The 922,746-nt window shown below is 59.7% G+C and carries 753 protein-coding genes, 12 tRNA genes, 1 other RNA gene and 4 pseudogenes (1 of these 770 only partly in view); 393 read left to right on the top strand and 377 right to left on the bottom strand.

The genetic code is table 11. The annotated features are described in order from the left end of the window. Positions 1–1,100 carry the 5' portion of an ABC transporter permease gene (locus tag AC5S27_RS24370; RefSeq protein WP_493937160.1) on the bottom strand. It extends 154 nt beyond the left edge of the window, so 1,100 of the gene's 1,254 nt are visible here — the first part of the coding sequence; it begins with the start codon at positions 1,098–1,100; its stop codon lies beyond the left edge, outside the window. A gap of 135 nt (positions 1,101–1,235) precedes the next feature. Next, positions 1,236–2,459, bottom strand: a complete 1,224-nt coding sequence (locus AC5S27_RS24365) for an ABC transporter permease (protein WP_493937159.1) — start codon at positions 2,457–2,459, stop codon at positions 1,236–1,238. A 297-nt stretch (positions 2,460–2,756) separates the two neighbouring features. On the opposite strand from AC5S27_RS24365, the gene AC5S27_RS24360 reads away from it, so the two are divergent. From AC5S27_RS24360 to AC5S27_RS24350, 3 genes are all read left to right on the top strand, one after another. Next, entirely contained in the window at positions 2,757–6,260 is a 3,504-nt protein-coding gene (locus tag AC5S27_RS24360) for a S41 family peptidase (RefSeq protein ID WP_493937158.1), read from the top strand. Positions 6,261–6,361: 101 nt separating this feature from the next. Continuing rightward, entirely contained in the window at positions 6,362–6,673 is a 312-nt protein-coding gene (locus tag AC5S27_RS24355) for an AbrB/MazE/SpoVT family DNA-binding domain-containing protein (protein ID WP_493937157.1), read from the top strand. After that, a complete protein-coding gene (locus tag AC5S27_RS24350) occupies positions 6,670–7,065 on the top strand; it encodes a type II toxin-antitoxin system VapC family toxin (RefSeq protein WP_493937156.1) in 396 nt (131 codons plus the stop codon). The genes AC5S27_RS24355 and AC5S27_RS24350 overlap by 4 nt, the downstream gene beginning before the upstream one ends. Before the next feature lie 8 nt (positions 7,066–7,073). Here the strand turns inward: AC5S27_RS24350 and AC5S27_RS24345 are convergent, their stop codons facing one another. Then, positions 7,074–7,508 (bottom strand): dUTP diphosphatase, encoded by a 435-nt coding sequence (locus AC5S27_RS24345; protein WP_493937155.1) that lies wholly within the window; start codon positions 7,506–7,508, stop codon positions 7,074–7,076. A gap of 26 nt (positions 7,509–7,534) precedes the next feature. Continuing rightward, complete coding sequence (locus tag AC5S27_RS24340) at positions 7,535–8,332, bottom strand: glutaminyl-peptide cyclotransferase (RefSeq protein ID WP_493937154.1); 798 nt, start codon at positions 8,330–8,332, stop codon at positions 7,535–7,537. A 91-nt stretch (positions 8,333–8,423) separates the two neighbouring features. On the opposite strand from AC5S27_RS24340, the gene AC5S27_RS24335 reads away from it, so the two are divergent. Further along, positions 8,424–8,939, top strand: a complete 516-nt coding sequence (locus AC5S27_RS24335; RefSeq protein WP_493937354.1) for a GNAT family N-acetyltransferase — start codon at positions 8,424–8,426, stop codon at positions 8,937–8,939. A 48-nt stretch (positions 8,940–8,987) separates the two neighbouring features. Here AC5S27_RS24335 and rnpB read toward each other — a convergent pair. The 7 genes from rnpB to glyA form a co-directional block, all read right to left on the bottom strand. Continuing rightward, an RNA gene (gene rnpB / locus AC5S27_RS24330) (RNase P RNA component class A) lies at positions 8,988–9,469 on the bottom strand. Between the two features lie 311 nt (positions 9,470–9,780). Further along, a complete protein-coding gene (locus AC5S27_RS24325) occupies positions 9,781–10,161 on the bottom strand; it encodes a HepT-like ribonuclease domain-containing protein (protein ID WP_493937153.1) in 381 nt (126 codons plus the stop codon). Next, the gene (locus AC5S27_RS24320) at positions 10,158–10,382 is read right to left on the bottom strand and encodes a nucleotidyltransferase family protein (protein WP_493937152.1); all 225 of its coding nucleotides are present in this window, start codon (positions 10,380–10,382) and stop codon (positions 10,158–10,160) included. The genes AC5S27_RS24325 and AC5S27_RS24320 overlap by 4 nt, the downstream gene beginning before the upstream one ends. Positions 10,383–10,510: 128 nt before the next feature. Then, positions 10,511–11,278: a DUF2059 domain-containing protein gene (locus AC5S27_RS24315; protein WP_493937151.1), complete on the bottom strand. Its 768-nt coding sequence runs from the start codon at positions 11,276–11,278 to the stop codon at positions 10,511–10,513. Between the two features lie 95 nt (positions 11,279–11,373). Further along, positions 11,374–13,260 carry a glycoside hydrolase family 2 protein gene (locus AC5S27_RS24310; protein WP_493937150.1) on the bottom strand — a complete coding sequence of 629 codons (1,887 nt, stop codon included), beginning with the start codon at positions 13,258–13,260 and terminating at the stop codon, positions 11,374–11,376. Positions 13,261–13,457: 197 nt separating this feature from the next. Continuing rightward, a complete protein-coding gene (locus AC5S27_RS24305; protein ID WP_493937149.1) occupies positions 13,458–14,009 on the bottom strand; it encodes a hypothetical protein in 552 nt (183 codons plus the stop codon). A 110-nt stretch (positions 14,010–14,119) separates the two neighbouring features. After that, complete coding sequence (glyA, locus tag AC5S27_RS24300) at positions 14,120–15,418, bottom strand: serine hydroxymethyltransferase (RefSeq protein ID WP_493937148.1); 1,299 nt, start codon at positions 15,416–15,418, stop codon at positions 14,120–14,122. Positions 15,419–15,569: 151 nt separating this feature from the next. On the opposite strand from glyA, the gene AC5S27_RS24295 reads away from it, so the two are divergent. The 5 genes from AC5S27_RS24295 to AC5S27_RS24275 all read left to right on the top strand — a co-directional run bounded on the left by AC5S27_RS24295 (position 15,570) and on the right by AC5S27_RS24275 (position 23,174). Beyond that, the gene (locus AC5S27_RS24295; RefSeq protein WP_493937147.1) at positions 15,570–15,908 is read left to right on the top strand and encodes a PadR family transcriptional regulator; all 339 of its coding nucleotides are present in this window, start codon (positions 15,570–15,572) and stop codon (positions 15,906–15,908) included. Positions 15,909–15,941: 33 nt separating this feature from the next. Beyond that, complete coding sequence (locus AC5S27_RS24290; RefSeq protein WP_493937146.1) at positions 15,942–18,608, top strand: ABC transporter permease; 2,667 nt, start codon at positions 15,942–15,944, stop codon at positions 18,606–18,608. Positions 18,609–18,622: 14 nt separating this feature from the next. Then, positions 18,623–21,319 (top strand): ABC transporter permease, encoded by a 2,697-nt coding sequence (locus AC5S27_RS24285; protein WP_493937145.1) that lies wholly within the window; start codon positions 18,623–18,625, stop codon positions 21,317–21,319. 61 nt (positions 21,320–21,380) lie between these two features. Beyond that, positions 21,381–22,217, top strand: a complete 837-nt coding sequence (locus AC5S27_RS24280; protein ID WP_493937144.1) for a DUF1223 domain-containing protein — start codon at positions 21,381–21,383, stop codon at positions 22,215–22,217. 42 nt (positions 22,218–22,259) lie between these two features. Continuing rightward, the gene (locus tag AC5S27_RS24275; RefSeq protein ID WP_493937143.1) at positions 22,260–23,174 is read left to right on the top strand and encodes a M23 family metallopeptidase; all 915 of its coding nucleotides are present in this window, start codon (positions 22,260–22,262) and stop codon (positions 23,172–23,174) included. A gap of 43 nt (positions 23,175–23,217) precedes the next feature. Here the strand turns inward: AC5S27_RS24275 and AC5S27_RS24270 are convergent, their stop codons facing one another. From AC5S27_RS24270 to AC5S27_RS24260, 3 genes are read right to left on the bottom strand one after another with little or no spacing between them, the layout of a single operon-like run. Next, on the bottom strand, positions 23,218–24,519 hold the full coding sequence (locus tag AC5S27_RS24270) for an alpha/beta hydrolase family protein (RefSeq protein WP_493937142.1): 1,302 nt from the start codon (positions 24,517–24,519) through the stop codon (positions 23,218–23,220). Positions 24,520–24,561: 42 nt separating this feature from the next. Continuing rightward, a complete protein-coding gene (gene alr, locus AC5S27_RS24265; RefSeq protein ID WP_493937141.1) occupies positions 24,562–25,749 on the bottom strand; it encodes an alanine racemase in 1,188 nt (395 codons plus the stop codon). A 57-nt stretch (positions 25,750–25,806) separates the two neighbouring features. Beyond that, positions 25,807–27,207, bottom strand: coding sequence for an FAD-binding oxidoreductase (locus AC5S27_RS24260; RefSeq protein WP_493937140.1), 1,401 nt, complete (start codon positions 27,205–27,207; stop codon positions 25,807–25,809). A gap of 166 nt (positions 27,208–27,373) precedes the next feature. Here AC5S27_RS24260 and AC5S27_RS24255 point away from each other — a divergent pair, with 166 nt between their 5' ends. The 4 genes from AC5S27_RS24255 (at position 27,374) to AC5S27_RS24240 (ending at position 30,771) form a co-directional block, all read left to right on the top strand. After that, complete coding sequence (locus tag AC5S27_RS24255) at positions 27,374–27,796, top strand: GntR family transcriptional regulator (protein ID WP_493937139.1); 423 nt, start codon at positions 27,374–27,376, stop codon at positions 27,794–27,796. Between the two features lie 9 nt (positions 27,797–27,805). Beyond that, the gene (locus AC5S27_RS24250; protein ID WP_493937138.1) at positions 27,806–28,666 is read left to right on the top strand and encodes a slipin family protein; all 861 of its coding nucleotides are present in this window, start codon (positions 27,806–27,808) and stop codon (positions 28,664–28,666) included. 176 nt (positions 28,667–28,842) lie between these two features. Beyond that, a complete protein-coding gene (locus AC5S27_RS24245; RefSeq protein WP_493937137.1) occupies positions 28,843–29,256 on the top strand; it encodes a hypothetical protein in 414 nt (137 codons plus the stop codon). 30 nt (positions 29,257–29,286) lie between these two features. Beyond that, positions 29,287–30,771 carry an amidohydrolase family protein gene (locus AC5S27_RS24240; RefSeq protein WP_493937136.1) on the top strand — a complete coding sequence of 495 codons (1,485 nt, stop codon included), beginning with the start codon at positions 29,287–29,289 and terminating at the stop codon, positions 30,769–30,771. Between the two features lie 329 nt (positions 30,772–31,100). Here AC5S27_RS24240 and sucB read toward each other — a convergent pair whose 3' ends face one another. The 3 genes from sucB to AC5S27_RS24225 all read right to left on the bottom strand — a co-directional run bounded on the left by sucB (position 31,101) and on the right by AC5S27_RS24225 (position 34,427). Beyond that, positions 31,101–32,834: a 2-oxoglutarate dehydrogenase, E2 component, dihydrolipoamide succinyltransferase gene (gene sucB, locus AC5S27_RS24235; RefSeq protein WP_493937135.1), complete on the bottom strand. Its 1,734-nt coding sequence runs from the start codon at positions 32,832–32,834 to the stop codon at positions 31,101–31,103. A 149-nt stretch (positions 32,835–32,983) separates the two neighbouring features. Then, entirely contained in the window at positions 32,984–33,838 is an 855-nt protein-coding gene (gene lipB, locus AC5S27_RS24230; protein ID WP_493937134.1) for a lipoyl(octanoyl) transferase LipB, read from the bottom strand. A gap of 46 nt (positions 33,839–33,884) precedes the next feature. Next, complete coding sequence (locus AC5S27_RS24225) at positions 33,885–34,427, bottom strand: acyl-CoA thioesterase (RefSeq protein ID WP_493937133.1); 543 nt, start codon at positions 34,425–34,427, stop codon at positions 33,885–33,887. A 172-nt stretch (positions 34,428–34,599) separates the two neighbouring features. Between AC5S27_RS24225 and AC5S27_RS24220 the strand changes: the two genes are divergently transcribed. Next, positions 34,600–36,663: a serine hydrolase domain-containing protein gene (locus tag AC5S27_RS24220; RefSeq protein ID WP_493937132.1), complete on the top strand. Its 2,064-nt coding sequence runs from the start codon at positions 34,600–34,602 to the stop codon at positions 36,661–36,663. Positions 36,664–36,753: 90 nt separating this feature from the next. Here AC5S27_RS24220 and AC5S27_RS24215 read toward each other — a convergent pair whose 3' ends face one another. From AC5S27_RS24215 to AC5S27_RS24185, 7 genes are all read right to left on the bottom strand, one after another. Then, positions 36,754–37,470, bottom strand: coding sequence for a DNA alkylation repair protein (locus AC5S27_RS24215; protein WP_493937131.1), 717 nt, complete (start codon positions 37,468–37,470; stop codon positions 36,754–36,756). A gap of 46 nt (positions 37,471–37,516) precedes the next feature. Continuing rightward, positions 37,517–38,032 (bottom strand): hypothetical protein, encoded by a 516-nt coding sequence (locus AC5S27_RS24210; protein WP_493937130.1) that lies wholly within the window; start codon positions 38,030–38,032, stop codon positions 37,517–37,519. After that, positions 38,029–38,628, bottom strand: a complete 600-nt coding sequence (locus AC5S27_RS24205; protein WP_493937129.1) for an RNA polymerase sigma factor — start codon at positions 38,626–38,628, stop codon at positions 38,029–38,031. The genes AC5S27_RS24210 and AC5S27_RS24205 overlap by 4 nt, the downstream gene beginning before the upstream one ends. Before the next feature lie 82 nt (positions 38,629–38,710). Further along, on the bottom strand, positions 38,711–39,643 hold the full coding sequence (locus tag AC5S27_RS24200; protein WP_493937128.1) for a hypothetical protein: 933 nt from the start codon (positions 39,641–39,643) through the stop codon (positions 38,711–38,713). 88 nt (positions 39,644–39,731) lie between these two features. Further along, on the bottom strand, positions 39,732–42,227 hold the full coding sequence (locus AC5S27_RS24195; protein ID WP_493937127.1) for an ABC transporter permease: 2,496 nt from the start codon (positions 42,225–42,227) through the stop codon (positions 39,732–39,734). Between the two features lie 140 nt (positions 42,228–42,367). Further along, positions 42,368–45,784 (bottom strand): DUF3857 domain-containing protein, encoded by a 3,417-nt coding sequence (locus AC5S27_RS24190; RefSeq protein WP_493937126.1) that lies wholly within the window; start codon positions 45,782–45,784, stop codon positions 42,368–42,370. A gap of 82 nt (positions 45,785–45,866) precedes the next feature. Further along, positions 45,867–48,815: a M48 family metalloprotease gene (locus tag AC5S27_RS24185; RefSeq protein ID WP_493937125.1), complete on the bottom strand. Its 2,949-nt coding sequence runs from the start codon at positions 48,813–48,815 to the stop codon at positions 45,867–45,869. A 148-nt stretch (positions 48,816–48,963) separates the two neighbouring features. On the opposite strand from AC5S27_RS24185, the gene AC5S27_RS24180 reads away from it, so the two are divergent. The 3 genes from AC5S27_RS24180 to AC5S27_RS24170 all read left to right on the top strand — a co-directional run bounded on the left by AC5S27_RS24180 (position 48,964) and on the right by AC5S27_RS24170 (position 51,605). Continuing rightward, positions 48,964–50,148 (top strand): lactonase family protein, encoded by a 1,185-nt coding sequence (locus AC5S27_RS24180; protein ID WP_493937124.1) that lies wholly within the window; start codon positions 48,964–48,966, stop codon positions 50,146–50,148. Positions 50,149–50,333: 185 nt separating this feature from the next. Further along, entirely contained in the window at positions 50,334–50,567 is a 234-nt protein-coding gene (locus tag AC5S27_RS24175; RefSeq protein WP_493937123.1) for a hypothetical protein, read from the top strand. Positions 50,568–50,585: 18 nt separating this feature from the next. Further along, entirely contained in the window at positions 50,586–51,605 is a 1,020-nt protein-coding gene (locus AC5S27_RS24170; protein WP_493937122.1) for a hypothetical protein, read from the top strand. Between the two features lie 12 nt (positions 51,606–51,617). Here AC5S27_RS24170 and lpxC read toward each other — a convergent pair whose 3' ends face one another. After that, positions 51,618–52,553 (bottom strand): UDP-3-O-acyl-N-acetylglucosamine deacetylase, encoded by a 936-nt coding sequence (gene lpxC, locus AC5S27_RS24165; protein ID WP_493937121.1) that lies wholly within the window; start codon positions 52,551–52,553, stop codon positions 51,618–51,620. Positions 52,554–52,720: 167 nt separating this feature from the next. On the opposite strand from lpxC, the gene AC5S27_RS24160 reads away from it, so the two are divergent. The 3 genes from AC5S27_RS24160 (at position 52,721) to AC5S27_RS24150 (ending at position 56,855) form a co-directional block, all read left to right on the top strand. After that, positions 52,721–53,920: a M20 family metallopeptidase gene (locus AC5S27_RS24160; RefSeq protein WP_493937120.1), complete on the top strand. Its 1,200-nt coding sequence runs from the start codon at positions 52,721–52,723 to the stop codon at positions 53,918–53,920. A 147-nt stretch (positions 53,921–54,067) separates the two neighbouring features. After that, entirely contained in the window at positions 54,068–55,708 is a 1,641-nt protein-coding gene (locus AC5S27_RS24155) for a glycoside hydrolase family 32 protein (RefSeq protein ID WP_493937119.1), read from the top strand. 235 nt (positions 55,709–55,943) lie between these two features. Then, on the top strand, positions 55,944–56,855 hold the full coding sequence (locus tag AC5S27_RS24150) for a hypothetical protein (RefSeq protein WP_493937118.1): 912 nt from the start codon (positions 55,944–55,946) through the stop codon (positions 56,853–56,855). Positions 56,856–57,032: 177 nt separating this feature from the next. Here the strand turns inward: AC5S27_RS24150 and purK are convergent, their stop codons facing one another. The 5 genes from purK to AC5S27_RS24125 all read right to left on the bottom strand — a co-directional run bounded on the left by purK (position 57,033) and on the right by AC5S27_RS24125 (position 61,019). Further along, positions 57,033–58,202 carry a 5-(carboxyamino)imidazole ribonucleotide synthase gene (gene purK, locus AC5S27_RS24145; protein ID WP_493937117.1) on the bottom strand — a complete coding sequence of 390 codons (1,170 nt, stop codon included), beginning with the start codon at positions 58,200–58,202 and terminating at the stop codon, positions 57,033–57,035. Further along, on the bottom strand, positions 58,199–58,660 hold the full coding sequence (gene purE, locus AC5S27_RS24140) for a 5-(carboxyamino)imidazole ribonucleotide mutase (RefSeq protein ID WP_493937353.1): 462 nt from the start codon (positions 58,658–58,660) through the stop codon (positions 58,199–58,201). Before purE ends, purK begins: the two co-directional genes overlap by 4 nt. A 108-nt stretch (positions 58,661–58,768) precedes the next feature. Beyond that, entirely contained in the window at positions 58,769–58,987 is a 219-nt protein-coding gene (locus AC5S27_RS24135; protein WP_493937116.1) for a hypothetical protein, read from the bottom strand. A 76-nt stretch (positions 58,988–59,063) separates the two neighbouring features. Next, on the bottom strand, positions 59,064–60,458 hold the full coding sequence (locus AC5S27_RS24130; RefSeq protein ID WP_493937115.1) for a hypothetical protein: 1,395 nt from the start codon (positions 60,456–60,458) through the stop codon (positions 59,064–59,066). Between the two features lie 168 nt (positions 60,459–60,626). Beyond that, entirely contained in the window at positions 60,627–61,019 is a 393-nt protein-coding gene (locus tag AC5S27_RS24125) for a hypothetical protein (protein ID WP_493937114.1), read from the bottom strand. Positions 61,020–62,086: 1,067 nt separating this feature from the next. On the opposite strand from AC5S27_RS24125, the gene dnaN reads away from it, so the two are divergent. Further along, positions 62,087–63,280 (top strand): DNA polymerase III subunit beta, encoded by a 1,194-nt coding sequence (gene dnaN, locus AC5S27_RS24120; RefSeq protein ID WP_493937113.1) that lies wholly within the window; start codon positions 62,087–62,089, stop codon positions 63,278–63,280. 90 nt (positions 63,281–63,370) lie between these two features. Here the strand turns inward: dnaN and AC5S27_RS24115 are convergent, their stop codons facing one another. Continuing rightward, the gene (locus AC5S27_RS24115) at positions 63,371–64,792 is read right to left on the bottom strand and encodes an APC family permease (protein WP_493937112.1); all 1,422 of its coding nucleotides are present in this window, start codon (positions 64,790–64,792) and stop codon (positions 63,371–63,373) included. A 266-nt stretch (positions 64,793–65,058) separates the two neighbouring features. Here AC5S27_RS24115 and AC5S27_RS24110 point away from each other — a divergent pair, with 266 nt between their 5' ends. Continuing rightward, on the top strand, positions 65,059–65,658 hold the full coding sequence (locus AC5S27_RS24110) for a protoglobin domain-containing protein (protein ID WP_493937111.1): 600 nt from the start codon (positions 65,059–65,061) through the stop codon (positions 65,656–65,658). A 497-nt stretch (positions 65,659–66,155) separates the two neighbouring features. Beyond that, on the top strand, positions 66,156–68,582 hold the full coding sequence (locus AC5S27_RS24105) for a GH92 family glycosyl hydrolase (protein WP_493937110.1): 2,427 nt from the start codon (positions 66,156–66,158) through the stop codon (positions 68,580–68,582). 177 nt (positions 68,583–68,759) lie between these two features. On the opposite strand, the gene AC5S27_RS24100 is transcribed toward AC5S27_RS24105, so the two are convergent. Continuing rightward, entirely contained in the window at positions 68,760–70,616 is a 1,857-nt protein-coding gene (locus tag AC5S27_RS24100) for a protein kinase domain-containing protein (RefSeq protein WP_493937109.1), read from the bottom strand. Between the two features lie 596 nt (positions 70,617–71,212). Between AC5S27_RS24100 and AC5S27_RS24095 the strand changes: the two genes are divergently transcribed. Next, positions 71,213–73,690, top strand: coding sequence for an Ig-like domain repeat protein (locus tag AC5S27_RS24095; RefSeq protein ID WP_493937108.1), 2,478 nt, complete (start codon positions 71,213–71,215; stop codon positions 73,688–73,690). 142 nt (positions 73,691–73,832) lie between these two features. Next, on the top strand, positions 73,833–76,301 hold the full coding sequence (locus AC5S27_RS24090) for an ADOP family duplicated permease (RefSeq protein WP_493937107.1): 2,469 nt from the start codon (positions 73,833–73,835) through the stop codon (positions 76,299–76,301). A gap of 88 nt (positions 76,302–76,389) precedes the next feature. On the opposite strand, the pseudogene AC5S27_RS24085 reads toward AC5S27_RS24090, so the two are convergent. The 5 genes and pseudogenes from AC5S27_RS24085 to AC5S27_RS24065 form a co-directional block, all read right to left on the bottom strand. After that, positions 76,390–77,121, bottom strand: a pseudogene (locus AC5S27_RS24085) (YoaK family protein); the annotation flags it as partial. 229 nt (positions 77,122–77,350) lie between these two features. Continuing rightward, the gene (locus tag AC5S27_RS24080) at positions 77,351–78,745 is read right to left on the bottom strand and encodes a deoxyribodipyrimidine photo-lyase (RefSeq protein WP_493937106.1); all 1,395 of its coding nucleotides are present in this window, start codon (positions 78,743–78,745) and stop codon (positions 77,351–77,353) included. Between the two features lie 344 nt (positions 78,746–79,089). Next, complete coding sequence (locus AC5S27_RS24075) at positions 79,090–80,124, bottom strand: Gfo/Idh/MocA family oxidoreductase (protein ID WP_493937105.1); 1,035 nt, start codon at positions 80,122–80,124, stop codon at positions 79,090–79,092. Positions 80,125–80,343: 219 nt separating this feature from the next. After that, complete coding sequence (locus AC5S27_RS24070; protein ID WP_493937104.1) at positions 80,344–80,571, bottom strand: hypothetical protein; 228 nt, start codon at positions 80,569–80,571, stop codon at positions 80,344–80,346. A gap of 93 nt (positions 80,572–80,664) precedes the next feature. Beyond that, complete coding sequence (locus tag AC5S27_RS24065; RefSeq protein ID WP_493937103.1) at positions 80,665–81,363, bottom strand: helix-turn-helix domain-containing protein; 699 nt, start codon at positions 81,361–81,363, stop codon at positions 80,665–80,667. Between the two features lie 532 nt (positions 81,364–81,895). On the opposite strand from AC5S27_RS24065, the gene AC5S27_RS24060 reads away from it, so the two are divergent. The 6 genes from AC5S27_RS24060 to AC5S27_RS24035 all read left to right on the top strand — a co-directional run bounded on the left by AC5S27_RS24060 (position 81,896) and on the right by AC5S27_RS24035 (position 85,718). Then, positions 81,896–82,174: a hypothetical protein gene (locus AC5S27_RS24060; protein ID WP_493937102.1), complete on the top strand. Its 279-nt coding sequence runs from the start codon at positions 81,896–81,898 to the stop codon at positions 82,172–82,174. Next, positions 82,171–82,689 (top strand): hypothetical protein, encoded by a 519-nt coding sequence (locus tag AC5S27_RS24055; RefSeq protein WP_493937101.1) that lies wholly within the window; start codon positions 82,171–82,173, stop codon positions 82,687–82,689. Before AC5S27_RS24060 ends, AC5S27_RS24055 begins: the two co-directional genes overlap by 4 nt. A gap of 299 nt (positions 82,690–82,988) precedes the next feature. Beyond that, positions 82,989–84,026, top strand: a complete 1,038-nt coding sequence (locus AC5S27_RS24050; RefSeq protein WP_493937100.1) for an isoaspartyl peptidase/L-asparaginase family protein — start codon at positions 82,989–82,991, stop codon at positions 84,024–84,026. A gap of 101 nt (positions 84,027–84,127) precedes the next feature. Then, a complete protein-coding gene (locus AC5S27_RS24045) occupies positions 84,128–84,694 on the top strand; it encodes a Maf family protein (protein WP_493937099.1) in 567 nt (188 codons plus the stop codon). 167 nt (positions 84,695–84,861) lie between these two features. After that, positions 84,862–85,275 carry a Synuclein family protein gene (locus tag AC5S27_RS24040; RefSeq protein WP_493937098.1) on the top strand — a complete coding sequence of 138 codons (414 nt, stop codon included), beginning with the start codon at positions 84,862–84,864 and terminating at the stop codon, positions 85,273–85,275. 266 nt (positions 85,276–85,541) lie between these two features. Then, a complete protein-coding gene (locus tag AC5S27_RS24035; RefSeq protein WP_493937097.1) occupies positions 85,542–85,718 on the top strand; it encodes a hypothetical protein in 177 nt (58 codons plus the stop codon). A gap of 1 nt (position 85,719) precedes the next feature. On the opposite strand, the gene AC5S27_RS24030 is transcribed toward AC5S27_RS24035, so the two are convergent. After that, on the bottom strand, positions 85,720–85,959 hold the full coding sequence (locus AC5S27_RS24030) for a hypothetical protein (RefSeq protein WP_493937096.1): 240 nt from the start codon (positions 85,957–85,959) through the stop codon (positions 85,720–85,722). A 32-nt stretch (positions 85,960–85,991) separates the two neighbouring features. Beyond that, a complete protein-coding gene (locus AC5S27_RS24025) occupies positions 85,992–86,504 on the bottom strand; it encodes a cupin domain-containing protein (RefSeq protein WP_493937095.1) in 513 nt (170 codons plus the stop codon). A gap of 1,254 nt (positions 86,505–87,758) precedes the next feature. Here AC5S27_RS24025 and AC5S27_RS24020 point away from each other — a divergent pair. Together AC5S27_RS24020 and AC5S27_RS24015 are read left to right on the top strand one after the other, a co-directional pair. Then, a complete protein-coding gene (locus AC5S27_RS24020; RefSeq protein ID WP_493937094.1) occupies positions 87,759–88,772 on the top strand; it encodes an FRG domain-containing protein in 1,014 nt (337 codons plus the stop codon). Continuing rightward, positions 88,769–88,954 carry an SET domain-containing protein gene (locus AC5S27_RS24015; RefSeq protein ID WP_493937093.1) on the top strand — a complete coding sequence of 62 codons (186 nt, stop codon included), beginning with the start codon at positions 88,769–88,771 and terminating at the stop codon, positions 88,952–88,954. Before AC5S27_RS24020 ends, AC5S27_RS24015 begins: the two co-directional genes overlap by 4 nt. Positions 88,955–89,515: 561 nt before the next feature. Here the strand turns inward: AC5S27_RS24015 and AC5S27_RS24010 are convergent. The 5 genes from AC5S27_RS24010 to AC5S27_RS23990 form a co-directional block, all read right to left on the bottom strand. Continuing rightward, complete coding sequence (locus AC5S27_RS24010) at positions 89,516–89,890, bottom strand: response regulator (RefSeq protein ID WP_493937092.1); 375 nt, start codon at positions 89,888–89,890, stop codon at positions 89,516–89,518. 40 nt (positions 89,891–89,930) lie between these two features. Then, positions 89,931–90,860 carry a ParB/RepB/Spo0J family partition protein gene (locus AC5S27_RS24005; protein ID WP_493937091.1) on the bottom strand — a complete coding sequence of 310 codons (930 nt, stop codon included), beginning with the start codon at positions 90,858–90,860 and terminating at the stop codon, positions 89,931–89,933. Positions 90,861–90,989: 129 nt separating this feature from the next. Beyond that, positions 90,990–91,844, bottom strand: a complete 855-nt coding sequence (locus AC5S27_RS24000) for a ParA family protein (protein ID WP_493937090.1) — start codon at positions 91,842–91,844, stop codon at positions 90,990–90,992. Between the two features lie 564 nt (positions 91,845–92,408). Continuing rightward, the gene (rsmG, locus tag AC5S27_RS23995; RefSeq protein ID WP_493937089.1) at positions 92,409–93,032 is read right to left on the bottom strand and encodes a 16S rRNA (guanine(527)-N(7))-methyltransferase RsmG; all 624 of its coding nucleotides are present in this window, start codon (positions 93,030–93,032) and stop codon (positions 92,409–92,411) included. Between the two features lie 34 nt (positions 93,033–93,066). Next, positions 93,067–95,616, bottom strand: coding sequence for a KAP family P-loop NTPase fold protein (locus AC5S27_RS23990; RefSeq protein WP_493937088.1), 2,550 nt, complete (start codon positions 95,614–95,616; stop codon positions 93,067–93,069). A gap of 741 nt (positions 95,617–96,357) precedes the next feature. Here AC5S27_RS23990 and AC5S27_RS23985 point away from each other — a divergent pair. The 3 genes from AC5S27_RS23985 (at position 96,358) to AC5S27_RS23975 (ending at position 103,239) form a co-directional block, all read left to right on the top strand. Next, positions 96,358–99,750 (top strand): outer membrane beta-barrel protein, encoded by a 3,393-nt coding sequence (locus AC5S27_RS23985; protein ID WP_493937087.1) that lies wholly within the window; start codon positions 96,358–96,360, stop codon positions 99,748–99,750. A gap of 121 nt (positions 99,751–99,871) precedes the next feature. Further along, positions 99,872–101,713: a VWA domain-containing protein gene (locus AC5S27_RS23980; RefSeq protein WP_493937086.1), complete on the top strand. Its 1,842-nt coding sequence runs from the start codon at positions 99,872–99,874 to the stop codon at positions 101,711–101,713. Between the two features lie 320 nt (positions 101,714–102,033). Further along, positions 102,034–103,239: a metallophosphoesterase family protein gene (locus tag AC5S27_RS23975; protein ID WP_493937085.1), complete on the top strand. Its 1,206-nt coding sequence runs from the start codon at positions 102,034–102,036 to the stop codon at positions 103,237–103,239. Between the two features lie 300 nt (positions 103,240–103,539). Here the strand turns inward: AC5S27_RS23975 and AC5S27_RS23970 are convergent, their stop codons facing one another. Then, positions 103,540–104,727 (bottom strand): RtcB family protein, encoded by a 1,188-nt coding sequence (locus tag AC5S27_RS23970; protein WP_493937084.1) that lies wholly within the window; start codon positions 104,725–104,727, stop codon positions 103,540–103,542. Positions 104,728–105,075: 348 nt separating this feature from the next. Between AC5S27_RS23970 and AC5S27_RS23965 the strand changes: the two genes are divergently transcribed. Further along, on the top strand, positions 105,076–105,312 hold the full coding sequence (locus tag AC5S27_RS23965) for a hypothetical protein (protein ID WP_493937083.1): 237 nt from the start codon (positions 105,076–105,078) through the stop codon (positions 105,310–105,312). Here the strand turns inward: AC5S27_RS23965 and AC5S27_RS23960 are convergent. The 4 genes from AC5S27_RS23960 to AC5S27_RS23945 form a co-directional block, all read right to left on the bottom strand. Further along, the gene (locus AC5S27_RS23960) at positions 105,271–107,331 is read right to left on the bottom strand and encodes a beta-N-acetylhexosaminidase (protein WP_493937082.1); all 2,061 of its coding nucleotides are present in this window, start codon (positions 107,329–107,331) and stop codon (positions 105,271–105,273) included. The genes AC5S27_RS23965 and AC5S27_RS23960 overlap by 42 nt on opposite strands. A gap of 227 nt (positions 107,332–107,558) precedes the next feature. Continuing rightward, on the bottom strand, positions 107,559–109,139 hold the full coding sequence (locus AC5S27_RS23955) for a hypothetical protein (protein ID WP_493937081.1): 1,581 nt from the start codon (positions 109,137–109,139) through the stop codon (positions 107,559–107,561). Positions 109,140–109,450: 311 nt separating this feature from the next. Next, on the bottom strand, positions 109,451–110,503 hold the full coding sequence (locus tag AC5S27_RS23950) for a hypothetical protein (protein ID WP_493937080.1): 1,053 nt from the start codon (positions 110,501–110,503) through the stop codon (positions 109,451–109,453). 175 nt (positions 110,504–110,678) lie between these two features. Beyond that, positions 110,679–111,326: a YdeI/OmpD-associated family protein gene (locus AC5S27_RS23945; RefSeq protein WP_493937079.1), complete on the bottom strand. Its 648-nt coding sequence runs from the start codon at positions 111,324–111,326 to the stop codon at positions 110,679–110,681. A gap of 139 nt (positions 111,327–111,465) precedes the next feature. Between AC5S27_RS23945 and AC5S27_RS23940 the strand changes: the two genes are divergently transcribed. Next, positions 111,466–112,566, top strand: a complete 1,101-nt coding sequence (locus AC5S27_RS23940; protein ID WP_493937078.1) for a glycoside hydrolase family 76 protein — start codon at positions 111,466–111,468, stop codon at positions 112,564–112,566. A 287-nt stretch (positions 112,567–112,853) separates the two neighbouring features. Here the strand turns inward: AC5S27_RS23940 and AC5S27_RS23935 are convergent, their stop codons facing one another. Beyond that, positions 112,854–113,579 (bottom strand): DUF2306 domain-containing protein, encoded by a 726-nt coding sequence (locus AC5S27_RS23935; protein WP_493937077.1) that lies wholly within the window; start codon positions 113,577–113,579, stop codon positions 112,854–112,856. Between the two features lie 167 nt (positions 113,580–113,746). Further along, on the bottom strand, positions 113,747–114,202 hold the full coding sequence (locus tag AC5S27_RS23930; protein ID WP_493937076.1) for a hypothetical protein: 456 nt from the start codon (positions 114,200–114,202) through the stop codon (positions 113,747–113,749). A 46-nt stretch (positions 114,203–114,248) separates the two neighbouring features. Here AC5S27_RS23930 and AC5S27_RS23925 point away from each other — a divergent pair, with 46 nt between their 5' ends. Beyond that, entirely contained in the window at positions 114,249–114,983 is a 735-nt protein-coding gene (locus AC5S27_RS23925) for a DUF72 domain-containing protein (protein WP_493937075.1), read from the top strand. Between the two features lie 190 nt (positions 114,984–115,173). On the opposite strand, the gene AC5S27_RS23920 is transcribed toward AC5S27_RS23925, so the two are convergent. The 5 genes from AC5S27_RS23920 to AC5S27_RS23900 form a co-directional block, all read right to left on the bottom strand. Further along, entirely contained in the window at positions 115,174–116,487 is a 1,314-nt protein-coding gene (locus tag AC5S27_RS23920) for a right-handed parallel beta-helix repeat-containing protein (RefSeq protein WP_493937074.1), read from the bottom strand. Between the two features lie 399 nt (positions 116,488–116,886). After that, positions 116,887–119,685 carry an ABC transporter permease gene (locus AC5S27_RS23915; protein WP_493937073.1) on the bottom strand — a complete coding sequence of 933 codons (2,799 nt, stop codon included), beginning with the start codon at positions 119,683–119,685 and terminating at the stop codon, positions 116,887–116,889. Between the two features lie 310 nt (positions 119,686–119,995). Next, positions 119,996–120,364 (bottom strand): PadR family transcriptional regulator, encoded by a 369-nt coding sequence (locus tag AC5S27_RS23910; RefSeq protein ID WP_493937072.1) that lies wholly within the window; start codon positions 120,362–120,364, stop codon positions 119,996–119,998. A 145-nt stretch (positions 120,365–120,509) separates the two neighbouring features. Then, a complete protein-coding gene (locus tag AC5S27_RS23905; RefSeq protein ID WP_493937071.1) occupies positions 120,510–121,298 on the bottom strand; it encodes a hypothetical protein in 789 nt (262 codons plus the stop codon). Positions 121,299–121,532: 234 nt separating this feature from the next. Continuing rightward, positions 121,533–124,478, bottom strand: a complete 2,946-nt coding sequence (locus AC5S27_RS23900; protein ID WP_493937070.1) for an amylo-alpha-1,6-glucosidase — start codon at positions 124,476–124,478, stop codon at positions 121,533–121,535. A gap of 292 nt (positions 124,479–124,770) precedes the next feature. Between AC5S27_RS23900 and AC5S27_RS23895 the strand changes: the two genes are divergently transcribed. The 5 genes from AC5S27_RS23895 (at position 124,771) to AC5S27_RS23875 (ending at position 131,154) form a co-directional block, all read left to right on the top strand. Next, positions 124,771–126,201: a reverse transcriptase family protein gene (locus tag AC5S27_RS23895; RefSeq protein ID WP_493937069.1), complete on the top strand. Its 1,431-nt coding sequence runs from the start codon at positions 124,771–124,773 to the stop codon at positions 126,199–126,201. A gap of 178 nt (positions 126,202–126,379) precedes the next feature. Continuing rightward, on the top strand, positions 126,380–126,769 hold the full coding sequence (locus tag AC5S27_RS23890) for a GntR family transcriptional regulator (RefSeq protein WP_493937068.1): 390 nt from the start codon (positions 126,380–126,382) through the stop codon (positions 126,767–126,769). Continuing rightward, positions 126,766–127,692, top strand: coding sequence for an ABC transporter ATP-binding protein (locus AC5S27_RS23885; protein WP_493937067.1), 927 nt, complete (start codon positions 126,766–126,768; stop codon positions 127,690–127,692). The genes AC5S27_RS23890 and AC5S27_RS23885 overlap by 4 nt, the downstream gene beginning before the upstream one ends. Beyond that, a complete protein-coding gene (locus AC5S27_RS23880) occupies positions 127,689–129,290 on the top strand; it encodes a hypothetical protein (RefSeq protein WP_493937066.1) in 1,602 nt (533 codons plus the stop codon). The genes AC5S27_RS23885 and AC5S27_RS23880 overlap by 4 nt, the downstream gene beginning before the upstream one ends. A 61-nt stretch (positions 129,291–129,351) precedes the next feature. Then, positions 129,352–131,154, top strand: a complete 1,803-nt coding sequence (locus tag AC5S27_RS23875; RefSeq protein WP_493937065.1) for an alpha-glucosidase — start codon at positions 129,352–129,354, stop codon at positions 131,152–131,154. Positions 131,155–131,156: 2 nt separating this feature from the next. On the opposite strand, the gene AC5S27_RS23870 is transcribed toward AC5S27_RS23875, so the two are convergent. After that, positions 131,157–134,423: an NACHT domain-containing protein gene (locus AC5S27_RS23870; protein ID WP_493937064.1), complete on the bottom strand. Its 3,267-nt coding sequence runs from the start codon at positions 134,421–134,423 to the stop codon at positions 131,157–131,159. Between the two features lie 71 nt (positions 134,424–134,494). Beyond that, positions 134,495–135,964 (bottom strand): zinc dependent phospholipase C family protein, encoded by a 1,470-nt coding sequence (locus tag AC5S27_RS23865; protein ID WP_493937063.1) that lies wholly within the window; start codon positions 135,962–135,964, stop codon positions 134,495–134,497. 78 nt (positions 135,965–136,042) lie between these two features. Between AC5S27_RS23865 and AC5S27_RS23860 the strand changes: the two genes are divergently transcribed. Together AC5S27_RS23860 and AC5S27_RS23855 are read left to right on the top strand one after the other, a co-directional pair. Continuing rightward, positions 136,043–137,095, top strand: coding sequence for a YncE family protein (locus tag AC5S27_RS23860; protein WP_493937062.1), 1,053 nt, complete (start codon positions 136,043–136,045; stop codon positions 137,093–137,095). A gap of 115 nt (positions 137,096–137,210) precedes the next feature. Next, positions 137,211–139,670: an ABC transporter permease gene (locus AC5S27_RS23855; RefSeq protein WP_493937061.1), complete on the top strand. Its 2,460-nt coding sequence runs from the start codon at positions 137,211–137,213 to the stop codon at positions 139,668–139,670. Between the two features lie 42 nt (positions 139,671–139,712). Here AC5S27_RS23855 and AC5S27_RS23850 read toward each other — a convergent pair whose 3' ends face one another. Next, positions 139,713–140,279 carry a GNAT family N-acetyltransferase gene (locus tag AC5S27_RS23850; protein ID WP_493937060.1) on the bottom strand — a complete coding sequence of 189 codons (567 nt, stop codon included), beginning with the start codon at positions 140,277–140,279 and terminating at the stop codon, positions 139,713–139,715. A 95-nt stretch (positions 140,280–140,374) separates the two neighbouring features. Between AC5S27_RS23850 and AC5S27_RS23845 the strand changes: the two genes are divergently transcribed. Then, positions 140,375–140,848 carry a low affinity iron permease family protein gene (locus tag AC5S27_RS23845; RefSeq protein ID WP_493937059.1) on the top strand — a complete coding sequence of 158 codons (474 nt, stop codon included), beginning with the start codon at positions 140,375–140,377 and terminating at the stop codon, positions 140,846–140,848. A 9-nt stretch (positions 140,849–140,857) separates the two neighbouring features. On the opposite strand, the gene AC5S27_RS23840 is transcribed toward AC5S27_RS23845, so the two are convergent. The 5 genes from AC5S27_RS23840 to AC5S27_RS23820 all read right to left on the bottom strand — a co-directional run bounded on the left by AC5S27_RS23840 (position 140,858) and on the right by AC5S27_RS23820 (position 145,621). Continuing rightward, complete coding sequence (locus tag AC5S27_RS23840; protein ID WP_493937058.1) at positions 140,858–141,352, bottom strand: hypothetical protein; 495 nt, start codon at positions 141,350–141,352, stop codon at positions 140,858–140,860. A gap of 622 nt (positions 141,353–141,974) precedes the next feature. Further along, positions 141,975–142,799 (bottom strand): gamma-glutamyl-gamma-aminobutyrate hydrolase family protein, encoded by an 825-nt coding sequence (locus tag AC5S27_RS23835; protein WP_493937057.1) that lies wholly within the window; start codon positions 142,797–142,799, stop codon positions 141,975–141,977. Between the two features lie 218 nt (positions 142,800–143,017). Continuing rightward, positions 143,018–144,046 carry a tetratricopeptide repeat protein gene (locus tag AC5S27_RS23830; RefSeq protein ID WP_493937056.1) on the bottom strand — a complete coding sequence of 343 codons (1,029 nt, stop codon included), beginning with the start codon at positions 144,044–144,046 and terminating at the stop codon, positions 143,018–143,020. Between the two features lie 45 nt (positions 144,047–144,091). Continuing rightward, a complete protein-coding gene (locus tag AC5S27_RS23825; RefSeq protein ID WP_493937055.1) occupies positions 144,092–144,379 on the bottom strand; it encodes a PQ-loop domain-containing transporter in 288 nt (95 codons plus the stop codon). 210 nt (positions 144,380–144,589) lie between these two features. Further along, on the bottom strand, positions 144,590–145,621 hold the full coding sequence (locus AC5S27_RS23820; RefSeq protein WP_493937054.1) for a T6SS phospholipase effector Tle1-like catalytic domain-containing protein: 1,032 nt from the start codon (positions 145,619–145,621) through the stop codon (positions 144,590–144,592). A gap of 452 nt (positions 145,622–146,073) precedes the next feature. Between AC5S27_RS23820 and AC5S27_RS23815 the strand changes: the two genes are divergently transcribed. Both AC5S27_RS23815 and AC5S27_RS23810 read left to right on the top strand, forming a co-directional pair. Next, entirely contained in the window at positions 146,074–147,132 is a 1,059-nt protein-coding gene (locus tag AC5S27_RS23815) for a hypothetical protein (RefSeq protein ID WP_493937053.1), read from the top strand. Between the two features lie 15 nt (positions 147,133–147,147). Next, on the top strand, positions 147,148–147,516 hold the full coding sequence (locus tag AC5S27_RS23810; protein WP_493937052.1) for a hypothetical protein: 369 nt from the start codon (positions 147,148–147,150) through the stop codon (positions 147,514–147,516). Positions 147,517–147,640: 124 nt separating this feature from the next. On the opposite strand, the gene AC5S27_RS23805 is transcribed toward AC5S27_RS23810, so the two are convergent. Both AC5S27_RS23805 and AC5S27_RS23800 read right to left on the bottom strand, forming a co-directional pair. Then, on the bottom strand, positions 147,641–148,129 hold the full coding sequence (locus AC5S27_RS23805) for a ferritin-like domain-containing protein (protein WP_493937051.1): 489 nt from the start codon (positions 148,127–148,129) through the stop codon (positions 147,641–147,643). Between the two features lie 115 nt (positions 148,130–148,244). After that, positions 148,245–148,832 (bottom strand): TetR/AcrR family transcriptional regulator, encoded by a 588-nt coding sequence (locus AC5S27_RS23800; RefSeq protein WP_493937050.1) that lies wholly within the window; start codon positions 148,830–148,832, stop codon positions 148,245–148,247. Positions 148,833–148,941: 109 nt separating this feature from the next. Between AC5S27_RS23800 and accD the strand changes: the two genes are divergently transcribed. Further along, entirely contained in the window at positions 148,942–149,841 is a 900-nt protein-coding gene (gene accD / locus AC5S27_RS23795) for an acetyl-CoA carboxylase, carboxyltransferase subunit beta (protein ID WP_493937049.1), read from the top strand. 111 nt (positions 149,842–149,952) lie between these two features. Here accD and AC5S27_RS23790 read toward each other — a convergent pair whose 3' ends face one another. Further along, the gene (locus AC5S27_RS23790) at positions 149,953–150,696 is read right to left on the bottom strand and encodes a hypothetical protein (RefSeq protein ID WP_493937048.1); all 744 of its coding nucleotides are present in this window, start codon (positions 150,694–150,696) and stop codon (positions 149,953–149,955) included. A 156-nt stretch (positions 150,697–150,852) separates the two neighbouring features. On the opposite strand from AC5S27_RS23790, the gene AC5S27_RS23785 reads away from it, so the two are divergent. Then, positions 150,853–151,374: a hypothetical protein gene (locus tag AC5S27_RS23785; protein WP_493937047.1), complete on the top strand. Its 522-nt coding sequence runs from the start codon at positions 150,853–150,855 to the stop codon at positions 151,372–151,374. 237 nt (positions 151,375–151,611) lie between these two features. On the opposite strand, the gene AC5S27_RS23780 is transcribed toward AC5S27_RS23785, so the two are convergent. Both AC5S27_RS23780 and AC5S27_RS23775 read right to left on the bottom strand, forming a co-directional pair. Next, positions 151,612–152,673, bottom strand: a complete 1,062-nt coding sequence (locus AC5S27_RS23780) for an ROK family protein (protein ID WP_493937046.1) — start codon at positions 152,671–152,673, stop codon at positions 151,612–151,614. 144 nt (positions 152,674–152,817) lie between these two features. Then, entirely contained in the window at positions 152,818–154,881 is a 2,064-nt protein-coding gene (locus AC5S27_RS23775) for a tetratricopeptide repeat protein (protein ID WP_493937045.1), read from the bottom strand. A 340-nt stretch (positions 154,882–155,221) separates the two neighbouring features. On the opposite strand from AC5S27_RS23775, the gene AC5S27_RS23770 reads away from it, so the two are divergent. The 13 genes from AC5S27_RS23770 to AC5S27_RS23710 all read left to right on the top strand — a co-directional run bounded on the left by AC5S27_RS23770 (position 155,222) and on the right by AC5S27_RS23710 (position 171,017). Continuing rightward, the gene (locus AC5S27_RS23770; RefSeq protein WP_493937044.1) at positions 155,222–156,664 is read left to right on the top strand and encodes an aldehyde dehydrogenase family protein; all 1,443 of its coding nucleotides are present in this window, start codon (positions 155,222–155,224) and stop codon (positions 156,662–156,664) included. A gap of 500 nt (positions 156,665–157,164) precedes the next feature. Beyond that, positions 157,165–158,028, top strand: coding sequence for a cytochrome c3 family protein (locus tag AC5S27_RS23765; protein ID WP_493937043.1), 864 nt, complete (start codon positions 157,165–157,167; stop codon positions 158,026–158,028). Then, positions 158,025–161,156, top strand: a complete 3,132-nt coding sequence (locus AC5S27_RS23760) for a TAT-variant-translocated molybdopterin oxidoreductase (protein WP_493937042.1) — start codon at positions 158,025–158,027, stop codon at positions 161,154–161,156. The genes AC5S27_RS23765 and AC5S27_RS23760 overlap by 4 nt, the downstream gene beginning before the upstream one ends. A gap of 15 nt (positions 161,157–161,171) precedes the next feature. Continuing rightward, positions 161,172–162,596, top strand: a complete 1,425-nt coding sequence (gene nrfD / locus AC5S27_RS23755; RefSeq protein WP_493937041.1) for an NrfD/PsrC family molybdoenzyme membrane anchor subunit — start codon at positions 161,172–161,174, stop codon at positions 162,594–162,596. Continuing rightward, entirely contained in the window at positions 162,596–163,141 is a 546-nt protein-coding gene (locus AC5S27_RS23750) for a DUF3341 domain-containing protein (protein ID WP_493937040.1), read from the top strand. The genes nrfD and AC5S27_RS23750 overlap by 1 nt, the downstream gene beginning before the upstream one ends. After that, positions 163,141–163,965 carry a c-type cytochrome gene (locus tag AC5S27_RS23745; RefSeq protein ID WP_493937039.1) on the top strand — a complete coding sequence of 275 codons (825 nt, stop codon included), beginning with the start codon at positions 163,141–163,143 and terminating at the stop codon, positions 163,963–163,965. The genes AC5S27_RS23750 and AC5S27_RS23745 overlap by 1 nt, the downstream gene beginning before the upstream one ends. 17 nt (positions 163,966–163,982) lie before the next feature. After that, positions 163,983–165,263 carry a hypothetical protein gene (locus AC5S27_RS23740; RefSeq protein WP_493937038.1) on the top strand — a complete coding sequence of 427 codons (1,281 nt, stop codon included), beginning with the start codon at positions 163,983–163,985 and terminating at the stop codon, positions 165,261–165,263. Further along, on the top strand, positions 165,250–165,849 hold the full coding sequence (locus tag AC5S27_RS23735) for a hypothetical protein (protein ID WP_493937037.1): 600 nt from the start codon (positions 165,250–165,252) through the stop codon (positions 165,847–165,849). Before AC5S27_RS23740 ends, AC5S27_RS23735 begins: the two co-directional genes overlap by 14 nt. A gap of 419 nt (positions 165,850–166,268) precedes the next feature. Beyond that, positions 166,269–167,156 (top strand): SCO family protein, encoded by an 888-nt coding sequence (locus AC5S27_RS23730; RefSeq protein ID WP_493937036.1) that lies wholly within the window; start codon positions 166,269–166,271, stop codon positions 167,154–167,156. 6 nt (positions 167,157–167,162) lie between these two features. Continuing rightward, entirely contained in the window at positions 167,163–168,218 is a 1,056-nt protein-coding gene (gene coxB / locus AC5S27_RS23725; protein WP_493937035.1) for a cytochrome c oxidase subunit II, read from the top strand. Further along, positions 168,215–169,876: a cytochrome c oxidase subunit I gene (ctaD, locus tag AC5S27_RS23720; RefSeq protein ID WP_493937034.1), complete on the top strand. Its 1,662-nt coding sequence runs from the start codon at positions 168,215–168,217 to the stop codon at positions 169,874–169,876. Before coxB ends, ctaD begins: the two co-directional genes overlap by 4 nt. Further along, on the top strand, positions 169,866–170,612 hold the full coding sequence (locus AC5S27_RS23715) for a cytochrome c oxidase subunit 3 (RefSeq protein ID WP_493937033.1): 747 nt from the start codon (positions 169,866–169,868) through the stop codon (positions 170,610–170,612). The genes ctaD and AC5S27_RS23715 overlap by 11 nt, the downstream gene beginning before the upstream one ends. A 66-nt stretch (positions 170,613–170,678) precedes the next feature. Further along, positions 170,679–171,017 (top strand): cytochrome C oxidase subunit IV family protein, encoded by a 339-nt coding sequence (locus AC5S27_RS23710; RefSeq protein ID WP_493937032.1) that lies wholly within the window; start codon positions 170,679–170,681, stop codon positions 171,015–171,017. A gap of 89 nt (positions 171,018–171,106) precedes the next feature. On the opposite strand, the gene AC5S27_RS23705 is transcribed toward AC5S27_RS23710, so the two are convergent. From AC5S27_RS23705 to AC5S27_RS23695, 3 genes are all read right to left on the bottom strand, one after another. Then, entirely contained in the window at positions 171,107–172,936 is a 1,830-nt protein-coding gene (locus tag AC5S27_RS23705) for a CHASE3 domain-containing protein (RefSeq protein WP_493937031.1), read from the bottom strand. Positions 172,937–173,121: 185 nt separating this feature from the next. Further along, positions 173,122–174,768 (bottom strand): EAL domain-containing protein, encoded by a 1,647-nt coding sequence (locus AC5S27_RS23700; RefSeq protein ID WP_493937030.1) that lies wholly within the window; start codon positions 174,766–174,768, stop codon positions 173,122–173,124. Positions 174,769–174,974: 206 nt separating this feature from the next. Continuing rightward, positions 174,975–176,198 carry a lactonase family protein gene (locus AC5S27_RS23695; RefSeq protein WP_493937029.1) on the bottom strand — a complete coding sequence of 408 codons (1,224 nt, stop codon included), beginning with the start codon at positions 176,196–176,198 and terminating at the stop codon, positions 174,975–174,977. A 296-nt stretch (positions 176,199–176,494) separates the two neighbouring features. Here AC5S27_RS23695 and AC5S27_RS23690 point away from each other — a divergent pair, with 296 nt between their 5' ends. Beyond that, complete coding sequence (locus tag AC5S27_RS23690; RefSeq protein WP_493937028.1) at positions 176,495–178,633, top strand: NAD(P)-binding protein; 2,139 nt, start codon at positions 176,495–176,497, stop codon at positions 178,631–178,633. A 6-nt stretch (positions 178,634–178,639) separates the two neighbouring features. Further along, positions 178,640–179,167: a hypothetical protein gene (locus AC5S27_RS23685; RefSeq protein WP_493937027.1), complete on the top strand. Its 528-nt coding sequence runs from the start codon at positions 178,640–178,642 to the stop codon at positions 179,165–179,167. A gap of 29 nt (positions 179,168–179,196) precedes the next feature. Here AC5S27_RS23685 and AC5S27_RS23680 read toward each other — a convergent pair whose 3' ends face one another. Together AC5S27_RS23680 and AC5S27_RS23675 are read right to left on the bottom strand one after the other, a co-directional pair. Next, positions 179,197–180,456: a DUF3471 domain-containing protein gene (locus tag AC5S27_RS23680; protein ID WP_493937026.1), complete on the bottom strand. Its 1,260-nt coding sequence runs from the start codon at positions 180,454–180,456 to the stop codon at positions 179,197–179,199. Positions 180,457–180,659: 203 nt separating this feature from the next. Beyond that, positions 180,660–181,430, bottom strand: a complete 771-nt coding sequence (locus tag AC5S27_RS23675) for a VOC family protein (protein ID WP_493937025.1) — start codon at positions 181,428–181,430, stop codon at positions 180,660–180,662. An 86-nt stretch (positions 181,431–181,516) separates the two neighbouring features. On the opposite strand from AC5S27_RS23675, the gene AC5S27_RS23670 reads away from it, so the two are divergent. After that, the gene (locus AC5S27_RS23670; RefSeq protein WP_493937024.1) at positions 181,517–182,014 is read left to right on the top strand and encodes a MarR family winged helix-turn-helix transcriptional regulator; all 498 of its coding nucleotides are present in this window, start codon (positions 181,517–181,519) and stop codon (positions 182,012–182,014) included. A gap of 24 nt (positions 182,015–182,038) precedes the next feature. On the opposite strand, the gene AC5S27_RS23665 is transcribed toward AC5S27_RS23670, so the two are convergent. The 3 genes from AC5S27_RS23665 to AC5S27_RS23655 all read right to left on the bottom strand — a co-directional run bounded on the left by AC5S27_RS23665 (position 182,039) and on the right by AC5S27_RS23655 (position 184,614). Then, the gene (locus tag AC5S27_RS23665; RefSeq protein WP_493937023.1) at positions 182,039–182,731 is read right to left on the bottom strand and encodes an exonuclease/endonuclease/phosphatase family protein; all 693 of its coding nucleotides are present in this window, start codon (positions 182,729–182,731) and stop codon (positions 182,039–182,041) included. A gap of 70 nt (positions 182,732–182,801) precedes the next feature. Next, the gene (locus tag AC5S27_RS23660) at positions 182,802–183,878 is read right to left on the bottom strand and encodes an AI-2E family transporter (RefSeq protein ID WP_493937022.1); all 1,077 of its coding nucleotides are present in this window, start codon (positions 183,876–183,878) and stop codon (positions 182,802–182,804) included. 64 nt (positions 183,879–183,942) lie between these two features. Further along, complete coding sequence (locus AC5S27_RS23655; protein ID WP_493937021.1) at positions 183,943–184,614, bottom strand: O-methyltransferase; 672 nt, start codon at positions 184,612–184,614, stop codon at positions 183,943–183,945. A gap of 120 nt (positions 184,615–184,734) precedes the next feature. Here AC5S27_RS23655 and AC5S27_RS23650 point away from each other — a divergent pair, with 120 nt between their 5' ends. The 3 genes from AC5S27_RS23650 to AC5S27_RS23640 all read left to right on the top strand — a co-directional run bounded on the left by AC5S27_RS23650 (position 184,735) and on the right by AC5S27_RS23640 (position 186,554). Further along, a complete protein-coding gene (locus AC5S27_RS23650) occupies positions 184,735–186,129 on the top strand; it encodes a DUF4139 domain-containing protein (protein WP_493937020.1) in 1,395 nt (464 codons plus the stop codon). A 236-nt stretch (positions 186,130–186,365) separates the two neighbouring features. Further along, positions 186,366–186,462, top strand: a tRNA-Ser gene (locus AC5S27_RS23645). 6 nt (positions 186,463–186,468) lie between these two features. Next, positions 186,469–186,554, top strand: a tRNA-Tyr gene (locus tag AC5S27_RS23640). A gap of 132 nt (positions 186,555–186,686) precedes the next feature. Here the strand turns inward: AC5S27_RS23640 and AC5S27_RS23635 are convergent. From AC5S27_RS23635 to AC5S27_RS23615, 5 genes are all read right to left on the bottom strand, one after another. After that, entirely contained in the window at positions 186,687–187,019 is a 333-nt protein-coding gene (locus tag AC5S27_RS23635; protein ID WP_493937019.1) for an acyl carrier protein, read from the bottom strand. 134 nt (positions 187,020–187,153) lie between these two features. Then, on the bottom strand, positions 187,154–188,305 hold the full coding sequence (tgt, locus tag AC5S27_RS23630; RefSeq protein ID WP_493937018.1) for a tRNA guanosine(34) transglycosylase Tgt: 1,152 nt from the start codon (positions 188,303–188,305) through the stop codon (positions 187,154–187,156). Between the two features lie 172 nt (positions 188,306–188,477). Next, positions 188,478–188,723, bottom strand: coding sequence for a hypothetical protein (locus tag AC5S27_RS23625; protein ID WP_493937017.1), 246 nt, complete (start codon positions 188,721–188,723; stop codon positions 188,478–188,480). A gap of 82 nt (positions 188,724–188,805) precedes the next feature. Then, positions 188,806–190,545: a hypothetical protein gene (locus tag AC5S27_RS23620; RefSeq protein WP_493937016.1), complete on the bottom strand. Its 1,740-nt coding sequence runs from the start codon at positions 190,543–190,545 to the stop codon at positions 188,806–188,808. Positions 190,546–190,635: 90 nt separating this feature from the next. Continuing rightward, entirely contained in the window at positions 190,636–191,415 is a 780-nt protein-coding gene (locus AC5S27_RS23615; RefSeq protein WP_493937015.1) for an ABC transporter ATP-binding protein, read from the bottom strand. Positions 191,416–191,677: 262 nt separating this feature from the next. On the opposite strand from AC5S27_RS23615, the gene AC5S27_RS23610 reads away from it, so the two are divergent. The 3 genes from AC5S27_RS23610 to AC5S27_RS23600 are packed head-to-tail and all read left to right on the top strand — an operon-like array spanning position 191,678 to position 193,353. Then, positions 191,678–191,962, top strand: coding sequence for a PadR family transcriptional regulator (locus AC5S27_RS23610; RefSeq protein WP_493937014.1), 285 nt, complete (start codon positions 191,678–191,680; stop codon positions 191,960–191,962). Continuing rightward, the gene (locus AC5S27_RS23605; RefSeq protein WP_493937013.1) at positions 191,959–192,846 is read left to right on the top strand and encodes a hypothetical protein; all 888 of its coding nucleotides are present in this window, start codon (positions 191,959–191,961) and stop codon (positions 192,844–192,846) included. The genes AC5S27_RS23610 and AC5S27_RS23605 overlap by 4 nt, the downstream gene beginning before the upstream one ends. A 51-nt stretch (positions 192,847–192,897) precedes the next feature. Beyond that, entirely contained in the window at positions 192,898–193,353 is a 456-nt protein-coding gene (locus AC5S27_RS23600; protein ID WP_493937012.1) for a GNAT family N-acetyltransferase, read from the top strand. Positions 193,354–193,365: 12 nt separating this feature from the next. On the opposite strand, the gene AC5S27_RS23595 is transcribed toward AC5S27_RS23600, so the two are convergent. Next, positions 193,366–196,089 (bottom strand): ABC transporter permease, encoded by a 2,724-nt coding sequence (locus tag AC5S27_RS23595; RefSeq protein WP_493937011.1) that lies wholly within the window; start codon positions 196,087–196,089, stop codon positions 193,366–193,368. A 22-nt stretch (positions 196,090–196,111) separates the two neighbouring features. Beyond that, on the bottom strand, positions 196,112–196,486 hold the full coding sequence (locus tag AC5S27_RS23590; RefSeq protein WP_493937010.1) for a PadR family transcriptional regulator: 375 nt from the start codon (positions 196,484–196,486) through the stop codon (positions 196,112–196,114). A gap of 106 nt (positions 196,487–196,592) precedes the next feature. Between AC5S27_RS23590 and AC5S27_RS23585 the strand changes: the two genes are divergently transcribed. The 3 genes from AC5S27_RS23585 (at position 196,593) to AC5S27_RS23575 (ending at position 198,109) form a co-directional block, all read left to right on the top strand. Beyond that, on the top strand, positions 196,593–197,105 hold the full coding sequence (locus AC5S27_RS23585) for a GNAT family N-acetyltransferase (protein ID WP_493937009.1): 513 nt from the start codon (positions 196,593–196,595) through the stop codon (positions 197,103–197,105). Between the two features lie 58 nt (positions 197,106–197,163). Continuing rightward, on the top strand, positions 197,164–197,742 hold the full coding sequence (locus AC5S27_RS23580) for a hypothetical protein (RefSeq protein WP_493937008.1): 579 nt from the start codon (positions 197,164–197,166) through the stop codon (positions 197,740–197,742). Positions 197,743–197,908: 166 nt separating this feature from the next. After that, complete coding sequence (locus tag AC5S27_RS23575) at positions 197,909–198,109, top strand: hypothetical protein (protein WP_493937007.1); 201 nt, start codon at positions 197,909–197,911, stop codon at positions 198,107–198,109. Positions 198,110–198,830: 721 nt separating this feature from the next. Here AC5S27_RS23575 and AC5S27_RS23570 read toward each other — a convergent pair. The 3 genes from AC5S27_RS23570 to AC5S27_RS23560 form a co-directional block, all read right to left on the bottom strand. Beyond that, positions 198,831–201,203 carry a TonB-dependent receptor gene (locus AC5S27_RS23570; RefSeq protein WP_493937006.1) on the bottom strand — a complete coding sequence of 791 codons (2,373 nt, stop codon included), beginning with the start codon at positions 201,201–201,203 and terminating at the stop codon, positions 198,831–198,833. Next, positions 201,190–201,693, bottom strand: coding sequence for a 2-amino-4-hydroxy-6-hydroxymethyldihydropteridine diphosphokinase (folK, locus tag AC5S27_RS23565; RefSeq protein WP_493937005.1), 504 nt, complete (start codon positions 201,691–201,693; stop codon positions 201,190–201,192). Before folK ends, AC5S27_RS23570 begins: the two co-directional genes overlap by 14 nt. Before the next feature lie 112 nt (positions 201,694–201,805). Continuing rightward, a complete protein-coding gene (locus AC5S27_RS23560) occupies positions 201,806–202,885 on the bottom strand; it encodes an acyltransferase family protein (protein WP_493937004.1) in 1,080 nt (359 codons plus the stop codon). A gap of 279 nt (positions 202,886–203,164) precedes the next feature. Between AC5S27_RS23560 and AC5S27_RS23555 the strand changes: the two genes are divergently transcribed. Next, positions 203,165–206,752, top strand: a complete 3,588-nt coding sequence (locus AC5S27_RS23555) for a hypothetical protein (protein WP_493937003.1) — start codon at positions 203,165–203,167, stop codon at positions 206,750–206,752. Between the two features lie 16 nt (positions 206,753–206,768). Here AC5S27_RS23555 and AC5S27_RS23550 read toward each other — a convergent pair whose 3' ends face one another. From AC5S27_RS23550 to AC5S27_RS23535, 4 genes are all read right to left on the bottom strand, one after another. Next, entirely contained in the window at positions 206,769–207,098 is a 330-nt protein-coding gene (locus AC5S27_RS23550) for a hypothetical protein (protein ID WP_493937002.1), read from the bottom strand. Beyond that, complete coding sequence (locus tag AC5S27_RS23545; RefSeq protein ID WP_493937001.1) at positions 207,076–207,414, bottom strand: BrnT family toxin; 339 nt, start codon at positions 207,412–207,414, stop codon at positions 207,076–207,078. Before AC5S27_RS23545 ends, AC5S27_RS23550 begins: the two co-directional genes overlap by 23 nt. A 209-nt stretch (positions 207,415–207,623) precedes the next feature. Next, positions 207,624–210,134, bottom strand: a complete 2,511-nt coding sequence (locus AC5S27_RS23540; RefSeq protein ID WP_493937000.1) for an endonuclease MutS2 — start codon at positions 210,132–210,134, stop codon at positions 207,624–207,626. Between the two features lie 156 nt (positions 210,135–210,290). Then, entirely contained in the window at positions 210,291–211,397 is a 1,107-nt protein-coding gene (locus AC5S27_RS23535) for a hypothetical protein (RefSeq protein ID WP_493936999.1), read from the bottom strand. Positions 211,398–211,694: 297 nt separating this feature from the next. On the opposite strand from AC5S27_RS23535, the gene AC5S27_RS23530 reads away from it, so the two are divergent. The 7 genes from AC5S27_RS23530 to AC5S27_RS23500 all read left to right on the top strand — a co-directional run bounded on the left by AC5S27_RS23530 (position 211,695) and on the right by AC5S27_RS23500 (position 224,642). Next, positions 211,695–212,177 carry a hypothetical protein gene (locus AC5S27_RS23530; RefSeq protein ID WP_493936998.1) on the top strand — a complete coding sequence of 161 codons (483 nt, stop codon included), beginning with the start codon at positions 211,695–211,697 and terminating at the stop codon, positions 212,175–212,177. A 69-nt stretch (positions 212,178–212,246) separates the two neighbouring features. Further along, entirely contained in the window at positions 212,247–213,233 is a 987-nt protein-coding gene (gene hemB / locus AC5S27_RS23525; protein WP_493936997.1) for a porphobilinogen synthase, read from the top strand. Positions 213,234–213,277: 44 nt separating this feature from the next. Beyond that, positions 213,278–215,227, top strand: a complete 1,950-nt coding sequence (locus tag AC5S27_RS23520; RefSeq protein ID WP_493936996.1) for a CRTAC1 family protein — start codon at positions 213,278–213,280, stop codon at positions 215,225–215,227. Positions 215,228–215,407: 180 nt separating this feature from the next. Next, on the top strand, positions 215,408–217,135 hold the full coding sequence (locus AC5S27_RS23515; RefSeq protein WP_493936995.1) for a multiheme c-type cytochrome: 1,728 nt from the start codon (positions 215,408–215,410) through the stop codon (positions 217,133–217,135). A gap of 908 nt (positions 217,136–218,043) precedes the next feature. Next, entirely contained in the window at positions 218,044–221,715 is a 3,672-nt protein-coding gene (locus tag AC5S27_RS23510) for a TonB-dependent receptor domain-containing protein (protein WP_493936994.1), read from the top strand. A 110-nt stretch (positions 221,716–221,825) separates the two neighbouring features. After that, positions 221,826–222,908 (top strand): tetratricopeptide repeat protein, encoded by a 1,083-nt coding sequence (locus AC5S27_RS23505; RefSeq protein ID WP_493936993.1) that lies wholly within the window; start codon positions 221,826–221,828, stop codon positions 222,906–222,908. Beyond that, positions 222,909–224,642, top strand: a complete 1,734-nt coding sequence (locus AC5S27_RS23500; protein WP_493936992.1) for a tetratricopeptide repeat protein — start codon at positions 222,909–222,911, stop codon at positions 224,640–224,642. 1 nt (position 224,643) lies between these two features. Here the strand turns inward: AC5S27_RS23500 and AC5S27_RS23495 are convergent, their stop codons facing one another. After that, positions 224,644–225,081, bottom strand: coding sequence for a DUF1761 domain-containing protein (locus AC5S27_RS23495; RefSeq protein ID WP_493936991.1), 438 nt, complete (start codon positions 225,079–225,081; stop codon positions 224,644–224,646). Between the two features lie 213 nt (positions 225,082–225,294). Between AC5S27_RS23495 and AC5S27_RS23490 the strand changes: the two genes are divergently transcribed. Then, positions 225,295–226,539: an NAD(P)-binding domain-containing protein gene (locus AC5S27_RS23490; RefSeq protein ID WP_493936990.1), complete on the top strand. Its 1,245-nt coding sequence runs from the start codon at positions 225,295–225,297 to the stop codon at positions 226,537–226,539. Between the two features lie 73 nt (positions 226,540–226,612). On the opposite strand, the gene AC5S27_RS23485 is transcribed toward AC5S27_RS23490, so the two are convergent. The 5 genes from AC5S27_RS23485 to AC5S27_RS23465 all read right to left on the bottom strand — a co-directional run bounded on the left by AC5S27_RS23485 (position 226,613) and on the right by AC5S27_RS23465 (position 231,099). Next, entirely contained in the window at positions 226,613–228,877 is a 2,265-nt protein-coding gene (locus AC5S27_RS23485) for a xanthine dehydrogenase family protein molybdopterin-binding subunit (RefSeq protein WP_493936989.1), read from the bottom strand. A gap of 98 nt (positions 228,878–228,975) precedes the next feature. Then, positions 228,976–229,551, bottom strand: coding sequence for a KdsC family phosphatase (locus AC5S27_RS23480; RefSeq protein WP_493936988.1), 576 nt, complete (start codon positions 229,549–229,551; stop codon positions 228,976–228,978). A gap of 19 nt (positions 229,552–229,570) precedes the next feature. After that, entirely contained in the window at positions 229,571–230,161 is a 591-nt protein-coding gene (gene cobO / locus AC5S27_RS23475; RefSeq protein ID WP_493937352.1) for a cob(I)yrinic acid a,c-diamide adenosyltransferase, read from the bottom strand. A gap of 16 nt (positions 230,162–230,177) precedes the next feature. Continuing rightward, the gene (locus AC5S27_RS23470) at positions 230,178–230,579 is read right to left on the bottom strand and encodes a hypothetical protein (RefSeq protein ID WP_493936987.1); all 402 of its coding nucleotides are present in this window, start codon (positions 230,577–230,579) and stop codon (positions 230,178–230,180) included. Positions 230,580–230,628: 49 nt separating this feature from the next. Further along, positions 230,629–231,099 (bottom strand): 23S rRNA (pseudouridine(1915)-N(3))-methyltransferase RlmH, encoded by a 471-nt coding sequence (locus AC5S27_RS23465; protein WP_493936986.1) that lies wholly within the window; start codon positions 231,097–231,099, stop codon positions 230,629–230,631. Positions 231,100–231,500: 401 nt separating this feature from the next. Between AC5S27_RS23465 and AC5S27_RS23460 the strand changes: the two genes are divergently transcribed. Then, positions 231,501–235,055, top strand: a complete 3,555-nt coding sequence (locus AC5S27_RS23460) for a TonB-dependent receptor (RefSeq protein WP_493936985.1) — start codon at positions 231,501–231,503, stop codon at positions 235,053–235,055. Positions 235,056–235,149: 94 nt separating this feature from the next. On the opposite strand, the gene rsfS is transcribed toward AC5S27_RS23460, so the two are convergent. Both rsfS and nadD read right to left on the bottom strand, forming a co-directional pair. Further along, on the bottom strand, positions 235,150–235,839 hold the full coding sequence (gene rsfS, locus AC5S27_RS23455) for a ribosome silencing factor (RefSeq protein WP_493936984.1): 690 nt from the start codon (positions 235,837–235,839) through the stop codon (positions 235,150–235,152). A gap of 134 nt (positions 235,840–235,973) precedes the next feature. After that, positions 235,974–236,555 (bottom strand): nicotinate (nicotinamide) nucleotide adenylyltransferase, encoded by a 582-nt coding sequence (gene nadD / locus AC5S27_RS23450; protein WP_493936983.1) that lies wholly within the window; start codon positions 236,553–236,555, stop codon positions 235,974–235,976. A 287-nt stretch (positions 236,556–236,842) separates the two neighbouring features. Between nadD and AC5S27_RS23445 the strand changes: the two genes are divergently transcribed. Next, entirely contained in the window at positions 236,843–238,051 is a 1,209-nt protein-coding gene (locus tag AC5S27_RS23445; protein ID WP_493936982.1) for a GGDEF domain-containing protein, read from the top strand. A 22-nt stretch (positions 238,052–238,073) separates the two neighbouring features. Continuing rightward, positions 238,074–238,493, top strand: a complete 420-nt coding sequence (locus AC5S27_RS23440; RefSeq protein ID WP_493936981.1) for a vitamin K epoxide reductase family protein — start codon at positions 238,074–238,076, stop codon at positions 238,491–238,493. Between the two features lie 64 nt (positions 238,494–238,557). On the opposite strand, the gene AC5S27_RS23435 is transcribed toward AC5S27_RS23440, so the two are convergent. Next, positions 238,558–239,472: an undecaprenyl-diphosphate phosphatase gene (locus AC5S27_RS23435; protein WP_493936980.1), complete on the bottom strand. Its 915-nt coding sequence runs from the start codon at positions 239,470–239,472 to the stop codon at positions 238,558–238,560. Between the two features lie 151 nt (positions 239,473–239,623). Here AC5S27_RS23435 and AC5S27_RS23430 point away from each other — a divergent pair, with 151 nt between their 5' ends. The 3 genes from AC5S27_RS23430 (at position 239,624) to AC5S27_RS23420 (ending at position 248,463) form a co-directional block, all read left to right on the top strand. Continuing rightward, the gene (locus AC5S27_RS23430; protein ID WP_493936979.1) at positions 239,624–240,637 is read left to right on the top strand and encodes a hypothetical protein; all 1,014 of its coding nucleotides are present in this window, start codon (positions 239,624–239,626) and stop codon (positions 240,635–240,637) included. A gap of 194 nt (positions 240,638–240,831) precedes the next feature. Further along, a complete protein-coding gene (locus AC5S27_RS23425; RefSeq protein WP_493936978.1) occupies positions 240,832–247,971 on the top strand; it encodes a choice-of-anchor D domain-containing protein in 7,140 nt (2,379 codons plus the stop codon). A 231-nt stretch (positions 247,972–248,202) separates the two neighbouring features. Continuing rightward, positions 248,203–248,463 (top strand): hypothetical protein, encoded by a 261-nt coding sequence (locus AC5S27_RS23420; protein WP_493936977.1) that lies wholly within the window; start codon positions 248,203–248,205, stop codon positions 248,461–248,463. A gap of 374 nt (positions 248,464–248,837) precedes the next feature. On the opposite strand, the gene AC5S27_RS23415 is transcribed toward AC5S27_RS23420, so the two are convergent. The 3 genes from AC5S27_RS23415 to AC5S27_RS23405 all read right to left on the bottom strand — a co-directional run bounded on the left by AC5S27_RS23415 (position 248,838) and on the right by AC5S27_RS23405 (position 251,523). After that, a complete protein-coding gene (locus tag AC5S27_RS23415; protein WP_493936976.1) occupies positions 248,838–250,148 on the bottom strand; it encodes a hypothetical protein in 1,311 nt (436 codons plus the stop codon). A 650-nt stretch (positions 250,149–250,798) separates the two neighbouring features. Then, positions 250,799–251,179 carry an energy transducer TonB gene (locus AC5S27_RS23410; protein ID WP_493936975.1) on the bottom strand — a complete coding sequence of 127 codons (381 nt, stop codon included), beginning with the start codon at positions 251,177–251,179 and terminating at the stop codon, positions 250,799–250,801. After that, positions 251,176–251,523, bottom strand: a complete 348-nt coding sequence (locus AC5S27_RS23405; RefSeq protein WP_493936974.1) for a hypothetical protein — start codon at positions 251,521–251,523, stop codon at positions 251,176–251,178. The genes AC5S27_RS23410 and AC5S27_RS23405 overlap by 4 nt, the downstream gene beginning before the upstream one ends. A gap of 107 nt (positions 251,524–251,630) precedes the next feature. Between AC5S27_RS23405 and AC5S27_RS23400 the strand changes: the two genes are divergently transcribed. After that, positions 251,631–253,394 (top strand): trehalase family glycosidase, encoded by a 1,764-nt coding sequence (locus AC5S27_RS23400; protein WP_493936973.1) that lies wholly within the window; start codon positions 251,631–251,633, stop codon positions 253,392–253,394. Here the strand turns inward: AC5S27_RS23400 and AC5S27_RS23395 are convergent. The 5 genes from AC5S27_RS23395 to AC5S27_RS23375 form a co-directional block, all read right to left on the bottom strand. After that, positions 253,369–254,472, bottom strand: coding sequence for a PepSY-associated TM helix domain-containing protein (locus AC5S27_RS23395; protein WP_493936972.1), 1,104 nt, complete (start codon positions 254,470–254,472; stop codon positions 253,369–253,371). The genes AC5S27_RS23400 and AC5S27_RS23395 overlap by 26 nt on opposite strands. A 65-nt stretch (positions 254,473–254,537) precedes the next feature. Beyond that, positions 254,538–256,115, bottom strand: a complete 1,578-nt coding sequence (locus AC5S27_RS23390; RefSeq protein ID WP_493936971.1) for a GH39 family glycosyl hydrolase — start codon at positions 256,113–256,115, stop codon at positions 254,538–254,540. Positions 256,116–256,191: 76 nt separating this feature from the next. After that, the gene (locus AC5S27_RS23385; RefSeq protein WP_493936970.1) at positions 256,192–256,854 is read right to left on the bottom strand and encodes a class I SAM-dependent methyltransferase; all 663 of its coding nucleotides are present in this window, start codon (positions 256,852–256,854) and stop codon (positions 256,192–256,194) included. Then, the gene (locus AC5S27_RS23380; protein ID WP_493936969.1) at positions 256,851–257,771 is read right to left on the bottom strand and encodes a hypothetical protein; all 921 of its coding nucleotides are present in this window, start codon (positions 257,769–257,771) and stop codon (positions 256,851–256,853) included. The genes AC5S27_RS23385 and AC5S27_RS23380 overlap by 4 nt, the downstream gene beginning before the upstream one ends. A 24-nt stretch (positions 257,772–257,795) precedes the next feature. Next, positions 257,796–260,348: an ADOP family duplicated permease gene (locus tag AC5S27_RS23375; protein ID WP_493936968.1), complete on the bottom strand. Its 2,553-nt coding sequence runs from the start codon at positions 260,346–260,348 to the stop codon at positions 257,796–257,798. Positions 260,349–260,591: 243 nt separating this feature from the next. Between AC5S27_RS23375 and AC5S27_RS23370 the strand changes: the two genes are divergently transcribed. The 5 genes from AC5S27_RS23370 to AC5S27_RS23350 all read left to right on the top strand — a co-directional run bounded on the left by AC5S27_RS23370 (position 260,592) and on the right by AC5S27_RS23350 (position 268,451). Beyond that, positions 260,592–263,450 (top strand): M16 family metallopeptidase, encoded by a 2,859-nt coding sequence (locus AC5S27_RS23370; protein ID WP_493936967.1) that lies wholly within the window; start codon positions 260,592–260,594, stop codon positions 263,448–263,450. Between the two features lie 219 nt (positions 263,451–263,669). After that, entirely contained in the window at positions 263,670–265,421 is a 1,752-nt protein-coding gene (locus tag AC5S27_RS23365; protein ID WP_493936966.1) for an aspartyl protease family protein, read from the top strand. Positions 265,422–265,469: 48 nt separating this feature from the next. Then, complete coding sequence (gene alaC / locus AC5S27_RS23360) at positions 265,470–266,648, top strand: alanine transaminase (protein WP_493936965.1); 1,179 nt, start codon at positions 265,470–265,472, stop codon at positions 266,646–266,648. A 15-nt stretch (positions 266,649–266,663) separates the two neighbouring features. After that, positions 266,664–267,389, top strand: coding sequence for a hypothetical protein (locus AC5S27_RS23355; RefSeq protein ID WP_493936964.1), 726 nt, complete (start codon positions 266,664–266,666; stop codon positions 267,387–267,389). Positions 267,390–267,563: 174 nt separating this feature from the next. Then, complete coding sequence (locus tag AC5S27_RS23350; protein ID WP_493936963.1) at positions 267,564–268,451, top strand: VOC family protein; 888 nt, start codon at positions 267,564–267,566, stop codon at positions 268,449–268,451. Positions 268,452–268,475: 24 nt separating this feature from the next. Here the strand turns inward: AC5S27_RS23350 and AC5S27_RS23345 are convergent, their stop codons facing one another. Then, a complete protein-coding gene (locus AC5S27_RS23345) occupies positions 268,476–269,195 on the bottom strand; it encodes a hypothetical protein (RefSeq protein WP_493936962.1) in 720 nt (239 codons plus the stop codon). Then, positions 269,192–271,258: an NAD-dependent DNA ligase LigA gene (ligA, locus tag AC5S27_RS23340; RefSeq protein WP_493936961.1), complete on the bottom strand. Its 2,067-nt coding sequence runs from the start codon at positions 271,256–271,258 to the stop codon at positions 269,192–269,194. The genes AC5S27_RS23345 and ligA overlap by 4 nt, the downstream gene beginning before the upstream one ends. A 261-nt stretch (positions 271,259–271,519) precedes the next feature. Between ligA and AC5S27_RS23335 the strand changes: the two genes are divergently transcribed. Next, positions 271,520–272,005: an NINE protein gene (locus AC5S27_RS23335; RefSeq protein ID WP_493936960.1), complete on the top strand. Its 486-nt coding sequence runs from the start codon at positions 271,520–271,522 to the stop codon at positions 272,003–272,005. A gap of 153 nt (positions 272,006–272,158) precedes the next feature. Next, entirely contained in the window at positions 272,159–273,445 is a 1,287-nt protein-coding gene (locus tag AC5S27_RS23330; RefSeq protein ID WP_493936959.1) for a glycosyltransferase family 87 protein, read from the top strand. 69 nt (positions 273,446–273,514) lie between these two features. Here the strand turns inward: AC5S27_RS23330 and AC5S27_RS23325 are convergent, their stop codons facing one another. The 3 genes from AC5S27_RS23325 to AC5S27_RS23315 all read right to left on the bottom strand — a co-directional run bounded on the left by AC5S27_RS23325 (position 273,515) and on the right by AC5S27_RS23315 (position 277,992). Then, positions 273,515–274,438, bottom strand: a complete 924-nt coding sequence (locus AC5S27_RS23325; protein ID WP_493936958.1) for a hypothetical protein — start codon at positions 274,436–274,438, stop codon at positions 273,515–273,517. An 83-nt stretch (positions 274,439–274,521) separates the two neighbouring features. After that, on the bottom strand, positions 274,522–276,876 hold the full coding sequence (locus tag AC5S27_RS23320; protein ID WP_493936957.1) for a S9 family peptidase: 2,355 nt from the start codon (positions 276,874–276,876) through the stop codon (positions 274,522–274,524). A gap of 63 nt (positions 276,877–276,939) precedes the next feature. Continuing rightward, positions 276,940–277,992, bottom strand: coding sequence for a PIN/TRAM domain-containing protein (locus AC5S27_RS23315; protein WP_493936956.1), 1,053 nt, complete (start codon positions 277,990–277,992; stop codon positions 276,940–276,942). 310 nt (positions 277,993–278,302) lie between these two features. On the opposite strand from AC5S27_RS23315, the gene AC5S27_RS23310 reads away from it, so the two are divergent. Together AC5S27_RS23310 and AC5S27_RS23305 are read left to right on the top strand one after the other, a co-directional pair. Next, entirely contained in the window at positions 278,303–278,764 is a 462-nt protein-coding gene (locus tag AC5S27_RS23310) for a GyrI-like domain-containing protein (protein ID WP_493936955.1), read from the top strand. 78 nt (positions 278,765–278,842) lie between these two features. Next, the gene (locus AC5S27_RS23305) at positions 278,843–281,092 is read left to right on the top strand and encodes a glycoside hydrolase family 3 C-terminal domain-containing protein (RefSeq protein WP_493936954.1); all 2,250 of its coding nucleotides are present in this window, start codon (positions 278,843–278,845) and stop codon (positions 281,090–281,092) included. Between the two features lie 9 nt (positions 281,093–281,101). On the opposite strand, the gene moeB is transcribed toward AC5S27_RS23305, so the two are convergent. Both moeB and AC5S27_RS23295 read right to left on the bottom strand, forming a co-directional pair. Next, the gene (moeB, locus tag AC5S27_RS23300; RefSeq protein WP_493936953.1) at positions 281,102–282,295 is read right to left on the bottom strand and encodes a molybdopterin-synthase adenylyltransferase MoeB; all 1,194 of its coding nucleotides are present in this window, start codon (positions 282,293–282,295) and stop codon (positions 281,102–281,104) included. A 53-nt stretch (positions 282,296–282,348) separates the two neighbouring features. Further along, positions 282,349–282,780: a M67 family metallopeptidase gene (locus AC5S27_RS23295; protein ID WP_493936952.1), complete on the bottom strand. Its 432-nt coding sequence runs from the start codon at positions 282,778–282,780 to the stop codon at positions 282,349–282,351. Between the two features lie 169 nt (positions 282,781–282,949). Between AC5S27_RS23295 and AC5S27_RS23290 the strand changes: the two genes are divergently transcribed. From AC5S27_RS23290 to AC5S27_RS23255, 8 genes are all read left to right on the top strand, one after another. After that, positions 282,950–283,435, top strand: coding sequence for a hypothetical protein (locus tag AC5S27_RS23290; protein ID WP_493936951.1), 486 nt, complete (start codon positions 282,950–282,952; stop codon positions 283,433–283,435). A gap of 65 nt (positions 283,436–283,500) precedes the next feature. Then, positions 283,501–284,064, top strand: a complete 564-nt coding sequence (locus AC5S27_RS23285) for a PPC domain-containing DNA-binding protein (protein ID WP_493936950.1) — start codon at positions 283,501–283,503, stop codon at positions 284,062–284,064. A gap of 386 nt (positions 284,065–284,450) precedes the next feature. Further along, positions 284,451–287,867, top strand: coding sequence for a TonB-dependent receptor domain-containing protein (locus AC5S27_RS23280; RefSeq protein WP_493936949.1), 3,417 nt, complete (start codon positions 284,451–284,453; stop codon positions 287,865–287,867). Between the two features lie 326 nt (positions 287,868–288,193). Further along, on the top strand, positions 288,194–291,556 hold the full coding sequence (locus AC5S27_RS23275; RefSeq protein ID WP_493936948.1) for a TonB-dependent receptor: 3,363 nt from the start codon (positions 288,194–288,196) through the stop codon (positions 291,554–291,556). A gap of 87 nt (positions 291,557–291,643) precedes the next feature. Continuing rightward, entirely contained in the window at positions 291,644–293,011 is a 1,368-nt protein-coding gene (locus AC5S27_RS23270) for a bifunctional folylpolyglutamate synthase/dihydrofolate synthase (protein WP_493936947.1), read from the top strand. Then, complete coding sequence (locus AC5S27_RS23265) at positions 293,008–293,751, top strand: lysophospholipid acyltransferase family protein (protein WP_493936946.1); 744 nt, start codon at positions 293,008–293,010, stop codon at positions 293,749–293,751. The genes AC5S27_RS23270 and AC5S27_RS23265 overlap by 4 nt, the downstream gene beginning before the upstream one ends. 138 nt (positions 293,752–293,889) lie before the next feature. After that, a complete protein-coding gene (locus tag AC5S27_RS23260) occupies positions 293,890–294,216 on the top strand; it encodes a PadR family transcriptional regulator (protein WP_493936945.1) in 327 nt (108 codons plus the stop codon). A gap of 40 nt (positions 294,217–294,256) precedes the next feature. Beyond that, positions 294,257–296,905, top strand: coding sequence for an ABC transporter permease (locus AC5S27_RS23255; RefSeq protein ID WP_493936944.1), 2,649 nt, complete (start codon positions 294,257–294,259; stop codon positions 296,903–296,905). Here the strand turns inward: AC5S27_RS23255 and rsmI are convergent. Continuing rightward, positions 296,902–297,840, bottom strand: a complete 939-nt coding sequence (gene rsmI / locus AC5S27_RS23250) for a 16S rRNA (cytidine(1402)-2'-O)-methyltransferase (RefSeq protein ID WP_493936943.1) — start codon at positions 297,838–297,840, stop codon at positions 296,902–296,904. The two genes, AC5S27_RS23255 and rsmI, sit on opposite strands and share 4 nt — an antisense overlap. 128 nt (positions 297,841–297,968) lie before the next feature. Between rsmI and AC5S27_RS23245 the strand changes: the two genes are divergently transcribed. Beyond that, complete coding sequence (locus AC5S27_RS23245) at positions 297,969–299,273, top strand: hypothetical protein (RefSeq protein WP_493936942.1); 1,305 nt, start codon at positions 297,969–297,971, stop codon at positions 299,271–299,273. 53 nt (positions 299,274–299,326) lie between these two features. Here AC5S27_RS23245 and AC5S27_RS23240 read toward each other — a convergent pair whose 3' ends face one another. After that, the gene (locus AC5S27_RS23240) at positions 299,327–300,442 is read right to left on the bottom strand and encodes a CBS domain-containing protein (RefSeq protein WP_493936941.1); all 1,116 of its coding nucleotides are present in this window, start codon (positions 300,440–300,442) and stop codon (positions 299,327–299,329) included. Between the two features lie 116 nt (positions 300,443–300,558). On the opposite strand from AC5S27_RS23240, the gene rsmD reads away from it, so the two are divergent. Beyond that, the gene (gene rsmD, locus AC5S27_RS23235) at positions 300,559–301,167 is read left to right on the top strand and encodes a 16S rRNA (guanine(966)-N(2))-methyltransferase RsmD (protein WP_493936940.1); all 609 of its coding nucleotides are present in this window, start codon (positions 300,559–300,561) and stop codon (positions 301,165–301,167) included. Here the strand turns inward: rsmD and AC5S27_RS23230 are convergent. After that, complete coding sequence (locus tag AC5S27_RS23230; protein WP_493936939.1) at positions 301,164–301,817, bottom strand: hypothetical protein; 654 nt, start codon at positions 301,815–301,817, stop codon at positions 301,164–301,166. The two genes, rsmD and AC5S27_RS23230, sit on opposite strands and share 4 nt — an antisense overlap. Before the next feature lie 97 nt (positions 301,818–301,914). On the opposite strand from AC5S27_RS23230, the gene AC5S27_RS23225 reads away from it, so the two are divergent. The 5 genes from AC5S27_RS23225 (at position 301,915) to AC5S27_RS23205 (ending at position 307,056) form a co-directional block, all read left to right on the top strand. Continuing rightward, positions 301,915–303,246: a 3-deoxy-D-manno-octulosonic acid transferase gene (locus tag AC5S27_RS23225; protein ID WP_493936938.1), complete on the top strand. Its 1,332-nt coding sequence runs from the start codon at positions 301,915–301,917 to the stop codon at positions 303,244–303,246. A gap of 47 nt (positions 303,247–303,293) precedes the next feature. Then, positions 303,294–304,235 (top strand): tetraacyldisaccharide 4'-kinase, encoded by a 942-nt coding sequence (gene lpxK / locus AC5S27_RS23220; RefSeq protein ID WP_493936937.1) that lies wholly within the window; start codon positions 303,294–303,296, stop codon positions 304,233–304,235. A gap of 33 nt (positions 304,236–304,268) precedes the next feature. Beyond that, positions 304,269–305,399 (top strand): glycosyltransferase family 9 protein, encoded by a 1,131-nt coding sequence (locus AC5S27_RS23215; protein ID WP_493936936.1) that lies wholly within the window; start codon positions 304,269–304,271, stop codon positions 305,397–305,399. Then, positions 305,396–306,010: a methyltransferase family protein gene (locus AC5S27_RS23210; protein ID WP_493936935.1), complete on the top strand. Its 615-nt coding sequence runs from the start codon at positions 305,396–305,398 to the stop codon at positions 306,008–306,010. Before AC5S27_RS23215 ends, AC5S27_RS23210 begins: the two co-directional genes overlap by 4 nt. A gap of 206 nt (positions 306,011–306,216) precedes the next feature. Continuing rightward, positions 306,217–307,056, top strand: a complete 840-nt coding sequence (locus AC5S27_RS23205; protein ID WP_493936934.1) for a DUF3108 domain-containing protein — start codon at positions 306,217–306,219, stop codon at positions 307,054–307,056. Positions 307,057–307,058: 2 nt separating this feature from the next. On the opposite strand, the gene AC5S27_RS23200 is transcribed toward AC5S27_RS23205, so the two are convergent. From AC5S27_RS23200 to AC5S27_RS23160, 9 genes are all read right to left on the bottom strand, one after another. After that, positions 307,059–307,394, bottom strand: a complete 336-nt coding sequence (locus AC5S27_RS23200; protein ID WP_493936933.1) for a hypothetical protein — start codon at positions 307,392–307,394, stop codon at positions 307,059–307,061. Between the two features lie 142 nt (positions 307,395–307,536). Beyond that, positions 307,537–310,392 carry a ComEC/Rec2 family competence protein gene (locus tag AC5S27_RS23195; RefSeq protein WP_493936932.1) on the bottom strand — a complete coding sequence of 952 codons (2,856 nt, stop codon included), beginning with the start codon at positions 310,390–310,392 and terminating at the stop codon, positions 307,537–307,539. A 175-nt stretch (positions 310,393–310,567) separates the two neighbouring features. Then, complete coding sequence (gene rlmD / locus AC5S27_RS23190; RefSeq protein ID WP_493936931.1) at positions 310,568–311,839, bottom strand: 23S rRNA (uracil(1939)-C(5))-methyltransferase RlmD; 1,272 nt, start codon at positions 311,837–311,839, stop codon at positions 310,568–310,570. Continuing rightward, positions 311,836–312,576 (bottom strand): hypothetical protein, encoded by a 741-nt coding sequence (locus AC5S27_RS23185; RefSeq protein WP_493936930.1) that lies wholly within the window; start codon positions 312,574–312,576, stop codon positions 311,836–311,838. Before AC5S27_RS23185 ends, rlmD begins: the two co-directional genes overlap by 4 nt. 6 nt (positions 312,577–312,582) lie before the next feature. Further along, entirely contained in the window at positions 312,583–313,407 is an 825-nt protein-coding gene (locus tag AC5S27_RS23180) for a type III pantothenate kinase (RefSeq protein ID WP_493936929.1), read from the bottom strand. Between the two features lie 24 nt (positions 313,408–313,431). Then, positions 313,432–314,235, bottom strand: a complete 804-nt coding sequence (locus tag AC5S27_RS23175) for a biotin--[acetyl-CoA-carboxylase] ligase (protein WP_493936928.1) — start codon at positions 314,233–314,235, stop codon at positions 313,432–313,434. A gap of 2 nt (positions 314,236–314,237) precedes the next feature. Beyond that, positions 314,238–315,185, bottom strand: coding sequence for a carboxylating nicotinate-nucleotide diphosphorylase (gene nadC, locus AC5S27_RS23170; protein ID WP_493936927.1), 948 nt, complete (start codon positions 315,183–315,185; stop codon positions 314,238–314,240). 177 nt (positions 315,186–315,362) lie between these two features. Further along, the gene (locus AC5S27_RS23165) at positions 315,363–318,233 is read right to left on the bottom strand and encodes a valine--tRNA ligase (RefSeq protein ID WP_493936926.1); all 2,871 of its coding nucleotides are present in this window, start codon (positions 318,231–318,233) and stop codon (positions 315,363–315,365) included. A 105-nt stretch (positions 318,234–318,338) separates the two neighbouring features. Continuing rightward, entirely contained in the window at positions 318,339–318,971 is a 633-nt protein-coding gene (locus AC5S27_RS23160) for a TetR/AcrR family transcriptional regulator (protein ID WP_493936925.1), read from the bottom strand. 121 nt (positions 318,972–319,092) lie between these two features. Here AC5S27_RS23160 and AC5S27_RS23155 point away from each other — a divergent pair, with 121 nt between their 5' ends. Further along, the gene (locus tag AC5S27_RS23155) at positions 319,093–320,724 is read left to right on the top strand and encodes a DHA2 family efflux MFS transporter permease subunit (protein WP_493936924.1); all 1,632 of its coding nucleotides are present in this window, start codon (positions 319,093–319,095) and stop codon (positions 320,722–320,724) included. 414 nt (positions 320,725–321,138) lie between these two features. Here the strand turns inward: AC5S27_RS23155 and AC5S27_RS23150 are convergent, their stop codons facing one another. The 5 genes from AC5S27_RS23150 to AC5S27_RS23130 form a co-directional block, all read right to left on the bottom strand. After that, positions 321,139–321,384, bottom strand: coding sequence for an AbrB/MazE/SpoVT family DNA-binding domain-containing protein (locus tag AC5S27_RS23150; protein WP_493936923.1), 246 nt, complete (start codon positions 321,382–321,384; stop codon positions 321,139–321,141). A gap of 59 nt (positions 321,385–321,443) precedes the next feature. After that, positions 321,444–321,863: a DUF4279 domain-containing protein gene (locus AC5S27_RS23145; RefSeq protein ID WP_493936922.1), complete on the bottom strand. Its 420-nt coding sequence runs from the start codon at positions 321,861–321,863 to the stop codon at positions 321,444–321,446. A 3-nt stretch (positions 321,864–321,866) separates the two neighbouring features. Then, positions 321,867–324,731 carry an aconitate hydratase gene (locus AC5S27_RS23140; protein ID WP_493936921.1) on the bottom strand — a complete coding sequence of 955 codons (2,865 nt, stop codon included), beginning with the start codon at positions 324,729–324,731 and terminating at the stop codon, positions 321,867–321,869. A gap of 167 nt (positions 324,732–324,898) precedes the next feature. Then, positions 324,899–325,570 (bottom strand): TonB family protein, encoded by a 672-nt coding sequence (locus tag AC5S27_RS23135; RefSeq protein WP_493936920.1) that lies wholly within the window; start codon positions 325,568–325,570, stop codon positions 324,899–324,901. Between the two features lie 29 nt (positions 325,571–325,599). Then, a complete protein-coding gene (locus tag AC5S27_RS23130; protein ID WP_493936919.1) occupies positions 325,600–326,766 on the bottom strand; it encodes an energy transducer TonB in 1,167 nt (388 codons plus the stop codon). A gap of 227 nt (positions 326,767–326,993) precedes the next feature. Between AC5S27_RS23130 and AC5S27_RS23125 the strand changes: the two genes are divergently transcribed. Beyond that, positions 326,994–327,623, top strand: coding sequence for a YqaA family protein (locus tag AC5S27_RS23125; RefSeq protein ID WP_493936918.1), 630 nt, complete (start codon positions 326,994–326,996; stop codon positions 327,621–327,623). Between the two features lie 5 nt (positions 327,624–327,628). Here AC5S27_RS23125 and AC5S27_RS23120 read toward each other — a convergent pair whose 3' ends face one another. The 4 genes from AC5S27_RS23120 to AC5S27_RS23105 form a co-directional block, all read right to left on the bottom strand. Continuing rightward, entirely contained in the window at positions 327,629–328,888 is a 1,260-nt protein-coding gene (locus AC5S27_RS23120; RefSeq protein ID WP_493936917.1) for a molybdopterin molybdotransferase MoeA, read from the bottom strand. Positions 328,889–329,011: 123 nt separating this feature from the next. Beyond that, entirely contained in the window at positions 329,012–330,256 is a 1,245-nt protein-coding gene (locus AC5S27_RS23115; RefSeq protein WP_493936916.1) for a hypothetical protein, read from the bottom strand. 171 nt (positions 330,257–330,427) lie between these two features. Then, positions 330,428–331,129: a 7-cyano-7-deazaguanine synthase QueC gene (gene queC / locus AC5S27_RS23110; protein WP_493936915.1), complete on the bottom strand. Its 702-nt coding sequence runs from the start codon at positions 331,127–331,129 to the stop codon at positions 330,428–330,430. 132 nt (positions 331,130–331,261) lie between these two features. After that, positions 331,262–332,443 (bottom strand): carboxypeptidase-like regulatory domain-containing protein, encoded by a 1,182-nt coding sequence (locus tag AC5S27_RS23105; RefSeq protein ID WP_493936914.1) that lies wholly within the window; start codon positions 332,441–332,443, stop codon positions 331,262–331,264. A 109-nt stretch (positions 332,444–332,552) separates the two neighbouring features. On the opposite strand from AC5S27_RS23105, the gene AC5S27_RS23100 reads away from it, so the two are divergent. The 3 genes from AC5S27_RS23100 to AC5S27_RS23090 are packed head-to-tail and all read left to right on the top strand — an operon-like array spanning position 332,553 to position 334,923. Beyond that, positions 332,553–333,125, top strand: coding sequence for a GNAT family N-acetyltransferase (locus tag AC5S27_RS23100; protein ID WP_493936913.1), 573 nt, complete (start codon positions 332,553–332,555; stop codon positions 333,123–333,125). Continuing rightward, on the top strand, positions 333,122–334,516 hold the full coding sequence (gene trmFO, locus AC5S27_RS23095) for a methylenetetrahydrofolate--tRNA-(uracil(54)-C(5))-methyltransferase (FADH(2)-oxidizing) TrmFO (protein WP_493936912.1): 1,395 nt from the start codon (positions 333,122–333,124) through the stop codon (positions 334,514–334,516). Before AC5S27_RS23100 ends, trmFO begins: the two co-directional genes overlap by 4 nt. Before the next feature lie 17 nt (positions 334,517–334,533). Then, entirely contained in the window at positions 334,534–334,923 is a 390-nt protein-coding gene (locus tag AC5S27_RS23090; RefSeq protein ID WP_493936911.1) for a hypothetical protein, read from the top strand. Between the two features lie 25 nt (positions 334,924–334,948). Here AC5S27_RS23090 and AC5S27_RS23085 read toward each other — a convergent pair. The 5 genes and pseudogenes from AC5S27_RS23085 to AC5S27_RS23065 all read right to left on the bottom strand — a co-directional run. After that, positions 334,949–335,404 (bottom strand): annotated as a pseudogene (locus tag AC5S27_RS23085) (PIN domain-containing protein); the annotation flags it as partial. 53 nt (positions 335,405–335,457) lie between these two features. Beyond that, positions 335,458–335,718, bottom strand: a complete 261-nt coding sequence (locus tag AC5S27_RS23080; protein ID WP_493936910.1) for a UPF0175 family protein — start codon at positions 335,716–335,718, stop codon at positions 335,458–335,460. A 46-nt stretch (positions 335,719–335,764) separates the two neighbouring features. Continuing rightward, complete coding sequence (der, locus tag AC5S27_RS23075) at positions 335,765–337,435, bottom strand: ribosome biogenesis GTPase Der (RefSeq protein ID WP_493936909.1); 1,671 nt, start codon at positions 337,433–337,435, stop codon at positions 335,765–335,767. A 114-nt stretch (positions 337,436–337,549) separates the two neighbouring features. Then, on the bottom strand, positions 337,550–337,936 hold the full coding sequence (locus tag AC5S27_RS23070; RefSeq protein WP_493936908.1) for a type II toxin-antitoxin system VapC family toxin: 387 nt from the start codon (positions 337,934–337,936) through the stop codon (positions 337,550–337,552). Then, positions 337,933–338,244 (bottom strand): type II toxin-antitoxin system Phd/YefM family antitoxin, encoded by a 312-nt coding sequence (locus AC5S27_RS23065; protein WP_493936907.1) that lies wholly within the window; start codon positions 338,242–338,244, stop codon positions 337,933–337,935. The genes AC5S27_RS23070 and AC5S27_RS23065 overlap by 4 nt, the downstream gene beginning before the upstream one ends. 90 nt (positions 338,245–338,334) lie before the next feature. On the opposite strand from AC5S27_RS23065, the gene AC5S27_RS23060 reads away from it, so the two are divergent. Both AC5S27_RS23060 and yoaA read left to right on the top strand, forming a co-directional pair. After that, positions 338,335–338,772 (top strand): DUF1810 domain-containing protein, encoded by a 438-nt coding sequence (locus tag AC5S27_RS23060; RefSeq protein ID WP_493936906.1) that lies wholly within the window; start codon positions 338,335–338,337, stop codon positions 338,770–338,772. An 83-nt stretch (positions 338,773–338,855) separates the two neighbouring features. Continuing rightward, a complete protein-coding gene (yoaA, locus tag AC5S27_RS23055) occupies positions 338,856–340,838 on the top strand; it encodes a DNA repair helicase YoaA (RefSeq protein WP_493936905.1) in 1,983 nt (660 codons plus the stop codon). On the opposite strand, the gene AC5S27_RS23050 is transcribed toward yoaA, so the two are convergent. Together AC5S27_RS23050 and AC5S27_RS23045 are read right to left on the bottom strand one after the other, a co-directional pair. Beyond that, entirely contained in the window at positions 340,722–341,180 is a 459-nt protein-coding gene (locus AC5S27_RS23050; protein ID WP_493936904.1) for a type II toxin-antitoxin system RelE/ParE family toxin, read from the bottom strand. The two genes, yoaA and AC5S27_RS23050, sit on opposite strands and share 117 nt — an antisense overlap. Beyond that, positions 341,153–341,383: a hypothetical protein gene (locus AC5S27_RS23045; RefSeq protein WP_493936903.1), complete on the bottom strand. Its 231-nt coding sequence runs from the start codon at positions 341,381–341,383 to the stop codon at positions 341,153–341,155. The genes AC5S27_RS23050 and AC5S27_RS23045 overlap by 28 nt, the downstream gene beginning before the upstream one ends. Positions 341,384–341,523: 140 nt before the next feature. On the opposite strand from AC5S27_RS23045, the gene AC5S27_RS23040 reads away from it, so the two are divergent. After that, positions 341,524–341,784 carry a hypothetical protein gene (locus AC5S27_RS23040; RefSeq protein ID WP_493936902.1) on the top strand — a complete coding sequence of 87 codons (261 nt, stop codon included), beginning with the start codon at positions 341,524–341,526 and terminating at the stop codon, positions 341,782–341,784. 37 nt (positions 341,785–341,821) lie between these two features. Next, a complete protein-coding gene (queD, locus tag AC5S27_RS23035) occupies positions 341,822–342,199 on the top strand; it encodes a 6-carboxytetrahydropterin synthase QueD (protein WP_493936901.1) in 378 nt (125 codons plus the stop codon). Between the two features lie 13 nt (positions 342,200–342,212). Here queD and AC5S27_RS23030 read toward each other — a convergent pair whose 3' ends face one another. The 4 genes from AC5S27_RS23030 to AC5S27_RS23015 all read right to left on the bottom strand — a co-directional run bounded on the left by AC5S27_RS23030 (position 342,213) and on the right by AC5S27_RS23015 (position 348,037). After that, positions 342,213–343,403, bottom strand: coding sequence for an MFS transporter (locus tag AC5S27_RS23030; RefSeq protein ID WP_493936900.1), 1,191 nt, complete (start codon positions 343,401–343,403; stop codon positions 342,213–342,215). A gap of 76 nt (positions 343,404–343,479) precedes the next feature. Continuing rightward, the gene (locus tag AC5S27_RS23025) at positions 343,480–345,297 is read right to left on the bottom strand and encodes a tetratricopeptide repeat protein (RefSeq protein WP_493936899.1); all 1,818 of its coding nucleotides are present in this window, start codon (positions 345,295–345,297) and stop codon (positions 343,480–343,482) included. Positions 345,298–345,469: 172 nt separating this feature from the next. Further along, a complete protein-coding gene (locus AC5S27_RS23020; RefSeq protein ID WP_493936898.1) occupies positions 345,470–347,155 on the bottom strand; it encodes a tetratricopeptide repeat protein in 1,686 nt (561 codons plus the stop codon). Positions 347,156–347,281: 126 nt separating this feature from the next. Further along, complete coding sequence (locus AC5S27_RS23015; RefSeq protein WP_493936897.1) at positions 347,282–348,037, bottom strand: TIGR00266 family protein; 756 nt, start codon at positions 348,035–348,037, stop codon at positions 347,282–347,284. A gap of 197 nt (positions 348,038–348,234) precedes the next feature. Here AC5S27_RS23015 and AC5S27_RS23010 point away from each other — a divergent pair, with 197 nt between their 5' ends. Continuing rightward, on the top strand, positions 348,235–349,239 hold the full coding sequence (locus tag AC5S27_RS23010) for a carbohydrate kinase family protein (RefSeq protein WP_493936896.1): 1,005 nt from the start codon (positions 348,235–348,237) through the stop codon (positions 349,237–349,239). 17 nt (positions 349,240–349,256) lie between these two features. Beyond that, positions 349,257–349,733 (top strand): DinB family protein, encoded by a 477-nt coding sequence (locus AC5S27_RS23005; RefSeq protein ID WP_493936895.1) that lies wholly within the window; start codon positions 349,257–349,259, stop codon positions 349,731–349,733. A 120-nt stretch (positions 349,734–349,853) separates the two neighbouring features. Here the strand turns inward: AC5S27_RS23005 and AC5S27_RS23000 are convergent, their stop codons facing one another. Then, a complete protein-coding gene (locus tag AC5S27_RS23000) occupies positions 349,854–350,759 on the bottom strand; it encodes a Nif3-like dinuclear metal center hexameric protein (protein WP_493936894.1) in 906 nt (301 codons plus the stop codon). An 11-nt stretch (positions 350,760–350,770) separates the two neighbouring features. Further along, positions 350,771–351,676 (bottom strand): D-hexose-6-phosphate mutarotase, encoded by a 906-nt coding sequence (locus AC5S27_RS22995; RefSeq protein ID WP_493936893.1) that lies wholly within the window; start codon positions 351,674–351,676, stop codon positions 350,771–350,773. A gap of 89 nt (positions 351,677–351,765) precedes the next feature. Between AC5S27_RS22995 and mnmG the strand changes: the two genes are divergently transcribed. From mnmG to AC5S27_RS22980, 3 genes are all read left to right on the top strand, one after another. Continuing rightward, entirely contained in the window at positions 351,766–353,784 is a 2,019-nt protein-coding gene (gene mnmG, locus AC5S27_RS22990) for a tRNA uridine-5-carboxymethylaminomethyl(34) synthesis enzyme MnmG (protein WP_493936892.1), read from the top strand. Between the two features lie 68 nt (positions 353,785–353,852). After that, the gene (locus AC5S27_RS22985; RefSeq protein ID WP_493936891.1) at positions 353,853–356,390 is read left to right on the top strand and encodes a glycosyl hydrolase; all 2,538 of its coding nucleotides are present in this window, start codon (positions 353,853–353,855) and stop codon (positions 356,388–356,390) included. 97 nt (positions 356,391–356,487) lie between these two features. Beyond that, the gene (locus AC5S27_RS22980) at positions 356,488–357,669 is read left to right on the top strand and encodes a DmpA family aminopeptidase (RefSeq protein WP_493936890.1); all 1,182 of its coding nucleotides are present in this window, start codon (positions 356,488–356,490) and stop codon (positions 357,667–357,669) included. Between the two features lie 9 nt (positions 357,670–357,678). On the opposite strand, the gene AC5S27_RS22975 is transcribed toward AC5S27_RS22980, so the two are convergent. Together AC5S27_RS22975 and AC5S27_RS22970 are read right to left on the bottom strand one after the other, a co-directional pair. Then, positions 357,679–358,839, bottom strand: a complete 1,161-nt coding sequence (locus tag AC5S27_RS22975) for a Fic family protein (protein WP_493936889.1) — start codon at positions 358,837–358,839, stop codon at positions 357,679–357,681. Positions 358,840–359,055: 216 nt separating this feature from the next. Further along, positions 359,056–359,655: a nuclear transport factor 2 family protein gene (locus tag AC5S27_RS22970; protein WP_493936888.1), complete on the bottom strand. Its 600-nt coding sequence runs from the start codon at positions 359,653–359,655 to the stop codon at positions 359,056–359,058. A gap of 134 nt (positions 359,656–359,789) precedes the next feature. Between AC5S27_RS22970 and dnaB the strand changes: the two genes are divergently transcribed. The 3 genes from dnaB to AC5S27_RS22955 all read left to right on the top strand — a co-directional run bounded on the left by dnaB (position 359,790) and on the right by AC5S27_RS22955 (position 363,810). After that, a complete protein-coding gene (gene dnaB, locus AC5S27_RS22965; protein WP_493936887.1) occupies positions 359,790–361,175 on the top strand; it encodes a replicative DNA helicase in 1,386 nt (461 codons plus the stop codon). Positions 361,176–361,311: 136 nt separating this feature from the next. Continuing rightward, a complete protein-coding gene (locus AC5S27_RS22960) occupies positions 361,312–363,282 on the top strand; it encodes a DUF2075 domain-containing protein (RefSeq protein ID WP_493936886.1) in 1,971 nt (656 codons plus the stop codon). A 123-nt stretch (positions 363,283–363,405) separates the two neighbouring features. Next, positions 363,406–363,810, top strand: coding sequence for an OsmC family protein (locus AC5S27_RS22955; protein WP_493936885.1), 405 nt, complete (start codon positions 363,406–363,408; stop codon positions 363,808–363,810). 12 nt (positions 363,811–363,822) lie between these two features. On the opposite strand, the gene AC5S27_RS22950 is transcribed toward AC5S27_RS22955, so the two are convergent. After that, positions 363,823–364,233 (bottom strand): DUF1801 domain-containing protein, encoded by a 411-nt coding sequence (locus AC5S27_RS22950; RefSeq protein WP_493936884.1) that lies wholly within the window; start codon positions 364,231–364,233, stop codon positions 363,823–363,825. 337 nt (positions 364,234–364,570) lie between these two features. On the opposite strand from AC5S27_RS22950, the gene AC5S27_RS22945 reads away from it, so the two are divergent. After that, positions 364,571–365,146 (top strand): cupin, encoded by a 576-nt coding sequence (locus tag AC5S27_RS22945; RefSeq protein WP_493936883.1) that lies wholly within the window; start codon positions 364,571–364,573, stop codon positions 365,144–365,146. Positions 365,147–365,180: 34 nt separating this feature from the next. On the opposite strand, the gene AC5S27_RS22940 is transcribed toward AC5S27_RS22945, so the two are convergent. From AC5S27_RS22940 to AC5S27_RS22930, 3 genes are all read right to left on the bottom strand, one after another. Beyond that, entirely contained in the window at positions 365,181–365,990 is an 810-nt protein-coding gene (locus tag AC5S27_RS22940) for a hypothetical protein (protein ID WP_493936882.1), read from the bottom strand. A 237-nt stretch (positions 365,991–366,227) separates the two neighbouring features. Beyond that, positions 366,228–366,635 carry a RidA family protein gene (locus AC5S27_RS22935; protein ID WP_493936881.1) on the bottom strand — a complete coding sequence of 136 codons (408 nt, stop codon included), beginning with the start codon at positions 366,633–366,635 and terminating at the stop codon, positions 366,228–366,230. A gap of 96 nt (positions 366,636–366,731) precedes the next feature. Further along, positions 366,732–368,672 (bottom strand): DUF6600 domain-containing protein, encoded by a 1,941-nt coding sequence (locus AC5S27_RS22930; RefSeq protein ID WP_493936880.1) that lies wholly within the window; start codon positions 368,670–368,672, stop codon positions 366,732–366,734. On the opposite strand from AC5S27_RS22930, the gene AC5S27_RS22925 reads away from it, so the two are divergent. The 5 genes from AC5S27_RS22925 to AC5S27_RS22905 all read left to right on the top strand — a co-directional run bounded on the left by AC5S27_RS22925 (position 368,671) and on the right by AC5S27_RS22905 (position 373,433). After that, positions 368,671–369,474 carry a hypothetical protein gene (locus tag AC5S27_RS22925; RefSeq protein WP_493936879.1) on the top strand — a complete coding sequence of 268 codons (804 nt, stop codon included), beginning with the start codon at positions 368,671–368,673 and terminating at the stop codon, positions 369,472–369,474. The two genes, AC5S27_RS22930 and AC5S27_RS22925, sit on opposite strands and share 2 nt — an antisense overlap. 125 nt (positions 369,475–369,599) lie before the next feature. Further along, positions 369,600–370,340, top strand: a complete 741-nt coding sequence (locus tag AC5S27_RS22920; protein ID WP_493936878.1) for a zinc ribbon domain-containing protein — start codon at positions 369,600–369,602, stop codon at positions 370,338–370,340. Positions 370,341–370,430: 90 nt separating this feature from the next. Then, positions 370,431–371,000: a bifunctional pyr operon transcriptional regulator/uracil phosphoribosyltransferase PyrR gene (gene pyrR, locus AC5S27_RS22915; RefSeq protein WP_493936877.1), complete on the top strand. Its 570-nt coding sequence runs from the start codon at positions 370,431–370,433 to the stop codon at positions 370,998–371,000. A gap of 33 nt (positions 371,001–371,033) precedes the next feature. Then, entirely contained in the window at positions 371,034–372,089 is a 1,056-nt protein-coding gene (locus AC5S27_RS22910) for an aspartate carbamoyltransferase catalytic subunit (RefSeq protein ID WP_493936876.1), read from the top strand. Beyond that, complete coding sequence (locus AC5S27_RS22905; protein WP_493936875.1) at positions 372,090–373,433, top strand: dihydroorotase; 1,344 nt, start codon at positions 372,090–372,092, stop codon at positions 373,431–373,433. 6 nt (positions 373,434–373,439) lie between these two features. Here the strand turns inward: AC5S27_RS22905 and AC5S27_RS22900 are convergent, their stop codons facing one another. Both AC5S27_RS22900 and AC5S27_RS22895 read right to left on the bottom strand, forming a co-directional pair. Then, positions 373,440–374,507, bottom strand: a complete 1,068-nt coding sequence (locus tag AC5S27_RS22900) for an SDR family oxidoreductase (protein WP_493936874.1) — start codon at positions 374,505–374,507, stop codon at positions 373,440–373,442. 132 nt (positions 374,508–374,639) lie between these two features. After that, positions 374,640–375,464 (bottom strand): hypothetical protein, encoded by an 825-nt coding sequence (locus AC5S27_RS22895; RefSeq protein WP_493936873.1) that lies wholly within the window; start codon positions 375,462–375,464, stop codon positions 374,640–374,642. Between the two features lie 68 nt (positions 375,465–375,532). On the opposite strand from AC5S27_RS22895, the gene AC5S27_RS22890 reads away from it, so the two are divergent. The 4 genes from AC5S27_RS22890 (at position 375,533) to AC5S27_RS22875 (ending at position 378,526) form a co-directional block, all read left to right on the top strand. Beyond that, complete coding sequence (locus AC5S27_RS22890; protein WP_493936872.1) at positions 375,533–375,832, top strand: hypothetical protein; 300 nt, start codon at positions 375,533–375,535, stop codon at positions 375,830–375,832. 42 nt (positions 375,833–375,874) lie between these two features. Then, positions 375,875–377,590: a D-alanyl-D-alanine carboxypeptidase/D-alanyl-D-alanine endopeptidase gene (gene dacB / locus AC5S27_RS22885; RefSeq protein ID WP_493936871.1), complete on the top strand. Its 1,716-nt coding sequence runs from the start codon at positions 375,875–375,877 to the stop codon at positions 377,588–377,590. Positions 377,591–377,777: 187 nt separating this feature from the next. Further along, entirely contained in the window at positions 377,778–378,113 is a 336-nt protein-coding gene (locus AC5S27_RS22880) for a c-type cytochrome (protein WP_493936870.1), read from the top strand. Next, positions 378,110–378,526, top strand: coding sequence for a hypothetical protein (locus tag AC5S27_RS22875; protein ID WP_493936869.1), 417 nt, complete (start codon positions 378,110–378,112; stop codon positions 378,524–378,526). The genes AC5S27_RS22880 and AC5S27_RS22875 overlap by 4 nt, the downstream gene beginning before the upstream one ends. A 106-nt stretch (positions 378,527–378,632) precedes the next feature. On the opposite strand, the gene AC5S27_RS22870 is transcribed toward AC5S27_RS22875, so the two are convergent. After that, the gene (locus AC5S27_RS22870) at positions 378,633–381,272 is read right to left on the bottom strand and encodes an LPS-assembly protein LptD (RefSeq protein ID WP_493936868.1); all 2,640 of its coding nucleotides are present in this window, start codon (positions 381,270–381,272) and stop codon (positions 378,633–378,635) included. A 258-nt stretch (positions 381,273–381,530) separates the two neighbouring features. On the opposite strand from AC5S27_RS22870, the gene AC5S27_RS22865 reads away from it, so the two are divergent. Continuing rightward, on the top strand, positions 381,531–383,147 hold the full coding sequence (locus AC5S27_RS22865) for an RDD family protein (protein WP_493936867.1): 1,617 nt from the start codon (positions 381,531–381,533) through the stop codon (positions 383,145–383,147). A 73-nt stretch (positions 383,148–383,220) separates the two neighbouring features. Here AC5S27_RS22865 and AC5S27_RS22860 read toward each other — a convergent pair whose 3' ends face one another. The 3 genes from AC5S27_RS22860 to AC5S27_RS22850 form a co-directional block, all read right to left on the bottom strand. Further along, the gene (locus AC5S27_RS22860) at positions 383,221–384,132 is read right to left on the bottom strand and encodes an ROK family protein (protein WP_493936866.1); all 912 of its coding nucleotides are present in this window, start codon (positions 384,130–384,132) and stop codon (positions 383,221–383,223) included. 127 nt (positions 384,133–384,259) lie between these two features. Beyond that, complete coding sequence (sthA, locus tag AC5S27_RS22855; protein ID WP_493936865.1) at positions 384,260–385,660, bottom strand: Si-specific NAD(P)(+) transhydrogenase; 1,401 nt, start codon at positions 385,658–385,660, stop codon at positions 384,260–384,262. A 191-nt stretch (positions 385,661–385,851) separates the two neighbouring features. Beyond that, positions 385,852–387,558: a methyl-accepting chemotaxis protein gene (locus AC5S27_RS22850; RefSeq protein ID WP_493936864.1), complete on the bottom strand. Its 1,707-nt coding sequence runs from the start codon at positions 387,556–387,558 to the stop codon at positions 385,852–385,854. 158 nt (positions 387,559–387,716) lie between these two features. On the opposite strand from AC5S27_RS22850, the gene AC5S27_RS22845 reads away from it, so the two are divergent. From AC5S27_RS22845 to AC5S27_RS22830, 4 genes are all read left to right on the top strand, one after another. Next, the gene (locus AC5S27_RS22845; protein ID WP_493936863.1) at positions 387,717–388,256 is read left to right on the top strand and encodes a YceD family protein; all 540 of its coding nucleotides are present in this window, start codon (positions 387,717–387,719) and stop codon (positions 388,254–388,256) included. A 139-nt stretch (positions 388,257–388,395) separates the two neighbouring features. After that, positions 388,396–388,584, top strand: coding sequence for a 50S ribosomal protein L32 (gene rpmF, locus AC5S27_RS22840; protein WP_493936862.1), 189 nt, complete (start codon positions 388,396–388,398; stop codon positions 388,582–388,584). Positions 388,585–388,613: 29 nt separating this feature from the next. Beyond that, on the top strand, positions 388,614–389,693 hold the full coding sequence (gene plsX, locus AC5S27_RS22835; RefSeq protein WP_493936861.1) for a phosphate acyltransferase PlsX: 1,080 nt from the start codon (positions 388,614–388,616) through the stop codon (positions 389,691–389,693). A gap of 8 nt (positions 389,694–389,701) precedes the next feature. After that, positions 389,702–389,908, top strand: a complete 207-nt coding sequence (locus AC5S27_RS22830; RefSeq protein WP_493936860.1) for a Trm112 family protein — start codon at positions 389,702–389,704, stop codon at positions 389,906–389,908. Positions 389,909–389,916: 8 nt separating this feature from the next. On the opposite strand, the gene AC5S27_RS22825 is transcribed toward AC5S27_RS22830, so the two are convergent. The 10 genes from AC5S27_RS22825 to AC5S27_RS22780 form a co-directional block, all read right to left on the bottom strand. Beyond that, positions 389,917–390,066 (bottom strand): hypothetical protein, encoded by a 150-nt coding sequence (locus AC5S27_RS22825; RefSeq protein WP_493936859.1) that lies wholly within the window; start codon positions 390,064–390,066, stop codon positions 389,917–389,919. Next, positions 390,059–391,405: an ABC transporter permease gene (locus AC5S27_RS22820; RefSeq protein ID WP_493936858.1), complete on the bottom strand. Its 1,347-nt coding sequence runs from the start codon at positions 391,403–391,405 to the stop codon at positions 390,059–390,061. The genes AC5S27_RS22825 and AC5S27_RS22820 overlap by 8 nt, the downstream gene beginning before the upstream one ends. A 118-nt stretch (positions 391,406–391,523) precedes the next feature. Next, positions 391,524–393,701: a S9 family peptidase gene (locus AC5S27_RS22815; RefSeq protein ID WP_493936857.1), complete on the bottom strand. Its 2,178-nt coding sequence runs from the start codon at positions 393,699–393,701 to the stop codon at positions 391,524–391,526. 139 nt (positions 393,702–393,840) lie between these two features. Further along, a complete protein-coding gene (locus AC5S27_RS22810) occupies positions 393,841–397,671 on the bottom strand; it encodes a TonB-dependent receptor (RefSeq protein ID WP_493936856.1) in 3,831 nt (1,276 codons plus the stop codon). A gap of 250 nt (positions 397,672–397,921) precedes the next feature. Next, complete coding sequence (locus AC5S27_RS22805) at positions 397,922–398,908, bottom strand: transglutaminase family protein (RefSeq protein WP_493936855.1); 987 nt, start codon at positions 398,906–398,908, stop codon at positions 397,922–397,924. A 15-nt stretch (positions 398,909–398,923) separates the two neighbouring features. Then, a complete protein-coding gene (locus AC5S27_RS22800; protein ID WP_493936854.1) occupies positions 398,924–399,886 on the bottom strand; it encodes an alpha-E domain-containing protein in 963 nt (320 codons plus the stop codon). 97 nt (positions 399,887–399,983) lie between these two features. After that, positions 399,984–401,525, bottom strand: coding sequence for a circularly permuted type 2 ATP-grasp protein (locus AC5S27_RS22795; protein WP_493936853.1), 1,542 nt, complete (start codon positions 401,523–401,525; stop codon positions 399,984–399,986). Between the two features lie 153 nt (positions 401,526–401,678). After that, a complete protein-coding gene (locus AC5S27_RS22790) occupies positions 401,679–402,548 on the bottom strand; it encodes a tetratricopeptide repeat protein (protein ID WP_493936852.1) in 870 nt (289 codons plus the stop codon). A gap of 81 nt (positions 402,549–402,629) precedes the next feature. After that, on the bottom strand, positions 402,630–404,954 hold the full coding sequence (locus AC5S27_RS22785) for a glycoside hydrolase family 44 protein (RefSeq protein WP_493936851.1): 2,325 nt from the start codon (positions 404,952–404,954) through the stop codon (positions 402,630–402,632). A 142-nt stretch (positions 404,955–405,096) separates the two neighbouring features. Next, positions 405,097–406,527 (bottom strand): glutamine synthetase family protein, encoded by a 1,431-nt coding sequence (locus tag AC5S27_RS22780; RefSeq protein ID WP_493936850.1) that lies wholly within the window; start codon positions 406,525–406,527, stop codon positions 405,097–405,099. 205 nt (positions 406,528–406,732) lie between these two features. Here AC5S27_RS22780 and AC5S27_RS22775 point away from each other — a divergent pair, with 205 nt between their 5' ends. Then, positions 406,733–408,676: a M61 family metallopeptidase gene (locus AC5S27_RS22775; protein ID WP_493936849.1), complete on the top strand. Its 1,944-nt coding sequence runs from the start codon at positions 406,733–406,735 to the stop codon at positions 408,674–408,676. 59 nt (positions 408,677–408,735) lie between these two features. Here AC5S27_RS22775 and AC5S27_RS22770 read toward each other — a convergent pair whose 3' ends face one another. After that, entirely contained in the window at positions 408,736–409,023 is a 288-nt protein-coding gene (locus AC5S27_RS22770) for a helix-turn-helix domain-containing protein (protein WP_493936848.1), read from the bottom strand. 105 nt (positions 409,024–409,128) lie between these two features. On the opposite strand from AC5S27_RS22770, the gene AC5S27_RS22765 reads away from it, so the two are divergent. From AC5S27_RS22765 to AC5S27_RS22755, 3 genes are read left to right on the top strand one after another with little or no spacing between them, the layout of a single operon-like run. Continuing rightward, positions 409,129–409,494 (top strand): VOC family protein, encoded by a 366-nt coding sequence (locus AC5S27_RS22765; protein WP_493936847.1) that lies wholly within the window; start codon positions 409,129–409,131, stop codon positions 409,492–409,494. Positions 409,495–409,547: 53 nt separating this feature from the next. Continuing rightward, entirely contained in the window at positions 409,548–411,986 is a 2,439-nt protein-coding gene (locus AC5S27_RS22760) for a protein kinase domain-containing protein (protein WP_493936846.1), read from the top strand. A 54-nt stretch (positions 411,987–412,040) separates the two neighbouring features. After that, positions 412,041–413,972: a CocE/NonD family hydrolase gene (locus AC5S27_RS22755; protein WP_493936845.1), complete on the top strand. Its 1,932-nt coding sequence runs from the start codon at positions 412,041–412,043 to the stop codon at positions 413,970–413,972. 124 nt (positions 413,973–414,096) lie between these two features. On the opposite strand, the gene AC5S27_RS22750 is transcribed toward AC5S27_RS22755, so the two are convergent. After that, positions 414,097–415,101 carry an Ig-like domain-containing protein gene (locus AC5S27_RS22750; protein ID WP_493936844.1) on the bottom strand — a complete coding sequence of 335 codons (1,005 nt, stop codon included), beginning with the start codon at positions 415,099–415,101 and terminating at the stop codon, positions 414,097–414,099. A gap of 439 nt (positions 415,102–415,540) precedes the next feature. Here AC5S27_RS22750 and ruvA point away from each other — a divergent pair, with 439 nt between their 5' ends. After that, a complete protein-coding gene (gene ruvA / locus AC5S27_RS22745; RefSeq protein WP_493936843.1) occupies positions 415,541–416,143 on the top strand; it encodes a Holliday junction branch migration protein RuvA in 603 nt (200 codons plus the stop codon). Between the two features lie 509 nt (positions 416,144–416,652). Here the strand turns inward: ruvA and AC5S27_RS22740 are convergent. Together AC5S27_RS22740 and AC5S27_RS22735 are read right to left on the bottom strand one after the other, a co-directional pair. Then, a complete protein-coding gene (locus AC5S27_RS22740; protein WP_493936842.1) occupies positions 416,653–417,048 on the bottom strand; it encodes a type II toxin-antitoxin system VapC family toxin in 396 nt (131 codons plus the stop codon). Positions 417,049–417,073: 25 nt separating this feature from the next. Continuing rightward, a complete protein-coding gene (locus AC5S27_RS22735; RefSeq protein WP_493936841.1) occupies positions 417,074–417,316 on the bottom strand; it encodes a type II toxin-antitoxin system Phd/YefM family antitoxin in 243 nt (80 codons plus the stop codon). A 176-nt stretch (positions 417,317–417,492) separates the two neighbouring features. Here AC5S27_RS22735 and AC5S27_RS22730 point away from each other — a divergent pair, with 176 nt between their 5' ends. From AC5S27_RS22730 to AC5S27_RS22720, 3 genes are all read left to right on the top strand, one after another. Beyond that, on the top strand, positions 417,493–418,254 hold the full coding sequence (locus AC5S27_RS22730; RefSeq protein WP_493936840.1) for a DUF2461 domain-containing protein: 762 nt from the start codon (positions 417,493–417,495) through the stop codon (positions 418,252–418,254). Between the two features lie 269 nt (positions 418,255–418,523). After that, positions 418,524–418,820 (top strand): HU family DNA-binding protein, encoded by a 297-nt coding sequence (locus tag AC5S27_RS22725; RefSeq protein WP_493936839.1) that lies wholly within the window; start codon positions 418,524–418,526, stop codon positions 418,818–418,820. Positions 418,821–418,958: 138 nt separating this feature from the next. Next, on the top strand, positions 418,959–419,339 hold the full coding sequence (locus tag AC5S27_RS22720) for a DoxX family membrane protein (protein WP_493936838.1): 381 nt from the start codon (positions 418,959–418,961) through the stop codon (positions 419,337–419,339). 17 nt (positions 419,340–419,356) lie between these two features. Here the strand turns inward: AC5S27_RS22720 and AC5S27_RS22715 are convergent, their stop codons facing one another. Both AC5S27_RS22715 and AC5S27_RS22710 read right to left on the bottom strand, forming a co-directional pair. Beyond that, positions 419,357–421,132: a serine hydrolase gene (locus AC5S27_RS22715; RefSeq protein WP_493936837.1), complete on the bottom strand. Its 1,776-nt coding sequence runs from the start codon at positions 421,130–421,132 to the stop codon at positions 419,357–419,359. A 25-nt stretch (positions 421,133–421,157) separates the two neighbouring features. Beyond that, positions 421,158–421,895 carry a methyltransferase family protein gene (locus AC5S27_RS22710; RefSeq protein WP_493936836.1) on the bottom strand — a complete coding sequence of 246 codons (738 nt, stop codon included), beginning with the start codon at positions 421,893–421,895 and terminating at the stop codon, positions 421,158–421,160. A gap of 112 nt (positions 421,896–422,007) precedes the next feature. On the opposite strand from AC5S27_RS22710, the gene mnmE reads away from it, so the two are divergent. Further along, positions 422,008–423,435: a tRNA uridine-5-carboxymethylaminomethyl(34) synthesis GTPase MnmE gene (gene mnmE, locus AC5S27_RS22705; protein ID WP_493936835.1), complete on the top strand. Its 1,428-nt coding sequence runs from the start codon at positions 422,008–422,010 to the stop codon at positions 423,433–423,435. 65 nt (positions 423,436–423,500) lie between these two features. Here the strand turns inward: mnmE and AC5S27_RS22700 are convergent, their stop codons facing one another. Next, positions 423,501–426,473, bottom strand: coding sequence for a M14 family zinc carboxypeptidase (locus tag AC5S27_RS22700; RefSeq protein ID WP_493936834.1), 2,973 nt, complete (start codon positions 426,471–426,473; stop codon positions 423,501–423,503). Positions 426,474–426,680: 207 nt separating this feature from the next. Next, entirely contained in the window at positions 426,681–427,580 is a 900-nt protein-coding gene (locus tag AC5S27_RS22695; RefSeq protein WP_493936833.1) for a DNA-formamidopyrimidine glycosylase family protein, read from the bottom strand. Positions 427,581–427,717: 137 nt separating this feature from the next. On the opposite strand from AC5S27_RS22695, the gene AC5S27_RS22690 reads away from it, so the two are divergent. The 3 genes from AC5S27_RS22690 (at position 427,718) to AC5S27_RS22680 (ending at position 430,778) form a co-directional block, all read left to right on the top strand. Then, entirely contained in the window at positions 427,718–428,761 is a 1,044-nt protein-coding gene (locus tag AC5S27_RS22690; RefSeq protein ID WP_493936832.1) for a zinc-dependent alcohol dehydrogenase, read from the top strand. Between the two features lie 187 nt (positions 428,762–428,948). After that, on the top strand, positions 428,949–429,737 hold the full coding sequence (locus AC5S27_RS22685; RefSeq protein ID WP_493936831.1) for an SDR family NAD(P)-dependent oxidoreductase: 789 nt from the start codon (positions 428,949–428,951) through the stop codon (positions 429,735–429,737). A gap of 18 nt (positions 429,738–429,755) precedes the next feature. Further along, on the top strand, positions 429,756–430,778 hold the full coding sequence (locus AC5S27_RS22680; protein ID WP_493936830.1) for a ComEC/Rec2 family competence protein: 1,023 nt from the start codon (positions 429,756–429,758) through the stop codon (positions 430,776–430,778). Here the strand turns inward: AC5S27_RS22680 and AC5S27_RS22675 are convergent. Then, positions 430,753–432,057: an MFS transporter gene (locus AC5S27_RS22675; RefSeq protein WP_493936829.1), complete on the bottom strand. Its 1,305-nt coding sequence runs from the start codon at positions 432,055–432,057 to the stop codon at positions 430,753–430,755. The two genes, AC5S27_RS22680 and AC5S27_RS22675, sit on opposite strands and share 26 nt — an antisense overlap. Positions 432,058–432,124: 67 nt before the next feature. Then, positions 432,125–432,787 (bottom strand): RNA polymerase sigma factor, encoded by a 663-nt coding sequence (locus AC5S27_RS22670; protein ID WP_493936828.1) that lies wholly within the window; start codon positions 432,785–432,787, stop codon positions 432,125–432,127. A 337-nt stretch (positions 432,788–433,124) separates the two neighbouring features. Here AC5S27_RS22670 and AC5S27_RS22665 point away from each other — a divergent pair, with 337 nt between their 5' ends. Both AC5S27_RS22665 and AC5S27_RS22660 read left to right on the top strand, forming a co-directional pair. Further along, entirely contained in the window at positions 433,125–433,889 is a 765-nt protein-coding gene (locus AC5S27_RS22665; RefSeq protein ID WP_493936827.1) for a response regulator transcription factor, read from the top strand. Positions 433,890–433,895: 6 nt separating this feature from the next. Further along, complete coding sequence (locus tag AC5S27_RS22660; RefSeq protein ID WP_493936826.1) at positions 433,896–435,341, top strand: ATP-binding protein; 1,446 nt, start codon at positions 433,896–433,898, stop codon at positions 435,339–435,341. 27 nt (positions 435,342–435,368) lie between these two features. Here AC5S27_RS22660 and AC5S27_RS22655 read toward each other — a convergent pair whose 3' ends face one another. The 3 genes from AC5S27_RS22655 to AC5S27_RS22645 all read right to left on the bottom strand — a co-directional run bounded on the left by AC5S27_RS22655 (position 435,369) and on the right by AC5S27_RS22645 (position 441,142). Further along, the gene (locus AC5S27_RS22655; protein WP_493936825.1) at positions 435,369–437,435 is read right to left on the bottom strand and encodes an alpha-amylase family protein; all 2,067 of its coding nucleotides are present in this window, start codon (positions 437,433–437,435) and stop codon (positions 435,369–435,371) included. A gap of 42 nt (positions 437,436–437,477) precedes the next feature. Further along, a complete protein-coding gene (locus AC5S27_RS22650) occupies positions 437,478–438,638 on the bottom strand; it encodes a Gfo/Idh/MocA family protein (protein WP_493936824.1) in 1,161 nt (386 codons plus the stop codon). Between the two features lie 89 nt (positions 438,639–438,727). Continuing rightward, complete coding sequence (locus tag AC5S27_RS22645; RefSeq protein ID WP_493936823.1) at positions 438,728–441,142, bottom strand: glycoside hydrolase family 31 protein; 2,415 nt, start codon at positions 441,140–441,142, stop codon at positions 438,728–438,730. A gap of 199 nt (positions 441,143–441,341) precedes the next feature. Here AC5S27_RS22645 and AC5S27_RS22640 point away from each other — a divergent pair, with 199 nt between their 5' ends. Then, a complete protein-coding gene (locus AC5S27_RS22640) occupies positions 441,342–443,588 on the top strand; it encodes a GH92 family glycosyl hydrolase (RefSeq protein ID WP_493936822.1) in 2,247 nt (748 codons plus the stop codon). Positions 443,589–443,695: 107 nt separating this feature from the next. On the opposite strand, the gene AC5S27_RS22635 is transcribed toward AC5S27_RS22640, so the two are convergent. Then, positions 443,696–445,141, bottom strand: coding sequence for an alpha-L-fucosidase (locus AC5S27_RS22635; RefSeq protein ID WP_493936821.1), 1,446 nt, complete (start codon positions 445,139–445,141; stop codon positions 443,696–443,698). A gap of 170 nt (positions 445,142–445,311) precedes the next feature. Here AC5S27_RS22635 and AC5S27_RS22630 point away from each other — a divergent pair, with 170 nt between their 5' ends. After that, entirely contained in the window at positions 445,312–446,163 is an 852-nt protein-coding gene (locus AC5S27_RS22630; protein ID WP_493936820.1) for an IclR family transcriptional regulator, read from the top strand. Positions 446,164–446,165: 2 nt separating this feature from the next. Here AC5S27_RS22630 and AC5S27_RS22625 read toward each other — a convergent pair whose 3' ends face one another. Then, entirely contained in the window at positions 446,166–448,694 is a 2,529-nt protein-coding gene (locus AC5S27_RS22625) for a tetratricopeptide repeat protein (RefSeq protein ID WP_493936819.1), read from the bottom strand. A gap of 249 nt (positions 448,695–448,943) precedes the next feature. On the opposite strand from AC5S27_RS22625, the gene AC5S27_RS22620 reads away from it, so the two are divergent. After that, the gene (locus AC5S27_RS22620; RefSeq protein ID WP_493936818.1) at positions 448,944–450,746 is read left to right on the top strand and encodes a CRTAC1 family protein; all 1,803 of its coding nucleotides are present in this window, start codon (positions 448,944–448,946) and stop codon (positions 450,744–450,746) included. A gap of 5 nt (positions 450,747–450,751) precedes the next feature. Here AC5S27_RS22620 and AC5S27_RS22615 read toward each other — a convergent pair whose 3' ends face one another. Next, a complete protein-coding gene (locus tag AC5S27_RS22615) occupies positions 450,752–452,575 on the bottom strand; it encodes a hypothetical protein (protein ID WP_493936817.1) in 1,824 nt (607 codons plus the stop codon). A 32-nt stretch (positions 452,576–452,607) separates the two neighbouring features. Beyond that, positions 452,608–453,609 carry a LacI family DNA-binding transcriptional regulator gene (locus tag AC5S27_RS22610; protein WP_493936816.1) on the bottom strand — a complete coding sequence of 334 codons (1,002 nt, stop codon included), beginning with the start codon at positions 453,607–453,609 and terminating at the stop codon, positions 452,608–452,610. A 438-nt stretch (positions 453,610–454,047) separates the two neighbouring features. On the opposite strand from AC5S27_RS22610, the gene AC5S27_RS22605 reads away from it, so the two are divergent. Beyond that, on the top strand, positions 454,048–457,524 hold the full coding sequence (locus tag AC5S27_RS22605; protein WP_493936815.1) for a carboxypeptidase-like regulatory domain-containing protein: 3,477 nt from the start codon (positions 454,048–454,050) through the stop codon (positions 457,522–457,524). A 141-nt stretch (positions 457,525–457,665) separates the two neighbouring features. Next, positions 457,666–459,024 carry an alpha-L-fucosidase gene (locus AC5S27_RS22600; RefSeq protein WP_493936814.1) on the top strand — a complete coding sequence of 453 codons (1,359 nt, stop codon included), beginning with the start codon at positions 457,666–457,668 and terminating at the stop codon, positions 459,022–459,024. A gap of 90 nt (positions 459,025–459,114) precedes the next feature. Here AC5S27_RS22600 and AC5S27_RS22595 read toward each other — a convergent pair whose 3' ends face one another. Continuing rightward, a complete protein-coding gene (locus AC5S27_RS22595; protein WP_493936813.1) occupies positions 459,115–460,818 on the bottom strand; it encodes a DUF885 domain-containing protein in 1,704 nt (567 codons plus the stop codon). 314 nt (positions 460,819–461,132) lie between these two features. On the opposite strand from AC5S27_RS22595, the gene AC5S27_RS22590 reads away from it, so the two are divergent. Beyond that, on the top strand, positions 461,133–465,404 hold the full coding sequence (locus AC5S27_RS22590) for a HEAT repeat domain-containing protein (RefSeq protein WP_493936812.1): 4,272 nt from the start codon (positions 461,133–461,135) through the stop codon (positions 465,402–465,404). 115 nt (positions 465,405–465,519) lie between these two features. On the opposite strand, the gene AC5S27_RS22585 is transcribed toward AC5S27_RS22590, so the two are convergent. The 6 genes from AC5S27_RS22585 to fdhD form a co-directional block, all read right to left on the bottom strand. Then, positions 465,520–466,788 carry an MFS transporter gene (locus AC5S27_RS22585; RefSeq protein WP_493936811.1) on the bottom strand — a complete coding sequence of 423 codons (1,269 nt, stop codon included), beginning with the start codon at positions 466,786–466,788 and terminating at the stop codon, positions 465,520–465,522. A gap of 100 nt (positions 466,789–466,888) precedes the next feature. After that, on the bottom strand, positions 466,889–470,200 hold the full coding sequence (locus tag AC5S27_RS22580) for a TonB-dependent receptor (RefSeq protein WP_493936810.1): 3,312 nt from the start codon (positions 470,198–470,200) through the stop codon (positions 466,889–466,891). 431 nt (positions 470,201–470,631) lie between these two features. After that, positions 470,632–470,721: transfer RNA gene (locus AC5S27_RS22575), tRNA-Ser, on the bottom strand. A 53-nt stretch (positions 470,722–470,774) separates the two neighbouring features. Further along, positions 470,775–471,257 carry a helical membrane plugin domain-containing protein gene (locus AC5S27_RS22570; protein ID WP_493936809.1) on the bottom strand — a complete coding sequence of 161 codons (483 nt, stop codon included), beginning with the start codon at positions 471,255–471,257 and terminating at the stop codon, positions 470,775–470,777. A gap of 3 nt (positions 471,258–471,260) precedes the next feature. After that, positions 471,261–474,254, bottom strand: coding sequence for a formate dehydrogenase subunit alpha (gene fdhF, locus AC5S27_RS22565; protein ID WP_493936808.1), 2,994 nt, complete (start codon positions 474,252–474,254; stop codon positions 471,261–471,263). A gap of 135 nt (positions 474,255–474,389) precedes the next feature. Continuing rightward, entirely contained in the window at positions 474,390–475,262 is an 873-nt protein-coding gene (gene fdhD, locus AC5S27_RS22560) for a formate dehydrogenase accessory sulfurtransferase FdhD (RefSeq protein ID WP_493936807.1), read from the bottom strand. A 71-nt stretch (positions 475,263–475,333) separates the two neighbouring features. On the opposite strand from fdhD, the gene AC5S27_RS22555 reads away from it, so the two are divergent. Next, positions 475,334–476,419 (top strand): LacI family DNA-binding transcriptional regulator, encoded by a 1,086-nt coding sequence (locus AC5S27_RS22555; protein WP_493936806.1) that lies wholly within the window; start codon positions 475,334–475,336, stop codon positions 476,417–476,419. A gap of 141 nt (positions 476,420–476,560) precedes the next feature. Here the strand turns inward: AC5S27_RS22555 and yidC are convergent, their stop codons facing one another. The 4 genes from yidC to rpmH form a co-directional block, all read right to left on the bottom strand. Further along, on the bottom strand, positions 476,561–478,375 hold the full coding sequence (yidC, locus tag AC5S27_RS22550) for a membrane protein insertase YidC (protein ID WP_493936805.1): 1,815 nt from the start codon (positions 478,373–478,375) through the stop codon (positions 476,561–476,563). A gap of 78 nt (positions 478,376–478,453) precedes the next feature. Continuing rightward, positions 478,454–478,768, bottom strand: a complete 315-nt coding sequence (gene yidD / locus AC5S27_RS22545; RefSeq protein WP_493936804.1) for a membrane protein insertion efficiency factor YidD — start codon at positions 478,766–478,768, stop codon at positions 478,454–478,456. Then, positions 478,765–479,283, bottom strand: coding sequence for a ribonuclease P protein component (gene rnpA / locus AC5S27_RS22540; protein ID WP_493936803.1), 519 nt, complete (start codon positions 479,281–479,283; stop codon positions 478,765–478,767). The genes yidD and rnpA overlap by 4 nt, the downstream gene beginning before the upstream one ends. Positions 479,284–479,417: 134 nt before the next feature. Continuing rightward, entirely contained in the window at positions 479,418–479,573 is a 156-nt protein-coding gene (gene rpmH / locus AC5S27_RS22535; protein ID WP_263351005.1) for a 50S ribosomal protein L34, read from the bottom strand. 565 nt (positions 479,574–480,138) lie between these two features. Here rpmH and dnaA point away from each other — a divergent pair. Next, positions 480,139–481,590 (top strand): chromosomal replication initiator protein DnaA, encoded by a 1,452-nt coding sequence (dnaA, locus tag AC5S27_RS22530; RefSeq protein ID WP_493936802.1) that lies wholly within the window; start codon positions 480,139–480,141, stop codon positions 481,588–481,590. A gap of 217 nt (positions 481,591–481,807) precedes the next feature. Here the strand turns inward: dnaA and AC5S27_RS22525 are convergent, their stop codons facing one another. Further along, positions 481,808–483,739: an alpha-L-arabinofuranosidase family protein gene (locus tag AC5S27_RS22525; protein ID WP_493936801.1), complete on the bottom strand. Its 1,932-nt coding sequence runs from the start codon at positions 483,737–483,739 to the stop codon at positions 481,808–481,810. Positions 483,740–483,858: 119 nt separating this feature from the next. On the opposite strand from AC5S27_RS22525, the gene AC5S27_RS22520 reads away from it, so the two are divergent. After that, a complete protein-coding gene (locus AC5S27_RS22520) occupies positions 483,859–484,443 on the top strand; it encodes a Uma2 family endonuclease (RefSeq protein ID WP_493936800.1) in 585 nt (194 codons plus the stop codon). A gap of 70 nt (positions 484,444–484,513) precedes the next feature. Here AC5S27_RS22520 and AC5S27_RS22515 read toward each other — a convergent pair whose 3' ends face one another. Further along, the gene (locus AC5S27_RS22515; RefSeq protein WP_493936799.1) at positions 484,514–486,709 is read right to left on the bottom strand and encodes a molybdopterin-containing oxidoreductase family protein; all 2,196 of its coding nucleotides are present in this window, start codon (positions 486,707–486,709) and stop codon (positions 484,514–484,516) included. A gap of 13 nt (positions 486,710–486,722) precedes the next feature. On the opposite strand from AC5S27_RS22515, the gene AC5S27_RS22510 reads away from it, so the two are divergent. Continuing rightward, positions 486,723–487,202 (top strand): YybH family protein, encoded by a 480-nt coding sequence (locus AC5S27_RS22510; RefSeq protein WP_493936798.1) that lies wholly within the window; start codon positions 486,723–486,725, stop codon positions 487,200–487,202. 82 nt (positions 487,203–487,284) lie between these two features. Here the strand turns inward: AC5S27_RS22510 and AC5S27_RS22505 are convergent, their stop codons facing one another. Next, positions 487,285–490,431, bottom strand: a complete 3,147-nt coding sequence (locus AC5S27_RS22505; protein ID WP_493936797.1) for a carboxypeptidase-like regulatory domain-containing protein — start codon at positions 490,429–490,431, stop codon at positions 487,285–487,287. A 200-nt stretch (positions 490,432–490,631) separates the two neighbouring features. Next, positions 490,632–494,096 (bottom strand): TonB-dependent receptor, encoded by a 3,465-nt coding sequence (locus AC5S27_RS22500; RefSeq protein WP_493936796.1) that lies wholly within the window; start codon positions 494,094–494,096, stop codon positions 490,632–490,634. 232 nt (positions 494,097–494,328) lie between these two features. On the opposite strand from AC5S27_RS22500, the gene obgE reads away from it, so the two are divergent. After that, positions 494,329–495,366 (top strand): GTPase ObgE, encoded by a 1,038-nt coding sequence (gene obgE, locus AC5S27_RS22495; protein WP_493937351.1) that lies wholly within the window; start codon positions 494,329–494,331, stop codon positions 495,364–495,366. Between the two features lie 52 nt (positions 495,367–495,418). On the opposite strand, the gene AC5S27_RS22490 is transcribed toward obgE, so the two are convergent. The 3 genes from AC5S27_RS22490 to mltG form a co-directional block, all read right to left on the bottom strand. Further along, positions 495,419–496,240, bottom strand: a complete 822-nt coding sequence (locus AC5S27_RS22490) for a manganese catalase family protein (protein ID WP_493936795.1) — start codon at positions 496,238–496,240, stop codon at positions 495,419–495,421. Positions 496,241–496,389: 149 nt separating this feature from the next. Next, positions 496,390–497,304: a LolA-like protein gene (locus tag AC5S27_RS22485; RefSeq protein WP_493936794.1), complete on the bottom strand. Its 915-nt coding sequence runs from the start codon at positions 497,302–497,304 to the stop codon at positions 496,390–496,392. A gap of 2 nt (positions 497,305–497,306) precedes the next feature. Next, positions 497,307–498,389, bottom strand: a complete 1,083-nt coding sequence (gene mltG / locus AC5S27_RS22480) for an endolytic transglycosylase MltG (protein ID WP_493936793.1) — start codon at positions 498,387–498,389, stop codon at positions 497,307–497,309. A gap of 242 nt (positions 498,390–498,631) precedes the next feature. Between mltG and ruvX the strand changes: the two genes are divergently transcribed. Genes ruvX through AC5S27_RS22465 form a run of 3 tightly spaced genes read left to right on the top strand, consistent with a single transcriptional unit; the run spans position 498,632 to position 500,278 of the window. Then, a complete protein-coding gene (ruvX, locus tag AC5S27_RS22475; protein ID WP_493937350.1) occupies positions 498,632–499,090 on the top strand; it encodes a Holliday junction resolvase RuvX in 459 nt (152 codons plus the stop codon). Positions 499,091–499,141: 51 nt separating this feature from the next. After that, a complete protein-coding gene (locus tag AC5S27_RS22470; protein ID WP_493936792.1) occupies positions 499,142–499,618 on the top strand; it encodes a GreA/GreB family elongation factor in 477 nt (158 codons plus the stop codon). Positions 499,619–499,621: 3 nt separating this feature from the next. Continuing rightward, positions 499,622–500,278 carry a CDP-alcohol phosphatidyltransferase family protein gene (locus AC5S27_RS22465; RefSeq protein ID WP_493936791.1) on the top strand — a complete coding sequence of 219 codons (657 nt, stop codon included), beginning with the start codon at positions 499,622–499,624 and terminating at the stop codon, positions 500,276–500,278. 177 nt (positions 500,279–500,455) lie between these two features. Here the strand turns inward: AC5S27_RS22465 and AC5S27_RS22460 are convergent, their stop codons facing one another. Then, on the bottom strand, positions 500,456–502,165 hold the full coding sequence (locus tag AC5S27_RS22460; protein ID WP_493936790.1) for a cryptochrome/photolyase family protein: 1,710 nt from the start codon (positions 502,163–502,165) through the stop codon (positions 500,456–500,458). 197 nt (positions 502,166–502,362) lie between these two features. On the opposite strand from AC5S27_RS22460, the gene msrB reads away from it, so the two are divergent. The 3 genes from msrB to AC5S27_RS22445 all read left to right on the top strand — a co-directional run bounded on the left by msrB (position 502,363) and on the right by AC5S27_RS22445 (position 505,046). Further along, positions 502,363–502,764, top strand: coding sequence for a peptide-methionine (R)-S-oxide reductase MsrB (gene msrB / locus AC5S27_RS22455; RefSeq protein ID WP_493936789.1), 402 nt, complete (start codon positions 502,363–502,365; stop codon positions 502,762–502,764). Between the two features lie 337 nt (positions 502,765–503,101). Further along, positions 503,102–503,875 (top strand): hypothetical protein, encoded by a 774-nt coding sequence (locus tag AC5S27_RS22450; RefSeq protein WP_493936788.1) that lies wholly within the window; start codon positions 503,102–503,104, stop codon positions 503,873–503,875. Between the two features lie 184 nt (positions 503,876–504,059). Continuing rightward, positions 504,060–505,046 (top strand): serine hydrolase, encoded by a 987-nt coding sequence (locus AC5S27_RS22445; protein ID WP_493936787.1) that lies wholly within the window; start codon positions 504,060–504,062, stop codon positions 505,044–505,046. Between the two features lie 54 nt (positions 505,047–505,100). On the opposite strand, the gene rpmB is transcribed toward AC5S27_RS22445, so the two are convergent. Beyond that, entirely contained in the window at positions 505,101–505,289 is a 189-nt protein-coding gene (gene rpmB, locus AC5S27_RS22440) for a 50S ribosomal protein L28 (protein ID WP_493936786.1), read from the bottom strand. Between the two features lie 300 nt (positions 505,290–505,589). Between rpmB and AC5S27_RS22435 the strand changes: the two genes are divergently transcribed. Further along, entirely contained in the window at positions 505,590–506,306 is a 717-nt protein-coding gene (locus tag AC5S27_RS22435; protein WP_493936785.1) for a hypothetical protein, read from the top strand. 135 nt (positions 506,307–506,441) lie between these two features. Here the strand turns inward: AC5S27_RS22435 and AC5S27_RS22430 are convergent, their stop codons facing one another. Further along, positions 506,442–507,680, bottom strand: coding sequence for an MFS transporter (locus AC5S27_RS22430; protein ID WP_493936784.1), 1,239 nt, complete (start codon positions 507,678–507,680; stop codon positions 506,442–506,444). A gap of 132 nt (positions 507,681–507,812) precedes the next feature. Here AC5S27_RS22430 and AC5S27_RS22425 point away from each other — a divergent pair, with 132 nt between their 5' ends. The 3 genes from AC5S27_RS22425 to rpmA all read left to right on the top strand — a co-directional run bounded on the left by AC5S27_RS22425 (position 507,813) and on the right by rpmA (position 510,309). Next, positions 507,813–509,414: a serine hydrolase domain-containing protein gene (locus tag AC5S27_RS22425; protein ID WP_493936783.1), complete on the top strand. Its 1,602-nt coding sequence runs from the start codon at positions 507,813–507,815 to the stop codon at positions 509,412–509,414. Positions 509,415–509,651: 237 nt separating this feature from the next. After that, a complete protein-coding gene (gene rplU, locus AC5S27_RS22420; protein WP_493936782.1) occupies positions 509,652–509,993 on the top strand; it encodes a 50S ribosomal protein L21 in 342 nt (113 codons plus the stop codon). 52 nt (positions 509,994–510,045) lie between these two features. Next, a complete protein-coding gene (rpmA, locus tag AC5S27_RS22415; RefSeq protein WP_493936781.1) occupies positions 510,046–510,309 on the top strand; it encodes a 50S ribosomal protein L27 in 264 nt (87 codons plus the stop codon). A 108-nt stretch (positions 510,310–510,417) separates the two neighbouring features. Here the strand turns inward: rpmA and AC5S27_RS22410 are convergent, their stop codons facing one another. After that, complete coding sequence (locus AC5S27_RS22410) at positions 510,418–511,293, bottom strand: hypothetical protein (protein ID WP_493936780.1); 876 nt, start codon at positions 511,291–511,293, stop codon at positions 510,418–510,420. A 123-nt stretch (positions 511,294–511,416) separates the two neighbouring features. Then, the gene (locus AC5S27_RS22405) at positions 511,417–511,584 is read right to left on the bottom strand and encodes a hypothetical protein (protein WP_493936779.1); all 168 of its coding nucleotides are present in this window, start codon (positions 511,582–511,584) and stop codon (positions 511,417–511,419) included. A gap of 535 nt (positions 511,585–512,119) precedes the next feature. On the opposite strand from AC5S27_RS22405, the gene gyrB reads away from it, so the two are divergent. The 6 genes from gyrB to AC5S27_RS22375 all read left to right on the top strand — a co-directional run bounded on the left by gyrB (position 512,120) and on the right by AC5S27_RS22375 (position 522,735). Next, positions 512,120–514,705: a DNA topoisomerase (ATP-hydrolyzing) subunit B gene (gyrB, locus tag AC5S27_RS22400; RefSeq protein ID WP_493936778.1), complete on the top strand. Its 2,586-nt coding sequence runs from the start codon at positions 512,120–512,122 to the stop codon at positions 514,703–514,705. 264 nt (positions 514,706–514,969) lie between these two features. After that, a complete protein-coding gene (locus AC5S27_RS22395) occupies positions 514,970–517,405 on the top strand; it encodes an EAL domain-containing protein (protein WP_493936777.1) in 2,436 nt (811 codons plus the stop codon). A gap of 291 nt (positions 517,406–517,696) precedes the next feature. Then, on the top strand, positions 517,697–518,116 hold the full coding sequence (locus tag AC5S27_RS22390) for a hypothetical protein (RefSeq protein ID WP_493936776.1): 420 nt from the start codon (positions 517,697–517,699) through the stop codon (positions 518,114–518,116). 85 nt (positions 518,117–518,201) lie between these two features. Beyond that, positions 518,202–519,854, top strand: coding sequence for an alpha-L-fucosidase (locus AC5S27_RS22385; protein WP_493936775.1), 1,653 nt, complete (start codon positions 518,202–518,204; stop codon positions 519,852–519,854). Between the two features lie 190 nt (positions 519,855–520,044). Further along, positions 520,045–521,916 carry an amidase gene (locus AC5S27_RS22380; RefSeq protein WP_493936774.1) on the top strand — a complete coding sequence of 624 codons (1,872 nt, stop codon included), beginning with the start codon at positions 520,045–520,047 and terminating at the stop codon, positions 521,914–521,916. Positions 521,917–521,946: 30 nt separating this feature from the next. Continuing rightward, positions 521,947–522,735 (top strand): ATP-binding cassette domain-containing protein, encoded by a 789-nt coding sequence (locus tag AC5S27_RS22375; RefSeq protein ID WP_493936773.1) that lies wholly within the window; start codon positions 521,947–521,949, stop codon positions 522,733–522,735. 44 nt (positions 522,736–522,779) lie between these two features. Here AC5S27_RS22375 and AC5S27_RS22370 read toward each other — a convergent pair whose 3' ends face one another. After that, entirely contained in the window at positions 522,780–523,697 is a 918-nt protein-coding gene (locus tag AC5S27_RS22370; RefSeq protein WP_493936772.1) for an FKBP-type peptidyl-prolyl cis-trans isomerase, read from the bottom strand. A gap of 322 nt (positions 523,698–524,019) precedes the next feature. On the opposite strand from AC5S27_RS22370, the gene AC5S27_RS22365 reads away from it, so the two are divergent. Beyond that, the gene (locus AC5S27_RS22365) at positions 524,020–525,312 is read left to right on the top strand and encodes a hypothetical protein (RefSeq protein ID WP_493936771.1); all 1,293 of its coding nucleotides are present in this window, start codon (positions 524,020–524,022) and stop codon (positions 525,310–525,312) included. 92 nt (positions 525,313–525,404) lie between these two features. Here the strand turns inward: AC5S27_RS22365 and AC5S27_RS22360 are convergent, their stop codons facing one another. Next, the gene (locus AC5S27_RS22360) at positions 525,405–525,947 is read right to left on the bottom strand and encodes an AAA family ATPase (RefSeq protein WP_493936770.1); all 543 of its coding nucleotides are present in this window, start codon (positions 525,945–525,947) and stop codon (positions 525,405–525,407) included. Positions 525,948–526,045: 98 nt separating this feature from the next. On the opposite strand from AC5S27_RS22360, the gene AC5S27_RS22355 reads away from it, so the two are divergent. Genes AC5S27_RS22355 through AC5S27_RS22345 form a run of 3 tightly spaced genes read left to right on the top strand, consistent with a single transcriptional unit; the run spans position 526,046 to position 528,173 of the window. Beyond that, complete coding sequence (locus AC5S27_RS22355) at positions 526,046–526,846, top strand: sulfite exporter TauE/SafE family protein (RefSeq protein ID WP_493936769.1); 801 nt, start codon at positions 526,046–526,048, stop codon at positions 526,844–526,846. A gap of 35 nt (positions 526,847–526,881) precedes the next feature. Next, the gene (locus AC5S27_RS22350; RefSeq protein WP_493936768.1) at positions 526,882–527,697 is read left to right on the top strand and encodes a sulfite exporter TauE/SafE family protein; all 816 of its coding nucleotides are present in this window, start codon (positions 526,882–526,884) and stop codon (positions 527,695–527,697) included. 35 nt (positions 527,698–527,732) lie between these two features. Next, positions 527,733–528,173 (top strand): gamma-butyrobetaine hydroxylase-like domain-containing protein, encoded by a 441-nt coding sequence (locus AC5S27_RS22345; protein WP_493936767.1) that lies wholly within the window; start codon positions 527,733–527,735, stop codon positions 528,171–528,173. 307 nt (positions 528,174–528,480) lie between these two features. Here AC5S27_RS22345 and AC5S27_RS22340 read toward each other — a convergent pair whose 3' ends face one another. From AC5S27_RS22340 to AC5S27_RS22330, 3 genes are all read right to left on the bottom strand, one after another. Further along, positions 528,481–528,906 carry a putative toxin-antitoxin system toxin component, PIN family gene (locus tag AC5S27_RS22340; RefSeq protein ID WP_493936766.1) on the bottom strand — a complete coding sequence of 142 codons (426 nt, stop codon included), beginning with the start codon at positions 528,904–528,906 and terminating at the stop codon, positions 528,481–528,483. Positions 528,907–528,911: 5 nt separating this feature from the next. After that, entirely contained in the window at positions 528,912–529,139 is a 228-nt protein-coding gene (locus AC5S27_RS22335; RefSeq protein WP_493936765.1) for a hypothetical protein, read from the bottom strand. Between the two features lie 362 nt (positions 529,140–529,501). After that, positions 529,502–530,215 carry an Abi family protein gene (locus tag AC5S27_RS22330; RefSeq protein ID WP_493936764.1) on the bottom strand — a complete coding sequence of 238 codons (714 nt, stop codon included), beginning with the start codon at positions 530,213–530,215 and terminating at the stop codon, positions 529,502–529,504. 316 nt (positions 530,216–530,531) lie between these two features. Between AC5S27_RS22330 and AC5S27_RS22325 the strand changes: the two genes are divergently transcribed. The 7 genes from AC5S27_RS22325 to AC5S27_RS22295 all read left to right on the top strand — a co-directional run bounded on the left by AC5S27_RS22325 (position 530,532) and on the right by AC5S27_RS22295 (position 539,187). Further along, entirely contained in the window at positions 530,532–531,509 is a 978-nt protein-coding gene (locus AC5S27_RS22325; RefSeq protein WP_493936763.1) for a hypothetical protein, read from the top strand. Between the two features lie 180 nt (positions 531,510–531,689). After that, positions 531,690–534,620, top strand: a complete 2,931-nt coding sequence (locus AC5S27_RS22320) for an ATP-dependent helicase (RefSeq protein WP_493936762.1) — start codon at positions 531,690–531,692, stop codon at positions 534,618–534,620. Positions 534,621–534,712: 92 nt separating this feature from the next. Then, positions 534,713–534,871 (top strand): hypothetical protein, encoded by a 159-nt coding sequence (locus AC5S27_RS22315; protein ID WP_493936761.1) that lies wholly within the window; start codon positions 534,713–534,715, stop codon positions 534,869–534,871. A gap of 178 nt (positions 534,872–535,049) precedes the next feature. After that, positions 535,050–536,627 (top strand): amino acid permease, encoded by a 1,578-nt coding sequence (locus tag AC5S27_RS22310; RefSeq protein ID WP_493936760.1) that lies wholly within the window; start codon positions 535,050–535,052, stop codon positions 536,625–536,627. Positions 536,628–536,696: 69 nt separating this feature from the next. Next, positions 536,697–537,188, top strand: coding sequence for a nuclear transport factor 2 family protein (locus AC5S27_RS22305; protein ID WP_493936759.1), 492 nt, complete (start codon positions 536,697–536,699; stop codon positions 537,186–537,188). Positions 537,189–537,835: 647 nt separating this feature from the next. Continuing rightward, positions 537,836–538,876, top strand: a complete 1,041-nt coding sequence (gene add / locus AC5S27_RS22300; protein WP_493936758.1) for an adenosine deaminase — start codon at positions 537,836–537,838, stop codon at positions 538,874–538,876. Positions 538,877–538,968: 92 nt separating this feature from the next. Continuing rightward, positions 538,969–539,187: a hypothetical protein gene (locus AC5S27_RS22295; RefSeq protein ID WP_493936757.1), complete on the top strand. Its 219-nt coding sequence runs from the start codon at positions 538,969–538,971 to the stop codon at positions 539,185–539,187. A 26-nt stretch (positions 539,188–539,213) separates the two neighbouring features. Here AC5S27_RS22295 and AC5S27_RS22290 read toward each other — a convergent pair whose 3' ends face one another. From AC5S27_RS22290 to thrS, 3 genes are all read right to left on the bottom strand, one after another. Further along, the gene (locus tag AC5S27_RS22290) at positions 539,214–539,645 is read right to left on the bottom strand and encodes a TA system VapC family ribonuclease toxin (protein ID WP_493936756.1); all 432 of its coding nucleotides are present in this window, start codon (positions 539,643–539,645) and stop codon (positions 539,214–539,216) included. After that, on the bottom strand, positions 539,642–539,881 hold the full coding sequence (locus tag AC5S27_RS22285; RefSeq protein ID WP_493936755.1) for a hypothetical protein: 240 nt from the start codon (positions 539,879–539,881) through the stop codon (positions 539,642–539,644). Before AC5S27_RS22285 ends, AC5S27_RS22290 begins: the two co-directional genes overlap by 4 nt. An 83-nt stretch (positions 539,882–539,964) precedes the next feature. Further along, positions 539,965–542,001 (bottom strand): threonine--tRNA ligase, encoded by a 2,037-nt coding sequence (gene thrS / locus AC5S27_RS22280; protein WP_493936754.1) that lies wholly within the window; start codon positions 541,999–542,001, stop codon positions 539,965–539,967. Positions 542,002–542,097: 96 nt separating this feature from the next. Here thrS and AC5S27_RS22275 point away from each other — a divergent pair, with 96 nt between their 5' ends. The 3 genes from AC5S27_RS22275 (at position 542,098) to AC5S27_RS22265 (ending at position 544,404) form a co-directional block, all read left to right on the top strand. Next, positions 542,098–543,483 carry a M48 family metallopeptidase gene (locus tag AC5S27_RS22275; RefSeq protein ID WP_493936753.1) on the top strand — a complete coding sequence of 462 codons (1,386 nt, stop codon included), beginning with the start codon at positions 542,098–542,100 and terminating at the stop codon, positions 543,481–543,483. Between the two features lie 19 nt (positions 543,484–543,502). Then, positions 543,503–543,973 carry a TspO/MBR family protein gene (locus AC5S27_RS22270; protein WP_493936752.1) on the top strand — a complete coding sequence of 157 codons (471 nt, stop codon included), beginning with the start codon at positions 543,503–543,505 and terminating at the stop codon, positions 543,971–543,973. 161 nt (positions 543,974–544,134) lie between these two features. Further along, positions 544,135–544,404 carry a hypothetical protein gene (locus AC5S27_RS22265; protein WP_493936751.1) on the top strand — a complete coding sequence of 90 codons (270 nt, stop codon included), beginning with the start codon at positions 544,135–544,137 and terminating at the stop codon, positions 544,402–544,404. Between the two features lie 54 nt (positions 544,405–544,458). Here AC5S27_RS22265 and AC5S27_RS22260 read toward each other — a convergent pair whose 3' ends face one another. Continuing rightward, a complete protein-coding gene (locus AC5S27_RS22260) occupies positions 544,459–544,911 on the bottom strand; it encodes a cupin domain-containing protein (protein ID WP_493936750.1) in 453 nt (150 codons plus the stop codon). A 299-nt stretch (positions 544,912–545,210) separates the two neighbouring features. Then, positions 545,211–546,890, bottom strand: a complete 1,680-nt coding sequence (locus tag AC5S27_RS22255; protein WP_493936749.1) for an NAD(P)/FAD-dependent oxidoreductase — start codon at positions 546,888–546,890, stop codon at positions 545,211–545,213. Between the two features lie 194 nt (positions 546,891–547,084). On the opposite strand from AC5S27_RS22255, the gene AC5S27_RS22250 reads away from it, so the two are divergent. The 8 genes from AC5S27_RS22250 to AC5S27_RS22215 all read left to right on the top strand — a co-directional run bounded on the left by AC5S27_RS22250 (position 547,085) and on the right by AC5S27_RS22215 (position 558,145). Beyond that, positions 547,085–548,239, top strand: coding sequence for a glycosyltransferase (locus AC5S27_RS22250; protein WP_493936748.1), 1,155 nt, complete (start codon positions 547,085–547,087; stop codon positions 548,237–548,239). Positions 548,240–548,451: 212 nt separating this feature from the next. After that, positions 548,452–549,516 (top strand): polysaccharide biosynthesis/export family protein, encoded by a 1,065-nt coding sequence (locus tag AC5S27_RS22245; RefSeq protein WP_493936747.1) that lies wholly within the window; start codon positions 548,452–548,454, stop codon positions 549,514–549,516. A gap of 37 nt (positions 549,517–549,553) precedes the next feature. After that, on the top strand, positions 549,554–550,927 hold the full coding sequence (locus AC5S27_RS22240) for a hypothetical protein (RefSeq protein WP_493936746.1): 1,374 nt from the start codon (positions 549,554–549,556) through the stop codon (positions 550,925–550,927). Next, the gene (locus AC5S27_RS22235; RefSeq protein WP_493936745.1) at positions 550,924–553,116 is read left to right on the top strand and encodes a GumC family protein; all 2,193 of its coding nucleotides are present in this window, start codon (positions 550,924–550,926) and stop codon (positions 553,114–553,116) included. Before AC5S27_RS22240 ends, AC5S27_RS22235 begins: the two co-directional genes overlap by 4 nt. Positions 553,117–553,324: 208 nt before the next feature. Next, complete coding sequence (locus AC5S27_RS22230) at positions 553,325–554,431, top strand: acyltransferase family protein (RefSeq protein ID WP_493936744.1); 1,107 nt, start codon at positions 553,325–553,327, stop codon at positions 554,429–554,431. A gap of 3 nt (positions 554,432–554,434) precedes the next feature. Then, positions 554,435–555,739, top strand: coding sequence for a polysaccharide biosynthesis protein (locus tag AC5S27_RS22225; protein ID WP_493936743.1), 1,305 nt, complete (start codon positions 554,435–554,437; stop codon positions 555,737–555,739). Positions 555,740–555,775: 36 nt separating this feature from the next. Further along, complete coding sequence (locus AC5S27_RS22220; RefSeq protein ID WP_493936742.1) at positions 555,776–556,753, top strand: hypothetical protein; 978 nt, start codon at positions 555,776–555,778, stop codon at positions 556,751–556,753. Positions 556,754–557,212: 459 nt separating this feature from the next. Next, on the top strand, positions 557,213–558,145 hold the full coding sequence (locus tag AC5S27_RS22215; RefSeq protein ID WP_493936741.1) for a hypothetical protein: 933 nt from the start codon (positions 557,213–557,215) through the stop codon (positions 558,143–558,145). Between the two features lie 37 nt (positions 558,146–558,182). On the opposite strand, the gene AC5S27_RS22210 is transcribed toward AC5S27_RS22215, so the two are convergent. From AC5S27_RS22210 to AC5S27_RS22190, 5 genes are all read right to left on the bottom strand, one after another. Beyond that, positions 558,183–559,259 carry a plasmid mobilization protein gene (locus AC5S27_RS22210; protein WP_493936740.1) on the bottom strand — a complete coding sequence of 359 codons (1,077 nt, stop codon included), beginning with the start codon at positions 559,257–559,259 and terminating at the stop codon, positions 558,183–558,185. Between the two features lie 168 nt (positions 559,260–559,427). Next, positions 559,428–560,822 carry a sensor domain-containing phosphodiesterase gene (locus tag AC5S27_RS22205; protein ID WP_493936739.1) on the bottom strand — a complete coding sequence of 465 codons (1,395 nt, stop codon included), beginning with the start codon at positions 560,820–560,822 and terminating at the stop codon, positions 559,428–559,430. Next, entirely contained in the window at positions 560,788–563,085 is a 2,298-nt protein-coding gene (locus AC5S27_RS22200; protein WP_493936738.1) for a prolyl oligopeptidase family serine peptidase, read from the bottom strand. Before AC5S27_RS22200 ends, AC5S27_RS22205 begins: the two co-directional genes overlap by 35 nt. 45 nt (positions 563,086–563,130) lie before the next feature. Beyond that, on the bottom strand, positions 563,131–564,120 hold the full coding sequence (locus AC5S27_RS22195; RefSeq protein ID WP_493936737.1) for a YeiH family protein: 990 nt from the start codon (positions 564,118–564,120) through the stop codon (positions 563,131–563,133). Positions 564,121–564,187: 67 nt separating this feature from the next. Continuing rightward, positions 564,188–565,096: a LysR substrate-binding domain-containing protein gene (locus AC5S27_RS22190; protein WP_493936736.1), complete on the bottom strand. Its 909-nt coding sequence runs from the start codon at positions 565,094–565,096 to the stop codon at positions 564,188–564,190. A gap of 207 nt (positions 565,097–565,303) precedes the next feature. On the opposite strand from AC5S27_RS22190, the gene murJ reads away from it, so the two are divergent. Next, positions 565,304–566,869, top strand: coding sequence for a murein biosynthesis integral membrane protein MurJ (gene murJ / locus AC5S27_RS22185; RefSeq protein ID WP_493936735.1), 1,566 nt, complete (start codon positions 565,304–565,306; stop codon positions 566,867–566,869). Between the two features lie 75 nt (positions 566,870–566,944). On the opposite strand, the gene AC5S27_RS22180 is transcribed toward murJ, so the two are convergent. After that, positions 566,945–567,457: a bactofilin family protein gene (locus tag AC5S27_RS22180; protein WP_493936734.1), complete on the bottom strand. Its 513-nt coding sequence runs from the start codon at positions 567,455–567,457 to the stop codon at positions 566,945–566,947. Positions 567,458–567,831: 374 nt separating this feature from the next. Between AC5S27_RS22180 and AC5S27_RS22175 the strand changes: the two genes are divergently transcribed. Further along, positions 567,832–569,541: an N-acyl-D-amino-acid deacylase family protein gene (locus AC5S27_RS22175; RefSeq protein ID WP_493936733.1), complete on the top strand. Its 1,710-nt coding sequence runs from the start codon at positions 567,832–567,834 to the stop codon at positions 569,539–569,541. A gap of 40 nt (positions 569,542–569,581) precedes the next feature. On the opposite strand, the gene AC5S27_RS22170 is transcribed toward AC5S27_RS22175, so the two are convergent. Both AC5S27_RS22170 and AC5S27_RS22165 read right to left on the bottom strand, forming a co-directional pair. Continuing rightward, positions 569,582–569,836, bottom strand: coding sequence for a hypothetical protein (locus tag AC5S27_RS22170; protein ID WP_493936732.1), 255 nt, complete (start codon positions 569,834–569,836; stop codon positions 569,582–569,584). Between the two features lie 112 nt (positions 569,837–569,948). After that, positions 569,949–570,218 (bottom strand): hypothetical protein, encoded by a 270-nt coding sequence (locus AC5S27_RS22165; RefSeq protein WP_493936731.1) that lies wholly within the window; start codon positions 570,216–570,218, stop codon positions 569,949–569,951. A 162-nt stretch (positions 570,219–570,380) separates the two neighbouring features. Here AC5S27_RS22165 and AC5S27_RS22160 point away from each other — a divergent pair, with 162 nt between their 5' ends. The 5 genes from AC5S27_RS22160 to AC5S27_RS22140 all read left to right on the top strand — a co-directional run bounded on the left by AC5S27_RS22160 (position 570,381) and on the right by AC5S27_RS22140 (position 574,042). Beyond that, positions 570,381–573,074, top strand: coding sequence for a ribonuclease R family protein (locus tag AC5S27_RS22160; RefSeq protein ID WP_493936730.1), 2,694 nt, complete (start codon positions 570,381–570,383; stop codon positions 573,072–573,074). Between the two features lie 51 nt (positions 573,075–573,125). Continuing rightward, on the top strand, positions 573,126–573,326 hold the full coding sequence (locus tag AC5S27_RS22155) for a type II toxin-antitoxin system HicB family antitoxin (protein WP_493936729.1): 201 nt from the start codon (positions 573,126–573,128) through the stop codon (positions 573,324–573,326). A gap of 16 nt (positions 573,327–573,342) precedes the next feature. Beyond that, a complete protein-coding gene (locus AC5S27_RS22150; protein WP_493936728.1) occupies positions 573,343–573,555 on the top strand; it encodes a type II toxin-antitoxin system HicA family toxin in 213 nt (70 codons plus the stop codon). Between the two features lie 44 nt (positions 573,556–573,599). Then, positions 573,600–573,872 carry an oxidative damage protection protein gene (locus AC5S27_RS22145; protein WP_493936727.1) on the top strand — a complete coding sequence of 91 codons (273 nt, stop codon included), beginning with the start codon at positions 573,600–573,602 and terminating at the stop codon, positions 573,870–573,872. A 93-nt stretch (positions 573,873–573,965) separates the two neighbouring features. Continuing rightward, a tRNA-Pro gene (locus AC5S27_RS22140) sits at positions 573,966–574,042 on the top strand. Between the two features lie 602 nt (positions 574,043–574,644). Here the strand turns inward: AC5S27_RS22140 and AC5S27_RS22135 are convergent. Together AC5S27_RS22135 and AC5S27_RS22130 are read right to left on the bottom strand one after the other, a co-directional pair. Beyond that, entirely contained in the window at positions 574,645–575,157 is a 513-nt protein-coding gene (locus tag AC5S27_RS22135) for a MerR family transcriptional regulator (protein WP_493936726.1), read from the bottom strand. Between the two features lie 178 nt (positions 575,158–575,335). Continuing rightward, positions 575,336–575,839, bottom strand: a complete 504-nt coding sequence (locus AC5S27_RS22130; protein WP_493936725.1) for a glutathione peroxidase — start codon at positions 575,837–575,839, stop codon at positions 575,336–575,338. Positions 575,840–575,972: 133 nt separating this feature from the next. Between AC5S27_RS22130 and AC5S27_RS22125 the strand changes: the two genes are divergently transcribed. The 4 genes from AC5S27_RS22125 (at position 575,973) to AC5S27_RS22110 (ending at position 580,876) form a co-directional block, all read left to right on the top strand. Further along, entirely contained in the window at positions 575,973–576,197 is a 225-nt protein-coding gene (locus tag AC5S27_RS22125; protein ID WP_493936724.1) for a CPXCG motif-containing cysteine-rich protein, read from the top strand. Positions 576,198–576,325: 128 nt separating this feature from the next. Next, entirely contained in the window at positions 576,326–579,268 is a 2,943-nt protein-coding gene (gene bamA, locus AC5S27_RS22120; protein ID WP_493936723.1) for an outer membrane protein assembly factor BamA, read from the top strand. Between the two features lie 113 nt (positions 579,269–579,381). Next, the gene (locus tag AC5S27_RS22115) at positions 579,382–579,978 is read left to right on the top strand and encodes a hypothetical protein (protein WP_493936722.1); all 597 of its coding nucleotides are present in this window, start codon (positions 579,382–579,384) and stop codon (positions 579,976–579,978) included. A 268-nt stretch (positions 579,979–580,246) separates the two neighbouring features. Continuing rightward, positions 580,247–580,876 (top strand): OmpH/Skp family outer membrane protein, encoded by a 630-nt coding sequence (locus tag AC5S27_RS22110; RefSeq protein ID WP_493936721.1) that lies wholly within the window; start codon positions 580,247–580,249, stop codon positions 580,874–580,876. 467 nt (positions 580,877–581,343) lie between these two features. Here AC5S27_RS22110 and lepA read toward each other — a convergent pair whose 3' ends face one another. Beyond that, entirely contained in the window at positions 581,344–583,155 is a 1,812-nt protein-coding gene (lepA, locus tag AC5S27_RS22105) for a translation elongation factor 4 (RefSeq protein ID WP_493936720.1), read from the bottom strand. A gap of 117 nt (positions 583,156–583,272) precedes the next feature. On the opposite strand from lepA, the gene AC5S27_RS22100 reads away from it, so the two are divergent. Continuing rightward, positions 583,273–585,216: a lytic transglycosylase domain-containing protein gene (locus tag AC5S27_RS22100; protein WP_493936719.1), complete on the top strand. Its 1,944-nt coding sequence runs from the start codon at positions 583,273–583,275 to the stop codon at positions 585,214–585,216. A 138-nt stretch (positions 585,217–585,354) separates the two neighbouring features. Further along, positions 585,355–586,158, top strand: a complete 804-nt coding sequence (locus AC5S27_RS22095; protein WP_493936718.1) for a hypothetical protein — start codon at positions 585,355–585,357, stop codon at positions 586,156–586,158. Positions 586,159–586,255: 97 nt separating this feature from the next. Here the strand turns inward: AC5S27_RS22095 and AC5S27_RS22090 are convergent, their stop codons facing one another. From AC5S27_RS22090 to AC5S27_RS22030, 13 genes are all read right to left on the bottom strand, one after another. Continuing rightward, on the bottom strand, positions 586,256–586,714 hold the full coding sequence (locus tag AC5S27_RS22090) for a DinB family protein (protein WP_493936717.1): 459 nt from the start codon (positions 586,712–586,714) through the stop codon (positions 586,256–586,258). Positions 586,715–586,760: 46 nt separating this feature from the next. Next, positions 586,761–587,897 carry a mechanosensitive ion channel family protein gene (locus tag AC5S27_RS22085; RefSeq protein ID WP_493936716.1) on the bottom strand — a complete coding sequence of 379 codons (1,137 nt, stop codon included), beginning with the start codon at positions 587,895–587,897 and terminating at the stop codon, positions 586,761–586,763. Between the two features lie 173 nt (positions 587,898–588,070). Beyond that, entirely contained in the window at positions 588,071–588,613 is a 543-nt protein-coding gene (locus AC5S27_RS22080; protein WP_493936715.1) for a peroxiredoxin, read from the bottom strand. A gap of 83 nt (positions 588,614–588,696) precedes the next feature. After that, positions 588,697–589,572, bottom strand: a complete 876-nt coding sequence (locus tag AC5S27_RS22075; protein WP_493936714.1) for an LpxI family protein — start codon at positions 589,570–589,572, stop codon at positions 588,697–588,699. Continuing rightward, positions 589,573–590,358: an acyl-ACP--UDP-N-acetylglucosamine O-acyltransferase gene (lpxA, locus tag AC5S27_RS22070; RefSeq protein WP_493936713.1), complete on the bottom strand. Its 786-nt coding sequence runs from the start codon at positions 590,356–590,358 to the stop codon at positions 589,573–589,575. It abuts the gene before it with no gap. Further along, positions 590,355–590,909 (bottom strand): 3-hydroxyacyl-ACP dehydratase FabZ, encoded by a 555-nt coding sequence (gene fabZ / locus AC5S27_RS22065; RefSeq protein ID WP_493936712.1) that lies wholly within the window; start codon positions 590,907–590,909, stop codon positions 590,355–590,357. The genes lpxA and fabZ overlap by 4 nt, the downstream gene beginning before the upstream one ends. 122 nt (positions 590,910–591,031) lie before the next feature. Next, on the bottom strand, positions 591,032–592,186 hold the full coding sequence (locus AC5S27_RS22060; protein WP_493936711.1) for an acyltransferase family protein: 1,155 nt from the start codon (positions 592,184–592,186) through the stop codon (positions 591,032–591,034). Positions 592,187–592,319: 133 nt separating this feature from the next. Further along, positions 592,320–593,120, bottom strand: coding sequence for a hypothetical protein (locus AC5S27_RS22055; RefSeq protein WP_493936710.1), 801 nt, complete (start codon positions 593,118–593,120; stop codon positions 592,320–592,322). A gap of 23 nt (positions 593,121–593,143) precedes the next feature. Further along, positions 593,144–593,932: an SDR family NAD(P)-dependent oxidoreductase gene (locus AC5S27_RS22050; RefSeq protein ID WP_493936709.1), complete on the bottom strand. Its 789-nt coding sequence runs from the start codon at positions 593,930–593,932 to the stop codon at positions 593,144–593,146. 48 nt (positions 593,933–593,980) lie between these two features. Next, positions 593,981–594,172, bottom strand: a complete 192-nt coding sequence (locus AC5S27_RS22045) for a hypothetical protein (RefSeq protein WP_493936708.1) — start codon at positions 594,170–594,172, stop codon at positions 593,981–593,983. Between the two features lie 56 nt (positions 594,173–594,228). Beyond that, the gene (locus tag AC5S27_RS22040; protein WP_493936707.1) at positions 594,229–594,663 is read right to left on the bottom strand and encodes an MmcQ/YjbR family DNA-binding protein; all 435 of its coding nucleotides are present in this window, start codon (positions 594,661–594,663) and stop codon (positions 594,229–594,231) included. Positions 594,664–594,948: 285 nt separating this feature from the next. Continuing rightward, complete coding sequence (locus AC5S27_RS22035; protein WP_493936706.1) at positions 594,949–595,974, bottom strand: alcohol dehydrogenase; 1,026 nt, start codon at positions 595,972–595,974, stop codon at positions 594,949–594,951. A 70-nt stretch (positions 595,975–596,044) separates the two neighbouring features. Beyond that, complete coding sequence (locus AC5S27_RS22030) at positions 596,045–596,713, bottom strand: hypothetical protein (RefSeq protein ID WP_493936705.1); 669 nt, start codon at positions 596,711–596,713, stop codon at positions 596,045–596,047. Positions 596,714–597,050: 337 nt separating this feature from the next. On the opposite strand from AC5S27_RS22030, the gene AC5S27_RS22025 reads away from it, so the two are divergent. Next, complete coding sequence (locus AC5S27_RS22025) at positions 597,051–597,953, top strand: ferritin-like domain-containing protein (protein WP_493936704.1); 903 nt, start codon at positions 597,051–597,053, stop codon at positions 597,951–597,953. A 68-nt stretch (positions 597,954–598,021) separates the two neighbouring features. Here the strand turns inward: AC5S27_RS22025 and AC5S27_RS22020 are convergent, their stop codons facing one another. Then, on the bottom strand, positions 598,022–598,837 hold the full coding sequence (locus AC5S27_RS22020; RefSeq protein ID WP_493936703.1) for a HEAT repeat domain-containing protein: 816 nt from the start codon (positions 598,835–598,837) through the stop codon (positions 598,022–598,024). Between the two features lie 140 nt (positions 598,838–598,977). Between AC5S27_RS22020 and AC5S27_RS22015 the strand changes: the two genes are divergently transcribed. Further along, positions 598,978–601,539 (top strand): zinc-dependent metalloprotease, encoded by a 2,562-nt coding sequence (locus tag AC5S27_RS22015; RefSeq protein WP_493936702.1) that lies wholly within the window; start codon positions 598,978–598,980, stop codon positions 601,537–601,539. A 4-nt stretch (positions 601,540–601,543) separates the two neighbouring features. Here AC5S27_RS22015 and thiL read toward each other — a convergent pair whose 3' ends face one another. Further along, entirely contained in the window at positions 601,544–602,617 is a 1,074-nt protein-coding gene (gene thiL / locus AC5S27_RS22010; protein WP_493936701.1) for a thiamine-phosphate kinase, read from the bottom strand. A gap of 255 nt (positions 602,618–602,872) precedes the next feature. Between thiL and AC5S27_RS22005 the strand changes: the two genes are divergently transcribed. Beyond that, complete coding sequence (locus AC5S27_RS22005) at positions 602,873–603,874, top strand: M23 family metallopeptidase (RefSeq protein WP_493936700.1); 1,002 nt, start codon at positions 602,873–602,875, stop codon at positions 603,872–603,874. Positions 603,875–603,940: 66 nt separating this feature from the next. On the opposite strand, the gene AC5S27_RS22000 is transcribed toward AC5S27_RS22005, so the two are convergent. Together AC5S27_RS22000 and AC5S27_RS21995 are read right to left on the bottom strand one after the other, a co-directional pair. After that, positions 603,941–605,302, bottom strand: a complete 1,362-nt coding sequence (locus tag AC5S27_RS22000) for a PQQ-dependent sugar dehydrogenase (RefSeq protein ID WP_493936699.1) — start codon at positions 605,300–605,302, stop codon at positions 603,941–603,943. Positions 605,303–605,503: 201 nt separating this feature from the next. Continuing rightward, complete coding sequence (locus AC5S27_RS21995) at positions 605,504–606,478, bottom strand: hypothetical protein (protein WP_493936698.1); 975 nt, start codon at positions 606,476–606,478, stop codon at positions 605,504–605,506. A gap of 243 nt (positions 606,479–606,721) precedes the next feature. Between AC5S27_RS21995 and AC5S27_RS21990 the strand changes: the two genes are divergently transcribed. Next, positions 606,722–607,135 (top strand): hypothetical protein, encoded by a 414-nt coding sequence (locus tag AC5S27_RS21990; protein WP_493936697.1) that lies wholly within the window; start codon positions 606,722–606,724, stop codon positions 607,133–607,135. A 183-nt stretch (positions 607,136–607,318) separates the two neighbouring features. Here the strand turns inward: AC5S27_RS21990 and AC5S27_RS21985 are convergent, their stop codons facing one another. Together AC5S27_RS21985 and AC5S27_RS21980 are read right to left on the bottom strand one after the other, a co-directional pair. Continuing rightward, positions 607,319–608,149: a hypothetical protein gene (locus AC5S27_RS21985; protein ID WP_493936696.1), complete on the bottom strand. Its 831-nt coding sequence runs from the start codon at positions 608,147–608,149 to the stop codon at positions 607,319–607,321. Between the two features lie 182 nt (positions 608,150–608,331). Further along, on the bottom strand, positions 608,332–609,213 hold the full coding sequence (locus tag AC5S27_RS21980) for a hypothetical protein (protein WP_493936695.1): 882 nt from the start codon (positions 609,211–609,213) through the stop codon (positions 608,332–608,334). A gap of 373 nt (positions 609,214–609,586) precedes the next feature. Here AC5S27_RS21980 and AC5S27_RS21975 point away from each other — a divergent pair. The 15 genes from AC5S27_RS21975 (at position 609,587) to AC5S27_RS21905 (ending at position 616,568) form a co-directional block, all read left to right on the top strand. Further along, positions 609,587–609,662: transfer RNA gene (locus tag AC5S27_RS21975), tRNA-Thr, on the top strand. Between the two features lie 226 nt (positions 609,663–609,888). After that, positions 609,889–609,976: transfer RNA gene (locus tag AC5S27_RS21970), tRNA-Tyr, on the top strand. Positions 609,977–609,995: 19 nt separating this feature from the next. Beyond that, a complete protein-coding gene (locus AC5S27_RS21965) occupies positions 609,996–610,244 on the top strand; it encodes a hypothetical protein (RefSeq protein ID WP_493936694.1) in 249 nt (82 codons plus the stop codon). A 5-nt stretch (positions 610,245–610,249) separates the two neighbouring features. Continuing rightward, positions 610,250–610,325, top strand: a tRNA-Thr gene (locus AC5S27_RS21960). Between the two features lie 26 nt (positions 610,326–610,351). After that, positions 610,352–610,426 (top strand) — tRNA-Gly (locus tag AC5S27_RS21955). Positions 610,427–610,500: 74 nt separating this feature from the next. Then, entirely contained in the window at positions 610,501–610,809 is a 309-nt protein-coding gene (locus tag AC5S27_RS21950) for a hypothetical protein (RefSeq protein WP_493936693.1), read from the top strand. A 95-nt stretch (positions 610,810–610,904) separates the two neighbouring features. After that, positions 610,905–612,092 carry an elongation factor Tu gene (gene tuf, locus AC5S27_RS21945; RefSeq protein WP_493933613.1) on the top strand — a complete coding sequence of 396 codons (1,188 nt, stop codon included), beginning with the start codon at positions 610,905–610,907 and terminating at the stop codon, positions 612,090–612,092. A 127-nt stretch (positions 612,093–612,219) separates the two neighbouring features. Then, positions 612,220–612,369: a 50S ribosomal protein L33 gene (gene rpmG / locus AC5S27_RS21940; RefSeq protein ID WP_263358389.1), complete on the top strand. Its 150-nt coding sequence runs from the start codon at positions 612,220–612,222 to the stop codon at positions 612,367–612,369. A 112-nt stretch (positions 612,370–612,481) separates the two neighbouring features. Then, positions 612,482–612,557 (top strand) — tRNA-Trp (locus tag AC5S27_RS21935). Between the two features lie 57 nt (positions 612,558–612,614). Beyond that, positions 612,615–612,893: a preprotein translocase subunit SecE gene (gene secE, locus AC5S27_RS21930; protein WP_493936692.1), complete on the top strand. Its 279-nt coding sequence runs from the start codon at positions 612,615–612,617 to the stop codon at positions 612,891–612,893. Between the two features lie 28 nt (positions 612,894–612,921). Next, positions 612,922–613,524, top strand: a complete 603-nt coding sequence (nusG, locus tag AC5S27_RS21925) for a transcription termination/antitermination protein NusG (protein WP_493936691.1) — start codon at positions 612,922–612,924, stop codon at positions 613,522–613,524. A gap of 164 nt (positions 613,525–613,688) precedes the next feature. Further along, positions 613,689–614,126 (top strand): 50S ribosomal protein L11, encoded by a 438-nt coding sequence (gene rplK / locus AC5S27_RS21920; protein ID WP_493936690.1) that lies wholly within the window; start codon positions 613,689–613,691, stop codon positions 614,124–614,126. Between the two features lie 115 nt (positions 614,127–614,241). Further along, positions 614,242–614,430 (top strand): type II toxin-antitoxin system VapB family antitoxin, encoded by a 189-nt coding sequence (locus tag AC5S27_RS21915; protein ID WP_493936689.1) that lies wholly within the window; start codon positions 614,242–614,244, stop codon positions 614,428–614,430. Between the two features lie 7 nt (positions 614,431–614,437). After that, positions 614,438–614,830 (top strand): type II toxin-antitoxin system VapC family toxin, encoded by a 393-nt coding sequence (locus AC5S27_RS21910; RefSeq protein ID WP_493936688.1) that lies wholly within the window; start codon positions 614,438–614,440, stop codon positions 614,828–614,830. Between the two features lies 1 nt (position 614,831). Further along, positions 614,832–616,568, top strand: coding sequence for a glycosyltransferase family protein (locus AC5S27_RS21905; RefSeq protein ID WP_493936687.1), 1,737 nt, complete (start codon positions 614,832–614,834; stop codon positions 616,566–616,568). A 195-nt stretch (positions 616,569–616,763) separates the two neighbouring features. Here the strand turns inward: AC5S27_RS21905 and AC5S27_RS21900 are convergent, their stop codons facing one another. After that, on the bottom strand, positions 616,764–617,918 hold the full coding sequence (locus AC5S27_RS21900; RefSeq protein ID WP_493936686.1) for an isoaspartyl peptidase/L-asparaginase family protein: 1,155 nt from the start codon (positions 617,916–617,918) through the stop codon (positions 616,764–616,766). Between the two features lie 1,469 nt (positions 617,919–619,387). On the opposite strand from AC5S27_RS21900, the gene rplA reads away from it, so the two are divergent. From rplA to AC5S27_RS21865, 7 genes are all read left to right on the top strand, one after another. Next, a complete protein-coding gene (gene rplA, locus AC5S27_RS21895; protein WP_493936685.1) occupies positions 619,388–620,095 on the top strand; it encodes a 50S ribosomal protein L1 in 708 nt (235 codons plus the stop codon). Between the two features lie 140 nt (positions 620,096–620,235). Then, complete coding sequence (gene rplJ, locus AC5S27_RS21890; RefSeq protein WP_493936684.1) at positions 620,236–620,973, top strand: 50S ribosomal protein L10; 738 nt, start codon at positions 620,236–620,238, stop codon at positions 620,971–620,973. Positions 620,974–621,116: 143 nt separating this feature from the next. Then, positions 621,117–621,494: a 50S ribosomal protein L7/L12 gene (gene rplL / locus AC5S27_RS21885; protein ID WP_493936683.1), complete on the top strand. Its 378-nt coding sequence runs from the start codon at positions 621,117–621,119 to the stop codon at positions 621,492–621,494. Positions 621,495–622,391: 897 nt separating this feature from the next. Next, a complete protein-coding gene (gene rpoB, locus AC5S27_RS21880) occupies positions 622,392–626,873 on the top strand; it encodes a DNA-directed RNA polymerase subunit beta (RefSeq protein ID WP_493936682.1) in 4,482 nt (1,493 codons plus the stop codon). 184 nt (positions 626,874–627,057) lie between these two features. Continuing rightward, positions 627,058–631,251, top strand: coding sequence for a DNA-directed RNA polymerase subunit beta' (gene rpoC / locus AC5S27_RS21875; protein WP_493936681.1), 4,194 nt, complete (start codon positions 627,058–627,060; stop codon positions 631,249–631,251). A 329-nt stretch (positions 631,252–631,580) separates the two neighbouring features. Beyond that, positions 631,581–631,910, top strand: coding sequence for a type II toxin-antitoxin system RelE/ParE family toxin (locus tag AC5S27_RS21870; protein ID WP_493936680.1), 330 nt, complete (start codon positions 631,581–631,583; stop codon positions 631,908–631,910). After that, a complete protein-coding gene (locus tag AC5S27_RS21865) occupies positions 631,885–632,268 on the top strand; it encodes an addiction module antidote protein (RefSeq protein ID WP_493936679.1) in 384 nt (127 codons plus the stop codon). Before AC5S27_RS21870 ends, AC5S27_RS21865 begins: the two co-directional genes overlap by 26 nt. A 333-nt stretch (positions 632,269–632,601) precedes the next feature. Here AC5S27_RS21865 and AC5S27_RS21860 read toward each other — a convergent pair whose 3' ends face one another. Next, the gene (locus AC5S27_RS21860) at positions 632,602–633,636 is read right to left on the bottom strand and encodes a sialidase family protein (RefSeq protein ID WP_493936678.1); all 1,035 of its coding nucleotides are present in this window, start codon (positions 633,634–633,636) and stop codon (positions 632,602–632,604) included. A gap of 146 nt (positions 633,637–633,782) precedes the next feature. On the opposite strand from AC5S27_RS21860, the gene AC5S27_RS21855 reads away from it, so the two are divergent. The 4 genes from AC5S27_RS21855 to AC5S27_RS21840 all read left to right on the top strand — a co-directional run bounded on the left by AC5S27_RS21855 (position 633,783) and on the right by AC5S27_RS21840 (position 637,099). Then, the gene (locus tag AC5S27_RS21855) at positions 633,783–634,727 is read left to right on the top strand and encodes a P-loop NTPase family protein (protein WP_493936677.1); all 945 of its coding nucleotides are present in this window, start codon (positions 633,783–633,785) and stop codon (positions 634,725–634,727) included. Positions 634,728–634,809: 82 nt separating this feature from the next. Then, positions 634,810–635,424: a nitroreductase family protein gene (locus AC5S27_RS21850; protein ID WP_493936676.1), complete on the top strand. Its 615-nt coding sequence runs from the start codon at positions 634,810–634,812 to the stop codon at positions 635,422–635,424. A 63-nt stretch (positions 635,425–635,487) separates the two neighbouring features. After that, positions 635,488–636,213 (top strand): YdcF family protein, encoded by a 726-nt coding sequence (locus AC5S27_RS21845; RefSeq protein ID WP_493936675.1) that lies wholly within the window; start codon positions 635,488–635,490, stop codon positions 636,211–636,213. A gap of 133 nt (positions 636,214–636,346) precedes the next feature. Continuing rightward, a complete protein-coding gene (locus AC5S27_RS21840) occupies positions 636,347–637,099 on the top strand; it encodes a hypothetical protein (RefSeq protein ID WP_493936674.1) in 753 nt (250 codons plus the stop codon). Between the two features lie 52 nt (positions 637,100–637,151). On the opposite strand, the gene AC5S27_RS21835 is transcribed toward AC5S27_RS21840, so the two are convergent. Continuing rightward, entirely contained in the window at positions 637,152–638,168 is a 1,017-nt protein-coding gene (locus tag AC5S27_RS21835; protein ID WP_493936673.1) for an aldo/keto reductase, read from the bottom strand. A gap of 154 nt (positions 638,169–638,322) precedes the next feature. Next, complete coding sequence (gene ndk / locus AC5S27_RS21830) at positions 638,323–638,739, bottom strand: nucleoside-diphosphate kinase (RefSeq protein ID WP_493936672.1); 417 nt, start codon at positions 638,737–638,739, stop codon at positions 638,323–638,325. 191 nt (positions 638,740–638,930) lie between these two features. On the opposite strand from ndk, the gene AC5S27_RS21825 reads away from it, so the two are divergent. Together AC5S27_RS21825 and AC5S27_RS21820 are read left to right on the top strand one after the other, a co-directional pair. Next, the gene (locus AC5S27_RS21825) at positions 638,931–640,955 is read left to right on the top strand and encodes a M13 family metallopeptidase (protein WP_493936671.1); all 2,025 of its coding nucleotides are present in this window, start codon (positions 638,931–638,933) and stop codon (positions 640,953–640,955) included. A gap of 48 nt (positions 640,956–641,003) precedes the next feature. Further along, a complete protein-coding gene (locus AC5S27_RS21820) occupies positions 641,004–642,239 on the top strand; it encodes a glycosyltransferase WbsX family protein (protein ID WP_493936670.1) in 1,236 nt (411 codons plus the stop codon). 70 nt (positions 642,240–642,309) lie between these two features. Here the strand turns inward: AC5S27_RS21820 and sucD are convergent, their stop codons facing one another. Genes sucD through sucC form a run of 3 tightly spaced genes read right to left on the bottom strand, consistent with a single transcriptional unit; the run spans position 642,310 to position 644,799 of the window. After that, the gene (gene sucD, locus AC5S27_RS21815; protein WP_493936669.1) at positions 642,310–643,182 is read right to left on the bottom strand and encodes a succinate--CoA ligase subunit alpha; all 873 of its coding nucleotides are present in this window, start codon (positions 643,180–643,182) and stop codon (positions 642,310–642,312) included. A gap of 24 nt (positions 643,183–643,206) precedes the next feature. Beyond that, a complete protein-coding gene (locus AC5S27_RS21810; protein WP_493936668.1) occupies positions 643,207–643,569 on the bottom strand; it encodes a four helix bundle protein in 363 nt (120 codons plus the stop codon). A 57-nt stretch (positions 643,570–643,626) separates the two neighbouring features. Continuing rightward, positions 643,627–644,799: an ADP-forming succinate--CoA ligase subunit beta gene (sucC, locus tag AC5S27_RS21805; protein WP_493936667.1), complete on the bottom strand. Its 1,173-nt coding sequence runs from the start codon at positions 644,797–644,799 to the stop codon at positions 643,627–643,629. 179 nt (positions 644,800–644,978) lie between these two features. Between sucC and trpD the strand changes: the two genes are divergently transcribed. Both trpD and AC5S27_RS21795 read left to right on the top strand, forming a co-directional pair. Then, a complete protein-coding gene (trpD, locus tag AC5S27_RS21800) occupies positions 644,979–646,058 on the top strand; it encodes an anthranilate phosphoribosyltransferase (protein WP_493936666.1) in 1,080 nt (359 codons plus the stop codon). A gap of 91 nt (positions 646,059–646,149) precedes the next feature. After that, entirely contained in the window at positions 646,150–647,331 is a 1,182-nt protein-coding gene (locus tag AC5S27_RS21795) for a toll/interleukin-1 receptor domain-containing protein (RefSeq protein ID WP_493936665.1), read from the top strand. A 2-nt stretch (positions 647,332–647,333) separates the two neighbouring features. Here AC5S27_RS21795 and AC5S27_RS21790 read toward each other — a convergent pair whose 3' ends face one another. Further along, positions 647,334–647,825 (bottom strand): DUF4231 domain-containing protein, encoded by a 492-nt coding sequence (locus AC5S27_RS21790; RefSeq protein WP_493936664.1) that lies wholly within the window; start codon positions 647,823–647,825, stop codon positions 647,334–647,336. A 132-nt stretch (positions 647,826–647,957) separates the two neighbouring features. Between AC5S27_RS21790 and trpS the strand changes: the two genes are divergently transcribed. The 8 genes from trpS (at position 647,958) to msrA (ending at position 656,733) form a co-directional block, all read left to right on the top strand. Then, positions 647,958–648,974 carry a tryptophan--tRNA ligase gene (gene trpS, locus AC5S27_RS21785; RefSeq protein ID WP_493936663.1) on the top strand — a complete coding sequence of 339 codons (1,017 nt, stop codon included), beginning with the start codon at positions 647,958–647,960 and terminating at the stop codon, positions 648,972–648,974. Positions 648,975–649,004: 30 nt separating this feature from the next. Continuing rightward, complete coding sequence (locus AC5S27_RS21780; protein WP_493936662.1) at positions 649,005–649,958, top strand: segregation and condensation protein A; 954 nt, start codon at positions 649,005–649,007, stop codon at positions 649,956–649,958. A 46-nt stretch (positions 649,959–650,004) separates the two neighbouring features. Then, positions 650,005–650,232: an AbrB/MazE/SpoVT family DNA-binding domain-containing protein gene (locus AC5S27_RS21775; RefSeq protein ID WP_493936661.1), complete on the top strand. Its 228-nt coding sequence runs from the start codon at positions 650,005–650,007 to the stop codon at positions 650,230–650,232. Continuing rightward, a complete protein-coding gene (locus AC5S27_RS21770; RefSeq protein ID WP_493936660.1) occupies positions 650,232–650,630 on the top strand; it encodes a type II toxin-antitoxin system death-on-curing family toxin in 399 nt (132 codons plus the stop codon). The genes AC5S27_RS21775 and AC5S27_RS21770 overlap by 1 nt, the downstream gene beginning before the upstream one ends. A 130-nt stretch (positions 650,631–650,760) precedes the next feature. After that, on the top strand, positions 650,761–652,371 hold the full coding sequence (locus AC5S27_RS21765) for an inorganic phosphate transporter (protein ID WP_493936659.1): 1,611 nt from the start codon (positions 650,761–650,763) through the stop codon (positions 652,369–652,371). 142 nt (positions 652,372–652,513) lie between these two features. Next, complete coding sequence (gene scpB / locus AC5S27_RS21760; RefSeq protein ID WP_493936658.1) at positions 652,514–653,611, top strand: SMC-Scp complex subunit ScpB; 1,098 nt, start codon at positions 652,514–652,516, stop codon at positions 653,609–653,611. Between the two features lie 2 nt (positions 653,612–653,613). After that, a complete protein-coding gene (locus tag AC5S27_RS21755; protein WP_493936657.1) occupies positions 653,614–656,193 on the top strand; it encodes a pseudouridine synthase in 2,580 nt (859 codons plus the stop codon). Positions 656,194–656,262: 69 nt separating this feature from the next. Continuing rightward, positions 656,263–656,733 carry a peptide-methionine (S)-S-oxide reductase MsrA gene (msrA, locus tag AC5S27_RS21750; protein WP_493936656.1) on the top strand — a complete coding sequence of 157 codons (471 nt, stop codon included), beginning with the start codon at positions 656,263–656,265 and terminating at the stop codon, positions 656,731–656,733. Between the two features lie 63 nt (positions 656,734–656,796). Here the strand turns inward: msrA and AC5S27_RS21745 are convergent, their stop codons facing one another. From AC5S27_RS21745 to AC5S27_RS21725, 5 genes are all read right to left on the bottom strand, one after another. Next, a complete protein-coding gene (locus AC5S27_RS21745) occupies positions 656,797–657,390 on the bottom strand; it encodes a hypothetical protein (protein ID WP_493936655.1) in 594 nt (197 codons plus the stop codon). A 37-nt stretch (positions 657,391–657,427) separates the two neighbouring features. After that, entirely contained in the window at positions 657,428–657,763 is a 336-nt protein-coding gene (locus tag AC5S27_RS21740) for a winged helix-turn-helix domain-containing protein (RefSeq protein ID WP_493936654.1), read from the bottom strand. After that, a complete protein-coding gene (locus AC5S27_RS21735) occupies positions 657,756–658,400 on the bottom strand; it encodes a hypothetical protein (protein ID WP_493936653.1) in 645 nt (214 codons plus the stop codon). The genes AC5S27_RS21740 and AC5S27_RS21735 overlap by 8 nt, the downstream gene beginning before the upstream one ends. Positions 658,401–658,532: 132 nt before the next feature. Further along, positions 658,533–659,408: a hypothetical protein gene (locus tag AC5S27_RS21730; RefSeq protein ID WP_493936652.1), complete on the bottom strand. Its 876-nt coding sequence runs from the start codon at positions 659,406–659,408 to the stop codon at positions 658,533–658,535. Between the two features lie 101 nt (positions 659,409–659,509). Continuing rightward, positions 659,510–659,586 (bottom strand) — tRNA-Arg (locus tag AC5S27_RS21725). A 164-nt stretch (positions 659,587–659,750) separates the two neighbouring features. Here AC5S27_RS21725 and AC5S27_RS21720 point away from each other — a divergent pair. Then, positions 659,751–660,344 (top strand): DUF2911 domain-containing protein, encoded by a 594-nt coding sequence (locus AC5S27_RS21720; RefSeq protein ID WP_493936651.1) that lies wholly within the window; start codon positions 659,751–659,753, stop codon positions 660,342–660,344. 3 nt (positions 660,345–660,347) lie between these two features. On the opposite strand, the gene AC5S27_RS21715 is transcribed toward AC5S27_RS21720, so the two are convergent. From AC5S27_RS21715 to AC5S27_RS21685, 7 genes are all read right to left on the bottom strand, one after another. Further along, the gene (locus AC5S27_RS21715) at positions 660,348–660,614 is read right to left on the bottom strand and encodes a hypothetical protein (RefSeq protein ID WP_493936650.1); all 267 of its coding nucleotides are present in this window, start codon (positions 660,612–660,614) and stop codon (positions 660,348–660,350) included. Positions 660,615–660,876: 262 nt separating this feature from the next. After that, the gene (locus AC5S27_RS21710) at positions 660,877–661,215 is read right to left on the bottom strand and encodes a hypothetical protein (RefSeq protein ID WP_493936649.1); all 339 of its coding nucleotides are present in this window, start codon (positions 661,213–661,215) and stop codon (positions 660,877–660,879) included. Then, positions 661,212–661,457 carry a DUF433 domain-containing protein gene (locus AC5S27_RS21705; protein WP_493936648.1) on the bottom strand — a complete coding sequence of 82 codons (246 nt, stop codon included), beginning with the start codon at positions 661,455–661,457 and terminating at the stop codon, positions 661,212–661,214. Before AC5S27_RS21705 ends, AC5S27_RS21710 begins: the two co-directional genes overlap by 4 nt. A gap of 79 nt (positions 661,458–661,536) precedes the next feature. After that, positions 661,537–663,081, bottom strand: coding sequence for an aminomethyl-transferring glycine dehydrogenase subunit GcvPB (gene gcvPB / locus AC5S27_RS21700; RefSeq protein ID WP_493936647.1), 1,545 nt, complete (start codon positions 663,079–663,081; stop codon positions 661,537–661,539). An 8-nt stretch (positions 663,082–663,089) separates the two neighbouring features. Continuing rightward, a complete protein-coding gene (gene gcvPA / locus AC5S27_RS21695; RefSeq protein ID WP_493936646.1) occupies positions 663,090–664,439 on the bottom strand; it encodes an aminomethyl-transferring glycine dehydrogenase subunit GcvPA in 1,350 nt (449 codons plus the stop codon). A 132-nt stretch (positions 664,440–664,571) separates the two neighbouring features. Then, complete coding sequence (gene gcvH / locus AC5S27_RS21690) at positions 664,572–664,961, bottom strand: glycine cleavage system protein GcvH (protein ID WP_493936645.1); 390 nt, start codon at positions 664,959–664,961, stop codon at positions 664,572–664,574. Between the two features lie 126 nt (positions 664,962–665,087). Beyond that, positions 665,088–665,375, bottom strand: a complete 288-nt coding sequence (locus tag AC5S27_RS21685) for a muconolactone Delta-isomerase family protein (protein WP_493936644.1) — start codon at positions 665,373–665,375, stop codon at positions 665,088–665,090. Between the two features lie 139 nt (positions 665,376–665,514). Here AC5S27_RS21685 and AC5S27_RS21680 point away from each other — a divergent pair, with 139 nt between their 5' ends. Continuing rightward, entirely contained in the window at positions 665,515–666,465 is a 951-nt protein-coding gene (locus AC5S27_RS21680; protein ID WP_493936643.1) for a vWA domain-containing protein, read from the top strand. Positions 666,466–666,569: 104 nt separating this feature from the next. Here AC5S27_RS21680 and AC5S27_RS21675 read toward each other — a convergent pair whose 3' ends face one another. Further along, on the bottom strand, positions 666,570–667,478 hold the full coding sequence (locus AC5S27_RS21675) for an alpha/beta fold hydrolase (protein ID WP_493936642.1): 909 nt from the start codon (positions 667,476–667,478) through the stop codon (positions 666,570–666,572). Positions 667,479–667,667: 189 nt separating this feature from the next. Here AC5S27_RS21675 and AC5S27_RS21670 point away from each other — a divergent pair, with 189 nt between their 5' ends. Beyond that, on the top strand, positions 667,668–668,504 hold the full coding sequence (locus tag AC5S27_RS21670) for an N-acetylmuramidase family protein (protein WP_493936641.1): 837 nt from the start codon (positions 667,668–667,670) through the stop codon (positions 668,502–668,504). A 55-nt stretch (positions 668,505–668,559) separates the two neighbouring features. Here AC5S27_RS21670 and gcvT read toward each other — a convergent pair whose 3' ends face one another. Beyond that, positions 668,560–669,699: a glycine cleavage system aminomethyltransferase GcvT gene (gene gcvT, locus AC5S27_RS21665; RefSeq protein ID WP_493936640.1), complete on the bottom strand. Its 1,140-nt coding sequence runs from the start codon at positions 669,697–669,699 to the stop codon at positions 668,560–668,562. A gap of 189 nt (positions 669,700–669,888) precedes the next feature. Here gcvT and AC5S27_RS21660 point away from each other — a divergent pair, with 189 nt between their 5' ends. Genes AC5S27_RS21660 through AC5S27_RS21650 form a run of 3 tightly spaced genes read left to right on the top strand, consistent with a single transcriptional unit; the run spans position 669,889 to position 671,263 of the window. Continuing rightward, positions 669,889–670,086 (top strand): hypothetical protein, encoded by a 198-nt coding sequence (locus AC5S27_RS21660; RefSeq protein WP_493936639.1) that lies wholly within the window; start codon positions 669,889–669,891, stop codon positions 670,084–670,086. A 23-nt stretch (positions 670,087–670,109) separates the two neighbouring features. Beyond that, positions 670,110–670,736, top strand: a complete 627-nt coding sequence (locus AC5S27_RS21655) for a TMEM175 family protein (protein ID WP_493936638.1) — start codon at positions 670,110–670,112, stop codon at positions 670,734–670,736. 59 nt (positions 670,737–670,795) lie between these two features. After that, the gene (locus AC5S27_RS21650; RefSeq protein WP_493936637.1) at positions 670,796–671,263 is read left to right on the top strand and encodes a hypothetical protein; all 468 of its coding nucleotides are present in this window, start codon (positions 670,796–670,798) and stop codon (positions 671,261–671,263) included. Positions 671,264–671,685: 422 nt separating this feature from the next. Here the strand turns inward: AC5S27_RS21650 and AC5S27_RS21645 are convergent, their stop codons facing one another. Continuing rightward, positions 671,686–673,254 (bottom strand): acyl-CoA mutase large subunit family protein, encoded by a 1,569-nt coding sequence (locus AC5S27_RS21645; protein ID WP_493936636.1) that lies wholly within the window; start codon positions 673,252–673,254, stop codon positions 671,686–671,688. 111 nt (positions 673,255–673,365) lie between these two features. On the opposite strand from AC5S27_RS21645, the gene AC5S27_RS21640 reads away from it, so the two are divergent. Further along, positions 673,366–673,605 carry a hypothetical protein gene (locus AC5S27_RS21640; RefSeq protein ID WP_493936635.1) on the top strand — a complete coding sequence of 80 codons (240 nt, stop codon included), beginning with the start codon at positions 673,366–673,368 and terminating at the stop codon, positions 673,603–673,605. 90 nt (positions 673,606–673,695) lie between these two features. Here AC5S27_RS21640 and AC5S27_RS21635 read toward each other — a convergent pair whose 3' ends face one another. After that, positions 673,696–674,241: a hypothetical protein gene (locus AC5S27_RS21635; RefSeq protein ID WP_493936634.1), complete on the bottom strand. Its 546-nt coding sequence runs from the start codon at positions 674,239–674,241 to the stop codon at positions 673,696–673,698. A 119-nt stretch (positions 674,242–674,360) separates the two neighbouring features. Here AC5S27_RS21635 and AC5S27_RS21630 point away from each other — a divergent pair, with 119 nt between their 5' ends. The 10 genes and pseudogenes from AC5S27_RS21630 to AC5S27_RS21585 all read left to right on the top strand — a co-directional run bounded on the left by AC5S27_RS21630 (position 674,361) and on the right by AC5S27_RS21585 (position 681,906). Next, positions 674,361–674,654 (top strand): hypothetical protein, encoded by a 294-nt coding sequence (locus AC5S27_RS21630; RefSeq protein WP_493936633.1) that lies wholly within the window; start codon positions 674,361–674,363, stop codon positions 674,652–674,654. A gap of 312 nt (positions 674,655–674,966) precedes the next feature. Then, a complete protein-coding gene (gene glgC / locus AC5S27_RS21625; protein WP_493936632.1) occupies positions 674,967–676,220 on the top strand; it encodes a glucose-1-phosphate adenylyltransferase in 1,254 nt (417 codons plus the stop codon). A gap of 107 nt (positions 676,221–676,327) precedes the next feature. Then, the gene (locus AC5S27_RS21620) at positions 676,328–676,609 is read left to right on the top strand and encodes a ribbon-helix-helix domain-containing protein (RefSeq protein WP_493936631.1); all 282 of its coding nucleotides are present in this window, start codon (positions 676,328–676,330) and stop codon (positions 676,607–676,609) included. After that, a complete protein-coding gene (locus AC5S27_RS21615) occupies positions 676,609–676,908 on the top strand; it encodes a type II toxin-antitoxin system RelE/ParE family toxin (protein WP_493936630.1) in 300 nt (99 codons plus the stop codon). The genes AC5S27_RS21620 and AC5S27_RS21615 overlap by 1 nt, the downstream gene beginning before the upstream one ends. 103 nt (positions 676,909–677,011) lie before the next feature. Beyond that, a complete protein-coding gene (locus tag AC5S27_RS21610) occupies positions 677,012–677,845 on the top strand; it encodes an RNA polymerase sigma factor (RefSeq protein WP_493936629.1) in 834 nt (277 codons plus the stop codon). A 2-nt stretch (positions 677,846–677,847) separates the two neighbouring features. Further along, positions 677,848–678,846 carry a hypothetical protein gene (locus tag AC5S27_RS21605; protein ID WP_493936628.1) on the top strand — a complete coding sequence of 333 codons (999 nt, stop codon included), beginning with the start codon at positions 677,848–677,850 and terminating at the stop codon, positions 678,844–678,846. Then, positions 678,834–678,881: pseudogene (locus tag AC5S27_RS21600) on the top strand (hypothetical protein); the annotation flags it as partial. The gene AC5S27_RS21605 and the pseudogene AC5S27_RS21600, both read left to right, overlap by 13 nt. 174 nt (positions 678,882–679,055) lie before the next feature. Then, the gene (locus AC5S27_RS21595; RefSeq protein WP_493937349.1) at positions 679,056–679,790 is read left to right on the top strand and encodes a LiaF transmembrane domain-containing protein; all 735 of its coding nucleotides are present in this window, start codon (positions 679,056–679,058) and stop codon (positions 679,788–679,790) included. After that, positions 679,787–680,185: a hypothetical protein gene (locus tag AC5S27_RS21590; RefSeq protein ID WP_493936627.1), complete on the top strand. Its 399-nt coding sequence runs from the start codon at positions 679,787–679,789 to the stop codon at positions 680,183–680,185. Before AC5S27_RS21595 ends, AC5S27_RS21590 begins: the two co-directional genes overlap by 4 nt. After that, positions 680,185–681,906, top strand: a complete 1,722-nt coding sequence (locus AC5S27_RS21585; protein WP_493936626.1) for a DUF4097 family beta strand repeat-containing protein — start codon at positions 680,185–680,187, stop codon at positions 681,904–681,906. Before AC5S27_RS21590 ends, AC5S27_RS21585 begins: the two co-directional genes overlap by 1 nt. 78 nt (positions 681,907–681,984) lie before the next feature. Here the strand turns inward: AC5S27_RS21585 and cmk are convergent, their stop codons facing one another. From cmk to AC5S27_RS21520, 13 genes are all read right to left on the bottom strand, one after another. Then, positions 681,985–682,713, bottom strand: a complete 729-nt coding sequence (gene cmk, locus AC5S27_RS21580) for a (d)CMP kinase (RefSeq protein WP_493936625.1) — start codon at positions 682,711–682,713, stop codon at positions 681,985–681,987. Between the two features lie 11 nt (positions 682,714–682,724). Next, entirely contained in the window at positions 682,725–684,569 is a 1,845-nt protein-coding gene (locus AC5S27_RS21575) for a hypothetical protein (protein ID WP_493936624.1), read from the bottom strand. Positions 684,570–684,754: 185 nt separating this feature from the next. Beyond that, positions 684,755–686,827 carry a DNA mismatch repair endonuclease MutL gene (mutL, locus tag AC5S27_RS21570; RefSeq protein ID WP_493936623.1) on the bottom strand — a complete coding sequence of 691 codons (2,073 nt, stop codon included), beginning with the start codon at positions 686,825–686,827 and terminating at the stop codon, positions 684,755–684,757. 255 nt (positions 686,828–687,082) lie between these two features. Next, positions 687,083–687,316 carry a hypothetical protein gene (locus AC5S27_RS21565; protein ID WP_493936622.1) on the bottom strand — a complete coding sequence of 78 codons (234 nt, stop codon included), beginning with the start codon at positions 687,314–687,316 and terminating at the stop codon, positions 687,083–687,085. An 80-nt stretch (positions 687,317–687,396) separates the two neighbouring features. Then, positions 687,397–688,437: a hypothetical protein gene (locus AC5S27_RS21560; protein ID WP_493936621.1), complete on the bottom strand. Its 1,041-nt coding sequence runs from the start codon at positions 688,435–688,437 to the stop codon at positions 687,397–687,399. A 115-nt stretch (positions 688,438–688,552) separates the two neighbouring features. Continuing rightward, positions 688,553–690,067 (bottom strand): pyruvate kinase, encoded by a 1,515-nt coding sequence (gene pyk / locus AC5S27_RS21555; protein WP_493936620.1) that lies wholly within the window; start codon positions 690,065–690,067, stop codon positions 688,553–688,555. 292 nt (positions 690,068–690,359) lie between these two features. Further along, entirely contained in the window at positions 690,360–691,265 is a 906-nt protein-coding gene (locus tag AC5S27_RS21550) for a YihY/virulence factor BrkB family protein (RefSeq protein WP_493936619.1), read from the bottom strand. 97 nt (positions 691,266–691,362) lie between these two features. Next, entirely contained in the window at positions 691,363–692,106 is a 744-nt protein-coding gene (locus tag AC5S27_RS21545) for a site-2 protease family protein (protein WP_493936618.1), read from the bottom strand. Positions 692,107–692,315: 209 nt separating this feature from the next. Further along, positions 692,316–692,741: a hypothetical protein gene (locus AC5S27_RS21540; protein ID WP_493936617.1), complete on the bottom strand. Its 426-nt coding sequence runs from the start codon at positions 692,739–692,741 to the stop codon at positions 692,316–692,318. A gap of 173 nt (positions 692,742–692,914) precedes the next feature. Beyond that, positions 692,915–694,546 (bottom strand): alpha-L-fucosidase, encoded by a 1,632-nt coding sequence (locus AC5S27_RS21535; RefSeq protein ID WP_493936616.1) that lies wholly within the window; start codon positions 694,544–694,546, stop codon positions 692,915–692,917. Further along, positions 694,501–694,707: a hypothetical protein gene (locus AC5S27_RS21530; RefSeq protein WP_493936615.1), complete on the bottom strand. Its 207-nt coding sequence runs from the start codon at positions 694,705–694,707 to the stop codon at positions 694,501–694,503. The genes AC5S27_RS21535 and AC5S27_RS21530 overlap by 46 nt, the downstream gene beginning before the upstream one ends. Positions 694,708–694,859: 152 nt before the next feature. Next, positions 694,860–695,630, bottom strand: a complete 771-nt coding sequence (locus tag AC5S27_RS21525; protein WP_493936614.1) for an acyltransferase — start codon at positions 695,628–695,630, stop codon at positions 694,860–694,862. Positions 695,631–695,704: 74 nt separating this feature from the next. Further along, positions 695,705–696,295, bottom strand: coding sequence for a GNAT family N-acetyltransferase (locus AC5S27_RS21520; RefSeq protein ID WP_493936613.1), 591 nt, complete (start codon positions 696,293–696,295; stop codon positions 695,705–695,707). A gap of 118 nt (positions 696,296–696,413) precedes the next feature. Here AC5S27_RS21520 and AC5S27_RS21515 point away from each other — a divergent pair, with 118 nt between their 5' ends. The 3 genes from AC5S27_RS21515 to bglX all read left to right on the top strand — a co-directional run bounded on the left by AC5S27_RS21515 (position 696,414) and on the right by bglX (position 700,369). Further along, entirely contained in the window at positions 696,414–696,806 is a 393-nt protein-coding gene (locus tag AC5S27_RS21515; RefSeq protein WP_493936612.1) for a PadR family transcriptional regulator, read from the top strand. Next, the gene (locus tag AC5S27_RS21510; protein WP_493936611.1) at positions 696,781–697,791 is read left to right on the top strand and encodes a hypothetical protein; all 1,011 of its coding nucleotides are present in this window, start codon (positions 696,781–696,783) and stop codon (positions 697,789–697,791) included. The genes AC5S27_RS21515 and AC5S27_RS21510 overlap by 26 nt, the downstream gene beginning before the upstream one ends. Positions 697,792–697,969: 178 nt before the next feature. After that, positions 697,970–700,369 carry a beta-glucosidase BglX gene (gene bglX / locus AC5S27_RS21505; protein WP_493936610.1) on the top strand — a complete coding sequence of 800 codons (2,400 nt, stop codon included), beginning with the start codon at positions 697,970–697,972 and terminating at the stop codon, positions 700,367–700,369. A 133-nt stretch (positions 700,370–700,502) separates the two neighbouring features. On the opposite strand, the gene AC5S27_RS21500 is transcribed toward bglX, so the two are convergent. Next, positions 700,503–701,696: an acyltransferase family protein gene (locus AC5S27_RS21500; protein WP_493936609.1), complete on the bottom strand. Its 1,194-nt coding sequence runs from the start codon at positions 701,694–701,696 to the stop codon at positions 700,503–700,505. Positions 701,697–701,871: 175 nt separating this feature from the next. Between AC5S27_RS21500 and AC5S27_RS21495 the strand changes: the two genes are divergently transcribed. Genes AC5S27_RS21495 through hemG form a run of 3 tightly spaced genes read left to right on the top strand, consistent with a single transcriptional unit; the run spans position 701,872 to position 707,164 of the window. Next, positions 701,872–703,755 (top strand): CRTAC1 family protein, encoded by a 1,884-nt coding sequence (locus tag AC5S27_RS21495; RefSeq protein WP_493937348.1) that lies wholly within the window; start codon positions 701,872–701,874, stop codon positions 703,753–703,755. A gap of 56 nt (positions 703,756–703,811) precedes the next feature. After that, positions 703,812–705,626, top strand: coding sequence for a CRTAC1 family protein (locus tag AC5S27_RS21490; RefSeq protein ID WP_493936608.1), 1,815 nt, complete (start codon positions 703,812–703,814; stop codon positions 705,624–705,626). 53 nt (positions 705,627–705,679) lie between these two features. Further along, the gene (gene hemG / locus AC5S27_RS21485) at positions 705,680–707,164 is read left to right on the top strand and encodes a protoporphyrinogen oxidase (RefSeq protein ID WP_493936607.1); all 1,485 of its coding nucleotides are present in this window, start codon (positions 705,680–705,682) and stop codon (positions 707,162–707,164) included. A 112-nt stretch (positions 707,165–707,276) separates the two neighbouring features. Here the strand turns inward: hemG and AC5S27_RS21480 are convergent, their stop codons facing one another. Then, positions 707,277–708,491 (bottom strand): VIT1/CCC1 transporter family protein, encoded by a 1,215-nt coding sequence (locus AC5S27_RS21480; RefSeq protein ID WP_493936606.1) that lies wholly within the window; start codon positions 708,489–708,491, stop codon positions 707,277–707,279. Positions 708,492–708,659: 168 nt separating this feature from the next. On the opposite strand from AC5S27_RS21480, the gene AC5S27_RS21475 reads away from it, so the two are divergent. The 5 genes from AC5S27_RS21475 to AC5S27_RS21455 all read left to right on the top strand — a co-directional run bounded on the left by AC5S27_RS21475 (position 708,660) and on the right by AC5S27_RS21455 (position 714,506). Then, positions 708,660–710,714: a M13 family metallopeptidase gene (locus AC5S27_RS21475; RefSeq protein WP_493936605.1), complete on the top strand. Its 2,055-nt coding sequence runs from the start codon at positions 708,660–708,662 to the stop codon at positions 710,712–710,714. Between the two features lie 228 nt (positions 710,715–710,942). Continuing rightward, complete coding sequence (locus tag AC5S27_RS21470; RefSeq protein ID WP_493936604.1) at positions 710,943–712,199, top strand: sugar MFS transporter; 1,257 nt, start codon at positions 710,943–710,945, stop codon at positions 712,197–712,199. Positions 712,200–712,307: 108 nt separating this feature from the next. Beyond that, positions 712,308–713,600 (top strand): PP2C family protein-serine/threonine phosphatase, encoded by a 1,293-nt coding sequence (locus AC5S27_RS21465; RefSeq protein ID WP_493936603.1) that lies wholly within the window; start codon positions 712,308–712,310, stop codon positions 713,598–713,600. Further along, a complete protein-coding gene (locus AC5S27_RS21460) occupies positions 713,597–714,049 on the top strand; it encodes an ATP-binding protein (RefSeq protein ID WP_493936602.1) in 453 nt (150 codons plus the stop codon). Before AC5S27_RS21465 ends, AC5S27_RS21460 begins: the two co-directional genes overlap by 4 nt. A gap of 97 nt (positions 714,050–714,146) precedes the next feature. Continuing rightward, entirely contained in the window at positions 714,147–714,506 is a 360-nt protein-coding gene (locus AC5S27_RS21455; protein ID WP_493936601.1) for an STAS domain-containing protein, read from the top strand. Between the two features lie 6 nt (positions 714,507–714,512). Here AC5S27_RS21455 and AC5S27_RS21450 read toward each other — a convergent pair whose 3' ends face one another. Beyond that, a complete protein-coding gene (locus tag AC5S27_RS21450) occupies positions 714,513–714,896 on the bottom strand; it encodes a type II toxin-antitoxin system VapC family toxin (RefSeq protein ID WP_493936600.1) in 384 nt (127 codons plus the stop codon). Positions 714,897–714,899: 3 nt separating this feature from the next. After that, positions 714,900–715,124, bottom strand: coding sequence for a hypothetical protein (locus AC5S27_RS21445; RefSeq protein WP_493936599.1), 225 nt, complete (start codon positions 715,122–715,124; stop codon positions 714,900–714,902). Between the two features lie 255 nt (positions 715,125–715,379). Here AC5S27_RS21445 and AC5S27_RS21440 point away from each other — a divergent pair, with 255 nt between their 5' ends. The 3 genes from AC5S27_RS21440 to AC5S27_RS21430 all read left to right on the top strand — a co-directional run bounded on the left by AC5S27_RS21440 (position 715,380) and on the right by AC5S27_RS21430 (position 719,578). After that, complete coding sequence (locus AC5S27_RS21440; protein ID WP_493936598.1) at positions 715,380–715,820, top strand: Hsp20/alpha crystallin family protein; 441 nt, start codon at positions 715,380–715,382, stop codon at positions 715,818–715,820. A gap of 164 nt (positions 715,821–715,984) precedes the next feature. Continuing rightward, positions 715,985–718,609 carry an ATP-dependent chaperone ClpB gene (clpB, locus tag AC5S27_RS21435; protein ID WP_493936597.1) on the top strand — a complete coding sequence of 875 codons (2,625 nt, stop codon included), beginning with the start codon at positions 715,985–715,987 and terminating at the stop codon, positions 718,607–718,609. Between the two features lie 258 nt (positions 718,610–718,867). Next, on the top strand, positions 718,868–719,578 hold the full coding sequence (locus tag AC5S27_RS21430; RefSeq protein ID WP_493936596.1) for a hypothetical protein: 711 nt from the start codon (positions 718,868–718,870) through the stop codon (positions 719,576–719,578). 159 nt (positions 719,579–719,737) lie between these two features. On the opposite strand, the gene fdhA is transcribed toward AC5S27_RS21430, so the two are convergent. Further along, positions 719,738–720,925, bottom strand: a complete 1,188-nt coding sequence (gene fdhA / locus AC5S27_RS21425; RefSeq protein ID WP_493936595.1) for a formaldehyde dehydrogenase, glutathione-independent — start codon at positions 720,923–720,925, stop codon at positions 719,738–719,740. A gap of 282 nt (positions 720,926–721,207) precedes the next feature. Here fdhA and AC5S27_RS21420 point away from each other — a divergent pair, with 282 nt between their 5' ends. Continuing rightward, a complete protein-coding gene (locus AC5S27_RS21420) occupies positions 721,208–721,909 on the top strand; it encodes an alpha/beta fold hydrolase (protein ID WP_493936594.1) in 702 nt (233 codons plus the stop codon). Here the strand turns inward: AC5S27_RS21420 and AC5S27_RS21415 are convergent. From AC5S27_RS21415 to AC5S27_RS21370, 10 genes are all read right to left on the bottom strand, one after another. Then, a complete protein-coding gene (locus AC5S27_RS21415) occupies positions 721,906–722,340 on the bottom strand; it encodes a pyridoxamine 5'-phosphate oxidase family protein (RefSeq protein WP_493936593.1) in 435 nt (144 codons plus the stop codon). The two genes, AC5S27_RS21420 and AC5S27_RS21415, sit on opposite strands and share 4 nt — an antisense overlap. 120 nt (positions 722,341–722,460) lie before the next feature. Next, on the bottom strand, positions 722,461–723,504 hold the full coding sequence (locus tag AC5S27_RS21410) for an NAD(P)-dependent alcohol dehydrogenase (protein ID WP_493936592.1): 1,044 nt from the start codon (positions 723,502–723,504) through the stop codon (positions 722,461–722,463). A 43-nt stretch (positions 723,505–723,547) separates the two neighbouring features. Then, positions 723,548–724,396 carry a peptide chain release factor N(5)-glutamine methyltransferase gene (prmC, locus tag AC5S27_RS21405; RefSeq protein ID WP_493936591.1) on the bottom strand — a complete coding sequence of 283 codons (849 nt, stop codon included), beginning with the start codon at positions 724,394–724,396 and terminating at the stop codon, positions 723,548–723,550. Between the two features lie 13 nt (positions 724,397–724,409). Beyond that, positions 724,410–725,486: a peptide chain release factor 1 gene (gene prfA, locus AC5S27_RS21400; protein ID WP_493936590.1), complete on the bottom strand. Its 1,077-nt coding sequence runs from the start codon at positions 725,484–725,486 to the stop codon at positions 724,410–724,412. Positions 725,487–725,659: 173 nt separating this feature from the next. Further along, positions 725,660–726,079, bottom strand: coding sequence for a PIN domain-containing protein (locus AC5S27_RS21395; RefSeq protein ID WP_493936589.1), 420 nt, complete (start codon positions 726,077–726,079; stop codon positions 725,660–725,662). Further along, the gene (locus AC5S27_RS21390) at positions 726,066–726,314 is read right to left on the bottom strand and encodes a DUF6364 family protein (RefSeq protein ID WP_493936588.1); all 249 of its coding nucleotides are present in this window, start codon (positions 726,312–726,314) and stop codon (positions 726,066–726,068) included. The genes AC5S27_RS21395 and AC5S27_RS21390 overlap by 14 nt, the downstream gene beginning before the upstream one ends. Before the next feature lie 38 nt (positions 726,315–726,352). Further along, positions 726,353–726,838: a hypothetical protein gene (locus AC5S27_RS21385; protein ID WP_493936587.1), complete on the bottom strand. Its 486-nt coding sequence runs from the start codon at positions 726,836–726,838 to the stop codon at positions 726,353–726,355. After that, positions 726,835–728,937, bottom strand: a complete 2,103-nt coding sequence (locus AC5S27_RS21380) for a CocE/NonD family hydrolase (RefSeq protein ID WP_493936586.1) — start codon at positions 728,935–728,937, stop codon at positions 726,835–726,837. The genes AC5S27_RS21385 and AC5S27_RS21380 overlap by 4 nt, the downstream gene beginning before the upstream one ends. 219 nt (positions 728,938–729,156) lie before the next feature. Next, the gene (locus tag AC5S27_RS21375) at positions 729,157–730,140 is read right to left on the bottom strand and encodes a cation diffusion facilitator family transporter (protein WP_493936585.1); all 984 of its coding nucleotides are present in this window, start codon (positions 730,138–730,140) and stop codon (positions 729,157–729,159) included. Between the two features lie 74 nt (positions 730,141–730,214). Beyond that, positions 730,215–730,649: a hypothetical protein gene (locus tag AC5S27_RS21370; RefSeq protein ID WP_493936584.1), complete on the bottom strand. Its 435-nt coding sequence runs from the start codon at positions 730,647–730,649 to the stop codon at positions 730,215–730,217. A gap of 455 nt (positions 730,650–731,104) precedes the next feature. Between AC5S27_RS21370 and AC5S27_RS21365 the strand changes: the two genes are divergently transcribed. The 3 genes from AC5S27_RS21365 to hslU all read left to right on the top strand — a co-directional run bounded on the left by AC5S27_RS21365 (position 731,105) and on the right by hslU (position 736,243). Continuing rightward, the gene (locus tag AC5S27_RS21365; RefSeq protein ID WP_493936583.1) at positions 731,105–733,924 is read left to right on the top strand and encodes a putative bifunctional diguanylate cyclase/phosphodiesterase; all 2,820 of its coding nucleotides are present in this window, start codon (positions 731,105–731,107) and stop codon (positions 733,922–733,924) included. A gap of 110 nt (positions 733,925–734,034) precedes the next feature. Beyond that, positions 734,035–734,715 carry an ATP-dependent protease subunit HslV gene (gene hslV / locus AC5S27_RS21360; RefSeq protein ID WP_493936582.1) on the top strand — a complete coding sequence of 227 codons (681 nt, stop codon included), beginning with the start codon at positions 734,035–734,037 and terminating at the stop codon, positions 734,713–734,715. A gap of 22 nt (positions 734,716–734,737) precedes the next feature. Further along, on the top strand, positions 734,738–736,243 hold the full coding sequence (gene hslU, locus AC5S27_RS21355) for an ATP-dependent protease ATPase subunit HslU (RefSeq protein ID WP_493936581.1): 1,506 nt from the start codon (positions 734,738–734,740) through the stop codon (positions 736,241–736,243). 310 nt (positions 736,244–736,553) lie between these two features. Here hslU and AC5S27_RS21350 read toward each other — a convergent pair whose 3' ends face one another. Continuing rightward, entirely contained in the window at positions 736,554–736,955 is a 402-nt protein-coding gene (locus AC5S27_RS21350) for a MarR family winged helix-turn-helix transcriptional regulator (RefSeq protein ID WP_493936580.1), read from the bottom strand. A gap of 115 nt (positions 736,956–737,070) precedes the next feature. Here AC5S27_RS21350 and AC5S27_RS21345 point away from each other — a divergent pair, with 115 nt between their 5' ends. Together AC5S27_RS21345 and AC5S27_RS21340 are read left to right on the top strand one after the other, a co-directional pair. Then, positions 737,071–738,903, top strand: a complete 1,833-nt coding sequence (locus tag AC5S27_RS21345) for a TonB-dependent receptor plug domain-containing protein (protein WP_493936579.1) — start codon at positions 737,071–737,073, stop codon at positions 738,901–738,903. Positions 738,904–739,169: 266 nt separating this feature from the next. Further along, entirely contained in the window at positions 739,170–739,517 is a 348-nt protein-coding gene (locus AC5S27_RS21340) for a VOC family protein (RefSeq protein WP_493936578.1), read from the top strand. A 6-nt stretch (positions 739,518–739,523) separates the two neighbouring features. Here the strand turns inward: AC5S27_RS21340 and AC5S27_RS21335 are convergent, their stop codons facing one another. The 5 genes from AC5S27_RS21335 to AC5S27_RS21315 form a co-directional block, all read right to left on the bottom strand. After that, on the bottom strand, positions 739,524–740,072 hold the full coding sequence (locus tag AC5S27_RS21335) for a hypothetical protein (protein ID WP_493936577.1): 549 nt from the start codon (positions 740,070–740,072) through the stop codon (positions 739,524–739,526). A 275-nt stretch (positions 740,073–740,347) separates the two neighbouring features. After that, positions 740,348–741,340 (bottom strand): transaldolase, encoded by a 993-nt coding sequence (locus AC5S27_RS21330; protein WP_493936576.1) that lies wholly within the window; start codon positions 741,338–741,340, stop codon positions 740,348–740,350. Between the two features lie 160 nt (positions 741,341–741,500). Next, complete coding sequence (locus AC5S27_RS21325) at positions 741,501–742,301, bottom strand: fumarylacetoacetate hydrolase family protein (protein ID WP_493936575.1); 801 nt, start codon at positions 742,299–742,301, stop codon at positions 741,501–741,503. A gap of 12 nt (positions 742,302–742,313) precedes the next feature. Then, a complete protein-coding gene (locus AC5S27_RS21320; protein WP_493936574.1) occupies positions 742,314–743,456 on the bottom strand; it encodes a fibronectin type III domain-containing protein in 1,143 nt (380 codons plus the stop codon). A 61-nt stretch (positions 743,457–743,517) separates the two neighbouring features. Continuing rightward, a complete protein-coding gene (locus AC5S27_RS21315) occupies positions 743,518–744,459 on the bottom strand; it encodes a TIGR01777 family oxidoreductase (RefSeq protein WP_493936573.1) in 942 nt (313 codons plus the stop codon). A gap of 135 nt (positions 744,460–744,594) precedes the next feature. On the opposite strand from AC5S27_RS21315, the gene AC5S27_RS21310 reads away from it, so the two are divergent. Beyond that, positions 744,595–745,371, top strand: a complete 777-nt coding sequence (locus AC5S27_RS21310) for a helix-turn-helix domain-containing protein (RefSeq protein ID WP_493936572.1) — start codon at positions 744,595–744,597, stop codon at positions 745,369–745,371. Between the two features lie 112 nt (positions 745,372–745,483). Here the strand turns inward: AC5S27_RS21310 and AC5S27_RS21305 are convergent, their stop codons facing one another. Both AC5S27_RS21305 and AC5S27_RS21300 read right to left on the bottom strand, forming a co-directional pair. Further along, positions 745,484–746,041, bottom strand: a complete 558-nt coding sequence (locus AC5S27_RS21305; RefSeq protein ID WP_493936571.1) for a 5' nucleotidase, NT5C type — start codon at positions 746,039–746,041, stop codon at positions 745,484–745,486. 28 nt (positions 746,042–746,069) lie between these two features. Further along, a complete protein-coding gene (locus AC5S27_RS21300; RefSeq protein WP_493936570.1) occupies positions 746,070–746,879 on the bottom strand; it encodes a zinc ribbon domain-containing protein in 810 nt (269 codons plus the stop codon). Positions 746,880–747,185: 306 nt separating this feature from the next. On the opposite strand from AC5S27_RS21300, the gene AC5S27_RS21295 reads away from it, so the two are divergent. From AC5S27_RS21295 to AC5S27_RS21280, 4 genes are all read left to right on the top strand, one after another. Continuing rightward, a complete protein-coding gene (locus tag AC5S27_RS21295) occupies positions 747,186–749,669 on the top strand; it encodes an ABC transporter permease (protein WP_493936569.1) in 2,484 nt (827 codons plus the stop codon). Between the two features lie 152 nt (positions 749,670–749,821). Next, positions 749,822–751,462 carry a DHA2 family efflux MFS transporter permease subunit gene (locus tag AC5S27_RS21290; RefSeq protein ID WP_493936568.1) on the top strand — a complete coding sequence of 547 codons (1,641 nt, stop codon included), beginning with the start codon at positions 749,822–749,824 and terminating at the stop codon, positions 751,460–751,462. Between the two features lie 265 nt (positions 751,463–751,727). Further along, positions 751,728–753,914, top strand: a complete 2,187-nt coding sequence (locus AC5S27_RS21285) for a S9 family peptidase (protein ID WP_493936567.1) — start codon at positions 751,728–751,730, stop codon at positions 753,912–753,914. Further along, the gene (locus AC5S27_RS21280) at positions 753,911–754,273 is read left to right on the top strand and encodes a nuclear transport factor 2 family protein (RefSeq protein WP_493936566.1); all 363 of its coding nucleotides are present in this window, start codon (positions 753,911–753,913) and stop codon (positions 754,271–754,273) included. The genes AC5S27_RS21285 and AC5S27_RS21280 overlap by 4 nt, the downstream gene beginning before the upstream one ends. Here AC5S27_RS21280 and AC5S27_RS21275 read toward each other — a convergent pair. The 3 genes from AC5S27_RS21275 to AC5S27_RS21265 form a co-directional block, all read right to left on the bottom strand. After that, positions 754,270–754,950, bottom strand: coding sequence for a MarC family protein (locus tag AC5S27_RS21275; protein WP_493936565.1), 681 nt, complete (start codon positions 754,948–754,950; stop codon positions 754,270–754,272). The two genes, AC5S27_RS21280 and AC5S27_RS21275, sit on opposite strands and share 4 nt — an antisense overlap. A gap of 45 nt (positions 754,951–754,995) precedes the next feature. Further along, complete coding sequence (locus tag AC5S27_RS21270) at positions 754,996–755,445, bottom strand: response regulator (RefSeq protein ID WP_493936564.1); 450 nt, start codon at positions 755,443–755,445, stop codon at positions 754,996–754,998. Positions 755,446–756,077: 632 nt separating this feature from the next. Next, positions 756,078–757,028 (bottom strand): PhzF family phenazine biosynthesis protein, encoded by a 951-nt coding sequence (locus AC5S27_RS21265; protein WP_493936563.1) that lies wholly within the window; start codon positions 757,026–757,028, stop codon positions 756,078–756,080. A 300-nt stretch (positions 757,029–757,328) separates the two neighbouring features. Between AC5S27_RS21265 and AC5S27_RS21260 the strand changes: the two genes are divergently transcribed. The 7 genes from AC5S27_RS21260 (at position 757,329) to AC5S27_RS21230 (ending at position 760,368) form a co-directional block, all read left to right on the top strand. Beyond that, positions 757,329–757,404, top strand: a tRNA-Cys gene (locus AC5S27_RS21260). Positions 757,405–757,436: 32 nt separating this feature from the next. Continuing rightward, the gene (locus AC5S27_RS21255; RefSeq protein WP_493936562.1) at positions 757,437–757,667 is read left to right on the top strand and encodes a hypothetical protein; all 231 of its coding nucleotides are present in this window, start codon (positions 757,437–757,439) and stop codon (positions 757,665–757,667) included. A gap of 107 nt (positions 757,668–757,774) precedes the next feature. Further along, positions 757,775–758,128, top strand: coding sequence for an ArsR/SmtB family transcription factor (locus tag AC5S27_RS21250; RefSeq protein ID WP_493936561.1), 354 nt, complete (start codon positions 757,775–757,777; stop codon positions 758,126–758,128). Continuing rightward, on the top strand, positions 758,118–758,612 hold the full coding sequence (locus AC5S27_RS21245; RefSeq protein ID WP_493936560.1) for a VOC family protein: 495 nt from the start codon (positions 758,118–758,120) through the stop codon (positions 758,610–758,612). The genes AC5S27_RS21250 and AC5S27_RS21245 overlap by 11 nt, the downstream gene beginning before the upstream one ends. 25 nt (positions 758,613–758,637) lie before the next feature. Continuing rightward, a complete protein-coding gene (locus AC5S27_RS21240) occupies positions 758,638–759,165 on the top strand; it encodes a hypothetical protein (RefSeq protein ID WP_493936559.1) in 528 nt (175 codons plus the stop codon). Positions 759,166–759,224: 59 nt separating this feature from the next. Further along, positions 759,225–759,962: an SDR family oxidoreductase gene (locus tag AC5S27_RS21235; RefSeq protein WP_493936558.1), complete on the top strand. Its 738-nt coding sequence runs from the start codon at positions 759,225–759,227 to the stop codon at positions 759,960–759,962. A 205-nt stretch (positions 759,963–760,167) separates the two neighbouring features. After that, a complete protein-coding gene (locus AC5S27_RS21230; RefSeq protein WP_493936557.1) occupies positions 760,168–760,368 on the top strand; it encodes a hypothetical protein in 201 nt (66 codons plus the stop codon). Between the two features lie 25 nt (positions 760,369–760,393). On the opposite strand, the gene AC5S27_RS21225 is transcribed toward AC5S27_RS21230, so the two are convergent. Continuing rightward, complete coding sequence (locus AC5S27_RS21225) at positions 760,394–760,651, bottom strand: hypothetical protein (RefSeq protein ID WP_493936556.1); 258 nt, start codon at positions 760,649–760,651, stop codon at positions 760,394–760,396. 189 nt (positions 760,652–760,840) lie between these two features. Next, complete coding sequence (locus AC5S27_RS21220; protein ID WP_493936555.1) at positions 760,841–761,965, bottom strand: VWA domain-containing protein; 1,125 nt, start codon at positions 761,963–761,965, stop codon at positions 760,841–760,843. Between the two features lie 193 nt (positions 761,966–762,158). Here AC5S27_RS21220 and AC5S27_RS21215 point away from each other — a divergent pair, with 193 nt between their 5' ends. Both AC5S27_RS21215 and AC5S27_RS21210 read left to right on the top strand, forming a co-directional pair. Beyond that, positions 762,159–763,556: a VWA domain-containing protein gene (locus AC5S27_RS21215; protein ID WP_493936554.1), complete on the top strand. Its 1,398-nt coding sequence runs from the start codon at positions 762,159–762,161 to the stop codon at positions 763,554–763,556. Positions 763,557–763,558: 2 nt separating this feature from the next. Next, positions 763,559–764,419, top strand: a complete 861-nt coding sequence (locus tag AC5S27_RS21210) for an EamA family transporter (RefSeq protein WP_493936553.1) — start codon at positions 763,559–763,561, stop codon at positions 764,417–764,419. A 121-nt stretch (positions 764,420–764,540) separates the two neighbouring features. On the opposite strand, the gene tatA is transcribed toward AC5S27_RS21210, so the two are convergent. Next, entirely contained in the window at positions 764,541–764,774 is a 234-nt protein-coding gene (tatA, locus tag AC5S27_RS21205) for a twin-arginine translocase TatA/TatE family subunit (RefSeq protein WP_493936552.1), read from the bottom strand. Between the two features lie 166 nt (positions 764,775–764,940). Beyond that, the gene (locus AC5S27_RS21200) at positions 764,941–765,381 is read right to left on the bottom strand and encodes a hypothetical protein (RefSeq protein ID WP_493936551.1); all 441 of its coding nucleotides are present in this window, start codon (positions 765,379–765,381) and stop codon (positions 764,941–764,943) included. A gap of 123 nt (positions 765,382–765,504) precedes the next feature. On the opposite strand from AC5S27_RS21200, the gene AC5S27_RS21195 reads away from it, so the two are divergent. After that, the gene (locus tag AC5S27_RS21195) at positions 765,505–765,996 is read left to right on the top strand and encodes a thioredoxin family protein (RefSeq protein WP_493936550.1); all 492 of its coding nucleotides are present in this window, start codon (positions 765,505–765,507) and stop codon (positions 765,994–765,996) included. A 33-nt stretch (positions 765,997–766,029) separates the two neighbouring features. Here the strand turns inward: AC5S27_RS21195 and AC5S27_RS21190 are convergent, their stop codons facing one another. From AC5S27_RS21190 to AC5S27_RS21180, 3 genes are all read right to left on the bottom strand, one after another. Beyond that, a complete protein-coding gene (locus tag AC5S27_RS21190; RefSeq protein WP_493936549.1) occupies positions 766,030–766,683 on the bottom strand; it encodes a hypothetical protein in 654 nt (217 codons plus the stop codon). Positions 766,684–766,759: 76 nt separating this feature from the next. After that, positions 766,760–770,593, bottom strand: coding sequence for a CHAT domain-containing protein (locus AC5S27_RS21185; RefSeq protein ID WP_493936548.1), 3,834 nt, complete (start codon positions 770,591–770,593; stop codon positions 766,760–766,762). Next, entirely contained in the window at positions 770,590–771,381 is a 792-nt protein-coding gene (locus AC5S27_RS21180) for an RNA polymerase sigma factor (protein WP_493936547.1), read from the bottom strand. Before AC5S27_RS21180 ends, AC5S27_RS21185 begins: the two co-directional genes overlap by 4 nt. A gap of 320 nt (positions 771,382–771,701) precedes the next feature. Between AC5S27_RS21180 and AC5S27_RS21175 the strand changes: the two genes are divergently transcribed. The 5 genes from AC5S27_RS21175 to AC5S27_RS21155 are packed head-to-tail and all read left to right on the top strand — an operon-like array spanning position 771,702 to position 778,182. Continuing rightward, complete coding sequence (locus AC5S27_RS21175; RefSeq protein WP_493936546.1) at positions 771,702–772,988, top strand: hypothetical protein; 1,287 nt, start codon at positions 771,702–771,704, stop codon at positions 772,986–772,988. Next, entirely contained in the window at positions 772,985–774,274 is a 1,290-nt protein-coding gene (locus AC5S27_RS21170; RefSeq protein WP_493936545.1) for a DUF4129 domain-containing protein, read from the top strand. The genes AC5S27_RS21175 and AC5S27_RS21170 overlap by 4 nt, the downstream gene beginning before the upstream one ends. After that, a complete protein-coding gene (locus AC5S27_RS21165) occupies positions 774,271–775,491 on the top strand; it encodes a DUF4350 domain-containing protein (RefSeq protein WP_493936544.1) in 1,221 nt (406 codons plus the stop codon). Before AC5S27_RS21170 ends, AC5S27_RS21165 begins: the two co-directional genes overlap by 4 nt. A 48-nt stretch (positions 775,492–775,539) precedes the next feature. Then, on the top strand, positions 775,540–776,547 hold the full coding sequence (locus tag AC5S27_RS21160; protein ID WP_493936543.1) for an AAA family ATPase: 1,008 nt from the start codon (positions 775,540–775,542) through the stop codon (positions 776,545–776,547). Between the two features lie 12 nt (positions 776,548–776,559). After that, positions 776,560–778,182 (top strand): DUF58 domain-containing protein, encoded by a 1,623-nt coding sequence (locus AC5S27_RS21155; RefSeq protein WP_493936542.1) that lies wholly within the window; start codon positions 776,560–776,562, stop codon positions 778,180–778,182. A gap of 70 nt (positions 778,183–778,252) precedes the next feature. Here AC5S27_RS21155 and AC5S27_RS21150 read toward each other — a convergent pair whose 3' ends face one another. The 6 genes from AC5S27_RS21150 to AC5S27_RS21125 all read right to left on the bottom strand — a co-directional run bounded on the left by AC5S27_RS21150 (position 778,253) and on the right by AC5S27_RS21125 (position 783,537). After that, on the bottom strand, positions 778,253–778,546 hold the full coding sequence (locus tag AC5S27_RS21150; protein ID WP_493936541.1) for a putative quinol monooxygenase: 294 nt from the start codon (positions 778,544–778,546) through the stop codon (positions 778,253–778,255). A 156-nt stretch (positions 778,547–778,702) separates the two neighbouring features. Beyond that, positions 778,703–780,088 carry a Dyp-type peroxidase gene (locus AC5S27_RS21145; RefSeq protein WP_493936540.1) on the bottom strand — a complete coding sequence of 462 codons (1,386 nt, stop codon included), beginning with the start codon at positions 780,086–780,088 and terminating at the stop codon, positions 778,703–778,705. Continuing rightward, positions 780,081–780,734: a hypothetical protein gene (locus tag AC5S27_RS21140; protein WP_493936539.1), complete on the bottom strand. Its 654-nt coding sequence runs from the start codon at positions 780,732–780,734 to the stop codon at positions 780,081–780,083. The genes AC5S27_RS21145 and AC5S27_RS21140 overlap by 8 nt, the downstream gene beginning before the upstream one ends. Next, positions 780,734–781,330 (bottom strand): hypothetical protein, encoded by a 597-nt coding sequence (locus AC5S27_RS21135; RefSeq protein ID WP_493936538.1) that lies wholly within the window; start codon positions 781,328–781,330, stop codon positions 780,734–780,736. Before AC5S27_RS21135 ends, AC5S27_RS21140 begins: the two co-directional genes overlap by 1 nt. Positions 781,331–781,475: 145 nt before the next feature. After that, positions 781,476–782,462 (bottom strand): hypothetical protein, encoded by a 987-nt coding sequence (locus AC5S27_RS21130; RefSeq protein ID WP_493936537.1) that lies wholly within the window; start codon positions 782,460–782,462, stop codon positions 781,476–781,478. A gap of 106 nt (positions 782,463–782,568) precedes the next feature. After that, the gene (locus AC5S27_RS21125) at positions 782,569–783,537 is read right to left on the bottom strand and encodes a stage II sporulation protein M (protein WP_493936536.1); all 969 of its coding nucleotides are present in this window, start codon (positions 783,535–783,537) and stop codon (positions 782,569–782,571) included. Between AC5S27_RS21125 and AC5S27_RS21120 the strand changes: the two genes are divergently transcribed. From AC5S27_RS21120 to AC5S27_RS21110, 3 genes are all read left to right on the top strand, one after another. Beyond that, on the top strand, positions 783,537–784,364 hold the full coding sequence (locus AC5S27_RS21120) for an RDD family protein (RefSeq protein WP_493936535.1): 828 nt from the start codon (positions 783,537–783,539) through the stop codon (positions 784,362–784,364). The two genes, AC5S27_RS21125 and AC5S27_RS21120, sit on opposite strands and share 1 nt — an antisense overlap. A gap of 825 nt (positions 784,365–785,189) precedes the next feature. Further along, positions 785,190–788,744 carry a TonB-dependent receptor gene (locus tag AC5S27_RS21115; protein WP_493936534.1) on the top strand — a complete coding sequence of 1,185 codons (3,555 nt, stop codon included), beginning with the start codon at positions 785,190–785,192 and terminating at the stop codon, positions 788,742–788,744. A gap of 149 nt (positions 788,745–788,893) precedes the next feature. Then, positions 788,894–790,105 carry a tetratricopeptide repeat protein gene (locus AC5S27_RS21110; RefSeq protein ID WP_493936533.1) on the top strand — a complete coding sequence of 404 codons (1,212 nt, stop codon included), beginning with the start codon at positions 788,894–788,896 and terminating at the stop codon, positions 790,103–790,105. 2 nt (positions 790,106–790,107) lie between these two features. Here the strand turns inward: AC5S27_RS21110 and AC5S27_RS21105 are convergent, their stop codons facing one another. The 4 genes from AC5S27_RS21105 to AC5S27_RS21090 form a co-directional block, all read right to left on the bottom strand. Next, positions 790,108–790,419, bottom strand: coding sequence for a hypothetical protein (locus AC5S27_RS21105; protein WP_493936532.1), 312 nt, complete (start codon positions 790,417–790,419; stop codon positions 790,108–790,110). Then, a complete protein-coding gene (eutC, locus tag AC5S27_RS21100; RefSeq protein WP_493936531.1) occupies positions 790,416–791,240 on the bottom strand; it encodes an ethanolamine ammonia-lyase subunit EutC in 825 nt (274 codons plus the stop codon). Before eutC ends, AC5S27_RS21105 begins: the two co-directional genes overlap by 4 nt. After that, positions 791,237–792,652, bottom strand: a complete 1,416-nt coding sequence (locus AC5S27_RS21095; RefSeq protein ID WP_493936530.1) for an ethanolamine ammonia-lyase subunit EutB — start codon at positions 792,650–792,652, stop codon at positions 791,237–791,239. The genes eutC and AC5S27_RS21095 overlap by 4 nt, the downstream gene beginning before the upstream one ends. A 326-nt stretch (positions 792,653–792,978) precedes the next feature. After that, positions 792,979–795,360, bottom strand: coding sequence for a RelA/SpoT family protein (locus AC5S27_RS21090; protein ID WP_493936529.1), 2,382 nt, complete (start codon positions 795,358–795,360; stop codon positions 792,979–792,981). A 189-nt stretch (positions 795,361–795,549) separates the two neighbouring features. On the opposite strand from AC5S27_RS21090, the gene AC5S27_RS21085 reads away from it, so the two are divergent. From AC5S27_RS21085 to AC5S27_RS21070, 4 genes are all read left to right on the top strand, one after another. Next, positions 795,550–797,277, top strand: coding sequence for a class I SAM-dependent rRNA methyltransferase (locus AC5S27_RS21085; RefSeq protein WP_493936528.1), 1,728 nt, complete (start codon positions 795,550–795,552; stop codon positions 797,275–797,277). Positions 797,278–797,393: 116 nt separating this feature from the next. Then, entirely contained in the window at positions 797,394–798,518 is a 1,125-nt protein-coding gene (locus AC5S27_RS21080; protein WP_493936527.1) for a Fic family protein, read from the top strand. Positions 798,519–798,547: 29 nt separating this feature from the next. Further along, positions 798,548–799,228 carry a GNAT family N-acetyltransferase gene (locus tag AC5S27_RS21075; protein WP_493936526.1) on the top strand — a complete coding sequence of 227 codons (681 nt, stop codon included), beginning with the start codon at positions 798,548–798,550 and terminating at the stop codon, positions 799,226–799,228. An 86-nt stretch (positions 799,229–799,314) separates the two neighbouring features. Beyond that, positions 799,315–802,917, top strand: a complete 3,603-nt coding sequence (locus AC5S27_RS21070) for an Ig-like domain repeat protein (protein ID WP_493936525.1) — start codon at positions 799,315–799,317, stop codon at positions 802,915–802,917. Positions 802,918–802,927: 10 nt separating this feature from the next. On the opposite strand, the gene AC5S27_RS21065 is transcribed toward AC5S27_RS21070, so the two are convergent. Next, entirely contained in the window at positions 802,928–804,802 is a 1,875-nt protein-coding gene (locus AC5S27_RS21065; RefSeq protein ID WP_493936524.1) for a sensor domain-containing diguanylate cyclase, read from the bottom strand. Positions 804,803–805,356: 554 nt separating this feature from the next. Here AC5S27_RS21065 and AC5S27_RS21060 point away from each other — a divergent pair. The 6 genes from AC5S27_RS21060 (at position 805,357) to AC5S27_RS21035 (ending at position 810,515) form a co-directional block, all read left to right on the top strand. Next, on the top strand, positions 805,357–805,908 hold the full coding sequence (locus tag AC5S27_RS21060) for a helix-turn-helix domain-containing protein (RefSeq protein WP_493936523.1): 552 nt from the start codon (positions 805,357–805,359) through the stop codon (positions 805,906–805,908). Positions 805,909–805,912: 4 nt separating this feature from the next. Beyond that, on the top strand, positions 805,913–806,572 hold the full coding sequence (locus AC5S27_RS21055) for an NfeD family membrane protein (RefSeq protein ID WP_493936522.1): 660 nt from the start codon (positions 805,913–805,915) through the stop codon (positions 806,570–806,572). A gap of 96 nt (positions 806,573–806,668) precedes the next feature. Further along, complete coding sequence (locus AC5S27_RS21050) at positions 806,669–808,078, top strand: flotillin family protein (protein WP_493936521.1); 1,410 nt, start codon at positions 806,669–806,671, stop codon at positions 808,076–808,078. Positions 808,079–808,158: 80 nt separating this feature from the next. Beyond that, positions 808,159–808,590, top strand: a complete 432-nt coding sequence (locus AC5S27_RS21045) for a hypothetical protein (protein ID WP_493936520.1) — start codon at positions 808,159–808,161, stop codon at positions 808,588–808,590. Between the two features lie 35 nt (positions 808,591–808,625). Beyond that, on the top strand, positions 808,626–809,303 hold the full coding sequence (locus AC5S27_RS21040; RefSeq protein WP_493936519.1) for a PspA/IM30 family protein: 678 nt from the start codon (positions 808,626–808,628) through the stop codon (positions 809,301–809,303). Positions 809,304–809,525: 222 nt separating this feature from the next. Then, on the top strand, positions 809,526–810,515 hold the full coding sequence (locus tag AC5S27_RS21035) for a hypothetical protein (protein ID WP_493936518.1): 990 nt from the start codon (positions 809,526–809,528) through the stop codon (positions 810,513–810,515). Here the strand turns inward: AC5S27_RS21035 and AC5S27_RS21030 are convergent. The 6 genes from AC5S27_RS21030 to AC5S27_RS21005 form a co-directional block, all read right to left on the bottom strand. Next, entirely contained in the window at positions 810,512–811,483 is a 972-nt protein-coding gene (locus AC5S27_RS21030) for an electron transfer flavoprotein subunit alpha/FixB family protein (protein ID WP_493936517.1), read from the bottom strand. The genes AC5S27_RS21035 and AC5S27_RS21030 overlap by 4 nt on opposite strands. Then, positions 811,480–812,256: an electron transfer flavoprotein subunit beta/FixA family protein gene (locus AC5S27_RS21025; RefSeq protein WP_493936516.1), complete on the bottom strand. Its 777-nt coding sequence runs from the start codon at positions 812,254–812,256 to the stop codon at positions 811,480–811,482. Before AC5S27_RS21025 ends, AC5S27_RS21030 begins: the two co-directional genes overlap by 4 nt. A gap of 25 nt (positions 812,257–812,281) precedes the next feature. Then, the gene (locus AC5S27_RS21020; protein WP_493936515.1) at positions 812,282–812,875 is read right to left on the bottom strand and encodes a WG repeat-containing protein; all 594 of its coding nucleotides are present in this window, start codon (positions 812,873–812,875) and stop codon (positions 812,282–812,284) included. Positions 812,876–812,885: 10 nt separating this feature from the next. Then, positions 812,886–814,811, bottom strand: a complete 1,926-nt coding sequence (locus AC5S27_RS21015; protein WP_493936514.1) for a (Fe-S)-binding protein — start codon at positions 814,809–814,811, stop codon at positions 812,886–812,888. A 91-nt stretch (positions 814,812–814,902) separates the two neighbouring features. Then, positions 814,903–816,624 (bottom strand): hypothetical protein, encoded by a 1,722-nt coding sequence (locus AC5S27_RS21010; RefSeq protein WP_493936513.1) that lies wholly within the window; start codon positions 816,622–816,624, stop codon positions 814,903–814,905. Continuing rightward, a complete protein-coding gene (locus tag AC5S27_RS21005) occupies positions 816,612–817,418 on the bottom strand; it encodes an ABC transporter ATP-binding protein (protein ID WP_493936512.1) in 807 nt (268 codons plus the stop codon). The genes AC5S27_RS21010 and AC5S27_RS21005 overlap by 13 nt, the downstream gene beginning before the upstream one ends. A gap of 124 nt (positions 817,419–817,542) precedes the next feature. Here AC5S27_RS21005 and AC5S27_RS21000 point away from each other — a divergent pair, with 124 nt between their 5' ends. Together AC5S27_RS21000 and AC5S27_RS20995 are read left to right on the top strand one after the other, a co-directional pair. Continuing rightward, positions 817,543–818,760, top strand: a complete 1,218-nt coding sequence (locus tag AC5S27_RS21000; RefSeq protein WP_493936511.1) for a glycoside hydrolase family 5 protein — start codon at positions 817,543–817,545, stop codon at positions 818,758–818,760. 32 nt (positions 818,761–818,792) lie between these two features. Beyond that, entirely contained in the window at positions 818,793–820,178 is a 1,386-nt protein-coding gene (locus tag AC5S27_RS20995) for a nicotinate phosphoribosyltransferase (RefSeq protein ID WP_493936510.1), read from the top strand. Positions 820,179–820,227: 49 nt separating this feature from the next. Here AC5S27_RS20995 and AC5S27_RS20990 read toward each other — a convergent pair whose 3' ends face one another. Then, complete coding sequence (locus tag AC5S27_RS20990) at positions 820,228–821,010, bottom strand: DUF72 domain-containing protein (RefSeq protein ID WP_493936509.1); 783 nt, start codon at positions 821,008–821,010, stop codon at positions 820,228–820,230. Positions 821,011–821,033: 23 nt separating this feature from the next. Further along, positions 821,034–821,120: transfer RNA gene (locus AC5S27_RS20985), tRNA-Leu, on the bottom strand. A 138-nt stretch (positions 821,121–821,258) separates the two neighbouring features. Here AC5S27_RS20985 and purL point away from each other — a divergent pair. Continuing rightward, on the top strand, positions 821,259–823,661 hold the full coding sequence (purL, locus tag AC5S27_RS20980; RefSeq protein WP_493936508.1) for a phosphoribosylformylglycinamidine synthase subunit PurL: 2,403 nt from the start codon (positions 821,259–821,261) through the stop codon (positions 823,659–823,661). 134 nt (positions 823,662–823,795) lie between these two features. Continuing rightward, a complete protein-coding gene (gene purF, locus AC5S27_RS20975; RefSeq protein ID WP_493937347.1) occupies positions 823,796–825,244 on the top strand; it encodes an amidophosphoribosyltransferase in 1,449 nt (482 codons plus the stop codon). Positions 825,245–825,465: 221 nt separating this feature from the next. Here purF and AC5S27_RS20970 read toward each other — a convergent pair whose 3' ends face one another. Then, positions 825,466–825,828 (bottom strand): FmdB family zinc ribbon protein, encoded by a 363-nt coding sequence (locus tag AC5S27_RS20970; protein ID WP_493936507.1) that lies wholly within the window; start codon positions 825,826–825,828, stop codon positions 825,466–825,468. Positions 825,829–825,994: 166 nt separating this feature from the next. Here AC5S27_RS20970 and AC5S27_RS20965 point away from each other — a divergent pair, with 166 nt between their 5' ends. The 4 genes from AC5S27_RS20965 (at position 825,995) to AC5S27_RS20950 (ending at position 829,902) form a co-directional block, all read left to right on the top strand. After that, positions 825,995–826,489 (top strand): BlaI/MecI/CopY family transcriptional regulator, encoded by a 495-nt coding sequence (locus AC5S27_RS20965; RefSeq protein WP_493936506.1) that lies wholly within the window; start codon positions 825,995–825,997, stop codon positions 826,487–826,489. Continuing rightward, on the top strand, positions 826,489–828,627 hold the full coding sequence (locus tag AC5S27_RS20960) for a M56 family metallopeptidase (RefSeq protein WP_493936505.1): 2,139 nt from the start codon (positions 826,489–826,491) through the stop codon (positions 828,625–828,627). Before AC5S27_RS20965 ends, AC5S27_RS20960 begins: the two co-directional genes overlap by 1 nt. Before the next feature lie 74 nt (positions 828,628–828,701). Next, positions 828,702–829,280, top strand: a complete 579-nt coding sequence (locus AC5S27_RS20955; RefSeq protein WP_493936504.1) for a hypothetical protein — start codon at positions 828,702–828,704, stop codon at positions 829,278–829,280. A 64-nt stretch (positions 829,281–829,344) separates the two neighbouring features. Then, positions 829,345–829,902, top strand: coding sequence for a hypothetical protein (locus AC5S27_RS20950; RefSeq protein ID WP_493936503.1), 558 nt, complete (start codon positions 829,345–829,347; stop codon positions 829,900–829,902). Between the two features lie 97 nt (positions 829,903–829,999). On the opposite strand, the gene ahcY is transcribed toward AC5S27_RS20950, so the two are convergent. Continuing rightward, entirely contained in the window at positions 830,000–831,460 is a 1,461-nt protein-coding gene (gene ahcY, locus AC5S27_RS20945) for an adenosylhomocysteinase (RefSeq protein WP_493936502.1), read from the bottom strand. A gap of 57 nt (positions 831,461–831,517) precedes the next feature. Between ahcY and AC5S27_RS20940 the strand changes: the two genes are divergently transcribed. From AC5S27_RS20940 to AC5S27_RS20920, 5 genes are all read left to right on the top strand, one after another. Then, complete coding sequence (locus AC5S27_RS20940) at positions 831,518–832,441, top strand: ArsR/SmtB family transcription factor (RefSeq protein ID WP_493936501.1); 924 nt, start codon at positions 831,518–831,520, stop codon at positions 832,439–832,441. A 51-nt stretch (positions 832,442–832,492) separates the two neighbouring features. After that, a complete protein-coding gene (locus tag AC5S27_RS20935; RefSeq protein ID WP_493936500.1) occupies positions 832,493–832,687 on the top strand; it encodes a type II toxin-antitoxin system VapB family antitoxin in 195 nt (64 codons plus the stop codon). Between the two features lie 7 nt (positions 832,688–832,694). Next, a complete protein-coding gene (locus AC5S27_RS20930) occupies positions 832,695–833,063 on the top strand; it encodes a type II toxin-antitoxin system VapC family toxin (protein WP_493936499.1) in 369 nt (122 codons plus the stop codon). A gap of 191 nt (positions 833,064–833,254) precedes the next feature. Next, on the top strand, positions 833,255–833,578 hold the full coding sequence (locus tag AC5S27_RS20925; RefSeq protein WP_493936498.1) for an ArsR/SmtB family transcription factor: 324 nt from the start codon (positions 833,255–833,257) through the stop codon (positions 833,576–833,578). Positions 833,579–833,716: 138 nt separating this feature from the next. Next, entirely contained in the window at positions 833,717–834,466 is a 750-nt protein-coding gene (locus tag AC5S27_RS20920) for an SDR family NAD(P)-dependent oxidoreductase (RefSeq protein WP_493936497.1), read from the top strand. 72 nt (positions 834,467–834,538) lie between these two features. Here AC5S27_RS20920 and AC5S27_RS20915 read toward each other — a convergent pair whose 3' ends face one another. From AC5S27_RS20915 to AC5S27_RS20905, 3 genes are all read right to left on the bottom strand, one after another. Continuing rightward, complete coding sequence (locus tag AC5S27_RS20915) at positions 834,539–835,618, bottom strand: bifunctional transcriptional activator/DNA repair enzyme AdaA (RefSeq protein WP_493936496.1); 1,080 nt, start codon at positions 835,616–835,618, stop codon at positions 834,539–834,541. 321 nt (positions 835,619–835,939) lie between these two features. After that, complete coding sequence (gatB, locus tag AC5S27_RS20910) at positions 835,940–837,415, bottom strand: Asp-tRNA(Asn)/Glu-tRNA(Gln) amidotransferase subunit GatB (protein WP_493936495.1); 1,476 nt, start codon at positions 837,413–837,415, stop codon at positions 835,940–835,942. Between the two features lie 135 nt (positions 837,416–837,550). Then, positions 837,551–838,516 carry a VOC family protein gene (locus AC5S27_RS20905; RefSeq protein WP_493936494.1) on the bottom strand — a complete coding sequence of 322 codons (966 nt, stop codon included), beginning with the start codon at positions 838,514–838,516 and terminating at the stop codon, positions 837,551–837,553. 133 nt (positions 838,517–838,649) lie between these two features. On the opposite strand from AC5S27_RS20905, the gene AC5S27_RS20900 reads away from it, so the two are divergent. Next, complete coding sequence (locus AC5S27_RS20900) at positions 838,650–840,095, top strand: M20/M25/M40 family metallo-hydrolase (protein ID WP_493936493.1); 1,446 nt, start codon at positions 838,650–838,652, stop codon at positions 840,093–840,095. 38 nt (positions 840,096–840,133) lie between these two features. Here the strand turns inward: AC5S27_RS20900 and AC5S27_RS20895 are convergent, their stop codons facing one another. The 4 genes from AC5S27_RS20895 to tdh all read right to left on the bottom strand — a co-directional run bounded on the left by AC5S27_RS20895 (position 840,134) and on the right by tdh (position 843,799). Further along, positions 840,134–840,607: a DUF7684 family protein gene (locus AC5S27_RS20895; protein ID WP_493936492.1), complete on the bottom strand. Its 474-nt coding sequence runs from the start codon at positions 840,605–840,607 to the stop codon at positions 840,134–840,136. A 384-nt stretch (positions 840,608–840,991) separates the two neighbouring features. Then, the gene (locus AC5S27_RS20890) at positions 840,992–841,345 is read right to left on the bottom strand and encodes a hypothetical protein (RefSeq protein ID WP_493936491.1); all 354 of its coding nucleotides are present in this window, start codon (positions 841,343–841,345) and stop codon (positions 840,992–840,994) included. Positions 841,346–841,435: 90 nt separating this feature from the next. Continuing rightward, a complete protein-coding gene (locus AC5S27_RS20885) occupies positions 841,436–842,620 on the bottom strand; it encodes a glycine C-acetyltransferase (RefSeq protein ID WP_493936490.1) in 1,185 nt (394 codons plus the stop codon). Positions 842,621–842,767: 147 nt separating this feature from the next. Then, positions 842,768–843,799 carry an L-threonine 3-dehydrogenase gene (gene tdh, locus AC5S27_RS20880; protein ID WP_493936489.1) on the bottom strand — a complete coding sequence of 344 codons (1,032 nt, stop codon included), beginning with the start codon at positions 843,797–843,799 and terminating at the stop codon, positions 842,768–842,770. Between the two features lie 146 nt (positions 843,800–843,945). On the opposite strand from tdh, the gene mfd reads away from it, so the two are divergent. The 3 genes from mfd to galU all read left to right on the top strand — a co-directional run bounded on the left by mfd (position 843,946) and on the right by galU (position 850,302). Then, positions 843,946–847,518, top strand: a complete 3,573-nt coding sequence (mfd, locus tag AC5S27_RS20875; protein ID WP_493936488.1) for a transcription-repair coupling factor — start codon at positions 843,946–843,948, stop codon at positions 847,516–847,518. Positions 847,519–847,544: 26 nt separating this feature from the next. After that, positions 847,545–849,299, top strand: coding sequence for a DUF885 domain-containing protein (locus AC5S27_RS20870; protein WP_493936487.1), 1,755 nt, complete (start codon positions 847,545–847,547; stop codon positions 849,297–849,299). Positions 849,300–849,426: 127 nt separating this feature from the next. Then, entirely contained in the window at positions 849,427–850,302 is an 876-nt protein-coding gene (galU, locus tag AC5S27_RS20865; protein ID WP_493936486.1) for a UTP--glucose-1-phosphate uridylyltransferase GalU, read from the top strand. Positions 850,303–850,385: 83 nt separating this feature from the next. Here galU and AC5S27_RS20860 read toward each other — a convergent pair whose 3' ends face one another. From AC5S27_RS20860 to AC5S27_RS20840, 5 genes are all read right to left on the bottom strand, one after another. Then, the gene (locus tag AC5S27_RS20860; RefSeq protein WP_493936485.1) at positions 850,386–850,943 is read right to left on the bottom strand and encodes a thioredoxin family protein; all 558 of its coding nucleotides are present in this window, start codon (positions 850,941–850,943) and stop codon (positions 850,386–850,388) included. Positions 850,944–851,074: 131 nt separating this feature from the next. Further along, positions 851,075–852,112: a Holliday junction branch migration DNA helicase RuvB gene (gene ruvB / locus AC5S27_RS20855; RefSeq protein ID WP_493936484.1), complete on the bottom strand. Its 1,038-nt coding sequence runs from the start codon at positions 852,110–852,112 to the stop codon at positions 851,075–851,077. Between the two features lie 60 nt (positions 852,113–852,172). Further along, a complete protein-coding gene (locus AC5S27_RS20850; protein WP_493936483.1) occupies positions 852,173–852,850 on the bottom strand; it encodes a dual OB domain-containing protein in 678 nt (225 codons plus the stop codon). Between the two features lie 33 nt (positions 852,851–852,883). Further along, positions 852,884–853,321, bottom strand: coding sequence for a DUF488 domain-containing protein (locus AC5S27_RS20845; RefSeq protein WP_493936482.1), 438 nt, complete (start codon positions 853,319–853,321; stop codon positions 852,884–852,886). Beyond that, the gene (locus tag AC5S27_RS20840; RefSeq protein WP_493936481.1) at positions 853,261–853,851 is read right to left on the bottom strand and encodes a DUF488 domain-containing protein; all 591 of its coding nucleotides are present in this window, start codon (positions 853,849–853,851) and stop codon (positions 853,261–853,263) included. The genes AC5S27_RS20845 and AC5S27_RS20840 overlap by 61 nt, the downstream gene beginning before the upstream one ends. 107 nt (positions 853,852–853,958) lie before the next feature. On the opposite strand from AC5S27_RS20840, the gene AC5S27_RS20835 reads away from it, so the two are divergent. Then, positions 853,959–854,741, top strand: a complete 783-nt coding sequence (locus AC5S27_RS20835; RefSeq protein WP_493936480.1) for a dienelactone hydrolase family protein — start codon at positions 853,959–853,961, stop codon at positions 854,739–854,741. A gap of 124 nt (positions 854,742–854,865) precedes the next feature. Here the strand turns inward: AC5S27_RS20835 and AC5S27_RS20830 are convergent, their stop codons facing one another. Both AC5S27_RS20830 and AC5S27_RS20825 read right to left on the bottom strand, forming a co-directional pair. Beyond that, positions 854,866–855,810, bottom strand: a complete 945-nt coding sequence (locus AC5S27_RS20830; RefSeq protein WP_493936479.1) for a glycerophosphodiester phosphodiesterase family protein — start codon at positions 855,808–855,810, stop codon at positions 854,866–854,868. A 63-nt stretch (positions 855,811–855,873) separates the two neighbouring features. Beyond that, positions 855,874–856,368, bottom strand: coding sequence for a GNAT family N-acetyltransferase (locus AC5S27_RS20825; protein WP_493936478.1), 495 nt, complete (start codon positions 856,366–856,368; stop codon positions 855,874–855,876). Between the two features lie 108 nt (positions 856,369–856,476). Between AC5S27_RS20825 and AC5S27_RS20820 the strand changes: the two genes are divergently transcribed. Then, entirely contained in the window at positions 856,477–857,688 is a 1,212-nt protein-coding gene (locus tag AC5S27_RS20820) for a hypothetical protein (protein ID WP_493936477.1), read from the top strand. A gap of 4 nt (positions 857,689–857,692) precedes the next feature. On the opposite strand, the gene AC5S27_RS20815 is transcribed toward AC5S27_RS20820, so the two are convergent. Beyond that, complete coding sequence (locus AC5S27_RS20815; RefSeq protein ID WP_493936476.1) at positions 857,693–857,830, bottom strand: DUF6496 domain-containing protein; 138 nt, start codon at positions 857,828–857,830, stop codon at positions 857,693–857,695. On the opposite strand from AC5S27_RS20815, the gene AC5S27_RS20810 reads away from it, so the two are divergent. Together AC5S27_RS20810 and gyrA are read left to right on the top strand one after the other, a co-directional pair. Then, positions 857,820–858,011 carry a hypothetical protein gene (locus tag AC5S27_RS20810; RefSeq protein WP_493936475.1) on the top strand — a complete coding sequence of 64 codons (192 nt, stop codon included), beginning with the start codon at positions 857,820–857,822 and terminating at the stop codon, positions 858,009–858,011. The two genes, AC5S27_RS20815 and AC5S27_RS20810, sit on opposite strands and share 11 nt — an antisense overlap. Before the next feature lie 288 nt (positions 858,012–858,299). Beyond that, positions 858,300–861,137: a DNA gyrase subunit A gene (gyrA, locus tag AC5S27_RS20805; protein ID WP_493936474.1), complete on the top strand. Its 2,838-nt coding sequence runs from the start codon at positions 858,300–858,302 to the stop codon at positions 861,135–861,137. Positions 861,138–861,191: 54 nt separating this feature from the next. On the opposite strand, the gene AC5S27_RS20800 is transcribed toward gyrA, so the two are convergent. Further along, the gene (locus AC5S27_RS20800; protein WP_493936473.1) at positions 861,192–861,602 is read right to left on the bottom strand and encodes a type II toxin-antitoxin system VapC family toxin; all 411 of its coding nucleotides are present in this window, start codon (positions 861,600–861,602) and stop codon (positions 861,192–861,194) included. Continuing rightward, complete coding sequence (locus AC5S27_RS20795; RefSeq protein WP_493937346.1) at positions 861,599–861,880, bottom strand: antitoxin; 282 nt, start codon at positions 861,878–861,880, stop codon at positions 861,599–861,601. Before AC5S27_RS20795 ends, AC5S27_RS20800 begins: the two co-directional genes overlap by 4 nt. 176 nt (positions 861,881–862,056) lie before the next feature. On the opposite strand from AC5S27_RS20795, the gene AC5S27_RS20790 reads away from it, so the two are divergent. Further along, complete coding sequence (locus tag AC5S27_RS20790; protein WP_493936472.1) at positions 862,057–863,064, top strand: DUF5715 family protein; 1,008 nt, start codon at positions 862,057–862,059, stop codon at positions 863,062–863,064. Between the two features lie 188 nt (positions 863,065–863,252). Beyond that, positions 863,253–864,014 (top strand): YIP1 family protein, encoded by a 762-nt coding sequence (locus tag AC5S27_RS20785; RefSeq protein ID WP_493936471.1) that lies wholly within the window; start codon positions 863,253–863,255, stop codon positions 864,012–864,014. 68 nt (positions 864,015–864,082) lie between these two features. Here the strand turns inward: AC5S27_RS20785 and fabF are convergent, their stop codons facing one another. Beyond that, the gene (gene fabF, locus AC5S27_RS20780; RefSeq protein ID WP_493936470.1) at positions 864,083–865,330 is read right to left on the bottom strand and encodes a beta-ketoacyl-ACP synthase II; all 1,248 of its coding nucleotides are present in this window, start codon (positions 865,328–865,330) and stop codon (positions 864,083–864,085) included. 3 nt (positions 865,331–865,333) lie between these two features. Beyond that, on the bottom strand, positions 865,334–865,576 hold the full coding sequence (acpP, locus tag AC5S27_RS20775) for an acyl carrier protein (RefSeq protein ID WP_263336289.1): 243 nt from the start codon (positions 865,574–865,576) through the stop codon (positions 865,334–865,336). Positions 865,577–865,862: 286 nt separating this feature from the next. Here acpP and AC5S27_RS20770 point away from each other — a divergent pair, with 286 nt between their 5' ends. Next, entirely contained in the window at positions 865,863–867,353 is a 1,491-nt protein-coding gene (locus AC5S27_RS20770) for a DNA recombination protein RmuC (protein ID WP_493936469.1), read from the top strand. Here AC5S27_RS20770 and AC5S27_RS20765 read toward each other — a convergent pair. Then, complete coding sequence (locus AC5S27_RS20765; protein WP_493936468.1) at positions 867,350–867,916, bottom strand: HIT family protein; 567 nt, start codon at positions 867,914–867,916, stop codon at positions 867,350–867,352. The two genes, AC5S27_RS20770 and AC5S27_RS20765, sit on opposite strands and share 4 nt — an antisense overlap. Positions 867,917–868,427: 511 nt before the next feature. Here AC5S27_RS20765 and AC5S27_RS20760 point away from each other — a divergent pair. From AC5S27_RS20760 to AC5S27_RS20750, 3 genes are all read left to right on the top strand, one after another. Beyond that, positions 868,428–870,611, top strand: coding sequence for a 30S ribosomal protein S1 (locus AC5S27_RS20760; protein ID WP_493936467.1), 2,184 nt, complete (start codon positions 868,428–868,430; stop codon positions 870,609–870,611). A 162-nt stretch (positions 870,612–870,773) separates the two neighbouring features. After that, positions 870,774–871,739, top strand: a complete 966-nt coding sequence (locus AC5S27_RS20755; RefSeq protein ID WP_493936466.1) for a heme-binding domain-containing protein — start codon at positions 870,774–870,776, stop codon at positions 871,737–871,739. Continuing rightward, the gene (locus AC5S27_RS20750) at positions 871,736–872,257 is read left to right on the top strand and encodes a hypothetical protein (RefSeq protein ID WP_493936465.1); all 522 of its coding nucleotides are present in this window, start codon (positions 871,736–871,738) and stop codon (positions 872,255–872,257) included. The genes AC5S27_RS20755 and AC5S27_RS20750 overlap by 4 nt, the downstream gene beginning before the upstream one ends. 44 nt (positions 872,258–872,301) lie before the next feature. Here the strand turns inward: AC5S27_RS20750 and AC5S27_RS20745 are convergent, their stop codons facing one another. Further along, entirely contained in the window at positions 872,302–873,606 is a 1,305-nt protein-coding gene (locus AC5S27_RS20745) for a GGDEF domain-containing protein (RefSeq protein ID WP_493936464.1), read from the bottom strand. 445 nt (positions 873,607–874,051) lie between these two features. Here AC5S27_RS20745 and AC5S27_RS20740 point away from each other — a divergent pair, with 445 nt between their 5' ends. Beyond that, positions 874,052–874,402: a PadR family transcriptional regulator gene (locus tag AC5S27_RS20740; RefSeq protein ID WP_493937345.1), complete on the top strand. Its 351-nt coding sequence runs from the start codon at positions 874,052–874,054 to the stop codon at positions 874,400–874,402. Then, complete coding sequence (locus AC5S27_RS20735; protein WP_493936463.1) at positions 874,399–877,041, top strand: ABC transporter permease; 2,643 nt, start codon at positions 874,399–874,401, stop codon at positions 877,039–877,041. Before AC5S27_RS20740 ends, AC5S27_RS20735 begins: the two co-directional genes overlap by 4 nt. Before the next feature lie 2 nt (positions 877,042–877,043). Here the strand turns inward: AC5S27_RS20735 and AC5S27_RS20730 are convergent, their stop codons facing one another. Further along, positions 877,044–878,237 carry an MFS transporter gene (locus AC5S27_RS20730; RefSeq protein WP_493936462.1) on the bottom strand — a complete coding sequence of 398 codons (1,194 nt, stop codon included), beginning with the start codon at positions 878,235–878,237 and terminating at the stop codon, positions 877,044–877,046. Positions 878,238–878,406: 169 nt separating this feature from the next. Here AC5S27_RS20730 and AC5S27_RS20725 point away from each other — a divergent pair, with 169 nt between their 5' ends. The 3 genes from AC5S27_RS20725 to AC5S27_RS20715 all read left to right on the top strand — a co-directional run bounded on the left by AC5S27_RS20725 (position 878,407) and on the right by AC5S27_RS20715 (position 881,920). After that, on the top strand, positions 878,407–879,798 hold the full coding sequence (locus AC5S27_RS20725) for a MiaB/RimO family radical SAM methylthiotransferase (RefSeq protein ID WP_493936461.1): 1,392 nt from the start codon (positions 878,407–878,409) through the stop codon (positions 879,796–879,798). A gap of 4 nt (positions 879,799–879,802) precedes the next feature. Continuing rightward, on the top strand, positions 879,803–880,936 hold the full coding sequence (locus AC5S27_RS20720) for a hypothetical protein (RefSeq protein WP_493936460.1): 1,134 nt from the start codon (positions 879,803–879,805) through the stop codon (positions 880,934–880,936). Positions 880,937–881,149: 213 nt separating this feature from the next. Next, positions 881,150–881,920 carry a dienelactone hydrolase family protein gene (locus tag AC5S27_RS20715; RefSeq protein WP_493936459.1) on the top strand — a complete coding sequence of 257 codons (771 nt, stop codon included), beginning with the start codon at positions 881,150–881,152 and terminating at the stop codon, positions 881,918–881,920. A gap of 10 nt (positions 881,921–881,930) precedes the next feature. Here AC5S27_RS20715 and AC5S27_RS20710 read toward each other — a convergent pair whose 3' ends face one another. The 3 genes from AC5S27_RS20710 to AC5S27_RS20700 all read right to left on the bottom strand — a co-directional run bounded on the left by AC5S27_RS20710 (position 881,931) and on the right by AC5S27_RS20700 (position 883,376). Next, positions 881,931–882,371 (bottom strand): DUF2442 domain-containing protein, encoded by a 441-nt coding sequence (locus AC5S27_RS20710; RefSeq protein WP_493936458.1) that lies wholly within the window; start codon positions 882,369–882,371, stop codon positions 881,931–881,933. After that, entirely contained in the window at positions 882,358–882,618 is a 261-nt protein-coding gene (locus AC5S27_RS20705; RefSeq protein ID WP_493936457.1) for a DUF4160 domain-containing protein, read from the bottom strand. The genes AC5S27_RS20710 and AC5S27_RS20705 overlap by 14 nt, the downstream gene beginning before the upstream one ends. Positions 882,619–882,746: 128 nt before the next feature. Further along, complete coding sequence (locus AC5S27_RS20700; protein ID WP_493936456.1) at positions 882,747–883,376, bottom strand: NAD(P)-dependent oxidoreductase; 630 nt, start codon at positions 883,374–883,376, stop codon at positions 882,747–882,749. Positions 883,377–883,615: 239 nt separating this feature from the next. On the opposite strand from AC5S27_RS20700, the gene infC reads away from it, so the two are divergent. Both infC and AC5S27_RS20690 read left to right on the top strand, forming a co-directional pair. After that, the gene (infC, locus tag AC5S27_RS20695; RefSeq protein WP_493937344.1) at positions 883,616–884,227 is read left to right on the top strand and encodes a translation initiation factor IF-3; all 612 of its coding nucleotides are present in this window, start codon (positions 883,616–883,618) and stop codon (positions 884,225–884,227) included. Positions 884,228–884,319: 92 nt separating this feature from the next. Continuing rightward, positions 884,320–886,473 carry a S9 family peptidase gene (locus AC5S27_RS20690; RefSeq protein WP_493936455.1) on the top strand — a complete coding sequence of 718 codons (2,154 nt, stop codon included), beginning with the start codon at positions 884,320–884,322 and terminating at the stop codon, positions 886,471–886,473. Positions 886,474–886,538: 65 nt separating this feature from the next. Here the strand turns inward: AC5S27_RS20690 and AC5S27_RS20685 are convergent, their stop codons facing one another. Together AC5S27_RS20685 and AC5S27_RS20680 are read right to left on the bottom strand one after the other, a co-directional pair. Further along, entirely contained in the window at positions 886,539–888,824 is a 2,286-nt protein-coding gene (locus AC5S27_RS20685) for a carbohydrate binding family 9 domain-containing protein (protein ID WP_493936454.1), read from the bottom strand. A 390-nt stretch (positions 888,825–889,214) separates the two neighbouring features. Beyond that, positions 889,215–889,976, bottom strand: coding sequence for a hypothetical protein (locus AC5S27_RS20680; protein ID WP_493936453.1), 762 nt, complete (start codon positions 889,974–889,976; stop codon positions 889,215–889,217). A gap of 185 nt (positions 889,977–890,161) precedes the next feature. On the opposite strand from AC5S27_RS20680, the gene rpmI reads away from it, so the two are divergent. The 9 genes from rpmI (at position 890,162) to AC5S27_RS20635 (ending at position 896,491) form a co-directional block, all read left to right on the top strand. Then, a complete protein-coding gene (rpmI, locus tag AC5S27_RS20675; protein ID WP_493936452.1) occupies positions 890,162–890,359 on the top strand; it encodes a 50S ribosomal protein L35 in 198 nt (65 codons plus the stop codon). Positions 890,360–890,613: 254 nt separating this feature from the next. Continuing rightward, entirely contained in the window at positions 890,614–890,988 is a 375-nt protein-coding gene (gene rplT / locus AC5S27_RS20670; protein WP_493936451.1) for a 50S ribosomal protein L20, read from the top strand. Between the two features lie 114 nt (positions 890,989–891,102). Then, positions 891,103–891,288, top strand: coding sequence for a type II toxin-antitoxin system HicA family toxin (locus tag AC5S27_RS20665; protein ID WP_493936450.1), 186 nt, complete (start codon positions 891,103–891,105; stop codon positions 891,286–891,288). After that, positions 891,285–891,500: a type II toxin-antitoxin system HicB family antitoxin gene (locus AC5S27_RS20660; RefSeq protein WP_493936449.1), complete on the top strand. Its 216-nt coding sequence runs from the start codon at positions 891,285–891,287 to the stop codon at positions 891,498–891,500. The genes AC5S27_RS20665 and AC5S27_RS20660 overlap by 4 nt, the downstream gene beginning before the upstream one ends. A gap of 133 nt (positions 891,501–891,633) precedes the next feature. Further along, on the top strand, positions 891,634–892,713 hold the full coding sequence (gene pheS, locus AC5S27_RS20655; RefSeq protein ID WP_493937343.1) for a phenylalanine--tRNA ligase subunit alpha: 1,080 nt from the start codon (positions 891,634–891,636) through the stop codon (positions 892,711–892,713). Between the two features lie 72 nt (positions 892,714–892,785). Continuing rightward, a complete protein-coding gene (locus tag AC5S27_RS20650; RefSeq protein ID WP_493936448.1) occupies positions 892,786–893,130 on the top strand; it encodes a four helix bundle protein in 345 nt (114 codons plus the stop codon). Positions 893,131–893,189: 59 nt separating this feature from the next. Next, positions 893,190–895,307, top strand: coding sequence for a phenylalanine--tRNA ligase subunit beta (pheT, locus tag AC5S27_RS20645; protein ID WP_493936447.1), 2,118 nt, complete (start codon positions 893,190–893,192; stop codon positions 895,305–895,307). A gap of 56 nt (positions 895,308–895,363) precedes the next feature. Next, the gene (locus AC5S27_RS20640; protein ID WP_493936446.1) at positions 895,364–896,113 is read left to right on the top strand and encodes a hypothetical protein; all 750 of its coding nucleotides are present in this window, start codon (positions 895,364–895,366) and stop codon (positions 896,111–896,113) included. 3 nt (positions 896,114–896,116) lie between these two features. After that, on the top strand, positions 896,117–896,491 hold the full coding sequence (locus tag AC5S27_RS20635) for a cell division protein ZapA (RefSeq protein WP_493936445.1): 375 nt from the start codon (positions 896,117–896,119) through the stop codon (positions 896,489–896,491). 321 nt (positions 896,492–896,812) lie between these two features. On the opposite strand, the gene AC5S27_RS20630 is transcribed toward AC5S27_RS20635, so the two are convergent. Beyond that, positions 896,813–898,207 carry an amidohydrolase family protein gene (locus tag AC5S27_RS20630; RefSeq protein ID WP_493936444.1) on the bottom strand — a complete coding sequence of 465 codons (1,395 nt, stop codon included), beginning with the start codon at positions 898,205–898,207 and terminating at the stop codon, positions 896,813–896,815. Between the two features lie 149 nt (positions 898,208–898,356). Between AC5S27_RS20630 and AC5S27_RS20625 the strand changes: the two genes are divergently transcribed. Next, a complete protein-coding gene (locus AC5S27_RS20625) occupies positions 898,357–899,295 on the top strand; it encodes a catalase family peroxidase (protein WP_493936443.1) in 939 nt (312 codons plus the stop codon). A 197-nt stretch (positions 899,296–899,492) separates the two neighbouring features. Here the strand turns inward: AC5S27_RS20625 and AC5S27_RS20620 are convergent, their stop codons facing one another. Both AC5S27_RS20620 and AC5S27_RS20615 read right to left on the bottom strand, forming a co-directional pair. Continuing rightward, positions 899,493–900,536 carry an SBBP repeat-containing protein gene (locus AC5S27_RS20620; protein ID WP_493936442.1) on the bottom strand — a complete coding sequence of 348 codons (1,044 nt, stop codon included), beginning with the start codon at positions 900,534–900,536 and terminating at the stop codon, positions 899,493–899,495. Between the two features lie 76 nt (positions 900,537–900,612). After that, positions 900,613–901,167: a hypothetical protein gene (locus tag AC5S27_RS20615; protein ID WP_493936441.1), complete on the bottom strand. Its 555-nt coding sequence runs from the start codon at positions 901,165–901,167 to the stop codon at positions 900,613–900,615. Between the two features lie 391 nt (positions 901,168–901,558). Here AC5S27_RS20615 and AC5S27_RS20610 point away from each other — a divergent pair, with 391 nt between their 5' ends. The 6 genes and pseudogenes from AC5S27_RS20610 (at position 901,559) to AC5S27_RS20585 (ending at position 908,553) form a co-directional block, all read left to right on the top strand. After that, the gene (locus tag AC5S27_RS20610; RefSeq protein WP_493936440.1) at positions 901,559–903,922 is read left to right on the top strand and encodes a winged helix-turn-helix domain-containing protein; all 2,364 of its coding nucleotides are present in this window, start codon (positions 901,559–901,561) and stop codon (positions 903,920–903,922) included. 98 nt (positions 903,923–904,020) lie between these two features. Beyond that, positions 904,021–905,544 carry a S10 family peptidase gene (locus AC5S27_RS20605; protein ID WP_493936439.1) on the top strand — a complete coding sequence of 508 codons (1,524 nt, stop codon included), beginning with the start codon at positions 904,021–904,023 and terminating at the stop codon, positions 905,542–905,544. A 132-nt stretch (positions 905,545–905,676) separates the two neighbouring features. Next, positions 905,677–905,742 (top strand): annotated as a pseudogene (locus AC5S27_RS20600) (zinc-ribbon domain-containing protein); the annotation flags it as partial. Positions 905,743–905,904: 162 nt separating this feature from the next. Further along, positions 905,905–906,234: a DUF4870 domain-containing protein gene (locus AC5S27_RS20595; RefSeq protein WP_493937363.1), complete on the top strand. Its 330-nt coding sequence runs from the start codon at positions 905,905–905,907 to the stop codon at positions 906,232–906,234. A gap of 128 nt (positions 906,235–906,362) precedes the next feature. After that, complete coding sequence (locus AC5S27_RS20590) at positions 906,363–907,412, top strand: TlpA family protein disulfide reductase (RefSeq protein WP_493936438.1); 1,050 nt, start codon at positions 906,363–906,365, stop codon at positions 907,410–907,412. 61 nt (positions 907,413–907,473) lie between these two features. Continuing rightward, positions 907,474–908,553: a hypothetical protein gene (locus tag AC5S27_RS20585; protein WP_493936437.1), complete on the top strand. Its 1,080-nt coding sequence runs from the start codon at positions 907,474–907,476 to the stop codon at positions 908,551–908,553. 58 nt (positions 908,554–908,611) lie between these two features. Here AC5S27_RS20585 and AC5S27_RS20580 read toward each other — a convergent pair whose 3' ends face one another. Continuing rightward, positions 908,612–908,878, bottom strand: coding sequence for a hypothetical protein (locus AC5S27_RS20580; RefSeq protein ID WP_493936436.1), 267 nt, complete (start codon positions 908,876–908,878; stop codon positions 908,612–908,614). Positions 908,879–909,398: 520 nt separating this feature from the next. Between AC5S27_RS20580 and AC5S27_RS20575 the strand changes: the two genes are divergently transcribed. Genes AC5S27_RS20575 through AC5S27_RS20560 form a run of 4 tightly spaced genes read left to right on the top strand, consistent with a single transcriptional unit; the run spans position 909,399 to position 913,792 of the window. Continuing rightward, positions 909,399–910,196, top strand: coding sequence for a prolipoprotein diacylglyceryl transferase family protein (locus AC5S27_RS20575; protein ID WP_493936435.1), 798 nt, complete (start codon positions 909,399–909,401; stop codon positions 910,194–910,196). Between the two features lie 26 nt (positions 910,197–910,222). Continuing rightward, on the top strand, positions 910,223–911,326 hold the full coding sequence (locus AC5S27_RS20570) for an RluA family pseudouridine synthase (protein WP_493936434.1): 1,104 nt from the start codon (positions 910,223–910,225) through the stop codon (positions 911,324–911,326). A 19-nt stretch (positions 911,327–911,345) separates the two neighbouring features. Continuing rightward, positions 911,346–912,401 carry a VWA domain-containing protein gene (locus tag AC5S27_RS20565; protein WP_493936433.1) on the top strand — a complete coding sequence of 352 codons (1,056 nt, stop codon included), beginning with the start codon at positions 911,346–911,348 and terminating at the stop codon, positions 912,399–912,401. Positions 912,402–912,430: 29 nt separating this feature from the next. After that, a complete protein-coding gene (locus AC5S27_RS20560; RefSeq protein WP_493936432.1) occupies positions 912,431–913,792 on the top strand; it encodes an MFS transporter in 1,362 nt (453 codons plus the stop codon). On the opposite strand, the gene AC5S27_RS20555 is transcribed toward AC5S27_RS20560, so the two are convergent. Beyond that, a complete protein-coding gene (locus AC5S27_RS20555; protein ID WP_493936431.1) occupies positions 913,784–914,107 on the bottom strand; it encodes an STAS domain-containing protein in 324 nt (107 codons plus the stop codon). The two genes, AC5S27_RS20560 and AC5S27_RS20555, sit on opposite strands and share 9 nt — an antisense overlap. Before the next feature lie 182 nt (positions 914,108–914,289). Then, positions 914,290–915,981, bottom strand: a complete 1,692-nt coding sequence (locus AC5S27_RS20550; RefSeq protein WP_493936430.1) for a hypothetical protein — start codon at positions 915,979–915,981, stop codon at positions 914,290–914,292. A gap of 216 nt (positions 915,982–916,197) precedes the next feature. Between AC5S27_RS20550 and tyrS the strand changes: the two genes are divergently transcribed. From tyrS to AC5S27_RS20535, 3 genes are read left to right on the top strand one after another with little or no spacing between them, the layout of a single operon-like run. Next, positions 916,198–917,505, top strand: a complete 1,308-nt coding sequence (tyrS, locus tag AC5S27_RS20545) for a tyrosine--tRNA ligase (protein ID WP_493936429.1) — start codon at positions 916,198–916,200, stop codon at positions 917,503–917,505. Between the two features lie 52 nt (positions 917,506–917,557). After that, complete coding sequence (locus AC5S27_RS20540) at positions 917,558–917,992, top strand: Xre family toxin-antitoxin system antitoxin (RefSeq protein ID WP_493936428.1); 435 nt, start codon at positions 917,558–917,560, stop codon at positions 917,990–917,992. Next, on the top strand, positions 917,992–918,483 hold the full coding sequence (locus tag AC5S27_RS20535) for an RES family NAD+ phosphorylase (RefSeq protein ID WP_493936427.1): 492 nt from the start codon (positions 917,992–917,994) through the stop codon (positions 918,481–918,483). The genes AC5S27_RS20540 and AC5S27_RS20535 overlap by 1 nt, the downstream gene beginning before the upstream one ends. Before the next feature lie 4 nt (positions 918,484–918,487). On the opposite strand, the gene AC5S27_RS20530 is transcribed toward AC5S27_RS20535, so the two are convergent. Together AC5S27_RS20530 and AC5S27_RS20525 are read right to left on the bottom strand one after the other, a co-directional pair. Next, positions 918,488–920,554, bottom strand: a complete 2,067-nt coding sequence (locus AC5S27_RS20530) for a SpoIIE family protein phosphatase (protein WP_493936426.1) — start codon at positions 920,552–920,554, stop codon at positions 918,488–918,490. Positions 920,555–920,652: 98 nt separating this feature from the next. Beyond that, entirely contained in the window at positions 920,653–922,638 is a 1,986-nt protein-coding gene (locus AC5S27_RS20525; protein WP_493936425.1) for a PP2C family protein-serine/threonine phosphatase, read from the bottom strand. Positions 922,639–922,746 lie beyond the last annotated feature (108 nt).

Genomic DNA, 922,746 nt, shown 5'->3' with positions numbered 1-922,746 from the left:
ACGATCCACGTAATGATCGCGCCGACCAGCACACCAATAATTCCGCCGATGGCGCACAGCGTCACCGCTTCCGTGGTGAACTGCACCATGATGGTCCTCTTGGTAGCGCCCAGCGCCTTGCGAATACCGATCTCGCGTGTGCGCTCCGTAACGGAGACGAGCATGATGTTCATCACGCCTACACCGCCAACCATAAGGCCAACGCTCGAGACAGAGAGCATGAAAAGCCGCAAACCCCAGGTGACCTGATCCCACAGGCGCGAGAGAGAATCAGGCCCGAATATCTCGAAGTTATCGTCGGCCTCGACCTTAACGTGGCGACGCACGCGCAGCAGTTCTTCGATCTCGTTCTGCACCAGCGCCTTGTTCGAAGGATCGTCGTACTTGGCCGCGATGAACATATCCTTCACCTCTGGGTGCAGGTTCTGGAAGGTTCCATTGGGGAAGTAAGCAGCATTGTCCTGCGGATTTTTGCCGCTACCGAAGGGCTGTTTCCGCTTGGCCACGACGCCGATCACCGTGTACAGCCCGGTTTCGATATTGACATCCTTGCCCACCGCAGACTCTTCTCCGAACAGATCCTCCCAGGTGTCATGCCCCAGCACGACTACCTTGGCGTGGCGCTCGTCTTCTTCGTCCGTGAAGAAACGGCCTTCCTGCATGGTGAGATCGTTCACCAGGGTCAGTTGGGCGGTATGCGACTCCAGAAGCGTGTTGGCGACCTTCTTGCCCTGATACTTCACGCTCACGTTGCCCACGCCGAATGCGCGCGCATAACGATGCCCGCCGTCCGCTGCGACCACGTGGGGCAGAGAGCGGATGGCAATAGCATCTTCCACGGTCAGCTTCTTGCGCGTCAGTTGCTCCGTAGTTGGCTTGAAAACGCCGAAGGGAAGATGGAAGATCCAGAAGACGTTTGAGCCGAGCGAGCTGACGAAGTCATCGACGCGATTGTTCACGCCGTTGATCACCGAAGAGATGGCGATCACGGACGTCACTCCAATCACGATGCCCAGAATCGTCAAGCCCGAACGCAGCTTGTTCACGCGCAGCGTGTCGAGCGCCATCCGAACCGATTCTCGTGTCTGACCTCTTGCCATAACAGCTCCTAGCTACTAGCTTCTAGCCTCTAGCTAAAAGCCTGTGATACCGAGCGCTTTCCTTGTATCGACCCGCGCTCCAACCGATTCAGCTGACAAGCTATTAGCTAGAGGCTAAAAGCTGGCAGCTGCCTCTTACATTTCCGAACGGAGCGCCACAATCGGATCCAGCTTGGCCGCCTTGCTTGCCGGATAGACGCCGAAGAAGACTCCAGTTCCCGTAGCCATGAACATGCCCAGCAGTACTGAGCCAATCGACACGCTCACCGGAATATCGAAGATCATGGTGATCGCCTCGGCTACACCGACGCCGATGAGAATACCGATCACGCCGCCCAGCGTCGCCATCAAACCGGACTCGATCAGAAACTGCAGCAGCACATCCTTTTGCCGCGCTCCGAGCGCCTTGCGAATACCAATTTCCCGGGTACGTTCGGTGACCGAGACCAGCATGATGTTCATGATGACGATACCGCCAACGACGAGAGAGATCGATGCCAGACCGAAGACGATGATGATGAACAGCGAGCTGATCTGCTTCCAGATATCCAGGAACGTATCGTTCGTCTGCACCTCAAAGCTATCCGGCGAGCCTGGCGCGTCATGGCGGCGGGCTCGCATGATCACACGAACTTCATCCTCGGCGCGCTCCATCACCTTGGCGTCCCCATCGGCGCGCACATACACCGTGAGAGATTCGTTGCTGCCGTAGGTATGCTGGTACGCGGAGATCGGCAGCGCCACCCAGTTGTCCTGCGACTGGCCGAAGGTTTTGCCCTGCCGCTCGCCTACGCCGACGACGGTGTAGGGCACGCCGTCCACGCGGATTTCCTGCCCGAGCGGGTCGCCGTCGGGGATGACATCGTCGACCACGTCATAGCCGACCACGACGGTGTGCGTTGCATGCTCGATATCCGCTTCCGTCAGCGCGCGGCCCAGGGCGACGTTGGTATTGCTGAGCGAAAACATGGTGTCGGTGTAGCCGCGCAGTTCCGTGCCGGTGGTCGACTTACCATTGTGGGCAATCTTGGTGGTGCGAGAGATCGAGGTGCCGACCTCCTTGCAGTTCTTGCATTCCTGCCGGATCGCCTCGTAGTCCTCAAGCTTCACAAACTTGCGCTTTTGGAACTTGGCGTAATCGTCCGGGCCAAAGATCAAGCCTTCACGGGCAATGGTGAATACGTCCGCGCCATATCCTGACAGCTTCGTTCCCATGTAATGGTCGGCTGTATTGGTCAAGGTGATGACCATAATCACCGAAGCCACTCCCATGACCACGCCGATGAGCGTGAGAATGGACCGCAGCTTGTTGGACCACAACGACTGCAGGGCGAGTTTTACGGCTTCACTGAATTGCATGGTCTTCGTTCCTGTGCGCGCTTACCGGCGCAACTTCTGAAAGATCCGGCGCATTTGAGGCAAATGTCCGCGAATTTGCTCTGCTGGCAGGGTCAATTTCCGAGTCTAGCAGTGAATTGAACCTCTGGCACGTGGATCAGAGTACGCAATTTCGCATAATCCGGTTCCCGAAACCTGCTGCGTGCTGCGAAAACCACGGAACTGGATCGATTCCGGTTACGTACCGCCATTAGAAAAATTGGGTATGGCTTCTGAATCCAATTACACTGGCGCTTCAACCGATCCACTGGAGAACCGATGAACCTGACCCACCGCTCCCGACGCCTGGCGATTGCGCTCTTCGCCGCTGTACTTGCCCTGCCTTTGGCTGCCTCCGCAGCGCCGGCTGCCAACCCGCCGTTGCTGCTCCGCTTCCCCTCGCTCAGCCAGACGACGATCGCCTTCCGCTACTCGGACGATATCTGGACCGTCGCGCGCGCGGGCGGCGAGGCTCAGCGGCTCACCGCGACCGGCCACATCGCCGCCGGACCGTTTTTCTCGCCCGATGGGTCGCAGATTGCCTATTCGGCAGTCCTGCATGGCAATGAGGACATCTACATCATCCCGACTTCCGGAGGAATTCCCAAGCGCATCACCTGGCATCCGGCAGGGAGCGTCGCCATTGGCTGGACCCCGGACGGCAAGGAAATTCTCTTTGCCAGCGGCATGAGCAGCTACCGGCACTTCGACAAGCTGTTCAAGGTGAAGACGGACGGATCGGGAATTCCGGAGCAGCTGCCGCTGCCTGCCGGCAGCCAGGGTTCGCTCTCACCGGACGGCCAGTCGATCGCGTATGAATCGACGACCCGCTGGCAGCCAGCCTGGAAGCAATACCGCGGCGGCCAGAATGTGCCGATCTGGGTGGTCAATCTCAAGACGCTCGATCTCGAGAAGATTCCCAGCCACAACACGCACGATTCCAATCCGGTCTGGATCGGCGACCAGATTTACTTCCTCTCCGACCGCGCCAACGCCTCCAGCGCCGCAGACGCAAAGGAAGACGACAAGATCGGCCCGGTCACGCTCTACCGGTATGACACCAAGAGCAAAGCCGTCACCCAGGTCGTCGCCAATAAAGGACTCGACCTGAAGACCATCCAGGCCGGGCCCGGCGGGCTGATCTACGAGCAGTTCGGTTCGCTGCACCTGCTCGATCTTCCCTCCCCCGGCAAACCGGGCGAAGACCACACGCTGCAGATCACCATTCACGGTGACATGTCTGCGCTCGCTCCGCATATTGCCTCGATCGGTGTCCATGAGGTTCAGAACGTGGCTCTCTCGCCCACTGGCCAGCGCGTCGCCGTCGAGGCTCACGGCGATATCTTCACCTTGCCGGCCGAAAAGGGTGACACGCGCAACCTGACCAACACTTCCAGCTCGGCTGAACGCAGCCCGGCCTGGTCACCGGACGGCAAGACGATCGCTTACTTCTCGGATGCTTCGGGTGAATACCAGCTTTACCTGAAGGAGCAGACGGGTTTCAAAGCGCCGACGGTGATCGATCTCGGGCCGAATCCTTCCTACTTCTACGGGCTCACCTGGTCGCCGGACTCCAAGCACCTGCTCTATACCGACAAGCATCTGCACCTCTGGTACATCGATGCGCCCGGCAAGGACGATAAGGGCAAGGAACTTCCTGCGGGCAAGCCGGTGCTGGTGGATACCAGCCACGCAGGAGGCTTTGGTGGAGACGGCTTTGCCGCGACCTGGTCGCCGGACTCCAAGTGGATTACGTACACACGCGACCTGAAGAACACGCTGAAGGCGGTCTTCGTCTACTCGCTGGGAACGCACACCTTCACCCAGGTGACGGACGGCATGAGCGATGCTTCGAGCCCGGTCTTTGACGCCAACGGCAAGTATCTCTACTTCCTCGCCTCGACCGATGATGGCCCCTCGAACGCCGGCATCGATCTCTCCTCGCTCGACCGGGCTGAAACCAGTGCCGCTTATGTCGCCGTGCTCTCCAAGGACGAAGCCTCACCGCTCCCGCTTGAAAGCGACGACGAGAAGGTGAAAGACGAAGCCAAGAAGGACGACGACAAGAAAAAAGACGACCAGCCCGCTCCCAAGCCCGAGGACGACAAGAAGAAAGACACTCGCAAGCCCAACGCGACCGAAAAGGCCGACGCCGTAGCCAGTGGCAAGGAAGCCAAGCCGGATGCCAAGGACGACAAGAAGGTCGATGTGAAGATCGACCTTGAGGGCATCGGCAACCGCATCCTGTCGCTGCCTGTTCCCACGCGGAATTACGCGGGCGTGGTTGCGGGCAAAACTGGCGTGGTCTATTTGCTCGAAGGGCCGCCAGTTGGGCGTCCGTCCGATGGCGGAGGAATCCGCGCTGTCTGGCGCTTTACCCTCGAGAAGCGGAAGACTGAACAGGTACTCTCCGATGTCGATGGCATCGTCGTCTCGGCGGATGCCTCTAAGGTGCTGATCGCCGCGCATGGCAGCTTTTCCATTGCCGGCACAGACGACTTGAAGCCTGGCGGAGATGGAGCGGGCAAGCCGGTCAACACTGGCAACATGACCGCGACCATCGATCCCCGCGCCGAATGGAAGCAGATCTTCAATGAGACGTGGCGCATCGAGCGCGACTTCCTCTATGACCCCAACACGCACGGTCTCTCGATCCCCAAGATCGAGGCACGCTACCGGCCTTACCTTGACGGGCTTTCGAGCCGCAGCGAGTTCACCTATCTTTCGGTTGAGATGCTCGGCGAAATCACCATCGGGCACATGTTCATCAGCGGCCCGTATCATCCGGACAACTCGCCCAAGACTGGCCTGCTCGGCGCTGACTACACGGTCGAAAACAACCGCTACAAGTTCGCCAAGATTCTCGGCGGGCAGAACTGGACTCCCGGTCTTGCGTCGCCTCTGACATTGCCTGGTGTCTACGTCAAGGAAGGCGAGTACCTGCTTGCTGTCAACGGCCGCGAGCTCCACGCGACTGACAACCTGTACGAGTTCTTCGACGGAACGGCAGGCAAGCAGACCGTGCTGCACGTTGGTCCGAACGCCGATGGGAAGGATGGGCGCGACGTCACCGTTGTTCCCATCGACGATGAAGACGGACTGCGCAATCTGGACTGGATCGAAGCCAACCGCCGCAAGGTGGACAAGCTGTCGGACGGCAAGGTTGCTTATGTCTACATGCCCAACACCGGTGGCGGCGGCTACACCAACTTCAACCGCTACTTCTACGCGCAGCTGGACAAGCAGGCTCTGGTGCTCGATGAGCGCTGGAATGAAGGCGGCTTCATCGCCGACTACATCGTCGAAGTGCTGAAGCGTCAGCCGCTTTCCGCAGCGATCGAACGCGACGGCAACCCGCAGCATGACCCCATCGGCGCTATCTTCGGGCCGAAGGTGATGCTGGCCAACCAGAACTCCGGCTCAGGCGGCGACGCGATGCCCTGGTACTTCCGCAAGGCTGGTATCGGCAAGCTGATCGGCACCAAGACCTGGGGAGGCCTGGTCGGTATTGGCGGCTTCCCGACGCTGCTCGACGGTGGCCGCGTTACCGCTCCCCGCTATGCCATCTACGGACTCAGCGGCGACTGGGAAGTGGAGAACCACGGCATCGCCCCCGACATCCTCATCGAAGACACCCCGAAAGACTACGCAGCGGGCAAAGATGCGCAACTGGAAGCTGGCGTGAAGCTCGTCCTCGACGAACTCAAGGCCAACCCCATCCCGAATATCCCGATCCCTCCCTACCCGAACTACCACAAGCACGACGGGCTCGGTAAGAACTAACTCCCCTTTTACTTCCTACTCTGGCGGGAATTGGGTGCAGGTTTCCCACTTGCACTCACCTTTCCCACCAGAGTAGGATGGTGACACTCAAGGGGGAGCTTATGTCTCTTCAAACCGAAGTCGAACCGCTAGAACCACAGACCGCCGCATCCCCCGCAAAAGTAAAGATCGAAGGCCACGCCGTCATCGGCGAAAAGGGCCGCCTGGTCATTCCCGCCGCTATCCGCGAAGCCATGGGTTTCGAAGTCGGCGATCAGGTCGATATGTACATCGAAAATCATCAGCTTCACCTCTCCACACGCTGGAACCGCATAGCGCGCGCCCAGGAACGGGCGCAGGCGTTCTACGAACCCGATAGATCAATCGTCGATGAGTTTCTGGCAGAACGGCGCGCGGAAGCCCTTGCCGAATGACTCCCGCGCGAAAAGTTGTATTGGATGCATCCGCTGTGCTGGCTGTCATTCGCAGAGAGCGCGGCTCAAACTTTCTTACCAGACGAATCCTGACCAACGCTGTCATCAGCTCCGTAAATCTAGCGGAGGTTCAGAGCAAGCTCGTCAAAGACGGCAACGATCCTGAGTCTGCCTGGGAAGACGCTATTTCCGTAGTCCCCGTCGTAGAACCCTACACAAAAGAACAAGCGAAACTTGCAGGCACACTCGTGACGCAAACACAGAGTCAAGGGTTATCGCTCGGAGATCGATCCTGCCTGGCGCTGGCAATCATTCTCGACGCTCCGGTTTACACAGCAGATCAAATCTGGCAGAACGTGAAGGTCGGGGTAACGATCCACATCATCCGCTGATCCCGGCCTTATCGCCCCGAGCTGCCGAATCCTTTTTCAGCACGGTGCGAGTCGCCCAGCGACTCAACCACCGAAACCGGCCCGGTCAGCACCGGCACCGGGATCATCTGGGCGATCTTATCCCCGGCATTGAGGCGGATCGCCTCATCGGTCAGGTTGGTCAGCAGGATCTGAATCTCCCCGCGATACCCCGCGTCGATCACGCCGCCGGTCACCGCCACTCCACGCGATGCCATCGAGGACCGGTCGCGCACCAGCAGCCCCAGCCCAACGCCCGTCTCCGGATGCCGCGCTTCGACCGCGATGCCCGTCTTCACCCGCACCGCTGCCCGCGCCCAGAGCTCGACCGGCTCCAGCGCGAAAACATCGTACCCCAGATCCTCACCCGGATGCGCCACCTCCGGCGCACGGGCACCCTCTGCCAACAGCTTCACAAGCAACATACTTCCATCCTACGATGTTCGAACTGTTATTTCCCCTTGATCGGCGTCTTGGGAACGACCTTGATCTCGAAGATGAACGGCCACTGCTTGCCGGTTACGAAGAGCCGGTCGTGCTGAGCATCATAGGCGATGCCATTCAACACCGCCTCGGCGTTGATGCGCTGCTGGTCGGGCAGGATGCCGGTCAGGTCAATCCAGGCGATGACGTGGCCGTCCGCAGGCGAGATGCGCGCGATGCGGTCGGAATGCCAGACGTTGGCGTAGATTTCACCCTTGATGAACTCCAGTTCATTCAGCTGATCGATGGGCTTGCCGCCGTCCTTTACGAGGATGTGCCGCGTCTCTTTGAAGGTAGCCGGATCGCGAAAGCGCAGCGTAGCCGTGCCATCGCTGGTGATCAGCTGCTTCGCGGTTCGGGTCATGCCCCAGCCTTCGCCCTCGTATTCGAACTCGCGCAGCTTACGCAGGCTGAAGCGGTCATAAATGAAGCCGACATTCGACTGCCAGGTCCATTCATAGAGGTTAGGACCCCAGTCCACGATGCCTTCGCCAAAATACTGCGGCTCCAGATTAAGCCGCTGGACCACCTTGCCCGTCTCCGGCTGCGTCACCAAAATCGCCGACTGGCCGGTAAGCCCTGTTCCCTCGTAAAACAGCCCATCTTTGAAGAAGAACCCCTCGGTATAGCTCTCCGTCGAATGGATGTACCGGGTAACCACGCGGTAGCCGAGCACCGGCGCGGCGGCGCGGGCAAGAGGCGTTGCCAGCAAACACAGCAGAAGGACAAGAGCGGCAAAGGGGAGGCGTGAAGAACGGAGCATCATGGTCATTCCAGCTTAGAACGCGAGGCTTGCGTTTGGATGGCTTTGTAGAATGAAGCTGTCTTCATCCCTACTTCGGGAGTACTGCTTGCAAGTGCCTGTCCTCGAAACCGAACGGCTCACCCTGCGCGGCCATCGCGTTGAAGACTTTCCAGCGTGCGCAGCCATGTGGGCCGACCCCATCGTTACCCGCTTCATCAGCGGCAAGCCGCAGACGTCAGAAGATGCCTGGCACCGCATGCTGCGCTACGCCGGACACTGGTCGCTGATGGGTTTCGGCTACTGGGTCATCGAAGAGAAAGCTACGGGGGCTTTCCTCGGCGAGGCTGGGTTCGCGGACTTCAAGCGCAACATCGAGCCGCCGATTATCGACACGCCTGAAGCTGGCTGGATCTTCAGCCCGGCGGCGCATGGCAAAGGTTTTGCGACCGAAGCAGTTCAGGCGATCCATGAGTGGGGCCGGACGCACTTCGAGGCGCGGCGTTCCGCCTGCATCATTCATCCCGAAAACAACGCCTCCCTCAAACTGGCGGCGAAGATCGGCTACAGCGAAACGCTGCAGACGACTTATCGGAACTCACCGATGGTGCTGCTGCATCGCAGCTGGTGATCAAAAATAAGCCGGCCCCGTCAGGGTTTGCCTGAGCGGGGCCGTCAGTTCGCAAGAAAGCCTGTAAGCCGAATTCTGTCGTGTGCGGTCATTCCTCTAGACGCCGCGTCGCCGCGGACGTTCATCAGCAACCTACCCGGAGGTTTCGGTACGTGCTCGAACCACCTGTCGCGTATCGGGCCGATACGCCTCGCCGCCCGGTTCTTGAGGCATTGGCGAGTCCCTCCCTATTTGGTCTTGCTCCGTGTGGGGTTTACCCTGCCCGCTGTCTTACAACAGCAGCGGTGCGCTCTTACCGCACCTTTTCACCCTTACCTTGGCGCGCGGAGAGCAAGCTCCCTGCGGGATGCCGGACCTTCTTGCGAAAGCCCAGGTAGCCAAGGCGGTTTGTTTTCTGTGGCACTGGCCGTCTTTAGGTCTTGAAACCCAAATCCCGGACGTTATCCGGCACACTGCCCTGCGGAGTTCGGACTTTCCTCCCCCGGTTTACTCCTCACGGAGAAACCGGCAGCGACCGCCCAGCTCCCTTGCTGCCTCTATTCTAACGGAAGTAGAAGTTTTCAGCCCAAGCCCTCGGCGGATCAGGAGCGAGACTGGTGAACGTCCACGATCACATCGCTGCGCACAGACACTGCATAAAGCATCGCGTAGAAATCGAAGCGAGTGAAGTGTGCGGCTGTTTTTATTGCATGGCAACATTCGCCCCCAGCGAAATCGTCAAATGGACTGACGACAGCCAGACTGCGCTTTGCCCTCGTTGTCCGGTGGACTCCGTCATTGGCTCCGCGTCCGGCTATCCAATCACTTCCGCGTTTTTACAGCGGATGCACGACCACTGGTTCTAGTCCGAAGAATGGCCGTTCGCGTCCAGATCTTCAACCAAAGCGGCAATCTGATTCCGTAAGTCTGGCGCATCCAACTGCACCACGTCCCAAACAGTCGCAGGATCAACGCTGGAGTAGCCGTGAATAACACGGTTTCTCATCCCATATATCTGGGCAAACGGAATTTCTGGATGTTTGCTCGAAAACTCAGGTGCAATATCAAGAAGCTGCTTTGCCGCTTCGCCCGCAATTCCAATGTTGCGCACGACCGCATCCTGTATCAACTTGCTCGCAAGAAAATCCTTTTCATTGAGACCGAAAGTGTATTCGGCAATCCGGTCAAGCGACTCAAGAATATGAAGCAGGTAATCTCGCGCACGATCCTCGTGAGCATTCACAACTCCGCCGCCTCAGCCAATACTTTTTCCCGAAAGCGCGGATGGATGTCTCCCGGCGTTCTCAGATCCACCTTGACGCCCGTCGCCTTAGCCAGATCATCCTGAACGCGCACCATCGTCAAAAGGCTTGTCCCTCTACCCGCGTCCACCAGGATATCGAGATCGCTCTCCTCGTTATCTTCCCCGCGTACAACCGACCCAAACACACGCGGATTCGTCATTCCAGCCTCCATTACAAGCTGGCGAATCCTCTCTCGGTGCAGCGGCAATGCCTCAGACGGTCTCATAGCTCCTGGCTCCGTACCGCCTCCAGTCTAGCGTGAAAGCGATCTTCGACCAAACCCAGGCATCACTTCGCGGGCGAAGTAGCCGCCGGGTCATACCCAGGATGGGAAGCCCTGTAATCCCGAATCGCTTTGTTGACCTCATCCTGATGCCTCACAGCAACCGCGTGCGCCGCTTCCTTCTGCCTCGCTATATAGGCCACATTGAAGGCTTTGTAGACCTGATCCGCCAGGTCGTTCATGCGCTTCCATTCCGGCGAGCGCGAAAATTCAAGCACCTGCTGCTCGTCCTTCGGAGTCATGGACACCATCATCTGGCGGATTTCCGCATCTTCATGATCGCGGATCGCTGCCAGCGCCTTCTGGCGAGCCTCCGCGATCGGATCTCCCGCAGCCAAATCTTGCATCGTCTTTTCGTGGAACTTGCTGATCATCGCCTGCCCTTGCGGCGTTAGAAACAGCTTGATCGCATTCTGCGTACCCTCTTCCGAGTAATAGCGCTGGTAAACAGGGATCGCGACTTCGACGACGTCGATATCGAGCATAGCTGCCGATGTCTCAGTCCACAGATCCGGTGGAAACCATGGAGGCAGTGTCTTTTTCTGCTGCTCCAGTTGCTGGATCATGCCCTCGCGGTCACGCACCACAAAGTGAGTTACCTCAAAATAGCGCCGCAGCGATTCTTCCGTGGCAGGATGCAGGTTGGCCGGAATCATCGACGGCGGCGGTGGCGGCGGACCCGAACCTGCGCCGATCCCGACCTGCGCAGACAAGTCAATACAGAAAACCGCAATCACTGCGAGAAGCAAGATATGTCGATGTTTCAACTTCAAGCTGAGCTCCAATCCCATCGAACGCGGAAGACTCCATCGCACAAAAGTATTCTTGCACAGCCACCAAGCGATAACATTGCGAATGCTCGGATAACTCAGTCTGGCTTACCTACCGTCTTCTCTGTGTAAGCCTTTTGCAGGACGAAAAATGCCTTCTTCTTCTCGCCCTGATCGCTTACCAGCCCCTTACGATTGAAGCCATCCTGAATACCAGGCAGCATTCGGCGCGGGGAGCGGAAATCCATCAATACCCAGGGACTCATGCCGCGCAGTTGGGGAATGCGGTTGAGCATGCCAAGCTGGTGGTTGAAGACGTTGGCCTGGTACTCCTCGGTCCAGCGATCGTTAGGGCCACCGTGTAGTCCAGCCTTCGCATCCGCTCCAAACTCGCTCATGATCAGCGGCTTGTCGTAGGCGATCTTCCAGTCCGTTGTATCGGCGGTTTCGGGCTTCTGCTCATACCAGCCGATGTATTCATTTGTGCCGATGACGTCAAGATACTTGCCCAGCGGATCATCGACGATCTTGTTCGTCCCCTCGCCGCGCACCAGCAGCGCCGCAGTGATCAACCGTGTCGGATCGAGTTCACGCGCATGTGCCGCGAGGCCGCTGATGAACTTCGTCCGCGCATCGTTGATCGGCGTCTCATTGGCCATCGACCACAGCACGATCGACGCATGATTGCGCGAGGTCTCAATCTCTTCGGTAAGCTGCTGCGTAGCCTTCGCATAGACCTCAGGCTTGTCGAACTCGACCGCCCAATACACAGGATTCTCCGACCACACCATCAGTCCCATGCGGTCCGCGGCACGAAGCATCGTTTCATCATGCGGATAATGCGCGAGACGAACGAAGTTACAGCCCAGTTCCTTCGCCCATCCCAGCAAGGTCTCGGCATCTTTATCGGAATACGCACGCCCAGTTCGATAAGGGGCCTCCGCATGGATCGAAACTCCGCGCAGGAACACCGGCTTGCCATTCAGCAGAATTTCGTTCCCCTTCGTTTCAATCGTGCGAAAGCCAACGTTGTCGGTTGTATGATCCTCGCTATAAATTTCGGGCATTTCAGAAGTGCTGTAGAAGACGATGTCTACCTTGTAGAGCTTTGGTGATTGAGGCGACCAAAGCTCGAGCCCTTTCACTTGCAAGTGGATCTTGGCTACGCTGCCATCGCCTTCTACCGGTGCGCTGGCATTGACTCCCAAAGCGGGAATCTTTATGCCAATGCTGTCCTTTGCCCTCGAACCAACAATATGAACCCAACCCTCGATGGTTTGAGGCTCGGTCTTGCTAAGATGCAGATCGTATTGGTCGATAAATCTGAAGGGCACCTCAATCAGCTTCACCTCACGCGTAAGTCCGCCATAGTTCCACCAGTCCGTCTGCGTGGTCGGGACACCGTCTTCATGGCGCGTGTTATCCACCGCCGCAACGACAAAGTTACTTCCCTTTTCAAGCGCCGCCGTCACATCGCAGTTGAAGGCCGTAAACCCACCCTCATGCTCGCAAACCTTCTTACCATTCACCCAGAAAATCGACTTATAGTTCGCCGCGCCTACATGCAGAAACACTTTGTTATGCGGCTTAGCCTCATAAGTGAAATCCTTCTCGTACCACATCAATCCTTCGTAATAGAAGAACTCAGGCTTCTGCGTGTTCCAGTCACCCGGCACCTTGATCGTGGGCGACTTACTGAAGTCGTAATCAATCGGCCCCGTATCGCCCGGCTTCGCCTTCTCATTCATGAACCAGCCGCGCTTGATCTCATGCTTGTGAAAGTCGAAGAGCCCGGTCTGATAAGGGTCGGGGATGACATGCCAGTCGCCGTTGAGCGACATCCCTGGCCGCCTATCCGCGCCTGTAATCACAATCGGCGCTGGTGTCTCTGGTTGAGCGGAAACGTCCTGCACAGCTGCAAACGAAGCTATCGCAGCACCAACAAAAGACAGGTAGAGCGCACACATCTTCGACAGGGGCTTCATTCTCAACCTCATCCGCCAGATTTTTGTATGTGGAGCCGCCACGAGAATGCTCCAGCCGCCATTCAAACCAGCACGGTCATCCTACATTCCAGCGTCGAAGAGTGTACATCCCAACTGCGTTCCCCTATGAAAGCCAGAAACGACAATGCCCCTCACCGGAGTGAAGGGCATTATCGTCTTGAAGTTATCTAACTTGGTTACGCCCCAAGGTACTGAACATGAACATATGTTCCCAGCCGGACGTTATACGCGAGATACCAGCCAACATGATCCGGATCGTCATAGATGATCACGTCGTCCTGATCCCAAAGCCAGCCATCGCAGAAGCCCACGTCATACGGGGCTACGCTGAAGTAAAAGCCGCCGAACCAGAACCGTCCCGGTCCGCCACCGGCGAGGTGCCAGCGATGGCTTGGGCCAAAGCCGCCGTTAAAGCGACCATGCTCATAGGGATGATCGAGATGATAATGCGCATCGTCCCGGCCTGTGTCATGTCCTACCCAACGGTCGCCGCCCTTATCGTGGTCTACGTGGGGCGCGTCGGGATGATTCTTCTTATCCTGAAAATTGGGATGATCCTGCGGAGGCCGGGGTGTCCCGTGAAACGTAGAAGGACCCTGCATCGGCGGCCGCGGAGCTGGCGCAGGATGGCCGCCCGGGCGTTGGGCTTGAGCAAGGCTCGCAGGCAAACCGGCCACCAGGGCCAATGCCAAAATTCCCAAATAGATTTTCCCAAATTGCGCGTTCATCGTGTTCCTCCAGCGGGTCCGCTCAGCTTCACTTCTCTGCTGGCGAATCCCATTCGTTCCATTGGAACCCAACTCACGCACGCAAGTTGTCCAAAACAGCCTATTTTTCGCTAAACCGCAACGGCTTCGCGCCGCCAGGCATACAGCGGGAACTGGTTGGCCAGGTCAGCTACATCGTGGCGAATGCGATCCAGTACCGCATCATCGCTGTGATGCTCGAGGGCTTCGTTGATCCACTTGGCGATCTGCCGCATCTCGGGTTCCTTCATGCCGCGGGTAGTCAGCGCGGGCGTACCGATGCGAATGCCGGAGGGCTTGAGTGGAGGATTCGTATCGAAGGGAATGCCGTTTTTGTTGACCGTGATACCTGCTTTGCCCAATGCAAGTTCGGCCTCTGATCCAAACATGCCGTTGCCAGCGCCGGAGCGGAAGACGTCGACCAGCATGACGTGGTTATCCGTACCGCCAGAAACGATGCGCCAGCCCAGTTCAGCGAGCTCTGCAGCGAGCACCTTGGCGTTGGCGACAAGCTGCGCCGCATAGTCGCCGAAGCTAGGCTCGAGTGCTTCCCTGAAAGCCACTGCCTTGGCCGCGATGATGTGCACCAGCGGTCCGCCCTGCTGGCCGGGGAAGACAGCGCGGTCGATCGCGGTCGCCAGCGAAGCGTCCGAAAGGATCAGCCCGGAACGGGGTCCGCGCAGGGTCTTATGCGTCGTCGTGGTCACGATCTGTGCGTGCCCGACGGGGGTTGGATGCGCGCCGCCGGCAACCAGCCCGGCAATGTGCGCCATGTCGATCAGCAGCTTCGCGCCAACCTTGTCTGCGATCTGGCGCATCCGCGGGAAGTCCCAGATACGCGAATAGGCACTCGCTCCACCGATGATCAGCTTCGGCTTCTCACGCTCGGCAATGGTCTCGAGTTCGTCGTAGTCGATGGTCTCGGTATCCTTGCGCACGCCATAGAACGTAGGCCGGTAAAGTTTGCCGCTGAAGCTCAGCTTGAAGCCATGCGTGAGATGGCCGCCATGAGCCAGATCCAGCCCGAGGATCGTGTCGCCTGCCTCAATCACCGCCATGTACGCAGCGGCATTGGCCTGCGAGCCGGAGTGCGGCTGCACGTTGGCGTGCTCTGCTCCGAAGAGCTGCTTGGCCCGGTCCCGCGCCAGGTTCTCGACTACGTCCGTGTATTCGCAGCCGCCATAGTAGCGGCGTCCGGGGTAACCCTCGGCATATTTGTTGGTGAAGATCGAACCTGCCGCCTCCAGCACCGCTTCCGAGACGAAGTTTTCGCTGGCAATCATCTCCAGCCCTTCGTGCTGGCGAAGTGCTTCGTGATCAATCGCTGCGGCCACTTCAGGATCAACCTGGGCCAGGGAGCGGGAGAAAGAGGTAGAGGTGCGGTCAGTCATACAAGAATTCTAGCGCCAACTCTCGCCCGGGAGCGCGTCAAAGCGGGATCACTTCGCAATTGTCTGAAGTGAGAAAAAAATTTGAGTCTCCTGTTGACATTCTGACTATCCAGGCTCACCCTATAGTCAGAATGTCAACAGGAGCTCCGTCATGGGCGACAGTAAATCCGATGTACTGCAGGGAACGCTGGACCTGATGGTCCTCAAGACGCTGGAGTCGATGGGTCCGCTGCACGGCTACGGCATCGCCCGGCGCATCGAGCAGGTCAGTGGCAATTCCCTCACAGTGAACCAAGGCACCATCTACCCCGCCCTGCTGCGCCTTGAGCAGCGCGGCTGGATCACCGCCGAGTGGGGAATTTCGGAGAGTAACCGTCGCGCCCGCTTCTATTCCCTCAGCCGCACCGGCAAGAAGCAGATCGAAACCGAAATCGAGAACTGGGAACGCACCGCCGCCACCATGGCCCGCTTCCTGGCTCCATCCAACTAACACCCTCCAGATAGCGCGCCATCAGGAGTCTCCATGCCTCTGAGCAATATCGACACAATCCGCACCGTAGCCCGCCGCCTTGCCGCCATGTTCCGCGGAACGAAGCTGGACGCTCAACTCGAAGAAGAGCTCAAGGAACACATCGAGTTGTCCGTTGAGGCAAAGACCCGGGAAGGCATGTCTCCGCAGGCTGCGCGCACGGCCGCACTGCGCGAGTTCGGCGGCGTAACCCAGGCCCGCGAACGCTATCGCGAGCAGCGCGGCCTTCCCTTCACCGAAGTCCTGCTGCGCGACATCCGCTTCTCTCTGCGTCAGCTGCGCAAGTCCCCAGGCTTCACCATCACCATCGTGCTTTCCGTGGCCATCGGCATCGGCGCCAACACGGCCATCTTCAGCATGATGGATGCCGTGGTCTTCCGGCCGCTGGCTGTGCCCGATCTGGATCGCGTTGTCACCGTTGCTGAAGAACAAGGGCGCGGCGACTACCGTCAGGTCACTCTCGCGAACTACGAGAGCTGGAAGCAGCAGAACCAGTCCTTCGAAGATCTCGCCGTGCGCAGTGCGACTTCACTGAGCCTCACCGGCAGCGGAGATGCGATGCATGTTGAAGCGAGCCTCACGTCGCCTAATTTCTTTCACGTTCTGCGCACAGATCCTATGCTCGGCCGCGTCTTTCAGGAGAGTGAAGCTCAGCCTGGTCGCGATGGCGTAGTTCTGCTCTCCTACGGCTTCTGGAAGAAGCATTTCGGAGCCGACCCCGCTGTCCTGGGCCGCGTTCTCGATCTGAATGGCCGCGCCTATTCGGTCATCGGTGTGATGCCCCAGAACATGCGCTACCCTTCGCTCTCAGACGTCTTTGTACCTCTCGCGCCCACGCCGCAACAGCGCGAGAATCGCATCGCGCGCGACTATCAGGTGATTGGCCGCCTGCGGCCTGGGGTCACCGCAAACCAGGCGCAGGAGGAGATGCGGCTCATAGCCTCTCGGCTGGCGGCTATGTATCCGGGAACCAACCAAGGGTGGTCCGCGCGGGTCGAGCAGCTGCTCGATGTCGTCAACGGAGATACCACCCCGCTCTATTTCCGTATGATCCTCGCCGCCTCCGGCTTTGTGCTGCTGGTGGTCTGCGCCAACGTCGCCAATCTGCAGTTTGTGCGCGGCATAGCACGCCGGCCGGAGATCGCGGTACGCGTTGCGCTGGGATCAGGCCGCGGCCGCCTGCTGCGGCAGTTGCTGACCGAAAGCATCCTGCTTGGAATCATGGGAGCTGTTGGTGGACTTGGCGTAGCGTCGGTGTGGCTGCATCTTTGCATCATCGCCATGCCTGAGCGAGTTGCACGCTATGTTGCCGGCTGGTCGAACATCTCACTCAACGGCCGCGCACTCGTGTTCTCGCTTCTTCTCGCAGTTGCGACAGGATTGATCTCGGGCCTGCTCCCCGCACTGAAGTCTCTCGGCGTCAACCTCGTGGATCAGCTAAAGGCGAGTTCGCGCACCACCAGCGGCTCACGCAATACGCACCGCATGCGAGACTTCTTTGCCGTGGCCCAGATCTCGCTCTCGGTGCTGTTAGTGATTGGCGCAGCGCTCATGTGCAAGGGGATGTGGTCGCTCCTGCACGTGGCAGACGCGTACAAGCCGAAACAGATGCTCACCTTCAGCGTTGACTTGCCGCTGAGCCGCTATGGCACGGAAGAGAAGCAGGCTGCCTGGTTCAGTGCAAGTCTTGATAAGCTCCGCGCCTTGCCCGGTGTGACTCACGCGGAAATCACAACTTCCCTTCCCGACGGGCAGGATCAATGGACAGACGATTTCAGAATTGAGAACCGCCCTCTCATGCCCGGCAAATTTCAGAGTGCAAGCCGCCTCGCCATCAGCAGCGGATACTTCGCCACGCTTCACGTTCCTGTCTATGATGGGCGCACCTTCAACGATGCGGACACTCTCGAAGCCCAGCCCGTAGCCATGATCAGCAAGGGATTCGCCGAACGCTATTTTCCCGGCGAGAATGCCATTGGCAAACGCATCCAAATAGGCGCCGCAAATAGCCCCCAAAGTCGCTGGATGCGCATCGTGGGAGTGGTCGGCGATGTCAACTATCTCTGGGTTGATCGAACCATCGAGCCTGCCATCTATATCAACTCAGCACAGATGCCCCCCTCGGGCGCCACCTACATGGTGACGACCGAAGGCAACCCGCTGGCGTTGACCGGAAGCGTTCGCGCGGCTCTGGCATCGCTGGATGCAAGCGTACCGCTCGACAGCGTGCAGACATATGAGCAATATCTGACCGAGTCGCTCACCGGCCTCATCTACGTGGCCGCAACGCTCAGCGTGAATGCGTTCATCGGACTACTGCTTGCGGCGATGGGCATCTTCGGCGTGATGGCCAATCTGGTGGCTGAACGCACCCGTGAGATTGGCGTGCGCATTGCCATGGGCGCAAGTCCGCAGGACATGCTGCGGATGATTCTTCGCCGCGCCGCGCTGCTAAGCGGCGTCGGAGTGGCGGCCGGAATCGTTCTCGCCGCGGCACTCGCTCGCCTGAGCGCCAACCTGCTGTTTGGAGTGCGGCCAGACGATCCTCTTATCTTTGGATCGATCACCGCCGCTGTCGTTGCCATCACCTTGCTCGTCAGCTGGGGCCCTGCGCGCAAGGCGGCCTCCATCGATCCCATGCGCGCCCTGCGCGCTGAATAACAACGGAGTAAGCCATGCCTTTCGATTCACTGCGAACCGCCATCAGCCGCTGCTCCGCACTCTTCCGCCACAAGCAGCTCGACGCCAACCTCGACGAAGAACTGCGCAGCCACATTGAGCATGCCATCGAAGAACATCTTGCCAGTGGCATGAGCTATCCGCAGGCCCGCACAGCTGCTCTACGCAGCTTCGGCGGCATCACCCAGACCCGCGAAACGTACCGCCAGCGCCGCGGCCTCCCGCTACTGGAAGAGGTCCTCCGCGATACGCGCTTCGGCCTGCGCCAGCTCTACCGCTCTCCAGGCTTCGCCTTCACCGCGATCATCACACTGGCTCTCGGCCTCGGTGCTAACACTGCGATCTTCTCGCTCATCAACAGCCTCCTCCTGCGACCGCTGCCTGTGCCGCATGCGGAAGAGCTTTCGGTGCTCAACTACAGCCGCGCAGATTCACAGCAGCCTGGCTACTACTTCAATGCGCCATTGATGCGCTCGCTTGAAAAGCACCACGACGGATTTTCGAGCATTGCGGCCTTCAGCGGAACAACCATGCAGGTGCGCAGCGGTTCGGCCAATCAACAGGTTCCAGGCGCTTTGGTCAGCGGCCAATTCTTTGCAGTGCTCGAGACATCTCCGCTGCTGGGACGCTTCCTTACGCCACAGGATGACCAAGCGGGCAGCCCCAACGGATATGCCGTCGTGATCAGCGAACCCTTCTGGAAGTCCTGGTTCAACCGCGCTCCGGATGTCGTGGGACGTACGCTCACCATCGCCAATACTCCATTTACTGTCGTCGGCGTGATGCCCAGCCAGTTCATTGGTGCCAATCCAACTTCCAGGCCGTCGCTATACGTGCCGCTCGCACTTGAGCCGGTCATCGATGCCCCGTACAACAACATTGAGAGCGGATTCAACTCCTGGTGGCTGGAGATGATTGCGCGTCGCGCGCCAGGTGTCTCACAGCAGCAGGCGAGCGCCGCTGTGCGAGCCATGTCCAACACTATCCTGGCCGAAGCCGCGCCCAAGGGCGAAGCCCTGGACAATGAACGGAAGAACCATTTTCAACTGGATGCGCAAGAAGGCTCCCGCGGGTACAACTTCGTGGGGGACGGCTTTCGCAAGCCACTTACAGTTGTCTTCTCGCTTTGCGGCTGCGTCTTGCTCTTGGCCTGCTTGAACCTTGCCAGCCTGCTCACGGCGCGCGCCGCGGGCCGTGAGCGCGAGCTGGCTACGCGGCTCGCGATTGGAGCTTCCCGACGCAGGCTAATTCAGCAATTGCTTGTGGAGAGCCTGTTGATCGCGCTGCTCGGCACTGGCGCAGGCTTGGCCGTGTCTCCTGCAGTGAGCCGCTTTCTGGCGGGGCTATTGATCGGCACATCCGCCGATACAGTGCTCGACACATCCCTTGATCTCCGCGTCTTCGCCTTCACTGCCTTGATTGCTGTTGTAGCGGCCCTGCTCATCGGACTCCTGCCCGCGCTGCGCGCCACTTCCGGCGAGCTCAACAATCAGATGAAGAATGGTGGGCTCGCCCGCTCCTCGCGCGACGGACGCAGATGGCTTCCGCGTATCCTGATGGGCACGGAAGTAGCGCTGTCGCTGATCCTCGTTGTCGGCGCGGGCTTGCTGGCCTCAAGCCTGACGCGGCTCTATCGGACCGGCCTGGGCTTCGAGCCAAAGGGCCTCGTCAATTTTGACCTCGTCATGGACAAGCAGTCGCTCGAAGGCGATGCTTTGCTGCACTGGTACCAGAGTTACGCTGGTGCTCTCGCTCAACTGCCCGGAGTGAAATCCGTGAGCTATGACAGCATCACTCCGCTTTCAGGCAACATACAGAAAAACACCTATCGCAGCGGGCTGAATAAGTCGGAACACAGCCTGTATGGCAACACTGTCGGTCCTGAGTATTTCGCGACCATGCGCATCCCCATGGTCGCTGGTCGCGACTTCCAGTGGAATGATACGAAGACCAGTCCCGGCAAAATCATTCTGAACCAGTCTGCAGCGCGCGCAATGTTTCCCGGCGTCAATCCGATTGGACAGACGGTTCTTGGCTACAAGGATCACAATTTTGAGGTCATCGGCGTAGTGGCCGATGTTCACTACACCTCGGTGCGTGATGCAGCGCCACCAACAGCCTACCGGCCCATCACGCAGGATGGATTCACCAAAGGATCCTACACCGCAATTGCCCGTGTGGAAGGCCCTGTCGCGCCTTTCGCAGAAGCGATGCGTAGCCTCACCACGCGCATGGCTCCTGAGATTCCCACACCCAATCTCACCACCATGAGCAGCCAGCTCGATGACTCGATCGCAGCGGAACGTATGATGGCCATGCTGAGCGTCTTCTTCGCCGCATGCGCACTGTTCGTAACAGCCATCGGCCTGTATGGAACGCTCGCCTACGCCACCGCCCGCCGCACCAGCGAGATCGGCATCCGCATGGCCCTCGGCGCGCAACGCCTGCAGGTCGTCCTGCTCGTCTTCCGCGAGAACGCATGGGTCGCAGCAGGAGGCTCTATCGCCGGACTCATCGCCGCTCTGCTCGCTTCAAAAGCCCTCGCCAGCTTCCTCTACGGCACCTCAACGCGGGATCCATGGGTGTTAGTCGGCTCATGCGTTTCGCTCATTCTCATCGCCAGCGCGGCATCGCTGCTGCCCGCACTGCGAGCCGCGCGCATCGATCCCATGCAGGCTCTCAGGTCGGAATAAGAAAGTCCGTAACTTTTTCCCTGCGCTGAGGCTCTTATGACTACGCAGCGGGAGAAGCACAATGCCACATCGCCATCTCGATTTCCTCTTCAACCCCACCTCAATCGCACTGCGCGGCCTCGCTTCAATCACCGTGCTTGCCGCAGCATGCCTCCTGGGATCATGCACGCGCCGGGCTGTTCAGGCCGCTGCTGAAAATGAAACAGGAGACAAAGCTCAGCCAGTCCTCGTAGAGCTCTTTACCTCCGAAGGCTGCTCCAGCTGCCCGCCCGCTGACGCGCTCCTCGCCCAACTCGACGCAACGCAGGGCACCGGCGGAACTCCACCCGTCATCGTCCTCAGCGAGCATGTCACCTACTGGGACGACCTCGGCTGGCATGATCCTTACTCCGCGCAGGCGTTCACCGACCGCCAGAACCAGTACAGCTCTCGCTTCGGACTCTCCGGCGTATACACTCCCCAGGCTGTCGTCGATGGCAGCATTGAACTCGTCGGTAGCGACCGCGGCAAACTCGTAAAGGCCCTCCAGTCCCAGTCCGCAAAGCCAAAGATTCCGCTCACCCTTGCTAACGTCCAGTGGTCTGGCGGCGGCGTCACCGCGCAGGTCTCCGCGGTCGGCGACGTTCCTTCCGCAACGCTCGTCGCCGTTCTTGCCGACGACTCCGACCAATCCTCCGTCCGACGGGGCGAAAACCAGGGCCGCAGCCTGCGCCACGTAGCCGTCGTCCGCACGTTGACTGAAGTTCGCAAAGTCAAAGGCCCACTCATCCAGCAGCCCATCCAGATCAAGCTGCCGTCCGGGGTCACAACGCAGAGCAAGATGCGCCTCGTTGTTTTCCTTGCCGATAGCCGCAACGGTCACGTCCTGGGAGCCACAATGCAAACCCTCCAGCGCTAGCACCTGCACACGCGGCGCGGTCGCCTGCGTTAGGCTGGACCCATGGCATTTCGCTCCCCCGTCCTCATCGCCGCCGTCCTAGCTCTCGTCGCGGTAAACGCCCAAAGCCAGCATCGTAAGAAACCGGTAACCAAACCTGCGCCACCCTCCGGACCGGTCACACTCACGCCCGCGCTGGTAGAGGCAGGCTCGCCAGAGCTGATCCGCATCCAGGCCCCAGCCACGGCGCACCTCGAAGGGGAATGGCTCGGCCATAAGCTCGCCTTCTTCCGCAGGGGTACCGCGTGGTACTCGCTCGCCGGAGTCGATGTCGAAGCGCCAGTTGGCACATCGACTCTGAAGATCAGTTTTGGCCAAAGCGAGGACCACCACGACCTCAGCCAGACCATCCCCATCCGCGCCGCGCACTACACCACCGGCAGCCTCACCGTATCGCCAAAGTTTGTCGAGCCCAGCCCCGATGACAAAGCCCTCATCGAAGCCGCCTCCAAGGCCAAAGAGCAAGCCTTCGCCGCCAGCGACGCACGAACTCCCAACATCCCGCTCTGGACCGGCAGCTTTCTCGCACCCGTAAAAGCACAGGCCACCGCCAGCTTCGGTACGCGAAGAACGTTTAACGGCAAACTCGCCAGCATCCACAAAGGCACAGACTTCCGCGCCGCCACCGGCACTCCTGTCCTCGCTGGCAACTCGGGAGTGGTCCTGCTCGCCCAGCCGCTCTACTACGAAGGCAACTGCGTCATGATCGACCACGGCCAGGGCCTCATCAGCTACTCCATGCATCTGTCCAGAATCGACGTAAAGCCCGGCCAGCAGATCGCCAAAGGCCAACGGATCGGCCTTAGCGGTGCCACCGGCCGCGTCACCGGCCCACACCTGCACTGGGCCATCCGCTGGCAGGGTGCCATGCTCGACCCCGTAAAACTACTAAAGATGAATTTGAATGCTTTACGCTAACTTGCTGACTCGCTACTGGACGAAGTCCAGCTGACTAGCTGCCTTACTTGGCAACCAGCTCCCGCTCCAGCTCCGCAGCAGAATCAGGCCGGATACCCTCTTTCGCCAGATCGCGAAAAGCCCGGTAAACAAACGACCCCAGCCACCAACCATCGATATATTGAAACGGCGTCTCACCCGTAGTGTAGTGTCCGCAAGGCAGCAGCTTCGGCTCGAAAGCAATCCCATGCTCGCGGAACGATTTCAGCACCTTCAAAGAGTATTCATAAGGAAACGTAAGATCGTACCGCGCATAAATCAGCAGCACCTTCTTCGCAAACTCGCCAGCTGATCCCTGTTCCCTATTCCCTATTCCCTGTCCTTTAGTTCCCTGTATCTTGGCGAACTTTTCATAGTGGTGCATCGGACTAACCCCGGCCCAAAGCGCCTGCACCCGCTCCTGCGTCAGCCCGGCATCTTCGAGCGCCCGCCGGATATGCCGCGTGCTCTGCCCCGCCCAAACCACATCGCCCACCGCCGCCGAAGCGTGGTTGAAGGCATTCACCCGAAGCCGCTTATCGTGCGCGCTGGCCAGAAAGCCATAGCAACTTCCAAGGCTCGTCCCCAGCACGCCAAACTGCTCATAGCCCTGCGACTCCAGCCAGTCGAGACAGCAGCGAATATCGACCACCGCCTGCCGCGTCGCCGAAAGCGTCCGGCCAATGTTGGCGCTCACAGCATAGTCTGACCGCTCCAGCTCGGAAGGCCGCCGGATGTCGTGATACGGCTTAGAAAGCCGCAGCGCAGAGATCCCAAAACGGTTAAACAGCGAACACAGTGCGTTATGACTGAAGGCATCCGCGTTCCACTGCGGCATCACGACAATGGCCTGCTTGGGCTTGCCTGCCTGCTTCGCCGGATCAGCCGGATACCAGCGCGCATTCACAAGATCATTTTCCGGGTGCGGCGTCCTCTCCGGGGAAGTGAATCGCAGAAACTGCGCCTGCGGCATATTGCCTTCCGCAGCCTGCTCGCGCAGCCAGGCATCGCGCTTCAATGTCTCCGGACGGACATTCGTGGCGAAGAGCATTGGATGCCGCTCCTCCAGCCGGAAGTCAGTCGGTGTCTCGTAGGCAAAAAAACGGTCGCTGTCGGCAAGAATTGCCTCATTCACCTCGACCATGGCCGCTTCGCCCTGGCCGGCAGCCTCCAGCCGCGCAACCCGCTCCCGCAGGCCAACCTCGTCCAAAAAAGGCCCGAGCCAGTCAAAGCCCCATTCGAGCGGCCGGACGACGCGGTTCAGGTCGCGCGAAGTGAGCTTCGTCTCCCACGCGTACATCCACCGCCCATAAAGGTCTTTCAGCATAATCCTGTTCAAGTTTATCAGCGCCGGTCTCGCGACTCAGCTTCACACCTCGTAACGCTCCACTCTGCTGGTAATCGAAGTAAAAATCTCCCAGGGGATCGTCTCCGCCCACGCCGCATGGTCCTCAGCGGTGACCGTCCTGCGTCCCTGCCGCCCTATCAGCACCACCTCATCCCCGTGCATCACGCCGTCGATCCCGGTTACGTCCACCACCGTCTGGTCCATGGAGATGCGCCCGATGATCGGCGCCCGCTGCCCCCGCACCAGCACATGTCCCCGGTTCGACAATGCGCGCTTCAACCCGTCGGCATACCCAACTGCCAGCAGCGCGATCTGCATTGGCTCAGAAGCCACAAACGTCCCGTTATATCCGACCACGTCCCCAGCCGAAATCTCCCGCACACTCACCACGCGCGTCTTCCACTCCAGCACAGGCCGGAGCTTGCTCCGCCACGCGGTCACGGCTGCCGGCTCTACCGGTTCGAATTCCGGAGCCAGCCCATAGAGCGCCAGACCCGGCCGAGCCATCGCCCGCAATCCAGACTTCTCGCACAACCGCTGTAGTTCCGCAGGCACTTCGCCTTCAAGAACCGCCGCCGAGTTGCCGACATGCAGCCACGTCGGCTTGAGTCCAGCTTCAAGCACGCATGCAACCATCGGCGTAAGCGCGGCAAGCTGTGCATGCGTGGCCGCGCCATCGCTCTCGTCAGCCGCATACAGGTGCGTCATCAAACCGTCCAGCCGCAGCGGCGAATCTCCACCGAACCGCATCAGAATCCGATCCAGACCAGCCGCGCCCACACCCTGCCGGCTCATCCCGGTATCGAGCTCCAGATGCACCGCGACCGATCCCGCAGCATGTGCGGCCTCATGTGCCGCAGCTTCCAGCTCATCCAGTTGCCAGTGCTCCCAGACGACCACGGTCAGTCGCGACTCGATCACCGCCCTGCCCTGGCCCGGAAAGACCCCGGCAATTACAAGAATCTCTACCTCGGGAAACCCTGCAGCGTCGCACAGCGCCCGTGCCGCCACTCCCTCTTCCACGGAAGTGACGCCGAGCCAGCGCGCCCCCGCCCGCACCGCTGCCGGAGCGCAGATCTGCAACCCGTGCCCATAGGCGTCGGCCTTTATGATCGCCAGTAATTCCAATGCGGAAGCTGAGGCAAGGGCCTTGTAGTTTTCTTCAAAAGACCGGGCCGAAATTTCAACCCAGCAGGGACGTCGCGTCATAGGAGAATCCACTCTCCATGGTATCGTCCCGGGACGTCATCTCCGCTCGGTAGCACCTCAGTCGATATCCACAGCCTTGCCTGGATTCATCCGGTTCTCCGGATCGAGCGCGCACTTCAGCTCGCGCATCACCCCCAGCGCTTCCCCGTGCTCGGCCTTGAGATATTTCTTCTTCCCCAGCCCAATCCCATGCTCGCCCGAACACGTCCCGCCCATCGCCTGCGCCCGCTCCACCAGCCGCTCCGCAAAGGCGTCCGCCTCAGCCACCTGGTCCTCCCCCAGCAGGCATTGCACATGGAAATTCCCATCCCCCACATGCCCCACCATCACCGCCGGAAAACTCGCCGCATCAAGATCCGCCCGCGTCGCCACAATGCACTCGGCGAGTCTCGATATCGGCACGCAAACATCCGTCGTCAGCACCTGAGACCCTGGCCGCAGCGCCCGCGTCGCGTAATACACATCATGCCGCGCCTTCCAGAGAACCTCGCGCTCAGCAAGCGTCGCCTTCCACTCAAAGCCCAGCCCGCCATGCTCCCTCGCCAGCGACTCAGCCATCTTCGCCGCCTCCGCCACAGCCGCCTCGCTCACCCCGTGAAACTCAAACAGCAGCGTAGGCTTCAATGCCATCGTCAGGTGCGAATAGCGGTTCACCGCATCCACCTGGTGCTCGTCCATGAACTCGATCCGCGCCACACCCACGCCCAACTGGATCGCCTCAATCACCGTCTGCACCGCACCGGCAATCGTCTCAAAACAGCAGATCGCCGCCGTCACCGCCTCGGGCTGCGCATGCAACCGCAGGGTCACCTCGGTGATTACCCCCAGCGTCCCCTCCGACCCCACGAAGAGCCGCGTCAGGTCATACCCCGCGCTCGACTTCCGCGCCCGCGTCCCGGTGTGAATCACCCGCCCATCCGCCAGCACGACCGTCAGCCCCAGCACGTTTTCCCGCATCGTCCCGTAACGCACCGCCGTCGTCCCCGAAGCCCGCGTCGCCGTCATCCCGCCCAGCGTCGCATCCGCTCCCGGGTCGATAAAGAACGTCAGCCCCGTATTTTCGAGCGCCTTCTGCAACTGCTTCCGGCTCACCCCCGCCTCGACCGTCGCATCCATATCGTCCACGCTCACGCGCACAATCCGGTTCATCTGCCGCATATCGATCGAGATACCGCCGCGCACCGCATGCACATGCCCCTCCAACGAAGTCCCCGCCCCAAACGGGACCACAGGCAGCCCATACCGCGCACTCACCAAAACAATCCGCCGTACCTCTTCCGTACTCACAGGAAAGCAAACCAAATCCGGCATTCCCGGCACATGCGTACTCTCCCCATGCGAATGATGCTCCCGCACCACCTCCGCAGCAGAAACCCGCTCCCCCAGAAACTCCCGTAACTCCGCCAGCGCCTCGCCAACCCTCAATCCCAGACTCGATTCCACCGATACCGATGCCATAAAGCTTCTCCCACCCGAAGAGCAATCATACCGCTCAGTTCAAACCCTCGCTTTTGCCTCTTTCCCTTTGTTTGTCATTCCCAAAGGGAATCCGCTTTTACTCTCTCGCAAAATAAATCTCGAAAATCCCTTGCAATGTACTAGTCGATTAGTACATTATTCTTTCATGAAGCGAGTCGCCGAACCCGAAACCCAGCCATTCGCCTTTCGCCTGGATGCGCATAGCGGCGTCCCCGTCTACCGCCAGCTCATTGATCAGGTCCACGGAGCCATCGCCGCCGGCACCCTCACCACCGGCGACCAACTCCCCACCGTCCGCCAGGTAGCCGTCGATCTCGCCATCAACCCCAACACCGTCCTGCGCTCCTATCGCGAACTAGAAATCCGCGGGCTGCTTGATTCGCAACAGGGCACCGGCACCTTCATCGCCGACCACAAGATCGAGCACACTCGCGAAGACCGCGACCGCAAACTGAACCAGCTCGTCACCGAGTTCGTCTCCCGCGCCGGAGCCGCAGGACTCACCCTCAAGCAGCTCATCAAGGCCCTCAAAGACCTCCAGCCTGAAGACGAAGGCAAACGCAAATAGGAGAAATCCATGAACCTCCACAAAGAAATCTCGAGCGTCGGAATCACCGCGTTCGTCGTCTGTATCGCCCTCGGACTGGGCCTCATGGCGCTGACCCGCATACCGCTGCTCGCCGCGCCATTCGCGCTCATCGGCATCTATCTCCTCTTCGCCATCAAGGTCGTCGATCAGTGGGAGAAAGTAGCCGTCCTGCGCTTCGGCAAGTACCGCGGCCTGCGCGGCCCCGGCCTCTTCTTCATCCTTCCCATCGTCGAAACCCTCAGCCGCTACGTCGACCAGCGCGTCCGCGTCACTACCGTCAGCGCCGAATCCACGCTGACCCGCGACACCGTCCCGGTCAACGTAGACGCCATCATCTTCTGGCTCGTATGGAACGCCGAAAAATCCATCCTCGAAGTCGAAGACTTCACCCAGGCCATCACCCTCGGCTCGCAGACTGCCCTCCGCGAATCCATCGGCCGCCACCAGCTTGCGCAAATGATCACCGACCGCGAAGCCCTCGGCATCGAGCTGCAAAAGACCCTCGACGAGAAGACCAACCCCTGGGGCATCACCGTCCAGTCCGTCGAAATCCGCGACGTGCGCATCCCCCAAGCGCTCGAAAACGCCATGTCCCAGCAAGCCCAGGCCGAGCGCGAACGCCAGGCCCGCGTCATCCTCGGCGAAGCAGAGGTGCAGGTCTCAGAACAGTTCGCCGAAGCCAGCCGCGTCTACAACGACAACCCCGGCGCCCTCCACCTGCGCGGCATGAACATGCTCTACGAAGCCATCCGCGAAAAGGGCGCCATGGTGATCGTCCCTAGCAGCGCAATCGAGACCATGGGCCTGGGCGGCACCCTCGCCACCACCACTCTCGCGAAACAGCAATAAGCGCTTTGCCCTTGCTCTTTGTTTGTCATGCCCGAAGGGAATCTGCTGTTGTCTTTGCACTTGCCCTTGCCTTTGTCGTTGCGTTTCTTTCTGTCATTCCCGAAGGGAATCTGCTGTTCTCCCTTTTTCCGCAGCCTCTCAAGCCCTGTGCTCAACCAAATCGAAAGGAGAATCCAATGAAACTGAGAACTCTTGCCCTGGCCTGCGCAACCTTCGCGGTCCCCATCGCCAACCTGGCCAACCCAACCCCAACCTCTAAGTGGACGGGCGTCTGGGAATCCAAGCTCGACGGCATCACCGCCGTCACGCTCACCCTCGCCGACGACGCAGGCTCCCTTGACGGCACCATCGTCTTCCACCTCATCCTCAAAGAGAACGAGAGCACCCCGGCACACAGCGGCAGCACCGAACCGCACACGCTGATCCATCCCAAGCTGGAAGGTAACAAGCTCTCCTTTCAGGTGCGCCGAGGCAACGGCTCCAATGAAATCCTCAACATGGCCGTCGAACTCAGCCCCTCCGGCAAAGCCGATTTCCAATGCAGCAACTGCGGCAGCGGGCCCAAGGCAGAGCTGGAAAAGATGCACTGAGCATCCTTCCGGCAGCAATGTAGAATCGGCATGATTCAACCCCAGGGAGAGATCATGCCGATGATGCTGCTACCAAGCCGCCGTTCCCTTCTCAGCGCACTCACCTGCGCGCTCCTCGCCGCAACCCTCCCGCAAGCGAAGGCCCAGCAAACCTACGATGTAGTCATCCGCAACGGCCGCGTCATGGACCCTGAGACCAACCTCGACGCCATCCGCAACGTCGGCATCCGTGACCACACGATCGCCATCATCACCGCCGACGCCATCCAGGGCAAGCAGACCATCGATGCCACCGGCCTCGTCGTATCCCCCGGCTTCATCGACCTCCACTCCCACGGGCAGGACGCGGAAAACTACCGATACAAGGCCATGGACGGCGTCACCACCGCGCTCGAACTCGAAATCGGCGCATGGCCCATCCCGCAGTGGTATAGCGCCCGCGAAGGCAAAGCCCTCATCAACTACGGCGCCAGCAGCAGCCTCATCCGCGCCTGCATGTCCGTCATGCATGACACCGGCACCTGGCTCCCCCGCGACAAAGTCATCACCGACAAGCCCACCGCCGCGCAGCAGAAAGAGATCCTCGCCGACGTAGACGGCGGTCTGAAAGACGGCGGCATCGGCATCGGCATGGGCCTCGCCTACACCCCGCAGGAGTCACCCGCCGACATCCTCCAGGTCTTCGGCCTCGCCGCCCATTGGAAGCGCCCCATCTTCGTCCACATGCGCACCCCCGGCGGCCTCACCCCCGGTGTCGTTGACTCGCTGCAGGAGATGATCGCCGACGCCGCCATTACCGGGGCCTCCGTCCACATCGTCCACATCAACTCCATGGCCAACAAGCTCACACCCCTCGCGCTTGCGATGATCCACGGAGCGCAGGCCCGCCACCTCGACGTCTCCACCGAAGCCTACCCCTACATCGCCGGAGCCACCGGCATCGAGTCCGACGTCTTCCACCCCGGCTTCCAGCAGCAGCTCGGCATCACTTACCACGACCTCATGTGGGTCGAGACCGGCGAACGCCTGACCGAAGAGTCCTTCAACCGCTACCGCAAAACCGGCGGCAAAGTCATCCTCTTCACCAACACCGAAGAGATGGTCCGCATGGCCATGGCCGACCCCACCGTCATGATCGCCAGCGACGGCACCCTAACCAACGGCAAAGGCCACCCCCGCAGCGCCGGAACCTACGCCCGCGTCCTCGGCGTCTACGTCCGCGAACAGAAAGCACTCACCCTCATGGACGCCATCCGCCGCTCATCATTAATGCCCGCCCAGCGCCTCGAATCCTTCGTCCCCCAGATGAAACACAAAGGCAGAATCCAACCCGGCGCCGACGCCGACATAGACATCTTCGACCCCAACACAGTGATCGACAAAGCCACCTTCGAAAACCCAGCCCAATACTCCTACGGCTTCAAATACGTACTAGTAGGCGGCCAAGCAGTAGTCCACGATGGCAAACCAGACGAATCCACCCTCCCCGGCCAACCCATCCGCGCTGCGCAATGAGATCCACACTTTCGACTGTTCGGGTGTCCGCTCTGTATCGATCCCTGTTGGCATATGCCATGGCCTATGCCTGCTTTTCAGTGATGCACAAAAGGGCTTAATTCAACGCAAATGCAAAACTAGAGAAACAAACCACTTCCAACAAATTTGCTTGACACTGTCTGGCGGGCACTCGGCCTCGAAATTGTTCTACGTAGAACAATTTTGGGGGGAATGCGTGGAACAAACCGAAAAAGGCAATGTTCCACGCCCGCGACGCTACTCAAAACGCAAAAAGAGCCACCCCGGAGGATGGCTCTTTTGTGTCGTAATTCGGCGGGCCTAAGGGCCTAGCCGATATCGCCGGTCCAGTTTTCGAGCGTCTTCTTGAACTCAGCCATGAACTTGCCGGCATCCGCGCCATCGATGGTGCGATGGTCGAAGCCGAGGCAGAAATTCTGCGTCCAGCGAATGGCAATCGTGTCGTTGCCTTCGCTGTCGGTGATGACCAGCGGCTCTTTCTTCAGCCCGCCAATAGCCAGGATCGCCGAGTCCGGCTGGTTGATGATCGGGGTGCCAAACTCCTCGCCGAAGATGCCGGAGTTGGTCAGCGTAAAGGTCGAGCCGGAAACTTCATCCGGCTTCAGCTTCTTGCCACGAGCCCGCTCGGCCAGATCGGCCACAGCGCGAGCCAGCCCGAGGAAGCTGCGCTCCTCCGCCTGCTTGATCACCGGCACGATCAGGCCCCATTCGAGAGCCACGGCGATGCCGAGGTTGATGTTTTTGTGGTACCGAATCGCGTCGCCTTCCATGCTGGCGTTCACAATGGGGAACTTGCGCAGTGTCTGCACGGCGGCAGCGGCGATGAACGGCATGTAGGTCAACTTCACGCCATTGCGCTGCTCGTACTTGCCCTTTTCCTTCTCGCGCAGCTTGGCGATCCGCGTCATATCCACCTTGAAGACGGTGTGGACATGCGGGCTGGTATGCGCACTCTCCACCATGCGCTGCGCAATGATCGAACGCATCTTGGTCAGCGGCACCAGCTCCCCAGGCAGCGGCGCAGAAACCGGCGCGGCCAAAGGAGCGCTGGGAGTCGAAGCGGGAGCAGAAGCAACAGGCGCAGCCGCCGGAGTCGCCACTGGCGCGGGAGCAGAAGCAGCGACAGCGGGAGCAGCCGGAGTAGCAACAGGAGCAGCAGAACCAGCCCCGTTCGAGGCCAGGAACTTCAGCGTGTCGTCCTTGGTGATGCGCCCGCCAGCGCCGGTTCCAGCAATCTTCGTCAGGTCAAGATTGTTGTCTTTGGCGATGCGCCGTACCAGCGGCGAAGACCGCAATTTTTCGGTCGTGCCAGCAGAAGCAGCTACTGGCTCGGCAGCTGGCGCTGCAGCTGCGGGAGCCGCAGCACTCGCAGCGGGTGCGGCAACAGGAGAAGCCGAAACAGCACCAGCGGTCCCGCCAAGCACAGCCACGACGGTGTTGATTTGAACTGTCGTTCCCTCGGGAACCTTGATCTCGGTTAGTTTTCCAGCAATAGGCGCCGGAATCTCGGCATCCACCTTGTCCGTTGAAATTTCAAACAGGGGCTCATCCTTGGCAACATCGTCGCCCACCTTCTTGAGCCACTTGGTGATGGTGCCCTCAAAGATGGACTCACCCATCTGCGGCATCACCACTTCGGTTCCACCGGTCACGCCACCAGCAGTGGTCCCGCCAACCGAAGCATCGGTCTTGGCAGTCGATTTCGCAGCGTCCGTCGCAGCAGCAGTAGCGCCATCGCCAGCCGTGCCCTTGGCAGCAGGAGCAGTCGCAGGAGACTCGGCAGCAGGCGCAGCAGCAGCTTCGCCCGCAGCGCCAACCAGCGCAACCACAGTATTGATCTGGACCGTCGTGCCCTCGGTCACCTTGATCTCGGTCAGCGTGCCGGCCACCGGCGAAGGAATCTCGGCATCCACCTTGTCGGTTGAGATCTCGAACAGCGGCTCATCTTTCGCCACCGTCTCGCCAACCTTCTTCAACCACTTGGTGATGGTGCCTTCAAAGATCGACTCGCCCATCTGGGGCATGATTACTTCGGTTGCCATCGCATTCTTCCTCGTTTGGTGCCAGCCGCAATGTCAGTATTTGCCCAGTATTGCCGCTATGCGGGACGCCGTCTCGCGTCCGTCAGCCTGTTGGATTATATAGGCCCACGCGCACAACCCGCCGCCCGCAAACACGCGATGCGGGCCCATTACGCCCGAACCGGCTTCTCCAGCGCCCCGGCGTCCTTCAGGATGAGACGTTCCACCTCTTCGGGCACGGTTACCGGCACTCCAATCGTGTCTCCGACCGTGTTCTCAGCCCTCTCCCGGGCAATCTCCTGTCGTCGCGTCTCCGCACTCGCCCGCAGCGCTTCCAGACTTTCGACAGCCAGCACCGGCTCGCCAAAGACATGCCCGAACATCCGCGCCGCCACATCCGCCAGCTGCTCCAGAGTCGGCAACTGCTGGTTGGGAGAGATCTCCAGCTCCAGACTCGTCACCTCGCGGTCGGCAATGCCGCACGGCACGATCCACTGAAAATCCCGCAAGTCCGTCGTCAGGTTGTAGGCGAACCCATGCGAAGTGATCCCCCGGGAAACATGCACCCCAATCGCGCCAATCTTCTTTTCCCGGCCCTCAAGCATCGTCCAGACGCCGGTACGGCCTTGCACGCGTCCAGTATGAACCCCGTACCCGGCGCAGAGCCGGATCATCGCCTCTTCCACCCGCCGCACGTAATCGACAGGCCCCAGCCGTCCGCCGGTCGAGTTCTTCAAGCTGCGCAGGTCGAAGATTGGATACCCGACCAGTTGCCCAGGCCCGTGATACGTCACGTCTCCGCCGCGATTGATCTCATGAATCGAAACACCCTTCCGCGCGAGCATTTCGTCGGTTGCCAGGATATTCGAGCGATTCGAGTTCCGCCCCAGCGTCAGCACCGGCGGGTGCTCGAGCAGCAACAGCACATTTTCGACCAGCCCCTGGTGCCGCAGTTCCACCATCTCCTGCTGCACCGCTAGAGCCTCGTCGTACCCGATCCGTCCGAGATAGAGATACTGAATCATGCCATCGACCTGCCTGTATCCATTGTAGTGACAGAAGGGCGACCGGCTAAACCGCTCCGCGCAGCTTCTCCCGGGTCAGCCCATTCAGTGTCTGTAACTCTTCCGGCAACGGCGGGCTAACAATTCCCGGCTGCACCAACTCCATCACACTCTGGGGATCAACCGCGCCCGACTTGCCCCGCAGCGCGCCCTTGACCCAACCGACCGCCGCCAGACCGTCCTCCCCGGTAAACACCTGCTCCATGTAGAACCAGCGATTGTCCCACCCCACCATCCGCGTCGAAAGCGTAAACGGCGCCCATAGCGGCAGCGACCGCCGGTAGGTGATCCATACCGCTCCCACCACTGGCACCCAGCGCTCACGAAGGATGGTCTTCACCACCCCGCCCCGTGCCAGCAGGTGAACCCGCCCGTAGTCCATCACACTCAGAAACCGGGCATTGTTAAGATGAAAGTTGAAGTCCACGTCGTTGGGCCACACCCGCATCCGCAGCACATCCTCTTCAAACACACCAATCTGCGGCAGCGGCCAGATCGCCTGCCTCAGCACCAGAGCCGGTATTCGAACAAAGCTGTTCCAATGCGCCAACGCAGAATCTCCTGGACGGGGTGTGCGAGGCAAAGAACCGATACCGTCAGGCCCAGTGTACCCGGACGGGAGCGGCCGCGGTCAGATACATATTTCTTGTCAAACCCGCTCAATTGCTTGAGACTGAAGCACATTCACTGTGCCGACTTTGGCTTTATCCGGGAGAGATGCAATGCTGCAATTCCGCCACATGGCGCTTGGCTTCGCACTGTTGTCCACGAGTTTCGCAGGGATCGCGCAGGCACCTTCCACGCCGCAATCCGTACCTCCCACCGTTCCCACCACCCCGCCGATCACCAGGCCGGCGGCGGCGCCATCGCTCATCAAGCCGGCGCCCACCGCCCCGACAGCACCAACTGCCCCGGCCCCGTTAGCGGCTACCACTCACACTCTCGACTCCGCCGACCTGAACGCCTTCTTCGACGGCATCATCCCGCTGCAGCTCGAACGCAGCGACGTTGCAGGTGCCTCGGTGCTGGTGATGAAGGACGGGCAGGTGCTCCTGCAAAAGGGTTACGGCTACGCCGACATCAAGCAGAAGAAGTCCGTTGACCCCAACACGACCATCTTCCGCCTCGCGTCGATCTCGAAGCTCTTCACGTGGGTTTCCGTCATGCAACTCGTCGAGCAGGGCAAGCTCAACCTCGACACCGACGTAAACCAATACCTCGACTTCCAGATTCGTCCCGCGCCGCACTCGGTTTCCGACAAGCCGATCACGCTGCGTAACCTGATGACCCATACCGGCGGCTTCGAGGAGTCGATCCTCAACATTCTCCTCACCGACCCCAAGAAGGCCATCTCGCTCCGCGACAACCTCATCCAGAACCAGCCCAACCGCATCTATCCGCCCGGCGAAGTCCCGGCTTACTCGAACTACGGTGTCGGCCTCGCCAGCTACATCGTGCAGCGGGCGAGTGGAGAGCCGTTCGAGCAGTATGTTCAGGAGCACATCTTCAACCCGCTCGGCATGAACCACTCCAGCTTCTACCAGCCGCTGCCCAAGGCACTCGAAAAGCTGCCCAGCGAGGGCTACCACGGAGACACCACCAAGCCCGTCGTTGGATTCGAGATCTTCAATCCCGTCGGTGCCGGCGGCCTGTCTTCGACTGCGCCTGACATGGGACGCTTCGGCTCCATGCTGCTCAATGGCGGTTCGCTGGACGGCCACCAGATTCTCAAGGCAGACACCCTGGCGCAGATGTGGACCCCGCAATTTCAGTCCAACCTCCAGATGCCGCCCGCCTGCATGGGCTTCTACCAGGACTGGCGTAACAATCTCCACTGGATTGGCCACGAGGGCGACCTGATTGCCTTCCACAGCCTCTTCTTTGTCGAGCCGACGCAGAAGATCGTCCTCTTCATCAGCTACAACTCCGCGGGCGGCGGGGCCGAGCCGCGTCCGGAGCTGATCGACTTCTTCTCGGACCGATACTTCCCCGGCGCGCCAGCCTTCACGCCACTCAAAACCACGCCAGACGAGATGAAGCAGATTGCCGGCAGCTACCAGACCACCCGCCGCGCCGACAGCACCCGGCTTGCGGTCAGCAACCTCTTCGGCCAGCGTTCTCTCAGCTTCGACAAGGATGGCAACCTGGTCAGCCCAGCTCTCAAGGACCTTCGCGGCCACACCCTGAAGTGGAAACCGGTGGGAAAAGATCTGTGGCAGGCTGAAGGCGAGCAGTCCAAGATTTTCGCCATTCGCGACAGCAGCGGCCATATCGTGCGGCTCGCGGTGTCCTTCCCCGGCGTGCAGATCCAGCGCGTTCCCTGGTATGAAAACGGCAAATGGATGATCCCAGCCTTTTCGATCAGCCTGCTGATCCTCGCTACTGTGCTCTTCACTTCCATCCTGCGGACGGGCCGCCGCATCTTCCTGCGCAAGCGGGTCAAACTGGCACCGCAACCTGGCACAGTTTGGCTCGGCTGGGGACCGCGTCTTGCGGCCTTTTCGTGGATCCTGCTTCTCAGCGGCGTTGGCGGCTTCTTCATGAGCAAAGGGGACGAGTTCATGCCGCCCAACCCGGACTGGTTCCTCTGGCTCAACCTGCTGAACGGAGCCGTCGCACTGTGCCTGCTGCTCAGCCTTTTCGCTGTCATCTCCGGCGTCCGCGTCTGGACCCGCGATCTGCGCTGGATCACCAAGGTCAAATTCACCCTGGTCGCGCTGGCCTGCATCATCGTGAGCTACTGGGCTATCCACTGGAACCTGATCGGCCCCACTACTCGCATTTAACGCACACATCCAAAGGGGTCAGGCATCAACCTGACCCTCTTGATTTTGTTGTCATTCCCGCAGGGAATCTGCTGTTGTCATCGGGTTCCGTCAGCAGCGGATGGTTTTCTTCTTCTTCCCTATCTTTCCTGCCGCTTCAGCCTTCGCAATATATTCCAGCGCCGGAGGCACCTTGCAGCCCGTCTTCCCGAAATCCACCGTCACCACACCCATCGCACTCGCGGCGGTTTTGGCCTTTGTTGAGAGCGGAATCACATAACTCGCCACCGCAATCACAAAGCTGTTCATCCGCAGGCGAACACGGTCCGGCGCGGAATGAATCTCCTTCACAATCTTTTGCAGCAGATCTTCAATCTCCGCAAGATCCAGCTTCTCGTCTGGAGTGATCATCACCAGCCCCGAATAGGCCGCCCACCCTGCACTGGCGAGAGCTTCGTTCTCCGACCCGATCCACTCCATCGCCAGCCGGAAACGATCTGGATGCTCGACCGTAACCCACGGCACCGTGTACTCGGCAATCATCTGCAGGCCCGCGGACTGTTCCGCCCACTGCTGCAACAGGGAGGGCGTCATCTGCGCGCCATCGGCGACCATGCCCGCCAGGTACATGGTCTCCATCACACCGGTCGCGTACAGTTCATACGCCACCTGCTGCTGCTTCTTCAATGGCTTCGCGATCACTTTCAGGTCGGCCACACTGACGCCCAGCAGGCGCTCGGCATCCATCCCATGCCGCGCATAGATGGCACGCGTATTCTCGCGCCCCTTGCTCTTCAACTCCGCCATGATCGAGGCAACGTCCGGCATCGTCATCCCTCCGCGCACTCATGCTACGCGGGCGCCAGCCGGCGAGCTACTGCTTTTCTGAAGCCAGATACACCACGACGCCACCCAACAGCAGAATCATTCCCAGCCCGGGCAAGAGATACAGCAGACTTGGATTCATCTTTCCATCGGCAGCAACTGCGGGAATCAGCGTTTCCAGGTGAAATGCCCGTGCCTGCGGCAGTTCTGTAAGCCACTGCCAACCCGACCGCGCCTGGGAAACCGCGAATCCCACCACCATCAGCACGGTGATCGTCAGCGCAAAAATCTGTGCACCCAGGATCGGCTTTCCCATCTGCTCCACCGCAGCATTGCGCCGCCGCAGCTGCGCCCGCCACCACAGAGCCCCGGGCGCGATCCTCGGCGCAGCCAGCACAGAAACTGCCCGGGCAGCGCGGAATCTCCCGGTCAGCAGCACCCGTTCCGAGCACCTCCGGCACTCCGCCACATGCGCCCGCAACTCAGCAGAAGCCCCGTCCGGCCATGCGCCGCGCTCCAGCAGCACCTTGACTTCGCTTTCGCATCCGCAACTTCGCAGCGTCATGGCAGCCTCCGCACAGGCATCTCAGCCTCACGCAGCAGCCCGGCCATCTTGCGCCGCGCCCGGAACAGCAGCAGCCGCACACTCGCCGAAGCCAGCCCCGTCACCTCCGCGATCTCCTTATGCGAATATCCCTCCGCATACGCCAGCCAAAGGATCTGCCGGTCCCTCACCCGCATCTTCCCAAGCGCAGGCCCCAGCACCGCCGCCGAGTCGCTCTGCCCATCGGTTGAAGCGCACGCAAACAACTCTTCCGGCATCTCGTCGATCGACGATGACTTCGGCCTTCGCCAGTGATCGCGCATCAGGTTTGTGGCGATGCGGAATAGGTAGCGCCGCCCGGCGACCTCGCCATCAGCAGCAGAGGGCCGGCGATCCGCGCAGAGATAGCGAACATAGCTTTCCTGCATCAGGTCGTCGGCCAGCGCCGCGTCTCCCGAAACACGGACCAGATAAGCCCATAACGGCCGCGCTGACCGCTCATAGAACCCGGCAAACTGCTCGTTCTCCGAGGCGCTGTCGACCGGGATTGCGGCAGACATGCGCGCATCTCCGGCCAGGCCGGAGAATGCGTGCGAGATTGTTGTTTCCCAATGCATGCTGTGTGTCTCTTTCACCGTATCGCAGAACGGAAGTGTGGAACAGGTCGCCAGACAGTCAGAACGCCATCTTGCACTCGCGTTACTGGTCGTTCCGCCTCAACCCTACCTCCGGCGTAAGCCCCAGCCGCCGTGCCAGAAACCAGGAAGCAGCGGCGGAGAGAATGAACCCGATCCCCGGCATCAGCACCAGTGTTCCGATCACCCGCATCGGCTCATCCATATCCTGCCCGGCATTGCGCAGCGACAGAAACCCGATCCCGATCAACGACAGCACAATTCCGATCTGCAACGGCAGCAGCACGCGCGCCACCGCGTTCGGCATTCGTTGCGAGAACCCGTGGTCCGGTTCAGAGCTCAGCGGAATCGGCATCGCCTCCAGGAAGCGCTTGCCTGCGTCGGTCTGCATGTATTCCAGTAGCTCTTCGTTGGTGCTGAACTTGTCGATCAGCCTGCTGTGGACTTCCGATTGCTGCTTGAATGTCCGGCTCCATCTCCTGCTGCCTTCGAACAGCCGCACCATCCAAAGCAGTGCCCCGGCGATGCAAACGAACACCAGGAACGGCGTCACGTTTTCGATGGACCGATCCCAGGCAGAGTTCGCCCGTGGTACCGGAACCAGGTCAGGCCACACAGCCCGCTCCAGCGCCTGGTCCGGTGACCCGTCGTTCTCCTTCATCCTCGAAAACAGGTAGAAATCCGGGTTCTTCGCGATCTCAGGATGCTCCTGAAGAAACTGCCCCAGCTGCGGATTATTCCGCATCACGTATTCCTGATCCGACAGCAGCGACGGATCACGCGCGACCACCGTGGTGAGCTTCGGGCTGAGTTTCAGCAGCCGGATCAGGTCCTGTTGCGAAGAGGCGGCATCCTTCTCCGAAATCGGCGCGACAGGCCTCGCTCCCGCAGCCTGCGCCGCACCGGTAACAGGCACGGCCATGACTCCGGCAAGAAGGATGACTGGCAAAACAAGAGAACGAAGGCGCGGGCCATTGGAAAAGCGGGACAGTTGCATGGAAATTCCTCTCAGTGAATCAAAGCGTTGTAAGTCGTCTGCCCATACAACGATCCACCCGAGGATCGGTTAACAAGAAAATTCGTGCCTACATCTGCCGCAGTGTCTCGTTCGGATCCAGCCGCGAGGCCCGCCATGCAGGAATGAGGCTCGCCAGCGAAGACACCGCCAGCAGCACCAGCGTCATGGTCGCAAAGGTAGCCGCATCCAGCGCCTTCACCCCGAACAGCAGGCCCTCAACGAAGCGCGTGAGCACGACCGCCGCAACCAATCCGGCCGCAAGCCCATACAAAGCGAGACTCATTCCGCGGCTCAGCATCAGCCGCAGCACGTTGCCGCGCTGCGCACCGAGCGCAATCCGCAGGCCTAGCTCGGGAGTCCGCTGCGCCACCATATAGCTCAGCACCGCATACAGCCCCAGTCCCGCCAGCAGTAGCGCAATGACAGCAAAGCCCGTCAGCAGCATGGTCTGGAAGCGCTGCTGCGCCGTGGTCCGCGACAGCTCTTCGGTATAACTCTGGAAACGGTAGACCGGCACCGCACTATCCATCGTCGCCAATTCCGCGCTCACCCTCTTGGCAAAGCTGGCAGGGTCTCCAGCCACTCGCAGCGCCACCGCCGGGATCGCAATCGGTGCCTGCTCATAGGGGATGTAATACTCCGGCTTGTCGGCCTCGGTCAGGTTGCCGCGCTTCACATTGCCTACAACGCCCACAATCTCCCGCATTGGCGCTTTTCCATCGGGCCCATCCTTACCCAGCCCAGTGCGAATATGCTGTCCCACCGCGTTCTGCCCAGGGAAGAAGTTCTTAGCAAAAGCCTCGTTTACGATCACCACCGGACGCCCAGTCGCAGCCTGTTCCGTCGAGAGAAAGAACCGCCCCGCCTTCAATGGAATGCGCAGCGTCTCAAAGTAATTCGGCTCCGTCAGGCTCACCCGCGCACTTGGATCGTTCCCATGCGCATCTTCCTTGCCCTCAACCGCGAAGGTGATGCTGATATCCGCCTGCGTTAGCGGGAGAGGATAGGCAGCAGTCGCCATCTGCACGCCTTGCATCGCCTTCAACCGCGGCAGAAGCTGGCCCATGAATCGGGCCTGCGCCTCCTGCGAATACCGCTTGGCCGGCATCGAAATCCGGAACGACAGCAGCCCATCCGGCGTAAACCCCGGGTCAACCTTCATCAGCCTGTCGAAGCTATGGATCAGCAGCCCCGCGCCCACCAGGAGCACCAGCCCCATCGCCGTCTGCGCCACGACCAGCCCGCTCTGCAGCCGGTAGTGCTTGCGCGAAGCCATGCCGCTGCGTCCGCCTTCGCTCAGCGCCTTTGCCGGATCCTGCCGCGAAGCACGCCACGCCGGAAGCACGCCAAACAGCAGCCCGGTCAACATCGAAACGCCCACGGCAAACCCGAGTACCTCGCCGCTCATGGCGATCGAATGGACCCGAGGCAGGTTTGCCGGCAACATCGAAGGAATCACGCTCAACACCGCGCTGGTCCCCAGAATCCCCAGCACGCCGCCACCAACCGAAAGCAGCATCGCCTCCAGCAGCAGCTGCCGCAGCAACTGGCTCCGCGTCGCCCCCAAAGCCGAGCGCACCGCCAGCTCTGCCCGGCGCCGGCTCACCCGCGTCAGCATCAGACCGGCCACATTCGCGCACACGATCAGCAGGAGGCACCCCACCGCTCCGAACAAAATCCCCAGCGGCTTCCGCACATCCGAAACCAGATCGTCCAGCAGCGGAATCACACTCACCGCCGGCTCATTCGCATCCTCATCGGGATACTGCTTCATCAACCCGTACTGAATCGAATCCATCTCCGACTTGGCCTGCGCCAGCGTCACTCCCGGCTTCAATCTGCCCACCACCGAAAGCTGATTCCACCCGCGCTGTTGAACCGACGAATCCTTGCCCGCCGCCTCATCCGCAAACGTCGTCCAGAAGGCAAAGTCCACGTTGGACACAGGGAACATGAACCCCGCCGGCATCACTCCAATGACCGTGTACTCCTTGTCGCTGAAGACAACCGTCCGGCCCAGGATCTTCGGGTCGGATGCGAACTCCGTCGCCCAGGTCGAATGGCTCAACACCACCGGACGCGCTCCCGGCAGCTCCTCGCTGCGCAGGAAACCACGACCTATCTCCGGCTGTACACCCAGCGTCGCGAAGAAGTCCGAAGACACCTGCACCGCCGCGACATGCCGCGCCGGCCCATTGCTGCTGGCCCCGAGATTCGCTCCGGCCGTGGCATACGAAGCCATCGAACTGAAACTTTTGTTCCGCGCCCGCCAGTCAAAGAAATTCGGATACGAGACGTCGTTCCGCACCAGCCCCTTGCCGTGGCTGCTGTTGTCACGCTGAATGTTCTCCAAGGTGTCGAGCGAAACCAGCCGCTCCGGCTCCGGCAGCGCCAACGGCCGCAGCAGAACCGCGTTCACCACACTGAAGATCACCGTAGTCGCCAGGATCCCCAGCGCCAGGGTGAGGACGACAGTCAGCGCAAATCCGGGCGCCTTGCGAAGCTGCCGCACCGCAAAACGAATTTCAAGGATTAGGTTCGCAAAAGCATTCAGCACGTTCATAGGCTAAGAAGTAGCACTTGCATAGCCAAAGAAAACATCTCTGTTATCAACACCTTTGATCCGCTGAAAGCGAATCCGCGTCCATAAACGAACACCAGTGTCCATTCCAGAACGCGAACTTTGTGTCGGAAGAGGCGAAGTCAAGGCTCCAGAACCAGCTCGCACACCGCAGCATGGCAGTTCACTACGCCCCGCCGCGCCAACTGAACCTTTGAACCTGGCGGAAATAATTCCTCGAATTTGCCGGCCTTGATCCGCTCCGCTGCCCCCTCTAACTCTTTCTTTTCGGCAGGCACGGCCTTCACCACGCCATCGCGACCGATCAGCAGACGATACTCGGCCGCACCGCTCGTGCCGTTGGCAGGTCCCAGCGGGATTGTCCGCACTTGGATCAGACCCTCGTGAGAATCGGTCATGGATGATTTCGCGCCTCCCTTTTTCAGTGCGTTGACTCGCTCAGTCAGATCCTGCTGACGCTTACCCGGCGGTACGCGTACCCCCATCAAATCCGATATCGGGTAAGTAGCGAGCGCGAGTTCGTAGACGCGCAACGCCTCATCCTTGTGTCCAAGCGCAGCTTCAACCTCGCCGAAGTGTTCACCGATTTCACCAGACTGCCGGTTACGCCAAGCCGCGCGAAGGAAGCTCTCTGCCTCGGCCGTCTTGCCCTCTCGAAAGAGAGCCCAGCCCAGGGTGTCCCATGTCGCGGCGATCAGGTTGCTCTGCCCCTGCAGCAGGCCGGGATCCTCATCCAGCGTCCAGGCCGAGCTTTCCGTCTCCAGTTTTTCCAGCGCTTTCCGCGATGCAGCCTCGGCCTCGGGTAGATGCTGCCGGGCATCGGCGAGTTCGTAGGCCGCGTCATTCATGACTTCAGCGTTGGCCGTTGTCTGTAACAGCGCCAGCAGCACAGCTCCGCCCTCAGATTTTTTCCCTGCTTTTACTTCTGCTCTACCGACCAGCAGCTGGAGTGCCTCGCGTTTTCTCTGGTCCTCCGGCAAGCGGCTCAGTCCTGCATCCGCCGCAGCAACGGCACCGGAAAAGTCTTCCCGGTTGAGCAACATCGTGATCTGCATGATCAGCGGATCGGCGCTGTCCGGTTGCGCTGCCAGCCACTTCTCCACCGTTGCCCGGGCCTCGGAGTGCTGGTTCATCACTGTCTGGGCCTGGGCCAGCTGCGGATAGGCCGCATACGTCTCCGGATGCAGCCTCAACTCCGCCTGAAAGTCTTCAATCGCCGCAGGCAATTGAAATCGCTGCATCTCCATCATCCCGTAGGTCGCCCAAAGCCAAGCCTGCTCCTTGTTCAGTGCCTTGGCCTCGTCCAGCGTTGTGCGCGCCGAATCCATATTCCTTTGCTGCACCGCTTCGTACGCGGCAGCTATCTTCTTCTGTGCTTCAGCACTCGAAGCCACCGTACTCACGCCGCCTGGACCAGACCCACGTATTTCACTTGCCTCGGACTTTGCCGCGGGTTCTCCTCCAGGCTTGAACGCCACATGCGGCATCAACATGCCATCCTTCAGCTTTTCGATCCGTATATCCGGAGGAACCTGTGTTCTTGAACCGGACACTGTTCCCATTCCGGTCAGGGAGATGTACTTCTCGCTCCCCAGGTCCACCTCGTCGGCCCACTTTTTGTAGGCCTTCCACTCCGCCTGCGGCACCCACTCCTGCAGCACTTCAATGCGCCGCTCCGTGTACACAGTCCCCTTATCGAAACGGTACGTCTCGTCGTAGGTCACATACGGAGACTTGGCATGGACTGCTTCCGGCAGGATCGCGCTCCAGCCGTCCGGCAGTTTCATCTCCGCCTTGGACGTCTCCACTCGCGGCGTACCAAGCCGGATCGCCCGCACTGGAGGCTCTTTCTCATCGATCATTGGCAACCCTACCGGAGCCACCTGCGGGACGATGCGATGGTTCTCCCAATCGCCTGCCCTGTCCCGCTTGTAGTCATAGCTGACTGTCAACGGCTCATTCGTGTCTTCGAGATGACTTATCTCGACGTTGCTGGTTGTCCCGGCATATCCCATCCCATGCGCCAGCTGCTGCACCAGGTCTCCATGCTGCGCCGCAGATGTCTCATGAAATGCCGCGCGCATGAACAGCTCATCATCGCCGCGCATCGTTAACGACAACCGCGATAGCGAAACGCCTTCCTTGTCCAGCGTTCCTTTTGCATCCATGGCGGTAATTGCTGCATAAGGCAGCTTTTCCGGGGTTCGGTCCACATGCGCCGCGCCGCTCTCCGGGATCACCAGCCCCTGCTTGCCGCGGATCGGGTACATCAATGCCTGGTATGGCGCGACCTCGGCGGTAGCATCCAGCCACACCGGCTTCCCATCGATCTTCACTGTCGTAATCAGGTGATTGAACGAAGCGGGCGAAGGCACCGCCTCATTGAAGCGCACCCCAGCCCCGATCAGCACTGCATCCGGATGCAGCCCCACCGCCGTCAGCATCGCCGCGAGCAGCGTGTGCTTGTCCTTGCAATCACCGTACTGGTTCTGCAGCACTTCGGCCGCCGTATGCGGCTGGTATCGGCCAATCCCAAAGGCCACCCCGATATACCGCAGCTGCGACGACACATACGCGTAAACCGCCCGTGCCTTGGCCTCATCGGTCGTCTTGCCCGCCACCAGCTCCGCAACCTTGGCCTTCACTTCGGCATCGGGAAGCATCCGGTCGCCCTCCAGCCCGCGATACCAGGCACCCACCTGTTCCCAGCTTTTGAAGGTCGTCCAAGCTACATCCGGCAGCTTGCCTTCCTTCTCTTCCAGCTCCTGCTCCGGCATAAGGATCTCTTTCTTCTTCCGCTCCTTCTCCGCCTCCGCCTCCTTGCCCACCGTCGGCTTCAACTGCGAAGACTCCCAGCGGTACACCTTCTCGCTACCCGCCAGGCTCTCGATCGCCTTGTGCGCTGGACTCCACACCGTCACCGGCAAATCCTTCGGAACACTTAATTCCAGTACCTCGGACAGCGTCACCGAGTCATGCTGAAGATTCTCCTGTGCCCAGAACTGCCCCGGAGCCTCAGCCTTGGTCCGCACCAGCCTGGCCTGCCACTCCAGCCGGTCGCCCACCCGCAGATTCCGCACCGGAATCTGCATCTGCTTTAAATCGCTGTAGAAAGGAGCAGCCGTCGTGACTGGGTTCGGCATCTCGATGGCCTGGCTCGCGGGGGTCTCCGTCACAGAACCATCCGGCTTTCGCACCCGCACATACGCAATCTCCACCCGCTGCGAACTCCCCGCAAACGGCAGCGTCACCACGCCGAACTGCCGCACCAGCGCATCCGACTGCACCCGCGCCACCACCGTCGTCACCTCCGACCCGGTGCCGTCCGCAGCCATCGTGTACACGTGCTCCAGCTTCTCAATCACGATCGGCTCAGCGGAGTAATCCGCCGCCTTCATCGAAGGCGTCTCCAGCCGCACAGTCGTCACCGTGGTCGTCTTATCGGTCGTCTTGCCAGATGTCTTGTCAGTCGCGCTCTGCCCCCAGCCGCGAACACAAGTTACAAGAAGGAGAAGCTGCAGAAGAATAAGTTTTCGCATGAGTCTGTTAGCGGTATAACAGACATCGCAAACAACCCACAAAACAAATCAAGCCCATTGCCATGACTCGCAATCTCAGGTCTCATTCCGGGAGTGGCAGCCGATGCACCACCTGGTCGGCGGTTAACACCAATAGCGTCTTGTCTTTTCCGCCAGTAATGCGCACCACCCGTACCGGCGACCCCAGCGCAAACCGCTTCAACTCTTTTCCGCTCTTTTCCTCCAGCAGCGATAGCTCCGCCTCACGATTCACCGCCGCAATCAAGCCCAGCGAAGCATTCGTCGCCACCACGTCCCCGAAGAACTCCCCCACCTTCACGCCGGTATCAAGCTTGTAAATCACGGTGTTCTCATGCTCGCCACGCACCATCACAAACCCGCCCGAAACGATCGCCCGCCCCTCGTCCTCCCAGCCGCCTGAGAGATCCGCCTCCGGCACCACCACCTGCTCTCGCGGAACACCTGTCCCGGCCTCTACGGTCTCCAGCAGCAGCCCGCGCTTGCCCATCTTCAGTGCCGCTGCCTCCTGCTGGAGCGCCGGGTAACTCTTCATCTCCGCTTTCGCCGCATCGGAGGACAGGTCCCAACCCAGCACAAGCCGGTTATCCTCAGCTGGCCAGCATGCCGGCACCTCATGCGGATACTCACGCGTCCACGCCACCGCCTGCGTCTCCATCTTCTTCACCTCAAGCATCGCGTGCCGCGACGCATTCGGCACAGCATCCTCCTCGGAATCCTTGCCCGAATCTTTACCCGAATCCTTGCTCCCATCCTTTTTCTTCTTGTCCTTCTCTTCCTTCTTCTTGTCTTTGTCGGAGAGGATCGGCTTGAACCGGAACTGCAAGTCCCTGTACTGGAAGTCGGGCCCTTCAAACTTGCCCAGATCCTTCGAACCCATCGGCGTCGTTGCCACTGAGATCTCCAGCTCCGTCGGATCCTTGTCTACATACTTGGGAAACTGTGCCCAGAACCGGTCAGCATCATCCATCCACTCGCTGCGAAACGGCCGGATCAGCCTCACCTGCTTACCCATCTCCGTCCCCGCCGACAAATCCCAGATCTCCGCGCGGTTCCGCAGAGATATCACCAGATACCGTCCATCCGCGGAAAACTCCCCGGACCGCGGCCTCGGTAGCTCACCGAGCGGCAGCGCAATCTTCGTGGTCGTCGGATTGGCGGTTCCATCCGGATTCCGCTGACCGATGTACAGCCCTCCCGAAGCACCCTCCATGCCCACATACGACTCCCAGATATCCAGTGCGGGAAACTTCGATTCCGCAATAAACTTCCCAGCCTCCGGATCCAGGATCCCCACCGCATAGGACTTGAGCGGAGAAGCCAGCAGGAACCGGCCCTTGCTCACCGCATCCAGCGCCTGGTCCCCGACCTGCACGTCCTTCACCACACGCCCATCCGGAAAACTCAAGATCCGTGCTGGAGACAGCCCCATACCCTTGGACTCTCCCACCACCAACACCTCGTCCGGTCCCAGAAAGCCCATACGCTGCTGCCCCAGATCGTGCAGCTTCCCACTCAGCGCAATCTGCTGCCGCGTCCCCAGATCGAAGGCCACCGCCTTGTTCACCACCGCGACCACCAGGTAGCGGCCATCCGGCGACATCACGATATTCGAGACTCTCCCCTCAGCCCTCTCGGCAAGGGCAATCGCCAGCCACCAGTAACTGGAAGCCATCTGGGCCGTCTCATAGAAGTTCGGCTTGTCATACAGCACCTTGCCGCTCTCCACATCGATCAGCCGCACACCGATCTTTGGCAGAAACCCACCCCGCAGCGACATACTCGCGCATACCAGCGTCCTGCCATCCGAAGACAACGCCGTCTGCCCGCAGCCATCGAACACCACCATCTCCTTCACCCAGGCCCGCTTGCCCGTTGCGATCGTCCACTGCTCCACGCGCAACTTGGTATCGTGAAACACCACGCTCTGCGAGTCTGGAGTAAACTGCGCCGCCTCCACATCCGGCGCATCGATGCGGAACAGCATCTTTCCCGCTGCCCGGTCCGCAACCGAAATTCCTGCCTCATCCTGTCCCAGCACATACTTGCCATCGAGACTGAAGCGTATCCGCCACATGCTCGGCCGCAGCGGAGGATCCAGCTTCAAGGGCCGGTCGCCCTCAATCCCGTCCGACGCCAGCTTCGTCCGCTCCTCTACCGCGATCTTCTTCCAAGCAGTAAATTCCGCTGCGGAACCAGCCGGCTTGCCCTTGCACCCAGGCGGCAATGTCGCAATCAACTTGAGCGCCGTGCGATACCGCTGGCTCGCCTCATGCGTCAGCCCCACCAGGTCCGAGAGCCAATTGCCCGTCTTCCCCTTGTTCACCATGCTCTCGTCCAGAAACGAAGCGAAGCTTTCCGCCGAATAGCCCGCCCGCACGACTGCATATAGCCCCACGCGGTCGGCTACGAACTGGTCCTTCTTCTCTTCTTTATCCGGATCCTTGCTTTCCTCGGGCTTCGCCGGAGTCGTAAACATCTGGTGAACCTTGGCAAAGATATCCGCCCGGTCTCCCACCTGCGTTACACCCAGCCGTATGCGAAAGATCCGCGTAAACTCGATCGCTGTCTGATGCGTCGAGATATGCCCGATCTCGTGCGCCAGCACGCCCGCCAGCTCGTCTTCGTTCTTCACCGCCGCCACCAGCTTGCGGCTGATATAGACCCGCCCTCCAGCCAGCGAAAATCCATTCACCTCGCCCGAGTCATACAGGCGAAACCGGTAGTGAACGCCAGTCGGTGGCAACACAGCCAGCAACCGCTCGCCAATCTTCGTAAGTTGGTCATCCGGCGTCGGGGCCACCAGGCGCAGATGCGTCTCCTCATACTCAGCCAGCGCATCCCCAAGATCCTGCTCCTGCCGGTCGGTGAAGATGTTCGGCGCGCTCGAAACCAGCGATGGCGCATCCAGCGTGCATGGCCCGCTCGCAGCAGCCGTAGAAGTAGCCTGCGACCAGCCGCCATTCGAAACCGAAGCAAGAGCAAGACCAAAGGCCCACCAACGCGTTCGCATGCGAACTCCACAAATGTTGAGAATTGGCCACAAGCATAGCAGACTCACAAATCCACTTAACTTGCTAACTCGCTATGCGAGGAGTGCGCTAACTTGCCTCGTAGTTACTGGCGCGGACACCCCCCGATCAGCGACAATCCATAGCGACATGACAAAGCCGATCAGCCGCCGCACCGTTCTCAAGACCGTTCTCCAGACCACCGCCGCCGTCTCCGCCGCCGCCCTCGGCAGCGCCAGCAGTTTCGCCACCCCGGTCTCCGCCTCGAAGCGCTTTCCCACGCGCATCCTGGTGGGCAGCGATACGGAAGACGGCATCCTGTCTTTCAGCTGGGACGTGGCTACGGGCAATCTCAAGCCCGAAGGCATCGCCGCCAAGGTCTCGCAGTCCACCTGGATCGCCACCTCGCCAGACATGCGCTTTCTCTACGTCGCCTGCGAGCTCAACGAGTTTGAGGGTAAGCCGACCGGCGCCGTCGCCAGCTACCGGAACGACAACGGCAAGCTCACCGCCATCTCACAGGTGCCCTCGGCGGGCAAAGGCACCTGCCACCTGAATATCGACAAGACCGGTCACGCGGTCATCTGCGCCAACTACGCCGGTGGCACCGCTACCAGCTTCCTCTCCACAGACGGCGCACTGACGCAGGCATGGAATGAGGTCTACCAGGGCAGCGGCCCCGTCGCCGACCGCCAGGAACAGGCCCACGCCCACTTCATCTCCTTCTCGCCCGACAACAAATTCACTTACGTCAACGACCTCGGAAGCGACAAGATCCACATCTACAGGCTCGACTCCGCAACCGCCAAACTCACCCCAGCAGGCGCCTACACCGCCAAGCCCGGCGACGGCCCGCGCACCCTGCACTTCCACCCCACGCTCAAGATCGCCTATTGCGTCAACGAGCTCAACTCCAGCGTCACCGTACTGGAACACAACCCCGCAGATGGCACCCTGAGCCCCGTCCAGAACGTCTCGCTCTCCCCGCGCGCCAAGAGCGACGACGGCAAGCCCTTCTCGAACACCGCCTGCGACGCAGTCCTCACCCGCGACGGAAAGTTCGCCTACTTCGCCAACCGCGGCGACGACTTCATCGCCAGCTTCCACATTGACGCAGACGGCAAGCTCACCGAGTTCCCGGCAGAGTCCCGCATCTGGTCCGGGGGCACCACACCGCGCAACTTTGTCCTCGACCCCACGGAACGCTGGATGCTCGTCGCCAATCAGCGCTCCAGCAACATTTCCGTCTTCGCCCGCAACACCAAGACCGGCGTTCTCTCCAGCAAAGGAAAGGACTTCCCCGCAGCTACACCGATGTGCATCGTCTTCGTATAGGTTTTCGGGGAGCAGTTGCCTTCGCGAGAGGTTTCCGCTACTCTATCCGCAAGAGGCGAACAAGTGGCGAAGATGGTTCCTCCGCTCCACCTCCTGTGGATATTTCCCATGGACACGCGCATACTATCTACGGAACCGGTTCTCCCGGCAGCACTTGCGCCCCAGAACCGATCCGTGAGGCAAGCATGGTCGTCGATCTCAAAAAATTATCCGAGGCACTTCGGCAAAGTTCGCCAGAAGATGACATGCGCCAGGATCTCGAACGCATCATCCGCGCCGAAAAACCGCAAATCGATGCGGCGTTGGCCAACGGTAAAAGCTACTGGCTCCGCGTCCCCGATGGACGCCACCTGCGCATCTCACCGCGTCAACCCGCGCTCGTGTCCGCCCTCGAACCGGCTCTCCAATCCACCCGCTGACATCAGGGGTGATCGCCCATGATTGCCCTTCTGACCACCTACTTCCTCGTCTTCTACGTCCTTATCCCTGGCATCCTCTTCCGCTTCATCACGTCCCTGTTCGTTCCCCTCAAGCTCTTTGAGCGGACGCGCACGCAGGAAGCCACGTTCGCCGTTGCCGTCGCACTCATTCCCTTTTTTCTTGCGCTGTTCTGTGTTTGGTTCCTGCCCATCACCAGGCACTATCCGTTTCCCGTCCCGGAAGGAACCCTGGCCGAGCGCCAGCAGGATTATCGCCGCGTCACCATCATCCTCACCTCTGGCGACGTCTCCAAGTACCTCAGCCAACCCGGGCCTGGCGATACAAACACCCCTGCTCCGTCCCTGATCGACAGCAACTGGAATGCCCTGAGCCATGTTCTCCATCGCCAGGCCCGCTTCCTCACCTGGTACTTTGTCGCAGTGGCGCTGGAAGCATGGGCCTTCGGCTTTTTCGCCAGCCGCTACGGCAGCTGGCAGGACGAAAAAGCCAGAGGCTGGAGAAGGATTCGCAACGCGCTCTATAAGCCCCTGGCGCGCAAGATGATCCTTCCCAACATCTCAGAGTGGCACCTGCTCCTCACCGACTTCAACTGGCCGGCGCGTAGGGAAATTTTTGTCAGTGTGGATATCCTGCAGCCCGACGGGCGGCTCTATCAGGGCAACGTGGCCGACTACTTCATTGACTCTGCAGGCAAGCTGACCGGCATCCTGCTCAAGCACGTAAGCCGTTTCGACCGCGAAAGCTACGCGATCGCGAAGAGCGATCAGCAAACGGTTCAGCCAGTGCAACCAGTCTCAACCAGCCGCTTTTGGATCAACATTCCCAGCCGCCACTTCTACGTCAGCGAGCGTTCGATCTCAAACCTCAATGTCCGTTTCGTCCCTCAGGACGAAACCCTGATCAGCCTGGCAGAAACCATTCTCGATAAGCAGAACACGGCAAGCTACAACATCGAAGTAGCGTCCAAGGACGACCCAGGCTACCCCGTGTCGCACCAGCCTGACTTGTACTCATGAAGAAAGGGCTTCTCAGGCCCCGACCAGCGCCGGATTGCCAAGAACAGACTTCTCCGGCTTTGCCGCAGCAGGCTCAGCCGAAGCGCACACCAACTCCCACGCCGAGCGATCCTTCAGCAGCCGCGACACCAGCGCGGTATGCATCGCGTGGCCCGCGCGCATGGCAAATACCTTACCCTGAATCCGCTTCCCCGCCAGCGCCAGGTCCCCGATCAGGTCCAGCACCTTGTGCCGCACATACTCATCCGGGAACCGCAGCGGCCCATTCTCCGGCCCGTCAGGCGTAAGAATGATCGCGTTTTCCGGCCCCGCCCCGCGGATCAAGCCCATATTCCGCAGCTTCACCTCATCCGCCTTGTAGCCAAATGTCCGCGCCGCGGCAATCTCCGCCCCGTACGTCTCCGTCTCCAGATCGACCGAAAACCGGTCTGACCCGATCGGCTTGGGAAACTCAATCTCGTAGGTAATCGAATAGCCGTCACCGGGATAGACGCCAATAAACTTCTCGCCCTCGCGGACCTCGACCGGCTTCAGAATCCGGATATACTCCCGCCGCCGCCGCTGCCCCTTGATCCCCACCTGCAGAAACGCCTCAACATACGGCTTCGCGCTTCCATCCAGAATCGGCAGCTCCAGATTGTCCAGCTCGACGATCACGTTGTCCACGCCCATCCCAATCAGGGCCGACAGCAGATGTTCGGTCGTCGAAATCAGCACACCCTGCCGCATCAGGCTCGTCGCATAGCTCACCTTGGCCACATTGCGCCCGGTCGCCGGAATCTCGAAGTTGTCGAGATCGGTCCGGCGGAACACAATTCCCGACCCCGCCGGTGCCGGCAACAGCCGCATCGTCACCGGAGCCCCCGAGTGCAATCCCACGCCGGAAAACTCCAGCGGCGCGTGAATCGTCTGCTCCTGGTGCGTCGGATTGAGTGCAATATTCGCCAAATAATACCTATAAAGCCGCAGATATACGGCAATCAGTAGACTAGACGCAAAATCCGCAATTGTGTGTGTGGTAAATTGGCCACACTTTGCGACCAAATCTCCCTGATTCATCAACAAGTTATTGCATTTCGAGCCAATCGTAATCCCGATATGCGAAATTAAACAACATGGACCAGTCCCCCAGTCAGTCTTCACTGCCCCTGCGCGCCCTCCTCGCCGGAGCCCGCCGTAAGCAATCCCAGCTTCTCGACCTCACCGCGCGCCTCGTCCTCGCCGAATCCCCGACCGACGACAAGGACGCCGTGGACGCATGCCAGGATCTCGCCTTCGCCCACGCGCTGGGGCTCGCCGGGCCCACCGGAGTCCGCGTCAAACGCCACCGCCAGCGCCATCACGGAGACATCCTCGAACTCCGCTTCGGCCCAAAGAAAGCTGCAAAGAAGATCCTCCTCCTCGGCCACCTCGACACCGTCTGGCCCCTCGGCACCCTCAAGACCATGCCCTGCAAGCAGAAAGCGGACGCCGTCGGCAATCTCCGTCTTTACGGCCCCGGCTCCCTCGACATGAAAGCCGGCGTAGCCATGGCCTTCACCGCCATCGAACTCCTGCTGGAATCAAATACCCTCGGAACCAAAGTCGGCAACGAAATCATCCTCCTCCTCAACAGCGAAGAAGAAATCGGCAGCCCCATCTCCCGCCCAATCACCGAACGGCTCGCCGCCGAGTGCGACGCTGTCTACGTCCTCGAACCCGCCCAGGGCCTCGCCTACAAAACCGCCCGCAAAGGCACCGGCCACTGGCGCATCACCGCACACGGGATCGCCGCACACGCCGGCGTCGACTTCACCCGAGGCCGGTCGGCCATCCTCGAACTAGCCCGCCAGATCGAAAAGGTGAGCGCCTGGACGGATCTCGCCAAAGGCATCACTGTGAACGCCGGAGTTATCAGCGGCGGGACCAAGTCCAACGTAGTCCCCGCCGAAGCCTGGGCGGAAATCGACCTCCGCATCGCGAAACGCACTCAGGGCCCCAGCTTCGAAAAACGCTTTGCCGCCCTCAAGCCCACAGCGAAATCCGGCGTCACCCTCACCGTCGAAGGCCACATCAACCGCCCACCCATGGAGCGCACTCGTGGCACAGCAAAGCTCTTCCGCCAGGCCCAGACCTTAGCCGCTCAATTGGACTGGAATCTCGAAGAAGCCAGCACCGGCGGCGCCTCAGACGGCAACTTCACCTCTGCCATCGGCATCCCCACCCTCGACGGCATGGGGGCAGTCGGCGAAGGCGCCCACGCAACCCACGAGTCCGTCGTCATCGAACACCTCGCCCCCAGAACTGCATTACTCGCCGCGATGCTCTCAAATTGAAGATACTCTCGTCTCGCACCTCAAATCCAGCTAACTTGCTGGCTCGCTAACGTGCGGAACGCACGCTAACTCGCCAATTCAGACCACCCCGCCCCAAGCCCAAAAGCGTATCATTCCTCGAGATATGCATCACCAAGGAAAGCCGAAATGACGCCAAAGAAAACCAGCCGCCGCCGCTTCCTCGCAAACTCCGCCAAAGCCGCAGCCGCCATCGCCGCCATCCCCGCTTTCCTCCAACAAGCCCTCGCCGAAGTCTCCTCGTCCGATTTGGCGAAAGACCCCCGCCGCCCCCAGTTCCATCTTCTACCCGCGAAAAACTGGATGAACGACCCCAACGGCCCCATCTACTGGAAGGGCAAATACCACATGTTCTTCCAGTACAACCCCCACGCCGCCGTCTGGGGAGACATGCACTGGTACCACTCCGTCTCGCCCGACATGATCCACTGGCGCCACCTGCCCATCGCCCTAGCCCCAACTCCCGGCGGCCCCGATGCCGACGGCTGCTTCAGCGGCACGGCAGTGGTGAACAACGGTGTCCCCACCTTCATCTACACCGGCGTCCAGACAGTCACCGGGGACAAGGTCGAGACCGAAGCGACCATCCGCGACGGCCACAACAACTTCCGCGAGACCCAGCTCTACGCCACCAGCACCGACCCCGACCTCAAAACCTGGACCAAACGGGCAACACCCGTAATCCCAACCCCACCAGCGGGTATGAAGGTCACCGGCTTCCGCGACCCCGCCCCCTGGCGCGAACCCAGCCTGGCCAACGGAGCATGGCTGCTCGCCGTAGGCTCAGGCACCAAGGAACACGGCGGCTGCGTCCTGCTCTACAAGTCCAGCGACCTGCAAACCTGGGACTATCTCCACGTAGTAGCCGGCGGAGCGAACAAGCCAGCAGGCGACGCCGTCAATCCCGTCGATTCGGGCGACATGTGGGAGTGCCCCGATCTCTTCCCTCTCGGCGGCAAACACGTCCTCATCTACTCGACGCAAGGCAAAGTCTTCTGGAAAGTCGGCAAACTCGACGCCAGCGACCTCATCTTCCACGAAGAGCAGAGCGGCCTCCTTGACCACGGCAGCTTCTACGCCCCCAAGACCCAGCTCGACGCCAAAGGCAACCGCATCCTCTGGGGCTGGATTCAGGAAACCCGCCCTGAAGCCGAATTCAGCGCCTCCGGCTGGGCTGGCTTGATGTCCGTCCCGCGCGTCCTCACCATCGGCCCCGATGGCCGCCTCCAGATCGCCCCGCTGCCTGCCCTCGACAAGCTTCGGAAAAAAGAACAGAAGCTCACACTCACCGCCGCCAAATCCGGCGAACTCAACGCCACCCAGCACCTGCAGGGCGCCTGCTGCGAACTCCTCTGCACCGTCAATCGGACAAACGAGCCTTTTTCCATCGACCTGACCGACGCCAACCGCACCGCTGCCGTCCCTCAAACCGGCGACGCGCAATCGCCAGCCGATACGCAGGTTGTGAAAGCCCCGGTAAGCTACCTCTCCATCCGCTACAGCCACGCCAACCCCAAGGAATTAGTCGTCGATCAGCAAAGACTGCAGATCGGTCTGGCAGCAGACGCGCCGCTCGAATTGCGTTTCTACATCGACGGTTCCGTAATCGAATTATTCGTAAACAACCAGGCCACACTCACCAAACGCTTCTACTACCCCGGCCCCACCGCCCCGGAAATAGCAGTCACGCTCACCGGCAAACAATCCGACATCACCCACCTGAGCCAATGGCCCATCACCCCCATCAGCAAAGACCGCCTGACCTCGTAGGCGAATCATCAAGAGTAACGCTGCCAAAGCCCTGATGATGGCTTTGGCACTTGCTTCTCTTTCCTTCATTCCCCTTGGGAATCTGCTTCTTCATTGTTTTCTTGTTGTCATTCCCGAAGGGAATCTGCCGTTGTTCTCTTCAGCCACGTGAACGCATGTGGGATGCTTTGTATCTATAGTCATTTATCGAAACCAGCCATATCTTTCATAGATCTTCGCTACAATCAAGCAACCCATGCCATTGCGTACGCTAACCCTGCCATTCGCCGTGCTCTTGCTTTCAATGGCCATCCCGGCAGTCGCACAGTCTCCTGACGCCCAGGATGCAGAAGAAGCGTACCTTCGCCAAGCCTTCGAGCAAGCCAGGATTCCCATGCCGCAACTAGGCTGGATACTCCCCTCCGGCGAACTGGTTACCGAGCTTTCCGCACCAGCGCTCGTGATTTTCTCGACTCATCCCAGCCTTGTCATCGCGCACAATCCCGTCGCAATTCCGGCAGCCCAGATCAAGGACTTCGTCAAGAGCCAGCAAGTCGACTGCGATCAAACCACCGAGGACGCGGCCGTGCCGCTGTACCGATACCTGACCGGCCTGCCACCGCAAAAGTTCGCCACACAAGTCTTGGTGCTGGCGCAAGACAACGCCAAAGCAAAGATTGAGACCTACGGCCTGCCTGCCTACATTCCCTCAGCCGTCGAACAAGCCACCATCTGGAAAGCACTGCTCGCCGACCCAGCAGGCCGCCATCGTTCCCGCTCCATCGCCATACCTGGCAGCCCGCTCTTTTACACACTCGCCGCTACCTACAATCGCAAAGGCATCATTCTTCGAAGCGGCATTTTCCTCGAAGATCACAGCGGCCATATCCTCGCCCAAGAGATACAAAATATTCAAGGCGAAAATCAATGCGATGGCTGCGCCGTACCCTCGGAACACGACGGCATCAAGGCTGCCTACGACTTGGAGAACCTGCTTACTCTTCCCGGCCTCGCCTATCCCGCCCTGCTCATCAATTCCAGCACCGCAGAGGGCCGCGCCATCGAGCTGTTCACCTTCGCGCCAAAGGCCGAACCAAGCCGCTTCCGCCTCTATGAGTACATGGTGACCTGCATCCTGGGCTCAGCAGAGGAACAAACCAAACCCTAATAGCTTGCAGCCCTGTTCCAAGTCGAAACCAGATGATGTTCGAGGTAAGAGAGATGCGGGTGCCCCACCTTCAGCACAGTTCCATCGCGCTTAAGGTGGGATACTTTGTATCTATGGTCGTCTATGGTCTTGTATAGCTTTTCTGTTCCCTATTCCCTATTCCCTGTTCCCTATTCCCTATTCCATGTTCCCTAGCTTCTCCTTAGCCTCAAGCACCCGCTGGAGCGCCTCATCCGCCGTAGCCCCAGTCGCCGACAGATGCCCCATCTTCCGCCCCACGCGGGCCTCACGCTTCTCATACAAATGCACCCGAACCCCCGGCACACTCATCGCCGCAGCAAAGTCCGGCGCACCATCAGCATCAATCCAGACCTCACCCAGCAGATTCACAATCGCCGCAGGCACCAGCACATCTGTCTCGCCCAAAGGTAAGTTACAAGCCGTCCGCACCAGCTGCTCAAACTGGCTCGTAGCGCAAGCCCGCTCACTCTGGTGATAGCTATTATGCGGCCGAGGAGCAAGCTCATTCACCAACAGCTCACCCGACCTGGTAATAAACATCTCCACACATAACAAACCCTCAAGCTCTAACTTCGTAATAATCCCGCGAGCTATCTCCTGCGCCCGCTCCTCTAACTCATCACTTATTCCCGCCGGCAACACGCTCCACGCCAGTATCTGCCGCTCATGATGATTCCGCGCCGCCGGATAACTCCTTACCTCACCCGAAGGCGACCGCGCTGCCATCACGCTGATCTCGAAGTCCAGCTCCAGCGCCATCTCCGCCACAGCAGGCCGCTTGCCCAACCCGGCCCATGCTTCGGCAACATCCTCAGCCGTAGCCGCAGCCTCAAACCCTAGCCGCCACTGCCCGCGCCCGTCGTACCCGCCGCGAGCCGTCTTCAGAAACACCCGCCCGCCCAGCTCCGGCAAAGCCTCCGCCAGCCCAGCCTCGGTCGAAACTACCCGAAACGCGCCCACCGGAAATCCCTCATCCCGCAGCCAGGTCTTCTGCAGAATCTTGTCCTGAATAATCCGGATCGGCTCCACCCCAGGCCGCAGCGGAGCCAGCGCTGCCACCGCACTCAGCGCATCCACGCCAATCTGCTCAATCTCCAGCGTCACTGCATCCGCGCCAGTAGCCAGCCGCTCTGCAGCCGTCACGTCATCCCATTTGCCAACAACAACCTCGTCGACTACAAAGCTAGCCGGGCACCCCGCCTCGGGATCCATCACCCGCACCCGGTACCCCATCGAACGCGCCGCCATCGCCGTCATCCGGCCCAGTTGCCCACCGCCCAGAATCGCCAGCAACCCACCCGGCTGCACTAACTTCAAATCGCTCACGAAGAAATCTCCTGTGCCAGAACTTCCGCCGTCCGCTCCGCCCGCCAGGCCGCCAGCTTCTCCGCCAACGCAGCATCCGTCCCCGCCAGCATCTCAACCGCAAAAATCGCAGCATTCGCCGCCCCGGCCCGCCCAATCGCAAACGTAGCCACCGGAACCCCCTTCGGCATCTGCACAATCGAAAGCAGCGAATCCATCCCCTGCAGCGCCGTCGCCGGCACGGGAACACCCAGCACCGGCACAATCGTCTTCGCCGCCAGCATCCCCGGCAAGTGCGCAGCCCCGCCAGCCCCGGCAATAATCGCCCGCAGCCCGCGCTCCTGTGCCTCAGCCCCATACGAGAACAGCAGATCCGGCGTCCGGTGCGCGCTCACCACCCGCACCTCGTGCGCCACCCCAAACTCCCGCAGAATCTCCACCGCCGCATCCATCACGGAAAGGTCGCTCTTCGACCCCATCACCACCCCGATCAGGGGCGCATCCAAACCACTCTCACTCATCCCAAAATTATAAGTCGGCACGATTCCTCAAGTCGGCTATTCCCTATTCCCTATTCCCTCGGCGTCTCAGCGCCGCCACGCCTCCACCGCCACCTCAATCAGCGCCATCACCACGCTCATCGCCGCCATCACGCCCTTAGCCCGCTGCAAATTCAACTCATGCCGCTCCACCCGCCGCTCCAGCTCCCCCAACCGCCCACCATTCCCATCCCCCACCAGCCCCGTCATATGCGTCTTCAACACGCTCAGATCGCTCAACACCTGTGCCTCAAAATCATTCATCATCCGCATCGCCACCCCACCACAAACCGGACAAATCCCGCTGACTTGCTGACTTGCTAACTGCGAAGCAGCTAACCCGCTAAACAGACAACGGCAAATTCACGAAAATCGCCGCAGAAAACTCCGGATAATTCGGCGGTTCCGAAGCGTCATACATCCGCACATAAAACCGGTCCGCATTCGTAGCCCGCGGAATATCGAAGTTCGCCACAGCCGACCGCATCACAAGGTCCGTATCCGTCCCCGCCTGAAAAGAAAAGTCCCGCCGCCGCACCTCAAACCCACCTCCAAGCGGCGGCACAGCACCCGCCTGCACCGAAACCGCCGTAGGCGAAATCGCCGTCACCACCAGCCCATTCAAATTCGCCAGGTAAGCAGGAGAAACCGCCGCCGGCAGCCACGCATCCTCAGGCACCGTCCGCGAACTCCGGATCGCCAGATCGTTCGCCCAGTCATTCGAGAAAGCAATCGAATACTCCACCACATCCGGCACAGACGCCCCGTAGCGCAGAGTCACGGACCGCACCACGACCTGGACATCCAACCCCAGCGAAGGCGCCTCAATCTCCAAAGCATCCCCCGGCCAAACATCCTCGCCAGCCACTAACCCAAGCCCAAGATTCGTGCTCTGATACGTCCCGCTCCACGCCGCGCTCACACTCGAAGCAGCCGTCACCAGAGCCGCAGCCGCATTCCGGCAGTCATAACTCGACCTCGCCTGCGGCTCCGTCACCGAACCCGTCCACACCGCGACCGCCGGCGCACCCGCCGCCGCCAGCGCTGCCTGGCTAGCGACATTCACCGCCCGCCCCACAGCCCGCCCACGCGTCCGGTACTGCACAGCAACAATCTCCCCCAGAGCCGGCGTCAGCCCGGTATAAAACTCCAGCGAGCCAGTACGCGTCAGATGACACTCCGAACCATCCGCCAAAGCCCCAATCCGCCGCGAAGCCCCCGTGACAAAATCCGCACCCGGCGCCACCGTCGTCACCCAGCCCGTCCCCAGGCTGCTCATCAATACCCCGCGCATCGTGCCAATCAGGTTCACGGCCTGCACCGCCTGCGCCGCCGGCATCAGCTGCGCCCGCACCTGCGCCAAACTCGCCGTTGCCGCCGCAGGCACCACCCAGTACTCCGTATTCACCGTCCCGTCGGACAAATGAAACACCGCCGTGTAATACAGCCCCGCCGGGTTCGCCCCAGCATTCGGCGCCAGGTTCACACTCACAAACCCATCCGACCCGATCGTCACCGTCGTCCGCCCAGCAGCCACCGCCAGATTGCTCGCAGTCGTAAACGCCGGCCAGCTCACCAGCAGCGTCCCCGACCCCGGCGCACCATTCGCCAGGTACACCGTCCCCTGCACAGTAGTCGTGGTCACACCCTGAGCCAGCCCACTCTCGCCGCAGAGCAACACAGCCAGCAGCAGACCCACCAAGCCCCAAAATCCCCCAGCGCGCAACCCAATCCTCATAGCAGAACGTCCTTCCCAAAGAAATCCAAAATCTAGCGGCCTCAACAATCCCGCTAACTTGCTAACTCGCTACGCGCGGCACGCGCGCTAACTCGCTGCACTTGCCAAAACAAATCCGGGGTCCCATCCCTCCCGCGAACGGAAAGAACAGGACCCCAAACGCACCATCTACGCCACAACTCCAGAATCAGAGCCCTCAGCAATCACTGCCCGAGCAGGAGGCATCACCACACCCTCCAGCACCTCGCCCTGCATCTTCTCCAGCGTCATCTTTAACTGCACAGCGAAGCCCACATAATCCACCTGCCTCACGTCCTCAGCCTCAGTCACCAGCATCGCCAGATCGATCAGCAGCTTCAGACTCGGCAGGTGCTTCGCCGTCTTGACGTTCTCAAACAAGGCATCGATGATCTTCTCGAAACCCTTCAGCAACACATTCAACGCAATCTTGCCCACCGCAGCCCGCACCCCGGTCGGAACATTCTCCGGAACCAACCCGCCCGCTAAGCTGTCTGGACCTTCCTGCTCGCTACCGCCCTCTTCCACTTCCTCGTCGGCCATCGCACCGCCATTCCGCGCCGGCCACTCCCGCCAACCTGTGCCGGGAACAGACCGACACAAATTTCCCCGCAAAACAAAAAATGGGAAGCAGCACCCAAAGCGCCACTCCCCAACTCCCATTCCGCGATTGTCTTAACTCTACCCAAACCCCAATAAATTCAACGCAAATCCAACCCGCTAAATAAGTACATTCATTTCAATGACATACGGAAATCCCACGCAACCCGCCGCTTGACAAAAATCAGCCTGTCTCCAAAAGAGAAGAGAAACCGCGCCTTTGCCTTTGCCTTTCTTTCTGTCATTCCCGAAGCGAATCCGCCGTTGCCTTCTGTTCCCTACTCCCTATTCCCTGTTCCCTGCTCCCTGTTCCCTGCTCTATAAAACCCCACTTTCCCACGCCCCGCCCAACCCCTGTGCAAACCGTGGACAACCCCCCCCACCTGCAAAACCCCACCCCGCCAGCCCCGCATCAACACCACGCAAAACCCCACTATCCACGCCACCAACCCACAAATCCACAGCCCAAATCCGCGCCCTTGTGCAAACCGTGCAAACCCGGATACCCAACTCACCCCCGAAAATCCACCTTTCCACTTCCCCTCAATTCCACAGCCAAGTTTTCTAAAACTCACCCCCATCGCAACCCCAACATCCATGCGGTTTCCAGATACATTTCCACTTTTCCGCCAACAACGGGTACTACTGCGGGGCTAAAGAACTCTTTCTTCTTTCGAAATACACAGTACTCAGTACCCGACTTCTTCCACACCCCGACCGCGCACTTGCCTTCGCTTTTGCCGTTGTCTTTCTGGTTGTCATTCCCGAAGGGAATCTGCTTCCGTCTTCTATTCCCTGTTCCCTAACCCCTGTTCCCTGTTTTTCAACCATCCGCCCCGTTTTCCACCCTTTCCCAATCCGCCACTTCACTACAATCAAGACAGGCAGAAACCGCATATTCAGCCCCAACCCCATTGGTGTAAAGTGGCATCACGTCCGATAACTTAAGGCCCGCGCACCGGCCCAACCGGACAAGTCCACTTCGCACCAGCCGTTCGAAAGAGGACACCATGCCAGGACTGGAACTAGAACTCGAAAACTCAGCGCCCACCACTGCACAGGGGACAGCCATGGAAATCACCGTAACCCGCCAGGATCTGCTCAAAGAACTCACCGCCATCCAGTCCGTCGTCGAACGCAAAACCACCATCCCCATCCTGTCCAACTTCCTCGTAGAAGTGACCGAAGGACCGGAAGGCGGCCTCCTCAACATCACCGCCACCGACCTCGACCAGGCCATCCGCACCAGCGCCAAAGCCAAGGTCAAAAAAGCCGGTAGCTGCACCATCCCCGCCCGCAAGCTCTACGACTACGTTAAGCTCCTCCCCGATGGCGAAATCTCCATCAAGCTCCTCGACAACCACTGGGTCCAGATCCGCTCCGGCCGCAGCAACACCAAGATGGTCGGCCTCGGCCGCGCCAACTACCCGCAAGTCCCCGAGCTGCCCACCGTAGCCAGCGTCAAGATCCCCGTCCTCGTCTTGAAGACTTTGATCAGCCGGACCATCTTCAGCATCTCGAACGAAGAGTCCCGCTACACCCTCAACGGCGCCCTGCTCATCCTCAAGGCAGAATCGATCGCCATGGTAGCCACCGACGGCCACCGCCTCTCGTTTGTCGAGAAGCCAGAAGAGACCCTCGAAGGCATCAGCGGAGAAAAGCGCATCCTCATCCCGCGCAAAGCCCTCGCCGAGCTCCAGACCCTGCTCAACTCCACCGACGCCGAGCATATCGAGTTCGCAGACGACGACCTCTGGCTCTTCTTCCGCATCGGCCACCGCACCCTCTCCAGCCGCAAGCTCACCGGTCAGTTCCCCAACTACGAAGCCGTCATGCCCCGCGACAACAGCCGCTTCGTAGTAGTCCGCACATCGGAACTCTCTGCCGCCATCGGCCGCGTAGCCCAGTTCGCCGACGAGCGCAGCGGCGCAGTCCGCCTCAAGCTCGAACAGAACGAACTCAAGATCACCGCCCAGTCCAACGAATCCGGCGAATCCGAAGACTCCATCGAAACCCCCTACACCAACGACCCCATCGTCGTAGGCTTCAACAGCAGCTACATGCTCGACTTCCTGAAAGCCCTCGGCAACGAAGGCGAAGTCCGCCTGGAGTTCAAAGACAGCCAATCCGCCGGCCAGATGCGCCCCGAAGACCCCGAAGCAGAATACAAATACCGCTACGTCCTAATGCCAATGCGCATCTGAGGCGTTCCACGCCCATGATCGAGCGCTCCCGCGCGCAAAACCAAAATGCCCGAACAGCAATCACTGTTCGGGCATAGGTTTTTGCTAGCGTCATTGCCGCGTGGAATCTCCTGTCCGCTCAACCCGCCTCCTCCGCCAATAAACCCCGACAGCAACCAAATTGCTGACCACAACCGTCCCTAAAATCTTCGCCGCATACACCCCGGCATCCCGCACCGCCACAAACGGATACGCCGAAATCAGCAGGCTGAACAGCGTAGCGCAGAACCCAACCCCCGAAACCCATTTCAACCACCCCGGCAAACTCCGCCGCACCGCCAAAGCCCCCACCGCCGGGATCGCAAACATCGCCAGATACGTCAGTTCATAGTGCGTCAAACTCGCATTCGAAAGCACCTGAAATGCTTCCTGCGCATGTGCGCCCACATTCGCCATCCCCACCAGCACCATCACCAGCCCCGCAGCCAGCAAAATCGAATTCCGCGGCGTCCCATACTTCGGATGCAGCCGCGTGAACCACTCCGGCACCAGCGCATCCCAGCCCACCGCCATTGGCAGCCGCGTCGCCCCCGTAAACAGGAAACTCGATGCCCCCAGCAGCCGCATCTGCACCAGCAAGATCGCCGCCATCGCAAACAGATTCCCCAGCCCGGAATTCCCCAGAGCAAGCCGCAGCGTCTGTGGTATCGGGGCAATAAAGTCAATGTGCCCCGGCGTAGCGAAAGCAACAACAGAGCTAGTCCCCAGAATGAACATCGCGCAGATAATCGGCGAAGCAATCCAGACCGACCGAGCAATACTCTTCGCCGGCTGCTTGCTTTCTCCCGCGAAGATGGCAATATACTCAAGCCCGCACTGCGCCCCAAAAATCATCTGCCCAAACAGCGCCATCGTCCGCAGCGTCTTCGGCGGCATCACCGCCGCAAACTCCATCCCCGTATGAATCGTCCCCCGCCAAAGCCCATACAACGGCAGCAGGATCAAAGTGGCATACACTGCCAGGATCGCCACCCCGCCCACATTCTGGATCCACTTCCCCCACTCCAGCCCGCGAATGGCAGCAACAGTAATCAGCACCACCAGCACCAGCACGATCCCCACAGATGCCAGCGCATTCCCCGGCAGCCATGCCGCACGCGGCCCAATCAGGTAAGCCATCTCCGTAGGAATCGCATACAGAATCGTTGCCGTCACAGCAATCCCATACACCCACAGATTCCACGCCGTAAGAAACCCGCCCAGCGCCCCAAAAGCCCGGTGCGCCCACACATACAACCCGCCCTCCAGCGGCATCACGGTGTTCAGTCCAATCACCACCGCCGCCATCGGCAGGTAGAACACGCACATCGCCGCCACCCACACCAGCGTCTCCGCCCGCCCCAGCCCCGCAGCCACCCCCACCCAGCTCGAACCGACCACGCAAAGGATCTGCGCCAGCACCAGATCCCTCACCCCAAGCGACCGCGTAAGCCGGTGCTCCCCAACCTCACCATCCCCACCAATCAGGCTCATCGTGCGCCAAGAATCGCACACCCCCCCACGAATCCCCAGAAGAAAAAGCACCTCCGCACCTGCATCTGCCTCTGCTTTTCTTCCAGTCAATCCTGAAGGAATTCTGAATCCGGCAGGAATCATTCTCGAAACCCCGCCACTCTAAGAGACAGCCGATCGTAAAATCCCAGTCGAAGAAACATCGATGACCGCAACCGCCCGAAAAACCCATCGTCCCGTTCTCCCCCCCACCCACGGCGCATAAGCCGGCACCCGAAGAGCGACCCATGAACAACATCACCGATACCATCCCCGGCTACACCTACGGCGAAGTCCCCGCCTCCCCCCTCACCCTGGCCGAGCTCGAAGCCCTCAAAGTAACCACCGGCTTCACCGCCGAAGACGAGCGCTATCTCCAGCTCGCCGGCACAGTCCTCGCCGACCAGACCGAACAGATCGTAACCCAATGGCGCAGCGGCATCATCGCCGGCATTCCCAACCTCGCCCGCCACTCCCGCACCTCCGACGGCGAGCCCAACCCCGAATACCTCGCCAGGACCAACCTCCGCTTCCGCCAATGGATCCTCGACACCTGCCTCCGCCCCTACGACCAGGAATGGCTCAACTACCAGCAGGAAATCGCCCTCCGCCACACCAGCCTCAAAAAGAACCAGACCGACCACGCCGACTCCACCCCCTACGTCCCCCTCCGCGACATCGTAGCCTTCATCGCCGTGATGAACGAAACCATTCAGCCCTACCTGGCCGCCCACGGCCACTCACCAGAAGAAGTCCACCACATGCATCAGGCCTGGTGTAAATCCCTCCAGCTGCAAGCCGCCCTATGGTCCCACCCCTACACCCACCGATCCCCCAGCGAGTGGTGACCAGGTACCCATTCTCCTATCGAGGCTGCCGCTCTTGGATTGTCATTCCCGAAGGGGATCTGTTGTTATCTTTGCCCTTGCCTTTCTTTCCGTCATTCCCCTCAGGGAAATCTGCTGTTGCCCTCGCCGTTACCTTTCTTTCTGCAATTCCCAAAGGGAATCTGCTGTTCCATCTCGGATGAGTAGAAAGAGTCCGGGTGCCCCACCTTCACCGCGCACTTTGTGGCTCAGGTGCAACTCACAAAAGCACCCAAATTCATGCAAAGTAAGAACCGGAGGGAATCCGAGCGCCAACGGCGCGCACGATACCAGCCCAGGGCAACGCCCTGGGTCCCGTCCACCACAAGAACGAAAAGGGCTGAAAGCCCGCTCCGCGGCACGCCACCCACAGCCAACAAACGCGACACCCAGAAACCAGCCGCATGCATGCCCCCAACCCGCGCCCACAAATTCCAAAAGCAGACACCCCAACACCCGACACGGTACCCTGTCAGTCTATGAAGCGTATCGTTACCACAACCCTCCTGCTCGCCGCGACTGCACTGGCCCAGGCCCAGACACCAGACCCCGCTAGTCTCGTCAACCCCATCATCGGCACCACCAACGGCGGCAACGTCTTCCCCGGCGCCACCATGCCCTTCGGCATGATCCAGTTCACCCCCGAAGCTACCCCCGTCAACCCGCGCCGCCCCATCGCCGCGCCCGGTGGCTACGAATACCGCAGCAAAGGCATCCGTGGCTTCGCGCTCACCAACGTCGAAGGCTGGGGCTGCGCCGGCGGCTCAGGCGACATCCCCTTCATGCCGATTACGGAAGCAGTCGAAACCTCGCCCAGCAAGGACTTCCGCGCCCAATACACCGCCGCCTTCACCCATGACGAAGAACACGCCAGCCCCGGCTCCTACCAGGTCCACCTCGGCAACGGAGTAGACGTCTCCCTCGCCGCCGCCCTCCGCATGGGCGCCGCCACCTTCCACTTTCCCGCCGGCAAACCCGCCCGCATCCTCATCCGCACCTCGGACTCCGAAGTAGGCTCCACCGAAGCCCACACCACCATCGAAGGCCAGACCGGCCAAACCGTCTCAGGCTCCGTCACCAGCGGCAACTTCTGCGGCTACATCGGCACCGAAGACCGCCGCTCCTACTACACCCTCTACTTCACCGCGACCTTCGACCGCCCAGTCACCGAAACCGGCACGTGGCACGACGACACCCTTACCCCCGGCGGCAAAACCTCGGAAGGCGGCACCGGCTTCGGTCCCAAAGGCTTCCCGGAGGCAGGCCACGGCTCCGGCGCCTGGCTAGGCTTCGGCGAAGCCCCAGCCGGCGGTCTCGACATCCGCCTCCGCGTCTCCATCTCCTACGTCAGCGCAGCCAACGCCAAAGCCAACCTCGAAGCCGAATCCAAATCCGCCAAGACCTACGAAGAAGTCTCCACCGCCGCCCGCGCCGCTTGGAACAAGCGCCTCAGCCAGATCGCGATCGAAGGCGGCACACCCGAGCAGCGCACCGTCTTCACCACCGCCCTCTACCACGCCCTCCAGACCCCCACCACCTACAGCGACATCAACGGCGAATACACCGGCATGGACCTCAAACCGCATCACACCGTCCCCGGCCAGTCCACCCAGTACGCCAACTTCTCCGGCTGGGACGTCTACCGCTCCCAGTTCCAGCTCCTCACCTGGCTCGACCCGAAGCAGGGAAGTAACGTAGCCCAGTCTCTCCTCAACCAGTCCGAGCAGGACAACGGCCGCTGGGACCGCTGGACTCACCTCTCCGGCGCCACCCACGTCATGAACGGCGACCCCGCCGCCACCTCCATCGCCGACATCTACGCCTTCGGCGGCCGCAGCTTCAACGCCAAAGCAGCCCTCGCCTCGCTCGTAAAAGCCGCCACCATCCCAACCAAAGAAGACCTGAGCCACGACGGCTGCCCGGTAGAGTGCGTAGGCCAGCGCCCCGGCCTCGACCAGTGGCTCAAACTTCACTACATCCCCGTAGGCGCACCCGCCTGGGGCCCCGCCGCCGACACCCTAGAAGACGCCACCGCCGAGTTCGGCATCTCCGCCCTCGCCGGCCACCTCGGCGACAGGAAAACCGAAGAAGAATTCCTGACCCGAGCCCAGTACTGGCGCAACATCTGGAACCCCAACGCCGCCCCCGACGGCGGCTACTTCATGAACCGCAACGCCGACGGCACCTGGCCCAAGATCCAGAACGACGACGATGACGAAGACGGCAAAGTCCCGCCCAAGGAGTTCACCCCCGCCACCGGCGCAGGCTTCGTCGAAGGCAGCGCCGCCCAATACGTCTGGATGGTCCCCTTCAACGTCCACGGCCTCTTCGAGCAGATGGGCGGCCGCGACAAAGCCGTAGCCCGCCTGGACAAGTTCTTCTACGACGACAAAGGTGCCCCCGCCGTCACCAAATCCGGCGAGCTCCACGCCGAACTCGACAACGAGCCCTCCATCGAAACCCCCTGGCTCTACGACTTCGCCGCCCAGCCCTGGAAGACCCAGCAGCTCGTCCGCCAGGTCCTCAACACCATCTGGCCCAACACCCCAGCCGGCATCCCCGGCAACGACGACCTCGGCGAAATGTCCTCCTGGTACGTCTTCGCCGCCATGGGCCTCTACCCGGAAATCCCCGGCCGCGCCGAACTGGTCTTAGGCAGCCCCCTCTTCCCAAAAATCACAGTCAAGCGCCCAGCAGGCAATCTAACCATCACCGCCCCCAAAGCCAGCACCAACACCCCCTACATCCAGTCACTCAAAGTAAACGGCAAGCCCACCACAAAAACCTGGCTGCCAGAATTCTTCACCCTAAAAGGCGGCACCCTGGACTTCGACTTGAGCGACCAGCCCAACAAATCCTTCGGCACCAACCCAGGCGACGACCCCCCCTCCTTCAACCACCAATAACCCAATCCCAATCAAGACAAAGGCTCCGCATCGAGAGACGCGGAGCCTTTGTCCTTTTGGTTGTCTTTCTTTTGTTTGTCATTCCCAAAGGCAATCTACTGTTGCTTTTTTCGTTGCTGTTCCCCTTCGAATGAGGAGAGAGAACGGGGCGCGACGCCTCAGGGGCACCGCCGTAGTTCAACTACCTAAGTTAAGTGTGAACTTAACGGCGGCCGTTTTTCCCCAACCAACCTGCACATCCTTCGTACCTGTAGCAAATCCGGCTGCCGCGACGCTGACGGCGTATTTCCCACCAAGCAGCTTGCTAAACCTGCAACGTCCAGACGTATCGGTAAGACCCTCTTCTGTTAAAGGAGTAGGCCCGATGAAAGGCGTAGCGATAGTTACCTTACCCTGGGAAATTGGCGCACCTGTAGGATCAACGACTGTGACGACTATAGTGCTCTCCAACTTAGTGGTACTTGGCGGTGCAGGCGGAGGCTTTGGGGCAAAGGTGTCAAAAAGTCCTGCCTTAGTTCCAGGAATCCATAGATCAGCGATGCTCTTGGGATTGTCCCTGTCAATGAGCGAAGTAGCTACGCCTACAATTTCAGCTTCATGGCCTCCCACAAAGATTGATCGGCCTACAGGTGACTGTCCTGGGAAGATGCGATTTGCAAGTCCTTCCGCGATAAATGCTACGGCAGCAGAACCTTTTTCGTAGTCCGAGCTAATGAAACTGCGTCCGGCAAGAAGCTTAAGGTCTGGCCGTGTACCGTTGACGAGTGTTGCGAACTGAACGCAACCAGTCGTGCCATTGGAGCCGATAGTGGTCGGCGTAACGGTATAACGAAATGTAGGTTGCGTGCAGAACGGCTGCTCAGATTGTGCCGTGGTTTCCGCATGAGGGGTATCGTTCTGCGGATTATGACTCGGTGCAAACCAGATTGCGGCGCCGATGATAAGAACCAAAGCACACACTGCAAGCCAAATCCACCTGCGGGCAGCCTTCCTTGATTCTGGTTCATACAGCTTATCAAGCAGGAAGTTATCATCCAAACTTTCGACGTCTTCATCTGACTTAGCCGGCAGAGCAGCAGGTTTTTCAGTTGCAAGAGCAATCTTGTTCAACGCTTGAACCAAGCCCCGAACATCCGCAAACCGCTCCTCCCGCCCCTTAGCCATCATCCGCAGCACAACATCATCCAACCCCACCCACCGCGCCAGCTCCGCCCGCAGCAAGCTAGGCGCTGGCGCCGGCGTATGCACATGCTCCTCCCGCAAATCGTCCCCAACAAACGGCACCCGCCCCGTCAACATCTCGAAGAACACACACCCCAGCGCGTAAATATCGGTCCGCCCATCCAGCTGGTGCCCCGGAATCACACCCTTCCACTGCTCCGGTGAAGCATACTCAGGCGTCAGCGGATTTAGCCCCGTCCGCGTCAGTCTCCCCTCATCCTCCGCACCCGTAACAATCCCGAAATCCGCAATCTTCGCAATCTCCCCGCCATGATCGTCGGTGCCCAGCAGAATATTCCCCGGCTTGATATCCCGATGCACCATCCCCTTCGCATGCGCCGCCTCCAGCCCCTTCGCAATCCCCCGCACAATCTCCAGCGCCCGCTCCACCGGCAACCCATGCGGCGCGCCTCCAATCAGCGCCTCCAGGCTCGGCCCATCCACATACTCCATCTCGATATAGAACCCGCCATCGTCGTCCTGCCCCAGCGCCAGCGTCTTCACAATATGCGGCTGATGCAGCCCAAGCGCCGCTGCCTTCTTAGCCTCGCGCAAAAACCGCTGCACCGCCCCCGGATTCATCGCCAGCTCCGGCGCCAGAAACTTCAGCGCCCGCATCTCCCCGAGCAACAAAAGCTCGGCGAGATAAACCACTCCCATCCCGCCCCGCCCCAGCACACGGACAATCCGATAAGTCCCCCGAAAGATCGTCCCAGGCGCAAGCTCCCTCCGCCCGATCAGCAGGACTCCATGATGCGGGCAAGTCCGCACCTCATCGGCAAACTCAGCCGAACAAACAGGACAACTCTTCATAGCCATATTCCCTACAGCGCAAAATCAGGACGAATCCGTGGAATGACGCCATTCTCCCACGCCCCCACCTCGAATCGGCAGACAAAAGAACCGATTCCACGCACAGCCCTTAAATCGAACGCCCCATCACAGCAGGATGAGCAGAGAGATGCAGTAGCTCCATGGTTCTCGCTGCAACCCAGCGAAAGGCATGGGGCAAACAAGTCAGACATTTCATGCAATGTAAGACTCGGAAAGAAGGGCTGCCATCAGTCCATTGCACCAACCGTGCTTCTTCAACCCGCTTCCAAGATCCCATTTGCTCAAAAAAATTTCCCACGACAATTCCCGTTTTCCTCTGATACCCTTCACCCAATCCGGCAAACAGACCTCGCGCCTCCCCTGACGCAGCCAAGTCTAAGCCCCCACAACGACCGGACCTACGGGACCAATCCCGCTAACCAGGGCCCTCATCCATTTCACCAAGCGCGGAACCGCAACCAGTCGCCAGACGCATACCTGCATCCCAGCGATGCGCCGCCATGCGTCCGCCCCCATACCCCGGAAACTCCTCGCCCAGAGGACGCACCTGCAAACCAAACTGGAGAACCCGCACCATGACCGCTGAAAACTTTGCTCACGCTCTCTTCACCGGGCTGCGCCGCCATGCCGCCGCCTGCCTGCTCTCCCTCCTGAGCCTCTCCGCCATCCCCGCCTCGGCCCAGCCCGCCGGCTCCCACGCCGCCCCGTCACCCGTCACACCCGGCCAGGCGGCACCGCAAAGCTCACCGCTCTCCCTCCTGCCCGCCTCTGGCTCCAAGATCAACGCCGAACTCTCCCCCACCACCGGCAAGCCCCTCCCCGAGCCTCCCGCCAACTTCCGCCGCCTGACCGCCGCGGATCCCGGCGAACTCAGCCCGCTCGAAACCCTCACCATCCGCTTCGCCGCCACCGCCAAACTCGGCAAAATCACCTCCACCCCCGACTTCCCCATCGAACCGGGCAGCAGCTGCGTCGAAGGCAACACCTACGACTCCGGCCAGACCTGCACCCTGCTCGTCCGCTTCACCCCCAAAGGCGCCGGCAATCGTCTCGGTCGCATCACCATCGAGAACTCCGCCTCCATCAAGCCCTTCTACGTCGGCCTCGGCGGCAACGGATACGCCCCCGTCGTCAGCTTCACCCCGGCCGTTATCTCCACCCTCCCCGCCTCCTACCCGGCTGGTAAAGGCCTCCTGAGCAACGCCTCCAGCCTCTCCGTCGATGGCGGCGACACCCTTTACGTCGCCGACACCGGCAACAACGTGATTCGTTCGATGGATTCCTCAGGTGCCTTCATCACCGTCTCCACCGGCACCCTCAGCGCCCCCTACAGCGTAGTCGCCGACAGCTTCGGGGATATCTACTTCGACGAGCCTGCCGCCAACCTCATGTTCGAGATTTTCAACTACGGATCGCAGTTCCAGGTCAGCGGCACAGGCACGGACACCTGCACGGTCGCAGCGCCCTGCAGCCTGCCCAACGAGCAACTTTACAGCCCCGGCCAGATGTCGATTGACTCCAGCAATCAGGTCTTCTTTACCGAACGGTCCCTGGGCGCGGGGCAATTCATCTCCTTGCCCTACTCGCCGAAATTCGGCCGCCTGTACGACCCCTTCACCTTCCAGAGCGCCAACCAGGGCACCATGGCAGTCGACGTCTACGACAACATCTACTCCCTATGGCTAACCACCGGCGTCTGCCAGATCGCCTCTCAGTACTTCAGCGACGCAGTCAACTCCCGCGGTGTTTACAAGAAGGTAGCCGGCGGTAAAACCTGCGGCTTCTCCGGCGACGGCGGCCAGGCCCGCAACGCCGAAATCGGCACCAAGAGCCCCCAGTTCGCCTTCGACGTCGCCGGCAACTTCTACTTCGCTGATACCAACAACCAGCGCGTCCGCCGCATCGACGCCTCCACCGGCATCATCAACACCATCGCCGGCACAGGCGCAGCCGGCTACGGCGGAGACGGCGGCGCCGCTAACCTCGCCTTCCTCGCCAACCCCACCGGAGTCGCCGTCGATTCGCAGGGCCAGGTCTACATCATCAGCAGCACCACCGCCACCGGCACCGCCCAGGTCATTCGCAAACTCGGCCCCGACGGCGCCATCCCCTTCGGCAACGTCCTCCGCAACACCTCCAGCGTCGCCCGCACCATCACCCTCGCCAACACCGGCAATAGCGCGCTCACCTTCACCAGCTACCACTTCACCGGCCCCGCGGCAGCGGAATACACCGTCGATCCCAACACCACCACCTGCCTGCTCACCGCCGGATCCAGCCTCGCCAACGGACAAAGCTGCAAGGTCGGCGTCATCTTCCGGCCCACCTCCGCCAGCGTCCGCCAGGCTACCCTGCAGTTCCTCGACAACACCGTCACCAACGTCAACAACGTCCAGCTCTACGGTGTCGGCACGCTGCCCACTCCCACCTTCGCCTTCACCGCGCCCGCATCCGGAGCCAGCTTCACCTCCGGCACTGCCGTCACCGTGTCCGTCAGCCTCACCGCAACGCCCACGCCCACCGGCACGGTCAAGTTCACCGTCGATGGCGCCGCGTACGGCAGCGCTGTCACCGTCGCCGCCAACGGCACTGCCTCCATCAGCATGACCGGCCTCACCACCGCCAATCACACCATCGGCGCCATCTACAGCGGCGACGCCAACTACTCCACCGTCACCATCACCCGCCCCATCACCATCACCGCTGCCAAAGCCACCCCGTCCGTGGCACTGGCCTCGAAGACCGCCCCCGCCACCACCTGCAAGGCGCTCGTCTTCGGAGTCACCGTCAGCAGCACCCCACTCGCCACCGGCATCGTTCAACTGAAAGAGGGCTCCACCGTACTCGCCTCCGGCACCTTAGCCAGCGGCGCAGTCAGTATCTCCACCGCAGCGCTCTCCGCCGGCAACCACACCCTCACCGCCTACTACCCCGGCGACACCACCCACAACGCGGCCTCGACCAACCTCGTCCAGACCGTCACCGCCTCCACCACCCCCTGCACCAAGGCGGTAGCTGGCCCGGTCCGCATCACCCGCCGCCCCATCCCCTGAACCAACCAGGGCGGGAGAGTCAGACTCTCCCGCCCACCAGCAATCACCCACCCAATCCGATCTCTGCCCGGTATTGACCCCCGCCCAAAAGAATCCCAACTTTGAAACCCCAACCACCCCAAAACAGTCCTAAACTGCAACCATGACCGGCCCGACTCCAACTCGCCCCAACCCCTTGCAAGGCATCTCCGGCGACCTCCGCTACGCCATCCGCGGCATCAAAAACGCCCCCGGCTTCGCCATCACCATGATCCTCACCCTGGCCGTCGGTCTCGGTGCCGTCACCACCATGCTCGCCATCGTGGACTCGGTCCTCCTCACCCCCGTCGCCCTGCCCCACCCCGAAGAGCTCGTCTCTCTCACCGTCAGAAGCACCCAGCGCGACGACGCCAGCAACCTCAGCTACCAGCAGGTCGACACCCTCCGCCGCCACGCATCCTCGTTCTCCGCCGTAGGCTCCTACACCATGCTCCCCCGGCCCATCGTTACCGCCGACGGCAGCCGCACCGCCCTCCTCAGCGAAGTCAACGCCGGCTTCTTCACCATGCTCGGCGTCCACGCCCAGCAGGGCCGCCTCTTCACCGCAGCCGACGAAACCGCCCCCGTAGCCGTAGTCAACGCCAGCTTCTGGCGCGAACGCCTTCACGCCGACCCCAAAGCCATCGGTTCCACCATCCAGATCTCCGGCCAGCCCCGCACCGTCATCGGCGTCATGCCCGAAGGCATCCACTTCCCCGAAGGCGTCGATTCCTCCTTCGTCTTCCTCCCGCTCCACCTCGACAGCAGCAAGCAGGACGACCTCTTCAACGACACCGCCCGCGTCCTCGCCCGTCTGAAGCCCGGCATCACCCCAAGCCAGGCCAGGGAAGAAGCCCAAAGCGTCCTCGATCACAGCGGCGACAAATCAAACTCCAACTTCCAGCGAATCGTCCTCCAGTCCTACACCCAGGAGATGACCCAGGACCTCCGCGGCAGCCTCTTCGCCCTCCTCGGCGGCGTAGCCCTCCTTCTCCTCATCGCCTGCGCCAACGCCGCCAATCTCCAGATCGCCCGCGTCTCCGCCCGCATCTCCGAAATGAGCGTACGCTCCGCCCTCGGCGCCAGCTTCGCCCGCCTCCTCCGCCAGATCATCACCGAAAGCCTCGTCGTCTCTCTCGCTGGAGCAGCCCTCGGCGCCACCCTCGCATGGATCCTCGTTGCCCTTGTCCGTCACGCCTACGGCGGCCGCTACGCCCGCTTCGACGAGCTGAAAGTTCACATCGCCCCACTCGCCGCCTGCATCTTCCTCGCCGTCCTCGCCGCAGTACTAGCGTCGATCGCCCCCATGGGCAGGATCCGCCGTCAGGTTTCCATCACTGCCGCTACCCACCGCGCCACCCGCAGCTCCCGTCTTCCCGGCTTCCTCGTCGCCCTGCAGGTAGCGCTCACCTGCGTCCTGCTCGTCATCAGCGGCCTCTTCGTCCGTACCTTCAACGCCCTCCAGAACGTCCACCTCGGCTTCGACCCCGACCACATCACCTCCATGGTCCTCATCCCCAACGACCCCCACATTAACCCCGAAGTCTCCCGCCACACCCTCACCACCCTCCTCGAGCAGTTCAACGCCCTCCCCGGCGTCCAGTCCGCCACCATGCAGTCCTCCATCCCCTTCTCCAACTTCAACGTCACCCTCAACGGCACCACAGACATCCAGGGCCGCCCCTACCAGCCCACCGACTCCGCCTTCTACTCGCTCGTCAGCACCAACTTCGTCCAGGCCAGCGGCATGCACCTCCTGCGCGGCCGAACATTCACCCAGCAGGATGAATCCAGCGCCGCCATGACCGCCCTCGTCAACCAGGCCTTCGTCCAGCGCTACCTCTCCAACCGCAACCCCATCGGTGCCGTCATCGGCCTGCACAACGACCCCACCGACAAGCCCGAAGACATGCCCCTGAGGGGTTCCCTCACAGTGATCGGCGTAGTCGAAAACGAGCTCCAGGGCGGCGACCTGGGCGCACCCTTCCAGCCCCTGGTCTACGTCAACTACCGCCAGCTTCCCCCCGGCACGCCCTTCGTCCAGGTCTTCAACATGGCCCAGGAATTCGCCATCCGCTCCACCCTCGCCCAGTCCGCCCTCGACAGCGAACTCCGTCGCGTCATCCACCAGACCGCCCCGGGCATGTCCGAAATGCTTCTCCGCCCCATGGATAAAAGCATTGCCGACTCCCTCGACCAGCGCCGCCTCGCCCTGCAGCTCGTCACCGGCTTCGGAGCAGTAGCCCTGCTCCTGGCAGCCATCGGCATCTACGGCGTCCTAGCCTTCTCCGTCATCCAGCGCCGCAAAGAGATCGGCATCCGCATGGCCCTCGGCTCCTCCCGCACAGGCGCAGTCCACTTGATCGCCCGCCAGGCAGCCCAGATGATCCTCGCCGGTTTCCTCGTAGGAGCAGCAGCAGCCTGGCCCGCCGGCCGCGCCATCCAGTCCTTCCTCTTCGGCGTTCAACCCATCGACCCGGTAGCGCTCTCGATCTCAGCCGCCATCCTCGTCGTCGTCTGCGCCATAGCCGCCGCCGCCCCAGCCTGGCGAGCAGCACAGGTCAACCCAGTAGAAGCCCTCCGCGCCGAGTAACCCAACGCGGTTCCGGCCGTCGCTCCTGCAGTTGTATTTTTTGTTTGTCATTCCCGAAGCGAATCTGCTTCTGCATTCACAACCATCACCGGGCTCGAAGATCATCCCAAACCGGCACCACCGCCAACACCACCAGCACCACCGCCAGCGGCACCGTCGTGGCAAACCCCAGCCGCCGAAAACCCTCCGCCCCCAACAGCCCGCCCACAAAGAACGACCCCAGCAACGCCGACAGCAACCCCAGCCGGTCCCGGTTCGCCTTCACATCCGGCAACTCCCGCCGCCGGTTCCAATACAGCATCTTCCCCAGCTCAATCCCGATATCCGTCACCACGCCCGTCACATGCGTCGTCCGAATCTCCGCATTCGAAACCTTGGTGATAATCGCGTTCTGCAATCCCATCGTGAAGCACAGCAGCACCACTGTCGCCGGATCAAACAGCCAGTGATGCAACTCCAGATGCCCACCCAGCAACCCGAACACCAGCAGCAGCCCAGCCTCCACCATCAGCGGCATCGCAAACACCCCATGCCGTCCCCGTCGCCGCCCCCAGTTCACCATCAGAGCCGTAGTCGCCGCCCCCGCCACAAACGCCACCACCGACCCCAGAGCTGCTAACACCAGACCAAGCTCCCCCAGCGCCGAGTTATCCGCCAGCGAAGAAACAATCCCCGACATATGCGATGTATACTGCCCCACCGCCAGAAACCCGCCAGCATTGGTAGCCCCGGCAATCGCCGCCAGAAAATACGCTAGATGCCGGTTCGCCGTCTGACTCCGATCCTTACCCGTCAGCCTCCGCAAATACAAAACCGGCATACCCCTCCACCACCCAACCCATCAACCCTACTCCGCAACAGCCGCCCGTGCAGATGAAGTTGCGGTCGTAGCTGCCCCTGCCCCTGCAGTTGCCCCTGCCTTCGCAGTTGCCCTTGCTTTGGCAGTTGCCCTTTGGGTTTGTCATTCCCGAAGGGAATCCGCTGTTGCCGTCTATTCCCTATTCCCTATTCCCTATTCCCTGTCCCCGAGTCCCCTCCAGCCCGCCGCACTAAGCCGGATACATCCTCATATACCGCTTCGAATCAAACTTCTTCCCCGTCGACTCCCCCGACATATACCGGATCAGCCCAAACACCGGCCGGTCAAACCACGGCCTGTCATGCTTGCCCACCATCGCCCACGCAATCCCCGAATACCCATTCGGATCCCGCCCATCCAGCTCATACCGGTCATTCAACTCCACCGCCCATGCAAACGCCGTAGCCGGATCGGGCGACCACTCCAATATCTTCTTCGCCCAATACATCCGCATGTAGTTATGCATCCATCCCTCGCGCACCATCTGCCGCTGGCTCGCGTTCCATAACTCATCATGCGTCTCCGCCTTCTCCAGCTGCGCCAGCGTATAAGTCCACGGCCGCGCATCCCCGGCATGCGCCAGCAGCGTCTTGCGCGCCCACGGCTCAGCACACTCCCAATTGTCATAGTTAGGGTTGTACTTGCAGAACAGCACAGACAACTCCCGCCAGCCAATCAACTCATCCAGGTACTTATCGGCCATAGCCTGCGTAGCCTTCCCCCGCGCCACAGCATCCTTCACCGCCAGCGCAATCGTGATCGGCGAAAGATGCCCATAGTGCAGATAAGCCGACATCTGGCTGGTCCCGCGCGCTTCAGGATGATTCCTCCGCTCGTCATAGTCGGCCAGCTGCGTCTCCGTAAACTCCTTCAACCGCTTCAACCCAGCCTTGGTCCCGCCAACAAACGTATCCACCGGACCAACCGAACGGTCCAACGTATCGAAGCCCTCAGTGATGTCTAACTCCAACGAGTAACTCCGCACCCGGTGCTTCCATGCATGCTCAACCTTGACCTTCTTCACCGGCACCAGGAACTCCTCCAGCTGCGCATGCAACTTAGGCCGCAGATGATGCAGCAAAACAAACGCCTTCCCAAAGATTGCGCTCGGCACCACCACATCCGCGTCCACTGTAAAGAAAGGTATCTTCAGCTTCTTGGCCAGCGCAGCCCGCCACCGCTCCGGCTCGCGGCAGACATTCTCATCCCCCACCACCACAGCCGCATCCACTTCATCCAGAAACTTCTCCAGCGTGTCCCCATCGGTTGGTCTTCTGACAAGAAACCCAACCCCACGCTCCGCCATTCCCTCGGCGATGTCATGCAACCCCTGCTGCAAGAAGTGATAGTGCCGCAAGTTAGCATTCGGATAATTCGGAATCACGGAGAAGTAAGCCACCACCGGCAGCCCCAGCGCATTCCCGCAGGCGATCGCCACCTCCAGCGCCGGATTATCCAACGCCCGCTGCGCTTTCTGCAGCCAGTACACAACACACTTCCCGTCAGCCTTAGGCTCGCCGCCACGCCGCACAGTAACCCGCTTATCCCCAGCAATCTCCTTAAGAACCTCAGCCACTTCAGCCACGCATCACTCTCCAGAACCCCATCCTACCCGCCCCACAAACCCCAATCAGCCCCAAACCAATCACACTTCCACCCCACCAAATCCATCGCAGGCCAAATCCATCTCTGGTTTGTCATTCCCGCAGGGAATCTGCTGTTCGTCTTCTTCCAATCCAAGAAAATGCTGTCACCCTGAGCGCAGCCCAAAGGGCGAAACAGAACGACCAGCCGTTGCGTTTCTCATCGGACGCAGCAAACACGGGCATCATCTCGACCGCAGGAGCAACGCGCGTAAGGTGGCAGATCAAAAGTCTTCCGCTAACTCGCTAACCCGCTAACGTGCGAAGCACGCTAACTCGCGAAACCCTACCCCGCCGCGAAGAAGCTCCCCAACCCAGCCCGCCCCGCATGCTCCACCATCGCCCGCTGAATCTCCAGTGCCAGCCCCAGCGCCTCCCGCCCCTGCCGCGCCGTCACCCGAGGCTGCACCCGCCTCCGCACCGCATCCAGAAACGAAAGTATCTCCAGCCGCAACGGCTCCCCAGGCGTCACCACCGGCTTCTCAAAGGAAAGCCCCGGCAACCCGTCCGAAAACCCCGCAGCAGCCCCCGCAGCCATCGCCGCGTCCAGCGAAAACCCAGCATCCACCCCGATCACCAGCACATCCTTCCGCGCATAGTCGATCGAAACATACCGCCGCGGCTCAAAGAACCTGAGCTTCCTCACCCGCTCCGTAGACACCCGCGAAGCCGTAAAGTTCGCCACACACCCCGACTCAAACTCCACCCGCACATTGGCAATATCCACCTTCGCCGAAAGCACCGGCAAACCCACCGCCCGCACCTCCTTCACCGGAGACTTGGCAAACGTCAGCACAATGTCCAGGTCGTGGATCATCAGGTCCAGCACCACATCCACATCCAGCGACCGCGGCGTAAACACGCTCAACCGGTGCGCCTCAAAGAACATAGGCCGAGTAAGCCCGGCCTCCGCCGCAATCACCGCCGGATTGAATCGCTCCAGATGGCCCACCTGCAACACCCGGCCCTCGCCATCCGCCAGTTCCACCAGCGCATCCGCCTCAGCCAAAGTACCCGCAATCGGCTTCTCGACCAGGCAGTCCACCCCACCCGCCAGCAGCTCTGCAGCCACATCATGGTGAAAGATCGTAGGCACCGCCACCGAAGCCGCATCCAGCTTCAAGTCGGCCTCCAGCAGCGCCCCGACAGAGTCGAACACCGGCACAGAAAACTTCTCAGCCACCTCAGCAGCCCGCACGTCATCCGGCTCCACCGCCGCAACCAGCGCAACACCCTCAGCCGCCAGCTCCGAATACACCCGAAGATGGTTCCGCCCAAAAGCCCCGGTCCCCACCACCGCCACCCGCAAAGCATCAGACATAGCGGTATCTCCACCCCACCCGATCAAAGGCCAAGCAGCAAGGAGTGCAGCAGGCAGTTTGGTTTGTCATTCAAAGGCCACGCAGTACGTCATTTGGTTTGTCATTCCCGAAGGGAATCTGCTGTTGCTCTTGGAAGACGGAGAAATGCGTGCACCCCACCTTCAGCGCAGCATCATCGCGCTGAAGGTGGGATCCACGAATCTCATCCAACAAACCCACTAAGCCTTCCCCGCCTTGCCATCCACCACCGTCAAGCACCGGCTGTACAAGTCGAGCAACTGGCTGATCTGCTCCTCCACCTTCGGCGCAGCCGTTCCACTGAACCCCGTAGAAGGCACAGTCGCCCGCCCAAACCCCGTAGAACCAGCCACAAACTTCAGCAGATCCAGCGCAATATCCGCATTCGCGCGAACACCATTCCCAACCAAACCACCACCAGATTCCATACATCCCTCCACCCCGGATGCTACCAAATGTCGCGCATCCCTGCCGCCACCAGAACCCAGCCAGAACCCAGCCAGCACCCAACGCAACGCCAGCTAGAACCTCGCCAGCACCGCCACCACCCGCCCCACCAGCAGATCATTCACCGTCTGCCCACTCCCCGCCGACAGCACCTCGATCGCAAACTCCACGCGATACGGCCGCAGCACCACACGGCCTCCCTCGGCCATCGCATACCGGATCACCAGCCGCCCGGCATCACCCCGCCCCGCCTTCGCCCCATACAGATTCGGCGTCCCCTCCACATACGCGCGAAACGAAGTGTAGTGCCGGTCCAGCACCACCACCGCCTCCGCCTGCACCACCGGCTTCATCGGCTCCGCGTCCTCCGCATCCATCCGCACCGCCACAAACCGGTCCCACTTGTTCCTCGCCGGCGGGCAGCGCACCAGCAGCCCCGACAACGTCTCCACCGGAATCGGAATCGTCTTTTTCACCTTGCTTCCCACCACATACTGCTCATACATCGCCGTCTCATGCGAAACCAGCGGCACCCCCACCATCTCCCCCACCTGCCCGCTCAACAGCGTGCCCAGCGCCTCTCGCCGCGCCGGCAGCAGGTCGCTCACATCCAGTTGGATCGCCGCCAGTATCTTGTCCAGGGCAGCCAGCGTCATCCCGCGCCGGCCATGCAGAAAATTGGAAATATGAGACTGTCCTAATCCAGACTTCCGCGCCAGCAAGCTTGCACTCAGCGTCCCGCGCTCGATCCTGCGCAGCAGTTCGAGACGCACTCGCTCTTGCAATTGGCTAAAGTCCATCGAGAAGTTTCACACACAGCAATAGGCAAGAAACCGCGCCATTTCCTACAGAAATGCCAAATCGCACCATAGTCCCGTATGTAGAAAACAGGATTCAGCCCCGTCCAGCGTCCGCATACTAATTTGAAATTAGACGATAGACCGAATTCCGCCCCATCGATAGATTGATCACACTTTCTCAAACACCGGCAGTGGAAAAATTCGGACTGAAAATTGCGCGCGAACGACGACGCAATCGTCAGCCCGTTTCCCTCGCCATGGTCTCGGCATCCGCTTCCCTGGCTCAAGCCAGCAAGCCCGCCGCGCCCAAAGTGTTCGAGCTTCCAGGATCTGCGCGCCATGAGCATCACTCACTATCGACGGAAGCAAGCCGCCATCCCCCAGCAGGGCAAAAGAACCCTGCACGGCAGCCAACCTTCGTCATTGCCCTGCGGAATGCACATCTGCCGAATGCCGATCAGTGCTCCATCACCGCGGGCTCACAGATCCCTAGGGAGAGTCAGTCATGGAATTGCGCATTCAATTGAAAGTCTGCGAAGGTTGCGGTTGCCTCTGGTATCGTGCCCAGCTTGAAACCCGGGTCTACTGCGCACAATGCGTCGAGCGGTTCAAGGATTTCCCAGCAGCCAAAGCCAGCAGACGCAAGGGAAGACCAAGAAAAATCACCCTCCCCACCGTCTTCGCCGTGCACGATACGTCTTTCTACGCAGCCGCCCCAGGCATCAGCCCGGTGATCAGTCCGGTCAGCATCCCGGCCGGCACCCGCGAAGCAGGTGCCCGATGAGCGCCGCCCTCACCCTCCCCAACCTCTGGGCCCAGGCCACGCCAGCCCTGCAACCGCAACTGCTAGCCTCCGCGGTCCATCACATCCAGCGCCGCCAGATCCACGCAGCCGAAGCCCCACCACCCCAGCACGAAGAAGATCCCGGTCCAACCTGGGCCTTCTATCGCAAACACACCGAGAAGCTCCTCAAACGCTACCTCTACGCCTCCATGCAGGTAGGCCGCTCCCCCAACATCCTCGGAGAATCCGTCGACCGCGGCTGGGTCTCGAGCAGAAAAGTCCGCACCTTCGAAGACGCCCTCATCTTCGTCCTCGACGTCGAACGCTGCCTCAAGAAACTCACCCTCATCGACCGGCAGCTCATCACCCGCGTCCTCATCCAGGAGTACACCCACACCGAAACCGCACCCCTCCTCGGCCTGAGCGCACGCAGCGTCTGCTCCAGGCTCCCAGAAGCCACCGACCGCCTCACAGCGATCTTCGTAGAAAACGACCTCCTCGACCTCCCAAACTAAGCAAGCAGAAGCATCCATCAATCGAACGCTGTCTTGGCCGTTGCCGTTGCCGTTGTCCTTGCTCTTGCCTTTGTCGTTGTTCTTGCTGTTGCCCTTGCTTTGATTGTTTGTCATTCCCGAAGGGAATCTGCTGTTGTCCTTGCCCTTGTCGTTGTTGTTGCCCTTGTATTTCTTGTTTGTCTTTCCCCAGGGAATCTGCCGTTCCCCCCAGCCCCACCAAAAGAGCGAGCGCCCATCCCAGCCACAGCCCACCGTGGCAAGGATGGGCCCCGCTCACCCCCTGCCGTATCCTGTTATGCATGGCAATCCCCTCCCGAACTCCCGTCCTCATCGTCCACGGCGGCGCCTGGGCCATCCCGCCCGAAATGGCCGAGGACCACCAGCGCGGCGTCGCCCAAGCCCTCGCCACCGGCTACGCAATCCTCGAAAAAGGCGGCACCGCCACCGACGCCGTCGAAGCCGCCGTCACCGTCCTCGAAGACGACCCCACCTTCGACGCCGGCCGCGGCTCCTTCCTCACCTCCGAAGGCCGCGTTCAGCTCGACGCCCTCCTCATGGACGGCAACACCCTCCGCGCCGGCGGCGTAGCCTGCGTCGAGCACCTCCGCAACCCCATCCAGGCCGCCCGCCTCGTCCTCGACAAAAGCCCCCACGTCTACTTCGTCGGCTCCGGCGCAGAAGCCTTCGCAGCAAGCCACGGCATGCCCGTCATCGACAACAGCGAACTAGTCCTCGACCGCGAAAGAATCCGCCTCGCCGATGCCCAGTCCCGCCTGGCCCAGGGCCTCGAAGACATCACCTTCAGCGGCCCGGATTCTGGTCCCGGGGGCCCCGCGAACAGGTCTTCGTTCGCGGGGTGGCAAGACGACAAGAGCCCAGAAACAGCCCACCCAACTGTTCCCTGTTCCCTGATCCCTGATCCCTTGCTGTCCCACGACACCGTCGGCGCCGTAGCCCTCGACGCATACGGTAACCTGGCCGCCGGCACCAGCACCGGAGGCACCCTCAACAAAGCCCCCGGCCGCGTAGGCGACAGCTCCCTCATCGGTTGCGGCTGCTACGCCGACAACCACAGCGCCGCCGTCTCCCTCACCGGCTGGGGCGAACCGATCATGAAGTTAGTCCTGGGCAAATGGGCCACCGACCGCGTAGCCCAGGGAGTCACTCCAGAACAAGCCGCCCAGCAAGCCATCAGCTACCTGTTCACCAGACTAGGCGGCCACGGCGGCATCATCCTGCTAGGCCCAAACGGCAGCTACGGCCTCGCCCACAACACCCCCGGCATGGCCTGGGGCATAGCAGACAAACAAGGCCAACGCACCGGCCTCGTCATCTAAGCAAACAACACTATCCATCGAACCTGGCCGAACAGCAGCTCCGGCTAACTCACTAACCCGCGAAAGCGCCAAAGGCGCAGCCAACTCGCTATCATCAAACCATGCTAGTCCTCGCCTCAGCCTCTCCCCGCCGCAGCGAACTCCTCACCCAGGCCGGCTTCCACTTCGAGATCCACCCCGCCCACATCCCCGAAGACCCCCAACCCAACGAAGACCCCATCCACTACGTAACCCGCCTGGCAAGAGAAAAAGCAGAGGCCGTTTTTGCGAAGCTTTCCGAAGGGGCAGCCCCACCGCAGGTGGTCTTAGGCGCAGACACCACCGTCACCCTCGATAACCACATCCTCGGCAAACCCGAAAACCCAGCAGACGCCGCCAGAATGCTCCGCCTCCTCAGCGGCCGCACCCACCGCGTCATCACCGGCGTAAGCCTGGTCACCGCCCACCGCACTCAGACCGCCGCCGAAGTCACAGCAGTCCAGTTCCTCACCATCTCGGAAGCAGAAATTCAAGCCTACATCGCCACCGGCGAGCCCAACGACAAAGCCGGAGCCTACGCCATCCAGGGCCACGCCGCCCGCTGGATCCCCCGCATCGAAGGCTGCTACTACAACGTGGTAGGCTTGCCCATCTCCCTCGTTTCCACCCTGCTCACCACCGTGCTCTAGAGAAGCCGTCCGCCACTACCCAAATCCCACGCGTCACAGGTACGAAGCACCAGCCCCAAACCTGTTCCCGGAACAATCCGTAAATTCATCCGTCGACAAAGAAACAGCAGCCCCACGCAAACTCAAGTAAAATCACCCAGTCATCACCCGTACGCCCGGAGAACACCATGAACGCACGCACCATCGCAGGAATCCTCGCCACCCCCATCCTCGCCGCCACCCTACTCACCACCGGTGCCCTTGCACAGGAAACCGCCAAGCAGGACATCAAGCAGGCCGGCCACGACACCAAGGAAGCCACCAAGAAGACAGGCCACGCCATCGCCAAAGGCACCAAGACCGCCGCGGTCAAGACCAAGGAAGGCACCGAGAAAGGCGCCGAGAAGACCAAAGAAGGCACAGTCAAGGCCTACGACAAAACCAAGGAAGGCACCGAGAAGGGCGCTGAGAAGACCAAGGAAGGCACCGTCAAGGCCTACGACAAGACCAAGTCCGGCACCAAGAAAGTCGTCCACAAAACCGCCAAAGGCACAGAGAAAGCCGCCGACAAAGTAGAAGACAAATCCAAGCCCAACAACTAACGTCAGCGAAGTAGCATCAACCCAGCAATCAAAAAGCTAGAGCGGACTCCTCAATGAGCCCGCTCTAGCTTTTGTTCTTGCCCTTGCTTCCGTTCTCGCCCTTGCAGCTGCTTTTGTTCTTGCCCTTGCCTTTCTCGTTTGTCATTCCCGAAGGGAATCTGCTTCTGTCTTTGCCTTGCCCTTCCCTCCACCACCCCTCAACCCAGAAAACTCCATCCCATCAAAACCACCCTCAACCCAACCGCAAAAACCAGCATCCCACCCACATGACCGCAAAGAAGTCCACCACCCCCTGCTGGCCCGGCTACGAACCCGTCCCCGGCAAAGCCCGCAACGAAAAAGGCAGCTGCCAGCCCAAGCCCGGCAAGCAGACAAAGTCCGTCCGCAAAGCCGACCAGAAAGCCGCAGCCGCCAGCAAGCTCCAGAAAACAAAACCCCGCTAACTCACGAATTCACCACCGTAACCGCCCGCCCCACATCGGTCTCCACCTCCTCCACCAGAAACTCCGCCAGGTCCGCCCACGTAATCGCGTGCCCCGTTTCACCCGCGCCAGGCACCAGCCCCGGCTTCGTAAACCGCGCCGCATCCCGCACCAGCACCGTCACCGATTGTCCCCGTCGCAGCGCCCGCTCCGCCGCCTGCCCGCCCGTCTTGCCCGTAGCCCCCAGCACCAGAATCTTCATCGCGATCCCTCTCGCAGCCCATAACAAGCAACTCAAGCCCGCTGAAGAAACTCCGTCTTATACTTCTCCGCCAACCCCGCAGCCTTCGCGCGAAGCGCCTGCTGCTCGTCCTCGCTCAACGCCGGTGGTGCCTCCGTCCGCGACCCCACGCGAACGCCAACTTCCTCGAACAACTCCTCCTGCCCCGCCGGCGCACAAATGCAAAGCATCCGCACCGCCGCGTCACTGGAGTTATGAAACTGGTGCGGCGCATTCGCCGGAATATGCACCGTCTGCCCCGCCCTCACCACAGACTTCGCCCCGCGAAACGTAGCCTCCATCTCGCCCTCCAGCAAGATAAAAGTCTCCTCAAAATCATGCCGGTGCGGAGGCGGCCCACCCCCCGGCGGCACATGCATATCAATCAAACAAAACTGCCCCGCCGTCTGCTTCCCCGAAAGCAGAATCGTGTACGTATCCCCCACCAGCCCGATATGCGTGAACCCCGCATCCTCCGCATTCGCCACCACCAACCCACGCAACAGATCATCCACCCGCATGCTCATAGCAATCCCCTCTCACTCGCAAAAAGCATACAAGCACCCATGAGCCTTCACTGCCCAAACTCGCTCCGGTCCCTCAAATAAATAGAAATTCCCAGCCCACCAGGCACGCCTCAAGACTCACCCCTGCCATCGGACCGTGTGTCCACAAAGCCTCGTCCTACGCCCTCGCACTTGCAAATGCTGTTGCCCTCGCCGTTGTTCTTCCTTTTGTTCTTGCCTTTTGTTTGTCATTCCCGCAGGGAATCTGCTGTTGCTCTTGCCGTTGCCTTGGCTCTTGAGCGCCAACGGCGCGCAGCCATACCAGCCCAGCCCAACCAGGGTCCCGGCGACAGATCTTCGTTGCTGGGGCTGGAAGCCCGCTCCATCCAAGCGACCGAAACAGCCCAAACGCCCTCCCCACATCCTTCAATTCGAACCAGTAGCAGTCAGTCTGCCACTACGTTTCCGCAAAGACACCCCACCACCCACCAGGCCAACTAGATTCCCCGTATCCCATATCCAACCCATGAAGCGCTTAAACCGAAAGCCGAACCACACTCCAATCGAGACCTACTACGAAACCCACACCCGCTTCGACAACTTAGGCAACATCCCCAGCAATTGACAGCGCAAACCTACAAGGGGTTTCAACCCCTGAGATAGGCTGTCACCCACAATTCGGAACGGCCAGAATGAGGGAATCCAAGGCTTCATCCGGGGTAATCACCAGCCACACAAACACCGCATCAAGGACCCTCGATGATCCCGAGCGCCTTCCAATCGAAAGCCAAATTGTCGACCCAAGGAAACGTTGCCAACCTGCGAGTCAGAATTCCCCAGAACAGACTTTCGTTCGCGAACCTGTAACTCGAGGAGCGACGCGCTAACGCGCTGCGTTTCCGCAATCCAAACGCTTAAGCATCCAGTTTTCCCAAAGTCACATCACGAAATCTCCCTCAAGCATTTCCCCGCCCACACCCGTTTCCCATATCCAACCCATGAAGCACTTAGAACTAAAGCAGAATCCCCCCATTAAGGCCCATTAAGACCTCACCCGCTACTTTCCGTCAGTTGCTCTCAGAGGGTAGGCCGAGGACTTATCCCCGGCAATTTAAAGCACAAATCTAAGCGGGGTTTCAACCTCTGAGGTATGCTTCCGTCAAGCAGACGAGCATGTCTTTTCGGTTTAGCCCATTGGATTCGCAAGTATTGTAGATACCACTGTCAATTGGGGCGCTATCGAAATCTATATGGGCGAAAGGAGGCAAAAGCATAATGCCTAGGGCTATGGCGAAGAGCGGGCCACTCAAAGTGGAGAACTTTGAAGACTTCCTCAAGCTAACGAAGAATACTCGCAAGCAGTGGGAATTTGATTCTGACGATGTAGGCGGACCGTGGTTTCGCGGACAACAAAGAAAGCATTGGAAGCTTCTCCCGAATATCGCGCGGATAGGATGCTTCGATCGAGCGACAGAGGACGAGATACGCGAAGAATTTGTTGTCCGCGCACCAGCCTTGAGCCGGTTTGAGGCACTTCCAGTCAACGACTGGGACATGTATTTTCTTATGCAACACCACGGCGCACCGACGAGGCTCTTGGATTGGACAGAAAGTCCAGTAATCGCGTTGTATTTTGCGGTGCGCGATAACCCTGGATATTACGACTCCGCCGTTTGGATTCTTGATCCGTATGAGTTGAACTATAGAGTCATCCGCAAAAGGGAAATCGTTGCGCCGAGTGCTTCGGGAGTGAATCCGAGAGATGCTAGGCTAGTTTCGCCTTGGCTCCCAGAGAGATGGTCCAAGAGGGCTGTACCAGATCTTCCACTTGCCATATTTCCAACCCACATTGCACGCCGTATTAGCAGTCAACGATCATGCTTCACTATCCATGGTAGCGAAGAGAACGGATTCTCCCAATTTGTAGACGGTCCAAGAGCGTGCCTGAAGAAGGTCACCATTCCAGGCTACGCGGTACAGAGCATCAGGACAGACCTACAGCAGTTTGGGATAGACGATACAACCATTTTTCCCGACCTCGAAGGACTCGGGCGTGCCCTAGCCACGAGCTACAAGGCAACGAATTCCGATTCGCCGCACCGCGGCGTATACGTTCGTTTGAGGCCATCGAAGGTTCTCAAGGGATCCGTCGGTGTCTTCGCGATAAAGCGAATCCCTAAGGATACAAGGGTATTTGCTTACGAGAACGAAGAAATCTATGGACCCCAAGAGCATCGATTCCCAAGTCCCTGCCGCTCAGATCACTCTACAAAGACTTTGCGATTATGAATGATGGGCGCTACGGATGTCCCACTTCATTCAACAGGCTAACTCCGGCTTGGTTCATGAATGATTCAAAGTCACCCAACACGTTATGCGATGAGAATTATGACTTCTTCGCGCTGCGCGAGATTTCTGCAGGAGAAGAACTGACTGTCGACTTTGATACCTTCAACGATGTAGACGTTTGAAAGTCTCAAAACTCTCAACTAGGGGATATCAAGTTGCTTAAACGACTCGCCGCTGGCGTTAAGCAATCCATCTGCAAATGGGACATCTTCCCTATACCTACGCGCTGCCAAATCTTCCTGGCCACTGAACCGGCTACGCCGCCAACCTAAAGTGAGGACTAGTCTGCATCCCTTACGCCCCAAAGGTCCAGAAACACGTAGCGGCATAACCAACTACCCCCATCGTGAAGACGACCCGGAATACATCGTCCGCCTCATAGGCCAGGTAATAAGCGTCAGCTAAGAAACCGTCCGCCTCGTCAAAGAACTATCCACCTACCCATCCAATAAATCCGCAAATCACCACCGCTGCGGGTGCCCACCTTCATCGCGCATCCGGCTTCCCCAACGACAGGCCTTCGTCGTCGGGGTGGGCACGTGCGATTGAGGTGGGCCTATTTCGTGCAAAGCACGAACTTAAGGGAGGAGTAGCCTTCAGGCTACTCAATGCAGAGAGTAAAGAAATCCCTCTAGGGGTCTCGCAAGCCGAAATATGATGACCCCGACCGCCATTCACGTGACTCACGCACGATTCGTCCCACCGCCCAACAATACCCGCACTTCCTCTATCAGGACGGCCGGATGCACAGGCTTATCGTAAAAACCGAACCCAAGCAATCGAGCTTCAGTAACCAGTTCGGTGCCCACCTGCGCCGCAAGCAAAATTGCGCGGCATTGTCGATACCGGGCCACCACCCGCTTCGCCAGCTCAAGGCCATTGATCCCGCCTAAAATCATCTCTGCAATGAGAATGTCCGGCTGCCAGGTCTCTGCGATCTTCATCGCCTCATCGCCGGATCGGCAAGTCCTAACCTCGTAACCCTCCTGCTCAAAGATCAGTTTGAGCGTCAGGCCCGTCACCGCACTGCAATCGACGACCAATAGCCGGTAGCTCACTCTCGCCCTTGCCTTTCACACTCCACACTCACACTAGCCTTTAGCCCCTCGCCAGCAGATCCATCAGCACATCGAAATCCTCCAGCCGCCCGTACTCGATAATCACCCGCCCACGCCCGCGCGTATCCTCGATCTTCACCCGCAGACCCAGCGCCCGCTGCAGCCGCTCCTGCGCTTCCTTCACATTCGGGTCGATTGCAGGCTTCTTTTTCTCCTCTTTCGCCGGCTTGTCGGGAAAAAGGATGTTCTGTACCATCGTTTCCGACTGGCGAACAGAAAGCGAAAGTGCTAGGATGTTCTTGACCGCGCGCTCCACGTCCTCGCTATGTTCCAGGCCCAGCAAAACCTTGGCATGGCTATAACTCAAAACCCCGGAGGCCACCTTATCCTGCACACCCGTTGGTAATTTGAGAAGTCTCAGATAGTTCCCGATCGACGCCCGGTCCTTGCCCGTCCGGTGTGCCATCTGCTCCTGCGTCATCCCGAATTCGCGACCTAGCCGCTCGTAAGCCCGCGCCTGTTCGATCGGATTCAGGTCCGCCCGCTGCAGGTTTTCGACGATGGTGATCTCCATCGCCTGCTCGTCGGAAACATTGCGCAGCACCGCCGGAATCGTAGCCTTCCCGGCTTTTTGTGACGCCAGCCATCGACGCTCGCCCGCAATCAGCTGGAATCGCCCATTCGGCAGCGGCCGCACCAGGATCGGTTGGACAACGCCAGTCGCAGCAATAGACTCAGAGAGTTCCGTGAGCAGCTTCTCGTCAAAATGCGTTCGCGTCTGGTAAGGATTCCGGTCGATCTCGCCAACCGGAATTTCCATCGGCTTTCCCGCCTCACTGGCCTCTTTCGCCGGCTTTTCTTCCTGGACGCCCACAACAGCAGGCGGTGCCTCCGCCATGACCCGCGGCAGCAGTGAATCTAATCCTTTACCCAGTGCCCTGCGCTTTCCATCTCCAAGTCCCGTTGCCATATCCCAATCTCCTGTTTTCTAAATTGTTCCACGTGGAACAATTGGCTCTACAGCCGATCTATTCGCCCAGGTTTGCCGCCCGCGTCTCAAATCTCAAATTGTTCCACGTGGAACAATTTGGACCAGGACTCAGCCGTAGGGCCAGAATTTGACTGCTTTCGCCGGTCTGGACGCCGCTTCCGCTTCGGCCTTTTTCCGCTCTTCGGCTCGCGGGCTGACAATTTTGTTGCGCTCCATGTATTCGGCTGCTAGCTCGAAATAGGCCTCTGACCCGCGCGACCTGGCATCGTAGAGCGCCACCGGCTTACCGTGGCTGGGCGCCTCGGCGAGGCGGATGTTGCGCGGGATCACGGTCTTGAAGAGCCGGTCCTTGAAATACTCGCGCAGAGTCTCCGAAACCTGCTGCGCCAGGTTGGTCCTGTCGTCATACATCGTCAGCAGAACGCCCTCGATGGTCAGCCGCGGATTGAACGCGGCGCGAACGCGTTCGAGATTCGACACCAGCTCGGAAATTCCTTCCAGCGCAAAATACTCGGCCTGCATCGGTACGATCAGGCTGTCTGCAGCGGCGAGGGCATTCAGCGTGAGCAGGTCGAGCGCGGGCGGGCAGTCGAGGATCACCAGGTCGTAATTCTTCTGTACGTCGGCGAGAGCTTTCTGCAATCGCAGCGCCCGGTCGTCTTCGCCGGCCAGTTCGAGATTGGCGCCGGTGAGATTCTTGCTGCCGGGCAGAATGGTCAGTGTTTCGATCTCGGTTGGTAGCAGGACGCTGGCGGCTGTGGCGTCGCCCATCAGAACGTCATAGATGGACTGGCGCTGGTCGTCGCGTCCGAGGCCGAGGCCGGAGGTGGCGTTGGCCTGCGGGTCGCAGTCGACGAGCAGAATTTTCAGTCCGTCGAGGGCGAGGCAGGAGGCGAGGTTGATGGCGGTCGTGGTTTTGCCGACGCCACCCTTTTGATTGCCGATTGCGAGGATTTTTCCCATGGCCTATAAGACTATCGGCTGAGGCTTGGGAGGGGAAGGAGTTCGGCCTGTGCACAACTCTGGAAACTGTGGAGAACTCCAGAAAACTGCACAGCTTCGTCGGACGTGAGGCAATTGTTCCACGTGGAACAATTTTGAGGTCGGATGACTTTTGAGGCTAAAAGCAGATTCCCCTAGGGAATGACAGAAAGAAAAGCAAGAGCACAGACAACAGCTAACTGCTGACAGCTAACTGCAGAACTGAGTGCAGAACGAGAAGGAAAGCAGGCGCAATTGTGTGGTGAGTACGTTGCTACCGAAGCTGATTCGTTTCATGGGCGGGGCTGGATTTGGATTGTTCCACGTGGAACAATTGCGCACTGGGCTCGAAATTTGAAAAGGGAGAAGCAGATTCTCTTCAGGAATGACAGAAAGAAAAGCAAGTGCAAGAACGCCCGCAGGCCGTTTTCATGACTCAGATTACGCTCAAAGCGGAGATTCGTTTGAATTGTTCCACGCGGAACATTCTTGGGTGAATGGCGATATTTTGCATTGAATGGGGATATTTATGGGTTCAATGGCAATTTAGGCTTTTCGGGCGGTAAGCAGGATGCGATTTGTTCCACGCGGGAGGGGTTCCGAGTGGGTGGATTGCAAATTGCGATATTCGGGAGTGGATTCGATCTCGGGAAGGCTGGCGGTGGTGGTCAGGATGGCCAGGAGTCCGTTGGAGGCTAGGAGTCGGATGGCGGCTGGGAGGGCGGCGGCCATGTTGTCTACTGCGCGCATGGTGACGCAATCGAATTTGTCGGGGAGGGTTTCGGCGCGGGCGGAGTGGATTTTGGCCGGGAGCTCCAGGATCCGGACGGCTTCGCGGAGGAAGGCGGCTTTCTTGTTTTGGGATTCGGCCAGGGTGACTGTAATTTCGGGGCGGAGGAGGGCGATGGGGAGGCCGGGGAAGCCGGCGCCTGAGCCGAAGTCGAGGAGCGTCTGGATGCCTTGCGGTAGGGCTCGGGCGGCGAGGATGGATTCGAGGAAGTGACGGCTCAGGATGCCCTCTTCGTCGCGGATGGCGGTCAGGTTGGTTTTGGCGTTCCATTTCCGGAGGAGGGTGAGGTAGTTGGTGAATTTTTCTTCGAGCTCTGGGGCGAGCGGGGTGGAGCTGGATTCTATGAGGAGTTGATTGAGACGGGATTGTTGGGCCGACATGGAGTGATTGTAACGAGAGGAAAAAGGGCTGGTTTCAGGCGGCGGGGCTTATTTTCGCATGCGCCAGCCGGACTAGCTGATCTGCCTCATAACGGCGGCCGGGGTCCTTCTGGATGGCAGCCTCGTGCTGGTCATAGGACTGGACGATGAACGCAGCCTGCTCGATGGAGAGGAGGGGTGAATGGACAAGCAAAGCGCGAATGCACCAGTAGTGTTCGAACGGGCTGCGGAATTCGCTGAAACAGCTCAGGAGGAACGGAAGGAAATGTGAGGAAACGTGAGCGGCGGCGATAGCCAGGGCGACGATGCGGCTACCGTCTGAGTTGGTGGCCGCGTTGGAGTCGAACAAGGTCTGGAGCGTATCCGGGGAAAGGTCGGCAATCGTGAGCTGGACTGCCAGGACAGCATCGGTCATGGCTCGGGTCCGGGCGTCACCGGCGGGCTGGGTATGGCGGATGGTGGTGTACCTGGCTGCGTGGTTCGCGAGCGCTTCGGACACGGCCGGATCCGGCCCTGGAGCATAGGAGGCTTCAGGCAGATCCAATGCGGCACGCCTGCCGCCTGCGGGGGACGAGTTCTCCGAGGGTGAATCGTCGACGCCGGCAGGCTGATCGGATTGAGGAGCCGCCTGGGGGGACGAGTCGTTGTAGAAGCGGGGAGGAACGACGGAAAGGATGAAGGCGAAGTCGACGCCTTGCAGGGAAAAGGGATTATCGCTGAGAGAGTCGCCGGCTGCGTTTGCAGTGGTGGAAACGCCGTGCCGGAGCAGTTTACGCACACCGTGCTGCTGGAACAAGGGGTCGGCGGCAGCACCCAGAGCGTCTCTTTCGAGGCCGCCAAAGAGGTCAGCGATTTCCGAGAGCCGGGGGCGCAGGTCGGGGAAGCGCATCAGCAGGGCAACGACCTTGGCGATCTGCTGCGGAGTGGTGACGGCCTTCTGATCGGTTGAGCGGTCGAGGAGGCCGCGATTGCTGTGAATTGTGAGCGCGAGCCGAAAGGCGCTGATGAACTGCTTGAGGCGGCGAGGGTTATTGCCAAAGATGGGGGCGACCATCTCAACGACGACCCGGACGGTCGGATTATCGTCTTCGATGCGGATGCGAATCCGCCGCACGCGCTCCTCGCGAGAGGAGGCACCGCGACTGGATGTGACGGGCGGCGCGAACGGAGGCTCGTTTGGCGTTTGCGGGAGAGGGATTGAGTCTGCCTTGCCTGAGCGCTGCGCAAAACGAGTGAACAGGCGTAACCAGTAACGGAGGAAGATTGTTGTCCAGGGCGGTGGAGCGGGTTGGACAGCAAGGCTGGCGAGGAACAGGTCAAAGCTCTGGGGGCTGGAGATGTACGGGATGGTGAAGGTGAGCTGAATGAATTTTTCCAGATAGGAAGAGCCGAAACGGATGTAGCCCGTGGTGGCGGAGGGTGCGGAGAGCGGTGTTGGCTGAGGGAGGCGTGTGTCGGCAGTTTGATCTGAATCAAGCTGGGTGGCGGCGGGTGGCTGGATGGGAGGGATAGATGCGGCAAGGGCGGGTGTAGGAGGAGCGGGCGCGTATTCGGGCAGAAAGGTGATGAGGTCCTTATACTTTAAGGCGATGCCGGCGGCGACTTTCTCGCGATCCATGCCGAGGATGAAGACGAGGTTTCCGGTATCAGCAATCATCAGGTTGATGGCCTGCATGAGCTCGGCGGCTTTGGGGACGTCACATCGGTCGAGGTCGTCCACAAAGACGAAGACGCGTTCGCGACCTGCGTAGGCGCGGACAACGCGGGCGAAATCTTCGTGGAAGGTTTCAATGAATGCGGGGTGCTCGGAATAGCCAGGGTCTGACAGGTATTTCGTGAGCAGTTTCTCCATGGGGCTATGAATCTTGTGGAGGGCGGCAAGTACGCCGATGAGTGCGAGCGCGCAGGAACCCCAGAAGCCTTTGCTGCCCCAGAATGCGTTGAGTCCTTTGAAGTCCGAGGACAATGAGCCGAAGAAATTCAGGCCGTATTTGAGCCATGCGCTGTTCGGATCGACGCTGTGGGTTATGGCCAGGACGAGTGTCGTCAGCGCGAGGAGAAAGAAGAGCTTGAAGAGGAAGCTCGGGAGTGTGATGCGGGATGCGAAGAGTTGGAGGTCTCCGGACCATGCTCGCCGGAGCCCTACTCCTCGGCGGAGGCGGGCTGCGACGGCGAGAGCAAAGGTAGCCCAGAGCGCGTCCTGCTTATCGTGGCGCCATGCATTGAAGCGAATGGTGTGGCGCTGGCGGGTGGCGAACCATGCGCGGAGGGCAGGCCAGGGGTTGGGCGGTGCGTCTGAGGGCCCGCCCAGCCAGGGCGGGAGTCTGGCGAGAACGCTTTCGCGCCGGGTGGGGCCGGCGAGGGCTTCTTCGAGTTGAAGCATGAAGGAGGATTTACCGCTGCCCCATTCGCCTTCGATGGACAGTGTGAAGGGTGGGGTGGTTGCGTCGGAGAGCAGTAACGCGGCGAGGACCTCTACGTACGGACGAAAGCCGAGCGAGTCAACGCGGGTGGGGTGGTCGCCGACGGCGCTACCGGCTATCTCAGTGAAGTCAACCCGCGTGGTTGATGACGGTGTGTGCATTCGCTGCTTAATGTAGCACGAGAGCAATTTTGCGGCAGAGGATGATTTCGTCTACATACAGCTCAAGCAACTTTCCCATAGAAAAACAGAGCCGAACGACAACCGAGGGAAGCCGGGTGGTCCTCAGGTAGCAGTCGTAGACATGAGAAGAGCAAGGGCAAGGGCTAGGGCAAGAACAACGGCAACTGCAACAGCAAAAACAAAAGCAACAGCAAATGCAGGTCCTTCGACTACGTCCTTCGGGCTTCGCTCAGGATGACGGCATTTTTCATTTTTTGGGGAGGTGGAAGGGAAACAGCAGATTCCCTTGGGGAATGACAAACAAGAGGGGCAACAGCAAAGGCAACGGCAACGGCAACTGCAAGGGCAAAGGCAACGGCAAATGCGAGGGCAACGGCAAAGATAAGAGTAGAGGTAGATTCGCTTGTTTTTGGGATTGGTGTGTTGTGGTGAAGTTTTCGAGGGGTATTTGGCGATTGCGGTGAAGTTTATGGGTGCATCTGATCAATTTAGGTGTCAGTTTGCAAGGTTTATGAAATGATTACGATACGATGAATCGGCTTTCACGAGCCGCAGAGCTATGTCTGCCGGTCCAGCGTGACGTACATAAGCGTAATCCTGCACTCCTTTTGGCCTAAAGATTTTGCGATTGCGATGGAAGAGCGGAAGACCGCCCCGGAGACGATTGCGAAGACGACAACCTGCCACCTCAGGCACAACGTTTCAAGTGGAGACTCAACGATGAGAAACAGATTTTTTATCAAGGCGCTTGTCGTGGCCTTTGCGGTACTGCTGTGTTGTAGCTACGCACAGGCGCAGACCGTAACGGGCACGATCACGGGCACGGTTACCGATCCGAGCGGAGCAGTGGTTGCCGGTGCTCAGGTGACGGCCCACAACGTAGGAACCGGCGTGGACTCGCCAGCAACTACCAATGCAACAGGCTACTACCGTATTGAGTTCCTGCCGATTGGCCGCTACAGCGTGACGATTGCGGCGAACGGGTTCGGGACGAAGGCTTTGCCGGAGTTTCAGCTGGAAGTTCTGCAGACGGCGAACTTCAACGTGAAGCTGGAAGTGGGCGGCGGATCGACGACCGTGGATGTAACGACGGCGGCGCCGATTCTGAACACCAACGATGCTTCCCTCGGTGGCGTATTTACCGCCAACACGATTTCGAATTTTCCGCTAAACGGTTTGGACTTCTCGGCACTGACGTTGTACATTCCGGGTTCAGTGAGCACAGCGGGTACTTCCGGTACGACGGGTATCGAGCGCAGCCTGCAGTACACAGACACTGTCAACGTGAACGGCAATCGTGCCCAGGCGAACAACTTCACGCTTGAAGGCATCGACATGAACGAGACGTTCAATAACCTGATTGCTTACAGCCCTGCACCTGAGTCGCTGGAAGAAATCAAGGTACTGACTGCGAACTCGCCTGCAGACTACGGTAATGTGAATGGCGGCGGCGTGATCAGCGTGTTGAAGAGCGGCACGAACGCTTTTCATGGTTCGGCTTACGGCTACGTGCAGGACTACCGATTGAACGCGGATAGCTGGTATAACAATCACTCCCTCACGCCGACGGCTACCAATCCTTTTTCGCAAGCGCAGTTTGGCGGAACGTTCGGCGGGCCGATCAAGCGGGACAAGCTGTTCTTCTTTGTGGACTATCTTGGATCGCGGTATCACAATGGCGGATTGCAGAAGACGAGCGTCTTTACGCAGGCGATGCGGAACGGCGACTTCTCTGCACTCCTGACGGGATCAAATCCTATCCAACTGTATGACTCGGAGAAGGGATTTGCTCCGTATGTGGGGAACTTGAATGTGCCCATTGTGAATCCGGTGGCGAAGTTCCTGTTTGCGCATCCTGAGTTGTATCCGCTGCCGAACGCGACGCCAACCGATGGTATTGTTGCAAGCGATTACGTTGCACCGCAGCGTAACTACAAGGCGAACAATCAGGGCGACATCAAAATCGAATACGATCCGAAGGCTTCGGATAAGATTACTGGCTTTTATTCGATGTCGACTGCTTATGACGGACAGACGCCCCTTCTGTTGATCTCGTTTCCGGGTGTGAACCTTTATCCGACGAAGTTGTTCGGATCGAACTGGGTCCACATCTTCTCGCCGTCGCTGGTCAATTCAGCGCGTGTTGGATTTACACGAACTACGTGGAACACGGGACTGCCGCAGGATCCGAGCGGGCAGTTTGGAACTTCCGGCAACTCCAAAGTTGGTATCACATTCCCCAATCAGGCGTATGACGGGTTCTCGAATCAGGGAATCAATGGCGGTATTGCGAGCCTTGGAACTCCTGCGTTTGATGGCGGACTGATTGATAACACGTACAGCTACATCGACAATGTGACCTTGCAGCATGGCCGTCACTCGGTGAGCATGGGCGTGCAGGCGCTGCGGTATCAGAACAATTATCCGACGAGCAACAACAACGGATACCTGGGATCGTTGAGCTACAACGGCAACTTCACGAGCAATCCTTCCGTTGCCAACGCAGGCGGCTGGGGTGGCGCGGACTTTGTGCTGGACCGCGTGAGCAGCGCTGCGGTGACGCTGGCAAGTGTGAACGTAGGCCAGCGGCAGTGGCGTGTGGCTGGGTTTATCAACGACGACTACAAGGTGACTCCGCATCTCACGTTCAATATTGGTGTGCGGTATGAGGTGGATGAACCCTGGATTGAGTCGAACAACAAGACCGGCAACGTGGATGAAGTAACGGGACAGGTGCTGTATGCGCATGCGATACCGGCGGGCGCTCCCGCAGGATCGGGCCTGTGCAGCACGCGTGGCTGCTATGACACCAACTTCCGGCAGATCATGCCGCGGCTTGGGTTTGCTTACCAGGCTTCGGATCGTCTTGTGATTCGCGGTGGCTATGGCGCGACGAGCTTTTATGAGTCGAACTCGTCGAACCAGCGTCTGACTTCGATCACGCCATTTATCCAAGCGGTGAATGTGAAGACTGTTGCACCGACGCCAGGCAACGGGGGCACTCCGCGCACCGCGGAAGAAGGCTTTACCGATGGCGATTTGACCGCGACAGGAACCTACAACGTCTACCCAAAGAATATCCAGCCAGCATATGTGCAGGAGTGGAGTTTGACGGCGGAGTACGCGCTGACGCATACGCTTTCGCTGCAGGTTGGTTATGTGGGTGAGCAGGGTCAGCACATTGAAGACTATGGCAATCTGAACCAATGGAAGGTGAATGGCGATCCAACGTCTGCGCCTTTCTACAACAACCAGTACATCGGTGTGAACGCTCCGCAGGGTGTGGGGTCGGGCATACTGCTGGTAACTGAGTCACGTGCCATGATGAACTACAACGCGTTGCAGGCGGTGCTGCGGCAGCGTATCAGCAATGGGCTGGAGTTCACGCTGAATTATACGTATAGCAAGGCGTTGACGAACAGCCTGGGTAACTATGCGCTGAACGTGAATGGCTTCAGCGGCGCATTCCAGAACTACTATGACTCGGCGGCGGATTATGGTCCGGCGGGCTATGACGTGGCACACAATGTTTCGGGCACGCTGACCTATGCGCTGCCGGTGGGACATGGGAAGCGATACTTCTCGAGTGCGAACCGTTTTGTTGAGGAGGGCATTGGCGGTTGGAAGCTTTCACTGGCTGGTGTGGCTTATACGGGATTCCCGGAGACGATCACCGGACCGGGGAATAACTCAAACAGCTACGGCACTTCGCGGCCTAACCAATATCGCAAGCTGAAAATCGTTCACCGGACGATCGATAACTGGTTCGGCACGGATCCTTCGGCTACGCCTTGCACGGATCCAGGTGTGGACAACGGAGTTTGCGCGTTTGGAACTCCGGCGCCGAACACGTTTGGCACGGGACGGAACGGCAACGTTCGCGGACCTGGGTTCCGGAACATGGATGCTTCGGCTGCGAAGGATTTCCGGATCGTGGGCGAGCATGCGGTCGGGTTCCGGTTCGATGCGTTCAATGTGTTCAACATTGCGAGCTATGGCAATCCTGATACCGGGATAACGGATAGCAACTTTGGGAACATTTCGAATCAGGGGCCTGGGGCTACGCGATCGACGGAGCGGCATCTGCAGTTCTCGGCTCGGTATACGTTCTAAGCTGAGTTGGATTGATTCACCAAGGGGCTGCCTTTGCGGGCGGCCCCTTTTTGTTTGCGCGGAGCGAATCTGAGTTAGTCTAGTGGCAACTTCGTATCGGCTGGTTTGGCAGGGGGTAACTATGTCCCGGTGTGGCGCTCTTTTTTTCTCTGGGGTGATTGCTTGTGGCTTGCTTGTGTGCGGCTTGCTGGCTGGTGTGGATGCGGGTGCGCAGGCTTTGGCTGGGCAGGCGGATGCTGCTGTGCCGGTGATCCGGACTGAGACGAATCTGGTGCTGGTGGATGTGGTGGTGGATGCCAAGGGTGCTGCTGTGCATGGCATTGATATGAAGCGGTTTCATTTGCTGGAGGATGGCAAGGAGCGGCCTTTGCTTTCGGTGGATGAGCATCGGCCTGGGGATGCGTTGGGGGCGGGGAGTGCTGCGCAGAATTCGGGACCGAGTCCGGTGCTGGCGGAGCATGTGATTACGAACAAGCCGCAGTATCCTTCGACGGCGGCGGTGAATGTGTTGCTGCTGGATGGGTTGAACACGGCGGTGAAGGACCAGGCGCGGGCGCGGCAGCAGATGCTGGATTATCTGGGAACGATTGCTCCGGGAACGCCGCTGGCGATCTTTACGCTGACGTCGCGATTGCGGCTGGTGCAGGGATTTACGACGGATCCTGGGGCGCTGGCGGCGGCGATGAAGAGCGGGAAGGCGCTGCCGCAGCCATCGATATTTTCCAATGGTGATCTGGGGAGTACGCCGGAGTCGGCTTCACAGGGCGGATCGGTTGCGCAGCCCGGGTTGAATATTCCGGGGGCGGGGCAGTTGTTTACTTCGGATATGGCGGGGATGCAGACGGATATGCGGGTGCGGACGACGATGGATTCGCTGCGGTTGCTGGCGCGGTATCTGGATGGGATTCCGGGGCGGAAGAATCTGATCTGGTTTTCGGGGTCGTTTCCGGTTTCGATGGACCCGGAGAAGGTGTCTTCGGATTCGTTTCGCGGGGCGGCGGACTATCGTGACGAGTTACGCAAGACGAGCGTGGTGATGAATGCGGCGCGGGTGGCGGTATATCCGGTGGATGCGCGGGGATTGATGACGCTGCCGACTTCGGATATGGCTTACCGGCCTTCGTCTGGCGGGTCACAGGGCGGGCAGGCGATGGCGCTGGCGATGGCCCGGGACAATGCGGCGGCTACGAGTGGCTTAATTGCGGAGCATTTTGCGATGGAGCAACTGGCGGCGGATACGGGTGGGCGGGCGTTTGTGAATACGGGTGACTTCAAGGGCGCGGTGGCGGAGGCAGTCAGTCATGGGTCGAGTTACTACACGCTGGCGTTTGCTCCGGTGGCGAAGGGAGACGATGGGAAGTTTCACTCGTTGAAGGTGAAGGTGGATGGCGGGTCGTTCGACCTGGCTTACCGGCATGGGTATTTTACGGATGACCGGGATAAGGCGAACTCTCCGGTACAGAACGGGCTGATGGCGGAGGCGCTGCTGAGGGGTGCGCCGCCGGCTACGGAGATTGTGTTCGATGCGCGGGTGCTGGGGGTGGATGATCCGCTGCTGCGCGCGGATACGGGGGTGGGTGGTGGGCCCCAGGGGGAGTTGGCGCAGAAGATCACGGGGCCGACGAAGCGGTATGTGGTGGATCTGCGGCTGACGGAGGGGAGTTTGGCGTTTGCGGCGGATGCGCAGGGGGTGCGGCGGGCGCTGGTGGAGTTGGCGGTGGTGGCGTATGACGGCGATGGGGAGCGGGTGAACTATTTCGATAAGGGCATGACGCTGCGGCTCAAGCCGGAGCTGTATGCGGCGATGGGAAAGAGCGGGATTCCGCTGCGGGTGCTGCTGGATCTGCCGGCGGGGGATATGCATCTGCGGGTGGCGGTGCGGGATGTGTCGGCGGCGAAGGTAGGATCGCTGGAGCTGCCGCTGAGGGTGGTTACTGGGCGGTTGACGGCGGCTGCGCGATAGCTGGTTTCGCAGTGCGCGGGGATGAAGTTCTCTTCGCAGTGAAGCATTGATTCGGGGTTATGAGTTCCCTGCTCCCTCAGTTCGTGCTGCGACGCAGTTAGAAAAGTAACGAAATTTAGAAGAGTAATCCTTTTTATAAGAGCGGATTTTTTCTACAAGAGTTAGTGGTTTTCTTGTTATCCCGATAAGTTGATGTTACAGAAAATTATCTTGACTTGCCGGCAGTTTGGGACGAGAAAGGATGGGCCTCCGAACTGCGGCAAAGGGTAGGGATCAAGCCGGCTTCGGTGCGGAGCTCATTCCTAGATCGAGGTTTTCCCATGGCACTTCCGCATCCGCATGCTCGTCCTATAGCTGCACCGCTTCCTGCCGCTCGCCTGCAACAAGGCGCGGTCCGCACGCGTACTCCTAAAAAGAATGGTTCGCAGGCTCACCCGGGTGTCACTGCTCTGAACCCTGTATCGCATCGCAACGTGGGCTATCAGCCGCTGCCGCGTCCGATTGGACTGGCGCCTTATCACTATTCGCTGACGGATAACTTCGCGGAGATTGCGGCTAACTGCGCTACCGCGAACAAGATGGTCTTTCACGTGCTTGGTGATTCGGGCGGCGTGGTGGATGGAGAGTATCAGGGGCATGTCGCCGACAAGATGGTGCTGGATCTGAATGCGGATGATCCGGCGTCTCCGCAGTTCTGCTATCACGTTGGGGATGTGGTGTATTTCACGGGTATGCATGACGACTATTACCCGCAGTTCTATGAGCCGTATGCCGCGTATACCGCGCCTATCTTTGCGATTCCCGGCAATCATGATGGCGAGGTGGATGACCCGACTGTGCAGACTTCGCTGGATGGCTGGGCGGCTTACTTCATGCAGACGCATCCGGATGTGGATCCGATCTCGAAGGATGCGCCTCGCGTGGGGTTGTCGCTGCCGAATGTTTACTGGACGTTCGACACGCCGTATGCCACGTTCATCGGGATGTATACGAACGTGCCGGAGGGTGGATCGATCGATTCGGTGCAGCAGCAATGGGTGACGAGTGAGTTCGCCGCGGCGCCGATGGATAAGGCGCTGATCCTGTCCATGCATCATCCGATTTACTCGTTTGATGTGTTTCATTCGGGCAGCTCGAAGATGGCGGATGTACTGGAGAATGCGATTCGCGATACGGGGCGGGTGCCGAACCTGGTGATGTCGGGGCACGTGCATGATTATCAGCGGATCGAGATGGCGATCAGTCCGGATGGGCCGACGCCTTTCATCGTGAATGGCTTCGGCGGGTATCACAACCTGCATAAGCTGCATTCTGCGGTGGGAACGGCCGCGCCGGATACGGGTGCGGTACTGCAGTATGGGCAGGACAAGGCATGGGGCTATCTGACGCTGACGATTGATGCCGATACGATCTCCGGGGTGTCGACGGAGATTGACCGTGACGGCAACGTGCATCAGGGAGATACATTCTCGTATCGGACGGCGGCGGTGGTGCTGGCGGATCCGAAGTCGGTGCCTACGCTTTAGGTTGGGTGATTGAAGAGAGGGGCCCGGGGCTAAAGCCCCTCTCTTTGCTTTGGTTCAGGGGCATGCATGCCCCTGCTCCCTCCGGGTTCGTGCTTTGCACGGATTTGAAGGGAACGGCAGGTTCCCTGCGGGAATGACGACAAACAATTCAAAGACGGTTCGTGCTTTTGCACGAATGATTGAAGGGCAACAGCAGATTCCCTTCGGGAATGACAAACCAAAAAGCAAGGGCCCCACATCTTGAGGGCGAGATGTGGGCACCCGTATTGGTTTGATTGATGAGGAGCTGGCAATGAGTTGCTAGTCCTTGTAGGGGTCCCACTCGTTGGCGCCGGCCATGGCTACGCCTACTGGTGTCAACGTGTGGAGGATGCGCACGGTGTTGCTGTGGGCATCGAGGACCTGGTTGAGGCGCTTGTAGCAGTGAGGGGACTCGTCGACTCCTGCGCCGCGGAGTTCAACCTTTGCTGTGGTTACGGCTTCGCGCATCATGTCGCTCGTGACCCTGGCTGCGCGCTTGACTTCGCCGGTCTTGCGATCGGTGACGCCGGTGGCTTCGCGACGGCCCATGACGCGGCCTGCGCCGTGGACGGTGGAGTACATGGACTGCTTCGACTCCTCGCTGTCGATGCCTTCGAGAATGACGGCGGGCTCAGCCATGGTGCCGCCGACGAATCCTTTCTGCCCGGGGAAGGCGGGTGTTGCGCCTTTGCGGACGACCCAGTACTGTTCGCCACCGTGCTCTTCGCGCCAGGCGAAGTTGTGGTGGTTGTGGACGCTCTCCACGATGGGGGCGCCGAGGATTTTGGCGACGCGTTCGCAGACCCAGTCGCGGCCTGCGTAGGCGTATTCGCCGGCGAGCGTCATGCCGCGGATGTATTGTTCGCCCAGGTCGCTGTTGGCATCGAGGACGCAGGGTTCTACTTCCATGCCGTCTTTTGCTCCTGCGGCTTTGAGGAACCAGGTGGCGATGCCGTGGCCGAAGCCGCGAGAGCCGAAGTGGACACCGATCCAGACGCGGTCCTGCTCGTCGGTGAAGAGATCGACGTAGTGGTTGCCGGAGCCGATGGTGCCGAGCTGGTTCTGCGCTTTCTGCTTCTGCGCGCGGGCGGCGGGGACTTCCCAGCCGGGATGATTGGCCTCGAAGATGGCATGCTCGACGCGTTCGTTGTTCTTCTGGCCGACTCCGAAGCTGATGGTGGTCCAGATGTCGTCCATGATGCGGGCGATGTTCGAGCGCAGCTTGCTGCCCGGCATGGCAAACTCGTCCAGACGCACGGCTTTGTTGCCGCAGGCGATGTCGAAGCCTACGCCGGAGGGGCTGATGGCGTTCCTGTAGGCTACGACGCCGCCGATAGGAACGGCGTAGCCGAGGTGACCGTCTGCCATGAGCGCGGCGCGGTCCGCGGTGGCGGCACAGGTTTTTATCTGGGAGAGAGTCTTCTCTTCGTGCTCTCCCCATACGGGTATGTTGCCTATGAGTTTCATGTCATGCTGCTTTCTTTCTTTGGGGTTTGAGTGGAGGTTTGTGGCAAAGCAAAAGCCCCAGCTTGTGGGCTGGGGCTCTCGACGAAGAAGCTGCTGCAGATGCAGGGCTATGCCGTGGATGGACCCCAGTCCGGGCGATACGCGGGCGCGTCCAGCTTGGATTCGCTGAAGTGGCCGAGCATACGCGATGGATTGAGGTTCTGCATGGCTATTTTGCTCGTTTGAGCTTTCTTACTAAAGCATGATTGTGGGGTGAATTGCAAGGGATGCATTCACCTTTGTTAATCCATGCGTGGTGGGTGCGGGGCTAAAGTTCCTCCCTTTTCTTCGCTTTGGTTCAGGGTGTGCATGCCGCTGCTCCGTCCGGGTTTGTGCTTTGCACGCGTTCGGAGGGAGCAGCAGATTCCCTTCGGGAATGACAAACAAAAAAAGCAAAAGCAAGAACAAGAACAAAAGCAAAAGCAAGAGCAAGAGCAAGAGCAAAAGCAAGAGCAACAGCAAGAGCAAGAGCGAAAGCAACAGCAAGGGCAACGGCTGGGGGAGTTAGTTGGCGGCGGCTTCTATCAGCTTTTGGAGGCTGGGTAGGAAGACGAAGCGGATTAAGGCGCTGGGTTTTTCTGCTTCTGTGATCTGGGCTTGTTTGGTGGCTTTCCAATCGGCGCTGGGGTGGGCGCCGGCGGTCAGGAAGGTGAGGGCTTCGAGGCCGGTGTCGGCGAGGTCGCCTAGCTGGTGGGCGCGGGGGCCGATGTCGCTTAGGCGCGGGGATTCGAGGGCGAGGGTCTGGAGCTCGGGGGCGGCTTTCTGCCACTGCTCGAAGATTTCGCGGAGGTGGGCGGCGGCGAGGGCGCGGGCTTCGGTCGAGGAGCTGGGGTCGAGGAGGTCCTGGACCTGGTCGTTGAAGTCCTGGCGGAGAGGCGGGTCGGCTACTACGGCGTCGACCATGCGGTTGAGGGACTGGAGGGCATCGGTTTTCTGGGTGTCGCTGCGTTCGCCGAAGCTTACCGGCTCTAGGGCGGCGGCGAAGGTGTCGATGACCCAGGTATCGGTGTCGCCGGGGTGGGTGGAGGCGATGAGGTTGCGGCGGAGGGTTTCGGGGCCGCTGATGTGGGTGAGGCCGGTGTCTTCGAGCTGGAGGGAGGCGATGCGCAGCCGGCGGTACATGTCGGGGACGTCGCGGCGGGATTGCGGGGACCAGAAGCGTTCGGCGATGGCGAGGAGGCGGGGCCAGACGCGGGAGTCTACGGTTTCTTCATGGAGCTGCTCGGCCCACATGGTGGCTTCGCCGCCGAGGATGAGTTTCTGCTGGTCAGGGGTGAGCTTGGTGTCGGCGGGGATGGGGTCGGCGAGATACATCATGTCGCTGGGCTTTTCGGCGTCGAGGTAGTAGGGAGCGGAGAGGATGCCCTGGTAGCCCTGCTGCGCGCCGGTGGCGAGCGACTCTTCGCCGCGCCAGCTCTGGATCATGATGTCCTTGGGCAGGGCGGGGGCGAGGATTTCGTCCCAGCCGACCATCTTCTTGTGGTGTTTGGTGAGGATGGGCAGGAGGCGGGTGTTGAAGTAGGCCTGGAGGTCGGCAGGCTTGGCGAAGCCTTTCTGCTTCATGTAGGCGACGATGCGGGGATTGTCGAGCCAGTTGTGGTCTTCAACTTCGTCGCCGCCGATGTGGAAGTAGGCGTCGGGGAAGATGGCGGACATTTCGCCGACGAACTCATCGATGAATTTGTAGAGTTTTTCGTTCGAGGGGTCGAGGGCGGCGCGGGTGGCGTCGCGGACGTTGGGGACGAACTTGATGTCTTCGCCGGAGCCGTATTCGGGATAGGCGAAGACGGTCGAGGTGGAGTGGCCGGGCATGTCGAATTCAGGGATGACGCGAATGCCTCGGTCGCGGGCGTAGGCGACGATTTCGCGGAGCTGATCCTGGGTGTAGAACTCGCCGCGGGAGGCGTTGGCGGTGAGCCTGGGGTATTTCTTGCTCTCGGCACGGAAGCCTTCGTCGTCGGAGAGGTGCCAGTGGAAGACGTTGAGCTTGGCGTACTCCATGGCGTTGAGCTCGCGCTTGACTTCGCTGATGGGTTCGAAGTGGCGGACTACGTCGAGCATGAAGCCGCGCCAGGCGAAGCGCGGGGTGTCGGTGATGGTGACGTAGGGGAGGGCGCAGGCGCCTTCGTGCAGGGTGACGAGCTGGAGGAGGGTTTGGAGGGCGTGCATGGCGCCTACGTCGGTGGCGGCTTTGATCTGGGCGCCGGCGGCGGAGACGGTGAGGGAGTAGGTTTCGTCTTCGTTGATGGACTGGATGGGTTCGCCGGGGGCGGCGACGGTGAGGGTGAGGGTTTCGGCGCTGGTGGCGGGGTAGTTCTGGGGGCGGGCGATGTTGCCGCACTGGCGGTCCAGGCGCGTGAGTGCGCGGGTGAATGCGCCCTGGAGGCGGGGGTCTTCGGGGTGGTTGGTGGTGGCGTGGAAATTTTTGTCCAGCGGGAGGTAGCCGGGGGTTTGCTGGAGGGAGCTGGGGTAGGGGATGAGGTTCAGGGTCTGCTGGGCGGCTGCTGGGAGGGTTGCGAGGGCCAGGAATAGCGGTAGGAATTTGCGGGGCGTTTTGGGAATCAAGATTTGGCTCCTATGCGGTTGTGGACAGGATAACGCGTCGAGGCAGCAAGTCAGCGTGCCTTCGGCACGTTAGCGAGTCAGCAAGTCAGCGGCGGTTGTTTCGATCGATGCAGACAGAAAGGCAAGGCAACTGCACAGAGCAAAGCAAATGCAACAGCAGATTCCCTTCGGGAATGACAAACAAAAAAGGCAGCGGCAAAGGCAAAGACGAGCGCGGGACAACAGCGCTAGCGGTCGGATTTTGCTGTGATTTTTTCTAGTTGGGTTTGGTGGAGCTGAGCTGCTGCTTTGTTGCCGGCGGCCTCGGCTGCTTTTGTTGCGCCTGCTAATGAGCGGAGGCGGTTGGGTTCTTTGGCTAATGTGGCTTCGAATTCCTTCTGGGCTTCTGCTGGCTGGTTGTTGGCTAGCAGGAGTTCGGCTAGCAGTTCTCTGGCTGGGGCTAATGGGCCGGGGGTTACCGCGTTCTTTTCTGTCTTGTCCTCGTAGGTGGCGGCTTCGCGCATGGTGGCGATGGCCGTGGCTTTATCGCCTTGCGCGAAGGCTAGCTGGGCTACTACTTCCTGGTGCTGGATTTCTACCTGGATGGCCCAGTACATCTCTTTGGCGGCTGCGAGTTTGTCGTGGATATCTGCTAACGCGGCTATGGCTGATTTGGCGGCTTCTATGTCGTTGATGTGGGCAGCGCCGAGGCCGCGGGCGAACCAGGTGATGGCGTCGGTGTAGGCGAAGGCGGTGGGTAGGACTTCGAGCCTGGCGGCGGCGGGCCAGTCGCCACGTTCTAGGGCGTAGCGGGCGGGGATGGCGGCGTGGGCGAAGTAGGCTGCAGATGGGCCGGCGGCTCCGCCTACGGTCATCTTGGGGTCGAAGTGAGTGAATACTTCATTGGCGGACTGGACGGTGGCGAGGGCGGCTTTGTTCTGGCCGGTCTGGAGATAGGCGTAGACGAGGTAGTCATCGGCGTGGAGCTCGTCGGCGGGCTGATGGAAGCGGCGGGCGGATTGGGCGGAGAGGATGTTGGTGTCGATGGAGGCTTGCCAGTTGCCGACGCGGGTGAAGGTGTGGGAGGGCATGTGGAGGGCGTGGGCCGTGTCCGGAGCAATCGCTCCGTAGCGCTGGGCGGCGTTGACGGCGCGGCCGGCGAGGGCGGGGACGTCGTAGGTGTGGATGATGTAGTGGGCGAGGCCGGGGTGGTCGGGGTATTGGGCGAAGAGCTTGTCGAGGATGGCTCCGGCTTTGAGCTGGTCGGCGTAGGTCTTGTCGGCGGGGTCGGCGGCGGCGGCGAGTGAGAGGGCGTAGAAGATGGCGGCTTCGGTGTCTTCGGGATAGGTGGCGCTCAGGGTGGCCATGGCTTTTTCGTAGGCGACCATGCGGGCGTGCTGGGGGATGGTGGCTGTGCCGGTGTAGAGAATGGCTGCGGCTTCGATGTACGCGTTTTCGCGGGGAGATTTGGGGTGCTGGGCGCGGGCGGCTTCGATGGCTTTGAGGCCGAGGTCGAGCTGGGCCTGGGCTTTCTGGCCTGCGCCGAAGGGGTTGCCCCAGTTGCTGAGGGCGATGCCCCAGTTGGCCATGGAGCATGTCGGGTCCTGCGTGAGGATGGTGTTGAAGGACTGGATGGCGCGGGCGAACTGGAAGGAGTGCATTAAGGCTACGGCGCGGTCGAAGTCGGGCTGGACTGTGGGAGCGCAGGTGGTGGCGAAGTGGACTGTGCCGAGGTGGTTGCCGTGATCCATGTGCTCCATGGATTCCTGTGCATGGGTGGGGATGGCGAGGGCGAAGAGAAGCAGGGGGAGGAGATGAAGTTTTGGCATGGTTCTCCTGATGGGTTGGATGATAGCGGAAGAGCCCGGGGCTGAAGCCCTCTTTCTTCTGCGAGGCTATTCGGGGGAGAACAATGCCCTGCTCGTTTCGATATGTGCTTCCTACACGATTGGGGATGCTTGCTTAGTTCCCACCCTTTGCATAAGGCGCAAAGGATGGAGAGCCCGCATCTTCTCTGCTTAACCGCAAGACAACAGCAGAGTTCTCTTCGGGAATGACAACCACAAAGGCAACGGGAAGAACAACCGGGAAGAACAACCGGGAGAACAACCGCAGTCAAAAGAAGCGATAAAGGTCTTGTTTACTTCTTGAGACCAACATCGGAGAGCTTGATGCCCTGCGATGCCATGTATGCGTCCCGTGTCCTGGCGAGATTGGCAGCGGATGCGTTGAACTCGTTGCGCAGCTTGAGAGCCTGAGCATAGCGGCTATCGAATTGTTTTTTCGTATCGGCGGAGCTGATGACGATGGAGGTTTTGCCAACGGACATCTCGTTCAGGTGTTGCATGGAGAAATCATAGAGATCAAAACTCGCCATTGCCCATTTTCGTTCAGCAGTCAACATGTCGGCGCGAGCCTGCATGACAGAGGAGGTGCTGAAGGTGCTCTCAACACTGGCGATGAAGTCCTGCTGGTCTGCCTTGGAGAGCCCTGAGTTCTGAAGATGAGAGCGGAGCATGTCGGGGAAATGTTGAAACTTCTGTGAGGTGTCCTCGTCGAGGGTGAGTTTCTGTTGGACGACGCTACGAGCGTGCTCGAGAGCGGACCGGCTGGCGAAGGTTTGGAGAGCGTAGAGTTTGGGGAACTGTTGGTTGAGTTGGGATTGGCGGGCGTTGTAGTCGACGCTGATCTGCCGCATTTCGGCAAATAGCTGCGACGTTGTGGCCACGGTTTTCCTGTCGTAATCCGGGGCATTGACGGGGAGTGGGCGGATGCCGGCGAGGGTTTCGAGCATCTGGTCTTTGGGCAGGTCGGCGAGGCTTGCTTCACGGCCTACGAATGCCGAAAAGGAAGCAATGATGGCAAGTGCCAAGAAGGCGAGGGAGAACCAGAGACCGTTGCGGCGGCGTTTGGCGCCTGCTATGGCGTAGGCGATGAGGAACGGGAGAAGGAGGCTGCCGAGGAAGTAGCCCATGGCTTCGCCGGTCAGGTCGCGGTGATAGCGGAGGAAGGTGGACCAGGCGATGAGCACGATTCCGGCGAGCAGAGCGAGTACCGTGAAGGCGAAGCGAATGGGTCTGGGTTGGGCGGAGACCGGCGGGGGTGGTGGCGGCGGCGCGATAAGGTCGACGCTGCATTGGGGGCAGATGGATTGGCCTGAGGTTATCTGGGCTGCGCAGTTAGGGCATTGCATCAGAGCGGCTTTCATTGCTTGCGGTTGGTGTGGAACAGCTGATTCCCAGAGGGAATGACAGAAAGAAGAGCAAAGGCAAGAGCAAAAGCAAAGGCAACGGCAGAAGCAGGTTCCCTACGGGAATGACAACTAAAAGAAGCGATGACGGAGCGGCAGTTCCCGTTATCGGTTGCGGTTAGCTGTTCTGGTATTTCCAGTGGCGCTGCTTGCCTTCTGCGATCCATTCGATGGCTTGCTGGATGCGTTTTTGTTTGGTTTCCTCGCGCTTGGCGTCGGCGATCCATTCAGTGTATTCGCGTTTGCAGCTGGGGCTGAAGGCCGCGAAGACTTTGCCGGCGGCTTTGTTGGCTTTGAGGGCTTGCGTGAATTCGGTGGGAACTTCGGGGGCTGGCTTGGGGGCTTTGACTACCTTGTTCAGTTTGCTTCTTGCGGCGATGGGACTGGTGTAGGTGCCGTTGTCGATGAAGGCTGTGGCTTGTTTGAGGAGGGCCAGCATCTGCTTGTTGGGCGGGAGGTCGGCGATGTTGGTGATGCGGCCTAGGGAGCCCATGCCGCCGTCCTGGACGAGCTTGGCTTCGCGGAGGACGGCGCCGATTTCTTCGCCCCAGAAGCCGAAGCTGCAGTGCTCGTTGAAGGCGGAGATGTTAGCGAGGATGGCGCCTTTGTATTCGAAGAAGGGGCGGGACCATTTGATGGTTTCGACGACGCCTGGGCAGGCTTTGTGGACGAGTTCGCGGAGGTGGTGGAGGATGGGCTGGGCGAAGGGTTTGGCCTTGTTGATGTAGATGTCGATTCTTGGGTCGTAATTGGATTCTGGAGGCATAAGTGGCTCCTTGTGGTTTTAGGAGAACAGTGTACATAAAGGCAGCGAGTTAGCGTGCCTTCGGCACGTAGCGAGTCAGCAAGTTAGCGGTATTGTTCTGGTGCGTACTGGGTCTGTTTGGCGTGGTATTTTTGGCGTTATGAGGATTCGGACTTTTTTTGTGGTGGTGCTGGCTTTTGTGATGGCTGGTGTGGGTCGGGCGCAGGTATCGGGCGTGGATGTTGCGAAGGCTGTCGCGGTGCTGCAGAAGTGGTATGTGCCGGAGACGGGGATTTATAAGTCGACGGGGTGGTGGAACTCGGCGAATGCGATTACTACTCTGGCGAACTACAGTCGCGTGGCGGGGACGAAGGAGTTTGTGCCGGTGTTTGCGAACACGCTGGAGAAGGCGCAGACGGGGCCGGATGGGGCGGTGGGTTTTCTGAACAAATATTACGACGATGAGGGCTGGTGGGCGCTGGCGTGGGTGGATGTTTACGACCTTACCGGCGATCAGAAGTACCTGCGGCAGGCGTGGTCGATCTTCAAGGACATGCAGCTTGGCTGGGAGACGGAGAGCTGTGGCGGCGGGGTTTGGTGGAGCAAGGATAACAAGGACAAGAACGCGATTGAGAATGAGCTGTTTCTTTCGGTGGCGGCTTCGCTGGCCAATCGTGAGAAGGATGCTGCGCAGAGGGATGAGGCGCTCGAGTGGATGCGCAAGGAATGGGTGTGGTTTAAGGGGTCGGGGATGATCAATTCTTCGAGTCTCATTAACGATGGGTTGAAGATGAAGGACCCGGGTAAGTGCACGAACAATGGGCAGCGGACGTGGACGTATAACCAGGGTGTGATTCTGGGCGGGATTGTGGAGATGGTGGCGGCGGAGAAGAAGGCTGGGCATTCCGATGGCGGGGCGCTGAAGATCGCGAAGGCGATTGCTGAGGCTGCCATGGTTGCGCTGAAGGATCCGAATGGGGCGCTGGGGGAGCTGGAGAACGCGCATGATGGTGGGGATGTGCCGCAGTTCAAGGGGATACTGGCGCGGAATCTGATGATTTTGAATGGGCGTGTGAAGCTGCGTGGCTATCGGGAGTTTGTGCGGAAGAATGCGGAGTTGATCTGGACCAAGGATCGGAATGGTGAGGATCAGCTGGGGATTTTCTGGGGTGGGCCGTTTGATCTGGCGGATGCGGCGCGGCAGAGTTCTGCTTTGGACTTGCTGGTGGCTTATCGGCAGGGACTAGGGAATAGGGATTAGTGTGTGGTTCGTGCTTTACACGGAATCGAGCGGGCTTTCAGCCCTAGTGGTTCTTGTGCTTGTTTACCCAGCCCGTTGGGCTGGGCTGGTATGGCGACGCGCCTTTGGCGCTGCTTGCGACGGCAACGGTAGATTCAACTTCAGGGGTGACAGATAGAAACGCCAGGGCAAGGGCAAGGGCAGATTCCCCTGAAGGGAATAACAGATAGAAAAGCAAAAGCAAGTGCAAAGACAGAAGCAGATTCGCTTCGGGAATGACAACCAGAAGGGTAGGAGTGGTGGCGCGTTTATGCGCTGGCTGCTGTGGCCTTTTGTTTTGGGGTGAATTTCTTTTCGTAGTAGTTGGACCAGATGGCGATGGCTGGGACGCCGAGGATGGTGGGCCAGAGCCAGACCCACCAGGCTGCTCCGAACCAGTGGCCGAGGTTGACTGCTGAGAAGGCGGTCATGGCGGCGATGTAGCTGGCGATCATGCCTTGCATGTGGGAGAACCACCAGAACATGCGTTGCGTTGGCGGCTTGAGGAATTGGCGCAGAGATAGGCTGCCGAGACGCATGCCGAGGAATCCGAAGACAATGGAGACGATGCTGATCTTGTGGCCTGCTATCTGGATGATGCCTACGCCCATCTGGCGCGGGTAGAGGAATCCGCACAGGCACAGAAACGCGCTCGACGCGATGGTGATGATGGCTGCGAGCCAGTCGACGAGCTGCGGCTTCTGGCCTTTGTACATGTCTTTGAGATAGAGGACGCGGTAGGCTGCGAACGACGCGTAGAAGCTGAAGACGGCGACCATGGCGAGGAAGAAGATGGGCAGGGCGAAGGAGAGGGTGATGGCGGTCACGGCGACGGTGGCCATGCCCCAGAAGTAGACTTTGCCCCACTGGCGATGGTTCTGGCCGCCTTTCTTGGTGAGGAGGGCGACGGGCGCGCAGAGGAAGGCGATGCCTCCGGCGGTGATGTGGATGTAGAGGAGGACGCGAAGCCAGAGTGCCCAGTTGCCGTGGATCATGGGTTCCCTTCCCTTTGTGGGCTGGATTGGGATTCAGGGTAGCACGGTGGAGACAGGGAACAGGGATTAGGGAACAGGGATTAGGGATTAGGGATTAGGGATTAGCGGGCCTGGCATGTTCGTTGTTGATGGAAGCTGCGATGGGGCGCGGGGGATCTGGTTATGGGTTATCGGTTGCGGTTTGGAGGAGTGGTCTTTTTCTGTTTGGATTTGCGGGATTCGGGGATGCGGCCTATGCGGGGATCGTGGGCGAGGACCAGGTCTGCGGCGTGCATGGAGTCGGATTCGAAGTGGGGGCTGTCGGAGGGGATGAGCAGCCAGTGCTGGATGACTTCGCCGAGGAGCTTGATCTTGCGGATGGAGGGGAATTCTTTGCGGAGGGTCTTCAGGTTGGGGGTGTTTTCTGCGAAGGCTGTTTCGGAAAAGACGAGCCAGAAGCCGTTGTCTTCGGGGTGTTTGAGGCTGTCGCGGAGCATGAGGACGATCCTGTCGCCGATGTAGATGGCGTGGGCGCCGAACATGGGGCGGATTTCGGGTTCGAGCTCGGTCAGGGATTCCTGGATGAAGGGGTAAGGGATGGGTTTGCGCTTTGGTTTGGGTGCGGAGCTCGGAGGGCGCGGCATGGGGGAAGGATAACTCCGGCCTGGGGCTGGGTGCATCTCAGATTGCATGGGAATGGTGCGGATTGGGACGGCGGGATGGAATGTGCCTCGGGAGCATGCCGGGCTTTGCGGTGCGGTGGGTACGCGGCAGGGTACTCATCTGGAGCGGTACGCGGCGGCGATGCACTGCGTGGAGGTGAATTCTTCGTTTTACCGTCCGCACAAGTTTGCTACATGGGCGCGGTGGGCGGCTGCTGTGCCTGCGGACTTCCGGTTTGCGGTGAAAGCGCCGAAGGCAGTTACGCATGCGGCGAAGCTGGTGGATTGCGGCGGGTTGCTGGTGGAGTTCTTTGGGCAGGTGGCGGGGCTGGGGGAGAAGCTGGGGCCGGTGTTGTTTCAGCTGCCGCCGAAGGGCGGGTTTGAGGCAGGGGTGGCACGGGAGTTCTTTGCTACTGTGCGCGAGGTGTATGCGGGGGCGGTGGTGCTGGAGCCTCGTCATGCGGGTTGGTTTACGGGCGAGGCGGAGCGGTTGCTTCGGGAGTTTGGGGTGGGGCGGGTGGCGGCTGATCCGCCTGCTGGGTCTCCGCTGGCTGCGCGGCCGGGTGGGGATTTGGGGGTGCGGTATTACCGGTGGCATGGGTCGCCGCGGACTTACTGGTCGCCTTATGATTCGGAGCGGCTTCAGGGGCTGGTTGGGGAGTTGAGGAGTTATCCGGACGGGGAGAGTTGGGTGATTTTTGATAACACGGCTGCGGGGGCGGGGTTGGGGAATGCTGCGGAGTTGAAGGGGCTTGTCGAGTGAGCAACTCCCGGGACTTAAGCCCCTCCTTTCTTTGGATTCGGATTCTGTGTCCTGAAGGCTATTGCTCCCTCCGGAAAGGCAGAAGCAGATTCCCTTCGGGAATGACAACAAGAAAAGCAAGAGCAAGTGCAAGGACGAGAGCAACAACAACGGCAACTACGCCAGCAACGGCGTTCATTGAGTTGAGCAGTTAGTAGGAGTTATAGGCGTAAGGGAGCCAGGGGGTGGTGTTGATGCTGGGGCCTGAGGTGGTGGCGCCGGAGGGGGATGGGCCGGCTGCGCTGTTCCACCAGTTTTCTGTGGCGTCGACCCAGCCGGAGCCCTGGTTGAGGATGCCTATGCCTGCTGCGTCGAAGTCGTTGAAGTGGGCGGTGATGTAGCCGGCCGGGGCGCTGAAGGCGATGTCGATGGACTCGTCGCTGAAGTCGTTGTTGGCGATGACGATGCCGGTGATGGGGGCGGCGGAGTAGATGTTGATGCCGGTGCTGCCGGGGGTGTGGGCATCGGCTGTGTCGGCGGCGTTGCCGTGGATGTGGTTGCCGATGATGACGTTGTCGTTGAGGCTGACGGGTGGCGCCATGGGTGCGTAGCCGTGGATGTGCATGGTGACGCCGGGAAGGCCATTGCCCCAGAGGGTGTTGCCGGTGACGACGTTGGCGGTGTTGCTGTTGCCGGGGCCGGGGGCGAAGATGCCCACGCCTGCGCCTGCGCCGGGAAGCAGCAAGCCATTGTGGTAGGACTGGTTGTTCGCGATGGTGTTGTGGGTGATGCCGAAGGGCAGTCCGCCGATGGCGTTGGGATGGCTGGCGAGGGTGATGCCGCAGGCGTAGCCGTTGTCATGGACGACGTTGCCGTCGACGAGGTTGTCGGAGGTGGGTCCGGTTTCGTCGGTGATGAGGATGCCGCCGGAGTTGTCTTCGACGAGGTTGCGGACGAGCGAGGAGTGGTTGGAGGAGATGACGTGGATGCCTTCGCCGCAGTCCATCGCTTCGCTGGTTTCAAAGGAAGGAATGCCTGCGCACGCGGATTCTCCCGGCTTGAGCGCCTTGTTGTTGTTGAGGACGTGGTTGCCGGTGATGGTGATGTTGTTGCCGTTGGCGACGAGGATGCCCTCGTAGTTGGCATGCTCGACTTTGAAGCCGTAGACGGTGACGTTGGCGATGCCGGCGAGTGGCGCGGCGGCCATGCCGTCGACGAAGATGCCGTTGTTTTTGCCGGCTGCGTCGATGGTGGGCGGGTTGAAGGGGTCGCCTACGAGCGAGAGGGACTTGGTGATGTGGACGTCTTCGTTGTAGGTGCTGGCGGCGACGGTGATGGTGTCGCCGGGGGCGGCTGCGGCTACGGCAGCGCCGATGGTGGACCAACAGCCTGAAGTGCCGCCGTGATTAACGCAGAGGGTTGCGGCAGAGGCTGAGGCAGCGGATGCGCCGATTAGAACGAGAGCGAAGAATGCCTTGTGGAAATGGGCGCAGGAAAGCATGCGTGGAGTAAGACTCGACGTCACGGTGGTTCTCCCTTGGTGATGTGTGTGGGGGCCGGAGAGGCGGTGACGATTGCGGGGATGGTGGCCGGCTACTTTCTGACCGCGATGATTGTAGGAGTGATGCGAGGGATTGGCAATGAGAAAGAATGTCAATTTCTAGCTACGGCGCCGGCCGGCTGGGGATGGCAGCTGCCGGTGGTTCAGCGGGTATAAGAGAACGCACCGGCATTGGTGGCTTAGTTACGTTTAGCGGGTTAGCGCGCTTCGCGCGTTAGCGAGTTGGCAAGTTAGCTGGATTTGTGGTGGCGCTTGCTGGGCTGCGCTCTGGTGGTTTTGAGTCTGGAGTTGCAACAGCGGATTCCCTTCGGGAATGACAAACCAAGAAGCAACTACAACTGCAAGAGCAATAGCACCCACTGGTTAGTCGCAGCGGAGGGCTTGCATTGGGTCGACTCTGGCGGCGCGGCGGGCTGGGAGCCAGGCTGCTAACACGGTCATGGCTGCTACTACTGCTATGGCGGTGGCGAAGGTGGTGGGGTCGAGGACGGTTAGGCCGAAGAGTTGCTGGCGGATCAGGCGCGTTAACGCAATGGTGAGTGGCAGACCGAGGGTCAGGCCTACTGCCAGGAGGACGAGTGATTCGCGGAGGATCATCCAGAGGACGGCGGTGGTTTGGGAGCCGAGTGCGAGGCGGATGCCGATTTCATTGGTCCTGCGGACTACGGAGTAGCTGATGACGCCGTAGAGGCCGATGGCGGCCAGCAGCAGGGCGAGCGCGGAGAAGATGGTGGTGAGCGTGGAGAAGAGCTGTTCCTGGCTCATCATGCTACCGATCTGTTCGCGGATGGTGCGGATTTCGGCGACGGGGAGGTTGGGGTCGATCTGGGTGATGGTGCGGCGCAGGTCGGCGATGGATTTTTCGGGGTCGGCGGTGGTGCGGACTTCGATGGTGCTGGCGGCGGCGTTGGTGCCTTTCATCTGGGTGAGGGCGAGGTAGGTGGTGGGTCGGGGTGCGGGGTCGCGGGGGTTGCCGGAACGGCTGTCGCGGGCGATGCCGACGATCTGGTAGGGGCCGGGCATGTCGTCGAAGTCGATCTTGAGGGTGCGGCCTACGGCGTCGCCTTTGGGGAAGTAGCGTTGGGCGATGGATTCGCTGATGACGGCAACTTTTGGGCTGGTGGCGGAATCGCTGGGGTTGATGGGGCGGCCGGCGACGATCTGGATACCGGTGGTTTCGAAGAAGTGGCCGGAGACGCGGTTGAGCACGCTGGTCATGTCTTCCTTGGGAGCAGGGGTGTAACCGGGGATGACGATGCCGCCGCCCCAAGTGCCACCGCTGATGGGCGGGGTTTCGGAGAGCGAGGCGGAGCGGACGCCGGGCATGGCTTCGAGGCGTTCAAGGATGGTCTGGTTGAGGGCTGGGGTGCGTTCGGGGGTGTAGCCGCCTAGGGCGGGGTTGATCTGGGCGAGGAGCATGTGGGTGCGCTCGAAGCCGTAGTCCTGGGCCTGGAGGTTGTTGAGGGAGCGGAGGAAGAGGCCGGCGCCGATCAGCAGTAAGAGCGAGAGCATGATCTGGGCGGTGACCAGGATGCGCGGGAAGAGGCGTGCGGAGCGGCTGCCGGTGGTGGCGCGGGTGTTGGAGGAGAGCGACTGGGCTGCGCCGGCTTTCATGGAGCGGGCGGTGGCGATGGCGGGGCCGAGGCCGAAGAGGAGTCCGGTGACGAGGGAGACGCCCAGGGTGAAGAAGAGGACGGGGGCGTCGGGGATGGGACTGAGCGGGGTGAATTCAGCGCCCTCGGTGACGAAGGCGATGAGGGCGCGGGTGGCGGCGAAGGCGAGAGCGAGGCCGAGCAGGCCGCCAAAGAGGGAGAGCAGGAGGGTTTCGATGAGGCTCTGACGGATGATACGGGAGCGGCTGGAGCCGAGGGCCAGGCGGGTGGCGATTTCGCGCTGGCGGGTAGCGGCGCGGGCGAGGAGGAAGTTGGCGAGGTTTGCGCAGGCAATGAGGAGGACGAGCGCGGTGACGACCAGGAGGACGTTGAGGGCGTCGCCGTAGCGGGCACTGAGGTAGGAGACACCGTGGGCGCCGGGGAGGAGCTTCATGGTGGCGTGGTCGATCTCCTGCTGGCGGTCGGGGGAGATGGTGCCGCCCTCTCCGGCGCGGATGTAGGCGCGGAGTTGGTTGTCGAACCATAGTTGGGCATAGTTTGAAGTGCAAGGCGAGCCGCTGGGTTCGCGACAGGTCGCGGGATCGAGGCGGGCGAAGAGATGCAGGAAGAGGATGCCGCGGGGCTGGAGGAAGGGCGGCTGGAGGAGGATCTGCGACTCCATTGTGATGGGGACCCACATGTCGGGCGGGTGGATGTCGGGCTTGATGCCGAGGAAGTTGGGACCCATGACGCCGATGACCTGAAAGGGCGTGGCATTGATGAGGAGGGTTTTGCCGAGGATGGCGGGGTCGGAGGCGAGCTGCTGTTGCCAGTAGTGGTAGCCGAGGATGACGACGGCGGCGCTGCCGGGGGAGGAGACTTCGGAGGGGAGGAAGGTGCGGCCGAGGATGGGGGTGGCGCCGAGGACGGTGAAATAGTTGGCGGAAACCATGCTGGCGGCTAGCTGCTGGGCTGGGGTGTTGCTGGTGGCGCTGGAGCTCTGCAGGTCACGGACGCTCACTCCAGGGGCGAAGCTGGAGTAGGCGGCTACGCCCTGGAAGGGGCCGGGGTTGGCTTCGAGCTGGCGGGCGAAGTCCCAGGTGACGAGGTCGTTGAAGCCGATGTCCATGCCGCCGTTGATGCCGCCGCCGGTGGAGCGGCCCATGGTGACGAGCTGCTCGGGTTTCTGGACGGGGAGGTTGCGGAGCATGACCTGGTGGATCAGCGTGAAAATCGCCGTGTTAGCGCCGATGCCGAGGGCTAGCGAGAGCAGGGCGATGAGCGTGAAGCCGGGGGTTTTGATCATGCTGCGGAGGCTCAGGCGGATGTCCTGAAGGATGCTGTCGAGGGAGGATTCCCAGCGGGAGGACCAGACCTGATGTTTGACGGCGGTGCGGCTGCCCAGCTCGACCTTGGCGGCGCGGCGGGCTTCGGCGGCGCTCATGCCGTTCTGCTGCTTGTGGTGCGCGGAGGCTTCGAGGTAGGTGTCGAGTTCTTCTTCCAGTTCGCGGTCTACGCGGGGTTTCTGGAGGAGGGATTTGAGGCCGGTGGTCAGGTTCTTCAGGCTCATTTTGTGGTCTCCGGGGCTGGGCTCCTTGTTGCTGCTGCCGGTGGAACGAACTGCGGTGACAGCGGGTGATACGGCAAGAGCTAACAGCGAACAGCTAACAGCTAACAGCGAACAGCTAACAGCGGATTCCGCTGAGGGGGATGACAGGAGGAAAGGCAAGTGCAACGGCAGAAGCAGATTCCCTTCGGGAATGACAAACAAGAAAAGCAAAAGTAAAAGCAAGAGCAAGAGCAGGAGCAAGTGCAAGTGCAAGTGCAAGTGCAAGAGCAATTGCGAAGGCAAATGCAAGTGCAACGGCAACGGCGATTTCTCAGGATTCGAGGATTGCTGTGATGGCGGCTTGCTGGCGCGCCCATTGATTGGTTTCGGTTTTGAGGGCTTTGTGGCCTGTTGGGGTTAAGGAGTAGTACTTGGCGCGGCGATTGTTTTCTGTGGCGCGCCACTCGGAGTGGACGTGGCCGGCGCGCTCCATGCGGCTTAGGGCAGGCAGGAGGGAGCCGGGGTTGACTTTGAAGACGCCCTGGGAGATTTGCTCGATGCGCAGGGCTACGCCGTAGCCGTGGTTGGGCTCGAGCGCGAGGGTTTTGAGGATGAGCATTTCGAGGGTGCCCTGGACCATATCCAGTGATCGATCGGGTGACTGGTCGAGAGCCTGGCCGGGCGTGGGGGATTCGGGCATTGCTTTGGTCTCCTCTTGATTAGCTAGAGGAGACTACAGGTTCCTCTTGATTGTCAAGAGGAAGATTCTTCTTGACGGCAAAAAGCCCCAGGCTGACTGCGCCTGGGGCTTGAGTGAATGCCGAGCTGAGATTTCTATGCGCTGTCTAGCGGTGGATGTCGTCGGGGAGGACGGCGTCGGCGACGCGGTCGGGGAGGTGCAATTTGTGGAGGAGATGGGAGATTTCGGGGGCGAACTCGGCGGTGAGGTTGTGGCCGACGAAGGTGGTGAGTTCGATGCCTGCGCGCTGGTAGGCCTGGGTGGTGTCATTGAAGTGATCAGGGTAGATGGCCATGCCGATGAAGCCGCCGGCGGTGGCTCCGGCGAAGTTGCTGAGGGCGAAGGTGCGGCGGCCGGAGACGGAGCGGTTGACGACGGTGAAGGCGAGGGCGTGGAGGACGCGAGTGCCGTAATGGGTGCTGGTGCTGGCGTAGTAGCGGGGGTCTTCATGGTCGATGGCGGCTACGGAGAAGTGGGTGAGGCCGCTGGCGGTGTGGCGGACGAGTTCCGCGCCGTAGTTGCGGCCAAAGGCGCCGCCGCCGTCGGACCATTCGCGGGGGTAGTGGTCGGGCGGGTGGGCCATGATGAGGCCCGTGGAGGCGGCGGGAACGAGAAAGGCGGCGGGGCCGAAGGTGGTGTGGGCTTCGTAGCGGAATCGCATGCCGAGTGTGATGTCGATGGGAGGCGCGGAGGGCGCAGCGGGTGTGTCGAGTGGCCGGGCGACGATGGTCTGGCCTGGGGCGTCGGGGAGCGGTTCGGAGGGCTGGGTTGGCGTCTGGACTGGCGTCTGGACTGGCGTTGGGGTGGACTGCGCGGGATCGGGTTGCTGGGCGCGGGAGGGAATGGCGAGAGCGAGGAAGGCAAAGGCGGGCAGGGCTTTCAGAATTGCTCGCATGGAGGGGAACCCACTTTCTGGAATATGACAGCTATCTGTGACGTCGGATGCGGCGCCGCATATCTGTGATGCGTACGTGCAACAGCCGAGCCTATTTTGTTGATGGTAATGAGTTTTGGGGTTGGGGGCTGGTCTGAATGAGGCAGGGGCAGGTTGGTGCTGCGCACGCAATAGGCCCACCTTAGCCACAAAGACAAATGCGTGGCGAAGGTGGGGCTCCCGGAGTTGGGGTGGTTACCAGGTTAGGGTGAATTCGAGGGTTTGCCAGCCTTGGCCCTGAGGGAAGTGGAGAAACACGCTTATTGGCTCGTCGGCATGCGACAGTGCCCGGTCGTTAAACGATGTCAGTACTTTACCGTCAGGATGCTCCTGCTGATTGAGAACAGTGAATTTTGGATAGATGCCTGTAGCGTGGGTCAGAATCAACCGGACAGTACTGTTTGGTGGGCCTTGGGCCTTGAGCGTAAGGCTCCGTGTGCCGTATTGCGAAGAGACAATCTTAATTTGCTCTGGACGCGAACCCGGGGCGGGTAGTGCATGGGCGGGAAGCACTACCTCGACTGTAGGTTGAGGTATCACAATCTCTTCATCGCGAGCACTTGGCCTTCTTGGCGATCGAGATCCTGCTAGGTCGCTTCGAAGCCGAACTTGCGGATCGAAGGGCTGTCCGTTCGGCGACTGGGCAGTGACTCTTAAGAGGTCGCCTTCGCGTGAGAACTGGATATTAACCTCCTGCTTGCCCAAATGAAGGTTGCGAATCGTGGCGTGGTCCCAGTTAGCGGGGAGGTGGGGGTTGACTGTGATGGTGTTTGTGGCTGCGTCCAGGCTGATACCGAAGAGGCCGCGCAGGGTGGGGGTGATGACCATGGCGCTGGACCAGAGCTGGTGGCTGGTGCTGCGGCCGAAGGGGACGAAGTAGTCGCCGGAGAGGAGTTCGGTGACGGCGCCGGGGTCCTGGGCCCAGGTTAGGTCGGCGTTTTGCATGAGGAGCTGTTCGCCGGCGAGGGGCTGGTTGGCGCGATATTCGGCGAGGGCGGCCCAGCCGGTGAAGAGGGGCCAGACGGAGCCCTGGTGGTAGCTCATGCCGTCGTAGATGGGCTCGTTGGAGGCTACGTCGCGGGTGCCCCAGTCGGTGTCGAGTTGGGGGCTGGCGAAGTTGGCCAGGCAGGTTTCGGGGTGGGCTAGGGGGCTTATCGGTTGGGGAGAAAAGCTCACCTCAGGGGCTAAAGCCCCGGATATTCTTCCCGCCTTATTGCCGGGGATAAATCCCCGGCCTACCTTAGAAGCCGAATCGCCTAAAGCCGGGTCGCCTGGAGGGGCAGTCGCCGACGAGGATTGGTTGTAGTCCCACCAGGCTATTGCGGGGTAGATGGTGGTGGTGTGGTCGGTTTCGCCGCGGGGGTCTGTGGGCGGGTTGTGGCTGAAGGCGTAGCAGCCTTTTTCTTTGTCGTAGTACTCCTGCTCGATGGTGGCCTTAATGCCTGCTGCGCGCTCCTTGGCGCGAATGGCGGCGTATGAAGCGGTTAGCTCTGCCTTCATTTGCAGCTGGCTATTTGCGGACGGGGTCTTTGGCTGATTACTGAGAGCTTGCTCAATGTCGGCATAGGCCAAGCTGGCCTGTTCGTCCAGGGCGGCCATGTAGATTTCCTGGTGGGGCATGGCGCTTTGGCCTTCGTCAGAGGGCCAGGATTCTACCCAGCCTGTGCCCTGAGAGTTGTCGTAGATGCCGTCGTGGTCGGTGTCGTGGGCTGGGTCGGTTTCGAAGGCCCAGGCTTTCTCGATGGCTTCTTTGTGCTTTTGCAGGAAGGCTGTATCGCCGCTGCTGCGGTAGTAGTCGCGCATGGCCATGAGGAAGAGCGGGGTGGCATCGGCGGCGGCCCACATGTAGCCGAACTGTTTCCAGTTGACGGATTCATCGCCGGCGGTCTGGGAGTATTCGTGCATGATCTTACCGTCGGCGCGCTGGCGGTGGATGAGGAATTCGAGCTCGGCGCGGGTGAGGGCGAAGTCGCCGAAGGAGTTGACGGCATAGAGGGTGTAGAGGGCGTCGCGGCCGAAGAACCAGCCGAAGCCGGGGCGGGCGCTGTCGGCGCTGGCGTAGTAGCCGGCTACGAGGGCATCTTGATTGCTAGTGAACTCATGGGCTTTGAGTTGTTCGATGGAGGCTACGCCCCACTGGAAGGCTTCGTTGAGGGCCTTGTCGGGGGTTTCGATGCTGGTGCTTTCGGCAAAAAGCTTTTCATAGGCTGCGGCGTGGGCTTTCCAGGCCTCCGGGATGCTGGCGTTGAGGCTGCGGAGAGCTGCGCCGAGGGCGGCATCGGTGGAGGTTTCCCTGGTGGTGCCGACGGCCATCAGGAGTGGGAAATACCTGGCGGACTGGCCAGTCCCGTCGCGTTTGGGATCGTAGTGAAGGCGGAGCTCCAGGGGGTGGACCTGGGGACGCTCCTGGTAGGGGGCCATGATGCCGGGGGTGGCGGTGGGGATGGTGACGGCTCCGGCGAGGTCGGGGTAGTCCATGTGCAGGGTGTAGTAGCCCTGCGCGGGCGGCGGGACTTCGGAGGTCGTTGCTGAGGCTGGTGCGGAGGCCGGTGCAGAAGTGGGCGTCCACGGAAACTTGACCCAGTCGGGGCCGGGGATGCCGTCGTTGCGTTTGGGCCACATCCAGCGCATTTCGGGAGTGAAACGGAAGACGAAGTCTACCGGGTGGAGGGCGTCGATCTGGAAGAGGACGATTGGGCCGGTGCGTGGGGCAGCCGTTTCGCGTGACCCAGCCGGGAGCTCAGGAGCATCCGGCGAGAACATGATCTGGCGGAGGGTGAAGGCTGCATGGCTGTAGGTGATGGTGGTGTGGTCGGGGCGGACTTCGATATTGGCGGACTGGGGGTTGACGGGGATGGGAACGGCGTAGCCTTCGACGTTGGCTTCGATGGTGAGGTGGGAGAGGAGTTTTACGGGGAGGATCCAGGATTCGAACTGGCCGTCCTGGGTGCCGACGAGGATCCCACGGGGGCCGGCTACGGTGAAGGGTTGCTGCGATTGAGTGGGGCGGGAGATGACCAGACCTTTTTCCGTGAGCGGGAAGGGTGGGGGCGTGATTTGACTCTGGGCGTGGGCGATGGAGGACGCGGCGAGGAGTGCGGGGAGAGCGAGTTTGAGGGCGCGGATAAATTGGGTGTCCATGCCGGGTCAGTGTAAGACATTTCTGGCGGGAGAAGTATTCGGGATATGGATTCCGTGGATGGAACTGTGCTTATCGGCAGGCGTGTGGAGGTGAATGGGGTGGCGGAAGCGGATCTCTTTCGGTGGTATGCTGCTGGGGATGGTGGGTGCTCCAAGCCTGGTTGTGGTGGCGCTTTCGGGTGCTGTTGCTGCCTCTCCGGGGATACCCCGGGGGAACTTGTCGAGCTGGAATTTCGTCGCATGAGAGCGCAGTGCGCACGGGCGCACGTCTTCTCACGCAGGGAGAGCTTCGTTGGAGCGCCCACTGTCTTCTCAGAACAATTCGGAGTGGCGGGGAGGGGCTGCGGCTGAGCTGCGCGGGCTGGGACGAGCCTTGGGTGCGGGCGCGGCTGAGCGTGAGGCGATAGCTGCGCGCGTGGTGGCTGCACTTACGGAGAAGCAGGGGCTGGAAGGTTCTGGAGCGCTCACTGATTCGGCGAAGGTATTGCTGCGTGTGCGGCGCTTCGCGGATGAGTTAGCCGAGCGATATCTCGCCTGGCGCATGACGCGGAGTGCGCTAAGGCCCCGACTGGTAGAGGTTGAGGCGTTTCTGGCTGCGGACCGGTGGGCGCAGCGGTCGTGGAAGACGCTGCAGCGCAGCGGAGTGAGGCCTGCGTTGATGGTGGATGGCAACGCGATGCAGCCGGCGGCGGTGGCGGCGGGGTGGGGTGTTCCGGCGATCTGCACGGTGGGCGAGCTGGCGCGGTGGCTGCGGCTGGATGCCGGGGAGTTGGAGTGGTTTGCCGACTTGAAGGGACTCGCGTTGCGAAGAGGTGCCGCTGAAGCATTGGCGCACTATCACTACCGGTTCCACGCCAAGACTGCGGGCGGGGTGCGGCTGATTGAGGCGCCGAAAGACCGGTTGAAGCTGCTGCAGAGGCAGGTGTTGCGGGAGATTTTGGAGCGGGTGCCGGTGCATGGGGCGGCCCATGGGTTTGTGCGGGGGCGATCGATTCAGACGTTTGCTGCGCCGCATGTGGGGCGGCGGGTGGTGTTGCGCATGGATCTGGAGGACTTCTTTCCTTCCGTTGGGAGCACACGGGTGATGGCGCTGTTCCGGTTGCTGGGATATCCGGAGATGGTGGCGGACAGGCTGGGCGGAATTTGCACGACGGCTACGCCTGGCGCAGTGTGGGTGGGGAGCGGGCTGCGAGGGGATGCCCTGGGTGAGGCGCGCGCGCTGTATCGGCGGAGGCATCTGCCGCAGGGTGCACCGAGTTCGCCGGCGCTGGCGAATGTGTGTGCTTACCGGATGGACTGCCGGTTGAGTGGGCTTGCGCACGCGGCAGGGGCGGCTTATACGCGGTATGCGGATGATCTGGCGTTCTCTGGAGATGGCGATTTTGAGCGCGGGGTGGAGCGGTTTGCTCTGCGGGTGGCGGCGATTGTTGATGAAGAGGGGTTTCGGGTTGGGCACCGGAAGACGCGGGTGATGCGGCAGGGGGTGCGACAGCATCTCGCGGGGCTGGTGGTGAATGAGCGGATGAATGTGGGGCGGGCGGAGTATGACCGGTTGAAGGCTCTGCTCACCAACTGCGCGCGGCATGGGGCGGAGAGTCAGAACCGGGAGGGACTTCCCTGCTTCCGGTTGCATCTGGAGGGGCGGGTGGGGTTTGTGGAGTCTGTCCATGCTGCCCGGGGTGCCAAGCTGCGGGAGATTCTGGGGCGGGTGCGGTGGGATTAGCTATTAGCGGGTTAGCGTGCTTCGCACATTAGCGAGTCAGCAGGTTGGCGGGATTCGTGATTTCCTGTGCTTCGGCAGATAGACGAAGAGTAAGAGCCTGTTTTTCCCATTCAACGAGGAAATTTTGGTGCCTGCCGTGTGTACTATGCGTTATAGTACGCCTGTGATTCCTTTTCGAGTGACATACCGTGCTGGTCTTTCACTGTTTGAGCAGACGGTGTATGCGGCGACGAAAGCGATTGTCGCAGGGCAATTGAGACCTGGGGATGCGTTTCCTTCGGTGCGCGCGCTGAGCCGTGAGTTGAAGATCAATCCGAATACGGCGGCGAAGATCGTGGCGCATTTGTTAAGTGAAGGATTGCTGGAGAGCCTACCGGGGATTGGAACGGTGGTGGCGGAGTTGCCGGACTCGACGAAGAAAGAGCGGACACGGTTACTGGGGCGGGAGATCGAGGAGCTTGTGGTCGAGGCGAAGCGGCTTGGTATTGAGCGTGAACAGATGCTGGAGGCTTTCCAGGCGCACTGGCTGCGGCTAAGCAAAGATCAGGGCAGAGAGGGGCGGGGATGACAGAGGTTCTTTCTACGGAGCGGTTGACGAAGAGATATCGCAGGAACCGGGCGCTGGACGATGTGACGTTTTCCGTGCCGGAAGGGGCAATCTATGGGCTGGTGGGAGCGAATGGCGCAGGCAAGACAACGTTGCTCAAGACACTGATGAATGTGATCTCGCCGACGGCGGGAACGGCACAGGTGCTGGGCATGGATTCGCGGTCGATTGCGGGGAAGAGCTTTGAGCGGATCGGGTATGTGTCGGAAAACCAGGAGCTGCCTGAGGGGATGACGGTGGGCGCATTGCTCCGGTATCTGAGGGTGTTCTACCCGGAGTGGGACACTGAGCTGGAGGCGCGGCTGGTGCGGCAGTTCGATCTGCCGCTGGATCGCAAGCTGAAGCATCTTTCGCGGGGGATGCGGATGAAGGCGGCATTTGCGAGTTCGCTGGCGTACCGGCCAAAGGTGCTGGTGCTGGACGAGCCGTTCTCTGGACTTGATCCCTTGGTGCGGGATGAGCTGATCGCGGGGTTGCTGGATCAGGCTGGGGAGACGACGGTGCTGCTGTCTTCGCATGACCTGGCGGAGATTGAGAGCTTTGCGAGTCACATCGGATTTCTGGAGCAGGGGCGGATGCTGTTCAGCGATGAGATGGGGGTGCTGAAGGAGCGGTTTCGCGAGGTGACGGTGACGCTGGCAGCGCCGGGTGCTCTGCCGGTAAGTGTGCCGCGTGGATGGATGCAGATGGAGATGGTGAACTCGGTGGTGCGGTTTGTGCACAGCGAGTTTGAGGGGGACGCGAGCGTGGCCGAAATTGCTGCGGTGTATGGCGGAGCTAAGCAGATTGTGTGCGAGCCGATGGCGTTGCGGGATATCTTTCTGGCGATTGCACGGGCGGAGCGGGATGTCCGGCGCAGTAACAATGTGAGGGTGAGCGCTTGAGACACATCCTGCATATCTTTGCGAAAGATTCACGGCGGTTCTGGATTGAGATTCTTCTCTCGCTCACTGTCGTTGCTGCATTCGTGCTGGTGTATCCGGCGAGTTGGAACGGACACCGTACTATTTACGCGCTCGGACTGGGGGGATTCAGTTATGACCAGCAGCGCCGAATGGAAATCTTTGCCAATGTGCTGACGGGCCTGGTGCCGCTGAGCTGGTGGTTGCTGATTACGCGTGTGGTTCATGCGGAGAGTTTGGTGGGGGACCGGCAATTCTGGATTACGCGACCGATTGCATGGTGGAAGCTGCTGAGTGCGAAGCTACTGTTCTTGCTGGCGTATGTCTTAATACCTTTCTTCTTGTCGCAGTGGGTGCTGCTGATGCGGGCGGGATTTCAACTGCGTGATTATGTGCCTGGGGTGCTGTTCAATCTGCTGTCGAATGTAACGTTTATGATCTTGCCGCTCATGGCGCTGGCGGCAGTTACGAAGAACTTTGCACGCATGACGCTGACGTTGCTGGCGAGCCTGATTGGGATTCTTGGGATCTCTTATCTCTGCTACCGATACCTGGCGGAGAACCGCAATACACCGGGGGAGGATAACTATTCGTTGCTATTACCGTTGTTCGTGCTCTGCATTGCGATTGTGGTGCAATATGCGGTGCGCAGGGTCTGGCTGGCGAGGATGTTGCTGATTGCGCTTGTGCTGGGATTCGTGGGGTTTGGGATATTGCCGACATCTGGGATGGTGGAGGCGGCGTATCCAGCTTCGAGAAGCCGGCTTGAGGAGCCGGCGCAAATCACTCTGCGTCGGGACGTGCGGCAAACTTTTGGAGCCTCAAGCGACAGCCCGGGCGACGCAGTTAATGTCTCGTTTCCAATTCAGGTTGACGGCGTGGCGACGGGACACGCGGTGATGCTGGAGAATGCCAGGTTCTCGGTCGAGAGTAAGAATGGGGCGAAGTGGGATTCGACCTGGCAGGTGGCGTACAACCAGAACTTTCTGCCGGGACAATCGCAGGGGTCTGTGCAGGTGAAGATGAGCCGCGAGGCGTATGAGCGATTCAAGAACAATGAGGTGAGGTTGCGTTTGTTCTTTGCTGTGACCGAGGCACGCGATGTGGAAGAAACGCATGTGGAGTTATCGATGCGGGAAGTTTTCATTCCTCATTTAGGGATCTGTCCGGCAGGAGCTTTTTTCCTATCGCGATTGGACGGAGGGAGCGGGCTGGCGTGCCGTGCGGCGATGCATGGGCCAGACAAGATGTATGTATCTGCGCCATGGACAAGCGGCCCCTGTAAACGGGCGAATGCTGACCCTGAGAAGGAGTCCAAGGTAGCTGTCTCAGGAGAATGGATTGGGGCATTCAGCCACGAACCTGCGGAATTTGGAATGACGCCTGTGTGGGATGCATCTGTTTGGCTTTCGAAACCAGATAACAGAGATGAGTACCATTTGTGCCCTGGTGAGATCGTGACTGTTGCCCGGTATGAGGCTGTGCGGTCGGTGCAGGTAGGCCTGACAGCGGAAGGATACCGACTGCCGGAACTCGACAAGGGTTTGAGTATGGGGGACCTGATCCTGCAGTTGAAATGAGGCTTTGGCGCTGCTTGTTCCTGACTGCGCTGCGGGGGGTTGGTGGGGAGTTCTATACTGCTTGGCGACTGAGGTTAGGGGCATGGTTTGCTTTGAGCGGTGGCGAATACTTGTGGGGTTGGTGGGGATTGTTATGGGTGCTGCGGTGAATGGGAATGCTAAGGCGCCGGCGGAGACTGTGCCGAGCAGTGCGGCGATGGTGGTGCCGGCTTCAGGGGGCGCGGATAGTGCGTGGTGGCGTCATGCTGTGATCTATGAGATTTATCCGCGGAGTTTTCAGGATTCGAATGGGGATGGGATCGGGGATATCAATGGGATTACTTCGCGGCTGGATTATCTGAAGGATCTTGGTATCGATGCGATCTGGATTACTCCGATGTATCCTTCGCCGGGGGTGGATTACGGGTATGACATTTCTGACTACACGGCGATCGATCCTGAGTATGGGACGATGGCGGACTTTGACCGCATGGTGGCGGCGGCGAAGGAGCGTGGGATTCGGGTGCTGATGGACTACGTGATCAACCACACTTCGGATCAGCATGACTGGTTCAAGGAGTCGCGGTCGTCGAAGACGAATCCGAAGCGGGACTGGTATATCTGGCGCGATGGCAAGGTGGATGCCAATGGCAAGATGCAGCCTCCGAATAACTGGCAGTCGTGGTTTGGACATTCGGCGTGGACGTGGGATGAGACAACGAAGCAGTACTACTATCACTACTTTTACTCGCAGCAGCCGGACTTGAACTGGCGCAACCCTGAGGTGCGGAAGGCGATGTATGGGGTGCTTGAGTTCTGGATGAAGCATGGGGTGGCGGGTTTCCGGATCGATGCCGTTTCGCGGCTGTTTGAGGACCCGGAGATGCGGGATGACCCGTATCTGCCGGGGTATAACGCGTATGGCGACCGCAACATTCAGCATAAGTACACGGATGATTTGCCTGAGGTGCATGATGTGCTGCGCGAAGTGCGCGCTGTGGTGGATAAGTTCCCTGGCGACCCGGTTCTGGTGACGGAGGCGGATGAGCCGAACATTGCCGCGTTGACGCAGATGTATGGCAAGGACGGGAAGCTGGATGAAGTGCAGTTGCCGATGGACTTTCAGATTGCGGATGTGAATGTGCTGTCGGCGGCGAAGTTTCGCGAGCGGTTCAATGAAGTGGAGGCGAATGCGGCGAAGGGGCAGCCGGAGTATTTCTTCAGCAATCATGATCAGCCGCGGCAGTGGGATCGCTATGGCGATGGCGTGCACAACGATGCGATTGCGAAGCTGATGGCGGCGCTGTTGCTGACGACGCGCGGGACCCCGCAGATGTATTACGGGGAAGAGATTGGGATGCGGACGACGGACCCGGCGCGGATTGAGGATGTGCATGATCCGATCGGGAAACTGGGATGGCCGAAGGAGAAGGGCCGCGATGGAGAGCGGACTCCGATGCAGTGGGATGCTGGGGTTCATGCGGGATTTACGACGGGCAAGCCGTGGCTGCCGGTGCCGCCGAGTGCTGCGACTTATAACGTGGCGGTTGAGAGTAAGAATGAGGATTCGATCTTCAGCACTTACAAGCGGCTGCTGAAGTTACGCAGGGATGAGCCGGCACTGCGGGATGGGGATTACACGAGTTTGAATGCCGGGGATGCCGACGTGTTTGCATTCGTGCGCAAGGGTGGCGGGGAGACGGTGGCGGTGGCGCTGAATATGAGTGCGCAGGCGCGGTCGGTTTCTTTGAAAGAGGCTGGTATGAGTGGCGATGTTTTGTATCGGACCCCTTTGGGGAGGGCTGGCTTGGCTGCTGAGACCCTGCCGCTTGGGAGGGTGGAGCTGGCGCCTTTTGAGGTGCTGGTGCTGCGGGTGAAGGAATAGCGTTATTGGACGCGGAGACGTTCGGCGACTCGCTGTTCCAGGCGGGAGAGTTCGTCGAGGACGGAGTTGCCCCAAAGGCGGAGGCCCAGTTTCCGGGTGAGCTTGTTTTTGCTTTTGTAGCGTTCCCGCCAGGTGTCGACTTCCTGGTTGCCGGTGGGAACTGGATCTTCCGGGCCGCGGAGGAGGTCTCTTTCGAGGGCGAGGTTGAGGTTGCGAATGGTTTCGAAGGATCGTTCGCGATTGGGGAGCAGAAGACTGCCGGCGACGAGGCGGATGAAGCGGATTCGGAAGGCGTTGTTGCGGTAGGAGCCAAGGGCGGCGAGGAAGTCCGCAGGGGCGATTTCGGATGGGGTCCGCTGGAAGGAGCGGAAGCGGCGCCAGTCGAGATACCAGCTGACGGTGAACAATCCACACGCGCCGATGGTCAGGATGCTGCAAAGGACAGAGAACACGACGAGTGCGGGTCCCTGACCGCTGCTGATGAAGCTGAGGAATTCTATCTCTGCAAAGAGAAAAGCCGCGAAGGCTAGATAGCCGAGACCCCATTTCCTGAGGTGCTTTGTGATGGCGGAGATCCCCTGACGGGGAGCGCGCACGAAACAGAGGATCGGGTATGCCGATAGCAGGGGCCACCAGTGCCGTGAGGTGAAGAGGCCGCTTGCCACGGCCGCTGTGGCCATTGGAGCCCAGGCAACGGAGAAGGCAAACGCGATTCCGAGAAGGGATGGAACAGCATACGCCGCGGGACTATGCGGCCATTCCTGGAAGACGTTGGGAAAGGAGTGCTTGAATAACCAATCGGCAGATTTCTGATTCAGATCGATCATGTTGAAGAGGACGAGAGCGCCCATCAGGGGAATGCGGGCGATCAGGCAGACAATGACCGTGGCCAGAGTTCGGGCTTTGAGCGCGCCTTCCGGGGAGGGGGTGGATTTTGGAATCCACCTGAGCCATCGCGGAGGAGTGGCCAGCGGGGCACTGGTGTTGGGGTTCAGGGAGGGGTGGGAGCCAACTTTGCTTAGGAGCTGCCGCAAGACTGGCAGGATCATCCACGATATCGCGATCAGGTACGCGGAGAACCCGCGTGACTCGGTGCTGGCTCCAGGCAAGATAACGGCGAGGATGAGCAGGGCGAGGTGAATGAGCGTGTCGATGAGGCTGATGCGGGTCAAGAGGCGTGCGGCTGAGAGCAGGCGGCCATCGTCCCGGAAACGGCCGAGGAAGGCGAACAGGATGCGGCGGCTCTGCATCAGTTCGCGATCGGCGGAGCGGTTGAGGAGGGTAAGGCGGATCCAGGTGCTGACGTCTTCCGGGAGCGTGGGCAGGACTCGCAACTGGCGAAAGGCGATATCGTCGAGAACGCGGCTTTTGAAGGAGATGGCGAAGCGGAGCATGGGGATGAGGTCGGATTGGAGGAGGATACCGGAGACTTCGAGGGCGAGCCTGCGATCTTCGAGGCGTCCGCGATAGAGGGCGGAGCGGAGAATGCCGGCGGCGTACGTGCGGATCTCGGGCGTGAGGCGGGAGGGATCGTCGCTGCAGCCATCCTGAAGGATGGAGAGGACGTGCAGTGATTTGGGCGGCCAGAGGAAGAACTCAGGCGCGGAGAGAGCAGGCCTGGATGGGACCTGAGTGCCGTTCAGGTCGGAGGTGGGGGTATCGGGTGGCTGGTATTGGTTGTTCTGCTGAATGGCGAGGACGGAGCTTTCGAGGATGGCGGAGGAGAGCTCTAGGAGCTTGTCGAGACGCGGGCCTGCTTCTGAGCCGCAGAGGACGGCGGCAGTCTCGCGCCAGCGGGCCTCCTGTAGAAGATCTTCGTTGGAGACGCAGTTAGCGTCGAGGAGTACATGGCAGGTGGCGAAGTACTCCTGAAAGCGGCGGTGGGAGAAGGTGAAGCGATGCTTCAGACCTTCGATGTCTCCCCGTGCGAAACGCAGCTCTTCGAGCAGGTCGAGGAGGACGTTGCCTTGACGCCAGTCTTTGCTGCTGGGCCGGACCGCGCGGATGAGGGCGTCGCGGGTTGGGTTGAGGCCGAGACGAGTGTCGGAGACGATGCCGAAGGCGACCGCTTCGGCAAAGGAGCGGAGCCCGGCGGGGTCGGATTTGGCCTGGAGGAGGAGGTCTTCTTGGTCCTGGAGCCTTGCCTTGACGAAGTTCTCAAAGAGGGCATGAGCGTTGGAGGGAACGGCCTCTCCCTGGCGAACATACTCGATGAGCAGGCTGAGGTACATGGGGTTTTCGCAGATGTAGCGGACGGCGGTACTGGGGGCTGCGATGCCGCTGGTGATGCGGTCGGCGGCAGTTTCACTCAGGTTGGCTTTGCGCACGAGCTGGTCGCGGTGGGATTCCGTAAGGGGCAGGATACGAAACTTGGAGAGTGAGCTGTTGCGGGGACGGCGGAAAGAGCGGGTGGCGAGGCGGGTCTTGCAGCGATTGAACTCGGTTGCGAAGGCGAGGATGGCGGAGGAGTAGAGATCGACGGTATCGCTGAGGTCTTCTGAGTTGAGAACGTCAGGAATTTCATCGAAGGAGTCGAAGAGAAAGAACCACCATCCGTCTCGGACACCCTTATCGAAGTAACTATCGAGGAAGGTGTTGATCTCGGTGTTGTTGGAGCGGCGCAGCTGGCTGAGGACGAACTGGCGGATAAGACTGGCGTCGATTTGCTGGTCGTCGGTGCGTTCAAGGAGCTTGAGGTTGAGGTAGAGGGCGACTGGGGCGTTGGGCCTCCAGGTGCCGGTGGCAGATGCGCAGATGCGCAGGGCGGCTTCGCGGAGGAGAACGGTCTTGCCGGAGCCCGGGTCTCCTTCCACGAGGGTGAAGGAGTCAGAGGAAGCGACGAGTGCTTCAGCTATGGACCTGATACGGGTGGGTCCGAAAGCAAGCGGTGACATGAGCCGGCTGAGGAAGTTTTTGTCTTCACCGTTGCCGGGGTAATACTCGGCTTCGAGGTCCGTGAAGCGTGTGGACTGCCACGACTCCTGTTCGTTCTGGCGGCGGATCTGCTGAACCAGATAGTCGGTGAACAGGCTGCGCAGGCGAAGGCGCTCCCGCTCTTCGGGGGTGGCGCGTGCCCGGCGGAGGGATTCAAGGAGAGCTTTGACGGGATCGTGGAGATTCTTCCACAGAAAGCCGATCAGGGAGGCCAGAAGTACAAGGACGATCAAGGGTTGAGCGATGAAGCTGAACCATGGAGGAGGCGTGGCGTGGAACAACGACTGGTATAGCTTCGGATCGGTGAGAATCTGCCAGACGACCTTCGGCTCCATTCGTCGCTTCCTCTTTTTAGAGTGGAACCATTTATACCACCTTGCTTTGATAATTTACGGCGTTTTCATTGCTATTCGTAGTTGTCTGGCTGGTCGTTGTAGGTCTTGAAGGGATCTGGTTCGTTGCTGGTGGGCATGGTGGCGAGGGTGGCCAGGTCGGCTTGGAGCTGCTTCCAGGCTTGTGGGTTTTTCCTGGTGGAGAAGTTGACGTTCAGGTCGGCGTAGTAGGCGGCGATGTCTTCCTTAATGCCTGGGGGGATGGGCTGGAGCGGTGTCTGGGTGAGGCGGTGGAGGAGGCTGGCGTAAGTGTCGTCGGTGAGGGGGTAGCCGCCGGGTTTCACCACTTTGCCGGTGTCGAGGTCGCGGTTGGAGAGTGGATGGTGGGGGTCGCGGGACTGGCGGGGGACATCCTGTTTGGCTGCCGGGTTGGCTGGTGAGCTGTCGGCGTGGGGGTCGGCTGCTGCTGCCTGCTGTGCAGTGGAGCGCTGGGTGGGTGGCGGGGTGAATCTGGCTAAGAGCAGGCGCAGTGCGCCGGTGGTGACGGTGACGCTGTGGATGTATTCGGCTTCGGTGTCCGTGGTGGGGCCTTTGACGGCGGCCATCTTGAGGGGGCCGATTTTGGGCAGGATGAAGATCAGTCCGGCGAGGGTGTAGGTGACGATACCGGGCCGGTGGCGGTAGCGCTGCCAGTCGTTTTCGGCAGCGATGCGGGCGACTTCTTTGTCGAGGGCGGCGGCTTCGGCGGTTTCGGGTTCTACGAGATCTTTGTTGGAGTGGAGGAGGTTCACGGCGTAGGCGATGTTGGGGATGAAGTCGTGGACGGCGAAGCGATAGGCACCGACGTTGATGCGGCTGTGGCGGGTGCCGGAGAAGTCTTCGGTGAGGCCGTAGGTCTGGTAGAAAGCCAGTGCCAGCTGGCGGGTGGGAACTTCGAGGCCGACGTGGCGCAGGAAGCGGACGGGGGCGAGGCGGCCGTGGGAGATTTCGTGGATGTCGAAGGCGAACTCGACCTGGACGTGCTGATGCTTGCCTTCGGCGTAGTTGACAATTTTTCCGTACTTCACGGCGAGGTCATGGAATTCGACTGGAACGGCCAGGTTGGTGGCCTGGGAGTGGCCGACAGTATCGCCGATGTAGTGCGCCAATGCTCCGACGGCGAAGGCGAGGCCGTCGGCGTCACCGGCGTTGCGGAAGAGGTTGACGACGAAATCACCGGTGCGGACGTAGTGCGTGAGGTTGGAGAAGGAGGCGTCGCCGAGGGGGTAGTAGCCGATGTCCTGGATGACGCAGCCGCCGTAGGCATAGGCGCGGGCGTGTTCAAGCTGGGCTGGGGTGAGGTCGGGGTAGCGGCTGAGGAGCAGGGGAACGATGGAGTCTTTCCAGGTGAGGTCGATGAGCTGCTCGTGGGTGAGAAGGGAGTAGGCGTCGGCGGGGCGGGGCGCGAGGCAGGCGGCCGCGGCGAGGAGAAGGATGAGGCGGAGTTTGGAGCGGAATACCATCTTGGACATGGTAGTTGACGGCGCGGTGAAGCGGTGTCCCATATTCGACTCCTGCTGGCGGGGTGCTGAAGGATGCGTCGGTTTGGGTATAGTGGTTCGAAGTCATGGAGGGGTATTGGAATGCGAATGAGTTCGGTGGCGGTGGTGTGTGTGTTGGGGATGAGTGGTGCTTTTGCGGTGGCGCAGGCTGGTGGAAAGCTGCTGGTGGTGGAGAAGGGCGCGAAGGCGCTGGCGATTGTTGCGCCGGATTCCGGTCCGGGGGCCAATGCGGTGAAGGCCACGGTCGAAGAGGGTGGAGCGGATAAAGATACGGGGCATGAGGTGGCGGCTTCGCGCGATGGGAAGCTGGCGTATGTGCCGATCTACGGGAACTCTGGGGTGGGTAAGCCGGGGACGGATGGGTTTGAGATGGTGGTGATCGACATTGCTTCGGGGAAGGTGACCAAGCGGGTGGATTTCCGGCCTGCGTTTGCGGGGAAGGCGGTGCGGCCGCACTTGCCGGTGATGGGGCCTGCGGTGGCTGGGCATCCGGAGGGATTGCTGTATGTGACTTCGGAGCTGGCCGAGGCGGTGGCGGTGTTCGATCCGAAGACGATGGGGATTATCGGGTCGGTTTCGACGGGTGCGGAGCAGTCGCACATGCTGGCGGTTTCGCATGACGGGAAGCGCGGGTATACGGCGAATGTGGGGCCGGGGACGGTGTCTGTGCTGGACCTTACGCCGGGAGCAACCAAGAATCCTTTGGCGGTGATCCCGGTGTCGGGAACAGTGCAGAGGATTTCGATTTCGAAAGATGACAAGTGGGTGTTTACGAGTGACCAGACGAAGGCGGAGCTGGATGTAATCGATACGGCTACGAATACGGTGGCGAAGCGGGTGCCGATGGCGGGGCTGGGGTATGGGAGTGCTTCGACGCCGGATGGAAAGTGGCTGCTGGTGGCTTTGGACGAAGCGGACAAGGTGGCGGTGATCGATTTGAAGACGCTGACGGAGGTGAAGACGATCGACGTGCCGGCGGCTCCGCAGGCGGTGGTGGTGCGGCCGGATGGGTCGGAGGCGTATGTCTCGTGCGCTGCGACGGGGTCGGTGGCGGTGATCGATACGGGTAGCTGGACGGTGACGCGGGTGGTCAAGGTGGGGCCGGTGGCGGATGGGTTGGCGTGGGCGCGGTGAGGCAGGGATTAGGGAACAGGGATTATGGAATAGACGGCCTGGGCTCGATGGTGCAGCGAGTTAGCGGCTTCGCCGATAGCGAGTCAGCAAGTTAGCGGGATCTTTGGAGGTTGGGATGATTCCTGGCTTTGCCGGGCAGTTGCGGTATGCGGGGCGGCAGTTGCGGAAGTCTCCTGGGTTCACTTTGGCGGTGGTGCTTACTTTAGCGCTGGGGGTGGGGGCTACTACTGCGATTTTCAGTGCTGTGTATGGGCTGCTGTTGAAGTCGCTGCCGTTTGAGGATGCGGGGCGGCTGGTGGCTTTGGCTTCTACGCATCCGCGGGTGGCGGGGTCGCTGGAGGCGGCTTTTCCTGATTATGAGGACTGGAAGGCGCAGCAGCGCAGTTTTACGGAGCTGGCAGGGTTTGGGACGCGGAATCCGGAGACGGTTTCCATGCGGACTGACGGGCGGGCGGAGCAGGTGCATCGGGTGCTAGCTTCGGGGAATTTCTTCTCTGTCCTGGGGGTGAGGGCCCGGTTAGGGCGGACGCTTACGGAAGCGGATGACCGGGTTGGGCATGATGCGGTTGCAGTGCTGAGCGCGGCGGCGTGGCAGCGGTATTTTGGGGGCGATCCGGGGGTGGTGGGGCGCGCTGTGGATCTGAATGGCGCGAGCTTTACCGTGGTGGGCGTGTTGCCGGCGGGGGCGGCGTATCCTGCGGAGGGTGAGGTCTGGCTGCCGCTTTCGCGGATCGATCTGCCGACGCGGAATTCGCGGGTTTGGCATTCGGTGCATGTGGTGGGCAGGCTGCGGGCTGGAGTGACGATGGCTGAGGCGGCTGCCGATATGCAGACGATTGCCGCGCGGCTGCAGACGGCTTATCCGGCGACCAATCGCGGGGAGAATATCGAGCTGAAGCCGTTGCGGGATCAGCTGGTTGGAACGCTGCGACCGGCGATGCTGAGCCTGCTGGGAGCGGTGCTGCTGGTGCTGCTGATTGCCTGCGTCAATGTTGCAAATCTGCTGCTGGTGCGGGCGGCGGCGCAGCGGCGGGAGATTGCGGTGCGGCGGGCGCTGGGGGCTGACCGAGGTCGGATTTTTCAGCAGTTCCTGGCACAGACTTTGTTGCTTTGTTTTGCGGGCGGGGTGCTGGGAGTGGCGCTGGCTGCGGGTGCTTTGCCGCTGCTGCGGGTGGCGCTTTCGCATACGGCTGGGTTGGATGCTTCGCTGATTGGCTCCGTGGGGTTGAGCTGGCCGGTGCTGGGGTTTGCGCTGGCTGTTTGCCTGGTGACGGCGGTGGTGTTTGGGTTGTTACCGCTGGTGAGAGGTCTAGGTGGGGATGAGGGGATTCTGGATGCTTTGAAGCCGGGGGATCGCGGTAGTGCTGGCGGGCGCGGGCTGGGCAAAGGTGCGCTGATTGCCGGGGAGATTGCGATGGCTGTAGTGGTGGTGTTCCTGGGGGCGCTAGTGATCCAGAGCTATGCGCGGTTGGTGGGGGTGGATCCGGGGTTTCGGACCGACCATCTGCTGACGGCGGAGATTACGCTGCCGGAGCCTAGGTATTCGGATGATGGGCCGGCTACTGGGCGGTTTTATGAGGAGTTGTTGAGGCGGCTGCAGGCGGCTCCGGGGGTAACGAGGGCGGCGACCACGACGCAGACGCCGCTGATGCCTTCGCAGGTGATGACGCGGTTCCTGGTGCAGGGTGCGCCGGCGCTGGCTCCGGGGACGTACCCGGTGGCGCAGATGCGGTTTGTGAGCCCGGCGTTCTTTCAGACGCTGGGGCTGCGGGTGGTGGATGGGCGGGTGTTCACGGCGCAGGATGTGGATGGAACGAACTCAAGTCCGCAACCCGTGATGGTCGTCAATGAGGCGTTTGCTAAGCGGTATCTGGCTGGGCGCAGTGCTGTGGGGAGTACGGTGCTGATTGGGGTGATGACGCCGCAGCCGACGAAGTTTCCGGTGGTTGGGGTGGTTTCGGATGCGCACGATCTGGGGGTGGATGCGCAGGCGGAGCCGGAGCTTTACATGCCGGGGTATGGGCTGCATGCGGTGGTGCTGATGCGTTCGCGGGAGGATGCGGCGGGTATGGTGGCGACGCTGCGGGGTGCGGTGCATGCGATTGATCCGCAGCAGCCGGTGTATGACGTGCAGATGGTGGATGCTGTGCTCTCGGATTCCCTGGCGCGGCAGAGGATGACGGCGGTTTTGCTGGGGATCTTTGCGGCTGTGGCGCTGGCGCTGGCGGGGATTGGGATGTATGGTGTGCTTTCCTATTCCGTCGCGCAGCGGCGGCGGGAGATTGGTGTGCGGATGGCGGTGGGGGCGAACCGGGTCGACGTGCTGCGGCTGGTGTTGAGGCAGGCTGGGGTGTTTTCGCTCGCGGGGATCGCCATTGGGCTAGCGGTGGCTTTTGCGGTGGTGCGGCTGATGCGCGGGCTGCTTTCGAGTCTGCTGTTTGAGACGAGTACGCTGGATGGGGCTTCGGTCGCAGTGGCTGTGGGGGCGCTGGTGGTGATTGCTGCGATGGCGGTGAGTGTGCCGGCGTGGCGGGCGGCTTCGGTGCAGCCGGGTGAGGCTTTGCGGGCGGAATGATGCAGCGAGTTACCACGCTTCGCGTGTTAGCGAGTCAGCACGTTAGCGGGGTTTGTCGAGGCCGGAAGATTGTTTCCAGTTGCGCCATTCTTCTGCTGTGATTTCCCAGGTCTCTGAGGGGAGCTGGCCGCATACGAAGTTCCCCGTGCTCCTGGCTACGAGGCGCATGCCGGTTTTCTCGGAGATCCGGCTTGAGGTACGGTTGGCTACTGCTTTGGCTACGCGGAGGACGGGCTGGTCGAGAACGTCAAACCAGTAATCGTTCACGGCGAGGACGGCTTCGGTCATCAGGCCCTTGCCGTGATGTTGGGTGGCGAGCCAGAAGCCGCGGTGGTTGCCGCGGGCGAGGAAGAGACCGATGCTGCCGATGGGTTCGGTTGGGGCTGATTTGAGTCGGAGGGTCCAGTGCCATTCTTCGCCGCGGGCGATGGCGGGAAGGGCTGAATCGCGATAGTAGGTTTCTACACCGTCTTCGGGGAAAGGCCAGGGGACTTTGTTCTCGAGGTGCTGGACGACGTCCCATTGCGCGAAGAGGGGCTGGAGAGCTGGGGCGTCGGACAGGGTGAGTGGTTGGAGGGTGAGGCGCGGGGTTTCGAGTACGGGCGTCATCTGAGAGGGATTTTAAGTGTTTGGCGTGAGTTCCGCTTTGTGCATCCTAGAGTCGAGGGGGGCAGGTGATGGCGACCGTGCATGGGAGCAGGCGTGTGAAGCAGCCGACGGTGCTGGCGAAAGTGGATCTTCCGGAGACGCTGACCGAGGAAGCGGCGGTTGAGACGGCGAAAGCCGTGGTGCGAACGTCTGACTGGTTTGGCGTGTTTGCCGCGAAGACTTCGGCATGGATGGGGTCGAAGTGGGCGTTTGCTGTTGCGGGTTTCGTGATCCTGGTCTGGGGGCTGACGGGGCCGTTATTTCATTACTCAGACACGTGGCAGCTGGTGATTAACACGGGGACGACGATCATTACTTTTCTTATGGTGTTTCTAATTCAGAACACGCAGAACCGGGATGCGCGGGCGATCAATCTGAAACTGGACGAGCTGATCCGGTCGATCGATGCGGCTGGGGATCAGATGATTAATATCGAGAGCTTGAGCGATCTGGAGTTGCAGGAGATCCAGGCGCGGTACCAGAAGATCAAGGCGGAGTGCGAAGTGCCGGTGTCGATGGATCCCAGCTGAGTGTCTTTGTCAGTTGTTCATGTAAGGGATAAGTAAGCGATTGAAGTCGTCGATGGTCTTGCATTTTTCACCATAAACTTCGCACTTAGAGACGGAGGAGATCGGCTCCTTCAGGCCCGTCAGATAATGAGATTCGAGGTAGTTTCCATCTTGCGAGTTTTCATAGATGTTCCAAAGAGTTATATCGTTTATCCAGTAAAAAGCCTCTCCGCTTTTGAAATGGTACTCCACAAGCGCGAAACATTTGTTTGAAGATTTGTTGTAGTGATTGCTGAAATCGAGAAGCTGAGTGTCCTTGTCACGTGAGTAGCTACCAGTAGTGTTGAACCACGTTCTCGCATCCCTTGAGCATCTTGCCTGGAGATCATATTCCTGCGCCACACCGCCCTTATCGAGCCGTGCCCTCATCTCCTGGTTTTCTTTTTCGAGGCGGCTGATCCTATCGTTTTCGCAGCCGGTGGCAAAGAAAAAAAGTAAGCAGCATAAAATAGGCAAAGTCTTCATACAGCTATATTCTCAGATCGGCAGAGAAGCTCAATAAAGAGAATTTGTACCGCATTGTTCACGATTGTTCCCAGAAATAAACGATTTTTCCTTGACACATTGATACCCCTAGAGGACGATTTGAATAAGCCCGGCCCGCGGGGCCCTATCTGCGAACCGGGGTTGAGTGTTGCAAGGTCATGCGTGGAAGATGTGCCAGATGTCGGCACAGACTTTCACTACAACCCACAATGCCTTAGCCCAGGAGATGAACTGAGCGGGCAAACGGCTAGGCGACGATGATTGATCCATCGCTGTCCTCCAAGTTGAGCGAAACCTCAGTGTTGACGCACTGAGGTTTCGCCGCTTCAGCGGTAAACTTGCACCGCTGTATCTAGATACTTCTCCTGGGTTGAATTAAAGTCAATAGAATCTTAAGTTTATGCGATTTTCGCGGGGTATCATCACGTTTATCGCAGTTTCTATATCTCGACTTCGCCAAGAGATACGTGAACGCTGCTCTAGTTCGACGAACTTATTCCATCCTTTCCAGTTTCTCCACAACACTTGACGCAAAGAACGCGCTGCGGCCCATGGGAATGACAACAAAAAGAGACAGCCGCGATTCACAGTTCCCTGCTCTTCAGGCGTGGAGGACGGAGTCTTCTATCTTTCTGGGGGTCCATTGCTCGGCTGCTTCTACGAAGGCGTGGAAGATGGCGCGGGAGAAGGCGTTTTCGTTGTAGGTGCGTTCGGGGTGCCATTGGATGCCGACGACGAAGTGGGCGTCGGGACCGGTGGAGGCGAGCTCCACGGCTTCGATGACGCCGTCCTGGGGTGAGATGGCGGCGATGGTGAGGTTGTCGCCGGGGGTCTGGATGGCCTGGTGGTGGCTGGAGTTGACGAAGAGCTGGTGGGTGAGGAGGTTGCGGTCGTGTTCGATTTCGAGGGCTGGGGTGAGGGTGGCGAGGCGGGTGCCGGGGGTTACGGCGATGGGGTGGGCGTCGAGGACACTGCGATCGGGAGCGTGATTCACTGCGGCGTTCGGGTTCTCCGGGGTGATTTCGGTGGGGACGTCCTGGATCAGGGTGCCGCCGAGCCAGACGTTGAGGGCCTGGTGACCCTGGCAGATGGCGAGGATGGGTTTGTGGAGGTTGAAGGCGTCCTGGAGAAGGAGTTCATCGACGGCGGCGCGGGCGGGGTCGGGCGGGGCGGTGTGGGGATTGGGTTCGGCGCCGTATTTCTGCGGGTCGATGTCGGCCGGGCTACCGGGGAGGAGGACGCCATGGCAGGTGCTCAGGATTTTCGCGACGCGCTGCGGGGTTTCGTGGAGCGGGATAGGAATCGGGGTGGCTCCGGCGGAGATGAGCGCGTGCAGGTACTGGGGGAGTGAGCGGGCGTTGTAGTGGATGGAGTCTTCGACGTGCTCGGCGCTGGTGGGCTCGGGGATGGCGATGTGTACGGGCATGGGGTGTCCCTCTCTCTCCTCGGGATTATAGAGACAGGGGATGGGGAGTAGGGAACAGGGTTAGTGGTTAGTGGTTAGTGGTTAGTGGTCAGTGGTCAGAGAACAGTAGACAGGGGACAGCAGGCAGGGAACAGCAGACAGGGAACAGCAGACAGGGAACAGCAGGCAGAGAACAGTGCTAGTGACTTTAGCTTTTCGCTGAGGCTGGCCTGCAGTGCTTAGGTCTTGGGGAGGGAGAGGACGAATTGCCAGAATTCTTTGTTCGATTTGAGTTTGAGGATGGAGTCGTCTTTGGCGGGGTCGGGGAGGGATTCGCCTTTGAGGGTGTTGGCGCGGCGGTCGAAGGCTTGCTGGAGGTGAGTTTTCGCCGCTGCGGCGTTGCCCTGCTCGGCGTCGGCGCAGGCGAGGTTGTAGTAGTTGAGGGGATAGTCGGGGTCGAGGGTGGTGGCTTCTTCGGCGACGGTGCGGCTGCTTTTCAAGTCGCCGGACATGCCGAGAGCCATGATGAGCTGGTCGGTGACGACGCGGCGCGCCGGGCTGGTGGGCGGGGTGTCGGGCGGCATGGATTTGAGCGAGGCGGCGAAGTAGGGCACGGCTGATTCCGGGGTGCCTTTGAAGAAGAAGTTGCCCAGGACCAGGTAGTCGAGGGCGGTGGGCTGATAGCTGAGGTCGGGGTTGAAGCTGGCTACGAGTGCCGTCATGGCTGGGGTCATGGCCGAATTGTTGGCGGCGGTTTCGTGGACGCTTGAGATGTGAATTTCCGCGCAGGTTTTGGCGTTGGCAGCGAAGGCGAAGAGGTTGCGCTGTTTGGCGTGCATGGCGCTGGGGCCCAGGTCTAACAGGTAGGTGGTGGTGGCGAGGGGTGTTCCAGCGGTATTTTTCGCGTCGGCGTCTTTCCGCTCGCTGATTTGCTTTTCCATGCCCTTGGCGATGGGTCCGATGACGTCTTCGCGGCAGCCGGCGGGAGTGGGGTCGCCGCCGTCACGGGGAAAGAGGATGAAGGAGACGGTGAGTCCGGTGTTCTGCTGGCTGAGCTGGGCTACGGGCCGGGTGCCGTGGTCGTAGGCGGTGAGGGACTGAGGCTTCCAGTCGGTGCCGCTGGGCAGGAGGATGAGTCCGGGACCGCCCGGTGTGACTATCTTGATTTGCGAGGCCTGCGCAGTCTGCATTGCCATGGTCTGGGTGGAGTTACCCGTCAGAAGCAGAACAAGAGCTGCGATGGGGGCAATGTTGAGGGCTTTGAGCATGGGAATGATCTTACATGCGTGCCAGGTCTGCTCTTCGATCAGGAGTTATGCGGAGGGGGTGGAGGGTTTGTTTTTGGCGCGGTAGTAGAGGGTCAGGGTGGTGACGGAGCCACAGGTGATGAGGCTGGCGATCATGCCTAGGATCAGGGCGAGATCGTTGCGGTAGACGCCGTGGATGATGGCGATGATTTGCAGGATGTTGAAGCCGGCGAAGGTGATCAGAGAGCTGCCTTCGGCGGATTTTTTGCGATAGAGGGCGATGGCCTGCGGGACGAAGAGGGCTGCGTTGCCGAAGAGGCCGAAGCCGAAGAGGATGGCGATGAAATCTTTCATGTTTGCGGTATCCGGCCGGTGTGGCTTTTGGCAAGGATAGCGTGTTGGAGGGAATAGGGAATAGGGGACAGGGATTAGTGGTTAGTGGTTAGTGGTCAGAGAACAGTCTGCGCTGCTGGTGGCGGCGGAGATGGTGCGGCGTTCGCGCCGTAGGGAACAGGGGACAGGGATCGGGGATCAGGGAGTGGGGAGTAGTGGTTTGGCTCAGGTTTAGTCTTCGGTGACCAGGTCGAGCAGGGTGTAGCTGTCGTCGAGGGCGTTGTTGGCGATGGTGAGGTTGGTGGGGGTGTAGGTGAGGGCGTACTGGACGCGGAGGGCTACGCTGTTGGAGATCTTGGTGCCTGGGGGGACCTTGCGCCAGTTCTGGGGGCCGTCCTGGGGGGCCCAGGATTCGTGGATGGCGTCGAGGGCATATTTGGCGGGCAGGGCCGCGAATTGAGCGTAGGCTTCGGGGTCGAAGGTGAGGCCGTTGGCCTGGGCTTTCTGGGCCATGTAGGCGAGGCTGATGTCGCTGAGCTTGGTGGAGTCGTCGACGCCGCCTGCTGCTGCTGAGCCTCCGCCGATGTCGCAGTGGCAGCCGGAGAACCAGACCTGCTCGATGGTCTGGCCGGGAGCGGGATCGCCTTCCCAGAGCGTTGCGGGAAACTGGGGGCGGACTTCGTCGATGGCGAGGCACTGGTAGGCGTTTTTGACGTCTGGGTGGAGCCTGGTGTCGAGGAAGCCGAAGTTCTTTTGATCGACTGCGCCGAAGATGGCGGGGATGCCGAGGGAGCCAACGGTGTCCCAGACGCCGATCATGCGGATGACGGCGTCGGAGAGGCCGCAACTGGCGAGGTTGGCGAGGAGCGTGGCGCGGTTGATGGGATCGCGATAGGCCTGGAAGGTTTGGGTGACGCAGTCGTCGGTGAAGGTGCCGCTGGGCAGGCCGCAGTTGGCGATCATGCCGCCGAGGGAGCGGGCGGTGTAGGCTCCGCGGCTGAAGCCGAAGAGGTAGATTTCGTCGCCGGGGAGGTAGACGTGGGCGATCTTGGTGTAGGCGTCGAGGATCTTCTGGTTGATGCTCTGGCCGAAGGCGCCCTGCAGGATGCGCTGGATGCCGGTGGCTTCTGAGCCGATGCCGTCGTCGTAGAAAGTGACCTGGTCGCTGGAGACGGTGAGGGCTTTGTAGAGGCGGTAGACGTTGCTGTTGTTGCGGGGATCCTGCCACGTGCCGTCGGCACAGTAGACGATTCGCTTGGGCATGGTTCGCTCCTTCGGCGCGCGGGTCTGTTGTATCACAGTGGTTGGGGTGGGGGGAATGTTACGGCGTTTAGTGGTTAGTGGTTAGTGGTTAGTGGTTAGTGGTTAGTGAACAGTGAACAGTGAACAGAGAACAGAGAACAGGGAACAGGGAACAGGGAATAGGGGTCAGAGAACAGAGAACAGCGGACGGCTGGCTGGTGTTGGCGGGATGCTGTTGTATGGCTGGAGTTTCTCTTATGTGTGGGCTGGCTGGGGATGACGATTGTGGGATGGGTGTCACAAAAGGATGCTGGGGGCCACCCTGAGATGGCCCTCGTCATCGGGTTTTGCGATAACTTCAGCTGATTGCAAGGGTAGTTATCCGTTGGATTGCTATTGGTTTTTCGAAACGAGGCTTAGGCAGCTTGCAATTTTGCGTGTTGCGGCTTGGCGGAAAGGTACGAGTGAGGCTGATGAAGAAGTTTCTTGACAAGCAGGGCGGGGTGATTTCCTATGCCGCCATGCGAAGCACGATGACATATCGCACTGTGTGGGGCGGCGAGAGTTTGAGCGGCCGCCGTGGAATGCTTGTTTCGACGCTGGGTATGTGCCTGCTGATGAGCGGGTGCATGGGTGGGATGAAGCAGCATGGGGCTGCGCTCTCGGCGGCGACGGCGCCTGTGGTGGATGCGGCGGAGAAGGCTTACACGGATGCGAATGCGATCCACGATCTGCGGGTGAACTATGACGCGGCGGTGGAGTTCGACAAGACGGATAAGGTCTATAACCCGCGTAACATCAAGCCGCTGCTTTCGGAGAAGCAGATCGATGTGCGGCTGGCGATGTTGAAGTCGCTGCAGTTGTATGTGAAGAACGTGGCGGCGCTGACGAACGGGACGGAATCGAAGGAGCTGGATGAGGCTTCGAAGTCGCTGGGGGATGGGATTGCGGGGCTGGGGAATCTGTTTCTGCCGCCGGGGTCGGACTCTTCCACGATTGTGCAGACGGTCGATGGGCAGTCACAGACGATTACTACGACGACGCCGACGAATGCGATTTCTTCCGGTGAGCAGAACGGGATTGCCGCGGCGGTGAATGCGCTGGGGCAGTACCTGGGCGCGCGCAAGGTGAAGAAAGAGCTGCCGGGGATCGTTGTGAAGCTGGATCCGCAGATCGAGAAGATGTGCGACGCGATGTCGAAGGACGTGGATGCGCTGAAGAGCGAGGAGCTGATCGACTTCAACTTCATGATCAATCAGCAGACGCTGTTTCTGCGCGAGAATAAGTCGATGGATGCGGGCGAGCGGCGGGCGATGATCATGAAGCTGCCGGACGTTGTGCGCAGGCATCAGGCTTCCGATGAGCAGCTGGAGGATCTGAAGGCTGGATTGTTCAAGCTGAAGATGACGCATCATGCGCTGGCGGCGGATGCGCAGGGGAACAATCCTGAGGGGCTGAAGGCGAAGGTTGCGGATTTGTCTTCGGCGGGCGCGGTGCTGGGCAAGTTTTATTCTTCGCTGCCATCGAAGTAGCACGGGAGGAATGGAATGAGTACGACTACGTTTATTCAGGTGCCGGTGAATCCGGATATTCCGCTGAAGCCGGATGTGCTGGCGGCTTATAAAGAGCTGTATGACCAGTATGAGAGCGCTATTGAGGCGACTGCGGATACTGCTCTGCTGGAGAAGCTGAACACTTCGCAGCAGGCGGTGGCGGATGTGATCAATCTCAATGACAAGGCGATCCTCGATGCGGACACGGCGGTGTTTGCGGCGGTGTTGACGCAGATTGGGGTTGCGAATAAGGGGATCGATGCTCTGAAGGCGGAGATTGCCAAGGTGGCTTCGAATATCAGTGTCTATGCGGGGATTCTTAGCGGAATTGATAAGGTGCTTTCGATGGTGCCTGTGCTTTGAATTTGCTGTTGCGGTAAAGGCAACAGCAGATTCCCTTCGGGAATGACAACGAGAAAAGCAAATGAAAGAGGGCTGGAGCCTGATGGCTCCAGCCCTTGTTGTCTGCGATGCTGAACCTTGTTGGCTAGGCGCCTTGCTCCCAGACGTGGGGAACATCGATGCCGAGGGCTGTGGCGAGGTCGTGCTGGTGCTCCTGCTCCTGGGCGATGATTTTGCGGAGCTGGTCGGCGAGGGCATAGTGGCCGATGGCTTCAGCCTGCTTGACTCGCTGGCGGTAGTTGGCGATGGTTTCGGTCTCGTTGTCGAGGTCGAACTGGAGCATGTCTTCGGCCTTGTCGGAAAGCTTCACTTCCCTGGCCGTGGCGGTAGGCTGGCCGCCGAGGTAGTCGATCTGGTCGGCGATGATGAGGGCATGGGCGAGCTCTTCGTGGGCGTGCTTCTTCAGCTCTTCGGCGATGGCCATGTACTTGGCGCCGGTGATGACGGTGGAGTAGACGGTGTAGGCGATGATGGCCTGGTATTCGCGGGAGAGGTCGCCGTTGAGAGCGTCGATGAGTTCCTGAACTTTTGGCTGCGTGGAGTCGTTGGTGCTTTTATTTTGTTCCTGTGCCATGGATCGGTCCTGCTTTCTCTTGTTGTTCTAACGTTCAAAGGCTTGGATGCAGGGCGGCAGCGTTCTGGTGACGGAATGGATATTTTGGTAGGTCTATTTTGCTCAGGCGGAAGGTTTAGCCGGGGGTCTGAAGACCGATGAGGAGGCGCTGGACGGCGCGGCGGATGAGGGTGCGGAACTGCGGCTGGGTGAGGCTGAACCGGCCGGCGCGGAAGAGCGCCAGATATCCGTGGGTGAGCGCCCAGACCTCCAGGGCAACTTCTGCGGGGTCGTCCTGGTGGAGGCAGCCGGTGGCCATGCGGCTGGCGATGAGGTCTGTGAGGGGGTTGAAGTTGATGGAGGCGCGGGCTTTGAAGTCCTGGGGATAGCGGCGGGCTCCGGGGCGGGGTTCGATGAAGAGGTAGTCGAAGAGGCGTGGGTGGTCGAAGGCGTACTGGAGGTAGGCTTCGACGATGCCGGTGAGGCGGGCGCGGGGTGTGCCTCGGCTGGTGCGGCGGCTCATGTCGGCGTAGAGGACGGCGAATTGTTCGTTGACTACTGCTTCCAGGATGGCCTGGAGGTTGGGGAAATGCTCATGGATGGCGCGGGAGGTGAGGCCGGTGGCTTCGGTGACGCGGCGGAGGGTGACGGCCGGGGCTCCGTCGACTTCGAGAATGGCGAGAGCGGCCGCAAGGATGCGGGATTGGGCAGGGATTTCGCTCATGGCTCAGAAGTTTATACCCAAACTTGATTACCGAGGCATAAATCGCGGAGGTGGACGGGGATGATTGAGGTTTATGGGGATCGGTTACGGGGATTTACAATGAGGTGTTATGTCCTGGTTCAAGCGAACAGATACGAGTGTGAATGCCGAGGACTCTTCGGAGTTCGGTTCCGGATTTGAGTCCACCTATGCGCCGGTGACGGATGATGGCGAGGCGCCACGGGTTCGGACCGAGGGGCTTTGGATCAAGTGCGAGGGTTGCCGGCAGCCGCTGTTCAAGGCGGAGCTGGAGGCGAACCTGAACGTTTGCCCGAAGTGCGGGAAGCATTTCAAGATGGGCGCGCTGCGGCGGATTGAGCTGCTGCTGGAGCCCGGGTTCAAGCTGGTGGACGGGAATTTGCAGTCGACCGATCCGCTGAACTTCACCGACATCAAGAGCTACAAGTCGCGCCTGGCGGCGGCGCAGAAGAGTACCGGCCTGAACGACGCGATCATCACCGCGCTGGGCAAGCTGGGTCATCACGAAGTGGTGCTGAGCGCAATGGAATACACGTTCATTGGCGGCAGCATGGGCGCGGTGGTAGGCGAGACGATTGCGCGTGCAATTGATCGTTCGCTGAAGACGCGGCATCCGCTGATTATTATTTCTGCTTCGGGTGGCGCGCGCATGATGGAAGGCGTGGTGAGCCTGATGCAGCTGGCGAAGATTGCAACCGGGCTGGCGCAGCTGGATGAGGCGAAGATTCCCTACATTTGTGTACTGACGGATCCGACTACGGGTGGGATTACGGCGAGTTTCGCGATGCTGGGAGACTTGAACGTCGCTGAGCCGGGGGCGCTGATCGGGTTTGCCGGGCCGCGGGTGATTGAGCAGACGATTCGGCAGAAGCTGCCGGAGGGATTCCAGCGGTCGGAGTTTTTGCTGGAGCATGGATTTCTGGATGCTGTGGTGGCGCGGGCGGATTTGAAGGCGTATCTGGTCAGGGCGCTGGATTTTCTGGGGGCCTGATCCTAGCGAGTTAGCGCGCCTTCGGCGCATTCGCAAGTCAGCAAGTCAGCGGGATTTTGGCTGGGGCTCACATCTCTTTTGGGGATTTGAGCCCTTCCCTTTTCTGGCGAGTTACTTGAGGGGTTTGGCGAGGGCTTCGTTGAAAGTTAGAGCGGGCTTTTCTGCGAAGACTGCTGCGTTCATCTGGGACTGGTACCAGCGGTAGGCGGGGGTGGGGCCTAGTTCCTGGTAGTGGGTGTTGAAGTAGGGTTCGAGGGATTGGCCGGCTGGGACAGGGCTTGGGGAGTGCTCATAGATGCCGGTGAAGAGGTCGGCCATTTTCTGGGCGAGCGCGGGATCGGTTTCGCGCCAGTAGGCGGCGGCGATGCGGTTGGCTCCGTACTCGACGGAGTAGGGCGGCGGGCCGTCCATCTGCTTCTGGCAGTGCTGCCACCAGTGGCCCAGCTCATGAATGAAGATCCATTTGTGGGCGGCGACCTCAAAGAAGTCGCGGGCGGCTTTTTCGTCCGAGTTTGGGCCGGCGAGGCGGAAGAAGACTTCGCGCTCTTCGGGCTGGAGCGCGTACCAGTCGGCGGTGCGGAGGGTGTTGTCTTCGTTGTCGTAGCTGCCGAAGGAGGGTACGTCGTCCATGACGATCTTGGGCGGAGAATTGGGGCAGGTAAGGCCGGTGGAGTAGATGCGGGCGACGAAGGTGTCCCGGAGGGCGGTGACTTTGGCGCGGACGGCTGCTGAGTCGGCGGCCTGGGCTTCTGGGGAGATGGCGGGCGGGGGTGGGGGCTGGACCTTCGGAATTTGGGCGGGCGTCGCTTGCAGGACGGCTGCTGCGATGAGGGCTAAGAGGGGTCGGGTGAGCATGAGGGATCTCCGGCCGTGCTGGGTTGTTGACAGGGTAATGGGATTTAGCGAGTGAGGCGAGGGGAATTTGCGGTGAACTTCGGCACATCTTTGGCGGGGTGGCGGTGGGATATACTTCGGTGGCGATAGGTTTGTGATTTTTACCGGAGGACGTGGATGTTGAAGGGATTTGGAAAGATCGTGCTGGCGGTTTCGCTGGCGGCTGCTGGAGTGATGGGTTTGACGATGGGCGCGCAGGCGCAGACGGGCGATGGGACAGTGTTATCAGCGCCTGAGGCGACCAAACTGCTGCCGGCTTCGGTGTTTTTTCGCGGGCAGTCGGCGACGACGCAGCTGCGTAACTCGGGTGGGGTGAAGTTTAGCGACGGGATGTTTATCCTGGCCTGCCTGGTGGATACGAGCGGTTACTCGTCCGACGTACAGCAGAAGTACCAGGCTTACTTCATTACGGAGGTGGCGATCAAGATTGAGGGGCATGATTTGCCGGCGGGGATTTATGGAGTTGGGTTTATTGGCGGGGATAAGTTCAATGTGCTGGATGTGGGCGCGCATGAGCTGTTTACTGTCGATTCGCATACGGATGCTGAGCTGAAGCGGCCTATGCCGTTGAAGGTGACGGCGGCTGCTGGCGGGTTCCGGCTGTATGCCGGGCGGAAGTATGTTGCTTTTGGGAAGTAAGTTGGGTTGAGTTATGGGGCGGTCGGGCTTCGGTCCGGCCGCTTTTGTTTTGTGCGGAACGATCTATAAAAAGCCGAAACTATAAGGGGCGATAGATATGTTTATCCCACCTTGAACGCAAAAGCGAGTTGAAGGTGGTGTACCCGCATTGGTGCGTTGAATACAGAGGAACAGCAGATTCCCTTCGGGAATGACAACAAAAAACAAAAGCTGAGTGGGGATAGGGTTTCCGCTTTGTTAGTTGCTGAAGAAGTGGACGGCTGCGCCTGCCAGCGGGGCTTCGTCCATGAGGGTGGAGATGGCGATCCTGGTTTCGAAGGTGAGCGCCTTCTTTGTGGCGGAGAGAAAGAGGGCGTGGGCCCGGGCGATGCCTCCGCCGAGGACGATGATGTCGGGGCGGAAGGCTGCGGCGTGCTGGTTGAGGGCGAGGCCGAGGTGGTGGCCGAAGTCTTCGAATGCCTTGCGGGCTTTGGCGGGGGTAGCGTTGAGGCCGCGTGGGCGCTGGGTTGCGCCGCCTTCGGTGGATTCGAAGGAGTGGGGCTTGTTCTGGCTGGAGACCAGGGTTTCGAGCTCGGGGCAGGGCTTAGTGTCCTCGCACTGGGCGATGGCGGCTACCTGGGAGACTTCGGCTTCGAGGCCGGTGAGCTCCTGGTAGTGGTGGCGGAGATAGCGAGTGGAGACGAACTCTTCGACGGTGGAGCCGTTGTAAGGCTGGTTCCAGAGTTCGCCGCCTTCGGGGACGTGTTCGGGGTTGCCGGGGCCGCTGTCGGCGATTTTCTGGTCGACGGCGAAGGAGGCTCCTATGCCGGTGCCGAGAGTGATGCCGAGGGCGCGGGAGTAGCCTTTGGCTGCGCCTGCACCGGCTTCCCCGAGGGTGAAGGCTGCTGCGTCGTTGACGAACTTGAGCTGCTCGGGCTGCCAGTGGAAGCGCGCGGCGAGGGCGTGCTTCAGGTCGAATTTGTAGAGGGACTGCAGCTTGTGCTGGATGAGGCTGATGCCGTTGGCGTAGTCAAAGGGGCCGGGCATGGCGATGTCGGCGCCCGCTACCTGGGACATAGGGACGTTGGCGGCTTTGGCGGCGGCTTCACCGAGAGTGTGGATGAGGCGGCAGAAGCTGGCGGCGGAGAAATGGCCGGGATGGGCTTCTGGCTCGCCAGGGTCGTGCGAGGGCAGCGGGGCGCGGGTGATGCCGTGGAGCGCGTAGGTGTGCTGGGCGCAGAGGGCGGCGGAGATGTGGCTCCCGCCTACGTCATAGGTGAGGGCGTACAGCGTTTCTGGGTTACTGGCTGGGTTCGACACTTCGGGCTCCGTTGCGATTCCCGTTGTATCACATGGGGCGAGTGGTTAGTGGCTAGTGGCTAGTGGTCAGGGATTAGGGAATAGGGAACAGGGATCAGGGAACAGCCTACAGCTGACAGAGAACAGTTTAAAAAAGGACAGGGATCAGACTTGTGCGGGTGGAAGACGGTTTTCGAGCCAATGTTCGAGTTCTCTGGCTACGCGGTGGATGAGTTCTGGCCAGTCTTGGGCGCTGGATTGGCGGAAGAGGCGGGCCTGAGGGTACCAGGGGGTGGTGGGGATGTTCTGCATCCAGCGCCAGTCGGATTGCCAGGGCAGGAGGAGCCAGAGGGGTTTGTTCATGGCTCCGGCGAGGTGGGCGATGGCCGTGTCGGTGGTGATGACGAGGTCTAGGTTGGCGATGAGGGCGGCGGTGCCGGCGAGGTCGTGATCTTGTTCGCTCAGGTTGTCGAGGATGAGGTGGGGTGGAAGTTGCTGGATTTGCCGGGAGGCTGGGCCGTTCTGGAGGGAGATCCAGTGAAACTGCTGGAGTTCGAGGAGGGGGATGAGGGTCTGGAGAGTGGTGGAGCGTTCGTGGTCGGCGCGGTAGTTGGGGTTGCCGGCCCAGTTGATGCCGATTTTGGGTCCGGTCAGGTGGGCCAGTTCCTGGGTACGGAGCTGGGTCAAGGCCGGGTCGGGGTGGATGTAGGGGAGGTTGGTGGGGATGGTCTCCAGCGTGGTTTCAAAGAGGGCTGGGAGGCTCAGGAGAGGAATGTGGTGAGTGAATGAGGGCAGAGGCTGGCCGTGGGGATGGATATGGGCGGTGGTGTTTGGTGTGAGCAGGCGGACGAGTCTGGGTTGGACTTCGAGGAGGATTGGGGTGGTTGGAGTGCGATTTCGGACGAGGGGCAAGTAGCGGAGGAACTGGAGGGTGTCGCCGAGGCCTTGTTCACTGTAGATGAGGAGCGTGCTGCTGGTGGGGAGGGGTTGGCCTTGCCAGCGGGGTTGGAGGAAGCGGCGAGGTTGGGGGTGGACTTCGCGGAACTGCCACCGGATTTCGTAGTTGGGCCAGCCTTCGCGGAAGTTGCCGGCGCGGAGCTGGGTCAGGGCGAGGTTGTAGCGGGCGCCGGGGTGGTTCGGGTTGAGCCGCACCGCTGTTTCGTGGGCGGTTAGAGCTTCCTTGATGCGGCCCTGGCGGAGGAGGGCGTTGCCGCGGTTGCTGGGGGCGGTTTTGTGGCCTGCAGCTTCGGCTTCGGTGAAGGCTTCGATTGCTTCGTCGACGAGACCGGCCGTACCCACCCTTTCGGAGACTGCCCCGAAGGGTTGGGACTCCCGCGTTTGTGATTGTTCCGCTAGCAGGAGGATTCCCCTGGTGTTAAGGACTTCCGGGTCTTTGGGCTCGGAGCGCTCGGCCTGGCGGAGGGATTGCCAGGCTTGCGGGATCTGATTCTGGTCGAGGTGGAGGCTGGTGAAGGCGAGATGAATTTCTGCGTCGCGGTGGGTGGCATGGGCGGCGATGGATCCGGCGGTCTGGTAGTGGTCCTGCGCTTGCTGGAAGTGGCGGCGGGAGCGGGCGAGGTGGCCGAGGTTGAGGTGGGCTGAGATTCGCGTTTCTGGATTGTGTTGGCCAGTGAAGAGGGCTTGCAGGTAGGCGTGGCTGGCGAGCTGGGGTTGGCCGTCGGCGATGAGGGCTACGCCGAGGTTGAGCCAGGCTGAGGCCAGCTGCGGGTTGAGCCGGAGGGCGTGGCGGTAGCTTTGGATGGCTTCGCTGTGCTGGCCCAGTTTGGCGCGCACGAAGCCTAGGGCGAAGTGGGATTCGGAGGAGTTGGGGGCGTGGTGGATGGCTTGCTCAAAGTGGGATTGGGCGGATGCGAAATCTTCGCTGAGTGCGGCGAGGTGGCCGAGGCCGAAGTGTGCCGCCGGGATGGTTGAGTCGAGGGTTAGGGCTTGCTGGAAGGCGGATTTGGCGAGGGTCGGCTCGTTCAGCGCCAGCAGGGTGTCGCCGCAGTTGGCCCAGGCCAGGGCGGAATGCTGGTTGGCGGCCAGGGCGGCTTTGGCCATGGTGAGGGCGGGTTGGAGCTGGTTGGATTGGCGGGCGATGAGGCTCAGGCCCAGCAGGGCGTTCTGGTTCTGGGGGTCCTGCTGGATGACTCGGCGGTAGGATTCGGCGGCTTGGAGGAGGTGGCCCTGGGCGTGGTGGTGGCGGGCGGTTTCGAGGGGTTGCGGCATGGTTTGGGTTGAGGGTAGGTGGTTTTGGGCGGGAATTGGGCTGAGGGTAGGGATTTATTGTGTTGGGTTTCCGTGGGTGGGCTTGGGGGTTTAGCGGGTGCTGATTTGGGAGATTTGTCGTTCTGCTCCTTTCCACCGAAAGCGCGGAAAAGGACGGGTCGCCCGCTTGTGAAGGGGGATGGGTCGGGCTTTCAGCCCTCTGCATTCTCTTCTGCTCCTGACCCAGGGCGATGCCCTGGGCTGGTATAGAGCGCGCCTTTGGCGCTGGGTGGCCGTCGAGTTTGACAGGGTTCGGTAGGATGAAGCGATACCTGCTTTTCGATTCAAGGAGCTTGTTGCGATGAAGATGCGGCCTGGGACACAGACGGGATTTCTTTTGTGCGGTAAGGAATGGACGGATGGGGAGGCGATGGAGGTTCGGTCGCCCTGGGACCAGGGGCTGGTGGGGAAGGTCACCGTTGCGACGCGGAAGGATGCGCGGGAGGCGGTGACGCATGCTGTGGCTTCTCTGCGGCGGGCGCGAGCGCTGCCGCGGTGGAAGCGCAAGGAGATTCTGGAGGATATTGCTGCTGCGCTGATCGAGCAGAAGGAGCGGTTTGCGCAGCTCATTGTCGCGGAAGCCGGCAAGCCTGTCCGGCTGGCGCGGGTGGAGGTGGAGCGGGCGATTCTCACCTTCAAGACTGCGGCTGAGGAGGCTGTGCGGCTGGGTGGGGAATCGATTCCGCTGGATCTCACGGAGGGGAATGAGGGGCGCTGGGGTTTGGTGCAGCGCTTCCCTGTTGGACCGATTTTGGCGATTACGCCGTTTAATTTTCCGCTGATGCTGGTGGCGCATAAGCTGGCTCCGGCGATTGCTGCTGGATGCCCTCTTGTGCTGAAGCCTGCGCCGCAGACGCCTTTTACTGCGCTGGCGCTGGGTGAAGTGGTGCTGAAGGCCGGGTGGCCGGATGAGGCGCTGGCGGTGCTGCCGCTCTCGAATGAGGACACGGCGTGGCTGGCGGAGAAGGAAGACCGGCTGAAGATGGTGAGTTTTACCGGGTCGGCGGCAGTGGGTTGGCATTTGAAGACCAAGTCGGGCAAGAAGCGGGTGGCGCTGGAGCTGGGCGGGAATGCGGCAATGATTGTGCATTCGGATTGGAAGGATCTGGACACGGTGGCCGGGCGGTGCGCTGTGGGGGCGTTCGGGTATGCGGGGCAGAGCTGCATTTCTGTGCAGCGTGTCTACGTGGAGCGGTCGATATTTCAGACCTTCATCTGGAAGGTGGTGGACCGGGCGCAGAAGATGGGGCGCGGAAATCCGGTGGACGAGGCGGTGGAATGCGGGCCGGTGATTCGCCCGGCGGATGCGGAGCGGGTTTTCAATTGGGTGGCTGAGGCGCTGAAGGCCGGGGCGAAGCTGGTGGAGGGTGGGGGCCGGACCGGGTCGCTGGTGGAGCCGACGATTCTGACCGGGACCAAGCCGGGGATGAAGGTGCACGACGAGGAGATTTTTGGGCCGGTGGTGACGATTGAGCCCTATGACGACTTTGAGGATGCGCTGGCGATGGTGAATCATTCGCGGTATGGGCTGCAGACAGGGCTTTACACGCGGGACGCGGGGCGGATCATGACGGCTTACCGGGAGCTTGAGGTGGGCGCGGTGATTGTGGGGGATACTCCGACCTGGCGGATGGACACGATGCCGTATGGCGGGATCAAGGATTCGGGGCTGGGGCGCGAGGGGGTTCGCTGGGCGATCGAGGAGATGACGGAGCCGCGGATGCTGGTGATGACGGGGATGTGAAGCAGGGAACAGAGAACAGAGAACAGGGACCAGAGAACAGAGAACAGGGACCAGAGACCAGAGAACAGAGAACAGATAACAGCTTGCATGCTGCGCACGAAATGAGTCATGCCTGCGGGGAAGCTCTGGAATTGCGTTGCACCCAAATTTGCGCTGGCGGAATCGAACGTTGCGAGTGTGCTGGATTTGCGGGTTTTGCGACTGAATTGGTCGCATATCTCCCACCCTTTGGGATTGCGTTTGAGGGAGCGAAAATTGGGTTTGATGAAATTTCCCGAAATTGCAAGTTGATTTGTTTTCATGCGGTTATGGGACTTCAATTCTGCAAGATTTTTAGGGCAACGTCTCACGGTTTGGTGTGCTTCGCCGCGTTTCACTGCTATATTGATTTTTCGGGGTGTCCACATCAGGACATTTCTTGTCGCGAACCTGGGCTGCTCGGAATCTCCATAGAGACTTTGAGATGAGCAGCACTGATAACCGGAAGCAGGGAAGCATTCATGGCGCAGATTTTTGACCGCAGCTCGAACTCGCTGGCGAGAATGAGCCTGGTCCTGACGGGACTGATCGTGATCGCCCTGGGCGTAACGCTGGACCAGTTGCAGCGTTCCCCGTGGGTGACCCGGCAGGGTCAGCGGCCGGACCAGCCGGTACCGTTCAGTCATAAGCATCACGTGCAGGGCCTAGGCTTGCAATGCCAGTACTGTCACGTCTCCGTTGAGAAGTCGAGCTACGCGGGTATTCCGCCGACGAAGACTTGTATCAACTGTCACGCGCAGATCTGGACCAACGCAGCGCTGCTGGAGCCGGTCCGCAAGAGCTGGGCGACCAATGAGTCCATTGTCTGGACCAAAGTTCACGACCTTCCGGATTATGTCTATTTCAATCACTCCATCCATGTGAACAAGGGTCTGGGTTGCGCGAGCTGTCATGGCCGCGTGGACCAGATGCCGCTGATGTATCAGCAGAACACGCTGCAGATGGAGTGGTGTCTGAACTGCCATCGTGACCCGGCGAAGAATCTGCGGCCGGTAAGCCAGGCGTACAACATGGCATGGGAAGGCCCGACGCCGGAGAAGCCGGTGTGGTGCTCCGTGAACGACGAGAAGAGCGGCAAGCCTACGGCTCAGATTGTCGACTGCCAGACGAAGGAGCCGGGCAAGACAGAAGTGGCTTCGCTCGACCTGGGTAGTCTGAAGCTGCCGGGGATGCGCCCTCAAATGGAAGGGACTACCTCTTCAGTGCCTGTTCCGGCGAGCTATACGAAGTTCACGAGCCAGCGCGCGCTGGGCAACTATCTGATCGATCATTACAAGATTCGCAAGCCGAATGAGCTTTCCAGCTGCGAGGTGTGCCACCGATGAGCAGCGAATTTGGGAATGGAATGATGAAGCATACCTCAGGGGCTAAAGCCCCGGTTGAGTCCGGTGTCGTTGGTGCCGGGGTTGAAACCCCGGCCTACCCTAAGGCTCCGGAAATGACGTTGGCCGATGTTCGGAAGCAGCTTGAGGGTAAGAAGGGCAAGCGCTACTGGCGGTCGATTGATGAGCTGGCGGGGACGCCGGAGTTTGAGGCTGCGGTTGCCAAGGAATTTCCGGATGCTGCGGCGGAGTGGGTCGATCCTGTTTCAAGGCGCGGGTTCCTGAAGTTGATGTCGGCTTCGATGGCGCTGGCGGGTCTGGCGGGTTGTACGAAGCAGCCGGATGAGCCGATCTATCCTTACGTCAAGCAGCCGGAAGACCTGGTGCTCGGCAAGAGCAATTATTTCGCCACAGCGCATCCCTTCCCGACGGGCGGCGTGCCGCTGTTGGTAAAGTCCGACGCGTACCGGCCGATCAAGGTCGATGGCAATCCTGACCACGCTTACAATCTGGGCTCTTCGGATGTATTCACGCAGGCAACGCTGCTGGATCTGTATGATCCGGACCGTTCGCAGCATCCGACGAATCAGGGTGTGGCGACTGAGTATGTCGAGTTCCTTTCGGCGTATCGTGACCGGCTGAATGCGGGCAAGGCGAATGGTGGCGAGGGGATTTACTTCCTGAGCACCAGCTTCACTTCTCCGACGCTGCAGCGGCAGTGGGCTGAAGCGCAGAAGGCTTTCCCGAAGGCAAAGCTGGTGCAGTACGATCCGGCGCTGGCGGGAACGGCTTTCGCCAAGGGCTTCAATCCAAAATTTGATCTGGCTGAAGCCGATGTTGTGGTTTCGCTGGATGCTGATTTCCTCTCGGGTGCTTCCTATCCCGGGTTCCATAAGCTGACACGGGAGTTTACGGCGCGGCGCAAGGATCCGGCGAAGGGCATGAACCGGCTGTATGTGATCGAGAGCACGCCCAGCACGACTGGTTATAAGGCGGATCACCGGCTGGGCCTGCGGGCGAGCGAGATTCCTGCGTTTGCAGCGGCTTTGGCTGCTGCGGTGGGGGCGAGCGGCGTTTCGGCTCCTTCGTATAGCTGGACCGCTGAGCAGACAAAGTTCCTGCAGGCGCTGGCCAAGGACTTGAAGGCGAATGCGGGCAAGAGCGCGGTGCTGCCGGGTCTGTATCAGGATCCGACTGTGGCTGCGACTGCTATGGCGATCAACCAGGCGCTGGGCAATACAGGCAAGACAGTCACCGAGCGCGGCAAGGCTGGTTCAGACCAGATTGCCGATCTCAAGGGACTGGTTGCCGATCTGAATGCCGGCAAGGTTGACTGGCTGATCATGCTGAATTCGAACCCGGTGTATGACACGCCGGTCGATCTCGGATTCAAGGATGCGATCACCAAGGCCAAGGTTTCCGTTCACCTCGCGTCCCATGCGGATGAGACCGGCGCCATTACTACCTGGCATCTGCCGGCGGCGCATTATCTTGAATCATGGTCGGATGCACGGGCGTATGACGGGACTGTTTCGATCATTCAGCCGCTGATTGAGCCACTGTATGGCGGACACTCGGCACACGATTTGATTCAGGCGATGCTGGATGAGCCTACTCTGTCTGCCTACGAGGCTGTTCGGACCACCTGGAAGTCTGCCTTCAAGGGTGACTTCGAGCTGGGCTGGCGCAAGGCTTTGCACGCTGGCTGGATTGAGGGCACGCCGGAAGAAGCTGGCGACGGCAAGGTCACGAGCACTGCGGTTTCGGCTCCAGTCGATGGATTTGAAATCATCTTCCGTCCCGATCCGAATATCTATGACGGCCGGTACTCGAATGTGGGCTGGCTGCAGGAGTTGCCGAAGCCGGTAACGAATCTGGCGTGGGACAACGCGGCGATCGTTTCGGGTGCGACGCTGACCAAGCTGGGACTAGCTGAGCAGGACATTGTCGAGATCACGGTGGGTTCGTACAAGGTAAAGGCGCCGGTGATCGTGGCTCCGGGCCATCCGGATAATTCGGCTACGATTCACCTGGGTTATGGCCGTGAGTCTGCTGGGCGTGTGGGTTCGGGCGCGGGCTTCAATGCTTACGCGATCCGGACTTCCGATGCTCCGTTTGTTACGACGGGCGCGATCAAGAAGGTCGATGGCATCTGGGGACTGGCGATCACCAAGAGCCACTACCAGGACAAGCGCGGCGACTTCTTCGGCGGCAAGAACCACGGGAACGGCAACAACTCGCTCGAAGGCAACGAAGCTGAGACGCGCGGGATTATCCGCTCGGCGACGCTGGAAGAGTTCAAGGCGCATCCGGGCTTCGCGAACGAAGGCGAAGAGCATCCGAAGGATGAGTACGACACGACACTGTTCCCGAACTGGGATTACAGCCAGGGCAATGCCTGGGGTATGTCGATCGATCTGAATAGCTGCACGGGCTGCAATGCATGCATCGTGGGCTGCTATGCGGAGAACAACATTGCCGTAGTCGGCAAGCAGCAGGTTCGGATCGGCCGCAACATGCAGTGGCTGAGGATCGACACCTACTTTGAAGGCGACCTGGCTGCACCGCGGGCGCACTTCCAGCCGATGGCCTGCCAGCACTGCGAAAACGCTCCGTGCGAACAGGTTTGCCCGGTGGGCGCGACGGTACATACGCCGGAAGGCATCAATACGATGGTGTACAACCGCTGCGTTGGCACCCGTTACTGCTCGAACAACTGCCCATATAAAGTTCGCCGCTTCAACTTCCTGCTGTTCTCGGATTTTGAAACGGAGAGCCTGAAGCTGATGCGGAACCCGGATGTTTCGGTTCGTTCGCGCGGCGTGATGGAAAAGTGCAGCTACTGCGTGCAGCGCATTGCCGAAGCGAAGATCGATGCGGACAAGGAAAACCGCGGGATCCGCGACGGCGAAGTGGTCACGGCTTGCCAGCAGGCCTGCCCGGCGGGAGCAATCACGTTCGGCAACCTGAATGACAAGAACAGCAAGGTGGCGAAGCTGCATGCGAATGAGCGGACCTACTCAGTGCTGGCAGATTTGAATACACGTCCGCGGACACAGTATGTCGCCGCGGTTCTGAATCCCAACCCCGAACTGGCCGAAACTCCGCACGAGTTTGCGGCGAAGGGTTAAGAGGCTGAATTAGCGATGGCGACTAGGGATTACAAAATCGAGGATCCGAAGCTCGATCCGCTTACCGGAGAATACCGGGTAGTCGGAGTCGGGCAGACGTTCAAGTCGGTGACCGCGAAGATTGCGGACATCGTGCTGACCCCCAAGACTTCGCTGGGCTGGTTTGCCATCTTCAGCGTGGGCGGAGCAGTAGCGACACTGGTGCTGGTGGCGGTGACCTGGCTGTTCCTCAAAGGCACTGGTATCTGGGCTATTACGCAGCCGGTGGCATGGGGATTCGCCATCATCAACTTCGTCTGGTGGATCGGTATCGGCCATGCCGGCACGCTGATCTCGGCGATTCTGCTGCTGTTCAAGCAGACGTGGCGTAACTCAATCAACCGGTTCGCCGAGGCGATGACCATCTTCGCCGTGGTCTGCGCCGGGTTGTTCCCGCTGATCCACGTTGGCCGTCCGTGGCTGGCTTACTGGCTGTTCCCGCTGCCGAACACGATGAACGTCTGGCCGCAGTTCCGCTCGCCGCTGCTTTGGGACGTGTTCGCGGTGTCAACGTACGCGACCATTTCCATCGTCTTCTGGTACGTGGGTCTGATTCCTGACTTCGGCACGATGCGTGACCGGGCCAAGGGCAAGTTTGCCCAGTACATCTACGGCATGGTTTCGCTGGGATGGCGCGGTTCGGTGCGGCACTGGATGCGGTATGAGACTGCTTCCCTGCTGCTGGCCGGTCTGGCGACGCCGCTGGTGCTCTCGGTGCACACGGTCATCAGCTTCGACTTCGCGGTGGCGGTACTGCCGGGCTGGCATACGACGATCTTCCCGCCCTACTTCGTGGCAGGCGCCGTGTACTCAGGCTTTGCGATGGTGCTGACGCTGGCAATTCCGCTGCGGAAGTTCTACCACCTGGAGCACCTGGTCACTGACCGCCACATGGACAACATGGGCAAGGTCATGTTGACCACCGGTCTGATCGTGGCTTACGGGTACGGCATGGAAGTCTTCATGGCTTGGTACTCGGCCTCGCACTGGGAATTCTTCATGATGTGGAACCGCATGTTCGGGCCGATGGGCTGGTCGTACTGGATGCTGATCGCTTGCAACATCGCGATTCCGCTGACGACGCTGTGGGTTCGCAAGTGGCGTACGAATATGACCTTCATGTTCGTGATGAGCCTGATCGTCAACACAGGTATGTGGTTTGAGCGGTTCGTCATCGTTGTGACCAGCCTCTACCGCGACTTCCTTCCTTCTTCGTGGGGCACCTACCGTGCGACGAAGTGGGATTACGCAACCTACGTGGGAACTTTCGGATTGTTTACGGCGCTCTTCCTGCTCTTTGTGCGCTTCCTTCCGATGATTCCCATGAACGAAATCAAGATGATGCTGCCTTCGGCGAAGATTACTCCGAAGACCGAGACGGCAGCCGGGGCAGGTGACTGATGCCAGTAGCCGTTGAAGGAACTTACGGCATAATTGCCGAATTCGATACGCCCTCCGACCTGGTCCGGGCAGCGCAGGCTGCCTACGGCGACGGTTGGCGGCGCCTGGACTGCTACACACCCTATCCGGTGGAAGAGGCGGCGGAAGCGATTGGTTTTCACAAGAACAAGGTTCCGCTGGTGACGGTGATCGGCGGACTGATGGGATTGTGCGCAATGTTTTCGCTGGAAACGTGGATCTCAACGCTGGCCTATCCGCTGAACATTGGCGGCCGCCCGACGTATTCGTGGCCGGCGTTCATTATCCCGGCGTATGAATGGACGATTCTCTTCGCGGGTCTATCGGCGGCTTTTGGAATGATTGCGATGAATGGATTGCCGAGCATGTATCACCCGTTGTTTAACGCTCCGAATTTCCGCAACGGAGCTTCGGACGACAAGTTTTTCCTGTGCCTCGAGGCGCTGGATCCGAAGTTCGATGTGACGGAAACCCGGGCTTATCTTGAGAGCTTTTCCCCGGTTTCAGTGGTGGAGGTGGAGTACTAATGCGAAGCCTCTTCAATACCAACCGGGTGAAGACGACAGCTGCATTGCTGCTGTCTGCCGGCGCAATGTTTGTGGCGGGTTGCCGGCAGGATATGCATAACCAGCCGAAGTTTATTCCGCAGCGGGGTACGGAGTTCTTTGCCGACCATCGCTCCTCGCGGCCAGTGATCGAAAATACCGTAGCTCGCGGCAGTCTGAAGGAAGACAGCTATTTCTACACCGGCGTGGTGCAGGGCGCGAACGGTTATCGCGAAGAGAAGGACGAACTTCCCTTCCCAGCTACCATGACGGTCCTGCAGAAGGGCCAGGAGCGGTTCAATATCTATTGCACGCCCTGCCACTCGCGTGTGGGCAATGGATTGGGCGCGATTGTGCAGCGCGGCTACAAGCCGGCCGGAAACCTGAACGACCAGGTGCGCCGGGCACAGCCTCTGAGCCACTACTTCTACGTGATGACGCATGGCTACGGCGCGATGCCCGACTACTCGGCGCAGTTGACCCCCGAAGAGCGCTGGGCAGTGGCGGCTTATATCCGCGCACTTCAGTTGAGCCAGAACGCTACGGAGAAGGATGTTCCGTCAGGCACCAAGATCGGCTTGTTGAAGGACATCGCGGAGTCGAAGGGCTACGCTGCCGGCGCCGATCAACCGTGGGAGTTGCCGAGCACAGCGATCGAAGCGTATCCAGCCGACACGAAGCAGGGCACACCAGGCATGGCTCCAGCCTATCCGGCTGATCCGAAGGTTTTCATTCCGCATTCGGGAGCACCGACTTCCGCTAAACCGACTACCGCTGCGGCGCCTGCGCCGAAGGCGGGGAATTAAGGAGCCGAGAGATACCGATGGCACACGCTCCTCACGCTAAAGTTCTTCCCGCTGACCTGTCGGCCCCGGCATTTGTCGGCGCATGGCGAGCACGGGCTCTGATGGTCGCCGTTCTGTTCGCAGTGGTGGCGGTTGTCCTTGCGTTCCTTGACGGGCCGCTTGGCCTGGATCATGTTTACCGCGCCTGGGTTGTCGGATTGATGCTCACCTTCGGCTTCTGCTGCGGCGGCATGACGCTGCTGATGGTGCAGTACATTTCAGGCGGAAAGTGGGGCCTGCTGCTTCGCCGTCCTCTCGAGGCGATGAGCCGGACGATGCCGCTGGTGTTTGTCTACTGGGTGGTGTTCGCAGCCCTGATGCCGAAGAAGCTTTATCTTTGGGCTAAGTTCAGCGACAAGATTTCAGCACTCAAGGGCGGCCTGACTGAAGGACAGGCGAATGCAATCGAGTGGAAGCATGGCATGCTCAACGTCGGCGCGATGTGGGGCGTCGGCCTGGTCTGCTTTGCGATCTGGGGCTTCTATGCATGGCGGTTGAACACGCTGAGCCTGAAGCGTGAGCAGGATACGCTGGCGAACACACCTTACTGGATCAAGAAGTTCGAGAACCTTTCCGGTTTCGGAATCCTCGTCTACTCGCTCACCATGACTGCTGCTGTCATCTACTGGGTGATGAGCATGGACGTGACCTGGTACTCGTCGGTCTACGGTCTGTTGTTCCTGGTCGGTCAGGGATACTCGGTACTGGCTCTGGCCATTCTGACGACGCTGTCGCTGTCGAAGGCTGAGCCGATCAAGACGATTCTTCGAGTGACGGAACAGTACGATCTCGGTAAGTTTACTTTTGCTTTCGTCATGCTGAATATGTACCTCGCGTTCGCGCAGTTCCTGATCATCTGGTCGGGCAATCTGCCGGAAGAGATTCCGTGGTACATGAACCGCATCAACGGGCACTGGGGCATTATCTGCACACTGGACTTCATGTTCCACTGGCTGATTCCCTTCTCCCTGTTGCTGTCGAAGGACATCAAGCAGAACAAGAAGCGGCTGATGCGCATCTGCCAATGGATGATCTTCGCCAAGGCCTTCGATTTGTTCTGGCTGGTAGAGCCGAACTTCCCCGATGCGGCGCGCAACCTGCACTTCAGCTGGGGAATTCTTGAGTATGTTGCCGTGCCGGTGGCGATGACTGCGCTCTGGGTAGCGTTCTATGCCACGCAGTTGAAATCTCGTCCGCTGGTGCAGACCAACGACCCGCATCTGGCGGAGATTCTGGAGCCTGAACATGCACACGCATGAGCCTGACAAGAATGTGAAGGTCGATACCTCCCTTGGATACGAAGGGACTGACGTCAAGGTATCGGGGATTATCGTGTTTCTCACGGCGCTGGGTATCTTTGTCGTGGTGACGGCGGTGCTCTGCGTCGGCATCGGCAAGGTGATCAATACGCAGCTCGGGAAAGCCGATGGACCGGCGACGAAGTGGAATCATCCGGTGGACGTGAAGGGACTTGGGAACCTTGCGACCAGCCCGGATCTGCAGAAACAGTTTGGGCAGCTCACGCAGCGCTTCCCTACTCCGCGGCTGCAGACGGATGACGGGTACCAGGAAATCTCCGACATGCACGACAAGGAAGATTTGCTGCTTGAGAACTACAGCTACGTCGACAAGGGTGCGGGTTCGGTGCGCATTCCGATCGACAGGGCGATGGAACTGATCGCACAGCGTGGTTTGCCGGTTGCGCCCACTGGAACGGATGCAGCGGAGAAGCCGTTGGCTGAGGCTGAGTTGCCGGTGGTGAAGGCTCCGCTGACGGATGGATTTGCCCGGACCGGGTATGAGCAGGAGTTGAAGGCTAAGGCTGAGGTGGTAAAGCCTGAGTAGCTGATTGTCGTTCTGCACGGCGAGGAGTTGCCATGGTCGAGATGATCGCAGCTTTCTTTCAGATCATCGCCGAGTTGTTGGGCAGTCTGGTAGAAACCATGGCCGGGCAGCCATTGAGCAGGAAGCGGCTGAAAAAGAGGCCATCTGAGAATTGGGTATCGAGATAAACGGGCTCAGCGAGGGATGGTCATTTTCGCCGGATCAAGTAGAGCGAAGGACAAGGCTGCAGTTGTAGTCAAAACATCGGTAGGCTTGAGAAGTAGGGGCAAGGTCAGTTGAAGCTTTTGGAGATCATCCTCGGAATCGCCGGTTCCCTTGCGTGGACACTGATTCTGAAAAAGTTCTCCGACGAACAGGTGAAGCAGTTGGGAATGAGATAAGAAATGATGAACTTGTGCACAATTCGGGGAAGGAGCTGGATGGCAGGAGCGGCTGCGGCTGTCGCGCTATGTGTCTCCGCTGTCTCGGGAGTTGCGCAGGTTTCGGCGCCTGGGGATAAGCAGACTGGTCCGGCGAATGACCGTCCGCCTGCGATTCTCGACAAAGTGGGCATTGCGCAGCATCTGGACGCGCAGCTGCCCTTGAATCTCTCGTTTGTGGATGAAGCGGGTAAGACCGTCCAGTTGGGCAGCTACTTCGGAAAGCATCCGGCAATTCTGGCACTTGTGTACTACCAGTGCCCGATGCTTTGTTCTGAGGAACTGAACGGGCTGACTGCAGCGCTGCGGATGGTCAAGCTGACTCCCGGCAAGGATTTCGATGTCATTGTGGTCAGCATCGATCCGACGGAAGGGCCGGATCTGGCAGCGGCTAAGAAGCGAGGTTATCTGAAGCGCTACGGGCAGCCGGAAACCGAGGGCGGCTGGCACTTTCTTACAGGCAAGCAGCCGGAGATCGATGCGCTGACGAAGACCGTCGGGTTTGGGTACGTGAAGATTCCGGGACCGGACGGCAAGCTCAACCAGTTTGCGCACGCGAGTTCCATCCAGATTGTGACACCTCAGGGTAAGCTTGCGCAGTACTACATGGGCGTGGAGTATTCGCCCAAGGATTTGCGGCTGGGGCTGGTGGAGGCCTCGTCCAATAAGATCGGGTCGCCGGTCGACAACATTTTGACGTACTGCTATCACTATGACCCGCAGACGAATACGCACAGCTTGATCGTGGCGCGGGTGGTGCAACTGGGTGGCGGATTGATGGTCTTGGGCCTGGGCGGATTCATGCTTTTGATGTTTCGCCGGGACGCACGGCAAGCCAAGATTCCTGTGACCGGGCCGCATGCGGCCGGAGCAAAGGTGAACGGATAACGGATTATGGGATTGAGTCCAGTACTGTGGCAATTTTTAGTTAAGTGGATGGTCAACTTCGCGATCATCCCACCGGAGGCGTCGACGATGGCGCCGCAGGTGGATGCGTTGCTGGTGTTCATGACGCTGGTGAGCCTGGTCGGCCTGGTGCTGGTCGGTCTGCTGGTGACCGCCTTCTCGATCCTGTATCGCAAGGAGAAGAACCCTGTCGCGACGCAGATCGAGGGCTCGACGCTGCTCGAAGCGACGTGGACGATCATTCCGCTGGGCCTGTTCCTGGTGATGTTTGTTTGGGGCTCGGTGCTGTACTTCCGCATCTACACGCCTCCGCCAAATGCCATGAACATCTACGTGGTCGGCAAGCAGTGGATGTGGAAGGCGGAGCATCCGGGCGGACAGCATGAGATCAATTCTCTGCATGTGCCCATCAACCAGCCCATCCAGTTAACGCTGATCTCGCAGGATGTCTTTCACAGCTTCTCTATCCCGGCTTTCCGCGTGAAGCGCGAGGCCATTCCGGGACGCTATACAACGGTCTGGTTCAACGCGACAACGCCGGGAACATATCACCTCTTTTGCACGCAGTATTGCGGAACGCAGCACTCGGGGATGATTGGCGACATTGTCGTGCTGACCGCCGAGGATTACAAGAAGTGGCTGGCGCAGTCGACCAGCGGTGTTTCGCTGGCGCAGAATGGTGAGAGGCTGTTTGCCAGCCTGAGCTGCAATGCGTGCCACAATGGGCAGCCGGATTCACGCGGGCCGAGTCTTGCAAATGTGTACGGTTCGAAGCTGACCTTGACGACCGGACAGCCGGTACTGGTGGATGAGGCCTATCTGCGGCAGGCAATTCTCAATCCTTCGGCACACATCACCCAGGGCTATGCACCGATCATGCCGACGTATCAGGGCCAGGTAAGCGAAGAGGGACTGATTTCCCTCGTGGAATACATCAAAAACCTCAACTCGAATTACCGGGTGCAGCAGACGTTGAACACCAGTGAACTGCTGCCGGAACAACCCGACAAGACATCTGGTGCAAAGGGAGCGGCAAAGCCATGAGCACAATTTTGAGTCTTCCGGATCAGTCGACGGCGCGGGTACCGAAGCGCAATTATCTGACCAACGAAAACGGCATTTTAAGCTGGCTGCTGACGGGCGATCACAAGCGGATTGCGATCCTGTACCTGATCTCAATCACGTTTTTCTTCTTCATCGGTGGTGCTCTGGCTGGACTGATTCGGCTCGAACTGCTGACCCCGCAGTCGGACCTGATGGCGGCGGACACGTACAACAAGATTTTCACCATGCATGGTGTGGTGATGATCTTCCTGTTCCTCGTGCCTTCGGTGCCGGCAACGCTGGGAAACTTCCTGATGCCGATCATGATCGGTGCGAAGGATCTGGCGTTCCCGAAGATCAATCTGCTGAGCTGGTACCTGTACCTCGCTGGCGGAACGATGACGCTCGCGGCAATGATCACGGGTGGTGTGGACACGGGCTGGACCTTTACAACTCCGATGTCGACGCACTTCTCGAATACGAACGTGATCACGACTGGGCTGGCCATCTTTATTGCCGGATTCAGCTCGATCTTCACAGGGCTGAACTTCATCGTTACCGTGCATCGCATGCGCGCACCAGGCATGACGTGGTTTAAGCTGCCGCTGTTCGTCTGGGCCAACTATGCAGCTTCGGTGCTGATGGTCCTGGGTACGCCGGTGTTGGCGATCACTCTTGTCCTCGTCGTACTCGAGCGCACCATTGGGATCGGAGTATTTGACCCGACCAAGGGCGGCGATCCGATTCTCTTCCAGCACTTGTTCTGGTTCTACTCGCATCCAGCTGTGTACATCATGATTTTGCCGGGATTCGGTGTGATTTCCGAAGTGATCTCGACTTTCGCGCGCAAGCGGATTTTCGGGTACACGGCGGTCGCCTTCTCTTCGATGGCGATTGCGGTCTTCGGCTTCTTCGTGTGGGCACATCACATGTTCATCATGGGTGTGTCGAACTACGCGGTACTGGTGTTCTCGCTGCTGACGATGCTGGTTGCTGTACCTTCGGCAATTAAGATCTTCAACTGGGCCTTCACGCTGTACAAGGGCTCGATCACCTTTGAAACGCCGATGCTGTATGCGTTCGGTTTCATGGGCTTGTTCACGATCGGCGGACTGACGGGTGTGTTTCTGGGCTCGGCGGGTACCGATATTCACCTCACCGAAACCTACTTCATCGTGGCTCACTTCCACTTTGTGATGGTGGGCGGCATGCTGATGGCTTTCCTCTCGGGCATCCACTTCTGGTGGCCGAAGATGACGGGCCGGATGTACCCCGAAAAGATCTCTCAGCTCGCTGCGGTCGTAACCTTTATCGGCTTTAACCTGACTTTCTTCCCGCAGTTTTTGGTGGGAATGCTGGGCATGCCGCGCCGGTATGCGGCGTATCCGCAGGAGTTCCAGGTGCTGAATGTCTTCTCCACGGCGGGTGCAACGATTCTTGGCGTGGGTTACCTGCTGCCAATGATCTACCTGGTCTGGTCTCTCAAGTATGGCCAGATTGCGGGTAGCAATCCGTGGCAGGCTACGGGGCTTGAGTGGCAGATTCAATCACCACCTCTGACCGAAAACTTCACGACCATTCCGGTTGTGACGCAGGACGTGTATGACTACGAGTGGCTGGAGCGCCAGAAAGAACGTGAGGTAACGCATGTCGGATAGCCACACCGCGGTTCTAGAGCACGAGCATGAACATCCTCCGTATCAGCGGCACCATTTTGTCTCAATGGAGCAGCAAAACGAGACGACCAGCTTTGGCATGTGGTTGTTCCTGCTGACGGAAATCATGTTTTTCGGTGGGCTGTTTACTGCCTACCTGATCTACCGGAACTGGTACTACCCGGCGTTTGTGGCGGCTTCGCATACGCTGAACATCGTCGAAGGCAGCATCAATACCCTCGTCCTGATCAGCTCCAGCCTTACGATGGCAATGGGTGTGTGGTGCGCGGAGACCAAACGAAAGAATGGCTTGATCCTGTCGCTGGCACTCACGCTGGTTCTCGGGTTCGGATTCCTTGGCATCAAGGCGGACGAGTATCACGAAAAGTATGTGAAGGACCATATTCCTGGGCATGCTTTCGAGGGGCACAGCTTCAGCCCAGCTGGCTTTGTCCATCCCGATGCGGAAGCGCTCAAGGGTGGCGAAAAGCCGCTGGCTCCAGATATGGCAGCAAAGACGGAAGTCTACTTCTCGCTGTACTTTGCCATGACCGGAATGCACGCGGTGCATATGATCATTGGCATCGTGCTGCTGGCGGGCATGCTGGTGAAGGCGATCCGGGGCGGGTACATGGACGGCCATATTGCGTTCGTGGAGAATTTTGGCCTGTACTGGCACTTTGTCGATATTGTTTGGATCTTCCTGTTCCCGCTGCTGTATCTGATCAGCCGGCACTAAATGCAGGGAGCAGGGATTAGGGAACAGGGAACGGAAAGTCGATCTCGTGTTTGAGGGGATTTATCTATGTCGGAACATTTTGCGAATCACGATATCAACTCGGGCCATACCGAGGGCGAGCAGCACATTGTCGGGCCTAAGACGTATTTCCTGATCTTTTTCGCCTTGCTTATCGGCACGGCGTTGACGATTGGCGCGACCTACGTGGACATGGGGCCATGGAACCCGGTTGTCGCACTGGCGATTGCGTGCGCCAAAGCGACGCTGGTGGTCCTGTTCTTCATGCACATCAAGTACAGCTCGAAGCTGATGAAGCTGACGGTGGGCGCTGGCGTGTTCACGTTCCTGATCCTGGTGGGTATGTCGATGTCGGACTACATCAGCCGGGCGTGGGGTCAGTGGTAGATTGCAGATCGTTGGATCGTGAAAGGGCCGCCTCTCTCAGGCGGCCCTTTCTGTTTTCGGTAAGCTCAGCAAGGAAGCGTTCCAGCCCGTCAGAGCGCAACAGGGCGGATGCCCTCAAGCTGCGATGCGGTATGTTGCATTTGGCTTGTGGATAGGCCGGATGGAAGCTTAAAAGGAGCTGGCGTCACTTCACGGGACGGGTGTGCTGGAAGGGTAAAGTAGAAAATAGATCCGTTGCCCGGTGTGGATTCAACCCATATACGCCCGCCCATGCGTTCCAGGATTTTCTTGCAGATGGCGAGGCCTACGCCAGTGCCGGTGAACTCCTGGGAGCCGTGGAGCCGCTGGAAGAGATAGAAGATTTTCTCGAAGTATTGCGGGTCTATTCCAATTCCATTGTCCTGGACACTGAAGATCCACTCTTGGGCGGCTGAAGGCTGCATGGAGAGGTGGATCCGGGGTGGATCCGAGCCGCGGTACTTGATGGCGTTACCGATGAGGTTTTGAAAGACCTGGACAAGGCGGGAGTCGTAAATGCCCGCCGCGGCCAACGATTCATGAGTTACCGAGGCGGCACTTTCACTGATGGCAATGCGGAGGTTGGTGATGGCCTCCTGCAGGGCGTCTGCCGCAGAGATCTGGTGGACTTCCCTGCTGTTGCCGCCGGCGCGCGAATAGGAAAGCAGGTCCTGGATGAGGCTTTTCATGCGCAGGCAGCCGTCAACGGCGTAGGCGATGAATTCATCGGCCTCAGGATCGAGGCGTCCTTTATACCGGCGCGCGAGAAGCTGGGTGTAGCTGGCGACGGAGCGTAGCGGCTCCTGCAGATCGTGCGAGGCAAGGTATGCGAACTGTTGCAACTCGGCGTTGGAGCGGGCGAGTTCGCGGCTGGTGCTGGCAATCTGTTCTTCGGCTTTGCGGCGTTCGGTGATGTCACGAATGGCGGCGGTGACGAGGGAGCCATCGACGCTCTGGATGGGACTGAACATCACTTCCATGGGGAACTCGACACCGTCAAACCGGCGACCGGTTCTGGCGATCAGCGATGTTGGGGGTAAATCCTGCGCTGGATCGACCTCCCCTCCTTCTTCCCGAGGCGCAGGGAGGCCGTCGACGATGATGAAGTCGAGATTTCGCCCTATCAGTTCGTGGCGATGATAGTGGAAGAGGGTCTCGGTCTGGCGGTTGACGAGGACGATCTTTCCGGCTGTGGTGGCCACGATCATGGCGTCCGGGGCGGCCTCGAGGAGCTCGCGGAACTGGGATTCGCTGCGACGCAGGGCCTTTTCGGCCAGGGACCGGCGATCGCTTTCGATTTTGACGCTCCAGCCTGCGATGGAGGCGATGAGCAATCCCAGGAGAGAACCTGCGATCTGGATGAAGCGGGTCTGCCGTTGTTTGCGCAGCGCTTCCTGGGTGCGAGCTGCCAAGAGACCGCGTTCCACGCCCTCCATTTGATGAATGACGCGCCGGATCTCAGCCATGGTTGAAGGGCCCTGGCGCTGAGAGATGGAGTCGATTGCCGCATTCATGCCACGAGTGCGGCGAAGCACGATGATGTCCTGCATGTGCTTCAGTTTGCGAGCGATGATGGGGTCCAGGTAATTGAGAGTCTGTTGCTGGCCCGGATTATCGGTCGTGAGGGCGCGCACAGCAGCCTGGTGCTGTGTGGCCGTGTCGAGGGCTTCCTGGAATACCTGCAGAGGAGGCTCCTTCCCCAGAAGGACAAAGCCGCGGGCGGTGGACTCGACTGTCTGTACGTCGAGGAGGAGACTCTGCAGGTTTTCTAGGACTTCTTGCGTGTGCTGGACCCAGCGTTCACTCTCGATGGAGACCTGCAGGGCGCGATAGGAGGTCGCCCCGACAAAAAGCAGGGTGAGGATAGCCGATCCGAAGGCGAGCTGCGCCTTGCGGTCCATGGGAGATCTGCTTTTCAAGGCACCTGCCCCGGAGCAGACTGGAGGAAGCTACACTTGTTCCCAAGCCTGACCTGCTTCAGGCTACGACGGTTCTCGCAGCCGGCATCGCGGTGCTGCAGAGAATAGTTACGGCTCGACCCTTTTTGGGTCTACGGCGGGTCGCTGACCCAATTGGAAATCCAGCGTCAGGAGTTTTGCGGGAGGTTCCATGTTGTATTCCGGGCATCGCTCTGGCCCAGGGAGCGTTGGGCGAGGACCTGCTGGGTGAAGGCCTCGGGGGTGAGAGGGCGGCTGAAATACCATCCCTGTCCGAGCATGGGCTGACCAGGCGGCCCAACCGGATCGACGTGGCTGAAATACTCCACTTGCGCCTCGGTTTCGATGCCCTCGACGACCACCATGAGTTTGAGCGCCGACGCCATGGCGAGGATCTGCGGAACAATGGCGGCTGTGACGGCGCCGGTGCCGATGGTGGAGGTAAAGGAGCGGTCGAGCTTCATGCCGTTCACGTTGAGTTCGCTCAGATAGGCGAGGCTGGAGAAGCCAGTGCCGAAGTCGTCGATGAAGACGACGTGGCCGCGCTGACGGAGCTGAGTGATGGCTTTCTGGGCAACCTGACGGTCTCCGGTGATGCGCTCGGTAAGTTCGACGACCACGCAAGAGGCAGAAACGCCGGAGACTTCGAGGCTTCGGTCGAGAGCGTTCAGGACGGCAGGGTCAGAGAGGTCGGGTGCGGCGAAGTTGACGGCGACGTGCATGTCCGGGAATTCACGGAGCAGCGGGCCGAGTTCGGCAATGGCGCGCCTGATAACGAGGCGGGTAATTGAGCCAATGAAGCCACTGCGCTCCGCGATTGGGATAAAGACATCGGGGCTGATGTGCTCGCCGCTGGCACGGTCCCAGCGGACCAGAGCCTCGGCGCCGACGATGCGGCCGCTGGGGAGCTCGACCACAGGCTGATAGGCGAGGAAGAGCTCGCCACGGCGGACAGCCTTCTGGAGCTGATTGACGAGGGTGCTCTGGCTGCGAAAGAAGACGAGAGCGGTGAGGGCGATGAGGACGCCAAAGAGAGCTCCGAAGGCCGCTGAAGCCCAGAGGATATTGTGATGCTCTAGCATCAGGTCGTCACCGGCGATGTAGGCGACGGCACACATGGGATAGGAGGCGGAACATACGCTGGCGTAGGTTTGTCCCTGGAACTGTCCCTGGCTATGGGAGAGTATCTTGTCGACGGGGAGACCGATGGGCGTGCCGAAGATGGGGACGGCCAGCTTGCGTTCGAAATCGACGCTGAAGGTGGCATAGTGCATGGGGGACTGCGGGAAGTTGAAGAGGCTTACATCATCCATGAGGACGCCGGCGTTTTGGTAGACGACGGCGCTGACGCGGGCATTGCCGATCAGACCGGGGAGGTCTTTGTAAATGGCGTGTCCGTCGCGCTCCACGAAACTGGGACTGGCGGGAATAGGTTGTGGATTGGAAATCCGGTTGTGGAGTGAAGTGCACAGGAAGGCGTTGTTCTGCAGACGGCCAATGTCTTTGATGTAGTTGGTTCCCAGGAGGAGTCCGTCCATGAAAGCGAGGTCGGACTCGGAGCACGGCTCGAAGCGCGGGTGAGTACCAAGGCCGACGGCGGCGAGTACGGTGTTGGCCTCCTTGCCGAAGGCGTCGCCGCGTTCTACGAGCCGTAAGGCGAAGTCATGCGCTTCGGAACGGGCCTGCCGGATGAGGATGTCTTCCCCGAAGAGAGCACCGAGTGCTGCGCCCAGCAGGATTTCTATGAGCAGAAGAACGCCCAGTCTGATCCTTTGGGATTTGTGAGCAGTCTTCATTTAGCCAATAAATTATTGCCATTCTAGCCGCGCCATGGAAGATCAACAATGACCGATTACAGCTTATAGGATGCTGAGCGTCAAGGTTAACCTGCCCAAAGTAACTCTTTTTGCACTCTTTGGTCGAGCTTTCTCGGTCGAAGTGTGCAGGCCCGACTGTTTTGAGAAGTACGGGCCTGGTTGGTGCTGTGATTCTGCGAACGCGTTCAGCGCTGGGTAACGGTCAGGACTCCCTGGGGACGGGTGCCTGGAGGCAGGTTGAAGAGGATAGGCGAGCCGGCGGTTTCGGCGACGGTGCCGTCCGGGGCAGTCTTCAAGATGTGCAGGACGTTGCCTTCGCCGTCCGGGATGGAAGCGGACCCGCGCGAGGAGATGGCGTAGAGATACTGATTGTCCGCGGTGAGCTCGAACTGGAGTGCGTTGCCAAGCCCGGCAAGGATGAGGTTCTGGATTTCGACGGGGTAGGCGGCGTCGGAGATGTCGTAGACGCTAACGCTGTTGGAGATGGTGTCGGTGCTGTAAAGGCGGGTGCCTGCGGCATTGGTGCGTAGCCAGCAGATGGCTTTGCCGGAGTTGGGGACGGAGCGGACAAACCGGATGCGTCCGTTGCCGGTGAACTGGTAGACGCCCAGGCGGCTGTCGGTGACAAAGCCTGAGTAGAGGTAGGGTTGCCGGGGGTTCGCCCAGAGGCCGAGGGGCAGACGCGGGGTCGTTGTGTCTGGAAATTCCGAGGCGGGAAGAGCCTGCGGCGGGAATGCGGTGAGGCGTCCGGCGTCATCGAAGGCGATGGCCTGCAGCAGGCCGCCTAGAAAGTCCGCGCCGTAAATGACGTGGTTTTGGGAAGACAACAGGGCTTGCGTAGGGGAGCTGCCAAGGGCGACGGCATAGGTGGAGGCTGGGGTGTTGTTGGGCAGGAGCGAGCCGTCGTTCTGCACCTTGAGCGAGGTGTAGTTGGGAAGGACAGCGTTGGCGCGGGGAAAATCTCCGTTCTTGTTGACGACGAAGAGCAGGTTTCCGTACAGGGCAAGGCTGGCAGGATCGGTGCCACCGGAGGGGAAAGGGGAGCCTTCGACCGGGGTGAGTGCGCCGTTGGACTGGATGTGGAAGACGGCGATCGTGTCTGAGCCCGAGTTTACGGCGAAGAGAAGGTTGTGCTGGGGGTTGGTGACGATGTTCTGGTCGGAATCGTAGGGGCCGACCTTGAGGGAGGTGTCCTGGACGCCGGCGCCGCCGGTGAGGAAGGGCGATCCGGGAATCTGCTGGAGGCTGCCGTCGGCCTGGCGCTGGAAGGCATAGATGGAGTTGCCGTTGGGGGTCTTGATGTTGCTTTCGACGTAGACGAATTCGTTGCTGGCGTGGAGAGCGGGGGAGGCTGCGAGCAGGGCGAGGGTGCTCAAAGACGCGAGTGCGAACTGCTTGAACTCAAACATCGGGTACTACTCCGAATTGGATTTTGGTTCTGTTGGGCAGGGATTCCCTCGCGCGAGTTGGCTGCCTGAGCTATGAGAGGCGTATGCGGTGCGGAAGGTTACAGCGGAGCGTTCAGGTCGATAGTTACCGGTTGCAAGACGCGGGCGGACCCATCGATGGCGATGACTTCGCGGCATAAATTCTGTTGCGCGAGTTAGCCGCGGGGATAAGATTGGGGCGCGTCGGGACAGGAGAGTATTCCAGGGCTGAAAGGTTTTGTCAGGCTCCATGCGGGAGGCCGGAAAGGAGTTGCGCTATGCAGAAGATTGCGATTCTCGGAGGGGGGATTGGGGCGCTGGCTACGGCTGCCGAGTTGACCAACGATCCCGATTGGCAGACGAAGTATGAGATCACCCTCTACCAGATGGGCTGGCGGCTTGGCGGCAAGGGTGCGAGCGGACGGAATCGCGCGGTGCATGATCGCATCCAGGAGCATGGGATTCACCTGTGGATGGGGTTTTACGAGAATGCCTTTCAGATGATTCGGCAGGTGTATGACGAGGCACGGCAGAAGAAGCTGATGCCGACTTCGCCGTTTACGGATGCGCGCAAGGCTTTCTCGCCCATGAACTTCACGCCGATGATGGAGCGGGTGGGGGATGGGTGGAAGCAGTGGCCGCTGCACTGGATCGCAACGAATGAGTTTCCGGGTGAGGACAGCCGGTTCTCGCAGAAGGAGCAGCCGCCGACACCGCTTGGCTTCGTGAAGATGCTGCTGAATCGGCTGACTTATCTCCTGGATGAGAAGAAGGAGAAGTTTCCCGTGCTGGTGGAGCTTTACAAAGATGTCGCGAGTCATCTGGCGGACGCGGTGGGCGCGACTCCGGAGCTGCCGGCGGCGGTAGAGCCGCGCGGGGTGCACACGGTGTTGCATCGTGTCGGGGCCTGGGTGGAGGAACTGGGAGAGGATCTGACGCAGCCGGTGCGGGAGGTGCATCTGGCGATTGCCGCTTCGCTGAAGACGTTCAACGAGCGGGTATGGAAGCTGGTAGAGGGCCGGCTGGAGGAAAATGACGAGCTGCGGCGGTTCTTCATCCTGCTGGATACGGGGCTTGCAGTGGTGGCGGGAATGCTGGAGGACCATGTGCTGCGAGATGGGTTCATGGCCATTGAGCAGTACGACATGATGGAGTGGCTGGAGAAGCACGGGTGCCACAGCGCGAACTCACCGATCACATTGGGGATGTATGACGCCTGCTTTGGGTATGAAAATGGCGATCCGGCGCGGCCGAGGATGGGCGCGGGCAGTGTGCTGTATGGCGGGCTGCGGCTGATGTTCACCTATCGCGGAGCGCTGATGTGGTGGATGAATGCGGGGATGGGCGAGACGATCATGTCGCCGATCTACCTGGTGCTGAAGAGTCGTGGGGTGAAGTTCAGGTTCTTTCACAAGGTGGGAAATCTTGGGCTGGCGGAGGATGGAAAGACGATCGAGACGGTGGACCTGGAAGTGCAGGCTACGGTGAAGGAGGGTGAGTACGATCCGCTGTTTCTGGGGGTGGATGGCGTGCCATGCTGGCCTACGGAGCCGATGTGGGATCAGCTTGTTGAGGGCGATGCGATACGGGCTTGCCAGAACCCTGATCTTGAATCCTGGTGGACGGACTGGAAGGGTGCGCCGGCGACGTTGCGGCGCGGTGTGGATTTTGACACTATCGTGCTGGGGATTTCACTGGGAGCGCACAAGTACATCTGCAAAGAGCTGATCGCGGCTTCGCCGCGATGGGCGGAGATGGTGGCGAGTGTGGGTCTGGTGCGGACACAGGGGCTGCAGCTATGGATGAACCGTACGCTGGCCGAGGTCGGCTGGATGGATGCGCCGGGGATCCTGTCCGGGTATGTGGAACCGTTCGATACGTGGAGCGATATGTCGCACTTGATCGAGCGGGAGCGCTGGCCTGCGGAGGCTGGCGTGAAACAGGTGGCTTACTTCTGCAATGCGATTCCGGAGGATGCGCTGAAACCATTCGATGAGCCGGGGTATCCGGAGGAGCAGCGTCAGCGCGCGAAGGCGTATTCCCGCGCATTTCTGGATGGGCCGTTGTTGGGGATCTTTTCGTCGGCGGCGAAGGGTGGAGCATTTGATGATGGGGCCCTGGTGAAGTGCATGGACGATGCGGGGCAGACAGCGTTTGATACGCAGTTCTTCCGGTGTAATGTGGATCCTTCGGAGCTGTATGTGCTGAGCTTGCCGGGGTCGGCGGAGAAGCGGCTGAAGTCGCATGAGTCTGAGTTTGCGAATCTCTATCTTGCCGGGGACTGGACGCTGACGGACTTGAATATCGGATGCATCGAGGCCACGGTGATTTCGGCGCGAATGGCTTCGCGGGCGATTTGCGGGAAGCCGGATCATATTTATGGAGCTTTTGGAAGCGTTACGCCGATTGTGGGGTAGTTGGTCATGCGGAAGAAGCGGTTATGGATTGGGGCTGGACTTCTCTTGCTGGCGATGGCGGTTCCGAGGCGCGTCTATACAGCGGACGGATACGCGGTCACGGTGACGGATGATGCCGGGAAGCCGTTGCCGCAGATGAAGGTTCGCCAGCTCTTGCAGGACTATTCTTTTGGGGCTGACCGGGAAAGCACTTCCGAGATCCTCACGGATGGGCGGGGCGCGGTCACCTTCCCCACGCAGATTCGCTGGCTTAGCTTTGGCCAGGAGACGGTGGGATGTGCCGGCCAGATCTTGCGTCAGGGCGTACATTCCAGCTGCGGATCGTATGCGGATGTTTCCGTGGAGCCGGAGAAGTTTGTTGAGGCGGGGCGGAGCGAAGTGGCTGATCCGAAGCAGGGGCACCGGAGGTTGCTGACGATCCGGATGCGAAGCTGTCCCTCCGGGGATTGGATCACGTGTACTCAGGACAGGTCGACTCAGGATAGGTCGACTCAGGACAGATCGACTCAGGACAGGTCGACGCGGCCTAGGTGAGTGTCATGGGATCACGTTGACGGCGGGTCCTATTTTTTCTTTTCCCAAAGTTCTTCGTGGCGGTCGTCGCGGAACTGGATGCCAGAGACTTTGCCTTCGTGGTCGCGAACAAAGGTGAGGCGGGACTGGCTGCCGGTGAGGTAGAAGAACGTGGTCGTGTTTTCGGGCTGAATTTCGTAGATGTCGCCCTGCGCGTTTTTGAGGAAGACTTGCTCTCCCTGGCGCTGGATCGTGGCCACGGGGACGCCGTAGCTGTCACGGTATTCGCCTACGTAGCTGTCCAGGATGGCTGTTGGCAGCTTAATAGCGGGCGGGTGCAGCGGGACGATGACTCGCTCCGCGAAGGGGGGCAGTTGTGGTTCGGGGGTCTTGGGATTGTCGTGGATGGGAACGCCTTGGGCGTTGAGGCGGTGAGTGAGGAGCCAGCGCGGAAGCTCCGGTTCGTTGAAGGCGCGGGTCCAGCAATCGTGCTTCATGCCCTGGTATTCCCAGAGGCGGATGTGGCCGCCTTCGGCTTTGAAGGCTTCAAACATAAGGTCGGATTGGCGGGGGATGACGGTGGTGTCGTCGGTGCCGTGAAACATCCAGATGGGGACGCGGCCAATGCGGTGGGCGTATTCGGCGGGGAGGGTGGCGACTTCGCGCCAGCGTTCCGGCTCGTAGCTCCAGAAGATGCCGGTGGAGGCGAGGGCGATGCCGGCCCAGCGGTGGGGGTATTCCTTGGCCAGCTCCCACGCGCCGTAGCCGCCGAGCGACAGGCCGACGAGGTAGGTGCGGTCGGGGTCGGCGCGGAATTCGCGGGCTTCCTGGTCGAGCGTGCCCATGGCCATCTGGAGGATATCGGGGTCGGTCCAGAAGTGGCGGATGGGGCACTGGGGCATGACGACGATAAAGGGCCAGCGCTCGGGGTGGTCGCGGAGCTGCTGCGGGAGGCCGATCTGGGTCTGCCACATGCCTTCGCTGCCGCGTTCGCCGCGGCCGTGGAGGAAGAGGATGATGGGCCAGGTTTTCTGGGGGCGGTCGTCGGTCAGCTTTACCTTGTTCTTGCCGCTGGGGATGTCGGTGAGCTTATCGGCTTCGGGGCGGCCGTAGTCTTCGGGCAGGTAGACCTGGAACTTGTAGGTGATGCCTTTGAGCACGATGGTGCGGTTGAGGAAGCCGGTGTCCTGGGGCGGGAGCGGGGGTGCGGCCTTCTTCGAGGCGGCGCGGGCTCCGCGGGTGAAGGCGAAGGACAGGATGGCGGCGGTCAGAAGGGCCCCTGCTACACCGGTTCGACCGAAAGATGGCATGGATTCCATCCAAACACATGAGGCGGTTGGAGGGAAGAGCTAATGAAACAGGGAATAGGGTGTAGGGAATAGGGAATAGGTTGTAACAGGCTGTCGATATTGTAAAAAACAACGCATAAAAGGCTGTCGATATGGGTATCCCACCTTCACGGCGATTGGGCTGCCGTGAAGGTGGGGCACCCGGCTTTCTTGAGACCGCAATGCTATGGGGTGGGGCTTACCAGGTTGAAGTGGGCGCCGAAGGGGTCTTTGGCCATGACGATCCAGGCGTCGCCGGGGACCTGGTGGGGGCCCATGATCACTGTGCCGCCGGCGGCGGTGAGGCGTTCGATGGCGGCTTTGATGCTGTCCACGTGGAAGTAGAAGCCCCAGGCTGGAGTCGACATGTTGGGGTCCTTTTTCATCATGCCGCCAACGCCCATCGGGCTGTCGTTGCCGGCGTCGTTGAACATACGGTAGAGGCCCATAGGACCCATGTCCATGTCGCCGACCTTGGTGAAGCCGAAGAGTTTCTCGTAGAAATCCCAGGCGGGCTCGAGGTCGGCGGCGTAGAGCTCGTGCCAGCCGATGGTGCCGGTGGCGGGCGGCTTGGGAGCGTCGGCGGGTGACTGCATGCCGGGGTTCGACGTGAAGACGACGAAAGCTGCGCCCTGCGGGTCGGACATGACGGCGAAGCGGAGCATGCCCGGAACATCGGTGGCGGGGCGCCAGAGTTTGCCGCCGGCTTCGACGATCTTCTCGATGTGGGCGTCGACGTCATCGACGCTGATGTAGCCGATCCAGGCGGTGTGGCCGGGAATGTTGATGATGCCGGCGACGCCGTGAGTGCCGGCCTGGAAGATGGAGTAGGGCATCTCGGGGCTGCCGATGTTCTGAGTGTTCCAGCCGACGACGGTGGAGTAGAACTTGGCGGCGGCTTCGACGTCGGGGGTCACGAGTTCATACCAGCCGAATTTGCCTTTCGGGGTGTACATGATCGGGAATCTCCTTGTGGATGGGATGGAACGGGTTGGGAGGGGGTCCGTTGACTCGGTATGTTGATATCAACATAATGAGACCTATGTCAACAGCTTCCGATAAGCAGGGTATGAATTCTCTGTTGCAGGCAGGTGAGGTGCCGTTCCGCACGACGTTGCTGGTGCGGGATGCCTGTCTTTGCCTGCATGTGCAGAGGGCTGCGCGGCGGCTGGCGCGGCGGTTCGATGCGGCTTTCAAGCCCGTGGGGATTACGAGTGGGCAGTTTTCGCTGCTGATGAGCTTGAACCGGCCGGATATGCCGGGGGTTCGGAAGGCGACGATGGGGTCGGTGGCGGAGCTGCTGGGGATGGACCGGACGACGCTGACGGCGGCGGCGCGGGTGCTGTTCCGGCGGGATTTGCTGACCATGGTGACGGAGCAGGGCGACCGGCGGAACAAGGTGCTGAAGCTGACGCCGGAGGGGCGGCGGGTGCTGGCTGCCGCGGCGCCGATCTGGGAGCGGGAGCATGCGGCACTTGAAAAGCTGCTAGGTGAGGGAGGCGCGAAGGGGCTGCGTGAGGGGTTGCAGCGGCTGGGCTAGCCGCTGGTGCCGATTTCAAATCGCTCAGTGGACATCGCTCCCATGGCCATCCAAATCGACGATGACCGGGCTGTGGTCGCTGTGTTTTGACCAGACATCAAACTCGCCAATATGTACCGATTGAAGTTTGGAAATCCAGGCCTCCGGCACGAAAACATAGTCGATATGGTAAGGCTTGTTCTGGTGACGAAATAGGTAAAGAGTTGCGCGTTCTTCCTCGCCGTGAGCTTCGCCAAAATGCCTGTGATAACTGCTGACAATTCCCTTTTGTTCCAGCAGCCTGACCACATCGGAATGATTTCCGACGAGTCGCTCAGAGTCCCAGATCTGGTTGCTGTTCCAGTCACCGGCTATGACCACGGGACCCTGAGAAAACCATTCCGGATGTGTTGACAGGGCCTGGTATATGAGGCCGATATATTGAGCTGCCTTCGTATTTCCCTGTGTGCAAGCCCAGACGGCGATTAAGGTGAAGTCTATCGCGCCTGTTTTCACGCGAATCGGAACGATCCATGGTTGTTCTGGAGCCTGGATCGTTTCCATCGACCACGCGTCTTTGCAAAGCACAGCGATGCCTTTATGAGGGTTGGTGCCAAACCATAAGGCTTGATAGCCGTGTGATTGCAGTTCCAGGGTGGACTTTTTGGAACATTCGGAGATGACTGCCAAGTCAGCTTTGAGGGAATGAAAGGCCTCGAGTTTCTTGCTAAAGGCCATCTGACAATTCCACGCAACAATACGCATTCCGTTCACTTTCTAAAGTTTTACGTTTCGATAGGGTGTGGCTTTAAGCCTGGGGACTGCTAGTTGTGGAGTATTCAGGTGCGCTGCGTTTGCGCCAGATCTGGAGCAGAGTTTTGGCGATGGAGAGAAGCAGCGGGCCGAGGATGATGCCGGGAAGGCCGAAGAGCGCTACTCCGCCGAGGACGGAGAGCAGGATGGTGATGGTGTGCTGCTCGATGCGGCTGCCGACCAGGACCGGGTAGAGATAGTTGTCGATGGTGCTGACGACTAGGCCACCCCAGATAGCGAGTAAGAGGCCCTGGCCCCAGTGGCCGGTGATCGCCAGATAAAGGGCGATGGGGGCCCAGACGCAGAGTGCTCCGAAGACGGGGATCATGGCGGCGATGACGGTGGCGAGGCCAAGCCAGAGTGCTCCGGAGAAGCCGAGATACCAGTAGGCGAGGGTGGCGAGTGTTCCCTGCACCAGTGAGACGACGAGGCGGCCGGTGGCGGTGGCGTAGATAGTGTCACTGCAGGCCTTGAGGAGCTGGTCGGTCTCCTGCTCGTTGAGCGGCAGAAGCGCGCGCAGGGTGGTGACGGCCAAGACACGGTCGCGATAGAGGAAGAAGAGGATTACGACCATCAGGACCAGCTGCGTGATGGCTCCGAAGGAGTTGCTGAGGAGGCCGGAGAGCATCCCGGATGCGTAGCCGGCGGCCTTTTGCAGAACGTCGGAAAGGTCGATCTGGTTGATCGCGCCGCGAAATTGGGAGGCTATGGAGGGGTGGTTGTTGATGAAGCCCTGGACCGCCAGTTGCGGCACACCACTGCGGAGCAGTGTGACTGCGGCGAGTCCTTGAGAGACAAGCTTTTCAACGAGGAAGAAGACGGGGGTGATGAGGATGAGGGTGATGGTGATGACGGCGAGGGCTGCCGCAAGGCTGCGATAGCGGACCTTGGCCTCAAGCCAGCGATAGGGGCGGTCGGTGGCGACGGCCAGCGTGATGGCTCCGGCGATGGCGGAGAGGAACGGGTAGGCGATGAAGCCGCACAGGATGAGAATGGCGAAGGTAAGCAGGTACAGCGTGATGGATTTAGCCTGGGTGGCCGCGCTGGATTTGGCTGGTGTGATCTGGTTCATCAGGGGTTCGCTTACTCCCGGTTTCGCGTGATTTTGATTGGATGCGGGCTGACGGCGACGGGATCTAGAGGACGCGGACCAGCGAGAAGCCGTCGTAGCCTTTACTGCCTACGGTCTGGAGGGCGGTGGCTTCGAGAGCCGGGTTGGCGGCGATGTCTGCGAACATCTGGCGGGTTCCCTGCACTGCTGGGCTGTGGCTGTGAGCGCTGGCGATCTCGCCTTCGCGGATGACGTTATCGATGAGGATCACTGCCCCTTTGCGGGAAAGCTTCAAGGCCCAATCCAGGTAGAGGGGGTTGTTGGGCTTGTCGGCGTCTATGAAGATCATGTCGAAGGGTGGGAGGGATTCCGCGTGGAGCTGAGGGAGCGTTTCGGCGGCTGCACCTACCCGGATTTCTACGAAGTGGCTTAGGCCGGCGCGGTCGATGTTCTTCTGCGCGGTGGATGCATGGTGCGGGCTGAATTCGAGCGTGATGAGATGGCCGTCTGCTGGCAGCGCGCGGGCGAGGCAGATAGTGCTGTAGCCGCCGAGGGTGCCGATTTCGAGGATGCGTTTGGCGTTGTGGATCTTGACGAGCATGTGGAGAAACTGGCCCTGCGTGGGGCTGACGTCAATCGAGGGAAGGCCCTCGGCGGCGTTGGTGGCTAGCGCGGCTTCGAGGGCGGGGTCGGAGGGGATGAGGGTTTCGCTTAGGTAGTGGTCTACTTGGGTCCAGAGCTCTTCCTGTTTGGGCATGGTCACCTCTGCATCAGGATAGCTGCTGCGTGAATTCTGTGGAGTTCCGGGCGCGGTTCTTGCATGTCCGGTGTCTAACGGAGAGTGCTGCTGTAGAAATGATGGGGAAAGTGAGGGTGTATGCGACGGATGTTGTTTGGGTTTTTGGTGGTTGCGGGTGTGGCGGGGACGGGGTTGGCGCAGGAGCCATCTACGGCGACGAAGCTGACGATTTACAACCAGGACTTTGCTGTTGCCCGAACGACCGTGCCGCTGAAGTTGAAGGCTGGCGTGAATGAGGTGACGACGACCAGCGTTACCCGGCAGTTGGAGCCTGATTCTGTCGTGCTGCGCGATCCAGAGAGTCACAATCCGATTGAGGTGCTGGAGCAGAACTACGACGCTGCTGTGGTCTCGCAGGCGTGGCTGCTGGAGAAATATGAGGGGCAGACGATCGACTTTCAGCTGCCTGCTCCGGCGACGGGCGGGGTGGGAATCATCGTGCCGGGCAAGGTGATTCGCGCTGGTGGGGAGCCGCTGATTGAGGTGAACGGGAAGATGCAGTTTCAGTTGCCGGGGGTGCCGCTGTTTCCGGCTACTACGGATGGGCTGGTGCTGAAGCCTACGCTGCGGTGGCGGATCGATGCGCGTAAGGCGGAGAGCTTTGCGGCGGAGCTGGACTACATTACGCATGGAATGAAGTGGCAGGCGACGTACAACGTCCTTATCCCGGCGAGCGAGGATACGACCGGCCCGGAGAAGGCCGATGTGATGGGCTGGGTGACGATCGAGAACCATACCGGGACGGAGTTTCCGGAGGCGACGATTGAGCTGATGGCTGGGGATGTGGCGAAACTGCCGCAGCCACGGGCGTATGCGTACGATATGAATGCTCGAGCAACGGCTTCATTTATGGCAGCGCCTGCACCGCAGGTTACGCAGAAGGCTTTCGATGAGTTTCATCTCTATGATCTGCACCGCACGGTGGCGCTGAAGGATGGGGAGACGAAGCAGGTTAAGTTCCTTGAAGCCACGGGCGTGACGGTGCAGCGGCGGTATGAGCTGGATGGGGCGGACGAGAACAATCCGACCAAGGTTGCGGTGGTGGAGAAGATGAAGAATTCCGAGGCGAACCATCTGGGGATGCCGATTCCGGCGGGGCGGCTGCGGGTGTACCGGCGGGATACGGATGGGCAGGTGCAGTTTGTGGGCGAGAGCATGATCGAGCACACGCCGGCGGAGCAGGAGATTGGGATTGTGACGGGCAAGGCGTTTGATGTGACGGGGACGCGGCGGCAGACGGAGACGCATTCGGCTTCGAAGTCGAGCGATGCTTCGTATGAGGTGAAGCTGTCGAACCAGAAGGCGCAGGCGGTGACGGTGCATGTGATCGAGCACATGCCGGGTGGGAACTGGAAGATTACGGCTAAGTCAACCGACTATGTGAAGAAGGATTCGGAGACAGTGGATTTTGCGGTGACTGTGCCGGCCAAGGGTGAGGCTACGTTGACTTACTCGGTGCATGCCAGCTGGTAGCTTTTAGCGGGTTAGCGCGCTACGCGCATTAGCTAGTTAGCAAGTTAGCCCAAAGATTTATTTGTTGTGGCTTTGCTTCGACATCTGGTAGAGTTACTTCCATGAAGACGCTTCTCTATTCACGCTCCTACCGGTCGTCCAGCTATTCGCTGGATACGGGGTCGTGTGTCTGAGGATCGTCATGATCTTTGGTAAACGACCCCTCCGGCTGGAGGGGTTTTTTATTGCTTGAAATCGGAGATGTGGACGAGTTGGCGTAAAGTCACCGGTCCTGAAAACCGGCGTGTGCATTGAAAGATGCCACCGGGGGTTCAATTCCCTCCGTCTCCGCCAAGATGTGCAAGTGCCGCCGTGAAGGTATGGCAGCCGGCCGTAACCCGGACGCTCTGCGGAGCAAGCAGGTTCGATCCCTGTCACTTGCACCAAATTTAGAAAATAATATGCCAGGCGTTTGCGCGATTGGCCGTCTCTGGTAACTCGCTTCGAGTTTATAAGTAAGTCAAGTAAGTTATCGCTCTGTGTGCAATAGGAACATAGATCGGTTAGTGTTGGCTGGCTCAATCGCAGCGTAGGTCGTCCTGGAACGTGGCGGATTCTGTGATTTCTTCTCGATCGATCTGGAGCTGATTTTCGATGATGGCCTGTAGAGTTGGCCAGACATCGGGCGTGGTCCATGAGGTCAGCGACGGGTATGTGTCGCTGGCGCGGCTTCGACCTTGAGAGAAATCCAGGTGTACTGCGTCGATGGGAGTGTTGGGCAGCCCCAGTTTGCGCAGGACGAGCCGATAGAGGTCGCCTACGGTGACGACCTGGCCGCATTCTTCGTCGGGCAGGTCGATAGCGAAGACTTCTTCGGTTCTGAGGATAATTTCTACGGTGTCCAGGCCCATGTTGGTTGCTCAAAGCATACCGCAGGGGCTGAAGCCCCGGTCTAAAATAAGCCTTTTCGGCACGACTGAAGTCGTGCCCTTTCACAAAACTCCGTATCCTAAATTGCTTCTGTACAGCTGAGATTTGTTGCGGCTCAGAGTGCTGATTGGTCTAGTTCGGTGCGGAGATTTGCCATGGTGGTGAGGTAGAAGGCTAGGTTGTGGATGCTGTTTAAGGTGCCGCCCAGGGGTTCGCCGGTCTGCATTAAGTGGCGGAGGTAGGCTCGGCTGTAGCGGCTGCAGGTGGGGCAGTTGCAGTTGAGGTCGGGCGGGAGCTGGTCTTCGGCGAATTGCTTGTTCTTGATGTTCATCCGGCCCTGCGAGGTGAAGAGCAGGCCGTGGCGGGCGGCGCGGGTGGGGATGACGCAGTCCATCATGTCGACGCCCATGCGGGCGTACTGGACGATCTCGTCGGGGAAGCCTACGCCCATGACGTAGCGGGGCTTGTCCTTGGGGAGGTAGGGGAGGACTTCGTTGATCACGTCTACGGTGAGGTTGCGGGGTTCGCCTACGGACAGGCCGCCGATGGCGTAACCGTCAAAATCCATCTCGACTAAGCGCTCGGCGGACTCGCGGCGGAGGTGGGGGTACATCCCGCCCTGCACGATGCCGAAGAGGGATTGGCTGGCGGGGGTGCCGTCTGCGTTGGTTGGATTCGCTAAAGTTGAGTCGCCATGCCAGGGGACTTTGTGCTGGTTTTCGCGGAAGTGCTTGAGGCTGCGAGCGGCCCAGAGCATGGTGTACTTGAGGCTTTCGGCGGCCCGGGCTTCGTCGGCTGGGTACTCGGTGCACTCGTCGAAGGCCATGCAGATGTCGGCGCCGAGGGCGATCTGGACGTTCATGGAGTGTTCGGGCGAGAACATGTGGCTGCTGCCGTCCAGATGCGAGCGGAAGCGGACGCCTTCTTCGGTGAGTTTGCGCAGCTTTGAGAGGGAAAAGACCTGGAAGCCGCCCGAGTCGGTAAGCATGGCGCGGGGCCAGCTGATGAACTTGTGCAGGCCGCCGTGGCGGGCGATGAGTTCGTGGCCGGGGCGGAGATAGAGGTGGTAGGTGTTACCGAGGATGATCTGGGCGCCCTGATGCTCTGGGCCTAGTTCCTCCAGGATGTTTTGCGGGACGGCTTTTACTGTGCCTTGCGTGCCTACGGGCATGAAGACCGGGGTTTCTACGGTCTGGTGAGGCAGGTGGAGGCGGGCGCGGCGGGCGCCGGATGGATGAGTGCTTAGGAGTTCGAAACGGAGGGACACAGTTCTATTTTAGCGAGTTAGCACGCTTCGCGTTTTAGCAAGTCAGCAAGTTAGCGGGATTCATGGAGGTTGTGAGCTTTGCGCTTTTAGGTTAGTGCATTGCACGAATTTGGACCCACCTTAAACGCACACAACGCGTTGAAGGTGGGGCACCCGCTTTTGTGGTGATTGGCTAGGCGATGAGGGCGCGGATTCTGGATTCGATCATGCTGCAGGGGACGAAGATGGGTTTGGAGGTGCAGTGGATGGTGAGGGATTGAGCTTCGCTGTTGTAGTGCCAGGTGAAGTCGAGGCCCTGGTAGCTGGTGTCTCCGCGGACGCCTACGAGGGCGAGGCCCTGGGCCTGGGCGGTGGCTACGAGCGACTGGTATTTTTCTTCGGAGATGTCGTGGAAGGTGATCGGGGGACAGGCGGACATTTCTGCTCCTTTGCTTGCTGGCACTTATGACGGTAGCAAATTCGGGGCGAATTGTACGCATGTCCTGCAATGACGGTTTGGCCTAGCGGGTGAGGCCGAGGGTCTGGGGACCTTCTGGTTCTTCGTCTTCGGCGAGGTCAGCGATGATTCCTTTCTTGGCCAGGTGGTCGGCGAGTTTGAGGATGAGAAGGATTACGGCGGCTATGGGCAGGATGCGGTAGATGAGTTCGCCGTGGGTTTCTGTGTGGAGTTCGAGCTGGACTGTGCCTATGACAATGGCCGGGAAGACGGCGGCGTAGAGGACGAAGACGATGGGCAGGTTGGTGCGGCCGGGGAGGCGTGGGCGCGTAAACGGGATGCCGGTGCGGCCGACGAAGAAGAGGTCGGTGAGGAGCAGCGATAAGCAGATGCCGCTGATGGCCTGGATGGTGAGCGCCCAGTAGCTCCAGTGCTGCCCGAGCGTGAGGAGGAAGTTGAGCGCGGTGAGGAGGATGCAGGCCAGCAGGACAAAGGTTTTGCCGGCGTTGGCGGCGGGTGCGGCGGCGGGGCTGGTCTTGGGGAGGTTGATGGGGAAGACCCAGCGGGATTGCATGTCGGCGGGGAATGCGAAGGCGGCTTTGAGGCCGAGGACCATCCAGACGAGGAGCAGGGGGAGGACGGTGTGCATGCCGATAGTTGAGATCGCCACGGTGACGGTGTGATTTGCGGATTCTGTGAGTGTAAGGGTGGCGGCGATGGCGAGGGCCAGGCCGATGCCAGAGTAGAGGGCGAGGTAGACCTGGTAGCGCGGGTAGCGGGTGATGGTCTGGGTGAGGAAGTGGAAGGCGGCGCGCTGCTGGGGCATGCGGAGGAGGGTCTTCTCGAGGATGGCGGTGAGGGGGTTGCGGGCTGGAGCGTAGGAGTGGTGGCCGCCTTCGAGGGCGCGTTTCTTCTGGCGTTGCCAGGCGAGCGGGTAGGCGAGGATGGCGACTACGAGGGCGAGAGCTGTCGCGATGAGGGCGGTTTGAGAGAGTTGCGCGCAGGCGGCTGGGGCTGCTGGGCCGAGACTGACTTGTTCGTAGAGGCCGAGGAACCAGAGGGGCGGGATGTACTGGGCAAGACTCGAAGACACGGCGGTGCCGCTTGCGCTCAGGAGCGGTTTGAGATTGGTGCTGATGAGGGGGAAGGTCAGGAAGACGAGCAGGATTGCGGTGATGGAGAGCGCCTGGAGGACGGGTGAGATGCGGCGAAACCAGTTCATGGGCAGCAGGCAGATGGCGATTCCGGCAATGGCGAGCATGGTGGCGGAGGCGAAGAGTCCGGCGAGTGAGACGGCGGCGAAGTGGGCGTAGAAGGTGAGGAAATAGCTGTTTTCCTTCTTTGTGCTGATGGCGGGGAAGATGAAGAGTGCGAGGAGGTTTGCCGCCACCAGGAACATGCCGAGGAAGGTGAGCAGGGCTCGGGCTTTGGCTTGAAAGAGTTGGCGGGGCTTGAGAGGCAGCGGCAGGAGGATCAGAAAGTCGGAGCGGTCGGGGAAAAGCATCTCCCACTGGAAGGTAGCGACGGCGGCCATGGTGGCGAAGGAGTAGAGGACGAAGATGTAGCGGTCGGTGGCTACGTCCCAGAAGTCGCGGATGGGGTAGTGCGGGGCGAGCCAGAAGGCGACCATGACGCACGGAGTGGCGAAGGCGCAAAGGGCGCGGATGACGGTGGTTTCGGTTTCGCCTTCGGTGGTGAGTGTGTCGTTGTCGAAGAAGCGGCGGAAGAAGTGGTGGTGGAGGATCTGGGGTATCGTTTTTGGCTTCTTCGTTGGGTCGGATTTGGATTGCAGGAGGATTTGCATGGTGGTCCTCGGTGGTGGGTTATCGCAACAAACAACAGCGGATTCCCTTCAGGAATGACAAACAAAAAGTCTGGAGTGGTCTGAGTGCACTCAGGACTTCATGACTTCCACCAGGTCCTGGGCTAGCTGGACTGTGTCGGTTTGGCGGACTAGCTGGGCGAAGACGGATTCGAGGTTGGGGAGCTGCATCAGGGTGGTGAGTTCGCTGGGGGAGGCGTCGGCCACTACTTTGCCTTTGGCGAGGATGATGACGCGGTCGCAGACGCGCTCTACTACCTCCAGAACGTGAGAGATGTAGAGGATGGCTTTGCCTTCTTTTGCGAGCAGGATGAGCAGGTCTTTGAAGAGGCGAGCGGTGACCGCGTCGAGGCCGCTGAGGGGTTCGTCGAAGATGAGGAGCTGGGGATTGTGGATTAGGGCTGCCGAGAGCAGGACGCGCTGCTTCATGCCTTTGGAGTATTCGGAGATGGCGGAGTGCTGGCTGGCTTCGAGCGAGAAGAGCCGCAGCAGGGCGCGGGCTTTTGCGTCGATGAGCTTTTCGGGCATGCCGCGGAGGCGGCCTACGAGCTGGAGGTATTCGAGGCCGGAGAGGTGGGTGTAGACCTGGGCTTCTTCGGGGACGTAGCCGAGGTAGGAGCGGAAGTGGGTGAGGTCGTCGTGGATGTTCTGGCCGCGGAAGAAAATCTTGCCGTCGGAGGGCTCGATGAGGCCGGTGATCATCTTGACGGTGGTGGATTTGCCGGAGCCGTTGGGGCCGAGATAGCCGAGGACTTCGCCGGGGTGGATGGCGAAGCTGACATTCTGCACAGCGGGGATGGTGGAGTAGCGCTTGGTGGCGTTCTGGACTTCGAGGACGGGAGGTTCCGGCATGGTGGCTCTCCTTCGACGATTTGGAGTAGATGGGCCGGGCCTTCAGCCCTCATCGCTTCCTTTTCGGTTCGCCACCCAGGGCGTTGCCCTGGGCTGGTATGGCGTCGCGCCTTTGGCGCTGATAGCAATTGAGTCTTTGCATGCAAGACTTGCACACCCTATGTAGTACACTTTCTATGTAGTCGTCAAGTCTCATTTGGAGTATGGTGATGGTGCGTTCTTCGCGGGTCTGGTTATGAGTGTTGGAAAGATGTCGCATACGGTGGCTATTCTGCTTCGGGCGCTGAGCCTGGGGTACCAGTTTGGCTTTGAAATCATGGAGGTTACCGGGCTGCCGAGCGGTTCGGTGTACCCGGCGCTGCGGCGGCTGGAAAGGGACGCGCTGGTGGTTTCAAAGTGGGAGGCCGAGGGTGAGGCGCAAAAAGAGCAGCGTCCGGCGCGGCGCTACTATGAGCTGACGAAAGCGGGCGCAGAAGCAGAGCGGACGGCGACGAAGCGGTATCCGCTGCTGTCGGGAATTCCCCAGAAGGCGGTAACTACGGCATGAGCGCTGTCGCGGGGCAATCTTCCGAAGGATTTCGACTGGACCGCTGGCTGCGGCTCGCGTCCCGGCTTGTGCCTGTCCACCAACAGGGGGACTGGCTGCGAGAGTGGCAGGCGGAGCTTTGGCATCTGCGGCAGGCCTCGAATGGGCCACGACCGGTCAAGGAGAACCTGAGTCTGGCCTGGGGATTGCTGGCTGACGCCGGGTGGTTGCGAGTGGACTGGCTGCGATCGAGCATGCGTGGGTCGGCTGGACTTTGCCTGGCTGTGCTGGCATTTTGCTGTATCTTTTGCGCGGGCGCGGAGTGGATCGTTGCCGGGTCGTGGCGAGCGTTGGAGTCTGGATTAGTGACGCATTTCATGGGCGGATATGGATTTGTCGTCTTGCCTGCGATGCTGGCGGCGCTCGTCACGTATCCGCTGCGGCCCCTGAGGTGGGATTGCGGCGAGAGATGGGCCGGGCTTTCAGCGCGGGCGCGATGGAATCTCTTTCTGGTGGCCAAGGTGCTCTTGACGCTGGTGGTTTGTTTTCTGGGGACAATGCTGGTGATGGGCCCGGTGCGTGCCATGCTGGGGCCGATGGTGCTGGATCACATGATCTGGCTGCTGGATTGGGTGGAGCTGATCTTTTCGGCGGTGGTCGTGACGACGGCGTTGCGCTGGGCGCTGTTAAACCAGGAGCGGCGGTGCCAGCGGTGTTTGAAGCTGCTGAGCGAACCGACGCGGGTGGGGCCGGGATCGCGGAATTTCCTGGAGTGGAACGGGACCGAGCTGGTCTGCGCGGAGGGACATGGACGGTTGCATGTCGCGGAGATGCACGGGAGCTGGTGCTGGTATGACCTCTGGCTGGAAATCGATTCGGGCTGGCAGGGGATTTTTGGGGCCTGATGCACGCGACTGAGGCGCGGCTTTCCTGGGGTGCTCTCTTAGACTGTTGAGATGGTTGAATTCAGAGCAGTAGTTGCGAGCGATCATGCGATGATCTGCGATCATCGCCGGCGCATGTTTGCCGAGGATGGCTTGGATGCGGCGACGCTGGATGAGTTGGCTGAGCCTTTTGCAAGATGGCTTCAGGAGCGCTTAAACGATGGACGCTACTTTGGCTTTCTGGCGGTGGAAGATGACGCAGTCGTGGCGGGAATTGGGCTGTTTGTGCTGGACTGGCCACCGCATTTTCTGCATCCCAGCCATTCGGAACGGGGTTACATTCTCAATGTCTTTGTGGAGCCGGCGTATCGTGGGCGCGGGCTGGCTATGGAGCTCATGGGGCGCGCCGAGGAAGAGTTTCGCCGGCGCGGCATTGTCTTTGAAGTGCTGCATGCCTCGAAGCTGGGCAGGCCGGTTTACGAGAAGCTGGGTTGGCGCGTAATGCCCGAGATGGGCAAGGAGCTCTGACCGCGCAATTGGTTATTCGTAGCGTAGGGCTACCATCGGGTCGATTTTTGAAGCGCGGCGAGCTGGCAAGTAGGCGGCTATCGCGGCTACGAGGAGCAGCACTCCTACTGCAGCGGTGAGACTCGCCAGGTCTGTGCCCTGCAGCCCGTAGAGCATGGTGGCGACCAGTCGACTTCCTGCGAGGGTGACTGGTATGCCTACGGCGATGCCCATGGCAACAAGCAGAGCGATTTCGCGGAGAATGAGCCAGCTTACATTGCTGCGGGCTGCGCCAAGAGCCATGCGAATTCCGATTTCGTTCGTCCTTCGGCTGACAACATACGACATGAGGCCGTAAATGCCGATGGCCGAAAGAAACACGGCCAACAGTCCGAAGAAGGTGGAGAGCTGGGCCACTAAGCGTTGATTGGTGAAAGAGCGGGCGACCTGTTCACTAAGCGTGGTGACATTGGTGATTGGCAGAGTGCGATCCACGCTGTGGATGGCTTGCTGGACTGAGGTTGAGATGGTGTCGAAGTTGCCGGTATAGCGTACTTCAAAGTCTCCATAGCCTTGCGAGCGCTGAGTGTAGGGCAGGTAGTCGATGTCTTCTGGCCGTTCCTGGAGGTCGCCGAATTTCACGTCTTTAGCGATGCCGATTACCTGTTCTTCAAAGGGGCTGGCCGGGCCACCGATGTGATAGGAGTGGCCGATGGGACTGATGCCGGGAGGAAAGAGGGTTTTGGCCATGTGTTCGCTGATAATGGCGACACGTTGAGACGTGGATGTGTCTGTCGATGTAAATCCACGTCCGGCGACCAGCGGGATCTGCATGGTTTTGAAATAGTCTTTTCCGACGACGTTGTGCTTGACGTCGTGTTCGTGGTTGACGGGCACACCCGGAACTATTACGAAGCCGTTCCAACTGCCCTCATGGAAGGTGAAGGAGGAGAAGCTGGCGGCCTGCACGCCGGGCAGTGCGCTGACGCGATCCTCGATCTGCTGGTAGAGAGCGTTGAGGCGAGGGTCGTCTTCGTTGTAGCCGGTCGAGTCGCTGTCGATGTTGAGGCGGAGGACATTCTCTTTATTGAAGCCGGGGTCGACGTTGTTGAGATTAACGAGGCTGCGAAGGAAGAGGCTGGCACCGACCATGAGGACGAGAGAGAGCGCGACCTGCGAGACGACGAGGGCTTTGGCGAGTGGATTGCGCGCGCCTGCTCCCTGAGGGCCGCGGCCTTCCTTAAGCGCTTCGGTCAGGTCAAGACGGGTGGCGCGGAAGGCCGGGATGGTTCCGAAGAGGATGGCGGTGATGAGTGTGACTGCGAAGGTGAAGGTGAGCAGACGCAAGTCAAGCGCGATGTTGAGAGGAACGGTTTCTTCGCCGTCTGAAACCATGCGGAGCAGAACGCGACTGGCGATCGACGCGAAGCCGACGCCGAGCGCTCCGCCAACCAGCGCTAGTAGCAGGCTCTCGGTGAGCAGTTGGCGGATGATGCGAGCACGGCGCGCGCCGAGGGCCTGGCGAACCGCGAGTTCGCGTGCGCGGGCGGTGGAGCGGGCGAGCAGGAGGTTTGCAATGTTGGCGCAGGCGATCAGCAGGACGAGACCGACCACGGCCATGAGGATTTGCAGCGGCTGCGAGAATTCACGGCGCAGCGAGGTGAAGCCGGTGGCCATGGGGGTGAGCGGGACGTGAGCCTTGGCCAGCTTTTGCAGGTTTTCCTGGTTCAGCTTGGCGTCCGGAAAGCTGCGCAGAATCTGGTTGAAGAGCAGGTTGACGTTCGCGGTGGCTTGATCGAGGGAGACGCCGGGCTTGAGGCGGCCAATGATATAGCTGGCTTCAGCGAAATTGTCTTTGTAGGCGTCCCAGGTGGGTGGGACGAACTTCACCATGGACATCGGCACCCACACATCGGGAGCAGTTCCTACCCTGGTACCGAAGAACTCAGCTGGCGCTACTCCGACGATGGTGTAAAGCGTGGTGCCGAGTTTGAGTTTGTGGCCGACCGCACTGGGATCGCTGGCGAGAGATCGCTTCCAGAAAGCCTGGCTGACGACGGCTACTGGATGATCGCCTTCGGAGTTGTCGTCGGACTCGTTGAGCACGCGGCCTTGCTGGGCCTGGACGCCGAGCGTAGGGAAGTAGCTGCCGGAGACCAGCTCAACTTTCATCAGCTCCGAGTCGACGCGTTGATCGACGAAGCCGTGAACGTAGTGGAGCATGCTGAATATGGCGGCGGTCTGCGAGAAGACCTGATTCTTCAGCTGCAGTTGGCGGTAGAAAGGATAGGAGTAGAGCTCTGTGATGGCGAAACCGTCGCTGATGCCGTTCCATTCGCCGGTGCCGAGGAGTACCAGTTGCTGCGGGTCTTTGACCGGGAGCGAGCGCAGCATCACGGCGTCCAGCAGGCTGAAGATGGCGGTGTTGGCGCCGATTCCCAAGGCAAGTGACAGCAGCGCGACGGTAGTGAGGCCGGGGCTGCGCAGCAGTGCGCGGACGCCGTAGGTGATGTCGCGTAGCAGGCTTTGAAACCATTCAGATCCCCAGGTCATGAGACTTTTCTCCTTGATGCGTGTGGTGTTGCCGAAGCGCAGGTGGGCGGCGCGTGTCGCGGCTGACGGCGACAGGCCGGACTCGATGATGCGGGCGCGGCGGAGCTCGAGGTGGAGACGCATCTCTTCTTCAAGGTCAGCGCTGAGCTGGCGGCGATGAAGGAGTGTCTGGATGCGGCGAAACCATTCGGCGGCGATGCTCATGGTCGTACCTGCTGGAGCTGAGTTACGCGGTTTGAATCACGCGGCTGATAGCGCCCATCACCCGCTCGAACTGGGAGACTTCGATGCTGAGCTGCTTTTCCCCGTCGGGGGTCAGGGTGTAGTAACGGGCGCGGCGATTGCCCGCGGTCACTCCCCATTCGGCGGTGACCCAACCCTTGATGAGCATGCGCTGGAGTGCCGGATAGAGCGAGCCTTCTTCGACCTGGAGGACTTCACCGGAGCCGAGCTGGATGGCCTCTGCGATCTGGTAGCCGTGGAGCTTGCCACTGCGCGCGAGGGATTTCAGGATGAGAAGGTAGAGGGTGCCAGGGGGAATTTCGTCGCGGTCCAGTGCAGCAGATGCTGGATCGGCTTTGCGGTTGATGAGGGCGGCCATGTGTGGGCTCCGGTTTTGGCATAGTGAGACTATGCCAGTTTGCTCCCATAGTTAAACTATGTCAATCAGTTCCTGAGTTTTGAAAGTTTCTCTTAAACTAGGGAGCATGATTGAGATTCGTGCGGCGGAGGAGCAAGACCTGGACGCGATCTGGGAGATCCTGGAGCCGGTGATCCGGGCCGGAGACGCCTATGCGCTTCCAACTGCGATGAACCGCGAGGATGCGCTGGCTTACTGGTTTGCACCGGGAAAGACGGTCTTCGTAGCGGAGCAGGTATGGCCAGATGGGCCGCTGACTGGGACACGTTCCATCGTTGGCACGTACTTTATCTGCGCGAACCAGAAGGGTGGCGGTGCACATGTGGCCAATTGCGGCTATGCGACGGCTGCGTGGGCGCTCGGGCGCGGGATTGCCGGGGCGATGTGTGCGCACTCGCTGGACTGGGCGCGGGTGGCGGGTTTTCGGGCGATGCAATTCAATTTTGTTGTGAGCACCAATGAGGCTGCGGTGCACCTGTGGCGGAAATACGGCTTTGCCGAGGTAGGCCGGCTGCCGGGGGCGTTCCTGCATCTGGCGGCGGGTTATGTGGATGCGCTGGTGATGTGGCGGGAGCTCTAGAGGGCGGTGAGGCGGGCGATTTGGGTTTGGCTTTCGGGGGTGGTAGTCGGGAGATGTTATGAACAAGAGTAACCGGCCGGAGTTGAGCGATGGGTTGCCGGCGGAAGAGTTTGCGGCTTGGTACTGGCTGAAAGAAGAGCTAGTAGAGTTTTGCCGCGCCCATGGAGTTTCGCCGACAGGTGCGAAACGGGAGATTGAGGCGCGGATACTGGATTTTCTGGCCGGGCGGCGGGTCGGGCCAGGCAAGGCTGGTTCTGGTAAGGCTGGGACCGGTAAGGCTGGGCGAGTCACAGCGAAACGGTCTGGCGGGGTGATGCCAGCGGCGTTTCGGATGGATATGGTGATTGGGGAAGGTTGGCGGTGCGGCCCGGCGCTGGGGGCCTTTTTACGCGGAGAGTTGGGCGGTGGGTTTCGCTTCAATGCTGCGGTGCGGGAGTTTGTTCACACTGGGAAGGGCAAGCGGCTGGGAGATGTGGAGCGGTGCTGGCGGGAGAGCCTGAGGGAGACGCGAGCGATTCCTGAGCAGTTGGAGTACAACCGGCATTTTCGAAGATATTTTCGGGAGCATCCCGGGGCGAGGCGAGCGGAAGCTATCGCAGCCTGGTGGAAGTTGCGAGGGAAACGGAAAGAGAGCTAGTCCATTGCCAGTTTGGGCTGGCCGGGCTGGTCGGGATTGTCAGCTTCTGTAGACGGGTCAGCTTTTCTGACGTTGCAAGCCATGCAGTGCCCTTCCCGAGGCTGCTGATGAGATAGAGCTCAAGTCTGTAAGCGTCGTTACCTGCAGTGGCGGGGTTGGGGAACGATTGACGCTGGAATTCTTCGGTTCTTCCGCTCCACTCCTCGTGGAGTCGTTCGAGGCGAGCCCAGAGCGGAGCTTCCGCAGCGCTCGAGCCCCAACGGCCAAGCGCCTGAGCCGCATTTTTCGCAACGTCAGAATCGGTATCGTCCAGGGCTTCGATAGCGGTCTGCTCGGCGGGTTTGAACCGGTCGCCGATGTCAGTTAACACTGTGGAGTAGCAGGCTGTGTCTTTACGCGTTTTAAGAGATTCGGCTACCTGGGCTGCGCCGTAGTCGGGGGCGACGCGAAGGAAGTAGCGGAGGAGCGACGTCTGGGGTGCGCAGCTTTCCTTGCCGAGATTTTGTTCGAAGTAGGCCTGGAGGGGTCCGAGGACGCTGGTGTCGGCGTAGCGGTCTATGAGGGCGTAGTCAAAGCTGCGGGGCTGAACTCGTTAAGGTCAGCCAGGGCGAGGTTGGGTTTGGTGCTGAGCTCGTTTTCGCTGAAGAGCCCTCCGCCCATGAAGACGCCTACGCGGAAGTACGAGTCCAGCGGGTCCGAGGTATCCGGGTCGAGAGAGAAGTGGTCGATGCCGAGGCGGCCGCTGCGTTCGTAATTGGCATTGTTGATCTTGTAACGGTGCGGGGTGGTGCTCGTGAAGGAGAGAGTCAGCGGGATGATTTCGCCGGCGTGATACGTGATCTACGGGGGTGGATCGAGTGACCTGGATATCCGAGGGAGTGGTAGCTGCGGTGCAAGGGTCAGGCTGTTCGGCTTGGGAGATTTGGGTGCTTAAGAGGCACACAAGGGCCGCGACGAGGACAGCAGCCGGGATGGAGAGCTTGGCCATATTCGGGCGAACGTTTCGGGTGATTGTCGGTTGGACTGAGTATCGCGCGGAAGGTTGTTTCTGGTCGAGTGCGAATTCTATGGCGGGCAGAGGAAGGCCGTTAGTTGGCTACGGGACCCAGTTTCAGGCGAAAGCCGATGCGGCCTACGCGCGGCATGCCCTGGGTGAGCAGTGGGGTGCGGCCTACATCGATGGAGCGGTCGAAGAGGTTTTCCCCGGCGGCGAACAGTTCCAGGCGGTTGCCGAATTCGTGAGACGCGTAGGTGTCGAGTTTGAAGTAGCCGCGTAGCAGGTAGGTGTTGGCATCGTCGTCGTACTGACGGCCGGAGACCTTGCCTTGCAGGCTGAGGGTACCGATCTTACGGCGGTAGCCGCTCAGCTGGGCAGTGGCCGTGTTGTGGGCGACCTGGGGAATCCAGTTGCCGACGAGGTTGGGCTGCTGCTTGTACTGCGTCACCGTGGCGTTGGCGTGCTGGTAGCCGGTGGTGAGCGTGATCCAGTGCCAATTGGGGTTGGTTGGCTGGAGCTGAAGGTCGACAGAAACGCCTCGGCTTTCGATCTGGCCGAGGTTTTCGCGCATGAGCTTGATGGGCGATGAGGTTGGATTGATGGTGAGGGCGGTGATGGGGTGGTTGACCTGGGTCCAGAAATAGCTGGTGCGCACCGTCCCCCAGCGTTGCTCCATGGCGATGCCGGTCTCCCAGCCAGTGGCGCGCTCGCTGGACAGAGAGGGGTTCGGTAGTGTGAGCAGGCTGCCTACCTGAGTGGAGCGGTAGAGCTCATTGGGCGTGGGCGCGCGATAGGCGCGAAAGCCGGAGCCGGAGAGCGCGAAGTGTGAACCAAGCTTGCGGGAGATGCCGAGGCGTGGATCGAAGACGTGTTCGCTCAGATGGGGTAGAGGCGTGACGGTGGGTGCGTACTGGAAGCTGTCGAAATTGCTGAACCAGTCGAGGCGAGTTGACCCGCTCACCGTCCAGCCGCTGCCAGTGTAGAGAACTTCGGCATAGGCGCCGGTCTGGCGCTGGCGGTCGGTGATGTTCTGGTAGGAGATGGCGCCGGACTTTGCAATGACCACTTCATCGTCGTGTGCGCGGACGTCATGGGTGTCGGCGCCGAAGATGGCCAGGAAATGCGGCCCGAAGGGCTGGCTCCAGTGGAAGACCGCACCCATCTCGTCGTCGGGGGTCTTGGCAAAGCGGTTCAGCTTTTCGGAGTTGCGGTCGGCGGCGATGGTGGAGAAGGTCTGGCGGTAGTGCTCGGTGGAGCCGTAGGCGCGGAGAACGACAGTGCTGCTGTTTCGAAATACTGTCGGCCCGCTCCAGTCCGCTCCGGAGGCGAAGCGAAAGAGGCGGGTACCGTTCGTCGTGACGGGAGTGCCGTTGTTGCGTGCTTCGTTCATGCCGTTGCCGCGGAGGAAGAGGCGCAGGTTGCCCTGCTGGTGGTCGACGAGGACGAGGCCATTCTGGGCGTGGACGTTGGAGTTGATATCGACCAGGCCACGCGAGGCGGGGTTGAGCTGGATGAAACCGTCGGTGCCGAGGGCTCCGCCGGTGGCGAGAGCGCCCCAGTGGCCGCGTCGGCCTTCGAGCAGCAAGCTGTCCTCGTAGGTGCCCAGACCACCGTAGCTGGACTTGAGCACGATCTGGTTGTCTTCGGGACGGATGGGAATGACGTTGACCACGCCGCCGATGGCTGAAGAGCCGTAGAGGTCGCTGGCGCCTCCGCGGACGAGTTCAACGGAGCGGATGGCGAGCTCGGGCATCTCTTCCCAGTGGATCCAGCCGCCGAAGGCATCGTTGAGCGGGACGTCATCCTGTGTGACGAGGGTGCGGCTGGCGGAAGTTGACCCGAGGCCGCGCAGGCTGAGGCCCTGCGACGAGGGATTGGCGACCAGAGAACTCGACCGACGGAAGGTTTCCACGCCGGGGACGAGACGGAGCTGGCCGTCGAGGGTGATGGCTCCCGCGGAGCGGAGGTCTGTGGTGGTGAGGACGCGGGTGCTGACCGGGCTTTCGAGGTCGCCGAGCGGGGTGCGATAAGCGGTGATGCTGACCGACTGGCGGCTGCCGGCTACCTGCAGGACGATTGGTCCGGGGGAAGTCCAGTTGACGTCGCGGCTGGCGAATCCATTGGCTTCGACTAGAACGGGGCATGGTGCCGGGCAATTCAGGGTCAGGCGGCCGTCTGCGTCCGTGGTGCCTTGAAGGTCGCTGGTAGAGTGGCGGACGTGGGCTCCGGCGATCGGCTTGCCCTTGCTGTCCGTGACCTGATTGGAGACCGGGTTGGGTGCAGTATTGGCGTCCGGGGCCGACTGGTACGCGGCAGCTCGCGAAGCAAATGGGCAGGCCACAAGCGCAGAGGCTAGAAAAACGGCGGAGATTCGGGCAGCCGGGCCCATGAAGATGCTGCGCTTCCGGGCGCGGGGCGCGGAGAGCGACAGATCGACGCACGGGCTGGAGTTAGCGTCCGCCATTGATGGGTTCCTCTTTCAATTGTGTCAGGTCGTTCACTAATTGTGACACGGATCGACCTGTTTGGGGGTGGATAAGCCCGGGTGCGATGTCCTGAAGCGGGACTAGGACGAAGGCGCGCTCGGTCATGCGCGGGTGCGGCAACTGGAGATCTGGTGTGTTGAGAATGCGGTCGCCGTAGAGCAGCAGGTCGAGGTCGAGGGTGCGCGGGCCATTGAGGATGCCGTGGGTGCGGTCACGTCCAAAGTCGCGTTCGATGGCAAGCAGGCGGTCGAGCAGGGCTTCAGGTTCGAGGTGGGTTTCGAGGGCTGCGGCGGCATTGAGGAAGCTGGGCTGGTCGGCGTAACCTACCGGCGCGGTTTCGTAATACGGGGAACGCGCGAGTACGGTGCCCAGCTCGCCAAGGCGCACGAGAGCGGCATCCAGGGTTTGAGCGGGTGTGCCGGCAGGGCTGGAGAGGTTGCTGCCGAGGGCGATGTAGGCGGTCTGCATACACGTCTAGGATACGACCCGTATCGTACGCGGATGCGACGACTCAGCACCGGAAGCGATCCTGCGGCCGGGGATCGAGGCCGTGGGTGTCACGAAGTTGGCATTCCGGCCACTATTTGACGGCGGGTTCGGCGAACTCGACGGATTTTCTCCGGCCGCCAAAGTTGCGGTTGAGAAAACGGACGGTCGGGCGTTCTGCGTAGAGATGGATGAGAACGGCGACGGCTATGGAGAGGGAAACCCCGAGGAGCGCTCCCGTAGCAGTGTCGCGCTTCAGCCAGTGAATATGCGAACCAAAGAAACGGTCGATCGAATATTCGCAGTAGGGGTGGAGGAGATAGAGGATGTAGCTGGCGTCGCCAATGAGAACGAGCCATTTGGCTTTGGTGTCCCAGCCGCCCTGCGAGAGCAGGCTGCCGGAGGCGACGAGGAGGAAAGAGGGCACTCCCAACATCTGAACGCGATAAAAGTAACGGCCGGCCTCGGGAAACGTGTACCAGGCCTGTATCGCGATGAGAAAGAGGCCGCTGGCTATGCAGACCAAGAGCGCGGGTAAGCGCAGGCTGCGGGCACGCTGATCCTCGATCGCGCGGCAAAGGTAGTACGCAAGGATGCCGAGAAGGAATTCGAGAACGACGTCCCGGCTATAGAAACTGGCGAGGACACTCCGGCCAGCAAACGGGAGGCATGCAAGGACAGTGGCCAGCACCAGGCCTCCGCCGACCCAGACCGCGCGGCGTTTTGAGATGAGGAGCCCGATGGCGAGCGCGAGATAGAAGAACATCTCGTAGTTAAGGCTCCAGCCAATGAACAGCAGAGGTTGAACGATGCCGCTGCCCTTAGTGAAGGGGATGAAGAACAAGCTCTTCAAAAGGTCCAGGAGATTCGCGCGGGTTGAGCCCATCAGCTGGGGAATGCGAAGAGCGACCAGGAAGAGCAGGATTGTGAAAAACCAGTAAGGCGGAACAATGCGGATAACGCGACGCCGGAAGAAGAAGTCGCTCGAAGAATCACTCTCGGGGTCGAGAATGCGGGCCATGATGTAGCCGCTTATGACGAAGAAAACATCCACTCCGAAGGAACCGAAAGGGTGCATTGTCGGGAAGGCAAAGCCAGTGTGGAAGAGCACAACAATCACAGCGGCGAAAGCGCGAAGCACTTGGATGTTATTGAGCTTGGTCGTTGTCTTCATGGCAATGGGGAGCTGAGATGAGGAAATCGGAGAAACTCAAACGGGAGAGCTATTGCTGCACGCCTTCCGACTTAAACATAGCATCCGGCAGTGAAATGCTGTCCCGGATTCTTGTGTTGCAGTCTGGCGGAGACGTGGTTTAATCGTTGCGAGTTTTTCTTTCTTTTTCGGGGAACCCCAAGCGCGTCTGCGGGTTCGCTGCATTTTCCCCATGCAAATTGGCTGAAGTGATTCCGGAATGAAGTTGCGCCTTCAGGTGCGAGCTGGATTGGAGTAGCTATGAGCGTTGAAGTTCATCACGGGGCCCCGGAGCCGAATGCGATGTATTGCAAACGGCTGGCAGATATCGCGTTTCCGATCCTGCTTGCGGAGCGAGGTCTGCATGGCCACCATGCTCCGAAAGTGACCATCGGGGACAAGGAATTCGACGCGGAGGAGTTTCGTGCAGAACTGCAGTTGAATCCCAAACTGCAGCAGCGCCTCGCGGTGAAGACCAGCTATACGCCGAGCAAGTGGCTTCTGGAACAGGAGATGGAAGCACGCAACAGCTGGTCGGAAGAGAAAGGTGATGTCTACCGGGCGGTCGCCGAGCAGGAGAACCGTCTGGTGGGCGTGTGCCTGTCGGGCGGCGGTATTCGCAGCGCGACCTTCAATCTTGGAGTGCTGCAGGCGATTTCCCAACTGGGGCTGCTGCCGCATGTCGATTATCTGTCTTCCGTCTCCGGCGGCGGATACATTCACGAGTTTCTTGCCGGTTGGATCTTGCGCGATCCGGACGGGCGCGATGGTGTTATCCGTAAGATGATTCCGCAGGCCGAGCCGGATTGTCTGCCGGTGTCGCCTGAGCCTATCAAATGGCTGGTTCGGTATGCGAGTTACCTGACGCCGAAGAAGGGAATCTTCTCGGCTGATACCTGGACGATGATTGCGATCTGGTTGCGCAACACGATCCTGAATCAGATACCGATCCTTACTGCGTTTGCGTCGTTGTTCTTCCTGGTTCACTTGTTGACGCTGTCGCCGGTAAGAGGCACCAAGTGGGGAGAGTTCTCGCATTCCGGCAGGTTCTGGACCATGATGGGCTGGGCTGGAGTTGTGGTAGGGGTGTGGGCTTTCTGGTCTCTTTATCGACTTGGGAGAAATCTATATCTTCAGACCTATATCTCCGAAGATGAGGTTAAGCAGAAGAAGGAATACAAGCTTCGCGAGAAGATATTGGTGTCGCAATTGCTCACCAACCGTGGAGTTCAGCTGCACGTGATTCTTCCATGGCTTGCGACTTCTGTATGGCTCAGCTATTGGTCGCAGTTCCCTTTCGATCAGCGGGTGATGTTGAACCTCGCGCCGCCGGTACTGGCGTGTGTGATGGTGCTGATTGCAGTGCTGCTGGTGATCTATGCAGGCGACGCGTTTGGTGCATTTGTGGCGCTCGAGCCGGATGCGCGCGGCTTTAAGAGAACCTGGGCGCGGCTGCTGATTTGTCTCGCGGGTTTGAGCGCATCTACTGTGGCCTGTGCGATGGGGTTTGGCTATGTTTTCGGAAGCTGGTGGGTGGCAAAGTTTCTGAGCGGTCAGATCGGCACGCTAGGCCCGCTCCATCATGAATGCGTGATCGATCCCTGGCGCATTCAGCTTACATTCTTGCCGGGCATGCTGTTGAGCGTTCCTCACGTGGCCATTGAGCTGACCCTGGGCCTTCTGGGCCGGGATTATTCCGAGACGCGCAGAGAGTGGCTGGCGCGAATGCGGGCCTGGTCGCTGCTGTATGCGCTGCTGTGGACAAGCGGCGTTGGCGTGGTGCTGCTGGGGCCATACCTCGGCTATTGGCTTGCGGGCAAAGGGCCGGCATGGGTGTATTCGGCTGCGGTGACATTTTTCGCTGCGCATGGTACGACGGTGCTGGCAGGGTGGAGCGGCAAGGGGGATGGCAAACCAACCGACAAGGGCATCTTTGGAATCAAGCCGATGGACTTCCTGGCCCTGGTTGCCTCTCCGATCGCAATCGGGGGATTGCTGCTGGTGGTCTCCTACGGCGTGTCTGTAACCGTGGATGGGCTTGCCGACACGATCGCAAGACGGCACCTGCATTGGGAGCAGTTTGCGTTGGCGGATCTGATGCTGGCGGCCGGGACGATGGCCATCGCGGCGCTGTTTGGGTGGCGGGTGGACATTAATGAGTTCTCGATGCAATCGTTCTACCGCAACCGGCTCACGCGCTGCTATCTGGGGGCGACGCTTCGAGATCGCGAGCCTGATCCTTTCACCGGTTTCGATGACCGGACGAAGGTGACGCGAAAGAATATCCGCGAGCAGACGATTCCGCCGCGTGTAGCCGATCTGCTGCCGGATCGCTTTAATCGCCATGAGCATCGCGACGGCGAGTACCAGGGGCCGTTTCCGATCTTCTGCACCACGCTCAACCTGACCACGGGCGAAGACCTGGCAACGCAGGAGCGCAAGGGAACAAGCTTTGCGTTTACGCCACTCTACTCGGGCTATAGCGTGTCGTGGACCGAGGGCAAGAGTAGCGAAGTGAGCTTCAACGGCTTCGTCCCAACCAAGGACTTTGCCTATCGTCAGGGCGGCATTCACTTGGATACGGCAGTGGCGGTTTCGGGAGCGGCGCTGAATCCGAACATGGGCTACAACAGCAACCCCGCGCTGGCATTCCTGATGACGTTTTTCAACGTTCGCCTGGGATGGTGGATCACCAACCCGCGCATGAAGCACCGATGGCGCGCGAAGCGCAACCGGCCTACGCCAAAGTTTCCTGGATTGTGGTTGCTTCAGGAGCTGTTCGGCGCGGTCAATGATGCCTCGCAATACGTGAATTTGAGTGATGGCGGGCACTTTGAAAACATGGGCCTGTACGAGCTTGTCCGGCGCCGTTGCAGTTACATTATCGTGTGCGATGCCGAAGCCGATGCGGATATGAAATTCGAGGGGATGGGTACGGCGATTGCCAAGTGCCGCACCGACTTTGGCGCGGACATCGATCTTGATCTGCGACCACTGGAGCGGGATGAAAAGACAGGTTTCAGCAGCGTGCACTGCGTGGTGGGTACGATCCGGTATCCGCACCCGCCGGCGGATGGATTAGGCGAAGCCGGGAACGTCACGGCCCTGCGAGAATGTGGTTGCCTGGGCGCTTCCGGGGGCGACCCGTATACCGGAGTGATCGTCTACATGAAATCTTCGCTGGTGGGCGATGAGTCAGCGGATTTGCTGGCGTATAAGCTGCGGCATGACGTGTTTCCGCATGATATGACCGGCAACCAATGGTTCACTGAAACGCAGTTTGAGAGCTATCGCAGGCTTGGGCATCATATCGCCATGTCGACCATCCAGCCGGCGCTCTCGCCCGAGCGGGATAAGGTCACGCATCGCGATGAGGTCGATAAATTGTTTGGGCGGATGTATGCGATCTGGTACCCGCGCACTCCGGAGATGGAAGCACATCTTGCGGCCCACTTGAGCCGGTACGAGAGCATCTTGAGCGAATTGCGTTCACGGCCAGAACTGGTGGGCCTGGAGGCGCGGCTGAACGATGAGCGCGGTCTGGAGGAATGCGACCAGGTCGAGTGGAATGCTCCGCAGAACCCGGCCAACAGTCATGATTTCTCAATGCAGTTTGCCAATGCTGTGCTGGAGTTCATGTACACGGTGTATACGAATCTGCTGCTGGCGTTTCCGGATAACCAGACTTCACCGCATGCCGACTGGTGGATTTGCCTGTTCCGCCGCTGGTGCCGCGTGACACTGGTACAAAAGGCGTGGCTGCAGCATGTGCCGATGTTCCCCGCGGAGTTCCGGCTGTTCGCGCGGCGGGAGTTGAAACTGCCCGCGCGGATGCCGTATGTAGAGTAGTCGACGAGGCTGCTGGCTAAGTGCTGGAGGCCTCAGCTTTGAGCAGAGCCTCATGGATGATCATCTTTAGATAGGTCTGGTAGCGCAAACCGCGCTTGGCCGCCTGAACGCGTGCCTTGGCGATATCGTCGGGATCAAGGCGGATGGTGGTGCTTGGGATTGGCTGCGGCTGTTGAGGCGGAAGCGTGATACCCCGCTCTGCCAGCAGGCGTTGTACGCCTCCCCTACGCAGGCGGCCTTCTTTAGCAGCTTTCTGGAACTCGTCGGAGAGCATTTCCCGGTTGTCGTACCACCACTTGGCTTCTTCTGCCTCGGAGTCAAATTTAGGAACTACCGCCGTTGTCATTCCATCCTGCTTTCATTTTCAGATAGGTCAGCTTGTCGCGCTTCTCGGGCTCGAACGAAGTTACAACTCGGATTTTCTTGCCACGCATAGTAATGACGACAATCAAGACCCGCCCGCGATTGGTTTCTCCGAGGTAGGTCCATCGGTCTTCCCATTTTGAATCTGCGTCAAATCCGAATTCCAAAGGGTCATTGAGAATAACTTCCTCGGCTTCCTCAGGCGCTACGGAGTGTACGGCGATGTGACTGATGTTATGTCTGTCCCAATCAAAAGAAAGCATAGGAACAGGTTCGGAGTCCTCAGGTGGTGTGGGCATGGTCTCTCCAACCTATCAGCAAAAAGCTGAATTTTGGCTGTCGAGGCCGAGCGGAACTTCCCTTTCGGAAGCCACACGGAAGCTCTACTGGACGACATTTGCGGCTAGCTCCGATCCTCCGGATGGCACCGTTAGGAGTTCCGTCTTGGTGTTCGGATAGCCGATCTTCTAACTAAGATCATCGTAGCTACGTTGCAGCTATTTTGCAACTACTGCCTTAGGTCGGCGATAGTGGCGCCTGCTCCGCCTTCCTGATGCGTGGGCTCTTCGATTTTGGCGATGTGGGGGTGGGTGCGCAGATATTCGCGGAGGGCGCGGCGGAGTATGCCCATGCCGGTGCCGTGGATGACGCGGATTCTGGGCAGGCCGGCGAGGAAGGCCTGGTCGAGATACTTTTCTAACTCGCTGGTGGCTTCGTCTACCGTACGGCCGATCAGGTTGATCTCGCTGCGCATGTTTTCTGAGCCGCTGCTGGTGACGGTGACGCGAACGCCCTTCTGACGCGCAACGGCGTCCAACGGCTTTTCACTGATAAGCGGCTTACCTGCCGGGGCGACGACTTCGGCGATATCGTCGCGCTTGATGCGCATCTTGAGCGCGCCGAGGGCGACTTCGTAGAGGTCTTTTTCGACCTGGCGGGCGACGGTGCCGATCTTGTTCATGCTCTTGATGCGGACTTGGTCGCCGATGCCGATGTGCTTGACCAGGTGCGGCTGGGCGTTGGGGTCTCCCTGGTCGGCGCCGTGCCTGTGCGCGACTACTGTCGAGTTGAACTGCTGCTCGAAGTCGCGGCGTAGCTGCTGGATGCGGCGTTCGGACTCCTTCGACAGCTTGAGCTGTCCGGCGCGGTCTTCAATGGCCTGAACGGTCTGGCGCATCTGGTATTCGAAGTCTTTGAGGAGCGAGGCGAGCTTCTGCTCCAGCTCTTTGGTGCGGCGCTTGAGTTCTAGGTCGCCTTCACGGGCGAGCTTGGCGCGCTCCTGGTTGAGGGCGTACTTCTCTTCGCGGGCAGCTTTACGCTCGGCTTCGAGAGTCGTGAGCTGGGTTTGCAGGTTCTGGAGGAAACGGCCGATGTCGGCCTGCTGCGTGCCCATGCGGTCGCGAGCCGCGGTGACGATAGTGGGGTTGAGGCCGAGGCGCTCGGCAGTAGCGATGCCTGCGGAGGCTCCGGGGACGCCCAGGCGGAGCTGATAGTTGGGAACGAGAGTTGTTTCGTCTACGCCAGCGGCTGCGTTGATGACCCCGGGAGTGTTGACCGCGTAGATCTTCAAGCTGGTGTGATGCGTGCTGATGAGCGACCAGGCTTCGGTGTGGCGGAAGTACTCAGCGACCGCGACCGCGAGGGCCGAACCTTCGTCGGGGTCGGTGGCGGAGCCTAGTTCGTCGAGCAGAATGAGGCTGTTCGGTCCTGCGAGATGCGAGATACGGTCCAGATTGACGATGTGCGCGCTGAATGTCGAGAGCGCCTGCTCGATCGACTGCGCGTCGCCGATGTCGGCGAGAAACGCGTCGAAGATGGGCAGCGTCGCGTGGGCGGCGGGCACGGGAATGCCGGACTGGGCCATCAGTGTGCACAGGGCGGTGGTCTTGAGGGTGACGGTTTTGCCGCCGGTGTTGGGGCCGCTGATGATGAGCTGGCGGGCTTCGGACTTGAGTTCCAAAGTGAAGGGAATGATCTGGCCGCCGCTGGCTTTCAGGCGCTTTTCGAGGAGCGGGTGGCGGGCGGATTCGAGGCGGAACAGCTCCGTCGAGAAGATTGGGCGTGTGCAGTCATAGGCGATGCCGAAGCGGGCGCGGGCTTGCAGCGTGTCGACAACGGCGAGTACGCGGGCTCCGGCGACGAGCGCTTCGGAATGCGTGCCGACAAGGCGGGTGAGCGCGATGAAGATGTGGTGGATCTCGGCCTGCTCTTCTTCGAGGAGGCGGACGAGCTCGTTGTTCTGCTCGATGGTTTCGAGCGGCTCGACGTAAACCGTTTGCCCGGACGAACTGGCTCCGTGGACCACGCCTGAGACACGGCGCTTCTGCTCGGCTTTGACGGGGATGACGAAGCGGTCACCGCGGATAGTGATGAGGTCGTCCTGGGTCTGGCTTTCGGCGGAGAGGCGGCGCAGGGCGGAGCGCAGGGACTCCTCGATGACGCGCTGCTGGCGGATCTGTTCGCTGCGAATGCGTGAGAGCTCCGGGCTAGCGTCGTCGGCGAGCGAGCCGTCTGGGAGGAGCTTGCGCTGGATGGCTTCGGCGAGCGGTGCGAGAGACTGCGTCAGTTCCGCGCTCAAGTCGAGCAGGCCCTGGATCTGGATGTTGGCGGGTGGGTTCCTGAGCAGCGATTGCCAGGCGGCGATGTCGTTGGCGAGGTGGGCTACAGCCTGCAGTTCTCCTGGCTCGAGGGCGGCTTCCGGAATCCGGGATTTCGCGGCGAGCTGGGTCGGGTCGATGAGACCGCCAAGCGGGATCGAAGCGGACGAGTTGAGCAGCTGGCGGAGCTCGGCGGTGAGCTGGTGCTGCTGTTCGATCCATGGCTGATCGGCGGAAGGCCGCAGGGAAAGGATTGCCTCGCGGCCAACGCGGGAGGTGGCGTAGTAGCCGACCAGGGCCAGCAGAGGGTGCCACTCGAGTGCTGTGGCGTCGAGGTGGTGGGCGGGCGCGGGTACAGCGTCCAGTAAGCCTTCGGATTGTGGGTGAAGCTGCGAATCAAGGAGAGCGCTGGGCGTTGCCATGTTGATTTCCCTGTCTTGTTTCATGGTAGCTTGCATTGGGTAATCAGGGTTGACAGCGGCAGCAACGGGTCCGGGGCTGAGAGCTTTTGGCTCTACCCCTGTGCAGCTGCCTGGAGGCTATGCCCCGGCGGACTGCGGGTTCAGTTTTCGGAGGCTCTACGGGATGGCGATGGGGGCTTCCATCTGCTGAGGGACGCCGTCGATGAGCAGCGGCTTGAACTTCAGAGTCAGGGCGCGGGATACGGCTGCGTCCTGCAGGTTATAGTGGTCAGCGCTGTTACGGTACGCTTCCCGAACTTTGCCGGTGCGGTCGGTGCGGATGTAGATGGTTCTCGGCGCTGGATTTCGAGTGCTCGAGCTGGCCGGGAGAAGGGGGCTCGCCAGCAGTGATTCGGCGGCTTGCCGGGAGACGAGGGTGGTCCGAATCTGGTTAGCGGGAAGTGTGAACTCGTGCGCTTTGAGAAGCGGTTCATCGGCCGCGGGCAGCGGTTCGAGTACCGCGATGTGGCCACGCAACAGCAGGTTTACCGGCAGATCGTTGACCAGGGTGCGCGGTACGAGTTGGGTGCCGAATGGGGCGAAGTCGTCATAGGACACGTAGCGGCTGTAGGTGATGCCGCTGGAAAGGCGCGGCTCTGGCCCCTCGAAGCAGACCTGGGTCATAGCGGTTTCGTCCGCCGTGCTGTCCGGGCTGGCGGCTAGAACCGCGCCGGAACCATCACCATCGGTTGGTGCGGGATGTGTGATGCAGGCGCGGGAAGTGGGGCCGATGGGAATCGTTCCCGGCACGCTGGCCAACGTCGCTGCTTTTGGGGCAGGGTCGAATAAGCCGTCGACGAAGTTCTGTATCCAACGTGGATAGAAGTTGCCGGTGTTGTGTTCTTCGACAACTCTGCCGTTCACGATGCGGGTCTGGCTGAAGTTAGGGGAACGGATGACGGTACGGTAGGTGATCGGGTTCATCCAGAAGACTTCAACCTGGCCTTGCATCTCAGCCCGCATCTGGGTCTGCATCTGCGTTTCATGCGCGGCCGCAGGCGGTGGAGAGATCTTGAGAATCAGATGGAAAGGCCTGTCACTCTGCGTCAGCGCGCTCAGATGCAGCGCGCGATCAAGCGCGACGTCATTCGCCAAAGTCTTAGTGCCGGTGGAAAAGAACCGGTCGATAAGTTGACTATCTAAGTGAGCGTTGGAGCAGCCGCAGAGCGCGGTGAGCGCGAGAGTCGCGCTGCTCAGGCCAGTGATGAAGGCGGCGCGGCGCATGCCGGGATGCTAGCATCGCGAGTTATCGGCTGGATATGAGTTACTTCTAACTTAATAGTACCTATCTCTGTGTTACCCCCGGTTTCTGACCTTAGACTGCGAGGCTCAGTATTGGAAGCAGGGATTACAACCTGAAGCGTGCGAGTCGTGCGAACCGAACGGGAACAAGGCAACTGCTGGATACGTATAGATGAGGGAATACGTTGTCGATTGGAGGCGCGTATGTATTGCAATGGCTGTGGACAGGCATTGGTAGCAGGTCAGGGATTTTGTCCGCGATGCGGGCGGGCGGCAGGGATGGGTCGTCCACCGGTGGGTGGCCCTGGCCCAGGTAGCCAGTTTGCTCCGTACTTCGCGCCACCGATTGCCTTTATCGAACGGCGGATTAACGCGCTGGCTACGGGATGGACGGTCTATGCCGCGCTCGTCGCACTTTTCAGCTTGATGGGACTGGCCTTCGCACATGCCGTCCTCCATGGACACACGAGTTGGTTCGGCGACGGGTATGGACCGGGGTTCGGGCACCACTTCTGGCACGGGCCGGGTATGCCGATGTTCTGGTTTCGCTTTGCCTGGATGGCAGCCATGCTGAAGGCTGGCCTGGCGCTCGCTGCCGGGCTGGGGCTGAGGCGCAAGACGACCTGGGGCCGTCCGGTGGCGATTCTGGCAGGGTGCGTGGCGCTGTTCAGCTTTCCGTTTGGGACGGCGTTGGGGATCTGGACTCTGGTCGTGCTGGTGAGCGCGCAGAATGCGGCTGGGTACCAGGCGATGGCGCGGTAAAAACAGGGAACAGGGATCAGGGAACAGGGATTAGCCGAAGGCGCTTTCGTCCGGATTTAGAATCTAGGGATGGACTTTCCTTTGATTCGAATGCGGCGGATGCGGCGTACTGAGGCGCTCCGGTCGCTGGTGCGAGAGACCCGGCTGGAGCCGGGGCAGTTGATCTACCCTCTGTTTCTTTGCCCCGGTGAGGGTGTGCGGCGGGAGATCAGTTCGATGCCCGGAGTCTTCAACCTAAGCGTGGACGAGGCCGTGAAGGAAGCTGAAGAGGCTGCCGGGCTTGGGCTGGGCGGCCTCCTGTTGTTTGGCCTGCCGGCTACCAAGGACGCCGAGGCTTCGGGAGCGTGGGACGACGCAGGCATTGTCCAGACCGGGCTGCGCGCGCTGAAGGCGACTGCGGCGGCGAAGAAGCTGGTGATGATTGCCGACGTTTGCCTGTGCGAGTACACCGATCACGGCCATTGCGGGATTGTCGCCGAGACGGCGGCGGGTTTTGAGGTGGAGAACGACGCTTCGATCGACCTGCTGGGCCGAACGGCGGCAAGCCTGGCCAAGGCTGGCGCGGACATCGTCGCCCCCAGCGACATGATGGATGGCCGGGTGGCGGAGATTCGCCGGGCGCTGGATGAGGACGGGCTGGAGCAGACGCCGATTCTCAGCTACGCCTCGAAGTTTGCCTCGGCGTTTTACGGACCGTTTCGCGAAGCGGCGGATTCTGCGCCGCAGTTTGGCGACCGGCGCAGCTACCAGATGGATGGCGCGAATGTCCGCGAGGCGATGCGGGAGATTGAGCTGGATCTGGCTGAGGGCGCGGACATGATCCTGATGAAGCCGGCGATGCCGTATCTGGATGTGATCCGTGCGGCGCGGGACCGGTTCGATGTGCCGATGGGCGCGTACCAGGTTTCGGGTGAGTACTCAATGTTGCAAGCGGCGTTTGCCAAGGGCTGGCTGGAGCCGGAGCGAGCGATGCTGGAGTCGTTGGTAGGCATCCGGCGGGCGGGCGCGGATTTTATCGTGACTTATTTTGCCAAGGACGCTGCGCGGGTGCTGTAACTTCTCCGCGGCCGATATCTCCACCTTTGGTTGGAAACCAGTCCATGTGCCCGGAGTCTATACTTCGGGACGTGGGTTGGGAGTGGGATTTGGCCTGGTCAGTACCTGGATTTTCTCGTCGTGGATTCTTGAAGTCGCTATCGCGGACGGCACTCGTGCTGTCCCTGGAAGATGTATTGCAGTTGGCGCGGCCTGCGCTTGGCCAGTCTCCGGCACAGGCCTCTGCGCCGCAGCAAAGCAAGCCTGCTTCGGGGATGGACCGGCCTGCGTATGATGTGCAGCCGAAGGCGGTGGCGCTGAATTCTCCGATTGCCGGGACGCCGCTGGGACTGAGTTTTGTGGATGTAGCGAAAACCGCCGGGCTCACCTCCAAGACCATCTACGGCGGCGAGCACAAGAACAAATATCTGCTGGAAACGACCGGCTGCGGCGTAGCCTTCTTCGACTATGACCAGGACGACTGGCTGGATATCTTTCTGGTCAATGGCTGGCGCCTGGAGGGCTTTCCCAAGGGCCAGGAGCCTGTCTGCCATTTATTCAAGAACAATCGCGACGGTACATTTACCGATGTTACGGCCAAGTCGGGGCTGGGCCGTTCCGGGTGGGGGCAGGGTTGCTGCGTCGGCGACTATAACAACGATGGTTGGAATGACTTATTCGTCAGTTACTACGGGCAGAATTCGCTCTATCGCAACAACGGGGATGGGACGTTCAAAGATGTAACCAAGGAAGCCGGGCTGCTGCAGGATAAGTTGCGGTGGAACTCAGGCTGCGCCTTTCTTGATTATGACAAGGATGGGCATCTCGATCTCTTTGTCGGCAACTATATCGACTTCGACGTGAAGACGGCTCCGCTACCGGAGGATGCAGGCTGCGCGTACAAGGGTATTCAGGTGGCATGCGGACCGCCCGGGCTGCTGGGAGGAAAGAACATTCTCTATCGCAACAATGGCGATGGAACCTTCAAAGATGTAAGCCAGAAGGCCGGCATGTGGGACACGATCGGGACGTATGCCTTGTCGGTTGCGATCGGCGATATCGATAACGATGGCTGGCCGGATATCTATGTGGCCAACGATTCGACGGCGGCAACTTACTACCAGAATCAGAAGGACGGAACCTTTAAGGATGTAGCCATCGAGTCGGGCATTGCGTATTCTCCGGATGGTAAGCCGCAGGCGGGCATGGGCGTTTCCTTGGGGGATTTCAACCGCGATGGATTGGTGGATATCGTTAAGACGAACTTCGCCGGAGATACAGATTCTCTCTATCTCAACTTAGGCGACGGGACGTTCGAGGATCACACCTACTTATCTGGTCTCGGCATCAACACGCGCTATCTGGGCTGGGGCGTTGGGTTTCTGGATATGGACAACGATGGCTGGCTGGATATCCTGATCTCCAACGGCCATGTCTATCCCGAGGTGGACGGAACGCACATCGACGCTCCCTATGCGGAGCATAAGTATCTCTATCGCAATCTGCGCAATGGGCAATTTGAAGAAGTCACCAAGGTTGGTGGACCGGGCATTAACAACCCTGCAGCGGCGCGGGGTTGCGCATTCGGCGACTTCGACAACGATGGCGATGTGGATGTCGTTGTGAACTGCATGAACAGCGGGCCGCAGCTGTTGCGCTGCGATACGACAGGTTTAGTGAAGAGCCGCAACTGGATCAAGATTCGTACCGTGGGCACTAAGAGCAACCGGTCCGGTATTGGCGCACGGCTGACTCTTACCGCGCAGACCGATCCCAAGGCGGCCAAGCCGATGGTGCAGATCGAGGAAGTTCGCTCGGGAGGAAGTTACTATTCGCAGAACGATCTCCGCGTGCATTTCGGACTTGATCAAGCCAAGAAGGTCGACAGTCTGGAGATCAAATGGCCTTCTGGGGCGATCGACATCCTGAAGGACCTGGATGTAAATCAGCTCTACGTCATCCAGGAAGGCGGAAAGATCGTAAAGCGAGATAGCTTTGAAAAGAAGAAGGCATAGATAAGATTCTGGGTCGGCAATCGCTATTACGCAGTATTCTGCGTGATTTGACTTCGGTGAAATCAGAGGGCTTGTGCCTGGAACTTGTTCGCAGTCGGGCGCGTCTCAAAATCCAGCACGATAATGACGGCGGCGGCTGAGGGGGCGCAAGTTCTGGTTCGGTTAGGCAATTGGTTCGTGATGTGCGGGATTGCTTGCCTGCTGGGAATGGCGGGGCTGCTGATAGCTGATCGAAGGCTGCCTGCCGTTGCCGCGGGTGCTTCTGCGTCTCATGCGCAGGCTGGGGCCGCCACGGCCGATCCCAATGCTGCTTGCGCCGGTTGCCATCGCGCGATTTACGACCGCTACCGTTCAACGCCGATGGCCCACGCCAGCGGTGGGCCCGCAGACGGATTTCTGCCGGCTCGATTCACCCATGACGTTTCCGGCGTCTCGTACCGGATCGAGCAATTCGACGGGCGCGTCTGGCTGGACTTTGAGCGGGACGAGCCGGCTCGCGAGCTGAAGGGCCGCCGCGAGCTGAAGTACTTTCTCGGATCAGGCACACGTGGCAGGACGTATCTCTTCGAAGACCAGGGTTACTGGTTCGAAATCCCGATCAACTGGTACGCCAAAAAACAGATCTGGGATATGGCGCCCAACTACCAGCAGGCGCGGGAGATGCCGCTGGCGCTGCCCGTCGACCCGGGATGCCTGCGCTGCCATGCTTCCGGGGCACAGCCATCTCTGGCTGAAGCGCGCAACAAGTATGCGTCAGTGCCGTTCACGGAGGGCGGCATCACATGTACTGCCTGCCACGGCGATGCCTCAGCGCATGTGACTTCCGGCGGTCGCACCGCGATGCTGAAGCTCGCGCAGCTGGAGCCAGTACGTCGCGATTCGATATGCCTCAGTTGTCATCTGGAGGGACAGGAGGCTGTAGTTCATGCAGGCAAACGTCTGGTCGACTTCCGGCCGGGACAGAGCATCTTCGACTACGCCAGCTTTTTTGTGCGAGACGCGGGCCGGGCAGACCAGCGGGCGACGAGCCAGTGGGAGGCTTTGCTCCAGAGTGGCTGCAGGCGCGGAGCGGGTGACAAGCTAACCTGTACGAGTTGTCACGATCCACATCAATCAACGGCTGCGATGCGGGCGGAGGAGCGCATTTCCTACTACCGGGAGCGGTGTCTGTCGTGCCACGACCCGGGCGCGGCGAGCGAAAAGGCCGGCACTGGGTTCGCAGCGACCCACCATGTAGAGAATCCCGATTGCGCATCCTGCCACATGCCGCGCGCGACGGCCAATGATATCGCTCATGAGCAGGTGACCGATCACCGCATCCCCCGGCTTCCTGGTGGAAAGACGGATCGTGCGCGCGCCACGCCCGGAACCGGCGCGCTGGTTGCAGTCGGAGACGGAAGGGGGCAACTGGTTACCCCAAATCCGCGCAACCTCGGACTGGCCTATGCGCAGGCTGCGCTCAAGGGGGATGCGACGGCAGCGGCGCAAGCCCGATCCTTGCTGAACGGGGCGGAGGGGGCAGCAGGCGCGGATGGAGATTCTGAGCTCCACCGGCAGCTAGGGTTCCTGGACCAGGTCGCCGGCGACAGAGAAGGCGCGACGCGGGAATATGGGTTGGCGCTGGCAGCTAATCCGGACGACGCCCTCGCGGCTGGGAACCTGGCTTTGTTGAAGGCCGCAGACCGGCACTATGGTGCTGCTGCCGAGCTCTTGCAAAGAGCGTTTCAGGACGACCCGGTGCAGCTGCAGGCGGGGCGAAACCTTGCCCTGGTCCAGTGCGGGCTTGGCAGGAAAGAGGCCGCGCTGGGGACTCTCGAGCGTCTCCTCGAGTTTTCGCCCGACGACGGGCTGGCACGGGAATTGCAACGGGAGATCCGGTCCGGGCGGCATGGGTGCGGCGCCAAGTAGAAACTGTTGTCTCAAATGTCATACTACGTGAGCGCCGGAATTCCCCATTTGAAACAGTGCGGAGCGCAGAATTTCCATCACAAGCGCCGGCGGATAGAGCGGCGATACTACGATCCCGCGTTCCGCCAGAATCAAAAAGTGGGGGTAAGGGCGGCCGTTCAGCAGAAGTAAAGGCTTTTACTGACCCTGCAGGTAACCAACGCAGTGACCGACTGAACCATGGCGTGGGCGTAGTTTCACTCTAGACAAGGCCGGATCGCCTACGAGCAAACGTTATGACATATACAGGTCAATCAAGAATCAAATGTCTAACATAGAGGGGGCACACTGGGAGGCGCTTAAGGTGTATTGAAGGTGTTAAAGCGCTGCTGCGCAAGACCGGGTAAGCGCGGAAAGTTCACTAAACCGCTTACTATCTGTTGTTTTCCAGAAAACGTGTTCTCGGAATCGGACCGCGGACCCGCTTGAAAACGCTTTCAGCCTTTGACATTACGTATTTATGATCCGTTTCGAACCAGATACCAAATTTCCTCAACCAAAAGATTGACAGTTGTTGTTTGTTTCCACTATTGTTCGGCGGTGTTCTGAAGTGTCTTTTTTGTACGCCTCAGTGTGAACCCAACTGACGCGAGTACTTCGGGTAGTACGTCAAAGATCGATTCCGGGGCATGATAGCTCGACGGGAATGGATGTTTTTAAGAGCGGGCGTGGCCAACGGGGCCAGGACTCGCCGCAATTGTCCGCTGGCAGGAGAGGTTTCGAGAAGCTTCGGTAGCACGGCGCAGGAGTTCTGATTTCCAGTTGTAACGGAAGCAGGAACCGCGACCCGTTGACCGGGGATCATCAGGCCAAACAGGCCAAGGGCAAGGAATTCAATCCGCAGGGATTGCACAATTTTAGGAGACCGCATGACTAAGAACTTGCGGGCAGCGTACGCTCTGGCACTCCTCGCCATCGTATGCCTGCTCACTAACGCACCCGCGCACGCCCAAGCGGTTTACGGATCGATCTTTGGGACAGTGACGGATAATTCCGGGGCAGTCGTTCCAGGCGCCACGGTGACGGTGACCAGTGAAGGTAAGGGCACCTCAACTTCCGTAGTCTCCAATGGATCCGGCGACTATTCGGCAACCCACTTGATCCCGGATGTTTACGACGTCAAGATTGAGATCAAGGGCTTCAAGACCTCCGTAACCAAAGGTGTGCAGGTACAAGCGGACACTTCGCCGCGCATCGACGTGGCATTGGAAGTGGCCGGTACCGGTGCGCAGACGGTTGAAGTCAACGCGGACAGTGTTCCAGTCCTGAAGACCGACCGTGCCGATGTTTCGACGGTTTTCAACCAGCAGGAAGTCTCGGATCTACCAGTCGGCGATCAGAATTTCACCAATCTTCAGCTTCTCCTGCCTGGCGCACAGCTGCTGGGCTGGTCGCATGCCGCTGACGAAAATCCGCAGGCGTCGAAGCAGATTCAGATCGATGGTCAAGCCTTCGGTGGCGTCGCGTACGAACTCGACGGTACTGACAATCAGGATCCAATCCTAGGAATCGTCGTCGTGAATCCGTCGATGGACTCAATCACCGAAACCAAGATCACCACGCAGAATTTCGACGCGGAAATGGGCAAGGCAGTCTCGGCGGTCATGGCCGTGCAGACCAAGTCTGGATCCAACCGCTTTCATGGCAGCGCTTATGATTTCCGGACAACAAACGCATTCCTCGCGCGTGAGCCGTTCTCGCAGGGATCTCCCGGTGCAGTGCCTCCAGGTATCAAGAACAAGTTCGGCGGATCGGTGGGTGGCCCTATTATCCGGGATCGGCTCTTCTTCTTTGGCAGCTATGAAGGCCAGCGTCAGAAGGTCGGGACTTCCGAAGTTGATACCCTCCCATCGCCACTGCTCGCGAACACCTGCCTCGGCACCACCACGGGCCCTGGAGGAATCGCCGGTTGCGATTTCAGTGAATACCTCGCCAACCTGCCTGGTGGCCAAGGGCAGATCTACGACAATCGTTCCGGCACTTCGGTTCCGTTCGCCAAGAATGTCATCCCTGCGGATCTCGTTTCCACTCAGTGGAAAAATGTGCTGACCACACTGCTCCCATACATCAACGCGGAGTCGGGCGGTGGTCTCGGCGGCTTGGACTCGAACTACAAGGCCAGCGGCACTGGCGGCTTCAACAGCAATCTCTGGGCAGTTCGCGTCGACGACACGATCTCCCAGAAGGCGAACGCCTTTGTCCGCTTCTCTCGCTGGACCAACACCCTCAACGGCGGCCAGTTGTATAACGGTCTTGGCGGTCGCGGGTTCGGTATCGGTGGCTACGGTGGTAACTCGACCAGCGCAGACGACAGCGTGGCAGCGGGTACCGACTATGTATTCAGCCCGACTTTGATCGCAGATCTTCGTCTTGGCTACCTTCGCTACAACATCATCGATTCAAAGAACGATCAGACGACTGCCCCGGCATCAGGTCTTGGATTTTCCGGCCTGAATACCGGTAACACCACAACCGGCGGACTGCCGCAGTTTCAGCCCGATACTCTTGCTGGTGGCAACACCCAGCCGGAGTGGGGCGACGGTCTCAATGTGAGCCGTTGCAACTGCCCGCTGATTGAGCGAGAGGACCAGTTCCAGATCGTCAACAACTGGACCAAGACCATCGGGAACCACGCCATCAAAGTCGGCGGGGATCTTCGCTATGGCCGCAACCTGCGTGTGCCTTCTGATACCAACCGTACCGGTATCCTCAACTTCAGCAAGGGACCGACCTCTAACAATGGCTCCAACGGTCTTGGATTCGCAACCTTCGCCCTGGGCGATGTGGCAACGTTCCAGCGGTATGTTTCGACCTCCACGAACGCCAAGGAGTTCCAGAAGCGCACGTTCTTCTATGGGCAGGACACGTGGCGTGCCAGCAGCAAGTTGACCCTCAACCTGGGCGTTCGCTGGGAGTACTACTTCCCGGAAACCGTCAATGGCGCGGGTCAGGGCTCCCTCCTCAACCTGCACGATGGATACCTGCACATCGCCGGAGTCGGTGGGATCGGCACCAACATGGACTGGGCAGCGAAGAAGAGCCGGCAGTTCGAGCCGCGCATCGGCATCGCCTACCAGATCAATGAAAAGACCGTTATCCGCACGGGCTACGGACGCAGCTTTGATATCGGCGTCTTCGGCTCCATCTTCGGGCATACGGCTACCCAGAACCTTCCAGTCCTGGCAAACCAGAGCCTGTCGAACGCTGCAGACTCGACAACCGGTGTGGCCTTCTGCATCGGCGCGAACTCAGACAATCCGGGTTGCGCCGGCGGAGCAAACGTGTCCGGCAGCACTTGGGTCGCTGGCACCGGCGGTCCCGTTCCGTACGTGGCGCCCGCAGTTCCATCGAACGGACTTCTCCCGAACCCGGGATCGGACGTTAGCTCCAAGGCAAGGCAGAATCCGCTTCGCTTCCCCACGCTCGATGCATGGAACCTCAGCATGCAGCGCGCTCTAACTCCGACACTTGCTCTCACCATCGCCTACGTCGGTAACAAGGGTACGAACACTCTGAGCGACGGCGACGGCAACAGCACCAACCCCAACGAAGCGGCGATCAATCTGCCTGCCACCTACTCGGCGTACGGTCAGAACTTCACAATTCCACAGCCTCTTCATTGGGATCCGAGAAAGCCTGGATCTCCGGGGATGACTGCCGGGGCAACAGGCAACCAGAATGCACTGCAGCGGTACTACGGCGGAGCACTGCCGGCGTGCGGAGGTCCTTGCGGCTGGACGCAGGGTATTCAGCTCAACGGAGACGACCAAAACACGAATTTCAACGCATTGCAGGTAACACTGGCTCAGCAGCAGTGGAAGGGACTCGCCGCCACGGCTAACTATCAGTGGGCAAGTGCCTTTGATGAATCCAATGGTTACGCTACATGGAGCAAGCGTGTTGCGTACGGTCGGGATAGCAACGTTCGGCAAAACTCGTTCACTGCCTACGGCAGCTACCAGCTTCCCATCGGCAAGGGTAAGATGTTCCTGACCGGCGCCAATCGGGCTGAGGAGCTTTTGCTGGGCGGTTTCGAGATTTCGAGCACAATGAACATCTCGAGCGGGCTGCCTTTCACCCCAACCATCAACTGCACGTTCTCTTACATTGATGGAGATGGAAACCAGCAGACGGCGAGTGACTTGCCTGGATCGGCACCATGCTATCCAAACAAGTCTCCATCGGGTGCTCGCCTGAAGACTGGGCTGACTAACTTCGACGCGACGCATCAGAATCGGACCTTCTTCCAAGCACAAACCCTTGGTCCCATCTTCACGGATGCGGGTCTGGATAATATCGGCAACAATGGACGGAACACCTATTGGGGGCCTGGCTTCTACAACGTCGATCTATCGGTGCAGAAGACCTTTGCCGTCTGGGAAAAGGTAGGGGTCAAGGCGCGTGCGGATGCGTACAACGCCGTGAATCACATCAATCCCGGCAACCCGCAGTCGAACGTGTTGTCTGCCGGAACGATCACTGGCGAAGCGCCTGGGCCGGGACCACGGTACCTGGAGCTCTCGGTCAAGATCACCTTCTAACCTGTTCCAATGCAGTAACCACCGGTGGGGAGCTTCGGCTCCCCACTTGCTTTTGTTGGGCATAGACTGGGTTGGGTGACGGAATGCGGTCAATTGGAATTGCCTGTTTGATGATCGTGCTGGTTCCGGCTGGGTTGGCCCAGAGTGGAGCACCCGTTTCTGAGGCTGCTCCGGCGGTCTCGCTGTCGGCTGCGCAGGCGTTGGCAGCCAAGGGCCGCCTGGATCAGGCGATGGTCGAGCTGGATGCGTTGGCGAAGACCACTCCAGAGCAGGCGGGGGTGGAGCGGTTGCGCGGTGTCATTTTCTATCAGAAAGAGCAGTTACCGGAGGCTGAGGAAGCCTTCACGAAGGCTATGGCACAGGACGGTGCGGACCGGGAGTCGACGGCGATGCTGGGCATCACGCGATACCGGCTGGGACGGCCAGCGGAGGCGATCCCGCTACTCGAAAAGGCGCAGGCTATGAGTGTGCCGATGGGCACGTCGGTAGGCCCGTCTGCTTCGACGCAAGCTAAGGAAGGCGTCGTGGAGAACCCCGGGGATTCTGGACTGAATGTTGAGCCGAAGTACGTGCTGGGGCTTTGCTACACCGACGCCAAGCGCTATGACGATGCACGGCGGGCCTTCGCAGCGCAGTTCGGCTTCGCTGCCGATTCAGCGGAAGCGTATCTGGTAACCGCACGACTGTTTCTCCGGCGAGAGTTCGCCGACGAGGCGGCGCGGTTTGCGCGTAAGGCGGTCGAACTGAATCCATCCTTACCGCTGGCGCACCAGCTGCTTGGGGAGATTGCACTGGCCAAAGCGGACCTGCCAGAAGCGGTCGCCCAGCTTGAAGCGGAGCGGAAGCTCAATCCCCTGAACGGTGCGATGTATGACCGGCTCGGCGATGCGTACGTCCGTAACGGTCAGTTTTCCGAGGCCCGCGTGGCCCTCAACAAGGCCATTCTGCTGGAGCCAAACGCAACTGGGCCATACATCCTGCTCGGCGAGGCACTGATCAAACTGAATGAGCCGATCCAGGCGCTCCATTACCTCACCCGAGCGGCCACCATGGATCCCGGCAACTATGTCACCCACAACGTTCTCGGGCAGGCGTACCGCGCGCTGGGCCGCACGGCAGATGCCAATCGAGAATACAAGCTGGCGGTGGAGATCCAGCACAGGAATGATCCAAAGCCAACGGGGGCGCAATAGATGCTGGTTTTCCGAGTGGCTCTGGCGGTCGCGCTCGCTGGTGGAGGTCTCACCGCGACGGCGCAAGCGAATTCCCCTCAGCATGATACTTCCCAGACAGGCAGCTCTCAGGCGGGTACCTCCCACACCGGTACGGCGTTGCAACGTGCGGATACCGTTTTTCGTGCCGGGTACGCGGCCATGCAAGCCGGCCGGCAGGAAGAGGCGCGGCGGGATTTTGCCGAAGCGGTGCGACTCGCGCCAAAGCTACCCGAAGCACACATGGCGCTCGGTGTAGTGCTAACGCAAATGGGAAGGCAGGCGGATGCGATCCCTGAATTCGAAAAGGCGCTGCAGCTCAAGCCCGGCGATGCGGCAACGATCGGAAATCTCGCTACGGCGCACGAGGCGATGGGCCGTACATCAGCCGGGCAGGGAAAGCTGAATCAGGCTGAGTCGCAGATGCGTACAGCGATTGAACAGCTCGACGGCATGCCGAACTCCGCTGAAACCATGTCGCGCAGGGCAGAACTGATCGACGAACTGGGGTCGGTGCTGGCGCAGCAGAAACGCTGGCCAGAGGCGGAAGAGGCGTTCCGTGGTGCTCTGCAGCTCAATCCTGATCTCGCGGCTGGACATTTGCACCTGGGCGTGGTGTTGGTTGAGCAGAAGAACTTTCAGCCGGGATTGGCCGAGCTGGATAAAGCGGTGCAGATGCTGCCTGCCAGCGCCGTCGCGCAGTTCGAGTTGGGGCGAGCATTGGCCGCTACGGGCAATGATTCGGAGGCAATCTCGCATCTGGAAGAAGCGATCAAGCTGGCTCCGAAGCTGCCCGGAGTAGCACTGGAGCTGGCGATGGCCGTGCAGCGGCAGGGCGACCAGGAACGGTCGATCCCGCTTTTCCAACAGGCGGTTGAAGTTCAACCGAGGAACGTTACGGCGCTCACCAACCTCGGCCTGGCGCTGACGGAAACCGGAAAAGCCAAGGAAGCGGCTCCATTCCTGCAGCGAGCCCTGGCGATAGCTCCCAACGACGTGGTGGTGCACGAGGATATGGGCGTCGCAGAGCTTCAGCAGTCGCACTTTGACGAGGCGATTGCCGAGTTTGAGAAGGCACGGACGCTCGATGCGGACAATCCACAGCTGCATTACGATCTGGGACTCGCCTTCAAATTGAAAGATCGCGTTGACGATGCGGTACGCGAGCTGCAACTTGCAGCAAAGTTCGGTCCAACGCTGCCCGATCCGCCGTATACGCTCGGCATCCTGTATATGCAGACTGGCCGGCTGGCAGAGGCTGCAACGCAACTGCAGGCCGCGCTCGATCTGAAGCCCGGCAACGCAGACGGATGGGCGACGCTGGGCAGTGTCCTCAAGCAGCTGAACAGGCCCGCAGAGGCTGAGGTTGCGCTGCGCAAGGCGGTCGAGCTGCAGGCAGATCAGCCGGGAGCACACATTACCCTGGCGGGTGTTCTCGCGGAACAGGGCAAGACGCAGGAGGCTGCGGCAGAACGCAAGATCGCCGCCAACCTGAGCCGGACGGCGGTCAACCGTCAGCGGGCGATGCTGAGCACCAATGCCGGAAATCAGTCATTGTTGCGCGGCGAGATTGCCGAAGCTGTCGGGCGGTATCTCGAAGCGATTGCAGCCGACCCCGGCTATACCGAGGCGCACCGCCAGCTCGCCGTTGCCTATGAACGCCAAGGGCGGACGGCGGACGCAGCGGCAGAGCGGGCGAAGGCTGAGGCCAAATAGGCTATTGCCAGACGGCGAGCACACCACCGGCGATCAACAGTCCCACCAGCCAATAGCCGGTGTTGATGGCGAAGAGGCTGAAGGGACGGCGCTCGTAAATCCCCTGCGGGAAGTTGGGGGCGAGGAAGAAGCCGAGCCAGCAAAGAAAGCCGACGAAAGCACCGCCGCCGAAGCTGTCCACCCCGGCCCAGGCAACCATATGCCATAGGACGAAGGCCAGCAGAAGATCCCCGACAAGCGAGGAGATCATACCCAGTGCCAGGCCCTTCTTCTTGCCGTCGCGGGCAGCGGTGGGGTCGATGCCAAGCGCTTTCATCCAAGGCTTGACGAACAGCGCTGGCGAGTACCACGTGGCTCCGAGAAACCAGAGGATCAGCGCGGAAGCCCCGATGGCATAGAGATTGATGTGGCTGAGATGGACGATGTGTAACGAATGCATGGATTCCTCCACTTACGAGGTTGCCTGCGGATAACCGGGGAAGGGTGCGCGGTTGTCGAAGTGTGATGACTCTGCGCGAGGCAAAGGTCCGCTGTCAAGAGGATTGATTCTTGTCCGTGACACACACATACCTGCGTTTGGTCCCTCCATTGTGGGATTTTCTTCAGCCGCCGGAAATGTTTCATTGGATATAGTGAAGGGTAAGGTATTCACATGATTTCAGTCGCAATCGTAGGTTCGGGACCGTATGGGCTGTCACTCGCGGCTCACTTGAACCCGTTGGGCATCGACTACCGCATCTTTGGCCCTGTCATGGAGGCCTGGGATAAGCACATGCCTCCGGGCATGTTTCTGAAATCGGACGGCTTTGCGTCGGACCTCTTTGCGCCGGGCGACGGCTACACCCTCAAGCAGTATTGCAAAGAGAACAACATCGACTATGCGCCGGTGGGTCCTCCGGTGAAGCGCACGACCTTTGTGGACTACGGCAAGGAGTTTCAGCGGCGGCTGGTTCCCCGGCTGGAGCAGACGATGATTGTCCGGGTCAGCCAGATTCCCGGCGGCTTTGAGCTGGAGACTGCCGAAGGCGAGCTGGTCAAGGCGCGGCATGTTGCGCTGGCCGTGGGCATCAGCCATTTCCCCTATCTCCCGAAGGTGCTCCAGGGACTGCCGCCAGAGGCGGTAAGCCATAGCTTCCATCACGGTCCATTCGACCAGTTTTGTGGCAAAAAAGTGCTGGTCATTGGCGCCGGTGCCTCGGCGGTCAACGCTTCTGTGGCTCTCAATGAGGCCGGTGCCCAAACGGACCTGATGGCTCGCGCGAAAAAAATCAATTTCCACGACCGTTCTGCGGATTACCGGCCGCTGCTGGACCGGATCAAGAATCCGCGCTCGGTGATCGGTCTGGGCTGGCGCTCCAAGCTGGCTGTCGATCTGCCGCTGCTCTTTCATGCCATGCCGCAGAAGCTGCGTCATCGCGTCGTGCAACGACACCTTGGGCCGGCGCCGGGTTGGTTTTCGCGGCCTGGCTTTGAGGGCCATGTCACCCCTCATCTGGGCTGTCAGTTGGAACAAGTGACGCAAGTTGGCGACAAGGTGCAGGTTCGCTACAAGGATGCGAACGGCGAGGCGCGCGAGATGCTGGTGGATCACGTCGTGGCTGGCACGGGATTCAAGCCACTGCTGAGTTCGCTGAAATTTCTCGCCCCAGAGCTGGCAGCAAAGGTCCGTACAGCGGAGGAAGTGCCAGTGCTGGACTCGAACTTCCGCTCTTCGGTGCCGGGACTGTATATGACCGGGCTGGTGTCTGCGAACAACTTTGGGCCGATGTGCCGCTTCGCCTGCGGCGCCAGATTCACGGCGAAACGGCTGTCGCGGCACTTGGCCCGCACTGCGCCAAAGAAAGCGCAGCGTGAGGTTGAAGTGCAGGGTCCGAGCATGGTTTCCGGCCGAGTGTAGCTGTAACCACTGATCACAAAAGAATGCCCGCCAGAACTTCGTCTGGCGGGCATTGTTTTGCCTGGTCCTTTTCTCAGGCTGTAAGCAAGTCTTCAATCTGCACCGGCAGAGTTCGGATGCGGATGCCGGTGGCGTGATAAACAGCAGCGGTAATGGCGGGAGCCACGCCAGCCAGGCCGATTTCGCCAATGCCGCGTGCGCCATACTGGCCCATGACCGGGTCTGGATGGTCGAGGAAGGTCACGTCGATCTTCGGACTGTCGGCGTGCGTGGGAACAAGGTAATCCGCAAAGTTGCCATTGATGGGCTGGCCGGTCTTCGGGGAGTAGATGGTCTGCTCCAGCAGGCCCATGCCTACGCCCATGACCACCGCGCCGAGGATCTGATTTTCGGCAGTCTTTTTATTGATGATGCGCCCGCCGTCAATGACCGAAACCACCCGGCTGACGCGCAGGCGAGCGATGCCTGGGTCCCATTCGATCTCGACAAACTGGGCGCCGAAGGAGTGTGTGCTGAAGTTCTTCGCCTTGGGGTCGCTGCCCATCGGGCCGGAGTTCCCTTCACCGTTGGCAGCCTGAATTTTGGCGAGCTTGAGCAGTTTTTCGTAGGCAAGTCCAGACGAGGCAGGCTGCGTCTTGATATGGACCTTGCCTTCGCTGAAATCGAGCGAGTCAGCCGGCTTGCCGTGGAAGGGTGAGTCGGGTGCAGTGGTCGCGGTGGCGATGGCTGTCTTGATGGCAGCATCCGTCGCGTCGGCGATCGCCGGGAGCACGGTCGCAGTTGCCGTCGATCCGCCAGAAGTTGGCCCCGGAACAAGCGAGCTGTCGCCAAGAACGACACGGATGCGGTCGACTGGAATGCCGGTGCGGTCTGATACCACCTGCGCGAAGACGGTATAGGAGCCAGTACCGATATCCTGCGTGCCGCAGGAGACGCGCGCTGTACCGTCGTTCAGCAAAGAAACGCTGACCTGACACGCGCCGCGAAATGCTCCCCACGATGCGCCCGCCACTCCCCACCCAAGAATAACGTCCGGGTCGCCGGGCTTACGCATCGAGCCGATCTTCGGATTACGATTGGCCCAGCCAAATTTCTGCGCACCGGTCTCCAGGCACTCCTTGTAATGACGGCTGGAGAACGGCTTGCCGCTGCTCTCGTCGGTCAGAGTGTCGTTCTTGATGCGAAACTCGACCGGGTCCATCTTGAGCTTAAGGGCGAGCTCGTCCACGGCGGACTCAAGCGCGAAGAGGCCAGGCACAGCGCCGGGACCGCGCATGGGCGTCGGCGTTCCGATGGTGCGGCGGACCAGAGCTGAGGTCACCAGCAGGTTCGGTGTGGAGTAGAGAAAGGGGGTTGCCTCCCCGCAGTTTTCCTTGATGTCGTCGCCGAGCGAGGTGTGATTGCGGTAGTCATGGTGCAGGCTGACCAGTTTGCCGTCGGCCGTGGCAGCAAGCTTCATGCGCTGCTGGGTGCGCGGTCGGTGTCCGACGGCAGTAAACATCATGCCGCGATCGACGGAGAGCTTCACCGGACGGTCAAGTTCGCGCGCAGCCGCTGCGCACAGTGCCGAGTGCGGCCACGGGAAGAGCTTGCCGCCAAAGCCGGAGCCGAGGAAGCGGGTGATCACCTGCAGGTTCTCGCGCGGAACGCCGAGGGTTTCCGCCATCACATGCTGATGATTCACCACCCCCTGAGAGGTCTCGTACAGGGTGAACTTTCCATCCTCCCAGACCGCGACGGTGGCATGCATTTCCATGGGATTGTGGGTTTCGGACGGCGTAACGTAGGTTTCGTCAATCTGAATGGGCGCGGCCTTGAAGGCTGTTTCGACATCGCCGCGCTTCGATTCGGTATGGAGCGGCAGTGCGTCGGTTTGCGGGTCATCGAGCTTGGTGCTGACGTTAACGGCGTCGGCCGCGTAGGTCACTTTGACGGCATCGGCACCGGCGAGTGCCTGCTCGTAGGTCTCTGCTACCACCAGAGCGACGTATTGCCCCCAGTAGCTGACCTTGTCGTCGATGAGCGGTGGGCGAGCCTCGCTGGTGCGGCCACCGTGACCCCCGGGAGCCATGCGGAAGAGCGGCCCGGCTTTTCCGTCATTGATGTTGTTGTGGTGGAGCACCAGCACAACGCCGGGCATCTTTTCGGCTTTCGCCGTGTCAATCGACCGGATCGTGCCGCTCGCGATGGTGCTGGTCACCGGAACAGCATGCACCATGCGCGGAAAGTGATAATCGGCTGCGTACTGTGCGAAGCCGGTGGTCTTGAGGGGCCCATCGATGCGCGGTAGAGCCGCGCCGATCACAGCGGATGGAGTGAAGGCGGATGTATCGGGCATGGGCGGAGTACCTCGGAGCCTGACTGCTACTGCAACTACTGTAACTCCAGACAGGTCCTGGCCGGGTGCCACGAATTGACCAGCTCACAAAGGAAGGCTCAGGCCAGCGCCAGCGGAACGGCTTCGTCCCAGCGACCCTGCGCCTTCAGGATCAGCTCGACAACGTCGCGGGCTGAGCCGCGCCCGCCGCCACGCTCCGTGATGTAGTGGGAGATCGCCTTGAGCTCCGGCACGCCGTCAGCCACGCAGACCGCAAGGCCAGCGCGAGCGGCCAGCGGAATATCGGGCAGGTCATCGCCCATGTAGGCCACTTCCTCGTCGGTCACGCCGGCTTTTTCCAGGCATTCCTCGTAGGCCTTCATCTTCTTGGCCTGGCCAAGGTACACGAAGCTGACCTTCAGTTCCTTGGCACGCTGCGCGACAGCGGGCGACTTACGGCCAGTGATGAATCCGGTCTGAATGCCCATGGTGTGCGCCAGCGAGAGGCCCTGGCCATCCTGCGCATTAAAGACTTTCATCTCCGTAACCGTTGAGGGCTGTCCAAAAGCTTCTGCGGTCGGACCGATCAGGCAGATGCCGCCGTCGGTCAGCGTGCCATCCACATCCATGAGGAACAGCTTGATCTTGCGGGCGCGGGCGAGAACTTCAGGTGCGATGGAGACAATTTCAGACATGAGCCCATGATAAACGGCGTCAGAACTCGATCCCCCGCTGGGCCAGAATGCCTTTCTGGTAGGCATGCTTCACTTCGCGCATCTCGGTGACAGTGTCGGCGATTTCGACCAATTTCGCATGCGCATTCCGGCCGGTGAGGATCACGTGAACCATCTCCGGCCGTTCGAGCAGCGTCTTGGCAACCTCTTCCGGGTCCAGCATGCCATAGCCAATGGCGTAGTTGATCTCGTCCAGCACTACCAGATCCCAGTCGCCGGAGAGGATCGCAGCCTTCGACTCTTCCCACGCGTCGTGCACCATCTTCAGGTCTTCGGGATCAGTCTCCGCTCCGCCAACCTTCACAAAACCGCGTCCGAGCTGTTTGATCTGAAAGTTGTCCCCGTGTGGCAGGACAGCATCGAGCTCGCCGTAGTGCCACGAGCCTTTGAGGAACTGGAGGAACAGCACGCGCATGCCGCAGCCGACGGCGCGAAAGGCCGTCCCAAGTGCGGCGGTCGTCTTCCCCTTGCCGGGGCCGGTGTTGATCAGGATGAGACCCTTGCGGGATTGTGGCTGTGCATCTGTCATATCGGTTCCTGGGGTTCGATTCCTGGGCGATCGCGCCCAAATTTCTGAATGAAGCGACTTAAGTTGTTTGTCTCGCCTTCCCGACGGGATCGTGAAAGAACAGAAGCCACACGAAAGCTGCAGCAAAAACCGTAGCGACGCCCGCCGCAATTCGGATGGAGAGCGGCATGACGCTTCTCAAAGAAGCGCGGACAAGCGTGATGGCGCTCACCCCGAACAAAAGCATATTGGCCAATCCCAGCGGACGGCTGTAGATGCCACCCATGGGGTTGGTTTTGGAAAACCAGTTGAGCAATCCCATTCCGAGCAGCGCCGCGGCCAGCGATTGAATCAGCACCGTCAAGGTCGGAGAATCCTGAAGACCGAGTACAACCGCCGTCTCCTGGGGCATGAAGTCGAGCACCAGACCAAGCACGAAGAGGAGCAACGCAGCGAGGGTGAGAATGGGTCTAGAGATCATGCTTGCTTCTCCCATGTAGCCTCTTGTGATTCGGAGGCAATGGCTTGAGTTAGTGACCGGAGTGGTACGGGTGGCCTGCGAGGATTGTACAGGCGCGGTAGAGCTGTTCCGCCAACACCAACCGGGCCAGCTCATGGGCCATTGTGATGGGGCCAAAAGAAAGAAGCAGATGAGGCTGGGCGCGAACGGTCTCCATTGTCGAGGCAGCCCAGCCGTCCGCCGGCCCTATTGCGAAAACCAGGTGCTGCGTCCCCTGATCGCGCCGGGCACCGAGCCAGTTGGCCAGCTCCGTCGAAGCAAGCTGGCGCCCGCGGCTATCCAGCAGAACCGGCATCGCCGGCACCCGTCCGGGCTGCTTCGAGAGCCAAGCAAGGAACGCTGCCTCGCTCACGAAGGCTTCAGCATGGCACGAGTGATACGGAGTGATGCGGTCGAGATAGAAGCGCGTCAGCGAATCAAAGGCGGCCTTCGCCCCGGATTTGTTGGGCTTAGGACCGATATGGGCTACGGTGAGCAGCATTCGCCTAAGTGTACGGTGCCAGACCGCACCCGGTTCTCGCTGCGGCTTGAACCATCAGATTGAACGAGAAGGGAGGTCTCCTGCAATTCAAACTTATTATGAAAAACAGTATCGTCTCAAAATTTCAGAATACTCCGGCTCTATTTATACAAATTTTAATACTTTGCTTGTGGGAAGAATTCTAGGGGCATCTATATCTCGCTTCTAATGAGTCACTTGCGACTAGTAAGGCCATGCATTCGGATTGGCAATCCAATTGCAGCACTAGGAGTACCGGACCGTAAGCCCGCCGGAGCGCCTATTTTTGTATTTGCTAGCTCGCGGGAAGACTCTTAGATACGCAAGTTACGTCTGAACTTCCTTGCAGAATCCAAATTTGAATCATTTTCGGAGGAACAAGAATGGTCACGTCTCGTGGCATTGCATTGCTTTCGCCTCTCAGCGAAATTTTCAGTAGAAAATCCTTGCGGCTATCCGTCATGGCTGCCGCGCTGGCATTTGGCTTTGCCACAACCGCGGCAATACAGCCTGGATACACCCAGGAAACAACCGGCGGCTTGCAGGGCACGGTAAAAGATCCCAGTGGCGCAGTGGTAACGAACGCCAGCCTCGTATTGACTTCCCCGACGCTGGTTGGCACCAAGGAATCGACCAGCGATTCAAAGGGGTATTTCCGGTTCTCCAATCTTCCGCCAGGGACTTATTCGCTGAAAGTGACGGCCGTCGGCTTCGAAACACTGGTGCGTTCGAAGATGGAGATTGAAGTTGGCCACTTACCATCCATTGACTTGACCTTGACGGTAGGCGGCGCGACGTCCGTGGTTGAAGTTTCCGCGGAAGCCCCCCTGATCGACACAACGACCAACACCACATTGACCAATATTCCCGAAGACGTGATCGAGGATGTACCTCACGGACGCTCGTTCCAGTCGGTAATCCAGTTTGCACCTTCCGCGCGCAACGAGCCTCTGATGGGTAGCAACCGCGCCAGCAACGGCACGGGTGGCGTCTCCCCTGGCAACGGCAGCAACGGAAACGCTTATGGATTCTCGGTAGCGGGTGGTTCTGATTCGGAGAACTCCTACCTCGTCGAAGGCCAGGAGACTGCCAATCTGATCGGCGGTTACTCCCACACCAACGTTCCATTCGACTTCATCCAGGAAGTGCAGATCAAGAGCTCTGGCATTGAGGCGGAGCATGGCGGCTCCCTGGGCGGCGTCGTGAACGTCATCATGAAAAAGGGTTCTTCGAACTACCACGGCTCGATCTTCGGTCAATTTGAAAACCAGGAAATGGACGGACATCCCGGAGCTTTCTCCCGGTACGACCCGACTGACTCGGGGACAACAACTCCATGGGGATTTGTCGATCCGGCTTATCAGAACTATCAGCCGCGCCAGCCGAAGACCAGCGATGTATTTCCGGGCTTCACGATCGGTGGTCCGCTATTCCCGTCAATGCTGATGCACGACAAGTTCGGGTCTCTGCGTGACAAGCTCTTCGTTTTCGGTGCCTTCAATCCAGAATTCGCAGATGAGGAGCGGAAAATCGTAACTAGCAGCGGCCTCGTACCCTTCAGCCGCAATACGCAAACCTACTACACCACCGCCCGCGTCGATGCCAGCATCACCGATAGGATTCGCGTCTTCGGTTCCTGGCTCTATCAATACCAGCGTCAGAGTGGACAGGATTTGCCCACGTCCGATTCTATTCAGGGTTATGTCAACCCTACGGCATCGAATCCCGCGTTCGTTTACGGCCACAACCTCGGATATGCAGCACCTAACGTGACCATCAACACCGGCGCGGACATCACGATTACCCGCAGCCTGGTGTCGACAACACGCTTCGGCTACTACTTCGAGAACTACCATGACTTCGGCTTCCCGACCAATGCCCAGATCTACAACTGGCAAACCGACGGATTCGGAGCCACAGACACAAGCGGTAAGACTCTCGACCCCTCTCTGCAACAGCTGCCGGGCTACCTGAATGCGGCAACCAACCAGAACTTCACCTCGTTCAACGCCAGCAAGGGTATCCAGTTTGATCAGGATATTGCCTGGTACAAGAGCGGCTGGGCCGGCACGCACAACTTCAAATTCGGCTACCAGCTCAACCGGCTTTCCAACACTCTCAACCAGCATTACAACGAGCCTTACGTCCAGATGTTCGTCGGTTATAACTCTGCGACCAATTACAGCCCTCAGACCACCGAGGGTGCGACGACTTGCGCAGCCCTTGCAGAGACAAATGGAAACGGCTACTGCCAGGGAACTGATGGCTATGTGATCATCGAGGACTTCGGCACCAACGGCCACGCCACCAGCTTCAACCATGGCTTGTTTGCGCAGGACTCCTGGACGCTGGGCCGCGGTCTGACCATCAACGCCGGCATTCGCTTTGACAAGGAATACCTGCCGGGTGAGTCCGAAGCAGCTGGCGCACCGGCCAAGCCCATCAACTTCAACTGGACCGATAAGGTCGCACCGCGTATCGGTGCAGCCTGGGATGTCTTCGGCAAGGGCAAGATGAAGGTCTTCGGCAGCTACGGCGAGTTCTATGACGTGATGAAGCTCAACCTGGCCATCAGCTCCTTCGGCGGCCAATATTGGGACAATTGCGTATACGCACTCAACACCTCGAACTACACCACGATCAACCCGACCTTTGCCAGCAACGGGCGCTACTGCGGTAGCCAGGGCGATACGCAGGAAGCCAATTTCAGCGGCGCTACTCCGGCCGGAATCAGCTTCATTGAGAACGTCAACTTCCGCGCCTTCCCCACCACTTGCTCCACCTGCAGCGCATCGCAGGAAGGTGTTGCTCCCGGCCTCAAGCCGTACAAGCAGCACGAGGCAGTCTTCGGTGTGGATTACCAGATCAGCCCGCTGGTTGCCTTCGAGGCACGGTATGATCGCAGACGCCTGGATCACGTCATCGAAGACTCGGCGATTTACGGTATCGGCGAAGGGGAAACCTTCGTCGTGGTCAACCCTGGGCAGGGCGTCAATTCGACCTTCCTCGGCTTCTGCTCCTTCCTCTATGGCGCGGATCAGTTGAAGGCCGGTGGCGCTTGCAACTCGCCGACAGGCAACTATCCTCCTAATAACCTGATCCCTGCGGCCCGCAGCTATGACGGCCTGGAGCTGCGCTTGACCAAGGCAGTCAGCCATCACTGGTTCGGTACGGCGAGCTACACCTACAGCCACTTCCGCGGCAACTACACCGGTCTGACCAGCTCTGACATTTCAGACGGCGGTCTCGGGGGACGCAACTCTCCTAACAACAGCCGTGCCTTTGACGAGCCTTACTTCCAGTACAACTCGATGGGTGGGTCTTCGAGCGGTCCTCTGCCGACCGATCGTCCTAACGTCTTCAAGGCAGATGGATATTACCAACTCGCTTACCTGAAGAAGTTCACGACCAATCTGGGTATCTTCCAGACTATCTATCAGGGTTCGCCCAATACCAGCTACATGGATATTGGACTGGGCGGCGGTGCATGGCCGGTACAGGTGGTCAACCGTGGGAAGTGGGTCGATGTAGCACAGGACCCCATTTCGGGAGCCATCACTCTGGGCAATGCACGTACCTACCGGAACAAGAAGTTTATCCAGAGCGACTTCAATCTTGAGCAGGGCTACAAACTGTCCGAGGGTAAGGCGCTGAACTTCACGGCTACGTTCACCAACCTCCTGAACCAGCATGCAGTCACTGCAATCAACGAAGAGATCGACACAACCTATGCCTACCAGTTCGGCACTCCGGGCGGACAGGATGTATTGAACGGCGTGAACTTCTACGCTGCTGCCATGCATCCCTATTCCCTGAAGGATGTGTTGACCGGGAACAACAGCCAGGGCGGACCGATCACCATCAACAGCCAGTACGGTAAGCCTCTCTACTATCAACTTCCCCGTACCATTCGTATCGGGGCACGTTTCACCTTCTAAACTGTCCGCTAGTCGAACCAAAACATAAGGGGAACCCGAGCTTTCGGGTTCCCCTTATGCTTTGTGAAAGAACTCAACGAGAAAGGCTCTCGGGCTATTTCTTGGGTGATTTTTTCGTTACGGCTTTCTTTGCCGCTTTCTTGGGAGCTGGCTTGGACGTAGTCTTTTTCGAAGCTTTCTTGATGGGGGCCTTCGCCGGTGCAGGTCTGGCAGCCTTCTTGGCTGGCGATTTAGCGACTGCTTTCTTAGCAGCTTTCTTCGCTGCCGGGATCGCCTTTGCTGCCGCCTTCTTTGCCACTGCTTTGACCGGCGCGGCTTTCTTGGCGGCCTTCTTCACAGCGTTTTTTGGCGCAGGGGTGGACTTGCGCACAGCGCGGGTCTTTTCGGCCAGTGCCGTCTTTAGTTCGGCTTCGACCTGGGCTCCGGTCAAATTGCGGGCGGACTTGCGCAGGCGTTCGATATCGTAGAAGGCGCGCTTTTCCGCGAGGAAGACGTGGATAACAATGTCTGTGTAGTCGAGCAGGATCCACTCGCCTTGGCGACGGCCTTCGACCGAAACGGCGTAGAGCCCGAACTCCTTCTTCAGTCGGTATTCGATCTCATCGGCGATCGCGACCACCTGGCGGTCGTTCGAAGCGCTGGTGATCAGAAAGAAATCGGCCAGACCGGAGTCGGCGGGGTCCAATTCGAGAATGCGGGTATCTTCGCCTTTTTTGTCTTCGCAGGCGGCTACGGCTGCCAGCAACTGGAGACGGGTGGCAGCGTGGGGGGTCGGGCTAGGCATTGGTGAGGTGGTTCTCCTTGAGGCCCGTGGGCCACTCATTATGGTAGCAGGATGTGAGACACAGCAGGGAGTAGGGAACAGGGAATAGGGAATAGAGGAAATATTGCCAGGCGGCTTCAGCAAACGACTCGCGTTTAACGGTACAGACCGTGTTCGTGGATGTAGGCAAGCACTGCGGGCGGGAGCAGCGGCGGGAGATTGTCCGGGTTGCCGTGAATCTGCTTCCGGATCTCAGTCGCGCTGATCTCGTAATGAACATCGGGCAGGAGGTACAGGCCCCGCTGTTCGTCCTCCGGCAGCGATTCCCCCGGACGCGAGGCGACGATCAGCTTTGCGAGTTGGCGAATCTCCGCAACCCGGTGCCACTCCGGCAGGGAGCGGAAGGCGTCCGCGCCGAGCAGCAGGAAGAGCTCAGTGCTGGCAGGCATCGTAGCGCGCAGGCGGGTCAGCGTATCGACAGTGTAGTTGGGAACCTTGCTTCGAACCGGCGCGTCTTCCAGCGAAATCTCAAAGCCACTCTCGCCCGCAATCGCCAGGCGAGTCATCGCGACGCGGTCTTCAAAGCTGGCCGAGGATCCGTCTCGCTTGAGTGGCTGCAGTCCGACCGGTGCAAACAGCACACTGTCCAGATTCAGGGTTTCTCGCGCGGCGCGAGCCACCGCGACATGACCCCAGTGTGGAGGATCAAAACTGCCGCCGAAGAAGGCAATGCGCATGGAGCTATCCTAGCGGAGTGAAACGACGCGACCCGGACTCTATCGCGCCGTGTGAAGTAACCCTCTTGGTAACCAACATCTGACCCAGCTGTCGAAGGGTGGCTCACAGCTTTTTAAATCTGGAAGAAACCTTAGCCCAATAACGTTGATAAAACGATCAGCCTGCCCCTTTTCAGCAGGATTTTTCTTGCGAATTTCGTTGTGCTGGTTAAAATGGGTGCATTCACTGGTTACTTATGTCACTACTCTCCTGGTTCGACAATCGAACGCTGTTGGGATGCCAGTGCATGCTTGCAGCCATGTTCGCTGTCGTCTTTCTCTGGATGAGCCGGGCATACCCCAACGTGCGCGGACTTCGCTCCGTCGCGTACGGCTTTCTAGCTGGTATTCCATGCACACTGCTTCTGGTGGCGCGCGGACACGTCTCGGTATTTCTGTCCATAGTCGTGGCCAATGCGCTGGGTCTGCTCTCCTTCCTGCTCATGTATGACGGAGTCGTACGCTTTGTCGGCGGCCGGAGCAGGATGCGTGTCCTGGCCGTAATAACTGCGGCATGCGTTGGAGTCGTCTATTACTACAGCGAGATTGAATCCACCATCGTCCCGCGCATCATCGCCATGGGGCTGGGTTGCGCCTTCATACGGACAGCCATGGCCTGGCAGCTGATCCGCACCTCTGGCGGTCCGGGGCACGTCATGGTGAACCGAACCGGCATGCGCTTCCTGGGCGCCTTCATGGCAATCATGGCCATCTGGGGATTCGACCGGGTTCTTGAAACCGCTCTGCACGGAGCACCTGAAAATTTCATGGAGCGGGACACCGTTCAGACTGCCCAGATGGCGCTCAACGTGCTGTATATCGCGGTCTTTGGTCTATGTTTTATCGTCATGGCCAGTCACGAGTTGATCGCTCGCAGCCAGCAGGAGTCGGAGCTTGATTCGCTGTCAGGCGCACTCAATCGCCGCGGGATCGTGTCGAGACTGGCGTTGGAGCTGCGGCGTTCCAATCGCAGCCACAGCCGCCTTTGCGTGGCCCTTGTCGATATCGACTACTTCAAACGCATCAACGACAGCTATGGCCACGCTGCAGGAGATGTAGCGATTCGGAATGTGGCCGATATGATGACCCAGACGCTCCGCGATGTAGATTTTCTCGGCCGCTACGGGGGCGACGAATTCCTGGTAATTCTGCCAGAGACGGCTTCGCATAACGCGGTGATAGTGGCCGAGCGCCTCCGGCAGGCGGTGCAGGAGCGCACGTTGACCCGTCCAGTCGGCACTCTGTCTCTCAGCATCGGTATCACCGAGGCAAGTCCCGACGACGACGTGATTGCCCTGATCGCTCGAGCCGACGATGCCTTGTACCAGGCCAAGAGCGCCGGCAGGGACTGCTACCGTATGCTGCTGCCCCCGGCCACTTTTGCGGACGTCCCCCAGTCGAGCGGCAGGCAGCCCGTGGCGGAGTCGAGACCTTCGGCGGGCAGCCCGGTCGCGTAGCGGGGCTGCTAGGATTTCAGCTATGCGATATCTGATTGCGTTGCTTGCTGTGGCAGGAATGGTGGTTTCGGTCCTGGCGCTGCGCGTCCATAGCTCAAATGAAACAGAACCCTGCTCCATCAATGAAAAGTGGGATTGCGGCATTGTGAACCACTCCCCTTATGCCGAGATGAACCGTGTGCCCGTTGCCGCGATCGGTATGGTCGGTTACGAGGCAATCCTTGCGCTGGCACTCACCAGGCGCAAATGGCTGGTGCTCGCCGCGGCAGTGGGCGGCCTCGGCTTCTCCCTGTATCTCACCCACATCGAGAAAGACGTGCTGCGCGTCTGGTGCGTCTATTGCGTGACCTCGCTGGGCATCATTGCGCTGATTACGCTTCTGGGGGCGGGCTGGGTGTTCTTTGCCGGAAGAATAGGCCGCCGGAGTCTGGCCGGCGTCTGAACGAAATCACGCGGCAAGCGCCTCATTTTTGGGATTCCCTCAGCTTAGGAATGCTGACGGCAAGCTAGAAGCCGCGCGTATGCAGGTAGAAGACGACTGCAGACGCCAGCAGGCAGTAGATGCCGAAGAGATACCAGCGTCCGCTCTCCAGCCAGCTACTCAGCCACTTCAAAGCCACCAGTCCAGCGAGGAACGAGAAGACCATCCCCAGCAGGCTGGAGACAGCGGCGCCGTGCAGATCGATCGGGTGGCCCGCAAGCTTTGCTTCATGCGCGGCTTTTACCAGGCGCAGCGCTTCGAGGCCGACGACGGCCGGAGTCAGCACCACAGCCATGGCGAAGCTGAAGCGCTCGGCGCGCTCGCGTGGAGCCTCAGCCAGCATGCCGGCGGAGATTGTCGTACCCGAGCGCGAGAACCCACGGAAGGGCAGCGCCAGCCCCTGAACAAGGCCCATAATGGTCGACTGGCGGAAGGTAACCAGGCCCGAACCGAGCGAGTCGGCAAAGGCAGAGTTGGTGATGGTGTAGCCGATCTGCCGGCGGCGGCGAAGCTCGATGATGCCGGCGACAAGAATCAGCACTCCCGCAGCCGCGAGGGCTGGCGCGATCAGGTCGAGGCGGCCAAAAAGCGATTCGATCTCCGCCTTTTCCGCACCTTTGAACAGAGTCTTCTCGATAACCTTCTTGATTGCTTCGCCCAGCACTCCAGTCAGGATCGTTGCCCAGATCACCAGCCACGCAAAGCGTTTGAATGCCGCAACGGAGGAGAAGTAGGCATCCTTCCAGGTCTTCCAGAAATAGACGATCACGGCGAACATCGTGCCGGTGTGCAGCATGACCAGGAGCAGGGTCATCTCGGGCGAGGAGGGGTCGAGGCCAAGCAGTTTTTCAGCGACGACAACATGCGCGGAGCTTGAAACCGGGAGCAGTTCGGCAAGGCCCTGAACGATCGCCAGAAGGATGACATAAAGAATCGGCATGAAGACAGTTTAAGCGGTCCGGCCCGCAGGGCAAGCAAAGAGTTCATTAAGCCCGCAGCGGGCGGGAAGCCCAACAGCGGCGCTTCTTCTAAGATGAACGCAGGTCATGTACCACTTTTTGCTACTGCTGTTCCGGAAAAGTTACTGGCGAATGCTCCTGCGCAAAGCCACATGGGCGGAGGCGTGGCTTAGCCTGACGCGTGTCCATAAGGACCGCCGCGCTCGCCGTCATGTGCGCCAGATCTTCTTCCTGGCGCTGATCCCCGTGCTCGTCATCGCCTACGCCATGTGGCTCATCGGCAGCGGCGCCTGGATCATCGTTCCCTTTCTCATTCCGATCTTCTGGTGGCGCAGCCGCAGGGCAAAGCAGGACGCGGTGCCGCTGCACATTGCCCCGCAGCCGGAGCCGGTACATCGCGTTCTAACGGACACGGAAAAGCTGCATCTACGGCGGTACTTCGCCGAGCTGGCCGTGCTCTACGCAGGTATGGTCGCTCGTGCCGGCAGTGAGGGGTTCCTGAAAGAAAAGGTGCTGCCCGAGGGCGCGGAGGTGACCTCGCGCCGCAAGTACATGGAGCTGATGAAGTCGACCGGCATCTGGGACCGCATGGCCCGCGTGGATCGTGAAGCGATGATGATGCCCGACGGCCACTGGGACTGGGCGCGCATCAACCAGGTCGCCCTGGCGCTGGAACCGCTGCGTCTGCTGCGCTGGCTCCTTCAGATCGATTACTATCTGCCTCTTGTTGGACAGCAGTTGCGGGGCGACTACGCTATCGCCTACACGCTCTTGCCCGACGTCGATAAGCTGCTCGGTGGAACAGAGCTGGCTGATCTCGAATCGGTGCGCATGGGGCGTGAGGCGGCCGAGGTTTTCTTCCAGCGCTGCCTGGCCGAAGGCATCAGCCGCGGCTACTACGAGACCAGCGATGAAGAGGCAACCGCGTGGGCCGAGCGCGTCTCCGAATCGCTTGGCGGCCGCCAGCACGAGGATTTTGTCCTCGGCGGCAAGCTGGTTTCAGAGGCGAGCGAAGAGGAAGTGATGTGGGCCACATCGCTCTCGCGCCGAAGGACCGGATTCCTGGGTTGGGCCGCCGAGGTCATGGAATCAGGGAAGGTTCCGGACGGCGATTTCTTCGCCGTCTGCCTCGAAGAGGCAAGTTAGCCAGAGCTATGAGCTGCTACAACCGTGTTGCTTGATTTCTGGACGGACGAAACCGCTTCCAGCCTATAATGGGCGCACTTTTCAAAACAGGAATCGCCGACTCAATCTTGTTCCGCCTTGCAGGTTTCCTCGCGTCATCTCAGGTCTGCTTCGTTAAGCATGAGATGGGGTAACTCCCATCGACTGGGGGAAACGTGCGCGGAGCAGGATGGAGTGCTGCGATCTGGCTGGTTCTGTTTGTGATGCTGCAGGCTGGGGCAGCGGGCCAAGGTGCGGCTCCGGAACCATCGGAGCACGCTTCGGTAGTACCGCACCGGTCCCATGCCGAGCCTGCACGCGTTCGCGCGGCGCGACGCTTCCTGGCGCAGCGGCATGGATTCGCCCCCCGAAGACTCGCCGCGCTCCCGCAGGCCACCGGCTCGTCGACCTGGACCCCGGCCGGTCCCATAGCCGTCAATTCCCTTGCCTACGGTCTCGTCTCCGGTCGTGTCTCCGCGCTGGCCTTCGACCCCGCGGATGCGACTGGCAATCATCTCTATGTTGGCACCACCGGCGGCGGTCTCTGGGCCTCGCAGAATGCAGCGGCCAGCACCCCGGCCAGTGTCGTCTTCGCGCCCATCACAGATAACCTCACCGCCCTTGCGAACGCCCCCCAGACCGGTCTGAGCGTCGGCGCTGTATCGGTGCAGCCGGGCGGGACAGGCGTGATCCTTGCCGGTCTCGGCGACCCGAACGACGCGCTCGACTCCTACTACGGCGCAGGCCTGCTGCGCTCGACCGACGGTGGCAAAACCTGGTCGCTCATCGAGCAATCCGTCGACCTCGAAAGCGGCATCAGCAGGCGCGATTACTCGTTTGTCGGCGAGGGCTTCGCCGGCTTTGCGTGGAGCACCAGAAACACCCAGCTTGTCGTCGCTGCAGTCAGCCAGGCCTACGAAGGAACGCTAGTCAACGCCGGGCTGAGTGCGCTCAGCATGCAGGGCCTCTACTATTCGCAGGACGGCGGCGCCACTTGGCACCTGTCCCGCATCGCTGATCTCAATGGCCAGGACGTGCAGGGGCCGAACGACGCCTTCGCCCTGCCCGACGGCAACGCCGCCACCTCTGTCGTATGGAATCCGTTGCGCCAGGTCTTCGTCGCGGCTGTGCGCTTTCACGGCTACTACCAATCGATCGACGGCAGTACCTGGACGCGCATGGCCGACTATCCCAACGGCCAGCCCGGCACCGCTCTCACCGCCGCGAATTGCCCGACAGAATCCGGCTCGGTCGGCGTCGCTGGCTGCCCCATTTTTCGCGGTGCGCTCACCGTCAATCCGCAGACCGGAGACACCTTCGCCTGGACCATTGATGTCTTCAATCAGGACCAAGGCATCTGGCAGGACCAATGCGGATTAAGCGGAACTTCGTGTACCGACTCGACCTTGAACTTCGGCGTTCAGCTCAACACCGCTCCGCTTGAAGTAGCGGACAGCAACGGCGCTGCCACCATCGAGAACGGCGATTACAACCTGACCCTGGCCGCGGTCCCCGGTGGCCTCGGCACCGGGCAGGACACACTGCTCTTCGCCGGAGCCAACGACCTCTGGAAATGCAGCATCGCCAACAGCTGCGTGTGGCGTAATACCACCAACACCACCACCTGCCAGTCAGCACAGGTAGGCGAATACCAGCACGCCGTGGCTTGGGACACGGGCAATCCGCTTCTATTGATGGCAGGCAATGACAATGGCCTGTGGCGCTCGGCGGACCAGGTCGGCGAAACAGGCCCCGTCTGCTCCTCGACCGACGCTGCGCACTGGCAAAACCTGAACACCACGCTCGGATCCCTTGCTGAGGTGGTCAGCCTTGGCCAATCCCAAGCCACCGCGGCAACCATGCTCACCGGCCTCGGCGCCAACGGTTTTGCCGGTGTGGTCAACGCGCCTGCAACACCCGCCAACTGGAACGAAATCCTCGGCGGCGAAGGGGGCACAGTCGCCGTTGCCCAGGCCAGCAACCTCAACAGCTGGTACGCCAACAATGCGGCGGGCGTCGCCATCTTCCATTGCAACTCCGCGACGCTGTGTACCCCATCTGCCTTCGGTACCACGCCAGTGATTGGTGAAACTCAGGTAGCCAACGACGGTTACTCCATGCCTTACCCCGCAGAGTTCCGCCTTGACGCGCTCGATCCCACCCAGATGCTCATCGGCACCTGCCGGGTCTGGCGCGGACCGGCCACCGGCAGCGCGTGGTCGGCTTCCAACGCCCTATCGCCCATCCTCGACGGCACGGGAGGCACTGTCTGCAACGGCAACGGACTCATCCGCTCCATCGCGGCGCTGCAACTGTCCTCCGGCGGCGAGGCAATCTATGTCGGCATGGCCGGTGCCTACGACGGGGGCGGAGTCGTTGCCGGACACGTCTTCCTCGGCATCCTCTCCGCCAACGGCACCGTCGCGAACTGGAACGATCTCGCGTTTTCGCCCGTCACCAACAGCGGCCTGGCCTTCAACGCCTATGGCAACGATGTCAGCAGCATCTACATCGATCCCCACGACGCCACCGGAGCGACTGTCTACGTCACGGTCAGCACATTCGCCAACACCACGCAGCCCAGCCAGACGGTCTATCGCAGTACCGACAGCGGCGCGCACTGGACCGCGATCACCTCCAACCTGCCGAATGCTCCGGCCAACGCTGTTCTCGTCGATGCGCAGGATGCAAGTACGATTTACGTGGCTACGGATACCGGTGTCTATGTCACCAGGACGGTCGCCAGTTGCGCCACCGTAGTCTGCTGGACGGCCTATGGAACCGGGCTACCGCTGGCTCCGGTGACCCAGCTTGTTGAGACGCCCACCGGCGCGACCACGCAGACCCTGACCGCTGGAACCTACGGTCGCGGAGTCTGGCAGATTCCTCTCGCCACCGCCGGTACCACGCTCACCACCGTCTCCTACGCCCCGACGTCTCTCACGTTTTCCGGCCAGACCGTCGGCACAGCCTCAGTCGCGCAAACCGTCACGCTCAAGACCACAGGTGTCGCTTCCATGACCGTAAGCAGCATCGCATTCGGAGGGGCCGCTGCCGGCGATTTCTCTGAGACCGACACCTGCGTCGGCGCGTCGATCGCCAAAAATGCAACCTGCACAGTAAAGGTAGTTTTCACGCCCACGCAGTCCGGCAGCCGCAGCGGCCAATTGATCCTCAATGCCAATGTTGCCGGCGGGCAAATCCTCTTGCCGCTCTCAGGCACCGGCCTGGCCACCGCTACCGTCACGCTGCAGCCAGCCAGCCTGAGTTTTGGACCACAGCAGCTCGCCACCACATCAGCCGCGCAGACCATCAACGTTCAGAACACCGGCGGAGCGCTTCTCACCATCAGCTCCATCACGGTCGCCTCTCCATTCTCCAAAGTGACCAGCACCTGCGGCGGATCGCTGCCCGGCGGCTCAGCCTGCGCCTATACCATCGCCTTTACTCCCACTCAGGCAGGAGCCGCCACTGGCACCTTCACCATTGTGGACAGTGCCGGTACGCAGTCTGCCTCGCTCAGCGGCACAGGAGTAGCCGGGCCGACCGACACCCTCTCGACCACCAGCCTGACCTTTGCGCAAACAGTCGTAGGACAAGCCTCACCGCCGTTGACGGTCCAGTTGACTAACTCTGGCGGTCTGCCTCTCACCGGCATCGGCACCTCGATCTCCGGCACCAACGGAGCGGATTTTTCCGCCACCAGCACCTGCGGAGGCACGCTTCCGGCCAACTCCTCCTGTGGAGTCACAGTCACCTTTCGCCCTTCGGCGGTCAGGCTAGAAACTGCGACACTGACCATCTCCGATGCGCTCCGCGCACAGAACGTATCGCTCACCGGAGCCGGTCTGAAGCCACCGGCTCTGGGTGTCTCTCCGACCACGGCGAGCTTCGGGAGCCTGCAAATGGGCATCGTCAGCGCAGCCAAGACCTTCACGGTCACGAACACCGGCGGTTCGCCGCTGCTGCAGCCGACGTTCGCCCTTTCCGGCACCGGAGCGCCCAGCTTCGCCATCGGCGCAACCACCTGCGGAGCCACGGTCGCCGCCGCCGCCACCTGCACCATCGCGGTCACCTTCCAGCCGCTCGCCAGTGGCCCGTTATCCGCTACGCTAACCGTGTCGACTGCCAGCGCCGGCGTAGCCCCGGTCTCTGCGGCGCTCAGCGGCACAGGGCTGACACCGCCCTCAATCGGCGTCGCCCCGACATCGCTCAACCTGGGTCCGGTCGCAGTCGGCAACTCCAGCGCCGCCTTCACAGTACAGATCACCAACACCGGCCAGATCGCCATGACCGGACTCACCTTCGCTGTTGGCGGCGCCAGCGGAGCCCAGGCTGCGGACTTCGCCCTCAGCGCACCAACCGACATTCCTGCCTGCAGCCTCACTGGCGGAACGCTGACCCCTGCAGCAACCTGCAGCGTGCAGATCACATTCTCGCCATCCATTGTGGGCGCCGAAACAGCAACCCTCACCGCGTCCTCGACGAATGCAGTCCCAGCCATGGCGACCGTCAGCCTTTCCGGCACTGGAACAGCGACTCTGCTCCTCCAGGCCAGTCCGCTCAACTTGAGCTTTCCCGCCACTGCGGTCGGCACCACCAGCGCCTCGCAGACCCTGACCGTCAGCAACATTGGCCGCCAGTCAGCCAACAGCCTTGCCCTTGCAATCACCGGCCCATATGCTCTGGTGACTTCCACTTCGACCTGCAAGGCAGGCACCAAGCTTGCCGCCGGATCCTTCTGCACTATCGCTCTCAGCTTCACGCCCGCAGCCTCGGGCGACCAGCCCGGCGCGCTCGGCGTCTCTGTCACGAACCTCGGCGTCGCGCCGCTAACCATCCCCCTGGACGGAACAGGAGTCGCCGTCGGCGGCATCTTGCCAACCCCAACGGCGATCACCTTTGGCAGCGTCGTGCTGAATACGGCATCCGCGCCGCAGACGTTGACCGTGACCAACTCCGGTCAGGCAGCGCTGAGCGGTCTGAACCTCAAGGCCACAGGCGACTATGCGCTTACCGCCAACACCTGCCCCGGCACACTTGCCGCCTCCACGTCCTGCACATCCGGCGTTCTATTCGACCCCTCAACAACCGGTACGCGCACCGGCACGCTCACCGTCAGCACCACTTCTGCCGGAGTGGCGCCCGCCGTTGTCAGCCTTTCGGGGAGCGGCATCCCCGCAGGCTCTCTTATCGCCAGCCCGGCCGTGGTCAGCTTCGCATCGGTCACCGTCGGCCAGACCAGCCCACCGCAAACCGTCACCCTGAGCAATGCCGGCGCCACCGCACTCACCGGCCTTCAATTCCAGCTCGCCGGCGACTACAGCCTGCCCGCCAACTCATGCGGAAACCAGCTGGCCAGCGGCGCGAATTGCACCCTTACCATCTCTTTCTCCCCCAGCCAGCCCGGCACGCGCATCGGTTCAGTCACCGTCACTTCCACCAATGCTGGATTTGCCCCGTTCCTCGTAGGCCTGACCGGAACCGGCATCGCCGCGGCGCAACTGGTAGTCCAGCCGCTTCAGTTGTCCTTCGGATCGGTCGTCGTGGGCACCAATAGCAGCGCGTTGCAACTAGCCGTAAGCAATCCCGGAACCGGTACTCTCAATGGGCTGTCGTTCAGCTCGGCCACGCCGTTCAGCGTGGGCTCGGGCAGTTGCGGACCAGCGCTCTTGGCAGGCGGCACATGCAGCGTTCCAGTCACGTTCACCCCCGCCGCTGCCGGCGTCCAAACCGGGACGATTACCGTCGCCAGTACCAGCCTGGGCGTCGCTGCCGTTGCCGTGCCCATGACGGGAACGGGCATCGCCGGACCCTCGCTCCAGATCAGTCCCACCTCCATCAATTTCCCCGCAACAACGCTCGGGCAGAAGAGCAGCGGGCAGACGGTCACCATCACCAATCCCGGCGGAGTGACCCTGAGCGGCCTCGCGCTGCAACTTTCCGGCTCTGCATCGGGAGACTACGCGCTCTCCGCTTCCACCTGCGCCTCCACACTTGCCCCCGGAGCCAGCTGCACGGCCGTCATCACCTTTGCACCCATCGTCGCCGGAGGCCGCACTGCCTTTCTGACCGCAACCAGCAGCACCGCCGGCGTCGCCCCTGTCAGCACCACTCTGAGCGGCATCGGACTTACTCAAGCTTCCCTCAGCGTTGCGCCATCACAACTTGTTTTCGGCCTCACGCTGGCCAGCCGGGTCAGCACCACGCAGACCGTCATCGTCACCAATTCCGGCGGCACCGGCATCCTTGACCTGACTTTCGGCGTGACCACCGGCTTTGCCGTCGATGCCACCCAGACCACCTGCGGATCCACTTTAGCCGGTGGCGCAAGCTGCACGGTTGGCGTGAATTTCGACCCATCGTCGGCAGGCGTGTTGACTGGCACGCTCCGGATTTCTTCCGCGACAGGCGGCACCACCGCGACCGCAGCGTTAACCGGCACCGGCGCGCTGCCTCCCGGAGCGATTACTTCGCCGGCCGCGCTGGTCCAGTTTGGAACGACTGGATTGGGGCAGACAGCTGCTCCGGTGCAGGTAACAGTGACGAATCAAGGTACAGCGGCAGCACTGACCGGACTCTCCTTAGCCGTCGATGCCAATGGGACAATCGCCGGTTTCGGACTCAGTAATGACACCTGCACCGGAACATCCCTCACAGCTGGTGCAAGCTGCACGGTGAATGTAACCTTCAAACCCACCAACGCCGGCCGCCTATCTGGATCGCTGGTCATCACCAGCGCCGCATCGCCGGTAACTCTCGCCCTGGCCGGCATCGGCTTTAACTTTACCTTCAACGCCGTCGGCAACTCGTCCGTAACTGTCGTTGCGGGACAGACAGGTTATTTCACCTTCGCTGTAACCCCTGTCGGCCTTCCCGCGGGAACCGTTGTAGGACAGGTAAGTTTCGCCTGCGGCTCGCTGCCTGCAAACGCCCTTTGTCTCTTTAGTCCCCCACAAATCACCGGGCTTAAAGCGGTCGGTAACGTGGTTCTTGGTATCGGCACAGGTTCAGCGCGTGGAGCCAGTCGCGCCTCTCAGAATAAATGGCGAGATACCGTTGTACTCGGCTGCATGTTGATTGCAATGCCGATCCTATCCCGGCGCAGAGGCCGATGGCATAGAGCAGGAAAGGTACTCATGCTTGCCGCACTTATCGGCGGCATCACCAGCTGCGCGGGCTCTGGCGGCTCCACCAACTCCGGCGGCAACACCAATTCCGGCAGCGCTACTCCACGAGGCACTTATCCCATCATTGTCACAGCAACGTCTACCGGAGTCGTCGTTTCCACAAAGGTGACGCTGATCGTGAATTAGGGATAGGTCCAGGGCAGACGAGTGAAAGTAAGTTAAGTGCCCTTGATAGTCGTCTCAAATTCGAACGCGAGTACCTTAGTACTACTTGCAACGATGATCTCGGCAGCATTGATGGCATTGCGAGTCGTAGCCAACAAGAATACCGGCAGCCATTGTCGACGACGTGCAAAATAGGACGCAGTCGCATACCGCGCATCGACTTATCCACAGGAATGAGATATCCTTCTCCCTATGGCAATTGAAAGTATCATCGCACAATTGGATGCGGAGATTGCGCGCCTCAAGCAGGTCCGCACTCTTCTTTCGGCGACTGGCAAGGTAGAAGCCAAGATCACCGCTGTTAAAGGCAAGTCCACCAAGAAGCCCAAAGTTAAGGCCACGAAAGTAGCTACCAAGACTAAGGTCGTCAAGCGTGTACTTAGCCCTGAGGCCCGCAAGGCCATAGCCGATGCACAGCGCAAGCGCTGGGCCGCGCAGAAAGCAAAATCCTAACCCGATTCAGATGTCTGTAGATATTCTTCACTCTCGAGGGGGTATTTTCTTCGCACGAGATCGATAGGCATCACAGGCAGGGTATCGAATCGATTCTGTCAGTTCTTTTCAGTGTCGGCCGGATCATTGCAGGCTCCGTCCGCGAGTGAGAGTCCTGGAAAGAAAAGCCGCAGTCACGGACTGCGGCTTTTCCGTGCTGATAGGAACTTATCAACTTATACACATCAGTCGAATTTCTTCGATCCTGGCATGTCACGGTTCGGGATACAAACAATAACTCATAAGTGCAGACAGTAGTCCTTGCACATCCATGGTGAGAAGTCTTCCCTTGCGCATGGAGGCAATGCGTCACTACGGTCAGGTCCTGATCCTTTTTACCAGAAGGTAACTGCGCGTACTTGTGGCGGCCCGGCATGGCCATCGATGACTTGAGTTTCAATGACCGCTTCCATATTCATATTGCGCCAGTGAGCGGGAGCATCGTGCAGCAGGTTGCCCAGGTCGGTGGCGTTCGTGCTCAACTCTCCCGCAGCCTCGGTGCCTTCTTCTGAAATGCCGGCGGCAATGACCACCGGCTGCCCAGTCATAGGATCGCGATAACGGGCAAGAATGGCGAAGTCACGGGCCAGGTTCTGTGACGGAGTATCCCATGCCGTAGACCAGGTTGTCTTGTTCGAGCTCTTACGGTCGATGATCCGCGCATTGCCCTCAACCGAGTCAAAACCAAAGCGCAGATCGCGGGTCAATCGCATCGTCCACAGGTTGTCATACGCACCGATCAGCACCACCGGGCCTTCGCGCAGCTGCGCAAATCCCGCCTCCGATGCCGCCGAGACGCGAAATGCCTTGTGCTGCTTCTGCAGAGGAGCGGTCATGCGCGTCAGCGTGACTACATCCGCCAGGGCGAAAAGCCCCGACTGCCGAAGCTTGAAATAGAGTGGTTCGGTCGGCTTGGTGCGCTGGATCGGTTTCGAAGGATCATCGTCACCGCTGGAATCGCGTGCCGGTTCCCCCAGGCAAAACGTAACCGTCGCCGGCCCGGCAGACATCGGCTGCCAGAAATCGTCCACTTCCTGATCAGGAACTCCTACAGCTACAGGCTCGGCGTGCCGGTACCACCGGCCCATCCCAAGACCAAGCACCAGAGCCGTTGGCACCAACGCGAGCACAAAGTAGAGCGGCCAATTGTGCCGGGAGGACGATCTGATCGATTCGGATACCCGCTGTGAAGTGGCTTGTCCCGCCGCAAGCACCGCAGTAGCCGGGAGCGCGGGAGCTGCCTCCGGGCTCACTGCCACAGGCAGCTCCACCATGGGCGATGTCGATTCGCAATAGCGCTGGAACACCGGCACATAAGATCCGGTCGGCAGTTCGATGCGAAGTTCGTCTCCGTGGGCTGGATCGTAATAGTACTGGGCCAGCCGTTTGCGAATTTCCCCGGCCGTAACGCGCACCACTGGATCAGCATTCGCGTCATATCCCGGAGGCCTGCCGAAGACCTCCATCCCGATGGAGCGCTCCTTCACCTGGTCGGCATTGCCCTCAATGGTCTGCTCGACCACGAAACGAAGAAGCGCCGGATACCGCTTGCTCTGGAAAAACAACGGATGCGCCAGTAGCAGGTCCAACTGCACTTTGACGGCCGCTTTGTCCGACTCGGACTGTGGCGTCCATACCTCGAGCATGGCACGGGCGGTCCTGGAAGAGGCGTTGCCCTGGCTGGCAGCACTCTCCCCCGCACTCCCGGATAGAATCTGAGGCTCTTCCACGCTGTTAACTTGCTCCGAAACCGTATGATACGTAGCCTTTTCAAGCCCTGTCCACGGTTGTGCGGCCGGAAACGCATATTTCGGTCGATAATCTCGAAAATGTTCAAATTTGAGTGGAAATAGCCTTAATTTCAGGGAAGTGCTTACCCTCGATCGTTTGAAAAGGGGCACGCTTCAGCCGTTCCAACCAGGTATAGAACCTGCCGCGCTACCCGATGGAACTTGTACGACCGGTCAGGCTGACTAGGATCAGTGGTGTACTTCACTGAAACCTCCGTGGTGAAGGTTAGCTGCAAGATCGTATAGATTGGCTTACCGTACAAACCGGTCAATCAATTTGGACAGCTTCACCGAGCAGCGGTCTGCTCCACGTGAGGTATGTTCGCCGGGGTGGGAAGCCGGGTGTGGGGAAGAGGAGCCCCGCTCACGGTGTCGGAAAAGCGATTTGCGCGTCTTCATAGCTAAGCAACGCTGAGAGCCGCTTGTCTCAGGGAATCATTTCCCTTGATGGCAGGCGGCATTTTCTTTGCCGCCCACCTGGCTTCCGGCCTGACCCAACCTCGGCACTATCGGCCGCTGATTGAGAAAACCACATTAATCGTTGTCTCCACCTCGACCGGCTGCCTGTTCAGCAGGTACGGGCGGTACCGCCAGGTTTTCACCGCTTCGATTGCCGCCTCACGGAGCATCTGATTCCCGCTGACGACACGCAGATTTTCGATCGTCCCGCTGGTCGAAATGGTCGCCGCCAGCACCACCGTCCCGGTCGTCCCCGTGATCTTGGCGATCGGCGGGTAGACCGGAGTCGTCTTCCAGATCACCATGCCATCCGTCACACCACCCGACAGCGTCACCACCCGCGGAGGAGCCGGCTTCACCGTAACAGCAGGAGTGCTCTCCCGAAAGACGGAGGGCCCGCCTAGGACGCCCTCATCGCCAGCCATCATGGCATCGATAGACCCCTCAGGCCCTTTTCCTCCACACCTTCTTTCGCCCCGTGTCCCGCTGTCGTGATTCGAGAATTCAAATCAAGTTGGATCGGCACCGTCATGGGTGACCGCTGCCCAGTCGTTGCGGCAGTCTGCGTACGATGTTCCGCAGCGTGTCCCTGCGCCGCCGGAACGGCGAGCATCTGAGGCAGCAGCTGCGACTGGAGCACATCCGGGTAGATAAGCGGCACGGCGATCACCGCGGCGACCACGAGCAGGTTGACGGCGAGTCCGAACAGCAGCCACTTCGAAACCTGGCTGGGCAGAACATTGCTGGATTCAAACGTGGCACTTTCAAACATGGAAAACCTCCATAATGCGCGCAGATCGGCTGACGGCCAGTCTCGGGGAGCTGCCTCCGTTCCCACACCGGGAGTGAAGCTGGCTCACATGCCGGGATGAGCATGCCGTGATAGACACCGCCGCTGCACAGGATGTTCCTGAGGGTGCGGATTGCTGTAGACTCACGGGCATCATGCAAATGCTTTTTCGAACAGTGGTGCAACGGCTGGCGGCGGGTTTCATGGTTCAGGCTTTGGTCTTGCAAACGATTGCGATCGCACAGGCGCCCCAACCCACAGCAGTGCAACCCGATCCCGCAGCTACGCTGGCCTACATCCACAAGAGTTGGGACGAGCTTTCCCGATCGATGACCGATTGCCATTCCCTCGTGGATGTGAAGGTGACCAGCCACCCTGTGCTCTACGTCCCGGCAGAAACGGACCTTGCCGGTGCCGATCTTGCCCCACTGCGCGAACTCACCGCTAAGTGCGGCGTGCAGGTGACAAAGCTCCCGAAGCAGATTGCCAAGTTAGGCGATCTTATGCCCGAGGAGTTATCAGGCGATGGCCTCACACCCGGCCTGCTCTATCTTCCGAATAAGTACGTTGTGCCCGGCGGCCGCTTCAATGAAATGTACGGCTGGGACAGTTATTTCATCGTACTTGGTCTCGTCGCCGACAAGCGCGAAGAGATAGCCCGCGGCATGGTCGAAAACTTCTGGTATGAAATCGAGCATTACGGTGCCGTTCTCAACGCCAATCGCACCTATTTTCTTACCCGTTCACAGCCGCCATTTCTCACATCCATGATGCGGGCTGTCTATGAAGCTCCTGGAAGTTTCCGCGAGACGGCCGAGAAGCGGCAATGGCTGGAGAAGGGCTACGCTCTCGCGGAAAAGGACTACGACACCTGGCTTCGTCCGGAGCATCAAGCGGGCAAGACAGGCCTCGCGCGCTACTACGATTTCGGCGAAGGCCCGGTGCCGGAGATGGCCGACGACTCGACCTACTATCCAGATGTAATTCGCTGGCTGGTCGCGCATCCTACCAAAAATCCAGGATTTCTACTCAAGGCCCCCGCAAAGCCCGATGCCCACGAAACAGAGCTTTTAAAGCTGGCCAGCTGCGACATCACCAAGTCTCCCGTATGTGCGAAAGCAGAGGCGGATGGCTATCGGCTCACGCGCGACTTCTACCGCGGCGATCGCGCCATGCGCGAGTCCGGCTTCGACACCAGCTTTCGCTTCGAGTCATTCTCGGGCGCGACACATCACTACGCCCCGGTATGCCTCAACAGCCTGCTCTTTCGTTACGAACGCGACATGGCCCACTTCGCTCACTTACTCGGCAAGGCATCGGATGCACACATGTGGGAGGAGCGCGCAAAGAAACGGAATGCAGCCATTCAGCATTATCTCTGGCAACCGAAACAAGGCGTGTTCGCGGACTATGATTTCATTCAGCTAAGATCCTCCGACTACGCTTACGTAACCTCTCTCTATCCGCTCTGGGCAGGAGCGGCCACGCGAGAACAGGCCGCACAAGTGGAGAGTAAGTTGAAGTTATTTGAGCGGCCCGGTGGGCTGGCCATGAGTAATACAGCCAGCGGCATGCAGTGGGACGAACCGTATGGCTGGGCCCCCACCAACTGGCTCGCGGCTGCAGGTCTCGCAGCCTATCAATTCAAGGACGATGCCAGGCGAATCGCAACGGAGTTTACCGCCAGCGTTGACAAGGGATACGCCACCGACGGCACTATCCGCGAGAAGTACAACATGGAAGCCGGAAACGCAGACGTAAAGGTAATCGCAGGCTATAAAACCAACGTTATCGGCTTCGGCTGGACCAATGGAGTCTATCTGAAACTCAAGGAGTTAGAAGGACTGAAGTAGAGGAATTCGATTTCGTAGTCCGCCGGAATCTATGCCGAGTCATGACAAACCCCGTTACAAAGAGTAAACCGGGAACGAGCCCCGCCACAGCGTAAAGCGATCGAATGATCGGTAGACTCTCCCCAAGCGCGAAATCAGCACTATGCACCGGATACACAAGATTGATAATCCTGTCTCGCATCGATTGACTGTAGGGAGTAGAGATATCCAGCACTGTAGCCGTCCTGCCACCCAGCGTGACTTTTGAAGCGTAGAGGCCGTATATGAAGCTCAAAGGCCCACTTCCAAGGCTGCCATAAATTTCGATAACATCTGTGCCATCATCAGCAAAGACGAGCGAGACGGGATGAAAGCCGGGAAGCCTGGTGGTGGAGTCGCGAATCAACAGGCGCAGATCTTTAATCGATTGCATATCGAACTTGTGGATATTTGTCCCCTCCTCCGACGGCATCAAGGATTCGTGGTTGAGCCAGAAGCCAGTTGCACCCGTCATGAGGAGAAAGAGGAGCGCCCAGAGTCCCGTCAACCGATGAAAGCTCGCCAGGTTGAATCCGCGGCCATGGCGCTTGCCCCTCCGCATCCAAAACGGATTCCGCCACGCTGCGCGGTAGACATAGACTCCGGTGAAGGCAAGAAAGACAATTGCAAGTCCCAGCAGTGTGGTCACAATGCTACCAATGCGACCGAGAAAAAGACTGGTATGGAGTTGATATAGTGTGGCGCTGAGCGGAACTGCGGAGCGTGAGTCCGAGAGTATCTGGCCGCTATAGGGCTGGATGAAGACGGTAAATGAGCCACTTGCATCTCTCATCGCCAGTCGAATCGGTTCGTCCGCCGGTGTATTGAGTTCGAGGGCCACGAGACTGGCGGCAGGATACTCATGCTGCGCACGTGCCATAAAGCTATTGATTTCGACTTGCTGGCCGGCGGGGTGGATGTGAAATGCTGCCGGGCGAGACCAACGGTCCACCGAAGCACGAAAAAGAAGCGGAATGCCACTCAAGGTCACTGCCAGCATCAGCAGACCGGTTAGCAACCCAACCCACTTGTGGAGTTTGTAAAGGCGTCTTCGCAGCATCAGTGTCAGCCCACCACACCGTGATCTTAACAGCGGTTCGCCGACGTGGAGCCTGCATTACTTTCTTAGAGCTTCGCCAGGGTCACAAGCACAGTATCGTTCTGGTGCATTGCGAAACTCTGTTCGAACGTGTGATTTTTCACCTCGATGGTACGCCTTTCTGCGGGAGTCCCTGATGCTGCCTGCTGAAGCTTCGCTACCTGCTCACGGGTAAGTTGATCTGGGCTACCCATGTGAAGGTAAGCCGTATATGCATCATTCTGCCCGTAGCCGGTTCGATAAACGGCAAGCGTATACATGCCGTCAGGCAGGTTCGTTAGCTTGAGATGCGCGCCTGGTGCTGCTTTCGCAGGCTGTTCGCGCTTGTAAAAGATCTGGTCGGTTTCAGGTGCGGGCGGAGCAATCGCCGTGTAGTCCCAGAACAGAGCCGCTACGGAATGATCCGCAGCCTTCGTAATCCAGCTCTGCGTATCATCCGTTACTAAGTCCGTGTCACCAAGCTGGGCGAGGAACTTATAGGCAAAGTAAGATGGCTTGCGAATTCCCTGATAGTTCATCAGCCCAAATCCACCATGAAACGGCGTAAAGCGCGGCCCATTCTCTTCGAAGATATCCGTAAAAGTCCAGTACGACATCGACTGCGCCAGCGGAGAAGTCTCCCGCAGCTTCTGCAGAATGAAAGGCGCCGAGATGTATTGGTCATGAATCGGATCGGTCGGCGTGTATGCCGTGGACCACTCCGTGTAATGCAACTCCAGCTTCGGCGTAGTTGAGCTGTCGATCAGCTTGCGCGTGCCTTGCACACGTCCGGTGATCGCCGCCGTCGACGCGTCGAGAACGGTTCCAGCGTGGCCGTCTGCGTCGACCGCGCCGCTGACAACTCCATAGGTATGCGTCGAAAGAAAGTCTGCAGGCACATGCTCCTTCGCAACAAATGCCAGCCACTGCGCGTCGATCTTGCCCAGTGCGGAAGCCGGCCCGCCAACGCGGCAGTTCGCGCAGACAGCCTTGATCGAATGCGTCGTGTTGCGGTAGAGATCGAGGTACTGATCAAGAGTTCCGGACCAGAAAAAGTCGAGGTCAGGTTCGTTCCATACTTCGTAGTACCAAGTCGCAATCTCAGCATTCCCATAGCGCTCCTGCCAGTGCGCAATAAGAGCCTTAATCAGGCCGTTCCACTTACCCATATCTTTCGGTGGAGTACTGTTGCCCTTCCACCAGAAGACAGTCTTGGTTCCGCTGGCTAACTTCTCCGGCATAAAAGATAGTTCGACAAATGGCTTGATGTGAAGAACAAGCAATGCATCGTATAACTGGTCGATATACTGAAAGTTATAGCTTGGATTCCCCTTCGCGTCCTCCGTATAGACGCCCATGTCGTCGTGCAGCAACCCATGAAAGCGCAGATACCGGAAGCCGATCTCTTTCTGCACCGTTGCCAGCTGCTGCTGCCAATCCGCGCGCAGCCCCTCATTGGCGCGCCCGGCACCCACGGTCATCAGCGGCGTCTGGCTGTGCGGTCCAGCCACATGGTTGTAGTCGGCCTCGATGTTGCGTACTTCGCCTGCCCCGGCCTGCGCCGAGAGGTTGGCGCCAAACACAGCGAAAGTGACGGCAAGTGCGGCAACGCGGATGAAGCTCATGACTGCGCCTGGGAAAGCTCTGGGATAGCAGCAAAGCTGCGTGCGTAGCATAGCAGCACGACGGCAGGATCGTCCTTTAGAAAATCGCTTTTCCTCGCGAAGATTTCCAGAGCTCACAAACGAACAACCCGCCCGCCAACCTTTCGCTGTGGCACAGCGTCCATCCAGTTGCGGCAAGCGCCGATTGGTGATCCGGAAGCCGGTTTACTCCCAGGCCCGTAAGCCAGCGAAAGGCCAGGTAGAGCCCGGATACCAGAGGCCGGGCGCAGAGTCTACCCAGCCTGCCCTCAGGAATCGCAAAATCGGAGACAACCCAAAGCGCACCATCCGACAGCGCCGGCATGAGCGTGGAGGCGAGTTCCCGAATTTCGTCCGTCGTAAGGCAGTCAAGAAAGAAGTGTGTCGCAACCAGATCGTAGGCAGCTCCCGGCGCAGGCTGCCAATGCCGCAAGTCGGCCGCCTCCGTCGTCACCCGTCCGGCGTGCACTCCGGCGGAGCGAAGAAGAGCCTCCAGCATCCTGGGACTGCCATCAACAGCATGTACCTGAATCCCGGGGTTTCCGCGCAACAAGCGAGCGGTAAAGCGCCCATCTCCATCGCCAAGCACGAGGGCCCGTCGGCACGGAGTCAGTTCGCGCAGATAGCGCGTCCGTGCCCACTGCAGCAAGGGCCCAAAGCTGCCATATTCCAGCCAGCGATAGGCGCGCGCAAGCCGGTTGAAATTGGGGGCGCCGCTCATGCTCGCAGCAGGAACAGAACCGGCGTGAGCAGCACCAGATCGGCAGCGGCGCGAAGCGTCGTCGCCTGCATTCGATGCCGGAACCGATCCAGTCCGGCGGTCAACACCGCCGCCGCCGCCGCCGCAACCAGAAGCCCGATCGGCTGCGGTTCACCCAGGAATCCGAACGTCGTCGCTGCCATCGCCGCAGCTCCCGCCAGGCCGAAGGCCAGATGCCTCACATACGGATCGCGGCCGGAACCCAGTGATTCCCAGGCTTCGATCGCGTGGCAATTTAGCCATGCCAGCAGCATAAACACCAGCACCGCCGGCAGCAGCGTGAGACTTTCGACCGCTCCCTCGGGCATTCTCGCCCACGCCGGTACCACGCAGGCTAGCGTAAAGAGGATCCCGACTAAAAGTTCCTTTGGCAGCCGGATCGGCACCCGCACCTTCACCAGCGCGGGCCGCCAGGGACTGTGCACCCCACCAAAATAAGCCAGCGCCGCCGCCGCCAGAATCGAGTTCCGCTCCCGCGCAGCGACAGGCATCGAGTGCAGCACCAGCCCGGCTGCAGCCACCGCGGCGGCGATCGCAACCGGCAGCAGGAGCCGTCGATGACGCCAGTGAAAGTGGTGCCGCGGCCGCAAAGGGCTCGCGGCAGAGGCTAGGCCATTGCCACGCCGTTGGACCCCGTAAACATCCATCAAACGGTCGCCGATATAGACCGACCATCCCACCAGCGCCAGCACAACCGGCACCCACAGCGGCAGACGCACCCGGGCCGCCTGCGCAAAAGCCAGCGTCCACACCACGGCAACAGTCGGCGCATCCAGGCTCGTCAGATGCCACAGATGCAGCAACCGTGTACGCCGCAATGAGGTGGGCGCTTGCGGGATCGAAGACGCGGTTTCATGAGCCGGGGATGCGATGGCCACAGCTTAATTCTACTGTTTTGCCAATTATTCCGTGCGCAGCGCTTCCATTGGATCAACGCGGGCCGCTTGCCGCGCCGGCAGCCATGTGGCCAGCAGCCCGCACGCCGCCAGCACCCCAATCGCCAGCAGCAGCGCCGACGGATTGGTTTCGCTCACGCCGTAGAGCAGTGACCGCGCACTGCGTCCCAGGATCACCGTCAGCACGGTGCCCGGAATCAGCCCAGCTACAAGGATCCAAAGCGTCTGCCGCAGGAAGAGATTTTGCACCTGCAGCCGCGTCGATCCCAGCGCCATCCGAACGCCAATCTCTGAGGTCCGCCGCTGTACATGGAACGACAGCAGCCCATAAAATCCGATCGCCGCCAGCGCCAGCGTGAGCCCTGCAAAAATCGCCGTCAGCCGCGCTAAAAGATTCTCCGTGGCCAGCCCATCCGTAAAATCCGCATCCAGCGGCACAATTTCATCAATCGGCAAGCCCGGATCGACCGATTGCATCGCCCGTCGAATGTCCGCAGCTATATTCAGCGGAGGCCCCACAGCGCGAATCTCGTAATGCTCCGCGAGAGAAGTCTCCTGCTCGAGCGAAAGATAGGCAACCGCCGGAGCCGGCTGGCGCAACCCGTCGAGACGCGCATCCGCAACCTCACCCACAATGAGAAAATCATGATCCCCGGGCGCAGCCTTATAGCCGATAAAGTGGCCCACGGGACTCTCCGAACCAAAGAGCTTAGCTGCATACGCATGGTTCAGAATCGCCACTTTCTGCGTGTCCTTGCGGTCCCGGCTATCAAAGAACCGCCCCTGCAGCAGCGGAATCCCAAGCGTATGGAAATACGTCGCGCTGACGTGATTTTCCTCACCATGCAACTGCGCCTCGGGTAGTTCAGGATGCCCAAAGACGGAGAAAGCCGTGTGCCAGCCGCAGTTGGGAATGCTGCATCGCCCCACCGCCGCATCCCGCACGTACGGCAGCGCCTGCAGCTTCTCCAGAATGCGACGGTTCAAGCCAGTCGCATCTTCATTGTTGCCGAGACCGTCCACCAGCCCCAGGTGCACGGAGAGCAGATGCTCGCGATCCAGCCCGGCATCCAGATGGCTCAGGTTCAGCAGCGTCTGGGCAAAGAGGATCGCCATCGAAAGCAGCAGCAGCGACAGGGTCACCTGCCCGGAAAGCAGCGCCCCGGACCACCGTCGGCTGCTTCGCCCCGTCGTGCTCTTGTGTGTCAGGCTGGCAGCCCGATGCGCACCGCGCGTCATCCTCCACGCCGGCAACAGGCTGAAGGCCACCAGCGAAATCGCCAGCAGGGCAGCGCCAACCAGCAGCAACTCCGGCCCATACTGCAGGTTGATCGGAATCAGCCCACCCCGCCCGGAAGCCCAGCGCAACAGCAGCGCGCTTCCCGCCGAGCAGGTCCCCAGAGCAAGCAATCCGCCCAGCCCGATCAGCAACGCGTCCTCCACCAGCAGCTGCCGCAACACCCGCCATCGGCTTGCCCCCAGCGCCATGCGCAAGGCAAGTTCACGCTGCCGGCTGGCCAGCCGTGCCAGCTGAAGATTCGCCAGGTTCAGGCAGCCGACAAGGAAAACCATCGCAGCCATCGCCATCAGCACCGTCAACGGCCGCAGGTAAGCTTTGCTCAGCGAACCCTGACCGCCCGCCGCCGAGATCAACTCCACCCGCGCCTGCAGAATCTGATCCCGCTGCTCCTGCGTCTTGGTCGAGTTCACCGGAGCGGAAGCGATCTTGCGCAGATCCGGCTGCAGCGCCTGCGTCCACAGGTTCGCTGCAGCTGCTTGCTGCCCCGCCGGAACCCGCGCCATTACCCAAAGCCAGAAGATTCCCGGCTGGTCATGCCAGGGCCGCGCCAAATCATGGTCATCCCCCGGCCCGAGCGAGTCGAACCATGTGCCGAACTTATCCGTAGCCTGCGCCGAAAGCGGCATCCAGATATCCGGCGCATGTCCCTGCACCACGCCCGAAAACCCCTCCGGCGCGACCCCCACAATCACCACCGGCACGCGATTCAACGTTGCCTTCATACCCGTCAGCGGATGCTTCACCGGATCGAAGCCAAACTTCTCCTTGGCAAACTCCAGCCGCAGTACAACGGGGATCTCTGGCTGAGCCGGATCGTCATCCGAAGCAACAAAAAACCGCCCCTCCGCCGGCCGCAACCCCAGCACGGAGAAGAAATTGTCCGAAACCATCTGGAATCCAGCCTGCTCCGAAAACCCGCCCGAAGACTGCAGCACCCCGCCCCCAAATCCGCTGCGGGCAATCACGGGAGCTGTAGAAGCAGTGGCCTGCCGCATCCGCTTGTACGCCCCATACGAGTAGAACCATTGCTCATCGAAGGGCGACTTCACCGCCTGCACCGAATAGAGCTCCGAAGGCCGAGCCACCGGCAGTTCCGCAAACAAAATGGCGTGCAGGAGCTGAAAGACAGCCAGGTTCGCGCCGATACCGATCGCCAGCGTCAGAATCACAGTCACCGCAAAACCGGGCGACTTGCGCATCTGGCGCGCCGCATAACGGAAGTCCTGCAGCAGCCGGTCAAGAGAGGGAAGCTTCGTCATCCCTGAATTATCACGGAATGAAGGATCGATTTATAGGTATATTCCACCTACCGCGCCTTCGGTTATCATCGCTGCAACGCCTAAATGCGATTGCCCATGGCAGCGGCCATACGTGGCTCGACGTGGTCAGCGTGGTTCGACGTGTACGACCCCGAACCGCCACGGACGCTAACTCCGCACCAACTCAGCAAGTCAACAAGAACTTCCCGGGAAAACTCCCAACCTGATTCTTTCGGAGACCAAATGAAGATCCTGAACATCGCCGCGCGAACCGCAACTGGCGCTGCGCTCCTCTGCCTCGGACTTACCCCGTTTGTCGCGGCACCCGCAAAGGCTGCTAAAGCGCCAGCAAAGGCCGCCGCCCTCAAGCTCCCCGAGCTCAAGTACGAGAAGTACACCCTGCCCAACGGCCTCGTCGTGCTGACCCACGAAGATCACCGCCTCCCGCTCGTCGCCGTCGACCTCTGGTACCACGTTGGCCCGCTGAACGAAAAGGCAGGCCGCACCGGCTTCGCCCACTTGTTTGAACACATGATGTTCGAGGGCTCCGAGCACGTCGGTGAAAAGGCGCACATCAAGTACGTCCAGGGAGCGGGTGCAACGGACGTGAACGGCACCACCAACTTCGACCGCACCAACTACTTCGAAACCATGCCCAGCAACCGGCTGGAGACCGCTCTCTGGCTTGAGAGCGACCGCATGGGCTTCCTGCTCGAAGGTCTCGACCGCGTCAAGCTCACCAACCAGCGCGACGTTGTCCGTAACGAACGCCGCCAGGGTGAAGGACGTCCCTATTCGGGCGCGCAGGAGAAGGTCTACCAGCTTCTCTTCCCCAAGAACCATCCGTACTATGGCAACGTCATCGGCTCCCATGCCGACATTGAAGCCGCACGCATCAACGACGTCCGCGACTTCCACCAGCAGTTCTACACGCCTAACAACGCCAGCATCGCCATCGCCGGCGACTTCAATCCGGCGCAGTTGAAAGAGCTGCTGATCAAGTATTTCGGCCCCATCCCAGCCGGCCCCAAGGTCGAACCGGTCACCGCGGCCAACACCCCCACGCCGGCCATCACGGAACAACGGCGCGCCGAAGTCACTGACACCGTCAAGCTCGACCAGGTCAACATCGCCTTCTTCACGCCTCCCGCCTACACACCCGGCGATGCGTCCGCGCAGATTACCGGCTATATTCTCGGCCAGTCCTCCGCCAGCCGCCTTTACGAGTCCCTGGTCCACAAGCGCGAAATGGCTCAGTCCGCTTTCTGCTATGACCGCGCCCTCAAGCTCACCTCCATCATGTACTGCTCGCTCACCGCCAAGCCGGGCGTCAAGGTAGCCGACCTCGAAGCCGCGTTCTGGGAAGAAGTAGGCAAGCTGCAGAAAGACGGCCCAACGCAGCAGGAGCTCGACTCCGCCCGCACCGCCAACCTCACCGGCACCATCACCGGCCTGCAGCGTCTCGGCGGCTTCGGTGGCATTGCCGACGTCATGAACGAGTACAACCAGTACACCGGCGATCCCGGCTACCTGAAGAAGGACCTCGAACGCTACCAGGCACTCACCGTCGCCGACATCAAGGCAACAGCCACCAAGTTCATGAACAAGAACCAGTCCGTCGTCGTCACATGCGTTCCTGGCAAGAAGGTCGTCGATGACGTTCCGCGCAGCCCCGACGACACCGACAAGGACGCCAAGCTCACCGAGCCCTACACCCCCGAGTTTGAAGCCGCGCAGCAGTGGCGTAAGACTCCGCCGGCAGCAGGCCCAGCCTCGACCTTTCATCTCCCAGTGCCCGTCACCTTCTCCCTCAAGAATGGTCTGAAGGTCTACCTCATCCATGACGGCAACCTGCCCATCCTCACCGCCACCATGGTCACCCGCGCAGGTGGCGAAGCAAACCCTGTCGCCCAGCCTGGCCTCGCCGACTTCACGGCAGCCATGCTCTCCGAAGGCACCGCAACCCGCACGGCCACGCAGATCGCCGAGGACGCAGAAAAGCTCGGCACCAGCGTTGGCGTCTTCGCCAGCATGGATTCAACCAACGCCGGCGTCACCGTCCTCAACAGCAATGGCGACGCTGCGCTCGACCTGCTCTCCGACGTGCTGCTCCACCCGGCCTTCCATCCCGAAGACCTGGAGCGCATCCGCAAGCAGCGCATGGTTCGCATCCAGCAGGAGTCAGATTCGGTCTCATCGATTGCCCAGCGTGTCGGTCTCAAGTTGCTCTATGGTGACCAGCCTTACGGCTTCACCACCACCGGAACAGTAGACAGCGTTAAGGGCTTCACCCGCGACGATCTGCAGGCCTTCTGGTCCGGTCACTACGGCCCCGCTGACTCGGCTCTCATTATGGCCGGCGACATCACCGAAGCACAGGCCCGCGAACTCGCCGAGAAGCACTTCGGCGCATGGACCAGCAGCGTAAGCAGCGAGCTCAAGCTGCCCGCTCCGCCTGCACCGCCCACGCTCAAGATCGTCGTTGTCGACAAGCCAGGCTCACCGCAAACCGCGCTCACCGCCTACGGCATCGGCGTGCCGCGCTCCACCCCTGACCTGCTGCCGCTGCAGCTCATGAACTACACCCTTGGCGCCAGCTTCGGCAGCCGCATCAACATGAACCTCCGCGAAGTCCACGGCTACACCTACGGCGCCCGCTCCGGTTACTCGCTCTATCGCGAAGGCGGACCCTTCACTGCCAGCGCCCTCGTCAAGACAGACGTCACCGCCGCATCCACCAAGGAACTGATGCTCGAGCTGCGCCGCATCCAGACCGAACCACCCACTCCAGAAGAGTTGAAAGCAGCGCGCGACGCCAACATCAACTCCATCCCGGCGCAGTTTGAAACCACCAACGCCACAGCCTCCGCCATGGCCAACCTCTTCATCTACGACCGCCCGCTGGACTACTACGCCACTCTGCCCGAAGCCTACGCCAAGGTCACACCGGAAGAAGTAGAAAAGGCCGCCAAAGACGAAGTCCACCCCGAACAGCTGCTGATCATCGAAGTAGGCGACAAATCCAAAATTGACGCCAGCCTGCAAGACCTCAAGCTGGCCCCAGTAACCTACGCCGACACCTCCGGCAACCCCATCCAGTAAGTCACAACACGACCCGCTGCCGAGTTATGGCTCAGCAGCGGGCTTTTATGGAACAACCGGGATTCGTTGGGCACTGCCCGGGCTAGAGTTGAAGCAAATTTCAATATTGATACTTAAGATATCGCCGGCACACGTGCTAGTGTGTCTTCAGACTCCATAACTCTTTGCCGAACTGCGAGGATCGAATTGCATCCTGCCAAAGCTTCTGAGGACAGCCCGATGACACAGGTAAAGCTGCGTATTGGCAGAGCTATCCTTCTCGCACCCATGCTTCTATCTCTCGTACAGCTTGCGATGGCAGATAGCTGCACCATCGTCAAAGAGCACATAGCATCCGCGGCTGAACAGGCATTCCTCTCTTCGGATTATGCAAAGGCTGCGGCACTCTATCGGGCAGACCTCGCCGTGAAACCGAATGATCCCGCGTTGACAGCCGGATTGGTGCGCGTTCTGTTGCGTCAGCAAAACACCAAGGATGCGGTCGATGCGGTCGAGGCTGCACTCAAAGCCAACAGCTCTGACAAGAAAGCTACGGCAGTGCTACTGACGGCCAAGGCAGAAGTCCAGTTACGATCTGGACTTCCATGGGAAGTTGGCCCGACCTTGCAAGCGGCGCAGGATGCCGATATTTGCCTGCCGCGATTGCATATGGTCTTCGCACGATTCGCTGAAATGAATTCCCAATACGCAACAGCGCAGTCGCAACTCAAGTTCGCCCATCAGCTTGATGCCTACGATCCAGACATCCGCGCCGAATGGATCGGTACTCTGCCGCTACGCGACCGCATCGCAGAAATGGAAAAGTATTTAGCCTCAGCCACTGGCGACGATGAAGAAGAGCGGCGTAGCATGCGGCTCTACCTCGACCACATGAAGAAAAGCTCTGCGGAGTCACATAAGCCGTGCCGCCTGGCTTCGAACGAAGCTTCGACAGTGATTCCATTTGCCTTGCTCATGTATGACCCCACTCACATCCGTTCGTTCGGACTCGATGTCAAACTCAATCAACACAAGGCGCGGCTGGAGATCGATACCGGTGCCGGTGGATTGATCGTGAGCAAAAGCGTAGCCGATCATGCGGGACTCAAGCCCTTCTCGGAATCCGACATTGGCGGCATAGGTGATCAGGGTCGAAAGTCTGGATACACAGCCTTCGCCGAGTCCATCCAGATCGGCGGACTGGAGTTCCACGACTGTGCCGTTCGCGTCGTTGAAAACAGCCGCATGATGGACATTGACGGCCTCATTGGAATGGACGTTCTGGGGAAATTCCTAGTTACACTCGACTATCCCGGCAGAAAGCTCATGCTCGGCCCTCTGCCGCCGAGGCCCGGGGAAGCCGTCGTGGCTCCATCATTGGGTACCAGCTCCGCTGACGATCTGGATGCCGCCAAGAGCGGCTCCGGCCCTGCATCAGACGGAGGAACAAAGAACCCGGAGTCGGCTTCGGCTGCCGCGCCGGACTTCCGCCATCCATCTGAGCCCGCCAAGCCCAAACCCACAGCCCCCAAAGGCCCCTTCAACCGGTATATTGCGCCTGAAATGAAGGATTACACTCCGGTCTATCGCGTCGGCCATTCCCTGATGCTTCCCGTCGGTCTCAATGACTCCAAGGTCAAGCTATTCATCCTGGATACCGGGGCATGGGCAACTAGCATCTCTCCGGAAGCGGCGCGCGAGGTCACCAAGGTCCACTCCGACTACGACAGTCAGGTGCGTGGTCTAAGCGGCAAGGTCAACAAAGTTTACGAGGCTAATGAAATCACCTTCAAGTTCGAACACCTTGCGCAGACGATCCGCCAAGTACCCTCCTTCGACACCTCCCAGATCAGCAAGAACATTGGTTTGGAAGTTTCCGGCTTTTTAGGAGCTCGTACGCTTGAAATGACGACCATCCACATCGATTACCGCGACGGACTGGTGAAATTCGACTACGACGAAAAAAAGCTGCATTATGCAAGGGCTTTTTGAACCCTAAAGCAGGCATGAGTTCCAGCGCCGGCAATTTACGATAACCAGATGGAAGAATTCTCAAGAATCAAGCGGCTGCCCCCGTACGTCTTCAACATCACCGGGGAGATGAAAGTAGCCGCCCGCCGCCGCGGCGAAGATATCATCGACTTTGGCATGGGCAACCCCGACGGCGCCACTCCCAAGCACATCGTCGACAAGATGATCGAGGCGACCCTGAAGCCGGTCACCCACCGCTACTCGGTCTCGAAAGGCATCCCGCGCCTCCGCCGCGCCATCGCCAACTGGTACAAGACCCGCTACGACGTCGATCTCGACCCGGCCACCGAAACCATCGTCACCATCGGCTCGAAAGAGGGCATCGCCCACCTCTGCCTCGCGATTCTCGATTCCAACGACACAGTCGTTGTCCCCAATCCCAGCTACCCCATCCACATCTACGGCCCGGTCATCGCCGGCGCACACGTCGTCAGCGTGCCCATCCACAATCAGGCCCAGTTCCTCGCCGAACTCGAAAGCCTCATCCCCCGCATGACCCCGCGGCCCAAGGCGCTGATCGTCAATTTCCCGTCGAACCCGACGACAGAGTGCGTCGAGCTGCCCTTCCTCGCCCGCCTCGTTGAAATGGCCCGCGAATACGGCTTCTACCTCATCCACGACCTCGCCTACGCCGACATCGCCTTCGACGGCTACAAGCCGCCCAGCGTCCTCCAGGTCCCCGGCGCAAAAGACGTTGCGGTCGAGTTCTTCACCCTCTCCAAGAGCTACAACATGCCCGGCTGGCGCGTCGGCTTCATGGTCGGCAACCAGACCCTCGTCAACGCCCTCGGCCGCCTCAAAAGCTACTTCGACTACGGCACCTTCACCCCCATTCAGGTCGCATCCATCCTCGCCCTCGAAGGCCCCCAGGCCTGCGTCAGCGAAATCTGTGAAACCTACCGCAAGCGCCGCGACGTTTTAGTCGAAGGACTGAACAAAATTGGGTGGCACGTCCCGCTGCCAAAGGCGACCATGTTCCTGTGGGCCCAGATTCCGGAGAAGTTCCGTCACCTCGGTTCATTGGAATTTTCAAAACTCATGCTGACCGACGCCAAGGTCGCCGTAAGCCCCGGCATCGGCTTCGGCGAATACGGCGACGGCCACGTGCGCTTCTCGCTCATCGAAAACGAAGAACGAACCCGCCAGGCCCTGCGCGGCATCAAGGCCATGTTCGCGGCAAAGTCATAACTCAAGGGGATTGAGATGAAGAATTGGCAGAAAGCTATCCTTGCATTCCTGGTCGTCGTCCTCATCGGCGGCGTGTATCTCTTTTTCGTCTTCAAATCCCGCCAGGACCCCGGCGTCCTCGGCAAAAAGAACCAGGAACCGAAGATGACCCAGGACGAGCTCGCCGTCGTTCGCCTGCGCTACGCCACCAACTTCACCGATGCCAAGGACGCTCTCGAAGGCAAACCAGCCTGGATCAAAGCAGGCTACGTCCTGCCCTACTTTCCCTATAGCGGCAGCTCCGTCCAATGGGACAAGCGCGCCGGCGAACTCCCCCCGGCCGCGAAGATCAACATCACCAAGCTGATTAAGGCCAGCGTTCCCGCCAAGATCGACGACCGCGTCGCCCATGGCACAAAGCAGTACCTCGCCGTCTTCACCCTGGATGGCACCGACGGCACCTTCGCCGCTCCCGTAGGCGCCACCGACGGCCCCAACGAGACCATCCTCGCCGACGAGCTCTTCTACTACGACCCGCCGCAGAAGATCTACGACAACTGGCCGCAACCCACCTGGGACGCCATCAAAGCCCACACCCCCACCGTCGGCATGAACGAGCTCCAAACCAGAATGGCCGTAGGCGCCAAGATCGAGACCGACTCGCAGGACGCAGGCAACCGCACCATCACCTACCACGCCGGCCCCAAAACCTGGACCGTCAGCTTCTCCAACGACAAAGCCACCTCAGTCAAAGCCAGCTAGAAGCGTTCGTTGCGAAGCCAGGATATAGAGTTCCTCCGGAGGGAGCCGGGGGCTTCAGCCCCCGGAACTGCCGCCACTTAAGAGACGGCCTTTAGGCCCGGTCCGTCTCCGTGAATCTCTTTGCTATGCACTGAATCGAATACTTGTTCTCACAAGTATTGTTTCGAGGCGCCCATGAACCCCACCACCGATCAAGCCACTGAAAGCGTGCAAAACCGCCTCCCGGCCTCGACCCACATTGGCAAAGTCCGCCTCGCCGTCTCGAATCTGACCCGCTCCGTCGCCTTCTACCGCGACATCATCGGCCTAGCCGTCCTCAACCAGAGCGAAACCGTCGCCCAACTCGGCCCCCACGGCGATACCCGCATCCTTCTCGAACTCGAAGAACAGCCCGGCATCCTCCCCATCGCCGCAAGAAGCCGCCTCGGCCTCTACCATACAGCCTTTCTGCTCCCCACCCGAGCCGACCTCAGCCGCTTCGTCCAGCACCTCTGGAAGTACAGAGTCCCCTTCGCCGCCGGCGACCACGCAGTCAGCGAAGCACTCTATCTCGTCGACCCCGACGGCCTCGAAGTCGAAGTCTACGCCGACCGCCCGCGCAGCCAGTGGTCCTACGCCGGTACATCGCTGAGAATGGGCACCACCGCCGTCCGCTTTGACGAACTTGCAGCCGAATCCCCCAACCCAGCGATCCAATGGCAAGGCGCACCCGCGGGAACCACAGTAGGCCACGTTCACCACTACGTCGGCAACCTCGAAGAAGCCGAAAACTTCTACGTCAAAGGCCTCGGCCTGGAAATCACCGTGCAGATCCCCACGGCTCTCTTCACCTCCGCCGGAGGCTACCACCACCACGTAGGCCTCAACATCTGGGCAGCAGGCTCGCCGCCGGCCGGCGCCAAAGACGCTCGCCTGCTCTTCTGGGAACTGGTGCTGCCAAATTCAGAGGAAGTCGCCCGCGTCGCGGCAAGTCTGCGCAGCCAGGGCTTCAAGCCGTCGAGCGAAAACGAGACCACGTTCACCGACACCGCCGACATCACAGTAAGGCTCGTGGTAGCGTAACCCAAAAGCCTGATCGCGGACGAACTACTTCCCCGGTCCAATCAGCTCAATCTCCAGCAAATGCGCCGGCGCCGCCGAAGCTGCCGAAGCCGTCTCGATCGCCAGCGTCCCCGGCGCATCCACCCACTGCAGATCGCCGTTCTTCATCGAGTGCTGACCGCCCGCGAACGAAGCCTTCAGTGAAGAGATCGCCACCAGCAGCGTGGGTCCCTTTGTCGGCGGCTCACTGCACGGTTTCCCGGCAGCGCAAACCAGCCGACGGATCAGCAGCTCAGAGCTGGTGAACTCATCGGTACCGCCAGCCTTCAACGGCTCCGGCACCGGACCTCGCACCGGCTTCTGCACATCCTTCAGTGGAAGCCGTTTCAGCTCGACGCGCAGGAACTCAGAGCTCTGATCGCCAAGATTCTCCACCATATGCCGCTCCGGCCGCGCCGGAGCCACACGAAATGCGCCAGCCTTGGCCGGTGGCCGCACCATCACAAAGGCCGGAATCTCGTCGTGCGTAAACTTCACCTGGCCTGAGTCGGAGAGATAAAGATACACGGTCGGGTAGTTGGAGTGGTCATGCACCCCGATCTTTTCATGCGGTCCGTAATGCACGCGAAAGACGGCCACATCCGCATTCTCCAGCACCAGCTTGTAGTTATTCGGATACGCCTTCACCGGATCCTGCGCATGAACGCCGACCGTCGCAATCCCAAGTGCGACACCCGCCATGACTTTGCAGAAGATTCGCTTCAATTCCCGTCTCCTTCAGCAGCGCTCTGCACCGCCATCAACTCGAACAGCTTAGCCTCGTCGATCACCGGCACACCCAGTTCCTGCGCCTTCGTCAGCTTGCTCCCCGCTTCCTCGCCCGCAACAACGTAATTTGTCTTCTTACTGACCGACCCCGAAACCTTGCCGCCCGCCGCCTCGATCTTCTCCTTGGCTTCCTCGCGGCTCAGAGTCGGGAACGTCCCGGTCAGCACAAACGTCAGCCCCTCAAGTTGCGTAGATTTCACCTTCTTCTCGGCGGTCAGTTTGAGGCCCAGTTCCTTGAATCGGGCGACCAGAGCGCGGTTCTGCTCGTTCTGGAAGAAGTCAAAGACAGCCGTAGCCACCTTCGGGCCCACCTCCTGCACCCGCTGCAGGTCGTCCATTGAGGCGTTCGCCAGATCATCCATGTCCCCAAACGCCGAAGCCAGCAGCTCCGCTGTCCGCTCGCCCACAAACGAAATCCCCAGCCCCATCAGCACCCGTGCCAACCCCGCCTGCTTCGATCGCTCAATCTGCGCCAGCAGCGCCTGCGCCGACTTCTTTCCCACGCGCTCCAGCGAAAGCAGCTGTTCCTCGGTCAGCGTGTACACATCGGAGAGCGACTTCACCAGGCCGGAATCGAGCAGCTGGCTCGCCAGTACTTCGCCCATCCCCTCGATGTTCATGACCCCGCGCCCGGCGAAGTACACCAGCGATCCCCACAGCCGCGCCGGGCAGTCGATGTTGATGCAGTACGTGTCCACCTCGCCCTCGGTATGCTCCACCGGCGTATGGCACACCGGGCATTTGTCCGGCATCACAAAGACCTGATCGCTCTCCGGGTGCTCCGCATCGACCACTACGCTCTGGATATTCGGGATTACGTCCCCCGCCCGCTGCACCACAACCCAGCTCCCCGCCTTGATCCCCAGCCGGGCCACTTCGTCCTCGTTGAACAGGCCAACGTTGGTAATCGTCACCCCGCCCACGATCACCGGAACCAGTACCGCCAGCGGCGTCAGCTTGCCCGTCCGCCCCACCGTGATCTGGATCTCCCGCACCTGCGTAACCGCTGTCCGAGCCGTGAACTTGTACGCAATCGCCCAGCGCGGCGCCCGGCCCGTATACCCCAGCCGAAGCTGCGTATGCTGCGCATCCACCTTGATCACCACACCGTCAATCTCGTATCCCAGACCCTCGCGCGTCTCCTCCACTTTCGCCAGAAACGCGAGAATCTGATCGACCGTGGTAAACGTGTCGCGGTGCGGATTCACCCGGAACCCCAGCGCCGTCAGCGTTTCAAGCGTCGCATGCTGCCCCGCCGGGTTGTACTCGCCATTGACCACGAGAAAGTACCCGTAAAAATCCAGCCGCCGTCCCGCAACCACCTTCGTATCTAGCGTCCTTAGAGTTCCCGCTGCAAAGTTCCGGGGATTGGCAGCCGGAGCAAGCCCCGCCGCTACCCGCTCTTCATTCGCCTTCTTGAACGTAGCCAGCGGCATCACGATTTCGCCGCGAACCTCCCACGCCGCCTGCCCCGCAAGATCAGTCTTCGCCAGCGTCGCCCTCGGAATGCTCAGCGGCACGCTGCGAATCGTCCGAACGTTCGTCGTGACATCCTCACCAATCTGCCCATCGCCTCGCGTCAGTCCGCGCAGCAGATGCGCATCGCCCTTCGCATCCACCTCGTAGTGGAGCGCCAGCGAAAGCCCGTCCAGCTTGAGCTCGGCCACATACTTCACCGGCAATGACCCCGCCAGCTCATGCACCCGCCGGTCCCAGTCCCGCAACTCTTCCTCGTTGTAGGCGTTATCCAGCGAAAGCATCGGCCGCGAATGCGCCACCTTCTGAAAACCCTCCGCCGCGCGTCCCATCACTCGCTGCGTCGGTGAATCGGTCGTCAGCAGCTCAGGATTCTCCGCCTCCAGCGCCTTCAGCCGGTTCATCAGCGTGTCGTATTCCTGGTCGCTTACCTTGGGGTCATCGAGGACGTAATACTGGTACTCGTGATGGCGTAATTGCTCGCGCAGCGAGTTGATTTCATCGGCAGGGGAAGGCGTACTCATGGGCAGGATTATAGCTTTCGAGGGTGGTCGCAAGCGGACCGTAAAAAACCTCGATTTGCCTTGCACATAATTAAGATCAAAAGGCGCATAATAAGCGCGAGCAAGCCGTTACAAGGCGAAACGTGCCGGCGGAAAAATAAATACCCCTCCCCCCCTCATTCTCCATTTTTTCGCTATTCAAGCCATCTCAGAACCGGTAAATGAACCGCATTGCCTGCTGATCCGTATAGAAAAGAAGTAAGAAAGCAGGAGGGCAGTCCGATGAGCAGCTACACATATGACAATCCGCAGGCCATTTTCGAGGCCCAGTATCAGACCGTCCGCCGCGATGAAGTCGTCGGCGTCCTGCTCGCCATCTTCCTCGGCTGCTTCGGGATCCACCACTTCTACGTTGGCCGGAACGGCCTCGGCATCTTCTACATCTGCATCTGTTGGACCGGCATTCCCGCACTGCTGGGCCTGATCGAATGCTTCTTCATGCCTGGCCGCGTGCGCGAGTACAACGCCTTCCAGGCCGCCATGATCGCCGCCAACCTGGGCATTCCCGTCCCGGCCTCAGCCGCATATCCCGGCTGGCCCGCTGCCGGCTACGCACCGTACGCCTACGCCCAGCCAGGCTACGCAGCAGCATACCCGGGCCAGACAACCGCCGTCGTGGAAACAACCCACCAGGCCTGCAGCAACTGCAAGCAGACCAACCCGCCCGGAGCCCGCTTCTGCACCAGCTGCGGAACCCAGCTGGGCTAACCTACTCGCTCCGCCGAAACTTCTTTTCACGAACTTTCGGCGGCGGAGGCTTCCTTCCTGAAGAAAACTAATTTCTAGAAAATAATTAATTCATTGCCCCTGAATTTTCCTTCATGGATACTGGTAGGAGCCCTTCTTCCTCCCGGAGAACCCTTGCAAGATCGAACGACCCGCCGGGACTCGGCGCTTCCCTATCCCAAGCCGAATAACTGGACAATTGCAGCCTTCTTTGGCATCGCGGTTGTAGTGTTCTGGTTGCTGCATCGCAGCGACCTGGCGGATTGGTGGCTGGAAGATCTCCCCGTCTACGCCAATGCCGTGCGGACATGGCTCGCCGGACACAGCCCCTACGACGCCTCGATGGCGCCCCTGTATTTTCTCTACCCACCTTTTTTTCTCTATCTTGCCAGGCTGCTTTCCCTGCCGGTGCCTGCTGGTTGGGGAGAGACTTTGTATGTCGTCCTCGAGATCGTTGCCACCTGCGCTCTGCCGCTGGTGCTGGCCCGGTACTTCTTCCGCCAACGCTGGCTTAGCCCGCTCTTTGCATTGCTGCTGTTTTTCGCTTCGCCGCGATTCACCGGGGTGCTGGCACTCTGCAGCATGAATATCGCGTCGATTCTGTACTGTGGGGCATTCTTAGCCGCGGTTCCGGGCCTTCGCCGCAACCGCTGGGCATGGTTCTATTTCGCCGTTTTTCTTGCCGCCTGTATCAAAATCACGTTTCTCTCCCTGCTTCTTTTGCCGCTCCTGGCCGGTAAGCGGCAATGGCTGCGCAGCATCGGCTGCGGCGTTGCCGTGGTTGCCATGAATCTGGCCGAGAAGAGGATGTGGCCTGATCTTTATGCCGGCTACCAGTGGTCCCTGCAGCAGGGAATCCTGGTCCAGCAGCAGTACGGGTACGGAATTTTCGGAATTGTAGCAACCTACCACCACAACCGCCGCGTGGGCGCTGGCACGGCAGCCTACGTGGTTGCGGGCATATTCGCTCTTGCCGTGCTGGCAATGATGTTTCTCTTGCGCAGGCGGCTCGATCGTAATTGCTATCACGGCTTGAACGGATCGGAATCGAACGGACTGGCCTCGAACGGCGTATGGCTGGCGCTGGTGGTGCTGTCCATCGTCCTGGTTAACCCAAGGCAGATGCAGTATGACGTCGATATCGCATTGGCTGCTGGTTTTGTACTCTGGATCTACGGATTGAAGACTGACCGGGTGCTCGCGTTTATGGTGGTGAGATTCCTGCCGTCGCTGGTCGTTCCATTTGTCGTCCTCAATCCGCATTTGCATGGAATCTATGAGACGCTGCTGGGAATGGGAGCTTTCAGCATCGGAGCATGGAGACTATGGCAGTCAAGCGGAGTTCAACGACTCGAAGTCAGGCCGAGTGAAGAGCCTACTCTCAGCAATGCGGATCAGTTCTCAGGAGTTGCAGGGGACTGATACTGTAACCCGTTCCAACAAATAAGGGCTGTCCGCGAGGGCAGCCCTTATTTGTTTGCAACGCAAGAATCACATATTGGCGTGGCCGGCGCGCATCTCTTCATTGAATGTCGGCTTGGTCAGCGCCAGGGCCTTGTCCATGCGAGCGCGGAACTCGTCTGCGCGAGCCATCAGCAGCGGAGTCGCCGCGGCATATTCGCCGGTGAGCGTCAGCAGGCCCTGTCCGGCTTCGTCCGCTGCCATGCGCAACAGGTCGGCTTCGGTCGTGTTCAGGTATTGCGCGTCGCGCGGGTCGGCAATCCAGACCGGCTGGCCGCCACCGAGCACGCCGGAGAGCCAGTAGGTCTTCAGCAGCAGGTACTCGAGGCGCGCTGCGTCGTTGGTATCCGTAAAGATGAACTTCTTCTGCCAGCGGCTGTAGTAGCGCGTCGTCACCGGAACGGGCTGGCGATTGCCGCTTTTCACCAGTTCAAGCTGCCCCATGTCAATGGTCTTGCGCGCGGCGTTGTAGAGGAAGGTCTCCGCGTAGGGCTGCTCAGGAGCGGGCACGATCTCCGCAAAGGTCACGGTCATGGACATGGAAATCTTGGCATGCAGTGGTGAGTTCGTGCCGTCTTCCAGGTAGATCTCGCCGTGGACGATATACGTATCCGCGCCCGAAGTAGAGCGATGGAACGGCCAGCGGAAATTACGGAAGGAAAGCGGCAGGCCTTCGAGGGTCACGTATGCATCGGGGCGGGGATTCCGCAGACGCTTGGCTTCTTCCGCCAGATGCTGGGTGATTGCCGGAAGCAGGTCAGGCTTGTTGAAGTCGAACTCGTGGCTCAACTCCAGCTTCAGCGTGCGGCCGGGATTGGCGATCGGCGCCAACTCAAAAACAGCCGTAGGTTCGCCGTGGAAATCCTTGCCCTCGGTGGTCGAGATGAGCTGCAGGCCAGCCTTGGTGGCGGCAATCTGGATCGAATCAGTGAGGGCGGTCTTCAATGCGGTCATGTGGTTCCTGTCAGGAAAAGCAGAATGCTGAATCTACTCCTCCATTTTAGCGGTTTGCGGCAGATCGGTCGCAGAACGTCCCGTTATTTCGGTCCCGGCGGAACGTATTGCTCGAAGAAGCGCATCATCAGCGTGAAGCGGTGCTGCAATGTCCCTTCGCCTTCGCTGAGGTCGTGGGTGCGATTCGGGTAGTCCATAAAGTCGAAGGGCTTGCCCAGCGCTACCAGCTTGTCGACCAGCATCTCCGTCCCTTGGAAATGAACATTGTCGTCGCCCGAGCCGTGAATGATGAGCAGATGCCCGGTCAGCCCTTCGGCAAAGTTGACCGGCGAACCATCGTGATAGCCCTTGGCGTTAGTGGCGGGCAGGCCCATGTAGCGTTCCTGATAGATGGTGTCGTAGAGCGTCTGGTCCGGCATGGGTGCGATGGCTACTCCTGCTGCGACATGACCGGGATAGCGAAACATCTGGTTGAGCGTGGCGGAGCCGCCGCCGCTGTGGCCCCACATGCCGATGCGCGAGGTATCGACGTAGGGATGCTCTTTAGCGAATTCGGCGATGGCCTCGTCCTGCTGTTTTGACGAAAGTACGCCGATGTTGCCATAGATGGATTTGCGCCAGGCTCGCCCCTTCGGCGCGGGCGTGCCTTCGTTATCAAAGCCGACGACGATGTAGCCCTCCCGCGCGATGACTTTATGGAAGGTATAGCTCCAGTCGTCGAGCACGATGTCCATCGCTGGCTCTGAATAGACGTGGACGATCATGGGGTATTTCTTCGCGGGGTCGAAGTTGGGCGGCTTGATGAAAAAGGTACTGAGGTTCACCTTTTCGCCCGGCTCGCCTCCGGAAACAGGCGTGTCCAAAAACTCCACGGGATTGGGATCGATGCCGTTGTCCTTGGCAACCTGGTCCTGGTTTTCGATGGCGGTGCGGAGAACCTTGTGTGTCGCCAGTTCGACTACGTCAAATATCGGTGGATGGCTGGCGCTTGAGTAGCTATGCAGCGCATATTTTCCGCCGGGCGCGACGTAGTAACTGTGCGTTCCCGGCTCGTTTGCCGGAGTGATGCGCTCGGGCGCTCCAGTGCCGTTGAGGCGGGAGCGGTAAAGGTAGCGCTGCGTCGGATTTTCAGGAGACGCGATGAAGTAGAACCATCCGTTCTCCTCATCGACGGAGACTTCTTCGATGGCGTCTGCGGAGAAGTTGGTAATGAGCTTCGGTTGCCCGCCGGAAAGAGGTACACGATAAGCGTGACGCCAGCCATCGCGCTCGCTCAGCCATAGGAAATCGAGCTTCGGCTGCGGCAACTGGCAGGTGGTGCATTTGCCGGAGAGCCATTCAAAGGCATCGACAGTATCCACCCACGCTGGATCTTTGTCTTCAAAGACCTTCTGCGGAGTTCCGCTGCGGGTGTCTGCAACATAGACCTGATTGTCATTCTGGAGCCGATTCAGGTATTGCAGGATCAAGCCGCCCGAATCGGTTGAATCGGCGCGTTTGCCTGCAGAATCTGAGTCAGAAGACGGAATCCACTCCATACGAGGGATGTAGTTGTTGCGTGGGTCGCCGGGAAGCTTGATCCAGAGCGTGTCGCCTCCTGTTGCCGAGACAACGCCGACACGAACTGAAGCGTTGGTCCCGCCAGGCTGCGGATATTTGTAATGGAAGAGCTCTGGATACTTCGCCTTGGTGTCGTTGATCAGTGTGTACTCGCTCACGCCGCTCTGGTCGAACTGCCAGTAGGCGATCGACTTCGAATCAGGGCTCCAGTGGAAGGCGTCGCGGAGGCCGAATTCCTCTTCTGTAGCCCAGTCCGTCGTGCCATTGATGATCTCGTACGAGCCATCGTGGGTGAGTTGCGTAACGGCTCCGGTAGCGAGGCTCTCGACGAAGATATTGTTCTGGCTAACATAGGCCACGGACTGGCTATCCGGGGAGAACTTCGCGAACATGAGCGAAGTCGCCGGAGCAGCCGCGCCGATGTGGCTCAGCTTGCCGTCTGCCACGCGCAGAACCCAATAATCACCGCGCGTGCGAAGCCGCCAGACCTTCTGCGCATGGGTGAAGATGAGCAGCAGCTTGTTATCCGCCGACCAGGAGTAGTCATCGAGCGACAGCGGCTCCTTCGCTCCCGTCGGGATCAGTTGCTTTGCTGTGACCAGAACAGCGCGGGCGCCGGTCGCTGTGTCGTAGGCGGCGAGATCGGACGCGTCCTTGATTTCCGGGGACGGCTCCAGAACGGTATAGCGATTTCCGCCGTCCATCCAGTGACTTTCCGCAGGATATTTTGGGTTGTACTCGCCGCGGGTGAATTCTGCGTTCAAGGTTTCACTGAACGCTGCGGAGGGAATCGGGGCCTGTCCATGGAGGAATGCGGCACAGGACGATGTGAGCAGCAGGAGGGATACGACTTTTTGAGGAGAAAGGAATGGACGCATGAAAGGGAGTTATCCTCGGATGTTTCCCAAGAATAACTCCCCTTCGTGGAGATTCGATGGAGTTTAGTGTGTGAATTCAGCGACTGCTGCCGTGCGGGCTGTTTCCGTGCGCGAGCCATCGCCGCGAGGCGCGTTTTCGTCGATGCGGCCAAAGATCATCTTGCCGCTGGCCGTTTGCAGCACGCTGGTGACGGTGATCTCGACGTTGCGGCCGATGACGCGACGGGCGTGGTCCACGACAACCATCGTGCCGTCATCGAGATAGCCGACGCCCTGGTTGTACTCCTTACCCTCTTTCAGGATGAGGATGTTCATCTTCTCGCCGGGCAGTACAACGGGCTTGAGCGCGTTGGCCAGGTCGTTCACGTTGAGCACTTCCACGCGGTGGAGTTGCGCAACTTTGTTCAGGTTGAAGTCGTTGGTGACGACCTTGGCATCCCACTTTTTCGCCAATTCGAGCAGTTTGAGATCCACTTCCTTGATCGAAGGGAAGTCGTCGGGAACGATCTGGATCTGCAGGTTGGTGTTGGACTGCATGCGTTGCAGCATGTCCAGGCCGCGGCGGCCGCGCTGGCGCTTGGAGCTGTCAGTCGAGTCAGCGACAACTTGTAACTCGCGCAGGACGAATTCGGGGATCACGTAGATGCCGTCCATGAAGCCGGTGTCGGCCACGTCGGCAATGCGCCCGTCGATGATGACCGATGTGTCGAGGACCTTGAAGCTCTTCCTGGTCACTTTTTCACCGGAGAAGACGGTGCCCAGTGCGGCGGGATTGAGCATCTCGCCTTTGCTGGTTCCGACTAACAGGCCTACGTAGGTCATCAGCAGCAGGACAAAAACCTGGATAGCAGCGGAGGTGGGTCCGCCGGGGAGGGCTGATCGAAGTACTAGACAGAAGAGCGATGCGCCGAAAATGCCGAGCACGGAACCGGTAACTGCACCGATAAGGCGGCGCAGGTTGAGAGCGCGTACCCGCAGCTCAAAGACGATGACGGCAGCCGAAGCAGCGGCACCACACCCGGCCGCGATTGGGCCGGAGACTCCGAATGGCTTTAGGAAAAAACAGATAACAGTAACCAGGCCAACGAAGAGAACACGCAACAAAATGAGATCCATGGAATGCAGCTCCTGCCAGAAGAGGGGGGAAGATTCTCCCGGCAAATACAAAGTGGGAGTATGCCTATGGCAATACAGGGTCGTCAAGCACGGAAGTTGTAAATTCTGAAAATAAAGAGGCTTAGGAACCAAAGCAATCGAAAGTGTTCAAAATTGAGTCATCAGAAACAAGGTAATTTTCAAAAGCGAGTTACCTTTTTCATTTGAGGTACGACTCAGCTTTACGGCTCATGAGAAACCGGCGAGTTGGAATCACCTTTCCGGTGAATTCGGTTAGTATTCCGCGTGAGTCCGAAAGGAAACCTTTCCTATGATCGAGACCCCGCAGATCGTCCAGACGAGCCCACAGCCCTATGCATTTCTTCACCTGACCGTGCCGAGCTCGGAGGTGCGGAACGTCATGGGCTCCGGATTGATGGAGGTCAACGCAGCACTGGCGGCGCAGGGTGTGGAAGCCGCTGGACCGTGGTTCACCCATCATTTCCACGTGCCAGCCGTAACCTTCGATTTCGAGATCTGCGTTCCCGTCGCTACGCAGATCGAGCCGATGGGACGAGTGCAGGCGGGCATTTGGCCGGCGATGAAGGTGGCGCGGACGGTTTACAGCGGCGACTACGCCAGGCTGGGCGCGGGATGGGGCGAGTTCGAGCGGTGGATTGCCGGACAGGATCTGGCGGAAGCGCCGGATCTGTGGGAGCGGTATACGGTCGGGCCAGAATCCAGCCCGGACCCAACGGAATGGCGGACAGAGCTGAATCGGCCTTTGCTGTAAGGAGGCCCCGGGGCGAGCCTCGGCGCTTTCTGTTATAAGTTGGCAGTTCTGAAACTGCCGATATCCGGGGGCCGCGCTTTGAAACTCACTCCGATCTCAAGCTTGATCCTGCTTGCCTCGTCTGTTGCACTCACGGCACAGGCGCCGTCCACGTCCCACTATCCATTTCAGGACCCGTCGCTGCCACTGGAAAAGCGCATCGACAATGTGCTGTCGCTGATGACGGTTGAGGAGAAGATCAACAGCCTGGACACGAGTGGCGTGGTTTCTCCGCGGCTGGGTCTTCCCGGGACGCCGATCGGAGAGGCGCTGAGCGGTGTTGTGCTGGGCGGACCGATCTACAGTATGTTGTCGATCGTGCCCGGCCCGACGCAGGGCCAGGCCGCGCCGGTGACGCCGACGACACAGTTTCCGCAGGCGGTGGGGTTGGCGCGTACGTGGGATCGGGATCTGATGCACCAGGCGGGAGCGGTGATCGGCTCCGAGGCGCGGTACATCCACGAGAACAATATGAATGCGAAGTCGTTTTTGGTGGTGCTGACGCCGAATGCCGATCTGGCGCGCGATCCACGCTGGGGCCGCGACCAAGAGAGTTACGGCGAAGACGCCTACTTCAACGGCGCAATGGCTGTGCCGTTCATTCGCGGCATTCAGGGCGACGATCCCAAATACTGGCAGGCGGCATCGCTGGTGAAGCATTTTCTGGCCAACAGCAACGAGAACAATCGTTATGGCTCGTCCTCGGACTTCGATGCGCGACTGCTGCGTGAGTATTACTCGGTGCCGTTCCGCGAGGCATTTGAGAAAGGCGGTGCGCGGTCCTTCATGGCTTCGTACAACGCGTGGAACCATGTGCCGATGACGGTGAATCCGATCCTGGAAGATCTAGCGGTGAAGCAGTGGGGAGTTGACGGGATCATCTCGACCGACGCGGGTTCGTTGCAGAACATGGTGGCTGCGCACAAGGCGTATCCCGACCTCGAACATGCCACGGCGGCGGCGATGAAGGCGGGCATCGGGATGTTCCTGACCATTGGCGAGGACTGGAAGGCGGCGGTGAAATCAGCGCTTGCCGACAAGCTGATTACCGAACAGGATCTGGATAACTCCCTGCGCGGAAGCCTGCGGGTGGAGTTCCGTCTCGGCCTGCTGGACCCGCCGGATCAGGTGCCTTACTCGAAGGTGAAAGGGCAGCCGAACCCGGTCGATTCGGCGGAGCATCATGCCATTGCGCTCAAGGTTGCGCATGAGTCGATTGTGCTGCTGAAGAACGACAAGAATTTCCTGCCGCTGGACCGGAAGACGCTGAAGTCGATTGCCGTGGTGGGTCCGCTCGCCAAGGCAGTCCTGCCGGATTTCTATGGCGGCCAGCCGCCGTATACGGTCACGGTGCTGGATGCGATTCGCAAGACGGTTGCGCCTTCGACGGCTGTCATGACCGGGCTGGACGACACCGACGCGCAGACGCTGAAAGCGGCGAAGACAGCCGAGGTTGCCGTGGTGGTTGTTGGGAACAACCCGACCTGCGGACGGACGCCGCAACAGCTTTTGGGGAGCCTGATGAGCAGCATTGCCCCGGCGGCTGCATGTGCCGTGCCGGGTGAAGGCATGGAGAGCAGCGACCGCCAATCGCTGACGCTGGCGCAGGAGGAACTGATCAAGAAGGTCTATGCGGTGAATCCGAAGACGGTGGTGGTGCTGGTAGCGAGCGCGCCGTTTGCCATCGACTGGACGCAGGAGCACGTGCCTGCGATTCTGCACACGTCGCATAATGGGCAGGACGAGGGAACGTCGGTGGCCGATGTGCTCTTCGGCGATTACAACCCGGCGGGGCGGCTGGTCCAGACCTGGGTGAAGTCCGAAGAGCAACTGCCCCCGATGCTGGACTACAACCTGCGCCATGGCCGGACGTATATGTATCTCAAGAGTGCGCCGCTCTATCCCTTTGGCTACGGGCTGAGCTATACGAGCTTCAAATACGCCAACCTGAAGCTGAACTCCGATACGTTGAAGGCCGGCGGCGAAGTGACCTGCACCGTCGACGTGACCAACACCGGGTCGCGCGACGGCGACGAGGTGGTGCAGCTGTATGTGCGGCATCTCGGCTCAAAGGTCGAGCGGCCGATCAAGGAGTTGAAGGGCTTTGAACGCGTGGCCATAGCCCATGGGCAGACAAAGCAGGTGAGCTTCGCGGTGAAGGCGAGCGATCTGGCGTACTGGGATGAGGCCGGCAATCGCTGGGTGGTGGAAGCAGAGCCGGTCGAGATTCAGATCGGAAGGTCTTCGGCGGATATTGCCGTCACGAAGACCATTCCGGTCGTAAATTAGGCTCGCCGGTTAGTACTTCTGCACAGTAGGGTCGATCTCATCGGACCAGGCGAGGATGCCGCCGGCGACGTTTGAGACCTTCTGGAACCCGTTGGCCTTGAGCAGCTCAGCGATCTTCTGGCTGCGTGCGCCGCTGCGGCAGTGGACGAGGATTTCCTGCTCGGGGTTCAGTTCGCTCAGGCGGGATTCCACCTCGTTCTGCGGAATCAGCTTGCCGCCAATCTGGGCAATTTGGAATTCGTAGGGTTCGCGCACGTCGAGCAGGAGGAAGTTGTCGTTGTGGGCTTCCTTCTTGTCGAGGCGGTCCTTCAGCTCCTTCACCGAAATCTGCGGGACGCCGTTCTTGACCGGTGCGTCGGCTGCCGGCTCGGCAGAGATGCCGCAGAACTGGTTGTAGTCGATCAGCTCGGTCACGGTGGGATTGGTGCCGCAGACAGGGCAGTCGGGATTCTTGCGCAGCTTGAGCTCGCGGAAGCGCATGGTGAGCGCATCGACGAGAAGCAGACGGCCGACGAGCGGCTCGCCCTTGCCGAGGATCAGCTTGATGACTTCCGTCGCCTGAATGGTGCCGATCATGCCGGGGAGAATGCCCAGTACTCCACCCTCAGCGCAGCTCGGGACCAGGCCCGGCGGCGGCGGTTCGGGATAGAGGCAGCGGTAGCAGGGGCCTTCTTCGGTGGCGAAGACGCTGGCTTGGCCCTCGAAGCGGAAGATGCTGCCGTAGGCGTTCGGCTTGTTGAGCAGGACGCACGCATCATTGACCAGGTAGCGGGTCTGGAAGTTGTCCGTGCCGTCGGCGATGATGTCGTACGGGGCGAAGATTTCGAGCGCGTTGGCGCTGGTCAGCATGGTGTCATGCGTGACGACGTTGAGCGCCGGGTTGAGCGCGAGGAGCTTTTCCTTGGCCGAGTCCGTCTTCTTGCGGCCGATGTCCTTGGTCGAGTGGATGATCTGCCGCTGCAGGTTGCTCGCGTCCACCACGTCGAAATCGACCAGACCGAGCGTACCGATGCCGGCGGCGGCGAGATAGAGCGCAAGCGGCGAGCCGAGGCCTCCCGTGCCGACGCAAAGTACCTTCGCGGCCTTCAGGCGCTGCTGGCCTTCCATGCCCACCTCGGGCAGGATCAGGTGGCGGGAGTAGCGTCCCAGGTCGTCGTTGGTCAGTTCCGGCAGCGTTGCGGCGTCAGCGAATGCAGAGGTCATTGTAATGAGATTCCTTCGAGTGCTCTAAGAATCAGGATAACGCAGAGGCGTTGTCAGGAAATGATTTGGAGTTCTTCGGCTTCAAAACGCTTGTCGTCCTCGGTCGTTCCGCCGAGCAGGAAGGATCGGGTAGCGATCGCAGCGCCTTTCTCGACGGACGTAATCACATAAGAGCAGCCAATCCAGTGGGCCTCAACAAGGTCCGTCGTGGACCAGTGGGCTGGGTGATTGGGGTGCGAATGGTAAAAGCCGACGATCTGGAGCCCGGCTGCGCGCGCCTTCCGCTCGGCACGGATCAGGTCCAGCGGGGCGATGTCGTAGTGCTTCCAGGGATGATCGCTGGTATTTTGGGCTGGGATGGCTTCGGTGACGATTCTGTCCATTTTGTCTACGGTCCCCAGCAGAATCCCGCAGCACTCATGCGGATAAGCAATCTCTCCGTGCTGGCGGAGTTGGTCGTGGACGGCATTTGGCAGGATCAGCATCGGTTTTGCCTCTGGAAATTGCGATTGTCCGAGCGCATGTGCGAGAGTTGAAGTAATCGGCGAATCTGCCGATATCTATTTCAACACCTCGCAACGGACGGCGCCTTGGCTGGGAATTGTAACGCAGGCATTGCCACCGGGACTGAAGCGAGGGACTGGATCGTTCTCAATGGCACGGAAGACGAAAGCTCCTACCTTGGAGCAGATTCAGGATGCGCTGACTGCGCATGGTTTTGCGGTAACACCTGCTCCCGGAACCTCAGGCGGGCTTTGGGTGGCGAAGTATGGTTGTGCTGCAGTGCTGGTGCGCGGCACCGGCGCCACGGCGGCTCCGGGTCTTGATCCTGGATCGGACACGGTCGTAGCCTTCCAGGATCGGCCAGGTGCGGTAGTCAAGGGCGAGATTGCGCGCTTGCTGGACCGTGGCTACCAGAAATTTCTGAAGACCTCGAAGTACGAAATTCCCGCTACCGCCGCACAATTGCAGGCGATCCACCAGTTCACCGAAGAGCTGACGCAGGTCACGGGCGGCATCAGTCTGTATAACGAGGCTTTGGGCACCACCAGCGATCTGTATCAATATGACCGGGTGAAGGGCCGCGAAACGCATCAGAAGGCGCCGGTACGGCCCTGGGAGCTGGCTGGCGGACATTGATCCAGTTGATCCGGCCGTCGAGATGAGAACTGTTTGAGCTGGTATCGACACAATCGGAGGATGGCGTGAGACTCTTTCGGATAGTTTCAGGTTTGATTCTCGCGCTCGCTGTTCTAGCTCAGGCACAGGCGCCTCCATCCAGGGAAATTTCTCCGACGCGCCCCGTTCCATCCGGCCAGGCCCCGCACATGCAGGTCAAGGTGCTGAAAGACACGCCGGAGGAGAAGGTCTACGTCATCGTCTTCCTGAAAGGGGACGAAGTGCTGAGCGGCCTGACCGATTTTGCGACGCAATATAAGGTAGGCGACGCGCACTTTACCGGTATCGGCGCCATCAGTTCAGCAACGACTGCCTGGCTCGATCTGGAGCACAAGATGTACCATCCGACTGTGACCAAGGAGCAGGTCGAAGTCCTGTCCCTGATTGGCGATGTGGCCACGTTCAACGGCAAGCCGGTCGTGCACATGCACGCCGTGCTGGGCCGCCGGGACGGTAGCACCGTGGGCGGACACGTCTGGGAGCTGCATGTGAATCCGACCGTGGAAGTATTTCTCACCGCCAACTCCGCTCCGCTGAACAAGCGCGCCGATCCGGACAGTGGTATCAAGCTGATCGACCCTGCTCCTTGAACCTCGAATCCACGTTCAGAAGCTGCGGCAAACGACGAAGAAGGCAGTGGAGCTGCATAACTTCTGCGTGCTACACCTCCGCAGAGAGATAGAAGAAGTCACCTCTCCTTTGCAGCAGAGATTTAAACCCAATTTTCATAGAATTTGGGTTGATATACCGAAAAACGTAGAGACGATAAGTTTTCAATATCGTAAACAGCTCATACAAAGCCGTTTGCCTGTCTGGAGAGAATGGCCATCCACTTGCATTCATAGCAACAGAATCCGCGAAGGCCGATTTGTAGTACGCCTGTTCCGTATTACACGCTCAGCCCGATTTTGGCTGACAGGATTAGCGGGGTTGTTCCGCATCCCTTGACCATTCACAATTCTGGAAGGAAGACCGAATGTACGACTTTAGAAAGTCTTTTTGCTCAATTGCTCTCGGCGTGGCGCTAGCCGGCGGCACGTTTACCACATGCATTGCCCCGAAAGCGGCGTTTGCTCAGGCTACCAGTGGCAACATCTTCGGACTCGTGGTGGATAGCAGCGGCGCAGTTGTGATCAAAGCGAAGGTCCAGGTTGTCAACGTAGCTACGGGCGTCGAAGTGGATGCAACCACGAATGCAAACGGCGAGTTTACTCTACAAAATCTGTTGCCGGGTAAGTACAACATCACGGGAACTGCGAGCGGCTTCAATACTTACGTCCTCAAGGACTTTGAACTCAAGCTCAATGAGACGGCCACAGCCCGACTGGTATTGCCTGTTGCCTCCGCTTCCACTGTTGTTGAAGTTACTTCAGAGGCTTCCGTCGCTCTCGATACCACGACGACACAGCTGCTAACCACCTTTGAAACCAAGGAAATCAACGATCTTCCCGTTGCCTCCGTAGGTCTGGGTGTCCTCAACCTTTCACTTTTGTCTCCGGGCGTAGCTTCCAGCGGTGCCGTTGGTGCAGGCCAAGGCCCGTCGGTTGGAGGGCAGCGTCCTCGTGCGAATAACTACACAATTGAAGGTATTGATAACAACAACAAATCCGTGACCGGTCCTCTGGTGTATGTACCCAACGATGCGGTCGGCGATTTCACTCTGATCACGAATCAGTTTTCGCCAGAGTTTGGCCACTCGACGGGAGGCCAGTTCAATACCAACATCAAGAGCGGCACCAATAAGATCCATGGCACGGCGTACGAATACTTTCAAAATCGCAATCTGAATGCTGAAAACGCCATTCAGGGTGGCAAGATTGCCAATCCTCGGTACGACTTCAACCGCTATGGCGGCGAGGTTGGCGGACCCATCTGGCGCAATAAGCTGTTCTACTTTGGAGGCTACGAGCGTCAAACAACCGGGCAGTCGGGCCAGTACTACCTCTGCACGCCGACCGCGGACGGCATAGCTGCCCTCGGGACAGTTGCCAATCTCAGTGCAACAAATCTTGGTATCTACACGAAGTATGTCCCTGCTTCGCCCAGCCAGATTGACGCCACGAAGGACAATGCATGCTTCAATCAATCCTCGGGCGGTCAGTTCCTGACTGTGTATGATGGCACGGGCTTCAATTCCGATACAGGCGAATTTGCCAGTGGGAAAGCGACCCAGATTCCGCTGGGTAACCTTCTCGTGAGCGCACCGGTGTTCAGCAATTTCGATGTCCTGACAACGGGCTTCGATTACACGCTTTCGCCAAAAGACAGCCTGCGTGGTCGCTACATTTACAACACCCTTGGTTCTCTCGATACGGCTGCGGCACTTCCAGCTTTCTACCAGTCGGCTCCGAACAAGTTCCATTTGATCGCGATCAGTGAATACCACAACTTCACTCCTAATCTGATCAATGAAGCGCGCCTCGGATTTAACCGCTACGCCAACATCACCCCGTCTGGAAACTTTACTTTCCCCGGCTTGGACTCTTTCCCGAACCTCACCATCTTCGACCAGAATCAGCTGAATATCGGTCCGGACGGCAACGCACCGCAGTCCACCATCCAGAACATGTACCAGTTCACGGACAACGTTAGCTGGATCAAAGGTAAACACACGCTGAAGTTTGGTTTCGATGGGCGCAAGTTCATCTCCCCGCAGAGCTTCACCCAGCGTGTTCGCGGCGACTATCAGTGGGACAATCTGACAGAGTATCTGCATGACCTGGCGCCCACCGCATTCGGCGAGCGCTCGACCGGCAACTTCTTCTACTACGGCGATCAGACAGCGTTCTACGGCTATGTCAACGACACCTGGAAGGCGAGCGCTAAGCTCTCGATCAACGTGGGTCTCCGCTACGAATTTACATCTGTTCCGCAGGGTGAACGTGCGCAGGTCCTGAACATCTCCGCGAGCGTTCCTGGCCTGATTGTCTTCTCCACGCCTAAGCCTCAATACAACAACTACACTCCACGCTTCGGAATCGTGTACGCTCCGGACGAAAATACCTCAATCCGCGCAGGCTTCGGCATGGCCATCGATGTGCTCTACGACAACCTTGGCACCCTTTCCTTCCCGCCACAGTATTCTTCAACTCAGGACGTAGGCTCCGGAGCTCCAGGCGCGCCGAACCCGGGCGATCCTAACTTCCTGGCGAGCGGCGGCCTGCCTCCGGGCAAGGGAACTCTGCAGACCTTCGCGACGATCGCCGATCAACGCGCTGCTACCTCTGCTTACATTCCCAACCAGAAACTGCCGTACGCCGAGACCTGGTCTCTAGGAATCGAACGCGTCTTCCATAAGGACTACACTTTGGAAGTTCGCTACCTCGGTACCCGGGGCATCCACTTGCCTGCCCAGGTTCGCTTGAACAAGCAGCCAAAGGTTGATTCCGCCCACAGCCTGCCAACCTACTTCAGTGCGCCGGGCGATGCGGAAAAGGCAGCTTTGCCAAATACCCTCTCGTCGATTCTCTCCCGGTCCAATTACGTTTCGGACTACTTGAATGCTGGGTTCACCAACAATCTGACGTCCTTCCAGCCGGCTTCGGAGTCGAACTACAACGGCCTGGCCGCTAATCTTACCCGTCGCTTCCAGAAGGGACTCCAGGTAAATCTGGCCTATACCTGGAGCAAGACCATGGACGACGCCACGGCTGACGTATTCTCCACCGTGCTCACCCCGCGTCGTCCACAGGATTTCCAGAGCGTCAAGAGCGATTACAGCCGTTCTGCTCTGGATCGTACCCACCGGCTCACCTTCGAAGCGGTATATGACCTGCCTATCTTCAAGAATTCAAACTGGTTCCTGAAGAATCTGGCCGGTAACTGGGAAGTTGCTCCGATCTACACCTACGAGTCTCCGGAGTACGCCACCACCCTCTCAGGAGATGACGCCAACGGAAACGGCGATGGTACCTATACCGACCGTACGATCGTCAATCCGCACGGCAAAAAGGGCACCGGCACCGGCGCGACAGCGCTCTACGATCCAAGCCGCGCGGCTTCTGCCTGCGGTGAAGGCGTAGCAACGTGCAACGGAAACCTGGTTGCATATCTCGCAAATGATCCAAATGCTGAGTACGTTCAGGCAAAAGCAGGAACAATTGCGAACGCGTCGCGGAATACTCTGCCCATCAATCCGATCAACAACCTGGATGCCACCGCCGTTAAGCGGTTCAGCTTCTCGGAGCGCTACAAGCTTGAATTCCAAGCCCAGGCGTACAACGTCCTGAATCACGCGCAGTACATTCCGGGAACCATCGACAACATCAACTCGCCCGGTTATACGGCTAGCCTGTCCTTCCAGGAGCCCCAAAACCCGTCCTTCAACCAGCCAGGAAAGTTCTTCACCGCCAATGCCCGCACTATGCAACTGGCCCTGAAGTTCTCCTTCTAACCGATTTCTGAAAACTGCATGGAAGCAGAAGGCCGCAGCTCTCGAGCTGCGGCCTTCTGCTCAGTAAGACAACCGAACGGCTACAGTTATTCATAGAATCACTGGTAATATATGTAAAAGGGTATATAGTCCACTTTTGACCAGATTGCAAACTATTCACCTGTATGGTCTTTGCCGTGATCTTAGATTGGCCATTCACGTGCAATTCATACTTGCAAATGGCACCGCTCGATGTGTGCCAAGCCGGGCAGCACTAAATCATTGCTCGCCAGCCAGGTCCCACTCTCAAATCATTTTTCCGCAAATTACACTTCTGGAGGAATTACGTGACAGGAATCAGGCGAGTAGTATTTGCCCTGCTCATGCTCTTTGTTGGAATTGGCACCGCCCTTGGTCAAACTTCGAATGGTTCTATCGTGGGTGCCGTAACAGACGCGAGCGGCGCAGCGGTGGTCGGCGCAACTGTGACTGCAGTCTCCGCAGACACTGGCAGCGTAAGAACCGGGATTACCGGTGCCGATGGGCTCTATCGAATTGAGTCGGTCGTGCCTGGCGTCTACAACATCACAGCGTCAAGCACCGGGTTTTCAGATACCGTGCTGAGCGGCTTGGTTGTTCCGGCGACAAGCCCCACGTCTGCTTCGCTCGTTCTCAAGGTCGGGGGGGCAACTGACAAAGTTGAAGTTTCGGCGGACAACGCTCTCCTCAACACCGACAACGGTCAACTGAGCGGAACCATAGGCGCCCTCGAAATCAGCAACCTGCCCATCAACAGTCTCAATCCCTACGAACTGGCCCTTACACTTCCCGGCGTAACCTCTGTGACGCAGGGCGCATTCTCGAACGGTGTCACCTTCAACGTCGGCGGCGGTCGTCCCCGCGCCAACAACTTCCTTATCGAAGGTCAGGACAACAATGACGCAGGTATCGCAGGCCAGGGACTACAACCTGGTAACGACGAAGCCGTCAAAGAAGTTGTCATTATTGAGAATGCTTACACTGCAGAATACGGCCACGGTGCCGGCTCAGTCGCGAACTTGATCTATAAGAGCGGTACCAACAGCTTCCACGGTTCGGTATTTGAGCGCGCACAGAACTCTTCGCTTGACACCATCGACAAGTACGACCACTTCTATAACAACGGCGTCAGCAGCGCTGCAAAGTATCGTGAGAATCTGCCTGGCTTCACCATCGGCGGGCCTATCGTTAGGAACAAGGCCTTCTTCTTTGCGGCTTACCAGTGGGACTACTATCGATCCACTGCGGCTCTTTCACCTTTGGCTATTCCGACCGCTGCTGGCTTCGCCGTCCTCAAGGCTCTTCCAAGCAACACGCGTATCAACAATCTCATTCAAGCCTATGGCGGTCTCGTCGGTGTTGTGAACCCGAACGATCCTCAGCCCTCGCTCGACCTAGGTCCTGACCCGGCAACCGGAGCCGAACGCGGGGTCGTCCAAGTGGGTCTCATCCAGCGTAATCTCGGTGCGGACTATAACTCGCCGGAGCTTGACCTTAAGGGCGACTACATTTTCAGCGAGAAAGATACCATCAACCTTCGCTTCATTCGCACCCGTTTTGTCGCTCCATACGACGTGTTTAACTTCACAGGCCAGCTCCCTGGTTTTGACTCCGATCAGGATGGAACTTCCTACAACACTGGCATCGTCGAGACGCATGTCTTCTCTCCCAAGGTGGTCAACGAATTCCGTCTCTCCTATGGCCGCATTGGATTCTCCTTCGGACTGCCAGCAAGCACTTTGGCAAATCCCTTGTATGATCAGCCCGCTGTCAGTATCTCAGGGCTCACAGGCTACGGTATCCCGGGAAATATCCCGCAGGGACGCTTCCACAACACCTATCAGGTACAAGACTCCATTAGCTGGACCAAGGGGAAGCATTTCTTCAAGATCGGCACCGACATCGAAGATGTCCGTGTTCGAGATCAAATTCCTTTCAACTTCTACGGAAGTATTGGTTTCGCCAAATCCACCTTCGCGACCAACGTCCCTTCGACGGGGACTCAAAATTGCAACTCCAACCCGCCGCCCGACAGCGGCTGTGCAACCTACACCGCTCTAGCGAATTACGTGGATGACTTTGGCGGTGCCAACTCGACCGTAGCCCAAAACTTCGGTAGCCCCATCGCACGTCCGCAGCTTATCTCCCAGAACTACTTTGTTCAGGACACCTTCCGTCCTCTGCCGAACCTGACGCTGGACATGGGCTTCCGTTATGAATACAACGGCGCTCCTTTCAATGCACCGGGCACGCCGTATCCCGGAATTGACTTCAACGACATTAGTTGCTTCCCCTTGACCGAAGGTTCTAACTGCAACACCAAGCAGCAGGCAGATGGTTCACAGTGGGGCCCCCGAGCTGGCATCACCTACAGCCCTCAGTTTCTCGGCCAACATAAAACTGTGGTGCGCGCTGGCTTCGGCGTTTTCTATGATGTGGTCTACACCAACATTATCGACAACATTCAGGCCAGCGCACCGAATGCGGCATCACCAGTCATCACCAGCATCGCTTCGGCATCGCACTCGCGTGGCACAGGCGCTTGGGACTCACAATTTGCCAATCTCAATAAGTCTCCGCTTCCTGGCAACACAGCGGAACCGATCGTGGATCATCTGCTCTCGCCTCGCACCATTCACTACAACTTCGGCTTGGAACAAGAACTACCCTGGTCCACGACCCTACAGGTCAACTATGTCGGTGAGCGAGGGGAACATCTCTATGGCAACGAGAACCTGAATCCGTACGTTAACGACTACTTCTTTGGTTCTCGCGTCATTCCAACACGCGGAGCCATCATCGCTCGGGACAACTCAGTTGACTCTAACTACAACGGACTGTGGGCTGAGCTTGATCACCGCTTCAACCATGATTTCCTCTTCCGAGCTTCGTACACTCTGGGTAGGTCTTTCGACAACGGTTCAGAAATTTTCACTTTCAATAACCAATCCTCCTATCCTTTCAGCCGCTTCCCAACCAACCGTGGCACGAGTGATTACGGTCCGTCCGCTTACGATCACCGCCAGCGCCTTGTTTTGACTTATATCTGGCAGCCGCACGTCATTCATACCGAAGGATCGATGAAGATCATCGGTAACGTCATCAACCATTGGGCTCTTGCCGGAATTACTCAGTTCCAGACTGGCAGCCCGGAAAACGTCGAAGTTGGTACCGATGTTGATGGTGATGGCATCGGCAACGACCGCCCCGTTGTTTCCAATCCCAAGGCTTCCTTGAAGACGTACGCCTTCGACGATTCTTGGTATTACGGCGTGTCCGATGGTGGCCTCTGCTCAGGACCGTCTCTTTGGTACACAAACAATCCCTGCGAGCCAGTAAATGCTTCCGATGTTCACTGGATCGTTCCTGCGTATGGCACGCACCCGGTGAGCCCCGTATCCCGCAACAGCGTTTATAGCCAGGGATTCCAGCAGTGGGATGTCAACATCCAGCGCTCCTTCAAGCTGTATAAGGATGCGCTTCTCGACTTCCGTGGTGAACTCTTCAACGCATTCAACCACGGCGAAGCCGGGATCGAAAACACCACCCTGGTCAGCGGCATCCCGACCGATGCTTTCACCGGACCAAACGGGGCGAATACTTTCCACGACCCCACATACACTATCTCTGGACATCGCCACGCGCGTTTGTTCATCCGTATCCGCTTCTAGCTCCAGAAGCCCCAACCTGAAGGCCGCAAATCTCTTGATTTGCGGCCTTTTTCTCAGTTATCCCCGGTCCCTTACAATAGAAGTTCCATGTCTTACGAAGCTGCCATCGCCCATCTCAGTGCCTTGATCCCAGAGCTGTTTTCGACGCCGGGACAGCCGCGTCGGAAGTTTTCGCTGGCTGAGATCGGCGTTCTCGCCGAGGCTCTTGGCAACCCGCAGCGCAGTTTCCCTTCCGTTTTGATCGCCGGAACCAACGGAAAAGGTTCCACCGCCTCCACGCTGGCTTCCATAGTCCGCGAATCTGGCTTGCGCGTGGGGCTTTACACGTCACCCCATCTGGACCGGGTCAACGAGCGGATCCGGCTTGGAACTCCCGGGCTCGGCGATGTGGAGATCCCCGATGAGACATTTGCCCGGCTTTATTTTCGCGTCCATAACACTGCGCAGCAGCTTGTTCTTGACGGAGCCCTTCCCGCGTTCCCCAGTTACTTTGAACTGTTGACGGCGCTTGCATTTGCCTACTTCGCCGAGTCGAAAGTGGAACTGGCTGTGCTGGAAGTCGGCATGGGAGGGCGGCTGGATGCGACCAATCTTGTCGATCCCATCGTCTCCGTGATTACCGACATTTCTCTCGATCACCAGGAGTGGCTGGGAAACACGATCGACCTCATAGCGCGGGAAAAGGCCGGCATCCTGCGCCGCGACGGAACGCTGGTGACACTGCCGCAGCATCCGCTGGCTAACCAGGCTCTGGGCGAGGTCGCCGTGGAGTTGAATGTGCGCGGCGTAAGCGCCACCGACTACACGCCGACCATGGGTACGAGTCCGAGCGAGCCGTATGCCCTGGATGTGCTGGGCAGCAGCATCGTCGTCGATTCCCCGCTGAAAGGCGCGCACCAGCACCGCAATCTTGCGCTGGCCATCGCGACTGCCGTGGAACTTGCAACGCATCATGGCTTCCCGATCACGGCAGCATCGATCGAGCGGGGCATTCGCACTACGCGCTGGCCGGGCCGCTTGGAGCGCATCGCCTCCGGGGAGGGTCCTGAGTTCCTGATCGACGTGGCACACAATCCTGCCGGTGCCTGGGCACTCCGTGCCGCGCTCAGCGCCTCGCAACCGTCCCCCAACGCGCCGCAGGTCCTCATCTTCGCGTGTCTGCGTGATAAGCCTCTGCTCGAAATGACGCAGATCCTATTCCCGGTCTTCGACCATGTAGTGCTGGCTCCTATTCATTCTCCCCGCGCGACCGAGGTAGCTGATCTCACCGCCGCCGCTGAAGCTACAGGAGTTCCTTGTACTCCAGCTGCGACCGTGGCGGAAGCTATCGAGATAGCGCGCCAGCGCGCTACCCCGCAGGGCCGAGTTGTCATCAGCGGCAGCGTCTACCTGGTAGGTGAAGCAAGAACGCTGCTCATGGACCATTCAGCGGCATTGCAGGAAGCCAAGTCGTGAGACCGAAGCCGCTGCCTTTGTCGCATCGCATCAGTACGAACTTGGTCAAGGCGCCGCCCTTCCTGCTTGGAACAGCGTTCTTCGGCAGCCTCGCCTTGCTGGCGTCTCTGTTTGACCGCCATGGCCGCCTGCAGCATCGTATCGCCCGCCTCTGGGCGCGTGCCTCGGTCTGGTCTTCTGGCTCGCGGCTTGAGGTTAGCGGTCTCGAAAATATTCCTGATGAAACCGCCGTGTATGCGGCCAACCACACCTCATACATGGATACGCCGGTTGTCTTCGCCAGCCTGCCGTTTCAGTTCCGTATCCTGGCCAAGAAGGAACTCTGGAGCCTCCCGTTTATCGGCTGGTATCTCAATCGGTCCGGCCAGATTCCGATCGATACGGCCAATCCCCGCGCAACGCTTTCGAGCCTCGGCAATGGCATCCGCACACTGCGCGATGGACTGAATGTCTTTGTCTTTCCTGAGGGCGGCCGCACGCCCGATGGAGATTTGCAACCCTTTCTGAATGGTGCAGCATACCTGGCCATTCGCAGCCAGGTACCCTTGGTGCCCATTGCGTTAATTGGCGTTTATGATCTGCTTCCCATCCACACGCGCCACTTCTACAACGTGGGAATGCCGCTCAAGCTCATCATCGGGAAACCGATCCTCACCGCGGGCCGCACGCTGCGCGAATCAGAGGCGCTGACGGAAGAACTACGCGCAGCCATCGCTGAGCTTATCCAGATTCATTCCTGATTCCATCCCTCTGACAACAACAGTGCTCTTCGCGGCAGCAGCAGGCCCAACCATGCCCAAGGTTTGTAAAATTAGAAGTTGACACACCTATATGTCTAGGGGTAATGTCGTCCATACAGAGTTGCCTAGGGGTGTAGTTTGGCCAGAAGCGATTTGCAGGGTTCCCTGGATTTGCTGGTGTTGAAGACGCTGTCGCAGCTAGGCGAGCTGCATGGATATGGCATCGTGGTTCATATTCAGCGAGCTTCGGATGAGCTGTTATCTGTAGAGGAAGGATCACTCTATCCCGCACTCCACCGCATGGAGCAGAGTGGCTGGATCAGCAGTGAGTGGGCGCTCACAGAAACGAAGCGCCGCGCCAAGTACTACAAATTGACCGCGGCAGGGCGCAAGCAGCTGAAGCATGCCGAGGAGAGTTTCGAGCAGCTGGTTAAGGGAGTCAGAGCGATGCTTCGCTTCGCATAGTTTTTCGTCGTTACAAAACTTGCAGTGGTTGGAGGCCGCAATGTCGCTCATCAGGCGAATGGGGAATCTCTTGCGCAAAAATCGTGTCACTCGCGAGATCGACGAGGAACTCGCGGCACACCTGGCCATGCGTGCCGACGATAACTATGCCAGCGGCATGAGCAGAGCAGAGGCAGTGAGGGAGGCGCGAACCCGCTTCGGTAATCCACTTGCAATCCGCGAACGAACCACTGCGGTGGATGTTTCCCTGCTGCTGGAGAGCGCTGGCGCCGATCTCCGCTTCGCATGCAGGCAACTCATCCGAAATCCTGGGTTTGCCATTGTTGCGATTGTCGTCCTCAGCATCGCTATCTGCGCCAATATCGCCATTTTTGCGTTCGTGGATGCAACATTGCTTCAGCCATTGCCCTATCGGGACTCATCCCGATTAGTTGCTCTCTTTGAGAGCACGCCGATGGGTTCTCACTTCCATCTTTCCTATCTGGATTATCTTGACTGGAAGAAGCAGAACGAGGTCTTCACATCGCTCGAGGCCTACGACTCGATCACCGCTGTAATGGCAACACCGAACGGTGGTGTACCGACTGCCGGCGCCATCGTGAGCGATGGCTTCTTCCGCACTCTCGGAGTCAGCCCGATCCTGGGACGAGACTTCATTGTGGGAGAAGATGCTGCGAGTGCTCCGCGTACAGTCGTTCTCAGCTATGCGCAGTGGCAGAAAACATACGGTGGCAATTACGATTCCAGATCTCAAGATAAATTTCATGGTCTGGGACAGACGATCACGCTCGATCGCCTTAACTACACAATCATCGGCGTGTTGCCCCAGAACTTTCACTTTGCGCCGGTAGAAGACGCGGAATTCTGGACAACACTTCACATGTCGAGCGCAGAGGACCGCGGCTCGCATGGGCTCTCTGCAATTGCCCGCCTCAGAGATGGCATTCCTCTCGCTGCGGCGCAGGCAGAGATGACCGCAATCGCAGCCCACCTGGCGAAGCAATATCCAGATGCAGATGCTGGTCGCGGCGCAACGGTCTCCCCCTTGAGTGACATCATCGTTGGAAACGTACGCTCTATCCTGCTCTTGCTTCTCGCAGGCGCATCGCTATTGCTGGTCATCGCGGGCGGCAATGTGGCAGGCCTCCTGCTCGTACGCTCTGAGAGCCGTGCGCGCGAGGTGGCACTGCGCGGCGCACTTGGCGCCTCGCGTATGCGGCTCGTGCAGCAGTTCGCAACCGAATCACTCCTGCTTGTCGTCGTCAGTTCTGTACTTGGAGTCGTAGCCGCGACCTTTGTCATCCGTCTACTGCTCGCACTCATCCCGGTTGGGATGCTCGGTGCCATGCCCTACCTGCACGGACTGGGATTGAATGGTCACGTACTGCTCTTCGCAGCCGCCATATCGCTCGGTACTTCAGTGCTTCTCGCACTCGTTCCGCTTTTGCGATTGCGCATGAACAGTGTGCTCGCCAACCTGGCATCAAGCAGCAGGGGCTACGCAAATGTGCTCTGGCGGAAGACCGGCGCAAACCTGGTAGTGCTGGAACTTGTCGTAGCCATGGTCCTGTTGGTAAGTGCTGGCTTGCTGGGTAAAAGCCTCTACCGCCTGTTGCATACAGATACCGGCATTCGCACAGAACATCTGACGACTCTGCGCGTCGCCGCTTCCCACGAAGACTACGCGCGCGACGAAAAGCTCGTCGCTCTATCCCGTCAGATCGAGCAGCGTGTCGGTCAACTACCGGGTGTTGAGGCGGTCAGTATCTCGCATAGCCTGCCCATCGGAAATCGCGGCGGCAATACCACCTTCAAGATTGTTGGTCGTCCTGAGAGCGGCGAGCAGAATGAAGTCAATCAGCGGCAGGTAGGCGACAACTACTTCAGCACGCTGGGTGGTCGCCTCCTGCAGGGTCGCTATTTCCGTGCCAATGAAGATGCGACGAAGCCGCTCGTCGCTATCGTGAACGACAGCATGGCGCGGCGTTACTTCGCTGGTGAAGATCCACTCGGCAAGCTGATTCGCTACGATGTGTCGGAGCCAGCCATCGAGATTGTCGGCGTTGTTGCGGACATCAAGGAAGGGCCACTCGATGAGGCAACGCGCCCTGCACTCTACACTCCATTCGCGCAGGGACCGGAACACAATTTCGTAGTGATCGTAAGAACCATTGGAGAAGCCGCATCGTTGCCGATAGAACTGGACGCGGCAATTCACCAGATCGATCCCGGTCTGACGACCTACGCCGCAGAGACCATGGAGACACGTATCAACACATCGCAGGCAGCATACCTGCATCGCGCCTCGGCGTGGCTGGTAGGCGGTTTCGCTTTGCTGGCACTGGTACTGAGCGTGATTGGTTTATACGGAGTGATTGCCTACTCGGTGGCCCGTAGGACGAAGGAGATTGGCGTGCGCATGGCGCTTGGAGCACGCCGCGAGTCTGTCCTCCAGATGGTGCTGCGCGAAGCCGGTTGGCTGATCGCAGCAGGCATCGCGGGAGGAGTTGTATGTGCAGTTGCAGCCGCAACACTGATGCGAAATTTGCTCTTCGGAGTGAGCAGTTGGGATGTCCCGACACTGGTAACAGTCGCCGCCCTGCTGGCTCTGTCGGCCATGCTGGCCAGCTATATTCCGGCCCGTCGCGCAGCTTCAGTGAATCCAGTCGAGGCGCTACGCGCGGACTAGCTGCGCTTGCCGGACTTTTTCGCGCGCTCGCGCTGCAGTTCGCGGTAGAGGTCGCTCTTCGACTGGCCTGTTTCCCGTGCCAGCCGTTTCAGAGCATCCTTCTCCGCGAGCCCATCCTCAGCCTCAAGCTGCTGGATGCGGGCAAGTATGTTGAATGCGCCCGCTTCCTGGGCCTTTGAGAGCGCAACCGCTTCCACCAGCAGCGTGATCTCGCCGCGAACACGATCGCGCGCAGCCAGGTCAGCCTTCACCTCAGCCGCGGTGCCGCGCAGGAATTCTTCATGCAGCTTGGTCAATTCACGCGCAACGACGACCCGCAGCGCCGGTCCCCACACAGACTCAAGATCGGCCAGCGTTTCGAGAATGCGATGCGGAGCTTCATAGAAGATCAGCGTTCGCTGTGAGCCTTCGTCAATCGCCTTTGCCAGCGCTTCCAACTGCGTGCGGCGTGCTCCAGCCTTCTCCGGCAGAAAGCCGAGGAAATGAAACTCAGCCGTGGAAAGACCGCTCGCCACAAGCGCGCTCACCGCGGCGTTGGCCCCTGGGATGGGATACACGGCGACCCCTGCTTCGATAGCCGCCTGCGCCAGCCATCCGCCTGGATCGCTGATGCCCGGCATGCCCGCATCCGACACCACGGCAATGCGCCCGCCCGCTTGCAATGCGGCGATCAGCTCCACGGCCCGCTCGCGCTCATTGTGCAGATGCAGGCTCACGGTCGGCGTCGAAATCTGGAAATGATTCAGTAGCTTCTGCGTCTGCCGCGTGTCTTCACAGGCAATGCGGTCTGACTGCCGCAGTACGCGCAACGCCCGCAGCGAAATGTCTTCCAGATTGCCGATCGGCGTGCCCACAAGATAAAGCCCCGGCCCCAACGGCTTGTCCGCGGTTGCTATTTCGGCCTGCTCGTATCCGTCGTGTGCATCTTCCTGCATAGGGCTAAGGATAGCTCAGCAGCCTCCATTCGAAAGAGATGAGGGGATTTGCAGCCGCTCTGCGCAGTATCGATTGCGGGCCCAAGAGAAAAGCCTGTAAGGCAGCGCCAGCAGTCCAGGAGAATCCAATGCATTCCATCTTCAAACGTAGCATTGCCGCATGTGCCACGGTCATCGTGTTGACCGGTTGCAACAGCATTGAAAGCCAACAGCCCAAGAGCGGAGGCAGCGCCATGCACGGAGCATCCAAGCCGAATACTCAAACCACGGCGGCAGGCAATGGCCACGTCTGGCACATGAAAAAGGCCGAAGTCAAGACGACGATCGGATGGGACGCAATTCCGCAATGGAACATTCCAGCAAAGCAGCAGAAGCAGGTCGTAGCGCTCAGCATGCTGATTCCGAATGACTGGCAATTCAATGGTGGCCCGAAGATGGTGCAGCCCAACGACTGCAACTTCACCAGCGGTCGCCTGGGCTTTGTTGCCACCAGCCCGGACAAGAAGAGCGGTATCATTTCGATGCCCTCAACGGTCAGCATCTGGAGCACAGACCGCTCCATCCTGCAGTTCATCCAGCAGGACAATCAGCAGTACAGCCGCATGCAGGTCTGCAAGATTGAACAGCCGCAGCCCCTGGCGCAGAAGATCGGCCAGCTCGTCCGCGAATTCGGCAAGGGCGTTGAGCCAACTGGCCAGATGGAGCCAGTTCCCGGCGTTGCTGAAAAGATGAACACCTCCGTGCAGCAAGCCAATCAGCAGCTGGCCCAGCAGGGCTCGCATCTTACCGTCGAGGTTGGGCGCATCCGCGTCAAGTCGGGCGACCCAAGGGATGACTCCGATGGCTATCTGACTGTGATGCAGGTGGTGCGCACAGACCGTCTTCCCAACGGCGCAACGCTCTCAACCATCGACTATCCGATGCAGGTGGCTACCTTCACTCCCAAGGGCGAATACGCCTCCAAAGATGCCATGTTTGCAGCCATGCTGGACTCGGTCTGGGTGAATCCCGAGTATCAAACCGCATGCCTTCAGAGTTCGGCCAACATGCAGTCGATCAAGCAGCAGATGAAGTCTCGCATCAGTCAGATAGCAGCTCAGATGGCTGCCGATAATGCCAACGCAGCGCGTCAGCAGGCGGCCATTCGCCAGGGCGTTCAGGATTATTCAAACCAGGTCCATGCCAACGTGGCCGCGCATCGGTCAGCGGCGCTGGAACACAGCTCGCAGCAGTTCTCCATGTACATGGGCGATCAGGCGTTGTACCACGATCCTTCCACGGGGCAGAACGTGCAGCTGCCCAGCAGCTACAATCACGCCTGGGCCAGCACTACCGGCAATACGAATGAGTACATCCTCACCGACTCACCATCATTCAACCCCAATGGCCAGGTTGGCAGCGCGAGCTGGACCCCGATGCAGGAAGTCAGGTAAGAGCAGTTCTATTGCGAGTGGACAAGAACAGGCAGCTGATCTGCAAAGGCCGGTCAGTTGCCTGATTCACTGCGCTCCACCTTGCGCTGCTCCGCCAGCAGCGACATGGAAGTCATCAGGTTCTGCACGCTCACCATACCCACGATCTTCTCGCCCTCGGCCACGGGAATCAGCGTAAGCCCGCGCCCTGCAGTGATGCGGCGAATGATCGCGCCCAGCGTGTCTTCGGGCTTGGCGACCTGGAAGGTGCGCGACATTACGCCCTGAATGTAGCCATTGCCGTCCATGCGTAAGGCCTCAACGATGCGCTGGCGATTCACGATGCCAACCAGCTGTGCCCCGCGCACAACAGGGAAGTCCTCCTGCAACGAATGCACGCAGCGCCCAAGTGCATCGGCCAGCGTGTCTGAAGGCGAGAGGGTGGCAAAGTCTGTAAGCATGACCTCGCGCATCTGCACCGTATCCACGACGGACTGGAAGAAGACGCCCTGATCCTCAAGCTGCGCTCCAATGAAGATGAAGAAGCCCAGTGCAGGCAGGATCGGATCATGCATGAAAAATCCCACGAAGATCGCCGAAAGAGCCACCAGTTGTCCCAGCCCGGCAAGCGCGCGGCTGGCCGGCGCGTTGCTTTGCGCGCCAGCCATGCCGTTGCGCAGAAGCCGTCCCGCATCCAGAGGGTAGGCTGGCAGGAAGTGCAGCAGGCCCACAAATGCCTGCAACCATACGGCGGCTCGCAACAGCGCTGTGGGCGTCACGAATGGCATGGCGAAGAGAGCGAAACTGCCGCTCACCCCCGTCAATGTGGCCGCGAGCACGGCAGCAGTAGCCAGGTTGGCAACCGGCCCGGCGAGCGCAAGTGCAAACTGCGTACCACCGCTGTTGGCCTGTTCCTGGCTTTCCGGTGTGGCATAGGCAAAGAGTCCGCCAATCGGCAACAGCAGGATCGTTCGCAGCCGTAACCCAAGCCAGGCAGCTACCAACAGGCGCGCTATTTCCCGCACAGCTACCGCCGTGCCAATGAGAAACCAAAGGGCCAGTCCGGCCGCCGTGCCTGCGCCAACGGTGTTCGCATACAGAATGCAAACCACCGACAGCAGCACAAAAAAGGTGTGAATGCGTACTTCCACGCCCATCCACCGGCCTAACGGGATTGACCAGCCACGCATACCCATTCATTGTAGAGGTTGGGCCTTCGCCGGACGGATGAGATCTCGAGCACGAGGCGGATTCGTTTCGATATCGGAAGTCCAAGCCGTAAAGTGCGGGGTGGAAATATCGGGACATGCGAGTTATAGCCGGCAATTATCGATCGCGTCCGTTGCTGGCTCCAGCCGGTATGGACACCCGTCCGACCGCCGACCGCCTGCGCGAAACGCTCTTCAACGTCCTTACGAACGGCGCTGTCGACCGCGTCGCCGGAGGAGTATTTCTCGATCTCTATGCCGGCTCAGGCGCTGTCGGGATTGAAGCCGTAAGCCGTGGCGCTTCACGAACCATCTTCGTGGAGCAGGGCACTCCTGCGCTCGCCATCCTGCAGAAGAACCTGAGTCATCTCGGCATTCGCGGACCCGCTGTCCAAATTGAAAAGAAGTCAGTCGCCCGCTACCTGCGCGGAGCCTTGGCGAACGCCACTAAGGAAAAAATCGCAGTCGTCTTCCTTGACCCGCCCTACGAGGACGCGACTGAGTACGAACACACCCTCACCCTGCTCGGAGGCGAGTGCGCAGAACTACTCGCGCCAGATGCCATCGTGATCGCCGAGCACCGAAAGAAAAGCCCGCTCGCAGAAAACTACGGCAGGCTGGAGCAGACGCGTGTCTTGAAACAGGGCGATGCGGGGCTGAGCTTTTATCAGTTCCGAAAAGAACTTAAGCTGACCGAAGAAAGCTAGTTCATCTGGCTTGACTTCGTCTTCAGATACTTATCGAACGGGATCTCGAAATAGAAAAGCTCCCGGCCGTCCGCATCCTTGATGGTGTGCAGGTTGAGCAGTGCGCCTTTGAGCGGATGATTTAGCCCGCCAATGTCATAGAAGAGGAACCCTGCACGGGTCGTATGCGCCTCTACCACCAACGCCTGAAATTCGAACGTGTCGAAGTCCTGCTCGATCGCCTTGTCGCTGGCCTTGGGCTTCAGTTTGATCGAGGGCAGCGGCCCGGGCAGCGGAATCTTGCCGCCCTCCTTCTCCTTGCGCGTCATCAACCGCTCCACATCCTCCGGGTCAGCGGCCTGGATGCGGTCGCCCTGCGCCGTCACGTAGAGAATCCGCGCATCCCGCAGTGAAATGGGCCGGTCGCTGTTGTTGGTCACAATCAGACGGACCGGCAGTACGCCATGCGAAACGTAGTCCACCCGGAACAGCTCCATCTTTTCGTGGGTATCGTACGGCTCGGCGGCAATGGCCAGCCGCTCGTCAGCATGCACCTCAACCGCTGCAAAATCCGTCGCCGGCTGTACCGCCGGCGGAGTATGGTCGCTGGCCAGCACCGGCGGCAGCAGCCACATCGTCAGCCAAGCCGCTGACACTGTAATTCCAGTCACGAGGGGCGAGAATCTCATCGAGAGTGACTTTATCAGGATTGGCCGCGGTTTTGGCAGAGGGCTACTGCCCACTCGCCACCTCTGTATGATTTGAGGGTTGCCGGTCACTTCGCTGGTATCGCGGCGCATTGAATCCATGACTCTGTTCCTCTACAACGCAGGCCTGTTGCTGGCGCTCATCCTGGGTGCGCCGTGGTGGCTGTGGCGACTGGCGACGACCAGCAAGTATCGCGAAGGACTGGGCGAACGCCTGGGCCGGGTTCCGAAGCGGCTGGCGGAATGGCGTTTGGACGCAGGCAACCGGCACTCCGTTATCTGGCTGCACGCGGTTTCTGTCGGTGAAGTGCTGGCCGTAAGCCGCCTCGTCGCGGAACTCGATATCGCTTTGCCCGCCTACCGCGTCTTCGTCTCCACCACCACCCGCACCGGCCAGGCGCTGGCCCGGCAGCGCTTCGGAGCAGAGCGCGTCTTCTACTGCCCGCTGGACCTTCCCTGGGCTGTCGCCGCATATCTGAGCGCTCTCAGGCCCGCTTTGCTGGTCCTGGCAGAAACCGAGTTCTGGCCGAACCTGCTTACCAGCTGCCATCGTCGCAACATTCCGGTCGCCGTGGTGAATGCTCGCATCTCCGACAGATCATGGCCACGTTACCAGCGCCTGCGGGGCCTCTGGGAGCCATTCCTGCGACGCCTCGCACTGGTCCTCGCGCAGTCCGAAATTGACGCCGAGCGCCTGCGTTCGCTCGGTTGCGGCACAGTCAGCGTCGGCGGCAATTTGAAGTATGATGTCCGCGCCGCCGGTGACACGGAAGTGACCGCGCTTCTCAGCCAGCTTTCCAAGGGACTTCGACTGCTGGTGGCCGGCAGCACCCTGGAAGGCGAAGAAGCCGCCCTGCTCTCCGCCTGGCCTATGTTGCTAGCCGCCGATCCGGCTCTGGCCATGGTCCTGGCGCCCCGCCACCCGGAGCGCTTCCCCGCAATTGCCGAGCTGCTGACTGGTTCCGGCTTTCCGTGGCGCAGACGATCCGCCCTTGGGCATACCCCACTGGCCCACGGCGAAATCGTCCTGCTCGATACCATTGGCGAACTGGCATCGATCTACTCACTGGCCGTGGTTGCATTTGTCGGAGGAAGTCTCATTCCCGCAGGCGGGCACAACCCACTGGAACCCGCCCAGTTCGGCGTCCCCATCGTTATGGGCAGCCACTACCAGAATTTCCAGGCGATGATCGAGGACCTTATCCAGGAACAGGCCATCGTCATCACAACCCCAGCCGAACTGCAGCCAACACTGACCCGCTTATTGCTCAACCCCGCAGAAGCGAAAGAGCTGGGTGAGCGGGCAAGATCCGCCTTCACCAGGCAGGGCGGCGTCACCGCCCGCACCGTAAGCGCAATCGTCGCCTTACTGAAAGCCGGAGGACGCCCCTGATGCCGTCTCCGCGCAGACCGCCCCGCAGATCGCCCCGTAGACCATGGATGCTGCCCCTGGTCCCGCTCTACGCAGCGGGAGCCGCGCTGCGCTGGGCCGGAGTCCAGCCAAAGCGCCTGCAATGGCCAGTCATCAGCGTGGGCAATCTCTCGACAGGCGGCACAGGTAAAACGCCCTTCACCATAGCCATCGCCCGACTCCTGCAAGGGGATGGCCTCTGCGTCGATATCCTCTCCCGCGGCTACGGACGAACGACCACCTCCATCGAACAAGTGAACCCGGAAGGAGCAGCAGACCGCCTCGGGGACGAGCCATTGCTCATCGCCCGCGCCACCGGTCTCCCGGTCTTCGTCGGCGCAAGCCGCTTCGAGGCGGGCAGACTGGCCGAAACCGTCCTCGCAGAAACGCCCGGCATCCATCTACTCGACGACGGCTTCCAGCATCGCCAGCTAGCCCGTCAGATCGACATCGTCCTGATCAACTCCGAAGACCTCGCCGATCATCTGCTGCCGGCCGGTAACCTCCGCGAACCGTATTCCGCGTTGCGCCGTGCAACCGTCTTTGCGGTTCCCTTGGACGATGACGCGGCCGTGGAAAAGCTCCGCGCATCAGGCCATGCGCAGCCCATCTGGCGCTTTCAACGCCGCATGGAAATCCCTGCGATCAGTGGAAAAGTCGTCGCCTTCTGCGGTATCGCCCGCCCCGCACAGTTCTTCGCAGGACTGGAAGACTCTGGCCTCACCCTGGCCGCGCGCCACGCCTTCCGCGATCATCAGCAATTCGGAGCCGCCGAGCTTGCCGTGCTGGAGGGCCTCGCCGAGAAAACCGGCGCCAACGCGTTCGTTACCACTGCCAAGGATCACGTCCGTCTGGGAGCGATGAACGCTCAACTGGAGCAAATCGCGCCTCTGCACGTCGCAGATTTGCGCGTCGAGCTCGAAGACCCTGCGAGCGTCTCCGTTTGGCTGCGGGGTCATCTCGGAACTTAAATCCCCGGTTCCACCCTGTGAGAAAATTAGGGTTTGCGAAGCCAGGTTCAGTATCGGTTGCTGGTCGTACGCCTCGGGGCCATGGGAGACGTCCTCCATGCTCTCCCGGCGATTACCGCCCTGCGCCGTGCCCACCCCGGTTGGAAGATTGACTGGGCCATCGACCCGCGCTGGCTGCCGCTGCTCTCCGCTGAAGACGAAGACGCAGCCCCCGACGCCCCCCGCACCCCGGCCCGGCCCATCGTCGACCAGATTCACCTCGTCCCCGCCAAAGCCTGGGGCAAGAAGCCGCTGAGCAGCCAGACCTGGGCAGAAATTCGTGAGTTGCGGTCCGCCATGCATGCGGCAAAGTACGACGGAGTTCTCGACCTGCAAGGCTCCATCCGCTCCGCCGTTGTTTCCCGGTTGGCCGGTTCGCACCGCATCATCGGCGAGGCCGAGCCTCGCGAAGGCCCAGCTCGCTGGCTCTTCACCGAACACGTTGAGACCGCTGGCGCTCACGTCATTGAGCAGGATGCCGAGCTGGCAAGCGCTGTCTATGGCGATCTCATCACGCCCATCACGCCCGTCCTTCCCGTCAATCTGGAAGCCGAGGCCTGGTGCGACCGGCTTCCCGGCGTGCTCACCGCGAACATCTCGGGCAAGCCGGTCATCCTCATCCATCCTGGCGGCGGGTGGGGCGCAAAACGCTGGCCCGCCGCCCGCTTCGGCGCCGTCGCTGAGGAGTTTGCCAATCGCGGAGCGCTGGTCCTCATCAATGCCGGACCCGGCGAAGATGAACTCGCGGCACAGGTGCTGGGTGCGGCAGACGGTCCCTGCTCCGTTGTTCGCTGCGCCCTCGACCAACTCATCGCCCTCACCCGCCGCGCCACTCTCGTCATCGGCGGCGACACCGGACCACTGCATCTCGCGTGTGCGCTGGGCAAGCCGGTGGTCGGCATCTACGGCCCAACTGACCCCAAGCGTAACGGGCCCTTCGGCACGCGCTTTCGCGTCCTGCGCAATCCCGAGAGCCGCCAGGACCACACGCGCCGCGACGCTCCTGAGGCCGGACTGCTCACCATTTGGCCGGATGCTGTCATCGCCGCCGCCGCTGACCTCTTGCTCGAAGAACGCCACGCCCGCAAGCGGTCTGGCCCAACCTCGGAATGGGTGTCTGGATGAGCACTCCAAATCAGCCAGAACTGTCGTTCATGCAACGCTGGCAAAAGATTGCCAGGCGCATTCGCGTGCCTCTCGGGTTCGTTGCCGCCGGATTCTACCTCTGGCAGCTTTACACCCACCGTCCTCAGTTGTGGCCCATCCTCTGGAGCTTGGCGCTGGTTCTGCCCGGGCTATGGCTGCGCGGCTACGCCGCCGGCTACGTCAAGAAGAACCGGGAACTCACCCAGACCGGCCCTTACGCCCACACCCGCAACCCGCTTTATCTGGGTTCGATTCTCATCGCCGGCGGCTTTGCTTTAGCCCTCATGAGCTGGCCCTTCGCGCTGATCCTTGCCGTCGCCTTCAGCCTCATTTACATCCCGGTCATCGCCTCCGAAGAAGCGTTCCTGAGCCAGACATTTCCCGAGTTTTACGGCTACTGCAGACGCGTTCCCCGGCTGCTTCCGCGCATCACTCCAGGCCTGCCCGCCTACGCCAACAACTCCGAACCGGGCCGGTTTTCCTTCGATCTCTACCGCAAACACCGGGAGTACAATTCAGCTATAGGGGCCGTTCTACTGTATTTGAGCCTGTTTGCCGCCATGCTGCTGCACGCCTGGCTGGGGCGTTAGCTGGGTGCCAGTTTCACCATCCAGTTTCGCCGCATCGACGCCATACCGCGATTCGCAGCCGTGTCAGCGACAGGTTTTTGCACCACAAGCCGTCTAAGAAATGGACCGATGGGTTTTCCGCACAGCGCTGCGGCAGAGGCCACGAGTCTGAGAACGATATCGGTGTCAGCCGAAGCGAATGCACGAACGAGGAGCCGGCCCTGAAGGTGAAGCTGCGTAGCGCGTTGAAAACTTGTTTCGTTGGCGCAGTCTGCAGCCTGCCGCTCATTGCCATCGTTCCCGAAGCGTTCGCCCAGCAGCCCACACCCGTTCAGCCTGCACTTCCGCAGACCAGCGTTTCTTCCTCCATTCCGCCGCTTCCCGCTCCGCGCCCCGGCTACAGCTTTCCGACAAAGCAGACCCTGACCTACTCCGTGGACTGGCGTGTCTTCCCCGCCGCCACCGCAGTCGTGCATCTCGAAGCCAACGGTTCCAGCGAGCACATGTCCGTCAACGCCGACACCACCGGCGCCATCAACCTGCTCTTTCACATCAGCGACAAGTTCCAGTCCACCTTCGATCGCGAAAAAGGCTGCACCTCGGAGTTCGACAAGCAGACTGTCGAAGGCCGCCGTCAGATCAACTCCACCCTCAAGCTCGATTACGCCCGGGGCAAGTCAATTCTGGACGAAAAAAACCTCACCTCCGGCCAGTCCAAACACATCGAAGCCAACATCTCAGGGTGCCTCACCGATCTGCTCACCGGCGTCTTCTACTCTTCGTCCCAGCCACTGGAAGTTGGCAAGAGCTTCGATCTTCCCGTGGTGGATCCGCTCAAAACCGTCATCGTTACCATGAAAGTCGAGGGTCGCGAGGAGCTGAAAACTCCCGCCGGCACCTTCAAGACGGTTCGCGTCGAGCCTACGGCCGAGGCTGGCATCGTCAAAGGCCGCGGCCAGATCTGGATCTGGTACACCGACGACGACCGTCATATCCCCGTGCAGATGCGCGCCCGATCATTCTGGGGCACCATCACCATCCGCCTGGCGACAATCGAAGCGAAATAGCCTTACTGCATCCGGTAGCGCTCGCGCATCGTCCGCTGCAATCCCGGCCAGTACAGCATGTCAAAGGCCTGCGCCTTGTCCGGAAACATCGCCAGCGCCGCCCGCCGCGCATCGGCCACCAGCGCCGAAGCGCGCTCCACCGGCAGCGCCCGGTCCTGCTGAATCACGTGCATCACCATGGCGACCATCCGCTGCAGCCGGCGGATGCGTTGTGCTTCTTCCGCTTTTTCTTCCGGGCTTTGAGAGGCCTGGCCAGGCAACTGGCCGGGTCGGCGAGAAGCATCGATTTCGGGCGGATGGGCAGGTTGAACGGTGGTTTCAGCAGCGGGCTGGCTCATGCGCGATGGGGCCTCCGGAATGTGTGATCTGCGATTGTGAATTTCTGTCGCGAATTCGTACCTGCTGGCTGCATACTACACCGCATCGATTTTCAGGACCACCCTGAACCGCGCCGCGGCATTCCGCCGGTTTCCTGGTTCGTCAACGGTCTCGCTCGGGCGCGACACCGCACATCGCCTGAGCGGTAACCGTCTTCCCATCCAGCACAAAGCAGGTCGCGCCATCCCGATCCGTCCGGAAGGTACGCACATGCGCTGCCTCCAGCTCCGCCAGGATTTCCGCGCGGGGATGCCCAAACCGATTGCGCCGCCCGCACGAAATCACCGCAAACTCCGGCGCCACCCGCGCCAGAAACTCCGGACCGGTCGATGTCCGGCTACCATGATGACCGACCTTAAGCACCGTACTATGCAGATTACCGCTGGGCAGGTCGCCTGCAGCAAGCAGCCGGTGCTCCTCCGGCGACTCCGCATCCCCCTCCAGCAGCACCGAAGTCTTCCGAAACCGCGCCTGCAGCACCAGCGAATCGTTGTTCCCCGGCTCCCGCCCCGGCTTGTAGTCCGCAGTGGGAGCCAGCACCCGGATCTGCATCGCACCCAGTGCGACCGTATCGCCAGCTCGCAGGGAACGCACTGCAACCCCAGCATCCGCAGCCGTTTGCAGCAATTCAAGATAGGCCGCAGCTGGCGGGTTGTTGCCCACCCATAATTCCCGGGGATGAAAATTCCGCAGCACAGCAGCCAGTCCGCCCATATGGTCGTGATGCGCGTGGGTCAGCGCCACCGCATCCAGCCGCCGGATACCCCGCGACCAAAGCACCGCCGAAACCACCTCCTCCCCCACATCAAACTGCTCCGCGGCATGAACTTGCGTCCGCGCTACCTTCCGGTACGGCAGAAATCCCACGCCTCCGCCATCCACCAGCAGCGTCTTCCCATCCGGAGAGATCAGCAGCAGCGAGTCTCCCTGACCAACGTCGATTGCCTCAAACAGTAGTGCATTTACCGGGTGATCGACCGGCCTCGGCCAAAGCGCCGCCAACGCCATCATCGCGATCGCCGCCAGCGCCCACGGTCGGGTCCGCCGATGCAGCCGCGCCAGGGCTATCGCCAGCAGAAAGCAGATCAGCGCCGCCGTCATCTGCCAGACCGCCGGGTCAGGCACCCGCAGATCGCCCAGCCGCATCGCCCCCAGCGTCCGCACCAGCCAGACACTGCCGTGCAGCACTCCGAGACACACAGCCGCCGGAACAAACGCCGCCGCCGGCCACGCTGCCAGCACCACCAGGAGCAGCATCGTCGCCGGCACCAGCACCCCCAGCAGCGGCAGAATCACCAGATTCACCGGCATCGCGTACACCGTGATCCGATGGAAATACATCGCCATCGGCAGCGCCAGCACCAGCTCCACCACCGTCGTCACAAAAACCAGCTCAGCCAATCGCAACCCCAGCCGCACCAGGAACAGAAAGACCCGCCATGCAATGCGCGCGTTGGCCGCCATCTCCAGCTCTCGGGCAATCATCCGCAGAATTACGCGAAACTGAGCAATCCTCGGCGGCAGCTTCGGATCGATCCCCACCAGTCGCAAGTCCCGTGTCGCCTGGATGCGAGCACTGACCGTCGGCTCCATTAGCGGCACAGCCACCCCGGCGATCGCCGTCACCGCAAGCGCCGTCATCTGCAAGCTCGCCTCGAAGATGCTTCGCGGGCTCACCGCCGCCATGCACAGCACTGCAAACCCGATCACGTTCAGCGGACTGCGCTCGCGAAAAAGCAGCCGCCCGACGAGATACAGTGTGATCATCCAGAACGATCGCTGCGCCGGAATGGCAAACCCGGTAAACAGCGCATACCCAAGCGTCACCAGGATCGTCAGCGTCGTCGTTGCATAGCGCGGCAGTCGTGCCTTTCTCGCAAGCGCAAAGACGCACCCCGCCAGAATCGCCAGGTGAAGCCCCGAAACCACAATGAGATGAAACGACCCCGTCCGCTCAAACCCACCCCGAATCCTGCGCGTGAGATACGTCCTGTCTCCAGTCAGGAGAGCAGTCAGCATGGCCGCATCCTCTTGGCTCGCCCGCAGCGCCCCCGGCAGCGAACGAGTCAGCCTCGGCAGCAACTGCAGTCGCGCACTCGCGGCATTGCGCCAACCCTGGATCGCGCACGCGAACGACCATCCCGGAGCGCCGACCAGAGCCATCCGAGGCGCAGCTCCAAACCGCTCCCCGGCAACAACCGACGCAGTTGCCGATACCTCGTGCGCTTCGAGATATGCCGCACGGTCCCAGACACCCGGATCAAAATACACATCCGGCGGCCGCATCCGAACGATCGCCCGGACCCGCTGCCCACAGGGCAAAGGATCCGCCAGCCCGCCAGCCGGCCAGATCACGGTCAGCCGTAGTCGCGCAGCAGGCTCAGGCGAAATCGTCTGCATTCCGTCCGAAGTCTCCGACAAAACCTCCACTGCCGAGAGCTGTACGTCAATCCGCTGACTGCGCTCCGCCGTCGCCGGAGTATCGTCGGAATCCGTGGCCTCATCCGTATCGGCAGCATCCCCAGTGGCCTGCTCTCGAACCGGCCCAGCCTCAGCCACCGTACCGTCCACTGTTCGCAGCAAGCCGTCCGAGAGAGTCACCACCGCGACATTGGCTTCCAATCGAGGCTCGGTCGCTGCCGACCACATCCCCAGTACCAGCCAAACCGTCGCCACCGGAAGCCAGGCAATCCGCGGAGCCCTCGCAATCGCCAGCGCCGCAATCGCACCCAGCCCCAACACTCCAAGCAGGAACAGACCAACGGGAACAGCGGCGTACCGGGCAATCACGATTCCCGCGAGGTACAACACCGCAGCGCAGAAGAGAGGAATCAATGCCAACGGAGAGATGACTTGTCTGGCCGAACGCGTGCGCCGAACCGGCTTGAACAGCGGATTCGCAGCAGGCACAGGCAGTGCCGCTAGCTGAATCCGATTCGCAACCGTCGTCTCAGGCACACCGCCTCCTCAAGCCGAGGCTGGCGCCATCGGCGAAACGGCAAAGCTGAGGAAGAAGTGCGAAGCCAGAGACGCCTTCTCGTTGTAGTCCTGAGAGGCCTGTAAAGAATCAAGCGGAAATCTGCGGACCACTCTAACAGCAGCAGCGAACTCGGCCTAGAGGGAAAGTCGAGGCCTAGCCGCGAGTCAGGCGAACAACCGTCTCCAGATGAAAGGTCTGGGGAAACATGTCAACCAGGGTCACGCTCTCGATCCGGTAGCGCTCCAGCGTCAGCGCACGCAGATCGCGTGCCAGAGTCGCCGGGTCGCACGAGACATAGACCATCTTCGGCGCATAAATCGCATTCAGCAGCGTGGTTACGTCCTCGCCCAGCCCGGCCCGCGGCGGGTCCAGCACGATCAGGTCAGGCCGAGGCTCGCGTTCCTCGCGATTGCGGCGCAGAAAGTCCAGCGTTGTTGAGCCAATCGCGACAGAACTCGTCCCTTCAAGATTCCGCTTCAAACCTGGAAAGGAAGCCGGCGCCGACTCCACCGCCAGCACCCGGTCAAATGTCCCCGCAAGCCGTCGCGCGAACAGTCCAACCCCGGCGTACAGATCCCAGGCCAGCTTCCCCTGCTGTCCAGCCGTCACCAGCGCCACAAATTCGTCGATCAGCCCCCGATTCACTTGAAAGAAAGCACCATGATCCACCTGATATGCGAAGCCTGCGGCGAAATAGAAAAACGATTGCTTGCCCAGCTCACCCAGGATCGTTGGACTGAGCGCTCCATCGGCCAATTGAACGCGGATGCCGGTCGCCGGAACTGCGGCAGACAGCGCCTCCAGCCACTCGGGTAGATTCTCGGTCGGCCGTTCGAGGAAGACAGTCAACAGCAGCTCTCCCCGCGGCGCCACAAATAGCTCAAGCTCCGCTAGGGTCGCAGGATGCTCTACCAGGAAGCAGGCCAGCTTCTCGGCAGTTTCAAAAAGCAGCGGCGCAGCGATCGGGCATTCAGCAATCGGCACAATCTCATGCGAGCCGCGGCTGCGGTACCCAAAGCTGCCATCCCCGCGAAACGCCAGCCGGATGCGATTGCGATATCCCCACGGCTCACCCGCCAGCACTCCGATTTCCTCAGGCACAGTCACGCCAGCGCGGCTCAAAGTTTCCCGCAAAATCTGCGATTTCATTGCGAGCTGAGTCGAGTAGCCCGCATGCTGATACTGGCATCCGCCGCAAACGCCAAAGTGCCGGCACTGCGGCGCAACCCGCTCCGGCGACGGCTCCAGAATCTCGTCCACCTCTGCCTTGACGAAGTTGCGCTTGTCTTCTGTGACGTGTGCCTTGACCCTCTCGCCCGGCAACGTAAGCGGCACGAAGACGGCTTTCCCAGGCCTACCGCCATCTCCGGGCAGATGTGCTAAACAATCCCCGCCATACACCGGTTTTTCCAGCTTCAGCTTCATGCCTGTCTCATGTAGAAAAGGCTCAACCGCGGCAACTGGTAATGCTCCAGCATCCGCTTGTGCACAAACTGCTGTTCGATCTGCCGCAACTGCACCGCCGACATCCGGCTGCGATACGCCGCCAGATCCCGCGCCGCCTCGGTCTTGATCCGCAGCAGCAGCTCCTCGGGAACATGGCTCGTCAGCGTCGCGAAAAGCTTCTCTTCCAAGGTAGCCAGATTCCGCTCCAACTCCTCAATATTTCCGGTCGAATTTCCGCCTGCTCCGGACAGCGTCTCCTCGGCCAGATGCCGAAGCCGCAGAGCGATGGCCGCCAGCGCCGAAGCCCAGGCTTCATGCAGGCAGTCATGGGCGATCGCGGCAGCGTCCAGCGCCTGTGCCGCGGACTCGAGGTGCTCGGCAATGCGCTGCGCTTCAAACCCCGCGCTCGCTGTTTCCTTTGTTTCCGGAGCAATGCCAATAGCCGCTTCCGCCTGCTGCTCGGCAGCTTCCATTACCGCCTGCGCGCACCAGGCTAGTCCGTTCACCTGCCGTAGCTTCTTGGCGCTCGCGCGCTGCCGCGCATCGTACTTGTCGAACGCGTCATCAATGCCACGCAGCGCCACTTCCAGCGGAATTCCCGCCTCGCGCCACGTTTCAATCAACGCCCAGTCCAGCGTGGAAAGTAGCAGCAGCGACCCGCGCCGCCGCTGAAAATGCTCTTCGATCTCAGTGAAATAGTTGAAGTAATTCTGCACGGCCGCTTATGACTTCCCGCGTTTTGCCGGACGCACTGGCTTCGTCGGCTTAGCGCCTGCGGGACGGTTGCGCTCAAAAACAATCCGCAGCCCATCCAGCGTCAGCATGTCGTCCAGTACCTTGATGTACTTCGAATCTTCCGAGATCAGCCCTGCCAGTCCACCCGTCGCAATGACCTTCGGAGCGGTGCCGCCCATCTCTACAATCATCCGTTCCAGAATCCCGTCCACCAGCCCGATGTAGCCGTAGTACAGGCCGCTCTGGATATGCGCCACAGTGTTCGTCCCGATCACCTTCGCAGGCCGCTTGATGTCCACGCGCCCCAACCTTGCCGCGCGGCTGAAGAGTGCGTCCGCGCTGATGCCCAGGCCCGGAGTAATGATCCCGCCCAGATACTCGCCCTTGGCCGAGATCACGTCAAAGGTCGTCGCCGTGCCAAAGTCCACAACAATTGCAGGACCGCCGTACTTCTCATAGGCCGCGATCGCATTCACCAGCCGGTCCGCGCCCAGTTCGCTGGGATTGTCCACCAGCACCGGCATCCCCGTCTTGATGCCCGGCTCGACAAACAGCGGCTTGATCTTGAAGTAGTCTTCGCAGACCCGCAGCAGTGTGCTCTCGACCGGCGGCACGACCGACGAGATGATGATGTGCTTCACCTGCGTCGTCGACATCCCGTGCAGGTTGAAGAGGTTCACGAAGAACACGCCATACTCATCCGCCGTCTGCGTGCGATGCGTGGAAAGGCGCCAGTGCGCAACGAGCTTGTTGGCATCGTCGTAGAGCCCGAGAACTGTATTGGTGTTGCCGACATCCAGAGCCAGAAGCATGCGGTGTTTCCTCGATCAATAGCTCTAGTCTAACGCCGCGCGAATCCCGCCGGTTGTCACCGTGACCAGCCCGCTCGCAGTGCGCACGCGGAGAAAGCCGCGCTCGTCGAGCCCAGCCGTCACGCCAGTACACGGCTGCGGCCCATGCACCTCCACGCGCCGTCCTTCCACCCATGTCGAGATGGCTTCGAGGCGTGCCGGAATCGTCTGCCTGACTGCCTGAGCAGCCAGGGCCGAGACTTCATCATGCAGCGCCAGCAGCAGCGCAATCAGCAACTCCTGCCGGCTCGTGTAGCGTCCAGTCTCGAGGTCCAGCGAAGTTGGCTCCGTCGAGAGGCCCGTAGGAAAGCGCTGCTGGTGCAAATTGATCCCAATGCCGATCACCGCCGCCGTGGCCTGATCCGCTTCAGTCTGCGCCTCGACAAGAATTCCGCCAGTCTTGCGCTCGCCGATCAATAGATCGTTCGGCCAGCGCAGGTCCACATCCAGCGCAGTCACTTCGCGGATCGCCCGATGCGCCGCAAGACCCGTCGCCAGCGGTAGCCAGACCAGGTCCGCAACCGAGAGCGCAGGCCGCAATAGGACGCTCAGATACAGCCCCTGTCCAGCGTTCGAATGCCATTGATGATCGCTGCGGCCTCGTCCTGCCGTCTGCTCGTCGGCTACATAGAAGGTGCCGTGCGCCGCGCCCGCCCGCGCCTGCTCCAGCGCGTAGGTGTTGGTGCTGTCGATCGTAGGGAAATGATGCAGCTTTCCTGCGAAGGGCGTTCCGGCAAGAGCCGCTTCGATCTCGGCAAGGTTGAGATCAGCTGAATCCAGTTCCGCCACGCTCAGCGCTTCTCGCCGGGCTTTTCGGCTTTAATCCTCATGCTGATGTCAGCGGCTTTAGCCGAGTGGGTCAGCGCGCCGACCGAGATGAAATCGACACCAGCCAGCGCGTAGGAACGGATGTTTTCAAGCACAATCCCGCCGGAAGCTTCGGTCGGAATCCAGGCTTTCTTTTCGCCTTCCGGTGTCGGTGAAGCAGTTTCGCGGCGGGCTTCCTCGGCGCGCACCAGCTTGACGGCTGCCGCAACCTGCTCCGGCGTCATGTTGTCGAGCAGCAGAGCTTCCGCGCCATACTTCAGCGCGTCTTCCAGCTCCTGCGTGGTGCGCACTTCGATCTGTACCCGCTGTCCAGGCTTGCGTCCGGCCAGTGCCGAGCCGAGCGTCTGCTTCACGCCTCCGCCGAGCGATATGTGATTGTTTTTAATGAGGATACCGTCGGACAGATCCAGCCGGTGATTCGTTCCGCCGCCGCAGAGGACGGAGTATTTGTCCAGCGCGCGCAGGCCGGGGACGGTCTTGCGCGTGTCCAGCACATGGGCCTTGGTGCCTTTGAGCTCGTCGGCGTACCGGCGGGTCAGCGTGGCAATGCCGCTCATGTGCTGCATCAGGTTCAGGATGACGCGTTCGCAGCTCAGCAGCGCCCGGGCGTTGTGGCGGATGACCGCCAGCGACTGGCCGTCGTGGGCGCGGACACCGTCGAAGATTTCCGGGTGGCTGATGACTTCGTAACGGGTCTGCGCGGGCGAGCGCTGGTCGAGACGGGCGAAGATTTCGAAGACCCGCGGAATGCAGCCGAGGCCGGCAACGATCAGCTCCTGCCGCGCGAGCACGGTCGCAGTGGCGCGCAGGTCAGGGTCGATGGTGAGGTTGGTGGTGGCGTCGCTGGCCGCCTTGTCTTCGGTGAGCGCCTGCTCCAGCAGTGCGTCGATGCGGCGATTTTTCCAATCCATCCCGGTACTCCGCCTGTTTGGGGGCGAAGAGAAGACAAATACACCGGGGGGGGAGGGGTATTTATTTTTCTCGTTCGCCTGATTGTTATTGCTGCCGCGCCCTGACTTTCATTATGCACTTTTCAGGGGTTAATTTTCTGGTTAACAGCTCCGCCTTCGCGGGCAGAGCTGCACGGGTTATGCGGGTGGGAGCGACGCGAGGGCGGCACGGGCTTTGTCGAGGAGGAGGCGGTTTTCGGACTCCTGCTTTTTCAGGCCTTCGACGATGTTGGCCGGAGCTTTGGCCAGGAAGCTTTCGTTGCCCAGCTGCCGTTCCGCTGCGGCAAGGCCCTTTTCGAGTTTGGCGATGTCTTTGGTTAGGCGCTCGCGCTCGGCGGGGATGTCGATGGTGGGCACGTAGTCGACGGCGACGTCGAAGATCTGCGTAGATTGCGTAAATAGACCAGCTGTGATCTCTTTGACAAATTTGACTTCGCTAACCTTTGCTCTTCTCTCAATCAACACCTGGTGCTTTCTAACGATTCCAATAAGATTGTCGCTGATTCGCACTTCAATGGGTACGGATACATTTTCCTCAACGCCGATTTTCTTACGCGCTACCCGGATTTCATCAATGAGACCATATGCGAGGTCCATTCGGTTAACGGCCTGTTCGTTGATTGGCGACACTACCTCGTGTGGGTAGCGGGAAAGAGCGATGGATTTTTGGGGCGGATTACCGTTGTAGACGGCGTGCCACAGCTCCTCAGTGAGGAAGGGCATGAAGGGCGAGAGCAGACGCAGGGTTGCCTCAAATACCTGTACTAGAGTTGTCAAAGCTGCTTCGCTTTGTTTATGGTCGGCGGTTTCACTGAAGTCTAATCGCAGCTTCATACCTTCGAGGTAGACATCGCAGAAGCTGTACCAGAGATACCTGTAGATGTAGTTTGCAGCTTCGTCGAAACGATAGTTGGGAAGCGCCCCTTCCCTCTCGCTAGATACCCCATGAAGCTGCTCGTCGCGTCCATTGACCACTAGAACAGCGGTGTTGAGTTTGTCCACGATCCAGATGTCTTCATCATGAGCGTTGTAGGTTAAAGAAGGCATTCCGCCCAGCGCTGCCGGGTCTACAGCGATGCCAATTTCCGCAGCGCGATCCACGTTCATGAAGAGGAAGCGGGCGGCGTTCCAGATTTTGTTGGCGAAGGCGCGGTAGCCTTCCGTTCTCGCTTCGTTGAACGCGATATCCGTACCCGGCGAGGCCATCGAGGCCAGCGTGAAGCGCACTGCGTCCGTGCCATACTTCTGCACGATCCCGATGGGGTCGATGACGTTGCCCTTGGTCTTGGACATCTTTTCGCGATTGGCATCGCGCACCAACGCGTGAATGTACACATCGCGGAAGGGAACGGACTCGGCCAGCGGGCGCGGGCTACCGTCGGGCAGCGGCACGTCCCCGGCAAACCAGCAGCCCAGCATGATCATCCGCGCCACCCAGAAGAAGAGGATGTCGAAGCCGGTGACGAGCAGGCTGGTGGGGTAGAAGGTCTGGAAATCGACGCTTGCTCTGCCATCCATATCCGGTCCCAAAAAGGGCCAGCCGAAGACAGAAACCGGCAGCAGGCCGGACGAGAACCATGTATCGAGCACGTCGGTTTCCTGGGTGAGCGCGGTGCTCCCGCAGTGTTCGCAGGCTGTGGGATCTTCCGCCTGGCCCGGCTGAGGCACAGTGATCTTCTGGCACGTTCCGCAATGCCACGCAGGGATGCGATGGCCCCACCAGAGCTGCCGGCTGATGCACCAGTCGTAGATATTCTCCATCCAGTTGAGATAGGTCTTTTCGTACATCTGCGGCGTGAACTGGATGGGCTTTTTGCCGTCCGCGCCCGGCTTGACTGCGTCAATGGCCAGCTCGGCGAGCGTGGGGCGGCCATTCTTCGGCTGCTTCTTGACGGCGACAAACCACTGCGTGGAGAGGCGCGGCTCGATCACGTCCTTGCTGCGTTCGCAACGGCCAACGGAGAGCTTATGATCGTGAATCTTGCCGAGCAGGCCGAGCGCTTCCAAATCTTCCAAAACGCGTTCGCGAGCCTTGTAGCGATCGAGCCCATCGTACGGGCTGCCGGGCAGGGCGATGCGCGCCTGGTTGTCCATCACGTTGATGGAGGGCAGGTGATGGCGTTCGCCGAGGGCGTAGTCATTGGGATCGTGCGCCGGGGTGATCTTGACCGCGCCGGTGCCGAAGTCGCGGCTTACCCACGTGTCGAGCACGATGGGAATTTCACGGTTCACCAGAGGAAGCAGCAGCTTCTTGCCGTGCAGATGCAGGAAGCGCTCGTCTTCGGGGTGAACGGCCACGGCCACGTCGCCGAGCAGCGTTTCCGGGCGCGTCGTCGCGATGGTCAGATACTCGCCCGTGGGCTTGCCATCGCCGATGACTGGGTAGCGGATCTCCCACAGCTTGCCGAGGACTTCTTCGTGGACGACTTCAAGATCGCTGACGGCGGTCTGGCAGCCGGGGCACCAGTTGACGATGTACGCGCCGCGGTAGATCAGCCCCTGGTGATAGAGGCGGGCGAAAGCCTCACGCACAGCCACCGACAGGCCGGCGTCCATCGTGAAGTATTCGCGCTGCCAGTCAACCGACGCGCCGAGGCGCTTCATCTGGTCGAGGATGGCCTTGCCGTACTGGTCGCGCCACTGCCACACGCGCGCCTCAAAAGCTTCGCGGCCCAGCGCCTGGCGGCTGGAGCCTTCGGAGACGAGCTGCCGCTCCACCATCATCTGCGTGGCGATGCCGGCGTGGTCGGTTCCGGGGAGCCAGAGCGTGGTGTCGCCCAGCATGCGGTGCCAGCGGGTGAGGATGTCCATCTCCGTCTGGTTGAGCATGTGGCCCATGTGCAGACGGCCGGTCACGTTCGGCGGCGGGAGAAGAATAGTGAAGGGCTCTTTGACGGCAGCGCCGGGCTCCGGCGTCGGCTGGGCGAAGAGGTTTTCGCGGACCCAGTACTCCGCCCATTTGTCTTCAATGGCGGTGGGGTCGTAGGCTTTGGGCAGGTCGTGAGGCATAGTGAGTTTTTCTGGGCCTGATTTGCTCGCAGCGCCTGTTTACAAGGCTTTTCCGCAATGGGGCCAACCCCTCACGATAGCACAGTGCGGGCTCCTGGATGACGTTCAGCCATGCCGCATCGCCGGCGACACGGAGGCTGATTTGCACCCGATAGCGCGCAGCAGGAATGCGGTCAGGAAGTCGGTATCCTGCTCAGGCGAGGTGCCTTCGCCGAAGACGCGCCGCTCGTTGACGCCGCGGATGGCGTCCATTGCCGCCCATGCGGAGGCAAGGAAATCCTGCTGCGGAATCTGGCCTTCCGCGGCGGCTGCTTCGAACATCCGCGCCAGGTATTGCGCCACTTCGCGCTGCCAGGCGATGCTGCGCTTCTTGCTCTTGCCCTCGCGGCCCAGCGTGAGGATGACGCGGTAGAGCGCCTGTTTTTCCTGCCAGTAGGCGATGCGGACCCGGATGAACGCCTTCAGCTTGCCGCCAAACTCCGTCTCCCGCTGCATGTGTTCTTCGGTCAACTGCGCCAGCTCGGCGAGTGCCTGCTTGACCACGCCTTCATACAGCGCGTTTTTTGACGGGAAATAGATGTAGAGCGTGCCCTTGGCCAGGTCGGCGGCCTTGGCGATGTCCGCCATCAGGGTCGCGTCAAAGCCCTTCTGGCCGAAGACTTTCACGGCGGCGGTCAGGATCTCCTTGCGGCGGAAGTCCTGGATGACCTGCTTGCGGGTTGGGGTGGCTGTGGGCAATTTTCCGGGGTTCCTGCGGTCCTGACCAGCTTACAGCTTGCGTGCAGTTTGATGAAATGACCGATGGGTCATATACTATGACCAACGGGTCATTATGTCGAGTGCGGTCTTAGATGAGGAGTTGTTAGAAGCTGGACAGCCGTCCGCCGAACAGGCGCTGGCTGATTCGGTGCCTCAATTCGACAATGAGCGGACGCCGCGCCCGAAGCTCTTCAATCCCTGGATCGTCGCTATCGTCGTGACCCTGGGCACCTTCATGGAGGTGCTCGACAGCTCCATTGCTAACGTGGCGCTTCCGCATATTTCCGGCAGCCTTTCGGCTTCAAACGACGAAGGCGCGTGGGTTCTGACCAGCTATCTCGTTGCCAATGCGGTCATCCTGCCCATCAGCGCGTGGATCTCCTCGGTGATGGGCCGCAAGCGCTACTACCTCACCTCGGTGGCGCTGTTTACGATCTTTTCCGGCGCGTGCGGGTTGGCTCCGACGCTGGGGATACTGATTCTCTTCCGCGTGCTGCAGGGGCTGGCTGGCGGCGGATTGCAGCCCTCGGTGCAGGCCATTCTGGCGGACAGCTTTTCTCCGGCAAAGCGTGGCATGGCCATGGCGGTCTACACGGTTGCGATTCTCTGCGCGCCGGTGCTCGGCCCCACGCTCGGCGGGTGGATCACGGACAACTACTCCTGGCGATGGATCTTCTATATCAACATTCCGATTGGCCTGCTCTGTCTCTTTCTGACGCGTATTGTGCTGCAGGACCCCGAGCACATGGCGGCGACCAAGGCGAAGGCGCGCAGGCTGTCGGTCGACTGGGGCGGGCTGGGGCTGATCTCGCTTGGGCTGGCGACGCTTGAGATCGTGCTCGACAAGGGGCAGGAGCTGGACTGGCTGGGCTCGCCCTTCATCGTCTTCTTCGCCTCCGTTGCCGGCATTTCGCTCATCGCGGCGGTGATCTGGGAGCTGAAGCGCGATAACCCGATCGTGAATCTGCGCCTGCTGAAAGAACGAAATTTTCTCTGCTGCTGCATCATCGTGCTGGGTCTTTACTCGGCGCTCTATGCAACTACGTATCTGCTACCCAACTACATGCAGCAGATGATGGGCTATGACGCGACAACGGCAGGTTTCGCGATGTCTCCGGCGGGTATTTTCACAATTTTGGAAGTGCCGCTGGTCGGCTATGTGCTCACGAAAGGCTTCGACCCGCGCAGGCTGATCTTCCTTGGCCTGCTCACGATTGCAGGCGGCGTGCTGTGGATGTCCGCGCTGAACCTCGACATTGCTGAGCGCGATCTTGTCTTGCCGCGCATCGTCCAGGTGATGGGCGTGGGGCTGGTCACCGTTCCGCTGAGCACGATCATGTTCCGCTTCCTGCCTAAGACGGAGAGCTCGCAGGCCGCGGGGCTCTACGCGCTGATGCGCAACGAGGGCGGCAGCCTGGGCATCGCGCTGGTGAGCACCATGCTGCAGCGCAAGGCGCAGTTGCATCAGCAGATTCTGGGCGAGCATATGGTGGCTTCGAATGGCGCGCTGCAGCAGTTCGTAGCGCGGGCTGCGGCGGGCGCTGGCAATGCCTTCGACGGCACTTACTCGGCGATGGCGCAGGTCTACAACGCCATGGGGCGGCAGGCTACGCTGCTTGCTTACATGGATCAGTTCCGCATGTTGGGGGTGCTTCTTCTGCTGCTGGTGCCGCTGGTCTTCTTCCTCAAGCGGCCGCCGCATCAGGGCAAGATCGAGCTGGATGCGCACTAACATCGCCGCGCCTTGAGCTTTAAGGAGTAATCAGCCGGACAGTTGGGAAGTAGGTCGCGTACCGGCGCAAGTCCCGCGTTAGAAGTCCGCAACCCAGCACGGAAGCGTGGGCGCCGATGAAGAAGTCAGGCAGAACACCCGTTCTGGTGCCCCCTTGCTGCCGGTATTGTTGAAAGGCTTTGCCGGCTTGAAACGCGGCCTCATTTGGCGTGTTCAAAACGGCAATGCCTGCACTGGATAAGGCGCGATCTACGTCAGCTCTCAATGCAAAGCGCACTGACACTTCTGCAAAGATGATGGAATTGATTGCAAGCTATTCGGCAGAAGCTAATTGTTGAAGAGCAGCTGCAGATCTAGAAGCCCATATCGGGTCGTTTTGCCATATATCGAGCAGGATATTGCTATCGATGAGAATCATTCATCTTCGCCACGGATAAAGGCCATGTAGGCATCCGTTCCCCCTGGCCATGGCGGGAGAATCCCAACAGCTCTCTCAAAGCGAAGCGGATCAAAGTCAGAAGCAATGTGTTCCGGGCGAAGCACAAGTTCCCCTTTCTCATTTGCATCAAGGACCAGCTTATTGCCCGGCTCCCAGCCAAGAGTAGTTCGCAGTTCTTCAGGAATTGTGATCTGGCCTTGGTCGTTGAGTGTGGCAGTCATATGAACTCCATCGTTCCCGATGAACTGATTGTAATCCTCATCTGATTTTGGCGCTTTGTCTAAGAATCGTCGCGACGATCGGAATAGAGATAGTAGAAGTCGCAATCAAGTTCAAGGTTCATGTGAGCCATCGCCGTGATAGTTTCTCTGTCCAAATGAAAGCCGGGATAGTCTGAATGAAAATACCCAACGCACACCAATTCGCCCATACCTAGGTCAAAGACCAGTTGTTTTACCCGGTCAGCATGCGGAGCCAGTTGATTCAGAACGTCGCGAATATGATCTTCCAGCTTTTCGATGTCAAGGCGACGGGAGCGTAGCGACCACCTGCTGAACTTTCGTTCGTAGTGAGTCGTTTCGTTTCGGTCGCCCTTTTTCCATGCGTCGGTAGGCTGGAGCCCGAGAACCTCCGTAATGGCCTCGGGCTCGAAATCGCCAGTAACGGTGAAGTACGCGTACTGCTCGTTCGCTCGCGTCATCCCCTAGTTCACAGCCAGCGAGCGCAGGACGTACTGCAGGATGCCGCCGTGTTCGTAGTAGGCGATCTCCTGCGGGGTGTCGATGCGGACTTTGCAGGCGATCAGCTTGGTGGTGCCGTCCGGGGAGCTGACCTGTACGTTGAGTGTTTTGCCGCCGGCGAACTTGCTGTCGAGCATGGCTTTCAGGCCGGGGAAGCTGTAGAGCTCTTCGCCGGTCAGGCCGTGGGACTCGACGGTTTCGCCGTCCGAGAACTGCAGCGGCAGGATGCCCATTCCGACCAGATTGCTGCGGTGAATGCGCTCGAAGCTCTCGGCGATCACAGCGCGTACGCCCAGCAGCTTCGGACCCTTGGCGGCCCAGTCGCGGCTTGAGCCCGAGCCGTATTCCTTGCCGGCCAGGATGACCAGCGGAATACCGCGCTCGGCGTACGTCACGCTGGCGTCATAGATCGACATGCCGGTGCCTTCCGGCAGCAGCCGGGTCACGCCGCCCTCGGTCCCGGGGGCGAGCTTGTTCTTCAGCCGTACGTTCGCGAACGTCCCGCGGACCATGACTTCGTGGTTGCCGCGCCGCGAACCGTAGCTGTTGAAGTCGGCAGGACGCACGCCATGTTCGGCGAGATACTTGCCCGCCGGGCCGCTGGTCTTGATGCTTCCGGCAGGGGAAATGTGGTCCGTCGTGACCGAGTCGCCAAGAATGGCCAGCACACGGGCTCCGGCGATATCGGAGACAGGCGCGGGAGTCGGGGTGATGCCGTCAAAGTAAGGCGCCTTGCGGATGTAGGTCGAGTCCGGCTCCCACTCGTAGGTGTCGCCGAGCGGGAACTTGAGCCCCTGCCAGTTGTTGTCGCCAAGGGTAACGGTCGAGTACTCGCGGGTAAAGCTCTCGCTATTCACGCCGAGTGCAATGGCGTCGTTGACCTCGGCCTGGGTCGGCCAGATGTCCTTGAGAAAGACCGACTGCCCGGTCGCGGGGTCCAGGCCGAGCGAATCCTTGTCGAAATTGTGGTCGATGCGTCCAGCGATGGCGTAAGCAACGACCAGCGGCGGCGACATCAGGTAGTTGGCGCGCACATCCACATTCACGCGACCCTCGAAGTTGCGGTTGCCGCTCAGCACGGACACAGCGACGAGGCCATGCTCATTGATCGAGTCCGAAACATCCTGCGGCAGCGGGCCGGAGTTGCCGATGCAGGTCGTGCATCCGTAGCCGACCACGTTGAAGCGCAACTTTTCGAGATACGGCAAGAGGCCGGCCTTGGTGTAGTAGTCGGTCACGACGCGAGAGCCCGGAGCCAGCGAAGTTTTGACCCACGGCGGAACGGTCAGGCCCTTCTCGACAGCCTTCTTGGCGAGGAGGCCGGCGGCGATCATCACCGAGGGATTCGAAGTATTGGTGCAGCTGGTAATGGCTGCGATGACGACTGAGCCGTGATCAAGATAGGTGTCCGGATTGATGCCGAAGCGCGATTGGACGGTGTTGGCAGCGGGGCTGTGTCCGTTCTGGCTGGTCGCGACTTCGAGGCCGCGATCCAGACCCTCGTTTTCGCCGCGGGCTTTGTCGGCCTCAATCTGTGCGGCTGGCTCTTTGCCCAGCACACGGTCGAGGACGGCTGTAGCCGCGGACCAGAGCGATGCCGTGCGTTCCCCAGCCGGCTTGGCTGCGGGGCCGAGCAGGTTGGGCAACTGCTTGCGGAAGCTGGCTCCGGTCTCCGACAGCAGCACGCGATCCTGAGGACGCTTCGGTCCGGCCACGCTCGGCTCAACAGTAGCTAGATCGAGCGAGAGCGTCTGGGTGTACTCCGCTTCGGGAGAATCGGCGGTGTGGAAAAGTCCCTGCGCCTTGTAATAGGCCTCAACCAGCGCGATCTGCTCTTCGCTGCGGCCGGTCAGGCGCAGGTAGCGCAGCGTTTCCTCGTCAACGGGGAAGATGCCGCAGGTCGCGCCGTACTCAGGCGCCATGTTGCTGATGGTCGCGCGATCGGCCAACGGCAGCTCGGCAATCCCGGGCCCGTAGAACTCGACAAATTTGCCGACCACGCCCAGCTTGCGCAGGGCCTCGGTCACGGTCAGCACCAGATCGGTCGCGGTCGCGCCTTCCTTGAGCTTGCCGGTCAGTTTGTAGCCGACGACCTGCGGAATCAGCATGGAAACCGGCTGGCCCAGCATGGCCGCCTCGGCTTCAATGCCGCCGACGCCCCAGCCCAGCACGCCCAGGCCGTTGATCATCGTGGTGTGCGAGTCGGTGCCAACCAACGTGTCAGGATAGGCCACTTGTTCCCCAGCAACTTCGGCAGTGAAGACTACCCGCGCCAGGTATTCGAGATTCACCTGGTGGCAGATGCCCATCCCTGGCGGCACAGCCGAGAAGTTACGGAAGGCCGTCTGGCCCCACTTCAGAAAGGCGTAGCGCTCGCGGTTGCGCTGGAATTCGAGCAGCGAGTTGGCGTCATACGCGGATGGCGAACCGAACTCGTCCACCTGAACGGAGTGGTCGATGACCAGCTCGGCCGGCTGTAGCGGATTGATCTTTTCCGGGTCGCCGCCCAGAGTTTTCATCGCGTCCCGCATCGCGGCTAGATCGACAATCGCCGGAACGCCGGTAAAGTCCTGCATCAGTACCCGCGCCGGCATGTACGCGATCTCGCGGCTCGGCTCAGCGCCCGGCTCCCACTTGGCCAGGAACTCGATATCGGAAGCAGTCACATTCACGCCGTCTTCGCGGCGAAGCAGGTTCTCCAGCAGAATCTTGAGGCTGAACGGCAGGCGGGAAAGGTTGAAACCACGTTCCTGGAGCGCGGGGAGACGGTAGTAGGTGTAGCTCTTGGCGCCGGTTGTCAGCGTAGCCCGGCTGGCGAAGGTGTTCATTGAGGAGAGGCCTTTCTGGCGGTCAGCGAATAGAAGACAGTAGGAATTCGGGTACGAACGAACGCTACGATTCTAAGGCATACGAGGCACGTTTGTGCTTTGCATGAAAGGATTCGCACGCGGAGACGACACCACTCTCTCCTGCTCAGAACAGTCGCTAAGGCTCACTACAGTTTGCTGGTGTAGCCAACTGTGAAGGTTCCCGGGCCGGGCAGTTGAGGGGGTTTAGGCAGGTTGTGGAGCGGGTCTGGATGGTTCTCCGTGTTGTAGGCGAAGTGCAGGAGGATCACGGTGTCGGATCCTTTGAATTCCTTCGGCATGGGCGGATAGACCGAGTTTTGAATCGCTCCCCACGCGGCCCGATCCAGCGCATCATCGCCGGAGCGGCCTACCAGAATCATGCTTTTCGGTTCCACCTGACCGCTGGGCAGCAGGGTGAAGCAGACCTCAACCACGCCCTTCTTGCGCACGGGAGCGTCGGCTTCCTTCGGAATGAGAGGTTTCCAGCTGGCATTCGTGATGCGCTGCAGGCGGTCCACATAGGGCTGAAACTCCACTCCCAACCCTATTCGAATGCCGGCGTCCTCATCCTGCTTGCTGGCCTTGCAGCGCTCTTCCGGGGTTCGCATTTCCGGCTTGGGGAGTTCCTCGGTGGGATGGAAAGCCTTGTGGTCCGTGAGTTTTGCTTCCGCGCCAAACGGAATGGCGGGCGGTTTGGCGGCAGGGGCCGGATTCGCTGGAGCCTGGTCAGGCGCAGCCGGGACAGACTGGGCAACGGCCGACGAGACCTGTAACAACCCTGAGAGCGCCAGTAATCCTGCAGTCCAACGAAAACGCATCTGAAATCTCCGACAATCTGGTGAACGGGCTACTGGTTCACGTTGTAAAGGAACGTCGCGCGCATTTCAACATACGGCCCGTGAAATTCGCGGGGCATAGGCGGGTAGTTGGAACTGGTAATCGCGCCCCAGGCCGCCCGGTCGAGCGCCGTGTCGCCGGAGCGGCCGTCGAGGGTCATGCTGCCGGGCATTACGCGCCCGTTGGGCAGGATCTTGAAGCGGACGACAACGATGCCGCGCTTGCCGATCGGCGGCTTCACTTCCTCGGGGATAAGCGGATACCAGGAGCGGATCATCTCGTTGTCGAAACGGATCTTCCAGGCGCTGAAGTCCACTCCCTGCAAATCCGAGAGGAATTGCGACCCACCGACGGCGGCATTGCTGGGCGCTGCTGGAATGGGGATCGAGTGCATCGCGCCATCCTGACCCTGCTGCGGATGGGCCGAGTCGCGCATGGCCTGGCGAAGCTGGTCGTTGGGATTCTGCGGGCCCAGCGAAAAATTAGGTTTGGCCGGCACCGGAGCAGGACGAGGCGTATCCAGTGGAATTGCCGGGTTGGGCTGCGGCGGCGCTACAACGGCAGGCTGTTGCGGCTGCGGCTGAACGGGCTGGGCAGGCTGGACGACGGCCGGCGGCGGCGTGACCTCGGCCTTCTGCGGAACTGGCGGAGGCTTGGGCCGGGCGCGGTCCATCTCCTTCAGCTTCTCCATCGTCTGCTTGTCCACCTGGGTCTGGTTCGGCTTCAGGATGGGCTTGGGCACAGCCTTCATTTTCTGGACCTGCTTGATCGCGTCCGGAAGCTCGTCCAGATAGGTCAGATCCTTGCGTTCCTTGATTGCGTCAAACGGGTCAATCACCTGCGGCTGGTGGAATATGTAGCGGGGAATCCAGCTCAGCATGGAAAAGAAGAGAATGTGGGCCAGGATCGAGATCCAGATGCCCTCGCGAATCCGCTGCCAGCGCCGCTCGTCTTCATATTCCGAGATCTTCTCGAGCAGCTCGTGCGTGTCGTAATCGAGATAGCGCGACCCGGAACGGCCGTACGCCGGCACCGGACCAGACTCACTCGTACCTTCCGCACTTTCGCGACCAGACTCCTCCGGCCGCTCTTCGGAAAGGGCGACAGAACGCCTGGGAGGCGGAGGCGGCAGCGGCTCGGAAAGGTTCGGGTCGGTCGGCGTTTGGCTGGGTGGCATTAGGGGTTCAGGGCCGGCGGAACTTGCTGGTCCGGCGGAATTCGATTCGCAACTCTCTTAATTCTCTCATTCTCCGGGATGTTGGGCTATATGGCAGCCCAGTTGCGAACAGGAATCCACGTGGCGGGCAACATAGAATGGAAACGAAGCACTATTCCCCTCATACCCGATACTCCCTTAGACGAATAACTGACATCAAAGTTACCTGAGGGAAACAAAGGCCTGTCTTGAAAGCATTCTTCCTGCAATTGATGTCGAAGTGGAACTTCCTGGTGTTGCCGGCGCTGATGAAGCTCGGCTTCTGGGGTGTGGCGCTGATCTCCATTATCGACGCCTCCAGCCTCCCCGTGCCCATGGACGCCCTCATCGCTGTCTACGTCTGGAACAACAAGCCGCAATTCTGGATTTACGTCCTGGTGGCAGCCGCCGGCTCGGCCATCGGTGGTTTGGTTCCCTACGGCCTGGGCCGCGCCGGGGGCGAGGTGTTCCTGCTCAAGCGCGTCGATCGCAAGAAGTTCGAGGCAATGCGGCAGCGGTTCGAGAAGCAGGAATTTCTGGCGGTGCTCGTACCCAGCATGCTCCCTCCGCCCACGCCCTGGAAGGCATTCGTCTTTGCCGCCGGGGTCTTCGAGATGCGGGTGATGCCTTTCCTGCTCGCCGTCTTCGTCGGGCGCATTATCCGCTGGCTGGTGCTCTCGCTGCTGGTGCTTAAACTCGGCCCTGAGGCAGTCTCTCTCATCGGCAAGATGATCCATGAGCACCTGGCGCTCTTCCTGACAGGGTTGGTGCTGATCTTCGTGGCCATCGGCGTCTGGGCGGTCGTGCGACGCCGCAAAGCCGGAGAGCAAGCGCTGTAGCGCTCCTACGGCAGGAGAATCTGCACCAGGCTGCCTTCGATCAGCTGCGCGGCATCCGCGGGGATCATCAGGAAGCAGTTGCTGCGCGCGAAAGCAGCCAGATCGCCGCTGCCCTGCCAGGGAATAAGGCGCACCGTCGCCTCCGCCGCGAAGTCGCAGCTGGCGGGTAGGAAGCGCGTCAGCCCAGGCTTGCCGCGCCACTCGCCCGAAAGCTTTGCCAGAGCGAATCTGGGCTGCGGACCGGAGTCTTCGCCCAGAGCCGCAAGGACCGGAGCCGCAAAGAGCTGAAACGTGACGGCGCTCGAGATGGGATTGCCCGGCAACGCAAAGACAGGAAGGGACGCCCTGTCCGCTCGGGGAATCTCGCCGAAGGTCACCGGCTTGCCCGGCTGCATGGCGACTCCCCGGAAATGAAAGCGAGCCCCGGCCCGAGCCAGCGCATCTTCGACCAGATCGAACCGCCCGGCTGATATGCCTCCCGTAACCAACAGAAGATCAGCGTCCAGCGCGGTGCGAATCGCTTCATCGAGCACCCCTTCCTCGTCGGCAACCGACGGCGAAAGCAGTGCGATCCCACCGGCAGCTTCCACCAGCGCTGCCAGCATCGGAGCGTTGGAATTGCGAATCTGGCTCGGACCGGGCGTAGCTTCGACAGGCACCAGTTCATCGCCAGTCGAGAGGATCGCAACTCGAGGCTTCGCTGCAGCTTCGAGAGAGCTATACCCGCATTGCGCCGCTAGTGCGATCTGCGGAGCGCTCAGCCGGACTCCCGGGGGAATGAGCAGATCCCCAGCCAGCGCCTCAGCCCCTTGGGGAACGATATTTTCACCCGGCTGTAGGGTGCGCGGCTCCGCGAGCCGGACAAAGTCGGCTTCCGGGCCGATCTCCACATGCTCCACCATGAAGACAGCGTCCGCCCCGGCAGGGACGGCTGCGCCCGTCATAATCTCCCACGCCTCGCCGGTATTCAGCACTCCGCTGGAGGTTTCCCCGGCCTTTAGCCGCCCGGCGAGAAAGAGGAACTGGTGGGTACTCGCCTCGGCAGCGCGGCAGGCAAAACCGTCCCGCGTCGAGCGGGGAAAAGGCGGCTGATCCCGGTCAGCCCGAACCCCAGTTGCAAGCACTCGCCCCGCCGCCGTAGAAAGCGGCACCCATTCCGACGCTCGCTCGGCAGCGGCGGAAGAATCGGCGTATTCCGCCCGGGCGACGAGAAACCGCCGCACCTGCTCCGCGGCCTCGGCATAGCTGAGAAGAGTTCCCACCATCGATTCGATTGTAGTGGGCGGTTGCAGCCGCGAAATAGGAGGAAAAAAGAGCGCAGCAAAAGGAAATGGCGGCTTCCGGAGCCCTGTGAGGAGCCACGGAAGCCGCCACTTGATTGAGTAAGACTACTTCTTCGCCTTGAACTTGCTCTCGACCTTCTGTCCGGCCGCGGCGAGCACACCCTTGGAGTCCTCGGCAAAAGGCCCGGTCGGGTCCAATTCGAGATACTTCTGGTAAGCTTCCGTCGCTCCGGCAGGCAGCTGAATCTTCTGCGTCGCTGCATCGAAAGTGGCTTTCTGAGTGAGAGCCTGGGCCTTCAGGTAGAAGAGGATTCCGTAGGCCGGCGTGTTGCTCGCCGGAGTAGCGGCAATGGCCTTATCCGCCGCCGCAGCCTGCGCGTCAGGGTTGCTGAGCTGGCCAGAGCTGTTGGCCGAGTACAGCATCTTTGCAAAGTTTGAGTAGTAGAGCGAAGCCTGCGCGGGCAGCGCCTTGGCCGCCGCGTCAAAGGCGGTTGCCGCTTCGTCGATCTTCTTGGTGCGCGTGTAGACCGTACCTAAACCGCTGTACGAACCGCCATCGATCTCCGGCTTCGGAGGCTTCGCGGCAGCGTTCAGTTCGATGGCCTTCTTGAAGTCGGCCTCTGCGGGCTCGTACTTGCCCAGGCCGGATTGCGCATTGCCCAGCTCAACCCACAGGATCGCCGCGTCGGGCTTGGCTCCCGTGTCCTTGAGCATCAGCGTCTCCGCCTCACCGAACTTGGCGGTCTTGATCTCGGTTTCCTTGGCGGCAATGTCAGTCTTGCTGGCGCCGGCCCCAAGCGCGGTCACAGCCGCAGTGTGAGCCCCATCGCCCTCGCGAATCAGCGAGCGGGCCGAGAGAAGGTCTGCATTCAGGTTTTTGATGACCGCGTTGGCCTGTGTAACAGCAGCATTTTTCTTCTTGTATTCTTCGACTTCCTTACGCTGCTCCGGCGTCATCTTGTCCAGATATGCCTGGCGGGACATGTCGACATCCTGCTGAACATCGGATCCGGCCACAATCTTCACGTTGTCGATCTCGTCGACGAACTTGCCTTCCGGAGTTTCAGGCAGGCGCAGGATCACCGAGTAAGTGCCGGGTGCGATTCCGTCGCCGGTAAAGTCACCCTTGGCGTCCACCGGGAAGGTGTATTTGTACGTGTGGCCATTGTCGGTAGAGAGGCCAATGGTGCCGGCACCCTTGGGGACGCCCGTCGGGTCTGTCACATGGCCGTGAATCTTGCCCGCACCACCCGTTTGAGGCGTTGCAACTGTCGTATTCTGGGCCGCCACTGATAATGAGGCGGAAAGCAACACCGCTCCAGTGAGGGAAAGTAAGGATGTGCGTTTCATTGTTCTTCTCCTTGAATGTCTTGACACGAGCATCGAGCACTCCGCTCGATTGAATTCGGTTGGGCGGTACCGGCTGCGGCGTTCCGACGCCTTCACCCTTCGATCGTATTGGATGCAGGTGGCTGGCGATACGTGAGGTCAGCCTTCCACCCCGGCGGATTTTCGCTTCAATTACCGCTCCATCGGAGCATAACGGATTGGATCAGACGCTCCGGCTGCGGCAAATGCGCGCAGACGCAGGATGCAACTCTCGCAGGTACCGCACGCTTCCTGCTCTTCCCTGTAGCAGGACCACGTTAAATCCAAAGGTGCTTTGCGTTCAAGGCCAAGCGAGACAATCTCCGCTTTATTCATGGCGATGAGCGGTGTCCGCATCTCAATTTTGCCGTCTCGTGTACCGGTTCGTATCAGTTGTTGGAACGCCTCATAATACGCTGGCCGGCAATCCGGGTAGCCGGAGCTGTCCTGTTCCACCGCGCCAATGTAAATCCGCTCGGCGCCCAGCACCTCGGCCCAGCTCACCGCAGCCGAGAGAAAATGCGCGTTGCGGAAGGGCACATAGGTCACCGGCACCTGCTGGCCAATCTCCTCCGACGGCCCGGCATCGGGCACGGCGATCCTGGAGTCAGTCAGCGCAGAGCCGCCAATCGTGCGAAAGAGGTCGATGCGAAGATGCAGAAAATCGGTCATTTTCAGCTGCGTCGCCACTTCGCGGGCAGCGGTCAACTCGCGCGCTTCGGTACGCTGGCCGTAGCTGAAGTGCAGGGCATACGCGTCCGTCTCCTGCGCGGCCAGCGTGGCGGTTACACAACTATCCATGCCTCCCGAGAGGCAAACGACGGAACGTATACGGGATGAAGGCTCAGTACTCACTCGTTTATGGTACCGTCCGCGCCCAAACGCGGAGTGTTCTGGCGGAGAGGTTCCGGCAAAAACGCGGCTGCTTCAACATTGCCGCTCCCGTCGATGTATGCGGCGAATCTTCGGTCCGGGCCGGTTCCTTGACTATTCAGAATCGTCTTTCTTATCGCGCTTCTTCTTCAGCCAGCCGATCAGCAGGCCCAGCAGGATAAACCCGCCGCCTCCCGGCAATACATATTTCACCCAGTTCATCGGGTGCAGCCAGAAATTGTCCTTCGCATCATGCGCCAGGTCACCGATACTGCGCGTGCCAACGGTAACCGTCTTGTCTGTCGAATCCAACGGCTGCTGCACATTCTGCGCCGGGTCCTTGTAAATCACAAAGGCCTGAAACTTCAGCTTCTGGTTGTCGCCAGTATGGTTCGGCGTCACCGTCCATGTCCACGTCTGGCTGCCGTTCAGCGGCACAAACTGCTCGTCCGGGTTATCTCCGTGGACAATGGTGAACTCGTTCGGATTATCGGCCTGCGAGATTTCCACCCGCATGAACTCGGCCACCTTCAACTGCGCAGGCAGCGTCTGGTCTCCCTGGCTGGCAGGCACGGCCGCCTTGTATCCGTAGATTGTCACAGCAACCGTCTCCGGCTCGCCAAGGGTCATCTGCTGCGGCACATCGTAGACAATGGAGCCGTTCTTGAGCTGTTGAAACCACGCCGCCTCCTGCTCGGCCAGAGAGTAAGCCGGATCCGAGTGAACCGGTTGGGACACCGCCGGCAGCGGTGGCGGCGGGGCCAGCTGCACCGGAGGAGTGGGGGCAGCAGGTGGCGGAGGAGCAATCGGACCCGGGTGCGCAGACCCTGAGATGGTCGGTTCGGGAGCTGCAATCATCGCCACATCCGCCTGCGGTGCGTGGCCCGTTGCCACGGTCAGAGCATCCAGCCGCGTAGAACGAAAGCCAGCCCGGTCGATCAGCAGGGAATATTTGCCCGCAGGCAGTCCCACTCCACAATATCTGCCTGCAACATCGGTGGTCAGCGTATGAATCGCGCCGTTCGCCTCGACGATACGCACAGAAACTCCAGCCAGTGCCGCACCCTTCGCGTCGCGGACCGTACCCGACACCGAGCACTGCATCGCGGCCCCAGGCGCAAGCTCGCTCAGATGCACGGAGTGTGCAAAAATCTCTTTCGGCGTCGGCTCTTTCGCAGTCACTCCAGGGTGCGGAAGCGCCTTCGGCAGCGGCCCCTGTGCGTTTGAGACACAGGAGAGCAACGCTCCGGCAGGTATGAGAATCGCAGTTAAAATCGCAATCGTTGTCCGACGCACTTCACTCTCCAGCCGCTTGAATGCGGATTCAGGTAACGTTGTACTATGAGCCGGTCCTGAGGAACAGCCGTTTTCTTCCTCGCTCCTGCGCGCCAGGCGATTCTTGCACATGCAGAGCCTGCAAATCTTCGATTTCAGATTGGTCGATCCCCTTACGATGTCTTCAAACCTCAAAACAACGATTCGTCCTGCCGTCGCCGCTGACGTGCCGCTGATCCTCGCATTCATTCGCGGCCTCGCCATCTACGAGCGCGAGCCAGACGCAGTAACTGCGACAGAAGCCGACCTGCTCCGCGACGGCTTCGGCGAAAATCCCTACTTCCACTGCATCATCGCCGAGCACGATCTCGGACAGGGCCAGAAACCGGCGGGTTTCGCTTTTTACTTCTTCAATTACTCCACCTGGACCGGCCGCCCCGGTCTCTACCTCGAAGACCTCTTCGTCAATCCCGAGTTCCGCGGCCTGGGCATCGGCAAGGCGCTGTTGGCGCGGGTCGCGGCAATCGCCGTCGAAAAAGGCTGCCCGCGCCTGCAATGGGAAGTCCTAGACTGGAACACCCCGGCGGTCGATTTCTATGCTTCCCTGGGCGCAGACTTCCTCGACGAGTGGCGCAACGTCCGCATGACCACGGAAGCCATCGCCAAGCTGGCCGCGCACGATAAAGCAGAGGTGCAGGCATGAGCTCGACAGTAAAGAAAATCCGCGTCATCGGCGGCGGCCTCGCTGGTCCTGAAGCTGCGCTCACCGCAGCCAGCCTGGGGTGCGAAGTCGAGCTCCACGAGATGCGCCGTGAAGTCGATGGAAAGCCGCTGCTGACCCCCGCCCACCAGACCACTGAGTTCGGCGAACTGGTCTGCTCCAACTCCCTCAAGAGCGAGTCGCCCAATACCGCCCCATGGCTGCTCAAGCAGGAGATGCGCCGCGCTGGTTCGCGCCTCATCGCCCTCGCCGACGCAACAGCCGTCCCCGCTGGTCATGCGCTCGCCGTGGATCGTGTTGAGTTCTCGCGCCTCATCGCCGAAGCCATCGCCGCCGAGCCGCGCATCACCGTCATCCGCGACGAAGTGACGTCGCTTGATGCGGATGAGAACACGCTGACCATCGTGGCTTCAGGCCCGCTGACTTCAGATGCCCTCAGCACCGAGATCGCCAAGCTCACCGGCGCCGATCATCTCGCGTTCTACGACTCCATCTCGCCCATCGTCGACGCCGAAACCATCGACATGAATCGCGTCTACTTCGCCGCGCGCTGGGACAAGGGTACAGCCGATTACATCAACTGCCCGATGACCCGCGAAGAGTACGACATCTTCCTGAACGCCCTCACCACCGCCGAGGCCGCCGAAGCCAAGGAGTGGGAGAAGGCCGAGTACTTCGAAGGCTGCCTGCCCATCGAAATCCTCGCCCGTCGCGGCCCCGATACATTGCGCTTCGGCCCCATGAAGCCCGTAGGTCTGCGCGACCCGCGCACCGGCAAGACCCCGTGGGCCGTCGTGCAGCTGCGCAAGGAAAACCTGCGTGCCGACAGCTACAACCTCGTCGGCTTCCAGAATCACCTCAAGTACGGCGAGCAGGCAAAAGTTCTCCGCCTCATCCCCGGCCTCGAGAACGCAAAGTTCCTGCGCTACGGCCAGATCCATCGCAACACGTACATCAATTCGCCGACCGTGCTCGACGACCGCCTGCGCATGAAAGCTCACCCGCACATCTTCTTCGCCGGGCAGATCTCAGGCGTCGAAGGCTACACCGAATCGATCGCCTCTGGCCTGCTCGCCGGCATCTACGCCGCAGCTATCGCGCACGGGGAAGACCCCACGGCCGCGCCGCGTCAATCGGCCCTGGGCTCGCTGGTCAACTACATCACGCAAGCCGATCCGAAGCACTTCCAGCCAGCCAACATTACGTTCGATTTGCTCGTCCCACTCGAAGAAGAAATGCGCAAGAAAGTCCGCGACAAGAAAGAGCGCCATCGCATCGTCTGCGAGCGCGCCCTGGCAGCTTTCGACGACTGGTGGGCAAACAGTTTTGCAAATGAATCAGGCCGAAGAAACTTTTCGCCCGCCGGTGTCTAATGTCATGAGGGGGTAGCTTGCCGATGGCGATGCTGGGCGCTCAGGAAATCCTGTCCAATCCCATCGTTGAATTCGTGCTCCGCGCTGCCCTCGGCGCGTACATCATCTACGCCGCGCGCAGTTTCTATATCGACCCGCTAGGCTACTTCCGCCGCTGGATGCCGCAGATGCGGGAACTGCTCTGGATGAAGCTGCTGATCCGCTTCATCGCCGCCTTCTGCGTCTGGGGCGGATGTTTCATTCTCGCCACCGCTATCGCCACGCAGATCCTCGACCAGCACGGCCTGCTGTGGGCCATCGCGCTGGTGCTATTGGCCATTATCGCGACGTGGTTCCTGCTACCGAGTAACTCACCGATAACTCAGGACGGCGAATCCGGCCCCGGCAATCCATCAAGGTCAGAGTAAGTGGGATGTTTGCTTTGAATGTAGATCAGGACTTGTCCTCTGAGTCAATTGCCAGCATCGCTGCGAGTAGCTTGGGATGAACGCGAAAGTTTGTCCCTTGAAGCTCCCGTAAAGCTAGCTTCAGATCGACATAACCCAGCTCCGCACCTCTGGCCAGGACGCCCAGCGTGCCAGTCACAGTGAAACCCAATCGTTGCGCTTCAACTACGCCTGCCCGGTCATCCATCACAATCAGATCCGGTTTCCAAGTGAGCGCGCCAAGGAGCAACTGACGCTCCCCTGCATGGAGCGCGGTGGAAACATGTGCCGCCCCGGTTGTATCAGCAGGCTCACGTATCTCCAGCCAAAGCGGAGGCGTCTGCATCCATAAGCGAACAGCCTCTGGTGTGCGCTCGGCTTGTAATTCCTCTGCAACTTTTACAGGAATAATAATCCTGCCGTATAACTGGTCGAAGAGGCGGCTTTGCCCTATAAGAATGAGGTAGCGTAGCGGCTAGGTATCACAGAGTACGACCCGCATCTTTCGAGTCCTACCTACAAACCCAGCTGCTTATGCACTTCGATATCCTGCTGCAGATCCTTCAGCGAATATTCGAGCCACACCTCGCGCCGCTTCAGAAAGCCATCCAATTCGTAGCGATCCAGACCGAGCAGCATCGCCAGCTCGCTCTCTGTCAACCGATGCGCCCGGAAAGCTTCCACCGCCATATCTTCCAGCGCCGCCCGAGATGGATCCGCGCCCGCAGGGACAATCTGCTGGGCGAGAGAGTCCGGTAGTTCGACGGTAAATTGCATAGCGTGAGCATACCACCAGTCTTAGCGGGTTGCAGCCTGACTTCGGCTACTTCTTATCCGCGTTCCGGGCCCGAATCTTGAACCAGATCGGCGTTCCCTCAAACCCGAAATTCTGTCGAATCTGGTTCTCCAGGAAGCGCTGAAACGCAAAGTGGAGCTGAATCTTGCGGTCCGTGAACAGCACAAACGTCGGCGGAGCCACAGCTGCCTGCGTCATATAGAAGATGCGAATCCGCTTGGCCATCGGCACAGGAGCGCGCTGGAAGTCGATCTTGTCCAGGAAGCGATTCATCTGCCCGGTCGTGACGCGTTTGCGACGCTCCTTGGCAATGTGCTTGACCTCCTGCATCAGCTTCTTCAGGTTGCTTCCTTCCGCCGCTGAGATGAAGAGCACCGGAGCATAGTTCAAATACTTGAGCGCATGCCGCACCTGCTCCTCATAGATAGCCCGATCCGCAGGAGCCTTGCCATCGGTGCGCGCGGTAGTCAGCAGATCCCACTTGTTGACGACGACGATCACCGACCGCCCGCTCTCATGGGCATAGCCGCCAATGTGCGCATCGTTCGCGGTCACACCCTCGGTCGCGTCAATCATCAGAATCGCCACATCGCACGACTCAAGATGCCGCCGCGCCATGACGACCGATAGCTTCTCCGCCATCAAATGCGTCTTGCCCTTGCGCCGGATTCCCGCTGTATCGATCAATCGCAGCCGCTGCCCGTCGTATTCGACGACTTCATCGACAGCGTCACGCGTCGTCCCGGCAATGGGCGAAACGATCGCTCGCGAAGTCCCGGTCAGCGCATTCAGCAGCGTCGACTTGCCCACGTTGGGCCGCCCAATGATCGCAACGGAAGTTTCATGTTGCTCAAACTCACCATGCGTCCGGTGAATTGGCTGGTCGTCCCGCCCTGGCTTGAGTTCCGCCTCGGCATCGAGATCGTCCTCGGTCAGCAGATCCTCTTCAGGTCCGAACTCGCTTGGATCGATGGGCAGATCAAGCTCTCCGTCTTCATCATCCTCATCGTCTTCAATTTCCGGACCCATGTCCTCTTCGATCTCATCTTCCGCGTCCTCATCAAAGACAACCTCGTCTTCCAGATCAGGCTCGTTCGGATCCAGCGGCTCGCTGTACGGCCCGGCGATTTCTTCGGCGCTCGGCGAAAACGCGGGCGCGGGCAGGCGGTCAAACATCGCATCCAGCAGGTCGCCAATGCCCAGCCCGTGCTCCGAGCTGATCATGAAGACTTCCTTGATACCCAGCTGGCGGAAGTTCTCCGCACCCGCCTGCACCGTTGGGTTCTCGACCTTGTTGATGACCAGAAAAGTCGGCTTTCCACCGCGAATGAGCATCTTCGCCAAGGTGAAATCAGGCGAAGCCAGCTCCGTCCGGGCGTCCACCACCATCATCAGCAGGTCGGCTTCTTCAATGCCCACACGCGCCTGCGCATAGATCTCGCTCGGAATGTAGTCCTTGTCGTCGGTGACGATGCCGCCCGTATCCACCAGGCGAATGATGCGTCCATCCCACTCCACATCGCCATAGATGCGGTCGCGCGTGATGCCAGGCTCGTCGCCTACAATCGAGCGGCGCGAGTGCGTGAGACGGTTAAACAGGGTGGACTTGCCCACATTGGGGCGTCCAACAATCGCCACCAGCGGCAGACGCGAACTCGCCGGCGTGGAAGGCACTACGGATTTGTGGTACTTCGACACGGTATAGCTCCGATCACGAATCGTTTGAGCGCGGGCGGCTTTGCAATGCGCACTCGGGGGATTCGAATTACCCCATTTTTATGACCCTGTTTCTATTGTCGCTTAGTTTCTGGTTTAGTCCCAGATGCGGTGGACGCCGTATGCGTCGAAGGTGCTGTCGTTGCTGAGGATGGGAACGTTGAGGTCGAAGGCCTGGGCGATGAGGAGGCGGTCGAACGGGTCGCGGTGGTGGCGTGGCAGGAGACCGGAGGCGATTGCCTGGGTGACAGTAATCGCTGCGATCGAAAAACCGACAGCGGTTTCTCGTTTTTCAAAGTCGAGAAGTAATCGAGTTCCGTTGAGCTTGCCGGTACCGGTCTTGATGGCGATTTCGCACGGAGTAACCAGAGAAATTAAGCCTTGCTGAGTGGTGTCCGAAATCAGCTTCAGAACTGTCTGCGAAAGCTTTTGAGGGGAATCGCGAAGCCAAAGATAGGTGTGCGTATCGAGCAGATATCTCATCCGGCTTTCTTCGTTGGGACGGCATCAGGGCGCATTGCGGCCTGGAGTCGAGCATCTTTCTCCGGGTTGTCGAACCCGTATTCGATCATCTGCTCATCCGTGAGGGGGTCAAAGACACCATCGTCATACTGAATGAGGCCTTCAAATCCACCGATTCTAGAGAATTTGGGTTCGGCTGCGGATTCGGTGATGGGTATGAGTTTGGCTACTGGCTTTGAGCCGCGCATCACGATCACTTCCTTGCCGGCTTCTGCTTCTTTGAGCAGCCTGGAGAAGTGGGTTTTCGCTTGGTGTACGGTGTAGGCCATGGACTAAGTATGCTTAGTCCACCCTGCAAAGTCAACCGCACAGGTTGAGATTTAAGGGCCTTGGCGTACATTGGCGAAGGGGGTAACGTGATGAAGACAGACGATCAGCACGACCCATACGATCTGCAACGGTTCGTCGATGCCCAAAGCCGCGTCATCGAGCAGGTGCGCGCCGAACTCCGCAGCGGCCAGAAGCGTGGCCACTGGATGTGGTTCATCTTCCCGCAAATCCGCGGCCTCGGCTCCAGCCCGACTGCTGTTCACTACGCCATCGCCTCTCGCGAAGAAGCAGCCGCCTACCTCAAACACCCCATCCTCGGCCCTAGGCTGATCGAATGCACCCAGCTGATGCTCGCCGTCAAAGGCCGCACCAGCGAGCAAATCCTCGGCGAAATCGACAGCCTCAAATTCCGCTCCAGCATGACCCTCTTCGCCGAAGCCACGCTCAAGGAAACCGTCTTCCAGGAAGCCCTGCAGAAGTACTTCGATGGCGAGCCCGACCCGCTGACGCTCGAAATACTTGAGTAACGGCCTTTCCGGGCATCGGCGCAGGCTCTTTCGCAATTTCTTCTCTATGATGGAAGCAGGATCAATCCGCGCCCGCCTCTCGAATGCCCGCCACCGAAGACACAATCCGCGCCCTGCCCAGCCTGCATGCCTTCTTTGCGCCGGGCGGCATTTTAGCCAACTCGCCGCTGCCCTACGAGTACCGCCCCGGGCAGCTGGAGATGGCCAAGGCCGTCGAGCGCGCCCTCGAAGAGAAGCGGCATCTCATCGTCGAAGCAGGCACAGGCACCGGAAAAACCCTCGCCTACCTGCTCCCGGCGCTTAGGACCGGCCGTCGCGTCATCGTCTCCACCGGCACCAAGGCCCTGCAGGATCAGCTCTTTTTCCGCGACATCCCCTTCCTGGAATCGCTGCTCGGCGATCTGCGGGTTTGTTATATGAAGGGCCGCGCCAACTACCTCTGCCGCCACAAGCTGGTCACGCTCACGGCGCATCCGGTGCTCACGGGCCTTGAGGAGATCGACCAGTTCCACCAGATCGCTGAGTGGGAGAAAACCACTGAAACCGGCGACCGCGCCGAGCTCTCCGGCCTGCCCGAGATCAGCGCCCTCTGGCACCGGCTCGACGCACGGAGCGAAGCCTGCCTCGGGTCCACTTGTCCTGATTACCAGCGCTGCTTCGTCACCGAAATGCGTCGCAAAGCGCAGGAAGCCGACGTGGTCATCGTCAATCACCATCTCTTCTTCGCCGACCTAGCCGTCCGCCAGCAGGCCTCCGGCGCGCCCGACGCGGGAGTCCTCCCTGAAGCAGGCGCGGTGATCTTCGATGAAGCCCACGAGCTCGAAGACATCGCCAGCAGCTACTTCGGCATTTCCGTCAGCAACCAGCGCTTCGAAGACCTCGTCCGCGATACGGAAGCGATGCTGAAGAAGTCCGACGGCTACGCCAGTGGACCGAACACGGCAGTGCTCATCGCAGGGCAGCAGCTGCGCGACCGCGCGCGCCTCTTCTTCTCGCAACTGCCCATGGCCGGAGATGGCCGCCAGCCCTTCGACAACCGCGAAGAGTTCCTCGAAACCCGCGGCGACCTCTACCTCAGCGTCAAGAACACCCTAGTCCGGCTCGAAGCCGACCTCGACCAGCTCCGCGGAATCGACGAAGCCCCCGGCCTGCGCAAGCGCGTCACCAACCTGCGCACCGAGCTCGAATTCCTCCTCGAATCGAACTCCGGCAACATGGTTTACTGGCTCGAACGGCGCGTCTCCGCCACGCTGCAGAAGCAGTCGCGCACGACCTTCCTGCAGGCCACGCCCATCGACGTTTCCAGCCTGCTCGACGCCCAGCTCTTCCAGAACTTTCCCACCGTCGTCCTCACCTCGGCCACGCTGACCGTGCAGGGCGGCTTCGAACACATCCGCAAGCGCCTTGGCCTCGAAGACGCGAGAGAACTCATCGTCCCCAGCCACTTCAAATACGAGCGCCAGGCCCTGCTCTACCTGCCGCCGGAGATGCCCGACCCCCGTGCCCCGGAGTTCCAGTCCGTCGCCGCCGAGTGCATCCGCCGCATTCTCGGCATCACCAAGGGCCGCGCCTTCTGCCTCTTTACCAGCTACAGCCAGATGCGAGACCTCTACGAGCGCCTGCTTCCGGTGCTCGAATACCCCATCCTGCTGCACGGCTCCGCCCCGCGCAACGTGTTGCTGGAGCAGTTCCGCGACACGCCCAACGCCGTCCTCTTCGGCACGTCCAGCTTCTGGCAGGGCGTCGACGTGCAGGGCGAACAGCTCAGCTGCGTCATCATCGACAAGCTGCCCTTCTCCGTCCCCAACGATCCGGTCGTCGCGGCGCGAATGAAGTTCATTGAAGACTCCGGCGGCAAGCCCTTCTTTGAGTACCAGGTCCCGTCGGCGGTCATCGCCCTCAAACAGGGCTTTGGCCGTCTCATCCGCTCGCTCGAAGACCGCGGCGTCTTAGTCCTCCTCGACCCCCGCATCCGTCAGAAGCGTTACGGCCAGGCCTTCCTCGAAAGCCTGCCACCCTACAAAGTCACCACGTCGATCACCGATGTGGAGTTGTTCTTCGAGTAGCTCAGCGGAAGTGACACTGCTATTTGTCAGGGTCTTGGCTAGCCGCCATTCCTGCGACCCATGCAGAATTCGAATCAGATGTACGAAATTCTGATCGACGGAGTAGACGATCACATGCGGTAGCCGCGGCAGCACAAGCTCTCGGGTACCGCCCTTCCGTCCCGGCCTGCCTTTTTCTGGAAATTGCTTGAGAGACTTCGCCCCTGCGTAGATTCGTTCGAGGGTCGATTCAGCAAAGCTAGGCAGGTGGGAATGCAGATACTCAGCGATCAATTCAAGATCGCGCGCCGCAGCAGGCGACCAGCGCAGCCGCTTCAAGCCTTCAGCAGCCTCGCAAAACACTCATCCATCTGATCTTCCTCGATGAATTCGCCACTCGCAATCTGATCGAGCCCAACCTGGACCTGCGCATCAAACCATTCCCCATGAGCGATCATGCGGTCAATTGCTTCCACCACGAGCTCCTGGGTACTCAAACCGGTCTGAGTGGCCAGGGTGGCAAGCGGACCCTGCTGACGATCCAGGATTTCGACTTCCATACTCATAGTAGAAAACCTAGGAGCATCGGAACGCCCTGTCAAGTTGCGAGCCGCCGCAAAATCATCCGATCCTGGCAGCAGCGCCAAAGTGGGAATAGCCTCTGAGACTGTCCCGAGCTGTTCAAGCGTAAAATTGAAGAGTACCCATGTCCCGCAGCTTCTACTTCCTCGCCGCCACCTTCGCCATCCTCTCGCTGGTCTCCTGCGGGATGACGTTCGTGCCGTCGAGCTTCCAACCAGGCCTGCCCGCCAACGCATCCCTCTGGCGAACACTGGCCATCTTCCTCATGCTTCTCGGGCTGGTCTCCACGCTGATCGGGTCGATGTCGCATCTCTTTGAACAGGTAGACCGTCGCACCGACGAGCGCCGCCGCGCCGAACGCGAAAAGCGCCGGAAAAATCTGTAACTCCATTTGAATCTGAAAACGGAAAGAACTCAGACCCATGTATGAAGTAACCGTAGACGCCGGCTTCTCCTCAGGACACTACCTGCGCAATTACCAGGGCAAGTGCGAAAACCCCCACGGACACAACTACAAGGTGCGCGTCACCCTCGCCGGCCGCGAACTCGACGAGACCGGCCTCCTGCTCGACTTCAAGCTACTCAAGCACGTCCTGCGCCCGGTCATCGACCGCATCGACCACCAGATGCTCAACGACATCGAGCCCTTCATCGAGCTCAACCCGTCCGCAGAGAACATCGCCCGCTTCTTCTACGAGCAGACCAGCCAGCAGCTCAACGAAATGACCCAGGGCCGCGTCCGCGTAAAAGACTGCACCATATGGGAAACCGACACCACCACAGCCACTTACTACGAGTAGGCTTGCGCGGGACTCAGTGCACGGGGATGAAGTCACTTACAGGGCCTTCATCGGGATCGCTCATCTGGTTGCGGTCCAGCCGGATAGCCACTACGCACAGCACGATCACGACCGCCATCATCACCGCCCCCAGCAGCGGTAGAGAACGATAGCCATATCCCCACGACAGGGCCAGACCACCAAAGCTGGCCCCCAGCGCATTGCCCATATTGAATGCACCCTGATTCAGCGTGGAAGCCAGGTTAGGCGCCCGGCGCGCCTTGTCCACAATGCGCGATTGCAGCGGCGCGATCGCCATGAAGTGCAGCAGTCCCCAGATCAGCACCGTCACTGCCATCACAGTCGCGTGCGGCTCGGCCAGCGGCATCACCAGCAGGATCGCCAGCACCGCAACGCAGCCGTATATGGTCGTCGGCATCGGTCTCCAGTCGCCCAGCTTGCCGCCAAGGATGTTGCCAACCGTAATGCCCACCCCGAACAGCACCAGCACCCATGTAATCATGCTCTGCGAAACATGCGTCACCGCATCCAGCATCGGCGCAATGTAGGTGTACACCGTGAAGAGCGAGATAGAGCTGATCGTGCTCAGCGCCAGTACCAGCTGCACCTTCGGTTTCAGAACAGTCCTGAATTCATGCGCCAGCGCCACCGGCTGTGCCGCCATTTTGGGCACCAGCGCCAGAATGCCCGCCATCGCGATAAGGCCGATCGGCGCAATGCAGACAAAGGTCCAGCGCCATCCGATCGCATGGCCGATCGCAGTCCCTGCGGGCACACCCACCACGTTCGCCAGCGTTAGCCCACTGAACATCAGCGTGACTGCCTGCACGCGCTGATGCCTCGGCACAAGATTGGCCGCCACGATGCTGCCCGTCCCAAAAAATGCTCCGTGGGACAGTGCCGTCACAATGCGCGCCGCCAGCATCAGCCCAAAGGTCGGCGCAATCGCACAGGTCAGGTTGCCCAGCACAAAGATGCCCATCAGCAGCACCAGCGTCTTCTTGCGCTCCATCCGCGAGAGGGCAAGCGCCACCAGCGGCGAACCGATCGTCACGCTCAGCGCATAGCCGCTCACCAGCACACCCGCCTTGGGAATGCTCACATGGAAGTCGCGTGCCAGGTCCGGCAGCAAGCCCATGATGATGAACTCGGTCGTGCCGATACCGAAAGCCGCCGTCGTGAGGGCAAGAATGGATTTCTGCATAAGCTCAATAGGATGACAGCGCCGCGCAAAAGGGTTCCAATTCCCGGCAGCGCTACTCCATCTTAAGCAGTAAGCCTCACGGCTCTTTCGCAATCGCCAGCATCCGGCGCATGAAGTCGTCCTCAGGGAAGTTCTCCAGGTACTTCTCCATCGCAGCCTCGGCCTCCGTGTATTCCTTTGCCGAGATCAGGCTCATCACCAGCGTCTTCTGCAGCGGAGCATTGTACGGATCCAGCATCACCGCCTTCTGCGCCATTACCACGGCCTCGGCCGCCTGCCCGCGTTTGTCTGCAATCTGTGCCAGGTCCGCATACACAGCAGGTTGCGCCGGATCGAGCCGCAGCGAGTCCTGCAAATGGACCACAGCCTCATCCAGCCGGCCTTCCGCAAATGCGTTATGCCCCAAAGTAGCCTGCACCAGTGCATTCTCCGGCTCAGTCCGCTCCAGTTCCGCCAGCGTCTTCGCATACGCCGCCGCATACACCGGCGACTGGATCTTCAACTGCTCATAAGCCTGCAACAACGTAATTGCCGGCGGCGGAGCACTATCGCCCGGCGAGCGATTGAGATAGATCAGATCCGGCAACGCAGCGGTAGTTTGCTCAAACGCGGCATCCGGAAATGGCTCATCCGCACGCCGCACAATGCGATGATTCGTAACACTGGTATGCGCAATCGCAACGCCGTCACGCTTCTGCATGTGGCAGCCAATGCAGTTATCCTTCACCGGCACAGTCGCCGCCCGCGCAGCCATTGGCTCCTTGCAGCTCTGCGCCGTATGGCAGCTCATGCACTTTCCGTTGAAGTATGCAGGAGCCTCGGCAGCCGTCGGCTCCACATGGGGATCATGGCAGGTAATACAGCGCATCTGCTTGTTGTCGGCAAGCCCGGCACTCGCCCGGTAGCACTTGCTCATCGTCATCGAGTAGTAGTGCTCCACATGGTCCTCGCGTGGAGGATTTTCCCGTGTCGGCGGCACCATCAGGATGGCCATGATGCGGTTCAGCGGCATGCCCGGACGAAAGTCCTGATAACTCTTCCCCGGCTGAAAGACACGCGTGTCGCCAGTCTGATGGCAGGACATGCAGATATCATCCGCAAGATGCCCTGCCATGGATGCGGGGTTGGCAATCGTCGGGTCTTTGCCCTTCGCATACGACTCGCCCATGCCCATCGCGCGAACGTGTGCCGACCCCGGCCCATGGCAGTTCTCGCAGCCAATCGCAAGCTGGCTAAACGGCGGATTCTTGTACTCTCCCGGCCGGTCAGCAACAGGCTCAGGCCGCCCGCTATGGCAGTTAATGCATCCCGGCACCACCACGCGATTGAAGCCGTAATCGCCGCGCTGGTATCCAGGCGAGAGTTCCCATTTCCCTGTAAGCGGATAGTAGGAAAGCGGAGCTTCGAAAATATAGTCGCCACGAGGATTCACTCGTTTGATCAGCGCTCCAAGGCCATTCGCATTTGCACCGACAATCCATTCAATCTGGTGCGTATTACGGAAGACTTCTTTACCGGCAGCATCGATCTGAAACTCGCTCTGGTACAGCTTTCCGTCCACCACGCGAACTTCAAAATGCCGGTCCAGCTTATGGTCATACACATCCGCCGACAGCGGCACAGCGCGCAGAAACTCCGGAAGTGAAGAAGTCCCGCCAGCCACCTCCGATATCGATTGTCCCATGCTGGTATGGGTGAACTTCTGATAGATCGCAGCATGGCAACGCGAGCAGGCCGCAGACCCCACATAGTCCTCTGCATGCGCAGACGCCTCTGCGCGAGAAGCATGTCTCTCCTCGGCAAAGGCGCCTGCGGCATAGAGCAGTCCTGCAATCATTGCCAGGATGACTATGGTGGCTCCCAGCCCACAGCGGGCTACGGGTTCATTGGGCACGCGCCCAAGAAGCCATCGGTTTGTCATGCGGGGGAAGACGCACCGCCCGCCGCGGAAGTTTAACGATTTACTTCGAGAAAATGTAAAGATTTGTCACAACAAACATCCGTGACAAACTCTGTCGATATCGCCAATTATTTCTGATTGAGTTACCGGTCACTTACTCGCGAAGCTACTCCCTGGCCATAGCCAGCATCTTGCGCATGAAGTCATCTTCCGGAAACTTCTCCAGATACTTCACCATCGCCGCCTCAACTTCGTCATAGTGTTTTCCTGCAATCAGCCGTGAAATCAGCGTCTTCTGCAGCGGCGCTACAAATGGATCCAACTCCACCGCCTTCTTCGCATAGGCAATCGCCTGCTCCGCCTGCCCGCTCAAATCCGCAGCCTCGGAAAGATCCACATACACCGCCGGCTGCCGCGGCTCCAGCGCAAGCGAATGCTGCAAATGGGCAATCGCCTCAGGCAGCCGCCGATCCTCAAGATCGCGGTGCCCCAGCGCCGCCTGCACAATCGCATTCTCAGCACCTGTCGTTTCGAGCTCGGACAGCGTAGTCCGCCACGCCGCCAGATACTGCGGACGTCCCGGCTTCAGCAACTCGTAAGCCTGCAGCCGCGCTAGCGCCGGAACCGGACCAGCCTTCGCCCCGCGTGCGCCAACAGCATTCAGGTGAATCAGGTCCGGCATCGCCGTCGTCGTCTGCGTAAATGCCTCCTCGGGAAAAGCCTCATCCGGGCGTGCCAGTATCCGGTGATTCGTAATGCTCGAGTGCGAAATCACCACCACATCCCGCTTCGGCATATGGCACCCGATGCAGTTATCCGCGGGCGTCGTCGCCTGTCTTACGGCGGTCGAGGCCGTGCAGCTCGCCGTCGTATGGCAGCTCATACACTTGCCGTTGTAATACGCCGGAGCCTCAGCCGCCGCTGGCTCCACATGCGGATCATGGCACGTGATACACCGCATCTGCTTCGATGCCGGCAGGCTCGCCGAGGCCCGAAAGCACTTGCTCAAACTCATCGAGAAGTAGTGCTCTACGTGATCATCCTGCGGAGGATTCTCACGCGACGGCGGCACCTGGAAGATCGAGACCGTCTTATCCAGCGGCTCGCCCGGACGAAAGTCCTGGTATGTCTTACCCGGCTGCAGCACCCGCGCATCGCCCGTCTGGTGGCAGCCCATGCAGATGTCATCCGCCAGCTGCCCGGTCAGGTTCGCCGGATTCACGATTGTCTTGTCATGCCCCTTGGCATTTTCCTCGCCACGGCCCATCGCCGCCACATGCGCCGCACCTGGCCCGTGGCAGTTCTCGCAGCCGACGGCAGTCTGCGTAAACGCCGTCGGCGCATACTTCCCGGTAGCGCCCGCCACCGGCTGCGGCCGTCCGCTGTGGCAGTAGATGCACCCCGGCAGAATGATGCGGTTAAACCCGTAATCGCCGTTCTGATACCCCGGCGAAAGATCCCACTTCGCCGCCCGCGTGTAGTACGAGAGCGGCCCCTGGAAGAGATACTCGTCGCGCCGCAGCAGCCCGCCAAACCCGTTCTCGCCCGTCCCGATAATCCACTCGATCGGATGCGTATTCCGGAAGATCTCTTTCCCGTCCGCGCCAATCTGAAACTCGCTCTGGTAGAGCTTCCCGTCTTCGCCCCGTACTTCAAAGCTATGCCCGGACTTCGCGTCGTAATACGTAGCAGGCACCGGCAAAGTCTTCAGAAACTCCGGCGTGACGGGAGTTAAAGATCGCCCCATGCTCGTATGCCCAAACTGGTTGGCAATCGCAGCATGGCACCGCGAACAGGCCGCGCTCCCCACGTAGCCGCTCTTGTCCTGAGCCCTCGCCGGAACGCACGCCATCGCGCATGCGAACAGACACACAATCAGTTTCAGAACAGACTTAGGGGAGAAGCGCATCGCCAGAAAACAATCGCAGGTTTCCAGAAGTCCTGTCCAGATGAGAGACGGGATCTACTTCATCCCGTCCTACTTCATCCCATCCAGCAGCGACCCGATCACCCCGCCAACCACGCCACCCTCAACCCGCTCGCGCCCACCCGAGGGCAGATACTGCTGCAACTGGTGCGCCAGCCGCGAAAGCGGCAGTGTCTGCAGCCACACCCGTCCCGGCCCGGTCAGTTGCGCCAGAAAGATCCCGTCCCCGCCAAAGATCATGTTCTTGATCCCGCGTACCGTCGTGATCTGAAAATTGATGCTCGACTGGAACGCCCCCACATGCCCCGGATGCACGCGCAAAACTTCTCCCGGCTGCAAATCCTTCACCACTACTTCGCCAGAAAGCTCCAGCCACGCCGTCCCCACGCCGCTCACCCGTTGCAGCAGGAACCCATCGCCACCAAAGATGCCCGCCCCCAGCGACTGCTGAAAGCCAACCCCCAGCTGAATCTGCGAAGTAGCGCAAAGAAACCCATGCCGGTGAATCATGAAGTCATATCCCGGCTGCACCTCCACCGGCACAATATGCCCCGGCACCCGCGTCGCAAAGGCCACCTCGCCCGGCGCTCCCCACGCCCGGTACTCGGTCATGAACAGGCTTCCACCGCCGGCCACTCGCTTCAGCGCACCAAAGAATCCGCCACCGCCCATCATCTGCGTGTGTGTCGTCATCTGGATCGAGGCCGACATCCACGAAAGCTCGCCCGCCTCCGAAATCACGCAGTCATTCGGTTGCAGCAGAAATTCCAGCACCGGCATAGTCGTGCCAACAATGCGAGCTTGCATGAGCGATTCTCCAGGGGCAGCCAAGCCGCCCAACTTTCAGGGGAAGTATACATCCAGGCTCGGCGGATTTCGGCGGTGAGGGTAGGCCGGGGATTCATCCCCGGCACAAAAGCAGAAAAATCGGAATGGGGCTTTAGCCCATGAGGTATCACCGCCGCGGGCAACCTGCAAGACAACCCGGCATTTATATTGAAACAATGACGCCTTTGCCCCACGCCGACAGGATTGTCGACCTCGTCGGTGTTGGATTGAACGCCACCGACACCCTCATTCCCCTCCCGCACTATCCCGCCCGCGGCTCCAAGATGGAATACCGTTCCGAGTCCATCCTGCCCGGTGGCCAGGTCGCCAGCACCGTCGTCGCCTGCGCTCAGTGGGGCCTCAACACCCGCTACGTCGGCAAACTCGGCGAAGACTCCGCTGCCGCTCTGCACCGCCGCGCCTTTGACCAGGCAGGCGTCGAAACCCGCATCGTCAGCGTCCCCGGCGGCGTCAGCCCGCAGTCGCTCATCCTCGTCGACGGCTCCGGCGAACGCACCGTGCTCAACCGCCGCGACCACCGCCTCGTCCTCCAGCCCGAAGAAATCGACCGGTCCTGGATCGAAACAGCCCGCGCCCTGCACGTCGACGGCTGCGATACCGCCGCCGCCACGCTCGCCGCCCGCTGGGCCCGCGCCGCCGGAATTCCAGTCGTAGCCGATCTAGACGAAATTTACCCCGGCGTCGACGATCTGCTCGAAAACATCGACTACCTCGTCGTCAGCCGAAACTTCCCCTGCCAGCTCATGCAGGAGCCCGACTGCGACCAGGGCCTCGAACTCGCCCTCCGCCGCATGGAGGTCCGCTACGGCGCCAAACTCACCGCCGCCACCCTCGGTCCGGACGGCGTTCTCGCATGGGACGGCAGCCAGTTCCACTACGCCGCCGCCTTCCGCGTCCCGGTCGTAGACACTACCGGCGCCGGAGACATCTTCCACGCCGGCTTCATCTACGGCCTGCTGCAAGGTTGGCCGCTCCAGCGCCAGCTCGACTTCGCCTGCGCCGCGGCCGCATTGAATTGCACAGCCGCCGGAGCCAGAGGCGGCATCCAATCCGTGGAAGCGATCGAAGAACTCATGGCTACCGGCGAACGCTACGCATGCACGATCACGTTGCCTAAGCTGGGTCTCGCCGAGCAAGTTCTAGCAGATCGCTCCGTTTAAGAATCCACGGAGACCCAATGGAAAACGACGCAAGCCTGCGCCAGCACCTCGTCAACCTGCTCACCAAGGCCGAAGCCCACGCCGACTTCGAATCCGCCATCAAGGACTTCCCCGAACACCTGCGCGGCGTCACCCCGCAGGGCGGCGACCACTCCGCCTGGGAGTTCCTCGAGCACATCCGCTACACCCAGCACGACATCCTCGACTTCTCCACCAACCCCGACTACAAAGAAGCCAAGTGGCCTGACGACTACTGGCCCAAGCGTACGGCCCCGCTCAACGACGAAGCCTGGGAAGAAAGCATCGCCGCCTATCGCAAGGACCTGAAAGCCCTCTGCGCCCTGGTTAGCGACAAGGAAACCAACCTCTTCGCCAAAATCCCCCACGGCGACGGCCAGACCATCCTCCGCGAAGCCATGCTCACCGCCGACCACACCTCATATCACGTAGGCCAGATCGTCCTCGTCCGCAAACTCCTCGGCTGCTGGAAATAGGGTAGGCCGAGCGTTGTCGCCAATGGCAGTTTTAGGTTTGAGGTAGGCCGGGGATTCATCCCCGGCATTGGCGGGAGCAAAAGAGATGGGGCTTCAGCCCCTGCGGTATGCTTTCATGTCCTAGCCCGCGGCGGGGTGGTCCGGGCTCCAGAACGGCTCCCTCGCCGCCACAAACTCCACCGGCACCTCAGTCACGAATCCCCGCAGCCAATCCGCGCAAAGCATCATCCCACCCTGCTCCGACAGCACATGCCCCACCACAATCAGCGCCTTCTTCTGGCCCGACTGGATGCTGTCCTGGCAATACTCCACCAGCTCCCACTCGCGCGTCTCCCCGCAGATCAGCACATCCGTCCCTGGCTGCGAAAAGATCTTGATCCCGCCCTCGCGCCCGCAGAATCCCCAGCTCGTCTCCACATGCCGCACCGGCAACGCCGGATCGCCCAGCACCCGCATCGTCCGTGCCTTCAGCTTCGCCTGCATCTCCTGCGCAAACTTAGCCAGCGGCACGCCATCAAAGGTCAGCTTCTTCGGATCAGCCGGATCGTTGACATTCTTCTGCCAGCCCAGCTGATTCACCATTCCCTGCGCAATCCCATCCACCGGCTTGCGAAAGTGCCAGTGATCATGAAAGTGAAACAGCGTCACATCGTGCTTCCGGCAATAGTCCAGCTTGTAGAGCAGCGTAGCGTCGTCCTTGATATCGTCCGTCTGATCCTGGTGCAGGTAGAAGGGCGTCTCATGCGTCACGATCATATTGCGCCCCTGAGCAACGCAGCGCTCGATCACATCCAGCGTCGCCATCATCGTCACAGCAATACCCAGCACCGGCGTGTCGGGCGAACCAGTCAGCAGATTGTCCACCGTCTTCGGAAACCACGGCACACCAACATTCTTCTTGATCCGCTCGATGACCTCGCCGGCCGTCAGGCGAGTCGCACCCTGCCCAAAGGCCACGCCCGAAGCCAAAACCCCACCAGCAATCACAAACTCCCGCCGCGAAAACCCGCCCGCCAACCCGCCCATTCCGTCGCCTCCTAAGCGAGACGGATCGTAGCAGAAATCGCATGCTCCCCGCCCGGCGTCACCGTCACCGCGCCACCGAGAATGTTGCTAGCCTCGACGCAAATAAAATCCTTCCACTCGTCATCCCCGAGGTCAGCCATCCCCTTTGCCGCCTCGTCCCACGGATTCCACACCACAGTCGTCACCGACCCAGCCTTCTCGATCTCGACCCGCCGCCTCAGCACAGGATCATGAATCTCCAGCGCACTCTCGGTAGCCAGATAAGCATTGTCCACAGCACCAGTCAGCACCACATCGCCGCTCTGCACCTTCGCCTTGTTCCCATCGCGATTGTCGAGGTAGCTCACGCCGTCCAATCCCGAGACATGCACGCGCTCCACATCGCCCACGCGATGGTACGTATGCAGCGCCTCTTCAAACGAGAAGTTATTTTCGCCCGTATTGGTCACGGCCAACTCCAGCTTCAACTCCGCGCCCACTGTCACGCGATACACTGCGCGAAACGCGTGCGGCCAAAGCGCCAGCGTAGCCTCACTGCTCTCCAGCGAAAGCGAAACCACCACAGAGTCCTCAACGCGCTCCACACCCTCCAGCGACCACTCCGAAGTCCGCGCAAACCCATGCTGCGGAGCCTTGGCATCATCCGCCTTAGCCCGAAACCACGGAAAGCAAATCGGCACTCCACCACGAATCGCTTTTCCAGCTTCAAACTTCGACCGCGAGCTTAGAAAGATCACCTCATCAGCCCCAGCAGGTCGCCACGAAGTAACATGCGCCCCATGCAGATATATCTCCGCCGTTGCCGCAGGCAAAGTAACCCGCACCACCGTCAACCCACCGCCGCCAGCCACCACTTCTGCCATCCCAGCGATAGCGAACCGTTCATTCAATGCGTTGATTGAAGATTCAGTATTCATAACTGCATTCAAGATAAACCTCCGCCCTGCATCGGGAAAAAGATCCAAATCAAGCGCAAAAATCGAGATCTCCGTAGAATAGAAGAGCAATGTCCTTCACTGAACAATTCGATATCGCCGTAGTAGGCGCGGGCCACGCCGGGTGCGAAGCAGCCATGGCCGCCGCGCGCATGGGCCTCAAGACGGCGATCATCACCATGAACCTCGATCTGATCGCCCAGATGTCCTGCAACCCCGCCATCGGCGGCATCGCCAAGGGCCATCTCGTCCGCGAAGTCGACGCCCTCGGCGGCGTCATGGGCGAGGTAGCTGACGCCGTCGGCATCCAGTTCCGCCTGCTCAACACCTCCCGAGGCCCCGCCGTCTGGAGCCCCCGCGCCCAGTGCGACAAAGCCCTCTACCGCGTAAAAATGCGCGAAGTCCTGGAAAACCAGCCCAACCTGCACATCAAGCAGGCCGAAGCAGTGGATCTGGTGCTTGCGGAGCACGGCGACGACAGCGAACAGCGAACAGAGAACAGCGAACAGCCAAAGCTGCGTGTCCTCGGGCTGAAACTCCGCGACGGCCGCCAGCTCCTCGCCGGCGCGACAATCATCACCACCGGCACCTTCCTCAACGGCCTCATCCACTGTGGCGAAGAGCGTTACCCCGCCGGCCGCAGCGGCGAACCCGCCTCCGTCCTGCTCGGCGAAGCCCTGCGCCGCCTCGGCCTGCGTACGTCGCGCCTCAAGACCGGCACCCCACCCCGCCTCGACGGCCGCACCATCGATTGGAGCAAGTTCGAAGAGCAGCCCGGCGACGCCGAGCCCACGCCCTTCAGCTTCCGCACCACCAAGATCGTCCAGCGCCAGATCAGCTGCCACATCGCCTACACCACGCCGGAAACGCTGCAGATCATCCGCGACAACGTAGGCCGGTCAGCCATGTACTCCGGCGCCATCGAAGGCATCGGCCCGCGCTACTGCCCGTCGATCGAAGACAAGATCGTCAAGTTCCCCGAGAAGACCCAGCACCAGTTCTTTCTCGAACCCGAAGGCCTCAACACCCACGAAGTCTACGTCAACGGCATGTCCACCTCGCTGCCCATGGAAGTGCAGCAGCAGATCGTGCGCTCGATCCCCGGCCTCGAAAACGCCGAGATGCTCCGCCCCGGTTACGCCATCGAATACGACTCCGTAGACGCCACCGAACTCGACCGCAGCCTGAAGGTCAAGAGCTTCGACGGCCTCTACCTCGCTGGCCAGATCAACGGCACCAGCGGATACGAGGAGGCAGCCTGCCAGGGCATCATGGCCGGCATCAATGCAGCCCTGCGCGTCAAAGGCGAAGCGCCCTTCACCCTCGACCGCACCGAAGGCTACACCGGCATCCTCATCGACGACCTCATCTCCAAGGGCACCAACGAGCCCTACCGCATGTTCACCTCGCGCGCCGAGTTCCGCCTCCACCTGCGCATCGACAACGCCGACCGCCGCCTCACTCCGTACGGCCGCAAGCTCGGCCTCATCAACGATGAAGCCTGGGCCGCGTACGAGCAGAAGCAGCTCCGCATGGCCGCCCTCACTCACCTGCTTGAAACCAAGAAGGTAGACGCAGCAGGCCTCGCCAACCACTTTGACGGCATCGACTTCAGCGCCATCAGCGGCCAAACCTGGGCACAACTCCTCAAGCGCCCCGAAGTCCAGATAGAGCAGGTCCTCAAGGCTCTCACCCCGGAACTGACGAGCGACCCTCTGCTCGCCCAGCTCGTCAAAGTCGGCGCCGACCGCCTCTCCGCAGTCCCGCGCAACGAAGCCCGCGCCGTAGAAACCGAGATCAAGTTCGCCGGCTACCTCGAACAGCAGAAGCGCGCCATCCAGAAGCTCAAAGAGGCCGAAGGCGTCCGCATCCCCGACTGGCTCAACTACACCACCATCAGCGGCCTCTCCCGCGAAATGCAGGAGAAGCTGGGCCGCGTCCGCCCCCAAACCATCGGTCAGGCCAGCCGCATCCCCGGCGTCACCCCGGCAGCGCTGGGCCTCGTCCATGTCAGCATACGGATCCAGGGCAAGGTCATCGATAAAGTTCCCGTTACCGCTGCGAACGAGCCCTCACGCCTGAATCAATAGGGAAATAAATCCGCCACCTAAAATTTCGCTTGACCGTCTACTCCATCACACCGATAGTCTGATGGCCTATGAGCCGAACCTCTCTTCTCTCGCGGCGCACCTTCTGCGTTCTGCTCGGCGGCGCCACCGCCCACCTCACCGCGCGTGCTGCAACGTCCTCAACCGGCTTCTGGGATTCGGAAGAGTCTCGTAGCCCAAACGGAGCGTTTCCCAAGCCACCAGACTCCGCGCGTCCCTACGTCCTCTGGATGTGGATGGGCCACAATATCAGCGCCGCAGGCATCACCCGCGACCTCGAAGCCATGCAGGAAGCCGGCATCGGCGGCGCCACCATCTTCAGCCTCTCGGATACCGTCATCCCCTGGGCCGGAGCCATCCTCAAGAGCCCCACCCCGGAAGTCGTCAGCTTCACTGAACCCTGGTGGGCGCTCGTCAAACACGCCGCGCAGGAGTGCCATCGCCTCGGCCTCGAACTCATCCTCCACAACTGCGCCGGCTACGAAAGCAGCGGCGGCAAGTGGATCACCCCCGAGCTATCCATGCAGGAAGTCGTCTGGTCCCAGCAGACAGTGACCGGCAGCCACCGCCTGCAGCTCAAGCTTGAAAAGCCTGTCGTTGATCCCCATCCCCACGCCCTCTTTCCCGACTGCTACATTCCGTCGGAAGGCAAAGTCGGCGTCCCCATCGTCGAAGCCAGAAGAACCTACTTCCGCGACATCGCCGTCCTCGCCCTGCCCGCCGAAGGCATCGCCGCCAAAGACAAGATTCTCGACCTCTCCAGCCACATGCAGCCCGACGGCACTCTCGACTGGACCGTCCCGGACGGCAGTTGGATCATCTACCGCTTCGGCCACACCACCACCGGCGCCATGATCCAGCCCGCCCAGTGGGACGCCATGGGCCTCGAATGCGACAAGATGAGCCGCGAAGCCGTCACCTTCCACGTCCAGCACGTCCTCGGCGAGATGAAGAAGCACCTCGGCGAAGAAATGGGCCGTGGACTCACCACCCTCTACTTCGACAGCTACGAGGCCGGCGACCCCACCTGGACCCCGAAAATGCGCGAAGAGTTCCACACTCGCCGCGGCTACGACATCGTTCCCTGGCTGCCCGTGCTTGCCGAACGCGTCGTCGAAAGCCCCACAGCCACCGGGAAGTTTCGCCAGGACTTCAAGCGAACCGTAGAAGACCTCTACCGCGACAACTACTGGGCCACCCCCGGTCCGCTCGCCCATCAGGCCGGACTGAAATTCGTCGCCGAACCCTACGAAGGCCCCTGGGTTCCCGATGAAGTCGTCAAATTCCTTGACTTCCCCGCCGTCGAGTTCTGGACCACCGACAACCGTTTCTCCCCGTCAAGCCTGGACCAGACCATGCGGGCCGCTCACCGGCTCGGCGACCAGCTCATCGTCGCCGAAGCCTTCACCTCGCAGCCCCAGTTCGCCAGTTGGACCGAGCATCCCGCCTGGCTTAAACCCATCGGAGACGCCGCCTTCTGCGCCGGAGTCAACCGCGTCAACATCCACCACTTCGTCCAGCAACCGTGGGACGCCAAATACCAGCCCGGCAACGTCATGGGCCAGTGGGGCATCCATCTTGGCCGCTACCAGACCTGGTGGAAGCCCGGCAAAGCCTGGTTCGCCTATCTCTGGCGCTGCCAATCGCTGCTCCAGCGCGGCCAATATATCGCGCCCTCCGCTGAAACCAGCCTCCGCGTCGCCACGGACGATCCCACCATCCCCGGACCCGAGATCCACAGCATCCATCGCCGCGACGGCAACACCGAAATCTACTTCGTCGCCAACACCGCCTGGCAAGCCGGAAGCGTCGATTGCACCTTCCCTGTGCAAGGCCTGCAACCGGAGCTCTGGGACCCCGTCGCCGACACCGTCCGCGATCTGCGCCAGTTCCAGCAGACCGCCACCGGCATCAACCTCACTCTCTCCTTCGAAGAAACGCAAAGCTTCTTCATCATCTTCCGCAAGCCTGCCTCCTCCAAGGCCAACACTCCAGATTTCCCCGTCCTCCGCGAACTCTCCACGCTCGAAGGCCCCTGGCAGATTCACTTCGATCCCAAGTGGGGCGGCCCCGAAGCCATCCAATTCGACACCCTCACCGACTGGTCTACGCACACCGATCCCGGCATCCGCTACTACTCCGGAACCGCCACCTATACCCAGGAAATCGAGATCACGCCCAACACTGTACGCCAGCCGCTCTTTCTCGACCTCGGCGCGGTCAAACACATCGCCGAAGTCGCCCTCAACGGCAAACCCCTCGGCATCGTCTGGACAGCACCCTGGCGCGTGGAAATCACTGACGCCGTCAAGCCCGGCAAGAACCGCCTCGAAATCGCCGTCACCAATGTCTGGGCCAACCGCCTCATCGGCGACGAACAGCACGAGCCCGACTTCATCTGGCAGATCGGCGAACCAAAGTTCAAAGGCGGCTACTTCCTCAAAGAGTTCCCCGACTGGTTCCTCAAGAACGAACCCCGCCCCGTCAAGGAACGACTCACCTTCACCACTTGGAACTACTTCAAGAAAGACTCGCCCCTCCAACCCTCCGGCCTGCTCGGTCCAGTCCGAATCCTGCAGCAAACGTGATCAGAGAATCCTGAGGCTAAGCCACGAATCTGTCGCGGGCGTCAGCCTTTGCCAATTTTCGTGCGAACGAATCTGCGCAACGCGATACAGTGCGAACATGCCCAGCAAACGCCTGCTAGCCGCACTCGCCCTGTGCCTGTCCTTCACCGCCGTCTCGTCGCAAACTAAACCCAGAGCTCGCCAGCTGGGAGTCCCCTTCGACGGCACCCCCGGCCCGCTCGACGCCATCACCGACGTCGCCGGCGTAGAAGTCGGCACCACCACCCTCATCACCGGCAACGGCGCTCTGAAAACAGGCGAAGGCCCCGTCCGAACAGGCGTCACCGTTGTCCTACCGCGCGGCAAAGCAAGCACCGACCCCGTCTACGCCGGCTGGTTCAGCCAGAACGGCAACGGTGAAATGACCGGCACCACCTGGATCGAAGAAGGCGGTTTCCTCGCCGGCCCCGTAGGCATCACCAACACCCATAGCGTCGGCACGGTCCGCGACACGATGATCGCCTGGGGCCTCAAGCACGGCGTAGTCGGCGACGACTGGTCTTTACCTGTGGTTGCAGAAACCTTCGACGGCTTTCTCAACGACATCAACGGCTTCCACGTAAAGCCCGAGCACGTCATATCAGCCCTCGACAACGCCAGGCCCGGCCCAGTGCAGGAAGGCAACGTAGGCGGCGGCACCGGCATGGTCTGCTACGGATTCAAAGGCGGCAACGGCACAGCCTCGCGCGTCATTAGCAAAGAGTTCGGCGGCTATACGGTGGGCGTTTTAGTCCAGTGCAACTGCGGCCGCCGCCCGCAACTCACCATCGCCGGCGTCCCCGTAGGCAAAGAAATCACCGAAGGCATCCCCTACGCCAGCCTCAACGGAGCCAAACTCCCCGGCAGCGAAGCCGAAGGCGACGTAGGCTCCATCATCATCGTCATCGCCACGGACGCCCCGCTACTCCCGCATCAACTCAAGCGCCTGGCTCGCCGCGCCACCATGGGCCTTGCAAGAACAGGCTCCACCTCAGGCAACGGCTCAGGCGACATCTTCCTCGCCTTCTCCACAGCCAACCCCAACGCCGACAAGCCCAGCCCCAACGGCACCCCAAACACCGTCCAGACCATCTCCAACGAGCGCATCAGCCCACTCTTCAACGCCACAGTAGAAGCCACAGAAGAAGCCATCGTCAACGCAATGGTAGGCGCAGAAACCATGACCGGCCGCGACAACCACACAGTCATCGCCCTACCCCACGACAAACTCCAGCAAGCACTAAAAAAGTACAACCGCTAGTGAACAACATCAAGGCAGCGGCTCAGTCCCTGTCCCAATCAGGTCGAGGCATTTCTGGTAAAAATAAACCCGATTCCGCTTCCGTCCAGTACCCTCATGCACCACGCCTAGCCGTTGTAGATTGTCCAGCGCATCCATTACTGCTGGCACCGACTTCGAAATCGCTATGGCTATCGTCGAGATGGCGCTGATCGGATTAGCCTGTAAATATAGGTGAACCTGGGTGGCAGTTCCGGCAGCCTTACCAAGAGAATGAATTTTCTGGCCATCTTCCCGGAATAGCTTAAGTAAGCTGATTGCCGTTTCGCAGGCTTGGTTGGCGGTCTGAGTAATCCCTTGAATGAAGAATTCAAGCCACTCCTCCCAGACACCATCCACTCTGACCTTTTGCAGCAACTCGTAGTAGCGGTCACGATGGATTTTCAGATACAAGCTCAGATAAAGTATCGGTTCGCGCAAAACACCGCTCTCGCAAAGCAGCAGCGTCAGCAGCAGCCGCCCCAGACGCCCATTTCCATCAAGAAACGGATGAATTGTTTCAAACTGAACGTGCACAAGCCCTAGTTTGACCAAAAGCGGCAACCGCTCGTCATAGAGGTACTTCTCCAGTGGATCTAGGCACTCCATCAGAGCTTCCGGAGGAGGAGGAACAAAAATAGCGTTCCCTGGGCGTGTACCGCCGATCCAGTTCTGGCTACGGCGAAATTCCCCAGGCGTCTTCTCTGCTCCCCGGCCACCTCGCAACAGAACGCCGTGAATCTCGCGCAACAGTCGAAGAGAAACCGGAAACCCTTCCTTCAGGCGCTTCAGTCCGTATTCCATCGCTGCAACATAGTTGGAGGTTTCGGTCAGATCGTCGATGCTCACACTGTCTCCAAGGCCGCGCTCAAACAGCAGCAGCTGTGACAGTGTCGACTGTGTTCCTTCAATCTGCGAAGAAACGACCGCTTCTTTACGGACATAGAAATATAGAAACAAGCTCGCATCCGGCAGCACAGCAATCGACCCATCCAGTCGGCCCAGCGCCTGATTCGCCTTGTCCAGCAAAGGATACAGAGATGTGAGATCTACCGCCGGCTCCGGTGGAAGAGGCCACGGAATGTACGCTCGCACCTTTTCCCCAGCCGTCGCTGAGCTGCGATACTCTCCGGTCTGTCTCTTAAGCGGCATGCCTTATTCAGATTTAGATAATAAGCCCACTCGTTATTAAAAGATACTGGCACATTTCTTAATATAAAAAGTGCTATTCAGGAAATCTTCATAAGGGGATTCGCAGACCGAAAGCCCTTACTCCATTTTTCGCCCAAAAGTGGAATAGCAAAAAGCCTTACTCCAAAGGTTGGAATAAGGCTCTTTGTACTACAAATTCAGTCTTAAATACGAGTGCTACTGCGGCTTAGTCTGATCCGTCGGCCCAGTCTGGGTGCTCTTGTCGCCCTTCGAAAACAGCGGAATATGGAACGGCAGCTCCGACTTCGACTCACTCTTAGCCTTAGCTTTCGCAACTCCCGGAGCCGCAGCCCGCACCGGCGTCCGCTGCGCATTCAGGCAAACCCAGTTTCCATGCAGCTTCTGAAACACGTGCGTGAAGATCCCCTTCTCCTCCACCGGCCCGCCGCCAACCTTATGCGTGAACACGTACGTCCCGCTCGCCACCGCCACATCCCCTAGCATCCGCACCGTCACCACCCGCGTCTCGGTCGTCTCCGTCTTGTCCGCCTGGTTGATCAGCGCCACCACCGTCTGGTTCCGCGTCGAAACATCCCCGGTAGCCGAAACCCCCACATACAAAGGAGATAGCACCAGTTCCAGCCCATACTGGTCCCGCTGGTTCAGCGCATTCGTCCAGTTATTCTCCACCTTTTGGAACTCAGCAATCTCCGGCGACTCAGCCGAAGTCACAGCCGTCTTCGCAGCCGGGGCCGTCTGCCCATAAGCCGAAACAGAAATCAAAACAGCAGCAAACAAGGAAGCAAAACATTTCATCGACATAGGACTCCTATAGACATGATACCGCCGCAACCGTAAGCAATCAGTAAACAGGCAGTCCTTCCGCAGTAGCCAGCACTGCACACATCCATCCTCGTTTCGCACAGGCGAAATTTTCGTACACTTGATCCATGGCGACCCCCTCCTACGCGATCGACACGCTCCCCCACAACATCGACGCAGAACGCATGATCCTCGGCGCCATCCTGCTCGACAACCAGTCCCTGTCCGAAGCCGAAGAGCGCCTCACCCCCGAAGACTTCTCCCTCGACTCCCACCAGCGCATTTACCTGCGCATGACCGAACTCGGCGGCAACGGCAACTCCATCGACCTCGTCACCCTCGCCAATGAGCTGTCGCGCTACAAGGAAGTCGAGTCCGTAGGCGGCGTCGCCTACATCGCCTCCCTCACCGAAGGCCTCCCGCGCCGCCCGGTCATCGAGGAATACATCCGCATCGTCAAGGACAAGAGCCTGCTCCGCCAGCTCATGAACATCTGCGCCTCCGCCATCGCCCGCGCCGCAGACCAGTCCGAGACTGCCCTCGACGTCCTCAACGCCGCCGAATCCCAGCTCATGGTCGTCGGCGAAAAGAGCATCACCAAGGGCCTCGCCAGCCTCGAAGAAATCGTAGCCGGCTCCTTCGGCAGCATCGACAACCTCTACAGCCAGGCCCGCGAAGTCACCGGCCTCGCCACCTGGTTCACCGAGTTTGACAAGATGACCTCCGGCCTCCAGAAGGGCGAGCTGATCATCATCGCCGCCCGCCCGTCGATGGGCAAAACCGCCTGGGCCATCAACATCGCCCAGAACGCCGCCGTCCGCGGCCAGGCCGTAGTCGCCGTCTTCTCGCTCGAAATGTCCAAGGAAGCCCTGCTGCGCCGCATGCTCGCCTCCCAGGCCTGGGTCGACCAGCGCAAACTCCAGACCGGCTTCCTCGGCCGTGAAGACCAGGCCAAACTCCGCCAGGCCCTCGAAGAGTTAGTCGAGTCGAAAGTCTTCATCGACGACACCCCCGGCATCTCCCTCGCCGAAATGCGCGCCAAGACCCGCCGCCTCAAGCAGGCGCACGGCGGCCAGCTCGACCTCGTCGTCGTCGACTACCTCCAGCTCATGACCGCCAGCTCACCCGGCGGCAAGAAGCAGGAAAGCCGCACCCAGGAAGTAGCCGCCATCAGCCGCGGTCTCAAAGCCTTGGCCAAGGAAATGGATGTCCCAGTCATCGCCCTCAGCCAGCTCAGCCGTAACTCAGAGCGCCGCGGCGACGACAAAAAGCCCCTCCTCAGCGATCTCCGCGAATCAGGCTCCATCGAGCAGGACGCCGACGTAGTCACCTTCATCCACCGCGAGTCCTATTACAACCGCGACCAGGAAGAAAACCCCGAAGACAAAAACAAAGCAGAAATCATCATCGCCAAACAAAGAAACGGCCCCACCGGCACAGTAGAACTAGCCTTCCTAAGCAACTTCACAAGATTCGAAAACCTAGACACAGTCCACGGCGGCGAGGGAAGCTAGAAATGCACCATGCCTGAGCGACAACACTACTGATGCAATTCCAGGGCTAATCTGTAGTCAACCCACACCATTGTTATGTGGATAAGTTTGCGTAGGGTATTCAGTCTAAATTTGCGATAAAACCAATAAGGACCTCATGCCAATCAAGGCTTACTACAGTGAAGCGGTATCTACATTCCTAAACGATGACGACGAACGTATTCTCGGTGTTCTGACGAGGGAGCACCATCATTCCTTAGATGAACCACAGCGTTGGGCTTGGCTTCAACAGCTTTCTGTCCTAAAGATGGCCTTGGCTCAGCAGCAAAGAGGAAGAATATTCCTAGAGTTGTACATCCCGCGCATGGGTAAGCGAGCGGATGCCGTCCTGGTGTCGGAAAGCATCGTGTTCCTCCTCGAATTCAAGATTGGTGCTACCGAGCATTTAGCCAGTGCTGTTGACCAGGTCGAGGATTATGCCCTCGATCTAAAAAACTTCCACGAAGGTAGCCATTCCGTTGCGATTGTCCCGATCTTAATCTCGACTCAAGCTCAGCAAGGTCAGCTGTCTGAGGTCGTGTTTGCTGACGATTTGGTTGCTAAGCCAGTTGCAACAAATGCGGCTGGGCTTGCAAACGTGATCGAGAGAATCTGCGGCGAATGGAGCTTTGCGACCATTGACATTCAAAGCTGGATGGCCAAGGCATATAAGCCGACCCCGACTATCATCCAGGCGGCCGAGATTCTCTACCAGACACACAGCGTTGTCGATATCTCACGATCAGACGCTGACGCGGTGAACCTTCAAGAAACGAGTGCCAGCGTGAGCGCGGCGATCGATCAAGCTCGCGCAAATCACAGTAAGGCAATCTGCTTCGTGACGGGCGTACCGGGTTCAGGGAAGACTCTAGCTGGCCTAAATATTGCGACGCGACGCTCTGACGAACATGCTGACGAGCATGCCGTTTTCTTATCTGGCAACGGTCCGTTAGTTGATGTACTCCGTGAAGCACTCGCTCGCGACAAGGTTCGACGGGAGGGAGTCAGGAAGTCGATGGCTGAGCGTGAAGTGAAGAGCTTCATTCAGAATATCCATCACTTTCGCGATCAGTATGCAGGCAACAAAGATGTCCCAATCGAGAAGGTCGTAGTATTCGATGAGGCTCAGAGGGCATGGACCCGTGAGCAGGCTTCTGACTTTATGCAACGCAAACGAGGGCAACTTGACTTCGACATGTCAGAGCCGGAGTTTCTTATTGGCGTGATGGATAGACATCCGGATTGGTGCACGATTGTTTGCTTAGTTGGTGGAGGCCAAGAGATCAACACCGGGGAGGCTGGCATCTCCGAATGGATAAACGCTCTCAAATCCAAATTTCCCAATTGGGAAGTCTATGTGTCGCCACGGATCGCACTTCCTGAGTACGGTTTGCAAAGCGAAGTAGAGCAGTTCCTGGCGTCTCCGAGATCTCACTTAGATGAACACCTTCATCTTGCTGTTTCCATGCGCTCATATCGGGCCGAAGCCTTGTCGAGCTTTGTCGGCCATATTATCGATAATGAGCCAGAGGCCGCGAACACCGCCTACAAACGTATACAAGCCATGTACCCGATCTATTTGACTCGCAACCTTCACACAGCAAGAGCTTGGCTGCGTAGTCGAGCACGAGGAACAGAGCGCTTCGGTTTGGTCGCATCTTCGGGAGCTCAACGACTTCGTCCAGAAGGGATCCACATTAAGGCAGCGATGGAACCCGTGAACTGGTTCTTGAATGATAAGGCAGACGTCCGGTCTTCTTATTATCTTGAGGATGTTGCCAGTGAGTTCGCCATTCAAGGTCTAGAGCTGGACTGGGCCGGTGTATGTTGGGACGGAGACTTTCATCATTCGGGTGGGAATTGGATATCTCAAGCCTTTAAGGGAACGAAGTGGCAGTCCGTGAGGGATGTCGCCAGACGACTCTATCTCAAGAATGCATATCGCGTAATCCTGACGCGAGCTCGGCAGGGTATGATCCTGTTCATTCCCCGCGGAGACTCATCGGACCCCACTAGGCCTTTCTCTTTTTACGACGGCACGTTTGAATACCTGCGCTCATGCGGAATTCCATTGCTGGATGTGCAATAAGTTGCAGAAGTGAAGGCTTTTGTAATCCCTGAGCAGTCAATCGGTCTTCTACACCTATTTCCCAGACACCACTCGCCGCAATAATCAGTGGTGCAAACCTCATACTCGGAGAACAGCCGTCAAATGAGCGAAACCACAGTCCACTACGAAGGCTCCCTGCGATGCACCGCCGAACACGCGGACTCCGGCGTCGTTGTCGTCACCAACGCGCCCAAAGACAATCACGGTAGCGGCGCCAGCTTCTCGCCCAGCGAACTGCTCTCCGTATCCCTCGGCAGTTGCATCCTCAGCATCATGGGCATCGCAGCGCGTTCCATGGACATCAACATCACCGGCGCCGTCGCGAAGGTAGACAAGCAAATGGCCAACGCCCCGAGAAGGATCACCAGCATCTCGGTTCAAGTCCACGTTCCCGCCGAACTTACCGAAAGCCAGAAGCAGAAGCTCGAAGCCGCCGCCCACGCCTGCCCGGTCCACAACATCCTCAACGTAGAAGCCCCAATCACATTCTCCTGGGGCAAGGAATGAGGATTTTCAAATCTAGCCTTGCTCCACGCGTGCCTTGACATCCGCGTAAGCCGCCCGAATCAGCCCCTCCAGCGCAGCGGAGTCCACACCCGTTCCCGGCCGGAGCTTCACATGCCGCATAAACCTCCCACTCCCCTGCAACAACCCAGCCGGATCAGCCAGCCCCGCGCCCTGAAAGAACCCCACATTCAGATGCGCAGTGAAGACATGCACATACCCAAACGGCACATCCCCGAAACAAGCCACCGGGCAGCCATCATGCACCAGCTCCCGAACCTCGTCCCCGCACCCCCGCATTACCTCGAACCACCGCCGCGCCATCGCCACCAGCTCCGGCGACTTACCCTCCCGCTCGTCGAACCACAAATCGATAGCAGGATCGCGCTCCATCGCCCCATCAAACCGCAGTAACTCCACCTTCATCCTTAAATCTCCGTTTCGGAGCTATAGTAAGGCGGCCGCCTCCGCATTGCGTAAATTAACTCACATAGGCGTATACTGTTATCAATTCTCATTTGCAGAAACTGGGTAACACCACGGGCTCTCGTTACGTGCCGATAAGCGCACAAAAGCGCACTTAAGTGTCTCCAAAAACACCATTAACCCGAATCGATTCAGCAGCTTTCATCGAAAAGCACATACCCACCCCCCTCCTGCAGTATGAGACGCAAAAATTCAAGAGGAATCTCCGCCGCTGACGCCTGTTGCACATCACCTTCGCCACGAATCGCGCAACAATAGTGAAGCGGAGGCCAAGCCAATGGACAGGCGAAAGTTCAGCGCCATGCTCGCCGTAGCAGGAGCAGGCATCACAGCAGGCGCATTGCCCACAAGCGCCAACGTAGAGTTGCTCCAACTCAGGCGCAACGGCTGGATGCCCAACAACGAGCATCTGCCAGTTCTCCTCTACCGCAAAGCCTTCGAGATAACCGGCGACGTAGCCGCAGCCATGGAAGCCGCCTTCGAGCGCAACCAGTGGCCTCCGCAGTGGCGCAACGGCGTCTACGATTTCCACCACTACCACTCCACAGCCCACGAAGTCCTCGGATTCGCCGCCGGCTCAGCCCGGCTGGTCCTCGGAGGCGAAGGCGGCCACGAACTCACCGTCAACGCCGGCGATGTCGTCCTGCTCCCAACCGGTACCGGCCACTGCCGCCTGCAGGCCAGCCCGGACTTCCTCGTAGTAGGCGCCTACCCCGCCGGTGAACACTGGGACATCTGCCGCTCCGCCCCCGACCCGGCCACCATCGAGCGCATGAGCAAAGTCACCTTCCCGGCTTCGGATCCGGTCAGCGGCAAAGCCGGCCCGCTCCTCCAGCACTGGCGCCAGCCGTAATTGTAAAGCTATGCAGCTCGGAAGGAAGTTTTTGTCACGCCTGTAGCAGCATCTGCAAAGCTTCGCGAGCATTCTGCAGGCAGCTGCGTGCTTCGTCCTCCGACAGCAATCCCTGGTGCACTGCCTTCTTGCCAATGTCGTTGACCTGGTTTGCCAGACGTGGAAAATCCGGCGCGATGCCGGTCGACAGTAGGTTGTTGTTGATCTCATGCAGCAGGTTCCCCAGGGTTGCCGTGTTCCGATAGCGCGAACGGATGAGCTTTTTCAGCTGCTCGGGCAGCTTCTGTTTGATCGCCTCTTCAAGCACGCTGCGGCACATGACCGCGCAGGCGGTGAAGAGCGCAAAAAAGTAGCAGCGCGTGGCTTCGTCCAGGTAACGATCAGCCTCGTCCGAGGATGGTGCAGCCACCACGCATTCACGCAGATGCGTCGCTCGCGCGACCGCAGGCTCTACCAGATCCAGAAACTCCGCCGCCACCGCTGCTCGCAGCAGATCATTCTGCCGGCCGTCGAGCGCGCGCTGGATCGATTTCCACGCCGGGGTGTGCCCGTTCGAAGCCTGCTGCAGCCGGGTAAGCGAGGTCAGCCGCTGCCGGGCATGCTGGATGAAGCCCTGCTGCATCTCATGCGCCAGGTGCTCCCACTCCTCGACAAATGCCACAGGGCTGGACTGGTACCGCTCCCATAACTCGTTGTAAACGACTGCTGGCAACACATCCTTGAGCTGTGCAAAGCGCCCTGTCCGCGCCAGCTCAGCGATGGCCGCCGAAAACTCACGCCCCGGAGCACTGTCATCCGCCATCCGCAGCAGCAGTTCGCTGAGTCGATCGATCTCAATGGCCATAATCCAGCAGCTCGTACGAAGGGATACGGTCCGAGAGCCCCGCAAAGCAGCCTTGGACACTTTCCTCAGTCTAGGAGCGGATGAGAGGGTGCTGGGCGGTGAGAGCGATCAAAAATTATCCGGATTGCCACAGTGGGAACTAGATCACCAGGGAGCAAAAACAGAACAGGCCGCGAGGAAATCGCGACCCGAAAACTCAAGCTCTGCTGTCCATTCGGCGAACGGTCTCTTGAACGGTTATTCCACTGCAACCAGCGCGACCAACTCGACCTCGAGGAGCACGTCCTTTGGCAGCCGCGACACCTCAACCGTGGTCCGGGCCGGTGGCGGTACGCCCGGGATCGCCAGGTGCTCCGCATACACTGCATTCAAAGCGGCGAAATCGTTGAAATCCTTGAGAAATACGGTGGCCTTCACCACCTGGGCAAAGCTGCTGCCTCCGGCTTCGAGAATCGCCTTCAGGTTGGCGAAAACGCGGTGCGCCTGCTCCACAATGCCCCCCTCAACGACTGCCTGCGTCTCAGGATCAAGCGCGATTTGGCCGGAGGTGAACAGCAGGCCGCCAGCGCGAACCCCCTGCGAGTAGGGGCCGATGGCCAGAGGAGCTTCGTTCGTGGCGATGACGGTGCGGGCTTCGGTGCTCATGGAGTCATTGTAACGGGTCCGGAGAAAGAGAAAGACCCCAATCCGTTGCTGATTGCAGCAGGGATTGGGGTCCGCGATTGAGTGCGCTTTGAGGCTCTACTCCGGTTTCTTTTCTTCCTTCTTCTTATCCTCTTTCTTCTTGTCTTCCGGTTTAGGAGCGTTCTTCGCCGGCGGTACAGGACGCGCATCAGGCGGGAGTGGCCGTACGGCAGGCGGCACAGGCTTCTGTTCCGGTGGAATGGTGCGAGCCGGGGGAACTACCGGCTGCGGCCGGACAGCAGGCGGAACAGGTTTGGGTTCGATCGTCGTTGGCGTCACCGGCTTCTGTTGCGCCGGGGGCGGAGGAAGCTTGGCCGGCGGCTGTACCGGTGGCTGATTGGCAGGCGGCACAGGCCGGTTCGGCACCGGTGCTGTCGGCGCGGGCTTCGCCGGGGCCACCACTGGGGCTGGAGTGGTCGCGGGCTGCCCTGGCCGTGCCGGGGGAGCTACCGGTGCGACCGGCTTGCCCCCGACGGTCGGCGTGCCGATTGGCGCGCGGCCCGGAATGGGCCTCGGTGCGACCGGTGGGGTGGCCTTTACCGGCACCGGAGCCGGCTTAGCATTCGGCGCGGCAGGCGCAGCCAGACCCTGGTGGTTGATCAGGACCGGGCGCGTCTCCTTGACGGCCACCGGCTTTGCCACCGGGCGCAGGATGATCGGCTGCGCCGGAGCTTTCGCTTCGGGGCGAGCCGGCTGGATGTGCTCCACCTGGCGCGGATCGACTTTGACAGCAGCGGTCCTGGCGGAGTGGCCGGCGGCAAAATCCTCCTGCCGCATGGCGGTTACGCCGGTAGTCCGGTTGACATAGGTAATGTTGGTCACGTTGGTGACGTTGACGATATTCACGTAGGTCTTTTGCACGTGAATGATATTGGTTTCGCGGATATTGGAGATATTGACGCGGTCAATGTACTGCGGGCTGCAGGGATACCACGGGCGATACGGCTCCCCCGGTCCGAGCGGGAACCAGACAGAGACGCCGACGCCGCCAATCTGGATGCCGCCGGCAAAGACCACCTGCGCAGGCGACCACACCGGACGCCCTTCGCGCGGCCCGGGGATCCATCCCCAGCGCCCGTTGATCTGTACCCAACGCCCATAGTGGAAGGGAGCTGCACCCCAAGGCTCATCGGCCACCCAGACCCAGCCGTAGAAAGGCCGGTTGACCCAGTGACCGTTATGGTAGGGTGCCCAGCCGGCTTCGACGCGCGGGTACCAGACCGGGCCGTAATCGGATTGCGGCTGCCAGTCTCCGGCTGTGTCCAGTTCGTCGTAGCCCTGCATCTCGGGATTGACGTACCGGGCAGAGACGGAGTTGAAGCGATGCGATTCGATCGCGCCACTCCAGTGCTCGAAGCCGTCTGCTTGGGCAGGCTCGAGCGGCTGCGTGTAGACCGGGTTGGTTCCGCTGAGCTGGATTGACTGGCCGCGATAGAGGGTCAGGTTGAAGTTGCCTGCTCCGTTCAGCACCAGCGGCGCGTCGCTGTTTGGGGCCACGGTGATGATCGTCGATTGCTGGTCGGGGTAGACATCCACGCGAAAGTTACCGCGCCCGGAGAGGGTCATGCCGCCGTTGGGGGTACTGACAAAGAGGGATTGCCCGTCTGGAAATCCGTCGCTGAAGATATATGCCGAACCCGAGGCAAGGCCAAACTCGATGCCCTGATCGTTCAGGTTGGTCAGAGTAAGGTCAGTCCCGGCGCTGAAGTAGGTCCGGACGAGCGAAGTCTGGACCTCTCCCTCACCATCCTGGTCGGTGTACACACGGTCGCCAGGACCGAGCGGCTGGTTGATCGCAGCCGCGCCCCAGGAGTCGACTCCGTCGGGCTGAACGGAGACGCTGCCCTGCAGGTGCGCCAGCCGGGCAGTCGGCGGAGGTGAGTCCGGACCACCGGGCGGGGGATAATTCTGAGCGGAAAGTGTGGCGGCGAAGGTCAATCCTGTAACTGCGGCGGCCAGCAATAGAGAACGTGTTCGAGAGCGGAGAAGGTAGTACATGGGGTCTTTCCTCCAGCCAGGTTGTGGAAGTGCCTGGGTATTGGTTTTGGTTGATACTATCCGTCTCGAACACCGTTTCCTGCAAAAAGATGTTCAATCGGGGTACATTTGGTGGAACAGGCGCCAGGTTTGCGGCGTACTTGCTGATCAGAGGGTGGTTCTTATGAAGCTCACAAGTTCTCGATCGTCGATTCGGGTAGCATCTCTGGCAGCCGCTGTGGTTGCTGCTCTTGCGGTTTCGGGTTGCCGGGTTCATGTTGACAAAGATTCCAACGGCAAGGAAAAGACCGTCCAGGTCGACACACCCTTCGGCGGAATGCACGTCAATACCGATCAGACCACCGCCTCCGATCTTGGTTTGCCTGTGTATCCCGGCGCGCAGCTGGATAAAGATGACGAACATCACAAGTCCGCCGATGTCCACATGGGCTTCGGCCAATGGCAGCTTCGGGTCAAGGCAGTGACCTATAGTACCCCGGACAGCCGCGAAAAAGTATCAGGGTTTTATAAGAAAGCCTTGTCGCGCTTCGGGGATGTCATTACCTGCGATGGGCACAGCCCGGTCGGGACCCCCACCGCGACGCATGAGGGGCTGACCTGCTCCGATGACAATAAGAACGGCAAGGTCAAGGTCGACAACAGCGATTTTGGCAACCATCTGCAACTCAAGGCGGGATCGAAGCTTCACCAGCACATTGTGGGATTTGAGGATGAGAAGAACGGCAAAACCCGGTTCGCCCTGGTGGCGCTCGATCTTCCCGGCAATTTGGGCAACGACGACGATGACAGCAAGGAACAATAGTCTTCGGAGCCATCGTCTCGCTGTGCTGGTACCGCCACAGTAGCTATGCTTGCAGCGGGAGGTCGGCGTCTCCGCATTGCAGCGCTTCGGTGTGAAGGTATAGCTTCAGGGGAGAGGCAAACTCTTTGGAAGCTATCTGTCAGCGCTGTCACGAGTCCCTTCGCGAGTCGGACCGCTACTGCCCTGCGTGTGGACTTCCGCAGTTGATGTACATTGCGGCGGAGACGCCGTTGATCTCCCTTACGGTCGACTCCGACCAGGACGGTTTCGCCCGTTCCGGACCAGGTGCCATTCCATCGGCTGTCGCAGCGATGGGCGGCCTGCCCGGAGGTATCATCTGGCAGCCCGCCTTGAAGACGGCGCTGATCATGGCTATCCCGGCGGCAATCCTGTGCGAAGGCTTCACGCCCATCGCCTTTCTGTGGATGATCGCCGCGGCCGCATGGGCTGTCGCGCTTTACGCGCGCAGGTCGCGGTCGGGTAAATTGTCGGCTGGCGCAGGGGTGCGCATTGGCTTGGTCACGGGTCTAGTCACGAGCTGGCTGGCAATTGCCATCAACGGCGTGGGGCTTTGGATCTTTCGTTTTCCCATGGGCCAGGGCAAACAGATGGACTCGGCATTCGTTGCGGGAGTCGAATCTAGCCTGCAGTTAAACCAGAGGATGTATGCCTCCATGGGTATGGCAAATGCGCAAAGCGAGCAGGCCTTGCAGATGTACCGAAACTGGATCCTTTCTGTCGATGGCCGCGCCAGTTACTACCTGCTTCAGTTCCTGATAGGTGCCGTGATCCTGATTTTGTTTGCCATGCTGGGCGGCGCGGTTGGGGCGCGCATGTTTACGCCGCCGCGCCGGCCTGGTGTCTAACGGCTATCTTTCACTCTGCCATCCGGCGAAACCGCTGGGGCAGACAGGCAATACAATAGAGCGAAGTCAGTCAGCAAGAGTGAGAATTGAATGAGCGAAACAGCAAAGAAGCCAGCACTGCGTGAGAAGGGCCGCTTGATGTCGGCCTCGGAGATTGAACGGACCCTGGTCAGGCTCGCCCACCAGATCGTCGAAAAGACAGATGCCAGCGAAGGACTGGCATTGGTCGGCATCAAGCGCCGCGGCGTTCCGCTGGCCGACCGGCTGGCGGCGCTCATCAGCGGCATCGTCAAGCGCCCCATCCAGACCGGCGTTCTCGATATCCAGTTCTACCGCGATGACCTCTCGACCCACGGAGTTCGGCCACTGGTCAGCGAAGGCGAGCTCGGCTTCGATATCAACGACAAGCACGTCATTCTGTGCGACGACGTTCTCTACACTGGTCGAACGATTCGGGCCGCCCTCGACGCTCTCTTTGCCCACGGCCGCCCCAAGTGCGTGCAACTGGCCGTACTCATCGACCGTGGCCATCGCGAACTGCCGATCGAGGCCACCTACATCGGCAAGCATGTCCCCACCAGCGGCCGCGAGATCATTGAAGTGAAATTCCGCGAAGTGGACAATGACGAACAGGTCATCCTTGTAGAAAAGGTAGACTAACCAAGGCGTTTCGCTCCAGCAGCCCTCGAAATTATGTCTCCGAACACTTTGCCAGCCCGTCCTGCGCCTGCTACACCACCTGCCCGCCCGCCCATCACGCCGCCGGTGCTGCCGGAGCCTCTGTTTTCCATCTCCGAGCCCATTCGCGATGGCTCGCTGCTCTCGGTCACCTCGTTGTCGCTCGAAGCCATCAGCGAGATCCTTCGCCTGGCCACGATGCTCGAAAATGAAGACCCGCTGGAGCGTGCCCGCCGCCTGGCCAAGCGCCGCATCGCGCTGCTTTTCTACGAGTCCTCGACGCGCACCCGCACCAGCTTTGAATTGGCCGCCAAGGGCCTGGGAGCGGACACCACGCTGGTTTCGAGCCTGTCTTCGAGCATCGAAAAGGGCGAATCGCTCAAGGACACTGGCCTGACCCTGAAAGCACTCGGCGCGGAAGTCATCATCCTCCGTCACCCGAACTCCGGCGCAGCCTGGCTCCTCGAACGCGAAACCAAGCTTCCCGTTCTCAATGGCGGCGACGGCATGCATGAGCATCCTTCGCAGGCGCTGCTCGACCTGCGCACCATGCTGGCGCACCTTCGACCGGGCCTTGAGACCGTCACAGCCGACACGCTCGCCGGCGTTACCGTCGCTATCACGGGAGACATCCTGCATAGCCGCGTTGCCCGCAGCAACATGCTTTTGTTGCCCAAGCTCGGCGCGAAGGTGATCCTCTGTGGTCCGCCGCAACTACTGCCAGAAACCGCCGCAAAGGCTGGTCCCGGCATCACCATTGAGCGCAATTTCGAGAAAGCTCTCGCGCAGGCCCAGGTGGTCATGATGCTGCGCATCCAGGCCGAGCGCCTCGCCGGACTGCAGCTCGATCTTGAAGAATACAAGTCCGGCTACCAGCTCAACGAAGCGCGCCTCGCCGCCCACGCGCCCACCGCGCTGGTGCTGCACCCCGGCCCCATCGTGCGCGGTCTGGAGCTGACCGGCGAAGTCGCCGACGGTCCTCAGTCGCTCATTCTCGAACAGGTCCACCACGGTGTCGCCATCCGCATGGCGCTGGTGCTCAGGGCCTTCACCGCGGAGATCCTACCCTAAATGGCCATGACGCAGACCACTCCTATCCTCATCCGCGGCGGCCATCTCATCGATCCTCCGGCGCACATTGATGCGCTCAAGGACATCGTTCTGCGCGACGGCCGCGTGGCCGAAGTTGCTGATCCTGGAAAGACCAGCTTCGGCAAAGCCAAAGCGAGTCCTGACCTGCAGATCATTGAAGCCAAGGGCCTAACCGTCGCTCCTGGACTTATCGATATCCACGTCCACCTGCGCGAACCCGGCCAGGGCCACAAGGAAACCATCGCCACCGGTACCGCAGCTGCAGCCGCAGGCGGATTCACCGCCGTCGCTGCCATGCCCAACACCACGCCAACCAACGACACTCCGGAAATCACCCGCTGGATGCAGGCTCCCGAACGTGGCGCCTCCGTCCGCGTCTTCCCGATCGGCGCAGCCACCCGCGCCATCAAGGGCGAAGTGCTGAACGATTATGCCGCGCTCAAGGCTGCAGGCGTTGTCGCCGTTACCGACGACGGCCACCCCATCCTCCGCGACAGCATCATGCGCGAAGTGTTGGTGCAGGCCACGCGTCAGGGGCTCACCGTCATCCAGCACGCCGAAGACACGCGCCTCACCGGCGGCTGCAGCATGAATGCTGGCCCCCTGGCCTTCCGGTTGGGCCTGCGCGGCATGGCGCCCGAGGCCGAGTATGGTCTGGTCGAGCGCGATATCAAGCTGGTGGGCGAAATCTCCCGCGAAGTTTCCGGGCACAAGATCGCCCATCTGCACGTCGCCCATACCTCGACGGCGCAGGCCGTTGCTGCTGTCCGCCAGGCCCGCCGCAATGGCCTCCGCGTCACCTGCGAGGTCGCGCCGCACCACTTTCTGCTCACCGAAGACCACATCGGTGCCTACGACACCAACGCCAAAATGAACCCGCCGCTGCGTTCCGCTGCCGACCGCGATGCGATGATCCAGGGGATTCTCGACGGCGTGGTGGATGCTATCGCTACCGATCACGCCCCGCATGCTGCGCACGAGAAGCAGGTGGAGTTTGAGCGCGCCCCGAACGGCATTACCGGCCTCGAATCGGCTCTGGGTTTGTGTCTGCGCTGGCTCCACGGCGAATGGAAGATGCCGCTCGGCCGCGTCCTGAGCCTCCTAAGCGCCCAGCCGGCAGCCCTGCTCGGCCTGAAGGGCCGTGGGACACTCACCGTCGGCAGCCACGCCGACGTCGTCATCCTCGACCCCAAGAAGGAATGGACCTTTGCCGCCAAGGACAGCAAGTCCAAGTCGAAGAACACCCCCTTCGATGGATGGACCATGCAAGGCAAAGTCCACTACACCATCAGCGAAGGCCGCGTCGTTTTCACCGCGAAGTAAGGCTACTCACGGAATAAGTTTCTCGGCTCGCAGCTTCGCGAACAGGTCAAAGAAGCTGTCGTCGGTCGGCTGATAGTCCAGAAAACCCATCCGCCGGCTCTTGCTCATGTCCGTGACCACTTCGATCGGCCGGCCCAGATCGGCATCCGTGTGCCAGGGTGAAGCCAACCGGCTCAAATCCGGCTCAGCCAGCCCGTACTTCAGCGCAATCTTCCGCCAGACCGGCGCAGCATCCGCCAGCTGAGCTTCCAGCGGCGTAACCTGCTCCGGCATCGGCGCAGCCTCGATGCCAAACCAGTCCGCCAGCCGCCGCCACATCCATTTCCAGCGAAATACGTCACCGTTGACGATGTTGAACGCCTGATTCCAGGCGGCAGGAGTCGACGCGGCCCATTCCAGATGCCGTGCCAACTGCCGGGCGTCGGTCATGTCTGTGAGGCTGTCCCACTGCACCACCGAACCGGGGAAGGTGAATGGCCTGCCGGTTTCGCGGCAGATGGTGGCGTAAACGGCCAATGTCGTGCCCATGTTCATCGCGTTGCCGACGGCAAAGCCAATAATCGTGTGCGGCCGGTGGACGCTCCAGCCAAAGCCATCCCGCTCCGCAGCAGCAAAGACCTCGTCTTCCTGCGCGTAATAGAAATTCTCAACATCCAGCCGGCCCTGCTCTTCACGAAATGGCGTCTCCGGCAGTGATCCTTTGCCATAGGCCTCGAACGGCCCAAGATAGTGCTTCAGCCCGGTCACCAGCCCCACATGCTGCACGGAGCCGGCCGGGCGAAGCGCGTCGAGCAGGTTCCGCACCATGGCCGAGTTGACGCGGATATTCTCCTTCTCGTTCGCCTGCCGCAGCCATGTCGTGATGAACACATCGGTCGGCCGGATCTGAGCCAGCGCGGCTTTCAGCGTTTCCGGCGCCAGTAGATCGGCTGCCACCGGCACAACTCCAGCCAGCTCCACCGGCTTTCGCGCCAGTCCGAAAACTTCCCACTCCGGCTTCGCCGCCAGATGCAGCGCCAGCGCAGAACCGGCAATCCCGGATGCTCCGGCAATCAATGCAATGCGTTTGCTCATACCACTCCCTGAATTCAGTTCGTGCACGCAGCGAAGATTTCGCCCACAGTCCACCCTGTTGGGATGCGCCGCGCTTGCAGTGCGATTCAGGCTGGGTTCTTGAGAATGGGACGCCGGAGAGTGCGGCGTCAATCAGCCCTTGCGGCGATAGAGAATCTGGAACTCGTACCCATCGTTGGCGGGGAACAAGCTTGCTACGTGCCGCAGCCGCTCCGCCAGCGCTGGAGCTGCCAGCAGTGGATACTCGCGTTCGCGCAGATCGTGGTAATCGAAGTCCAGCGAGAGCGAGAGCATGTAAATCGCCAGCGCATCGGAGAATGCCGATTCCTCGTAATTCTTCCGCGCCCGCTCGTCGACTTCGCGAGGGATTTCCTTGCCCTCGTCATTGGTCACGGATGCGCCGGAGTCTATCGCCCTGCGGCGTGTCTCCCAGGCATCCTGGCTGGTCTCGCCGCGCACCGCAGCCTGCGCCTGCGACCAGGCCAAGGAAGCAAAGCTCTCCGGTACGCCCACGGCGTCCACGAAGTTGTGCGCCACATTGATGAAGAACTCAAAGGCCAGCCCGAAGCGGTCCTCGACCAGCCGCGTCGAGAGAAATACAGCCTCGATATCGCCCAGCGTCACGTTGCGATGGCAGATCGCCCGGTCGCCCAGATCAACGGTGTAGTTCGGGGAAGCAATCGCGCCCTCGCCCTCCACAATCACCAGCGGAACGAAGTAGTAATAGCGCTTCTCGATCGCCGGAGCCAGGGTCTTCGGCACCGCGCCCACCAGCTTCTCGAGCTCGGCGGCGGAGACGCGTGTTTCGCCCCAGCTTCCGTAGTGGACGCCGTTCGGCGCCTGGGCAACAATGGCGGTCGCAGCGACCTTGTCGGCCTGCCATGGACCCGTGGATGGGCTCGCTACAGCAGGACGGGGCTCGTTCGAAGGAGTTTCGGTTTGGACTGGAATAGACACGACTCCTTATACTAAATCCCAAGGGTAGTTCCTGCACGGCGGGGGACGACTCGCAGAGAGCAGGCAGCATGAGCAGAGATTCGGATTTCCAGAAGGCACAGTCAGGATCGTTTCTTGGTTTTCCGCTGGAGGGCTTCGGCCTCTTCACCAGCCTGCTGCTGACCGTGGCGTCGGGATTTCTCGCCTTCTTCCTGGTGACGGCGATCTCGATCTTTGCGCTGTTGGTCTGGAACCTGGCGCTCCACCACTCGGTCAACTATGCCAACAGCTACCTCTACGCCGGTTTCCCAACGGCGGTCGCGGTCTGGACTGTGGCGCTGATTGTTTTCGGCTCGCTGTGGATTCGCGCCAAGATCACCATGAAGTAGGTTTCGATTTCTCTCAGCGCACCCGGCTGGTAAAGTCAGGGCATGCAAATTGAGGGCCGCCGCCTTTTTCGTTCCTGTCGATGCAAGCCCCTCTTCACGATAGCCCTCGTCGTTACGGCTATGGGCGCGATTGCGCCAGCCAACGGAGCCGCCGCTACCCATCGTAAAGCCTCAGCTCCAGTAGCCACGCAGCCCGCCAAGGCAGCAGGCAGGCCGGATGCAAAGCTGGCCGCGCGATTGAATGCCATTCTCGCCGACCCTGCATTGAGTCATGCACACTTCGGCATCAGCGTGACTACGCTGGAGGGCAAGAGCCTCTACGCGCTCAACGATGGCCAGCTCTTCCTGCCCGCTTCAAACGCCAAGCTGCTGACGACGGCCGCGGCGTATGCGCTGCTGCCCGTCGACCGGCTCACCTGGACGACGAATCTCGTGACCAGCGGCAGCGTGGATGCGGCAGGGCAGCTTCACGGCGACCTGGTGCTGCTCGGTGCGGGCGATCCGACGATGAGCGGCCGCCCCTTTCCTTATCGCAGCAAAGCGGATTTAGCCGCGGCATGCAGCGCACCCACTCCGCCGCGCCCGCTTGCCGCGCTGGAAGCCATGGTCGATCAGCTGGCGGCTTCCGGCGTTCGCAGTGTTGCCGGCGATATTGTCGGCGACGATACATTTTTCCTCTCGGAGCGCTACGGCATCGGCTGGAGCTGGGATGACCTCCAGTGGACCTATGGCGCGCCCGCTTCCGCGCTGACCATCAACGACAACGTCGCAGTACTCCACATCGATCCGGCACCGACGAGGGGCGCTGAGCAGGTCGCGTCCTGGATTCCTGACACTCCCTACTACACGCTGGAAGGCGGGATGACCTTTGCGCCCAAGGGAGTGAAGGCCGAGCCGGGGCTGGATCGCGGTCTCGGATCGCGGGTGATTCGCGTCTGGGGAACGGCGCCCGCAGAGGGCTTCCGCGCGCCATTGGCCATCGACGATCCGGCCGAGTACGCGGCCCGCTCGCTGATGGCTCTGCTGACGGCGCGCGGCATCACCGTCTCCGGGACGGCGCGGGCCAGGCACCGCTCTTCCACCGAAACGCGGGACTACAGTGAAGTGCAGGCCGACAAGGCGGATTTGCCATTGCCGCCTGTTCCAGCCGGGCTCACGACGGTTGCCGCGCCTCTCGAAGGCCGCCGTGTGCTCGCTTCGCACGTCTCTGTTCCGATGAGCCTGGATCTCGGAATGATCAACAAGGTCAGCCAGAACCTGCATGCTGAGCTGATGCTGAGAACGCTGGGCCGGGTGCTGGCTGATCCCGCTGCACCTGCGAAGGGCAACGAAGGTAGCATCGCAGGGGGAGCGCGGGTGGTCCGGAGCTTCTTGCTGCATATCGGGGTCGCGCCGGAAGACTTTTTCTTTTACGACGGCTCGGGGATGAGCGCCAATGACCTGGTGGCTCCCAGGGTGTACACAACTCTGCTGTCTTACGCCGCTAGCCAGCCCTGGGGTGAGAGCTGGAAGGCGACCTTTCCTATTGCTGGGGTGGACGGTACTCTAGGCGGGCGGTTCAAGACTTCGCCGCTCAAGGGCAAGCTCTTTGCCAAGACCGGAACACTGAACGAGGTCGACGCGCTCTCCGGCTATCTGACAGCGGCCAGCGCACGAAGCATCGCTTTTTCGATCCTGGTGAATGGACATCTGCCGGGGAGCGAGGCGGAGTTGAAGGCGGTGGATCGAATCTGCGAAGCGATCGCGTCCCTGGAGTAATATTCGGGCGGGTAGCGGTCGCCGATTGCGCAACGTTGCACGCGGATTGCGCATTGCCGCACAAGGATTGCGCAATTGTGTCACGAGGATTGCGCGTCGCGGTACGTGCACTGCCATTTGCTTTGACTACCTCGCGCTAGAATCAAGACAGATGTTCTCTCGATTTCAAGCTTCTTTTTTCCGAGGAATGGCTTTCTCTGCGATCGTGCCGGCGATGATCTGGACTGCCGGATGCAAGTCGTTGCCACCTTCAAAGCCGGCGGCCCAGTTCACGGCGCAGGAAGCACGGGGTGCGCAGGTTTTCCAGGCCTATTGCGCGGAATGTCACTATCCCACGTCGACCAAGGGAAAGAAAGGGCCAGGGTTACAGGCGCTGACCAAGCTAAAATCCATGCCCTCCGGAGCGCCGCCAACCGACGAGCGAATGACCGCCGTCATCCGCTATGGGCATGGAATGATGCCCGCCCAGCCCGTCGGCGGAGCCGATCTTCAAACCCTGCTGGCCTACCTGCATACGCTATGACTGAAGAACACAATCCGAGCCAGATCAATGACTTGCCGGAGAACGAGCTGACGGCCAAGGTCGCGCTTGAGCCTCCTGCCGCAGGCAAGGGACCGACGCTGCTGCCCGCCTTGATTGCGATCGCGTTGTATATGCTTGTGCTGGCAGCGGTGGTAAGTTTTGGCGTCGTGGGCGGTCACTACTCGCGGATATTTCTGCTCCCCGCGGCGCTGTTTGTGGCAGCCAGTTTCGGACTGCTGAGGCTGTTTCGCTGGGCCTGGGCCCTTACGCTGTCGGCAGTGTTTCTGCTGATGAGCTATAACCTGTGGATTTTCGCCTTTCAGAAAGAAGCGGCGGGGGCTATCCAGGGGCTGCTGAATCTGGTGTTTTTCCTGTACCTGGTGCGCGTGGATGTTCGGAAGCGCCTGCGCTAGGGGTTCGCTCTAAGAGCTATAAAAAGCTATAAGAATTCTGTAGATACAAAGTACCTAACCAGTCGCAAGTGCGCGATGAAGGTGGACGCCCGTATTGTTCCCGTTCTTAGTAGAGGTGTTTTAAAGTTTCCGGGGTGGGGAATACGGAGGTGCTGTGGCGGATGTTGCCGGCGGTGCCGATGCCGCTCAGGGTGAAGCCCCAGAGCCACTCTGACTCGTCACGCAGGGAGCCGAGGGCGAAGCGCCGATAGCCAAGGTTGAGGCCGCAGCAATTCCAGTTATAGACAGTTTCCACGCCTCCGTACTGAAGCGCGTCATGCGTAAAGTCGTAGCTGGCGTTGAGCGCCACGCTGAGGCCTACATCGGACGGTTTGCCAAAGTAGAGAAAAGGCTGGATTTGCTGACTCTGGATCAGGGTCGCGGTGCTGCCGGACTCGTCGGCCGCGTTGAGAAGAGCATGTCTCAGGCCAACAGTGGTGCGGCCAAAACTGTAGCCGGCGATGACGTTGTCGGCGCCGACGCGGCCTGCCTTGGTGTCGTAATCAAGGTCCCATTCAATGCGCAGGTGGTCGATGGCCTCAAAGCGCAGGCGTGAGGTGATGGGAGCAATGTTACGCGGCGAGGTAAGGTACGCGACGCCGGTCTGGTCGAGGGTGGTGTCGAAGACGTTGCGGCGGTCGGAGATGAGCGCGCCGCCGAAGGTCGGGTCGACAAAGAACTTCTGCGCGATCTGCCAGCTTGCCCACTCGCGCGGCTGGGGCTTGCAGGCCTCGGTTGCTACGGTCGGCTCTGGTTCTACCGTCGCGTCCTCCTCTGGGGACTGCTCTCCGGCCAGCTGTGCCGGGCCTACGGGGTCAACATGACAAGGCTTGGTGTGGATCGGCTTCAGGTAGAGCCGCTGGGTGAGTGAGAAGCCCGCCTCGTTTGTGTTGGTCGCGATGTCGGTGGTGTCGAAGTGGAGCGTGGAGCGGGCATTGTTGATGCCGGTGACGTAGCGGTAGTAGAACTCCGGCTCGATGACGTGGCGCAGCGTCCGGTTCCAGCCGGCGACGGTGAAGTCGCGTTCGAGGGCGGGCGCACGGACGTCGATCGTGGCTTCAACATCGGCGCGGGTGAGCGGATCATGCTGCACCAAGGGAACGCCGCCGAAGTGGGTTCCGTCGAGGTCGGCGAGCTGGCTGCCGGAGTACTGCGTAGCGCGCAGGGCCAACTCGGGCCGGATATCCCACCCGCCGGCGTGCAGCGGCCACTCGAGGTGAGGGTAGATGTCCAGGCGGCCCACGTTGCGCGCGTGGAAGTGCGGCTCCGCACGGTCAAGGTCGGCGAGGGAGGAGCCGAGACCCCAGTAGAGCGGCGATTGGAACAGTGGCCGGTCTACAGCGTCAAAACGGACGCTGGGAAGATGAAGGACGCGGACTTCCGGGACGTTGACGACTGGCGCGCCATCTGCGGCGGAGGAGCCGGCGAAGCTCTGGAAGCGGTTGACGGAGAGCGAAGGGACGAAGCCATTGTGGGTGTGGGAGATGGCGAGGTCGCTCTGGACTTCGGAGCTGGTGGCCTGGGCGAGATTTTCGTCGAAGGCGAGGCGGTAGATGTAGCTCGACAGGTATTCGATGTTGCCGGCCAGGCGGGTGTGCTCGGTGAAGTCATGGCGGCCGTAAGCGAGGATATCGGCCCCGCCCTGGTCTTCGCGGGTGGGCGTGGTGGCTCCGGAAAGCGTTTCTTCCACGCCGCGGTCGAGCAGGGCGTTCCAGCGGACGGTGACGGAGTCGAGGCCGCGGCCCTTGTACCGGAAGTCGCCGTTGGGGGCGAAGCCGCGCTTGCTCCAGTACTCGGCGCCTAGCGTCATGTCCATACTGCGGTTGATGACCCAGTAGACCTGTTCGCCGAGCACTAGGCCCTTGACGCCGGAGTCAGCGAAGACGGGCAGCAGGAGGCCGGATTCGCGACCGGTCGTATCGAGTGAGTGCTGGAGGACCGGCAGGTAGAAGAGCGGGACGTGGAGGAACTGGAAGACGCTGTTGCGGGTGGTGGCCTTATCGTTGGCGATCTCGATGGAACGGGAGATCAGCTCCCAATCCGGCTTGGGCAGGCGGCAGGAGGTCATGGAGCCGTCAACGATGCGATAGGCCTTGTCGCCGGTCTGTAGCAGCATGCGGCCGCGGAAGAGAAACGGGTCAGCAGTCGTGTAGATCTGGGTCTTGCCGAGGCGGCGGACACCGAAGCTGCCGATCACGTCGTAGAAGCGCGCTGTGTGGTCGTCGAGCTGCATCTCGCCGTGGCTCGCGGTGATGTTGGCGTCGCTGGGGCCGCCTTCGAGCTGGAGGTGGCCTACGGCTTCGAGGCAGTCGGAGTCCTGGTGGTAGACGACTTTGTCAGCGCGGAGAACGTAGTCCTTGTACCAGAGGACAACCTGGCCATCCAGGTGCCAATCGTCGCCGACATGGGACTGGCTGAGCGCTTCCCAGCGGACAGGAACGCCGGTGGGCGGCGCGGGTTGCGGCTGGGCGATGGGGATCTGCGGTAGCAACTGCTGGCTGGGGTCGTCGGGGACTTCCAGAGCCGGCGCGGCGGAGGGTTGCTGAGCACTTTGCGACGCAGCCTGCGGATCAGGAGCGGGGATGACCGGCTGCGCCGTTCCGGAAGAAACTTGCCCAGGTAACGAATTCGTCAACAGCTGGGCGTGCATCTGCGGATGACATAGCAGTAGCAGCGTGATAGACCAAAGATAGCGGGAACGTAACACTCGAATCTGTGCCAAGCATAACAAAGCAGGGTGCAGTTGGTTGGACGCGATTCCCGATGCTCTGGCTGCAAAGAAATGCCGACTCCTCACACGACGCACGGACAACGATCCGGGCGACAGGTGTCCATTTGGCGCATTCTTCTTTCTCTGCGACTTTTTCTCTTCGGTGCCAGGGTTGTGCTGACGGTCAATTTTTGTGAATCGGCCGAAGGCCAGTAACCGTAGCGAAACAGCTGCGCGAAGAAGGGAAAATAAGTTTTGAGCAAATCGGCGAGTCTCCCCAAACAGCGATTTGATACGGAAGCGACGGAATCCTCGACTGCGGCATGGAAGCAGGAGGTGAACGAGCGTCTTGCGGCGCACCGGACCCGGCGCGGCGATGCGGCGAGTACGACGGATAACCGTGCGGCCGAGAGTCCGCGGACGGCTTCCTCGCGTGCCGCGGAGGCTGCAGCACGGGTGGCAGCGCGGTATGCGAAGGCTCCGAGCTATAGCCAATTGCTGGCAGGCGAGGCGCGTGCCGTGGTGCGCGCTGCGGGTGCTGCGGCTGAGGCTGCTCTTGCTGCGGAAGCAGCGGCGCAGGCAGTGCTGGCTGGGCTTGAGTCCGGCATGCAGGCTCAAAATCGGGATCGCCATTTGGATCGCCATCAGGATCGTGCCTTCTGGGAAACCGCTCCCGCAGCGCAGGTGAAGCCGGCTGAGCCGGTTGCTCCAGTTGTCTCGCGCTGGCAGGATGAGCCTCCTGTTGTTGCGGCAGAGCCTGTAGCGGCACCAGGAGTGGCTTCTTCGCAATGGGCAGGTGCGCAGGCTCGCTGGGAAGAGGCGCTGCCGGTGACGGCTGCTCCGCCGGCCGCCGGGCGCGATGTGTGGTCCGATATGCGGGTGTATCCTAGCCCCTCGCAGGAGCACGAGTACCGGAACGATTTCGATGAGGCTGAGTTGTTTTCGCACGATCCTGTGGGGCACGCGACGGTCGAGCCGGTGCAGCATCTGCCGGCGAACCTGATCGAGTTTCCACGCGAGCTGACGGCGACGCGCAAGGCGCGTCCACGGCTGGCCGAAGGGCCGCTGTATGACGCCGCGGCTGAGGATAGCGCGCAGTTGAGCATCTTCGAGGTTGATCCTGAGTTACTGACTCCGCCGATTGCTATGGTTGCCGCTGATGTCGCGCCGCCGGAGTGGGCTTCGATTGAGCTGGACCACGCTCCCTCATATGCGTATGCCGAGATCGAGGCTGTCGAGCACCATGCCTATGCGGATACGGGCCATCTTGAGTCGCAGTATGCCTACGCGCAGGAGGCTGCCGTTCAGGCCCAGCGGGCGATGGAAATGCCTGAGGTTGCGTTGCCTGCGTATGCCGCGCCTGTAGCCGAGGCCGCTCCGGTGGCCCAGCCAGCTGAGGACCACGTGGTACGCGAGTCGCGCAAGCCCCAGACGGCGGTTGTAAGTCCAGAGCCTGCCGAGTTGCTGGTGGCGCGGGTAAGCGACCGGATGCTGGCGGGGGTGGTTGATGGGGCGCTGGTGACGCTGGCGTTCCTGGCAGCTGCAGTGGTAGTGATTGCTTCGACAGAGCATCCGCCGACGGGGAAGATTGCGCTGATCGCTTCCGGGTTTGGACTGGTGCTGTTTTACCTGCTGTACCAGTACCTGTTCCTGAGCTATGCCGAGGAAGGCACGCCGGGAATGCGCTATGCGCGGATCGCGCTCTGCACCTTCTGCGACGAGAATCCAACGCGGCAGCAGATGCAGATGCGGATTCCGGCGATGGTGCTGGCGACGGTTCCGGCGGGGCTGGGGCTGGTTTGGGCGCTGTTCGATGGAGAAAAGCTGGGATGGCATGACCGGCTTACGAAGACCTATCAGCGGAAGTATTAGACTGCTGCTGAATCCGAGAAAAAGGGTGCAGAGAGATATCTCTGCACCCTTTCGTTTTTAGTTTCGTGGTGGACTACCAGCTTTGGGCGCGGAGGGCGGCTACGCCTGCGCCTAATACGCTGATGGCGTCGTCTTCGGGCAGGACTTCGAGCGAGTAGCTTTGCAAGGGGCCCATCTTGACCATGGTTTCGAGATGCGCCTTCAGCATGGAGAGTTCCAGGTAATCGACGTTGAGGCCGGTGTAGTAGAACTTGCCGGGGCCGCCCAGGTGGATCATGCTTGCGGTGCCTGCGGCGAGAGCGCGATGCCACAGATCGACAAATTCGCGGCAGCGCTGGTCGCCCTTTTTGGCGTTGGCAAAGACTTCGTCCGGCTCCAGGTCGAGGAAGCGCAGGCGCATGGCGCGGTTGCCCATGATGCCTTCAATGTGGCCTACGCCGCCGCATCCGCAGTAGCGCTCTTTGGGGTCGAGGCTTACGACTGTGTGACCGCCTTCCCATACGCCGTCTGACTGCGGCCAGCGGCCGTAGCCGATGCCGTTGCCGAGCGTCCAGACGCGCACCAGGCGGTCGAGATGGCCGCGGGTGGCCGCGAGTCCTGCCGCGACTGCGTCGGCGTCGTTGAGCACGTACACGGGCGCGTTGATGCCTCCGCGCTTCAGCACTTCGCCGAGCGCATCGGCGACGCGCGCGCCCTTGATTTGCTGAAGGTTGGGTGAGTCTTCCACGACGCCATTGCGAATGATGCCCGGCACGGCCACGCCTATGGCGCTTACCGGCTCGCTGCTGGTGGTGATGAGCTGTGAGATCAAGCCGGTCAGCAGGTCATAGAGTTCGCTGGCAGGCAATCCGATCAGGCTCTCCGATTCGGTCTGGTCATCGGGGTAGCGTAGGCGGTCGCCTTCGAGCTTTTGCTGGCCCAGGGTTCCGGTGAGGCGGCCTGCCACAATGTGTTCTGTCATCACTACGCCGATTGAGGTCGTCATCTCTATCTCCCGGAACGAGTCCAATGCAATGCAGACGATAGTACCGCGTTTCCTTGGAAGTCTGGCAAACCGCCTGAGCGAAAGTTGCCGGAAATGCCCATTTAGGGCGGATTCCGGCTACGGGTGGCTATTGATAGCGATGCAGGCGGCCGACGCCGTTGAAGGCTGCGATCTTGTAACACTCGGCGAGTGTGGGGTAATTGAATACGGTTTCGATAAAGTAGTCGACGCTGCCGCCGAGGGTCATGACGGCCTGGCCGATGTGTACGAGTTCGCTGGCGCTCTCGCCGATGATGTGGACGCCGAGAACCTTGCGGGTGTCGCGATGGAAGATGAGCTTGAGGCGGCCGGTGGTATCGCCGCGAATCTGGCCGCGGGCGACTTCACGGTAGTAGGCCATGCCGACTTCGTAGGGTACGTCTTCTTCGGTGAGCTGCTCCTCGGTCTTGCCGATGAAGCTGATCTCGGGGATGGTGTAGATACCGTAGGGGTAGAAGCTCGGGTTGGAGATGGTGTTCATGTCGTTGAAGGCGCGGGCTACGGCAATGCGGCCTTGTTCCATGGACACGGAGGCGAGCGAGGGGAATCCGATGACGTCGCCCACGGCAAAGATGGAGGGGACGGCAGTCTGGAAATTTTCATCGACCGGGATGCGGCCGCGGGAGTCGGCTTTGAGGCCGGCGTTTTCGAGCTTGAGGTCTTCGACCGAGCCCTGGCGGCCAACGGCGTAAAGGAGCGCATCGCCGGAAACCTTCTTGTTGCTCTGCATATTGGCAATGACGGTGCCGTCGGGGAGCTCTTCTACCGATTCCAGCTCTTCTCCGAGGCGCATCGTTACGCGACTGTCGCGGAGGTGGTAGCTGAGGGCTTCGATGATCTCCTGGTCGGCGAACTCGAGCAGGCGGGCGCGCTTTTCGATCAAGGTGACGCGGACGCCAAGGACCGCGAACATACAGGCGTATTCGACACCGATGACGCCGCCGCCGACCACGATGAGGGTGCGCGGCAATTTAGGCAGGTCCATGATCTGGTCGCTGTTGATGATGGTGCGGCCGTTGATGGGGACACGCTCAGAGGCTGCGGGCTTGGTGCCGACAGCGATGATGATGCGGTTGGCATCGAGGGTGGTGTCATTTTCCGGGCTCTCGATGCGAATGGTCTGAGCGTCGACGAAGTGGGCCAGGCCATGGATGACGTCGATGCCGTTTCGGGAAAGCTGGGCTTCGGTGACATCAATTTCGGTTTTGATGACGCCCTGCACGCGGAAGGCCAGGTCGGCCATGGTGATCTTGTCTTTGACGCGGTAGTTCATTCCATAGACGGTGCGGTAGTTGTAGCCGGAGAGATGGAGCACGGCTTCGCGCATAGTCTTGGAGGGGATGGTGCCGGTGTTGATGCAGACGCCCCCGACGACCGAGCGGGATTCGATAATGGCTACTTTTTTCTTTAATTTGGACGCGGCAACAGCAGCGCGCTGTCCGGAAGGCCCGGAGCCGATCACGATCAGATCATATTTACTGGAACTCATGCGTACATCCCCCGGGGATGGAAAAGGCTATAGCTCAAGGATACTCTCCACAAACGGAGGCTAACACAGCATGATGCCGGGGAAATTACATGGCGGGAGAGCATTTTCGCGGGATGCACGAATGGGACGTCCGGTGTTAGTACTTCCGGGGCTCTCATGGGACCAGCCCCGGCGGTATGAGATGACGGCGGTCAGGCGGCCCTGTAGGCGCGGGCGGTTACGCCGACTTTGGATCCGAGCAGTGTGCCTCCGTGCTGCGTTTCGCTGGAAAGCTTGAACTGGCGGATGACGCCGTCAAGGTCATTGGCGAGGACCGAGAGCTGGCGGCAGCCGTCGGCCGTTTCTTCGGCGGCGTGAGAGTTTTCTGTTGCGAGCTGAGAGATGTGGGTGGCGGATTCGGAGATTTCGCCAGCGGCTGAGGTCTGCTCGGTCGCTGCAGTGGCGATCATCTGGATCATGTGCTCGACTTCGCGAGAAGAATGGATGATAGCTGCGAGGCTTTGCTGGGCGCGGCTGGTTTCGCCAAGCCCGGTGTCGACCGCCTGATGGCTCTGGTCCATGAGCTGGATGGTCTGGCGGGTTTCGTCCTGGATACTGCGGATGGTGCCGGCGATCTCTTCGGTAGCGGTGCGGGTACGTTCGGCAAGACGGCGGACCTCTCCGGCGACGACAGCGAAGCCGCGGCCGTGCTCACCGGCGCGTGCGGCTTCGATGGCGGCGTTGAGGGCTAGGAGGTTGGTCTGTTCGCTGATCTCCTGGATGACGGTGACGACTTTCCCAATCTCCTCGGAGCTGCGGGAGAGCTCGGTCATCTTGCCGGCGACGGAGCCGGTGGCGCTTGAGATGCGTTCCATGGTGATAGCGGCGGCCTGCATGATGGAGCCGCCTTCGGTGGCGGTCTCTGCGGATCTGCGGCTGGCCCCCCCGGCATTTTCAGCGTTGTGGCTGATTTCGCCGATGGTGGCGGTCATTTCTTGAGCGGCGGCGGCGATCTGGTTGGTTTTGCCGGATTGAGACTGGGCGTTGCCCTGAGCTTCGGTCGAGCGCGCTGACATCTGGGCGGCGGCGGCGGAGAGGCTCTCCGCGCCTTGGGCGACGGTGCCGAGGACCGATCGCATAGACTCTACGCAGGTGTTGAGGGCAGAGGAAAGACGGCCTACTTCATCTGTGCCGCCGGCATCCACGCTGACGGTAAGGTCTTTGGCTGCAACACGTTCCAGCGCTTCCGTAGCTGCGCGCAGGGATGGGGCGATGAGACGGCTGAGGAGGGTGCCGATGATCACCGACAGCAGCACAATGAGGAAAGAGACAGCGCAATTGATCCAAGTGGCACGACGGCTCTCGGCCGCTATCTCGTTGGCTCCGTTCGTCGCGAAGCTGGCGTTGAGCTTGAGATTTGCAGTAATCGCGTCGTTGAGGGCGGCAAAGGTCGAAACAGCGTTTTCGGAGCCGAGCAGATCGAGAGCCTCACTCGCTTTTCCGGCAACGGCAAGCGTTGAACCGCGGTCACTCATCAGTTTGTAGGTGATGAAGCTTGCCTCCAGCTTGCTGTAGAGCTCGCGTTCGCCGGGGTAGCTGATCGCTGGTTCATAGGTTTTGGTCAACTGGTCATACTCGCCCATGAGCGTCAGGCGCTTGGTCGAGTGCTTCTCAAGGCACTCTTTGTTGAAGCAGATGAGCAGATCGAGGTCCTGGCGGCGAATCTCATTGGCTTTCCCGCGCATGGCAGTCAAAGTGAGCATCGAGGGAATGGCGTTTGCGGAAAAGTCAGCGCTCCTTGCCGCGAAGCTGCGGAAGGTCAGGAACGTATAGACGCCCCCGGCGAGACAGATGGCCGAAATCAGACCGAAGGCGATGGTGAACTTGCGGGCCACGGGGAGGTTGCGAAATGCGGACATGCGATCGGCTCCGATCCTGGATGGAGTGCTGGTATTCCGCTCATCGACAGGTTGAGCCAGGACTTGAAGGGACGAGCAAAATTTCTTCGGGCGCTGTTCCCGGTGTGGACATTGACTCCAGCCCCGGTGCGCCGTAGGCTCAAGAGATGCAAATCCTGGTGACTGATCTCGAACGTGAGCCTTTTAATTTCTCCGTAGCGCTGCCTCCGGAGGCGATCGGCTATGGGGATGAGGCGAATCAGATTGGCGATCTGGCGGCTGAAGGCCGGGCTGAGGTGCTGCATGAGCATCGCGGACCGAAGGAGATTGTCTCCGACATTCGGCTGAAGGGCAGCTTCAGCGGGCTCTTCGAGGTTCCTTGTGCGCGTTGCGTGGAACCGGTGGAGCAGCGGCTGGCGGGCGAGTTTGACCTGCTGTTTCGTCCCTCGGATGTGGATGCGACGGGCGCGGAGCACGCAATCTCCACACCGGAGACAGAAATCGGGTATTATGACAATGGTGGTCTTGCGCTTGAAGACGTGCTGAGAGAACAGGTTTTGTTATCTTTGCCGGCCCGAACGCTCTGCCAGTTAGATTGCAAAGGGCTTTGCCCGCGCTGCGGCGAAAATCGCAACCTGACAGCCTGCTCCTGTGAACAGGGTCCGAGTGACCCGCGATGGGAAGCGCTGGCGGGATTAAGTGGCCGGATCAAGAACTAGCAAGCCTAAACGTACTAGCAAAATTGAAGGAAAGCGCCTGTAGGCGTTTCCGCTCCAGTTGGGCTCTCAAGAAAACGCCCGCGTGAGTTTCGCGCGCGAAGAGAGGGCTTGCGGGAGCCAGAAAGAAAGGAACTGTACCATGCCTAATCCGAAACGGCGTCATTCCAAGCGCCGCACTGCACTTCGCCGGTCCCATGATTTTCTGACCGCTGGTTCGCTCTCGATCTGCCCTAACTGCCAGGAGAAGAAGCTCCCCCATCGCGCATGCCCCAAGTGCGGTGAGTACAAGGGCCGCGCAGTGCTTGAAACCAAAGAAGCTGTCAGCTAATCTTCAATTCCTCTAGACTCGGGTCATCGATGCTTCCTGCTCCCAGGTTTGCGGCTTCGCAGTTGACGGATATTGCGCTCGACGCTTTTGGCTCGGATAAAGCTCCGGAGCCGGAGATTCGCGGTGCTATCGAGGCCTGCCGGACGCTGCCGGTGCGGGTGCATCTGGTCGGTCCGGAGCGCGAGCTGCGCGACCTGCTGGACGAATACCTTGAAGACGAAGATCTGCCTATCGTGATCCACCATGCCTCCGAGAGGATCGGCATGGAGGAGAAGGCTGCGCACGCTGTCCGCACCAAAAAGGACAGCTCGATGCGTGTTGGGCTGAAGCTGGTCCGCGAGAAGAAAGTGGCGGGATTCGTGACCGCCGGCAATACGGGCGCCGCCATGGCTACGGCCAAGATGGTGCTGGGTGCTCTACCCGGAGTCGATCGACCGGCGCTGACGGCAAGAATGCCGACGGCGACCGGTTCGCCGTGCGTGCTGCTGGATGTGGGCGCGAACGTGGATTGCAAGGCCTACAACCTCGAACAATTTGCTGTGATGGGTGAGATGTTTGCCCGGTCGGTGCTGAAGGTGGCTCGGCCTCGCGTTGGTTTGCTGTCGATTGGCGAGGAAGAGTCCAAGGGCAATGATCTGACGCGTGAGGCGTTTCCGCTGCTGAAGGCGCTGCCAATCAACTTCATCGGCAATGTCGAAGGGCGGGATATCTTCAATGGCGCGGCGGACGTGATTGTCTGCGATGGTTTTGTGGGCAATGTGGCTTTGAAGACCGGCGAGGGGATCGGGCGGCTGTTCCGGGATCTGCTGCGCGAATCGTTGACACGCACAGTCACAGCACAGGTCGGCGCAATGCTTTCGCGGAAGGCATTCAACGACTTCCGGCGGCGGTTGGATTACAACGAGTATGGCGGGGCGCCGCTGCTGGGTGTGCGCGGAGTCTGCATTATCGGCCACGGCTCGTCGAATGAAGTGGCCATCTTGAATGGTATCCGTGTCGCGATGGAGTTTGCCAAAGCTGGGATCAATTCCCAGATTGAGCAGGAGTTGGCCAATCGGCCTGCCGCTCCGGCTACTGCCGCCAAGCTGCCTGACACGGCGATCCAGTAGGGTTGCCGATGCCTGTTCGGGATATTTCCAACGAATGTAGAAGTGGTCCGAACTCGGGATTTAACCCGAAGACCCTTGATTGCCTGGCTTGCCCTGTCTGTTATGGGAAGCTCGCCGTAATCGCTGGTGGTATCGGCTGTGCCGGGTGCGGACGGGTGTATCCGTTGGTGGATGGGATTCCCATCTTGATTGCAGAGCGGGCGATTCAGCCCTAAATTTTCAGCTAGATACGTTTGTAGAACGGGTAGACGATGGCGGCGGCGAAGGCCATGGCTGCCAGAATGCCCAGCGCCAGAAAGGCGTACAGCAGGATGATGTTTGGACCTTTTGTCGGAGTTTCATCATCCAACTCGTCCGGCGGAAGGTTACTCATATTTAAGGGACTCCACGGGGTCCATCTGGGCGGCGCGGGTGGCGGGAACGGTGCCGAAGATGACTCCCACAATCACTGAGATAGCGAGGGCGGCAACGATCGACCAGGGTGAGATGGGGATGGCGTAGTCGGTAAAGAGGCGCACAGATAAGGGCAGCATGAGGCCGACTATGGTGCCGCCGAGTCCTCCAGCGAGGGAGATCATGGCCGCCTCGGTGAGGAACTGCAGGCGGATTTCGCGGGAGGTAGCGCCTAGCGCCTTGCGGATGCCGATTTCGCGAATGCGGGCGCGGACATTGGCCAGCATGATGTTCATGATGCCCACGCCGCCGACGGCGAGCGTGACCATGGCGACAAGGATGAGCACTGCTGTGAGCCCGTTGGCGATGAGCGCGGCGGTGGTGAGCAACTCTTTGAGGTTGGTGGTGTGGTAGACGGAGTTGGGCTTGTGGCGGCTCTTGACGATGCGGACGATGGCGGCGGAAGCGTCTGGTACATCGTCCATGCTGCGCAGGGAAAAGTAGATCTGCTTCACGTTGTCCGTGCCGGTGAAGTAGCGGGCGACGGAATAGGGAACAAGGATGGTGTTGTCGGTGAGTTCGGACTGGCCGAAGTCGTCCACACTCTGGCGGAATGTGCCGACGATGGTGAAGGGGATGCCGCTGATCTGGAAGTTCTGCCCCACGGCGTTGTCCGCTGAACCAAACATCTGCTCGGCGAAGGGGATGGTGACGATCGCGCATTTGATGTGCGCGTTCTCATCCTCGTCGTCCATGAAACGGCCGTTGGTGACGATGAGGTTGCGGACCTGCTGGTACTGCGGAACAACGCCGAGTACGAGCGTATCTTTCACGACCCCGCCGCCGAAGCTGATGCGGTCATGCATTTCGAGCACAGGCGAGGAGTACTGGACGGAGGGCACCTGTGCGACTACAGCGCGTTCGTCGTCGCGCGTGAGGTAGTCGTTGTAGACGGTATTCTCTGAACCGGTGGCGCCGCCGCCGGAGTATTCCAGCTCGACCATGTTGGTGCCGATTTTCTCGATCAGGCCGAGAGCGTAATCGCGGCCGGTCAGGCCGATGGTGACTACCAGAATGACAGACGCCGAGCCGATGACCATGCCGAGAGCTGTGAGGGCGAAGCGGGTCTTGCTGGAGCGGAAGCTGTCGATGGCCAGCCGCATTGTTTCGCTGAAGGCGATGGTACGGTGGGCGCTCAGGAGGGTGCGGCGAAAGGACTCCTGCCGGGCCTGCTCGCGGGCAGACTCAGCCGCTTTGGCTGCGGCCTGTGTGGCTGCCTGCTCCTGAACTTCTTCTCGAGTTTGTTCGGCCTGGGGCATTTGGTTATCGAGGTCGGTGAAAGGGATTTGCTTCTGTAGCTTAGATGCGGCCCGCGGTCGGTAGCTTCCAAATCCTTTGCAAGCTACCGCATCAGCGGCTCCTACAAGATTACAGGGATTATTTCGCTACGTATTTGTCGAGCCACTTCAACTCTTCGCGGAGTTTGATGTAGCCGTGCCAGGGGTTGCGGGAAAGGCCGTGGCCTTCGCCGGGGAAAGCTAGGAAGCTGTGTTCGATGCCGAGCTGCTGCAGGGCACGTTCCAGGGTGACGCCCTCGAGGTAGCTGACGCGGATGTCACTCTGACCCTGGACGATGTGGGTTGGCGTTTTGACGCGGTTCATGCGGAAAAGTGCGGCCTCGCTCTGGTAGAGGGCTGGAGTTTCCCAGGGCTTTCCGTTGAGGTACCAGGCGTCGTCCCAGGTGACGTCATCGTTGCCCCAGTTGGCAGCGTGCTCAACGGCTCCGGCGCCGGTGACGGCTGCTTTGAAGCGGGTGGTTTCGGTGATGAGCCAGTTGGTCATGTAGCCGCCATAGCTGTATCCGCCAATGGCAAGCTTGTCGGGGTCGGCGTAGCCATCTTTGACCAGGGAATCGACGCCGGCGAGGATGTCTTCGCCTGGTTTCGAGACCAGGTGTGGTGCGATCTGGAGCATGAAATCGTCTCCATAGCCTGAGGAACCGCGGTAGTTGGGGCGGAAGACCAGCCAGCCTTCAGTGGCGGCGAGCGTCGCCCAGTCATACCAGTCGGCGCCGAACTTGTTGCCATCGGCGTCGGCTGGACCGCCGTGGATGAAGGTGAGCATGCGGAGATGGCGTGCATCCTTCTTACCCGGCGGGAAGATCAGCACACCTTCTACGGCGGCGCCGTCGGGGGATTTCCAGGAATAGGGTTGCCATTCAGGCTGGGCACGTTGGGCAAAGACGGGGTTGAACTGGGTGAGCGCGGTGAGCTGATCGGGGTGGTGTGCGTCGGCTGCGAGATAGATCTGGCCGGGGTGATTGATGGAAGACTGGCGGACGAGCAGGGCGTTTCCGGATTTGGGCACCGAAAAACCGGCATAAGTACCCGGGACGCCGGGCAGTTTAGTGGCCCTTACACCGCTGACGAGGTAGAGCTGCTGCTCTACCCCTTTCAGGCCGAGGGCGACAATCTCGCCGCTAGGGAGGAAGTCGTAGTCCTCGAGCGAACCGGTGAAGTCGGCGCCGAGGCGTTCGATTTTGCCGCTGGTCGGGTCGATGCGGTAGAGGCGTCCCTGCACGTCTCGGTACTTGCCTTCGAGAGAGCCCCCGGCGGCGTGGACGGCGCAATGCAGCCACTTCCCGTCGGGCGACCAGTGAACGCTGGATTCGAGGGCATCATTGTGGGTTAGCTGGCGAGCATCACCGCCTGCCGAGGGGACAAGAAATATCTCGGTGTCTGCGGGGTTTTCCATGCGGTGGCTGACGGAGGAGGTCAGGAAAGCGAGCGTCTGGCCGTCGGGCGAGGCCACTACCTCGGTAATCTCGATCTTGCTGGTGGCGACCGTCTTCGCGCCGGGGGGGAGCTGCGGCTTGGATTCGTCCGGCTTGGCGGGATGCTGGATGGATTGGGCTGAGGCGCTAGAGAGTGACGCGGCCACGGGCAGGGCGAGAACGATGTCACCGTGCTCCTGTTCGCGCCAGCGGACGACGTCTTTCCACTCTTCCTTGTTGGCATCCTCCTGCTCGTGGCTGAGGGGCTGGGTGGCGGAGAGGTAGATGGTCTTGCCGTCGGGAGACCAGGCGAACGCGTGCACGTCGAGCTTTTCGCGATAGAGGGGCTGGGCTTCGCCTCCAGAGACAGGGATGAGCCAGATGCGGGTGGTCTTGTCGTCATCGGGATCGCCTGCGCGGGACCTCTTGGAATCGCCGGAATCGCTGCCGGAGTCTTTGGCAGAGCTACTTTCTCCTCCGGTGATGGGGCGGTCTGACAGGAATGCGATCCACTTGCCGTCTGGGCTCCACTCGGCGCCTTCGTCGGAGCCGGACTGGGTGAGGGGACGCAAACCACCCTTGGAGGTCCAGAGCCAGAGGGTATGGCGGAAGGTGCTCGCTTTCCAGTCGGGGCTGTCGGTGCCGATGACGGCTGCGGTGCCGTCAGGAGAGAGGCGCGCTCCGGCGATCTCGGTGGTATTCAAAAACTCGTCGAGCGTGATCGGCGGCAGGGTGGCCGATTTGTCATTTTGCGCGGCGGCCAGGGCGGACGAGCTGAACATTGCCGCGAACAGAAAAGGGGAAAGGAGAGCGGAGGCTAGCTGGAATGCGAAAGGCTTCATGCGGGCAATTCATCCTGTTGAGGAGATTGGAGATGGTTCTGTAGACCGATGGCTCTCTCTTCACTTTACAGCGGCACAAAGGAAAACGCCGGAGGAGTTTGGCTCCCCCGGCGTTTGAGTTGATTCCACGGAGACCACGTTAGAAGTCAAAACGCAGCCCAAACTGCATGCGCCGGAAGTTGCTTTGCGCGGGAAGCGTTGAGCCGTACGCGCCGAGCGAACCGCCGGTGAGGCCCGAGCTGATGCTGACGGTATCGAAACGGTTTGTGTTGGTGACGTTGTAGACCTCGCCGTCGAACTTCAACTTGCCAAAGTCGCCAATCTGCCAAACCTTACTGAGAGTCGAGTCGATGTCGAAGTAGCCATCGCCACGGAAAGCATTACGCTGGCCAGCTTCACCGGGGTAAGGGAGTCGGACGGGCCCGTTGGCGGTTTCGACACCTGCGTTGATAGCACCGGGATCGTCGAATACCTGCATCTGCTTGTTGGCAAAGTCGTAATGCTTGCGCGTCTTAACGTAGCTCGTTTTGACGCCATAGCCTTCCAACTGCCAGTTGGTAGACCAGCCGGGTTCAAAGAGAGAGAACGGCAGGCCGCTGGTCCAGCGAGCCAGTCCGCCAAGCGTCCAGCCACCGATTACCGAATCGACAAGGCGATTGCCGTTGCCCAGGAACTTCTTTCCGCGGCCAACCGGGAGCACATAGACCACGTCTCCATTGACCAGATGCCGGGCATCAAAATCGGAAACCGCCTTATTGAGCTTCGGATTCCATGTATTTTGAATGGCCGAGCCTCCCAGGCTGTCGTTGGAGAATTCGTTGGCGCGTTCTGTACCCGAATTCATGTCGAGAGATTTTGACAGGGTATAACTGACGTCTACGGTCACACCGTGACTTGTAGGGTGGCGAAGTGTCATCTGCAGGGCATGATAGGAACTGTTGCCGATCGAGGACCATGCGTAAAGAGAGGCGAACTGGGGCTGCCAGAAACGAGATTGAGCCGGGCAGTTATACGAGACACCGTAGTTGCCGTTGTAACAGAAGAAGTCCAGATCAGCGATGGAAGTGGTTTCGCCTTCCCCATAGCGGTATGGGGCCCACTCGTAGGTGTAGACAGCCTGAGTAGCCGATGCATTGGGAGTTGGGCACGGATTGGCGTTGCCGTTTACATCAACTGCAGGATTGAATCCAGCCATGTAGCTGAAGACATCTTCGAAGTAGGGAATTTTGCCGACGGCAGCGCATGGATCGCCACCGTGCTGATCGACGAGTTTGGAGAGCTGCGTAGCCGCCGTGTAGTAATCTCCAGCCCCTTGGGGATCATTGAAGTTGGTCGGCTCGGCGATATCCAACTGCTGCAGCAAGTGACGGCCAAGGCGGCCAACGTAAGCTTCTTCAAAAAGGAATCCGCCGGGAAGTTCTCTCTGGAAAGAGAGATTAAATGCTTCCGAGTACGGGGTTTTCAGCTTGTTGTCAACGCCGAAGTTGATTCCGAAGAGAGCGGGCGGGGTGTAAGGAAAGCTGGCGGATTCGGGAGCGGCCGGCAGCGGGATGGCGGGAATGTTGCTCGGGCCCGTGAACCGAGGCGAGGTTTCAAAACCCTGAACACCGGCTGGATTGGTGTAGGTTGTGCTGAGTCCGAAGGATGCTTCCGAGCTGAGCGCGCTGGAGATAGCTTCGCCGTAGTGGTCGTAGTAAATGCCGCCGCCTGCGCGGATAGAAGTCTTCGAGTTGGGCGAATAAACCACCGCCACGCGAGGAGCAAAGTCGTACTTATTCTTGGGCCAGAAGCCAGGTTTTCCGTTGGCTTTACCGGAGGGAGCAAATTGCAAATTCGGTTCAAAAATCTGGCCCTTGGATGCTTGATAGCCACGCTCCTTGAACCAGTCGTGCGTATCGATAGTTGGCGCGATTTGCTGGCCGTTGGTTTCATACGGGGTCTGAAGGATCGTATGGCGAAGGCCTGCCGTAATTGTGATGTTAGGCTTGATGCGCCAACTGTCCTGGATGTAGTACTCGTACTCGTTTGATTTGAAGTCGCGAGCGATGGAGGTTCCTTCCTTGAGCAGCGTTGCCGCGGTAGGCGACGTGATTTTGTAGTTGAAGACATCGCTCACTGACGGTACCGTCCCCACGATGGTTGCGTATGCAATGGTGTAGGAGTTCCCAAAGCTGGAACCCACTTCAGGCTGACCATTGCCGAGCGAGGATGGGTCTGGCGGACTTCCACCGAGCCAGTACGGGTTAGTGCTTGCTCCGCTAAACGAGTTTGAGTCAGTGCTGCTGATGTTCTGAATCATGCGCCAGTTGCCGCCAACGGTGACCGTGTGGTTGCCCTTGGTCCAGGTGAGAGTGTCCACGACGTTGTGAACCGGGACAAAGTTGACAGTGCTGCGGGTTTGTGCAGTGGGCTGGGTGAGGAAACGGAAGTCCACGTACTCCCCTTGCCCGATACCCGATTGACCGTATCCCTGCCGGACATACCCGTAGCGGATGTCGTTGACGATACTGTTTGTAGGAGTCCATGTGTGCCCAAATGCCAGGCCCTTGGTGTTGTAAATAGTGACACTTGAGGGCGGTTGGCCTGGGAGATTTGCGTTGCCTGCATAAGTGTCTTTCTGTAAATTGCCGCGGGCAAAAATCTGCTGTTTGCCGCTTAGGTTGTAGTCGAGCTTGAAGATACTGGTGTTCTGCGTCGTGGGTACCTTCACTGGGAAGAAAATAGAACCCGAGTTGAGCCCATCGCCAGACGCAGTGCCAGTAGCGGTCGGCACGTTGGCGTAGTAAGAGAGAACGTTGGGGTTAACTCCGGGACCCCACGGACATACGGGTGCGCCGTTGAACGTATTGGCAGCGCACGGGGCGTCGAGCTTGGCGATCTGTGCGGAGTTGATACTCTGTACGTTGCCCTGATCATCGTAATACTCGAGATTGCCGGCCATGAAGCTTTTCGTGGGGACGGTGGCTGTATTGATGCTGTCAATGGCTTGACGCAGACCTTCGTAGTTACCAAAGAAGAAGAGCTTGTCTTTCCAGACAGGGCCGCCAAGACTGGCTCCAAAAACGTTGCGAAGATATTTGGCGGGGATATTGAGGAACTTGGCGTCGACGTCTCCGCCGTATGTAGACAGTTGCGAATTCTTCAGGAACCAATTGTTACTGACCGTGTTGGTTGGCCGGTAATACTCGTAGGCCGCGCCATGGAACTTGTTCGTGCCCTTCTTGGTGATCAGCGATACCTGAGCGCCTGAGGAGCGGCCGGCATCGGCTGTGCCGTTGGAAGTAGTGACGCGGAACTCTTCGGTCGAGTCCAGGGTGGAGCGCAAAACGCCGGTGAAGGCAAAACCGCTGACCTGGTCGTTATCGTCGAGACCGTCCAGCGTGATGTTGCCCTGATCGGAACGGCTGCCGGAGACCGCGCCCTGACGGCTGTCGCTGCTCTCCTGGTTATCGGTGGAACTGTTGCCGCCGCCCTCACCGAGGAAGAGCACACCCGGCTGTAGAGCGAGTAGCGAGATCGGATCGCGACCGTCCAACGGCAGCGACTGAATCATCTCGTTGCCCACGGAGTTACCCATCGAAGCGTCGGTCGTGTTCAGCGTCTGCGCGCTGGCCGTCACGTCCACCGTGACCTGATTCGTTTGCAACGACAGTGTGAAATCGATCGTAGCCGGCTGATTGACCAGCAACTCAGCGGTCTTGGACGACTCGCCGAAACCCTGCGCAGAGACCGTGATGAGGTATTTGGCCGGAGGGATCTGCGGAAACTGGTAGGTACCGGCTTGGTTGGTTGTGGCGGTGAGCGTCTTGTCGACGGATTTGTCCACGATTGTCACCTTGGCGCCCGGAACCAGGGCCCCGGACGGGTCTTTCACGATACCGCGCAGAGAGGTGTTGGCAGACTGGCCAAAAGCGAAGCTACAAGAGATGAGGATGCACAAGAGCATCGCTCCCAGATGGGATCGTTTCACGTCTGTTCCTCCAAATTATGAAGTGCTGAAAAGTCTTACAGGTTGTGTTATGGACCCGTTGAGACGACTCGAGTATTCGTACTGGCTGGCCCTGGGGATGGAACCGATATTGGGCCGCCCACTCGATGGGTAGCTGTATCTTGCCGGAAAATTTCCCGGAATTCAACAGATTTTCTTGAGCGAAACACGTTGCCTCTTGAAAAGGAGGCAAATTCCAGCTAAGACCCGGTAAAACCCGAAGTCGTTCTCATTATTGCTGTTGCTGCTGCATTTGCTGGGAATCGAGAATTGGCACGACGCGCTGGGGAGGTTCCTGAGCGCGCTCGACAAGCACGGACCAGTCTTCCGGGATGGGGAGTTTGCGGTCGAGTGGCGGGGGTTCCATGCTGCCTTCGACCTTGACAGCGACGAAGAGTTCGCTCTCAGTTTTGCCGCGGTAGACGCCGTGTGTCGGCGGTACGTCGGCGTAGTCGCGACCGCAGGCGGTGCGGATGTGGCGGTTGTATGCGATGAGGTCATTGGTGGGATCGAAGCCGACCCAGTTGAGCTGCGGCAGCAGAACTTCGACCCACGCGTGCGATGCGTCTGGGATGGAGCGATCGTGGTCTTCGCGGCCGCGGTAGAGATAGCCGCTGACGTAGCGGGCGGGAATGCCGATGTGGCGGAGCAGGGCGATCATGGTGTGCGCGAAGTCCTGGCAGACACCCTGGCGGCTCTCGATGGCTTCATCGATGGGTGAATCGACGCGGGTGGATTTCGGGACGTAATCGAAGTATTCGTAGATGCTCTTGTTCAGCTCATGGACGACCATCAGCGGGTCGTCGCGGCGGACTACATTGAGTTTTTTCGCCATCTCCAGCAGGGCCGGGGTGGGGGCGGCGAAGGTGCTCGGGAGAAGCATTTCTCCGTAATCGCCTTCGTGGACGAGGGCGTCGAGTTCGGACCAGGCGTCGGGCGCGAGAAAGGACGGTACGTCCATCTGCATCTGCTGCTCGACGAGGGACTCGGCGACGATGACGAGCTGGTCGTGTTCGCCGGGGATATCAAAGTGCTGGACATTGTTGCCGTAGTGGTCACGGTAGCTGAAGACTCGGCAGCGCGGGCTCACTGCGAGCGAGAAGGCGAGGCAGTGCTGGTTGGAGTCCGAGCGCGGGTGCATGCGGGTTTCCATGATGCTTTCGCTGACCGGCCGCTTGTAGCGGAAGCGGGTGAGGTGGCGGATGGAGTAGAAGTTCATGAGATCTCCGGGTTCTTAAACGGCCAGTGCTGACTGGATGGAGTACTGCACGTAGTAACGGTAGAGCAGTTCGTGGATCAGCTGGCACTGTTCGCGGATGGAGTGTAGGAACGCGCCGGGGTTGCCTTCGAGGATCTCCTCGATGGTCGTGTAGCGCAGCATGGCGTGGAGTTTGCCGGCGGTGGCCATGAGTTCGTCGGGCGGGCGGCGGCCTCCGTTCTGCTGGACGGCATCGATGGACTGGCGAATCGCGTCGATGGAGTAGCGGAGGGCGTGGGGGAAGTCGCGGTTGAGGAGCAGGAACTCCAGAATGCGGTCAGGCGAGAGGTCGGCCGTGTAGACCTGGCAATAGGCTTCGAACGATGTGCAGCAGCGGAGGAGTCCCACGAGTTCGAGGTACTGGTAGCCGGAGCTATCTTCTTCGGTGAGGTCGAGGAGGCTTTCCTGGTAGACCTCGAGCAGTGTGGCGGTGGCGTAGGCGCGTTCGAGGTAGCGGCCGAGCCGAATGAACTGCCAGCCCTCGCCGTGCAGCATGGTGGTGTCGCTGACGCCTTTGAAGAGGTGGATGCCATCGACGACGGAGGCGAGGAAATCGTTGAGGTTCGAGCCGAACTGGACCTGGGCGTGTGGCGAATGCATCTGGTGGTAGAGGCGGTTGAGGCGCTGCCACTGTTCGGTGGAGATTTCTTCGCGGACCTGACGGGCGTTTTCGCGGGCGGCGTTGATGCAGGTGGTGACAGAGGCCGGGTTGACGGTGCTGAAGATAAGCGTGCGCGCCATCAATTCCATGTCGCCATTCCACTCGGTGTCAGGCGGGTTGCCGAGGGCGGTGACGAGCCGCTGCCAACGGGTCTCGGCGGAGGTCTCGGAGGAGTCGAGGACGAGGCTCATGGTGACGTCGAGCTGGCGGATGGTGTTCTCAGCGCGCTCCAGATAGCGGCTCATCCAATAGAGGCTGTCGGCGACTCTCGATAACATGCTTCGGACTCCTGAAGATTTCGAGTGTGAGTGTGAAGTGTGAGTGTTGAGCAATCTGCTTTCCACACTCACACTCGCACTTCACACTGTGCTTACCCTATTCCAAGACCCAGGTATCCTTGCTGCCGCCGCCCTGGGAGGAGTTGACGACCAGCGAGCCTTTTTCGAGAGCTACACGGGTCAAACCGCCGGGGACGATATTGACCTTGTCGCCGAAGAGGATGTAAGGGCGCAGGTCTACGTGGCGTGGCTCCATCTGGCTGCCGAAGAGGCAGGGGGCGCGGGAGAAGTCGAGCGTAGGCTGGGCGATGTAATTGCGCGGGTTGGCTTCGATGGCGCGGGAAAACTCTTCGCGTTGCGCTGCGGTCGATTGCGGTCCGATGAGCATGCCGTAGCCGCCACTCTCGCCGACCGCCTTGACCACCAGCTTGTCGAGGTTGGCAAGGACGTGCTGGCGGGATTTCTCTTCCGTAAGCAGGTAAGTCTTGACGTTGTTGAGGATGGGGTCTTCATCGAGGTAGTACTTGATGATGTCGGGGACGTAGGCATACATGGCCTTGTCGTCAGCCAGGCCGGTGCCGAAGGCGTTGGTGACGGTGACATTGCCTGCGCGATAGGCGTTGAAGAGACCGGCGCAGCCCAGGCCTGAGTCCTTGCGGAAGATCAGCGGATCGCTGAAGTCATCGTCGACGCGGCGGTAGATGACGTCGACGCGCTTCAGGCCGTCGGTCGTCCGCATGTAGACGATGTTGTCGTGCGTAACGAGATCGCGGCCTTCGACGAGATCGATGCCCATCTGGCGGGCGAGGTAGGTGTGCTCGAAGTAGGCGGAGTTGTAGACGCCGGGGGTGAGCAGGACGATATTGGGTTCCGGGCGGCCCTCGGGAGCGAGCGAGCGCAGAGTGCTGAGCAGCAGTTGCGGGTAGTGCTCGATGGGCCGGACGCCGTAGCTGTGGAAGAGTTGCGGGAAGGTGCGCTTCATCACGCGGCGGTTGGTGAGCATGTAACTTACGCCGGAGGGAACGCGCAGATTATCTTCCAGGACGACAAATTCGCCGGTGCGCAGGCGGAGAAGATCCGAGCCGACCACGGCTATATATACGTTGCGAGGCACTTCCAGGCCGCACATCTGGCGGCGATAGTGCTTGCAGCTATAGACCATGTCCGCGGGCACGACCTTGTCGCGGAGAATCTTGGCGTCGCCGTAGACGTCGCGGAGGAAGTGGTTCAGGGCGAGGATGCGCTGGGTGAGGCCACGTTCGATGCGATCCCACTCGTCAGCAGCGATTACACGTGGCAGCAGATCGTAGGGGAAGATGCGTTCGGTGCCTTCGTCGCGGCCGTAGACGGTGAAGGTGATTCCCTGTGTCAGGAAGCTGAGGTCGGCGGATTGCTTGCGGCGGAGGAGTTCATCGTGCGGAAGGCTGGCGAGGGTTTCGACCAATTGCTTGTAGTGCGGGCGTATACCACCGTCAGGAGTGCGCATTTCATCGAAGGCGCCGTCGAGGAGGTAGTCGCGAAAAAGCCTTTCGAGCGGAATCGGCTGATCGCCGTTAGCCGCAGCGGCGTCGGAGGTATCGACTTCGCCCGGGTTGCCCAGCCCGGGAGTGTCTCGGTTGACAGGCTCTTTGGCACTCATCTCAGAAATGGCAGTTCCTTTGCTGGAAGGTCTGGGATTGCAAAATCTGTGAACGAGAAAATCCGGTGAATATCCGTTCGGGTTTCAATAGAGTACACCGTGGGAATGGAAACGGAAGTACGAGAAGGAGCGAATCAGACGGAGATTCGCAACTCAGGGTTTTCCGGAGTCGAAGCCATAGCGTTTATAGCGGGTGGCGACATTCGGATGGAGTTTGAGCGCGGCCGCTAAGTCAGTCTTGGCACCCGATGGGTCATTCAGGTGGCGTTTCACGATGCTGCGGCAATAGAGCCAACCGGCCACATTGGGGCTGAGCGTGAGGGCGCGATTGTAGTCAGGTAATGCATCGGAATACTTGCCCATGCGCAGATACGTGAAAGCCCGGCAATCGTAGGCGGTACTGTCGTTGAGACGAAGTTTTAGCCCCTGATTGCAGTCGCTTAGGGCCTGCGTCAATTGCCCGGTAGCACTCTCAGCAAACCCGCGATAGGTGTAGGCAAATCCGTCGTTTGGATTAAGTTTCAGAGCCTGGGAGTAGTCTGCGATGGCATGCGGATAGTCTTCGCGAGCGTTGTTGATCATACCCCTTCCAAACCATGCCTTGCTGTGCTTTGGGTCGAGCTGGATCGCATGGTCGAAATCCTCAAATGCCTGATCGAATTTGCGCTGATTTTCGTAGCCGTTGCCGCGATTGACCATCGCAGGTACGTTGCGTGAATCGAGGCGCAGACTCTCGTTGCTGTCGGCTATCGCCGCCTCGAATTGTCTGTGCCGATTCGACATGGCTGCACGCCGGTTATACGCATGGATGAGAGTCTTGGTGTTCGCCTTGCCATCCTTGATCACTGCCGAGCAGCCCTGCATGGCGACGTTGTCGTCCTTGAGGTTGTTGCAGGCGATTTCGTTGTGGCCTTCCGTGGACATGAAGTGGACGAACTTCACGGCGATAACGACTCCAACAGTCAAGCCGGTCAGGCACAGAATGGATACGGCGACGATGCCGACGACAAGACTGGGTCGCAACGCAGATGCCTCCTATGGCCAACAAGCGGGGTAGGTTGGCTACAGGATAGCATCGGCTTCCGGTTGGATTGTTCCCGGGAGTTACTGGGCTGTCTCGGTGAACGTGGCAATCTGGCCGCCCCAGGGAATGGGTGCTTTGGCGGTCACCGTGACCTTCCCCGGGGTAGACGGAAGTGTCAACGTGACGGTGGCCTGGCCGCTGGCATTGGTGCGGACCACGCGCGAGGAGAGCATGCCGGCGGAGGTGGTAAAGAGCAGGGTCACATTGCCCGCGCTGGCGCCCGAGGTTCCAGGGACGAATGTCGCGGTGAGCGTGATCTGCGAACCGTGCGTGGCGGACTGGTTGTCGCCGGTCTTCGTGAGGGTTGCAGCGGGATTGCCGACGAGCACCCTCCCCTGTTGCGTTTGGGCAGTGCCGGCGGAGTCTGTTCCGGTGACCGTGAAGGAGTAGAAACCGGGCGTGGATGGGGTGGTCAGCGTGATGAGGCCATTCGTGCCGCTCGCGAGGCTGGACTGCGTAAGGGCGATCCCGAGCCCGGCCGCGCCGCTGGCCGATGTGAGCTTGACTGTGCCGTTGCCGGAAGTGATGGCGGGAGCGATGGTGATGGTGCTGGAGGCTGAAGCGGCAATCGTGTCCGGGTTGAGATCCCACTCGACTGCGGGCTTCTGTGGGGTGGCGCCGGTGGCGACGATCAGAGTTGCGGAGTACGGGGCAAAAGTTTGCGTCGACTGCCAGCTACTCGTGGAGGAAGCGACAATGCGGTTCGGTGTGACGGAGGAAAGCGTGTAGGTCTTCATCTGGGAGGGCTGAAATCCGCTGACATCAAAGCTCACGGAATCGCTGTTCGCGGGATCTTTGTTCACGACGAGGATGGTCATGGTCTGGCCGGCTGTGTCAGTGGAGGCGAAGACGCTGAAGAGGTTGGGGCTGGTGGTGCTGGTAGCTTCGACCGAGAGCGGCTGGAAGCCTTGGTGCTGGCCATCGGGATTGCGGTAGAGAAGCAGTGCCTGGTAGGCAGGGGTTGACGCGTCTGCAGCGGTCCAGCGGGATGCGGCGTACATGCGTTCGCGACCGAGAATGCCGTAGGAATCAGCGTCAACAAGGGCAGTTGAAAAGTCGGCTTCGCCGGCCAAAGCGCCATTCCATTCCGTGAAGCTGACCGGGGTGCCTGGGTAGATGCTGTTGGCGAGGGCGCGCATGCGCGGGATGACGAAGGCAACGGTCTTGTCTGGCTGGAGGTAGGTGGCGTACTGCTGATTGACCGCGCCGGATTCGCTGACGTACGCAGGGTCCCACCAGTCGCGGGTCTGGCGCAGGGCTGCGGCCTGAATCTGGGCCGGGGAAAGGCCGGTGTTGGAAGGGCTGTTGAAGTAGGCGTGGACATCGAAGACATCCAGAGAGCGCGATCCCGAGACGGTGTCCTGGAACTTGATTTCGTTGAGCAGCCAGGGGAGGAAGTCCAGGCCGCCGTGCTGGCCTTTGTCGTTGTTGTCGACGCCGTTCCAGTAGAAGTACCAGCAGCAGAAGACGGGGGCGAAGCGCACGGCCAGCGGATCGTAGGACTTGACGGCGTGGCCTTCTTTGACGATGTCGGCGGCCAGTTCGTCGTAGCCGCTGGGAGCAGGGTGGACGTCGCGATGCGTGCCGGACCAGATGTCGGGCTCGTTGTCGAGGTCATAGAAATGGGGCTGGTTGCCGAATTTAGGCGCAATGGCTTTGATCCACTGGCTGCGATAGACGCTGCCGGCCGGGTCACTGGTTCCGGGGGCGTCGAGGAGTTCGACATCCGCATCGGTGGGGTCGTTGCCGGTGAGATTGGTGGAGCAGTCGGGAAGCTGACCATTGCCTGCGTCGGTGCGATAGGGGTCGAAGGAGCATTGCTTGCCGTACTTGGCGATCGAGAAGCTGACGCTGGTGGTGTCTTTGGCGACCCAGCCGAGCATTGGGATGGTCATTAGCGGGGATCCACCGGCGGCGGAGATGGTCGAGAGGAAGGTGGGCGAGTCAGGCGTGCCCCAGCTGTAGTTTTCGAAGTAGTAGTCGGCGTCCAGGTTCTTGGCGTTGATGGTCCAGTTGTAGCGGGAGCTGTTGTTGCCTCCCCAGCGGATCATGGTGGCGCCGGAGGCGGTGACGTAGGCAGCGTCGGGCGGGAAGTTCGCGCCGTAAATATAGGGGCTGATGAGATGGCGGTTGGTCAGAGTATTGATGGTTACGGAAACAGGGGTTGCCGGCGGCGGGTTCAGGAGGGCGACGCGTCCCGGAGGGCGTGGGGTGGGCTGGATGGGCCTGACTGGCGTGGGAACAGAGCCTGACTGTTGAGATTGTGCGCCGAGAGCCGCGAAGAAACACAGAACCAGCGAGAAGATAGGTCGAACAGTCCGGCGGGGGCGGAGAGGCGTGCGCATGGTGGATGAGTCCTCTTTCGCGACCGTCATCAAATTGTTGCAGTCACCCGAATCTTATACCTCGAACGATTCCTCTGCTCAAAAGAAAGCGGCGGCGCTTCCTGGTTGGAAATGCCGCCGCTGTCTTGGAGTTCCGTTCTTGCTAGAAGTCGTTCCAGAGAGCCTGGTTGTAGACCTCGTGGTGGTACTGGACTTCGGAGCCTTTGACGAAAGTGCCGAGCTGGCGCGGGGAGCGGTCAGCGGCGGCGCGCTTCAAGTCGGCGAAGCGGCTCTGCACGTCGGCGCCGAGGATTTCGGCGACCCATTCCGAGGAGCTGAAATCGTCGATGGCCGAATAGATGTTATCCGGCAGGTAACGGCTGGCCTGGCGGATGTTGTCGATCGAGGCAACCTGGCCGTCGATGCCGGTCTTGAACAGCGAGTAAAGGACCAGGTAGGGGTTCGCGTCCGGGCCTACGGAGCGGACTTCGACGCGCATGGACTTGGAGTTGCCGATGGGCACACGGACCATCGAACCGCGATCGGTGGCAGAGGCCTTGATCTGGTTGGGCGCTTCGAAGTGCGGATCGAGACGGCGATAGGCATTCACACTCGGGTTGAGGATCAAACAGATGTCGAGCGCGCGGGACAGGATGCGGTCGATGTAGTCCCAGCCGAAGGTGGAGAGCTTTTCGACGCCGTTCGCGTCCCACATCAGGTTGGTCTTGTCCTTGGTGATGGACATGTTGGTGTGCATGCCGCTGCCGTTGACGCCGACAACAGGCTTGGGCAGGAAGCTGGCCGTGTAGCCCATGTTGTTCGCGATCTGGCGGCTGAGCAGCTTGTAGAGCTGGATCTGGTCGGCTGCGGAGACGACTTCACCGTAGGTGTAGTTGATTTCGAACTGGCTCGGAGCGACTTCCGGGTGATCCTTTTCGTTCTGGAAGCCCATGGCGCGCTGCACTTCGGCGGCGGTATCAATGAACTTGCGGAGCGGATCGAGCGGCAGCGAGTGGTAGTAGCCGCCGGTGGAAACGTAGTCGAAGCGGCCCGTATCCTTGAACTTCTGCTCGGCGTCGATGCCGGCGAAAAGGAAGCCTTCGATTTCGTTAGCGGCGTTGAGGGTCAGGCCTTTTTCCGCGTACTGGGTGTCGGAGAACTTCTTCAGCACGCCGCGCAGGTCGCCGGAGTACGGTTCGCCGTTCTTGTCGATGACTGTGCCGAAGACGAGAACCTTGCCCGTGCCGAAAACGTCGGCGGGAACCCAGTAGAAGGCGCTCCAGTCGATGCCGAGGCGTAGATCGCTCTCCTTTTGCGCCGTAAAGCCGCGGATCGAGGAGCCGTCGAAGGTGAGGTTGTCGTAGCTGGAGAGAAGGAACTTCTTGTCGTAGTCGAGCAGGTGCAGACGGCCTTCGAGATCGCTGAAGAGAACGGTAACAGCCTTGATGCCCTTGGCATCGGTCAGCTCTTTGAGGCGCTTTTCGCGGGTCTCATCTGCGGAGACGCGGTTGAGCCGGTCGGCTTTGATGGCGAGGTTTTTCTCTTCAAGCTCCTCGTAGCTGAGGGCTAGAAAATTGCGGAAACTATCTGGCACGGAACTCTCCCTTCGGGTGTTTCTAGAATAGGCAGCGACGTAGCGATGGCCGCAGGCTGCAGATGATCGTGCAATCAGGGTAACGCGCGACACGCCGGAGCGCATAAGGAAAACGTAAGCCGGGGGACGTGCCGATCAGCGTGTCTACCGCGAGAGCGTGAAATCCGGGCTGGTAGCATCGAGTTTAAGGAGAATTTACCGAAAGATGCCTCTTTCACACCTTCGCGTTTCCAGCCTGGCGGCGGCTTCCGCTGCGGCTCTTGGTTTTCTTGTCGTGCCCTCAGTGGCTCTGAAGGCTCAGAAGGCTCCGATTCAGATTGTTGCTGACCTCACCGATGCTCCGCGCAAGCTGTATCACGCGGAGATCGACCTGCCCGTGACGGCTGGTCCGGTGACGCTGACCACCCCCAAGTGGATTCCGGGGAACCATCGCCCGACCGGCCCCGTCGATGACATTACGGGCGTCGTGTTTACTGCCAACGGCGAAAAGCTGCCCTGGCGGCGCGACGACGTAGACCTGTACGAGTTCCATGTGACTGTGCCGAAGGGCGTTACGACGCTGCATGCCCATCTGGACTGCATCGTGACCGAGCGAATTTCGCAGAAGATGGCCGTCCTCGAGTGGGAGAAGCTGCTGCTCTACCCCGCGAACGTCCCCGTGAAGGAGATCCCTGTTCAGCCTTCGCTGAAAGTCCCTGCCGGATGGGGTATCGGCACGGCTCTGACGCCTGAGGGCGCGGGCGCTTATCCGGTGCCGACAGCGGGTAGCGTGACCAAGTATGCGGTGACGAATGTTGAGCAGCTCGAGGATTCCCCGGTGATTACCGGCGAATACTTCCACGAGTTTGCGCTCGCTCCTGAAGTCACGCCGAAGCACTTCATCGACGTGGTGTCGGATTCGCCGGAAGACTCGAAGCTGCGGCCTTCGGTACTGGCGGAACTGAACAACCTCGTTCGCGAAGCGGGTACTGTTTACAACTCGCACCACTATCGCGTGTACCACTTCCTGCTGACGCTTTCCGATGTGGCAGGCGGCGAAGGGCTGGAGCACGGGCAGTCTTCGGACAACGGCGTGGGTGAGAAGGGGTTTGCCGACGATATGCACCAGCTGGCCGAGTCCGATCTGCTGGCGCATGAGTTCACCCATAGCTGGAACGGTAAGTACCGCCGGCCGTTTAACCTCTACCAGACAGACTTCGAAAAGATGCAGCAGGGTTCGCTGCTCTGGGTCTACGAAGGCATGACGCAGTACCTGGGCAATGTGCTGGCGGCGCGTTCGGGCCTGAAGTCGCAGGCGCAGTATCGCGACATGCTGGCCATGTCCGCGGCGCAGCTCGATTCGAAGCCGGGACGCGAGTGGCGTTCGACCGAAGACACTGCGATTGCAGCGAGCATCCTGCGCGGCGGCAACCCGGCGTGGTCCAACTGGAAGCGCGGGCAGGACTACTACCAGGAAGGCGAACTGCTCTGGCTCGACGCCGACACCCTGATCCGCAAGCTGACCAACAACAAGAAGTCGCTGGATGACTTCCAGAAGATCTTCCTGGGCAAGGGCGGAGATACCGGTCCTGAAATTGTGACCTACAACCGCGACGAGTTGATCAAGGACCTGAACGAAGTGGCCCCATACGACTGGGCGAAATTCCTGCACGACCGCGTAGACCAGCCGAATCCGCGGGCGGACGTCGCCGGGATTGAGCAGGGCGGCTACAAGCTCGTCTACCATGACAAGCCAACCAAGTCCGAGAAGACTCTCTACTCGGACGAGGGACGCCGGGCAGGCATCGACGTCTGGTATTCGATCGGACTGCGCATTTCCTCGGAGGGCGTGATCAGCGACGTGCGCTGGAATGGGCCCTCGGACAAGGCTCGGTTGGCCCCGGGATACAAGATCCTCGCGGTCAATGGGCATATCTACTCGGCCGATGCGCTGAAGGAAGCGATCAAGGCGGCGAAGGGCGCAACTGAGCCGATTCACCTGATCGTTCAGGCGGATACGTTCGTGAATCCGTACGAGATCGATTATCACGACGGCGAAAAATATCCGGCGCTGGAGCGGGTGGATGGAACGCCGGCTTATCTCGACGACATCACCACGGCGCGCACCAATACCGAAAAAGCTCCCGAAGAGAAGAAGGATAACGACTAACTGAGTCACAACCTATCCCGCGCGTTGGCCCGAATGAGTGTGGCTGGCGCGCGGGATTTCTATTTGCGCCACGTCCGCTGGACGCTGTAAGACGGCGTAGCAGTTACGGTAGCCTTCGTCGCAGTGAGGAGTTTTCGCTGGGTGAGCCACCCGACCGCAGCCTGAGCCGAACTCTTGGATACGCCAATCGATTCGGCGAGCTCCTGATAGCTGATCTGGACCGGGCCGCTGCGCCGTTGCTGCTCTGCGAAGAGCCAGAGATAGACGAGAAAGCTGACCGGACGTTTGTCGTGGCCAACAAGGTCGCGCATCAGAACGTCGGTGATGTAGCTATCGATCTCTGCCATGCCCACGCGCCGATCTATACCGATCATTACTATAGCAGCACTTACCAGATTGCAACCGTGGCCACGCGCGCTTATGGTGCGGAGAGATCGGCTTGGAGGTCGAAGATGATTCGTGGGATCAAGATTGTGAGCATTCCGGTAAGTGATCAGGATGTGGCGCTGAAGTTTTATACAGAGCAGGTTGGATTCAAGGTGTTGACGGACCGCCCGTTCATGGGTGGCCAGCGGTGGATCGAACTTCTCATACCGGGTTCGGATACAAATCTGGCACTGTTCACGCCGCCGGGGATGGAGGATCGCATTGGCGGATTTCAGCCGATGACCTTCTGGTGCGACGACGTATTCGCGACCGCCAAGGGCCTGAAGGAGCGTGGCGTGGAACTGGCGGAGGAACCGAGAAAAGAGGTATGGGGCACGATGGCCAAGTTCCGTGATCCGGACGGAAACGTGTTTGTATTTTCGAGCCGATGAACAGGTGTTGCCGGATCTGTGACCGTTCGCGCTAACATCGGATGCAACTTGTGATGACCGAATCTGAGCGCTGGGAACGATTGCAGGAGCTGTTTCATCTGGCTGCGGAGACGCCTGAGGCGGACCGGGAGCGGGTGCTGACCGCTGCCTGCGAAGATCCTGAGCTGCGAAGGCAAGCGCTGGAGATCTTTACCGCCGGAGATGCCGCGACCACGACTCTGGTGGGCGATGCGGATTCCGGCAATGGGGGAACTGCGAAGCCAGAGCCTGCTGTGCCGACGGGGAAGATTGGTCCGTACACCCTCGTTCGTCTACTGGGGTCAGGCGGGATCGGCTCGGTCTACCTGGTGGAGCGCACGGTGGGCGGCGCCATGTTGCGGTCGGCGCTCAAGGTGCTGGGGCCGCATGCCGCGGGGCCGGCGTTTGTTGAGCGGTTCCTGCGGGAGCAAAAGATCCTGGCTTCACTCGATCACCCGAATATCACACACATGACCGATGCCGGTTTGACCGAGAATGGTCAGCCTTACCTGGTGATGGAGTATGTCATTGGCGAGCATCTGGACGTGTATTGCGACGCGCGCAAGCTGCCCATCATGCAGCGGCTGTGGCTATTCCTGAAGGTGTGCGACGCGGTCGCCTACGCGCATCGTAACCTGGTTGTGCACCTCGATCTCAAGCCATCGAACATCCTGGTAACTGCGGACGGAACGGTAAAGCTTCTCGATTTTGGCACTTCAAAGCTCCTTCAACCAGACAGCCTGCTTACCAGCACCGTAATGGCAACGCCGGCATACGCCAGTCCCGAGCAATTACGGAACGATCCCGTAACGACGGCCAGCGATGTGTACGCGCTTGGGGTCATTTTGTTTGAACTACTGGCGGGACGGCGGCCTGGGGGCAAATCCTCCATGGCGGCGCGCATGGAGCAGGCGATTTCCGAGCGAGAGCCCGAGCGGCTGACGCACGCGATTTCTGCGGAGGCGGCCAAGAGTCGCGGACTCACGGAAGGCAAGCTGTTGCAAACCGTGCGCGGGGATCTGGCGACGATAACGGCGAAGTGCCTCAGCCCCCGGCCTAAAGATCGTTATCCGACCGTGGATGCTGTAGCGCAGGATTTGCGCCGGCATCTGGATGGTATGCCGGTGCTGGCCAGGCCGCAGACCACGTTTTATCTGGTGAGCAAGTTTCTGCGGCGCAGGCGGAGAACCGTGATTGCGGCGTCCGTCGTGTTGCTGCTACTCGTAGCCGCACTGGGATATGCGGAGTGGCGTCAGCGGCAGGCTGTGCTGGAAGGGCAGCGGGCGCTGCGGATGCAGACGTTTTTGTACCGGCTCCTCTATCTCGCGAATTCAAACTATACGGGCAAGCCTACGTTTTCCGTGCCGGATTTTCTGGAGCTAGGTGCCAAGCTGCTACCGGATTACATCCACAACCCGGCGGATCTGCGAAAGGCGCAGATGAGTCTCGCCGAGTCGATGTATGAGAACAACGATCTGGACGGCGCGGCGCGGGTGCTTGCCGAGGCGATTCCAAATGCTGCTGCGGCCAAGGATTATGACACTGAAGCGGAGTCCGAGGCCACGGCCGGTGAAGTCGCCTATCTGCAAGGCAAGCCGGAGGAAGGTCTGCGATTAACGACGCATGCTCTTGAGCTCTCGCGGAAAGCTGGCGTCGCTCCCGGAGTGCGGGTCTGGGCCAAGGTGTATTACGCGACCAACCGTGAGCGCCTGGGCTTTCGAACGGACGAAAATCTGGGCATGCTGCAGTCTGCTGCGAAGGAAGCGCAGTCTGACCGGACCATGCCTCCGCATGAGGTCGGCGATGTGCTCTATTCACTGGGCTGGGACTTGAAGCTGCGTGAGAAGTATGCGGAGGCGGAAGCCGCCTACACCCAGGCCTTGCAGATTTACAGGAAGGATGCGGCCGCAACGTGTGATCTCTCCGCTGTGTATGGAGAACTGGCTGCAGTGAAGGATCATAGCGGCGACCCTGAGGGGAGCCTGCAGCTGTATGGGCAGGCGTACGACGGGTTGAAGGGATGCGAAGGGCCGGATAGCCGGGGCGCGCTGGAGCAGCGGGATCGCATGGCAGGGGTCTTGATCAAGGTTGGACGAGGCAACGAAGCGCTGCCGATGATCGAGGGCGCGATGCCTGCCTGGCGGAAAGTGGCCGGAACCACCCCCGATCTTGCCGAGCCGCTTGAAGTGCTGGCGAAGGCGTACCTTGCGACCGGAAAGTTTGCTCAGGCAGAGACGACGGCAAAAGAGCTCTTTGGTGTTGAGGATGGAAAGGTTGCACCTACCGACCGGCGACTGGGAGAAGCGCAGCTGCTTTGGGCGCGGGCGTTGCTGGGTGAGAAGAACTATGCCGAGGCGTTACCGCATGCGGAGAAGGCGGCGAAGTTGCTCGTTGGCGGCACATCGCCGGATGCAGCGCAGGCAGATGCCAAGGCGCGGGAGATCCTGCTCGCTGTGCAGGGGAATCATCGCTAGCAGGGGGCTAGGCGGAATAGCGTAATCTGTTGGCTCAGGAGATACAGCTTGTCCATGCCGAATGCTACCCGGAAGCCTTTGCTTTTCTTGTTACTGACCCTTGCTTGTTCGCTGACTATGGCTGCCCAGCAGCCGGATGTGCCGCAGGAGAACTACGTCAAGTCGCATTACACCAAGTATGAGTACCGCATCCCCATGCGCGACGGGAAGAAGCTCTTCACCGCTGTCTACGTGCCCAAGGCGAGCGCCTTTGGTACGGAGACCGGTCCATACCCGTTCCTGATGGACCGGACGCCCTACTCGGTTGGGCCATATGGCGAGGATGAGTATCCGGCGCAGCTGGGACCTTCCCAGGAATTCGAAAAGGGCGGCTACATCTTCGTCTATCAGGACGTGCGCGGCCGCTGGATGAGCGAAGGCGAGTTCGTCGAGATGCGTCCGCATATCGACGACAAGAAGTCGCCGAACGATGTCGATGATGCATCGGACACGTATGACACGATTGAGTTCCTGCTGAAGCATGTTCCGAATAACAACGGCAAGGTCGGTATCTGGGGCATTTCGTATCCCGGTTTCTACACTTCAGCCAGCATGATCGATTCGCATCCTGCGCTGGTGGCTGCGAGTCCGCAGGCGCCGATGACGGATCTCTTCCAGGGAGATGATGCGTATCACGGCGGCGCGTTCATGCTGTCGGCCAACTTCGGCTTCTATGTCTTCTTCATGCCGCAGAAAGAGCCGCAGATGCCGCATCCGACGGTGCCGTTCGATTTCGGTACGCCGGACTCCTATCGCTTTTATCTCAACGGCGGCAGCCTCACCGAGATGGACAAGACCTATCTCAAAGGCAGCAACTGGCTATACACCGATCAGGCCAAGCACGATACGTACGATGAGTACTGGAAGGCGCGCAATCTCGCTCCGCACATGAAGAATGTGAAGTGCGCCGTGCTGGTGGTGGGCGGCTGGTATGACGCCGAGGATCTGTCCGGGCCGTACAAGACCTTCTACTCCACGTCGAAATTGAATCCGGAGACGCCTACGACGCTGGTCGAGGGGCCTTGGGTGCATGGCGGATGGGCGCGTGGTGATGGCAGCCATTTGGGCGATGTTCAGTTCAATGCGAAAACTGCAGAGTATTTTCGCGAGAACATTCAGTTCCCCTTCTTTGAGAAGTATCTAAAAGGCCGCGGCGAGGCTCAGCCTAAGGCTGTGGTCTTCGAGACGGGAACCAATGTATGGAGGACCTTCCCAAGCTGGCCTCCGCAGGCGGCTACGGCGAAGACACTCTATTTCCAATCTGGAGGCAAGTTGAGTTTCGATCCTCCGACCGAGACTGCGGGTTCGGATTCGTACGTCAGCGATCCGGCGCATCCTGTGTCGTTTGTCGGCTACACGACGGACACCGTGCCGCAGCGGTACATGGTGGACGATCAGCGCTTTGCGAGCTACCGGCCAGATGTCCTTGTTTACGAATCGGACATATTGACCGAGGATGTGACGATTGCCGGGCCGATTTCCCCCAGGCTGAAGATTGCGAGTACCGGCACGGATTCGGATTTCGATGTGAAGCTGATCGATGTCTATCCGGAGAACTATCCCGATCCCGACGAGGGTTCAGGCCGTCCGAATAAGCGGATTCTGGATGCTCCGCCTTTGCACATGGGCGGGTATCAGCAGTTGCTGCGCGGCGAGCCGATGCGGGCCAAGTTCCGTAACAGCATGGAGAAGCCTGAGGCTCTCACGCCAGGCAAGGTGACGGATGTGAATTTCACCATGCCGGACCTGTTTCATACCTTCCGCGCCGGGCACCGGATCATGGTGCAGGTGCAGTCCAGCTGGTTCCCGCTAACGGACCGGAATCCGCAGACGTTTACGGATATTCCCAATGCCAAGACGGAGCAGTTTGTGAAGGCGACCGAGCAGGTCTTTCACCAGAAGGATGCTGCTTCCGGGGTTGAAGTGCTGGTCATGCCGAAGCCGTAGTCGAAGCTCAACTCAAAGGAAATGGCGCGCTGGGATTGCTCCCAGCGCGCCATTTCCTTTGATCCGGTACTACTCAAGTAAAGACCTTGATGAAGTTCCGGTGACTGCCGGATTCGAGGTTTGCCTAGTCTACGGTGAGGGCCAATGGGGTGGAGTGCGTCGTTGCCGTTACTCCGTTGCTGGTCTGGGCTGTGATGGTGATGGTGTAGGAGCCGAGAGTGGTGCCGTAGGGAGGAGGACCATGGTTGAGGTAGCGATAGCGGGCCGCGCAGGCTGTGGTGCCGAGCAAGCTGACCGTTCCGATGATCGCGAGTAAGACCAGCCCATGGATGTGCTTGCGCTTGCGCGTGAGGAAGCTGAGGCCAAATGCGCCCGGCAGGAGGATCGCCAGCGCGAGAGGCGCTGCTGGAGAGTGACCAGCAGGGGCGTGATTTGCGGAGACCGGTCCGGTTGCAGCCGTTGTCTGGACGCTCAGGTTGGCGGTGACAGCGGAGGTCGAAGTGACCTGGAGATTCGCCGGGCTGAAGCTGCAGGTCACGCCTACGGGCAGTGTAGTCGTCTGGCCGGTGCCCGCGCAGGAGAGGCTGATGAAGCCCGTGAATCCGCTCCCGGTGACCGGTGCCACGGAAACAACCACGGCACCTGCGGCACCCTGTTTGACGGTGAGTGAGGCCGGGGCGATCGCGACGGAGAAGTCCGGGCTCACGCTGGCCTGCGGGTGCAGAACGACCGATTCTGAGGTGGATGCGGCGCTGGTGGCGTTGCCGCCGTAGACTGCGGTGAGGGAGTGGTCGCCGGGAGTGAGGCTGTCGAGAGTGATGGTGGCATTGCCAGTGCTGTCGATTGCGGCCCCGGCGATGGACTTGCCCTTTTCGACCAGGGTGACAACACCGATGGCTGGATTGCCTTCGGCGGTAAGGACCGTACTGGTGAAGGTGGCGACGGTGTGGTCGCCGACTTCACGGGTTTCCGCGGTCAGCGAGGTGTGGGAGGCTATCGGGGCCTGTGCCAGTGCTGCTGCGCTCAGGCCTGCTGCCAAGGCAACTGCCAAGCCCGTGTGGATCGCTTTGCGCTTGCCGTTCCCGGCCTTGGTTTGCGCCATGCGGCGCACTGTCGTTTCGTTGCTCACCCGCTACCAACCTCTACTCAATCTTGTTTTGCCGCGAACGATGCAGATTGTCACAGCTTGAATTCTTATTGTATCTGTCCGTTCTGAAGAGACGGATTCCGTCTGGCGTGGTGAGCAGGCCCGTCCAGTGAAGCGGAACAATTGCTCCAGCCCTGGATGCTATTCAAAGGCGCCAAAGCTGGCAAAAGCACGCACAGGGGGGAGGGGGTGCAGTTTGTGGCTTATCCCTCAAAGAATGAGAGAGTTAAAGCATCTTTACGGTGCACTTGGATGCGCTTTTGTGCACTTTTTGCGAACTGGATCCGCTCCGCATTGGATGCGGGAGTGGTCCGGGGTGCGTTGCAATTCTGATTTTCCTAAGTATACCAAAAACGGGGTTAATTCAACGCAAGCGAGTGGGCTAGCCGGGAAGCGGATGGGGCTCGCGTGTGGCGGCTGTATGCTGGTCAACATGATTGCTCATCTGCGTGGCAGGCTGATTCATAAACAACCGGGGCAGGCGATTGTGGAGGCTGCTGGCGTGGGGTACGACGTGACCATCTCCGTGCCTACGTTTACGGCGCTGCCTGTGGTGGGGGCTGAGGCTTCGCTGCATATCCATACCCAAGTGCGTGAGGACCAGATTGCGCTGTTTGGGTTTCTGGAGCGGGATGAGAAGCGGCTCTTTGAAAAGCTGATCACGGTGACCGGGGTGGGGCCGAAGCTGGCGATTACGCTGCTGAGCGGGCTTTCGGCGGACAGGGTGGTGACGGCGATCCGGGGGCAGGATCATGCTTCGCTGGTGCGGATTCCGGGCGTGGGGAAGAAGCTGGCGGAGCGGCTGGTGCTGGAGTTGAAGGACAAGCTGGATGACTTTGCTTCGGCTCCGGCGCCTGCTTCGGTGCATGGGGCGGCGGTTGAGGATGTGCTTTCGGCGCTGACGAATCTGGGCTACCAGCGGATGGCGGCGGAGAAAGCTGTGCAGCACTCGGTGGAGAAGGATGCCGGGCTGGCTGGAGATTTCGATGGGTTGTTCCGGGCGGCTTTGAAGGTGATTCGATAGGAGGTTGATGGGTTGGCAGGTGGCTTTGGTGCCGGATGCGAACGGTGAGGTTTCTTATCGGATCGTCTTGAGGAACGTAACTAGCGAAAACGAGGGGTTTACGTCAGTGCGGTGGTTGTTGCAGGTTGCGCAATCGGCGTCTGACACTGCGCAATGCTTACCGCACGATGCGCAATCGGCGCTGGCGCTTCTGCACTTATTTTGGTGCAGCCCTCTCGAAGAGATATGTTGGAGGCCGGGTGTGGTATTTCGCCGAGACTGGTTCGCTGGACTGGCTTGCAGGGTTGAATGTCTTGAGGTTCAATCTTGAGACAGCGGGTTAGCAGCTTCGCTGTTAGCGAGTCAGCAAGTCAGCGGATTTCTTGCGCGCCAGGGAGCGTCCGATTTACTCAGCCGCGCTTCCCTCAGGGGCGAAAGCCCCGTTGATACGGCTGCATTCATAGACGTGACTGAAGTCGTGTCCTGTTACAAAGCGGAATTAATCAGACGTTTCCTGATTGTGACGCGACTCACCAAATGCGCCGCACACCAAACCCATCGAGCTGAGTATCTGGTGTAATCACTGGAATATCCAGGCTCAACGCCTGCGCGGCGATGATGCGATCAAAGGGATTGAGCGGATCGCGATGGGCACCGGGCAGGCGGCCCGCTCGAAGAAATTGCCCTGCGTCGACCGGTAGCAATACGTAGCCAGCGACTTCCATCGTTTCCATGAAATTGCGCTCTAACAACTCGGCTTCGGGGAGTTTTCCGTTGCGGAACTTGGTCGCTATCTCCCACGCCGAAGCGGCAGAGACATAGATCTCGTTGGAGTCTGCAGCTATCAAGCGGCGGGCCTTGGGGCTTAGCGACTTGGTGGAAAGCGTTGCCCAGATGACAGTGCAGGTGTCGAGCATGAGTTTCATCGACCGGCGGCTCCTCGTCGGAAATCTACAGGCCTGCGCTGTCCCCGATTTCATCGTCGTTCAAGGGCTCAAAAAAGCCGGGACCAAGCACGAATCCGGGGGTTTCAAGAGCGCCCAGTCTTTTCTTTTTGACAGGCTCTACCGGACCGAGCTTCGCTACTGGAGTTTTATTCCTGCCGGAGGTGATGATGACGGTTTCCCCCTTCTGGGCCAGTTTGATCAGCTGGGAAAGGTTGGTCTTGGCTTCAAAAATTGTTGCTGTACTCATGCTTTCCTCCAAGACTGCTAAGGTGTCTTAACCAAGTTATGGTGGCTGTGCAATGCGTGGATTCAACCGGTCTGAAATATGGATAGGGGCGCGTTTTGTTAGGCTGGTAAGCTATGGCGCGTTCCTCAAAAACAACAAAAAGTAAGGTTGTTCCGGCTCATCTCACGAAGGATGGATTGGCATTTCTGCGGGCTCTGGTGCGGGCTAACCATAAGGACCCTGTGGAGGCACGGGAGTGGTTTACCGGGAATAAGGCCACATATGAGGCTGAGCTGAAGGGGCCGATGCTGGCGATGATTCGCAAGGTGACGGAGGCGATGCTGGATTTTGCTCCGGAGCATGTGCGGCCGGCGGAGAAGTCGTATTTCCGGATTTATCGCGATACGCGATTTTCGAATGACAAGCGGCCTTACAAGGATCACGTGGCGGCGTGGTGGTCGCGCAGCGGGCTGGAGAAGACTTCCGGGGCGGGGTTTTACTTTCACATTGCGCCGAAGGAAGTGATTGTCGCGGCTGGGTCGTATATGCCGGAGAAGGAACAGCTGGCGGCGATCCGGCATTGGCTGCTGGAGAATCACGCGGAGTTTCGCAAGCTGATTGAGAAGCCGGCGGTGCGGAAGGCGTTTCGGGAGTTTGAGGGGAATGCGCTGACGCGGCCTCCGAAGGGATTTCCTGCTGAGCACCCTGGCATGGATCTGATTCGCTGCCGGCAGTGGGGATTGGCGGCTACGCTACCGGTGGAGGCTGCGCTGGAGCCGGGTTTTGCCGGGGAATTGATCCGGCATTTCAAGCTGGCGGCGCCGGTGGTGGCAGCTCTCAATACGGCAATTGTGGCCGATCTGGAAGAGCGGGCGATGCAATCTGGGCCAAAACGGACGGTGTTGTTTGGGTTGCCGGACGGTGGGTTGCCGAGGGCGAAATCGGCCAAAACCCGTTAAAAACAGGGTATTTCTAGGTAAATATAGGAAAAACCCGCAATTTATTGTGGAAATGTGGGATTTCGAGTTGACTTTACTGCCCCAAAAGACGCAAGGTTTGTAACGGCAGGTTTCTCCGGACCCGCGTCATTACTGGAGATTTGCGCGCATGTTGTCGAGATTTGTCGATGCGCATTTTCTGAGCGGGCAGCCTACAGACCGGAGTTCCCTCGGCAACAGACGAGCTCTCAACAAAACGCGCTCAGCGCAATCATTGGAGGAAACACAGAATGGCAACAGGATTGACCAAGACAGCACTTATTCGTCTTCTGGCTGAAAAGCTGGAACTCACCAACAAGCAGGTTGCTGCGTTCCTTGAGACCCTGGCGGAGACCGCCGTGAAGGAGACCAAGAAGAACGGGGTGTTTATTATCCCGGGCATCGGCCGTCTCGTAAAGGCAGAGCGCAAGGCCCGCGTGGGCCGCAACCCGCAGACCGGCGCGGCCATCAAGATCAAGGCCAAGACCGTGGTCAAGTTCCGCGTGGCGAAGGCTGCTAAGGACGTGATCGCGCCGACCAAGAAGTAGTTTCGGCGTAGCAGGGTGAGAGGCGGGCCTTCGGGCTCGCCTTTTTGCTTTTGGTGGTGAAGATTGAATTTGATTACAAATGCAGGCCGGTCTGGTTTAATTAGGCGCAAATTGGATGAACGCAAGGAGATTGCCCGGATGAAGATTGTGGTTTTGATTGCTCGGATCCTGCTGGGGCTAATGTTCGTTGTGTTTGGCGCGATTGGGCTGTTTCACCTGGTGTCGCCGCCGCCGATGCCGGATGGGCTGATGAAGAGATTTTCCGATGTGCTGAACGAGTCGCACTACAGCCAGATTGTGAGCGCACTGCAACTGGTTTCCGGTTTGCTGCTGCTGGTGGGCCGGTTTGTGCCGCTGGCGCTGGTGCTGCTGGGACCGGTGCTGGTGAATATTCTGCTTGTTCACATACTGATGGCGCCTGCGAGCATTGGACCGGGTGTGGTGGCTACGCTGCTGTGGTTCATCGTGTTCTATGCGCACCGCGAGGCTTTTGCCGGGATCTTCAAGGCGAAGGCATAGGGGCTTACGAGACTGGACTACGGGACGCGCTTGGCTTCCTGGTCACGGCCGCCCTGGTGGAGGATGACGCTGGTGGCTTTGCCTTGGGCGTCCGTGACGAAGGTTAGCTGTGCGTCTACGACTTTCAGGAAAAACTCCGTTTCGGATTTTGGGTAGGCTTCGAACTTGGGCTGGTTGGTGGCCTGGGTCATGAGCTGATTGCCTTCGCGGGTGAAGGTGAGGACGAAGTCTGGAGCGAGGGCGTAGCTGCCGACGTAGTTGTCGAGGAGCTTGCTGAGTTTGGCGGGGTCGATGGCGGCGACTTTGGGCATTTCGCGGTAGATGGCTACGGCGGGCAGGCCGCTGAGTCTCTGGGCGATGTGCATGCCGAGCTTGTCGGTGAAGGAGTCGGCGTCGGGGCTGGTGGCGCTGAGGACGATGACGGCGAAGTCCTTTTCGGGGTTGAAGAGGGCGTAGGAGCTGAAGCCGCCGGTGCCGCCATTGTGCCAGTAGCTGCCTGTGGCGTCGATGCGGAACCAGTTGAGGGCGATGTGCATGCCGTTGCCTACGTCGGCGCGGACTTTATGCGCTTCTGCGATGGCTGCGGGGAGGGTTTTGGCTTCCGCGGAGGCGCCGGTGAGCCTTTCGGGGTGGAGCTGGGCTTCGAGGTAGGTGAGCATGTCGGAGGCGGTGGAGCGGATGCCGCCGGCTCCGGCGAGTGCGTCGAGATCCCAGGCGTGGGCTGGCTTGTGCTCGGCGTCGTGGCCTTGCACGAAGCGGGCTTTCAATTCGGGGGTGAGGGAGATGGCGGTTTCGTGCATGTTGAGCGGGCCGGTGACCTGGTCCTGCAGCAAGGTGGCGTAGGGAAGTTTGGCACGGTTCGCGAGTGCCTGACCTAAGAGGCCCACGCCGAGGTTGCTGTAGCCGAAGGGGGCGTTGGCGGGGAGCGCGAGGCCTTGTTTGGAAAGGAAGGCGTAGAGAAGTCTGGTGTCGTAGTCGGCGTAGGGGTTTTCGGGGTTGGCAGGGTGGAAGTTGTCGGGCATGCGGGGCAGGCCGCTGTGCTGGTCGCTCAGGTCGAGCAGGGTGATTTCGGCGCCGGCGGGTTTGGCGACAGTGTCGGGTGGGAGGAGTTCGCGGACGGGCTCGTCGAAGCGGACTTTGCCCTGCTGGACCATCTGGGCGAGGATGAGGCCGGTGAAGGTCTTGGAGATGGAGCCGATTTCGAAGACTGAGTCGGGCTTGGCGGTGCCGTAGCTGAAGATCTGGCGTTTGCCGTGCTGGAGGACGCCGATGGTGACGCCGCCGTGGGTGTCCGGGGCGAGGGCGCCGTCTTTGAGGACGGGCATGAGGTCTTCGTCTAGAACGGATTTCAGGTTTTCGAGCGGGACGGGCGGTTTGGCGGCTTCGGTTGCGGCGGGTTTGGGCTTTTCGAGCTCGATGGCGGTGGTTTTGCGTTCGAGAACGAGCGGGAGGGAGCCGCCGCCCTGGGACCAGGTGCCGGTGAGAAGCTGGCCGTTGGAGGATAGGTTGCCGGTCCACTTGCCGGAGACGGCGGGGACGTTAATGGCGATCGAAGCATGGTCGTTCGCCACGTTGCAGGGGATGTCGAAGGACTTCTGGTCGACGCTGTCGAAGGCGCAGGGCTGGCTGCCGTTGGCTCCGATACGGATCTGGATGCGGAGGGTTTGTCCGCCGGCGTTGAGGGAGCCTAGCCAGATGCCGTCGGAGGGTGGGGCTGGGGCAGGAGTTTGCGCGGCGGTGGGGAGAAGCGCGGCTGCGAGCAATAAGGAGATTGCTGGGAGTGGCGAGAGCATGGCTACGCTCCTGGGTGGGATGGGATTAGCTTGCCTGCTGTGGTGCCTCGGGTTTGGAGGGGATCAGGGCGCGGGCGACGAGCGAGACGCCGAAGCTGATCAGGACGGCCTGCGTGAGTATCTGCGAATTGTACTGCCAGCTGAAGATGGCGAAGCTGATGAAAGTGCCGATGGGGAAGATTTCGCCGAGGATCGCCTGGAGCCAGGCGGGTTTGCGACCGCTGGCACGGACTCGCGGCCAGGGGCTTGGAATGAGTCCTGGGACTGCTTTGCGGTAGGCGGCGTAGGGTTCGCCAAGGCGGGGGGTGAGGAATGCTTCTTCGCCGAGGATGAGGCGCAGGGTGAAGATGGCCAGCAAGACGAGGACGAAGGCTGCTCCGGAGGGAGGCATAAGGATGGAGATGGCGAGGATATCGAGATAGCTGCCGAGGTAGAGCGGGTTGCGCATGTAGCGATAGGGACCGTCGGCCAGGACCTGGGTGGCTTTCATTTCCGCATTGAAGACGGTGCCGGTGCCGAGGTAGGCGGCGCCCCAGGTTCGCAGGAGCGCGGCGACGAGTGCGGCGAGAATTGCTGCGACGGTAACGAGTTCAATGGCTACGCTGGAGGAGATGCCGATGCCTCCGAACTGGAAGCCGAGCCAGAGCCAGGTGTTGTGTCTTTGCCAGCCTAGAGGCTCAAGCCAAGGGGCCCAGAAGCCCAGGGCAACGATCGCGACGATGATCCAGAGGCGGAAGCGAAACTCGATGGTGCTGGCTTTCATTGTTTCTCCTCCTCCAGTGTCTCGTGTCCGGGTACGTTTCGGAAGTGTCTGAGGTTCCAAGCCGCGAGGTAGCCGGTCGATGCCGGGCGGTTTTGTTCCATAGAATGGTAAGGTGCCGACTGAAGAAACTATCGCTGCGATTTCTACGCCGCCGGGACGGGGCGGGATTGGTATTGTTCGGCTGAGCGGAGCTGAGGCTGTTGGCATTGCGGAGCTGCTGGTGCGGATGCGTGCGCCGATGGAGCATGGCCGGGCGCGGCTGGCTGACGTGCTGGATGCTGCCGTGCAGGATGCCGACACGAGTTCCGAGCGGGCCAATCGAATTGACGAGGCGGTGGTGACGCTGTTTGCTGCGCCGAATTCGTATACGGGCGAGGATGTGGTGGAGATTGCGGCGCATGGTTCGCCGGTGGTGCTGGATCTGCTGCTGCGGCGGGCGCTGGAGCTGGGGGCGCGGCTGGCGGAACCGGGGGAGTTTACGCAGCGCGCGTTTCTTTCGGGACGGCTGGATCTGACGCAGGCTGAGGCGGTGCGGGACCTGATCGAGGCGCAGACGCTGACCCAGGCACGGCTGGCGGCGAGCCAGATGGGCGGCGCGCTGAGTGCGCGGGTGATGCCGGCCAAGGATGCGTTGCTGGAGTTGATCTCGCTGCTGGAGGCTGGGATCGACTTTGCTGAGGATGATCTGGCGGTGGCTCCGGAATCGGAGATTACGCGGCGGATTGGCGAGGTTCGTCCGCCGCTGGTGGCGCTGGCGGCGACCTATGCGCATGGGCGCATGGTGCATGACGGGTTGACGCTGGCGATTGTGGGCCGGCCGAATGCTGGGAAAAGCTCGGTGTTCAATGCGCTGCTGGAGAAGGATCGCGCGATTGTCACGGCGGTTCCGGGGACGACGCGGGATACGGTTTCGGAGCGGATTGCGCTGGGCGGGGTTCCGCTGGAGCTGGTGGATACGGCCGGGTTGCGCGAGGCGGCGGATGAGGCGGAGCGGCTGGGGATTGTGCGCAGCCGTGAGGCGCTGGCGGATGCGGCGATTGTGCTGATTGTGATCGATGCTACGAGCACTGTTCCTCCGCGGGCTAAGGGCGCGGAGCGTCTGCAGGAAGAAGACCGGCGGCTGATCGAGCAGGTGCAAGGTCGGGCGGCGCTGATTGCGTTGAACAAGAGCGATCTTGTGACGGCGGACCGGGATTGCGTGGACGAAGAGGCGCTGGAGTGGGCTAAGCTGCCGGTGCTGCGGACTTCGGCGGCTACGGGCGCGGGGATCGCTGAGTTGCGGGCGGCGATTTTGCGGTTGGCTACCGGAGGTGCGGCGGCTGAGCCGGGGATGCTGACGAGTTTGCGGCATCATACTGCGATTGGGGCTGCGATTTCCGGGCTGGATGATGCGGCGCTGGCGGTGGGGAATGGGATTCCGCATGAGATGGTGCTGCTCGATCTTTATAGGACGCTTTGGGCGCTGGATTCGCTGACGGGGCAGACTACGCCGGATGATATTTTGAACCGGATATTTAGTTCGTTCTGCATTGGCAAATAGAAACTAACGGATCCTAGTCAAAACAACGCGCCACCACACTTCCGCATGGTGGTGCGTTTTCTCGTTCAATGTTTTTCGGTGGATGGCACTTCGTGAGATAGGTGCTGGTAGTTGAGGATTGCGTTGAAGACCAGGGCGTAGCTGCCGATGGTTTCGCCGCGATAGATGGGGTTGTTGCCGAAGAGCAGGACGTTGCCCTGGCCTAAGTGTGCGTCGACTACGATGGCGTGTTCGGCGATGGCGGAGCCTTTGTCGAGCAGGCCGGAGAGCAGTAACGATTTTGCGTCGGAGAAGCGCAGGATAACTTCGGGGCGCCACTGGGCTGGGAAGACTCTTGGGTTGTTGCGGGTCTGTTCTTCGTTGAGGGCTTTGGCTTCCCAGGGCTGCTGCTTCACCAGGGGTTCCGGCTCGACGCTTTTGCGGCCTTCTACTTCGTCGTTGTCTTCCACGGTGCCGCGGCCGGTGGGGCGTTGGGAGTAGGGATCCATGAGGACGCGGCCGCCGGCGCGGTTGGTGGTGTTGCTGATGTTGAAGGCTAGGCCGTTGGCGCTCATGACGGGCAGATTTGGCCCGTAGCCGTAGGCGATGGGGTTGTCGCGGGCTACGAAGGTTGAGTTGAGGACTGTGCCCGTGACTCTGACATCCGCTGACGGCGCGACGCTTACGCCGAGGGCCAGGCCGGTGTCGATGGCGAACTGCGCTGTGTCTTCGCAGGTGATGAGGAGGCCGCCCTTTTCGATGAAGGATTTGAGGTGCGCGAGGCCGTCATAGCCTAGGCCGGGACGGGTGTCTTCTGTGCTGTCGAGGAGGCCGAGGTTGGGGGTGATGTCGGACTTCTTCCACGGGGTGGCGTTGTTCCAGGTGGGGGTGCCGTTGAGGATATCGAGGGTGCTGGAGCGGCCTACGGGGGCGAAGACGATGACGTCGTATTTGGCGCGGAGGTCGGCCTCCTTGGCGGCGGTCTGGGTGCTGATGTAGTCGAACGGAATTCCTTCAGTATCGAAGGCGTAGCGCCACCAGCCTTCGGTCTGGGTTGAAAGCCAGGTGTGCATGATGGCTACGCGTGGTGGCGCTGCCGGGTGGGTTGAGACGGAGGGCGCGGAGGCTAGGCGGTTTGCATCCAGATTTAGTCCGTGTAGTGTATCCGTGACCTTGTCGTCTGCACCCGTGATGAGCAGGGAGCCTGCGGGGAAGGTCTTACCGTCGGAGTCGAAGGACTTCTCTGCGACCTGGATGGTTGCGCCTTTGAGCTTGTAGACGAGGCCGAGCAGTGATACCTGGCCGGTGTTGGCTACGGCCAATACCGAGCCGGTGCCGGCTAGTTTGCCGGTGAGTGTCGCTGGATCGTCGAGCGGGGTCATTTTCGATTTCAGGATTGCCGGGTCTACGATGCGGACTGCTTTCACGTTGAAGAGGAGCGGGAAGGACCAGCCGGTGTCGTCGTAGGGGTGCTTTTGCGGGTCGTCGGGGGCCCAGAACTGCTTGTCGAGCAGAGCGTCGGCTGCGCGGGCATACGGCTGATCCATGCGGACGACGATGCTGCCGGCGGGGAAGGTTTCCTGCTTTGGTTTGTCGGTGCGCTTTTCGGGTGGGACGTTACTTGTCGCGGGTTCTGAGAGGATTTGCAGTTCTACATGCTGGCGCTTGAGTACGTTGGCTAGCTCGACGGTGCGGTTGGCGTTGGCTGGATCGGCGGGGATGATGTAGGCTGCGGGGCCTTCGGTGTTGGGCTTTTCGATGGAGCGCTTGCTCTTGAGGTAGTAGTTTTCGAGGAAGTGGTGGGTGTTCCTGGAGAAGTAGGAGAGCGTGGTCAGCAGGGCGCTTTCCTCGTAGTTGTTGTTATCGCGCTGCGACCAGGTGACGACCGGGTAGGGCGGGTTCTGGCGGTACCAGGTGCGGCTGTATTCTTCGGGCGAGAGGATGCGCTTTTCGGTGTCCGCGCCGCCGTTGCCGAAGGTTTCATAGAGGCGGCTGATGCCGTTGTGCATGGCGGCGAGGAACATGAGGTAGCCGGGGCTCCAGGTGTCGAAGTCGCCGTGAGTGAAGACGCCGGGCATGTTGAGCGCTTGCATCTGGGCCATGTTGTTCCAGCCCATCTCGGCCCACTCCTGGGCGAGGATGGGGTCGACCCATGCGTTGTAGGGACCGTCGCCTACGGTGTTGTCGTAGAGGAATGGGACGGACTCGTGCAGGTCATGGAGGACCTGGGCGTGCCAGTCGATGTAGGTGTTGAGCACGTTGCGGGTGAGGTCGAGGGTCATGCCCATGGCGTCCCGGTTGTTGTCGTGGGCAACGTAGTGTCCCCAGTAGAGGAGGCGGGGCCAGTCCTGGCCGGGGTGCGCCTTGTGCCAGCGGTAGATGTCGACCATGCGGTCGCGGCCGTCGACTTCGACGACGGGGGTGATGAGGACGATCATGTGTTTGCGGATGTACTGGATGTAGGGGGAGTCATCGACGGCGAGGCGGTAGGCGAGTTCCATCAACGCGGTGGGTGCGCCGGTTTCGCTGGAGTGGATGGTGCCGGTGATGTAGTAAACGGGGTAGGACTGGTCTACGAGGGTTTTGGCCTTGGTGTCGTCAAGGTTGATGAGGCGCGGGTCGCCTAGTTTGGCGAGGCGGGCCTTGTTGTCCTGGTAGTGGGCGATCAGGTCGGCGTCGCCGATGGCTGCGGCGATCATTTCGCGGCCTTCTTCGCTGTGGCCGATGGTGAAGACCTTGACGCGCGGGCTGCTGGCTTCAAGCAGGCGGAAGTACTTGTAGACATCTTCGGCGTAGGGCAACATGTCGGGCGCGCCGGCTACGTCGCCTAACACTTTGGATGGCGTAGGGACGGTCTTTGAGGCTGGGAGGTAATCGACTAACGGCGAGGTGAAGGCCGGGTCGGTGGTGTACTTGTGGATCAGGTCGGTGTAGGGCTTGTCGATGGGCTGGGCGGGGTCGCGGGCGAAGTCGGTGTTCAACTGCTGGGCGGGGGCGGTGAGAACGCTACAGAACGACAGCGATGCTGCGAAGGTCAAGGCAAGCTTGGAGAAACGCATAGGTATTTTCCTGGTGGTCACCGAACAGCGCGCGTCGGGCCGAATGGGATGGATTGTAAGTACTAGGAGCGAGCGCACAGGCGTTCAAAGTTCGGGAATGCGGTGCGGAATCTTGATAGGGCGCTGCGTCGGGCTGGACAGCGTCTTACTCGCATAAACGTAGCTGAGTGCGGGTGGTTGGTTCAATGACAAAATCCGGATGGGAGCTCAGCGCTTTTTGAGGGCTTCGAGTTCGTCGAGGGTGCGGGGCCAGTCGGACTTCATGAGTTTGGAGAGGCTGCGGTCGGCGAGGACTTTGCCGTTGGTTTGGCAGCGGGCGCAGTAGTCGGTTTCGTTGTCGGCGTAGCGGATGCGCTGGATGGGGGCGCCGCAGCGGGGGCAGGGTTGGCCGAAGCGTCCGTGGACGGCCATGTCGGGGCGAAAGGCGGTGACTTTTTCGGGGAAGCTGGCGGCGGCTTCGGTGTTGAAGCGGTCGATCCAGAGCTGGAGCGTTTCTTTCGCGGTGGTGTAGAGGCGCTGCCATTCTTCTGGGGTGAGTTTTTGGGTGAGGGTGATGGGCGAGAGCTGGGCGGCGTGGAGGATTTCGTCGGAGTAGGCGTTGCCGATGCCGCTCATGATGCGGGGATCGGTTAGGGCGCGTTTCAGGGTGCGGTTTTCCTGGGTCAGGGCTTTGCGGAATTCTTCGACTGTGCTTGTGAAGAGCTCGATGCCGCCGGGGTTCATGGCTTCGAGGGCGGCTTCGCCCTGGACGATGTGGAGGGAGGCGCGGCGCTTGGAGCCGGCTTCTGTTAAAGTCAGCGACCCGTTGGGGAAGTCGAAGGCGGCCAGGTTGTTGCGGCCGCCTAGCTTTGCTCCCGTTGGCTTCCAATGCAGGCGGCCGGCGATCATCAGGTGCAGGACCAGCCAGAGATCATCATCTACTCCGATGGCGATGCGCTTGCCGATGCGGCGGAGTTCGCGGACGGTTTTGCCTTCGGTGGCGGAGACGGGTGGCACTGCGGTGCGAAGGAGGAAGGCTGAGTTGATGCGAACGTGCTCGAGCGGCTGGTTGAGGATGCGGGATTCGAGAGCGGTGATGTAGGCGGAGATGTCGGGCAGTTCCGGCATGGCTTCCATGCTGGCTTATCGGGTGGGCATTTGCAAGCTTTCACATGGCGAGAAGTGCGCAGCCAGGGTTTGCGGGTGAGTTGTACATTGGTAGGCGAGATTGGTAGGCGAGATTGGAAGGCTAGGACGGGCTGCTTATGAAGGCGTTGTTGTTGGCGGAGTACAGCCAGTTGGAAGTTGCGGAGCTGCCGCGGCCTGAGGTGGGGGCGGGGGAAGTGCTGGTTGAGGTGGCGGCCTGCGGAATTTGCGGGAGCGATGTGCATGGGTATGACGGATCTTCGGGACGGCGGATTCCGCCGCTGGTGATGGGGCATGAGGCGGCTGGGGTGGTGGCTGAGGTGGGCGATGGGGTGAGCGGATTTGCTGTTGGCGACCGGGTCACGTTTGACTCTACGGTGTATTGCGGGGAGTGCGAGTACTGCCTTGCGGGTCAGGTGAATCTTTGCGAGAGCCGGCAGGTGGTGGGGGTTTCTACGCTGGAGTTTCGGCGGGCCGGGGCGTTTGCTGAGTTTGTAACGGTGCCGGAGCGGATTCTCTACAAGCTGCCGGAGGCGATGCCTTTTGCCGAGGCGGCGATGCTGGAGGCGGTTTCGGTGGCGCTGCATGGGGTGGCTGTTTCTGATTTGAAGGGTGGCGAGACGGCGCTGGTGATTGGCGCGGGGATGATCGGGCTGCTGACGCTGCAGGCGGCGAAGGCTGCGGGATGTTCGCGGGTTGTGGTGGCGGATGTGGACCGGACTCGGCTGAAGCTGGCGACAGAGATGGGGGCGGATGAGATTCTGCTGGTCTCGGGCGCGGAGATGGTGGAAGAGGTGCTAAAGCTGACCGGTGGCCGCGGGGTGGATGTGGTGTTCGAGGCGGTCGGGCGGGAGGAGACGGTTTCGGCGGCGGTGGATGCGGTGCGCAAGGGCGGGACGGTGACGCTGATTGGGAACATTACGCCTACGGTGACGCTGCCGCTGCAGAAGGTGGTTTCGCGGCAGATACGGATGCAGGGGTCTTGTGCTTCGGCGGGGGAGTACCCGCAGGCGATTGAGTTGGTGGCGAATGGGACGATTCGGGTGAGTTCGCTGATTACTGCGGTGGCCCCGCTGAGCGATGGGGCGCAGTGGTTTGAGCGGCTGCATGCGCGGGAGCCTAACTTGATGAAGATTGTGATCGATCCGAGAATCGGCAATTAGCAGGGATGATTCTTTCGTTAGCTCCGGCGCTGGCCATTGGCCGGTTCTGGGTTGGATGGAGCGGGCCTTTGGCCCTTGATTCCGTATCGCTTTTGCTACCTGGGCCGTTGGCCCAGGCTGGTATGAAGTGGGCCTTTGGCCCTGAACTGCTCTTGCGAGCAAGCTCGATACTCATCTTAGGGGATTTATGAGCGACGGGTTGTTTGATCTCAGTGGACAGACGGCGGTGGTGACCGGGGCTAGCCGCGGGTTGGGGCAGTATTTTGGGCGGGCGCTGGCTGGGGCTGGGGCGGATTTGATCGTTACGAGCCGGCGGATGGATGACCTTGCGCCGTTTGTTGCGGAGATTGAGGCGATGGGGCGCAAGGCTACTCCGCTGGATCTGGATGTTCGCGACCGGGTGAGTATCCAGCGATTTGGGGAGGCGATCGAGGCTGCCGGGCAGGTGCATATTCTGGTCAACAATGCTGGCTGCAATGTGCGCAAGCCGGCGCTGGATGTGACGTGGGATGACTGGAACCTGGTGCTGGATACGAACCTGCGTGGGAGCTTCTTTGTGGCGCAGGCGGTGGCTCGCGGGATGGTCAAGCGTGGGTACGGGCGGATCATCAATATCGGGTCGGTGACCAGTGTTGCGGGGTATGCGGGGCTGGGGCCTTATTGCGCGAGCCGTGGCGGGATCAAGCAGTTGACGATGAGTCTGGCGGATGACTGGGGCAGGCATGGGGTTACGGTGAATTGCCTGGCGCCGGGGTGGTTCAAGACAGACCAGAACAAAGTCATGTATGAGGATCCGGAGTGGGTGGAGTATCTGTCGGATCGGATTCCGCTGAAGCGGCCGGGACAGCCGAATGATCTGGATGGGGCGGTGGTGTTTCTGGCTTCGGAGTCGAGCCGCTATGTTACGGGGCAGACGCTGCTGGTGGATGGTGGGATTTCGACGGGCGCTACGCGGGCTACTACGAAGCCGAAGTAAGTTTTTGGGAGGTTTGATTTGAAAGCCAGGTTGTTTGGAGCGTTTTTGATTGCTGCTTCGGTGGCTGTTGCCGGTGCGCAGGGTAAGCTGCGGGTCTTCTTCATCGATGTTGAGGGTGGGCAGGCTACTTTGTTTGTTACTCCTGAGGGCGAGTCGCTGCTGGTGGATACGGGTTGGCCGGGCAATGGCGGGCGGGATGCGGAGCGGATTGCTTCGACGGCGAAAGAGGCTGGGCTGAGCAAGATCGACTATGTGCTGATTACGCATTATCACGCGGATCATGCGGGTGGGATTCCGCAGCTGGTGGCCAAGATTCCGGTGGGGACGTTTCTGGATCATGGGCCGAATCGCGAGTTTGACAAGGACATTACGGAGAAGGACTACTCCGAGTATCAGAAGGAGTTAGCCAAGGGTAAGTCCAAAGTGATCCATGAAGTGCCGGGGAATGTGCTGCCGATCAAGGGATTCACGGCTACTGTCATTAGCGCCGACGGCAAGGTGATCGACAAGGCGCTGCCGGGTGGGGGCGCGGCGAATTCGTATTGCGAGGGTGCGCCTGTGCCGCAGGCGGATGCTACGGAGAATTCGCGGTCGCTGGGGATTGCGATTCAGTTTGGCAAGCTGAGGATTCTGGACCTTGGGGATCTGACGAAGGATAAAGAACGGCTGCTGGCCTGCCCGGTGAACAAGCTGGGCCATGTGGACATCTACGTGGTTTCGCATCATGGATGGGATCAGAGTTCAAGCAAGCCGTTTGTGGATGCGATCGGTGCTCGCGTGGCCATCATGGATAACGGGGAGATGAAGGGCGGGTCTACGCCGGTGCTGCAGACGATCAAGGCTGCTCCGGGGCTGGAGACGCTTTGGCAGGTGCATTATTCGAAAGAAGGCGGCGCGGCGAATAATACTGCTGCGGAATATATCGCCAATCCGCTGGGGACGGATGCTGGGTATGGTTTTGAGCTGGTGGCGAGCAAGGATGGCAGCTTTGCTGTGACGAACACGCGGACGAAGGTTACGAAGTCGTACCCTGCGAAGTAGTTGGCAGGGGCATTTGTTCTATCTTGCCGAGTAGTAGAACATAGGCGATGATGCCGACTATGAGGTAGAGGATGGCGACTCCGAAGGCCCAGGCGAAGGAGTGCAGGTTCTGCACGACGTAGCCGGTGACGATGGGTGCGGCGATGCCGGAGAGCTGGTTGGAGAAGTTGATGATGCCGCCTACGCTGCCTACGGAGTTGCGCGGCGTGATGAGCGATGGGATGGACCAGCCGATGGGTGCCGCGGCTGCGAGGCCGCCGATGGATACGCTGATCCAGACGAGCGCGGCGATGGGGCTGGTGGGATGCACTGCTCCCAGCAGGCCGAGGCCGCAGGCGGTGCCGCCGATGAGGATGGTCTTGCGGACGTGGCTTTGGTTCCAGCCTCGCTGGATGAGGCTGTCGGCGAGCAGGCCGCCGATGCAGAGGTCGGTGAAGGTTGCGACGAGCCAAGGTACGCCGGTGTAGAGGAATGAGTGCGTCAGATCGAGGTTGAGCGTGGTGGAGAGATAGCGCGGCAGCCAGGTGAGCAAGAGATAAAAGACATAGTTATAGGAGCCGAAGCCGACGATCATGGCGATGACTTTGCGCTGGCGCAGCAGGATGCCTAGCGGCGCTGGAGTTTCGGTTGTGTGCGCCGGAATAAGGGCAGACTGCCCGATGTAGGTCCGCTCGATTTCGGTGAGTTCTGGGTCGTCCTGGGGGTCGCGGTAGACGCGGCTGAAGAGCAAGAGATAGAGCAGGGTGATGACGCCGGTGGCGGCGAAGCTCCAGCGCCAGCCTACTTTGAGCAGGAGCACGCCGATGAGCGGGACGCCGACGGCGGGAGCGAACTTGGCGGCGGAGTCGAAGAGGGATGTGGCGAAGCTGCGCTCGCTCTGCGGGAACCAGCGGCCTACCGCTTTGGCGTTGGCGGGGAAGGTGGGTGCTTCGCCGATGCCGAGCAGGAGGCGGGCGGCGAAGAGGCCGCCGAGGGTCGGCGTGATGGCTGCTGCGAAGGAAGCGACGGCCCAGAGGAAGATGCTGATGCGGCCGACGCGGCGGATGCCGAACTTGTCGAGGATGACGCCGACGGGGAGCTGGCAGAGGGCGTAGGTCCAGTTGTAGGCGCCGGAGAGGTAGCCGAAGGTGATGGCGGAGATGCCGAAGGAGGTGTGGAGCGCGGCTTCGGAGACGGAGAGGTTGACGCGGTCGAAGTAGTTGACGAGCACGCCCACGCCGAGGAGGCAGGCGATGCGCCAGCGTCGGCGGGGGATGGATGTCAGGCTGGATGAAAGCATTGGATGAGGATGGCCGCGTCGTTCGCGGAACCATCCCATCCTACACAAAGCTTCGGAGTGCTTGTTCTCAGGCAGCGCCGAGGGCGTGGCGCATGGGGCGCAGCAGCGAGGCCAGCTGTGCACGGCCGCGGTTGGTGCGGGATTTCACGGTGCCTTCGGGGATGCGGAGGCGGTGGGCGATCTCCTGGTTGTCGAGCTCGTGGACGAAGCGCATGGTGACGACTTCGCGCATTTCCGGGGATATTTTGTTGACGGCTTTGGAGACGATGCCGGTGATTTCGCTGGTGACGGCTACGTCGTGCGGTGTGGGGCGCGGGTCGGGAATGCGCTGCGCCATGGTCATGGTGCCGGACTGGTCCCAGCTCTGCGCGACGGTGTCGATGGAGTCGGTGAGACGCTGCTGGCCGCTGCGGCGGTAGCGGTCGACGCGCTGGTTGCGGGTGACGGTGGCGATCCAGCCCTTGAGCTCGCCGCGCGAGGGGTCGTAGCTGGCGAGGTTCATCCAGATTTTCAGGAAGGTGTCCTGGACGAGGTCTTCGGCGTCCTGGGTGGAACCGCAGTAGAGATAGCAGATGCTGTAGACGAGGCCGCGGTACTCATCGACGAGGGTGGCCCAGGCGTTGTTGTCGCCGCTGAGGCAGAGCTGGACGAGATTGGCAGGTGCGTCTGAAACTGTATGCACGTCTAGTCTGACTGGTGTGTGTCCCGGTTCTGTGTGGCCTGTGTTCATGGGTACTTCTCCTTGCTGGCTCGTAACGGAACTTGGTAAATGGGAGCGATGCCGTAGGCATGAGACTCGCGATCTATGCTTTGGGACGATTCGGTTAGGAAGGTTCCGGCCGGCATAGCTCCCGGACGGCCCAGTGATGCGAAAACCGAGGGTCCGCCTGACCTATGACACCACCCTGTTCCCTTTTGTGCGGTCATGAAAGGTCACGAATCGTAACAAAGCGTCACTTTGCGGTGGAACGAGGGTTACAAATCGTTACCGCAGTGCGGTGTGAGTTGGAGTACAACGGATGTTGGGCATGTGATACGCGGGGCGTTACGGGGAGTAAAGGATTTCTTTGGAACCGATTCTGATCATCGACGACGATATCGAGCTGTGCTCCATGCTGGAGGACTATCTCGCGCGTCACGGTTTTGCCGTCACCAAGGAACATCACGGAGAGCTGGGGCTGAACAGGGCGCTGAGCGGCGAATTCGCGATTGTGCTGCTGGACGTGATGCTGCCGGGGATCGATGGATTTGAGGTGCTGCGGCGGCTGCGGACGAGTTCGCAGGTCAGTGTCCTGTTGCTGACCGCTCGCGGCGAGGATATCGACCGCATCGTGGGGCTGGAGATCGGCGCAGACGACTATCTGCCGAAGCCATTCAATCCGCGGGAGCTGCTGGCGCGTATCCGGGCGATTCTGCGCCGGGCTGCGAGCCGCCCTGCTGTGGGCGGGGCGAATGGTGGGGCGAGCGCCATCAAGCAAGCGATTAAGCATCTGTCCGTGGCGGGGATTGAGCTGGACAGCGGGGCGCGCACGGTGATCTGCAATGGCGCGGAGTTGGATTTGACCAATGTGGAGTTTGAGCTGCTGGGCGCGCTGATGGAGGCTCCGGGACAGATTTTGACGCGTGAGCATCTGACGGAGTGCGTGCTGGACCGGCGGTTTAATCCGTTTGATCGCAGCCTGGATATGCATGTGAGCCGGTTGCGGCGAAAGCTGGATGACGCGGCGATGCTGGGTGACCAGATCAAGACGATTCGCTCGGTGGGCTATCAGCTTGCGTTGCCGGTGGCTTCTGTGGCACCGAGACCCCATCTTGCCGGCCGGGAGAGCTGACCGGTCATGCGGAGTACATTTACCAAGATTTTCCTTTCATTCTGGCTCAGCGAATTTCTGATCGTGATCTGCACGATCTTCATTCTGGCGCGGCAATTTGAGGCCAATGAGGTTGTTTACACTTCGCTTTTCAAAATGATGGAGACCAATGCCCGGCTCTCGGTTGACGCCTATCAATCGGGTGGCTGCGAGGCACTGAACAAGATTCCCAGTATCTTCTATTTTGATAAGCCGGAGAAGGCGGATGAGCCGGCCATTCTGTTTGACCCCAGCGGCAAGGCTCTTTGTCAGCAGATTGATCCGAAGGTTTATGAGGAACAAGTCGCGAAGATCCGGCAGGAAGGCTACCTGCTCGGGGAGCGGCATGGCGAGGGATATTTAGAGGGCATTCGTGTCACGGACGCGAAGGGGCAGCGCTACTTTTATTTGGTTCGCGGGACGTATCCGACCGAGGTTTACATTCCGTATCGCGAAGTGTTGCCGCGGATACTGATCGGGCTGATTATTTCGGTGCTGGTGACGTTTGGGATCACGATGGTGATTACGCGACCGATCGGTTCGCTGCGGGAGGCGGCTCGGGAGCTTGCTTCCGGCAATCTGCGGGCGCGGGCGAAGTGGCCCAAGGGGCGGAAGAATCCGAAGAGCCGGGATGAGCTGTGGGGGCTGGTTTACGACTTTAATGAGATGGCCGACCGCATGGAGTCCCTGGTGGATGCGCAGATGCTGTTGCTGCGGGATGTTTCGCATGAGTTGCGCTCTCCGCTGGCGCGGCTGAGCGTGGCGCTGGAGCTGGCGCGTGAAGAGGCGCGGCCTGGCGATAGCGGAATGGACGAGCAGCTGGATCGCATTGAGCGGGAGACAGGGCGGTTGAATGCGCTGATTGGGCAGTTGCTGAGCCTTTCGCACCTGGAGTCTACGACGCGTTTGCCGGAGAAAGAGGCGATCTCTCTGCACTCTGTAGTTGCCGATCTACTGCCGGATATGGAGTACGAGGCGCAGCGGCGGAACTGCCATGTGCGGATGGTGCGCGCTGAGAAGCTTCCTGGGGATGAGGAGCTCGCAGGTGGAGCGCTGGGTACGGTGGTGGGAAGCCGGGAGCTACTTTGCCGCGCGGTCGAGAACGTGATTCGCAATGCGATTGCTTATACGACTGAGGGAACTTCGGTGGATTTGCAGCTGTTTGACGAGCTGCGGGCGGGGATAAAGTTTCGCGTGCTGCAGGTGAAGGATCATGGGCCGGGAGTGCCGGATTCTGCGCTGCAGTCGATCTTTCGGCCGTTTTACCGGCTGGATCTTTCGCGGCAGCGATCGACGGGTGGGTATGGAGTTGGGCTGGCGATTACTGAGCGCGCTGTGCGTCTGCATGGCGGCGCCGTGTCGGCACGCAATTCGCCGGAGGGCGGCTTGATTGTGGAAATTCGGCTGCCGATCAGCTATGAGGCTGCGGCGTAGCGCGTTCGACCTGTATCTGAAGTTAAATCATCGTGGGATTGCTTCGAGGGTTAGCACTTGAAATGGCGCGAGGTTGAAGGTGTGCGGCTGTCCTGCGGTTAGCTCTACGGCGGGCTGGGACGCATCCTCTGCCCATGGACTGTGCGCTGCGTAGCGGGTCGCTGCGCCTTTTGGGAGCTCGAAAGCTTCGGCAATGTCGATGGAGATGGTCTGGGTTTGAGCGCTCGGATTGCGCAGTGTGAGTATGCCTTTTGCGGTTGACCATGCGGCCCATCCGTATGCGTTGAGCCAGCGCGGGTCGCCGCCGATCCAATGCGTGTCGAGCAGGGTGGCTGCGTTGGCGCGGGACCACTTTGCGGCTTCGGCGAGCGTGTCCCAGTTTGCGGGTTTGAGCAGCGATGGGGTGATGTAGAGCTCCTGCAGTTGCGTGCCTGAGCCGAAGTACGAGCGCACTTCATTGCGGAAATCGTTGCCGGGATCGTCTGAGAGATGAGGGGCTTTCTGCGCGTAGACGATGCCGTGCAGCATGAGTGAGTTCAACGGGAAGAGCTTGCCTGCTTTGACGATTTCGTCATAGGTGTCGGCATCGCGGTAGGTGATCCAGCGCTCACGGCTGGTGCCTACGCCGGAGAATTCGGTGTCGTCTCCACCGCGCCAGATCGAGTCTGCGTAGAAGAGCCAGAAGGGCGAGGGATAGGTGCCCGTGGTGAGGTTGATGTAGAGGTCTGGCTTGAGCTGGCGCAGGTCGGCGATGAGATGGATGGCGGCATCGAAATCGCTGCTGAAGGCGCTGCCTTTGACGACCTGGTCGGCGTTGCCGGTGCCGTCGAATTTGAATTGATTGACGCCGTATTTTGTGACCATCTCGGTGACGGCGTCGTGAAAGCGGGCGTAGTATTTGGGGCCGGACAGGGCGAGGCCGCCGTCAACGATTTCGTAGCCTTCCTTCTTCGCGTTGTTGACGCGCTCCTGCTTGGGTGGGCCATAGCCTCCCCAGGGTGACAGCCAGACGCCGGGCGCTGTGCCGTATTTTGCGGCGGCCTGATGGAGCGGGGCGAAACCGTCTTTGAAGTCGCTGCGAATCTTCCAGAGATCGTTGTGATCGTCCCAGCCATCGTCGAAGAGGTAGGAATCGAGGACAACGCCGCGCTTCTCATGTAGCTCTTGTCCGAAGGCTTCGATACGGTCGAGCGCGTCCTGCTGGGAGTAGGGCGTGAAGAAGCCGATGTCAAACCAGCTGTTGTAGTGGAGGAAGGTTCGATAGGGATGGGCGCGCTCGCGCTCGATGTAATTGAGAAAGCTGCGGCGCATCTGCCCGCCTGGGGCGATGCCGATGACGGCTGAGTATTGGGCCGATTGACCGGCGGCGATGGGTACGCCGCTGTGGAGTTCGCTTACGCCACGATTGCCGACGACGCTGCTTTGCGAGAGCGGGGATTCGAAGCCGAGGAAGAGATCGCCGTCGGTGAGTGGCGAGCCTTTGACTGTCCCGCTGATCTCGATGCCGGGTGCTGTCGTGTCGATGAGTGTGATCCCGTCGAGAGGGAGTGGCTTGTCGATCGCGGTGACGGTGAGGATCTGGCGGATGTAGTGCGAGCCCTGGCGGAGGACTAGCGACCACTCAACCTTGAAACGGTCTGTGAAGGTGAAGTCGGTGTCGATGAGTTCGTAGTGGACTGCGATGCCAGGCAGTCTGTCGGAGTAGCGTGAGGCGCCTGGGTTCGGGACCAGATGCTCAATCTTGCCGGCACCCTGGATGGTCAATTGCAAGCTGCTCAGCACGCCGAGATTTCTCAGCTCAAGTGCGAATGGGCCATTCAAACTGACAGTCGCTGCCTTGGCGGAGGATTCGTTATGACCCGAGATATCGAGACCGGTCAGATGGTGATTGCTGATTCTCCAATGAGCTGCAATGTTGCTGTTGCTGAGGGCGCCTCCGGTCTCGTCGATCTTGATCACAGGCGTATCTTGCGTTGCCGAAGGATTTGCCGAAGCGTTCGCGGCGACGCAGCATAGCGCGGCGACGTACCCGAGTGCTATCGAGAGAGCGCGGAGGTGTGCGAATGCCCGTGAAGATTGGGTCAATGGAGTCAAGTGAGTCTCCGTGGTCTTGCAAGCAATCGACGTATCTGAAACTTATGCTACTTCTACCGCCCTCCAGACGCCGCCGGCGGCGTTGCTGCGCAGCATGGCGTCGATGATGCAGCAGACGCGGTGTGCCTGGGCGAAGTCGCAGACTGCGGTGGGCTTGGCTTCCGGCTTTCCGTCGTTGCGGATCCAGCCATAGATGTCGCGGATGACTGCGTAGAATGCGTCTGCCCAGCCTTCCTGGTGGCCTGCGGGCAGGATGGCATAGGGCGCTGCCTGCGACCCTAGCATGGATGCGTCCTTGGGCATGATCTGATTGGGCTGCGTGTGATGGCCGATCCAGAGATCGTTGGCTTCTTCCTGCCGCCAGCGGATGGAGCGCTCGATGCCGTTGACCTCGAGCTCCAAGTCGTTCTTGTGGCCGGGCAGTACCTGGCCTACACGGAGACAGCCGCGGGCGCCGTTGCTGAAGCGCAGCAGGATGGAGGCGATGTCTTCGCTCTGCATGGCTACGGGAACTTTGCCTGCTGTTCCTTCAGCGCGAGTGAAGGAGCCCATGGAATCGCTGGCTCCGGGGGCTGGTTTGTAGCGAACCGGAACGGCCGTGGCGAGGTCAGCGAGAACCTCGGTGATCTCCGAGCCGGAGATGTGCTGCGCGAGGTCGCACCAGTGGGAGCCGATGTCGGCGAGGGCGGAGCTGCTGCCACCTTTCTCGGGGTCCATGCGCCAGGAGTAGACGCCGGGGTCGGTCATCCAGTCCTGCAGGTATTGGCCATGGATGTAGGTGATGCGGCCGAGCTGATCTTCGGAGAGCATCTGGCGGGCCTGCTGGACCATGGAGTTGCCGCGATAGTTGAAAGTAACGGCGTTGGCGACCCCTGCGGCTCGAGCGGCGTCGCGCAGCTTTGCGCAGTCGGCGGGATCGAGAGCCAGAGGTTTATCGCTGACGACGTGTTTACCGGCTTCAATGGCGGCCATGCTCACGCGGAAGTGCAAGTGGCTGGGCGTGGTGTTATGAACTACGTCGATTTCGGAGTCTGCGAGCAGTTCCTGATGGCTGCCGTAGGCGCGCTCGATCTTGAGTTCCGTTGCCCGCTTCTGTGCTGATTCAAGACGTGATCCAGCAACTGCTACTACGTCCACGTCGCCCAGTCGCCGCACTGCGTCGACGTGGTGCGTTGCTACCCAGCCAGGGCCAATCAGACCCATTCTTAATCTACGTCCCGCGCTCATGTTGTCTCCAGCAGAAGTATATTGAGATGCTCTCGTGACGCAGGTTCCTGTCACGGGTTTCCATTCTACTTTGGCTTCACAATGTCGACCAACTGATCGACGGTACCGGTCCAGGCCGGCTGGCCTTGGTATGCCAATTTGCCGCTCTTGTCGTCCCAATGCAGGTTGGTGATTGTGTGCTCACCTTTCTCGTAAGCGTAGGTCTTGCCGTCGTCCTGGTAGAGGGCGAAGTCGGCATCTGCGCCAGGGTAGATGCGGACTTTCGCGAGAGCCTGGGGCTCGTTGGTGCTCAGTACGGGAACACCCGTGGGAACAATTGATCCGGCGCGGACGAAGACGGGCAGTTGATCGATAGGGGCTGATACTGTGACCGTCTGACCACCATGAACGCGTTCGTTGGTCCAGTAGTTGTACCAGTCTGCGCCTGCGGGGAGATAAACATCGCGCGTGGTCACTCCTTGATCGGTGACCGGGGCTACGAGGAATGCGGGGCCGAACATGTATTCGTCATTGCGCTCGGCGGCTTTGGCGTCGTTGGGGAAGTCCATGAAGAGCGCGCGCATGTACGGTGCGCCGGACTGGTAAGTGGAGTAGCCGAGCGAGTAGATATAGGGCATCAACTCGTAGCGGAGCTTGAGATATTTTTCCAGGACGGGCTCGGCCTGTTTGCCATAACTCCAGACTTCGTTGGCGTTGCGGCTGCCGTGAGTGCGGAAGATGGGAAGGAAGGTTGCGTACTCGAACCATCGCGTATAGAGCTCTGGGTAATCGTCGTATCCGCCTACGTTATCGCGGGCGTCCGATGGGTCGAGGAGTGGAGGATGTTCGGGCTTGTGGACTGCGGGTAGATACTGCCAGCCGCCGGTGTCGTTACTCCAGTAAGCCAGGCCGGATGCGGTTGCGCCAAGGCCTGTGGGCACCTGCCGCTTGAGTGTGTCCCAGGTGGGATGAATGTCGGAGGACCAGACGATGGTGCCTTTGCTTTGCACGCCGGTGTAAGCGTCACGCGAGAGAGTGAGCGCGCGCTTGCTGGTGTCTTTGCGGAAGCCGTCATACAGCGCGCCGGTGTGGAAGAGCGGATAAACGTTGTAATACTGCGTGCCCGGGCCTATGTGGTAATAGCTTCCGTTGGGAGGCAAGTCCGGTTCGGTCTCGTCGGCCCAGATGGAATCGAAGCCTTTGCTGAGAATGTTGTCGCGGATCGTGTCCCAGTACCAGTGCGCTGCTTCAGGATTGGTAGTGTCGATATCGGAGCCGGCTCGGTCGTAAGGCAGACCATTGGTTGGCGTGCCATCGGCTAGATGTTCGAACCAGCCCTTGCTCTTGATCATGTCGTAGTAGCGGCTCTCGGGGACGAAGCGCGGCCACACACTGATCATGGTTTGAAAGCCCATTGCGTGGAGCTGATCGTTCATTGCTTTGGGGTCTGGCCAGTTCTTCGGATCGAGGTCCATCTGGCCCATCTTCGTGTAGTAGAACCAGTCGACGATCAACATGTCCGCGGGCAGCTTGCGGTCGCGATAGCCTTTGGCGACGCCCATCACTTCGTCCTGAGTGATGTAGCGCTGCTTGCACTGGATGTAGCCGTAGGCCGCCTTGGGGAGCAGCGGAGTAGCGCCAGTCAGCAGGCGGTAGCCGGAGTAGATTTCGTCCGTGGTCTTACCGGCGATGACAAAGAAGGAGACCCGATTGCCGACCTGCGAAGTCCACTTGGTTTGTTCATTGAAGCCGGGCTCGATGGTGGTCTGCGAGGGATTGTCCCAGAGCAGGCCGTAGCCCTTGTTGGTGACGAGCAACGGGATGCACCAGGTTGGGCCGGCGGGAGCTGTGTAGTTGTTCCAGCAGGTGACTACGTGGCCGCGATGGTCGAGGTGGCCTTCGTGATTCTGCCCGAGGCCGTAGTAGTGTTCGTCGGCGGGTGAGGCAAAGCTCGCGCCGACCTGGTAGAAGGCGTCGTCAGTAGACCGGCGATCATTGAGGATGGCGGCGTTGCCGTCTTTGTAGTTCGGCACGGACATCTGCCACCCGTTCATTTCCAGCAGCAGCTTGCCGTCCGGAGTCGTGAATTTCAGGTCCGCCCACGGCGTGGAGCCGTTGAAGAACTTGCCGATCGAGGCCTGCGTCTGCTGCACATTGGTCGGCCTGGCTGGCTCGGCAGAAGGCTTGGGGTGTGGATGGCCGCCCATCAGGCTGACGATCATGCGTGAGGAGCGATAGGTCTCCGCACTGTCCGTCTCCGCATAGCTCCATCCATCTGGCGCGGGCTTCGCTGTAACGCCATAGCCGGGGCCAGCGAGTGCCTTGTCCTTGAGCAGGCTCAGTGTTACCCGCACGACATTGGGCGCGTAGGGCTCGAGGACGATGGTGCTCTCGCCGCGGGTGAGCACGACCTTCTCCTGTGGAGCCTGGGCATTGCCGGCGAGCGGCAGTGCCAACATGAGACTGGCGAGAGCAACAGAGACGGATCGGGTTTTCTGCATGGCTAGGGTCGTGGCTTCCTTTACAAAATCGATTCACTGGAAGTCTACTCCCTGAGCCGCCGACCTGTATTCGGGTGAATTGAAGTCTCTTGCCATAATCGCTATCGGCGCGGTTTAGATTAAGCTGATGGATGATCTGGACAGTTCGAGAAGAGCCGAAGGCTTTTTTCGTTTTTCAAGCGGGTCGCGCAGAGTGGAGATGAATTTGAACAGCGGAAGAAATCAAGCAGCACTCGCAACCGGGGTTGGCCGTCCATTCAGCTTTTGGCAAACAGCCTTGCTGATCGTTCTGAGCTTCGCGTCTGCAAAAGCCATGGCGCAGGTTGAGTACGTGGATCCGACGATCGGCAATGTCGGCATTCTCCTGGTTCCAACGCGCCCCGCGGTTTACTTGCCGAATAGCATGGTTCGCATGTATCCCATGCGTGCAGATGGGTACGATGACCGGATTGAGTCTTTTCCGCTCACCATCAACTCGCACCGCATTGACGAGCTCTTCAGCATTATGCCTGGCAAGGCTGGCGGGCCTGCTGCGTATGACCAGGAGCAGACCACTCCTTACTACTACTCCACGCGCTTTGATGAATCTCTGATTCGAACGGAGTTTTCTCCTACGGAGCGCTGCGGATACTTCCGCTTCACATTTCCTCACAACGATGGATTCATCACTCTGTCCAATCGTCTGTCCGGCGAGCTGCAGCCGCAGGGGAAGACTGCAATCAGCGGTGAAGAGCGATTCAATGGGATGAAGGCGTACGTCTATGGCGAGTTCAGCGAACCGGTCACGTTCAAGGTTGACCATGAGGGCGAACGGAGCCGCGTAAGCGTTTCAGGTGAAGGCGCTCGCCAGATTGATTTCCGCTACGGCATTTCCTTCATCAGCGTTGAGCAGGCTCACAAAAATCTCCAGCGCGAGATTCCGCGCTGGGGCATCGAGCCGGTGAAGGAGGCCGCGAAGGCTCAATGGAACAGAACACTTGGGCGCATTGCAGTGGAAGGAGGCACGGAAGCTCAACGCCGCGTCTTCTACACCGCGCTCTATCGGTCTTCTGAGCGCATGATCAATATCACAGAAGATGGCCAGTACTATAGCGGCTTCGATCACAAGGTGCATCAGGATACGCGTCCTTTCTATGTCGACAACTGGCTGTGGGACACCTACCGCGCCCTTGAGCCTCTGCAGACGCTGCTTCATCCCGATGTCGAGGCGGACAAGATTCAGTCCTACGTTCGCATGTATCAGCAATCCGGCATTATGCCTACCTTTGCACTTGTTTCTGGCCCCTATGCCTGCATGAACGGAAATCACTCTGCTCCGTGGATTGCAGATGCATGGTTCAAGGGAGTGCGTAACTTCGATCTTGCATCAGCATATGAAGGAGTGCGCAAGCGATCGCTTGAAGTGACGATGCTGCCCTGGAGCCTCAAGCCGAAGGGCGCGCTCGATGACTTCTATGCTGCTCATGGCTACATGCCAGCATTGCGTCCTGGAGAGAAGGAAACTGATCCGATCGTGACGCCTTTTGAAAAGCGTCAGCCTGTGCCAGTGACTCTTGAAAACAGTTTCGATGATTGGAATATTGCCCATCTGGCGGGCGTCCTGAAGAAGCCGCAGGATGAAAAATTCTTCCTGCAGCGCGCAGCAAACTACAAGAATCTCTTTCGCGCAGATAAGGGGCTCATGTGGCCCAAGGACTCAGCGGGGAAGTGGATCGAACCACTGGATCCGAAGTTCGATGGCGGCATGGGCGGCCGCGACTACTACGATGAGAACAATGGATACACCTATACGTGGGATGTTATGCACGACATCCATGGCCTTGCCGAGTTGATGGGTGGGACAGCCAAAGCGGAGGCGAATCTCGATCAACTTTTTCGTGAGCCACTTGGCCGTTCGAAGTACGAATTTCAGGCGAAGTTTCCAGATTCAACGTCGATGGTCGGGCAGTTCTCCATGGGCAATGAACCCAGCCTGGCCATTCCCTATATCTACAACAGGCTTGGTGCCCCGTGGAAGACTCAGAAGCGGATTCGTATGCTGCTTGAGTCTTACTTTACAGATACACTGCAGGGTATTCCTGGCGACGAAGACGGGGGCGGACTTAGCGCCTTTGTGGTCTTCTCCATGCTTGGCTTCTATCCATCTACCGCTGGTGTCCCCACGTACGATGTAGGCAGTCCGATTTTCAAGAAAGCTACGATTCATCTTGAGAACGGCAAGGATCTTGTTATCTTCGCTGAGCATACGTCGCATGAGAACAAGTATGTGCAAAGCATTCGTTTGAACGGGAAGCCGCTTAACCAGGTATGGTTTCGCCATGCAGAGATTGCTAATGGCGGGACGCTGGAACTGACGATGGGCGACACACCCAATACATCGCTGGGTTCACAGCCTTCCTCTTTTCCGCCAGACTCGCTTCAACTTCATCCGCAGGACTTTGAATAAGGTCAGCTGGATGCGGGCGCCAAGGTTCTATCGAACGCTCGAAGAAATGAGGGCTCGCTGCACTTCGCAGCGAGCCCTTTTGAGCGTTTAGCGGCCTGTGGTGAAGCTTATTTCGTATTCAGGACCACCACAGTTGCAATGGGATCAGGTGCGCTGGCCGGGAGCGCAATATCGAGACTGCCATTGGACTGAGTGATCTTAAGCGGCTTCTTTGATGTGTCGGCTAGTAGATAGGCGTTGGTCACTGTGCGCGGCAGTTTATCGAGATGGAAACTGCTACCGGGCCAGGTAAAGAGTTCGATGTAGATCTTGTGAGCAGACGTGGTTGAACGCCACTTCCATTCCGGTACGAACTTCGGCTTGCCTTCTTTATCCTTCTCTGTCTTGCTGAAGCTGCCTGCCTCAGCGCCGAAGAGTGTGGGATGCGTGCCATAGATGGCTTCGCCATTCACGGCCAGCCACTTGCCCACTGCATGCAAGCGTTCAATCTCGGGAGGAGGCACGTTGCCCTTCGAATCCGGACCGATGTTCAGAAGATAGTTGCCGCCCTTGCTGGTGATATCGATCAGGTTCCGCAGCAAGGTTTCGGTCGATTTGAAATTGGTGTCGAACGATTTGTAGCCCCATGTATCGTTCATGGTCATGCAGGCTTCCCAGTCCCGTCCCGGATAACCCTTCGCTGGAATGAACTGCTCCGGCGTTTCTGTGTCGCCGTTATAACCGCCGCCGAGGCGATTGTTCCAGATCAGGTTGGGATGCTGGTTGAGCAGCGTAACGATTTCTCCGGCGAGTGCAGGCGTCATGTCAACGGTGGGGGTGTCGAACCAGATGACGACAGGGAAATCTTTGTAGTTGGTAAGCAATTCCTTCATCTGCGGAATCGCCTTGGTGTGTAAATAGCTGGCGAAGTCGCCATCCTGCGCCTTATCCCAGTGATGGTTCGGGCGATCATGATTGCCCGTCTTGTAGGCTGCGCCACCGGGTGCTGTCCAGTCCTGATCCTGCGAATAGTAGAAGCCCAGCTTCAAGCCCTGCTTGCGGCATTCCTCAGCCAGTTCACGCAGCGGATCGCGATGGAAAGGGGTAGCGGCAACGATGTTGAATGGATCAGCTTTTGAATCGAACATGGCGAAGCCGTCATGATGCTTCGCGGTGATCACGACATACTTCATGCCTGCTGACTTGGCGAGGGCGACGATGTCATGGGCATTGAAGGCAGTCGGATTGAATTGCGACGCGAGTGCCTTGTAGTCGGCAACCGGAATCGATGCATTGTTCATGATCCACTCACCAATGCCGGGAATCTGCTTGCCATTCCACGTGCCGGCGGGTATGGAATACAAGCCCCAGTGAATGAACATGCCGAATCGTGCTTCGCGCCACCACGCCATGCGTGCATCGTGTTGTGCGGGCGTCTCTTTATCCTGGACTGCGGCTACGGGATGCTTCGCGCTGATTGAGATGTGCTCGCCCTCGATCTGGGCATGTAACGGAAGCGCGCACGAGGTGAGCATGAGCGCAGCTGCAGCGAACGTAAAACGGTGTATCTTCAAGAGCCCTCCAGGGACAAAACCAACAGCGGGAGAATTGTATATGAAACACCTTGTTCACTGGCGGAATATTCCAAAATCCCCAATTCTGAGAGAAATTGTGTTGAAATCATAGGCACCATCCCTGTGTGAACGGTCTAAACCGGGTTTGCAAGAAGAAGGAACTGAATACGATGGTTGTGAAACGAGCGGCAAAATCAGCGGGTAAAGCCAGCGAGTCCCTGAAGTACGCTACACCTGCTCTCGATAAGGGGCTGGACATCCTTGAGTTTCTGGCCCACGACCCTACCGGTGCCACGAAGAGCGAGTTGGCGCGAGAACTCAATCGGACGGTCTCTGAGATATTCAGGATGCTGCTGTGCCTTGAGCGACGCGGCTATATCGCACAGGTCGCGGAAGATCGGTACTCCCTGACGCTGAAGCTTTTCAAACTGGTCCAGGAGCACCCGCCCACCGAGCGTCTCGTCGCAGATGCATTGCCGATCATGCGCAGGCTTGCACATGAGACCTTCCAGTCATGCCACATGGGCGTGATTGAGAATGATCGTATTGTCATCCTGGCGCAGGTGAATGCTCCGACGAGTCAGGGCTTCTTTGTCAAACCGGGCTCAACGGTGGACCTTATGGATTCATCCACCGGGTACGTGATCCTGGCGCACCAGGACGTGGCGGAACGCAGCCGTTCGGTCAGTGATTGGAGCCGTGAGACCGGGAAGAAAGCTCCGCGTGACTTGACGCAGCATCTTGACCGCATCCGAAGAAGCGGACATGAGTGCCGGGCAAGCTATCTGGTCAAAGGAGTGACCAACATCAGCTTTCCCATCTTTGATGAGCGAGGGGCGCCGCTCGGCGCGCTGACTGTCCCCTACATTGAACATCACAAAGACACGCAGTCTGAGGCAGAAGTCATCGTTGCTTTGCGCAAGGCGGCGTCCGATATCACCGCGGCTATCGGCGGCAGGTATCCGCTGCGAGATACGAGTGCGCCTTCGAGTCGGGGAAGGAAGCGAGTCTCGCAGGCATAAAACTATCGGGATGCGGCAGGCGAGTCAATCAGGCTAAGCGCCTTCTTGATGTCGTCGTCCGCAGGCATCAGCTTTTGCGCCGCCAGCAATTCTGTGCGGCCGTTTGCATAGTCTCCGGAGTGGCAATAGATGAGTCCGAGGTCTTTATGCAGTTGGGGCAGAGCACTGCACTTGCCGCAGACTTCAATGCCTTCCTTGAGCTGCGAGATGGCCGCGGGCCAGTCATGCGCGTCCGCTGAAGCCAATGCGAAGTTTCCCAGAGTCTGTGCCCGGTCCATGATGTGTTGTTGCGACTGCAGCGCCTGAAAGCGATCCTGGAGCTGCTTTGCCTCTGTAGGGTCAGACTTCATCAGGAGACGAGAAAGGTTGTAGTACGCCTCATTGTATTGAGGCCGGATTGCAATCGCTTTGCGCCAATGCGCGATGGCTCCGGCGGTGTCGCCCTTGCGCTGCAGCTCCTGTCCGAGCATGAAGTTTGCCTCGGCATTTTCGGGCTGCGCCGCGAGCGATTTTGTGAAGTACTCGATCGCGGCGTCCTTGTTCGCGGCCTGTCGTGCGATCAGGCCTAGCAGGTACCAGGAATCTGCTGCGTTGGGGTCGATCTTTACGGCGGCCTCAAGCTCTGGTCTGGCCTTCTCATTCTGCTGCAAATCGAGTAGCACCCGGCCCTTGTTATAGTGGGCGATCGAGCTGTTAGGGTCGAGCCGTACTGCTTCCGAAAACTCGCTCAGTGCGCCGTTGAGATCGAATTGATCGGCGAGGGCAATGCCAAGATTCAGATGAGCGCCTGGGGAGTTGGGGTCCAGCTCAGCAACTTTGCGAAAGGATGGCATCGCTTCAGTGCCGCGATTCATGCGCACGAGTACCATGGCGTACGCGCTCAGTGCTCCGGTGTTTTTGGGATCAAGCTGCGTCGCGCTCTGGAGTGCCTGCAAGGCATCGGGATAGCGCGCTTCGCTCGCGAGAATCATGCCGAGATTGGCGAAAGCCTGGCCATACTGCGGGTTGTTCTCCGTGGCCTGCTTGAAGAGCTGCTCAGCCTCGGGAGTCTTCCCAACCTGCCCGTACAGGACTCCAAGATTGTTCTGCGCCTCGGCATATTGCGGGTCCAGTGAGATAGCGGTCTGGAACTCCTTCTCCGCATCTCGCGCTTTCCCTGCTCTTAATTCCAACAGTCCGAGTTGATTGTGAGCCGGCGCCAGCTGCGGATCTAATTCAAGAGCTCTTTGCAGTTCCCCTTGCTCGCCGGAGTAGTCAGCCGTTCGATCCAGGGCGAGGCCGAGATCATAGTGCATACGGGCATTCCCAGGATCGGCAGCGAGCGACTCACGGTAGAGTGCTGCGGCCTTTTCCGGTTCCCCTGACGTCATGAATGCGTTGGCCTGGTTGGCTTTCACGCCCGCCACGTCCTTCTTGACGCTATCTTCCTTCTCCTTCTGAAAGATCTTCAGCTCCTGGTTCGCTTCTTCTGTCTTTCCCAATGCTCGAAGGACCGACGCTAGCTGGAAGCGCACCTTGCCGGAGTCTGGAGTGATCTTCAGCGCAGCTTCCAGAGGCGGGCGGGCTTCTGCCGGTTTGCCAAGGTGTGCCAGCACAAAACCGTAGTTGTACAGTGCTTCGAAATGGTTTGGGTCCATGGCCACGGCTTCCCGCAACGGCTCTTCCGCAGCTGCGTTGTTGCCCAAACCTCTTTCCACAACACCGGTCAGATACAGCGCATCGAAGTCATTTGGCTTACGCTTCCGATACTCGCGAATGATGGGAGCAGCCGCATCGAACTGCGCCAGAATCACCAGCGTCTTTACATACGAAACGCGAGCCACATCATCCGATGGATCGAGCCGCAAAGCTTCGCCGAACTCCTTTGCTGCCTCGGCAAAGAAATTCTGCTGCGTGTAGACAATTCCGAGATTCAGATGGGCCTGTGCGTAGTTGGGATGCTCCTTGACAATCGCATTCATCACTTCGAGTGCTGCTGCGGTGTCTCCATTCTTTGAATACGCAATGGCGAGATTGAGCTGCAGCACCTCGTCGTTGGGCGCACTCTTCAACTCTGCGATGGCAGCGGTGTAGCGCTTCTGCGCGATCAGGGCTTTCGTAACTCCGTCAATCGCCGGCACCGAGGTAGGGTCTGCTTTCAGAATTGTTCGAAAGGCAACAATGGCCTCATCCTGACGGTCAAGATCGCTGAGAGCTGTGCCCAGTGGCAGAAGAATCTGCGCCGAGTTTGGCTTGAGCTGGGATGCTGCCTGCAATTCATGGACAGCCCGTTTCGCGTTGCCGCTGGTCAGCAATGCAATGCCCAGGTCGTAGTGGCTCTCCCAGGACTTGGGGTCGAGGCGTAGTGCAGACTCGAAAGACGAGATGGCACAGGAAAAGTGGTGCTGCGTCGCAAAGAAGGTGCCGAGAGCGTCATACGCGCCGGCTGACGGATGCGCTGCGATGGTCCGCTCCAACTCGGCAGGCCCCTTACATCCTGACGACTGCTGAGCCCATGCTGTCCACGGCAGAAGCGCGAAGCCTGCGAACACGACTACGCTCGCGAATCTGCCGGGACGAGAAAAGTGCATGGAGGAGCGCGCTTTAGCGAAAGATGAAACAGGCCGGCTCCACATCATGCATACTCCGTCACATTGGCTCTTGATTGCCGCTCTACACTGCACAGTTCTAACGAATCTCACTATACGTTTGCAACAGGACCGCTGTCGCGGCCAGTTCTTCCTTGAGCGTTCGCAACTGCGGGAAGCCGGAGCCGCCTGGATGCTACAATTCGCCAGAACATGGGGAATTACCGTCTCTTCGCTGCCAAAGTCCTGAATACTTCGTTTTTGCTGAGCCTGGCGCTCACTGCAACTCTTGCCATTGCAGTCCGTTGCGAGGCGCAGATGGGCGTGGCGACGGGTAACGGTGTTGCCGTCCCGGCCAAGCCTTTGCCTGCGGGCATGAAGGCTCCTGTCGTCAACTATGAGGACATTGCGGCGCAGGCTGGATTGACCAATGTCAACGTTTCCGGTGCGGTTGCCAAGAAGCAATATATCGTCGAAACCACGGGCACCGGAGTGGCGATCTTCGACTACGACAACGATGGATTGCCCGACATTCTGTTCGTGAATGGCGACCGCTTTCAGAAGAGCGACGTGCCGACGACCCCTATCCTGTATCGCAACCTGGGCGGTCTGAAATTTGAAGATGTGACGAGCAAGGCCGGGCTCGCACATACCGGGTGGGGGCAGGGAACCTGCGCCGGCGACGTGGACAACGATGGCAACGTGGACTTCATGATCACGCAGTGGGGGCAGAATGTCCTCTACCGCAACCAGGGCAACGGGACTTTTCACGATGAGACGCAGGCGCGTGGTCTGAGTTCTGCAAAAGACCGCTGGAGTACCGGTTGCTCGTTCGTGGATTTCAACCGTGATGGCGCGCTGGATCTGGTCGTCGTGCATTACATCGAGTTCGACCCTGCCAAGACGCCGCATCCGGGCGAGAAATCGCAGTGCGAGTGGAAAGGCCTGCCTGTCATTTGCGGACCGCGTGGTTTGCCCGGCGAAACAATTTCTCTCTATCAGAATGACGGTCACGGCCACTTTACCGATGTGTCGGACAAGATGCATATCACCATCCCCAAGGATTACTACTGCTTCACTCCGATCGTGGATGATTTCGACAATGATGGCTGGCCGGATATCTATATAGCCTGCGACTCAACGGCCAGTGTCTACTTTCATAACCTTAAGGGTGAGCGCTTTGAAGAGATCGGCGTGCAGGCTGGTGTTGCTTACAACGACGAGGGACGCGAACAGGCCGGGATGGGCATTGCTGCTGCCGACTTTGGGCATCATGGGCGGTTTGATCTTTTCAAGACAAACTTTGCGGACGATACGCCTACGTTCTACCGCAACCAGGGCGACAACAACTTTACGGATACCACCATCGATACCGGCTTTGCGGTGAATACGCGTTTTTTGGGCTGGGGAACAGCGGCGCTTGATATCGACAACGATGGCTGGAAGGACCTTATTCTCGCCAACGGCCACGTTTATCCCGAGGTCGATTCCGGGCGTACTGGCGAGAAGTTCAAGCAGCATCGCCTGCTCTACTGGAATCGCACGGATGGCCAGTTCTTCGATCTGTCGTCGCAGGCGGGAAGCGGCATTGCCGATCCCCATTCCTCGCGTGGTCTCGCTGTCGGTGATCTCGATAACGATGGCAGCGAAGAGATTGTGATCGTGAACATGGGCGAGGCTCCCTCTCTGTTGAAAAATACGGCCCCGCCGCTTGGTCGATCGATATTGATTCGAGCAATCACTACGACCAATCGCGATGCCATCGGCGCACGTATCACGGTCGTTGCCAATGGGCAGACGCAGATCGACGAGGTTCGCAGCGGTGGATCCTATATCTCGCACAACGATTTTCGCCTGCATTTTGGGCTTGGCAAATCGGCGACGGCGAACGTTACGGTACGTTGGCTCGATGGGAAAACGGAGAGCTTTCCAGCGTTAGCAGCCGATCAAGTCGTAACCATTCAGGAGGGTAAAGGCATCGTCAAGAAGCTGCCGTATGCCTCCCACAAGCCATAGCTGGATTACTGTGGCGTCACCGCTCCGCCGACACGGACCAGCATCTGCCGCATGAAATCATCCTGCGGGAAGACTTGTGTATAGCTCGTCAAAGCTTCCCGTGCCTTCGCATACTGCTTGCTCTGGATGAGCTGTACGATCAGCATCTTTCGCGTGACCGGGTTGAACGGATCGAGCGCAATTGCCTTGTCGATCAGGGGAAGCGCTTCTTCGCTTTGCCCAAGATGCGTAAGAGCCTCCGCCAGGCCGGAGTAGGTGGTTTCGACTGGTGGACCGAGTTCAAGCGAACGGCGGAAGTGATCTGCTGCTGCCTGGAAATCACCACTCTTCATCGAACGGCGCCCCAGCGCAGCCTGCACGAGAGGCTCATCTGGCTGGGTCTTTTCCAGTTGACTCAGCACTTTGAAATAGGCCTCCGCGTAGACTGGCTTCGTCTCAGAAAGCTCTCCATAGGCTTGCAGAAGCGTAAGCAGCGGTGGAGGGCTTTGCTGCTGTCCTGGCAGGGATTGCGCAGCGGGGTTGATGTGGATCAGATCCGGGAGCGCGGCTGTTGTCTGCTGGAACGTGACATCGGGAAATGGCTCACCCGGTTTGGCGATGATGCGATGATTCGTCGCGCTCGAGTGGGAGATGGTTTGAATATCGCGCTTCGGCATATGGCAGCCAATGCAGTTGTTGGCCGGCTTCTGCTGCATGCGCGTCTCGAGGCTCAGCTTGCAGCTTTGATTCGTATGGCAGGTCATGCACTTGGCTGCAAAGTAAGCAGGTGCCTCTTCTCGCGCAGGCTGCACGTGCGGATCATGGCATGTGATGCAGCTCATCTTGCCTTCGCTTGCCCGGTAGCACTTGCTCAGAGACATGGAATAGTAGTGCTCTACGTGATCTTCCGTGGGAGGCACCTCGCGCGTCGGGGGAACCATCAGAATGGTCAGCCATTCATCCAGCGGCTTACCGGGCCTTACGTCCTGATATGTCTTGCCAGGCTTGAGCACGCGCACGTCGCCTGTCTGGTGGCATGCCATGCAGATGTTGTCCGAGAGGTAAGGTGTGAGGCGCGCGGGGTTGACGATCCGGCTCTCAAGCTTCGTTGCTGCGCCCTTCTGTTTTGTAGCAGACGTACCCGCAGTCATGGATTGAATATGCGCCGCACCTGGGCCGTGACACTTTTCGCACCCAATAGCGAGCTCGGCGAACGGTACGCTCTCGAATTTTCCGCTGCTATCCGGCACCGCATTGGGGCGCCCGCTGTGACAGAAAATGCATCCCGGCAGAATGGGCCGGTTGAAGCCGAGATCGGTGTATTCGTATCCAGGCGAAGGCTCCCAGCTTCCCGACTTGGAATAGAACGAGAGTGGTGCCTGAAAGAGGTAGTCGTCCTTGCGCAGGATCGTTCCAAAGCCGTTGTCTCCGGCGCCGATGATCCACTCCACCGGGTGTTCTGTGCGGAAGGATTCCGTCCCATCGGCACTTACGCCAGCTTCGCTTTGATACAGGGCATCGTTCTTTGTGTACACCTCGAATTTACGATTCAGCCGCTCGTTGAGGTAGGAAGCGGAGCTGGGAGCATTTTTCAAGTTGGCCACGGACGCCGTCGCCATCGACCGCCCCATGCTGGTCTGCGTGAATTGCTTGTAGATTTCCAGATGACATTTCGAGCAGGCCTGTGAACCGACGTAGCCGTCCTTCTGCTGCGCGTCGTTCTTAGCCTGCCCGGACGCCGAGGGCGGGGTAGCTGCCCCAACCAGCAGCAACGTGGCAAACGACGCCGGAATTACCTTACCGATCGCCCAAGCCAGGCTACGTCGAGCAGACTGCAATTTCCAACGCATGACGTTCTCCCAGGCTCAACTCTCGTGAATATCTATTTCCGGCGTGTCGAAGCCCGGGGCATCAGTGTCGGTTCGAGGATGATCGTCTGCGCGCGCGGCGGCTGTTTCGCTTCAATCAGTTTCAGAACAAGGTCCGCGGCCCGTTGGCCAATCATCTCGCTGTGCTGATCGATGCTGGAGAGCGAAACACGCAGCCAGTCGTTGTTGGGCAGGTTTCCGCAGCCGATCAAAGCGATGTCCTCCGGGATCCGCAGCCCGGCTTCGAGGATCGTGGTCATCGCGCCGATTGCCAGCGGGTCGTTAAAGCAGAAGACCCCGTCGGGCCTCGGGTCGCGCTCCAGCAGCAACCGCATTGCCTCGGCTCCCTGGCGGGTCGTCTCGGTGTCCACGTAGCTTCGGCTGACGACATACTCGTCGACGTAGGGCAAGCCCCTGTGGTGGAGAGCCTGACGGTACCCCTCGAAGCGGCCGATGCCGGTGCTGTTGTCCTGCCCGCGAATGTGAGCGATCCGTGTGCACCCCATGTCGATCAGATGTTCGGTCGCGAGCTTGCCAGCCTTTTCATCGTTGATGCCAACAAAGTTGGCTGCCAGCCCTGCCAGATCACGGTCGACCAGCACGTATGGTTGCCCGTTAGTGTCCATGCGCCGCAACTGCTCCATATTGGACCCGGTCGAGGCGATAACCAGGGCATCGAGCCGCCGACCCAGCAGACGGGAGATTTCTTCCTTCTCAAGCTCAGGGTCTTCTTCGGAGGAGGACACGATCAGAGAATACCCTTTGTCCCGAATGGCTGCCGAAATGGCCAGTGCGATTTCCGCAAAGAATGGGTGGAGCAGGCTGGGCGCCACCAGGCCGATCAGGTAGCTCCTGCCTGTCACCAGGCTTCTTGCAAGCGAGTTCGGCTGGTAGTCGAGCTCCTTCACACGGTCCAGAACGCGTTTGCGAGTCTCTTCTCCAATGTCGGGGTGGTCTCTGAGGACCTTGGAAACGGTGGCCTGCGAGAGCCCCAGATCCTTCGCTATGTCTTTCATTCGAATGGTCATAGGAGAAAACTACGCTCTTTCAATGCGGGGCAAACCCCTGGGGTGGTGTGGAAGCAGAGCCTGAGCAGAAAACATTTCAAAATCGGTGATGGACCAGTGAGGACTCGGTGACAAGCCTACATGAATCTGTGACTCAACCGCATACTATAGCGAAAATTCCATCAACGCGCCAAACTCCGGCTTTCATTCCGCACGACTGGGCCACAGAGCCGCCTGTCCCGGGAACCTCCAACAGTTAGCGGAATCCCCCATCAATCGAAGGGTTGAGATTTCCACTTGACAACCGTTGCGGCATTTCACTACAACTTGCTCCGTTCGAAAAAGGTATGCGCAAAAGTTACCGTAGTCTGAACTGTCCGGATTCTGACCCGATGGCAGTCGGTATAAGGCCGTTTCACAAGATCGCCCCTGTAAGAGAGGTCAAACATGCAAGGTTTTGAATCAGCAACCTCCCGGCAAATCAAGAGCTTCGTCTCAGGAATGTATAAAGCCGGTCTTCTCATCCTTCTCGTGCTGCTAACGGCAGGCACGGTGCAAGCGCAGGTCTCCTCCGCTTCGGTCAACGGTGTGGTCAGAGACCCCAAGGGAGCAGTAGTTCCGGGCGCGACGGTCACTCTGACAAACGTCGACACCACTGTCGAGCATCCGACGCTCACGAACGGTTCGGGCGATTACGCGATTCCGAGCATCAATCCTGGCCGGTACGTTCTCAGTGCCACCGCGACTGGATTCACACCGCAAAAGACCGCGGAGTTCGTCCTGGCTGTCGGCCAAGTCGCAGCTTTCGACTTCACTCTTACGATTGGAACGGACACGCAGGTTGTCACGGTTGACTCAGCTGCAACCCAGCTGGATTCTTCCGGCGCCAGCCTGGGCACGGTCATCGAGACCAAACAGGTGAATGAGCTCCCGCTCGACGGCCGCAACTTCACCGCGCTTCTGGCTCTGACTCCCGGCGTCGTCCCCATCATGGTGGGCCAGAACGCAGGTATGTCGGGCGGCGGCGGTTTCGGTGCGGCGGTTGCCATCGGATCGGATTATTCCTTCCCTGCCATCAACGGGCAGACAAACCGCAGCAACTTCTTCCTGCTGGACGGTCTGTACAACTACAGCGCGATTGAGAGCACCTATGCGGTAGCGCCCATCATTGATGCGATCCAGGAATTCAAGATCGTTTCGCACACCGACAGCGCCGAATTTGGCGGTGTACTCGGCGGCGTGGTGAACACGGTTACAAAAACCGGCACCAATGACCTGCACGGATCAGCCTGGGAATATCTTCGCAACAAGGCATTCGACGCAGAACCCTACTTCTCGACAGAGCCTTCGTTCCACCAGAACCAGTTCGGCGCAGCGGCAGGCGGACCAGTATGGATCCCCAAGCTGTACAACGGACGGAATAAGAGCTTCTTCTTCGGCGCATACCAGGGGTATCGCTACTCGAGAATCAGCAACAACTTCCTATTCGTTCCGACAGATGCAGAACTGGCTGGAAACATCGCCGACAACGGCCAGCAGCAGATCTACAATCCGTATGCCACCACTTGCGTGGCAGTCGGCGATAATCCATGCGGCTCATACACCCGTCCTGCCTTCGAAGGAAATCAGATTCCTGCGAACCTGATCGATCAACGCATGGTCGCCTACGCCAAGTTTGTCTTTCCTGCAGCGGGTCCATGCTTGCAGAGCAGCAATGGTGTTTGCACGGCCAACGCTATCGACGCCACGCCCCTGACTCAGCAGCAGAACGAATTCAACGTCCGCGGTGACCAGAACTTCGGCAGCAAAGATTCGGGCTGGTTCCGCTACAGCTTCATCAACAGCACTGTCAATTCCTCTGGGGGATTGCCGGGGCTTCTGACCCACCATGAAATCGATGCCCGCAACTGGGGCGGCAGCTTTAGTCACATCTTTGGACCTACGCAGTTCCTGCAGGTGCAGTACGCACGTGTCACGGTCTCGGATAATGCAGAGACCCGGTTTACCAAGTCGGTCACGGACATCCTGACAACGGTCGGCTTCTCTGACACCTTTGTAGGCAATTTCACTGCACTCAAGGGCGGATCTCTCCTGCCAGGGCCCGGAATCAATGGCTACTCGAACGGCAGTGAGAGCGTCGATTTTACCCCGAAGGCGAACGACACCCATGAAGTACGCGGTACGTACACGCGCATCCTGGGAGGTCATGAACTGAAGTTCGGTGCGGGTTATGCCACTGCCAACTTCTCCAGCCCGCTGGCTCAGATTGGTCTTGGATTCGATAAACCGCAAACGGGCAATCCTCAGGCCAGCGGCTCGACTGGCGATGCACTGGCTTCCTTCCTTCTCAACGTTCCCAACAATGGCGCCAGCCGGCGTGATGTGAATGAACAGGAAACGCCGGGTGGCCTGTTGAGTACCTTTATTCAGGACTCCTGGAAGGCTACGCGCAGGCTCACCGTCAACATCGGATTGCGCTATGACTATGCCTTCAAGCCTGGTTATGGAACGAACGCAACTATCGGCGAGCATGGCGGGCCCGAAACCGGTGACATGGACTTTGGCAGCGGTAACTACATCGTGCAGAAGCTGCCGCCCACTTGCGCCGAGCGTGGCTTCGCGCCGTGTATCCCTGGCGACGGCACGCTGCCCGCTCATGTCATTGTGAGTCAGACTGGCCACATCAACCACAACGTCAATTCGAACTTTGGACCTCGCCTGGGCTTTGCCTACAAAGTCAACGAAAAGATGGTCGTGCATGGCGCCTTTGGTATCGTCTTCGATGAATGGGCCGCAGTCACCCAAACGGCTCAGAACTATGAAGGCTCATGGCCCGACGTGGGGCAGTTGATCGCCTCGACCCTCACCAACGTGCCCACGTCCACCCAGTTGACCCCCAACGTCAATGCGCAGAATCCGTTCGGCAACTCAGGCGCTGGAATCTTCCCGCCCGCAACGCCCTTCACCAGTAACCAGTGGTTTGCCGATCCGCACAACAAGAACCCGTATTCGGAGCAGTGGAACTTCGGTATCCAGCAGCAACTTGGAACTTCGCTTGCGCTCCGCATCGACTATGTAGGCTCCGGCTCACACCGGACCAACATTGGTGGTCTCTACAACACTGCGCTCACTCCCGGCCCTGGGGACATCCAGCCTAGAGCTCTCTATCCCTATAGCATTCCCACGTTCTACGACCGAAGCATTGGCACGTCAAGCTACCATGCCCTTCAGGTGCAGTTGGATAAGCGCTACACCAGTGGCTTCTCCTACCAGATTGCCTACACCTGGTCGAAGTCTCTGGCTGAGGACGACGGATGGTACGGAGTAGAAGGGCTGGTTGTGCAGAATCCCTACGATCCCAAGGCGTCGCGTGGTATCGCTGGGACGAACATCCCGCATGTCTTCTCGGCCAACTCCCTGTACCAGATTCCAGTGGGTAGGGGAAAGCGTTTCTCAACCAATAACCGGTTTGCAGACTACGTTCTCGGCAACTGGCAGATCAACAACATCTTCACCTGGCGCAATGGGCAAGCCTTCACTGCGCAGGATAGTCAGGACAGAGCCAACATCGGTGGTGGAGGACAGCGAGCGAATCAAATCGGGAATCCCAAACTCGGCAAGAGAACGCGCGGTGAGTGGTTTAACACGCAGGCCTTCGCCCTTCCTGAACTCTATACCTTTGGCAATGCAGGCAGAAATACGCTGCAGGCACAACGGTGGATCAATATCGATACATCGGTCATTCGATCCTTCCCCATCTGGCATGAAAAGAAATTTGAGTTCAGAGCTGAAGCATTTAATCTTGCCAACCATCCGATCTATGGCATCCCGAATAGTGACGTGAGTAGCAATAACTTCGGGGTGGTCACAAGTCAGGCCAACTCAAGCAGGCAATTGCAGGTGAGTGGCAAGATCGTATTCTAAACACTGGCCGGACTCACCCTCCGGCTTACTCTGGTCAAACGCGGTCGAGCCTGTATGGTCGGCCGCGTTCTTTCTTGCGCACGCAAAGCAACTGCGTGCCCCACCATGAGCACATCCACCAAACGACTGAGGAGATTATTGATGAAGGAACACACGTCACTGACTAGGCGCAATCTGCTCAAGGGTGCTGGCGCATCCGTGGTCGCTTTGACCGCCGCAACCGCTCCCGCGAAAGCCGTGGCTGCCGCCGCACAGGAGGCAACGAGCAATGCTCCGGAGCCGGGCGACAGCACGCGGGCGCAGCGGCTTATCTGGTGGCAGAAGGCTCGCTTCGGGATGTTCATTCACTTTGGCGTGTACAGCACGATTGGCCGCCATGAGTGGGAGATGGAAATGGAAGCTGTGCCCATCGGCGAGTACACCGCGCATGCGAAGACTTTTCATCCACGCGTTGGCGCCGCGAAAGCGTGGGCGAAGCTGGCCAAGCAGGCAGGCATGCGCTACATGGTGCTCACCACCAAGCATCATGAAGGCTTCTGTAACTTCGATACGAAGCTGACTGAGTACAACGCCGTCAAGCAGGGGCCTGGGCATGATGTCGTTCGTGAATACGTTGAGGCTGCGCGTGCTGAGGGCTTGCGCGTCGGGTTCTATTACTCGCTGATGGACTGGCATCATCCGGATGGCGCCAAGTGCGCTACCGACGAGGAAGCCCGCAAGCGGTTCATTGCTTATACGCACGGACTCATCCGCGAAATCCTGACTAACTACGGCAAGATCGATGTGCTCTGGTATGACGTTGACTGGCCACTCGACACCAAGGGCTGGGAATCGATTCGGATGAATGAGATGGTGTACAAGCTGCAGCCTGAGATCATCGTGAACAATCGCAATGGCCTCAAAGGCGACTTCTCGACGCCGGAGCAGGAGATCGTTGCTTCGAAGGATGGGCGGGCGTGGGAATCCTGCATGACCATGAACGACAGCTGGGGATACCAGGCCGCTGATGATGAGTGGAAGAGCTCGCGAACCATTTTGCGCAACCTCATCACCTGCGCACGCGACAATGGCAACTACCTGCTCAACATTGGCCCCAAGCCGGATGGTTCTATTCCTGAACCGAGTGTCAACGCGCTGCGTGAAGTGGGCGAGTGGCTTGCTGTGAATGGGCATACGATCTACGAGACCGATGTGTGCCAGGTGCGGAGCTCCATGTATGCGAGCTTTACTCGTAAGGGCAACACGCTCTTCATGCATGTGCACTACTGGCCGGGAGATTATGTGGCCATCTCCGGTCTGAAGTGCAAGGTGAAGTCGGCGAAGCTCGTGAAGACAGGGGAAACCGTGGCATTCACCCAGGATGATTACCGGGCTCGCTTCAACGGCTTGCCCATGGAAGCCCCGGACTGGCCGCTGACTACGATTGCGATTGAATGCGACTCTGAGCCGCATCAGGATACGGACTTTGTCCGCATCAATAAACCACGCATGGGTGTTTAACGGGACAGGCGCGAGGATGGTTCCCTCGCGCCTGTCCTTTCTACTTGCAATTAGACAAGGTGCCCTCGTTGATACTGCGCGCCCTCGATGTCAGTTGGCGGAAGTGCCCTGGGCCTTTATCCAGCGGTTGATGCGGGCGTCGAGCACATCAAGAGGCAGCGCGCCGCCCGACAGAATCTCGTCATGAAATGCCTTGAGATCGAACCTGGTGCCCAACTGTTGCTTGGCTCGGTCTCGGAGTTCGCGAATCTTCAGCTGGCCAAGCTTGTAACTGCAGGCCTGGCCTGGGCCGGAGATGTAGCGATCCGTTTCAGCCTGGATGGTGGGCTCGTCGATTGCGTGGGATTTGCGCATGTAATCCACTACTTGATCGCGGCTCCAATCCATGTCGTGAATGCCGGTATCGACAACGAGTCTCACAGCACGAAATAACTCCGAGCGAAGACGACCGTAATCGGAGCCGGGGTCCTGATAGAAGCCGATCTCCTTGCCAAGCTCTTCGGCGTAAAGTCCCCAGCCTTCGGTGTAGGCGGAGTTGCCACCGTGTTTACGGAACTCGGGCAGACCGGTGAGCGACTGTTGAATCGTGATCTGCAGATGGTGGCCGGGAACACCCTCATGATAGGCAACGGCTTCGTCATTGATGAAGCTACGATGCGTTGGGTCTGACACCGCAACCGAGACGCGGCCCGGGCGTTTCCCATCTGGAGTTCCACCCTGGTAGTGAGTTGCAGCTGCGGCCTGGAAGGGTGGTATCGGCTCGACCGTAACTGCGGTTTTCGGCAGAAGGTTGAAGAGCTCCGGCAGGCGAGGCTGCATCTGGGCAATGTACTTGCGGAAGTCTTCGACGATCGCGTCCGCAGAGGAAGGCTGATACTTGGGATCGTTTTCGATGTGGTCGCGGAAGCTGGCGAGATCCTTGTAGCCATTCGCTTTGGCGAGTGCTGCCATCTCACCGGTGATGCGATCGACTTCTTTCAAACCGATCTCGTGGATTTGAGCCGCGGTGAGATCCGTGGTCGTGAAGCGTCGCAGCGTGGCCTGATAGCGGCGTTTGCCGCCCCCAAGCGAGTTGATCGAGAGCGTGGTGCGCGTGTAGGGGATGTAGTCCCTGGTAACGAACGCGGCGAACTGCTTGTATGCAGGAAAGACCTCGTTGTTGACTGTGGATGTGATCTCGTCCGTCAGGCGCTTCTTATCCGCGTCTGAGAAGCTGGCCGGGAATTTCTTGAGGGGCAGAAGGAAAGGGTTGGCGGCGATCACGCCCTCGGCTTGCGCTGGAATTTTTTCGGCAATGAAGCGGACGGGGACGAGGTGATCCTTCACACCGGCGCGAAGCACATCTTCGGTTTGAAGAAAGGCCTTTGGGATCTGATGCAGGCGCGCGATGTAGTCCTCGTAATGCTTGACGGAGTCGAAGGGCATGGCAAGAGGGAGGTCCGCGAGATTCGCATGAATGCCTCCTCCTCCGCCCGATGCACTGAGCGGCATCTCAAACTCTTTGAGGTCGTAATCCTCGATGCGCTGCTGCAGTTGGCGGAGAAAGAGGTCGTGCGAGATCAGGTCTTGCTCAGGGAAGCCGGCAGGATCGATGGCCTTGATGCGTGTTAGATCCTCCAGCTCCCGCTGATGACGGGCAGCAGAGGCGGCCAGCGAGAAGTCGCCGAGTTGATCGTTGTAGCGGTAGTCGCCGACGGCAGTGGCCAGCGTGGGGCTCATCTTGAGCGTGGCCTGCCACGAATCGTCAAAGAGAGCGTTCTGAGCCGCGAGACGCGACGCGACAGAGGCAGACACCTGGGCAGACCCAAGTTGCGAGGAGACAGCCAACGATAGAACGTAGCAAACCAACACGTGAGGACGCATGCGTACAAGGCTAGCAGAACGGAAGGTTTTGCCTTCGTTCCCTTATGCTTCGTACTCGGTGGGCGTGCTCTCGGTAGCAGGAGTCTTTCGCATCGTTCATCGATTCACGGGCCATGAAGGGGAGATTTGCCGGCGCGCAAAATGGGTGTGTCCCGGCCTGCCCCAATGGATATATAGTTTCTGCTTTGATATCCGCGAGTGATTTCCCGCTCAGCTACAAACACAAGATGGGGGTCCGGGTGCCGATGATCACAGGTCGCCGCGTTGCTAGTTGGATGGTCGTTCCAGTGCCCTTTCTGGCATGGGCTCTCTATGGTGTTGTTTCGCACGGAAACGCTGTCCACGCCAACCCCGCGGCGCAGCCTGCACAGGTGACCTTAGGCACAGCACGTGCAGATGCGCTGTATGGAGTGACCCTTGCGGTGAAGGACCCTGCTCAACTGAAAGGGACGGACGCCGTGCGGGTCACGATCAAGGATGCGCAGGGTGAGATCGAGTCCAAGTGGTTGCACAGTGCGGACCTTGATCTTTACCTGACGATCCGTCCAAGAAAAGCTGGCCCGGTGACGGTGAGCTATTCTTCATCCACCTCTTCGCAGGTTCCCGAGATTGGCACGTCCCTCAGCAGGATTCTGCAGAGCTCGGCTTCCTTGCCAAAAGGCGCAATCGACCTGACGCGCGGCGTCATCGCAGCGTCGCCCAACGGCTCGTGGCAGCAGGCTCAGAGCTTTGAATTGGGTCAGACGATCTTTGGCAGCGACGATGAGCGGCCTTATGCTCCGTCGAAGAGCGAAGACGGTTATGCTGCGATGGTCAAAGGCTTCCAGTGGTTCCGCTTTACGTTCCGCGAGAAGCAGCCTCGGCTCGTTTATTTTGTATTGAATGTGACCGACCGCGATGTTCCGTTCGACGTCGATATCTTTCAGTTGGGCAAGGGATCGGGCGAACAACAGGACGTGGTGCCTTTTACCGATGGGCAATTTGTGTACCAGGTGGAGGCTACGCAGAATTACCCCGGCCTCTATAAGTTCCGTACCCGCATTTTGAAGCCGGGGCAGGAATACTACGTTCGCGTAGCCGCGAATCATCCCAGCTATCAACTCCACACATATCAGTATCCGGTTCCACCGAATAAAGATCCGCATGACGCGGTGCGGGCAGGAATGGACTTCCTGGTGAACATGGGCGACAGCTGGCTGTCGAACACGCCACGCCGGGGCGCAATCGCAATGCGCACGACGATGCAGCACTCGGAGACGCAGCTTTGCATTGCCTGCCATCCGGCGCAGTTCACCACACGCGGTTATTTGAAGGCGGTCGAAGAAGGTTATGCTCCAACGCAGCGTGCAGGGCTTGAGTTCCTGACGGACCGGATCTACAACAACACCCGGCCGCTTTATGGCGAGCCTGGCGTGAACTGGGTCCGCATCATCTACACCGCGCGCACCGAGGCAAGCCGTCTGCCACTGATTGCGCACTCCTTCGAGCAGAACGTCACGCACGATGCGCCGAGGAAGAAATTCGATCTGCCCTATGCGGAGTACCTGAAGATTCACTACAAGGGGTTGACTGTAATGCCGGGCGACGAGGCCGATGGCTGCGAGCCGGATGTGAGTCCGTTCGAAATTGCCTCGCAGAGCTGGCAGACATTCAACCTCGCTTACAACGAGACACACAAGCCGGAGTGGATCACGGAGCGAGATCACGTCGAGAAGCTGGCGCTGGCTTACGAGCCGAAGAACGTGATCGATTTGAATTGGCGCATCATGCTGCTTTCAGAGATCAACCGACAGAAGTATGCACCTGAAATCGACAAGCTCATCGCCAAGCTTTATGAATACGAAACGCCCGAAGGCGGCTGGCCTTATCCCTTTGACAAGAAGGCCAAGGCAGCCGACTTCGTCTCTTACAACGCCGTGCTTGCGCTGGCGGAAGCGGGACGTCGCCCGGAAAGTGACGAGCATCTCGATCGCGCAGTGAAAGCGATGCTGGCCGCGCAGAGGCCCGAAGGGAGCTGGGAGGGTGATCCGGTGTATCAGGGGTTCAATACGCCTTTCCGGGCCACGCAGTTTGCTGTGATGGCGCTTTCGACTTTGTATCCGGGGCCGACCAAAGCGAAGAATTGGGATGCTGCGTATCCAGCGCCGGCGAAGACTCTCGCGATGAACGATCTGCCGTTATTGCTGCAGCAGCTCGATCAGTTCTGGGATCTTGCTCCGGAAGCGCAACTGCGCCAGATTCGTGATGTTCTCGCCAATAGCGATCAGCCGCTGGCCCGCGAGGCCGCTGCTCGTGCGCTGGGCCACATGGCCGATGCGGGAGCAATGCCGGTCCTCATCAAGGCTCTTGGTGATCCAACCAAGATGGTGCAGACCACGTCTGCCTACGCGATACGCATGGTACTTTCCCGGCGCCAGGAGGCCGCTCCAGAGGGCCGCAAGCTGCTCGCTGCTGCGCTGGGCTCACCGGACGCGCGAACGCGCTGGGGCGCCGCACGCGTCTTTAATCAGCACTTCCGTGAACTGACCGACGATCCTCAATTGCTCGCCGCGTTGGAGCGCGATTTGAACGATCCTGTGCCTTACGTACGCTTCGAAGCCGCTGGTGGCGTTTGGCGCTGGTATTACTGGCAGGTCGATAAGCAGGAAGTTCGCCGCGGAACGCTGGAGGCGCTTGCAACCCGGCTGAACACGGAGACGGACGCGATGGTGCGCCGCGGTTTGCAGGAGAGCGTCTACAACCTGCTGGACGAGAATACGGGCTACCTGTCTGCATGGGTGCGTGCCAGTGCCAAGGATGAGGACAAGGAGCGCATCGGCACCGGTTACGAAGCCGTAGTCCGCGATCAGGCGCAGGTACTTGCAAAGGTCTTGCGCAATGGAACGCCGCTGGGCCGCGAAGGCATTCTCAACGCGCTGTGGGACTTTCATATCCGCCACTATGCTCTGCCTCAGCTCAAGGCTGACACCGTGTCCATCGGGTTGCCGGCGGTGCTGACCAAGTACATCACCGGAGTTCCCGACCTGCACCGGCCCGGCTATGAATACTCACCGTATCGGGAGGCTGTTGATTTCAAGTACGACGTGCACAATGGCTTCTTTCAGACGCGCATCGGCAACGACAGCGACCTGATTCATTTCTTCAAGAGCTCAGGGCCGGAGCTGGAAGAATCATTGCTTGAGTGCCTGAAGGGCGCAGATGATTCGATGAAGATCGAGGTGCTGAAGGCCGGCAGCACACTTAGCGAAGCTGGCGATGCGCGTTTCGCGCTGGCTGCGCTGGATCTCTCGGAAGACAAGAGTGCCGATGTGCGCGACACAGTTCGTTACGTCTACGAGGGCGGACAGCGAGGCGTGCTGAATCTTGACTCCCCCGCAGCTCCTGATCCGCGCCTGGTCCACAAGGTAGTAGAAATTCTCAAGCATGGAAATCCAGATAGCCGGGCCGTCGTGCTGCCGCTTCTGGCGTCGCTTTCCAAGAACTCGCCATGGCAGGAGCAGCCGGAGATTCTCAGTACGCTGCGCTCGCAGTTGGAGCAATCTCCGCAGCCGGAAAATTATGCGCAGATCCTGGATGCGGCGTCATCCTTCCCCGCGCTGATGCATGAACCGAAGCTACAGGTGCTGGTGCTTTCGAATCTCAATTCGTACGACAGCAGCGTTCAGCGTGCTGCGATGCGAGTCTCGCTCGAGCATTTTCTGGGTGATCCCCAGACGGCTCCGGCGGTGAACGCCGCATTCGCCGGCCTGAACCCTGCCGCGTTGAGAATTCTGATGGAGGAGGCGAGTAATCCGCAGTTCCTGAAGAAGCACATCGGTGTCTCAGGCGGCGCCGTCTCTCAGGATCAGGACTTTCTCAACGGTCATGCTCCTGCGGTCAGAATCAAAGAGCCGCTGGAATATCCGATCGTGGTGGATACGGTGCTGGCGGCCCTGTTGAATCCGGATGCGAACGTGAGCGCAGCGGCAATGGATACCCTGCGCAAGGTCAGGGGCGCCGAGCAGCGGCCGGACTTCAAGGCAGCCATGAACCAGTTGCAAAGCTCAACCAATCCGCGCCTCAAACTGATCTCTACGAGCATCCTGAAGGGTAAGAATCTGAACGACGCACTTCAGGATGTGCAGCCTGGCTCGGTGCTCGACTTCCGCTACTTTGTCACCAAGGTGGAACCCATTCTGGCCAAGCCCGGCAGCGACGGAAAAGCCTGCGTGTTCTGCCATGCGAGCCATGTGATCTTCAAGCTGGAGCCGCCTAATGCGGATGGAGTCTTCTCCGATCAGGACAGCAAAGAGAATTACAAGTACGCAATGCGCGTGGTGAACATCGCTGCTCCGGATAAGAGTCTTCTGCTGATCAAGCCGACACGGCAGACTGACAGCGCGGGGGATGTTGGGGATTACCTGGCCACGCACAACGGCGGCCAGCGATGGCACGGCAACGAATCCAGCGATCAGTACCGCACGATACTGGAGTGGATCCGCGGCGGTCGTCTGGAGACGACGAAAGCGTCGAGATAGAACCTCCAACGAATTTCAGAATGAGGCATGATTGAAGGAGTTGGCGGCTCAAGTCGAACGATCTATGCCGGTAGCGCAACCCAAGATCGTGGCGAGACGGCTCTGAGTGGCTGGCCTAAGGCAGGATGCCCGCGTCAGCAGCAACTTCCTGCCCAGACCGCATGCTCCCGGCAGATCGCAAGAAGAAGCTGAGAATCACCGCTCCAAATGCTACGGCCGCGAGATAGACGATGAAGCGCGGCAGGTACGCGCCGGCCTGGTCATACAGATGTCCAATCCAGAGCGGTCCGGTAGCGCCCCCAATGGCATAAGCCGTCCAGGTAAGACCGTACAACACGGAAAAATGTCTGCGTCCGAAGTAGCGGGCCAGCAGGTAGGGTCCTACATCGGCCTCGCTACCCAATCCCACGCCGAGGATCGCTGCACCCAACAGAGATGCCCACGCACTGGTTGAAAATGCAAGCATCAGCGTGCCCACAGCCGTCAATGCGAGAACAAGGGACTGAATGCGTTCCGGAGAGACGCGATCGATTGCGAAGCCGATGCCGAGCCGGCCAAGGATGCCTGCTCCTCCGCGGATCGACAGAGCAAGAGCTGCGGTGGAAGCAAGCACGCCGTGTTGCGTCAGGATCGAAGCAAGGTTGGTCACCAGGCCGTTTTCGCTGAATGCTGACAGGATGGTGATGCAGGCCAGTATCCAGAAGGCTGCGGTTCGCAGCGCGGCAGCAACTGTTACGCCTGTATCGACGCCCTGTTGGGAGCGAACGATTTCGGCCTCGGGGCGATTGCGTACCAGCATAGCGGTGAGTGGAAGACCGATCGTCGCAATCCCACCTAAGAGCAGATACGCGCTGCGCCATCCATGATGTTGAATCATCCACGAAGTGAGCGGCGGAATCAGGATGGAGCCAACGCCGCTTCCGGTGAGCAGTAATGCGAGTGCGATTCCTCTGTACGTCGTGAACCAGGTAAGAACCGTGCGTGTGTACGCGAATTGCGCGGTCATGTTGGCCACCAAACCGATGACAAAAAACGTGGCATAGAACTGAACAATATTCGGCGTCAACCTGCTGAGCATCGCGAGTCCAACGGCGAAAACCAGAATGCCGGGGAGGATGATCCGTCGCGGGGGAAAGCGATCGAGCAAGACGCCAATCAGGGGCGAGACAAGGGCGACTGTAATGGCGGCTAGCGCGAATGCGCCACCCATCGCTTCCCGCTTCCAGCCAAAGGCGGTATGTAATGGATCAAGGAACAGGCTGAACGTGTAGGGAACGATTGGAGAGAAGCTGACCATGACCCCTGTGAACGCTGCACCGAGTACACCCCAGCCGGGATATCGAATCGAAATTTCCTGGTCCGCAGAGCGGTAATTGGTTGTCATTCTTTACCGATTCTACGGACCATGGGTGAGGACCATCCTGGTGAATTGCGTTGTTTACAGCATTGGTGCGAGTTCGAAGAACTTTCGTTTCAGCTCGCGGCTAGAACATAAACTTCAACGCAAACTGCACCTGGCGCGGAGCCTCCGCTGCAAGGATGTGGTTGAAGGTTGGGGAGCTGATGTCGCTGTCGGGCAAGCGGAAGTTCGTGCGATTCAGGACGTCAAACAGTTCTGCGCGGAATTGGACACGAACTGATTCTGTCACCTTGAAGTTCTTCAGCGCAGCGAAGTCCCAGTCAGCATAAGCCGGCCCAGTGTTTACGTTGCGGCCTTCGCTGCCAAACTGCCCGGCATTGGTGGTGAGATCGAGCCGCTGATATGCGCCGACGTTCACCCACGCGCTCACCGTGCGAGGGCCATGATTGGGGTTGCCGATGAGATTGGGCCGCTGCGAGGAAAATCCAGTGATTTCCGGCGTGGAGCCTTCCGCTGCCACATCGTTTGAATCAAAGACGGTGAATGGAGTGCCGCTCATCAACGTGGCGATTCCATCCAACTGCCATCCGCCGAGGGCCTTTTGATACCAGTTCTGCCCGTGGATCCAGAAGGGCAGCGCCCAATCATAACTTGCGACAAATCGGTTGCGTGCGTCGAACAGTGACAGTCCACGCTCAGCTCCGATATTAAACGGATTCTGGGCGAGATCGTTTTCGCCTGCAACCGGCTTCGCCGCTGATCCGGTGATGTTGAAGGATGAGACATCGTCGATGGTCTTCGACCACGTATAGGACACGAGGAAGGACAGCCCGTGGTTGAAGCGCTTGCGCAGCGAGGCTTCCAGCGCGTTGTAGGAAGAGTTGGCTACGCTCGCGATCTCACCCGTCGATGAGAACTTGCAGGTGCTCGGCGAGTCAGCGAGAGTGCAGCCGGAATAGAGCCGCCGCTGATCAGCATTGCTGGAATTCGAAATCGGCTGGCCATCGACGTATCCAGGAACGAACACTGCCGGGTTCGCTTCGATGAAGCGCGGCAGATGCGTGCCCTTGGTGCCAACGTATCCTATCTCGAACAGCAGATCAGATCCGAAGGAGTGCTGGAAGTTCAAGTCCCAATCCTGCGTGTAAGGGAGCACCAGCGACGGAGCCAGAGTCAGATTCGTGAGAGGTGTGGAGAACGTTCCAGGCGCTGGAGGATTGCCGTTGAATGGATTCGCGAAGTCAGGCAAGCTGACCTGCGGCGTTCCCAGGTAAGGCGGCGCACTGATCGGCGACTGCAATGGTCCACCCTGGCCCGTGTAATAAGGCTCGTAAAAGATGCTGTACGACGCAGTGATCAGGGACTTGGCGTGACCATCCGGGTCCCATGCAAGGCCAAGGCGCGGCGCAAACGCCTTCTTCTCGGTCGGGATCAAGCCTCCGGGTACTCCTGCGTCGCCAGGATAGAGCAGTCCTACGGGCGCATTGGGAAGAACCGTGGACTTCTTTCCAGGCACAAACAGCGATTGACGATTATGAATTTCGGTGTACGGCTGAGGTAGTTCATAGCGAAGCCCTGCATTGATGGTGAATCGCGGGGAGACTTTGTACGTATCCTGCACGTACCAGTTCGCGTTGTTGCCGCGGATGCCGCGTGAGAAATCGCCGATACCCTGCAGGAAGACCACCGGCTGCCCCGTGAGGAAGCTGGCGAATGCATCGGTTACCGGGAAGGGCGCGAAGACAAAGAAGCCGTTGGTTGCGATCCCTTGCAGCACGTTGATGTTCTGATGCTGGTATCCGCCACCGAATTTGATCTCGTGCTTGCCGTGCACCCAGCTCAGCGATGCGGAGTAATCGAAGACGTTTTCGTAGGTGTTGCGCGGTCCCGTGATGGGATCACCCACCGTGGTATAGCCGTTCACCTGGATGAAGGGCGGTCCGGAGGCGATATCGAGACTCGGCTGGTATTGAAATCCGAGGCTCGAAGGCGACTGATGATTCTCATGCTCGCCGAAAAGGAACTTGTTGCGCAGAAACGAGATTCTCGCGACGCCGATGAGGTTGGGTGAGAAGGTGTGCGTCTCGTCCGCGACAAAATTCTGCGCGCGCTGGTCTTCGCCGACCGGGAAGCCCGGCACGCTGGCGCCGCCAGGCGATAGCGGATCGAACTGGGAGAGCTGGCTGAACATATAGCGAAAGCTCAGCGTGTCATGCGAACCGATGTATTGGTCAACCTTGATCCCGAACTCATCAGAATCATTCTTCAGCGTTTGCGTCGTGGCGAACAGATTTGTACCGGCATTCGGAAGCGGGAAGAAGCTCAGCAGGTTTTGAGAGATCGGGTTCAACTGACCCTGTGGTACCTGGTTGTTTGGATACGGAGCATTGGCGAAGACATTGAAGAGCTGATGCGACGGGTTATTGCAGAAGCCCTCGCTGAAGCCTTCCGGGCAGAGTTCGGAGAAGTCGCCGGTGCGCTGCTTCAGCGATGGCACTGTGGTGAGTGCTGATTCTCCCTGATGATTGCGGAACCCCTCATAAAATCCGAAGATGAAGGTCTTGTCTTTTCGGATTGGTCCACCAACCGCGGCGCCAAACTGGTTCTGCTTTAATGGCTCTTTCTCCTGCGCGAAATAATTATTGGCATCCAAAGCGTCGTTGCGCAGGAACTCCCATACCGTCCCATGGACGTGGTTCGTGCCGGAACGCGTGATGATGTTCGTGGTTGATCCCAGCGCGCCTCCGAACTCGGCATTTGCGCTATGGGTGATGATGCGGAACTCGCTGATAGCGTCCACCGGCGGCTTAAGAACAAATCCGCCGTCGATACCGTTGAAGTTGTTCGCGCCGTCGATCAGGAAGTTGTTCGATTCCGGCCGCTGGCCGTTCACCGCATACGCTTGTCCATTGCGTAGCGATCCGCCAGCTTCAGCGATCCCCGGCGTCAAGGGAACAACTCCAGGCTGCAAGAGCCCAAGCTGTGCGAAGTTGCGTCCGTTCAGCGGCAGATCTTCCAATTCACGCTGCTCCACCACCTTGCCCATGCTGGTGACGGTTGGCTCGATCATCTCGGCATCGGCACTCACCAGAACCTGCTGGCTTTCTGATCCCACTGCGAGATGGGGCGAGACGGAAGCGGTCTCGTTTACATCAAGGGTGATGCCATCCCGCACGTATTCCCCGAAACCCTTCGCCGCGATCTGGAGCCGGTAGTGTCCGACGGGGAGCTCCAGAAGAACGTAGCTTCCGTTCCGATCTGTCGTGACCGTGCGCGTTAGGCCAGTCTCCACTTGTTGTGCCGTAGCGGTGGCGCCTGAAATGACCGCCCCGGTTGGGTCTGTGACTGTACCGCGAATGTTTCCCGTGATCTGTTGAGCAGACAAGCTGGAGCAGGCAATAGCCAGCAAAGGCAGTACATAGCGAGCAACGTTCATTTGTTTCGAATCTCCCCGAAAGCTTGGCAATAAGAGTTGAGTGATACCTTTGGTTCGCGCGACGTAAATCGCATTGATCCTTCGACACAGATGGTGCCGTATCGTCGAAGACCCCGCGAAGAGTGAATTCTGACGGATCCCATGAGCGACATGGGTCTCCCCACATGAGGGGAAAAATCACAAACGGGTTGCACGCTGAAGGGTAGTAGGTGGGTCGATCCAGTGTCTTGCACTTGCCGATGGAGAGTTAACTCCAACCTTAGATGGAGGACTATCTCGTAGAGACTTATCCTCATGGCGAGCGCATTACGCTGTGGGGAAGGACCACCACAAGCTCACCGGAAAGTCTGGTGACACGGCTCGTGAGCTCGATCCGGATGGATGGGATGGAGTGTGCGAAGGGTTCTCAGGGCCGGGAGTTCGGCAAGGAATGGCGGAAGCGGAGGGATTCGAACCCCCGATACCCTTTCAGGTACGCCAGTTTTCAAGACTGGAGCCATCAACCACTCGGCCACGCTTCCGTACTTCGATGATATACCAGCCCTTGTTATTCGAGCATCTTGTCAGAGTGGAATCATCGGTCCGGAGCGCTGTTGCCTTGCCCCAATCCAGCTCCGAGCCTTCTCAACAAGGCGCTCACAAGTCCTAGCCCCCGCCGTTGATCGGCTCCGGTAAATCCGGTCAGCAGCGAAAGCGTTCCCGGTGGCTTCGCAGGCACATCCTTGGCATTGCCCAGCGTCTCTCCAACCGCCGTCGAAACTCCCTGCAGAATCTCTGGATCGATCGATCCCAGCATCTTTGCCAGAATGATTGCATTGCGTATCGCCCGGACAGACTCCTTCGTATTCGCGCCCGCTGTCGTTGCTTCCACAAGCTTGTCCGTAGCGCCCAGCACGCCGCGTATTAGGGTGAACACGCCATGCTCATGCAGCTCCTGCAGCAGCTCATAGCTATCCAGAATGGCAGCTGCGTGCTCCGCCGGAGCCTGCTCCAGCCGCTCCAGCAACTCCCGCTTCGGATCGCGGGGCGCAATCGTCAGTGATATCGGCTGTGCCATGGTCTATCCTTTCCGCTCTGTCTGAATCTGTACCAGCTCAGGCCCGCTTCCCGGCATCCGGTAATCCTTCCGAGCCCACTTCCGCTCCACCTCAACGCCTTTCTGCGGCGTGGGATGACCGAAACGGGGATTGTCTTTCGGAAGAGGACTTTGTCCGCCCGTCTCGAGGACCCTCATCTTGACCGAGGTTTCCTTATACGCCGGGGTATGAGTTTCTTTATCTGTATGCGTGCCGGTAAGCAGGTTGACGCGACTTTCAATCGAGTTGATCGGCATGTATAACTCGTTGCCGTGCACACGATCTGTGATCAAGGCCTGCACCGTCAGCTTCCCATAGCGGGACGTAAGTTCCACCACGTCGCCGGTCTCGATTCCCCGGGAACCCGCCAGCGCAGGAGACATCTCCAGAAAGGTGCAGGGAACCTTCTCGCGAATGCCCTCTGTGCGATACGTCATGTTGCCCTCGTGGAAGTGTTCCAGCACGCGGCCGTTATTCAGATGTAGGTCGAACTCATCGTCAACCTGGTCGCTGGGCTCGGTCCATTGCAGGGGAAACAGGTTGGCCTTACCATCCGGAAACTTGAACTGCTTCGTGTAGAGCAATGGCTGGTCGGTCCCGTCCTCAGCTACCGGCCAATGGAGAGACTTGTAACCCTCCAGCCGCTCGTAGGTTACCCCGGCCATAATTGGTGTCAGGCTTGCGACTTCCTCCATGATTTCGGACGGGTGCTGGTAATTCCACGCGGCTCCCAGACGAACAGCGATTTCCTGAATGATTCTCCAGTCCGGCCTGCTCTCTCCTAGAGGTTCGAATACCTGATAGAGCCGCTGAACCCGCCGCTCGGTATTGGTGAATGTTCCTTCCTTCTCAAGGCTGGGGCTTGCCGGCAACACAACGTCAGCGTGGCGGCACGTCTCCGAAAAGAAGATATCCTGTGCAACAAAGAAGTCCAGCTTGCCCAGAGCCTCGCTGACATAGTTTTCGTTCGAGTCCACCAGCACAAGCTCCTCCCCGAAGACATACATCGATTTCAGCTTTCCGTCGTGGATGGCATCGATCATCTGGTGGTTATCGAGGCCAGGCTTAGGTGGCAGTGTCACGCCCCACGCTTTTTCAAATTTCGCTCGAACCTCGGCATCCTCCACCTTCTGGTAGCCGGAGTAGTAGTTAGGCATAGCACCGTGATCACTCGCGCCCTGCACGTTGTTGTGTCCACGGAGCGGGTATGCGCCGGTGCCCGGTCTCATGTAGTTTCCCGTAACCAGCAGCAGGTTCGAGATCGCCGTAGAAGTGTCGGAGCCCATCGTATGCTGCGTGACGCCCATCGCCCAAAGTACGCAAACGCTTTCCTCTGCGGCGATCATTTCAGCCACTTGCTTTAATTGCTCGATCGATAATCCAGAGCGTTCACTCGCAAACTCCAGCGTGAAGGGTTCAAGACTCTTCCAATACTCATCGATCCCATTCACCCACTGTTTCAAGAACGCCTTCTTCGCCAGACCGTTGTCCAGGATGTAGCGGGTTATCGCGGAGAGCCAGATCAGATCCGTCCCAGGCTCAGGATGCAGGAATACATCCGCGCGCCGCGCCATCTCATGTTCGCGGAGATCAGCCACAATCAGCTTCTGCCCTCGCAGTTTGTGGGACTGCTTCACCCGCGTCGCCAGCACCGGATGGCTCTCCGCTGTATTGCTGCCAATGATCAGCACCAGTGACGCCTTTTCGATATCCTCGATCGATCCGGAATCGCCGCCATACCCAACCGTGCGCCAGAGCCCGGTTGTCGCCGGAGCCTGGCAATAGCGCGAGCAGTTGTCCATGTTGTTGGTGCCAATGACCGCCCGCGCCAGTTTCTGCATCAGGAAGCTCTCCTCGTTCGTGCATTTCGAAGAAGAGATAAACGCCAGCGCATCCGGCCCCGACTCCTGCTTGATCTCCGCAAACCGCCGCGCTACCAAGGAGAGCGCTTCCTCCCAGCTTGCTTCACGAAAAATATCGCCATCCGCTCTGCGCTCGCGAATCAAAGGTTTTGTGAGGCGCTCAGGGCTGTTCACGTATTCCCACCCGAATTTGCCTTTGATACAGGTCGAAATGCCATTCGCAGGCCCATGCGCCGGCTCCACTTTGAGAATGTGCCGCTCGGTTGCGGACTCCTGCGTCCATAGATCGAAGCTGCAGCCGACGCCGCAGTAGGTACACACTGTCTTGGTCTTCTTCGTGCGATCTTCGCGCATCGCAGCCTCAATCTCCGAGAGCTGTAAAATCGCGCCATATCCAACCTCAGGCTCAATCCCCTTGACCACATCGATCATGTTTTCGAGAGCCTTCGGCGGCAGGGCGGTGAAATATCCGGCATGCTCCAGCATGGGCTTTTCCATCAGCGCATTGCATGGGCACACCGTCACGCAATGCCCGCACGAAACACAACTCGACTCGCCAATTGGCGCGCCGCCATCCCACAGTACCCGCGGATGATCCAGCTCCCAGCCAATTGTGAGCGTCTCGTTTACCTGGAAGTTCTGGCAAGCCTCCACGCACCGCCCACAGAGAATGCACTGATCCGGATCGTAGCGGTAGAACGGGTTCGACATATCCACGTCATACGGTTTGTGCTGGTAGGGAATTGACTGATGCTCTACCTTCAGCATCGCCGTCGTGTTGTGCACCGTGCAGTTGCCGTTATTGTTGTCGCACACAGTGCAATACAGCAGGTGATTTCCCAGGATGCGGTCAAAAGCTTCGCGTTGCGCAGCATCCGCCCGGGCTGATTCGGTCACCACCGTCATCCCTGCAGCAGCTGTCGTCCCGCAGGCTCGGACCAGCTTCCCGTCTACTTCCACCATGCACGTATCGCACGTCTGGATCGGCCCAAGTTGGGGGTGATAGCAAACCTGCGGCAGCTTCACGCCTGCGCGGTTAATCGCCTGGACGAGCAGCTCGCCCGGAGTGATGCTCTGAGCCGTTCCATTGATCAGGATCGTAGAAGAGGTAGGCATAGGTGTAGGATCCTTCAAGGCGGAATATTGGGCGTACACGGGGCACGTGTCAAGTCTCGCCACAACTCAACCGGCCTGGTTCCTTGAGCCTAGTTCTTTGAGTAGGAAGATTGCAGTCCGGTTTCGAACAAAATTTCATCCTGTCGTTGTCGCGCCAGCAGCCAGGCACCGCCCCGCACCCGCATACATGACAAACCGCCGCCCCCGCAGGAACCCCACCAGCGTCATCCCCAACTCCCGCGCCAGCTGCACCGCCAGGCTCGACGGCGCAGACACCGATGCCACCAGCGGCAACCCCGCAGCCAGCGCCTTCTGCACAATCTCAAACCCGCCGCGCCCGCTTACCAGTAACCCGTACTCAGCCAGTGGCACAAGCCCCTGCAGCAGCGCCCAGCCAATCACCTTGTCGACGGCATTATGCCGACCAATGTCTTCGCGCAGCACCAGCAGGTTTCCCGCCGCATCAAAGAGCGCCGCCGCATGCAGCCCGCCTGTATGGCTGAACACGGTCTGCGCCTCGCGCAGCTTCTCCGGCAGCGAGCAGAGCATCTCTGGATCGAATCGAAATCCGCCGGCCGCCGCTCGCAATCCCCGCAGCCGCACAGCCTCAATCGAAGCCTTCCCGCAGATCCCGCAGCTCGACGCAGCAAAGAAGTTTCGCTGCATCTGCGTCGCATCAAACTCACAATCGTTCAGCTGCGCCTCGACCCCGTTCTCCTTGCCGCCCGCCGTTGTCACGTAGCTCCGCAGCTCCACAATCTGCGCCGCATCTTCGATCAGTCCCTCGGTCAATAGAAACCCAGCCGCCAGCTCCCGGTCATGCCCCGGAGTCCGCATCGTTACCGTTAGCGGCACATCGCCAATGCGAATCTCCAGTGGCTCTTCTGCCGCCAGCATGTCGTCATGCTGCAGCAACTGCCCCTCATTCCACTCCGTCACATCCGTCAGCTTCACCTGTACCGGCTGCATCTTTTCTACAGCAAAATCCATACCGCTCACCTGTCTCATCAGATGCTCAATCTAACGCTGAGCCTCATACAATCCAGCCGGAACCGCCCCGAAGATGCTACAAAGTGTGCATGGCAAAGCGCAAAAATTCGGGTGCGCAAACAACAGGCCCTGAACCCGGCCAGACCATCAGCCTGCGCACCCTCGGCGAATACCTCAACCTATCCCCGGCCACCATCTCGCTCGTCCTCAACAATGCCCCCGGCGTTCGCTCCATCCCGCAGGAAACCCGTGAGCGCGTTCGCGAGGCCGCCAAGAAGTTCGACTATCGCCCCAGCTTCTTCGCCCGCTCCCTGCGCAAAGGCCAGACCTTCTCCGTCGGCGTACTCGTGCCCGCCCTCAGTGACGGCTACGCCGCCCAGGTCCTCGAAGGCGTCGAAGACGTCCTCGTCGAAGAAGGCTACTTCTACTTCACCGCCAGCCACCGCCGCCAGCCCGACCTCCTCGAGGAATACCCACGCTTGCTCCTCGACCGCTCCGTCGAAGGCTTCATCGCCATCGACACCGTCTTCGAGCACGCGCTTCCCGTTCCCGTCGTCGCAGTAGCCGGCCATCGCAAGATTCCCGGTATTACGAACGTCGTCCTCGACCAGGCCCGCGCCGCCGAACTCATCCTCCGCCACCTGCACCAGCTCGGCCACCGCAACATAGCCTTCATGCGCGGCGGCAGCCACAGCTCAGACGCCGATGAGCGCTGGGAATGCCTCATGTCCGCCGCCCGCGAGCTGAACCTGACCGTCCGTCCGGAGTGGTTCACCCAGATCGAGCTCCGCGAATCCACCCCGGAGATCGGCTACCAGCCAACCGCCGAACTCCTGAGCCGCATCCAGTCGTCCGGCGACCGCTTCACCGCGCTTGTCTGCTACAACGACATCGGCGCCATCGGAGCCATCCGCGCCCTGCGCGAACGCCGCCTGCACGTGCCGGAAGATGTCTCCATCGTGGGCTTTGACGACATTCAGGCCGCGGCCTTCCAGAATCCCAGCCTCACCACTATCCGCCAGCCACTGCGTAGCATGGGAGCCACCGCCGCCAAAATTCTCCTGCGCCGCATTCGCGCACAGGGCGCCAATTCCGAGATCGCCCCCGAGACAGTCCCAGTCCTCCCCGAACTAGTAATCCGAGAGTCTACGCTGCCTCCAAGAGCGAACAGCTAACAGCCTACAGAGAGCAGCAAATCTGGTAGTCTTTGCTTCTTGGTTGTCATTCCCGAAGGGAATCTGCTTTTGCATTTCCGCCTCAGGCAACAAAAAAGGGCAGCCCGAAGGCCGCCCCCTGTTTGCGAAACAAAGCCAACGTCAGCGTCGTCCCTGAATCGTCTTATTCGCGTTCTTAGCCGCCCGCTTTGCAGCGAGCATCTTCAACTCACGGCCCATGCTCGACTGGTTGATCGTAAGCTGAATACCAAGGTTCAACAGATTACCCGTTGCCCAGTAAAGCGCAAGTCCCGAAGCAAAATTCCACATCGAGAATCCGAAGATCGCCGGCATCATGAACGCCATCATCCGACGCTGCGCCGGATCCATTCCAGGCGAGGGCGTCAGGAACTGCACCAGGAACATGCTGGCAATGATGATGATCGGCAGAATGTGCAGCGGATCGGCCACGCCGAGATTGTGCAGCCATCCCCACTGCGCCTGCCGCAGCTCGATCACGTTCGCAAGCACACGGTAGTAAGCGAAGAACAGCGGCATCTGCACCAGGATCGGCAGGCATCCGCCGTACATGTTGATGCCTTCCTCCTTGTAGATGCGCATCTGCTCCTGGCCCATCTCCGCGCGCTTCGGATCAGTAGCCTTCAGCCCTGCATACTTCTTCTTTAGCGCGTCCAACCGCGGCTGAATGCGCTGCATCTTCAGCGAAGACCGCATCATCATCAACCGCGTCGGCAGCATCAGCAGGTTGAAGAACAGCGTGACGAGCACAATCGCCCAGCCCCAATTGTGTACAAAGCCATACACAAAGCGCAGCAGCAGGAACAGAGGCTCGGCAATGACCTTCAGATACCCAAACTGGATCAGCGGCTTCAGATTCTCGCCATCCGTCTTGCCGCTTGGCCCGGTCGCATGCGTTGAAGCCAGCACATCAAACTGCAGCGGCCCGGCAAACACGCGCGTATTGGTCACGCCGCTCGTATCGCCCATCGCCAGTCCAAGCACCGAAGACTTGATCTTCTCCCCGGCCGGAGCCTGGATATCCTTCACCGCGTCGATCTGGTTATGCAGTGTCACTACGGTTGCGCGTGCAGGCACCGAAGGCAGAAATGCCGCGCCGAAGTAGAGATCGATTGCCGCAGCGTACTGGTAAGGCTGTTCCAGGGTCGCGCCGCCGCTCACCTTGCTCGCGGCATTCGAATCATGGCTGCCATCGATCGACCAGGCAAACTTGCTTTGTCCAAACTGCGCAACCTCTTCCTGATCCCCCAACCCGCTTGGCCACGCCACCAGCGAACGCACCGGCGAACCATTGCGCGTTACCGCCACCTGCGCATCGATCACGTAGCTCTCGTTAAAGAGGAACGTCTTCGTCACGTGCAGATCGCCCTTGCGATACTCGAACGAAATCCCCGCTGGAGCCGCAACCGGACCAGTCTGCGAAGGCCGGTACAGCACCGTGTTCAACTCCCCATTGAGCGCCGACTCATACTGCCCGTTCTGCGGATTCACCGTCAGCACCGACATCGGATACCCGAAGTCAGCCGCCGCCCGCTGGTTCACCAGATCGAGATTGCCGCCCTTGGAGTCCTTGTACTTTTTCAGCTCCCAATGCTTTACCAGCGCGCCGCGATTGGAGAACGTAATGCGGTACTGCTCGTTCTCGACAACTGTCGTCGTCTCGCTTGTCCCAACGATCGCCGTGGCATCCACGGGCGCGGCAGGAGCACCAGCGGCAGTTGGCCCTGCGGCCTTGGGAGCAGTGCCGCCCTGCGCCGTCTGCGGAGCAGCCGTCTGCGCCTGCTGCTGCGGCGCAGGAATCGGTGTGGGCGGTTTGAAGTACTGATACGCAAGCAGCGCGACCAGGGCGAGTACGGTAAATGCCAGCATGGTGCGCATATCGCCACCACCACCTGAGCCACCCTGCCCTGAAGAGTTCGGATTACGAAGTTCTGCCAATTGGGTCAATCCTGTCGTTGTTACGTTGAATGTGAAAGAGCTACAAAGAGGGCACGCAAAAAAAGATGCGCCGCCTATCTATGGTAACGGGTCACGCAGACGCGCAGAGTCATGCAGGTTGCCATGTGCGCTCGCTGCACTTATATCGGTGCATTGTGAGCACGCGCCCCGCAGCGGCACCGGATCAAACCCGCTCCCGCCAAAGGGATGGCAGCGCGCCAGCCGCCTGAGTGCCAGCCAGCTTCCGCGCCCAGCGCCATGCATAGCGATCGCCTCGCTCGCATACTGCGAACAAGTCGGTTGAAATCGGCAGCCAGATGGGAAAAGGGAATGGAGCGCCGGCGAAAGCCAGTACCGGTAGAACTCGAGAAACCTGAGCAGCAAGCGCTTCATGATGTTTTGTGCTGGGCGGCAAAATTGGTGCTTTTCGCCCCCGGCAGCTTCGCCTGCCGAACCTGCCCGGCAGCCTGACGAAAGATACGCAAAACCTCAGCATCCAGTTTCACAAAATCCATCGTCATCACCATCCGCTTCGGATGCAGGATCAGATCGACCCCATGCGGCAGCTCATGCAGATGGTGCCGAACCGCCTCGCGCATCCGCCGCTTGATGAGGTTGCGTTCATGCGCCTTGCCCAGCACCTTGCCCGCAGTCAGCCCCACCCGCGGCGCAGCAGGCTTTCCAGCGTTCTTGGCAGCCTCACCTGGCGCCACAGCCTGATCAGCCAGAAACCAGCTCATCGAAGCCGAGAACTGCTTCCGCGTTGCCTTGTACACCCGCTGATAATCGGCATGCTTGCGCAGCCGCGACTCCAGCCAGGTCGGCGGAACATCCGCAGACGCGCCAACGGGCGCAGCAGAATACGCCGCACCCAGTGGAGAAGGAGTAGATTGTGAGGTCGAGGTCATCTTGGCACCATTTGCCGACAGAAGCAATGTGGCGGGTGCCGCAAGTTGCTATACAACCGGACTGAATCTGCTATCCCTGCGTAATTCTATGCCGGAGAGCAAGGGCAGGCCGAAGCCTGCCGGTGACAAAGCAACTAGTCGCGGAAACCGGCGCTGACAGCAACGCGCTTGCGGCCCTGCGCACGACGGCGGCTCAGAACGGCAGCGCCGCTCTTGGTCTTCATGCGGGCGCGAAAGCCGTGGGTCTTGACGCGCTTGCGGCGGTTAGGTTGAAATGTGCGCTTGGGCATGGAAATGCTCCTGGTTCTATGTCTGAAAATGGATGCCTGACGGCAAGCCTTGAGTATACCCCAGATGCGCCTCAGAATCCAGCCCCTGCCCCGGAATCGCCAGCTTTCGCACCTCCCTCCTCATACCTCTCAGTCCGCCCCTTCTCCTGCCCGCCCCATCAGTGTAGAATCCGAATTCGGGTAGAAATTATGCCCGCGCAATCGTCAACGAACGGCCCTCGGAGTATCCCATTTTGGCTAAGTTGCATCGCGATTTTTATGCTTGTTGTTAGCGGTTTCACCATGGCTGGTGCAATTCAAAAAGCCATGTGAATACCGCGTTGCAAGATCGTCAATTTGTGCTAGTATCGGACCCGTTCATCAAAGATTTTAAGCACCCCGCTGTAACGGTTTTTCTCTACGAAGTCGATGCAATTTTCGGGCGACCCAGCCCGGCAGCCTCTCGGCAGTTATGCGATCCGACATGGCGCACAGTGACCCGCTGTGTGTCGAAGGCGAAGCATTGTTTTTTTCACTTCGTAGCAACCGGCAACAGCCTTCGCGAGTGCAGGTAAGGAACCTATCGATGTCATTTGCAACAACGCCAGCTACGGCTATCAACCCCTGGATGCAGATTCTGGCGGCTCTCGAAAAGAAGATCAACAGACAGTCTTTCGAGACCTGGCTCAAGCCCACACGATTCAGTCACATCGCTGGTCGCACGCTCTACGTGCGCATCCCCACGGAGCAGTTCCAGCACATCGGTGACAAGTACAGCGACCTGGTGCAGGAAGCCATTGACCTCCTCAAGCTCGACCTCGACGACGCCGTCTTCGTCACTGCCGAAGAAGACCCCTCACTGCCCCCAGTCCGCCCCGATGGCGGCTTTGGTCCCCTGCCCACGCACGCGCCCACCGCTCCGCCACAGGGCATGTCCCAGCAGCACAATAACTACAACCAGCCCAACCGCCGCGGCGCCTACCCGCAAGAGCAGCAGGCCCGCTTCGACTGGTCCTCGGCAGCGCAGCTCAACCAGCGCTATACGTTCGAAAATTTTGTCATCGGCAACGGCAATCAGTTCGCCCGCGCCGCCTCGCTAGCCGTCGCTGAGCGCCCGTCGAAGGCCTACAATCCGCTCTTCCTCTACGGCGGTGTCGGGATGGGCAAGACCCACCTCATGCACGCCATCGGCCATGAGGTGAAACGCCGCCAGCCCATTGCCAACATCTGCTACGTTTCCGCGGAAAAATTCACCAACGAGATGATCAACTCTCTGCGTAACGACCGCATGACCAGCTTCCGCGATCGCTTCCGCACTGTTGACGTTCTCCTCATCGACGACATTCAATTCATCGCGCAGAAAGAGCGCACCCAGGAAGAGTTCTTCCACACCTTCAACGCCCTCCACGAGAGCATGAAGCAGATCGTCATCGCCTCCGACCGGCCCCCTAAAGAGCTCGCCGAGATCGAAGACCGCCTGCGCTCGCGCTTCGAGTGGGGCCTGATCGCCGACATCCAGCCGCCGGACCTCGAAACCAAGGTCGCCATCCTGCAGAAGAAGGCAGAGAGCGAGCAGGCCAGTCTGCCCACCGACGTAGCGATGTTCATCGCCTCGAACGTGCGCACCAACGTCCGCGAGCTCGAAGGCGCGCTCGTTCGACTCATCGCCTGGTGCCAGATGAACAATATGGAGATCACACTGCAGTCCACGCAGCAGTGCCTCAAGCAGTTCATCGATACCCAGGTGCGCAAGATCACCATCGACGCCATCCAGAAGGCCGTCTCAGAAAACTTCGCCATGCGCGTCAGCGAGCTCAAGCAGAAGAACAACTCGCGTGCAGTCGTCGTTCCTCGCCAGATCGCCATGTATCTCGCCAAGAACCTCACGGAAGCCAGCCTGCCGGAAATCGGCCGTCAGTTCGGCGGTAAGCACCACACCACAGTGATGCACTCCATCTCCAAGATCGACGAACTCCGCCGCGCCGACAAAGACCTCAACCGCACCATCAACAAGCTGCAGGAAATCCTCAACGGCTAACTCCGCAGCAGTCCAAGTTATCTCAAGAAAATTCAATGGCCGCCTCCCAAGTTATCGGAAGCGGCCATTGACTTGAGCAAAGCTATCTGACCTGTATACGGTCTTTGCGGTTGTCGTTGTCCTTCTGGCTGTCATTCCCTTTGGGAATCTGCTGTTGCAATCAAACAAAAAAGCCGCACCCGGCGAAACCGGATGCGGCTTTGGACATGCAGAGAAACTACTTCTTAGTAGCCAACTCAAACACCTCAAACGAATACCCCGGCATGGTGTGTTTCAGCTTCGTCCCGGCCACAGGTACGGTGCTCGTCACCGGCACAATATGCTTCGGATCGGTGATCGTATTCGTATCGACCGGCGACAACGCATGCAACTGCGTCAACTTCGCCGGCCCGACAATGGAACCCACGCCACTCAACTCGATCTCAAGCGGCTGCGGCGTAGGCACCCCATTGACGATCTTGAGGTAGACCTTCCCAGTCTTGGCATCGGTCGTTACCGAGTAAGCCACCCGCGACCCAGCCCCGGTCATGGATGACGTAGGCACCGTATCCCCCAGCTTCTCTGCAAACAGCGAAAGCACATAGTAGCTCGGCGAACCATAGCTGGTGAGCCCATCGTACCCGATCAGATCCGGATGCCACTGCATCCCGCCGTTATGAACATTGACCAGCAACGGCGCATAGCTCGACATCACGACAATATCCGAATTCCGCTCCACACCCGTCAGCCATGCCGCATCGCCCAGCGCCGCGCCAAAGTCGGCCGTCGGCGAGCCCTCCATCGTCGCGTACTCGCCCATGAAGATCTTCGGCCCGTTGCGGTCGAAGCTGTCATAGTGCTTCACGTCGTCGAAGTACTTCTCCGCGCTCAGATAGAAGTGGTCGTCCAGCACATCCGGCTTTACGCTCTTCACCGGCGCAGTAGCAATCAGCCCCAGGTCCGGATACTTCGCCTTGATCGCATCGTGGAACTGCTTGAACCGCCCGTCATAGCTGTTCGACTTATCGAACCAGTCCTCGTTGCCCACCTCGACATACAGCAGCTTGAACGGCGCCGGATGCCCATCCTTGGCCCGCTGCGCGCCCCACTTCGTGCTCACATCGCCAGTGACGTATTCGATCTCATCCAGAGCATCCTGCACATAAGGTTCCAGGTCCTTGCCCGGCTCCACATGCTCCTGCTTCATCGAGTAGCCGGCATACACCGCCAGCACATTCTGCATATGCAGGTCCTCGCACCACTCAAAAAACTCAAGCAATCCAAGCCCATCCGAAGAGTGATAGTTCCAAGGGCTGGGATGCGTCGGCCGGTCCACCTGCTTGCCAATCGTCTTCTTCCACTCATAGCGCTCGCCGATATGGTCGCCCTCAAGATAGTTTCCGCCAGGGAAGCGCAGGAACGCCGGATGCAGCCCGCCAAGCTTCTCCATCAGATCAATGCGGTTCCCGTTTTCGCGATTTTTATAAGTCGGCGGAAACACCGAAACCAGATCCATCCAAACCGTCCCCGGCTTGGTCAGTGTCAGCTCCAGGTGGTACGCCTCGGAAGCCGCAATCGCGCCCGTCTTCAGCATCGTCTTGTACTGCTTCCAGTCAGAGCCAATCCCGGCAATCTCCGCATGCGCCACGCTCTTACCCGTCTTGTTGCTCACGAGGTCCACGTGCAACGGCCCGGACCCATCCGCTTTCGCATAAAGAGAAAACTTGTAGGTCATATCCGGCCGCAGCGGGTAGCCCCAGTAGCCTTGATTCCGTAATCCAGCAGGCTCAGCTGTCGAGGCCGAAGTCACGGTCAGCTTGATGCTGTCCGTCAGCGCCTCCGAAGGCCCGGTCGTCGTGTCCTTCTCCATCTTGGCGCCCGCTGCCGAGTTTTGTACCACCAGCCAGTCCTGCTGATTCCAGTCGCGGTCGCGCATCACCCGGTTCTTCACCATCTCCGGATAGAGGCCCCCGTCATAGGAGAAGTTGATCTCCTCGGTCATCAACCCATAGAGGGTCGGGCTCACCGAGTGCAGCGGCTTATCCACCTGCACGCTGATCACCGCAGGAGCCTTTGCAGCCCCCTGCGAAAACGCAGGAACCACTGCGGGAACAGCCAGCAACAGACCCAAAGCCGGGCTGAATCTTGTCACGAAACGGGTAGGATGCATTTCAAAAGCCTCGCTGAGTAAAGGTTTTCTCGAAACCCGAGTCTACCCCTCCAAACTCATCCTTGGCAAGACATTTGCCGCGAAAATCCATCGCCCCATCCGGGAAACACACAAGGAAAATGGCGCGAGCTTCCATTGCAACCGAGGCAGAATCGCAGGATAATCCCAGCATGGCCACCCAGCCCATCACCGAGCCTCTGGTCTCCGTCGAAGAGTACCTCTCGACGACCTATCACCCCGACTGCGAGTACAACGAGGGGATCATCGAGGAGCGCAACTTGGGCGAGTTCGACCACTCCTTCCTGCAAGCCATCATCGCTACGCTTTTTACAAACAAGATCGCAGAGTGGGGAGTCTTCGCTCTGACCGAGCAGCGCGTTCAACTCCGCCCCAGGCGCTTCCTCATCCCCGACGTAACCGTTCTGCGCATGGGCAGCAAGCGTGAACCCATCCTGACCCGCCCGCCGCTCATCGCCATCGAACTCATGTCCCCGAAAGACACCCTGCGGAATGCCGAGAAGAAGTCCTACGAATATCTAGCCTTTGGCATCGAGCACATCTGGATCATCGACCCCATCCGCCGCGTCGCCTACCGCGCCACTCGTACCGGCCTGGAGATCGTTCCCTCCGGCGAACTCACCATTCCGGAAACGCCGATCCTCGTCAACGTCCCGGAGCTATTCGAAAGGCTCGACCAGTTCTGAATGTCTCACTTTTGATTTCTTGTTGTCATTCCCGAAAGGAAGCTGCTTTTGCCTTGCGAACCACTAATCACTAATCACTAACCTTCGCCACTTCCACCAGCGTGGAATAAAACGTAGCCGCGCGCCCAACATCCGTAAGCCGCTCGCTGGTCAGCACATTGACATTCTGCCCATCCGCGCTCAACTTGTTCCAATCCAGCCGCCCCGCCACCACGCCCACCGGAATTCGGTCCGAAACCAGCGCTGTCAGCCGCAGACTCCCGCGATCGTTCCAAACCCGCACCGCGTCCCCATCCGCAATCTCCCGCGCTGCCGCATCCACCGCATGCATCTCCAACCGGTGATTCGTCTTCGCCTCCATGTTGCGATGCCCGTCTAGATTGGCAAACGTGGAGTTCATGTAGTTATCCGCCTTGCGCGGCAAGAACTCCAGCGGAAACCGCCCCGCATCCGGTCCCGTCCGCGACTCCACCGGCGCATGGTAGGCCGGCAGCGGATCAACACCCGCAGCCTTCAGCACCTCGGAATAAAACTCGATCCTCCCCGAAGGCGTAGGGACCTCTCCCTCGCTATACGGAAGGAACGTGTCCCGGGCGTCATCCCGATAGAACCCCAGCGCGACATGGCCGAGCTCCGCCAGCGACTCCGCTGAAACATGCTCCATCCCCGGATTCCGAGAATAACCATCCGCTCCCGGATCAAGCGCCTGCCGGATCATGTCCTCAGCCGTATCGTCGAAGCACTCCTCTGTAAATCCCATCCGCTTCGCCAACTGCGCAAACAACCAGACATTGGACCGCGCCTCCCCGAGCGGCTCAATCGCCTGCGTCGACTGCTGCAGATAGTAGTGCCCGTAAGCCCCCTGGATATCCGTATGCTCCAGGAACGTAGTCGCAGGCAACACAAAGTCCGCATAGTCCGTCGTGTCAGTTAGAAACTGCTCATGCACGACCGTAAAGAGATCCACCCGCTCCATCCCCCGCCGGACAGCGTTCTGGTTCGGCGCAATCGCCGCCGGATTCGAGTTGTAAACAAATAAGGCATGCACTCGAGGACCTTCACCCTCGGCATCGCCAAGCTCGGTCAAAGCATGCCCCAGCCGCGACATATTCACCACCCGCGCCGCCCGCCCCAGCGGTGAAGCCTTCATCAGATCGGGCCGCTCAATCGCCAGCGAGTTGAATTTAAACGCCCCCGAAGTCGACATCTGCGCCCCACCGCCCCGATGCCGCCACGATCCAATGAGCACCGGCAGCATCGCAATCGCCCGCACCGCAGTCCCGCCATTCTGCGACCGCTGCACACCATAATTCATGCGGATCACAGCAGGCTGCGCCGTGGCATACTCCCGCGCCAGAGACTCAACCTCCGCAGCAGTCAGCCCGGTCCACTCCGCCACCCGCTCCGGGGTATACTCGCGAACCCGCTCGGCCAGCTCACCAAACCCATGCGTCATCCGCTCGACATACTCGCGATCCTCAAGCCCATCGCGCAGGATCACATGCATCATCCCCAGCGCCAGCGCCACATCCGTCCCCGGCCGAATGGCAATATGCCAGTCTGCCAGCGCCGCCGTCCTCGTCCGGTACGGGTCAATCACGATCAGCCGCGCGCCGTTGCGCCGCGCCTGCTCCACAAACGGCCACAGATGCACGTTGTTGCCATGGATATTCGCGCCCCAGGCGATAATCACCTTCGCCTTGGGAAACTCCTCGTTCGGCGTTCCCAGCTTTTTCCCGTAGACCAGCTTCCAGGCCTCCCCGCCAGCCTCCGCGCAGATCGTCCGGTCGAGTCTCGAAGCGCCCAGCCGGTGAAAGAACCGCCGGTCCATCGACCCAAACCCCAGCAGCCCGATCGTCCCCGCATAGCTGTAAGGCAGCACCGACTCCGGCCCATACGTCTCCGCAGTCTCCTTCAGCTTTGCAGCGATCCCGTCGAGCGCCTCATCCCACGAAACCCGCTCAAAGGCCTCCATCTCCCGGCCCTTCTCCAGCGGTCCCTTCGCCACACCCGCCTTCCGGCGCAGCGGATAGAGCAGCCGCTGCGGCGAATAGACGCGGTCCAGGTACTTCGCCACCTTGCCGCACAGAAACCCCTGCGTCACCGGGTGCGAAGGATCGCCCTGCACCTTCACCGCCCGCCCCTCCGCATTCACCGTCACCAGAACGGCACACGAATCCGGGCAGTCATGTGAGCAAACCGCATGAACAATTTTGAACGGCCCATTTTCCGCAGTTGAAGGCATGCACTCATTGTAGGCTGGCATCGGAGGGATTTCCATGCGTGCTTACCCAACCAAACTTATCTTCAACCTTGCTGTGGCACTCGTGCTGATCCTCGCAACGAGTCATTCCCAGGCTCAGTCAGCTCACGCGGAAGAGGCCGCCATCCGCACCGTCCTCGAAGCGCAGGTCGCGGCCTGGAACCGCAGCGACATCCCCGCATTCATGGAATCCTACGAAAACTCACCCGAAACCACCTTCATCGGCAAGAACATCGCAAAGGGGTATGGCCCCATCCTCGAGCGCTACAAGAAGAGCTACTCCACCCACGAGCAGATGGGCACGCTAACCTTCCACGACCTCGACATCCGCCTGCTGCCCACCAGCACCGGCCCGACCGAATACGCCATCGTCACCGGCCACTTCCACCTCGACCGCACCACCCACGGCGAAGCCGCCAAAGACGACGGCATCTTCAGCCTCATCTGGCACAAAACGCCAACTGGCTGGAAAATCATCCTCGACCACACCAGCTGATTCCCGCACATAAAAAAGCCGGAGACCCCGTTCAGTAGGTCTCCGGCTTAGTGTTGTCTTACTCGTCCGAACCAGCCGCTGATTAGAACTTCAGCTTCGCCGAAAACTGAAACTGCCGCGCAGCGCCGGCAAACGTTGGCGTGCCAAACGTCGGATTCGCCGGGCTGGTCACCCCGTCGCCGAATGCCTTCGGCGTAGCCCCGGCAAACTCCGCCGCGCCATACACCTGGTCCACATCCTGCACGTTCACCCGGTTCAGCAGATTCAGCGCCTCGGCACTCACATTCACCTGTAGCCGCTCACCTACATGAAACAGCCTCTGCAGCCGCGCATCGGTGTCGTAGTACGAAGCCCCGCGATACGAGCTGCGCCCGACGCTACCGACGCGGTCATTGAACGGGAACCCATCCCCGTTCACGTCCGAGCCAGCCAGAATGCTGTAATACTGCGGGCTCTGCAGCGTGTTCAACATCGAGAATGACAGATTTCGCAGCGGCGCAACCCAGGTCTTTGGCGACTCTCCCATCAACGTCAGGATGAAGCGATGCCGCACATCGTTGTCGCTCACTGCCCGGTCATACTCCGGATGCAGATAGTTCTGCGGCTCGTCCTGCAACTGGTTCTCCGTCGCCACGTCGATGGACTTGCCATAGGTGTAGTTCGCCATCACGCTGTAGTGCTGGCCAAAGTTCTTGCGCAGGCTTACCGTCCCCGCGTTATACAGCGACCATCCCGAGGGTGTGGCAAACAGTACAAACCCAAACTTCGGATCAGCCGGCGCAAACTTCTGACGGCCATCACTCAGATTTCCATTGGGAAGCCCGTTGATGGTGTTCGAGCTTATCAGGTGCATGGCGTGGAGCCAGTGATACCCCGCCGTCAGATACCAGCCCCTGCCGAGCTCGTTTTCAATCTCGAAGTTGGCCGCTTCGGAATACGCGGAAGGGAACTTGCGCTTCGTGAACCCAAGTGGAAACTGCTTCAGAATCCCCGGCGCAGGGTAGATCCCGTTATGCGTGAAGTTCGAGAACGCCGCGCCCGCCAGCACCGGCCCAGCCGTTCCCACCATGCCCGCCGGACCAAACCCGACCAGGTCATCCGAGGGATTGGCAAAGTCCGACAAGAGCGGCTGGTTCATCGTCGTAAACGGAGCGGCGCCATGCCACCCGTTGACCAGGCTGCTGTACTCAAACGACCCGGTATACAGCCCGAAGGTCGACCGCACCACGCCCTTGCCGCCGCGGAACGCATAGGCAACGCCAACACGCGGCTGAATATTGCCAAAGTTCGTCGGATTCATCTTCCCCAGAATCTTCAGGTCAGATGCCGATGGCAGAAAGTCCAGGTCATACCGTGCGCCAAACGAAAGCGCCAGGTTCGGCCGCGCCCGCCACTGGTCCTGCACGTAGACCGCCCCCAGCTTGTGCCAGAAAGCCACGTGATCCGCAGCCTCTCGCGCCGGTCCATCCGGCCCGTCATAGAAACCGCCCTCAAACGGCACATTCCGCTGCGGCACCTGGTTCCCGAAGTCAGCTCTGGTCTGCTGGAACAGGAACTCCACCGCCGTCCCCGCTCCAAACGCCGCAAACGGCCCCGCGCCAAAGAAGCTCTGCGGACTGAAGATACCTACGCCCGGCGTAAAGTAAGGCGTCTGCGCCGAGAACCAGATCGGCTCAAACTCCACGCCAACCTGCAGCGAGTTCGTTCCATGCGTGTACGTTGCCGCTTCGCGCGCCTGGAAATGGTGCTCGCTGTAGTAGCTCACGCCACCTAGAAACCCGCCGCTATAGAGCGTATCCGCCACGTTCAGCGCCGGTTCAAACCCCGCCCCTACTGGGCTCATGTAAAAGATGCGCCGGCTGAAAGCCGCCGAGCTCTCCAGAGCCAGCTGGCTGTTCACAACATGGAAGAGGTTCGCGTACACCGTCTGATCGTGAACCAGATTGTTCCGATAGCTCGAAGGCAATCCCTGTCCCGGCGAAGCGGCTGGAGTATTTCCGTTATGCACATTGGTGTACTGATATCCGGCCGACAATGTGTTGCGGTTGCTCAGCACATCGTTGAACTTGCCAAAGGCGTTGTTGTAGTCGTTGATGATCAGGATTGATCCGAGATTTTCCGGCGACAGACCAAGCTTCGTCTTCACTTCGTTGATGCTGGGCGTGCCCGGTCCCAGGCATCCCTCCGTATCGATGCACTTCAACACAAAGCGAGAGTAAAGCGGCGACTGCGCCCTCCGTTGCCCTTCATACCCCGCAAAGTAAAAGGCCTTATCCCTCCGGATCGGCCCGCCCAGCGTAGCGCCAAACTGGTTAAAGCGCAGCGTGTCAAAGCCCGGCGCCGACAGCAGGTTATTCGCGTCGATCGCGTTGTTGCGAATGTAGTCATAAGCCGAGCCATGCAGATCGTTTGTGCCGGACTTGGTGATCGTGTTCACCGCGCCGCCCAGGTTCAAACCGCCGCCTGCGGCATCCGGCCCGTTCACCACGCGAAACTCCTGTACCCAATCCAGCGCCGGACTCACACGCTGCACGCCGGAAACCGTCGTCGTGTAGTCGATCCCGTCCAGCCCGTAGAAAACACTGTGCGTCTCGCGCAATCCGCCGAAGCTGATCATCAGCACCGTCTCCTGGAAGGCAGACTGCGCCGCGGTCGTCGTGCTGCGGCCAATCGCCGCCGTCGGCGTCAGGAGCGCAAAGCCGATGAAGTCCCGTTCCGCAATCGGCAGATCGGCAATCTGCTTCGGATCGATCACCTGGCTCCGCTCCGACCGTTCCTTATCGATCCCCGCGACCGTGTCGTGAACCTCCACCTGCGTCGTGGCCGCGGCAATCTGGAGCGCGATGTCCACCTCCGCCACCTGCCCCAGCGTCAATGTCAACGGAGCCTTGTACGTGCTGAACGCTCCGGCATCCACGGTCAACGTATACCGCCCCGCCGCCAGCCCCGGAATCACTGCGATCCCAGTCTTATCCGAAACATCTTCGCGCACCGCGCCCGTATCCACATTGCGCACCGTCACCTTCGCCTGCGGCACGTTACTTCCCGAGGGATCATGCACGGTAAGGTTCAGCGTCGCAAACTGCTGCGCCAGCGCAGGAAAAGCAATCCCGAGACTCATCATCAGGATCAGGACCAGACGTACACCCTGGCGCGGAAGGGAAAGTGGAGAAACACGCGAAGCGCCGCACTGGCGCCCGCAGAGAGAGTTGTCGTGCTGTACTGGCATGAAGTAATTCCTCAGATCAAAGTCGAGTCGGGATCGGATCGTGATTGGCTTAGGCCAATTCAAGTGCAAAATAGGGGAGTCTTTGGATCAGGCCGGATTATGCCGGACATAAGTAACCACGCACCACCGCCCATGGTTGGAATCAAATGTCCAACCAGCGATGGAGCGCTACACGGAACATCTAAGTTAGAGAATTGTTCTCAAAACCGCAGCCGCACCCCGAACTGAAACTCGCGCGGACGGTAAAAATTCGTAGCATTCACATCCAGCGCTTTCCCAAACTCCGGCACTTCGCTTGGCAAGCCAGCCTTCGTCAACCCGGTAAGAAAATTGAAAGTAGGCCGCCCACCCGACGTGCTCCCGCGATAGATCGTGTACCCGGTCGTCTCCAGCAAAGTAACATTCTGGTGATTCAGCAAGTTAAAGCTCTCCGCCAGAAACTCAAGCTGACGGTGCCGCGCTAAGTCGAACCGCTTCGCTACCCGCATATCCCCCGTGTAAGTCGAAGGATACCGGTAAGTATTCCGCCCGATGTTATAAGTCTTCCCATCCCCACCCAGCCCATATACCCGGTTATCCCCTGCGGAACCATTCATCCCCGTCCCCACACCTTCGATCAATTTCCCGCCCGGATCGAAGAACCCTGGAATATACCCGCCCGTCCGCATCGTGTACGGCAGCCCACTGCGAAACTGCCCCACCGCCGCCACGCTCCATCCATTGCCCGCCACGCCCTCCCATCCTGCAAGCTTCCAAGGAGCGGAGTACATCACCGTAGCCCCCGCCGAGTGCCGGATATCAAGATTCGACCGCCCGTACTCCAGCCGGAAATCCGCCGGGTCCAGCACATCATTCCCCGTCACCTGCCCCGACTCATTCGGATTCCAATCCGCCGCATGCGCAAACACATAGTGCGCATGTACATTCAGCCCCCGTCCGCCGTACCGCGTCAGCTTCAGCATCCCGGCTTCATAGGTAGAATTCGCCTTATCCTCCTTCGAAACAATCTGCTGGTAAGCCGAATTCCCACGCTCCGTATAGAGCGGGACTTCGATCGAAGAAGACTTGATTGGCCCTTTCCCCGTCCCATCCACCACGTCGTAAGTCACGGATCGAGGCACCCCAAACCCATCCACAGCCCGCACCAGATTCGTATCCACAGAAATCGGCAACCGCCGCCCCAGGCTCGCCATCCCGCTGGCCTCCAACACCCACCGTCCTGGTAACTCCTGCTCCACCGAGAACACCCCCTGCGCCACCTCCTGCGCCCGAAAGTTTTTCGCAAACGCCACCGCCCCCGGCGTCACCACCGTCTGCGGAGCCCCGCTAAAGACAAAGGGAAACGGCGGCGCACCCACATCCGTAGGCTTGAAAAAGAAGTCGAGATCCCCATTGAACGAACCCGTCTGCGTCAGCCCCGCAAAGATAGCCGCCTGTCCGATCCGCCCAAAGTAAAGCCCAGCCCCAGTCCGCACGACAGTTCGCTTCGCCGGCGACCACGCCGCCCCCACCCGTGGACCCCAGTTCATCACCGTCCCCGGCAGGCGCTCGGTCTGCGGCAGCGCAGGATTGTCCATAAACCCGATCCGCGGCGGCAACTGCTGCGCCTCCACCCGCACGCCCGTAGAAATTGTCAGGCCGCCGAAGGGCTGCCACTGCTCCGTAGCAAAACCCGCCAGATCGTTCGTACTCAAATGCCAGTTCGCCGGACCTGTCCGCTGCGAATACCACGCATAGCAGGGTAGGTACCCCAGTCCACCCAACTCGCTCCCAACCCCGCTGCCTTTCACATAGACCCGCCCGGTTTGATCGCAGTTATGCTGACCAGAGGATCCATCTCCCACGCCCCCCAACCCAAAGGCCTCAAAGCTCGCCACATCCGAAACAAAATTCAGCACATCCGCATAGGAGTAGGTCCCGGTCTGGTTCACCAGCGACCCCACCGTGTCCTGCAAATGGTCGAAGCTCCCGCCCGCCTTGATCATGTGTGCCCCATGCACCCAACTCACCGTATCCTGCCCCTGAAACACACGCTCCTCAGGAAAATTCCGCCCGCCCAGCGCAGCCGGCGTACCCAGCACAAACCCATACTTCGAGTCCGCAATCATCTCCGGCACCGCCCCAAACGAGTTCGCAATCAGCAGCTTCTCAAACTCCGAAGGCGCCTGCGCCGTCTCGCTCTGTACCCGCCCGCGAAACTGCACTCCAACTATGTTCAACAGGTCCGCAGTCAAAAAGCTCTCCAGCTTCGCCAACCCCCACGTTTCCTGCCCCTGCACGTTCCCGAAACTGTGGCTCCCATACGTCTCAGAACTCCGCGACCGCCCACCCCCCGGCGCATCGAGATTCGCAAAGCTTCCCTCGACGCTGAGGTGCTGCCGCTCCGTCACCTGCCAGTCCACTCGCTCAAACCCCTGCCACTGAGCCATCTGCCGCGGCACCGGCCCCAGCAACCCGGCCACCTTCTCCAACACCGCCGAATAATCCGCCACTGCCTGATCCAGCGCGTCGCCTGTCCTCCCCAGCCGTGTCGCCAGCACACGCAATTCGTTGTTGGAAGGCCGCGCAAAGAAGTTTCCGGCATGCCGCGTCATCGCCACTCCAGGGTCATTTCGCAACAGCCCATCCATCGCCGCAAACCAGTACAGCTTGTCCCGCTTGAGATGCCGCCCAACCCCGAACCCGAATGTCTGCCGCAAATCCTCCGGCGTATACGGCTCCTCCGCAAACTGCGCAATCTCGATCCCTGCAGCCGGAGCCGTCTCCTTCACCCACTGCGTAAACGGGTTTCGCGCGCCCCACCACCCCTGCCGGTCCAGATAGAACGCCTGTCCATGCAGCCCGTTCGTCCCTCGACCTGTAAACAATCGCAGCACCCCGCCGTTCGCCGATCCCACATCCGGATTTCCCGACCGAGCCTCCATCAACCCCACCGCAGATTCACCCAGCCCTTCATTTGCCCGATCCCGCCGCTCCCCTGTAGCCTGAAACTCCGGCAAACTCTCCATCCCGTCAATCCCCGCCGCCTCAGCCTCCTCATGCGCCATCGGAGCCGCAACGTCATCCCGACCTGAGACAGGATCCCCAATCTGCCCACCCCGCCCCGCACCCACGCCACCAGCCTCAGCGGGATTCGCGACTGGCGTAAGCGCCTCAAACTCCACCCAGTTCCGTGAACTCGCAGGCAACCCGCGTAGCTCCTCTCCACTCAGGACGGTCGTCACCGCCGGCGCAACGGGATCCAGTTCATGCGGCAGCTCCCGCGCGGTCAGCGGCTCCTCGACAGGCGTAGGCAACTCCATCACCAGCGCCGCCTGCACGCGAGTAGCGTGGCCCGCAGAAACCACAATTCCCTCAACAGCTCCTCTGCCCAATTTGGGAACATCCGCCTCCAGCCGGTATTCCCCCGGCCCCAGCCCTGCAAACCGGTAGCTCCCGTCTTTCCCGGTAACGCCGCGCGCCACCGCACCCGTCGCCAGATTCCGCACGACAACAGCAGCGTCCACCAGCGGCACACTATGCCAGTCCGTCAACCGTCCAGCCAGGGTTCCAGTCGCAGCACTGCCAGCCTCCGCCCGCGCCGACAGCGTCCAAAGCAGGGCGAAGCCCAGCAGGCAAGCCCACCGATACCGCCCTAAAGCCCGATTTATCCAAAGGAAGCCCATCGCCCAATCCCCGCAACCACTGCAGCCCAAATCTCAGGGGCAGCAGGGTCGGATCCAGAGCAAATCCGGGAAAAGGGAAACAGCAATCACTCCTCAGCCAGCAAAAAGGAAAGTCGCAGGCCAGCCCATCCTCATCCAATAACTGCTATCGCGGAACAGGTTCAGGGAGTTGCAGGCGAGTATATTCCGATTTCCGGTAGACTAGCTAGATAGGAAGTTGGTATTTCGCACGATGTTTATCGATGAAGCAAAAATTCTGGTCAAGGCCGGCGATGGCGGCAACGGGTGCGTTGCCTTCCGCCGCGAAAAGTTCGTTCCCCGCGGAGGCCCCTCCGGCGGCGATGGCGGTCGTGGCGGCGACGTCATCATGCAGTCCAGCCAGCAGCACAACACGCTGATCCATTTCCGCTACAACCCCGAGCACAAGGCCGAGCGCGGACGCCACGGCGAAGGCTCCAACTGCACCGGCAGCGACGGCGAATCCAAGATCATCAACGTCCCCGTCGGCACCTCCGTATACGACGCGGAAACCGGCGAGCTCATCCACGACTTCTCCCAGCCCAACGAGCGATTCGTCGTTGCCAAGGGCGGTCGCGGCGGCCGTGGCAACCAGCATTTCGCCACCCCCACCCACCAGGCCCCGCGAGAATCCGAGCCCGGCCGCCTCGGCGAAGAGCGAACCTACCGCCTCGAGCTCAAGCTTCTCGCGGACGTAGGCCTCGTCGGCTACCCCAACGCCGGCAAGTCGACGCTGATCTCGCGCATCTCCGCAGCCAAGCCCAAGATTGCCGACTATCCCTTCACCACGCTCGAACCGAACCTCGGCGTCGTCACCGTAGGCGAAGAGCCGCACAACGAGAGCTACGTCGTAGCCGACATGCCCGGTCTCATCGAAGGCGCTCACCTGGGCCATGGCCTCGGCGTTCAGTTCCTGCGCCACATCGAGCGCACCCGCGTTCTCGTCCACCTCGTCGACGTCTCCGACGGCTCCGGCCGGCCCGACCCCGTCGAGGACTTCAAGGTCATTAACCAGGAACTGGCCAACTTCGGCCACGGCCTCGACGAAAAGCCAATGATCGTAGTCGCCAGCAAAATCGACTCCGCCAACCCGGAAAAGCTGAAGAAGCTCACCGCCGCAATCAAGCGCCGCAAGCTCGAGTTCTACCCCATCTCAGCCGTGACTGGGCAGGGAATCGAAGACCTCAAGTGGGCGCTGGCCAAGCACGTTCGTGAAGCCCGCAACGTACAAATTCCCGAGCCTGTCTTTTAAAGACCCGGCCCGGGAATTTGCAATTCAGCAGTTTTTTTCCAGCTACAGGCGTTTAGGCGTTCTCGGCGCCAACCAGCTCTTCCTTCGCAGGAGCGCCGTTCAGAGGCCGTCCAGCATCCTGCTTCCCGCGGTCCTCTCCTGGAACCTTTCCATCGATCAAGTCGACAGAGAGCCCTGGACCGCCGTGCAACTCAGACTCAACAGGCTGCAGGCCAAAGCTGGTCTGCCAGGGGCCATGCATATCCTCATCGCCCTCGCTGCCAACACCAGTCGAAGCGTTGAAATATTCATCCACGATGCCCGGCGTAGGCTTCAGCCGGCCAATCGAAAACGGAGACTTTTCCAGGCTTTCGAGCGCCGCAGAGAACGCCTTCATGTGCGTAATTTCGCGCGTCATCAGGAACTGCAGCGTATCGATCGACCCCGGATCGTCGGTGTGATCCAGCAGCCGCTCGTAGACAATCTTTGCTCGCGCCTCGGCTGCAATGTTGCAGCGTAGATCCACATCCATCTCGCCCGTAACGTTGAGATAGTTGCCCGTCCACGCGTTGCCCATGGAGTCGAAGAGTCCCACGCCGCCGCCACCGGCAATCGTCACCAGCGGGTCAGCCTCGGCCGCCTCGCGGTTCGTCTTCAAGCCCTTGAGGTGCATCCGGATCAGGGCACCGACTACTTCCAGATGGCTCAGCTCTTCCGTACCGATATCGAGAAGCAGATCACGCCTCGCGATATCGTCCACGCAATTCCAGCCTTGAATCGTGTATTGCATTGCTGCCGCCAACTCGCCGTTCGCTCCGCCGAATTGTTCCAGCAGCATATTCCCGAACCGAATATTCGGGGTGTCCACGGTGACCGTGTACATGAGCTTTTTCACGTGATGATACATATTCCATCCCTCGGGAGACCTGCTCCAGAACGTTTCGATGCAGAGTCTCCCGAGGGGCGATGAATTTGTATTATTCCGATCAGGTCTGTGAAATGCGAAAGATCATTTACGGAGACGAGCAACCCACTAGCAGTGCGTTACTGCAGCACTTGGATCGTAGATCCATTGGGAATCTTCACCTGGAACTGGTCGTCCGTCAGCGGTGGATTTGCCGTCACCCGCTCCACAGTCATCACCAGTTGATATTCCTCTTCAGGCCGCTTCAACGTGATCGTCCCCGGATACTTCGTGCCCCCAAAGTCCTGGTAAGGCCCGTAGATCACCTGCGTCTCCAATTCACCCTTGTCGTCATAGAGATCCTGCTCATACGGCAGCAGATCCTCGCGATGGAAGCGAATCACGCGCACCGGGTAAAGAGCCTGGCTACCCGCCTTGCGCCGCACAATGTTCAGCACATAATCCGGCCGCATCAGCAGCTTTTTGTTCGCCGCATCCTCTTCGGTAATCGTCTCCGCCAGCACCGAATACAGCTCGTCCTGCGCCAATCCCCGCACCGTCATCGCGTCGAACAGGAACCCCGGCCGCAAGTTCTCATACCAGTTCGGCGAAGTCCCCTTGCTGGCATTCAGCCCTTGGTAGACCTTGCTCTTCGGCGGCACAATCAGCGTGAAGTGCACGCCGTCGCTGCCCAGGTCAAACATCGGCGTCTGCACCAGCGGAGCCTTGCCCAGCATCCGCAGCATCTCCGGCTTGCGGACCAGCAGGTTCGCGCGGAACGAAGGATAATCCGTAGCCGTGCCTTCCTTCGATTTCAACCGGCTTGCGACAATATCCACCGTCGCCGTCAGACTCTCGAACTTCGCCCAGTTCTCGTTCAGCTTCGCCACCAGCTCATCGGCGGACGCAGTCTGCACACTCGCCGGAGCCAGCGGAGCCGGCAGCCTCCGCTTCGACGTAAACAGGGCCACACACCCAGTCATCGCCGGCATCCCAGCCGTCAGCACCGCCAATGCAGCCCACCGCTTCCAATCTCCTGGCCTACAGCTCGCCATCGTCAACGTCCACCTGCTTGCTTAACGGCCTGCCTGTAGCTGGCAACGTTCTTGTTATGCTCTTCCAGCGTCGCCGCAAACCGCGACTTCCCCTGCGGATCGGCCCCAGCCGCCACAAAATAGAGATAATCCGTCGGCGCCGGACTCATAGCCGCCTTCAGCGAAGGCAACCCAGGATTGGCAATCGGTCCCGGCGGCAGCCCCGCATGCTTGTACGTGTTGTAAGGCGTATCCCGCGCCAGATCCGACTGGTAGATCGTCCCGCGCCACTTGCCCTCAAGCTGCAAGCCATAGATCACGGCAGGATCGGTCATCAGCGGCATCTGCTTCGCCAGCCGGTTCTTCAGCACACTTGCCACCAGAGGCCGTTCCGAGTTCACCGCCGTCTCGCGTTCCACCAAAGAAGCCAAAGTCACCACGTCATGTACGCTTCCAGCTGCCCTGCCGTTCCCGCCAGCCGCCCCGAACAGCCCAATCTGCGCCGCCTCCGTCCGGAACCGCTTCAGCATCGTCGCAATCACCTGCGCCGCACTCACCTTGCGCGGAAACCGGTACGTGTCCGGGAACAGATATCCCTCCAGGCTCTTCGCCTGCGGATCCAGGTCGGCAATCAGAGGAGTTTCTTTCGTCGTAGCAGTCAGAAAATCCTCCTTGTTCACGAGGTTCACAAACCCCGCCTGCGCCAGCCGTGCGGCAATATCAAACCGCGTCGAACCCTCGGGAAAGGTCACCGGAAGCGTAAATACGTCGCCGCGCGCAATCCGTGCATACACATCCGTGACCGGCAAAGCGCGATCAAACCGGTACTCGCCCGCCTTCAACCGGCCGCGCTTCCAGATCCGTACCAGGTCAAACGCATACCGGCTCCGAATTACCCCAGCCTGCTCTAACTGGATGCCAATCTGGCTGCTGGTGCTGCCTGAAGCAATCTCAACAAATGTCTCCGTTTGCGGCCCAACCGGCGTGAACACCAGCCAGCCCACCCCGCCAGCCGCAATCACGGCCAGCAGCAACAGCACTGCGAAGAACCCGCCACAACCCAGACCCTTCTTCTTCCTGACACTCGTCCGTCTGCGGCGCACCATTCTTCGGGGAAACCTTCCTTCAAAACTGAGGCTGAATTTTCGGGCAGAAAAGCCCTGTGAGATAAGACGCACCCAGCGCCTAAGTAGATTCTCTTCTTAAGATTCTATCGGCACTCCATCGCTGCTTCTCAGAATTGCGGTCTGCCCCCTGCCGCCGGCTTTGCTCTTGCCTTTGTCCTTCTTGTTGTCATTCCCGCAGGGAATCTGCTTTTGCCTCCGTCCCTCAAGCCGTAATCTAGAGTCTGCATTCGAGGGATACCATCGAAACCAACCCCATCCCGCGCTACCTCGGCCTCGATATCGGCTCCAAACGCATCGGCGTAGCCGTCTCCGACGAGCTCGGCCTCACCGCCCAGCCCGTCCTGACGCTCACCCGCAAGCGCAATCCCAAAGACGATCTCCGCTCCCTCGCCCGCCTCTGCCGCAGATATGGAGTGATCGCCATCGTCGCCGGCAACCCGCTCCACATGTCCGGCGAGCCCAGCGCTCAGGCCGCCAAGAACGAAGCTTTCGTCCAGCAACTCGCCACTCTCGCCAACCTCCCTGTCCACCTCTGGGATGAGCGCCTCACCTCCCGCGCAGCCCACGAAATCCTCTACGCCGCTGGCAAACCCCGCCAGGAACACCAGCCCCTCGTCGACCAGGTAGCCGCTACTCTCATCCTCCAATCCTTTTTGGATGAGCGCCGGAACGCCGTATAATCGAGGTTTCCAGTACTCTCACGTACTGACTCTCATCGCAGCGGGAAACGAATGACCGAGCACATCAAAAAGCAGCTCCAGGAACAGATCAACCAGATGGAGCACGAGCTGGCCCACGAACTACCGGCGGAAATCAAGAAGGCCGTCGCCCTCGGCGACCTCTCTGAAAACGCCGAATACCACATGGCCAAGCAGCGTCAGGACTTCGTTAACGCCCGCCTCGGCGCCCTCAAGAAGCGCATGGCTGAGCTCTCGCTCGTCAACCTCGCCAACATCCCGCGCGACAAGGCAGCCTTCGGAGCCACCGTCACCGTCTTCGACACCACCAAAGAAGAAGAAATCATCTACAAGCTCGTCACCAGCGAAGAGTCGGACGTTTCCAAGGGCCTCATCTCCACCACCTCGCCCATTGGCCGCTCCCTCATCGGCAAGCGCGTTGGAGACGTCGCCATCGTCGTCACTCCCAACGGCAAGCGCGAGCTCGAAGTCCTCAAACTGGTCACCATCCACGACGAAGCAGGAGCATAACCAGTGGAGATCACCCACGGCGAAACCCATCACCGGACTTGGACCAGCGCCTTTGGCCGCGCCTGCGGATGGCTCCTCAACAAGATCGTGCATGGCCTCGCGCTCACCAAGGTTTCGCCCAACTTCCTCACCTTCATCGGCCTGGTCATCAACATCGGCGCAGCCTTCCTTTTCGGCAACGCTAACGCCACCAACGCCGGTAAGATGTTCCTCTACGCCGGCCTGGTCATCATCGGCGCTGGTCTCTTCGACATGGTCGACGGCCGCGTAGCCCGCCGCAACAATCAGGTCACCGTATTCGGCGCCTTCTTCGATTCGGTAATCGACCGCTACTCCGACGTTGTCCTCTTCTTCGGCCTCATCGTCTACTACGCCCGCGTGAACCACTTCCGCTATGTCGTCCTGGTCGCCTTCGTCATGGTCACGTCGCTGATGGTCAGCTACACCCGCGCCCGCGCCGAAGCCCTCATCGGCTCCTGCAAAGTAGGCTTCATGGAGCGCCCCGAGCGCATCGTCCTCGTCATCCTCGGCGCCCTCTTCAACCACTGGGGAGTCATGGCCCCAGTCCTCTGGGTACTAGCCGTCCTATCGACGATCACCGTCATCAACCGCATCACCTACACCTACACCAACACAAAACACATGGCCCCGCTCGCCTAACTGGTGCGAAGCCGAATGACCTGTGGCTACTCTTGCTTTCTTGTTTGTCATTCCCGCAGGGAATCTGCTGTTCGTTCTTTCAGCGCCAAAGGCGCGTTCGATACCAGCCCAGGGCAACGCCCTGGGTAGAGTGCGACGAGACAGACCGAGGGCTGAAAGCCCGCCCTATCGTAAGCTCTAATACTCCGGCCGCCCGAAACCAGCCAGATGCTCCACCGCCTCATCCGCCCGCGCTCGCAATTGCACCAGTTCCTGCTCCGGCTTCTTGCGCAACGTCATATAAGGCATCGCCATGCGGATATTCCCTTGAAGGATGGCCCGGTTCCGCTCCAGAAACGTCCAGTAAAGCGCCGTAAACGGGCAGGACCCCGGCCCGACCGAAATCTTCGGGTTGTACGCGCAATGCCCGCAGAAGTTCGACATCCGGTTAATATAAGCCGCCCCCGAGACATACGGCTTGGTCGCCGTCATCCCGCCATCCGCATACGTCGCCATCCCAAGCACATTCGGCTCGACCACCCAGTCATACGCATCCACATACGCCATCCAGAACCAGTCCGTAAGCTCCCGCGGAGAAAACCCACAGAGCACCGCCAGATTCGACAGCACCATCAGCCGCGTAATGTGGTGCGACCAGCCCTCTTCCACCACCTGGGCGACTACAGTATCCACGCAATGCAAACCCGACTTCACACCCCAATACACAGCGGGCAAGGGAAGCGAAGCACCCAGAGCCGAAGGCCGCGCCCCGGCATAGGGATCGTGTTTTCCGGCCACCTCATAAGCCTTAGCCGCCTCCGCCGTCTGGTCGGGAGAAACCTCCTGCGGGCGTCTGCGCTTTTCCTGCAACACATGTCCCTCCAGCAGCCGAAACCCATCCGTCTGCTCATGCACATGCCGCATAAACTCCCGCCACCCCAGCACCTGCCGGATAAATCCCTCACACGAAGCCATCGGCGCCAGCCCCCTTTCAGCCCGCTCCTCCACGTCGCGAATCAGATCCATCGGCAGCAAGCGGCCAAGGTTCAGCAGCACTGAAGTCTTCGAGTGAAACAGGTGCAAATGATCATCCCGCATCGCATCTTCAAAATCTCCAAAGTGCGGCAGCAAATGCTCAAGAAAGAATCCCCAGAACCGGTCGCAATCCTCCCCCTTGCAGGGCAAATCGAAGCCACGCGTCGTTCCAAAGTGATGCCCGTAAGTCTCTTCCACATACGCGATCACTTCGTCTGTCATCGAATCCGGCGGGAAAGTCGGCGGCACAGGAACGGGCACCTCATCGCGAAAAGCCTTCCGGTTCTCGGCATCAAACGAGAACTTCCCACCAATGGGCTTGCCACTCTTCATCAGAACGCCCGTCTTCTCTCGCATCCGCCGGTAAAACCGGTCCATCACATAAGACTTCCCCGGCGCATAGCCTCCATAAATGCCAGTAAAGTCCTTCGTGGTAGAAGCCCACGTGGAATCCTCAACAAATTCAATGGCCAGCCCGCTCCGCTGCGCCGAGTCCAGATCAAGCCGCAGCTCGCGCTCAGCCGGAGTCATGCATGTAAGCGCAGGCAGACCGCGGCTCCGCTGCAGCTCCAGCAGCGCCTGCCCATGACTCAAAGGCGAAAAGTGATACAGCACGGCGACGCCTCGCGCCGCTTGCTCCAGCGCGAAATGCCGCATGTTCGAGATCAGCACCACCAGCTTCTTCTTGTGATAAGGCCGCCGAAGAGCCTTCGCCGTGGACTCAACCATCACGATCCCCGTGTCAGCGGCAGCCTGCTCGCTGATCGGCCCCACGCGGTCCGTGGAACGGTCGTAAGGCACATACATCCAGCGCCTGTGCGCAATGTCTTCAGCAGTCGGCTGCGCGGTTTCAATCTCACTCCGGAACGTCATGGCCCAACTATACGTTCGCCTGAGACCGGATAGGGATCATCCCAGAGCAGCCGCTTTCACCGCATCGACGCGACCATAGTCTCTTATCTACTCCCATTTCCCCAGGGAACCGTATGCTGTTCTCTGTCAGCTGTTCTCTGTCCGCTACCCTTGCAACCAACCACCACCCACGTGGATCAAATCTCTAGAGGCACCAAATGACTGAAAAAATAGAAAAATCCAACGCCGAATGGCGCGCCCAGCTCACCCCGGAGCAATATCACGTACTCCGCGAAAAAGGCACGGAACGCCCCTGGACCGGCGCCCTCACCCAGAACCACGAAACCGGGGAATACTCCTGCGCCGCCTGCGGAGCCAAGCTCTTCGAGAGCGGCGCCAAGTTCGACAGCGGCTGCGGCTGGCCCAGCTTTACGATTCCGGCAGATTCGAAGGCCATACACGAGCACGAAGACAATAGCTTTGGCATGCGGCGCGTAGAAGTCACCTGCGCCCGCTGCGGCGGGCACCTCGGCCACGTCTTCCCCGACGGCCCAAAGCCGACCGGTCTACGCTACTGCATCAACTCAGCCTCCCTGACCTTCGAACACGCGGAAAAGTAAGCGGCAAAGCTACCAACCGTTTCCTCCCCACCCACTGCAAAACCGGGTGCCCCACCCTCGCGACGCCGTTGTTCTTGTCGCTGGGGTGGGACAAACAAATCTACCGGTATCGTTGCCTTTCTTGGTTGTCATTCCCGCAGGGAATCAGCTGTTTCCTCCGCTCACTCCTATTCTGAATCCCATCCACTCTCACCCGGCCGCATAAATTTCTATCGCCATGCGGGACGCGCATGGTAACGTTCTCCCTGAAGATTCCACTCTGCAGTAGGCCAACCGGCTATCCGGAATCGCCCCTTACCAAATCTGGCCAAATCTGGAACAACTCTGGAGAACGACCATGGCAACCGATGCCCTCCGTACGCCCAAAGCCGTCACCCGCAAGCCCCTCTACCGCCCCGTCAACCGCACCGCCGAACGCGCCTTCTTCTCCTTCATGGCCGTCCTGCTCTGCGCGGTCGTGGTCTACGGCTTTTCGCGGACGTACTTCATGGCCGGCATGGTCACCGCCCCGCTGCCAGCGCCCATCCTGCACATCCACGGAGCCGTTTACACCCTCTGGATGCTCCTCTATGTCGTCCAGACTGCGCTCATCTCTGCTCGCCGCGTCGCCTGGCACCGCAGCTTGGGAATTATCGGTTTCTGCCTGCCGCCTATCATGATCATTCTCGGCATCGTCGCCGCCCTCAACGCGCTCAAGCGCGGCGTCAACATCGGGCCGCTCTCGCCGGAAACCTCGCTCGCCATCCCACTCATTGGCATGGCCGCCTTCATCCCCGTCATCTACTCCGCCTGGGCCACCCGCCGCAAGCCGGACACCCACAAGCGCCTGATCATCTTCGCCACCATCGGCCTCTGCGAAGCAGCGCTTGGCCGCTTCCCCTGGTTCAAGATCGGCCTCGCCCCCGGCGCTGGAGCCGTCATCGGCCTGGGTCTGCTGCTGCTCTTCCCCATCGCCTACGACCTCTTCTCGCTCCACCGCCTGCACCGCTCGACGATGTGGGCAGCCCCGCTCATGTTCATCACCGGAGCGGCAGCCGTCCCCATCGGCATGACTCCCGTCTGGCATTCCTTCGCCGACTTCCTGAACCGGAACGTCGCACACTATCTCTGAAGAGAAGCGCAATAACCCCATTGCGATTGCGCAGCTTCGCACACGGACTGCGCACCGCCGCCACGCCGATTGCGCAGTCCCCGACGCGGATTGCGCAACGTCGGACAAACATTGCGCATCGTCCTGCACAGCTCTCCGATTCAAATCGGCGATCGGCGCCTAGCGCAGGCATTATGCTGTCTCCATGCGCATCCGTGCCACCCTCCTCGCCGTGGCTCTCGCCACCCTCTCACCACTCCTTCACGCCCAGGAAGACCCAACCCTCGACGCCACTCTTCAGGCCATCGCGCGGGCCCATCAGGGGAAAGTCACTCTCTTCGCCCACAACCTGAAAACCGGCCAGACCGCCTCGCTGGTGCCTGATGAACTGGTCAAAACCGCCTCCGTCATCAAGCTCGCCGTCCTGCTCGACGCCGCCGAGCAGATCCGCTCGGGCCACGCCACGCTCAACGAAAAACTCACCTTAACCCAAGAGAATCAGGTAGATGGCTCCGGCGTCCTCGCCTTGCTGGACACGCCGTTGCCGCTGACCCTGCGCGACACGCTCATGCTGATGGTCGTCCTTAGCGACAACACAGCGACCAATCTCGCCATTGACCGCCTGGGCCTCGCGCACATCAACCAGACCATCCAGGCAGCCGGCCTGAAAGACACGTATCTCTATAAGAAAGTGTCACTTCCGCCCACAGGCCCCATGCCCGCGGATCAGCCAAGATTCGGCCTCGGCAAGACCACCGCCCGCGAAATGGCCGCGATCATGGAGCGCTTCGCCACCTGCAAACTGGCCCTCGACGGCACGCAGCCGCTGCCCGGCGACAGCAAACTCTGCGGCCAGCTTCTGCATATGCTGCGCAGCCAGCAGGACCGCAACAGCATTCCACGCTACCTTGAAACGCTGGACACCAGCGAGCACGGCTCCGCTATCGCCAACAAAACAGGCGCATTAAATCAGGTCAGAAATGATATTGCGTTGATTGCGACCAAGGCAGGACCGGTTGTGATCGCCGCCTTCACTCAGGACAATGAAGATCAGCGCTGGACCGGGGACAACGATGCCGAGAAGACCCTCGGCAAACTGGCGCACGCCATCGTAGACCGCTGGTCGCCAGCCGGTCTCGATGCCGATGGGTTGAACTGGGAAGAGCCTGGTACTCAGCCGGGAAAACACTAGAAAGGCCAGCCCGGAGGCCGGCCCTCATGCGAAATCTCTAAGAAACGAAAGCTCTTACGCCTTGGTAACCTTGCCGCTCTTGATGCAGTTGGTGCAAACGCGAATGCGCTTTCCGGCGCCCTTCACGATCGCGTGCACAGCCTGAAGATTCGGGCTCCAGCGACGACGGGTGACGTTGTGCGCGTGGGAGATGTTGTTACCAAACTGCGGGCCTTTGCCGCAAAGATCGCATACCTGTGCCATTGCTCTACTCCAAAAATCCTGATTTTCCCTGCCGGGTGCCGGGAGCGGTCGGAAGGGCGCGATTCGTGTGCGTCGGAGCGCTTGTGTCTCGAAGGACTGCGCTCTGGAAAACTCCACAACGCCGAAGTGCGCGGCTGGCTGACCTGCTGCCGAACCCTTAGTATATCCCGAAACCCGATTCCAGCCAAGCGCCACCGCTATCCAGCAGCAAGTACCCTTCCGCTATGCCGACTTATCGTTACCAACGTTGAGAACGACTGCCCGCGTAGCGAGCTCGGTGCGATGAGGTAGGATTCCGTCATGGCAGGATTCGCAGTTGTGATGGCATTCATAACGTGGGGATTCATTCTCACGATCGTTAGCATCGTTCTTTCGATCATTCTATTTAGGTTCGCAAAACGCTCCTTCCCTGATTCAACCTTTGCTGCCAAACGCTATCGAATATTCAATGCTATCGCGCCATTTTTGGCTCTAGGATGGCTGGCCGGGGCGCTGATCTTGCACTCGTTCATCTCGAATCACCTTGCTCATCAAAGCGTGGGCTACAGCCCTGACCCCTACGTCACTCTACCGAACGGCTATGTGGTAGGGAGTTTGAACACTTACTCTGGCTATGTTCATGCACCGGGAGTGACCACGGATATTCCATGGATCGGGCGTGGTTACGTACGTGGAATCATTGAACTGGAATTCCGCGATGGGCGATTCCTTGGAACTTATTTGGACAGCAAGTCGCAGTTCCAGCCGCAGGGCACTGATCACGTTAGAAATTTCGTATTTGATACACGGGATCAGTCCATCCAGACATCGGATACAAACACTGCGGGTGACTTCACGAGTCAGCAGAACAGCGTCCACCAAGATCAGAACTCTTACTGGAATCTGTACGCTCAAAATCGTCATGGCTGGCCTACGGTGCTCTTCTGGGTCATTTTGCTCGGAGGCTGGGGTGCTCTTGTCGCTGTTGTGCAGCAACTAAAGCCAGTGGGTTCATTCTCGGCTCAAGGCAGCAATTAGGCTAGCGCAGTTTCCCTGGTCGAGTGCATCGCCGATCTCGACTTTTGTACCGATAAACGCCCTTACCGTAACTCAATTTCATAGATGTTGCCCAACGTTCTGTCCAACGTGTTCAAATTCGCCTACCACCCGCCATCAATCTTTCTTGCGCACCGATTTAGGCTCGATATTCGGCAGGAAACCGGTCAGCAGCCCGATCGCCGGAAGGTAAGCGCAGACGTGATAGACGTAAATGATGCTGGTCGCGTCGGCCAGCTTGCCCAGCACCGCCGCGCCGATGCCGCCCATGCCGAAGGCAAATCCGAAGAACAGCCCGGAGATCATCCCTACCCGCCCCGGCACCAGCTCCTGCGCGTAGACCAGAATCGCCGAGAACGCCGAGGCGATAATCACGCCGATCACGACGCTGAGCACCGCCGTCCAGAAGAGATTTGCATAGGGCAAAATCAGCGTAAACGGCAGCACTCCCAGGATCGAAACCCAGATCACATACTTACGGCCAATCCTGTCGCCGACCGGCCCGCCAATCAGCGTGCCCGCTGCGATCGCTCCAAAGAGCAGAAACAAAAGCAGTTGCGAATTGCCGACGGAAACATGAAACCGGCTGATCAGGTAGAAGGTGTAGTAGCTGGTCAGGCTGGCGATGTAGAAGTACTTCGAAAACACCAGCAGCATCAGGATGGCCATCGCCCTGATCACCTGGCCGCGCGGCAGAGTCCGCCCCTGCTCGCGCAGCTTTGCTGGCAACGACCGCAGGTGCTCCAGCCGGTCCCGGTACCAGCGCCCGACCCAGCTCAAAACCAGAATCCCGAGCAGCGTAGCCAGCATGAACCACAGCACGCCCTTCTGCCCGATCGGCAGAATGATCAGCGCAGCCAGCAGAGGACCGATTGCCGAGCCGGTATTGCCGCCCACCTGGAAGAACGCCTGCGCAAATCCATGCCTGCCGCCCGAAGCCATCCGCGCCACCCGCGAAGACTCCGGATGGAAGATCGCCGAGCCCACACCGAACATCGACGCCGCAATCAGCAGCAGTCCAAAGGTCGGCGCATAGGCCAGCATCACCAGCCCCACCATGGTGCAGCCCATCCCGATCGGCAGCGAGAACGGCAGCGGCTTTTTGTCGGTAAACATGCCGATGAACGGCTGCAGCAGCGAAGCCGTGATCTGAAACGTCAGCGTAATCAGCCCGATCTGGCTGAAGTCGAGGTGGAAGGACGACTTCAGGATGGGGTAGATCGACGGCAGTAACGACTGCAGCATGTCGTTGATCAGGTGGCAGAAGCTCACCGCCGCCAGCACGCGCAGCATCGTTCCCTCGCGCAAGGGCTGAGGCGCGGCAATTTCGGTTGCAACTGCGGAAGAGGAAGACATTTGTTGGTCCCGGACGGCGTTCGGCTTTTATTCTAGCTTCCCGCAATTGTCGTTCTGCCCACATGGTTTCTGATGGTTTCTGCCCTGGAAAGATGCAGGAGAGAAAGCACCAAAATGTGCAAGGATACTTCCATGCCAAAGAGTGTTTCGGTACGTCGTTCTCGAGTGATGCCGCTGCTTGCCGTTGTGCTGGCATTTCCTGTTGTCTCTACCGCCCAGGCGCCATCGCCGGATAAGCTCGCGCAAGTCTTCCACGCGTATCAGCACCCCGATTCCCCCGGCTGCGCCGTGGCCGTGGACGCTCCGAAGCAAGCCGGCGAGACTTCCGGAAACGCGTGGACAGCCGCCTACGGCATGGCGGACCTGGAGCACGGCGCAGCCAACACGCCAGCCACGGTATTTGAAGCCGGCTCGGTCAGCAAGCAGTTCACCGCCGCGGCCGTTCTACTGCTCGTGGAGCGGAAGCAGGTCGGTCTGGACGACGACATCCGGAAGTACTTCCCCGAGCTTCCAGCGTACGAAAAGCCCATCACAGTTCGCGAACTCCTGAACCATACCAGCGGATTGCGCGACTGGGGCAGCGTGGAAGAAATCGCCGGTTGGCCCCGGACCACCCGCGAATACACCCACGCCAATGTTCTTGAAATCCTGAGTCGCCAGCATGCGCTTAACTACAAGCCCGGCGAAGCCTGGTCCTACACCAACAGCGGCTACAATCTCGCCGCCATGCTCGTCGAACGCGTGAGCGGCATGTCGCTGCAGGCCTTCTGCCACAAGGAGTTCTTTGAGCCGCTCGGAATGACGTCTACGCAATGGAGGGACGATTTCCGCCGCATCGTGCCCAATCGGGCGATTGCCTATGAGCAGCGCGGCAAGGAGTGGCGGCAGGATATGCCCTTCGAGGACATTTACGGCAACGGCGGCCTGCTGACCACTGTCGGAGATCTGCTCAAGTGGAACGCCAACATCACCAGCGGCAAGCTCCACCCGGCAATCTTCGCGCAAATGCAGAAGCCCAGCGCACTCAACGACGGCCAGCCGGTCGAGTACGGTTTCGGGCTTTTCCTTGAGCAATTCGAGGGAATGGCGCAGGTTGCGCACTCCGGCGCGACAGCCGGGTACCGGGCCTGGCTGGGGCGTATCCCGTCGAAGGGGCTGTCGATCGCGATCCTGTGCAATGCAACCTCGGCCAACACCACCGCGTTCGCCGGACAGATCACCCGGCTCTATCTCGGTCTCAGCGAGCCAAAACCGCCGGCCCAGCCCGAGCACGCGAAACCCGGCCTATACGTAAATCAGCGCGAGCATTCGGTAGTCAAAGTTGGAGAGAAAGATGGCACCCTCGAGTTTGACGGACATCCGGCAAGGATGAAGGTGCGATTTGACGGAGAGACGATGTTTACCGCCCAGCCAATCTACGGAGAGGACGCGTGGGATCGTGTTGAGCCCTGGACGCCGAAGGATTTGAGCGCATTTGCCGGCACGTACGCAAGCGATGAGGCTGAGACAGAACTTCGCGTTGCAGTGGAAAACGGGAAGCTAGTCGCTCATCGCAGGCCGGATGCTTCGTTCCCGCTGACGCCAACGTATAAGGACGCTTTCGATTGCGAACAGGGCACGGTGCGCTTTCTGCGCGACGGAGTGGGCAGGGTTGTGGCTCTGAGCGTGGGCGAATCGCGTATGTGGGATCTGCGCTTCAGCCGTCAGGCGGACACCAGGGCTTCGGGGCAGTAATGCAAGGCTCACCAAGAGTTGGGCAGGATTGACTTAGCGTCAACAAAGGCGATACACTACCTTAGTTTGGCGATTCTGCCTGTAGCCCTGTTGTCAGTACTCGTTTGCGAAGGTTTCGCGAGAGGTTTGCGCGAATAGCAAACTCGAGTTTTGCCAGGGTGAGCAAGTACTTCCCAATCAACGAGATTTGCACCAATGGAAGATGCGCGCCGGATAGGCATTGGCGCTGGAGGTTGTATGTACGCTGTGATTCGTACCGGTGGCAAGCAGTACCGGGTCGCCCCAGGCGACGTCGTCAAGATTGAGAAGATTGAAACCCCTGAGGGCGCGGCTGAAATCAAGACCATCGAGTTCACCGATGTTCTCGCCGTCTCCGGCGAGCCTGGCACCATCGCCAAGCCCGGCGCTGCCTCGGTAACCGCGGAAGTGGTCAGCGAAGGCCGTCACGCCAAGATCCTCGTCTTCCACCTCAAGCGGAAGAAGCAGTACAAGAAGCTGCAGGGACACCGTCAGGCATTCACCGAAGTTCGCATTAAGTCGATCCTGGTCGACGGTGTTGCGCTCGGCGCGGCTGTCTAGTTTTAGGCTGTTCCGTCGAAACCCAAGTTCTGGATTCTGAAAGGATTTTGCAATGGCACATAAAAAAGGTGGCGGTAGTTCAACAAACGGACGCGACTCTAACGCACAGCGGCTGGGCGTCAAGGCGTTCGGCGGGCAGGTCGTAACCGGTGGCACGATCATCGTCCGTCAGCGTGGGACACCAATCAAGCCCGGCCTGAATGTCGGCATCGGCAAGGACGACACCCTGTTCGCGAAGATCAGCGGCACGGTGCAGTTCCGCGATCGTGGCGGCAAGGGCCGTTTCGCATTCGTAGAGCCGCTCACGGCTGGGTAATTCCCGTCCGGCCCAGGTTTGACCTGGCCCGGGCCTGTGCTTCAAGAAGAAAGGCCAGAACCCGTCGGGTTCTGGCCTTTCTGTATTTCGGAATTGACGGGCGGCGCTTTAGGACTCAGATTCCTTGCTGTTCAAGGTGCGTGTAAAGGCGCGTTCGACAACCTTCTCCACATCCACCAGGAAGAAGCTCTGGGTCGGTTGCAAGGCCACCTGCGTCCCCTTGTGTCCGAGAGCCTGGGCAATCTGATCCCACTTGTAGATGGTGGAGTCTGCGCGAACCGTGACGGTCTTACGAGAAGTCGCTTCCGGTAGCGCAGCATACAAAGTCCAAACCGCAAGGGTAACTATGGCTCCCAATTCCAGGAGAATCTGCACTCTCGGATTCATGGCAATCTGTAGAGCCGCTACGCTCGACTCTGTGCAGTCAATGATGGCAAGCCAACCCAGTCCGATAGCCATCCCGAAAGGACGGCTACGCGGCGACAGGCTAATGGCTCTCATGCTGAGGGCAAGCAGTGTCAAGAGGCACAGCTCGGTGGTGCCGACGCACCGCATGAGAAGAATACCGATCTTGATTGTTAGGTCCGGTCCGGTGCTGAGGGACGACAAAGTTGTAGCCGTAACCAGAACCGATGCTACAGCTGCCCAGCGGAAGATCGTTGTCCCCACGCGTACCAGGCCCTGCAGCGGGGCCAGAGCCTGGCGGTACACATCCAGGCAGGCCAGAAAAAGCAGTACAGCGGAGATCATGTAGCTCGCCCAGTGGACGATGAAGAACACCTTTGTATACGTCATTGGGCTTGCCAGCAGCGGCCCATACAGAAGGAACCAGACTGCTACTCCAGTGACGGCTCGAAGACAAAGGTACGAGAACATCCACGGATAGTTTTTCCGCAGGCTCGACCGGAAAAACAACACGCAAACAGCGACCGACAGCAGTACATCCAGATCGACGGTGATCGTTTGTGCGAGAGACGAGTACATGCGGAGGCTCCAGCCATCCTGAGAATACATCCAGAATAGCGCGATTCTACGCAAGCACCCTATGAATTCAGTAACCGTTCCCTAGCACTTTCGTGCTACCTGTGGAGAACTTGTTCCCTATGCTTAGCGCATGGGCGGGCACTGCTGCGTGAAGGGGTTGCAATACGGGGTGGGTCCGGGCAGGTTGGAGTGCGGAGCTGTCGCAATGGTCGCGGGTTTGGCCATGGAGTTTCCAGCAACGGCTGCGGCGATCACGAGGGTGGCGGCGGAAAGGCGGATAGCAATCTTCATAGGTAAATTCCTCTCAGGGGCGAAATGGGTTTAGGTAACTCAGAGCTCGCACCTAAGAGATAGAACGGAAGGTAACTGTAAGTCCAGCGTTTTCAGTGTAATTAGTAAGTATGAAACAGTAGAATTACCGGAGGAACTATGTCTTTAGTACCCTTAAATGGATAACCTAAATCTAATTTTAGAGCTACAATGCGCCGCTTTTTAGAGTACCCTATCGCGCCTGAATAGAGTACTGAAATCGTCTCCTCGAACCCCTTGCCATGGTAAAATGATGAGTGTTCCCGGTGCGCCGATCCAGCCAGTTTCCATCCCGCGTAACGCCAGGCAAGCCATATTCCGGCGTGATCACTGAGTTGGAAGACGCCCCTGAATAAGCATTGCGGCAACTGCAAAACCGCACCTTTCTCGATAACGCTCGACGGCGTGAAAAAGATTGGTGGATTTCGTGGAAAATTCGGCCGGTGTCGGAAACAGCGCCCGGCAAACGCAACGCCAGTCAGCACAATGTCTGATAACGCGCAACCAAAGCGAGCCCATGTCAACGAAAAATCTCTTCGATGCCTCCTCTTCCGGTACGACTCCAGCCAACAGCGGCAGCTACACCGGCGAAAACATCAAAATCCTGGAAGGCCTGGAGGCAGTTCGGCTCCGTCCTGCCATGTACATTGGCTCGACTGGCGACCAGGGGCTGCATCATCTGGTGTACGAAGTCGTGGATAACTCCGTCGATGAAGCACTGGCCGGCTACGCCACCGGGATTGAAGTCACCATCCACTTCGACAACTCGATCACCGTCAGCGACGACGGCCGCGGCATTCCCGTCGACATGATGGACGCAGGCAACGGGCAGCGTATGCCGGCGGTGCAGGTGGTGCTCACCAAGCTCCATGCCGGCGGTAAGTTCGATGCATCGAACTACAAGGTTTCGGGCGGCCTGCACGGTGTCGGCGTGAGCTGCGTGAACGCGCTCAGCCAGGAATTCAATGTCGAAGTCTGGCGCGACGGGTTCACCTACGAGCAGGATTACTCCTGCGGCAACCCCATCTCGGACCTGCGCCAGACGGGCGTCAGCAAGCGCCGTGGGACCAAGATTCACTTCCTGCCGGACAAGACCATCTTCTCCGTCACCGAGTACAACCACGACACGCTCGCCCAACGCCTGCGCGAGCTCGCCTTCCTCAACAAGGGGCTGCAGATCACGCTCACCGACGAGCGCCAGGTGGACGCGAAGACTGGCGAACCGAAGCGGACCGAGTTCCGCTACGCTGGTGGGATCTCCGAGTTCATCAAGCATTTGAACAAGGGCAAAGTCGTTCTCCACGAGAAGCCGATCAGCATGGAGGCCAACCGCGACAACGTCGAAATCGACATCGCCCTCCAGTACAACGACAGCTACTCGGACACGATCTTCAGCTTCGCCAACAACATCAATACCGTAGACGGCGGCACGCATCTCTCCGGCTTCCGCAGTGCGCTCACCCGCACCATCAACGCCATTGGCCAGTCGATGGGTCTCTTCAAGGACGTGAAGGAGAACCTTTCCGGCGACGACGTGCGCGAAGGCCTGGTGGCCGTCGTCAGCGTCAAGCTGTCGCAGCCGCAGTTCGAAGGCCAGACCAAGGGTAAGCTCAACTCCGACATCGCCGGCACCGTGCAGGCTTTCGTCAACGAGCGTCTCGGTGCCTTCCTGGAGCAGAATCCTCCGGTAGCCAAGAAGATCATCGCCAAGGCGATCGACGCAGCTCGCGCCCGTGAGGCAGCCCGCAAGGCCCGCGACATCACCCGCAAGGGCGCACTTGGCGGCGGCGGCTTGCCCGGAAAACTCGCCGATTGCTCCGAACGCAATCCCGACCGTTGCGAACTTTACCTCGTCGAGGGTGAGTCGGCAGGCGGAACCGCCAAGCAGGGCCGCGATCGCCGCTTCCAGGCCATCCTGCCGCTCAAGGGTAAGATCCTCAACGTCGAAAAGGCCCGCTACGACAAGATGCTGGGCCACGAAGAAATCCGCGCCATGATCACAGCTCTCGGCTGCGGCATCGGCAAGGACGACTTCGACCCGACCAAGCTGCGCTACGGCAAGCTCATTCTGATGACCGATGCCGACGTGGACGGTTCGCATATCCGCACGCTGCTGCTCACCTTCTTCTTCCGTCACATGACGGAGCTGATCAAGCGCGGTCATGTCTACATCGCTCAGCCCCCGCTCTACAAGATCAAGAAGGGCCGCTACGAGCAATACATCAAGAACGACGCAGAGTTCCTCAAGGTCATGGTCAAGCGCGCCTCGGATGGCATCACTGTCCGTCATGGCGAGGGAGCCGAGATCATCGACGGCGCCAACCTCACCACCTTTATGACCCATCTCGACGAGTACCTGGGCTTCTTCGACAAGGTGAACAAGCGCATCCGCAACGAAAAGGTTACGGAACTGCTCGCCAAGGCCGAACTCACCAAGCGCGAAGACTTCAAGTCCGGCGAAGACGGCAGCGTTCCGCCAAAACTCGTCGCGCTCCGCGCAGCCCTCGAGCCGCTCGCAGAGCAGTTCGGCTTCCGCGCGCTCGGCGATCTCGCGGTCGACGAGGAGCACCAGACTTGGTCGTTCACCTTTACGGATGCGCAGGCGTCAGTCCGGCATATCGACTGGGCTCTTGCCGCCAGCGCCGAGTTCCGCCAGATGATGGTCAAGTACGCCTTGATCAAGGACCAGCTCGAACCGCCATACCTGATCGAATACATCGGCAAGACAGTCGCCGAGGTAGCCGAAGACGATGCTGACGAGGCAGTAGAAGCCGCGGAAGCGACAGTCGCCAAGCCGGTCAAGAAGGCTCGTGGCCAGCGCGAGCCGGTCGAAAAAGGCAGCGCTCGCGAGCTCTTCGAGTACGTTGTCGAGCAGGGCAAGCGCGAGTACCAGGTCCAACGCTACAAGGGACTAGGCGAAATGACAGCTCCGCAGCTCTGGGAGACCACAATGGACCCGGCGGCCCGAACGCTGCTCCAGGTCAAGCTCGAAGACATCGCCGAAACCGAGCACATCTTCACCACGCTAATGGGCGAAGATGTCGAGGCCCGGCGCAAGTTCATTGAAGACAACGCACTTGATGTAAAGAATCTCGACATATAAGACGAGTTAGACGAAGAGGCTCTCTGGCAGCGTATCTGCGGTCGCCAGAGAGCTTCTTTCTTGCCATTTATTTTCCAGTCTCGGTCTTCAGTCAGGGCATAAGAAATTCCTTTTGAGCCACCTGTAATGTGCTGATAACACAGGGAAACAAAACACTCACTACATCTATTTTGTTGTGCCATCTACCCCTTTTGGATTACTTTCGTGCGCGTGTTCTACGGAAATACGTAGTACCGTGGTAACGTACCCATAATGAATCAGACTTTGACTCAAGTCAGCATCGAAACATCTCGTTTTCGTTCGCTCCTCAAGACCCAGTCGCCGGTCTACGCCGGGGTGGGGGCGATCATCGTGCTGACCCTGACCTACGCCTTCCTTCATGTCATCCCGATGATTCAAAGTGACTTACGTCAGCTGGCCGAGCTCAAATCCATCGACATCCAAGCGATACGTCTTGAATCCAGTCTGCGCAGTCAGGTAAAGGAAGGCCGCCGCGACTTTCTTCGTGTGGTAACTACTTCTACAAAACTGCAGGTAAACGATCCGGAGATTCGAGAACTTCGCGAGAGTGATGCTGCCGTCGCCGTCACTCAGCAACAAATTTCCCAGCTTGGATTGGCATCTGTAGGCAATGTCACACGATTCGAGCAGGACTGGCAGAGCTATCGTACGCAGCGTGATCAGCTGCTCCTGGCCGCCGTGGCCGGCGGCGAGCAGCAGGCGCGCTCCGCTGATCCCACCCTGGGCAAGACAATGTATGAGGCGGCGAATCGTTCTGCGGAGGAGATGGGCGATGCCTTTCAGGCGGCGACCACCGAACGCATCAACACGGTTTCCACCACACTCCAGCGCGGAATTCGCGAGTTGGTCGCGCTGTGCATTTTCAAGGTACTGGCGCTGTCATCCGTCATTTGGATTGACTGGCGGCGCGTACGGGCCGAAGTTCAGCTTCAGCGTACGGCCAGAGATCTTCGCGCCAGCGAAGAACGTTTCCGCCAGGCATATGAATCGGCCTCGGTAGGCATGGGAATTTTTCGTCTGGACGGAACCGTGTTGTCGGCAAACCGGAAGGCTGAGCAAATCGTTGGAGTAGAACCGGGCGAGCTGGTCGGCAAGAAAGTCATCGACATCATGGCTCCGGAGTCGCGCGAGGACGTTGCGCAACGCTTTTCCAAGGATCCCACCGAGGCGGACGGCAACTACCAGGTGGAGCGAAAGATTATTCGCAAGGATGGTTCCGTCGCCTGGGTCAGCAACAGCGTAACCCTGCTCCATACCGAGGGCCAGGAGCCGCAGTATTTCTCCATCAGCCAGGAAATTACGCACCAGAAGGAAGCGAACGACCGCCTCGCTTTTCTCGCCAACTACGATCCGATTACCAATCTTCCCAACCGCCACTATTTCGAGCAGCAGCTGATTGCTTCGCTACAGCCGGTCATGGGCAACGATAGCTGCGTGGCCTTACTCTACGTCGAGATCGATAGCTTCGATTTCCTCAAAGGCACGTTTGGCCGCACCGTTGCCGATGAGGTACTCAGCGAGCTCGGCGGCAGCCTGACAGCATTCCGCCGCGAAGGAGAACTTGTCGCCCGGCTGGACGATCACGTTTTCGGTGTCCTCGTGAAAGCTGCTCCGTACGACGAAGCAACGCTTTCAAGAGCCGCGGAACTGAAAGACATCTTTCACCGTTCCAGCGGAGCGAGCAAGCACCGCATTCCACTCTCCGCCAGCATCGGCGTAGCGTTCTCCCACTCCGAATCCGGAGGCTCCGCCGGGGGCGCCAGAAAAAGCGCGAAGGCCGAAGCCGATATCCTGCTGAAGTACGCTCGGGCGGCGATGCTGGAAGCTCGCTCACGTGGTGGTGACTCCATCTATCTCGCCGACCCAGGTCTCCAGGAGCGCGCGGCTCAGCGCCATCAGATTGAGTCAGCTCTACTGCATGGCATCCGCGAAGATGAGTTCCGTGTCGTCTTTCAGCCGCAGTTTGAAGTCGCCTCCGGCAAGCTCGTTCGCTTTGAAGCCCTTTGTCGCTGGACCAGCAAAGAGCTAGGACCAATCCCGCCCGACCGCTTCATCCCCATTGCCGAGCAGACCGGGCTGATCACCGAGATCGGCCGCCGCATTCTCCACGACGCGCTCCGTCAGGCCAAGGTCTGGACCGACTCCGGCCGGCGCATCGGGGTGGCTGTCAACATTTCCCCCATGCAGTTCATGCGCCCCGACTTCACCCAGGCCGTAACCGAAGCTTTAGCCCTCACCAACTTCCCACCGGCCCTGCTGGAGCTGGAGATTACGGAAGGCATCTTCATCCGCGACCTCAACCTGGCCGTAGCGCGCATTCGCGAGTTGCAGCGCCTGGGCCTCAGCATCGCGCTGGACGATTTCGGCACCGGCTACTCCTCGCTCAGCTACCTGCAGCGCATGCCGATTGACGCAGTGAAGCTCGATCGCTCCTTTGTCAGTGAGCTGACCACCAATCCCGCCACGGTGAGCATGGTCCGTTCCGTACTCGCCATGGCCGACGCGCTCAACCTGCGCGTCGTCACCGAAGGCGTAGAAACCGAGCAGCAGATGGAAGTCCTGCGCACCCTGGGCTGCGACGAAGCGCAGGGCTACCTGCTCGGCCGGCCCGAGTCCTCCGAGATGGCTTTGCAGCGGGTGCTCGAAAGCCCGATGCGCCCAGTTGGCACGCTGGCCTAAGTAGCGGATCAACTTGCCACTTTACGCGACCGGGCTTCGAACGAACCCAGCCTGCGAATTATCTTGACTCCTAACTCATTCAACCGCATAGTTATCGCCAGTTTTCCAAACGGGCTGTTGCGTGTATGGATAGAAGTCTCCCTGCTCATTCTTCTTCCATGTGATGCATCGCAACAGCAGGAGCATCGTTCCCCTCCCAAATTCCCGGTGATTCGATACCGCTGAAAGTGGGCTGGAGGTTTTCTGAAAGCTTCACGTCGAGCGTCTTATTCCTTCAGAAATGAGCCTGATATGCGATTGAAAGTTATCGTCCGCGCCATTGCTCTGTTACTCTGTCTCGCGCTCGCCGCTCCGCCGAAACCGGCAAAGGCAGACAACCTCGATTTCACCAAAGACATTGTGCTTATCTCGATAGCCATCGCCGTCATCGGCGCGGGCATCGGGATCGGCATCTACTACTCCATCAAGCATTCGCATACGCTGCGTGGTTGCGCGGTTGCCGGTCCCGACGGGCTTGAGCTACAGAACGAAGGTGACAGGCAGACCTTCAAGTTGCTGGGCATCACCGCCGACGTTAAGGCCGGGGATCGCGTGAAGGTGGTAGGCAAGAAGAAGAAAAACGGCAAGAACGACACGAGCAACCGGACCTTCCTCGTGGAAAAGCTGGGCAAGGATTACGGTCCATGCAAAGTGATGCCGGCAACGCCGTAGGCGGCAGGCCCGCAAAACCGCGTAGTCATCAATTTGCTCAAAATCGATTGCGCCAGTTCTACTTTACCGTTTACTATGCGGGCTTATGACAATTTCGCTGTCCACTTCACTCCGCTCGCTCTCCGCTGTGCTGCTGCTTTCGGCTCCGTTGCTGATGGCCCAGGCGCCAGCCGATCCTCTAGCCCCTACGCACAACGTCAAGTCCGCAGCCGAGATCGACCAGGAATGGCAGAAGTCTGTCTCCAAGTACGACAAGCAGCGCGAAACTCTGCTCAAGGAAGCAGACCGTCAGGCGCATGACGGCCCCTATCGCCCTGAGTGGGAGAGCCTCCGCAAGTATCAGCAGCCGCAGTGGTACAAGGACGCCAAGTTTGGCATCTTCATCCACTGGGGCGTGTACTCTGTGCCCGGCTTCGGCAGCGAGTGGTATCCGCGCAACATGTACCAGGAGAAAGATCCTGTCTACGCCAACCACATCAAGACCTTCGGCACGCAGGACAAGTTTGGCTACAAGGACTTCATCCCCAAGTTCAAGGCAGAGAAGTGGGACCCGGCGGTTTGGGCGAAGCTATTCAAGGATTCAGGCGCACAGTATGTCGTTCCCGTCGCCGAGCACCACGACGGCTTCTCCATGTACGACTCCGGCCTGTCGGATTGGACCTCGGTGAAGATGGGTCCGCACCGCGATATCACCGGGGAACTGGCGAAAGCAGTTCGTGCCGAGGGCCTGCACTTCGGCCTGTCTTCCCACCGCGCCGAGCATGACTTCTTCTTCGGCGGCGGCCGCTTCTTCAAGTCCGACGTGAACGATCCGAAGTATGCCTCGCTCTACGGCCCCGCGCAGAACCAGATTGAAGGGGAACACCATCCCGACGGCGGCCTGAATGACGACTGGACCTACGTCAGTCCCGCATGGACCGCTGACTGGCTGGCCCGGATGACCGAGTTGGTCGAGAAGTACAAGCCCGAACTGGTCTACTACGACTGGTGGATCGGCCACCCCGCCTTCCGTGATCGCGTCACCGAATTCGACGCCTTCTACTACAACTACGCTGCTGCTCATGGTTACACCGGCGTTGTGAATTTCAAGTACTACGCGATGGACTGGACCTCCGCAGTCCGCGACTTCGAACGCGGCCAGCTCGATGCCATCGAACCGAACCACTGGCAAACCGATACTTCCATCAGCACCCTCTCCTGGGGATACATCGACAACGACCACTACCAGGGTCCGCAGTTCCTCATCAACCAGCTTGTCGACATCGTCAGCAAGAACGGCAACCTGCTGCTGAACATCGGTCCCAAACCGGACGGCACCATCCCTGACCAGATCCAGTCCACGCTCAAGGAAATGGGCGTCTGGCTCAAGGCCAACGGCGAAGCCGTCTATGCCACCACGCCATGGAAGGTCTACGGAGAAGGCCCCACCAAGGTCATCGCAGGCGCCTTCCACGATCAGGACACCAAGCCCTATACGCCGGAAGACTTCCGCTTCACCGCCAAGGGCAGCACCGTCTACGCCATCGAAATGGCCTGCCCTGCAGCCGGCTCCTCAAGTATCTCCATCCAGTCGCTGGGCACTGCAAAAGAAGGCAAGGGCCTAAGCATCGACTCGATCGAACTCATCGGCTCAACGGATAAGCCCACCTTCGAACAGACATCCGACGCACTCAACATCAAGATACCCTCATCAGCAACCTGCAAGTACGCCTATGCATTCAAGATCGCAACAAAGTAAAGAAATGTAATGGTCCCACCTTCGCCGGCGAAGTTTGCCGGTGAAGGTGGGACTGCATCGTATCGATAGCAATTTACTGCTTCATAGCCTTCTATCTGGCGTATCAAAGCCGCTCACGAATATAGCTTGCATCATCCCCGGCCAGCCTCGTAGCTTGCAGATAAGACCATTTCGCTTTGAGGCCTCCCACTTGCCAACCGATCAGCAGGACTCCCTGAACCGCCGCAGCTTCCTCTCCGCATGCACCAAGGCTGGTGTCGCCTCAGCACTTCTTCCCGGCGTTCTCTACACCCTCACCGCGCAAGCGCAGAAAGAGGGTAAGGAATTGCCAAAGATCACGCCGCAGCTCCTCGACGATGCAGCGGCTCTTGCTGGCGTGACGCTCACCGCCGAGCAGAAGACGATGATGCTGGATGGTCTCAATGACCAGCGCTCCTCCTACGAACCCATCCGCGCGCTCAAGATGCCCAACAGCATCGCCCCAGCCTTCGTCTTCGACCCACTTCCACCGGGCGCCAAGCTCGACACCGCAAAGGCGGAGCCGAAGTGGAGCAATGTCGCCGAAACTCCGGCACCCGCAAACCTCGAAGACCTGGCCTTCGCCTCTGTCCGCGAACTTGCAGGACTCATCCAAGCCCGCAAAGTCAGCTCGCTCGCCCTCACGCAGATGTATCTGGCTCGCCTCAAGCGCTACGACCCGAAGCTCCACTTCGTCATCTCGCTCACCGAAGAGCGCGCCATCGCCCAGGCCAAAGCCGCTGACGCCGAAATCGCAGCAGGCAAATATCGCGGCCCGCTGCACGGCATCCCCTGGGGAGCCAAAGACCTGCTCGCCGTCAAGGGCTACCCAACCACCTGGGGAGCAGGCGGTTTTGAGCAGCAGCACTTCGACGAAGACGCCGAAGTCGTCAAGCGCCTCGACGCAGCCGGAGCCGTGCTGGTGGCGAAGTTCACCCTCGGCGCGCTCGCCATGGGCGACAAGTGGTTCGGCGGCCGGACCCGCAACCCATGGAACACGAATCAAGGCTCCAGCGGCTCATCGGCAGGCTCGGCCAGCGCCGTCTCGGCAGGATGCGTCGCCTTCGCCATCGGCTCAGAAACGCTAGGCTCCATCTCCTCGCCCTCGACGCGCTGCGGAGACACCGGCCTGCGCCCCACCTTCGGCTTCGTCCCACGCACCGGAGCCATGGCCCTCAGCTGGACCATGGACAAGCTCGGCCCCATCTGCCGCGCCGTCGAAGACACCGCGATCGTCCTCTCCGCGATCTATGGCCCCGACGGCCAGGACCTGTCCGTCCGCGAAGCTGCCTTCAACTGGGACGCCTCGCTTGACTGGAAATCCCTGCGCATCGGCTATCTCAAGAGCGAGTTCGAGCCGGTCAAGCCCTTCAAGCCCCAGGAAGCCAAACCCAACGAAACCGCGGAAGAAAAGAAGCACCGCGAAGCCAGCAACGCCCAGCGCGCCGCCGGCCACGCCCGCCGTGTCTACGACCAGCGCTTCGACCTAGCCGCACTCGCCAAGCTCAAGCAGATGGGTGTGACGCTCATCCCCGTAGAGCTACCCAAGCTTCCCTACGGCGCCATGGTCCCGCTGCTGAGCGCGGAAGCCGCGGCCGCCTTCGACGACCTCACCATGACTGGCCGCGACAAGCTCCTCACCGAGCAAGGCCCCTACGACTGGCCTAACTCCTTCCGCGTCTCCCGCTTCTACCCGGCCGTCGAATACATCCAGGCCAACCGCGCCCGTACCATCGCCATCCGCGAACTCTCCAAGCTCTTCGAACAGGTGGACATCATCGTCGCCCCCACCAACGGCGACCAGCTCGTAGCCACCAACCTCACCGGCCACCCCGCGCTCATCCTGCCCAACGGCCTCCGCGGTGCTGATGCTCCCAAGCCCCCGAAGGTTGACGACGGCGACAACGACGATATCGGCGGTCCCAACACGCCGGTCAGTATCACCTTCCTAGCCGGACACTATCAGGATGCAAAGCTCTGCGCCTTCGCCCGCGCCTACCAGCAGGCCACCGACTTCCACACGTTGCATCCCAAACTCGACTAGACCAGTCGGCCATCCCGTTAAGATCGAGACATGCCGCTGGTCGAAGTCCAATCCGTCAGCAAGAATTACCCCCGTCGCGAAGGCCTTCGCCAGCAGGACCACTTCGCCGTCCGCGACGTAAGCCTGATCATCGAGCGCGGTGAGACCCTCGGCCTCGTTGGCGAATCCGGCTCCGGCAAGAGCACCGTCGCCCGCATGATCCTCGGCCTCGTCGAGCCGACCAGCGGAACGATCCGCGTGGCCGGAGTCGAGGTTGGTGGCAGCCGGACTCAAGCCCTCCGTCGCCAGATGCAGCCCGTCTTCCAGGACCCATCCGCAGCGCTCGATCCCCGTATGCGCGTCCTCGATATCGTCACCGAGCCGCTGGTGATCCACGGCAAAGCCGCAGGCCTTGACACTCGTAAAGCAGCCCTCAAGACCGCCGCCCGCGAGTTGCTCGTCTCCGTCGGCCTCGACGACTCCGCCCTCGCCCGCTACCCGCACGAGTTCAGCGGAGGCCAGCGCCAGCGCATCAACATCGCCCGAGCCCTCGCCCTCAAACCGCAATTCGTCGTCCTCGACGAGCCAGTCTCGGCGCTCGATGTCAGCGTAGGCGCGCAGATCATCAACCTGCTCCGCACCCTCCAGCGCGACCACGGCCTGACCTATCTCTTCATCAGCCACTCCATGCCGCTGGTGCGCTATCTCTCCACGCGCATCGCCGTCATGGAACGCGGCCGCCTCATCGAAACCGGCGAGGCGGAAGAACTCTGCGCCCATCCCCGCGAGGCCTATACGCAGCAATTGCTGGCCGCGACGCCAGAACTGCCGGAAAACTGATGTCACTCAGCCGCCCGGCAGTTCTCTTGCTTGATTGAGATGAATTACTTGTTCGGTTGCGCCGGATTCGCCGGTTTGTCCGGAGTTGTGCTCGTCGGCGGATTCGGCGTCGCATTCGGTGCCGGCGGAGGCGCAGGAGATGGAACCGTCGTCGGCGCAGGCGTACCCGGATTTGGCTGCGCGGGGTCAACCGGCTTCGGAGTCGTCGAGGGCGTAGGCGAAGGCGGAGGCGTTCCCGGAGCAGGCGCGCTTCCCGGGCTTGGCGGTGCACCGGGTGCTCCCGGCATCCCAGGTCGCGGCGGCATCGGACGCCCGTTCGGCATCCCGCCCGGCATCCCCGGGCCACCCGGACGCATCGGCAGATCCTTCACCGAGACAAGCTCCACGTCGAAGATCAGATCCGACTTAGCCGGAATCTTCGGCGGCCGTCCGTTTGCTCCATAAGCCAACTGGTAGGGGATGAAGAGGCGGCGCTTGCCGCCCACATGCATTCCCTCAAAACCCTGATCCCAGCCCGGAATCAGCTTGCCGAAACCCTGCGGAAAGGTCAGCGGCTGCGGCTCGCCCAGCTTAGGCTTCCCGTCGGCGTCGTTCTCCGGCTTGCCGTCCTTGTCGAGAACAGGACTGCGGTGGTCGTAAGAAGAATCAAACTTGGTGCCATCCGAAGCCAGCCAACCCGTGTAGTGCACCTCGTAGAGCTTATTCGGCTCGGCCAGCGGCCCGGTGCCGACCTTGATGTCCTGGTACTTCAGCGCAAAGGCGGTCTTGACCAGCCCGCGCGCAGGAGGCACACCTGGCGGCAGCTTCGGGCCGTAAGCCGAAGCCGTTCCGGTTCGCGCGCCCGTAGCCGGCTTCGTAGTCGTCGCCGTCTTTGGTGTAGCTGGTTTAGGGGCAGTGGCCGTCTGCGCAAACGCAACAGCGGCAGGCGCGGCCAACGCAAGAATCAGGGCAATTCGCTTCATAAGAATGAGGAAACTCCAGAGTTAGACTTCAACCGGAGTCTATCAGGTAAGTCCCAATTCTCTGCACAAGCCCCGCCGCAATCGCTGGATTCCAATGGGCAGCAACAGGAACCCAAGCCTGCCAAAAGATAGAAAGGAACACGACACCAAACGTCAAAATCGCAGGTTTTGATGGCCTTGATTCAGCCCATTCGCATCCTCGAACGCGAAGTTGCCGACAACCTGACTACGCATACCCTACGTAAATGTACTTCCGAATCATCGGTCGTTGCTACTAACTCCGCCGTTGTAGTATTTACCCATGTCCCCCGTCAGACTTTTTATGTCGCTGCTGCTTGTGATCTGTGTGCCTGAAATCCAAGGCCAGATTCCCAGTTTTCCGCAATTGCAAGGAGAACGGACCGATGCCGACACTGCCCTGGCCCGAGCGCTAAAGGTCTCCTCTCTTACAGATGAGGGGATGCCATTCCATGCCGTGCTAATGGTTGGAGATACCAAATCACCCTATTCTGCCCGGATAGAAGTATGGTGGGCGGCAAAACAGAGATATAAAACCGTCATCACCTCACCATCCTTCAGCCAGACACGCATAGTGAATGACGCAAACGTGCAAGAAACGAATTCCGGGGATTACTATCCTCGCTGGCTTGAGAGTTTCGTTGATGCCATCCTTGAGCCGATTCCAATGATCGAGAACTTCAAAGGACACGGCGGAGTTGTGATGCTTGGACAGCAGATTACGAATAGCTGCCTAGGACGCGATGACAGGCCAGGCGGGATCACCGACGTGATGACTTGGGGCGATGTTTGCTTCAGCGGAACAAAGCCTCACCTCAAGTCGGTGCTGACAATGAACTATGCGATGGAGTTCGAAGACTGGAAATCATTTGGCAAAAAGGAAGTAGCCCGTACGTACAAGACTGACGTGCTGGACTACAAACAGATCGTTGCTCATCTGACCGTACTCGAAGAACTGCGGGAAGTTCCAGAAGACCTCGTTACGGTTAACACGCCCACTCCTCCTGATCAACAGATCAAAACAACCTTCATATCAACTCGTAAGGAAGAGAGTTTGATAGAGTCAGCACCCGCAATCGATTGGCCAACAGTACGGGAAGGTAAGACTGAAGGCTACATGATCGTATACGCACGAACGGATCGAACAGGCCAGGTCCGGGAGACTGCAAAACACAATTCAGATCAACCTGGCTTGGAAGACTTTGGGATGAAGCAGGCGCTCCGATACAAGTTCAAGCCGCTCGTTGTGGACGGCGTTCCCGTCCAGATGGAAATGCCATTGGTACTGCACTTCACCTCGAAAGCTGCTGATCCACTTCCGACTCTCAAAGGTGCAGAGTTACTGAAGCAGATGAGCGGCTGCAACGCGAAGCTCGTCTCAAAGGCACCTAAGTCAGGACGAGTTACCCCGACGAGCATTTCGGTAAATGAGGCAGGCAAGCTGACGGGCGAGGGCTATGGGACTAATGTAGATGCGGGTTCCCCTGCTGTACTTGTGATTCCGGTCGTAGCAATGGGTTTGGACTGCCATTTCGCGCCGCTTGTACGAAATGGTACGGCAACCTACTATCACGGTGTTCTTCTGGTCGCACACTGAAGTTCAATCTGATCGGCCACCTGGTGGAGCAGACCCAAGAGAGCAAAAGCAGCAAGTCGTCACGAAATCTCCACTGTGCGCTCCTGCCTCAGCTACACCAATCCTAGCTCCGTCGCGATCCGCGTTGCTGCTTCGGCGGCCGGAAGCTGGCCCGTGTCGACAGTGACGCGAGCCTTAGGCATGTGCGACGTATCGAACTCGCCACGCACCTCCAACTCCTCAAAGAGCGCAAGCGAACTCAGCTTCCGGTACTCCAACCGCGAAGGGCTGTTGATACGCTGCTTCAGTTCCACGAGCGGACAGACCAACTCAACGAAGTCCACCGTGCCGCCGTTTGCTGTGATCGTAGCGACGGCCTGTGGAACAAATGTCGGGCGCACTGAAGTCTCAGGATTGAACGTGAAGATCAACCCCGGAGTCCAGTTAAGACTCGCCTGCTCGAAGAACGAAAGCCAGATCTGCTCGCGCAGTTCGACAAACGGCTTGCTGCCAAACTCAAAGGTAGAAAGCAGCAGGTCAACCACCAGGTGATTGTGAAACAGCTTGTAGCCAGCCAGCCCTGGCAACGCCACCAGCTCTTTCGCAACTGTCAGCTTGCCCGTGGCAGGCAAGCCGTAGATAAAGATCAGCCTCATGCGATCAGCCTCTTGAATGCTCCGTGGCACAGAATGCCTTCAGTATAGAGGCGTGAAATTTGCCTTCATGAAATCAAATCAAGCAATTAGAGTGAGGTATGGATTCCTCTCTAGGGCATATTTTGCAGCTCCTCTGGCTGCCTGTGGCATCGTTTCTGGCTGGCGCATTGAACACTGTCGCTGGCGGCGGCTCCTTCCTCTCCCTGCCTGCGCTGCTGAACGCAATGAAGGGCACCAACGTCGGCGCGGTCTCCGCCAACGCCACCAACACCGTCGCGCTCTGGCCCGGACAGGTCACCTCCGTCATCGCCTATCGCGACAAGCTCAGCGCGCACGCTAAACGCCTGCTGCCGCTCGGTATTGCGTCGCTCATCGGCGGCCTCGTCGGCGCATGGCTGCTGGTGATCACGCCCAGCAAGCGCTTCCTTTACCTGCTCCCGTGGCTGCTGCTCTTCGCTGCGGTCATGTTTGTGCTCAGCGAACCGCTCGGTAAGTGGCTGGCCACCCGCAAGGCTGCTGACGCGCCTCGATCCGACTTCTGGCTGATCGTCGGCATGGTTGTGGTCAGCGCCTACGTCGGTTACTTCGGCGCGGGCGGCGGATTCCTGGTCATGGCTCTCTTCGGCCTCTGCGGCGTCACCGACATCCACGAGATGAATGCGCTCAAAGTCGTAACGGCCGTTGTCTCCATCGGCATCGCTGTCGCCGTATTCATCTACAGCCATAACGTGGTCTGGGCCTACTGCTGGCAAATGGCAGTGCTCGCGGCCATCGGCGGCTACGTCGCAGCTATGTTCAGCAAACGCGTCAACCAGAAGGTGATGCGGCGGCTGGTCGCAAGCGTAGGATTTCTCACAGCGGCCTACTTCTTCTGGCACGCCTACGGTCCGAAGGGCTGAGCAAACCGGAACGGCGCTCGCTAGAATAGAGGCAGATGCACGCCTTTCTCATCTCCGCATGGATGCCCTTTCAATCAATCGACTGGCGCATTCCATGGCTCTTCATCGCGTCGTTTCTCGGCGGCGCTCTGAACGCTGTCGCCGGCGGCGGTTCCTTCCTCAGCTTCCCGGCCATGCTGGCCGTCGGCCTCGGGCCGATCCAGGCGAATGCCACCAACACAGTCGCGCTGTGGCCCGGGCAACTCACCTCCATCGCCGGCTACTTCAACGAAGTGAAGAAGCACAAGCGCCTGGCCTGGATGATGGCTGGCGCCGGCTTTGTCGGCGGCTCGGTTGGCGCGATCATCCTGCTCAACACCCCGGCGAAGACCTTCCTCAATCTCGTTCCGTGGCTGCTGCTCTTCGCCGCCGTCGTCTTTGCGGTCAGCGGGCCGGTGATGAAGCTGATCCAGCGCCGGACGCGCAGCAAGGCGACTACGGACGTTCCGCGTAACTACTGGCCGCTGGTAATCCTGACTGTGCTGGTCTGCTTTTACATCGGTTACTTCGGCGCAGGCGCGGGCTTTCTGATCATCTCGCTGCTCTCCGTCTTCGGCTTCCAGGACCTCAACGAGATGAACGCCATGAAGGTCGTTTCGACCACCATGGCCAACGGCATGGCCTGCGTCCTCTTCGCCTTCAGCGGCAAGGTGGAGTGGCGCTACTGCCTTGCGGCGATGGTCACTTGCGCCATCGGCGGCTATCTGTCAGCGCGTATCTCGCAGCGGCTCAATCCCACCTTTCTACGCGCCGTCGTCGTCACCGTCGGACTTGGCATGGCGGCTTACTTCTTCTGGCAAAATCACCACTAACGCGCCGTCCCGCCGATTTCAGGCAGAATAGAAGTATGAGTCACGAAGGAATTCGCTTCCTCAGCAAAGAGGAGCAGCAACAATTAGAGCGGGAAGAGCAGCGGGCCAGTCATCTTTCGAAGGCGGCGCTGACCCCGGCCAAGGTGCGCGTTCTCAAGACCGAAGGCACCGGCATGGAGATCGATTGGGAAGACGGGCATAAGAGCCAGTGGAACTTTGCCTGGCTGCGTGCCGCCTGCCCCTGCGCGACATGCGTGGAAGAGCGCAAGCTCGACGGCCGACAGCCCGGCGAACCAAAGTCTAAGGCGAAGAACCTATTGCAGATGTACGAAGCTCCGCCGCGTCCGGCGAGCGCGCAGGCTGTGGGGCGCTACGCGATCCAGTTCAACTGGCAGGACGGTCATTCCAGCGGCATCTACTCGTGGGACTTTCTGCGCCGGAACTGCCAGTGCACGCTTTGCCGATCGACCAGTTAATCTTGCCCCGTTAAGCTTGCTCCGCTCATCTGGACTCGCTTATCTCGCCATAATCGTTCCGCCTGGAACTTTAAGGCGACCAATTGTAGAGTGAAGGGGGGAGGGGGTCAGTTTAGCGAATATCCCTTTTAGAATCAAGGGGATGACGGTGTTTCTGGTGCGCATTTGCGCGCGTTTGTGCAGTCATTGGTGCGCTTTGCCCTTGGTCTTCAACCTGATAGATCGTTACGCACTTTTGATTATGCGCTTTTCGGAATTAATTGAACGCAATTCCACCGAGAGAGTTTTGGCGTTGATTCCAGGTCAGTTAGTCTTCGGCGAGATACTGCGTTGGGTTGACAATCGGGATGCCGCGGAACGGACTTAGGACTAGTAGGTCCTGATCGCCGGAGACGATCAAGTCGGCGTGGCCGTCTACGGCTAGTTCGAGGAATTTGTCGTCTTTGGGGTCGCGACAGGCGCGGATGGTAATGGAAGGTTCGAAATACGTCGCAGCGGCCAGCAGTCTGGAGAGCGCGGTCTCTCGATCCGCTGCGCTGATGTAACGTTCAAACTTTGGGCGGAGGATCACGTTCGCCAGTTCTTCTGCGATAGCTGGTGAGATGAGGATTTCCGCCACGCTTTGCGCCCTGAGGACTGCCGGGGACGGGATGGAGCGGATCCGGAGAATGTGGCTGATGAAGATGTTGGTATCGATGACGATCCGATCCCGCGAGGGGATGTGACTGGACATGCCGATTATTCTTCTGCGAGGATTTCGGCGAGAATCTCTTCGGTCAATCCATTGGCCTGTGCCTGCCGGCTCATTTCCTCGCAGAGGGCGTTGAATTGTGCCCACTTTTCGGCACGGTCTGCCGCGAATTCTTCCGGGGATAGGATTGCGCGCAGGCGATCCTGTTCCTCGCGAGCGGCATCGAGCCGGGCCTTGATGGATTGTGCTGGCGCGGATTGGGTCTCGGCTGGCATTGCAAGAGTTTACTCCAGTTCGAGAAAATCGGGGCGACGAAGACGGGGCGATGGAGCGGGCCTTCAGCCCTTGGGATTTCTTGGGTCGCGGCTACCTGGCCCTCTGGGCCAGGCTGGTATGGCGGCGCGCCTTTGGCGCTTAGGAGCAGATTCCCTGGCGCGAAGGACAGGCGGAAAGCAAAGGCGGGAACAGGGCTGGGTTTTGTGGTTGGGGCGGAATGTGATTTGGGTTGGTGGTGGACGCTTGGAGCTTTGCTTGCGACGGCTTGGTCACGCTTTGGGATACCTACATATTAGGAGCGAGGTGTGGGGCACCGCATTGGTTGTATTTCAGACTCGCGCCACCTGTCCAAGGCCGTGTCTTATGATGTCGACTCTCCCGATAGGTTTGGCTCAACTATTGTTCGTTTTGGTAGCTTTTTGGCGAAGCGGGTGGGGAAGCAGTTGGTTGATTCAACCCAACGGCGCATGGTGGGATTGATCCAGCTGATTGTCTGCAAGAGTTCTTCGTAGTCCTTCTGCACGTCACGTTTGCCGCAGGTGATGCGCTCGTGGTGAGCGATGCGATTTCGTAGGGTCTTGAGTTCGACCAACCTTCCGTGAACGAATGTGCGCTTTCCATCGAGGCGCATAGGGAAGATGGTTCGCAGGTGTGGAACCCAGAGAGTTTTGTCGTAGGCATGAGAGAAGAGTCGAACCCAAAAGCCGAATTTCAATTCAGCGATAACGCGTCCAGGCGTGAGGATTGCCGGACGTTCAATAATCTTAGCTTTGGCCTGAGAAATTTCATCTGATTCCGTGTCTTGAAAAGTGAATGATTCGTACCACTCCGCGGATCCAGTCTTTCTCGTCATCAAGTCATGGATCGCGTTCCGAAGCGCGACTTCCAAGCCCTGAAGAACTCCATATAGAGCCTCAGAAAGTTCTGTATTCCGCTCGTATAGCTTAATGGCAGTCCATTTGTCACCTCGCGCATACGCAATGTATGCAGCAAGCCGTTCAGAGGAGATGTACTTCTCGAACGTGACCAGATCGGTCTCCGTATATGCAAACGACTCTTGATCTTCAATCGTCACGTGGGTATACTCAGAAGGTAGGGTTTGGGCGGACCGCTGCTTGCATGTCTCCAGACCGACGGATGTATGAGAAAGCCGCCCTCTTGGGCGGCTTTCTCCATTTGTGCGGAAAGTCTTCTAACAAGTTCTTCAATACGAAGAGTACAAACTACGGGCCGACTAAGGCTCCAGCCTTCGCCTGCGTTTGGATAAGACTCTCTAATCATCTACGTCTTCATGTACTTTGTCAAATTTACCATGATAAAAATTATGTAGGACTATCGATGCGTGTCATCGTATAGCGTGGTAGCCTAGTCATAGCATGAGGGCGAATTGCATGACTGAATCGCGAGCACCAGCTAAAAAAGACCAAAAGCCGAGGCACCGCAGCCCAAACTATCCAGCGATTGGCTTGCGCGCAGCGATAGCAAAAATTGAAGCGCTTTATAAGGCTGACGGTTTAGCAGCGTCGCCCAAGCTAGCTGCGTTGAAGCACATGGGATACGACAAGCTACATAGCGAAGCAGCACGCACTCTATCTGCTCTAAAGAGCTTTGGTCTCGTGGACGAGACCACCGATCGGATTAAGCTGACGCAGCGTGGAATTGAGATTGTTGCGCGTCCTTCGGATGATCCACGCAGGCAGAAGGCAATTAGGGACTGTGCTGTTAGTCCGGAAATCTATCAGCAGGTGATGGAGGAATACCGTCACACGGGCCTGCCGTCAGACTCAAGCCTCAAATCAGACCTTATTACTGTTTGCAAATTCAATCCCTCTGCTGTAGACGGGTTTGTTCGTGACTTTAGGGATACGCTAGAAATCGCTGGTTTATCAGATCTGAAGATTTTGGAGTCGAAGCAGGAAAAAGATGAAGATAATGAGCAGCAACATTCGCCACAAATTGGGGACTTTATCCAGTGGGAATCAAACGGGCAGATACAGTTTTCAGAGCCGCGCCGAATTCGAGCCTTATCTCAAGATGGTCTTTGGGCATTTGTCGATGGAAGCGACACAGGCCTGCCAATCGGGGAAACGAGTGTCGTGACGGGCTGGGCAGTTGACAAGCCGGTTGGGCAGGTCTTAGCTACAGATGGACCACCTGTAGTCGTAACGAATTCACCTAAATACGAGGTAGTCCCTCCGAAGATGAGGTCCTATTCGTGGGCACTGTCTGGGGATTTTAGCGCAAAAATGGAACTCTTCGGAGACGCCCGCAGTGAAGAGGACATTGACGCACTCGCAGAATATGTCGAAATAACGATTAGAGCGTTGAAGCGTTCACTCAAGTTGCAGAACACGAGCGAAAGAAAATAATTTTCTCGATTTTTCACTGGCTGCTAGACACTCACGGGTAAGTTGCAACAAATCGCCACTGAACCTGAGATTTTCTTCGTTCCTGCCATCATTTACATTTCAGCTCCGCGAGGTCCTGCTTGGTCTCTTCACTCGACGGTACACTAGGGACAGGGCATTTCCCTTCTGGACTGACTCACTTTGCAGCTTCAAATAGACAAACTAAATCCTGAGCAGCGGGCTGCTGTTGAGACGGTCGATGGGCCGGTGTTGATCCTGGCTGGGGCTGGGTCGGGGAAGACGCGGGTGATTACGTACCGCATTGCTTACCTGATCCAGGAGAAGGGTGTGGCGCCGGATTCGATTCTGGCGGTTACGTTTACCAATAAAGCCTCGAAGGAAATGGGCGAGAGGATCGACAAGCTGCTGGAGCGGGGCTCGTTGACCAAGCCGCTGATTGCTACTTTTCACTCGCTGTGTGTGCGGATTCTGAGGCGCGATATTGAGGCGCTGCGGATTGGGACTGGTCCGAACGCAACGGGGCTGACGCGGGCGTTTGCCATCTATGACGAGAATGACCAGCAGTCCATTGTGAAGACGATCATGAAGCGGCTCGGGCTGGACACGAAGCAGTTGACGCCGCGGACGGTGCTGGGCAAGATTTCGTGGGCGAAGAGCCACATGATCGATCCGCAGGAGTATTACCTGGGGTCGTCGGACCCGGGGTCGGAGCGGATTGCGCATATTTATGAGCAGTATCGCAAGGAGATGGCGAAAAACAACGCTCTCGACTTTGACGATCTGCTGCTGGAGACGGTGCGGTTGCTGAAGTCTTCGAGCGAGGTGCGGGAGCGGTACCAGCGGCGGTACAAGTACCTGCTGGTGGATGAGTACCAGGACACGAACCGTCCGCAGTATGAGTTGATGAAGCTGCTGGCCGGGGAGCGGCGGAATGTTTGCGCCGTGGGTGATGAGGATCAGAGCATCTATTCGTGGCGCGGGGCGGATATTCGCAACATTCTGGAGTTTGAGCAGGATTTTCCGAACGCGAAGATTATCCGGCTGGAGCAGAATTACCGTTCGACCGAGGTGATTCTGGAGGCGGCCGGGACGGTGGTGGCCAACAACGCGCAGCGCAAGGGTAAAAATCTGTGGACGGAGCGCCAGGGCGGGTCGCTGGTGGGCTACTACGAGGCTCCGGATGGGGAGAACGAGGCGCTGTTTATCGCCGACAAGATCAATAAATTCCTGCGCGAGGCGACCTCGGAACATAGGGATGATGCGCGGACGGCGGTGCTGTACCGCACGAATTCGCAGTCGCGGCTGGTGGAAGAGGCGCTGCGGCGGTACGGCATCAAGTACACGATGGTGGGCGGGTTCAGCTTTTATGAGCGGGCTGAGATTCGCGACATGCTGAGCTATCTGAAGCTGGTGCTGAATCCGCATGATTCGGTGGCGCTGCAGCGGGCGATCAATACTCCGCCACGGGGGATTGGGAAGACTACGCTGGAGACCCTGGAGCGGATGGCGCTGGAGACGGGGACTTCGACGTGGGAGGCGATTGGGCAGTCGATTGCGAATAAGCTGATTCCGGCGCGGGCTGCGGCGGCGCTGGAGGGGTTTCAGCAGCTGATTCGAGACGCTCAGGCGGTGATGGATCCTGACTTTGCGGGGAAGCTGGCGGCGGATTTGGCTGCTGCCGGGGCTGCCGCTGGGTCTGTTGGCGATGCGGCTGAGCCGGAGTTGGTGGCGGATAGTGATTTTGGGTTTGGGGAGAATGCGAGCTTTGACTTTGGGGCCGCGGATGCTGACTCGGACGCTGGCGAGGGGACGGATTTTGATTTTGGCGGCGATTTAGAGGATTCGCCGGCTGCGGTGCCTGAGGTGGCTGCTTTGGATCTGGCTATGCTTTCACCGTTTGCCAAGAGCGCGGCGGTGACGAATACGCGGGTGGCGCGGCGGACTGTGGTTGCTTCGGGGCCAAATAAGGCTCAGGAGATTGCTGCGGCTTTCCGGACTCCTGGGGAGCGGGGGACGCTGCCGGAGCTGATCCGGTTCCTGATCGATCGCAGCGGGTATATCAAGGTGCTGGAGGCTGAAGGGTCGCCAGAGGCTATCAGCCGGATTGAGAATTTGAAGGAACTGGCGAATGCTGCGCAGGATGCTGAGGAGCGCGGGGAGACGCTGAGTGAATTTCTGGATCATGCGGCGCTGGTTTCGGATACAGACAAGTACAACGAGGACTCGCGGGTGACGCTGATGAGTCTGCATGCGGCGAAGGGGCTGGAGTTCCCGCTGGTGTTTTTGACCGGGCTGGAGGAGGGGCTGTTTCCGCATTCGCGGACGCTGAACGATCCGAATGGCCTGGAGGAGGAGCGGCGGCTCTGCTATGTGGGCATGACCCGGGCGATGGATACGCTGGTGATTACGCGGGCGCAGTACCGACGCCGGTATGGGAACGATGCTCCGGAGGCTAGTTTGCCTTCGCGGTTTTTGGAGGAGATTCCGGGGCGGCTGATTGAGAATCTTGGGTCGCCGGGGTTTGGTGGCGGTTCTGGATATGGCGGCGGGTACGGTGGTGGGCGGTATGGGCAGAGCCAATTTGGGGCGGGCCGGCGGACTGGTCTGGCGGCTGGGGCGGAGGATGACTTTAGCGGCGGGCATTATTCCTATGAGGACGAGGATCAGAGTGGTGGTCGCCCGGGGATGACGCCGGGGCGGGTGCCGGCAAAGGCTCCTTATGCGGGGGTGAAGGCTACGCCTTATCCGAAGGCGGTGGTCTGGCCGCCGCAGCAGAAGGCTGGTTCTGGCGCGGGTAAGCCTGCAGCGAACTCGGAGGGCAGGCAGCCGGATTCGCTGGATAATATTGCCCAGTTTTTTGGTGGGCGGGGTGGCGGTGCCGGGGCGGGGAAGCCGGGTGGGAGCGGTTTTGCGCGGCCGAAGATGGAGATTCCGGTGGTCGCGGCTCCGAAGGGGCTGACGAAGGGAAGCCGGGTTCGGCATGGAAAATATGGCGAAGGGACGATCCTGATCCGCGAAGGAGACGGGGAAGACGCCAAATTGACGGTTCATTTTGCGAAATTCGGCGTGAAGAAGCTGATTGAGAAGTTCGCGCAACTGGAAAAGCTCTAAGATAGAGGGAGCACCGCTGAGCGGCTTACCGGGACTTGCTTCCGGCCTTGATGCATCGCGGCAAATTTTTTGATTCAGGAAAAGAGAAAAAGATGGCAAACACCAAGGCAGTGGAAGACGTTCTGGAACGGAAGAAGATCAAGCGCGCGGCGCGCAAGAAGGCTGCTCCAAAGGGACCCCGTACGGGTGCCCGCGGCGAGAACAAGCAGAAGCTGAAGAAGGCTGCTCGCGGACAGAGCAAGCGCAAGTAGTTTTGGGCAAGTAGTACGGGCCGGCATCGCTCCCGCTTTAAACGCAAATGCGCGTTGAAGGTGGGGCACCCGGCAGCTGGGATCGGGGCTCCTGAGTTTTTTCACAGGAGCCCTTTTCAGTCTTGTATAGTTGGGCCATTCGGGTATGACAGATCCTCATTTTTGAGGGTTAATTTTTGTGCCGAGGAGCCGTCCACTGGCAAGTCAACTGCTGTCCCGCAAGTCCATCGACAAGCTGATTCGCGATTCTGAGAATCCGGAACATGCGCTCAAGAAGACCCTTGGCCCCTGGTCGCTGACGGCGCTGGGGATTGGCGCGGTGATCGGTTCCGGGATTTTTACCGTGGTTGGCACGGCGATTTCCGGCGAGAAGTTCGATACCACCAGCATCATGAATACGCCGCTGGCGGATTACCTGATTACGCATACGGCGTTGGCGGGGCGACCCGGCGCGGGTCCGGCGCTGGCGATTTCGCTGATCTTGGTGGCGATTGTTTGCGGGCTGACAGGGCTTTGTTATGCCGAGCTGGCTTCGATGATCCCGATTGCGGGATCGGCTTATACCTATACGTATGCGACGCTGGGCGAACTCATCGCCTGGATTATTGGCTGGGACCTGATCCTGGAATATGCCGGATCAAACATGACGGTGAGCGTGGGGTTTGCCGCGCACGTTGTGGATCTGCTGGATTGGTTTGGGCTGCATCCTTCGGCGAAGTGGATTTCGCCTGCGTATTTACCGGGCGGGCTTCAGGATCTGGCGGGGCATGACCTTTATGCGCCGGGGTGGCACTTCGGGTTCAATATTCCTGCGTTCCTGATTGTGCTGCTGCTGACGATGGTGCTGGTGCGGGGCATTACTGAGACTGCGAGCGCGAATAACATCATGGTGGGGCTGAAACTGACGGCCATTCTGATCTTCATTTTTGCGGCGCTTGAGTATGTGCATCCGACCAACTGGCATCCGTTTGCGCCGAATGGCTTTTCGGGGATCCTGGCTGGCGGGTCGATTATCTTCTTCACCTATATCGGGTTTGATTCGGTTTCGACGGCGGCGGAGGAGTGCAAGAATCCGCAGAAGGATCTGCCGATCGGCATTATCGCCACGCTGATTATTTGCACTGTGCTCTACGTTGCGGTGGCCGTTTGTCTTACCGGTCTGGTGCCGTGGCAGTCGATGGCGGGTGATGCTGCTCCGGTGGTCAATGCGCTCAAGAAGCTGTCGTTGGGCCCGGATGGGCATCCGCTGCACTGGGTGCGGCTGGCGGTGCTGTTCGGCGCACTGACGGGGATGCTTTCGTCGCTGCTGGTGTATCAGCTGGGGCAGTCGCGGGTGTGGTTCTCGATGTCGCGCGATGGGTTGCTGCCGAAGATTTTCAGCAAGGTGCACAAGCGGTTCCGGACGCCTGCGTTTTCGACGTGGGTGGCGGGGTTTGTGGTGGCGATTCCTTCGGGGTTATTCGATATCGGGACTCTGGCTGATCTTTCGAATATTGGAACGCTGTTTGCCTTTGTGCTGGTGTCGATAGGGGTGCTGGTGCTGCGGTATCGGGAGCCGGAGCGCAGGCGCGGATTCCGCGTGCCGTTTGGGCCTATCATTCCGGTGCTGAGCGTGGTTTTCTGCCTTACGCTGATGAGTGGGTTGCCGATCATTACGTGGGTGCGGTTCTTCGGGTGGCTGGCGATTGGGTTGGTGATTTACTTCTTCTACAGCCGGCATCGGTCAGAATTCTGCGCGGCCAACCGGGCGAAATAGCTGCTGACGGGCGATTCTGAGAGGATCGCTCATTGCAGCGAACCGCAAATTCGAGTAAGAGGAGCGCTGATGAAAGCTTGGAAGACAGGTCTCATTGCGGGACTTTCTGCCGTATTGCTCGGTGCGACAGTATCCGCGACAGCTGCACCGGCTTCGCAGGTTGGGCGATGGGCGGATGCGAACGATCCGGTGGCGAAGAAGATGATTGAGCAGGAGCGCCTCTGGGCCGAGGACGGCTGCAAGCCGAATGGCGTTGTGCAGGAGGCGCTGGCGGAGGACTTTGTTGGCACTTCGCCGCGCGGGCCTATCTATGACAAAAAAGAGGCGACCGAGAAGCCTGATCCGTCAAAGCCTCTGGAGCGCGCCTGCAAGCTGCTGAGTGCGCGGGTTCGTTTCTTTGGGGATAGTGTTGCGGTGATTTACGGCAAGGAGACGGCGACCCATAAGGACGCGCAAGGGAAAGATGCAGTGCGAGTCTTGATATGGACTGATACCTGGATGAAGCGCGATGGGAAGTGGCAGATCATTGCGGTGCAGGACATGGTGGAGCCGAAGCTGTGACATTGATCGCACACTGTTGCCCCGGGGAGGCGACGATGTAGTAGGCAGTCACTCGGGCCCTTCTCCTACTTGGGACGAAAAGACTGCCCCTTCAATTTCCTCTTCCAACATTTCCAGCTCGCGCTGTGTCTTCGGATCGTCTCGCCGTTCTGTGAGAACTGTGTACGAAAATGTGGCGATGCGAGCATGATCCGGCGGTAGCGGGTTACCGATAAACCAATAGAAGATCCTCAAGGACGTATCTAATTCTGACGTAGCTTCTTCATACCTAATAACTGCATTGCCATCCTTCCTAATTCTGGTCGGACTTTCGACGCCTGCGCTCTCTAGTTTGTTGACAATTACCTGGAGCACTTCCATGCCGGAGTCGGATCGCAGTTGTCTGGGAGAAGATACAGTGATAACTTTCAATCGCAGTGTACCTGCATCTGGGGCATCTTCGTAAAACGTCCCACCGTCATAGTCTGAGTACGCTTCGCACCAGTGGGACGGGATGCGGAAAGTTACCACTCCGCCTCGGTACACGATCGTCTTCATCTCATCGCTGGGCGGTGAAACCGATTTCTTCCAGAAAGCCATGTGTTGAGTTTAATCGGCTGGTAATCGTTGCTTCTTCCACGGTGCAACTGGGCGCAATAAAATAAGGCATGTCTGAAGAGATTTACGAGTTTATTCAGCGGCTGCCTAAGGCTGAGCTGCACCTGCACCTGGAAGGTACGATTGAGCCGGCGACGCTGGTGGAGTTGAGCGAGCGGGTGGATCCTGCTTCCGGTGAGGCTCCGCTTACGCTGGCTGAGGCTGAGGCGCTTTACCAATACACTGACTTTTCCGGTTTTCTGCTGGCATTCAAGGCGGTGACGCGGCGGCTGCGCGGGGCGGCGGAGTATGAGCTGGCTGCTTATCGCATGATCGAGCAGCTGGCGGCGCAGGGCGTGGTGCATGCCGAGGTCTATATCTCAGTCGGCGTGGTCTATTTCTGGCGCAAGGAAGAGGATGCTGCTGATCCGTTGCTCTTTCAGAAGATCTTTGCTGGCCTCGAGCGGGCGCGGGAACGTGGGCTGCGGGACTTTGGCGTTTCGCTGTACTGGATCTTCGACGCGGTGCGGCACTTCAGCGTGCCGGAGGCGGAACGGGTATTTCGGCTGGCTGCGGAGATGAAGAAGCAGTATCCGTCGATCATCGGGATTGGACTGGGCGGAGATGAGCGGGTGGCGGCTTCGGAGCCGTTCCGCGAGATGTACGCCGAGGCTGCTGCGGCGGGTTTGCGGCTGACCAATCATGCCGGGGAGACGACCGGGCCGGAGGCGATCTGGGAGGCGCTGGCGATTGGTTCGGAGCGGCTGGGGCATGCGCTTTCGGCTGTTCGCGACGCTGAACTCCTGGCTGAGTTGAAAGAGCGGCAAGTGCCGCTGGAGCTGAATCCTTCCTCGAATGTTCGGACTGGTGTTTGCGCTTCGTTGGCGGAGCATCCGATCCGGGAGTACTTCGATCAGGGGTTGATGGTGACGCTGAACTCGGATGATCCGGCTTTTTTTGGATCGACGGTGGAGAATGAGTACCGGCTGGCGCATGCGACGCACGGGTTCACGCGCGAGGAGCTGAAGGCGCTGGCGGCGAACAGCTTCCGCGCGAGCTTTTTGCCGGAGGCGGAGAAACAGCGTTGGCTGGCCCAAATTGAATCGCTTTGAAGTCGTGTTGTAAACCACGGGACGATGACCAATTGGTGGAGTGGACAGTCTTAACTGGAGGTGGGTTATGATTGGCTCAGGAGGAGTTCCCCATGTCAGACGTCTCGCAGATTGAAGAAAGCACACTAGAAAGCAACCACCCGGCTCTGCGAGCCATTGGATGGGTCTCCGTTGGATTGGGCATCGCCGCGATCGGAGTCTTTGTGGCTCGCGAACTGCGCACTCGCTACAAGTTCAACCACCGCACGCCGTATGACTTCTACTCGAATGCCGGGACACAGGCTGTTTCGGAGTTTGGGATGGGCGTTTAGTCCCCCAGCTTCTTAGATTTTTATTGTCAGGGAATCAGGTAGAGACTCTGATTCCCTTTTAGAACGGCACTAGTAAGCATCCGGCGATCGTATGTAGCCAGCTGTCCACCATGCGCAATCGCCAACGCCAATAGATATGTGTCTGTCACCTGATTGGGAGTCGTCAGGACCGTTAAATCAATTCTGGCCCTATCCATCAAGCTTATGTCGTCCGGCCAAAATTCGTGGCCAGGTAGGGCAAGCAGGCTTTCAAGAGACTTAGACGCCGAACTGAGACTGCCTGGATAGTTGGGATATCGCGGGTTCCCGACTATGCGGAGGACTGCGTTTTCTGTGATCGGGCAGGTAGCCCACGAAGAATTTGCGACCGTAGAGAACCAGTGATGTGCCGCTGAATGCTTGTTGTGGATCGGGTCGATCAGCGCAATCAAAACATTCGCATCGAGCAGGAACGTCACGGGTGTCGATCCATATCTTCCATCATTTCTCTTACAAATTCAGTAGTTACGGTTCTCGCTCCGGGCTGAACCGGCAGCAGTCGAATCCCATTCTTGAAGACAGGCACCGGGTCGACAAGATCAAGCGCCTTACGTACGAGCCCGGATACTACTTCATCGACGGTTTTATTTTCCTGGTAGGCGCGTTCCCGGGCTATGGCAAGGATGTCGTCGTCGATGGTGATGGTGTTGGGCATGGACGTCTCCTTGCGAGAAAGCTGCCTGCATCTTACATCAAATCATAATGCGAGATGCAGGCAGCTTCGGTTGCGGCTAGAGGCTAAAGGTCTGTGGACTGGGTTTTGACCAGTTCCTTTGAGCGGGCGATGAAGTCGGCCAGCGGGATGGAGCCCTGGTCGCCTTTGGCGCGGGTGCGGACGCTGACGGCGTGAGCTTCGGCTTCTTTGTCTCCCATGACAAGGATGTATGGGGTCTTCTGGTTGGCGAAGTCGCGAATCTTGGCGTTCATCTTTTCGTTGCGGCCGTCGATTTCGACGCGCATGCCGGCGGCTTCGAGTTCGGCTTTGACCTGCTGGGCGTAGTCGTGGTGGCGTTCGCTGATGGGGACGAGGCCGACCTGCACGGGCGCGAGCCAGAGCGGGAAGGCTCCGGCATAGTGCTCTATGAGGACGCCGAAGAAGCGTTCGACCGAACCGAAGAGGGCGCGGTGGACCATGACTGGCTGGTGGCGTTCGCCGTCTTCACCGACGTATTCCAGTTCAAAACGCGCGGGCAGGTTGAAGTCGAACTGGACGGTGGAGAGCTGCCAGAGGCGGCCGAGGACGTCGACCAGCTTGAAGTCGATCTTGGGGCCGTAGAAGGCGGCTTCGCCCTTGATGGTTTTGTATGGGATGCCTTTGCGGGTGAGGGCGCGCTCGAGCGAGCCGATGGCCACGAGCCAGTTTTCATCGCTGCCGGCGTAGGTTTTGCGGTCGGCTGGGTCCCAGGTGGAGAGCTCGACTTTGAACTCGGCGAAGCCGAAGGTCTTGAGCACGGCTTCGGCGAAGTCGATGCAGGCAATGACTTCGTCTTCGATCTGGCCGGGGGTGCAGAAGATGTGGGCGTCGTCCTGGGTAAAGCCGCGGACGCGGAGCAGGCCGTGCATGGTGCCGGAGCGCTCGTAGCGGTAGACGTTGCCAAGCTCGGCGTAGCGGACGGGCAGGTCGCGGTAGCTCTTGGGCGAATTTTTGTAGATGAGGATGTGGCCGGGGCAGTTCATCGGCTTGAGGCGATATTCTGCGTCGTCCAGCTCCATCGGCGTGTACATGTTGCCGTGGTAGAAGCCTTCATGGCCAGAGATTTTCCAAAGTTCGCGGCGCATGACGTGGGGGGTGTAGACGAGCGAGTAGCCGCGGGCAATGCACTCTTCGCGCATCCAGTCTTCCATGAGCTTGCGAATCATGGCTCCGCGAGGATGCCAGAAGATGAGGCCTGCGCCGGCTACTTCCTGGATGCTGAAGAGGTCGAGTTGCCGACCGAGGAGGCGGTGGTCGCGCTTGGCGATCTCTTCGAGGTGCTTGAAGTGGGCGTCGAGGTCCTTCTGCGAAAAGAAGGCGGTGCCGTAGACGCGCTGGAGCTGGGGGTTCTTTTCGTCGCCGAGCCAGTAGGCGCCGGCGAGGTTGGTGATCTTGATGGCCTTGACGCGGCCGGTGGAGGGGACATGCGGGCCGCGGCAGAAGTCGACGAAGCTGCCATTGCGATAAAAGCCTACCTGGTCGCCTTCGTGGGTGAACTTGCTCACGAAGTGGGTCTTCATGAATTCGCCTTCGCGCTCGAACTCGGCGAGGGCTTCGGCGCGCGGCTGAGTTTCGACGACGAACTTTTCGTCGCGGGCGATGACTTCGGCCATCTTCTTTTCGATGGCGGCGAGGTCGTCGGGGGTGAAGGGCTTTTCGCGGTAGAAGTCGTAGAAGAAGCCCTGGTCGGTGGCGGGGCCGTGGCCGAGCTTGGTTTCGGGGAAGAGCTCGAGGACCGCCGTCGCCATGACGTGGGCGGCGGAGTGGCGGACGACTTTGAGCGCTTCGGGGTCGCGCTCAGTGATGAGGGCGAGCTGGGTGTCTTCGGTGAGCGGGGTGGAGAGATCGACGAGGCGCGGTGCGGCGGCATCGCCGGCGCCATACATGGCGGCGTCGCTCGAGACTTCCTGGGTTTCGTCGGTCGCGGTCGTCGTGGCGTTTACCGGAGTCAGCCGGGCTACGACGGAAGCGGCGGCGAGGCGGGGCGAAATGGAATTCGCAATATCGAGCGGCGTTGTGCCCTGGGGCACTTCGCGAATGGACCCGTCGGGTAAATGGACGGCGATTGTCTGGTTATTCATGATAGAAAGGGCTGTCCTCAAAAAACTCTAGCCGCGGCGTGAATTGCTAGCGCAGCAACTTATCAGGATATACCGATCGACTTCGGAGGTTCTTCCGTGCATCTGTTCTTTGGCTCTCGCATTCGCACACTGGCTGTCATTGCGCTCCTTACTTTCCTCGTTTCTGTTCTGCCCTTGCACGCGCAGCCTGCGGTGCAGCCGACGGTGGACATCACCAAGGTACCGCCTGTCGCGCAGCCCTCGGCCAACTTCAATGCGGACGCAGCGACAGAAGCTTATATGGCGATGATTCCCGCGGCGGCAATGGCCCGATCCAACGCGTATTTCGAAGGCGGCTACTGGCTGATTTTGTGGGGCTTCCTCTATGCTTCGGTGGTCTCTCTCATCCTGCTGCAACTGCGCTGGTCTGCGCGGATGCGGGATGTGGCGGAGCGCATCACGCGTTTCCGATGGCTGCAAACCTTCCTGTATTGGGCTCAGTACACGGTGCTGACTGCGCTGCTGGGGTTTCCGCTGGAGGTGTACCAGAACTACATTCGCGAGCACCAGTACGGGCTGGCCACGCAGACCTTTGGTCCTTGGATGGGCGATGAATTCAAGAATCTGCTGATTGGACTCGTCTTTGGCGGCATCGTTGTCGCGACGCTGATGGCGATTGTGCGCAAGCTGCCTCGCACCTGGTGGATCTGGGGAGCATTCGTGGCCACGTTGATGGTCACAGTCGGGATTGCTCTCGGCCCGGTTTATATTCTGCCTCTCTTCAACAAGGTCACCGTCCTCAATGATCCCAAAGTCACGGGTCCGATTCTGCGGATGGCTCGTGCCAACGGCATCCCCACGGACAAAGTCTACGAGGTTGACGCCAGCCGGCAGAGCAACCGCATCAGCGCCAACGTGAGCGGGTTTGCCAACACCATGCGGATTACGCTCAATGACAACCTGCTGAAGCGCGGTTCGCCGGAGGAGATTCAGTCGGTGATGGGACATGAGATGGGGCACTACGTACTCAACCACATTTATAAGGACATCTTCTTCATGTTTGTGCTGATCACGGCCTCGTTTGCGTTCCTGCAATGGGGGCTGGCTTGGTCGTTGAAGCGCTGGGGTGTGCGCTGGCAGATTTCCGGAATTGGCGACCCTGCTGTCTTGCCGCTGGCTTTCCTGCTGATTGGGATTCTCTTTTTCGTGCTCACGCCGATCCTGAACACGCATACACGCACGGAAGAAAAAGAGGCGGATATGTTCGGGATCAATGCGTCGCGCCAGCCGGACGGGTTTGCGCAGGCAGCTATCCAGGCCAGTGAATACCGCAAGATGCGCCCGTCGCGGTGGGAAGAGTATGTGTTCTACGACCATCCGAGCGGCTATGACCGGATTCACTCTTCGATGGTGTGGAAGGGCGAGAATCTGGAGCTTTTCAGAAATCCTCCAGCCAAGCTGCGAAGCAGCCGTAAGGCTGACGCCTGTTGCAGCAACTCGTAGAATGAGGTGAGAGGACGCTATGCGCTGGGTTTCGCTCGTTTGCTGGATTGCGCTTTGCTTTGCCGTGGCGGGTGTGAGCGGGTCTTGGACGGCTACTGAGGTTGGCGGTTGGTACCGGACGCTGCAGCGGCCGGGATTTGCTCCGCCGGACTGGGTTTTTGGACCGGTGTGGACGCTGCTCTACGCGATGATGGCGGTGGCGGCGTGGCGGGTGTGGCTGACTCCGCCCTCAGGTGCGCGAACGGCTGGGATCACGCTCTTTCTGGTGCAGCTTGCGTTAAATTTCTGCTGGACGCTGATCTTCTTCCGGCTACACCTGATTGGCGCGGCGCTGGTGGAGATTGTTGCGCTCTGGATTGCGATTGTCGCAACAGCGCTTGTCTTCAACAGGGTTTCGCCAGTGGCGGCGTGGCTACTGGTGCCTTATCTGGCGTGGGTGAGCTTTGCTACGGCGCTGAACTGGGGCTTTTGGCGGGGCAATGCTGGTTAAATCCTGCATTGTGAATTTCCGGTAACACGGCCGGGTGATTCGCCCTGCCTCCGAAGAGCGGATCAAGCCCCTGCAGGAGGCATGTCACATATTTGTACATCGGGCTACCTTCAGTGTGTGGCTGGGAGACACCCGGCGATAGACCAAAGGAGCATCCCCCAATGCAAGTTCTTTTGAAGAGTGCCGAGACGGAAGTTGAAGTTCGCTGCAGTGTGTGTGGCCAGGGTTTTGTAACGTTCTGGGAGCGCCAGACGAAGGCCGAGCGGGCCGAAGCGCTGCGTGAGATCGAAACTACGCTGCGGCATCATCATCATGTTGGCGGTAACCAGCCTGCTCATCCGATCAAGGGTTTCCTGGTGCCTGCATGGGATGGTCCGATTGCGTTTTCCGGTGCGGCGATCCTGGGCAATGCGCCGGTTTGGGCGCTGTAGTCAGTCCACTCATCGCAATCCTCATTTGCGGAGCCTGCCGCAAGCTGCAGGCTCCTAAGGGTTCATCACGATCGACTCCGGCGTCCACGCGGGAGTGGAAGTCACGATCATTCGTACATCTGCTTTCGTGTTGTTCCGGAAGCTATGCACATCGCCTGGGCGAATCACGATAGCATCGCCTTTGCCCACGTGCCTCGATGCGCCATTCATCGACATGATGCCTTCTCCTGAGGTGATGTAGTAGATCTCCTCGGCGACCGGATGATGGTGGCGTTTTACCTCGATACCCGGCGGGATAATGATGTCCGCCATGCTGATCTTTTGCGCCCGTGAATTGGACGGGCTGACGATCTGCCGCGCGACAGCGTTGTCTGCCGCGGTGGACCATGGCTGTTTCTCGATATTCACGACTTCGATCGAGGTTTGCGCAGGTGGCTTCGGCGCCTGGGATAGGGCAGGCCAAAGGTAGAAGAGCACAGCAAGAGAAAAGGAGTAGGCAGGGATCATGCCACGAGTATAGGGGTATTTTGCGGATGGTTGCGCCTATCGATTTTGCGCGTCGCGATGATTTTAGCCGTGAGTCAGTCTCGATCCACTTGATGATTCCGTCGTCTCGCACGCCAAATCGTGAAATCCCGCTTCGCCATTCGCGCGAGTCCAACGCAACAGCCAATCAGGACAAGGACAATCGCGACTGGCCAGCTCCGTAATGAGTGATACACAATCAATTTAAGTTCACAGGGAACACGACTTCGCTCCATTCTATGGAGCTATGCTAACGAGGTTAGCAGGCTCTGGATTTGCTCTTATTTTTTCTCGTGGTACTCCATCTCGGTATTAATGGTCCAGAGCGAGGACTTATCGGTGATGCCCTGAGCGATATTATCGACGGCGGTCATAGCGGTCAGCATCGAGTGGTCCTGATTATTGTATTTATGCATGCCGTTACGCCCGACTAAGAAGAGATTATCGAAGCTGTCGGTGTATTCGCGGATCGTGTCGAAGCGGTCGTACGTGCCGAAGTATGCGGGATAGGTTTTGGGCACGCGTTCTACGTGCGCATCGAGAACGTCTTCCGCGCGGAGGATGCCGATGCGGGCGATTTCTTCGGTGGCGAGCGCGATCATCTCTTTGTCGCTGAGCTTCCAGATGGCATCGGTCTGATAGCAGAAGTACTCTAGGCCGATCCAGATGTTATCGGGGTCGGCGACCATGGCCGGGCTCCAGTTATTGAAGATCTGTAATCTGCCAACTAATACATCGGGCTCCTGGATATAGATCCAGTTATCCTTGAGCGGACTGCCGTCTTTCTCGTGAACGGCGAGCTTCGATGCGAGGATGCCGACGGTGATGAAGTCGCGGTAGACGAGGCCCTCGCTTACTTCGCGCACGTCTGGAGGAGCCGGTACGGAGAGAGAGCGGATCAACTCCTGGATCGGCATAGTGGAGAAGAAGTAATCGCCACTGAAGCCGAAACGTTCGCCGGCCGAAGAGTGAGCTTCGACGGCATTGACATGGTTGCCGGAGACCACGATACGGTCGACGGAGATGCCTTTGTGGATTTCGCCGCCGCGTTCCTCGATCATTTCGGCGACATGTTCCCACAGCTGGCCGGGGCCGAGTTTGGGATAGAGGAACTGCTCGATCAGCGAGGTCTCGGTTTCCTTCTGGGAGACGCCGTCATTCTTCGGTTTGCCACGGAATGCCTTCTTGAGAAAGTGCAGGACAACGCCGCGTAACGACAGGCCCTTGATGCGCTGCGCGCCCCACTCGGCGCTGATCTGACTGCACGGCACACCCCAGACCTTTTCCGTGTAGGACTCGAAGAAGAGGCTGTAGAGCTGGCGGCCGAAGCGGTTGACGAGGAAGTCTTCGAGGGTCTTTTCTTCGCGTTTGGGGAAAATGGCGGCGCGCATGTAGCTTAGGCCGGCGACGGTGGTACGGAGGAGGCCGAGGTTGAGCAGCGTGTCGGCGGTGAGGCGGATGGGGTAATCGAAGAAGCGGCGCAGGAAGTAGATGCGGCTCTTGCGCGGCCGGATGAGCATGACGAGGTCGGGATCAGGCTCGGGTGCGTGCTGTGCATCAGGCACATCTTCCAGCGCAAGAACTGCGGTTTGCACGGCTGCCTGGGTGGCGACTCCGCCGGAGGAATCCAGTTCGTTGTTCGCGTGGCGGGCAACAGGGAGTGCGCGTTGCTGGCCCTTATAGCGAAGTTCGCCGCTTGCGGCGGAGGTGTTTTCTCCGGTGGGCGCGACGGCTGGCATGATATCCAGCCACCAGTTCATCACGCGATCGGATTTTGAAAAGAAGCGGTGCCCGCCGATATCCATCCGGTTGCCCTTGTACTGGATGGTGCGGCTGATGCCGCCGATAGCCTGCGAGGCTTCCAGCACGATGGGCTGAATCCCGGTCCGGCGCAAAAGTTCCAGCGCTGCGGTAAGTCCGGCTGGCCCGGCGCCGATGATAATGGCACGCTGTCTTGTCATTCCCATTTCCTGAGGTGAAATCCTTGCGCGCAGCTTCGCGGACCGCTGTTCAGGGGAGGACAGTGAGCGTAGTATACGCAAGCTTCAATTTAGCAGAGTTATTTTTACTGAGACTCCGATAGCACTTTCGGGGCACGGTTTGCGCGCGTCTGCCGGGCAGGGTTGATTTGGAGGCGACGGTATACTGGACTCCTATGCGTCTTTTGCACGTGGTCCATACATTGAACCCCGAAGCCGGTGGCCCAAGCGAATCAGTGCGGATGTTTGTACGGGCCCATAAGCGTGCCGGGAACGAGGTGGAAGTGGCGACGCTGGACGGGCCGACGGATGGTCCCGACGGTGACGCCTTTCAGGGATTGATGACCTGCCCGGTGCACCCTTGCGGTCCGGGGAAGAGCAACTATGGTTTCTCGCCGAGGCTGGACCGGTGGCTGAAGGCCAATCGTGACCGATTCGATGGCGTGATCGTCAACGGCGTCTGGCAGTATCACGGGGTGGCTGTGCGCAAGGCGATGGCGGGGTACAAGCGATACGTGGTTTTTGCCCACGGCATGCTCGACCCGTACTTCAAGAACAGGTATCCACTCAAGCATTTGAAAAAACTCATTTACTGGATCATGCAGGAGCACCGCACGCTCAATGCTGCGCAGGCGGTCTGCTTTACCAGCGAAGAAGAGAAGCGCGTAGCGGCGGACGGATTTCCGTTCGCGCAATTCAAGCGCGTGGTGGTTCCGTACGGGACGATGGGGCCGAGCGGCGATCCTGCGGCGCAGAAAGCTGCTTTCTTCGAGGCCTGGCCGAAGCTGAAGGGGCAGAATTTCCTGTTGTTTCTGGGACGCATTCATCCGAAGAAGGGCTGCGATCTGCTAATCGAGGCATTCGCGAGGGTTGCCCGCCCGGGAATGCAGCTGGTGATGGCCGGTCCTGACGAAACTGGCTGGGGAGCGGAGCTGAGGGCGCAGGCGGCGAAGCTGGGCATCGCGGAGCGCATCACGTGGACCGGTATGTTGCGCGGGGATGCCAAGTGGGGCGCGCTCTACTCGGCGCAGGCATTTATCCTTCCGTCGCACCAGGAGAATTTTGGAATCGCCGTGGCAGACGCTCTTGCCTGCGGTACGGTGCCGATCATCTCCGACAAGGTGAACATCGCGCCGGATGTGGCATCGGATGGTGCGGGCCTGATGGAGACGGACACTCTGGAAGGGACATCCAGGCTGATCGAACGCTTTCAGGCGCTTTCCGCAGAGCAACTGGCCAAGATGCGAGCCGAGGCGCTGGCTTGTTACCAGCGCAGATACGCTCTCGGAAGCGCGGCGCAGGAAGTGTATAAGGCGCTTGGGATCGTTTGATACGCAGTGGCATGCGCGCGAATTAAGTCTGCGAGTGAGACTGAGATTGGTTCCATACAACTGGAGAAATGTCTGATGTGCAAGGGTACTTCGGTGACTTAAGGGGCCAGGCAGCCCTCCATACTGCGGAAGGAATCCGGGCGAGGAGACAGAGGTCGCATGATATCTTTAAGATAGGTGTTGGAGCGTAGGTACTGGACCTTTGGACCGGCGTGAACCTCTTCAAGCTTGAACCCTGCGTGAATACTCACGGCAGGCAAGTATCCCAAGACGAAACAGGTGACGAACCTACTGTGAACAGGAAAACGGTGTACCTCGCAATTCTTCTGATGCTGCCGGCCTGCATTTTGGCTCAGGAATCTGCTGCGGCCCAGGAAACATCAGCAGCGAGTGGCGCTCTCAGCGCCCCGGGGCTGGCGCCTGGTGATCAGATTCAGGTTCGGATGTACGATTTTCCGGATCTAGGGCAATCCCCTTTGCAGCTTCATGTCGGCGCTGACGGCACCGTGCATCTTCCTTACGCGGGTACGGTTCGTGCTTCCGGATACTCGCCGGAACGTTTCCAGCAGGCGGTCAGCGAGGCCCTTCGCACCAAGGGTATCGTGAAAGAGCCAAATGTCTCGGTGGAGATCATCTCTGCTGTGAATATGCTTGTGCAGGTCATTGGCGAGGTCCGTGCTCCGAAGGCGGTTCCGCTGTTTGCGCCGGCACCGATATCGTACGTTATCGGAGAGGCGGGCGGTCTTACCGGGCTTGCGTCGAAGCACCTGACGATTCTGCATCATAGCGACCAGCCGCCGACGTCTCTGGATTTCGACCCGGATTCATCGAATAGCACTCTGCTCAACACGCTGGTTCAGCCAGGCGACATTATCAATGTCTCCGCGACGGGCGTGTACTACATTGCCGGAGAGGTCACGAGGCCAGGTATTTATCCGATTTCCGGCGCGCTCAGCGTGGGACAGGTTACCAACATTACCGGCTTCGGTGTAGCGAAGCATCTCACCCTGCTGCAGGCATTGGCCCAGGCTGGTGGAATCACGCCGATTGCTGCCCGTTCCAAGATGCGTATTTTGCGCACCGTTGACGGCAAGCGGGAAGAGATCATGGTCGACGAGGTGAAGCTCTACAAGGGGCAGATAGCCGATCCGATTCTGCATGCGGATGACATCATCTATATCCCGTCCAGCTACATCCGACAGCAGACCAATAACCTGTTCTCAACCGCGATTTCTGCACTATACGCAGGCGTGTCCGTTGAGCAACTGCAGAAGTAAGCAGACATAGCCGAAAGTCGGAGGATACGGTCGACCATTGGCAGCTACGTTCCAACTGGCGGATGAAGTGACCTTGGAAAGTCCAGGGGAGAGCGCTGCTTCGCGTATGCAGGCCCGGCTTGTCATGGCCACGCTCCTCGCGTTGATTTTTACAGGCGCCATCCGGAAATGGGTGCTTCCCGGCATGTCTATCCTGTACCTGTTGCAGGACGTTCCGATCGGCTGCGCATATCTCTATGCGGCGTGGACAGGATTGTACACGCGCGGATACATGATGCTGGGAGTGCTGCTGATGAGCATCATCATCACGCTGCAGGCTCTGGCGCAGATCATTTTCAGCGGACTGGCGCCGTTTGTCGCTGTCGTGGGTCTGCACAATTACCTGTTTTACCTGCCTATGCTGGTGGCCTTCCCTCTCGCCTTCACCTTGAAGAACCGGAAGCGCTTCATCCGTTGGAACCTGGTGCTCAGCATCCCAATGTGCATGCTGGCGATTGCTCAGGCGCAGTCGCCGAAAACAGCGTGGGTGAATCACACTTCGGAAGGCGACGCCTTCGGCGTTCCTGGTGCGGAGATTGCCCGCGTCATGGGGACGTTCAACTTCACTGTGTTTTATGGCATATGGGTTGGGGGCACGGTCGCCCTTTGCATGGGCGAGTGGCTGCTCCCGGTTCATCGGCGCGCGATCAAGAGAAGTTGGCTGCTGATCCTCTGCACCTTTTCCATCAACCTCTGTCATCTGGTCAGCGGTTCCCGCAGTGCGATTTCGTTGGCCGGGGCCGCCATCGTCGGGGCAGCCATTGGTGCCGCTATTCTCGGTTCTGGACGCGCCCTGCTGGCGATAGGCGCGATTTGTTTCCTGCTTCCGGCCGCGGCCGCGGCAACGTATGCCATTTCGCCGGATGAGTTCAACATTGTTATCGAGCGGTTCACGGGCGAACATTATGTCTCGGATACCAAGTTGCGCCTTTCCGATGCTTTCATCGGTTTCGCCACAGTGCCGCAGTTCAGTCTTATCGGTGCCGGAGTAGGGATGGGCGTGGATGCGGCCCATGTGGGCAATGCTGATACCTATAACTTCACCTATCAGCTCTCCGAACAGGACATGATCCGCAATGTGATGGAACTTGGAACGCCGGTGGGACTGCTCTACGCGCTGGTGCGTCTCTCATTTGCAGGAGGCATGATCATTTTCGCCATCCGCCTGTTGAAGGATGGTTCCTCGCCGCATGTATTGCCGCTAGCTGTTTTCCTGTTAGCCCAGGTATATCCCAACGATCTGACGCGAGCTGCCACGATGACCGCCTCCCAGGTAATGCTGGGATATGCGTTCATCCTGGGCTCCTACTTCTACCCCGACAACGCCAGCGAGCAGGACTTCGCCGGTGATTCCCTGATGAGGTCCGCGTGACGACGAATCCGCCTACGACGGTAAGCAAGATTGCCGAAAATTCCATTCATATTTCCGATATCGTCCGAATCCTTCGGAAGTACGGGCTTTATCTGCTTGGCTTGATGATTCTGGGCGGAACCCTGGCGGCGATCTGGGCCAAATTTCAGGTCAGTCAGTATGACGCAGTGGCGATGGTCCATCTGGACCAGCACAATTCGATCAGCCTTGGCGCCGTGGCCGGGGCAAGCGACGAGTACGGTCTCAAGATGCAGACCCAGATCATGGGTTTCCAGAACGCGAACATCGCCGAGCTGACCATACGCAAGCTGAATCTGCAGAACAATCCGGCGTTCAACATGGGCTCGGCGCGCAACCTTGACAATCCGATCGAGCGGGATCAGCTGGTGAATCAGTTTCTCGGTTCCTTGAGCGTAACCCAGGTTCCCAAGACGGAACTGCTCTCGATCCGCTTTCGCAGCAAGAGTCCGGCGGTCGCAGCTCTCGTGGCCAACACGCTGATTGACGTTTATTTCGAGCAGAGCTTCCAACAGCGCTATCGCAGCACGAGGGATATTACCGGCTACCTCACCAGCCAGATGGAGACGCTCAAGACCAAGATCCAGACAGAGCAGAACGATCTGCTGAGTTCTGAAGCCAAGCTGGGGATTCTCTCTCAGGGCACGGCGGGCGACCAGAGCGTGCTGGTGAATGAGACGACCGCCCTGCTCTCGGCGCGGGTCAAGGTGCAGGGAGACCGCTACCTGGCCGAAGCTGAATACCAGAACATGTTGAATCATCCGGAGGCGACCGTCCCGCTGGACGTTCCCGGCGCCGCCAGTATTTCAGCGCTGCAAAACCAGTTGGCACAGGCCGAGTCGCAGACGGCATCGCTTGAAGACCGTTATGGACCCAACTATCCGCCCCTAGCGCAGGCGCGAGCCCAGGTAGCCAGCCTGAAGAAGAGCGCCGACGACTTACGCAGCCAGGTACTGAAAGCCGGCGCAGAAAATCTGGAGCGGGCTCAGAAGACCGAGCAGAGCATTAACGACCGCCTGCTCGAATTGCAGAAGCAGGCAGAAGGCCGTACCCCGGATACGGTTCGCTACGAAATCCTGAAGTCGCAATATGTGAGTGACCAAACCCTCTACAACGTCCTGCTTTCGGCCATGGGCACTGGCGCCATTCAGGCAGGCATGCAATCACAGGAGCTGAACCGCTTCACGGCTGCCGAGGTTCCAGGTATCAAGGCGTATCCCAATGTTCGCGCGGATACCTTGGCCGGCGCGGCTGCCGGACTGCTGATCGCGCTGGTCATTGTCGGCATCATCCTGCTGAACAGCGACACAGTCCAGACGGTGGAGCATGTCGAAGAGGCGCTGCCCATGCCCATCCTTGCCTCGGTACCCGAGTACAAGGAGGATATGGCGGCCATGCGCATCTCCGACGACGTGTTGCCGCTCGTGACCCTGCTCGCGCCACGCTCTGCCGGCACCGAAGCTTACCGCCTGCTGCGCACAGCGATCACCCTCATGCCGGTCGGCCAAAAGCATCGCGTGATATCGCTGACGAGTTGCGGACCGGGCGAGGGCAAATCAACGACCTCGCTCAACCTCGGAGTGGTACTGGCGACGCAGGGGAAACGGGTGCTGTTGATCGACGCCGATCTGCGCAAGCCGACCATTGCTCAACGCCTCAAGCTGCCGGCAACGGATCAGCCCGGGTTGAGCCGCTTTCTTAGCGACTCGACAGTAGAACCTGAAGATTGCATTCAGAAGGTGGCGGAGGTGGCTGGACTGGATGTGATGCCGGTGCAGGAAATTCCGCCTTTCCCCTCTGAACTGCTGGGCCAGGGACGTCTCGAGCAGCTGCTATCCTGGGCACGCGATCACTATGATTATGTGCTGATCGACACTCCGCCAGTGCTGCTGGTGACCGATGCGCTCATCATTGCCACGCACTGTGACACGCTGCTGGTGGTTGTGCGTATCGGTGTTGCGCAGAAGCGTGCGCTGCGCCGTATTCGCCAGGATCTGGCCAAGTACCCCGGCAAGCAGACCGGCATTGTCGTCAACGCTTTGCCGCATGCGGAAACCTACTACGGCGGCTATGGCAACTACCGCAAGTATTATGGCAGCAAAGGCTACGGCGGCAGCGGAGGCTACTACGGCTCCGGTTCGGGGTATCTGTCGTCCAGCAAGAAAAAGTAATCCAAAGCGTTTGATTCTTACGACCAGCCCCGCCGGCGAGGTCCGGCAGGGCTGGCGAGTTCCGAAAAGCCTCAAGCCCCTTGATCGGTAGTCATCCTTGTATTCCTCAAGTTGCGTTTCGGCGAGGTTCTCCCGACAGGCTCTTCATCCTGGCAAGAATTTGTACTACCAGTATCCGCACGACACGCGTCCTTAGGAGACCCGACGAATGAGAATCCTGGAACTGGATGGCTTGCGCGGGATTGCCGTGATGGCGGTCATCATGCGGCACTACCTGAGTTGGCTGCCGCAGACTGGTTCGGAAAATGGCTGGCTCGGCGTGGACTTGTTCTTTATCCTTTCTGGCTTTCTGATCACCAGGATCCTGCTCAATCTCCGTACCAGGGAACATTACTTCAAGGTCTTCTACGAGCGGCGTGCGCTGCGCATCTTTCCTCCGTATTACCTGGGCATCGTTGTCTACTTTGTTGCCTCGCTGATTGCGGGTAAGCCAGGGACGGTCAATCTCTGGATGCAGTACATCTTCTATTACACGAGCCTATATGTCGGGCAGCCGCATATCCTCACCACGAATGCGGATACGCACGCCATGCTGATTCCTGTTCAGCTTGGACTTGTGGTATTATGGTCGCTCTCTGTGGAGGAGCTTTACTACACGGTTTGGGCGCCCATCGTCCGCTATTTTTCGCACCGCTGGTTCACGGTGCTTCTTATCGGCATGATTGTCGCTGCGCCGCTGCTCCGCTGGTATCTTCACACGTCTGCCGCCCCCGAACTCTACACCTTCTACTGCCGCATGGACGGTCTTGGGTACGGTTCCGTGATTGCGCTGCTGATGCGCAGCCGCAGAGAGAAGCCTGCTCTCTGGCTTGGGCGCGAGCGCGCCTTCGATACGGCCGCAATCGTTGTGCCAATCTGTACGATTGGCCTGTGGACTTATCTGCACGGGGACCGCTCCCGCCTGATGCTTTCCACGGCGGCCCTGGTCATGGCGGACGCCAGTCTTGCGCTGATCGTATTCGCCATCCTGCGCAAATCTGGGGGGCGCGCATGGTGGCTGCGCGCGCTGAGGGCCAGGTGGCTGCGCTCTATCGGCATGGTCAGCTATAGCCTCTATCTCTTCCACTACCCGTTGAGCTCCCTGGTCCATACTTGGGTGCTTAGCTGGGATCTCTCGCGCCACGGCGCGGCGATTACGCAGACGCTGTTGTCCATCGTCGTCAGCCTTGCTGTCGCCTATGCCCTCTGGTACGGGATGGAATCCAAAATTCTCAACTGGAAGGATCGCTACGTACCCAGTCCGGCGCATCCCTAATTCATGAGCCAACTTCAGAAAGCCAAGGCGTTCTTTGTGCCCAAGCTTCGTCAGGTATTTCAGTTCCTGATGAAGCAGGGCCTCGCCATGTCCGGCAACCTGATTTATGGCCTGCTGTGCGTTCGCATGCTGCCGGTGCCGGACTATGCCAAGTTCGCCGTGCTCTTTGGCTATATGGGGTCTCTGACAGTTCTGTTGGACATCGGTATCTCAGGTACTCTCGCGCCGCTGGTGGGCGAGCAGATCGACAATCTGCAACTGATTGCTAACTACGTTGCCTCCATTCGCCGTATCGCTCTCAAGCTCTACCTCATCGTTGCGCCCATCGCGGTCATCGTCTTCGTACCACTGGTGCAGAAGCAGCACTGGGGCGCGCTCGTTGTAAGCCAGATGGCTGCGATTCTGCTGGTGACGGCGTGGTTCGCCCGGGTGAGTTCCTCCTATGGATCAGTACTGATCCTGCGCCGCGACCGGGCCCACTATTATCGTGTGCAAATTATTGGAAGTCTCGGATCGCTGACTTTGCTGGTCATCTTCTGGCTCTGCCACTCTGTCAATATCTACGTCGGTATCCTGCTCAACGTGGCGCAGATTATCTATATTGCCACTAGCTATTTCCGCCGCGCCAAACAGCTGCTCCAGACCGAGGGTGAGGCCTCAGCGCAACAGGAAAAGGCCATCGTCCGGCTGGCCATGCCGAACATGCCCAGCACTATCTTTTACGCGATTCAGGGTCAGGTTACTCTGATGTTGATCACAGTCTTTGGCCACAGCGCTTCGAGTGTGGCCGACGTTGGAGCGCTGAGCCGTCTGAGTCAGATCCTGGTGGTCTTCTCACAGATGAATCCGATCCTAGTGGAGCCTTTCTTCGCTCGGCTCCCGGCGGCTCGTCTGAAGAGGACTTACCTGCTCGCCGTCCTCATCGTTACGCTTTTCGCAATGGCGTTCTCCGCGCTCGCTTTTCTCTTTCCGGATGTGCTTCTGCTTATACTCGGCAGTAAGTACAGGAACTTGCGCATGGAGGTAGGACTTGTCATCCTGGGTTCGGCCATCCGCTATGTCACCGGGTTTCTGTGGGTCGTGCATTCCGCTCGACGGTTCGTCTACTGGTGGAATAATCTCTCCAACATCCTCTGCACCGTGCTGGTGCAGGCGGCGTTCTTGTGGAAGTTCGATCTGAGCACGGTGCGCAATGTGTTGATCTTCAATATTGCTTCGGCTGTAGTTTCGCTTGTGGTCGTGGCTGCCTGCGGTGTGTACGGATTCATCTATGGTCCACAGAAGATTGAGCAAGCTGCGGCGCAGTAGTTTTTTGTGGAAGCAAATTGTACTTGGGAGAAAAGCATGACGACCGGGGCGATCGAGCAGCTGCCGCACGACGCGGAACCATTGCCCTGTCATGAGCAGGTAATCTGCACGCTGTTTGAGGGGGATTTTCAAGCGGGCGTTGCCACGCTAATGAATTCTCTTGTGCACAGCGGATTCAAGGGCCTCTTCCGTGTGGGCCATCGCGGCAACCTGCCTTCGTGGGCAGCCAGACTGCCAGTGCGGGAAGACGGTCTTTTTCAGGTGGGCGAAGCTACGCTCAGCTTTGAAACCATCCAGAGCAACCGGCACTTTGGTCAGTACAAGCCGGAGTTCATGCGCTCGCTGATTGACCGCGGCATTGCGCGGCGGCACCTCTGGTACTTCGATCCCGATATCACCGTGCGTTGCGCGTGGAACTTCTATGAGCGGTGGGTCCGCCATGGCGTCTGTATTTGCCAGGACCTCAACGGAGGTACGATGGCCTCCAATCATCCGATTCGGGCCGAGTGGATCGCGCTGGCCGCTGATGGCGACTGGGGAGAACCGCTGCGGCGTCCCGAACGCTACTTCAATAGCGGATTTGTTGGAATGGCAATCGAGCAGAGGGCCTTTCTTGATAGCTGGACCCGGGCCATCCGGCTGGCGAATTCCGCCGGGGTTAAGCTTAACCAGTTCCAGAGGGGCAATCGCTCGCAGACCTTCTACACAGTGGATCAGGATGCGCTGAACATTGCTTCCATGTACGCGCCCGTCCCTTTCAGCATCATCGGTCCGGAGGGCATGGGTTGGGTGTCCGGTGGGTTCACGATGTATCACGCCGTCGGCATGCAAAAGCCGTGGCGCAAGTCTTTCCTGGGGGCTCTTGTGAAGGGCAATCCACCATCGAATGCTGACAAGCATTTTTTGCAATGCGCGGAAGGACCGCTTCGTCCTTACTCGGCGGGACGACTCGCCTGGCTCCGCTGGCAGGCTCAACTAGCCGCGATGATTGGTAGAATCTACCACCGATCTTAGAGGAACTTCTTCTGAAATGACGATCGAGAACGCAGCATCGACTCCGCCCTTTGCACCCTTGGCATCTGCACCCGCCAGAGCAAGCGACAAGATGCCGTGCGCAGGCATGAATCACTCCGCTGTCACCTTTCAAGACCGGTCCAGACTGTATAAAATGTCGATGGAACATAGGCCCTTTGCCATCCGAGCTGCCGATTACCAGAGAAATTGGGTGGTTGTTGGCTACGCTGAAGTTGAATATAACCGGCTTCGTTTGACACTGCCGAACGTGACGCGGCGGAGTACCCGGAACCTTCGCACACGGCATCGACGTGTGCATACTTCTTGTCCCATCCAAATCTCACGATTCCTCGTACTGAAGAGGTAGTATCTGATCTCCTCTCTCCGGCCATCTCAAGTGGCCCCAGTTCCAAGTAACTACAATTGGCGCCTTTCAAGGTGACCGCGGAGGTCCGCTCGATGGTCGGCAACAACGAAGTAATTTGCACGCTGTACGAGGGAAATTACCACGTCGGTGTCGCAGTTCTTATCAATTCCATTCTGCGTGGTGGTTTCCGTGGCCTGTTTTGGATCGGCTACAGGGGCCAATTACCGCCCTGGCTGGCAGGGTTACCCCGCAACGAGGATGGCCTCTACGTACTGGGCGATGCCTTGCTTGGATTTGAACTCCTCGACGCTGGAATCCACTTCACGCATTTCAAGCCGCTTTTCATGAAGAGCCTCTTCGATCACGGAATTGCGAAGAATCGCCTTTGGTATTTCGATCCCGATATCACGGTTCGTTGCGCATGGTCGTTTTATCAGCGTTGGATCAAGTTCGGCGCCAGTCTGTGCCAGGAATACACCATGGGAACGATGCCCTCAACGCATCCAATCCGCCTTGAATGGGAGGAACTCGCAGAACGCGCCGGCTGGGGCAAACCTTTGAACCAATTGGAAAGGTACTTTAATGCCGGATTTTTGGGAGTGGAAGCTCAGAATAGCGAGTTTCTGGACACGTGGGCGGCCGCGAACGATCTTGCTCGCGATTCAGGCGTGGATCAGAGTAAGTTTCAAACCGGCGGTCGATCAAACACGTTTCACTTCGCAGACCAGGATGCCTTGAACATCGCCGCTATGTACACCAAGGTGCCTCTCTCTCCGATCGGCCCCGAAGGCATGGGATGGCTCACAGGCGGTTTTACAATGTATCACTCGGTGGGCTCCCAAAAGCCGTGGCGCAAGAAATTTCTACGGTCCGCGCTCGGGGGTGTTCCTCCTTGGAATGGCGACAAACACTTCTTCCAGATGGCGGATGGGCCACTTCATCCATATACGCCGGGGGAATTGAGGAGGGTTCGTCTGATACTGAACATCTCCAGCCTGATCGGACGTTTCAATCGCCGCGGCTGATACGCGCAACCCCGAACAAGGGCTGTATCGGATCGTCTCAAACGCGGTGGCGCAACGAAAAAATAGGCGCAAGCATGAGAGCTGCGCTCCGGGAAAGAATTTGGAACCAACTGTGGTTGAGACTGGAAACGGGCGATGGAGCCAGGTGGACAACCTCCGGCTGGCTCAAGTTGGCGCGTAATTCGGTCAAGGCGCGCTTGACCTGCGTCCGCAGGTGTTCCGCTTCCAGCACGCAGGAGCGCATGTAGGCGGAGACGGAAATTCCTGACTCAGCAGCTCTCTGCCGCAAGCGGTCGGACTCATCTTCATTCAGCCTGACAGAGATGATCGCGCGCCGCTGCTCTCCGATCGGTTCCAGCCCAGTTCCAGAGGAATATTTCAAAGCCACCACGTCGTTTTCTAAAGGTCTCGCGACGCGTTGCCGTTTCGCAGTAGTGGCTGTTCTTGCAGGTTGCCGCGTGCGGGATGGTACGGCGCGGCCGGAGGGAGTTTGCGTCGTCTTTGCTGGCGTCGCGAGATGGCTTGCCGGGCGGCGTTTCCGAATTCCGGCCCTTGCTTCGGTGCTGTCTCCTGCCCTGGCCGCTGGTATCCTCGTCGCCTTCCCAGCATGAGGCCGCCGTGGTTGTGATCCCGGTATGGATGTTGCCTGCTCCACATCCTTCGGCGGCAGCTTCCCTGGTATCGGCTTCCCGGGTACTGCGGAAACAGGGGCGGGGGAACGCCCGGTATGCCGCACATTGCTTCGGGCGGAACGAGGAGCAGAGGCTGCCGGGGCCGGAGAGATCAGCCCGGCGGCCGGTGCGGTGGGCAGGGCGAGATCGATCTCTTCCACAGGTTGCCTGCGGCTATGCCGCTGTAGCGCCTTTTCGTAGCTCAACTCGACGGGCTCGCTGGCTTTGCGGACTGCCTTTGGTGCTGCTGCCGAAGCCTTCGCCAAGATCGTAGAAGCTCGCCGCCCCGGTGGACCGCTGTTTTCGCAGCTGAGTGTAACGCGGTCGCTTGCCAGACGATCGTGAGTCATGCGCTCGGTGGGCATTCCTTCGAGTGTCAGGCGGTCGAGCAGGCGCTCGAAGCTCTCCTCGGCAGCCCGGTTTTCAGCGGTGGTTCGGCTCATACGGGCAGCTTAGCCTGGAAAGCGACGCGCATGGATGACGAATTCTCCGAGAAACGAAGCGAATTCCCAGAAAGGGCTGGAACGGGCAGACAGGGAAAAAGTGGGAACGGCTCGCCAATGCACATGTCAGCGAACAGCAGTCAGCGCATGGCGATCAGCGCACGGCGATCAACTCGTGGCGATCAGCACCGGCATCGCCGAACTGCACTGCCCATTCCCGCACAGAATCTTTTCGATTTCAACGGCCGGCAGCGGTCGCGCAAACAGGAAACCCTGTCCGTAGCGGCAGCCCATAGTCCGCAGCATGGAGAGCTGTTCCTCGGTCTCAATGCCTTCCGCTACGACGTCCATGCCCAGCACCCGGGCCAGTTCAAGGATGGTCTGGATGATCTGCAGGGTCTGCTCGCCGCTGCCCATGCGATGGACAAAGGACCGGTCGATCTTCAGGACATCGAAGGGGAAGCGGTGCAGGTGGCTCAACGAGCTGTAGCCGGTCCCGAAATCGTCCATGTGCAGGGAAACGCCGAGACGGCGCAGGCTGGCCAAGACGCCCACGGTCGCAGCAGTATTCGCGATCAGGCTGGACTCGGTCATCTCCAGGCCGAGTTGATGCGCGGAGAGCCCGGTCTGCATCAGCAGGGATTCGACGTGGTCCGCCAGACCGACGCGGGAAAACTGCCGCGCGGAGAGATTGACACATACACGCAGGGAAGCCAGACCCGGATAGCGATCCTGCCATTGCTGCATCTGACGACAGGCCTCCCTCAGTCCCCAATCGCCTATCGGCAGGATTAGCCCGTTTTCCTCCGCCTGGGGAATGAAATCCATCGGCGGAATGAGCCCGCGTTCCGGGTGCTGCCAGCGAATCAGCGCCTCCAGTCCGACGATCTGGCGCGAGGCCAGCTCTACCTCCGGCTGGTAGTAGAGCACAAACTGGTTCTTCTTCAGAGCATCGCGAATATCCGACGGCTGAGGCCACCTACCGCTTCCCCAAGGCAGGGAATCCACCCCCAGGGCAGCGGTGTCCCCAACAACATGCTGCGTCTGCACCCGCATCTGGCGAAGCTCAAGCTGGTCGGTCACCAGATCGGCAATGCGCTCCAGCAGACTGATCTGCTCCGGCGTTACAAATGGTCGCGGCTGATACCCGCGCACGCAAAGCGCACCCACGGCGTGACCTCCCGCTGACCACACCGGTACCCCGGCAAAGAAGCGCAGCCCCAAAGCGCGATGCAATCCCGCGATCGATGGCCGATCAGAAGGCGCATCGAGATCCAGAACGACAACCACGCGGCCCTCGCTCACCACCTGTTCGGCGTAGGATTCATGACGTGGAAACTCGCGCAGCTTGCCGCCGCAGGTGGACTTGGCCCATATGCGTGTTTCATCAACAAAGGCGAGCGAAGCCGTTTCCGTATGCATGGCGGTCGCGGCCATGCGGGTGAGTGTGTCGAAGCAGGGCTCGGCGGGAGTGTCCAGAATTTCCAGCGACCGCAGCGCATCCAGGCGCAACCGTTCGGTAGCTTCGTCAACGATCTGCGGCCTGGTATGGACTCGCGACATCCGCGCTCCGGGCGAAAGTTCTCGCACTCTGTTCATCGGAGCTCCGGCTTTGGGCTTTACGGTACGGAAGGTGAGTACCCGCCGATGACTTTGGAGATGAGGCGGGAGCCGCGCCGGTTTCCGTCCACAGGAAGGCAAGCTGATCGGCGTAGTCGTCGATCAACTGGGCCGCTGCAACGCCGGCGCTGTGTCCGCCCTTGAGGCTGTAGTGCAGCAGGACCGGCCGGCCGCTTGTGCTTGCTGCCTGCATCAGGGGCGTCATCTTGCGCGCATGCAGCGGGTCCACCCGAGTATCACTGTCGCCGGTGAAGAACATGATGGCCGGATACTTCGTGCCTGCCTTCACGTTCTGGTAGGGGGAATACTTGCGCAGGTAGGCGAAGTCCTTTTCGTTCTCCGCGGAGCCGTATTCGGTCGTCCACAGGCGGCCGAAGAGGAATTTCTGATAGCGCAGCATATCGAGCAGGGGATAGCCGCACCAGAGGGCGCCGAAGAGCTCCGGCCGCTGGGTCATGGATGCGCCCATAAGCAGGCCGCCATTGGATCGTCCGCTGATGGCGAAGTGTTCCGGGGAGGTGTACTTGTTCGCAATCAGATATTCGGCGGCGGCATACCAGTCGTCGAAGACGTTCTGCTTCTTTTCGAACATGCCAGCCTGGTGCCATGCCTCGCCATATTCTCCCCCGGCGCGCAGGTTAGGCAGGGCGAACCATCCGCCCTGCTCCATCCAAGCGGCCCAGAGTGGATTCCAGTCTGGCGTCTCGCTCAGGTTGAAGCCGCCGTAGCCAGTCATCAGCAAGCGCTCGGTGCCGTCTGTCTTCAGGCCTTTTTTGCCGGCGATGAACATGGGAATCCGCGTGCCGTCTTTTGATTTGTAGAAGACCTGCTTCAGCTCATACTGGGTGGCATCGAAGGGCGTCTTCGGTTGCGCGAAGACCTCTTGTTTGCCGGTCGCGGTGTCATAGCGATAGATCGTTGGGGGCTGAATGAATGATTGAAACGTGTAGAAGCCGTAGCGGTCCTTGACCTCTCCGCTGAGGCCTGAGCCATCGCCGATACCCGCGTACGGCAGCGTGCCCTCGACCTTACCCGCGAGCGAGTAAATGGTCGTCTCTGACTTCACATCCTTGAGCCGGTGTACGAAGAGTTTTCCGCCTACGATGTTGGCTCCGTCGATCACGTCTTTGCCTTCGGGAACGATGGTCTGCCAAGCCTCCGGGGCAACGCCCGGAGAGGCTTTCAGGATGCGGCCGTTGGGTGCTTTGTAGTCGGTCTGTATGTACCAATCGCCGTTGGCATAGATGGTCGAAAAGCGTGAATCGAAGCCCCAGATCAGCACGTCAAAGGGCGCGCCGGGCTTCTTCAGGTCGCGAATGACCACATCGACACGCCTGGCCGGAACGCCGCGTGTGATGACCACTTCAAGATAGCGGCCATCGTCGGTGACATGGGCCCCGATCAGGTCCAATTCGCCCAGCGGCTCGCTGCGGAATTCCCGGCCGAAGAGCAGCACGTCGGCGCTCGGGCGCGTGCCGAACTTGTGCAGATAGACCAGCGATCCCTTGTGAGTGAAGACCGAGTAGTAGACGCCGGTCAAATCCGGCGTGAGGTCGACAGAGTTATAGCGCGCAGAGGGCAACATGTCGTCCATCGTCTTGCCCGTCTTTACGTTGAGGAAGTGAATCTCCACCTCGTCGGCGCCGCCCTGGCGTACGCCGTACGCCAACAGGCTGCCGTCGTGCGAGACAGTCGCGATGGACACGGAAAGGTTCGGGTCGCGGCTCAAAACGGCAGGGTCTACGAGGCGGATGTCCTTGCCGAGATCTGCGGTCTTCGGGGATGTCGTCTTAGGCGCAGCCCAGCCGTGGCGCACATAGATCGAGCTCTGCTCCTCGCTCGACAGACGTTTCGAAAAGAAGAAGCTGTCGCCGCGTTGGACGGGCGTTGACCAGCTTGTGACATGGATCAGACCATCGAGGGTTTCTGCGAGCTCTGGTCTGACTTTGGCCTGCTTCAGGTAGCGATCTGTGTAGGCGATCTGCGCATCGAGAAAGGCTCGTGTCTCGGGGCTCTTGGCATCTTCGAGCCAGCGGTAGTCATCGGTGATCTTCGTGCCGAAGTAGTTATCGACGACTGGAACTTTCTCCGTCTCCGGCGGCGGAGGCAGCGTAATGCGATCCTTGCCGTGAACCAAAGATGTGGATTGTGCAGACATGAAGACAGACCCCGACAACAGAAAGAAACCGGCAACGACAAGACGCATCGAAAGCTCCATCCCCAAACGATACACGCATAGGGAGTGAGATATTCAAGGGCGAATCCATCCGCGTTCAATCGCCCATAAGGAGGCCGATGCAGACACAATCCACAGCGCCACCGCCTGCACCAGCGGCCTTACTCCCACCCGCGCCAGCGCTCGGCGATTCAGCGTGGAGCCGATCAAGAACAGCGTCACCGCAAGGCCGGATTTGCCGAGCGTGGTCAGCGTCCTAAAGAGAGCATGCGCACTGTCATTCGCACTCGGCCACCACTGCGGCAGGAAGGTTGCGACGACGGCAGCGAGCAGGAAAAGCAGCAGGAACCAGGGCAGCGGAACCTTGGCCTTCGCGGCGACTCCGCCATTGCGCCGGGCCTTCGCTCCAAGCATGGCGGCAAAGCCCAGACAGACCGGGAGAATCCAAAGCGCACGCACCAGCTTTACCGGGACAGCAATCGCCAGCGCCTCGGGGCCGAACTTGGCTGCTGCGCCGACGACGGAACTTGTGTCGTGAATGGCCAGTGCGGCCCACACGCCGAATTGCCCTTGTGTGAGCCCGACCCAGTGACCGAGGGCGGGGAAGAGAAACAGCGCGATGGAGTTCAGCACGAAGACCGCGCCCAGCGAGACAGCCATGGCTTCTTCGCCTGCTTCGAGAACTGGTCCAAGCGCGGCGATCGCGCTGCCTCCGCAGATGGCAGTGCCGGCGGAGATGAGCGTGGAGCTGACGCGTTCGACGCGCAGCAGCCTGCCCAGCAGCAGGCCGAGCGTCAGCGTGCAGGAGATGCCAATCGCTGAATACACGAGGCCAGCGCGCCCAGCGGCGAGTACCGCGCCGAGATTCATGCTGAAGCCCAGCAGCACGACCGAAGCCTGCAGCAGCAGATGCGCCAGCGCGCGGGCCTCGGCCGCAAACGGGTGTTCCACAAGGAGGGCAAAGGCCAGTCCTGCAGCCAGGGCGACCGGCGGTGATACCAGCCCGGTGGCTCCCAGCAACAGGCAGAGAAAGAAGATGTTTTTCACGGAGAACGTGCGTTTCATGCTTCTGATGCTGCGCTTCAGCGATAGGGAAATCCAGAATCGAATTCTGATGTGTGATAGGTAAAACTTATGGCCTATTTTTCTGCTCTCCGTGGCTTAATGCGAAGCTGCGAAAGGCTGCCACTGGCCCCGCCGTAACGGGTCCGGCTGGCCGTATCAGCGAAAACGCACGGTGAATCTCGATTCCTTCAACGCTTGCAGTTGCTATCGTTCCCAGCCGAAGCTCTTTGCGCATGGCCCATTCGGAGACGAATCCGACGCCCAACCCGGCCTCGACGCCGGAGACGATGGCCTCGGTCGAGTCCAGCTCCATGGCTATCTGCAGGCTGCCAAGGCGCACGCCGGCTTTCTTCAGCGCCAGCTCGATGACGCGGCGGGTGCCGGAGCCACGCTCCCGCATCAGCAGCGCCGCCGACGGCAGGTCGGCAGGCGAGACGATCTTCCCAGCCCACGCATGTCCGCGCGGCACGATCAGCACCAGCCGGTCGTCGAGAAAGTGTTCGACCGCAACGTCCTTGCTCCCCGCCGGTCCCTCGATCAGCCCCAGGTCGGCCTCGGCGGCGAGTACCCAGCCGGTTACCTGCTCCGTATTGCCACTTTTTACCGTCAAGTGGATCCGCGGGTTTTCTTTCAGGAATGGCCCCAGAATGCGCGGCAGGACATATTGCGCCACCGTGGTCGATGCCGCCAGCCGTAGCTCGCCGCCGGGTTCGCCTTCGAGCTTCGCCAGCGCCGCTACCACCTGCTGGCCCAGTTTCGCAGAGCGCCGCGCAAAGCCCAGGACCACTTCGCCCGCAGCCGTCACGGTTACGCCGGAAGCGGCGCGGTCGAGCAGACGAACGCCCAGTTCTTCTTCTAACAACTGCACATGCTGGCTCACCGAGGGCTGGCTGATGTGCAGCCGGTCCGCTGCGCGGCGAAAGCTGCCCAGTTCCGCTACTGCTCGAAAGACCTGAACCCGGTAATTTTCCAGCATGCGCGCTCCCGTTCCGTTTCAGTCTTTCATTCTTGAGGGGAATCTCGCTTGCCACGCATTGCCTGAATTTGAAGTCGACGCCCCTGTAAAATCAACCCAGTGGCCAAGATACCTTCAGCACGTTTGCCCTTCGAGCCACCTGCAGCTCCCGCTCCCCCAGCGCCCAAGGCTGCTACTACTCCAATACTTCCATCTCGCTTTTCGCGATTGCTGAACGTTCTACGCCCGTCCCATAGTCACACCACCTACACGGCGACGGTGCTGCTGATGGTTTCGGCGGTGCTTTCCCGGGTGATGGGACTGGTCCGGGTGAAATATATCGCCGTGATGTTTGGCCGAGGTATGGAGGCCGACGCTCTCAACGCCGCCTTCGTCCTGCCCGATATGATCTCCTACTTCCTGGTCGGGGGCGCCGCTTCAATCACTTTTGTCACGATCCTTACCCGCTACAGGGATACTGGCCGTGAGGCGCAGGGCGAGCGCTCGCTGTCGGTGATCCTGACCACCATGGCGCTGGTCCTGGGCGGGGCCATTCTGCTGGCGGAGATTGCCGCGCCGTGGTTTGTCCACGCGATGTATTCAAGCTTTGACGCGGAGAAGGCCGCGCTCTGCATTCGCTTGACGCGTATTCTGCTGCCGGCGCAGCTCTGCTTCTTTGCCGGAGGCGTCTTTGGAGCCGTGCTGCTGGTGCGCAAGCAGTTCTACGCGCAGGCGGTCACGCCGCTGATCTACAACCTCGGTACGATCGTCGGGGGAGTCTTGCTGGCTCGCCACATCGGCGTCTCGTCGCTGGCGATCGGGACGGTTGCCGGAGCTTTTGTTGGACCCTTCCTCATCAATGCAGCGGGCGCTTATCGCGTCGGCACGCGCTACCGGCCCATCCTGGACTGGCAGGACGAGGGATTGCGCGAGTGGGTGCGGCTGTCGATACCGCTGATGGTCGGCGTTTCGCTGGTGACAGCGGATAACTGGATCATCTCGCGGTTCGCCTCGGCTACGGACGGCGGCGTCTCAGTGATGACCTACGCCAAGCAGCTCTTCACCGCGCCGATGGCGGTACTGGCCCAGGCCGCGGGAGCTGCTTCGATGCCGTTCTTTGCGCGGCTCTGGGCGCAGGAGAAGAAATACGATTTCGCGATCGAAGTGGCCAACTCGGTTTCCCGCGTGACCGCGCTCGGCCTGCTGGCGGCGAGCGGCATGATCGCGCTTGCTCCTGCGCTGGTCGATCTCGTCCTGCGCGGCGGCAAATACACCCAGGCGGACACGGCTCAGACGGCCGCCTACTTCGCGATCTTTTCCATTGCTCTATGTCTGTGGTCCGCGCAGGCCATCTACGCGCGCGCTTTTTATGCTGCCGGGAATACGATCGTCCCGATGATCGCCGGGACCGTGATCACCGTCGTCTCGCTGCCGATCTACGCTGGCTTCAACCACTGGCAGGGAACGGCAGGGCTGGCGATCGCCTCCGACATCGGCATCGCTCTCCAGACCTTAACGCTGGCCATTCTGCTGCATAAGCGCAGGATGGTTTCGCTGGCCAGCCTAGACTACGCCGAACTCGGACGCTGCCTCGTCGCCGGTGTCGCCGCAGGCGCGGTCGTCTGGGGAGCCGTCGCTGCCTCAGCACACTTGATCCATAGCCAGACTCGCTGGATTGATCTCGCTCAGCTCATGCTCGGGTCGGCGTTGTGGCTGCTCGTCGCAGGATGGCTTCTTGGAAAGCTGGGATCAGCCCTTCCCAAGGCCACGATGAAAAAGCTAGGCATTCGCTAACCCAAAATCCGGCCAAAAGCACAAAGCCCCCGATACCTCCGGGGGCTCTTGCGTATTTCTGGTCTAACCCGACGACTAGGCCTGGCCGACTTTGACTGGCTCGGTTGCAGGGGCTGCCGCGCCGGGGGTGCCGGGCTTGGCGTCGGGCTTGCGGATGTCGATGCCGCCCTTGAAGAAGGCGCCGTCTTCGATGCTGATGCGGGCTGCGGTTACGTCGCCGGTCAGGGCGCCTTCGCTGCGGATGTCCACGCGATCGGTAGCGATGACGTTGCCGCGCACCTTGCCGAGCACGATGATTTCGCGGGAAGTGATGTTCGCGGCCACCTGGCCGTTGCGGCCCACGGTGACGCGGTTGCCGGGCAGATTGATGGTGCCTTCTACCTTGCCGTCGATGAAGAGAGATTCGCTGCCGCTGATTTCACCCTTGATGACCAATCCCTTGCCGATCGTGGCCTGATCGCCTGTCGGGGCCGCTGACGATGTTGCGCGCGCGGGCGGTTCATAGGTGGGTGCCGGGGTTGCCGTCGGACGTACCGGCTCGGGTGTTGGGGTCACAGAGGACGCTCCTGATTGACTGGGTTTCCACATAAGATTTCGGACTTCCTTTCCTGCTTTTCGGAATGAGTGCAATGAACTCAGCAGCGCCGCCCGAGGGTGCCGCAACACCCCGATGTTCCGGCCCTCAAACGCCGCCGCTGCACCGCACAACGAACTTGGACTGATTGTAGCCGCTTCGGCACTGGCTCTGTTTTCAACGGCCTCTGCATAAACTCGCAGGCAGACTCAAGGCTGACAACGTTTCTTCACGGAAATCGCTGTTTTGCACCATGAACAGTGCCGATTTGAAAATCTTCGTTTCCGTCCCGATTTGAAAAGGACAATTTTCGGCTTGTTCCAAAGTGCACATCGAGTTTCGGCGGGTTACTCTGAATCCTCCATCGAAATCACTCCTGAGGAGAACCATGCGCCGTCTTGCTTGTGCTTTCTTGTTGCTGCTCTCCGTTCCTTTGAACTTCGCGCAGGCTGCGCCAAAGGCAGAGCCAGCGTTCGACGTGGTCATCGTCAACGGCCACATCATTGATGGCACTGGCTCGCCGTGGTACTCGGGCCAGATCGGGTTGCGCAAGGGCAGGATCGTCGCTATCGGCAATCTGGCAGCCGACCCGCGCAAACAGGCAAGCACGAAGATCATTGACGCCGCCGGAAAAGTCGTCGCGCCGGGCTTCATCGACATGCTGGGACAGTCGGAATTGACCATCCTCGTTGACCCGCGCCTGCCGTCGAAAATCTACCAGGGCATCACGACCGAGGTTACCGGAGAGGGTAACTGCGCAGGCCCGCAGAACGCAGCCATGATTGCCGCCGACCGTGCCGGCTATGACCACCTCAAGATCAACCCCGACTGGACCACGCTGGGCCAATACTTCGCCCGCATTGAGAAGCACGGCATGGGCATCAACCTGGCCAGCTATGTCGGCGCTACTACCGTCCGCCGCATGGTGCTGGGCGATGCTGACATCCAGCCAACGCCAGCGCAGCTTGCGCAGATGCAGGCGCTGGTCCGCGAAGCCATGCAGCAGGGCGCGGTGGGAGTTTCCACTTCGCTGCAATATGCGCCGGCACCGTACGCGAAGACGGATGAGTTAATCGCCCTCGCCAGCGAGGCAGGGAAGTACGGCGGAATTTATGCCACCCACATGCGCAGCGAAGGCGATGCGGTGCTCGAATCGATTGATGAGTCGGTGCGCGTCGGCAAGGAGGGCCATCTGCCCGTCGAGATTTGGCATTTGAAGGCGGCGGGCAAAGCCAACTGGGGACGCATGCCGCAGATCGTCGCCAAGATCCAGGCGGCGCGCGACGCGGGTGTCGACATCAGCGCCAATACCTATGCCTATCCGGCGTGGTTCAACACCTTCTCAGCCTTCGTTCCGCCATGGGCGCATGATGGCGGAGATGCCAAGCTGATCGAACGATTGAAAGACCCTGCTACGCGCGCCAAAATCCGTGTCGACATGCTCAGTAGCAAGTCTGACTGGGACAACGAATGGGCCGAGATTCCCGGGCCGGAGGCGATCCAGATTGCCGTGGTGCAGAACCCGGAGTTGGTTCCGCTGCAAGGCAAGCGCCTGTCAGAAGTAGCCGCGATGTGGAAGGAAGACCCCATTGACGCACTCTGCGACATCCTCATCAAAGACAAGGCCTTCACCGAAGTAGCCGTCTTTGGAATGGACGAGCCAGATGTGAAGCTGGCGCTCCAGCAGCCCTGGACGTCCGTCGATAACGACTCGCAGGGCACCGCTCCCGATGGACTGCTCGGCACTGAGCATCCGCATCCACGCGCCTACGGCACGTTTCCCCGCATCCTGCGCAAGTATGTTCGCGAAGAGCACGCGTTGACTCTCGAGGACGCCATTCGCAAATTCACGGCGCTACCGGCGCAGCGCATGCGCTTCACCGATCGCGGGGTGTTGAAAGCAGGAATGGCTGCGGATATTGTGATCTTCGATCCGGCGACGATCCACGACCTCGCTACGTTTGAGCAGCCGAATCAGCTGTCCGAGGGTATGGAATACGTACTGGTCAACGGGGTGCCAGTCATCGCGGAGGGAAAGATGACCGGAGCGCTTCCAGGCAGGGTTCTGCGCGGAGAGGGCTATCGGACCGCGCAATGATCTCGTGCCACCACGATGGGGTCCTTGCGCGGGCAAAGATCTAGTGCCGCTTGTACATCGCTATCACGGCAATTGCGCCCAGCAGAAACACGGCCACCAGGACCAGCAGGGTGATGAACAGTCCACTGAAATGCTTCTGTACAAGCACATCACTCTGCGACGAATCGACTGGCTCCTTTGAGTCTTCGATATGGGCAATTTCGTGCTGGACTTCGCTCTTGACCGCCGTATAGAGGCTGTCATCCACTTCATCGGCATTCTGCGGCGGGTGTGGGTCTTGCAGTTTCGTAGCCATGGCAGCTCCCTGCGGATCGGGTCCGTAGATCGTTCCGATCACTCCGCAACCCTACGCCCACCGTAGCCGCCTTACTGACCAATACGAATCAAGTAAAGGAACTTGATTGCGCCTAGTAAGCGATGAGATAGGCGAGGATCGGCAGAGAGGCCGCGATCAGAACAACGATAAAGCCGAAGTAAAGGATCGCCATGGCGTTGATGTGCTCACGAAACATATCGTGCTTGGCCAGGTCAGCCGGCTGCAGGGGTTTCTGGTTTACGTCCTCGATGAAGTCTCCAACGAAAGTAGCCAACGCGCCTTTTTCTTTCGTTTTCGTGCTGGTCTGTGTCATCCCGCCCATGGCGCCATGCGCATGGTGTGTCGTCATTGTTGTGGCCATCGTTCTCCTCCATGCGGGCAATTCGTGTGCGTGCCCGGTCAACGTATGGTCCTACGATAGGACGGCAACTCAGCCGCGTATGTGTCGGCTGTCACATAGGTTGCAGGGCGCGGATGGAGCGCGGAATTCGCGCCGTTGCGCCGAATGGCCTACTCTTGAGATATGACCGACCGCGAACTGCTTCGCCACATCACCCGCTCCGCCGGCCAGAAAGCCGGTTACAAGCAGCTCGTGCGCGAACTCGGCCTCGGCGGAGGCGCCCAGCGCCGCCAACTGCTTGCCCTGCTCGACCAGATGACCAGCGTGGGCCACCTTACCAAGGTCGATCGCGAACACTGGGCTATCCCCGCCAAGCCATCCGCTGAGCAGGATGGAAAGAGCCAGGACAAGTTCCGCGTCAACCAGACACGCGATAATCTCGCGGCGGGCAAGCTGGATCTGCACCGCGACGGCTTCGGTTTTGTCCGACTCAACCCAGGCCAGGCCATTCCTTCCGACGAAGACATCTTTATTCCGCCCAACGAAATCAACGGCGCCATGCAGGGCGACCAGGTGCTGGTCGAGGTTGGGCCGCCGAAACGCGACGGCCGCCGCATGGGCCGGATTGCGCGCGTTGTCGAGCGGCATAACCAAACTGTCGTGGGTGTCTTCCATTACGCACGCCATGGCCGCCGCGGCCAGTACATTCCAGGCGAATATCGCGGCAACATGGTCACGCCGTTCGATTCGCGCATGACGCAATCCATCCTCATTCCTGAGGGTGCGGAAGTGCCCGAGGTCACCGACACGACGACGAACCGAGTTCTGGGAAAAGAAGCGCAACACGCAGCCGAGTTGGCTACTGAAGCAGGCAACGCGTGGGATGATCTCGAAGGCATCGTGGTCGATGTCGAGATCACGAGCTGGCCCACGCCGACCAAGCCGCCCTTCGGCAAGGTGATCGAGATTCTCGGCGCGCCGGATGACTTCGGCGTCGATGTCGAGATGATCATTCGCAAGCATCAGCTGCCGCGTGTCTTCCCGGAGAATGTGTTGAAGGAAGCGCGCCAAGTCGCCCATCTCGATCACGACGAGATTGCGCGGCGGGCTGACCATGGCGGAGATTTCCGCAATCTTCCTATCGTTACGACTGACGGCGAGACTGCGAAGGACTTCGACGATGCGGTGCTTGTTACGCACAACGAAGATGGTTCATGGGATTTGCAGGTGCACATTGCTGACGTTGCAGAATATGTCCGCCCTGGCACCGATCTTGATCTCGAAGCGCGACTGCGCGGCACCAGCGTTTACTTCCCGGACCGCGCTATCCCCATGCTTCCGCATGAGCTGTCGACGGACATCTGCTCGCTGCGCCCGAAGGAAGACCGTCTCGTCCTGAGCTGCCTGATGCACCTCACCGAAGACGCTCGCGTCGAGAGTTACAAGATCGTCGAAGGCGTGATTCGATCAGCTGCGCGCATGACTTATACCGAGGTGCATAAGATCCTCGATGGCGATACGGAGACGCGCGAGAAGTACGCTGCGCTCGTGCCCAATTTCGAGAAGATGCGCGAGCTCGCCGGTCACCTGAACAAGCGCCGTAGCGCGCGCGGCAGCATTGATTTTGACCTGCCCGAGGCCGTCATCGAGTTTGACGCGGAAGGCCAGATGCAGGGCGTCAAGCAGTCGGAACGCACCTGGGCCAACCGCCTCATCGAAGAGTTCATGCTGGCGGCCAACGAGTGCGTGGCCACGTGGATTGAAGACCTGCATGTGCCGTCGATCTACCGCATCCACGAGAAGCCGGATCCGCGCCGCGTGGTGGACTTCGAAGATGCTGCCGCCGCCTTTGGATACTCGCTCGGTCTGGGCACGCTGCCGGTGAAGAAGATACAGTTCAAGGGCGATCGCCGCGAGCAGCAGCGTGGAGGGCATAACGCCCGCGATGCAAAATCGTATGAAGTGCCGGAAGAGATGCCGGTCACGCCGCGTATGTACCAGAAGCTCTCAGCCCGCATCGCAGGCAAGCCCGAAGAACGTATCCTCAGCTACCTCATGCTGCGTTCGCTCAAGCAGGCCAAGTATTCCGAGGTGAATGAAGGTCACTTCGCCCTCGCCGCACCCAGCTATTCGCACTTCACTTCGCCCATCCGCCGCTATCCGGATCTGATCGTGCATCGCATCACCAAGGCGCTGTTGCACGAAGGCATTTCTGGTGAAGGCCACATTGCCGAAGAGCGCCAGAGCTCGCCGTGGTCGCATACCAATGAAGGGCTAGGCAACAAGTTCGGCATCCGCGATTTAAGGCCAGTAACAGCCAAATCCAATGCCAAACAGATCGAGCCGCCGATCCCTGAAGCCGAACTCGCCGCCATCGCTGCGGAAACCAGCATTACCGAGCGCCGCGCCGCTGACGCTGAGCGTGAGCTGGTCGAGTGGAAGAAGGTCAAGTTCATGCAGGACCGCGTCGGCGAAGAGTTTGAGGCGATGGTGCTTAACCCCGCCAAATATGGCCTCTTCGTTGAGTTGAAGGATCTGTTTGTGGAAGGCCTGGTCCCCATTGAGACGCTGGTCTCGGACCGCTTTACGTATCGCGAAAACACCCGCGAGATCGTCGGTGTCAACAGCGGCAAGACGTATCGCGCCGGCGACCAGGTTCGCGTCATTCTCGACCGCGTGCTGGCGCTCGAGCGCAAGCTGCAATTCGCCATGGTCGAGCCTCCGCTGCTCAAGCTGACCAAGGGCGGCACCAAAGCCGGCAAGCCGCCCAAGAAGAAGGCCGTTGGCAAGACCGGCAAAGCCAAAGCCTCCAGAAGAGAAGCTACGCGCCCTGGTGGCAAGCGCAAGTTCTCGAAGAAGGGCCGACCCAGAAAGTAGTTCAAGTACGCTATCCTTCCACTTCGCGAGGAATGGGAGTACGCTCTTCTCATGACCTACCGAGTGGTTCTCCAACTTTCCGAAGAAGGCTATTCTGTCTTTTGCCCGGGACTACCGGGCTGCTGGTCGCAGGGCGAGACCGAAGCTGAGGCTCTTGAGAATATTCGCTCGGCTATTCAGGACTATCTAGCTGCAGTTGAAGATCTCACCCAAGGCTCCGAAACACGCCTTGTAGATGTAGCGATCGCATAAGTCTGGAAGATCCACGATGCCCAAACTCGCTGGGATTCAACATCTGCAAGCTGTTCGTGCTCTTGAAAAGGCCGGATTCCGCATCCTGCGGCAGAGTGGCCACATCGTAATGACCGATGGCATAAGGATTCTGACAATCCCCCGAAACAATCCAATTAACGCATTCACGATGGGCGGAATTGTTCGCGATGCTGGCTTGACGATCGATGAATTTCGTAAGCTGCTCTGAATTTCACCCACATCCCCTAAAATAGAATCAGGAGCCCGACAGCAATGGCACACATGGTTTTTTGCGTTCGTAACAAGAAGGAAATGGAAGGCCTCGACGAGGCGCCTTTCGACTCCGAGTTTGGCCAGAAGATTTACAAGAATGTCTCCAAGGCGGCCTGGGCCGAGTGGGCTGAGCGGCAGAAGATGCTGCTCAACGAATATCGCCTGCAGCCCTGGACACCGCAGGCGCAGAACTTCCTCGTTGAGCAGATGCAGGAGTTCTTCTTTGGCGATGGCGCAGCGCTGCCGGCTGAGTATGTTCCTCCGAAGAGCTAGCAGGCAAACCGCCCTTGGTACCCAACTCTGCGGACTCGTGTAAACTAAGGATGAAACCCCACGCCGACTCGAAATGAGTCGGCTGCATTATGTCGGGACGTGGCTCAGCCTGGTAGAGCACTCGCTTGGGGTGCGAGGGGTCGGCAGTTCAAATCTGCCCGTCCCGACCATTCATTTCAGGATTCTTCGAATCGAAAGTAAAACCCCCGTCTGAACGCTCAGGCGGGGGTCTGTTTGTTGTCTTTTGCTTTGTACTTTTCGCGCTTTAATTCTGCGTCCTCGCCCTCGCGGACCCGCTGTGATTGCAGGAGATGCAAGGCCAGCGACATGCCAACATGAAACCGCTCGCGGCACAGGCGGCAGCGAACTGGAAACTGGAGAAGCGCAAGCCTGGGAATATCTGCAAAACGCACCCGCGATGTCCGAAATTTGGGAGTACCGCAGTATGGGCAATTCATATGTGTAGGGTCCCCTAGCGAGCTTTAAGCTCAGAAATACTGTTTTGGATGTGCAATCTCGCACAAGCAGATCAAATATCCAGCCTTAACGTTAGCATGGAAGTGTTTCAAATATGAGTCATAAGGGCCCCAGTTTCCGCGTCTGCGCGCCAGTAGGCATTACTAAAGTTCGCACAATTGGGTGTCTCAGTAATCTATCGGAGGTTGCATCCAGGCAAAGGGCTTCTCGCCATCATTCCTGTCGCCATCCAAGATCTTTCTGCCGCCCGAATTCACAGGCGCCGACTCATAATCCCTGCCGGTCAGACTACACACTAGACAGGGAAGAGCGGATCCGTCGAGACTTTGAAGGTCGAGAGCCGCGGCTTCCGCCGGACCACGGTGGGTTGTTCCGCGGCAAGCTGGCGCGCCAGTTCTCGCAGCTCGGCACGCACCTGGCCAATGACTGCAGCGGCAGAGTCAAGCCGCTGCTGCGCTTGATCGGGTTGTACCTGATTCGGTTGGGCGCCGATCGGTGTGGAACTCTCTCTTTGCCTGCCACGCGGCTTAAGAGGCCCGTCAAGAGCCTGCTTGGCTCCGGCGAGCGTGTATCCCTCGCCGTGCACCAACTCCCGGATGCGCAGCGCAAGCTCCACCTCGCGGCGGCGATAGAGCCGCTGACCGGTTCCACCTTTATTGGGTTTCAAGCTGGGAAACTGCGTCTCCCAGAAGCGGAGAACGTAGGGTTCAACGCCGCAGATGCGGGCCACGTCCCCAATCCGGAAGTAGAGCTTATCCGGGATCTCAGGTGCGGGCGACAGACGCTTCTGGGCCGACTGTGCTGCCATCCTGTCCTCCAACTGCACATCTACCGGTGCAATTTTACCGGCTAGCAAAAGTATAGGCCGTCACAATCCGATGTGGCAGAGGAATTTGCGTAAAAAGCAACAGGCCTGCGAGTTGCAGGGCTCGTCTGGACTCGAGCCCTGACCCGTGCAAGTGTGTCCTTACCTGACATGCCGGACTTTAGAGGAGCTTGTCGATCGCCGGCTTGAGGTCGGCGGGCGTTGTCGTCGGCGCGTAACGGCCAACGACCTTCCCTTCGCGATCCACCAGGAATTTCGTGAAATTCCACTTGATTCCGTCCATGCCAAGCGCGCCAAGTACTCCGGATTTTTCGCTCTTGAGGAATTTGTAGAGCGGGTGCGCTTCAGGACCGTTGACCTCGATCTTGGCAAACATGGGGAAGCTGACTCCGTAGTTCAGTTCGCAGAACTGGGCGATTTCCGCCTCGGTCCCCGGCTCCTGGGCTCCAAACTGGTTGCAGGGAAAGCCGAGAATCGCCACGCCGCGATCCTTATATTCCTTATAGAGCTCTTCCAGACCCGCGTATTGCGGGGTAAATCCGCATTTGCTGGCCGTATTCACGATCACCAGCACCTTGCCCTTGAAGTCCTCAAGGGACACCTCGCGCCCGTCAACCGAAAGGGCGGAGAAACCGTAAACATTTGTTGGAATTGCATCACTCACGCAGCACACCTCACCTGTTTGATGATCATACGTCTAAGGGATGCAGATCACATTCCGTTTGACGCGGAGCTTTGCAAGCCGAATCTGGCTTGGTTCCGATAGACTGTTGACTGGGCTGGCAAGGGAAATTCACGTGGCAAACGAAGCAGACGAGCTGGATGACCTGGAAGAGCTGAGCGAATCTGGCTTCGCATGCGCAGGCTGCGGAGAATGGAATGAAACCAGCGTGGATCCGTCAGCAGGACGGCGGCAAAGCTACGTTGAAGATTGTCAGGTGTGTTGCAAGCCCAATGTCCTCCGCATCGCGTGGGATCAGGGTCACAGGCAGTACCGGGTTGACTCGGAGTTGGAGAGTTAACGCATGAGCTGAGCGGCTTGGCATGTCATGCCAGGACTGCAGGGTTGGGACTGCCGGGTGCGGTCCAATATAATCATGTTTTCCCCCGATCCGTCGTTGAGATCAGGAAGCAAGAGCAGGAACCGATTTTGTTGAGCAGTGAGGGTGTGCTTATCTTTCCCGTCAAGTCGAACCATGCACCATCTATGTCCGTCAGCTCGCCGCAGGGTATCGCCACGGTGAAGTCCGGGCACATCCGATTTCGCAGCCGGACTCGTTTCACATTTCGGTCGATGCGTTTGCTCGCACTGCTTTTCGTCGTTGCTGGCAGCGTAGCCGCTTTCGCCCAATCGCTCACCGTAGAGCAGATTCGCGTCATTGGCAACCGCCGCATTCCCAAGGAAACGGTGCTGGCCCGCCTCTTCACGCATCCCGGCGACACGTACGATCCGGTTTCCATCGAACGCGACTTCAACTCGCTCTGGAACACCGGCTACTTCGACGATCTCCGCATCGAGCGTGAAGACTCCGAAAAGGGCATCATCCTGAACATCTATCTCCGCGAAAAGCCGAATATTCGCGAGATCAACTACAAGGGACTGAACGCCGTCACCCAGTCCGACGTGCTCGACCGCTTCAAGAAGGAGAAGGTTCCTCTTTCGGTCGAGAGCCAGTACGATCCGACCAAGATCAAGCGCGCCGAAACCGTGCTGAAGGAACTGCTCGCCGAGCATGGTCACCAGTTCGCCACGATTAAGACCGAAGTGAAGACCATTCCTCCGGCCTCTGTTCAGGTCAACTTCAACATCAAGGAAGGCCCGACGGTTAAGGTTGGCGAAATCAAGTTCGTCGGCAATACCCACGAGAGCAGCCTGGTCCTGCGTCGCGCCATGCGTAACCTGCGCCCGGTCGGCATTCCGTATTCACTCGTGCTCGAAAATCTTTTCGCCAAGACCTTCGACAGCTCGAAGCTGGAAGAAGACGCCGAGCGCGTTCGCTTTGCCTATCGCGACAAAGGCTATTACAACGCCGCCGTCGAAGAGCCGCGCACCCAGATTCGTGATGAAGGCGGCCTGTCTCTCCTGACTTTCCGCCCCAAGAAGGGCAAGCGTATTGACATTCTGCTGCCCATCGAGGAAGGCGATCGCTACCGCCTCGGCACCATCACTTTCACCGGCAACAAGGCAGTACAGAACACTCGCGCACTGCGCGCCAGCTTCGCCCTGAAAGATGGAGAGTGGTTCAATTCCACGCTGATCGGTAAGGGAATGGAAAACCTGAAGAAGGCTTACGGCCAGCTTGGCTACATCAACTTTGGCGCCATCCCCAAGCCGAGCTTCAATGAGGCCAACAAGACTGTCTCGTTTGTGATCGATATTGATGAAGGCAAGCCCTTCTATGTGTCACGCATCGAGATCCAGGGCAATACGCTCACCCGCGACCGCGTCATCCGCCGCGAACTGCTGCTCGAAGAAGGCCAGGTTTACGACTCGCAGCGCTGGGAGTACAGCCTTCTGCGCCTGAACCAGCTCGACTACTTCGATCCGTTGAAGGTCGATCAGGATTCGGAAGCCCACCAGGACACGGAGAATGGTACCGTTGATCTCCTGTTGAAGGTCAAGGAAAAGGGCAAGAACTCGATCGGCCTGAACGGCGGCGTGTCGGGTCTCTCGGGCGCCTTCCTGGGCCTGAACTATCAGACCAACAACTTCCTCGGTTTGGGCGAGACGCTCAGCGTGCAGGCGAACCTCGGCAACGTGAACCGCCAGTTCCTCTTCGGCTTCACGCAGCCCTACTTCCGCAACCGTCCTCTAAACCTCGGCTTCCAGCTCTTCGACAATAAGTCGGACTACAACGCAGCCAAGAACTACCAGACCACCACCGGCGCCTCGGCCAACCTGAGCGCAGCGCAGCAGTCCCTGGTGCAGAACTACAACAATGCCACGATCGGCATGAACTTCTCCGCCAGCTACCCGCTGCCGCGGCGCAACTTCCAGCGCGTCGGCTTTACCTACTCGCTGACTCGTTCAACGATTTCGGCTTTCAGCACTGCGTCGCAGAATCTCTTCCAGACGATCAACTTCCGCTCCGGCATCCAGGGGCAGAACGCGCTCGATGGCATCGTGAACAGCTCCGCTTCGTTCACCTACAGCTACAACACGATCAACAACCCGCAGCGGCCACGCACCGGTAAGGAATTCTCAGCCGTTCTGCAGGTAGCGGGTATCGGCGGCAACGTTCGCTATATCTTCCCGGCATTGGCCTACAAGAAGTTCATGCCGATGAAGAACTTCTTCCCGTCGCCCGATGGCCGCAACGTCTTCGGTATTCGCTCCGAGCTCAAATACATTCGCGGCTTTGGCGGCGATGTGGCTCCGCCGAACAACCGCTTCTACGCCGGCGGCGAAGGCGATCTGCGCGGCTTCGATGTACGCAGCACCACGCCGTACGCGTACATCCCGAACAAGATCAACTTCAACCTGACCAACCCGGACGGCACTTGCGTTCCGCGCGACCCGAACAATCCACAGCTGAACCAGTGCATCATCGTTCCGCTGCCGGTCTACAGCGTGGTCTCCGTTGGCGGCGATCTCAACTTCACCAACAACATGGAGTACCGCATTCCCATCGCGGGGCCTGTCACTTTCGCGCTCTTCAACGACTTCGGCATCGACTCGGCAGTCGACAAGTCCCAGCTGAAGCAGAGCCCGGAAGGCGCAGCGAGCCTGAATGCTCCCCTCTATGGTTGCCCGGTCTATAACAACGGTACGTGCGAAGGCGGCGTGCAGATCAAGTTCAACAACCTGATCCGCCCGCTGGCGGGCACCAACTTCGTACCTCGCATGTCGACCGGCGCCGAGTTACAGGTGGTCATGCCGATCATCAATGCTCCGTTCCGCATCTACTACGCATTCAACCCGCTGCGCCTCGAGCGCCAGGATCAGGGCGAAAACCTCATCACCCGGGAGATGTTCCCGCCGGGCGGCGCAGGCGATTACTCCTATGCTGAAGCTCTGCAGGCGTATGGTTCGCGCTACCAGTTGCGCGAACCGCGTAAGACCTTCCGCCTGACGGTTTCGACCACGTTCTAACGTCAGAGTCAGCTCACAACCGCGAAGCGGACTGCCCTCGTGCAGTCCGCTTTTGTTTGCTCTGAAGACGTATTTCATTGACAGACGATGGGAATCGCTTCACGCTAGGTTCCATGCAGACATTAGGACTTTCCTCTGAGCCGAAGCGCTCGGACGGCCCTCTCAAGAGCCTGTTTTGGCCCACTGTCGAGAATGCCTGGGATGTGGATTATCTCGGCAGACAGGGCCTTTGGGTCTGCACCATCGTTGCCTTCTTTACGGCTGTTTTCTCGCTCTTTCAGCCGAATATCCTGTCAGTCGCCATTGCAATTCTCGCTGCGCTCACCTATCTGCTCGGCGGCATGGGAGTACGTCAAGCGAGCTGGTTCGCGGCTACTTTGGTACTAGCTGTATACCTTCTTGGATTTGCGTATGACGTGCTCATGCTCCAATTCCCGAATATCTTCCGCATCTGTTTCGCGCTCATTCTTGCATCCAATGCCCGCGCCGCTTTTCTTGCCTCAGAATGGAAACCGGCGGCTGAAGGTGAGGATCGGCCGATGCGATTCAACGAAACATTGACCGACAAATTTGTCGATCAGATGCCGCAGAAACTCTGGCCTTATCTGCAGATTCCGTTCCTCGTCCTGGCCATCGTGATGCTTCTGCTGGAGTTACTCGGCGTAGGAACGCTGGTCGTGCAGCGCCTTGGTCTGATGCCACACCGGTAGTCCTGCGTACACGCGTTACAACGACGCAAAATAGCCTGATTGAGTGCATGTTTCGTGCCCTGTGAAGTTGACCATCCCCACCCCGCCTCCTATAATCCAAGTAGTTCCTGCTGACGTCTCTGTCCGCGTCTTTGTGCATTTCCGCTTCTGTCGTTCCGGCCGAGCTGATTCCCCAAGAAGACTCCAGAGGTTTAACAGGAAGCAATGTCTTGCTTCCCCGAAGGAATGCGGGCACACATCAGGAATATTGAAGGAGTTTCCGATTCAGATGAAGCGTACTCTTGCCCTAGCAGCCCTGCTGGCCTCCGGCCTTGCCCTCAATGCCACCGCCCAAACCGCCGCACCTGCGGCAGCTCCGGCCACCAAAGTAGCCGTCATCGCCTTCCAGGCGACCGTAGCGCAAACCAACGAGGGACAGCGTACCCTCGGTGACCTGCAGCGCAAGTATGAGCCCAAGCAGGCTCAGCTGAAGGCTCTCAACGACGAGATCGAGACCCTGAAGAAGCAGCTCCAGGCGCAGGGCGACAAGCTCAGCCCCACCGAGACTGCGGCTCGCACCAAGACCATCGACGACAAGACCAAGCAGCTGCAGCGCGTTGCCGAAGATGCCCGCAACGACTATCAGACCGAAACTGGCGAAGTCTTCAACACTCTCGCCTCCAAGGTTTACGAAGTCGTTGAGGCTTATGCCAAGGAGCAGGGCTACACGCTCGTGATCGATGTGGGCCAGCAGCAGTCGCCTGTTCTCTGGGCCGCTGACGCAACCAACATCTCGCAGCCGGTCATCGCCGCCTACAACGCCAAGTCCGGTGTTCCCGCACCTCCGGCCTCAACCACCCCGGCCCCGGCCGCTCCCAAGCCGGCTGCCAAGCCAGCCCCAACGGCACCCAAGAAGTAAGCAGTTGACGGAATGCTGAACCGACGACAGCCCCGGTCTCCGGGGCTGTTGCTGTTTCAAGCCTCACGAGTCTGAAGTTCACCGTCCGAAGTAACCATGGGCAGTGGGAATTCTCATGACTCAGGCGATAATTTTCCTGCCAATTCCAGTTACGCCAGGCAAGTCCTGTCGATCAGGAAATCCCGATCGTCACCTTCCTCTCCTGTGGAAAAACCTGTGGATCATTTTTCTCTATTTTCCTACGAAAATCTGGAATTTCCACTTGCCAAACCGCTGAGGTTTTTGATTAAGGCTGTAAATCTTTCTATATCAATACATTTGCGGTTACTACACACCGCCCACCGCCCAGAGCCCACGTGACAAAGGGGATTCCCCCGCTTCTAAGGTTTCCACAGATTCATATGAATACACGATGAAAGCGCCCAATTCTGTACACGCCCGGAATCGTGAAAAAGCAGCGAAAAACGCTAGGATTGAGCGTCTTCGCCCACACGCAGCACAGCCAGAAAAGCTTCCTGCGGAATATCGACTTTGCCGATGCGTTTCATCCGCTTCTTGCCCTCTTTTTGTTTGTCCAGCAGCTTGCGCTTACGGCTGATGTCACCGCCGTAACACTTCGCAATGACGTTCTTGCGCAGCGCCGCGACGGTTTCCCGCGCGACGATCTTGGCTCCAATAGCTGCCTGGATCGCTACTTCGAACTGCTGCCGGGGAATCAGTTCACGCATCTTCGCGACAAGCGCTTTGCCGCGTTCGTAGGCAAAGTCGCGGTGCACGATGATCGAAAGCGCATCGACCGGCTCGCCGGAGACGAGAATATCCATCTTCACCATTGGCGAAGTCCACATGCCGGCAAGCTGGTAATCGAGTGAAGCATAGCCGCGTGATACGGACTTCAGGCGATCGTAGAAGTCGAGCACAATCTCGTTCAACGGCAGCTCGTAGGTCAACATCACACGCGTTGGCGTGACGTATTCGAAGTTCTTCTGCCGCCCGCGCTTTTCTTCGACCAGCTTGAGAATTCCGCCAACATACTCCTCGTTGGTGAGAATCATCGCATTGATGATCGGCTCTTCAATGCGCTCGATGTTGGTAGGCTCTGGCCACCGCGAAGGATTCTCGACCTCCAGCACCTCGCCTGAAGTCAGCGTGATCTTGTAGCGCACGCCGGGAGCAGTGGTGATCAGATCGAGGTTGTATTCGCGCTCAATCCGCTCCTGGATGATCTCCATGTGCAGCAGTCCGAGGAAGCCGCAGCGAAAACCAAAGCCCAGCGCAACCGAGCTTTCGGGCTCGAAGAAGAAGGAAGAATCATTGAGCCGCAGCTTTTCGAGCGCGTCGCGGAGCAGCGTGTGCTCATGCGAATCCACTGTATAGAGCCCCGCGAAGACCATCGGCATGATCTCCATGAAGCCCGGAAGCGCTTCAGGAGCAGGATGCTCATCGTCGGTGACAGTATCGCCAATCTTGGTGTCGGCGACATTCTTGATGGTCGCTGTAAAGAAGCCAACTTCGCCCGCCGTGAGCTCCTGGATCGGCACAGGCTTCGGCGTAAGCACGCCCAGCGTGTCGATGAGGAAGGTACGGCCATTGGAGAGGAAACGAATCTTCTGACCCTGCCGCATGCGTCCATGCACTACGCGCGCCAGAACCACTACGCCGCGGTATGGATCAAACCATGAATCGAAGATCAGCGCCTGCAGTGGCGCATCGATCTTGCCCTGGGGCGGCGGCAGGCGATGCACGATCGCCTCCAGCACTTCTTCCACGCCCAGGCCGGTCTTGGCGCTCACCGGGATCGCGTCCGTAGCGTCGAGTCCGACAGCCTGCTCAATCGCTTCCTGCGTCCGCGTAATGTCGGCGGAAGGCAGATCGATCTTGTTGATGACGGGAATCACTTCCAGGCCGCCTGTAATGGCCAGGAAGGCGTTCGCCAGCGTCTGCGCCTCAACACCCTGGCTCGCGTCCACCACGAGCAGCGCTCCCTCGCAGGAGGCCAGCGAACGAGATACTTCGTAGCTGAAGTCCACGTGACCCGGAGTATCGATCAGGTTGAGCTGGTAGGTGATCCCATTGCGCGCCTTGTACATCATGCGAACGGCGTGCGCTTTAATGGTGATGCCGCGCTCCCGTTCCAGATCCATTGCGTCCAATACCTGGGCCTGCATTTCGCGCGCGGTGAGTGAGCCGGTCAGCTCCAGAAGACGGTCTGACAGAGTCGACTTGCCGTGGTCGATATGGGCGATGATCGCGAAGTTACGTAGAAGGCTGGAATCCATGAATGGTAATCACACGAGAGGCCGAAAGTAAGTCCGGCGAAAGACTCTCAAGTTCATAGCTTATCATCGGGAGAGTATCTGAAGCCTTCGCGCCGCCTTGCTCCGCAATCCGCCTCCATGTCGAAACCGCCACGCCGCCATCCCGTCACCGATCGTGTCCTGAGACTGGGCAGCGCCGCATTCGCACTTTCGTTGACCCTCGGAATTGCCGGATGCCCCGCAGCGCAGCAGGCGGCCTCGACAGGCACCGCCTCTCCTAAGGCAACGGCTCCTGCTATCGCGCAGACGCAAAAGACTTCTACACCGCCTCCAGCGCAAACACAGACACCGGCACAACGCAAAGCGCAGCAACTCGCCCAGCAACTGATTGCGCAGGTCGAACGCACTTTCAAGAGCGGCGAGGCGCACTACCGCAAAGGCCAGCTCACCCAGGCCAAGACTGACTTCGACAGCGCTGTGGACATGATGCTGGCCAGCGGCCTCGATATCAAGGCAGACGATCAGTTGAACGATGAATTCAACCGCGTGCTCGACGCCGTCAACGCGCTCGAACTGGAAGCGCTCAAGCAGGGCAACGGTTTTGCGCCGGCCGTCGAGCCGACGCCCGCCGACGTGGCCAACGATGTAACCTTCCTCGTCGATCCAAACCTGGTAGCGAAGGCAACAGCCGAACTCAGCACAACCAAGTCCGACATTCCGCTGGTCATCAACGACTACGTCGCGACGTACATCAACTTCTTCGCCAACACCCGGAGCGGCCACAACACGCTGAAGCACGCGCTCGAACGCAGCGGACGATACAAGGCCATGATTCAGCACGTCATGGAAGAAGAAGGCGTGCCGCAGGATCTCATCTATCTCGCCGTCGCGGAGTCGGGCTTTCAGCCGCGCGTGGTGAATGCGGGTTCGGGCGCAGGCGGCATGTGGCAGTTCATGCCCAACGACAAGTACTACGGCCTCGCCCGCAACGGCTACGTCGACGAGCGCTTCGATCCGGAAAAATCCACGCGCGCCTCAGCCCGCTACATGAAGTTCATCTACAACCAGCTCGGCGACTGGTATCTCGCCATGGCCGGCTACAACTGGGGCACAGGCCGCGTGCAGCAGGCCGTGCAGAAGACTGGCTATGCAGACTTCTGGGAACTCTACAAGCGCAACAACCTTCCCGAACAGACCAAAAACTACGTTCCGGAAATCATCGCAGCAATCATCATCGCCAAGAACCCCAGCCAGTATGGCTTCGATGATCTGCAGTTCGACCCTCCCATTACCTACGACACGGTGCAGGTGAACTACGCCGTCGATCTGCGTCTCGTCGCGGACATCACCAACTCACAGCCGCAGGACATCGCCGCGCTGAACCCAAGTCTTATGCGTATGAGCACACCACCGGCGGCACTGCTCACCGAGCCCTTCAGCCTGCACGTGCCGCAAGGAACAGGCGAGCTCTTTGAGGAGCGCATCGCCGAGATTCCAGAAGACCGCCGCAACTCGTGGCGCTATCACCGCGTCGTTGCCGACGATTCGCTCGCCAGCGTAGCGCGCAGCTTTCACGTCACTGTCGATCAACTCGCGAGCGCGAATCAAATGAAGGCCGACGACGATCTCGACGGTGTAGAGGCGCTTGTGGTGCCGGTGCCGCTGCCTTCCGCGCCTGTTTCGCATACAGAAACCTACAAGGCTCGCCGCGGAGATACGCTCGTCACGATCGCCGATCGCTTCGGTGTTTCACTCGACGATCTTCGCAAATGGAATCACGTAAGCGGCAGTACTGTCGTTGCAGGCACACGCATTCGCGTTGCAGAGCCCGCGCGCGTAGCTGCGCGAAGCCGCGAGAGAGGCCATTCCAGCTCACATTCTTCCGCGCAAGGTGCAACGAGCCACGAGAAATCAAGGAAGAATAAAGCAGCAGAAAAAGGCTCATCGAAGACTGCATCAAAATCAACAAAAGCCGCGCCAGCAGAGAAGAAACGGAGCAGTGCATCCTCAGGCAAGGCAGGTAATTCCAAATCGGATGGAGCTCCACATAAGAATACAAAGAAGAAAAATATACAGAAGTAGCTAGTTACATACTTGTTATTGTTGGAAATTCCATGCAAGCTATTGCTACAATGTGCGCCGTAGGCGTACACGCGCAAACACAAGCGTATGGCACCGGCACAATCTCAAGCAGCGCAAAGATCGCTGGAGGCAAAGAGCATGGCAGAGGAAATAAAGATGTTCGCAAGCAGCGCCGATGAAGGCGAAAAGCCCGTCGAAGCAAACCTACCGCAGGAAGTTGAACTGGAAGACGAAGAAGAAGAAACGACTGTAACTGTGCCGCCAGCTGCCGAGCCGGTTGCTGCTGAACCGACGCCGGTTGCTGAACCTGTAGCGCCCGCAGCGCCCGCCAAGAAGGCAGCCGCAAAGAAGGCTCCAGCGAAGAAGGCTGTTCCCGCGAAGGCGCCAGTGGAGGCCGCTGTGAAGGCTCCCGCCAAGAAGGCCGTAGCGAAGAAAGCAGCTCCGGCGAAGAAGGCCTCGCCCGCAAAGAAGGCAGTTGCGAAGAAGGCTGCTGTGAAGAAAGCAGCGCCGGCGAAGAAGGCAGTCGCCAAGAAAGTAGCGGTTAAGAAGGCTGTAGCAAAGAAAGCCGTTCCCGCGAAGAAGTCGGCCAAGAAGGCCGTAAAAGTGTCGGCTGCAAAAAGCAGCGGCAAGGTCGCAGTGAAAAAAGCTGCGGCTGCGAAAAGCACCAGCAAACCAACGAAGAGAGGTACACCTTTGGCAATCAAGAAGGCAGTAAAGAAGGCGGCCACCAAGGCTCCGGCGAAGAAGGCCGTGGCTAAGAAGGTTGCAGTGAAGAAGGCAGCACCGGCCAAGAAGGCAGTTGCGAAGAAGGCACCTGCAAAGAAGGCTGTCGCGAAGAAGGCCGTAGCGAAGAAGGCTCCTGCAAAGAAAGCCGTCGCGAAGAAGGCCGTAGCCAAGAAGGCAGTTGCCAAGAAGGCTCCTGCAAAGAAAGCAACCACCTAACCCCGTACCACCCAGGCAAGCAAAAGAGCCCGGCCGGGAGCTATCCTGCTAGCCGGGCTTTTTTGCGTCTGTACTCTTTTTCGTGACGTTGGTGAAGCTAGGAAGCGGAAGCCGTCGCGGTGATTTGCTTGAGGTGATGCTGCAGGTGAGCGATGTAGTCTTCGATGCGGAAGCGAAGCGTGGTTGGCGGATCGCCTTCGATGAAGCACACGGTCTCCAGGCGGTCTTCTGGAATTCGCGCGACGACCCCATCGAGGATCTGGTGCAGCGCGCTCCACCACGCGAGCAATGTGCTCCAGTTCTGCTCGGAGTAGCCATGACCATCCACCCACGCCTGCTGATCGTAGGTAGGGCCGCTGTATGCGCCATCCAGAGAGGCGCGCACGAAGCGCTGATGATTGTTGGTGGCCGAGTCGAGCATGTGTCCGAGGATCTGTTTCCGTGTCCACCCGCCGAGACGCCAGGGCGTGTCCGCCAACTCTTCAGGAATGGTTAACAGCGCAGCACGGACCTGCTCCAGGCCGAGCGCGAAGGACTGATGAACTGTATTGGCCATGGTTTGGATTCTAATCGTAGCGAATTCCGAAGCCACGCGAGGAGGCTCAGCCAGAAACGCCGTCCGCTCGAGGCGGCAACTCACGCGGGCCTGTGTCTTTGGCATTCCTGTCATCAAAGAGAGAATTGCTGGAAATGCGGATGCGCGGCAGAGCTTCGGGATAGTTGTCGCGCAGGAAAGCAACCATCCGTTCGCGCACCAGGCAGCGCAGATCAAAGCTTTCGCTCGAGTTGCGCGAACTCACGAGGCAGCGAATCTCCATCGTGTGCTCGCGCAGGTCAGTCACCTGCAGCCCGCAGACGCGCTTGTCCCACAGCGGCGAACTCTCGGCCACCCTCTGCAGTTCCTCGCGGAGCGCCTCGACGGGCACGCTGTAGTCGACGTACAGAAACGCCGTGCCAAGAATCTCAGCAGACTGCCGCGTCCAGTTGGTGAACGAATTCTCAATGAAGAACGACAGCGGGACGATCAGCCGTCTTTGGTCCCAGATTTTCACCACCACGTACGCGGAAGTGATCTCTTCGATGCGTCCCCACTCGCCCTGCACGACGACCACGTCGTCGATGCGGATCGGCGCTGTCAGCGCAATCTGAATTCCGGCCAGGAAGTTCGAAGCAGTTGATTTTGCCGCCGTTGCCAGGATCAGCGAAGCGATACCAGCTGAAGCGATCAGCCCGGTCCCGGCTTTCCAGATGCGCTCATCGTGAAAGGTCCACAGCACGGCGCCTGCCGTGAGAATGAGGAGAAAGCCTATCGCCATGCGGCGGAAGATCACCATCTGCGTGTGCACCTGGCGCGCGCGCACGTTGTCTTCCATGGTGATGTCGTAGCGGCGCAGAAAGGCAGCCTCAACGACGTAGACGGTGCCGATCGCAAACCAGCCGATCGACAGAACCATGGCAATAGCCAACAACTGGTGCACTGCGTCGCCGATGTAAGGCTTCAGTTCCGCAGGTGCGAAAGGGAGGACGAGGAAAAGGCAGGTAAGGATGAAGATGACGCGGGCCGGCTTACCAAGATATCGCTGCAGACCCCAGCCCAGCGAATGCCTGACATGCATGTCATTCTTGCGGCGCAGCACGCGAAACAGAATCCAGTGCACGCTGTTCGAAAACACCAGCGCAGCGCAGAACAGAAATAGCGCAAAAAACCAGCCGTGCCATATGTGGAGGATCGCGTCCATCGACACCTCTCTCGAGAACTGCCGCGGAACAAATCAAGAGCTAAGGCTGGCATTCTCTCCTTACAGCATGGCAGGCTGGAGCCCGTGCCGCTGAACAGTTTTGGCCACGCGCTTCGCATCTCTCGCAACCGAGTGAGGCAAAGCACGTGGCCAAATCGGATTCGAGAGCAGTCTTACTTGCCGCCGTCGGCAATCGCGGCCAGGACATTGGCGCTATGATTCTTGAGGTCCTTGTCCACATCCGGCCACGTCTTTACGATCTTGCCCGACGGATCGATCAGGAACGTCTGCCGCGAAGCGAACTTGGTGATGCCAAAGTTCTTCACCGGTACACCGTACTCAGCTACGACCTTGCCTTGAGGATCGGCCAGCAGCTTGAAGGTGAGGCTTTCCTTGTCGCAGAAGCTCTTGTGGCTTCCCGCGGTGTCCAGGCTCACGCCCAGCACCACGGCATTGGCGGCCTTGAACTTCTCCAGGTCGCGCTGGAAGTTATGCGCCTCCACCGTGCAGCCCGGTGTCTGGTCCTTGGGATAGAAATAGAGAACAACCCACTTGCCCTTGTATTCGGAAAGGCTGATCGGCGTGTTGTCCTGCGAAGGCAGCGTGAACGTGGGGGCCGTTGTGCCCGGGGTCAGCGCGTCTGCGGCAACTGCGGGCAGGGCAGCAGCCGACACCAGCAGCGCGGTGGCAAGTGAAAGCAATGCGAGCTTCTTCATGGTGGATCTCCTTCAAGACAGGTGGGTCAATCGAGCGTTGAGACAAATCCAGCGATGCGGCGCAGCGCGGGCGGCAGACTCGTTTAGTATCGGCGCGGTACGGCCACAATAGCAATCCCAGCCTCATCGGCGCGACGAACCAGTGTGTCCCCGTCAAAAAGCAGCGTACGCTCGGCTTCGATGGCAAGACAGCTTGCCCCGGCGGCGATCATCGTCTCCAGCGTCCGCAGGCCGATTACCGGCACGTCGAAGCGCATGTCCTGCTTCGGCTTCGGCAGCTTGATCACGGTGAGCCGTCGCTGCAGGGTCGAAGCTTCTTCATCGAGCGTCCGCATCAGCGCCCCGGCACGCTCGACAGCAGCGTCCGTGCCCTCCATCGCCTCGACAGCTACGCAGGCCTGCGCTGCGATCACCACGGTCTGCCCGATGTCGAAGCTGGCCACGCCCGTCGCAACCGTGAGCCCGTACTCGATGTTCTTCTGCTCGTCCTCGTCGGGAGCGCGCGCTGTCAGCACGCCTGGCTTGGCCAGCAGCGGTTCGAGATAAGCGGTAGAAGAGATCAGTTCGATCCCCTCATCGCCCAGCACCTTGGCTACCGCGCCCAGTAGGACGTCGGTGTTGCGTGTCCGGAGGTTCAGCAGCAGCTTGGCCAGCCGCCAGTCCGGCCGGATGCTCGAGAAGATCTGCTTATGCTTCACCTGCCCGGCCATTACGGCTTTTGTCACACCAGCTTTTTGAAATGTATCGATGAGTTTGGAAAGCTCGCCCAGCGAGAGCCAGTGCACGGTAATGCCAGCGTCTGCCGCAGCACGGTCATTGATCTCAAGATCGGTCTCTTCCTTGATCGCCGCGACGACAACAGCGCAGCCCTCAGCCCGCGCCGCATCGAGCAGCAGAAAAGGGAACCGCCCATTGCCCGCGATCAGGCCTAACTTGGCTGGCTTAGCTGCAGAGGCCACCTACTTGATCACTCCGCGCTCACTGCGCTCAATGAACGCGACCAGATAGGAAATATCCTCCATCGCGTCCGCCGAGCCTTTCAGAGCCTTGATCTTCTCCAGCGCGCCCGAGGTGTTGAGCTTCGCTGCCAGCAGCAAACGGTATGCCTTCTGGAGCAACTGCAGCCGCTCCGGAGAGAACCCTCGCCGCGCCAGGCCCACCTTGTTAATGCCAAATGCCTTGTTCTCGCGCCGCGCGGAGGTCAGCGAATACGGCAGCACGTCCTGCGTCACGATCGTTCCGCCGCCGATGTAAGCATGCGCGCCCACCGTGCAGAACTGGTGCACCGGGCTGAATGCGCCCACCGTAGCATGGTCCTCGATAATCACGTGCCCCGCCAGCGTCGCAGCGTTGGCGAGAATGCAGTGATCGCCCACCTGGCTGTCGTGGCCAATGTGCGCATACGCCATGATCAGGCAGTTCGAACCAATGCGCGTAATGCCGCCGCCCTTGGTTGTTCCGCGCGAAACGGTCACGCACTCGCGAATCGTATTGTCGTCGCCAATGACGGTCTCCGTCGGCTCGCCGCGATACTTCAAATCCTGCGGAGAAATACCGATCGAAGTGAAGCCATAGATCGTATTCCGCGCACCGAGCCGCGTATGTCCATCCAGCACCACATGCGATACCAGATGGCAGTCCTCGCCCAGCATGACCTCGGGACCAATCGTGCAGAAGGGCCCGATCGTGCACGACTCCGGTACGATTGCGCCTTCAGAAATGACGGAACTGGGGTGAATGCTCACTCTGCCGCCACCGGCTCGGCAACAGGCTCAGCAACGGCTTCGGCAGCCTTGGCGTTCTCTGCTGCTTTGGCTCCCTGCCGCGGCACCACAGCGCAGGTCAGCGTAGCCTCGCAGGCCAGCTTGCCGTCCACGTACGCCTTGCCTTCCATGCGCCCGGCGCGCGGCCGGAAGGAGAGTACTTCGACTTCAATCCGTAGTTGATCTCCGGGCGTAATCGGCCGGCGAAACTTGGCCCGCTCAATGCCCGTAAAGACCACCAGCTTGCTCTCGCGATCGGCCACTTCCGATAGCAGCAGAATGCACCCCGCCTGCGCCATCGCCTCCACTACCAGCACTCCCGGCATGATCGGATATCCCGGAAAATGTCCGTTGAAGAACGGCTCGTTGATGGTGACATTCTTGATCGCCACAATGCTCTTGGCAGCCTGGAATTCCACCACGCGGTCAATCAGCAGGAAGGGATAACGATGCGGCAGAAAGTCCATGATCTGCCCGATGTTCATGGTCTGATGGACGGCTGGGATTGGCGAATTTTCGTTCTCTTGCGTCATCGACGGCTCCGGTCGCAAAAATGCTGCGCACTCCGGCGCAAGGGTGAATTATAAATCTTGCGCACCCGCAACACGCAGTTCAGCCAGTCATGCCGCCGTCACGACGCGTCCTACGGGGCGCGCTACTGGGCGTCCGACGCAGCCTCGAGCGTCTCTTTCACGTGCGTCGGCCGGCGCCTCAGAATCCACTTCCGCGCCGGCGTCTCGAACCAGTAGAAACTCGCCAGGCTGAGCCCGATCGCCGTGCCCAGGTAAACCGGAAAGAGCGCAGTGATGTGAATCCAACCCATCCACTCGAAGAAGTGATAGACGGGAATGTGAAACAGGTAAAGCCCAAAGCTCGCCTCGCCCAGCACCACCAGCCATTGCGGACTTAGCACCCGCGCCGGCCACCAGCCCGAATGCGAAAAGGCCCAGATTACAGCGGCAAAGATCGGTGCCAGCATGCCATCGTAAATGAATGGTGTCGTGCCATCCGGAGACCAGTACACCACCGCTGCAAAGCTCACGACGGCAAAGGCCAGAGCCAGCCACGGGCCAGCATAATGCGATGGGTGGCCTGCGGCCTGGTCTGCCCGCTTCTCCCGCGAAAGGAACTGCCATCGTGCCAGCAGGATTCCCAGCGCAAAGGTGCTCAGATGTAGTGCCGGCAGCAGCTCCCGCGTCTGGCTCGCCACAAAGTGCGCAAACACCGCGACCACCGCCTGGCCACCCACATATACCAGCACCGTCCAAAGCCATAGCCGCGAGCCACGCAGCTTCCAGAGCACGACGCCGATCAAGGGGAACGTCAGATAGAAAAGAGTCTCGACGGAGAGCGACCAGTTCGGATTATCGATGCCCCGCAACTGCGGAAACCACGCATGCAGCATCAGCAGGTTGGCCAGAAATGTCGCCGCGGTCTTGAGCACCGCGCTCTTCATCCCATAGGTGGCAATACGGCTCATCAACAGGTTCGGTGTATCCAGCACAAGCGTCAGCAGGAACAGCGGATACACGCGCGCGAACCGCGCCTTGTAGAAATCCTTCACCGCGACCGGGCCGCCACGCCGCAGGTACACCACGCCGAGAATGTAGCCTGAGAGCAGAAAGAAAAAGCTCACCGAGACATATCCCATCAGAATCGTGCGGCCCAGCGCGCTTTGTCGCGTGATCCACGGGAAATACGACCAAACCACGTGAAAGCAGACCACAAACAGCGCCGCAAAAAACCGCAGCGAAGTCAGCGCATGAATCTTCTCCGGCCGCTCGCTCTGTTTCGCAGTCGTATCAACCATTCCGTGTATCAACTCCCGTTCACGCGTCAGGATGGAGGCTCTTGCCGCAGCCTTCCTACCAATCTAGCAGGGAGTCAATCCGCAGCTACCTGAATGCGCAACAAAGGCCGGTACCTTAGTGCTGCGCCAGAATCTAGTGCTTCTTGATCTTTAGAGCGGTAGCATCCACGTCGAACTCATCCGCAGGCAGTGTGAGGTTGTAGGTCGCCTTGAAGAGAAAACGCTGGTTCACCATGTCGCCGTTCTTGAAGCGCGTGATGTTATACGGAGTCTGAAATCCGTCCGCCAGACGGTAGTTGTCGTACTCCTCGGCATCCTCGTTCTTATCTTTATATAGGGGGTCGCGCCACTGAAAACTGCGCCGCAGCGGCAGGTGCGTCTGCGAGTCCATTTGAATCGTCACCGCCTCGTTCTGCGGCGAAATCACCGTCACCTGGTCGGCGAGATGCCGCTCGGCCAACTGCTGCCCCTCGTAGATCAGGATCGAGTTCGGATCCTTCAGCCACACTTTTACGACCATCTCGATCGAGTGATCGCGCCGTCTCAGGTATTCGTCTACCTGGTCCTGCGGCAGCGGCTTCTTGCCGTTGTAGAGGATCTCCCAGCCCTCGCGCCCGTTGTAGATCTGCACCACATCGCGATGCTTGGTGAACTCAATCCGGTCCGTATTCGGCCAGGCGTGATACTCCCAATACTCGGCCGTGGCTCCCGAAGGCTTGCCGTGATAGAACGCCGCGGTGCGTCCCTCGTAGAGACGATTCTTCTGGTTCAACCACGCATCGCCGCCCAGCGCGGTCACCATCAGGTCCAGCGCCTCTCGCGCCTTCTTCGCATTCTTCGCGGAAGCATCATCCTGCGGCACGCTACTCTGGCTACCTGCGTGAAGGGTAAGCAACAGGGCTACGGACAATGCGATCATCCATTTCGTCTTCAATTCCGTCTCCATCGTGCCAGAATTCAACCCACCAGCACCGCGCCGCCATTCACATTCACGATCTCACCGCTGATAAAGCCCGCCAGCGGTGTACACAGGAAGAGCACAGGCCCGGCAATTTCGCGCGCATATCCGGCCCGGCCCACAGGGATGCTCGCGGCAATCTTCGCACCGACCTCAGGATGATTCAGCGTGCCAGCAGACATCTCCGTCGCTACCCATCCCGGAGCCACACAATTGACTAAGATGCCTTTGGCCGCCAACTCGCTCGACAGGCTTTTCGTAAGACTAATCAGCGCGCCTTTGGTCACGGCGTAGTCGGCATGGTTGGCTTCCCCACGCTGTCCGGCCGTCGAGCTGATCAGAACGATGTGTCCGGCTGCTGCCTCAGGAAGTCGCTCCTGCACAAGCATCTGCGCGACGGCCCCCTGCACCAGCCCAAAGACCGAGTCAAGATTTACGCCCATCGTCCGCCGCCACTGGCTTTCCGCCATCTCGGCAATGGGAGCGTCATCCGGCGGCCAGATGCCGTGATTGACCACCAGAATGTCCAGCCGGCCGAAGTGCGCCACCGCGGCATCCACCAGCGCCCGGCCATTCGCGGGAGTGCTCATTTCGCGTTGCAGCGGTATGCAGACATCATGCCCGCCGCACTCGGCCGCCAGGGCCTCAGCCCGGTCTCGCGCTTTTTCATAGCTGAAAGCGACCTTCGCGCCTGCCTGCGCAAACAGCCGCACCGTCTCCGCACCAATTCCCCGCGACCCGCCCGTGATCAGGGCCACCTTGCCATCCAACGCCAGCGCAACACTCATAGCCCCAACGCTACCGCAGCGGGAGAGCGCCGCGCAAACGTCGCCAGTCTAAATAGCCCGAAGCATCCGCCCCGGCAGCCGGAACAGGCCGCCGATCAGATCGAGGACTCCATCGACCGCAAAACCCAGTATCCGAAATGGAATCAGGAGTAGCCAGATAAACGGATACAGGATCAGCGCCACCAGAGCCAGCGGCCAGCAGAAGACAAGCAGAATGCACCACAGAAGGAATTTCACCATCACGTCACCTGCAATCTCTTACGAAGGATCGAAGGTTGCAGTTCCGTTTCCCGAAACTACTTCTTCGCCTCGCGCTCGGCCAACACTTTCTTCTTCTCGCGAATGATTTTCGTCCGCTCCTTCTCCGGCATGGCAAGAATGGTCTGCGTGCGCTTGGGCAGCTTGGCGTAGATCAACTCGTGGGCCATGCGGAGCTCATCCTGCAACTGGCGAAAGCGCAGCACATCCCAGCGCTCGACTGTCACCCAGAACGCCTTCGCCATGTACGGAGCGGGAATGATCCCCTCGATCTCCAGCAGCTCATGGAAGCGTTCCGCTCCGGCGTGAAACCAGACCACCCCCGTTCCTGCATCGTCCAGGTGAATCAGCGCAAACATCTTTCCGCCGATGGCCTTGTCGCCCACCCAGAAGACCAGATGATGCCCCCAGCTCACACTTTCTGCCACATGCGGCAGCGAAAGACAAAACGCACGTACCTGCTCGTTATCCATACATCAACGAGCCCGGCTTCGAGGACGAGCAGCAATCTTCCTCGCCACCCGGTTGGCCAGTGTGCTCATGAGGGCTCCGAGCGCAAATTGGCAAATTCCTAGCGCAGTGCCAACCTCGTCATGAACCTTCCAATAATAGAGGGAGAGGAAGAGGCCAATGCCGGCGACAAACGCCGAAACTCCCAGGAGTATCAGCACGCCGGGCATAGACCACCGCCGTGCCATACTCTCGACTAAGTTGCGGAACCAAGCCATGCTCGAAAGTATAGCTTGGTTCCGGCCATCTTAAGCCCCGGTCGTAATCACCACGCGGAAGCGAGCCTTGCCGCTCTCCATTCGCGCGAAGGCTTCGGGAGCCTTGTCCAGCGAGTACGTCTCGATCTTCGGCTTTACCCCGGTCAGCGCGCTGAAGTTCAGCGTGTCTTCCGAATCCATCCCGGTCCCCGACGCCCAGCCGCGCACCTCGCGATTGCCCATGATCAGCGGAATCACCGAAAGCTCGATCGGCTTATCCGGGACACCCACAATGATCAGCTTCCCGTTCGGTCCCAGCCCGCCAACTGCCTTGGCCAGCGTGTCCGCATCGGTCAGCGTCGACAAAATCACGCTCGCCCCGCCCAGCTTCTGTAACTCCGCCGCAAAATCCGAGACAGTGCTGTCGATATAAAGATGTGCACCGAGCTCCTTGGCCAGGGGGCCCTTGTCCGCGCCACGAGCCACAGCCACCGTGTGATAGCCGGCCTTGGCCGCGAATTGCACGCCAAGATGCCCCAGCCCGCCAATGCCCAGGATCGCCACCAGGTCGCCAGCCTTTGCACCACTGTGGCGAAGCGAGTTATAGGTTGTCACGCCGGCGCACATCAACGGCGCGGCATCCTCGTTCGAGAGATCGTCAGGAATCAGCGCCAGCGCATTTGCCGGGGCAATCACGTAGTCGGCATAACCGCCGTCATAGCTTATGCCCGAAATCTGCTGGTTCTCGCAAAGAATGAAGTCGCCGCGCCGGCAAGGGGTGCAGTAGTTGCAATGCCCGCCATGCCAGCCCAGGCCCACGCGCTGTCCAGCCTTGAATACCGGTACATCCGCGCCAACCGCATCGATGATTCCAGCCACTTCATGGCCCGGAACGCGGGGATACTGGATCCCCGGAAAGGCCCCGTACTTGGTAATGCTGTCGCTATGACATACGCCGCAGGCCTGCACGCGAATCCGCACATGCCCCGGACCGGGATCGGGAAACTCGCGTTGCACCAACTCGAAATCGCCGCCCGCAGCCGCTACCTGAAATGCTCGTCCAAATACGCTTGCCATGATCTTGGTTCTCCTATGCGTTGGATGTCACTTTACGCCTCTCGCCGCCCCAGGATCCCGTGAATTTGCGCTAAATTGTTTTGCCAGTCGCGAGGTCAAGCACAAAAGGCAGGTCCTTGTCGGTCATCAGGTCCCAGCCTTTGCCGTAGAGTTTGCCGTCTTCGATGCGATCGACGGTCACGCCTTCCCAGGAAAGCCGGTCCGACTCCCATGCCTCGCCATCCGCTCCCCAGGCCAGGATGGTGTGATGGCCAACAAAGAGCAGAAATCCTGCTGTCGATTGCGCTGCGTCGCTCTCGGATTGCACAACCTCCAACGCCGATTGCGCAATGTCCGACGTGGATTGCGCATTGCCTGACGAAGACTGCTCGGTCCTTACCCGGTACGAAACGATATTCAGCACCGGCCGGTAGCGCAGCATGGTGAACTGCTCCGGCTCACAGGCATTGATCAGATAGACATATCCGCCCGAAGCGGCACAAAGCCAGTCAGGATGGGGCATCGCCCAGATGCCAGTCGGCGTCGCGGGATCCCGAAATCCCAGCGCGCAGGTGGCCAGAAACGGCTCCGCGGTTGGATCGCAACCAGGCCGGATCAGCACTTCCATCGCCCCGCGCTCCACCTCTTCCGCTGCAGCCGGATAAATATAGTGGCGGCTGGGCAGAATCATCGGCCGGTTGGGCAGGATCTCCGCTGCCCAGTTGTGAGGAAAGCCGCCGTTAAATGTGGGTGCTGTCACTGGTTCCTCTCCGGCCGGCGTTACCGCGCGTCCCCTTGATGATACGGCGTTCTCCAAGGGAGAGTCCGGTTTCGCGAAGACTCTGGCCGAGCGGAACCGCCCGTGCTGCGCCGGAGCACATGTGGAAGAAATCTTTCTCCCACATGTGCACAATTGAACTGCTTCAAAATTCTTTGTTCTGCTCCAATCCAATCTTCCCGCTGTGGCGTACATGCAGCAGGAACTTTCCTCGGGCAACTATTTCCCCGAATTCCCTGGCTGACGCGCCGTCCTGCATTCCCCCGCTCGCGACGAGTCGATTCGACAACCTGACTTAACCGACTCCATGAGGATGAACATGAAGAACCTTGATCTTGAACTCCAGAATGACTCCCAGATTGAAAGCGCGGATCAGCCGCGCTTCGACCGTCGTAAGTTTTTCCGCCAGGCGAGCTATTTCGGACTTGGCGCAGCCGTCACCGGTCTCGCCCTCTCCGGCAAGACAGCTCACGCGCAGGCCAATCCATATCAGGCCCAGGACACAACAGCCGAAATCTTCACCGCTTTCCTCATCGCTGAGGATCTGGCCACGACCTTCTACTACAACGGCCTGATCGGTCCAGTTATCCAGGATCCCAACCTTGCGGGCCCCGGCGGCCACGCCACCAAGGTCAGCTCTTCCGGCAACGTGGGTAACGTCAATTACCTGCAGGCAGCTCTCGGACAGGAAATCTCCCACGCCAATCTGTTCCGCACGTACCTGACTGGCTCGCAGACCTTCAGCCAGTCCAGCGATCCGGTCCAGACGTTTTACTTCCCGGCCGGCACCTTCGACAACCTGACCAATTTCCTCGGAATTTTGAATGCCCTGGAGAATGCCTTTATCGGCGCATATCTATGCCTGGTGCAGGAGATGGCATACAAGGCAACGCTGGCCACCACCGGCAAGCTGCTGCCGGCTGACAAGCAGTACACTCCCCAGCACTATGAGCTCTACTCGAAGGTTGCTGCCTCGATCATGGGCATTGAGTGCGAACATCGTGTTCTGGGCCGCGTGATCGGCAACCAGAATCCGGCCAACAACCTGATCGCTGAGCAGACCGATGGTTTGACCTCGATCTACAACGGCCCGAACTCGGCCGTGGTCGCGCTCACGCCGTTCCTTACGCCCAGCACTGGCCCTGGCTACTCCCTGTACACAGCTCGCTACTATGGCGGTCCGCTGATCGTGCAGAGCACCGGCGGAACTCCGACCGCCTAAGCAACAGTTTCAACGCGAAGAGCCTGCGGGACCCATTCCGCAGGCTCTCTTTTTTGTTTGGGACCAGGCTAGTTGTACTGCTCAAGTTCGTCATGGTAGCGCTCAGTGAGCGCCTGGACATACTCGTCCGCGCTCCACTCCTCGTTGATCGCCGGCAGGTCGAGCAGGCTGCAGGCTGCCTCCACCACGCCGAAGGAAACCTCTTCCTGCTGTAGGAGGTCGATCAGGTCCGGCAGGACGCGCAGTTCCTTACGCTTGCCGAGGCCGGCGACAGCCTCCTCGCGCGTGTCGGGATTGCCGTCGTCGAGCCTTTCGAGCAGAGCTTCGCGAATCTCCGGCGAGTCCGCACTGCCCTGAACGCCGAGCGCAAACGTAGCCCAGTCGCGAATGTCCGCATCGTCGTCTTCCATCAGCACCAGAAGCGCAGTGACCGCGCGGGGATCATCGGCGAACGAACCCAGTGCGAAAGCCACGGCAAAGCGCACATCGGGGTCGGGATTCTTACGCTGATCCAAGATCAGCGGAATCGCCGCCGGGTTGGCCAGATGCCCCAGCGCAACCAGGCAGGAGTCGATTACCTGCAGGTCGAGCTCGTCTTCCAGTACGTCGGTGACGATCTTGTAGATCTCATCGGCGAAAACCACGTCGGGGTGGTCTTCCGTTTTTCCGAACTGTGCCAGAATGTCGATGCCGCGGCGGCGTTTCGCGGGCTGCTTATGCCGCGCCCATTGCACTGCCTTGTCAAAGACCGCGCGGCTGGCGATGGCCTGCAGCTTGCTCACTGCTTCCCAGGGGCCGCCTTCGTCTTCATCGTCGTCATAATCGCCAACGAGCGTCTGCTGAAAGAGCGCGTCGATTTCCGCTTGATTTTCTGCTTGAGTCATAAATACCTTCCTTCAAGAGCATAAGCGGTTTGGCCCTCGCCGCGCCTGCACGATTCTGTGAACAGTGGAGAAGAGTCGAACCCAGAAGGCTTTTTGCAGATGTAACAATAGCGGTACTGTCGCTTCCTGTGAGGTTCCTCGTGAAGATTCGCGCTGCGTGTTTCTCCGCCTTATTCCTGGCCTCGATTGCCTCTTGCGCCGGTATCACCGCTCATGCCGATGCGCCTCAGACACTTTCTCAGAAGATCGCCGGAATGGAGCGGAAGGATGGCCTCTTCCCGCTGGACTGGGATGCAAAGGCGGGCAAGCTATATCTCGAGATCCCGGCAGGCGAGAAGGATTTCCTGCTGCTTGACCATCTGCCTTATGGCCTTGGCTCAAACGACGTCGGCCTGGACCGCGGCCAGCTCGGTCAAGGCCGCTTGGTGCACTTTGAACGTGTAGGCGGAAAAGTGCTGCTGGTAGCGCCCAACCTGACCTATCGCTCTAGCTCTGCCGATGCTGCCGAGCGCATTGCGGTCACGCAGTCTTTTGCTGAGTCGGTTCTGTGGGGTTTCAAGATCGAAGCGGAAGACAAGGACCGCGTACTTATCGATGCAACCGAGTTCTTTCTGCGCGACGCTCATGGAGTCGCCGAGCGCCTGCAGGGCTCAGGGCAGGGTAGCTATCGCGTGGATGCGAGCCGCTCCGCAATCACGCTCGATAACACGAAGAATTTCCCCAAGAACACGGAAGTCGAAGCCATGCTGACCTTCGCGTCCGATGGAAGGCCGCGCGGCGGCTATGTCGCTTCGGTCACGCCGGATGCACACTCCGTCACGCTGCGCGAGCATACATCGTTCATCGAACTGCCGGAGCCGGGCTACAAGCCGCGCCGCTTCGATCCACGTTCGGGCTTCTTCCCCTTCGAGTATCGCGATTATTCCGTGCCGCTGAACGAGCGCATGGACCAGAAGTTCATCGTCCGCCACCGCCTCGAAAAAAAGGACCCGAATGCCGCGGTGAGCGACCCCATCAAGCCAATCGTGTACTACGTCGACCGGGGCGCGCCGGAGCCTATTCGCTCAGCGCTTGTGGAAGGAGCAAACTGGTGGGCGCAGGCCTTCGAAGCGGCCGGGTTCAAGAATGCCTTCCGTGTGGAAGTGCTGCCGGAAGGCGCCGACCCGATGGATATCCGCTACAACATGATCCAGTGGGTGCATCGCGCCACGCGTGGCTGGAGCTACGGCGAGGCCGTCACCGACCCTCGCACCGGGGAGATCATCAAGGGCCAGGTCACGCTGGGCAGCCTGCGTGCCCGCCAGGATTACAAGATTGCCGAGGCGCTGCTCGCTCCTTACATGGAAGGAAAGCCGATTCCGAAAGAGCTTGAAGCGATGGTGCTGGCGCGCACCCGCCAGCTTGCCGCGCATGAGGTGGGCCACACGCTCGGGCTGCAGCATAATTTCGCCGCATCGTCGCAAGGGCAGGGCACCTCAGTGATGGACTACCCGCATCCGTGGGTGACGCTCGACGCTGCCGGTATCCCGACTTTGGACAAGGCTTACGCAGTCGGCATCGGTGCTTGGGACAAGGCGGTGATCCGCTACGGCTATTCCGAATTTGCGCCGGGTGCGGATGAGGCAGCCTCGCTCGATGCCGTGCTGAAGGACAACGAGAAAGCTGGTCTCCGCTTTATCACCGACGAGGATTCACGGCCGCTGGGTAGCGCGAATCCGTACGGGCATCTGTGGGACAACGGTCCCGATGCGGCCGCCGAGCTGGAGCGCATTCTCGCGGTACGCAAGGCAGCCCTTGCGCGCTTCGGGCCGGATGCGATTCGTGTCGGTGAGCCGATGGTGCAGTTGGAAGAGACGCTAGTACCGCTCTACCTGCTGCATCGCTACCAGACGGAAGCGGCGGCCAAGCTGATCGGCGGGCTGGACTACCGCTACGCCGTTCGCGGCGACGGCGCGATGACAACAGAGATGCTCGCTCCCGAACGCCAGCGCAAGGCGCTCGCCGCCGTACTCACGACGCTGGACCCGCATACGCTCACGCTCTCGCCAGAACTGCTGAAGATTCTGCCGCCAAATCCTCCGGGGTATGAACGAACCCGCGAATCGTTCGAGGGCCACACCGGGCTCACCTTCGATCCCAACGGCGCCGTCGAAGCTTCAGCCAACCTGACTGCTTCCCTGTTGTTCGAACCCTCCCGCGCCAGCCGGCTGGTCGAGTACCACGCGCTCGATCCAAAGTCGCCCGGGCTGGGCGAGGTGATCGATCAGACGCTCAAAGCTACCTGGGAAGCTCCTCGTCTGCCTGGACTGGCTGGGCAGACGCAGTTCGCCGTCGAAAATGTGATCCTGACCCATTTGCTCAGCCTGGCCGCCGGCAACGGCGGGGCGGGCGCTTCGCCCGGCGCAGCGTTTCCGGCGGGAGTTTCGATGAGCGGTGGTGGCGGAGATGCCGCTTCTCCTCAGGCACAGGCGGAAGCCTTGGCCAAGGTTGGAGAGCTCGAAACCTGGCTGAAAGCTCAGCCGAAAGCCACTGCCGATAAGGAAAGTCAGGCACATTGGGCAGCAGCGTTGAACACGCTGGACCACTTCCGCAAGGAGCCAGCCGAATTCCGCGCCGCGCCGGTGCTGGCTACGCCGCCGGGCCAGCCGATCGGGACGATTGGGTTTGCCGACGACGATGCTCCAGACTTCGCTATTCGCTAGCGGGTCATTCCGGTGTCGAGAAATGCTCCCAGCCGCGCGGCTCCAATGCCTCGCGGCTTTTGCCCGAGACGAGGACGATGCGCGGCTGCCGCTTTTTAGGGGGCAGAACGACGCCGATGGCTGTCAGCGGCACTCCCGCAATGCTGCGCGGAATGCGAGCCTTGGCCGGCACGGTGAAGAGCAGTTCATAGTCTTCGCCGCCGTGCAGGGCCATCTCCAGGGTTGCGCCCGCGCCGAGCGGCAGGGCGTTTGCGTCGATCTCCGCAGCTACGCCGGAAGCTTCGCAGAGATGGCGCAGATCGGTCGAGAGGCCATCGCTGATGTCCATTGCCGCCGAAGCCAGCCCGCGTTTGCGTAACCAGAGTCCCTGCTCGATCCGGGGCTGAGGGTATAGGTGTGGAGCTGTCATCGTTGCGGCAGTCTGTCCTGCGAGGCGTTTCGGCTTCGCGCCTAATGCCGCCAGCTCAGCCGCCGATCCGCCGAGGCTGCCCGTGACGTAGATCCGGTCGCCCGGTTTCGCCCCGGAACGCCGCAGAGCCTTGCCGCTTGGTACCGCTCCAGTCAGCACGATATCGGCCAGGGCCACCGGCGACTCGGCCAGATCTCCACCAGCCAGCGGCACTCCGTGCGCGGCAGCCAGGGCTAGCAGACCGTCCAGAAACCGTTCAACCCACGCTTTGGATTTTGGGCCTGCCACAGTCAGCTCGCGCGGCAGCCCCAGCGAGAGGAATGCCGCGACCGGTCGGGCGCCCATCGCTGCCAGGTCGCTGAGTCCACGTGCCAATGTGCGGTGGCCGACTGCTTCAGGCGGGTGCCAGTCGAGGCGAAAATGGCGTCCGGCGATCGAGAGATCGGTCGTCACCGCCATCTCTTCGCCAGCCCGTAGCTTTAGCAGCGCGCAGTCGTCGCCGATGCCCAGCCGCACTCCGGAGTTGCGGATTCCCGCTGCCCGGCTGCGAATGGTCCGGAGCAGCGCCAGCTCGCCCTCGGAGGCTTCCTCAGCCGAGCGTCCGGCGGCTTTGGCGCGTCCTGACTGCGAGGGGAAGCCGCGGGGCGGGTTGGGTGGATGGGATTGCACTCTTCTTGCAGCATATCGCGCTGCCCAGCGGAAATGCCGTCTGTCATCCTGTCAAAGTTGGAAAGCTTTTGTAAGGGATTGCTCGCAAAAATGGTGGGCGGTGAGCCTCATTGCTCTACAATGAAGAGACCAAATCGAGTCATTGCTGTTCAGTACGGAAGATTTCTGAGCGCGGCTCGGTACTCTTCCCCATCGTTCCGGGAGTCCAACCCCGTAGAATTGTTTTCGCGTGAAGGGTGATTTTGAGGGAGGTTTATGCTTCGTAAGCGCTATTACATCTTGTTTGTTGCAAGGGATGAGGACGGGCGCGTCCGCAAGATTTCACTCCCGGTTCAATATGTCTATGGTTTTGTCGCAGCTGCCCTGGTGGGAACCTTCACGATCGTCGGCCTGGCTGGATCCTACACCCGCATGTTGCTGAAAACAGAGAGCTTCAATCAGGTTCGCCAAGAGCGTGAAACTCTCCGCCAAAACTACCAGCACATGGCCGCCGTTGCCCACGAGCGCGACATTCAGGTGGCCTCGCTCGGCGCCCTGGCCAGCGAAGTGACCGCCATTTACGGCCTTAAACAAACGAAATTCGGCTCGGGCAGCGGCAATAAGCAGTCAGCCGCAGCCGCGGCAGGTGCGCCGACCCCGACCAACCTGGCTCTGACCGATAATGTCAATCAGCAGCAGGTCAAGCTCTCGCTCGACCAGTTCTATGCTCTTCGCAGCCAGGCCCTTTCCGGCCGCGTCTCCCGCGCCCTCGAAGGCGGGATGACCCCGGGCTCCAGCATCGGACTCGGCGATTGGACACAGATTGCCGACGCTCCCTCGCTCTGGCCGGTCGAAGGCAAAGTGACCTCCAGCTTCGGCGAGCGTGAGGATCCGTTCAACGGCGAAGGCGCCTTCCATGCAGGTCTCGACATCTCTGCTCCGTCTGGCACGGTGATTCGCGCTACCGGGGACGGTCTCGTGACCTCGGCCCAGATGATGAACGGCTACGGGCGTGAGGTTGTTGTTGACCACGGCCACGGTGTAAACACCGTTTACGGGCACATGTCGGGCATGATCGTGCTTGCCGGGCAGCATGTGGTTCGCGGTCAGATTATCGGCTATGTGGGCCAGACCGGCCGCTCCACCGGGCCGCACCTTCACTACGAAGTCCGCATCAATAATGTCCCTGTCAATCCACACAAGTATCTGCGCACCACCTACTCAGAGGTTCTGGCGAACAATGTGCCAGTGCCGGCTCCGGTCGCAGGTACGAAGTAAGGGCCTTGAATGAGCAAGCAAAAGGGGAGAGGCCTGTGCCTCTCCCCTTTTTGCCTTCCTGTGCATCTATTTGCCGGTATAGGTCACGTGCCAGATTGACTTCGAACCATCGTCGGTGACGAAGAGCGACCCGTCGGAAGCGACCGCTACGCCCACCGGGCGGCCCCATACGTCGCCGTTCGGCAGCACGAAGCCAGTCAGGAAATCCTCGTACTCGCCAGTGGCGTGACCACCCTTCATGGGCAGGCGGATGACTTCATACCCGCTGCGGTTGGAGCGATTCCACGAGCCGTGCTCAGCTGCGAACCCGTCACCCTTGAACTCCGCAGGAAACTGGTTGCCCTCGTAGAAAAGCATTTCGAGTGAGGCAAAGTGCGGGTTGACCAGGATGTCCGGAGTGATGACCTTGTCCTTCAGCTCCGGATGTTCGCCCTCGTGGCGAGGGTCCTGGTGTCCGGTAGAAGGCTTTCCGGCAGGTCCGCCCATGTAGTACCAGGGCCAGCCGTAGAAGCCGTCTTCCTGCACGTGGGTGATGTAGTCGGGAACCAGGTTGTTGCCCAGCCCGTCGCGTTCGTTGGTCGAGCACCAAAGTTCGCCCGTCGTCGGATTGATGGTTTCGCCCACGCAGTTGCGGATGCCGGAGGCGTAAACCTTGATGAACTTGCCCTCGGGCGTGAATTCCAGCACGTCCGCGCGATCTTTCTCCAGCGGATTCTTGTCGATCCCATCCACATTGGTCAAAGAACCGACCGAGACGAACATCTTCGTCCCGTCCTTGGAGAAGGCGATATCGCGGGTCCAGTGGCCGCCTCCACGCAGGCGTCCGCCGCCGGGCACTTCAGCAATCTTCTCCGCCGGGCCAGTGGCTTTCAAATCGCCACTCTTATAGGGAAAGCGAACCACGCCATCGGTGTTGCCGACGTACACCCACTTCGGATTGGGTCCGGCAGGGTAGAAGTTGATGCCAAACGGAAGGTTCAGATCGGTCGCGAACTCGGACACTTCCTTCGGCTTGCCGTCCGCGCCCACGCCACGAAAGACCTTGATCTTGTTGGTCTGGCTTTCGGCCAGAAAGATGTCGCCGTTCGGAGCAGTGCGGATAAGCCGTGGATTTTCGAGGTTGGTTGTGTAGAGCTCGACCTTAAAGCCCTTGGGCGCGACCGGCCATACATTGTCCGGACGAGCAACAACATGCGCACCGTTGTCGACGGACTCGCTGGTAGCCGGCGCTGGCAGATCGGCAGCTGTCACCTTGCGGCGTATGCCAGGGGACTCGTGCATAGCGTCGGTAAAAGCCGCCTGCCCGGTCAGTGTGTGGCTCTTGGTTGCCGCATCGGGAGCCGAAGCAGGGCCCGACGCATAGGAAACCGAAGCGAGGCAGAGAAGTGACACAGAAAGCGAAGCAAATCGCATCGTCGAGGTGCTCATAAGTGCTCCTTGGGTTGAAAGGCTGATTGGGCGACCGTCCCGCGCGAGCGTATTTCTCGACGAGTGGAGACTCGTCAGTCACGAGACGCAATGATTGTAAGGAATCGCGAATGGGTTTGTCGCCCAATCCGGATCAGTACGAGTAAGCGGTTACGTTGAATTGCATCGAATTACTTTGATCCGGTCACCATGCCGGATCCTCTACTTGTCACTGCCGCTGCCATTGAAGAGGTCGACTGGCAGCGTCTTGGGCAGGGAAGCATTGGCGATCACCCGGTTCCGCTTCTGTGTAATCTCGGCAGTACGCAGAACTTCCTTGAACCCGCTGTTGACCGGGCTTGCGCCCAGGCCGATCGAAGCACCACGCGCCAGACTCAGCAGCACATTAAGACTGGATGCCTGGCTGGCCGCCGTCGCTTCCGAATCAGCGATCTCTACAACGCGTAGTTTCAGCCCGCCCGCCCAATGCACCGACGCCAGGAACGTAGTATCCGATGGGACCGGCAGCCCCATCCCGAGCACCTGAACCTGTCCGTTCTCGCTGAAGGGCAAGCCAATCTGGCCCATCCCCCAGGCCACCGAGAGCAGCGGCATCTCCGAGAAGTGCTCGGCCAGCAGCGATGAGCCGGAAAAGGGAAGAGCCGCGGTCCGGTGGCGATCCAGTATGGAGTGAATCTGCTCAGTGCTGGGCGTATTCGAGACAGCCACCGTATCGTAGCCGATCTGCGAGACCCGGACCGTCCGCCCCTCGCTGGGCAGACTGTAGATGGTCTTGCCGCCGTAGCTTTCCTGGCCCGTGGCGTGAGCCGCAAGGTAATGTGCCAGCGCCTTGCCATCCAGCTTGCCCACCAGCACCATCGAATAGGCCACCGGGCCGTTCGGGCCGCGCGGGTCAGGCATGCGATGGAGGGCGATGGCAACTTCGTTCAGGTCGCGCTCCCAGTCGATTCCAGTCGCATCAATGAAGCTCTGATACTCAGGCGCCCGCGTCACCGGCTTCATTCCGTTGTGCATCACGGCTCGTAAGGGCCGCAGATTGACATAGACGATGCCGTCCGACTCGGGAAGAAGCCGTGCAGCTTCGGGCGGCGCCTTAAAGCGAAGGTAGACAGCCGCCGCCAGAACCAGGACGACGGCAGCGACAATCCAGAGCGTTCTGCGGGTGCGCTTATGCATCGATCACCATCAAAAACTACCCTACCACTCCTGGCTCGGGCGAGATGGGGCCCGCGATAGCAGCGAAATTCATAGTCCGACTTGATCTGGAGAGGAGCGATGTTAAGAGCCGGAGCAAGGTTCTCATCGCGATCTATCTGGGCTAGAGTCTGTAGTCCTAACGTAACCTGACGCAAACTGCAAAAAATCGATACCGTGACATGAATTCCTGCAAGAAAAATTGACTGAAAGAAAAGGCCAAGAATGAAAGCTCTTGTTGCGCTGATGTTGTGTTTGCTTCTTCCTGCCTATGCTGTCGCCGGCGAGTCCGGTTACAAAGTGAGTTATGACGGGGGATCAATTCAAAATACAAAAACTGGCGCTGCCCTCAGACTCTTTATCGAGGGCGACCATATCCGTATCACCAAAGATGGCAAGGAGTTCCTCACACTACCCGCATCGGCCGTCACCGAAATCAGCTATGGACAAGACGTCCACCGCCGCGTCGGAGCGGCAATTGGAGTCGCCGTCTTCAGCCTCGGCCTGGGCGCTTTGCTGGCTCTTTCAAAATCGAAGAAGCACTTCGTCGGGCTCACCTGGGCGGATGGCGACAAGAAGGGCGGCCTGGTTGTACAGGCGGACAAGAGTGACTACCGTGGCCTGCTCATGGGCCTGTAAGGCATTACTGGGAAGAAAGCTGTGGATTCAGATGCGATGAATGTAAAGAACTAGTTTCTTCCTCTGCGCATCGAGATTATTTGACAGAAAATATCCCCGTAAGGATGGCCGCTCAGCATGTTTGTCTTCATGCTGGGCGGCGATCTTTTTTTTCGCGTTCCTGAAGGGATTCGGACGTAGCGTTTAATCTGCAAACGAAAAGGTGTATATCTTCCCCGAATTGGCGACATTCTTGCCGCCCGAAGCTTCCTGCGGCGGCAGAAAGCCATACTCGCCCTTGCCGATGTCGCCGGAGAGCGTAACAGCGTAGATATGAGGAGCCAGCTTTTTACTGGAGAAGTCAGCTACATCGCGCGCCGCGCCTCCGGAAGTATGCGCCACGCCGCCAGTCAGTGCGCGGAACTCGCGGCTGTCGCTGCTGACGCGGAAGCGGATCAGCTGGTATTCGCCCGGCGAAACGCCTTCGGGCAGGTAGAGGATGAAATCAGAAGGTCCTTTGAGTTCGAGCCGGCTGTGGTATCCGGCCACGTGGCCATTCAGGTCGCCCTTCACAATGCCGGCGCTGCCGATGTGCTTGAGCGCGCCACCTGTCTTGAAGTTGACTACCTCCGCGCCGACTTCGGTCCAGTTGCCGTCCTTGTCCTTGTAGTAAACGCCGAGGCTGTCGATCCCCGGAGGAAGGCCGCCCGCACCGGCGGGCACCAGCGAGCCTGTCCCAGTCGTGGTCGCGGTCGCGGCGCCTGGCGTCGAATTGTGCGCGATCATCGCGGTGACGATCTGGTCGCTCACACCGGCTTTCTTCAGCGCGATTAACGAATCGGCGGAGAGATCATAGTGTCCCGGCTGGGCGTTCACGGAGGCAGCAATGACTACGGGCGAGAGCCCAGCCTTGACCATCTTGATCACGGAGTCGTTGTTCATCTCCTGCTGCGCCGCAAGTTCAGGGCAGGCAACACCGCAGAAAAGGGTAAGAAGGGAGAGGCTGAGAATGGCGCTAAGAATTTGTTTTCGCATGAGTTGTCCCCTGGCCGCATGAGATGGCCGTTCACCTTAAACTGCGCAAAAGGGGCCCGAAACGCCTCACGGTCAAAACTCAAGCAAAACGGCCACAATCCGGAAGGACAGTGGCCGCATATCTAAATTGTGCTCTTGCCTCCTGGATCCAGTGCCCAGCAGAGCAGAGAACTCCTCGCAGCTTAATTCACGCCGAAGTCGAAAACTCGGCTGTTCGATACGGCGGCGCCAGCATACGGACTTACAGCTGCCGTACCGCTTCCCGAGATAAATCCATACTCGCCGGGTTTCAATGTGGCGCTCATGGTCACTTTGTAAACACCCGGTCGCAGTTTGACATAGGTAAAGGCCGTGACAGCTTTATCGTCTGTTCCACCTGAAGCGCCAAACGCGTTCATCTTGCCTACGACCGTCTCTCGTGTGTCGCCTTTTACATCGAATTTGAGTAGGGTGTACTCGTTTGGGGTGCTGGTTCCTCCGAAAATCGGCGAGCTGGCGTGGCTCAATCCGGCGCTCTGTTCTTCGAAGTAAAAGTAAAAGACCGACAGCGGATCAGAAACGCGAGCATTCGCATGAGCTCCGCGCAGAACAGCCTTCATCTTCACCTTTGCAATACCGTATGTAACCGCTGAGGTAAACACACCGCCTGTTTTTCCCTGTGTGTAAATGGATGGTTCGAGCATCGTCATTTTCGATCCGGCAGGAGCCTTGTCGCTCCAAACATAAATTCCCGCATCATGAGGGGCAGCAGGATCATCAGGATTGGTCGAACCGGGCCCTGTCGCAACACTGGTTGTTCCAGGGTTCGGTGCTCCGCCGCCTGATGCTTTTGTGACAATTGCAGTAACCACCCGATCGCTGGCCCCTCCGCTCTTCAGGGCGATGATGCCGTCCGCAGTGACGTTGTAGTTGCCCGCCGAAGACCCGATCGTGGAAATGATCAGATCGTCCGACAATCCAGCCTTCATCATCTTGATGATCGAGTCATTGTCGAGGGCAGTCTGAGCAAGGAGCATGAGAGGGCTGAGAGTGAGTAGCAGAGCAGCGAGGATAAGTTTACGCACCGAAGTTTCTCCTGAAGTTTTCGCAAGTTTTGCGAGCAATAGATGTCTCTGAACGAGTAAGCGTAATTCTGAGCGGAAAATGCGCGGGAAGCAAGAACATTCGTATTTTCCTCGGTCGGACGGGGATCTCCAGCGACAGGTTTGTAAGTTTTCCATGAATAACTTTCCCTGTCTCCGCTTTCCGGTCGGCTCTGGGTATCGAACCGGCGATTTTCCCCTGAAATGAGTGGCAGCACAGAGAAAATCGTGACACCGCCGCGTTTGCCCCGGAGGGCGCTCTGTGCTAATCTTGGATTCTGTGCCGGGGTTGTGGCGGGTGATCTTGTGCCCGTGCTGCAACGGCCTCAGGTAGCCGGTTTTCCGGTGAAATTGGGCTGGCGTAGCTCAGCTGGTAGAGCATCTGATTTGTAATCAGACGGTCGGGGGTTCAAATCCCTTCGCCAGCTCCACTCAATTGCGGCACGCAAAAGCCGCCTGAGAGAGCAGAAGATTGATTTTGGATTGGCCAGTTGGGCAGATGATTTGGACTGCAAAACGGGAACAATCCAGTCCTCCGCGGTAATTCCCCAGAGGCATCAGCTCCGATGAACCGGAGGTATCCGGTTCAGATTCGTGTGCGGAATCGCACGTACGGAGTGCCAAAACGGGACGAAGCGCGGCGGATCATGAAGATGGGCACAGGTGGCCGAGTGGTTAATGGCAGCAGACTGTAAATCTGCCGTTCTTAGGAGCTACGAAGGTTCGAATCCTTCCCTGTGCACCAGTATTTGAGGGTTTTCAGGATGTCGAGCGATTCCAGCGCGGAAAGCAAGACAGAGCGCAAGTTCTGGTCCGCCATGGGAATGTTCGCCGTACTGGCAGTGATAATCTGGTTTACCGTTGGCGCGGATAAAGTAGACGTCTTCGGCAGGCAGATTGAAATGCGGTGGATTCCGCTGTTCGTGATCGGAACGTTCGTCTTCCGGACCTATATGGCCCGCGAAGCAGACAAAATCCGGCGGCGCAGCCGGGAAGATGCCGGAAGGTTGTAAGTAGGGCTGATGTAGCTCAGATGGTAGAGCACTCCCTTGGTAAGGGAGAGGTCACCGGTTCAATCCCGGTCATCAGCTCCAGATTTTAGTCGTACAGGTTGCAACAGGCGGGAGTAACTCAGTGGTAGAGTCACAGCCTTCCAAGCTGTTGGTCGCGAGTTCGATCCTCGTCTCCCGCTCCAGTTTCTGAAGGTGCCACGGTTTTTACGTCGGGTAGTTGGGCTTGATTGCGGAAGGTTCGGGGTTAGAGAGCTGAATGTTTGAGCAGGCAGTGTACCCGGTTCAGAACGAGCAGGGATTTCAGCAGTTGTCCACGCGGATTGATGCGGCCTTTGCCGCCAACCGCGCTGATCTGTTTCTGGCCCAGGTAGCGAGAAAGAAGTACCGGGTCCGCCAGTTCGAGCAGATTCTGGCCGCTGGCCTCTTGGGCAAGGATTCGCCGGAGTTGTACTCGGCTCTGCCGACCAGCGACCAGGCCCTCATCCGCGAAAAGTACCTGGCGCGGATCGAGAAAGTTCCAGCCGAGTTACGGCAACGATTTTTGAAGATTTACGCGTACTACTGAGCCAGGCAGACTCGCTCGTAGCGCGTTAACAAGGTTTCAAGATTGCCCTCTGCTCTGCGGATTGGGCAGAAGCTAAAAAGAGGACTGAGGACGTTATGGCGAAGGAAAAATTTGATCGCAGCAAGCCGCACGTAAACGTAGGAACGATTGGTCACATCGATCATGGCAAGACCACGTTGACGGCGGCGATCACGAAGGTGTTGTCGAAGCACAACCCGAAGAACACCTTCCGTTCGTTCGACACGATTGACAACGCTCCGGAAGAGCGCGAGCGCGGCATCACGATCGCGACAGCCCACGTTGAGTATGAGACGGCGAACCGTCACTATGCTCACGTCGACTGCCCCGGTCACGCCGACTACATCAAGAACATGATCACCGGCGCGGCGCAGATGGACGGCGGCATCCTGGTGGTTGCGGCCACCGATGGCCCGATGCCCCAGACCAAGGAGCACGTGCTTCTGGCTCGCCAGGTCGGCGTCCCTTCGCTCGTTGTGTTCCTGAACAAGTGCGACGCTGTCGAAGACGAAGAGCTCATCGAACTCGTCGAAATGGAAGTTCGCGAACTGCTCGACAAGTACCAGTTCCCCGGCGACGACACACCGGTCATTCGTGGTTCGGCGCTTGGCGCTCTGAACGGCGAAGCCAAGTGGGAAGCCAGCGTGGATTTGTTGATGGCCGAAGTCGACCGTTATGTTCCGCAGCCTGACCGCATGGTCGACCTGCCGTTCCTGATGCCGATCGAAGACATCTTCTCGATCTCCGGCCGTGGCACGGTGGTTACGGGTCGTATCGAGCGCGGCAAGGTGAAGGTTGGCGAAGAAGTCGAGATCGTCGGCTTCCGCGAAACGCGCAAGACGGTTGTGACGGGCGTGGAAATGTTCAAGAAGCAGCTGGACGAGGGTCTGGCCGGCGACAACGCTGGTCTTCTTCTCCGCGGCGTGGCCAAGGAAGACGTGGAGCGCGGCATGGTTCTGGCCAAGACGGGCTCGATCAAGCCGCACACCAAGTTCAAGGGCGAAGTCTATGTCCTGAGCAAGGAAGAAGGCGGACGTCACACTCCGTTCTTCAACGGCTACCGGCCTCAGTTCTACTTCCGCACCACGGACGTGACTGGCACCGCGAAGCTGCCGGAAGGCACGGAGATGGTGATGCCGGGCGACAACATCCAGTTGGAGATCGAGCTTCACACTCCAGTCGCGATGGAAAAGGGTCTGCGTTTCGCGATCCGCGAAGGCGGCCGCACTGTGGGCGCCGGCGCGATCTCGGAAATCATCGCCTAAATACGAGTGGTTAGTGATGAGTGGTTAGTGTTTAACAGCACAAACCACTCATCATTAAAAACTAACCACTAGCAACTCAAAAGACCGGCGCGGAGCAGATCCGCCCCGAATCAGTTAGGATACTCAAATGCGGGAAATCGTGACATTGCAGTGCACCGAGTGCAAGGAGCGCAACTACACAACGACGAAGAACAAGAAGACGACCACTGGCCGTCTGGAGTTCGAGAAGTTCTGCAAGCGTTGCCGTTGCCACAAGAAGCACCGGGAAACGAAGTAAGGCAGCCTTTAGCTGCTAGCTATCAGCTTCTAGCCCATTTGCAGCCGCCTGAAAGATTAGGTCAACGCAATACGAGCTAGAAGCTAGCGGCTGGAAGCTAACAGCTGCATCTAGGGGCGTAAGCTCAACGGTTAAACTGTCGGTCTCCAAAACCGAACTTCTCGGTTCGAATCCGAGCGCCCCTGCCAGATTAAGTACCTGTCCGGTACGGAAATTTCCGGAGTATCCGGAAAGGAAGTAGCAACATGGCCAAGACAGCATTGGTGGGCACTGAGCCCAAAGAAGCCAAGTCGAATGCAGCGGTAGAGTGGACCACGGGTAGCTATGACCGGACCCGCACCTTCCTCGGCGACGTGCGCAACGAACTGCGCAAGGTGGTTACCCCCTCGCGCAAGGAAGTGCAGGCGACCACGACCGTAGTGCTGGTGACGGTTTTCGTCTTCGCCGCCTACTTCTTTGTTGTGGACTACATCTTCGCTCACGGACTGTCCTATGTAATGGGCAAGCTGACCGGCCCGCAGTAATCCTGCGCAGTTGAAAAGAGATACAGCAATGACAGAAGAACTGGAACAGGAACCCGGCCAAGCAGGAACGCCCGAGGCAGAAGCACCCGCCCCGAACGAGAACTTCAAGTGGTACATCCTGCACGCCTATTCGGGTTTTGAGCGCAAGGTTAAGGAATCCCTCGAGAGCCGTATCCAGGCGTTTGGCCTGGAGTCGAAGTTCGGTCGCATCATGATTCCCACCGAAGCTGTGACCGAGACGGTCAACGGCAAAAAGAAGACTGTGGACCGTGTCTTCCTGCCCGGCTACGTGCTTATCGAAATGGAGCTGGACAACCAGATCTGGCACATCATCAAGGAAACGCCGCGCGTTACCGGCTTCCTTGGCACCGGCGACAAGCCGGTCGCACTCAGCGAAGAAGAGATCAGTTCGCTTCTCAACCGCTCCGATGACGCGAAGGAAAAGCCTCGCCAGAAGATCCGGTTCGAGAAGAACGAGTCCGTCCGCATCACCGACGGCCCCTTTGCCAACTTCAACGGCGTCGTGGACGAAATCAACGAAGATCGCGAGACCCTCAAGGTCATGGTCACGATCTTCGGGCGCTCCACGCCGGTCGAGCTTGAGTTTGGCAAAGTCGAGAAGATTGAGTAAGGCAGCCGCTAGCTACTAGCTTTCAGCTTCTAGCTGAGTCAACTCCTGGCATGACTCGGTTGCAGGTGAACGCTGGCGCCGCTTTACCAAAATTGATTCAATGGAACCCACCAGCTAAGAGCTAGCGGCTAGGAGCTAGAAGCTGGTTTCCGAAGGAAACGAACATGGCACCTCCGAAGAAAATTACCGGCTATGTCAAGCTCCAGATCACCGCTGGCAAAGCCACCCCGGCACCTCCAGTAGGCCCCGCGCTCGGTCAGGCGCAGGTCAACATCATGGAGTTCTGCAAGCAGTTCAACGCGCGCACCTCGACCAAGGAAATGGAAGGCTTCACCATCCCGGTCGTCATCACCGTGTACGCCGACCGTACCTTTACCTTCGTCACCAAGACCCCGCCCGCCTCGAACCTGCTGCTCCGCGCCGCCGGTGTCGCCAAGGGTGCAGCCGCTCCCAACAAGGACAAGGTTGGCAAAGTGACCGAAAAGCAGGTTCGCGAGATCGCCGAAACCAAGCTCCCCGACCTGAACGCTGCCTCAATTGACGCAGCCATCAAGAGCATCAAGGGCACAGCGCGCTCCATGGGTATCGAAGTCGTCGCCTAAAGCTGTTCTCTGAAACACAAAAGCCCTCCCATTTTGGGAGGGCTTTTGTGTTGAACGAGCCGTAAGTCTTGCATCGATATATACGATGTCGTAAAAATATATATACAGGTGGCCTATGGCGTCTACCCTTACATCCATCCGGCTGGACAAGAAACTCGCTGATGAAGCTGCCAAAGCTTTCGGAGTGACTACTCGAACTGAAGCTGTTCAAAGAGCTCTCGAGGAAGCTGTCGCACTGAGACGATTCAAGAAACTCATGCTCGATAATGCCGGTAAGCTGAAGTTCGAAGGCTATGAGGACTGAGTTCGTTTTGTTCGATACATCGGTGATGATCGACCTATGGCGATCGGGAAAACACCGTGAAAGCGTTGAATCTTTGCGCGGTATCGTGTGTGTTTCAACAGTCGTGCTGGCTGAGCTATCGCGCGGCGTCACTGCGCCAGCAGAATCCAGGACGTTAGAGACTCTCCAGAAAAACCACCGCGTGCTCTCTCCGACGGAGAACAATTGGGTTGAATCTGGTCAGGTGCTCGCCAAGATTCGCGGACAGCACGGATTCAATGTCGCGAAACTCCGCGATCTCCATTTTGATGTGCTCATCGCACTCACGGCCCGATCCCATGGCGCGTGTCTGATCACATCGAACCGCACCGATTTCGAACTTATTCGCACCCATCGGGACTTCGAACTTGAGATCTGGTAGCTTGCCGGACTCGGTGAAAAGCCGGCGCGACGTCCTCTCTGCGGTCCTGCTATTCGCGGCGACGGCAGTATTCGCCTTCTGGCAGAACACGCACATCGCAGTCCTTTGGGATCTGAGCTACCTGCTCGACACCAGCTGGCGGATTGCTCTCGGGCAGGTGCCTTATCGCGATTTTCCACTCGTCCATCCCCCGCTGACCTTTGTGATCCAGGCGCTGATCATGCGTGTGCTGGGGCGCGTCTATCTCTGGCCGGTTCTCTATGCGGCTATCGTCGGTGGGCTTGGAACGGTTGTTGCTTGCCTTATCGCTCTGCGCGTGCTCTCCGACAAGGTCCGCTATTCGTGGCCGATCTCTCTCCTGCTGGCCGCACCGCTGGTCTTTCTCGGTATTTATGGTATTTATCCACACCCGATCTATGACTGCGACTGCGCTTTCGCTATCGTGGTCGCACTGTATGCGATACAGAGGCTGGATAAGGAAGACGCAGCGCATGGCTCGCGCACTTGGACTAGACCAGCTCTTGCTGGATTCGCTGTCGTTCTGCCGGTGTTCTTCAAGCAGAATATGGGCGGACCCTTCCTGCTCGTCGTCATTGCCGGCGTAATCCTGCTATTGGCGATCGGGCTGGCTCGGCGCACCCCGGAGGATATTGTTTCGCGACCAGTGCTGCTGCGCTTCCTGGCGATGGTTGCTTTCTGCTTTACCGCTGGATTGCTGATCCTGCAGTGGACCGTTGGCCTCGGCAATTATCTCCAATGGACAGTTCACTTTGCAGCGCAGCGGCGATTGCCGGGTTTCGCCGATATGCTCAGCGTCTACCGGCAGCCGTCCTTCTTCTGGACGATCCCGACACTCGGCACCGGCCTGCTCCTGCTCTATCTTCTCTGGGCGCAGCGTACCTGGGTGCGGCTTATCGCCCTCGGCTTGATGGCAACCCCGTTTGTCGCCAGCCTCGTCTTTCTCTTCTTGGATGACGATCTGGACGAGCGCGCTGACAATCTACTCTCGCTCTGGCCACTGCTGCTCGTAATAGCGGCAGTGTTCGCCCTGGCCGAACTGCGCAAGGGAATCACACTGAACCGCCTGCTTCCGTTCTTCGTCCTGGCGGCAATTCACGGAACGTTTCTCTCGCAGCAGCTCTGGGGATCGACTTACGCCATCTGGCCGCTGCTGGTCATCCTCATCGCGCAGATGGTCGCCGCGCTCCCTGCCGCATACCCAAAGATCACGCTCGCCTTCGCCGCCGTTGTCTCCGCAACTTTCCTCATCTGCGGAAGCCTCTACGCGATCGGCCACGACCGGCTGAACTATATTCAGGCCTCCGACACTCAGGTAGCCGACGAGCCGCTCTATCACTCAACTCTTCCGGCGCTGCGCGGGATGGCAGATCGAGGCCCCTATCTCGCCGACTTCGAAGAGCTGGTTCACTTCGCCGAGAGGGAAATTCCGCAGCGGGACGGCATTCTTCTGCTGCCCGGTGAAGAGCCATTCTTCTACGCCACTGGCCGCACGCCGCAGTTCCCAGTGCAAATCTTCGACAACACCACCGACCCCTACACGCCGGAGCAGCTGCTCGAAGAAGCCCGCAAGCGTAATATTCAATGGGTAATCGTGAAGACTCACCTGCAGTCAACCGAAGATCCGCTGCCCGCGCGAGATCAGACGATGAAGTTGGTCAGCGCGGAACTTTCGAAGTATGCGCGGCTCAATGGCTACGAGATATACAGGCGCAGGTGATTCTTATAAGTATGGTGGTGGGTGAGGGTGCTGCCCCCTCCCGGCACGCTAATCTGGCGTTTCCCAGGGTTTATAAGGCCCCGCTGCACGGCTGGTGCTACCCACCGGATTGTGCAGTCGTATTATGGGGTCGAATTTCATAGAGCCATACTAACCCAAACATCCATTCACCGGAAGCCGCAATCGGCTTAAGTGCTACTTCACGTGAACCTCAGGCTCGCTGCCTTCCACTTCCCGGGCGCGAAACATGCCCAGCGTGTTCGAACTCCAGATCGGCGCACCGATCGGGGCCATCACGATCACTCCGCCCTCGCCGCCTTTCAGCGCCGGCAGTTCCGTATGGATCATCTGGTCGGCAGCCTGCTGCGGAGACTTTCCCTCCTGCACCAGCGTGCAGATCTCTCGCGCCAGCGTGAGGCGAATGAAATATTCGCCAACACCAGTACCAGATACGGCGCAGGACTTATCGCTCGCATAGGTTCCGGCGCCGATCAGCGGAGAATCGCCAACGCGCCCAGGCAGCTTGCCCTGCATTCCTCCCGTCGATGTGGCCGCAGCCAGATGACCGTCGCTGTCCCGAGCCACCGCGCCAACCGTCCCAAAACGATGCGAAAAGAAGTGCTGCGGCAACGAAGCCGAACCGCTTCCAGCCCCGGTTCCAGACTCAGCAGCAGCCCCAACCCCGGCAGGCCGCGGAGGAACCGCTCGCCCGCTGGCTTTCATGATCGCCGCAAATTCCTGCCAGCGCATCTCCGTAAAGAAAAACGAAGGCGGCTGCTGCTCCAGCCCCTGAGCCTTCGAGAACGCATCCGCACCCGGGCCAACCATCATCACGTAAGGCGTGTGCTCCATCACCGCCCGCGCCAGATCAATCGGATGACGCGTGAACTGCACACTGGCCACCGAACCGGCCGAGAGCGTCGCTCCATCCATCAGCGCCGCATCCATTTCATTCATTCCATCCGCGGCAAAAGCAGAACCCCGGCCAGCATTGAACAGCGGATCGTCCTCCAGCACCTTCACCGCCGCCGTCACCGCATCCAGAGCCTTGCCATGCTTCTTGAGCACAGCCGACCCCGCCGCCAGCGCCTTCGCCAGAGAATCGTGATAGGCCGCCGCAGTCGCAGCATCCATGTGCTCCCACTCACTCTCACCCGCGCCCCCATGGATAGCGATCGCCCAATGCTGGCCGGGCTGGGCAGAATCCGGCTCAGATAGTTCGGGATTGGCAGGCTCAGGCTTGTTGTTTTCGAGAGCTGCCGGCGCAGCATAGCAAGTCAATCCAGAAAATGCGCAGAGCGCCACAAAGAGAAAAGCCGTGGAAAGACGTTTCCAGGAACAAGCTGTCATGCACGCAATCTTAAACGCCTGCCTCCCTGCCACGGCAATGCAGCTGCTCGAAGATTTATCTTCGAAGCTTGGGCTTAATCATTTTGAACGGAGATCGTAGATGATCGCAATTCGGCGCAGCTACGCGATCGTTTCTACGTTCTCAGTGTTGGTTGCATCACCCTGTTTAATTGCCCCTCTGGTGCCGATCGAGTGGGTAGCGAAATACTGGGCTTTACTGATTCCTCAATATCCTGGATTTCTCCTCGGAATCGCCTTAACGGGCGCCTTCCACGGAGGCTTGACGGTGGCTACATGGGTTTTGTCGTTTATTGGAAACGCTATCTTCTACTTTGGCCTACTACGTTTCCTCGTTTTGCGACGTTGGTTCCGGGAAAACTATAGACCCCGATAAAGGTAGTTTAAGCACCGCAAATAGAAAGCTAGAAGATGACGATTCCAAGGGCTAGCAGTCATGAACGCAATCTAAAGTGTCCGGGCTTGAATGAGTGTAGATCGGTAGTTGAGGAATAGGCCGCAGCGCCTTGCCAAAGGCGTCGAGATCCAGTAACGACCAGCAGTTAGGCCGACCGGTGCAGTAGGCAGCGCATACTTCGAGATGCTGGCCGGGACCCGGAACGCAGCCCACTGCCTGATGGTGCAGCGTCACAACCCAGCATTCGGGCCGCCAGTTCTTTCCTTCGATCCGGGCTTCGAGGCCGAACGGCTTGCCACAACAGCCAGCCAGAGAAAAAAACATCCCATTGCAGCCCCGGCAGTCGGAGCGACCCACGAATCCCTATGCCACGCCTCGCCTGCTATGTAGAGGATCGAAAGACCGACCCTCAGAAAGCTCATTAGTGCCAAAAAACCGAATAACCATGGGACCCATTGCTTCCCTGCTCCTCCAGGTTCTCTGTCCGCTCCCGCCGAGATGTTTCCCCGCCTGCTTGTCACGACGATGGCCGCGATAACAATGAATCCGAGAATCTGCACACCAACGAGTGCAGGGATAACCCTCGCGGTCGCATCGGGGTTCGCAACCATCGTAATGAACCCAGCTAAATCAAGGACGGCTAACGTTGCAATCCCAATAATCAAAGGCATGTGCTTGGACTTCACTTCTCCACCTTTCTGTCAATCATGCATTGGGCAGGCGACTCTCTACTTTTGAGGTCGACTACTCCGCCCAATGGAGTAATTTCAGGCACCCGCTCCAGGATGAATCGAAACTCCAGTCCGCCGTTTTCAGTCGTCGAACCCACATATTTCAGCATATCTGCGAACTCCAGTTTTTAATCTATCCACGCTTGGGTAGTGGTTGCATCAGCTCCATCTTTCTGTCATACTACATAAATGTGTCCACTCCCCAAGAGTGGCCATCATTAGCACCACGGCATTTGGGCTTCCGGGCAGAGCGGCGATTGAGCCGCGAACTGAGGAGCTTCCTGCAAAGCGGGACTGGCATTTGCGGTGGGAGATGAGGAAACATGGCCAAGAAAGCCAGCAAGAATATTACGAAGTCGCGCGCCGCTGTGGAAGCGCGTCCTTACCTGCTGCAAGAAGCAGTAGGTCTCCTGCAAAAGGTTAAGTTTGCCAAGTTCGACGAAACCGTCGATCTGACAATGCGTCTGGGCGTCGATACACGCCACGCCGATCAGATGGTGCGCGGAACCGTCGTTCTGCCGCACGGCCTGGGCAAGACCAAGACTGTTGCCGTCATCGCCTCGGGCGATCGCCTCAAGGAAGCGGAAGCTGCCGGAGCCGATTTCGTCGGTGGCGAAGACCTCGTCGAGCGCATCCAGAAGGAATCCTGGACCGGCTTTGACGCCCTGATCGCGACCCCCGACATGATGAAGTCAGTCGGCCGTCTCGGCAAGGTGCTCGGACCTCGCGGCCTGATGCCGAACCCCAAGACGGGCACCGTGACCCAGGATGTTGCCTCCGCGATCAAGGAAATCAAGGCCGGTAAGGTTGAGTTCCGCGCGGACAAGACTGCTCTCGTGCACGTGCCGGTAGGCAAGCTGAGCTTCCCGATTGAGAAGCTGGTCGAGAATGCGACCACGGTTCTGGCCAGCGTGATGCGCGCCAAGCCTTCGGCAGCCAAGGGCAAGTACGTCAAGGGAATTACGCTGAGCTCGACGATGGGCCCAGGGGTTCCGATTGACGGCGCCGTGGCGGACGCTGCCGGTAAGTAGTTCGGCACGCAGACTTACGATTCACCCGTTTCTCCTCTTCTGAACCTCTGGCGCACCGGCCTTCGGGCATGATTGCAAAAGGAAGAGATGAGATTTGCAGCCTCGGATGAGGCTGGCGGCCAGAGGCAGGAGCGATTGCAATGGCATTGACAAGGGCGACCAAGAAGAAAAAGGTTCAGGTTCTGGCCAAGGAGCTGGAAACCTCCACTACGGCGATCATCGGCACGTTTGCCAAGATGACCGTCTCGCAGGATTTCGAGCTGCGCAAGATCATTCGCGGCGCGGGTGGCAAGTTCCACGTGCTGAAGAACAAGCTGGCGGCTAAGGCCAGCGAAGGCACCAAGGTCGAGCAGGCGCTCAAGGGCTTGAAGGGCGTCAGCGCGGCAGCCTTCACCTCGGGCGACCCGGTCGAACTGGCCAAGGTTTTCTCGAAGTGGGTTAGCGAAAACGCCGAGTTCACCTTCAAGCTGGGTATTGTTGACGGCAAGCTGATCAACGTTGAGGAAGTCAAGGCTCTGGCCACCATGCCGGGCAAGGAAGAGCTCTTCGCGAAGCTGCTATTCCTCATCAACTCTCCGGCGCAGCGTCTCGTTACCGTGCTCAACGCCACCGGCCGCGATCTCGCGGTGGTGGTCAACGAAGCGGTCAAGGGCGAAAAGTTTACCGGCGCAGCAGCTCCGGCAGCCAAGGCGGAAGCGCCAGCGGCAGCAGTCGAAGAAGCTCCGAAGGCTGAAGCGGTTGCGGAAGTTGCAGTCGAGCCCGTCGCGGAAGCAGCGGCCGAGCCGGTCGCAGTAGCCGAGCCCGAGAAGCAGGCAGAAGCGGCAGCCACGGAAGAGCCGGTCGAAGGCGCAGTGGCTCCCGAAGAGCCGGCCTCGTAATCAAGTTTTCCCCGGTGAGTTTCCCGGGCAAGTTTCCCGCTGGGCGGTTGCAAGGGGTGCCAAGTCTGGGCACATCGGAACCCGGGCAACAGGCGACAGCGGTGCGGTAAGAACATTTCACAGAATTCTGATTGGAGAACATCATGGCGGATTTGAGCGCATTGGAAGAGCAGATTGTTAGCCTGAGCCTGCTGGAAGCAGCAGCCCTGGTTAAGGCATTGGAAACCCGTCTCGGCGTTTCGGCAGCAGCGGCAGCCCCGGTTGCAGTTGCTGGCGGCGGCGGAGCGGCAGCAGCGGTTGAAGTGGCAGAGCAGACCGAGTTCCAGGTCATCCTCAAGGATGCCGGCGCGAACAAGATCGCAACCATCAAGGCCGTTCGCGAAGTCACTTCGCTCGGTTTGAAGGAAGCCAAGGACTTGGTCGATGGCGCCCCCAAGCCGCTGAAGGAAAACGCGACGAAGGAAGAAGCCGAGACCATCAAGAAGAAGTTTGAAGGCATCGCCACCGTCGAAGTCAAGTAGTCTTCGGCCAGCCCGGCAGTTCGACCCGGTAGTTCGGGTCGGCCACGCCGGGCCGGCAGCATCGGTCAAGCAGGCAGTCAACTTTCCTCAGAGCCTTAGCATTTCGAGTACCACACATTTGCATTTGCGGAGAGAACGCGCTACATTAAAAGTTGCGCGTTTCTTCGTCCCTTTTTTGTGCGCCCTTAATTTATGGGAATGGGAGCAGGCGAATGCGTACTCGAAAACGAAAAGGATTGGCATGGCAGTGACTTAAACCGGGGTTGATTCAGCCTCGAGTCAAGTCGCTGTGCAGAAAACAAGTGCCTTACGGTCGTCCACCGCATGCGGAGCGGTCGCCGGCAAGTAGCTGGAACGAGCAGGTTGCAAACGAAACGAGCATTGGGATCGGCGAGCGTAGTGGGAAATCAATTCGAAAAAGGGCACTAGACGTTGGTCTGCGCTCGTGGGGTACTTTGTCCCTGCGGGCAATCTGTCATGTCTGATGCTTTCTTTCTCCCAACTGCTGCCTTTCTCTTTGGCTAAGTTGCAATTTACACCAGTTCCCGTTGCAGAAATCCTCAGGTTCGCCGGTTACAGCTCTCAATTACCGGGAGTGTAGCCGCTGAGCCGGGTTCGAGCAAGCAGATTTTGCGGTCCGCGAGCCGCCTGGTTGCTGTACCGGTACTGCTGAACTTGATTTATTTGGGGAACACGCGGCTCGCCAAGACTTCATAGCCGCTACAGGGAGTACGGGGTTTGACCTCGCGACAGCAGGTGCGAACTCCGATTTGCGGGACGCAAGTCCCCCACGAAACACCATTCCGATGTACGCCGAAAGCCATGAGACTCGGGCTATCGGTTCTCCGGTCCCTCACCAGGCCGGAAACTCGGAGATACGAGCCTCAGGAGTGACTCATGCCGAACGAGAATCGCGCCATTCGCAGCCGACTCGATTTTTCCAAGATTCCTACCGCTATCCAGATTCCTAACCTGATCGAAGTGCAGCGCCGTTCCTACGAGCGGTTCCTGCAGATGGACAAGCTTCCCAACGAACGCGACGACAATGGTCTGCAGTCAGTTTTCACTTCGGTTTTCCCGATCACTGATTTCCGCAACATCTCGCAGCTCGACTTTGTGGACTTCTCGATCGGTAACTGGGAGTGCAAGTGCGGTCACCTCAAGGGTCTGCACCACCTCCGTACTGCTTGTACGAACTGCGGATTCATGGTCATCACCGACCCGTTCCACCCCGGCGACGTACTCTGCCACCATTGCGGCACGTACAACAAGAACACGCCTGACTTCTGCAACAAGTGCGGCGATCCCGTCGGCCTGCAGTTGAAGTACGACCAGCAGGAGTGCGAAGAGCGCGGCATGACCTTCTCTGCCCCTCTTAAGGTCACCGTGCGCCTGACCATCTACGACAAGGACCCCGAGACTGGTTCGAAGACCATCCGCGACATCAAGGAGCAGGAAGTCTTCTTCGGCGACATTCCGCTGATGACCGCCAACGGCACCTTCATCGTCAACGGCACCGAGCGCGTTATCGTCTCGCAGCTGCACCGTTCGCCCGGCGTCTTCTTTGAGACGGCGAACAACCGCACCTACTTCCTTGGAAAGATCATCCCCTACCGCGGTTCGTGGGTGGAGTTCGAATACGACCAGAAGAACACGCTCTACGTGCGTATCGACCGTAAGCGCAAGTTCCTCGGCACCATCTTCCTTCGCGCGCTCGGTCTGCGTTCGGACGAAGAAATTCTGAAGACCTTCTACACCGTCGATCAGATTCACCTGACCGATGGCAAGCTGCAGTGGGCCATCAAGGAGCAGGGCCAGGCAACGCACCTCCAGGGCGCGAAGCCGGCGCATGCCGTGCTCGCCAACGGCGAAGAGATCGCTCACTCCGGCCGCAAGATCACCGCGTCCGTGCTCAAGGCTCTGCGCACCAACAACGTCTCGCACGTTGAGGTCGAAGCTGCGGAAATCGACGGCGCTCTGACCGCTTCCGACGTGATCGACCTGAACACTGGCGAAATCATTGTCGAAGCGAACACCGAGCTGACCGCCGACCGCCTGCACAAGATCGCAGCCAGCGGCGCCACGCAGATCGAGCTCTTCTTCCCCGAGCGCGACGACGTGGGCAACATCATCACCAACACCCTTCGCCGTGACTCCGTGCGCAAGCCGGAAGAAGCGCTGATCGAAATCTACCGCAAGCTGCGGCCAGGCGACCCGCCGACGCTCGACACCGCGACGGCTCTGTTCGAAGGCATGTTCTTCGATCAGCGCAAGTACGATTTCTCGCGCGTGGGCCGGTTGAAGTTCAACATCAAGCTCTACGAGAATCAGGATCCCAGCGGCCTCGACAAGCGCACCCTGACTCCCGAAGACTTCTACGCGACCATTCGCTACCTGCTCAAGCTGCGCAAGAACATCGGCAACGTGGATGATATCGATCATCTCGGCAACCGCCGTGTTCGCGCCGTCGGCGAGTTGATGGAGAACCAGTTCCGTATCGGCCTCGTCCGTATGGAGCGCGCCATCAAGGAAAAGATGAGCGTTTATCAGGAGCTGTCGACGGCGATGCCGCACGACCTGATCAACGCCAAGCCCGTCATGGCCGCCATCCGCGAGTTCTTCGGTTCTTCGCAGCTGTCGCAGTTCATGGATCAGACCAACCCGCTCTCGGAGATCACGCACAAGCGTCGTCTCTCCGCCCTTGGGCCCGGCGGTCTGTCGCGCGAACGTGCCGGCTTTGAAGTCCGCGACGTGCATCCGACCCACTACGGTCGTATCTGCCCGATCGAAACCCCGGAAGGTCCGAACATCGGCCTCATCTCGTCGCTGAGCTGCTTTGCGCGCATCAACGAGTACGGCTTCATCGAATCGCCTTACCGCAAGGTCCGTGACGGCCGCATTCTCGACTACGTTGAAGTCGTAAACGCGGGCGACAGCGGTCTGCGTGTTGGCGATCATCTCGAGAAGAACGAAGCCTTCCAGCTCATCGCCGATCTCGAAGCAGCCGGCAAGCGCAAGATCGATTGGATGCCGTTCAGCTTCTACCAGTCCGCCTGGGAAGAGGATCGTCACACCATCGCGCAGGCCAACATCAAGTTCAACGAAGAAGGCGTCATCACCGAAGAACTGGTGAATGCGCGTCGTCAGGGGAACTTTGTACTGGTCAACCGCTCGGAAGTTGACTTTATTGACGTCAGCCCCAAGCAGCTCGTCTCCGTCGCCGCATCGCTCGTGCCGTTCCTCGAGCATGATGACGCGAACCGCGCGCTGATGGGTGCGAACATGCAGCGCCAGTCCGTTCCCCTGCTCGTTGCCGAAGCACCACTCGTCGGCACCGGTATGGAAGGCGTGACTGCGCGTGACTCGGGCGCCGTCATCCTGGCCAAGCGTAACGGTATCGTGGACTCGGTCGACTCCGAGCGCATCATCATCCGCGTTGAGGGCGAACATCACCCCACGCAGTTGTCGCGCGAAGTCGGTTCGGACATCTACCAGCTCATCAAGTTCAAGCGCTCCAACCAGAACACCTGCATCAACCAGAAGCCGGTTGTTCGCGAAGGTGAGCGTGTCATCAAGGGCCAGGTCATCGCGGACGGTCCTTGCACTGAACAGGGTGAATTGGCGCTCGGCCGCAACGTCCTCGTAGCCTTCATGCCGTGGCGCGGTTACAACTTCGAAGACGCTATCCTCATCAGCGAAAAGCTGGTGCGCGAGGACTATTACACCTCCGTACACATTGAGGAATTCGAAATCGAAGCCCGCGACACCAAGCTGGGACCAGAAGAAATCACGCGGGATATCCCCAACGTGTCCGAGTCGGCGCTGCGCGATCTCGACGAGAGCGGCATCATCCGCATCGGCGCTCAGATCAAGCATGGCGACATCCTCGTCGGCAAGGTAACGCCCAAGGGCGAAACTCAGCTGACGCCGGAAGAGAAGCTGCTGCGCGCCATCTTCGGTGAAAAGGCCGGCGATGTTCGCGACGCTTCGCTCACGACGCCTCCGGGCATCGAAGGCACCGTTGTCGACGTCCGCATCTTCTCCCGCAAGGGCCAGGAAAAGGACGAGCGCGCCAAGCAGATCGAAGCGGAAAACACCGCCAAGCTCGAAAAGAACCTCGGCGACGAAATCCGCATTCTGACCGACGAGCGACTGAAGCGTCTCGACGCGATTTTGGGAAATAAAGAGGTGCTGGCTGACCTGCATGACGAGCGCACCAACAAGCGTCTCCTCACCAAGGGCAACATCCTCGATCGCGAAACCATCGAGCGTATCTCGACGAAGAACCTCAAGCGCATCCGCTTCGCTGACAAGGATCCCCGCGTCAACGAGCAGATCGATGAGATCGAAGAGATGACCTCGCGTCAGATCGAAGTGCTGCGCAAGATCACCAACGAGCGCGTTGCCAAGCTGCAGAAGGGCGATGAACTTTCGCCTGGCGTCATCAAGATGGTCAAGGTGTACATCGCGATGAAGCGCAAGCTGTCCGTCGGTGACAAGATGGCCGGCCGTCACGGGAACAAGGGCGTTATCGCACGTATCCTCCCTGAGGAAGACATGCCGTACCTGCCCGATGGAACCCCGGTCGAGATCGTTTTGAACCCGCTCGGTGTGCCTTCGCGTATGAACGTCGGACAGATTCTCGAGACCCATCTCGGATGGGCCGCGGCGGAGCTCGGCAAGAAGATTGCCGCCATCGTCGAAGAGAATCAGGAAGCCAACAACCTCCGCGAAGTGATCAAGGTCAGCTTCAAGGACACGGCAGCGCTGCAGTTGCTTCTCGACCTCGACGACACGATGTTGATTCGCGTCGCCAAGGGCATGAAGCGCGGCATCTGGTTCGGCACGGCAGTCTTCGACGGCGCGCAGGAGAGCGAAATCAAGGCTCTGCTTCACGCCGCTGGCCTGCCCAGCTCGGGCAAGACGGCGCTCTTTGACGGCATGACCGGCGAACAGTTCGAACAGCCTGTCACTGTTGGCTACATCTACATGCTCAAGCTCTCGCATCTGGTGGACGACAAGATTCATGCTCGCTCCATCGGACCGTACTCGCTCATCACCCAGCAGCCGCTCGGTGGTAAGGCGCAGTTCGGTGGCCAGCGCTTCGGCGAAATGGAAGTGTGGGCGCTCGAAGCCTATGGCGCGGCCTACATCCTCCAGGAACTGCTCACTGCCAAGTCCGATGACGTCTACGGCCGTACTCGTATCTACGAGGCCATCGTCAAGGGCGAAGCAGCGATCGAACCAGGCGTACCGGAGAGCTTCAACGTGTTGATCCGCGAACTTCAGGCACTCTGCCTCGACGTTGAGCTGATCAAGCGCGCTGACTTGAAGAAGCTGCCCGCGCCGGAGCTGATTGACGTAGCTGTAGCCGATTAATGGTGGGTGCCCCACCCTCGCCACGCACTTGTTCTTGTGGCTAGGGTGGGATTCACGATTCGAAATTTGAGGGATCTGCCCAGAGTGGTCGTATACACTCCCCAGGGTCGGACAGAAATCCCGTAGTAATCTCCCTGGGAAACAGCGACGGCAATGCTCAAAAGGCTTGCCAAGGAGGGTCGCCTTGTTCCGTTCCAATCCGTTCGAACTCACCACGCCTATCAAGGATTTCGACGCAATCCGCATCATGCTTGCCTCGCCGGAGAAGATCCGCAGCTGGTCGCATGGCGAAGTGACGAAGCCCGAGACCATCAACTACCGCACCTTCAAGCCGGAGCGTGACGGCCTCTTCTGCGCGCGCATCTTCGGACCCGTGACCGACTGGGAGTGCCTCTGCGGCAAGTACAAGCGCATGAAGCACCGCGGCGTCATCTGCGACAAGTGCGGCGTTGAAGTCACCGTATCCAAGGTCCGCCGCGAGCGCATGGGCCACATCGAGCTGGCATCGCCCTGCTCGCATGTCTGGTTCTTCAAGGGCCTGCCTTCCCGCATCGGCCACTTGCTCGACATCTCCCTGCGTGACCTCGAAAGCATCCTCTACTTCGAGTCCTACGTAGTCGTCGATCCAGGCGACGCGCCGGTCAAGGAGCGCGAGGTCATCAAAGACGAGAATCGCTTCCGCGAGCTCGACCAGCAGTATCGCCCCAGTGGCTTCAAGGCCATGATGGGCGCCGAGGCCATCAAGGAACTCCTCAAGCGCGTCAACTCGGAAGAACTCTCCGTCGAAATGCGCGAGAAGATGAAGACCGAAACCTCGGTCCAGAAGAAGATCAAGTACTCGAAGCGCCTCAAGGTCGTCGAAGCCTTCCGCAAGTCGGGCAACAAGCCCCAGTGGATGATCCTCGACGTTCTGCCGGTCATTCCTCCCGAGCTGCGCCCCCTGGTGCCACTCGACGGCGGCCGCTTCGCCACCTCCGACCTCAACGACCTCTATCGCCGCGTCATCAACCGCAACAACCGGTTGAAGAAGCTGATGGATCTGCACGCTCCTGAAGTCATCGTGCGCAACGAAAAGCGCATGCTGCAGGAAGCTGTCGATGCTCTGTTCGACAACGGCCGTCGCGGCCGCGTCCTGCGCGGTGCCAACAACCGTCCGCTGAAGTCGCTCTCGGACACCCTCAAGGGCAAGCAGGGCCGCTTCCGTCAGAACCTGCTCGGCAAGCGCGTCGACTACTCCGGCCGTTCGGTCATCGTCGTCGGCCCCGAGCTGAAGCTGCACCAGTGCGGTCTTCCCAAGAAGATGGCACTCGAGCTCTTCAAGCCCTTCATCTATCACCGCCTCGAGCAGACCGGTCACTGCACCACCATCAAGCAAGCCAAAGAGATGGTCGAAATGCAGGATCCAGTCGTGTGGGACATCCTCGAAGAAGTCATCAAGGATCACCCCATCCTGCTGAACCGCGCCCCTACGCTCCATCGTCTGGGCATCCAGGCCTTTGAGCCGGTGCTTGTCGAAGGCAAGGCCATCAAGATTCACCCGCTCGTCTGCACCGCCTTCAACGCGGACTTTGACGGCGATCAGATGGCTGTGCACATCCCGCTGTCGCCTGAAGCACAGATCGAAGCCTCGGTCCTCATGCTCGCGGCGCACAACATCCTGTCGCCTGCCTCCGGCCAGCCCATCACTGTGCCTACGCAGGATCTCGTCCTCGGCCTCTACTACCTCACGAAGTCCAAGGTAGCTGCCAAGGGTGAAGGCCGCACCTTCGCCAACGCCGAAGAGGTCCTCATGGCCCTCGAAGCCGGCGAAGTCGAGACCCTCTCGCCCATCCGTCTGCGCTACTCCGGCCCCGTGCTGGATATGACCACTGCTTATGATGATCAGGACCTGATGCACACCGATCCGGTCGAGTTCAACAAGCAGTTCATCTCCACCACCGTCGGCCGCACCATCCTGAACGACGCACTTCCCGAAGGCATGCCATTCATCAACGGCCTGCTCAAGAAGAAGGGTATCGGCCAGTTGGTCAGCTACTGCAACCAGAACCTCGGCCTCGAAATCACGGTCAAGATGCTGGATCGCATCAAGGAGCTCGGCTTCCAGTACGCCACCCGCAGCGGTCTCTCCGTCGGCCTCGATGACATGGTCATCCCCGCCTCGAAGTACACCACTGTATCGGACGCGGACAAGAAGGTCATCGAAGTTCAGCAGCAGTACCTCGACGGCGCCATCACCAACGGCGAGCGCTCAAACAAGGTCATCCAGATCTGGTCGGCAGTCACCGAGCAGGTCGCCGATGAGATGTTCGGCAACATGAAGACCGCAGACAAGGAAGGAGCCATGAACCCGATCTACATCATGGCCGACTCCGGCGCCCGTGGTTCCAAGCAGCAGATTCGTCAGCTCTCCGGCATGCGCGGACTGATGGCCAAGCCGTCAGGCGAAGTCATCGAGACCCCCATCACGGCAAACTTCCGTGAAGGCCTCACCGTGCTCGAGTACTTCATCTCGACCCACGGCGCACGTAAGGGTCTGGCCGATACCGCACTCAAGACCGCTGACTCTGGCTACCTGACCCGTCGTCTCGTCGACGTGGCCCAGGACGTCATCGTCACGGAAATGGATTGCGGCACTGTCGAAGGCATCTACGTCAGCCCCATCGTTGAGTCCGGCGAAATCATCGAGCCGTTGCGCGACCGTATCATTGGCCGCGTCTCCCTCGAACGCATCAAGGACATCGACGGCACGGTCGTCATCGACGTCAATCAGCAGATCACCGAAGAGATCGCCTCGTCGATTCAGGGTGCCGGTGTGGAGCGCGTCAAGATCCGCTCCGTGCTCACCTGCGAATCCCGCCGCGGTATCTGCGCACTCTGCTACGGACGCAACCTCGGCTCAGGCCGCATGGTTGAGATGGGCGAAACCTGCGGCGTCATCGCAGCGCAGTCCATCGGCGAACCCGGCACGCAGCTCACCATGCGTACCTTCCACGTTGGCGGTACAGCATCGCGCGTCTCGGATAAGAGCCGTCTCGATGCCAAGAACAACGGCACCGTCCACTTCATCAACCTGAACACCGTCAAGTCTGAGAAGGATGGCATGCTCGTCGCCATGAACCGCTCCGGCTCCATTGCGGTCGTTGATGATCGTGGCCGCGAAAAGGAACGCTATCAGGTTGTGTACGGCGCGCGTCTCCGCGTGGAAGACGGTCAGAAGGTCAACCTCGGCGATCAGCTGGCCGAATGGGATCCCTACACGTACGCAGTGCTCACCGAAATCGGCGGCACTGTCCAGTTCAAGGATCTCCAGGAAGGCATCACGCTCAACGAAGAAGTCGACGAAGTCACAGGCCTTTCCCGCCTGGTCGTCGCCGACGCTCCCGATGAGAAGCGTCAGCCTGCCATCTGGATCAATGGCGCCAAGGGCAAGAAGCGGTACCTCATGCCCAGCCGTGCTCACCTTATGGTTCTGGACGGAGATCAGGTCGGACCTGGCGACATTCTCGCCAAGATCCCGCGTGAATCCACCCGTACCAAGGACATCACCGGCGGTCTGCCGCGCGTCGTCGAGCTCTTTGAAGCCCGTAAGCCGCGCGAAACAGCCACCATCTCCGAGATCGACGGCGTCGTACGCTTCGGTGAAGTATCGAAGGGGCAGCGCAAGATCTACGTCACTGCCGACAACGGCGAGGAGAAGGAATACAGCGTTCCTCGCGGTACGCACGTCAACATCCAGGAAGGCGAGCGTCTCTCTGCTGGCGATCCGCTGATGGACGGACCCCTCAACCCGCACGACATTCTGAACGTACTCGGCGAGAAGCTCCTCCAGGCCTACCTCGTCAACGAAATTCAGGAAGTCTACCGGCTACAGGGCGTCACCATCTCGGACAAGCACATCGAAGTCATCGTTCGTCAGATGCTTCGCTGGGTTCGCATTGAAGACGTGGGCGACACCAACTTCCTGCTCGAGCAGCAGGTGGACCGCTTCCGCTTCAACGAAGAGAACGAGCGCGTCCTCGCCCAGGGTGGCCGTCCATGTATTGGTCGTCCTCTCCTGCTCGGCATCACCAAGGCGTCGCTCTCGACCGACAGCTTCATCTCGGCCGCCAGCTTCCAGGAGACCACCCGCGTCCTCACCGAAGCCTCCATCAACGGAGCCATCGATGGACTCAGGGGCCTCAAGGAAAACGTCATCGTCGGCCGCCTGATTCCTGCTGGAACCGGACTCGACTACTACCGCAGCGTCCAGCTCTCCCCAGAACTGGAAGAAGCGGCAGAGCGCGTCAAGCAGGAAGTCAACGCAGAATTCGAAGCCGCAGAACGCGAACTCGAAATGATGCGCCAGGAAGGCGAAGCAGAAGAAATGGCCGCCGAGTAGGCACCTGCCGTGCGGGCAACCGCTCGCTACCACTCGCAACAACCAGAAGCCCGGCCTCGCGCCGGGCTTCTGCCTTTGTAATCCACTCCTTTTGTCCGCGCACGTCAGTAGCCGAAGCATGGCGACACCGAGTACAAGTGCCATCCTGAACAGCGTTGTCATCCCGAGCCCAGCGAAGGATCTGCAGTTGCACTTATCATTGCCGTTGCCTTGTTCTTGCTTTTCTTGTTGTCATTCCCGAAGGGAATCTGCCGTTCGTCGCTTGCCACATTCCGTTGCGTGACCGTAATCTATGGGTTACACTTTAAGGGCTGGCGTAATCTAGCGGGATGCGACTCAAGGCGACGGAAGAATTCAAGAGTTGGCTGGCCTACCTTCGCGATCGCCAAGGGCGTCTCAGGATCATTTCCCGGCTGCTGCGGCTGCGTCTTGGCAATCCAGGACAAACGCGGGGCGTCGGGAACGGAATCGTTGAACTGAAGATTGATTTTGGCCCCGGCTACCGCGTGTACTACGTTCAACGCGGCGAAGTATTCATTCTCCTGTTATGCGGCGGCGACAAGAGTACGCAACCCAGGGATATCGAACGAGCGAAAGTGCTGGCCAGCCATCCGATGGTTATGGAGGAAAACGATGACTCTGAAGATTTCAAATTTTGACTTCGCCGACTACCTGACAGACGACGAAACCATCGCCGGATTCCTAACCGACGCTCTCGGAGAAGACGACCCGCGCTATCTCGCTACGGCTCTGGGCGCTATCGCCCGCGCCCGCGGCGGCATGACCGAACTATCCAAGAATACCGGCATTTCGCGCGAAGCCCTGTACCGTGCCCTCAGCGCCACCGGCAACCCGGAACTGGGTACGATTCTCAAAGTCATGCAAGCCCTCGGCATTCGGCTTACCGCCTCCATCGAAGCCAAGTCCAACGACAAACTAGACAAGTTGCTGGCTCAGGGCGATCCGAAGGCCGAGAAGACGCAAGACGATCGCGAGTGTCTCAGTCTGTTGCCCTAAACGGGACAGGGACGATGAGAGAGCGGATACGCAAGCCCTCGAAAGTGAACCTGCAACCCTAAAGTACTGAAGGCAAATCCGTTAGCGATCTAAAAAAAGAAAAAATCGCTTGCGTGTTATTTATCTCATTTGGCGCATAATCATTCTTGAGAAAAACCCCGACATTGAGGCTTACTCACCGCGACCCAAATCCAGCTGCAATAAGCGTACAAAAACCACGCTTAAGTGCGCAAAAACGTCGTATAGGTCCCTCAAAATAAAGGGCTTGAGAGGAAAGTACCCCCCTCCCCCCCTTGAGTTGATTTTGGGCAGACAATAACCGGCGAGCACTACTTACTTCGGCACATCACCCAACGGTACGTGCGCGTGACGGATCGATTTGCGATTCCAGGTGTAGGTAATTTCGAGACTGCCATCCGCGGTTTGAATGATCGCGGGATAAGAAAACTCGCCCGGTCCAGACTCAAGCACCGAGAACATCCGGAAGTGCTCGCCATCGTTGGAAACAGCCAGATTCAGCGGCGAACGACCATGCGGGGTGTCGTTGTAGATCAGCACAATACGCCCATCTTTGAGCGCAACTGCATCAATCCCGGAATTAGGATTTGGCACTTCGATCGGTCGAGGTTTCGTCCAGGTGCGGCCGTCATCCAGCGAGTCTGACACGCAAACGCGAGCGATCTGCTCCGTCGAACGCGCGTAGAACCGCAGACGATGTTTCCCCAGGGAAACAACCGAAGGCTGAATGATCCCGAAATGACCCCACAGATCCGATGCGGAAAGGTCCTTGTTCTCCGGCACCAGCGGCCCAATCTTCGCCCAGCTCTTGCCATCGTCCGTGCTGCGTTCGATCCAGGCAGCCCACGAGTGATACGACTCGACCGAGCTGCCACTGACGATCGTGCCATCGGCCAGCACCAGTGGCTTGGCGCGAATCGGCCCCAGCAGGCCCGCAGGCAGATGCTCAGCCTTCGACCATGTCATGCCTTCGTCGTCGCTGTACTTGCGGGCGCCAGTCCACTCGGATGGGCTAGGGCCGAACTTGTAGTAGAGCCACAGCCGCCCATCCTGTGTACGAAAGAGCACCGGATTCCAGCAGGCAATCTTCGGCTCACGCGCCAACTCGGATGGAGCAGACCAACCATGCGCGGTGTGCCGTGATGCCCAGATCGCCACGTCAGGCTTGCCCTCGCCGCTCCCGCCAAACCACGCGGCCATCAGATTGCCGCTCTTCAACTCGACAATGGTCGAGGCGTGGCTGGAAGCGAACGAAGTAGAACCGACCGGAAAGATCAGCTCGCTTTCGACTTTCGCAACAGCCAAAGGTGCGACAAGGCCTAGCATGAGTACGCAAGCGAATCGAAGCAAACCGGCAATCCTTTCCAATGAAGCCGAACTCGAATGATGCTGAACAGATTGTACGGTTCAGCCACTCGAAGTAACTTCCCTTTAGAAGACGTAAGTCTTCATGCACGCGCAGCAGACTAAAATCTGTCTCCTGCTATGCTCGAAGCATGTTCGACCCAGCCGCCGGAAGCGATACAGCACTTCTGTTCACAGAGCAGTTGCTGGTCTTTGCGACCGTGGTTGGATCGGTAGCGGCACTCCCTTCGTTTATTGAATTCATCTCCGGCGTGCGCAAACGCCGAGAGCGCATTGACCTTTCGCTCGAAGACGAAGCCGTCGACCAGCTTCATCCGCGCCTCGCCGGCATGGACAATCTGCTCGCCTCGATCGAAGACCTGGTGGATCGCGCGCGCTTCCCGCAGGCCTATCAGGAACTCAAGATCGGCAACGAAGTCCTGATTATCGGCCCCAGCCAAAGCGGCAAGAAGTCCCTTGCGCAAACCCTGGCGAAAGCAACAGGCATGGAGCGGCTGGTCACCGTCTACAACCCGCGCGACTCCGACGCGCTGGCCAAGGCGAAGAGTCTCGTCGGCGGCTACAAGCGCAAGAAGATCATGCTTCTACTGCCGCGCATCGATCTGGCCTACAAGTCCAGTGACCCGGAAGTGCTGACCGAGCTGGACGCTCTGATCGAAAGCACTTCCGAGCGCCAGAACGTATTAGTCGTCGCAACAGCAGTCAGCTTCGAACCGGACAGCGATCTCGACAATCTCTTCGGCATCAAGCTCGCTCTTCCAGGCGCAGAAGTCATCGGCGTCAACCGCCGCGCAGTCCCCGAAGAGACGCAGCCCGAAGTTCAGCAGATGATGGCCGAAGTCGCGCGCTTCTATCTCAAGGAAGCCGAACGGCGCGGCTTTCAGCTGGAAGGCATGACCGAGCAGGAGTTTTGTTCGCTGATCCTCGCGGAAGCGATGAATCCCGCGGAAATTGAAGACATCGTCGTCCTCTGCGAAACGTCGGCACTTTTCCGCCGCCGGACGAACAGGGCCAGCGAACTCATCTTCACCCGCGAGATTCTCGACACTTCGATTGCGCGCGTTGTCATCGGCTGAAGCGAAAATCGAAATCCGCGGAGTCTTATCCTGATTCCAGCATCTAATTAGGAGCAGATATCATTTCCCTGGAGTTGTCTCAATGTCGCTGTCTATCGAAGAAGTAAACAAGCTCAAGAAAGCCCCTGTAGAAGGCCTGGAACCGTTGCTCGCCGAGCGCTGGAGCCCGCGCGCTTTCAAGGAAACCCCAGTCAAGCCGGCCGACCTCAAGCTCATCCTCGAAGCAGCGCGCTGGACAGCATCTTCCAGCAACGTGCAGCCTTGGCGATTCATCGTCGGAGTCAAAGGCACTGAAGCCTACGACAAGATCTTCGCCACGCTCGTACCCTTCAATCAGAGCTGGGCCGGCAAGGCGGGAGTCCTCCTGCTCGGCTTCGCAGAGACGTCCAACAGCAAGGGCGAGCCGAATGCTTACGCGCTCTACGACCTGGGCCAAGCCGCTGCCACACTTGTCGCCCAGGCCTCCGCGCTTGGACTGCACTCGCATTCCATGGGCGGATTCGATCATGAGGCCGCTGCGAAGACGTTCGGCCTGACTCAGGGCTATGCTCTCGGAGCGGTCATTGCGATCGGATACCAGGACGCTCCGTCGGCAATCACCAACGAGCAGACACTCCAGCGCGAGATCGCTCCGCGCGAGCGCAAGCCGCTCAGCGAGATAGCTCTCACCGCTCTCGGCACTCCTTTCGAAGCTTAATCCGACTTGCAGCTTGAAACGATGCCTCCAGCGCTCACGTTAGAGTGAAAGCTGGAGGCATTCTTGGCTGGACGACAAAACATCGCCCCCGGACGATCTCGGCAGTCTGGACGGTCTGGGAGGCCACCGAGCCGCCTTCACAGGCCGCACTCACGACAACCGGCGCGTAGAAAACGCCTGCCTCTGCCTCTGCGCATCGTCCTTGCCTGCGTTGGGCTCGTCATCGCGGCAGTGACATGGGCGATCACCGCGCGAGCTTTCGCGCCAAGAGCCAATTCCATCCGCTCCACATTCGATGCAATCATCGTTCTCGGCACGCCAGCGGACACGGATGGCAATCCGACGCCGGAGTTGCAAGACCGAATCACCGAAGCAGTGCGCGAATACGAGCACGGAGTTGCGCCGCATCTCATTGTCAGCGGTGCGGCAGCGCACAACCGCTTCGTTGAAGCAGAGGTGATGGCGCGGGTGGCACAGGCACAGGGCGTTCCAGCATCCGTCATCTATCAGGACGCGCGGGCGATGGATACGATCCAGAATGCCTGCTACTCGTCAAAAATCATGCAGGAGCATCATTGGAGCTCGGCCGAAGTGATCAGCAGCGCTCCACATCTACCGCGAGCGGCGATGATTTTCGCAAATCTGCCAGGACGGAAACTGCAGTGGCGCATGCATGCCGCTCCGGACAATCTCACGCCGGGTTATTACAGCAACGGCGCCGAGCTGATGGAAATTCTCAAGACGACGCGTTACCTGTTCTGGTCGCGATGGGTCGAGCGCTGCTCATGAATTCAAGTAACGCGGAATTCGTAGGCTGATTGGACACCCAAACGCTATCCAGTGCGGTCTAATCAGCAATACTCGCCCGGCGCGTTTGTTCCATGCCAGCCCAGCCATTTACCATTCAGGAGTGATGCGTCTTTTGAACTCAGCAACTCGTACTCTGATCGTCGCCGCAACTGCAGTTGTCTTTGCCGGCTCTCTCTTCGCTCAAGCTCCCACGCCGGCTCCTGACCAGGCACAAACTCCCGCACAGCGTCCGCCCCAGTCGCAGCCGATCAACGGGTCTTATATCTCGTCCGATCCACTGGCAGGGGTCCGGTATGACAATCGCTGGGATCTGTCCGTGGGCGCGGCTTACGCCCACATCCATGCGGGCCCGAACATCCGCGAAGGCGCCAACCTCGGCGGTCTTGATGTTTCCGGCAGCTACTGGCTTCGGAAGCGCTGGGGCGTCGAAGGCAGCGGCCGCGCCTATTTGGGAACAAGTGGTACGACACCCTCGGCAGCAGGAGCTCCCTACAACGAGAGCGGCGTCTTTGTTTCGCAGTACCTGTTCCTCGCAGGACCCGAGTATCTCGGACCGCACAACAAGCATGGAGCGATTATCCTGCACGCGCTGGTCGGAGGCGCTTATGGCGACTTCAACAAGGAGCTTGGCCGCGGCGGCTCGACCACCGGCCCGACTGGCGTGGCCGGTTTTTACGACAACCAGGTCTCGCTCGGCGGAGCCTTTGGTGGCCACATCGACCTGAACCGCTCTCCGCGCTGGGTCTTCCGCATAACCCCGGATGCGCTGTTGACCGGCTATGACGGCACGAGCAAGTATTCTCACACGCAGTGGAACTTCGGCATTTCGGTCGGCGCCGAGTACAAGTTCAAGAAGAAGCGGTAGAAGAACAGGGATCAGGGAATAGGGATCAGGGAACAGTTTCCCTGGTCCCTTTCTATTTCTCCCGAACGTTGTGCTGGTGGCGGACGCTGGGTGCCAGATACTCCGGGCCGGCGGGATCGATGACGCATTCGGCGATGATTCTGTCGATTTCTGCCATTGCCGATGGGTCCAACTTCCAACCGAAAACTCCCGCTACAGGGTCCAGTTGCGCGGGACGCTTCGCGCCCCACAAGGCTACGCTCACTCCGGGCTGATCGAGCACCCAGCGCACAGCGAACTCAAGGATGCTTTTTCCGTAGTGCTGTTGTGCGAAGGCGGTAAGACGCTCGACGGCCTGCATGTATTGCGAAAATCGTGGTTGCTGGAACTTCGGGTCAACGCTGCGAATGTCGCTCGCCGGGAAGGTCGTATCGCGTGTGAGCCGCCCTCCGAGGAGGCTTCGGCAGAGCGAGCTATAGGTCAGGACGGAGACCTCATTCGTCGCACACCACGGCAGGATCTCGGCATCGATCTCGCGCTCGAAAAGGTTGTAGGGCGGCTGGTTGCTGGCCAGCGACGTGACGGATCGAAATTCTTCCATCTGCGCAACGCTGAAGTTGCTGCAGCCGAGTGCGCCGACCTTACCCTCGCGGACGAACTCGGCTAGTATGGAAGCGGTTTCAGCGACAGGCACCAGCGTATCGGGCCAATGGACCTGATAGAGGTCGATGAAGTCAGTGCCGAGACGCCGCAGGCTGTCTTCCAATTCACGCCGCAGCCGGGGCCCTGTGGAGTTGGCATAGACTCCGGGACGCTGTTGCCCGGCATCCCAGTCGAGACCTGCCTTGGTGGCGATATAGAAGGCATCGCGTTGCCCATGTTCGCGGATCGCCTTACCGATCTGCTCTTCGGCTCGGCCACGGCCGTAAATGGGCGCGGTGTCGATGAGGTTGATGCCGCGCTCGATGGCGTTTAGCAGCGTTGCAACTGCTTCCTCGTCCGAAATGGCGCCCCAGTCCAGCCCGCCAAGAGCCCAGGTCCCCAGGCCAATCCGGGAGACGGTCTTGCCGGCAATGCGAGTCAATTCCATTTCAGGCATCTCCCGCTTGTATCACCGTGATGCTGCTTGGGGCAGCTGCCATGCCACTACCGCCTCTTCTGCTTGTCAGGACAGGAAAGGCCACCTGTGGAGGTGGCCCTTGCTGAAGAGAGAACGATAGGAGGAATCAGCCGTGAGGACAAAACTAGACCAGTTCGTAACCGGCAAACCAGTAGCCGATTTCGAATGCCGCCGTCTCCGGAGCGTCCGAACCGTGGATCGCGTTCTCTTCGATCGAGCCAGCGAACTTCTTGCGGATGGTGCCTTCTTCGGCGTTGGCCGGGTTGGTGGCTCCCATCAGCTTGCGCAGATCGGCAATGGCGTTCTCTTTTTCCAGAACCAGCAGCACGATCGGTCCCGAGGACATGAAGGTGGTCAGCGAGTCAAAGAACGGGCGCGCGCTGTGGACGGCGTAAAAACCCTCGGCCTGGGGCTTGGAGATCGACTGCTTCTTGATGGAGACGATCTGGAATCCTGCTTTTTCGATTTCGGCCAGGATAGCTGCCGTGTAGCCCTTGCGAACTGCGTCCGGCTTGATGATGCTGAAAGTACGTTGCGACACTGGTAGTGCTCCTTGCGTCAAATTGCGTTTCCTCTCCATTGTAATTGGCGCGCAGGGCTTGTGTTAGGAGCATGCCCGTATCTGCTAGAGTCTTGAGCATGGTTCCCGCTTTTCCCGCGAATTCGTCCATTTCCAGCTACCGCCTTTCCCTCTGTTTACGATCCTTGTCGATGCTTCTTGCCGGAGCTTCGATGTCGGTGGCTTCCTATGGACAGGCTGCCCAGCCTCCCGTTACCGCAACTCCTCCTGTCGAGGAACTCCGCGTCTTTGACCCGTCGCTGATCGACACGACGGTGGACGCCTGCGAAAACTTCTACCGCTTCTCCTGCAATGGCTGGCTGAAGCGTAACCCGCTGCCGCCCGATCAGACTTCGTACGGGCGCTTCAGCGAGCTGTATGAGCTGAATCGCAAGCACTTGCGGGGCATTCTGGAAGCGGCAGAAAAGCCGTCTGAAACGCGTTCAGCCAACGAGCAGAAGATCGGTGACGAATACGCCAGCTGCATGGATGTCGCAACGATCAATGAGAAGGGAATCAAGCCCCTGCAGCCCGAGCTGGACCGAATCGCGGCACTAAAGAGCAAGTCTGAGTTGCCGGCGCTGCTGGCGCACCTGCACTCCATCGGTGTGAGCGCCTTTTTCGGCATGGGATCGAATTCGGATTTTGCGGATTCCACCGCAGTCATCCCCTTTTATTACGCGAGCGGCCTGGGCTTGCCGGAGCGCGACTACTACACCAGGACCGACGCGAAGTCCGTTGAGCAGCGGCAGCAGTATGTAGCCCACGTGCAGAAGATGTTCGAACTGGCAGGAGAGCCGACTTTACAGGCAAGTAAAGACGCGCAGACGGTGATGGAAATTGAAACTACGCTGGCCAAAGCTTCGCTTACCGTAACAGAGCAGCGCGACCCGCAGAACCTGAACCACCCCACAACTGTGGCGGCGTTGGATAAGGAACTGAGCCACTTTTCGCTGGCCGCCTACGTTGCGGCGGACCGCAGTCCGGCCTCGAGCAAGATCAATGACACTGAGCCGAAGTTCTTTGACGCTTTTAATAAAATGCTCGCCGATACGCCGCTTGACAAGATTCGCGCCTACCTGCGCTGGCACCTGATTACGGCCTTCTCGGGTACGAGCCTGCCAGAGAGCTTCGAACACGAAAGCTGGAACTTTTATGCCCACATTCTTGGCGGCGCGGATGAAGAACAGGCACGCTGGAAGCGCTGCACGAGCCGTGTGGACCGCGAGATCGGCGAGGCGCTTGGCGAGGTGTATGTCGCGCATTATTTCCCTCCGGCAGAGAAACAGCGCACGCTGGAGATGACTCTCGCGATCGAGCAGGCCATGGGAAAAGACATCGACAGCCTGGACTGGATGAGCCCCGCAACCAAGGTGCAGGCGAAGGAAAAGCTGCACGGCGTAATGAACAAGATTGGCTATCCGGACAAGTGGCGCGATTACACCTCGCTGGCGATTGTGCGCGGGGACGCGCTGGGGAACCAGATCCGGACCAGCGAGTTCGAGCATGCCCGTGACCTGGCCAAGATCGGCAAGCCCGTCGACAAAGGTGAGTGGGGCATGACCCCGCCCACCGTGAATGCCTATTACGACGGTCAGCAGAACAATGTGAACTTTCCCGCCGGGTATCTGCAACCGCCTTTCTTCAGCGGCAAGGAAGACGATGCGGCCAACTACGGTGACATGGGCTCGACCATCGGCCACGAGCTCACGCATGGCTTCGACGATGAAGGCCGCCAGTTCGACGCTACGGGCAATCTCAGGGATTGGTGGACCAAGGACGATGAGCTCAAGTTCACTGAGCGCGCTGACTGCATGGTGAAGCAGTATGACGCAATCGAGTCCGTTCCCGGAGTTCACCTCAATGGCAAGCTGACGCTCGGCGAGAACCTTGCCGATCTCGGCGGTCTCTGGCTGGCCTGGCTGGCATGGCTTGAAAAAGCTCACGAGGCACATCTCGACCTGGAGGCGAAGACGGAAGGGTATACGCCGGAGCAGCGGTTCTGGATTGCCTATGCGCAGCAATGGTGCACGCAGACGCGTCCCGAGTCTCTTCGCGCCGCTGCGCTGACCGACCCGCACGCTCCGGACGAGTACCGCGCCAACGCCATCTTGCAGGACCTACCGGAATTCGCGAAGAGCTTCTCCTGCAAAGCTCCGCAGAAGATGGTCAGCGCCAAGCCCTGTCGCGTCTGGTAGCTTCGCGAGTCAGGGTCGGCACATCCATTTCATGGTGCGAGGGGACGCATGGATCGACGATCATTCATCGGCGGTGTAGGAGCGGCTGGTCTTGCCAACTCGCTTGGAGTTACCGCATCCGCCAAGGCGCTTGCGCAGGCGGCAATGCCCGGGAAGTATGAGATAGCTGCGTACTACTTCGGCAACTACCACGTTGACCCGCGCAACGAGCGCGCCCATGGGCCAGGATGGACCGAGTGGAATCTGGTGAAGTCCGCGACGCCGCGTTTCCCCGGGCATCAGCAACCGAAGGTTCCTCTGTGGGGATATCGCGACGAGTCCGATCCGGCGGTTTTCGCGGAGAAGATCGATGCGGCTGCCGATCATGGCCTCGATGCTTTCATCTTCGACTGGTATTGGTACAACGATGGACCGTTTCTCGAACACGCACTGGAAAAAGGCTTTCTGCAGTCAGAGAACAGAAAGCGAATGAAGTTCGCTCTGATGTGGGCCAATCACAACTGGGTGGATATTCATCCAGCCAAGCTGACCGCCCCTCCGCCACTGCAATTTCCCGGCGCAGTAACCGCAGAAACATTCCGGCGCATCACCGACTACTGCATCGAGAAGTACTTCTCGCAGCCCAATTACTGGCTCGTCGATGGATGCCCATACTTCTCCATCTACGAGCTCATGCGCTTCGTCGAAGGCATGGGCGGACGCGCTGCTGCAGCGAAGGAGATTGCAGGCTTTCGCGAGCGGGTCAAGAGCGCCGGCTTTCCCGATCTGCATTTCAACGCCATCTTATGGGGCGAGCAGTTACTGCCCGAGCAGACGCAAATCACTGATCTCAAGCCGTTGCTGCAGGAGCTCGGCATCGACAGCATCGGCTCTTACGTTTGGATCCATCACACGCAGTTCCGCAGCTTCCCGACCGTCAGTTATGACGACATCGCCACGCAATATGAGCAATACCGCGCTAAAGCCGCTGCCAATGCAGGCAAGCCATACTTCCCCAATGTCACGGTAGGATGGGATTCGTCTCCGCGCGCTTGCCAGACAGACACCTTCATCCAGCATGGCTATCCGTTCACAGCAGTCATCGAAGGCAATACGCCAGAGAAGTTCGGCAAGTATCTCGAATCCGCGAAAGCTTTTATGGACGCGTCAGGAAATCGCAACAAGATACTCACGGTCAATTCATGGAACGAGTGGACAGAAGGCAGTTATCTAGAGCCGGATACAGAGCATCGGCTTGGCTATCTTGAGCAGATCGCCAGAGTGTTCGGGCGCAAGTCGGGATAATGGAATGACTGTTAAGCAGACAAAGAAGAAGCCCACCATAGCGGTGGACTTCTTCCTGGTTAAAGAATAACTATCTGCCGATAACCTCAGCCAGCTTAGCACCGATATCTGCAGGCGAAACGACAACATGAATGCCCGCGTCAGTCATTGCCTTCATCTTCTCGGCAGCAGTGCCTTGTCCGCCGGAGATGATCGCGCCGGCATGGCCCATACGGCGTCCCGGCGGTGCTGTCTGCCCGGCGATGAAACCGACGACTGGCTTCTTCACGTGCGCCTTGACGTAAGCGGCAGCAGCTTCTTCCGCCGCGCCGCCGATTTCGCCGATCATGATGATGGCCTCGGTGTCGGGATCTTCATTGAGCAGCTTCAACGCGTCGATGTGCGTGGTGCCGATGATCGGATCGCCACCAATACCGATAGCGGTCGATTGCCCAATGCCGCGCTGCGTGAGCTGATGCACAGCCTCATACGTCAGCGTGCCTGACTTCGAAACGATGCCAATCGATCCTTCAAGATGAATGCGTGCCGGCATGATGCCGATCTTCGCCTTGCCGGGCGAGATGACGCCGGGGCAGTTCGGCCCGATGAGCCGCGACTTCGATCCCTTGATCTTCGCCCAGACCTTCACCATGTCCAACGTAGGAATCCCTTCGGTGATAGCGACGATCAGCGGCAGACCCGCATCCTCAGCTTCGAGAATGGCGTCCGCAGCAAACGGCGGCGGCACAAAGATCACAGTCGCGTTCGCTCCTGTCTTTTCAACGGCCTCCGCGACGGTGTTAAAAACCGGCCAGCCCTCGTGCGTGGTTCCGCCCTTGCCGGGAGTGACGCCGCCGACCACGACTGTGCCATACTCAGCAGCGCCCTTGGCGTGAAAAGTACCTTCTTTACCGGTAATTCCCTGAACGATCAGGCGCGTATTCTTATCAACCAGAACAGCCATAAAACAGCTCCTAGCTTCTAGCTTCTAGCCTTTAGCTTTTAAAGATTGGAGGAGTGCGCCAAGCATCTTGGACGTCTCTATACATAAAGACTCCGCCTTGCCCAGCATCACTTCGTTTCCCATTCTTAATTGCTTTGCCACCAGAAGTTGGGTTTGTACTTCGTATGTTGAACCTTGTGCGATGCTCAGAAACTGCCTGAACTCGCCTTCAGTAACTCTTCCTCGGCCCTCTGCGATGTTGCTGGCTACGGAAACACTGGCGCGACGCAGTTGCGAGGTCAATCCGTACTGCTCTTCTTTCGGAAATCCCCTTGTTAGCTCGTAGACGCAAACCGTCATCTGCATTGAGCGCTGCCAAACGGTTAGATCTTGAAAAGACTGAGACATGCTGGTTCTCCGAGCACATGCCATCTTAGCTAGCAGCTAGAGGCTAGAAGCTGAAAGCTAGCCTTTCGCAGCGGCTACGACTAAGTCCGCAGCTTCCTTCATCGTTGCGCCCACCTGAAAATTCAAGCCGGAGTCCTTCAAAATCTGACGGCCTTCTTCAACGTTGGTGCCTTCGAGCCGCAGCACGATCGGCACAGTCACCTTGAGATTGCGCGCCGCAGCAACCACGCCCGTCGCCAAGCGATCCACGCGCAGAATGCCGCCAAAGATGTTGATGAAGATAGCCTTCACATTCTTGTCGGAAAGCAGAATCTCGAACGCATGTTCGATCTGCTCCTGCGTAGCGCCGCCGCCTACATCGAGGAAGTTCGCCGGGCTGCCGCCCGCGTACTGGATGATGTCCATTGTCGCCATTGCCAGACCCGCGCCGTTGACCATGCAGGCAATCGAGCCATCGAGCTTGATGTAGTTCAGCGCGTACTTGCTCGCTTCTACTTCGAGAGGATCTTCCTCAGCCACATCGCGCAGCGCCTTGATCTCCGGGTGGCGGAAGAGTGCGTTGTCATCGAAGGTCATCTTTGCGTCGAGGGCGAACAGCTTGTCATCCTTGGTCGTGATGAAGGGATTGATCTCGAGCAGCGAGGCATCGGTATCAACGAAAGCCTTGTACAGCGCCTGGAAGAAAGCCACAGCCTGGTTGACCATCGTCGGCTTGAGGTCGAGCGCGAAAGCGATCTTGCGGCCCTGATAAGCGGCGAGGCCAATGACCGGATCAATCTCTTCCTTATAGATCGCGTCCGGGTCCTTGGCGGCAACTTCTTCAATCTCCATGCCGCCAGCCTTCGACGCCATGAAGACCACCTTGCCCGAAGCGCGGTCAAGCACGAGACCAAGATAAAGTTCACGCTCGATGGCAGCCGTCTCTTCGATCAGCAGCCGCTGAACCTTTTGCCCGGCAGGACCAGTCTGGTGCGTCACAAGCTGCATGCCAAGAATCGCCTTGGCCGCCGCTTCAGCATCCACCAGCGTCTTCACCACCTTGACGCCGCCACCCTTGCCGCGGCCTCCGGCATGAATCTGCGCCTTCACCACCACACCTGAAGCACCGTTCGCCAGCAGGGTTCGCGCCGCTTCCGCGGCCTCCGGCAGCAGATTCGCCACCTCGCCCCTGGGCACGGGCACACCGTACTTCGCCAGGATCGTCTTTGCTTGGTACTCGTGAATTTTCAATTTGGGCTCTCTAATTCGAGGAGTGCTTTGGATTTCATGGCTGCCGTGCGAGAGATACTGCGGAACGCACGGGCCGCCGTCGTAGGACTCAAATAGTATCGGACGCGGCAAACAAGGGGCAAACCTGCAGAGCGCCCCCGCCCCGCCCAGTACCATATAGAAGGAAAAAGGAGTTTTCGTTGCCTAATACGGAGTTGTCCAATACGGATTCGATTGTGAAGCAACTGCTCAAGCCGGTCGCCGAAGACGGCGCCGCGCTCAGCCGTCCTGAGGCGCGCGCCGCGCTGGTGGCCATCCTCGACGGCTACGCCACCGAGATTGAGACCGGATCGCTGCTGACCGCCCTCGCTACCCGCGGTGAACTCGCCCCCGAACTGGCTGGCTTTGTCGAGGAAATGCGCGCCCGCGCTACGCCCATTCCGCTGTCCGAAGAAGAGCGCGATGAACTCGTGGACACCTGCGGCACCGGCGGCGGTGGACCTGCGACCTTCAATATCTCGACTGGCGCCGCCCTCGTTGCAGCAGCGGCGGGAGCCAAGGTGGCTAAGCACGGCAACCGCGCCGTCACTTCCCGCTGCGGTTCAGCTGATGTGCTCGAATCGCTCGGTGTGCCGATTACTCTGCAACCCGATCTTGCCGCCGAATGCCTGCGCGAGACCGGATTCGTCTTCCTGCTGGCTACCATGCTGCACCCGGCTATGAAAGCTGTCGCTCCGCTGCGCCGGGCGCTCGGCTTCCGGACGATCTTCAATCTCTGCGGCCCGCTGACCAACCCCGCAGGAGCGCGCGCGCAGGTGATCGGAGTGCTTGCGCCGAGCCGCGCTCTGCTCGTTGCCCGTACGCTGATCGAGTTGCAGACCACCCGCCGCGCCTTCGTCGTCCATGGTCTCGACGGGCTGGACGAGCTGACCCTCACCGGGGAATCGATCGTGGTTCGCGTGGAACCAGCAGCAGAACCGACGATCAAGGCTGCCCGCATCGTTCCGGAAATGGCCGGCGTCTCCCGCGCCACGCTCGAAGAACTGTCCGGAGGCGATGCGGACGAAAATGCCGCGATCCTCTACGACGTCATCACCGGAATCCCCGGCCCGCGCCGCGAGATCGTCCTGCTCAACGCCGCGGCGGCGCTGGTAGCCTGCGGCATTGCCGGCGATCTGAAGGAAGGCGTTGCTCGCGGAGCAGAAGCCATTGACTCCGGCGAGGCCGCCGTCACACTGCAGAAACTGCGCCTCTTCCAGCAGAAATGGGCCTCGGCATAGCGAGGATTTCCCACCACTCTTGCCGCTTGTCCTTTCGCGTTGAAGAATTGACCTACCGCAGCTATGCTGGCTGCGGGGGAAATCCAGTCGCATGGCCGCAGAACAGATTGCCCAGATCGCTCAAACAGGTCGCTCCATCTTCATCAGTTATCGCCGGGCCGACGCCGAGGGCGAGGCCGGCCGCCTGTTCGATGACCTGGTCCGCGCCTATGGCGACGAAAGCGTTTTTATGGATGTCGCGGGCATTCAGCCGGGCGTGGACTTTCGAACCGCGATCGACTCGAATGTCTCCGGCTGTGGCGTTCTGCTGGCGGTGATCGGCCCGCTCTGGGCAACGGCGACAGGGTCCGATGGTACACGACGGCTCGACAATCCAGATGACTTTGTCCGTCTCGAAATTGCAACTGCACTCAAGCGCGGCACGCCTGTCATTCCCGTCCTTGTGCATCAGGCGCACATGCCGGCGCTTGACCTGCTCCCGGAAGATTTGAAGGAACTGCGCTATCGCAACAGCGTGGAGCTGACCCACGCGCGGTGGAACTCGGATGTGGCGCTGCTGGTTGCTGCGCTGAAGAGTTATGTGGCCAGCGTCCAGCCCCACGCCAGCGAACCAGTTCACGCAACGGTATCGGTTCAACTGCCAGCGCCGCAGCCCGGGCCTGCCCCGGTCGCGCGAAAGTCGAAGCTTCCGCTTGCGGTGGGACTCGGTGTGGCGGCCATCCTCGTCATTGCGGCGGCCGTCTTCTTTTTCATGCGCAGCAATGCGCCCGCGCAGTCCGCAACTGTGAGTCCGGCACCCGTACTGACGCCTGCAGCAGCTTCTACTCCTGCTCCAGAGCCGGCTTCGCCTAAGCCGGTCCCGCCCCAAACGTTAGCACCTCAGCCCAGCCCAGCCACACAACTAGCGGGTTCGTCGCCACTGCTTGGCAAATGGCGAGCGCTCAAGAACAGTGGGCAGGACTATCCCGCGCAGCTGGAGATTTCCAGTATTGGGGGAGAGCTGGTCGTGCAGACGATGGGGAATTGCCCGGACAAACCCGACGGGCTTTGCCTGTGGGGAGATCGCAAGGCGACGGTGAGTGGCGGCTCCGCGACAGCCGCTAAGTGGTCGCCGCGCAACACGCAATGGGAAAAGGACCATGAGCGGCAGGTGTCGCTGGTCATTGAACCCACGGCGTCCGGCCTGCAGGTGACGGTCCATAATCAGTGGCGTGAACCGAACGGCTCAGCCCGGGAAAGCTTCGTCCCAGTGCAATTTACGAAGATTCCCTAAACTCAGGTGTGCGCCTGGCTGGAACCGGTACCTTGCGAAGACTTCTGCAGTGCGTTCACCCACTGTGAGTTTTCCTGTGAAATGATGGCTTCGATCCGTTCGGCGAGCGCGGCGCGAGGGTCGGCAACAGTGGAGTACGGTCCGGCTTTTGCCAGGTAGAGGTACTTCTCGTGCTTGAGCGCCTCTGCCGTGGCGCGGTATTGCGACCAGTTCTCCTGGTACTGGTTCAGGTGCAGGACACCCTCGAGAATGGTGATCAGCACCCCCAGCCCGCCGATCACGTACGTCACGCCGGGCCAGGTATGACCGGTCAGAAACGGGATCACCGCGGCGGCGATGATTTCCGTAACCTTGATGCGCTTGAAGGCACTCCGCGCGGCGCGACTCTTCTGGCTGTACCAGGTGAGCTGTTCCGTCAGGCGCTGGTAAATCGGGTCGCTTGCGCCATTCGCATCGGTCGGGTCGGGAGCTTGCAGTGCTGGGTTCGTAGCCATATCCGCTGGAAGCCATTGTAGCCCGAGGCTGCAAATTCAACCGGCCTGCTGGCATTCCAGGGCCAGTGCGGGCATCGTCCCGGTACAATGGGGAGCGAGACAAGTTCAGGAAATACGAGAAAACACTCAGGAATGACCTCCACATCGATCCAGTCCCGACCGCGCGTATTGAGCGGCATGCGGCCCACCGGCAAGCTCCACCTCGGCAACTACATGGGCGCGCTGGCCAACTGGGTCAACCTCCAGCAGGACTACGATTGCTATTTCTTCATCGCCGACTGGCACGCGCTTACCACCGATTACGCGGACACATCGAATGTGGTGGACAATATCCACGAAGTGGCGCTGGACTGGCTGGGCGCAGGGCTGGACCCTGAGCAATGCGTGCTATTCCTGCAGAGCAAGGTGCTGGACCATGCGAAACTGCACCTGCTCTTCAGCATGATCACGCCGATCAGCTGGCTTGAGCGCGTGCCGACTTATAAGGAGCAGCAGGAAAATCTCCTCGGCAAGGACCTCTCGACCTACGGCTTTCTCGGCTATCCGCTGCTACAGGCGGCAGATATCCTCCTTTACCAACCGCGGTTTGTCCCCGTCGGGCAGGACCAAGTCGTCCACGTCGAACTGACCCGCGAGATCGCCCGTCGCTTCAACCAGTTCTACAAGCTCAACGGCGAAGAAGTCCTGCCGGAGCCGAAGGTGCTGCTCACCCCATCACCGAAGCTGCCCGGCACCGACGGTCGCAAGATGTCCAAGAGCTACGGCAACACCATCCAGCTCACCGACACCGAAGCCGAAGTCCGCCAGAAACTGAAGACCATGGTCACCGACCCGGCCCGCGTTCGCCGCACCGACCCGGGCGACCCGGACAAGTGCCCCGTCGGCGATCTGCACAAGGTTTTTTCCACGCCGGAGAAACTGGCCGAGGTTTATTTGGGCTGCCGCACCGCTGGCATCGGCTGCATTCAATGCAAGGGCTGGGCTGCCGATTCGCTCGTCCAGATCCTCGCTCCCATCCAGGAGCGCCGTTCGCAATTCACCGCATCGCAGGCCATGGAAATCATCGACGCCGGATCCATTCGCGCCCAGCAACGCGCCGCCGAGACCATGCGTCAAGTAGACGAAGCCATGCACATGCCCGTTCGCTAAGAACCATTTTCCCAGGAAGACAAAGCTACTTTGACCGATCAACCAAACGATTCCACAACCCGTTCCGACGCTCAACCGGAAGCCATCGAGGGCAAAGGTGCGCCGGTGCTCGTGCTCACGCCGAAGCCAGTCGCCCCCGTTAAGTTCGACCCGATGCATCCGCCTGCGGAGAAGCACGCACCCAAAAAGAAACAGGAAGATGACGCCCAGGCCTTCCCCTTCTCCGTCACCGTTAGCGAAGTCTACGACGGCCCGATGGACCTCCTGCTCGATCTGATCCGCAAGCAGGACATTGACATCTACGACATCCCGATTGCGCGCATCACGGCGCAGTTCCTCGGCTACGTTGAAAAGCTCAAGTCGACCGACGTGGACGTGGCTGGCGAGTTCATCTACATGGCGTCGCTGCTTATCCACATCAAGAGCAAGATGCTGCTGCCGCGCATCCCCACGGGCCCCGAAGACGCCGTCGAAGATCCCCGCCGCGAGCTCGTCGAGCGCCTGCTCGAACACGAGCGTTTCAAGAACGCCGCGCAGATGCTCCAGCAGAAGCAGCTTCTCGAAGCCGCTTCCTGGACCAACCCCGGCATGAAGGAATTCAAGGATGACGCCGCCACCGAGCCTGAAATCGCCGCCGACACCGGCGACCTGGCCCGTGTCTTCGCCAGCATCCTCGAACGCCTGCGCACCCGTCCTGTTCTCAACGTAGAAGAAGATTCCGTCACTGTAGGCCAGATGATCCAGTTTCTCGGCCGCCGCCTGACCATGGAAGACCGCCCCGTCTCGCTGCACCGCCTGCTCGGCAATACCAAGTCCCAGCGCGCCCTCGTGGCTATGTTCCTCGCGCTACTGGAGTTGGTCCGCCTGCAGGCCATCCTGCTCAACCAGGACCGCAACTTCAGCGAGATCTTCATCAAGAAGCACACGGAGTTCGAGTCGGTGATCAACGAAATCTCTACCCGCGCGCAGGACGACTGGCGGTAGACTTAGGTTCTAATGAAAGTTATAATGAGGCTGCGAGGCAGTTCTCATGGCTACTACGCTCAAAATCACGACAGTCGGCAATTCCGCAGGCATTGTCCTTCCTAAGGAAGTTCTGAATCATCTGAACGTCGCTAAGGGAGACACAATCACATTGTCAGAAACTCCGTACGGCTTCAACATGACCGCCTACGACGAGACATTCATGCGCAAGATGGAAGCCGCTGAGCGAGTCATGCGCAAATATAAGGACGCCTTGCGCAAACTGGCAGAGTAATGGACGAGCCCATCTGGATGGACACGACCGATGCCCTGATCTTCCATGACATGGGGCTCTCGGCTCACGGCGGTAGCCCGGGTATCCGAGACACAGGGATGCTTGAGTCTGCGCTTGACCGTCCGCGTAATTTGTGGGTCTACGAAGAAGCGCCGCCGTCGCTCACAAGGCTCGCTGCAGCCTATGCGTTTGCCATCTCTTCGAATCATCCATTTGTCGACGGGAACAAACGAACAGCACTGGTTGTTTCATTCGCATTTCTCGAGACGAACGGAATTGAAGTAACCGCAAACCAAGAGGATGCTTACCTGACCATCCTCGGATTGGCTGCAGGTCAGATCAGCGAACAGCAACTGACAATCTGGTTCGACAGCAACACGGCTCCTCTGGTTCGATAGAGTCGTAGTCGCTCGCAAGCACCTTCTATCCTATTCATAAGAAATTCATAATCTAAAGTACCCCCAATTCACACTCCGTCAATCATCCCCCTGTTAGCTTGCGAGAGTTAGTCTCCTGGGGGATAAGTTCATGGCAACTCTGGCAACGCCGGCAGCAGGACAGTCTCTGCTTGATAAGAAAATGAAAAAGGGTCCGGGAGTCGTAGGCGGAATCATCTTCGCCGCGATCCTCCTTGGCGGCCTGGCCTATTGCGGCTTCAACATCATGCATGACATGGGCAACGTAAGGCTGGTCAGCATGTGGCCCTATGTGCTTCTGGCCACGGCTCTGCTGATCGCGCTCGGCTTCGAGTTCGTCAACGGCTTCCACGACACAGCCAACGCTGTCGCGACCGTCATTTACACGCACTCCCTCGAACCGCACGTAGCCGTAGTCTGGTCCGGCATGTGGAACCTGATCGGCGTGCTTACCTCGAGCGGCGCGGTCGCCTACTCGGTCATCACGCTCCTGCCGGTCGAACTCATCCTGCAGGTCAGCTCCGGCGCCGGATTCGCCATGGTTTTCGCGCTGCTGATTGCCGCCATTCTGTGGAATCTGGCCACCTGGGCACTCGGTCTGCCCGCCTCCAGCTCGCACACCATGGTCGGCTCGATCATCGGCGTCGGCATCGCCAACCAACTCATGAGCGGCCACAGCGGGACCGCCGGCGTTGACTGGGAACAGGTCACCAAGGTCTTCCGAGTCCTGCTCATCTCACCTCTCGTCGGCTTCGGCGTTGCCTTCCTGCTGATGCTGGTGACCAAGGCGCTCCTCAAGAAGAACTATCCGCCGCTCTTCCAGGCTCCCAAGGGCGACGAACCACCACCGTTCCTGATTCGCGCCCTATTGGTACTCACCTGCACCGGCGTCAGCTTCGGCCACGGCTCCAATGACGGACAGAAGGGCATGGGCCTGATCATGCTCATCCTCATCGGAACCGTCCCCACCGCCTACGCGCTCAACCATGCGGTCGGCACGCAGGACGTGATCGGCTTCGTCGCCGTCTCTGACCAGGTCGCCGGCATCCTCAGCAACCACGCCGATAAGAATGCGCTCATGGGCGATCCACGCGCCGACGTGACCGATTTTCTCAAGACCAAGCAGTTCACGCCCACCACCACCATCGCTCTGCGTGAGCTGGTTGAAGACCTGAGCCATGAAGTCGGCGCCTACAAGGAATTGAAGGCCGTTCCGCCCAAGGATCAGCAGAACGTCCGCAACGACATGTATGTCACCTCCGCCGCGCTCACCATCATGAACAAGAAGAAGGTGATCGCATTCAGCGACCAGGAAACCGCGATCCTGAAGGACTATCAGGTACGCCTCGACAAGTCGACTAAGTTCATCCCGCTCTGGGTCAAGATCGCCGTTGCCCTCGCGCTCGGCATGGGCACCATGGTCGGCTGGAAGCGCATCGTCGTCACCGTGGGCGAGAAGATCGGCAAGGACCACCTCACCTACGCGCAGGGTGCCTCGGCGGAACTGGTGGCTATGGGCACCATCATCGCCGCTGACCAGTTCGGTATGCCGGTCAGCACGACGCATGTGCTCAGCTCCGGCATCGCCGGAACCATGGTCGCGAACGGCAGCGGATTGCAGTGGTCCACGCTGCGCTCCATCGCCATGGCCTGGGTCTGCACCCTGCCCGCGGCGGCTCTGCTGTCGGCCGGTCTGTTCTGGGTCTTCCGCCAGTTCGCATAGACTCCAGCATCGGTAAACTCAGCGGGCGTCCGGATTTCCGGACGCCCGTACTGTTTTAGCCTGCATATTCAGGATTAAGCTGGGAGCAGACGGCAGGCGCACCCAGCTTCCGGTACCATACCTAAGGTGCGTATTTAACAAAATGAGTCTGAAAGCTAAGCTGGAAGCCGTAATTTATGCTGCCGAGGAGCCCGTAACCCTCGCGCAGTTCGTCGCGTTGTTTGCCGAAGAAGCCCTCGAACTCAAAGCCGAGCGCGAGGCTGAAGCCGCAGCGCTCGTCCCCGCTCCGCAGCCGACCCTCGAACTGGTGGACCTGCCTGAGTCAGCCGAGATCAGCGAAATTGTCGAGACTGAAGAGCCTGTGACGCCCGCAGACCTTATTCCCGGCGAGTTCGGCGAAGACTTAAACGTCGAAGCCTTGAATGCCGAGGTTCTGGATCCCGAATCGCAGGAATCTCACGAAGTCCAGCCAGAAGCAGCGCCGGAGGCCACCGCTGAGACGGCGAGCCCCGAGCCGGCAGAAGATATCGATCCCGAGCTCGAAGCCAAGCGCCAGCAGCGCGCCAAGGACCGCGAAGTCCGCGAGATCCTGCGCAGTGTACTCGATGAGCTGATCGCCGAGTACGCCGCTGACAGCCGCGGCATCGAGATTCGCGAGATCGCGGGCGGCTTCCGCATGGGCACCAAGCCGGAGATTCACGACGCTGTCCGGGCCTTCGTCAAGAGCCTGAAGCCGGCGCTGAAGCTCTCCCTGCCCGCGCTCGAAACATTGGCCGTCATCGCTTACAAGCAGCCAGTGACCGCCCCCGAAGTAGGGGAGATTCGCGGTGTGGACTCAGGCGGTGTACTCGGGTCGCTCATTAGCCGCAAGCTGATCGCGACAGCAGGGCGCAAGCAGGTCATTGGCCGTCCCATGCTGTACAAGACGACCAAGGAGTTTCTGCTCCGTTTTGGATTAAAGGATTTGAATGAGCTGCCGTCGATGGAAGAGTTCGAAAAGATGGCAGCGCTGGAGTTGAGCGAGGGCGAGGAATCGGAAGCCGAGAACCAGAGCGGCGATTTGTTTGCCGCCCCCGCCTCTGAGCCAGCATCAGAAGAAAAAGCACTGGAAGAAGAAGGGCCGGAAGAGCCGGCCGCGGAAGCACCAGAAGTATCCACACCTACCGCAGAGCCCTCGCAAGAGGCAGCGGAAGCACAAGCGCCCGTCGAGAGACAGGACGCAGAAGAGATTGAGGCATAACAATGGCTACCAAGAAAAAAAGCAGTAGTAAATCAGAGATAGAGAACCCGGCCGAGGCCGCAGAATCAACAGCAAAGCCCAAGGCCACCAAGAAGAAAGCTGCGGCAGCAGTAGAAGCCAGCGCACCCGAAGCGGCAGTAGAAGCAGCCGCACCAGCAATCGTGATCGAGCCAGTTGCCGCCGAGCCCGTCAAGGTAAAGCCCGCCAAAAAGGCAGCCGCGAAGAAAGCCGTAGCCATCGCCGACGTGCTTGAAGAAACTCCCAAGCCTAAGCGCGCCACCAAGCCTCGCAAAGAGAAAGGCCGCGACCTCGTCACCGACGAGCCTGGCGCAGCAGAAGTAGCCGACGTTCTAGGCGCGCACCACGAACAGACCGAGGACCCAGACGAGCCCAAGCCCGAGCCGCGCAAAGAAGCGCTCGCTCCCGTCGCTGCCGCCCCCGAGCCGAAGCTCGAGCGCCTGCAGAAGATCCTCGCCAAGGCCGGCATCTCCTCCCGCCGCAAGGCCGAAGAGCTGATCTCCGGCGGCCAGGTGCAGATCAACGGCAAAGTCATCACCGAACTCGGCACCAAGGCCGACCCCGAGCGTGACCACATCCGCGTCGACGGCAAGCTGCTCGAAGGCCCCGAGCGCATCCGTTACTTCGTCCTCAACAAGCCCAAGGGCTACGTCACTACGGTCAGCGACCCCGAAGGCCGCCCCACCGTCATGCAGTTCTTCGCGAACGAGCGCGAGCGCCTCTACCCCGTCGGCCGCCTCGACTACCTCAGCGAAGGCCTGCTACTCATCACCAACGACGGCGAGCTCGCCAACAAGCTGACCAAGGCGTCCTCCGGCGTTGAAAAGACCTATCTCGTCAAAGTCTCCGGCCAGCCCACCGAAGACATGCTCGACGCCCTGCGCGAAGGCGTAGTGATCGAGCGTGGTCGCCCCGGCACCAACTCCGGCCGCGTCCGCACTGCGCCAGCCAAGATCCGCCAGGTCCGCCAGGGCGACAACCCCTGGTACGAAGTCATCATCATCGAAGGCCGCAATCGCGAGCTGCGCAAGATGTTCGAGGAGATCGGCCACCACGTCGAAAAGATCCGCCGCGTCGGCTACGGCCCGCTGATCCTCGACCAGGAGCCTGGCAAGCTGCGCGAACTCGAGCCGGAAGAAGTGCAGGCTCTGCGCCTCGCCTCCGAAGGCAAGCTGAAGACTCGCCGCCGCCGTGGACCCAAGGAAGCCCAGCTTCCCACCGTGGCTGGCAAGACCGTGCGCTACAAGAAGACCGAAGGCCGTCCGGAGTACGAGCCGATCAGCCGCCCAACCCGGCCTTTCGTAAAACCGGCAGTTCGCCCAGAGTTCCAGACCGAGTCCCCGGCGGAGTTCAAGCCGGAGAAGTCCTTCAACAAGGCCATCAAGACCGGCTTCAAGCGCGAGCCCAAGCCCGAATTCGGCCAGACCTACAAGAAGGAATTCAACCCCGCCTACCGCGCAGAATCGAAGACGGGCGAACGGCCCGCGTTCAAGAAGGATTTTGGCGGCGCAGCGGGTTCGGACCGCAAGCCCTTCGCCAAGCCCGGCTTCAGCTCTGATCGCAAGCCAGCTTTCCGTTCCGGCCCCGGCGCCGGTCCCTCAGGTGGCCCCGGCGGAAGACCATCTTTCGGCGCAAAGCCCGGTTTCGCGGGCAAGCCGCGCAGCAGCCGTCCCGCTGAGCCGCCTGTAACCGAATACATCCTTCCGCCGCGCAAGAACCGTCCAGAAGACGACTTCGAGAGCGACACACCGCCGTCGAAGGGCGCGTTCAATCCTGATTACAAGCCCGGCTTCCGCGCTGGGGATGCACCCGGCGGTCGTACCGGCGCCAGACCTGGTGCAAGGCCAGCCTTCCGCAATGACGGCCCGCCGAAGCGTTTCAATGCCGACAAACCAGCGCGCAGCTTCCGCCCTGCCAACGATGACGATGACTTCGTTCCGGGGAACAAGACGCCCGGCTTCAAGATCGAGCCGGTCGAAAACGAGCCGCGCGTGCGGCAGGGCAACGCAGGCCGGCCTGCATCTGGACGATCAGCATCCGGTCGTCCCTTCCGTCCGCAGGCCGACGGCCCACGTAGCGGTGGATTCGGCGGCGGAGCCAAGACCTTCCGCCCAGCCGGAGCTCGTCCCACCGGAGGCCGCCCAGCAAGCGGAGATCGCCCATTCCGTCCCAGGACAGATGGTCCTCCGTCTGGCGGAGATCGTCCCTTCCGCCCGCGCACGGCGGGAACCGACGGCCCGCCAACCCGGCGCCCGAAGTCCTTCGACGGCGACGCTCCCCGCGAGTTCAAGCCCCGCGAAGGCAAGACATTCGGCGGCCCCAAGAAGTTCGGTGCGAAACCATTTGGAGCTAAGCCGTTCGGCAGCAAGCCATCCGGAGCACGCTCCGCAGGTTCGGCCGGTCCCCGCAAGTTTGACGCCCCCCGCCCGCAGCCCGGCGGCAGCAACAGCACCCCCGTGCCGCGCTTCGGCCCCGACGGCCAGCCGCGCATCAAGGAACGCGCCCGCAACTCTTTCGCCGGCAAGAACAAGGGCCGTCCCAAGCCTAAGGGCAAGGAAGAATAGAAACCAGTAGTCCGGCAGGCGGGTGCAACCAAAGGCCCGCCTCGCCATCCAATCGGAGAGAGGATTCACATGGAAAAAGCTACGTTTGGAGCAGGATGTTTCTGGGGTGTCGAGGTGGCGTTCGCCAACCTTCCCGGCGTGACGGCCACCGCCGTCGGCTATGAAGGCGGCAAGACCGAAGCCCCTACTTATCGCGATGTTTGCACCGATTCGACCGGCCACGCCGAAGTCGTCGAACTCGACTTCGACCCGGCCAAGATCACCTATAGTCAGGTGCTCGACGCTTTCTTCTCACTCCACGACCCGACCCAGCTTAACCGCCAGGGTCCGGACTGGGGCACGCAGTATCGCTCAGCAGTCTTCTATCACTCAGAAGAGCAGAAGGCCGCAGCAGAAGCGAAAATTGCCGAGCTGAACGCCAGCGGCAAGTTCTCGAAGAAGATCGCAACGAAGATCGAGCCCGCTCAAACCTTCTGGCGCGCCGAGGATTACCACCAGCGCTACCTCGAAAAGCGCGGGCTGGCCAGCTGCCACATCTAAAAACAACAATGCCCGGAGCATCGAAGCCCCGGGCATTTCTTTGCCTTCTAATGGACGCAACGGCTACAGAGCCATTGATGACTGCGCTCCGGGCAGCGTCTCCCTACCGCGCTTGGCCGTAGCCAGTCCGAGACCGAGCGTAATCAGGGCGCTAACCCACAAAATGCCTCCCGTTCCAAAGGCCGTAGTGCTTTGCAGGTGCTCCACCGGTACCAGCACGACCGTTACGATCCCCCACAGCGTCAACACGGCGCCGGTCACGTAGTGGACCGGGTAACGAAACAACCGCGCCAGCGGAAACATGTGCAGGCCGACAATTACAGTGATTGCCGATAGCACGTAGGCATCGATGTGGAGTCGGGCAAAGCTGAACGCGACGATCCCGATGGCGATCCATTGAACGATGTTGATGCGGTTGAAGGCTCGGCCTCTTGCCGGATCCTCTTCCACGCGCGGGAAGCGCCCAGCCTGCCGCATCAGCGCATAAATCATGCTCAGCAAAATGGATAGACCGAATGCTATCCCGGCGATGCTTGCGCCAGTGAGCGATTGGCGGATAAAGAGCGCCATGGCCAGCCAGAGCGCTCCAAAAGCGGTGAAGAAGATCGATCCGATCGCTCTGCCGGTCAACTGATTTGCTGTCACTTTCGTTTCCATCGCAATTCTCCTTTTCGTTCGTTTTGCCAACTTGGGTTCAGATCTGGATGGCTCCGCCCAGCAACTGCCTGAGCGCCTGGACATATTCGGTCAAAGCCGTGCGGCCCGCTTCGGTCATGCGGTAAAGGGTCTGCGGTTTACGCAGGACGAACTTCTTCTCGACGGCGACATACCCGGCCTCTTCGAGCTTCAGTAACTGCGCGCCGAGGTTGCCGTCTGTCGACCCTGTCTTCGCTCGCAGCCAGGTAAACTCGGCCTCCTCGACGGTGGAGAGCAGACTCAGCAGCGCCAGCCGCAGCTTGCCGTGGATCACCGGGTTCAGCTCCGGCAATCCGGCTTCCTGCTCACTCACGTCGGTCACGGGATCAGGCATGGGCCGCTCCCGATGCGCCGGCGCGTATCTGCCTGGCTTCGGAAATCATGCCGTAGATGCCAAAGACGATCTGGCAGAGAAAAATGGCAACCAGAAAAATGATCGTCGACTGGGCGACCGACACAAAGCATACCGATACCGCTGTGGCCCACCAGACGACGGCACAGGCAAACTGGAGCCGCCATTTGAGGATCAGGCTCGATGCCGCGTTCGTCATGCCCAGCAGTGAAGCGACGACAGCCACGAAGATATGCTGGTCCAGCTTCCCGCTTGATGCAAGGGCCTGCAGCAGCAGGAACAACGAGATCCCCATCGCAATCCAGAGGGAGAAGACAGCGCGTCCCATCGTCGTGTCCGGCTGCGAAGCGCTCTTCCGCCCCGCAAGCATGATGTAGACGAACATCACCACCAGCGCAGACGCTATACAAATCGGCCAGGCCAGAGTGCGGTGTCCCCAGGTGGTCCACTCAGTGACCGGCGTTCCCAGGTTGGCAAAGATGATCGCTCCTGCGTAGGCCGCGCCCCACAGGACGAAGGTCCATCCCCAGCTCTCGGTCTTCTGCCGTCCCTCGGCAATCATGGTTTCAATCAGGCTGAGCCGTGCGGCCAGCTCCTGTTGGGTGTCGTTGTTGCTCATTAGGAATCTCCTGGAGAGCCTCAGAAGCATCAGAGTTCTCTCGAATGAAGATTACTCTATAAAATAGAGTAACTGGTCGTCAAGGAGAATTTCAAAGATTCCTGAAATTACTCGGAAATCGAGATCGGCCGATTAGTCGCGGAAGCTCATCTCGTCGTCCTCAGGATCGACGGCAGCCTCACCTTCGAGCGTAGGTAGGCCCACAAGAGCAGGAACCGGCGCTCCAGCCAGATCGTCGGGCTGCACGTCCGGAAAATCACGCCACAGGCAAATAATCCACCAGACAAGCACAAGAACTCCGAGGGCGTGGCGGCCTTGCTCCGCATGCTCCACCAAAGCCTGAGACTGGCGGAGAACCTCCGGATTGCTCAGGTCGCGGTTATGCTTCAAGTATTCCGCGATTCCAGAGATGGACAGGATGCCCAGCGCGATGACCACAAGGCCCAGAGCAATCTGCCGCGGATGTGTACGCCAGTCGAAGCCGAACCGCTTCGCGAAGATCGCGAACAGCAGCACCACTTCTACGGTAAGAATGGCCAACACCATCTGCCCGCGCGTTGCGGTCAGCACCAGGATCATGACCTTGAACTGAACCGGCTCCGTCTTGTACTCCATTTGCAGAGCCTGCCAGGTAGGCCAGGGTCCCCAGAACCAGACGGCCAGCAGTGCGAGCACGACAGTGACCAGGCTCCAACCGCCCCAGCCGCGTGACTTCAGAATCAGGCCAGCTTTGCCGCTTGAAAAGATCCGGCGTGACAGCTCGACGAGCACGAGCACGCCGAGCACCCAGACGATGATCATCGCGGAGAAGTTCACCCAGTACGTCGCGAGGGTGGTCAGCTTGTTGTTGAGCAGATGTTCCGCGAGCAGTTCCAGAGTGGAGGCGACCGTGAGCGCCGTGAACCATGGAAACAGGCGAACGCGGTCGCGGCCCATTAGGACGACGAGCAGTATGAGGTGACCGGCGAGCATCAACGCCCACACAATCTGTTCCAGATTCCAGTGCATAGAGATCCTTGTGCAGACTCCGCAGACAGGGGATGTCGCGCGTTTCGAGTCCGGGTAACACACCCAGTGTAATAGAGGGGAATTGCAGCGAGAGGATAGTATGGTGCACCCGACAAGATTCGAACTTGTGACCTAACGCTTCGGAGGCGTTCGCTCTATCCAGCTGAGCTACGGGTGCCCAACTCAAGAATACTCCATTCCCGGATAATTGGGATACTACGCCCGCAAATTGAAACGGCATCCTCGACCCAGACACTGAACTTTGGGACAGCAAAAGAGGTTGTCTGCTTCCATACAACAGAGCAGGGTCCGGTTTGCTACACTCGCCGCTGAGAGGTCCTTATGCGTTCGCCAGTACTTGCCGCCTGTTGCCTTGCCCTCGTCTCCGTTGCCGCCACTCGTTTCGCCGGAGCACAAGCTGCTCCAGCTCCACCCTCGGTTCCCATGGCTCCCAAGACCGACGTGCCGGCAGATCCCAAGAAGCCGATCAGCCCGCCGATGAAGGCCGATGTCATCCTGCCTAACGCCACGATCACGATTGATTACAGCGCACCATCCATGCGTGGACGAACTATCTTCGGCGGCCTGGTTCCTTACGGTGAAGTCTGGCGCACGGGCGCGAATGCGGCGACCACGCTGCGTACATCAAGTGCACTCCAGATCGGCGACCTTAACGTTCCCGCCGGGACATACACGATTTACTCGCTCCCGACGGCTGACGGTTGGACACTCATTGTCAATAAGCAAACCGGCCAGTGGGGCACGGTCTATGACAAGGCTCAGGATCTCGGCCGCGTGACCATGTCCACAGGGAGCACCGCCGTGCCGGTAGAGACGTTTCTAATCGATTTCGAAAAGACCGTCGGCCAGAACACGGAACTTCATCTGAAGTGGGCCAACGTGGACGCTTCGGTGGTCGTTACTGCCGTCAAGTAAGAGCTATTCGGCGGCGGTTTTCTTCTTTTCGAGTTCCGCCATCACCGACTGGATGAGTTCTTTCGCGCCATTGATCCCAGCCAGAACTGCTTGCAGGTCGAGCCGGGGCTGGCTGGGATTTCGATTCGAGACGCAATAAACGCCGTGCTGGCCAGTCATTACCAGCGAGTCTGTCAGCAGATCGAGAGCGACAGCGAGCCGGCCACGCTCCACGCCCATCATGAATTCATACTTTTCGAGATCGGCGCGCCGCTCGTTATAAACCGTCATTTGTCGAAAATCCTCTTCTATCAGATTAGCTCTACTGGCGGAACGATGCTGATTCGGCGCGATCTGGATCACATGCCGCTGCAAAACAGAATTGTTCCACGCGGAGCATTTTGCGGTGAATGGAAGGGGCCATTTCTGGCTTTGTTGGAAGTCTATTGGAATCTGAAACTTACATTTGCGTTGAATTATGGCCTTTTGTGCTTCATTTCAGCGAACGGGGAATTGGTTCACTGAATGGGGTAATTGTTCTACAGCGAGAGGCTCACGGTTTGGAATGCGGTTGTCGTATTTCCAGAAATCGAAAGCTCCCCGGCTCAGCCGCATCGACCATTTCCGAGACCATTCCAATCTCTCGCTGGATCAACTTCCAATTGTTCGTATTGAAGACTAGAAGCGCTAGCCTCCTGTCGTTCAGATTTTGCTGATACGAGAGATTCTGATCGCAGGTGATCATCAGTTCGAAACGCTCTAACTCAGCAGCTTTAAGGAGATTGCCATTTTCCAACTCGGCCCAACCCATCTCTCTGGCAGTACTTACATTATGCCGAGGCAAAGCGTTGCGTAGTCTCTTGGGCACATTGTGATCGAGAATGATTTTCACTGCACGAGTGAATTTCGATGCTTTGCCGCGAAGGCAAGAAGCTCGCGAATGATTTCTTCGGAGATGGAAAAGTTGTCGGAGATTTCTTCGACTGGGGAACCGGACTCATAGTTTTCTACGATGGAGTCTGCCTGGACGCGGGTGTGTTTCACGATGGGAACGCCGCTTAGCTTGAGAGGGTTGCGCTCGACAAGTGGGCAGTCGGACCAGTCAACGAGTTTTGGATCGATGATCTCTCGCATAGGCAAAAGTATAGGCCGAAGTCTCGTTTCAGAGAACTCCGGCCTATGTTTATCTTCTTGCGCTGTCCCGAATCGATCCTCAGGCAGTCGTCGGCTTCCAACGAAGGATGGGTTTTCTGGCTGCTGTGGTTTCGTCGAGGCGTGAGACCCGGGTGCTGTGTGGTGCGTTCTTGATCAGCTCCGGGGAGTCTTCCACTTCCTGGGCGATGGCGCGCATGGCGGCGATGAACAGGTCAAGCTCTTCGCGCGATTCGCTCTCGGTGGGCTCGATCATCAGGGCGCCGGAGACGATCATGGGGAAGCTGACCGTGTAGGGGTGGAAGCCGTAGTCGATCAGGCGCTTGGCGATGTCGCCGGTCTTGATGCCTTTGGCGGCCTGGCGACGGTCACTGAAGACGACTTCGTGCATGGAGGCGGTTTTGTAAGGCAGGTCGAAGAGGTCCTGCAGGCCGCTGCGGATGTAGTTGGCGTTCAGTACGGCGTCTTCGGTGGTCTGGCGCAGACCGTCTGGGCCGTTGGCCAGGATGTAGGCCAGCGCGCGGATGAACATGCCGTAGTTGCCGTAGTTGGCCCGGACGCGGCCGACGGACTGCGGGCGGTTGAAATTCCAGCCGAGCTTTCCGTCATCGGACTTCTTGAGGACAGGGGTTGGCAGGAACGGTTCGAGGATGGCCTTGCACGCTACCGGGCCGGAGCCGGGGCCGCCGCCGCCGTGGGGCGTCGAGAAGGTCTTGTGCAGGTTGAGGTGCATGACGTCCACGCCGAAGTCGCCGGGACGGGCCTTGCCGACGAGGGCGTTCATGTTGGCGCCGTCCATGTAGAGCAGTGCGCCCTTGGCGTGGAGGATGTCGGCGATCTTGTGGATCTCGCTTTCAAAAACGCCGATCGTCGAGGGGTTGGTGAGCATCAGCGCGGCGGTATCTTCATCGACGGCTTTGGCCAGCTCTTCGAGATCGACCATGCCGAGTGCGTTCGACTTGAGGTTTTGCACCTGGTAGCCGCAGAGGGCGGCGGTGGCTGGGTTGGTGCCGTGCGCGGAGTCAGGGACGAGGACCTTCTTGCGGGCGTTGCCCTTCGATTCGTGATAGGCGCGGACGAGCAGGATGCCGGTGAACTCTCCGTGGGCACCGGCGGCGGGCTGGATGGTGATGGCGTCCATGCCGGTGATTTCGATGAGGCACTTTTCGAGCAGCTCGCAGATTTCGAGCGAGCCCTGGGAGAGCGATTCCGGCTGGTAGGGGTGCGCTTCGGCCAGACCCTCAATGCGGGCGACGAGCTCGTTGACGCGCGGGTTGTACTTCATGGTGCAGGAGCCGAGCGGGTACATGCCGAGGTCGATGGCGTAGTTCCAGGTGGAGAGCCGCGTGAAGTGGCGGATGATCTCGATCTCGCTCAACTCGGGCATCATGCCGGTGTTGTCGCGCACGAGGTCGCCGAGCAGGGCCTTGGGGTCGACTTCGGGCACGTCGAGCGGGGCCAGCTTGTAGGCGCGCTTGCCGGGCGAGGACTTCTCGAAGATCAGGCCTTCGTTCTGGACCTGGTGCGCGCGGACCTTGCCGGTGGTGATGCGGGGCGTGGGGCCGGTGGACTTCGTAATTGCGGGGATTGCTTCGATGGTTGCCATGATTTTCCTTAGGCCAAAACGGCGGCGCCAGCGAGCGTTTCGGCGGCGGATTCGATTTGAGAGCGCGTGTTCAGTTCGGTGGCGCACCAGAGGGTGGCGTTGCCGAGTTCGGGGTACCAGCGGGACAGGTCTACGCCGCCGATGATTTTTTGTTCGAGCAGGCGGGCGTTCAGCTCGGACGGCGCCTCGGTGGTCTGGAGGACGAATTCGTTGACGCGGGGGCTGTTTCCGAAAAGCAGCTTTGTTCCCGGTTGGGCACTGAGCAACTTTGCTGCGAAGTCGGCTTTGGCCAGGTTGTGGATGGCCAGGTCGCGGATGCCTTCCTTGCCGTAGACGGTGAGGAAGATGGTGGCCATGAGGGCTACGAGCGCCTGGTTGGTGCAGATGTTGCTGGTGGCCTTTTCGCGGCGGATATGCTGTTCGCGGGTCGAGAGTGTGAGAACGAAGCCGCGGTTGCCGTCGGCGTCGGTGGTCTGTCCGGCGAGGCGGCCGGGCATCTGGCGGAGGTACTTTTCCTTGGTGGCGATGACGCCGCAGAAGGGGCCGCCGTAGCTGATGGCGACGCCGAAGGACTGCGCTTCGAGGGAGACGATGTCGGCTTCGACGGGAGGCTTGACGATGCCGAGTGAGACGGCTTCTGCGATCGAAACGATCAGCAGGGCTCCCTTTGCGTGGGCGATGTCGGCGATGGCCGGAATGTCTTCAATGACGCCAAAGAAGTTCGGCGACTGGACGAGGACGCAGGCGGTTTCTTCAGTAATAGCGGCTTCGAGGGCTGCGAGGTCCACGCGGCCGGTTTCGGGGTCGTAGCCGACTGTGGTTGATGGCAGGCCCTGGTGCTGCGCGTAAGTGGTCATTACTTCGCGGTACTCGGGGTGAACGCTGGAGGCGACGACCGACTTGTGGCGGCCGGTGACGCGGGCGGCCATCATGACTGCTTCTGCGGCGCCGGTGGAGCCGTCGTACATGCTGGCGTTGGCGACGTCCATGCCGGTGAGTTCGCAGATCATGGTCTGGAACTCGAAGATGGCCTGGAGTGTGCCCTGGGTCATTTCGGCCTGGTACGGAGTGTAGCTGGTGAGGAATTCGCCGCGCTGGACGAGCGAGTCGATCACGACCGGCTTGTAGTGGCGGTAGCATCCGGCGCCGAGGAAGCTGGCGTAGCCGACGGCGTTTTTGGCCGCGGCGGCCTTGAAGTACTCGATGATCTCGCTCTCGCCGTACTGGCGGGGGATGTCGAGGTCGCGGGTGAGGCGGTATTCCTCAGGGATGACTTCGAAGAGCTTGTCGATCGACGGCGCACCGATGACGTCGAGCATATCGGCGCGTTCGGCGGGGGATTTGGGGAGATAGCGCATGTTAGCTTCTAGCCTCTAGCTTCTAGCTTTGGGCTAAAAGCGTGTTTTCGTAGTGCAATCGTGCGTGTTGGATGTTTTTCCGATGCCATTCGCTTCAGGCGCGACGGGCGAGCCTGAAGCGGGACTTGAATTCTAGTGGCCGGTTTCCTCTGCGATGAAAGCCTCGTAGGCGGCAGAGTCGAGCAGGGAATCGACTTCAGACGGATCGGAGAGCTCGACTTTGATGATCCAGGCGCTGTGCGCGTCTTCGTTGATAGCGTCGGGCGCGCTGTTCAGGGCTTCGTTGATCTCGGTGACCGTGCCGCTGATGGGCGAGTAGAGGTCGCTGACGGCCTTGACGCTCTCGACGGAGCCGAAGGTGGAGTGCGCCTTGACCGAATCGCCGACCTTGGGCAGTTCAACGAAAACGATGTCGCCGAGGGTGCCCTGGGCGTAGTCGGTGATGCCGATGGTGCCGACGGTGCCGCTGATGTCGAGCCACTCGTGTTCTTTGGTGTATTTCAGGTTTGCCGGGTAGGCCATGGCGGTTCCTTTCGGGGTTGGGTCGGGTTGGAGCAGGCTGACTTTCTAGTGTAAGGGTAGCGGAGGTGGCGGAGGAAATCCGGGCGAAATCGGGGTTGGCGCTGTGAAATCGGCGCTTCGCACGATCTAGGCGCTGAAGCCGGGATACGGTTCGAGCGGGATGAGGGCGACGACTTCGAGCATGCCGGCCTGGAAGATGGGCAAGCTGGCGATGGCGGCTTCGACGTCGGCCTTCGAGGCTGCTTCCCAGAGGATGCTGGCGCCGGGAACATCGCCACGCTTCCAGACCTGGCGGAGGATGCCGGCGGCGTAGAGTTCGCGGACGCGGGCGGTTTCCTTGGCTCCCAGCTCGGGGGTGAAGGCTTCGGGTGGGAATTTGTCGGTTAGGCGGCGGCTGATGGAGAGAAATTGCATAGGGATATTGTAGCGAGTCTCGGTGATGTGGCCGGTTTCGCTCTAATTGCGTAGGGCTTTCTTTCTCGATGGCGCGTCTAATCTGCAGTAGAGCGAATAGGATCGACAGACGGACTTAGCGGTGCGGTGAAAGGGAGTTATGCGGATTCGTGGGATTGCTGTTGCGGTTGGGTTGATTTCGGGTGCCTTGTTTTTGGGCGCTCAGGGGTTTGCGCAGGGCGAAAATGAGGGACAGGGAAAGGTAATCGTTACGGTTCTGCCGAAACACGATGGAGATGCCACGCCGAGCGTTGCTGCGGCCGGGGCGAAGTTGAAGGTGAATGGCAAGGACGCCACCATTGCCAAATTGGTGCCGCTTGGAGCGAATAGCCCGGTGGAACTGGTGGTGCTTATTGATAGTTCGGCGCGAAATTCGCTTGGGCGCCAGTTTGAAGACCTGGAAAAGTTCATCAAGACGCTGCCGCCGAACGTTTATGCCACCTTTGCTTACATGCAGAATGGGAATTCGCTAATTAGCGGACCTTTCAGTGGCGACCACGCCGTGGTGCTGAAGGGACTGCATCTGCCGGGTGGATCCGTTGGATCGAATGCCAGCCCTTATTTCTGCCTTTCGGACCTGGCCAAGCGGTGGCCTTCGCGCAATGCGGCGGCGCGGCGCGAGGTACTGATGATTACCGATGGCGTGGACCCTTACAATCTGCGCTTTGATCCGGACAATCCGTATTTGCAGACGGCGATCCGGGATTCGGCGAAGGCCGGGCTGGTGGTGTATTCGATCTACTGGCGTGGGCAGGGCGCGATAGCGAACACGCAATACGAAAACAATGCCGGTCAGAATCTGAGCCTGATTGTTACTGAGGCTACGGGTGGTAAGAGCTTCTGGCAGGGGAGCGGGAATCCGGTTTCCTTCGATCCGTATCTGGAGGAGCTGACGCGGCGGTTCCGGAACCAGTACGAGCTGAGTTTCGTTTCGACGCTGAAAGGCAAGTCCGAGGTGCAGCAGATGAAGCTGAAGCTGAGTGTGCCGGGCAGTTCGGTGGACGCGCCGCAGCAGGTGTTTGTGGTGCGGCCGGGGACGACGCAGGAGTAAGCAGAGTACAGCTAACAGCAAACAGAGAACAGCGGACAGTTAGAGCCAAACCATTCGCAAAAGGGTTTAGGTCCTTACTGTCCGCTGTTCTCTGTTAGCTGCTTTTAGTCGATTAAGGGTAGGACGGCGGCCAGGAACTCTTTTGGTTTCTCGATGGATGGGCCGTGGCCGCACTCGGGGATGATGGCTAGCTTGGCGCCGGGAATACCCGCTGCGTAGGCTCTGCCGGCTTCGAGTGGAACAACTTCGTCGCTGCCGCCCCAGACGACCAGCGTGGGGATAGTGATCTTGGCGAGGCGGTCTTTGACGACTTCGCTGGCTATCTTTGGATTGGCCCAGACAGAACGCTCGGTGAAGCCGTCGTTGGCGGCCAGTTTCATGGTGAAGTTTTCGCGGACGAACTCTTCGGTGACCCGGGACTTGTCATGGAAGACGATGGCTACGCTGTGTGCGTCGGCAAGGGTGCCGGTGACGGGGATGGGTGCGCCGGTTGCAGGCAGGGCGGCCATGCCCGCGGCGTCTTCGAGGATGAGGCGTTTGGGTGCGGGGATGGCGTAGGGGCCGGTGTTCTTCGGATCTAGGGATTCGATGGTGTAGAGCGCGCTGATCCAGCCGCCGAGGGATTCGCCTGCGAGGGTGAATTTCTTGACCTGCTTGACGCGGAGGAACTCGCCGAGGAAGTCGACGAAGGTCTGTATGGAGTAATCGAATTGCGGCTTGGCGGACTGGCCGAAGCCGATCTGGTCGAGGGCGATGACGTGGTGGTGCTCGGCGAGCGGGACGATGACCTGGCCCCAGTCAAAGCGGGCCTGGCTGGCGAAGCCGTGGACGAGGACGATGATTGGGCCGGTGCCGGCTTCGTAGTAGGCGATTTTCTGGCCGAAGACGAGCGCGGTTTTTTGCGGAGGCAGCTTGGATTCCGGCATGAGCAGGGATGGCTGTGTCTGGGCTGCTGCTGAAGAGAGAACTATGGCGGCAAGGCAGGATAGAAAGATGGCGCGGATACGCTGCATTGCTTGGGCCTCCGGTGAGGTGGAATGCCGCATCGTAGCATGGCGGCCGGCTGCTGAAATTTGCTTTGGATTGTCTGGTCTTGCGTGGGACAATATTTGCCGAGTTCCCGGACCAACTTATTTTGTTGCGAAATCGCAAGATGGTTTTGTAGATAGGCTTGGGAGCGACTTTTCCTGACGAGGGTTTCCATGCCTGAACTTCCGTTTGTCTGCAGTGCCACTCCTTTAAGCTCCACGGACTTCAACGGTGTTGTTGCAGCGCTGGGTGTGGATCCGGCTGCGGTCTGGGCGCTGCTTACGGTGGAGTCGGGCAAGGCTGGATTTCTACCCGATCGACGCCCGCCGATTCTGTTTGAGCGCGCGGTGTTTCGCAAGCGGACGAACGCGCAGTATGATGCGTCGAATCCCGGTATCAGTGCGCCTACGTGGGGTGGCTACTCGGGTGGGACGCTGGAGTATGGGCGGCTGGCTGAGGCGTATGCGCTGGATGCGGATGCGGCTTTGCAGAGCGCTTCGTGGGGGATTTCGCAGGTGATGGGCTTTAACTATTCAGCCGCCGGTTATGCGACGGTGAGCAGCTATGTGGCGGACTGCTGCGCTTCCGAAGCTGCGCAGTTGAAGGCTTTTGAAAGCTTTCTCGAACACCAGGGAATCGCTTCAGCGCTGCGTGCGCACGACTGGACCACAGTGGCCACGCGCTATAACGGAACCGGGCAGGTTGCAACGTATGCGGGTCTGCTGGAGAGCAACTACAACAAACTCAGCGATCCCACGGCGCAGCCGGATATCTCGGTGCGGGCGGCGCAGCTGTATCTGAGCTTCCTGGCGAACAGCTCGGGGAATGCTGCCTACAATCCGGGTGGGATCGATGGGCAGATTGGCACGCCGGGACACAGCAAGACGCTGGCGGCGCTGAACGCTTTCCAGACGGATCAGGGGATTGCTACGACGACGGCGGTGGATGATGGCGTGCTGGCTAGCCTGGCTGCGGCGCAGGCTGCGCCGGTGAATTTGCTGCTGGCTTAGTCGGTCGCTTGAGTGGCGGGTGATTGTGCCCGCCTGCTCGCGGTCTAATGTGTGCCTACTTCTTGGGGCGCTTGTACCAGGGGGTGGGGACTTGTTTGGCGCGGACTTTGTTGGTGCGGACCTGGACGAAGACGTCTTCTTTGCTTTCGGCTACTGCTGTGGGGACATAGGCGTAGGCGATGTTGGTCTTGAGGAATGGCGCAGGTGAGCCGCTGGTGACGATGCCGATGGTTTCGCCGGCTTCGTTCAGGACGCGGTAGTTATCGCGGGCGATGCCGCGGTCAATCATTTCTAAACCCACAAGCCTTTTTGATGGACCACCGCTCTCCTTGATCGCTAAGAGCGTGGAACGCCCGAGGAAGTCGCTGTCTTTTCCGAGCTTGAGCCAGCGGTCGAGGCCGGTTTCCCAGACGTTGGTTTCTTCGGTGATTTCGTGGCCGTAGAGGGGCATGCCCGCTTCGAGGCGCAGGGTGTTGCGGGCGCCGAGGCCGCAGGGCAGGATGCCGAATTCCGCACCGGCTTCGAGGATGGCGTTCCAGACGCTCTCGGTGGTGGCGATGTTGGAAGGGATGTAGATTTCAAAGCCGTCTTCGCCGCTGTAGCCGGTCCGGGCGATGAGGGTGTTGTGGACGCCGGCGACCTGACCCCAGGTGAACCAGTAGTTCTTGATGGCGGAGAGATCGACCTTGGTGAGTTTCTGCAGGGTTTCGACGGCGCGTGGGCCCTGGATGGCGAGCTGCGAGTAGTAGCTGCTGTAGTCGCTGATGTGGACGCCGGACATGCTGCCGACCTGCTTGCGAATCCAGGCGTAGTCCTTGTCCTTAGTGCCGGCGTTGACGACGAGCAGGTAGTCATTGTCACCGAGGCGGTGGACGAGGATGTCGTCGACGAAGGTGCCTTCGGGGGTGAGCAGGGCGGAGTACTGGGCCTGGCCGTCTTTGAGGCGCGAGGCGTCGTTCATGGTAATGCGCTGGACGGCGGCGAGGGAGTTCGGACCGCGGAACTGGATTTCGCCCATGTGGCTTACGTCGAAGAGGCCGACGGCGGTGCGGACGGCGATGTGCTCGGCCATCAGACCGCTGTACTCAACGGGCATATCCCAGCCGCCGAAGTCGACCATCTTGGCCTTGAGTGCGCGGTGGGTCGCGTTCAGTGCAGTCTGCTGCAATACGGGCGGGGTAGCGGGAGTTGCCATGGGTGAGACCTCTTCTCTTCTTGAAAGGCGGGCGGGATGGGGTGGTTACCGCGACCGGGTTGCTTCCAGGCGCGAATCCTGTACCTTAGTGAGGATAGGGATTCCCGGAGGGGCAGGTCAAACTTCGCCTTGTTCTACCTTTCATTCGATGCACTTCCGGGGAGACTCCATGTTGAGAGGATTGAGCCGATGACGGACAAGATTCGTGGTGTGATTGCTGTTCTGGTGGGTGTTTTCGCGCTGTATCAGGGATATAAAATCTATGCGTCGGGTCGCACGGACTGGCATGTCTGGCTGGAAGTGGCCGCCGGGGTGTTTCTGATTGTGATCGGCATCTGGCGTTTTCAGCGAAAGCCGGTGGATCCGACTGCTGAGTTGTTGAAGTAGAGATCATTCGGAACGGCCGGTAGATGGCTACACTGTACAACGCAATTCAAGGACGCAGCCTGGAGCGGCTGGCAGCGCTGAGTGACGGTATCTTTGCCGTGGCGATGACGCTGCTGGTGCTGGATATTCATATACCGCTGGCGGAGGGGATTCACTCGGAGGCGGCTCTGCTGCATGCGCTAGCCGGGCTCGCTCCGCAGTGGATTGCTTACCTGATGAGCTTTCTTACGCTTGGAATCTTCTGGGCTGGGCAGCAGACGCAGTTGAATCATATTCGCGAGGGCAGCCGGGATCTTACCTGGATTCACTTGGCGTTTCTCTTCACTATTACGCTGATGCCGCTGACGACGCGGCTGCTGGCGGAGTTTATCGAGTACCGGTCGGCGCTGGTGCTGTATTGGCTCAATATCCTGATGCCGGGCGTGATGCTGTACTGGAGCTGGTCGCATGCTGTGCGGCATGGCCTGGTGAAGGACGAAACTCCGGCTGAGGTTCGCGGGGCGATCTGCCGGCGGGTGCTGATTGCGCAGAGCCTGTATGCGGTGGGGGCGGCGCTTTGCGTGGTGAGTAACTATCTGAGCATTGGGTTTATCGTGCTGGTGCAGTTGAACTATGCGATTGCGCCGCGGTTTGGGAAGCGGCTGGGGTAGGCACATAGGATGTGAGCTTCGACATTTCCCGCGGGGCTGGACATAGACACGAGAGTACGATGAATCAAGCTACAGAGGAAAATATAATGAAGGCATTAACATACCTGCTCATGATCCTTGCTTTCGTGCTCGTCATACCGGCGCTTGCACAATCCACAGCCGTGAAAGAGTCTAAGCTGTCCACTGCCTTCGTTCACTCTGCGTTCATCGCATTGAAACGAGCGGAGAATTGTAGCGCCGACGCTGTCTATGATGAGAGCGGAACCAACTATGATCCGGTTTTCTCTTCTCAATGCCTTGCACCTATTGACAGTGCTGAAGCGGACGCAGTTACCGCAGATGATCGAGAGGTAATTGCGACGCTGGTAGCGTTCGCAAAGGCACACGTCTATAACAGGTTTGTCATATTGCACAAATTGCGAGACGTGGATGAAGTGATTGCGAAGGAAAAGGCTTGTTCGGATGGGATCGAGTCGGGGTTGCGCACTCGCACTTGGGCTCGCCCAGCGGCTTGCCCTGGTAAGTAGTACGCCAAACCTTGGATTAAGATGTGTGGTGAGGGCAAAGTCTAAGGACACCGCCCTCGCCAAATCCGTGAGAGGAGTAAAAATCATGGATATACGCTCGTACCTTTCCGCATCACAAATTGCGGAGCTTGAAGTAGTAACTAAGGCGCTGACGAGTTTCAAGGAAACAAAGTTACGAAGTAACTTTGGACCTGCCACACCGTCATTCGACATAGAAACTGCCATCCACTGTGTTTGGGGCGAACCTTGCAAAATAGCTCTTTTAAGCACATAACCAAACACGGCCTAACCTTCCGCCCTGTGTGGCCTTAACCACATAGGGCGGAACTCTATAACGGAATCAAGTCTATAAATCACTACAAAAGAGCACTGGATCAAGCTGAGCATAGATCTTCGCTTCTATTATTCAGATCGTTGAGTCTCTAGACCGTTACCGTTTCGCGGTATTCGCCGAAGACTGAGCGTAGGGTGTCGGCGATTTCGCCCACTGTGGCCAAGGCTTCTACTGCCTCTACGATGTGAGGCATGAGGTTGGATTCTGTGCGGGCTGCGTCGCTTAAGCGGACGAGCGATTGCTCCCATTTGGCCATGGGGCGGCGAAGGCGCAGGGCTTGCAGGCGCTCTACCTGGCGGCGTTCGAGATCGGGGTTGAGTTGCTGGAGAGGCATTTCGACTTCGCCTTCGAGCTCGAATTTGTTGACGCCTACGATGATGGTTTCGCCGGAGTCTACTTTGCGCTGGTGGGCGTAGGCCGCGGCCTGGATCTGCTGCTGTACCCAGCCGGACTCCACAGCGCGGAGAGTGCCGCCGAGATTGCCGATGCGGGCGAAGATGGCTTCGGCTTCTGCTTCGAGTTGATCGGTCAATGCTTCGATGTAATAGGAGCCACCTAAGGGGTCGGCTACCTGGGGGACGCCGCTTTCGTGGGCGATGATTTGTTGCGTTCGCAGGGCGATGCGGGCAGCTTTTTCCGTGGGCAGGGCGAGGGCTTCGTCGTAGCCGTTGGTGTGCAGGCTTTGGGTGCCGCCTAAGACCGCGCTCAGCGCTTCCAGAGTGGTCCGGACGATGTTGTTTTCGGGCTGCTGGGCGGTGAGCGTGGAGCCTGCGGTTTGGGTGTGGAAGCGCAGCATCCAGGAGCGCGGGTTGGTTGCGCCGAAGTCTTCGCGCATCCAGCGGGCCCAGAGGCGGCGTGCGGCGCGGAACTTGGCTACTTCTTCGAAGAGGTTGGAGTGCGCGTTGAAGAAGAAGCTGAGGCGTGGGGCGAAGCTGTCGATGCTTAGGCCTTTGGCGAGTGTGGCCTCGACGTAGGCGCGGCCGTTGGCCAGGGTGAAGGCCAGCTCCTGCGCGGCGGTGCAGCCGGCTTCGCGCATGTGGTAGCCGGAGATCGAAATCGTGTTCCATTCAGGATGATGTTCGCCGGCCCAGGCGATTAGGTCTGTGGTCAGGCGGATGGCGGGGATGACGGGATAGATGTAGGTGCCGCGGGCGATGTATTCCTTGAGGATGTCGTTCTGGACCGTGCCGGAGAGTTTGCGTGTGTCTGCTCCCGCGCGTCGGGCGGCGGCGACGTACATGGCGAGCAGAGTACTGGCTGTGGCGTTGATGGTCATCGACGTGGAGACTTGTTCGAGGGCGATCCCTTCGAAGAGCCGCTCCATGTCCTCGAGCGAGCTGATGGCGACGCCGGTACGGCCTACTTCGCCGAGTGCGAGCGGAGAGTCGGAGTCATAGCCGGTTTGCGTGGGCAGGTCGAAGGCTACGCTGAGGCCGCTGGTGCCGTTGGCGAGCAGGTAGTGGTAGCGGCGGTTGGACTCCTCGGCGTCGCCCATGCCGGCGTACTGGCGCATGGTCCAGAGGCGTCCGCGATACATAGTGGGCTGGATGCCGCGGGTGAACGGATACTGGCCGGGCAATTTGCCATTGAGGCTGTCTTGATCTGCGTCCTTGTTCAGATCGGCGGGGGTGTAGACGGGCTTGGGGGTGTCGCTCACGTGTGGGCTCTCCGGCGAATGCTGAGTTTAGCAGTTGGGAGATATGGAGCGCCGGGCCTGCCAGGATGTTTCGGGATATCATGAGCGCACACATCTCTTAATGAGGTATGAATGTTCGACTTCTCCCTACTTGGATTGTTATTTGCTGTCTGGTGGCTGTCGGCTTCCTTTGCGGTAGCCTGGGTTGCTGGCAAGAGGGGACTGAGCGGAGGGCAGTGGTTTGTCCTTAGTTTGTTGCTTGGACCGGCGTTTTCCGTCCTGCTCCTGATTGCTTATCCGAAAGAGCCGGTAGCCGCCGACGACGATTCCAGTGATGACTTGTCTGTTACCGGGGATCCTGCTCAGGAGTAGAACTCTAGCGTGGCGACTTGGACGAGATTTCAAATCGACGCCCTTATTCAAGCGTGAGTCGAGCTAGCGCTGCGAATTTGCACGAACGCTTTACTTGCGTTTGGCACGCCAGAAGGCGCTGATGCATAGATAGCCGAAGAGGGCTGTCATTGCGGCGGCTACCAGGAATCTCTGGTGTTGCGGCCCACTTAAGTAGCTGAGGCGGGTACGCCAGAGGTCCTGGGCGAAGAAGAGGGCGAAGAGGCCGAAGAAGAAGCCGGTCACTTCGAGCCAGAGAATCCCGCCGACGCGAGTGAAGGGACGCAGGAAGCCTCCCAGGCCCTTGCCTGCGGCGCGGCTCAGCTTCTGGGTGGTCTGCGCGGTTTGGCGGACCTGCTGGCGAGCCTGCTCGCGGTTTGAGGCCGTACGTCGCTCGGGCGGTTCGACGACTCCCACGGGCGCGGGGCGGGGGCCGTTTGGGGAAGCTTGGCTTTGGGCAGCGTTGCGGGCTTGATTCTGCGCCTCGGCGTGTGCTTTTTCAGCGGCGCGCTGTTGGGCGATACGTCCCGCGATGCGGACTCCGATGCCCAGTCTTCGGCCCAACTCATTCGCATTCATGCCGGTAATCAGTTTAACAGTGCTGAAAACGGGACTCATTTCCCACATATTTGCGGGGGTGCCAGTTGCCCTTGACGCGCGTCAGACGTAAGGTAGAAGAATCCTGGCCGAACCCGAGCCGGTGCATCGAGCATCGAATGCCTATGCCGGAGGGAAGTATGAACCCACGCTTGAAGGACCTGATCCAGCAGCTCGGAGAGGCCATCCACGAGTCCGTCGTCGAGTCGGAACAGATCGCCGGGGTCGTGCAGACGATCCGCAGCCACGGTTTTGACGTGATGCTGATGCTGGAGGCCACGATCGGCCTAAACGATGTGAACAGCGACAAAGTCATTGATCCGTCGGGCGCGACTCTGGACGAGGATGGCGAGGAGATCGAAGGTGGCCCGTTCACCTCGCACGACGTGAGCTTCCTCAAGTCTCTGCGCATTGCGATCGAGGGGGACGAGTAAAGTTCTTGCCGCAGCTCGCCGGCATTCTTCCGTATCGACCACGACCGCGCTGCCGTTGCAGCGCCTCGACAAGAGCTATCGCAATCGACAGGCGCCCCGTGTGGCGCCTGTTTTTATCTGCTCAACTCGCAACAAACTCACCGTGTAACTTTGCCGTCAACAGGTATGACGTAGCTGTGGTATTCTCGCCCGGCTGGAGAGTTGCCGGGAACTGCAGACTTCAGAAAAGCCGCTGTACCACAAGGCGGAATGAGAGTTTAACCAGCAAGACGCAATTGCTTGTGTTGTGGGAAATGGGAGATTGCAATGTCCATGAAAGATACACTTGGAGTCCTCTTAGCAGGCGGCGCCGGAGAACGACTTTTCCCCCTGACGCGCGACCGGGCGAAACCGGCAGTACCCTTTGGCGGGCATTACCGCATTATCGATATCACGCTCTCGAATTGCATCAACTCCGGGCTGCGCCGGGTGTACATCATGACGCAGTACAAGGCGTTGAGCCTCAACCGGCATATCCGTGAAGGCTGGACGGGCATTGTGGCGCAGGAACTGGGCGAGTTCTTTGAGATCATGCCGCCAATGCAGCGCACGGGTGCGAACTGGTATATGGGCACGGCCGACGCGGTGTATCAGAACATTTATTCGATCGGCTCCGAGCAGCCCAAGTACGTGATCATTCTCTCTGGTGACCATATCTACAAGATGGATTACAGCCGCATGCTGGAGCATCACAAGGATTCCGGTGCGGAAGTGACGTTGGCCACGCTGCCGATTGCGCCGGATGAGGTCTCGCGCTTTGGCGTCGTCGAGGTTGGCCAGAACGGGGAGATTCTTGGCTTTGAAGAAAAGCCGAAGTCGACCAACTTCCGTTCGCCGTTCAATCCGAACTCGGTGGATGCTTCGATGGGCATTTACATCTTCAACACCGAGACGTTGCTGAAGGAGTTGATTGCCGACGCGGAGGATCCGCATTCGAAGCACGATTTCGGCCACAACATTCTGCCCAATATTCTGGGTAAGAAGAAGATGGTGGCTTACAACTTCGTCGACGAGAACCGGCAGGAGGCTCTCTACTGGCGCGATGTGGGAACGCTCGATGCGTACTACGACGCGAATCTTGATCTCTGCGCGATTTCGCCGACATTCAATCTCTATGACAAGCATTGGCCGATGCGGACACGGGTGCGGCAGTATCCGCCGGCGAAGTTTGTATTCGCCGAGCCGGGACGTACCGGAAAAGCGGTGAATTCGGTGATCACCGCGGGCGTGATTATCTCGGGTGCGGAGGTAAACAACTCAGTGCTTTCCCAGGATGTGCGCGTCAATTCCTATTCCAGCGTTGAATCGAGCATCATCTTCTCGCATGTCAACATTGGGCGGCACTGCCGGATTCGCAGGGCGATTATCGATCGCGATGTGGAGATTCCCGAGGGCACGGTGATTGGCTACGATCCGGTGGAGGATAAGCGGCGATACTTCGTGACACCGTCGGGTCTGACGATTGTGACCCGCGACCGGTCGTTGTTTGAGAATCCTGTCGAGCCGGAGTTCCAGGAGCGGTATTAGTGTACAAACCGGGATGAGAATAGCGAGGGGAGCGATGGCTCTCCCTCGTTTTTGCAGCGGAAGTCTGGCGATCACGAGTAGTATTTATTCATACTGAGGTCGACCTAATGCCTACCATTGAAAAGCTTAGCATTGCTCTCCCCGCCGAGATGGCCGCGATCGTGCGCCAGGCGGTTGAGATTGGAGATTATTCGTCGAACAGCGAAGTTGTGCGAGATGCCCTGCGTGATTGGACGCACAAGCGGAAGCTGCGGGAGCAGAGCATGGGCGACCTGCGGCAGCGATGGCGGGAGGCTGTTTCCGATTCTTCTGATGGGCTTGACGCCGATGCGGTCTTCGATGAGTTGGAGCGCAAATATGACAAAGTGGCCGAGATAGCGGGTAAGTAATGCGCCTTCGTTTCTCTCCGCTCGTGCCGGGCGATCTTGAAGAAATTGCTGAGTACATTGCGCAGGACAGTCCGCGACATGCCGTGCGAACGCTGCGAATGTTGCGCGCGCGCATCAAGGAGATTGCCAAGCGGCCTGAGATTTATCGATTGCGGCCTGAACTTGGTGACGAAGCGCGAGTAGCGCCTGTGGGCAACTACCTAATCCTATTTCGCATTCGCCAGAATACGGTCAGGATTGAAAGAGTGCTACAGGGTAATCGCGACATCGCCGGCATGTTGGAAGACACGACAAGCTAAATGCCTTTCACTCTCTGAGATGAGCCCGTCGGCTTAATTATTGCGCAGCACTTCCTTTGCCGGGTTACGGAACCAAGTGCATACACCCTCCGTACAGAGATGTATGGGATGCGCCGTTACAATAAGCTGGTTCGATGCGGGGAAGATGGTTCCCGCGCCTGCGGATGCGAGGATAGGGAAACTCCCTGTTGCTTCCCGGGAACGGACGCTGGCGCTCCAGTCCGATGGCGGGCAACTGGGTGGCGCAAGGCCAATTGGGGCGCAGCACACCGGGCCAACCAACGTTACGGGACAAGCAGGGTTAGGGAGCACGGGTAATTTGGGAGCGGGAGCGCAGGCAGAACCGGATTGGTCGGACGTGGTTCGCCGGTGCTTGTCCGGTGAGTCGCCTGCGTGGACCGAACTTGTCCGTGCGCACCACCGCCGCGTTTATGCCCTCTGCTATCGCTTTACCGGCTCCGGCTCGGACGCTGAGGATTTGACCCAGGACGTCTTCCTCAAGATTTATGCCAACCTCAAGAGCTTCGATACCGAGCGCGGCTCGCTTCAGGTCTGGATCACGACGCTGACGCGGAATCTGCTGGTGGACCACTTCCGGCGTTCAAAGAATCTGCGCGCTACCGGTTCCCTTGATGAGGGCTGGGACCAAGCGGGTGAGCTTCGGCCGGGCATACCTCTTGACCGGCTGGAAGCTACCGGGCCGACGCAGCATGACCAGGCAACGCGCCGCGAACTAGAAAAGATGGTCCAAAATGCTCTTGCCCAGGTGTCGCCGGAACTGCGTGAGGCGGTTATCCTGCGCGACCTGCAAGATATGGATTACAAAGAGATTGCCCAGGTCCTGAACATTCCTGAGGGCACTGTGAAGTCGAGAATAAGCCGGGGCCGCGCGGAACTTGCGCGGTTGCTGGAACGTAACAAAAGGGAGGTGATGTAGTCATGGTGGAGCGTGATCCAATTCGAGCGAACTTTCCTAACTCGCCGGCGTGCGGGCAGTGGGAAACGTTGCTGGCGGATGCGCTGGATGGGCTGTTGCGGCCGGAGGATGAGGACACTTTCTCCAGCCACATGGCCACTTGTATTCCGTGCGCGGCGATGTTTGAGGAAGCGCGGAGGGGCCGGGAGTGGTTGGAATTCCTGGCTCCCGAGCCGGAAGTTCCGGCCTATCTGATGGACCGCATCCTGACCGAGACTGGCCACGGCAAGCTGGATCTGAGCAAGTTCGATCCGGCCAAGCTGGTGATTGCCGGCGGACCTGCTGTCGGCAACGTGATTCCGATGGCTCCGGTATGGCAGCGGCCAGGCTTTATGGGGCGGATGCGGCGGTTTGCTGAGCCGCGGTTGATGATGACGGCGGCGATGGCTTTCTTCTCGATCGCTCTTACACTGAGCCTGACCGGAGTCCGCTTCAGCCCGATCAAGCTATCCGATCTGCGGCCGGCAGCGGTGCGGTCGGTGGTCGAGCGGCGCATCATGACTGCTTCGACACCGATTATTCGCTACTACGACCACCTCCGGTTCGTGTATGAAGTTGAATCCCGGGTGAAGGAAATGCAGCGCTCCAGTGAGGAGGAAGCGCAGCCGAAGAGCAAGCCGACCACGAATAGCGGTAGTGGCGGCGAGGGAGAAACGCACAAGAAGGATGGCGGGTCAGAGTTGAATCCCCTGCTCAATCCGAACGAAGCTCCGATGCAGACGGTCAGTCCAGCGACATCTCTGTGGAGAGGCGACGCTCTGGAGGCGGATTCCCAGTTGACGGCCCGCCCAACCGCACCAAGCAAGGAAGAGCTCGGTGCACTTGAATCAGTCAACACGATTAAGGGGATACCTTCACTCAACGAGGCATCTGGTTTGGGTCAGGCTACATCTGACCGGGCGAACCAGCTGAAGTCGACCGTGATGGCAGTACCGGAACGGAGCTCACAATGCCTTGCGTAAATCATCCTGATGCGGTTGTTCAAGCGTATTGCCAGAACTGCGGCAAAGCCCTCTGCGCGAATTGCGTACGTAGTACTCCCAGCGGGCAGGTTTTCTGCGAACCGTGTTTTGCCACGGTTGCTGCGGGCCCGGGCCCCATTCCTGGCTCGATTCCAGGCCAGCCATATTGGCAGGCTCCTCCGCAGGGATTTACGATGCCGCCTCCGGGTATGCCGAACCCCAATGCTGCAGCCGTACTGGGGATCATCCCTGGCGTGGGCGCGATGTACAACGGGCAGCTGTTCAAGGGGCTGATCCATGTCGTGATCTTCGCGGTGCTGGTGTCGCTTACCGACTACTCCGGCATCTTCGGGCTCTTCATCGCTGGGTGGGTGTTCTACCAGTCTTTTGAGGCGTATCACACGGCCAAGGCACGGCGCGATGGTTTGCCGCTGCCCGATCCGTTCGGCCTGAATGAGTTGGGGAACTGGCTCAGCCACAGCTTCCGCGGCACCCCCCCTCTGCCGGCTGCTCCGGGCCAGCCGGTTGCCGGGGTCGATCCAGCTACCGGTCAGGTACCTCCTGCTCAGCCCGGTGCGGCGCAGGGTAACTGGGGCGTGCCTCCCGGCGGCTTCTCAGGCAGTTATCCGGGTTATGTACCGCCTCAGCCGTTTTACGCGGAGCCGTACACGGGAGAATATCCGAACCCGAATCCTGACCCGAATTATCCGGGTGCCTATCCGCCTGGTTACATTCCTCCTGTGCCGCCGGTGGCTCCGTTCGGGTGGCGTCGCAGGGAGCCGGTCTGGGCGATTGTGCTGATTGCACTGGGCGTGATTCTGCTGCTGAAGCGGGCGTCTTTCTTCGCTCCGTTCGTTCACTTCGCCTGGCCAATTGTGCTGATCGGGCTGGGAGTGTTCTTCATCATTCGTCGTATTGGTGACAACCAAGGAGGTTCCAAATGAACCGCTATCTGATGATCAGCCGCCTTCGCTGGCCGGCACTGCTGCTCCTTACCGGCGTGATTGCACTGCTGGTGAACTTCGACAAGCTGGAGTGGAGCCAGGCGTGGCCGCTCTATCTGATTCTTCTAGGCGTGCTTGCGCTGGCTGAGCGGGCATCACTGGCTTCGCAGCCGCCTCCGGAAAATCCGTATCCCGGCTACCCGGCTGGCTACCCGATTGGATATCAAGGCCAGCCGACAGGCGGTTATCCGCCACCGGCGGGAGGTTATGCAGGGTCCCCTGCAACATCCGCTGCTCCCTCGACCTCGATTGTTCCATCACACGATGAGGCCAATCTGCGCATTCGTCTGAACGTAGGCAAACCCAGCGGCGAAACGGAAGAGGAGGGACGCTAATGGCTACGACACCTCCACCTCCGGGCGGAATGCCTCCCGGCCGTCCACCTGGCTCGCCTCCTGGAGTACCGCCCGGAACGCCGCCTGGGGCACCACCCTATGGCGTTCCTTACGGGATGAACCCCAAGGACTACTGGCGCTACCAGAAAGACCAGAACCGCGCAGCCTGGCGGGCACAGCGGGACGCATGGCGTGCTCAGCGTGACGTACTTCGCGCGCAGGCCCGGGCGAACCGGACGCCTTCCATTGTGGGGCCGCTGATCCTGATCACCGTGGGCATCATGGCCCTGCTGCTGATCACCGGCAAGCTCAACTCGGATATCTTCTGGAACTTCATCGAGCACTGGTGGCCGCTGCTGCTGATCGGTCTTGGCGTCGTTGCACTGGGTGAGTGGCTGCTCGATCTGCGGCGAGAAAATCCGCCGGCGCGCCGTTACGGCGGCTATATCTGGCTGGTGATTTTGATTATCTTTATCGGCCTGAGCGCAGACGGATGGCATCACGGGGCGAGCTGGCTGCGTTCCCATGTCGATGACGACGATGACATGTCCAGCTTCCTTGGGGACAGGCATGAGATCGACCAGCCAACGCTGACCTCGGCGATTCCGGCCAATGCGGCGGTCGAAATCCAGAATCCCCGTGGGGATATCAACATCATCACGAGCGATTCGCCGGAGATCATGGTTCACGCTCAGCAGTTGGCGTATGTCAATTCGGATGCGGAGGCGAAGAAGGTGTTCGACGCCCGGCGGCCGCAGGTGACCGTCAGCGGGAACGCCGTGCTCGTCAAGGTGGACGGCAGTTCCAACGGACGCACCAACCTGAATATCACGGTGCCACGTACTGTCTCTTTGAACCTGAGGGCACAGAAGGGCGGCGTTACCGTCTCGGGGCTGAACGGCAACGTCGATGTGGATTCCAACCAGGGCGACCTGCAGACGACCGACATTCATGGCAACGTGCATGTGCGGTTGTCCGGACACAAGGACTTCGCCGCGCATGACATCACCGGCGATGTGACGATCGAAGGCAACGGCGGGAGCCTGACGCTTTCGGACATTCACGGCAAGGTCACGATGGAGGGCGACTACGTGGGCGACACGCATCTGGAGCGCGTTGACCAGGTGGTGCACTTCCACTCGTCGCGGACGGATCTGGAATTTGCGCGACTGCCCGGCAACATGACCCTGGATAGTGATTCGCTGCACGCCAGCCAGGTGGTTGGACCGGTACGGGTGATCTGCAGCCGCTCCAAGGATATCGAGATGACCGAGGTCTACGGCGACACGCGGATCCAGGACAAGGATGCGCTGGTCGAGTTGGGCATGGCTGGATCGTACGAGGTCGATGTCAAGAACCAGAAAGGCGATATCGAGATCTCGCTGCCGAAGAGTGCTGCAGCAACGATCGATGCCCGGACGCACAACGGCGATATCGACTCCGACTTCCCGCTATTGATCAGCGGTGAAGACAACAAGACCGCTACGGGCAACATTGGCAAGGGCGGTCCGCGGGTCACGCTGGTGACGGATCAGAAGGATATCCGCATTCGCAAGGGTGAGGATTTCGGTGCTGTACCTCCGGTGCCTGCTGTTCCCAAAGTACCGGTGTCGCCCAAGGTCGCCGGAAAGCTCCCTTCTGCGCCGAAAACCCCGAAACCTGGTACGGAGCCACATCTGACTCCTAAGTCAGGGGACGCGCCCAAGGTGGAGAATCAGTAAATCAACCTTAATCGCAACAGGAAACGCCACAGACTTGGAAAGAAGTCTGTGGCGTTTTTCTTGGATCATGGCAGAGGTTCAGGCTTTGGCGGCCAGTCTCGCTTCCACGATGGCTTCTGCCTTGGCAACGACTTCGTCGAGGGTCATGTGGGTCGAGTCGAGCAGGATCGCGTCGTCGGCGGCACGGAGCGGCGAGTCGGCCCGGTTGCGGTCGCGTTCGTCGCGCTGGCGCAGTTCGCGGACGACCTCCTCGGGTTGAGTTGATTCGGTGTCGCCCTTGGCGCCCATCTGGTCGTAGCGGCGCAGGCCGCGAACTTCCGGCGCGGCGTCGAGGAAGATCTTTACGTCGGCGTGGGGGAAGACAACGGTGCCGATGTCTCGGCCTTCCATGACCACACCGCCGTCAGCGCCAAGTTCCTGCTGCAGGCGTACCATCCAACTGCGAATTTCTGGATGCACGCTCACGCGGGAAGCTGCGTCTGTAACTGTCTGGTTGCGAAGCTGTCCGGTCACGTCGGCGCCGTCGAGGATGACGCGGTTCCCGGCCTCGGTCGGTTCCAGTTGAATGGTGGTTTCGTTTGAGAGCTTGATCAGCAAAGGGAGGTCATCGAGGCCGATTCCGGCATTTATCGCTTTGAAAGCGAAGGCGCGGTACATAGCTCCGGTTTCGAGATTGAGCAGGCCGAAGAAGCGGGCTAGATGGCGGGCGATGGTGCTTTTCCCCGCGCCTGCCGGGCCATCGATGGCGATGATGGCCCGGCGGACGTTGGGATTTTCGGAGGGATGATCGTGTGCAGCAGCTGTCATTGGTTCGGCGATCATCCGCGACGTTTGGCTTCCGTTGCGCGCGAAGACGAGGACGAAGGCCGGCTGGAGGCAGCAGCGGGACGGGCAGACGTGCGGCCTGCGGCAGCTGGCTTCGCCTTGCTGGTCTGCGCAGAACCAGTGCGAGCGGCAGCGGGCTTGGGAGCCTGCTTGGCCTGACCACTGAAGCTGTAACGCTTGGCGGCGCTCACCGTTGCCGGCTTGCGGCTGGAACCGTTACCGGTTCCGTTCGGACTCTTGGTGCTGTGCCCGTTGGTGCGAGTGCCGTTGGTGGTGGCTGGTCCGGATTTGAATCCGTTCGCAGGACGGGCAGAGCCGCCATTGGCTGGACGAGCGTCGGTGCGGCCAGTTGGCCTGGGACGTGCTGTCGAAGAGCTTCCATTCCGGCTTCCGCTGGTTGCTGGCTTGGCGTGGCCGTTGCCATTGCCGAAGCTGCCGTTGCGGCTGCCGGATGCTGAACTGCGCCGTGCCGAGCCGTTGCTGCTCGTTGCGCCATTCCCTGCGGCACTGCGTGAACCACTTCGGGATCCGGCTGGAGCATGGCTACGCTCGCGGGGATGGGCAGCGGCTGCCGTCCGGGGCCGGGGAGCGGCTGCTTTGGCTGCAGGCTGCGCCGTGATGCGGACCGCTGCTGGCCGGGTTGCGGCCGGTCGGGGCGTGCTTGGCCGGTCGGGCCGGGCAACCAGAGGCTGTTTGCGGCGAAGCGCTTTGGCTTCGTCTGCCGACAGCGCTGCGACTTCGGCTACAGGTTCAGCGATGGCATCGGAGGCAAAGACGGGCTCTGTAAACGAGTCAGCCGAAAGGGACACGGTAACCGGTTCGCTTTCAGTCTGCTTCGCGGACTGTTGTGCCGAGTAGCTCGATGAGTATCGGGCAGCGTAACCGGAAGGCTCGAAATCGTCGTCGTGCGACTGGTCCGGGTCGGTGCCGAGGTAGGAGGAGCCGCGGTACGGCGGGAAGCTGGTGCTGAGCTGGAAGCTGGGCACTGCCGGGAATTCGGGCAGTGTGCCGGCAACGTAGAACATCGGCGAGTGGCCCATCGTGGTGCTGTGGACCTGCCGAGTGGCAGCCAGGCCGCGGACGACTTCGCGAATCTTGCTGCGCGAGGTGAGCGGCGAGAGGAACATCTCAACGTCTTCCATGGAGGCGGCGATGACGGCCTGCAGGTAGATGGACGCGAGAACCGAGATGGCGGTGACCTGAGAGGTCGAGGCGCCTTCGGCGATTGCCTTCTGGAAGCGCTGACGCAGCGGCTGCCAGAGAGCGGGCACGCCCACTTCGGGAACGACGGGAATGATGCGGAGCTGTTTCCAGAGCTCGTGGAGAGCGCGAAGGACGGCGGTCTCGGTGACTTCGCGGCCGAGGAGGTCGCGAATCTGAGCGGCGTTCAAATTAGCCGTGTCGAGCTGCTTGGCGGTCTGAACGGCGAGCTGGGAAACCTGGCGGGAGCCGGTCAACTGGGGCGAACGGCGCCAGTCGCGGTCTCCGCGGAGAGCATAAATGTAGGGAAGCACCCATCCGGCCACGACGTAATCCGGCTGATCGCCCGGCTGTCCGGAAAGATTGAGGCGCACAGCTACGCCGTCGGCCTCAAGCCGTACCAGCAAAGATTCTGCGGTTGCAATCAATTCGAGCGTGGGTTCGGTGGTTCTCTGGCCAGCTACGGCCTCGACAAAGGTGGGAGCGGTGAATCCTGCTTGCGCGGAACGAGGCAGGAAGATACAAAGTCCCGTCTCCTCGATCCAGGTGCGGACATCCTCGATGGTTACTGCCCCGTGTCCGTTTTGGCGCATCCTTTCGGCGCGCGCTGCTTCCAACTGCTCTGCTGTCAAAGACATACCTCATTTCCAGGCTGAACCGCGCGCACTGTAAACCGCCCCGAACCAGCATCCGGTGAAATCAGTTCTCCGCAGGGGATTCGGAGAAAAGCCGGGCTTGGGTGAGGCAGACAGCGCGGACGGTCTGGCGTTCTTGCCGGGCTAATCCTCTCCCTTGGGAGTCGAATTGCCACCCTCCGGCGAATCTAGATTCGCTGAAAGGCCCGCTGGATCTCTTTCCAAGAATACCTCAAAGCGATTGGTCTGCCATGCGGACAACTGGTCGGATGTTCAGTTTTTGATAATTCTTTTAGTAACCAATCCATTTTTTGGGATTCCAGTGGTGTGTTTACCTTGATCGCGGAGTGGCAGGCGATGGATGCGGCGATCCTTCCGCGCAGGGTGGCAAGGTCCTGGCGGCGGGCGGTGGCGTCGGAATTTGCTCCCCCCGTTTGCTCAATTACTTCCGTGAGCATGCGTTCTAGCTCCTTGCCTTCGAGTCCGACCGGGGCGGCTTTGACGGCGAGGGTGCGTGGGCCGAAGGGCTCGGCTTCAAAGCCGTTGCGATCGAGCTCGTCGGCGATGTCGGCGAAGACGGCCATCTGCCAGGGCTGGAGCTCGACCAGCAAGGGCATCAGCAGCCGCTGGCGCTGGATGGCTTCCACGTCGCGGCTGGCGAGGATTTTTTCGAAGAGGACGCGCTCGTGGGCGACGTGCTGGTCGATGATCCAGAGGCCGTCGTCGTTGACGGCCAGGATGAAGGAGTCGCGGAGCTGGCCTAACGGGCGGAGAGTGGCGAGGCCGTTTAGGTTGGCTTGCTCGCGCTTCAGCTCAATGTTTGCTGTGATTTGCGCGGTCTGGGCTGGGTCTTCTGGTGCTGGACCAGTGGTGTCGTCGCAGGATGGAAGCTGCGTCCCATTCGCTGGGCCGAGCAAAGCGGCTGCTGCGGTCTGCCAGATCTGCTGTTGCGGGTCAAAGCGGTTGCCGCTCTCGTGCGGAAGGAACGGGAGATTGCCGGGCTCCGGCGTGGGAACGGGAGCCGTGAGCTGGAAGGATTCGGCGGCGGGATACATGCCTTCGGAGTCGGGCTCGGCGTTTACTGGCGTGCCCTCTTGCTGCTCCGGGAGGCGAGAGGACGGAGCGGGGATGAGCGACGGTGTGGCTACGGCGGCGTTGTCGAGGGCGGCGAGGAAGCCGGCGACGGGTCGCGAGGCTACCAGGGCGGCGCGGAGGCTGTCGCGGACGAAGTCGTGGATGAGGCTCTGCTGGCGGAAGCGGACTTCGGTCTTGGCGGGGTGGACGTTGACGTCTACTTCCTCCGGAGGCATTTCGAGAAAGAGCAGAACGACCGGGAAACTGGTGGGCGGAATGATATTGCGGTATGCCTCGCTGATGGCGTGCAGCAGTAGCCGGTCGCGGATAAGGCGCTTGTTGACAAAGATATAGATGGAGTTGCGATTGAGTTTTTGCAGCTCTGGCTTGGAATAGAAGCCGCTGATACGCAGATGGCCCGGGTCGCGCTTGGGCTCGTCGGGATCTTGTTTCCAGGGTGGCGGCTCGGGCAGACCGGCTCGGTCGATGGGGGCTTCCGCGGCTACAGGCAGCAGCTGGGCGAGGGTGTCCGCGCCAAAAATCTGGTAGATGCGCTCGGCTGGCCGCGCCACCGGCGGGGCTTGGAGCAGGGTGTGGGTGGCTGACAGCAGTTCGAAGTGCTTTTCGGGGTGGACAAGGGCGTAGTGAGTTACGAGGGCTACGACGTGGGAGAGTTCGGTGGACTCGGCGCGGAGGAATTTGCGGCGCGCGGGGGTGTTGAAGAAGAGGTCCTGGATGGCGATGGAGGTGCCGGCGGGGAGGGCGGCGTCTTCTACGCGGAGGATTTTGCCGCCTGCGATTTCGAGCCTCGTTCCAGGTTGCGCTCCTGCATCTCCTTCTTTTTCTGCGGTTTCTAGCAGGACGCGGGCTACGGAGGCGATCGACGGGAGGGCTTCGCCGCGGAAACCCAGGGTTGCGATCGAGAGCAGGTCGTCGGCGGAGCGCAACTTTGACGTCGCGTGGCGCTCGAAGGCGAGGAGGGCGTCGTCGCGGTTCATGCCGTGGCCGTTGTCTTTGATTCGAATGAGTTTACGGCCGCCGGCTTCGATTTCTACGCGGATGCGGGTGGCTCCGGCGTCGAGGGCGTTTTCTAGGAGTTCCTTGACCACGGAGGCAGGGCGGTCGACGACTTCGCCTGCGGCGATCTGGTTGGCGACCTGGTCAGAGAGGATGCGGATGCGGCCCATAAGCTGTCAGGATATCGCAGCTGCCGATGGAAAACAGGTTCCTGGCACGGGACGAGCGTGCGAGAGTGCGCAATGGTTCGCCGCCATTGCGCAGTCGGCGTCGCCCAATGCGCAATCCTTGTCGTCACGTTGCGCAATCCGCGTAAGACGATGCGCAATCGGCGAGCGGAAAAAGACGCTTCCGGAGCCCTTCGACGGTGCCCGACTCCGGTTGCATCTCTTCGTGACTGTTGGAACGAGCTATAAAACGATCGACTAGAAGTTGTAGAACTTTTCGCGGAGGCCGTCCTCGTAGGCGAGCTTAGCGTCCTTGGCTTTTTCGCGGGCTTCTTCTTCTGTGTTGTCGGCGTGCTCCCAAGAGTCGACGTCGGCGATGTCATGGTTGACGGAGGCGAGCGCTTCTTCGCTACGGATGGCGGCGATCCATTCTTCTACGGCTGCTTTGTAGTTGGCTTGTAGTTGATCCAGTTCTGCGATTTCGATGGCCATGGTCTGTCTCCCCTTAGGCGCCAAGTGTAGTGACCGATTGTGACGGGGTGATGTACGACGGAGGGAGAATTACCCGGTCTTCACAGCGGGTTGATGGCTGGCGATTCGTTTACCGGGCGGGTGCAATTTGGGCAGATGGTGGCCTGGCTGTTGATGGTGGATTTGCAGAGGGGGCAGGTCTGGGTGTTCCTGTCGGGAACGAGCCATTTGATGAGGACGATCAATGCTGCGGCTAGGTAGACGGCCAGGGCGCAGTAGTCGATGAAGCTTGGGAAAACGGGTGCTCCGGAGAGCAGGGAGCTGCGGATGGAGAAGACGCCGACGAAGAGGGTGACGATCTGGCCGGCGTTCTCGCCGGGCTTGGCGGCCCAGATGAGGTAGATGAGCCAGATGATGAGGAGGACGCCGACGACGATGGTGAGGACTCGGAGAAGGGCAGGGCGCTGGAGGGTGATTTCCCAGCGGTCGGCCTGATGGTCATTGGCGGGAACGTCGAGTGGACGGCGCTGGGGGACGAAGTTGGAGTTGGAGAAGTCGGTTTCAATGTGGTTGATGGGGTGGATGGGATAGATGCCGTCGTCCTGGGCTTTCATGCTGATAAGTTCGGGATTGACGCGGAGGACGTAGCGGTCAAAGGGGTAGTAGAAGGGGCCGGGCTGGGGAATGCCGTTCCACGAGAAGTTCCCTTTGCCTTGGAGAGCACCCCAGATCGGCGGGAAGGCGACGGGAAACTCGGCGTCAGCACCGCCTTGATAGTCCATTGTGTTTTTGTCGTTCTTGAAGTGGTTGAAGCGCAGGAAGCCGTTGGTGAACTGGCTGGCCCAGGCTTTTCTGTCTTCTGGCTTGATGTGATCCCAATTGGGATCGATTTCGATATCGAAGGAGCCTGCGAAACCATTGGTTGCTGGGCGAAACTCTTTGAAGGCCAGCTTAACGATGGTGTATGAATCGTAGCTCTGGTCTTCGTTGGCGATAGGGACGACGAGATGGGTATCCGGCTGGTGGCGGATGAAGTGCGTAGCTGTGGCGGAGGCGATGGCGAGCGCGGTCAGGATGAGGAGAGTGCGTGTGTGGGTGGGCTGCCAGCGCATGATGGCCGAGTATAGCTTGGTAATCCTCAATTGCGAAGGGCTGGGGAGAAACGGCAGATTCCCGTCGGGAATGACAACCAGAGTTGCAAAGGCAAAGGCGCGGGTTTTGGCCGCGCCTCTTCTTTGCTGCTTATTCTGATTTCGGTTAGACGCCTACGGTGGCTTGTTCGAGGACTGAGCTGGTGTGCTGGATTCTGTCGCCTAGTTTGTGGAGGCGGAGGAAGTTGGTGCTGCCAGATTTGGTGCCGGTGCCGGCGATGAGGGCGATTACGTCGCCGTTCTGGGCGTAGTGGTTTTGTTCGAGGAGAGTTTCGGCCAGCTCGACCATTGCTTCTGTGCTGTGGACCTTGGAGCAGCGGATGGGGGTGACTCCCCAGAGGAGGTTGAGGCGGTTGATGGTTACGTCTACCGAGCTGAAGGCGTAGATGGGGGCCGCTGGCTGGTACTTGGACAGCTTGATGGCGGTGGCTCCGGTTTCGGTGAAGATGGCGATGCCGCGCAGGTCGAGGTCTTCGGCGGCGTGGGCGGTGGCTTCACAGATGGTTTCGGCGACGGAGAGGGTCTTGTGGCGCAGGCGGGTGGCGTATGCGCCTTCGGCCTTGGCGAGGGCGATGTTGTCTTCGGCTTCGGCAACGATCTTGGCCATCATGCGGACGGCTTCGACGGGGTAGGCGCCCATGGCGGATTCGCCGGAGAGCATGACGGCGTCGCTGCCGTCGTAGATGGCGTTGGCTACGTCGGAGACTTCGGCGCGGGTGGGGCGAGGGTTTTCGATCATCGACTCGAGCATCTGCGTGGCGGTGATGACCGGCTTGCGGAGGTCGGCGGCGCGGCGGATGATGAGCTTCTGCAGGGCGGGAACTTTCTCGGGGGGAACTTCGACACCGAGGTCGCCGCGGGCAACCATGATGCCGTCGGTGACGGCGAGGATTTCTTCGAGATTGTCGATGGCCTGGGGCTTTTCAAGCTTGGCGATGATCCAGGTGGCTCCGCCGTAGTGGGCGACACGCTCGCGGACCTGGGTGATGTCTTCGGCGCTGCGGACGAAGGAGACGGCTACGGCGTCGGCACCGGCTCTGAGCGCGAATTCGAGATCTTCGTCATCTTTTTCGGAAAGCGCGGGGACTTTGACGGCTACTCCAGGGAGGTTGATGCCCTTGTTTTCGCCGAGTTTGCCGCCATTGACGATGACGCAGGTGACGTCGCCGCCGTTGACTTCTTCGACGCGGAGTTCGATGAGGCCGTCGGAGAGGAGGATGCGGGAGCCGGGCTCGACGTTTTCTGCGAGGGTTTTGAAGATGGTTCCGACTTCTTTGGCAGTGCCTTCCACTTCGCGTGGGGTGATGGTGATCTTTTCGCCGGCGACGAGCATGACGGCTTTGTGATCGACGAGCTTGGAGGTGCGGATCTTGGGGCCCTGGAGGTCGGCCAGGATACAGAGAGGCTTGTGCTCTTCGCGGGATACTTTGCGGATCATGTGGATGAGTGCGAGCTTGTCTTCGTGGGTGCCATGGGAGAAGTTGAGGCGGGCTACGTCGAGGCCGGCGCGGACGAGCTGGCGGAAGGTTTCTTCGGAGTTTGACGCGGGGCCCAGGGTGGCGACGATCTTGGCGCGTCGCATGAGGTGTGTGTCGTTAAAGCTAAGGTCGTTGGTGGACATCGGTGTGGCTCCAGCTAATCTTATGTTCCGTTCAGCGAGGAACGGGTTCGTTTCTCAGTGCCCTGCGAGCGGCGGCCTGGCCGCGGGGGAGCTGGCAGGAAGAAGGGTTGGCTGGGTATCAAACGTTGCACCGACGCATGAACGAGGGGCAAATACGTCCACCAGCCCGCCTAATTGTACAGGAATGGGGTTTACGGAAAGAGGCGCGCGGCGGGGAGTTAGCGGTTACGCAAGGCGAGAATTGAGGACATTTTTCTTGAGAATGCGACGGGTTCTTGTGCGCTGATTCTTTCTACATGGGTGGATCGGGGAGGGTGGTTTGGAGGGGCTCGGGGTGGTGTGTGGCCTTGTTGTGGATGGCGGCCTGACGGCGTTCGCGGTAGAGGACGCCGTTGAGCTGGGCGCCGAGCAGGACGCTGTAGGAGGTCAGGTAAAGCCAGACCAGGGTGGCGATGGCAGTGCCGAGGGAGCCGTAGATGACGGTGTAGTCGGCGACGCTGGTGACGTAGAGGCCGAAGGCGAGGGTGGTGGGGAACCAGAGCAGGGTCGCGGTGATGGCTCCGGGGGCTACGCGGGGCCAGCGTTCGTGGCTATTGGTGCCGAAGTGGTAGACGGCTCCGAGTACAGCCATGCTGGTGAGAACGGCGAGGGTCCAGCGGGCGAGCCGCCAGAGGATGAGGACGGCGGTGTGGAGTTCGTATTCGGAGTTGCGGACCATCCAGGTTTCGATGGGGTGGCCGAAGATGACGGCGAGGGTGGCGATGGAGAGCGGGACGAGGGCAATGGGGACCAGGAGGAAGGCGCGGAGACGCTGTTCCCATTTGCCCCAACTGTTGACGGGGAGGCGGTAGGCGCGGCGGAAGCCGTCCATGAGGGTGGACATGACGCCCCAGGCGGCGACGACGGACAGGGACGCGGCGGAGAGGAGGACTTGGAGGGAGAAGGTACGCTGGTTTTCGAAGTAGGAGAGCAGCAGTGACATGGTGTCGGCGGGGAGGAATTGTTCGGCGCCGCCGCGGAGCTCGTCAAGGAGGGGGTTGGTGGGACCATCACCGGTGGGAAGAAGCGCGAGGATGGTGGTGGCGACGAGGAATGCGGGAAAAAGCATCAGCATGCCGGAATAGGCAGTGGCTTTGGCGGTGTCGAGTACGTCGTTGGAGATGGATTGGACGATGGCTCGCAGGATGGCCTGCCGCATGGTGGCGAATCGAGTGTGCCTGAGCCTTGAAGTTGCCATCAGACTGAGAGTAATTGAAGGCGGGGAATAGGGAATAGGGAATAGGGATGCAGATTGGCTAGTGGCCGCGGATGATCAGGGCCAGGATGATGTTGACGATGGTAAGTGCCGGGGGAAGGAAAATCTGAACGAGGAAGCTGCCCAGGAAGAAGATCAGGATCGCGCCGTAGCGGGCGATGGAGTCGTAGGACTGGAGAGCGTTATACGGGAGCAGGTTGCGGAGGATGCGGCTCGCATCGAGGGGCGGAACAGGAAGCATGTTGAAGAAGATGAGGCCGAGGTTGACGCGGATGAGGAGCATGCCCAGGAGATAGAGAGCGCCGGGGACGGATTGCAGGAGAGAGAAGTTGTCTTCTGCGGAAGGCGTGGCACCGGGTGCGGTTGCGGGCAGGATGGCCGGCAAGGCGAGGGCGAGGACGACGATGAGGGCCATGCCGACGACGACGAGGATCAAGTTGCCGGTTGGCCCGGCCAGGGTGATGAGGTTGTCGTCCCGGGTAATCTTCCTGAGGTTGCGCGTGATGATGGGGGTAGGTTTGCCCCAGCCCATGATGACGCTGCCGTTGCCGAACCAGGTGAAGCCGATGAGCGGGCCGAAGATCATGAGTCCGGGGTAGAGCAGGGTGCCGAAGGGATCGATGTGCTGGGTGGGATTGAGGGAGATGCGGCCTTCGAGGCGGGCAGTGTGGTCGCCGAGGCGTGAGGACATCCAGGCTTGCGCGCACTGGTGGACGGAGATGGAAAAGAGGAGGATAGCGAACTGGTATAGGGCGACGACCAGTTCCATGCTGGGACCTTGCATGTATTTTTCCTGCCCTTTCTCCTGGTGCGAAAGGTCAGATTAGCATGCTGGGCGGGGGTGTTGACGGCAGAGACGAAGGTAAGCGTCCAGTGGAACGCCGCGAAATGCCATCGATTGTGGGCGGCTACGCGGGCTGGATGCGAAGCCACACAGGGACCCTAACTGATTCGTGCGAGCTGAAAAGTGGTGTGCTCTGCGGATCGAAACAGCTATTTCGGGCGCGTCGCTGTAAAGGAACCGTCGTAGGACGAGAATTGCCAATTTCCGCTGAGGGTTGCGGTGTCCAGTTTGCCGACAATTTGCATCTGATCCGTCGTCCCAGCTTCTTCTGATGTGAAGTTGAACGCGAGCTCCAATTTCCCATCCTTGAAAGTTCCTGCTACCGCAGCTTTGCCGAAGGTCCCGGTAACTTTGCCGGCGGAGTCGACGGTGAATTCGGCTTCTACTTCGCGGTCACCGCCTTGCGTATCGAGCACGAAATGCCACTTGCCGGCGATCCCGTCGGCTTTGGCGGGGGCATCCTGTGTGGGAGCCTGGGTTTGAGTTTGAGCGAGCGCCGGAGGCTGTGCCTTTGTCGTTGTGAGGCCTGTCAGCAAGCTCATTGTCATGATCGCTACCGGTAGAAATCTCTTCATCGTGCGGCTCCCTTTTGAGCGCTGTCGACCACGCAGGCTCGACATTCGACCTAACTATACCGGATGCTGCGGCTTTCCCTGGCTGAAGACGAAATTGATTTTTCGCAACCGAGCTAAACCGGGCGTTACGGCTCGTTCGCAGCAACGGGATGGCTGCAAGGATAGTGTAGCTATCATTTCAAGGGTTGTTCCTGGCCGTAGAGGTTGAGCAATGTGTGATGGATGACTGCTCGGAATTCGTAAGCTTCTTTGGGGTCAAGGCTTTCTACCTTGGCGGTGAAGGGGCCGGCTTGGGTGAGGGTTTGGGTTTTTGTGGCGGTCCAGGCTGAGCTGCGGGAGTTGACGTCTTCGCCCTGGATGGGGCGGTACTCGAAGGTGGCTTCGAGTGAGGTGCTGTCGCCCATGTCGTCAAGCTTGCCTTCGAGGGTGGCAGAGCTGCCGGTGCGGGTGGCTTTGAGGGTTTCTACCCGGGGTGGGGCGAGGGCTGGCTCTACGTTCGAGAGCTTGATGACGGTGGGGTTGGGCCAGCGGAAGTTATCCTGCAGGCGCTGGGCGGCGAGGACGTGGATGTGGAGGCCGTCTTTCTCCTGATGGAAGGTGGATTGGGGCGTGATCTCGGGGTGGTATTCGACGACTTTGTCGTTCTGGCCGAGGACGCTGATCTCTGTCTTTGGCGTGGCGCGGACGGAGTGGAGAACGAACTCTTTCCAGGTGGCGCGGGGCCAGGGTTTGTCTGACTCAGCGATGGCGTAGAGGGCGCTGGAGTCCTTCTTTTTGGTGAACCAGATGTCGCCTTCGTTGGTGATGACCCAGGGGCGGACGCCGTAGATGGATTCGCCGTTGACGAACATCCAGAGGGCGATTTCGCGGAGGCGTTCTTCTTCTTCGATGGGGAATTCGCCGTTGGGTTTGGGGCCTACGTTGAGGAGGAAGTTGCCGCCCTTGGCGCGGGTCTGGATGAGCATGCGGATGAGCTCGCCGCCGGAGCGGTAGTTTTCGTTCTGCGGCTGATACTGCCAGCCGATACCCATGGTCATGCAGGTTTCCCAGGCGCCGGGGATGGGCATGCCGGGGATGGTGAGTTCGGGGGTCTTGATGGCTCCGCGGGTGACGATGATTTTGGGGTCGATCTTCCAGGCGAGTTCGCGGAGGCCGTTGGGTTCGCCGTCGAGGAAGATAGCGTCGACTTTGCCGTAGTGGGTGAGTAGTTCCCGGATCTGGGCCTGGTCGTACTGCATGAGTGCGGGATTGTTGCGTGGCTCGACCTGCTCTGTATAGCGCTCGATGGGAATGTTGTGTTGGTTGAGCCACCAGAAGTCGTCGGGGGAGTAGTAGACACCGGTGGCGATGCCTTGCGCGCGGAAGGCTTCGAAGACTTCTTTTGTCACGTCGCGATGGAACGGGGTGTTCATGATGCCGAATGGGGTGGTCTTGGTATCCCACATGGCAAAGCCGGAGTGGTGCTTGGTGGTGAACATCACGTAGCGCACGCCGGCGAGTTTGGCCAGCGTGGCCCAGTCTTCGGGATGGAACTGGCGGGGGTTGAAGGTCTGCGGCAGTTCAGTGAAGAAGCGCTGTGTGTAATCCGGTGACGCGCCGACGAGGGAGTGGCTGATGACGACGCCGAGCTGGCTGTCGACGCTCCAGTGGATGAAGAGGCCGAAGCCCTGATCGCGAAACCATTCGAGGCGGTCTGGCTGGTTGAGGGAGCCGACTTCGGGATTGGCCGACTCCTGCGCGTGCAGCATCGGGGCTAAGACTACGGAGACACAAAGGGCGAAGGCGCGAAGCACTGGTAGGCGCATAGGTTTTTGGGGTTCTCCTGCGGGCGATGGCGGGCGTCGAAAACACGATACAGCAGCGAAGGCAGCATTGGCTTCTGTTCGTAAGCGCCGCTGGTGAGCAGGCCTTGTGCGCTTAAGTCTTTGTCAGCACCTGTAGCCGGGCCGGCATGCTCAGCGCTCAAGCAGGTCCGGAGTTTGCGGATAAGGACCTGGAGCACTTCGCTTTGTGCTTTGTAACGTCTGCATCAGACAAGGAATAACTCCTCGGAGACAAATACAGAGATAACCCACGTCATGCGCGACATAAGTTATCTCTGCACTTTTGAGAACTTCTCTATTTCTGCTGCTGGTCGGCGGTGCCTTGTGGGCCGAGGATCTGACCGTCGCCCAGGTTGGTGCCGGCGAGCACTACGGTGTGGGCGCCGACTCTGGCTTTGGCGCCGATCGTGGTGGGGGCGAAAACGAGCTTCTCGTAGTCATCCTGCTCGTGCGTGTGGGAGTAGATGCGGGCGTAGTTGCCGATCACGGCTCCGGGGCCGATGTGGATCTCCGAGCGGTCGTCGAGGAGGGCACGGTGGCGGATAATGGCGCCGTCTTCGATGGAGAGGTTGTAGCCGTAGGTGAGCTCGACGCCCTGGTCGATGCGGACTCCTTTGCCCATTTTGGCGAAGAGGTGCCGGCCAAGCATGCAGCGGAAACGGATGCCGAGCCAGTGATTCATGGCGATGGGGGAACGGTCGAACATAATCCAGAACCAGAGGAGCGGCTTGCTCTTGGCGAAGCGCTCGCGGTCGACGTCGGGGTAGTGCTCGGCTTCGAGGGTGATATTGATGGGGTCGATGGAGAGCTGGAGGACGTTGAGGGGGAGTTCGCTGGTGAGGGTGAAGTTGAGTTTGCCGCCGTGGGGACGACCGAGGTAGAGCTGGAAGAGCTGGTCGCGGACGATTTCCGAGCGGCGCTCGGCGGACTGGTGGCGGGTGAACTCGTCGTCGAGGAAGGCAATCCAGCGGCGGTAGACTTCTTCGGCCTCGGCCTGGGGGTGGGGTGGGCTGGGCTTGTCGGTATTCGCGGGCTGGGCGGTTTGAGTCTCGTTAGGCTGGGCCATATCTACTTAGGACGATACAACGGGGCAGAAGGATTCGGCACCTGCCGTGCGGTCGGACGGCTTCGGCCAGCTGATTACTTGAGAATCTTGGTCATTTTCAGAATGGGGAGAGTTTCGCCGTTTCTTAGAGGGACCTCGACGCGCTCAACCGGGACATAGCCTTTGAGGGTGTAGAGCGGGATGCCGGTGAGGGTGGAACCCATTTCGTAGCTGCAGAAACCGGCGGCGTGGGCGGTGGCTTCTACGTGGGCGAGGATGAGGCTGCCAAGGCCCTGACGGGCGAAGTCTGGATGGACGAAGATAGCGCGGATTTTTGCAGCATCAGTGGCGGGGTCAAGCTTTTCTGGTTCGCGCACGGTGGCGCCGTCGGAGCCGAAGAGGGTTTTGCGGTAGGACCAGCCGCCGCAGCCTGCTTTCACCGTTTTGCCGCTGGCGTCCCGGGTTTCTGCGATGAAGTAGGTCTGGTCACGGATGAGCTGAGTGTCGAGGCCGAGCACGGTGCCGATGGCGGCTTCCATCTGGGTGGGCGAGTAGTCGCTGGCCTGCAGACCGCGGATGGAGGCTTCGATCAGGGCGTGCAGGGCGGGAATGTCTTCCGGTTGGGCGGGGCGAATTTTCCAACGAGATCCAGGGTGAGTCGTCTCGGGCGGGTGATCGGTGGCCATTTCAGTTTCCATGTACCGACCGATTCTACTATCGGCTCGGACTGAGAATTATTTTCGAAATTCCTTGCATTCTCGGTACGTGTGGCACATACTGTGTGTAGCACGGTATGCGTGACACATGGTTCAGATAAACACAGCTTCCGATTTGTACGAGAATTTGCGGCTCGAACTCAGGCGGGGTTCGCTGGTGCTGGCGGTACTGGCGGCTTTGCGCACCGAGCGATATGGGTACACCTTGCGTAAGACGCTGAGTGATCGCGGGCTTGAGGTGGATGAGAACACTCTTTATCCACTGTTGCGCAGGTTGGAGAGCCAGGGATTGCTGGCGAGCGAGTGGCGCGAGGAGAAAAAGCGCAACAAGCGCTTTTACCGGCTTTCAGAGGCGGGCGGGCTGATGTTGACGCGGCTGCTGGAGGAGTGGGGAGCGATCCACGCGGCGGTGAACGAGATACTCGCGGGCGGCGAGATTGCAACGGAGGGCGATTATGTTGACGAACACACAACTGCTTGAGCGGTATCTGCATGCGATTGAGTTCTGGCTGCCGAAGGAGCAGCGGCGGGATATTCTTGCGGAAATCTCAGAGGATCTGAACTCGCAGATCGAGGAACAGGAAGAAGCGCTGGGTCGGCTGCTCACCGAGGCCGAGTTCGAGGCGCTCTTGAAGCAGCGCGGCCGGCCGATGCTGGTGGCGAACCGTTACCGGCCTCAGCAACAGTCGTTGATTGGGCCGACGTGGTTTCCGAGCTACGTTGCCGTGCTGAAGATGGCGGGAACCTGGTATGTCCCTGCCTGGATTGCGGTGTATGTCGTGGTGCAGCGGCTTCAGCATCCTGCGGATGGCTGGGCGACCACGGCGTTGGCGGCATGGTCGATTGGCTGGACGGTAGCTTTCTGGGCAGCGAGCGCGATCACTTTAACCTTTGCGCTGGTGCAATTCGCCGACTCGCGGACGCACTTCATGGAGAACTGGAATCCGCGCGAGTTGCCGGCGGTGAAGGACCTTTACAAGATTGCGCGGGCCAACTCGGTGGCCGAGGTACTGGTGGGGGTGGTGTTCATGTTGTGGTGGATCTCTGAAGCGTCCACGCCGGTCATCTTTCAGGGGCCTGCGTTCCGACTGGTTCTTACGCCGATGTGGCTGTATTTCTTCTGGGGATATCTCGCGATTGGCGTGTTCAATATCGGCGTATCCATTGCGAACTTCATGCGGCCTCACTGGACTGTCCTGAAGGCGGCGTTGCGGATGGTGAGTGATTTGGCGGCAGGGATACTTTTTTGCTGGCTGCTGAAGGCTCACGTCATTGCTGAAATGGCGATTGCAAATGCCAGCCCCGCGCGGACCGCGGACGTCCGGGGTGTGATCGAACTGTTGATGGAGAGATGTCTGCCATTTGCGGTGATTGTGGTGGCTGTCGTGGCCTCGGTTGACCTGTTTCGCGTCGTCCGGGTGAGCCGGGGTGAGCCAAAGCCGCTGAGCCGGAATGTGGTGGCGTGAGGGCGGGGTATTCGGAAAAGCGGCAGATTCTCTGCGGGAATGACAATCAAGAAACGAAGGAAATGTCATCCACGGAGGGCTATTCCGGGGTTGTTCACGGAAAATGCACAATCGGTTGCGCATTGGGGATTTGTTATCTGGCGGGGCGTGGGGGGGAGGGTATAGTATTGGCTTCGCCATGAAAAAAGCCTTTTATCTCCAATTGCTCTCCGTGTCGTTTGCGTGCCTTCCTCTGACTGCTACTCTGCCGGTTCTGGGGGAGAGTGCTGCTTCTGCTGCCCGGCCGATTCCCAATCCGCAGTTGAATAATCGGGAGCTGAATGCGCGGGTGGAGAAGCTGCTGAAGCAGATGACGCTGGAGGAAAAGATCGGACAGACGGTGCAGTATTCTGCCGGGTTTGCCACGGGGCCGGCGGGGGCTAAGGTCAGCTATGACGAGCTGACGGAGAAGGGCGCGATCGGTTCGATGCTCAATGTGTATGGAGCGGAGAAGACGAACCATTACCAGCATATTGCGATGGAGAAGTCGCGGTTGCATATCCCGATCCTGTTCGGTCTTGATGTGATTCACGGGTACAAGACCACGTTCCCGGTACCGCTCGGCCTCGCTTCCAGCTGGGATCCGAAACTGATCGAGGGGGTGGCGAGGACTTCGGGAGCTGAGGCGCGTCTGGATGGGGTGCAGTGGGCTTTTTCGCCCATGGTCGATATCGCCCGGGATGCACGTTGGGGCCGGATCGTCGAGTCAGCGGGCGAGGACCCTTATCTGGGCTCGGCGATTGCGCGCGGATGGGTGAAGGGGTATCAGCAGGGAGATTTGAGCAAGCCGGATTCAGTGGCAGTGAGTGTTAAGCATTTTGCTGCTTATGGTGCGGCAATTGCGGGGCGCGACTATAACGCTACCGACATGAGCGACATTACGTTGCGGCAGGTGTATCTGCCGCCGTATCACGCAGCGGTCGAGGAGGGTGCGGCGACGCTGATGTCGAGCTTCAACTCGATCAACGGCGTACCGGCGACGGCGAATCCTTATACGCTGACGCAGATTCTGCGCAAGGAGTGGGGGTTTGACGGGTTTGTGGTTTCGGACTGGGGCGCGGTGGCCGAGTTGCTGAACCACTCGATCGGTCCGGACGGAGCGACGGTGGCGCGCAAGGCACTTGAGGCCGGCGTGGACATGGACATGGAGGGCAACCTCTACGGGACGACGATCGCGGCGCAGGTGCGGTCGGGAGTAATTCCGGAATCGGTCGTAGACGAGGCCTGCCGGAGGATCCTGCGGGTGAAGTTTGCGATGGGGTTGTTTGAGCACCCGTATACGCAGGTGACTCCGCCGTATGAGCCGACGGCGGCGAAGCGGGAGCAGGCGCGGAAGGTGGCGGACGAGACGATTGTGCTGCTGAAGAACGATCCTGTCGAGGGCAGAGGTGTGCTGCTGCCGTTGAAGAAGGATGCGACGGTGGCGCTCATTGGGCCGCTGGCGGATTCGGCGAAGGACATGCTGGGCTCGTGGGGTGCGCTAGGCGAGGCCAAGTATGCGATCTCGCTGAAGCAGGCGTTGCAGGAGCGGCTGGGTGACAAGCTGCTTTACGCGAAGGGCACGGAGGTGCTGACCGGCGCGGATGCTGCGGTGATCCGGCATGTGAGCTTTGTCGACCAGGGCAACACGGCGGGAGCGAAGGAAGAGCCTGCGCCGGATGATGCGAAGACGATTGCCGAGGCTGTCGAGGTTGCGAAGAAGGCGGATGTGGCGATTCTGGCGCTTGGTGAGAGTGCAGACTGGATGACAGGCGAGGCTTCGAGCCGGGTGCATCTGACGCTGCCGGGCAAGCAGGAGGATTTGCTGGAGGCTGTCGCTGCGACAGGGAAGCCGGTGGTGCTGATTCTGTTTACGGGACGGCCGAGCGAGATCAAGTGGGCTGGTGAGCATGTCCCGGCGATTGTGGAGGCATGGTTTCCGGGGATGGAAGGCGGGCACGCGGTAGCGGATGTGCTGTTTGGGGATGTGAATCCTTCGGCGAAGCTGACGGTGAGCTTCCCGCGGGCTGTCGGGCAGGAGCCGCTTTACTATGCGCAGATGCCTACGGGGCGTCCGGCGGGACATACGGATCTGAGCCGGTTGCCGGCCAATGGGCTGGAAAAGTTCCTGTCGCGTTATATCGATGAAGACAATTCAGCGCTGTATCCGTTTGGATGGGGGCTTAGCTATACGAAGTTCAGCTACTCGCAGCCTACGGTGAACAAGGGGCAAATATCTGTCTCAGAAGCTGGGCACTCTGGAGCGCTGACCGCTGCGGTGGATGTTCGCAACACGGGGAGTGTGGCGGGGACTGAGGTGGTTCAGTTGTATCTGCGGAATACTTCGGCTTCTGTCGAGCAGCCGGTGCGGGAGTTGAAGGGGTTTGCGCGGGTTACGCTGGCGCCGGGGGAGTCGAAGCGTGTGGAGTTCCCGCTGGGATTCGATGAGCTGAGTTTCTATAACGTGGAGAGCAAGCGGGTGGTGGAGCCTACTACCTACAAGATTTGGGTGGGCGGGAGTTCGCTGGCTTCGGGAGAGACTTCTTTCGAGGTGAAGTGAGAAGGCAGGGAATAGGGAATAGGGAAAGTAACAGCAGATTCCCAAAGGGAATGACAGCAAGGAACGATTGGATGCAATGGAAAAGCCCCGCTGATGGCGGGGCTTTACTGTCGATGAGCTTGCTTGATGCCGCTTAGACCTTGAGGAAGATTTTGTTGCGGTACATGATCCAGACAGGCAGGAAGCAGATGGCCATGTAGGTGAAGGAGTAGCAGAAGGAGGCGAGGCCGGGGTTGGGGATGTGAGCGTAGGTATGGACGTAGAACCAGCCGAGAGGGCCGATGGCGCGACCGTTGTAGCTGAGCTGGAAGAGGTCGAGGAGGGTGCCGAGAAGCTCCGAGATCATGTAAGCGGCGATGGAGTTTGAGCCCAGGACGAGCAGTGGCCAGGTCCATTTGCCGCGCCATCCTTTCACTTCGATGGCCCAGAAGAAGAGGGCTAAGAGTGCCATCGAGATGCCGGCGGCGACGAGGGTATAAGAGCTGGTCCAGAGCTTCTTGTTGAGCGGGAACCAGTTGGCCCAGAGGCTGCCGAGGGCGATGAGGCCGGCTGCTCCTCCAGCCAGACCGGCGGCTTTGCCCTGGAGGGTGTGCTTGCTGCGCAGCCAGATGCCTGCCAGCAGGCCTAGCAGGGCAGTGCCAATGGCGGGAAGGGTGCTGAGCAGGCCTTCGGGATCGCGGGTCTTCTCGTAGAGGTGCGACGCGGCGAAGATCTGCCGATCGAGCCACGCTACCAGGTTGGCGTCGCGATCGAGGAACGGGATATCGGTGCCGGGCATACCGAGGCCGGGGACGGCGACGAAGCGCATGAGAATGTAGTAGGCGATGAGACAGAAGGCGATGACGGCGGCCTTGGTCTGCCAACGGCGGTCCCAGAGATAAAGCAGGCTGGCGATGAGATAGCAGATGCCGATGCGGGGGAGTACGCCGTAGTAGCGCCAGGTTTCCGGGGCGAAGTGCGGATGGTGTAAGAGAATCCCACCCGTATTGTTGACGATGAAGCCGAAGGCGATGAGGATGATGGCTCGGCGGACGGTTTGCACTGCGAGCTGAGCGCGGGTGGCGCCTTTGGCCAATCGGGCTTCAAAGGCGAAGACGATGGCGGCACCGACGAGGAAGAGGAATGTCGGGAAGACCAGGTCGGTTGGGGTCATGCCATTCCAGTCGGCGTGCTCCATGAATGGCCACGCTTTGTCGGACGCGTTGTTGTTGACCATGATCATGAAGGCAATGGTGAGGCCCCGGAGGGCGTCGAGGGAGATGAGGCGGCGCTGCAGGCCGGGGGCTGCTGGCTGGACGAGGACGGGATCGGATGTGGTTACAGGCATTGGGTCGGAGTCTCCGCTCTGCGAGGTGCTGGGTTGGGCCGGGATGTATCGCGCGGTGCCACCAAGCTATCGTTTCTGGCTCCTCTGCGCAAGCCAGTCCTGATGCGTGTACGGTACACTTTGGCTCGTGAGGGACGGGTTGGCGCAAAATTACTTTACTGTTGTTGGCGTTCTCATGCTGGGGATGGGCGCCTCTGGCTACGCGGGGCTTGCGCAAAATGCACCGCAGCCGGCGGCCCAGGTATCGGGCCAGAGTACGGGCCAGAGCACGGGAATGAGTTCCGGAAACTCGACAGGCGTTGTCGGTAAGGCTGTCTACGATGCGGAGCACCGGCCGATCACGGCAGGCGGCTTTGTTGCGACGGGGCCAACCATCTTCGCGGACATTTCGAAGCAGTCGGGCCTGGCGACGTGGTCGCATGTGATGGGAACTCCGGACAAGAAATACATTCTGGATGCCGACGGGTCGGGTGTGGCGCTGATCGACTATGACAACGATGGCTGGCTCGATATTTATCTCGTCAACGGCTCGACCTTCGATGCGCTGGATGGGAAGGTGGCGCCACCGCATGCTGCGCTGTTTCACAACAATCATGACGGGACGTTTACGGATGTGTCGGCGAAGGCGGGTGTGACCAACGACCGCTGGGGGTTTGGCGTGGCGGTCGGGGACTACGACAACGACGGCTGGCCAGATATGGTCGTGACCAATTACGGCAAGAACCGGCTCTACCACAACAACCATGACGGGACGTTTACCGATGTTGCGGAGAAGGCTGGCATTACGTTGGGTAACTGGTCGGCCGGAGCCAGCTGGGGAGATTACGACGGGGATGGTAAGTTGGACCTGTTTATCTCCGGCTACATTCACTTTGACCGGGATAAGTTGCCGGTAAGTGGGAATAAAGTGGTCGGGTATGCTGCCTGCAAGTTTCGTGGAGTGGTTGGAATGTGCGGGCCGCGCGGGCTTCAGGGTGAGCCAGACCATCTCTATCACAACAACGGCAACGGCACCTTCACGGATGTGAGTGTGAAAGCCGGCGTGGACGATGCGAACAAGTACTACGGTTTTACTTCGATCTTCGTCGACTTGAACGATGACGGCAAGCCAGACTTGCTGGTGGCGAATGATTCAGTGGCGAGTTATCTCTATATCAATAAAGGCAATGGGACATTTGAAGATGATAGCTACGTCTCCGGGTTTGCAGTGAACAAGGATGGGCGTGAAGTTGCTTCCATGGGCCTCGGCGTTGGCGACTACATGAACAATGGGCTGCTGGATATCATTGATACCGACTTCTCGGATGATTACAAGGTGCTATTTCATAACGATGGCGAGGCGAGCTTCACGGATGTAAGTTATCGGGCGGGGATTGCGCAGACGAGCATTCCATTCCTGGGATGGGGCACGGCCTTTATCGATTACGACAACGATAGCTGGCGGGATATTTTCATGGTGAATGGGCATGTGTATCCGGATGCCGGGGACCATGACTGGGGCACGAGTTATGCGCAGCGGCCGCTGCTGTTTCGGAATACGAAGGATGGGAAGTTCGAGTATATTCCGCCGGTGGCGGGAACGGGGCTGGCGGATGTGATTCCGGGGCGCGGTGCGGCGTTTGGGGATTTGTTCAATGACGGGAAGATCGATGTGGTGATCAACCCGATCGATGGGCCGGCGGTGCTGCTGAGGAATGTGAATCCGGACAAGCATCACTGGGTGGAGTTGAAGCTGGTCGGCGGCGGCAAGACTGCAACAAGCCCTGGAAGTCCTCGCGATGCGATGAACGCGACGGTGCGGCTGAAGGCTAATGGTGTGACGCAGCGGGATGATGTGATGTCGAGCGGGAGCTATATTTCCGCGAACGACCAGCGATTGCATTTTGGGCTGGGCGATGCAACCGACGCTGGGGCGGCGGAAATTCGCTGGCCATCCGGATTCAAGCAGACAGTGAAGCTGCCGGCGGTGGACCGAATTTACACCATCACGGAAGGTGTTGGAATCACTGACGCGTTGTGCAATGGCAAGCAGTGCGCTCCGGAGCCTGCTGCGAAATAGCGAAATAGCAAGGACAATCCATGGGTTGTTGCCGGTATCAGAAAGAGCGTGCGTGGATGCCGGGAATTGCTGTGGCGGCCTTGTTGTGCCTGCTGCCGGGAGCACCGGGGGGCGTGGCGCAACAGAAGCCAAAGCCTGCGGTACAGGAGGGTGGGCATATTACCGGTCCTCCTCATGCGCCGATGCTGGACGCGCAGAAGAGGCCAATCACCGCTGGTGGATTTGTGGATTCGGGGCCGGTGGTTTTTCAGGATGCGACGGTGGCTGCGGGGCTTGGGAAGTGGCGGCACGTAATGGGAACGCCGCAGAAGAAATATATCTTGGAGACCGATGGGTCGGGCGTCGGGCTGATCGACTATGACAACGATGGCTGGCTGGATATCTATCTCGTGAACGGCTCGACTTACAAGGCTCTGGAGGGAAAAGAGCCGGCACCGCATGCGGCGCTGTTTCATAACAATCATGATGGAACGTTTACCGATGTTGCGTTGAAGGCGGGCGTGGCGAACGACCGCTGGGGATTTGGTGTGGCGGTTGCGGACTATGACAACGATGGGTGGCCGGATATCTTTGTTGCGAATTTCGGCAAGAACCGGCTTTTTCACAACAATCATGATGGGACGTTCACGGACGTAGCCGAGAGGGCAGGAGTTACCCTGGGCAACTGGTCGGACGGGGCTACCTGGGGCGATTACGACGGGGATGGGCGCCTGGATCTGTTTGTCTCCGGGTATCTGCACTATGACGTGACGAAGCAGCCTTTGGCAGGGGATACGGATGTGCCCCGCGCCTTCTGCCAGTTGCGTGGGGCTCCGGTGATGTGCGGCCCGCGCGGGTTGAAGGGGGAGCCGGATCATCTGTTTCGTAACAATGGAGACGGGACATTTACGGATGTGAGCGTGAAAGCTGGCGTGGCTGATCCGCAGGGGTTTTATGGGTTCACGGCGATCTTTGCGGATGTGAATAACGATGGACGTATTGATCTGCTGGTGGCCAATGATTCGTCCCCGAATTTCCTGTACATCAATAAGGGGGATGGAACGTTTGAGGATGCGAGTTATGTCTCTGGATTTGCGCTGAACAAGGATGGGCGCGAGATCGCCTCGATGGGGCTGGCGGTCGGGGATACGCGCAACAATGGGTTGCTGGACCTGCTGGTGACAGATTTTTCAGATGACTATAAGGTGTTGTACCGGAACGACGGTGAGGGTGGTTTCTCGGATGTAAGCGACCAGGTAGGGATCGCGAAGATTCCGGTGCCGTTTCTGGGTTGGGGCGCGGGGCTGGTGGACTTTGACAACGATGGATGGAAGGACATCTTCATGGTCAACGGCCATGTCTATCCTGAGGTGGACCAGCATGATTGGGGTACAACGTATGCGCAGCGGCCGCTGCTGTTTCGGAGTGTGAAGGGGGAACACTTCGAGTATGTCCCGCCCGTAAAGGGGTCAGGGCTGGCTGTAGTGACGCCGGGGCGTGGGGCGGCCTTTGGAGATCTGTTCAATGATGGCAAGATCGATGTGGTGATCAGCCCGATCGATGGGCCGGCGGTGCTGTTGCGCAATGTTGATGCGGATACGCATCACTGGGTGGAGCTGAAGCTGGTTGGAGGCCCGAAAAGTCCGCGTGATGCCGTGGGGTCGACGGTGTATCTGAACGCGAATGGGATGCGGCAGCGCGGGGACGTTTTCAGCGGAGGGAGTTTTATCTCCTCGAATGACCCGCGGGTGCATTTCGGGCTTGGAGAAGCGACGGAGGCGGGGACGGCTGAGATTCATTGGCCATCTGGAGCGCATGAAAGGGTGAAGCTACCGGCGGTGGATCGCATCTATACGATAGTTGAGGGGCGTGGGATTCTTTCGAAGCCCTGAGGAATGACAGTCACAGAAGCTGGAACAAGTGCAACAGCAGATTCCCTGCGGGAATGACAAACAAGAAAAGCAAAGGCAATCTGATGCGTATAGGGATCGTCGGTGGCGGGATCGCGGGGCTGGCTGCGGCTTACGAGCTGGAGCTGGCGCGGCGCGCGGGTGCGGATGTTTCTTATGAATTGTTTGAGGCCGGGGCAAGGCTTGGTGGGGTGATTGCTTCGCAGGTTGTCGATGGAACGGTGATTGAACGCGGACCTGATTCGTTTTTGACAGAGAAGCCGGCGGCGCTGCAGCTTTGCCGCGAGCTGGGGCTTGACATAGATTTTGTCCCTTCCGATGACGCGCACCGGAAGACGTATATCGTGGTGCGGAACAGGCTGGTGGAGCTGCCGGATGGGCTGATGTTCCTGGTGCCAACGAAGATCTGGCCGATGGTGACGACGCGGCTTTTTGGGTGGTGGACGAAGGTTCGGATGGGGATTGAGCTGCTGCTTTCGCCGCGCAAGCGGGGCGGGGATGAGTCGGTGGCTTCTCTGGTGCGGCGGCATTATGGGCAGCAGGCGGTAGACCGGCTGGCTGATCCGCTGCTTTCGGGGATCTATGGCGGGGATGCTTCGGAGCTGAGTGCGCAGGCGGTGCTGCCACGGCTGGTGGATATGGAAGTGAGGTATGGTTCACTCACGAAGGGGATGCTGGCGGGTTTAGCGGCGCGGGCGGCTGAGGCGGAAGAAACCGATGCTCAGCCGGAGCAGAAGCCGATTTTTACGACGCTGCGGATGGGCCTGCAGGAGCTGGTGGATGCGCTGGTGGCCCAGCTCGATCCGGCCCGGCTGCATATAGGGGAAGCGGTTTTGCGAGTGGACCGGCTCAACGACGCTAATGGGGGATGGTCGGTGACGCAGGCAGGTTCAGAGATGGAGAATCTGGCGAATCCGCAGTGTTTCGATGCTTTGATTGTGGCGACTCCGGCGTGGTCTGCAGCCGAGATGCTGGGGGCCGTGGACCGGCAGTTATGCGATGAGCTGGGGCGGATTCCGTACAGCTCTTCGGTGACAGTGAACCTGGTGTATGACGGGGAAGAGTTGGACCCGTTGCCGCCGGGGTTTGGGTTCCTGGTGCCGGCGGTGGAAGGGCGAGCGATGCTGGCCTGCACGTTTATTCATCGCAAGTTTCCGGGGAGGACAGCGCCGGGGAAATCAGTCTTGCGGGTGTTTCTGGGCGGCGCGCGGCGGCCTGGGTTGCTGGATGACACGGATGAGGCGCTTTCGTCGCTGGTGCAGCGGGAGCTGTTTGAGGTGCTGGAGATCTCTGCTGTTCCTGAGCTTGTCGAGGTGCAGCGGTGGCCTCGAGCGATGGCGCAGTATGCGGTGGGACACACGGATCGGGTCGAACGGATTCGCGAACGGCTGGCGGGGTTACCGGGTTTGCAGCTGGTGGGAAATGCCTACGACGGGATTGGGATTTCAGACTGCATCCGGCTGGGGCGTAGGGCTGCGCGGGGTTTGGTGGACGCAGCCGTGAATGCACGCCTTTCGTAATCGAGATTGAAATAGATCGGGCCTTCAGCCCTAGATCTGGGGAGCCTGGCCAAACCCAGAGCGTTGCCCTGGGCTGGTATGGTGTCGCGCCTTTGGCGCTTGGTGCCTTCGTTTATGCGCCCAGGGTGCCTAGCCACAAGCCTATGGCGTAGGTGACTGCTCCTTCGACTGCGCCCACTGCAGTCATTTCAAAGCCGCTGGCCCACCAGCTTCTTACCGTGATCAAGGACTTGGCTGCGCCTACGGCGAAATGGGCTACGAGCGAGACGACGGCTGCAACGACGACCGCTGTTATGCCGCTGAGGAAAAAGAACGGGATAACGGGGATGATGGCTCCTATGGCTGTCGAGAGGGCGCCGGAGGTGGCTGATACCCACGGGACTTTCAGGCCGTCTTCGGAGGTGGAGAGCCGTTCTGCGGCCAGGGCGTTGAGCAGGGTTTCAGGATCGGCGGCGAGGTGTTCGGCTACGTTGTCGGAGTCTTCTTCGGGAAGGCCCTTGACCTGGTAATAGAGGCTGAGCAGTTCGCGGGCCTCGGAGGGATTCATGGAGATGGCTTCGCGTTCGCGGGCTAGCTCGGCTTCGTAGATCTCGCGTTCGCTCTTGGCGGCGAGGTAGGCACCTGATCCCATGGACAGGGCGCTGGCGATCATGCCTGCGAGTCCTGCGAGGAGCACATATTTGGCCTGGTGTTCGCTGGACTGGCCGGCGGTTGCTCCTGAAACGCCGGAGACGATGCCGAAGATGGCTCCGAGGCCGTCGTTGACGCCGTAGATGGCGTCGCCGATCCAGCTTCCGGCCTGTTTGCGGCCTTTGTTGCGCTTGGCGAGAAGTTCTTCGAGGAGGGTCTTGGCGTTGAGGAAGGGCTTGCCTTCGGCGGACTTGTGGGACCGGCCGCGGAGCAGGGAACCGAGTTCGCGATGGTGCTGTTTTTCGTCTTCGATGACGTGTTCGAGGATGGCGATGGAGGTTTCGTCGCCGAGGTTTTTCAGTTGAGTGCCATAGCTGGCAATGTGCCGGCTTTCGTCGATCTCGAGGCGGCGGAGGGCCATGAGCGGACCGCCGGCGCGGGTAGCGAGGGAGTCTGCGTCGCCGTGCGGGTTGCCGGTGTAGACGGGCTGCTGGCCGCCCAGCTCCAGGATGCGGTTGGCCCAGAGGGCCGCGTGTTCGAGCTCGGCTGCGGCGAGGTGGCGGAGGACGCTGGCACGCACGGCGTCATGTTCGCGGTCGGCGAGAGCGAGATAGGTGTGGTAACTTTCCATCTCGGCCTGCCAGTTGCCGGCGAGACTGTCGAGGATCTTCTTGGTGCGGTTGTTCGGGGTGGGCAAGCTGGCTCCTGGTTTGCAGTTTGGACGTGACGCGCGGCGTTACAGATTCATCTTGCTTCTGAGCATAGTGGAAAGACTGGCTTTTTGTATGGCGTGAGTTGCGGGGTAGTTTCGGGTAGACTCACAGGGATTGACGGTCGCTGCCGGACGGTTTGTTCAGGAGAGTTTATGGTTCGCAGATTTCTTTCGTTGCTCTTAGTTGCAGAGATTGTGGGCGGGGTTGGCTTGAGCTGTTGCGCCCAGGGTGGTGGTCAAAGTAGCGCGCTGAAAGGCATCGAGCCGGGCGACATGAACACGAGCGTGGCGCCATGCCACAACTTCTTTGACTACGCCAATGGGGCCTGGCGGAGCGAGCATCCAATTCCTGCTTCGATGGACCGATGGAGCCGGCGGTGGGAGGCGGGCGAGGTGAACAAGCAGCAGTTGCAGGTGATCCTGGAGGATGTTTCGTCGAAGGCGGGGCAGGCAACAGGCAGTCCGGCGCAGCAGACGGGCGACTTTTACGCGGCGTGCACGAATGTGAAGGCGATCAATGCGGCTGGGCTGACGCCATTGAAGCCGTACCTGGCCAAGATTGATGCCATAAGGAATGGTGGGGATCTGCAGGCGGAGATCCGGGAGCTACAAGCGATTGGCGTGGCGGTGCCGTTTTCTGTGAATGGAAATCAGAATCCTCATGATCCTGGGCAGGTGATGGCGGATGTGAGTCCGTCGGGGCTGGGATTGCCGGACCGGGACTATTACCTGAAGCCTGACAAGCGGTTTGAGGATGCGCGGGCTGGGTACCTCGTGTACGTCGCGAAGATGCTGCGTATGAGCGGGTATTCGGAGGCGCAAGCCAAGGCTGGTGCGGATACAGTGATGCGCGTCGAGAAGGGATTGGCGGCGGCTTCTTTGGACAATGTGGCGCTCCGCGATCCGCACGTGCATGATCATCCAACGAGCGTGGCCGGTTTGCAGAAGATGACGCCGCATTTCGATTGGACGGTGTATTTGCGCGGTGCGGGAATTCCGCTGGAAACGGTCAATGTGGACCAGCCGGCGTTCCTGGTGGAAGTGGAGAGGCAGCTTATTTCCACACCGATTGCGGATTGGAAGGTGTACCTGCGCTGGCAGCTGGTGAACTCCGAGGCGGGTGCGCTGCCGGAGGAGTTTGATTCGGCGCGGTTTGGTTTTTTCGCGAAGGAGCTTGGCGGTGTGGCGGAGCAGAAGCCGCGGGCGCTGCGTTGTGCGGAGCAGACGGACGCGATGCTGGGCGAGGCGCTTGGGCAGGAGTATGTGAAGCGGTATTTTCCGCCGGAGGCGAAAGCTCGGGCGACGGAGATGGTGACCAATATCCTGCTGGCGATGCATGACACGCTGGAAGGTCTGCAGTGGATGACTCCGGCGACCAAGACGAAGGCGCTCGAAAAGCTGGCTGCGGTGAAGGTGAAGGTTGGGTATCCGGATAAGTGGAAGGATTACTCTTCTGTGAAGATTACGCGCGGGAGCTATTTTGAGGATGTGATTGCAGCTTCGCGGTTTGCGGTGCAGGACGATCTGAAGACGATTGGTAAACCAGTGGACCGCTCTCGCTGGGGGATGACGCCACCGACCTCGAACGCCTATTACAACCCGCAGATGAACGAGATTGTGTTTCCGGCGGGGATTCTGCAGCCGCCGGCTTTCAGCATGCAGGTGACAGACGCGGTGAATTATGGGGCGATCGGGGTGGTGATCGGACATGAGATTTCGCACGGCTTCGATGACCAGGGAGCGCAGTTTGACGCGACGGGACGGCTGGAGAACTGGTGGACTCCTGAGGATTTGAGCAAGTTTCACGAGAAGACTTCGTGTGTGGTGAAGCAGTTTGACGGGTACACGATCGACGGAGCTCCGGATATTCATATCAACGGGAAGCTTGTGCTGGGGGAGTCGATCGGGGATCTGGCGGGATTGAAGATCGCTTATCTTGCCTTCAAGAAGACGGCGCAGGGGCAGTCGCAACAGAAGGTTGGCGGGTTTACGCCCGATGAGCAGTTCTTTATCGCGTGGGGGCAGTTCCGCGGCGATGCGACGCGACCGGAGACGCAGAAGCTGATGGTGCAGGGGGATCCACATCCGGTGGCGAAGTATCGCGTGCTGGGGCCGATGTCGAATTTTCCGCCGTTTGCTGAGGCGTTCGGATGCAAGGCTGGCTCGGCGATGGTGCGGAGTGAGGCGGAGCGGTGCGTGGTCTGGTAACTTCCGGGGCCGTGCGCATGTCTTATGGAGTTGGCGGCATTCGAGGGATTTCCCCATCTCGGGGCTTTCCGTATAGTGTTGTTTGCAGCCGGAAGGTTGGCGACGGTTGTGTGTTCTCTTCGGGGACACGACTGCAACATGTAGCACCATGTATCGGGCGGCCGGGCTGGCAGGTTTGAGCGCGGATAGACTCCGGGCATATTTTCGAGAAGTGGAGAACGACACACCATGGCATCACGATCCGTCCCTACTGGAGCACCCAGCACGCCGAGCTACACCGGGCCATTCATCACCGTTACGGCGCTGTTTTTCATTTTCGGGTTCATCACCAACCTGAATATGGCGCTGGTGCCGCATCTGCGCTCAGTCTTCGATCTGCCGTATGGGCTGGCGATGCTGGCGGAGTCGGCGTTCTTCCTGGCGTATTTTGTCTTCTCGGCGCCGACTTCGAAGCTGATCGAGTCGATTGGCTATAAGAAGACGATGGTGTTTTCGCTGTTCCTCCAGGTGGTAGGCGCGCTGATGTTTATTCCGGCGGCCAAGTACACCAACTTTCCGCTGTTCCTGACGGCTTCGTTTGTGATCGGCGCGGGTGTGACGGCGCTGCAGACTTCGGCGAATCCTTACGTGTCGATTCTGGGGCCGGAGAAGAGCGCGCCGGTGCGGTTGAACCTGGCGCAGGCGGCGAACTCGATTGGCGGGACGATCGCACCGCTGATTGCCGGTGCTTTCATTTTGACCGACCCGGCGAAGATGATTTCGAAGGCGGGAATCGCCGATACGGTGCGCATACCTTATTTGCTGATTGCCGGCGGATTGCTTGTATTGGGTCTTGCGGTGGCGTTTATGCGGCTGCCGCACATTACCGCAACGCAGACCTTTCGTCCGGGGAGTGAGAATGACCCGATTCTGAAGCGAAGCATTTGGAGCTACCGGCACACGGTGCTGGGCGCGCTGGGGATCTTCTTTTATGTCGGCGTTGAAGTTGGCCTCGCTTCGATCATGGTGAACTACTTCAAGACGCAGGGCGTTCCCAGTTCGAGCGAAGCTTCTAGCCTTATAGCCTTCTATTGGGGTGGCGCGCTGGTTGGCCGTTTGCTGGGGGCTTGGCTGGTGAGCAAGATTCCTTCGGGACGCCTGCTTGGTATCTTCGGTTTTGCGGCTACGGCGATGGTGCTGGTTTCAATGGTCACATCCGGCCACGTGGCGATCTGGGCGCTGATCCTCTGCGGCTTCTTCAACTCGATCATGTTCCCGAACATTTTTACGCTGGGCATTGTGGGACTTGGTCCAATGACGAGCAAGGGCTCGGGTCTGATTATGACCGCCGTCGTGGGTGGCGCTGTGGTGCCGTTCCTGTTTGGAGCGCTGGCGGATAAGGTTGGGATCCAGCATGCGTTTGTGATCCCGATCATCTGCTATCTCTACATTGCCTACTATGGGCTTGCCGGGTCGAAGCCAAACCGGACTATTACAGCGTCTTAATTAGATCAAGGTTGCATCAGTCGCCGGTGTTGCATTGCCGGCGACTTGTTGTCTGGTAGTCGTGCTACATTGGTTTTCCACGATTGGTTTTCAGGGAGGACGCGCTGCATGGCTACGGGTATGCACCCGGCGAGTGGTGAAATTTCGGAAAGCCCGGCTTCGTCTGGGGTAACTCAGGCGGTTTCGCAGACGATGGACCTGCAGCAGCAGGTGGCTCGTCTGCAGGCGCTGCTCGAGGTTTCGCGGCAGGTTCACTCGACGACGCGCGAGGACGAAGTGCTGGAGACGGTACTGCGGATTGTGGTTCGCGAGTTGGAGATGGCTGGGGCAGCGTTTTCGGGTACTGAGCTTTCCTACGGGGACGCGCCGCATCAAGGCGGCGACGGAAGCATGTACGGAGTGCATTCCTATCCGCTGGATGACCGCGAGGGTAAGCGGATGACGGAGCTGATTGTGGCTCCGCCCGAGGGTCGGCCGATCACGTTGTATGAGGCGGACTTTCTGGAGGGGCTGGCGCTTCAGGCGGCTGTGGCTCTGGAGAATGCCCGCAATCACGAGCGCAACCTGCAATGGGCGCGGGTTCAGCAGGATCTGGATGCTGCCCGGCAGATTCAACGGTCGCTATTGCCGCAGGAGATGCCGCATTTGCCTGGGTTTTCGATTGCGGTGCGTTCGCAGACCTGCTACGAGGTGGGCGGCGATTATGTCGACATTCTCGATCTGCCGGACGGCAGCATTTTGATGGCGGTGGCCGACGTGGCGGGCAAGGGGTTGGCCTCGGCGATTATGGCGACAAGCTTCCGGGCTGCTTTCCGGGCGATGGCGCTGACGGGGATTCCTCTGGCCGAGCTGGCAACACGGATGAACCAGCATCACTGGCAGGAGGGCGAAGAGGCACGGCGGCGGTATGTGACGGCCATCTTCCTCAAGCTGGATCGGGATCGCGGGAAGCTGGAGATTGTGAATGCCGGACATAATCCGGGGTTTGTCATTGATTCAAGCGGAGTACCGCGCCTGTTTGAGGCTGGCAGTACGCCGCTGGGGCTTCTGCCGGGGATGAGCTATACGAGCGAGTACCAGGAGTTTGGCCAGGGCAGCCGATTGTTGTTCTATACGGATGGTTTGACTGAAGTTTTTCTGGAGGATGAAGAATTCGGCCAGGATCGCTTGTTAAGTGAGTTTTCTCATACACCTACGGGGAAAGCCGATGGTATTCTCGAAGCATTGTGGGTGGCTATCCACGGCTTCTCAGGTGGCGGACCCCAGGGGGATGACATGACCGCATTGGTGTTGTGCCATCTTCCGGCTGTTGTGACTGAGGATGAATCTTCTGTCGAGCATACGATTGAAGTGCTTTCCGAGGCTGACTCCGATTGCCAGACTGTGCAGGTGACTGCATGACGACGACTGCGGCACGCACGACAACTGTGGAAGTCCGGCTCCCCTCGCGGCTTGGGTTTGAAAAGGTCGCGATGAGCACGGCTGCCTCGGTTGCCAAGCTGATGGGCTTTCGCGAAGAACGCATCGAAGACCTCAAAACCGCTATCGCCGAGGCCTGCATTAACGCGATCGAGCATGGCAACCGTCTGAATGAAAAGCTTTCGGTTGGCGTGGTTCTTTCGGCGGGCAGCGACCAGCTTGAGATCAAGGTGATGGACGATGGGAAGGGCATGAAGAATGCTCCGACGAAACCGGATATTGACCGCAAGATGCATGGTGAGGAAGATCCGCGCGGGATGGGCATGTTCCTGATCCAGGCGCTTGTAGACGAAGCCGAGTGGGTGGTTGGGACCAACGGCAAGGGAAGTTATGTCCGGCTGGTGATTCGCCTGGATAAAGAAGAAGTCTAGCCCCTGTCTGTTGTGAGCGCGAGTCGTCCGTCACAATCGCAGGTTCTGAAACACAATGCAGATGAACGGCAACTTGAAGTTTGGAGATTAGATCCCAGTGCAGACCGATACCAAGTCGAAGATTGACCAGCAGACCTCGCCCTCCGGGAAGCCAGTAAGCGTGATCCGTTTCGAGGGTGATATTTCCTCCGCGTCGAAGGATGCGGTCATTGGCTCCTATCACTCGCTATCGAAGGAGACAGCGAAGATTGTGGCGCTCGACTTCACCAAGGTGGAGTACATCAACTCGAGTGGCATCGCGCTGGTGATCCAGCTGCTGATGGAGGCTTCGAACGCCGGGCAGAAGGTGCTGGCGTTTGGGCTGTCGGCACACTTCAACAAGGTGTTCACGATGGTGGGGATTACGAAGTATGCAGGGCTGTTTCCGGATCAGGCGGCTGCGCTGGCTACTGTTTAAGTCGCTCTACCAGATGCACCTGGGGTAATTTTGCATGATGAGCCTGTCTGCCGAGATCAACGGCGACAGGCCATTTGCTTTTGCGTGAGCGACGATGATTCGGTCGAATGGATCGCGGGTCCACTTCTCTCCGGCTGCGATTGCCGTGATTTCTTGAAAGTTGAGGCGGCAGACTTTTACTCCGAGTTCGTATTCAAGCTTTCGCCGCAGGTCGTCGGCTGAGATTCTGGTTTCCTTCTTGAGTTCGAACAGATATTCGAGTTCAAGGAGAACCATGGGCGAGACAAGCAAGTCCGTCTTCGCGATTTCGTCGAGGGCGTTAGGGCTGATTGCGGCGAGGTCGGCGTTCGCGAGTCGCACGGCGACATGTGTATCCAGATAAGCGCTCACGGTTTAGACGAGCCCCTGCTCTTCCCAGTCCTTTTCCCATTCCTTTTGCATCTCCGGCAGCATGTCCACGTCTTCTAAATTCGGAAATTCGAGACTGGCGATGTTGAGAGGCGTGAGGCGGTCGAACCGTGTCGCGGGGTCGATCTCCGAACTCTCAGGAACGATGCGTAAGCGTTTGCCTTTGTAGGCGACCGTAATCGTCTCGCCTTCCAGGGCGCGGTTTGCCAAGTCGAAGATTTCGCGCCGAAATTGGGTGATTGGGACTTCCATAGATGGAGTATAACAGCGCGTACGCTCGAAGCGTACACGTCTTTCCGGGTGAGCTCATTAATTTTTGCGAAATATGAGTGACTACTGCGCATATTTTATGAATCAATCGTGCTATATTTTTATCAGATTAGTTGAGCGGCTTGGACTAAGGTCGAGCTTCCAGAAGCTGACAGCCGCAAATTTCAGACTTATGGATCAGGAGGAATTTGGATTATGGCAATCACTCGTTGGAGCCCGGTTCGGGAAATGGCTACGCTGCAGGATCGTGTGAACTCTCTGTTTCAGGACTTTGCCGGGGACGGCCAGGCGGTTACGGCTGCCAGCTTTGCCCCTGCGGTAGATGTGTACGAGAACGGTGAGAAGGTGGTGTTGAAGCTGGATCTTCCCGGGATCAAGGAGCAGGACCTGGATATCCGCGTGGAGAACCAGACGCTGAGCGTACGCGGTGAGCGCAAGTTCGAATCCGAGGAGAAGGAAGAGAATTTTCACCGGATTGAGCGCCGGTATGGCAGCTTCTACCGCTCATTCTCGCTGCCGACGACCGTGGACACGGATAATGTCGCGGCCAGCTACAAAGATGGTGTGCTAAAGCTGGAGTTGAAGAAGAAGGCTTCTGCGCAGCCGAGGCAGATCAAAATTGGTGCGGCGGCCTAATCGGACAGCGCATCAGAAAAGTTGTGAGACGGAACCTTGATTTGCTGACTGGGACCGGTCCGGGAACATCCGGCGGTCCCAGAGCTGTATGGCCCATCCGGCAGCGGGAGGGTGGGAGTATGATCCGGTTGCAAGTGGAAGTTTGTCGATAGAAGGGTTGTTTTATGGCGATTCGTTGGGACAAATTGACGGTGAAATCTTCTGAGGCGATGCAGCAGGCGTTGGGGCAGGCTTCGGCGTTGGGAAATCCGGAGCTGCAGCCGGTGCATCTGCTGCTCGCGCTGATTGCCGATCGCGAGGGCGTGATTTTGCCCGTGCTCGAGAAGATTGGCGTGGCGACGGAGCGGCTGGAGAGCGAACTGCATGCGATTGAGCAGAAGCTGCCACGAGTGAGCGGTGCGCAGGGCCAGCCCGGGCTCTCGAACCGGCTGAACAAGGCAGTGGAGCAAGCCTTTAAGGAAGCCGCGAATTTCAAGGATGAGTACGTTTCGACCGAGCATCTGCTGCTTGGGCTTTCGCGCGAAAAGGGCGATCCGGCGGTCGATGCACTGCTGGCGCAGGGCGGGACGCACGATGCGATTCTGAAGGCGCTGACGGTGGTGCGCGGGTCACAGCGGGTTACGGATCAAAATCCAGAGGGCAAATTCCAGGCCCTCGAAAAGTACGCCAAGGACCTGACGGAGCTGGCCAAGCGCGGCAAGCTGGACCCGGTGATTGGGCGCGACGAGGAGATTCGGCGCGTGATCCAGGTGCTGAGCCGGAGGACGAAGAACAATCCGGTGCTGATTGGCGAGCCGGGTGTGGGTAAGACGGCGATTGTGGAAGGCCTCGCGCGGCGGATTGTCTCCGGCGATGTGCCGGATTTGCTGCGCGATAAGCGCGTTGTTTCGCTGGACCTGGGTTCGATGCTGGCCGGAGCGAAGTATCGCGGCGAGTTTGAAGAGCGGCTGAAGGCGGTGTTGAAGGAAATCGACGAAGCGGATGGCAAGATCATCCTGTTCATCGACGAACTGCATACGCTGGTGGGCGCTGGCGCTTCCGAGGGCGCGATTGACGCGAGCAACATGCTGAAACCGGCGCTGGCTCGTGGCGAGCTGCGGGCGATTGGCGCGACGACGCTGAACGAGTATCGCAAGTACATCGAAAAGGATACGGCGCTGGAGCGGCGCTTCCAGATCGTGTATGTGGGCGAGCCGAATGTCGAGGACACGATTGCCATTTTGCGTGGACTGCGTGAGCGATATGAGGCGCACCACAATGTTCGGATCAAGGATTCGGCGATTGTGGCTGCGGCTACGCTGTCGCACCGGTATATTTCGGACCGCTTTCTGCCGGACAAGGCTATTGATCTGGTGGATGAGGCTGCGGCTTCTTTGGCGATTCAGATCGGCAGTGTCCCGACTGAGGTAGACCAACTGGAGCGTGAGGCTACTTCGCTTGAAATTGAGCGGGCGGCGCTGAAGCGTGAAACCGATGCGAACAGTGTGGCGCGGCTGCAGGTGATTGAGCGTGAGCTCTCGACCTTGAAGGAGAAGATCAACAGTCTGAGGGCGCGATGGCAACAGGAGCGCGGTGCGATTACGCGCATCAGCGAGTTGAAGAAGCAGATGGAAGCTCTGCGCTTTGAGGCTGAGGAGCAAACACGTAAGGGCGGGCTGGAGCGGGCGGCGCAAATTCAATATGGGGATCTGCCCAAGCTTGAAGCTGAACTCAAGAATCTGAGTGAGTTGCAGGACGGTGTGGCCGGACATACTCGTCTACTCAAAGAAGAAGTGGATGAGGAGGATATCGCCGGGATTGTCAGCAAGTGGACGGGGATTCCTGTTTCCAAGATGCTGGAGGGCGAGGTGAAGAAGCTGGTGCAGATGGAGGATCGTCTGCGTGAGCGCGTGGTCGGGCAGGATGCTGCACTGATCACGGTCGCCAATGCGATCCGGCGCTCGCGGGCTGGACTGGCTGATCCGAAGAAGCCGATTGGCAGCTTCATCTTCCTGGGTCCGACGGGTGTGGGTAAGACGGAGACAGCTCGGGCGCTGGCGGAATTCCTGTTCGATGATGAGGCTTCGATGGTGCGCATCGACATGTCGGAGTACATGGAGAAGCATGCTGTGGCGCGGCTGATTGGCGCGCCTCCGGGCTATGTGGGCTATGACGAAGGCGGGCAGTTGACCGAGGCTGTACGTCGGCGGCCTTACTCGGTGATCCTGTTTGATGAGATCGAGAAAGCGCATCCGGATGTGTTCAACGTGCTGCTGCAGGTGATGGATGACGGGCGGTTGACGGACTCCAAGGGCAGAACGGTGGACTTCAAGAACACGGTCTTGATCATGACTTCAAACCTGGGAGCGAACCTGCTGTTGGGAGATCTGCTGAAGACAGAGCATGACTACGAACGGGCGCAGGAGCAGGTGATGCGCGTGTTGCGCGAGCACTTCCGGCCGGAATTCCTGAACCGCGTGGATGACATCGTGATCTACAAGCCTCTGGGTTCGGCGCAGATGCATCACATTCTCGATCTGCGGTTGAACGAGGTGCGCAGGATGCTGGAGAGCAGGGCGATATCGCTGGAGCTTACAGAGCCGGCGAGTCAGCTTATCCTGGCGACGGGTTCGGATGCGGCTTATGGAGCGCGTCCGCTGAAGCGGGCTCTGCAGCGGATGGTGCAGGATCCGCTGGCGATCAAGATTCTCAATGGCGATATCGAACATGGCGCGCATGTGAGGATCGATGTGGATCGGACTTCGAACCAGCTCAGCTTTGAGACCATGGGCCGCGAGGCTATGGCTTAAACTCGTCTACACACTAGATAACAGCGGCGTATCCGAGTTCATGCGGATACGCCGTTGTTATTTCATCTGAGTTCATGAACTTTAGAGAAAAGATGTGTGCGCTGCCTGTTCGAGCGCTTTGCCATTCAATTGGTTCGATCGTTTGTTGGGTTTGTGGGCAAAATAAGTGGAATCGAAATGAAAGACGCCCGAGAGGATGGGAATCAGCTTCTGGTAGGCTGAGGGATGATAGCTCTAGCGCAGAGCAGAGGTGAGACTATGTACTTTAACTTAGTGTCTCGATGTTTGTTCTTGCTGTTAGAAGCGGGATTGGTCTTTTTGTTGGTTCATCGTCGAATCTGGCGGGCGTTTCCTATCTTCTCACTCTATATGCTATTTTTGTTGGTTAGCGACTTTGTGGTAGATTGCACCTTTTTGCAGATGAAGTTTAATTCTGTCTATTATGCAAAATTTTATCTTATCGATGCGGCAATGGATTGGATTGCGGTGTTCCTGGTGCTAATTGAGATAGGCGTATCGGCCCTGGGCAGGGTAGCATCGTTTCAGTTAGGGAAGACGAGTTGGATCGCAGCTGGGGGCTTAGGAGCGCTAGCTCTGTTGAGTTGGCCGATTGCCAGGTACAGCCTGCCGACTGGAGTTCCGTGGGAAGTAGGGCTTGTTTCTCAGATTCAGATGGTAATGGTCATTGCTTCGCTTGCATGCCTGCTAAGTTACGCAATCATCGCATATGCCCTTTCAGTTAGCTGGAGCGGCCTAGCATGGCAGATCGGAGCAGGGCTAGGAGCGTACGATGTCATTCACATCGCCGTTACGCCACTGCGATCGCGCGAGCAGTTGACGGGCATCTTTGAACCGCTGATCTATACGGTTGAGTCGGTCACTTATCTTGGCATTTTGGTTTATTGGACGAGTTGTATGGTGAGATATCGGCGCCCAGATATACAGAGAAGCAGAAGCTGTCGAGATTAATGTCCGGAAACCCTCTTAGTCGAAATCCATTTAGTGTTCCGATAATCATTGCGATTGATTAATTCCTCAATGGCTCATCGCCAGGGATGAGGATAGGTATTAGACAACTGGGCAGACCTGAGCAGACGGCTCAGGCCCACCTTTTGTTTTGGGTCCTGTCTAGTGGATTAGGCTGTGCGGGTCGAGTACGTACTTCTTGGCTGCGCCGGCGTCGAAATCTTTATAGCCTTGAGGTGCGTCGGCGAGGCTGATGACGGTTGCATTGACGATTTTGGCGATGGGCAGGCGGTCGTGCAGGATGGCCTGCATGAGTTTGCGGTTGTATTTGAGAACCGGGGTCTGGCCTGTGTAGAAGCGGTGTGATTTGGCCCAGCCCAGGCCGAAGCGCATGCTGAGGTTGCCGGTCTGGGCGGCCTTGTCTTTTGCGCCGGGGTCTTCGGTAACGTAAAGGCCGGGGATGCCGATGGAGCCCGCTGCGCGGACGATGGTCATGAGCGAGTTGAGGACGGTGGCCGGAGCTTCCTTGCCATCTTTGCCCTGGGCTCTGGCTTCGAAGCCGACGGCGTCAATGGCTGCGTCGACCTGTGGCTCGCCAACGATGGATGCGATGAGGTCGCCGAGGCTGTCGCTCTTGGTGAGATCGACCGGGACGAACCCAACGCTTTCGGCGTGCTTGAGGCGCACGGGGTTCATGTCGCCAATGAGGACGACGGCTGCGCCGAGGATTTGTGCGGAGGCTGCTGCTGCGAGGCCGACCGGGCCTGCTCCGGCGACGTACACAATCGAGCCGACGCCGACGCCTGCGTTCACTGCTCCGTGGAAGCCGGTGGGCAGGATGTCGGAGAGCATCGTGAGGTCTTTGATCTTGGACATGGCCTGGGCCTTATCCGGGAACTTGATGAGGTTGAAGTCGGCGTAGGGGACGAGGACGTACTCGGCCTGGCCGCCGACCCAGCCGCCCATATCGACATAGCCGTAGGCCCCGCCGGCGCGGCCGGGATTGACGTTGAGGCAGACACCGGTCTCCTGTTCGCGACAGGTGCGGCAGCGGCCGCAGGCCACGTTGAAGGGCACGGTGACGAGATCGCCCACCTTGAGGTATTCAACGTCCGATCCCGCTTCTATGATTTCGCCGGTGATTTCGTGGCCGAGGACAAGCCCAGTGGGGGCGGTGGTGCGGCCGCGCACCATGTGCTGATCCGAACCGCAGATGTTCGTGGAGACGACTTTCAGAATTACGCCGTGATTGATCTTCTTGCCGGCTGGATTCTGCATTTTGGGGAAGTCGATGGACTGTACTTCAACCTTGTTCTGTCCTAGATAAACGACGCCAGAGTTCTCTGCCATGATTTTGCCTTCCGCGGGCCTTGGCCCGGTTTGTCTTGCGTGACGTGTGGTTAACACCAGGCCGGTTTGAGTAGCCTTTCCGTTCGCGCTCGCCGTACTTCGCGGTCGTGCGATGCAACAGGCTATTCCACTCTTTGCGAGTGTGGACAGTCAAGGTGCGATGGATCACTTTTGCGCTCTTTCTATTGACAATGCTGCTTGTATCGTTGGTGAACCGCTGGTGGGCTTCAGTAGTCGGGAGTTAAGCTTGAACTCAGACTGCCCCCTCAGTGGTTAGGCGCAATGGATCTCTTGCTGTTGCCGGGTATGGATGGAACGGGAAGGCTCTACTCACGGCTGATTCGGGAACTCCCGGAGACGTGCCAGGCGACCGTTGCCGACTATCCGGTTGATGTTGTTACTGACTCTATTGAACTACTCGAGACCGTACGGTCGTGCGCTCCAGAGCGCCCGTTTGTGTTGGTGGCGGAGTCGTATTCGACACTGCTGGCGATTCGTTTTGCGGCGACTCGACCGAAGCATCTGGCTGCAGTTGTGTTGTGCGCGGGGTTTGCTTCCAGTCCGGTGCGGGGTTGGAAGAGGTTAGCTGCGCGGCTGCTCAGTCCTTTTTTGTTTCGCCTTCCCTTGAGTGATTGGGCTCTGCGGTGGTTTCTGGTCGGCGAGGGTAGTGGTGCGTCGTTGCTGGACGAGGTACGGGACGCACTTGCTTCGGTGCGGCCACTTGTTTTGGCGGCTCGACTTAGGGAGATCCTGGATTGCGATGTTCGCGACGACCTGGCCAAACTAGATGTCGCGATTCTATATCTTCAGGCTGAGGGAGACCGACTGGTTGGATCGGAGTGCCTGACGGAAATCCAGCTTGTCCGCAAGGACGTAGTGGTCGCGCGGGTCGCTGGCCCTCACTTGTTGTTTCAGCGAGAGCCAGCAATATCTGCTCAGTCAATTGAGAGGTTTGTCTTATCGCTGGCACTCGCGCCGGATTAGACTTTGACTTCGCCTTCGTCCTCACCGTCCCAGTAGTGGATGCGGTTTGCGTGTGCTTTGATGAGCACGACGCCGGGAGTATCAATGCCTTGCTTGAACCAGCGTTCCAAGTCGGGGTTCCAATGCTCTGCGAAGGTGGCCCTGTCGCGGATCAACTCGGCTTTCGCCTCAACCGAGATGAAGATGGGCGGCTTGCCGAGCAGGCCGCTTTTGCCTTGCAACGATAGTCCGACCTGGGGGTCGCGCTTGATGTCATTGACCATACGCGAGTCTTCCCATGTAAAGAACCAGGAATCGCCGTCGTATTCGACGTCACCATTGTTGCTCATGGGACGCGATGCGATTTCGCCTGTGCTGGCGCGGGTAGAGAGCATTGTGAAATCGATGTCTGCGATTTTCTTTGCCAGGTCTTGAAGCGTCAACTCACTCATGGTGCTTTCCCTCATGAGTAGGTGAGATGCGTGGTTTCTGCTACCAAGAAAAGGATCGCTTCGGTCTCATGAAAACATCATGTGACCGAAGCGATCTGGACGAACTGATCTACATGAAAGCTATAGAGTTTTGAGATCGATAACGAAGCGGTACTTTACGTCCTGCTTGAGCATGCGTTCGAAGGCTTCGTTGATCTGTGGCATGGCAATGATTTCGATATCTGAGGTGATGTTGTGTTCGCCGCAGTAGTTGAGCATTTCCTGCGTCTCCGGGATACCGCCGATGCAGGAGCCCGAAAGGGAGGCGCGGCGGAAGATGAAGTTGGTCACGTTGACGACGGGCGGGACTTCAGGGAGTCCGACGAGGGCCATGGCTGCGTCGTGCTTGAGGAGCGCGCTGTAGGGATCGAGGCTGTGGGGCGCGCTGGCGGTGTCGAGGATGAAGTCAAAGCTGTTGGCGTGGGCTTTCATCGCATCTTCGTCGGTGGAGAGGACGACTTCATCGGCGCCGAGGCGCAGCGCGTCTTCCTTCTTCTTGAGCGAAGTAGTGAATTGGACGACGTGCGCGCCAAAGCTGTGCGCGAACTTGAGGCCCATGTGACCAAGTCCGCCAAGCCCTACGATGCCGACCTTGCTGCCGGGGCCGACGCCCCAGTGCTTCAGCGGGGAGTAGGTGGTGATCCCGGCGCAGAGGAGTGGGGCGACTCCGGCGAGGTCAAGATTGGCAGGAACGGTGTGCGCATAGCGCTCGTCGACCACGTAGTTCGACGAGTAGCCGCCCATGGTGATCGAGCCGTCGACACGATCGGGGACGGCGTAGGTGAGGGTCATGCCGTTGAGACAGTATTGCTCTTCGCCGATGTTGCATTTGGCGCAGTTGCGGCAGGAGTCGACGAGGACGCCGATGGCTGCGGTGTCGCCTACTTTGAACTTGGTGACGGCTGAGCCGACGGCTGTGACTTTGCCGACGATTTCATGGCCGGGGACCATGGGATAGACAGCGTTGCCCCACTCGTTGCGGGCCATGTGCAGATCAGAGTGGCAGACGCCGCAATAGAGCAGGTCAACGACAATGTCGGACGGGAGCGGTTCGCGGCGGGTGAAGGTGTAGGGGGCGAGCGGCGTAGTGTTACTTTGGGCGGCGTAGCCTTTGGATGCTGGCATGGGTGGTGTTCTCCGAATCGTAGTTTAGCGGATGGTGGCCGGGTTAGCCGCGCTGGGCAACGGCAATGCGAGGAATGCTTTGATAATCCTCGATGAATCGAATGTTCTTGTAACCGCTAGCTTCCAGCAACTGCTGGACAGCGGGTTGCTGGTTGTAGCCGATTTCGACGACGAGCCAGCCGTTGGGCGCGAGGAATCGCACTGCCTCGGGGATGAGGCGCTGATAGATGGATAGGCCGTCTTCTCCTGCGAAGAGGGCGCTGTGCGGTTCGTGGTCGCGGACTTCTGTTGAGAGGCTATCTTGGTCGGTTTGCGGAATGTAGGGTGGGTTGCTGGCGATGATGTCGAAGTGCTGGCCCTCGAGTGGGCTTAGAAGGTCGCCTTCTAGAAAAGTGACGCGGTCTGCGACTCTGTGGCGTTCGGCGTTTTCGCGGGCGATGGTCAGGGCTTGCGGGGATAGGTCGATTGCTTTGATTTGGGCGGCGGGGAGTTCGTTGGCCAGAGCCACTGCGATAATGCCGGAGCCGGTGCCTATGTCGGCTATCTTTGGGGCTTGCAGGGACTTAGCTAGGCGGAGGACTTCTTCTACCAGGTGCTCGGTTTCAGGGCGGGGAATGAGGACGCCGGGACCTACGGAGTAGGGGAGGCCGAAGAACTCCGCTTCGCCGGTGATGTATTGCAATGGTTCGCCGGTGGCTCTGCGGGCGATCAAGGCTTCGTAGGTGCATTGATCCTCGGATGTCGCTTCTTCGGACCAGTTCGCTAAGAGCCAGGCGCGGCTTTTGCGGAGGGTGTGCAGGAGGAGAGATTCCGCATCCTGACGGGCTCGGTCAGGATGCGGGCTGTTTTGGAGCTGGGCAGTTGCGGTCGCGGCTAGTTCGCGGAGGGTCATGTTACGCGGCCACTTACGCGGCCTGCGCTGCGTCTGCTTTGAGCTTCTGGTCCTGGTCGTCGGCGATGAGGGCATCGACGATCGGTTGCAGGCGGCCCTGCATGATCAGGTCGAGCTGGTGCAGCGTGAGGCCTATGCGATGGTCGGTCAGGCGGTTTTGGGGGAAGTTGTAGGTGCGGATCTTTTCGGCGCGGTCGCCGCTGCCTACCTGTTGCTTGCGCTCTTTGGCGAGGGCGTCGTGCTGCTTCTGCATTTCGACTTCGTAGAGCCGCGAGCGGAGGACGCGCATGGCCTTTTCGCGGTTCTTGATCTGCGACTTTTCGTCCTGGCAGCTGACGACGGTGTTGGTCGGGATGTGCGTGATGCGGATGGCGGAGTAGGTGGTGTTGACCGACTGACCGCCGGGACCGCTGGAGCAGAAGGTGTCGATGCGGAGGTCTTTCTGCTCGACCTTGACTTCGACTTCTTCGGCTTCGGGCAGGACGGCGACGGTGATGGCGGACGTGTGGACGCGGCCCTGGGTCTCCGTGGCCGGAACGCGCTGTACGCGGTGGACGCCGGACTCGAACTTCATCTGCGAATAGACGCGGTCGCCTTCGATGAGGGCGATGACTTCCTTGAGGCCACCGACGGCGGACTCGGACTCAGACATGACTTCGATCTTCCAGCGGTGCTGCTCGGCGAAGCGCTGGTACATGCGGAAGACTTCTGCTACGAAGAGCGAGGCCTCGTCTCCGCCGGTGCCGGCGCGGATTTCGAGGACAACGTTTTTGTCGTCGTTGGGGTCCTTGGGCAGGAGAAGGATTTTGAGCTCGGCTTCGGCGGCTTCGCGACGTGGCTCGAGTTCGGCGAGTTCTTCGGCGGCCATGGCGGCGATTTCCGGGTCGGTTTCGGTTGCCATCAGGCGGGCGTCTTCTACGCCCTGGGCGAGCTGCTTGTACTGGCGGAACTTTTCGACGGGGGCTTCGAGGTCGCGGTGGGCCTTGGAGATTTTGTGCATGGCTTCGCGGTCGTTCTGGATCTCGGGCAGGGCCATCTGCTCGCCGAGTTCTACATAGCGGTCTTCCATCTGCTGGAGGCGGTCAAACATTGGGGTTCTCTCTTTGCTGCGGCCGGTCGCGGGGAATCGCAAATTCGCTCACGCGGGGGCGCTTTGTCTATTGGATGATTGGATTGGGAAATGGGCGCAGGTGCGGGATAGGCGGCGGGAGCCGCTAGAGAAGCGCCGGGATGGGCTGGTGAATGGCCATCGGTACCTTTAGTTTAGCGCAAAAATGGATTGATGATCTGGAGTGAATCGAAGCGGCGCTCGTGCTGGAAATCCTGAGTGTACAGAATGCGTGCTCCGGCTAGCTGGGCGGTACGAAGAATCATTGCATCCCAGAAGGGGATTTTATGAAGCCGATGAAGGTCAACCGCAGCAAAAATATCGCTCGTTACCGGCTGAATGACCTGGAAGCGCGAAAAGATTTCAGCCTTTTGTCGCGCTAGGGAGCTTTCGACGTTCAGCTTTTTTGTAGCGTTCGCAAAATACTCTTGTAGAACCTGAATCGAAACTGCGCCTGAGTTGTCGCTAAGATGTTGTGCGATCAGACTCAAAGATCGTTGCTGGAATTCGGGAGAGCGCGGATCGTCGGTATACAGAAGGATGTTCGCGTCGAAAAATACCTTAGGACTTGCCATAGTTCCTGAATCGCTCGTCGTACATCTCGTCGCGGTTAAATTTCCAGTCAGGATCTGGTGTGCCTTGCCCGGCAGTTTTTTTCAGGAACGCGATGGCAGATTCCAGGTCGTCTTCACCGACAACTGCTTGAAAATGGTCGCGCACCATCTGGTTGACGGATGTTCCCATTTCAGCGGCGCGCCGTCGTGTCTTTTCGAGTAGCTGATCATCGATTGAAAGAGTTAGGTTTGCCATGAACACAGCTTATGTGCGCACTGGTTATGTGTCAATCCTCAGCTTTGCAGCCTAGTTTCGTTGCATAACTCTAGACGACCTGCTGTTACACCTATTGAAATGGTCTGATCTTGATCGCGACGAATCAATCCCCACTCGGGGTCGCCTTCGGCGGTCATAAACGAGACAAGGTGTATGCCGTTGCTCATTTCGACATCGATTTCAGGCAATCTTCCTACGAGCGATATAAAAGAGACGCGAGTGTCATGCAGACGGGTAAATACTCGCGCCCATCTTTCCTGCTCACTCCAGCTTCCGCACCATATTCGTCGCTTTCCCTCGATGCGCCAGCTCCATTCAATCATCAGCGTCCATGTCCCACGAGGATTGCCATCGGAGCCGTCCCTTCTGCGCCTTGGCTGAAGCGCACCAAACTCGAAGAAGATCGCTGAGCCACATCCAATCCAAATATGGCTTAACGGTAAGCCGATCAGCGTACGAGTGAATTCCTCAAACTCCAATCGAGTGATAATTTTGCGGTTCAAGGCATCACCGGCAATGCGAGTTGCGACGGGTGTTGGCTGTCGGTGACGATGGTGATGGTGGCTGGTTTGTAGTCGCTGGGTTTGGCGGTCATGATGTTGGGGACGTAGGTCTGGGGGTTGCGGTCGTAGAGGGGGAACCAGGTGCTCTGGATTTCTACGATGAGCGTGTGGCCCTTCTTGAAGACGTGGTCTACGTCGTGCAGGCTCCAGTGGTACTCGGTGACTTCGCCCGGCTTGATGGCTTCTGGTTTGTCGAAGCCGTTGCGGTAGCGGCTGCGGAAGATTTCCATGTTGGTCATGAGCTGGTAGCCGCGCATGGTAGGGTCGGCTTCGTCGGCGGGGTATTGGTCGATGAGCTTGGCTACGAAGTCGCCATCCGAACCAGTTGTCGTGGCGAAGATGTCGGCCAGAACTTCGCCGGTGACGGTGAGGTCGTGGTCGAGGACGGGGAGCTTGTAGACGGCGAGGTCTTTGCGCGACGAGAGGAAGCGCTGGTCGGCGAGCATCCATGTGTACCACTGGGAGCCTTCGCCGTAGGTGGGTTGGATGGGCCGGGGCCGAAACGGGATCGGGTTGGCGGGGTCGGAGACGTAGCTGAGTTTGCCAGGCTTGCACTCTTTGGCTGGCGAAACGGTCCCATCGCCGCAGAGCAGGAATGCTGTGGCCTTGGCTTCGGCGGGCGGGAAGTGTGCGTAGCGGTGCCAGGTGTTTGAGCCAGTCTGGAAGCTGGCGGTGTCTTCGAGGTCGAAACCGGGCTGATCTTTCAGGTACTTGGCGAAGAACTTGGATTCGATCTGGCTGCGGTATTCCTTGCCGATGGATTCGCCGTACTTGAGCGCGCCGAGGTGACGTGAAGACGACGCCCATGATCCATGACGCCAGGGGCCGAGGACGAGGAAGTTCTCTTTCTTCGAATCGTGTGGTTCGAGGGTCGAATACTCCTCCTGCGGGCCGAACATATCTTCCTGGTCGTAGTAGCCGCCAACGGTGAGCGTGGGAACGGCGACGGTGGTCAGGTTGCGGGCAACGCCGCGGGAGCGCCAGTAGCTGTCGTAAGCCGGGTGGTCGATGAAGGCTTTCCAGGTGGGCAGCTCTTTACTGACGCCGGATTGTTTGACGTCTTCGGCGAAGGAGCCACGCTTGAGGAAGTAGTCGTAGCCGTCGACGTTCTTGCCTGCGGCGTCCTTGTAGAAGACCTCGGTCATTTCGTTGCTGGATTCGAGGCCCATGGCGTAGTCATAACCGTAGGTCTGGCGGAAGGCTCCGTTGTGGAAGAAGTCGTCGCCGCGCCAGACGTCGATCATGGGGGCCTGCGGGCTGACGGCTTTGACTGCCGGGTGAGGGTCGATGCCGACCATCATGGTGAGGAAGCCGGGGTAGCTGGTGCCGATGGCTCCGACGCGGCCGTTGTTGTTGGGCACGTTTTTGAGCAGCCAGACGATGGTGTCGTAGCTGTCGGTGGATTCGTCAATGGCCTTCGGGTCGCTGTGGTCGGCGAAAGGGCGCATCATGACGAAGGTGCCTTCGGATTTGAAGCGGCCGCGGATGTCAGCGCCGACGTATATGTAGCCGTCGCGCGCGAGCTCGGGGCGTCCGCCAAAGAAGCTGGCTTCGCTGGTGCCGTCGACGCCGTAAGGAGTGCGCTGGATAAGGAAGGGCAGCGGCTCCTTGATGTCCGTTGGCGTGAGGATGACGACGTGAAGCTTGACGCCGTCGCGCATGGGGATCATCTCTTCGCGGCGCTCGTAATGGTGGAAGACGTGGTGGACGGGATCGCCGTTGCGGGCAAGCTCGATGGTCGGGTCGCCGTCTTCTGTGATGGTCAGGCTCTTCCCGGGGGTGAACCTGAAATGCTGACCGCCGTGGGGTGCGGTGAACTCCGTCGAGGAGACGGCGGTGAGTTCGGTGGGCACCATGCGCTCGGATTCGACGAAGAGATGGCTGTCTTTGGCGTAGAAGCTGAGCGGGGTGTCGGGCTCGGCGGCTTCCGTGTATTCGCCGGAGATGGCGGAAAGCTGGTCCGGAGTTGGCGCTTGGGTGTGGGCGGTGACGGATGCTGCGGCGAGGAGCGCGAGGCAGAGTGCTAATTTGCGGGACAAGTATGACCTCCGGATAGGAGGTCAGATTAGCATGGCGCGGCGAATCGGCTGGGATGAAATGGTGCGGAATAGAGCGGGCTTTCCGCCCTTTAGGAGGGTCTTTGTACGCTTACCTGGGGCGTTGCCCAGGCTGGTATCGTTCGGGCCTTTGGCCCTTTTCATTCCGCTCAGATCGATAAGATTTGCCTGGTACAGATCTGAAACAGAGGTGATGCAGGGCTAGTGAGAGTGTCCGGCGTGGCTGTGGCCTGCGTGGCTATGACCGTGGTGGTCGTGTCCAGTGTCGGCGGCCATTTCGCTGATGGGAACCACGCAGCCTTCGAGGTCTTCGCAGCAGTTGGCGTGCTCGAACTGGATGGTGGTGTGGTGGATGTGGAAGTTGTGTCTGGCCAGCGAATTGATCTTAAGCAGAATGCAGTTGCTCTCGCTGGGCGGGATGTCGTCGATGGTGACATGGCAGGCCAAGGCGTGGGAGTTTGAACCGAGGCTCCAGACGTGGAGGTCGTGTACGTTGAGGACGCCCTCGACCTGCTCCATGCCAGTGCGGATGGTGTCGAGGGAGAGACTGCGCGGCGTGCCTTCGAGGAGGATGTTGAGGGTTTCGCGGACAATGTCGATCGAGCTCCAGAGGATGAGCGCGGCGATGATGAGGGATAGGACGGGGTCGATCCAGTTCTGGCCGGTGAAGAGGATGCCAGCGCCGCCGGCGATGACGGCAGCGGTCGAGAGCGTGTCTCCGGCCATATGGATGAAGGCCGAGCGCATGTTGACGTCGCGAGCGACGCTCCAGAGCAGGGCAGCGATGACGCCGTTCATGATCACGCCGGCAGCGGCAACCCACATCATCAGGCGGGGTTGGACAACGACCGGCGCGGTAAGGCGATGGATGGCTTCGACGCCGATCCAGAGGGCAATGACGATCAGGGTCGCGGCGTTGAGAAAAGCGGCCAGGACGCCGGCGCGCTGGTAGCCGAAGGTTTTCTTGTCTGTGGGCGGACGGGTCTGGAAATAGACAGCGACGAACGAGAGCGCCAAGGCGAGGAAATCCGAGGCGTTGTGGCCGGCTTCCGAGATCAGCGCCAGCGAGTGGGCGCGCAGGCCGGCGATCAGGGTGACGGCGACGTAGATGAGTGTGGCCAGCATGGACAGCCACAGAATGCGGCTGGTCTTCCCAGAGCCTGCGGGGGTGGCATGCATGTGCATAAGCCAAGTCTATTCCTGCGGCGGACAGAGGGCAAAGAGAATGCTGATGCGGTCAAATTCGTCGGGCTATGAACCTAGACGTGAGGTATTCGGGGCGAGGCGTAGACCTCGCGGATGCCGCTCCAGCGTTCGGCGATGACGATACTGTTTTCCGGGCTGCCGGGCTGGTAGCGGATGGAGCAGGGAAAGCCGAGTTTGACGGTGGCGGGGTCGAGAATGCTGGCGAGGGCGGTGACGTCCTGGGAGCACTCGTAGACGACGCCGGAGATTTCATATTGGTAGAGGAGCATATCGCGAGATGTACCGTCCTCTGCGGTGATCTGGAAGCCGTCAAGCAGGGTGCCGTCGACGATCCGCCCATAGCTGAAGAGGATCTGGCGGCGTTCCCGCTCGATCTCGTCCGGGGTGGGACGGTGGCTGCGGAATAGCCACCAGGCTGCTCCCGCGGCGAGAACTACGCCGACTGCCGCAGCGGCAATTTGACCTTCACGAGGGGTGATCTGAACCATAGGGCGATGCGGCGGTGGAACGGATGCGAGTTGATTCGCAATCAGTTCCCTCCCAGAGCATATCGCAGCCGGGCCAGAGTCGCGATCTTTGCGGACGCAGGATCCATCAGGGCGCGCGTTCGAGTTCGATCTCCGGCAGGCGGAGCGATGCGGTAGCAACCTTGTGTTGCCGTTGAGGGAACTTTCGTAACCAGAATTCTTCGTCCCGGTGCTCGATGCAGCTGGGGAATGCTCGCCCGCGGAGTAGACTCGTTGCAAGCCGCAACATGCCTTATCTTCTGCAAGGGCGACTTCGCGGCATACAAGCCTTGCTCTCTTGACTTGTGGGCCGATGACGGAGTCGTGCGTTTGCGCACTTCGGAGCCACTTTGACAAGCCACCGCGCGCCATCCAACTTTCGTCGTGCCAGCAATACCTTGCGGAAGCAAGGGGGCAGCCGATGTCTGTCATGGATCGTGCAAGCTGCACTGCTCGGCGTCCTTCAGATATCTCCCCCTATCTTGCTTTCCGCCCAGCAATCGACGACTACGTCGTCTGCACCGATGCTGCTGACAAAGGTCCGTCAGGTGAGAGCGTTGCCGGCCGATGAGGCGCAGCGGCTCATACCGGTGCGCCTCAGGGGAGTGGTGACGGCATTGTCGGGCTGGAAGAATTCCTTTTTCTTTCAGGATGTTACGGCTGGTATCTCGGTGGACCGGACGGATTCGGCGGATGTGCACGCGGGCGACCTGGTGGAGATGGAAGGGACGAGTAGCCCTGGGTTGTTTGCGCCGATCATCCTCGCTTCACGAGTAGTTGTGCTCGGACGTGGGAGTTATCCTCAACCCCATCGAGTGGTGTACAGCGAGTTATTTGGCGGCGTACAGGATAGTCAATTCATTGAAATGGACGGCGTGATTCATTCGCAACGGATCACTCAAATTGATGGGCATACGTTGCTGCTGCTGAATTTGCAGTCGGGTGGCGGTGTCGTGTCTGTGAAAATGCACAATTTTCAAGGCATCGACGCCGAACGCCTGATTGGCGCGAAGGTTCGTGTGCGCGGCGTTTGCGCAACGGACTTTAATCAGAAGCGGCAATTCGTGGGCTCGGAAATGTATGTTCCTATGCAAGGATTTCTTGAGGTCCTGGAAGGGGCCGGAGACGATCCATTTTCAGATCCTGTCACGCCGGTGCGAAATGCCTTGCAGTTTGGCCAGGAAGAGCGCCGGATCAAGGTTTCCGGTATCTCCACCTATCAAGTGCCGGGACATGCGCTTTACATCCAGGACGGAGAAGACGGGATTCGCATCCAGAGCCTGTCGACGCAGTTTGTGGGACCGGGCAGGCGGGTTGAGGCGGTGGGTTTCCCGGCGATGGGAGAATACGCGCCGATCCTGGAGGACGGGTTCTTTCGCGACCTGGGACCGGCTGCGGCGATCGTACCGCTGAGTATTCGCGCGCGGGATGTGGTGGCGCTACGGGAGGGATTTGACCATGTGCCGTACGACCAGGAGCTGGTTCAGTTGCAGGGCCGGGTTACGGAGACTCACATCCAGGGTGGAGAACTGGTCTGGATCTTGCAGGACGGGGATGAAACCTTCGAGGCAACTCTACCCTTGCCCGAGATGGCCAATGAATTGAAGTCGATCGGCATCGGCAGTGTTCTGAAGCTGGTGGGAATTTGCACTGTTCATGCCGATTCGGATCACGTTCCGATTTCGTTTGGAATCCTGTTGCGGTCTGCGAACGATGTGGAAGTGTTGAAGCGCGCCTCCTGGTGGACACCCAAGCATGCGCTGCTTGTGCTGGCCGGGCTGGCCGCTCTTATGAGCGCGGTGATCCTTTGGGTGGTTGTGCTGCGTAAACGGGTAGAGCAGCAGACGAGGATCATTCGCGCCAGTGAAGAACGTTTTCGCGATCTCGCGGAGCATGATGTGCTGACCGGCTTGCCCAACCGGTTGATGCTGGATGGGCGAATGTCGCACATGTTGGAACAATGCGCGGCAAAGCATCAAATGGCAGTGGTGCTGACGATCGACATCGATCGCTTCAAACATATCAATGACACGTTTGGGCATCCGGTGGGCGACGAGTGCCTCAAGGTTGTCGCCAAACGGCTGCAAAGTTTAGTGCGGCGGGAGGATACGATCGCGCGCACTGGGGGTGAGGAGTTCACGATCCTCGTCGGCGGTTTGAACCGCCGGGAGAGTGCGAGCCGCATCTCGAGCACGATTCTTGATCTGTTCAAAGAACCGATGATGCTGTCAGGGAATGAAATTAATATCTCGGTCAGCATTGGAGGCGCGCTGTATCCCGCGGATGGTGTCGACAGCGAAACGTTGCGAAGGCGATCGGATCAGGCGCTGTATGAGGCGAAGCGCGAGGGCCGGAATCGCGCTGTCTTTGCCAGTGACGAACTGATGGGGAGCGTCGCACAGGCAACGATGATTGAGATTGCGCTGCGGGAAGGTTTGGCAGCGAATCGGTTCCGGCTCTACTATCAGCCGATTTATGACTCGACTCGGACGATTCGGCGATTTGAAGCATTGTTGCGGACGACCGATCCTCGCCTGATGGAACTGGGGCCTGCCGTGTTTATTCCGGTTGCAGAAGCGACGGGGCTGATCGTTCCGCTGGGGCGATGGGTGTTGGAGGAAGCATGCCGCCAGATGGCTGCATGGCGATCCGAGGGGAAATTCAATTGTCCGGTGGCGGTGAATGTCTCCGCGCGCCAACTCTCCAATCAGGGGTTTGCCGGAGAGATTCTGGGTACACTACAGCGGCATTGTCTGCTGCCAGGAATGTTGGAACTTGAGTTGACGGAAACAACGGCGATGACTGAGCTAACTGCGATTGCGGAAACGGTGACGCATCTGGCGAGGGCTGGGATTGCAATCGCGATTGACGACTTTGGCACCGGATACTCTTCCTTGTCGCGCCTGAACGAACTGCCTCTCCGGACACTGAAGATTGACCGCTCGTTTGTGAAGGATCTGGAGAGGGACGGCAGCCATTACACGATCATTCTGGCGGTGATTCAAATGGCAAGCGGATTGAATCTTAGCGTGGTGGCTGAGGGTGTCGAGACCGAGCTCCAGTACAAGCTGTTGTGCGAATTGGGATGCGACTTCTTCCAAGGGTTCCTGTTTCATCGTCCAATGTCCGCCGAGCAGGTGCTCGCGGTGCTTGAGGCAAATGGGGCCGAAAAAGGACCAGAGAACGGACCGGGGAACGAGCCGGGGAACGAGCCGGGAAATGGCTCGGAATTAAGTGCCGAACCCTCGCTGTGCTGATCGGTGATCCCTGATCCGCCCTGCGCTATACTAAAGGTTGCGCGTCTTTTGCAGCGGCTTCTGCTGGGCAGTGGTCAGCAGGCGAAGACAGGCGCAAGAAGGATCGATTCTTGGCTGCAAACAACACACCCTCCGAGTTCTCTCCGGCTATAGAGCCGGTTTCCACTTCCCAAATACTGAGCGTGCAGGCTGAGGAAGCAACTGCCGAACCGCGTCGCGGGCGCATTCGCTCAACGACCGTCATCTGCGTGCGTCGCGAGGGTCATGTCGTGATGGCGGCCGACGGGCAGGTGACGCTGGGCGATCATGTTCTGAAGCATTCTGCGAAGAAGATCCGGCGCCTCTACCAGGACAAGATTCTGGCGGGCTTTGCCGGTTCAACGGCAGATGCGTTTTCGCTCTTCAAGCGGTTTGAGACCAAGCTGGAACAGTTCGGCGGTAACCTGCGCCGTGCTGCTGTGGAACTGGCCAGCGACTGGCGTACCGACAAGATGCTGCGCAATCTGGAAGCTCTGCTGATCGTAGCTGACGTGAACGAGACGTTCTTGATTTCAGGGTCGGGGGACGTCATCGATCCTGATGAGGCAATTGCGTCGATCGGGTCGGGCGGAAGCTATGCGACGGCAGCGGCGCGGGCTCTCCTTGAGAACACCACGCTGAGTGCGCGCGAGGTGGCCGTGAAATCGATGAAGATTGCCGGCGAAATCTGCATCTATACCAATGATCGCATCATGATTGAAGAGTTATATGCCGAGCCCAAGGGCGAGTTAGCGAAGGAGTTAGAGGCTTAGGCGTTTTGAGCTGAACTTTCTTATGGCCATTTATCTGCCAGGTACTGCCGAAGATCAGGATGTCTCTCTGGAGGAGTTGACTCCGCGAGAGATCGTTGCCGAGTTGGACAAGCATGTGGTCGGCCAGAAGGCCGCCAAGCGTGCCGTGGCCATTGCGCTGCGTAACCGCACACGCCGCCAGAAGTTGCCGCCTGACCTTGCCGACGACATCATGCCAAAGAACATCATCATGATTGGGCCAACGGGCGTGGGCAAGACCGAAATTGCGCGGCGGCTGGCCAAGCTGACCGATTCGCCGTTCCTGAAGGTGGAAGCTTCGAAGTTTACGGAGGTCGGCTATGTCGGGCGTGATGTGGAGTCGATGATTCGCGATCTGGTGGAGATTGCCATCGACATGATCCGCGAAGAGCGACTCGAAGAGGTCGAAGACAAGGCGGAGATGAATGCCGAAGAGCGCCTGCTTGACCTGCTGTTGCCTCCGCCGCCTGAGGTGAACCAACCTGCGGAAGAGGGGCAACTCACCTTGCCGGGTACGGACAGCTATCAGCGGTCGCGTGAGAAGCTGCGACAGCAGTTCCGCGAAGGCAAGCTGGACGACCGGACGGTTGAGATCGACACGCGCGAGCGCAACTCGCCGCAGTTGGGCATCATCTCCAGCCAGAACATTGAAGACATGGACATGAGCCTCAAGGACCTGTTGCCGAACATCTTCGGCGGCGCGAGCAAGAAGCGCAAGATGAAGGTGACTGAGGCTTTCGAGTACCTGGTGTCCGAAGAAGAAAGCCGCCTGATCGACATGGACCAGGTGACGAAGGCTGCGGTCGATCGCGTGGAGACCAGCGGCATTGTCTTCCTCGACGAGATCGACAAGATTGCCGGACGCGAGGGCGGGCATGGGCCGGACGTTTCGCGCGAAGGCGTCCAGCGCGACATACTGCCGATCGTTGAAGGCACCACGGTGAACACACGCTACGGCATGGTGCGGACGGACTTCATCCTGTTCATTGCTGCTGGCGCGTTCCATGTTTCGAAGCCGTCGGATCTGATTCCGGAGTTGCAGGGGCGCTTCCCGATTCGCGTGGAACTGCAGTCGCTTACGGTTGAGGATTTTCTGCGCATTCTCACCGAGCCCAAGGCTTCGCTGACCAAGCAGTGTATTGCTCTGCTTGAGACAGAAGGCGTGCGGCTCGAGTTTGCGCCGGAAGCCTTGCGCGAGATGGCTGCGTTTGCTTTCCGCGTGAATGAGACGACCGAGAATATCGGCGCTCGCCGGCTGCACACGATCATGGAGCGGGTGCTCGAAGAGATCAGCTTCCTGGCTCCCGACCTGGCGAAGGTGGCCAAGGACACCGAGCAGGCGGACGCGATTGCGAAGATGATCAAGGAAGAGTCCACTTCGCCGTTGCCGTATCTCGAACGCGAGACGCAGATTGGTACAGAGAAGGTCTTTCTGATCACTGCCGACTATGTGCGTCACATGGTAGCGAGCATCGTGAAAGATCAGGATCTGAGCCGGTACATCCTTTAGCTTTTTGTTGTTGCGAAGGTGAGCGCATGAAGACGCTTTGGTGTTGGCGTTGCCGGACGCAAATGCCAATGTTGGAAGAGGAAGAGTTCGCACAGGTGATGGCAACGCGAAAGTCCCTCTCAGAGGACTATCGCGATCAGTTCTCCGTGCCGCTGGCGGAGTATCGCCGCATCACTGGGTACGAGGAAACGAACTTCAACGCAGTCATGCATCATCGCCTGTCGATGTGCGGGCCTCCTTGCAAGAACTGCGGAAAGCCACTCCGCACCCCACAGGCGAAAATATGTGGAAGTTGTATGGCGACTGTGCGCTAATGGGCTGATTGCAATGCACGGAGGGTCGTCAACATGCGGTCGAGTGATGGCTTGCCGACGGCCTCCTCGAACTGCCTCTGCAACTTGTCAAACGCGGCAATGACGCGTATGGCGGTGCGCTTGCCCTGCGGCTTCAGACTTAGCAGATAGGCGCGAGCGTCCGCGGGGTCGATACGGCGCTGTACCAAGCCTTTTGCTTCCAGCGAAGACAGGCAGTGACTGATGTTGCCACGAGTGGTGCCAAAGGCTTCCGCAAGATGTGAGGGCTTGACGGCTTGCGGAGCTTCGAAGAAAAGTGCTGCGAGCAGTAGCCCTTCTAGAAAGCTGAGCTTGTCCGCTGCGAGAGCCTTGGCTGCAAGCGAGTCAAAGTGCCGGCTGGCAAGATGCACTGCGAACATGGGACTTTGTTCTAGAAAACCGTGGATGCGCATAGAAATAGTTTATCCATTCAACTATTCAAGATCGTGCTAAATCGTCGTTGCACGGATAAAAATATTCGTCGAGGATGATGAGGTGAATATCTACCGCTTTAATCTGGCTTTATTGTTTTTCATCGCGGTCCAGTCCGCCGTAGCACAAAATGCGCAAGACAAATCTCAGGCGATTCAGCATGCGGACGAAACGATGATAGTTCTTGGCTCTGCGGAGCCGGTGCCGCTGGCGGAGTCACCACGCTCGGTGCTGGTGCTTCCGTTCGTTGAGAACGGTCTCGCGCCCGCGACTCCGCTTGACCCGCTGCGAGACGACGCTTCGATCTTTCTCGAGCAGCGTGGCGCAGGTGGGGCACAGACGGATATTTCGCTACGCGGCGGAAGCTACACGCAGACGCTGGTGTTGCTGAACGGCTTCCGCATCAACGATGCTCAGGCGGCGCACCACAATCTCGATCTGCCGGTGCCACTGGAAGCGATGGATTCGATCCAGGTGCTGCACGGTGCGGGTTCGACGCTGCACGGGACAGACGCGTTGAGCGGCGTGGTGGACTTTCTCACCGTGGCACCTCGGCATGCGTTGCTGCAGGTGAATGCCGGCGCGGGGAGCTTTGGTGCGAACGAGCAATCGTTGCTGGGAGACTGGGTGCGTTCGCGATGGAGCGGGCGTGTGACGGGAAGCCATAATCTTTCGAATGGATTTGTTGCCGATCGCGATTATCGCAACCAGACCGCTTCGCAGGAGGATTGGGTGAGTTCGCGGCTGGGACTTACCGACCTGTTGTTTGCCGGAAGCGACCGGGCCTTTGGGGCAGATCAGTTCTACGGGCCTTACCCATCCTGGGAGCGGACCAAGGGGTGGTTTGCTGGAGCGAGGCAGGAGATTGGGAGGAGGACGCAGGCGGCTTTCGCCTATCGCCGGCACACGGATGAGTATGTGTTGATCCGGGATCATCCTTCGATTTATGAGAACAACCACATCGATACTTCGTGGCAGAGCACGCTGCGGCGGACGGTACCGATTGCTTCGTCCTCTGTGGTACTCGTCGGGGTCGAAGCAGATGGAGATGCGATCCATAGCAACAACCTTGGCGACCATGCGCGGAACCGGGCGGCCGGGTACGTGGACCTGGATCTCAGACCGAGCAAGAGCCGATGGGGCTTGTCGGCTGGCATGCGCGAAGAGGGGTTTTCGGGCGGGCGAATGGTGTTTGCGCCGCATCTTGCCGGGCTGCTTCGGCTGACCGACGGCTTGAAGTTGCGGGCCAGCGGTGGATACGGGTTTCGGATCCCTACCTTTACTGATCTCTACTACTCGGATCCGACGACTATCGGCAACGCGGCGCTGAAGCCTGAGTCAGCATGGAGCGGCGATCTCGGGGCGGACTGGGCTGTTTCAAAGAAGCTGGAAGTTTCCGCGACAGGCTTCTATACACGGCAGCATGACGCCATCGATTATGTTCGCGCCAATGCAGCCGACAAATGGCAGACGGTCAATCTCAGTGGGTTGCGTTTCGGCGGCATTGAGTCTGCTCTGACGTGGATCCCGGCGCGGTCACAGAAGGTTCGCGTGACGTGGACCGCGCTTTCGGGGGCTCAGTCTGCGCTGCATGGGCTGCAGTCGGAGTATGTCTTCAACTATCCCGTCGAGAACGTCCATGCCGAGTGGACTTCTGAGCTCGGACGGCATCTTGTCGTGCGCAACCAGGTCCAGATCGCGCAGAGATATCAGCAGACGGCATACCCGGTGTGGGATGCGGCGCTGACAGATCAGGCTGGGTGGGGCGGCCGGATTCGGGTACGGCCCTATCTGCGACTGGCGAATCTGGCAAACACCGGCTACCAGGAGATTCAGGGCGTGGCTATGCCGGGTCGATCGATCACTGGCGGAGTTTCGATCCGGATTGGCGAATAGAAAGCTTGTGGTCCAAGCATTCTTGTTCTAAGTTGAAAGAGTACCTCGCGAGCCTGCGCTCTGGATGGAATCAGCAGGCTATACCTGCACTCTCCCGCTCTTGAGAGGGTGTGGATGGAGGCGCTTCGAGAGCACACCGGGGAAGGTGTGTTTGCGGCGTCTCATATCGCAGGTCCGCCGCACACCCCTCCTTTGTCCTCAGCGCTGTTGACCAGACCTCGCGTTGGATCGAACGCATCCAACCTTTTGCGGGTCAAGGAGAGAGTATGAGCACCTCTGCCAATCATCACAAGATCAACTACATCGAGTTCACCGCTTCAGACATTCCGACGACGAAGGAGTTCTATTCAAAGGTCTTTGGATGGAGCTTCGAGGACTGGGGTCCGGAGTACATCAGCTTTACCGGGCTGGGCATTGACGGCGGCTTCGTGAAAGGCGAGCCCAAGACGGGCGGACCGCTTGTCGTGTTGTATTCGACCGATCTGGCGGCTACCGAAAGGGCTGTTACCGATGCTGGCGGGACGATTGTTGCCCCGATCTTTGAGTTTCCCGGCGGGCGGCGCTTTCACTTTGCCGACGGCACCGGGAATGTACTCGGAGTTTGGTCTCTCTGATCCGCTTCAGTTCACGCGAGCGGGCAGGAAACCTGGTTTGCCGTGGGTCAGCTCGTCGCGAACCAGACGCAGGCCATAGATGCACCGGTCGAACCAGCCGGAGAGGCGCCGGAACATCGGCGCTTCGTCGGCGTATTCCTCCACGTCGAACTGGCTGACGATGTAGTAGCTCTCTTTGCCGGCCGAAACGAGCTGATCGAAGCTCTGCTGGCCGTGTCGTCGCCGGAACGGCGCGGAGACTTCGAGCGACTCCGGGTACATTCCTGAGACGAAAAGAGCGTAGTCGCCGATGTGCTTACGGACGGCTCGCTCGGCGTCAAACGAGGTTGCGGTACCGTGGACGGGGTCGGCGGCGCGCACCATCTCTTCGAGGGTCAGTAGAGGCTTGCCATTCTCGTCGCGCACCTTGTAGAGCTTGTCGGATTCCGAGAATTCGCAGAGCAGCTTAGCAACGTAATTGGTGATAACCGAGTCGTTAATGCCGAGTTTCCCGGCATAGCTGTTGCGGACGACTTGCTGGAAGAAGGGTTCGAGTGGATGAGCTTCCGTTTGCATACACGCCTCCTGAAAATCGAGCAGAGTGGGGACCCTGTTGAACGTTCGGAACGGTATTACGGAGGATGTCGAATGCACATCTTCCGCCACATGTTTACATTCTGTTGACACAGAGATTATCGGAAAATCTCGCGAGCGCAATAGCACGGAGGGAATTTGTTAGCAGATGACAGGACGGAGTGCCATCAGAGTCAACTCGGATGGCCAGCAAAGAAAAGAGAGGTAGCCGCTGGTCCGGCCACCTCTCTTGTTCGTACTTGGACTAAAGAAAGCTCTTACGCGGTAACGGTCTGGATTTCGGTGAGGCGCTTGGCGAGCAGGTTTTCCAGCTTTTCCAACGCTTCGCTGAAGCCCTTGATGCCTTCGGCGAGCTTGTCGGTGGCCATGCGATCGGCTGCGTGCATCTTGACGAAAGTGTCGTGGTCGACTTCGATCTTCTGGATGTCGAGCTTCCTGGCAACTTCTGGATCGAGCTTGCGCGGCAGATCGGCTTCCGTGGAGTCCAGCTCTGCGAGCAGGTTCGGCGAAATGGTCAGCAGGTCAGAGCCAGCCAGTTCCTTGATTTCTCCGATGTTGCGGAAGCTGGCTCCCATCACGACCGTCTTGTATCCAAACTTCTTGTAGTAGTTGTAAACGGCGGTGACGGATTTGACGCCAGGATCATCCGCGCCCTGGTAGTCCTTGCCGGTGTCCTTCTTGTACCAGTCGAGAATGCGACCGACGAAGGGCGAGATCAGCGTGACGCCGGCTTCCGCGCAGGCGATGGCCTGGTGCAGACCGAAGAGCAGGGTCAGGTTGCAATGAATGCCTTCCTTCTCGAGAATCTCAGCAGCCTTGATGCCTTCCCATGTGGAAGCGATCTTGATCAGAACGCGATCGCGGCCAATACCCGCCTTGTCGTACTGGTCGATGATTTCGCGGGCCTGGTCAATGGTGGCCTGGGTGTCATAGCTCAGGCGGGCATCGACTTCGGTCGAGACGCGGCCTGGAACGATGGCCAGAATCTTCTTGCCGAAGGCCACAGCGAGCCGCTTGAAGGCGAGATTGGCGACGGCCTTCTCATCGGCGCTGTCGCCGAGTTCCTTGAGAGCTTCCTGCAACACGCCGTCCACGATGGGCTGGTATTGCGGCATCTGCGAAGCGGCGGTGATCAGCGAGGGGTTGGTGGTGGCATCCTGGGGGCGAAACTTCTCCATCGCCTCCATGTCGCCAGTGTCGGCTACGACGATCGTCATTTCGCGTAATTGTTCAAGTAAAGTCTTCGACATGTAATCCTCCAGGGGATGGGAATCGGTTGCGGCGGCAAAACTTTCGGGCAGAATGCCCCGGAAATCCTAGTCTACGCCTCAAAGTCTACCCCTGTTTCGATGCGTGGGAAGAGGTTTAGGGGGCGGTACTTTGCCTCGCAGCCCAAAATTTATCTGGAAATCACCCTTCTTCGGACAAAACGGAATTGCTGAGCCGTCCGAAGCTGGGGATGCTGACTTCAACCATGTCGCCCGATAGGAGCGGACCCACACCCGCAGGCGTGCCGGTGAGCAGCAGGTCGCCAGGTTCGAGGGTGATGGCGGCGGTGATGTATTCGAGCAGAACAGGCAGCGTGAAAATGAAGTCTGCGGTTGAGCCGTGCTGGCGGAGCTCGCCGTTCACGTGGGTTTCAAGTACGAGGCCCGCGCTCACATCCTCGAGGGTGATTGAGGTGTCCACGATGGGGCCAACGGGGCAGAACGTATCGAAGCCTTTGGCCCGCGTCCACTGGCCGTCTTTCTTCTGGAGGTCGCGGGCGGTGACGTCATTGGCGAGCGTGAAACCGTGGATATACGGAGCGAGATCATCGTCGCGGTGGAGCTTGCGGGCCTGACGGCCAATGATGACTGCGAGTTCCCCCTCAAAGTCGACGCGCTCCGAAACTTTGGGGGCACGAATGACTCCTCCCTGAGAAAGCATAGAGGACAGCGGCTTGAAAAAGAGCAGAGGTTCAGCGGGAACTTCGTTGCCGAGCTCTTTGGCATGATCGCGGTAGTTGCGGCCTACGCAGATGATTTTGGTTGGCTCGACGGGTACCAGTAATTCGCATTCGCTCAGCTTTCTTGGCTCAAATTGAGGGATGGATCCAGTCGCACTTTCAGCCTTCGGCGACAGCAGGCGGACGACCCACAGTTCGCCGTCGCGTTCCTGTACCTCACCGAATTGCGGGCCACTCTCAGTCTGGAGACGGCAATATTTCATGTTCTTGATCCTCTATTTGTTCGGAATGGATTCCTGCGCCTCGGCGGAACGCTTGCTCTCGTGGCCGGTCTGATCGATCGCGCTGACGGCATAGCGGTAAGACCGGCCGGGCTGCACAGAGGGGTCACGGTAGTCAGGGCTGGGGACGGGCTGTGCGCCGGAGATACGAATCCAGTCGGCTTGGCCGTTTCCATTTTCAGGTTCACCTACCTGGATGCGATAGACGACGTATCCGGCCAGGTCAGCCTCGGTGTCCGGCTGCCACGAAAGATCGATGCTTTTCTCGTCTGGAACGGCAACGGCGGCGAGTCCGCTGGGAACCGCCGGCGGGAAGGTGTCTTCCACGAAAATCTTTACCGGCAGCGAAGGTTCTCCTGCGAGTTCGAGGGACTGGCCGGATATGGTCAATGTCCGAACGCGCTGCGCGGTGTATTCGTAGGTCATGCCGAACTGGGCGCTGGCGTCGAGAGTCCGCAGAGGCTGGCCGGCCGGGATATCCACCAGCAGGTCCCGGACCGCTGGCTCTGTTGGCGTACTCATGAGGGCGTTTCCGGATTTCTCGGCTTTCGCCTGCGGGGTGAGCAGGCGCCGGTGCAGACGGATCGTGGTCGCTCCTTCTGCTGTTTCGCCGGTTCCGGAGAGGCTGATAACGACGCCGTCCGTCCGAGCTTGTGCGGCAAGCTTCACGATGGTTGCCGGGGCAGATCCTGCGGGGACAGTCGCCGGATTCGACAATCCTGCGGAGCGGCCTGTTGGACCCGACTTGTTGCGAAGTTCCACATAGTAAAGGAGCGGCCGAATCGCACCCGAGCCCAGCGGCGCCGGCAAAGTGTCCTGAAATTCGGCTTTCGCGCTGGGGTCAAAGGCTGTATCGCCAACCGGCTGGCAGGGGTCAGAGGCGGCTTCGCGGCGGCAGATGCGCGTGGGAATCTTGCCCTTGATGGCGGAGGTAAGCAGGAGGCGGTCGGTGGTCCGTTTGGGCATGGTCCAATGCAAAGTCACCGTGTTGCCTGTGCGAGTTGCAACGAGATCGGCTACTGGCTCGGGCAGGTGGAGCGAAGGCGGCTGCGGAGCGCCGGGAGTTCCGCAGCCGGTGATCGATACGATCGCAGCAAGGGCCAGGCCGGCTGCGCAGAGTTTGGGGGTGAAGCTCATTCGTCCCAGTCTACCGAATCCAAGCAGGTATGAGAGACAGGCATGAACACGACGATGCCGGTCAATTTCTCTTCGCGAGTGCCGCCGCAAGTGCGGAACGTAAGTCGGGATGACGGAAGCGGAATCCGGCGGCGGGGAGGCGTACAGGAATAGCGCGGGTACTGGAGAGCAGAGCTTCGTCCGCCATCTCGCCGAAGGCCAAACGCAATGCGAAGGCCGGAGCTGTCATGATCGTTGGCCGATGCAGAGCGTGACCGAGCTGGCGGGTGAATTCGGCATTGGTCACCGGTTCGGGAGCGACGGCGTTGAAGGCTCCAGTGATTGCCGAATTCTCGATGGCGAAGAGCACAGAAGCGACAGCGTCGGCTTCACTTATCCAACTCATCCATTGGCGTCCGTTGCCGAGCTTGCCGCCTGCACCCATCTTGAACATCGGCACCAGACGAGCGAGAGCGCCGCCATCCGGCCCCAGGACCACGCCGAAGCGCGCATGCACAACCCGGATTCCGGCATCCGCTGCGGGCTGCGCCGCAGCTTCCCATTCCTGGCAAAGGTGGGGAAAGTATCCGCTACCCGGGGCAGAGTCCTCGTCTAGGATTTCGTCGCCGCGATTCCCGTAGAAGCCGACAGCGGAGGCGCTTGCCAGTACTGAGGGTGGCGTTTTGAGTCGGGCGAGCGCCTCCGATAGGGTGCGTGTGGTCGTCACACGGCTTTCCTGCATCTCTTTCTTATAGCTGGCAGTCCAGCGCCGGGTGGAGACGTTGGCTCCAGAGAGATGAATGGCAGCGGAGAGGCCTTCGAGCTCTTTCAGGCGCACAGCGTCCAGGTCGCCACCCGGAGCAGCTGGGTTCCAGCGAAGTTCATTGGGAGCTTTGGGTTCACCACGCACCAGGCGAAGCGTTTCGAGTCCCTGCTCCCAGAGTGCTTTGTCGATTGCAGAGCCCAGCATCCCGGAGGCGCCGCTAAGAAGAATCCGCTTTGGAGCTGAAAATCGCAAATCCATATTGAAATTCCTCACGTTCCTCTTGTAGATGCAAAACAGGTGTAGGATGATTTTGGTGAGACAGGAAATACTTTTGATTTAAGCAACAAAACCGGGCCAGTCTGCATCTATGAATTGGAGACGAAGAGAAAACCCATGACCGAAGCCGCCACGATCCCGACCGACGCCTTAATGACCCCACAGATTGATTCTGAAACTGCTGAGCAGTTTATTGCCGAAAAGCATATTGGCGAACGCATCAAACGCTTGCGATTGAAAAAATCCATGGGATTGGTCGAGTTAGGCCGGCATACGGGCCTTTCCGCCAGCTTTCTCTCGCAACTGGAGACCGGACGTGTGGTGCCGACTCTGCGCAACCTTGCACGCATCGCCATGGTCTTCTCGAAGGATTTGACCTATTTCTTCGAAGCTGAACCACAGGCTCTATTCCGTGTGCATCGTCGCAAGGAACGTGTGCGCCTGCCCCAAACCGGTGTCGATGATCCGACGTATTTCTTCGAAAGTCTCGGATACCAAGTGCCGGATCGGCTGATGGACCCATATTTCGCCGAATTCGTGCCGCTCAAAAAGAGCCAGGATATTCGTCCGCATGTACACGCCGGTTACGAATTTTTGTATGTGCTTCAGGGTGAGCTCGAAATTCGTCATGGCGATCTGGTTTCGCAGATGGAGTGTGGCGACGCAGTCTACTTTGATGCCAGCACGCCGCATGCCTATCTTTGCGCTGGGAAGACTCCTGCGGTAGCGCTCATCGTGACGATGCATCAGGCGCCACCTGCGCAGCCGACGATGCAGTTGCGCCCGCTGGGCACGACGATGGCAAATCGCGGTATCCCGGGTGCGCCGGTGCGGCCTGGAATTCCTGCGGTTTCGACAAACGGAGCCGGTGCAGCGCGCGGCAGTTCCTACTAAACGATCTGCAGAGCAAATTTTTGCGAGCCGGACTCAATTCGCTCAACCCCACCAATTCCATTCTGGAGTTGGTGGGGTTGTTCTTTCTACAGCTGAGTGGTGGACCCGGCAGCTAGAGACGGATACCCTGCAGCGGCTTCTGATGGTCGGCGAAATAAGTGGCGATTTCCTCCCAATTGGCGACACGTATATAGCCCTCGGCAGCCAGATTGTGAGGCGCCGAATAGAGGATTCCGGTGCCGGTGAATCGATCGAGATTGCGCGGCATGTCGTCAATCAGGTAGTCAGCGCGCAGGATGCTCTTGTGGCCGCAGAAGACATAATGTGTCGGCGGCAGGAACGGGAAATGCCGCTGAAGCCAGCGGTACTTCGGGCCGAATGAGTTGGGCACCGTCATCGCTGCGGTAGCGATGAAGATTTCGTACCGCTCAGAGAGTTCGCGCAGAACCTGTTGAGAATCCGGCATCACCGGCAGGTCTTCGAAAAAGTCCTCGGCATCGAGCAGGGCGCGCAGGTCTGCCTGGCGGTCATGAGCGACTACGTCCCAGAGGCCTTTGCCCCATAGATCGTCGGTGATGATCTGTTCGTCAAATTTTTCGTTATAACGGCGGAGGTGTTCGGCCAGCGTGTCGGCCATCACCTCATCCATATCTACACAAATTCGCAGCAATTGATTTTGTCCTGTGGGTTGCGGGAATTCAGGTGCCTGACTGCTTGCGTTGAATGCTGACTCCGCTTACATCCGTAGCCGGTTGTGCGGATTTCGGCCGTGCTGGTTCCGGTTCCATCGCGGGGTCAAAGTAGAGAATGCGGCTGCAGGATTCGCAGGGGAGAACCAGGCCGTCGCGAAGCTGATTCCACACCTGCGGGCGAATCCCCATGCGGCATCCGGAGCACTGCTGCCCGACGGCGCGGGCAAGGCCGGTGCCTTTGGCCAGGGCGATTCGTTCGAAGTGGGCCAGGCGGGCGCCGTCTTCGAAGTTCATCAACTCCTTGCGCAGTGCTTCGCGCTCGGTCTTGAGAAAAGCCAGCTGCTCCCGGAATTCGAGATCCTGCTCACCGACGCGGGCACGGATCAGACCGACTGTCTCGGTCAGCTTCGCGGCTAGCTCAATGGCCTTGGAGCGTTCCGCTTCTAGATGTTCCGTGTGCTCCATGCTGGCGAGCTCGTTGTCTTCAAGGCGGCTGATTTCCGTCTCCGCGAAGGCGATCTGATGCTCGAAGGCCTGTGCCTGGGAGGCGTTTGCCGCGTCGTCGAGCTGCTTGCGGAAGCGGGCTGCCTTGGTGCGCAGGCTGGCGACTTCGAGTTCCAGGCTGGCGCGGGAGAGCTCTTCGCGCTTCAGCCCGGCTTCGGCGTCGCTGACGCGCTTTTGCGCGGCTTGCAGCTGCTTTTCAGCGACGGCTACCTCGCCGGGCAGGGCCTTGAGAGCACCGGTGAGGCGTGTGCGTTCCAGCTCCACTGCCTGCAACCGGACCAGCCGTTTTGTCTCGTCCGCTAATTGATTCATGCGTGAACCAAAGTGTAGCAAAGTCGCGGGACCAGGGTCGGGCGTACGGGTGGTCGTACATGGACGACGGCGGCTCCTTGGCAACATCGGTAGAAAAAATCGTGTCGCCTTGCATCCGGATTGAGGAATTTCTGCGGATCAAAGAGTAGAGGCGCGTGGGAGAGACGTCGACCCGGCATCCGGCACTTTCCGGCTGGACCTGGCCATAACGCGCTACAAGTTGCGGCAAGCATCGTCTCGCTTCCGAAGATTCTTGGGAACTTTTCCATTTTTGATTCCGTACCAGCGCGAGGGTGAGGTAGTGTCATGTCCATTTCTAACTCTGTCTTTCTAGACCGGCTGAAGCACACCGTGCGCAAGTTGGGACGCACGCCGATGTTCACTATCGTCACGCTGGTAACTCTCGCGGTTGGCGTGGGCGCGAACACGATCATCTTCAGCGTGCTCGAGGGCGTGCTGCTCAAGCCACTGGCCTATCCGCATCCGGAACAGCTGATCGCCGTGTGGCACACTGCGCCCGGGATCGGAATCAAAGATCTGAACATGGCGCCCTTTGTCTACTTCATTGATCGCGAGCAAAGCACAACGCTTGAGGATATCGGCGCTTACACGGGCGATTCCGTGACGATTACAGGTGCTGGAGAGCCAGAGCACGTGCAGGGCATGGATGTGACCAGCGGCACGCTACCGATTCTTGGCGCACAGCCGGTGCTGGGGAGACTCTTTACGCCAAGGGATGATTCTCCCGCTGGAGCCGCGACGGTGCTGATTTCGCACGCCTATTGGCAGAAAAAGTTTGGTGGCGACCGATCTGTAATCGGCCGCTCGATCACCGTGGACGGCACTCCGCGCGAGATCATCGGCGTTTTGCCCGAAAACTTTCAGTTTCTGGACGCCGAAGATCGCGCAATTTACATGCCCATGCAGTGGGATCGCAACAAGACCAAGCTGGGTAACTTCAGCTTCGAGGCACTGGCACGGATGAAGCCCGGTGTGACGATGGAGCAGGCAAGCGCTGATATGCGCCGGCTGCTGCCGATTGCGATTCGCAGCTTTCCCGCGCCGGATGGCTTCTCGGCCAAGATATTCGAGAGTGCAGGTATTGCACCCAGTCTGCGTCCTCTCAAGCAGCAGGTTGTCGGTGACGTGGGCAAGGTGCTGTGGGTGCTGATGGGCTCAATCGGTGCGGTGCTCCTGATTGCGTGCGCCAATGTGGCGAATCTTCTGCTGGTTCGCGTGGAAGGCCGACGGCAGGAGTTGGCGATCTGTTCAGCATTGGGCGCTGGCTGGAAGCGGATCGCAGGCGATCTGCTGATGGAGAGCGTAGTCCTAGGCTTGACCGGGAGTGCACTTGGACTCGCGATTGCCTTTGGCGCGCTGCGCGTTCTCGTAGCGGTGGCGCCGACCGGGTTGCCGCGCCTCCATGAGATTGGCATCGATCCTGCGGTTCTGTTGTTCACGCTGGCACTGGCGTTATTTACCAGCCTGCTGATCGGGTCGATCCCGGTACTGAAGTTCGCCGGGGCGCAACTGAATGCCAGCCTTCGTGAAGGCGGTCGCGGGCAGAGCCAGAGCCGCGAACAGCACCGCGCGCGGAGCGTGCTGGTCGTGCTGCAGGTCGCGCTGGCTCTGGTCCTGCTGATCTTCTCGGGACTGATGATTCGGACCTTCATCGCCCTTTCCCATGTCGATCCGGGCTTCGCGTCTCCGGATCAGCTGCAAAGTTTCCGGCTCTATATTCCAGACTCCGAGGTGAAGGACCCGGTGCAGGTTACCCGCCGAGAGCAGGAGATCCTCAATCGGCTCGCAGCGATTCCCGGCGTGACCTCGGTTGCGTTCAACACCGCGCTTCCCATGAGCGGCAGCAGTTCCAATGATCTCGTCTATGCCCAGGATCGCGCCTACGCCGACAATGAGGTGCCTCCGATTCGCCGCTTCAAATTCATCTCGCCGGGCTACTTCAAGACGGCTGGAACGGCGCTGGTTACCGGTCGTGACATCACCTGGGACGAGATATACAACAAAGTGCCGGTCGCCATCGTTTCAGAAAATCTGGCTCGGGAGTACTGGCACGATCCGAGGAACGCGATTGGTAAGCGAATTCGCGTGGCCGCCATGGACGATTGGCGCGAGGTGATCGGCGTAGCGCGCGATGTGTACGACGATGGCGTCGATAAGCCTGCTCCCTCGGCGGTGTACTGGCCTGTTTATACGGCACATTTTGAGGGCCAGCCAGAGCAGGAGCGGCGCGGCATTTCCTACATCCTGCGCACAGAGCGGGCTGGCTCGGAAAGCCTAGTGCAAGAGGTGCAGCGGACCGTCTGGTCGCTCAATAGCAACGTTCCGCTGTACGACATACACACGCTTGCCTACTACTACACGCGTTCGATGGCCCGCACTTCGTTCACCCTGGTGATGCTGTGCGTTGCGGCGGGGATGGCGTTATTGCTGGGCTTCATTGGCATCTACGGAGTGATTGCGTATTCTGTCTCGCAGCGGACGCGCGAGATTGGCATCCGGATGGCTCTCGGCGCCCAGCGCCAGTCGATCACAGCCATGTTTGTCCGTCATGGTCTGTTGCTGACCGGCATCGGAGTCGCGTTCGGATTGGGTACTTCTGCGGCTGTCATGCAGTTGATGTCATCGCTGCTGTTTCACGTCAATCCGATCGACCCGCTGACCTACGGCGCCATCACGGCCGCGATTGTCGGGATAGCCTGGGTAGCGTGCTACCTGCCATCGCGACGGGCGGCAACGGTTGAGCCAGTGAATGCCTTGCGCGGTGATTGATCTCCGTGATCGACCATGGTGATTGACCAGGCCGTTTCCTGAAGGACCGGATTGGGAAACGCGTGGTCGAGTTTGATCCGGTTTCATCCGGCGGAACCAGAATAAGATTCTGCATCCCTGGGCGATGTCGGAGTCTCTATACTGAGTCCCGCATGAGTGCTGCCACCCAGAGTTCGCCGATGCCGATGCAGGCTCCGGCCGTCACGGTATGGAAACCCCGAGCGAATCGCTGGGCGGTTGCCCTGACCGTCACGCTGGCCACGTTCATGGAGGTTCTCGATACCTCGATTGCCAACGTGGCACTGCCGCATATTGCCGGCGGACTCGGTGCTTCTTCAGACGAAGCGACCTGGGTGCTGACCAGCTATCTCGTGGCCAATGCCGTCATTCTGCCCATGTCGGCCTACCTGACGACGTTCATTGGGCGCAAACGCTTTTACATGATCTGCGTGTTGCTGTTCGGCATCAGCTCCGCTCTGTGCGGGCTCGCGCCGTCGCTGCCGCTGCTGATCTTCTTCCGCATCCTGCAGGGCGCGGGCGGTGGCGGACTGGCTCCCAGCGAGCAGGCGATCCTGGCCGATACCTTCGAGCCTAAAGATCGAGGCAAGGCTTTTGCAATCTATGGCATAGCCGTCGTCTGCGCGCCGGCAATTGGACCTACGCTGGGTGGCTACATCACGGACAACTTCGACTGGCGATGGATCTTCTTCATCAATGTGCCGGTAGCGATCATCTCGCTCTTCCTGACCAACCGCATTGTCGAAGACCCGCCGCACATTGTGAAAGAAGTGAAAGAGATGCAGAAGAAGGGTCTGAACCTGGACTTCTTCGGCTTTTCGCTGCTGGCTGTTGGCTTCGGATCACTTGAATTCGTGCTCGACAAAGGGCAGGAAGACGACTGGTTCGGCTCGCGGCTGATTACGACATTTATCGTGCTGTGCGCGACGTCGCTGGTGACGCTGATTCTCTGGGAGCTGCGGCAAATCCGAACAGGGCACAAGCCGATCCTTGATCTGACGCTCTTCAAGAATCGCAACTTCGCCATTTCGTTCATCCTGATGTTCGTGCTGGGCTTCTGCCTGTTTGGGTCGACCGTGCTGATCCCGCAGTTCGTTCAGTCCATGCTCGGCTATACGGCGGAGCAGGCAGGACTCGTCATTAGTCCCGGCGGTCTGGGAATCATTCTGTTGATGCCGTTAGTCGGGTTCCTTGTGGCCAAGGTTGATGCACGCTTCCTTGTGGCCTATGGATTTCTGTCGTGCTCTGTGGCCCTGTTCACGATGCTCACGCTCGACCTACAGGTGAGCTACAGCTACGTGGCTTGGCTGCGTGTCTTTCAGGCGTCGGGGCTGGCGTTTCTATTTGTGCCGATCAGTACCATTTCGTTCGCCGCCGTGCCGCCGGGCAAAAACAACGATGCCAGCGGTCTTACCAACCTGGCGCGCAACATCGGCGGCAGCGTAGGCACAGCCTTCCTGGTGACAGTGCTCGCGCGGCGCGCGCAGTATCATCAAACCCGGCTTGGAGATCACCTTACCGGCAGCTCCCTCTCCATCCAAAACGACGTGAATATGGTTGCTCGATACCTGCACGACAAGGTAGGCATGGCGTACTCCATGACGCAGGGACGCATGATGGGGCAGGGTAGCATCGCACAGCAACTCATCCAGCAGTCAACGATGCTGGCCTATCTCGACGTGATCAAGTGTTTCGCGCTCGCCATGCTTCTGATGGTGCCCATCGTCTTCCTGATGACCAAGGTGAAGGGCGGTCGCGGTGGCGGCGGGCATTGAGGCACGGCTGTCCCGGCTGCTCGTTCCGAAGCACACAATCTTTACCACCCCAATCTCAATCGAGATCCTCAGCGAGTAGTAGGCCAGAGAGTCGGTCCCGCTGCGATACACTGCCTTCGTAGGCGGAGCTCGGCTGGCGATTCTGCCGGAGGATTGCAGTCTGCGTGTTCGACTTTGACGAGGTTGTCCATTGATTCTGCGTCGCTCTCGAGTGGTTGTGTCTTTTGCGAGCTTGTTGTTTCTCTCAGCGGTTCAAGTGTCCTTCGTGCGCGCCCAGGTTCCACGGCTCGCCGCCTATACAAAGCTGACAGTGGACCAGATCTTCGGCCATGGGCCTCTGGCCGGACGTCCTCCGGAAGGCTTGACATGGTCTCCCGATGGCGTCCACCTTACCTATCTAGATGGTGGCGAACTGCTAGATCTTGACCCCACCACAGGCAAGGAGCACATCCTCGTCAGCCGCACCAAGCTGGCATCGCTCTCCAACGATTCGGTCAACGAGAAGGACCGCGATCATCGCGACCGCTACGGCATGGCGAGCTACCTCTGGGCACCGGACTCGGCGCATCTGCTCTTCGACAGCAACGGCCGTCTGTGGCTCTACGACTTGAAAACAGGCACCGGGCTCAATATTGGTCAAAGTGGTGCCGGCTCTGGGGATGACCCCAAGTTCTCCCCGGACGGCAGACTGCTTTCGTTTATCAAGAATCAGGGTCCTGTGCATGGTCTAGCGGTGATTCGCCTCCGGGACGTTGGCACACCCACCACGATTGTTGCCGGGGCAACCAACGAAGCGATTCTAAACGGGGCAGTGGATTGGGTTTACGAAGAAGAGCTCGATGTTCATAGCAACTACTTCTGGTCGCCCGATTCGAGCAAGTTGGCCTACCTGCAGATGGATGAGAGCCACGTGCCCGAGTATCCCATTACCGACTGGATTCCCGTACACCCGACGATCGACAAGCAACGGTACCCGCAGCCCGGCGATCCAAACCCCGATGTGCGCGTGGGTGTTGTGGGCGCGGGCGGCGGCAAGACGGTGTGGGTCAAGCTTCCCATCGCTGGAGGAGACGACTACATTCCGCGCTTCGGCTGGGTAGATCGCAAGACGGTATGGGTTCGTACGCTGTCACGCGATCACAAGCACTTGAATCTCTACTTCGCCGATGCCTCCACGGGTCAAGCAAAGCTGGTCCTGGAGCAGAAAGACGAGAAGTTCTTGGATGAGAAGTACGACGTCGAAGTCGGCGACCAGAGGATCATCCTCACCAGTTGGGAAGATGGCCATACGCATCTCTATCTCTACAGCTATGACCAGAACAATCCGCTTGGCGGCAGCGCGAAGCTGATGCGCCAGCTTACTCGCGGCGACTTTGACGTCGATGATGTGATGAGCGTGGATGCGGTTCGCAAGGTGGTGTATTACTCCTCCAATGAAGGAGACCCGCGCGCGAAGCAGCTTTGGCAGGTGAGCTTTGACGGTAAGAGCAAGGCTCTGACCTCTTCGCCGGGCACGCACTCCGGCAACTTTGCGCCGACCGGCGGGGCATACGTGGATACTGTATCGACCCTGACTACGCCGCCAACCGCCAGCCTTTGCCGGATAGGCGCAGGCTGCCATGTCTTCTACTCGACCAAGGCTCTCGACGGACTTCATCTGCGCGCGCCGGAACAGCTTGAGGTAAAAGCGCACGACGGGTCAACGCTCTACGCCACGCTACTGCTGCCGGAAGGAAAGAAAGATGCGGCCAGCGTGCCACTGATCCTGAACCCTTACGGTGGACCTGGCATCATGACCGTGACCGATCACTGGGGCGGCGACAGCTTTCTTTTTGACCAGCTGCTCGCCCAGCATGGTTTCGCCGTTTTGCACACCGATGGTCGAGGAACAGCACAGCGTGGGCGGGACTTTGCGCAGGCGGCGTATCACAACTTTGGAGCAGTGCAGTTCGAAGATCAACTGACCGTCGCTGACGCCGCGCTGGCCAAGTATCCGCAGCTGGACGCCAGGCGCCAGGGGTGGTGGGGATGGAGCTGGGGTGGCACATTTACGCTCTATGCCATGACTCACTCGGACCGCTTTCGCGCCGGCGTTGCCGTAGCGCCGGTGACGGACTGGCATAACTACGACTCGATCTACACCGAACGCTATATGAGCGAACCGGCCCAGTTTACTGGCGGTTACAAGGACTTCTCCGTAGTCAACTCGGCGGCGAATCTCAAGGGTCACTTGCTGCTGGTGCATGGCACCGGCGACGACAATGTGCACATCCAGAACACAGTGCAGTTTGTGCAGCAATTGACCGTGAACAACATTCCCTATGACCTGCAGATCTATCCGCGCAAGACGCACTCGATCGCCGGCAACGAGGTTCGTCCGCATCTCTTCGGGCGGATTTTCGCGCAGTTTGAAACTTACCTTAAGCCGGTTCCTGGAGACGCACCCAAATGACTCCGGAAGACGAAGTTGCGGCAGAGTTGCTGCGGCTTGAGCTGCAGTTGATGGACCCGGTCTTTCGTCACGACCGCTCGGCCGTGGCAGCGTTGCTGGCCGAAGACTTCCGCGAGTTTGGCGCCTCGGGGCGCGTATGGAGCCGCGAGACGATCCTTGAACTGATGGCAACGGAGCCAGAGTTCGAACCGCCAGTCGTCGAGAACTTCACAGTGCAGAGGATCGCGCCTCTTGTAGCTCTGGCCACATACCGTGCCATCAGGCCAGGTGGGTCAAACCTGCGAAGCTCACTCTGGATCCAGCAGCAGGGCGAGTGGAAGATAATCTTCCACCAGGGAACACGTGTCCCGCAACCCTAGTGAAGTGACTGGATGTAGCTGCGGATCCCGCTCGTCAGGATTTGAACACCGATGCAGAACGAGATGAACGACGACAGCCGCATCAGCACCGTCGTGCCGGATTTTCCAAGCATATTTGCCGCAGCCCGCGCCCAGCGATAGCAGACGTAAACCAGCAGCGAGATGATCACGCATCCGATAATCGAAGCCGCGAGGAGTGACGGCGATACAAACGACGCTACATGCAGCTCTGTAGGAAGATGCGCACCCAGCGCCACGGCCACAGAGATCGATCCCGGGCCGACCGTGATGGGTAGCGTGTACGGGTAGAAGGCCTGGTTCAGCACTTCCTCGGGATTCGGCGTAGCGGCGGAATCTTTCTGCGCGTCCTTGGTCAGCAGATTCCAGCCGTTGGCGGCAACAATCAATCCTCCGCCGATCTGCACCGAATACAGCGCGATGCCGAAGAACGAGAGAATTTTGCCGCCGCCCAGCATCGACAGAAAAAGCAGGAAGAAGCTGAAGATAGCGATGCGCTTGGACAACTGGCACTGCAACTCACGGCTGATGCCGTCCACCATGGTCAGAAAGACGGCCGCGCTGCCGATCGGATTGACGATCGGAAAGAGCGCCGCAATCACCAGGACCGAGGCTTCCAGTATCAGGGAAACGTGGTTGTAGATGGATTCAAACGGCATCCGTGCTCTCCGCGTACTCGAACAGTCTACCTGCCTCTGCTCCGTCTAGGAGGCCTGCGCAGTAAACGACAACTGAACCGGAACGGTGGCAGGGAGCGCCGCCGGGACTGACTGCACCGCCTTTCGCGGTCCCCGCTTGCGCGCGCTCATCACGCGAATGCGCTCGATCAGATCGGCGGGCGAGCAGCAGCCCTTGGCGAGGAAGGCGTCGGCGCGATGTGGCCGCTCCCCGGCGCGCACGGTGTCGCTGGTGAGGATCATGGGAATCTCGGGAGAGATCTCCTTCAGATGGCCGATGAGCTGGTTGCCATCCATCTGCGGCAGCCCCAGGTCCGTGAGTACGAGGTCGATCTGCGTTGACGAGAAGACCGTGATGGCTTCTTGGCCGTTGATCGCGGTGTGGACGCGATAGCCGCGTGTTTCCAGCAGAAACTTGCGTACAGAGAGTGTTTGTTCGTTGTCGTCTACGCAGAGGATAGTTTTCTTTGGCCGCATGAGTTGGGAGTTGCTCCTTAGGGGGAATTTGTGTTGCACCGTGTCTCCCGGACGATCGCTCGTCTCTCGGGGCACGTTTGGTTCCTTGCTGACCACAGACCTGCATCTGGGCAGCGCTTGGGCCCGATTTTTGGCGCAGGAACTCTCGCGACCCTTCTCCGCGTTTGCATCAGGCTCTGAAAAGACAGGGATTTCCTGTCCGTGCCAGAGCACAGATTGCCGCGGGTCCTGGGCTGGTTGGAGTCCGGTGCCTGCTGGGAATAGGAGATGAGCGCATCGCTTAGGTCATGTTGAGCGCCTGGGCGGAAGGGGGATTACCGCCTGACACTGACAACATCTTGTTTAGCAGGATGTTGTCCCATGCTCCGAATGGGCACGGAAAAATGACTGAGGAATGCTGGTGGTGGCTCCTGTTCGACTTTCGTTTGTGAGTGAATCCAAAGGCAGAATCAGCTCGCTTGCTCGCTCGACTTCTGCAACGCTTTCCGAGACTACGGGCGTAGACCCGGCAGTGCAACAGGGAACAACAGGCGAAACCGCAGTGTGGAATTCCCAGTGGATCTGCGGATTTCGCCTAAGCGCTCATGTTCGCAACACCTTGAGCCCTGTGGAGCCTGTTGAAAGCATGTGCATCACGGCAGGAAAAGCTGCCCTTTTGCAACGAGAATTGTGCTTCCACCTACGCGCACATTTGTAACCTCGCGTTCATGTGCCACTGAATTTCTGTCGCGTAAACCAGCGGAGAGGAAGAGATCGCTGGGCCGCAGCATCTCTACCCCCTGGCGTACATGGATGGTTTGATCGGGCGCAACGGCGCCGGAAAATACCAGGTAGCTGATCGCACAACCAGCCGCGGAACCGGTTGCCGGATCTTCGCCACCGTTGAACTGCATGCGAGCGCGCCACTGCGGAAATTCCCCCTCAGGGGAACTTGATTCCGGTCCCAGCACATAAAACCAGCGCGCTCCCTTGACCCGCAGATAGGCCGTAGCCTCGTCCTGACGTACGCGAAGCCTTGCGAGGGCCTCAGCTGACCGCAGCGGCACGATTGCGAAAGCAGTGCCTGTCGAGCTGACGCGGATGGGATGCGCAGGGTCGAAGTCTTCGACGGAAAGCCCGGTCAGCGCGGCTACCTCGACGGGGTCGAGAATCGCGCCGAACTCCGGATCCCGCTGCGTCATCTCGCCGCGAACAGGCCACTCCGGAGCACCCGCGACTTGCGGTTCAAAGCGTACCGGCACCGGGCCTACATTGAGCGCCAGTGTGACCGTGTTGTCGATCACGCACTCCGGCGCGATGGCCCGCAACAGGCTCGCGGTGCCAAGAGTCGGATGCCCAGCAAAGGGCAGCTCTTCGTCGGTTGTGAAAATACGTGCTCGCACTCCTTCCTGGCGCTCGATGTCAGCGGAGCGGCGCTCGACAAAGGTCGTCTCTGAAAGGTTTGTCTCACGGGCAATCGCCTGCATCATCTCCGTCGTCAGCGTGCCAGGATTGAGCACCACCGCGAGGGGGTTGCCAGCTAGCCGACGTTCGCTGAACACATCCAGAACAAAATAATCGAGAATCAAATCACTATTGCCCACTCTTGACACCTCCAGCCAATCTCTCTAGTCTACGGATATCGGTTGACGGAGAAGTTAGCGTCGCCGGTAAAGAAAGTGAAAGAATGAAGACTTCCGTATGCAACCCGTCCTGTCTGTGCTGCTGCTGTTGCGCACGGTACTGTGGCGTGGGCGAATACTGAGGTATTGATTCCAGATTTTCGAGTCAGACTCAGTCGCCCCACCCGCTACCAAGCGAGGTGGGTTTTTAGTTTATGGCGGGAGTTTTGATAGAGTTCTACCTTGCAAACGCTGGCAGCAATCAGGTCGGCAGCAGAATGAGCACCGGTGGCGAAGTGGCTAACGCGCTGGTCTGCAAAACCAGTATTCGCGGGTTCAATTCCCGCCCGGTGCTCCAAGACATTGCGGTTCCAATACAATAGAGCTGTTATGCCTTTCCCTATACGTACCTGTGTCGTCTGTTCTGAAGAGTTCGAATTAAAGCCCGACAAGCCCGGCTTTGCCAACCGCTGCCCGGAGTGCAGCGACCCCGAAAATTCCGAAGCACCCGATGCCGGCGGCAAGCAGCCGATGGATGCCATCGAGCGCAAAGCCCTCGCCGAAGCCAACGAAGAGCGCCGCAACGCCATGCGCAACCTGCTCTATCGCAAGGACAGCTAGCTGTTTATTTTGATCGTGTTCCAGAATCGCCAGATATTTCAACTCATTTCATAATTGCTCTTGTGTATAAGAGAATACTTATGTAGTCTGCCCACAAGGATTTTCTTATGCTGGCGACTGACGCTGTCTTCAAAGCAATCGCCCATCCCGCACGCCGCGAGATTTTGGCGCTGCTGTCTGTCTCCACGCGTTCCGTGAAGGAGCTGACCGCGGAGTTCGACATGTCGCAACCAGCCATCTCGCAGCACTTGAAGGAACTGCGCGAAGCACAGCTGGTCGTCGCTGAGCGGGCCGGGCTTGAGCAGCGCTACAGGCTCACTCCCGCGCCTTTGAAGGCAGTGCTCGACTGGTCTGCACCCTACCGCAGGCTGATCGATCCGGCTGGCCACGCCTGGTCCTTTACATCCACCGAGTCCTCCTCAAAAACCGGACAGAAGCAGGGAGGTTCCGATGGCCGTTGAAGGCTCGGTTCCTGCACCAGGAGTGATTGTTCCGCATCTGGTGGTGCGCGATGCTGCGGAGGCCGTAGGCTTTTATCAGAATGCCTTCGGGGCGACGATCTTGTATCGCTCTCCATCGCCATCGGGCGTCGGAGAACACATTCATCTACGCCTTTGGGACTCGCTGGTTCAGGTCTCCACTGAGGAGCCAGCCCAGCGTGGTGAACGCGTCGAAGGCGCGCTGCTGGCTTCGCCGGAGACACTTTCCGGCTCGACCTGCGTCTTCCAGATCGGTGTCCCTGACGTGGACGCCGCTTATAAACGTGCCATAGATCAGGGCGCCATTCCCGCACTGCCGCCGACCGACATGTTCTGGGGCGACCGCTATGGCTGGGTTCGCGACCCGTTTGGCCATGTATGGGCAATGACGCAGGTGAAGGAAGTCTTGACGCCGGCTGAGGTCGATAGCCGGATGCGTGCATTTACCGGTCAATCGAAAAGGTAGGAAACGAGGGAAAGGGATGAATCCGATGAAGAAGCTTGTGTTCTTTTTTCTGATGGTTGGCATGATAGCTTTGCCGCTCTACTCACAGGCTCCTGCCGCCGCTGCGCCCGATCCGTGGGCCAGCCTTGCATTTCTCCAGGGTATCTGGGAGGCGAAAGGTCTGGGGTCTACCGGGGCTGCGTCCTACGGCACCTACACATTTCGTAAGGAGCTTGGAGGCCACATTCTGGCCCGTCGCGGAGAGACTACGGAATGCAAAGGACCTGCAGACTTCGACTGCGGACACGGCGACATGCTCTATGTGTTTCGGGAGATCCCTGGCGGACCGCTCAAGGCAATCTACTTTGACAACGAAGGGCACGTGATTCACTACGACGTTACGACACCCACTTCAACTTCGGTCGAGTTTCTGTCCGAAGCATCGCGTCCAGGCCCCCAGTTCCGGCTTGTGTATGAGCTCAAAGGCGATGTCATGTTCGGCAAATTCCAGATGCACATGCCTGGTCAGACGGAGTGGAAATCATATCTGGAATGGAGCGGCGGGAAGAAGTAGCTTTCCATTGAATCGTTGCCTGACCCCCTGCGCATCTAAAGCAGCCAGGAGGCCAGCACATGGCACAGGATTCAAAAGTCGCCCTGATCACCGGGGCCAATCGTGGATTGGGTCTGGAGACCGCAAAGCAGTTGGGGCAGCAGGGCGTAACGGTTGTCGTGGGCGCGCGCAAGGTCAGCGTCGCAGAGGAGACTGCGGCACAGCTCCGCCAGTCGGGTATCGATGCCTACGGAGTGCAGTTGGAAGTGACCAACGCAGCCGATCGCACGGCAGTCGCCAGGTACATCGAGGAAAAGTTCGGCAAGCTCGACATCCTCATCAACAACGCCGGCCAGACCACCGGGGAAGGCCTTGCAAACATCACCAGCAAAGTCAATCAGGCTGGCCTTGTCGAAGTCTTCAATACGAATTTCTTCGCGGTCGTGGCGCTTACCAGCGAGTTGCTTCCCCTGATCCGCAAGAGCCCCGCTGGGCGCATCGTCAACCTCTCCAGCATCCTTGGCTCCCTCGCTCTGCACGCGGACCCTAAGAGCCCCATCTACAACTCGAAGCCTTTTGCCTACGACGCTTCGAAGTCGGCCCTCAATGCCTTCACCATCCACCTCGCGCATGAACTGAAGGGCACGCCCATCAAGGTCAACTCCGCGCATCCCGGCTGGGTCAAGACGGAGATGGGTACCAGCGCCGCTCCGATGGAGATTCCCGACGGCGCAAAGACCAGCGTTGCGCTCGCGCTGCTCGGACCAGAAGGCCCGACCGGCAAGTTCATCCACCTCGGAAGTGAGTTGCCCTGGTAACAGGGGATCCGGCGACAAGCCACAAATGCAGCTTAAAGTATCACGGAATCTTCTTTGAGATCCGTGTCAACTGACACAGACACCCTTCCTCCCATCCGCCAGAATCAGTGAGCGATTGCACGTTATCGCGAGATCATTCTGGCGGATTGCTATTGCTGCCAATGGTTGGCAGCTCAATTTCATGAAGTTATTGCAGGAGAAGATCATGTCTGAATTCAAGAATGAACGAGCAGCAGAACTCCACAACCTGGCTGCTCATGCCCACACCGTAGCCGCGAACGCGCATCTGAAAGGAGATCATCTGACCGCCCACGAACTGACCAAACGGGCCCATGAGAGGTCTCTCGACGCGCACAAGTACGCCGAGGAGCATTCTCAGGAGTCGTCTGAACTGGTTCGGAAATAAACGCAAGACAGGATCCAGCGAAAGCTCAGAGCGCAATCAGCGGTCGGGGCATGCGTGTGTTCGACCGGTCCAGGAACAGCCGCATGCGCAGGGCCTCCGCCCGTTGCACCGCCACCAGCCGCAGATGCCGCCGGATGTGGTCAGGATGGTCGAGCACGGCGATGATTTGCTCATCCTCCAGCGCGTCCCGCTCCAGACGCTCAATGCGGTCTTCCATGCTCCTGCGAAACCGGGGGCTGATTTCGTAGTTTTCGCGATCTGGGGAATTTAGATTTTCAACCATGGAGGACTCCTCTTTGCCCCTCGTGAGCCACTGCCGTCAGCAGTCTCCGAGAGATGCTTTCGATGAACCTATTTAAGATTTGAACGCTCAACCGCGCCAGATTACGCAAACCCTGCGCATCCGTTCGGCGGTCATATCCAGCTGTCTCAGAATGAAACGCTGCCTGTCCCGTGAGTCATTCAAGATCACTTATTCTTCAGGTGCCACCGCGTAGTAGCCCTTGCGCACTTGGACCTTGAGGTCCTCGCCTTTATCCGCCTTGCAGGCGACAGCAATCTTGCGATACGTGCCGTCTGCCTTGGGATTGGTTGGCGTATACGAAGCAACGTACTGCGTGCGCAGCTCGTCCTCGATCTGTTGGAAGGCGGCTTCAAGCTTCTTACCGTTGTTTCCAACGTTGATCAGCCGTCCACCCGTTTCGTCGGCCATCTTCTTCATGGCAAAGTCGCCGGAGTACCCGCCAAAGCTTCCGAAATATTGACTGCGATCCGCAATCAAAATGCCGTAGATAATCACGTTTGACTTCTGTGCAGCCTCGATGGCCCCCGCCAGCTTCTGGCGGCTACCCTGATCCTGCCCATCGGAGAGGATGATGATCGCCTTGCGCCCCGTTTCCTTGCTCAGCTTTTCATTCGAGGCCAGATATACCGCGTCATAGAGCAGAGTACCCTTGGGCGCTCCCTGCGTCGGCACAGGTCCCTGGCCGATGCCTGGAATCCCGGATGAGCCGTTACCGGCGGCAGTGTTAATCTCCGCCTTGTTCATCGCCTTTTCCAGCAGGCGTGCGCTGCTGGTGTAGTCCTGTAGCAGATCCACATCCACATCGAAGCTGATGAGAAAAGCCTCATCTTTAGACTTAAGAACCCGGGAGAGAAACTGGCTTCCAAATTGCTGCTCCAGCGGCAGCACGTACTGCTGGCTGCCGGAGGTGTCCAGCAGAATGCCCAGGGTAAGCGGCTGATTGGTCTCTGCCTGGAAGTTTTTGAGCTTCTGCGGAGTCTTGTCTTCCTCGACCGAGCACTCGTCCTTGCTCAGGTGCGGGATCAGCGCACCGCTCTTGTCCTTGACCGTAAAGAACAGGCTGACCAGGTTGACATCCACCTTGAGGGTACTGATCGGCTGATCGTCGTCGTTGTCTGGCTTGGGCGCCGGTGCGTGGCTCACCGGCGGAGCGTCGGGAGAAGGCGCCACCTGCGCTTGCAGCGTCATTGAGCAGCCAAAGGCGGCAAAAACGGACAGCGCGGAAAGGATCAGGGGGCGCAGCAGCGTTGTCGGCTTCGCACGCATCCAAATATGCATGACTGATAGACGCATGAAAGGGCCTCGAGGGAAGCATATCTCAAAGCTTAGCGACCAGCGGCGAGCTGGTGCGTCTGATAATCTGACCCATGCGACTGCGATTGTGAGCTTTTCACCAATCCTGCCGTGAGGTTTTGTCGAAATCGGGCAGAACCGGGAAATTTGTGAGCTGCGGCACAGCACTATAACCCGCGGCAAAGGAACTTTTGTGAATCGTCGCCCTACCCGTAATTTGACTTACTTTCGGACCGCTCTTTTGTTGACTCTGGTCACGTTGCCCGCCTCGGTGATGATCCTCGGCGGGTCTCACGGCGCTGGCGTCTGGGCCGCTCAGGCCACCCAGCAGCAGCCAAAACCAGATGTGCCCGATGCGCCGACGCCGCAGGCTCCCGCGCCTATGTCCGACGTCAAGGACCAGGTTACGCCGGGCAGTGGTGCTCCGCCAGCCCAGCCTCAGAAGACCCCAACTGTTCCGCCTGTTTCTTCTTCCGGCACGCAGCCGGATGAGCCGCAGGCTCCATCTTCTCGCCCTCCCGCAAACGACGGACCGGATGACGTGCAGAAAACCCCACCGGAAACTCCCGAAGCAGGTACGGGTGTCGCCGCGGTTACCAAGACTATCGTGACGTATACCAACTTCGTCGAAGTCCCCGTTACGGTGAAGGACAGCAAAGGCCAACCGGTTGCCGGACTCACCTTCCGCGATTTCCGCATCTACGAAAATAATCAGCGCCAGCAGCTTCGTCTCTTCACCGTCGACCCGTTTCCGCTTTCGATCGCCTACGTGATCGACCAGAGCTTGACCCGCGATGTCATGTCCAAGGTCAACGCTTCCATGGGCTCAATTCAGGGTTCGCTGACCCCGTACGACGATGTGGCCGTCTTCAGCTACAACAATGGCGCCAAGGAGCTCACGGGGTTCACCGGAGCACAAAGCAACCGTTTGACCGCCGTCCTGGAAGTGAATAAGACTGCGGGTCGGGATGAGCTTGTTCCCGTGACATCCGGCCCGCTTGCCGGCTGCAGCATCACCAGCAACGGCGATTGTGTTGACCCCAACCTGCAGACCGGCCGCAGTGCAGGTTCCGGCAGTTTCATCTCTCTACCGAAAGAGCCCCACACTCTCAACGACGCCATCCTGCGCGCCGCTATCGCCCTCTCCAGCCGCCCGCCAGGCCGCCGCCGCATCATTTACGTCATTTCCGATGGTAAAGAGCAGGGAAGTAAAGCGAAGACTCCAGAAGTCATTAAATACCTGCAAAGCCACAAGATCGCCGTTTACGCGACGCTGGTCGGCGATTCAGCACGCTGGGGTGAAGGCTACCTGAGCCGCTTCCATATTCCTTTCCAGATGAACGACAACGTGCTGCCCAAGTACACTCAGGCCACCGGCGGCAGCCTCGACGCCGAACGCGGGACCAACGGGATCGAAAAGAGCTACTTCAAGATCGCCGACGAAGCTCGTAATCAGTACACGCTGGGCTACATCAGCCACGAGTACGTGACCGACAGCCGCTTCCGCAAGATCGAAGTGCGCGTCGATCGCCCCAATGTCGAAGTCACCGCCAAGCCCGGCTACTACCCGACCGCGCAGGATTTGCGCTAGACGTGCCTGCATCCAGTTCGGCGGCGGCTCCCATTCTCTCAGTGGGTTTAGGAATGGTGGCTGCCACGACCTGGGGCGGATCGGATTTTGCTGGCGGAGTCGGAGCGCGCCGCTCGCCAGCGCTTCTGGTCGTCGCCTCCGGCCACATGGTCACTCTGCTGATTCTGCTCTTCTTCTGCTTCTACACCCACGCCCCGTTTCCGCATCGGACTGAATTCCTCGAAGGCGCCATCGGCGGACTCGAAGGCTCGCTTGCCCTGGCCGCGTTCTACCGGGCACTGGCCATGGGCGCTATGGGGCTCACGGCCGCACTGACAGGTTTGCTGACAGCTCTCGTGCCGGTCCTCTTTGGTCTGTGGAGCGAAGGCTTTCCTGCGCCCCTCGCGATTGCCGGCCTGCTGCTCGGCTGCCTGGCGATCTGGATGATCGCGCATTCACCGGGCCACGGCACACCACCAGCCGCATTGATCCTCGGCGCTGTTTCCGGCCTGGGCTTTGGTCTCCAGTTGATTCTGCTCAAACTAGCCTCGAACGATGGAGTCCTCTGGGCGCTGACCTCGGCTCGTATCGGAGGTGTTTTGGCTCTCATTGTCGTCCTGCTATTCGCCTGGCCGAAGGGCGTGGGGTTCCGATCTGGCTTCTGGTGGATCGGGATCGTCGCTGGCAGTCTCGATACGATCGGCAACTTCGGCTACACGCTTGCAGCTGACAGGGGCCGGCTCGATATTGCCGCCCTCGTCTCCTCGCTTTATCCCGGATTCACCATCCTGCTGGCCGCTATCCTGCTGCGGGAACGTCCGACCCGTAGGCAGACGCTGGGTATGGCGGTCGCGCTGGCCTCTGTCGTCCTACTCAGTCTGTAGCCGACGAGAGTGAAACGGATCAGCACGGAAAGACCTCAAGACAATCTGAGGACGCAAAAAAGCGCACGATCCGCGTAGGATCGTGCGCTTTCGTTGGGAAAGCTCTTTTCTTGGGTTGCGTCTAGACCTTGGTTTCGGCCGACTCGGCCTTGGGAGCTGCCGGAGGAGCAGTCTGCTGCGTGGTTGTCGGCGCGGAAGCATCGCTACTGACGTTCTTGATCCCGTCCTTGAAACCCTTGAGCCCTTCGCCCAGGCCTTTGCCGAGCTCAGGAAGGCGCTTGGCGCCGAAGATCAGGAAAACAATCAGTCCGATGATGAGAAGATGCGGTCCTTCGAAAAGTCCACCAAGATTCATTTGCCTATTCCTCCGCGGATCTCAATCCGCCCCTCGCCCGCCAAATCCACCGCGAGAGCCCTGCAAAAAGTATTGTCGCACAAACCCTTGATTGTCTGCCTCAAAGGTACGCCTCAAATGGCTTGACGGATTTCCACCGGCTGCAAAGAGATTCCTGCGAAACGACTTAGTTCACTTGTGCGGGTTTCCCCAGCCGCTCCGTCACCATGTTGAAAAAAGCCGCTATGCTCTCGGAGTCCCCCATGGTGATGCGCCGGTAGACCTTCATCAGAGGAAACAGCCGCGATCCGCGCACTTCCACCGCCGGTACTGCCGCTACCCCACCGGGATACTGCGTCATCTCCCACGTGCCTGTATAGCGCCGCCGAAGAACCTCGCCCAGATAGCTGCCCCACAACTTCACTTCGTAGTCGTAATCGAGTTCACGCTTTTCTGCTAACTCTGAGAGGACCGCTTCAAAGGCGACCATAGAATCCGAGTTGTAATCCAGTCGTTGCCGGAAGACTTCCCGAGCCACTACGACCGCAGCCGAGGAGTAGGCCTCCATCATTGCATCCAGGTCGGCGAAAGTCGCCTCTTCGAGTTGTTTCCGTTGCTTGTCTGCCACTCGATGAGTTTATTCCTTTGGGATGCAGAAACCCAAACCTGTAGTAATCTTTTGTGATCCTGTCGCATCTCATAAGCAGCCGGTTCACCATCCCCTGTCGTGTCAATGCATTGAGGTCTTCCCATGCCGCGTTTATTCAAATCTGTGTACAAGTCCGCGTTTCTGCCGATTCTGGCAATTGCTCTTGCCGTAGCCACGCTCACCGCGAGTGCAGCCGACAAAGCCATCTATCCCGGTCCCGAACAGGCCAAGGCTGATCTCACCGCCGGGCTCAAGGCCGCCGCCGCCAGTCATAAGCACGTCATCCTGGACTTTGGTGGCAACTGGTGCGGCGACTGCCAGGTGCTCGATATCTATTTCCACGATCCGGCCAACAAGCCTCTTCTCGATGCCAACTACGTCCTGGTTCATGTCAACATCGGCCACATGGACGAGAACGTGGATATCGCAGAGCGCTATCAGATTCCGCTCTCCAAGGGCGTGCCGGCGCTTGCCGTGTTGGATGACCACGGCAAGCTGCTCTACAGTCAGCGGACGGGTGAGTTCGAAGCCATGCGGCGCATGGATATCAGCTCCGTTACCAGCTTCCTGCTGCAATGGAAACCGGGCAAGTGAGGGAAAGACTCATCACTGCCCGACTTCTTTCGGTCAGACCATGACCACTGAAAACCCGCAGACGATCAGGTGACCTGTCACGCGAGCCCGACTCGCTGGAGGCGTCACTGCGGCAAGATGCAGGTCCAGCCCCGCGAGTTTCGCTAACGCAGAGACTGCTTCCCGTTCGTGAAGAAGCGACGATTGGTACGGAATCTCACCTACGACGATGAGCGTTCCACCTTTCGTGATGTTTGCTTTGAGGTACTCTTTCGCTTCCGTGGAAGCACCGCAAAACGCAGCTCCCGTGACCCCTTCATAGGTCAGGCGATGGGCGGTCGCAACAGTCGTGGACGGCGCGTCGGAACCGACGTAAACACCGTCGCGGTATTCGATCAGGCGATGAGAGCTCCAGCCCGATAGCTGTCCGCGAACCGCAATAGCGACATCCCATGCGTGCGTCATCTTGCGACCGCATTTCACCTTGTGATTGGTGGCGGGGATAGCGGATGCGGGAAAACTCGTCCCTGCATTCCTCTTGGGCGATGTCTGCGTTATATCGATCGAATAACCATGAGGGTCTAGAAGAGAGAAGCTCTCAACTGTGGGCCAGCGTTCCGAACCCGGGTCATCCAGCTCAGCGTCTGAATAAATCACTCCGGGCACAAAGGTTGCGCCGATAGGATGGCCATTCTGCGGAGAGTACACCTCGACACTTCCTACATTGCCCTGGCTAATCTCTGGAATAAATAACAAGGGTCCGACAAACATGATGTCCAAGCGGCTAGTGCCGGAGGGCTGCTTGGGCTGTTTCTTGCTTGATTTCGTTTTCTTTGTAGAAGCTGGCATGTAACTCTCCTTGATTTATGGTGTTCTCTCTACCAGAGAGGTAATACGCCCCCCAGTAATATGGATTCTTGTAAAGAGATTTTTCGGATTGTACTCTACGCGCTGAAGATAACGCCATGGCGACGGATTCTCCCTTCGCAAGATGTAGATATAAGTTATCCATGAATGGTACTGAGGCCTCCGAATCGATCTGCCATCGTGTGGCGACTACCTCAGGCACACCCAGAGACTCCAGGGTCGCGACGATGTCCTGAAGCGGGTGATTCCAGGCAGCTTCATGCCTGCCCGTGGCGCAGGCAGACAAAATCGCAAGCCGGCAGACGCGAGGAGGATGGCTGCGCAGGAATGCGCCATCGATCCAGGGTCGGTGCTCACCACCGGCCTCCGCCAGCAGCAACTCCGTCCCGTCGCCGCTTTGCCGTGCGTGGCCGGCAAAATGCCACACCGTCGCCGAAGCCAGCCCGGCTCCCACATCGGCTGTCGTGGCCTGTCTCCCGAGTAGCAATGTGGGCGCGCGAAGATAGCGCTTCACGTTGTCTGCTTCAACCAGCGTTTCCGGTAGTGGAGGTTCCCCTTCACCCACCATGGACGCTGCCACAACCAGGGGAGACCCTGGCTCACGAGTGCGGTTTTGTCCTCGCAGATATTGATTTTTCTGGCCATCGTCAGTGGCCAGGATCGAACGCACTTCCCCCAGGGGGTACGCCACTCCCACCGGCCCGTTGGGCGAAGGCAGTATCGGCCAGGAGAGATTTTCAACCAAGGGGTCGGGCTCAATCATCAGAGAAGCATCGGACGCCATGCTCTCGGGCAATGAGCTGAGCAGAACTTGCGCCAATGGCGCGCCAAGTTGGTTTGCGGTGGCCAGTGTGGTCACCGGAGAGCTCACCGCACGCTCCAGCTTCTGCACCGCATCAAGGACATCCTGCCGTCCCCGGAAGTTCTGCGTCCAGGACACGCCGTCCTGGTCCACGCGATAGACCAGTGTCCGGTCCAGGAGCAGAATCTGCCCGATCAGGACATTCCTCCCGAGTTGTTGCTGCGCAGTTTGCAACGCCGGCTGCCCGCAGTCCAGCGTCTGTCCGGCGCAGGAAGGAATCGGCAATCCCCGCGAACGCAGGCGGAATCGTTCCCAGAGGGCCAGCACCCGGTCGGGCGATCGCCCCTCGGCCAGCCAGGCCGCAGCCAGCTCTGCGTAGAGATCGTGATCCTCTGCTCCATACTCGGCAACAAATGCTCTATCGGATTTGCGAATATCTCTTCCTTCGCTCGAGCGAATCTCGGACTCAAGGAGGCTTGATGCCTCTGCGTAGTGCTGAAGAGACAGTTCAAGCTGACCCCGGTCCGCGGCATATTGTCGCTCTGCCCATGTGTCAGAATCGCGGCTCATGTGTGGGGCTGCGCGATCCAGAAAGCTTCGTGCTCCATCCAGGTCGCCGCGCTCCAGCATCGTCTGTGCGATCAGAAGCTCTGATTCGCTGAAGTCGGAACCGGAGCTTCCGGGCGAGCCCGAGCCAGTACCGTTCTCGTAGGCCAGCTTCAATTGGCGATTGAACTCCTGCATCGCACCAATCCGCAACTCATTCCTTGCCAGATACAAATGGCCCAGTGCGGCATTCTTGCGGTTGCCGGAAAGCTCTATCCACGCCACAGCTTCGCGCATGCACCTCTCGGTCATATGGGTGCGAGGAGACTCTTGTTCCACAAAGCAGACTTCGACGAGGGTGTTCGCCATCCGCCAGGCGGGCGCATCGAGTGCGGCAAGGTCGTGCTGCACCGCTAACGTCAATCTCTCCACCGTCTCCTCGTCTCCCGTCAATTCGGCATCCGAAGTCGCCCTCATGTCGATGCGGCTCTTCAAGAGAGGGTAGTGGCTGGCTTCGGCCAGTTGAAGCGACTGCTGTAGAAGGACTCGGCCTGCCTGGCGTGTTTCCGGCGTGTCATCGCAGTTCTTCTCGGTCACCATGCGCGCCGACTCGATCCATGGATAGCGCTTACGCTCCTCGGTTGAAACGGGCCGCTCGTTGATTCGCGCGGCAAGGATCCGGCACTGCTTGAAGTCCACCATGCGAGACAGGGCATTCAGATGTTCAACCGCAGCCCGTCTGCTGCCCACCTTAGCTGCGGTCGCCATCCCCGACGTGGAACGCGATGAGCTGCCGAGCTGTTCAAAGAGCGCCTGCGACAGAGCTGCCTCCTGAGCGCTGATCGCACCGCTCCCGGTGATGTCGTCGCGCATGGCGTTCCCCAGGTGACGCAGGGCCTTGGCGTAAAGGATGGCAATTGGTTCGGGAAGGGTGTCGATTTGAGGCGCGATCAGGTCGGAGAGCCAGAAATCCTGATGATGTACTTCTAAGGAAGTCGAAATAGTTTTAAGAAGTCTACGGGCAGCAGAGCAACCGTCGTCGCACGGAGAGCCTCGCGCCTGGTCTTTCCCGGAACGGTACCCCCCTCCCGGATCCGATCCCCCCAGATTCGATACAGGGTAGGCAACGTCGAGGATCGCATCCAACTTCATGGAAGAAAGCTCCTCGTCGAGAGCTGTGATGCGTGAGGCGTCATTCGCCAGCGCGGTCATTTCAGCAGGAGACGACAACATCTTCTGCACGCGGCTTTCATGGCTCTTCAGCCGGTTCAGAGTCTGCTCCAGAGCAGCCAGTTTCCGCTTGCCCTCTGCCGCCCATTGCGGGTCGCGCTCGACGGTCATGTAGCGGTTCCAGACTTCCACGGCATTCATCATCTGTCCGCGGTCTTCCATCACGACTGCTTCGTTGAAAAGCACGACCGGATCCGCGGGAGACAGTTCATCGGCCCGCCGCAGATAGTCGAGCGCAGTTGAGCGATCCAACTGATTTCCCGATACCAGACCGCGCTGGAAATACGCCGAAGCCGCATCGACCAGCAACTCGGCAGTTACGGGGCCCGTAGCCAGAAGCCGGTCAAGCACATCTGCAGCGGAATCGTATCGCTCTTCCAGCAGGTCAGCCCTTGCCTGCAACTGTAACCAGTGAGGATCCTGCGGCGAGCGCTCTAATTCGCGCGCCAGCCTCGCTCGGGCCTCAAGCAACGCAGGCGGTTCCCGGTCAACGGTTTCGCCGCGGGTATGGTTCCCACCCACACTGGCTGCATAAGCTGCCTCTGGGATTCGCAGCTCCAGCGTTCGGGCCTGGGTATAAGCCTGAGCGATTTCATGTTCAGGGCTCGACACGCCTCGTTGCCACAGGAACAACGCGACACCCGCTATCAGGACGGCAGCTGCGGACCCCACAGCTAGCCGCCACTTCGCACCGGGGCTCTCGAAAAACCGACGTGTCGTCCGTGCAAAACCCCCACCCCCGGGACGTTTCCGCGCCGGAGTAGCCGCCAGTTGCCGGGCAAGGCTTTGCTGCCAGTCGTGACCCTCCTTAACGAGAGCCGCAATCGCCTCTGCTTCCTCCTGGCTGGGATTGCCATCGAGCGCCTTCAGGCTGCCTGCAAGGCGTTCACCGCATCGAGTGCACGACGCCGCGTGATCAAGCAGTCGTTCCGCTTCGTCCATGCCCGCAGTTCCCAGCACCAGCGCCAGGTAGTCGCCTTCAGAGCTGCATTGGACTCCACTGACCGCCTGCGCGTCCTCGTGAGCAGATTCAGAATCGCCGTGCTTAGTCGAGCTGAAATCGCTTGAATCTTGAGACCCATTGTTATGCCCGGCACGACGCGGAGTCGTGTCTAAGAAGCGCAACAGGGCGTCATTCGAGACAGGCATCGAGTTAGCGTCGTTTTGATTCATGGTCTCTTCATACTGTTAATCGCAACAACTGAGGAAAACCCTTTTTCATTTGTCAAAAAGCCCCGCTTTGGTTCGACACTCTCTGGCTTTGACTTAGGCATAACATGTGGAAGCTTGTCAGACGCCGGTTTGGCAGGTGATGTTACCTCAGCTTTCGGTTTTCCCTCCTGGATGGTCTGGCGCAGCAGCCGGATCATCCTGCTCAACGCACTTTCCACTCCCTTTGCCGACAAGCCGATAGCCGGGATGCGGGAAATTGCTTCTGCCGTGAGTCCGTGCCGGTAGTAGAGCCAGAAAAGGTTACGATCCCGGGCATTGACCGACTCCGGATACAGCCTGAGCAGTCCGTCCAACTGCCCCATCAACGCCGGCCACTCGACCGCCCGGGTTGCTTTCTGGTCAGGTAACTCAACGGACGTCTGGTGCGTCTCAATCGCCGCCATCTGGACCGAGCCGCCACGCTTTTCCGCCCGCGTCCGGCGAAAATGGTCTGTCGCGACCGTCGCGGCGATCACGCGCAGGAGTTTCAGGAACGAGTCATCGCCGCGGTCTTCGAATGTTCGCAGAATCCGGCGGTCGTTCTCGCACAACTTCAGGAAGACTTCCTGGACAACTTCGTTCACCGTGGCTGTGGAAACGTCATTCCACTGCAAACAGACCCGCCGCACCGCGAGAGCCACCACCGGCATCACAGCGCCCACGAACTGCTCCCACTCCGGCGCCTGCGCCGAGTAAGCGCAAAGCCGGGCGAGCCGAATGAGTGCGAGGGGCGAGCTGACCGAAGACATGTCTAGTCCTTGAGGTAAAGCAAATAGGTATGCGTACGAGTCTATTCCAAAACAGTCTATTCCAAGAGACCGTCCCATGAGGAATTCCTATAGCCCCCTGGAACGTTCTCAGGAGCGCTCCTCCAGACTCGAGCCGTCCTGTGCTACCATCCGGCGTATCCGGCTCGATTCCAGGTTCAAGGTGCTTCCAAGAGTTGCATGACATCCGTGCCAGCGAAATGAGTGAAGCATGGTTACCGGGATAAACTCCGAAGTGAGTGACATGGCATACCGGGCTGGAATCTGGGGCAGCGCGAATTCGAGCGAATCGAGGAGTAATCATGGCCGCCAGCACGCGACCGCTGACGCTGGGTGAAATCCTGGATCGCACCGTCCAGCTCTACCGCCGCAATTTTCTCCTCTTCGCCGGCATCTCGGCTCTTCCGGCTGCGGTCATGGTGCTCGCCTTTGGCGGCGCCGGCATCCTGCTTTCGTCGCAGTTGCCTTCGCTCAAGACAGGCGGAGAACAAGGCGCAATCATTCTGGTCGTTGGCCTGATCCTGGGCTCTCTCATCGGATTCCCCATCCTGGTGGCTGCGTTTTCTTTGGCCCTCGGCGCGTCCAACTACGCCGTGCAGCATGCGCTACAGGAAGAGAAAGTTACCATCCGCGCCTCGTATGCCTTTGCCTTCCGGCACATATGGCGGCATCTCGGAATCCTCTTCCTTCAGACACTGCTGGCCTGGGTTGTACCATACCTCGTCTTTATCGCGATTGCATTCGTAGGCGGCATTGCCGCTGCTTTGCTGGCGAAGTCGGGGGACAGTTCTCTCCAGCCTCTGTTGATCTTTCTGTTTGTCGTGTTGGCCATCGCGATGGTCGTGGCCGCGATCGTCATCTGGCTGCGCTTCTCCCTGGCCTTTGCCGCTACCACGTCAGAAGACAAGACAGTATGGCCGTCCATGCAGCGCAGTGCCCAGCTCAGCAAAGGAACTCGTGGCCGCATCTTTGTGATGTTTCTGATGGTGGGCTTCCTCGGCTATGCGGTTACCATCGCACTGCTCATTCCCCTGGCCATCATCATCGCCCTGGCCATGCAGAAATCGCTCCAGGGGCCCACACCGCCAACCGCTTTCATTGTCCTGCTGGAAACGGCATACATGGGGATAGCCTTCCTGGTGCGAGCCTTCGTCATGCCCATCTACACTACCTCGCTGCAACTCTTCTATTACGATCAGCGAATCCGGCAGGAGGGCTACGATATTGAGATGCTGATGGCCCAGGCCGGCTGGTCCGGAATCGCCCTGCCTCCACCCCCGCCCGCCGTGCGCGTGCAGCCGCCCTTCCAGCCCATTCAACCACTACCATTCGCCCCTATTCCGCCCCCACCGACAACTGCAACTGTGTCCGAAGTCTTCATTGCCGAAGCCCAAACGCCGCCCCCTCCCAGCCTTGAACCCCATCTGGAACCCGGCCCTCATCCTGCTCTGGATCACACACCAGAACCCACGTCTGCACCAACACACCTAGAATCACTGCTGGCCGATCCCGTGGCGATAGATCCAACTCCCCACCATCCAGTCGAGTCTCATCCAGTAGAAGCCCTGCCCGAGGAGCCCGGCGCATGAACCGCTCAGCCGCCATTCCGGTAAATCATCGTACGATGCGGCTCTCTTTAGACCGTCTTTTGCCCATGGCTGCCCTTGTCTGCGGAATGCTGTCGTTGTTTCCCGCCCAGGCTCTTGCGGCAGACGCCGGAACCCAGCCTGCAACGGCAACCGCCATTCCTGTTTCAGTCGCGGAATACCGAAATCGCCTGCTCGTGCTGGACAAGATCGTCGCCGGCTGCCAGCATCAGATGATCCCGGCCAACTGTGACAGCGAAACCGTCGGTCCCGACCTCCAGCTCTCCCTGGCGGGCGGCCCACGCGTTGTCCGCTTGAAGTGGCTGCGCGACGTACTGATACAGGGCGCGAAATACGAAGAGAACAAAGCCAAGGCCGCCGCAGATGCCAAGAAGGCAGCCGACAACGCAAAATCCGCCAAATCTGCAGCGCAGCAGAATGCCAAGAGCAATTCAGAGAAGAACAATCCAGACGCGAGCGACGACGAAGACGACAGCGAGCAGTCCCCGCTCCCTATCGGTTTGCAATTGCAGACATCCGAATTCGTCCCCACTACCGTCGAGCAGCGCCTCACCTCAGCCCGTGAACGCCTCGCTCAGGATCTGCAGGCGGCGGAGGCGATGGTTGACGGCAAACCGGTCGCGCCTGGTTCAATCACTGACTCAGCCATGCCGCGCCAGAAGCTGGCCGGAATTCTCAGCGCTCGGGAATACAAGACCACCGTGACCGGCCCCACACTGAAGGACCGGCTCCTCGAAAAGGTCGCCCGCTGGATCAATCGCGTCATCAGCAAGCTGGCCGAGGCTGGCGGTAAGTCTAAGTGGATCGGTACCGCAGCGGAGATCGGCTTTGGTATCGTTCTCTCCGTCCTTCTCGTCTGGTTCCTCATCCGTCTCGAAAAGCAGGGCAGATTCGCCGCCGGGTTCCTCCGCCCCAGCCCCGGCTCTGGAGCCGCCTCCGCGCGCGACTGGCAGCTTTGGCTCCAGGACGCCCGCGATGCCGCCGGCCGCGGCGATTGGCGCGATGCCATCCATCTCATCTACTGGGCCAGTATTTCGCGCCTCGAAGGCACCGGCCTCTGGCCCGCCGACCGCGCCCGCACTCCTCGCGAATACCTCGCACTCCTCGCGCAGGAGAGCAAGCACCGGTCCGATCTGACCGCCCTCACGCGCAGCTTTGAGCGCACCTGGTACGCGGGCCGCACCGCCGCGGAATCTGACTTCCAGCAGGCCGAGCGCCTTGCCGCCAATCTCGGCGTAGGACCGGGCTTCAGCCAGGGGGCGCGATGAAACTCCTGTCCTCGCTCGACACTAAAGACCGCCGCATGCTGCTCATCGTCCTCGGCCTGGTCGCCACGCTGCTGGGTGTCATCGCATTCTTTACGCCTTCCCGGGACGCCAATGAGAATCCCGTTCCCGACAGCTACCTGAGCGGTCGCCACGGCGCCAAAGCCGCCTACACCGTGCTTGAGCAGAGCGGCTACACCATCGAGCGCTGGGAGCAGCCCCTCGTCCAGCTGGCCAACGACGCCGGTCCGCAAACCGTGCTCATCATCGCTGAACCCTATTCGTGGGACAGGCTCGACCGCCCGGCCATCGCCAAAATCCTCAGCAAAGGTGGCCGGGTTATAGCTACCGGCTTCGAAGGCGGCCTGCTGCTGCCCAGAAGCGGGGTCACCGTCTCCAAGCAAGCATCCTTCGCCGCCTGCGAAGCGCAACCCGACGGCCTTCAGCCTCTCGCCGGCCGTGGCAACATCTGGATCGTCCCCAGCGCCACCTGGAGCGAGGCAGACTCCGCCGTGCGCACCGCCTACACTTGCGCCGGTTCTCCCGTTGTCGTCGAGTACCCCGTGGGCAAAGGCACCGCGATTTGGTGGGCCAGTTCCACCCCGCTCGAAAACGCCTCGATCGAACGCGGCCAGAATCTCGAACTCCTTCTCAAATCCGTCGGACCCGCCGCCGGCCATCACATCTACTGGGACGAGTCCCTGCACGGCCAGCAGCATACCAGCTGGGAATTTGTAAGCGGTCCGGTCTGGCCGCTTCTCTGGCTCGGATCACTCGGGCTTGCGTTGCTCGCCATCTTCAGCTTCAGCCGGCGCAGTGGTCCCGTACGCGCGCTGCCCCAGGCTCCGCGAACTACCCCGATCGAATTTCTGGAAGCCTTGGGCTCGCTCTATCGCTCCACCGGAGCCACGGCCACAGCCATGCAGATTGCCTGGGACCGTTTCCGCGCCCAGGCCACTCTGCTCACCGGCCAGCGCACTCCGCAAATCGACGCCGCGCAGCTCGTTTCCGCCATTGAGCGCCGCTACGGCAGCATCGCCAAAACCATGGAACCAGACCTGCTCGCCGCCGAATCCGCCTGCTGGGATGAAAACCTGAAGCCCCGCCGCGCTCTCCACCTCATCCAAACCCTGCGCCGCCACGAGAAGGCATTGCAACACGCCAGCATTCGCCGCACCGAGTCCAACAAAGACATCCCACCAGTTACACTCGGAAGTTAAAGAACCACTGAGCAAAGCTCTGTAGTTATTCAACCGGAGAAGAGAAGCATGACCGAGGAAGCAATCCCGCAAGTTAATCCCGAACCGGCCCCTGCAGAAACGCAATTGCACGCCACCCGCCAGCTTCTCTCCCATGCCCGTGCCCAGTTGAGCCGCGTGATCTCTGGTCAAACCCCGGTCATCGACGAAGCCCTGATGGCCCTCCTCTGCCAGGGCCATGTTCTGCTCGAAGGCGTCCCCGGCATCGCCAAGACCCTCATCGTCAAAGCCCTCGGCCGTCTGCTCGGACTCGATTTCCATCGCGTCCAGGCCACTCCCGATCTGATGCCCGCCGACATCCTCGGCACTACCATCCTGCGCCAGGGTTCGGATACCTTCACCTTCCACCAGGGCGCCGTCTTCACCGACCTCCTGCTGGTCGACGAGATCAATCGCATGCCCCCGCGCACCCAGTCGGCACTGCTCGAATGCATGGAAGAGCGCCAGGTCACCACCGACGGCGTCGTCCGCCCCCTACCGCCCGACTTTACCGTCTTCGCCACGCAAAATCCGATCGATTTCGAAGGCACTTACCCGCTGCCCGAAGCCCAACTCGATCGCTTCCTGCTCAAGACCGTCGTTAAATATCCGAGCGAAACAGAAGAACGGCACATCCTCGAACTGCACCTCGCCGCCGCAGGAGGACTCATCCTCGACGCTGCCCACATCGAGGCCATCCCCGCCGGCCTGCTCGCCGCCGCACGCAATGAAGTTCAGGCCATCCGCATCGAGCCGGAACTGCTTACCTACATCCTCTCGCTCGTCCGCCGCACCCGCGAATGGCCCACGCTCACCCTCGGCGCCAGCCCCCGCGCCGCTCTCAGCCTCATGCGCGTAGCCCAGGCCGTAGCAGCTCTCGAAGACCGCAGCTACCTCGTCCCCGACGACGTGAAACGCGCCCTGCCTCCAGTCCTGCGCCACCGCGTCCGCCTGAAGCCTGAAGCAGAGCTCGAAGGCTTCGACGCCGACCGCATCCTCGCCGACGTTCTCGCAGCAGCCCCCGTCCCACGCGCCTAGAGATAGGTTCCGATGCTGCAGCCGTCCCTCCATCCCGCGCCTATCACCGCCACCTGCGAACCCCGCAGCCGCTTCTACGCGCCGCTCATCACGGTAGTGATCCTCACGCTGCTACTTCTCAGCGCGGTCCTCATCTGGTTCGTCCCCAAGCACACGCTCGCCATCCCCGGCTGGGTCAAAGTCCTCTGGACCATCTTCGATCCGCTGGGCGTCCTCATCTACTCACTCTCGAAATTCAGCGGAAGTGACGCAGCTAAGCCAGGCGATCAAGCCCTCAGCACAAAAGGCAAAGTCGAGCTCAACTTCGCCTTCGGCCTCACCCTCCGCGCACTCTTGCTACTCGCTGCCGGATTTCTCTGGCTCATCCCCGGCTACTACGTCCCACGTCTCGCCTGGGGCATGCTCATCTGGGACGGAGTCATTCTCTTCGTCGCCCTACTCGACGGCTTCCGCCTGCCCCGTCCCCGCACCTTGACCGCCGGCCGCGAATGGATCTCCGCTCCATCTCTCGGCACCTCCGTCGAAGTTGAACTCAGCATCACCCACCAGAACTCGATCCTGCTCGATTGCCGTCTCACCGACGACCTGCCCACGCAACTCGTCGAAACGCCCACGGCGCACAAGCTCCGCGCCTATCCGCAGGTCCCGGCCAAGTTGCGTTACACCATCCGCCCACGCGAACGCGGCGACGTCGAAGCCGGCGCCCTCTACATCCGCTATCGCAGCACCGTCGGCCTCGTCGCGCGCTGGGCGAAAGCCTCGCTCGAACAACCCGTCCGCATCTATCCCGAACTTCGCACCGCCGAAGAGCAGTCGCTCTTCCTCGCCAAGAGCCGCCGCATCGACCTGCAGCTCCGCCAGATGCGCCAGCGCGGCCTCGGTCGCGAGTTCGAGAGCCTCCGCGAATACCGCCCCGGCGATGATCTCCGCGACGTCTGCTGGACCGCCTCCGCCCGCCGCGGCGACCTCGTCACGCGACAGTTCCAGGCCGAGCGTTCGCAGTCCGTATGGATCGTTCTCGACACCGGCCGCCTCTTGCGAGCCCGCGTAACGGATCAGAAAGACAATCGCTACACCAAGCTCGACTACGCATGTTCGACAGCCGTAGCCCTCGCGCAACTGGCCCTCTTCTCCGGCGACCGCGTTGGCCTGCTCGGCTACGGACGCCGCATCCAGCAGCAGCTCCTACCGGGCCGCGGAGCAGGCCACATGCGCCAGTTCCTTGAGTCATTAGCTCAGTTGGAATCAGAGCAGAGCGAAGCAGACCACCTCCGCGCAACAGCCATCCTGGGCCGGCTGCAGCCGCGCCGGTCCCTCATTCTCTGGATCACAGACCTTGCCGAATCCGCCATGCGTCCCGAAGTCATCGACGGCGCAGCACAACTTCTCCACCGCCATGTAGTCCTCTTCGTCGCCATGGCCCAGCCGGAAGTAGCAGCTATCGCCAGCGCCATCCCCGGCAATGTAGAAGAGATGTTCCGCTCTGCCGCCGCGCAGGAAATGGCAGCCCGCCGCGACCTGCTGTTAGCGCGTCTCAGAGACCAGGGCGCCATCACCCTCGACACCCTGCCCAGCCAGATGACCGCCTCCGTCCTCAATCACTACCTAAGCATCAAAGAACGCGCCATTCTCTAGATCCGAATTAAGTGTCATCCGAAGCGAAGCGAAGGATTCGCCTTTGCCATTCCCTACACCCCATTCACTGTCACTTAACCGCCAGCAGCTCCAGCTTCTCAATCTTCGGCGGCGCCGCCAGCAGCCGGTCCGCATTGGCCATCAGCGCCTTGGCAATCTGTCCAGATAGATGAGCCTCGCGCGCCGCTTCATCCGCAAACGTATCGAAGATCCCGAACGTATCCGGCCCAATCTTGAACGCGTACCATCGAACCGTCCCCGGTTCATCTTCCGCCAGAGGAAGCGCCGATTTCAGAAACGTTTCAACTTCCGCCTCTTTGCCCGTCTTGGCCTGTACCGTCGCCAGCAATGCAAACTTTTCCATGATTCCTCCTCTACGTCTAACGCATAGGATGCACACTCGGACTTTCAACGAAGGGAGGAAACCAACAACGGATTGACGGGATGAAGACGATTTGCGCCAGTCCAAACACGGAAGATCAATTCGGCTCACAAGTTATGCCAAGGCTGGCGGTATGAGTTAGCGAGGATCAACCAGTCCCATAGCGATCATGCCCAGTGCGGTGATGCTCGGCAGAAAGAAATAATCCCCGCCGCGCAGCTCCACAAAGTTAGGAAGCTTCGCGCAGACAAACGGCGGATTGGCAGCAGTGCGATCCCCTTGAATGACAAACTTGCCGTGCCCGCCATGGTTGCCCATCAGCCCATCCTTGTCATTGCCCAGATGCGCATCGTTCCCGTACTCAATCCACTGCTGCTGCACAAACTCAAACTGCCGCGAGATGCTCGCATTCAGCGCCATAAAGATCACACCGCGATCATCGCTGTCGGAAACTGGCTCACCTTCCACAGCAACCGGTCCATAAGGCAACCCACGCCGCGTAATGCGCCGCCGGTTGATCAGCCGGCCTTCAAAGCCAAAAGCATCCCGCGGATGCACCCGCCGGATATGCGCCCCAACCGGGCAGCGCGTCCCAGCCACGTCAGCGCCATAGGTAAAGTTGGTGCTGCGATTCGGATCTTGCGTAAGCGCAAAATCAGGAGCATCCGGCGAAAGCTCCAGCGGCGTCCCATCGCGCCATCGCCCGATGAACTTCGCCGCCAGCTTCTCCCGTCCGCCCCCATACATCGGCGCATGCTCATCCAAGTAGGCGTCAAACGTAGCCACGTTCTGATGCAGCTTGCGATACACCATGAATGTCCCATTATTCGCCAGGATATGCGGCACCGGTGCCACCGGCAGTTCCCCAGCCTCATCCGCATAGCCCAGCAGCAGCTCGCCCGTCGCCAGCGGAGCCCAGCTCCCATCCGGCATCAGCTTGCCCTGGCCCGGCTGCGTCTTCCGCACAACGCCAAGATAATCCGGATTCCCGAATCCATCCGTAAATCCAAAGTGCTCGCGCGTCGTCGGCTTGCCATCGACCGTCACCGCGGCCGCATCCTGCGCAGCCAGCACCGTCGCCCCTTGCGTCTCTTCCATCAGCGCCAACAAAGCAGCGTAACAAGCATCCAGCGCCTCAACCGACTGCGCATTGATCCCCAGCCACGCATGCACGCGATCCTCATGCCACACCGCATCCCAGCGCTCCGGAGCGTTCAAACCCGTATCGCCCAGTATCTCCGCGCGCTTCTTCATCCCCTGCTGAAACTCCACCGGAAACGTAAGCAGCGTCGCATCCGGCAACTCCAGCGCCACCAGTCCACGATGCGTAAACGCAAGATTGACGGTACTCTGCGGCTTACCACCATCCCATCGCTGCCCGGTCGTAATCATCGGCAGCAGCTTGCCAATCAGCGCCACCGCCCGCTTCGCATCCGCGAAGTGCAAAAAGACATAGCGAGCCACCGGCAGGTTATATCCGCGCAGCACAAATCCCTGTATATCCGTCTCGTTCAACCTATTCATTGTGACCGCCCGTCTTGATCGCGCGCGCCGTCTCCGGATCGTTCCTGCGAGCCCCCGCAGGAGGCGTCGGCTTGGCCTTCAACTCCGCCGCAAAGCGCACAAACTCCGCCTGCAGCCGCGCCGGGTCCGTCTTCGCCAACCCCTGATGGTGAACAATGAAATCCGTCACCGCACGTTGCGTCAGCAACGCCCGCAGCGCCTCAGGAACCGTCTTGTCATTCACCGCAGCAAAGAAGAAAGTCGTATCGATCTGGCAGGCTAGCATGTAAGCAATCAAAGCTTTCTTATCAGCTGCGCCAGGATATCCAACACAGTGACTCCACACCGCGTCCAGATGCTCGGGCACGTGATCGGCAAGCCCTGAAATATACCCAGGCAGATCACTGTCGCAGTTGGTTTCGAACACCAGATACTTCGACTTCAAGTGCTCCTCGCAAGCCGGCGCGCCAACATAGATCACATCATCCATCACCACCAGCCGCGCCAGATGCGTCCCCGGCGCAATCGCAAAAGGGCTCTGCTCTCCAGTCGGCAACGTCGCCAGATAGCGGCGAATCTGCAGATCATGCGAAGGCGTCGCCCGCTCATCGTTGATGATCGGCGAAAGGATCGTAAGTCCGTATACACTGCCATTCTGGTTAGGCATCAAAAGACCACCGGAGCCTCGCCCGTCTCACCCAGATGAGCCTGCGAAGCAATCACAAAATCAAGATAAGCATCAGCAAACGCCTCAGGAGTGAGCCCGCTGGCCTTCGCACTGAGATCATCGAAGTTAGCCTGCACAATATGCGCCGCCTTAAGATCGTTCGCGGTCGCATACGGGTAAGCAGTGAAGTAGTAATCCGTATCGAACTGCACCCGCGCAATGTACTCCTTGAAGATCGTCACCGGCACGGATCCAGGAAACTTCTCACTCCAACGCCAGATCAGATCCAGCCCCTTCGCCAGCACTGCGGAGAAAGCATCGATGTACTGGTTCCACGTCCCATTGAAGTTACTGAAGAACAGCAGATAGTCATACTTCAACTCCTCCGCCTGCTGCCCGTGTCCCAACACAGGAAAGCTTCTTCGCGGAATAATCACCCAGCGCGCAAACTCAATGAAGGAAAGATTGATCAGGTCATTCTGCAGCGGCTTCACATGACCCAGCACAAAGAAGATCAGCCGCAGGATCCATGTCTTCCAGGGCTTCATTGGCGTGATCGCGTTCATCGCGTACACTTTGCCGTTGATATTGCTCATAAGCCTCCGTGCCAGCTCAAGAGAATGGGACCGAATCCGTGTAGCGCACAAGTCTACCGCACCATAGTCAGAGCGCAACACCGTTTAAATCAGGCACAGCGCAAATGTCTCAAGAGAGGGTGGCCGCCGCGAACGTATCGTGACACTATCGAGACACGCGCCCAGTGATCGCTTCGCGAATCTTCGCCTCCGGCGCACTCGCAGAAAACTCCGCGCCATCTGCACCCCGGCTGACACCCAGCTTCGCCCATAACTTCGGCAGGTTCACCGGCATCGGCGAATTACCCCACTGCGCATACATCCCGGTAAGCACTTGAGTTCCCGTAGCCCTGTCACCCACCTCGAACGCCCGCGTCAGCGTCCAATCCTGATCGATCGTGCCACCGGCCGCAACGATCGCCCGCAGCGCATCCTGCAAACCCATCTTGTTTGAAGTCCGCTCCCGAATGGCAACATCCGCTATCAGGCAGAACAGCGCCCCGCCCCAGTACGTCCGCCCCCAGGTATGCGTGCGATCCATTCCCTGATCGCCCTGCTTCGGCTCGCCCTTCGGCATGCCGTCCATCATGTCCGCCCAAACCTGCTTCGCCTGCAATTCCCCTGTCTGCACGCGCGCAATCGGCTCGACGTAGGTAGCCATGCCTTCCTCGATCCAGTGCTGCTCATCTGGCATCGAAGGGAATCCCATGTGCACCAGTTCGTGGGTCATCGTCCAGTCTTCAGCGAGATCTTTTTCCGTCGTATGCTGGCCCAATCGGATGCGCGTAAACCCGGGGTTCCCGCGCATATCTCCCCACGTCGTGCCCTGCATAATTCCGCGCTCATCCGCCGCGGGCACAATCAGGATGCGCGCACGCGCAACCGGGAACCGTCCAAAGTATGTGGTAACTGACTGTGCCGCTCGCTCAACCCACGGCATGATCTGCGCTGGCGGCAAGTCCAGCGCACCGGCAGCGAAATCGATCTGCAGCACGGCGCTACCTATTTTCAATTGCTGCGAAGATACGACCTTCTCTTCATGGTGCGGACCACGCTGAAAGGGATCGCCCTGCGAATCGGCGTCGATAGCCAGAAACAACATAACTGAAGCAACAAGGAAAGTAACAATCCTCCGTGGCAGCCACTTCGTCATTGCCCGGCCTTTCCGTCGCGTCGAAACGTGTCTACCTTCATCCAGAGCGGTGCAAACGCGTAGGTATCAAACCCGCAGGCATCGAACCCAAACGCATCAAGCGTGGCTAGACAGCGGCAGCCTTGCGCAGCGGCCGAAAGAGCCACGCATTCAGCAGCACAAACAGTACCCCACCCACCAGAAACTTCAGCGCCACCGGCGCCGCCGACGGCGAGAAGAATCCCTCCAGCGTGCCGGCAATAATCAGCATCGGAATCACACCAGAGACGATCTGCACCGCCTCCGCCCCGGCCTTGGCCACCGAATCCTTCCATCGATAAATCCCCGGAAAGAGCATCCCATACCCCAGCCTCAGTCCCGCTGCCCCGGCAATCACAATCGCCGGCAGCTCCAGCGACCCATGCGGCGCCACAAAGCTCCACAGCGGAATCGCCATCCCCGCCTTCTGGCAAGCCACACCCACAGCTCCCAGCATTAGCCCGTTGACGAAGAGCAGATAGACAGACCCCGTCCCGAACAGCAATCCACCGGCAAACGCCGTAAATGAAACCGAGAGATTGTTGGTCATGATGCCGCTCGCCGCCTGCGGCGCAACCGAAACCACCGAATGCGTCCACATCTCGTGCCGCTCAATGCTGTTGATGACCGTCGGCCCCAGAATCGGCTCAGCAAATCGCGGGTTGGCCAGCGTAAACCCCGCCGCCACCACCGCACCCACCAGCGTGATCACCAGGCTGGCAAACACAAACCCGATCTGCTCGCGAAAGACCCGCGGGTACCCCTCCCACAAATACAGAAAGAAGTTCCGCCACGTCGATTTCCGGCTCGAATAAATGATATGGTGAGCCCGAGCCAGCAGATGATTGATTTGCCCGGCCAGCGCCGCCGAAGTCCTGTCCTGCCGCAGCGTGGATAAGTCCGAAGCGACTTGGCGGTATAGTAGTGCCAGTTCCTGTAACTCGGCGCGCGAAAGACCGCGTAGCCGGGTCGTATCGGCCGCCGCGACCAGAGTCGTCAGCCGTTCCCAGTACGGAGTACGTTTTTGAATCCAGTGGTTCGAGAGGACGGTAGTCATTGAGCGGATACAGGGAGCCTGAATGGGACCAGCTTAGCATTGAAACCCCAGAGATGGTGGCAATCGACATGCCGCTCGCCGGCCTGGGCAGCCGTTTCGCAGCTCTCCTGGTCGATTACCTCATTTGGCTGGTCGTCATCATCGCCTTCGTCATCGTCATCGCCCTGGTCGACCCCAGCCTTTCTCACTTCAGCAAGATTGGCGAAAAGTGGGCCACCGCCATCTCCATCGCTGTCCCGTTCCTCATCTACTGGGGCTATTTCACCCTCTTCGAAGCCTTCTGGAATGGCCGCACTCCCGGCAAGCGTGTCGTCAAGATCCGCGTCATCCAGCGCACCGGCCGCGGCATCGGACTCTTCGAATCGATGACCCGCAACTTCCTGCGCATCGTCGATCAGTTCCCCGGCATCTACGCCGTCGGCATCGTCACCATGTTTCTTACAAAGCAGCACCAGCGCCTCGGAGATCTCGCTGCCGGCACCCTCGTCGTCCACGAGCGCGAACATCTCACCACCGCCAGCTCCGCAAGCACGCGCACCTTCACCGCCGGTATGTTCAACCCAGCCCCCGCACTTGCTACCCGAGCCCGAGCCTTCGACCTTCCCTCCAGCCAGGTGCACCGGCTCGGCGCCGCCGACCTCGAAGTGCTCGAAGGATTTTTTGCCCGCCGCCTCGATTTCAGCCTGCAGACTCGCGAAAAACTCGCCGACCGGATTGCCACCGTGGTGCGCGCCAAGACAGATCTTCAGGTACCGGCAGGCGTCAGCACCGAGACCTTCCTTGAAGAGATTGCCAGTCAGTTACGTGACCTGGCACGGATCGCCTGACCGCGCCCGCGGCCGGCGAGCCGACCTCAGAGTCTGGAAAAGTCCGCATCGACCCGAAAGTTGTATTCCGGCGAATGTAATGCTTTTCATTCCTTGTCAGGCGCTCCGTTGCAATCCGCCCAAGCGTTCAAACCGTCCAAAATTGAACAATCTGCAAGGATTACCTGCGGCCACCTAAATCTGGGGCGTCTTTGCTCCAATTGTTTGAAAACAGTTACATTTCACCTGACCTTGGACAGGTAACTCTTTCCCCTCCAATGTCTTGACAAACCGTCTTCTCTCCGCATTTAATGCGTAGCGGTACAAAACAGACAGCTTTCCCGTCGCGTTTCGCCCCGAGGTTTGGCCATTCCGCTAAAACGTTTGACTCGAAATCGACACAAACCCGCAGAGTCACTCGCGGAGCGGCGTGTGCTGCAGTCCAGTCCTCCGGACTGCCGTATAACCCGTTGGGAAAGTAGCGGATTTTTCCACTTGACAAGTGTCGTGCAAGACGAGCTAAATGCTTGCGCAAACCTTTGGTCACATCTTGCGGTATCGAAGTAAATCCATTTACCGGTGACTTGAATGCCGGAATTGCAGTAGAAGAACGAACAACATCGGAATTTTGACAGGGAATAAAACTCACCGGCGCCCAGATACGGACGGGATCTTCCGGGGGGACAAGTCCAAGGCTGTTCTTCTCAAAAAGCGCTTCCAAAAGGCTTCGCAAAACGACCGGATACGTACGCGTTCTTTCCTTTACGGCTTTATCCCAGATGTACGGTCGAAGCGAAAAGAAGAAGCACAGCAGGGAACTAGGAAGAACTTGAAAAGGAAGGTCACATGAGACTCGCGAGATTCAAATTTCTCATCGTGCCGCTGTTTTTAGTGTTTGTATGCGTCGCAGCCATGGCGCAGCAAAACTCTGAAATCGTCGGCACTGTCACGGACCAGACCGGAGCAGCAGTCCCAGGAGCAAAACTGGTACTGACGCAGCAGGACACTGGCTTCGTTTACAACAGCTTGAGCAATGCCACAGGCGGCTACGTATTCCCCGCGCTGAACATCGGAACCTACACACTGAAAGTCAGCGCAAAAGGCTTCCAGACATCGACCACCAATGGCCTGGTGCTGAACGTCTCCCAGACCCTGGGCGCGGACGTGAAACTGAGCGTCGGTGCCGAGTCGCAGGAAGTTACCGTTACCGCCGATGCTCTTCAGGTCCAGGCAGACTCAAACACCGTCAGCACCCTGATCAGCGGTGACCAGGTCACCGAACTCGCCACCGAGAATCGCAACTTCGCAGCCCTCGCGGCGCTGGGTCTCGGCGTCAGCTCCAACCTTCCCGACAGCAACACTCCGACCTCGGTCGCAGCCAGCTTCTCGATCAGCGTCAACGGCCTTCGCCAGAGCCACAACATCTGGCTCATCGATGGCGGTGAAGCCGACGACCGCGGCGGCGCCGGCGGCATGGACGTCATGCCTTCGCAGGACGCCATCGCGCAGTTTGAAGTGCTGGCCAGCAACTATCCGCCCGACTACGGTATCTCCTCCGGCGCGACCATGAGCCTTGCGCTCAAGAGCGGCGGCCAGAAGTACCACGGCGAATTGTTTGAGTTCTTCCGCAATGATGCTCTCGATGCCAATTACTACTTCAACAAGCACAACGGCCAGAATTCCCCGGTAGCCAAACTCCGTCAGAACATCTTCGGCGGCAACCTCGGCGGACCGCTCTTCATCCCTCACGTCTACCCTCGCGGTAAGACCTTCTTCTTCTACAACCAGGAGTTCCGCCGCATCATCCAGGGCAGCGCTCCCAACGTCCAAAACACCATTCCTGACGCGGATCGTCCAGTTGCGGGAACCGATTTGCTCTATCAGATCCCCAAGTGGGCACCCGGCCAGCAGATCGTGGTCCCGACGGTTACCCAAGTCCCGGATCCAGCTTTTGCCGCGAAACTCGCAGCGGCCGGGCTCAGCGGATACCGCGGAATGCCCTTCCCCACCGACGAAGGCAGCGGGCTGCAGAAGATCCCTCACTCCTTGTTCGACGGCAACGGCGTCGCCTACCTCGCGTCGCCTTTGATTCCAAAGGTCTCGCAGCAGTCATCCGACCAGAACGTCTCGTCGATCACCAACCCCATCACCGTCAGCGAAGAGATCGTCCGCATCGATCACCAGGTGAATAGCAAGTGGCAGATTCTCGGTCACTACATTCACGACAGCGTGACCCAGGGCTATCCCCTCGCCGACCTCGGCTGGAACTGGGAATCGTACAACACCATCGCCAGCACCCTGAGCAACCCGTCCAACAGCGCGGCAGTCAAGGCCACAGCGAATCTCTCGCCCAACATGCTGGTGGAAGCCTCGTTCAACTACGATGGCAACATCATCAACATCACCAACGCCAAGACTTCCCTTGCATCTCCTGCCTTCACCACGGCGAACTTCTTCACCAACTCCGGTTCTGCCCAGTATCCGGGCGTCTCCGTTTGCGGAACAGGTATCTGCATCGGGGAACAGACCGGCTACGGTGACTGGCACAATGCCGCCGAGGACTATTCACCGAAGGTGGATATCTCTTACACCAAGGGCAAGCACGCCATGAAGTTCGGCTTCAGCTTCAACCGCTACACCAAGAACCAGCAGTTGCAGGCGGATGCCGCGGGCGATTACAGCTTCGGCGCCAACCAGACGGGTAACGGCAACGGCGGAACCTCCGGCGATCCATGGATGAGCATGGTCATCGGTCTCTCCGGCGGCTACTCACAGCCCCAGTCAATGTCCATCCGCCACTACGTCAACAACACGACGTCGGCCTATGTGAACGACAACTGGAAAGTCACCCCGCAGTTGAATCTCCAACTCGGCCTTCGCTATGACGCCCTGCCGCACGCATGGGAGCGCAACAACGCCTTGGCGAACTTCGATCCGGCGCAGTACATTCCAACGGCGCCAATCTGGAACCCCGACAACTCCATCAACGCAAGCAGCGTGGGCGTCAGCACTCCGACAGGCTTCGTTGCTCCCTACTACCTCAACGGCATGGTCTTCCCCGGACAGCAGGGCATTCCGGTCGGCCTCGTTGTCAACGATTACGCCACTCTCCAGCCACGCGTAGGCTTCTCTTATGACCTCACAGGAGCCGGCAAGACCGTGCTTCGCGGTGGTCTCGGTACCTTCTACGAGCGGTTGCAGGGGAACGATATCTACGGCGTTGCCAACAGCAACTTGCCCTTTGAATACACGCCCAGCGTCAGCAACGTGTATTACAGCAACCCGCATTGCTCGTGGTCTTCGCAAGCCGACACCAGCAATCCGGATAACTGCCTCAGCGTTACCAACCTGCCCATCCTGCCTGCGAACTTGACCACTCTTGCCCGCACCTACAAGGCCCCTGCCGTCGCGCAGTTCAGCCTTGGAGTGCAGCACGAACTCAAGCCCTCGGTGATCTGGGTGGTTCAGTACGTGGGCAACCTCGCCTGGCACCAGAACATCGTTCGTCCGCTCAACAACTTCCCCATCACCACGCCCAATGTCATCCGCCAGCGTTCCGTCGGATACAACGGACAGAGCCTGAGCAACCCCGGTCTGGGCAATGCCTATCGCACCTACGCAGGATACGGATCGATCAGCCAGGAAGAGAACACGACCAACGGAAACTACAACGGCTTCCAGACCGGTCTTCGTGTTCAGAACAAGTGGGGCCTCAGTGGCGAGCTCGACTACACCTGGTCTCACGAGATCGACGTGTCTCCCAACAGCACCGATCTCCAAACCGTCAGCAATCCCTGGAACCTGAAGTACGACAAGGGCGGTGGCGCTTTCGATCGCCGTCACATCCTCCAGGGCAACTACATCTATAAGCTGCCTATCTTCAATCACTCAACCGGGCTCCTGCGCACCGTCGCCGGTGGCTGGACTCTTGCTGGAACGGTAATCTGGGAAACCGGTGTACCCTTCGGCGCATCCTTCGGCGGCGTACCTGATCCTATCGGCCTTGGCGGCAACTACACCAATCGCGCCAATGTTGTCGGCAAGATCAAGTACCACCACAAGGCGGATAACTGGTTCAGCACACCCGCCACCGATGGCACTAGCGATCCTCTGGCAGCTCCTACACCAGGCTGGCTCGGCGGTCCTAACCTCGGCTTCGGCAACGGCCGTCGCGATACCTTCGTCGGCCCCAACCGCACCAACTTCAACACCTCGCTCTACAAGTCGTTTGCTCTCGGCGAACGGGCTCACTTCGAGTTCCGCGCTGAGACCTTCAACACCTTCAACCACACGCAATTCAACAGCATCGACACCAACAACAACGATGGAGGCAAGTACGGTAAAGCAACCGCCACTTGGGATCCTCGTGTGATGGAGCTCGGCGCCAAGTTCGTGTTCTAACTCCAACGCAACTCCCGGGCGCTGCACGGATCACTCCGCGCAGCGCCCTTTTTTTATTTCCTCACGATCGCCAAGTGCGCACTTACCGGAGGTTTGTGGCTGGTTCCATGCGCCGAGTAAACTTGTTCCGGGACAAAAGGGAGTCAGCTGTGAAGGGTCTGTCGATTGCGTGTTTCACCGTGCTGCTCGCAGCCAGCCTCTGCCCGGCACAGCAAGGCACTCCTTCAAAAGGCGCAACCAATCCAGTACAGTCAGCGCTCGCCTACGAACAGCAAGGTAAGTTCGCGGAAGCCCAGTCAGCCTGGGAAGTCGTAGTCAAAGTCCAGCCGCGCAACGCCCAGGCATTCGCTCACCTCGGTCTTTTGGAAGCCCGTCAGGAGCAGTATCCTCAAGCCATCACGCACTACCGCAAAGCCCAATCCCTCGTCAGAGCCGAAGGCAAACCCATCCCGCAGCTCAACCTCAACCTCGGCCTCGCGCTCTTCAAATCGGGGCAATTCGCCGAAGCCGGCACCCTCTTCCAAACCGAGCTGAAATCCCACCCGAACGATCTCCGCCTCAAGACGCTCATCGCCATGTCCCACTACGGCACCCGCGATTACGCCGCCGCCATTCCCTACCTGAAAGAGGCCGCCGCCGCCGATCAGCGCAACTTGCCCCTGCGCCTGACCCTCGCCCACTGCTACCTCTGGACCAAGCAGCTGGACGCCACCCTCGCAGTCTACAAAGAGATCCTCCTCATTGACCCCGACTCCGCCGAAGCCGACATGATCGCCGGCGAAGCTCTCGACGAAAAAGGCGACAACGCCGGCGCTGTCGACCAGTTTCGCGCGGCAGCCAAGGCCAATCCTAAAGAGCCCAACGTTCACTTCGGCCTTGCCTACCTGCTCTGGGCCCAGAAGCGTTACGACGAAGCCATCCCCGAGTTCCAGGCCGAACTGGCCAATGATCCTCGCAATAGCCAGGCCCGCATCTATCTCGGCGACACCTACATGCAGCAGAACCAGTTCGATCTCGCGCGTCCGGCTCTTGAACAGGCTGTCAAAGAATTGCCGGCAGTCCCGCTCATCCACCTCGATCTCGGCATCGTTTACATGGAGACCGGCGACCGGGAATCTGCCGCGCGAGAGCTGACGAAGACCATCACCCTCGAACCCGACAACGTCACCGCTCACTTCCGCTTGGCCAAGCTCTATCAATCTCTCGGCAAACGCGACGAAGCCAAGGCGGAATTCGCCAAGGCCAGCACCCTCAACAAGAAAACGGACGAGGGCCTGCACAAGCGCATCGCCGACGCCAATGCCCGTCCCGAGCCGGCGTCAAGCCCTGACGCCAAACCACCGGCGCCTAATCAGCCCTGAAGTTACAACTGGTCCGTCTGCGTCTTGTGCCGGCGCAGATACCAGCAAGGCATCTCGCCGCCCTGCGGAAAAAGGGCCCGCGCACACGCCAGCGGTGCAGAACCCTGATAGTCGAATTCCGTCTTGTTCCCCTTCAGCGGCACCGCCAGCATCCGGTCGACCATCACAGCGTCCTGCGGCTTCCCGCGACCAACGTACACGCCGTAGTCCCCGCCATACGTAAGCGCAGCGGCGACAACCACCCCAATCATCAGCCGCTCCGCCCAGCGCCCGATCAGCCGCTTCAAATCTGAGCCTGTAGCTTGCCCGCTCATTGCGCTCCACCACCCAACTTCAGGGATACGGTATCCGGATCTTTCAGCGCCACCCCCGTCAGACCTTTACTTCGCGCCTCACGGATGTAGTGCAGCAACCGAACCGCAGCGTCGGCATAACTCAACCCCTCGGTTCGAATATTCGAAATGCAATTCCGTTCCGCATCGGTAGTCGTCCCTAGCTGCGGCTTCCAGGTAATGTAAGCCCCCAGCGAGTCCGGCGAACTCAGCCCCGGCCGCTCGCCAATCAGCACAATCACCATCTCAGCCCGCAGCGCCGCACCAATCTCGTCGCCAACCGCCACCCGACCCTGCTCCACAACCGAAACAGGCGCCAGCCGCAACCCGGGCGTTTCCCGCGAAAGCAACGGCAACAGCTCCGCCAGCAGCGCCTCGGCATGCCGCTCCACTGCCAGCGCGGAAAGCCCATCCGCAACCACCACCGCGAGGTCGTACGGCCCTGCATTCATCTCCGCCAGTCTCCCGGCACTCGTCTGCATAAGCCGTCGACCGAGATCAGGCCGCTGCAGATAGGTCGCTCGGTCGGTCGCCGCCGAATGCAACAGCAGAACCTCCCCGCCCGTCACCGCCTGCAAGCCCGGCAACAGTGCACTTGCCTGTAGCGGAGCATGCACAGCGTCGCGCGCTCGTCCATGCGCCAGCTGAAAATCCAGCACCTCCACCGTAGCCACGCTGCTGCCCGCCCGGCGCAACCCAACCCGCGCCGGAGTCAGCCCGCGAAGCTTAAGCCTCAACGGCGCAGATAACTCACCCAACGCTGGAGCATCATTTGTAGTCAGGGAATCCTCAGGAGCCGTCATACCGGCAGCAGCCTCTCCGGCACTGCCCCTACCATCTCCTCCAGCACCGAGCCAGATCCCAGTGCCTCCATCCGAAGCCGCTCAAACCCGGACCCTTGCAGCCATGCCTCAAACTCCGGCGCATGCCGCAGACCCAGCACCTTCCGCACGTAGAGCGCATCGTGGAAGCTCGTGCTCTGGTAATTCAGCATCACATCATCCGCCCCCGGCACACCCATAATGTAGTGGATCCCCGCCGCGCCCAGCAGTGTCAGCAGCGCATCCATATCGTCCTGGTCCGCCTCAGCGTGATTGGTGTAGCAGATATCACACCCCATCGGCAGCCCCAGAAGCTTCCCGCAGAAATGATCCTCAAGAGCAGCGCGAGTAATCTGCTTTCCGTCATACAGATACTCCGGCCCAATAAAGCCCACAACAGTATTCACCAGCATCGGGCTGAACTGCCGCGCCACAGCGTAAGCCCGCGCCTCCACCGTCTGCTGATCCACACCATGATGCGCATTCGCCGATAGAGCCGACCCCTGCCCCGTCTCGAAATACATCACGTTCCGCCCAACGCTTCCATCCGCGCAAACCCCACCGCGCCCCAGCGCCTGTGCCGTCTCATGCCCCTCCTGCAACAGCGCGAGGCTGATCCCAAAGCTGGCATTCGCGGCCTCAGTCCCGGCTATCGACTGGAAAAGCAGATCGAGCGGCGCGCCCTGCTCCATCGCCTTCATCTGCGTCGTAATGTGGGCCAGCACGCAGTTCTGCGTGGGAATCGAAAATCGCTCCCGCACCGCGTCAATCATGCGCAGCAGTCGCGTCACTGTCCCCGGACTGTCGCTCACCGGATTGATCCCGATCACCGCATCGCCCGACCCCAGCAGTAGCCCATCCAGCATCGACGCCGCAATTCCCGTCGCGTCGTCCGTCGGATGGTTCGGCTGCAACCGAGTCGACATCCGCCCCGGCAAACCCAGAGTCGTGCGAAACCGCGCAATCACCCGCACCTTGCGCGCCACCAGAATCAGATCCTGCACCCGCATCAGCTTGCTCACAGCGGCAACCATCTCCGGCGTCAGCCCTGGAGAAAGCGCCGTCAGCCGCTCACTCGTCGCGTCCTCTGACAAGAGCCAGTCGCGAAATTCGCCCACAGTCAAAGAAGCTACCGGCGCAAACGCCGCTGCGTCGTGCGAGTCCACAATCAGCCGCGTGACTTCATCGGTCTCGTAGGGAATCAAAAGTTCTTCAAGAAAATGCCTAAGCGGCAGATCGGCCAACGCATATTGCGCCGCCACCCGCTCCTCAGAAGAACCAGCAACCAGCCCTGCCAGCGCATCCCCGCTGCGAAACGGCGTAGCCTTGGCCATCAGCTCCGCCAGGCTGCCAAACCCATGCCGAACCCCACCCAATGTGTGCCCATAATCCATGAGTCCTAGCTTAGGACATTTTCCCCGCGTGAACTCAACAAACGCAGTTGCGTGTTCTTAAGTGCGAAAAGCGTACAAGAGAGAGAACGACAAATCTTCCCATTGCTCTTGCCTTTTGGTTTGTCATTCCTGAAGGGAATCTGCTGTTCGCCTTTGTTCTTATAGCCGCCGGCTCCGCTGTCCCGAAATGCAACTCAAGCAAGCAGAGAAAATAAATACCCCTCCCCCCCCATAATCCCATCCGCCATTTGTTCGCCTGGAATGCGAGCAGCATGAAGGATTTTGCATTGTCGTTACTTAGGGAAAGTAGTTCTTAAGACCGGCAGTTAAACCTTCTGCGACCGCTGCACATCGCGCACACCAGGCACGCGCCGCAACCCAAGCACCATACGATTTAGGTGCCGCAGATCCTCGGCGAAGACAACAAATTCGACGATAGCTTCGCCGTTCTCGCCGTCCCTTGTCTCGACGCCTTTGATATTCGTGTCGTCATTGGAGATCACCGCGGTAAGTTCCTTCAGCATTCCGGAGCGGTCATCGCAGAAGACAGTGATCTTCACCGGATACCGCTGCGCATGGCCGGAAAGTTCAGCCTCGGTCTTCGCCCAATCCACATCGATCCGGCGGTCAGTCTCGTATAGGAGGTTGGTAACGTTTGGACAGCTCTTGGCATGAACCGCAACGCCCTTGCCGCGCGTTACGTAGCCGATAATCTCTTCCCCGCGAATCGGGTTACAACAGCGCGCGCGATAGACCAGCAGATCGTTCTGCCCTTCAACCTGCAGCGAATCCGAGCCGGTCAGATGCAGCTTCTTCACAGCATCCGACATCGCAGATTCCGCTGTCTTCGGCTCAGCTCCCTCAGCCTCAGCAGCAGCGCCCGCGTTCGGCGAGGCAATCAACCCGGGAGCCAGCTTGTTCAGCACCTGCCGCGCCGAATGCTTGCCAAAGCCGATAGCGGCCATCAGGTCGGTCGCGGTAGCAAGTCCATAGTCGCCAGCCACGCGTGCCAGGTCGGCATCGTCCAGCCGCGCCATGGGTATCTTGAATTTGCGGGCATCGCGTTCCAGCAGCTTGCGGCCGACTTCAATCGCCCGCTGCCGCTGGTTCTCGTTGAGCCAGTGCTTGATCTTGTTGCGCGCTCTCGGGCTCTTGACGAAGGTGAGCCAGTCGCGGCTCGGCGTGTGCCCGTTTTGCGTCACGATCTCCACGATGTCGCCGTTGCGCAGCTTAGTCTTGAGCGGCACCATCCGCCCATTCACCTTAGCGCCAATGCAGGTATGGCCAACCTCGGTATGCACCGTGTAGGCGAAGTCCACCGGCGTACCTTCCGCCGGCACAACTACAACTTTGCCCTTGGGAGTGAAGGCGTAGACTTCGTCCGGGTAGAGGTCCATCTTCAGGCTGGAGAGGAACTCGTTCGGGTCGGTCATCTCCCGCTGCCAGTCGACCAGGCCGCGGACCCAGGCCAGCCGCTGCTCATCCTTGGCCGAGATCACTGATTCGCCAGCCTTGTACTTCCAGTGCGCCGCAATGCCTTCCTCGGCAACCTTATGCATCTCCTCGGTGCGGATCTGCACTTCAAACTGGTGTCCGCCATCACCCATCACGGTCGTGTGCAGCGACTGATAAAGATTGGCGCGGGGAATGGCGATGAAGTCCTTCACGCGCCCCGGAACAGGCCGCCAGAGGCTGTGGATCAAGCCCAGCACGCCGTAACAGTCTGCCTGACTCTGGGTGATGATGCGGATAGCCAGCAAATCAAAGACCTGGTCAACGGCTACCTGCGATTTGTGAAGCTTCTGGAAGATCGAGTAGAGGCGCTTGATGCGCCACTCGACGCGAGCCTGAATATTGTGTTCACGGAGTTGCTCGGTGATCGCGTCTTCGACCGTGGCGAGGAACTCTTCGCCCTCCAGACGGCGAGCTTCGACGGCATCGGCGACCTTCTTGTAGTTCACCGGGTCGGTGTAGCGGAAGGCCAGATCTTCAAGCTCACCGCGCACCTTGCCCATGCCGAGGCGGTGAGCGAGCGGAGCATAGATGTCCAGAGTTTCGCGGGCGATTGACTCCTGCCGGTCGGGCTTCAGGTGCTCCAGCGTGCGCATGTTGTGCAACCGGTCAGCCAGCTTGATCAGCACCACGCGCACGTCTGAAACCATCGCCAGCAGCATCTTGCGGACGTTCTCTGCCTGCCGCTCTTCACGATTGGCGAACTGGATCTTGTCGATCTTGGTGACGCCTTCGACGATGTGCGCCACCTGCTCGCCAAACGCCGTAGCAATCTCAGCGGTCGTCACCGGTGTGTCTTCGACTGCGTCATGCAACAGGCCGGCAGCGATGGCAGTGGAGTCCAGCTTCATCTCCGCCAGCACCTCCGCCACTTCCAGCGGATGGATGATGTAAGGCTCGCCCGAGGCACGCATCTGGCCGTCATGGTAGTGAACGCAGAATTCCCACGCCTTCTTGATGGGAGCAGTATCTTCGGTGGGGCGATGCATCTTGATCGTCTTCAGCAGGTGCTCGAAGCGTTTACCGATGGGACCGTCATTGACGCTGGATTTGACCGGCGCGGGAGCAGCTGCTGTATGGAGCGGAACTGGGAGAGTGGCAGGCGATTCCACCGCCGTTACCTGCTCAACGAAGCCTTCCTGCGGGAAGATTGGCTCGGAGCTGGCTGCCGAAGTACTGGTCGGATGGGTCGCCATGCTTCATTATAGGCTGGAAAAATTACATCGTCTCGCCAATTGACCGAGTGTTTGTCATTCGACAGAATGTGTCGCCGTCCGGCACACTGCGGAATCAAAGCCGAAAGCGCGTAATCTATAAGAAGAGAAAGTATAACGGTCGATTCGCTTTCGGGCTCTCCGAAGGTGCTCTCGCCGCAGGAGAGCACCATGCCAGGTCCCAAACGTCCCCAGAGTCCCTCGCCCAACAAGTACGCCCCGTCTAAGCCTTCGCAAAAGTCTGCATCCAAGCGATCTCCCTACGGTCCCAAGCCGGTCGAATCCCGGGCCACCGGATCGCGGGCGGCGGTCTCCAAGTCGGTGTCTCAGGCCATGCGTGACTCAGTACCACCTTCCCCGACCCCAGATTGGGAGCAGGCAAGACCACAGGCACGGTCGCAGAACAGATCGCAAGTCCGACCGCAAGCCAGGCCGGGCGCTGGCCAGGTTTCCGGTGTGAGGGCCGCTTCGAGCAGCGGGTCAAAAGCAGCGTCGAGTGCTTCAAAGCCCAGGCCGCAGAATGGTCCACAGGCTTTCGCTCGCTCCGATTCACGCCCCGCGGTTCCCTCGGGAACTCGCCCCTCCAGCCCCTTCCGCAAGCCCGCTACCGACGCTGTTGCGCCGCGTGGCAACTCCTTAGGCAATTTCCCGGCCAGCGCATCGGTGAAGCTTCCGGTTCCTTGTGCGATGGTGTCGCGTCGTGCCTCGGAGTCGCTGCGCAGCGGCCATCTCTGGGTCTATGCCACGGAGATCGAGCAGGTCGAGATTGGTAAAGGCGAAGCTCCCGGGCTGATTCCCGTGGTCGATAACCGCGGTATTCCGCTCGGCACCGCACTTTATAGTCCGGCGTCTCAGATCAGCCTGCGTCTTGTTTCCCGCGAGCTGATCGATGAGGAGAAATGGCTGGCATTGATGGCCACGCGCTTGCACACGGCCATTGCTCGCCGCAAAGGCCTGTTGGACGAGAACACGAGTGCCTGCCGCCTGGTCTTCTCAGAAGCCGACGATCTGCCCGGCATCATCATCGACAAATATGCCGGAGTGGTGATCGTGCAGCTTCTGGCCAAGGGCCTCGACAACGCCGAAACCCGCGCCTTCTGCGTTAGCGTTCTCCGCGATGAGTTCAAAGGAGAAGAGCTGACCATCTGGGAGCGCCCCGACCCACGCATCCGCGAGCTCGAAGGACTTTCCGCTCCCGTCACAACCCCGCTGTATGCCAGCGACCCTGCGGCTCCCGTAGCAAACACGCTCTTTCGCCTGAATGGCCTCAGCTTCCACTTCGACGCCAACTCCGGCCAGAAGACAGGAGCCTTCCTCGACCAGCGCCAGAACTACGCTGCCGCCGCCCGGTGGGCCAAATCGCGCGGCACGAAGAAGGCGCTCGATGTCTGCACCTATCAGGGCGGCTTCGCGCTGCATCTCGCTCAGGTCTGCGAAGAAGTAACCGGCATCGACGCTTCCCGCTCATCACTCGAAGTCGCCGAACGTAACCTTGAATTGAACCCCAGTGCGGCGGCGGTCGAATGGGTTGAGGCCGACGCGTTTGAGTTGCTGCGCGCCTGGTCAGACGAAGAAGAAGCGGCAGCCTGGGATCTGATCGTGCTCGATCCGCCAGCCTTTGCCAAGAGCAAACGCGCCGTCGAAGGCGCACTGCGCGGCTACAAGGAGCTGAACCTGCGCGCGTTGCGCATGCTCCGGCCGGGCGGTCTGCTGGTCACCTGCTCCTGCTCGCACCACGTCAGCTGGGCAGAGCTGGAAAGCGCTGTGGCTTCAGCGGCCGTTGATGCAAAGCGCCGCGTAACGCTGCTGGAACGCCGTGGAGCCGCGGAAGACCATCCGGTCCTGCTGAATCTGCCTGAAACCGAATACCTCAAATGCCTGATCTGCCAGGTGGACTGAGCCGGACAATCAGCTTTTGCGGTGAACAAATAGCCTATTCTCCGCAGAAATGCGTTATATAGGTTGTGCTTGCGGAGAATAAGGCGCATAATCGACGCATCCACGCGGAGATTGCGATGACCTACATCCACGAAAATCCGAAATGGCCCAGCTTTTCCTGGAATTACGACGCTTTCGCCGATCAGCTTGCTGCGGTCCGTCATCAGCAGGGGCGGCTGATGGGCAAGATGGAGGGTTTCGGCCTGCGGCACCGGCAGGAATCCTTGCTGAAGACGCTGACGCAGGACGTTGTTAAGACCAGTGAGATCGAGGGTGATCTGCTGGATGACGATCAGGTTCGCTCTTCGCTGGCGCAGCGGCTGGGCTTTGAGATTGCAGCCCTGAAGCCTGCGGACCGGCATGTCGATGGCGTCGTTGAGATGACGCTGGATGCCACGATGAACTATCAGGCTCCGCTTACGGCTGAGCGATTGTTTCTGTGGCATGGACTGCTGTTTCCCACGGGAGGGAGCGGGCTGCGCAGGATCAGAGTCGGCCAATGGCGCGATGACCGTTTGGGGCCAATGCAGGTTGTTTCCGGCGCATTGGGCAAGGAACGCGTTCACTACGAGGCTCCGGCGGCCGATCGGTTGGGTAGGGAAATCGCCAAGTTCCTAGACTGGTTTAATAGGCCGAACGATACAGACTGGGTCATGAAGGCGGCCATCGCTCATCTGTGGTTTGTCACAATCCACCCATTCGACGATGGCAACGGGCGCATTGCCCGGGCAATTGCTGATCTGGCGCTAGCTCGCTCGGAGCAGAGTTCGCAGCGCTTCTACAGCATGTCCGCGCAAATCCGTCTGGAACGGCGTGACTATTACAACATCCTTGAATTCACGCAGAAGGGATCGCTCGATATCACGGGCTGGCTGAGGTGGTTTCTTGGCTGCATGGGGAGGGCTATCGACGCTGCGCAGACAGCACTTGCCGGGGTGCTTAACCGGACTGCGTTCTGGGATTCGTTGCAGGAAATAGCCTTCAACGAACGACAGCGCAAGGTGCTTGGCCTGCTGCTGGACGACTTCAAAGGCAAGCTGACCACCTCAAAATGGGCTGCTTTGGCGAAGTGTTCGCAGGACACGGCGCTGCGCGACATTCTGGCTCTGGTCGAGCAGGGCATCCTGATCAAGCGCGCGGAGGGGGGCCGCAGCACCAGCTATGAACTGGCCACCGCATCTCAAGAGGCTCTGGTCAACTGATCGACTGACGGACTGGTAAGCTGGAGAACATGTCAGACTCTATCTCCAATGCCATGAACGATTGGCAGCCCGCACGTTTGCCCGGCCCGGTGACGCTCGAAGGCCGCTGGGTCACGCTTGAACCGCTCTCGGCCGAGCGGCATACACATGAGCTATGGGAAGCGGTACTCGGTCACGATGAAGTGTGGACTTGGCTGGGGGATGGACCGTATTCGCACGAGGAGGATCTCGCTACGGCTCTGGCGACCAAGGAAAAGGGAACTGCGGCGCTGTTCTTCGCAATTCGTCCGAAAGGCCTGGGCAAAGCCGTGGGCTACGCCAGCCTGATGCGAATCGATGCTCCAAATGGGGTGATCGAGGTAGGCAACGTGATGTTCTCGCCCAGCGTGCAGCGGACGCAGGCGGCGACCGAGACGATCTACCTGATGGCGCGGCACATCTTCGACGACCTGGGCTACCGGCGCTTCGAATGGAAGTGCAATGCTCTCAACCTGCCCTCAAAGCGCGCTGCCGAGCGGTTCGGATTCACCTACGAAGGCACCTTTCGCCAGCACATGATCGTCAAGGGGCAGAACCGCGACACGGCCTGGTACTCGATTCTCGATTCTGAGTGGCCGGCGAGAAGGAAAGTCTTCGAGGCGTGGCTTGCGGCGGAGAATTTTGATGAGGACGGCAAGCAGAAACGCACGTTTGGCAGCTTTGCTGAATGACGCGTCAGCGGACACAGTGAAGTTTCTCTACAGGACGCAGCAGGCGCGGCTATACAATCAGTCCGAACTACAACATTAAGGGAAAAATGCGACGTAGAATTCGCTTTGGCCGATGGTGCTTCCTCCTTCTGCTTGCCGGGCTGTTGACGGGAGGCCTGTACACGGCTGGCGCGCAAGAAATTGAAGGCGCTTCTTCAGGCATCCAACTCGAACGCATCCTGCTCCTCTTGCAGCCGAGTGCGCAGCAGCAGAGCGATTTGGATGCCCTGTTGAAAGCGCAGCAGACACCCGGCAATGCGCAGTATCACTCCTGGCTGACCGGAGCGGAGTATGCCAGGCGATTTGCTCTGAGCCAGGCAGACGTGGCGACGGTTGCGGCATGGCTCAAGGCACAGGGATTTACCGTTGCGGCCATTCCATCCGGGCGTGGCTGGATCGAGTTTTCAGGCACGGCAGCGCAGGTGCAGAAGGCATTTGGCGGGACGCTTGAGCGGGTGGTTTCGACGGAAGCTGGAGCATTGCCGCGCTACCGGTTTGCTACCGAAGTGAGCATGCCAGCGGCGATCGCGTCGAAGGTCCAGGGGCTGGTTTCGCTGGACGGCGCGTTGAGCGTTCCGGCGGTGACTACGATTACGGACATGACCTCGGGCGGAGCGGGGCTGAAGGCCGAGGCATTGGCGGCGGAGATTTCGCTAAGCAAAGCGCAGGCGCTCACGCCTTCGCTGGCCGGGGATTGGCTGCACTTGACGGCGCTTCATGCTGGTGGCGCAACCGGCACCGGCGAGGGCATCGCTATTCCTTCCCGCAGCAATGTTCGTGCGGAAGATTTCGCCGTGTTCCGCAAGAGCTTCGGCCTGCCGGACGCGGTATTGCTGGTTTCGCCAGCAGGCGCCGATCCAGGGCGCACGGCTGACGAGGCCGCGACGATGCAGGCGGTTTCCTGGGCGGGTGCCGCGGCTCCCGGAGCAAGAATCATCCTGGTTCCAGCCGACTCGACCAATGCGACGGACGGCCTCGACCTGGCGTTGGCGGCGATTGTCGATCAGGGATTGGCGCACACAGTCAGCGTTGGCTATTCGAATTGCGATAGCGGACTGAGCACGGTGCACCAGGCCTTTTATGCTGCCCTCTACCGGCAAGCGGCCGCAGAGGGAATTGCGATCGTCGCGGCGACCGGCGACAGCGGCGCCGCGGCCTGCCATCGGACGGATGACCAGCTTCCCGTATCAACCGGGTTGGCGGTAAACGCTCTGGCAGCTACTCCATGGAATACAGCCGTCGGCTCGGTGGCGTTTTCTTCCGATGCGGCCGGCCAGACCGGCTTGGCCGGGTGGCAGCCTGGCAGCGCGACGGCCTCGGCCTACGCGACCGGCGGGGGATTCAGCGCGGTCTACGCAACACCGGCCTGGCAGACGGCGCAGGGACTGCCTGCGGCCGATCCGGGAACCGCGGCCGGGCATCATCGTTATCTGCCGGATATCAGCCTGCCCACGATCCTTGCTGGTCCAGGCAGCCGGGGTATGGCGTTCTGCTTTTCTGGAGACTCGGCAGCGAGTGGCTGCCGTCTGGTGAGTGCAGGCGGAAGCGGGGCTTCCGCGGCGGTCCTTTCCGGGATTGGCGCTGTCCTCGCGCAGAAGTATGGCGCTCAGGGTAATCTTGCGCCCAATCTGTATGCACTGGGACTGGCTGAGCTAAACAAGACTGGGACAGCTTCTGCGCCTCTGGTGGACGTAGCGTCCGGTGGGGCGAAGCTGGCCTGCATCATGGGCACGCCAAATTGCGCAGCGACTGGAAGCGAAGCGGGGGAGATTGGGTTCAGCGCTGGAACGGGCTATGACCTCGCGTCCGGTCTCGGATCGATCAATGCGCAGACTCTGGTCGATCTCTGGGCCACACCGAATGCCACCGGCACCGCTCCTGCGACCGTCACGATGACCACCGCGACTGGAATTACGTATAACCCGTCAGCCGTGATCAAACTTGCCGCCAAGGTGATCTCAGGCTCGGGCAGCACGGTGCCGACAGGCACTGTCCAGTTTTACGACGAGACCACGAGCGCCAACGCAGGAACCGCCGTGACGCTTGCGGCAGACGGCACCGCTTCGTGGTCGGAACAAGGGCAGTTCACAGCAGGCGGCCATAATATTCAGGCGCAGTACAGCGGAGACTCAACCTACGCGGCTGCTGTGTCGCAGCCGGTGACCATCAATGTGCAACCCAGCCCGACTGTGCTGGTCATCACACCCTCCACGACGACGCCAACCGGAGGCAGCACCATTACTGTCACCGGGACTGTAACCGCCAGCAATGCCGGAGCTACGGCTCCGACGGGAACGCTGACAGTGAGTCTGGATGGAGTCACGGCGGGCAATGCATTGTTGTCCACCGCAGCTGCAACGACCTCCGGAAGCGTGAGCGTGACCGTTCCAACCGCAGGTTCGCATACGTTGCAAGGGGTCTACTCCGGCGACACGAACTACAACGCTGCAACCTCGCCTGCGATCACGATCGCCGTGGTCAAGAGCGCAACAGTGACCACAATTGCCGCTACTCCGAGCGTGTTGACGACCGGCGTACCCGAGACATTCACGGCCACGGTCGCGCCCTCGACGGCTACCACGACGGCGTACACCATTACGGGGACCATGTCGTTTTACGATCAAGGCACTACGCTGCTGGGGACAGTAGCGATCAGCAGCAACACGGCAATCCTGACCGGCGTGAGTCTATCGGGAACCGTTTCGCATACCGTAACGGCTGTCTATTCCGGGGATGCAAGCTACAGCGCCAGCACATCGAGTCCGCTGCTGCTGGCATCGAACCTGCTTCCCGTCACTGTGACGTTGACCGAGAGCAGTCCGATTCTGGCGCCGAACCAGCCGGTAGCGCTCTCTGCCACCATCACGCCGGTGAATACACCGCCGGCAACTGCGGAGCAGAATCCTTCGGGATACGTGCTGTTCTACGCCGGCACCACGCTGATCAGCGGCCAGATTCCAGTGCTGCAGGGGCTTGGAGATACCGGCATTGCTTCCACCACGGTGCCACATCTGCCAGCCGGCGCGTATTCGATCACCGCTCAGTACTCCGGCGATCCGACCTTCGGGCCGGCGGTTTCAAATTCATTAAGCCTGCAGGCTGAGGACTTCACCATCGCCTGCAATGCGACCAACGTCAGCTTGACCCAGGGCTCGACGCAGAGCGTGACCTGCAATGTCGCCTCGCTGGGCGGCCTGGCCGGACCGATCCAGGTGGTCTGCGCCGAACAGAATCCCCCGACGAATGGAGCGATCGCCTGCACCTTCAGTCCTAGCACCATCGCCAGTACCGGCGCTACGACGCTGACCATCGTCACGACGCGTGGCAATATCTCGCAGAATAACCAGCCTGGGCGCTCACCCTGGCCTGCCGCTGGCGGAGGCGTTGCGCTGGCCTTTGCCGGGTTGCTGCTTTCGCCGATTGGCCGACGGGCGCGCTGGCTGCGCATCTCGGGCGGCCGCCTGCTGGCGTTGGTGCTATTGATGGCCGGGCTCGCCGGTGCGGGACTCGGATGCACCAACTCAGTCACGCTGGCCACCAACGGTGGAACGCCGCTGGGCGTGCATACGCTGCAAATTACTGCGGGGGCCGAGGTAAACACCGTCACCGTCACCCACAACGCCTATCTGACGGTGAATGTCACGCCCTAGGAACCTCTGCCTATCGGACAGAGCTTTCGAGCGCAACTCCAGGTTCGGTGTGGATAGCGATGCGGTCTTTCCCGGCTCGTTTCGCCTCGTACATGGAGTTGTCTGCAAGCGATACCAGGTGTTCCCAGTCGCGCGTTTCGCCGTCGGCCGTGGCTATGCCGACGCTGACGGTCAATGGCATCGGGCCCAAGTAAGCGTCGCGCAGGTGTTGCTGAATCCTGCGTGCGAACTCGGAAGCGCCAGCAAGATCCGTGTCAGGGAGCAGCACAGCGAACTCTTCACCCCCGATGCGCGCCGCCATATCGTCCAGTCGTACGGTTTCGAGAAGAATCCTGCCGAGAATGCGCAGGGCCTCGTCGCCGGTAGCGTGGCCGTAGGTATCGTTGCGCTTCTTGAAGTTGTCGATATCCATCAGCAGCACAGTCATCAGGCGTCCGCTGCGGCCAACCGTCGTAAACTCCCGGGCAATTCTTTCTTCAAATACCCGACGGTTGTTCAGCCCGGTCAGCGCATCGGTAGTTGCGAGCCGTTCCAGCTGACGATTTGCCTCAGTGAGCGCCAGTCCCTTCTCAATCTCGCGGGTTACATCGATGGCGACACCGGCCAGGATGGAATGGCCGTCGCTCATACGGATTGGGAATTGGATGGATTTCAACCAGACCGTTTCGCCGGCAGCGTTTGTCAGGCGGCGCGAAATCTCAAAGACCTCGTCCTTCTGCAGGATGGCCTCATCGAATCCCATAAACTCGTCCGCGATTTCAGGTGGAAGCACCTCGCGATCCGTCTTGCCCAGCCACTCCTCGCCTGTGATACCGAAGAGTTCGGAGAACTTCCCGTTGTAGGCCAGGTAGCGACCCTGGTCCGACTTGAAGTAGCAGACATTGGGGTTGTTCTTGACGAAGGTCTGGAACAGGGTGGTGGTACTTTCCAGGCTTCTGGCCAGTTCCATCTTCTCCTCAGTTGTCCTTTCGAGTTCCTTCTGCCGGCGGAGTTCTTCCGTCACATCGAGCGACATACCCGCAAGCATCATTTGTCCATCTTCGAGCTGCAGAGGAAATTTGAAGGATTTCCAGTGGGTTACATCGCCGTCAGCGCCGGGGGAGACCTCGTTGATTTCCACCGGCCCGCCGTTGTTCAGAATCTCCAGATCGTTCTGGCGGAAGGCTTCTGCAACGGCTGCCGGCCATATCTCGACGTCTTTCAGGCCGGTCCACTCCTCGGGCGAGACGTCGTATCTCTTCGCCAGCTGTTGGTTGTAAAAAACCATGCGGCCCCCCGCGTCCTTGATGTAACTGACGAACGGGCCGTTGTTCATGAAGGCGAGAAAAAGGCTGTTGCGGTCACGCAGGGTTGCAGCGAGGCGCGCATTGTCTTCTGCCGCCCGTTCCAGAGCGTTCTGCTTGAAACGCAACTCCATGCGGGCCTTGACCTGGCGGCCGAGGATGATCAAAGCGTTTTTCTGGTTCTCGGTGAGCACGCGCGGAACGGTGTCGATGACGCAGAGCGTGCCGACAGCATAGCCATTGGGTGAGTGCAGTGGAATCCCGGCATAGAAACGAATGCCGAGCTCACCCGTAACCAGGGAGTTATTACGAAACCTGTCATCCTGCGTTGCATTTTCGATGACGAACAGGTCTGGACGCTGGATGGCGTGCGAGCAGAAGGACACACTGCGCGGGGTCTCTTTCGCCGCCAGGCCGACGCCAGCCTTGAACCATTGCCGTTCGCGGTCTACGAGCGATACAAGGCTGATTGGTGTATCGCAGATCTCCGAGGCCAGCTTCACCAACTCGTCGTATTCATGCTCTTCCGGAGTGTCCAGGATGTCGAGACTAAGCAGGGCTTCAATGCGTTCAATTTCGTGATTCGTTGTGGGAGTAGTCAAGAGTGGGCCTGAATTTTCATGATTATCACTTTGTATATACCCCATGCAGAGCTGCGATTCCACCCTTATTCGATTGGAGGATGTTCGTCTCTGGAGACTTTGACGATGCCAATAAAAGCCTCAGTATTCCGTAGAAGCACCAAAACTCCAGCTCCTGAACGTTGTGTGCCGTCGACTCCAATTGTCCGGCACAAGCAATGTTGCAGGGCAAGAAAGCGCGGAAATCCGAAAACCGGACTCCCGCGAGAAAGGAGGGACTACGTGCTCTTGTTTTATGGGTTGAAGCTTTGGATGAGGCTCACCAGCCTGAAGTGCGAGGCAAATGAGCTCCTCTAAAACCCTCCAGAGTATAAAGATCGGCAATGGACCGGGCATCGGCACCAGGTCGGATACCGGTCTCCATCTTTGGAATGATCCCTGTCCTAAATTGGTCCTGATGCGATATCCACAACAACGATTCCGATTTTTCTTGTTAATTATTGCAATCAGCGATATATTCAATTGCGGATTGCAATATGGCTTGTTTGCGGTCCGAAATCGGGAGTGGTTGAACGATGAAGCTGGGAGACAAAATTCGTTACCTGCGCGAGGTTGAGGGCAGTCTGCGCGGCCTGGGTAGGGCGCTGAACCAGCAGGAGCTGGTGCGGGCAATCGAGGCGGAGACGGGCGGAAAAATCAGCCAGAGCTATCTGTCGCAAATCGAGAGCGGAGCAAGGCCGCACCTGACCAACACCACCCGCCAGACGCTGGCCAGCTTCTTCAAGGTGCATCCGGGATATCTGGTCGATGACCCGGAAGGCTACCACCCGGAGTTGCAGAGCGAGGCGCTGGGGATGGCCACGATCGAAGACAAGCTCGATCTGTGGCTGGTGGATGGGGCGGAGAAGTTCCGCCGCGACGCCACCCTGAAGCATGCCTTGCTGACCCTGGCGCGGCATGACAAGTCGCGGGATTGCCTCCTCTTGCTGGAGGCAGTGATCGAAACGCCGGGGCTGATGCCCAGGCTGATGGAAGTGCTCAGGCCCGCCAAAACATCGGCTGGTGAAGAGCAGGAAGCGACCGGCGCTGAAGAAGCGAAGACGCCGGCGAGGAAAGGAAAGCGGTAGTGCGATGTTTGCAATTGTTCCGATGTCGGGTATGAGCGCAATGTCGATTGTGGAGGCAGGTATGGGGTTCTGGGAAGGTTTCTATTTCGCTTGTTTTATTGCCGGGTTGCTGCTCAGCATCATTTCGCTGCTCGGTGGCATGGGGCATATTAACTGGCATTTTCATGGGTTCCATGCGACGCATGTGCATGTTCCGCATGGCGGCTCTGGCGGAGGTGGATCGACTGGTGGGTCGGCTTCTGTTCCGTGGTGGAATGCGTTTTCGATCATGGCATTTCTCTGCTGGTTTGGCGCGGCGGGCTATCTGATGACGCGCTATGGAACGCTGGTGGCAAGTGCGGTTTTTGTGCTTGCGGCACTGTGCGGATTGCTCGGTGGTGCAGTGGTCTTCTGGTTTTTAGCGAAGGTACTGCTGCCGCATGAGAAAGAGCTGACAGCAGACGAAACTGCCGTAGCCGGAGCCGTTGGTCGGGTAAGCGCTCCGATTCGAGTCGGCGGCACCGGAGAGATTTTGTACGAGCAACTGGGAGCGCGGAAGTTTATCCCCGCACGCGCCGATCGCGAAATTGCTATCGATAAAGGGGAAGAGGTATTTGTCATGCGCTACGAGAAAGGCATTGCCTATGTACGTCGGTGGGAAGACCTGCCCGAAGCGCATTCGTAACTTTGCAGGAGTAAGTCCCTGGATATCTCAGGACTAAGTTGTGCACGCTGTAGAACCAACATCTGTAACCCTCCCGGTGAAAGGACCGGGAACCCGATGATGAACAACATTGTTTTGCTTTCTGGATTGGCCGTATTGGTAGTGGTGTTTTTGTTAGGGCTGCTGGCAAAGATGTTTCGCAAGGCCGGACCCAACGAGGCGCTGATTGTGTATGGATTTCGCGGGCCCCGTGTAATCACGGGCCATGGAACTGTAATTTTCCCGATGGTGGAAAGTTGCCGCGAGTTATCGCTCGAACTCATGAGCTTCGACGTAGCTCCGCAGCAGGATCTCTACACCAATCAAGGTGTGGCAGTGACTGTTGAGGCGGTTGCGCAGATCAAGGTTCGCAGCGATCAGCCTTCGATTCTTACCGCAGCTGAGCAGTTCCTCACCAAGACTCCGCCGCAACGAGAAGGCTTGATCCGACTGGTAATGGAAGGGCATCTGCGCGGCATCATCGGCCAGCTCACGGTGGAGCAGATTGTGAAAGAGCCGGAGATGGTAGGCGAGCGTATGCGCACCACTTGCGCCGGTGACATGAGCAAGATGGGCCTTGAAGTCGTGTCGTTCACCATCAAGGAGGTACGTGACAAGAATGAGTACATCTCGAACATGGGCCGCCCGGACATCGCGCGTATTAAGCGTGATGCAGACATGGCAACGGCCACCGCGGAGCGCGACACAGCGATTCAACGCGCAGTAGCTCTTCGTGAGTCGGCAGTAGCCAAGGCGCAGGCGGACCAGGAGCGTGTCATTGCAGAAGCGGCATCGCAGGCTCGTCAGGCAGAAGCGCAGCGCGACATGGACATCAAGAAGTCGCAGTACGCAGAGCAGAGCCGCAGGCAACAGGCTACGGCGGATAAGGCTTACGAGATCCAGACCAACATCATGCAGCAGCAGGTCATTGCTGAGCAGGTGAAGATCGAGCAGACGGAGAAAGAGGCCCAGGTCAAAGTGCAGGAAGCTGAAATTCTGCGCCGCGAAAAGGAATTGATCGCGACAGTGTTGAAGCCGGCGGAGATTGATCGGCAGCGTATTGAAACGCTGGCGTCAGCAGAGAAAGCCCGCTTGACGACAGAGGCTGAAGGCCGTGGTTCTTCAATTCGCGTGCAGGGTGAAGCGGAAGCTTCCATCATCTTCCAGAAGGGCGAAGCAGAAGCCAAGGCGATGAACCTCAAGGCCGAAGCGTACCAGGGCTGGAACCAGGCTGCGGTGGTCGATAAGCTCCTGACCAACATGGCCGATGTGGTTCGCGCGATGAGTGAGCCGCTGTCGAAGGTAGACAAGATCACAGTCATCTCAACCGGCAACGACGGTGCGGCAGGCGTGAACAAGATCACCGGCGACATGACGAAGATCGCCGCGCAGGTGCCGGCTATCTTCGAGGCGCTCAGCGGCATGGACATCAAGAGTCTGATGGCCAACGTGCAGCAGATGCGTCAGAAGCCGGAAGACGACAAATAACGTTTGGGATAACAAACGGGCCGGGACTGCAAAGTCCCGGCCGCTGACAACCGACATTCGATAGGAGAACAACAAATACTATGAACGACATTCGTACTGTCAATTCAGGCAGGGCAATGCGTGGTGTGGGAGTCTTGGGCGTGGTGGTCATCGTAGTGCTCGCACTGTTGCTCTGGGGCGTCCCGGAATACGGCCGCTATCAGGTGCGCGCAAACGCATCCAACGAGATCCAGGTGAACGAGCTGCGCATTCAGCAGACCGAGCAGCTGGTGCAGGTAGAGAAGCAGAAAGCGCAGATTCGCATCGTCGATGCCGAGGGCATCGCCAAGTCCCAGCAGATCATCAACGCGACGTTGACCGATCGCTACCTGCAGCATGAAGCGATTCAGTCGCAGATGACGATGGCCAACAGCCCGAACCACACCACGATTTATATTCCCAGCGGCAACAACGGCATTCCACTGGTGAAAACAGTCGACGAAGCACCAACAACCCCAAGCAAGGAAAAGTAAGTACGGCCCAAACACGCAACACGGAGGAGTAAACCATGGCACTGCTGGAGAGAGTAAGCACGCTGTTACGCGCCAACCTCAATGACCTGATCGAAAAGGCCGAAGACCCCGAACGCCTCTTGAAGCAGCTGGTTCTCGACATGGAGAACCAGTTGATGCAGGTGAAGACACAGGTGGCCATCGCAATCGCCGATCAGCATCTTCTGGAACGCAAGCGTAAGGAGCATGAGGAAGAGGCCGCCGAGTGGAAACGTAAGGCGGAACTGGCCGTCGCCAAGGGCAAGGACGACATGGCTCGTGGCGCGCTGGAACGGGCGCTGAGCTTCGACCGCCTGACCAGGGGCTTTGCCCAGCAGGCCGAAGACCAGAAGCTCGAAGCCGACACCCTGCGGCAGACGCTACGCAAGCTCGACCAGAAGTTGAGCGAAACGCGGGCGCAGTGCGAAATCCTGATGGCCGAGCATCGCCGCGCCAAGGTGGTTGGGCGAGCAACGCATGCCCGGCAGACGGTCGGCGTCAGTCAGGATCAGGCGCTGGGGCGGATGAAGAGTAAGGTGCGGCAGCATGCGGCAGAGAATGCTGCAGCCAGCGAAATCCTGGTGCCGGAGTCCCTCGAAGACCAATTCCAGAGCCTTGAGGAGCACGAGCAGGTGGAATTCCTGCTGGGGCAGATCAAGGAGCGAAACTCTTTACCAGCGCCGGTCCACGAATAACCGTCCTCCGACCGGAAATGGTCCTGGCCGCGCCTGTTTCCTGAACAGGCGCGGCTTTCTGCACAAGTTGTGCGATTTCGGCGACCTCAGGGCGACTTTCGTCGTCTAAAGATACATCGGTTACCCTGATAGGGGCTTCCTGCTCTCTCTTGAGCTCGTGAAGGCGACACGTCGCGGCTATGCCACCAATTCCCTGGAACACCCCGGAGACGGAAAACCTGCATGATTGCTCGCCTCACCCAGCTACACTCGTGTCTCACCCTAGGAATCATAACTCTTTGTTTTTCTGCGGTTTTGCCGGCACAGACGACTCCCCACGAAGGCGTAGCTCCGGCTCGCGCACTCACCGCTGCAGCGGAGTTGCCGGATGCGCCGTTGCCGCTGTTCTCAACCTCGGCCAGTTCTGATTTGCTCGTGACGCAAGAGCCTCCATCTGCGGCTCCTCCGCCACAGACTGCGGCAACCTCGTCCTCTACGGATCAATCTAAGCCGACGGCTCAGGCCGAAACCCCGCAGAAGACCAAGGAGCAGATCGCCGAGGAGCAGCTTGCGCAGGAGAAAAAGCAGCGTATCGGAATTCTGCCCAACTTCAATGCCAGCTATATCTCGGACGCTGTTCCGCTGACGCCAAAACAAAAATTCAAGCTCATGTTCTCAACGGAGAAAGATCCCGCAACGATCGGATTCTCGATGTTTGTGGCTCTGATCGGTCAGGCGGAAGGGACGCATCCCGGGTACGGTGGCGGCATTGGCGGCTACGGCAAGCGATTCGGCCAGAACTATGCCGACACATTCGACGGAGCTTTCTGGGGCAACGCGGTCCTCCCTTCGCTCTGGCACCAGGATCCGCGCTACTTCCGCCTAGGGAAAGGGCCTGTGAAGCATCGCATCGCGTATGCGCTTTTGACCAACATCCGGGCCAAGCATGATGGAACCGGAAAATGGGAGCCGAATTACTCGAATCTGGTCGGGAACGTAATCAGCGGAGGCATCTCCAACGTGTACTTACCGGCGGACGAGCGTGGCGTTGGCGCCACTTTCGAAGGCGCTGCAACGGTCACGGCCGAGGGCGGCATCGGCTCCATGCTGGAGGAGTTCTACCCCGATTTCACCCAGTACCTGCAACGCAGAAGGCAGCGCAAGCAGGCCGCTGCCCTTGATAAGGAAGCCAAAGACGCCCAGGAAGCCCAAACCCCCAAAGCCAAGCCCTAGCCTTTGGCTTTGCGGACGGCAGCCGTCAGCGCCGGGACCACTTCAAAGAGGTCCCCGACGATGCCATAGTCTGCAACCTCAAAAATAGGCGCGTTCTCGTCCTTGTTGATCGCCACGATGCACTGCGAGCCCTTCATGCCGACCAGGTGCTGGATAGCGCCGCTGATCCCAATGGCGAGATAGACCTTTGGGGCAACGGTCTGGCCGGAGCTGCCGACCTGCCGTTCCATCGGCAACCACCCCGCGTCGCAGATAGGCCTCGAAGCCGCGAGTTCCGCCCCAAGTGCCGTCGCGAGATCCTGCACGATAGACAGGTTCGATTCCTCCTTGATGCCGCGGCCAACGGAAACAAGAATCGGCGCTGAACTGAGATCGACGGTCTGCGCCGATTGGCGGAAGGGTTCGCCAGGTACGGTGTGAATCTGAGTAGCGTCCAGGCTCGGCAGAAATGGCTCTACCGTGGTTTCGCCGCCCGTGGGTTCATCGGCGCGAAAGGCTCCGGCCTGCACGGAAAGGAAGCAAGGTCCACTACCGGAGTGGCTGTAAGTGGCGTTGAGCTTGCCCTGCAGCAGTTGGCGCACAAAGACGGGACCTGATTCGAAGCCGGTCACATCGCTGATAAGGACTTCGTTGAATTTTGTGGACAGGCGCGGGGCAAAGTCGCGCACCTGGTAGGTGTGTGGCAGGATGACGTAGCTGGGTTTTGCGTGCTCGACGAGCTGCCGGTATGCCTCGCTGTAGCCCTCCTGCGTGTACGCGTGGAGCAGAGTATTGTCGATCGCGTATACCGTGCGAGGAGCCTTGCCGCTGATCGTGGAGAGGATAGGGTGCGATGCGCTCGCGACCACCGCAACATCCACAGGAAGGCTCAGGCTGGCTGCGAGTGTGTGGCCGGCGGCAAGGGCCTCCAGCGAGATGCGGCTGATTTCGAGATTCTTGATTTCAAGAAATACCAGGACGCTGCTCATATCGCTCGCACCTCGAATTGCAGCTTTTCTACCAGTTTGGCGGCTGCTTCCGCCGGGGTTCCGGTCAGGATCTGGGTGGTCCGCTGCTTGCTCGGCAGGGTCACTTTTTCGAGAGTGACGACGCGCCCGGCAGGCTGGTCAGAGCCCAATTCCGTCGGGCTGACAAGACGGATTTCCTTGGTCTTGGCCTTCTTGATGCCCATCAGAGTGGCGTAGCGCAGCTTGCTGTTGCCGGACTGAATCGTGAGGAGCGCGGGCGTCGGCAGTTCAAGATGCTGGAACCAGCCGTCTTCCAGCTCGCGGAGTACCTTAATCCCCTTGTCTGTCTTCTCAATCTTCAGAATCAAACTGGCGTGGGGCAGGCCGAGCAGTTCCGCCATGATCACGCCCGTCTGGCCAAGGCCGAGATCGTCGGACTGCAGACCAGTGAGGATCAGGTCAGCCTGTTCGTCCTTTATGGCCGCTGCCAGCAGTCGCGCTACGCCGAGCGCGTCGAAGTCGGCAAGGTTATCACTCTCGATATGGATGCCGCGGTCAGCGCCCTTGGCCAGCGCTTCGCGGATTGTCTTGCCGACTCGCTCTGGGCCTGCCGACAGGACGATCACTTCGCCGCCGTGGGTTTCCTTGAGCTGCAGCGCCTCTTCGAGCGCGTAGGCGTCAGACTCGTTCATCATGAACTCGACGTCGGTGAGGTCGATCCACTTGTCCGAAGCGTCGATGCGAATGCGCGCATCGCGTTCCGGCACTTGCTTGATAGCTACGATGATTTTCATATTTTCCTCAGCTAGAAGATTCTAGCTAATGGTTGAGGCCTTTGTGGTCTGCTGAATTGGAGCCGTGGGCTGGAAGGAGCACCTTGCCGTGCCGATCGAGCGATACCCATTGGCCGCTTTCAAAGGAGCCGTACTCGCCGTTGCGCACATACTTGCATTCTTTACATGCAGGCCAGCCCTTGCCCCTTTGATAGTCCAGCATGCCGTCATAGGTGAATGGCACAATCATCCGGCCGTCGATGTCCGCCAGACCCCACTTCTGGTTCTTGGTGACGCGCACAAGGCCACCGTGAAATGCATTTGGGCCGTTATCCATCGTGGCAACATTGCGAACGATCACAAGGCCGGAGCGATTGAAGTAAGCCCAACCGTCTTGAGGGAGGCGAGTCCATGCGAGGTTCTTAGACGTGCCAGATTGGAGAGCTTTGCCTGCAGGAGAGAAGAAAAGAGGCAGATAGAATCTCGAAACGTAAAGCTTGCCGGAACGAATTTCAAGTGCACACGCGGGCAATGACAACACTTCCGCATCGACGGTGCAGTCACCGTTACGGATAATTTGCGCGTGCGCAATTCCCACTGAGAAGAGGGCAGTGAGCGTCGCTGCGATAAAACGGTTCATGTAAATTGCTTCAGTTCGGTAGAGTCTTCGGCAGTTGTGCCGCCGCGATCTGTGCGATGTCTAAAAGCTGCGGGGAGTTTTCTCCGCCCGCCAGCGCATCCCGGAACATCGTATTGCAGAAGGGGCACGCAGCCCCAATTGTAGTGGCTCCGGTAGCCACCAGTTCCTGCGCCCTGACCGAGCTCACCCGCTGGCCGGTCTCTTCGCCAAGGAAGGCCAGCCCTCCGCCCGCTCCACAGCAGAAGCTGCGCTCGCGGTTGCGCTCCGCCTCAACCAGCGTTCCAGCGGAGGCAATCACAGCGCGCGGCTCGTCGTAGACATTGCGATAGCGGCCCAGATAGCACGGGTCGTGATAAACGATCTTTTCCCCTGTGTTGTTCTTCGGCAATTGCGCCTGATGGCGGGCGAGAAATTCGCTGTGATGCTCGATCTCCGGCGATACGCCGAACTCCTTCCAGTCTTCAGCAATGGTGCGCACGCAGTGCGGGCAGATGGAGATGATCTTCTTCACCTTCTGCTGCTGCATGGCTTCGAGATTGCTCTCGGCCAGCTGCTGAAAAACGAGATCGTTGCCAAGCCGTCGCGCTGGGTCACCGGTGCACTTCTCCTTGCGCATGACGCCGTAGCTGGTGCCAAGGTAACGCATCACCTCCACAAAGGAGCTGATAATCTCTCGTCCCTTGGGATCGTACCCGCCCATGCAGCCGAGCCAAAGGCAATATTCCTGTGTCCCGTCAAAGATGGGCAGCTCAGCCTTCTGCACGAACTTGTCGCGTTCCATCGCGCTCATGCCGAGAGCGTTTGAATTGCGCTCCATAGCCAGGAACAACTTCGTCCCGTGCGAGTCTTCCCACTCGCCAGTATTCACCGCTCCGCGACGCAGCCCAACGATGATGGGCAGGTGCTCAATCCCAACCGGGCACTGGAACTCACATGCGCCGCAGGTAGTGCATTGGAAGGCCGACTCCTGCGAGTTGTACTTGCCTAGGAGGAGTTCTTCAGCCGTAGGTCCGTATTCGTTCAAATAGCCGCGCACACCCAGGATGATTTCTTTCGGATTAAGGCTCTTTCCGGTATTGGCAGCAGGGCAGTGCTCGGTGCAGCGGCCGCACTCCACGCAGGAGTAAGCCTGCAGTGCGACCAGTTGGGTGATGTCCTTGCCTGTGACCAGGCCAAAGTCTTCATCTCCGGCAAGCGCGGGAATCTGGCTGAAGCCGCCGCGCGAAAGAAAGATGGTGAACGGGCTGAGGATCAGGTGCAAGTGCTTGGTGTGTGGAACGAGCGGCAGGAACACCAGCAGCGACAACGTATGCGTCCACCAGAGAACTTTCGCTGCGACACCACCATCGGCCACGTAGAACGAGGCGAGATAGGTCGCCATCAGCGCGAAGATGAGCCCGGCGATGATGCCGGATTCCCAGGAAATGGCGTGACCTTCGCGGGAAAGCCAGATAGGCCGTACGAAGAATCGCCGGATGAAGAGGCCGGCGATCGAGATGGCGCAGGCAACGGCGAAGGCTGCGGCGAACCAGAAGTAGAAGCGTCCGAATATGCCCGCAGGGTCCAGGAAACCGATACCCAGGCCCACCGCAAGATGGTTCAGCGTGACCAGGGCGAAGGCAAGAAAGCTCCAGAAGACGAAGGCGTGAGCAAGGCCGGGCAGTGGCCGTTCGCGAATGACCTTAGCCTGGCAGAGAACTTCCCAGAAAAAGTCCCACACGCGCTTGCCGAGAGGGAAGAGGCGGAAGCCCTCATCCTTGCGTGAGGCCAGAATCTTGTTCAGCACAACGCCGAAGCGCTTCCAGAAGAGCCACGCTGAAATAGCCACTAAAGCGACAAGCAACAGCTTTTCGGCCAGCAGAAACTGGCCAGGTCCTGCCAATATTCCCAGGCTGGTCGCGAGAGCGGACGCTGGCGGTTCGATGAGCAAAGGCATGGTTGGTCCGTTGAATCCTCTCGCCTACCTTTGTACCCGATTCGGTGCAGGTTTGGCACACCGGCCCCGGCCTGCCCCCGCGTGACTGTTGCTAGCCCACCTTGCTCAGGACGCGAGTCAGATTTTCGGCGTTCTTTTCGGCAATGCCATCCATATTGCGCATCACCAGCGCATACAGAACACCAGCCAGCCCTGCCAGCACTCCAAACGTCCCCGCAGCCAGCCAGTAGCTCGCACCGAGATAGTGGCATGCCATCACCATCAGCGATCCAAGCGAAGCGGTAACGATAACCACGACGATGCTGATCAGGCTGTTCAGGCCGGAGACATTTTGGCTGCGCACCTTCGCCGGGTCCATGGCCTTCGGTGAAACGATCGAGCGGATATTCCCGATACTCATATTCAGCAGCAGGGTAAAGGCGCACCAGGCCAGCGTCGCCACGGTCAGGTCTGGCGGACACGGTTTTCCCAGGAATGCGGAGGCTGCATAGATCAGCACTACCTCGATGACGAAGATGCCCGCGATGAGCAGATTCTTGGCCAGCACCACATCGCGAAACCGGACCGGCGCAAGGAAGTAGAACTGCACGCCGCTGCCGTCGCTGCCGAATGCGTTATAGAGTAAACCGACAAAAATCAACTGCATATAGGCGCATCCGTACGCGAAGAGAAACGTGGCGAAGGCGTTGCGGCGCATACCCACGGCCTCGAAGCCGGAGTTGCGCATGGAAAAGAGCACCACCACAAAGACCGGCATGATCAGCACGTAGAGCTTGGGTCCGCTGCGCAGCAGGTAGCGGATCTCGCGCACCAGGTTTGCTGCCACGGCCGGGGAGAGCAGGGAACCAGGCCCGGAGGCTGTCACCGTTGTGGCCCCCGAGCTGCGGCTCCTGCGCGTTCTTGCTTTTGCAGAAACGGCCGCCGGTGCCTCGCTGAGGCTCTCCCCCATATATTCCGCGTGCAGGCGCAGATGCAGGATTGCCAGAAACCCTGCGGCGTAAGCCAGCAGTGCGACCATGGCTGCGACCGCGATCAAGGCCCCTCCGTGGTGCATATGCTCAATGGAGCTGGCGGTCAGGCCCGGCGGCAGAAACCAGTTGATGGCCACCAGCGCTTTCCCTGTCTTGAGCAGGAGCGGGTTCATCGGGCCGCTGCTGACTCTACTGAGCTTTTGTACAAATTGCGCTGCGAATTGAAAGGCAAGTGAGCCGAGGAGAATGGCTCCGGTAAGCAACTCGCGCGTCTTACGCCGGGCCAGCCAGCGCTCCGTCCACGAGTAGACCATGCGCGAAAACAGGATCAGACAGAGCCCGTAGGCGAGGAAAGCAAATCCCGCCCACGGTAGCATGGCTTGAGCGGCCAGCGTGACTCCAAGAGTCATAGCGATGAGGCAGGTGATACCGGCAAGCGTCGGCGGGTCCATCAGTCCAAACGACAGCCGCATCAGCAGGTAGTCGCGGTAGCGCAGCGGAAAGCGCGTCAGCGTGGAGAGGTCAAACGATGGCCCGGTTGCCGAGGTGCTGGCGCCTACGAATTGCCAAAGGAAGAATAGGATCCACAGCGGAATCGCAAGATAAGCATCCATGCCTTTGTGGACCAGGTAATACGAAGCGAAGGCCGCCCCAACCGCCGGACCAAAGACGACCACGGCCAGGAACGGATACGAGATGATCTTGGCGACCAGTTCGCCCACGGCGCCCTTGAAGCGCATGGAGTTGACGAAGATGCGCCAGCGCAGCCACGCAATCGTGCGAAACTGCTGCGCAGAGAGGCCGGCTGAGGTCGCCACTGTTGCGGGAGTCATCCCAGCCATGACAGCTCCTGTTCCGAAGCCACTCCGTCCGCGCCGCCTTCCTTGCCGATGATGCGAATGAAGATTTCTTCGAGCGTCAGCTTCGCAGCAGCTCCGTCGGAGTCCGCTTGCGTGTGCACACCAGCCCGCAATTGTTCGAGCGAACCATTGGCAATCAGTTCGCCGTGGTTGATGATGGCGACGTGTGTGCACAGCCGCTCGACAATCTCAAGCACATGCGAAGTGAGAAAGATGGTCGCGCCACGGGCAATCATGCCCTGCAGCATCTGCTTGAGGGTGCCGGCGGCGATGGCGTCCACGCCTTCGAAGGGCTCGTCAAGGAAGAGAATCTTTGGTCCGTGAATGACGGCTGCGGCCAACGCCAGCTTCTTCTGCATACCGTGCGAGTAGTCGGTAATGAGCTTCTTCGTTTCCTGGGCCAGATTCATGAACTCGAGAAGCTCTTCGCTGCGTTCAAGCGTAGTGGCCTTGTCGAGGCCGTACATCTGCCCGACAAAGCGCAAATACTCCGAAGCAGTCAGCCGCCCAAACAGGGCAAGCCCTTCCGGCACAACGCCGATCTGGCGCTTGACCTCCAGCGCGTGTGTCGCAAAGTCGAGACCGAGCACCTGGATGCTGCCTGAAGTCGGGGCAAGCAGACCAGTCAGCATCTTGATCGTCGTCGATTTCCCCGCGCCGTTCGGCCCCAGGAAACCGTAGAACTGGCCCGGAGCAACGTTGAGGTTGACGTTCTGCACGGCGACAAAATCGCCAAAGCGTCGGGTGAGTCCGGTCGTGGAGATCGCAGCATTCATAGCTGTGATGAGGATACTGCAAAGTCGTCAAGCTTCCACCAGCTTCCTCGCCTTGCGGGTAGCAAGGTGGAGTCATGTAGAGTGGGCACGGCATCGTATGTGCCCAATGAAGGAGTCTGGAATTTTGCGCAAACTGGGACTGAGTTTCATTCTCGCAATCTCTACCTGCCTGCTCTCGATCGCATCGCACGCGAAGAGCGGCTTTGTGCATGCTGAGGGCAAGTTTCTCGTTGACGCAAATGGCCAGAAGGTGATGCTGCGCGGCACCAACCTGGGCAATTGGCTGGTGCAGGAAGGATACATGTTCCGCTTCGAGCATGGTCCGCAGTCACCGCGCGAGATCGAGGCGCTGGCCAATGAGCTCATCGGACCCACAGAGGCGGCAAAGTTCTGGCACGAATATCGCAGCGCCTACATCACGCACAAGGACATCGACTTCATTGCCAGGGCCGGATTCAACACCATCCGCATTCCCTTTCATTTCAAATTCTTTGCACCCGGCAACACGGAAGGTTTCGATCTGGTGGACCATGTGGTTCAGTGGGCGAAGGAAGATCATCTGTACGTCATTCTCGACATGCACTGCGCACCCGGCGGCCAGACCGGCGCGAACATTGATGATAGCTGGGGATATCCCTGGCTCTACGAAGACGAAGCCAGCCAGCAGCAGACAGCGGACATTTGGAAGCGCATTGCCGCGCACTATCACAACGACACTACGGTGATTGGCTACGACCTGCTCAACGAACCCATCCCGAATTATCCCAGGCTGCAAATGTATAACTCAAAGCTGGAACCGGTGTATCGCAAGCTGGTGGCAGCGGTGCGGTCTGTCGATACAAATCATGTTGTTATCCTCGGCGGCGCGCAGTGGGATACCAACTTCGGCGTCTTCAGCGCTCCCTTCGACAAGAACGTGATGTACACGTTTCACAAATACTGGATGCCGCCGGTCATCGATGAGATCAAGCCATACCTTGAGTTTCGCGACAAGTACAACGTGCCTATATGGATGAGTGAATCCGGCGAGAACGACGACGAGTGGATCACCAAGTTCCGCACGCTGCTCGATGAGAATCAGATCAGCTGGACCTTCTGGCCCTACAAGAAGATGGAAGCGAAATCAGCACCAGTGACCTTCGCCAGGCCAGAGCACTGGGACGAGATTGTTGCCTATGCCGCGAAACACTATGGCATGGGCGATACAGAAACATCCGTGGCAGGGCGGCCTTCACTTGAAGACTCGCACGCGGCCTTCCAGGATCTCTTGCGGAAGATCCGCGTTGAAAACGCCTCCCCCAACCCCGGCTACCTGAAAGCCCTGGGCGCCCAAGTAAACTAAGAGCGAATCGCGGACTCAGAGGATATCCAAGCATGATCGTGAACCTGGCGGAGCGGGCCCATAACCACAACTGGCAGCTCGACCCCATCACCCGCTCGCTGCTCGATACGGACTTCTACAAGCTGCTCATGCTGCAATTCATCTGGAAGCACTTTCCCGATGTGCGCGTTACGTTCACGCTGGTCAATCGCAGCACGTCGGTTCATTTGTCCGAGCGCATCAACGTCGATGAGCTGCGCATGCAGTTGGATAACGTGCGCACCCTGCGCTTTCATAAGTCGGAGCTGATCTGGCTTGCCGGCAATACCTTCTACGGTAAGCGGGGTATCTTCGAGCCTGATTTTATCGAGTGGCTTGCGCGTGACTTCGAGCTGCCTGACTATCAGCTGTCCATCCAGAACGGAGAATTCAGCCTGACCTTCAGCGGGCTCTGGACGCAGACAACGCTATGGGAGGTCTACGCGCTCTCCATCCTGAGCGAGATGAAAACCCGCGCCAGCCTGCGCGAGAAAAGCGAGTTCTCGCTCGATATTTTGTATGCACGCGCCAAGGCGCATCTATGGAGCAAGATCGAGCGACTGCGCGGAGTTCCCGGCCTGAGAGTAGCGGACTTTGGCACACGCCGCAGGCACAGCTTTCTATGGCAGGAGTATGTCGTGAAGGCAATGCGCGATTCGCTCGGCGCGACGTTTTCTGGTTCCTCAAATACGTATCTGGCGTACAAGCACGATCTCGAAGCGATTGGCACCAACGCGCATGAATTGCCCATGGCCATCGCTGCGATGGCCACCAATGATGAAGAGTTGAAGGCTGCGCAATACAGGATGCTCGATCTATGGCAGAGCACGTATCAGAAAGAGCTGTTGATCATGCTTCCGGACACATTCGGCACAACGCAATTCCTCGCGGACGCACCGGATTGGGTCGCCGACTGGACAGGGCAGCGCATCGATAGCAAGAACCCATACGTGGCAGGCGAAGAGTACATCCAGTGGCTCAACCAGCGCGGCCGCAACCCGGAAAAGAAGCTCATCATCGCATCCGACGGTCTGGATGTAGAGGACATCCTCGGGCTGCATGCGCACTTTTCAGGCGAGATCAGGAACGGCTTCACACCAAAGGATTTTCAGAGCGCCGCAGACTTCCTCGACCCGCACAAGTGGACACCCAGGCGAAAGATCCGCTTCAGCTCAGGCTGGGGAACGCTGCTGACCAACGACTTCCGCGGCTGCGACCCCGATGGCAAGATCGGCTTGGACCCGATCAGCCTGGTGTGCAAGCTGACCGACGCAAATGGACATCCCGCAGTGAAGCTCTCCGACAACTACGCGAAGGCGACGGGCCCGGAAGAAGAAGTGGCGCGGTACCGCCGCGTGTTCGGCACAGCCGGAGTCACAAACGTTCCTCCCACTGTATAAGCTGCTTGCAGATGGCTCTGATGCCGAAAGGCTCTTCACAATCTGGATATCAGTGCAGTTTCCTGAATATCTTTCGAGCGCTCAGTGCTCCGTCCGGCCGTTCCTCATGCTTGAAATACGCGAAGACATCGCCCTCAGCGGATCGTGTCCGCAGTTGTTTTTCAATCGCTACCAGCTTGGCGGCATCGTATTTACTTTTTCGGAATCGGTAGCAGGTGAACGGAGCCGTTACAATCTCCGGCGTCTCGAGATCGTCGCTCTCAGCAACGCACAGCGCAACGGAATGACTCCGCAGCACGGCATACACTTCATCACAAAACCAGGAATCGTGCCTGAACTCGAAGGCCATCCTCAGCCCGCCCGATTTCGCGTCCGTAAGAAACGAGTCAAGGCGTATCGCGTCGGCTTTGAAGTCGGGCGGGAACTGGAACAGCACCAAACCCATCCGCCTGGCCGCCACGACAGGAGTAAGCGCGCTCGAAAATTCCGCAACGGCATCGGAACAGTTCTTCAGCCGAAGCATGTGCGTGATCCGTTGCGGAGCCTTGAATGAGAAACGGAAGTCGGTGTCAGTCAAACCCAACCAGCCAGAGAGCATGCGCTCCGTCGGTAACTGGCGGAACGTGTAGTTCACTTCAACCGAGTTCAACTTACTTGCGTAGTATTCCAGAAACTTCTTTTGCGGGACCGATTGGGGATAAAAATCCGGCTTCCAACTCGAGTACGCCCAGCCAGACGTTCCAAGGAAAATCCGCCCAGGCGAACGAACCGCCTTTCCCGCCAGTTGCGGAGCCTCTGACCTGTCTGCACGCGGGCGCGCTTTTCGAGTCACCCTGCAATTTTAAGCGAATATCTTGGTGCCGGGAGGGGGGGTCGAACCCCCACGAGGTTGCCCTCGGCGGATTTTGAGTCCGCTGCGTCTGCCAGTTCCGCCATCCCGGCCTTGGGGTGGGCTGAGCTGACAGTATCGCATAAACCTATTTCCAGAGTCATCTCCAACTCCCACTGAGACTTCCGACGGATCGCCGTCAATCGCCTGGTTTCCATGTGAAAGCCATGCGACAATGGAATGTGACCGTGATGACAACCTCTCCTTTTTCTGGTCAGGATTCCAGTCTGCCTGTGGGTGCGAGTGCGGAGCAAACCGCCGTCCCGCAGCCGGCGAACGTTACCCCGGAACTCCTCGACCTCCACAGCATCACCCCAGACGAATATGAGCGCATCCTTTCCGCGCTCGGCCGCACTCCGTCGCTGACAGAGCTTGGTATTTATTCGGTGATGTGGAGTGAGCACTGCTCCTATAAGTCCTCCAAAGTCCACCTCAAGCGCCTGCCCACCAAGAGCGACCGCGTCGTTCAGGGCCCCGGTGAGAATGCCGGCATCATCGACGTTGGCGACGGTTGGGCCTGCGCTTTCAAGATTGAAAGCCACAACCACCCCAGCTACATCGAGCCGCATCAGGGCGCCGCAACCGGCGTAGGCGGCATCCTGCGCGACATCTTCACCATGGGCGCGCGCCCGCTGGCGGTCATGGATTCGCTGCGCTTCGGCCCCATTGAAGCCGGCGGCGACGCCCCCGAGCTCGTCCGCAAGAACCACTCCATCGTCGAAGGCGTCGTCAGCGGCGTAGCCAGCTACGGCAACTGCTTCGGTGTGCCCAATCTCGGCGGCGAAACCAAGTTCGAAGTCTGTTACAGCGGTAACCCGCTGGTCAACGCCTTCGCCCTCGGCATGGTCAAGATCGACGAAATCTTCTACGGCAAGGCCACCGGCGTCGGCAACCCCGTGATTTACGTCGGAGCCAAGACCGGCCGCGACGGCATCCACGGCGCGACGATGGCCTCCGAAGAGTTCCACGAAGGCACCGAAGCCAAGCGGCCCAACGTGCAGGTCGGGGATCCGTTCATGGAAAAGCTGCTGCTTGAGGCCTGCCTCGAAGCCATGCAGACCGGCGCCATCGTCGGCATTCAGGATATGGGAGCAGCAGGATTGACCTGCTCCACCTGCGAAATGGGCGCGCGCGGCGGCGTCGGTCTCGACGTCGAGCTCGACAATGTTCCCCAGCGCGAAACCGGCATGAACTCCTACGAAATCATGCTCTCCGAAAGCCAGGAGCGCATGCTGCTCGTCGCGGAAGCCGGCCGCGAACAGGAAGTCCTCGACGTCTTCGTCAAGTGGGGCCTCGACGGCGTCATCGTCGGCACCGTGAAGCCGGAACCGCGTCTGCGCATCCGCCACCACGGCGTGCTGGTCGCCGACATTCCCAACGAATCGCTGACCGACGACGCGCCGCTCTACCACCGCCCCGTTGGTACCTGGAAAGCTCCCGTCCCGGCCGAGCCGTCAGCAGAAATCCTCGCCGAACTGAACAAGCCCCGCGACTACACCGCCGATCTCAAGAAGCTCCTCGCCAGCTCCAATATCGCGTCCAAGCGCTGGGTGCACGAGCAGTACGACACCATGGTCCAGACCAACACGGTCCAGGGCCCCGGCGGCGAAGCCGGCGTGATGCGCATCAAGGGCACCGGCACCCCCGGCCACGAACGCGGCCTCGCCATGGCCCTCGACGGCAATGGCCGCTGGTGTTATCTCGACCCGAAGCTTGGCGCAATGCATGCCGTCGCCGAAGCCTGCCGCAAGGTCGCCTGTACCGGCGCGGTCCCGGTTGCAGCAACGAATTGCCTCAATTTCGGTAACCCGCAAAAGCCGGAGATTATGGCACAGCTTTCCACCGCCATCGACGGCATCGCGGAAGCGTGTATCGCACTCGGCACTCCCATCACCGGCGGCAATGTCTCCCTCTATAACGAAACCAAAGGCGTCGGCATCTATCCCACGCCAGTCATCGGTATCGTCGGCATCCTGGACGACGTTTCGAAGGCCGTCCCCGCTGATTTCCAGCGCGAAGGCGACCTCGTTCTCCTCATCGGCGAAGGCATGGGCGCCAGCGTCGCCTCCATCGCCATGACCGAGTTCGGTTCCACCGAGTACGCCCGCGTCATCACCGGCGGACTATGGGGCGAGCCGACTTACCTCGATCTTGAAACCGAGTGGCAGCTGCACAAATGCCTGGTCCAACTCGCGGACCAGCAGTTGATTTCGTCGGCCTGTGACATTGCCGACGGCGGCATCGCAACAGCAATGGCCCAGGCCTCCTTCCGTCACGGGATCGGCGCCACCGTCGGCGTCGTTCCCATCGCGGACGCTCCTGCATCCCTGGCCCTCTTTGGCGAAACAGCGACCCAGGTGATCCTAACCTGCTCGCCCGCGAACAAGGAAAAGATCGAAGAACTAGTCCTCGGCTACCCAGACCTCTCCTGTTGGCTAATCGGAGAAACCATAGCAGGCAGGCTACACATCACCGCATCGGACGAAACCGCTTCCGGCCCGGCGACGACATGGATCGATACGTCAATCGCCGACATCAGACAACCATGGGCCGCATCCCTCGAAGCTGCCCTTCACGATGAGGTGACAGCTTGAGCCGGTTGCTTTACCAGGGAGTCGACGGAATCGCCGACCTCTCCGAATCCATCAAAACAGAATCCCTGACCCCTGACCCCTATTCCCTGGTCCCTGCCGACGAAGACCCAAAACTCCGCGAAGAGTGCGGCGTCATGGCCGTTTATGGCCACCCTGACGCGGCCCGCCAGGTCTATCTCGGTCTCTATGCCCTGCAGCACCGCGGGCAGGAGTCAGCCGGCATCGCCACCGCCAACGGCCAGAACCTCAGCAACATCAAGGGCATGGGCCTGGTGTCGGAAATCTTCACCGAAGACGTTCTCGCCAAGCTGCCCGGCGAAATGTCCATCGGCCACACCCGCTACTCGACCACCGGCGATTCAGCGCTGCTCAACGCCCAGCCCATCCGCGTCGACTCGACCAAGGGCCTCATCGCCATCGCCCACAACGGCAACCTGGTCAACCTCGGCAACATCCGAGCCAAGCTCGAACGCGCCGGAGCCTATTTCCAGACCACGTCCGACTCCGAAATCATCGTCCAGCTCATCGCCCATTCGAAGGCCAACTCACTCGTCGACGCCATGGCCGACTCGCTCAGCCAGGTCGAAGGTGCGTTCTCCATCGTCATGATGACCCGCGATCGCATCTTCGCCGCCCGTGACCCGCGCGGCTTCCGCCCGCTTTCGATGGGCCGCATCAAGAATCCCGACGGGCCGGACACCATCGTTTTCGCCTCCGAAACCTGCGCCTTTGACCTGCTCCGCGCAGAGTACGAACGCGACGTGCAGCCCGGCGAACTCATCATGGTCTCCGCCGACGGCGTCACCTCGCGCCAGTTCGCCAGCGGAGTGCCGCAGTCCAGCTGCGTCTTCGAGCACGTCTACTTCGCCCGCCCCGACAGCCGCATCTACGGTCGCTGGGTGCAGGAGAGCCGGGACCAGATGGGCCGCCAGCTCGCCCGCGAATCGCACGTTCCCGCCGACATCATCGTCCCCGTGCCCGATTCCGGCGTCACCGCCGCGCTCGGTTATGCCGAAGAAGCGAAAGTGCCATTCCGTTTCGGCCTCATTCGCAACCACTACGTTGGCCGAACCTTCATCGAGCCGGAGCAGCGGGTGCGCGATTTCGGCGTCAAGCTCAAGCTCAACCCCGTCCGCAATCTCTTGGAAGGCAAACGAGTTATCCTCATCGATGACTCGATCATCCGTGGGACCACAAGCCGCAAAATCGTTCGCATGGTGCGCGGTGCCGGAGCCAAGGAAGTCCACCTCCGCATCAGCTGTCCGCCCACCATGTCGCCCTGCTTCTACGGAGTGGACACGCCTTCGAAACGCGACCTCATCGCCGCCAACAAGTCCATCGAAGAAATCCGCCAGTTCATCGAGGCCGATACGCTGGCTTACCTCTCTCTGGACGGCCTGCTCAAGTGCTGTGACGACGCGCAGAATCCCCAGCCCATCGGCCAGACCGGCATTCACGGCAACAATTACTGCACCGCCTGCTACACAGGAAACTACCCGACGCAGTGGGTCGATGTGGACGAGATTTTGCCAGCGCAATCGGACCGTTACGAGATCCAGCTCAAGCTCACGGAAGTGACCTAGCCAGATCACGAGCGCGTCTGCCTTTGCGCAATCTACCTGCAACGATGTGCAATCGGCGTCGCACGTTGCGCAATCCCCGTCAGAAGCCGTGCAATCCGCGTGGGAAGCTGCGCAATGCGGACACCGATTTCGAGGCGATCCGGTCAGGCTGTCGCTCTCACTTCCGCGAATTTTAATCCAAACAACAAAAACCCACGCCGGACTGCTGGGCGTTCCAGTCGCTAAGCTGAGGGCGTGCCGGAGCCAGTCGAAGGACTAGGGGCGCTGGCAGTTCCGGTGGCAGGTGCACTGGCCGCCGGAGCAGCGGCAGCAGGCTTGGCATCGCCAGATCCCGATGCGGCTCCTGAATCTGAGCCGGAATCCGACTTGGATTCGCCCGCGGCGGCGGGAGGCTTAGCTCCTCCTTTGCCGGCGTAGTCGTTCACGTACCAGCCCGCGCCTTCAAAGCGCAGCGCAGGCGCTGTGACCGGACGAATCAGGACTCCCTGGCATTTTGGGCAGACGGTTTCCGGCTCGGATTTGAAGCTCTGGATCTTTTCAAAACTGTAGCCGCACGACGTGCAGCGATATTCATAAAGTGGCAAGGCGTTCCTCCGGGAAGATTCTCCCTCTCTCGATTCTAGCGGTTTCCGCAATCCTCGGCCAAAGCGGGATTCACTGCTCCGTGCGCACTTCCAGCCCGGACGAAAAATCCGCAAAATAATGCTTGCGTGCTCACCCTATGCATGTGTTACCGTTTGTAGCATTATGATGAGTAACGTTACAGGTGGTCGCGATCATTCCGGGCAAGCAGACGAGGCAGCCGGGCAGGAGCTCATTGCTCCTGAAAACGGACTGGAGCTGTTGGAACACGATCCGTCCGAGCTGGGTGAACTGGAGCGTAGCATTCTCCAGCTCATGTGGCAGCACGGCAAGATGACGGCGGAGAGCGTGCGCGAGGTGCTGGACAAACAGGACCGTCCGCTCAAGGACTCAACCGTGCGCACCGTACTGCGGCGCCTTGAAGAGAAGGGTTACGTAACGCACACCACCGATAACCGGACCTTCATTTATTCGCCGGTCGAGGCCGCGCCGATGGTGGCAGGCCGCGCGGTGAAGCGGATTCTGCAATGGTTCTGCGACGGATCTGTCGAACAACTCTTGGTAGGCATGGTCGATTCGTCCGTGCTGGACAGCAAGGAGCTACAGCGGCTGGCGGAGCGCATCGCGAAGGCACAATCAGACAAGAAGGCAGGAGGCGAGTAATGCTTGCATTGGTTCTGGAGGCCGCGCTGCGGTCCATGCTGATGGCGGGAGTGGTCTGGGGCTGCATTCGCCTGCTGCGGATGCGCGCTCTGCCGGCGCAGAAAGTGGCCTGGGTGCTAGTCCTGCTGGCTGCCGCAACAATGCCGTTCGTCATGCGCGCACCCTTTGCGGCCTCGCTCCTCGCAAACCGCGGAGTACAGATTCCGCTGCACAATCTTCCGAAGTGGCTGGGCGGTGCCGCGGCTCCAGCAAAAGCGCCTGCGGTAGCTCCGGCAGCAAGAATACAGCTGACGAAGATCCCCAAGCCATCAGCCGCGCATGTGCAGCGGCAGGATGAAGATCAGTCGTTTCTCGAAGACGCCGACGCGCTGATCCTCACGAAGTCTGCCGGATCGACCGACTCGGACGGATCCCCAGCAGTGGCCGTCCAGCGGGAAGCGGTCGCGCAGATTTCGCAGCTCACTCAGCCGGCAACCACTCTCTCCGTGGCAGGCAGCTTTGTCGCGCACAAGGCTGAGCCCTTCTGGAGCTGGAAACGCGCGCGCCGCATTGCCTTCGCCGCCTACTTCACCGTGGTCGGCCTGCTGTTGCTCCGCATGGCCGCCGGACTGGGATTGGCTTACCGGCTATGGCGGCGGGCAATCCCGGTGGCAGAGTTGGGATCTCCCACGGGCTCGGCCAGGCGGGCGCTACGGGTTCGCGTAAGCCCCGACCTCTCGACGCCCGTCACGATCGCCTCGACCGTCCTCATTCCGGCCGACTACGCGGATTGGGACGAGGCCAAGCTGCGCGTAGTGCTCGCGCATGAACAGTCGCACGTGAAGCAGGGCGACTTTTACCTGCAACTGGTGGCGGCAGTCCACGCGGCCATCTTCTGGTTCAGCCCGCTCGGCTGGTGGCTGCAGCGCAAGCTCTCTGAACTCGGCGAGGCCCTGAGCGATCGCGCCGGCCTGGAGCAATCCGAAAGCCCAGCTTTTTACGCACAGATTCTTCTTGAATTCGCGGCCAAACCGCGAAAAACATCATTCTTCACCCCCGCAGCAGGAGTAGCGATGGCTCGTAATTCCAATCTTTCAGGTCGCATTGAGCGCATTCTCAATGCCCGTGGTTTCGGTATCTCTTCTCTCGGCGGACGTCGTCATGCAGTTCTCGCTGCGGCTGTGGTGCCGGTTGCCTTACTGGCAGCGATCGCACTGGTACGGGTCGCCCCGGCAGTCGAAGCGGCGCAGTCCGCGCGCGCAACGACTCAGGCGACCGGGAAGGGAAACAGCCCGACAACCGGCGTAGCAACCGGGGACCAGGTGCTTTCCGTAGACATCGCCCAGGCTGCGCCCCCACCGCCTCCACCCGTGCCCGATGTTGCACCACCGTCCCCGCCTGATGTAGAACCGCCAACAGTTGAGCCAGCTCCTGCCGTCGAAGCGCCCGAGGCGCCAGAACCGCCGCCTGCTCCAGGCCGCCAGCACAACTTCTCCTACTCCGACGACAACGACGATGACGCCATCGCCATCATCCAGGGCTCCGGCAACACCATCACCATGAACGGCCACGGCGGCATGGGCCTGAAGAAGGCCAAGGAGAAGTATCACGATCACTTCATCTGGTTCGAGCGCGATGGCAAAGCGTACGTGATCACCGATCCGCAGATCGTCGCCCAGGCCAAGGAGATGTTCAAGAGCGACCCGCGATTGGACGAGCGGCGGAAGGCGCTGGAGGCCAGGCAGCATGTGCTTGAGGCAGAGATGAGCAAAGTGGCCTCCGAGCACGCCACGGTGAAGCTCGATTCACCCGAGTTCAAAGCCCAGATGGATAAGCTGACTGCTGAGCTGGCGAAGCTGAATACCGTGAAGATCACGGAAGACCTGAAAGTGAATTTGACCCAGGAAAAGCTGCAGGCAATTCAGGAGCGGGTCGGTGAAATTCAGGAGCGCCTCGGCGAAATCCAGGGCCAGATCGGCGAGAAGCAGGGCGAAATCGGCGAACGTCAGGGCGAAATTGGTGAACGCATGGGCACGATCGGCGAGGAAATGGGCAAGATCGGCGAAGAGCAAGGCCGCAAGGCCGAGGAAGCCGCGAAGAAGCTGAAGTCGGTCATTGACCAGGCCGTAAAAGACGGCAGGGCCAAACCGGTCGAGTAATTCCGCCAGAAAAATCCAACAACAGCAAAACTCCTGCCTCAGGGTTGTGTCTAACCGGGCAGGAGTTCTTGCGTATGCGTGTCCGTGTGCCATCCATTCTGCTTACTGTTCTCGCATCTGCGGCGCTGATCTCGACTGCTTCCGCCCAGATTCCGCCGGGCGTCAATGAGACCTTTGCGACGCTCGCAGATCAGACCCCGACCCACTTCGGCCTCGTCTTCGACCGGTCCATGCTGCAAGGGGTGCGCGGCGTGCTGGAGTCGCAGGGCCTGTCGCCGGAGCGCGCTGCTGCCGCCATCACCAGCATCGGATACGACAACTATCGCTACAAATTTCCCGCAGTCTACGCGCCGGATGCGATGGCCCATCTGTCGGCAGCCTACCGCGCCGCCGGGTGGAAGCACCTGGTCGACGCGCACGGCAAGAAGCAGCAGTTCGCCGAGCAGGACGGCACCACCACCGACCTCTGGCTGCACATGAATGGCATGGACGTAGACGGCATCACAGTGATGACCCGCGGAGTAAAGAACCTGAACGTAATCCAGGTAGCCTGCGATCTAAAGCCAGTTGAGCTGCTGCATCTAAGCGGCCACTTCGGCATCCCCAAGGTCGATCCGCACGCAGTCATGGTCCCCGACCCGAACGATAAGTAATTGAATGTTCGCAAGAGAATTACGTTCAATTCGTTTTTGCAGTGAGTAGAAGTATGCTGGACAAATGATCTCTCTAGGGATAGCGAAGACGAATTTTGCCCAGAAGCTAGAACCTTCGCCCGCTATCTTGCAATTGCTTTCTGAAGCAGTAACCTGGTGCTCCCGCCGGTCATTGTCAGGCAACCAGCTTCGCAGCGTTGAACTCAATCCTTCGGCTATCCTTAGCGTTCCGTCATTCGATGAGATCGGCATAGAAGCTTGGGTTGAGGCCAAACGTGACAGCTACCGTCAGGCGGTCTCCACGATCAATCAAAGGCGTTCAGCTTTGCTTCGCGATGCAAACATATTGCTCATCGATCAAGCGCAAGTGCAGTTGAACGGCAAGCTTCTCATTTACGAGCCAATGGAAACTGTAGAGGACGGAGCTGCTGAAGTAGCTTCAGAGGGTTTCTTCGATATTAAGGATGCTCCACCGTGGGATACTTGGTTTTTGTATTCAAAAGATCGAATTTTCAGCTGGGTGCCTGAGTCGCTTGTCCAAGCCGTTCAGGATGGCATCAACGCAAATCCAGTCGATTGCATTCACTGGGCCGAATGGGCAGAGTTGTCCTACGAACTATGAAGCCATACCCTTGCAAAGAGCTATCATCGTCGTGATTTACAACAAAACAAAAAGCCCCGGATTGCTCCGGGGCTTTTTGCTGCGTTGATCTGCGGAGTTAGTAGCGATAGGTCTCGCCCTTGTAGGGGCCTTCCACCGGCACGCCGAGATAGTCAGCCTGCTTCTTGCTCAGCGTCGTGAGCTTGACGCCGATCTTCTCCAGATGCAGCCGCGCAACTTCCTCGTCCAGCTTCTTAGGCAGCACGTAGACGCCGATCTTATAGGTGTCCTTGTTCGCCCAGAGGTCAAGCTGTGCCAGCGTCTGGTTGGCAAAGCTGTTGCTCATCACGAAGCTAGGATGCCCAGTAGCGCAACCAAGGTTGACCAACCGGCCTTCCGCCAGCACGAAGATGCTGTGCGCCTTCTTGTCACCCTCAGCAGCAAAGTTGTAGCGGTCCACCTGCGGCTTGACGTTGATGCGCTCCACGCCGGAAGCCTGGTTCAGCCGGTCGATCTGGATCTCGTTGTCGAAGTGGCCAATGTTGCAGACAATCGCCTGGTCCTTCATCAACTGCATGTGCTCGAACGTGATGATGTCCAGATTGCCGGTGCAGGTCACGTAGATGTCGCCGCGGCCAAGCGTGTCTTCAAGCGTGGTGACTTCGTACCCTTCCATTGCAGCCTGCAGGGCGTTGATCGGATCCACTTCAGTCACGATCACGCGAGCGCCAAGACCGCGCAGTGAAGCCGCCGAACCCTTGCCCACATCGCCATAGCCGCACACGACCGCGACTTTGCCCGCAACCATCACATCGGTCGCGCGCTTGATGCCGTCCACCAGCGACTCGCGGCAGCCGTAAAGGTTGTCGAACTTCGACTTGGTCACCGAGTCGTTGACGTTGATCGCAGGCACCAGCAGCTTGCCCTGCTCCATCATCTTGTACAGGCGGTGAACGCCGGTCGTGGTCTCTTCCGATACGCCGCGCCATCCGGCCACAACATTGTGCCAGTGCTGCGGATCTTCCGCGTAAACCTTCTTGAGCAGATCCTTGATGACCGACTCTTCATGGCTCTCAGAGGGCGAGTTAACCCAATCATCGCCGTTCTCAAGCTCATATCCTTTGTGGATCAGCAGGGTCACGTCGCCGCCGTCATCGACGACAAGCTGGGGACCTTGACCGTCGCGGTGATTCAGCGCCTGGTACGTGCACCACCAGTACTCTTCAAGGCTCTCACCCTTCCATGCGAAGACCGGAACGCCGGCGGCAGCGATGGCCGCAGCGGCATGATCCTGCGTCGAGAAGATGTTGCAGCTCGCCCAGCGCACGTCGGCGCCGAGCGCAACCAGCGTCTCGATCAGCACAGCCGTCTGGATCGTCATGTGCAGCGAGCCGGTAATGCGAACGCCGGCCAGCGGCTTGCCCGCGGCGTATTTGTTGCGAATCGAAAGCAGTCCGGGCATCTCGTGCTCGGCAATGTCGAGTTCCTTGCGGCCCCACTCGGCGAGGGACAGATCGGCGACTTTGAAGTCGCCAGTTTTCGATTCGGGGGCAATGATGTCGAGCGTTGCGGTAGCCATGCGGAATTCTCCTTGTATCGTCACATCGTGATATCTTGATGTAAACAGATTTCCCCTATGCCGTCAATTGTCAAAATCCTTCGAGTTGTGTCCGACCCAAACCGGCTCCGCATCCTGCTGCTCTTGCAGGGTGAAGAGCTGTCAGTGGCCGAGCTGCAGGAGATCCTGGCCATGGGCCAGAGCACCATCTCCACGCACCTCTCGCAACTGAAGCAGGCCGGACTGGTCGAGGACAGGCGCGTCGGCAAAAACAGCCTCTACCGGCTGACGATAGAGGATGGCGAGGGAATCGTCGAGCGCCTGCTCGATCAGGCCAGGCCAGAAATTCCCGAAGCGGGAACCGACCAGGCCACCATGCGCCGCGTCGTCAAGAAGCGCCAGGACCGCATGCGCAGCTTCTTTGACAGCGTAGCCGGCCGCCTAGGCAAGGATTATGTCCCGGGCAAAAGCTGGAAAGGCATTGCCGAAGCGCTGCTCCGGCTCATGCCCCCCATGGTCATCGCCGATCTAGGCGCTGGCGAAGGAGCCTTCGCATTACTGCTCGCTCAGCGTGCAACCAAGGTCATCGCCGTCGATACGTCCGCGCGCATGATCGAGGTCGGCCGCGAACTCGTTCAGCGCCACGGCGTCACCAACGTTGAATACCGTCAGGGCGATATGGAAGAAGTGCCCATCGACGATGGTGTCGTCGATCTCGTCTTCTTCTCCCAGTCGCTGCACCATGCGCTGCACCCGGAGGGCGCATTGCGCGAAGCCTGCCGCATCCTCAAGCCCGGCGGCCGCGTCGTGATTCTAGACCTGCTGCAGCATCGCTACGAAGAAGCCCGCGAAGTCTACGCCGACGAGTGGCTCGGCTTTACCGAAACCGATATGGAGTCGATGCTGACCCGTGCCGGCTTCGCGCACGCCGAAACTTCCGTCGTCCATAAAGAACCAGAGATGCCGCAGTTCCAAACACTGCTCGCCGTCGCACAAAAATAATACGTCCTATGATTTTCACCATTTGGTGCTAAAGTTGGTGAAGGAGATTCTATGCGAGCGACAGTAGCGTTGGACGATGCACTCGTTGCGGAGGCCCAGGAATACAGCGGCGTTACCGAACGATCAGCCCTGCTGCGTGAGGCATTGAAGGCATTGATTCATCTCGAAGCCTCGCGACGTCTGGCTGCAGTCGGCGGAAGCGAACCGGATCTGGAAGATATCAAGCGGCTGCGAGTCTCTCTCTGATCCACATATGATCCTCGCTGACACTTCCGTCTGGGTGGACCATCTCCGTCAGGGAGATCCCCGGATGTCCGTCTTTCTCACCCAGGGCCAGATCGCAATGCATCCCTACATCGTTGCGGAGATCGCTTTGGGGTCACTCCGCAACCGGCATCAGCGGCTTGCGCAGTTGGATGCTTTACTTTCAGTTACAGTCGCGTCGGTCGCTGTCGTCCGTCATATGATCGAGGCGCACTCACTCTTTTCGAGAGGCATCGGCCTCACCGACGCACACCTGTTAGCATCATGCCTTCTCACCCCTGGAACGCTCTTGTGGACACGTGACAGCCGTCTCGAAAAAATTGCGGCTGACCTGGGCGTGAGTTCCAACTTACCGTGAGGCTAGCTTGAAGAGGCTGGTCAACCTCGCGCGTTCGCAACGACACCAGCGTCAACTGTTTCGACGCACCACGATAGGCCGCGGACAAATGCTGACCGCTGGGTCATTCCGGCTGCTGTAGCATCCAATCTAAGAGATGGTTATTGTTGTCCTCTTGCGCGCGACGGCAGGAAGGTGACGGGGTTGTTCCAATGAAATTGCAATCTCAGAACGAAACGGAAGCTGGGCGGAAGATCGAACTGACAGCTGCGCAGCGTCTCGCCATCTTCAAAGCGCTGGGAGATCCGCGGCGCATGGAGATCGTGGAGCGGCTGGGACAATGCGTCTGCGGGCAGCCTGCTGCGTGTTCCGATATGCGCGAATCTCTGCCCATCAGCGCAGCGACACTGTCGCATCACTTGAAGGAACTCGAAACTGCCGGGCTGATCCACATCGAACGCGAAGGCAAATATGCCAAGCTGAGCCTCCGCCGCGACGTGTGGAGCGCCTTCCTCGCAGACCTGAATAACCTCTAATCCAAAATCGCCAAGAATAATTCTTTGGCGCTGTTGAATCTTCTTCGACTCGCGCGACATCAATTAGACGGTTATCGAAATGTCGAACGGTTGAGCAAGTGATAAACCCCGGCGGATTTCGATACAAGGAGATGTGTGATGAGCAAACTGAATGGCAAAGTGGCGTTGGTAACGGGCGCTTCCAAGGGTATTGGCGCGTCGATCGCGAAGGAACTGGCCGCTAATGGCGCGTCGGTTGCGGTGAACTATTCGACCAGCGCCGAGGGCGCAAACAAGGTTGTCAATGAAATCACGGCGGCCGGCGGCAAGGCATTTGCGGTTCAGGCTAACGTGGGCGAACCGGAGAGTATTCCCGGCCTGATTGACGCAGTGGTGAAGAAGTACGGCCCCATCGACGTGCTGGTCAACAACGCCGGCATCTATGAGTTTGGGGCGATCGATAGCGTTACGCCGGAGCACTTTCACAAGCAGTTTAACGTCAACGTGCTGGGCCTGTTGCTGACCACCAAGGCAGCGATTGCGCAGTTTTCCCCCAAAGGCGGCAGCGTGATCAACATCGGTTCGGTGGCGGCTGGCGGCGTACCCTCTTTCTCGGTGTATAGCGCCACCAAGGGCGCCGTGGACACGATCACTAAATCGCTTGCGGCGGAACTCGGAGCCAAGGGAATTCGCGTCAACTCGCTGAATCCCGGATTGGTTGAGACCGAAGGCACACATACGGCTGGCGTTGTCGGCAGCGACTTCCACAAGGAACAGATCGTGCGTACACCGCTCGGCCGCATCGGGCAACCGAAGGACATCGCGGATATCGCAGTCTTTCTGGCTTCGGACGACTCCGGTTGGGTAACCGGGCAGACAATCCATGCATCCGGCGGTTCGCGACTGTAAGACCTGGCTGTGGATGAACAAAAACGCCCTGTATCGCCTGCATTGTCTTGAGCGGTACAGGGCGTTTCGCGTTCAGCTGCGCTTTTCCGATGCCAGCAGTTGGCGTTTGCGTTCAACCCCCCAACGGTACCCGGTGAGAGAGCCACTCGCGCCGACGACGCGGTGGCACGGGACGAGAACAGAAACGCGATTCAACGCGCAGGCGCGAGCCACGGCACGCGTAGAACGGGGAATGCCCATCTCCGCGGCGAGTTGGCTGTAGGTGCGGGTCTCGCCAGCGGGGATCTCTTGAAGCGCTTTCCATACGCGGAGCTGGAACGCAGTGCCGCGCAGATCGAGCGGCAGCGTCGTCTGCTTGCCGGAGTTGCCGTAGATGTTCTGCAGGATTCCATCGACCGACTTCTGCAGCGCAGGATCGGCATGAAGCTCGGCAGCGGGGAACTCCTCGCGCAGGCTGGCCTCGGCTGCTTCGGCGGACTCAGCAAGCGCCAGCCAGCAGATGCCGCGCTCCGTCCCGCCAACGATGATCCAGCCCAGTTCAGGCGAAACCGAACTCTCGGCAACAGCAAAGCCGATCTTCTCACCGCGTCCGCCAGCGAGAAACTTGCCGGGGGTCATGCCCAAAGGACTGCTTTCGTAAGCCCGGCTGCTGGAGCCGTACCCTGCTTCATAAATAGCAGTCGTCACCTTCGATTCTCCTTCGGGCTGGCTGCGCAACTGTCCGCGAAACCCGTTAGCGCGGATGGCGCGCTGATATGCGGCCGGGCTGACAGACATACCTTCCGTAAAGAGCCGCTGCGCAGTAAAAGGGCTCCTGCCGATCAGCTTACCCAGCTCGGCCAGCCGTACAGGCCGGTCGATGCGCGCCTCAAGATAAGCGCACATGCGAGCAACAGCGTCCTGCGGCTTCGGCTCGTCAGGGTGGCAGCGCTGGCAGGCGCGAAATCCTGCCGCTCGGGCCTCTGCGGGATTCGCGAAAAAGCGAGTGTTTTCGCGCAACGGGCGACGGCTCTTGCAATCCGGCCTGCAGTAGACGCCGGTGGTCGCGACTCCGTAGAAAAACGCAGCTTTCGGGTCGCGAGCGAGCAGCTGCTGCCAGGCTTGTTCTTCGGCGTTTTGTTGAGGCAGAGTGGCGAGTTCGGTGGTCATCATGGATACCATCCTGCGCCAATACCGCGCCCGTCAACTATCCGCATCTTGCCAGCAATTCGCTTTGTACGGATTTGTTCTACGAGAATTGTTCCACGCTTGTTCGACAGCCGTTCAGGAAGGGTAAATCCCCATTCGCTGTAATGAGGCACAAAACGCATAATTCCAACGCAACTGCAAGTGACACAAAAGAAATGACTTCCAACAAAGCCATTTCGGGCCTTTTCCGTTCGCCGAGAAATGCTCCGCGTGGAACAATTTTGGTTTTCCGGCTGCTTGAGCTGAGGGAGTGTTCCACGTGGAACCTTCCCTCAGCGACGTAAGCTAGGCGTCGAGCTTTTTTGCGACAAGCTCATTCAGTAGCGCCGGGTTGGCCTGGCCCTTGGAGGCGCGCATGACCTGCCCGACGAAGAATCCGGCGACGGTCTTTTTGCCGCCTTCGTACTGCGCGACCTGGGCCGGATTGGCGGCGATGACCTGATCGATCAGCGCTTCGATGGCGCTGACGTCGGTGATCTGCTGCGGCTTTTCGCGCTCGTAAACGGCTGGGAAGTCCTCGCCGTTTTCGAAGCAGACGTCGAAAAGCTGCTTGAGCTGCTTGGAGCTGATCTTGTTTTCTTCGAGTAGGTCGGCGGCCTGCACGATTCCGGGCAGACTGATGGGCGACTGTTCGAGCTCAAGACCGGCGGCTTTGAGGCGTCCACCGAGTTCGGAAAGCAGCAGATTCGCGACGCGGCGCGGGCTCTTTGCCGTGCGTGCGACGGCTTCAAAGCGGTCGGCGAACTCGCGCGTCGCGGTAAGCGTTTCGGCGTCCTGCTGGGTCAGGTCATATTCGCCAATCATTCGCCTGCGGCGTGCCTCCGGCAGCTCCGGCATGGTGGCGGAGATCTCGGCCAGCCACTCGGGCGAGACGATCAGCGGCGGCAGGTCAGGCTCAGGAAAGTATCGGTAATCGTGCGCCTGCTCTTTCGAGCGCATGGGGAAGGTGCGGCCTTCGGCCTGGTTCCAGAGGCGCGTTTCCTGCTTGATGATGCCGCCGGCTTCGACGACTTCGATCTGGCGCTCGATCTCATATTCCAGCGCCGACCGGATGTAGCGGAAGCTGTTGACGTTTTTGACTTCCACCTTGGTGCCGAACTTCTTGGCTCCGCGCGGCATGATGCTCACGTTGGCGTCGCAGCGCAGCGAGCCCTCTTCCATGTTCACGTCAGAGACCCCGGCGAAGAGCAGGATCTCTTTGAGCTTGGTGAGGTACTCGTAGGCTTCGTCCGGGGTGCGCATGTCGGGCTCGGAGACGATTTCGACCAGCGGGGTGCCGGCGCGATTCAGGTCGACGTAAGTGCGCGTCGCCGAATCAGCAAAGCCGTCATGAATGCTCTTGCCGGCGTCGTCTTCGAGATGCGCGCGGGTGACACCGATGCGCTTGGTTCCATCGGGTGTCGAGATGTCGATGTAGCCGTTTTCGCAGATCGGCTTGTCGAATTGCGAGATCTGGTAGCCCTTGGGTGAATCGGGGTAGAAGTAATTTTTGCGCGCGAAGATGCTGCGCTCGTTCACGGTGCAGTTCAGGGCCAGACCGGTCAACGCCGCCAGTTCCACGGCCTTCCGGTTCAGAACGGGCAGGGCGCCGGGCAGGGCTAGGCAGACCGGGCAGACGTTGGTGTTGGGGGCGGAGCCGTACTGGTTCGCGCAGCCGCAGAAGGCCTTGGTGGCGGTGAGGAGTTGCACGTGGACTTCGAGGCCGATGACGACTTCGTATTTGGCCAGAATTGCCGGGCTCAGGGCTGCGGTGGCGCTCATGATTGTTTCAGTTTATATCGTGGCGCGGTGGGCGGCGGTGGCTGGGGGAAAAGCAGATTCCCTTCGGGAATGACAACCAAAGGGGAATGACAACTAAGGGAATGACAAACAAAGGGAACGTTGAGGACGAAGCGTTTACGGCGTTGGGTCGTCGGCGGTGAAGGGGGAGCAGCAGGGCTTGTCGGTGGCGTGGAAGTTCATCAACTCCAGGCGGATGCCGTCGGGGTCGTAGAGGTTGAACTGGTATTTGCCGTCTTTGCCGATCTGGGTGTGCTGGTCGGTGTGGATTTTTTCGCCGGGGGCGGGGAGGCGGTTTTCGGCCTGGAGCTGCTTGTAGCTTTCGGGCACCGAGACGACGCCGATCGACAGGTGGTCGAGGACGCCCAGCGCCTGTTGGCTCATGCCTGCTGGAATTCCAGTGCCGGACATGTCGAGCTTGCCGCTGGCGAGCATGTATTCGAGCCAGTCGTGGCTTTCGGGGGCCTGCTGCGAGACCCAGTCGATTTTGCCTTCCTGCATGCCGCCGAACCAGTAGGGGCGGAAGCCGAGCAGGTCTCTGTAGAACTTGTCTTCGACCTCGCGTGAGTGGACGAGGAAGCCTACGTGGATGACATGCTTGCCGATGACGTGCGGGGCGTTGGGGGCCTTAGCGTTCGCCGACGGCTGTACAAATTCGACGATGTTGCCTTCGGGATCCGAGACGCGGAAGGACTGGCTGCCGTCGCTGTTGTGGGTGACTTTCGCCGGGGTCTTCCAGCCTTTGTCGGCGAGGTAGAGGCGCATGCCTTCTGCGCTTTCGGTGTTCCAGCCGGTGTGGTCCAGGCGGTTTACGCCTGCGTTGGCGGGCAGTGGGAGGACTTCAACGAATTGCGTTGCGTTAATGGCGTAGCGGACGCCGGCTTTGTTTTCAGGATCGGGCTGTTTGGCGGCGCCGATGATGTCGACGTAGTAGTGTTCGGTGGCTTTTGGATCGGTTGTGTACGAGGCGAGGTGCGAGATGCCCGTGATCTTTGGGCGCGGGTGAGAGGCGGCTTGCGCGACAACGTGGAAAGCCAACGTGGAACCAACGAGTATGAGTGACGCTGCGAACTTCAGATGCATGGAATTCCTCTCAGGCGATGCGACAACACGATAGGCCCTTGGGCGGGTTGCACGCAAACTGTTTCGCGTGAAGTAAAAGCCTTTAGCGGTGTTGTAGCGTTCGGGCTTACGGGTGATCTCGTACAATCGCGGAATGTTGATTTCTCTTTCCCGTTCCTTTGCCATGCTGGCGCTGGCTGGCATGGCCTTTGCTACCGCGCCGGCTCAGACAGTTACGCCTCTCTCGGATGCTGACCACAAAGAGGCTGTTGCGATCTTCAAGCAGTTGATTGAGATCAACACGACGGATACGCCGCTGGGCAACGTGACCAACGGGACTGCGGCGATGCAGAAGCGCTTTCTGGATGCGGGTTTTCCGGCTGCCGATGTGCAGTTGCTGGGGCCGGATGAGCGGAAGAAGAATCTTGTGGTGCGCATTCATGGGACGGGGAATGCTAAGCCTATTTTGTTCCTTTGCCACATGGATGTTGTCGAGGCGCTGCCTAAGGATTGGCATACCGATCCGTTCCAGTTTGTGGAGAAGGATGGGTATTACTACGGGCGCGGCACGCAGGATATGAAGGAGTCGGACGCTTCGCTGGTGGCGGCGTTTCTGCATCTGCATCGCGATGGGTACAAGCCTGCGCGGGACCTGATTCTGGCGCTGACGGCGGATGAGGAAAGCGGCGCGTTCAACGGTGCTTCATGGCTGGTGGAGAATCATCGCGAACTGGTGGATGCGGCGTATGTGATCAATCCTGATTCCGGTGGCGTGGAGCTTGAGAACGGCAAGCCTGTGGTGGCCGATGTGGAGGCTACGGAGAAGATCTATGCCGACTTCCAGGTGACGGCGCTGAACCCGGGCGGGCATAGCTCGCGGCCTCGCGCGGACAATGCGATCTATGAGTTGACGACGGCGTTGAACAAGCTGGCTGCTTACAGCTTTCCGTTTGAGTTGAACGGTGTGACGCGGGCTTACTTTGAGGCTTTCGCGAAGCAGAAGTCGGGGCAGACGGCGGCTGATCTTCGCGCGATATTGGCGACGCCGCCGGACACGGCTGCTGCGGCGCGGTTGTCGGCTGATCCGGACTTCAATTCGAGCTTCCGGACCACATGTGTAGCGACGCGGCTGGCTGCGGGACATGCTCCGAATGCGCTGGCGCAGACGGCGCAGGCGAATGTGAATTGCCGTATCTTTCCGGGGCATTCGCCGGAGCAGATTCGCAAGGAGCTGATGCAGGTGTTTGGCGATGCGAAGCTGGTGGTGAAGTATGTTTCGGATGCGGGAGTGGTGGCCGATGTGGCTCCGGAGAGGAAGGCGATTGTGCCGCCTCCGCCGCTGCCTGAGGTCTTCGATCCGCTCACAAAATTAGTGAACCAGATATGGCCGGGTACGCCTGTCACGCCGGTGATGGAGAATGGCGCTTCTGACTCGATCTACTTTGCGCAGGCGGGCATTCCTACGTATGGGTTTTCGGGGGTGGCGCTGGAGCGGGATGATGATCGCGCGCATGGGCAGGATGAGCGGCTGCCGGTGGATTCGTATACGAAGGCGGTTGAGTTTATGTATGCGTATGTTAGGGCGCTGGGTGGGAAGTGAGTTGGCCAGTAACAACGCCAGTCCCTTCTGAGCACTCTTCAATCACCGAAGCCCTTGATGAGAGCCGCGGTAATCTCGCTCTCCCAATTCTCATTGCCTACAGCAATGGCAATCCAATCCGAGCAATCCTGTTCAAAGTCGGATGAAGGGTAAGCGTTCAACTCGAAATAGCAAACAGCTTCGGAAATGGGTTCATCTGCGTGCCAGGTTGTGCATACTAAGTTCTCATCCGTCTCATCAGGATCTCGCTCCCAATCAAATAGGTCGTGAACTCTTGAGCAATCAGGTCCCCACACAGAAAATCCTGCCAGCCCTCGTGACATAAGAGCCTTGGCGCTCGCACTGATTCGTTCATCTTCGAGTAATGAAGCATCGACAGCTAGTAAGAGAATGAAATGAGCAGAGCATCTTTCCAGACTTGCAGGTACATCCTCCAGGGAAGGAACAGTACCTACTTTGTATCTGCGGTCTGGGCTTCGTTTGATTTCGAGAGTCTTAAGGCTTGTGCTCACGTTTTACCTGCATCGACGACTGCATTTATTAGTAGATGCAAGCCGCAAATTAGTAAATCTGATCTTCTGAACTCGCGTCTCCCTAGGCCCTTTCTTGCAGGAGCGAGGGCGCTTAGTGCGCCTCGAGCTCTTGCTTGGCTTCTGCGAAGCACTTGACTGCGAACTCTAGCTCATGGCGGGGGGCGCTGGAGCGAGATGCTTGCCGGGGGCATGGGCAGGATGAGCGGCTGCCGGTGGATTCTTATACGAAGGCGGTTGAGTTTATGTATGCGTATGTGAGGCGCCGGGTGGGAAGTGATTGGAAGGGACATAGTCTTGTTTTGAAGAGGACAAGTTTCGGGATGACATAGAGTTCCGAAAGCTTGGCTTTAGTTTAATAAAGCGTTACTCCAGAGTTGTCGGAGACTCTGGAGTAATACGGTAGCGACCGCTGTGGTGCATGTCTGGGACAATGTGCCGAAAAATATAGATTAACTTCATCCAGCCACTGGTCTCAACCAAGATCAGCACACCCCACAAATCGCTGTGTTCACCTCTGTAGCGGGCCTTCCAATGCAGAATGACAATCACATAGACGTAAATGAAGGCGGGAACAATCAACAACAGCGCCATGATGACAGCAAAGGTCTGAATGAAATCGGCCATAAACGTGGCTAAGGCAATGAAGGGTAGACCTGCGAGTGCAAGCCATCCAAAGAAGCGAATACGCTGAAATCTTCTTTCCCAAGGGTCGATCATGTTCAATGATGATCAACGATTTGCCCCTAAGTTGTCATATACCGCAATGGGTGTGTAGGTAGTGGGAACTCTGAGCACATCGTGAGGTGCTTAGTGCGCCTCTATCTCTTTCTTGGCTTCTGCGAAGCACTTGACTGCGAACTCCAGCTCGTGGCGGCTGTGGGCTGCGGAGATTTGCGTGCGGATGCGGGCTTTGCCCATGGGGACTACGGGGTACGAGAAGGCTACGACGTAGATGCCCTTGGTGAGCAGCAACTCTGCCATGCGGGCGGCTACGGCTGCGTCGCCGAACATGACGGGGACGATGGGGTGTTCGCCGGGCAGGATGGTGAAGCCGTTTTCGGTCATGGCTTGGCGGAAGTATTCGGTGTTGGCGCGGAGGTGTTCGCGCAGCTGGGTGGACTGGCTGACGAGTTCGAGGACTTTGAGCGACGCGGCTACGATGGGCGGCGCTACGGAGTTTGAGAAGAGGTAGGGGCGCGAGCGCTGGCGGAGCAGTTGGATGATCTCTTTGCGGCCGCTGGTGTAGCCGCCGCTGGCGCCGCCGAGGGCTTTGCCGAGGGTGCCGGTGAGGATGTCGATGCGGCCTTCGACGCCGCAGTATTCCGGTGTGCCGCGGCCGTTTTCGCCGACGAAGCCTACGGCGTGGGAGTCGTCGACCATGACGAGCGCGCCGTACTTGTCGGCGAGGTCGCAGATCTGCTGGAGTTTGGCGATGTAGCCGTCCATGGAGAAGACGCCGTCGGTGGCGATGAGGCGATGGCGCGCGCCGGCGGACTCTTTCAGCCTGGCTTCGAGGTCGTCCATGTCGCCGTTTTTGTAGCGGTACTTGGTGGCTTTGCAGAGGCGGATGCCGTCGATGATGCTGGCGTGGTTGAGCTCGTCGGAGATGATGGCGTCGCTGGCGTCGAGGAGGGTTTCGAAGAGGCCGCCGTTGGCGTCAAAGCAGGAGCCGTAGAGGATGGTGTCGTCGGTGCCGAGGAAGGTGCTGAGCTGGTCTTCGAGCTGCTTGTGGATGGACTGCGTGCCGCAGATGAAGCGCACGCTGGCGAGGCCGTAGCCCCAGTCATCGAGCGCGCTGTGTGCGGCGGCGACGATGTCGGGGTGGTTGGCTAGGCCGAGGTAGTTGTTGGCGCAGAGGTTGAGGACGGTGGTGTCGCCGACGGGGATTTCGGCCTGCTGCGGGCCTACGATGATGCGTTCGCGCTTGAAGAGGCCGGCGGTTTCGATCTCGGTGATTTTGGTTTGCAGATGCTCGCGGAAAGTGCCGTACATGATGGCTCCTGGGGAAGCGAGTGATTAGTGGTTAGTGGTTGAAAGGCAAAAGCAGATTCCCTGCGGGAATGACAACCAGAAAAGCAAGGACAAAGACAAAAGCAAAAGCAGATCCTTCACTGCGTTCAGGATGACAATGCAGTGTGGTTACAGCGTGGTGAGGTCGAGTACGACTTTGCCGGTCTGGCCGGAGATCATGGCGTCAAAGCCATGCTGGAAGTCGGCGAAGGCGTATCGGTGCGTAATGACTGGAGAAATGTCGAGTCCGCTTTCGATCATGACGGACATCTTGTACCAGGTGTCATACATCTCGCGGCCGTAGATGCCCTTGATGGTGATCATGTTGAAGATGACCTGGCGCCAGTCCATGGGCATCTCTTTGGCGGGGATGCCGAGGATGGCGATTTTGCCGCCGTGGCTCATGTTGGCGATCATGTCTTTGAGCGCGATGGGGTTGCCGGACATCTCGAGGCCGACGTCGAATCCCTCTGCCATGCCTAGCTGCTTCTGCACTTCGGGCAGCGTGGTTTCGGCGGGATCGATGGCGAGGGTTGCGCCCATCTTGCGGGCGAGGTCGAGGCGGTAGGGGTTCATGTCGGTGATGACGACGTGGCGCGCGCCTGCGTGCTTGACGACGGGGATGGCCATGATGCCGATGGGGCCTGCGCCGGTGATGAGCACGTCTTCGCCGAGGACGGGGAAGGAGAGGGCGGTGTGGACGGCGTTGCCGAAGGGATCGAAGATGGCTGCGACTTCCTGGTCGACGCCGGCGTGATGGCGCCAGATGTTGGTCATGGGCAGGGAGATGTATTCGGCGAAGGCCCCGGCGCGGTTGACGCCTACGCCCTGGGTGTTGGCGCAGAGGTGGCGGCGGCCTGCCATGCAGTTGCGACAGCGACCGCAGGTGACGTGGCCTTCGCCGCTGACGATGTCGCCGGGGAAGAAATCGTTGACGTTGGAGCCGACGGCGACGACTTCGCCAACGAACTCGTGGCCGATGGCCATGGGGACCTTGATGGTCTTCTGTGCCCAGTCGTCCCACTGGTAGATATGCACGTCGGTGCCGCAGATGCCGGCGTAGCGGACGCGGATGAGCACATCGTTGATGCCGATCGAGGGCTCCGGGATATCTTCGAGCCACAGGCCCTGGGTGGCCTGGCTCTTTACTAATGCTTTCATTGACTTCCTCCGCGAGCTAACTCGACGACCTACTCATATTGCATGACAACTCTTCACTTTAAGACATCCGGCTCACTGCGTCGAATTCGCCGGTTTCATTGGAGATTGATGGGTGAGATGGAGCGCGCTGGTAAACTAGGAAGAATATGATCCTGCCGTTTGTCCGCGAAATCTTTGCGGAGCTGGAGCAGTCCGTCGCTTTTGACCGCGTTCGCAGGCACCTTGGCCTTGCCAGGGGGCGCAGGCGTGTGTCTGGACTGACTTCGACGGCACGGGCCTTGTATATTCCGCTGTTTGCCAAGGCCGCGAAAGAGCCGGTCGTTGTGGTGGTGCCGGACAACAAGGCTGCGGAGGCGCTGGAGCTGGCGCTGAAGGCGGGCTGTGAGCTTACGGGGGCGATTGATCCCAAGCGGGTGCTTCGGCTGCCGGCGCATGATGTGCTGCCGTTTGAGAATCTTTCGCCGCATCCGGACATCCAGGAGCAGCGGGCTGCTGTGCTTTGGAAGTTCGTTACGGGCGCGGCTTCAATTGTGATTACGCCGGTGGAGTCGCTGGCGCTGCGGTTGTTTCAGCGGAGCTACTATACGGGGCTTGCGCTGAAGCTCGATCGCGGCGAAGAGGTCGATATTGGGATGTTGATCGATCATCTTTCGAGCGTTGGGTATGAGCAGGTGGATCTGGTGGAGATGCCGGGACAGTTTGCCCGGCGTGGCGGGATTCTGGATATCTATTCGCCGGAGGCTGACCGGCCGATCCGCGTGGATTTCTTTGGCGACGAGATTGAGTCGATTCGCAAGTTCGATCCGGAGACGCAGCGGTCTTCGACGGCGATTGATGAGGCCCTGCTGCTGCCGCTCGCTGAGATACCGGCGAACGAGAAGCTACTGGCTGCTGTGCATGCGAGGTTGAGCAAGCAGCGTATCGCTGGCGAAGATGAGGATGCAGAAGAAGACTCGTTTGCTGACCTTGCGACTTCGCAGGGCGTGACGATCTTTCCTGGGTGGGAGTTCTTTGCTGCGGTGGCTGGGGCGGACACGCATCTGTTGAAGTTGCTGCCGCGTTGTTCGCTGTTTGTGGAAGAGCCGGCGATGGTGCGCAACCAGATCGATCGCTGGTGGAACAAGGTGCAGCAGCGGCATGACCGATCGGGGATCGGGTCGCTGATCCTTCCGGAGGATGTGTATGTCCGGCCTGAGATTTTGCAGGCGATGCTGGGTACGCATCCGGGGCTTGATCTCGATCAGCTTGGTGCTGTTGATGTGCTGGAAGACGATACGACGCTGGGTGAGATTGAGTTTGCTACGCGTCCTACGCTGCGTTTTCATGGATCGATACCGGCGTTTATTGAGCAGGTGCGCAATCTTGTCGCGCAGGAGCAGCGCATTCTGCTGGCCGCGCCGAACCAGCCTGAGGTGGAGCGGCTGGCGACGGTGCTGCGTGAGTATCAGCTCTCGTATCGACTGGGCAGCCGCAATCCGCACGTGGGCAGTGAGAATCTCTATGACGAGACGAGCCACTTAGCTGGCGATATGCGCGTGCCGGTCATTGTGCGGGCGCAGATTGCTGCGGGTGTGAGTATCCCAGAGCAGAACTTCATGCTGTTTGGGGCGAACGATCTTTCCGACGAGGCGGATGTTGCTGCTCGTCTTGAGCCACGCAAGTCGAAGACGGCTGCGTTTGTTTCGGATTTTCGCGATCTTACGATTGGCGATTATGTCGTGCATGTGGAGCATGGCATTGGACGTTATGTTGGGCTGAAGGAGATTGAGCAGGACGGCATCAAGGTTGAGTTCATGGTGCTGGAGTTTGCGGACCAGGCGCGGCTGTACGTGCCCCTGACGCGGCTCGATCTGATTCAGAAATATCGCTCGACCGATGCCGGGCCGCAGCCGGTGTTGAACAAGCTCGGCTCGCAGCAGTGGACCAAGACGCGGGCTCGTGTGAAGAAGGCCATGGCGGACATGGCCGATGAGTTGCTGAAGTTGTATGCGGAGCGGCAGGCGGCAAAGGGGCACTCGTTCGGTGTGGATAACGAGTTTCAACTGGAGTTTGAAGAGGCTTTCGATTATACGGAGACCGATGACCAGTTGAATGCTGTTGCGGACATTAAGCGGGACATGGAATCCGAGCGTCCGATGGACCGGCTGCTGTGCGGCGATGTGGGCTACGGCAAGACGGAAGTGGCCATGCGCGCTGCGTTCAAGGCGGTGCAGGATGGCAAGCAGGTAGCGGTGCTTACGCCTACAACGATCCTCGCGTTTCAGCATTACGAGACGTTCAAGAAACGCTTTGCGCAGTTCCCGATCAATGTCGAAATGATCTCGCGTTTCCGCACTGCGAAAGAGCAGAAGGTTATTCTCGAACGCACGGAGAATGGCAAGGTTGACATTCTCATCGGCACGCACCGATTGCTCTCGCAGGACATCAAGTTTCAGGATCTTGGGCTGCTGATTGTGGATGAAGAGCAGCGCTTTGGCGTGAAGCACAAGGAGCGGCTGAAGCAGATGCGGCGCGCTATCGATGTGCTGGCGATGAGTGCTACGCCGATTCCGCGAACGCTGCATATGTCCCTTGTGGGCCTGCGCGATATGAGCGTGATCGAGACGCCGCCGAAGGATCGCATGGCGATTCAGACTGTGGTTGCGAAGTTCGATGAAAAGCTGGTGCGGTCAGCAATCGAGCTGGAGATGGAGCGCGGTGGACAGGTGTACTTTGTTCACAATCGCGTGGAGAGCATCTACGAGTTGGCTGCGAAGATTCATGAGCTGGTGCCTGCTGCGCGCGTGACGGTTGGCCATGGGCAGATGAGCGAAGGCGAGCTCGAGAAGGTGATGCTGGCCTTTGTGCATGGGGAGTATGACGTTCTTGTTGCGACTTCGATCATCGAGAATGGGCTGGATATTTCGCGGGCGAATACGATGATCATCAATCGCGCTGACCGGCATGGGTTGAGCGAGCTATACCAGTTGCGCGGGCGCGTGGGCCGGTCGAATCGACGGGCTTATGCGTATCTGCTGATTCCGCCGGAGCAGGAGTTGACCGACATTGCACGACGAAGGCTTGCGGCTCTGAAGGAGTTCAGCGACCTGGGTGCGGGCTTCAAGATAGCTGCCCTGGATCTTGAGTTGCGCGGGGCTGGCAACATGCTGGGTGGGCAGCAGAGCGGGCATATTGAGGCTGTGGGCTTTGAGATGTATACGTCGATGCTGGAGCAGGCGGTGAAGGAATTGAAGGGCGAGGGCGAGGATGAGCGCGCTGCCACGCAACTCAACCTTGGTATTGCGCTGCGCATTGAAGAGAACTATGTGCCGGAAGAGAATCAGCGTCTGCGGCTGTACAAGAAGATTGCAGGGGCGGCGACGGACGAGGCTCTTGCGGATGTTCGCGCGGAGCTGCAGGATCGCTATGGTGCGCTGCCGGATCACACGTTACACTTGCTGGCGGCGGCGAGTTTGCGCATTGCATGTGAGCGTGTTGGCGTGGCGCAGATGGATCGCAAGCGCGATCTGCTTCATTTGCGATTTACGGAGAAGGCTGCTGTTGATCCGGATAAGCTGATGCGGCTTGTTGCGCGCAATGCTCGCAAGGGCGCGCAGTTCACGCCGCAGGGGATTTTGAAATTCCCGCTGCAGGCGCTGAGCGCGAACAATCCTATGCAGATGATGGCTGAGGCGAAGACGCTGCTTGAGGCTATTCAGTTGGAAGCTGTACCCGCGTAATTCAAAATTTGATTGAGAAGAGAATCATGAAAACAGCGATCGTACTTGGAGTTTTGGGAGTTTCACTGGCGTCGGCCAACTTAGCGCTTGCCGACGCAGCATCCTCGAAGCAGGCGTTTGTTGCGGCATCCGATGCGTATTTCGACACGGTGTATTTTCCGTATCAGCCGAGTGCCGGGACGCAGGCGGGGTATCACCAGTACGATGCGCAGCTGGAGAATTCGTCGCGCAAGAATATTGATGCTGAGGTGAAGGCGCTGCATGGGTTTGAGAAGCGCATCGAGGCGATTTCGCCGGATGCTCTGGATCAAACGACGCGTGCCGATCGTGAACTTGTGCTGGGGAGCATTCGTTCGGAGCTCTTGAGCCTGGAAGTGATTCGTATGTGGGAGCGCAATCCGGATACGTATTCGGGCACGGTATCGGGTGCGGCTTTCAGCCTGATGGAGCGCAAGTTTGCTTCTCCGGATGAGCGGTTGAAGTCGTTGATTGCGCGCGAGAAACTGATGCCGCAGGCGTTTGTGGATGCGCGCGCGAATCTCAAGAGCCCCCCGAAGATTTATACAGAGATTGCGATTGAGCAGTTGCCGGGCATTGTCAGCTTCTTTGAGCATGATGTGCCGCTGGCGTTTGCGGATGCGCAGGATGCTTCGTTGAAGGCGGAGTTTGCTGCTTCGAACGCGGCTGTGATCAAGGCGTTGAACGAGTACCTGGCATGGCTTAAGAGCGACCTGCTGCCGCGTTCGAATGGCGACTTTCGCTTTGGCGCCGATACGTTTCGCAAGAAGCTGGCGTATGACGAGATGGTGGATACTCCGCTGGATCAGTTGTTGAAGATTGGCTACGCAGATCTGGCCAAGAACAAGGCTGAGTTCAATCGGATTGCGCATGAGCTGGAACCGAATAAAGAGCCGACTGCAGTGCTGGAAGAGCTGGGTGAAAATCATCCTGCGCCGGATCAACTGTTGCAGAGTTTTCGCGACACGTTTGACGGGCTGATCAAGTTCATTTACGAGAAGCATATCGTTACGATTCCTTCCGAGGTGCGGCCCATTCTCGAAGAAACGCCGCCATTCATGCGGGCTACGACGTTTGCTTCGATGGATACGCCGGGAGCGTTTGAGAAGCATGCGACGGAGGCTTACTTCAATGTGACGCTGCCTGATCCGAAGATGAGCCCGAAAGAAGTCGAGGGCTTCATGCATGCGTTCAATATCGGCACCGTGATCAGTACGGCGGTGCATGAGGCGTATCCGGGGCACTATGTGCAGTTCCTTTGGGTGCCTTCTGCGCCGAGCCGTGTGCGCAAGCTGCTGGGGGCGAGTTCGAATGCGGAGGGATGGGCGCACTACTGCGAGCAGATGATGCTGGATGAGGGATTTGGCCAGCCGGGTGCGGGCGCGAAGACGGAGCGGGAGGCGAAGTTCCTGCGGCTTGGGCAGCTGCAGGATGCGCTGCTGCGCGATTCGCGGTTTGTGGTTGGCATCCAGATGCATACCGGCAAGATGAGCTTTGACGAGGCGGTGGCCTTCTTTGAGAAGGAAGGGTATCAGTCGCATGAGACGGGGATGGTCGAGACCAAGCGCGGGACTGCGGATGCGACCTACCTTTACTACACGCTGGGCAAGCTGGAGATCCTGAAGCTGCGCGAGGATATGCGGAAGAAGCAGGGCGCGGCGTTTTCGCTGGAGCAATTCCACAATGAATTTCTGAAGCAGGGTTTTCCGCCGATCAAGATTGTGCGGCAGGCGATGCTTGGGGATGATTCTCCTACTCTGTGAAGTCCAGCGGCGGGGTGCGAACTTTAGTAATCAATTTGTTGCCAATCTCTAGTACGCTAATTTGACAGGCGGGACCGGGGTTCATTCCGCCGTCAATTTTTCGCCGAACAGGAAGGATTTCGATCGCATGAGCAAGAAAGTTCGCACGGCAGTATTTCCGGCAGGTGGACTGGGCACGCGCTTTTTGCCCGCAACGAAGGTAATTCCGAAAGAAATGCTGCCGCTGGTGGACAAGCCGATCATTCAGTACGGCGTGGAAGAGGCGATTGCTTCGGGGATTGAGCACATCATCTTCATCACCGGGCGCGGCAAGGGCGCGATGGAAGATCACTTCGACATCAGCTATGAGCTGGATGCGACGCTGGAGAAAAAGGGTAAGAAGGAGCTGCTGGAGATTTCGCGGAAGATTTCTTCGATGGCGCGGATTTCTTACGTTCGCCAGAAAGAGCCGCTGGGGTTGGGGCATGCTGTGCTTTGCGCCAAGCAGCTGGTCGGGGATGAGCCGTTTGCTGTGATTCTGGCGGATGATGTGATCGATGCCGAAACGCCTTGCCTGAAGCAAATGATGGATGTGTATGACGAGCGCCAGGGGTCGGTGCTGGCTACGATGACGATCGAGGGGCCGGGGATTAGCGCGTATGGCGTGCTGGCGGGGGCGCAGGATCCTGCGAATGAACGTATTTATGAGTGCAGCGGCATGGTGGAGAAGCCAAAGTTTGAGGATGCGCCTTCGAAGCAGGCGATTATCGGACGCTACGTTCTGACGCCGGCTGTCTTCTCACTGCTGGAGCAGACGGGGTTTGGCGCTGGCGGGGAGCTGCAGTTGACGGATGGCATTCTTGGGCTGCTGAAGACGGAGAAGGTGTATGGATTCACCTTTGAAGGGAAGCGGTTCGATGCTGGGGATAAATTCGGAATGCTGCAGGCTACGGTGGAGTTTGGGCTGAAGCGGCCGGAGTTTGGGGCCAAGTTCCGGGAGTATCTGAAGGGGCTGGCGCTTTAGAGGCCGGCCGAACAGCAGATTCCCTCCGGGAATGACAAACAAATAAGTACCTAAGTGAAAGGCTGGAGATTCGTCCGGCCTTTTTACTGTTTCCACTTGATGTTGCAGCCCAAGCTGGCGTGCTGGTCGTCCGTCACTGGCTGGTCAGCTAGAACGGCGTCGATAGCCGCGCGTAGCTCGCAGCCGGTGACAGGGGTGTCGAGGCTGGGGCGGCTGGTGTCGAATTGGCCCCGGTAAACGAGCTGGAAGTCCGCGTTGAACAGGTAGAAGTCTGGTGTGCAGGCGGCCTGGTAGGCTTTGGCGACTTCCTGTGATTCGTCGATGAGATAGGGGAAGTTGAAGTCGAAGGCTTCGGCCTGGGCGCGCATGCCGTCGGGATTATCAGCGGGGTAGGCGACGGCGTCGTTGCTGTTGATGGCGACAATGGCGAGGGGCTTGTCCTGGTAGCCGCGGCCCAGGGCGCCAAGTTCCTTTTCCAGATGCTTGACATAGGGGCAGTGAGGGCAGATGAACATGACGAGCATTGCCTTCCTGCCTTTGAAGCTGTCGCGGGAGATGGTGGCACCGCTAATGGCGTCGGTGAGGTTGAAGTCTGGTGCTATCGTGCCGAGGGCTAGCATGGTGGATTCGGTGCGGGCCATTGTTTCCTCCTACTGGAACAGCGGGTGACGAAAGCTAGAGAAAAGAAGATTCCCTTGATGGGAGTGACAGAAAGAGAAACAAAGGCAACAACCCGCTGACATCTGCTACTTCCACTTTGGTTAGATGCACTTTAGAAGAGTGGGGCCTGCTTTTGCGGTGCGGTCATGCCGAAGTGTTCATAGGCGAGCCTCGTGGCTACGCGGCCGCGCGGGGTGCGGTCGAGAAAGCCGATCTGGATTAGAAAGGGCTCATAGACCTCTTCTAATGCGTCTTCGTCTTCGGAGAGGATGGCTGCCAGGGTGCCGAGGCCGACCGGGCCGCCGTCGTATTTCTGGATGATGGTCATGAGCAGGCGGCGGTCGATTTCGTCGAAGCCATGGGCGTCGACTTCGAGCATGGTGAGGGCGGCGTGGGCGGTGTTGCGGTTGATTTCGCCGTTGCCGCGGACCTGGGCGTAGTCGCGGACGCGGCGCAGGAGGCGGTTGGCGATGCGCGGTGTGCCGCGGGAGCGGAGGGCGATTTCGGCGGCGCCGTCGGGGTCGATGGGTACGCCCATGACTTCAGCGGAGCGCTCGACGATGATGCGGAGCTCTTCTTCGGTGTAGAACTCGAGGCGCAGCATGATGCCGAAGCGCGAGCGCAGCGGCGACGAGAGCAGTCCGGGGCGGGTGGTGGCGGCGACGAAGGTGAAGGGGCGAATCTCCATCACGTGGGTGCGCGCGGCCGGGCCCTGGCCGATGATGATGTCGAGTTTGTAGTCTTCGAGCGCCGTGTAGAGCTTCTCTTCGAGGACGGCCTGGATGCGGTGGATTTCGTCGAGGAAGAGCACCTGTTTTTCGCGCAGGTTGGTGAGGATGGCGGTAAGGTCGCCCTGGATCTGGAGCGCTGGGCCGGAGGTTTGCTGGAAGCCTACGTCCATCTCGTTGGCGATGATGGTGGCGAGGGTAGTTTTGCCCAGCCCGGGAGGGCCGAAGAGGAGAACGTGGTCGAGGGCTTCGCCGCGGGACTTGGCTGCTTCGAGGGCGATGGCGAGCTGCTCCTTGGCCTTGGACTGGCCGATGAATTCGCCGAGCCAGCGGGGGCGCAGCTTCAGTTCGAAGCTGTCTTCTTCGCCGGCGCGGACTGCGCTTACGAGGCGTTCGGGATCGTCTTTCGGTTTCGGTGCCATCCTTTGGGAAGTCTAACGGGTGCGGATGGATGGGGCAATGTGCGCGGAGGTACGAGGTCTCTACGGGATGGAGATGACACCGGCGGCGATCTTGTAGTGAAAGCCTTCGAAGCATTCGCTTAGGCTGACGGTAAGCAGCGTCTTGCAGGGTTTGTCGCCGCATAGAAGCGCGTTCGGGTAGATGCCGGGGCCGAGCAGATGCAGTTGATCCAGCCATGCTGGATCGGTCACGGCGAGATCGTAACGTGCCCGGTTGGCGCGGCCAACGCGAAAGAGTGCGCGGTGCTTGCGCTTGCCTGCTTCATCGCGAATCCACCACCAGAGATCGTCGGGCTTGATGAGTTCAATGGAACTGCGTATGGGTGAACTCTCGATCTGTCGCCGATAGACGCGGTCGCTGTACCCTTGCAGCACGACAGGAGCTTTGCTTACATGTTCGGTGAGTTTGTTTCCCTGACGAGGCTGATCGAATCGCTCGATGAAGCGCAGAGTCTGGGGTGTGATACAGGTATCTTCTGGATGACAGTTGGAACTGCATGGATCGCCTAGTTGTACCTCGAAGATATCGAGCAGGCTGATCTGCTTTCCATCCGCGTAGGAGGCTTCGCGCAGGGTAAGGCAGCCGGGGACTGAGTTACCGATGAGCCGTATCCAACGCTTGCTGATCAGGCTTATGCCTGCGACGCAGCGATGGTCGTGCTTGTACGAGTTAGCGAGACATAATATGCGATCCAACATGGTCTGTCGGAAGCCCTGAGTTAAGAATGTGAGTTAAAGATGCCGAATTATCACATCAGGCCAGGATTTTTGTAAATACTCTAAGACCAGGCGGCGATGGCAGTGTTCCGCTGTAGCTTCACTGCATAACAAAACGGTCCTCCGAGTAAAACTTTCCGGGTTGATGGTTGACTCGATCCTGCGACTGTGCATGAGAGTTATAAACTTCTCTTCATACAGATCCCATCTTCCTCCTTGTTTTTTATAAGCATCGAGCATGGGTTGCTCGGGGGCGAGCAGCGGCTCATGCTCGTAGGCGCAGTTGCAGATTTCGCGGAGGAAGTAGGCGAGGTCGGCTTGCTTGGCGAATCCGGCAAGTTGCGATGTGTTGTTGAGGCGCACATCGAGCAGTCGCTCGATTTTATGGGCTCTTATTGTGTCGAAGAACTGGCTGGCGCTCTTTTGGGTGAAACCGATGCTGTAGATCTCCATTGATCCTCATCGAGTTCAGAGAATAAGGCAGGCTGCTTCGCGCACAAGGGCTTTCTGGATGCCTCTGCGACCTGAGATTCAGTTTCGACGCTGCCATCGGAGCGGACGTGGAGGAGATCATGGCCACGCTCTACCAGAACCCGACCGACAAGCAGGCGGCGATGGCAGTTGGCTGGGTCTTCTTCGCTGCACAGGAGTGCTACGCGGAACTGGGCCATTCCGCGCTCCAGGCGTTCGATGCCTGACTGGAAATCCTGGTTGGAGGTGCGTTTGCCGTATAACACGTGGCCGAAAGCGTCGTAAAACTCTTCACTTTTCGGACGTCCGCCGAGTTCTTCGCCCAGGAATAGATACTTGATTCCGGCTTTCATCAGCTCGGATTGCAGGGTTTCGCGGTCGAACTGTGGGGCGAATTTCGAGTAGGGAAGAGAGCGGGTATCTACAACGACCTGGACTTCATGGCCTAGCAGAAGGCCGATGAAGGTCTCGACGAGATGCGAGGAATGGCCGATGGTGTAGATGGTGCTCATGGCTGAACCCTGTTCGAGCCAGAATACCATCGGGCTATTGAGCGGCGCGGATTAATTTGGATTGGCCTGATAGAGTTGGGGCGCAGATGTACCGAAAGGGGAATCGCATGATTGTTGTGGAAGAGCAAGTTGAGTTGACTACGCCGTGGGGGCCGATGCGGACGCATATTGTTAAGCCGGCGGCTGCTGGGAAGTATCCGGGTGTGGTGTTTTATTCGGAGATTTTTCAGATTACCGGGCCGGTGGCGCGGACGGCTCGGACACTTGCGGGGCATGGGTATGTGGTGGCTATGCCGGAGATTTATCACGAGTTTGAGGCTGCGGGTGAGGTCTTTGCCTATGACCAAGCGGGAACGGAACGCGGCAATGCTCTGAAGACTACCAAGGAGCTGGCCAGCTATGACGCCGATGCGCGAGCGGTGCTGAATCATCTGGCGGCAAGGCCGGATTGTACCGGGCAGCTGGGGGCGATGGGGATTTGTATCGGCGGGCATCTGGCTTACCGGGCGGCGCTGAATGCGGATGTGAAGGCTACGGTCTGCTTCTATGCGACCGACATTCACAAGGGCAGCCTGGGCAAGGGGATGAAGGATGATTCGCTGGCGCGGGCCACGGATCTTCGCGGGGAGATGCTGATGATCTGGGGGCGGCAGGATCCGCATATTCCGCTGGAGGGGCGGATGGCGATTTTGCAGCGGTTCAACGAGGTTGGGGTGAACTTCACCTGGCATGAGGTGAATGGGGCGCACGCCTTCCTGCGGGATGAAGGGGCGCGGTACGATCCGGAGCTGGCGCGGCAGTGCATGGGGCTGGCGCTGGATTTGTTTCACCGCAAGCTGGGGCAGGGGGATCTTAGCGCGCATGTTGCCAGTACGAATGCCAGGAATTAGGGGAGCTGCCAGGACAGCAGATTCCCTTTGGGAATGACAACAAGAGAGGCAACAACTCCTGGGCATTTGTTACTCCCACCTTAACCGCAACTGCGCGGTGAAGGTGGGGCACCCGGGCAGCAGATTAGGGATGGAGTTTGTGTTCGCGTAGCCAGGCTAGCAGGCTGACTGGGTCGTCGGAGATGATGGCGTCTACGTTGGCGTCGGCCATTTTCTGCCATTGAGCTGGAGTGTTGGGGGTCCAGGGGGCTACCTGCGCTCCGGCTTTGTGGGCGGCGGCAACTTGTTCGGGGGTGACCATCTCCCACGCCGGGCTGATGATTTCTGCGCCGGTTTCCTTCTGAATGGCGGCGAAGTCCTTGAGCGGGTCGGTGTGGCCCATGAGGGCGTCGTACTGGGGCTGGCCGACGAGGGCTGACAGGCGGATGGCCGGGTACTGCTTGCGCATTTCGGCGAGCGTGCGCCAGTCGAAGCTCTGCAGGATGATGCGGGCGGGGTCGACGTTGTGCTTCTTGATGGCGGCGACGATGAGGGCGACGAATTCTGCGGGTGGCGGGGTCAGTTCGGGGTGGTTGGGGAAGCTCTTGGTTTCAACGTTGAATTGAACTGTAGTTCCCTTGGCGAGGTCGAGGACTTCATCGAAGGTGGCGACCCTGGTGCCGGGGACGGCTACCTGCGTTGGGAACGTTGCAAGAGCTACCGATCCGCAATCGTAGGTGAGAACCTGGGCGAGCGTGAGGGCATGGATGACGGTGGTGCCGGTCGCTTCCGGACTCTTGCAGACACGCTCACCGGGATGTTCCGGGGCAAGCGATAGGGTGGGGTTGTGGGAGACGACGAGCTGGTTGTCTTTGGTGACGGCGAGGTCGAGTTCGAGCACATCGACGCCATGCTCGATGGCGAACTTGAAGGCGGGGATGGTGTTCTCGGGGCGCCAGGCGCGGGCGCCGCGATGGCCGTGGACCAAGATCTCTTTCTTTTCCTGGGCAGCGCCGGTGCCAAGGCACATCGCGATCAGTCCTGCAAATGCGGCGCATCCGGCTAAGGTCTTTTTTGTAAGCAGCTTCATCAATTTCCTCACTCGCACCAGCGTACCGGCTTCATGTTTCGGGAATGTTGCAGACCCGCTGCATCAGCCTTTCGACGGTTGCTGGTCGAAGCGGAGGATGTGCGATGCGTTTGGGTCAAGGATCGCGACGAAGCCCAGGCGCTCGTAGAGGCGGGCTGCGTTTGCGTTTTCTGCGCGGAGTCGGACGCTGCGAAAGCTTTTGCGCGCGCGCTCGACGAGCGTTGAGACGAGCAGTCTGCCGATTCCCTGGTTTCGCCATCCGGGGCGGATGTAGACCTTGCGGATGCGGCCAAGGCTTGGATCTTCGGCAAAGGGGTCGATATTGAGGCCGCCGACGCCGATCAGTTCCCGGGCTGTTTCGTCGAAGCAGCCGAGCAGGACCTCGCCTTGCCGGTCAAAGCGGTTCTCTCCGCGGGCCCATTGATCGACCAGGGCTTCGACAAAATCGTAGCCCTCGGCCTCGGCATCTTCCTCGAGAGGATCGATGGCAGGGGACAGGGAATTGATCTTGCGGATGGAAATTGTCATTGCTTTCCACTGTATCGCGCGCGGGCTCAAGGTGCGTCTCGCAGGCTGGCCGATGGTCCGGGCCTGCTCCGGTAGACTGGACAGGACTACAGAAATTGATTGCGCAAGATTCGGACGACAGGATTTCAGACCGCACGCATGTCTCTTCGCTTTGCCAAGCTTCGCCGTTTTCGCTTTAACCTGCCTCAGCGCATTGCCGCCGGGATGCTGGTGCTTTTTCTGATCCAGGCGTTCTGGCTGACCGAACATCAGACGCTTTCGGAGAAGGATTACCAGTATGCCCGCTGTGGGCGGGAGATGTGGGAGCGGCCTTCGCCGCTGGCTGGATACTTTACTTCGTGCGGGAATATTCATGATGGCGTGCTGGCGTATCGCGCGGCCGGGCTGCCGCTGACGCTGAACCTGGCCTACGAGCGGATTGCGGACAACTTCCGCAAGCCTGAAGACAAGGTCGTTCAGACGACCGATGCCCCGACCTCGGTTTGGGAGCTGCGGCACCAGTTGACGCATATTCTGCTGCTGCTGCGGTTGCCGTTCATCCTGGCTGGCGTGATGCTGGGCGGAGCGCTGTGGTGGGTGACGCGGCGGCTCTTTGGCAACTGGGGCGGGTATACGGCGCTGGCGTTTTATGTCTTTACGCCGGCCGTATTGCGGGCCTGCGTGAATCCCAATCCGGAGATTTTGACGGCGCTGGGATTCTTTGGCGGGCTGTATACGTGCATCGGCGTGGCGCATGCCATGCAGGGACCAAGGCGGAAGTGGCGGCCTCGAATCATTCTGCTCACGATCTGTTTCGCGGTGGTGGCTGCTTCGCATATTGCCGCGCTGCTGGTGCTGGTGGGGCTTGGTTTTCTGCTGATGCTGTATATCGCTGAGGGTCGCCGCAGCCAGGTGCTTCCAGTGTTGCTGATCGCCAGCGTGGGCTCGTTTGTGCTGCTCTTTGCCTGCTACGGGTTTTCGGCGGATGCTTTCAGCTACCTCTTCCGGTCGGATGCCGCGCAGTTGGGCTTCGCTTTGCAGCCTGGGCTTCGCTTCTTTGGAACGCTGAGCAATTCCGGGATCACGGTGGCTTCCGTAGCTGCGCTGCTGTTTTATCTTGGGCTGCGGAAGACGCTCTATTTTGGCAACACAGCGCCGTTACTGGTGGCGCTGCTGCTGATGGCGCTGGTGACGGTAGGTGTGCCGGGAACTCCGGTGCTTTGGGCTCTACCGTTCCTGCTGGCATTTATCGGCGGCGTGTTCGCGGATGCTTACGAGACGCCGCGCGGCAAGCTGGCGATGGCTGCTGCGGGCTCAGTTGTCGCGCTGCAGGCGATCTTCTGTGTGCTGAGCCTGCCAGGGTTGCTATAGCCCTTTAAGACTCCTTTTTCTCCGGGACCTTGGCGCCCTTTTTCCTGGCTTCTGAGAGGCCGATGGCGATGGCCTGCTTTGGGTTGGTGACCTTCTCGCCGCTCTTTCCGCTCTTGAGCTTGCCCTCTTTCATGGCTTTCATTTCGGTTTCGACGCTTTTGGATGCGGCAGGGGAATACTTCCGCGTCGAGCTCTTTTTGACTGCGGTTTTCTTTGCGGTTGTCTTCTTTGCTGCGGCTTTCGTCGGCATGATGGCTCTCCTGAAAAATTCAGATGGGAAATTGTGCGGGGCTGTTGCGCTCTGGCAAGAATTTGGTTTTTGAGACGTGCTTTTTTGACCGCTTCCGTGACATCTGTAATGCGCCAGAGCACGAATTCGATGGCTGGTTTTCCCACTTTATGCGAGGCAGAATAGGGTAACTTCCGTTTGCCCTTGCAAGGATTCGCCGAAGGAATAGCAGGAGCCATCTAAACCAATGCAAAATAAGGACTTATTTGACGATAGATTGTTTGCTAATTGCCGTTGAAACGGCTAAAATAAGAGTCAGCCTGCGAAGCCCCGGCAACCTGTCTTTTGCATACCTCCTGCCCCTTCGCTCGCGCCCTCACTTATGGCAGACGATCAGAATCCGCAACTCCCTCTTGAAGCTGGCGGACCGCCTTCGGGCCCCTCCAACGTTGTGTCCATCAACATCGAAGACGAGATGCGCCGGTCGTACCTCGATTATTCGATGTCGGTCATCATCGGGCGCGCTCTGCCGGATGTTCGCGACGGGCTGAAGCCAGTGCATCGGCGCGTGCTGTACGCGATGAGCGAGATGGGCCTGGAGCACAACAAGAAGTACACGAAGTGCGCCAAGGTGGTCGGGCAGACGATGGGTGTTTATCATCCCCACGGCGACTCAGCGATCTACGACACGATGGTGCGCATGGCGCAGCCGTTCTCGCTGCGCTATCCCATGATCGATGGGCAGGGCAACTTCGGTTCGGTCGATGGTGATCCGCCGGCGGCTATGCGTTACACCGAGTGCCGTCTGCAGCGCATTGCCGGCGAGATGCTGGCTGACATCGACATGGAGACTGTGGACTTCGTTCCGAACTACGACGAGTCGACCTCTGAGCCTTCGGTGCTGCCGACACGCATTCCGACGCTGCTGGTGAATGGATCGAACGGCATCGCGGTTGGTATGGCGACCAACATTCCGCCGCACAATTTGACCGAGATTATCAATGCGACCATCGACCTGGTGAACAATCCCCAGGCCGGCTTGATCGAAGTGCTGCGCCACGTGCAGGGGCCGGATTTCCCGACGGGCGGATTCATCTTTGGCAAGAGCGGCATTGCGCAGGCTTACACCAATGGCCGCGGCCGCTTCCTGATGCGGGCCAAGGTGGCAACGGAAAACCTGACCAAGGAAAAACAGGCGATCATCGTCAACGAGATTCCTTACCAGGTCAACAAGTCCAAGCTTATCGAGCGTATTGCGGAACTGGTCAACGAGAAGGTGATCGACGAGATCAGCGATGTGCGCGACGAGAGCGATCGCGACGGTATGCGTATCGTGATCGAGCTCAAGCGTGGTTCGCAGCCTGAGATCGTGCTGAACCAGCTGTACAAGTTCACGCAGATGCAGGAAAGCTTCTCGATGATCTTCCTCGCGGTGGTCAATGGCCAGCCGCGGGAGCTTGGCATTGTTGCTGCGATTCGCTGCTTTATCGATCATCGTGTTGAGGTGGTTCGCCGCCGCACGGTGTACCTGCTGCGCAAGGCTCGGGAACGCGAGCACATCTTAGAGGGCCTGAAGATTGCTCTCGATAATCTCGACACGGTCATCCGCATCATCCGCGGGTCGGGTTCGCGTGCTGAGGCTCGTGAGAACTTGTTCACGTGGGGCAAGGGCACCGAGATCATTGTCAACCTGGATCGCGAACGGTTGCCGGGCGAAGAGCGCGGCCTGACCTATCGCCAGGTGGACGCGATTCTCGAACTGCAGCTCTATCGTTTGACGCAGCTCTCGGTCGACGAAATTCTCAAGGAACTGGGCGAGATCCGTATTCGCATTGCTGAGTTTGAGCTGATTCTGGCTTCGGAAGCAAAGCTTCGTTCGGTGATCATCAAGGAGCTGGAAGAGGTTCGCGACAAGTATGGCGATGCTCGCCGCACTGTGATTGTCGACGAGACGGCCGAGCTGCAGATGGAAGACCTGATCGCCGATGAGCAGGTTGCCGTCACTGTCAGCCATCAGGGCTACCTGAAGCGGACTCCGATCTCGATCTATCGCCAGCAGCGCCGTGGCGGCACGGGCCGGACCGGGATGAAGACGCGCGAAGAGGATTTCGTTGCGCAGCTCATCATCGATTCGACGCATGCGTATCTACTCTGCTTCACCAACTCTGGGCGCGTGTACTGGCTCAAGGTGTATGAAGTGCCGGACGTGAGCGCGGCGGGCAAGGGCAAGTCGATGGCCAGCCTGCTCAATCTGCAGCCGGGCGAGAAGGTCGTCACGATTCTGCCGGTGCGCAATCTGGAAGAGGAAGGCAAGTTCATCCTCTTTGCAACGCGCAATGGCATCGTGAAGAAGACTCCTCTCAAAGACTTCTCAAACGTGATGTCGCGCGGTATTATCGCGATCGCCATCGAGAAGAGCGATGACCTGATCGAGGCCGCCATCACTGATGGTAAGCAGACTGTCTTCCTCGCGACGCGCGAGGGCATGGCGATCCGCTTCCAGGAAGAATATGACCCGGAACGGAGCGGCATCGGGCTGCGTCCGATGGGCCGCAATGCTGCCGGAAACAAGGGCATTTCGCTGAAGAAGAATGATCAGGTGATCGGCGTCGCTGTGACTGTTTCGGACGAGACGCGGGATAAGAACCGCGACGAGTGCGCAGCGAAGCTCAACCTCACTGGAAAACTTACCGAGCTTCGGAACGAGTTGGCGATGGCCAAGGAGAATCTGACCAAGGCTCGTGAGCTGAAGCGTAACGGCAAGCCGGATGATGAGAATCTGAAGACGCTGGAGCGCAATGCAGAGAAGGCTGTGGATGAAACCTTCAAGGCTCTGAAGGCGCTCGATGACAAGCTGGGGATTGCCAAGTCGCTTATCCTCACTGTTACAGAGAACGGCTTTGGCAAGCGGACGGATATCGACGAGTATCGCCTGACGGCGCGCGGCGCCCAGGGCGTCAACAACCTGAAGGCTACTCCGAAGGTTGGCAAGACGATGAACATCCTGCCGGTGGATGAGACTTCGGAGTTGATGGTGATCAGCCAGTTTGGCAAGATGATCCGCATCGACACCAAGACCATCCGCGCGGCTGGCCGTTCGACGCAGGGCGTCAAGCTGCTGAACCTGGAGCCTGACGACAAGGTGGCTGCTGCTGTGGTCATCCCCGCCGAAGAAGCGAAGGAAGACGAGCCGGGCACACAGGGTACGCTGCTGCAGTAGTCCTCATTGACGAAACGCAGAAGAGGCATCCCCGATTTGGATGCCTCTTCTGTTTTAGATAGTCCAGTCGACCAGCGTCAGTCCATTTACTCTCGAGAACTCCCGCGTATTCGCAGTCACTAGAGTTAATCCTCTCGCCAGTGCTTGACCGGCGATCAGCACGTCGTATGGGCCGATGGGTGTGCCGCGCCGCGCAAGGTCTGCGCGAATCTCACCAGCCATCTGGGCATCAGCGTAATCAAACGCAAGAGTTTCAACTTGCGTCAGAAGGAAAGTAGAGAGCTTATGCGCATTGATTACTACCTTTTGACTCTTGGCTACACCATACCAAAGCTCATGCACCACAATGGAAGGGACGAAGAACTCGGATCGAGCCTGAATGGCGAGGTCGAGTGCTTCTTCGACCCGACGCGCAGTCCCGTTCATAATCGCTATGCAGAGGTTTGAGTCAAAAAGGTAGTTCACTGGTCAAATGAACTCCAGTCACGTTCCTGCATCTCAGGCTGTTCGCGACCCTCGGGGAAGATTGGATCACCGCCAAAAGCGGCTAAACGCTCGAATAGCTCTGAGGCGGTTTTGAAGGGCTTGCGCTCCGGCTTTACCTCTTCCAGCAGAACTCCGCCCGGCACGCTGCGAATGCTGACTTCTGTTCCTTCAAAGCGGAACTCCTTGGGCAGGCGCACCGCCTGACTGCGGCCATTGCGGAAGAGCTTGGCGCGGACTTCTTTCTTTTTCTCTGTTATCGCGCTTATGGCTCACCTCCGATGGTATATACCAAAAGTATAGACCAAATCTCATCCGAACAGTATGCGTGCATTATCGGACGTTGCCGCACCAGCCTTGCTACTCAGTTGAAATGGTCTGCGGCGGTACACTAAGGATGCTCAGCATTTTCCGCGTACCTCGGTTACCCCCAATCATGGCGCGCAAGACATCCCCCATTGCGTCGTTCGGCTTCGCCAGATTTCTGGCCTCCGCCGCACTGCTTCTTACTGCGTTGGCCTTGCCAGCGGCGGCTGCGCCAGTCCACGCGCGCGCGCATCACGCTGCAACAGCAAGGGCAAAAACAAAACCAGTCGCAAAGGGCGCCAGGAGCCGCAAATCCGCATCTGTCTCAAGGGCTAAATCAAAAGCAGGCGCTCGCGCAGAACGCGCTGAAGCCGCACCTTCGCGGCGTTCCCGGTCGGCCAGGGCGGTCACGCTCAGACCTCGTTCGAAGGCAGCTCTTCGTGCCCACGGCCGCATCCAGGCGTCTTTGGAGCGTCGCCGGAGCCACCGGCCCGCTGCGTTTCCGCAGGAGTTGATTCCGGTTCACTTCACCATGCCGCCGCCGCTGCGCGGTTCGCATGAGTCGCTGGTGCACCAGAACCAGATGGCAGAGGCGGACGGGCTGGAGCGCATCCTCGACGACGGCGATCTCAACGACCGCATTGCGCATGGTTCGCTCGTGCCTGTTCCTGCCTCAGCGATCCTGCGAGTCAACGGCGACCTGCCGGAAAATCGCCGCTATTGCCGCCCGTGGACAGCGAAGTTTCTGAGCGATCTGGCGCAGGCGCATGCTTCCAAATTCGGCGGCGACTCGCTTGAAGTCACCTCGGCGGTTCGCACGGTCGAGTATCAGCGACGCCTTCGTCATATCAACGGCAATGCAGCGGCTGCGGATGGCGATATCGCTTCGCCACACCTCACGGGCGGGACGATCGATATTGCGAAGGCGGGCATGAGCGCTCGCGAGATCGGCTGGCTCCGATCGTGGCTGATTCCGCTCGAGCAGCAGGGAAAGATCGACGTGGAAGAGGAGTTCAAGCAGTCCTGCTTCCACATTTCGGTGTACAAGAGCTACACGGATCCGGCGTCGACACCACACCGGCCGATCATCGCTTCGCCGCTCGATACGGCTTCGATTACAGGCTTCCACGGCCGGTAAATTTGTGCAGGTTAGCGAACTTGCAACCTCTCTCGTGAGCGGCTAACTTTCTTTATTTCTTTTCTCTTCAGGAACGGTACAATCTCCGGCAGCGGTTGGAATGCATCAACCGCTGCTCCGGGGAACATCTGCTCGCGACGCATGAACGCCGGGAATGACACGAATAATTTTCTGGAGAGGCAAAAACAATGAACGATTTCTTGGTTACAGCCGCAGAGCCCACTTTTGAAGGTCCGGGCCTGACACAGGTCGAGCGGGTGCTCTACACCTTCACCGCACCGAGCAAGACATTCACCGATATCAAGCGCAGCACCAGCTGGTGGCTGCCGTTCCTGATCACAGTAGCGTTTGCTTACGTCTTTTTCGCTGCCGTTACCATGAAGGTCACCTGGCCCGTGGTTGCTGAAAACAATGTCAAGCAGAGCAGCAAACAGGCCGAACAGATGGATAAGCTCACCCCCGAGCAGCGTGCGACGCAGCTGAAAATCATCGCCGTCAGCACTGAGGCAGGCTTTGCTGCAACTCCGCTGCTTTCGCTGATCTTCACCGCTGTCATCGCGGGCGTGCTGTTCGCCACGATTAATTTCGGTTTCGGCGGCAAGGCGACTTTCTGGCAGGTCTTCTCGGTCAGTTTCTATGCGGGGCTGCCAGGCATCATCAAGTTCCTGCTAGGGACGATTGCTCTCTTTGCTGGACTCGATCCAGAGAACTTCAAGATCGGTAACTTTGCGGGGACCAACGTTGGCTATTATCTTCCCCCCGACACCTCAAAAGCGCTCATGTCCGTCGCTACGGCGATCGATGTCGTCACCATCTGGAGCCTGGTGTTGATGGCGATCGGCATTTCCATCGTTGCGCAGACCAAGCGAAGCTCCGGATACATCGCGGTTTTCGGATGGTGGGTAGTCGTGACGGTTGTCAGCGTCGGCGCGGCGGTGGCGTTCGGTTGAGTTATGTGCAACGCAACGCAAAAGGCGCGGACCGAAGGGTCCGCGCCTTTGCTATGTAGAGTGAATTCTTATTCTGTCCAGCGGCGCATGATCAGCGTGGCGTTGATGCCGCCGAAGCCGAAGGAGTTCGAAAGCGCCACATTGACGGGGTGGTCGATCGCCTTATTCGCAACGTAATCCAGCAGGCAGTCCTCACCGGGAGTGCCCAGATTGATCGTTGGCGGAATCTTCTGGTCAAGAAGGACCATGGCAGTGATACCAGCTTCCAGGCCGCCTGCCGCGCCGAGCAGATGCCCGGTCATGGACTTGGTGCTGCTGACCTTGAGCTTCTTGCTCAGGGCGTGCTCGCCGAAGACGATCTCGATTGCCTTTGACTCATTGCCATCGCCGGCGGGTGTCGAAGTGGCGTGGGCGTTTACATAGTCCACATCTTCGAGCGCGATGCCGGAGTCGCGAAGAGCTGCACGCATGGAGCGCTGGGCGCCTGCGCCTTCCGGGGCAATGCCGGTCATGTGATACGCGTCCGCGCTCATGCCGTAGCCGATGATTTCGCCCAGGATTTTGGCTCCGCGGGTCTTGGCGAATTCCAGCTCTTCGAGTACCAGCATGCCGGCACCTTCGCCAAGCACGAAGCCGTCGCGGTCCTTGTCGAAAGGACGGCTGGCTCCCTGGGGATCGTCGTTGCGCGTCGACAGCGCGCGCATCGCGGCGAATCCGCCGATGGTCAGGCCTGTCACTGCGGCCTCAGAACCGCCCGCGATCATCACGTCTGCCTCGCCGTGCTGGATCATGCGGACGCTGTCGCCGATGGAGTTGGCGGAGGTAGCGCATGCCGTTGCGGTGGCTGAAATAGGACCCTTGGCACCATACCGGATGCTCACCTGTCCAGCTGCCATGTTCACGATGGCGGCTGGAATGAAGAACGGGGAAATCTTACGGGGTCCGCCCTGGATGAGGTTGTTGTGCTCGCGCTCGATGATTTCGAAGCCACCGATACCGGAGCCGATGAAGACGCCTACGCGCTCTTCAATCTCCGGCGTAACCTTCAGGCCGGATTGCTCCATGGCTTCGTGAGTCGCAGCTACAGCCAGATGGATAAAACGGCCCATCTTGCGCGACTCTTTCTTATCGAGGAACTGCAGCGCATCGAAGTTCTTGACTTCGGCGGCGAAAGTGACAGGGAAACCCGTGGCGTCAAAGGACTGAATCGGTCCGACCCCGCTGACACCCGCCAGCAATTGGCTCCAGACTTCCTGTGTGGTGTTACCAACTCCACACACCAGCCCGATGCCCGTAATGACGACACGGCGTTTCACTGCTTACTTGCCTGCCTTTGCGTTCTTTTCGATGTAATCGATGGCGTCCTTGACAGTCTTGATCTTCTCGGCGTCTTCGTCGGGAATCTCGAGGTCAAAAGCCTCTTCAAACTGCATGACCAGCTCGACCACGTCCAGCGAGTCCGCTCCAAGGTCTTCCTGGAAGCTGGCGTTGGGCGTCACTTCGGCTTCGTCCACCTGAAGCTGCTCAACAATAATCTGCTTAACCTTCTCTTCAACTGCCATGTCTTGTTTCTCCTCCGAATTTGTATGAGAACGCGTGGCCCGTTACGGGCGAAATTTCAAGGTCCGACTCGCAGCCTACCATACTCGCCGCCGAATCTGTTCCAGTCTGGCGCAGAAACGAATACACGACAGCCCCGAAACTCCAAGTCTATCGGGGCACACGAAGGGCTGTAAAGGCGCGGACAGCAGGGAATAGGGAATGGGGAACAGGGAATAGAAACATACGCGTACAGACGAGAAATACACAGTGAAAAGGCGTACATTAGGCGAAGAAGGATTCTCTCCCATGCAGACACTCATCGCCGGGCTTGTGGCGGCTTTTCTTGGTATTCTCCTGGGCTTCTGGCTTCGGTCTTCCTCGGCGAAGCGGGAGCAGGGGCAACTGGCCCAGCGGGTCGCTGAACTTGGGGCTCACATCGCCACTGCCCAGCAGGAGTTGGCGCAGCTTCGTGCACAAGCTCACAATGAGGCTTCCGCCCGGGCTGGTTTTGAGTCGCTGGCCCTGGAGCGCGAACGTTCCCTGCGGGAAGCTGCGGCTGAGCGTGAGTCTCTGCGCGCCGATTTACTAATGAAGGCTGAGGCAGAGCGGGTTGCAAGCGCGCGGATCAGCCAGCTGGAGGCGCAGCTCAAGGGTGAACGCGAAGCCGCGCTCGAAAAGCTGAAGCTGCTCACCGATGCGCGCACCGAGTTGACGCATCAGTTTGAGGCGCTGGCGGGGAAGATCCTGGACGATAAATCGGCGAAGTTTACGGTGCAGAACAAGGAGAATCTAGATCAGCTGCTGAACCCGTTGCGGGTGCAGATCAACGACTTCCGCGGCAAGGTCGAAGAGGCGCAGAAGGATTCGCTGGCTGGACGGGTGGAGTTGCGCAGCAAGCTTGAGTCGCTGGAAAAGCTCAATCAGCAGCTTACGGCTGAGGCGCATAACCTCACGACCGCACTGCGCGGATCCACCAAGGCGCAGGGCGACTGGGGCGAATTCATCCTGCGGGATCTGCTCGATAAGGCTGGTCTGCGCGAGGGCGAGCAGTACAGCTTTCAGGAGAGCTTTGGCGCTGTGATGGATGAGGATGGTGCGCGTGGGAAGGCTTACCGGACGGACGTCATTCTCAATCTGCCGGGTGGGCGGCATCTTGTCATTGATTCCAAGGTTTCGCTCAACGCCTATACGGATTACGTGAATGCGACCGCTGACGACCTGCGCAAGGCCAATCTGAAGGCGCATCTGCTCAGTGTTCGCAGCCACCTCGAAGGGCTGTCGAAGCGCAGCTACCACAAGCTGGCTGGCCTCGATTCGCCGGATTTTGTGGTGATGTTTGTGCCGATCGAGCCGGCGTTTCAGGTGGCGATGCAGGAGGGCGGCGAGCTTTGGCGTGAAGCCTACGAGCGCAACGTGATCATGGTCGGGCCTACGACGCTGCTCTTTGTGATCCGCATTGTGGACAACCTGTGGCAGCAGGAGCAGCAGGCTCGCAGCGTGGCAGACATCGTCGAGCGCGGGACGAAGCTCTATGAGAAGTTTGTGAACTTCGTCAATGACCTGAGCAAGGTTGGCGACAGCCTGCGCGCCGCCGACCAGAGCTACCAGAATGCGATGGGCAAGCTCAGCACCGGCTCTGGCAATCTCATCCGCCAGACGGAGATGCTCAAGAAGGCTGGTATCCGCACGAATAAGCAATTGCCGGCAAAGCTTCTGGATGCTGCCGGGCTCGACGCGGAGCAGCAGGCGGAGCTTGCACTGGCTGCCAGCGGCGAAGACGGCGTCGAATCGATTTAAGGCTTCTTGAGCTCGCTGCGCATGCGGGCCCAGGTGATGTCGAGTTCTTCGGGCAGGATGCGGGTTTCGGCGATGGTGGTCATGAAGTTGGTGTCGCCGATCCAGCGCGGCAGGCCGTGGAGATGCAAGTGCTCCGCCACTCCGGCGCCTGCTGCGGCTCCCAGATTCATTCCAAAGTTGATGCCGTGGGGCTTGTAGAGCGTCCGCAGGGCTCGTTCGGTCTGCTGCGCCAGGTCCATCATTTCGTGGGTCGTGGCCGACGGGAGCGCGGCGAGGCTGGCTTCGTGCACGTAGGGGATGACCATGATGTGGCCGGAAGTATAGGGGAAGGCGTTCAGGCAGATGAAGCAGCTTGTGCCGCGAACGACGAGACCGCCCTCGCGCTCGGCTTCGTCGACGGGCATGCCGTTGGCGATGGCGTAGTCGACCGAGGCGAGCAGGTTACAGAAGACGCATTTCAGGTCGCCGGGCCAGGCGCTCAGGCTTGCCGGAACTCCGGGGCGGGGATTGGTGTCCGTCGTCGTGACGTAGCGGTAGCGCCAGGGGGTCCAAAGCTGGTCCATATTGGCGAGTATATCCGCGACTCCGGAGCGGGATGCGGGGTCGGTTCCGCGAGCGTGGTTGCGTCGCAGAATTGGTGACGAACTCGAAATCTGGCTGCCAAATCGCGTTTGGCAAGAAATTGCGGACTAAATGCACCATAACTGGAGCAGCTTTGTTGAATAACTCGTTGCAAAGTTCGTGGCGGCAACTGCTTGCATTGACGCGACTAACCTGCATTGCTACACTTCAGGAGTACCCTTATGCGAGGATTCCAGCATACGGGTGCGGCCACCCTCTGGCCAGCAGTCCTTGCCGGGTGATTCCCCGTAGAGTCTGACGAAATCGGCGAGCCAAACGTTTGGCCGCAGATTTTTTCGCCCCCCGCGGAGCTTTTCCTTCGGCCGGTGCATCTGGAATAGAGAGCTAAGCCGCGAACCTTTGCCCCTGGCGCAAGCCTTTGTCGAAGGCGATCCCCGAGACAGGAAATTAGAACACCTGTTTTCGGGACCCGGAATCCCGGAGCTGGCAGTCATGGCAGACGTCCTCAATCTTGAAACCGAGAGCACACCCCTGAGCACCCAACTGGAAACCCCTGAAATCGAAACCGCGACCGCTGTTGCAGAGCCGTTGCACGAATCCACCCCTAACCCCGAAGTCGCCGCCGTTGCTGAGCCTATTGTTGAATCGGCCACCGTTGCTGAGCCTGAAGTTGAAGCCGCAGCCATCGCGACCGACCTCGATACAGTTCCAGTTCCTGCTGCTGAAGAGCCGGTTGTCGTCCCCGCCGCCTCAGTAGAAGCTGCTGAAGCTGCGCCCGCTGTTGCAGAACCTGTAGCCGAAGCTCCTGCTGTCGAAGCTCCTGCCGCCGAAGTCGTTGCAGCCCCGGCACCCGTTGCTACGCCCGTTGCACAGCAGGCCCGTCCGATCGCACACCAGAAGCCGATGGTTCCCGTCGTCGCCAATGTTGCGCCTTCTGCGCAATTGACCGACCACGATTTCGATGGTGGCGAAGACTTCTCCGCCCAGCTTGAAGCTTTCGAGCGCGAGCAGGCCGCTGAAGCCGCAGCCGTTGAAGCCTATGGTGACTCGATTGTCACCGGTACGGTTATCAAGATCACCGACAAGCACGCCGTCATCGACGTGGGCCTGAAGTCGGAAGGCCTCCTGCCCATTGAGCAGGTTGTCGATCACACCGGCGAGCCGAAGTTTAAGGCCGGCGACCAGATTGAAGTTGTCATCGAGCGCGAAGAGCCCGAGGGCGGCTACCTGGTCAGCTATGACAAGGCTCAGCGCCTCCGTGTATGGGACGTCATTGAGAAGGCCGCGAACGACAAAACCCCGATGATCGGCACAGTTGTCAGCCGCGTCAAGGGTGGTCTTACCGTTGATATCGGCCTGAAGGCGTTCCTGCCCGGTTCGCAGCTTGAGGTTCGTCCCGTCCGTAATCTGGATGGCTACCTCGGCACGCAGATCGAAGTTCGCGTCATCAAGCTGAACAAGAAGCGTGGCAACGTCGTTGTCAGCCGCAAGGAAATTCTCGAGGAAGAGCAGAACGCCAAGCGTTCCACCACTCTCGAGCACCTGGAAGAGGGCGTGATCCTGACCGGAACGGTGAAGAACCTGACCGATTACGGCGCGTTCGTCGATCTGGGCGGCATCGATGGCCTCCTGCACATCACCGACATGAGCTGGGGACGCCTGACGCATCCGCGCGACCTGGTCAATGTGGGCGATGAGATTCAGGTCAAGGTTCTCAAGTTCGACAAGGATAAGCAGCGCGTCTCGCTGGGCTTCAAGCAGCTCACACCGGACCCGTGGCTGGATGCCGTTGAGCGCTACCCCGTAGGGGCTCGCGTTCAGGGCCGCATCCTTTCGGTGACTGACTACGGCGCGTTCGTCGAGCTGGAGCAGGGCATCGAAGGCCTGGTACACGTCTCTGAAATGACCTGGTCCAAGCGGATGAAGCACCCGTCGAAGCTGGTCAAGCCGGGCGATGAAGTCGAGACCGTTGTGATTTCGGTGAACCCCTCCGACCGCCGCATCTCTCTCGGGATGAAGCAGTTGCAGGAAAATCCCTGGGAGAACCTGTCCGACCGTTACCCGACCGGACAGATTGTCGAAGGCCGCGTTCGCAACCTCACCGACTTTGGTGCCTTCATCGAAATCGAAGACGGCATCGACGGCCTGGTGCACGTTTCGAACCTGAGCTGGACCAAGCGCGTCAAGCATCCTTCGGAAGTCCTGAAGAAGGGCGAGAAGGTCAAGGCTGTAGTTCTCGGTGTTGAGCCGGAGAATCGCCGCCTGTCGCTTGGCGTGAAGCAGCTTCAGCCCGATGTCTGGGAGACGTTCTTCACCCAGCACCGCGTTGGCGATGTGGTCCATGGCAAGGTTCTGCGGACCGCGCAGTTCGGCGCCTTCGTTGAAGTTGCGGAAGGAGTCGAAGGCCTGTGCCACGTCTCTGAAGCAGTTGACGCACACGGCCAGCCGCTGACCCTCGAACAGGGCCAGGAGCACGAGTTCAAGATCATCAAGATGAACGTGGAAGAGAAGAAAGTCGGTCTCAGCATCCGCGCAGTTGGCGAAGAAGCCAGCCGTTCGGAAGTCGAGTCCTACAAGTCTCCTTCGCGGGATCGCGATTCTGGCTCGTCCTCATCGCAGAGCGGTTCCACCACGACCCTGGGCGACCTGGTCAACTGGGACAAGTTCCGCCGCTAGGCTGCACCGAACTCAATCAGAAAGGCCACCTCGCAAGGGGTGGCCTTTTTGCTGCATCATTTTTCTTCTGCATACACTCTGACCAGTAGCCGCACGGAAGCGAGCCTCCCTGCGACTACTGGTAGTTCAATCGATGTACCTGCGCGCAGGCCAGGAGGGCCCATGCAACCCCGGAACGATCGCCCCATCCTCAGAGTTCTTCAATGGCTGATCGGGGGAGGGGTGGCCGTGTTTGTCGTGTTGCAATTCCTCCGGCCCACTTTCACGAATCCGCCGGTGACCGCGGAAATTCAAGTACCCGAGAACGTCAAGCAGGTCCTCAAGACCCGCTGCTACGCCTGCCATTCCAATGAGACGCAATTGCCGCTGTTGGACCGGGTTGTACCCGCCTACTGGATCGCCACGCATGATGTAAGGGAAGCCAGGCAGCGGCTCAATTTCTCGGAAATCGGCAAGCTGCCGGCCGCGCAGCAACGCGCCGAACTCTTCGAAGCCGTGAACCAGATTCAGTTGGGAGCGATGCCGCTGCCTTCCTATCTTCGCGTCCATCCCGGCTCTGAGGTGACTTCCGGGGAACTAGCCACGCTGCGTCACTACCTGCTGCCGTCGGATGGAGCTATGCCGGCGGCGGCCGACGCCAGCGCCGCGGACGCTGAATACGCGAAGTGGATCAAGACCGGCAGTACCCTCGCGCGGAATATTCCGGATGAACCGAACGGCGTGGCGTTCCTTCCTGATTACAAGAACTGGAAGGCCATTAGCAGCACTGATCGCGTCGATAACAAGACGATGCGTGTCATTCTCGGCAACGAGATTGCGGTTAAGGCGATCGCTGAGCATCAGATCAATCCCTGGCCCGACGGCGCGGCCTTTGCGAAGGTCGCGTGGCATCAGCAGCCGGATGCGAATGGTCTTGTCCATACGGGTACCTTTGCCCAGGTGGAATTCATGATTCGCGATAGCGTCCACCACAAGGACACTGCCGGGTGGGCGTGGGGCCGATGGCGCGGTACGGATCTGAAGCCCTACGGCAAGGATGCCCACTTCGACTCGGAGTGCGTAGCTTGCCATACCCCTGTAAAGCAGAACGATTATGTTTATACGGCTCCGTTCGGAGGTCAGCGATGACTCGACAAACTGCGACCAAGCTCACCGCTTTTTCCATATTTGCCCTATTGACCGCGCTTTGTGGCTGCACGTCGACCAATCCAAGAGTTAGGACGACTCTCAATGAGGAAGCAGCGCTGGTCGGCAGTCTTCCACGCAACCCGTTGAAAGACAGGGTGATCACCTCTTGGATCGACCGAAGCGATATGCAGCATCCGCTCATGTCGACGCTGTACGGGAACGATGTTGCCGTCGAGTATGCACGCACTAACTCCGGCCATGACTACCCGGCAGGCGCGGTTCTCTCAACCGTCACGTGGATAGAGTGGGAAGACAACCGGTGGTTTGGCGGATATGTTCCAGCGGCGCCTCAATTTGTGGAGATCGTCACCGTCGGGCAGGGCGATGCCCGCAGTCTGTCGTACCTGTATCAGAGGTTTGAAGGCAATCCGCTCCACCAGAGCGTATCTCGTATCGACTCAAAGCCGGGGGAACGCGCCCAATTTCTGCTCAATCAACGCGCAGCGGTGATGCCATAGAGCACGGCAGCCGGTGCAGAAATGGCCGCAAGTCCCCGCAGCCGTCAAGCGCGTAATCGTTTGGGAGCTTCATCGAAAAAGATCTGACCGGTCAGGTCGGCCTTGGGACGGTGACTTGCGCCGCAATCGCGGAACTCGACACGGTTTCTACCACCCCGTTTGGCGGCATAGAGAGCTTCGTCGGCCGCGGCCACCAGTTCCATCCAGGTGGAAGCGGGACCAGGGACACAGGAAGAGACGCCGCAGCTGACCGTGATCCACATCATCGTTTCGCCTGCAGTGCTGTTGTTGAGCGGTGTTCCGGCTGTTTCTACTAGCTGCCGGGCACGTTCGGCGACGGTGAGCGCAATATTTGGCTCGGCGTGTGCCAGCAGGAGCACAAATTCTTCGCCGCCAAAACGCGCCGCCATGTCTTCCGGGGAACGAAGCGACTGTGGCAGCAGCGCTCCGATCCTTTGCAAGGTCAAATCGCCGTAGAGGTGGCCGTAGACATCGTTGACCATCTTGAAGTGGTCCACGTCGATGACGACCGCAGAGAGGGTATCTCCGGATCGCGCGCACTCCGCCCACATCAGGTCAAACCGCTCTTCGAGAGCCCGGCGGTTGGGCAGCCCGGTCAGCTTGTCCACGGTCGAGAGACGATGCAGAGCCTCGTTGGTCAGCACCAGTTCCTCAGCCTGCAGGTCACGTTGTACACCGAGCAGATAGCTGCGCCGCTCCTCGCGTTCCAGGCTGTAGCTTGCAATCAGGATGATTCCGAGACCCACCACCATCATGCTCGAGGCCATAACTGACTCAGAGAGATGCAGCGCCGGCGAATGCCCGAGCCACCACAGGCTGGCCGCCAGCATGGTGAGGATGGATGCCATGACGTAGGCAAAGCGGAGCCGCATGACCACTCCCGCAAACAGAGCCGTGATCATGGTGCAGATGGCTCCAAATAGGGTTGCAGTCGTGGTGGCGGTGCCCTCGACCACTAGATTCATCACGCAGATGACGACCATGGCCACCGCTACGCAGCCCTCGCGCAGCCATGCCGGAGGATTGCGCCGGACGAGATAATTGGCCACCAGGGCGACCGGTGTTACCAGCGCCGTATGCCAGACAATGGAGAGCCAGGCGAGATCGCGCACAATTGCGTAGTCAAGAATGAGGCAGGCGTTCAGCCCCAGGATCGCAACCAGGCCCTCGAACCACATGCGATGCGAGCGTGCTTTGCGGGTGTCCGCTTCAAAGCGGTCTTCGAGGGGGGCTGGAAAGCTGAGGCTTCGAAAGCCAGCGCGACTGAGAGACTTGAAAGTCCCGTCGACGTCGGCCCGAAGAATTTTCATACCGTCAGCAGTTGTCATGCGCCTTCAAAATCGCCGCTGATCCCAATCTGAAAACTCTTGCCTGTAAGTTGTGGCGATTTTCCCTGTTTCCAAAGTAGCGCTCAATCGGTAACCGGTGTACTCCACTTCAGAGTTATCGAGTGAAACTCTCTGGTCAGTTACCGGGTAACATCGGCAGATTTGCATGAAACTTGAGGCCGTCTGTCAGCCTGTGGTTGCACGGGGAACAGCGAACTTTGGGACGCTTGCCCGAAAGCCGGCGACTTGCCGCTTGTTACTTCAGTGTCAGCTCGATCCGGCGGGAGTTAGATTGCCGTCTCCGTGCGCGATCCGCCGTTAGACCGGCCCGAGGCAGCGAAAAATCAAAAACTCTTTACATAGATGTTCGAGTGGAGTACGCTCTCTCCCATAGAAATTCGAGTGGAGGGGCAACGTGGCGAAACCAGCACCAACTAATGCGGAAATGCTGAAGGGAACGCTGGACATGATGATCCTGCGGACGCTTGCGCTGGGAGATGCACATGGGCACACCATCGCGAAGGTCATCGAACGGACGTCCGAGGATGTGCTCGAAGTGGAGCAGGGCTCGCTTTATCCGGCACTGCATCGGCTGGAGGATCGCGGCTGGGTCAGCTCCTTCTGGGGCGTGAGCGAGAACAACCGCAAGGCGAAGTTTTACCGCCTCAGCGTGGCCGGCAGGAAGCAGCTCGTGCATGAGACCAACCGCTGGCGGCAGATGGCGCGCGCCATTGCCCTGGTGATGGGCGAACCGGTCGAAGGAAAAGTTGAACCAACGAAAGGAGGGGAACGATGAGCTGGGACAGATTTTTTAACCGCACGCAGCGCGATGCCGAAGTTGCCCAGGAGCTGGAGTCCTACCTGGCCGAAGAAATCGCCGAAAATCAGGCTCGCGGCCTGTCGCCCGCTGAAGCGCGCCGCCGCGCCTATGTGAAGTTGGGCAATCCGCAGCGCGTTCGCGAAGGCCTGTGGCAGCAGAACACCCTCATGCTTCTCGAAAATCTGCTGCGTGATCTCAAGTATGCCGTTCGTACGCTTGGCCGTTCGCCCGGATTCACGCTGGTCGCGGTGCTGGTCATGGCGCTTGGCATCGGCGCCAACGTGGCCCTGTTCACCGTGGTTCGTAGCGTTCTGATCAACCCGCTACCGTACCGGGATGCAGGCCAACTCTACTCGATTTACGAGCATGACTCGCATTCGACTGACCCGGACGGTGGCTTTGCGCCGGTTGCCGGCGGCAGCTTTTTCGAGTGGCAAAAGGCCGCTCAGGGCATGGCCGAGATGTCCATGCTCTCTCCGTGGAATCAGTACAACGTATCCGGTGACAAGGGCAACCTGCCCGAAAAAGTGGACTGCTCCACAGTCTCCAGCAACGTCTTTGAGACGCTGGGAATTCGCCCCTTTCTGGGACGGTCGTTTACTCCGGCGGACGATCAGCCGGGTGCGGAAGCAACGGTGATCCTGACTTACGGCTTCTGGAAACGCCGGTTCAACTCGGACGTGAACATCATCGGCCAGAAGATATGGCTCGATGCCAGACCATTCACCATCATCGGAGTCCTGCCGTCAACCTTCAGCTACTCCGGTGCGTTCGCGGCCAATACCATCCAGCTGTGGACGCCGGCCGGGCACGAAATGCCGAAATTCACGCTCGAAACCTTCGAAGATCATGAGTTCGTAGTGGTCGCGCGGCTCAAGCCGGGAGTTACGCCGGCAGGCCTGGTTGACCGGTTGAATGCTGTGCAGGCTCAGATCCGCGCCGCTCATCCAGTGCCTGGAGTGCATGACTCGGTCAAGGGCCGCAGCATGCTTGAAGACACGGTGCACGAGTACAAAACTTCACTCTATGTGCTGCTCGCCGCGACCGGCTGCGTGCTGCTGATCGCCTGCCTCAATGTGGCGAGTCTGCTGGTGGCGCGAACGGCGGCCCGCAGTAAGGAGTTGGCGATCCGTGCGGCGCTTGGCGGCGGACGGTGGCGGCTGCTTCGCGAGCGGATGGTGGAAAGCCTGGTGCTTTCGCTGGCCGGCGGCGCGGTCGGGTTTACGCTGGCGTGGGGCGCAGTGCAGTGGCTGATTCACACACGGCAGGACATGAACCGAGTCGAGTCGATCCACATCGACGCCGTCGTGGTCCTGTTCACCGCCGGAACGGTCGTGGCTTGCGCGCTGTTCTCCGGCCTGATCTCAGCGGTCAGTTCGGACAGCAAGCGGATTCTCAGCGGCTTGCAGGAGTCTTCCCGAGGACACAGCGCCGGCAGCGCGCGGGCTGGCCTGAGGAAGGTTCTGCTGGTGGTTGAAGTCGGTCTGACGGTCGTGCTGCTCGTGGGTGCGGGGCTGCTTCTGAAGAGTTACCAGCACCTGCGGAACGCCGATATGGGTGTACCCATCGACAACGTACTAACCATGCGGCTAAGTCTTCCCGAGGCCCGCTACAAAGAGGATGAAAAAAGGGCAGCGTTCTTTGAGCAGCTCATTGAGCGGGTCAGAAACGTGCCAGGGGTCCAAGCTGCGGGTCTGGTTTCGACAGCGCCTGGACAGGGCTGGGGAGGTGACCGCCTGATGGGCGTCCTCGAGCATCCGTGGCAGTCCAAAGACCAGGCTGTGGACATGATGGTGCGTGGCGCGGATCCCGGATACTTTCAAGCTATCCAGATTCCGCTGTTGCGCGGCCGCTTCTTCCGCCCTGATGAGCGCCTTGCTCGCGCAAACGTCGTAGTGCTGAGTGAGATGGCCGCAAAGCAGGCCTTTCCCAACGAAGACCCCATCGGCAAGCATGTACGCATCGAAATGACCGGCGAACTCTTCGAGGTGGTCGGCGTTGTCGGTGATACGCGCTACCAGATATCGGAGCTCATGAGGCCTACGCTCTACTGGCCCATCTACGGCAACAGTTACTCCAACGCTACCATCGTTGTTCGCTCTCCAAAGGACGTAGACGCGCTGGCGTTGCCCATCCAGAAAATCATTGGCCAGATGGACCCGGATCTGCCCGTCTCCGGCATCATGACCATGCAGGAGAGCATCGGGAAGGCCACCATCGGCTCGCAGTTTGACTCGGTCCTGGTGCTGGCTTTTGCCGTCATTGCGCTGGTGCTGGCAGCAGCCGGTCTCTACGGAGTGCTGGCGTATCTCGTGACGCAGCGCACCAGCGAGATAGGCATCCGCATTGCGCTTGGGGCGCAGCGGGAACGAGTGCTGCGGCTGGTGCTGCTCGATGGGCTGCGGCCCGCGCTGCTGGGTCTCGTGCTCGGACTGGGCGCCAGTGCTGCAGCGGTGCGGCTGATCCGCTCCATGCTGTATGAGACGCAGCCGCTCGATCCGGCGGTCTTTGCCGCAGTGTCCATGACGCTGCTGCTGGTGGCTGGATTCGCTTGCCTGCTGCCGGCATGGAGAGCCTCGCGACTCGATCCGATGCAGGCATTGCGCACGGAATAGAGCTAGACGATGCTGCGCTGGCGGGCGGCCAACCATTGCGTCAGCGCCAGCGCCAGCAGCACCGAGCATCCGGCGAAGAGATAGATCGGCGGATACCCGAATCCGCCGATGATCGCCCCCGCTGCCGGGCCGATCACCATCAGGGCGAAGTCCATGAAGACGCCGTATGCGCCGAGCGCGGTGCCCTTGTCCTGCGGCGGAATATGGCGGACCGCCTCAACGCCAAGCGCCGGGAAGACCAGCGAAAAGCCAAAGCCGGTCAGGGCCGCGCCCGCAAAGGCCAGAGGTTCCGAGTGTGTGAGCCAAAGCAACATCAGGCCCAGAAACTCGGTGCTGAAGCAGACGGTTGCGACGACGTATCCGCCCATGCGATTGATGGCGTTGGCGAAGAGCAGCCGCGCAAAGACAAACAGCGCGCCGAACAGCGTGAGCGCAAAGGCCGCTCCAGACCAGCCGCGATGGGCAAAATCAAGCGTGATAAAGGTGGCCAGAACGCCGAATCCGACGCTGCCCAGCGCAAGGCCAAGCCCATAGGGAGCGACCCGCTTGAAAACGCGATGGAAGGGCAGCTTTTCGCCGTGTGTGACGGGAACGCGAGGAAGTCCGCGCGCCAGCAGAATGGGTCCGACGCCGAGCAGGATGACGAAAACGCCGATCGACCAGAAGCCGACCAGTTTTTCGAGATACACGCCCAGCGGCGCGCCGATGGCCAGCGCGCCGTAGGTGCAGATGCCGTTCCAGGAGATGACAATCGCAGTGTGTTCCGAGCCGACGGAGAGGATGCCCCACATCGTCGCCCCAGTAGACGTCATGCTCTCGCTGGCGCCGAGCAGCAGGCGTCCCGCAACGAGCAGAGAAAGACCAAGCCAGGGAATATGCAGGCAAAACGCAGCCAATAGCGTAAACACGCCGCTCACGCCGCAGGTCGCCAGGCCGTAAAGCACGGTCCGCTTGGCTCCCAGCCGGTCCACCATGCGTCCGGCCTGCGGACGAGTTACCACCGTTGCGACGTACTCCATGCTGATGATCAGCCCGGCCAGCACTGTGCTGAAGCCGAGGTTGAGATGCACATACGAGGGCAGGATCGCCAGCTGCACGCCGATGGCGAGGTAGCAGGTGAAGGTGAGGAAAACATAGGGGAGGATGCGTTTCGTCAGTTCGCGCTGCGAAACCTCAAGGGTGGTCGTGCTTGTCATATCTGGGTCCAAACTCAAGTATGAAGCGGTTTTGCTTCGAAAATCCCGTTGCATATATAAGATTCGGCCGGCGTACCAAATGGTGCATATCGGCTTCCATTACGTCCCTTACATCTTCCTGACAGGTTCAATGTGTGGCTAAATTCAGGGAATTGCTATCCTTGGAGGTATGGGCAGCTTCCACGTGGAAAACTTCGGATGCCGCGCCGCTCGCGCCGATGGCGAGGCGGTCAGCGCCCGTTTGCGCGCCGAGGGGTTGGACGAGCTGCCGTTGCAGGAAGCGGAAGTCGTCGTTGTGAACACCTGCAGCGTCACCGCCGAGGCCGATCGCGACGCGCGGGCATTCGTTCGCAAGACAATGCGCCTGAATCCGCAGGCGAAGGTGGTCGTCACCGGCTGCTACGCGCAGCGTGCTCCTCAGGAGATTGCCGCGCTGCCCGGCGTATCCGCGGTCGTCGGCAACAGCCACAAGGGGATGGTGCCGGAGATCGTACGCGGGCTGGTCATTCCGTCTTTGCAGCCCACGCTCGTCTCCACGGCCAGCCTGGTCTCGGGCACAGCGCAAATCTGGGCAGATGATGCTTTCGCCCATTCGTATATTGAAGACGCACAGGTACTTCCCGGCCTGCAGACGCGGCCCAATCTCAAGATCCAGGAAGGCTGCGGCAACCGCTGCACCTTCTGCATCATTCCCACGACGCGTGGCGCCTCGCGCAGTCTTTCGGCAGAGAAGATTCTCGCCCAGGTTCAGGGCTTTGTCGCCGCCGGTGGCAACGAACTGGTGATCTCCGGGATCAACCTTGGCCGCTGGGGCAGGGAATTTGGCGCATCGGGAACGCTGGCCTCGCTCGTGCGCACCATCCTTGAAGATACCCAGCTTCCGCGACTGCGCCTGAGCTCCATCGAGCCGATGGACTGGACGCCGGAGCTCATCGGCCTGCTCCGCGACTTCGGCGGCGGACGCCTCGCCCGCCATGCGCATCTGCCTCTTCAGTCGGGATCGGATGCCGTCCTCCGGCGCATGCACCGCCGCTATCGTCCCTGGCATTACGAGCAGAAAGTCCGGGCTCTCCGCGAAGCTGCGGGACCCGCGCTCGCCGTTGGCGCGGATGTGATGGTCGGCTTTCCGGCCGAGACCGATGCGGAGTTCCGCGAAACGTATGACCTGATCGCTTCGCTTCCGTTCGCCTACCTGCATCTCTTCCCGTTCTCGCCTCGCCCTGGTACGCGCGGGTGGGAACTGCACCGCGAATCGCCAGTCCCGGCACAGGCTGTGACAGAACGCATGGCCGCGCTCAAGGCCCTGATCGCGGAGAAGAGCTTCCGGTTTCGCAGCAGTTTTATCGGCAGCTCGCTCCCGGCCATCACGCTGCATACTCCGGTTGCGCTTGCCGCGCAGGGGAGAACGAGCGCGCTTACGGACAATTTCCTGCCCGTTGAGATCGCAGAATCTCTACCCGCAAACAAGCTGGTGGATGTTCCCGTCACTGAAATTTCTGCTGCGGGAAATCTTCAGGGCAGCACCAATTTACGAATCCCCAACCTTGCTGTGGCAAGCTAACAGCATGACGAAAAACAATCTCTTCGCCCGACTGATGTCATTCAGCCTGCTCAGCCTTGCCCCGCTGGGTTCAGCCGCAGCCGCCCAGACAGTTCCACACAAGACCGAAAACGTCATCGTCGTGATGATCGATGGCATGCGCTGGCAGGAGATTTATCGCGGCGTCGATCCCACCCTGATCAAGACCCTCGGCCCTGAAGGTCTCGGAGCTCCGAAGGAGCGCGCGGCCTACGCGGAAAAGCTCTTCGCCCGCGCGACTCCGGCGGAGAGCCGCGCTGCGATCATGCCCTTCCTGTGGAACACCGTCGCAGCCCACGGACAGCTCTTCGGCGACCGCGATCTCGGCTCCGACTCGCACGTAACCAACGGCTATAACTTTTCCTACCCCGGTTACAACGAGACGCTGACCGGCGTTGCGGATCACAAGATCAACTCGAACGACAACATCGCCAATCCCAATGTGACCGTCTTCGAGTGGCTGAACCAGAAGCCGAAGTGGAACGCGCGGGTCGCGGCCTTTGGCGCCTGGGAGGACTTCAACGGCATCTTCAACAAGGACCGCTGCCGCTTTCCGGTGAATGCCAGCTACGACCCTTTTAACGGCATGCCAGAAAACCCGGAGCTCGCCTTGCTGAACCATCTCAAGGAAGAAGGCGTACGCGTCTGGCCGGATGAAATCTTCGATCCGCCCATGTTTTACACCGCGCTCGAATACGTGAAGTATGCCAAGCCGCATGTCCTCTTCATCGGCCTCGGCGAAACGGATGACTGGGCCCATGCCGGCAGCTATGCGGAATACCTGAATGCGGCCCATCGCTCCGACCTCTACATCGGCACCCTCTGGCACCTGATCCAGTCGATGCCGGAATATAAGGACAAGACCACGCTGGTTATCCTGCCCGATCACGGACGCGGCGAAGGCGAAAAGTGGACCAGCCACGGTCAGAAGGTTCCCGAATCCGCGCAGACCTGGATGGCCTGGATCGGGCCGGACACGGCTCCGCTGGGCGTTCGCAAGAATGCGGGCCCGGTGACCGAAAGCCAGGTGGCGGCAACGCTTGCCGCTCTATTGGGCGAGGACTACCACGCAGCCGTTCCTGCGACCGGCGCCCCCATTGCGGATGTGCTTCCAAAATAGCCCGAGAATCTCCGGCTCATGAAAGACCGGGGCGGGTGACGGAAGAATGACATTCCAGTGTCATCTTCGCGGTTGCCCGCCTTTGTCGGCTCCACTAGAATCCTCGCCATGAATATATCCGGCATGCGCACTCTAGTAGCGGCACTGGCTTTGGTCTCCTGCACCGCAGTTCTTCATTCGCAAACCCCGCCGACCCCTCCGCCCGGAGGAGCAATGGCCTCGCACGGCGGCATGCACGCGCCCAGCGACGAGTGGCCCAAGGCCAAGCTCGAGAAGTCCCCGCGCCACCAGGAATGGGTCTCGATCAAGTACGGCAATCGAACAGTGAAGGCCTTCGTCGTCTATCCGGAAGTAAAGGACAAGGCGCCTGTCGTGATCCTGATCCACGAGATTTTTGGTTTGAGCAACTGGGCCCGCAGCATGGCAGACGACGTTGCCGCTGCCGGGTACATAGCCATTGCGCCCGACCTGCTCTCCGGCTTCGGGCCGAATGGCGGCGGCAGCGACGCCTTTCCCGATCAGGATGCCACGGTGAAAGCCATCTCCGGTCTCAACCCCGATACAGTCACCGCCGACCTGAACGCTGTTGCCGACTACGCGAAAAAGATTCCCGCATCGAACGGCAAACTCGCCGTCGCCGGCTTCTGCTGGGGAGGCGGCAATTCGTTCCGCTTTGCCACCAACCGCAAGGATCTCTCGGCTGCCTTCGTCTTCTACGGCCCCGGTCCAGATGACTCTGCCATCCCGAGAATTACCGCGCCAGTCTACGGTTTTTACGCCGGCAACGATGCCCGTATCGGTGCCACTGTTCCCGCCACCACCGCCGCGATGAAGGCGGCAGGAAAGAAGTATGAGCCTGTGACGTACGAGGGCGCAGGCCATGGATTCATGCGCGCCGGCGAAGCACCAGACGCCAGCCCGGAAAACAAGAAAGCGCGTGAAGAAGCCTTTGCGCGTCTGCAGATTCTGCTCAAGGGCATGTGATCCGAGCCAATCAGGCAGGAGTGAGCCGCTCCTGCCTGCGCGGTCTCCCGCCTTTGGCTCCGTTTGCGCGCGACGCCTGTCGCTTGGCTTTTGTGGTTGCAGAGCCGCCTCGGCGGCCGATTTTCGCCATCCACTGTTTGTTGCCATATACGTGCTGCAGCAGCGCCGGAACGTAATGATCCACATCCAATTCGGGCCAGTGCAGCCCTGTCCCGTTGCCCAGAATCTCAACTTGGGCAATCTGTTTTGGAGTTGCGGTCGCAAGTCCTTGCAGGTCTTCGCGAGGAATGACGTGCCTGCGGCCATCGCTCATCTTTAAAATCAGGAGTTCCAGCCCACTTCCAGAGACATATTCAACATGTACGGCGCGAGGCTCGTCCGGCATGTGCTTTGCCTGCTCGATTGCGGCGTCAATCTCCGCATCTGTGGTCACAACTTTATGGTTTGCCATGAATCTCCTCCCATAGCTCTACCAGTTCTTCATGATGAGCTGCCGCCGCTTCAAGAATCTTCTTCACGTCCGACCGTTTGGCATTCGCAGGTCTGACTGCATCTTTGCGTGCGGCCAAGGCTACGAATCCATCCTTCAGCAGGTCCACGATGGCTTCGGTTTCACCCAGAAAACCATGCACATGGCGGGGCGGATGATCGTTCGAGTACGCTACAAACAAAACGCCGTCGAAGCGGAGCGAACCCATGAACACACTATAACCTAAACGCGGTTAGGTTATCGTCGAAGTACCAAAGCGCCGCGGTTTCGCCGGTCAGGCAGCATCATGCGAAACCGCGCGTTGTTCTTGAATTCGGTGGATCAATACCCGGTGGATCAATAGCCGATCGTGAAGCGTTTCCGCTCAAACTGCGGTGTTTCCAGCTCGTCAACCAGCGCAATCGCGTAGTCCTCCATCGAGATGCGGCTGTCGTGCTTCTCGTCGGCGACCAACTGATCGGTGCCGAGACGGAACTTGCCGGTGCGCACGCCCGGCTCGAAGAACGCCGCTGGACTGAAGTAGGTCCAGTTGATGTCGGAAGCCTTCACCAGATCGAGGACCTTGGCATGCGAAACCGCGATCGCCACCCAGGCTTCCGGCAAATGTCCGCTGTCAATCACCGTTACGCCGGGCGCAACCTCCAAGCTTCCCGCTCCGCCAACGATGATCAGCCGGCCAACGCCGCTCTCCTTCACCGCTTTGATGAAGTGCTCCGTGACCGGCAGAAGCTGATCGGTATCGTCAGCTGGGGGAGCATAGGCGCTCACCACGGCATCGGAGCCCTTGATCTTGGCCGCAATGGCGGCCGCCGAGGAAACGTCGCCCTGAACAATCGTCAGACCGGCCCGAGGGGAGAGTTTCGTGGTGTCCCGCACGATGGCCGTGACCTGGTGGCCGCGTGAGAGCGCTTCGGTAAGGATCCGGCCGCCGGATTTACCGGTAGCGCCGTAGAGTGCGATATGCATGTGCTTTCTCCGGAAGATGGTTACGGCGATCGTAGCCGCTCCTAGCTGAGATGGCGCGGCACGTCCTTTCGTCGCAAAGCATCTGTTTTTGTCCTCAATCGGGAAATTGCAGACTCAGGCGAAAAACTTGCGATTTTCCCTCCTGCGGCATGAGTCACCACGCCAGCAGCGGGCATCGAACCAATGGTATACTCGGAGCGCGAGCCCGCGTCTGTGTAACGACGCCGCCCGTAGCGGCAATTTGGAGGAGCACCATCGCACTCGATAAGCGTTCAGCAAAATCATTTATCCGTATCAACGAAAGAATTCGCGCGCGTGAGATTCGCGTCATTGACGAAAATGGGGAGCAAATGGGCATCCTTCCGCCGTTCGAGGCGTTGAAGATTGCCCGTGAGCGCGGCCTGGATCTGGTCGAAGTTTCTCCCAATGCCATCCCGCCCGTCTGTCGCATCCAGGATTACGGCCGCTTCCTCTACGAGAAGGACAAGAGCGAAAGCGCCGCCCGGAAGAAGCAGAAGGTCATCGTCGTCAAGGAAGTTAAGTTCTCCGTCACACTCGACGAGCACGACTACCAGACCAAGAAGAACCAGGCCGTTCGCTTTCTTGCCGAAGGCGACAAGGTCAAGGCCAGCCTGCGTTTCCGCGGCCGCCAGATGGCTCATCGTGAGTTGGGCTACGCCAAGATCAATCGGCTCATCCAGGACATCGGCGATAACGGCGTGGTTGAGTTCATGCCTCGCATGGAAGGCACTATCCTCCACGCGATCATTGCTCCGGCCAAAAAGCAGGAACAGCCGAAGCCGAAACCAGCCTCGGCTCCCGCTCCGGTAGCCACGGCTTCGCAGGCATAGCTTCCAAGCTTCGCAGCCAGTGCCACTACAAAATGCCCGTTGCGCGTGATCGCGATGGGCATTTTCCTTTTCCGGCGTTATATGCTGGCGAAATGAACAAGACTTCTGCTGTCTTCCGGGGTATCGGCCTCGCCACCTCGCTGTCGCTTGCCGCCATTCTTGCCAGTCCCTCCGCATATGCCGAAGACCCAAAATTTCCCTCCAGCGAAGATCTCCGCCATATCAAGGCGCTCGCCTCTCCGCAGCTTTCGCCGGACGGCAAATCCGTTCTTTTCACTGTGACCGACTCGACGGCCGATGGCGCCAAGAGCCATCTTTGGCTCGTTTCGACCTCCGGGGCCAGCGCAGCGCGCCAGCTCACCTACACGCCTGCGACAGACAAACGCGGCGAGCGCGGCGGGGTCTGGACTCCCGATAGCAGTGCAATCCTCTTCCTGGCCCGGCGCGGCGAAATTACCCAGATCTTTCGCCTTCCCATGGCCGGCGGCGAAGCCATTCCCTATGACCTGAAAGTACCGCCACCGGTCGACGACTCCAAGGAAAAAGGTGCGCTGCCGCCCGCCAAACCAGCAGCGGATGGCGCTGCGAAGGCCGACGAGGCCAAACCTGAACCACTCCCCGTCAATCCGAGCGGCTTCGCTCTTTCGCCCGACAACCAGTGGCTCGCCGTCTGGGCAGAAGACCCCGAAACTCCCGGCGAGAAGAAATCTAAAGAAGCCAAGGCCGACGCCCTCTGGGTGAATCACGCCCGTCACGGCTCCCGCCTTTATCTGGCCGCGCTCAACGCCGATGGCACCATCCAAGGAGCACTGAAGCCAGTCGGCCTCGCGCCGGATGTGGCCGCCGCCTCCTGGTCGCCAAAGAGCGACCGCCTGATCGCCGTCACCGAATTGCCCAATGAAGCCGATGACCTTGGTCCGGCTGCTACAGGTTGGATTGTGAACATCGGCGCTCTCGATGCTCCTGTCGCAATTTCCGCCCTGCCTGCGACGGTTCGCGGCAGTTTTACGTGGAGCGAAGATGGCACGGAAATCCTTTTCGCCGCGCAGACGCCTGAAGACGCGCCTCCTGGGGTGGAAGAGCTCTTCGCGCTCTCGCTGCCAGACAAGGCAAGCACGGCAGGCAAGCCCGTGCGCCTCATGCCGGACTTCCTCGGCGGGATCGGCGGTGAGCCGGTGTTCTTGCCGAATGGCAAGATCATCGTTTCCGTCAGCGAAGGCACCCGCGAGGGCCTGGTGCGCATTGCGCCCGACGGCAAGTCTACCCCGGAATCCATCGCGCAAAAGCTGCCCGTGCTTGTCAGCCTGAACACCAACCGCAAGCAGACCGGTTGGGTCTGGATCGCGGAAGGGAGCAATCAGCCGCCGGGGCTCTGCTATGCCACCACGCCGGGCGGCACCTGCACTCCTCTGCCTACGCCAAGCCTCTCGCAGGTCTTTCGCGCGATCCCCTCCAAGCTTATTCAGTGGCAGAACGAGGGCCTGACCATCGAGGGCCTGCTGTACCTGCCGCCCGAGGCAGCTACGAAAAAGGTCCCGCTGATCGTCGATGTGCATGGCGGTCCTACCGGCGTCTGGCGCGATAGCTACGGCGACTGGGACGGCTTTCTGCTCAGCCACGGATGGGCGATCCTGCGGCCTAACCCGCGCGGGTCTTCAGGCTACGGAGCCAAATTTGCCGCCGCCAACAAGAACGACCTCGGCGGCGCGGACTTCCGCGACATCATGGCCGGCGTCGATTACGTGATCAAGAACTATTCCGTCGATCCGGAGAAGCTGGCGCTGATGGGCTACAGCTATGGCGGCGAAATGGCCGGCTTTGCCGAGGGCAAGACCGACCGCTTCAAAGCCATCATCTCCGGCGCGCCCGTCATCGACCAGTTCAGTGAATACGGCACCGAGCGCGGCTCCTGGTACGACCGCTGGTTCTACGGCAAGCCGTGGGAGCACTTCGAGGATGCGTGGCGGCAGAGTCCGCTCTCCGGCGTAGGCAAGGCCAAGACTCCGTTCCTGCTTCTACAAGGCGAGTCTGACGTAACCGACCCGCTCGGCCAGGCGCAGGAGATGTACCGCGCTCTTCGCCAGGCAGGCGTGCCCGTCGACCTCGTGACCTATCCTCGCGAAGACCACGGCCCGCTTGCCCGAGGTATCTTTGGATACCCGGTTCCAGAGCCTTGGCACGGCTTCGACGCCCGCCAGCGCATCGTTGAATTCCTGCAAAAGGGCTTCGGCGAAGAACAGAAGTAAACTCCCCAAAGAGAAAGAGCCCGGGCCTCGAAGTTGAGACCCGGGCTCTTCTATCTGTCAGATATTTACAACCGGAACGTCCAGCGAATCTTCGCTGTGACCGACTCCGCGTCGGAATCGAAATTGATCCCCGGTAGCGCGGGATTGCGCACCCAGGTCCGGTTCCAGATCACATAAAAATCGTCCCCTGGCCGGAAGGTCCAGCGCAGCCGTGTGTTGCTGCTCAGGTCGAACGAGACATTGTCGTACTGGACAAACGTGCTCAGCGACAGGTCCGGGCTCCACGACAGCGCCCCCTTGAACTGCCATAGCTTCTCGGCAAAATTCCCCTGCGGCGAGTGCTCGAAGTAGTTGTCCGCCGTCACGCCAGCCTCGATCTTGCCGTGGAATGGATTCCAGGTCAGGCTGTTCGTCTGGTGGAAGAGATGCCCGCTGTAATACCCGCCGATATACGTCTGGCTATTGAACTGGAGCGCCCGCTGCGGGCTCGTCTGCAGCACTAATCCATAGCGCTGAAAGTCATACGAGCCGACCGGGTACGTGACCGAGGGATAAATGGTGAAGGGGCTCGTCAGCGTCTCATGGCGGATATACACCTGCGCCTGAATCTGATCGCCCGAGTTCATCTGAACGCGCACCGGGTTGATCTGGAATTGCCGGGAAATCAGGTTGCCTTCCGTATCGGTAAAGCGCGAAAAACTCACATCGTTGAAAACCTGCCGCACCGCGTGGAATCGTCCATCTTGTTTCGGACGTGGACCAAGGCTGCAATTGGCGTCCTGCTGATGCGTCGAAGGTCGCGGCAGAAAGCCCAGCAGCGGCTCAAAGCCGTCATTGAAGTTATTGAAGCCTGCGGAGCAGTTCACCAGGTCGTTTGGATAGTCGAAATGCATTCCCCACGCCTGGTGATTACCTACGGGCAGCTGTCCCTGCGTTGTTGCGGCCCAACCGCCGAACTGAAGCGTGCGGTTCTTGAGGAACGTGGAAGTGCGCCATACCGCGTCGGCGCCTGCCAGCGTGTTCGAGAGCAAAGCCTCGGGATCACCGTGCGTGGCAATCGCACCGATCCGCAGGTGGTGGTCGACGTCGTAAGCCACTCTTGTCGTCAGCAGATTTGTGCCTTCCACTCTTGCTGACGGCAAACCCAGTACCGAGACAACCGTGTCCGGCACGTACGTTTTTCGGGTCTGCACATCCAGCAGCGCCAGGCTCCACGGGCCAACGTGCCCGTTCAGTTTCAGTCCGCCTTCAATTGGAATGTTGTAGCCGTCGAGCAGGCCGATGTTGCGGCTGAAAAAGGGCAGAAAGGTGAACGGGTTGTAGACCAGCGGATTCGGTCCTCCATCGAGATCGAGGCCAAAGGAATACTGGTTCGCGCCTTCCAGGAAGAACGCGCGCTTCTCAGGGAAGTAGAGAGGAAACGGCGTGATGTTGATCTGGCGCGAGTCTACCTCGGTCTCGGCAAAGTCGGTATTCACGGTAAGGATCGCCGCCAGCTGCGGGGTGATACGCCACGTGAGTTCGCCGCCGCCGGCGCCCAGCCAGTGTGAATCCGGTTCAGAGAAATCCCTGACTTTTCTCCCATTCAAATAGGGTGCGAACTCCAGTCCGAGTCCCTGTCGCAGAGGGGTCATCAGTTCAAGATCGCCGGCGCGGCCCATATCGAATAGATCGGAGTCGAGCGTCGGCGAAGCCCAGCGAAGCTCTGTCTGGTCGCGCTCAATGAACCGGTCCAGCTGCAGCCCCCAGTGCACTCCCTTGCCCGAGAATCCAAGCGTCTGCGCCGGAACCCAGATCTCCGCCGACCAGCCGTCTTCGGTCCGGGCCGTGCGCGCATTCCAGATGCCGTCCCAGTCGGTCGAGTAACTGCCGCGGCCGGAGACCAGCCCATCCAGGCGCGCACCGTCTGAATTGATCAGAAACCAGTAGCCTGTTCGCTTGTCCCCGTACGTGTCGAGGAGAACCGAAAGTGTGTCATCGCCGCTCATGTCGCCGTCGCGGGTCAGGGTATGCGTCCGGATCGCAGAGGGATTGGGGTCGACGCACCGGAATCCAAAAAGCAGGGCATCCTTGTAGATCAGAACTTTCACCTCCGTGAGATACGGAGTAGCCTTGCCGGGGTGCGGAGACTGCTGGGTCAGCACCATCGTTTCGGCATCGCGCCAGGCCGGCTCGTTGAGCTTGCCATCGATCACGATCGGGCTCGTCGCCAGCCGGGCACGGACGGCCGGATTCCCCGTCGGGACAGGCCCCGGCGCGACGGCCTGGGTTGCAAGAGTCTGGGCCGTTAGGGTCTGCCCTTGGATTGCGCCAGTACCGGAAAGGACCATCAGGAAAAAAGCAATGGACACAACCACTTGCATCCGGGAATGTCGGGCGCGCCGCGTGGCGCGGGGTCTTTCCTGGCTGAACTTCGCAACTGGCCACATGAAGCGCAATCTTTCCTGATGAACTTGGAATATGGTGGATTTCGTTGTGCTCTGAGTGGCCCGGCGGGCGGGGCGGGTTACTTTGCAGAGCCACCTGGCCCTGACGCAATCCGGTTCCTGGATCGTGTCGAGCCAGGATGTTACCTACAACAGTAGTCCATGGAGCGCAAGCGTTTCTATCGAATACTCTTGCGGCCTTTCCATCACGGATGTGAGTAGTTATATAGCAATTGATAAAGTTACTTTAGTCCATACCCAATCGGGGTGACGGCAGGTTACCAGGCGTTTCCGCGCAGCGGGAAGTGTTCGGACCTATGAGTGCGGAAGTCCTGGCTGTTGTGCGCCGGGAGTCTTCCGCTTTCTGGGGGGTGGAGGGATCGGAACGGGGCCAAGTCCCTCCCACCTGTCAGTGCGGCGTCGATTGCTGTGCTCGGAGCTCTGCACGTTGAGCGCTAGACGCTCTTCGATGGCTAACCCCGGCAGCCCGCCGGCGATGGCCTGCAACTGGTCGTGATTGGGAGGCTGGCTGGTCGTAATCGGCAGCAGCGCTGTCAGGGCGGAATAAGCCACCGCCAGATCGCTCACCCGGCACTCCCGTTTCGGAGGCAATGGAGCGATCCCAAGCGACTTCCAGGCGGCCTGAGGGTAGCTCTCGACCAGGATTTTACGTGACGCGCCGCTTCCGTCCGAGGTCCCGGACTTGAACGGCTCCCGGCCTGATAGCCGCTGCCATCCAAGTCGTGCCAACGCTTCGTATAGAGCGAGGCAATATCCGGCAAAGCGTTCGTAGGACCCAGAAAGTGGAACTCCGCGAGCGCCCCGGTCATCCCGCGCCGACGCGTTCTCCGGAGGGTGAGCGCTGTCCCAAGCCTGCGGACCATCGAGCATCAGCACGCCCACGGAACGCTCCAAGCAGAGGGTGTTCAGTCTCAGCGCCAGCTCTACCACCGGTGGAGGGAAGGCGTCCTGCCAGCGGATGATGTCGCAGGTGATCAGCGGACCCCTTTGCTCGAGCACCACCACTCCCAAGTCGGACCAGCTACGGCAGGCGAGATCGACAGATAGGACAGCCATGGGAATGACGCTACTCCGGGTTGCATCGGCGGGCAACAGGATGGCGGGAAATTTCTACCTGCGATATACTGATTTGGTCCGCAATGCGGCAGGGGTATCCCTGTTCCCAAAGTGGTTCTGAACCGCCGGCGAGAGGCTTATAGGAGTTGATCTTAGAGTGAATCGCCCGGCAAAATGAGAAAACAATGCCCAAACTGAAGACCCATTCGGGCGCGGCCAAGCGCTTCTCCAAGACTGGTACCGGCAAAATCAAGCGGGGCCAGACCAAGACGCGCCACATCCTTACGTCAAAGCTGCCTAAGACGAAGCGCAAGCTCGGTAAGAGCATGATCGTCACGGACGCTGACTACGATAAGGTAGCCCGCATGATCCCGTACGCCTGATTCTCCAGCCTTCCAGTTGGTTGAATCGAAAATTAGTCTGATAAGTGATCTTCTCCTGTATGGACGAGTGAGCTGGGCCAGCGCAAATGCGTTGCGCGGCCCCGGAACAAGCTGAAAAGCCCATTCCAGAACTTCAGGCATGACAGTGCGCGTGAAGAGGTTCCAAAGCGTATGCCCCGACCCGTTTTCCGGGTCAGCCATTCGCCTCCTGCCTCCAGCCGCCAACACCGTAACGCAAAAAGGAGCAAATCACCATGCCTCGCGTAAAACGTGGGACAAAGCGGTCTGACCGCCGCAAAAAGATTCTCAAGCGGGCAAGTGGGTACTTCCTCACCAAGTCCAAGCTTTACCAGGCAGCACAGGAAGCCGTCGAACGCGGCCTGAAGTTTGCCTACACCGGCCGTCGCCAGAAGAAGCGCCAGTATCGCGCCCTCTGGATCGTCCGCATCAATGCAGCCTGCAAGCTGAACAACTTCAGCTACTCCCAGCTGATCAACGGCCTCAAGAAGGCTGGCATCGAACTGGATCGCAAGATTCTCTCCGACATCGCCATCCAGGACGCTCCGGGCTTTACCCGCCTGATCGAGCAAGCCAAGGCAGCTCTCGAAGCTGAAAAAGCCGCCAAGTAAGACCGACTCGCCGAGGAACACAGAAAGGCCCAAAGTTCAGCTTTGGGCCTTTGCTGTTAGCGCGACTGAGCTTTCGAATTGGCGGTATACTCGTGCCACGGTTCGCTGGTTCGAATGAAAGTACGCGACGTTCTAAAGATGATTCAGGACGACGGTTGGTACCAGGTAGCCCAGCGCGGGAGCCATCGTCAGTTCAAGCACGATGACAAACCGGGCCGCGTGACTGTCGCGGGTCACCCGTCTCATGAAATGGATACGGGAACGCTCAACAGCATCCTCAAACAGGCAGGTCTCAAATGAAGGAATACGCAGTAGTTCTAGAAAAAACGTCGAACGGGTGGAGCGCGTATGTACCTGATTTGCCAGGGCTCGGCGTAGCCGCAGCCACTATCGAAGAGACAGAACTGCTGATCCGCGAAGGAATAGAGTTTCATATCGAAGGCATGCGAGAAGATGGATTGTCCATTCCCGAGCCATCGACGCAGGTCATGCGGATGTCCATCCCGGCGTAATTTCGAGAAGATTTTCTCTCTGTATTCCAGGCCAAAGCCGGATATACGGTAATTCTCTGAGTAGAGCAGTAGTACGGCCCGAAGGGCGATTCGCCCCACGCGCAGTGGTGGTTTATCCTGACCATTGCTCATGATGAACGATCAACAACTGAACTACGACCAGCTCTTCGCCGGACTTGAGGCGGAAGCGCGCCAGTCCGCCTCGTCTCTCAGCTCGCCGGAGGCCGTTGAAAACTTCCGCCTCGACTGGCTGGGACGCAAGCAGGGCCGCCTCAAGCAGCTCTCGGATCAGTGGCTCAAGGCCGCGCCAGTCGAGCAGAAGCGCGAACTCGGCCAGCGCTTCAACGCCCTCAAGACGCTTGTCGAATCGCTGCTGGAGGAAGCCGCCGGAGCGGGGCCTTCTGACGCAGCGCTTGCCGCTGAAGCGATCGACGTCACCCTGCCCGGCACGCGCAGGCTGACAGGCGCCGAGCATCCGATCACCCGCACGATGAACGAGCTGATCGGCATCTTCGCCGCGCTTGGCTACTCGGTCGGCGTTGGCCCCGAGGTTGAGACCGACTACTACAACTTCGAGAGCATGAACTTCCCACCCGGCCACCCGGCGCGCGACACACAAGATACGCTCGTCATTGCCAATCAGGAACGTCGCAGCCTGCGCGACCGCCTACTCCTCCGCACCCACACTTCACCGGTGCAGATGCGGACCATGGAGCAGTTCGCCCCGCCGCTGCGCATCGTGATCCCCGGCAAGGTGCACCGCAACGACGCCGCCGATGCCACGCATTCGCCGGTCTTCCATCAGGTCGAGGGGCTCTGCGTAGACACCAACATCACCTTCTCTGACCTGAAGGGCACGCTGGACCACGCCATGAAGGCCCTCTTCGGCTCCAGCGTGAAGACGCGCTTCTTCCCCAGCTTCTTCCCGTTCACGGAGCCCTCGGCCGACGTGCAGATTTCATGCATCTTCTGCGGCGGCAAGGGCTGCCGCAAGTGCAAGCACTCCGGCTGGATCGAGCTGCTGGGCTGCGGTATGGTCGACCCCGGCGTATTCGCCTTCGCGCAGGAAAAGCAGCCTGCCTACGATCCGAAAAAGATCAGCGGCTTCGCCTTCGGCATGGGAGTCGAACGCATCGCCATGATGAAGTATGGCGTTAGCGATATTGGGCAGTTCTACTCCGGGGATATGCGGTTCCTGAGCCAATTTGTTTAGCGAGTCAGCGCGCTACGCGCAAGCAAGTCAGCGAGTCAGCAAGAAATGACCAGGACGAGACACTACCGGGACTTGATCGCATGGCAAAAGGCCATGGACTTGGCGCGATTGGTATACGCACAAACGGAAGACTTCCCGAAGTCCGAAACCTTTGGTTTGCGAATGCAGCTTCGCCGCTCGGCTGTGAATATTGCAAGCCATGTTGCTGAGGCACATGGAAGATTGAGCGATCCAGATATGCGTAAAGGCCTGGGTGCAGCACGATCTGCACTCAATGAGTTTGAAACCCAAACCGAGCTTGCCGGAAGTCTTGGTTTTCTTCCGGAAGGAGCCGCAGAAAAACTTCTCGATCTATCATCCGAAGTCGGGAAACTGATTAATGGACTCATCGGAGTGCTACATCCGAGTCCGCGCTGACTTGCTGACTTGCCATAGCGCGAAGCGCTGCTGGCTCGCTGAAAAGAGAAGAAACAAGAATGAAGATACTCACAATCTGGCTACGAACGATACTTCCCGATTTGCCAGCCGACGACTACAAACTCGCCGAAGACCTCACTCTGCGCGGCATCGCCGTCGAAGGCATTCACAGCCTTGGTGAAGGCAATGGTCATCTCTTCGAGATGGACATCACTACGAACCGCGTCGACGCGATGAACCACTACGGAGTGGCCCGCGAAGCCGCAGCGATCTATGGCCTTACGCTGCCACCGGGAGCGGCTCCGCTGCCGGAAGCGAAGCCATCCGCCACGCCGTTCCCGATCAGGATTGAAGCGCAGGACGCCTGCGGCCGATTCACCGCACGCGTTTTGCGCGGCATTACGGTCCAGCCCATTGCGCAGGCCAAAGGCCCCGTCAGCAGCTACGCCACGCGCATGTTCACCCTGCTCGAACAGAAGCAGATCTCGAACGCCGTGGATGCTTCGAACTTCGCCTGGCTCGCCATGGGCCAGCCCACACACGCCTTCGACCTCGACAAGATCGAGGGCGGCATCGTTGTCCGCCGCGCGGCGAAGGGCGAGAAGCTCAAGACCCTCGACGGTGTCGAGCGCACTCTCGATCCCGAAGACTTGATCGTCGCCGACCACGCCAAGCCGCTCGGCCTCGCCGGCGTCATGGGCGGCTGGGACACAATGATCACACCTGAGACAGAGAATGTTTTGGTCGAAGCCGCCTGGTTCGATCCCGTCGCCGTCCGCCGCACCGCCCGCCGCCACGGCCTGCATACCGACGCCAGCCATCGCTTCGAGCGCGGCGCGGACATCAACGCCTGCCCGCTCGCCTCTGACATCGTCTCGGCCATCATCCTCGAAAGCGGCGGCCACATCGAAGGCGATCTGGTCGATGTAACCATCCCGGCCATCCTCGCCAAGACAGCCAGCCGCAAGCCCGTTGCGCTGGCGCTGGGCGAAGTCCACCGACTCCTCGGAACCACCGTCGATCCCGAAGGCATCACTGCCGCCACCGTAGAAACCGTCCTAAGAGCTCTCGGCTGTACCCTCACGGCAGCCGGTGAAGCGGCTTGGGAGGTAACCCTGCCCAGCTGGCGTCTCGATCTTGCCCGCGAAATCGACCTGATCGAAGAAGTTGCTCGCGTCTACGGCTACAACCGCTTTGCCAACACGCTCCCAGCCTTCGCCGGAGCCATCCGCGAGCTACCCCACGCCGCGCACGCTGCCGCTGTACACGGCAGCCTGCGCGCCGCCGGCTTCCACGAAGCCATCTCCAGCACCTTCGCTTCCGCGGCGGATGCAGCCTTGACCGCCCCGCAGCCCGGCCTGGTCGTCCCGCTCGGCAACCCGCTGTCAGAAGAAGCCGGAGTCATGCGCCCGTCGCTCATCCCCGGAATGCTCTCTATGATCGCCGGCAACCTCCATCGCGACCTGGCCGACGTTCGCCTCTACGAAATCGGCACCGTTTTCTCCGGCACCACGGAAAAGGTGGACGAGCGCCCGTCGCTCGCCATTGGTGCCACCGGCAGTCAGCCGCAAACCGGCCCACACCAGTCCGCCCGTGCTCTCGACTTCTACGATCTCAAAGGCGTAGTCGAGCAGTTGCTGACCAGCTTCAAGATTAAGTCGCTCTACTTCGACAGCTTTCCAGCAGACGCAGGCATCACTCCGCCTTGGTTGCACCCCTACCGCACCGCTCGTGTAGTCGTCGAAGGCTCGACCGCAGGCTGGCTCGGCCAACTGCACCCTTCGCTCGCAGCAGCGCGCAAACTGAAAGAGACAGTTCTCGTAGCCGAACTGTATCTCGACCGTCTCTACCAGCTCCCGCTCAGCAAGCCAGCGGTTCGTGAGCTTTCGCGCTTCCAGCCGGTCCGTCGCGATTTTTCCTTGCTGGTCCCGCAATCGACCAACTGGGCTGCCATTGAAGCTTCGCTCGCGTCGGCTGCCATTCCCGAGCTGATCGACTGGCGCGTCCGCGAAATCTTCCGCGATACGAAGTCTTCGACCCCGACCGCAGACTATTCGCTCCTGCTCGGCACCACCTTCCAGGCTCCCGACCGCACCCTGCGCGATGAAGAACTGCAGTCTTATTCTCAGCGTGTTATCGAAGCGGTTTCTTCCGTCGGAGCGCGTTTGCGCTCCTGACGGCTTTTCCACGTCCAACAGGCTTATACTCGCCCAAAGGCACGGAGGCGGCGCGGATGGCATCAACCGATCAAATTACGGCATTCAAAGCCACAGAATTCAAGGACCACCAGGAAACCATGTTCGAAGACCCGACCAGCTTTGCCATCCCCGAGGAAGACACCTCGCAGGAAATCAATTTCGACGCCGATCCAGCGGAATCCTCAACACTCGATAGCCTCCCCGAAGAGGCGCCCGATACCGTGCACAATCAGGTTCTGTTTCCGGAGCATTCATCCGATTCCCAGCCCGCAGCCGAGTCTTTACCGGAACCCGACCCGGAGCCGCCTCCGGTCCTCGTAGGCGCGCATCAGGGAACGAACCCTCTTCCCCGGACACAATTTGCTCCCACGCCAGATCCCTCGGCAGCGCCCGTAATGGCCGGCGAGGAATTGATGCCGCCCCCGCCTGTCGAGGCGATGCCGATGGCGCCTGCTCCTCCTGTCGAGGAAGTCGCGCCGCAGCCGGTTGCGGAAGCAGAACCCGCGCCTGAAGCTGCTCCGCAAGAAGCCCCCGCGGCACTCACGATCGACGATTTCGCGGCTCTCGAAGAGCGCGTGCTGCGCGCCGTCACCCTGGTTCGCCGCGAACGCGAAGCTCGTCACGCCGCCGAAGAGCGCCTCATGCACCTCGAAAGTCAGACACTAGCGCAGGCTCCGGTCGTAGAAAAATTGCAGCAGGAAGTGAACGCCCTCCGCGCCGAGCGCGATCAGGTCCGTCAGCGGGTCGAGCGGCTGCTCAGCCAACTGGATGCATTGGAGTTGTAATCTATGTCCGATTCGCCGCAAAAGCCCGCCGGAGACTCGACCTACGCCACGGTCCACATCTACGACCAGGCTTACCATCTGTCCGGCGTTGATCTCTCCCAGATTCAGCGCCTGGCAGACCGCGTCGATGCCCGCATGCGCGCCGTCGCCTCGAAAGGCAGGACCGCGGATTCTCTCCGAGTCGCCGTCCTCGCTGCCATGAATCTGGCCGACGAACTCAACCGCGCCGAAGAGCGGCTGCGCGTACTTGAAGGCGGAACCCAGGCTGCCATCGCGGCGGAGTCAGCCGAAATCCGCATCCGTGCTGCGAACCTTGCCGGTCTGCTCGACGAAGTGCTGGAAGAGGCTCAGCCCCACATCCACACATCGCCTCTGTAACGCCAGGCAGAGTTACCTGCCGGGAAGCATGCTCGCAGAACTGCAGAACGACTCAAACCACCGGCTGATGTACACCTGCGCGTGAGCCTCGCCGCAGAAGTGCAGCGCATGCGGCTTATTCGCTTCGGTTGTGTCCCATTTGAAAATTGCCAGCCGGGTATCCCCGCAATTGATCACAAACCATCGAACCGGCGAAGAGCTTTCCTCACCGCAAATCTCACACTTGTAGTTCTTACCGATCAAGATTCCTCCAGCAGTGTCGTGGATGTTCAGGCAATAGCCTCATTGTAGCGGCCAGGAGTTTGCCTGAAATAAAAATAGCTATTTCGCCGCCGCAACCTCGCGCAGATGCGCCTTCATCGCCGCCAGCTCCGCCGCGGACAGATAGCGCCCATCCAGCACCTCTCCGGCAATTTTCCTCGTATTGGCAATGTCGTCCAGCGGATTCGCCTCCAGCAGCACCAGATCCGCCAGCTTCCCGGGTTCGATTCCGCCCAGATCCTTCCGCTGATAGAACAGCGCCGGATTCAGCGTCGCCGTCTGCAGCGCTTCCAGTGGAGTAAATCCGGCAGCAACGAACCGCTGCAGTTCGAGGTGCAGGCTGATTCCCGGCAGCACATCCACGCCCGCCGGCGTATCCGTCCCTGCCAGGAAAGGCACACCCGCCGCATGCAGCCGCTTCACGATGCCCAGCTCATGCTCCACGAACCGCTCCCGCACCGGTAACGGATCAGTATCGAGCGTCTTCAGAATCGACGTCTGCGCCGCAGGCCACAACTTCGTTACCCAGCTTTTCCCGGCATAGGCCAGATCCGGGTCTTTGGTGTAGTCGATCGCATCCACAAGCCACTGCCCGCGTTCCCAGTAGAGTGTCGGGCACTGCCAGAGATGCTTCTCCGCCAGCAGCGCAATGATTTTCTCCTCGCGCTTCGGATCATACGTATCAAGAAACATCCCGACGGTCTTCTTCCCGGTCAGATACTTGTCTTCATCCGGCGAACTGGCCTCGAAAATGCCGATCAAGTGCTCGAACGTTCGCTGTCCCGACGCCACAGCTTCCGCCGCACGAATCTGGTCCGGCACATGTCCCTCGAACGGGATGCCATCCTTCTTCGCCTCGTCGGCAATGGCAAAGTAAGCCTCGCGTGGGACACCACTTTGGACCTTGATGAAGTCCACGCCGCGGCCCTTCAGCATGTCCACTGCCTTGCGTCCGTCTTCCGGCGTGACAATGCCGATCGCCGCGCCATAGGTCGACCCAGCCCCGTCCAGCATCGGCCCGGAAACCACCATGCGCGGCCCCAGCATGCTGTGTGCCGCCACCTTCGCCCGCGCCTCAAGAATCGAGTCCAGGTTGCTGCCCATGTCGCGAATGCCGGTGATGCCGTTGGCTACCAGCAACGGAAGAATCAGGTCTGTTCCATCCCCCGCCGTATGATCGAAATACACATGCGTATGCATGTCCCAAAGCCCAGGGATGAGATACGCGCCCTTCGCATCCACGACCTGCCCGGCAGGCAGATTTGCCTGGCGCGCCTGCGTCACGCGAGTAATGTGATTCCCGTCAATGACCACCGTAGTCGCAGGCGTAATTTTGCCCGTGGCTACATCGATCATCCGGGTGTTGGTCAGGATCAATGTCTGAGCCCCGGCACGCAGGCCGAGCAGGCAGACAGCAATCAGGAAAATCTTCAGGCAAGGGTCAGGGATGCGCACACCGCTATCCTACCCCGGACGGCCTGTGTATCCTGTATCCGGCGCAGGCCGTCGACTCATCCCAGCACTCTGCCGGCCTCCAGTCCTGGCAAAAACCTAGATCGTCCCACCTCGCATTCAAACTCGTAGCCCAATCAGGAGTTCCCGCCATGCCTCTTCCCAATGATGAAAAATTGCTCGCTCTCGCCAACGATCTGCTCGCCCAGTTTGAAGCGATCTTCGGCGCGCACCCTGGCTTCCGTCCCGCCCACGCCAAGGGCACCATGCTCACCGGCACTTTCATGCCGACTCCCGCCGCCAGTGGCCTGAGCCGCGCTCCTCACTTCGCCAAGGAATTGCCAGTTACTGTCCGCTTCTCCAACTCCACGGGCCTGCCGCTCGTCCCCGACAACGACCCCAATGCCGACCCGCGCGGCCTTGCCATCCGTTTCCACCTCGCCGAGCGTGTCCACACCGACATCGTCAGCCACTCGACCGATGGTTTCCCCACGCACACCGGCGATGAGTTCCTCGGTTTCCTGCAAGCTCTCGCCGCCAGCGGTCCGGATGTTCCTTCGCCGAAGCCCATTGAAGTCTTCCTTGGCAGCCATCCGGCAGCGCTGGCCTTCGTGCAGACGCCCAAGCCGGCGCCCTCCAGCTTCGCCCGCGAGAGCTACTTCGGCGTGACGGCGATGCAGTTCACCAACGCGGAAGGCGTCAGCCGCTACGGCCGCTACCGCATCCTCCCCGAGGCAGGCAACGACCACCTCACCCCTGAAGCCGCAGCCGCCAAAGAACCCAACTACCTCTTCGACGAAATCCACACCCGCATCGCAGCCGGGCCGGTCTCCTTCAAGATCGCCGTGCAACTCGCCAATGAAGGGGACGAGGTCAACGACGCCACCATCCACTGGCCGGCTGACCGCGAAGTCCTCGAACTCGGCACACTGACCCTTACCGCGCCAGTCGGTGATAACCATGCGGAGCAGAAGCACCTCATCTTCGATCCCATCCCCCGCGTCGACGGCATCGAACCCTCGGACGACCCGCTGCTGGAACTCCGCGCCGCCGTCTACCTCATCAGCGGCCGCCGACGCCGCTCCGCCTGACAGCCAGGCGCCAAAACCAGATTCACCTGCATTGGCGCGACAGAGATCGCGCCAATGCAGAGAAGCGTATCTGCAAAAGGTAGACCGCAGGCGAGCCATATATCTGCATCAGCGCATTGGCCTGCTGGCAACTTGCCTATGAGCGTGGAGTCGGACTTCTTCGTCTGATCTGCAGCTATCTCTCGCAAGCCGCATGCCTAATAGATGGCAATCGAAGGATTGAAGCCTGCGTTGGTCCACTCCGTTGAGGTGAAGCTGGAGGTCGGGGCGACATTGCCGGTTGCCGTTTTACTAAACGTGAGGACCCTGGGATTCGTTCCATCAAAGTCGGTGGAGATAACGTAAATATTTCCGAGAGAGTCAACCGCGATGCCGCCGGGTGAAGCGAGTTGGGTGAGCGGTCCGGAGATAACGCGGACAGGAGCCGACGATGCGGTCGAGTTTGCCGCGTAGACCGAGACGATGCCGGCGCAGGTTCCGACCCCCCCATTGAAGGTGCAGGTTTCCGTGGTGGCGTAGACGTTGCTTGCGCTGTCGATCGCCAGTCCGAGGACAAGGCCGTCCGGGCCGATCGTGCCGGACGCCGCGATATTGCCTTTTGCTGCGGCGTCGAAGAGGACGATACCGGGAGTTCCGGGCGCGTTTGCAGCTCCCACGAAGATTTCATCAGCGCTGTTGAGGGCGACCAGGTTGGCGACTTCTACGGGCGAGAGGCCGCCCCCGGTCTGCGATTGGCCGAGGATATAGCGGTCGGGCGCGACGGCGCCGCTTGCGGTGGCGCTCCACTCATCCACCTCTCCGTTATCCTGCCCGATGACGATCGCACCGGCGGGTGAGACCGCCAGTCCGTCGACGCAACAGATGCGCGAGGCTGTTGCATTGGTGATCTCACGTACAGGTGTCGGATTGCCGGAGGCGCCGCTGGCGAATTCGACGATATTGCCATTGAAAGCATAGATATTGCCGAAACTGTCTGTCGCAACGTGGTCGAGCGAGCCGCTGGACGTGATCGTGGATTGGGCCGTGGCGATGCCGCTGGCCGTACCCGCAAATTGCAGTATGGTTCCGTTACCGCTGGTTGGCTGCTGAATGACATAGATCCGCTCGGCTGCTCCCGGATTGGTGGTTGGTCCGGTAGGAGGAGGGGCGACCATGCCTGGAGAGCTGTGGCCGCAGCCGGAGAGTGCGACAGAGGCCGAGAGGAGAGTTGCGAGCGCGGCAAAGGAGACGGAGCGATTCATGGGATCCTCGTAGAGTTTGGAAAAGAGGTGTGGGTGCTGGATGAAGAGACGTGACCAACATTACGGCAATAGGCGCCTAGTAAGCCGAGTACACCGTTGACTTGGAAAAGTCGGTAAGGGCTCCGATGCTTCCGCCGATGATACCTCCGGCTAAGGCGCTGAGTCCGGTTACCTCGCCTCGCAGAAAGTTCTTTCCGAAGAGGGAATCCCCACCATTGCTGGTCGCTGCAAAGCCGGCTATACCGAGTGAGCCGCCGCCAATGCCGGCACCGATCAGGGCGGACCGGACGCGATGCCCGATTTTGACGGAACGGATGTCGTTGCGGTCGAGGACGACCGGCGCGCCGTTCTTGCCTCGGGTGCAGGTGAGCGCCTTGTCGTCGGCCGAGGTGAAGTTACAGTGAATGTGCTGCGATGTGGCCTTCACATCTACCTTGGTTCCGGCGGGCAGAGAGATTACAGCTTGCCAGGAGGAGTGGGCTTTCGGCTCTTTAGCCGAAGCAAGAGCGGCGAAGGCGAAGACGCATTTGGCGAGCACAACCAACACAACCTTGGTTATTTTGCGTCGGTTAGCGGACAGGCGAGACGAGGTTACGCGGGAAACAGCGTTCCTCACAGTAGTTTTCATCATGGTGATCTCCTTACTTTGGCAATTCGGGTTTTTGCTGGTTCGGTTCACTGCATGGCTGATGGCTGAGCATGCCTGTTTCTGGGTTGGCTTCGAGGACGCGGCCGCAAAGCGGGCACGGTTCTCCGATTTGAAGGTCGGCGGTTCCGGAAATCCGAACGGATCGGACCCGGCGGTCGACTGTAATTTCCACTCTCCGAATCGATTTGCTTTTGTCCATGGTCTTTGAGCGCCTCAATTCGTCGTTTTCATTCGGAGTTGGTACTGGTAGAGTGCGAGTTATTCGAAAAAACTCAGTGTTCAGTGCTGGGAACAAGTGTTACTCCAACCGATCGCCGGGTATTACGTCCTCAAAACTTGCTCAAGGCCTTCTTAATTCTTTCTTAGGGTGTGCATGTTGTTGCAAAGTAATGACTTCTATCAGTTCGATGAATTCCAGTTGCAGCCTTCGCGACGTGCCTTGTTACGCGGCGGGGAACGGATTCCGGTTACTCCGAAGTCGTTCGAGGTGCTGCTGTGCCTGGTGCAGCACTCCGGACGCGTGGTTTTGAAGGAAGAAATCCTCGAGACGGTGTGGCCGGGAGCCTTCGTCGAAGAGGGGAATCTGACACAACATATCTTCTGGCTGCGCAAGGCGCTGGGAGATCGAGCAAACTACATCGTCACCATCCCCGGTCGAGGGTACGAGTTCACCGGGAAGGTGGAGAACTCGGCTGACCGCACTGGCGACTCACACCAAGACGGATACGGTCAGCTGCCCATCAGCTTCACCCTTGAAGAAACGGTAGAGCGGACACAGATTGTCGTCGAGGAGACAACGATCTCGTCGGTCTTTCAGGCACCCGCAGTCAAGACGAAGTGGGGAAAGTGGCCTAAGGTGGTGGCCGCTTCGGTGGTTGTGGCTGCCGCAGCAGGGGCCGCTGCATGGCTCTGGACACACCGGGTCGTGGCGGGCGATCACCACGAGGTGGTGCTCGCCGACTTCGATAACACGACGCATGACGAGGATTTCGACCGCTCGCTCAAGACGCTGCTTTCGATTGACCTGAACCAGTCGCCGTTTCTGCTGGTGGTGGGGGAGAATGACACGCGCAAGGTGATGAAGCTGATGAACCTTCCCGCCGACGCCGCACTGACCCCGGCCGTCGCGCGGGAAGTATGCGAACGGCTGAATGATCAGGTCGTGCTGGCAGGACGACTGGCGCAGATTGGCCGCAAGTACGTATTCACGCTGGACGCGACTGATTGCTCGGACGGGCGCAGCCTGGTGCAAACGCGCGGCATAGCGGATTCCAAGGAAGGAGTAATCGCCGCGGTCGACGCCGCATCAGCGGAGATGCGGAGGAAACTGGGCGAGCCGTTGCATGCAAAATCCGGCGGTGGGGAACCGCTGCCGTTAAAACACACCTTTTCTCTGGACGCGTTGAAGGCTTACTCGCAGGCGCGCGCACTCCACCAGCGTTTGAAGTTCGCGCAGGCCGTTCCTCTCTACCAGAAGGCAATTGCTCTCGATCCGAACTTTGCCGATGCGTATGCCCAGTTGGGAAATTGCTTCAACAACATGGGAGAGGCTTTGGAGGGGCGGAAAGCGATGGCGCGGGCGTACGAGCTACGCGACCAGGCCGACGAGCAGGACCGTCTCCGTATTGTTGCCATGTACGAGTATTGGCGGACCGGAGACCGGCACCAGGCGATCCGGAACTACCAGAACTGGACTCGGCTCTACCCGCTCGGCACTAACCCCTGGGTTTTGCTTGGCGAGTTCCAGGCGTCCGTGGGCCGGATGGATCTGGCGGTAGACGCCGCGAAACACGCAGTTGCGAATAATCCGAACAGCGTCAGCCCGCGGCAGGATCTGGCACAGTGGCAACGGTATGACGGCCAACTGGATGCGGCGCGGGCTACGTGTCTCGACGCACTGCGTCACGGGTTGGAATCAGTGTCGATTCACCGCACACTGCTGGACGTGGCGTATCTGCAACACAATGAAGCTGAGTTTGAAGAACAGAAGAAGTGGTTTCACGATAAGGCGGAGGAAGACGAGCGGGAAAGCATGGAGGCCGATCTGGATGGCAGCCAGGGCCGCATGCGGTCGGCAGTTGCCCATTGGGAACACCTTGCGGAATTGCAGGCCAAGGATGGCTTGAAAGAGGCGGCGTTGGAGGTCTTTTCCGGCGTTCCGGATATGGAGGCGGACTTTGGGATGACGAAGGAGGCAAGAGCTCACCTGCAGCGGTTCGAACCGCCGGTGCAACTGATGGGGCCTTCGCTTACCTCGGTAATTATGGCAGCGGCAGAAGTCGGAAATCTGCAATTGGCGGAGCGCAAGTTGAAGTACATGCTGGAGAACGGCAAGGAGGACTCGGATGTTCAGGAACTCTTTGCGCCGGAGGGTAGGGCAGCGATCGCCATCGCCTCCGGCAAAGGAGACCAGGCAGTGGCGGCGATGTTACCGTCACTACCGTATGAGCTGACGGATCCGTCGGCAGCGATGATGCGGGGCGCAGCTTACCTTGCCGCGAAAAAGCCCGAGTTAGCCCAGAAGGAGTTCCGGGTCATCATCGACCGGCCGTACATCAGCGGCATCTCGCCAAACGTTGCGATGGCACATCTGAGCCTTGCGCGTGCGCTGGTGATGGAAGGGAACCGTGATGCGGCGAAGCAGGAGTACAGCGCATTCCTGACGATGATGCGGGATGCAGACGCAGATCTGCCCGTGCTGGTGCAGGCTCGGCAGGAATCTCTTCGTTTACGCTAACGCTCTCACGTGACGAGTGGGCTAAGGAGCTAAGGCTGACGCCAGCCGATCTGCAGGCGCTTCCATTCTCCGCCACCCTGACCATGTATCGTATCCCTATGCAAAAGTCTGTCCTCCGCACACCTCTCTTAGCCACATGCAGCGCTCTGCTGTTGCTCTCAAGCCTTGCCTGTACGCCCTCAGCCTTCGCTCAGGACAAGGAAAAGCCCGTAGCCGAAAAGTCCGAGAAATCCGACAAGCCCGGCCTGCCCCCGCTCCCCGCCGACGCGCACACCGCGCAGTCCATCCAGTTCGAAGGCAAGCCGATCAAGTACACCGCCACGGTCGGCACCCTGCCCGTGCGCGACAAGGATGGCAAGACCAGCGGCGAGGTCGTCTTCACCTCCTACATCGTGGATGCACCGAATCGCCCCGTCACGTTCGCTTTCAACGGCGGCCCCGGCGCGTCATCCGTGTACTTGAATTTCGGCGCTATCGGTCCCAAGGTCCTCAGGGTAGGCAACGAAGGCGACAGCCCGTCCGACCCCGCCACGCTCAGCGACAACCCCGGCACCTGGCTCGACTTCACCGACCTCGTCTTCATCGATCCCATCGGCACAGGCTTCAGCCGTTCGCTGGTCTCGATGGATGAAACCAAGAAGCAGTTCTACTCCACCACGCCCGACATCCAGTACCTTTCGCGCATCGTCTATGACTGGCTCGTAAAGAATGAGCGCCTCGGTTCGCGCAAATACCTCGTCGGTGAAAGCTATGGCGGCTTCCGCGGTCCGCGCATCACGCTCTATCTCCAGTCGCAGCTTGGCGTTGCCATGAACGGAGTCGTTCTCGTTTCGCCCTATCTCAACCCCGGCCAGGACGACTACGGCGATATCTCCCCGCTCCCCTGGATGACGACGCTGCCCTCAATCACCGCCGCCCACCTCGAGCGAGAAGGGAAGCTGACTCCCGCAGCTATGGCCGACGTCATCGCCTACACCCGCGGCGAATACGCCACGGACCTCCTCAAAGGCCGCAGCGATCCCGAGGCAAATCCACGCCTCATCAAGAAAGTCACGGAGTTGACCGGCCTCGACCCGGCTTACGTGAAGTACGCCGGAGGCCGTCTCGAAACCGGCGCCTATCTCCGCGAAGCCCACCGCGAGCAAGGCAAGTTGAGCTCGGTCTATGACTCGAACGTGACGTCATACGACCCGTTCCCATTCGCCCCCGAACAGCGCGCCAACGACCCGCTGTTGGCCACGCTCATCGCGCCAACCACCACGGCCATGGTCGACTTCGTCACCCGCACGGTCGGCTGGAAGGTCGATGCCCGCTACAACGCGCTCTCCTATGAAGTCGGCGGTAACTGGGATCGTGGCGATGATCTGCGCGCCGGCTCGGTCGAGCAACTCCGCTCTTCCGTCGCCGCCGACCCCAAGCTCCATGTCCTGATCGTCCATGGCTGGAACGATCTCTCCTGCCCGTTCATGGGCTCGGTGCTCACCGTGGACCAGATGCCGGTCATGGGCGATCCAGCACGCGTCTCGGTGCGTGAATATCCCGGCGGCCACATGTTCTACACCCGCCCAGCCAGCCGCGAGGCGCTCCACTCCGACGTGAAAGCGATGTTCGCCGCCCACTAGTCCGCAGAAGCCGGAGACTGACCGTCACGTTTTATATTGACGCATCCTCCGGTGTGCATTAGCGTTCCCCTGTATTCAAATCCTTTGTGACTGGGCGTCCCCAAAGACGCCCAGCCATATGCAGGTGGATCGATGGCTTTCTGCACAAAATGCGGTTCCAGTATCAATGAGGGCGTAGCGTTCTGCCCCAGATGTGGCGCAGCGGTCGGTGTCGCGCCGCCTCCGGCAAGTGGTCCTTCCGCGCCTCCTCCGTACACTCCGCCCTATAACCCTCAGGTTCCACCCCCGTACCCTCCAAACCCGCAATATCCGCCGCAGTATCCCCCTTACCCGGGCCAGGCAACCGGTCTGCAGGAAAACGTGGCTGCCGCGCTCAGTTACGTCCTTGGTTGGCTCACGGGGATTGTCTTTCTAGTCATCGACAAGCGACCTTTCGTTCGCTTCCACGCCGCGCAGTCGATTGTCGTCTTCGGTGCTCTGCATGTATTGCAGATTATTCTGACCTTCGTTTGGGTAGGCGGTGGATATCATCCCGGCCTCTGGGCAATCCACGGTCTTCTCTCCGGTCTCGTGGGCCTGATCACGTTTATAGCTTGGATTGTTCTTATGCTGATGGCGTACCAGGGCAAGCGCTTTGAAGTTCCGGGCGCCGCCGGCATCGCTTACAGCATCGCAGGAAAAGTACAGTAAGCATCGCAAGTTACACCGAAAGGAACAGGCGCGTGAGCCCGGCTCGCGCGCCTTTCCTATCGCTTACGCGTGCCAGATATACGCATCTCTCAAACTTATGTTAGATTTGGGGCAAAACAGGAGTTATCATGCATTGTTTTGCCTTGCTGGTCCGTCCCGCACTCACCATGGCTATGCTTGCCGTAACCACTCTGGCGTTTACGGCCAATGCGCAAACGGATGGGAAAGCAAAGCAGTTGTTCGCCACCGGTCTCAAGATGGTCGACAAGCATGACTCTGCCGCCGCACTCGAAGCTTTCCGCAAGGCGGATAAGCAGGATGGCGGTCACTGCATCGCGTGTGAAACGCAGGCGTACAAGTTAGCTGGCCTGGTGGGCGACTATAAGACACAGCGCGAAGAAGCGGCCCTGCTGCTGGCCAATGGCGCCGGTCCGGCGGACAAGGCTGAAGCCCACTATCTTGCCGGTAAGGCATGTCTCGCCGAGGGCGGCTATCGCATCTTCGAACAGCCCTTTCAGGATGCCGACAGCGAGTTTCAGGAGGCTCTCAAGTTACAGCCGGAAAAGGCAGTCTGCCTCTACGAAGACGGTGTGGCGCTGGCCCATCTCCACCAATACGCCAAAGCGCAGGAGCGCTTTCAGCAATACATGAAGGTAGCTCCGGCCACTGAGCTCGACTACAAGCGTGCCCGGCTGTTCGCAGCGCAGCCAGAACTGGCTCGCAAGCGAGTCTCGCCTGCCTTCGAAGTGACCTCGCTCGACGGCAGGCCGATCGCCATGAAGAGCCTCGCGGGTAAGGTAGTGCTCATCGACTTCTGGGCCACCTGGTGCGGCCCATGCCGGAACGCGCTACCCCATCTCAAGGAGATCGAACAGAAGTTTCGGAACGAGCCATTCGCCGTCATCAGCGTGAGCCTCGATGTCGATGAGACAACCTGGAAAAACTTCGTCAAGCAGAACGGCATGACCTGGCTGCAGTATCGCGACGGAGGCTTCGACGGCCCGCTTGCAACCACCTTCGCGGTCAAGGCAATCCCCACAACCTTTACGATTGACGCCGACGGATTCGTGCAGGACCAGCAGGTCGGCGACGGCGAGATTGAAACCAAGCTCAAGAAGCTGATAGACGCAGCCAAACACGCCCCAGCAGCGGAGAAGAGCATCGCAGGCGTGCAGTAGCGTCGCACGAGCGTTTCGGCCTTACCTAACTTTTCATGGAGCATTCCTGAGTTACGGGTCTATGCTGGATGGCATGATTTCTCTGCGAAGATTTTCAGCCATCTTCTCGCCACTCCTTCTGCTCCCAGCCTTTGCCTCCGCGCAAGCAACAGATCCAGCCTGGACCTTTGCCGTCTCAGGGGACAGCCGTAACTGCGGCGACTTTGTCATGCCGGTGATTGCTGCGCGCGTGAAGGCGGAGGGCGACGCTTTTTACTGGCATCTCGGCGATTTTCGCGCCATCTATCAGATCGATCAGGACCTCGCATCCATGCAGCCCGCCGGCGCAACACTGTCGATGGACCGATATCAAAAAATGGCCTGGGACGATTTCATCGCCCGCCAGTTAGTGCCGTTCGGAGATTTGCCCGTGTTCCTTGGCCGCGGGAATCACGAGTCGATCCCGCCCATGACTCGCGACGGGTTCGTGGCTAAGTTTGCCAGCTATCTCAACCGCCCCGAGATCACCGCGCAGAATGCGAGGGATGGCGCTGCAGCCGCACCGAAGTCCAGCCCATGGTTTCATTTCGTCAAGGATGGCGTGGACTTTATCAGCCTCGACAACGCCGAAAAGACCGAGTTTTCTGACGCGCAACTAAAGTGGCTGCGTGGCGTTCTCGACCGCGATCTTGCTGCCGGGTCAGGAGTGACAACGATTGTGGCCGGAATGCACGAGGCCCTGCCGCACTCCAGCAGTTCCAGCCATGCCATGGACGACTGGCCGCTTGGCGTAACAACTGGCGAGCAGGCTTACAAGTGGTTCTATGCCGCGCAAACAGCGGGCAAACACGTCTATCTCATTGCCAGCCACTCGCACTTCTACTCGCCAGCAATCTATGACACGCCCTACTGGCAGCAGGCCGGAACAGTCTTGCCGGGCGTCATCATTGGCTCAGCAGGCGCGCACCGGTATGTGCTCTCTTCCCTGGCAGCACCCGGCTCGAAGACACACGTCTACGGTTATCTGCAAGGTATGGTGAACAAGGATGGAAGCATCAACTTCCAGATGCTCGAAGTCAACGAAGCAGAAATGCTGGCGAGCAAATGGCCCGAGGCTCCGCTCAGCGCCGTGTACGAGTGCTATGCGCATAATTCTGACTAAGTAAGGCTAAGTGCCCGGAGCAGAAAGCTGCCGGGCACGAATAAGATACCAGTGACTCTTAGCTGCCAAGTCGAGTGGTAGCGTCCGAGCCATGCTGCTTGACCATCTTGTTATAAATTCCCAGCAACAGGAACGGCGCAGCCCACTGTCCAACAAACAGAGCCTGATCGTTCTTTCCGGCGATCTTCAACGAAAGCGATCCAACGATCGAGGCCATGGCCGCGCCGAGAAAAAGGCTGGTAGGAAGGTTTGAGGTCTGGGATTCAAGTAAGGCCGTGAACTGATCTTCGACTTTTTCTCCAGCGTGTACGCGATTGTCTGTCATGTGTTCTCCTTAGGGTTGAGGCCGTGTCTTTCCAGCTTCTTGCAACTTGGATGCCGCCCTGGCAGTCACCCTACGCGCTATTACGCCACTTGTCGCTTGTCGATTTGGTTTCATGAACAATTCTGTTTTCCACCACACTCGGTGGGGATAACACAAATGGCTTGATCGGGCGGTCCGCTTGCCAATCTTCGGGAGATGCCATAGCATCCATTTCAGAGACCGGCCTGCAAAGCAGGTGAGTTCGTTAACGCTGGTTGAACCAACATTCATTGAACAGGGACTCGACTCGACAATCGCTTTTGTGTGCAGTGCCCGCCAGTCCGGGATGCCTAATGAAGCGCGGAGAGTCCCGCCGTCTTAGGACGGGTTCACCAGCGCACAGACTCACGGCCAAGCGGGTCGGTTTTCTGCTTTCTTTTCACAAAGAAAGACCTGGCTGCCTGTAGCTCTAGGCGGCCTGTTTTATTGGCAGTTTCAATCGTCTATGCATCCTGTTTTGTTTCAATTAGGACCACTCGTCGTGCCGAGTTACGGCGCGGTCGCAGCTTTGGGTGTTCTGCTCGCTCTCGGCCTCGCACAGTGGACAGCGCGTAGCTCCGGATTGTCGGGCCTCGGGGGAACAGCCATCGGGTCACGCCATGCCTGGAACATGCTCGTCCTAGGTGTCTTTGCCGCGCTGGCTGTCTCGCGTCTCCTGCTCATCGTCATCAACTTAAGCGACCTGCGCCGGCATCCGTCCTGGCTGCTCACTGTCGCCATGGTGCATCACCCGCTGCTTGCCGCGGCCGGGATGAGCGGAGCCATCATCGCAGTTCTGATCTATATCCGCTGGTTCCACCTCAAACTCTCGGTCGTCGCCGACTGCCTGGCCGCGCCCATCTCCATCGGCCTGGCCTGTGAGCAGTTCGGAGCTCTCCTGGCCGGCAGTGACTACGGCCGCGAGTCGACAGGCGGCTGGGCGGTCACCTACACCAGTCCTCTTGCCGCCCGCTGGAGCGGCACGCCGCTCGGTGTCGCTCTCTATCCGGTGCAGGCCTATGCCGCCCTCGGCGCGCTCGCGCTGACACTTCTCTGCGCATTCTGGTTCAAAGTTGCCCGCCGGCCGGGCGATGTAGCCGGAGTTTGGCTCGTCGGCATGGGTACCTTGCTCTTCTCCACCGAGATGTTTCGCGACTGGGAAGGGCGCGGCGCCCTCCTCGGCGGCCTCATCGACATTCCGCAACTGGTAGGCTTGGGATTGATACTTGCTGGCGGCGCGGTTCTCCTGAACTGGAAGTCACCTCGCCGGGACACAGCCAGCGAGGCTGCCAGTACCTGAAAGGCTGCACAATGGCGGAAGACCGCATGGAAGACCTCATCGTAGACGCGACGGAAGAAACCGCCGAAGACGCTGCTGAAGGCGCGCCGGAAATTGAAGAACTCGCAGTCCCCGTCGAAGCCGCGGGCTGGCGTCTGGACCAGTTTCTGGTCGGCGCCCTCGACGGCGTCAGCCGCTCCCGCGTCCAGCACCTCATCGAGCAGGGCGACGTCCTCGTCGACGGCAAGCGCGAAAAAGCCTCGTTGAAGCTGCGCGGTGGCGAAACCGTAACGGTTCAGGGCGAGCAGCACGTCACGCCGCTTGAGGCGCATCCTGAGAACATCCCGCTAGAAATCGTTTACGAAGACGACGACATCGCCGTGGTCAACAAACCAGCAGGCATGATGGTCCACGCCGGCTCCGGAGCCACCGACGAAGCCCGCAGCGGCGGCACGCTGGTCAACGCGCTCCTGCATCGCTTCGAAAAGCTCTCCGCAGTCGGCGGCGACCTCCGCCCCGGCATCGTTCACCGGCTCGACAAGGAAACCAGCGGCCTCATCCTCATCGCCAAGAACGACGCGGCCCACGAAGCCCTGGCCGAGATGTTCGCCACCCGCCAGGTCACGAAGACCTACATCGCTCTCGTCCAGGGTCGCCTGCCTGAAGATGGCGCCACCATCCAGGCCCCCATCAGTCGCGACGCTGTTCGCCGCACCCGCATGACCACCCGCCGCCTGGAAGGCGCCCGCCACGCTGTCTCGCACTACCGTGTCGTTGAGCGCATCGAAACCCGCTTCGGAGCTTTTACCCTCGTCCGCGTGCGCATCGAGACCGGCCGCACCCACCAGATTCGCGTCCACATGGCGTCGATCTCGCACCCGGTCGTCGGCGATACACTCTACGGCGCTCCTGCCAAAATCATCGCCCTGCCGCTGAGCACCACCCGCAAGGCCCCGCGTGAAGTTCTCGAACTTGGCCGAAATTTCCTGCATTCCGCTGAGCTGGAATTCGCCCACCCCACCACCGGCAAGATCATTTCGCTCACTTCGCCTCTGCCGGAAGTGCTGGCCGACTTTCTAGCGCGTCTAAGAGACCCAGTAGACCAATCGGTGACATCATCGCCGGCCGCCCCGGATTCCGATGAAGTGTAAGCCCTGCAGGATTGCTAGAATGAAGATTGCCATGACAAGAAATGTGATTTCGGCGGCCGCCTTGGCCTGCCTCCTCCCGTTCGCACCGGCCGCTCTGGGCCAGCAACCCGCCCCTCCGCCGGCCACGACGACCCCGCAGCCCGCGACCCCAACAACTCCGGCCCCCACGCCCGGGCCAGCTCAGCAGCCCGGCCAAACCCCTGCTCCGGCTCCCGACCAGGCCCCCAGCGACTCGACCTTCAAAATCGTGACCTCGGTCAACGAAGTCAACCTGATCTTCACCGTCACCGACAAGCACGGCAGCTTCATCCCCAACCTCAAGCAGAGTGACTTCGCCCTGCTCGATGATCAAAAGGCCCCGGCGCGCGTGTCGTCCTTCACCCAGCAGACCAATCTGCCGCTGCGTGTAGGCATCGTCATTGACGCCAGCACCTCGATCCGGACCCGCTTTCAGTTCGAGCAGCAGGCCGCCACCGAATTCCTTCTGCAGGTGCTCAAGTCCCGCAGCGATCGTGCTTTCGTGATGGGCTTCGATTCCACGCCGACCGTCATGGCCGACTGGAGCAACAACCTCGACGCACTGCAGACCGGAATCAGCAAACTCCGGCCCGGCGGCGGCACCGCCATGTTTGACGCTGTCTACACCGCCTGCCGCGACAAGCTGCTCGACATCTCCCGCGGTCAGGAGCCGGTCCGCCGCGCCATGGTCCTCGTCTCCGATGGTAACGACAACCAGAGCCGCGCCTACATGGACGACGCCATCAAGATGTGCCAGCGCTCCGAGACCATCATCTACGCCATCAGCACCAACTGGACCCCCAGCCGCGGCAAGGGCGACGATATCCTGCAGAAGATGGCAGCCGACACCGGCGGGCGCGCTTTCTTCCCGCCCTCGGTCGAGGAGATCTCGACCGGCTTCGCCAGCATCGAAGAAGAGTTGCGCAGCCAGTACGCGCTCACCTACACCCCAGCCGACTTCAAGGCCGATGGCGCGTTCAGGACGATCTATCTCTTCGCCAATGACAGGCGCTACTCGGTTCGCGCCCGTAAAGGCTATTTCTCGCCGAAACAGTAAGCCAACAGAAGCGGGGCACTGGACAAAGCATGGACGGAGATTCCGGAAAGCCGGCTGCCGACCCCGCGCCGGCCAACAGCGCAACTCCCGCCCCTGCCGTTCGGGGCCTCGCAGCCTTTGCTTCGCGTGACTTCCGCCTCTACCAGATGGCCAGAATGGCCGTCATCCTCGGCGCCGAAGCCCAGACCGTAGCCGTCGCCTGGCAGGTCTACTCCATCACTCATCGAGCGCTCGACCTGGGCTACACCGGCCTCGCGCTCTTCCTGCCGGGCCTGCTCTTCCTTCTCCCAGCCGGACACATAGCCGATCGCTACGACCGCCGCCAGATCATCCTGGTCTGCTACGCGCTACAAGTTGTTTGCACCAGCGCGCTGCTGGCCATCGCCATCCTCGGCCTCAAAAATGTGTACCTCGTGTACGGAGTACTCTTCGTCATCGGCATGGGCCGCTCCTTCTCCGGCCCAGCGAGTTCCGCGCTCATCCCGCACCTCGTCCCCGAAGGCCACTTCGTCAACGCCGTTACCTGGGGCGCGGCCATCTTCCAACTCGCCAACATCGCCGGCCCCGCGCTTGGTGGCCTGCTCTTCACCCTGCCGCTCAAAGGCGTTCTCGCCGGCGCCGGGATCGTCTACTGCGTCATGCTTGTCTGCCTGGTCATCTTCCTGGTGCTGATCTCGTCGCTCTCCGTCCGCCTGGGCCGCATGGAGCATCGGGAAATCTCGCTGAAGGTCGTCATGGCTGGATTCCACTATGTCCGACGCTCCCCGATCCTGCTCGGCTCCTTCTCGCTCGATCTCTTCGTCGTCCTGCTGGGCGGAGCAACCGCCCTCATGCCCATCTTCGCCCAGGAAATCCTGCATACCGGCCCGAAAGGCCTCGGCATGCTACGCGCCGCCCCGGCCCTCGGAGCCCTGACCATTTCGCTGCTCCTCGCCCGCTTCCCGCTGCGCAGGAAAGCCGGTATAAGGCTCTTCGTCTGCGTAGGCCTTTTCGGCATCGGAACCATCGTCTTCGGCATTTCCAAAAATATCTGGCTGAGCCTTGCTGCGCTAGCCTTCGCCGGCGCGGCAGACATGATCAGCGTCGTCATCCGCAGCTCCGTCCTGCAACTCGCCACACCGCCGGAAATGCGTGGCCGGGTCAGCGCAGTGAATTCCATGTTCCTCGGCGCATCGAACGAACTCGGCGAATTCGAAAGCGGAGTCACCGCCCAGTGGCTCGGAGCGGTTCGGGCAACCGTGGCCGGCGGCATTGGAGCCCTGGTCGTCACCGGCCTGTGGTCAGTCCTGTTTCCGTCACTTCGCAACGCCGACGAACTGACTGCCGAAGCTCTCCGGAAAGATATCTACCAACCCCCAACCAAGGAACTGCAAACTGCCTCCTCAAAGTAGCTGCGCAGGCGACTGGTCGGAAAACAACTGCATCAGGTTGGTCAGGCTCAGCAGTTTCTTGATCCGCGGCGTAAGGTTCACCAGTTCAAGCTTGCACAGGCCGCGGTGGATGGCCGAAACCTTCAGGCCCACCAAGGCTCCCAGCCCGGAACTGTCCATGTAATCCAGATCGGAAAAATCGAGCACAATCCGGCCACCGGCGGCGATCAGCGGCTGAACCAGGGATCGAATCTCCGCGGTATTTTCGCTGACCAGCTTCCCGTGGCAGGTAACAGTTGTCGTCTTCCACCCGGTCTCATCGGTCGATTCAGCCATTTCAGAATGGAATGACTCTAAAGACATCCGTGGCTATCCTTGATTTGATGGGAAAGCCGAATTTTAGCCTCCGGCGCAGAGCCGCCGGTGTGAATTTATGATGAACCGGTCCAAACGAAAAAATACCCATGCTCCAGACAAAAAAGTGCCGTCAGGAGCATGGGTCAGGTCGCTGACAGCCGCTATTCGGGCTTCTTCGGCGGCTCAGGCCTGCGCTGTTCCGCTGGCTTGGCTGGTTGTGCGCGTGGAGCGGGCTTCGGCTGATCCTTGGTCGGTCTCGCCTGTGGAGCTGGCCGGGATTCAGGTGCAGGGCGTGCCGGTGTTGCCGGACGCGCGGGCGCAGGCTGCGCTGGACGCGCCTGCTGTGGTGCCGTTCGGGTCTGCGGCTGCGCAGGCCTTACCGGAGCCGTCGGAGCCGGTCGGGCACCGGGTTGCGGCCGGTTTGGTTGAGGCGTGTTAGGAGAGGGCCGGTTCGGCTGGGGGCGAGTAGGTTGCCCCGGAGCTGGCCGATTGGGTGTCGTTGGATTCGGGCGTTGCTGTGGAGCACCCGGACGAGCCGGAGTTGCAGGCTGGTTGACAGCTCCGGGTCGTCGGTCAGGCTGTCCAGGCTGGTTTGGCCGGTTCGGTTGATTTGGCTGATTTGACCTGTTCGGCTGATTGGGTTGATTTGTCCGGTTTGGCTCCGCCGGTCGAGCTTGGTTCCCCTGCCCCGGTCGCGCCGGTTGCACTGCAGGATTCGGCTGGTTTGGCCGTCCCCCCTGATTCGGCTGCTGCGGACGCGCCACCGGCTGAGGCCTCATCACCGGAGCCGGACGGATGCCCTTATCCGCCGGAATAGGTTTGGGAGCAACAAACTCTGCGGGACGTCCCTTGTTCACCGAGGCGAACTGCGCACGGTTGCTCTCAGCCTGCCGTGCCAGCTGCACCTGTGCGGTCATCGGCGGCGCATGCGGCGCGCGATACGCGGCAATTTCAGCCGGCAGCGGACGCGCCTTCACTCCCTGAGGACCACCGTTGTAACTCACCCGGTTGTTATTGATGATCGTCGTGTTGGTGATGACCACCTTCCGCTCGTAAACGTTCGTGATGTTCACGTTGCGGATGTTGTTCACCGAACGGTTGTAGTTGAACTGGTTGTCGCGCCAGTACCCGCCCTGGTAGCCGCGTCCCACATAGCCAAAGCCGTAATTCACGCCTCCATAGAAGCCGACGTACCGGCCCCAGTAGCCGTGAAAGAACCCATAGCGTCCCGAGGAGTATCCCCAGTAACCGGGGGTCCAAAGCGCGCCCTGGTAGGGCGGTGCGGTCCACGCGCCAGGAACCCAGTAGTAGCCGCTCTGCGCATAGCTCCAGTAGCCCGGTGTCCAGAGATATCCCGGCGCTGGGATCGGCGGCTGATCATATTCCGGCAGCGGCGGAGGCGGCTCAGGAGCGTACATCGCCGGAGTCGGCGTGTAACTCGACTCGTTGTAGTCCTGGCTGTAGTCGTTGTCGTAGCCCTGGTCGCCCTGATCCTGCTGGGGCTGGTTGTAAGACGGCTGCGGCGCTTGCGCAGGGTAAGGAGCAGAAGAGCGTTGCGGTGCGGGCGTTGTCCTGGTAGGAGCCGGTGCAGGCGCATAATTTGTCGTAGGAGCAGGAGCAGTCGCTGCCACCGGTGCCAGATTGGCATTCGCCGGATCGTTCGGATCAGCCGGATTCGGGTCTGCCGAAGCGGGCTGCGCTGTTTGCGCGGTCTGCGCGTTCGGGTCGGTCGAGCCTTTGCAGCCGGCCACCGAAAATGTGATTCCTGCTGCGAGCGCCAGTCCCAAAATCGGAAGGAGCTGGGAAAATCTTGCAGACGTGCCGGGTGTTTCCATGGGATTGTTCTGCGACATGTGGATCGCTTTCTCCGCCTGCGTGCCGGCGGTGGGGGGATTCAGTGCATCCACTCGGTTGGATGCAGATTTCCGGTGAGCACCTCTTCCCTGTGGCAGATTGCGAGAGATTTCCCTCCAAACGTCTCGCGTCCGGCTCCAAGAACGCTGGCGAGTATCGATTCAAACGGGCTGAGATGATCTACCGCCGTGGAGCAAATCTATACTCAAGAGGATATGTCCGAATTTTTACCAGTAGACGAGCAGCTCGACCTGCTTCAGAAGGGCGCAGCGGAGATCATCCGCGTCTCCGATCTGCGCGAACGCCTCGAAGACTCCCGCACGACCGGACGCCCGCTGCGCGTCAAAGCCGGCTTCGATCCCACCGCGCCCGACCTGCACCTCGGCCACACCGTGCTCATGCGTAAACTGCGTCATTTCCAGCAGTTAGGCCACCAGGTCATCTTCCTCGTCGGCGATTTTACCTCGCTCATCGGCGACCCCACCGGCCGCAACGTCACCCGCAAGCCACTTACCCGTGAGCAGATCCTGGAAAACGCCGCAACCTACCAGGCCCAGGTCTTCAAGATCCTTGACCGCGACAAGACCGAAGTCCGCTTCAACTCCGAATGGCTCGATAAGCTCGGCTTCGAGGGCACCATCCGTCTGGCAGCCCGCTTTACCGTCTCGCAAATGCTCGAACGCGACGACTTCCACAAGCGCTACGAAGCCGAGCAGCCCATCAGCCTCCACGAATTTCTATACCCCGTGATGCAGGCGTATGATTCCGTCGCTCTCGAGTGTGACGTCGAGCTTGGCGGCACTGACCAGAAATTCAATCTGCTCTGTGGCCGCGAACTCCAGCGTCAATCCGGGCAGAAGCCCCAGATCGTCCTCATGAACCCCATTCTGGAAGGCCTCGACGGCGTCCAGAAAATGTCCAAATCGCTCGGCAATGCCATCGGAATCAATGAGCCACCGTCAGAAATGTACGGCAAGCTCATGTCCATCTCCGACGACCTCATGTGGAAGTACTGGACACTTCTAACCGACAAGAAACAGTCGGAGATAACGACTTTAAGAGAACAGGTTGCGGCTGGCGACCATCATCCGATGCACATCAAGAAATCGTTAGCCTGGACACTTGTTGCCGATTTTCATTCGCCTGAAGATGCGAATTTTGCGGCCAAGAACTGGGAACGAATGTTCCAGCAGAAGGCCGACCGCGAAGATCTTGAAGAAGTATCAGTGAGCTATGAAGAAATTGCTGGACCACCACCCTCTGTTAACTTTGGAATTCCCGTCGCATTCCCAAATTTGCCACCTTCCGGAGCTCAAGTTGCAGGTGTACAGATTCGCCTCCCCAAATTGCTGATCGCACTGGGCCTGGCAGCATCCGGCGCAGAAGCCAGCCGCAAGATCGCCGAAAAGGCCGTAAAACTCGACGGCGAACCGGCAACCAACGCCCTCATTCCGCTGGAAAAGCTCCCAGCCCGGATCACAGTCCGCTTGGGCAAACGTGCCAAGGTTGCGTTAATCACGTAATATGGCTTGCGTGAAAACGTCAAATGGCGCATAATTTCTCCTAAGGTTGCCCATGGCCACATTTGCAGTCCCGGAAGTCCTTGGCGGCGACATTCTCCTGGGGCGTTCGTTCCTCAAGAGCGGATCGCTCGCCGAACTCGTCCGCGACGGCGTGCCAGTCAAGGCTCTCCTCTTGCTCGCTGAGCGCCTCGACCTGACTCAGGCCGAAATCGCCGACAAAATCGGCATCCCCCTCCGCACTCTGACCCGCCGCATGTCCTCGGACGCACGTCTGACCTCGGCAGAGTCTGACCGCACCGTCCGCCTGGCGCAGGTGTACGCGACGGCAGTCGAAACTCTGGGCGATGGCGAACGCGCCGCAAGCTGGCTCAAGACTCCCAATCGCGCCCTGCGCGGCGGCACACCGCTCGACCAACTCGACACCGACCCAGGCGTTCGTGAAGTCGAAGACATCCTCGGCCGGATCGCCTACGGCGTCTATAGCTGATGCCCGAATCATCGCGGAGAACATTCTGGAGGCTATGCCGCGAAGTCCATGCCTCGGCCGCCCTCAGCGGCGAAGGCTCACGCCTCTTCGGCGGCCGCTGGAATTCGCGTGGAGTGCCCATGATCTACGCCTCCACATCGCTCGCGCTCGCGGCAATTGAGCTGTTCGTCCATATCGAACCGCACCAGATGCCGCGTGACCTTGTATCCATGGAAGCCTCACTACCGGAAGACAAACCGCTTCAGCGTTGGGAGGATGACCTGCTCCCGCCCAACTGGTGGAGCGACGAGTTCGGTCCCATGCGCGCGCAGGGCGATGCCTGGATTCGCAGCCGCGCATCCCTCGCAGTGCTGGTCCCGTCCGTTCCCATCCGCCAGGAATGGAATCTCCTCATCAACCCGCGCCACCCGCGCATCGGCGAAATCACCGTCCACGCCGTCCAGCCCTTCCAGTTTGATGAGCGGATGTTCATGGCGCGTCCACCAACTTAGGTTCCTACACGAGCTGTCGCGTCAGTTTCGGCAGAGTCACCGTAATCGTCGGCTCCTGGCCCCGGCCCAGGCGCGTTAGCGTCAACACCGTGATGTCATCATCCTGCCCGAATGCAACCGCAGCATCGCTCGCTCGCTCCGCATCCGGCTCGTCGGCAAACAGGGCATCGAGTCGCTCAAAACTGAAGATTTCCCCCGTGGTGCTGCGCGCCTCCAGCAGGCCGTCGGTATACAACGAGAAGCGATCTCCTTCGCGCAGATGTACCCTGACCTCTTCGTAGTCGGTGGTCGGAAGCAACCCCAACGGCAGCGCTCCGGGCAGGTCGATTTCCCTTTGATTGTGATAGGGCGCGGGATGCCCTGCGCTCGCCAGAACACATCGTCCATCCGGGCTGACCCGCAGCGCAACGCATGTGGCGAATCCCTCCTGCATGCGTCCAAACAGCCGCCGGTTGAGCCCCGCCAGCACCTCTCCCGGGCTGCTTGTCGTTTCCACCAGAGTTCGCAAAGCACCCACGATCAGCGCCACCGTCATCGCCGCTTTCAGGCCTTTTCCGCTGACGTCGCCAACCACGATAAGCGTCGAGCCAGCGTATTCTTTGTCAAGCTCCAGAATCTGAAAGAAGTCCCCACCCACCTCCTGCGCTGGCCGGTACGAACTGGTTACCGCGTATCCGGGCAGCTCCGGTAGAGTCTCTGGGATCAGGACCTGCTGCAGTTCGCGGGCATTTTGGAACTCCTGCTCCATCGCCGCCTGCCGCCGCCGATACCCAGCCGCAAACCTCACCACCGCATACACAATCGAAACGAACAGCAGCGTACGCAGCACAGCCTGTCCCGAAAAATTACTCCCGAAAAGCCAGAATAAGGTCGAGTCCATCTTCGGCGACAGAGTCCAGTGCGTGTAGCGAATGCCCTGATAAGCAAAGTTCGACACCGCGTACCAGGTCGCGCTCGCAAAGGCAAACAACGCCACCAGCCAGCGCGCTGGGTCCAACCGCTTCCGCTTTACCAGCGCCCGTATCACCAGCAGGATCGGCAACAGTTCCATCAGGAGAATCAGTGCCGTCAGACCGGCGTCAATCCACGTAAACGCTCTCGGCGAGAGCACGTCGACCGTGAAGCTCGTCGCGCCATCCAGCCCACCCGCTATCAGTGAACTCCAGGCAGCAACGCGCAGCAAGCGCAGCAGGCGCCGCGAATCTTCCAGTTGAAGTAGATACACCAGCAGATACCACTGGCATATCTCCCGCCACTGGATCGAAGTCTGGATGAAAAAAGTAAGCCACGCTCCCGAAGCCGGCAGGAGCAACCCGTTCAGCGTAATCTCGATCAACGGCATGAAGGTAAACGCTGCCAGCCAGAACAGCAGCTTCTGCTTGCGATCGCGCAGCCAGGCCAGAAAACTCAGCAGCGACGTCAGCCCATAGAGCGTCGTCAGCGCAAAACGAAATTGCGAACGGCGCATCCACCGGTAGTCCAGCGAATCTTTAAGCAGCGCAATCGCCCTTGGACTGCCAATCTGCGGCACTCGCTCAAATCCGCCAGCGGTGCCGTCATCGACAGAAGAGAACGGAATCTTCAGCACACGTACCGCGAGCACTCCATCCCGCACTGGCCCCAGCCCATATGTTTGCGCCGGGATAAAGAGTTTCCAATCCGTATGCGGCGGAAACGTGCCCACGCCGCCGATGCGCACGCCATTCCAGTACAGCTCATAAATATCGTCAACGGCTGAAATGAGCAGGGCAACATCCGGCGAAGCTCCCTTGGCCGGGGCAATCGAAACGTGTTTGCGGTACCACGCAAACCCCGCGTAATTGGGATGCGTCTGCGCACCCCACGGCGAGTCCGCCTGGATATCCTCCCATCCATCATGGCCGGTTACATCGTCGATCGCCGGGTTTGCCCAGACGGCATCATCGCCGAGGTGAAACTGCCACGGCCCATCCAACGGCACAGAGCCCTTGCCCAACTGGTCAGCCACCAGCGGAGCTACGCCAGCAGCCCGCTGCGCGAAGCAGACCGAGGGCGGCAAGATGATCCAAACCAAAGCGGAAATCGCAAGCAAGTGCAACAGAAACCTACGGCTGGAACGCATGACAGAAGCATACGCCGGGCATCCTATGTTGCAAACGGGAAATACCTTAGCGCAACCAGGGGACCGAATTATGCGAGCGCCGGCACCGCAGAATGGATTGCCAGTTCCGCAACCGGAAGCCGCGTCAGCGTCAGCACGGTGATGTCATCGTCCTGGCCAAAGGCGATGGCAGCTTCGGTGGCGCGGGCGGCGGTAGGGGATGAGCGGAAAAGGATGTTCAGGCGCTCAAAGCCGTAGAGTTCGCCGTCAGCGTTGCGGGCTTCCAGGAGGCCATCGGTGTAAAGGCTGAGCTGCCCATTCGTCGGGAGGGTGAGCGTCTCCTCGTCGTAGACGGTGTCGGGTAGCAGGCCGAGTGGAAAGGCTCCCGGCAAGATGAGTTCTTCGCCGTTGAGAAAGGGCGAAGTGTGGCCAGCGCTGGCAATCTGGCATTGGCCATCAGGCGAAATAAGCAGCGCGATGCAGGTGGCGAAGCCGTTCTCCATGCGGCCGTGGAGGCGGCGGTTTAAGGCGCTGAGAATGGCGGCGGGGCTGGAGGTCATTTCCGCAGCCATGCGAACGGCACCGACGAGCAGGGAGACGGTCATAGCGGCTTTGAGGCCTTTGCCGCTAACGTCGCCGAGGATGATGAGCGTGTCCACGTTTTCCAGCGCTATGACCTGGAAGAAATCACCTCCGACCTCCTGCGCGGGTTTATAGGCCGCCGTGAGGGCAAAGCCGGGGATCTCCGGTAACACCTCGGGGACCAGCACCTGCTGGAGTTCGCGGGCAGCCTGCAGCTCCCGCTCTACCGCGGCCTGGCGGCGGCGATACTCCATCGCATAGCGCAGCACGGCGTAGACAATGGCCAGGAAAAGCAGAATGCGAAGGATGCCGATCATGGGAAAATTACTGCCGAAAATGGTGAAGACGGTCCCCCCCATTTTCCTGCCGAGAGACCAATGGCTGTAGCGTACCCCTTGCTGAGCGACGTTGGAAACGGCGCTCCACGTGCCCGCAGCGAAGGCGAAGAAAGCAACCACCCAGCGCGCATGGTCGAGCCGCCGGCCGCGTAACAGTGCCAGCAGCACGAGGAGGATCGACACCGGCGCAGTGAGCACAATGAAGATTGCCGTGAGCACCGCGTCAAGCCAGACAAATTGCTGCGCCGTCAGAATCTCCAGGCCCAGATTCAATGCGCCATCGAGCGCAGCGCAAACGACGGTAATCCAGGCAAGTACCCGGAGACTGCGCAACAGCCGTGGCAAAGCGTCCAGTTGAAGCAGATAGGCGAGCAGAAACCACTGGAAGATCTCGAGTAGCTGAAGCGTTATCTGAAACAGAAACGGTCCCCAAAGGCCAAAGATCGGTAGTCGCAGGTCCACCAGGACAAGCTCTGGCAACGGAATGAAGGTGAAGGCGGCGACCCAGAACAGGAGCCTTTGGCGGCGGTCCCGAAGCCATGCCACAAAGCTCAGGAGCGAGGCAAGTGAGTAAACCGTAACGAGGCCAAAGTAGGTCTGGCGATGCTGAAGCCAGCTATAGTCATTGGCAGTCTTGAGCAGGCCGATGGCCCGGGGAGAGCCGATCTTCGGTGTGGCTTCAAATCCTCCCGCCATGCCGTCGTCGATGGAGCTGAGCGGAATTTTGTAGACGCGAACAGCGAGCACCCCGGAGCGGACAGGGCCGAGGCCGTAGGTTTGCTGGGGCTGTGCGAGTTTCACGTCGAGGCGATTGGGAGGCAAGGAACCGAGGCCACCGATGCGGGTGCCGTTCCAGTAAAGCTCGTAAGCGTCGTCGACACGGGGAATAAGCAGAGCTATGTCGCTGGGCGCGCCGGGAGCTGTCGTAAGGTCAAGGTGCTTGCGATACCAGGCGAAGCCGGTATAGCTGGTGTGACCCTGCATGCCCCAGGGTTTGTCGGCAGTGAGCTCTTCCCAGCCGTTGTGGCCGGTCCGGTCGTCGATGGCCGCAGAACTGAAAGACGGATCGTCGCCTAAGTGGAACTGCCATGGACCGTCGAGGGGAACGGAGCCTTTGCCGAGAGATTCACTGTGCAGGGCGGGGGCGTGGGGCACGGATGAGGCTGTTTGGGCAGCTGGTTGGGCCTCTACAAGAGATATTGAGAAACCAAAACAGGCCAATGCCGCCGGAGCGTACCAGCGAAAACGTATCCGAAGCATGTG

This window comes from Acidicapsa borealis (genome assembly GCF_059115245.1).
The sequence above is the reverse complement of the archived record's forward strand: the minus strand, read 5'-3'. Positions and strand labels throughout refer to the sequence as shown.

Bases quoted from the DNA above. Each gene is read 5' to 3' on its own strand.
- AC5S27_RS24365 (WP_493937159.1), bottom strand. From the start codon at position 2,459: ATGCAATTCAGTGAAGCCGTAAAACTCGCCCTGCAGTCGTTGTGGTCC.
- AC5S27_RS24360 (WP_493937158.1), top strand. From the start codon at position 2,757: ATGAACCTGACCCACCGCTCCCGACGCCTGGCGATTGCGCTCTTCGCC.
- AC5S27_RS24355 (WP_493937157.1), top strand. From the start codon at position 6,362: ATGTCTCTTCAAACCGAAGTCGAACCGCTAGAACCACAGACCGCCGCA.
- AC5S27_RS24350 (WP_493937156.1), top strand. From the start codon at position 6,670: ATGACTCCCGCGCGAAAAGTTGTATTGGATGCATCCGCTGTGCTGGCT.
- AC5S27_RS24345 (WP_493937155.1), bottom strand. From the start codon at position 7,508: ATGTTGCTTGTGAAGCTGTTGGCAGAGGGTGCCCGTGCGCCGGAGGTG.
- AC5S27_RS24340 (WP_493937154.1), bottom strand. From the start codon at position 8,332: ATGATGCTCCGTTCTTCACGCCTCCCCTTTGCCGCTCTTGTCCTTCTG.
- AC5S27_RS24320 (WP_493937152.1), bottom strand. From the start codon at position 10,382: ATGACGAATCCGCGTGTGTTTGGGTCGGTTGTACGCGGGGAAGATAAC.
- AC5S27_RS24310 (WP_493937150.1), bottom strand. From the start codon at position 13,260: ATGAAGCCCCTGTCGAAGATGTGTGCGCTCTACCTGTCTTTTGTTGGT.
- AC5S27_RS24305 (WP_493937149.1), bottom strand. From the start codon at position 14,009: ATGAACGCGCAATTTGGGAAAATCTATTTGGGAATTTTGGCATTGGCC.
- glyA (WP_493937148.1), bottom strand. From the start codon at position 15,418: ATGACTGACCGCACCTCTACCTCTTTCTCCCGCTCCCTGGCCCAGGTT.
- AC5S27_RS24295 (WP_493937147.1), top strand. From the start codon at position 15,570: ATGGGCGACAGTAAATCCGATGTACTGCAGGGAACGCTGGACCTGATG.
- AC5S27_RS24290 (WP_493937146.1), top strand. From the start codon at position 15,942: ATGCCTCTGAGCAATATCGACACAATCCGCACCGTAGCCCGCCGCCTT.
- AC5S27_RS24285 (WP_493937145.1), top strand. From the start codon at position 18,623: ATGCCTTTCGATTCACTGCGAACCGCCATCAGCCGCTGCTCCGCACTC.
- AC5S27_RS24280 (WP_493937144.1), top strand. From the start codon at position 21,381: ATGCCACATCGCCATCTCGATTTCCTCTTCAACCCCACCTCAATCGCA.
- AC5S27_RS24275 (WP_493937143.1), top strand. From the start codon at position 22,260: ATGGCATTTCGCTCCCCCGTCCTCATCGCCGCCGTCCTAGCTCTCGTC.
- AC5S27_RS24270 (WP_493937142.1), bottom strand. From the start codon at position 24,519: ATGCTGAAAGACCTTTATGGGCGGTGGATGTACGCGTGGGAGACGAAG.
- alr (WP_493937141.1), bottom strand. From the start codon at position 25,749: ATGACGCGACGTCCCTGCTGGGTTGAAATTTCGGCCCGGTCTTTTGAA.
- AC5S27_RS24260 (WP_493937140.1), bottom strand. From the start codon at position 27,207: ATGGCATCGGTATCGGTGGAATCGAGTCTGGGATTGAGGGTTGGCGAG.
- AC5S27_RS24255 (WP_493937139.1), top strand. From the start codon at position 27,374: ATGAAGCGAGTCGCCGAACCCGAAACCCAGCCATTCGCCTTTCGCCTG.
- AC5S27_RS24250 (WP_493937138.1), top strand. From the start codon at position 27,806: ATGAACCTCCACAAAGAAATCTCGAGCGTCGGAATCACCGCGTTCGTC.
- AC5S27_RS24245 (WP_493937137.1), top strand. From the start codon at position 28,843: ATGAAACTGAGAACTCTTGCCCTGGCCTGCGCAACCTTCGCGGTCCCC.
- AC5S27_RS24240 (WP_493937136.1), top strand. From the start codon at position 29,287: ATGATTCAACCCCAGGGAGAGATCATGCCGATGATGCTGCTACCAAGC.
- sucB (WP_493937135.1), bottom strand. From the start codon at position 32,834: ATGGCAACCGAAGTAATCATGCCCCAGATGGGCGAGTCGATCTTTGAA.
- lipB (WP_493937134.1), bottom strand. From the start codon at position 33,838: ATGATTCAGTATCTCTATCTCGGACGGATCGGGTACGACGAGGCTCTA.
- AC5S27_RS24220 (WP_493937132.1), top strand. From the start codon at position 34,600: ATGCTGCAATTCCGCCACATGGCGCTTGGCTTCGCACTGTTGTCCACG.
- AC5S27_RS24215 (WP_493937131.1), bottom strand. From the start codon at position 37,470: ATGCCGGACGTTGCCTCGATCATGGCGGAGTTGAAGAGCAAGGGGCGC.
- AC5S27_RS24210 (WP_493937130.1), bottom strand. From the start codon at position 38,032: ATGACGCTGCGAAGTTGCGGATGCGAAAGCGAAGTCAAGGTGCTGCTG.
- AC5S27_RS24205 (WP_493937129.1), bottom strand. From the start codon at position 38,628: ATGCATTGGGAAACAACAATCTCGCACGCATTCTCCGGCCTGGCCGGA.
- AC5S27_RS24200 (WP_493937128.1), bottom strand. From the start codon at position 39,643: ATGCAACTGTCCCGCTTTTCCAATGGCCCGCGCCTTCGTTCTCTTGTT.
- AC5S27_RS24195 (WP_493937127.1), bottom strand. From the start codon at position 42,227: ATGAACGTGCTGAATGCTTTTGCGAACCTAATCCTTGAAATTCGTTTT.
- AC5S27_RS24190 (WP_493937126.1), bottom strand. From the start codon at position 45,784: ATGCGAAAACTTATTCTTCTGCAGCTTCTCCTTCTTGTAACTTGTGTT.
- AC5S27_RS24185 (WP_493937125.1), bottom strand. From the start codon at position 48,815: ATGCGAACGCGTTGGTGGGCCTTTGGTCTTGCTCTTGCTTCGGTTTCG.
- AC5S27_RS24180 (WP_493937124.1), top strand. From the start codon at position 48,964: ATGACAAAGCCGATCAGCCGCCGCACCGTTCTCAAGACCGTTCTCCAG.
- AC5S27_RS24175 (WP_493937123.1), top strand. From the start codon at position 50,334: ATGGTCGTCGATCTCAAAAAATTATCCGAGGCACTTCGGCAAAGTTCG.
- AC5S27_RS24170 (WP_493937122.1), top strand. From the start codon at position 50,586: ATGATTGCCCTTCTGACCACCTACTTCCTCGTCTTCTACGTCCTTATC.
- AC5S27_RS24160 (WP_493937120.1), top strand. From the start codon at position 52,721: ATGGACCAGTCCCCCAGTCAGTCTTCACTGCCCCTGCGCGCCCTCCTC.
- AC5S27_RS24155 (WP_493937119.1), top strand. From the start codon at position 54,068: ATGACGCCAAAGAAAACCAGCCGCCGCCGCTTCCTCGCAAACTCCGCC.
- AC5S27_RS24150 (WP_493937118.1), top strand. From the start codon at position 55,944: ATGCCATTGCGTACGCTAACCCTGCCATTCGCCGTGCTCTTGCTTTCA.
- purE (WP_493937353.1), bottom strand. From the start codon at position 58,660: ATGGGGTCGAAGAGCGACCTTTCCGTGATGGATGCGGCGGTGGAGATT.
- AC5S27_RS24135 (WP_493937116.1), bottom strand. From the start codon at position 58,987: ATGATGAATGATTTTGAGGCACAGGTGTTGAGCGATCTGAGCGTGTTG.
- AC5S27_RS24130 (WP_493937115.1), bottom strand. From the start codon at position 60,458: ATGAGGATTGGGTTGCGCGCTGGGGGATTTTGGGGCTTGGTGGGTCTG.
- AC5S27_RS24125 (WP_493937114.1), bottom strand. From the start codon at position 61,019: ATGGCCGACGAGGAAGTGGAAGAGGGCGGTAGCGAGCAGGAAGGTCCA.
- dnaN (WP_493937113.1), top strand. From the start codon at position 62,087: ATGCCAGGACTGGAACTAGAACTCGAAAACTCAGCGCCCACCACTGCA.
- AC5S27_RS24115 (WP_493937112.1), bottom strand. From the start codon at position 64,792: ATGAGCCTGATTGGTGGGGATGGTGAGGTTGGGGAGCACCGGCTTACG.
- AC5S27_RS24110 (WP_493937111.1), top strand. From the start codon at position 65,059: ATGAACAACATCACCGATACCATCCCCGGCTACACCTACGGCGAAGTC.
- AC5S27_RS24105 (WP_493937110.1), top strand. From the start codon at position 66,156: ATGAAGCGTATCGTTACCACAACCCTCCTGCTCGCCGCGACTGCACTG.
- AC5S27_RS24100 (WP_493937109.1), bottom strand. From the start codon at position 70,616: ATGAAGAGTTGTCCTGTTTGTTCGGCTGAGTTTGCCGATGAGGTGCGG.
- AC5S27_RS24095 (WP_493937108.1), top strand. From the start codon at position 71,213: ATGACCGCTGAAAACTTTGCTCACGCTCTCTTCACCGGGCTGCGCCGC.
- AC5S27_RS24090 (WP_493937107.1), top strand. From the start codon at position 73,833: ATGACCGGCCCGACTCCAACTCGCCCCAACCCCTTGCAAGGCATCTCC.
- AC5S27_RS24075 (WP_493937105.1), bottom strand. From the start codon at position 80,124: ATGTCTGATGCTTTGCGGGTGGCGGTGGTGGGGACCGGGGCTTTTGGG.
- AC5S27_RS24070 (WP_493937104.1), bottom strand. From the start codon at position 80,571: ATGGAATCTGGTGGTGGTTTGGTTGGGAATGGTGTTCGCGCGAATGCG.
- AC5S27_RS24060 (WP_493937102.1), top strand. From the start codon at position 81,896: ATGGAATTGCGCATTCAATTGAAAGTCTGCGAAGGTTGCGGTTGCCTC.
- AC5S27_RS24055 (WP_493937101.1), top strand. From the start codon at position 82,171: ATGAGCGCCGCCCTCACCCTCCCCAACCTCTGGGCCCAGGCCACGCCA.
- AC5S27_RS24050 (WP_493937100.1), top strand. From the start codon at position 82,989: ATGGCAATCCCCTCCCGAACTCCCGTCCTCATCGTCCACGGCGGCGCC.
- AC5S27_RS24045 (WP_493937099.1), top strand. From the start codon at position 84,128: ATGCTAGTCCTCGCCTCAGCCTCTCCCCGCCGCAGCGAACTCCTCACC.
- AC5S27_RS24040 (WP_493937098.1), top strand. From the start codon at position 84,862: ATGAACGCACGCACCATCGCAGGAATCCTCGCCACCCCCATCCTCGCC.
- AC5S27_RS24035 (WP_493937097.1), top strand. From the start codon at position 85,542: ATGACCGCAAAGAAGTCCACCACCCCCTGCTGGCCCGGCTACGAACCC.
- AC5S27_RS24030 (WP_493937096.1), bottom strand. From the start codon at position 85,959: ATGAAGATTCTGGTGCTGGGGGCTACGGGCAAGACGGGCGGGCAGGCG.
- AC5S27_RS24025 (WP_493937095.1), bottom strand. From the start codon at position 86,504: ATGAGCATGCGGGTGGATGATCTGTTGCGTGGGTTGGTGGTGGCGAAT.
- AC5S27_RS24020 (WP_493937094.1), top strand. From the start codon at position 87,759: ATGCCTAGGGCTATGGCGAAGAGCGGGCCACTCAAAGTGGAGAACTTT.
- AC5S27_RS24015 (WP_493937093.1), top strand. From the start codon at position 88,769: ATGAATGATGGGCGCTACGGATGTCCCACTTCATTCAACAGGCTAACT.
- AC5S27_RS24005 (WP_493937091.1), bottom strand. From the start codon at position 90,860: ATGGCAACGGGACTTGGAGATGGAAAGCGCAGGGCACTGGGTAAAGGA.
- AC5S27_RS24000 (WP_493937090.1), bottom strand. From the start codon at position 91,844: ATGGGAAAAATCCTCGCAATCGGCAATCAAAAGGGTGGCGTCGGCAAA.
- rsmG (WP_493937089.1), bottom strand. From the start codon at position 93,032: ATGTCGGCCCAACAATCCCGTCTCAATCAACTCCTCATAGAATCCAGC.
- AC5S27_RS23990 (WP_493937088.1), bottom strand. From the start codon at position 95,616: ATGCACACACCGTCATCAACCACGCGGGTTGACTTCACTGAGATAGCC.
- AC5S27_RS23985 (WP_493937087.1), top strand. From the start codon at position 96,358: ATGAGAAACAGATTTTTTATCAAGGCGCTTGTCGTGGCCTTTGCGGTA.
- AC5S27_RS23980 (WP_493937086.1), top strand. From the start codon at position 99,872: ATGTCCCGGTGTGGCGCTCTTTTTTTCTCTGGGGTGATTGCTTGTGGC.
- AC5S27_RS23975 (WP_493937085.1), top strand. From the start codon at position 102,034: ATGGCACTTCCGCATCCGCATGCTCGTCCTATAGCTGCACCGCTTCCT.
- AC5S27_RS23970 (WP_493937084.1), bottom strand. From the start codon at position 104,727: ATGAAACTCATAGGCAACATACCCGTATGGGGAGAGCACGAAGAGAAG.
- AC5S27_RS23965 (WP_493937083.1), top strand. From the start codon at position 105,076: ATGCCGCTGCTCCGTCCGGGTTTGTGCTTTGCACGCGTTCGGAGGGAG.
- AC5S27_RS23955 (WP_493937081.1), bottom strand. From the start codon at position 109,139: ATGCCAAAACTTCATCTCCTCCCCCTGCTTCTCTTCGCCCTCGCCATC.
- AC5S27_RS23950 (WP_493937080.1), bottom strand. From the start codon at position 110,503: ATGCAATGCCCTAACTGCGCAGCCCAGATAACCTCAGGCCAATCCATC.
- AC5S27_RS23945 (WP_493937079.1), bottom strand. From the start codon at position 111,326: ATGCCTCCAGAATCCAATTACGACCCAAGAATCGACATCTACATCAAC.
- AC5S27_RS23940 (WP_493937078.1), top strand. From the start codon at position 111,466: ATGAGGATTCGGACTTTTTTTGTGGTGGTGCTGGCTTTTGTGATGGCT.
- AC5S27_RS23935 (WP_493937077.1), bottom strand. From the start codon at position 113,579: ATGATCCACGGCAACTGGGCACTCTGGCTTCGCGTCCTCCTCTACATC.
- AC5S27_RS23930 (WP_493937076.1), bottom strand. From the start codon at position 114,202: ATGCCGCGCCCTCCGAGCTCCGCACCCAAACCAAAGCGCAAACCCATC.
- AC5S27_RS23925 (WP_493937075.1), top strand. From the start codon at position 114,249: ATGGGAATGGTGCGGATTGGGACGGCGGGATGGAATGTGCCTCGGGAG.
- AC5S27_RS23915 (WP_493937073.1), bottom strand. From the start codon at position 119,685: ATGAGCCTGAAGAACCTGACCACCGGCCTCAAATCCCTCCTCCAGAAA.
- AC5S27_RS23910 (WP_493937072.1), bottom strand. From the start codon at position 120,364: ATGCCCGAATCCCCCACGCCCGGCCAGGCTCTCGACCAGTCACCCGAT.
- AC5S27_RS23905 (WP_493937071.1), bottom strand. From the start codon at position 121,298: ATGCGAGCAATTCTGAAAGCCCTGCCCGCCTTTGCCTTCCTCGCTCTC.
- AC5S27_RS23900 (WP_493937070.1), bottom strand. From the start codon at position 124,478: ATGGACACCCAATTTATCCGCGCCCTCAAACTCGCTCTCCCCGCACTC.
- AC5S27_RS23885 (WP_493937067.1), top strand. From the start codon at position 126,766: ATGACAGAGGTTCTTTCTACGGAGCGGTTGACGAAGAGATATCGCAGG.
- AC5S27_RS23870 (WP_493937064.1), bottom strand. From the start codon at position 134,423: ATGGAGCCGAAGGTCGTCTGGCAGATTCTCACCGATCCGAAGCTATAC.
- AC5S27_RS23865 (WP_493937063.1), bottom strand. From the start codon at position 135,964: ATGGGACACCGCTTCACCGCGCCGTCAACTACCATGTCCAAGATGGTA.
- AC5S27_RS23860 (WP_493937062.1), top strand. From the start codon at position 136,043: ATGCGAATGAGTTCGGTGGCGGTGGTGTGTGTGTTGGGGATGAGTGGT.
- AC5S27_RS23855 (WP_493937061.1), top strand. From the start codon at position 137,211: ATGATTCCTGGCTTTGCCGGGCAGTTGCGGTATGCGGGGCGGCAGTTG.
- AC5S27_RS23850 (WP_493937060.1), bottom strand. From the start codon at position 140,279: ATGACGCCCGTACTCGAAACCCCGCGCCTCACCCTCCAACCACTCACC.
- AC5S27_RS23840 (WP_493937058.1), bottom strand. From the start codon at position 141,352: ATGAAGACTTTGCCTATTTTATGCTGCTTACTTTTTTTCTTTGCCACC.
- AC5S27_RS23835 (WP_493937057.1), bottom strand. From the start codon at position 142,799: ATGCCCGTACACATCGCCATCCCCGAGCCCACCAGCGCCGAGCACGTC.
- AC5S27_RS23830 (WP_493937056.1), bottom strand. From the start codon at position 144,046: ATGCTCAAAGCCCTCAACATTGCCCCCATCGCAGCTCTTGTTCTGCTT.
- AC5S27_RS23825 (WP_493937055.1), bottom strand. From the start codon at position 144,379: ATGAAAGATTTCATCGCCATCCTCTTCGGCTTCGGCCTCTTCGGCAAC.
- AC5S27_RS23820 (WP_493937054.1), bottom strand. From the start codon at position 145,621: ATGCCCAAGCGAATCGTCTACTGTGCCGACGGCACGTGGCAGGATCCC.
- AC5S27_RS23815 (WP_493937053.1), top strand. From the start codon at position 146,074: ATGAAGAAGTTTCTTGACAAGCAGGGCGGGGTGATTTCCTATGCCGCC.
- AC5S27_RS23810 (WP_493937052.1), top strand. From the start codon at position 147,148: ATGAGTACGACTACGTTTATTCAGGTGCCGGTGAATCCGGATATTCCG.
- AC5S27_RS23805 (WP_493937051.1), bottom strand. From the start codon at position 148,129: ATGGCACAGGAACAAAATAAAAGCACCAACGACTCCACGCAGCCAAAA.
- AC5S27_RS23800 (WP_493937050.1), bottom strand. From the start codon at position 148,832: ATGAGCGAAATCCCTGCCCAATCCCGCATCCTTGCGGCCGCTCTCGCC.
- accD (WP_493937049.1), top strand. From the start codon at position 148,942: ATGTCCTGGTTCAAGCGAACAGATACGAGTGTGAATGCCGAGGACTCT.
- AC5S27_RS23790 (WP_493937048.1), bottom strand. From the start codon at position 150,696: ATGCTCACCCGACCCCTCTTAGCCCTCATCGCAGCAGCCGTCCTGCAA.
- AC5S27_RS23785 (WP_493937047.1), top strand. From the start codon at position 150,853: ATGTTGAAGGGATTTGGAAAGATCGTGCTGGCGGTTTCGCTGGCGGCT.
- AC5S27_RS23775 (WP_493937045.1), bottom strand. From the start codon at position 154,881: ATGCCGCAACCCCTCGAAACCGCCCGCCACCACCACGCCCAGGGCCAC.
- AC5S27_RS23770 (WP_493937044.1), top strand. From the start codon at position 155,222: ATGAAGATGCGGCCTGGGACACAGACGGGATTTCTTTTGTGCGGTAAG.
- AC5S27_RS23765 (WP_493937043.1), top strand. From the start codon at position 157,165: ATGGCGCAGATTTTTGACCGCAGCTCGAACTCGCTGGCGAGAATGAGC.
- AC5S27_RS23760 (WP_493937042.1), top strand. From the start codon at position 158,025: ATGAGCAGCGAATTTGGGAATGGAATGATGAAGCATACCTCAGGGGCT.
- nrfD (WP_493937041.1), top strand. From the start codon at position 161,172: ATGGCGACTAGGGATTACAAAATCGAGGATCCGAAGCTCGATCCGCTT.
- AC5S27_RS23750 (WP_493937040.1), top strand. From the start codon at position 162,596: ATGCCAGTAGCCGTTGAAGGAACTTACGGCATAATTGCCGAATTCGAT.
- AC5S27_RS23745 (WP_493937039.1), top strand. From the start codon at position 163,141: ATGCGAAGCCTCTTCAATACCAACCGGGTGAAGACGACAGCTGCATTG.
- AC5S27_RS23740 (WP_493937038.1), top strand. From the start codon at position 163,983: ATGGCACACGCTCCTCACGCTAAAGTTCTTCCCGCTGACCTGTCGGCC.
- AC5S27_RS23735 (WP_493937037.1), top strand. From the start codon at position 165,250: ATGCACACGCATGAGCCTGACAAGAATGTGAAGGTCGATACCTCCCTT.
- AC5S27_RS23730 (WP_493937036.1), top strand. From the start codon at position 166,269: ATGGCAGGAGCGGCTGCGGCTGTCGCGCTATGTGTCTCCGCTGTCTCG.
- coxB (WP_493937035.1), top strand. From the start codon at position 167,163: ATGGGATTGAGTCCAGTACTGTGGCAATTTTTAGTTAAGTGGATGGTC.
- ctaD (WP_493937034.1), top strand. From the start codon at position 168,215: ATGAGCACAATTTTGAGTCTTCCGGATCAGTCGACGGCGCGGGTACCG.
- AC5S27_RS23715 (WP_493937033.1), top strand. From the start codon at position 169,866: ATGTCGGATAGCCACACCGCGGTTCTAGAGCACGAGCATGAACATCCT.
- AC5S27_RS23710 (WP_493937032.1), top strand. From the start codon at position 170,679: ATGTCGGAACATTTTGCGAATCACGATATCAACTCGGGCCATACCGAG.
- AC5S27_RS23705 (WP_493937031.1), bottom strand. From the start codon at position 172,936: ATGGACCGCAAGGCGCAGCTCGCCTTCGGATCGGCTATCCTCACCCTG.
- AC5S27_RS23700 (WP_493937030.1), bottom strand. From the start codon at position 174,768: ATGAAGACTGCTCACAAATCCCAAAGGATCAGACTGGGCGTTCTTCTG.
- AC5S27_RS23695 (WP_493937029.1), bottom strand. From the start codon at position 176,198: ATGTTTGAGTTCAAGCAGTTCGCACTCGCGTCTTTGAGCACCCTCGCC.
- AC5S27_RS23690 (WP_493937028.1), top strand. From the start codon at position 176,495: ATGCAGAAGATTGCGATTCTCGGAGGGGGGATTGGGGCGCTGGCTACG.
- AC5S27_RS23685 (WP_493937027.1), top strand. From the start codon at position 178,640: ATGCGGAAGAAGCGGTTATGGATTGGGGCTGGACTTCTCTTGCTGGCG.
- AC5S27_RS23680 (WP_493937026.1), bottom strand. From the start codon at position 180,456: ATGCCATCTTTCGGTCGAACCGGTGTAGCAGGGGCCCTTCTGACCGCC.
- AC5S27_RS23675 (WP_493937025.1), bottom strand. From the start codon at position 181,430: ATGTACACCCCGAAAGGCAAATTCGGCTGGTATGAACTCGTGACCCCC.
- AC5S27_RS23670 (WP_493937024.1), top strand. From the start codon at position 181,517: ATGTCAACAGCTTCCGATAAGCAGGGTATGAATTCTCTGTTGCAGGCA.
- AC5S27_RS23665 (WP_493937023.1), bottom strand. From the start codon at position 182,731: ATGGCCTTTAGCAAGAAACTCGAGGCCTTTCATTCCCTCAAAGCTGAC.
- AC5S27_RS23660 (WP_493937022.1), bottom strand. From the start codon at position 183,878: ATGAACCAGATCACACCAGCCAAATCCAGCGCGGCCACCCAGGCTAAA.
- AC5S27_RS23655 (WP_493937021.1), bottom strand. From the start codon at position 184,614: ATGCCCAAACAGGAAGAGCTCTGGACCCAAGTAGACCACTACCTAAGC.
- AC5S27_RS23650 (WP_493937020.1), top strand. From the start codon at position 184,735: ATGCGACGGATGTTGTTTGGGTTTTTGGTGGTTGCGGGTGTGGCGGGG.
- AC5S27_RS23635 (WP_493937019.1), bottom strand. From the start codon at position 187,019: ATGGGCCTGGACACCGTAGAAATTATCCTCAGAACCGAAGAAGTCTTC.
- AC5S27_RS23625 (WP_493937017.1), bottom strand. From the start codon at position 188,723: ATGTCCGCCTGTCCCCCGATCACCTTCCACGACATCTCCGAAGAAAAA.
- AC5S27_RS23620 (WP_493937016.1), bottom strand. From the start codon at position 190,545: ATGCAAATCCTCCTGCAATCCAAATCCGACCCAACGAAGAAGCCAAAA.
- AC5S27_RS23615 (WP_493937015.1), bottom strand. From the start codon at position 191,415: ATGCCGGAACCTCCCGTCCTCGAAGTCCAGAACGCCACCAAGCGCTAC.
- AC5S27_RS23605 (WP_493937013.1), top strand. From the start codon at position 191,959: ATGAGCGCTGTCGCGGGGCAATCTTCCGAAGGATTTCGACTGGACCGC.
- AC5S27_RS23600 (WP_493937012.1), top strand. From the start codon at position 192,898: ATGGTTGAATTCAGAGCAGTAGTTGCGAGCGATCATGCGATGATCTGC.
- AC5S27_RS23595 (WP_493937011.1), bottom strand. From the start codon at position 196,089: ATGAGCATCGCCGCCGAATGGTTTCGCCGCATCCAGACACTCCTTCAT.
- AC5S27_RS23590 (WP_493937010.1), bottom strand. From the start codon at position 196,486: ATGGCCGCCCTCATCAACCGCAAAGCCGATCCAGCATCTGCTGCACTG.
- AC5S27_RS23585 (WP_493937009.1), top strand. From the start codon at position 196,593: ATGATTGAGATTCGTGCGGCGGAGGAGCAAGACCTGGACGCGATCTGG.
- AC5S27_RS23580 (WP_493937008.1), top strand. From the start codon at position 197,164: ATGAACAAGAGTAACCGGCCGGAGTTGAGCGATGGGTTGCCGGCGGAA.
- AC5S27_RS23570 (WP_493937006.1), bottom strand. From the start codon at position 201,203: ATGGCGGACGCTAACTCCAGCCCGTGCGTCGATCTGTCGCTCTCCGCG.
- folK (WP_493937005.1), bottom strand. From the start codon at position 201,693: ATGCAGACCGCCTACATCGCCCTCGGCAGCAACCTCTCCAGCCCTGCC.
- AC5S27_RS23560 (WP_493937004.1), bottom strand. From the start codon at position 202,885: ATGAAGACAACGACCAAGCTCAATAACATCCAAGTGCTTCGCGCTTTC.
- AC5S27_RS23555 (WP_493937003.1), top strand. From the start codon at position 203,165: ATGAGCGTTGAAGTTCATCACGGGGCCCCGGAGCCGAATGCGATGTAT.
- AC5S27_RS23550 (WP_493937002.1), bottom strand. From the start codon at position 207,098: ATGACAACGGCGGTAGTTCCTAAATTTGACTCCGAGGCAGAAGAAGCC.
- AC5S27_RS23545 (WP_493937001.1), bottom strand. From the start codon at position 207,414: ATGCCCACACCACCTGAGGACTCCGAACCTGTTCCTATGCTTTCTTTT.
- AC5S27_RS23540 (WP_493937000.1), bottom strand. From the start codon at position 210,134: ATGGCAACGCCCAGCGCTCTCCTTGATTCGCAGCTTCACCCACAATCC.
- AC5S27_RS23535 (WP_493936999.1), bottom strand. From the start codon at position 211,397: ATGCGCCGCGCCGCCTTCATCACTGGCCTGAGCAGCGCGACTCTCGCG.
- AC5S27_RS23530 (WP_493936998.1), top strand. From the start codon at position 211,695: ATGGGTCGTCCACCGGTGGGTGGCCCTGGCCCAGGTAGCCAGTTTGCT.
- hemB (WP_493936997.1), top strand. From the start codon at position 212,247: ATGGACTTTCCTTTGATTCGAATGCGGCGGATGCGGCGTACTGAGGCG.
- AC5S27_RS23520 (WP_493936996.1), top strand. From the start codon at position 213,278: ATGTGCCCGGAGTCTATACTTCGGGACGTGGGTTGGGAGTGGGATTTG.
- AC5S27_RS23515 (WP_493936995.1), top strand. From the start codon at position 215,408: ATGTGCGGGATTGCTTGCCTGCTGGGAATGGCGGGGCTGCTGATAGCT.
- AC5S27_RS23510 (WP_493936994.1), top strand. From the start codon at position 218,044: ATGACTAAGAACTTGCGGGCAGCGTACGCTCTGGCACTCCTCGCCATC.
- AC5S27_RS23505 (WP_493936993.1), top strand. From the start codon at position 221,826: ATGATCGTGCTGGTTCCGGCTGGGTTGGCCCAGAGTGGAGCACCCGTT.
- AC5S27_RS23500 (WP_493936992.1), top strand. From the start codon at position 222,909: ATGCTGGTTTTCCGAGTGGCTCTGGCGGTCGCGCTCGCTGGTGGAGGT.
- AC5S27_RS23495 (WP_493936991.1), bottom strand. From the start codon at position 225,081: ATGCATTCGTTACACATCGTCCATCTCAGCCACATCAATCTCTATGCC.
- AC5S27_RS23490 (WP_493936990.1), top strand. From the start codon at position 225,295: ATGATTTCAGTCGCAATCGTAGGTTCGGGACCGTATGGGCTGTCACTC.
- AC5S27_RS23485 (WP_493936989.1), bottom strand. From the start codon at position 228,877: ATGCCCGATACATCCGCCTTCACTCCATCCGCTGTGATCGGCGCGGCT.
- AC5S27_RS23480 (WP_493936988.1), bottom strand. From the start codon at position 229,551: ATGTCTGAAATTGTCTCCATCGCACCTGAAGTTCTCGCCCGCGCCCGC.
- AC5S27_RS23470 (WP_493936987.1), bottom strand. From the start codon at position 230,579: ATGATCTCTAGACCCATTCTCACCCTCGCTGCGTTGCTCCTCTTCGTG.
- AC5S27_RS23465 (WP_493936986.1), bottom strand. From the start codon at position 231,099: ATGCTGCTCACCGTAGCCCATATCGGTCCTAAGCCCAACAAATCCGGG.
- AC5S27_RS23460 (WP_493936985.1), top strand. From the start codon at position 231,501: ATGGTCACGTCTCGTGGCATTGCATTGCTTTCGCCTCTCAGCGAAATT.
- rsfS (WP_493936984.1), bottom strand. From the start codon at position 235,839: ATGCCTAGCCCGACCCCCCACGCTGCCACCCGTCTCCAGTTGCTGGCA.
- nadD (WP_493936983.1), bottom strand. From the start codon at position 236,555: ATGCGCATTGCCTTCTTCGGCGGCAGTTTTGATCCTCCACACTGGGGT.
- AC5S27_RS23445 (WP_493936982.1), top strand. From the start codon at position 236,843: ATGCTTGCAGCCATGTTCGCTGTCGTCTTTCTCTGGATGAGCCGGGCA.
- AC5S27_RS23440 (WP_493936981.1), top strand. From the start codon at position 238,074: ATGCGATATCTGATTGCGTTGCTTGCTGTGGCAGGAATGGTGGTTTCG.
- AC5S27_RS23435 (WP_493936980.1), bottom strand. From the start codon at position 239,472: ATGCCGATTCTTTATGTCATCCTTCTGGCGATCGTTCAGGGCCTTGCC.
- AC5S27_RS23430 (WP_493936979.1), top strand. From the start codon at position 239,624: ATGCTCCTGCGCAAAGCCACATGGGCGGAGGCGTGGCTTAGCCTGACG.
- AC5S27_RS23420 (WP_493936977.1), top strand. From the start codon at position 248,203: ATGGCAATTGAAAGTATCATCGCACAATTGGATGCGGAGATTGCGCGC.
- AC5S27_RS23415 (WP_493936976.1), bottom strand. From the start codon at position 250,148: ATGCTCGAGGTATGGACGCCACAGTCCGAGTCGGACAAAGCGGCCGTC.
- AC5S27_RS23410 (WP_493936975.1), bottom strand. From the start codon at position 251,179: ATGATGGCTGGCGATGAGGGCGTCCTAGGCGGGCCCTCCGTCTTTCGG.
- AC5S27_RS23405 (WP_493936974.1), bottom strand. From the start codon at position 251,523: ATGTTTGAAAGTGCCACGTTTGAATCCAGCAATGTTCTGCCCAGCCAG.
- AC5S27_RS23395 (WP_493936972.1), bottom strand. From the start codon at position 254,472: ATGCTGCGAAGACGCCTTTACAAACTCCACAAGTGGGTTGGGTTGCTA.
- AC5S27_RS23390 (WP_493936971.1), bottom strand. From the start codon at position 256,115: ATGAGCTTCATCCGCGTTGCCGCACTTGCCGTCACTTTCGCTGTGTTT.
- AC5S27_RS23385 (WP_493936970.1), bottom strand. From the start codon at position 256,854: ATGAGCGGCGCCCCCAATTTCAACCGGCTTGCGCGCGCCTATCGCTGG.
- AC5S27_RS23375 (WP_493936968.1), bottom strand. From the start codon at position 260,348: ATGACGAAGCTTCCCTCTCTTGACCGGCTGCTGCAGGACTTCCGTTAT.
- AC5S27_RS23370 (WP_493936967.1), top strand. From the start codon at position 260,592: ATGAAGATCCTGAACATCGCCGCGCGAACCGCAACTGGCGCTGCGCTC.
- AC5S27_RS23365 (WP_493936966.1), top strand. From the start codon at position 263,670: ATGACACAGGTAAAGCTGCGTATTGGCAGAGCTATCCTTCTCGCACCC.
- alaC (WP_493936965.1), top strand. From the start codon at position 265,470: ATGGAAGAATTCTCAAGAATCAAGCGGCTGCCCCCGTACGTCTTCAAC.
- AC5S27_RS23355 (WP_493936964.1), top strand. From the start codon at position 266,664: ATGAAGAATTGGCAGAAAGCTATCCTTGCATTCCTGGTCGTCGTCCTC.
- AC5S27_RS23350 (WP_493936963.1), top strand. From the start codon at position 267,564: ATGAACCCCACCACCGATCAAGCCACTGAAAGCGTGCAAAACCGCCTC.
- ligA (WP_493936961.1), bottom strand. From the start codon at position 271,258: ATGAGTACGCCTTCCCCTGCCGATGAAATCAACTCGCTGCGCGAGCAA.
- AC5S27_RS23335 (WP_493936960.1), top strand. From the start codon at position 271,520: ATGAGCAGCTACACATATGACAATCCGCAGGCCATTTTCGAGGCCCAG.
- AC5S27_RS23325 (WP_493936958.1), bottom strand. From the start codon at position 274,438: ATGACCGCATTGAAGACCGCCCTCACTGATTCGATCCAGATTGCCGCC.
- AC5S27_RS23320 (WP_493936957.1), bottom strand. From the start codon at position 276,876: ATGCGTCCATTCCTTTCTCCTCAAAAAGTCGTATCCCTCCTGCTGCTC.
- AC5S27_RS23315 (WP_493936956.1), bottom strand. From the start codon at position 277,992: ATGGATCTCATTTTGTTGCGTGTTCTCTTCGTTGGCCTGGTTACTGTT.
- AC5S27_RS23310 (WP_493936955.1), top strand. From the start codon at position 278,303: ATGATCGAGACCCCGCAGATCGTCCAGACGAGCCCACAGCCCTATGCA.
- moeB (WP_493936953.1), bottom strand. From the start codon at position 282,295: ATGACCTCTGCATTCGCTGACGCCGCAACGCTGCCGGAACTGACCAAC.
- AC5S27_RS23295 (WP_493936952.1), bottom strand. From the start codon at position 282,780: ATGCTGATCCTGCCAAATGCCGTCCACGACCAACTCCGCCAGCACGGA.
- AC5S27_RS23290 (WP_493936951.1), top strand. From the start codon at position 282,950: ATGGCACGGAAGACGAAAGCTCCTACCTTGGAGCAGATTCAGGATGCG.
- AC5S27_RS23280 (WP_493936949.1), top strand. From the start codon at position 284,451: ATGTACGACTTTAGAAAGTCTTTTTGCTCAATTGCTCTCGGCGTGGCG.
- AC5S27_RS23270 (WP_493936947.1), top strand. From the start codon at position 291,644: ATGTCTTACGAAGCTGCCATCGCCCATCTCAGTGCCTTGATCCCAGAG.
- AC5S27_RS23255 (WP_493936944.1), top strand. From the start codon at position 294,257: ATGTCGCTCATCAGGCGAATGGGGAATCTCTTGCGCAAAAATCGTGTC.
- rsmI (WP_493936943.1), bottom strand. From the start codon at position 297,840: ATGCAGGAAGATGCACACGACGGATACGAGCAGGCCGAAATAGCAACC.
- AC5S27_RS23245 (WP_493936942.1), top strand. From the start codon at position 297,969: ATGCATTCCATCTTCAAACGTAGCATTGCCGCATGTGCCACGGTCATC.
- AC5S27_RS23240 (WP_493936941.1), bottom strand. From the start codon at position 300,442: ATGCGTGGCTGGTCAATCCCGTTAGGCCGGTGGATGGGCGTGGAAGTA.
- rsmD (WP_493936940.1), top strand. From the start codon at position 300,559: ATGCGAGTTATAGCCGGCAATTATCGATCGCGTCCGTTGCTGGCTCCA.
- lpxK (WP_493936937.1), top strand. From the start codon at position 303,294: ATGCTGCCCCTGGTCCCGCTCTACGCAGCGGGAGCCGCGCTGCGCTGG.
- AC5S27_RS23210 (WP_493936935.1), top strand. From the start codon at position 305,396: ATGAGCACTCCAAATCAGCCAGAACTGTCGTTCATGCAACGCTGGCAA.
- AC5S27_RS23200 (WP_493936933.1), bottom strand. From the start codon at position 307,394: ATGAGCCAGCCCGCTGCTGAAACCACCGTTCAACCTGCCCATCCGCCC.
- rlmD (WP_493936931.1), bottom strand. From the start codon at position 311,839: ATGAAGCTGAAGCTGGAAAAACCGGTGTATGGCGGGGATTGTTTAGCA.
- AC5S27_RS23180 (WP_493936929.1), bottom strand. From the start codon at position 313,407: ATGCTTCTGGCTCTGGATGTCGGCAACACCAATACAGTTCTCGGGCTC.
- nadC (WP_493936927.1), bottom strand. From the start codon at position 315,185: ATGGATTGGAAAAATCGCCGCATCGACGCACTGCTGGAGCAGGCGCTC.
- AC5S27_RS23165 (WP_493936926.1), bottom strand. From the start codon at position 318,233: ATGCCTCACGACCTGCCCAAAGCCTACGACCCCACCGCCATTGAAGAC.
- AC5S27_RS23150 (WP_493936923.1), bottom strand. From the start codon at position 321,384: ATGACTGCCACACTCAACGACCAAGGCCAGATCACAATTCCTGAAGAA.
- AC5S27_RS23145 (WP_493936922.1), bottom strand. From the start codon at position 321,863: ATGACGCGAGCGAACGAGCAGTACGCGTACTTCACCGTTACTGGCGAT.
- AC5S27_RS23140 (WP_493936921.1), bottom strand. From the start codon at position 324,731: ATGAACACCTTCGCCAGCCGGGCTACGCTGACAACCGGCGCCAAGAGC.
- AC5S27_RS23135 (WP_493936920.1), bottom strand. From the start codon at position 325,570: ATGCGTTTTCGTTGGACTGCAGGATTACTGGCGCTCTCAGGGTTGTTA.
- AC5S27_RS23130 (WP_493936919.1), bottom strand. From the start codon at position 326,766: ATGCCACCCAGCCAAACGCCGACCGACCCGAACCTTTCCGAGCCGCTG.
- AC5S27_RS23120 (WP_493936917.1), bottom strand. From the start codon at position 328,888: ATGGTGGGAACTCTTCTCAGCTATGCCGAGGCCGCGGAGCAGGTGCGG.
- AC5S27_RS23115 (WP_493936916.1), bottom strand. From the start codon at position 330,256: ATGAAACGCACATCCTTACTTTCCCTCACTGGAGCGGTGTTGCTTTCC.
- AC5S27_RS23100 (WP_493936913.1), top strand. From the start codon at position 332,553: ATGCAGAGCCTGCAAATCTTCGATTTCAGATTGGTCGATCCCCTTACG.
- trmFO (WP_493936912.1), top strand. From the start codon at position 333,122: ATGAGCTCGACAGTAAAGAAAATCCGCGTCATCGGCGGCGGCCTCGCT.
- AC5S27_RS23080 (WP_493936910.1), bottom strand. From the start codon at position 335,718: ATGCAATTTACCGTCGAACTACCGGACTCTCTCGCCCAGCAGATTGTC.
- AC5S27_RS23070 (WP_493936908.1), bottom strand. From the start codon at position 337,936: ATGAGATATCTGCTCGATACGCACACCTATCTTTGGCTTCGCGATTCC.
- AC5S27_RS23065 (WP_493936907.1), bottom strand. From the start codon at position 338,244: ATGGCCTACACCGTACACCAAGCGAAAACCCACTTCTCCAGGCTGCTC.
- AC5S27_RS23060 (WP_493936906.1), top strand. From the start codon at position 338,335: ATGAAGACAGACGATCAGCACGACCCATACGATCTGCAACGGTTCGTC.
- yoaA (WP_493936905.1), top strand. From the start codon at position 338,856: ATGCCCGCCACCGAAGACACAATCCGCGCCCTGCCCAGCCTGCATGCC.
- AC5S27_RS23045 (WP_493936903.1), bottom strand. From the start codon at position 341,383: ATGAGTATGGAAGTCGAAATCCTGGATCGTCAGCAGGGTCCGCTTGCC.
- AC5S27_RS23040 (WP_493936902.1), top strand. From the start codon at position 341,524: ATGTCCCGCAGCTTCTACTTCCTCGCCGCCACCTTCGCCATCCTCTCG.
- queD (WP_493936901.1), top strand. From the start codon at position 341,822: ATGTATGAAGTAACCGTAGACGCCGGCTTCTCCTCAGGACACTACCTG.
- AC5S27_RS23030 (WP_493936900.1), bottom strand. From the start codon at position 343,403: ATGCAGAAATCCATTCTTGCCCTCACGACGGCGGCTTTCGGTATCGGC.
- AC5S27_RS23020 (WP_493936898.1), bottom strand. From the start codon at position 347,155: ATGGCGTGCGTTCCGGCGAGGGCTCAGGACAAGAGCGGCTACGTGGGG.
- AC5S27_RS23015 (WP_493936897.1), bottom strand. From the start codon at position 348,037: ATGCAAGCTCGCATTGTTGGCACGACTATGCCGGTGCTGGAATTTCTG.
- AC5S27_RS23010 (WP_493936896.1), top strand. From the start codon at position 348,235: ATGACGCCTTTGCCCCACGCCGACAGGATTGTCGACCTCGTCGGTGTT.
- AC5S27_RS23005 (WP_493936895.1), top strand. From the start codon at position 349,257: ATGGAAAACGACGCAAGCCTGCGCCAGCACCTCGTCAACCTGCTCACC.
- AC5S27_RS23000 (WP_493936894.1), bottom strand. From the start codon at position 350,759: ATGGGCGGGTTGGCGGGCGGGTTTTCGCGGCGGGAGTTTGTGATTGCT.
- AC5S27_RS22995 (WP_493936893.1), bottom strand. From the start codon at position 351,676: ATGAATACTGAATCTTCAATCAACGCATTGAATGAACGGTTCGCTATC.
- mnmG (WP_493936892.1), top strand. From the start codon at position 351,766: ATGTCCTTCACTGAACAATTCGATATCGCCGTAGTAGGCGCGGGCCAC.
- AC5S27_RS22985 (WP_493936891.1), top strand. From the start codon at position 353,853: ATGAGCCGAACCTCTCTTCTCTCGCGGCGCACCTTCTGCGTTCTGCTC.
- AC5S27_RS22980 (WP_493936890.1), top strand. From the start codon at position 356,488: ATGCCCAGCAAACGCCTGCTAGCCGCACTCGCCCTGTGCCTGTCCTTC.
- AC5S27_RS22975 (WP_493936889.1), bottom strand. From the start codon at position 358,839: ATGCCGCTTAAGAGACAGACCGGAGAGTATCGCAGCTCAGCGACGGCT.
- AC5S27_RS22970 (WP_493936888.1), bottom strand. From the start codon at position 359,655: ATGAAATGTTTTGCTTCCTTGTTTGCTGCTGTTTTGATTTCTGTTTCG.
- dnaB (WP_493936887.1), top strand. From the start codon at position 359,790: ATGGCGACCCCCTCCTACGCGATCGACACGCTCCCCCACAACATCGAC.
- AC5S27_RS22960 (WP_493936886.1), top strand. From the start codon at position 361,312: ATGCCAATCAAGGCTTACTACAGTGAAGCGGTATCTACATTCCTAAAC.
- AC5S27_RS22955 (WP_493936885.1), top strand. From the start codon at position 363,406: ATGAGCGAAACCACAGTCCACTACGAAGGCTCCCTGCGATGCACCGCC.
- AC5S27_RS22950 (WP_493936884.1), bottom strand. From the start codon at position 364,233: ATGAAGGTGGAGTTACTGCGGTTTGATGGGGCGATGGAGCGCGATCCT.
- AC5S27_RS22945 (WP_493936883.1), top strand. From the start codon at position 364,571: ATGGACAGGCGAAAGTTCAGCGCCATGCTCGCCGTAGCAGGAGCAGGC.
- AC5S27_RS22940 (WP_493936882.1), bottom strand. From the start codon at position 365,990: ATGGCCATTGAGATCGATCGACTCAGCGAACTGCTGCTGCGGATGGCG.
- AC5S27_RS22935 (WP_493936881.1), bottom strand. From the start codon at position 366,635: ATGAGCACCGAAGCCCGCACCGTCATCGCCACGAACGAAGCTCCTCTG.
- AC5S27_RS22925 (WP_493936879.1), top strand. From the start codon at position 368,671: ATGGGGTCTTTCCTCCAGCCAGGTTGTGGAAGTGCCTGGGTATTGGTT.
- AC5S27_RS22930 (WP_493936880.1), bottom strand. From the start codon at position 368,672: ATGTACTACCTTCTCCGCTCTCGAACACGTTCTCTATTGCTGGCCGCC.
- pyrR (WP_493936877.1), top strand. From the start codon at position 370,431: ATGAGCGAAACAGCAAAGAAGCCAGCACTGCGTGAGAAGGGCCGCTTG.
- AC5S27_RS22910 (WP_493936876.1), top strand. From the start codon at position 371,034: ATGTCTCCGAACACTTTGCCAGCCCGTCCTGCGCCTGCTACACCACCT.
- AC5S27_RS22905 (WP_493936875.1), top strand. From the start codon at position 372,090: ATGGCCATGACGCAGACCACTCCTATCCTCATCCGCGGCGGCCATCTC.
- AC5S27_RS22900 (WP_493936874.1), bottom strand. From the start codon at position 374,507: ATGAGCAAACGCATTGCATTGATTGCCGGAGCATCCGGGATTGCCGGT.
- AC5S27_RS22890 (WP_493936872.1), top strand. From the start codon at position 375,533: ATGAGCAGAGATTCGGATTTCCAGAAGGCACAGTCAGGATCGTTTCTT.
- dacB (WP_493936871.1), top strand. From the start codon at position 375,875: ATGCAAATTGAGGGCCGCCGCCTTTTTCGTTCCTGTCGATGCAAGCCC.
- AC5S27_RS22880 (WP_493936870.1), top strand. From the start codon at position 377,778: ATGGCTTTCTCTGCGATCGTGCCGGCGATGATCTGGACTGCCGGATGC.
- AC5S27_RS22875 (WP_493936869.1), top strand. From the start codon at position 378,110: ATGACTGAAGAACACAATCCGAGCCAGATCAATGACTTGCCGGAGAAC.
- AC5S27_RS22860 (WP_493936866.1), bottom strand. From the start codon at position 384,132: ATGACGACCTCAATCGGCGTAGTGATGACAGAACACATTGTGGCAGGC.
- sthA (WP_493936865.1), bottom strand. From the start codon at position 385,660: ATGAGTTCCAGTAAATATGATCTGATCGTGATCGGCTCCGGGCCTTCC.
- AC5S27_RS22850 (WP_493936864.1), bottom strand. From the start codon at position 387,558: ATGTCCGCATTTCGCAACCTCCCCGTGGCCCGCAAGTTCACCATCGCC.
- rpmF (WP_493936862.1), top strand. From the start codon at position 388,396: ATGCCTAATCCGAAACGGCGTCATTCCAAGCGCCGCACTGCACTTCGC.
- plsX (WP_493936861.1), top strand. From the start codon at position 388,614: ATGCTTCCTGCTCCCAGGTTTGCGGCTTCGCAGTTGACGGATATTGCG.
- AC5S27_RS22830 (WP_493936860.1), top strand. From the start codon at position 389,702: ATGCCTGTTCGGGATATTTCCAACGAATGTAGAAGTGGTCCGAACTCG.
- AC5S27_RS22825 (WP_493936859.1), bottom strand. From the start codon at position 390,066: ATGAGTAACCTTCCGCCGGACGAGTTGGATGATGAAACTCCGACAAAA.
- AC5S27_RS22820 (WP_493936858.1), bottom strand. From the start codon at position 391,405: ATGCCCCAGGCCGAACAAACTCGAGAAGAAGTTCAGGAGCAGGCAGCC.
- AC5S27_RS22815 (WP_493936857.1), bottom strand. From the start codon at position 393,701: ATGAAGCCTTTCGCATTCCAGCTAGCCTCCGCTCTCCTTTCCCCTTTT.
- AC5S27_RS22805 (WP_493936855.1), bottom strand. From the start codon at position 398,908: ATGAACTTCTACTCCATCCGCCACCTCACCCGCTTCCGCTACAAGCGG.
- AC5S27_RS22800 (WP_493936854.1), bottom strand. From the start codon at position 399,886: ATGTTATCGAGAGTCGCCGACAGCCTCTATTGGATGAGCCGCTATCTG.
- AC5S27_RS22795 (WP_493936853.1), bottom strand. From the start codon at position 401,525: ATGAGTGCCAAAGAGCCTGTCAACCGAGACACTCCCGGGCTGGGCAAC.
- AC5S27_RS22785 (WP_493936851.1), bottom strand. From the start codon at position 404,954: ATGCGCACGCCTCTCCGCCCCCGCCGGACTGTTCGACCTATCTTCTCG.
- AC5S27_RS22775 (WP_493936849.1), top strand. From the start codon at position 406,733: ATGCCTCTTTCACACCTTCGCGTTTCCAGCCTGGCGGCGGCTTCCGCT.
- AC5S27_RS22770 (WP_493936848.1), bottom strand. From the start codon at position 409,023: ATGGCAGAGATCGATAGCTACATCACCGACGTTCTGATGCGCGACCTT.
- AC5S27_RS22765 (WP_493936847.1), top strand. From the start codon at position 409,129: ATGATTCGTGGGATCAAGATTGTGAGCATTCCGGTAAGTGATCAGGAT.
- AC5S27_RS22760 (WP_493936846.1), top strand. From the start codon at position 409,548: ATGACCGAATCTGAGCGCTGGGAACGATTGCAGGAGCTGTTTCATCTG.
- AC5S27_RS22755 (WP_493936845.1), top strand. From the start codon at position 412,041: ATGCCGAATGCTACCCGGAAGCCTTTGCTTTTCTTGTTACTGACCCTT.
- ruvA (WP_493936843.1), top strand. From the start codon at position 415,541: ATGCTGGTCAACATGATTGCTCATCTGCGTGGCAGGCTGATTCATAAA.
- AC5S27_RS22740 (WP_493936842.1), bottom strand. From the start codon at position 417,048: ATGAAACTCATGCTCGACACCTGCACTGTCATCTGGGCAACGCTTTCC.
- AC5S27_RS22735 (WP_493936841.1), bottom strand. From the start codon at position 417,316: ATGAGTACAGCAACAATTTTTGAAGCCAAGACCAACCTTTCCCAGCTG.
- AC5S27_RS22725 (WP_493936839.1), top strand. From the start codon at position 418,524: ATGGCAACAGGATTGACCAAGACAGCACTTATTCGTCTTCTGGCTGAA.
- AC5S27_RS22720 (WP_493936838.1), top strand. From the start codon at position 418,959: ATGAAGATTGTGGTTTTGATTGCTCGGATCCTGCTGGGGCTAATGTTC.
- AC5S27_RS22715 (WP_493936837.1), bottom strand. From the start codon at position 421,132: ATGCTCTCGCCACTCCCAGCAATCTCCTTATTGCTCGCAGCCGCGCTT.
- AC5S27_RS22710 (WP_493936836.1), bottom strand. From the start codon at position 421,895: ATGAAAGCCAGCACCATCGAGTTTCGCTTCCGCCTCTGGATCATCGTC.
- AC5S27_RS22700 (WP_493936834.1), bottom strand. From the start codon at position 426,473: ATGCGTTTCTCCAAGCTTGCCTTGACCTTCGCAGCATCGCTGTCGTTC.
- AC5S27_RS22695 (WP_493936833.1), bottom strand. From the start codon at position 427,580: ATGCCGGAACTGCCCGACATCTCCGCCTACATCACCGCTCTCGAATCC.
- AC5S27_RS22690 (WP_493936832.1), top strand. From the start codon at position 427,718: ATGAAGGCGTTGTTGTTGGCGGAGTACAGCCAGTTGGAAGTTGCGGAG.
- AC5S27_RS22685 (WP_493936831.1), top strand. From the start codon at position 428,949: ATGAGCGACGGGTTGTTTGATCTCAGTGGACAGACGGCGGTGGTGACC.
- AC5S27_RS22675 (WP_493936829.1), bottom strand. From the start codon at position 432,057: ATGCTTTCATCCAGCCTGACATCCATCCCCCGCCGACGCTGGCGCATC.
- AC5S27_RS22670 (WP_493936828.1), bottom strand. From the start codon at position 432,787: ATGAACACAGGCCACACAGAACCGGGACACACACCAGTCAGACTAGAC.
- AC5S27_RS22660 (WP_493936826.1), top strand. From the start codon at position 433,896: ATGCGGAGTACATTTACCAAGATTTTCCTTTCATTCTGGCTCAGCGAA.
- AC5S27_RS22650 (WP_493936824.1), bottom strand. From the start codon at position 438,638: ATGGGTCTGATTGGCCCTGGCTGGGTAGCAACGCACCACGTCGACGCA.
- AC5S27_RS22645 (WP_493936823.1), bottom strand. From the start codon at position 441,142: ATGCAGAAAACCCGATCCGTCTCTGTTGCTCTCGCCAGTCTCATGTTG.
- AC5S27_RS22640 (WP_493936822.1), top strand. From the start codon at position 441,342: ATGAATTTGAACAGCGGAAGAAATCAAGCAGCACTCGCAACCGGGGTT.
- AC5S27_RS22630 (WP_493936820.1), top strand. From the start codon at position 445,312: ATGGTTGTGAAACGAGCGGCAAAATCAGCGGGTAAAGCCAGCGAGTCC.
- AC5S27_RS22620 (WP_493936818.1), top strand. From the start codon at position 448,944: ATGGGGAATTACCGTCTCTTCGCTGCCAAAGTCCTGAATACTTCGTTT.
- AC5S27_RS22615 (WP_493936817.1), bottom strand. From the start codon at position 452,575: ATGCGTTGGAAATTGCAGTCTGCTCGACGTAGCCTGGCTTGGGCGATC.
- AC5S27_RS22610 (WP_493936816.1), bottom strand. From the start codon at position 453,609: ATGAAAGACATAGCGAAGGATCTGGGGCTCTCGCAGGCCACCGTTTCC.
- AC5S27_RS22605 (WP_493936815.1), top strand. From the start codon at position 454,048: ATGCAAGGTTTTGAATCAGCAACCTCCCGGCAAATCAAGAGCTTCGTC.
- AC5S27_RS22600 (WP_493936814.1), top strand. From the start codon at position 457,666: ATGAAGGAACACACGTCACTGACTAGGCGCAATCTGCTCAAGGGTGCT.
- AC5S27_RS22590 (WP_493936812.1), top strand. From the start codon at position 461,133: ATGATCACAGGTCGCCGCGTTGCTAGTTGGATGGTCGTTCCAGTGCCC.
- AC5S27_RS22585 (WP_493936811.1), bottom strand. From the start codon at position 466,788: ATGACAACCAATTACCGCTCTGCGGACCAGGAAATTTCGATTCGATAT.
- AC5S27_RS22580 (WP_493936810.1), bottom strand. From the start codon at position 470,200: ATGAACGTTGCTCGCTATGTACTGCCTTTGCTGGCTATTGCCTGCTCC.
- AC5S27_RS22570 (WP_493936809.1), bottom strand. From the start codon at position 471,257: ATGGCACAGCCGATATCACTGACGATTGCGCCCCGCGATCCGAAGCGG.
- fdhF (WP_493936808.1), bottom strand. From the start codon at position 474,254: ATGCCTACCTCTTCTACGATCCTGATCAATGGAACGGCTCAGAGCATC.
- fdhD (WP_493936807.1), bottom strand. From the start codon at position 475,262: ATGAGACAGGTGAGCGGTATGGATTTTGCTGTAGAAAAGATGCAGCCG.
- AC5S27_RS22555 (WP_493936806.1), top strand. From the start codon at position 475,334: ATGGCAAAGCGCAAAAATTCGGGTGCGCAAACAACAGGCCCTGAACCC.
- yidD (WP_493936804.1), bottom strand. From the start codon at position 478,768: ATGAAGCGCTTGCTGCTCAGGTTTCTCGAGTTCTACCGGTACTGGCTT.
- rnpA (WP_493936803.1), bottom strand. From the start codon at position 479,283: ATGACCTCGACCTCACAATCTACTCCTTCTCCACTGGGTGCGGCGTAT.
- rpmH (WP_263351005.1), bottom strand. From the start codon at position 479,573: ATGCCCAAGCGCACATTTCAACCTAACCGCCGCAAGCGCGTCAAGACC.
- dnaA (WP_493936802.1), top strand. From the start codon at position 480,139: ATGTCATTTGCAACAACGCCAGCTACGGCTATCAACCCCTGGATGCAG.
- AC5S27_RS22525 (WP_493936801.1), bottom strand. From the start codon at position 483,739: ATGCATCCTACCCGTTTCGTGACAAGATTCAGCCCGGCTTTGGGTCTG.
- AC5S27_RS22520 (WP_493936800.1), top strand. From the start codon at position 483,859: ATGGCGCGAGCTTCCATTGCAACCGAGGCAGAATCGCAGGATAATCCC.
- AC5S27_RS22515 (WP_493936799.1), bottom strand. From the start codon at position 486,709: ATGCCAGCCTACAATGAGTGCATGCCTTCAACTGCGGAAAATGGGCCG.
- AC5S27_RS22510 (WP_493936798.1), top strand. From the start codon at position 486,723: ATGCGTGCTTACCCAACCAAACTTATCTTCAACCTTGCTGTGGCACTC.
- AC5S27_RS22505 (WP_493936797.1), bottom strand. From the start codon at position 490,431: ATGCCAGTACAGCACGACAACTCTCTCTGCGGGCGCCAGTGCGGCGCT.
- AC5S27_RS22500 (WP_493936796.1), bottom strand. From the start codon at position 494,096: ATGGGCTTCCTTTGGATAAATCGGGCTTTAGGGCGGTATCGGTGGGCT.
- obgE (WP_493937351.1), top strand. From the start codon at position 494,329: ATGTTTATCGATGAAGCAAAAATTCTGGTCAAGGCCGGCGATGGCGGC.
- AC5S27_RS22485 (WP_493936794.1), bottom strand. From the start codon at position 497,304: ATGGCGAGCTGTAGGCCAGGAGATTGGAAGCGGTGGGCTGCATTGGCG.
- mltG (WP_493936793.1), bottom strand. From the start codon at position 498,389: ATGGTGCGCCGCAGACGGACGAGTGTCAGGAAGAAGAAGGGTCTGGGT.
- AC5S27_RS22470 (WP_493936792.1), top strand. From the start codon at position 499,142: ATGACCGAGCACATCAAAAAGCAGCTCCAGGAACAGATCAACCAGATG.
- AC5S27_RS22460 (WP_493936790.1), bottom strand. From the start codon at position 502,165: ATGACGTTCCGGAGTGAGATTGAAACCGCGCAGCCGACTGCTGAAGAC.
- msrB (WP_493936789.1), top strand. From the start codon at position 502,363: ATGACTGAAAAAATAGAAAAATCCAACGCCGAATGGCGCGCCCAGCTC.
- AC5S27_RS22450 (WP_493936788.1), top strand. From the start codon at position 503,102: ATGGCAACCGATGCCCTCCGTACGCCCAAAGCCGTCACCCGCAAGCCC.
- AC5S27_RS22445 (WP_493936787.1), top strand. From the start codon at position 504,060: ATGCGCATCCGTGCCACCCTCCTCGCCGTGGCTCTCGCCACCCTCTCA.
- rpmB (WP_493936786.1), bottom strand. From the start codon at position 505,289: ATGGCACAGGTATGCGATCTTTGCGGCAAAGGCCCGCAGTTTGGTAAC.
- AC5S27_RS22435 (WP_493936785.1), top strand. From the start codon at position 505,590: ATGGCAGGATTCGCAGTTGTGATGGCATTCATAACGTGGGGATTCATT.
- AC5S27_RS22430 (WP_493936784.1), bottom strand. From the start codon at position 507,680: ATGTCTTCCTCTTCCGCAGTTGCAACCGAAATTGCCGCGCCTCAGCCC.
- AC5S27_RS22425 (WP_493936783.1), top strand. From the start codon at position 507,813: ATGCCAAAGAGTGTTTCGGTACGTCGTTCTCGAGTGATGCCGCTGCTT.
- rplU (WP_493936782.1), top strand. From the start codon at position 509,652: ATGTACGCTGTGATTCGTACCGGTGGCAAGCAGTACCGGGTCGCCCCA.
- rpmA (WP_493936781.1), top strand. From the start codon at position 510,046: ATGGCACATAAAAAAGGTGGCGGTAGTTCAACAAACGGACGCGACTCT.
- AC5S27_RS22410 (WP_493936780.1), bottom strand. From the start codon at position 511,293: ATGTACTCGTCTCTCGCACAAACGATCACCGTCGATCTGGATGTACTG.
- AC5S27_RS22405 (WP_493936779.1), bottom strand. From the start codon at position 511,584: ATGAAGATTGCTATCCGCCTTTCCGCCGCCACCCTCGTGATCGCCGCA.
- gyrB (WP_493936778.1), top strand. From the start codon at position 512,120: ATGTCAACGAAAAATCTCTTCGATGCCTCCTCTTCCGGTACGACTCCA.
- AC5S27_RS22390 (WP_493936776.1), top strand. From the start codon at position 517,697: ATGCGATTGAAAGTTATCGTCCGCGCCATTGCTCTGTTACTCTGTCTC.
- AC5S27_RS22385 (WP_493936775.1), top strand. From the start codon at position 518,202: ATGACAATTTCGCTGTCCACTTCACTCCGCTCGCTCTCCGCTGTGCTG.
- AC5S27_RS22375 (WP_493936773.1), top strand. From the start codon at position 521,947: ATGCCGCTGGTCGAAGTCCAATCCGTCAGCAAGAATTACCCCCGTCGC.
- AC5S27_RS22370 (WP_493936772.1), bottom strand. From the start codon at position 523,697: ATGAAGCGAATTGCCCTGATTCTTGCGTTGGCCGCGCCTGCCGCTGTT.
- AC5S27_RS22365 (WP_493936771.1), top strand. From the start codon at position 524,020: ATGTCGCTGCTGCTTGTGATCTGTGTGCCTGAAATCCAAGGCCAGATT.
- AC5S27_RS22360 (WP_493936770.1), bottom strand. From the start codon at position 525,947: ATGAGGCTGATCTTTATCTACGGCTTGCCTGCCACGGGCAAGCTGACA.
- AC5S27_RS22355 (WP_493936769.1), top strand. From the start codon at position 526,046: ATGGATTCCTCTCTAGGGCATATTTTGCAGCTCCTCTGGCTGCCTGTG.
- AC5S27_RS22350 (WP_493936768.1), top strand. From the start codon at position 526,882: ATGCACGCCTTTCTCATCTCCGCATGGATGCCCTTTCAATCAATCGAC.
- AC5S27_RS22345 (WP_493936767.1), top strand. From the start codon at position 527,733: ATGAGTCACGAAGGAATTCGCTTCCTCAGCAAAGAGGAGCAGCAACAA.
- AC5S27_RS22340 (WP_493936766.1), bottom strand. From the start codon at position 528,906: ATGTCCAGTCACATCCCCTCGCGGGATCGGATCGTCATCGATACCAAC.
- AC5S27_RS22335 (WP_493936765.1), bottom strand. From the start codon at position 529,139: ATGCCAGCCGAGACCCAATCCGCGCCAGCACAATCCATCAAGGCCCGG.
- AC5S27_RS22325 (WP_493936763.1), top strand. From the start codon at position 530,532: ATGACTGAATCGCGAGCACCAGCTAAAAAAGACCAAAAGCCGAGGCAC.
- AC5S27_RS22315 (WP_493936761.1), top strand. From the start codon at position 534,713: ATGGCAAACACCAAGGCAGTGGAAGACGTTCTGGAACGGAAGAAGATC.
- AC5S27_RS22305 (WP_493936759.1), top strand. From the start codon at position 536,697: ATGAAAGCTTGGAAGACAGGTCTCATTGCGGGACTTTCTGCCGTATTG.
- add (WP_493936758.1), top strand. From the start codon at position 537,836: ATGTCTGAAGAGATTTACGAGTTTATTCAGCGGCTGCCTAAGGCTGAG.
- AC5S27_RS22295 (WP_493936757.1), top strand. From the start codon at position 538,969: ATGTCAGACGTCTCGCAGATTGAAGAAAGCACACTAGAAAGCAACCAC.
- AC5S27_RS22285 (WP_493936755.1), bottom strand. From the start codon at position 539,881: ATGCCCAACACCATCACCATCGACGACGACATCCTTGCCATAGCCCGG.
- thrS (WP_493936754.1), bottom strand. From the start codon at position 542,001: ATGAATAACCAGACAATCGCCGTCCATTTACCCGACGGGTCCATTCGC.
- AC5S27_RS22270 (WP_493936752.1), top strand. From the start codon at position 543,503: ATGCGCTGGGTTTCGCTCGTTTGCTGGATTGCGCTTTGCTTTGCCGTG.
- AC5S27_RS22265 (WP_493936751.1), top strand. From the start codon at position 544,135: ATGCAAGTTCTTTTGAAGAGTGCCGAGACGGAAGTTGAAGTTCGCTGC.
- AC5S27_RS22260 (WP_493936750.1), bottom strand. From the start codon at position 544,911: ATGATCCCTGCCTACTCCTTTTCTCTTGCTGTGCTCTTCTACCTTTGG.
- AC5S27_RS22255 (WP_493936749.1), bottom strand. From the start codon at position 546,890: ATGACAAGACAGCGTGCCATTATCATCGGCGCCGGGCCAGCCGGACTT.
- AC5S27_RS22250 (WP_493936748.1), top strand. From the start codon at position 547,085: ATGCGTCTTTTGCACGTGGTCCATACATTGAACCCCGAAGCCGGTGGC.
- AC5S27_RS22230 (WP_493936744.1), top strand. From the start codon at position 553,325: ATGAGAATCCTGGAACTGGATGGCTTGCGCGGGATTGCCGTGATGGCG.
- AC5S27_RS22225 (WP_493936743.1), top strand. From the start codon at position 554,435: ATGAGCCAACTTCAGAAAGCCAAGGCGTTCTTTGTGCCCAAGCTTCGT.
- AC5S27_RS22220 (WP_493936742.1), top strand. From the start codon at position 555,776: ATGACGACCGGGGCGATCGAGCAGCTGCCGCACGACGCGGAACCATTG.
- AC5S27_RS22215 (WP_493936741.1), top strand. From the start codon at position 557,213: ATGGTCGGCAACAACGAAGTAATTTGCACGCTGTACGAGGGAAATTAC.
- AC5S27_RS22210 (WP_493936740.1), bottom strand. From the start codon at position 559,259: ATGAGCCGAACCACCGCTGAAAACCGGGCTGCCGAGGAGAGCTTCGAG.
- AC5S27_RS22205 (WP_493936739.1), bottom strand. From the start codon at position 560,822: ATGTCGCGAGTCCATACCAGGCCGCAGATCGTTGACGAAGCTACCGAA.
- AC5S27_RS22200 (WP_493936738.1), bottom strand. From the start codon at position 563,085: ATGCGTCTTGTCGTTGCCGGTTTCTTTCTGTTGTCGGGGTCTGTCTTC.
- AC5S27_RS22195 (WP_493936737.1), bottom strand. From the start codon at position 564,120: ATGAAACGCACGTTCTCCGTGAAAAACATCTTCTTTCTCTGCCTGTTG.
- AC5S27_RS22190 (WP_493936736.1), bottom strand. From the start codon at position 565,096: ATGCTGGAAAATTACCGGGTTCAGGTCTTTCGAGCAGTAGCGGAACTG.
- AC5S27_RS22180 (WP_493936734.1), bottom strand. From the start codon at position 567,457: ATGTGGAAACCCAGTCAATCAGGAGCGTCCTCTGTGACCCCAACACCC.
- AC5S27_RS22175 (WP_493936733.1), top strand. From the start codon at position 567,832: ATGCGCCGTCTTGCTTGTGCTTTCTTGTTGCTGCTCTCCGTTCCTTTG.
- AC5S27_RS22170 (WP_493936732.1), bottom strand. From the start codon at position 569,836: ATGGCTACGAAACTGCAAGACCCACACCCGCCGCAGAATGCCGATGAA.
- AC5S27_RS22165 (WP_493936731.1), bottom strand. From the start codon at position 570,218: ATGGCCACAACAATGACGACACACCATGCGCATGGCGCCATGGGCGGG.
- AC5S27_RS22160 (WP_493936730.1), top strand. From the start codon at position 570,381: ATGACCGACCGCGAACTGCTTCGCCACATCACCCGCTCCGCCGGCCAG.
- AC5S27_RS22155 (WP_493936729.1), top strand. From the start codon at position 573,126: ATGACCTACCGAGTGGTTCTCCAACTTTCCGAAGAAGGCTATTCTGTC.
- AC5S27_RS22150 (WP_493936728.1), top strand. From the start codon at position 573,343: ATGCCCAAACTCGCTGGGATTCAACATCTGCAAGCTGTTCGTGCTCTT.
- AC5S27_RS22145 (WP_493936727.1), top strand. From the start codon at position 573,600: ATGGCACACATGGTTTTTTGCGTTCGTAACAAGAAGGAAATGGAAGGC.
- AC5S27_RS22135 (WP_493936726.1), bottom strand. From the start codon at position 575,157: ATGGCAGCACAGTCGGCCCAGAAGCGTCTGTCGCCCGCACCTGAGATC.
- AC5S27_RS22115 (WP_493936722.1), top strand. From the start codon at position 579,382: ATGCAGACATTAGGACTTTCCTCTGAGCCGAAGCGCTCGGACGGCCCT.
- AC5S27_RS22110 (WP_493936721.1), top strand. From the start codon at position 580,247: ATGAAGCGTACTCTTGCCCTAGCAGCCCTGCTGGCCTCCGGCCTTGCC.
- lepA (WP_493936720.1), bottom strand. From the start codon at position 583,155: ATGGATTCCAGCCTTCTACGTAACTTCGCGATCATCGCCCATATCGAC.
- AC5S27_RS22100 (WP_493936719.1), top strand. From the start codon at position 583,273: ATGTCGAAACCGCCACGCCGCCATCCCGTCACCGATCGTGTCCTGAGA.
- AC5S27_RS22095 (WP_493936718.1), top strand. From the start codon at position 585,355: ATGGCAGAGGAAATAAAGATGTTCGCAAGCAGCGCCGATGAAGGCGAA.
- AC5S27_RS22090 (WP_493936717.1), bottom strand. From the start codon at position 586,714: ATGGCCAATACAGTTCATCAGTCCTTCGCGCTCGGCCTGGAGCAGGTC.
- AC5S27_RS22085 (WP_493936716.1), bottom strand. From the start codon at position 587,897: ATGGACGCGATCCTCCACATATGGCACGGCTGGTTTTTTGCGCTATTT.
- AC5S27_RS22080 (WP_493936715.1), bottom strand. From the start codon at position 588,613: ATGAAGAAGCTCGCATTGCTTTCACTTGCCACCGCGCTGCTGGTGTCG.
- fabZ (WP_493936712.1), bottom strand. From the start codon at position 590,909: ATGACGCAAGAGAACGAAAATTCGCCAATCCCAGCCGTCCATCAGACC.
- AC5S27_RS22060 (WP_493936711.1), bottom strand. From the start codon at position 592,186: ATGGTTGATACGACTGCGAAACAGAGCGAGCGGCCGGAGAAGATTCAT.
- AC5S27_RS22050 (WP_493936709.1), bottom strand. From the start codon at position 593,932: ATGAGTGTTGCGCTGGCGTTGGATGGCAAGGTGGCCCTGATCACGGGC.
- AC5S27_RS22045 (WP_493936708.1), bottom strand. From the start codon at position 594,172: ATGGTGAAATTCCTTCTGTGGTGCATTCTGCTTGTCTTCTGCTGGCCG.
- AC5S27_RS22040 (WP_493936707.1), bottom strand. From the start codon at position 594,663: ATGGATAACGAGCAGGTACGTGCGTTTTGTCTTTCGCTGCCGCATGTG.
- AC5S27_RS22035 (WP_493936706.1), bottom strand. From the start codon at position 595,974: ATGGCAAGCGTATTTGGACGAGCATTTCAGGTAGCGGCTGCGGGCGGC.
- AC5S27_RS22025 (WP_493936704.1), top strand. From the start codon at position 597,051: ATGAAGAACCTTGATCTTGAACTCCAGAATGACTCCCAGATTGAAAGC.
- AC5S27_RS22020 (WP_493936703.1), bottom strand. From the start codon at position 598,837: ATGACTCAAGCAGAAAATCAAGCGGAAATCGACGCGCTCTTTCAGCAG.
- AC5S27_RS22005 (WP_493936700.1), top strand. From the start codon at position 602,873: ATGCTTCGTAAGCGCTATTACATCTTGTTTGTTGCAAGGGATGAGGAC.
- AC5S27_RS22000 (WP_493936699.1), bottom strand. From the start codon at position 605,302: ATGAGCACCTCGACGATGCGATTTGCTTCGCTTTCTGTGTCACTTCTC.
- AC5S27_RS21995 (WP_493936698.1), bottom strand. From the start codon at position 606,478: ATGCATAAGCGCACCCGCAGAACGCTCTGGATTGTCGCTGCCGTCGTC.
- AC5S27_RS21990 (WP_493936697.1), top strand. From the start codon at position 606,722: ATGAAAGCTCTTGTTGCGCTGATGTTGTGTTTGCTTCTTCCTGCCTAT.
- AC5S27_RS21985 (WP_493936696.1), bottom strand. From the start codon at position 608,149: ATGCGAAAACAAATTCTTAGCGCCATTCTCAGCCTCTCCCTTCTTACC.
- AC5S27_RS21965 (WP_493936694.1), top strand. From the start codon at position 609,996: ATGTCGAGCGATTCCAGCGCGGAAAGCAAGACAGAGCGCAAGTTCTGG.
- AC5S27_RS21950 (WP_493936693.1), top strand. From the start codon at position 610,501: ATGTTTGAGCAGGCAGTGTACCCGGTTCAGAACGAGCAGGGATTTCAG.
- tuf (WP_493933613.1), top strand. From the start codon at position 610,905: ATGGCGAAGGAAAAATTTGATCGCAGCAAGCCGCACGTAAACGTAGGA.
- rpmG (WP_263358389.1), top strand. From the start codon at position 612,220: ATGCGGGAAATCGTGACATTGCAGTGCACCGAGTGCAAGGAGCGCAAC.
- secE (WP_493936692.1), top strand. From the start codon at position 612,615: ATGGCCAAGACAGCATTGGTGGGCACTGAGCCCAAAGAAGCCAAGTCG.
- nusG (WP_493936691.1), top strand. From the start codon at position 612,922: ATGACAGAAGAACTGGAACAGGAACCCGGCCAAGCAGGAACGCCCGAG.
- rplK (WP_493936690.1), top strand. From the start codon at position 613,689: ATGGCACCTCCGAAGAAAATTACCGGCTATGTCAAGCTCCAGATCACC.
- AC5S27_RS21915 (WP_493936689.1), top strand. From the start codon at position 614,242: ATGGCGTCTACCCTTACATCCATCCGGCTGGACAAGAAACTCGCTGAT.
- AC5S27_RS21900 (WP_493936686.1), bottom strand. From the start codon at position 617,918: ATGACAGCTTGTTCCTGGAAACGTCTTTCCACGGCTTTTCTCTTTGTG.
- rplA (WP_493936685.1), top strand. From the start codon at position 619,388: ATGGCCAAGAAAGCCAGCAAGAATATTACGAAGTCGCGCGCCGCTGTG.
- rplJ (WP_493936684.1), top strand. From the start codon at position 620,236: ATGGCATTGACAAGGGCGACCAAGAAGAAAAAGGTTCAGGTTCTGGCC.
- rplL (WP_493936683.1), top strand. From the start codon at position 621,117: ATGGCGGATTTGAGCGCATTGGAAGAGCAGATTGTTAGCCTGAGCCTG.
- rpoB (WP_493936682.1), top strand. From the start codon at position 622,392: ATGCCGAACGAGAATCGCGCCATTCGCAGCCGACTCGATTTTTCCAAG.
- AC5S27_RS21870 (WP_493936680.1), top strand. From the start codon at position 631,581: ATGCGACTCAAGGCGACGGAAGAATTCAAGAGTTGGCTGGCCTACCTT.
- AC5S27_RS21865 (WP_493936679.1), top strand. From the start codon at position 631,885: ATGACTCTGAAGATTTCAAATTTTGACTTCGCCGACTACCTGACAGAC.
- AC5S27_RS21855 (WP_493936677.1), top strand. From the start codon at position 633,783: ATGTTCGACCCAGCCGCCGGAAGCGATACAGCACTTCTGTTCACAGAG.
- AC5S27_RS21850 (WP_493936676.1), top strand. From the start codon at position 634,810: ATGTCGCTGTCTATCGAAGAAGTAAACAAGCTCAAGAAAGCCCCTGTA.
- AC5S27_RS21835 (WP_493936673.1), bottom strand. From the start codon at position 638,168: ATGGAATTGACTCGCATTGCCGGCAAGACCGTCTCCCGGATTGGCCTG.
- AC5S27_RS21825 (WP_493936671.1), top strand. From the start codon at position 638,931: ATGTCGGTGGCTTCCTATGGACAGGCTGCCCAGCCTCCCGTTACCGCA.
- AC5S27_RS21820 (WP_493936670.1), top strand. From the start codon at position 641,004: ATGGATCGACGATCATTCATCGGCGGTGTAGGAGCGGCTGGTCTTGCC.
- sucD (WP_493936669.1), bottom strand. From the start codon at position 643,182: ATGGCTGTTCTGGTTGATAAGAATACGCGCCTGATCGTTCAGGGAATT.
- AC5S27_RS21810 (WP_493936668.1), bottom strand. From the start codon at position 643,569: ATGTCTCAGTCTTTTCAAGATCTAACCGTTTGGCAGCGCTCAATGCAG.
- AC5S27_RS21795 (WP_493936665.1), top strand. From the start codon at position 646,150: ATGGCCGCAGAACAGATTGCCCAGATCGCTCAAACAGGTCGCTCCATC.
- AC5S27_RS21790 (WP_493936664.1), bottom strand. From the start codon at position 647,825: ATGGCTACGAACCCAGCACTGCAAGCTCCCGACCCGACCGATGCGAAT.
- trpS (WP_493936663.1), top strand. From the start codon at position 647,958: ATGACCTCCACATCGATCCAGTCCCGACCGCGCGTATTGAGCGGCATG.
- AC5S27_RS21775 (WP_493936661.1), top strand. From the start codon at position 650,005: ATGGCTACTACGCTCAAAATCACGACAGTCGGCAATTCCGCAGGCATT.
- AC5S27_RS21770 (WP_493936660.1), top strand. From the start codon at position 650,232: ATGGACGAGCCCATCTGGATGGACACGACCGATGCCCTGATCTTCCAT.
- AC5S27_RS21765 (WP_493936659.1), top strand. From the start codon at position 650,761: ATGGCAACTCTGGCAACGCCGGCAGCAGGACAGTCTCTGCTTGATAAG.
- scpB (WP_493936658.1), top strand. From the start codon at position 652,514: ATGAGTCTGAAAGCTAAGCTGGAAGCCGTAATTTATGCTGCCGAGGAG.
- AC5S27_RS21755 (WP_493936657.1), top strand. From the start codon at position 653,614: ATGGCTACCAAGAAAAAAAGCAGTAGTAAATCAGAGATAGAGAACCCG.
- msrA (WP_493936656.1), top strand. From the start codon at position 656,263: ATGGAAAAAGCTACGTTTGGAGCAGGATGTTTCTGGGGTGTCGAGGTG.
- AC5S27_RS21745 (WP_493936655.1), bottom strand. From the start codon at position 657,390: ATGGAAACGAAAGTGACAGCAAATCAGTTGACCGGCAGAGCGATCGGA.
- AC5S27_RS21740 (WP_493936654.1), bottom strand. From the start codon at position 657,763: ATGCCTGATCCCGTGACCGACGTGAGTGAGCAGGAAGCCGGATTGCCG.
- AC5S27_RS21735 (WP_493936653.1), bottom strand. From the start codon at position 658,400: ATGAGCAACAACGACACCCAACAGGAGCTGGCCGCACGGCTCAGCCTG.
- AC5S27_RS21730 (WP_493936652.1), bottom strand. From the start codon at position 659,408: ATGCACTGGAATCTGGAACAGATTGTGTGGGCGTTGATGCTCGCCGGT.
- AC5S27_RS21720 (WP_493936651.1), top strand. From the start codon at position 659,751: ATGCGTTCGCCAGTACTTGCCGCCTGTTGCCTTGCCCTCGTCTCCGTT.
- AC5S27_RS21715 (WP_493936650.1), bottom strand. From the start codon at position 660,614: ATGACGGTTTATAACGAGCGGCGCGCCGATCTCGAAAAGTATGAATTC.
- AC5S27_RS21705 (WP_493936648.1), bottom strand. From the start codon at position 661,457: ATGCGAGAGATCATCGATCCAAAACTCGTTGACTGGTCCGACTGCCCA.
- gcvPB (WP_493936647.1), bottom strand. From the start codon at position 663,081: ATGGCAACCATCGAAGCAATCCCCGCAATTACGAAGTCCACCGGCCCC.
- gcvPA (WP_493936646.1), bottom strand. From the start codon at position 664,439: ATGCGCTATCTCCCCAAATCCCCCGCCGAACGCGCCGATATGCTCGAC.
- gcvH (WP_493936645.1), bottom strand. From the start codon at position 664,961: ATGGCCTACCCGGCAAACCTGAAATACACCAAAGAACACGAGTGGCTC.
- AC5S27_RS21685 (WP_493936644.1), bottom strand. From the start codon at position 665,375: ATGCAATTTCTCTCCATCAGCCGCCGCCTAACCGACAAATTCCCACCC.
- AC5S27_RS21680 (WP_493936643.1), top strand. From the start codon at position 665,515: ATGCGGATTCGTGGGATTGCTGTTGCGGTTGGGTTGATTTCGGGTGCC.
- AC5S27_RS21675 (WP_493936642.1), bottom strand. From the start codon at position 667,478: ATGCAGCGTATCCGCGCCATCTTTCTATCCTGCCTTGCCGCCATAGTT.
- AC5S27_RS21670 (WP_493936641.1), top strand. From the start codon at position 667,668: ATGCCTGAACTTCCGTTTGTCTGCAGTGCCACTCCTTTAAGCTCCACG.
- gcvT (WP_493936640.1), bottom strand. From the start codon at position 669,699: ATGGCAACTCCCGCTACCCCGCCCGTATTGCAGCAGACTGCACTGAAC.
- AC5S27_RS21660 (WP_493936639.1), top strand. From the start codon at position 669,889: ATGACGGACAAGATTCGTGGTGTGATTGCTGTTCTGGTGGGTGTTTTC.
- AC5S27_RS21655 (WP_493936638.1), top strand. From the start codon at position 670,110: ATGGCTACACTGTACAACGCAATTCAAGGACGCAGCCTGGAGCGGCTG.
- AC5S27_RS21650 (WP_493936637.1), top strand. From the start codon at position 670,796: ATGAATCAAGCTACAGAGGAAAATATAATGAAGGCATTAACATACCTG.
- AC5S27_RS21640 (WP_493936635.1), top strand. From the start codon at position 673,366: ATGTTCGACTTCTCCCTACTTGGATTGTTATTTGCTGTCTGGTGGCTG.
- AC5S27_RS21635 (WP_493936634.1), bottom strand. From the start codon at position 674,241: ATGAGTCCCGTTTTCAGCACTGTTAAACTGATTACCGGCATGAATGCG.
- AC5S27_RS21630 (WP_493936633.1), top strand. From the start codon at position 674,361: ATGAACCCACGCTTGAAGGACCTGATCCAGCAGCTCGGAGAGGCCATC.
- glgC (WP_493936632.1), top strand. From the start codon at position 674,967: ATGAAAGATACACTTGGAGTCCTCTTAGCAGGCGGCGCCGGAGAACGA.
- AC5S27_RS21620 (WP_493936631.1), top strand. From the start codon at position 676,328: ATGCCTACCATTGAAAAGCTTAGCATTGCTCTCCCCGCCGAGATGGCC.
- AC5S27_RS21615 (WP_493936630.1), top strand. From the start codon at position 676,609: ATGCGCCTTCGTTTCTCTCCGCTCGTGCCGGGCGATCTTGAAGAAATT.
- AC5S27_RS21610 (WP_493936629.1), top strand. From the start codon at position 677,012: ATGGGATGCGCCGTTACAATAAGCTGGTTCGATGCGGGGAAGATGGTT.
- AC5S27_RS21605 (WP_493936628.1), top strand. From the start codon at position 677,848: ATGGTGGAGCGTGATCCAATTCGAGCGAACTTTCCTAACTCGCCGGCG.
- AC5S27_RS21595 (WP_493937349.1), top strand. From the start codon at position 679,056: ATGCCGAACCCCAATGCTGCAGCCGTACTGGGGATCATCCCTGGCGTG.
- AC5S27_RS21590 (WP_493936627.1), top strand. From the start codon at position 679,787: ATGAACCGCTATCTGATGATCAGCCGCCTTCGCTGGCCGGCACTGCTG.
- AC5S27_RS21585 (WP_493936626.1), top strand. From the start codon at position 680,185: ATGGCTACGACACCTCCACCTCCGGGCGGAATGCCTCCCGGCCGTCCA.
- cmk (WP_493936625.1), bottom strand. From the start codon at position 682,713: ATGACAGCTGCTGCACACGATCATCCCTCCGAAAATCCCAACGTCCGC.
- AC5S27_RS21575 (WP_493936624.1), bottom strand. From the start codon at position 684,569: ATGTCTTTGACAGCAGAGCAGTTGGAAGCAGCGCGCGCCGAAAGGATG.
- mutL (WP_493936623.1), bottom strand. From the start codon at position 686,827: ATGGGCCGCATCCGCATCCTCTCTGACCAGGTCGCCAACCAGATCGCC.
- AC5S27_RS21565 (WP_493936622.1), bottom strand. From the start codon at position 687,316: ATGGCCATCGAAATCGCAGAACTGGATCAACTACAAGCCAACTACAAA.
- pyk (WP_493936620.1), bottom strand. From the start codon at position 690,067: ATGTCCACCAACGACCTTAGCTTTAACGACACACACCTCATGCGACGC.
- AC5S27_RS21550 (WP_493936619.1), bottom strand. From the start codon at position 691,265: ATGCGGCAGGCCATCCTGCGAGCCATCGTCCAATCCATCTCCAACGAC.
- AC5S27_RS21545 (WP_493936618.1), bottom strand. From the start codon at position 692,106: ATGCAAGGTCCCAGCATGGAACTGGTCGTCGCCCTATACCAGTTCGCT.
- AC5S27_RS21540 (WP_493936617.1), bottom strand. From the start codon at position 692,741: ATGAAGAGATTTCTACCGGTAGCGATCATGACAATGAGCTTGCTGACA.
- AC5S27_RS21535 (WP_493936616.1), bottom strand. From the start codon at position 694,546: ATGCGCCTACCAGTGCTTCGCGCCTTCGCCCTTTGTGTCTCCGTAGTC.
- AC5S27_RS21525 (WP_493936614.1), bottom strand. From the start codon at position 695,630: ATGGCCCAGCCTAACGAGACTCAAACCGCCCAGCCCGCGAATACCGAC.
- AC5S27_RS21520 (WP_493936613.1), bottom strand. From the start codon at position 696,295: ATGGCCACCGATCACCCGCCCGAGACGACTCACCCTGGATCTCGTTGG.
- AC5S27_RS21515 (WP_493936612.1), top strand. From the start codon at position 696,414: ATGGTTCAGATAAACACAGCTTCCGATTTGTACGAGAATTTGCGGCTC.
- AC5S27_RS21510 (WP_493936611.1), top strand. From the start codon at position 696,781: ATGTTGACGAACACACAACTGCTTGAGCGGTATCTGCATGCGATTGAG.
- bglX (WP_493936610.1), top strand. From the start codon at position 697,970: ATGAAAAAAGCCTTTTATCTCCAATTGCTCTCCGTGTCGTTTGCGTGC.
- AC5S27_RS21500 (WP_493936609.1), bottom strand. From the start codon at position 701,696: ATGCCTGTAACCACATCCGATCCCGTCCTCGTCCAGCCAGCAGCCCCC.
- AC5S27_RS21495 (WP_493937348.1), top strand. From the start codon at position 701,872: ATGCTGGGGATGGGCGCCTCTGGCTACGCGGGGCTTGCGCAAAATGCA.
- AC5S27_RS21490 (WP_493936608.1), top strand. From the start codon at position 703,812: ATGCCGGGAATTGCTGTGGCGGCCTTGTTGTGCCTGCTGCCGGGAGCA.
- hemG (WP_493936607.1), top strand. From the start codon at position 705,680: ATGACAAACAAGAAAAGCAAAGGCAATCTGATGCGTATAGGGATCGTC.
- AC5S27_RS21475 (WP_493936605.1), top strand. From the start codon at position 708,660: ATGGTTCGCAGATTTCTTTCGTTGCTCTTAGTTGCAGAGATTGTGGGC.
- AC5S27_RS21470 (WP_493936604.1), top strand. From the start codon at position 710,943: ATGGCATCACGATCCGTCCCTACTGGAGCACCCAGCACGCCGAGCTAC.
- AC5S27_RS21465 (WP_493936603.1), top strand. From the start codon at position 712,308: ATGGCTACGGGTATGCACCCGGCGAGTGGTGAAATTTCGGAAAGCCCG.
- AC5S27_RS21460 (WP_493936602.1), top strand. From the start codon at position 713,597: ATGACGACGACTGCGGCACGCACGACAACTGTGGAAGTCCGGCTCCCC.
- AC5S27_RS21440 (WP_493936598.1), top strand. From the start codon at position 715,380: ATGGCAATCACTCGTTGGAGCCCGGTTCGGGAAATGGCTACGCTGCAG.
- clpB (WP_493936597.1), top strand. From the start codon at position 715,985: ATGGCGATTCGTTGGGACAAATTGACGGTGAAATCTTCTGAGGCGATG.
- AC5S27_RS21430 (WP_493936596.1), top strand. From the start codon at position 718,868: ATGTACTTTAACTTAGTGTCTCGATGTTTGTTCTTGCTGTTAGAAGCG.
- fdhA (WP_493936595.1), bottom strand. From the start codon at position 720,925: ATGGCAGAGAACTCTGGCGTCGTTTATCTAGGACAGAACAAGGTTGAA.
- AC5S27_RS21420 (WP_493936594.1), top strand. From the start codon at position 721,208: ATGGATCTCTTGCTGTTGCCGGGTATGGATGGAACGGGAAGGCTCTAC.
- AC5S27_RS21415 (WP_493936593.1), bottom strand. From the start codon at position 722,340: ATGAGTGAGTTGACGCTTCAAGACCTGGCAAAGAAAATCGCAGACATC.
- AC5S27_RS21410 (WP_493936592.1), bottom strand. From the start codon at position 723,504: ATGCCAGCATCCAAAGGCTACGCCGCCCAAAGTAACACTACGCCGCTC.
- prmC (WP_493936591.1), bottom strand. From the start codon at position 724,396: ATGACCCTCCGCGAACTAGCCGCGACCGCAACTGCCCAGCTCCAAAAC.
- prfA (WP_493936590.1), bottom strand. From the start codon at position 725,486: ATGTTTGACCGCCTCCAGCAGATGGAAGACCGCTATGTAGAACTCGGC.
- AC5S27_RS21395 (WP_493936589.1), bottom strand. From the start codon at position 726,079: ATGGCAAGTCCTAAGGTATTTTTCGACGCGAACATCCTTCTGTATACC.
- AC5S27_RS21390 (WP_493936588.1), bottom strand. From the start codon at position 726,314: ATGGCAAACCTAACTCTTTCAATCGATGATCAGCTACTCGAAAAGACA.
- AC5S27_RS21375 (WP_493936585.1), bottom strand. From the start codon at position 730,140: ATGCACATGCATGCCACCCCCGCAGGCTCTGGGAAGACCAGCCGCATT.
- AC5S27_RS21370 (WP_493936584.1), bottom strand. From the start codon at position 730,649: ATGGTTCAGATCACCCCTCGTGAAGGTCAAATTGCCGCTGCGGCAGTC.
- hslU (WP_493936581.1), top strand. From the start codon at position 734,738: ATGGCCATTTATCTGCCAGGTACTGCCGAAGATCAGGATGTCTCTCTG.
- AC5S27_RS21350 (WP_493936580.1), bottom strand. From the start codon at position 736,955: ATGTTCGCAGTGCATCTTGCCAGCCGGCACTTTGACTCGCTTGCAGCC.
- AC5S27_RS21340 (WP_493936578.1), top strand. From the start codon at position 739,170: ATGAGCACCTCTGCCAATCATCACAAGATCAACTACATCGAGTTCACC.
- AC5S27_RS21335 (WP_493936577.1), bottom strand. From the start codon at position 740,072: ATGCAAACGGAAGCTCATCCACTCGAACCCTTCTTCCAGCAAGTCGTC.
- AC5S27_RS21330 (WP_493936576.1), bottom strand. From the start codon at position 741,340: ATGTCGAAGACTTTACTTGAACAATTACGCGAAATGACGATCGTCGTA.
- AC5S27_RS21325 (WP_493936575.1), bottom strand. From the start codon at position 742,301: ATGAAATATTGCCGTCTCCAGACTGAGAGTGGCCCGCAATTCGGTGAG.
- AC5S27_RS21320 (WP_493936574.1), bottom strand. From the start codon at position 743,456: ATGAGCTTCACCCCCAAACTCTGCGCAGCCGGCCTGGCCCTTGCTGCG.
- AC5S27_RS21315 (WP_493936573.1), bottom strand. From the start codon at position 744,459: ATGGATTTGCGATTTTCAGCTCCAAAGCGGATTCTTCTTAGCGGCGCC.
- AC5S27_RS21310 (WP_493936572.1), top strand. From the start codon at position 744,595: ATGACCGAAGCCGCCACGATCCCGACCGACGCCTTAATGACCCCACAG.
- AC5S27_RS21300 (WP_493936570.1), bottom strand. From the start codon at position 746,879: ATGAATCAATTAGCGGACGAGACAAAACGGCTGGTCCGGTTGCAGGCA.
- AC5S27_RS21295 (WP_493936569.1), top strand. From the start codon at position 747,186: ATGTCCATTTCTAACTCTGTCTTTCTAGACCGGCTGAAGCACACCGTG.
- AC5S27_RS21290 (WP_493936568.1), top strand. From the start codon at position 749,822: ATGAGTGCTGCCACCCAGAGTTCGCCGATGCCGATGCAGGCTCCGGCC.
- AC5S27_RS21280 (WP_493936566.1), top strand. From the start codon at position 753,911: ATGACTCCGGAAGACGAAGTTGCGGCAGAGTTGCTGCGGCTTGAGCTG.
- AC5S27_RS21275 (WP_493936565.1), bottom strand. From the start codon at position 754,950: ATGCCGTTTGAATCCATCTACAACCACGTTTCCCTGATACTGGAAGCC.
- AC5S27_RS21270 (WP_493936564.1), bottom strand. From the start codon at position 755,445: ATGCGGCCAAAGAAAACTATCCTCTGCGTAGACGACAACGAACAAACA.
- AC5S27_RS21255 (WP_493936562.1), top strand. From the start codon at position 757,437: ATGCCTTTCCCTATACGTACCTGTGTCGTCTGTTCTGAAGAGTTCGAA.
- AC5S27_RS21250 (WP_493936561.1), top strand. From the start codon at position 757,775: ATGCTGGCGACTGACGCTGTCTTCAAAGCAATCGCCCATCCCGCACGC.
- AC5S27_RS21245 (WP_493936560.1), top strand. From the start codon at position 758,118: ATGGCCGTTGAAGGCTCGGTTCCTGCACCAGGAGTGATTGTTCCGCAT.
- AC5S27_RS21240 (WP_493936559.1), top strand. From the start codon at position 758,638: ATGAAGAAGCTTGTGTTCTTTTTTCTGATGGTTGGCATGATAGCTTTG.
- AC5S27_RS21235 (WP_493936558.1), top strand. From the start codon at position 759,225: ATGGCACAGGATTCAAAAGTCGCCCTGATCACCGGGGCCAATCGTGGA.
- AC5S27_RS21230 (WP_493936557.1), top strand. From the start codon at position 760,168: ATGTCTGAATTCAAGAATGAACGAGCAGCAGAACTCCACAACCTGGCT.
- AC5S27_RS21225 (WP_493936556.1), bottom strand. From the start codon at position 760,651: ATGGTTGAAAATCTAAATTCCCCAGATCGCGAAAACTACGAAATCAGC.
- AC5S27_RS21220 (WP_493936555.1), bottom strand. From the start codon at position 761,965: ATGCGTCTATCAGTCATGCATATTTGGATGCGTGCGAAGCCGACAACG.
- tatA (WP_493936552.1), bottom strand. From the start codon at position 764,774: ATGAATCTTGGTGGACTTTTCGAAGGACCGCATCTTCTCATCATCGGA.
- AC5S27_RS21195 (WP_493936550.1), top strand. From the start codon at position 765,505: ATGCCGCGTTTATTCAAATCTGTGTACAAGTCCGCGTTTCTGCCGATT.
- AC5S27_RS21185 (WP_493936548.1), bottom strand. From the start codon at position 770,593: ATGAATCAAAACGACGCTAACTCGATGCCTGTCTCGAATGACGCCCTG.
- AC5S27_RS21180 (WP_493936547.1), bottom strand. From the start codon at position 771,381: ATGTCTTCGGTCAGCTCGCCCCTCGCACTCATTCGGCTCGCCCGGCTT.
- AC5S27_RS21175 (WP_493936546.1), top strand. From the start codon at position 771,702: ATGGCCGCCAGCACGCGACCGCTGACGCTGGGTGAAATCCTGGATCGC.
- AC5S27_RS21170 (WP_493936545.1), top strand. From the start codon at position 772,985: ATGAACCGCTCAGCCGCCATTCCGGTAAATCATCGTACGATGCGGCTC.
- AC5S27_RS21165 (WP_493936544.1), top strand. From the start codon at position 774,271: ATGAAACTCCTGTCCTCGCTCGACACTAAAGACCGCCGCATGCTGCTC.
- AC5S27_RS21160 (WP_493936543.1), top strand. From the start codon at position 775,540: ATGACCGAGGAAGCAATCCCGCAAGTTAATCCCGAACCGGCCCCTGCA.
- AC5S27_RS21155 (WP_493936542.1), top strand. From the start codon at position 776,560: ATGCTGCAGCCGTCCCTCCATCCCGCGCCTATCACCGCCACCTGCGAA.
- AC5S27_RS21150 (WP_493936541.1), bottom strand. From the start codon at position 778,546: ATGGAAAAGTTTGCATTGCTGGCGACGGTACAGGCCAAGACGGGCAAA.
- AC5S27_RS21145 (WP_493936540.1), bottom strand. From the start codon at position 780,088: ATGAATAGGTTGAACGAGACGGATATACAGGGATTTGTGCTGCGCGGA.
- AC5S27_RS21140 (WP_493936539.1), bottom strand. From the start codon at position 780,734: ATGCCTAACCAGAATGGCAGTGTATACGGACTTACGATCCTTTCGCCG.
- AC5S27_RS21135 (WP_493936538.1), bottom strand. From the start codon at position 781,330: ATGAGCAATATCAACGGCAAAGTGTACGCGATGAACGCGATCACGCCA.
- AC5S27_RS21130 (WP_493936537.1), bottom strand. From the start codon at position 782,462: ATGACGAAGTGGCTGCCACGGAGGATTGTTACTTTCCTTGTTGCTTCA.
- AC5S27_RS21125 (WP_493936536.1), bottom strand. From the start codon at position 783,537: ATGACTACCGTCCTCTCGAACCACTGGATTCAAAAACGTACTCCGTAC.
- AC5S27_RS21115 (WP_493936534.1), top strand. From the start codon at position 785,190: ATGAGACTCGCGAGATTCAAATTTCTCATCGTGCCGCTGTTTTTAGTG.
- AC5S27_RS21105 (WP_493936532.1), bottom strand. From the start codon at position 790,419: ATGAGCGGGCAAGCTACAGGCTCAGATTTGAAGCGGCTGATCGGGCGC.
- eutC (WP_493936531.1), bottom strand. From the start codon at position 791,240: ATGACGGCTCCTGAGGATTCCCTGACTACAAATGATGCTCCAGCGTTG.
- AC5S27_RS21095 (WP_493936530.1), bottom strand. From the start codon at position 792,652: ATGGATTATGGGCACACATTGGGTGGGGTTCGGCATGGGTTTGGCAGC.
- AC5S27_RS21090 (WP_493936529.1), bottom strand. From the start codon at position 795,360: ATGGCGACCCATCCGACCAGTACTTCGGCAGCCAGCTCCGAGCCAATC.
- AC5S27_RS21085 (WP_493936528.1), top strand. From the start codon at position 795,550: ATGCCAGGTCCCAAACGTCCCCAGAGTCCCTCGCCCAACAAGTACGCC.
- AC5S27_RS21080 (WP_493936527.1), top strand. From the start codon at position 797,394: ATGACCTACATCCACGAAAATCCGAAATGGCCCAGCTTTTCCTGGAAT.
- AC5S27_RS21075 (WP_493936526.1), top strand. From the start codon at position 798,548: ATGTCAGACTCTATCTCCAATGCCATGAACGATTGGCAGCCCGCACGT.
- AC5S27_RS21070 (WP_493936525.1), top strand. From the start codon at position 799,315: ATGCGACGTAGAATTCGCTTTGGCCGATGGTGCTTCCTCCTTCTGCTT.
- AC5S27_RS21060 (WP_493936523.1), top strand. From the start codon at position 805,357: ATGAAGCTGGGAGACAAAATTCGTTACCTGCGCGAGGTTGAGGGCAGT.
- AC5S27_RS21055 (WP_493936522.1), top strand. From the start codon at position 805,913: ATGTTTGCAATTGTTCCGATGTCGGGTATGAGCGCAATGTCGATTGTG.
- AC5S27_RS21050 (WP_493936521.1), top strand. From the start codon at position 806,669: ATGATGAACAACATTGTTTTGCTTTCTGGATTGGCCGTATTGGTAGTG.
- AC5S27_RS21045 (WP_493936520.1), top strand. From the start codon at position 808,159: ATGAACGACATTCGTACTGTCAATTCAGGCAGGGCAATGCGTGGTGTG.
- AC5S27_RS21040 (WP_493936519.1), top strand. From the start codon at position 808,626: ATGGCACTGCTGGAGAGAGTAAGCACGCTGTTACGCGCCAACCTCAAT.
- AC5S27_RS21035 (WP_493936518.1), top strand. From the start codon at position 809,526: ATGATTGCTCGCCTCACCCAGCTACACTCGTGTCTCACCCTAGGAATC.
- AC5S27_RS21030 (WP_493936517.1), bottom strand. From the start codon at position 811,483: ATGAGCAGCGTCCTGGTATTTCTTGAAATCAAGAATCTCGAAATCAGC.
- AC5S27_RS21025 (WP_493936516.1), bottom strand. From the start codon at position 812,256: ATGAAAATCATCGTAGCTATCAAGCAAGTGCCGGAACGCGATGCGCGC.
- AC5S27_RS21020 (WP_493936515.1), bottom strand. From the start codon at position 812,875: ATGAACCGTTTTATCGCAGCGACGCTCACTGCCCTCTTCTCAGTGGGA.
- AC5S27_RS21015 (WP_493936514.1), bottom strand. From the start codon at position 814,811: ATGCCTTTGCTCATCGAACCGCCAGCGTCCGCTCTCGCGACCAGCCTG.
- AC5S27_RS21010 (WP_493936513.1), bottom strand. From the start codon at position 816,624: ATGGCTGGGATGACTCCCGCAACAGTGGCGACCTCAGCCGGCCTCTCT.
- AC5S27_RS21005 (WP_493936512.1), bottom strand. From the start codon at position 817,418: ATGAATGCTGCGATCTCCACGACCGGACTCACCCGACGCTTTGGCGAT.
- AC5S27_RS20995 (WP_493936510.1), top strand. From the start codon at position 818,793: ATGATCGTGAACCTGGCGGAGCGGGCCCATAACCACAACTGGCAGCTC.
- purL (WP_493936508.1), top strand. From the start codon at position 821,259: ATGACAACCTCTCCTTTTTCTGGTCAGGATTCCAGTCTGCCTGTGGGT.
- purF (WP_493937347.1), top strand. From the start codon at position 823,796: ATGGCCGTTTATGGCCACCCTGACGCGGCCCGCCAGGTCTATCTCGGT.
- AC5S27_RS20965 (WP_493936506.1), top strand. From the start codon at position 825,995: ATGAGTAACGTTACAGGTGGTCGCGATCATTCCGGGCAAGCAGACGAG.
- AC5S27_RS20960 (WP_493936505.1), top strand. From the start codon at position 826,489: ATGCTTGCATTGGTTCTGGAGGCCGCGCTGCGGTCCATGCTGATGGCG.
- AC5S27_RS20955 (WP_493936504.1), top strand. From the start codon at position 828,702: ATGCGTGTCCGTGTGCCATCCATTCTGCTTACTGTTCTCGCATCTGCG.
- AC5S27_RS20950 (WP_493936503.1), top strand. From the start codon at position 829,345: ATGATCTCTCTAGGGATAGCGAAGACGAATTTTGCCCAGAAGCTAGAA.
- ahcY (WP_493936502.1), bottom strand. From the start codon at position 831,460: ATGGCTACCGCAACGCTCGACATCATTGCCCCCGAATCGAAAACTGGC.
- AC5S27_RS20940 (WP_493936501.1), top strand. From the start codon at position 831,518: ATGCCGTCAATTGTCAAAATCCTTCGAGTTGTGTCCGACCCAAACCGG.
- AC5S27_RS20935 (WP_493936500.1), top strand. From the start codon at position 832,493: ATGCGAGCGACAGTAGCGTTGGACGATGCACTCGTTGCGGAGGCCCAG.
- AC5S27_RS20930 (WP_493936499.1), top strand. From the start codon at position 832,695: ATGATCCTCGCTGACACTTCCGTCTGGGTGGACCATCTCCGTCAGGGA.
- AC5S27_RS20925 (WP_493936498.1), top strand. From the start codon at position 833,255: ATGAAATTGCAATCTCAGAACGAAACGGAAGCTGGGCGGAAGATCGAA.
- AC5S27_RS20920 (WP_493936497.1), top strand. From the start codon at position 833,717: ATGAGCAAACTGAATGGCAAAGTGGCGTTGGTAACGGGCGCTTCCAAG.
- AC5S27_RS20915 (WP_493936496.1), bottom strand. From the start codon at position 835,618: ATGATGACCACCGAACTCGCCACTCTGCCTCAACAAAACGCCGAAGAA.
- gatB (WP_493936495.1), bottom strand. From the start codon at position 837,415: ATGAGCGCCACCGCAGCCCTGAGCCCGGCAATTCTGGCCAAATACGAA.
- AC5S27_RS20905 (WP_493936494.1), bottom strand. From the start codon at position 838,516: ATGCATCTGAAGTTCGCAGCGTCACTCATACTCGTTGGTTCCACGTTG.
- AC5S27_RS20900 (WP_493936493.1), top strand. From the start codon at position 838,650: ATGTTGATTTCTCTTTCCCGTTCCTTTGCCATGCTGGCGCTGGCTGGC.
- AC5S27_RS20890 (WP_493936491.1), bottom strand. From the start codon at position 841,345: ATGATCGACCCTTGGGAAAGAAGATTTCAGCGTATTCGCTTCTTTGGA.
- AC5S27_RS20885 (WP_493936490.1), bottom strand. From the start codon at position 842,620: ATGTACGGCACTTTCCGCGAGCATCTGCAAACCAAAATCACCGAGATC.
- tdh (WP_493936489.1), bottom strand. From the start codon at position 843,799: ATGAAAGCATTAGTAAAGAGCCAGGCCACCCAGGGCCTGTGGCTCGAA.
- mfd (WP_493936488.1), top strand. From the start codon at position 843,946: ATGATCCTGCCGTTTGTCCGCGAAATCTTTGCGGAGCTGGAGCAGTCC.
- AC5S27_RS20870 (WP_493936487.1), top strand. From the start codon at position 847,545: ATGAAAACAGCGATCGTACTTGGAGTTTTGGGAGTTTCACTGGCGTCG.
- galU (WP_493936486.1), top strand. From the start codon at position 849,427: ATGAGCAAGAAAGTTCGCACGGCAGTATTTCCGGCAGGTGGACTGGGC.
- AC5S27_RS20860 (WP_493936485.1), bottom strand. From the start codon at position 850,943: ATGGCCCGCACCGAATCCACCATGCTAGCCCTCGGCACGATAGCACCA.
- ruvB (WP_493936484.1), bottom strand. From the start codon at position 852,112: ATGGCACCGAAACCGAAAGACGATCCCGAACGCCTCGTAAGCGCAGTC.
- AC5S27_RS20850 (WP_493936483.1), bottom strand. From the start codon at position 852,850: ATGTTGGATCGCATATTATGTCTCGCTAACTCGTACAAGCACGACCAT.
- AC5S27_RS20845 (WP_493936482.1), bottom strand. From the start codon at position 853,321: ATGGAGATCTACAGCATCGGTTTCACCCAAAAGAGCGCCAGCCAGTTC.
- AC5S27_RS20840 (WP_493936481.1), bottom strand. From the start codon at position 853,851: ATGAGCACCATCTACACCATCGGCCATTCCTCGCATCTCGTCGAGACC.
- AC5S27_RS20835 (WP_493936480.1), top strand. From the start codon at position 853,959: ATGATTGTTGTGGAAGAGCAAGTTGAGTTGACTACGCCGTGGGGGCCG.
- AC5S27_RS20830 (WP_493936479.1), bottom strand. From the start codon at position 855,810: ATGAAGCTGCTTACAAAAAAGACCTTAGCCGGATGCGCCGCATTTGCA.
- AC5S27_RS20820 (WP_493936477.1), top strand. From the start codon at position 856,477: ATGTCTCTTCGCTTTGCCAAGCTTCGCCGTTTTCGCTTTAACCTGCCT.
- AC5S27_RS20810 (WP_493936475.1), top strand. From the start codon at position 857,820: ATGGCTTTCATTTCGGTTTCGACGCTTTTGGATGCGGCAGGGGAATAC.
- AC5S27_RS20815 (WP_493936476.1), bottom strand. From the start codon at position 857,830: ATGAAAGCCATGAAAGAGGGCAAGCTCAAGAGCGGAAAGAGCGGCGAG.
- gyrA (WP_493936474.1), top strand. From the start codon at position 858,300: ATGGCAGACGATCAGAATCCGCAACTCCCTCTTGAAGCTGGCGGACCG.
- AC5S27_RS20790 (WP_493936472.1), top strand. From the start codon at position 862,057: ATGGCGCGCAAGACATCCCCCATTGCGTCGTTCGGCTTCGCCAGATTT.
- AC5S27_RS20785 (WP_493936471.1), top strand. From the start codon at position 863,253: ATGAACGATTTCTTGGTTACAGCCGCAGAGCCCACTTTTGAAGGTCCG.
- acpP (WP_263336289.1), bottom strand. From the start codon at position 865,576: ATGGCAGTTGAAGAGAAGGTTAAGCAGATTATTGTTGAGCAGCTTCAG.
- AC5S27_RS20770 (WP_493936469.1), top strand. From the start codon at position 865,863: ATGCAGACACTCATCGCCGGGCTTGTGGCGGCTTTTCTTGGTATTCTC.
- AC5S27_RS20765 (WP_493936468.1), bottom strand. From the start codon at position 867,916: ATGGACCAGCTTTGGACCCCCTGGCGCTACCGCTACGTCACGACGACG.
- AC5S27_RS20760 (WP_493936467.1), top strand. From the start codon at position 868,428: ATGGCAGACGTCCTCAATCTTGAAACCGAGAGCACACCCCTGAGCACC.
- AC5S27_RS20755 (WP_493936466.1), top strand. From the start codon at position 870,774: ATGCAACCCCGGAACGATCGCCCCATCCTCAGAGTTCTTCAATGGCTG.
- AC5S27_RS20750 (WP_493936465.1), top strand. From the start codon at position 871,736: ATGACTCGACAAACTGCGACCAAGCTCACCGCTTTTTCCATATTTGCC.
- AC5S27_RS20745 (WP_493936464.1), bottom strand. From the start codon at position 873,606: ATGACAACTGCTGACGGTATGAAAATTCTTCGGGCCGACGTCGACGGG.
- AC5S27_RS20740 (WP_493937345.1), top strand. From the start codon at position 874,052: ATGCTGAAGGGAACGCTGGACATGATGATCCTGCGGACGCTTGCGCTG.
- AC5S27_RS20735 (WP_493936463.1), top strand. From the start codon at position 874,399: ATGAGCTGGGACAGATTTTTTAACCGCACGCAGCGCGATGCCGAAGTT.
- AC5S27_RS20730 (WP_493936462.1), bottom strand. From the start codon at position 878,237: ATGACAAGCACGACCACCCTTGAGGTTTCGCAGCGCGAACTGACGAAA.
- AC5S27_RS20725 (WP_493936461.1), top strand. From the start codon at position 878,407: ATGGGCAGCTTCCACGTGGAAAACTTCGGATGCCGCGCCGCTCGCGCC.
- AC5S27_RS20720 (WP_493936460.1), top strand. From the start codon at position 879,803: ATGACGAAAAACAATCTCTTCGCCCGACTGATGTCATTCAGCCTGCTC.
- AC5S27_RS20715 (WP_493936459.1), top strand. From the start codon at position 881,150: ATGGCCTCGCACGGCGGCATGCACGCGCCCAGCGACGAGTGGCCCAAG.
- AC5S27_RS20710 (WP_493936458.1), bottom strand. From the start codon at position 882,371: ATGGCAAACCATAAAGTTGTGACCACAGATGCGGAGATTGACGCCGCA.
- AC5S27_RS20705 (WP_493936457.1), bottom strand. From the start codon at position 882,618: ATGGGTTCGCTCCGCTTCGACGGCGTTTTGTTTGTAGCGTACTCGAAC.
- AC5S27_RS20700 (WP_493936456.1), bottom strand. From the start codon at position 883,376: ATGCATATCGCACTCTACGGCGCTACCGGTAAATCCGGCGGCCGGATC.
- AC5S27_RS20690 (WP_493936455.1), top strand. From the start codon at position 884,320: ATGAACAAGACTTCTGCTGTCTTCCGGGGTATCGGCCTCGCCACCTCG.
- AC5S27_RS20680 (WP_493936453.1), bottom strand. From the start codon at position 889,976: ATGGCTGTCCTATCTGTCGATCTCGCCTGCCGTAGCTGGTCCGACTTG.
- rpmI (WP_493936452.1), top strand. From the start codon at position 890,162: ATGCCCAAACTGAAGACCCATTCGGGCGCGGCCAAGCGCTTCTCCAAG.
- rplT (WP_493936451.1), top strand. From the start codon at position 890,614: ATGCCTCGCGTAAAACGTGGGACAAAGCGGTCTGACCGCCGCAAAAAG.
- AC5S27_RS20665 (WP_493936450.1), top strand. From the start codon at position 891,103: ATGAAAGTACGCGACGTTCTAAAGATGATTCAGGACGACGGTTGGTAC.
- AC5S27_RS20660 (WP_493936449.1), top strand. From the start codon at position 891,285: ATGAAGGAATACGCAGTAGTTCTAGAAAAAACGTCGAACGGGTGGAGC.
- pheS (WP_493937343.1), top strand. From the start codon at position 891,634: ATGAACGATCAACAACTGAACTACGACCAGCTCTTCGCCGGACTTGAG.
- pheT (WP_493936447.1), top strand. From the start codon at position 893,190: ATGAAGATACTCACAATCTGGCTACGAACGATACTTCCCGATTTGCCA.
- AC5S27_RS20640 (WP_493936446.1), top strand. From the start codon at position 895,364: ATGGCATCAACCGATCAAATTACGGCATTCAAAGCCACAGAATTCAAG.
- AC5S27_RS20635 (WP_493936445.1), top strand. From the start codon at position 896,117: ATGTCCGATTCGCCGCAAAAGCCCGCCGGAGACTCGACCTACGCCACG.
- AC5S27_RS20625 (WP_493936443.1), top strand. From the start codon at position 898,357: ATGCCTCTTCCCAATGATGAAAAATTGCTCGCTCTCGCCAACGATCTG.
- AC5S27_RS20620 (WP_493936442.1), bottom strand. From the start codon at position 900,536: ATGAATCGCTCCGTCTCCTTTGCCGCGCTCGCAACTCTCCTCTCGGCC.
- AC5S27_RS20615 (WP_493936441.1), bottom strand. From the start codon at position 901,167: ATGATGAAAACTACTGTGAGGAACGCTGTTTCCCGCGTAACCTCGTCT.
- AC5S27_RS20610 (WP_493936440.1), top strand. From the start codon at position 901,559: ATGTTGTTGCAAAGTAATGACTTCTATCAGTTCGATGAATTCCAGTTG.
- AC5S27_RS20605 (WP_493936439.1), top strand. From the start codon at position 904,021: ATGCAAAAGTCTGTCCTCCGCACACCTCTCTTAGCCACATGCAGCGCT.
- AC5S27_RS20590 (WP_493936438.1), top strand. From the start codon at position 906,363: ATGCATTGTTTTGCCTTGCTGGTCCGTCCCGCACTCACCATGGCTATG.
- AC5S27_RS20585 (WP_493936437.1), top strand. From the start codon at position 907,474: ATGCTGGATGGCATGATTTCTCTGCGAAGATTTTCAGCCATCTTCTCG.
- AC5S27_RS20580 (WP_493936436.1), bottom strand. From the start codon at position 908,878: ATGACAGACAATCGCGTACACGCTGGAGAAAAAGTCGAAGATCAGTTC.
- AC5S27_RS20570 (WP_493936434.1), top strand. From the start codon at position 910,223: ATGGAAGACCTCATCGTAGACGCGACGGAAGAAACCGCCGAAGACGCT.
- AC5S27_RS20565 (WP_493936433.1), top strand. From the start codon at position 911,346: ATGAAGATTGCCATGACAAGAAATGTGATTTCGGCGGCCGCCTTGGCC.
- AC5S27_RS20560 (WP_493936432.1), top strand. From the start codon at position 912,431: ATGGACGGAGATTCCGGAAAGCCGGCTGCCGACCCCGCGCCGGCCAAC.
- AC5S27_RS20555 (WP_493936431.1), bottom strand. From the start codon at position 914,107: ATGGCTGAATCGACCGATGAGACCGGGTGGAAGACGACAACTGTTACC.
- AC5S27_RS20550 (WP_493936430.1), bottom strand. From the start codon at position 915,981: ATGTCGCAGAACAATCCCATGGAAACACCCGGCACGTCTGCAAGATTT.
- tyrS (WP_493936429.1), top strand. From the start codon at position 916,198: ATGTCCGAATTTTTACCAGTAGACGAGCAGCTCGACCTGCTTCAGAAG.
- AC5S27_RS20540 (WP_493936428.1), top strand. From the start codon at position 917,558: ATGGCCACATTTGCAGTCCCGGAAGTCCTTGGCGGCGACATTCTCCTG.
- AC5S27_RS20535 (WP_493936427.1), top strand. From the start codon at position 917,992: ATGCCCGAATCATCGCGGAGAACATTCTGGAGGCTATGCCGCGAAGTC.